Annotated in this window: 813 protein-coding genes, 21 tRNA genes, 3 rRNA genes, 1 other RNA gene, 2 pseudogenes and 5 riboswitches (1 of these 845 running past the window's edge); of the genes and pseudogenes, 525 read left to right on the top strand and 315 right to left on the bottom strand. The window is 39.9% G+C overall.

Annotated elements, in window-relative coordinates:
- Positions 1–52: 52 nt before the first annotated feature.
- The 4 genes from HWV01_RS19795 to HWV01_RS19780 form a co-directional block, all read right to left on the bottom strand.
- Positions 53–904: a thymidylate synthase gene (locus HWV01_RS19795; RefSeq protein ID WP_211673150.1), complete on the bottom strand. Its 852-nt coding sequence runs from the start codon at positions 902–904 to the stop codon at positions 53–55.
- A 165-nt stretch (positions 905–1069) separates the two neighbouring features.
- Positions 1070–2809 carry a GNAT family N-acyltransferase gene (locus tag HWV01_RS19790; RefSeq protein WP_211673149.1) on the bottom strand — a complete coding sequence of 580 codons (1740 nt, stop codon included), beginning with the start codon at positions 2807–2809 and terminating at the stop codon, positions 1070–1072.
- Between the two features lie 66 nt (positions 2810–2875).
- On the bottom strand, positions 2876–3712 hold the full coding sequence (locus tag HWV01_RS19785) for an alpha/beta fold hydrolase (protein WP_211673148.1): 837 nt from the start codon (positions 3710–3712) through the stop codon (positions 2876–2878).
- Entirely contained in the window at positions 3678–4703 is a 1026-nt protein-coding gene (locus tag HWV01_RS19780) for a M14 family zinc carboxypeptidase (protein ID WP_211673147.1), read from the bottom strand. Before HWV01_RS19780 ends, HWV01_RS19785 begins: the two co-directional genes overlap by 35 nt.
- Before the next feature lie 159 nt (positions 4704–4862).
- Here HWV01_RS19780 and nhaA point away from each other — a divergent pair, with 159 nt between their 5' ends.
- On the top strand, positions 4863–6080 hold the full coding sequence (gene nhaA, locus HWV01_RS19775; RefSeq protein ID WP_211673146.1) for a Na+/H+ antiporter NhaA: 1218 nt from the start codon (positions 4863–4865) through the stop codon (positions 6078–6080).
- Positions 6081–6168: 88 nt separating this feature from the next.
- Here nhaA and rpsT read toward each other — a convergent pair whose 3' ends face one another.
- Positions 6169–6429, bottom strand: coding sequence for a 30S ribosomal protein S20 (gene rpsT, locus HWV01_RS19770; protein WP_019442312.1), 261 nt, complete (start codon positions 6427–6429; stop codon positions 6169–6171).
- A gap of 200 nt (positions 6430–6629) precedes the next feature.
- Here rpsT and murJ point away from each other — a divergent pair, with 200 nt between their 5' ends.
- The 23 genes from murJ to HWV01_RS19655 all read left to right on the top strand — a co-directional run bounded on the left by murJ (position 6630) and on the right by HWV01_RS19655 (position 27046).
- Positions 6630–8189 (top strand): murein biosynthesis integral membrane protein MurJ, encoded by a 1560-nt coding sequence (gene murJ, locus HWV01_RS19765; RefSeq protein WP_211673145.1) that lies wholly within the window; start codon positions 6630–6632, stop codon positions 8187–8189.
- Between the two features lie 73 nt (positions 8190–8262).
- Positions 8263–9195, top strand: coding sequence for a bifunctional riboflavin kinase/FAD synthetase (gene ribF / locus HWV01_RS19760; RefSeq protein ID WP_211673144.1), 933 nt, complete (start codon positions 8263–8265; stop codon positions 9193–9195).
- Between the two features lie 34 nt (positions 9196–9229).
- On the top strand, positions 9230–12049 hold the full coding sequence (ileS, locus tag HWV01_RS19755) for an isoleucine--tRNA ligase (protein WP_211673143.1): 2820 nt from the start codon (positions 9230–9232) through the stop codon (positions 12047–12049).
- A gap of 311 nt (positions 12050–12360) precedes the next feature.
- Entirely contained in the window at positions 12361–12873 is a 513-nt protein-coding gene (gene lspA, locus HWV01_RS19750; RefSeq protein ID WP_211673142.1) for a signal peptidase II, read from the top strand.
- The gene (gene fkpB, locus HWV01_RS19745; RefSeq protein ID WP_211673141.1) at positions 12863–13309 is read left to right on the top strand and encodes an FKBP-type peptidyl-prolyl cis-trans isomerase; all 447 of its coding nucleotides are present in this window, start codon (positions 12863–12865) and stop codon (positions 13307–13309) included. Before lspA ends, fkpB begins: the two co-directional genes overlap by 11 nt.
- 12 nt (positions 13310–13321) lie before the next feature.
- Positions 13322–14266, top strand: a complete 945-nt coding sequence (gene ispH / locus HWV01_RS19740; protein WP_211675922.1) for a 4-hydroxy-3-methylbut-2-enyl diphosphate reductase — start codon at positions 13322–13324, stop codon at positions 14264–14266.
- A gap of 250 nt (positions 14267–14516) precedes the next feature.
- Positions 14517–14963, top strand: a complete 447-nt coding sequence (locus tag HWV01_RS19735) for a prepilin-type N-terminal cleavage/methylation domain-containing protein (protein WP_211673140.1) — start codon at positions 14517–14519, stop codon at positions 14961–14963.
- Positions 14960–15940: a PilW family protein gene (locus HWV01_RS19730; protein ID WP_211673139.1), complete on the top strand. Its 981-nt coding sequence runs from the start codon at positions 14960–14962 to the stop codon at positions 15938–15940. The genes HWV01_RS19735 and HWV01_RS19730 overlap by 4 nt, the downstream gene beginning before the upstream one ends.
- A complete protein-coding gene (locus tag HWV01_RS19725; RefSeq protein WP_211673138.1) occupies positions 15937–16371 on the top strand; it encodes a hypothetical protein in 435 nt (144 codons plus the stop codon). Before HWV01_RS19730 ends, HWV01_RS19725 begins: the two co-directional genes overlap by 4 nt.
- 9 nt (positions 16372–16380) lie before the next feature.
- Entirely contained in the window at positions 16381–20298 is a 3918-nt protein-coding gene (locus HWV01_RS19720; protein ID WP_211673137.1) for a pilus assembly protein, read from the top strand.
- Positions 20298–20726, top strand: a complete 429-nt coding sequence (locus HWV01_RS19715; protein ID WP_211673136.1) for a type IV pilin protein — start codon at positions 20298–20300, stop codon at positions 20724–20726. The genes HWV01_RS19720 and HWV01_RS19715 overlap by 1 nt, the downstream gene beginning before the upstream one ends.
- 115 nt (positions 20727–20841) lie before the next feature.
- Positions 20842–21180 carry a nitrogen regulatory protein P-II gene (gene glnB, locus HWV01_RS19710; protein ID WP_006033375.1) on the top strand — a complete coding sequence of 113 codons (339 nt, stop codon included), beginning with the start codon at positions 20842–20844 and terminating at the stop codon, positions 21178–21180.
- A 261-nt stretch (positions 21181–21441) separates the two neighbouring features.
- Positions 21442–24063 (top strand): alanine--tRNA ligase, encoded by a 2622-nt coding sequence (gene alaS / locus HWV01_RS19705; RefSeq protein WP_211673135.1) that lies wholly within the window; start codon positions 21442–21444, stop codon positions 24061–24063.
- 135 nt (positions 24064–24198) lie between these two features.
- On the top strand, positions 24199–25422 hold the full coding sequence (locus HWV01_RS19700; RefSeq protein WP_211673134.1) for an aspartate kinase: 1224 nt from the start codon (positions 24199–24201) through the stop codon (positions 25420–25422).
- 120 nt (positions 25423–25542) lie between these two features.
- Positions 25543–25734 carry a carbon storage regulator CsrA gene (gene csrA, locus HWV01_RS19695; RefSeq protein WP_006033372.1) on the top strand — a complete coding sequence of 64 codons (192 nt, stop codon included), beginning with the start codon at positions 25543–25545 and terminating at the stop codon, positions 25732–25734.
- Between the two features lie 202 nt (positions 25735–25936).
- A tRNA-Ser gene (locus tag HWV01_RS19690) sits at positions 25937–26028 on the top strand.
- 85 nt (positions 26029–26113) lie between these two features.
- Positions 26114–26190 (top strand) — tRNA-Arg (locus HWV01_RS19685).
- An 89-nt stretch (positions 26191–26279) separates the two neighbouring features.
- Positions 26280–26356, top strand: a tRNA-Arg gene (locus HWV01_RS19680).
- A 42-nt stretch (positions 26357–26398) separates the two neighbouring features.
- Positions 26399–26475 (top strand) — tRNA-Arg (locus HWV01_RS19675).
- Positions 26476–26544: 69 nt separating this feature from the next.
- Positions 26545–26621, top strand: a tRNA-Arg gene (locus HWV01_RS19670).
- A gap of 80 nt (positions 26622–26701) precedes the next feature.
- Positions 26702–26778: transfer RNA gene (locus tag HWV01_RS19665), tRNA-Arg, on the top strand.
- A gap of 24 nt (positions 26779–26802) precedes the next feature.
- Positions 26803–26879: transfer RNA gene (locus HWV01_RS19660), tRNA-Arg, on the top strand.
- A 75-nt stretch (positions 26880–26954) separates the two neighbouring features.
- A tRNA-Ser gene (locus tag HWV01_RS19655) sits at positions 26955–27046 on the top strand.
- A 228-nt stretch (positions 27047–27274) separates the two neighbouring features.
- Here HWV01_RS19655 and HWV01_RS19650 read toward each other — a convergent pair.
- The gene (locus HWV01_RS19650; RefSeq protein WP_211673133.1) at positions 27275–27442 is read right to left on the bottom strand and encodes a hypothetical protein; all 168 of its coding nucleotides are present in this window, start codon (positions 27440–27442) and stop codon (positions 27275–27277) included.
- A gap of 240 nt (positions 27443–27682) precedes the next feature.
- Between HWV01_RS19650 and HWV01_RS19645 the strand changes: the two genes are divergently transcribed.
- From HWV01_RS19645 to HWV01_RS19625, 5 genes are all read left to right on the top strand, one after another.
- A complete protein-coding gene (locus HWV01_RS19645; RefSeq protein ID WP_211673132.1) occupies positions 27683–28099 on the top strand; it encodes a YqaA family protein in 417 nt (138 codons plus the stop codon).
- Positions 28100–28142: 43 nt separating this feature from the next.
- Positions 28143–31019 (top strand): pitrilysin family protein, encoded by a 2877-nt coding sequence (locus HWV01_RS19640; protein WP_211673131.1) that lies wholly within the window; start codon positions 28143–28145, stop codon positions 31017–31019.
- An 87-nt stretch (positions 31020–31106) separates the two neighbouring features.
- Positions 31107–32699 (top strand): glutamate--cysteine ligase, encoded by a 1593-nt coding sequence (gshA, locus tag HWV01_RS19635; protein WP_211673130.1) that lies wholly within the window; start codon positions 31107–31109, stop codon positions 32697–32699.
- 325 nt (positions 32700–33024) lie between these two features.
- Entirely contained in the window at positions 33025–33753 is a 729-nt protein-coding gene (locus HWV01_RS19630) for an SDR family NAD(P)-dependent oxidoreductase (RefSeq protein ID WP_211673129.1), read from the top strand.
- Complete coding sequence (locus tag HWV01_RS19625) at positions 33753–34616, top strand: amidohydrolase (protein ID WP_211673128.1); 864 nt, start codon at positions 33753–33755, stop codon at positions 34614–34616. Before HWV01_RS19630 ends, HWV01_RS19625 begins: the two co-directional genes overlap by 1 nt.
- A gap of 39 nt (positions 34617–34655) precedes the next feature.
- Here the strand turns inward: HWV01_RS19625 and HWV01_RS19620 are convergent, their stop codons facing one another.
- From HWV01_RS19620 to HWV01_RS19610, 3 genes are all read right to left on the bottom strand, one after another.
- Entirely contained in the window at positions 34656–35831 is a 1176-nt protein-coding gene (locus HWV01_RS19620; RefSeq protein WP_211673127.1) for a mandelate racemase/muconate lactonizing enzyme family protein, read from the bottom strand.
- Positions 35832–35866: 35 nt separating this feature from the next.
- Positions 35867–36634, bottom strand: coding sequence for a class II aldolase/adducin family protein (locus tag HWV01_RS19615; RefSeq protein WP_211673126.1), 768 nt, complete (start codon positions 36632–36634; stop codon positions 35867–35869).
- A gap of 68 nt (positions 36635–36702) precedes the next feature.
- Positions 36703–36915: a hypothetical protein gene (locus HWV01_RS19610; protein WP_211673125.1), complete on the bottom strand. Its 213-nt coding sequence runs from the start codon at positions 36913–36915 to the stop codon at positions 36703–36705.
- Between the two features lie 87 nt (positions 36916–37002).
- Between HWV01_RS19610 and HWV01_RS19605 the strand changes: the two genes are divergently transcribed.
- The gene (locus HWV01_RS19605) at positions 37003–37647 is read left to right on the top strand and encodes a LysE family translocator (RefSeq protein WP_211673124.1); all 645 of its coding nucleotides are present in this window, start codon (positions 37003–37005) and stop codon (positions 37645–37647) included.
- A gap of 150 nt (positions 37648–37797) precedes the next feature.
- Entirely contained in the window at positions 37798–38397 is a 600-nt protein-coding gene (locus tag HWV01_RS19600) for a DUF4136 domain-containing protein (RefSeq protein WP_211673123.1), read from the top strand.
- Positions 38398–38464: 67 nt separating this feature from the next.
- Here the strand turns inward: HWV01_RS19600 and purD are convergent, their stop codons facing one another.
- The 3 genes from purD to plsY all read right to left on the bottom strand — a co-directional run bounded on the left by purD (position 38465) and on the right by plsY (position 42420).
- A complete protein-coding gene (gene purD, locus HWV01_RS19595; protein WP_211673122.1) occupies positions 38465–39754 on the bottom strand; it encodes a phosphoribosylamine--glycine ligase in 1290 nt (429 codons plus the stop codon).
- A gap of 150 nt (positions 39755–39904) precedes the next feature.
- Positions 39905–41497, bottom strand: coding sequence for a bifunctional phosphoribosylaminoimidazolecarboxamide formyltransferase/IMP cyclohydrolase (gene purH / locus HWV01_RS19590; protein ID WP_211673121.1), 1593 nt, complete (start codon positions 41495–41497; stop codon positions 39905–39907).
- A 323-nt stretch (positions 41498–41820) separates the two neighbouring features.
- Positions 41821–42420: a glycerol-3-phosphate 1-O-acyltransferase PlsY gene (gene plsY, locus HWV01_RS19585; protein ID WP_211673120.1), complete on the bottom strand. Its 600-nt coding sequence runs from the start codon at positions 42418–42420 to the stop codon at positions 41821–41823.
- A 190-nt stretch (positions 42421–42610) separates the two neighbouring features.
- Here plsY and folB point away from each other — a divergent pair, with 190 nt between their 5' ends.
- The 3 genes from folB (at position 42611) to HWV01_RS19570 (ending at position 44435) form a co-directional block, all read left to right on the top strand.
- On the top strand, positions 42611–42979 hold the full coding sequence (folB, locus tag HWV01_RS19580) for a dihydroneopterin aldolase (protein ID WP_211673119.1): 369 nt from the start codon (positions 42611–42613) through the stop codon (positions 42977–42979).
- Positions 42979–43485 carry a 2-amino-4-hydroxy-6-hydroxymethyldihydropteridine diphosphokinase gene (folK, locus tag HWV01_RS19575; RefSeq protein ID WP_211673118.1) on the top strand — a complete coding sequence of 169 codons (507 nt, stop codon included), beginning with the start codon at positions 42979–42981 and terminating at the stop codon, positions 43483–43485. Before folB ends, folK begins: the two co-directional genes overlap by 1 nt.
- Before the next feature lie 95 nt (positions 43486–43580).
- Entirely contained in the window at positions 43581–44435 is an 855-nt protein-coding gene (locus HWV01_RS19570) for an undecaprenyl-diphosphate phosphatase (RefSeq protein ID WP_211673117.1), read from the top strand.
- Between the two features lie 122 nt (positions 44436–44557).
- Here the strand turns inward: HWV01_RS19570 and HWV01_RS19565 are convergent, their stop codons facing one another.
- Entirely contained in the window at positions 44558–45727 is a 1170-nt protein-coding gene (locus tag HWV01_RS19565) for a multifunctional CCA addition/repair protein (RefSeq protein ID WP_211673116.1), read from the bottom strand.
- A 258-nt stretch (positions 45728–45985) separates the two neighbouring features.
- Here HWV01_RS19565 and HWV01_RS19560 point away from each other — a divergent pair, with 258 nt between their 5' ends.
- Complete coding sequence (locus HWV01_RS19560; RefSeq protein ID WP_211673115.1) at positions 45986–47641, top strand: ExeA family protein; 1656 nt, start codon at positions 45986–45988, stop codon at positions 47639–47641.
- The gene (locus HWV01_RS19555; RefSeq protein WP_211673114.1) at positions 47638–48333 is read left to right on the top strand and encodes a general secretion pathway protein GspB; all 696 of its coding nucleotides are present in this window, start codon (positions 47638–47640) and stop codon (positions 48331–48333) included. Before HWV01_RS19560 ends, HWV01_RS19555 begins: the two co-directional genes overlap by 4 nt.
- Before the next feature lie 61 nt (positions 48334–48394).
- Here HWV01_RS19555 and HWV01_RS19550 read toward each other — a convergent pair whose 3' ends face one another.
- Positions 48395–49423 carry a nitronate monooxygenase family protein gene (locus HWV01_RS19550; protein WP_211673113.1) on the bottom strand — a complete coding sequence of 343 codons (1029 nt, stop codon included), beginning with the start codon at positions 49421–49423 and terminating at the stop codon, positions 48395–48397.
- 2032 nt (positions 49424–51455) lie between these two features.
- Positions 51456–52721, bottom strand: coding sequence for an ATP-dependent RNA helicase SrmB (srmB, locus tag HWV01_RS19545; protein ID WP_211673112.1), 1266 nt, complete (start codon positions 52719–52721; stop codon positions 51456–51458).
- 321 nt (positions 52722–53042) lie between these two features.
- On the opposite strand from srmB, the gene HWV01_RS19540 reads away from it, so the two are divergent.
- On the top strand, positions 53043–54014 hold the full coding sequence (locus HWV01_RS19540) for an inverse autotransporter beta domain-containing protein (RefSeq protein ID WP_211673111.1): 972 nt from the start codon (positions 53043–53045) through the stop codon (positions 54012–54014).
- Positions 54015–54101: 87 nt separating this feature from the next.
- Here HWV01_RS19540 and HWV01_RS19535 read toward each other — a convergent pair whose 3' ends face one another.
- Both HWV01_RS19535 and HWV01_RS19530 read right to left on the bottom strand, forming a co-directional pair.
- Entirely contained in the window at positions 54102–54713 is a 612-nt protein-coding gene (locus HWV01_RS19535; RefSeq protein ID WP_211673110.1) for a LysE family translocator, read from the bottom strand.
- A gap of 2 nt (positions 54714–54715) precedes the next feature.
- Positions 54716–55486 carry a class I SAM-dependent methyltransferase gene (locus HWV01_RS19530; RefSeq protein ID WP_211673109.1) on the bottom strand — a complete coding sequence of 257 codons (771 nt, stop codon included), beginning with the start codon at positions 55484–55486 and terminating at the stop codon, positions 54716–54718.
- Positions 55487–55731: 245 nt separating this feature from the next.
- Here HWV01_RS19530 and HWV01_RS19525 point away from each other — a divergent pair, with 245 nt between their 5' ends.
- The 5 genes from HWV01_RS19525 to HWV01_RS19505 all read left to right on the top strand — a co-directional run bounded on the left by HWV01_RS19525 (position 55732) and on the right by HWV01_RS19505 (position 60775).
- Positions 55732–56592, top strand: a complete 861-nt coding sequence (locus tag HWV01_RS19525; RefSeq protein WP_211673108.1) for an AraC family transcriptional regulator — start codon at positions 55732–55734, stop codon at positions 56590–56592.
- A gap of 168 nt (positions 56593–56760) precedes the next feature.
- Positions 56761–57504: a tRNA1(Val) (adenine(37)-N6)-methyltransferase gene (locus HWV01_RS19520; protein WP_211673107.1), complete on the top strand. Its 744-nt coding sequence runs from the start codon at positions 56761–56763 to the stop codon at positions 57502–57504.
- A 212-nt stretch (positions 57505–57716) separates the two neighbouring features.
- Positions 57717–59042, top strand: a complete 1326-nt coding sequence (brnQ, locus tag HWV01_RS19515) for a branched-chain amino acid transport system II carrier protein (RefSeq protein ID WP_211673106.1) — start codon at positions 57717–57719, stop codon at positions 59040–59042.
- Between the two features lie 121 nt (positions 59043–59163).
- Positions 59164–59346, top strand: a complete 183-nt coding sequence (locus tag HWV01_RS19510; RefSeq protein ID WP_211673105.1) for a DUF2065 family protein — start codon at positions 59164–59166, stop codon at positions 59344–59346.
- A gap of 130 nt (positions 59347–59476) precedes the next feature.
- On the top strand, positions 59477–60775 hold the full coding sequence (locus tag HWV01_RS19505) for an adenylosuccinate synthase (RefSeq protein ID WP_211673104.1): 1299 nt from the start codon (positions 59477–59479) through the stop codon (positions 60773–60775).
- Positions 60776–60984: 209 nt separating this feature from the next.
- Here the strand turns inward: HWV01_RS19505 and ispB are convergent, their stop codons facing one another.
- A complete protein-coding gene (ispB, locus tag HWV01_RS19500) occupies positions 60985–61956 on the bottom strand; it encodes an octaprenyl diphosphate synthase (protein ID WP_211673103.1) in 972 nt (323 codons plus the stop codon).
- A 319-nt stretch (positions 61957–62275) separates the two neighbouring features.
- Here ispB and rplU point away from each other — a divergent pair, with 319 nt between their 5' ends.
- The 7 genes from rplU to HWV01_RS19465 all read left to right on the top strand — a co-directional run bounded on the left by rplU (position 62276) and on the right by HWV01_RS19465 (position 69852).
- The gene (gene rplU, locus HWV01_RS19495) at positions 62276–62584 is read left to right on the top strand and encodes a 50S ribosomal protein L21 (RefSeq protein WP_006034531.1); all 309 of its coding nucleotides are present in this window, start codon (positions 62276–62278) and stop codon (positions 62582–62584) included.
- A 16-nt stretch (positions 62585–62600) separates the two neighbouring features.
- Positions 62601–62858, top strand: a complete 258-nt coding sequence (rpmA, locus tag HWV01_RS19490) for a 50S ribosomal protein L27 (RefSeq protein ID WP_019441736.1) — start codon at positions 62601–62603, stop codon at positions 62856–62858.
- Positions 62859–63142: 284 nt separating this feature from the next.
- Positions 63143–64324: an Obg family GTPase CgtA gene (gene cgtA / locus HWV01_RS19485; protein WP_211673102.1), complete on the top strand. Its 1182-nt coding sequence runs from the start codon at positions 63143–63145 to the stop codon at positions 64322–64324.
- Positions 64325–64728: 404 nt separating this feature from the next.
- A complete protein-coding gene (locus HWV01_RS19480) occupies positions 64729–66078 on the top strand; it encodes an NCS2 family permease (RefSeq protein ID WP_211673101.1) in 1350 nt (449 codons plus the stop codon).
- Between the two features lie 200 nt (positions 66079–66278).
- Entirely contained in the window at positions 66279–66626 is a 348-nt protein-coding gene (locus HWV01_RS19475) for a helix-turn-helix transcriptional regulator (RefSeq protein WP_211673100.1), read from the top strand.
- A gap of 48 nt (positions 66627–66674) precedes the next feature.
- Positions 66675–67301: an HD domain-containing protein gene (locus tag HWV01_RS19470; protein WP_211673099.1), complete on the top strand. Its 627-nt coding sequence runs from the start codon at positions 66675–66677 to the stop codon at positions 67299–67301.
- Between the two features lie 208 nt (positions 67302–67509).
- Complete coding sequence (locus HWV01_RS19465; RefSeq protein WP_211673098.1) at positions 67510–69852, top strand: zinc/cadmium/mercury/lead-transporting ATPase; 2343 nt, start codon at positions 67510–67512, stop codon at positions 69850–69852.
- Positions 69853–69931: 79 nt separating this feature from the next.
- On the opposite strand, the gene HWV01_RS19460 is transcribed toward HWV01_RS19465, so the two are convergent.
- The gene (locus HWV01_RS19460) at positions 69932–70807 is read right to left on the bottom strand and encodes a GGDEF domain-containing protein (RefSeq protein ID WP_211673097.1); all 876 of its coding nucleotides are present in this window, start codon (positions 70805–70807) and stop codon (positions 69932–69934) included.
- Positions 70808–71032: 225 nt separating this feature from the next.
- Between HWV01_RS19460 and HWV01_RS19455 the strand changes: the two genes are divergently transcribed.
- Positions 71033–72997: a monovalent cation:proton antiporter family protein gene (locus HWV01_RS19455; protein WP_211673096.1), complete on the top strand. Its 1965-nt coding sequence runs from the start codon at positions 71033–71035 to the stop codon at positions 72995–72997.
- A gap of 1 nt (position 72998) precedes the next feature.
- On the opposite strand, the gene HWV01_RS19450 is transcribed toward HWV01_RS19455, so the two are convergent.
- Positions 72999–74126 (bottom strand): patatin-like phospholipase family protein, encoded by a 1128-nt coding sequence (locus tag HWV01_RS19450; protein ID WP_211673095.1) that lies wholly within the window; start codon positions 74124–74126, stop codon positions 72999–73001.
- Between the two features lie 205 nt (positions 74127–74331).
- Positions 74332–76053: a proline--tRNA ligase gene (locus tag HWV01_RS19445; protein ID WP_211673094.1), complete on the bottom strand. Its 1722-nt coding sequence runs from the start codon at positions 76051–76053 to the stop codon at positions 74332–74334.
- 173 nt (positions 76054–76226) lie between these two features.
- Between HWV01_RS19445 and HWV01_RS19440 the strand changes: the two genes are divergently transcribed.
- Complete coding sequence (locus tag HWV01_RS19440) at positions 76227–76841, top strand: hypothetical protein (protein ID WP_211673093.1); 615 nt, start codon at positions 76227–76229, stop codon at positions 76839–76841.
- A 37-nt stretch (positions 76842–76878) separates the two neighbouring features.
- On the opposite strand, the gene HWV01_RS19435 is transcribed toward HWV01_RS19440, so the two are convergent.
- Genes HWV01_RS19435 through rcsF form a run of 3 tightly spaced genes read right to left on the bottom strand, consistent with a single transcriptional unit; the run spans position 76879 to position 78672 of the window.
- Positions 76879–77517, bottom strand: coding sequence for a DapH/DapD/GlmU-related protein (locus tag HWV01_RS19435; RefSeq protein ID WP_211673092.1), 639 nt, complete (start codon positions 77515–77517; stop codon positions 76879–76881).
- Positions 77510–78283, bottom strand: a complete 774-nt coding sequence (gene tsaA, locus HWV01_RS19430; RefSeq protein ID WP_211673091.1) for a tRNA (N6-threonylcarbamoyladenosine(37)-N6)-methyltransferase TrmO — start codon at positions 78281–78283, stop codon at positions 77510–77512. The genes HWV01_RS19435 and tsaA overlap by 8 nt, the downstream gene beginning before the upstream one ends.
- 2 nt (positions 78284–78285) lie before the next feature.
- Positions 78286–78672 carry an Rcs stress response system protein RcsF gene (gene rcsF, locus HWV01_RS19425; protein ID WP_211673090.1) on the bottom strand — a complete coding sequence of 129 codons (387 nt, stop codon included), beginning with the start codon at positions 78670–78672 and terminating at the stop codon, positions 78286–78288.
- Positions 78673–78879: 207 nt separating this feature from the next.
- Here rcsF and HWV01_RS19420 point away from each other — a divergent pair, with 207 nt between their 5' ends.
- Complete coding sequence (locus tag HWV01_RS19420; protein ID WP_211673089.1) at positions 78880–79683, top strand: transporter substrate-binding domain-containing protein; 804 nt, start codon at positions 78880–78882, stop codon at positions 79681–79683.
- 67 nt (positions 79684–79750) lie between these two features.
- Here the strand turns inward: HWV01_RS19420 and HWV01_RS19415 are convergent, their stop codons facing one another.
- Positions 79751–80212 carry a hypothetical protein gene (locus HWV01_RS19415; protein WP_211673088.1) on the bottom strand — a complete coding sequence of 154 codons (462 nt, stop codon included), beginning with the start codon at positions 80210–80212 and terminating at the stop codon, positions 79751–79753.
- Positions 80213–80425: 213 nt separating this feature from the next.
- On the opposite strand from HWV01_RS19415, the gene HWV01_RS19410 reads away from it, so the two are divergent.
- Complete coding sequence (locus HWV01_RS19410) at positions 80426–80776, top strand: RidA family protein (protein ID WP_211673087.1); 351 nt, start codon at positions 80426–80428, stop codon at positions 80774–80776.
- 261 nt (positions 80777–81037) lie between these two features.
- Here HWV01_RS19410 and HWV01_RS19405 read toward each other — a convergent pair whose 3' ends face one another.
- A complete protein-coding gene (locus tag HWV01_RS19405) occupies positions 81038–81466 on the bottom strand; it encodes a lipopolysaccharide assembly protein LapB (RefSeq protein ID WP_211673086.1) in 429 nt (142 codons plus the stop codon).
- A 159-nt stretch (positions 81467–81625) separates the two neighbouring features.
- Between HWV01_RS19405 and HWV01_RS19400 the strand changes: the two genes are divergently transcribed.
- From HWV01_RS19400 to HWV01_RS19385, 4 genes are all read left to right on the top strand, one after another.
- Positions 81626–83020 (top strand): PhoH family protein, encoded by a 1395-nt coding sequence (locus HWV01_RS19400; protein WP_211673085.1) that lies wholly within the window; start codon positions 81626–81628, stop codon positions 83018–83020.
- Positions 83021–83297: 277 nt separating this feature from the next.
- A complete protein-coding gene (locus HWV01_RS19395; RefSeq protein WP_211673084.1) occupies positions 83298–83681 on the top strand; it encodes a type II secretion system protein in 384 nt (127 codons plus the stop codon).
- A 41-nt stretch (positions 83682–83722) separates the two neighbouring features.
- Complete coding sequence (locus HWV01_RS19390) at positions 83723–83983, top strand: hypothetical protein (protein WP_211673083.1); 261 nt, start codon at positions 83723–83725, stop codon at positions 83981–83983.
- 505 nt (positions 83984–84488) lie between these two features.
- A complete protein-coding gene (locus HWV01_RS19385; RefSeq protein ID WP_211673082.1) occupies positions 84489–84926 on the top strand; it encodes an Rrf2 family transcriptional regulator in 438 nt (145 codons plus the stop codon).
- A 186-nt stretch (positions 84927–85112) separates the two neighbouring features.
- Here HWV01_RS19385 and HWV01_RS19380 read toward each other — a convergent pair whose 3' ends face one another.
- Positions 85113–87383 (bottom strand): nitric-oxide reductase large subunit, encoded by a 2271-nt coding sequence (locus HWV01_RS19380; protein ID WP_211673081.1) that lies wholly within the window; start codon positions 87381–87383, stop codon positions 85113–85115.
- Positions 87384–87789: 406 nt separating this feature from the next.
- Positions 87790–88578: a ferredoxin--NADP reductase gene (locus HWV01_RS19375; protein ID WP_211673080.1), complete on the bottom strand. Its 789-nt coding sequence runs from the start codon at positions 88576–88578 to the stop codon at positions 87790–87792.
- 344 nt (positions 88579–88922) lie between these two features.
- Between HWV01_RS19375 and HWV01_RS19370 the strand changes: the two genes are divergently transcribed.
- The 11 genes from HWV01_RS19370 to HWV01_RS19320 all read left to right on the top strand — a co-directional run bounded on the left by HWV01_RS19370 (position 88923) and on the right by HWV01_RS19320 (position 97987).
- A complete protein-coding gene (locus HWV01_RS19370) occupies positions 88923–89627 on the top strand; it encodes a PepSY-associated TM helix domain-containing protein (protein WP_249185385.1) in 705 nt (234 codons plus the stop codon).
- Positions 89628–89637: 10 nt separating this feature from the next.
- Positions 89638–90171, top strand: a complete 534-nt coding sequence (locus HWV01_RS19365; protein WP_211673079.1) for a DUF2271 domain-containing protein — start codon at positions 89638–89640, stop codon at positions 90169–90171.
- Between the two features lie 18 nt (positions 90172–90189).
- Positions 90190–91026 carry a DUF4198 domain-containing protein gene (locus HWV01_RS19360; protein WP_211673078.1) on the top strand — a complete coding sequence of 279 codons (837 nt, stop codon included), beginning with the start codon at positions 90190–90192 and terminating at the stop codon, positions 91024–91026.
- Between the two features lie 174 nt (positions 91027–91200).
- Complete coding sequence (locus HWV01_RS19355) at positions 91201–91530, top strand: hypothetical protein (protein WP_211673077.1); 330 nt, start codon at positions 91201–91203, stop codon at positions 91528–91530.
- Entirely contained in the window at positions 91527–92138 is a 612-nt protein-coding gene (locus tag HWV01_RS19350; protein WP_211673076.1) for a DUF6162 family protein, read from the top strand. Before HWV01_RS19355 ends, HWV01_RS19350 begins: the two co-directional genes overlap by 4 nt.
- 31 nt (positions 92139–92169) lie before the next feature.
- On the top strand, positions 92170–93180 hold the full coding sequence (locus HWV01_RS19345) for a metal ABC transporter solute-binding protein, Zn/Mn family (protein WP_249185384.1): 1011 nt from the start codon (positions 92170–92172) through the stop codon (positions 93178–93180).
- Between the two features lie 2 nt (positions 93181–93182).
- Entirely contained in the window at positions 93183–93935 is a 753-nt protein-coding gene (locus HWV01_RS19340) for a metal ABC transporter ATP-binding protein (RefSeq protein ID WP_211673075.1), read from the top strand.
- On the top strand, positions 93935–94810 hold the full coding sequence (locus HWV01_RS19335; protein WP_067048585.1) for a metal ABC transporter permease: 876 nt from the start codon (positions 93935–93937) through the stop codon (positions 94808–94810). The genes HWV01_RS19340 and HWV01_RS19335 overlap by 1 nt, the downstream gene beginning before the upstream one ends.
- A 6-nt stretch (positions 94811–94816) precedes the next feature.
- Positions 94817–95701 carry a metal ABC transporter solute-binding protein, Zn/Mn family gene (locus HWV01_RS19330; protein ID WP_211673074.1) on the top strand — a complete coding sequence of 295 codons (885 nt, stop codon included), beginning with the start codon at positions 94817–94819 and terminating at the stop codon, positions 95699–95701.
- Positions 95702–96121: 420 nt separating this feature from the next.
- The gene (locus tag HWV01_RS19325; protein WP_211673073.1) at positions 96122–97549 is read left to right on the top strand and encodes an alpha/beta fold hydrolase; all 1428 of its coding nucleotides are present in this window, start codon (positions 96122–96124) and stop codon (positions 97547–97549) included.
- 174 nt (positions 97550–97723) lie between these two features.
- Entirely contained in the window at positions 97724–97987 is a 264-nt protein-coding gene (locus tag HWV01_RS19320; RefSeq protein WP_211673072.1) for a YihD family protein, read from the top strand.
- Between the two features lie 4 nt (positions 97988–97991).
- Here HWV01_RS19320 and thiQ read toward each other — a convergent pair whose 3' ends face one another.
- The 3 genes from thiQ to thiB are packed head-to-tail and all read right to left on the bottom strand — an operon-like array spanning position 97992 to position 101408.
- Positions 97992–98762: a thiamine ABC transporter ATP-binding protein gene (gene thiQ, locus HWV01_RS19315; RefSeq protein WP_249185383.1), complete on the bottom strand. Its 771-nt coding sequence runs from the start codon at positions 98760–98762 to the stop codon at positions 97992–97994.
- Positions 98755–100359: a thiamine/thiamine pyrophosphate ABC transporter permease gene (thiP, locus tag HWV01_RS19310; RefSeq protein ID WP_211673071.1), complete on the bottom strand. Its 1605-nt coding sequence runs from the start codon at positions 100357–100359 to the stop codon at positions 98755–98757. Before thiP ends, thiQ begins: the two co-directional genes overlap by 8 nt.
- 35 nt (positions 100360–100394) lie before the next feature.
- Positions 100395–101408: a thiamine ABC transporter substrate binding subunit gene (gene thiB, locus HWV01_RS19305; RefSeq protein ID WP_211673070.1), complete on the bottom strand. Its 1014-nt coding sequence runs from the start codon at positions 101406–101408 to the stop codon at positions 100395–100397.
- 38 nt (positions 101409–101446) lie between these two features.
- Positions 101447–101561, bottom strand: a riboswitch (TPP riboswitch).
- Positions 101562–102124: 563 nt separating this feature from the next.
- On the opposite strand from thiB, the gene HWV01_RS19300 reads away from it, so the two are divergent.
- Positions 102125–102415: a PilZ domain-containing protein gene (locus HWV01_RS19300; RefSeq protein ID WP_211673069.1), complete on the top strand. Its 291-nt coding sequence runs from the start codon at positions 102125–102127 to the stop codon at positions 102413–102415.
- A gap of 188 nt (positions 102416–102603) precedes the next feature.
- Here HWV01_RS19300 and leuB read toward each other — a convergent pair whose 3' ends face one another.
- Both leuB and leuA read right to left on the bottom strand, forming a co-directional pair.
- Complete coding sequence (gene leuB, locus HWV01_RS19295) at positions 102604–103701, bottom strand: 3-isopropylmalate dehydrogenase (RefSeq protein ID WP_211673068.1); 1098 nt, start codon at positions 103699–103701, stop codon at positions 102604–102606.
- A 15-nt stretch (positions 103702–103716) separates the two neighbouring features.
- Positions 103717–105288, bottom strand: a complete 1572-nt coding sequence (gene leuA / locus HWV01_RS19290) for a 2-isopropylmalate synthase (RefSeq protein ID WP_211673067.1) — start codon at positions 105286–105288, stop codon at positions 103717–103719.
- Positions 105289–105532: 244 nt separating this feature from the next.
- Between leuA and HWV01_RS19285 the strand changes: the two genes are divergently transcribed.
- The 5 genes from HWV01_RS19285 (at position 105533) to ilvN (ending at position 112131) form a co-directional block, all read left to right on the top strand.
- On the top strand, positions 105533–105682 hold the full coding sequence (locus HWV01_RS19285; RefSeq protein ID WP_067048546.1) for a 2-isopropylmalate synthase: 150 nt from the start codon (positions 105533–105535) through the stop codon (positions 105680–105682).
- Positions 105683–105883: 201 nt separating this feature from the next.
- Positions 105884–107692, top strand: a complete 1809-nt coding sequence (locus tag HWV01_RS19280; protein WP_211673066.1) for a long-chain fatty acid--CoA ligase — start codon at positions 105884–105886, stop codon at positions 107690–107692.
- Positions 107693–107911: 219 nt separating this feature from the next.
- Positions 107912–109543 (top strand): bifunctional diguanylate cyclase/phosphodiesterase, encoded by a 1632-nt coding sequence (locus tag HWV01_RS19275; RefSeq protein ID WP_211673065.1) that lies wholly within the window; start codon positions 107912–107914, stop codon positions 109541–109543.
- A 369-nt stretch (positions 109544–109912) separates the two neighbouring features.
- Positions 109913–111640 (top strand): acetolactate synthase 3 large subunit, encoded by a 1728-nt coding sequence (locus tag HWV01_RS19270; RefSeq protein WP_211673064.1) that lies wholly within the window; start codon positions 109913–109915, stop codon positions 111638–111640.
- Complete coding sequence (ilvN, locus tag HWV01_RS19265) at positions 111637–112131, top strand: acetolactate synthase small subunit (protein WP_045109012.1); 495 nt, start codon at positions 111637–111639, stop codon at positions 112129–112131. The genes HWV01_RS19270 and ilvN overlap by 4 nt, the downstream gene beginning before the upstream one ends.
- Before the next feature lie 83 nt (positions 112132–112214).
- Here ilvN and HWV01_RS19260 read toward each other — a convergent pair whose 3' ends face one another.
- Positions 112215–112565 carry a DUF3802 family protein gene (locus HWV01_RS19260; protein WP_045109013.1) on the bottom strand — a complete coding sequence of 117 codons (351 nt, stop codon included), beginning with the start codon at positions 112563–112565 and terminating at the stop codon, positions 112215–112217.
- A 269-nt stretch (positions 112566–112834) separates the two neighbouring features.
- A complete protein-coding gene (locus HWV01_RS19255) occupies positions 112835–113608 on the bottom strand; it encodes an enoyl-CoA hydratase (protein ID WP_211673063.1) in 774 nt (257 codons plus the stop codon).
- Between the two features lie 243 nt (positions 113609–113851).
- On the opposite strand from HWV01_RS19255, the gene HWV01_RS19250 reads away from it, so the two are divergent.
- From HWV01_RS19250 to HWV01_RS19240, 3 genes are read left to right on the top strand one after another with little or no spacing between them, the layout of a single operon-like run.
- On the top strand, positions 113852–115648 hold the full coding sequence (locus HWV01_RS19250; protein WP_211673062.1) for an assimilatory sulfite reductase (NADPH) flavoprotein subunit: 1797 nt from the start codon (positions 113852–113854) through the stop codon (positions 115646–115648).
- Positions 115648–117336 carry an assimilatory sulfite reductase (NADPH) hemoprotein subunit gene (gene cysI, locus HWV01_RS19245; protein ID WP_211673061.1) on the top strand — a complete coding sequence of 563 codons (1689 nt, stop codon included), beginning with the start codon at positions 115648–115650 and terminating at the stop codon, positions 117334–117336. The genes HWV01_RS19250 and cysI overlap by 1 nt, the downstream gene beginning before the upstream one ends.
- Positions 117329–118090 carry a phosphoadenylyl-sulfate reductase gene (locus HWV01_RS19240; protein ID WP_211673060.1) on the top strand — a complete coding sequence of 254 codons (762 nt, stop codon included), beginning with the start codon at positions 117329–117331 and terminating at the stop codon, positions 118088–118090. Before cysI ends, HWV01_RS19240 begins: the two co-directional genes overlap by 8 nt.
- A gap of 60 nt (positions 118091–118150) precedes the next feature.
- Here the strand turns inward: HWV01_RS19240 and HWV01_RS19235 are convergent, their stop codons facing one another.
- From HWV01_RS19235 to HWV01_RS19225, 3 genes are all read right to left on the bottom strand, one after another.
- Positions 118151–118555, bottom strand: a complete 405-nt coding sequence (locus HWV01_RS19235; protein ID WP_249185382.1) for a hypothetical protein — start codon at positions 118553–118555, stop codon at positions 118151–118153.
- Positions 118556–118668: 113 nt separating this feature from the next.
- Positions 118669–119109 carry a phosphoadenosine phosphosulfate reductase gene (locus HWV01_RS19230; protein WP_211673059.1) on the bottom strand — a complete coding sequence of 147 codons (441 nt, stop codon included), beginning with the start codon at positions 119107–119109 and terminating at the stop codon, positions 118669–118671.
- 150 nt (positions 119110–119259) lie between these two features.
- Positions 119260–120717 (bottom strand): aminoacyl-histidine dipeptidase, encoded by a 1458-nt coding sequence (locus HWV01_RS19225; RefSeq protein WP_211673058.1) that lies wholly within the window; start codon positions 120715–120717, stop codon positions 119260–119262.
- A 325-nt stretch (positions 120718–121042) separates the two neighbouring features.
- On the opposite strand from HWV01_RS19225, the gene gpt reads away from it, so the two are divergent.
- The 5 genes from gpt (at position 121043) to HWV01_RS19200 (ending at position 125529) form a co-directional block, all read left to right on the top strand.
- A complete protein-coding gene (gene gpt, locus HWV01_RS19220) occupies positions 121043–121504 on the top strand; it encodes a xanthine phosphoribosyltransferase (RefSeq protein WP_211673057.1) in 462 nt (153 codons plus the stop codon).
- 226 nt (positions 121505–121730) lie between these two features.
- Entirely contained in the window at positions 121731–122141 is a 411-nt protein-coding gene (crl, locus tag HWV01_RS19215; RefSeq protein ID WP_211673056.1) for a sigma factor-binding protein Crl, read from the top strand.
- A 186-nt stretch (positions 122142–122327) separates the two neighbouring features.
- Positions 122328–123431 (top strand): glutamate 5-kinase, encoded by a 1104-nt coding sequence (gene proB / locus HWV01_RS19210; RefSeq protein WP_211673055.1) that lies wholly within the window; start codon positions 122328–122330, stop codon positions 123429–123431.
- A 10-nt stretch (positions 123432–123441) separates the two neighbouring features.
- Entirely contained in the window at positions 123442–124698 is a 1257-nt protein-coding gene (locus HWV01_RS19205) for a glutamate-5-semialdehyde dehydrogenase (protein ID WP_211673054.1), read from the top strand.
- Between the two features lie 96 nt (positions 124699–124794).
- The gene (locus tag HWV01_RS19200) at positions 124795–125529 is read left to right on the top strand and encodes a hypothetical protein (protein WP_211673053.1); all 735 of its coding nucleotides are present in this window, start codon (positions 124795–124797) and stop codon (positions 125527–125529) included.
- A 125-nt stretch (positions 125530–125654) separates the two neighbouring features.
- Here the strand turns inward: HWV01_RS19200 and lipA are convergent, their stop codons facing one another.
- The 14 genes from lipA to leuS all read right to left on the bottom strand — a co-directional run bounded on the left by lipA (position 125655) and on the right by leuS (position 139896).
- The gene (gene lipA / locus HWV01_RS19195) at positions 125655–126620 is read right to left on the bottom strand and encodes a lipoyl synthase (protein WP_211673052.1); all 966 of its coding nucleotides are present in this window, start codon (positions 126618–126620) and stop codon (positions 125655–125657) included.
- Positions 126613–127269 (bottom strand): lipoyl(octanoyl) transferase LipB, encoded by a 657-nt coding sequence (gene lipB / locus HWV01_RS19190; RefSeq protein WP_211673051.1) that lies wholly within the window; start codon positions 127267–127269, stop codon positions 126613–126615. Before lipB ends, lipA begins: the two co-directional genes overlap by 8 nt.
- A gap of 83 nt (positions 127270–127352) precedes the next feature.
- The gene (gene ybeD, locus HWV01_RS19185; protein ID WP_045109025.1) at positions 127353–127622 is read right to left on the bottom strand and encodes a DUF493 family protein YbeD; all 270 of its coding nucleotides are present in this window, start codon (positions 127620–127622) and stop codon (positions 127353–127355) included.
- Between the two features lie 93 nt (positions 127623–127715).
- Complete coding sequence (locus HWV01_RS19180; protein WP_211673050.1) at positions 127716–128882, bottom strand: D-alanyl-D-alanine carboxypeptidase family protein; 1167 nt, start codon at positions 128880–128882, stop codon at positions 127716–127718.
- 143 nt (positions 128883–129025) lie between these two features.
- On the bottom strand, positions 129026–129817 hold the full coding sequence (locus tag HWV01_RS19175; RefSeq protein WP_211673049.1) for a septal ring lytic transglycosylase RlpA family protein: 792 nt from the start codon (positions 129815–129817) through the stop codon (positions 129026–129028).
- Entirely contained in the window at positions 129807–130802 is a 996-nt protein-coding gene (gene mltB, locus HWV01_RS19170; protein WP_211673048.1) for a lytic murein transglycosylase B, read from the bottom strand. The genes HWV01_RS19175 and mltB overlap by 11 nt, the downstream gene beginning before the upstream one ends.
- Before the next feature lie 9 nt (positions 130803–130811).
- Positions 130812–131912, bottom strand: a complete 1101-nt coding sequence (gene rodA / locus HWV01_RS19165) for a rod shape-determining protein RodA (protein ID WP_211673047.1) — start codon at positions 131910–131912, stop codon at positions 130812–130814.
- Positions 131912–133768, bottom strand: coding sequence for a penicillin-binding protein 2 (mrdA, locus tag HWV01_RS19160; RefSeq protein WP_211673046.1), 1857 nt, complete (start codon positions 133766–133768; stop codon positions 131912–131914). The genes rodA and mrdA overlap by 1 nt, the downstream gene beginning before the upstream one ends.
- A gap of 5 nt (positions 133769–133773) precedes the next feature.
- Entirely contained in the window at positions 133774–134244 is a 471-nt protein-coding gene (gene rlmH, locus HWV01_RS19155; RefSeq protein WP_045109030.1) for a 23S rRNA (pseudouridine(1915)-N(3))-methyltransferase RlmH, read from the bottom strand.
- A 4-nt stretch (positions 134245–134248) separates the two neighbouring features.
- Entirely contained in the window at positions 134249–134578 is a 330-nt protein-coding gene (gene rsfS, locus HWV01_RS19150; RefSeq protein WP_211673045.1) for a ribosome silencing factor, read from the bottom strand.
- 101 nt (positions 134579–134679) lie between these two features.
- Positions 134680–135330: a nicotinate-nucleotide adenylyltransferase gene (gene nadD, locus HWV01_RS19145; protein ID WP_211673044.1), complete on the bottom strand. Its 651-nt coding sequence runs from the start codon at positions 135328–135330 to the stop codon at positions 134680–134682.
- Positions 135331–135362: 32 nt separating this feature from the next.
- Positions 135363–136400, bottom strand: a complete 1038-nt coding sequence (holA, locus tag HWV01_RS19140) for a DNA polymerase III subunit delta (protein WP_211673043.1) — start codon at positions 136398–136400, stop codon at positions 135363–135365.
- A complete protein-coding gene (gene lptE / locus HWV01_RS19135) occupies positions 136400–137110 on the bottom strand; it encodes an LPS assembly lipoprotein LptE (RefSeq protein WP_211673042.1) in 711 nt (236 codons plus the stop codon). Before lptE ends, holA begins: the two co-directional genes overlap by 1 nt.
- Before the next feature lie 194 nt (positions 137111–137304).
- Positions 137305–139896, bottom strand: coding sequence for a leucine--tRNA ligase (gene leuS, locus HWV01_RS19130; RefSeq protein ID WP_211673041.1), 2592 nt, complete (start codon positions 139894–139896; stop codon positions 137305–137307).
- Positions 139897–140227: 331 nt separating this feature from the next.
- On the opposite strand from leuS, the gene HWV01_RS19125 reads away from it, so the two are divergent.
- Entirely contained in the window at positions 140228–140734 is a 507-nt protein-coding gene (locus HWV01_RS19125) for a hypothetical protein (RefSeq protein ID WP_228140341.1), read from the top strand.
- Between the two features lie 109 nt (positions 140735–140843).
- Here the strand turns inward: HWV01_RS19125 and HWV01_RS19120 are convergent, their stop codons facing one another.
- A complete protein-coding gene (locus HWV01_RS19120; protein ID WP_211673040.1) occupies positions 140844–141077 on the bottom strand; it encodes a thymidylate kinase in 234 nt (77 codons plus the stop codon).
- 275 nt (positions 141078–141352) lie between these two features.
- Here HWV01_RS19120 and HWV01_RS19115 point away from each other — a divergent pair, with 275 nt between their 5' ends.
- Entirely contained in the window at positions 141353–142582 is a 1230-nt protein-coding gene (locus tag HWV01_RS19115) for a DNA ligase (RefSeq protein WP_211673039.1), read from the top strand.
- 173 nt (positions 142583–142755) lie between these two features.
- On the top strand, positions 142756–144210 hold the full coding sequence (gene thiI / locus HWV01_RS19110) for a tRNA uracil 4-sulfurtransferase ThiI (protein ID WP_211673038.1): 1455 nt from the start codon (positions 142756–142758) through the stop codon (positions 144208–144210).
- A 117-nt stretch (positions 144211–144327) separates the two neighbouring features.
- On the opposite strand, the gene HWV01_RS19105 is transcribed toward thiI, so the two are convergent.
- Together HWV01_RS19105 and HWV01_RS19100 are read right to left on the bottom strand one after the other, a co-directional pair.
- Entirely contained in the window at positions 144328–145227 is a 900-nt protein-coding gene (locus tag HWV01_RS19105; RefSeq protein ID WP_211673037.1) for a ketopantoate reductase family protein, read from the bottom strand.
- Positions 145220–145567 carry a VanZ family protein gene (locus HWV01_RS19100; RefSeq protein ID WP_211673036.1) on the bottom strand — a complete coding sequence of 116 codons (348 nt, stop codon included), beginning with the start codon at positions 145565–145567 and terminating at the stop codon, positions 145220–145222. Before HWV01_RS19100 ends, HWV01_RS19105 begins: the two co-directional genes overlap by 8 nt.
- Before the next feature lie 149 nt (positions 145568–145716).
- On the opposite strand from HWV01_RS19100, the gene HWV01_RS19095 reads away from it, so the two are divergent.
- Entirely contained in the window at positions 145717–146199 is a 483-nt protein-coding gene (locus HWV01_RS19095) for a YajQ family cyclic di-GMP-binding protein (RefSeq protein WP_045109042.1), read from the top strand.
- A 108-nt stretch (positions 146200–146307) separates the two neighbouring features.
- Here HWV01_RS19095 and HWV01_RS19090 read toward each other — a convergent pair whose 3' ends face one another.
- Positions 146308–147696 carry an MFS transporter gene (locus HWV01_RS19090; RefSeq protein ID WP_249185381.1) on the bottom strand — a complete coding sequence of 463 codons (1389 nt, stop codon included), beginning with the start codon at positions 147694–147696 and terminating at the stop codon, positions 146308–146310.
- Between the two features lie 121 nt (positions 147697–147817).
- Positions 147818–148159: a hypothetical protein gene (locus tag HWV01_RS19085; RefSeq protein WP_211673035.1), complete on the bottom strand. Its 342-nt coding sequence runs from the start codon at positions 148157–148159 to the stop codon at positions 147818–147820.
- A gap of 279 nt (positions 148160–148438) precedes the next feature.
- Here HWV01_RS19085 and HWV01_RS19080 point away from each other — a divergent pair, with 279 nt between their 5' ends.
- Positions 148439–149017: a peptidylprolyl isomerase gene (locus HWV01_RS19080; RefSeq protein WP_370629415.1), complete on the top strand. Its 579-nt coding sequence runs from the start codon at positions 148439–148441 to the stop codon at positions 149015–149017.
- A gap of 134 nt (positions 149018–149151) precedes the next feature.
- Here HWV01_RS19080 and HWV01_RS19075 read toward each other — a convergent pair whose 3' ends face one another.
- Positions 149152–149712 (bottom strand): YajG family lipoprotein, encoded by a 561-nt coding sequence (locus tag HWV01_RS19075; protein WP_211673034.1) that lies wholly within the window; start codon positions 149710–149712, stop codon positions 149152–149154.
- 1 nt (position 149713) lies between these two features.
- Positions 149714–150841: a methyltransferase gene (locus tag HWV01_RS19070; RefSeq protein WP_211673033.1), complete on the bottom strand. Its 1128-nt coding sequence runs from the start codon at positions 150839–150841 to the stop codon at positions 149714–149716.
- Positions 150842–150915: 74 nt separating this feature from the next.
- On the opposite strand from HWV01_RS19070, the gene HWV01_RS19065 reads away from it, so the two are divergent.
- The 17 genes from HWV01_RS19065 to cysQ all read left to right on the top strand — a co-directional run bounded on the left by HWV01_RS19065 (position 150916) and on the right by cysQ (position 168254).
- Positions 150916–151227, top strand: coding sequence for a BolA family transcriptional regulator (locus tag HWV01_RS19065; RefSeq protein ID WP_211673032.1), 312 nt, complete (start codon positions 150916–150918; stop codon positions 151225–151227).
- 414 nt (positions 151228–151641) lie between these two features.
- Positions 151642–152982, top strand: coding sequence for a Na(+)-translocating NADH-quinone reductase subunit A (locus HWV01_RS19060; RefSeq protein WP_211673031.1), 1341 nt, complete (start codon positions 151642–151644; stop codon positions 152980–152982).
- 2 nt (positions 152983–152984) lie between these two features.
- A complete protein-coding gene (locus HWV01_RS19055; RefSeq protein WP_211673030.1) occupies positions 152985–154193 on the top strand; it encodes an NADH:ubiquinone reductase (Na(+)-transporting) subunit B in 1209 nt (402 codons plus the stop codon).
- Entirely contained in the window at positions 154186–154959 is a 774-nt protein-coding gene (locus tag HWV01_RS19050; RefSeq protein WP_211673029.1) for a Na(+)-translocating NADH-quinone reductase subunit C, read from the top strand. The genes HWV01_RS19055 and HWV01_RS19050 overlap by 8 nt, the downstream gene beginning before the upstream one ends.
- Positions 154952–155581 carry an NADH:ubiquinone reductase (Na(+)-transporting) subunit D gene (locus HWV01_RS19045; RefSeq protein WP_211673028.1) on the top strand — a complete coding sequence of 210 codons (630 nt, stop codon included), beginning with the start codon at positions 154952–154954 and terminating at the stop codon, positions 155579–155581. Before HWV01_RS19050 ends, HWV01_RS19045 begins: the two co-directional genes overlap by 8 nt.
- 3 nt (positions 155582–155584) lie before the next feature.
- Positions 155585–156193: an NADH:ubiquinone reductase (Na(+)-transporting) subunit E gene (gene nqrE, locus HWV01_RS19040; RefSeq protein ID WP_045109053.1), complete on the top strand. Its 609-nt coding sequence runs from the start codon at positions 155585–155587 to the stop codon at positions 156191–156193.
- 48 nt (positions 156194–156241) lie between these two features.
- Positions 156242–157462 (top strand): NADH:ubiquinone reductase (Na(+)-transporting) subunit F, encoded by a 1221-nt coding sequence (nqrF, locus tag HWV01_RS19035; RefSeq protein WP_211673027.1) that lies wholly within the window; start codon positions 156242–156244, stop codon positions 157460–157462.
- A 45-nt stretch (positions 157463–157507) separates the two neighbouring features.
- Entirely contained in the window at positions 157508–158497 is a 990-nt protein-coding gene (locus tag HWV01_RS19030; protein WP_249185380.1) for an FAD:protein FMN transferase, read from the top strand.
- A gap of 8 nt (positions 158498–158505) precedes the next feature.
- Positions 158506–158730, top strand: a complete 225-nt coding sequence (nqrM, locus tag HWV01_RS19025) for a (Na+)-NQR maturation NqrM (RefSeq protein ID WP_211673026.1) — start codon at positions 158506–158508, stop codon at positions 158728–158730.
- A gap of 342 nt (positions 158731–159072) precedes the next feature.
- A complete protein-coding gene (ompW, locus tag HWV01_RS19020; protein ID WP_211673025.1) occupies positions 159073–159720 on the top strand; it encodes an outer membrane protein OmpW in 648 nt (215 codons plus the stop codon).
- 432 nt (positions 159721–160152) lie between these two features.
- Positions 160153–161253 (top strand): hypothetical protein, encoded by a 1101-nt coding sequence (locus HWV01_RS19015; protein WP_211673024.1) that lies wholly within the window; start codon positions 160153–160155, stop codon positions 161251–161253.
- A 206-nt stretch (positions 161254–161459) separates the two neighbouring features.
- The gene (gene dinB / locus HWV01_RS19010; protein ID WP_211673023.1) at positions 161460–162512 is read left to right on the top strand and encodes a DNA polymerase IV; all 1053 of its coding nucleotides are present in this window, start codon (positions 161460–161462) and stop codon (positions 162510–162512) included.
- Between the two features lie 175 nt (positions 162513–162687).
- Positions 162688–163596, top strand: a complete 909-nt coding sequence (cysD, locus tag HWV01_RS19005; RefSeq protein ID WP_211673022.1) for a sulfate adenylyltransferase subunit CysD — start codon at positions 162688–162690, stop codon at positions 163594–163596.
- A 15-nt stretch (positions 163597–163611) separates the two neighbouring features.
- Positions 163612–165033, top strand: coding sequence for a sulfate adenylyltransferase subunit CysN (gene cysN / locus HWV01_RS19000; protein WP_211673021.1), 1422 nt, complete (start codon positions 163612–163614; stop codon positions 165031–165033).
- 9 nt (positions 165034–165042) lie between these two features.
- A complete protein-coding gene (locus HWV01_RS18995) occupies positions 165043–166773 on the top strand; it encodes an SLC13 family permease (RefSeq protein ID WP_211673020.1) in 1731 nt (576 codons plus the stop codon).
- Between the two features lie 7 nt (positions 166774–166780).
- Positions 166781–167416, top strand: coding sequence for an adenylyl-sulfate kinase (gene cysC / locus HWV01_RS18990; protein ID WP_211673019.1), 636 nt, complete (start codon positions 166781–166783; stop codon positions 167414–167416).
- Positions 167417–167477: 61 nt separating this feature from the next.
- Positions 167478–168254, top strand: a complete 777-nt coding sequence (gene cysQ / locus HWV01_RS18985) for a 3'(2'),5'-bisphosphate nucleotidase CysQ (RefSeq protein WP_211673018.1) — start codon at positions 167478–167480, stop codon at positions 168252–168254.
- Between the two features lie 6 nt (positions 168255–168260).
- Here cysQ and HWV01_RS18980 read toward each other — a convergent pair whose 3' ends face one another.
- The 6 genes from HWV01_RS18980 to metN all read right to left on the bottom strand — a co-directional run bounded on the left by HWV01_RS18980 (position 168261) and on the right by metN (position 173650).
- The gene (locus tag HWV01_RS18980; protein ID WP_211673017.1) at positions 168261–169082 is read right to left on the bottom strand and encodes a TIGR03899 family protein; all 822 of its coding nucleotides are present in this window, start codon (positions 169080–169082) and stop codon (positions 168261–168263) included.
- 226 nt (positions 169083–169308) lie between these two features.
- On the bottom strand, positions 169309–169857 hold the full coding sequence (locus tag HWV01_RS18975; RefSeq protein ID WP_211673016.1) for a YtfJ family protein: 549 nt from the start codon (positions 169855–169857) through the stop codon (positions 169309–169311).
- A 137-nt stretch (positions 169858–169994) separates the two neighbouring features.
- Entirely contained in the window at positions 169995–170900 is a 906-nt protein-coding gene (locus HWV01_RS18970) for a hypothetical protein (RefSeq protein WP_249185379.1), read from the bottom strand.
- A 231-nt stretch (positions 170901–171131) separates the two neighbouring features.
- A complete protein-coding gene (gene metQ, locus HWV01_RS18965) occupies positions 171132–171938 on the bottom strand; it encodes a methionine ABC transporter substrate-binding lipoprotein MetQ (RefSeq protein ID WP_211673014.1) in 807 nt (268 codons plus the stop codon).
- A gap of 31 nt (positions 171939–171969) precedes the next feature.
- Positions 171970–172626: a methionine ABC transporter permease gene (locus HWV01_RS18960; protein WP_211673013.1), complete on the bottom strand. Its 657-nt coding sequence runs from the start codon at positions 172624–172626 to the stop codon at positions 171970–171972.
- Positions 172616–173650, bottom strand: coding sequence for a methionine ABC transporter ATP-binding protein MetN (gene metN / locus HWV01_RS18955; protein ID WP_211673012.1), 1035 nt, complete (start codon positions 173648–173650; stop codon positions 172616–172618). Before metN ends, HWV01_RS18960 begins: the two co-directional genes overlap by 11 nt.
- Positions 173651–173919: 269 nt before the next feature.
- On the opposite strand from metN, the gene gmhB reads away from it, so the two are divergent.
- The 17 genes from gmhB to fhuF all read left to right on the top strand — a co-directional run bounded on the left by gmhB (position 173920) and on the right by fhuF (position 208893).
- Positions 173920–174474 carry a D-glycero-beta-D-manno-heptose 1,7-bisphosphate 7-phosphatase gene (gmhB, locus tag HWV01_RS18950; protein WP_211673011.1) on the top strand — a complete coding sequence of 185 codons (555 nt, stop codon included), beginning with the start codon at positions 173920–173922 and terminating at the stop codon, positions 174472–174474.
- A 311-nt stretch (positions 174475–174785) separates the two neighbouring features.
- Positions 174786–176330: ribosomal RNA gene (locus tag HWV01_RS18945) — 16S ribosomal RNA — on the top strand.
- A gap of 119 nt (positions 176331–176449) precedes the next feature.
- Positions 176450–176525: transfer RNA gene (locus tag HWV01_RS18940), tRNA-Glu, on the top strand.
- Between the two features lie 220 nt (positions 176526–176745).
- Positions 176746–179639, top strand: a 23S ribosomal RNA gene (locus tag HWV01_RS18935).
- Between the two features lie 136 nt (positions 179640–179775).
- Positions 179776–179891: ribosomal RNA gene (rrf, locus tag HWV01_RS18930) — 5S ribosomal RNA — on the top strand.
- Together the 16S, 23S and 5S rRNA genes with 2 tRNA genes alongside form the textbook arrangement of a ribosomal RNA operon.
- A gap of 60 nt (positions 179892–179951) precedes the next feature.
- Positions 179952–180028, top strand: a tRNA-Asp gene (locus HWV01_RS18925).
- Positions 180029–181715: 1687 nt separating this feature from the next.
- Positions 181716–182495: an ABC transporter ATP-binding protein gene (locus HWV01_RS18920; RefSeq protein WP_211673010.1), complete on the top strand. Its 780-nt coding sequence runs from the start codon at positions 181716–181718 to the stop codon at positions 182493–182495.
- Entirely contained in the window at positions 182495–183370 is an 876-nt protein-coding gene (locus tag HWV01_RS18915) for an ABC transporter substrate-binding protein (protein ID WP_211673009.1), read from the top strand. Before HWV01_RS18920 ends, HWV01_RS18915 begins: the two co-directional genes overlap by 1 nt.
- A 1-nt stretch (position 183371) precedes the next feature.
- Positions 183372–185348 carry a Fe(3+)-hydroxamate ABC transporter permease FhuB gene (fhuB, locus tag HWV01_RS18910; protein ID WP_211673008.1) on the top strand — a complete coding sequence of 659 codons (1977 nt, stop codon included), beginning with the start codon at positions 183372–183374 and terminating at the stop codon, positions 185346–185348.
- Positions 185349–185433: 85 nt separating this feature from the next.
- Positions 185434–187089 carry a multidrug ABC transporter permease/ATP-binding protein gene (locus tag HWV01_RS18905; protein WP_211673007.1) on the top strand — a complete coding sequence of 552 codons (1656 nt, stop codon included), beginning with the start codon at positions 185434–185436 and terminating at the stop codon, positions 187087–187089.
- A 29-nt stretch (positions 187090–187118) separates the two neighbouring features.
- Complete coding sequence (locus HWV01_RS18900) at positions 187119–187322, top strand: MbtH family NRPS accessory protein (RefSeq protein WP_211673006.1); 204 nt, start codon at positions 187119–187121, stop codon at positions 187320–187322.
- Positions 187323–187355: 33 nt separating this feature from the next.
- Positions 187356–198134 (top strand): non-ribosomal peptide synthetase, encoded by a 10779-nt coding sequence (locus tag HWV01_RS18895; RefSeq protein ID WP_211673005.1) that lies wholly within the window; start codon positions 187356–187358, stop codon positions 198132–198134.
- Positions 198131–203500: a non-ribosomal peptide synthetase gene (locus HWV01_RS18890; RefSeq protein WP_211673004.1), complete on the top strand. Its 5370-nt coding sequence runs from the start codon at positions 198131–198133 to the stop codon at positions 203498–203500. Before HWV01_RS18895 ends, HWV01_RS18890 begins: the two co-directional genes overlap by 4 nt.
- Before the next feature lie 87 nt (positions 203501–203587).
- Positions 203588–205855 carry a TonB-dependent siderophore receptor gene (locus HWV01_RS18885; RefSeq protein WP_211673003.1) on the top strand — a complete coding sequence of 756 codons (2268 nt, stop codon included), beginning with the start codon at positions 203588–203590 and terminating at the stop codon, positions 205853–205855.
- Complete coding sequence (locus HWV01_RS18880; RefSeq protein WP_211673002.1) at positions 205845–206828, top strand: GNAT family N-acetyltransferase; 984 nt, start codon at positions 205845–205847, stop codon at positions 206826–206828. Before HWV01_RS18885 ends, HWV01_RS18880 begins: the two co-directional genes overlap by 11 nt.
- A 41-nt stretch (positions 206829–206869) precedes the next feature.
- Complete coding sequence (locus HWV01_RS18875; protein WP_211673001.1) at positions 206870–208165, top strand: lysine N(6)-hydroxylase/L-ornithine N(5)-oxygenase family protein; 1296 nt, start codon at positions 206870–206872, stop codon at positions 208163–208165.
- A 152-nt stretch (positions 208166–208317) separates the two neighbouring features.
- The gene (gene fhuF, locus HWV01_RS18870; protein ID WP_211673000.1) at positions 208318–208893 is read left to right on the top strand and encodes a siderophore-iron reductase FhuF; all 576 of its coding nucleotides are present in this window, start codon (positions 208318–208320) and stop codon (positions 208891–208893) included.
- Between the two features lie 43 nt (positions 208894–208936).
- Here the strand turns inward: fhuF and HWV01_RS18865 are convergent, their stop codons facing one another.
- Complete coding sequence (locus HWV01_RS18865; RefSeq protein ID WP_211672999.1) at positions 208937–210370, bottom strand: FAD-dependent oxidoreductase; 1434 nt, start codon at positions 210368–210370, stop codon at positions 208937–208939.
- A gap of 129 nt (positions 210371–210499) precedes the next feature.
- Positions 210500–211129 (bottom strand): LysE family translocator, encoded by a 630-nt coding sequence (locus HWV01_RS18860; RefSeq protein WP_211672998.1) that lies wholly within the window; start codon positions 211127–211129, stop codon positions 210500–210502.
- A 223-nt stretch (positions 211130–211352) separates the two neighbouring features.
- On the opposite strand from HWV01_RS18860, the gene HWV01_RS18855 reads away from it, so the two are divergent.
- Complete coding sequence (locus tag HWV01_RS18855) at positions 211353–212543, top strand: hypothetical protein (protein ID WP_211672997.1); 1191 nt, start codon at positions 211353–211355, stop codon at positions 212541–212543.
- 94 nt (positions 212544–212637) lie between these two features.
- Here HWV01_RS18855 and HWV01_RS18850 read toward each other — a convergent pair whose 3' ends face one another.
- The 6 genes from HWV01_RS18850 to HWV01_RS18825 form a co-directional block, all read right to left on the bottom strand.
- Positions 212638–214023: a sodium-dependent transporter gene (locus HWV01_RS18850; protein ID WP_211672996.1), complete on the bottom strand. Its 1386-nt coding sequence runs from the start codon at positions 214021–214023 to the stop codon at positions 212638–212640.
- A 369-nt stretch (positions 214024–214392) separates the two neighbouring features.
- Positions 214393–214875 (bottom strand): SRPBCC family protein, encoded by a 483-nt coding sequence (locus tag HWV01_RS18845; protein WP_211672995.1) that lies wholly within the window; start codon positions 214873–214875, stop codon positions 214393–214395.
- Between the two features lie 239 nt (positions 214876–215114).
- Positions 215115–215549, bottom strand: coding sequence for an Rrf2 family transcriptional regulator (locus tag HWV01_RS18840; RefSeq protein ID WP_249185378.1), 435 nt, complete (start codon positions 215547–215549; stop codon positions 215115–215117).
- Between the two features lie 58 nt (positions 215550–215607).
- Positions 215608–216108: a hypothetical protein gene (locus HWV01_RS18835; RefSeq protein WP_211672993.1), complete on the bottom strand. Its 501-nt coding sequence runs from the start codon at positions 216106–216108 to the stop codon at positions 215608–215610.
- 163 nt (positions 216109–216271) lie between these two features.
- Positions 216272–217771, bottom strand: coding sequence for an FMN-binding glutamate synthase family protein (locus tag HWV01_RS18830; RefSeq protein ID WP_211672992.1), 1500 nt, complete (start codon positions 217769–217771; stop codon positions 216272–216274).
- An 89-nt stretch (positions 217772–217860) separates the two neighbouring features.
- Entirely contained in the window at positions 217861–218394 is a 534-nt protein-coding gene (locus HWV01_RS18825; protein ID WP_211672991.1) for an NUDIX hydrolase, read from the bottom strand.
- Between the two features lie 411 nt (positions 218395–218805).
- Between HWV01_RS18825 and HWV01_RS18820 the strand changes: the two genes are divergently transcribed.
- The 4 genes from HWV01_RS18820 (at position 218806) to HWV01_RS18805 (ending at position 221920) form a co-directional block, all read left to right on the top strand.
- Positions 218806–219069 carry a Trp family transcriptional regulator gene (locus HWV01_RS18820; RefSeq protein WP_211672990.1) on the top strand — a complete coding sequence of 88 codons (264 nt, stop codon included), beginning with the start codon at positions 218806–218808 and terminating at the stop codon, positions 219067–219069.
- A 4-nt stretch (positions 219070–219073) separates the two neighbouring features.
- A complete protein-coding gene (locus tag HWV01_RS18815) occupies positions 219074–220315 on the top strand; it encodes an aromatic amino acid transport family protein (protein ID WP_211672989.1) in 1242 nt (413 codons plus the stop codon).
- A gap of 247 nt (positions 220316–220562) precedes the next feature.
- Positions 220563–221456, top strand: a complete 894-nt coding sequence (locus HWV01_RS18810; RefSeq protein ID WP_211672988.1) for an endonuclease/exonuclease/phosphatase family protein — start codon at positions 220563–220565, stop codon at positions 221454–221456.
- Between the two features lie 23 nt (positions 221457–221479).
- Positions 221480–221920, top strand: coding sequence for a thioesterase family protein (locus tag HWV01_RS18805; RefSeq protein ID WP_211672987.1), 441 nt, complete (start codon positions 221480–221482; stop codon positions 221918–221920).
- A gap of 53 nt (positions 221921–221973) precedes the next feature.
- Here the strand turns inward: HWV01_RS18805 and HWV01_RS18800 are convergent, their stop codons facing one another.
- The gene (locus HWV01_RS18800; protein ID WP_249185377.1) at positions 221974–222417 is read right to left on the bottom strand and encodes a DUF3010 family protein; all 444 of its coding nucleotides are present in this window, start codon (positions 222415–222417) and stop codon (positions 221974–221976) included.
- A gap of 135 nt (positions 222418–222552) precedes the next feature.
- On the opposite strand from HWV01_RS18800, the gene HWV01_RS18795 reads away from it, so the two are divergent.
- Both HWV01_RS18795 and HWV01_RS18790 read left to right on the top strand, forming a co-directional pair.
- Positions 222553–223218, top strand: a complete 666-nt coding sequence (locus HWV01_RS18795) for an alpha/beta hydrolase (RefSeq protein WP_211672985.1) — start codon at positions 222553–222555, stop codon at positions 223216–223218.
- A 159-nt stretch (positions 223219–223377) separates the two neighbouring features.
- Complete coding sequence (locus tag HWV01_RS18790) at positions 223378–223830, top strand: phasin family protein (RefSeq protein ID WP_211672984.1); 453 nt, start codon at positions 223378–223380, stop codon at positions 223828–223830.
- A gap of 60 nt (positions 223831–223890) precedes the next feature.
- Here HWV01_RS18790 and HWV01_RS18785 read toward each other — a convergent pair whose 3' ends face one another.
- Entirely contained in the window at positions 223891–224634 is a 744-nt protein-coding gene (locus tag HWV01_RS18785) for a methylenetetrahydrofolate reductase (protein ID WP_211672983.1), read from the bottom strand.
- Between the two features lie 113 nt (positions 224635–224747).
- Entirely contained in the window at positions 224748–225599 is an 852-nt protein-coding gene (gene nfo / locus HWV01_RS18780; protein WP_211672982.1) for a deoxyribonuclease IV, read from the bottom strand.
- A gap of 121 nt (positions 225600–225720) precedes the next feature.
- Between nfo and ung the strand changes: the two genes are divergently transcribed.
- Positions 225721–226401, top strand: coding sequence for a uracil-DNA glycosylase (gene ung, locus HWV01_RS18775; RefSeq protein ID WP_211672981.1), 681 nt, complete (start codon positions 225721–225723; stop codon positions 226399–226401).
- Positions 226402–226489: 88 nt separating this feature from the next.
- Positions 226490–227071: a hemerythrin domain-containing protein gene (locus tag HWV01_RS18770; protein ID WP_211672980.1), complete on the top strand. Its 582-nt coding sequence runs from the start codon at positions 226490–226492 to the stop codon at positions 227069–227071.
- A 70-nt stretch (positions 227072–227141) separates the two neighbouring features.
- On the opposite strand, the gene HWV01_RS18765 is transcribed toward HWV01_RS18770, so the two are convergent.
- Entirely contained in the window at positions 227142–228011 is an 870-nt protein-coding gene (locus HWV01_RS18765) for a LysR family transcriptional regulator (RefSeq protein WP_211672979.1), read from the bottom strand.
- A 204-nt stretch (positions 228012–228215) separates the two neighbouring features.
- Between HWV01_RS18765 and HWV01_RS18760 the strand changes: the two genes are divergently transcribed.
- A complete protein-coding gene (locus HWV01_RS18760; RefSeq protein WP_211672978.1) occupies positions 228216–228638 on the top strand; it encodes a rhodanese-like domain-containing protein in 423 nt (140 codons plus the stop codon).
- A 54-nt stretch (positions 228639–228692) separates the two neighbouring features.
- Here HWV01_RS18760 and HWV01_RS18755 read toward each other — a convergent pair whose 3' ends face one another.
- Positions 228693–228860, bottom strand: a complete 168-nt coding sequence (locus tag HWV01_RS18755; RefSeq protein ID WP_211672977.1) for a DUF3545 family protein — start codon at positions 228858–228860, stop codon at positions 228693–228695.
- 320 nt (positions 228861–229180) lie between these two features.
- Here HWV01_RS18755 and HWV01_RS18750 point away from each other — a divergent pair, with 320 nt between their 5' ends.
- On the top strand, positions 229181–230596 hold the full coding sequence (locus HWV01_RS18750; protein ID WP_211672976.1) for a sodium:alanine symporter family protein: 1416 nt from the start codon (positions 229181–229183) through the stop codon (positions 230594–230596).
- A 198-nt stretch (positions 230597–230794) separates the two neighbouring features.
- Complete coding sequence (locus HWV01_RS18745; RefSeq protein WP_211672975.1) at positions 230795–231346, top strand: chalcone isomerase family protein; 552 nt, start codon at positions 230795–230797, stop codon at positions 231344–231346.
- Positions 231347–231484: 138 nt separating this feature from the next.
- Here HWV01_RS18745 and HWV01_RS18740 read toward each other — a convergent pair whose 3' ends face one another.
- Entirely contained in the window at positions 231485–233095 is a 1611-nt protein-coding gene (locus HWV01_RS18740) for a LysM peptidoglycan-binding domain-containing protein (protein ID WP_211672974.1), read from the bottom strand.
- 104 nt (positions 233096–233199) lie between these two features.
- On the bottom strand, positions 233200–233976 hold the full coding sequence (gloB, locus tag HWV01_RS18735) for a hydroxyacylglutathione hydrolase (RefSeq protein ID WP_211672973.1): 777 nt from the start codon (positions 233974–233976) through the stop codon (positions 233200–233202).
- Between the two features lie 65 nt (positions 233977–234041).
- Here gloB and HWV01_RS18730 point away from each other — a divergent pair, with 65 nt between their 5' ends.
- The 13 genes from HWV01_RS18730 to HWV01_RS18670 all read left to right on the top strand — a co-directional run bounded on the left by HWV01_RS18730 (position 234042) and on the right by HWV01_RS18670 (position 247674).
- On the top strand, positions 234042–234791 hold the full coding sequence (locus HWV01_RS18730) for a class I SAM-dependent methyltransferase (RefSeq protein WP_249185376.1): 750 nt from the start codon (positions 234042–234044) through the stop codon (positions 234789–234791).
- A gap of 89 nt (positions 234792–234880) precedes the next feature.
- Positions 234881–235621, top strand: a complete 741-nt coding sequence (dnaQ, locus tag HWV01_RS18725; RefSeq protein ID WP_211672972.1) for a DNA polymerase III subunit epsilon — start codon at positions 234881–234883, stop codon at positions 235619–235621.
- Between the two features lie 12 nt (positions 235622–235633).
- The gene (locus HWV01_RS18720) at positions 235634–236971 is read left to right on the top strand and encodes a TIGR03503 family protein (RefSeq protein ID WP_211672971.1); all 1338 of its coding nucleotides are present in this window, start codon (positions 235634–235636) and stop codon (positions 236969–236971) included.
- A gap of 228 nt (positions 236972–237199) precedes the next feature.
- Positions 237200–237625, top strand: a complete 426-nt coding sequence (gene ndk, locus HWV01_RS18715; protein WP_211672970.1) for a nucleoside-diphosphate kinase — start codon at positions 237200–237202, stop codon at positions 237623–237625.
- A 368-nt stretch (positions 237626–237993) separates the two neighbouring features.
- A complete protein-coding gene (locus HWV01_RS18710; protein WP_211672969.1) occupies positions 237994–239109 on the top strand; it encodes a bifunctional tRNA (adenosine(37)-C2)-methyltransferase TrmG/ribosomal RNA large subunit methyltransferase RlmN in 1116 nt (371 codons plus the stop codon).
- A 25-nt stretch (positions 239110–239134) separates the two neighbouring features.
- The gene (gene pilW / locus HWV01_RS18705; RefSeq protein ID WP_211672968.1) at positions 239135–239905 is read left to right on the top strand and encodes a type IV pilus biogenesis/stability protein PilW; all 771 of its coding nucleotides are present in this window, start codon (positions 239135–239137) and stop codon (positions 239903–239905) included.
- Positions 239895–240821: a RodZ domain-containing protein gene (locus tag HWV01_RS18700; RefSeq protein WP_211672967.1), complete on the top strand. Its 927-nt coding sequence runs from the start codon at positions 239895–239897 to the stop codon at positions 240819–240821. Before pilW ends, HWV01_RS18700 begins: the two co-directional genes overlap by 11 nt.
- A gap of 16 nt (positions 240822–240837) precedes the next feature.
- Complete coding sequence (gene ispG / locus HWV01_RS18695) at positions 240838–241956, top strand: flavodoxin-dependent (E)-4-hydroxy-3-methylbut-2-enyl-diphosphate synthase (RefSeq protein WP_211672966.1); 1119 nt, start codon at positions 240838–240840, stop codon at positions 241954–241956.
- Positions 241957–242078: 122 nt separating this feature from the next.
- Positions 242079–243359, top strand: a complete 1281-nt coding sequence (gene hisS / locus HWV01_RS18690; protein ID WP_211672965.1) for a histidine--tRNA ligase — start codon at positions 242079–242081, stop codon at positions 243357–243359.
- Positions 243360–243399: 40 nt separating this feature from the next.
- The gene (locus HWV01_RS18685; protein WP_211672964.1) at positions 243400–244071 is read left to right on the top strand and encodes a tetratricopeptide repeat protein; all 672 of its coding nucleotides are present in this window, start codon (positions 243400–243402) and stop codon (positions 244069–244071) included.
- The gene (bamB, locus tag HWV01_RS18680) at positions 244061–245251 is read left to right on the top strand and encodes an outer membrane protein assembly factor BamB (protein WP_211672963.1); all 1191 of its coding nucleotides are present in this window, start codon (positions 244061–244063) and stop codon (positions 245249–245251) included. Before HWV01_RS18685 ends, bamB begins: the two co-directional genes overlap by 11 nt.
- Before the next feature lie 111 nt (positions 245252–245362).
- A complete protein-coding gene (gene der / locus HWV01_RS18675; protein ID WP_211672962.1) occupies positions 245363–246835 on the top strand; it encodes a ribosome biogenesis GTPase Der in 1473 nt (490 codons plus the stop codon).
- Between the two features lie 254 nt (positions 246836–247089).
- The gene (locus HWV01_RS18670) at positions 247090–247674 is read left to right on the top strand and encodes a flavodoxin family protein (protein ID WP_211672961.1); all 585 of its coding nucleotides are present in this window, start codon (positions 247090–247092) and stop codon (positions 247672–247674) included.
- Between the two features lie 35 nt (positions 247675–247709).
- On the opposite strand, the gene HWV01_RS18665 is transcribed toward HWV01_RS18670, so the two are convergent.
- Entirely contained in the window at positions 247710–248171 is a 462-nt protein-coding gene (locus HWV01_RS18665; protein ID WP_211672960.1) for a GAF domain-containing protein, read from the bottom strand.
- 295 nt (positions 248172–248466) lie between these two features.
- Between HWV01_RS18665 and HWV01_RS18660 the strand changes: the two genes are divergently transcribed.
- Complete coding sequence (locus tag HWV01_RS18660) at positions 248467–248928, top strand: tRNA-uridine aminocarboxypropyltransferase (RefSeq protein WP_211672959.1); 462 nt, start codon at positions 248467–248469, stop codon at positions 248926–248928.
- Here HWV01_RS18660 and HWV01_RS18655 read toward each other — a convergent pair.
- Complete coding sequence (locus HWV01_RS18655; RefSeq protein ID WP_211672958.1) at positions 248909–249967, bottom strand: AraC family transcriptional regulator; 1059 nt, start codon at positions 249965–249967, stop codon at positions 248909–248911. The genes HWV01_RS18660 and HWV01_RS18655 overlap by 20 nt on opposite strands.
- A gap of 164 nt (positions 249968–250131) precedes the next feature.
- On the opposite strand from HWV01_RS18655, the gene HWV01_RS18650 reads away from it, so the two are divergent.
- The 3 genes from HWV01_RS18650 to HWV01_RS18640 all read left to right on the top strand — a co-directional run bounded on the left by HWV01_RS18650 (position 250132) and on the right by HWV01_RS18640 (position 253068).
- Complete coding sequence (locus tag HWV01_RS18650; RefSeq protein ID WP_211672957.1) at positions 250132–252174, top strand: FAD-dependent oxidoreductase; 2043 nt, start codon at positions 250132–250134, stop codon at positions 252172–252174.
- Positions 252175–252353: 179 nt separating this feature from the next.
- Positions 252354–252710 carry a hypothetical protein gene (locus tag HWV01_RS18645; RefSeq protein ID WP_244536255.1) on the top strand — a complete coding sequence of 119 codons (357 nt, stop codon included), beginning with the start codon at positions 252354–252356 and terminating at the stop codon, positions 252708–252710.
- Between the two features lie 91 nt (positions 252711–252801).
- Positions 252802–253068, top strand: a complete 267-nt coding sequence (locus HWV01_RS18640; RefSeq protein ID WP_369814937.1) for a DUF5062 family protein — start codon at positions 252802–252804, stop codon at positions 253066–253068.
- A gap of 58 nt (positions 253069–253126) precedes the next feature.
- Here the strand turns inward: HWV01_RS18640 and HWV01_RS18635 are convergent, their stop codons facing one another.
- From HWV01_RS18635 to HWV01_RS18615, 5 genes are all read right to left on the bottom strand, one after another.
- Positions 253127–253963, bottom strand: coding sequence for a patatin family protein (locus tag HWV01_RS18635; protein WP_211672956.1), 837 nt, complete (start codon positions 253961–253963; stop codon positions 253127–253129).
- Between the two features lie 244 nt (positions 253964–254207).
- The gene (locus HWV01_RS18630) at positions 254208–255212 is read right to left on the bottom strand and encodes an alpha/beta fold hydrolase (RefSeq protein WP_211672955.1); all 1005 of its coding nucleotides are present in this window, start codon (positions 255210–255212) and stop codon (positions 254208–254210) included.
- 357 nt (positions 255213–255569) lie between these two features.
- Positions 255570–256373 carry an inositol-1-monophosphatase gene (gene suhB, locus HWV01_RS18625; protein ID WP_211672954.1) on the bottom strand — a complete coding sequence of 268 codons (804 nt, stop codon included), beginning with the start codon at positions 256371–256373 and terminating at the stop codon, positions 255570–255572.
- Between the two features lie 144 nt (positions 256374–256517).
- A complete protein-coding gene (locus tag HWV01_RS18620) occupies positions 256518–257489 on the bottom strand; it encodes a lipase secretion chaperone (RefSeq protein ID WP_211672953.1) in 972 nt (323 codons plus the stop codon).
- Position 257490: 1 nt separating this feature from the next.
- On the bottom strand, positions 257491–258450 hold the full coding sequence (locus HWV01_RS18615; RefSeq protein WP_211672952.1) for a triacylglycerol lipase: 960 nt from the start codon (positions 258448–258450) through the stop codon (positions 257491–257493).
- A gap of 295 nt (positions 258451–258745) precedes the next feature.
- Here HWV01_RS18615 and trmJ point away from each other — a divergent pair, with 295 nt between their 5' ends.
- The 12 genes from trmJ (at position 258746) to pepB (ending at position 268944) form a co-directional block, all read left to right on the top strand.
- The gene (gene trmJ, locus HWV01_RS18610) at positions 258746–259462 is read left to right on the top strand and encodes a tRNA (cytosine(32)/uridine(32)-2'-O)-methyltransferase TrmJ (RefSeq protein WP_045109122.1); all 717 of its coding nucleotides are present in this window, start codon (positions 258746–258748) and stop codon (positions 259460–259462) included.
- A 113-nt stretch (positions 259463–259575) separates the two neighbouring features.
- Positions 259576–260049: an Rrf2 family transcriptional regulator gene (locus HWV01_RS18605; protein WP_211672951.1), complete on the top strand. Its 474-nt coding sequence runs from the start codon at positions 259576–259578 to the stop codon at positions 260047–260049.
- An 87-nt stretch (positions 260050–260136) separates the two neighbouring features.
- Positions 260137–261351, top strand: coding sequence for an IscS subfamily cysteine desulfurase (locus HWV01_RS18600; RefSeq protein WP_211672950.1), 1215 nt, complete (start codon positions 260137–260139; stop codon positions 261349–261351).
- Positions 261352–261403: 52 nt separating this feature from the next.
- The gene (gene iscU / locus HWV01_RS18595) at positions 261404–261787 is read left to right on the top strand and encodes a Fe-S cluster assembly scaffold IscU (protein ID WP_211672949.1); all 384 of its coding nucleotides are present in this window, start codon (positions 261404–261406) and stop codon (positions 261785–261787) included.
- A 9-nt stretch (positions 261788–261796) separates the two neighbouring features.
- A complete protein-coding gene (iscA, locus tag HWV01_RS18590) occupies positions 261797–262120 on the top strand; it encodes an iron-sulfur cluster assembly protein IscA (protein ID WP_067049751.1) in 324 nt (107 codons plus the stop codon).
- A 69-nt stretch (positions 262121–262189) separates the two neighbouring features.
- Positions 262190–262708, top strand: coding sequence for a co-chaperone HscB (gene hscB / locus HWV01_RS18585; protein ID WP_211672948.1), 519 nt, complete (start codon positions 262190–262192; stop codon positions 262706–262708).
- 30 nt (positions 262709–262738) lie between these two features.
- Positions 262739–264598: a Fe-S protein assembly chaperone HscA gene (hscA, locus tag HWV01_RS18580; RefSeq protein WP_211672947.1), complete on the top strand. Its 1860-nt coding sequence runs from the start codon at positions 262739–262741 to the stop codon at positions 264596–264598.
- Between the two features lie 3 nt (positions 264599–264601).
- Positions 264602–264940, top strand: coding sequence for an ISC system 2Fe-2S type ferredoxin (gene fdx / locus HWV01_RS18575; RefSeq protein ID WP_211672946.1), 339 nt, complete (start codon positions 264602–264604; stop codon positions 264938–264940).
- Between the two features lie 113 nt (positions 264941–265053).
- Positions 265054–265251, top strand: a complete 198-nt coding sequence (gene iscX, locus HWV01_RS18570; protein ID WP_006031189.1) for a Fe-S cluster assembly protein IscX — start codon at positions 265054–265056, stop codon at positions 265249–265251.
- Positions 265252–265476: 225 nt separating this feature from the next.
- Positions 265477–266178 (top strand): PEP-CTERM sorting domain-containing protein, encoded by a 702-nt coding sequence (locus HWV01_RS18565; RefSeq protein ID WP_211672945.1) that lies wholly within the window; start codon positions 265477–265479, stop codon positions 266176–266178.
- A 487-nt stretch (positions 266179–266665) separates the two neighbouring features.
- Entirely contained in the window at positions 266666–267376 is a 711-nt protein-coding gene (locus HWV01_RS18560; protein ID WP_211672944.1) for a PEP-CTERM sorting domain-containing protein, read from the top strand.
- 269 nt (positions 267377–267645) lie between these two features.
- The gene (pepB, locus tag HWV01_RS18555; RefSeq protein WP_211672943.1) at positions 267646–268944 is read left to right on the top strand and encodes an aminopeptidase PepB; all 1299 of its coding nucleotides are present in this window, start codon (positions 267646–267648) and stop codon (positions 268942–268944) included.
- Between the two features lie 125 nt (positions 268945–269069).
- Here pepB and fadE read toward each other — a convergent pair whose 3' ends face one another.
- On the bottom strand, positions 269070–271586 hold the full coding sequence (gene fadE / locus HWV01_RS18550; protein WP_211672942.1) for an acyl-CoA dehydrogenase FadE: 2517 nt from the start codon (positions 271584–271586) through the stop codon (positions 269070–269072).
- A 436-nt stretch (positions 271587–272022) separates the two neighbouring features.
- Between fadE and lpcA the strand changes: the two genes are divergently transcribed.
- The gene (gene lpcA, locus HWV01_RS18545; protein ID WP_211672941.1) at positions 272023–272613 is read left to right on the top strand and encodes a D-sedoheptulose 7-phosphate isomerase; all 591 of its coding nucleotides are present in this window, start codon (positions 272023–272025) and stop codon (positions 272611–272613) included.
- Positions 272614–272689: 76 nt separating this feature from the next.
- Positions 272690–273466, top strand: a complete 777-nt coding sequence (locus HWV01_RS18540; protein ID WP_211672940.1) for a class II glutamine amidotransferase — start codon at positions 272690–272692, stop codon at positions 273464–273466.
- 99 nt (positions 273467–273565) lie between these two features.
- On the opposite strand, the gene purN is transcribed toward HWV01_RS18540, so the two are convergent.
- A complete protein-coding gene (gene purN, locus HWV01_RS18535) occupies positions 273566–274213 on the bottom strand; it encodes a phosphoribosylglycinamide formyltransferase (protein WP_211672939.1) in 648 nt (215 codons plus the stop codon).
- Complete coding sequence (gene purM, locus HWV01_RS18530; protein WP_045109138.1) at positions 274213–275253, bottom strand: phosphoribosylformylglycinamidine cyclo-ligase; 1041 nt, start codon at positions 275251–275253, stop codon at positions 274213–274215. The genes purN and purM overlap by 1 nt, the downstream gene beginning before the upstream one ends.
- Positions 275254–275475: 222 nt before the next feature.
- Between purM and upp the strand changes: the two genes are divergently transcribed.
- Complete coding sequence (gene upp, locus HWV01_RS18525; RefSeq protein WP_211672938.1) at positions 275476–276102, top strand: uracil phosphoribosyltransferase; 627 nt, start codon at positions 275476–275478, stop codon at positions 276100–276102.
- 80 nt (positions 276103–276182) lie between these two features.
- On the opposite strand, the gene HWV01_RS18520 is transcribed toward upp, so the two are convergent.
- On the bottom strand, positions 276183–276299 hold the full coding sequence (locus HWV01_RS18520) for a uracil phosphoribosyltransferase (protein WP_211672937.1): 117 nt from the start codon (positions 276297–276299) through the stop codon (positions 276183–276185).
- 206 nt (positions 276300–276505) lie between these two features.
- Here HWV01_RS18520 and HWV01_RS18515 point away from each other — a divergent pair, with 206 nt between their 5' ends.
- Together HWV01_RS18515 and hda are read left to right on the top strand one after the other, a co-directional pair.
- Positions 276506–277552 (top strand): DUF2066 domain-containing protein, encoded by a 1047-nt coding sequence (locus HWV01_RS18515; RefSeq protein ID WP_211672936.1) that lies wholly within the window; start codon positions 276506–276508, stop codon positions 277550–277552.
- A 97-nt stretch (positions 277553–277649) separates the two neighbouring features.
- On the top strand, positions 277650–278363 hold the full coding sequence (gene hda / locus HWV01_RS18510; RefSeq protein ID WP_211672935.1) for a DnaA inactivator Hda: 714 nt from the start codon (positions 277650–277652) through the stop codon (positions 278361–278363).
- Between the two features lie 116 nt (positions 278364–278479).
- Here hda and HWV01_RS18505 read toward each other — a convergent pair whose 3' ends face one another.
- The 3 genes from HWV01_RS18505 to HWV01_RS18495 form a co-directional block, all read right to left on the bottom strand.
- Complete coding sequence (locus HWV01_RS18505) at positions 278480–279055, bottom strand: DUF2069 domain-containing protein (RefSeq protein WP_211672934.1); 576 nt, start codon at positions 279053–279055, stop codon at positions 278480–278482.
- Positions 279056–279068: 13 nt separating this feature from the next.
- Positions 279069–279419 (bottom strand): arsenate reductase (glutaredoxin), encoded by a 351-nt coding sequence (gene arsC / locus HWV01_RS18500; RefSeq protein ID WP_211672933.1) that lies wholly within the window; start codon positions 279417–279419, stop codon positions 279069–279071.
- Between the two features lie 80 nt (positions 279420–279499).
- Positions 279500–280957: a M48 family metalloprotease gene (locus HWV01_RS18495; protein WP_211672932.1), complete on the bottom strand. Its 1458-nt coding sequence runs from the start codon at positions 280955–280957 to the stop codon at positions 279500–279502.
- A 235-nt stretch (positions 280958–281192) separates the two neighbouring features.
- Here HWV01_RS18495 and HWV01_RS18490 point away from each other — a divergent pair, with 235 nt between their 5' ends.
- Positions 281193–281912, top strand: a complete 720-nt coding sequence (locus HWV01_RS18490) for a YebC/PmpR family DNA-binding transcriptional regulator (protein ID WP_211672931.1) — start codon at positions 281193–281195, stop codon at positions 281910–281912.
- Between the two features lie 154 nt (positions 281913–282066).
- Here the strand turns inward: HWV01_RS18490 and HWV01_RS18485 are convergent, their stop codons facing one another.
- The gene (locus HWV01_RS18485) at positions 282067–282636 is read right to left on the bottom strand and encodes an alkylphosphonate utilization protein (protein ID WP_211672930.1); all 570 of its coding nucleotides are present in this window, start codon (positions 282634–282636) and stop codon (positions 282067–282069) included.
- 194 nt (positions 282637–282830) lie between these two features.
- Here HWV01_RS18485 and HWV01_RS18480 point away from each other — a divergent pair, with 194 nt between their 5' ends.
- The 3 genes from HWV01_RS18480 to HWV01_RS18470 all read left to right on the top strand — a co-directional run bounded on the left by HWV01_RS18480 (position 282831) and on the right by HWV01_RS18470 (position 288897).
- Positions 282831–283952 (top strand): enoyl-CoA hydratase/isomerase family protein, encoded by a 1122-nt coding sequence (locus HWV01_RS18480; RefSeq protein ID WP_211672929.1) that lies wholly within the window; start codon positions 282831–282833, stop codon positions 283950–283952.
- A gap of 535 nt (positions 283953–284487) precedes the next feature.
- Positions 284488–285792 carry an OmpP1/FadL family transporter gene (locus tag HWV01_RS18475; RefSeq protein ID WP_211672928.1) on the top strand — a complete coding sequence of 435 codons (1305 nt, stop codon included), beginning with the start codon at positions 284488–284490 and terminating at the stop codon, positions 285790–285792.
- Between the two features lie 9 nt (positions 285793–285801).
- The gene (locus HWV01_RS18470) at positions 285802–288897 is read left to right on the top strand and encodes an Ig-like domain-containing protein (protein WP_211672927.1); all 3096 of its coding nucleotides are present in this window, start codon (positions 285802–285804) and stop codon (positions 288895–288897) included.
- Between the two features lie 106 nt (positions 288898–289003).
- On the opposite strand, the gene HWV01_RS18465 is transcribed toward HWV01_RS18470, so the two are convergent.
- A complete protein-coding gene (locus tag HWV01_RS18465) occupies positions 289004–289918 on the bottom strand; it encodes a helix-turn-helix transcriptional regulator (protein WP_211672926.1) in 915 nt (304 codons plus the stop codon).
- The gene (locus HWV01_RS18460) at positions 289915–290793 is read right to left on the bottom strand and encodes a formate dehydrogenase accessory sulfurtransferase FdhD (RefSeq protein ID WP_211672925.1); all 879 of its coding nucleotides are present in this window, start codon (positions 290791–290793) and stop codon (positions 289915–289917) included. The genes HWV01_RS18465 and HWV01_RS18460 overlap by 4 nt, the downstream gene beginning before the upstream one ends.
- A 203-nt stretch (positions 290794–290996) precedes the next feature.
- Here HWV01_RS18460 and HWV01_RS18455 point away from each other — a divergent pair, with 203 nt between their 5' ends.
- From HWV01_RS18455 to HWV01_RS18420, 8 genes are all read left to right on the top strand, one after another.
- Positions 290997–291479, top strand: coding sequence for a DUF3305 domain-containing protein (locus tag HWV01_RS18455; protein WP_211672924.1), 483 nt, complete (start codon positions 290997–290999; stop codon positions 291477–291479).
- Complete coding sequence (locus HWV01_RS18450; protein WP_211672923.1) at positions 291469–292155, top strand: DUF3306 domain-containing protein; 687 nt, start codon at positions 291469–291471, stop codon at positions 292153–292155. Before HWV01_RS18455 ends, HWV01_RS18450 begins: the two co-directional genes overlap by 11 nt.
- Before the next feature lie 273 nt (positions 292156–292428).
- Positions 292429–294138, top strand: a complete 1710-nt coding sequence (locus HWV01_RS18445) for a 4Fe-4S dicluster domain-containing protein (RefSeq protein ID WP_211672922.1) — start codon at positions 292429–292431, stop codon at positions 294136–294138.
- A 24-nt stretch (positions 294139–294162) separates the two neighbouring features.
- Positions 294163–294762, top strand: coding sequence for a molecular chaperone (locus HWV01_RS18440; protein ID WP_249185375.1), 600 nt, complete (start codon positions 294163–294165; stop codon positions 294760–294762).
- Between the two features lie 22 nt (positions 294763–294784).
- Positions 294785–294988, top strand: a complete 204-nt coding sequence (locus HWV01_RS18435; RefSeq protein WP_211672921.1) for a formate dehydrogenase subunit or accessory protein — start codon at positions 294785–294787, stop codon at positions 294986–294988.
- Positions 294989–295000: 12 nt separating this feature from the next.
- Entirely contained in the window at positions 295001–297856 is a 2856-nt protein-coding gene (locus HWV01_RS18430) for a formate dehydrogenase subunit alpha (RefSeq protein ID WP_211672920.1), read from the top strand.
- Between the two features lie 12 nt (positions 297857–297868).
- Positions 297869–298486, top strand: coding sequence for a formate dehydrogenase FDH3 subunit beta (fdh3B, locus tag HWV01_RS18425; RefSeq protein ID WP_211672919.1), 618 nt, complete (start codon positions 297869–297871; stop codon positions 298484–298486).
- Between the two features lie 172 nt (positions 298487–298658).
- Positions 298659–299711 (top strand): formate dehydrogenase subunit gamma, encoded by a 1053-nt coding sequence (locus HWV01_RS18420; protein WP_211672918.1) that lies wholly within the window; start codon positions 298659–298661, stop codon positions 299709–299711.
- A 124-nt stretch (positions 299712–299835) separates the two neighbouring features.
- Here HWV01_RS18420 and HWV01_RS18415 read toward each other — a convergent pair whose 3' ends face one another.
- From HWV01_RS18415 to HWV01_RS18395, 5 genes are read right to left on the bottom strand one after another with little or no spacing between them, the layout of a single operon-like run.
- A complete protein-coding gene (locus tag HWV01_RS18415) occupies positions 299836–301644 on the bottom strand; it encodes a bifunctional molybdopterin-guanine dinucleotide biosynthesis adaptor protein MobB/molybdopterin molybdotransferase MoeA (protein WP_211672917.1) in 1809 nt (602 codons plus the stop codon).
- 10 nt (positions 301645–301654) lie between these two features.
- Positions 301655–302242 (bottom strand): molybdenum cofactor guanylyltransferase MobA, encoded by a 588-nt coding sequence (gene mobA, locus HWV01_RS18410; RefSeq protein WP_211672916.1) that lies wholly within the window; start codon positions 302240–302242, stop codon positions 301655–301657.
- Complete coding sequence (locus HWV01_RS18405) at positions 302175–302933, bottom strand: ATP-binding cassette domain-containing protein (RefSeq protein ID WP_211672915.1); 759 nt, start codon at positions 302931–302933, stop codon at positions 302175–302177. The genes mobA and HWV01_RS18405 overlap by 68 nt, the downstream gene beginning before the upstream one ends.
- A 15-nt stretch (positions 302934–302948) precedes the next feature.
- The gene (locus tag HWV01_RS18400) at positions 302949–303650 is read right to left on the bottom strand and encodes an ABC transporter permease (protein ID WP_211672914.1); all 702 of its coding nucleotides are present in this window, start codon (positions 303648–303650) and stop codon (positions 302949–302951) included.
- A 27-nt stretch (positions 303651–303677) separates the two neighbouring features.
- Positions 303678–304502: a substrate-binding domain-containing protein gene (locus HWV01_RS18395; protein WP_211672913.1), complete on the bottom strand. Its 825-nt coding sequence runs from the start codon at positions 304500–304502 to the stop codon at positions 303678–303680.
- A 258-nt stretch (positions 304503–304760) separates the two neighbouring features.
- Between HWV01_RS18395 and HWV01_RS18390 the strand changes: the two genes are divergently transcribed.
- The 5 genes from HWV01_RS18390 (at position 304761) to HWV01_RS18370 (ending at position 311318) form a co-directional block, all read left to right on the top strand.
- Entirely contained in the window at positions 304761–306227 is a 1467-nt protein-coding gene (locus HWV01_RS18390) for a sigma-54 dependent transcriptional regulator (RefSeq protein WP_211672912.1), read from the top strand.
- Positions 306224–308269, top strand: a complete 2046-nt coding sequence (locus HWV01_RS18385) for a HAMP domain-containing sensor histidine kinase (protein ID WP_211672911.1) — start codon at positions 306224–306226, stop codon at positions 308267–308269. The genes HWV01_RS18390 and HWV01_RS18385 overlap by 4 nt, the downstream gene beginning before the upstream one ends.
- 151 nt (positions 308270–308420) lie before the next feature.
- Complete coding sequence (locus HWV01_RS18380; protein WP_211672910.1) at positions 308421–310451, top strand: PhoX family phosphatase; 2031 nt, start codon at positions 308421–308423, stop codon at positions 310449–310451.
- Positions 310452–310595: 144 nt separating this feature from the next.
- On the top strand, positions 310596–310937 hold the full coding sequence (locus tag HWV01_RS18375; protein WP_211672909.1) for a Fis family transcriptional regulator: 342 nt from the start codon (positions 310596–310598) through the stop codon (positions 310935–310937).
- Between the two features lie 129 nt (positions 310938–311066).
- Positions 311067–311318 carry a Rho-binding antiterminator gene (locus tag HWV01_RS18370; RefSeq protein WP_067046502.1) on the top strand — a complete coding sequence of 84 codons (252 nt, stop codon included), beginning with the start codon at positions 311067–311069 and terminating at the stop codon, positions 311316–311318.
- Between the two features lie 58 nt (positions 311319–311376).
- Here the strand turns inward: HWV01_RS18370 and HWV01_RS18365 are convergent, their stop codons facing one another.
- Positions 311377–313359, bottom strand: coding sequence for a methyl-accepting chemotaxis protein (locus HWV01_RS18365; protein WP_211672908.1), 1983 nt, complete (start codon positions 313357–313359; stop codon positions 311377–311379).
- Between the two features lie 148 nt (positions 313360–313507).
- Positions 313508–314761: an exodeoxyribonuclease VII large subunit gene (gene xseA / locus HWV01_RS18360; protein ID WP_249185561.1), complete on the bottom strand. Its 1254-nt coding sequence runs from the start codon at positions 314759–314761 to the stop codon at positions 313508–313510.
- 285 nt (positions 314762–315046) lie between these two features.
- On the opposite strand from xseA, the gene guaB reads away from it, so the two are divergent.
- Both guaB and guaA read left to right on the top strand, forming a co-directional pair.
- Positions 315047–316510 carry an IMP dehydrogenase gene (gene guaB, locus HWV01_RS18355; RefSeq protein WP_045109172.1) on the top strand — a complete coding sequence of 488 codons (1464 nt, stop codon included), beginning with the start codon at positions 315047–315049 and terminating at the stop codon, positions 316508–316510.
- Between the two features lie 108 nt (positions 316511–316618).
- On the top strand, positions 316619–318199 hold the full coding sequence (gene guaA / locus HWV01_RS18350) for a glutamine-hydrolyzing GMP synthase (RefSeq protein ID WP_075470984.1): 1581 nt from the start codon (positions 316619–316621) through the stop codon (positions 318197–318199).
- A 360-nt stretch (positions 318200–318559) separates the two neighbouring features.
- On the opposite strand, the gene HWV01_RS18345 is transcribed toward guaA, so the two are convergent.
- Positions 318560–319315, bottom strand: coding sequence for a hypothetical protein (locus tag HWV01_RS18345; RefSeq protein WP_211672907.1), 756 nt, complete (start codon positions 319313–319315; stop codon positions 318560–318562).
- Between the two features lie 321 nt (positions 319316–319636).
- Between HWV01_RS18345 and tssJ the strand changes: the two genes are divergently transcribed.
- The 10 genes from tssJ (at position 319637) to ribA (ending at position 329645) form a co-directional block, all read left to right on the top strand.
- Positions 319637–319927 (top strand): type VI secretion system lipoprotein TssJ, encoded by a 291-nt coding sequence (gene tssJ / locus HWV01_RS18340; protein ID WP_211672906.1) that lies wholly within the window; start codon positions 319637–319639, stop codon positions 319925–319927.
- Positions 319928–320103: 176 nt separating this feature from the next.
- A complete protein-coding gene (gene queA, locus HWV01_RS18335; RefSeq protein ID WP_211672905.1) occupies positions 320104–321153 on the top strand; it encodes a tRNA preQ1(34) S-adenosylmethionine ribosyltransferase-isomerase QueA in 1050 nt (349 codons plus the stop codon).
- A gap of 132 nt (positions 321154–321285) precedes the next feature.
- The gene (gene tgt, locus HWV01_RS18330; protein WP_211672904.1) at positions 321286–322425 is read left to right on the top strand and encodes a tRNA guanosine(34) transglycosylase Tgt; all 1140 of its coding nucleotides are present in this window, start codon (positions 321286–321288) and stop codon (positions 322423–322425) included.
- A gap of 119 nt (positions 322426–322544) precedes the next feature.
- A complete protein-coding gene (yajC, locus tag HWV01_RS18325) occupies positions 322545–322883 on the top strand; it encodes a preprotein translocase subunit YajC (protein ID WP_067046480.1) in 339 nt (112 codons plus the stop codon).
- A gap of 29 nt (positions 322884–322912) precedes the next feature.
- Entirely contained in the window at positions 322913–324757 is a 1845-nt protein-coding gene (secD, locus tag HWV01_RS18320; protein ID WP_211672903.1) for a protein translocase subunit SecD, read from the top strand.
- A gap of 11 nt (positions 324758–324768) precedes the next feature.
- A complete protein-coding gene (gene secF / locus HWV01_RS18315) occupies positions 324769–325713 on the top strand; it encodes a protein translocase subunit SecF (protein ID WP_211672902.1) in 945 nt (314 codons plus the stop codon).
- A gap of 157 nt (positions 325714–325870) precedes the next feature.
- Positions 325871–326239 carry a rhodanese-like domain-containing protein gene (locus tag HWV01_RS18310; protein WP_211672901.1) on the top strand — a complete coding sequence of 123 codons (369 nt, stop codon included), beginning with the start codon at positions 325871–325873 and terminating at the stop codon, positions 326237–326239.
- Between the two features lie 354 nt (positions 326240–326593).
- Positions 326594–327568, top strand: a complete 975-nt coding sequence (locus tag HWV01_RS18305) for a DMT family transporter (RefSeq protein WP_211672900.1) — start codon at positions 326594–326596, stop codon at positions 327566–327568.
- Positions 327555–328295, top strand: a complete 741-nt coding sequence (locus HWV01_RS18300; protein ID WP_249185374.1) for a cytochrome b/b6 domain-containing protein — start codon at positions 327555–327557, stop codon at positions 328293–328295. Before HWV01_RS18305 ends, HWV01_RS18300 begins: the two co-directional genes overlap by 14 nt.
- A 297-nt stretch (positions 328296–328592) precedes the next feature.
- Complete coding sequence (ribA, locus tag HWV01_RS18295) at positions 328593–329645, top strand: GTP cyclohydrolase II (protein ID WP_211672899.1); 1053 nt, start codon at positions 328593–328595, stop codon at positions 329643–329645.
- 86 nt (positions 329646–329731) lie between these two features.
- Here ribA and HWV01_RS18290 read toward each other — a convergent pair whose 3' ends face one another.
- Complete coding sequence (locus HWV01_RS18290; RefSeq protein WP_211672898.1) at positions 329732–330487, bottom strand: transporter substrate-binding domain-containing protein; 756 nt, start codon at positions 330485–330487, stop codon at positions 329732–329734.
- Between the two features lie 80 nt (positions 330488–330567).
- On the opposite strand from HWV01_RS18290, the gene HWV01_RS18285 reads away from it, so the two are divergent.
- Positions 330568–332874 carry a response regulator gene (locus HWV01_RS18285; RefSeq protein ID WP_211672897.1) on the top strand — a complete coding sequence of 769 codons (2307 nt, stop codon included), beginning with the start codon at positions 330568–330570 and terminating at the stop codon, positions 332872–332874.
- 86 nt (positions 332875–332960) lie between these two features.
- Here HWV01_RS18285 and HWV01_RS18280 read toward each other — a convergent pair whose 3' ends face one another.
- Positions 332961–333422 (bottom strand): cytochrome c, encoded by a 462-nt coding sequence (locus HWV01_RS18280; RefSeq protein ID WP_211672896.1) that lies wholly within the window; start codon positions 333420–333422, stop codon positions 332961–332963.
- A 174-nt stretch (positions 333423–333596) separates the two neighbouring features.
- Between HWV01_RS18280 and HWV01_RS18275 the strand changes: the two genes are divergently transcribed.
- From HWV01_RS18275 to dnaJ, 3 genes are all read left to right on the top strand, one after another.
- A complete protein-coding gene (locus HWV01_RS18275) occupies positions 333597–334529 on the top strand; it encodes an ABC transporter substrate-binding protein (protein WP_211672895.1) in 933 nt (310 codons plus the stop codon).
- A gap of 283 nt (positions 334530–334812) precedes the next feature.
- Positions 334813–336741, top strand: coding sequence for a molecular chaperone DnaK (gene dnaK, locus HWV01_RS18270; protein WP_211672894.1), 1929 nt, complete (start codon positions 334813–334815; stop codon positions 336739–336741).
- A gap of 95 nt (positions 336742–336836) precedes the next feature.
- Complete coding sequence (dnaJ, locus tag HWV01_RS18265) at positions 336837–337964, top strand: molecular chaperone DnaJ (RefSeq protein WP_211672893.1); 1128 nt, start codon at positions 336837–336839, stop codon at positions 337962–337964.
- Between the two features lie 90 nt (positions 337965–338054).
- On the opposite strand, the gene HWV01_RS18260 is transcribed toward dnaJ, so the two are convergent.
- A complete protein-coding gene (locus tag HWV01_RS18260; protein WP_211672892.1) occupies positions 338055–338777 on the bottom strand; it encodes a lipoate--protein ligase in 723 nt (240 codons plus the stop codon).
- A gap of 276 nt (positions 338778–339053) precedes the next feature.
- Between HWV01_RS18260 and HWV01_RS18255 the strand changes: the two genes are divergently transcribed.
- The 5 genes from HWV01_RS18255 (at position 339054) to carB (ending at position 346721) form a co-directional block, all read left to right on the top strand.
- On the top strand, positions 339054–339986 hold the full coding sequence (locus HWV01_RS18255) for an ROK family protein (RefSeq protein ID WP_211672891.1): 933 nt from the start codon (positions 339054–339056) through the stop codon (positions 339984–339986).
- A gap of 145 nt (positions 339987–340131) precedes the next feature.
- Positions 340132–340749: an FKBP-type peptidyl-prolyl cis-trans isomerase gene (locus HWV01_RS18250; protein WP_211672890.1), complete on the top strand. Its 618-nt coding sequence runs from the start codon at positions 340132–340134 to the stop codon at positions 340747–340749.
- Positions 340750–341327: 578 nt separating this feature from the next.
- Positions 341328–342146, top strand: coding sequence for a 4-hydroxy-tetrahydrodipicolinate reductase (gene dapB / locus HWV01_RS18245; protein ID WP_211672889.1), 819 nt, complete (start codon positions 341328–341330; stop codon positions 342144–342146).
- Between the two features lie 171 nt (positions 342147–342317).
- Positions 342318–343475, top strand: coding sequence for a glutamine-hydrolyzing carbamoyl-phosphate synthase small subunit (gene carA / locus HWV01_RS18240; RefSeq protein WP_211672888.1), 1158 nt, complete (start codon positions 342318–342320; stop codon positions 343473–343475).
- Between the two features lie 27 nt (positions 343476–343502).
- Positions 343503–346721 (top strand): carbamoyl-phosphate synthase large subunit, encoded by a 3219-nt coding sequence (carB, locus tag HWV01_RS18235; RefSeq protein WP_211672887.1) that lies wholly within the window; start codon positions 343503–343505, stop codon positions 346719–346721.
- Between the two features lie 112 nt (positions 346722–346833).
- Here the strand turns inward: carB and HWV01_RS18230 are convergent, their stop codons facing one another.
- A complete protein-coding gene (locus HWV01_RS18230) occupies positions 346834–347055 on the bottom strand; it encodes a hypothetical protein (protein ID WP_211672886.1) in 222 nt (73 codons plus the stop codon).
- Between the two features lie 225 nt (positions 347056–347280).
- Between HWV01_RS18230 and HWV01_RS18225 the strand changes: the two genes are divergently transcribed.
- From HWV01_RS18225 to tadA, 13 genes are all read left to right on the top strand, one after another.
- Positions 347281–347808 carry a prepilin-type N-terminal cleavage/methylation domain-containing protein gene (locus tag HWV01_RS18225; RefSeq protein ID WP_211672885.1) on the top strand — a complete coding sequence of 176 codons (528 nt, stop codon included), beginning with the start codon at positions 347281–347283 and terminating at the stop codon, positions 347806–347808.
- Positions 347795–348412 carry a prepilin-type N-terminal cleavage/methylation domain-containing protein gene (locus HWV01_RS18220; protein ID WP_249185373.1) on the top strand — a complete coding sequence of 206 codons (618 nt, stop codon included), beginning with the start codon at positions 347795–347797 and terminating at the stop codon, positions 348410–348412. The genes HWV01_RS18225 and HWV01_RS18220 overlap by 14 nt, the downstream gene beginning before the upstream one ends.
- On the top strand, positions 348412–348879 hold the full coding sequence (locus HWV01_RS18215; protein ID WP_249185372.1) for a hypothetical protein: 468 nt from the start codon (positions 348412–348414) through the stop codon (positions 348877–348879). Before HWV01_RS18220 ends, HWV01_RS18215 begins: the two co-directional genes overlap by 1 nt.
- Positions 348880–349317 carry a hypothetical protein gene (locus HWV01_RS18210; RefSeq protein WP_211672884.1) on the top strand — a complete coding sequence of 146 codons (438 nt, stop codon included), beginning with the start codon at positions 348880–348882 and terminating at the stop codon, positions 349315–349317.
- Between the two features lie 154 nt (positions 349318–349471).
- On the top strand, positions 349472–350686 hold the full coding sequence (sstT, locus tag HWV01_RS18205) for a serine/threonine transporter SstT (protein WP_211672883.1): 1215 nt from the start codon (positions 349472–349474) through the stop codon (positions 350684–350686).
- A 233-nt stretch (positions 350687–350919) separates the two neighbouring features.
- Positions 350920–351930: a low-specificity L-threonine aldolase gene (gene ltaE, locus HWV01_RS18200; RefSeq protein WP_211672882.1), complete on the top strand. Its 1011-nt coding sequence runs from the start codon at positions 350920–350922 to the stop codon at positions 351928–351930.
- Positions 351931–352035: 105 nt separating this feature from the next.
- Entirely contained in the window at positions 352036–352491 is a 456-nt protein-coding gene (yciA, locus tag HWV01_RS18195; protein WP_211672881.1) for an acyl-CoA thioester hydrolase YciA, read from the top strand.
- A gap of 462 nt (positions 352492–352953) precedes the next feature.
- Entirely contained in the window at positions 352954–353808 is an 855-nt protein-coding gene (locus HWV01_RS18190) for an RNA polymerase sigma factor RpoD/SigA (RefSeq protein WP_067046371.1), read from the top strand.
- Between the two features lie 188 nt (positions 353809–353996).
- Positions 353997–355685: an NAD-dependent malic enzyme gene (locus HWV01_RS18185; protein ID WP_211672880.1), complete on the top strand. Its 1689-nt coding sequence runs from the start codon at positions 353997–353999 to the stop codon at positions 355683–355685.
- A 241-nt stretch (positions 355686–355926) separates the two neighbouring features.
- Complete coding sequence (locus HWV01_RS18180; protein ID WP_211672879.1) at positions 355927–357117, top strand: glycine C-acetyltransferase; 1191 nt, start codon at positions 355927–355929, stop codon at positions 357115–357117.
- An 18-nt stretch (positions 357118–357135) separates the two neighbouring features.
- Complete coding sequence (gene tdh / locus HWV01_RS18175) at positions 357136–358161, top strand: L-threonine 3-dehydrogenase (protein WP_211672878.1); 1026 nt, start codon at positions 357136–357138, stop codon at positions 358159–358161.
- A 175-nt stretch (positions 358162–358336) separates the two neighbouring features.
- A complete protein-coding gene (locus HWV01_RS18170) occupies positions 358337–358639 on the top strand; it encodes a hypothetical protein (protein ID WP_211672877.1) in 303 nt (100 codons plus the stop codon).
- A 119-nt stretch (positions 358640–358758) separates the two neighbouring features.
- Positions 358759–359319, top strand: coding sequence for a tRNA adenosine(34) deaminase TadA (tadA, locus tag HWV01_RS18165; RefSeq protein ID WP_211672876.1), 561 nt, complete (start codon positions 358759–358761; stop codon positions 359317–359319).
- A gap of 14 nt (positions 359320–359333) precedes the next feature.
- Here tadA and HWV01_RS18160 read toward each other — a convergent pair whose 3' ends face one another.
- Positions 359334–359471 carry a hypothetical protein gene (locus HWV01_RS18160; RefSeq protein WP_211672875.1) on the bottom strand — a complete coding sequence of 46 codons (138 nt, stop codon included), beginning with the start codon at positions 359469–359471 and terminating at the stop codon, positions 359334–359336.
- Positions 359472–359608: 137 nt separating this feature from the next.
- Positions 359609–361108 (bottom strand): membrane-bound lytic murein transglycosylase MltF, encoded by a 1500-nt coding sequence (gene mltF / locus HWV01_RS18155; protein WP_249185371.1) that lies wholly within the window; start codon positions 361106–361108, stop codon positions 359609–359611.
- Between the two features lie 255 nt (positions 361109–361363).
- Here mltF and purL point away from each other — a divergent pair, with 255 nt between their 5' ends.
- The gene (purL, locus tag HWV01_RS18150; protein ID WP_211672874.1) at positions 361364–365257 is read left to right on the top strand and encodes a phosphoribosylformylglycinamidine synthase; all 3894 of its coding nucleotides are present in this window, start codon (positions 361364–361366) and stop codon (positions 365255–365257) included.
- 207 nt (positions 365258–365464) lie between these two features.
- Positions 365465–366352 carry a chemotaxis protein gene (locus HWV01_RS18145; RefSeq protein ID WP_211672873.1) on the top strand — a complete coding sequence of 296 codons (888 nt, stop codon included), beginning with the start codon at positions 365465–365467 and terminating at the stop codon, positions 366350–366352.
- Positions 366353–366441: 89 nt separating this feature from the next.
- On the opposite strand, the gene arcA is transcribed toward HWV01_RS18145, so the two are convergent.
- Positions 366442–367158: a two-component system response regulator ArcA gene (gene arcA / locus HWV01_RS18140; protein ID WP_211672872.1), complete on the bottom strand. Its 717-nt coding sequence runs from the start codon at positions 367156–367158 to the stop codon at positions 366442–366444.
- Between the two features lie 838 nt (positions 367159–367996).
- Here arcA and HWV01_RS18135 point away from each other — a divergent pair.
- The gene (locus HWV01_RS18135) at positions 367997–368476 is read left to right on the top strand and encodes a putative 4-hydroxy-4-methyl-2-oxoglutarate aldolase (protein ID WP_211672871.1); all 480 of its coding nucleotides are present in this window, start codon (positions 367997–367999) and stop codon (positions 368474–368476) included.
- A gap of 77 nt (positions 368477–368553) precedes the next feature.
- Here the strand turns inward: HWV01_RS18135 and aceK are convergent, their stop codons facing one another.
- A complete protein-coding gene (gene aceK / locus HWV01_RS18130) occupies positions 368554–370278 on the bottom strand; it encodes a bifunctional isocitrate dehydrogenase kinase/phosphatase (RefSeq protein WP_211672870.1) in 1725 nt (574 codons plus the stop codon).
- Between the two features lie 330 nt (positions 370279–370608).
- Between aceK and thrA the strand changes: the two genes are divergently transcribed.
- From thrA to HWV01_RS18060, 14 genes are all read left to right on the top strand, one after another.
- Positions 370609–373068, top strand: a complete 2460-nt coding sequence (gene thrA / locus HWV01_RS18125) for a bifunctional aspartate kinase/homoserine dehydrogenase I (protein WP_211672869.1) — start codon at positions 370609–370611, stop codon at positions 373066–373068.
- Between the two features lie 2 nt (positions 373069–373070).
- Positions 373071–374027, top strand: coding sequence for a homoserine kinase (thrB, locus tag HWV01_RS18120; protein WP_211672868.1), 957 nt, complete (start codon positions 373071–373073; stop codon positions 374025–374027).
- 141 nt (positions 374028–374168) lie between these two features.
- A complete protein-coding gene (thrC, locus tag HWV01_RS18115; protein ID WP_211672867.1) occupies positions 374169–375458 on the top strand; it encodes a threonine synthase in 1290 nt (429 codons plus the stop codon).
- A 211-nt stretch (positions 375459–375669) separates the two neighbouring features.
- Positions 375670–376386 (top strand): siderophore ferric iron reductase, encoded by a 717-nt coding sequence (locus HWV01_RS18110; RefSeq protein ID WP_211672866.1) that lies wholly within the window; start codon positions 375670–375672, stop codon positions 376384–376386.
- Between the two features lie 218 nt (positions 376387–376604).
- On the top strand, positions 376605–377372 hold the full coding sequence (locus HWV01_RS18105; protein ID WP_211672865.1) for an ABC transporter ATP-binding protein: 768 nt from the start codon (positions 376605–376607) through the stop codon (positions 377370–377372).
- 65 nt (positions 377373–377437) lie between these two features.
- Positions 377438–378328: an ABC transporter substrate-binding protein gene (locus HWV01_RS18100; RefSeq protein ID WP_211672864.1), complete on the top strand. Its 891-nt coding sequence runs from the start codon at positions 377438–377440 to the stop codon at positions 378326–378328.
- 3 nt (positions 378329–378331) lie between these two features.
- Positions 378332–380344, top strand: a complete 2013-nt coding sequence (gene fhuB, locus HWV01_RS18095) for a Fe(3+)-hydroxamate ABC transporter permease FhuB (protein ID WP_211672863.1) — start codon at positions 378332–378334, stop codon at positions 380342–380344.
- Positions 380345–380515: 171 nt separating this feature from the next.
- Positions 380516–382687: a TonB-dependent receptor gene (locus HWV01_RS18090; protein WP_211672862.1), complete on the top strand. Its 2172-nt coding sequence runs from the start codon at positions 380516–380518 to the stop codon at positions 382685–382687.
- A gap of 368 nt (positions 382688–383055) precedes the next feature.
- Positions 383056–383922: an acyl-CoA thioesterase II gene (gene tesB / locus HWV01_RS18085; RefSeq protein WP_211672861.1), complete on the top strand. Its 867-nt coding sequence runs from the start codon at positions 383056–383058 to the stop codon at positions 383920–383922.
- Between the two features lie 180 nt (positions 383923–384102).
- Complete coding sequence (gene epd / locus HWV01_RS18080; protein ID WP_211672860.1) at positions 384103–385131, top strand: erythrose-4-phosphate dehydrogenase; 1029 nt, start codon at positions 384103–384105, stop codon at positions 385129–385131.
- A gap of 33 nt (positions 385132–385164) precedes the next feature.
- Entirely contained in the window at positions 385165–386331 is a 1167-nt protein-coding gene (locus tag HWV01_RS18075) for a phosphoglycerate kinase (RefSeq protein WP_211672859.1), read from the top strand.
- Positions 386332–386470: 139 nt separating this feature from the next.
- Complete coding sequence (gene fbaA, locus HWV01_RS18070; protein ID WP_211672858.1) at positions 386471–387547, top strand: class II fructose-bisphosphate aldolase; 1077 nt, start codon at positions 386471–386473, stop codon at positions 387545–387547.
- Between the two features lie 147 nt (positions 387548–387694).
- Positions 387695–388813 (top strand): cytochrome-c peroxidase, encoded by a 1119-nt coding sequence (locus HWV01_RS18065; protein WP_211672857.1) that lies wholly within the window; start codon positions 387695–387697, stop codon positions 388811–388813.
- Positions 388814–388897: 84 nt separating this feature from the next.
- Entirely contained in the window at positions 388898–389404 is a 507-nt protein-coding gene (locus tag HWV01_RS18060; RefSeq protein WP_249185370.1) for a hypothetical protein, read from the top strand.
- Positions 389405–389446: 42 nt separating this feature from the next.
- Here HWV01_RS18060 and HWV01_RS18055 read toward each other — a convergent pair whose 3' ends face one another.
- Positions 389447–390574, bottom strand: a complete 1128-nt coding sequence (locus HWV01_RS18055) for an alkene reductase (RefSeq protein ID WP_211672856.1) — start codon at positions 390572–390574, stop codon at positions 389447–389449.
- 89 nt (positions 390575–390663) lie between these two features.
- On the opposite strand from HWV01_RS18055, the gene HWV01_RS18050 reads away from it, so the two are divergent.
- Positions 390664–391560 carry a LysR family transcriptional regulator gene (locus HWV01_RS18050; protein ID WP_211672855.1) on the top strand — a complete coding sequence of 299 codons (897 nt, stop codon included), beginning with the start codon at positions 390664–390666 and terminating at the stop codon, positions 391558–391560.
- 108 nt (positions 391561–391668) lie between these two features.
- On the opposite strand, the gene serA is transcribed toward HWV01_RS18050, so the two are convergent.
- The 6 genes from serA to HWV01_RS18020 all read right to left on the bottom strand — a co-directional run bounded on the left by serA (position 391669) and on the right by HWV01_RS18020 (position 396431).
- Positions 391669–392898, bottom strand: a complete 1230-nt coding sequence (gene serA / locus HWV01_RS18045; RefSeq protein WP_211672854.1) for a phosphoglycerate dehydrogenase — start codon at positions 392896–392898, stop codon at positions 391669–391671.
- Positions 392899–393198: 300 nt separating this feature from the next.
- A complete protein-coding gene (gene rpiA / locus HWV01_RS18040; RefSeq protein WP_211672853.1) occupies positions 393199–393855 on the bottom strand; it encodes a ribose-5-phosphate isomerase RpiA in 657 nt (218 codons plus the stop codon).
- Between the two features lie 99 nt (positions 393856–393954).
- Positions 393955–394572, bottom strand: coding sequence for a 5-formyltetrahydrofolate cyclo-ligase (locus tag HWV01_RS18035; protein ID WP_211672852.1), 618 nt, complete (start codon positions 394570–394572; stop codon positions 393955–393957).
- Between the two features lie 69 nt (positions 394573–394641).
- A non-coding RNA gene (gene ssrS / locus HWV01_RS18030) (6S RNA) lies at positions 394642–394826 on the bottom strand.
- A 4-nt stretch (positions 394827–394830) separates the two neighbouring features.
- The gene (gene zapA / locus HWV01_RS18025; protein WP_211672851.1) at positions 394831–395163 is read right to left on the bottom strand and encodes a cell division protein ZapA; all 333 of its coding nucleotides are present in this window, start codon (positions 395161–395163) and stop codon (positions 394831–394833) included.
- Positions 395164–395498: 335 nt separating this feature from the next.
- Positions 395499–396431, bottom strand: coding sequence for a DMT family transporter (locus tag HWV01_RS18020; RefSeq protein WP_211672850.1), 933 nt, complete (start codon positions 396429–396431; stop codon positions 395499–395501).
- Between the two features lie 167 nt (positions 396432–396598).
- Between HWV01_RS18020 and HWV01_RS18015 the strand changes: the two genes are divergently transcribed.
- The 14 genes from HWV01_RS18015 to HWV01_RS17950 all read left to right on the top strand — a co-directional run bounded on the left by HWV01_RS18015 (position 396599) and on the right by HWV01_RS17950 (position 413443).
- Complete coding sequence (locus tag HWV01_RS18015) at positions 396599–397501, top strand: LysR family transcriptional regulator (RefSeq protein WP_211672849.1); 903 nt, start codon at positions 396599–396601, stop codon at positions 397499–397501.
- Between the two features lie 144 nt (positions 397502–397645).
- Positions 397646–398212, top strand: a complete 567-nt coding sequence (locus tag HWV01_RS18010; RefSeq protein ID WP_211672848.1) for a UPF0149 family protein — start codon at positions 397646–397648, stop codon at positions 398210–398212.
- A gap of 163 nt (positions 398213–398375) precedes the next feature.
- The gene (locus tag HWV01_RS18005; RefSeq protein WP_211672847.1) at positions 398376–399143 is read left to right on the top strand and encodes a tetratricopeptide repeat protein; all 768 of its coding nucleotides are present in this window, start codon (positions 398376–398378) and stop codon (positions 399141–399143) included.
- A 108-nt stretch (positions 399144–399251) separates the two neighbouring features.
- On the top strand, positions 399252–400457 hold the full coding sequence (gene ubiH / locus HWV01_RS18000) for a 2-octaprenyl-6-methoxyphenyl hydroxylase (RefSeq protein WP_211672846.1): 1206 nt from the start codon (positions 399252–399254) through the stop codon (positions 400455–400457).
- Positions 400458–400479: 22 nt separating this feature from the next.
- Positions 400480–401697, top strand: coding sequence for an FAD-dependent 2-octaprenylphenol hydroxylase (locus HWV01_RS17995; protein WP_211672845.1), 1218 nt, complete (start codon positions 400480–400482; stop codon positions 401695–401697).
- Between the two features lie 451 nt (positions 401698–402148).
- Positions 402149–403243 carry a glycine cleavage system aminomethyltransferase GcvT gene (gcvT, locus tag HWV01_RS17990; RefSeq protein ID WP_211672844.1) on the top strand — a complete coding sequence of 365 codons (1095 nt, stop codon included), beginning with the start codon at positions 402149–402151 and terminating at the stop codon, positions 403241–403243.
- Between the two features lie 167 nt (positions 403244–403410).
- Positions 403411–403797, top strand: coding sequence for a glycine cleavage system protein GcvH (gene gcvH / locus HWV01_RS17985; RefSeq protein WP_211672843.1), 387 nt, complete (start codon positions 403411–403413; stop codon positions 403795–403797).
- Positions 403798–403939: 142 nt separating this feature from the next.
- Positions 403940–406846, top strand: coding sequence for an aminomethyl-transferring glycine dehydrogenase (gcvP, locus tag HWV01_RS17980; RefSeq protein WP_211672842.1), 2907 nt, complete (start codon positions 403940–403942; stop codon positions 406844–406846).
- Between the two features lie 360 nt (positions 406847–407206).
- Positions 407207–407497 carry a hypothetical protein gene (locus HWV01_RS17975; RefSeq protein ID WP_211672841.1) on the top strand — a complete coding sequence of 97 codons (291 nt, stop codon included), beginning with the start codon at positions 407207–407209 and terminating at the stop codon, positions 407495–407497.
- Positions 407498–408065: 568 nt separating this feature from the next.
- Entirely contained in the window at positions 408066–408728 is a 663-nt protein-coding gene (locus HWV01_RS17970; RefSeq protein ID WP_211672840.1) for a hypothetical protein, read from the top strand.
- A 770-nt stretch (positions 408729–409498) separates the two neighbouring features.
- Entirely contained in the window at positions 409499–410227 is a 729-nt protein-coding gene (locus HWV01_RS17965) for a hypothetical protein (protein WP_211672839.1), read from the top strand.
- Between the two features lie 182 nt (positions 410228–410409).
- Positions 410410–411300, top strand: coding sequence for a hypothetical protein (locus tag HWV01_RS17960; protein WP_211672838.1), 891 nt, complete (start codon positions 410410–410412; stop codon positions 411298–411300).
- Positions 411301–411875: 575 nt separating this feature from the next.
- Positions 411876–412610: a HipA family kinase gene (locus HWV01_RS17955; RefSeq protein ID WP_211672837.1), complete on the top strand. Its 735-nt coding sequence runs from the start codon at positions 411876–411878 to the stop codon at positions 412608–412610.
- Positions 412607–413443: a DUF3037 domain-containing protein gene (locus HWV01_RS17950; RefSeq protein WP_211672836.1), complete on the top strand. Its 837-nt coding sequence runs from the start codon at positions 412607–412609 to the stop codon at positions 413441–413443. The genes HWV01_RS17955 and HWV01_RS17950 overlap by 4 nt, the downstream gene beginning before the upstream one ends.
- 125 nt (positions 413444–413568) lie before the next feature.
- Here the strand turns inward: HWV01_RS17950 and HWV01_RS17945 are convergent, their stop codons facing one another.
- Complete coding sequence (locus tag HWV01_RS17945) at positions 413569–413706, bottom strand: tyrosine-type recombinase/integrase (RefSeq protein WP_211672835.1); 138 nt, start codon at positions 413704–413706, stop codon at positions 413569–413571.
- Positions 413707–413837: 131 nt separating this feature from the next.
- On the opposite strand from HWV01_RS17945, the gene HWV01_RS17940 reads away from it, so the two are divergent.
- The 5 genes from HWV01_RS17940 (at position 413838) to HWV01_RS17920 (ending at position 416836) form a co-directional block, all read left to right on the top strand.
- Complete coding sequence (locus HWV01_RS17940) at positions 413838–414851, top strand: DUF2235 domain-containing protein (RefSeq protein ID WP_211672834.1); 1014 nt, start codon at positions 413838–413840, stop codon at positions 414849–414851.
- Between the two features lie 285 nt (positions 414852–415136).
- The gene (locus HWV01_RS17935; RefSeq protein WP_211672833.1) at positions 415137–415532 is read left to right on the top strand and encodes a group I intron-associated PD-(D/E)XK endonuclease; all 396 of its coding nucleotides are present in this window, start codon (positions 415137–415139) and stop codon (positions 415530–415532) included.
- A gap of 142 nt (positions 415533–415674) precedes the next feature.
- Positions 415675–416166, top strand: coding sequence for a type VI secretion system amidase effector protein Tae4 (locus HWV01_RS17930; RefSeq protein WP_211672832.1), 492 nt, complete (start codon positions 415675–415677; stop codon positions 416164–416166).
- Positions 416148–416561, top strand: coding sequence for a T6SS amidase immunity protein Tai4 family protein (locus HWV01_RS17925; RefSeq protein WP_211672831.1), 414 nt, complete (start codon positions 416148–416150; stop codon positions 416559–416561). Before HWV01_RS17930 ends, HWV01_RS17925 begins: the two co-directional genes overlap by 19 nt.
- A 62-nt stretch (positions 416562–416623) precedes the next feature.
- On the top strand, positions 416624–416836 hold the full coding sequence (locus HWV01_RS17920; protein WP_211672830.1) for a hypothetical protein: 213 nt from the start codon (positions 416624–416626) through the stop codon (positions 416834–416836).
- Positions 416837–417148: 312 nt separating this feature from the next.
- On the opposite strand, the gene HWV01_RS17915 is transcribed toward HWV01_RS17920, so the two are convergent.
- Complete coding sequence (locus HWV01_RS17915; protein ID WP_211672829.1) at positions 417149–418414, bottom strand: diguanylate cyclase domain-containing protein; 1266 nt, start codon at positions 418412–418414, stop codon at positions 417149–417151.
- Positions 418415–418833: 419 nt separating this feature from the next.
- Between HWV01_RS17915 and HWV01_RS22535 the strand changes: the two genes are divergently transcribed.
- The 4 genes from HWV01_RS22535 (at position 418834) to HWV01_RS17895 (ending at position 421936) form a co-directional block, all read left to right on the top strand.
- Complete coding sequence (locus tag HWV01_RS22535) at positions 418834–418947, top strand: phospholipase effector Tle1 domain-containing protein (RefSeq protein WP_211675907.1); 114 nt, start codon at positions 418834–418836, stop codon at positions 418945–418947.
- A gap of 75 nt (positions 418948–419022) precedes the next feature.
- On the top strand, positions 419023–420174 hold the full coding sequence (locus HWV01_RS22530; protein WP_371816342.1) for a phosphatase PAP2 family protein: 1152 nt from the start codon (positions 419023–419025) through the stop codon (positions 420172–420174).
- A gap of 633 nt (positions 420175–420807) precedes the next feature.
- A complete protein-coding gene (locus tag HWV01_RS17900) occupies positions 420808–421494 on the top strand; it encodes a hypothetical protein (RefSeq protein ID WP_211672827.1) in 687 nt (228 codons plus the stop codon).
- A 67-nt stretch (positions 421495–421561) separates the two neighbouring features.
- Positions 421562–421936 (top strand): hypothetical protein, encoded by a 375-nt coding sequence (locus HWV01_RS17895; protein ID WP_211672826.1) that lies wholly within the window; start codon positions 421562–421564, stop codon positions 421934–421936.
- 163 nt (positions 421937–422099) lie between these two features.
- Here the strand turns inward: HWV01_RS17895 and cfa are convergent, their stop codons facing one another.
- Both cfa and HWV01_RS22430 read right to left on the bottom strand, forming a co-directional pair.
- Positions 422100–423248 carry a cyclopropane fatty acyl phospholipid synthase gene (gene cfa, locus HWV01_RS17890; RefSeq protein ID WP_211672825.1) on the bottom strand — a complete coding sequence of 383 codons (1149 nt, stop codon included), beginning with the start codon at positions 423246–423248 and terminating at the stop codon, positions 422100–422102.
- A 146-nt stretch (positions 423249–423394) separates the two neighbouring features.
- Positions 423395–423650, bottom strand: a pseudogene (locus tag HWV01_RS22430) (IS5/IS1182 family transposase); the annotation flags it as partial.
- A 449-nt stretch (positions 423651–424099) separates the two neighbouring features.
- Here HWV01_RS22430 and HWV01_RS17885 point away from each other — a divergent pair.
- Complete coding sequence (locus HWV01_RS17885; protein ID WP_211672824.1) at positions 424100–425551, top strand: hypothetical protein; 1452 nt, start codon at positions 424100–424102, stop codon at positions 425549–425551.
- Between the two features lie 502 nt (positions 425552–426053).
- Positions 426054–426680 (top strand): hypothetical protein, encoded by a 627-nt coding sequence (locus HWV01_RS17880; protein ID WP_211672823.1) that lies wholly within the window; start codon positions 426054–426056, stop codon positions 426678–426680.
- Positions 426681–426986: 306 nt separating this feature from the next.
- On the opposite strand, the gene HWV01_RS17875 is transcribed toward HWV01_RS17880, so the two are convergent.
- From HWV01_RS17875 to HWV01_RS17860, 4 genes are all read right to left on the bottom strand, one after another.
- The gene (locus HWV01_RS17875; RefSeq protein ID WP_211672822.1) at positions 426987–428705 is read right to left on the bottom strand and encodes a pyridoxal-dependent decarboxylase; all 1719 of its coding nucleotides are present in this window, start codon (positions 428703–428705) and stop codon (positions 426987–426989) included.
- A 38-nt stretch (positions 428706–428743) separates the two neighbouring features.
- Positions 428744–430654 (bottom strand): methyl-accepting chemotaxis protein, encoded by a 1911-nt coding sequence (locus HWV01_RS17870; RefSeq protein ID WP_211672821.1) that lies wholly within the window; start codon positions 430652–430654, stop codon positions 428744–428746.
- Between the two features lie 680 nt (positions 430655–431334).
- Entirely contained in the window at positions 431335–431730 is a 396-nt protein-coding gene (locus HWV01_RS17865) for a hypothetical protein (protein WP_211672820.1), read from the bottom strand.
- A 288-nt stretch (positions 431731–432018) separates the two neighbouring features.
- Positions 432019–432420, bottom strand: a complete 402-nt coding sequence (locus tag HWV01_RS17860) for a hypothetical protein (RefSeq protein WP_211672819.1) — start codon at positions 432418–432420, stop codon at positions 432019–432021.
- A gap of 297 nt (positions 432421–432717) precedes the next feature.
- Between HWV01_RS17860 and HWV01_RS17855 the strand changes: the two genes are divergently transcribed.
- Positions 432718–433035 carry a hypothetical protein gene (locus tag HWV01_RS17855; RefSeq protein ID WP_211672818.1) on the top strand — a complete coding sequence of 106 codons (318 nt, stop codon included), beginning with the start codon at positions 432718–432720 and terminating at the stop codon, positions 433033–433035.
- A 110-nt stretch (positions 433036–433145) separates the two neighbouring features.
- Here the strand turns inward: HWV01_RS17855 and HWV01_RS17850 are convergent, their stop codons facing one another.
- A complete protein-coding gene (locus HWV01_RS17850) occupies positions 433146–434312 on the bottom strand; it encodes a hypothetical protein (protein ID WP_211672817.1) in 1167 nt (388 codons plus the stop codon).
- Positions 434313–434877: 565 nt separating this feature from the next.
- Here HWV01_RS17850 and HWV01_RS17845 point away from each other — a divergent pair.
- Positions 434878–435438 (top strand): hypothetical protein, encoded by a 561-nt coding sequence (locus tag HWV01_RS17845; RefSeq protein WP_211672816.1) that lies wholly within the window; start codon positions 434878–434880, stop codon positions 435436–435438.
- A 395-nt stretch (positions 435439–435833) separates the two neighbouring features.
- On the opposite strand, the gene HWV01_RS17840 is transcribed toward HWV01_RS17845, so the two are convergent.
- The 3 genes from HWV01_RS17840 to HWV01_RS17830 form a co-directional block, all read right to left on the bottom strand.
- Entirely contained in the window at positions 435834–436229 is a 396-nt protein-coding gene (locus tag HWV01_RS17840; RefSeq protein WP_211672815.1) for a hypothetical protein, read from the bottom strand.
- A gap of 271 nt (positions 436230–436500) precedes the next feature.
- Positions 436501–436659 carry a DUF4223 family protein gene (locus HWV01_RS17835; RefSeq protein ID WP_211672814.1) on the bottom strand — a complete coding sequence of 53 codons (159 nt, stop codon included), beginning with the start codon at positions 436657–436659 and terminating at the stop codon, positions 436501–436503.
- A gap of 556 nt (positions 436660–437215) precedes the next feature.
- Positions 437216–437497, bottom strand: a complete 282-nt coding sequence (locus HWV01_RS17830; RefSeq protein ID WP_211672813.1) for a tRNA modification GTPase — start codon at positions 437495–437497, stop codon at positions 437216–437218.
- 399 nt (positions 437498–437896) lie between these two features.
- On the opposite strand from HWV01_RS17830, the gene HWV01_RS17825 reads away from it, so the two are divergent.
- Together HWV01_RS17825 and HWV01_RS17820 are read left to right on the top strand one after the other, a co-directional pair.
- Positions 437897–438649: an SDR family oxidoreductase gene (locus HWV01_RS17825; protein ID WP_211672812.1), complete on the top strand. Its 753-nt coding sequence runs from the start codon at positions 437897–437899 to the stop codon at positions 438647–438649.
- A gap of 463 nt (positions 438650–439112) precedes the next feature.
- Positions 439113–440045, top strand: a complete 933-nt coding sequence (locus HWV01_RS17820) for a GyrI-like domain-containing protein (protein WP_211672811.1) — start codon at positions 439113–439115, stop codon at positions 440043–440045.
- 308 nt (positions 440046–440353) lie between these two features.
- Here HWV01_RS17820 and HWV01_RS17815 read toward each other — a convergent pair.
- Positions 440354–440429: transfer RNA gene (locus HWV01_RS17815), tRNA-Gly, on the bottom strand.
- Between the two features lie 215 nt (positions 440430–440644).
- Between HWV01_RS17815 and HWV01_RS17810 the strand changes: the two genes are divergently transcribed.
- Positions 440645–441190 (top strand): GNAT family N-acetyltransferase, encoded by a 546-nt coding sequence (locus HWV01_RS17810; RefSeq protein WP_211672810.1) that lies wholly within the window; start codon positions 440645–440647, stop codon positions 441188–441190.
- A 105-nt stretch (positions 441191–441295) separates the two neighbouring features.
- Positions 441296–441784, top strand: coding sequence for a nuclear transport factor 2 family protein (locus HWV01_RS17805; RefSeq protein WP_211672809.1), 489 nt, complete (start codon positions 441296–441298; stop codon positions 441782–441784).
- 97 nt (positions 441785–441881) lie between these two features.
- Here the strand turns inward: HWV01_RS17805 and hflX are convergent, their stop codons facing one another.
- A complete protein-coding gene (gene hflX / locus HWV01_RS17800; protein WP_211672808.1) occupies positions 441882–443225 on the bottom strand; it encodes a GTPase HflX in 1344 nt (447 codons plus the stop codon).
- Between the two features lie 252 nt (positions 443226–443477).
- Here hflX and HWV01_RS17795 point away from each other — a divergent pair.
- The 4 genes from HWV01_RS17795 (at position 443478) to HWV01_RS17780 (ending at position 445799) form a co-directional block, all read left to right on the top strand.
- Positions 443478–443553, top strand: a tRNA-Gly gene (locus tag HWV01_RS17795).
- A 181-nt stretch (positions 443554–443734) separates the two neighbouring features.
- Positions 443735–443810, top strand: a tRNA-Gly gene (locus HWV01_RS17790).
- 226 nt (positions 443811–444036) lie between these two features.
- Entirely contained in the window at positions 444037–444654 is a 618-nt protein-coding gene (locus HWV01_RS17785; protein WP_211672807.1) for a MarC family protein, read from the top strand.
- A 365-nt stretch (positions 444655–445019) separates the two neighbouring features.
- Positions 445020–445799 (top strand): lipase family protein, encoded by a 780-nt coding sequence (locus HWV01_RS17780; RefSeq protein WP_211672806.1) that lies wholly within the window; start codon positions 445020–445022, stop codon positions 445797–445799.
- A 33-nt stretch (positions 445800–445832) separates the two neighbouring features.
- On the opposite strand, the gene HWV01_RS17775 is transcribed toward HWV01_RS17780, so the two are convergent.
- From HWV01_RS17775 to HWV01_RS22450, 3 genes are all read right to left on the bottom strand, one after another.
- Positions 445833–446426: a hypothetical protein gene (locus tag HWV01_RS17775; RefSeq protein WP_211672805.1), complete on the bottom strand. Its 594-nt coding sequence runs from the start codon at positions 446424–446426 to the stop codon at positions 445833–445835.
- Positions 446427–446502: 76 nt separating this feature from the next.
- A complete protein-coding gene (locus tag HWV01_RS17770; protein ID WP_211672804.1) occupies positions 446503–447135 on the bottom strand; it encodes a YceI family protein in 633 nt (210 codons plus the stop codon).
- Between the two features lie 120 nt (positions 447136–447255).
- Positions 447256–447690 (bottom strand): prepilin-type N-terminal cleavage/methylation domain-containing protein, encoded by a 435-nt coding sequence (locus tag HWV01_RS22450; RefSeq protein WP_211672803.1) that lies wholly within the window; start codon positions 447688–447690, stop codon positions 447256–447258.
- 992 nt (positions 447691–448682) lie between these two features.
- Between HWV01_RS22450 and HWV01_RS17760 the strand changes: the two genes are divergently transcribed.
- Complete coding sequence (locus HWV01_RS17760; RefSeq protein ID WP_211672802.1) at positions 448683–450419, top strand: EAL domain-containing protein; 1737 nt, start codon at positions 448683–448685, stop codon at positions 450417–450419.
- An 83-nt stretch (positions 450420–450502) separates the two neighbouring features.
- On the opposite strand, the gene HWV01_RS17755 is transcribed toward HWV01_RS17760, so the two are convergent.
- A complete protein-coding gene (locus HWV01_RS17755; RefSeq protein WP_211672801.1) occupies positions 450503–451066 on the bottom strand; it encodes a cysteine hydrolase family protein in 564 nt (187 codons plus the stop codon).
- A 69-nt stretch (positions 451067–451135) separates the two neighbouring features.
- On the opposite strand from HWV01_RS17755, the gene HWV01_RS17750 reads away from it, so the two are divergent.
- Positions 451136–452089, top strand: a complete 954-nt coding sequence (locus tag HWV01_RS17750) for a GlxA family transcriptional regulator (RefSeq protein ID WP_211672800.1) — start codon at positions 451136–451138, stop codon at positions 452087–452089.
- Positions 452090–452117: 28 nt separating this feature from the next.
- Here the strand turns inward: HWV01_RS17750 and HWV01_RS17745 are convergent, their stop codons facing one another.
- The 3 genes from HWV01_RS17745 to HWV01_RS17735 form a co-directional block, all read right to left on the bottom strand.
- On the bottom strand, positions 452118–452630 hold the full coding sequence (locus HWV01_RS17745; protein ID WP_211672799.1) for a hypothetical protein: 513 nt from the start codon (positions 452628–452630) through the stop codon (positions 452118–452120).
- Positions 452631–452755: 125 nt separating this feature from the next.
- The gene (locus HWV01_RS17740; protein WP_211672798.1) at positions 452756–453559 is read right to left on the bottom strand and encodes a hypothetical protein; all 804 of its coding nucleotides are present in this window, start codon (positions 453557–453559) and stop codon (positions 452756–452758) included.
- A gap of 144 nt (positions 453560–453703) precedes the next feature.
- The gene (locus HWV01_RS17735; RefSeq protein WP_211672797.1) at positions 453704–454843 is read right to left on the bottom strand and encodes an HBL/NHE enterotoxin family protein; all 1140 of its coding nucleotides are present in this window, start codon (positions 454841–454843) and stop codon (positions 453704–453706) included.
- 716 nt (positions 454844–455559) lie between these two features.
- Between HWV01_RS17735 and elbB the strand changes: the two genes are divergently transcribed.
- Positions 455560–456213: an isoprenoid biosynthesis glyoxalase ElbB gene (gene elbB, locus HWV01_RS17730; protein ID WP_211672796.1), complete on the top strand. Its 654-nt coding sequence runs from the start codon at positions 455560–455562 to the stop codon at positions 456211–456213.
- A 163-nt stretch (positions 456214–456376) separates the two neighbouring features.
- Here elbB and HWV01_RS17725 read toward each other — a convergent pair whose 3' ends face one another.
- From HWV01_RS17725 to HWV01_RS17705, 5 genes are all read right to left on the bottom strand, one after another.
- On the bottom strand, positions 456377–457117 hold the full coding sequence (locus HWV01_RS17725; RefSeq protein WP_211672795.1) for a YdiY family protein: 741 nt from the start codon (positions 457115–457117) through the stop codon (positions 456377–456379).
- Positions 457118–457223: 106 nt separating this feature from the next.
- Complete coding sequence (gene brnQ / locus HWV01_RS17720; protein WP_211672794.1) at positions 457224–458573, bottom strand: branched-chain amino acid transport system II carrier protein; 1350 nt, start codon at positions 458571–458573, stop codon at positions 457224–457226.
- A gap of 467 nt (positions 458574–459040) precedes the next feature.
- Complete coding sequence (locus HWV01_RS17715) at positions 459041–460252, bottom strand: DUF3103 family protein (RefSeq protein ID WP_211672793.1); 1212 nt, start codon at positions 460250–460252, stop codon at positions 459041–459043.
- Between the two features lie 304 nt (positions 460253–460556).
- Positions 460557–461426 (bottom strand): LysR family transcriptional regulator, encoded by an 870-nt coding sequence (locus HWV01_RS17710; RefSeq protein WP_211672792.1) that lies wholly within the window; start codon positions 461424–461426, stop codon positions 460557–460559.
- A 41-nt stretch (positions 461427–461467) separates the two neighbouring features.
- The gene (locus HWV01_RS17705; RefSeq protein ID WP_211672791.1) at positions 461468–462346 is read right to left on the bottom strand and encodes an MBL fold metallo-hydrolase; all 879 of its coding nucleotides are present in this window, start codon (positions 462344–462346) and stop codon (positions 461468–461470) included.
- 393 nt (positions 462347–462739) lie between these two features.
- Between HWV01_RS17705 and HWV01_RS17700 the strand changes: the two genes are divergently transcribed.
- A complete protein-coding gene (locus HWV01_RS17700) occupies positions 462740–463468 on the top strand; it encodes a hypothetical protein (protein ID WP_211672790.1) in 729 nt (242 codons plus the stop codon).
- Between the two features lie 138 nt (positions 463469–463606).
- Here the strand turns inward: HWV01_RS17700 and HWV01_RS17695 are convergent, their stop codons facing one another.
- The gene (locus HWV01_RS17695; RefSeq protein WP_211672789.1) at positions 463607–463912 is read right to left on the bottom strand and encodes a hypothetical protein; all 306 of its coding nucleotides are present in this window, start codon (positions 463910–463912) and stop codon (positions 463607–463609) included.
- 135 nt (positions 463913–464047) lie between these two features.
- Positions 464048–464557 (bottom strand): DUF2165 family protein, encoded by a 510-nt coding sequence (locus HWV01_RS17690; RefSeq protein ID WP_211672788.1) that lies wholly within the window; start codon positions 464555–464557, stop codon positions 464048–464050.
- Between the two features lie 379 nt (positions 464558–464936).
- Here HWV01_RS17690 and HWV01_RS17685 point away from each other — a divergent pair, with 379 nt between their 5' ends.
- Entirely contained in the window at positions 464937–466559 is a 1623-nt protein-coding gene (locus tag HWV01_RS17685; protein WP_211672787.1) for a methyl-accepting chemotaxis protein, read from the top strand.
- A 52-nt stretch (positions 466560–466611) separates the two neighbouring features.
- On the opposite strand, the gene HWV01_RS17680 is transcribed toward HWV01_RS17685, so the two are convergent.
- Entirely contained in the window at positions 466612–467436 is an 825-nt protein-coding gene (locus HWV01_RS17680; protein WP_211672786.1) for a helix-turn-helix domain-containing protein, read from the bottom strand.
- A gap of 84 nt (positions 467437–467520) precedes the next feature.
- On the opposite strand from HWV01_RS17680, the gene HWV01_RS17675 reads away from it, so the two are divergent.
- Together HWV01_RS17675 and HWV01_RS17670 are read left to right on the top strand one after the other, a co-directional pair.
- Positions 467521–468240 carry a glutamine amidotransferase gene (locus HWV01_RS17675; protein ID WP_211672785.1) on the top strand — a complete coding sequence of 240 codons (720 nt, stop codon included), beginning with the start codon at positions 467521–467523 and terminating at the stop codon, positions 468238–468240.
- Between the two features lie 588 nt (positions 468241–468828).
- On the top strand, positions 468829–469842 hold the full coding sequence (locus tag HWV01_RS17670; RefSeq protein ID WP_249185369.1) for an NYN domain-containing protein: 1014 nt from the start codon (positions 468829–468831) through the stop codon (positions 469840–469842).
- A 94-nt stretch (positions 469843–469936) separates the two neighbouring features.
- On the opposite strand, the gene HWV01_RS17665 is transcribed toward HWV01_RS17670, so the two are convergent.
- The gene (locus HWV01_RS17665) at positions 469937–470110 is read right to left on the bottom strand and encodes a hypothetical protein (RefSeq protein WP_211672784.1); all 174 of its coding nucleotides are present in this window, start codon (positions 470108–470110) and stop codon (positions 469937–469939) included.
- 507 nt (positions 470111–470617) lie between these two features.
- Between HWV01_RS17665 and HWV01_RS17660 the strand changes: the two genes are divergently transcribed.
- From HWV01_RS17660 to HWV01_RS17595, 14 genes are read left to right on the top strand one after another with little or no spacing between them, the layout of a single operon-like run.
- Positions 470618–470833: a Flp family type IVb pilin gene (locus HWV01_RS17660; RefSeq protein ID WP_211672783.1), complete on the top strand. Its 216-nt coding sequence runs from the start codon at positions 470618–470620 to the stop codon at positions 470831–470833.
- 3 nt (positions 470834–470836) lie between these two features.
- Positions 470837–471262: a prepilin peptidase gene (locus tag HWV01_RS17655; protein WP_211672782.1), complete on the top strand. Its 426-nt coding sequence runs from the start codon at positions 470837–470839 to the stop codon at positions 471260–471262.
- A 9-nt stretch (positions 471263–471271) separates the two neighbouring features.
- Entirely contained in the window at positions 471272–472075 is an 804-nt protein-coding gene (cpaB, locus tag HWV01_RS17650; RefSeq protein WP_211672781.1) for a Flp pilus assembly protein CpaB, read from the top strand.
- Positions 472075–473391 carry a type II and III secretion system protein family protein gene (locus tag HWV01_RS17645; RefSeq protein ID WP_211672780.1) on the top strand — a complete coding sequence of 439 codons (1317 nt, stop codon included), beginning with the start codon at positions 472075–472077 and terminating at the stop codon, positions 473389–473391. Before cpaB (HWV01_RS17650) ends, HWV01_RS17645 begins: the two co-directional genes overlap by 1 nt.
- Positions 473388–473915 (top strand): hypothetical protein, encoded by a 528-nt coding sequence (locus tag HWV01_RS17640; RefSeq protein ID WP_249185368.1) that lies wholly within the window; start codon positions 473388–473390, stop codon positions 473913–473915. The genes HWV01_RS17645 and HWV01_RS17640 overlap by 4 nt, the downstream gene beginning before the upstream one ends.
- Positions 473915–475150: a chromosome partitioning protein ParA gene (locus tag HWV01_RS17635; RefSeq protein WP_211672779.1), complete on the top strand. Its 1236-nt coding sequence runs from the start codon at positions 473915–473917 to the stop codon at positions 475148–475150. The genes HWV01_RS17640 and HWV01_RS17635 overlap by 1 nt, the downstream gene beginning before the upstream one ends.
- On the top strand, positions 475150–476445 hold the full coding sequence (locus HWV01_RS17630; RefSeq protein ID WP_211672778.1) for a CpaF family protein: 1296 nt from the start codon (positions 475150–475152) through the stop codon (positions 476443–476445). The genes HWV01_RS17635 and HWV01_RS17630 overlap by 1 nt, the downstream gene beginning before the upstream one ends.
- Positions 476442–477362: a type II secretion system F family protein gene (locus HWV01_RS17625; RefSeq protein WP_211672777.1), complete on the top strand. Its 921-nt coding sequence runs from the start codon at positions 476442–476444 to the stop codon at positions 477360–477362. Before HWV01_RS17630 ends, HWV01_RS17625 begins: the two co-directional genes overlap by 4 nt.
- The gene (locus HWV01_RS17620) at positions 477362–478243 is read left to right on the top strand and encodes a type II secretion system F family protein (protein ID WP_211672776.1); all 882 of its coding nucleotides are present in this window, start codon (positions 477362–477364) and stop codon (positions 478241–478243) included. The genes HWV01_RS17625 and HWV01_RS17620 overlap by 1 nt, the downstream gene beginning before the upstream one ends.
- Positions 478236–478943, top strand: coding sequence for a lipopolysaccharide assembly protein LapB (locus tag HWV01_RS17615; protein WP_211672775.1), 708 nt, complete (start codon positions 478236–478238; stop codon positions 478941–478943). Before HWV01_RS17620 ends, HWV01_RS17615 begins: the two co-directional genes overlap by 8 nt.
- A gap of 8 nt (positions 478944–478951) precedes the next feature.
- Complete coding sequence (locus HWV01_RS17610) at positions 478952–479443, top strand: TadE/TadG family type IV pilus assembly protein (protein WP_211672774.1); 492 nt, start codon at positions 478952–478954, stop codon at positions 479441–479443.
- A complete protein-coding gene (tadF, locus tag HWV01_RS17605; protein WP_211672773.1) occupies positions 479427–479963 on the top strand; it encodes a tight adherence pilus pseudopilin TadF in 537 nt (178 codons plus the stop codon). The genes HWV01_RS17610 and tadF (HWV01_RS17605) overlap by 17 nt, the downstream gene beginning before the upstream one ends.
- A gap of 2 nt (positions 479964–479965) precedes the next feature.
- Complete coding sequence (locus HWV01_RS17600; RefSeq protein ID WP_211672772.1) at positions 479966–481210, top strand: VWA domain-containing protein; 1245 nt, start codon at positions 479966–479968, stop codon at positions 481208–481210.
- A gap of 21 nt (positions 481211–481231) precedes the next feature.
- A complete protein-coding gene (locus HWV01_RS17595; protein ID WP_211672771.1) occupies positions 481232–481876 on the top strand; it encodes an OmpA family protein in 645 nt (214 codons plus the stop codon).
- Between the two features lie 81 nt (positions 481877–481957).
- Here the strand turns inward: HWV01_RS17595 and HWV01_RS17590 are convergent, their stop codons facing one another.
- Entirely contained in the window at positions 481958–482488 is a 531-nt protein-coding gene (locus tag HWV01_RS17590; protein WP_211672770.1) for a chorismate mutase, read from the bottom strand.
- Between the two features lie 476 nt (positions 482489–482964).
- Between HWV01_RS17590 and HWV01_RS17585 the strand changes: the two genes are divergently transcribed.
- Together HWV01_RS17585 and HWV01_RS17580 are read left to right on the top strand one after the other, a co-directional pair.
- The gene (locus tag HWV01_RS17585; RefSeq protein ID WP_211672769.1) at positions 482965–483672 is read left to right on the top strand and encodes a response regulator transcription factor; all 708 of its coding nucleotides are present in this window, start codon (positions 482965–482967) and stop codon (positions 483670–483672) included.
- The gene (locus HWV01_RS17580; protein ID WP_211672768.1) at positions 483669–484859 is read left to right on the top strand and encodes a sensor histidine kinase KdpD; all 1191 of its coding nucleotides are present in this window, start codon (positions 483669–483671) and stop codon (positions 484857–484859) included. Before HWV01_RS17585 ends, HWV01_RS17580 begins: the two co-directional genes overlap by 4 nt.
- Positions 484860–484944: 85 nt before the next feature.
- On the opposite strand, the gene HWV01_RS17575 is transcribed toward HWV01_RS17580, so the two are convergent.
- Entirely contained in the window at positions 484945–485559 is a 615-nt protein-coding gene (locus tag HWV01_RS17575) for a hypothetical protein (protein WP_249185367.1), read from the bottom strand.
- Positions 485560–485786: 227 nt separating this feature from the next.
- Between HWV01_RS17575 and HWV01_RS17570 the strand changes: the two genes are divergently transcribed.
- The 21 genes from HWV01_RS17570 (at position 485787) to HWV01_RS17470 (ending at position 507882) form a co-directional block, all read left to right on the top strand.
- On the top strand, positions 485787–486014 hold the full coding sequence (locus tag HWV01_RS17570) for a Flp family type IVb pilin (RefSeq protein WP_211672767.1): 228 nt from the start codon (positions 485787–485789) through the stop codon (positions 486012–486014).
- A 6-nt stretch (positions 486015–486020) separates the two neighbouring features.
- On the top strand, positions 486021–486446 hold the full coding sequence (locus HWV01_RS17565; RefSeq protein ID WP_249185366.1) for a prepilin peptidase: 426 nt from the start codon (positions 486021–486023) through the stop codon (positions 486444–486446).
- A gap of 9 nt (positions 486447–486455) precedes the next feature.
- Positions 486456–487274: a Flp pilus assembly protein CpaB gene (gene cpaB, locus HWV01_RS17560; RefSeq protein WP_211672765.1), complete on the top strand. Its 819-nt coding sequence runs from the start codon at positions 486456–486458 to the stop codon at positions 487272–487274.
- Entirely contained in the window at positions 487275–488621 is a 1347-nt protein-coding gene (locus tag HWV01_RS17555; protein WP_211672764.1) for a type II and III secretion system protein family protein, read from the top strand.
- Positions 488618–489145: a hypothetical protein gene (locus tag HWV01_RS17550; protein ID WP_211672763.1), complete on the top strand. Its 528-nt coding sequence runs from the start codon at positions 488618–488620 to the stop codon at positions 489143–489145. The genes HWV01_RS17555 and HWV01_RS17550 overlap by 4 nt, the downstream gene beginning before the upstream one ends.
- On the top strand, positions 489145–490380 hold the full coding sequence (locus HWV01_RS17545; RefSeq protein WP_211672762.1) for a chromosome partitioning protein ParA: 1236 nt from the start codon (positions 489145–489147) through the stop codon (positions 490378–490380). The genes HWV01_RS17550 and HWV01_RS17545 overlap by 1 nt, the downstream gene beginning before the upstream one ends.
- Positions 490380–491678 (top strand): CpaF family protein, encoded by a 1299-nt coding sequence (locus tag HWV01_RS17540; RefSeq protein ID WP_045109332.1) that lies wholly within the window; start codon positions 490380–490382, stop codon positions 491676–491678. The genes HWV01_RS17545 and HWV01_RS17540 overlap by 1 nt, the downstream gene beginning before the upstream one ends.
- On the top strand, positions 491675–492595 hold the full coding sequence (locus HWV01_RS17535) for a type II secretion system F family protein (protein ID WP_211672761.1): 921 nt from the start codon (positions 491675–491677) through the stop codon (positions 492593–492595). The genes HWV01_RS17540 and HWV01_RS17535 overlap by 4 nt, the downstream gene beginning before the upstream one ends.
- The gene (locus HWV01_RS17530; RefSeq protein ID WP_045109334.1) at positions 492595–493476 is read left to right on the top strand and encodes a type II secretion system F family protein; all 882 of its coding nucleotides are present in this window, start codon (positions 492595–492597) and stop codon (positions 493474–493476) included. The genes HWV01_RS17535 and HWV01_RS17530 overlap by 1 nt, the downstream gene beginning before the upstream one ends.
- Before the next feature lie 4 nt (positions 493477–493480).
- Positions 493481–494179 carry a lipopolysaccharide assembly protein LapB gene (locus HWV01_RS17525; protein ID WP_211672760.1) on the top strand — a complete coding sequence of 233 codons (699 nt, stop codon included), beginning with the start codon at positions 493481–493483 and terminating at the stop codon, positions 494177–494179.
- 9 nt (positions 494180–494188) lie between these two features.
- Positions 494189–494680 carry a TadE family protein gene (locus HWV01_RS17520; RefSeq protein ID WP_075471056.1) on the top strand — a complete coding sequence of 164 codons (492 nt, stop codon included), beginning with the start codon at positions 494189–494191 and terminating at the stop codon, positions 494678–494680.
- The gene (tadF, locus tag HWV01_RS17515) at positions 494655–495200 is read left to right on the top strand and encodes a tight adherence pilus pseudopilin TadF (RefSeq protein ID WP_249185365.1); all 546 of its coding nucleotides are present in this window, start codon (positions 494655–494657) and stop codon (positions 495198–495200) included. The genes HWV01_RS17520 and tadF (HWV01_RS17515) overlap by 26 nt, the downstream gene beginning before the upstream one ends.
- The gene (locus tag HWV01_RS17510) at positions 495200–496429 is read left to right on the top strand and encodes a TadE/TadG family type IV pilus assembly protein (protein WP_249185364.1); all 1230 of its coding nucleotides are present in this window, start codon (positions 495200–495202) and stop codon (positions 496427–496429) included. Before tadF (HWV01_RS17515) ends, HWV01_RS17510 begins: the two co-directional genes overlap by 1 nt.
- 20 nt (positions 496430–496449) lie before the next feature.
- Positions 496450–497094 carry an OmpA family protein gene (locus HWV01_RS17505; protein WP_211672759.1) on the top strand — a complete coding sequence of 215 codons (645 nt, stop codon included), beginning with the start codon at positions 496450–496452 and terminating at the stop codon, positions 497092–497094.
- Between the two features lie 177 nt (positions 497095–497271).
- A complete protein-coding gene (locus HWV01_RS17500; RefSeq protein WP_249185363.1) occupies positions 497272–499980 on the top strand; it encodes an EAL domain-containing protein in 2709 nt (902 codons plus the stop codon).
- Between the two features lie 28 nt (positions 499981–500008).
- Positions 500009–502018: an EAL domain-containing protein gene (locus tag HWV01_RS17495; RefSeq protein WP_249185362.1), complete on the top strand. Its 2010-nt coding sequence runs from the start codon at positions 500009–500011 to the stop codon at positions 502016–502018.
- A gap of 18 nt (positions 502019–502036) precedes the next feature.
- Positions 502037–503983, top strand: coding sequence for a GGDEF domain-containing protein (locus HWV01_RS17490; RefSeq protein WP_211672757.1), 1947 nt, complete (start codon positions 502037–502039; stop codon positions 503981–503983).
- 200 nt (positions 503984–504183) lie between these two features.
- The gene (locus HWV01_RS17485) at positions 504184–505779 is read left to right on the top strand and encodes an aryl-sulfate sulfotransferase (protein WP_211672756.1); all 1596 of its coding nucleotides are present in this window, start codon (positions 504184–504186) and stop codon (positions 505777–505779) included.
- A gap of 92 nt (positions 505780–505871) precedes the next feature.
- A complete protein-coding gene (locus HWV01_RS17480; protein ID WP_211672755.1) occupies positions 505872–506252 on the top strand; it encodes a response regulator transcription factor in 381 nt (126 codons plus the stop codon).
- A 101-nt stretch (positions 506253–506353) separates the two neighbouring features.
- Positions 506354–507283 (top strand): permease, encoded by a 930-nt coding sequence (locus tag HWV01_RS17475; protein ID WP_211672754.1) that lies wholly within the window; start codon positions 506354–506356, stop codon positions 507281–507283.
- A gap of 74 nt (positions 507284–507357) precedes the next feature.
- On the top strand, positions 507358–507882 hold the full coding sequence (locus HWV01_RS17470; protein WP_211672753.1) for a type II secretion system protein: 525 nt from the start codon (positions 507358–507360) through the stop codon (positions 507880–507882).
- A 111-nt stretch (positions 507883–507993) separates the two neighbouring features.
- Here the strand turns inward: HWV01_RS17470 and HWV01_RS17465 are convergent, their stop codons facing one another.
- Positions 507994–509217, bottom strand: a complete 1224-nt coding sequence (locus HWV01_RS17465) for a CynX/NimT family MFS transporter (RefSeq protein ID WP_211672752.1) — start codon at positions 509215–509217, stop codon at positions 507994–507996.
- Between the two features lie 192 nt (positions 509218–509409).
- On the opposite strand from HWV01_RS17465, the gene HWV01_RS17460 reads away from it, so the two are divergent.
- On the top strand, positions 509410–510096 hold the full coding sequence (locus HWV01_RS17460) for a helix-turn-helix domain-containing protein (RefSeq protein ID WP_211675901.1): 687 nt from the start codon (positions 509410–509412) through the stop codon (positions 510094–510096).
- A 110-nt stretch (positions 510097–510206) separates the two neighbouring features.
- Here HWV01_RS17460 and HWV01_RS17455 read toward each other — a convergent pair whose 3' ends face one another.
- Both HWV01_RS17455 and HWV01_RS17450 read right to left on the bottom strand, forming a co-directional pair.
- Positions 510207–510770 (bottom strand): YceI family protein, encoded by a 564-nt coding sequence (locus HWV01_RS17455; protein ID WP_211672751.1) that lies wholly within the window; start codon positions 510768–510770, stop codon positions 510207–510209.
- A gap of 287 nt (positions 510771–511057) precedes the next feature.
- A complete protein-coding gene (locus HWV01_RS17450; protein WP_249185361.1) occupies positions 511058–511576 on the bottom strand; it encodes a peptide-methionine (S)-S-oxide reductase in 519 nt (172 codons plus the stop codon).
- 238 nt (positions 511577–511814) lie between these two features.
- Here HWV01_RS17450 and HWV01_RS17445 point away from each other — a divergent pair, with 238 nt between their 5' ends.
- Positions 511815–512771, top strand: coding sequence for a LysR family transcriptional regulator (locus HWV01_RS17445; RefSeq protein WP_211672750.1), 957 nt, complete (start codon positions 511815–511817; stop codon positions 512769–512771).
- Between the two features lie 96 nt (positions 512772–512867).
- Complete coding sequence (locus HWV01_RS17440; RefSeq protein WP_211672749.1) at positions 512868–513476, top strand: LysE family translocator; 609 nt, start codon at positions 512868–512870, stop codon at positions 513474–513476.
- Between the two features lie 97 nt (positions 513477–513573).
- Here HWV01_RS17440 and HWV01_RS17435 read toward each other — a convergent pair whose 3' ends face one another.
- From HWV01_RS17435 to HWV01_RS17425, 3 genes are all read right to left on the bottom strand, one after another.
- A complete protein-coding gene (locus tag HWV01_RS17435) occupies positions 513574–514551 on the bottom strand; it encodes a zinc-dependent alcohol dehydrogenase family protein (protein ID WP_211672748.1) in 978 nt (325 codons plus the stop codon).
- A 237-nt stretch (positions 514552–514788) separates the two neighbouring features.
- Entirely contained in the window at positions 514789–515646 is an 858-nt protein-coding gene (gene bla / locus HWV01_RS17430; protein WP_371816367.1) for a class A beta-lactamase, read from the bottom strand.
- A gap of 188 nt (positions 515647–515834) precedes the next feature.
- On the bottom strand, positions 515835–517046 hold the full coding sequence (locus HWV01_RS17425) for an MFS transporter (RefSeq protein WP_211672746.1): 1212 nt from the start codon (positions 517044–517046) through the stop codon (positions 515835–515837).
- Positions 517047–517198: 152 nt separating this feature from the next.
- Between HWV01_RS17425 and HWV01_RS17420 the strand changes: the two genes are divergently transcribed.
- Genes HWV01_RS17420 through HWV01_RS17410 form a run of 3 tightly spaced genes read left to right on the top strand, consistent with a single transcriptional unit; the run spans position 517199 to position 518746 of the window.
- The gene (locus HWV01_RS17420; RefSeq protein WP_211672745.1) at positions 517199–518077 is read left to right on the top strand and encodes a LysR family transcriptional regulator; all 879 of its coding nucleotides are present in this window, start codon (positions 517199–517201) and stop codon (positions 518075–518077) included.
- Positions 518078–518119: 42 nt separating this feature from the next.
- Positions 518120–518206: a hypothetical protein gene (locus HWV01_RS22525; protein WP_371816366.1), complete on the top strand. Its 87-nt coding sequence runs from the start codon at positions 518120–518122 to the stop codon at positions 518204–518206.
- 18 nt (positions 518207–518224) lie between these two features.
- Positions 518225–518746: a GNAT family N-acetyltransferase gene (locus tag HWV01_RS17410; protein WP_211672744.1), complete on the top strand. Its 522-nt coding sequence runs from the start codon at positions 518225–518227 to the stop codon at positions 518744–518746.
- A 35-nt stretch (positions 518747–518781) separates the two neighbouring features.
- On the opposite strand, the gene HWV01_RS17405 is transcribed toward HWV01_RS17410, so the two are convergent.
- Complete coding sequence (locus HWV01_RS17405; protein WP_211672743.1) at positions 518782–519720, bottom strand: VirK/YbjX family protein; 939 nt, start codon at positions 519718–519720, stop codon at positions 518782–518784.
- Between the two features lie 369 nt (positions 519721–520089).
- On the opposite strand from HWV01_RS17405, the gene HWV01_RS17400 reads away from it, so the two are divergent.
- From HWV01_RS17400 to HWV01_RS17365, 8 genes are all read left to right on the top strand, one after another.
- Positions 520090–520509, top strand: a complete 420-nt coding sequence (locus HWV01_RS17400; RefSeq protein ID WP_211672742.1) for a PACE efflux transporter — start codon at positions 520090–520092, stop codon at positions 520507–520509.
- A 182-nt stretch (positions 520510–520691) separates the two neighbouring features.
- Positions 520692–521855, top strand: coding sequence for a cystathionine gamma-synthase (metB, locus tag HWV01_RS17395; RefSeq protein WP_211672741.1), 1164 nt, complete (start codon positions 520692–520694; stop codon positions 521853–521855).
- 104 nt (positions 521856–521959) lie between these two features.
- Positions 521960–522313 (top strand): N(4)-acetylcytidine aminohydrolase, encoded by a 354-nt coding sequence (gene yqfB / locus HWV01_RS17390; protein WP_211672740.1) that lies wholly within the window; start codon positions 521960–521962, stop codon positions 522311–522313.
- Positions 522314–522485: 172 nt separating this feature from the next.
- The gene (locus HWV01_RS17385; protein WP_211672739.1) at positions 522486–523175 is read left to right on the top strand and encodes a pseudouridine synthase; all 690 of its coding nucleotides are present in this window, start codon (positions 522486–522488) and stop codon (positions 523173–523175) included.
- Positions 523176–523396: 221 nt separating this feature from the next.
- Complete coding sequence (locus HWV01_RS17380) at positions 523397–525028, top strand: LytS/YhcK type 5TM receptor domain-containing protein (protein WP_371816365.1); 1632 nt, start codon at positions 523397–523399, stop codon at positions 525026–525028.
- A gap of 11 nt (positions 525029–525039) precedes the next feature.
- A complete protein-coding gene (locus HWV01_RS17375; protein WP_211672737.1) occupies positions 525040–525762 on the top strand; it encodes a LytTR family DNA-binding domain-containing protein in 723 nt (240 codons plus the stop codon).
- Positions 525763–525920: 158 nt separating this feature from the next.
- Positions 525921–527129, top strand: a complete 1209-nt coding sequence (locus HWV01_RS17370; protein ID WP_211672736.1) for an OFA family MFS transporter — start codon at positions 525921–525923, stop codon at positions 527127–527129.
- Positions 527130–527257: 128 nt separating this feature from the next.
- Positions 527258–528286 (top strand): ChaN family lipoprotein, encoded by a 1029-nt coding sequence (locus HWV01_RS17365; protein ID WP_211672735.1) that lies wholly within the window; start codon positions 527258–527260, stop codon positions 528284–528286.
- An 18-nt stretch (positions 528287–528304) separates the two neighbouring features.
- Here HWV01_RS17365 and HWV01_RS17360 read toward each other — a convergent pair whose 3' ends face one another.
- Positions 528305–529246, bottom strand: coding sequence for a hypothetical protein (locus tag HWV01_RS17360; protein WP_211672734.1), 942 nt, complete (start codon positions 529244–529246; stop codon positions 528305–528307).
- A 132-nt stretch (positions 529247–529378) separates the two neighbouring features.
- On the opposite strand from HWV01_RS17360, the gene HWV01_RS17355 reads away from it, so the two are divergent.
- Positions 529379–529843, top strand: a complete 465-nt coding sequence (locus tag HWV01_RS17355) for an Lrp/AsnC family transcriptional regulator (RefSeq protein ID WP_211672733.1) — start codon at positions 529379–529381, stop codon at positions 529841–529843.
- A 22-nt stretch (positions 529844–529865) separates the two neighbouring features.
- On the opposite strand, the gene HWV01_RS17350 is transcribed toward HWV01_RS17355, so the two are convergent.
- Positions 529866–530504, bottom strand: coding sequence for an alpha/beta family hydrolase (locus HWV01_RS17350; RefSeq protein ID WP_211672732.1), 639 nt, complete (start codon positions 530502–530504; stop codon positions 529866–529868).
- 94 nt (positions 530505–530598) lie between these two features.
- Here HWV01_RS17350 and HWV01_RS22520 point away from each other — a divergent pair, with 94 nt between their 5' ends.
- Together HWV01_RS22520 and HWV01_RS17340 are read left to right on the top strand one after the other, a co-directional pair.
- Positions 530599–530757: a DUF2237 family protein gene (locus HWV01_RS22520; RefSeq protein ID WP_371816364.1), complete on the top strand. Its 159-nt coding sequence runs from the start codon at positions 530599–530601 to the stop codon at positions 530755–530757.
- Positions 530758–530854: 97 nt separating this feature from the next.
- Entirely contained in the window at positions 530855–531172 is a 318-nt protein-coding gene (locus tag HWV01_RS17340) for a helix-turn-helix transcriptional regulator (protein WP_211672731.1), read from the top strand.
- A gap of 77 nt (positions 531173–531249) precedes the next feature.
- Here HWV01_RS17340 and HWV01_RS17335 read toward each other — a convergent pair whose 3' ends face one another.
- Both HWV01_RS17335 and HWV01_RS17330 read right to left on the bottom strand, forming a co-directional pair.
- Positions 531250–531768, bottom strand: a complete 519-nt coding sequence (locus HWV01_RS17335; RefSeq protein WP_211672730.1) for a cytochrome b — start codon at positions 531766–531768, stop codon at positions 531250–531252.
- Between the two features lie 134 nt (positions 531769–531902).
- Positions 531903–533327: a lytic polysaccharide monooxygenase gene (locus HWV01_RS17330; protein WP_211672729.1), complete on the bottom strand. Its 1425-nt coding sequence runs from the start codon at positions 533325–533327 to the stop codon at positions 531903–531905.
- A gap of 412 nt (positions 533328–533739) precedes the next feature.
- Between HWV01_RS17330 and HWV01_RS17325 the strand changes: the two genes are divergently transcribed.
- From HWV01_RS17325 to HWV01_RS17300, 6 genes and pseudogenes are all read left to right on the top strand, one after another.
- A complete protein-coding gene (locus HWV01_RS17325; RefSeq protein WP_249185360.1) occupies positions 533740–534621 on the top strand; it encodes a helix-turn-helix transcriptional regulator in 882 nt (293 codons plus the stop codon).
- A gap of 10 nt (positions 534622–534631) precedes the next feature.
- Positions 534632–535834: an EAL domain-containing protein gene (locus tag HWV01_RS17320; protein ID WP_211672727.1), complete on the top strand. Its 1203-nt coding sequence runs from the start codon at positions 534632–534634 to the stop codon at positions 535832–535834.
- Positions 535824–536117: a hypothetical protein gene (locus tag HWV01_RS17315; protein ID WP_211672726.1), complete on the top strand. Its 294-nt coding sequence runs from the start codon at positions 535824–535826 to the stop codon at positions 536115–536117. Before HWV01_RS17320 ends, HWV01_RS17315 begins: the two co-directional genes overlap by 11 nt.
- Positions 536107–538011: an ATP-binding protein gene (locus tag HWV01_RS17310; protein WP_211672725.1), complete on the top strand. Its 1905-nt coding sequence runs from the start codon at positions 536107–536109 to the stop codon at positions 538009–538011. The genes HWV01_RS17315 and HWV01_RS17310 overlap by 11 nt, the downstream gene beginning before the upstream one ends.
- Positions 538012–538116: 105 nt before the next feature.
- Positions 538117–538511: pseudogene (locus HWV01_RS17305) on the top strand (DUF3859 domain-containing protein).
- 44 nt (positions 538512–538555) lie between these two features.
- A complete protein-coding gene (locus tag HWV01_RS17300) occupies positions 538556–539191 on the top strand; it encodes a hypothetical protein (protein ID WP_211672724.1) in 636 nt (211 codons plus the stop codon).
- A 26-nt stretch (positions 539192–539217) separates the two neighbouring features.
- On the opposite strand, the gene HWV01_RS17295 is transcribed toward HWV01_RS17300, so the two are convergent.
- Positions 539218–539889 carry an ureidoglycolate lyase gene (locus tag HWV01_RS17295; protein ID WP_211672723.1) on the bottom strand — a complete coding sequence of 224 codons (672 nt, stop codon included), beginning with the start codon at positions 539887–539889 and terminating at the stop codon, positions 539218–539220.
- A gap of 191 nt (positions 539890–540080) precedes the next feature.
- Here HWV01_RS17295 and HWV01_RS17290 point away from each other — a divergent pair, with 191 nt between their 5' ends.
- The 5 genes from HWV01_RS17290 to HWV01_RS17270 all read left to right on the top strand — a co-directional run bounded on the left by HWV01_RS17290 (position 540081) and on the right by HWV01_RS17270 (position 547364).
- Positions 540081–541091, top strand: coding sequence for a putative 2-aminoethylphosphonate ABC transporter substrate-binding protein (locus HWV01_RS17290; protein ID WP_211672722.1), 1011 nt, complete (start codon positions 540081–540083; stop codon positions 541089–541091).
- Between the two features lie 113 nt (positions 541092–541204).
- On the top strand, positions 541205–542326 hold the full coding sequence (locus HWV01_RS17285) for a TauD/TfdA family dioxygenase (protein ID WP_211672721.1): 1122 nt from the start codon (positions 541205–541207) through the stop codon (positions 542324–542326).
- Entirely contained in the window at positions 542323–542865 is a 543-nt protein-coding gene (locus HWV01_RS17280) for an HD domain-containing protein (RefSeq protein WP_249185359.1), read from the top strand. The genes HWV01_RS17285 and HWV01_RS17280 overlap by 4 nt, the downstream gene beginning before the upstream one ends.
- Positions 542866–543141: 276 nt before the next feature.
- The gene (locus HWV01_RS17275) at positions 543142–544206 is read left to right on the top strand and encodes an efflux RND transporter periplasmic adaptor subunit (protein ID WP_211672720.1); all 1065 of its coding nucleotides are present in this window, start codon (positions 543142–543144) and stop codon (positions 544204–544206) included.
- Complete coding sequence (locus tag HWV01_RS17270) at positions 544206–547364, top strand: multidrug efflux RND transporter permease subunit (RefSeq protein WP_211672719.1); 3159 nt, start codon at positions 544206–544208, stop codon at positions 547362–547364. The genes HWV01_RS17275 and HWV01_RS17270 overlap by 1 nt, the downstream gene beginning before the upstream one ends.
- A gap of 81 nt (positions 547365–547445) precedes the next feature.
- Here HWV01_RS17270 and HWV01_RS17265 read toward each other — a convergent pair whose 3' ends face one another.
- Together HWV01_RS17265 and HWV01_RS17260 are read right to left on the bottom strand one after the other, a co-directional pair.
- Entirely contained in the window at positions 547446–548102 is a 657-nt protein-coding gene (locus HWV01_RS17265; protein ID WP_211672718.1) for a glutathione S-transferase, read from the bottom strand.
- A gap of 165 nt (positions 548103–548267) precedes the next feature.
- Positions 548268–548531, bottom strand: coding sequence for a YdcH family protein (locus HWV01_RS17260; RefSeq protein WP_211672717.1), 264 nt, complete (start codon positions 548529–548531; stop codon positions 548268–548270).
- Between the two features lie 345 nt (positions 548532–548876).
- Here HWV01_RS17260 and HWV01_RS17255 point away from each other — a divergent pair, with 345 nt between their 5' ends.
- Positions 548877–549995 (top strand): HD domain-containing phosphohydrolase, encoded by a 1119-nt coding sequence (locus HWV01_RS17255; protein ID WP_211672716.1) that lies wholly within the window; start codon positions 548877–548879, stop codon positions 549993–549995.
- On the opposite strand, the gene HWV01_RS17250 is transcribed toward HWV01_RS17255, so the two are convergent.
- On the bottom strand, positions 549964–550287 hold the full coding sequence (locus HWV01_RS17250) for a hypothetical protein (protein WP_211672715.1): 324 nt from the start codon (positions 550285–550287) through the stop codon (positions 549964–549966). The genes HWV01_RS17255 and HWV01_RS17250 overlap by 32 nt on opposite strands.
- Positions 550288–550575: 288 nt before the next feature.
- Here HWV01_RS17250 and HWV01_RS17245 point away from each other — a divergent pair, with 288 nt between their 5' ends.
- Positions 550576–551523 carry a YeiH family protein gene (locus HWV01_RS17245; protein ID WP_211672714.1) on the top strand — a complete coding sequence of 316 codons (948 nt, stop codon included), beginning with the start codon at positions 550576–550578 and terminating at the stop codon, positions 551521–551523.
- A 390-nt stretch (positions 551524–551913) separates the two neighbouring features.
- Complete coding sequence (locus tag HWV01_RS17240) at positions 551914–552687, top strand: ferredoxin--NADP reductase (protein ID WP_211672713.1); 774 nt, start codon at positions 551914–551916, stop codon at positions 552685–552687.
- Here HWV01_RS17240 and HWV01_RS17235 read toward each other — a convergent pair.
- Positions 552678–553706 carry a LysR substrate-binding domain-containing protein gene (locus tag HWV01_RS17235; RefSeq protein WP_211672712.1) on the bottom strand — a complete coding sequence of 343 codons (1029 nt, stop codon included), beginning with the start codon at positions 553704–553706 and terminating at the stop codon, positions 552678–552680. The two genes, HWV01_RS17240 and HWV01_RS17235, sit on opposite strands and share 10 nt — an antisense overlap.
- A gap of 86 nt (positions 553707–553792) precedes the next feature.
- On the opposite strand from HWV01_RS17235, the gene HWV01_RS17230 reads away from it, so the two are divergent.
- Positions 553793–555100, top strand: a complete 1308-nt coding sequence (locus HWV01_RS17230) for a D-amino acid dehydrogenase (RefSeq protein WP_305793988.1) — start codon at positions 553793–553795, stop codon at positions 555098–555100.
- Positions 555101–555102: 2 nt separating this feature from the next.
- Here HWV01_RS17230 and HWV01_RS17225 read toward each other — a convergent pair whose 3' ends face one another.
- The 5 genes from HWV01_RS17225 to HWV01_RS17205 all read right to left on the bottom strand — a co-directional run bounded on the left by HWV01_RS17225 (position 555103) and on the right by HWV01_RS17205 (position 559070).
- Positions 555103–556026 carry a patatin family protein gene (locus HWV01_RS17225; RefSeq protein WP_211672711.1) on the bottom strand — a complete coding sequence of 308 codons (924 nt, stop codon included), beginning with the start codon at positions 556024–556026 and terminating at the stop codon, positions 555103–555105.
- A gap of 321 nt (positions 556027–556347) precedes the next feature.
- The gene (locus tag HWV01_RS17220; RefSeq protein ID WP_211672710.1) at positions 556348–557202 is read right to left on the bottom strand and encodes an RNA polymerase sigma factor RpoD/SigA; all 855 of its coding nucleotides are present in this window, start codon (positions 557200–557202) and stop codon (positions 556348–556350) included.
- A 390-nt stretch (positions 557203–557592) separates the two neighbouring features.
- Positions 557593–557883, bottom strand: coding sequence for a YkgJ family cysteine cluster protein (locus tag HWV01_RS17215; RefSeq protein WP_211672709.1), 291 nt, complete (start codon positions 557881–557883; stop codon positions 557593–557595).
- 2 nt (positions 557884–557885) lie between these two features.
- Positions 557886–558554: a site-specific DNA-methyltransferase gene (locus HWV01_RS17210; RefSeq protein WP_211672708.1), complete on the bottom strand. Its 669-nt coding sequence runs from the start codon at positions 558552–558554 to the stop codon at positions 557886–557888.
- 198 nt (positions 558555–558752) lie between these two features.
- Positions 558753–559070, bottom strand: a complete 318-nt coding sequence (locus HWV01_RS17205; RefSeq protein WP_211672707.1) for a DUF6172 family protein — start codon at positions 559068–559070, stop codon at positions 558753–558755.
- A gap of 143 nt (positions 559071–559213) precedes the next feature.
- Here HWV01_RS17205 and HWV01_RS17200 point away from each other — a divergent pair, with 143 nt between their 5' ends.
- On the top strand, positions 559214–559663 hold the full coding sequence (locus tag HWV01_RS17200; protein WP_211672706.1) for a hypothetical protein: 450 nt from the start codon (positions 559214–559216) through the stop codon (positions 559661–559663).
- A gap of 66 nt (positions 559664–559729) precedes the next feature.
- Here the strand turns inward: HWV01_RS17200 and HWV01_RS17195 are convergent, their stop codons facing one another.
- The 6 genes from HWV01_RS17195 to HWV01_RS17170 all read right to left on the bottom strand — a co-directional run bounded on the left by HWV01_RS17195 (position 559730) and on the right by HWV01_RS17170 (position 564887).
- Positions 559730–560632, bottom strand: a complete 903-nt coding sequence (locus HWV01_RS17195) for a VacJ family lipoprotein (RefSeq protein ID WP_211672705.1) — start codon at positions 560630–560632, stop codon at positions 559730–559732.
- Positions 560622–561272: a phospholipid-binding protein MlaC gene (locus tag HWV01_RS17190; RefSeq protein ID WP_211672704.1), complete on the bottom strand. Its 651-nt coding sequence runs from the start codon at positions 561270–561272 to the stop codon at positions 560622–560624. The genes HWV01_RS17195 and HWV01_RS17190 overlap by 11 nt, the downstream gene beginning before the upstream one ends.
- A 53-nt stretch (positions 561273–561325) precedes the next feature.
- Complete coding sequence (gene mlaD / locus HWV01_RS17185) at positions 561326–561778, bottom strand: outer membrane lipid asymmetry maintenance protein MlaD (RefSeq protein WP_211672703.1); 453 nt, start codon at positions 561776–561778, stop codon at positions 561326–561328.
- A 34-nt stretch (positions 561779–561812) separates the two neighbouring features.
- Positions 561813–562556 (bottom strand): ABC transporter ATP-binding protein, encoded by a 744-nt coding sequence (locus HWV01_RS17180; RefSeq protein ID WP_211672702.1) that lies wholly within the window; start codon positions 562554–562556, stop codon positions 561813–561815.
- A gap of 7 nt (positions 562557–562563) precedes the next feature.
- Complete coding sequence (locus HWV01_RS17175; RefSeq protein WP_211672701.1) at positions 562564–563367, bottom strand: ABC transporter permease; 804 nt, start codon at positions 563365–563367, stop codon at positions 562564–562566.
- A 1352-nt stretch (positions 563368–564719) separates the two neighbouring features.
- A complete protein-coding gene (locus HWV01_RS17170) occupies positions 564720–564887 on the bottom strand; it encodes a hypothetical protein (RefSeq protein ID WP_211672700.1) in 168 nt (55 codons plus the stop codon).
- 479 nt (positions 564888–565366) lie between these two features.
- Between HWV01_RS17170 and yjjG the strand changes: the two genes are divergently transcribed.
- Both yjjG and HWV01_RS17160 read left to right on the top strand, forming a co-directional pair.
- A complete protein-coding gene (gene yjjG / locus HWV01_RS17165; RefSeq protein ID WP_211672699.1) occupies positions 565367–566044 on the top strand; it encodes a pyrimidine 5'-nucleotidase in 678 nt (225 codons plus the stop codon).
- A 114-nt stretch (positions 566045–566158) separates the two neighbouring features.
- Positions 566159–566764, top strand: coding sequence for a hypothetical protein (locus tag HWV01_RS17160; protein WP_211672698.1), 606 nt, complete (start codon positions 566159–566161; stop codon positions 566762–566764).
- Between the two features lie 63 nt (positions 566765–566827).
- On the opposite strand, the gene HWV01_RS17155 is transcribed toward HWV01_RS17160, so the two are convergent.
- Positions 566828–569560 carry an EAL domain-containing protein gene (locus HWV01_RS17155; RefSeq protein WP_211672697.1) on the bottom strand — a complete coding sequence of 911 codons (2733 nt, stop codon included), beginning with the start codon at positions 569558–569560 and terminating at the stop codon, positions 566828–566830.
- 425 nt (positions 569561–569985) lie between these two features.
- Between HWV01_RS17155 and HWV01_RS17150 the strand changes: the two genes are divergently transcribed.
- Both HWV01_RS17150 and HWV01_RS17145 read left to right on the top strand, forming a co-directional pair.
- Positions 569986–570543 (top strand): PepSY domain-containing protein, encoded by a 558-nt coding sequence (locus tag HWV01_RS17150; protein WP_211672696.1) that lies wholly within the window; start codon positions 569986–569988, stop codon positions 570541–570543.
- A 163-nt stretch (positions 570544–570706) separates the two neighbouring features.
- Entirely contained in the window at positions 570707–571246 is a 540-nt protein-coding gene (locus HWV01_RS17145) for a thioesterase family protein (RefSeq protein ID WP_211672695.1), read from the top strand.
- A 77-nt stretch (positions 571247–571323) separates the two neighbouring features.
- Here HWV01_RS17145 and HWV01_RS17140 read toward each other — a convergent pair whose 3' ends face one another.
- The 3 genes from HWV01_RS17140 to HWV01_RS17130 form a co-directional block, all read right to left on the bottom strand.
- Entirely contained in the window at positions 571324–573153 is a 1830-nt protein-coding gene (locus HWV01_RS17140) for a methyl-accepting chemotaxis protein (protein WP_211672694.1), read from the bottom strand.
- Positions 573154–573420: 267 nt separating this feature from the next.
- Positions 573421–574101 (bottom strand): hypothetical protein, encoded by a 681-nt coding sequence (locus HWV01_RS17135; protein WP_211672693.1) that lies wholly within the window; start codon positions 574099–574101, stop codon positions 573421–573423.
- Between the two features lie 232 nt (positions 574102–574333).
- Positions 574334–574675 (bottom strand): HopJ type III effector protein, encoded by a 342-nt coding sequence (locus tag HWV01_RS17130; protein ID WP_211672692.1) that lies wholly within the window; start codon positions 574673–574675, stop codon positions 574334–574336.
- 229 nt (positions 574676–574904) lie between these two features.
- On the opposite strand from HWV01_RS17130, the gene HWV01_RS17125 reads away from it, so the two are divergent.
- Positions 574905–575447: a hypothetical protein gene (locus HWV01_RS17125; protein WP_211672691.1), complete on the top strand. Its 543-nt coding sequence runs from the start codon at positions 574905–574907 to the stop codon at positions 575445–575447.
- Complete coding sequence (locus HWV01_RS17120) at positions 575435–576304, top strand: NRDE family protein (protein ID WP_211672690.1); 870 nt, start codon at positions 575435–575437, stop codon at positions 576302–576304. Before HWV01_RS17125 ends, HWV01_RS17120 begins: the two co-directional genes overlap by 13 nt.
- Positions 576305–576365: 61 nt before the next feature.
- Here HWV01_RS17120 and HWV01_RS17115 read toward each other — a convergent pair whose 3' ends face one another.
- From HWV01_RS17115 to HWV01_RS17095, 5 genes are read right to left on the bottom strand one after another with little or no spacing between them, the layout of a single operon-like run.
- Positions 576366–577523 (bottom strand): hypothetical protein, encoded by a 1158-nt coding sequence (locus HWV01_RS17115; RefSeq protein WP_211672689.1) that lies wholly within the window; start codon positions 577521–577523, stop codon positions 576366–576368.
- Positions 577523–578431, bottom strand: a complete 909-nt coding sequence (locus HWV01_RS17110; protein WP_211672688.1) for a cyanophycin synthetase — start codon at positions 578429–578431, stop codon at positions 577523–577525. The genes HWV01_RS17115 and HWV01_RS17110 overlap by 1 nt, the downstream gene beginning before the upstream one ends.
- On the bottom strand, positions 578391–579263 hold the full coding sequence (locus HWV01_RS17105; protein WP_211672687.1) for a hypothetical protein: 873 nt from the start codon (positions 579261–579263) through the stop codon (positions 578391–578393). Before HWV01_RS17105 ends, HWV01_RS17110 begins: the two co-directional genes overlap by 41 nt.
- Before the next feature lie 4 nt (positions 579264–579267).
- On the bottom strand, positions 579268–579771 hold the full coding sequence (locus tag HWV01_RS17100) for a hypothetical protein (protein WP_211672686.1): 504 nt from the start codon (positions 579769–579771) through the stop codon (positions 579268–579270).
- A gap of 51 nt (positions 579772–579822) precedes the next feature.
- Positions 579823–580266, bottom strand: coding sequence for a YHS domain-containing (seleno)protein (locus tag HWV01_RS17095; protein ID WP_211672685.1), 444 nt, complete (start codon positions 580264–580266; stop codon positions 579823–579825).
- Between the two features lie 190 nt (positions 580267–580456).
- Here HWV01_RS17095 and HWV01_RS17090 point away from each other — a divergent pair, with 190 nt between their 5' ends.
- Together HWV01_RS17090 and HWV01_RS17085 are read left to right on the top strand one after the other, a co-directional pair.
- A complete protein-coding gene (locus tag HWV01_RS17090) occupies positions 580457–580699 on the top strand; it encodes a hypothetical protein (protein WP_211672684.1) in 243 nt (80 codons plus the stop codon).
- Between the two features lie 17 nt (positions 580700–580716).
- Positions 580717–581376, top strand: coding sequence for a DUF2913 family protein (locus HWV01_RS17085; RefSeq protein ID WP_211672683.1), 660 nt, complete (start codon positions 580717–580719; stop codon positions 581374–581376).
- A 33-nt stretch (positions 581377–581409) separates the two neighbouring features.
- Here the strand turns inward: HWV01_RS17085 and HWV01_RS17080 are convergent, their stop codons facing one another.
- The 4 genes from HWV01_RS17080 to HWV01_RS17065 all read right to left on the bottom strand — a co-directional run bounded on the left by HWV01_RS17080 (position 581410) and on the right by HWV01_RS17065 (position 585161).
- The gene (locus HWV01_RS17080) at positions 581410–581895 is read right to left on the bottom strand and encodes an ATP synthase subunit I (protein WP_249185358.1); all 486 of its coding nucleotides are present in this window, start codon (positions 581893–581895) and stop codon (positions 581410–581412) included.
- Positions 581896–582130: 235 nt separating this feature from the next.
- A complete protein-coding gene (locus HWV01_RS17075) occupies positions 582131–582922 on the bottom strand; it encodes a hypothetical protein (protein ID WP_211672682.1) in 792 nt (263 codons plus the stop codon).
- Positions 582923–582996: 74 nt separating this feature from the next.
- Positions 582997–584175 carry a DUF5692 family protein gene (locus tag HWV01_RS17070; protein WP_249185357.1) on the bottom strand — a complete coding sequence of 393 codons (1179 nt, stop codon included), beginning with the start codon at positions 584173–584175 and terminating at the stop codon, positions 582997–582999.
- Between the two features lie 77 nt (positions 584176–584252).
- Positions 584253–585161, bottom strand: coding sequence for a hypothetical protein (locus HWV01_RS17065; RefSeq protein ID WP_211672681.1), 909 nt, complete (start codon positions 585159–585161; stop codon positions 584253–584255).
- A gap of 336 nt (positions 585162–585497) precedes the next feature.
- On the opposite strand from HWV01_RS17065, the gene HWV01_RS17060 reads away from it, so the two are divergent.
- On the top strand, positions 585498–586352 hold the full coding sequence (locus HWV01_RS17060; protein WP_211672680.1) for a crotonase/enoyl-CoA hydratase family protein: 855 nt from the start codon (positions 585498–585500) through the stop codon (positions 586350–586352).
- Positions 586353–586460: 108 nt separating this feature from the next.
- Here HWV01_RS17060 and HWV01_RS17055 read toward each other — a convergent pair whose 3' ends face one another.
- Together HWV01_RS17055 and HWV01_RS17050 are read right to left on the bottom strand one after the other, a co-directional pair.
- Entirely contained in the window at positions 586461–587003 is a 543-nt protein-coding gene (locus HWV01_RS17055) for a hypothetical protein (RefSeq protein WP_211672679.1), read from the bottom strand.
- 245 nt (positions 587004–587248) lie between these two features.
- Positions 587249–587336: transfer RNA gene (locus HWV01_RS17050), tRNA-Ser, on the bottom strand.
- 290 nt (positions 587337–587626) lie between these two features.
- Between HWV01_RS17050 and traF the strand changes: the two genes are divergently transcribed.
- The 5 genes from traF (at position 587627) to HWV01_RS17025 (ending at position 593868) form a co-directional block, all read left to right on the top strand.
- A complete protein-coding gene (gene traF / locus HWV01_RS17045; protein ID WP_211672678.1) occupies positions 587627–588790 on the top strand; it encodes a conjugal transfer protein TraF in 1164 nt (387 codons plus the stop codon).
- A 186-nt stretch (positions 588791–588976) separates the two neighbouring features.
- On the top strand, positions 588977–589798 hold the full coding sequence (locus HWV01_RS17040; RefSeq protein WP_211672677.1) for a crotonase/enoyl-CoA hydratase family protein: 822 nt from the start codon (positions 588977–588979) through the stop codon (positions 589796–589798).
- A gap of 17 nt (positions 589799–589815) precedes the next feature.
- Entirely contained in the window at positions 589816–592269 is a 2454-nt protein-coding gene (locus HWV01_RS17035; protein ID WP_211672676.1) for a bifunctional acetate--CoA ligase family protein/GNAT family N-acetyltransferase, read from the top strand.
- Positions 592262–593188 (top strand): LysR family transcriptional regulator, encoded by a 927-nt coding sequence (locus HWV01_RS17030; RefSeq protein ID WP_211672675.1) that lies wholly within the window; start codon positions 592262–592264, stop codon positions 593186–593188. Before HWV01_RS17035 ends, HWV01_RS17030 begins: the two co-directional genes overlap by 8 nt.
- 68 nt (positions 593189–593256) lie before the next feature.
- Complete coding sequence (locus HWV01_RS17025) at positions 593257–593868, top strand: LysE family translocator (protein ID WP_211672674.1); 612 nt, start codon at positions 593257–593259, stop codon at positions 593866–593868.
- A 73-nt stretch (positions 593869–593941) separates the two neighbouring features.
- Here HWV01_RS17025 and HWV01_RS17020 read toward each other — a convergent pair whose 3' ends face one another.
- Positions 593942–596740, bottom strand: a complete 2799-nt coding sequence (locus HWV01_RS17020; protein WP_249185356.1) for an insulinase family protein — start codon at positions 596738–596740, stop codon at positions 593942–593944.
- A 339-nt stretch (positions 596741–597079) separates the two neighbouring features.
- Here HWV01_RS17020 and sixA point away from each other — a divergent pair, with 339 nt between their 5' ends.
- Together sixA and HWV01_RS17010 are read left to right on the top strand one after the other, a co-directional pair.
- The gene (sixA, locus tag HWV01_RS17015) at positions 597080–597532 is read left to right on the top strand and encodes a phosphohistidine phosphatase SixA (protein ID WP_249185355.1); all 453 of its coding nucleotides are present in this window, start codon (positions 597080–597082) and stop codon (positions 597530–597532) included.
- 159 nt (positions 597533–597691) lie between these two features.
- Positions 597692–597889 carry a DUF1107 family protein gene (locus HWV01_RS17010; RefSeq protein WP_211672671.1) on the top strand — a complete coding sequence of 66 codons (198 nt, stop codon included), beginning with the start codon at positions 597692–597694 and terminating at the stop codon, positions 597887–597889.
- Between the two features lie 105 nt (positions 597890–597994).
- Here the strand turns inward: HWV01_RS17010 and HWV01_RS17005 are convergent, their stop codons facing one another.
- Both HWV01_RS17005 and smrB read right to left on the bottom strand, forming a co-directional pair.
- Entirely contained in the window at positions 597995–598261 is a 267-nt protein-coding gene (locus HWV01_RS17005) for a hypothetical protein (RefSeq protein WP_211672670.1), read from the bottom strand.
- Between the two features lie 7 nt (positions 598262–598268).
- Entirely contained in the window at positions 598269–598898 is a 630-nt protein-coding gene (gene smrB / locus HWV01_RS17000) for an endonuclease SmrB (RefSeq protein WP_211672669.1), read from the bottom strand.
- Positions 598899–598975: 77 nt separating this feature from the next.
- Here smrB and prmB point away from each other — a divergent pair, with 77 nt between their 5' ends.
- Together prmB and aroC are read left to right on the top strand one after the other, a co-directional pair.
- Positions 598976–599905, top strand: coding sequence for a 50S ribosomal protein L3 N(5)-glutamine methyltransferase (gene prmB, locus HWV01_RS16995; RefSeq protein ID WP_211672668.1), 930 nt, complete (start codon positions 598976–598978; stop codon positions 599903–599905).
- A 186-nt stretch (positions 599906–600091) separates the two neighbouring features.
- Entirely contained in the window at positions 600092–601180 is a 1089-nt protein-coding gene (gene aroC, locus HWV01_RS16990; protein ID WP_211672667.1) for a chorismate synthase, read from the top strand.
- Between the two features lie 140 nt (positions 601181–601320).
- On the opposite strand, the gene gcvA is transcribed toward aroC, so the two are convergent.
- The 4 genes from gcvA to HWV01_RS16970 all read right to left on the bottom strand — a co-directional run bounded on the left by gcvA (position 601321) and on the right by HWV01_RS16970 (position 606857).
- A complete protein-coding gene (gene gcvA, locus HWV01_RS16985; protein ID WP_211672666.1) occupies positions 601321–602202 on the bottom strand; it encodes a transcriptional regulator GcvA in 882 nt (293 codons plus the stop codon).
- A 251-nt stretch (positions 602203–602453) separates the two neighbouring features.
- Entirely contained in the window at positions 602454–603995 is a 1542-nt protein-coding gene (locus HWV01_RS16980; RefSeq protein WP_305793987.1) for a CoA-acylating methylmalonate-semialdehyde dehydrogenase, read from the bottom strand.
- 78 nt (positions 603996–604073) lie between these two features.
- Positions 604074–605237: an iron-containing alcohol dehydrogenase gene (locus HWV01_RS16975; protein WP_211672665.1), complete on the bottom strand. Its 1164-nt coding sequence runs from the start codon at positions 605235–605237 to the stop codon at positions 604074–604076.
- Positions 605238–605297: 60 nt separating this feature from the next.
- Complete coding sequence (locus tag HWV01_RS16970) at positions 605298–606857, bottom strand: BCCT family transporter (RefSeq protein WP_228140379.1); 1560 nt, start codon at positions 606855–606857, stop codon at positions 605298–605300.
- A gap of 480 nt (positions 606858–607337) precedes the next feature.
- Between HWV01_RS16970 and HWV01_RS16965 the strand changes: the two genes are divergently transcribed.
- A complete protein-coding gene (locus tag HWV01_RS16965) occupies positions 607338–609893 on the top strand; it encodes a CoA transferase (RefSeq protein WP_211672664.1) in 2556 nt (851 codons plus the stop codon).
- Between the two features lie 141 nt (positions 609894–610034).
- On the opposite strand, the gene HWV01_RS16960 is transcribed toward HWV01_RS16965, so the two are convergent.
- From HWV01_RS16960 to ebgR, 5 genes are all read right to left on the bottom strand, one after another.
- Positions 610035–611468: an amino acid permease gene (locus tag HWV01_RS16960; RefSeq protein ID WP_211672663.1), complete on the bottom strand. Its 1434-nt coding sequence runs from the start codon at positions 611466–611468 to the stop codon at positions 610035–610037.
- A gap of 211 nt (positions 611469–611679) precedes the next feature.
- Positions 611680–613110 carry an amino acid permease gene (locus HWV01_RS16955; protein WP_211672662.1) on the bottom strand — a complete coding sequence of 477 codons (1431 nt, stop codon included), beginning with the start codon at positions 613108–613110 and terminating at the stop codon, positions 611680–611682.
- Positions 613111–613272: 162 nt separating this feature from the next.
- Complete coding sequence (locus HWV01_RS16950; RefSeq protein ID WP_211672661.1) at positions 613273–613725, bottom strand: beta-galactosidase subunit beta; 453 nt, start codon at positions 613723–613725, stop codon at positions 613273–613275.
- Entirely contained in the window at positions 613725–616826 is a 3102-nt protein-coding gene (gene ebgA / locus HWV01_RS16945) for a beta-galactosidase subunit alpha (RefSeq protein ID WP_211672660.1), read from the bottom strand. Before ebgA ends, HWV01_RS16950 begins: the two co-directional genes overlap by 1 nt.
- A gap of 331 nt (positions 616827–617157) precedes the next feature.
- Entirely contained in the window at positions 617158–618153 is a 996-nt protein-coding gene (gene ebgR, locus HWV01_RS16940; protein WP_211672659.1) for a transcriptional regulator EbgR, read from the bottom strand.
- A 206-nt stretch (positions 618154–618359) separates the two neighbouring features.
- Between ebgR and galE the strand changes: the two genes are divergently transcribed.
- The 4 genes from galE to galM are packed head-to-tail and all read left to right on the top strand — an operon-like array spanning position 618360 to position 622730.
- On the top strand, positions 618360–619370 hold the full coding sequence (galE, locus tag HWV01_RS16935) for a UDP-glucose 4-epimerase GalE (RefSeq protein WP_211672658.1): 1011 nt from the start codon (positions 618360–618362) through the stop codon (positions 619368–619370).
- Positions 619371–619374: 4 nt separating this feature from the next.
- Positions 619375–620436 carry a UDP-glucose--hexose-1-phosphate uridylyltransferase gene (locus HWV01_RS16930; RefSeq protein ID WP_211672657.1) on the top strand — a complete coding sequence of 354 codons (1062 nt, stop codon included), beginning with the start codon at positions 619375–619377 and terminating at the stop codon, positions 620434–620436.
- A gap of 52 nt (positions 620437–620488) precedes the next feature.
- Complete coding sequence (galK, locus tag HWV01_RS16925; protein ID WP_211672656.1) at positions 620489–621649, top strand: galactokinase; 1161 nt, start codon at positions 620489–620491, stop codon at positions 621647–621649.
- Between the two features lie 16 nt (positions 621650–621665).
- The gene (gene galM / locus HWV01_RS16920) at positions 621666–622730 is read left to right on the top strand and encodes a galactose-1-epimerase (protein ID WP_249185354.1); all 1065 of its coding nucleotides are present in this window, start codon (positions 621666–621668) and stop codon (positions 622728–622730) included.
- Positions 622731–622891: 161 nt separating this feature from the next.
- On the opposite strand, the gene HWV01_RS16915 is transcribed toward galM, so the two are convergent.
- Both HWV01_RS16915 and HWV01_RS16910 read right to left on the bottom strand, forming a co-directional pair.
- Positions 622892–624232 carry an aromatic amino acid transport family protein gene (locus HWV01_RS16915; RefSeq protein WP_211672655.1) on the bottom strand — a complete coding sequence of 447 codons (1341 nt, stop codon included), beginning with the start codon at positions 624230–624232 and terminating at the stop codon, positions 622892–622894.
- 550 nt (positions 624233–624782) lie between these two features.
- Positions 624783–626072 carry a sphingomyelin phosphodiesterase gene (locus HWV01_RS16910; protein ID WP_211672654.1) on the bottom strand — a complete coding sequence of 430 codons (1290 nt, stop codon included), beginning with the start codon at positions 626070–626072 and terminating at the stop codon, positions 624783–624785.
- Positions 626073–626432: 360 nt separating this feature from the next.
- Between HWV01_RS16910 and HWV01_RS16905 the strand changes: the two genes are divergently transcribed.
- Together HWV01_RS16905 and HWV01_RS16900 are read left to right on the top strand one after the other, a co-directional pair.
- Positions 626433–627800 carry a sodium-dependent transporter gene (locus HWV01_RS16905; RefSeq protein ID WP_211672653.1) on the top strand — a complete coding sequence of 456 codons (1368 nt, stop codon included), beginning with the start codon at positions 626433–626435 and terminating at the stop codon, positions 627798–627800.
- Between the two features lie 235 nt (positions 627801–628035).
- Positions 628036–629037, top strand: coding sequence for a porin (locus HWV01_RS16900; protein ID WP_211672652.1), 1002 nt, complete (start codon positions 628036–628038; stop codon positions 629035–629037).
- A 13-nt stretch (positions 629038–629050) separates the two neighbouring features.
- Here HWV01_RS16900 and ybaK read toward each other — a convergent pair whose 3' ends face one another.
- The 9 genes from ybaK to HWV01_RS16855 all read right to left on the bottom strand — a co-directional run bounded on the left by ybaK (position 629051) and on the right by HWV01_RS16855 (position 638521).
- Positions 629051–629521, bottom strand: a complete 471-nt coding sequence (gene ybaK, locus HWV01_RS16895; RefSeq protein ID WP_211672651.1) for a Cys-tRNA(Pro) deacylase — start codon at positions 629519–629521, stop codon at positions 629051–629053.
- A 5-nt stretch (positions 629522–629526) separates the two neighbouring features.
- Complete coding sequence (locus HWV01_RS16890; RefSeq protein ID WP_211672650.1) at positions 629527–631380, bottom strand: monovalent cation:proton antiporter-2 (CPA2) family protein; 1854 nt, start codon at positions 631378–631380, stop codon at positions 629527–629529.
- A gap of 184 nt (positions 631381–631564) precedes the next feature.
- The gene (trpA, locus tag HWV01_RS16885) at positions 631565–632371 is read right to left on the bottom strand and encodes a tryptophan synthase subunit alpha (RefSeq protein WP_211672649.1); all 807 of its coding nucleotides are present in this window, start codon (positions 632369–632371) and stop codon (positions 631565–631567) included.
- Positions 632371–633561: a tryptophan synthase subunit beta gene (trpB, locus tag HWV01_RS16880; RefSeq protein ID WP_211672648.1), complete on the bottom strand. Its 1191-nt coding sequence runs from the start codon at positions 633559–633561 to the stop codon at positions 632371–632373. The genes trpA and trpB overlap by 1 nt, the downstream gene beginning before the upstream one ends.
- An 11-nt stretch (positions 633562–633572) precedes the next feature.
- Complete coding sequence (gene trpCF / locus HWV01_RS16875) at positions 633573–634961, bottom strand: bifunctional indole-3-glycerol-phosphate synthase TrpC/phosphoribosylanthranilate isomerase TrpF (protein WP_211672647.1); 1389 nt, start codon at positions 634959–634961, stop codon at positions 633573–633575.
- Between the two features lie 42 nt (positions 634962–635003).
- The gene (trpD, locus tag HWV01_RS16870) at positions 635004–636074 is read right to left on the bottom strand and encodes an anthranilate phosphoribosyltransferase (protein WP_249185353.1); all 1071 of its coding nucleotides are present in this window, start codon (positions 636072–636074) and stop codon (positions 635004–635006) included.
- Positions 636075–636098: 24 nt separating this feature from the next.
- On the bottom strand, positions 636099–636683 hold the full coding sequence (locus tag HWV01_RS16865; protein WP_211672646.1) for an aminodeoxychorismate/anthranilate synthase component II: 585 nt from the start codon (positions 636681–636683) through the stop codon (positions 636099–636101).
- A gap of 10 nt (positions 636684–636693) precedes the next feature.
- Positions 636694–638325, bottom strand: coding sequence for an anthranilate synthase component 1 (locus HWV01_RS16860; protein ID WP_211672645.1), 1632 nt, complete (start codon positions 638323–638325; stop codon positions 636694–636696).
- Positions 638264–638521 (bottom strand): hypothetical protein, encoded by a 258-nt coding sequence (locus tag HWV01_RS16855; RefSeq protein WP_211672644.1) that lies wholly within the window; start codon positions 638519–638521, stop codon positions 638264–638266. Before HWV01_RS16855 ends, HWV01_RS16860 begins: the two co-directional genes overlap by 62 nt.
- A gap of 150 nt (positions 638522–638671) precedes the next feature.
- Between HWV01_RS16855 and HWV01_RS16850 the strand changes: the two genes are divergently transcribed.
- The 7 genes from HWV01_RS16850 to HWV01_RS16820 all read left to right on the top strand — a co-directional run bounded on the left by HWV01_RS16850 (position 638672) and on the right by HWV01_RS16820 (position 645048).
- On the top strand, positions 638672–639544 hold the full coding sequence (locus HWV01_RS16850) for a PHP domain-containing protein (RefSeq protein ID WP_211672643.1): 873 nt from the start codon (positions 638672–638674) through the stop codon (positions 639542–639544).
- 64 nt (positions 639545–639608) lie between these two features.
- Positions 639609–640229: an L-threonylcarbamoyladenylate synthase gene (locus HWV01_RS16845; RefSeq protein ID WP_211672642.1), complete on the top strand. Its 621-nt coding sequence runs from the start codon at positions 639609–639611 to the stop codon at positions 640227–640229.
- Between the two features lie 3 nt (positions 640230–640232).
- Positions 640233–641018, top strand: coding sequence for a ScpA family protein (locus HWV01_RS16840; protein WP_211672641.1), 786 nt, complete (start codon positions 640233–640235; stop codon positions 641016–641018).
- Positions 641019–641033: 15 nt separating this feature from the next.
- The gene (gene scpB / locus HWV01_RS16835; RefSeq protein WP_370629410.1) at positions 641034–641600 is read left to right on the top strand and encodes an SMC-Scp complex subunit ScpB; all 567 of its coding nucleotides are present in this window, start codon (positions 641034–641036) and stop codon (positions 641598–641600) included.
- A 104-nt stretch (positions 641601–641704) separates the two neighbouring features.
- Complete coding sequence (gene rluB / locus HWV01_RS16830) at positions 641705–642712, top strand: 23S rRNA pseudouridine(2605) synthase RluB (RefSeq protein ID WP_211672640.1); 1008 nt, start codon at positions 641705–641707, stop codon at positions 642710–642712.
- Between the two features lie 216 nt (positions 642713–642928).
- The gene (locus HWV01_RS16825) at positions 642929–643477 is read left to right on the top strand and encodes a hypothetical protein (protein WP_211672639.1); all 549 of its coding nucleotides are present in this window, start codon (positions 642929–642931) and stop codon (positions 643475–643477) included.
- A 113-nt stretch (positions 643478–643590) separates the two neighbouring features.
- Entirely contained in the window at positions 643591–645048 is a 1458-nt protein-coding gene (locus HWV01_RS16820) for an aerolysin family beta-barrel pore-forming toxin (protein WP_211672638.1), read from the top strand.
- A 112-nt stretch (positions 645049–645160) separates the two neighbouring features.
- Here HWV01_RS16820 and HWV01_RS16815 read toward each other — a convergent pair whose 3' ends face one another.
- Positions 645161–646447, bottom strand: coding sequence for a mechanosensitive ion channel family protein (locus HWV01_RS16815; protein ID WP_211672637.1), 1287 nt, complete (start codon positions 646445–646447; stop codon positions 645161–645163).
- 222 nt (positions 646448–646669) lie between these two features.
- Here HWV01_RS16815 and nhaD point away from each other — a divergent pair, with 222 nt between their 5' ends.
- Positions 646670–648109 (top strand): sodium:proton antiporter NhaD, encoded by a 1440-nt coding sequence (gene nhaD / locus HWV01_RS16810; protein ID WP_211672636.1) that lies wholly within the window; start codon positions 646670–646672, stop codon positions 648107–648109.
- A gap of 83 nt (positions 648110–648192) precedes the next feature.
- Here nhaD and HWV01_RS16805 read toward each other — a convergent pair whose 3' ends face one another.
- Entirely contained in the window at positions 648193–650337 is a 2145-nt protein-coding gene (locus HWV01_RS16805; protein ID WP_211672635.1) for an MFS transporter, read from the bottom strand.
- A gap of 172 nt (positions 650338–650509) precedes the next feature.
- On the opposite strand from HWV01_RS16805, the gene HWV01_RS16800 reads away from it, so the two are divergent.
- Positions 650510–652942, top strand: coding sequence for a DNA polymerase II (locus HWV01_RS16800; RefSeq protein ID WP_211672634.1), 2433 nt, complete (start codon positions 650510–650512; stop codon positions 652940–652942).
- A gap of 125 nt (positions 652943–653067) precedes the next feature.
- Here HWV01_RS16800 and HWV01_RS16795 read toward each other — a convergent pair whose 3' ends face one another.
- On the bottom strand, positions 653068–653694 hold the full coding sequence (locus tag HWV01_RS16795) for an arylesterase (protein ID WP_211672633.1): 627 nt from the start codon (positions 653692–653694) through the stop codon (positions 653068–653070).
- Here HWV01_RS16795 and HWV01_RS16790 point away from each other — a divergent pair.
- Together HWV01_RS16790 and HWV01_RS16785 are read left to right on the top strand one after the other, a co-directional pair.
- Positions 653693–654436 carry an ABC transporter ATP-binding protein gene (locus HWV01_RS16790; protein WP_211672632.1) on the top strand — a complete coding sequence of 248 codons (744 nt, stop codon included), beginning with the start codon at positions 653693–653695 and terminating at the stop codon, positions 654434–654436. The genes HWV01_RS16795 and HWV01_RS16790 overlap by 2 nt on opposite strands.
- Positions 654433–656949 carry an ABC transporter permease gene (locus HWV01_RS16785; protein WP_211672631.1) on the top strand — a complete coding sequence of 839 codons (2517 nt, stop codon included), beginning with the start codon at positions 654433–654435 and terminating at the stop codon, positions 656947–656949. Before HWV01_RS16790 ends, HWV01_RS16785 begins: the two co-directional genes overlap by 4 nt.
- 67 nt (positions 656950–657016) lie before the next feature.
- Here HWV01_RS16785 and HWV01_RS16780 read toward each other — a convergent pair whose 3' ends face one another.
- The gene (locus HWV01_RS16780) at positions 657017–658222 is read right to left on the bottom strand and encodes an MFS transporter (protein ID WP_211672630.1); all 1206 of its coding nucleotides are present in this window, start codon (positions 658220–658222) and stop codon (positions 657017–657019) included.
- Between the two features lie 726 nt (positions 658223–658948).
- Between HWV01_RS16780 and HWV01_RS16775 the strand changes: the two genes are divergently transcribed.
- On the top strand, positions 658949–659347 hold the full coding sequence (locus tag HWV01_RS16775) for a hypothetical protein (RefSeq protein WP_211672629.1): 399 nt from the start codon (positions 658949–658951) through the stop codon (positions 659345–659347).
- A gap of 63 nt (positions 659348–659410) precedes the next feature.
- On the opposite strand, the gene ribB is transcribed toward HWV01_RS16775, so the two are convergent.
- From ribB to nagB, 5 genes are all read right to left on the bottom strand, one after another.
- A complete protein-coding gene (gene ribB / locus HWV01_RS16770; RefSeq protein ID WP_211672628.1) occupies positions 659411–660064 on the bottom strand; it encodes a 3,4-dihydroxy-2-butanone-4-phosphate synthase in 654 nt (217 codons plus the stop codon).
- Positions 660065–660172: 108 nt separating this feature from the next.
- Positions 660173–660418, bottom strand: a riboswitch (FMN riboswitch).
- Positions 660419–660524: 106 nt separating this feature from the next.
- Positions 660525–660866 (bottom strand): stress response translation initiation inhibitor YciH, encoded by a 342-nt coding sequence (yciH, locus tag HWV01_RS16765; RefSeq protein WP_249185352.1) that lies wholly within the window; start codon positions 660864–660866, stop codon positions 660525–660527.
- A gap of 187 nt (positions 660867–661053) precedes the next feature.
- Positions 661054–662280: an ROK family protein gene (locus tag HWV01_RS16760; protein ID WP_211672627.1), complete on the bottom strand. Its 1227-nt coding sequence runs from the start codon at positions 662278–662280 to the stop codon at positions 661054–661056.
- A gap of 2 nt (positions 662281–662282) precedes the next feature.
- Positions 662283–663419, bottom strand: a complete 1137-nt coding sequence (gene nagA, locus HWV01_RS16755; protein WP_211672626.1) for an N-acetylglucosamine-6-phosphate deacetylase — start codon at positions 663417–663419, stop codon at positions 662283–662285.
- Positions 663420–663423: 4 nt separating this feature from the next.
- Positions 663424–664233 carry a glucosamine-6-phosphate deaminase gene (gene nagB, locus HWV01_RS16750; protein ID WP_211672625.1) on the bottom strand — a complete coding sequence of 270 codons (810 nt, stop codon included), beginning with the start codon at positions 664231–664233 and terminating at the stop codon, positions 663424–663426.
- Positions 664234–664523: 290 nt separating this feature from the next.
- On the opposite strand from nagB, the gene nagE reads away from it, so the two are divergent.
- Positions 664524–665978, top strand: coding sequence for an N-acetylglucosamine-specific PTS transporter subunit IIBC (nagE, locus tag HWV01_RS16745; RefSeq protein WP_211672624.1), 1455 nt, complete (start codon positions 664524–664526; stop codon positions 665976–665978).
- Between the two features lie 356 nt (positions 665979–666334).
- Entirely contained in the window at positions 666335–667267 is a 933-nt protein-coding gene (locus HWV01_RS16740; RefSeq protein ID WP_211672623.1) for a VirK/YbjX family protein, read from the top strand.
- Between the two features lie 76 nt (positions 667268–667343).
- Here the strand turns inward: HWV01_RS16740 and HWV01_RS16735 are convergent, their stop codons facing one another.
- Positions 667344–669254, bottom strand: a complete 1911-nt coding sequence (locus tag HWV01_RS16735) for an ATP-dependent DNA helicase RecQ (protein ID WP_211672622.1) — start codon at positions 669252–669254, stop codon at positions 667344–667346.
- Between the two features lie 306 nt (positions 669255–669560).
- Here HWV01_RS16735 and aqpZ point away from each other — a divergent pair, with 306 nt between their 5' ends.
- On the top strand, positions 669561–670262 hold the full coding sequence (gene aqpZ / locus HWV01_RS16730) for an aquaporin Z (RefSeq protein ID WP_211672621.1): 702 nt from the start codon (positions 669561–669563) through the stop codon (positions 670260–670262).
- A 20-nt stretch (positions 670263–670282) separates the two neighbouring features.
- Here the strand turns inward: aqpZ and HWV01_RS16725 are convergent, their stop codons facing one another.
- Complete coding sequence (locus HWV01_RS16725) at positions 670283–671464, bottom strand: benzoate/H(+) symporter BenE family transporter (protein WP_211672620.1); 1182 nt, start codon at positions 671462–671464, stop codon at positions 670283–670285.
- Positions 671465–671596: 132 nt separating this feature from the next.
- Between HWV01_RS16725 and HWV01_RS16720 the strand changes: the two genes are divergently transcribed.
- The 4 genes from HWV01_RS16720 (at position 671597) to HWV01_RS16705 (ending at position 674097) form a co-directional block, all read left to right on the top strand.
- Entirely contained in the window at positions 671597–672202 is a 606-nt protein-coding gene (locus HWV01_RS16720; RefSeq protein WP_249185351.1) for a helix-turn-helix domain-containing protein, read from the top strand.
- A gap of 198 nt (positions 672203–672400) precedes the next feature.
- Entirely contained in the window at positions 672401–672940 is a 540-nt protein-coding gene (locus tag HWV01_RS16715) for a GNAT family N-acetyltransferase (protein WP_211672619.1), read from the top strand.
- Between the two features lie 65 nt (positions 672941–673005).
- Entirely contained in the window at positions 673006–673638 is a 633-nt protein-coding gene (gene catB / locus HWV01_RS16710) for a type B chloramphenicol O-acetyltransferase (RefSeq protein ID WP_211672618.1), read from the top strand.
- A 39-nt stretch (positions 673639–673677) separates the two neighbouring features.
- On the top strand, positions 673678–674097 hold the full coding sequence (locus tag HWV01_RS16705) for a GNAT family N-acetyltransferase (protein WP_211672617.1): 420 nt from the start codon (positions 673678–673680) through the stop codon (positions 674095–674097).
- 48 nt (positions 674098–674145) lie between these two features.
- On the opposite strand, the gene HWV01_RS16700 is transcribed toward HWV01_RS16705, so the two are convergent.
- The gene (locus tag HWV01_RS16700; protein WP_211672616.1) at positions 674146–676983 is read right to left on the bottom strand and encodes an FAD-binding and (Fe-S)-binding domain-containing protein; all 2838 of its coding nucleotides are present in this window, start codon (positions 676981–676983) and stop codon (positions 674146–674148) included.
- A 187-nt stretch (positions 676984–677170) separates the two neighbouring features.
- Here HWV01_RS16700 and HWV01_RS16695 point away from each other — a divergent pair, with 187 nt between their 5' ends.
- From HWV01_RS16695 to HWV01_RS16675, 5 genes are all read left to right on the top strand, one after another.
- Positions 677171–678076, top strand: a complete 906-nt coding sequence (locus tag HWV01_RS16695; RefSeq protein WP_211672615.1) for a LysR family transcriptional regulator — start codon at positions 677171–677173, stop codon at positions 678074–678076.
- 66 nt (positions 678077–678142) lie between these two features.
- Positions 678143–679072, top strand: coding sequence for an NAD(+) diphosphatase (gene nudC, locus HWV01_RS16690; RefSeq protein WP_211672614.1), 930 nt, complete (start codon positions 678143–678145; stop codon positions 679070–679072).
- A gap of 639 nt (positions 679073–679711) precedes the next feature.
- Entirely contained in the window at positions 679712–680683 is a 972-nt protein-coding gene (locus HWV01_RS16685; RefSeq protein WP_211672613.1) for a porin, read from the top strand.
- 200 nt (positions 680684–680883) lie between these two features.
- Positions 680884–681576: a hypothetical protein gene (locus HWV01_RS16680; protein WP_211672612.1), complete on the top strand. Its 693-nt coding sequence runs from the start codon at positions 680884–680886 to the stop codon at positions 681574–681576.
- 824 nt (positions 681577–682400) lie between these two features.
- Positions 682401–683408, top strand: a complete 1008-nt coding sequence (locus tag HWV01_RS16675) for a hypothetical protein (protein WP_211672611.1) — start codon at positions 682401–682403, stop codon at positions 683406–683408.
- 613 nt (positions 683409–684021) lie between these two features.
- Here the strand turns inward: HWV01_RS16675 and HWV01_RS16670 are convergent.
- Positions 684022–685614, bottom strand: coding sequence for an L-lactate permease (locus HWV01_RS16670; protein WP_211672610.1), 1593 nt, complete (start codon positions 685612–685614; stop codon positions 684022–684024).
- Positions 685615–686424: 810 nt separating this feature from the next.
- On the opposite strand from HWV01_RS16670, the gene HWV01_RS16665 reads away from it, so the two are divergent.
- The 4 genes from HWV01_RS16665 to HWV01_RS16650 all read left to right on the top strand — a co-directional run bounded on the left by HWV01_RS16665 (position 686425) and on the right by HWV01_RS16650 (position 690424).
- Entirely contained in the window at positions 686425–687177 is a 753-nt protein-coding gene (locus tag HWV01_RS16665; protein ID WP_256440735.1) for a (Fe-S)-binding protein, read from the top strand.
- A gap of 1 nt (position 687178) precedes the next feature.
- On the top strand, positions 687179–688645 hold the full coding sequence (locus HWV01_RS16660; protein ID WP_211672609.1) for a LutB/LldF family L-lactate oxidation iron-sulfur protein: 1467 nt from the start codon (positions 687179–687181) through the stop codon (positions 688643–688645).
- Between the two features lie 2 nt (positions 688646–688647).
- Positions 688648–689361 carry a lactate utilization protein C gene (locus HWV01_RS16655; RefSeq protein ID WP_211672608.1) on the top strand — a complete coding sequence of 238 codons (714 nt, stop codon included), beginning with the start codon at positions 688648–688650 and terminating at the stop codon, positions 689359–689361.
- Positions 689362–689521: 160 nt separating this feature from the next.
- Positions 689522–690424 carry a LysR family transcriptional regulator gene (locus HWV01_RS16650; RefSeq protein WP_211672607.1) on the top strand — a complete coding sequence of 301 codons (903 nt, stop codon included), beginning with the start codon at positions 689522–689524 and terminating at the stop codon, positions 690422–690424.
- 88 nt (positions 690425–690512) lie between these two features.
- On the opposite strand, the gene HWV01_RS16645 is transcribed toward HWV01_RS16650, so the two are convergent.
- On the bottom strand, positions 690513–691412 hold the full coding sequence (locus HWV01_RS16645; RefSeq protein WP_211672606.1) for a PEP-CTERM sorting domain-containing protein: 900 nt from the start codon (positions 691410–691412) through the stop codon (positions 690513–690515).
- Positions 691413–691909: 497 nt separating this feature from the next.
- Here HWV01_RS16645 and HWV01_RS16640 point away from each other — a divergent pair, with 497 nt between their 5' ends.
- Positions 691910–693493: an ABC-F family ATPase gene (locus HWV01_RS16640; RefSeq protein WP_075473616.1), complete on the top strand. Its 1584-nt coding sequence runs from the start codon at positions 691910–691912 to the stop codon at positions 693491–693493.
- A 117-nt stretch (positions 693494–693610) separates the two neighbouring features.
- Here the strand turns inward: HWV01_RS16640 and HWV01_RS16635 are convergent, their stop codons facing one another.
- The 5 genes from HWV01_RS16635 to HWV01_RS16615 all read right to left on the bottom strand — a co-directional run bounded on the left by HWV01_RS16635 (position 693611) and on the right by HWV01_RS16615 (position 702007).
- On the bottom strand, positions 693611–694807 hold the full coding sequence (locus HWV01_RS16635) for an MFS transporter (protein WP_211672605.1): 1197 nt from the start codon (positions 694805–694807) through the stop codon (positions 693611–693613).
- 102 nt (positions 694808–694909) lie between these two features.
- Complete coding sequence (locus tag HWV01_RS16630) at positions 694910–696094, bottom strand: MFS transporter (protein ID WP_211672604.1); 1185 nt, start codon at positions 696092–696094, stop codon at positions 694910–694912.
- Entirely contained in the window at positions 696060–698030 is a 1971-nt protein-coding gene (locus HWV01_RS16625) for an IucA/IucC family siderophore biosynthesis protein (protein WP_211672603.1), read from the bottom strand. The genes HWV01_RS16630 and HWV01_RS16625 overlap by 35 nt, the downstream gene beginning before the upstream one ends.
- A complete protein-coding gene (locus HWV01_RS16620) occupies positions 698027–699829 on the bottom strand; it encodes an IucA/IucC family siderophore biosynthesis protein (protein ID WP_211672602.1) in 1803 nt (600 codons plus the stop codon). Before HWV01_RS16620 ends, HWV01_RS16625 begins: the two co-directional genes overlap by 4 nt.
- A 45-nt stretch (positions 699830–699874) precedes the next feature.
- On the bottom strand, positions 699875–702007 hold the full coding sequence (locus tag HWV01_RS16615) for a TonB-dependent receptor (protein WP_211672601.1): 2133 nt from the start codon (positions 702005–702007) through the stop codon (positions 699875–699877).
- 472 nt (positions 702008–702479) lie between these two features.
- Here HWV01_RS16615 and HWV01_RS16610 point away from each other — a divergent pair, with 472 nt between their 5' ends.
- The 3 genes from HWV01_RS16610 to HWV01_RS16600 are packed head-to-tail and all read left to right on the top strand — an operon-like array spanning position 702480 to position 705402.
- Positions 702480–703580, top strand: a complete 1101-nt coding sequence (locus HWV01_RS16610) for an ABC transporter substrate-binding protein (protein ID WP_211672600.1) — start codon at positions 702480–702482, stop codon at positions 703578–703580.
- Positions 703577–704626, top strand: coding sequence for an iron ABC transporter permease (locus HWV01_RS16605; RefSeq protein WP_211672599.1), 1050 nt, complete (start codon positions 703577–703579; stop codon positions 704624–704626). Before HWV01_RS16610 ends, HWV01_RS16605 begins: the two co-directional genes overlap by 4 nt.
- A gap of 14 nt (positions 704627–704640) precedes the next feature.
- Positions 704641–705402: an ABC transporter ATP-binding protein gene (locus tag HWV01_RS16600; RefSeq protein WP_211672598.1), complete on the top strand. Its 762-nt coding sequence runs from the start codon at positions 704641–704643 to the stop codon at positions 705400–705402.
- Positions 705403–705628: 226 nt separating this feature from the next.
- Here HWV01_RS16600 and HWV01_RS16595 read toward each other — a convergent pair whose 3' ends face one another.
- Positions 705629–705931, bottom strand: a complete 303-nt coding sequence (locus HWV01_RS16595) for a DUF496 family protein (protein WP_211672597.1) — start codon at positions 705929–705931, stop codon at positions 705629–705631.
- A 651-nt stretch (positions 705932–706582) separates the two neighbouring features.
- Between HWV01_RS16595 and speA the strand changes: the two genes are divergently transcribed.
- From speA to HWV01_RS16535, 12 genes are all read left to right on the top strand, one after another.
- Complete coding sequence (gene speA / locus HWV01_RS16590; RefSeq protein ID WP_211672596.1) at positions 706583–708502, top strand: biosynthetic arginine decarboxylase; 1920 nt, start codon at positions 706583–706585, stop codon at positions 708500–708502.
- Between the two features lie 88 nt (positions 708503–708590).
- Complete coding sequence (gene speB / locus HWV01_RS16585) at positions 708591–709511, top strand: agmatinase (protein ID WP_211672595.1); 921 nt, start codon at positions 708591–708593, stop codon at positions 709509–709511.
- 16 nt (positions 709512–709527) lie between these two features.
- Positions 709528–711546 (top strand): GNAT family N-acetyltransferase, encoded by a 2019-nt coding sequence (locus HWV01_RS16580; protein WP_211672594.1) that lies wholly within the window; start codon positions 709528–709530, stop codon positions 711544–711546.
- Positions 711547–711656: 110 nt separating this feature from the next.
- Complete coding sequence (locus HWV01_RS16575) at positions 711657–712988, top strand: MATE family efflux transporter (RefSeq protein ID WP_211672593.1); 1332 nt, start codon at positions 711657–711659, stop codon at positions 712986–712988.
- 72 nt (positions 712989–713060) lie between these two features.
- On the top strand, positions 713061–713639 hold the full coding sequence (locus HWV01_RS16570) for a VOC family protein (protein WP_211672592.1): 579 nt from the start codon (positions 713061–713063) through the stop codon (positions 713637–713639).
- A 58-nt stretch (positions 713640–713697) separates the two neighbouring features.
- Positions 713698–715533: an ABC transporter ATP-binding protein gene (locus tag HWV01_RS16565; RefSeq protein ID WP_211672591.1), complete on the top strand. Its 1836-nt coding sequence runs from the start codon at positions 713698–713700 to the stop codon at positions 715531–715533.
- 19 nt (positions 715534–715552) lie between these two features.
- Positions 715553–715987, top strand: a complete 435-nt coding sequence (gene msrB / locus HWV01_RS16560) for a peptide-methionine (R)-S-oxide reductase MsrB (protein ID WP_249185350.1) — start codon at positions 715553–715555, stop codon at positions 715985–715987.
- Positions 715988–716126: 139 nt separating this feature from the next.
- Positions 716127–717671, top strand: a complete 1545-nt coding sequence (locus tag HWV01_RS16555; protein WP_211672590.1) for a YdiU family protein — start codon at positions 716127–716129, stop codon at positions 717669–717671.
- 59 nt (positions 717672–717730) lie between these two features.
- Complete coding sequence (locus HWV01_RS16550) at positions 717731–718015, top strand: hypothetical protein (protein ID WP_211675888.1); 285 nt, start codon at positions 717731–717733, stop codon at positions 718013–718015.
- A 479-nt stretch (positions 718016–718494) separates the two neighbouring features.
- Positions 718495–718620, bottom strand: a riboswitch (cobalamin riboswitch).
- 551 nt (positions 718621–719171) lie between these two features.
- Entirely contained in the window at positions 719172–719489 is a 318-nt protein-coding gene (locus HWV01_RS16545) for a 2Fe-2S iron-sulfur cluster-binding protein (protein WP_211672589.1), read from the top strand.
- Between the two features lie 13 nt (positions 719490–719502).
- Entirely contained in the window at positions 719503–720870 is a 1368-nt protein-coding gene (locus HWV01_RS16540) for an FAD/NAD(P)-binding oxidoreductase (RefSeq protein ID WP_249185349.1), read from the top strand.
- On the top strand, positions 720867–722120 hold the full coding sequence (locus HWV01_RS16535) for an FAD-binding oxidoreductase (RefSeq protein WP_211672587.1): 1254 nt from the start codon (positions 720867–720869) through the stop codon (positions 722118–722120). Before HWV01_RS16540 ends, HWV01_RS16535 begins: the two co-directional genes overlap by 4 nt.
- Before the next feature lie 161 nt (positions 722121–722281).
- On the opposite strand, the gene HWV01_RS16530 is transcribed toward HWV01_RS16535, so the two are convergent.
- From HWV01_RS16530 to HWV01_RS16520, 3 genes are all read right to left on the bottom strand, one after another.
- Positions 722282–722845, bottom strand: a complete 564-nt coding sequence (locus tag HWV01_RS16530) for a xanthine phosphoribosyltransferase (RefSeq protein WP_211672586.1) — start codon at positions 722843–722845, stop codon at positions 722282–722284.
- Between the two features lie 15 nt (positions 722846–722860).
- Entirely contained in the window at positions 722861–724186 is a 1326-nt protein-coding gene (locus HWV01_RS16525; RefSeq protein WP_211672585.1) for an NCS2 family permease, read from the bottom strand.
- A 90-nt stretch (positions 724187–724276) separates the two neighbouring features.
- A riboswitch (purine riboswitch) is annotated at positions 724277–724378 on the bottom strand.
- A gap of 347 nt (positions 724379–724725) precedes the next feature.
- A complete protein-coding gene (locus HWV01_RS16520; protein WP_045109495.1) occupies positions 724726–725076 on the bottom strand; it encodes a phasin family protein in 351 nt (116 codons plus the stop codon).
- 444 nt (positions 725077–725520) lie between these two features.
- Here HWV01_RS16520 and HWV01_RS16515 point away from each other — a divergent pair, with 444 nt between their 5' ends.
- The gene (locus HWV01_RS16515; protein ID WP_211672584.1) at positions 725521–725853 is read left to right on the top strand and encodes a hypothetical protein; all 333 of its coding nucleotides are present in this window, start codon (positions 725521–725523) and stop codon (positions 725851–725853) included.
- 107 nt (positions 725854–725960) lie between these two features.
- Here HWV01_RS16515 and HWV01_RS16510 read toward each other — a convergent pair whose 3' ends face one another.
- The 3 genes from HWV01_RS16510 to HWV01_RS16500 are packed head-to-tail and all read right to left on the bottom strand — an operon-like array spanning position 725961 to position 731060.
- Positions 725961–729062, bottom strand: a complete 3102-nt coding sequence (locus tag HWV01_RS16510; protein ID WP_211672583.1) for an efflux RND transporter permease subunit — start codon at positions 729060–729062, stop codon at positions 725961–725963.
- Positions 729059–730393, bottom strand: coding sequence for an efflux RND transporter periplasmic adaptor subunit (locus HWV01_RS16505; protein ID WP_211672582.1), 1335 nt, complete (start codon positions 730391–730393; stop codon positions 729059–729061). Before HWV01_RS16505 ends, HWV01_RS16510 begins: the two co-directional genes overlap by 4 nt.
- Positions 730380–731060 (bottom strand): TetR/AcrR family transcriptional regulator, encoded by a 681-nt coding sequence (locus tag HWV01_RS16500; RefSeq protein ID WP_211672581.1) that lies wholly within the window; start codon positions 731058–731060, stop codon positions 730380–730382. The genes HWV01_RS16505 and HWV01_RS16500 overlap by 14 nt, the downstream gene beginning before the upstream one ends.
- A 737-nt stretch (positions 731061–731797) precedes the next feature.
- Between HWV01_RS16500 and HWV01_RS16495 the strand changes: the two genes are divergently transcribed.
- Positions 731798–733216, top strand: coding sequence for a hypothetical protein (locus HWV01_RS16495; protein WP_211672580.1), 1419 nt, complete (start codon positions 731798–731800; stop codon positions 733214–733216).
- An 81-nt stretch (positions 733217–733297) separates the two neighbouring features.
- Here the strand turns inward: HWV01_RS16495 and HWV01_RS16490 are convergent, their stop codons facing one another.
- From HWV01_RS16490 to HWV01_RS16475, 4 genes are all read right to left on the bottom strand, one after another.
- Complete coding sequence (locus HWV01_RS16490; protein WP_211672579.1) at positions 733298–734662, bottom strand: TrkH family potassium uptake protein; 1365 nt, start codon at positions 734660–734662, stop codon at positions 733298–733300.
- A gap of 1 nt (position 734663) precedes the next feature.
- Positions 734664–735317 carry a TrkA family potassium uptake protein gene (locus HWV01_RS16485; RefSeq protein WP_211672578.1) on the bottom strand — a complete coding sequence of 218 codons (654 nt, stop codon included), beginning with the start codon at positions 735315–735317 and terminating at the stop codon, positions 734664–734666.
- A 100-nt stretch (positions 735318–735417) separates the two neighbouring features.
- Complete coding sequence (locus tag HWV01_RS16480) at positions 735418–736116, bottom strand: response regulator transcription factor (protein WP_211672577.1); 699 nt, start codon at positions 736114–736116, stop codon at positions 735418–735420.
- A complete protein-coding gene (locus tag HWV01_RS16475) occupies positions 736117–737145 on the bottom strand; it encodes an ATP-binding protein (RefSeq protein WP_211675887.1) in 1029 nt (342 codons plus the stop codon). It lies immediately after the preceding gene.
- 229 nt (positions 737146–737374) lie between these two features.
- On the opposite strand from HWV01_RS16475, the gene HWV01_RS16470 reads away from it, so the two are divergent.
- From HWV01_RS16470 to HWV01_RS16460, 3 genes are read left to right on the top strand one after another with little or no spacing between them, the layout of a single operon-like run.
- Entirely contained in the window at positions 737375–737923 is a 549-nt protein-coding gene (locus HWV01_RS16470) for a DUF2975 domain-containing protein (protein ID WP_211672576.1), read from the top strand.
- Between the two features lie 9 nt (positions 737924–737932).
- Positions 737933–738169, top strand: coding sequence for a helix-turn-helix transcriptional regulator (locus HWV01_RS16465; protein ID WP_211672575.1), 237 nt, complete (start codon positions 737933–737935; stop codon positions 738167–738169).
- A gap of 43 nt (positions 738170–738212) precedes the next feature.
- Complete coding sequence (locus HWV01_RS16460) at positions 738213–739073, top strand: hypothetical protein (protein ID WP_211672574.1); 861 nt, start codon at positions 738213–738215, stop codon at positions 739071–739073.
- A 68-nt stretch (positions 739074–739141) separates the two neighbouring features.
- Here the strand turns inward: HWV01_RS16460 and HWV01_RS16455 are convergent, their stop codons facing one another.
- Positions 739142–739729: a LysE family translocator gene (locus tag HWV01_RS16455; RefSeq protein ID WP_211672573.1), complete on the bottom strand. Its 588-nt coding sequence runs from the start codon at positions 739727–739729 to the stop codon at positions 739142–739144.
- A 109-nt stretch (positions 739730–739838) separates the two neighbouring features.
- On the opposite strand from HWV01_RS16455, the gene HWV01_RS16450 reads away from it, so the two are divergent.
- From HWV01_RS16450 to HWV01_RS16425, 6 genes are all read left to right on the top strand, one after another.
- Positions 739839–740282 carry an Lrp/AsnC family transcriptional regulator gene (locus HWV01_RS16450; RefSeq protein WP_211672572.1) on the top strand — a complete coding sequence of 148 codons (444 nt, stop codon included), beginning with the start codon at positions 739839–739841 and terminating at the stop codon, positions 740280–740282.
- A 622-nt stretch (positions 740283–740904) separates the two neighbouring features.
- The gene (locus tag HWV01_RS16445) at positions 740905–741834 is read left to right on the top strand and encodes a patatin family protein (protein ID WP_211672571.1); all 930 of its coding nucleotides are present in this window, start codon (positions 740905–740907) and stop codon (positions 741832–741834) included.
- A gap of 618 nt (positions 741835–742452) precedes the next feature.
- Positions 742453–744363: a methyl-accepting chemotaxis protein gene (locus HWV01_RS16440; RefSeq protein ID WP_211672570.1), complete on the top strand. Its 1911-nt coding sequence runs from the start codon at positions 742453–742455 to the stop codon at positions 744361–744363.
- Positions 744364–744601: 238 nt separating this feature from the next.
- Positions 744602–745102: a thiol peroxidase gene (gene tpx, locus HWV01_RS16435; RefSeq protein ID WP_249185555.1), complete on the top strand. Its 501-nt coding sequence runs from the start codon at positions 744602–744604 to the stop codon at positions 745100–745102.
- Between the two features lie 4 nt (positions 745103–745106).
- A complete protein-coding gene (locus tag HWV01_RS16430; protein ID WP_211672568.1) occupies positions 745107–745712 on the top strand; it encodes a peroxiredoxin in 606 nt (201 codons plus the stop codon).
- 413 nt (positions 745713–746125) lie between these two features.
- The gene (locus tag HWV01_RS16425; protein WP_211672567.1) at positions 746126–746575 is read left to right on the top strand and encodes a hypothetical protein; all 450 of its coding nucleotides are present in this window, start codon (positions 746126–746128) and stop codon (positions 746573–746575) included.
- Between the two features lie 30 nt (positions 746576–746605).
- Here HWV01_RS16425 and HWV01_RS16420 read toward each other — a convergent pair whose 3' ends face one another.
- Together HWV01_RS16420 and HWV01_RS16415 are read right to left on the bottom strand one after the other, a co-directional pair.
- A complete protein-coding gene (locus tag HWV01_RS16420; RefSeq protein ID WP_211672566.1) occupies positions 746606–748678 on the bottom strand; it encodes a methyl-accepting chemotaxis protein in 2073 nt (690 codons plus the stop codon).
- 410 nt (positions 748679–749088) lie between these two features.
- Complete coding sequence (locus tag HWV01_RS16415; RefSeq protein ID WP_211672565.1) at positions 749089–751884, bottom strand: pitrilysin family protein; 2796 nt, start codon at positions 751882–751884, stop codon at positions 749089–749091.
- 568 nt (positions 751885–752452) lie between these two features.
- On the opposite strand from HWV01_RS16415, the gene HWV01_RS16410 reads away from it, so the two are divergent.
- Positions 752453–753010, top strand: coding sequence for a hypothetical protein (locus HWV01_RS16410; protein WP_211672564.1), 558 nt, complete (start codon positions 752453–752455; stop codon positions 753008–753010).
- 232 nt (positions 753011–753242) lie between these two features.
- On the opposite strand, the gene HWV01_RS16405 is transcribed toward HWV01_RS16410, so the two are convergent.
- Positions 753243–754103: a delta-class carbonic anhydrase gene (locus tag HWV01_RS16405; protein ID WP_211672563.1), complete on the bottom strand. Its 861-nt coding sequence runs from the start codon at positions 754101–754103 to the stop codon at positions 753243–753245.
- Positions 754104–754472: 369 nt separating this feature from the next.
- Between HWV01_RS16405 and HWV01_RS16400 the strand changes: the two genes are divergently transcribed.
- Together HWV01_RS16400 and HWV01_RS16395 are read left to right on the top strand one after the other, a co-directional pair.
- Positions 754473–755123, top strand: coding sequence for a PEP-CTERM sorting domain-containing protein (locus tag HWV01_RS16400; RefSeq protein ID WP_211672562.1), 651 nt, complete (start codon positions 754473–754475; stop codon positions 755121–755123).
- A gap of 1166 nt (positions 755124–756289) precedes the next feature.
- Positions 756290–757786, top strand: a complete 1497-nt coding sequence (locus tag HWV01_RS16395; protein ID WP_211672561.1) for a hypothetical protein — start codon at positions 756290–756292, stop codon at positions 757784–757786.
- 522 nt (positions 757787–758308) lie between these two features.
- Here the strand turns inward: HWV01_RS16395 and HWV01_RS16390 are convergent.
- Positions 758309–759154: a hypothetical protein gene (locus HWV01_RS16390; protein WP_211672560.1), complete on the bottom strand. Its 846-nt coding sequence runs from the start codon at positions 759152–759154 to the stop codon at positions 758309–758311.
- A 109-nt stretch (positions 759155–759263) separates the two neighbouring features.
- Here HWV01_RS16390 and HWV01_RS16385 point away from each other — a divergent pair, with 109 nt between their 5' ends.
- From HWV01_RS16385 to HWV01_RS16375, 3 genes are all read left to right on the top strand, one after another.
- On the top strand, positions 759264–759404 hold the full coding sequence (locus HWV01_RS16385) for a hypothetical protein (protein ID WP_211672559.1): 141 nt from the start codon (positions 759264–759266) through the stop codon (positions 759402–759404).
- Positions 759405–759673: 269 nt separating this feature from the next.
- Positions 759674–760513 carry a hypothetical protein gene (locus HWV01_RS16380; RefSeq protein WP_211672558.1) on the top strand — a complete coding sequence of 280 codons (840 nt, stop codon included), beginning with the start codon at positions 759674–759676 and terminating at the stop codon, positions 760511–760513.
- Complete coding sequence (locus HWV01_RS16375; protein ID WP_211672557.1) at positions 760514–761971, top strand: hypothetical protein; 1458 nt, start codon at positions 760514–760516, stop codon at positions 761969–761971.
- A gap of 140 nt (positions 761972–762111) precedes the next feature.
- Here the strand turns inward: HWV01_RS16375 and HWV01_RS16370 are convergent, their stop codons facing one another.
- Together HWV01_RS16370 and HWV01_RS16365 are read right to left on the bottom strand one after the other, a co-directional pair.
- Positions 762112–763152, bottom strand: a complete 1041-nt coding sequence (locus tag HWV01_RS16370; RefSeq protein ID WP_211672556.1) for a GMP reductase — start codon at positions 763150–763152, stop codon at positions 762112–762114.
- 517 nt (positions 763153–763669) lie between these two features.
- Positions 763670–764674: an ornithine cyclodeaminase gene (locus tag HWV01_RS16365; RefSeq protein WP_211672555.1), complete on the bottom strand. Its 1005-nt coding sequence runs from the start codon at positions 764672–764674 to the stop codon at positions 763670–763672.
- Between the two features lie 255 nt (positions 764675–764929).
- On the opposite strand from HWV01_RS16365, the gene HWV01_RS16360 reads away from it, so the two are divergent.
- Positions 764930–765550 (top strand): TetR family transcriptional regulator C-terminal domain-containing protein, encoded by a 621-nt coding sequence (locus tag HWV01_RS16360; protein WP_211672554.1) that lies wholly within the window; start codon positions 764930–764932, stop codon positions 765548–765550.
- Positions 765551–765587: 37 nt separating this feature from the next.
- Here HWV01_RS16360 and HWV01_RS16355 read toward each other — a convergent pair whose 3' ends face one another.
- The 4 genes from HWV01_RS16355 to HWV01_RS16340 all read right to left on the bottom strand — a co-directional run bounded on the left by HWV01_RS16355 (position 765588) and on the right by HWV01_RS16340 (position 769400).
- Entirely contained in the window at positions 765588–766439 is an 852-nt protein-coding gene (locus tag HWV01_RS16355) for a dimethylarginine dimethylaminohydrolase family protein (protein ID WP_211672553.1), read from the bottom strand.
- A 58-nt stretch (positions 766440–766497) separates the two neighbouring features.
- Positions 766498–767442: a citrulline utilization hydrolase CtlX gene (ctlX, locus tag HWV01_RS16350; protein ID WP_211672552.1), complete on the bottom strand. Its 945-nt coding sequence runs from the start codon at positions 767440–767442 to the stop codon at positions 766498–766500.
- A gap of 395 nt (positions 767443–767837) precedes the next feature.
- A complete protein-coding gene (dapE, locus tag HWV01_RS16345; protein WP_211672551.1) occupies positions 767838–768974 on the bottom strand; it encodes a succinyl-diaminopimelate desuccinylase in 1137 nt (378 codons plus the stop codon).
- A 75-nt stretch (positions 768975–769049) separates the two neighbouring features.
- On the bottom strand, positions 769050–769400 hold the full coding sequence (locus HWV01_RS16340; protein ID WP_211672550.1) for an ArsC family reductase: 351 nt from the start codon (positions 769398–769400) through the stop codon (positions 769050–769052).
- Between the two features lie 296 nt (positions 769401–769696).
- Between HWV01_RS16340 and HWV01_RS16335 the strand changes: the two genes are divergently transcribed.
- The 5 genes from HWV01_RS16335 (at position 769697) to HWV01_RS16315 (ending at position 777117) form a co-directional block, all read left to right on the top strand.
- Entirely contained in the window at positions 769697–771046 is a 1350-nt protein-coding gene (locus HWV01_RS16335; protein WP_211672549.1) for a sigma-54 dependent transcriptional regulator, read from the top strand.
- Positions 771047–771448: 402 nt separating this feature from the next.
- The gene (locus tag HWV01_RS16330) at positions 771449–772471 is read left to right on the top strand and encodes a TAXI family TRAP transporter solute-binding subunit (protein WP_211672548.1); all 1023 of its coding nucleotides are present in this window, start codon (positions 771449–771451) and stop codon (positions 772469–772471) included.
- 64 nt (positions 772472–772535) lie between these two features.
- Entirely contained in the window at positions 772536–774668 is a 2133-nt protein-coding gene (locus HWV01_RS16325) for a TRAP transporter permease (protein ID WP_211672547.1), read from the top strand.
- Between the two features lie 22 nt (positions 774669–774690).
- Positions 774691–775968, top strand: a complete 1278-nt coding sequence (lhgO, locus tag HWV01_RS16320; protein ID WP_211672546.1) for an L-2-hydroxyglutarate oxidase — start codon at positions 774691–774693, stop codon at positions 775966–775968.
- A gap of 111 nt (positions 775969–776079) precedes the next feature.
- Positions 776080–777117 carry a phospholipase A gene (locus HWV01_RS16315; RefSeq protein ID WP_211672545.1) on the top strand — a complete coding sequence of 346 codons (1038 nt, stop codon included), beginning with the start codon at positions 776080–776082 and terminating at the stop codon, positions 777115–777117.
- Between the two features lie 35 nt (positions 777118–777152).
- Here the strand turns inward: HWV01_RS16315 and HWV01_RS16310 are convergent, their stop codons facing one another.
- On the bottom strand, positions 777153–779186 hold the full coding sequence (locus HWV01_RS16310) for an ATP-binding protein (RefSeq protein ID WP_211672544.1): 2034 nt from the start codon (positions 779184–779186) through the stop codon (positions 777153–777155).
- A gap of 224 nt (positions 779187–779410) precedes the next feature.
- On the opposite strand from HWV01_RS16310, the gene HWV01_RS16305 reads away from it, so the two are divergent.
- Positions 779411–780268 (top strand): TIGR01459 family HAD-type hydrolase, encoded by an 858-nt coding sequence (locus tag HWV01_RS16305; RefSeq protein WP_211675886.1) that lies wholly within the window; start codon positions 779411–779413, stop codon positions 780266–780268.
- Between the two features lie 73 nt (positions 780269–780341).
- Positions 780342–781580 carry a sodium/glutamate symporter gene (gene gltS / locus HWV01_RS16300; protein WP_211672543.1) on the top strand — a complete coding sequence of 413 codons (1239 nt, stop codon included), beginning with the start codon at positions 780342–780344 and terminating at the stop codon, positions 781578–781580.
- A 107-nt stretch (positions 781581–781687) separates the two neighbouring features.
- Here gltS and HWV01_RS16295 read toward each other — a convergent pair whose 3' ends face one another.
- From HWV01_RS16295 to HWV01_RS16280, 4 genes are all read right to left on the bottom strand, one after another.
- Positions 781688–782956 (bottom strand): hypothetical protein, encoded by a 1269-nt coding sequence (locus HWV01_RS16295; protein ID WP_211672542.1) that lies wholly within the window; start codon positions 782954–782956, stop codon positions 781688–781690.
- A gap of 397 nt (positions 782957–783353) precedes the next feature.
- A complete protein-coding gene (locus HWV01_RS16290) occupies positions 783354–785759 on the bottom strand; it encodes an EAL domain-containing protein (protein ID WP_249185347.1) in 2406 nt (801 codons plus the stop codon).
- A gap of 348 nt (positions 785760–786107) precedes the next feature.
- The gene (locus tag HWV01_RS16285; protein WP_211672540.1) at positions 786108–786524 is read right to left on the bottom strand and encodes a VOC family protein; all 417 of its coding nucleotides are present in this window, start codon (positions 786522–786524) and stop codon (positions 786108–786110) included.
- A 52-nt stretch (positions 786525–786576) separates the two neighbouring features.
- Complete coding sequence (locus tag HWV01_RS16280) at positions 786577–787194, bottom strand: NADPH-dependent FMN reductase (protein WP_211672539.1); 618 nt, start codon at positions 787192–787194, stop codon at positions 786577–786579.
- Between the two features lie 187 nt (positions 787195–787381).
- On the opposite strand from HWV01_RS16280, the gene HWV01_RS16275 reads away from it, so the two are divergent.
- Entirely contained in the window at positions 787382–788032 is a 651-nt protein-coding gene (locus tag HWV01_RS16275) for a metalloregulator ArsR/SmtB family transcription factor (protein ID WP_211672538.1), read from the top strand.
- A gap of 75 nt (positions 788033–788107) precedes the next feature.
- Here HWV01_RS16275 and rsuA read toward each other — a convergent pair whose 3' ends face one another.
- Both rsuA and HWV01_RS16265 read right to left on the bottom strand, forming a co-directional pair.
- On the bottom strand, positions 788108–788797 hold the full coding sequence (rsuA, locus tag HWV01_RS16270; RefSeq protein ID WP_211672537.1) for a 16S rRNA pseudouridine(516) synthase RsuA: 690 nt from the start codon (positions 788795–788797) through the stop codon (positions 788108–788110).
- A 127-nt stretch (positions 788798–788924) separates the two neighbouring features.
- On the bottom strand, positions 788925–789521 hold the full coding sequence (locus HWV01_RS16265) for an FMN-dependent NADH-azoreductase (RefSeq protein ID WP_211672536.1): 597 nt from the start codon (positions 789519–789521) through the stop codon (positions 788925–788927).
- 150 nt (positions 789522–789671) lie between these two features.
- On the opposite strand from HWV01_RS16265, the gene HWV01_RS16260 reads away from it, so the two are divergent.
- Positions 789672–790559 (top strand): LysR family transcriptional regulator, encoded by an 888-nt coding sequence (locus HWV01_RS16260; protein ID WP_211672535.1) that lies wholly within the window; start codon positions 789672–789674, stop codon positions 790557–790559.
- Position 790560: 1 nt separating this feature from the next.
- On the opposite strand, the gene lysE is transcribed toward HWV01_RS16260, so the two are convergent.
- Positions 790561–791172, bottom strand: a complete 612-nt coding sequence (lysE, locus tag HWV01_RS16255; protein WP_211672534.1) for an L-lysine exporter — start codon at positions 791170–791172, stop codon at positions 790561–790563.
- Positions 791173–791314: 142 nt separating this feature from the next.
- Here lysE and HWV01_RS16250 point away from each other — a divergent pair, with 142 nt between their 5' ends.
- The gene (locus HWV01_RS16250) at positions 791315–792199 is read left to right on the top strand and encodes a LysR family transcriptional regulator ArgP (RefSeq protein WP_211672533.1); all 885 of its coding nucleotides are present in this window, start codon (positions 791315–791317) and stop codon (positions 792197–792199) included.
- 47 nt (positions 792200–792246) lie between these two features.
- Here the strand turns inward: HWV01_RS16250 and HWV01_RS16245 are convergent, their stop codons facing one another.
- Complete coding sequence (locus HWV01_RS16245; RefSeq protein ID WP_211672532.1) at positions 792247–793698, bottom strand: dihydrolipoyl dehydrogenase; 1452 nt, start codon at positions 793696–793698, stop codon at positions 792247–792249.
- A gap of 511 nt (positions 793699–794209) precedes the next feature.
- Here HWV01_RS16245 and HWV01_RS16240 point away from each other — a divergent pair.
- Complete coding sequence (locus HWV01_RS16240) at positions 794210–796189, top strand: methyl-accepting chemotaxis protein (RefSeq protein ID WP_211672531.1); 1980 nt, start codon at positions 794210–794212, stop codon at positions 796187–796189.
- 19 nt (positions 796190–796208) lie between these two features.
- Positions 796209–796772 carry a hypothetical protein gene (locus HWV01_RS16235; RefSeq protein WP_211672530.1) on the top strand — a complete coding sequence of 188 codons (564 nt, stop codon included), beginning with the start codon at positions 796209–796211 and terminating at the stop codon, positions 796770–796772.
- A gap of 122 nt (positions 796773–796894) precedes the next feature.
- Here HWV01_RS16235 and HWV01_RS16230 read toward each other — a convergent pair whose 3' ends face one another.
- Positions 796895–797629, bottom strand: a complete 735-nt coding sequence (locus HWV01_RS16230) for a glutathione peroxidase (RefSeq protein ID WP_211672529.1) — start codon at positions 797627–797629, stop codon at positions 796895–796897.
- A gap of 448 nt (positions 797630–798077) precedes the next feature.
- Between HWV01_RS16230 and HWV01_RS16225 the strand changes: the two genes are divergently transcribed.
- Positions 798078–799175, top strand: coding sequence for a GGDEF domain-containing protein (locus HWV01_RS16225; RefSeq protein ID WP_249185346.1), 1098 nt, complete (start codon positions 798078–798080; stop codon positions 799173–799175).
- Between the two features lie 141 nt (positions 799176–799316).
- Here the strand turns inward: HWV01_RS16225 and crr are convergent, their stop codons facing one another.
- The 4 genes from crr to cysK all read right to left on the bottom strand — a co-directional run bounded on the left by crr (position 799317) and on the right by cysK (position 803296).
- On the bottom strand, positions 799317–799829 hold the full coding sequence (gene crr / locus HWV01_RS16220; protein ID WP_211672527.1) for a PTS glucose transporter subunit IIA: 513 nt from the start codon (positions 799827–799829) through the stop codon (positions 799317–799319).
- A gap of 120 nt (positions 799830–799949) precedes the next feature.
- Positions 799950–801677, bottom strand: a complete 1728-nt coding sequence (gene ptsI, locus HWV01_RS16215) for a phosphoenolpyruvate-protein phosphotransferase PtsI (protein ID WP_211672526.1) — start codon at positions 801675–801677, stop codon at positions 799950–799952.
- A 48-nt stretch (positions 801678–801725) separates the two neighbouring features.
- Complete coding sequence (locus HWV01_RS16210; RefSeq protein WP_211672525.1) at positions 801726–801983, bottom strand: HPr family phosphocarrier protein; 258 nt, start codon at positions 801981–801983, stop codon at positions 801726–801728.
- A gap of 344 nt (positions 801984–802327) precedes the next feature.
- Positions 802328–803296, bottom strand: a complete 969-nt coding sequence (gene cysK / locus HWV01_RS16205; RefSeq protein ID WP_211672524.1) for a cysteine synthase A — start codon at positions 803294–803296, stop codon at positions 802328–802330.
- A 478-nt stretch (positions 803297–803774) separates the two neighbouring features.
- Between cysK and HWV01_RS16200 the strand changes: the two genes are divergently transcribed.
- Positions 803775–804896, top strand: a complete 1122-nt coding sequence (locus tag HWV01_RS16200; RefSeq protein ID WP_211672523.1) for a beta-ketoacyl-ACP synthase III — start codon at positions 803775–803777, stop codon at positions 804894–804896.
- Positions 804897–805040: 144 nt separating this feature from the next.
- On the opposite strand, the gene cysZ is transcribed toward HWV01_RS16200, so the two are convergent.
- A complete protein-coding gene (cysZ, locus tag HWV01_RS16195) occupies positions 805041–805775 on the bottom strand; it encodes a sulfate transporter CysZ (RefSeq protein ID WP_211672522.1) in 735 nt (244 codons plus the stop codon).
- Between the two features lie 205 nt (positions 805776–805980).
- On the opposite strand from cysZ, the gene smc reads away from it, so the two are divergent.
- The 9 genes from smc to HWV01_RS16150 all read left to right on the top strand — a co-directional run bounded on the left by smc (position 805981) and on the right by HWV01_RS16150 (position 819732).
- Positions 805981–809463 carry a chromosome segregation protein SMC gene (gene smc / locus HWV01_RS16190; protein WP_211672521.1) on the top strand — a complete coding sequence of 1161 codons (3483 nt, stop codon included), beginning with the start codon at positions 805981–805983 and terminating at the stop codon, positions 809461–809463.
- 19 nt (positions 809464–809482) lie between these two features.
- Entirely contained in the window at positions 809483–810487 is a 1005-nt protein-coding gene (gene zipA, locus HWV01_RS16185; RefSeq protein ID WP_211672520.1) for a cell division protein ZipA, read from the top strand.
- A gap of 78 nt (positions 810488–810565) precedes the next feature.
- Entirely contained in the window at positions 810566–812593 is a 2028-nt protein-coding gene (gene ligA, locus HWV01_RS16180) for an NAD-dependent DNA ligase LigA (protein WP_211672519.1), read from the top strand.
- A gap of 137 nt (positions 812594–812730) precedes the next feature.
- Complete coding sequence (gene gltX / locus HWV01_RS16175; RefSeq protein WP_211672518.1) at positions 812731–814143, top strand: glutamate--tRNA ligase; 1413 nt, start codon at positions 812731–812733, stop codon at positions 814141–814143.
- Positions 814144–814259: 116 nt separating this feature from the next.
- A tRNA-Ala gene (locus tag HWV01_RS16170) sits at positions 814260–814335 on the top strand.
- A 217-nt stretch (positions 814336–814552) separates the two neighbouring features.
- Positions 814553–815593, top strand: coding sequence for an AI-2E family transporter (locus tag HWV01_RS16165; protein WP_211672517.1), 1041 nt, complete (start codon positions 814553–814555; stop codon positions 815591–815593).
- Between the two features lie 116 nt (positions 815594–815709).
- A complete protein-coding gene (locus HWV01_RS16160; protein WP_211672516.1) occupies positions 815710–816648 on the top strand; it encodes a class I SAM-dependent methyltransferase in 939 nt (312 codons plus the stop codon).
- A gap of 2175 nt (positions 816649–818823) precedes the next feature.
- Entirely contained in the window at positions 818824–819111 is a 288-nt protein-coding gene (locus HWV01_RS16155) for a hypothetical protein (protein WP_211672515.1), read from the top strand.
- A 438-nt stretch (positions 819112–819549) separates the two neighbouring features.
- Entirely contained in the window at positions 819550–819732 is a 183-nt protein-coding gene (locus HWV01_RS16150; RefSeq protein ID WP_211672514.1) for a hypothetical protein, read from the top strand.
- A 356-nt stretch (positions 819733–820088) separates the two neighbouring features.
- Here the strand turns inward: HWV01_RS16150 and HWV01_RS16145 are convergent, their stop codons facing one another.
- On the bottom strand, positions 820089–821057 hold the full coding sequence (locus HWV01_RS16145) for a tyrosine-type recombinase/integrase (RefSeq protein ID WP_211672513.1): 969 nt from the start codon (positions 821055–821057) through the stop codon (positions 820089–820091).
- 429 nt (positions 821058–821486) lie between these two features.
- On the opposite strand from HWV01_RS16145, the gene HWV01_RS16140 reads away from it, so the two are divergent.
- The 3 genes from HWV01_RS16140 to HWV01_RS16130 all read left to right on the top strand — a co-directional run bounded on the left by HWV01_RS16140 (position 821487) and on the right by HWV01_RS16130 (position 826992).
- Positions 821487–822887: a hypothetical protein gene (locus HWV01_RS16140; RefSeq protein WP_211672512.1), complete on the top strand. Its 1401-nt coding sequence runs from the start codon at positions 821487–821489 to the stop codon at positions 822885–822887.
- A 780-nt stretch (positions 822888–823667) separates the two neighbouring features.
- Positions 823668–823883 (top strand): DUF3892 domain-containing protein, encoded by a 216-nt coding sequence (locus HWV01_RS16135; protein ID WP_211672511.1) that lies wholly within the window; start codon positions 823668–823670, stop codon positions 823881–823883.
- Positions 823884–824418: 535 nt separating this feature from the next.
- On the top strand, positions 824419–826992 hold the full coding sequence (locus HWV01_RS16130) for an AAA family ATPase (protein ID WP_211672510.1): 2574 nt from the start codon (positions 824419–824421) through the stop codon (positions 826990–826992).
- A 131-nt stretch (positions 826993–827123) separates the two neighbouring features.
- On the opposite strand, the gene HWV01_RS16125 is transcribed toward HWV01_RS16130, so the two are convergent.
- Together HWV01_RS16125 and HWV01_RS16120 are read right to left on the bottom strand one after the other, a co-directional pair.
- Complete coding sequence (locus HWV01_RS16125; protein WP_211672509.1) at positions 827124–828368, bottom strand: small VCP/p97-interacting protein; 1245 nt, start codon at positions 828366–828368, stop codon at positions 827124–827126.
- Positions 828347–829048, bottom strand: a complete 702-nt coding sequence (locus tag HWV01_RS16120; protein WP_211672508.1) for a helix-turn-helix transcriptional regulator — start codon at positions 829046–829048, stop codon at positions 828347–828349. Before HWV01_RS16120 ends, HWV01_RS16125 begins: the two co-directional genes overlap by 22 nt.
- Before the next feature lie 116 nt (positions 829049–829164).
- Here HWV01_RS16120 and HWV01_RS16115 point away from each other — a divergent pair, with 116 nt between their 5' ends.
- The 7 genes from HWV01_RS16115 to HWV01_RS16085 all read left to right on the top strand — a co-directional run bounded on the left by HWV01_RS16115 (position 829165) and on the right by HWV01_RS16085 (position 833293).
- Positions 829165–829377, top strand: coding sequence for a hypothetical protein (locus tag HWV01_RS16115; protein ID WP_211672507.1), 213 nt, complete (start codon positions 829165–829167; stop codon positions 829375–829377).
- Positions 829378–829569: 192 nt separating this feature from the next.
- Positions 829570–830088, top strand: coding sequence for a phage regulatory CII family protein (locus tag HWV01_RS16110; protein WP_211672506.1), 519 nt, complete (start codon positions 829570–829572; stop codon positions 830086–830088).
- Positions 830089–830107: 19 nt separating this feature from the next.
- Positions 830108–830398: a hypothetical protein gene (locus HWV01_RS16105; RefSeq protein ID WP_211672505.1), complete on the top strand. Its 291-nt coding sequence runs from the start codon at positions 830108–830110 to the stop codon at positions 830396–830398.
- Complete coding sequence (locus tag HWV01_RS16100; RefSeq protein ID WP_211672504.1) at positions 830395–830784, top strand: hypothetical protein; 390 nt, start codon at positions 830395–830397, stop codon at positions 830782–830784. Before HWV01_RS16105 ends, HWV01_RS16100 begins: the two co-directional genes overlap by 4 nt.
- A complete protein-coding gene (locus HWV01_RS16095) occupies positions 830781–831008 on the top strand; it encodes a hypothetical protein (protein ID WP_211672503.1) in 228 nt (75 codons plus the stop codon). Before HWV01_RS16100 ends, HWV01_RS16095 begins: the two co-directional genes overlap by 4 nt.
- A gap of 182 nt (positions 831009–831190) precedes the next feature.
- Positions 831191–832987: a replication endonuclease gene (locus HWV01_RS16090; protein ID WP_211672502.1), complete on the top strand. Its 1797-nt coding sequence runs from the start codon at positions 831191–831193 to the stop codon at positions 832985–832987.
- 96 nt (positions 832988–833083) lie between these two features.
- Positions 833084–833293: a hypothetical protein gene (locus HWV01_RS16085; protein ID WP_211672501.1), complete on the top strand. Its 210-nt coding sequence runs from the start codon at positions 833084–833086 to the stop codon at positions 833291–833293.
- 120 nt (positions 833294–833413) lie between these two features.
- On the opposite strand, the gene HWV01_RS16080 is transcribed toward HWV01_RS16085, so the two are convergent.
- Positions 833414–833743, bottom strand: coding sequence for a hypothetical protein (locus tag HWV01_RS16080; RefSeq protein WP_211672500.1), 330 nt, complete (start codon positions 833741–833743; stop codon positions 833414–833416).
- A 243-nt stretch (positions 833744–833986) separates the two neighbouring features.
- Between HWV01_RS16080 and HWV01_RS16075 the strand changes: the two genes are divergently transcribed.
- The 3 genes from HWV01_RS16075 (at position 833987) to HWV01_RS16065 (ending at position 835141) form a co-directional block, all read left to right on the top strand.
- A complete protein-coding gene (locus HWV01_RS16075; protein ID WP_211672499.1) occupies positions 833987–834205 on the top strand; it encodes a hypothetical protein in 219 nt (72 codons plus the stop codon).
- Positions 834206–834382: 177 nt separating this feature from the next.
- Positions 834383–834613, top strand: coding sequence for a hypothetical protein (locus HWV01_RS16070; RefSeq protein WP_211672498.1), 231 nt, complete (start codon positions 834383–834385; stop codon positions 834611–834613).
- 9 nt (positions 834614–834622) lie between these two features.
- Positions 834623–835141, top strand: coding sequence for a hypothetical protein (locus HWV01_RS16065; RefSeq protein ID WP_211672497.1), 519 nt, complete (start codon positions 834623–834625; stop codon positions 835139–835141).
- A gap of 104 nt (positions 835142–835245) precedes the next feature.
- On the opposite strand, the gene HWV01_RS16060 is transcribed toward HWV01_RS16065, so the two are convergent.
- The gene (locus tag HWV01_RS16060) at positions 835246–835497 is read right to left on the bottom strand and encodes an ogr/Delta-like zinc finger family protein (RefSeq protein WP_211672496.1); all 252 of its coding nucleotides are present in this window, start codon (positions 835495–835497) and stop codon (positions 835246–835248) included.
- 666 nt (positions 835498–836163) lie between these two features.
- Here HWV01_RS16060 and HWV01_RS16055 point away from each other — a divergent pair.
- Together HWV01_RS16055 and HWV01_RS16050 are read left to right on the top strand one after the other, a co-directional pair.
- Positions 836164–836472: a hypothetical protein gene (locus HWV01_RS16055; RefSeq protein ID WP_211672495.1), complete on the top strand. Its 309-nt coding sequence runs from the start codon at positions 836164–836166 to the stop codon at positions 836470–836472.
- Positions 836473–836600: 128 nt separating this feature from the next.
- Positions 836601–837374, top strand: coding sequence for a hypothetical protein (locus tag HWV01_RS16050; protein ID WP_211672494.1), 774 nt, complete (start codon positions 836601–836603; stop codon positions 837372–837374).
- A 554-nt stretch (positions 837375–837928) separates the two neighbouring features.
- Here the strand turns inward: HWV01_RS16050 and HWV01_RS16045 are convergent.
- The 4 genes from HWV01_RS16045 to HWV01_RS16030 are packed head-to-tail and all read right to left on the bottom strand — an operon-like array spanning position 837929 to position 841543.
- A complete protein-coding gene (locus HWV01_RS16045) occupies positions 837929–838378 on the bottom strand; it encodes a hypothetical protein (RefSeq protein WP_211672493.1) in 450 nt (149 codons plus the stop codon).
- Entirely contained in the window at positions 838375–838698 is a 324-nt protein-coding gene (locus HWV01_RS16040; RefSeq protein ID WP_211672492.1) for a hypothetical protein, read from the bottom strand. The genes HWV01_RS16045 and HWV01_RS16040 overlap by 4 nt, the downstream gene beginning before the upstream one ends.
- Positions 838698–839738: a phage portal protein gene (locus HWV01_RS16035; protein WP_211672491.1), complete on the bottom strand. Its 1041-nt coding sequence runs from the start codon at positions 839736–839738 to the stop codon at positions 838698–838700. Before HWV01_RS16035 ends, HWV01_RS16040 begins: the two co-directional genes overlap by 1 nt.
- Positions 839738–841543, bottom strand: a complete 1806-nt coding sequence (locus HWV01_RS16030) for a terminase large subunit domain-containing protein (RefSeq protein WP_211672490.1) — start codon at positions 841541–841543, stop codon at positions 839738–839740. Before HWV01_RS16030 ends, HWV01_RS16035 begins: the two co-directional genes overlap by 1 nt.
- Before the next feature lie 190 nt (positions 841544–841733).
- On the opposite strand from HWV01_RS16030, the gene HWV01_RS16025 reads away from it, so the two are divergent.
- The 24 genes from HWV01_RS16025 (at position 841734) to HWV01_RS15915 (ending at position 859930) form a co-directional block, all read left to right on the top strand.
- On the top strand, positions 841734–842660 hold the full coding sequence (locus HWV01_RS16025) for a GPO family capsid scaffolding protein (protein WP_211672489.1): 927 nt from the start codon (positions 841734–841736) through the stop codon (positions 842658–842660).
- Between the two features lie 17 nt (positions 842661–842677).
- Positions 842678–843763, top strand: coding sequence for a phage major capsid protein, P2 family (locus HWV01_RS16020; protein ID WP_211672488.1), 1086 nt, complete (start codon positions 842678–842680; stop codon positions 843761–843763).
- Between the two features lie 79 nt (positions 843764–843842).
- Positions 843843–844595 (top strand): phage terminase small subunit, encoded by a 753-nt coding sequence (gpM, locus tag HWV01_RS16015; RefSeq protein ID WP_211672487.1) that lies wholly within the window; start codon positions 843843–843845, stop codon positions 844593–844595.
- 104 nt (positions 844596–844699) lie between these two features.
- The gene (locus HWV01_RS16010; RefSeq protein ID WP_211672486.1) at positions 844700–845164 is read left to right on the top strand and encodes a head completion/stabilization protein; all 465 of its coding nucleotides are present in this window, start codon (positions 844700–844702) and stop codon (positions 845162–845164) included.
- On the top strand, positions 845161–845676 hold the full coding sequence (locus HWV01_RS16005) for a phage tail protein (protein WP_211672485.1): 516 nt from the start codon (positions 845161–845163) through the stop codon (positions 845674–845676). Before HWV01_RS16010 ends, HWV01_RS16005 begins: the two co-directional genes overlap by 4 nt.
- On the top strand, positions 845673–846311 hold the full coding sequence (locus tag HWV01_RS16000; protein WP_211672484.1) for a phage virion morphogenesis protein: 639 nt from the start codon (positions 845673–845675) through the stop codon (positions 846309–846311). The genes HWV01_RS16005 and HWV01_RS16000 overlap by 4 nt, the downstream gene beginning before the upstream one ends.
- A complete protein-coding gene (locus HWV01_RS15995; RefSeq protein WP_211672483.1) occupies positions 846311–847426 on the top strand; it encodes a DUF2586 domain-containing protein in 1116 nt (371 codons plus the stop codon). Before HWV01_RS16000 ends, HWV01_RS15995 begins: the two co-directional genes overlap by 1 nt.
- Positions 847423–847878, top strand: coding sequence for a phage protein (locus HWV01_RS15990; RefSeq protein WP_211672482.1), 456 nt, complete (start codon positions 847423–847425; stop codon positions 847876–847878). The genes HWV01_RS15995 and HWV01_RS15990 overlap by 4 nt, the downstream gene beginning before the upstream one ends.
- Positions 847879–847887: 9 nt before the next feature.
- Positions 847888–848103 carry a TraR/DksA C4-type zinc finger protein gene (locus tag HWV01_RS15985; RefSeq protein WP_211672481.1) on the top strand — a complete coding sequence of 72 codons (216 nt, stop codon included), beginning with the start codon at positions 847888–847890 and terminating at the stop codon, positions 848101–848103.
- Entirely contained in the window at positions 848100–848522 is a 423-nt protein-coding gene (locus tag HWV01_RS15980) for a DUF5675 family protein (protein WP_211672480.1), read from the top strand. Before HWV01_RS15985 ends, HWV01_RS15980 begins: the two co-directional genes overlap by 4 nt.
- Positions 848523–848524: 2 nt before the next feature.
- Positions 848525–849043 (top strand): hypothetical protein, encoded by a 519-nt coding sequence (locus HWV01_RS15975; protein WP_211672479.1) that lies wholly within the window; start codon positions 848525–848527, stop codon positions 849041–849043.
- Positions 849044–849055: 12 nt separating this feature from the next.
- Positions 849056–849292, top strand: coding sequence for a hypothetical protein (locus HWV01_RS15970; protein ID WP_211672478.1), 237 nt, complete (start codon positions 849056–849058; stop codon positions 849290–849292).
- On the top strand, positions 849289–849552 hold the full coding sequence (locus HWV01_RS15965; protein WP_211672477.1) for a putative phage tail assembly chaperone: 264 nt from the start codon (positions 849289–849291) through the stop codon (positions 849550–849552). Before HWV01_RS15970 ends, HWV01_RS15965 begins: the two co-directional genes overlap by 4 nt.
- Before the next feature lie 50 nt (positions 849553–849602).
- Positions 849603–849740 carry a hypothetical protein gene (locus tag HWV01_RS22515; RefSeq protein ID WP_371816337.1) on the top strand — a complete coding sequence of 46 codons (138 nt, stop codon included), beginning with the start codon at positions 849603–849605 and terminating at the stop codon, positions 849738–849740.
- A gap of 7 nt (positions 849741–849747) precedes the next feature.
- On the top strand, positions 849748–852081 hold the full coding sequence (locus HWV01_RS15960) for a phage tail tape measure protein (RefSeq protein WP_249185345.1): 2334 nt from the start codon (positions 849748–849750) through the stop codon (positions 852079–852081).
- Positions 852081–852407 carry a DUF2590 family protein gene (locus tag HWV01_RS15955; protein WP_249185344.1) on the top strand — a complete coding sequence of 109 codons (327 nt, stop codon included), beginning with the start codon at positions 852081–852083 and terminating at the stop codon, positions 852405–852407. Before HWV01_RS15960 ends, HWV01_RS15955 begins: the two co-directional genes overlap by 1 nt.
- Entirely contained in the window at positions 852404–853588 is a 1185-nt protein-coding gene (locus HWV01_RS15950) for a baseplate J/gp47 family protein (RefSeq protein WP_211672475.1), read from the top strand. The genes HWV01_RS15955 and HWV01_RS15950 overlap by 4 nt, the downstream gene beginning before the upstream one ends.
- Complete coding sequence (locus HWV01_RS15945; RefSeq protein ID WP_211672474.1) at positions 853578–854156, top strand: phage tail protein; 579 nt, start codon at positions 853578–853580, stop codon at positions 854154–854156. Before HWV01_RS15950 ends, HWV01_RS15945 begins: the two co-directional genes overlap by 11 nt.
- A gap of 2 nt (positions 854157–854158) precedes the next feature.
- On the top strand, positions 854159–856240 hold the full coding sequence (locus HWV01_RS15940) for a phage tail protein (RefSeq protein ID WP_211672473.1): 2082 nt from the start codon (positions 854159–854161) through the stop codon (positions 856238–856240).
- Positions 856240–856656, top strand: a complete 417-nt coding sequence (locus HWV01_RS15935) for a hypothetical protein (protein ID WP_211672472.1) — start codon at positions 856240–856242, stop codon at positions 856654–856656. The genes HWV01_RS15940 and HWV01_RS15935 overlap by 1 nt, the downstream gene beginning before the upstream one ends.
- Positions 856653–857546: a hypothetical protein gene (locus HWV01_RS15930; RefSeq protein ID WP_211672471.1), complete on the top strand. Its 894-nt coding sequence runs from the start codon at positions 856653–856655 to the stop codon at positions 857544–857546. Before HWV01_RS15935 ends, HWV01_RS15930 begins: the two co-directional genes overlap by 4 nt.
- Complete coding sequence (locus HWV01_RS15925) at positions 857543–858097, top strand: hypothetical protein (protein WP_211672470.1); 555 nt, start codon at positions 857543–857545, stop codon at positions 858095–858097. The genes HWV01_RS15930 and HWV01_RS15925 overlap by 4 nt, the downstream gene beginning before the upstream one ends.
- Entirely contained in the window at positions 858094–859731 is a 1638-nt protein-coding gene (locus HWV01_RS15920) for a hypothetical protein (protein WP_211672469.1), read from the top strand. The genes HWV01_RS15925 and HWV01_RS15920 overlap by 4 nt, the downstream gene beginning before the upstream one ends.
- A 1-nt stretch (position 859732) precedes the next feature.
- Entirely contained in the window at positions 859733–859930 is a 198-nt protein-coding gene (locus HWV01_RS15915) for a hypothetical protein (protein WP_211672468.1), read from the top strand.
- Positions 859931–860351: 421 nt separating this feature from the next.
- Here HWV01_RS15915 and pta read toward each other — a convergent pair whose 3' ends face one another.
- Both pta and HWV01_RS15905 read right to left on the bottom strand, forming a co-directional pair.
- Positions 860352–862481 carry a phosphate acetyltransferase gene (gene pta / locus HWV01_RS15910; protein WP_211675884.1) on the bottom strand — a complete coding sequence of 710 codons (2130 nt, stop codon included), beginning with the start codon at positions 862479–862481 and terminating at the stop codon, positions 860352–860354.
- Positions 862482–862584: 103 nt separating this feature from the next.
- The gene (locus tag HWV01_RS15905) at positions 862585–863781 is read right to left on the bottom strand and encodes an acetate kinase (RefSeq protein WP_211672467.1); all 1197 of its coding nucleotides are present in this window, start codon (positions 863779–863781) and stop codon (positions 862585–862587) included.
- A gap of 410 nt (positions 863782–864191) precedes the next feature.
- Between HWV01_RS15905 and yfbV the strand changes: the two genes are divergently transcribed.
- Positions 864192–864629: a terminus macrodomain insulation protein YfbV gene (yfbV, locus tag HWV01_RS15900; RefSeq protein WP_211672466.1), complete on the top strand. Its 438-nt coding sequence runs from the start codon at positions 864192–864194 to the stop codon at positions 864627–864629.
- A gap of 96 nt (positions 864630–864725) precedes the next feature.
- Here the strand turns inward: yfbV and rlmA are convergent, their stop codons facing one another.
- The 4 genes from rlmA to focA form a co-directional block, all read right to left on the bottom strand.
- Positions 864726–865559, bottom strand: coding sequence for a 23S rRNA (guanine(745)-N(1))-methyltransferase (rlmA, locus tag HWV01_RS15895; protein ID WP_211672465.1), 834 nt, complete (start codon positions 865557–865559; stop codon positions 864726–864728).
- A gap of 102 nt (positions 865560–865661) precedes the next feature.
- A complete protein-coding gene (gene pflA / locus HWV01_RS15890; RefSeq protein ID WP_211672464.1) occupies positions 865662–866438 on the bottom strand; it encodes a pyruvate formate lyase 1-activating protein in 777 nt (258 codons plus the stop codon).
- Between the two features lie 127 nt (positions 866439–866565).
- Positions 866566–868845 carry a formate C-acetyltransferase gene (gene pflB / locus HWV01_RS15885; RefSeq protein ID WP_211672463.1) on the bottom strand — a complete coding sequence of 760 codons (2280 nt, stop codon included), beginning with the start codon at positions 868843–868845 and terminating at the stop codon, positions 866566–866568.
- A gap of 73 nt (positions 868846–868918) precedes the next feature.
- A complete protein-coding gene (focA, locus tag HWV01_RS15880) occupies positions 868919–869770 on the bottom strand; it encodes a formate transporter FocA (RefSeq protein WP_211672462.1) in 852 nt (283 codons plus the stop codon).
- Positions 869771–870260: 490 nt separating this feature from the next.
- Between focA and HWV01_RS15875 the strand changes: the two genes are divergently transcribed.
- From HWV01_RS15875 to HWV01_RS15860, 4 genes are all read left to right on the top strand, one after another.
- On the top strand, positions 870261–871031 hold the full coding sequence (locus HWV01_RS15875; RefSeq protein ID WP_211672461.1) for an ABC transporter ATP-binding protein: 771 nt from the start codon (positions 870261–870263) through the stop codon (positions 871029–871031).
- 121 nt (positions 871032–871152) lie between these two features.
- Positions 871153–871914: a transporter substrate-binding domain-containing protein gene (locus tag HWV01_RS15870; RefSeq protein WP_211672460.1), complete on the top strand. Its 762-nt coding sequence runs from the start codon at positions 871153–871155 to the stop codon at positions 871912–871914.
- A gap of 81 nt (positions 871915–871995) precedes the next feature.
- Positions 871996–872760 carry an ABC transporter permease gene (locus HWV01_RS15865; RefSeq protein WP_067048177.1) on the top strand — a complete coding sequence of 255 codons (765 nt, stop codon included), beginning with the start codon at positions 871996–871998 and terminating at the stop codon, positions 872758–872760.
- Position 872761: 1 nt separating this feature from the next.
- Positions 872762–873472 (top strand): ABC transporter permease, encoded by a 711-nt coding sequence (locus HWV01_RS15860; RefSeq protein WP_211672459.1) that lies wholly within the window; start codon positions 872762–872764, stop codon positions 873470–873472.
- 88 nt (positions 873473–873560) lie between these two features.
- On the opposite strand, the gene HWV01_RS15855 is transcribed toward HWV01_RS15860, so the two are convergent.
- The 4 genes from HWV01_RS15855 to HWV01_RS15840 all read right to left on the bottom strand — a co-directional run bounded on the left by HWV01_RS15855 (position 873561) and on the right by HWV01_RS15840 (position 877968).
- Positions 873561–875081, bottom strand: a complete 1521-nt coding sequence (locus HWV01_RS15855; protein ID WP_249185343.1) for a lytic transglycosylase F — start codon at positions 875079–875081, stop codon at positions 873561–873563.
- A 130-nt stretch (positions 875082–875211) separates the two neighbouring features.
- Positions 875212–876039, bottom strand: a complete 828-nt coding sequence (gene xthA / locus HWV01_RS15850) for an exodeoxyribonuclease III (RefSeq protein ID WP_211672458.1) — start codon at positions 876037–876039, stop codon at positions 875212–875214.
- 391 nt (positions 876040–876430) lie between these two features.
- Positions 876431–876676, bottom strand: a complete 246-nt coding sequence (locus tag HWV01_RS15845) for a hypothetical protein (protein ID WP_211672457.1) — start codon at positions 876674–876676, stop codon at positions 876431–876433.
- 575 nt (positions 876677–877251) lie between these two features.
- Positions 877252–877968, bottom strand: coding sequence for a sugar isomerase domain-containing protein (locus tag HWV01_RS15840; protein ID WP_211672456.1), 717 nt, complete (start codon positions 877966–877968; stop codon positions 877252–877254).
- 165 nt (positions 877969–878133) lie between these two features.
- Here HWV01_RS15840 and HWV01_RS15835 point away from each other — a divergent pair, with 165 nt between their 5' ends.
- A complete protein-coding gene (locus HWV01_RS15835; RefSeq protein WP_211672455.1) occupies positions 878134–878991 on the top strand; it encodes an AraC family transcriptional regulator in 858 nt (285 codons plus the stop codon).
- Positions 878992–879014: 23 nt separating this feature from the next.
- Here the strand turns inward: HWV01_RS15835 and HWV01_RS15830 are convergent, their stop codons facing one another.
- Both HWV01_RS15830 and HWV01_RS15825 read right to left on the bottom strand, forming a co-directional pair.
- Complete coding sequence (locus HWV01_RS15830) at positions 879015–880025, bottom strand: NAD(P)-dependent oxidoreductase (RefSeq protein ID WP_211672454.1); 1011 nt, start codon at positions 880023–880025, stop codon at positions 879015–879017.
- A gap of 176 nt (positions 880026–880201) precedes the next feature.
- A complete protein-coding gene (locus tag HWV01_RS15825; protein WP_211672453.1) occupies positions 880202–880573 on the bottom strand; it encodes a hypothetical protein in 372 nt (123 codons plus the stop codon).
- A gap of 339 nt (positions 880574–880912) precedes the next feature.
- Here HWV01_RS15825 and HWV01_RS15820 point away from each other — a divergent pair, with 339 nt between their 5' ends.
- Both HWV01_RS15820 and HWV01_RS15815 read left to right on the top strand, forming a co-directional pair.
- Positions 880913–882115, top strand: a complete 1203-nt coding sequence (locus HWV01_RS15820; protein ID WP_211672452.1) for an EAL and HDOD domain-containing protein — start codon at positions 880913–880915, stop codon at positions 882113–882115.
- Positions 882116–882744: 629 nt separating this feature from the next.
- Positions 882745–884340 carry an ABC transporter ATP-binding protein gene (locus HWV01_RS15815; protein ID WP_211672451.1) on the top strand — a complete coding sequence of 532 codons (1596 nt, stop codon included), beginning with the start codon at positions 882745–882747 and terminating at the stop codon, positions 884338–884340.
- Between the two features lie 133 nt (positions 884341–884473).
- On the opposite strand, the gene HWV01_RS15810 is transcribed toward HWV01_RS15815, so the two are convergent.
- Positions 884474–885649: an MFS transporter gene (locus tag HWV01_RS15810; RefSeq protein WP_211672450.1), complete on the bottom strand. Its 1176-nt coding sequence runs from the start codon at positions 885647–885649 to the stop codon at positions 884474–884476.
- A 332-nt stretch (positions 885650–885981) separates the two neighbouring features.
- On the bottom strand, positions 885982–887160 hold the full coding sequence (locus HWV01_RS15805) for a multidrug effflux MFS transporter (protein ID WP_211672449.1): 1179 nt from the start codon (positions 887158–887160) through the stop codon (positions 885982–885984).
- A gap of 173 nt (positions 887161–887333) precedes the next feature.
- Here HWV01_RS15805 and HWV01_RS15800 point away from each other — a divergent pair, with 173 nt between their 5' ends.
- Complete coding sequence (locus HWV01_RS15800) at positions 887334–888116, top strand: helix-turn-helix domain-containing protein (protein ID WP_211672448.1); 783 nt, start codon at positions 887334–887336, stop codon at positions 888114–888116.
- 78 nt (positions 888117–888194) lie between these two features.
- Positions 888195–889232 (top strand): helix-turn-helix domain-containing protein, encoded by a 1038-nt coding sequence (locus HWV01_RS15795; RefSeq protein WP_211672447.1) that lies wholly within the window; start codon positions 888195–888197, stop codon positions 889230–889232.
- An 81-nt stretch (positions 889233–889313) separates the two neighbouring features.
- Here the strand turns inward: HWV01_RS15795 and HWV01_RS15790 are convergent, their stop codons facing one another.
- The gene (locus HWV01_RS15790) at positions 889314–890333 is read right to left on the bottom strand and encodes a prolyl oligopeptidase family serine peptidase (protein WP_211672446.1); all 1020 of its coding nucleotides are present in this window, start codon (positions 890331–890333) and stop codon (positions 889314–889316) included.
- 164 nt (positions 890334–890497) lie between these two features.
- Between HWV01_RS15790 and HWV01_RS15785 the strand changes: the two genes are divergently transcribed.
- Positions 890498–890917, top strand: a complete 420-nt coding sequence (locus HWV01_RS15785; protein WP_211672445.1) for a hypothetical protein — start codon at positions 890498–890500, stop codon at positions 890915–890917.
- A gap of 89 nt (positions 890918–891006) precedes the next feature.
- Here the strand turns inward: HWV01_RS15785 and HWV01_RS15780 are convergent, their stop codons facing one another.
- Together HWV01_RS15780 and HWV01_RS15775 are read right to left on the bottom strand one after the other, a co-directional pair.
- Positions 891007–892248 carry an SGNH/GDSL hydrolase family protein gene (locus tag HWV01_RS15780; protein WP_211672444.1) on the bottom strand — a complete coding sequence of 414 codons (1242 nt, stop codon included), beginning with the start codon at positions 892246–892248 and terminating at the stop codon, positions 891007–891009.
- 480 nt (positions 892249–892728) lie between these two features.
- Positions 892729–893637, bottom strand: a complete 909-nt coding sequence (locus HWV01_RS15775; RefSeq protein WP_211672443.1) for a LysR family transcriptional regulator — start codon at positions 893635–893637, stop codon at positions 892729–892731.
- Positions 893638–893732: 95 nt separating this feature from the next.
- Between HWV01_RS15775 and HWV01_RS15770 the strand changes: the two genes are divergently transcribed.
- From HWV01_RS15770 to HWV01_RS15755, 4 genes are all read left to right on the top strand, one after another.
- Positions 893733–894191, top strand: a complete 459-nt coding sequence (locus tag HWV01_RS15770) for a DMT family transporter (protein WP_211672442.1) — start codon at positions 893733–893735, stop codon at positions 894189–894191.
- Between the two features lies 1 nt (position 894192).
- Entirely contained in the window at positions 894193–894636 is a 444-nt protein-coding gene (locus tag HWV01_RS15765; RefSeq protein WP_211672441.1) for a DMT family transporter, read from the top strand.
- 156 nt (positions 894637–894792) lie between these two features.
- A complete protein-coding gene (locus HWV01_RS22420; RefSeq protein ID WP_249185342.1) occupies positions 894793–895179 on the top strand; it encodes a helix-turn-helix domain-containing protein in 387 nt (128 codons plus the stop codon).
- A 52-nt stretch (positions 895180–895231) separates the two neighbouring features.
- Entirely contained in the window at positions 895232–895741 is a 510-nt protein-coding gene (locus tag HWV01_RS15755; protein WP_211672440.1) for an RNA-guided endonuclease TnpB family protein, read from the top strand.
- Positions 895742–895820: 79 nt separating this feature from the next.
- On the opposite strand, the gene HWV01_RS15750 is transcribed toward HWV01_RS15755, so the two are convergent.
- The 7 genes from HWV01_RS15750 to HWV01_RS15720 form a co-directional block, all read right to left on the bottom strand.
- Positions 895821–897473, bottom strand: coding sequence for a response regulator (locus HWV01_RS15750; protein ID WP_211672439.1), 1653 nt, complete (start codon positions 897471–897473; stop codon positions 895821–895823).
- Positions 897474–897771: 298 nt separating this feature from the next.
- Positions 897772–897856 (bottom strand) — tRNA-Tyr (locus HWV01_RS15745).
- 99 nt (positions 897857–897955) lie between these two features.
- A tRNA-Tyr gene (locus HWV01_RS15740) sits at positions 897956–898040 on the bottom strand.
- Between the two features lie 148 nt (positions 898041–898188).
- A tRNA-Tyr gene (locus HWV01_RS15735) sits at positions 898189–898273 on the bottom strand.
- 148 nt (positions 898274–898421) lie between these two features.
- A tRNA-Tyr gene (locus HWV01_RS15730) sits at positions 898422–898506 on the bottom strand.
- Between the two features lie 136 nt (positions 898507–898642).
- A tRNA-Tyr gene (locus tag HWV01_RS15725) sits at positions 898643–898727 on the bottom strand.
- Between the two features lie 102 nt (positions 898728–898829).
- Positions 898830–898914 (bottom strand) — tRNA-Tyr (locus tag HWV01_RS15720).
- A 159-nt stretch (positions 898915–899073) separates the two neighbouring features.
- On the opposite strand from HWV01_RS15720, the gene HWV01_RS15715 reads away from it, so the two are divergent.
- The 8 genes from HWV01_RS15715 to guaD all read left to right on the top strand — a co-directional run bounded on the left by HWV01_RS15715 (position 899074) and on the right by guaD (position 909003).
- A complete protein-coding gene (locus HWV01_RS15715) occupies positions 899074–899604 on the top strand; it encodes a VC2046/SO_2500 family protein (protein ID WP_371816363.1) in 531 nt (176 codons plus the stop codon).
- Positions 899605–899740: 136 nt separating this feature from the next.
- A riboswitch (Fluoride riboswitch) is annotated at positions 899741–899807 on the top strand.
- A 129-nt stretch (positions 899808–899936) separates the two neighbouring features.
- Positions 899937–900629, top strand: a complete 693-nt coding sequence (locus tag HWV01_RS15710; RefSeq protein ID WP_211672438.1) for an iron-sulfur cluster assembly scaffold protein — start codon at positions 899937–899939, stop codon at positions 900627–900629.
- Positions 900630–900644: 15 nt separating this feature from the next.
- Entirely contained in the window at positions 900645–901634 is a 990-nt protein-coding gene (locus tag HWV01_RS15705; RefSeq protein WP_211672437.1) for a GGGtGRT protein, read from the top strand.
- Positions 901635–901833: 199 nt separating this feature from the next.
- Complete coding sequence (locus HWV01_RS15700; RefSeq protein WP_211672436.1) at positions 901834–902559, top strand: GntR family transcriptional regulator; 726 nt, start codon at positions 901834–901836, stop codon at positions 902557–902559.
- Between the two features lie 301 nt (positions 902560–902860).
- Entirely contained in the window at positions 902861–904306 is a 1446-nt protein-coding gene (gene xdhA, locus HWV01_RS15695) for a xanthine dehydrogenase small subunit (protein WP_249185341.1), read from the top strand.
- Positions 904299–906713 carry a xanthine dehydrogenase molybdopterin binding subunit gene (gene xdhB / locus HWV01_RS15690; RefSeq protein WP_211672435.1) on the top strand — a complete coding sequence of 805 codons (2415 nt, stop codon included), beginning with the start codon at positions 904299–904301 and terminating at the stop codon, positions 906711–906713. Before xdhA ends, xdhB begins: the two co-directional genes overlap by 8 nt.
- 58 nt (positions 906714–906771) lie before the next feature.
- A complete protein-coding gene (gene xdhC, locus HWV01_RS15685; protein WP_211672434.1) occupies positions 906772–907608 on the top strand; it encodes a xanthine dehydrogenase accessory protein XdhC in 837 nt (278 codons plus the stop codon).
- A gap of 87 nt (positions 907609–907695) precedes the next feature.
- Positions 907696–909003 (top strand): guanine deaminase, encoded by a 1308-nt coding sequence (guaD, locus tag HWV01_RS15680; RefSeq protein WP_211672433.1) that lies wholly within the window; start codon positions 907696–907698, stop codon positions 909001–909003.
- Positions 909004–909078: 75 nt separating this feature from the next.
- Here the strand turns inward: guaD and HWV01_RS15675 are convergent, their stop codons facing one another.
- The gene (locus HWV01_RS15675; protein WP_211672432.1) at positions 909079–910242 is read right to left on the bottom strand and encodes a glycosyltransferase; all 1164 of its coding nucleotides are present in this window, start codon (positions 910240–910242) and stop codon (positions 909079–909081) included.
- 210 nt (positions 910243–910452) lie between these two features.
- On the opposite strand from HWV01_RS15675, the gene HWV01_RS15670 reads away from it, so the two are divergent.
- On the top strand, positions 910453–911385 hold the full coding sequence (locus tag HWV01_RS15670; RefSeq protein ID WP_211672431.1) for a glycosyltransferase family A protein: 933 nt from the start codon (positions 910453–910455) through the stop codon (positions 911383–911385).
- 2 nt (positions 911386–911387) lie between these two features.
- Here HWV01_RS15670 and HWV01_RS15665 read toward each other — a convergent pair whose 3' ends face one another.
- Together HWV01_RS15665 and HWV01_RS15660 are read right to left on the bottom strand one after the other, a co-directional pair.
- Entirely contained in the window at positions 911388–912023 is a 636-nt protein-coding gene (locus tag HWV01_RS15665) for a TetR/AcrR family transcriptional regulator (protein WP_211672430.1), read from the bottom strand.
- 370 nt (positions 912024–912393) lie between these two features.
- Positions 912394–913296, bottom strand: coding sequence for a LysR substrate-binding domain-containing protein (locus HWV01_RS15660; protein ID WP_211672429.1), 903 nt, complete (start codon positions 913294–913296; stop codon positions 912394–912396).
- Positions 913297–913393: 97 nt separating this feature from the next.
- On the opposite strand from HWV01_RS15660, the gene HWV01_RS15655 reads away from it, so the two are divergent.
- Entirely contained in the window at positions 913394–914389 is a 996-nt protein-coding gene (locus tag HWV01_RS15655) for a TDT family transporter (RefSeq protein WP_211672428.1), read from the top strand.
- Positions 914390–914478: 89 nt separating this feature from the next.
- Positions 914479–915657, top strand: coding sequence for an HD-GYP domain-containing protein (locus HWV01_RS15650; RefSeq protein ID WP_211672427.1), 1179 nt, complete (start codon positions 914479–914481; stop codon positions 915655–915657).
- 47 nt (positions 915658–915704) lie between these two features.
- On the opposite strand, the gene HWV01_RS15645 is transcribed toward HWV01_RS15650, so the two are convergent.
- The 6 genes from HWV01_RS15645 to puuE all read right to left on the bottom strand — a co-directional run bounded on the left by HWV01_RS15645 (position 915705) and on the right by puuE (position 920611).
- Entirely contained in the window at positions 915705–916277 is a 573-nt protein-coding gene (locus HWV01_RS15645) for an undecaprenyl-diphosphatase (RefSeq protein ID WP_211672426.1), read from the bottom strand.
- A 142-nt stretch (positions 916278–916419) separates the two neighbouring features.
- Positions 916420–917571: a urate hydroxylase PuuD gene (locus HWV01_RS15640; RefSeq protein ID WP_211672425.1), complete on the bottom strand. Its 1152-nt coding sequence runs from the start codon at positions 917569–917571 to the stop codon at positions 916420–916422.
- A gap of 15 nt (positions 917572–917586) precedes the next feature.
- On the bottom strand, positions 917587–918123 hold the full coding sequence (locus HWV01_RS15635) for an ureidoglycolate lyase (RefSeq protein WP_211672424.1): 537 nt from the start codon (positions 918121–918123) through the stop codon (positions 917587–917589).
- Between the two features lie 34 nt (positions 918124–918157).
- Positions 918158–919153, bottom strand: a complete 996-nt coding sequence (alc, locus tag HWV01_RS15630) for an allantoicase (protein WP_211672423.1) — start codon at positions 919151–919153, stop codon at positions 918158–918160.
- Between the two features lie 14 nt (positions 919154–919167).
- Positions 919168–919695, bottom strand: coding sequence for a 2-oxo-4-hydroxy-4-carboxy-5-ureidoimidazoline decarboxylase (uraD, locus tag HWV01_RS15625; protein WP_211672422.1), 528 nt, complete (start codon positions 919693–919695; stop codon positions 919168–919170).
- Between the two features lies 1 nt (position 919696).
- Positions 919697–920611 (bottom strand): allantoinase PuuE, encoded by a 915-nt coding sequence (gene puuE, locus HWV01_RS15620; protein WP_211675880.1) that lies wholly within the window; start codon positions 920609–920611, stop codon positions 919697–919699.
- A 388-nt stretch (positions 920612–920999) separates the two neighbouring features.
- Between puuE and uraH the strand changes: the two genes are divergently transcribed.
- Both uraH and HWV01_RS15610 read left to right on the top strand, forming a co-directional pair.
- Complete coding sequence (uraH, locus tag HWV01_RS15615; RefSeq protein WP_211672421.1) at positions 921000–921353, top strand: hydroxyisourate hydrolase; 354 nt, start codon at positions 921000–921002, stop codon at positions 921351–921353.
- A gap of 72 nt (positions 921354–921425) precedes the next feature.
- Positions 921426–922746: the 5' portion of an NCS2 family permease gene (locus HWV01_RS15610; protein WP_211675879.1), read on the top strand. It continues 44 nt past the right edge of the window; 1321 of the gene's 1365 nt are visible here — the first part of the coding sequence; its start codon is at positions 921426–921428; the stop codon falls past the right edge of the window.

The raw sequence follows: 922746 nt of genomic DNA, 5'->3' as shown, positions 1-922746 counted from the left end.
AAGTCATATACCATTTTGGTATATGACTATTTCTAACTATTGTCGATGATTGCTACACTGAAAATGGATATTTGATCACATCGTGATGCTGATAATCAGTCACCTCGAAATCGTCCAATGTCACCCATGTTTCTAGATCTTCTAGGGTCTTAATTTTTGGATTTATGTGTAATTTTGGTAGTGGTAACGGCTCGCGTTTTAATTGTACGTCACGCATTAATTCAAGCTGATCTTCATAAATATGGGCGTTGACGATCTTGTGGTACGCTTGACCGGCTTTATGACCAGTGATTTGCGCTACCAACGCTAGCAATACATGTACTTGCACCATGTTGAAGTTTAGGCCTAGGGGCACGTCACACGAACGTTGGGTGCTGTTTAGATATAACGTATCACCGAGCAGTGAGAAATGGTGGCTGTACATGCAAGGACGTAAACAACCCAGTTCAAATGCACCTGGATTAAAGAAGGTTAAAATCTCGCCGCGGTTATCAATGCCGTTTGATAGGTCATCGATGATTTGGCGTAGTAAGTCGACTGTACCGCCTTGTGGTTTTACCCAGTTACGTGCACACGCACCGTACACATAGCCCATGTCGTCTTCACCTTTACGGTGTGGGCTTGCCAACCAAACTGGATTTTCATTGGCATTGGCATCCCAGGTTTTGGTACCTAATGCACGAAAGTCTGCGGCATTATCATAACCACGGATGTAACCAATTATCTCGGCAATGGCTGATTTCCAAAAGCTTTTTCGCGTGGTGACTAATGGAAATACATTGTTTGCTACGTCATAAGTGAGATCAGCATTGATCACGGTTAAACAGCGTTTTCCGGTACGTTCATTTTCAACCCAAACACCGTTTTCCACTATTCTCGTACATAAATCAAGATACTGTTTCATCGACTACTGCCCTATTCTTATTGTTGTACATTAATTATTGTGCATTAATTTGCGTGGGCAGGATCTTTACATAGATTAGCAGGGGTTACAAATCGGATTTACCAAAGACAAGCAATTATCGCTGACTTAATATCAGCGATAATGGGATGTTGTAGATAAGAACTATTAGCGGTGTTCGAGTTGCAGCGCTTGTGCATTAAAACGTTTTTTGTTTTTATCAGTGAATTGAGCGAGGTCTAATACGATCAAACCATCAATACAATGATTAAAACTGGGGTCAATATTGAAATCAAAAATCTGCACACCACCAGGTTTACACAATTTGATATATTGCTTAAAGAGTGTCGGTACACTAAACCCCATGTGGTTGAGCTGGGCCTTTAGGATGGCCATACCTTCTTCGGCATCGACATCAGCAAATAAATCCGTTAAACGTGTATTTGCCTCTTCCGACAATCGGAATGGCATAGTGGCACTCGCGACATTGGTATTGTTGCCGTAGAAATGTTGATAATAATAGACCAGAAGTTCTTTCGCTGGTTGTGAGTAACTGTTACTGATACTCACAGTACCAAACAAGTAGCGACAACCACTGTGTTGAATGATGTATTCCATGATCCCTTGCCATAGGTATTCAAGGCTGCGGGTTCCCCAGTATTTGGGTTGAATAAAGCTACGGCCCAGCTCAATTCCGGTTGCCAAATAAGGTGTCATTGCTGCATGGTAATCAAATAACGTGGCACTATAGAGTTGCTGTTTTACGTTGATGCTCTCAATCTTATTCGTTTCTAATAAGCGATAGGCGCCGATTAACTCCAGCTTCTTATCATCCCACAATAGAATGTGGACATAAGAATTATCGTAGATATCTACATCACGACGCTCGCCTGTGCCTTCACCCACTAATCGAAATGACTCTTCTCTTAATCTGCCGATTTCGCGCATTATGGTGGAGTTTGCTTGATGGCGGTAGCAGTAGATTTGCTTCCCATCACGGCTTTCGCTGATCTTCTGGCAGGCGTGTATTTCACTGCGTAATAATGCTTTATTTTCTGGGTGAGCAATGGCTGACTGCGTATTGAAAATCGATGGTTTGTCTTTGGTTAAGCGGTATAAATGTTTACGAAACAATGCTGTTTTAGTATTGATGGGCAAATCTAGCGACTGGTAAGTTTGATAATTAATCTGCTCGCCAATACGGATTGAGACGCAGTTGTGAGCGTGTTTAAACATTTCACGGATCAACCACAAGGTCGAAATAGGTTTTGATAATATGGACAAGCTATAAAAAAACAATGAATTTTTAGCATTGATATAAATGGGGATTATAGGGGCTTGGACGCTGCTCGCAATACGCAAAAAACCATTACGCCATTTACCGTCTTTTACACCCTGTGGGCTAATACGTGAGACTTCGCCAGCCGGAAACATAATAATCACACCTTCATCCTTGAGATGCGTTTTTATTGCTTGTAAACGGTCGCTAGCGGTCCCCCCATTCATGTTATCTACCGGTAATAAATAATCTTTTACTGGCTTGATGATCATAAGCATGTCATTGGCCACGACCTTGACGTCTGGACGGACTTTACTGACCATTTTAAGCAGTGCCATACCATCGAGAGTGCCGATCGGATGGTTGGCGATGATCACTGCTTTACCTGTTGCAGGAATACGTTCTATTTCGTTAGGGCGAACTGAGTAACTAAAGCTGAAGTGCTCAAATACTTGTTCGATAAACTCGATACCTGTGAGGTGTGCATAGGTCTCACCAAATTGGCGTAATTCACGTTCATGAAAGAGTAGTCTAAGTGTTGCCAGCATAGGTTTGGCAATGAGACGGGTACTTTTTTTATGAAAAAAGTCCGGATAACGTTGGTTTATTTCCGCTTCTATGTTGAGCATAATCTTCATCCTTTAGATTATTGTTTGTTGTTATCATAGAAGCTTGCTGTGACATTTTTAGTGGTTTTATATGGCAGTTGAGTGACTGCTCAGAACTGGATGTGTGATCCAGCGCGATATTTTATCGCAGATCCACTTACTGTCATCTAAAGGTAAGTCGTGACCTGCTGTGGGGTGATAGTAGATTGGACAGTGCCATTGTGCGGCGATAGCACTACTACAACGAACATCAACTAATTGATCATGTTGACTCGCGAGTAATAAAATATTTTCAATGGGTGCCAGCGGAGGGGGGCTAAAACGGCTTGCAGCATACAGCTGGCGCAAGGCGTTTTGACGGCTGACGGGTTGCAGCTCTGCATAACGACTCCAACGTTGAGACAATGCGTGATTATTATGTTGGGTATGACTAGTCATATTTAAAATAAGTTGTTCTTGCTGTAAAGGTGTACTGGATAATATGCGGATAAGGGTGGTGAGTTTGCTAAATTTTAAACGCTGATAAATAGGACTGAATTGTTTAAAACTGGTATTAATAAAAACCATATGTTCAATTTCGTTAGGAAATCGCTTCGCCCATTCCGTGCAGATCATACCGCCCATAGAAATACCTAATAACCGGATAGGGTAGGATACATCAGGATTTTTCTGCCTAAATTGTTGTCTAAGTTGCAGGGTGATGTCGGAGATGGAGGCGGGAGTTACCCGCTGCCATTCAGTGCCTGTACCTGGAATGTCACAACATAACACCTGACTGTTAAGCTGCTGCGCTAATTTGATGGGGAAGTCTTCCCAGTGTTGCTGCTGTCGACATAGGCCTCGTACTAATAGCCAAGTTAGTGCGCTGCTATGTTGTCTTGATGACGTCCTATTCTGTATACCAGAGTGATGTTGCGTCGGCATGGCTACGTTCCTTGTTTAGTTGCGGTAACCAATGTGCATAAGACCCAGTTACTTTGATCAAAAATTCCATTAGGACATGATGCTGTCGTAATACGCGTTTAATTCGGTGAGGCTGGATCGGATGGAAAATACCACTGGATTTGAACACTTGAAGTGGGTTCTTTTTGATCCAGGTCCAGGAGCCCATTTCTAACGTTAGTGGAAGAAAAATGGTATTGAGTTCCAGTGATTGGTCATATAGATAATCCCATAAATCACCATGTGTCATATAGTTACGAGCTTGTGGTTCGAATATGTAGTCTTGGTGTGGATAGGTTTCAATAAGCATTTTACGCAGCTTAAATATTTCAGCGAGATGAGGAATAGGTTGTTTTGATTTAGCATAAGGAAACCAAATCTGATTATCAAAACCAAAACCAGAATGACAATCTAGCGCAATACTAAAAGGGGCTGTTAATAATTGTTGGCGAATATGTTCTACCAATACCCGGGATTCAGGTTGCATTGCCTTGCCTTTTTTACCACGATACCAAGGCAGTATATTACTAATGCGCTGCCCTCCAACGAGCCAAGGTACATTGCCAACAGCATCTACCGGTGCATTACGCATTAAATCCACACCATTACCATTGGCGCGACTATTGTTTAGCATACCGATAGGGTTCATGAGTGGCAGGAATAGCAGTTTTACGTGACGGAGTTCTTGATGCAGTGATTGATCCCATTTTAATCGCCTAATGAGGCTCTCAAACAACGCTAAGATAACTTGCGTGCCAATACGCTCTACACCATGGATTCCACCAATAAAGGCGATGACGGGTACATTGGGTTCTTCTGATCCCATACTGATTGAATACAAGGGGTAGCTGGACTTTTTATAAGACACATGCGCCAAAATTTGACTGTGTAAGTGTTTACCGCCTAATTCGATTAACTTCTCCAGTTGCATTAATTCGGGTAATAACTGCTGTTTTAGGGATTTTAAGGACATTAATAATTACCTAAATGAGTTAAATATAAAGATTAATGTCTACCAATATAGCGAAATTAACAAATTTAAAGGTTAAATCTTTGTGAATTTTCTATACTTGATCTATGTGGTTGATTATTCATTGAATACAAATCCCTGATAATAAGCAAGGAGGCTCATTTGTATAAATCCTTAACGCAATTTCTTCGTACTGAATCCTCAGGCGGTGTATTACTTATCATTGCGGCTATATTGGCGATGCTTGTTGCTAATTCCGCCTTTTCCGATTTGTATCTGGAGTTTTTACATACCGAGATCCAAGTTCGCGTCGCCGATATTGATATCAATAAATCATTCAGTCATTGGATCAACGATGGCCTTATGGCGGTATTCTTTTTACTTATTGGTTTAGAAGTAAAGCAAGAGCTTGTTGAAGGTGCGCTAGCGAGTCGTAAAAAATCTCTTTTTCCCATTATCGCTGCGGCAGGCGGTATGCTAGCGCCTGCATTAGTCTATTTAAGTTTTAATGCCGCGAATCCAGACGCAATCAAGGGCTGGGCAATCCCTGCCGCCACCGATATCGCCTTTGCATTAGGGGTTTTGTCGTTATTGGGTGAACGCGTTCCTGTTAATTTGAAAATTTTCTTATTGGCGCTGGCTATCATGGATGATCTCGGTGTGATCATTATTATTGCCTTGTTTTATACCGTGGATATGTCGGTATTATCACTGAGTTTAGCGTGCGCGTGTATTAGCATATTGTGGCTAATGCACCGTTACAGCATCATGAGTTTAACGCCTTACCTTATTGTTGGCGCGTTATTGTGGGTGGCAGTACTTAAATCAGGCGTACATGCAACTTTGGCTGGCGTGGTGATCGGTTTTGCTATTCCGATGTATCGTAAAGATGATAAAAATGATGTTGAAAACCCACACTCTCCAGCGAAAACGTTGGCACGCTGGCTACACCCTTGGACGAAGTATTATATTTTACCCTTGTTTGCATTTGCGAATGCGGGGGTGCCGTTAACTAATATTCAGTTTAGTGACATGACCTCTGCACTGCCAATAGGCGTTGCATTAGGGCTACTGATTGGCAAACCTCTGGGGATCTTCAGTATTAGTTGGTTAGCGGTGAAGCTAAAAATTGCGACATTACCCGAGGGGATTAATTTTAAACAAATTTTTGCGGTGTCAGTGTTGTGTGGAATTGGCTTTACGATGTCGATGTTTATTACATCATTAGCATTTATGGATCCGGTGATGGCGGATCTGGCGCGTTTGGGGATATTAATAGGCTCTACATTGGCTGCGGTACTGGGTTATTATTTACTTGTCTGTGCGACAACAACAAAAGATAAGGTGGAAGTTGAGAGAGAATTAGTGGATAAAGGTTGAATTAAGTTGAAATAGTACTGAAATCATATTTTTTAGATATAAAAAAACCAGCCGAAGCTGGTTTTTCATTATCGTATTAAAGCAATAATTAAAGTGCTTTGATCTTAGCAGAAAGGCGGCTCTTAATACGAGCAGCTTTGTTTGCGTGGATCAGGCCTTTACAAGCCATACGATCAAGAATCGGTTGTGCAGCAACAAATGCAGCAGTCGCTTCTTCTTTATTACCAGCAGCGATAGCTACGATAATTTTCTTAGTTAGTGTACGCATCATTGAACGACGTGAAGTGTTGTGCTTACGGCGTTTTTCAGATTGGATTGCGCGTTTTTTAGCAGACTTGATATTAGCCAAGGTCCTACTCCTAAATGTCTAAAGACGTTAATTTTATAAAGGCGAGGAATATGCCTTGCCTAACGAAATTTGTCAATATTTTTTGTGTAAATAACAGGCAAAATATTGGCAACTAACTGCAATGACAGTTAAGATGTGGGACATATTTTAGCAGCAAATGCGCCCCACGAACAGGGTTTGATTGACATAAAAGGTATTTCTTGAGTAATAAATTAATAAAATCTGGCCTTATCGTCAGTTCAATGACCATGATCTCGCGTATTTTAGGTTTAGTCCGAGATGTTATTGTTGCAAATCTAATGGGCGCGGGTGCGGCAGCGGATGTTTTCTTCTTTGCCAATAAAATTCCTAATTTTTTACGTCGACTCTTCGCTGAAGGTGCATTTGCACAGGCTTTTGTACCTGTTCTTACTGAATATCAACAAACTGGTGATAAACAAAAAGTACGACAATTGATCGCTTCAGTATCCGGCACCTTAGGGGTATTAGTGACCATTGTTACCTTGTTTGGGGTAATCGGTTCGCCATTAATCACGATTCTCTTTGGTGCGGGTTGGTTTGTGGATTGGCTCAACGATGGACCTGATGCACACAAGTTTGAACTTGCTTCATTTATGCTAAAAATAACTTTCCCTTATTTGTGGTTTATTACTTTTACCGCATTATCTGGTGCAATTTTGAACACCTTGGGTAAGTTTGCTGTTGCGGCCTTCACGCCTGTGTTTTTAAATATTGCGATTATTGGCGCTGCATTGTTCATTGCACCAACTTTAGAACAGCCTGAAATTGGCCTCGCTATCGGGGTTTTTATCGGCGGTGCAATTCAGTTCTTATTTCAAATTCCGTTTTTAGCAAAACAGAATATGTTGGTGAAACCACGTTGGGGTTGGCGAGATCCTGGTGTGACAAAAATTAGAAAACTAATGATACCGGCAATGTTTGGTGTATCAGTGAGCCAGATTAACCTATTGTTTGATACGTTTATTGCCAGCTTCTTAATGACAGGGTCAATTAGTTGGTTGTATTACTCAGACCGTTTATTAGAATTTCCACTTGGTTTGTTCGGTATTGCGATCGCGACCGTTATTTTACCAGCCCTTTCTCGAACTCATTCTGCTCGCTCTGATAACCAATTTAAACTAACTATGGATTGGGGGGTAAGAGTTGTTCTATTACTGGGAACACCGGCGATGATGGGCATGATAGTGCTTGCCAGCCCAATGCTTAAAGTATTGTTTATGCGTGGTGAATTTGGCGCTGATGACGTCTCTATGGCTTCAATGAGTTTGATGGCTTATGGTTCTGGTTTACTTAGCTTTATGCTAATTAAGGTATTGGCACCAGGTTATTATGCGCGTCAAGATACCCGTACGCCAGTTAAGTTTGGCATCATCGCCATGATCAGTAATATGGGCTTTAACATCATTTTAGCGATTCCATTTGGTTATGTTGGTTTAGCGCTGGCTACAGCGGGGTCTGCGACATTGAATGCAGGCTTGCTCTATTGGGGATTGCATAAGGAAGGTGTGTACAAGATTAATAGGGATACCGGTATTGTCGTGGTGAAGTTGTTTGTCTCTGCAGGTTTGATGGCAGGTTTAGTACAATACGCTAAACCAGATATGTCGCAATGGTACGAGTGGGGTTTATTAGACAGCAGTTTATGTTTGTTAGGCTTACTTGGATTAGCTGTAATAAGCTATTTTATGGCTTTATTGGTGTTTGGTTTACGCCTGCGACATTTTAAAATTACCGACTGAGTACAAATTGTTGCTGACCCTGTGCGTTGACTAAGTTATAATTTATCGTTTTAGTGGAATAGTTGGCAAAGACATGGAGCTGATTCGAGGCATTCACAATTTGAAGCCACACCATCAAGGGTGTGTTTTAACTATCGGTAACTTTGATGGCGTTCATCTTGGGCACCAATCGGTATTACGACAGTTAATCGAAAAAGCGAACCAATTGAATTTGCCTGCGACGGTAATGACATTTGAGCCGCAGCCACTAGAGATGATCATTGGCGACAAAGCACCTGCGCGATTAACACGGTTACGTGATAAATATGTAGCGTTAAAAGAGCAAAATATTGATCAACTTTTATGTGTTAATTTTAATAGAAAATTTGCAGCACTATCAGCGGATGAATTTATTACCCAGTTATTGGTGAATAAATTAGGCGTTAAATATTTAGTTGTTGGTGATGATTTCCGCTTTGGCCATAAGCGCACGGGCGACTTTGCTATGTTGCAAGCTGCTGGCGCCAAGTATGGCTTTGATGTGGTTAGCATGGATACCTTTAGCGTTGCTCAAGCACGCGTTAGTAGTACCATGATCCGCGACGCGTTAGCACAAGATAAACTTGATTTAGCCGCCGAACTATTGGGTCGACCATTCAGTATTTTTGGTAAAGTATCTCACGGTGCTAAATTAGGGCGAACTATCGGTTTTCCAACCGCTAATATACCGCTTAAACGCTGCGTAGACCCAATCAATGGCGTGTATGTAGTTGAAGTGTTAGGTATCAGTGATGATGCGATACAGGGCGTTGCAAACATTGGCAAACGTCCTACAGTTGGTGGCGTGTGCTCTCAACTGGAAGTGAATTTATTTAATTTTGATGGTGACCTTTACGGCAAACAGCTAGAGGTTGTCCTAAAGAAAAAATTACGCGGCGAACAGAAATTTGCATCTTTTGATGTACTTCGTCAGCAAATAGAACGAGATGTCATTGCAGCCAAAACCTTTTTTGGCCTGTCAGTTTAATTTTTATGAATACCAATAACGGAAATTAGGATACATGAGCGAATATAAAAAAACGCTGAACCTGCCAAAAACGGGCTTTGCGATGCGCGCTAACTTAGCGAACCGCGAACCAAACATGTTGAAGCAGTGGACTACTGATGATTTATACGGAAAAATCCGTGCCGCTAAGAAAGGTAAAAAAACCTTTATTCTGCACGATGGTCCTCCTTATGCGAATGGTAACATTCACATTGGTCACTCAGTTAATAAGATCCTGAAAGACGTTATTATTAAAGCGAAAGGCTTGTCTGGCTTTGACGCACCTTACATTCCAGGTTGGGATTGTCACGGTCTACCTATCGAATTAATGGTAGAAAAAAAAGTGGGCAAACCAGGCCGTAAAGTAACAGCTGCACAATTCCGTGAAGAATGTCGTAAATATGCGACAAAACAAGTTAACGGTCAACGTGAAGACTTTATCCGTCTTGGCGTACTAGGCGATTGGCAGAATCCATACCTAACAATGGATTTCAGCACTGAAGCAAACATTATCCGTGCTTTAGGTAAAATTGTTGAAAACGGTCACTTACAAAAAGGTTCTAAACCTGTTCACTGGTGTACAGATTGTGGTTCTGCACTTGCTGAAGCTGAAGTTGAATACGAAGATAAGAAATCACCTGCTATCTACGTGCGTTTTACGGCACAAGATCAAGCTGCTGTTAAAGCTGTATTTGGTAGTGATGTTGAAGGTTTGGTGTCAACGGTTATCTGGACGACAACACCTTGGACATTACCTGCTAACCGCGCGGTTGCATTAGCTGAGCGCGTTGAATATTCGCTAGTTAACATGGTAACTGAATCTGGTTCACAGCAACTAATTTTAGCAACAGACTTAGTTGAATCTTGCATGGCTGCATTTGCACCTGAAAGCTTCACTACGTTAGGTACTTGTACTGGTGCTGCACTAGAGAATTTACGCTTTAACCACCCGTTTTATGATTTCGACGTACCAGCAATTTTAGCTGATCACGTAACGACTGAAGCGGGTACGGGCGTTGTTCATACTGCACCGGGTCACGGTCAAGAAGATTACGTGGCTGGCCTACGTTATAACCTAGAGATTGCAAACCCTGTTGGTAACAACGGTGTTTACCTTGAAGATACACCTTTATTTGCTGGTCAACACGTATTTAAAGCAAACGATAGTGTTCTTGAAGTGCTAACTGAAAAAGGTGCGTTACTAAATCACCAAGTACTAAAACACAGCTATCCACATTGCTGGCGCCACAAAACGCCAATCATTTTCCGTGCTACACCACAATGGTTTATCAGCATGGAACAAAATGGTCTGCGTAATGCGGCAATGAAAGAAATTAAAGATGTGCAGTGGGTTCCTTCTTGGGGTCAAGAGCGTATCGAAAGCATGGTAACGAACCGTCCAGACTGGTGTATATCTCGTCAGCGTACGTGGGGTGTGCCAATTTCTTTGTTCGTTCATAACGAAACACAAGAACCGCACCCGCGTTCTGCTGAACTAATGCAAGATATTGCTAACTTAGTTGAACAGAAAGGCATTCAAGCGTGGTGGGATCTTGATTCTGCAGACCTACTAGGTGATGACGCTGTAAACTACACGAAAGCACCTGATACATTAGACGTATGGTTCGATTCGGGTTCAACACACTTCTCAGTTGTTGATGCACGTAAAGAATACGACGGCGCAGATATCGATCTTTACCTTGAAGGTTCTGATCAGCACCGTGGTTGGTTCCAATCATCATTGATGATCTCAACAGCTATTCACGGTAAAGCACCTTATAAAGACGTATTAACACACGGTTTCGTGGTTGATGCGAAAGGCCGTAAGATGTCTAAATCTATCGGTAACGTAATGGCGCCACAAGACGTAATGAACCGTCTTGGTGGTGATATTCTACGCTGGTGGGTTGCAAGTACCGATTACACAGGTGAAATGACGGTATCTGATGAGATCTTAGATCGCAGTGCTGACGCTTACCGTCGTATCCGTAATACTGCACGTTTCTTATTGTCTAACTTAGAAGGTTTCAACCCAGAAACTGATATTGTAGCGACAGAAGATATGGTTGCATTGGATCGTTGGGCAGTGGGTCGTGCACACGCACTACAAACTGAAATCCTAGCCGATTATGAAAACTACCAAATGCAGAATGTAACGCAAAAACTAATGACATTCTGTTCAATTGAAATGGGTAGCTTCTACTTAGATATCATCAAAGATCGTCAGTACACTGCAAAGTCAGACGGAATTGCACGTCGTAGCTGTCAAACTGCGATGTTCCATATCTTAGAAGCGATGGTTCGTTGGACTGCGCCTATCTTAAGCTTTACAGCGTTTGAGATCTGGAATGCAATGCCTGGTGAACGTGCTGAGTATGTATTCACTGAAGAGTGGTACACAGGTCTAACACCACTTGCTGATGATGCTGAGCTAAACAACGCTTACTGGAGTAAGCTACAAGCTGTTCGTAGTGAAGTAAACAAAACTGTTGAACTAGCACGTAACAATGCGGTTGTTGGTGGTTCTTTACAAGCTGACGTTACTTTATATGCGAATGCTGAACTTGCAGCTGACCTTGACAAATTAGGTAACGAATTACGTTTCTTACTATTAACGTCAAACACGACAGTCGTTGCGGTAACAGAAGCGCCTACAGGCGTTGAAGCAAGCGCTATTGACGGTTTATGGATTAGCGTTGCTAAGAGTGACGCAGAGAAGTGTGAGCGTTGCTGGCACCATAACGAAACAGTAGGTCAGTCAGAAACGCATCCTACTATTTGTGCGCGTTGTGAAGATAATATCGATGGTGAAGGCGAGAAACGTCAATTTGCTTAATTGCTAGTGTGTTCATCACACCGAGCAAGTAAAGAAGGGTAATAACCATTAAGCTGTTATTATCGTTCACATAGAATGCCTACTGTGTACTGGTTAGTTTAATCAGTATAAACACAGTAGGCATTTTTTTATGGATAAATGCTTAACCCGTGTCATGAAAATGATATGATTGTAAATAATCTATTCCAATATGCTGGATTGATACCAATAACAATGCACTGTTTATACCCAAGCGATTGATATAGCATCTTGAAGTAACTTGGGTATATTTTATATTTATCGTCATCACGTTGACGTATCAGAGGATAATCATGACCGTAGGCACAACAAAGAGAACAGGATTAATTTGGCTGTGGTTAGCCGTTGTCGTATTTTTTATTGATTTGGGTACCAAGACTTTTGTGGTGAGCCATTTTCAATTAGGTGAATCGGTAAATGTGTTACCTGTGTTTAATTTTACCTATGCACGTAACTATGGTGCGGCATTTAGTATGTTTGCAGATGCAGGCGGTTGGCAGCGTTGGTTCTTTGGCGTAATAGCGGTATCGGTTTCTGGTCTGTTGATTTATTGGTTAAAGAAACAACCAGCTCAGCAGTATTGGAGCAATATTGCTTACGCACTTATTTTAGGTGGTGCGTTAGGTAATTTATATGATCGTATTATTCATGGTTATGTAATTGATTTTTTACATGTGTATTGGGATACAAGCCATTTCCCTATTTTCAATTTAGCAGATACTTGGATCTGTATTGGTGCCGCGATGTTAATCTTGGAAGCCATTATGGAAAGTAAAAATGACAAGGACTCATCAAATGACAGTTAACGTAGCAACAATTGGTAATGATAGCCAAGTACTAATGCATTTTACTATTACCTTAGCAGATGGCTCTGTTGCTGATAGTACTGAACTACAAGGTAAGCCAGCCAAATTAGTAATTGGTGATGGTAGCTTAACGCCTAATTTTGAACGCTGTTTATTAGGTTTAACTGTTGGTGATAAAAACAAGTTTGAACTGCAACCAGAAGATGCATTCGGACAACCGAATCCAGATAATATTTATTATTTAGACCGTGCTAAGTTTACTGAAGTGAAAGCGGAAGTTGGCTTAATCGTCGGTTTTACTCAGCCAGACGGTGCTGAATTACCGGGCATGATTCGAGAAGTGATTGGTGACTCGGTAACTGTCGATTTTAATCATCCGTTAGCTGGACAAGTTGTAACGTTTGAAGTTGAAATTTTAGAAATTAATGCAGAATAAATAAGGTTTATGATGGAAATTTTACTCGCTAATCCTCGTGGCTTCTGTGCCGGTGTTGACCGTGCTATTAGCATTGTTGAACGTGCGCTTGAGCTGTTTGAAACCCCTGTTTATGTACGTCACGAAGTTGTGCATAATCGCTATGTGGTGGATGGCTTAAAAGAGAACGGTGCTATTTTTGTCGAAGAGCTTGATGAAGTGCCAGACGGTCGTGTGGTTATTTTTAGTGCGCATGGCGTATCTAAAGCGGTACAAGCTGAAGCTAAACGTCGTGACCTAAAAGTATTTGATGCAACTTGTCCGCTAGTGACAAAAGTACATATGGAAGTGACTCGTGCCAGTCGCCGTGGTATTGAATGTGTATTGATTGGTCATAAGGGTCACCCTGAAGTCGAAGGTACCATGGGTCAGTATGACAATGCTGATGGTGGTATGTATCTGGTTGAATCGATTGCGGATGTTGCCGTTTTAGACGTTAAAGATGTGACAAACCTAACTTACAGCTCACAGACCACGTTATCGGTAGATGATTGCTCAGCTATTATTGACGCACTGCGTGAACGTTTCCCAGAAATTAGGGGGCCACGTAAAGATGATATTTGTTACGCAACACAGAATCGTCAGGATGCGGTATCTAAACTAGCAGGTATGGTTGATATTATGTTTGTGGTTGGTTCTAGAAATTCATCAAACTCGAACCGTCTACGTGAAAAGTCTGAAAACCTTGGTGTCCCGTCTTACCTTATTGATAATGCAGGTGATATTGACCCTGTATTATTGGAAGGTAAAGCTAAGATTGGTGTTACAGCAGGCGCATCTGCACCTAAAGTGTTGATCGATCAGGTTGTTGAAAAACTCCAAGAATACGGAGGTAAACTGGTGACTGAAGTCGAAGGGCGCCCAGAAAATACGATATTTGAAGTGCCAGCCGAATTACGTATTAAGCAAGTAAATTAACTCGTACTATTGATAGGCTCGTTTAGTCATCGACTCGACGAGCTTTATCCACTAATACACTCTTTTTAACTAATCTCTAATATCTCGCCTCTATACCCTATAATTTTATTTGAATACCTACTTGGTTTGCTACCGCATTGAATCATCGATTTAATTAATGTTGAGTCTCACAGAATAAAATGCGCTGCGTTTACATAAAGTAAACATATGTGTAACATAATGGTGTATAAATTATTTAAGTGAGTTAGTTATGCAATCTAGAAAGGAATCTGGATTCAGTCTCATTGAAGTGATGATCACATCATTCATCCTTGCCGTTGGCCTATTGGGCATAGTGGCATTGCAAGGGATTGCGAAGAAATCATTAGCAGATACAGACAAGCAAATTGAAGCTTCATATCTTGCGCGTACGGCGTTGCAAGAATTGCGGACGAATACCGCTTGGATTAAGCCTTCCTCAAGTTCATCTGATACCCAAGACGTCATACTCACTAGAATTCTTACCAATGTGGCAAGCTCTGCTAAGCGTAGCAATATGAATTTATGCCGTAATGTCACCGATACTTACACTGTCCGTATTGCTGTGAGCTGGCAAGTTCAAGGGGCAGACGCTGCTAAGCAAAGTAAAAATTGTGGAAAACGAGTGACTAATCGTCGACAAGTAATGCTAGCTAGCTTCATCAAGGGGGCTATATGAGAGCGAAGCAAGCGGGCTTTAATTTAGTTGAACTGATGATTGCGCTGGTTATTGGTTTAGTGCTTATGGTGTCTATCACAACGATGTTTGTGGATACCAAAGTCTCGGCTAATCGATCTTCAACCGTTTCCAATTTACAGCAACAGGCACAATTGGCCTTGCAAGTATTAGTGGAAGACGTACGAGCTATCGGTAGTTTTGCGGAGTTTTCTGGCGGTGGACTTGCTGATATCCAAGTGCCTAAGAATATTGCCGCTGGTGATTGTCGTGTGGTGCCAGTCGGTGGTCCCGCGGCTGATGATAATTTACATTTTCCAGATAAAGCCAATTGGATCGTGAGGACGCCGATTGATGGAGTCATTAATGTTACTGTCGCTAATTGTTTTGAGAATGAAAACGATGAGAATGATGATGGTTATGCTCTTGCAGAAAACAGTGACGTATTGTCGATAGCACGTATTCGGGGAGTGATTTCCCCTAATCCTCAAACTAATCGTTATTATGTTGCGATTTCACCTATGCAAGCGCAGTTATTTACAGGTACAGCCCCTAGTATAGCTAACGCCGAAATATATCCTTACTTACATCACACCTATTTTATCCAAGCGCATGATACAAATAGCCCCCGATTAAGCCGTTTTAGTCTTATTAACGGTGTATTTATTAATGATTTGGTTGTTAGCAATATAGAACAAATCCGGATTGATTTTGGTGTCGACACTAACGGTGATGGCCGACCTGAAAGTTACCTTGCAAGCAGTAATATTACCGACTTGATGTGGCGTACTAATCAGCTTATATCTGCGCGTATTTATGTATTAGCACGTGCTAAGAATAGAGATTTAACATTAAACAATGATGCCACGTTTAACGACAGGTTTAGTCCGTTTAATCCGCCTGATGATGATAATTATCGTCGTTTTTTATTATCAACAACGGTCGTGATAAAAAATAACATGATGGCGGTGACACAATGAAAAACCAGCGAGGCGTTACCTTATTTATTGTGATTATTATATTGGTTGTCATTACTTCATTGGCTGCTGCCGTGATAACCCAAACGCGGTTAGGACAAAATGCGATTGGCTTAACGCAAGAAAAGTTAGCTAATGAGCAAGCGCTATTAGGCAGCTTTAGTGAAGTGATGAGTAACCCTAATTTAATTAACGATATTATGGAGTGGGGGGAGGGAGCTAGTTCCGCTTTAAGTACGAGCGGTACTTCGCATGTGACTCTAGAGCAGCGCGGAGAAGGTCATTGTAAGCGAAGTGTAACCGCTTCGAGTGTCCATTTAATTAACTGTCGATTTGTGAAAATGGATTTTACACAAGACGATGGCCCGCGAGTTAAAGGTCTGGCAATGACCGCTGGCGTAGAACAGCCATTTTTGGCAGTGAAAAATCAATAGGGATAGACAATGAAAAGGATTTTCAAACCAATCAGCATTATTCTAGCTGGGTTGATGGCATTACATGCGGGGGCAGATGAAGGTGAAATTTATTCCGTTAGCTTAAATGGTAAGCCGCAAGTACTGATTATTTTAGATACCTCTGCTCATATGCGTGAAAAGGCGGATTATCCTTACCCTGAATACTATGATCCGCATATTGCATACCCACCGACACCTGACACAAATGTTGAAGATATCATTTACCGTTGGCTCTACGGTGGTGAGCAATTTTATTATAACAATAGTGTTAACGCTAAGGCGCTCAATCACACAGAGCTACGTGGTATAGCAGAAAAAGCGGTTGATACTTATTCGGGGGGCGCAGCTCTTACAAGTGATGAACAAGTTAAATATGACGAGTTTGTTACGTCGATTCCGACTCGAGGCAGTAGTAATAAGCTCGACTTCTCTAAAATGAATTGCTATTCAGCTGTCGCGGACTTTCAAGGTGATCTTGGTGCTTATCAAGACTATGTTGCTCAGTGGTTACCTGGCCCTTTAAAGTTTGGAGATGGCGTTGTAGGGATCCCGTATGAGTGGCGTACAATTGGCAGTAAAATCAGTATCGGGCGTAAATTTGTTGATTGTGACCAAGATATAGCTACGGGTGAAAACCGAAACCCCGGTTACGAACACAGTGGGGTGATTAAGGCTGAAGAAGTCAACGAAGATGGAGAATCAGATGATGGTTCAGCTGATGGGTATGTTGAAAATCCGAAGCGAAAAGGTTTTCCATCGAACGGTCCTGAATATTATTGGAATATCTACGAAGATACGGCTCAAGGACGATTTAATGGAGATAGTAATAATAAAGCATATTTGTATTCGGATAACTTAGTTAAATGGGCTGCGTTAAAACCGACTAGTGGTGCAACGATTCAATTATCAAATTTGCAGATAGCGAAAAAAGTGGTTCTAGACTTGATGTTGGATACAACAGAAATTAATACAGGATTAGAAATTTTTAATCCGAATAACTCTATCACTAAACTCGATATTCTAAGTAATAATGGTGGTCGAATTATTTCGAAGGTTAGCTCTTATGATCCTGATGATTACGATGCTGCGACTAATGGCTATGCAAATAAAAAAAGTCTGCTAAAAAGCCAGATACAAGATATTTTCACTACGAGTATGTCCAAGTCAGCCTTATGCGAAAGTTTGTACGAAGGATATCGATATCTATATGGTCAAGGTGTTTGGTATGGGGATGATGTTTTAATTGGAGAAAAACCAAAACGCGACCAAAGTGCAGAAGCTAGCGGTACTTACATTAGTCCTATGGATTGGGTAAATAGTTGTCAAACCGAAGCCTATATCATTATGGTTACAACAGGTCATCACGATGTATCTTCTAGACTTACTGATATTGTTAAGTGTGGTGGTATCTTTGGTGGGCGAATTCGAATTGATGCGTATGATCACGATAGTAAAGCAAATGAGTTGATTGAACAATTACCCGGAATGACAGCTCAGGACATTGCAGATAAAGCTGTACAAGTTAATGATGCAGATACGACCTGTGATAAAAACCTACTCCCTGTACTATCAGGTTGGTTAGCAAATAATGATATGAACCCTACTACTAAGGATATAAAGGAGCGAATTGTTACTTATACTGTCGGTATTGGAGAACTGGATGATAAACGTCGTAATTTGTTAGAGAAAACGGCTAAATACGGTGATGGTGAATTTTATAACGCGCTTGATGCTAATGAATTACGTCAGAAGTTAGATATGGTGTTTGCTGATATTATAACTAGACAGCACGGTGTTACAGCAGCCGTTGGTACTTCTATCAATAGTAGTAATTCAACTAAGAGTCATGAATTTGTTTATTACCCTATGTTTAAACCGAGTCAAACTAGTCGTTGGCGAGGTAACTTACGTAAATTTAAAGTGACTGATGATGGTACCTTGAGTGCATGGATGCAATCCGCAAGCGATGCTACATCTATTTATTCAAGTATATCGCCAGCCTTAGCTGATGGTGACTCTAGTTTCTTTAATGATAGTTTATACTCAGCTTGGAGCTCAACGAAAGGTCTCAATGATGTCGATAAAGGTGGTGTTGTGGAAGCATTTAGCACCCTTGAATCAACGGATGCACGTAATATTTATATTACTAATGCTGATAATAGTGGGTTATTAACCCTGAATAAAGATAATTTAAAAACTGCTCTATCTGTTGAAGGTGATGCGAATTTAGCGAGTGCGCTAGGTGTATCAGAAGCGACTTTAGATACTGCAATTAGTTGGTTACAAGGTAAAAATGAAGCGGGTGAATATCGTGATGATATCTTTGGCGATCCCATGCATGCAGAACCATTAATTGTTGAATATCCAGATTCTGTTGGTACCGAAGGTTCTGATGGTAAAACTGTATTATCTAAACCACGGATATTTATTGGTACTAATGCCGGATTCTTCCATGCATTTAAAGATAACGGACGTAGTGTTGAAGAAGAGTGGGCATTTATACCGAAAGAAAATCTTGCTATGGCGCTTATGCTAAACCTGCAAATCACAAGAGCTGAAAATCGAATTTATGGAATTGATGGTACAGCTGTTGATGCTCATTATTATGAAAATCCAGACAATCTTAAGCATATAATTACCTTTGGCTTACGACGAGGTGGCGAAAAATATTTCTCTTTGAATGTTAATCTTGATAGCAGCAAAGTAAATACTACCATCCCAGAATTAAATTGGGTGATGGAAAATGCCCCTGCACCAATAGTAAAAACGTATCCAGAATTGGCTCAAACTTGGTCGACTCCTATTGTGAGTAAAATTCTTAGAGAGGACCCGGATCAAAATGATAGACCTGTATTAATTTTTGGTGGTGGCTATGATACTAACAAAGATACTTGCGGTTCAAATCTTAGCAGTTCAGGTATTAGTAATATTTGTACTGATACAACAGGTCGAGCTGTGTATATAGTCGATGCAATTAGCGGTGTTGTCGTTGAGTCGTTTGAAGGATTTAGCGATAGTATTGCCAGTCGGTTAGCTGTAATTGATAGCGATGGCGATAGCTATGCTGACCGAATTTATGCGCCTGACACTGCGGGTAATATTTATCGTATTGATATGACGAAAGCCTTCGATACAGAGGAAAATAAATTTACCAAGGGTACAAATACCTTGATTAAATTGGCGAGTCTTGGTGGCTCGGGGGATAGTGATCTCCGCTTTTTCAGCGCGCCATCAATTGTAAGAGCAAGGGATATAAATGGTAACTCTTATGATGGTTTATTGTTAGGTAGTGGGGATATTACCAGCCCGAATTCTAATATTACCGTGGATAATTATTTCTTTAATATTAAAGATAAAGATATATACCCTACAGTATGGGGTGAAGGGCTTGGTAAAAAGCCTGAACCTACAGTGATACAACGCGATAATTTATCTTTGATTAGTAATAACAACGTCTCTGGTAATGAAACTGTCACGGATGTCGAGAAAGACACTGTATTATCAGGTTGGCGTTATAAATTAAATGAGGCGGCCGAAAAATCCCTTGGTGCTGCTGTTGTTATTAATGGTGTTGTACATTTTAATACTTATACTCCTTTTGCCAGTGACTATGTTATAGAAAATGGACAGTGTGTTGCGAACCTATCGGGTTATAGCCATTATTATCAACTCAACTTGAATGTTGGTACAAAAAAATATTATCGGAAATTACAGAATGTAATTGCTAAAGATCTTGCGGTTCATGCTGCGTCGAATAATGGTGCATCTGTATTGCGTTTACTCGGTGCGGGGAAAGGGGACAGTAAAATGGACGATGGTGTTGCCGTTAATAAAGGAACTATTGATACGGAAGTATCGTTAGTACCGCATTCTACCTACCGTTACTTCAATGAGGCGGTGCAATAATGACAAATAAACAAACGGGTTTTACCCTAGTTGAATTGATGATTGTCATCGCTATTATCGGCATTTTAGCGGGAATTGGTTATCCTTCTTACAGTGCTTATATTATGAATAACAATCGTAATGATGCAAAAACGGCATTGTATAAAGCGCAGTTATTACAAGAGCAGTTCTATTTAGATAATAGACAGTATGCAACCTCATTAACCACAGGTGTGGCGAATACATTATCTGGCTGGGATGATGACAGTGACTATTACACCTTTGCACTTAGTGCTAGCAGTACTGTAAATAACTATACGATAATTGCGACTGTCGAAGCAGGCAGTACGCAGGCTAATGATACAAATTGTGCCTCTTTTACCATTGATAATCTTGGTTCAACTATGTCGATGAATAGTGAAAATGAAGCAACAACAGATTGTTGGTGACTTTCTATAAAAAAGAAATTTAGCGATTTCATCGATTTAATTACTCGTCTGATTGGCAATTTGAATTTGCTTCGGTATGCTAATAGTTATATTTAGGGGCTAACAGGGACTAAACATGAAAAAAATTGAAGCGATTATTAAACCGTTTAAACTTGATGATGTACGTGAAGCGCTTGCAGAAATTGGCATTACAGGTATGACTGTATCTGAAGTGAAAGGTTTTGGCCGTCAAAAAGGTCATACCGAGCTTTATCGTGGTGCTGAATACATGGTTGATTTTCTACCTAAAGTAAAACTCGATCTTATTGTGCAAGACGATGACGTTGATGCATGCATCGACTCTATCGTTGAAACTGCGCATACAGGTAAAATCGGTGACGGTAAGATCTTCGTTACCGCTGTAGAACGCGTGATCCGTATTCGTACCGGTGAAGAAAACGAAGAAGCAATTTGATAAATATCAGTGAGATGAGTTACTGATAGTCGAATGGTTTTATAAAAACACCGAGCATTTATGTTCGGTGTTTTTTTTTAGCCTGTAAATCTAATCTAAATCTAAGCTGATTCGGTCGATTGACAAACACAAAATCACGACTCAAGGGCGTCTCTGAGTTAGCATTTTGACGCGGTTTGGGTATAATCACTTCATTAACAGATCCGTTTATATTATTAAATCTAAACAATCGCTCATAATTAAAGCACCCAGGACGATTCCATGACAATGTCTACAGCTGAGATCCGCAACGCGTTTCTTGATTATTTTGCCAGTAAAGGGCACAACAAAGGTACAAGTAGCTCACTTGTACCTGCTAATGATCCAACTTTGTTATTTACAAATGCGGGCATGAACCAATTTAAAGACGTATTCCTAGGTGCAGAACAACGTTCATATACACGTGCCACAACGTCTCAACGCTGTGTACGTGCTGGTGGTAAACACAACGATTTAGATAACGTAGGTTATACTGCGCGTCATCATACATTCTTTGAAATGCTAGGTAATTTCAGCTTTGGTGATTACTTCAAAGAAGATGCGATCTTATTTGCATGGGAATTCTTAACCGTTGTTTTGAAACTACCAAAAGAAAAACTGTTGGTTACCGTTTATGAAAGTGATGATGAAGCATTTTCATTCTGGGCGAACAAAATAGGCGTGCCTGAAGATAAAATCATTCGTATCGGTGACAAATCACCAGAGAAGAAATTTGAATCAGATAATTTTTGGTCGATGGGTGACACGGGTCCATGTGGTCCATGCTCTGAAATCTTCTACGACCACGGCGAAGATATTTGGGGTGGCGTACCGGGCTCAGCAGAGGAAGACGGTGACCGTTTCATTGAGATCTGGAACTTAGTATTCATGCAGTTTAACCGTCAAGCTGACGGTACAATGGAAGAACTACCAAAGCCATCTGTTGATACGGGTATGGGTCTTGAGCGTATTTCTGCAATTATGCAAAATGTACACTCAAACTACGAAATCGATATCTTCCAAACTCTAATCAAGCATGTTGCAGAGCTTATCGGTACAACTGATTTAGAAAACAAATCATTACGCGTAATTGCCGATCACATTCGTGCATGTAGCTTCCTGATCTCTGATGGCGTTATGCCATCAAATGAAGGTCGTGGTTATGTACTACGTCGTATCATTCGTCGTGCAGTACGTCACGGTAATAAGCTTGGCGCGAAAGGTCCATTCTTCAACAAACTTGTTGCGAAAATGGTCGAACTCATGGGTGACATTTCTGACGATCTAGTAAAACAACAAGCAATTGTTGAAAAAATCTTACTTATCGAAGAAGAGCAGTTTGGTAAAACACTTGAACGTGGTCTGAACATTTTAGACAATGAATTGTCACAATTAGACGGTAAAGTTGTTCCAGGTGATGTGGTATTCAAACTCTACGATACCTATGGCTTCCCATCTGATTTAACGGCTGATATTGCACGTGAACGCGATCTAACGATTGACGAAGACGGCTTTAAAGCTGCAATGGAAGAGCAACGTAATCGCGCACGTCAAGGTTCTAACTTTGGCACTGATTACAACGATATGCTAAAAATTGATGCTAAAACTGAATTCTTGGGTTACCAAACGCTGACATCTGATGCACAAATTGTTGCATTAATTAAAGATAACGCTGAAGTTGAACTGTTAAATGACGGTCAAGAAGGTGCAATTGTTTTAAACAAAACACCATTCTACGCAGAAGCGGGTGGCCAATCTGGTGACCAAGGTGTGATCAAAATTGGTGATGCTGTATTTACGGTAACAGATACCAAGAAAGCGGGTAATGCAACGGTTCACTTCGGTACAGTTTCGGGTGTTATCGAAGTAAATACCCAAGTTATCGCCGATGTTGATGTTAGTCGTCGTAAAGCGATTGGCCTTAATCACTCTGTGACTCACTTGGCACACGCAGCATTGCGTAAAGTTGTAGGTGAAAATGTACAGCAGAAAGGTTCATTAGTATTACCTGAACGTTTACGTTTCGATTTTTCACACTTTGAAGGTGTAACAGCAGCACAACTGCTTGAAGTTGAACGTCTGGTTAACGCACAAATTCGTGCTAACCACGAAGTTGTAACAGAAGTAATGGACATTGATGCCGCGCGTGAAGCGGGTGCAATGGCATTATTCGGTGAGAAGTATGACGATGAAGTGCGCGTAGTGCGCATGGGTGACTTCTCAATTGAACTGTGTGGTGGTACGCATGTTAAACGTACCGGTGATATTGGTTTCTTCAAGATCTTATCTGAGAGCGGTATCGCTGCAGGTGTTCGCCGTGTCGAGGCAGTAACGGGTGATTCTGCATTAGCATATGTTCACGATCTTGTTGCCAAAATGCAAGAAACTGCAGGTTTAGTGAAAGCTGACCAAAATACAGTTGTGGCAAAAGTGAGTCAAGTACTCGACCGTAATCGTAGCCTAGAAAAAGAAGTTGAGAAATTAAACGTACAAGTAGCAAGTGCTGCGAATGCTAACTTGATCGATCAGGTACAAGTTATAAACGGTGTTAAAGTACTTGTTGCTAATCTAAAAGGTGCTGATCCTAAGTCGCTACGTAGCTCGATGGATGAACTGAAGAACAAACTGCAAAGCGGTATTATTGTTCTTGGTATTCCTGGCGAAGGTAAAGTTAACCTGATCACTGGTGTAACTAAAGATCTCATCGGTAAAGTGAAAGCGGGTGAGCTAGTAAGCTATCTCGCAGTTCAAGTTGGCGGTAAAGGCGGCGGTCGTCCAGACATGGCGCAAGCGGGTGGTTCAAACCCTGAAGCGCTAGCTGCAGCGCTTGAATCAGTGACTCCTTGGTTAACTGAAAAATTATAAGTTAGTATTATTAGTTAACAACACATCGTTGTTAATTAAGTTTAAATAAACAGTGTAATAACAACGAGTAGGCAATCCTGCTCGTTGTTTTGAACACAGGCGGTGATAAATTAAAGGCTATTAAAGGAAGTTGTTGTGGCGTTGTATGTACAAAAATATGGGGGTACTTCAGTTGGTTCAATTGAGCGAATTGAAGCTGTTGCCCAGCGAGTGAAAAAATCTCGTGAACAGGGAAATCAAATAGTTGTGGTCGTGTCGGCTATGTCTGGTGAAACTAACCGTTTACTGGGCATGGCGAAAGCGCTCGATGAGAACGCCGACCGCAGAGAAATGGATGTATTAGTTTCAACTGGTGAACAGGTTACGATTGCATTGTTAACTATCGCGCTGCATAAAGCTGGTGTCGATGCGATATCAATGACGGGTGATCAGGTTCAAATGAAAACCGATAACAGCCATGGTAAGGCTCGCATCAGAACTGTTGAAACAGACAACTTACAACGTCATCTAGATGAAGGTAAAGTGGTCGTAGTTGCAGGTTTCCAAGGTCGTGATGAAGATAATAATATCACGACGTTAGGGCGCGGTGGCTCGGACACAACCGCAGTTGCAATTGCAGCTGTACTGAAAGCTGATGAATGTCAGATTTATACTGACGTTAATGGCGTCTATACCACCGACCCTCGGGTTGAACCGCGCGCACGGAAATTAGATTGCATCACTTTCGAAGAGATGCTTGAAATGGCGAGCCTAGGTGCCAAAGTATTACAAATTCGCTCGGTCGAATTTGCAGGGAAATACAATGTACCTTTACGTGTTCTATCTTCATTTGAAGAAGGTGAAGGGACATTGATTACTTACGAGGACGTAAAAAAAATGGAATCAGCAATCATATCTGGCATTGCGTTTAACCGCGATGAAGCAAGTTTAACAATATCAGGTATTCCTGATGAACCTTTAGTCGCAGCCAATATCCTAACGCCAATTGGTGATGCCGGTATTGATGTTGACGTTATCGTCCAAAATGCACATGGTGAAGATGGTCTTGTTGATTTTACCTTTACTGTTCATCGTGACGATTACCAAGCCGCGAGAGCTCTCTTGGAAAAGACTTGCGAAGAATTATCTGGAAAAGATGTGCAAGGTAACGATCGTATTGCTAAAATTTCAATAGTAGGTGTCGGTATGTGGAATCATCCAGGTGTCGCTAAAACAATGTTTGAAGTTTTAGGCAGTGAAGGAATCAACATGCAGTTGATTTCAACCTCTGAAATTAAGATTTCAGTGATCGTTGACGAAAAGTATTTAGAACTCGGTGTACGTGCGTTGCACGCTGCATTCAACTTAGATGTTGCTTGAACTGAGTGAATTAACAGCAAATTAAGTCTTATTTATTCTTTTCTTGTTTTACATTGAAGCTTTTAATAGAATAATAAGCGGCTTAACAAAAATATAATGAATTAGTTGAGGAATAAATTAATGCTAATATTGACGCGCCGTGTTGGCGAAACACTTATGATTGGTGATGAAGTTACAGTTACTGTTCTAGGTGTTAAAGGTAATCAAGTTCGTATCGGTGTTAATGCGCCTAAAGAAGTATCTGTTCACCGTGAAGAGATCTACATGCGAATTCAAGCAGAAAAAGGCGAAAGCCCTGAAGGCAACTTCTAAATTAGAATAATAAAATTATTACAGATTGGGTTTAGCGATAGCTAAGCCCTTTTTTTTATCTGTTTTTTGACTATTTTGGGACTTTCCTCCTATTTATGCTGCAATAGTAGTTTTGTTGTTTGAAACTTAAACAGTTACTTGAGAGTAGTTAATTAACATTTGACTTATTTTCCAGTATCCGTATTATGAGCGCCAACAACACGGAGAGGTGGCCGAGTGGCCGAAGGCGCTCCCCTGCTAAGGGAGTATGGGCTTTAAATCCCATCGAGGGTTCGAATCCCTCCCTCTCCGCCATTGTTGTCCTACTCCTATTACATTTTTGAAAATGTGTTATAGTGTTTCGGTCAACTTTTTGGTCGTTGTAAGAAATAATTGTTATGCGGATGTAGCTCAGCTGGATAGAGTACCTGGCTACGAACCAGGCGGTCGGAGGTTCGAATCCTCCCATCCGCACCATTGTTTCGATTAGAATTAATTCTAAGTAATTAGTAGAAGTTGAAAACACTTAATCTAGTTATGAAAATTATACGTTAGACCAAATATGTGCGGATGTAGCTCAGCTGGATAGAGTACCTGGCTACGAACCAGGCGGTCGGAGGTTCGAATCCTCCCATCCGCACCATTGGTTTTAACTCAAGAATAGATACAACAGAATAAATTATGTGCGGATGTAGCTCAGCTGGATAGAGTACCTGGCTACGAACCAGGCGGTCGGAGGTTCGAATCCTCCCATCCGCACCATTTATTCAAATCAACTAGAGATTTCAAACTAGACGTTGTAGAACGTAAACCTAACAGAACAAAATATGTGCGGATGTAGCTCAGCTGGATAGAGTACCTGGCTACGAACCAGGCGGTCGGAGGTTCGAATCCTCCCATCCGCACCATTTGTTCAAACCACAATTTGATTTTTATGGTTTAATTCGTTAAACGGTAAAATAAAACAAGTTCTTAAAATAGAATATGTGCGGATGTAGCTCAGCTGGATAGAGTACCTGGCTACGAACCAGGCGGTCGGAGGTTCGAATCCTCCCATCCGCACCATCTATTTTAAATATAATTTTTTGTGCGGATGTAGCTCAGCTGGATAGAGTACCTGGCTACGAACCAGGCGGTCGGAGGTTCGAATCCTCCCATCCGCACCATTTATTATATTATTATGATTTTTCCGATGTAAGTCTTTACATTGTCGATGTTTTTCATAATAATAGGGTTTGTGTGGAGAGGTGGCCGAGTGGCCGAAGGCGCTCCCCTGCTAAGGGAGTATGGGCTTTAAATCCCATCGAGGGTTCGAATCCCTCCCTCTCCGCCATTAAATAAAGAAACCGCTTAATTGCGGTTTTTTTATGCCTAAAATTTACCTCTCCAACTATCTGCTGATTATGGGCGTTCCGCTATATTGTTATTTTTGGTTATCATTACAGAATCGGGTGGTGGTTTAGCTAGGTTTTATCTTGGTTGCATATGTGGCTAGGGCTTTCTCGTTAGATAATAAAGTAAGACGGATTGGCCTATATAAGATGCAATTCTCGTCTGGTGCTCAGCGAGTAAGGTATATCATCAAACTAAGAAATGCGATGATGCCCGTTGTGCCGCCAATAATATAGATAAAACCTTTCTTACCTTGTTGTATACTCCAGTTATTATATTGCAAGAATCCAAACCACAAGATACTGAGTACTAAAGGTAATAGAAAAAATTTAAACATAAACTCCCCAATGTAGCGATTTATCACTGTTTATTGAATTATATAGTGGCTAAACTGTCCTACCACTTTTAATTATGCACGTAATATTTATAGAACAGTTAAATATTACCAGTCTGTGTATCCATAAGTGCGTTAAGCATAACATTAATTATACGTCTAACTTCAATATTATAGTGTGACTTAATTCTCTTAGTGGTAATACTGTGGCTAACTGTGGGTAGATGAAATTTAGAGGGTTAGATGGGTCTTTGGTTATTGTTTTTTAGTAGTTTTACGTCTGCGACCATTTTACCTGGTAGTTCAGAAATACTGTTAACCGCGATGCTTGTTGAAGGTTCGTGGTCGCATTGGCAGCTTTTTATTATGGCGACCAGTGGCAATGTATTAGGCTCTATTCTTACCTTTTACATGGGGTATTTTATTTATGCGAAAAAGCCGATTGATTTTTCAGAAAATAAGCACTACCGCCGTGTACACAGGGTGATCCAACGATGGGGTTGGAGTAGCTTGCTATTTAGTTGGTTACCTGTTTTCGGTGATGTTTTTTGTTTATTAGCAGGTTGGTTACGTTTAAATCCTGTACTTTCTTTTATCGCTATTATGCTAGGTAAGTCAATTCGCTATGCAGTTATTATCTGGTTTATGAGTTTCTATTAGCTAATTATTTTATATTCAATTTAAAATTAACGAGGAATTTTTGATGCGTTTGAATTCTTTTTATGGTGCTGTGGTGCTGAGTTCTTCAATGTTGTTACTTAGTGGGTGCTCATTATTTGATAAAGACAGTGATATCGCAGCATTGCCGAGTGGAATGACATTAGTGGATCAGCAAGAAAAAGTGCCAGGCAGCTTGCTAATACCCTATGAAAAGTACCAGTTAAGTAATGGCCTTACCGTTATCTTACACGAAGACGATTCTGACCCGCTAACGTATATTGATATGACTTACCATGTTGGTTCTGCACGTGAAGAGCTCGGTAAATCGGGTTTTGCGCATTTTTTCGAGCATATGATGTTCCAAGGCAGTAAAAATGTGGGTGATCAGCAGCATTTCAAAATTGTTAATGAAGCTGGCGGTTCGATGAACGGCAGTACCAATCAAGATAGAACGAATTATTACCAAACCGTACCTGCGAATCAATTAGAAAAAATACTGTGGTTAGAAGCCGATCGTATGGGTTTTTTATTAGATGCGGTTGATCAACGTAAATTTGAGATCCAACGTGCTACGGTTAAAAACGAGCGTTCACAACGCGTTGATAATCGCCCTTACGGTTTACTTGGTGAACGTGTAGGTGAAGCTTTATATCCACGGGATCATCCTTATGCTTGGCAGCCAATTGGTTATGTTGAAGATTTAGATCGTGTTGATGTGAATGATTTAAAACAATTTTTCTTACGTTGGTATGGGCCGAACAATGCAACACTGACGATTGCGGGTAAATTTGATAAAGCGGAGACCTTAGCGTGGGTAAATCAGTATTTTTCGACAATTCCGGAAGGTCCTGAAGTAAAAGATATGCAACCTGTGCCTGTGAGTATTGATAACGATCGTTATATTACCTTAGAAGATAACGTGCCACAGCCGATGTTGTATATCAGTTATCCAACGGTATATATGGGACATAAAGATGAAGCCCCGCTCGATCTGTTTGCTTATGCTTTAGGCGGTGGGAAAAACTCACTTTTGTATAAGAATTTGGTGGAAACTGGCTATGCAACCAATGTAGCTGCTTATCATAGTTGTAGCGAACTAAGTTGTACTTTTGATATCTATACGCAACCGAACCCAGCTAAAGGAATGGAGCTGGCCCCGTTATTGGCGAAGATTAATGCGTCGATGAAAGAGTTAGCAGATAAAGGTATCGCACCTTCTGAAGTAACTAGATTACGCTCGATCATTGAAAGCTCCACGATATTTGGTATGCAAAGTGTTGCAGGAAAAGCAAAAGAGCTTGCGTTAGGTGAAACCTTGATGAATGATCCTAATTACTTAACGAAGGGGTTATCCGTTTTTAATACGATCACTGCAGAAGAAGGGATTGTTGGTTATAAAAAATACCTCGAAAATAAACCCAAAGTGATCATGAGTGTTGTGCCTAAAGGTAAGTTGGAATATGTTGCCCATGCTTCGACGTTTACACCTGCACCACGTGATATTGGTAAGCAAAATGCGCCGCTAGCTCAAACATTAGCAGTCAGAACGACGAAAGATACTTTTGATCGTTCAGTTATGCCAAAAGCGGGCGATAATCCACAGCAAACATTACCGACATTATGGCGTCAATCACTCGCGAATGACATTCAAGTGCTTGGTACGGTATACGATGAAACCCCTACCGTGAGTATACAGATTAATGTAAAAGGTGGGCGACGTGTTGAAAGTGCTGATAAACAAGGGATTGCAAAATTAACGGCCGCTATGATGAATCAATCTACAACGCTGCATTCATCGGCAGAACTCAACGATCAATTACAATCACTCGGCAGTAGCATTAATTTCTCTGCGGGCCTTTATGGTACGAGCATAAGTGTTAACAGTTTATCGAAAAATTTACCTGCAACATTAGCAATATTAGAAGAAAAACTGTTTAAACCGGGTTTTGTAGATGCCGATTTCACGCGTATTAAAGCGCAGTCAAGGCAAGCGTCATTACAAAATCAGCAAAGAGTTGGTTGGTTAGGGCAATTAGCTACACAACGTATTTTGTATGGTGAGGACCGTGTTACTGGCAACCCATCATCTGGTACATTGAAAAATCAAGCTGCATTAACGCGTGATGATGTATTGGCTTACTATCAGCTATATTATAACTTAGCAGAAGCTAAAATCGTGGTGGTTGGTGATGTTAGTGAAGCCGCTGTTACGACGTCGTTAGATTTTTTACAGGAAGGCGCTCATTTACCCGCAGTAACTTACCCGCTTCTAGCAAAAGCACCGTTATGGCAACCGAACACACTTTATATCGTTGATAAGCCAGGGGCGGTACAATCTGTAATTAAAGTAATATCACCCGCGGTAGCGTATGATGTGACAGGTGATTTTTTTAAAGCGAACTTAATGAACTTTAATTTAGGTGGTAACTTTAATAGCCGCTTGAACCAGAACCTACGTGAAGATAAAGGGTATACTTACGGTGCGATGACTGGATTTTATGCTGATCGCGAATATGGTTTTTTCTCTTCATCTGCGGATGTTCGTGCAGAAGTAACTGGCGATGCAATCAAAGAAACGCTAAAAGAATTAAAAGCTTATACAGATGGTGGCATCACTGATTCCGAACTGGCTTATATGAAAAGTGCGATTTCACAGCAAGAAGCCTTGTCTTATGAAACGCCAGCTCAGAAGTCTAATTTCTTAATGCAGTTATTATTATTGGATTTATCACCTGATTTTGTAGAGCAGCAAGCCAAGATCATTCAAGCGATGAATAAGTCTGAAATTCAGGCATTAGCAAAGACTTACTTATCGAGCGATAAATTTTCTGTTATTGTGGTCGGTGATCGTCAGTTGATTGAAAAACAGGTTCAAGACTTTGGTTTAGATATTCAAGTTTTTGATCTGTTAGATAAATAATAGACTTGAAATTAACCTTAAAGATTGCTCCATTGATTGTGCAATTTTTAAGGTGATACTTTTATATAGTTCATTGGTGGATTTAATTTGAACGTTACATTTAAATCTCTGATCTCAAAATTATCAGAGCCAAGCAATATACAGTCGCTAAACGGCATCACCCGCGGCATTGAACGAGAGTGTTTACGCGTAAATGAAGCAGGTGGTTTATCACAGAACAGCCATCCTGCAGCGTTTGGCTCAGCATTAAGTCATCAGCACATTACCACAGACTATTCTGAAAGCTTATTGGAATTTATTACGCCTGTCAGCGATAGTGCCGACAAGGCGCAACAGCAATTGAGTGATATCCATCGCAATGTAGTTAAAAACCTTGATGGGGAATTGTTTTGGCCTTCAAGTATGCCATGCCAGGTTTGTGATGCTGAAAGTATTCCATTAGCTAAATATGGTACATCGAATACAGGTAAAATGAAGCACACTTACCGTATCGGTTTAAAGCACCGTTATGGCAGTAGCATGCAAATTATTTCAGGTCTGCATTATAATGTGTCATTACCGATTACGCTTTGGCAAACGCTTTATGATCTAAAGGGTGAAACTGGCGAATTCCAAGATTTTATTTCTGATAGCTATATGGGACTTATCCGTAATTTTTACCGTCATGGTTGGTTAGTGCCTTATCTATTTGGTGCTTCTCCTGCGTTAAACCGTTCATTCTTACCGACGGAGAAACAAACACCGTTCTCAACATTGGGTGAAGACACATTATATATGCCATATGCGACATCGTTACGCATGAGTGATCTGGGTTATACCAATAATGCCCAAGATGATTTGGTTATTTGCCATAACACGTTAGAAAATTATACCGATAGTTTGAAGAAAGCGATTAAAACAAAAGCCCCTGAATTTGCAAATATCGGTATTAAGGTTGATGGTGAGTATCGCCAGCTTAATGATAATGTTTTGCAGATCGAAAATGAACTGTACGCGCCGATTCGACCTAAACGTGTGGCTAAGTCAAATGAAAAACCGTCGGAAGCATTATCTGCTCGTGGTATTGAGTACATAGAGATCCGTTCTTTGGATGTGAATCCATTTGTTGCTACCGGTATTACTACTGCGCAGATGTCTGTGTTAGACAGTTTATTAGTTTGGATGGCACTGCAGCCTTCAGCTCCGATGACAGCCGACGAAATGGCTATCTGTCGTGATAACAGCACGAAAGTAGTAATGGAAGGACGTAAACCTGGCTTAACATTACAATTCGATGGGAAGGAACAAGTACTTGCTGATGTTGCCACTCATATTCTTACTGAAGTACAATTGGTCGCTGGGCTATTAGATGGCGCACAACTCGCTACGGAGACTGCCGCGAGTAATTTTTCGCAAGCGGTCGCTGAACAGCAGGCATTGATTAATCGTCCTGAATCATTACTGTCTGGGCAAGTGCTTACGGCAATGAAGAAACAAGGTCTAGAGCATAATGATTTTATTTTAAACTTAGCTAAAAAGTATAAAGCAGAGTTATTAGCGACAGATTATGCGTATTGGGATGATACTTATTTCAAGAAAATGCAGCAGCAGTCAGTTGTGCAACAACAGAAAATCGAAGCGGAAGATACGCTTGATTTTGATGCGTTCTTAAGTGAATACTTTGGAACAACTAAAAAATAGATAAAAAAAAGAGCCTATAATTAGGCTCTAAAAAATGAAAAAACAACTCTTGCAATGAATCAGACTACGGAATTGAGTTATGGTTCATAAATAATTGTAATAGTTGGAAAATAAAAAAAAAGGAGCCTTAATAAGGCTCCCAAAAAAATGAAAAAACAACTCTTGCACTTAATCTGACTACAGCATCAAGCAATGGTTCATAAAATTATTATTTGTTTTTATAATAGTATATTTGATTTAAGAATTTGATATACCCCATCATCATTAACATTAATATGTCCATAAGATCAGATTTCTCATATATCAAATTATAAAAGGAAAAATAATGAAGAAAGTCGCAATTGTGACGGGTGGTAGTAAAGGCATTGGCTTAGCTATTATTAAGAAATTTACAGACGAATCCTATCGCGTATATAACCTAGATATAGAAGCGGGTTCTGTCGGTGAATTTATTGCTTGTGACATTAGCAATTCAGAGCAAGTTAATGCCGCAATGTCTGCAATTATAAAAAAAGAACAGCATATTGATACATTAATTTGTAATGCGGGTATCCACCTAAATTCAAATATCGAAAACACATCAGAACAGGATTTCGATCGCCTTTTTGCAATTAATGTAAAAGGCGCTTATTTTGCGATTCAAGCTGTTTTACCTGTAATGAAGTCCCGTAAACAGGGCTCTATTGTTTTAATCGCATCGGATCAATCAGTCGTCGCACACCATAATTCATTTGCTTATAATTTAAGTAAACATGCGCTCGCCTCAATAGCAAAAACGACCGCTTTAGATTATGCCGGATATAATATCCGAGCAAATGCAGTTTGCCCAGGAACCATTGAAACACCACTATACCATACCGCTATCGATAATTATTGCGCTCGTACTGGTGCAAATAAAGACAATATCCATAAAGAAGAATCTGCACTACAACCATTAGGTCGAATTGGGCAACCAGAAGAAGTCGCCGAATTAACGTATTTCATAGCAAGTGACAAGGCCAGCTTTATTACAGGGAGTTTGCAAATGATTGATGGCGGCTATACAGCGAAGTGATGGATAATATTATTGATCCTCATATTCATTTATTTGATAGAAATAAAGGCAGTTATGCTTGGTTAAAACCAGAGAACCCTCCCTATTGGTCAGATAAAGAAATTATCAATAACGACTTTTTTGAAAATGATCTGATATTGAAGTCTCCTTTAACACTCAGTGGTTTTGTTCATATTGAAGCTGGATTTGACAATGACTCTCCTTGGCGGGAGATTGAATGGCTTGAAAGCACTGTTTCATGCCCCTTTAAAAGTGTAGCTTGTATCAACTTGATGCTTGATCCAGAAGACTTCATTGATCATATAAAAAGACTTAAGAAATTTTCTTCTGTCATTGGAGTCCGTCATATTCTAGATGAACAAGCCCATCGATTACTGACATCACATGTCGCTCAAATGAACTTAGTCTATCTTGCAACAACTGGATTACATTTTGAAGCCCAATTATCAGGGAGCGATACAAAGGGCATAAACGCATTAGTCAATGTAGCAAGACAAAATTTAGGGCTTACATTTATCATCAGCCATGCGGCTTTTGCACCTTTAGACTCTACCCATCAAACATTACAATGCTGGAAGAATGGTATGGTATCACTCGCCGCTTTTCCGAATATCGTTGTAAAAGCTTCGGGCTGGGAAATGACTCGACGAGATTATATAAATACAAATTCGATTGATACTGTAATTACAGAACTACTTTCTTTATTTGGAGAAGATCGTATTATGTTAGCGAGTAATTTTCCACTAGCCCTATTTACAACCAGTTATCAAGAACTTTGGGCTTACTATAAAGCGCTAGACCTACCACTACCTTTATTAGAAAAACTGTGTCATACCAATGCCAAGAGAATTTATCAGTTTTAAATGATAATCGATTCTAGAATCGATTATCATTTTCTGTATTTATTTAATCTCAATGCGAGGTGATCGCATAACAAGATCATCATTAAGTTCAATTCCTATACCTGGTGCTTCAGATACTTTAAATACACCATTTTCAGGTTGAGGATCCTGAATGCACAGCTCTCGATTCCATTTCTTTATCGCATAGGTATGATGTTCATGAATAAGGAAATTGGGGATCGCAGTTTCAAGGTGTAAGGATGCAGCAGTTGCCACAGGTCCACCACATACGTGGGCTTGAATACGAACATCAAAGATGTCTGCATAATCACACACTTTTTTCGTTTCGGTAAAACCACCGCATAAGCCAATATCGGGTTGAAGTACATCAATACTTTGGTCTTCTAAATATGGACGAACACCCCAACGATTATATAACCGCTCTCCACCCGCAATAGGCACTGCAACTTTATCCGCCACTTTAGCATGCAAAGAGTGGTTCAAATAATTAACAGGCTCTTCGTAATACATACAACCGAATTCTTCTGCAATTTTTCCTAGCTGAATCGCTGTAGTTGCTCCAGGTAAACTATGGCACTCAAAAATAATATCAACTTCGTCGCCTACTGCATCGCGAATTGCTTGCATGCGACTACGGTATAGTTTCATTTCTGCTTTTGAAATAATTTTAGTGCGTTCGTAATAAGTATTCCCATCTTTATCATACATAATAGGGTCAACCTTCACGGCATCATAACCTTGCGCTACCGCTTTTAATGCCGCTTCAGCATATTCTTCTGGGTGAGATAAAGCTTTGAATTCATCATCCCAATCAAATTGTAACTGAGATGCATAAGTACGTAGTTCATCATTCACTTTACCACCTAAAAGTTGGTAAACTGGAAGATTCAGTGCTTTCCCTTTAATATCCCATAATGCGGTATCAATAGCACTCATCGCTGCATAAACGATAGGTCCTCCACCTAATCCCCAAAAACTCTCTCGTAACATACGAGACCAAAGTTTTTCTGTTTGAAAAGGGTCATGTCCAATTAGGAATGCTTCTGCCATTTCTTTAATCATATTAGCCGCAGCACTATGACCCAAATCATACGCCAAGCCTGCTTCACCGACACCACTTATTCCTTCATCTGTATGAATACGAACAAATATCGGATTCCATCCAGCACGGTCTGGGCAGTGAATATCAAATACTTCAATCCACGTAACTTTCATCTAACTCTCCCTATTATATTTTTATTACGACTATATTATTCCATAAAACTAGGATCTAATTTATAAGCCTTACGTAACATAGCAGGCCATGCAAGCTGCCCACCTGTTGAACCCGTATGAACAATGTTAGCTTGCTTATAAATATTATCTAAAATTGGCTGTGGTACTGGAGTAATATCCTGTCCAGCTGATTGGATCATTATTTGTATTTCACAAGCACGCTGTAAATCATACATACGCATAAACGCATCACCAATAGTGGGCCCTAATGTTAAACCACCATGATTAACTAATAACATATAATTAGTATGGCCGAGATCATCCTGCAAACGCTGTTTCTCAGAACTATCCACAGCAAGCCCTTCATAAGCATGATAAGAAAGTGATGATAATGAAAACATAGAATATTGGCTATAAGGTAACAAGCCTTGTTTTTGTGTTGCGACTGCTATCATTTCTGCTGTATGCAAATGTATAACGCAATGTGCATCTTCACGAACCTCATGAATAGCACTGTGAATCGTAAAACCAGCAGGATTAATACTAAAAGGACTATCATCGATAATATTTCCAGCGAGATCGACTTTAACCAGATTAGATGCGGTCACTTCATCGAACGCAAGACCAAAAGCATTAATCAAATAATGTCGCGTTCCTGGGATACGGGCTGATAAATGCGTATAAATTAAATCATCCCAGTTAAAATGCGAAACCAACCGATAGCAAGCAGCCAGATCGATTCTAAGCTGCCATTCTTTGTCGCTGACCCTCTTTTTAAGATCTGGCTTAGGTAAACTAAACATACTTTAATCCTTTTTAAGTTTTTAGCTTCTTATCCTTTATATCACGCCTAAGTGACTTTGTTACAATCCTATTTTACGCGAACCACTAAAATCGGATAAGTAGCCAATGTGACATTTCTATCGATGAGAGCACATGACATTTTAAACTTGCCTAACATGATCGTAAGCGTATGGGCAACCACACCACTATCTAATATCTGATTGAATATAATTACGGGTTTCAATGGTGCTATCTGGGTACTTTTTAGAAGAACCTGTACCGTCATAAATACGTTCGTCATTGATTTTTACTTTTTTGATGAAAAATAGATTAAAATATTGCTAGTTGTATTACAATCTGGTTTTTTATTTTGTAACGCGACCCTCTAATGATTGATTTCTCTATTCTGCCCCTGTATTTAACTGCTGTTGTGGCGTTATTATTGATCCCTGGACCTAGCATGTTATTAATTGCCAGTTCAAGCTTAAACTATGGCCGAAAGGTGGGCTTTTTTACCACATTAGGTATTACAACATCAGGTATTGCTTTCACGTTGTTAGCGGCAATGGGCGTATCTGTGATGATAGCGATGAGTCCAATGGCACTTAAGGCACTACATTTATTGGGCGGGTTATACCTACTTAAAATGGGGTGGGGTTGTTTACGTACCAGCTCTGTTGTCGCGCCTGAAATAGATCAAACCAATAAAATGGCTCGTTCATTGTATCGTAAAGCGGTATTTACTAATTTATTAAATCCAAAAGCATTATTGTTCTTCGTGATGTTTTTACCACAGTTCGTGTCACCAAATATTGAAGCTTCATCTGGGGAACAAATGCTGGTGTTAGGCTTACTGCTTAATGCATTAGGTTTATTGTTTAACTTATTACTTGTGGTCACTGTCGGTACATTAGGTAAATCGCTATTAACGAACGAACGTTTCCATATCTACCAACATAAGATCATGGGGGCGGTATTTGTATTACTTGGTGTATGGCTATTAGTTTCGAAAGTACCTGCTGCAGTCGTCTAGTTGTGTATAAATTATAGTGACTTCAGGCTGAACATTAATCATTTTTTATTATCTTTACCTCGTATTAGTGCTAATTTAAATGGCAGGACTGATGATAACTTTCAAAAAGGTTATCCCGCATTATGAAGTATGTTGGGTATAGGAGATGTTATGAAAGCACGACAGTTGGTTAATAAAAAAGGTTATTTGGTTGCGTTGCTTAGCTTGGTTTTGGCCGCATGCTCCACCGTTAAAGTGAGTACAGATTACGATCAAAGTGCTGATTTTACCACGTTGAAAGGGTTTAATTGGTTACCTGAATCGGCAAAAGTTGAAAAGGAAAATGCTTATCTTAATAATCGAATCATGGATGTTCGTATCACCAAAGCGATTGACAAGCAGCTTGTTGCACAAGGTTTTTCATTTTCGACAGCTCCAGATTTTTATGTGAATTACAGTATTACCTCGGAAAAGAAAACCAATATTCGTACTTATGATAATTATTCCGGATATGGTCCAAGTTGGGGCTGGGGCGTTGGTTATGGGCACCGTGGTATGTCCCTCAGTGCTCATACAGAAACACGAGTTGATGAATATCAGCAAGGTAGCCTTGTTGTCGATGTGATTGACCCAACAAGCTTAGAGCTAATTTGGCGAGGTATAGGGAGTAAACGTCTACCTGAATCGACAGATGCGGCTGAAATGGATAAATTAGTTGCAGATGTGGTGAAAAGTATCTTAGGTAAATTTCCACCTAAAGCGTCAAAATAGCTATATTACAAGCAAAAAATGAGCAACCAGTGGCTGCTCATCTTTATAACATCAAAATAGTGTCTGACTATTTTTGGTTTTCACGCGCTATAGCACGGTAACCAATATCGGTACGGTAGAAAGCACCTTCCCAATTGATTTGTGCCGCTAGCTTATACGCATTTTCTTGTGCTTCTGTTACTGTATTACCCAGCGCAGTTGCACAAAGAACACGACCACCGTTAGTCACAATGTTGTCACCTTGCAATGCTGTACCTGCATGGAACACTTTGCTTTCAGTTGAGTCCGCTTTAGGTAGGCCCGTAATGATCTCGCCTTTTGCGTAATCAGCAGGGTAACCGCCAGCCGCGATCACCACACCAACCGCAGCACGTTCGTCATAATCCGCAGTCACTGTGTCTAGTTTACCTGCAACAGCAGCAAGACAAAGTTCAACAAGATCTGATTTTAAACGCATCATGATAGGCTGTGTTTCTGGATCACCAAAACGACAGTTATATTCTAATACTTTTGCTGTGCCATCCGGTGCAACCATCAGACCAGCATATAGGAAACCAGTGTAGGTATTCCCTTCTGCTTTCATGCCATCAACCGTCGGGCGGATCACTTCATTCATCGCGAAGTCATGAACCGCTTGTGTTACTACTGGGGCTGGGGAGTAAGCGCCCATACCACCTGTGTTTGGACCTTTATCACCATTGTCACGTGCTTTGTGATCTTGGCTTGTTGCTAGCGCCAGAATATTTTCGCCATCAACCATCACGATGAAACTTGCTTCTTCACCCACTAAGAATTCTTCGATAACTACGCGTGCACCAGCATCGCCAAACTTGTTACCTTCAAGCATGTCATCAATTGCAGCAAATGCTTGCGCTTCAGTCTCAGCGATAATTACGCCTTTACCTGCAGCTAGGCCGTCAGCTTTAATAACAATTGGGCAGCCCATTTCGCTTATATACGCCTTTGCTGGTGCGATTTCAGTGAAGTTTTGGTATGCAGCTGTTGGAATATTATGACGTGCAAAGAAGTCTTTTGAGAATGCTTTAGAGCCTTCTAATTGTGCAGCACCTTGTGTTGGACCAAAGATAGCCAAACCTTCTGCTTGGAACGCATCAACAACACCAAGTACCAATGGTACTTCTGGGCCAACAATCGTTAGTTCAATTTTATTTTCTTGTGCGAATGCAACCAATGCTGGAATATCTTCCACTTGGATAGGTACATTCTTACATTTGTTTTCTAGCGAAGAACCAATATTACCAGGTGCGATAAATACAGTTTCAACATTTTTAGACTGAGCCGCTTTCCAACCTAGGGCGTGTTCACGACCACCGCCACCAATAATTAATACGTTCATAATGATGTTATTCCTTTTACTTTATGCGCTAATCTTGGGGGTACTCTGCGATACTTAGCAAGATTTATAATTGAATGAGAGCAGTACAGTCAGAGTTGTGTGTGTCACTACTCTGACTGTATTTTTAACTAATGTGCTTTTCCTACAGGCTTAGTGACGGAAGTGACGCATACCTGTGAAGATCATTGTCATACCGTGTTCGTTAGCCGCATCGATAATCTCATTATCGCGGATTGAACCACCTGGTTGGATTACACATGTAATACCCGCAGCCGCTGCAGCATCAATGCCGTCACGGAATGGGAAGAATGCATCCGATGCCATTACTGAACCTTCAACCACAAGACCTTCGTCAGCGGCTTTAATACCAGCAACTTTAGCACTGTAAACGCGGCTCATTTGACCTGCGCCAACACCAACCGTTACGCCATCTTTTGCGTAAACAATTGCGTTTGATTTAACAAACTTAGCTACTTTCCAGCAGAATAGTAGGTCAGTCAGTTCTTGTTCTGTTGGTTGACGTTCAGATACAACCGTTAAGTCGTCTAGGCTAACCATGCCACGGTCGCGATCTTGTACTAAGATACCGCCGTTAACACGTTTAATATCGAACTCACCGTTTTTAGCTGTCCATTCACCACATTCAAGTAAGCGAACATTTTTCTTGCTCGCAACAATTGTGCTTGCTTCAGCACTGACTGATGGAGCAATGATTACTTCCGTAAATTGACGGTCAACGATTGCTTGTGCAGTTACTGCGTCAAGTTCACGGTTGAAAGCAATGATGCCACCGAATGCTGATGTCGGATCTGTTTTAAATGCACTGTCGTAAGCACTTAAGATATCGTCACCAATAGCAACACCACATGGGTTTGCGTGTTTTACAATCACACATGCTGGTGCATCGAATTCTTTCACACATTCGAGTGCTGCGTCAGTATCTGCGATGTTGTTATAAGATAATGCTTTACCTTGTAGCTGTGTTGCTGTTGCAACAGATGCTTCAGTGGTATTTTTTTCAACATAGAATGCGGCGTCTTGGTGGCTGTTTTCACCGTAACGCATATCTTGTTTTTTGATGAACTGGCTGTTGAATGTGCGTGGGAATTTAGATTCTTCATCACCTTCCGTGTTGTCGCCATAACTCGGAACCATAGTACCGAAGTAGTTTGCGATCATGCCATCATAAGCAGCAGTGTGCTCAAATGCTGCAATAGCAAGGTCGAAACGGGTTTTATGAGTCAGTGAGGTATTGTTTGCAGACATTTCACTTAATACACGGTCATAATCGCTAGCGTTAACGACAATGGTCACGTCTTTGTGGTTTTTAGCTGCAGAGCGAACCATTGTTGGACCACCGATGTCGATATTCTCAACGGCGTCAGCTAGGCTGCAATTTGGATTGGCAACAGTGTTGGCAAATGGGTAAAGGTTAACAACTACAATATCAATCGGGTTGATACCATGCTCTGACATTACTTCAACATCAATATCACGACGGCCAAGAATACCACCATGTACTTTAGGATGCAGCGTTTTAACACGACCATCCATCATTTCTGGATGACCTGTATAGTCAGAAACTTCTATTACTGGGATGTCATTTTCAGCTAATAATTTAGCTGTCCCGCCAGTAGATAATAATTCGACGCCTTGTTCTACTAGGCCGCGAGAAAATTCTACAATACCAGTTTTATCAGACACACTGATAAGTGCACGGCGAATAGGTCGAGCGTTGTCCATTTTACGATTACCTCAAAGTACATTTTTATAGAAGGATGTTTTCGGAAAAGGTCGCTTGGCCTTTTACGGAAACATCCTGCACTATGTTCCTTTTATATCGACTAACTTTACGAAGCAATTTGCTTGTTAAAGAGCTTTAGATATATAACGTACCGCAGATGGGGGGCATTCTAACTGAAAATTAATTAATTGTGTCGATTTTTTTAATAAAAAATTCACGAACAGCATTTTTATGCTTTTAATTTAACGACGTAAGTATAATCGAGGTATATTAACGAATTATATACCTGTCTAAGACGCTGGTTGTTGTATTGCATTGTAATTTAACGCTTTTTCTTTTTGTGCCAGATCTTATCTTCTTTGCCTTGCAGCAGACGCATAATATTGTCGTAATGACGCCAAATAATAAGGCAAGATAACATGGCAACGGGTAGGGTATATTGAGCTTTAAAAATAAGAGTGTAAATTGGCGCAAAGAGAGCAGTAAAAATAGCAGCCATTGATGAATAGCCAGTAACGGCCAAGGATAACCCCCAGCTCAATACAATTGAGGCGCCTAAATCAAGACCTATGGTCAGTAGCGCTCCAAATGCAGTCGCAACCCCTTTACCGCCTTGAAATTGAAAGAAAATGGGGTAAATATGACCTAGGCAAGCTGCGATTGCGATGAGTCCGAGAGAAAATGGCGTGAGGTTTAAATACCAAGCCACCCAGACCGGTAGTGCGCCTTTTAACATATCAAAAAAGAGTACTAAGCCTGCGGCGAATTTGTTTCCAGTACGTAATACATTGGTTGCCCCCGGGTTTAGTGAACCGTATTTTCGTGGATCAGGTAAGCGAAACAGCTGGCAAATCAGGATTGCTGAAGAAATAGAACCTAGCAGATAGGCGAAAATGATAAAGATTAAGCTCAATAGGGTCATTACTGATTAATTCTTCTCTAGGTTTGCTGTATTATTGCATTATTATATCCATTAATAAATTACGTGCCGTAATAAGGCTGACATTTACGTAGTTTATCTTAGATATAAATCAAAAATTGAGAAACCTATCATACGCGTTTTTTATTCGCGAGGGTATCCGACCTCTATCAAGTTTACTACGGACGAGCTCATGGACATTGTATTTATTGAAAAATTGGAAGTTTTTACCACGATCGGTGTATATGATTGGGAAAAGAAGATCATTCAACGGTTAGTATTTGATTTGAAAATGGCACATGATAATCGCCCTTCAGCACTGACTGATGATATTACCAAAGCATTGGATTATTCAGCAGTATCTAAGTTAGTGACTGACTTTGCACAAAACAATATTTTTGAGTTGGTTGAAACAATGGCTGAGCAAGTTGCTGAACTATTAATGACAACATTTGGTATACCTTGGATTAGCCTCAAACTGAGTAAACCTGGTGCTGTCGCAAATGCGGCAACGGTTGGTGTATATATTGAACGTGGCCAGCGCAATGGAACGCTAGCGTAATGGCTTTAGTGTATATCGGCATCGGCAGTAACATTGATAAAGAATATCATGTCGCGAATGCGCTGCGTGATCTTGATAACATGTTTGATGGCTGTCGTATTTCACCGATTTTCGAAAGTGCGGCTGTCAATTGCACGGGTGATAACTATTACAATTTAGTGGTGGAATTTATCACATCGTTATCGCTTAGCGAATTAATGCAGTGTTTAAAAGATCTTGAAATCACACATGGACGTAAAGCGACTGATCGTCGTTATGCACCCCGAACCTTAGATTTGGATTTATTGTTATTCGACAATATCATCCAGTCTGAAAAGCCTATTTTACCTCGCGCTGAAATTCTTTATCATGCTTTTGTATTATGGCCACTTGCTGAACTAGCACCGGATTTATGTCATCCGGTGTCTGGTATTTCAATGGCTGAGTTATGGCGTGACTTTGACAAATCAACACAGGTACTCATGCTCGCTAAGTGGCAATGGCCGAAAATAGCTGAGCTGGCTTAGACATTATAATGAGCAAGGTTATGCGAATAATTTATAGTATTAACCTGTATCTTTAAACCGATTTATTTTTAACTATTACAATAAAGGAAATATGAATGAGTACTTTGGAAGTGATCGTTCTGGCATTGATTCAGGGACTCACTGAATTTTTACCTGTATCAAGCTCTGCTCACCTTATCTTACCGTCACAATTACTTGGATGGGAGGATCAAGGTCTTGCTTTTGATGTTGCTGTACATATAGGTACATTATTAGCGGTACTTATTTATTTCCGCGAGGAAGTCGGCACTATGGCTGTGGCTTGGGTGCGTTCTCTGTTTAAACATGAACACACGAAAGACAGTCAGCTAGCATGGTGCATACTATTAGCAACCATTCCGGCTGCGTTAGTCGGCTTCTTTGGCAAAGATTTAATTGAATTATATTTGCGTAGTACCACGGTGATCGCCACTACTACGATTATCTTTGGCTTGTTGTTATGGTGGGCTGATGCTAATGCCACGCAAATAAAAGATGAGTATAAAACTGGTTGGAAAGGGGCATTAATCATTGGTTTTGCACAAATGTTGGCGTTAGTTCCGGGTACTTCTCGCTCGGGAGTGACGATTACTGCGGGTTTAATGTTAGGGCTTAGCCGTAGTGCCGCAGCACGCTTCTCATTCTTAATGTCGATCCCGATTATTGCAATGGCAGGTGGTTATTTAACACTGAAATTAGTACTGAATGGTGATGTCGTTGAAACCCTGCAAGCGGGTGAAATCATTACGACAGTACGCGCTGTTGATTGGTTTGCTATGGGCTTAGGCGTTGTTATTTCTTTCTTTAGTGCTGTAGCCTGTATCCATGTATTTTTGAAAGTACTAGAAAAATTAGGCATGTTCCCGTTTGTTATCTACCGTCTACTTTTAGGCGCCGGTCTGTTTTATTTAATCTATACTCAAGGGCTTTAACTTCCTCGATTAGCATTAGTACTAAAGACTAAAGACTAAAGACTAAAGATAGAAAAGGCTGTTACCAGTGAGGTAGCAGCCTTTTTTGATTTTGCATGTTAATCATCATTTATGACAATTATTTATTGAGATCGTAATGTGGCTAATGCTGCAATACGTTGTGTTGTTAATTGCTGTTTGATTTCCGCACCACGGAACCCTGCAGCAATGATCGGTTGTACTGCAATATCACAAGCCGTATTAAGCATTTGTGTCAGGTATTGAGTCGGTTGATATTTATCGGGTAATTTACAGACTTTGCTGCTTGAACAGGCTAACAATATTTGCTGAAAACGTTCAGGTTTACGCCATGCATCGGTATTATCGAAAAGGCTAATAATATCAGTAGGCTCTAAGGTTAGAGCGCTGTGAATGTTTTCTTGTTGTGCGCTAACCAGCAACGCTAAATCTCGGTGTTCGTTAGGCACTTTACAGCGTTTGGCCAGAGCTTTAATACTGACTTGAGAATTATCAAGTTTCTGCATCAATGCTGCAAAGCGAATGGCTAAATCAGCCGAAAGTAATGCCGTTTGCTGCAGCTGAATTAAGGCTTGCTGGCCGGCAGTGTTATTGTCATTGTCATCTTCGCTATTTATATTTAGCGTTCGCTCAAAGAGGGCATCGAGTTCGGGTAAAATAACTGCTAATGCGCCAATCTCATTTAACACGTGGAAAAAAATTTCTGGATTCGCTGCTGATAATGTCTTTTCAACTTCTTGCCATACACGCTCGGGGGTTAATTCAGCAAGATCACCTGCCTGTGTCATGCCCTGCATTAACGCCAGCGTTTCATTAGCGATAGTAAAGCCAAGGTGGTGAAAACGTGCGGCAAAACGCGCCACGCGTAGGACGCGTAATGGATCTTCACTGAAGTTCTCTGAGATATGACGCAGTATGCGATTATCTAAATCTGCTCTAGCATTGAGTGGGTCGATAATTTGGCCATTAATGTCTTCAACCATAGCATTAATGGTCAGGTCTCGGCGCACAAGATCTTGCTCAAGCGTCACATCGGGTGCTGCATAGCAGGTAAAACCTGTATAACCAGAACCACTTTTTCGTTCGGTTCGTGCCAGTGCATATTCTTGCTTACTGCTCGGGTGTAGGAATACAGGGAAATCTTTACCGACTTGCTGATAGCCTTGTTCTAGCATTTCTGCGGGTGTAGCACCAACAACAACAAAATCTTTATCTTTTACCGGTAGAGATAATAATTTGTCCCGAACGGCTCCGCCGACTAAATATATTTGCACTAAACAACCCCTGTTACTTTACTTTAATGATAGCTTTAAGATAATTACATAGTATTTATTAATTATACCTTAACTACTTAGAAACTCGATCTTTGCTGTTGATTATGGCAGTTTACTTGCTGTCATTAAGTTTGAATTGGTGGATAATGAGCACCTAGCGACTTATTCATGAATAAAGTTGTATTTTTGTTGCCTATTTTTGACATTTTGTTGTCTAGCTATTAACGTGAAGCATCAACCATAGGATGATAATCATAGATGTATACTGAGTTTTTTCATTTAAAAGAAATGCCTTTCTCTATTGCTCCCGATCCTCGTTTCTTTTTTATGAGCGATAGGCATAAAGAGGCACTGACACACCTGACTTATGGATTACAAGGTGCGGGTGGTTTTGTCATGTTAACCGGTGAAGTGGGAACCGGTAAAACCACTGTTTCACGTGCATTAGCTGAGGGCTTAACGAATGACACGATCCTGGGTTATATTCATAATCCTGCAATAAGTGAGCTGGAGTTACTCGCGACGCTCTGTGATCAATTCAAGCTCGACTATAATAGTAATGGGCTGAGTTTAAAAGTACTCTTTGATTTATTACATCATTATCTACTCAGTAATTGTCAGCAACATAAATCCTGCGTGGTTATGATTGATGAAGCGCAATTATTATCCACGAAAGCACTGGAACAACTACGTTTGTTAACCAACCTCGATGTTGACCATAAAAAGCTATTACACATAGTGTTAATTGGCCAACCTGAGTTACAGCAAAAACTAAAACAGCCTGAATTACGCCAACTCGCGCAACGTATTACCGCTCGTTATCATTTATTACCTTTAACAGAATCTGAATTAGCCAGTTATGTGGCGTATCGTTTAAGTATCGCATCCGGTAATCCAGGCTTATTTAACACCAAAGTATTAAAGCGTATTTACCAACATACTGCAGGTATCCCGCGTTTAGTTAATTTGGTGTGTGATAAAGCCTTGTATTATGCGTTTAAAGAAAATGCCAATAAAATTACCCCACAACATGTGCAAGAAGCCGTTAATGCGGTCGTTGTTACTGGGACAAGCAAATCCAAGTCCAGTAAAGTAGGCTTATTTGCGGGTGCGCTATCCATGGTATTAATAGGTTTTGGTTTGGCAGGTTTTCAGCTGGGGTTATTTGATCGGCTAATAGATAAAGCGCCAACGACACAAGTAGTGGTAGTCAATGACACGCCAGACAAGATCGAGGTAAATAAACTTGTCATAGATGAAGTACCCCCTGTTATGAATGAGGTCATATCTGATAAGGCGTTATTAGCGAATATTAATTCTGCGCGACAAAGCAGTGCAGCTACTCAGTTTTTATATAAAGAGTGGGGCTATGATATTGCATTGAATGATGCGACTTGTCGTAATGCGCAATATGCGAAATTACGCTGTCTGCAGCGACAGGGTAATTATGCACAATTAGTACAATATAACTTACCCGCTGTCGTCCGCTTGCTGGATAACCTCGGTGAAGATTATTACGCAACCTTGTTGAGTATTACGTCATCAGGTGTGGAGTTACAATTAAACAACAGCCATTTATTGGTGAGTCAAGCTTGGTTTGAAAAATATTGGAGTGGTGATTTTACATTATTCTGGACTGCACCAAGTCGTTTTAAAAATAGCTTAAAACAAAATGATAAAGGTACATTAATACGCTGGTTAGATCGGAACGTGAGTGCAGCGCTTGGTGAAAATGCTTTATCTGGTACGAGGTTTGATGCGATATTAATGAAAAAGGTGATACGTTTTCAACAACAGGCGGGTTTAACCGCTGATGGTATTGTTGGCCCTCAGACTATGATGACAGTTGTCCATTATGCTGACAGCACTGTGCCTAAATTGAATGTGGCAACACATATTCCGGAGAAAAAATGAGCCTTGCAGTTGGTAAAATCCTAAGTCTATGCAGTATCTGTGCAAGCTTAGCGGTGAGTGTATTATGGAGTCCCGCCTTGTTTGCAAACGACAATGATCGTCATAATATAAATGTAACAAGGCCTGTTTTAACGGGCGTTGAACAAACCGATCCGCTGACTATTTTAAAGTTACCAGATATTGAGTTTGAACACCCGTTATCTGTGGTTAATATTCCGGTAACGCCTCCTGTATCACCTTCATATTCATCAGAGCAGCTACCTGCTGTGATTGTACCTAGTCGCAAGCCTGCGGTGAAAGAGGCTCAAGCTTCTGAGTTATTAACGATGAATGATGAATTAGCTAATGAGCAGGTGTCAGCCGAACTACTTGCTAAATTTAATCGGGCGTTAACGGCGACAAGTGATACTGATAGCATACCTGCTAAAGTTATAGCAGAAAGTTACAATGCTGTCCCTATTAAGGACTTACCCGCACACTTACGTGCGCAAATCCCTGATATTAGTTATAGTTCGCATGTGTATTCGTCGAAACCACAAAATCGTAGTGTGCGTCTTAATAACCGAGACTTACGTGAAGGAAGTTGGTTAAGTGATGATGTTGAGGTTTTAGAGATATTACAAAATGAAGTGATTATGCGCGTCGGTGCGCAGAGCTTTAGTCTCCAAGCGTTATCTGATTGGTCTGCATAATTTCATTGTGCGATAGTCTAAATGAGCAAGGAAGTAGTTAACTACATCTTTGCTCATCATCTTACTGTTTCGCTAATTTATTAATCACATTATCTGCTTCTGTCATAATACGCTCTACGATAATAGCTACACTTGGTACATCATTAATCAATCCTTGCGATTGACCAATAAATTGCACACCAGTAGTTAAATCACCATTAATGGTAGCGGCTTCTAGTTTTTCAGTTGCAGCACCGAAATATGACAATTGCTTAATTTTATCGAATTGCACAAAGACGCCAGCGACTAATTTCCAAAACGGTAAATCGACCATTTTAGCGGCCTTTACCGATTTAAATAAGGCTAGGGCAAAATTCATTGGCTTTTTGGTTGCTTTAATAGAAGCTGGCGTTTTTAAAACGCGGGCATAGAGACCATCAAAGTTTTTCGAATAGATAGTATCGTTCTCAGATTTGCTAGTAATGATTTGTTTAACGTTATTATGTAAAGCACTTTCTTGGCTAGTGGCAAAACGGGAGCCCATTGCAACCCCTTCAGCACCAAGTGAAAGAGCGGCAATTAAACCTCGGCCATCAGCAAAACCGCCCGTCGCGATAACGGGAATATCTACGGCGCTGGCAATCGCGGGTACCAATACTAGTGAGGTGACATCGCCACCGTGTGCGGCAGCTTCATGACCTGTTACCATCAAGGCATCAGCACCAATCGATTGTGCAGACTTCGCATGTTTCTCATTAACGACCGTGGCAATGACTTTACCACCATAAGCATGGACCTGTTCGACGATCCAATCACCTTTACCAAGTGAGAAGTTAATCACGGGTACTTGTTCTTCAATACCTATTTTGGCATTTTCTTTCGCCCCTGGCATAAGTAAGGTAGCGCCAATACCGAATGGTTTGTCAGTAAGCTCACGGATCTTTTTGATTGCTGCGCGGGTTTCTTCTTGGCTCAATGGTCCTGTTGCTAAAATACCTAAACCTCCAGCATTGGAAACGGCCGCAACAAGTTCTGGTTTTGATATCCAACTCATACCAGGTAAGACGATAGGATGCTCAATCCCTAATAATTCTGTAATCCGTGTTTTCATCACTTTATCCCAAAGATGCAAAAAGGTTGGAAAATAAACTAGCATAAATGCACTAATACATACAGATGTTAATGGTATGTATGTTTTTAACAAAATTATTTATTGATAAATTTTAACTATTACAACTTTAGTTTGGGTATATTCTGTGTATTTTATATTCACAATATTATCTGCTGGATAGATAGGTCCCCATGTGTAAGACATCGACCATGTGGATGTCGGGATATAGTCGTTACGTCACTGCGTTTATCTCAGTGTTAGACCTAGTCTTACACTCGTAAAAACCACTAATGGCTATAAATATCAACCACTTGTTGGTTATTGTGTTTTATTGATTGTAAATTTATGTAATTTAATTGAATTTGCGCGCTTGTTGCTCAGGGTTAATGACGTATATTTATAAGCACAAGGACGGAGCAGGAACATCTTCAGGAAGAAGACCAAAGGATTAAGTTGCAGGACGCGACACAAGGACAGCTTCAGGAAGAAGACCAAAAGGATTAAGTTGCAGGATGCGACACAAGGACAGCTTCAGGAAGAAGACCAAAAGGATTAAGTTGCAGGATGCGACACAAGGACAGCTTCAGGAAGAAGACCAAAAGGATTAAGTTGCAGGACGCGACACAAGGACAGCTTCAGGAAGAAGATCAAAAGGATTAAGTTGCAGGACGCGACACAAGGACAGCTTCAGGAAGAAGACCAAAGGATTAAGTTGCAGGACGCGACACAGAAATAAATCAGGATCGATTTATTGTGCTAGGAAGGCAAAAGGACACTCCGACGGATTGGGAAGTGGAAATTTAATGGAATGAATAGAGTCAGGATTTAGCAGGGGTGCTACACGTTTCATGGATTGAAAATATAGACTTTAGGGCGGCACAGTGTGCCGCCTTTTCTATATCTGGAGTTTAATATAAGCAGCGCTATATAACTTTCCACCAACTAATTTTTCTGACATAACCCATCTCACCTCAACCATCTATATAACCTTACTTCTTACCTTTAGGTCTACTTATAGATGTATATGGTATGTTTGTTTTAACAGCATTATTTATCGCTATATTTTAAGTTTTACAACTTTAGTTTGGGTATGTTCTGTTTATTCTAAATAAACAACATTATATACTGAGTTGGCAGGCTTCAATGTGTAAGATATCGACTATTTGTGGTGAGGGATATAACCGTTACATCACTGTGTTTATCTCGATGTTAGACCTAGTCTTATACTCGTGCTTCACGGTTATACTTATTTTTATCAATGACTTATATTTTTACTTGTGTGTGATCTTGTAAAATATTGTAATTTAATTGAATTTACGTGCTTCTGGCGAAACGGTAATGGCGTATATTTATAAGCACAAGGACGGAGCGGGAACATCTTCAGGAAGAAGACCAAAGGATTAAGTTGCAGGACGCGACACAAGGACAGCTTCAGGAAGAAGACCAAAGGATTAAGTTGCAGGATGCGACACAAAGGACAGCTTCAGGAAGAAGACCAAAGGATTAAGTTGCAGGATGCGACACAAGGACAGCTTCAGGAAGAAGACCAAAGGATTAAGTTGCAGGACGCGACACAAGGACAGCTTCAGGAAGAAGACCAAAGGATTAAGTTGCAGGACGCGACACAAAGGACAGCTTCAGGAAGAAGACCAAAGGATTAAGTTGCAGGACGCGACACAAGGACAGCTTCAGGAAGAAGACCAAAGGATTAAGTTGCAGGATGCGACACAGAAATAAATCAGGATCGATTTATTGTGCTAGGAAGGCAAAAGGACACTCCGACGGATTGGGAAGTGGAAATTTAATGGAATGAATAGAGTCAGGACTTAGCAGGGTAGCTACAAGTTTCATGGATTGAAAGTATAGACTTAGGGCGGCACTGTGTGCTGCCTTTTCTATATCTGGGATTTAATAAATACACAATTCAACGCTTTTCTATTATCCATAGCTAATATTTATATACAAAAAAGGCGCTAAATAAATTTAACGCCTTTTTTAATCAAGCTAATTTAAGCTATCGTCTGTTTAGCGATTACTTGCTTTTAGACTTATTTTTCTTGGTGCGTTTTTTAGCTTTAAGTTTCGCTTTCGCTGATACTTTATTTTTACCAGTCGCCGCTACTTTCGCTTTTTTCTTGGTTTTCGACATTGCAATTTTATTGTTTGGTTTCAAACCTTGAATTACACGACGCTTAATCGTTTCTTCAGTATAACGTTCAATTTTACCAAAGATACGTAGATCATGCGCTTCAACTAACGAAATTGCTGTGCCTTTCTTACCCGCACGTGCTGTACGGCCAATACGGTGAACATAAACTTCAGCACTACGTGGTAAATCAAAGTTAAATACATGGCTTACATCTTGAACATCAATACCGCGAGCGGCGACGTCAGTAGCAATCAGTACTTTTACTTTATCGTTTTTAAATTGGTTTAATGAACGAGTACGTTTCGCTTGATCCATTTCACCACGTAAATAAGCACACGGGATACCTTGAGACTGTAAATAGCTTACTAATTCAGCCAAACGTTCACGAGTTTTTACAAATACGATAGAACGAGTTGTGCTTTCGTCGCGTAACCAATGCACTAACAAGGCTTGCTTGTGTGCATGATTATCAACGTGATGCATTAGTTGGTGAATTTTTGCTTTTTCTTTACGTGAAGGATTAGCTGTAAATTCAGCTGGCTCTTTCAATAGTTCTTCAGCAAAACGCTCAATACCACGACCTTCTAGGGTCGCAGAAAATAGCATTGTTTGTTGACGACGAGTCATTTCATCAGTGATTTTTTTCACGTCATCATAAAAACCCATATCTAACATACGGTCTGCTTCATCTAGAATCAGTACTTCAACGGCTGCGCATTCAAATGCATCGCGACGGATATATTCTAATAAACGACCCGGTGTAGCGATGACAATATCAAGACTATTTTTTAATACTTCAGCGTGTAGCGCATAATCAACACCACCCGTTACCATCGATACTTTATGGTCAGTATAGGCAGCTAGCATTTTAGCTTGTTGGAATACTTGACTCGCGAGTTCTCGCGTTGGTGTCAAGATAAGTACTCGCCCAGGGCCTAATTCGCGACGTGGAAAGTCAAGAAGATGCTGAACAGCTGGTAATAAAAATGCCAGCGTTTTACCTGTACCTGTCGGTGCAGATGCAAGGATATCTCTACCTTCCATGGCAGTTGGCAATACTTGCTGTTGAATCAATGTTGGTCTAACAAGATTATTATCAGTAAGTGCTGCAATTAATTCAGGGTCTAGATCGAGACTTTCGAAGTCCATAAAACTACCGTATACAAGAGGTTAAAAAGGAAGATGAAGTTATCATTTGCTGTATTTAAACAAAGACACGTCAAATTTTTGATCGTTAATCAGACATTATGGCAGATTAGCGCCCTAGAGGGTATTAGTTTTCTACTCAAGTGACGAAATAATCGCGATTATAGTACTTATTTTTTGTTGGTATTATTGGCGCGATAGAATCGTTAATGGGGATATTTAAATACCCGATTGGTAATTATAGAGATTGATTATATTCATTAGCTTGGAGGCTATAATTTTGTTATCTTAGCTTCGTTGTTTTATTATTAAGGTACGTTTTCGATGAGCTCACATGGTCTACTTCCAACGCTATTATTGTATTCTACTACGCTGCTATTATCCCTGTCTCCTTCTATTCATGCCGCTGAAGATAAGTACTACTCTGAAAATGAAGGTGAAGGTAAGGTTTCAAATAAAGGTTATTGGGGTAAGAATCGTGGTCACGTAGGCGGTGAAGAGCAACGTAAACCATCACCTATAGTAGAAGAGCCTGAAGAACCAGAATTTACACCATTTGAATTTCCTGTACCACTTTATTCGAATCTTAGTTTTGGCATAACGTTACACAGTAATTATGATGATTACGAGAGGCACGGAACTTCCTTAGCGAGTAACCCTGGGATTGATTACGTAGTTGACGATATCTTTGCTGATGATCTTGTCTGGCAAGCGAATATAGATTACAAAAATGAAGATGTATTAGTCTCTAATGGTATTGGTATTTTACCTGAAGATAGCCTTATTGGTGTGGGTGTTAATGCTTTCTGGGATGTCGAGTTGAGCTCCGGTAACCACCGTTTATCGGTTGGTACTAAATACGATGACCCAAATTATATTTTTAATTTGTCATCGAATATTTATTTTCCCTTGTCTGGTAAAGGTCATAAAGATGACCTAGTTAACAGTGTGGATATTCGTGCCGAGGGCGCAATAACGACAACCGTAAAATTCCATAGTTCTTTTGAGTATTTCTTCGGTGATGATATTCAAATGAATGATGATTACGACCCTACTGACAATAGCCATAAATTAACAGTGGGTCTGGATTACACGCCAATCTCATTATTACAATTGGGGGCTGAAGCAACCAAAGTGAAAGAGCATGATGTTGGTTATGGTGTGTATCTTTACTTCAACTATGATCCATGGCGCCCATTTAGTGAACAGTTAGAGCTTATTTCTGATAATGATTTTTCTATGCATCAAATGATCCCATTCTCGCGTTCTAAAGTGCTTCCGCGTACTGCAAACTAGACTGATATATGCTCTGGGCCTAATGGTTTTTATAGTATTAAGCCTAGGAGCATAACTTCAGTTAATTTTTAAATTCAGTAATAGCAATTAGTATGTGGTTGTTAAAGCTGAGTATAGAATGAATGTAGCTATAGAAATAAAAAAGATTCCAGTAGCAAGCTCTAACTTATCAATGTGATTGTTTAGTACTTTCGCCGATAAGTTACCTAACTTAGCATAGAGTAAGTGGACCAGAAATGTGCAGCAAAGTAATATTGCTGTTAAGTAAAAACTCTGCGATACAGTATTGTCAGAAACGTTGATAAAAGTTGGCATTAATGATGTAAAAAATATAATCGTTTTAGGATTAAAAACAGATATTATTACACCAGAACAAACACCAAAATTGTTAACTTCATTTTCTTCTAATTTTGCCGTTTTAAAGTTTAAGATACACACTATGCCCAAGTAGAAGATATACATGCCTCCGATAGACTGTATTGCATGAAAGACGGTTGTGGAGCTCAGCATAATGATTGATAGACCATATATGGAAAGTAAGGCAACTGCGGCTAAGCCTATAATGATACCAACCATTAGGGGTAACGTTTTTTTTAACCCTGATTTTATGGACATGTTGATAACCGCTAGTGTACCAGGCCCCGGAGTGCCCGCAGCTAAAATACATGTCATCACGTAAGTCATATTATCAATACCCATAATTAATAATCCTTCTGTGCAATTAGCAACGTCATAGGCCAATTGAGGTAAAATAATTCCCCTCGCTGACTAATTCCTAGTATATCTTCTGCTACGGCGAGTGTGTCCGAATGTGCATATTCAGGTTTTAATGAAAGTAATGTACCTAGAAAAACGCCTATATCCTCCTTGCTATTAAATTCCCATTTGAGTTCAATATCTATCAACTCCATGAATTTCCAACCGGTATTTTTACATAAACTTTGAGCGTAATCGCGGCTTAAAAAGCTAACCTCATGACCCGTTGTACAAGCATGGGCTATATATGAATCAAAGAATTTAGCTACTGAATTATGTGTGAATATGTCTAAAATACAGCACTTAGCCCCGGGGACTGCTGAACGTGCTAATTCACGTAGTACTTTTTCTTTATTTTTGACATGATGAAAAGCGCCTCTGCTCCATACTTGATCAATTTTATCGTTTTGGGGTACAACAAAATTTTCAGCTGTTTCGCAATAAAATTCAATATTATTAAAGTGCGGGTTATTTATGAGTGGTAGCATTTGTTCCAGTGAAGGGTCGACTACGATTAGTTTTCCATTCGAACCAATTTCTTTTGAAATTACAGTACTAAAAAAACCACTTCCTGCACCAAGTTCAACAATCGTTGTATTGGCCTTCGGAGCTAAATAGTGATGCATAATCAATAGGTCTTCATTCCAAACATTTGGAAAACTACTAATCGCATCTTTGTATGACTTTGAACGTGATGTATTGAATTCTACTTCCATTTTTAATCTCTTATTACGGTTTATTTAAAATGGGTACTATGCCAATGATGATTTAATACTTATAGGATGATATTTACATCTCTCTTGATGTTAATGGCATTAATATATTATCCATCCGTATCGGTTATTTATTTTTTTCATTTAAAACAATGATATATGTTGTTAGGTTTTCGTTTTGTAGTAGTATGAAATTGACATCGTTAATGATTAAGTATGTTACTTAGGTGGATAGGGATATCTAGACAATGAAGAATGATACTGTAGGTTCAGAGTTTTCTCTTTTAGACTGCTTTGGTGGTATTGAATATGTAAAAGCAAGTTTTAAGGACCAGCACTTTTCAAAACATGTCCACGAAGGATATGCAATTGGTGTGATTGAACGTGGAGCACAACGATTTATAACTCGTGGAACGAAGCACATTTCTGGTGAAGGTAGCCTTGTGATCGTTAATCCTGATACAGCCCATACAGGGGAGCCTGCAAGTGAGGATGGGTGGAGCTATCGAGCCTTCTACCCTACACCTGAAATGTTTAATAGTGTTCTGTCCGATTTTCCCAATTTAGGTCATTGCGCCCCATACTTTAACAACCCTGTTATTTATGATAATAGCTTGATTGAGCATTTGCGGATGATTTTTGATTACGCAGATAATCACTATCCAAAACTACTGTTAGAAACACTGATATTTGCATTTTTTACAAAATTATTGATTAAAAGTAGTAAACGAAATATAAGCTTAGATGAAAGGGCTGCGAGTGATAAAATTTACATGGCTCGAGAGTATTTAGATGAGTATTTTGACCGTAACATTAGTCTAGATGACTTAGCTACTATTGGTAATACTAATAAATATACTTTAATTCGGCAGTTTAAGGAGCGATGGGGGATGGCACCGCATCAATACCAAGTTCAACTAAGAATACATCGAGCAAAGAGTTTGTTACGCACGGGAATTAAACCCGTTGATGTCGCTGCTGTATGCGGGTTTTATGATCAAAGCCACTTTTCATCACATTTCAAGAAGGCGTTAGGTACAACACCTAAATCTTACCGGAATTTCATGTACAAAAGGCAGTCTGTCTTAGCGTCTTTTGATAGGGGATAGATTTAGTTCAATGATGTCCATTTAGTGAACAGTTAGAGCTTATTTCTGATAATGATTTTTCTATGATCAAATGATCCCATTATCGCGTTCTAAAGTGCTTCCGCGTACTGCAAACTAGTGTAGAGTACCGTCATCGTAATAACGCGCAGATAAAAGTGTGGGTATACAGTGACAAATAAAAATGATGGTTTTAGTTTTAAACAGTTTCATGTTTCACACGCTGATTGTGCGATGAAAGTAGGAACTGACGGTATTTTACTTGGCGGCTGGGCGGATGTGACAACAACGCCCGAAGCACCGCTAACAGTACTGGATATTGGTACTGGTTCAGGCCTTATTAGTCTTATGTTAGCGCAACGCTGTCAAGGTGAGCTACAAGCAACCGCGATTGATATTGACGAATTGGCGTGCCAACAAGCAAAAAAAAATATTGATAACTCACCATGGGCATCTTCAATCGTAGTTAAACATGCTGCTTTGCAATCATTCACCCCGGCATGTAAAGATAAAGATACTAAGTTTGACCTTATCGTTTCTAACCCACCTTATTTTATTCATGGCCAAAGTTTTACCGATGATGCCCGCAAAATTGCAAGGCATACGGGAAGCTTAACGCATCAGGAACTCGTGGATTGTGCGCTGGAATTATTATCACCAAATGGACGTATAGCACTTGTGTTACCTTATGATGCTGGTTGTGATCTTGTTAATTACTGCCAACAATTAGGTAATTTACAAATGACGTGTCTGAACATAAAAACAACGCATACAAAGGCTTACAAACGTATGTTGATGAGTATTTCTCGAGGTCATAATCAATTGCAAAACCAGTCTCTTACTGTCCATCACCCAGATGGCAGTTACTCTCATGATTACCAGACCATCACTAAAGACTTTTATCTAAAAATGTAATTTCATTATAGTGCTGGCAGATTTGCTCTTGCACTTAATTACCAGATTGTTAGTATCGGTAATTAATGGGTGAGTGGCTGATATAAAATTCTTTACAAGAACATAATTATAATACTTTGTGCTACACCGGCTGGGGAGTATTTCTCCATGCTTACTTCACGGAAGAAGTTGATAAATGAAAACACAACAACATCTAAGCAGAGAGTATACTAATGACTACTAAGTTAAAAACAACTGATGTTTTAGCCATCGGTTTTATGACGTTCGCCTTCTTTTTAGGCGCGGGCAATATCATCTTTCCACCTTTAGCAGGTAATCTTGCTGGGCAATCATTTATGCCTGCAATGTTTGGTTTCCTTGTTACTGCTGTCGGTTTGCCCCTGATTACAATCATCGCAGTTGCAAAAGCAGGCGGTGGTTTAATTACTATGACACGCTTTTTACCGGCAATGGTCGGCACCGCGATTGCCGTGGCTATTTATGTCATTATCGGTCCAGCCTTTGCAGCACCAAGAACAAGCTTAGTTGCTTATGAAATGGGGATTAAACCTTTTCTAGGTGATGCCGCTAACGACACTACATTGGCTTTGTACTCTGTTATCTTCTTCATTATCACAGCCTGTTTCGCTTTAGGGCAAGGTAAAATGATTGATAACATCGGTAAGATCTTAACTCCGGCATTAATTATATTATTAACGGTATTAGCGATTGCGGTCTTTATCATGCCACAAGGTGATATTGGCGCGGCACGTGAAGCGTATGTTGATAGCCCTTTTACCAAAGGTTTCCTTGAAGGTTATAACACCATGGATACCTTTGCGTCATTAATGTTTGGTATGTTGATTATTAACGTACTTAAAAGTAAAGGTGTAACAGATAAAGCGGGTCAATTTAAATATTTAGTCATGGCGGGTTCTATCGCAGCAGCGGGTCTTGCATTTGTTTATATTTCATTATTCTACTTAGGTGCAACGAGCCAATCTCTTATTGCCGCTGGTGCTGATGTAAATGGTGCGATGATCTTAGCTACTTATGTACAAGCCTTATTCGGTATGCCTGGTCAGTACATCTTAGCGGCGGTTGTAACATTAGCATGTTTAACGACAGCAGTAGGCTTAGCAAGTGCGGTAGCAGAATTTTTCCATGAGTTAAAGCCACAATGGTCATACAAAATGCTCGTTATTATTAATTGCATCGCGTGTGCGATTGTAGCGAATGTTGGTTTATCACAACTCATTAGTATCTCGGTACCGGTATTGTTTGCGGTATACCCACTTGCGATTGCGATTGTTGCACTAATCTTATTGCAAGAACGTTTCCCTAATCCACAGTTTGCATTCCGTTTCGTTATGGTAGTTGCATTCATGTTTGGTATATTAGACGGCATGAAAGTAGCGGGTATTGCAATGAGTGGCTTTGAATTTTTACCATTGTTTGATCAAGGTTTAGCTTGGGCATTACCCACTGTACTTGCAATTATAATATCGATTGTTGCAATGCGTCCGCAAACGAATGTGAGTGTTGCTACAGCAAAATAGTCGGTCATATGCTCTAAATTAGAGTTGATTGTACTCATTTGAAATCCGTTCCTTCGTGAACGGATTTTTTATGTGATTTTTGTGTGACTAACGCTTTATAGCACTATAATGAGGTGGTTTGATGGGTAATGAACTGTGGCTAGCGTTGGCGATTGTATTGATTATCGAAGGTACTATGCCGATGCTAATGCCTAAAAAATGGCAGCAAATGCTTACCCTTATTACGCAGCTGCCCGCTGATAAAATACGCAAATATGCAGGTTGCCTGGTCGTAACCGGTATCGTATTATTGATTACGTTGTAATATAATTGTGCAACAGAACAACAAGTAAACTTATATTTTCTGGTTTTAATGAGATAGAAATCAAATTTTTTAAACATTTTGATTTAAATTTTGCTAGAATCCTCTTTTAACCAACAACCGCGACGGTATCATGGGAAAGAATGTAGTTATTCTCGGCACTCAATGGGGTGACGAAGGTAAAGGTAAAGTAGTTGATCTACTAACTGACAGAGCTAAATATGTTGTGCGCTACCAAGGTGGTCACAATGCTGGTCACACTCTAGTAATCAATGGTGAAAAAACAGTTCTTCACTTAATTCCATCTGGTATTTTACGTTCAAACGTTAAATGTATCATTGGTAACGGTGTAGTATTAGCACCTGATGCATTAATGACTGAAGTTAAAATGCTTGAAGATCGAGGCATCCCAGCTCGTGAGCGTATGCTTATCAGCGAAGCGTGTCCATTAATTCTGCCATATCATGTATCACTAGATGCTGCCCGTGAAAAAGCACTTGGCAAAAAAGCAATTGGTACAACTGGTCGTGGTATCGGTCCAGCTTACGAAGATAAAGTAGCTCGTCGTGGTTTACGTGTTGGCGATCTATTCAACATGGAACTGTTTGCTGTTAAATTGAAAGAAGTAATGGAATACCATAACTTCCAACTACAGCATTACTATAACGAACCTGAAGTAAGCTACGAAGATGTACTAGCACAGATGCACGAAGTTGCACCTATTCTACTAGACATGATCGTAGACGTAACTTCACTTCTTGATGATGCACGTCGCCGCGGTGATGACATCATGTTTGAAGGTGCTCAAGGTACGTTACTAGATATCGACCACGGTACTTACCCGTATGTAACATCATCAAACACAACTGCAGGTGGCGTAGCTACTGGTAGTGGTTTTGGTCCATGTCACATCGATTACGTTCTTGGTATAACTAAAGCTTACACTACGCGTGTTGGCTCTGGTCCATTCCCAACTGAACTTGATGATGAAATTGGTCATCACCTAGGTACTAAAGGCCATGAATTTGGTGCAACTACTGGACGTGAACGTCGTTGTGGTTGGTTTGACGCAGTTGCAATAAAACGTGCAATTCAGTTAAACAGCATCACAGGTTTCTGCCTAACTAAACTGGATGTATTAGACGGTTTAGAAACATTGAAAATCTGTACTGGTTACATGCAGCAAGACGGTTCAATCCTTGATGTGCCACCAATGGCTGCTGACGGTTATGAACTTGTTAAACCTGTATACGAAGAAATGCCAGGCTGGAGTGACGTAACATACGGCGCTACTTCGCTAGAGCAACTTCCAGAAGCTGCAATCGCTTACATCAAGCGTATTGAAGAAATTACGGGCGTGCCAATTCATATCGTATCAACTGGCCCAGATCGTAACGAAACAATGGTATTAGTTAACCCATACGACGTATAAGTCTGCCTGGTTAAACTGATAAATAAAAGGTCGCGTATGCGGCCTTTTTTGTATCTACAATTTATAAAAGCTACGTACCCTATAATCTTAGTTACCGTTTGTGGCCTAATGATTTACGGTAAGGCTGTAGTTTCAGGTACAAAAAAGCCGTTTGATTCTTCGCGATATCGAAGAATCAAACGGCTTTTTATTCACTAATCGGTTACTGCTTAATTACTGCGGTTTGCTGCAATGTAAGCTAGTGAGATCAGCGCTTGCTTGTATTCTGACTCAGGTAGTACTGCAATTGCTTGAACAGCTAAATCAGCTTCTTGCTGGGCTCTATCAAAGCAATAAGTAAGTGAGCCAGTACGGTCAAGTATCGCCAGAATGGCATCAAGATTATCCATGCCATTCATCTTCTCGATAGCTTCGCGTACCATTAATGCTTCTTGTTCGGTACCGTTCGCCATCGCATGAATTAATGGCAGTGTTGGTTTACCCTCTGCAAGGTCATCTCCAACGTTTTTACCCATCTCTTGAGCATCAGCTGTGTAGTCCATCACATCATCAATCAACTGGAATGCTGCACCTAAATGCACACCATAATCAATCATCGCTTGTTCGATGTGTGCCGGTTGCTCAGAGATAACCGCTGCAAGTTGCGTAGCGGCTTCAAATAGTTTGGCTGTTTTGTAGTAGATGACATCCATATAACGTTTTTCGTCAGTGTCTGCATCATTACAATTCATTAACTGTAATACTTCACCCTCAGCAATTACATTGGTTGCATCAGACAAAATATCGATAATTTTACTGTTATTGAGTTTTGCCATCATTTGAAAAGAGCGTGAGTATAAGAAGTCACCTACTAGCACGCTTGCCGCATTGCCAAATGCAGCATTTGCCGTTTCACGACCACGGCGCATATCTGACTCATCAACCACATCATCATGCAACAAGGTTGAAGTATGAATAAACTCGATGATAGCGGCTACATCAATATGTTGTTGCCCCTGGTAACCCAGCGCGCGTGCACTTAACGTTGCTATTAGTGGACGAATGCGTTTACCGCCACCATTTACAATGTAATAACCCACTTGATTTACGAGGGCAACATCCGATTGCAGTCGATCTAAAATGAGTTCATTGACAGCGTCCATATCTTGTTTTGATAACGCTTGAATGGCTTTAATATCCATGAGTATAAGTTCCGTGCTACTTTTTATAGTTATATGACGATTTGAAAAGCTATTGATAGCTATATAGATAACTAGTTCTATCTTGATTGTAGGCTACAAGCTGAAATGCCCGTCAAATTTATGTCGTAATTGTACACTAAATTGGAATTGCCGAAAGGATTAAGCAGCAGCGATTTACAACTTTACTGCTTATTTATATTTATTTTAAAAATCAGCTTGCCTAACCGGGGAGTTTTGAGTAGAATTCGCGCCATTGTTATAAATTATTATGACGTGTCGCTACCTAAGGTACGCTGGACACGAATCGGAGTCAGAAAACATGTATGCTGTTTTCCTAAGCGGTGGCAAACAACACCGCGTTGCTGAAGGTCAAACTCTTCGTCTAGAACTTCTAGACGTTGAAGCTGGTTCAAGCATCGAATTTAACGAAGTATTAATGGTAGCTAACGGCGAGAATATCGAAGTTGGCGCACCTTACCTTGAAGGTAAGAAAATCACTGCTGAAGTGGTATCTCATGGTCGTGCGGACAAGGTTAAAATCCTTAAGTTCCGTCGTCGTAAGCACTCTCGTAAACAGATGGGTCACCGTCAATGGTTTACAGAAGTTAAGATTACTAAAATCGCTTAATTAGGAGTACTAAAAGATGGCACATAAGAAAGCTGGTGGTAGTACCAACAACGGTCGTGATTCAGAAAGCAAACGTTTAGGCGTAAAACGCTTTGGTGGCGAATCAGTTCTTGCGGGTAACATTCTAGTTCGTCAACGTGGTACTAAATTCCACGCTGGTACAAACGTAGGCTGTGGTCGTGACCACACTCTATTCGCTAAAGCTAGCGGTAAAGTGCAGTTCGAAGTTAAAGGACCACAAAACCGTAAGTTCATTAGCATTGTAGCTGAATAATTTCAGTACAAACTAAGAATTTTTAAACCCCGCCTATATGGCGGGGTTTTTTTATTGCTAAAATAAATATTAGTAATAAAAATAGTAGTCATTGATCGAGATTATTTATCATACTTGCTGGTTAAGCTTGTCGAGTTATAATTCTCCATTGATAAAGTTGATAGCTGCACGGATTAATTTATTGATTCAACTATTTTACGGATGAAGTGATCTTACTGGTTAAGAGATCGATTACTTAATCCGTGCAACTAACTGCATTCCTAATTTGTAGGAGCGATAGCGAAATGAAATTTGTAGATGAAACCCGAATCAAAGTTGAAGCCGGTGATGGCGGTAGTGGTTGTGTAAGCTTCCGCCGTGAAAAATATGTTGCTCGTGGTGGCCCTGATGGTGGTGACGGCGGCGATGGCGGTCATGTATATATGATTGCAGATGAAAACTTAAATACGCTAGTCGATTTTCGTTTTGTCCGCTTCCATAAAGCGGAACGTGGTGAGAATGGTCGTCCTAAAGATCAAACGGGTGCTCGTGGTGAAGATATCACTTTACGTGTTCCTGTTGGTACGCGTGTAGCAGATGATGATACTGGTGAAGTTATTGCCGATCTTGTTATGCACGGTCAACGTAAAATGGTTGCTAAAGCTGGTTTCCACGGTTTAGGTAACACTCGTTTTAAAAGCAGTGTAAACCGTGCACCTCGTCAAAAGACACTAGGTACACCAGGTGAAGTGCGTAACTTACGTTTAGAACTAATGTTACTTGCTGACGTCGGTTTATTAGGTTTACCAAATGCTGGTAAGTCTACTTTCATTCGTGCGATTTCTGCTGCGAAACCAAAAGTTGCAAACTACCCGTTTACAACATTAGTGCCTAACCTAGGTGTAGTAAGTGCAAGCCCAGAGCGTAGCTTCGTGGTTGCCGATATCCCAGGTCTTATTGAAGGTGCTTCTGATGGTGCTGGTCTAGGTATCCGTTTCTTACGTCACTTAGAACGTTGTCGTTTAATGGTTCACATTGTTGACCTATTACCTGAGAACATGAGTGATCCAGCTGAAAACGCAAAAGTTATTGTTAGCGAACTGGAAAAATACAGTGCCAAGCTAGCAGCTAAAACATGTTGGTTAGTATTTAACAAAACCGATCTTGTATTAGATGAAGAAGCTGAAGAAACAATTAAAGCGGTAGTGGCTGCGATTAATTGGGAAGGCGAAGTTCATACTATGTCTGCTTCAAGTGGTGTTGGTACCAAAGACCTTGTTCGCGCTATGATGGAACAGATTGAGTCTATGCCTCGTCCTAAGATCGAAATGCCGGTTGAAGATGATGGCGATGTTGGCTTCTTATGGGATGAATACCATAAAGACCAAATTGCTAATCACGCCGTTATTGAAGATTGCGATGATGATGACGATTGGGATGATTGGGACGAAGAAGATGACGGTCACGTTATCTATGCTCGTGACTAAGCCTAATTAAACATTACGTTTATATTAAAATACCAGCCATGTGCTGGTATTTTTTTATCTAAAATTATACTTTTAGGCGTTTGGTCCATAATTTGCACTGAAATCATGGTTTTACATAATAAACGTATGCTTTAATGACAAAAAACTTTCAATTCAACTCAAATTAGCAGATAATCCCGCCCGTTCACAAAGTGAATATAGCAGGTAATAATTACCTATATTTTAAATCCGGTTATTTAATAATTGTCAGCTTAGAACTTTCCACTTTTCCGCTAAGCGATAGCCATTTATTAAATATCCAGTCACCTTAGTTTGTATCTATCAGTTGCATTAAAGAGCAATAAGTACAGACAGCCACTGTCATACAGTGAGTAAGGTGAACGAAACAAAAAGTGAGTACCTTAATGAATACCGCAAGTCAGTCTACCTCTGCTTCAACGAACACTTCTACTTTTGCAACTTTGATGGAAAAGTTGTTTAAGTTAAAAGCACATAATACGACAATTAAAACAGAAGTAATGGCAGGTTTAACTACTTTTGTCACCATGGCTTATATTCTATTTGTTAACCCTGATATTATGTCGATTGCGGGCATGGATTACCAAGCGGTATTCGTTGCAACAGCACTTAGTGCAGCAATTGGCTGTATCTTCATGGGTCTTTATGCGAACTGGCCTGTTGGTCTAGCGCCAGGTATGGGGCTTAATGCCTTTTTTACCTTCGCTGTTGTAAAGGGAATGGAATATACTTGGGAAGTAGCATTAGGTGCTGTATTTATTTCAAGCATCGTATTTGTCATCATGAGTGTAACGAAACTACGCGGTTGGATTATCGATAGTATTCCAAGCAGTTTACGCTACGCAATGACAGCGGGTGTTGGTCTGTTCTTAGGTATTATTGGTTTAAAAGCAGCTGGCATCATCACTGCAAGCCCTGCAACGTTAGTGACACTGGGTAACTTTCATGATCCTAAAGTTATCTTAGGCTCACTCAGCTTTTTAATTATCGCTATCTTAGCAACACGTAAAGTATTCGGTGCGGTATTAATCGGTATTGTTATTACGACGGCAATCAGTGTGGTAATGGGTTTAGTCAGCCTACCAGATCAAGTCGTATCACTACCAACTGGCTTATCTAAAACATTCATGAAAATGGACGTAATGGGTGCGTTAGACGTATCTATGGTCAGTATCATCCTCGCATTCTTATTTGTAAACATGTTTGACACGGCTGGTACCATGATTGGTGTCGCTGAAAAATCAGACATGTATAACAAAGATGGCAAAATTGAAAACCTCAATAAAGCATTAACTGCAGACAGTGTTGCAAGTGTTGCGGGTGCGATAATTGGTTGTCCGCCGGTAACAACTTACATTGAAAGTAATGCGGGTATTGCTGAAGGTGGTCGTACAGGCTTAACGGCAGTTGTTGTTGGTCTACTATTCTTAGCGGCAATGTTTTTTGCACCAATAGCTCAGGTTGTACCAAGTTTCGCAACGGCTGGCGCGTTAATCTATGTTGCTTTCTTAATGGTTGGTAGCCTACATAAAGTGAACTGGGGTGAGTTCACAGACTACGTTCCTGCTGCAATCACCGCTATTATGATGCCACTAACGTATTCAATCGCTGATGGTATCATCTTAGGCTTCTTATCATTCACTATCATTAAGCATTGCACAGGTCGTTCTGCTGATGTGTCTTTAGGTATGAATGTATTAGCTGTTGTATTCATCGCGAAATTAGCATTTATCTAATGCGTTAGACTGCCAATCATTGACGGTGCCTGTGTTACCGCTAATGTGATCGCAGCTAATAGATAAATAAGTGCCAGCTGAGTATGCGCTATTCGTGTATATTAGGCTGGCATTTTTGATCTTCAAACCCTGTAGGTGTTGCCCCTATGACCTTAAGTGTTACACTTTCCTTTCATTCCATTTTATCTTAGCGGGGCAGAATGCCAAAATTAGAATCTCAATGTTGCCCAGAACCACAATGTAGTGCTGAATTACCTGCATTAGATGATCAGCATATTGCTTCTCTCGCGCATCTCTTTCATTTGTTAGGTGATGAAGGCCGTATTCGCTTAGTACTTGCCTGTATGGCTGGACCTGTTCCTGTTTCTGAGTTATCAGCAGTTACTGGGATGTCACAATCACTGACCAGCCACCATTTACGTCATTTACGTGAAGCGCGTATTTTACGCTCTGAACGTCAAGGTAAACAAATCCTTTATCGATTGGATGATCACCATATTCGTCATGTGGTACATGATCTGGCTTGCCACGTGACTGAGCATGCATAATTTTTATTCGAAATCCTAGCTTAAAGGTTTTATTTTAAAGAGAGTGCCATGCGAAACCTATTTATCGAATTTTTAACCCAACTTGGTTGTGCCGATCGCGCGCATGACATCGACCATATTGAGCGTGTTGTTGCAACCGCTAGACAGCTAGGTGCGTGTGAAGGGGCTGAATTGGCTATTTTAGAGCCCGCCGCTTGGTTGCATGATTGTGTATCGGTTGCGAAAGATCATCCACAACGCAAGCAAGCCTCTTTATTAGCAGCAGATCGTGCCGTGGCATTCTTACAAGAGATAAATTACCCTCAGCAATATCACCAAGCTATTCATCATGCCATCGTCGCACATAGCTTTAGCGCGAATATTACGCCGGAAACTTTAGAGGCGAAAATATTACAAGATGCTGATCGTATGGATGCACTTGGTGCCATTGGTATTGCCCGCTGTATTTTAGTCGGTGGTAAGCTTAATCGTCAGCTCTATAGCAGCATTGATCCACTCTGTGTTGATCGTGAGCCAAATGACGATGTGTACACGCTCGATCACTTCTTTACTAAGTTGCTGATGTTGGGCGAGAGTATGAATACACAGGCTGCAAAGGCGGAAGCAGAGCGACGCAGCGTGTATATGCGTGATTTCTTAGCGCAGTTACAGTCTGAACTACTGACGCACGAGTAGAGAGTTAAAACTTAAATATAGCGCTTAAGAACATGACTGCTAACTCATTTTTCGTGAACAATAACGAATGAGTTAGCTTTTTTTTGTAAATACACTTGAATGAAATTTAATATGAATATATATTTATATGTAAGTTAACTGGCTTGAACGCTTTAACTGTTATTTATATTACTAACTTTGATTCAATTCTATTTACGAGGATAAACGCATGTCATGTAAAGGCAATACTGCAACAGCAGTCGCATCAAAATCAAATCCAGGATGTTGTGGTAGTGATCACAGCAAAACACACGTACACGAACATCAACATACAGATGAGCATAATGTAACATCTGCAAGTAGCGATTCTTGCTGTGTACCCGCAGAATCAAACGAGATTATTGCTGACGACGAGGAACCCGAGTCCAGTAGCTTAACTGCCCGTTTATCTTGGTTAGTCACTGGCATGGATTGCCCAAGTTGTGCCCGTAAAGTAGAAAAAGTCGTTCAAGCATTACCACAAGTAAAGCAATGCCGTGTTGCATTCGCCACCGAAAAACTACTTGTTGATATCGAAAAAAACACCAATAGCAATACTGTTGATAACATAAAAGAAGACGTTATTAATGCTGTTGTGAAGGCTGGCTTTAAGTTACAAGAAGCAGGTAAAAAAGCGAAAAATGTAGAAGAAGATAACTCGCTATCACAAAACATCCGTGAACATTGGCATGCGATTACGTTAGTCAGTGCCATCGTTATTGCCGCAATCCTAACGCAATTTAACAGTGATGCAAGTCAGTGGATTTTTACCTTCGCCAGTGTATTTGGTGTGATTCCAGTTATTAATCGTTCGATTAAATTAGCACGCTCTGGAACCCCGTTCGCAATCGAAACCCTCATGTCTGTCGCGACAGTCGGTGCCCTTATTTTAGGGGAAACTGCGGAATCAGCGATGGTATTAGTGCTGTTTATGATCGGTGAAAAACTGGAATCGTTTGCCGCAGGTAAAGCACGTAAAGGCGTTAAATCATTAATGTCATTAGTGCCCGAAGAAGCAACGAAAATCGTGGGTGATCAACGGGTATTAGTCGCTGCCAGTGATTTACAACCGGGAGATGTAATTGAAATTAAACCGGGTGATCGCCTACCGGCTGATGGTGCGTTACTTGCCTCTGGTATTAGTTTTGACGAAAGTGCATTAACTGGTGAGTCAGTACCTGTTGAACATCAGACCGACGATATTGTGATGGCGGGGAGCTTAGCGGTTAACCGTGTTGCGCAATTACGTGTTGTGTCAGAATCAGGTAATAATGCGATTGACCGTATTCTACACCTGATTGAAGAGGCGGAAGAAAACAAAGCACCAATTGAACGTTTCCTTGATAGATTCAGTCGTTGGTACACACCTGCAATGATGTTATTAGCATTAGTTGTTGTGATTGTGCCACCATTATTGTTTGACGGCGATTGGACTGAGTGGGTATATAAAGGGTTAACATTGTTACTGATTGCTTGTCCTTGTGCTTTAGTTATATCTACACCTGCAGCAGTGACATCTGCATTATCTGCAGCCAGTAAACGTGGCGTATTAGTGAAAGGTGGTGCAGCGCTAGAGCAGATTGGCCGTATCCAACAAATTGCCTTTGATAAAACCGGTACATTAACGCAAGGTGTACCCGAAGTTACCAGCATAGTTAGCTTTATTGATGATGAAAATAAGGTATTACAGCTTGCTGCGAGTATTGAACAAACCTCAAATCATCCATTAGCAAAAGCGATATTAACGCATGCGAAACTAAAATCAGTCGCTTTGTTAGCGGTTAGTAATGACCAGACATTAGCGGGCTTGGGTGTGCAAGGTGAAGTACAACTGGGTGAGTCTGTACAGTTAATTAAGTTATTAGCCCCACATCACATGACCGTACACCTAGCGCAACTTCCTGAGGTTAGCAGTGCTATTGTAAACCTCGAAAATGGCGGAAATACTACAGTTGTAGTGCTGCAAAATGAGGTAGTCATCGGTTTAGTTGCATTGGCAGATAGTATTCGTGACGATGCACGTGAAGCGGTAGAAAAATTGCAAAAGCTCGGTATTAATACCGTGATGTTAACGGGAGATAACCGCCGTACAGCGAAAGTAATCGCCGATTCGCTAAGCATGGAATATCGTGCAGAGCTATTACCAGAAGATAAATCACGTATTGTTGGTGAACTTAACCAAGGTAAAGATACTGCAATGGTGGGAGATGGTATTAACGATGCGCCTGCAATGAAGCGTGCAAAACTTGGTATTGCGATGGGTGGTGGTACAGATGTAGCGTTAGAAGCGGCAGACGTAGCATTAATGCATAACCGATTAGTTGAATTGCCACACATGGTTGAGCTTGGTCAGGAAACATTGGCTAATATTAAACAAAATATTACCTTGGCGGTTGGGCTTAAAGCTGTGTTTTTGGTGACGACATTACTTGGATTCACAGGACTGTGGGTTGCTATTCTAGCGGATTCAGGGGCCACTGCACTTGTTACAGCTAATGCATTAAGACTATTACGATTTAATGGTAATAAATAATACGTTTTAACGGTAAAAATAAATAGTACATTTTGTTCTATACTTAAAAAAGCTCATCAAACCTAGTTTGGTGAGCTTTTTATTTGATGTTTAATTTACTGTAATACAGGTCTTCATCGGCTATTTTAAATAAACTCTCGATCGTTTCACCTGTTCGCCACGTTGCCGAACCAATTGCAGAGGTGATCTGAAATTCGCTCAGTAGTGAGTCATTCTTAATTTCAGCGTCAATACGCTCTACGACTAAGCGAGTTGATTTTTCTGATGCTGGCTGCAAGATTATTGCAAATTCATCGCCACCTAATCGGAATGCGACATCACTATTACGGATACTACGCTGCAATACGCGTGCATAATGTTTCAAAATACGATCACCAAATTGGTGGCCATAAGTATCATTGATACGCTTGAAATCATCTAAGTCAGTAATCAATAACGCCATGTTGGATTTATGACGCTGGCATTGGCTATAAGAACGTTGAATGTTTTCATCAAAACTCGCGCGATTATCTAAACCGGTTAAATGATCTTTCATGATCCTAATTTGCATTTCTTGTAGCATTAAGGCGTGCATGAGATTAGTGACCAACAGTTGATGTAATTCTTTTAATACGCTGAGCTCATTAATTTGTAATGGTTTGACTGAGCTATATACCAACGAACCCAAATCTTTACCTTGTGCCGTCAAATGATAGTGTTGTTGAAAAACGGCGTTGCAGTCAGTCTTTAATTGGATATTGTTGGCTGCCTCAGTAAAGCTTAAACCGGTAAAGCGGACATGCTGTGCCGCTATTGCGGCAAAATTATATAGCAAAGAATTGACGTCTAGGCTAGTTTGTAATTTTTTTAACGTGGCAATGGTTTGCGCCAAGCTTAACTTTTGTTGTCGCTTTGGCGTAGTAAGTCCATAATTAGTATGCATTTTGGGGGCGTTTATGATGCTTAAATTATCCATTTTAACCTCAGTCAAAAAAATCACTAGTCTAGTGTGATGTTAAATTATGCATATTGTGTACCATATTTTAAAAATTCAGGGTTAATTAATGCGGATCTTTGTTATTGATCCTTTGGTCAACTTGTTAAATCGGGAGCTAGTACATATTCTTTAGTGGCATTGTTTTTTATTATCTTAGTCACGCTATTGATGGCGTTCATGTAACTGATTAAGGAGGAAAATGATTTGTTTATTGATATCATTCAATTACTTTCTCTTGCGGTTGCACTCGTGGCGTTATTCCAACGTATTCACTTACCGCCTATTCTCGCATACCTTGCTACAGGTATGATTGCTGGGCCTTATGGCTTTCAATTAATTGTTGAACAAGCTGATATTGAACTGTTTGCTGAATTGGGCGTTGTTTTCCTCATGTTCTCATTAGGTTTAGAGTTCTCACTGCCGCGTTTATTATCGATGCGACATTTAGTTGTGGGGCTTGGTGGTGGGCAAGTGCTGAGTGTTGGCGTGCTATTTATGCTGCTCGGGTTGTTTGTTTCACTCTATTGGGCGCAAGCATTTGTCGTTGCATCTGCGATGTTAATGTCATCAACTGCTATTGTGATCAAGCAGTTAGCTGAATCGAAATTACTGAATAGTCGCTTATCTAAGCTCTCTATCAGTGTGCTGTTATTTCAAGATATCGCGGTGGTGCCTTTCCTTATTATGATCCCTTTATTGGCGCAGCAAAGTGGCGATGTCATGCTGATTGCCGAGCAAATGGGTTGGGCAATGGTCAAAGGTCTATTCGCGGTATTTTTGATCTTATCTGTGGGACGCTGGATATTACCAACCTTGTTTAAAGAGATAGCTTTAATTCGTTCTGATGAACTTTTTGTCATGTCGACATTATTAGTAGCCTTAATCGCAGGGCTTATGACCCATTGGTTAGGTTTATCTATGGCATTGGGCGCTTTTTTAGCTGGTATGATGTTAGGTGAGGGGCCTTATCGCCATCAACTCGAAGCTGATATACGTCCATTTCGTGATGTATTAATGGGACTCTTCTTTATCACCATCGGTATGCTGCTTAATTTACCGAGCTTAATCGAGGATTGGCCTCGTTTAATTATCGTGCTTGTGGTGATGATGTTAAGTAAGATTATCCTGGTGTTTATACTTGCTAAATGGCTAGGGGAAAGTAGCAGTAATGCGCTCAGTACAGGCTTAGTATTAGCGCAAATGGGGGAGTTTGGTTTTGTTCTATTGGCGTTAGCAGGAAAATTGGCATTATTACCTTTACCGTTAATTTCGACCCTTGTTGGTGTTGGGGTTATCAGTATGGCGATAACACCTTGGCTCATTGATTGCCATCAGGGAATCGTGCGGCGGTTATTATTTCAGTCTAAACCTAAACGTAAAAGTGGGCTATCACCACCACTTCCTGGGCAATACAGTGATCATGTGATCGTTTGTGGTTATGGCCGCAGCGGGCAAACTATCGCGCGTTTTTTAAAAATTGAAGGTATCCCTTATACTGTTATCGATCGTGATCCTGTTCGTGTACAAGAAGCCTTAAATGGTGGTGAAAAAATTGAATTTGGTGATGCCAGTCGCCGTGAAATTCAAATGATGTTAGGTGCAGAGAAAGCTAAGTCGATTATTATCACATTCAACGATACCGAGAAAGCCATTGAGTTGTTAAAGGTAGTTAAACCATTAACTGATGCGAAGGTATTAGTACGTACCACTGATGACTCCAATATACAGATGTTACATAACTCGGGGGCGACTGATGTGGTGCCTGAGTCCTTAGAAGGGAGTTTAATGATGGTCTCGCATGTATTGGCTATTTCTGGTGTACCAATTAAACGTATTTTGAAACGCTTACAGCATGAACGAAAGGGGCATTATAACCATTTACACGGTTTTTATTTTGGTGGTGAAAGCAATGTGTCTTTTGAAGAAAGTGAAGCGTTAGAGCGGTTACACGCGATCCGGCTTGAGTTTGGTGCTTACGCGATTGGTAAAACAGTCGCAGAAGTGAAATTAAAAGAAGTCAGTTACCGTGCAGTGCGCCGACAAGGAATTGAGTTGACTCAAGTTCATCAAGACTTTATTTTTGAAGTGGGTGATGTGGTACTGGTTTGTGGGCCTTCTCGTTATGTAAAGCGGGCGGAACATTGTTTGTTAGGTGGTTGGGCTGGCTAGATTATATATTTAAAAAAGCCCTTAATTCCTGTTCTTGTTTTAATACATCTTGATAGCCTAAGCGCATTAATTCACGCGTATAGTTTTGTTCAAATATCAGATAAGACGTAATTGAAGAATGGCTGTGTTCATTTACCCCTATGGTGCGTAATAGCATTCGGATGGTGATGGGTAATTCGTAAAAGTATTCATCGGCAATGGCATTAATATCATGTTCATTGGCTAAGTGGAATAAGCCAATCTGTTTTATATTTAACGTTGATAGTTGTGATTCTGGAGTTAATGTTAGGGTGTCATTAATACGTTTTAACCGTTCAATGTCAGAGTTTAAGGTATCGGTAAAAACGGTATCGAGTAGATGCCCTGCGATATCGGCACCTGATGGAGTCTGGCGTAATTCTCCAGGTTTAAGCTTTTGTGGTGGTTGTTCTGCACCGATCACCAGTAACTTCTCTGCGCCAAGGTGGATGGCGGGGCTCAATGGTGATAGCTGATGTACGGAACCATCACCATAAAAATCATGGCCTATTTGGGTACAAGGGAAGACCAAAGGGATAGCGGAAGACGCTAATAAATGGTGGGCGTGTAACTGTGTTCGTAACCCACTGCGACGGGCGCGTTGCCATTCTTGTAATTGCTGATTACCTTGAAAAAAGCTGATGGAATCACCGTTGCTATAATCAGATGCGGTGATCGAAATCGCATCTAGGTGTTTGCGTTGAATGTTAATGTCGATACGGCGCATATCCAAATAACGATCCAGCAGTTTACGCAAGGGTTTGTTGTTAAACAGGGATACCGGTTGTCGCACCACGTGTGGCGACTGGAATCGTGATAAAAAGGTAAGTAACAAGTGCCGTGATATTTCGTTAAAACTGCATTGAAATACTTGGTTGGCGTGGAAGTTATTCCAGATGTATTCGAGCTTTTTAACCCCCAAGCGAAAGCAACTGGCGTAGCAAGCTATCGCACAACTGTTGATGGCCCCTGCTGATGTACCAGTGATTACTTTAAAAGGTGTACCGTGATTACGGGGATAAAACTCCGCAATGGCTTTTAGCGCACCGACTTGATACGCGGCCCTTGCGCCACCTCCTGTCAATAATAGTCCTTGTTTAGTCCCTGCCATAACAAGCCAAATCCATAGATAAAATTCTGTTTAATCAAAGAAGAAATATCCTCTATTAATTATTGTTAAAGACTCACTGCTTCGCCAAATTAATACTGTTGGATAGGGGGATTTCTAGATGTTCGCGCTTTCAGACACGAAAAAGCCAAGCAGATGCTTGGCTTTGATTGTTCACTTAACCGAAGTTAGTTAATTGCGTATTTGTTTATGCTAGTAGGCTTTTAACGTGCGCTACGATGTCAGTAACAGCGATTTCAGTCTTATCACCTGTTGAACGTAGTTTGTGGTCAACTAGACCATTCTTCAGGCTACGATCGCCGATGATGATGTTGTGTGGGATCCCGATAAGTTCAGAATCCGCGAACATAACACCTGGACGCTCTTTACGATCATCAAATAGCACTTCGATACCAGCGGCTTGAAGCTCAGCGTAGATTTTCTCTGCTGCTTCTTTCACGTCTGCTGATTTGTGCATGTTCATTGGGATGATAGATACTTTGTATGGTGCGATTGACTCGTTCCAGATAATACCGTTTTCATCGTGGTTCTGTTCGATTGCTGAAGCAACAATACGAGAAACACCAACACCATAACAACCCATTGTCATCGTTTGCTGCTTACCTTGCATATTCAGTACGCCAGCACCCATAGATTCAGCGTATTGAGTACCAAGTTGGAAGATATGACCTACTTCGATACCACGTTTAATTGACAGTGTACCTTTACCACATGGGCTCGCTTCACCTTCAACCACGTTACGTATATCTGCAACTGTGTATTCTGCAATATCACGGTCCCAGTTAGCGCCAGTGATGTGCTGACCATTAACGTTAGCACCACAAACAAAGTCTGCTAGGTGTGCAGCTGAACGATCAACAACAACAGGACAGTTCAGACCTTTAGGACCGATAGAACCTGCATCGCAGTTTGCTGCTGCTTGGATTTGAGCTTCGTTAGCAAATGTTAACGGGGACGCAACGCCAGCAATTTTTTCTGCTTTCACTTCGTTTAGTTCATGGTCGCCACGTAGAACAAGTGCGATAACGCCTTGTGCTGCGCCTTCTTCTGCTTCAGCAGCAACAAGCAGTGTTTTTACTGTTTGTGTTGCGTCAACGCTTAAGAATTTACAAACGTCTTCGATGCTGTGTGCATCTGGTGTATCAACAACGGTTAATTCTTGCGTTGCTGCAGGACGTTCGCCAGCAGGTGCTAGTGCTTCTGCTTTTTCGATGTTTGCTGCGTAATCGCTGCCGTCAGAGAATACGATATCGTCTTCGCCGCTTTCTGCAAGTACGTGGAATTCGTGAGATACAGCACCACCAATTGAACCTGTATCAGCAAGTACAGGACGGTACTCTAGGCCAATACGTTCGAAGATATTGCAATATGCTTGATGCATTTTGTTGTACGTATCGTTTAGACATTCATCTGATAAATGGAAAGAATATGCATCTTTCATCAGGAATTCACGCGAGCGCATCACACCGAAACGAGGACGAACTTCATCACGGAATTTAGTTTGGATTTGGTAAAGCGTCAACGGCAGTTGTTTGTAGCTGTTGATTTCTTTACGCGCGATGTCAGTGATCACTTCTTCGTGCGTTGGACCTAAAACAAAAGGACGGTTGTGGCGATCGTTAATGCGTAACAATTCAGGACCAAACTTATCGATACGGCCTGTTTCTTGCCATAAATCTGCTGGTTGAACCATTGGCATTAGAGTTTCAACAGCACCTGCTTTGTCCATCTCTTCACGTACGATGTTTTCTACTTTGCGTAAAACTCGTAAGCCTGTCGGTAACCAAGTGTATAGACCTGATGCAAGACGACGAACCATACCTGCACGAAGCATTAGCTGGTGACTAATTACTTCTGCGTCATTTGGAGTTTCTTTCAAAGTTGAAAGCAAGTAATTGCTGCTGCGCATAACGTTCCTTTATTTACTAATAAAATCGATATAAGAGAGCGATTTTAACAGGGCGACGCCTGAGTAAACAGTAAAAGTTCGTGATTAGTTTTATTTATTTTTGACTGGTGTCCTTTTATTCGTTTCTCGTAGGCCATATACTGGCTGCCAAAATTGGATTTATGCTACTTAAAATGAAAAAAACACTGAGATTAGCTGCACTTATAATAGTCAGCAGCGTATTGTTTGGTTGCTCGTCACAACCTCGTAATCCGGAAAATATTTGCGATATCTTTATTGAAAAATACGATTGGTATAAAGCGGCCATCGACAGTAAAGAAAAATGGGGCGTGCCTGTGCATGTGCCAATGGCTATGATGTATCAAGAAAGCTCATTTAAGCATAATGCCCAGCCGCCAATGCAGTATTGGTGGATTATTCCGACAGGACGCGCGAGTTCTGCCTATGGTTATGCCCAAGCAAAAACGATGACCTGGGGTGATTACGTTAAGGAAACAGGAAATAGCTGGTCAAGCCGTTCTGATTTTCATGACGCCATGGATTTTATGGGGTGGTTTATTAATAAATCTCAAAAAATCAATGGGGTATCTAAATGGGATGCCGAGAAGCAATACTTGAATTACCACGAAGGTTGGGGCGGTTATAAGCGTAAAACCTATAACCAAAAACCGTGGTTGAAGAAAGTGGCGAAGAAAGTAAACCAGCGTTCGTTGAAATATGCGGGTCAGTATCGCACCTGTAAAGAAGATTTAGATTCGAACTGGTTATGGCGTCTGTTCTTCTTATAAGCCTGTTGAAATTAACAATATAGGAAAATTCAGACCGTCACGCGGTCTGAATTTGTTTTAGCAGACTGTCTTTTTTATCCCGTCTGTCGCCAATTTGACGCGCGGGATTTCCAGCCATTATTGCCCATTGTGGTACATCCTTCGTTACCACACTTTGCATCCCAATCACTGCATTATCCGCAATCGTCACGCCATCGACAATTCCTACGTTAGCCCCAATCCAAACGTCTTTACCTATAATCACGCCTTGGGAGGTTGAGGCTTGCTGCCAAATAACTTGGTCAGGATGCATACCGTGATTAGAGGCATAGATACGGCAGTTATTGGCAATGCGGGTATCATCACCAATGATAATGCCATTTTTCCCCCCGTCTAATGAGCAGCTGTGATTGATCGCAACATTATTCCCCAGTGTCATTGGCCCGTGAATAAAACTCGCAGCAGCGAAGAAACAGTTATCGCCCATGGTGATCTTACGGCCGGGTTCTGCAAACATATGACAATCGGGGGCAATAAAGCAATTGTCACCAAATTCCACGGTTTCGACCGACATGACATAAGTTTGTAGGTCGGCTTGCCACGTTTTCGCCCAGCTTAATGCTTTGGGTTTTAGTTTGTAATATAAACCCGGCATCCACGCTAAGCGACGCTTGTGCTGAGCAATATAATCAATCATTTGTACTTTCCGGCTCAGTTTCTTTTGTAGGTGTAGTGACTGTCGCAAGCGTTGTTATTGTGTCAGTTTTAATTACCGAAAATACAGTCGTGATATTATCTTCTACTGTCCAGCGTACATTAAAGTCATACAACTTTACTCCGTATTCTTGGCGTGTTGTCTTATTCTTTTTATAAGCTGGACGCGGATCTTGAGCTAATACCTGTGCGATAAAGGTCTGTAATTCGGGATGCTTTTTTCTCTGTGCTGCAATTTGATTCAAGGCTTCGTCTGTAAACGTGACAGGCATATCTGCAATGGGGGCGTCAGTTGCGTAACCCGCTTGAGCATCAGGTAAACTGTCAGCATAAGGCACATAAGGTTTGATGTCTAAAATCGGCGTACCATCGACCAAGTCAATGCCTGATAAATTCAAAATGCACTGATTATTTTTAATTGTAATACTATCAAGTTTCGCTACCGACAGGCCTAACGGGTTAGGGCGAAATGTTGAACGGGTGGCAAAAACACCCAAGCGTTCATTACCGCCTAAACGGGGTGGACGTACTGTCGGACTCCAGCCTTTACCCATGGTTTCATGGAAAGCAAATATCAGCCATACATGACTAAACTGCTCAAGCCCACGTAAGGCATCTGCTTCATCAAATGGTGGGCTTAAAATGAGCTGTGCTTTAGCCGCGGAAACCAAACCTGGTTGACGCGGCACGGCAAATTTTTCTTTATATGGGGTATGGATAATCCCAACGGTTTCGAGTTCTAGTTTCATTATCAACTGTCGTCATTACTGCGGTTTAAAGGACTTACATTGATAGCATCGCCATAGCACACATAACTGCTAAGGCAGGCTTTAGATGCGGGAGGGGCGATACATGAACGAATAATAATACCATTAGCATTAAGCGCAGCAGCTTTACGTTTGGCGGCAATTTTAGCTTGCTGCTCTTCTGCTGGAGGAAGGTTCGTGGCGGTTTGGCAACTTTCGCCTTCCACTAAACCCAGTTGTTCAACCTGATAATTTTGTAGTGCGCCAGCAGTGTAATATTCGACACCTGAAATAGAGAAGTATTCGGTGAAGTTATCTTTATCTAAATTTGTTTGTAACGGATACTTACTACAGCCGCTCAGTAGTACTGTGAGTAATATTAAATATTTCATGGCATTTTAATCGAGTGATATTTGGGTTTAATTATAATTCTATCACTGGCTTAAAGACATTTATTTTTAGGGTGTTTACGCATGTTATCTAATTTATCGCAATTAAAATGAGCGATGAACGTGAATAATTGTGGTTATTTACTAGATAGCTAGACGATTATAGTCTTAACTTATATTGGATAAACGCCATATGAGGTAAGCAAGACGATGACAAAAACGAGCTGTATTATCGCTGTATTATGTTCACTAAGTTTAGCCAGTATTAGCCTTTATGCCCATGCGGGTATTGATAAAATACGTCTTACTGCAGAGGAACGTACCTATCTCTCTGCTCGCGCGCCGATAAAGTTGTGTATCGATCCTAACTGGATGCCTTACGAAGCATGGGACCCTAAACTGGGTTACATTGGTATTGCTGCTGATTATATAGCTGTGTTCTCGGCGATGTTAGATGTCGAATTTCAAGTTCGAGAAACAGAGACCTGGCAACAAAGTTTAGACGTTACTCGTAGTGGGGGGTGTGATGTATTGTCTTTTCTCAATCAGACACCGAGACGATCACAATGGCTGATCTTTACTGCACCTTATGTTGAAGCGGTTGCAGCATTAGCGACTAAAAAAAATGTGCATGGTATCCGCAACTTAAAATCATTACGCGGTAAAACAGTGGCCGTGGTAGAAGGTTATGTGTATGAAGAATACCTACGTAACAACTACCCTCGAGTGATTGTTAGTCGTGTAGATAGCACTGATGAAGCACTGAGAAGAACGGCTAGTGGTGAGATAGTTGCCACGATAGAATCACTTTTTGTGTTGCGTTACAAAATTGCCAAACTTGGGCTTAAAAATTTAACCGTATCAGGTCGAACAAAATACGTGAACCGTTATCGCTTCGGAGTGCGTAAAGACCAAGCCATGTTACGTAAAATATTAGATAAGGCGATCATGCAAATTGAGCCAAAAGTCGAAAATAAAATTTTACGTAAATGGAGTTTGGCCATTAAGCAATAAACAAACCTGATCAAGTCGTTACACTACCGCCATTTGATCAGGTCGACTTATATCTCGGCGTTGGTTTTTATTTTTGTTCTTTGGTAAACCAGAACGAATCCATTCGAGAAATGAATTTTTTGTTAGTTTTATCCTTGGCTAATAAACCTGCCCATAGTTGCTGTAGTTCATCATTATAAGTACCAATTGAATGCCCACCATAAAGATTTTCGAACGCTACTGTTAAGGGTCTTATACCCTTAGGATCATCCTTGTCATTAAGGCCTTCAAAGCAGAATAAATTATTATTATTTTCATAGTCATCCACATTTTCAGTACCCATCGTATTATATTGTACTGAAAATACCTTACTGTCTGTACTACTGATTGTCGATGGCGTTATTTTCATAAAAATGAAGGTCTGGTTGTTACCCATCGGAGCCTTCCATTCCCCAATCAAATCATCACAGGTAAACGCTGTGGCAGCGATAGCATTCGGTACTAAGGCTGACACTAAAATAGTGGCACAAATTCGTTTTGTTATGTTCAATTTCCATTATCCTTAATAGTGTTTATTCACGATCGCATGTTAAAATGTAGCTGATTAGATGTCAATAATGTTGTTTTTAGGCAGGTTGTTACAGAGATTTAACTAAGTACCATCTATACACATGAAATGTATTTAGGTGGAAAAATTTACTATACAAGTTAAAATGTAGCCATTAGTCCGACCTTGGACATATTTGATTGAGAGATAGGTAGCATGATAGAGAGAATAGAAACAAAGCAAAGAATGAGCCGTATTGTAAAGCACAACGGTACTATCTACTTATGTGGCCAAGTATGCGCAGATGCAACGTATGGAATCAAAGAGCAAACTGAAACCATGTTAGCAAAAGTAACGGATTTATTAGCCCAAGCGGGCAGCGATAAAGAACACATGCTATCAGCAACGATTTATATCAAAGAGATGACAGACTTTGCTGAAATGAATGCAGTTTGGGATGCATGGGTACCAGCGGGTCATGCGCCTGCACGAGCATGTGTACAAGCAAGTATGGCGCGTGAGGCATTATTAGTTGAAATTTCAGTGGTGGCAGCTGAGATCGTATAAGCGATAATGCGGTGTGTAATAGAGCAGGGATGTATTGATTGCCATCAGTATTAACTGCTTTTTTATTTATTATATTTAACGAACCCTACCTTTATCGCTGTTATTCACGTAATTTTATCCTCTAACTTAAGCGTAAGAATAGCGACTCCTGCGTTATTAGGCTTAACGTTTATTTTAGATTAGGTACTTGTTTGTTCGATGTTTTGGTCAGAATAATAACCACCCACTATAATAGTAAAAGAGGGTGGTAGAATTATTGTTTTATTGAGCTTTAGCAAAGGCTAAATATTTTGGATCATCATCACCAAAGATTTCTTCACCTTCAGCTTCAAATGCTTTTTCTAGTTGCTCTTTCGCTGGCCCCATGTTGCCAAGTTCAAAGTGTGCTTGACCTAAACGTAGGTGTAAATAAGGATTTACCGCACCTTCAGGGCATAACATAGCAAAACCAGTTGCTTCTTCTAATGATGGCCAATCGCCTAACATGAAGTGTGCATCACCTAGTGCTGTTAGGATCCATGTTGATACATTCCAGTGGATCTTAGGTTCAGGAACAAGATCATAGGCTTGCATAAAGGTATCGATCGCAGTTTTGTATTCTTCAGCTTCGAGCTGCTCTTCACCTTTTTCACAAATGATTTCGATTTTTTTAAATAGCTTAGGGTCAAGTGCTGTCTTGGTTGCTGTCATCTTATTTCCGTAATAAAAGCCTGATAGGGTCATCAGAGGTATGTATTTTGTAAGTATATCGTATTGCAGCACAGATATTGTAAAAAAATGGCTAAAAATGAAATCAACAAGGTCGACGGCTAAGCGCTAAGGGTTAGTCGAACTAAAAGAGGTGTTTTTATGGAAAGTACCAATAACAAAATTTTCATTCTCGATACCAACGTGTTGTTACATGCACCTTTATCTATCTTCACCTTTCAAGAGCACGATGTCATGATCCCCATGACTGTTTTAGAAGAGCTCGATAATATTAAGGATAGAAAAAGGGATGTCAGTCGGGATGCACGCGTCGCCATTCGTGCATTGGAGGATATTTTTTCAAATGCTACCCCTGAAGAAATCAGTCAAGGTGTGCCATTGCAAAAAATAGAAAGTAAAAATAAATTGGGCAAGATCTCTATTTTTGCTGATCATAGCGTGATGAAGCAAGATGTTTTCTTTACTGAAAATGAACCCGATAATCGCATTATCAATGCCGCGTTGTTCCTGCAAAACCAATCTGATCGCGAAATTGTGCTGGTCACCAAAGACATTAATATGCGCTTGAAAGCGAAGGGCGCAGGGCTTAATCGGGTAGAGGATTACCGTTCCGATCAATTGATTGAGGACATTAAATTTTTAGCGACCGGCTTTCATAAATTCGCTGGCGATTTTTGGCAAGAGATAAACGAATGCCACAGTGAAAGCATGAAAAGTGAAACTATGGGCTCAAAGACCATTCATACTGTCGAAACAGAATTGCTTAAAGATACTTTTATTAACCAATACCTGATTGATGAAACGGATCACTTTGCCGCTCGTGTTGTCGGAAAGGACAGGGGAGAAATTAGTTTTGTTGATTTAGGCCGAGAACGTCTGATGTCAAAAAAAGCTTGGGGTATACATCCTAAGAATATTTACCAAGGTATGGCGCTGGAAGCTTTACTTAATCCGCATATTGATTTGGTCATTCTGACCGGACCCGCTGGGAGTGGTAAGACTATTTTGGCGATGGCGGCTGCGTTAGAGCAAGTCGTTGAGCGAAAAATGTATGATAAGGTGATTGTTACACGTAACACGCCAGAAATTGCGGAAAGCATCGGTTTTTTACCTGGCACGGAAGAAGAAAAAATGTTGCCTTGGTTGGCCGCGATCACGGATACCTTAGAAGTTTTGCATAAGCACGATGAATGTAAAGATGGCTCAGTTGAGTACATTAAACAGAAAGCGAACTTACAGTTCAAGTCGGTAAACTTTATGCGTGGTCGTTCGATTCAAAATGCGTTTGTATTATTAGATGAGTGTCAAAACCTCACTGCAGCGCAGCTTAAGACGATTATTACGCGTTGTGGCGAGGGCACTAAAATTGTGTGTTCGGGTAACTTATCACAAATTGATAGTAGTTACTTAACAGCTGTAACCTCGGGTCTTACTTATATAGTGGAACGCTTTAAAGATTTTGACGGCAGTGCCAATGTGTTCTTAAAAGGAGTGCAACGTAGTCGTTTAGCCTCTTTTGCTGAGCATAATATGTAATAATTAATAATTATATTTTCATGATACCGATAACGGGCTTTTAAGCCCGTTTTTTGTGATTTTTTTAAATTTTAGAATGCAAAATAAAAATTGTAGCACTACAGTTACTATGTATGAAACCAGTTATATATCAATGGTTATGCTTTGTTGTTTTGTCGTTGAACTCTTAGTTGTTGGCGTAATGTTTACCTTAATATCGTAATTGGCAGTGAGCTTTTGCTGTCTATATTTATCAGCAAAAATAATAGTGGATTCATGATCATGGATGGTCTAAAAAATGAAAAAACAAGCTGGAGTTACGTTAGTTGAATTAAGTGCTGTTGTGGTAATATCAGGCATATTAGGTGCGATGGCTGTACCTAGATTTATTGATCTTGCCGATGCCGCACTAGATGTCAGTGTGATTAATATTGCCCGTAGTATTGAAAGTGCAAATACGTTTAATTACGCTGCCAAAATGATCTCTAAATCGGGAGTATCGACGGAAGAGGCCGTGCACATTGATAATTGTGATGATGCTGGAAGTCTACTCAGTGGTTCATCATTACCTTTAGGTTACACTGTTACGCCAATGAGCATCGCTGAGAGTACCACTGCGACTTGCATCTTAACCCATACGGATTCTGCTAAAAGTACGACTTTTATTATGCAAGGATACTAAGTATGAACCGGAAATTTTTTATATAGGATCAGGAGCACACTATGCGTTTAAAATATGGTTTATTCACCTTGTTAGTATTAAGTATTACAGCCTGTAGTAATTCTGACTCAGAGTCGCCGCTTATCGGCGGCGATCGTGACGAATATGGTTGCTTGCCTTCCGCGGGTTATATGTGGTGTGAACGAACTCAACGCTGTGAGCGTTCGTGGGAGCTTGCTGATGCAGCAGGCATTCCTCATACCGAAACTGAAGTTATGGCCTATTGTAATATGAGTAATGCTGATGTAATTACTCATGAATAAGACCTAAAGGTGCATTTGACATGTATCTTTAGGTGGTGTAAATTAATATTTACTTTATCTGATTGTTTTCAGATGATTTTTATAAAATAAAGTCATAGCAATTAATTGGTGAATATTATGGTTAAACAGCACTCTAAGCAATCTTATCAACTGCTTAAAAATATAAGTAATTTAGTACTTTTTTTTACACTCACAGGTGTCGTTATATCCATACTAATTTCATATCCTTACTCTGAATATTTTCAACTATCAATACAAATAGCCTCACATATTCTAACTATAGTTTTAGCCGCCATATTCAAAATCGCTTGTATTTTAAGAATGATAGCACTTCAAGGTATTAATAAATTTGAATGTATATCATGATGTAGTAGCTGAGAATTAAGAGCCTGATGTATGTATAAATAGAGTGGAAAGCTAGACTGGAATAGAGTAATGAGTACTTGCATATATTAAAATATACAAATAAAATATATTTTATAGTACGTCTATTTAGAATTAAAATATGCAGTTAAACAGATACACTGATTATGGACTAAGGCTTTTAACTTACTTGGCGGTATTGCCTGACGGTCAGAAAGTGAGTATTGATGAGATAAGTAAAATATATGATTTATCAAGGAATCATATTAATAAAATTGTGCACCAATTAGGTAAAGAAGGAATCATAGAAACTAAGCGTGGTAAAGGTGGTGGTTTTTATTTATCTCGTACTCCAGAATCATTAAATCTTGCAGACATTGTAATATTACTTGAATCATCAATGGAGATTATTAATTGTACTTCACCTAGCTGCCGGATTTCTCCAGTTTGTAATCTAAATTCAATCTTATCTGAAGCAACTACAGCATTTATTGATAGCTTAAAGCAGTATACCTTAGCTGACCTTATTAAAGACAATAGACAACAATTAATCCAAGTACTAGAAATTGGATCATTCTAATTTAACTTGGTTATTATCGATATTATTTATTAAAGCATACGTAAAATTAAAAAAATATCTGATTACCACTCACTTTACTCATTTTAGAAAATATGAGTGCATTGGTAGTAATCAGATTGGTTTATAACTTACTCATTTTTAATAACAGGTATTTAGCTTATTCTTTTAGTCTAAATGCCAATTTAGTTAAGAAACGACAGATGGAGCGCGTTTAGTACTATTTTTTATTTCCCCTATTATTAATCGAGCAAAGAACGCAGCTAAGAACAGCCCTCCCATACCGAATAAAATATCACCGGGTACACGTAACCAAACAAACATTTCCACTAATTCACTATGAATTATTTCTGAGGATCTTGCATACCAATAACTATGCTCTACAGAAGCAATAAATTGTATTATGCCAACAGGGAGCAGGGACATGAATACCATGCCTGCCAAACCTATATTTAAAGACCAGAAACACCACTTAAGTAATTTATCATCCCATACTGAGAATTGACTTGTCACACCACGTAAGCAAGTTAACATTAAACCAATGCCTAGCATTCCATATACACCCATGAATGCTGCATGAGCATGAGTTGCTGTTGTATTTAAACCTTGAATATAATAAAGCGCTATCGGTGGATTGATAAGAAAACCAAGTACGCCAGCGCCAACCAAATTCCAAAATGCTGTTGCAACAAAGAACATAAATGCCCACTTATAACGAACCATCCAGCTTGTCGCTTTACGCATTCTATAAGTTTCAATAGCCTCAAAACCAATTAACGCGAGTGGTACAACCTCTAGTGCTGAAAACATTGCGCCCCATGCAACAACAGATGTTGGGGTACCTGTGAAATACACGTGGTGAAGCGTTCCAAGTATACCACCAGTGAGGAATACAACGGTAGCAAACAACACTGCACTATTAGCTGATTGAGCTCGAATAAGTCCTAAACGTACAAACACTAATGCAATTACTGATGTTGCAAATGTTTCGAAGAATCCCTCAACCCATAAATGAACTACCCACCAACGCCAGTATTCAGCAATCGCTAAATTAGTATGTTTACCTTGTAAGAATCCAACACCGTAAAATAATCCAATCGCTATACAGGATGCATAGAGAACCCAAATAACAGATTTCATTTCACTCTCTTTGGTGAGGGCTGGCTTAATTGCAGCCGTCACCAATGTTAGCCAAATTAATAAACCTGAAAACAGTAAGATTTGCCAGATACGACCAAGATCTATATATTCTTGTCCTTGGTGTCCTACCCAGTAACTTAAGTCAAGATCAAAGTATTGTTGAATCGCAAACCATTCTCCAGCCATAGAGCCAAGAACAACAATAACTAAAGCTACCCAGAGTATATTCACGCCTAGTTTTTGATATTTAGGTTCATGCCCAGATAAAGCTGGCGCAATATATAGTCCAGTACCTAACCAAGCCGTAGCAATCCAAAATACTGCAAGCTGAGTATGCCACGTACGAGTTAGTGAATATGGTAAAATCTCCGCTAGTGGGTAACCATAAAAAGTCTGACCTTCAACTGCATAATGCGCAGTAATACCACCTAATAAAATCTGTAGGAGAAATAACCCGACAGCGGTTGCAAAATACTTGATTAAAGCTTTTTGCGAAGGTGTCGCTTTAACATCAAATAAGGGATCTTTAGTGGATACATTTGGCAGTGGATGCTCTTTAAGACTTGCATGATACCAAGCAAGTGCACCTACTGCAGCAATGAGCAGAACCATACTTAATATTGACCAAAAAATATTATCTGAGGTCGGAGTATTACCAATCACTGGGTCGTGTGGCCAGTTATTCGTATAGGTATAATTCTCACCCGGGCGTTCCGTCACTGCCGCCCATGCACCCCAGAAGAAGAATGCAGATAATTTTCGACGATGTTCAGCTGATGAAATTGTATTTTCTTTCATCGCGTAATCTTCACGAATCGGCTGAAAATCTGGATTATCACCAAATAAATTTGAATAGTAATTCTGCAGCGTACTAATTACTTCAGCACGACGTGTTGAGATTACTAATATATTGTTATTAGCATCAAAGCGATTAGATCGCATATCCTCACGTAGAAGAATTTCTAATGTAGCTTGTTGATAACTAGCTAACTGTTCAAATTGAACGGAGAATTGTTCTATTGCTGCTTTATCAAGCCAAAGTGTTGATTCTCGATGAAGCCAATCTGCAGTCCAGTCTGGCGCAACGTATGAACCATGACCCCAAATAGAGCCTAATTGATGTCCACCCATAGAACGCCAAACAAGTTGACCATTCTGGATGTCTTCTTTGGTAAAGATCACCTCACCTGTTGACGTTACAACTTTTTCGGGGATTGGTGGGGCTTCACGATAAATCTCACTTCCTAAGCTCAAAAGTATACTGAATGATGTTATACATACAATAATAAGAGCAATTAGGGAGAATTTTTGTTTAGTCATTTTAACTCCTCAATAATTAATTAACAATCCTATTAATCAATTTCCATGCCAAAGTGTAACCTGTTGTTTAAACTGGGTTTGCTTGTTGTGGGTGTCAAATTGACAGTTAGTAGAACTGTCAATTTGACAGTGACATTGTCTTTATGACAAAGGTTTAGTGTTGAACCTTTTTATTGCAGAGAGAGAAGGGAGGTTACCTATATGATTGTTTAGAGGGGGTTTGATTTAACAGCATTTTATCCTTTTGAGGAGGATAAAATGCACTGGAATTGTGTAGCAAAGTAGCTAGGCTTAGCTTCTGGTTATGATGTCAATGCTACCACCGAACCTAAGCCTATATGATAAACGTTGAGGTATCGGTGTTATTTAAATACTGACTGTCATCTTTGATTCTAGCTACTATAAATTAACCTACTTTCCAGTAATTTTCTGAACTGAATTGTCCTGATTTAGCTTGTAGATGTTTACTAAACCCTAATGATCTTAGCGTATCACTCGTGTCTTTAACCATTTGAGGATTACCACACATATACAAGAAACTTGATTTTTGACATAGCAATACTTTACATTCTCTCTCGAGTTCTCCCGTTCTAAGTAGTTCCGGAATTCTTCCTGATAGATTTCTGGGTGTCTGTTCTCTAGAAATAATTCGCACATATTTTAGTTTTCCTTGATATTTTGATTCAAGCTGCTTTATCTTATTTTTATACGCGAGCTCTGATTTTTTTCTCACCGCATGAACCAAAATTATATTGTTAAAACGCTTATTTTTATTTTCATTTTCGTCTTCGAGCATTGAAATAAAAGGGCCAATTGCAGTACCTGTCGATAAAAGCCATAGATCTTTGGAGTTAGTTGGAACCGCATCAAGGGTCATGAAGCCAGTACCTTCTGTACCAACGTATATATAATCATTAACGTTCAACTGATGGATTAGAGGAGAAAGATTACCCTTAGGGTCAGTAATAATTAGAAACTCCAGTTCACCTGTCTTTTTATGGTTTTCTGGACTATTTACTATAGAATATGCTCTTCTATGGAATTCTTTGTTTTTATCGTAAAGAGCTAGTTTGGTAAATTGTCCTGAGATATAAGGGATACTTCCAGATCGAATTCGAATTGTAAATAATGATTCAGTCCAATCTATACGACTAACAACTTTGCCTAAATTGAAGTTTATATTTTTCCATTGCATGATTATTTATATCCTCTTCGTTTCTATTTCTATTATTTTTCTATCTTAGTAGCATTATTCGAGCCAATATTATTTACTTTAAAAACAACTGTTTAAATTGTTAATGGTAGCGTTCATGTCATTATGACAATTATTTATATTGTCATAATGATAATCATTGTCATTATGACAGCCGATTTGATAACGGTCTGAGTGCATATCTAGAGGGGTAAAGGGGCCTAATGATGACGCTTACAGTATTGGCATGAATTAACGTAAATAATGTAAATTCAATGCCAATGAAAACAATTATCAATTACATTGCTTGTACTTAAGTCCCATAATCAAGCAGTGTTATTACGATCATGTCTTCTCTCAGTCAACCTCTCACCCAGACACCTGCAAGATCGAAAAAAAAAGCGGCTAATTCAAAGAACAAAACATTCCTAAAAAACAAACAAGTGCAATTATGGGCACGTCGCTTACATATTTATATTTCGATGGCGCTACTCTTGGTCGTATTATTTTTTTCGGTTACGGGTATTACCTTAAACCGCCCAAGTTTGTTCGTGAGCAGCCAGCCTGATATCCAAGAGACTATCCTTAGCCTTCCGCAGGGTTTATTTAGCGATGCCAATGGCGGCGTTGCTGTCGATAAAGCCGGCATTGTTAATTACCTTACCGAACACGCTAAGCTTTCTGGTCAACCTTCTGCATTAGATGTATTTACCGAAGTTGAAGACGGTGAATTAATTGAAGGTGAAATCGCGATGGACTACAAAGGTCCGGGTTATAACGTCGCAGTATTCATTGACATGACCAGTGCTGAAGCTGTTATTGAAAAGACCCATTACGGTGTTATTGCAGTATTAAATGACTTACATAAAGGCCGAAATAGTGGCGACGTATGGAAGCTGTTTATCGATATTGTCGCATTACTTATGGTGTTCTTTGTATTAACTGGTGTGTGTTTATTAGTGCCGAAAAAGAAAACCTTCGCAACCTCATTGAAATGGACCTTGTTTGGTTCCCTCGTTACCTTGGCTATTTTTGTGGTGGCCGTTCCTTAAAGGATCTTGTATGACTTTGTTATTTAAGCGTCTTAGTCAGTGCGTTGCACTATTAAGTTGTCTGTTATTACCGGCTTATTTTGCCTCGGCCGCGCCAATTCCGGCCACTGCCACACTCGATGTTGAATTTAGTCTGCCTAAGATTGATACCACTATGTATGCCCGCCCTTATGTGGCGATATGGATCGAAAACTCAAAGCGTAAATCAGTGCGTACTGTTGAGCTATGGGTGGGTAAAGATGAATGGTTAAAAGATTTACGCAGCTGGTGGCGAAAAGTCGGACGTTATGATCGTGCTTTAGTTGACGGCGTAACATCAGCAACACGTCCTGCTGGTGATTATCGTTTCACTTGGGATGGCTTAGATAGTGATGGTAACCGCGTTGAAGCGGGCAATTATACATTTTATGTTGAAGTGGTGCGTGAACACGGTGGTCGTAATTATATCCGCCAAAAAATGACTTTAGATGACAAACCGTTTAGTCACACTATTGATCCGACAGAAGAAACCGGTGATATCCGTATCAACTACCTAATTAAATAATAGAGCGAGTAAAGATTAATGACTAGAGTAAAAAAATTGAAAGCGTTAGGTCTAGCCTGTGCGGTTATTGCGGGACTAGCGGCAACAACAACGGCAAACGCACATCCACGTTGGCTATTACCATCACACTTCACTGTATCGAAAGAAGGTGGCGATTGGTTAACATTTGATGTAACGGCATCACACGGTACTTTTGTATTTGATAAACCTGCGGGCAGTGAATTTGCACAAGTGACCATGCCTGACGGTCGTAAAGAGCGCCCTAACTTTGTGATCCGCGGTAAACGACGTTCTATCTTTGACTTCTACTTTGAAGAAGAAGGTACGCACAAGGTAGCGATTAACAATGTACCGTCTTACTACACCTATTATAAAGTCGGCCGTCGCGATACTGTTAAATATGCTAAAGCAAATAAAGCAGAGCGCGCGAATATAATCCCTGAAAAAGCACGCGATGTAAGTACACAATTAAGTTATACCCGCGCAGAAAGCTATGTAACGGTTGGAATGCCAACAGAAAAGGCATTAGAAATCGAAGGTAAATACCTAGAAATGCGTCCACTGACTCATCCATCAGACATTGTTGAAGGTGAAGAAGTAAGCTTCCAATTCTTCTTTAACGGTGAACCTCAAGCCGGTGTTGTTGCTGATATTACCCGTGAAGGTACGTTATACCGTAACCACCAAGAGCAAATTAATGTGGTGAGTGACAAGGACGGTAACGTTAAATTCACGCCAAATGTTGCGGGTCGTTATCTGATGAAAGCCAACTACAAAGGTGAATTGAAAAATGATCCGATGGCGGATAAAGCTAGTGTGAACGTGCATTTCACCTTTGAAGCACTATTACAGTAGTTTTTAACGACGACTAAGTCAGTCCTGTGTGGTTCTGAATTATTTATATTATGGCCTGTAATTAGACGCAATCTGATTACAGGCTTTTACTTACTTACTTATTTATCGATTAGCTATTACTTAATTAATTATTAGTTATTTATTCATAGTCCATAGTTAATTGTTGAGGTCTTCATGACAAAAATGCCAATCAAATCGGCGCTATTAGCGCTTTCATTGATGACGGGTTTATTTTCTGGGACGGCAAGTGCCCATTTTCCACTAATGATCTGCTGGTTCGAGTCTGACAAAGTGGCTTGTGAAGCGGGTTACAGTGATGCCAGTACTGCGATTGATTACGCTGTAAATATGTATGACTACGATGACAACCTGATTGCTAAAGCCGTGACTGACAAGCGTTCAATTGTAGAATTTAATAAACCGGATACTGACTTCTACTTAGTATTCGATGCGGGCCATGAAAACCCAGTTGAAGTCGATGTTGTTGAGATAAGCGAAAAATGATCAGTCAATCAGTCCATGCCGATGACGGTGGTCGTGAAGGTAAGTGGGTGGCGTTATTAATCATTTTAATCTTAGCGATAGCGGCATTACTTTTACCTTACCACCAAACTGCGTCGAGCCAGAGAGTACTTGCGAGCCATCAGATCTCGATTAAAGATTTACCGTCTGTTGAATTGGCTATGATCGCGGAACTGCGCTTAGCGCACGAAGAGATCCGCAATATTCATCAAGACAGTCTTGAGCTAGAAAGTGTCGAATTTGAAGGTGTCGATATTTGGCCTGATATGGCTGAACTAAAAGAGCTATGGTTAGCGCCATTTATTATTGATAAAAGCTGGGAACGTAAAGGTAAGCATGACTGGCGTAAAGTAGCGCCAGCTTTATATCAAGGCATTCCTGCGCTGACAACGGGCAGTGTTGCGGTGTTATTAAATAGCCAAGATACACGACCAGAAGTGTGGCTAGCATTAGATATACCAACTCCTGCACCGATGACAGAAAACGCGCTTAATACAGAAGATCTTATTAATGCAGGTTGGAAACAAGTGGTGTTTGCTGATGATAACGATTCAGACAATACAGAGCATACGGATAAAGACCGCCACTAAGGCGTGACGTGTGTCGACAATGAGAATAGCCATGATGAAAAAAAGCATAATGAAAAATAGCATCAATACAAGCCTAAAAAGTCTAATCGCAGCCGTCGCTACTACAGCGGTATTGCTCGTGAGCGGAGCATTACAAGCCGCTGATAAATTAACAATCGGTATTACCTTACAGCCTTATTACAGCTATGTGAAAGCAGTTGTTGGTGATAAAGCGGACGTATTACCTTTGGTTGATGAAGGGTTTAATCCCCATAATTACCAACCACAGCCGAATGATTTACGTCGTCTTAAACAGATGGATGTGATCGTGGTGAATGGTATTGGTCATGATGACTTTGCCTTAAAAGTCATTAAAGCCGCAAACCGTGATGATCTGATTGTGATTGAAGCCAATAAAGACGTGCCGTTATTACCTGCTATTGGTCAATCTGTCGGTGACGGTGCGGTAAATCCACATACATTTGTTGGTTTATCAACGACGATCCAGAAGGTTTACACCATAGCAACAGAGCTGTCTAAGATCGATCCTGATAACGCACGTACTTACCGTAAAAATGCGCGTAAATACGCAACCGAATTCCGCAAAATGAAACGTCAAGCTATGCTCACGCTGGGTGACTTAGATACATCCGGTATGCTGGTGGCGACTACGCACAATGCTTATGGTTATATTCTGCAAGAATTCGGTGTTGACGTAGCGGCGGTGATAGAACCTGCACACGGTGTTGAGCCGAGTGCGAGTCAGTTGCAAGAAACGATCGAAAAGATCCGCGCGTCGAAGATCGATGTGCTGTTCTACGAATTAAATATGCCAAGCCGCTATGTGGAAACGATTGAGGCGGCCACTGGTGTGCAACTTTACCGTTTCTCACACATGACACATGGTGCGTATGAAGAGAGCAAAGTGGCTGTTGAAATGAAAAGTAACTTAGATACCTTAGTTGAAGCTATGAAGTTTGCAGCAAAGCACTCACTTGCTGATACAGCTGTAATCGCTCCTTCAACAACTCATGCCTCTATCAACAAGCAGCAAGGAAGTTAATTGTGGGACCTGCAATTCGTTTACAAAATGTCGGTTTGAAATACGGTGATAATGTCATTTTAGAAGACATTTCACATTATTTAGAAGCGGGTCAATGCCATGTGATCATGGGGCCAAATGGTGGTGGTAAAACATCATTATTACGCTCTATTTTAGGGTTAACCCCTTTCACTGGGAATATTGATATTCAGTGGCCTGAGCATAAAGGCAATATTGGTTATGTGCCGCAAAAGGCTACGTTTGAGTCTAGTTTACCCTTTACGGTGATGGATTTTATTTTGTTAAATCAAAGTCGTAATCCACTGTTTTGGCGTAAGCGTAAAAAAGATCAAGATGATGCACTGGCACAACTCGATCGTGTGGGTATGGCTAACCGTACCGACCGTCGTATGGGACAGTTATCGGGTGGAGAACAGCAGCGTGTGCTATTTGCGCAGTCACTATTAGATAACCCTGATCTACTGGTACTTGATGAACCAACAACGGGGATGGATGAACAAGGCGTACGTTACCTTGAGTCATTAATTCATGAATTAGTTCGTGAAAATAAAACTATCTTAGCAGTACATCATGATGTCAGTGCTGTGCGCCGTTTAGATGGTCAAGTGCATGTGGTTAATCGTCATTTAGTTGATTCTGGCCCCGTGTCTGATGTGTTACGAGCAGATAAAATTGAACGATTATTCAATCATTACACTGGTGGTAATGTGACTGATAGTCGTTCAGTAATAGACCGCGCTCAAGGAGTTAAATAATGGATACGATCCGTCATTGGGCCCAACTGGGTGTGGATGCTGGTTGGTTGAGTGAGAGCTTCTCTTATTCGTTTATGGTGAATGCGGTGGTTGCCGCGTTATTACTGGGGCCACTACTAGGTGGTTTAGGTACGTTAGTGATCGCCAAACGCTTAGCTTTCTTTTCAGAAGCGGTTGGTCATGCAGCGTTAACAGGTATTGCCTTAGGCGTATTATTAGGTGAGCCCGCTGAGAATCCGATCATCGGCTTATTTAGTTTTTGTATGATCTTCGCCTTGCTACTGCACTTTGTGCGTAACCGTACTAATGTACCATACGATACCTTGGTTGGGGTGTTTCTGGCATTTGCATTAGCAGTTGGTGCAGCATTACTGATGTATGTGGCACGTAAGATTAATATCCATATGTTAGAGAATGTGTTGTTTGGTTCGGTCTTAACGATCACAGATTATGATTTGCTTATCTTAGCGGTGACCTGCGGTGTTATTTTATTGGTATTGATACCGACCTTTAATCGTATTTTATTAACCTGTATCAGCCCTGATATTGCTAAAGTACGTGGTTATGCGACTAATTTTTACGACTATTTATTTGTTATGATGATCACGCTCGTTACGATTGCTTCGGTAAAAATTGTCGGTGCGGTATTAGTGGGGGCACTGCTATTAATCCCAGGTGCAACAGCACGGTTATTAACGAAAAACATGGGTAGCTTTGTGCTTATGTCTGCATTGCTAGCGACGATCAGCTGCCTGCTAGGCACGATCTTACCAATGGAATTAAAACTACCCATTCCTTCTGGCGCGGCGATCATTATTGTATCGACGAGCTTCTTCTTAACTGCCACTTGTTACCGCATTGTTCGTAAGGGATAACCGATTATGACTTCTTCATTATTCACCATCAGTGCGGCTGTGCTACTGCTCACTTCAACGCTTAGTTTTAGCCAAAAGGTGAGTGCCGCAGATATTCTGACCGCGACACCTGTGACTTATATGCTCGCAACAGAGCTAACTAAAGGCACGGCTATTACCACACAATATTTACCACCAAAACGTTATGGTATATCGCGTTTACCTAACTGGTTTAGTTCGAAAGGTGCGACGTTAACAGAGAAAGCAGCCATTGATGCACAAGTGAGTATCACCCTTGGTGCTGTATGGCCGCAAGATCCATTATTCGTACACGCACGTAAAGGCAACATTCGTATGATTGAAGTGGATGCATCACAAGCTATTTCCCCTCGTGCGCAAGGTGTTGCGGCGCTGCGTTTAGAAGACGGTAGTATTTCGCCTTATACTTGGCTTAACCCGACTAATTTAACCCGTATGACGGCGATTGTGAGTCAAGATCTACAACAAGTATGGCCACAGCAAGCTGCGACGATTGCGAGTAACCAGCAAGCCTTGATGATGTCGGTGCGTCACTTAATTAACCAGCAGCAGACCATGTTATTAGACAATGAGATTGATTCTGTTGTGTTGCTGTCGAGTGAGTTAGAAGACTTTGCGTCGGGCAATCAATTGTTTGTAGTTGAACGTTTAACCAAACCAGAATTGGAATGGTCAGCAGCAGATAAGCAGCAGCTTGTTAAGCTATTAACTGAGGATGATAGCTTATGGGTTCTGACCTCGAAAAGAGCTAGCAAGCAGTTAAAAACCTTAGTGCCTAATCCGGCTCGTATCTTAACGATTGACAGTATCGATCGTTGGGGCCGTGGCATTAACGCTGATAAGCCATTACAACGCTGGCAGCTAACACTTTAACTTGATTTTAGGTTGATACTTACAGGCTACAAAATAAAACATCCTGTGTAATTTAGGTTATATAGGATGTAAGCCTGTTTAGTTATAATTTTACATTTCTAGCTTAAACTTACACTTCGAGCATCTCCCTTACACTTAATATTTATATAATAAACAATTATCTAGTAGTTTTTTATAGGGTTTTTAGAGTTAAAGTTATAGGACTTATAACTTTAACTCTAAAATTTCTCCGACATCGAAAATAAACTTCTTTCTAAGGCGTAATCAGAATACCTTCGTGTGTAGTTGATCCTGTCTTTATATAATAAATCATTTAACTACCCCTTAAGTAGCGTTAAGTTTGTTTACATTACTATTTCTTTTAAAGTGTTATAAATGACGCGTTCCACTTGGCATGTCATTACAAAATAAGGAAATAAAATGAACAAGGTAAAGTTTATCCTCTCTCAACTTTTACTGGGGCTTGCTTTCTCCCCACAAGTATTTGCATCTTCAGATTATTCACCAATTAGTGAGGAAGTTGAATGTCCGGAAGGTTCGTCATTAAATACGCAGTGCTACTATTTGACTGTTCCTAAGGATTACAGTTTAACCAACAATAATCCTGAAGATACTGTGAATCTATTTTACACAGTAACACCAGCTAAAAATGAAGCTGAACGCATCGGGTCTTTAATATTTAATTTTGGTGGTCCGGGTGTACCGGGTTCGTTAGAAGCAATGGAGATGGTAAACGACCTTGCGCGTTGGAACCAAGCATACCCGAAAGTTGGGTATAATAAAGTGAATGAATACTTTGATGTTGTAGGCTTTGATCCTCGTGGTACAGGTGGTAGTACATTTGCTGAAGAGATCGCTGACTGTGCATTATCAAGCGAGGGATGTGATAAAACATTTCAATCTATTGCCCCTTATATGGGGACAAATACCACAGCAAAAGATCTTGAGTCCCTTCGTATTGCATTGGATGAAGATAAAATTAGCTACATTGGTTACTCATATGGAACTCGCTTAGGCGCGGTTTATGCGGATATGTACCCTGAACATGTTCGATCTTTCGTTTTAGATTCAGCAATGAATCCTGCATTAACTAACGTAAATGAGCTTTATTATTCAAGTTTAGCAAGCTTTGATAAGGCTTTACGTATCCGACTAGATCGCGAGAATCGTGATGTATCTGGCGATATGAGAGAGCTTGATTGGATGATGTCTAGATTTGAACATAAAGATTTTTTCAGTACTGCTGATGGTGCAGTCCTTGAAAAAAAACATTTTATCACCTTGCTTGATGCTGCTCGTTCGGTAGATGTTGATAAAAAGTGGGCGCTTGTTAAAAAACCATTATTTCAGCTTTTAGATAATGATAAGGGTGCTGAATTTTGGAATGTTATCGATGAGCTACAGAAAAAAGCAAAAACCGAACAAGAAGAGTGGAAGTTTCAATACGATGCGGTTCATCGTGCAGTCGTATGTACAGATGAGCACATAAAAAAAGAACGTTCAGAAAATAAATTTATAAATAAGTCAGCTGTTTTTGGGCAAACTGTTTATCAAAATAATGCGAGCCTTTGTCAAGGTTGGTCAGCAAAAACGGATCCAATTCTAAAAATAGAAGAAACAGGGACGAAGCTGATGCCAAACAGTGTAATGATTGTGGCCGCAAAAAATGATCCTGTCACTCCTTATAAATGGAGTAAAAAGATGTACAACTCATTTGAGCAATCAGCTGAACTATTAACTATCAATAAAAAAATAGAGAATTGTTTAGTATTCTCGTTCAACCTTAATCCGGAAGCTGATAAAAAAGTGATTCACTTTTTATTAGATTCTGTCGCAATGAAGCAATAAAAATACATTATTTTTTAAGTGCTGTTATTAACCCCTGAAGCTAGCCTCTTGAATATATTGTAGAATTCAAGAGGCTGACCTGTATCTATTTGTTAGCGATAATTTGCAATTAATTTATCTTAACTTACACCTTATAGTAAGTATAATAACCTTTATTTATGTAAGGATAATAAAATGAAATATCACCGCTTAAATGAAATTATTGAATTATTACAGCCTGAATGGCAGAAAACACCAGATGTAAACCTACTGCAATTGCTATCGACCCTGGCTGAAGAGATGAAATTTGAAGGGAAATTAGCTGAGTTGAGTGATGATGCGCTTATCTATCACTTAAAAATGCGCAACAGCGAGAAGAATGAAATGATCCCTGGTTTAGCCAAAGATCATGAAGATGATTTTAAAGCAGCATTACTTAAAGCCCGCGGTTTTTTGTAGGCTATTACTTATTCAGCGTCCCCAAATAACGTTTCAACATTTCTGGCGCATCTTGATCGGCTAAGATAGCCGCAGGTGCATGCAGGGCTACCTGCCCATTTACTACAAAAACAATATTGTCGGCTATCTGTAGGGCATCATCTGGGTTGTGGGTGACCATTAAAACGGTAATGCCATGTTCTTTATTCAGCTTGGTAATCAAGCGTAACATTTCTTGACGTAATGCAGGGTCGAGCGCGCTAAAAGGCTCATCTAACAGTAATAACGGCTGTTTGCGGGCAAGACAGCGGGCAATACCAACACGTTGACGTTGACCACCACTTAAATCTGCAGGTAGGCGATCAAGTAACTCTGTTATTTCCACTTGCTGTGCCGCGGTTGAAAGCGCGGTTTGTTGCGCGGTATTTAACTTCATGCTTGGTGCTAAACCAATGGCAATATTTTGTTTAACGGTTAAATGGTTAAACAAATTATGCTCTTGAAATAACGTGGTTATCGGTCGCTGGGCAGGTGCTTTTGTTAATATCGAGTTTTGTTGAAAACGGATATCTCCAGACAAAGGCTGATTAAAACCGGCAATAAGGTTTAGCAGAGTCGATTTACCTGAACCACTTGCGCCGAGTATCGCTAAGGTTTCGCCTCGATTAACCGTTAAATCAAAGTGCATCGGCATTTGTTCATAAGCAAAGGTAATATTGTTTACTTGCAATAAAACATTATCGACCTGTAATAATACATTTGTATTAGCGTTACTTAGGTGAGTGGTCTTAGGCATTTTTGCCTCCAATAATACGTTCGAACAGATAGAAAATAACACCGCAAAGGGTTAATAAGAAAATAGCAGTAACAGCGGCTGCATCGAGTTGGTAGCTGCCTAACTGACGATAGAGCATCAAAGGCAAGGTTTGCATATCTTGACTACCAAATAATGCAATCACACTTAAATCACCCAGTGACAATACACACGCCAGTCCTAATCCCATCGCGATCGGTTTACGTAATAATGGCCATTCGATAATACGTAAACGTTGCAGGCGTGATAAGCCTAAGCTAACCGCCAGTTTGTCATATGCAGCAAAGCTATCTTGGATAGGTTGGTTCAATACACGGAGTAAGTAAGGTAGTGACATCAGCGCATTGACGAGGATCACCAACCAAGCGGCAATGCTAAATACATCGACATAGGGGCGTAATAATAAGAACAAGCCCGTACCGAGTACTAGAGCGGGTACTACTAAAATAATCGCACCAATATTTTCGATGCCATACGCGAATGCCATTAGCTTAAAGCGCACTTTTAATATGCGCGTCGAGAATAAAATCGAGCAGGCAAGTAACAAACTTAATAAGCCCGAGCTCAGGGCTATTTGTAGTGAGATACCTGTGGCTTGCCACAACATAGGGTCGCTAAGAACGGTGAGAGTGCCGCTGTTGATACCACTGCTAAAAATAGCCAACATTGGGGGGGCTAACAGACAGCTGGCTAAGATAAAGCTTATCGCATCACAGACTTTACTGCTTAGCGTGTGGCAATCGGGGCGACGAAAATAATTTCCTGATGGCGCAGACATAGGTTGTGACTTTAAAAATACCGCGCTAAAGACCATTAACGCCACGGTGATCGCGACTTGAATGAGCGCCAAGGCTACAGCTTGCTCGATATCAAACTCAAATTTTAACGCTTGGTAGATAGCCACTTCTAAAGTGGCATAGTCAGGACCACCACCGAGTGACATCACAATCGCGAAACTCGTAAAGCACAGCATGAAAATAAGACTGATTAACGAGGGTAATTGTTGTTTTATCTTTGGCCATTCTAAGGTGATAAAGATATGCCGAGATTGTAAATTGAGTTGACTGGCTAAACGCCAAGATTCACTGGGGATCGAGTCTAATGTTTGTAGTAAAATACGCGTGGCTAACGGTACATTAAAAAATAAATGAGCAAGAAGAATACCGATTAAGCCATAAATATAATGGCCTGTTTCTATGTTAAAAAGCCCGAGTAGTTGATTAACCCAACCGCTTTTACCGTGCACAGCAATAATGCCAAAAATGGCAATGATAATAGGCAGTACCAGTGATAAGTTAAACAGTTTGATAATCATCTGTTTACCTGCGAACTCTCGACGTGAGAACGCGCGTGCTAACGGGATTGCCAAACCAATACTCAAGCAGGTTGATAAGGCGGCTTGGTATAAACTAAAGCTAATAACATGCTGGGTATACGAGTCTGTAAGGACGCTGCGAAAGTCTAATTCCGCTTGTGAAAAATTAAGTAGGGCAGTAAAGCTACCACCCACCAGAAGTAAAATGATGCTGATGGCGAGCACTGCGCTACACCACCAGTATTTATGCGAATTCGTGATCATAGTTTTTGATTAATTGTTTACTAATTATGGACTAATTATTGCGTAACAGCATTACGCCATTCCTTCACCCAAGATTTACGGGATTGAGCTACTTCTTCTGGTGTGAACTCTAAGGTTTTTGCTGGCGTAATTAATTGGTCGAACTCACTTGGTAGTGCCGCCGCTTGTTTCGCTGGTAGCATCCAGTTACCTGTTGCAATCACATCTTGGAACGCTGGAGTGAGTACAAATGCCATGAATTTATCGGCTAACTCAGGATTCGGGGCATCTTTTAGACGGGCAACCACTTCAGTCTGTTGATAATGACCTTCACTGAATTCAGCGGCTTTATATTTGAATTCTTTCTCTGCAACCATGTGGTATGCCGGTGACGTTGTATAGCTTAATACCATGTCTGCTTCGCCTTTTAAGAACATGCCGTAAGCTTGGCTCCAGCCTTTCGTAATTGTTACCGTTTTAGCAGCTAGTTGTTGCCATGCTTGTGGTGCTTTATCACCATAAACAGCTTTTACCCATAACATAAAGCCAAGACCTGGTGTGCTGGTACGTGGATCTTGATAGATAATGCTCAGATCTTTACGTTTCACTAATTCAGCTAAACTCGCTGGTGGGTTGGTCAGTTTCTCACTGTCGTAGATAAATGCAAAGTGACCATAGTCGAATGGAATAAAGTACTTATTCGTCCATTCGTTTGGCAGTGATAATGTGCTGGTATCTTGTTGATGTGGTGCAAGCAGTTTGGTTTTTTCTGCTTCAGCCATCAGGTTGTTGTCTAAGCCTAATAATACATCTGCTTTGGTGTATTTACCTTCCAGTTTAACACGATTAAGAATGCTAACACCGTCTTCTAATGCGACTAAGTTCAGTTCGCAATTACATTCCGCTTCAAATGCGGATTTTACTTTTGGACCTGGGCCCCAATCGGATGCAAATGAATCGTAGGTATAAACATTTAATACTGGCTTTTCAGCTGCGTGAGCTATTTGTAATGATAGCGAAGGTAATAGCAGGGCTGTGCAAAGTGCTAGTTTTTTGATCGTGTGCTTCACGTGTTCTCCTAGAATGTGAAGCATAGAACTTATGACTCAATTGGTCGAATCTCATTCCTATGCCAGCATTATCTGGTTCAAGTTAATACGGGTGTTATCTCAGCCACAATGACTTTTTCAATGAAAAGTCTGGTAGCACCCCGATGAGTGAACGCACATTGTATTTTTATTTAGGTTAAAGAGCCAGAGACAATAATTATATTGGCTTATATTTTATCATCTTTGACGAAAAACACTGTCCTTTAGGGCGGTGATGTAAATCATTATTGCGTATAAATACAGATTCTACCCAAATACTTGAACAACACCCTTATACCGATCAATGAACCTGATAATTTAACTGATTTTAAATCCGCATTGGTTCGTCTTATACGCAGTCGTTCTAAACATTGGGAAGTCATGCCAGAATTTGTGGTCGCTCACTTCTTTGAGTGCGTATGAGGTTCTTGGGTGTAGGTGATAAGCCGTATGTATTTACTAATATGAAAAAGGAAATTGGCTTGCAGCAGATCATCGACTTTATTGTCGATAAAGGCATGTTGGACTGCTAGCTGACTTTTATAATCAAATAGTTACTTTGATCGCATTATTGTTGTTATATAACGCCGAGTTAATAAATGATGACTATACTGAAAACAAGACAAAAAAATTCATAGTTTTGGATTATTTATAACTTGAGAACATTTATAAACTATAGCAATAAGAGGGATATTGATGTGCTAAAAGCTAACTTGGAACGACGTAGTTATCACCGGATGCTAATCGACTCACCGGTTCAGGTAACGGATAAAGAAAAGAATGTTACCGCTATCTGTCGTGATTTAAGCGCCAGTGGAATGTCGTTAGATGTACCTGAAAGCTATTTTTCATTAAATGATAGCGTCAGTATTTTTCTACCGACTGGCGATTCACGTGTTCCGCCTCTACAGGCTGAAGCGAAGGTAACACGGGTTGATAGTGACGGAGATGTTTATCAAATAGGTGTTGAATTTACCAGTTTGACTTAGTCATCTTTATTTATATTTGAGTTATAAATAAAGCCAGATAACATGATAATCCAATAAAAAGGCCGATGGTGACTATCACTATCGGCCTTGTTCGTTATAACCATTTACCTTATAAAAAAAGTATAATGTTTATGACTAATTTGAGCTACTATATTAAATATTAAATATTAAATATTAAATATTAAATATTAAGCACTAACTTTAGCGGCAATTAAGTCACCCATTTGTGCCGTGTTCTGTACTGGTTTAGTATTCGCATCACTGTGCAGATCGCCTGTCGCATAACCTTCTTCTAATACAAATGAAACCGCTTGCTCGATAGCTTGTGCTGCTTCTTCTTGTTTTAGTGAGTAACGTAACATCATTGCTGCAGATAAGATTTGTGCGATTGGATTCGCAATCCCTTTACCTGCGATATCGGGTGCAGAACCGCCTGCTGGCTCATACAGACCAAAGTCAGAATCGTTCATACTTGCTGACGGTAACATGCCCATAGACCCTGTGATCATTGCACATTCGTCCGAGATGATATCACCGAATAAGTTGCCACAAAGCAGTACATCAAATTGCGATGGATCTTTGATCAACTGCATCGCTGCGTTATCGACATAGATATGCTCTAGTTCGACTTCTGGGTAATCTTGTGCAACTTCAAGTACCACTTTACGCCACAGAACAGATGTTGCTAATACGTTGGCTTTATCTACAGAGGTTACTTTATTGCCACGTAATTTAGCGGCTTCAAATGCGATACGAGCAATACGTTCAACTTCCGCACGGCTATATAACATAGTATCAAAACCAGTTTCATCGGCGCCTTCGCCTTTGTTACCTTTTGGTAGACCAAAGTAGATGCCGCCAGTTAATTCACGTACTACAACTACGTCAAAACCATTATTTGAAATATCTGCGCGTAGCGGCGAGAATTTTTCTAGACCTGCATAAATTTTTGCTGGGCGTAGATTACAAAATAGTTTGAAGTGACCACGTAATGGTAATAGTGCACCACGTTCTGGTTGCTCTTGTGGTGGTAATCCTTCCCATTTTGGACCACCGACAGAGCCGAATAAGATAGCATCTGAATTTTCACACGCTGTGAGTGTGCTTGCTGGTAATGGGGTGCCGTGGTTATCGATAGCAATCCCACCAACGTCATTAAAATCATACGTTAGTTCTAAATTAAACTTACTTTGCACAGCAGCAAGTACTTTAATTGCTTCCTCCATTACTTCTGGACCGATACCGTCACCTGGTAATACAGCAATATTGTGTTTTGTTACAGTCATCCTTAGCCGCCTTCTCTATATTATTGATTTTGTTTTTTTTAGTTTCTGTTGTTCTACCGCGTTTGAGCGATGGATATTATTCATTACGTGGATATAAGCCAGTGCCGAAGATTCAATGATATCTGTGGCTAAACCGATGCCGTGGAATTTACGGCCTTCATAGGTTGCTACAATATCGACTTGACCCAGTGCATCTTTACCTTCACCCTTTGCGGTAATGTGGTAATCGGCGATATCGATATCGAAACCTGAAATACGGCTTAAACATTTATAAACTGCGTCAACCGGACCATTACCAATCGCAGCTTCAGTATTTGTACAAGACTTATCCGTTGTTTCTTGTTGTGAGATCAAGCTAATCGTAGCGGTTGCTTTCACACCAGAACCGGACTGAACACTAAGATAATCTAATTTAAAGTGTTCTTCATCTTCGTGCAAATTATTAAAGAAGATTAACGCTTCAAGATCATAATCGAATACTTGGCCTTTTTTATCTGCCAGTTGCAAAAAGCTTTCGTACAGTTCATCAAGATTATAATCATTGTCGGTATAGCCAAGCTCTGCCATACGATGTTTGATCACATGACGACCTGAACGAGAGGTTAGGTTCAACTTGTTTTGCGTTAGACCAATGCTTTCTGGGGTAATAATCTCATAGGTATTTTTTGCTTTTAACACGCCATCTTGGTGAATACCTGATGAGTGAGAAAATGCATTGGCACCAACAATTGCTTTATTAGCCTGTACTGGCATGTTGCAGAGTTGACTGACTAATTGGCTGGTACGGTAAATTTCTTGCGGGTTAATATTGGTGGTCTTACCTAATAAATCTCGGCGTGTTTGCAAGATCATTGCAATTTCTTCTAATGAACAGTTACCTGCTCGTTCACCAATACCATTGACCGTGCACTCGATTTGACGTGCGCCTTGTTCAACCGCTGCAATTGAGTTCGCTACAGAGAGACCCAAATCATCGTGACAATGTACCGAGATCACAGCTTGATCAATATTCGGGACTCGATTGAATAAATTAGTTATGATGCCGCCGAATTGCGATGGCACAGTATAACCAACAGTATCGGGGATATTAATCGTCGTTGCACCAGCTTTAATCGCTTCTTCAACCATTCGACATAGGTTATCGATAGGGGTTCGGCCTGCATCTTCGCAAGAAAACTCTACGTCATCGGTGTAGCGACGCGCATGTTTAATGGCGTGGCGACCCATTTCTAGCACATCATCAAAACTACGTTTTAGTTTGCTTTTTACATGAATATCAGATGTTGAAATGAAGGTATGAATACGAAAGTCTTTCGCAACAGAAAGCGCTTGGCCAGCAGCATCAATGTCTTTTTCTAATGCACGAGAGAGGGCACAAACACGGCTGTTTTTAATATTACGTGCGATCGTCTGCACGGACTCAAAATCACCAGGTGATGAAATTGGAAAACCAACTTCCATTACATCAACACCTAAACGTTCAAGTGCAAAGGCTATTTGTAATTTTTCTTTTACGGTTAAGCTCGCTGATAATGCTTGCTCTCCATCCCTTAAGGTCGTATCAAAAATAATAACCTGGTTTGACATTATGAATCCTTCAATTGCCGTTATATAAAAGAGTATTTCTGCGCCGCGTATTATTAGGTTGCGATAAATAGCCATCTATATATAAATTAATTTTATGTCTTAATCTTTACAGGCTTGGCCGTTTTTTGTCAATTAATTTATATACAGGCTGGCCTCTGAGGCTTCACCTTTATGAAGTAGGAATATTAGACCTTTTCTTGATCTATGCCACACTTAAAATAGGTTTTTGATCATGAGGTGGGATATGTTATTTAAAAATGAACAAGGTGAGATGGTTGAGCTTGCAGATGACCTAACACTAAAAGAGTTAACGGATATGGGGATCGATATTTCCTTAGTGGAAAGAGCGAGTGACGAACCATTAGATAGCTGGTCACATCTAGCGAGTCATTAGGTATATTTATGGCAGAAAATGTTATAAATTTCGGCGATATGAGCCGATTTTAATTAAAATGACGCTATTGTTGGATTTTTTAGTGCTAAATAGGATATAAAATATTCATTTATTTTACAAATGACATTTTACAAGCTACCCTCTCGGGCTTACAACTGTAAGCCGAGTTCGTTTGCGCCCGAATTAACATGAGAAATAGACATGAGTCAGCATTTCGTAAATCAGATCCTTGCAAGGATTGAGAAGTATCAAGATAAAACTGCCCTGAAAAGTAAAACTAAAACAGGCTGGGATCGCATTAGCTGGAAGCAGATGGGCGAGCGTATTGAAGGACTTGCAAATAACTTGCTTAACCGTGGACTTAAAGTTCAGGATAACGTTGGTATTTGGTCAAATAATTTACCTGAATGGACAATTGCAGATCTAGCTTTACAACAGTGTCGCGCTGTTTCTGTACCACTTTATCCAAGTAGTACGTCATCACAAGCAGAATACATTATTAATGACGCTAAGATGACTTGTATGTTTATTGGCGATAAGGCCGAGTTAAAGCTTGCGCTACCATTACTGGATAAGTGTGAATCTCTGCAGTCGCTTATTGTTTTTTCTTCAACTGTCACTTTACCCGATGATCCCCGCGTGGTTGCCTATGCCGACATGCTGGCGTTCACCCCTGGTAGTTCATCATCCATAGCATTAGATCATCGTATTGAGAATGCAAAAAACGATGATCTTGTTACGTTAATTTATACATCAGGTACCACTGGTGAGCCGAAAGGTGTGATGCTTGATTATGCCAACATTCAAGCTGCGTTGGCAGTTAATGAGCCGGAAACACGTTTAGAAGAAGATGATATTTCATTGGCATTCTTACCGTTAAGTCATGTGTTTGAACGTATTTGGACGTTTAACGCATTATTCTGGGGAGCTGAAAATACGTATCTTAAAGATCCAGCTAGAATCCAAAAAGGCTTAACGGATACCCAGCCTACAGTGATGTGTGCGGTACCTCGTTTGTATGAAAAAATTCATACTACGATGATGAATAAAGTTGAAAATGCCCCCGCTGCACGTAAAAAATTATTTCATTGGGCTGTGGTTATTGGTAAGAAGCGCTTTGCAGCACAACAAGCGGGTACGTTTGTATCACCGTTATTGAAATTACAGCATGCAATTGCCGATAAATTAGTATTCACTAAATTACGCGCAGTATTTGGTGGTAAGGTACGTTTCTTCCCTTGTTCAGGGGCAAAACTTGATGATGAAGTTAATTTATTCTTCCAAGCAATCGGTATTCATCTTAAATACGGTTATGGAATGACAGAAACGGTTGCTACAGTGAGCTGTTATTCCAAAGACTTTAAATTAGGCTCTATCGGGTCGATTTTACCAGGCATTGAAGTGAAATTGGGTCATGAAAATGAAATTTTGATAAAAAGTCCGACGGTAATGCGCGGTTACTTTAATAAACCAGAAGAAACAGCAAAAACATTTGATGGCGAATGGTTAAAAACAGGTGATGCAGGCGCTATTGATGAAAATGGCTACTTATATATTACAGACCGTTTGAAAGACTTAATGAAAACTGAATGCGGTAAATATATCGCCCCTCAGTTAATTGAAGGTACGTTAGGTCGTGACCGGTTCATTGAGCAAGTGGCCGTATTTGCTGATGCAAGAAAATATGCATCTGCGTTGATTGTACCTGCCCAAGAAGCGATTGAAGAGCACGCTAAAACGCTTAATTTGAAATATGAATCCTATGTTGAATTACTCAAGCATACCAAGATTGTCGAGTTACTTGATGAACGTGTTAAAGAGATGCAGAAAGAGCTGGCTAAGTTTGAGCAAGTGAAGAAATTTAAGTTGATGGCGTCACCTTTTACTAATGAAAAGGGGGAGCTAACACCAACACTTAAATTAAAACGTAAAGTTATTCAGGAGCGTTATAGTAGTTTGATTGAAAGTATGTATAGCACTGTTAAAAAAGGAAAAAATGTAAAGCCTTAAGTGTTTACATTTCTCATGCTAAATCCCGTTGTACATTTTTAGTTGCTCACAACGGGAGTACTATTTTGGCTCACATTTATTACTGAGTAATATTTATTGCTCTAACTCTTTCGACTATTTCTTGCTAAGCCTCGTCAATTATTCACGCCATTGCTATTTATCTAGACTAATATTAACTCAATATGGGTAAGCAGATTGGTAACAATGGATAGTGCTAATATGAACAGGCTTAATACCAGAAATTCTTCGCACCAATGGCGTAAAGTATTATTCATCGTAATTGTATTCGGTGGTTTACTTACGCTGTTTTCTTGTCTCTATATTTTAACGTTTTCCAGTGATACAGCCTGGTTTTTTTTATTAGAACTGTACCATGTGACTATGCGTATTCCGAGTTCACTTATTATTATCGCGTTTGTCAGTGTTATTAGTGTGGTGTGTGTCTATAAGCGGACTTTGCGGAAAGTAAATTTGGAATTACACAACCTACAAGGGCAACTTGTAGAGCTGGACCTATCGGTTTATTTAGATAGCGGAACTGGGTTAGCGAATCGATTTAAATTTTTAGAAAGACTCGATGCCAGTATGGCTAAAGGAAAAGGTAAGATTGCATTATGTATTCTGGATTTAGATGATCTTAAAAATATCAATGATACATTAGGCCATAAAGTGGGCGATCAAGTTATCGCAATCATAGCGCAACGTATTAAATTATCGTTAGATAACACACCACAACCTACTTTGTATAAGACCAATATTTTTCGTATTGGTGGCGATGAGTTTGCTATTCTCATCATGGGTATTTCAGAAGCCAATGATATCGCGCCTATCCTGAACAAATTGCTGAAAAATATTCGCCGAAAAATTGAATTGTCTGGTGAGAGTATCTCTATCGGTGTCAGTATTGGTGTCAGCATCAGTCCTGAACATGGTACTTGTAGCGATTCGTTATTGAAAAAAGCGGATATGGCAATGTATAAAGTAAAGGAGTCAGGAAAGCATGGTGTGGCCTTTTTCAAACCGGAATACATGCGAGAATTAGAGTATCGAGTAAACCTAGAACAAGAGCTTAATAAGGCCATTAGTAAAGGGGAGTTTGAAATTTATTATCAACCCGTTATTGATATTGCCACAGAAAAGGAACTGGGATTTGAAGCGTTAATTCGTTGGAATCATCCGGTTCGAGGCCTGGTACCACCCGATGACTTTATTCCTGTTGCAGAGCAAACCGGTCTTATTGTGCCTATGGGACAGTGGATTATTAAGCAGGTTTGTGGTGATTTATCGTTATTGCAGGTCAATAATCCGGATTACTTTATTGCCATTAATATTGCGCCGCAGCAGTTGGCTGACCGTGCTTTTGTACATAATGTTAGAAGTATTTTGGCTTGTTACTCATTATTACCGAGTCAGATCCATTTTGAGATAACTGAAACAACATTAATGAATGCGGATAGTGATAATTTACGTGTATTACGTGAATTAAATAATTTAGGTATTAAATTATGGATTGATGATTTTGGTACCGGTTATTCTTCATTTAGCTATCTACACAAATTCCAATTTCATGGTATTAAGCTCGATCGTAGTTTCATCGAAGGCGTCGTTGATTCTGAGCGTAGTCAGAATATCGTCAAAGGTATTTGTGCTATGGGTGACGCTTTAAAACTAGAATTACTCGGTGAAGGCATTGAACAACCCGAGCAAGCTGAATTTTTGTTAAAACAAGGTTGCTCGAAGGTACAGGGATATTGGTACGCAAAACCGATGTCATTATCAACATTAAATATGTGGTTGGCGAACCGAAATGAAAATACGGCCATTGAAATGATTGAGCAACCATCGGCATAACTAAATACCTTTCATTGTTTAGTTATTTTTTGAGTGGGTTGTTTTTACATTGAGCGATGCTATTACATGGTTAATATCTTTATTTTTATATTTTATTATTTAAAATCAGTCGCTTGATGGGTTAATATTCTTTATACCCCCCTTGTTTAAGACCGAAATATATCGTTATTAGAGATGATAATGAATTTTTTTGATATTTAATTTCTCATATCACTTTTAAAGATGATTTTATTTTGTTAATTTCAATAAATAAACCAATAAAAATAAAGTTAAATCTAATTCAATGGGAAGTTTAAACTTGTAACTAACTTGTTACAGTGTGGACGATTGTCAAACTAGAATTAGGATATGGGCCGGGAGGGCCTGCTTATGGAAATGTTGTCTGGTGCCGAAATGGTAATCCGCTCACTGGAAGATGAGGGTATTGAGCATATCTTCGGTTATCCTGGTGGCTCTGTTCTTGATATTTATGATGCGTTATTCGAATCAAGTCAAATTGAACATTTTTTAGTGCGTCATGAGCAAGCTGCAGTACATGCTGCAGATGGTTATGCACGTTCAACAGGGAAAGTTGGTACCGTCCTTGTTACATCTGGACCAGGTGCAACAAACTGTATTACAGGTATTGCAACAGCATATATGGATTCGATTCCTCTTGTTGTTTTATCAGGTCAGGTTCCTACGTCAATGATTGGTAACGATGCATTTCAGGAAACAGACATGATGGGCGTATCTCGTCCTGTCGTAAAACACAGTTTTTTATGTAAAACCGCAGCTGATATTCCTGATGCAATCAAAAAAGCATATTATATCGCATCAACAGGTCGTCCTGGACCTGTGGTGATTGATTTACCAAAAGATACACAAAACCCGTTATTGAAATTTCCGTACAAATACCCTGATAGCGTCTCTATGCGTTCATATAATCCGGTTAAATTGGGTCATAAAGGACAAATACGTAAAGCGGTTAAAGCAATTGCCACCGCGAAAAAACCAGTGTTGTATGTTGGTGGTGGTGCGGTGATTGCCAACGCTGAAGCGCAAGTACTTAAATTTGCTGAACAGCTAAACCTGCCAGTAACGAACACTTTGATGGGGCTGGGTATATTCCCAGGTACACACCCTCAGAATATCGGTATGTTAGGTATGCATGGTACGTTTGAAGCAAATAAAACGATGCATAACTCAGACCTTATTATTTGTTTAGGTGCACGTTTTGATGATCGTGTGACGAATGCAATTGATAAATTTTGTCCAGAAGCAAAAATTATTCATGTAGATATCGATCCAACGTCAATTTCGAAAACAGTCCAAGCTGATATTCCAATTGTTGGCTCTATCGAAGTGGTTGTTGAGCAGATGTTAGACATTATTGATGAACTGCAGGTCACTGCTAATGAGGAAGAACGTGGTTCGTGGTGGAAAACAATTGATGGTTGGCGTACTAAGCAATGCCTAAGTTATGAGACTGGCACATCAATTAAGCCACAAGCCGCAATTCAAGCTTTATATAAACATACCGATGGTAAAGCTATTATTGCGTCGGATGTTGGACAACATCAGATGTTTGGTGCTTTGTACTATCCGTACGATAAACCGCGTCAATGGATCAACTCCGGCGGCTTAGGCACGATGGGCTTTGGTTTCCCTGCCGCTATGGGTGCTAAAATCGCACACCCTGAAAAAGTAGTATGTTGTATTTCTGGCGATGGTTCTATCCAAATGAACATTCAAGAGCTATCAACGTGCCTACAGTATGGTATTGCGGTGAAGATTATTACCCTGAATAACGGTGCGCTAGGCATGGTGAAACAGTGGCAAAAAATGTTCTATGATGGCCGTCATTCTCATTCTTATATGGAGTCTATGCCTGATTTTGTTAAATTAGCAGAAGCTTATCATCACGTTGGTATTCAGGTGAGTAAACCTGAAGATCTTGATAAAGCGTTTGCTGAGTGCTTCTCGGAAGAAAATAAAAATCGTGTTGTATTTATGGATATTATTATTGATCCAGAAGAACATGTATATCCGATGCAAATTAAATATGGCGCAATGGACGATATGTATTTAAGTAAGACGGAGAAAACCACATCATGAGACGTATAATTTCAATATTAACAGAAAATGAGTCGGGTGCTTTGTCACGTATCGTTGGTTTGTTCTCACAACGTGGTTATAACATTGAATCTTTGACTGTATCAACGACGGATGATGAAACATTATCACGTTTGACGTTGGTTACTAATGGTGACCGTGCTGTGATAGAACAAATCATGAAGCAATTAAATAAGCTGATTGATGTCTTAAAAGTAAGTGATCTTACTGAAGGTGCGCATATTGAGCGTGAGCTATTACTTATTAAAGTAAAAGCGGCGGGTTTTGTACGTGCAGAAGTGAAGCGCACATCAGACATTTTCCGTGGTCAAATTGTTGATATCACAGATTCTTTATACACGGTGCAACTGGCGGGTGACAGTGACAAGCTTGATGCTTTCATCGAAACATTAGCATCGCATACTGAGATTGTTGAAGTGGTTCGAAGTGGTGTTTGTGGTATCGCACGTGGCGAACGCTGTTTAAAGGCATAATATAGCGTTATCATAACTATAAAAGCCAGCGCATATAATATGAGCTGGCTTTTTATTAAGCTTAATTTACTACGTTAGGACACTTATACTAATTTAGATATTTCACTATCAAATAGATTCTTCATTAAACCTACAAACTCTTCGATAAATGCCATTTGTTCATTACTTGGCGGTACATCCCAAGCACTTGATAATACTTCTTCTAAATCACCGACAATTGCGTCTATTTCACGGATAATCACAAAGCGGTGCTTTTCAGTAAGCTGCTGATGTTGATTACAAACAGTCATAGTATTACTGGCGATATGTTCAGAAAAAATATCCCCAATGGTATCTGTTGTTGAAGCGTTCTGTTGGCTATGGTTTTCAAAAATAGCTAAATTGTCAGCTAAGAAATGGATAAGCTGAATATAACCATCACTGTTTGTTATCATAATTATTTACCGCGTAAAATATAAGAATGACATGTTATTACACCGTATATATACCGCTAAAAGCGGGGGTATAATTAACAACTCAAGATAGGTTGTTAATATTCATTGGAATATAAACATGTATAAGGCTTAATTATGCGCTGACCACCTCGCGAGGTAAAGTAGAACAGAAAACAAAGCGTAATTTTCTGTTCTATTTTTGGCCTTGTTCATAACGGTATTTGTTGGTGATTAAGCTTGTATCTATAAATGGGTGTAAAGTTTTGAGGTTAATTGAATCGTGAGAAATTCGGTTTACGTTTTTGCATAAATGCGCTCACCGCTTCTTTTGATTCTTCGCTTTCAAGCGCTGTAGAGAAATGCGCTAACTCAATATGGATCACTTTTTCTATCTGGTTAATTAACTCAGCTTTCATTAATTTTTTGGTGTTACGTAATGAAGCTGGCGCTTTAGCTGCGAGCTTTAAGGCGCTTTTTTCGGCCATAGAAAATAATTCATCCGCAGGTAATACTTTATTGGCAAGACCAATTTCTAATGCTGTTTGTGCATCAAATTTGTCGGCAAGCAACATCATTTCAGATGCTCGCTGATGACCCGCAATTCGGGGTAATATCAGACTTGCGGCATATTCAGGCACTGCTGCAAGATCTGTAAATGGTAAGCGAAGTACCGTATTATCGGCAAGATAAACCAGATCACAGTGCATTAACGTTGTTGTACCAATACCAACAGCAGGGCCAGCCGCTGCTGCAATCACTGGTTTGGAAAAGTGTAATAAGGCGAGCATGTATTGCACTAATGGTTGGTCTTTAGAAAACCCCATGCCGTTCATGAAGTCGGCCATATCATTACCCGCACAGAAACAACTTTCAGAGCCTCTAAGAATCACTACACGCACTGCTGGGTTGGTATCAGCCTGGTTAAAAGCCTCGGTTAGCTCAGTATAAAATGCACTATTAAATGCATTGAGCTTATCTAATCTATTAAGGGTTAAGGTTAATACACCTTGTTCATTTAACTGTGTTAGTAAATAAGTTGCCATTTTATCATCCTGATAATGGTGGTTATAAACGACTATTTTGCCACGTAAGCCAGTTTAATTGAACTGGTAATGTTAATTGTAAGTGAGGGTTGTGTTAATTATTGTCGTGGTTTATTTGTTGCGTATACACAAACAAAGCATTTTCCATATAACTAAATGGAATAAAAAATCATTATTTATTCTTTGTGGTTATCCTTAACAGTCGTTAACCTTTAACTAATTCAGCACAGTGGAAGCCGTAATATGCTATTAAAGGAACTATCATCATCGACGAGTCCATTGAGTGAATTGCAGTTATCGCAATTGCAATTAGCACTTAATGATTTGTCACCGACGCAAACCGCGTGGGTCAGTGGGTATTTGGCAGGGATAAGTCAAGCATCTGGAGGTCAAGTACAGGCGCCCGGAGCGGTATCTCAACCTGCTCAACGTGTGACTATTTTATTTGGTTCACAAACCGGTAATGCCAAAGGTGTAGCGGAAGAACTTTATGAACAAGCACAAGCACAAGGTATTACAGCCCGACTTGTGAATATGGCGGATTATAAAGCCAAAGAATTGAAAACAGAATCGCACTTACTGATTGTTGCAAGTACCAATGGTGAAGGCGAAGCACCCGATGATGCAGTTACCTTTAATGAGTTCTTAGCGTCTAAGAAAGCGCCTAAAGTACCTGAACTTAAATACAGTGTCTGTGCATTAGGCGATTCAAGTTATGAATTTTACTGCCAAACTGGATTAGAGTTTGATGAACGCTTAGCTGCCCTTGGCGCTAAGGCTGTCGTCGCTCGTGCAGACTGCGATGTTGATTATGATGATGCAGTTTCAACATGGAGCGAATTGGCGCTTACTGCTGTTAAAGCAACGCTAAAAGAAGCGGTTACAGCGACGGCTCCTGTTGCAGCTCCAGCGACGAATCATGTCGCGAATACCTATTCTAAAAAGAAGCCATTTAAAACCGAATTATTAGTGAATCAAAAAATTACGGGTCGTTTTTCTGGTAAAGATATTCGTCACGTTGAAATTGCATTAGATGATTCTGGCATTAATTACCAAGCGGGTGATGCATTAGGGATCTGGTTTAAGAATGATCCCATCCTGGTTGACGCTATTCTAGACCAATTGGAATTAGATGGTACACAAACTGTTACAGTGGCGAATGAAACAGAAAGTTTACGTGATGCACTGATTCATCGTTTCGAATTAACCCAGAGTTATCCAAGTTTCATTCAGGCTTATGCTGAAATATCGGGTTCGAAAAAATTAGTTAAATTACTCGATGATAAAACAGCATTACGTCACTATTGTTATGGTCGTCAAATCTTAGATGTGATTGATGAAAAGAAAGCAAACTTAACAGCAGAGCAACTCATTAGTGGCTTACGCAAGTTAACCCCACGTCTTTATTCAATTGCTTCAAGTCCTAATGAAGCGGAAGGCGAAGTACATTTAACCGTTGCTGTGGTTGATTATCAGCAAAGTGGTGAACAACGCATTGGTGGTGCTTCTGGTTTCCTTCAGCGTCTTGAAGAAGGTGCGGAGGTTGCAGTCTTTGTTGAACACAATGATAACTTCCGTTTACCAAGTAATGATGACACTCCTGTGATCATGATTGGTCCTGGTACGGGGATTGCGCCATTTCGTGCTTTTGTACAAGAACGTGACGTACGTGAAGCTGCAGGAAATAACTGGTTATTCTTTGGTAACCAACATTTTACTGATGACTTCCTGTATCAAACTGAATGGCAGGGCTACTTGAAATCGGGTCTATTGACTAAGATGGATGTGGCGTTCTCACGTGACCAAGCTGAGAAAATTTATGTGCAAGACCGTTTACGTGAAAATGCCGCAGAGTTGTATGCTTGGTTAGAACAAGGCGCACATATTTATGTTTGTGGTGATGGCGATAGAATGGCGAAAGATGTGAATGAAGCATTGATCGAGATTGTCGCAGAACAAGGTAAATTAGCGCGTAGTGAAGCAGAAGAGTATGTCGCTGAACTACGTCGAAATAAACGTTATCAGAGGGATGTTTACTGATGAGCGACAAGAAATTAGCGGTTAATGAACGCATTAAAACAGAAAGTAATTTTTTACGCGGTACCATTGCTGAAGGCTTAGCGGATCAAATCACTGGCGGACTGTCTGATGATGATATGCAATTAACGAAATTCCACGGTTTTTATCAGCAAGATGACCGTGATATTCGTGCCGAGCGTCAGAAACAAAAGTTAGAACCTCGTCATAGCTTTATGTTACGAGCGCGTGTACCTGGTGGTATTTGCAGCCCTGAGCAATGGCTAGAGATAGATCGTATTGCTAGTGACTTAACTATCTATGGCAGTATCCGTTTAACGACCCGTCAAACGTTTCAGTACCATGGTATTTTAAAGCCGCAAGTGAAGCCATTGATCCAAGCATTAGGCTCGGTGAACTTGGATTCGATTGCTGCCTGTGGTGACGTGAACCGTAATGTAATGTGCACGCCGAATCCAGTAGAGTCAGCATTACACCAAGAAGCTTATGCATGGGCAATTCGTTTAAGTGATGACTTATTACCAAACACCAATGCGTATGCAGAACTCTGGTTAGACGGTGAAAAAGTGCATAGTAATGAAGCTGAGCCTATGTATGGACCCACTTACTTACCGCGTAAATTTAAGATTGCAGTTGCTATCCCGCCACATAATGACGTAGATATTCACGCTAATGATTTAAATTTTGTTGCGGTTGGTGATAACGGTAAGCTAGCTGGTTTCAATGTATTAGTTGGTGGCGGTATGGGGACAACGCATGGTGACGTGAATACTTTCCCGCGTTTAGCCGATGATTTTGGTTTTGTAAAACCTGAAGATGCAGTTGAAATCGCGAAAGCGGTATTAACAGTACAACGTGATTGGGGTTGCCGTACTGATCGTAAACGTGCTCGTTTGAAATATACACTTGAAGATAACGGTGTGGATAAATTCCGCGCAGAAGTTGAATTACGCTCAGGTATTAAGTTTGAAGCACCAAAAGCAATTGAATTTACCACCCGTGGCGATCGCTTTGGTTGGATCAAAGGCGTTGATAATAAATGGCATTTAACCCTATTTATTGAAAATGGGCGTATTGTTGATACCGAAACACATCCGATTAAAACTGGGTTGGTTGAAATTGCTAAGATCCACCAAGGTGATTTTAGAATGACAGCCAACCAAAACTTAATCATTGCCGGTGTCGCAGAGCAAGATAAAGAACAAATCGAACGTCTCGCACGTTTATATGGTCTGTATTCTGACGAATTAAGTCAGCAACGCTTGAACTCAATGGCGTGTGTTGCACTGCCGACGTGTGCGTTAGCGATGGCTGAAGCAGAGCGTTATTTGCCATCATTGGTGACTAAAGTTGAGGGGTTGCTAACAAAACACGGTATTCCTGACGAGCACTTTGTGATGCGTATGACGGGTTGTCCCAATGGTTGTGGTCGTCCATTTTTAGCGGAAGTTGGCTTTGTTGGTAAAGGTCCAGGTAAATACAATATGTATTTGGGCGCGAAGAATAACGGCATGCGTTTAAACAAGATGTATCGTGAGAATATTGGTGAAACTGAGATCTTAACGATTCTTGATGAATTAATTGCTGAATGGGCAACCAATGCATTACCAGACGAACGTTTCGGTGATTTCGTGGTACGTCGTGAAGTGATTAAACCTGTAATTATAGCGTCGAGAGATTTCCATGGCTAGATTGAACCTAGATGAATTATTAACGTTAGATAAGGCGAGCCAGAAAGCAGCTTTAGCTGTGGTTAATGCTCAGCTAGAGGAGATGAGCGCAGAACAACGTGTCGACTGGGCTGTTACTGAGTTGGGTGACAAATTAGTATTATCATCGAGCTTTGGCATTCAAGCAGCCGTATGTTTACATTTATTAACACAGTTTAAGTCTGATATTCCGGTTATTTTAACCGATACAGGGTATTTATTTCCTGAAACCTATCAGTTTATTGATGAGTTAACTCAACAGTTAAGCCTTAATTTACAAATATACACTGCGCCACAATCAGCTGCTTGGCAGGAGTCGCGTTATGGTAAGTTATGGGAACAGGGTGTTGAAGGGATCACGCAATATAATGTGCTTAATAAAGTAGAACCAATGAAGCGCGCACTTAAGGAGTTGGGCGCGCAAGTGTGGTTTTCTGGATTACGCCGTAGTCAGTCATCAAGTCGTGAAGCATTACCGGTATTGTCTATTCAAAATGGTTGTTTTAAATTTTTGCCTATTATTGATTGGAGCAATAAAGAAATTCATTATTATCTGAAAAATAACGGGTTGAATTATCATCCGTTGTGGGAACAGAATTATGTCTCGGTCGGTGATGTGCATACGTCACAACCGCTGAAACCAGGGATGACGGAAGAAGAAACACGCTTCTTTGGTTTGAAGCGTGAGTGTGGTCTACATGAAGAAAATGATGAAGTGGGTGGTAGCGGAATTTAAGTTCAAGCTGCCACTGATATCGCTTGGTTGTTAATAAGGCTTAGTTCTGATTCGTTAGAGCTAAGCTTTTTGCCATTCAGGCGTTGCGTTATCAACCGGCGCTGCTTCTGGTGTTGATTGTGTCTCTTTTTCTTCATCTTCTTCTGATTCGGACTTTTTGGATTCATTTAATTCTTTTTGCAACTCTTCTATTTTTTGCTTGGTTTTATCCCAGCCTGACTCTGCACCTTGTTTTAAGGATTCGAACCACTCATCGCTGTTATCCGTACTATCCTCTAATAGCTCTCCAGTTTTACTTTTCGCAGCTTCCATTGCTTTATTGGTTGCTTCTCTGGTTTTATCCCATGCTTCTCCCATGGCTTCTTTAGAGGCATCCCATGCGTCACTTGCACTATTTGCTTGAACTGCGAATGTCGAAAAGCAACTTGCTAGGCTGATTATTAAAATGGGTATTTTTTTCATCATCACTCGCTTATTCTTTCAATAGGATCTATTACATAACTAAATTGTAGCAAATATTGCCTATCTGCGTCATCCCTCAATCGGTATACATGCACTAACGGTGATATGAGTATCAATTACTTATGAAGTAATTGGGCTATTGTATCAATTTTGTATTTCGCAATGACGACTAACATCATTGTAATGAAAGCGAGTAGTGTACCGCATATTCCTGCAACTTTACCTTGTAGCCAGGTCAGCATGCCGATAGCGATAATAAATAGAAACAGTGCAATGCTTGCAGAGGTGGTGCCGATAGCACGAACTTGACTAATTTGTTCCAATACAGGAGCTGAAAAGGCAGTAATTGTCGCGACTTCAATACTTAAACGCACGTCGATATACAATGCGACAACAAATAACAAGGAGGTCAGGGTAAACATAAGTAGTGTGATGGTACTATAGGTGCTTTTTCGGTGGCTACGTACGATCTGCGCGGCGATGGATAAAGAAAAACCTGCCATTAAGCCACTGATAAAAGAAACTTGATTGGTCTGCAGTTCGAGGATCTCATTCATAGGCGTACACCATTAATGGACTTTGTAAGAAGATGATATTGACATTATATTAGTATGTTAGCTACAAAAAAGCCAAGTGCGAGACTTGGCTTTGTGATAACGGTAGGAAGACTCAAAGTAAGTGAGTCAATCGATATAGCGTGTTTTAGCTTACTTAGCTGGGATCGCTTTTAAGATCGCAAGTAAGTATTTCCAGAACATGCCTACTGTTTTGATGTTCACTTTCTCATCTGGAGAATGTGGGAAACAGATCGTTGGGCCAAATGACGCCATGTCCATGGTTGGGTATGAAGTCTTGAATAAACCGCATTCTAGACCTGCATGGATAACCATGATTTTTGGTACAGAACCAAACTCTTTTTCATATACGTCACGCATGATCTGCATCACTGGTGAACTGGTATCAGGTTTCCAACCTGGGTAAGCACCGTCAAATTTCACGTTGGCACCCGCAAGTTCAAATACCGATGCGATCATTTCTTGTGCATCAAGACGGCAAGAGTCAGCTAAAGAACGGATCAAGCATTGAATATGTACTGTTTTACCGCGTGATTGAATTACACCAAGGTTAGATGATGTTTCAACTACCCCTTCAATCTCATCACTCATGCGCATTACACCATTAAATACACCGTTAAGTGCAGTAATAAGGCGAGTTTGGCAATCTTGAGTCATCACTGTTGGTTCATTTGGAACTGGGAACAGTGAGATTGAGAAATCAGGTTCTGTCGCTATAAGCTCTTTTTTAACTGTTTTAGCAAAGAATTCTAAACACGCTTTAAACTCTTCTCGTTGTGCTGGTGCAACAGTAATAACTGCAAAAGCTTCACGTGGGATTGCGTTACGTAGTGAACCGCCGTTAATCTCAACAAGGCGAACACCCATATCGCGACCAGCTTCTTTTAAAAGACGAGCTAATAATTTGTTGGCGTTACCGCGACCGAGGTGAATATCAACACCTGAGTGACCACCTCTTAGGCCAGAAATAGATACTTCAAATGTTTGGTGATCCGTCGGAGTGTCTTCACGTTCGATAGGGAAAGACACTGTTGTATCGATACCGCCAGCACAACCCATGTAAACTTCGCCTTCGTCTTCTGAATCTGTGTTTAGTAGGATCTCACCTTCTAACCAGCCTGCTTCAAGACCAAATGCACCAGTCATGCCAGCCTCTTCGTCGATCGTTACGAGAACTTCAAGAGGACCATGTTCAATATCGTCTGAAAAGATAACCGCAAGACTTGCTGCTAGACCAATACCATTATCAGCGCCTAATGTTGTACCACGGGCTGTCACCCATTCGCCGTCAACATAAGCGTCGATAGGGTCAGTAACAAAGTTATGCTTAGAGTCAGAATTTTTTTGTGGGACCATGTCCATGTGCGCTTGTAATACGACGCCTTTACGGTCTTCCATACCTGCGGTAGCCGCTTTACGCAAAATAAGGTTGCCAACGCTATCTTCTTTACACTCAATACTATGATCTTTCGCTAATTGTTGGATCCACGCCGATACTTTTTCTTCATGCTTTGAAGGACGCGGGTTTGCACACATTTGCTCAAAAATATTCCAGACAATTTGCGGTTCTAAATTACTTAAATTTGCCACTTGGGTAGCTCCTTAATTGGAATTAATCATTATATTTAGCGTGACACAAAGGATGTTCCAGTTTATTGAGATAGTAAAGAGGAATATGCCAAATAGACTGTGTTAATCTGTGGTTCTGCGATGCGGTAAACAAGTTGTCGTTTTATCATGCTCAATAAGGGGTGATTAGCAGCTAGTAACTTGTCCCACGGGTCAAGTACTGGTATCTTTACGGGTTGAAAATTGAGTGTACAAATCAGGTTTTTTTTGTACATAAACCCTTCGTTGATGATTTTATATAGCTACACGTTAGTTCGTTCGCTAAGTGTATATAGAGGTTGGTTAAATGAGTGATAAATTTATAGTATCTTGGGATGATTTACAGCGTGATACGCGTAAACTTGCTCGTAAGCTGCTTCCTGCAACACAGTGGAAAGGTATTATTGCGGTTAGCCGTGGTGGTTTAGTGCCTTCAGCTATTCTTGCGCGTGAATTAGACTTACGTCATGTTGATACTGTATGTATCTCAAGTTATGACCACGATCATCAGCGTGATATGACGGTATTAAAATCTGCACCTGGTGACGGTGAAGGTTTTATCATCATTGATGATTTAGTTGATAGTGGTGAAACAGCGAAAACAATTCGTAAAATGTACCCTAAAGCTAAATTCGTGACTGTTTATGCGAAGCCACTTGGCGAGCATTTAGTGGATGACTTTGTTACTGCTATTAGCCAAGATACTTGGATTGAGTTACCTTGGGATATGGCGATTGAATTTGTAGAACCAATCTGCAAACAAGGTTAATTAAACTACCTAGGATATACGTCAGTCTGTATTCTTGTTATTAAACAGCGTTGTGAATATCAACGCTGCCATTTCTCGATATTATATTCTTTAAAATAGCTTTATTTTAGATTTATAATTTGACCGCTATTGATTGTTAGCTATGCTTAACAGTTCTTCCTGACATTTAGAGATACTCCTTTATCACTCTTAATTTATCACGAAAAACAAATAAGAGATAATCATTATGCCAATACTGAATGACCCCGATCTGATCTATTTCCGTAAACGTATTCGTATTTTAAATGCACTTGGTCCTTATTTAAGAGAACATAACTGCCAGCCCACCTCTTTTTATTTTGATTGTTTTAGCATTTGCATTGATGCTGAGATTGAGCCTGAATGTCGTGAGTTTTATGGATGGTGGCTAGAGATGGAGTTAGTTAGTGATACGTTTGAATATCATTATCAATTTGGTATTTATAACAAACTGGGTGAGTGGGTTGCAGCGCCGATACCTGACCCTTATCAGCATGACGTTACTCAGTCGCTAAATCAATTCTATGAAAAATTATCTGTTTGTTTAACCGATCAATTAACGTTGAACCTAAAACCCTCGTTAATTTTGGCTAAGACTCTTATTTTATCAGCGGCCTAACGGGTTGTTTAGGTCTTTATTGTTGCTAATAGCATTTGATCCTTCTGCTTGATAATAAATGCCACGTAGGATCTGATAAAAGTACAGTATTTCGCTGTACTTTCCCCGCCTATACAGCTTTCCCTATTGTATAAATTCAGTTCTCAGGTCAAAATACTTGTTAAGTTAGTAACGAGAATGAGTTAAATGGCTAAGAAAACCATAGTGGTGAAATTAGGAACCAGTGTATTAACCAGTGGCACGGCGAAAATAGATCGTGCACACATGGTTGAATTGGTTCGTCAATGTGCGCAATTGTACAAACAAGGGCATGATATTATTGTTGTAACGTCAGGAGCAATTGCTGCCGGACGTGAACACTTAGGTGCTCCTGAATTGCCCCCCACCATGGCAAATAAGCAGATGTTGGCCGCTGTTGGTCAAAGTCAGCTTATTTTTATTTGGCAAAGCCTGTTTAATATCTACGGTTTAAATGTCGGCCAGATGCTGTTAACACGTGCAGACCTGGATGATCGTGAACGATTTTTAAATGCGCGCGATACCATGCGAGCATTGTTAGATAATCGAATTGTGCCGATTATTAATGAAAATGATGCGGTCGCTATAGCTGAAATTAAAGTGGGTGATAATGACAATTTATCGGCACTTGCGGCTATTTTAGCGAATGCGGATACGCTAATGCTGTTAACTGATCAAGAAGGCTTGTTTACAGCTGATCCTCGCAACAACCCCGATGCTAAGCTGATTGAAGTTGTTGATGTTATCGACGATGAATTACGTCAGTTAGCAGGAGGTACTGTCGGCGGTTTAGGCACTGGTGGTATGGCCACTAAGTTGCAAGCGGCTGAAATTGCTTGCCGATCAGGTATTGATGTTGTTATTGCAGCAGGTGTTGCTGAAGATGTTGTGCTACGCGTTGCTGAAGGCAAACGAGTAGGCACTTTATTTCCTTCGCATACAAGCCCATTAGAAAGTCGCAAGCAATGGATTCTTGCCGGTCCTCCTCCATCGGGAGTCATTATTATTGATGACGGTGCGGTAAATGCGGTGACACAAAAAGGCAGTAGCTTATTACCGAAAGGTATTTCCGAAATATCAGCAACATTTAAACGTGGCGATGTTGTTCAGCTGCAAACATTACAAGGAAAATTACTTGGTCGTGGGATCTGTCGCTATACCAGCGATGAGTTAACCGCGATTGCGGGTTGTCATTCGTGTGATATCGAAAGTAAGTTAGGTTACGGTTACGGTGCTGTTGCCATACATCGCGATGATTTAGTTTTATTTTAAGGAAGATACAGTGTTACAAGAATTAGGTAAGAAAGCCAAACTTGCGAGTTATGAATTAGCAACGTTAACTACGGCACAAAAAAATAACGCATTAGAATGTATCGCGTGTGAATTAGAAAATAATCAAGCTGAGATTTTAATTGCTAATAGTAAAGATATTGATGCTGCTAAGCAAAATGACATAACCGATGCGTTACTTGATCGTCTATTATTAACAGAAGCAAGACTTGCAGCAATCATTGCTGACGTACGTGGTGTGATTGCCTTACCTGATCCCGTTGGCGCTGAGTCTGAAGGAAAGGTGCTCGAAAACGGTCTACGTTTATCAAAACGCCGCATACCATTAGGTGTGATGGGTGTTATTTATGAAGCGCGCCCGAATGTGACGATTGATATTGCGGCGCTAAGCTTGAAAACAGGTAATGCTGCGATCTTACGTGGTGGTAAAGAAACCGTTCATTCTAATTTGATTTTAGTGAATGTGATCCAAAAAGCGTTAGAAAAAGCACAATTACCAAAAGATTCAATTCAAGTGATTGCTGATCCGAATCGTGATTTGGTGACTGCTTTATTGAAAATGGATAAATATGTCGACATGATCATCCCACGTGGAGGACCAGGTTTACACCGTTTATGCCAAGAGCAAAGTACGATCCCTGTTATCACGGGTGGCATGGGTATTTGTCATGCATTTGTTGATGCGTCAGCAAATGTTGAAGATGCGCTTGCGATCATTGAAAATGCCAAGGTACAACGTCCTTCTGCTTGTAATGCATTAGATACGGTATTAGTGCATAAAGGCATTGCTGGCAGCTTCTTACCATTATTAGCTGAACGTTTAGAACACAATGCAGTGGAATTACGTGCAGAGCCAAAAGCACATATTGCATTATCAAACGTTAATGCAAAAAACGTGCATGTAGCGACAGCAGATTGTTTTGACCAAGAATGGCTAGCGCTTATTTTGGGCGTAAAAGTTGTTGATGACGTTGAAGAAGCGATTGTACATATCCGTGAGCATTCGACAGAGCATTCTGACGCGATCTTAACAGATAACTTAACCAATGCTACTCGCTTCTTAAATGCCGTCAATTCTGCTGCCGTTTACGTTAATGCAAGTACGCGATTTACTGATGGTAGCCAGTTTGGTTTAGGTGCCGAAGTTGCTGTGTCAACACAAAAGTTACATGCTCGTGGGCCTATGGGATTAGAAGAACTAACAACGTACAAATGGATTGCGATTGGTGATGGTTTAATTCGTCCATAAGCATTTCAGTATTTTGTTGTTTTGATTAAGTGCTAAGGCAGTCCGTTATATGTGACTGCCTTTTTTATTTATGAGTGATGAAATATGGAGGAGCTTATGGCTCAACAAGCGGTAGATAAAGCGGCTTCACGGTTGAATATATCAGCGGTCTTAGCTGCAGCTTTGATTGCCGCGAGCTTAAGTTATTTTTCATATGCGGTACTGAACTTTACCAACGAGCTGACAGAAGTACGTAAGGCTATACCTAATATATTGCAGGAGATTGATGATATTTCTGTGCAAATTCCGGCGATAGTGGCACAAGTTGAATTGATCAATGAGCAAAGCATTCCGAATATATTAACTGAAGTTGCTGCTGTACGTGACAGTGTACCAGCTATTTTAACGGAGGTAGAATCTGTCCGCGTGAGTATTCCTCCAATGTTGCAAGAGCTTGAAGCGATACGTTTAGCGGTACCACCAATTCTTGCTGAAGTGGCTGCAGTGCGGGCTGAATTACCCGCGGTATTACAGCAAGTTAATGCGATAGATAAACGGATCCCATCCATTTTGAGGGGAGTCGATGAGGTAAACAAACGAGTGGATGATATTAACCAATTAGTCCCGCCGATTTTAACGCAAGTTGAAAAAGTGCGTGTGGATATACCACCAACGCTAACACGTGTTGAAGCCTTGGTTGCAGCCAGTGATAAAATTGGTGAGAATGCGTCGAAAGGTGCGACAAAAGGAGCCATTAAAGGTCTTTTAGAAATGCCGGTTGATGCGACGAAACGGTTACTTACAGCACCTGGTTCTTATTTTGAGACCGATGAAAAAAAGCCTGCTAAATAGTGTTCAGATAGCTGGATAGTTAAATTGTGACGTGATGCTTAATGACTTGCTATGGATAGGGCTAAATCAAAACTAACAGTGAAAATATATTATCGTGTTAGCTTTGATAAAGCAGAGCTTAAGAGTTAAGTAACCTCTTTGCCTTGTGCTTGTAAGTCTGCATGGTATGAAGAACGTACAAATGGGCCACAAGCCGCATGCTCAAAGCCAACTTCTTTTGCGAGTACACCAAGTGCATCAAAGTCGTCGGGATGAACGTAACGTTTCACTGGTAAGTGATGACGACTTGGTTGTAAGTATTGACCTAATGTCAGCATAGTTACACCGTGCTGCGCAAGATCTTTAATTACTTCTGCAATTTCTTCGTTAGTTTCACCTAAGCCCATCATTAGGCCTGACTTAGTTGGAACGTTCGGGTGCATTTCTTTAAAGCGTTTTAGTAAACGTAAAGACCATTGGTAATCAGAACCTGGGCGCGCCATTTTGTAATGCTGTGGTGCTGTTTCTAAGTTGTGATTGAATACGTCTGGTGGTGTGTCTTTAAAGATTTCTAATGCTTTATCCATACGACCTTTGAAATCAGGTACCAAAATTTCAATTTTGATTTCAGGATTTAGTAGGCGAATTTCACGGATACAATCGGCAAAATGTTGTGCGCCACCGTCACGTAAGTCATCACGGTCTACAGAAGTAATAACAACGTATTTTAGCTTCATCTTTGCAATTGTTTGTGCAAGCTTTAGTGGTTCTTCAGCGACAAGTGGCAATGGTTTACCATGTGCAACATCACAGAATGGGCAACGGCGTGTACAGATTGCGCCCATGATCATAAAGGTCGCAGTACCGTGGTTAAAGCACTCTGAAAGGTTTGGGCAAGATGCCTCTTCACAAACGGAATGCAGGTTGTTTTCACGCATCACATCTTTAATTTCTTGGATACGAGCAGAGCTTTTCGGTAGACGGATCTTCATCCACGATGGCTTACGCAGGATCTCGTCATTCTCAGTAGCAATAATTTTTACTGGAATTTTAGCCATTTTATCTGCGTCGCGAAGTTTAACGCCTGGCTCTAATCGAACGGTTTTACTCATGCTCTGTTAATCCATCTTTGAAAGTTAATTGGGTGTATTCTAGCAGGGAACATAGGTGTCCGACTAGCTTAGGTTGTATTTCACCTAGACTGGTAGCACCGCCAAGATCACTTGTTTGGGTCATTTCCATACCCGCATAACCACATGGGTTAATACGCAGAAAAGGGGATAAGTCCATGTTTACATTAAGTGCTAATCCATGGAATGAACGGCCTTTTCTGATCCTTAAACCTAATGAAGCAACTTTTTTATCAGCCACATAAACACCGGGGGCATCTGCGCGTGGGTAGGCTTCAATACCTGTTTCAGCCAGTGTGGCAACAATACCATTTTCAATATGGCTGACAAGATCTCGAACGCCAAGTTTACGACGTTTAATATCGAGTAAGAAGTATACCACTTGTTGACCTGGGCCGTGATAAGTAACTTGGCCGCCACGATCGGCTTGGACGACAGGAATGTCGCCAGTAGCGAGTATATGCTCTGCTTTACCTGCTTGACCTTGTGTAAACACTGGGTCGTGCTCAACAAACCAAAGTTCATCTTCTGTGTTGTCGTCTCTGTTATCAGTAAACGACTTCATCGCGTCAAATACCGTCGTGTAAGATTGGCGATTAAGTTGACGAATTATAATGCTGTGTTCTGACAAAATATGCTCTTCTATATGATTAACACCAACGAAAAAAATCTAATTAGCAATACTAATTAGATTTTTGATATGGATATTATTTATTATAAAACGCGGATCACACCAGGGATCGCACCGAAAGCCACGTATAAGCCTTCTATTTGATCTTTGTCTTGGACTTTAACTTTGATGGTTACAGAGTTGTAAGTGCCTTTGCTGCTCTTTTTAGAGCTAGGAGTATAGTTACCCGGAACATGTTTTTGTGCTACAGCAACAATGCTATCTTCGAGTTTAGGATCCGTAGTACCGATAACTTTAAAGTTAAGTTGACAAGGAAAATCAAGCAGTTCGTCGAATTTAGTATTTAAAGACATTAGTTTTTCTCGTACCTTAGAAATAATGGCAAAGGAGGCTGTTGCCTCCTTTGTATTCGTCATTATAATCGGGTAACGGTGTCAGGGAAAGGATTAACCAAACCAACCGGCAAATAATAATTTGAAATAATCAATTAATCGGCTAAACCAGCTGCCTAATTCTACGTCTTCCAGTGCAATTAAATCGGCTTGTGCAATCTCTTCATCGTTCAGATTATAAAATACTTTACCAACGACATCGCCTTTAGCGATAGGCGCACTTAGTTCTTTTTGGATTTCAAAAGCAGCCGTTAGATTTTTTGCTTGGCCGCGGGGTACCGTCAGTGTTAATTTGTTTGCTAGACCCAGTTCAACTTGTTCTTGCTCGCCCATCCACACACGTTCTGACACTATGCTACTGTTCGCTTCATGTAGTGTCACTGTTTCATAGAAACGGAAACCAAAGTTAAGTAATTTTTTACTTTCCGCTTTACGTGCATCACCACTTTTAGTTCCCAGCACGACTGCAACTAGACGCATGTTGTCTTTGGTCGCTGAAGAAACTAAGTTAAAACCTGCTCCTGAGGTGTGACCGGTTTTAATGCCGTCAACGTTCATGCTTTTATCCCACAACAGACCATTGCGGTTATATTGGGTAATGCCGTTATAGGTAAATTTCTTTTGTGAGTAAATACGATATTCTTCAGGAACATCACGGATAAGTGCTTGTCCTAATGTCGCCATATCACGCGCTGTTGTATATTGTTCTTTGCTATCTAGACCGTGGCTATTAGCAAAGTGCGTTGCATCCATCCCCAGTTGTTTGCTCCACGAGTTCATCAACTGAGCAAACGCGCTTTCTGTACCGGCGATATGCTCTGCCATTGCCACACAAGCATCATTACCTGATTGTACGATAATACCTTGGTTTAATTTTTTGACCGTGACGGTTTTGCCTACTTCGACAAACATTTTTGATGAGTCAGGGAAGTTTTTCGCCCATGCATTTTTACTGATGGTAACTTCATCATCTAGATTGATGTTACCTGCTTTTATTTCTTGGCCAATAACGTAACTGGTCATCATTTTAGTTAAGCTGGCAGGTTTTAGTGAATCATCTGCATTTTGTTCTGCGATCACTTTGCCGGAATCAAAATCAACTAATATGAATGCTTTGGCTGCTATTTCGGGTGTATCTGGGATAACACTCGGTGCTGCACTTAATGAAAAACTTGCTATTGCTAAGCTCGTTAAGATAAGTTTTTTTAATTGATTGGCCACGTTTCACTTCACTATAATTAAAGTTAGATTTAAGTTATGAATAACTTAGTTAAATAGTCTCGATAGTTGTCACCACATCAAGACTATTTGATAATGGGGCTAGTCTATCAAACTCGCTGAATTTATGTCTTATTATTTAAAGTTTATTTATTAGATATTGTTTTACTGGAAAGTTCCTTCAATACATAAGCATTTTTATAATTTTTTTGAACTTGAGTTAAGAGTACTTGTGCTTTACCACTATCCGTTATTGGTCCAAGCTGCACTCTGTGGTACTTACCACTAATAACTAAGCGGTTTGCTGTGTTGTATTTCCCTGCTAAACCATCAGCAATTTTTTGCGCTTTAGCTTCATTACTTGACGCTAACACTTGGATGAACCATTGTGGCTTCGGCGTAAATAAAGTGCTGTTATCGGCAGTTGGAATAATTAATTCAACGCGTACATTAGCAGTACCAGATTGCAACATATCGAGTTTATAAGCCGCCGCATAGGACAGATCAATGATACGCTCTGGATGAAATGGTCCTCGATCATTAACGCGGACAATTACGGTTTTATCATTACCGAGGTTTGTTACTTTAACAAAACTCGGTAGGGGTAAATTTTTGTGCGCCGCAGACATTGAGAACATGTCATAGATTTCACCGTTTGAGGTTTTGTGGCCATGAAATTTATTGCCATACCAAGACGCTTTACCTTCTTGGGTTAGGGTTTTTATATCTCGCCATACTTCATAATCAACACCACGCACTTGATAGTCGCGATTCGCATATCGACTGTAAGTTTGGGGCGTTGGTACTGCGTCGGCTATATCCTCAAGTTGGGGGATGTTCTCTGGTGCGTGATCATCACTGTACTGATAACGAGAAGAAGAACATGCGGCCAAAAGGCCGCAGATACAAAGTAGGGTTAAACGTTGTTTATTGCGCATGTTTAGCTTGTTTAATCTTTTCACTTAATTGGAATACAGCCATTGCGTACAAAGGACTATGGTTATAACGTGTAATAGTGTAGAAGTTATCAAGGTAAACCCAATATTCATCACTATCAAGCTGTTGAAGCTTGAGTAATTTCGCAGGGTTTGAGTCTTCAATTGCTATTGCAGGTACACGTTCATCAGACTCTTTCAGCACAACACCAGCGGCTTTTAAGTCTGCCCATGTATGCTTTATTTTCAATGATTTGCTCAGTAATTCTGCTACTTTTTCACTGTCAGCTTTAACTGGATAAGCGACTGGTTCATCGGTTTTCCAATTGTGCTTGCTAAAATAATTAGCGATACTGCCGATTGCATCAATAGGATCATTGATCATATCTACTTTACCGTCACCAGAAAAATCAACGCCATAATGGCTATAGCTTGACGAGATAAACTGACCTAAGCCCATTGCGCCCGCATATGAGCCTTGTGTTTCTGTTAGGTTCCAACCTTGTTGTTCGCTTAATTTAATGTATTGCGCGAACTCTTGACGGAAAAATTTGCCACGTGATGGGTAGTTAAAGCCAAGAGTATAGAGTGAATCTAATACCGAGATATTCCCCTTGTATTTACCATAGAAGGTTTCAACGCCCATAATAGCGACGATAACTTGTGCGGGGACGCCATATTCAGCTTCAGCTTTAGCAAAGGTCTTTTCGTATTGTTTCCAGTACTCAACACCTTTGTTAATACGGCTTTCTGTGATAAAGATTGGTGCGTATTTATACCAAGGCTTTTTTTCCCAGGGTGTCTGGATCTTGGTTAATACGTTTTCATCGAACTTTGCTTGCCCTATTGCATTAGTAAGCACTTTTTCTGATATATCATATTGAGTACTTAACTCTTCAACCCAAGTCTTGTGTTCACTGCTTAACTCAGCACTATTAACTTGAAACGCTGCTAAACCTAGCAGAAATAATACTTTTTTACTTAGCATTTGGATTCCTCAACTTAAGCGACGGTGTGTTCTTACAGACATTAGAATGCCAAAACCTGCCATCAATGTCACCATCGAAGTGCCGCCATAGCTAATTAAAGGTAGTGGTACGCCTACTACGGGTAATAATCCGCTGACCATACCGATGTTTACGAACAAATAAATGAAAAATGTCATGGTAATACTACCAGCTATAAGACGTTCAAATACGCGTTGTCCCTGCATCGCAATCACTAACCCGCGGCAGATCACAAATAAATAAAGTGACAGTAGTAAGATCACACCAAATAAACCGAATTCTTCACTAAATACCGCAAAAATAAAATCGGTGTGGCGCTCTGGTAAAAAATCTAGCTGTGACTGGGTGCCCGATAACCAGCCTTTCCCCCAAAAACCACCTGAACCAATAGCAATTTTAGATTGAATAATATGATAACCAGAACCCAATGGATCGGTTTCTGGATTGAGGAAGGTTAATACTCGCTGTTTTTGATAAGGACGCATTAAGAAGAACCACAGAATAGGCGCAAAGCCTGAAACCAGTCCAAAAGCAATCATCACTAATCGCCATGACATACCCGCTAAGAAAATAACGAATATACCTGAAATCGCGACCAGTAACGAGGTACCAAGATCGGGCTGTTTTGCGATTAATAATGTTGGTATTAAGACCATAATTAACGCCGTTATTACGGTTCTAAAACTGGGTGGTATTGGTTGGTTACTCATGTAACGAGCAACGGCTAATGGCATCACTACTTTCATTATTTCAGACGGCTGGAACTTGGTAAAGCCAAGGTCAATCCAGCGCTGAGCCCCTTTGCCCACATGGCCAAATAGTAATACCGCGATTAATAAAATGGTGCCAATGAGAAAGATGGGAAATGCCCAGCGCCGATAAGTTGAAGGTGGTATTTGTGCTAGGGCAAGCATTACCCCTAACGCAAGAAACATGCGAATTACTTGTCTTTTCATCAGCGCGATGTCCGCGCCACCTGCGCTATAAAGTACGACAAGGCTAACCCCCATCAGGCTTAACAGGCCAAATAATAAGGGGAAATCGATATGTAATTTATACCAAACACTTTGATTATGACGACGATCTGGCATTAATTTTCCTTTTTATTTTTAAAGTAGACATCAAATAAACGACGTGCTGATGGGGCCGCTTGTGAGCTACCACCACCGGCATTTTCTAGAATGATAGTCGCTGAAATCTCTGGTTCTTCAAACGGTGCATAAGCCACAAACATGGCATTATCACGTAATCGTTCGCGGATCTTACTGGCATCGTATTTTTCTTCACCGAGCTGGTATAGCTGTGCAGTACCCGATTTACCAGCGGCGGTGTAGGTTGTGTTAGCAAACGCACGGTGTGCAGTACCTTTTCTGGTTACAACACCGCGCATACCGTCTTTGGCTACTTGCCAGTTCTCGGGGTCTTTGAGTTTCAGGGGTGGTAATTCAACGACAGGTTCAAATTGATCACCATTGATATATTTTATATTCCGAACAAGCTGTGGGACAGGGCGTAGGCCTCGGCTTGCAACAATACCTGTCGCTTTCGCAAGTTGGATTGGTGTAGCAGACCAGTAACCTTGACCAATACCGACGGAAATTGTGTCACCTTGATACCAAGGTTGATTGTAACGTGCGCGTTTCCATTCTCGTGAAGGTAAGATAGCATTGGTTTCTTCTTTAACATCAATACCGGAATATTGACCAAAGCCAAACTCGGTCATAAAATTATTAATTTTATCAATGCCGACGTTATAAGCGAGATTATAAAAGAAGGTATCTGACGATCGTGCGATGGCTGTGTAAACATTAATCTTACCACGACCCCAACGATTCCAGTCTCGGAAGCGCCGTTTAGTATTTGGGATTTGGAACCAACCAGGATCATTGATAAGGGTATTTGCTGTGATCGCACCGTCTTCTAAGGCCAAGATAGCTAACTGTGGTTTTACTGTTGATGCGGGCGGATAGCGCCCTTGTGTTACCCGGTTGATCAAGGGGTGATCTTTTGACTGTAATAGGCGATTATAATCTTTACTGCTAATACCGTGTACAAATAAGTTAGGATCATAACTCGGGCTAGAGACCATTGCTAATACTTCACCTGTTTTGGGTGCGAGTAAAATTATCGCACCACGGCGACCGGCTAATTCCTTTTGTGCTTTGAGCTGTAAGCGTATATCTATATTCAGGTATAAATCGTTTCCTGGTACAGGATGTGTAATTTTGAGTGTGCGGATAATCTTGCCGCGATTATTGACTTCAACTTCTTTAAAGCCTGGTTTACCGTGTAATGTTTTTTCGTAATAACGTTCGATACCTTGCTTACCGATATCATGGGTTGCCGCGTAGGTCGCACGTAGGTCACTTTTCTCTAATCGGTTAAGGTCATTGTTGTTAATACGAGCGACATAACCGAGCGCATGCGTGAGAGCGTCACCAAATGGATAATAACGTTTTAATCGTGCATTGACGGAAATTCCGGGATATTTGTGCTGCTGAACTGAAAATAGGGCAACTTGAGATTCGGATAAATTGGTTAATATTGAGACCTGCTTAAAGCGACGTTGGCGTTTTAATCGAGTATGAAAATCATCAATGTTATCTTCAGTTAGGCTCAATAAGCTTGTTAACTTGACGATTGTGGCGTCAATATCGGTAATTTTTTCCGGTACTATATCTAAGCTGAAAATGGGTTTATTTTCCGCTAAAAGTATACCATTGCGATCATAGATAAGCCCACGATTGGGTGCGATAGGCACTAACTTGACCCGGTTTTCGTTAGAACGGGTTTTGTAAGCTTGATATGAATCGACTTGTAAGTAATAAAGGTTACTTAATAACAAACCAAGCACGCAGAGAACAAAAATAAATGAGACCATGGTGCGACGGCTAAATAATGCTGTTTCCGCAGAATGGTCTCGTAAGGTTATACGCTTCCTTGCCACCAATATTACTCTCTATGATAAGGATGGTTTGTTGTAACACTCCAAGCGCGATATAACGCTTCGGCTACCACTACACGTACCATCGGATGTGGTAAGGTTAGCGGTGACAACGACCAGCGTTGTTCTGATGCCGCGATGCATTCTGGTGCAAGTCCTTCTGGGCCGCCAATTAATAGGCTAACGTCACGACCGTCATGCTTCCACTTATCTAGTTCAACGGCTAGTTGTTCTGTAGTCCAAGGTTTGCCGGTAACTTCCAGAGTCACGATACGATTACCTTTCGGGATCGCTTGCATCGTTTTTACACCTTCGAGTTCTAAGATCCGTTTGATGTCAGCGTTTTTGCCACGCTTACCCGCATTGATCTCAAGTAATTCAAAAGGCATATCTTTAGGGAAGCGACGTGCATATTCTTTATACCCGGTTTCTACCCATGCTGGCATCTTAGTGCCAACTGCAACTAGCTGAATTTTCATTTGACTATGCCCCTACAGACTGCCAAAGTTGTTCTAGTTGGTAAAGATCACGTGTTTGTTGTTGCATGATGTGGACTACTACGTCACCCATATCAACTAAAACCCATTCACTATCTTCTGTACCTTCAATACCCATAACGAATACTTCGTTACGTTTAGCTTCAAGGTAAAGGTGATTAGAAATCGACTTAACGTGAGTTTTTGATGTGCCAGTACATACGATCATTAAATCTGTCACTGGTGATTTACCTTTAACATCAACCACTTGGATGTCTCGGGCTTTCATGTCTTCAATTTTGTCTAGTACAAATGCTTGCAGTTCAGAAGTTTGCAAGGGTCCTCCAGAGGAACTTTATCGAGTTAACCGCGAATTATAACAGTGAATAATACCTAAATATATACCTAGCTTGTTTATGAGCCAGTATCTCTTGTCGTTTATTTATACAAGTTATTTTTATATATATAAGACAGCACATTATCAGGCAGTAGATATTGGGGGCTTTGCTGGTGTTTAACCAACTGACGGATCCGTGTCGCCGATATTTCTAATTGCGTGCTTGGCCAGAGTAAAATACGGCCCTGTTTTTGCTGCTTTAGGACTTCGACATCCGTTGTTTTCACTTGTTCAAATAATCTTTGTACTTCTGGCGCTAATTGTAATGCGTAGTTAGGACGATAACTGACGACTAGATGACAATAATCGAGCAATTCTTGCCAACGATACCAGGTATGTAAACTATTAAGTGAATCAAGACCAATTAAAAAGCACACGGGTGTTGTTGGATTTTCAGCTGCGAGCTCGATTAACGTATCAATGGTATAAGAAGGCGTTGTACGATTTAACTCGCGCGTATCAATGCTTAACTCTTCACAGTCTTCTACCGCTAATGTCGCCATCGCTAGTCGGTGGTCTGCACTGGACCCTGGCGTAGCACGGTGTGGTGGGATATGATTTGGCATTAATCTGACTTCAGCTAAATTAAGTTGCTGTAATAAGTCTAAGCAAGGACGAAGATGACCATAATGGATCGGATCAAATGTACCGCCTAAAATACCGATGGCGCGAGTAGGTGTAAAGTCAGTCATAAACAGCCGTTAGTTATTAATAAAGACACAAATCATTTAATTTCGGAATGATTAAAATTGGGTAACAAGGTTGAGTCGGCAAAGCTAATACTCAACATCTGTAAAGATAGCCAAGGATCAACGCTGGTACTTGTTTTTATCGCACTATCAACACTTGAACAGAGTACTAACATTTGCTCTATTTTACTTAATGATAAGCGGCTTAAGCAGGCATTTATAATCTGCTGTCGGCCAGCCCATAAGCGCTGTTTTTTCATTTCGTCAATCACAGACAAGCCTTGCTGCTGCATCAAACTGTAATGATAAAGTTGATTTATTTCTTTGTTTAGCGCCCAGTTAATGACAATCGGGTCGACACCTTCTGCTTGTAATTGCTGGAGGATCCGCTGACCACGATTTACTTTACCGGCAAGCAGGGCGTCAACAAGCTGGAAACTACTAAAGTGTGAATGCTGGGTAATTGACTGCTGCAATTGTGCCAAGCTCAATGTTTGACCTGGATAGAGCAGGGATAACTTATCAATTTCTTGTTTTGCTGCGAGTAAGTTACCTTCAAAGCTACGACACAGAAGGGTGATTACATCCGCTGGTGCTTCTAAGTTTGCACGTTTAAGACGGTAGCGCATCCAGTTGGCAAAAAAACGACCTTCGGGATGGCCAACAGGAATGTAGAGTGCATTTTTAAAGTACTGCGTAAACCATTTCGCACTTTGCTGTGCTTTGGTGAGGTAGGGACCACTGAGAATTAAAATAAGATCGGGGTTTAGCTGCTTAAACAAATCATTAAGCTGGCTAATGTCTTCTTTCGTGGGGCGTTTGTCAAAGATGAGCTCGACAGTTTGACGACTAGAGAACAGCGACATCGATTGGCAAGTATTAAAAGCCGCAGGCCAATCCATTGTCGGTTCAGCATGAAACTTATGGTGTTCATCAAAGCCTACTTTTTTAGCGGCGGCTTTAATCTGCTCAATCGCTTCCATTTTTAATAATGGTTCTTCACCGAATATTAAATAACAGGGTTTGAGTTCAGTTTTTAGGTACTGATCGAGTTGTTCTGGATAGACGCGCATTAGTTAGCTTCAAGCTCTGTATTTAATTCTGTATTTAGTTCTACTTCACTTAGCTCGGTTTCATCATCGTTATCACCAATGCTTTGTGGTTTGATTATCACTTGACTTAAGGTTCGAACAACTTGTTTTGCTGCTGCTTCACGCATTTCCCGCTGTAATAGTTCTGATTCACGTGAGCTCGCGAGTGCTTTTTGTGAATTATTTAACAGATCGCGTTGTAGGGCGACAGTAAAGAATTGTGGTTCTTGATTCGGTAAACGTACTTCCATCTCGAGTACATAGCTCAATTCATATTCAGATGCGCTTGCATCTGAATAGAGCGAAACAGTACGTGAAGCTGTGCTCTCGGACATAATTCTTAGTATGGGTGTCTGTGAATTTAACAGTGCAGGATCCATTGCTGTCGTTTTAGTTTTAGTTGAATCTTCATCCGTTATATCAGAAAAATTATCGCTTTCTGTTGTTAGACTCTTATTGCTCGTTGTTGATGCTACAGTCGGAACAACAAGGTTAATTTGATTGTAGCGTAACTCTTGTTTGATGAGGCGTGTTAAATCGGAATACTTACTCGATACTAACATTAAATTACGTAATTCATTTGGAATGCCACTGCCATTTTTTAAATGAAAGCCACAGCCGCCAAGAATAGCAGTAAAGAGGAAGATGCAAATTAGTCGAATAAAACCTGGTTTCAGTGCCGATGCGATCATAATGCCTACAAAATATATAAGTGAATTGTAGGTAATTTTACACGTAATCTAAAAACAAAAAAGCCCTAGACTCTACTATAAAAATAAAAGCAGAATGCAGGGCCTATTTTTTGTGTCTAAGTTGTCTATTAATCGAGTAAATACAGCGTTAATTAATCAGCTATTAATGCTGTAGAACGTGACAATAAATAATCTTAGTTAGCAACGATGTTGAGTAGTTTACCTGGTACGAAAATCACTTTACGTACTGTTTTACCATCGGTAAATTTAGTCACGTTTTCGTCAGCGTTCGCAAGCGCTTCAACAGTTTCACGCGTGGCGTCTGCAGGTACTGTTAATTTAGCACGCAGTTTACCGTTCACTTGAACAATGATTAGTTTTTCAGACTCAACCATTGCCACTTTATCCGCTAGAGGCCATAGTGCTTCGTCGATATTACCTTCTTGACCTAATTTGCCCCACAGCTCAAAACAGATATGCGGAGTGATTGGTGCAAGTAGACGAACAACTGCAACTAATGCTTCTTGAAGTAGTGCGCGATCTTGCTCTGCTTCTTGAGGTGCTTTAGTTAGCTTGTTCATTAGTTCCATCACAGATGCGATTGCTGTGTTGAACGTCTGACGACGATCGATATCATCAGATACTTTCGCAATTGTTTTATGGACTTCACGACGCAGTTCTTTTTGCTTGCTGTTAAGTGCAGCAACATCAAGAGCGGCAACTTCACCTTTGCTGATGTGGTTATAAGCAAGTGTCCAGACACGACGTAGGAAACGGTGTGCGCCTTCAACTGCTGAGTCTTGCCATTCTAGTGTTTGGTCTGCAGGAGCTGCAAACATCATGAATAGGCGTACTGTATCAGCACCAAAACGCTCGATCATTGTTTGTGGGTCAATACCATTGTTTTTAGACTTTGACATTTTTGTCATGCCAGTATAAACAAGTTCATTGCCTTCATTGTCGATGTATTTAGTTGGTTGACCTTTTTCGTCACGCTCAACTGTTACATCTAATGGAGAAACCCAAACACGGCCGCCGCTTGCGTTGGTGTAGTAGTATGCATCTGCAAGTACCATACCTTGACAAAGTAGACGTTTGAACGGTTCGTTGCTATCAACCATTTGCTCATCACGTAACAGTTTGTGGAAGAAACGGGCATATAATAAATGCATACATGCGTGTTCAATACCACCAACATACTGATCCACTGGTAACCAGTGATTTGCATCGTCACGGTTTAGCATTTCAGTTTCTGATGTTGCGCTGCAGTAACGTGCGTAGTACCAAGATGATTCCATGAAGGTATCAAATGTGTCTGTTTCACGTAGTGCCGGTTGACCGTTGTATGTTGTTTTAGCCCACTCTTTGTCTGCTTTAATTGGACTTTGAATTCCGTCCATTTGTACATCTTCAGGTAGGATCACTGGTAGTTGGTCTGCAGGTGTTGGAACCACAGTACCATCTTCAAGTGTTAACATTGGGATTGGCGCGCCCCAATAACGTTGACGAGAAACACCCCAATCGCGTAGACGGAAGTTAACTTTCTTGGTGCCTTGGCCGTTTTCTTCTAATTTAGCCGCAATTGCATCTACTGCTTCACCGAATTCTAAACCGTCGAATTCACCTGAATTAAACAGTACACCTTTTTCAGTGAACGCTACTTCTGATACGTCTAGTTCGCTACCGTCTGCTGGTTTTATTACAGGTACGATATCGATGCTGTATTTAGTTGCGAATTCATAGTCACGTTGATCGTGAGCTGGAACTGCCATTACTGCGCCTGTGCCGTAACCCATCAACACGAAGTTTGCTACGTATACAGGTACTTTACGACCATTTAATGGATGAATAGCATATAGACCTGTCGGCATGCCTTTCTTTTCCATTTTTTCTAGATCAGCTTCAGCCACTTTCATGTTTTTACATTCAAGGTTGAATGCTGCTAATTCTGGATTGTTTTGTGCAGCTTGTTCAGCCAGTGGGTGACCTGCTGCGATACCTACATACGTAACACCCATAACTGTGTCTGGACGTGTTGTGTATACAGATAACTTGCTTAGTTCGTCACTTTGACCTTCAACTGCGAAGTCTAGTTCGATACCTTCACTGCGACCGATCCAGTTACGTTGCATTGTTTTAACTTGCTCTGGCCAGCCGTCAAGATCATCAATTGACGTAAGTAGTTCGTCTGCGTACTCAGTAATTTTAATGAACCACTGTGGAATTTCTTTTTGTTCTACAGGGGTATCACAACGCCAGCAACAACCGTCATTTACTTGTTCATTAGCCAGTACAGTTTCATCGTTCGGGCACCAGTTAACTGATGACGTCTTCTTATAAACTAAACCTTTGTTGAAAAGTTTAGTGAAGAACTCTTGTTCCCAACGGTAGTATTCAGGTGTACATGTTGCGATTTCACGCTTCCAGTCATAACCAAAGCCTAGAGACGTTAGCTGACCTTTCATGTAATCAATGTTTTCATACGTCCAAGGCGCTGGTGCCGTGTTGTTTTTGATTGCAGCATTTTCAGCAGGCAGACCAAATGCATCCCAACCGATAGGTTGTAATACGTTTTTTCCTTGCATACGTTGGAAGCGTGCTATCACGTCACCAATTGTGTAGTTACGTACGTGGCCCATGTGCAGTCGACCACTTGGGTATGGGAACATAGACAAGCAGTAGAATTTCTCTTTAGTTTCGTCGTTTTGTACTTCGAATGTTTTATTTTCTTGCCAGTGTTTTTGAACCTGAGGTTCGATACTGCTTGGAGTATATTGTTCTTGCATGGGTAATATCCAGTCTGTTCTTGGTAGGATTTATAAACAAAATTTTGCCATAGAATACCTTAGCAGACTAAGGGCAACAAGTTTCATTTGCAGATTGCGATAAGTTTTACATACTGATAATGCTTATTGAAGACTTTTACAAGGTAACTATGTGATGCAGTCCGCTTGTTGGGTGCGCATTTTGGCATATACTTAAGTTATAGCAGTAACTATATCCCTTCTTCTAAGGGACCCGTTATTGCTGATAATAAATAATTTTTACTGATGAATATAGATGACGTTTTATTAATAAATGCAGGTTGACTGTTATTACATTAATTCGGAGGTTTATATGGCTAAGCTCAATACTCAGTATCAAAATTCAGTGCGCCACTTATCTGTACATCCTCTGGGCTTTAAAGGGAGGAAACTGTTTATGGGTAATGATTTTACGCAACGATTTGTACTTAAAGCAGAAGCTTATTTAGGTGCTGCGGGTGATTTAACCAAAAAAGAACTAACAGAAGCGTCTGCTTATATTCGCCATGATATTGGTGAATTTAATAAAGATTATCAGACGAGTGTTAGCAGTTTTAAGTTGTCAGCTTGGTATCAAGCATGGGATAAAATTACGTGGGGGGCATTGGCAGCGATTACGGATAAAACACAGGTCGAATGGACTGAGGTCGGAGATGATTTACAACACCAAGGTCGTTATAGAACCGGTGACGAAGTTGGCTTTGGTTTACTCACGTGTGTGCGCTGTGGTTATCAAAAAGAATTATTTCATCCTGCCATTGTACTTTCTTGTGCTGGCTGTGATGGTGACGAGTTTATGCGTGAAAGCTTTGATCCATAATGTATATAAATATATAAATATATAAATATGTGAATAATGATATGCACCTAATGGTCAGTTCGATGATGCACTGACCATTTTTTTGCTTAGAATTAAACAGAGAGGATAGTTAAAATGGTTCATCTATTCTCACAGACGGAAACCCGACTTGCTGCGCTGTTGCTGTCGCGATATCTAAATTTCGATAACACTTTTCATGGCCGCTAAAATCGGTTAAAGGAATAATATCTCCATTTTGAGATTTAAATTCTACAATCCACCCGTTTGCTACCAAAGACGGTTCGACGATAGCCTCAACTAATTCATGTCTGTGATACATGCTTTTGATATCGGAAAGCTGCATGGTAATACCTCTCGTGGCGGAACAATCGGATTATAGATTTAGTGTAGTTGATGGTCAAACAACTTCAAGAAATTCGACTTTAAAAAATGATGGTACAGTTTGAATGGGTGGTTAGAATGCGTATTAGTTGAATTGTAAACTTGTGATCTAGAACTATTAATTGTATCGATGAATTACGGTCTTTCGATGCTTCTACTCATACGGAGCAAATTAATTCGTTAACTTCCATTCTGTTTATCATACTGAGTTATACCATATTATTGTTTGGAAATCGGATGTTTACTCGAACGTCGTCATTACTCATTTCGTTATTCGTATCAAGCTATCAGCAGTTGTTCGCCGCTGATGTCATTCCTGATCTTGAAATTGAGTTGCCCATAGAGGATGCAGAGGCGTATTCTCGTTGCCCAAGTGTGCTTAATCAACATCGCATTAGCTATTTAGAAACACAGATTATTAAACACCGCCAGATTTATTACGCTGGCCAAGAACCATTACTGCATGATGGAGAGTTTGATTTATTAGTTGATGAGTTAGCGCTCCTATCTCACTGCCTATCACCTGTATTAGGCAAGGTAGGTACAAATGACAATAAACAGAAGTATTTAGAGTATCAGCACCGACAAAAAATGCTGAGCTTAAATTCGGTACGTGATCGAGCCTTGATGGACGCGTTTTATCAAAGTCACCAAGATAAGCTGTTACTCATTCAACCGAAAATTGATGGTATGGCTGTTGAGTTAGTTTATGAAAAAGGCATCTTAGTTGCTGCATCGAGCAGAGGGGATGGTAGACAAGGTAAAGACTTGCTGGCGCTGATGTTACGCAGTGATGCCGTTGATAGTATTATTGCATATCCGCATACACTGGTTATTCATGGCGAATTATATATTAGTCAACAAGATTGGCAGGAACGACGTAAGTATGTCTCCTCTCGGCACATGACCGCGGGTATTGCCAGTCAATTATCACCCACACAAGTAGATGTTATGAGTTTGCGCTTTATACCTTGGCGTTGGATTGATTCACCTTATAACGATGAATTTATGGGGTTAGCGAAGCTGGCTATGCTTGGATTTACTGATATGTCGAAGATGAGCCATGTCATTGATAGTCCTCAAGACATCGATTATTGGCTTGCGCATTACCAAAGCATGGAAACGTTATTACTTGATGGTGTAGTCATTAAATTAGCTGAGAATGCTCTGCAACGTGAATATGGTCAAACCCAGCATGCTCCGCGTTGGGCGCTTGCATTAAAATTTAGTGGGCCGAAAGGATTAAGTCATGTTATTGATATAACTTATCAAATGGGTAAAAGTGGTCGTGTTACGCCTATTGTACATTTACAACCTCTGGCATTATCAGGTCGACAGATAACCAAGGTTTCTGGGCGTTCACGACCTTGGTTACAGAAAGCCAAAATTGAAGTTGGTAGCCAAGTGGAAATTGAATTAGTGGGTAATGCAACACCGCAATTAACAAGGCTCGTGAGCAGTCGCTAGCATCTTGCATATTTAGGCAGTTTGAGTATACTGCTGCCCAGTAACTGCAACGGGCTCACTTTAAGGTGGGCCCGTTTTTATTTTGATTGAAATGATCGAATATATCAGCGAAACACCCGGCTCGATGAAATGCTGGGCCACCTGTTTGTTTGAACTATGATGTAGGCAAAACCATGAAATTTATTGTAAAAATATTTCCAGAAGTAATGATGAAAAGTAAATCAGTACGCAAGCGTTTTAGTAAAATGCTGCAATCGAGTTTACGTAATATTCTACGCCGTGAAGATGAACATGCACGCGTGATCCTTGAATGGGATAAAATTGTTGTCCGCACTACAGATGACAGTGAAAAAAACCGCGATTTTTATCGTGAAGTATTAAGAAATACCCCAGGGATAGCCCATTCACTTGAAGTTCAAGAGTCAACCTTCACCGATCTTGATGATATTTTCCAGCAAGCATTACCCGTTTATAAAGACATTCTAGTTGGAAAAACGTTTTGTGTACGTGCTAAACGTAACGGTAAGCATGACTTTACGTCGATTGACTTAGAACGTTATGTTGGTGGTGGCTTAAACCAGCACACTGAAGCAACTCGTGTACAATTAAGAAAGCCACAAGAAACGATTAAAATTGAAGTTGAAAATGATAAATTATACTTGGTTACTGCTCGCCATGAAGGCTTAGGTGGTTTCCCTATGGCAGGACAAGAAGATGTGCTGTCATTAATGTCAGGTGGTTTTGACTCTGCTGTATCAAGTTACTTAACGATTAAACGTGGTAGCCGAACGCATTTCTGTTTCTTCAACTTAGGCGGTGATGCACATGAGATTGGTGTGAAACAAATTTCATACTTCTTGTGGAACAAATACAGTTCATCACACAAAGTTAAATTTGTTAGCGTACCGTTCGATCCCGTTGTTGCTGAGATATTAGAAAAAGTAGATAACTCACAAATGGGTGTGGTACTTAAGCGTATGATGATGCGTGCAGCGTCTAAAATTGCTGAGCGTTTAGGCATTGAAGCTTTGGTTACCGGTGAAGCAGTTGGCCAAGTATCAAGCCAAACTATTCGTAACTTATCGTTAATCGATTCAGTAACGGATACATTGATCTTACGTCCGTTAATTGTTGCTGATAAGCAAGATATTATTGATACTGCTCGTCATATTGGTACTGCTGAATTTTCTGAAACAATTCCTGAATACTGTGGTGTTATCTCGAATAAACCAACAGTAAAAGCAGTGAAAGAGAAGATTGAAGCTGAAGAAGCTAAATTTGACATGAGCTTGATTGACCAAGTTGTTATGGATGCAAACGTGATGGATATCCGTCAAATTGCAGAAGAAGCACAAGAGCAAGTTAGTGATGTTGAAGCTGTATCTGAAATTGCATCAAACGAAGTGATCTTAGATATTCGTAGTATTGATGAAGTGGAAGATTCACCACTTGAAGTTGACGGTTTAGCTATTGAGCATATGCCGTTCTTCAAATTAGGTAACCAGTTTGGCGAATTAGATCAAGATAAGACTTACTTACTGTACTGTGATCGTGGTGTGATGAGTAAACTACAAGCGTTATACCTGATTGAAAAAGGTTATTCGAACGTAAAAGTTTACCGTCCTTAACTTTTACTCGTCTTAATAATTACGCTCTTAAGGTTGTGTCCTTATTAAGCTAATGAATAAAAGCCAGCAATCAGTTGCTGGCTTTTTTGATCCTGATGTGACGTTTGAATTATGTAACTAAGCTAGTTCAGTTTCGTGCAGCTTGATTTGATCATATAAGGCTTTATTCGCTGGAGCTTCGATACTGTAGGCATTCGCTACTTTTAAAACATACCCGGTAATGTAATCAATTTCGGATTGACGGTTAAAGTGATGATCTTGATGCATCGAAGAAAAGTTTTCCGTCGTGCGTTCAATGACATTATCGACTTGTGCTTGTAGCTCTGCATAAGACCAAGGTAATCGGGCTTTTTCACACACGAGTGCTAATTCTTGCACCACCTTTACTACATGTGGATATAACGCTGGGCTTGCCAATTTACCATTTTTGCATTGATGGATGGCTGTTAATGGGTTTATCGCACAGTTAATCACTAACTTAAGCCATAATTTCTCACGTATATCTTCGCACCATGTTAATTCTTCTAGTGCAAATAATTGGCTGGCAATATCTTTATAGCGCTTGGCTTGATTATTAAATGCGCCTAACCAAGTGACACCTGCACCTGTATGGCGAATATGATCATCTGACAGTTTCAATACTCCGTTGGAGGTTGTGCCAACCATTATTGCGTTTCGAGGAAATAGCTTTTCGGCTTGTTCTGCCGTGCCCATGCCATTATGTAATAGTACGATACAGCAATGCTTATCTATCTGTGATTGAAGCAAAGTTAATGCTGGAAGCACATGTTGGGCTTTTAGTGTAACCAGTAAAAAGTCACATTTAGGTGTGAGGCTAGGTTGTGCCATTACGGTGTTACTCGAATGTTCGCCATTTAAATCTTCAACGTTAAATGTGCGGATATGAGCCTCACTCTCGGGACGTAATATAAATGCGGCGTGTTGGCCTGATTTTAATAATTTTTCTGCAAAGAAATGCCCGATAGCACCCGCACCGAGAATGTTCCAATTAGCCATGTATTTTTGCTCGTAATGGTTGAATGATTAAGTAACCGGTGATACCGATTAAATCGGCGACGATATCCCAAGGACTTGTTGTGCGGCCGGGTATCATACCTTGAATAAACTCAATGAAAATACCGAACCCAAGTAATACCATAAACAAGGTTATCGTTCTATCTGGGAAACTATAATCAAAAAGTAATGCTAATGTCGCAAAGGCAACTAAATGATTTAATTTGTCGTAACCTAATTGTGTTATATCAGTTGAAGGTTTGCCAAAAGCAAGTAGACAGATTATGAATATAACAATAACCAATAGTAAGCGAAACCAGAGTTTATATTTCTCTAATGACATACTTATCTCAATAAAAAAGGGCATAATAGCAATTATAGTCAGTTAATCGTTACTTAATGCAAGCTAGTGACTTACTTCTGTAGTTAATGGTTGAATTACAACTATCATCTATTAGATAATCACATCATTATAAATGATAGGATATAAAGATGCCTCAATTTGATATTATTTCTGAAGTTGACATGGTTGAAGTTAAAAACGCAACTGACAATGCAAACCGTGAATTAAGCACACGCTTTGATTTTCGTGGTGTTGACGCAAGCTTTGAGCTGATTAAAGAAAAAGTAAAAATGCGCACAGATGAAGATATGCAACTTCGTCAAATGGCTGATATTTTACGTGGTGCTTTAGTGAAGCGTAACATAGATAGCTCTGCGATGAGCGTAGGTAAAACTGAATTTTCGGGTAAAACCTGCAGTGCAGACGTTGAGTTTTTACAAGGCGTTGAAGGCGCAGTAGCTAAAAAAGTTGTTAAATCAATTAAAGACAGCAAGCTTAAAGTACAAGTCTCTATTCAAGGCGATAAAGTACGTGTTGTAGGTAAAAAGCGTGATGATTTACAAGCTGTTATGCAGCATGTGAAAACAGCTGAACTAGGTCAGCCGTTCCAGTTTGATAACTTCCGTGACTAATATGGCATGACTTGTATGAGTATTTACTTGCTCTAAGTCGTCTCATATAAATACATGTCATATAAGATGTTAGCCCAGTCTATTTATATACACTGGGCTTTTTTGTGCCTAAGATTCAATCCATTTAAAGCGTTTTGTCATTTGCATGTAAACTAATACTACAATAAAGACCACTGGAATAATCCCTAACACTGCGGTACCGATGAAGAAGGCTGAATAATCCCACGCATCGACCACAACCCCAGAGAATCCTGCAATAAATTTAGGCAGTAATACCATGATTGACGAGAACAGCGCATATTGAGTGGCGGTAAATTGGGTATTTGTTAAGCGTGATAAAAATACCACAAAGGCGCAAGTGGCAATACCCGCACTGAGGTTGTCTGCACTGATCACTAAGGTTAATAACAACAGGGCTGGGTCTTGTGTTTGCAACCAGGTCTCAGGCAGTATTAACGCAAGCATTGTCATTAATTGTGACATCGCCATGCTACCAGCCATCCAATGAAATAACAGATTAGTCAACGCAGCAAGTACACCACCTAATAATAAAGTAGAAAGTAAGCCTAAGCCATTGACCAACAACCCACCAACTCCGGCACCAACCAGTGTCATTATCACCCCAAAGACTTTTGCGACTGTGGCTACTTCAGCCTTCGAATAACCCATATCAACATAAAATGGGTTCGCCATGATCCCCATAACAATGTCACTAATACGATAGGTGATGACAATGCCCAGTAATAGTAAGCAGGTTTTACCGTATCGCTGAAATAGGTCGGTAAGGGGCTTTACTATTCCAGTAATAAGAAAGTCGCGAATATTATGTACATGATGTATTTTATGTTTGGCGATTGGTTCTTTAGAAAATAAGGTCGCAAAAACACCAAACAACATAAATAGAGCCATACAAGCATAAGCGAACTGCCAAGCAGCAGCGTTATAGACAGCGCTATTATCATAGAATGCAGCAATGGCTAATGAACCCGCACCTGCAATAATCATAGCAATACGATAGCCTGTCATGTAAGTGGCAGCCATGGCACCTTGTAAACGAGTTTCTGCACTCTCAATTCGAAAGGCATCGACAACAATATCTTGGGTTGCTGAAAAGAGTGCTAAACCAAGTGAAGCGATAATGAATAAGATCACGCTTTGTTGGGGATCTTGAGTCGCCATGATCATCAGCATTACAATGATCATTATTTGCGTGAAAAATAGCCAACTTCGACGTCGGCCCAATTTATTATGCAGCCAAGGCAGCTGGATCTGATCAATCAAAGGTGACCAAGCCCATTTAAAGCCATAGGTAAGTGCTATCCAGCTAAAGAAACCAATACTGGCACGATCTACTCCGGCTTCACGTAGCCAAAATGATAATGTAGAAAAGACCAAAAGAATGGGTAATCCAGAGGAAAAACCAAATAATCCCATAAACAGTACACGGGGATTAAGGTAAATCGATAAGTTTTGAAGAGTAGTCGGCAATGTCAGCATCCATCTAACGTAAGTGTTTGCTGATACTACCGTATTTTTATGAATTTAATAAGCCCGACAACAGACTGGGCTTGGTTTAATTTAATTTAATCGATTATGTTTTATAATTGTGATGGCGAAATTAGTCCAAATATTCCGTGATAGGTCTAATACCAATACAGTTGTATGGTTTAACCCCCTGACCCTGTAGAAATAAAGCACCTGTATGTAATTGCTGGCGCAATATTTTGTTGGAAAAAATCTGTTGGCTTGACCAGCTTTTTAGCTCAAATAACAGGAACCAAAAAACCTGTTCTTTGCAGCTACTTGTCGACTCGTCATAAATATCCAAATCATCCCATTCTCGTAATGTTTCCCAGAGAAAATGGTTTAATTGCGCATAACTAAGTTTTTTCATTAGAAAAAAATCGAGATAGTTAGCTAAAACGTCAGATTTATCGTCAATGAACTTTTTCGCTTCCATGCAAATCTCCTCATTTGTTAGTATCTCATTTTAATCCTAGACGAAAATGTTTGGCTGTCATTAATTAGCGTATTCTTAATGCTGATTTATGAGTAAAGTGTGAAACATCTCAAAAGATTAATTTTTTTAAGTGTTGCACTTAAAAAATAAAAAAAATTTATATTCATGTAATGAGCGTGATCGTCAATGACTAAGATGTTGAAAGACCCTTTATAGATCAAACATCTGCTATAGTAGCGAAGCATACGCTTATTTTTATAACTGAATGGAACCTATATCATGCGAATAAATCACTTTTTTGCAAAATTACTCTTAATTTTGTGTTCAACATTTATGTTTAATACCGCGATCGCGGCAGAAACTAAAGCTTTAATCAAAACTAACCTTGGCGATATTACGATTGAGCTATATCCAGCGCAAGCCCCCGTGTCTGTGGCTAACTTTATCAGTTATGTTAAAAGTGATTTTTATAGCGGCATTATTTTTCACCGCGTGATCCCAGGATTTATGGCGCAAACTGGTGGTTTTAATGAAAATCTTGAAAAGCAGGTAACAAAAAAACCAGTTGTTAATGAAGCGAATAATGGCTTGAGTAATGAGCGTGGCACACTGTCACTGGCGCGAACCAATAACCCCAACTCAGCTACATCGCAGTTTTTCATTAATCTAAAAGACAATAATTTCTTAGATCGCTCGGGTTCAAGTCCGTCGCAAGCGGGTTATGCTGTATTTGGCCGAGTGACAAAAGGGATGGATGTTGTTGATCAGATGGCAAAACAACCAACAGGTAAAAAGAAGTATTACAGTGATGTACCATTAACTAACATTGTGATTGAAAGCATCACTATGCTGAAATAGTCGAGTTTAACGATTATTTCTAATCGGTTACAGTAAGAAAAATAAAGCCTCGCTCGATACTTGTGATAAGTCATCGAGCGAGGCTTTTGCAATTGTATGCTCACTATAATTAGCGAGTTAAATAATTATTACAATTAACGTGTTAGATAATCATTGATTTGTTGATCATTAAATACATCGTTCAATATCGACGATAATTGCTGAGAAAACTTTGTTTCTAAGTCACTCATTGATGGGCTAAATGCGCCTGTTAAGGTTGATGCACTGCGAAATTGCTTCGTCAGTGTTTGACCTTTATTATCAATTGATACGATCAGCATTAGCGTTGATTCAGCTTGATGCTCAAAACTATCTTGCTGAACATCAATTCTTGCCGTTTGCAGTTCAAGATTAATCGCGATATCTGCTTGTGGTGAGAACACTAAGCCTTGTTGCTCCCATCCCTGTTGTAGTTTCGCCGTTGTAAGGTTAACCAGTGAACTTTGGTTATTAAGCAACTGTGCTGGTTCTCCGACTTTATGGATCGCAATTAAGTAATTCGCATCACGGATGTCTTTACTTGTTATCGAAACCTGAGTACCTGCATATTGCGTTGCTAATGGCGCTGGCTCAGCCGTAATATTAACTTGCTGAGGGGGACTCGCACAGGCGGTTAGTAGTAATAGACTGATATTTAACAGCAGTTTTTTTAGCATATTATTTTTGTGCCTTAATAATAACGAACTTGGCATTTGATGCGACAACTTCATGATTGTCGAATAGGCGGTCAAGTTTGATATGGTAATCAAGATGACGATTACCAACAATATAAAGTGCGCCACCCCAAGCTAATGCGCGGTGAGCATCTTTGAACATTTGCCATGCAATATGATCGGTAATGGCTTTTTCTTGGTGAAATGGAGGGTTACATAACACCAAATCTACACTGTGTGGTTCGTAATCGTAAAGGCAGTTATTCACCAAAAACTCAATGTCCGGTTCGTGATTGGCGATATTAGCCGCGGCATTTTCTTTCGCTGATGCAATTGCCATGAATGACTCATCGACAAAAGTGATTTTAGCTTGTGGGTTTAAGCGTGCGGCAGTAATACCGATAATACCGTTACCACAGCCAAGATCGATAATATGCTGGTATTCACCTTTTGGTAAATGCTGCATGAAGAAGTTGCCGCCAATATCTAAATTGTTACGTGAAAATACATTGGCATGATTAGATAAAGAGATATTTGTTTTCGCTACATCCCAAGCTACTGGCGCTGGGATCTCTAATGCTTTCGTTTCTGTGATAGTCGAGAAGATCAAACGTGATTTTTTCTTCGCTAATGATGTTTTAGTTTCGCCGAGGTACTTTTCAAATAACGCTAAGGTAGAATTATGAATATCTTTCGCTTTTGCACCCGCAATGATCTTTGTGTTAGGAGTAACAACATGGCTAAGCATTGCCAGTTGATGTTCTAATAAAGATAATGTACGTGGGATCTTAATTAATACTAAATCAATATTTTTCGGTAACGCCGCAAGACAGTCTTGGACTTTTACTTGTTCTGTGCTTAACTCATTTTCATCTAGATTTTGCGCGATTGCCGCATGGCTGATCCACGAATCACTTACTGTCGTTACATTGTGTTGATTATACGCACAGGTTAATGCACCAAAACTATCATTGAAGATAAGTATTGAAGATTGTTCAGCAAGCGTTAAATCTGCAACAGTATTAAGAATATACTCATCAGCAGAGTCCCAAGCTTGCAGTTGCTCAACGCTACGTTTAGGGTAGCGGTACAAAGATAATTCGATACTTTCAAGAGATAGTTCAGTGTTCATAATATGATCCAGTTAAGGTTGATCGTGCATTTTACACTGTTATTTTACTAAATATATAAAGAAGAGGTTTTTAAATGTCATTAGGTAACGATATTAAACAGCAGTTATTGGCGAACTTTGATATTCAGCATTTAGAGGTGGTTTGTGATAGTCATAAACACAATGTGCCACCGGGCACTGAAATCCATTTTTCGGTGGTGGTCGTTGCGACGGAATTTGAAGGGAAAATGTTGATTGCACGTCATCGGATGGTTAACAGTGCGTTGGTTGCTCAATTTGAAGCGGGGATTCACGCATTATCAATTCATGCCTATACCCCTGAACAATGGGCTAAAAAAAATGATCAAGATCAAAAAATGCCCGAGTCTCCAGACTGTTTAGGCTAATTATCCGTAAATTTAAATAAATGATTAATTATATGTTACATACTGTGAGTCCATGTTAATTCTCGAAGCTGTTTTTTCAATTAATCGATCTATCATTAAATATGATTAAAATGAGCTTAATAAAATATTTTTTTTTACTTTATTAAGTGGTTTATGTATTTTTATATGGTTTAAGCTTTTGTTTTTAATCTTTTATTTATGGTTTAGTTACGCTTTAATAAGTTTGCTTTATAAGTACTCGTTACATGATGAAGTGCGAGCAATCATATTAAATTAGTGCTAGAATAAGCCAAAATTTTTTGTTAACTAAGACGTACCGCCTTGTGAGTACCTACTTGTGGGTTGTTTTAGGCGTGCCGTTTTTTGTTGATAAAAGTGTTCTTTATCTTCCTAAAAAAAGTAGTGCATGTGAGTATGATTACGATAAAAAAAGGACTGGATCTACCTATCGCAGGTAAACCTGAGCAAGTGATTCATGATGGCCCTGCCATCAAACGAGTTGCTGTTCTAGGTGAAGAGTATATTGGAATGCGCCCAACAATGAGTATTAAAGTTGGTGATCGTGTTAAGAAAGGTCAGGTTCTTTTTGAAGACAAAAAGACACCGGGCGTAAAATATACAGCCTTCGCTGCAGGAACAATTGCTGAAGTTAACCGTGGCGCTAAGCGGGTCTTACAATCGGTAGTGATTGACGTTGACGGTAACGAGAGTGAGAAATTCGCTCAGTTCAAATCAGCTGAAATTGCTAATCTTGACCGCGATGTAGTGGTTAACAATCTTGTAGACTCAGGCTTATGGACTGCATTACGCACTCGTCCATTTAGCCGTGTTCCTGCAATTGATAGTAATGCATCAGCAATTTTCGTTACAGCTATGGATACTAACCCATTAGCTGCAGATGCTGCATTAATTATCAATCAAAACAGCGATGCATTTGTTGATGGTTTAAATGTTATTTCACTTTTAACAAGCGGTAAAGTTTACGTTTGTAAAGCGGAAGGTACATTACCTAAATCAACAGCATCAAATGTTGAAGAGCAAGCATTTGCTGGCCCTCATCCTGCTGGTCTTGCTGGTACACATATCCACTTATTAGAATCAGCTGGTACGAACCGTACTGTTTGGTCTATTGGCTATCAGGATGTTATCGCTTTTGGTAAGTTATTCACTACTGGTGAACTACATACTGACCGTGTTATTTCACTCGCAGGCCCTGCTGTGAAAAATCCACGTTTAATTAGCACTCGTCTAGGCGCATCAATTACAGAATTAACTGCAAGTGAACTTAATGCTGGTGAAAATCGCATTATTTCAGGTTCTGTATTATCTGGTGTTAAGTCTGAAGGTGTACATGCTTATCTTGGCCGTTACCACAGCCAAATCAGTGTACTAGCTGAAGGCCGTGAGAAAGAGTTTATCGGGTACATGAAACCTGGTAGCGACAAATTCTCTGTCGCTAACGTATTTACTTCTGCATTCAACCGCGCACGTCAATTCAACTTTACTACAACCACTGGTGGTAGTGATCGTGCAATGATGCCTATTGGTAACTATGAGCGCGTTATGCCATTAGATATCTTACCAACTATGTTACTGCGTTCATTAGTAACGGGTGATACAGATGAAGCGGTTACGTTAGGTTGTCTTGAATTAGACGAAGAAGATTTAGCGTTATGTACTTTCTCTTGCCCTGGTAAGTACGACTTTGGTCCAATTCTACGTGATTGTCTAACGACAATTGAGAAGGAAGGTTAAGCATGGGTCTTAAGAATTATATCGAAGGGATTGAACATCACTTCGAACCAGGTGGTAAACACGAGAAGTGGTTTGCCCTGTATGAAGCAATTGCAACAGGCCTATTTACACCTGGCTTTGTGACAAAAGGTAAAACACACGTACGTGATAACATCGATTTAAAACGTATCATGATTATGGTGTGGATGTGTACTTTCCCAATGATTTTCTGGGGTATGTACAACATTGGTGCTCAAGCAAATACGGCTATCGCAACAGGTGCTGGTATTGCATTTGACGATTGGCATGTTGCGCTACTGAGTGCGCTTGGCGTTACTATGGGTGAGGGTGCTGGCATCTTTGCAAACATGGTGTACGGTGCAGTTTATTTCCTCCCTATTTACGCGACAGTGTTTATAGTGGGCGGTTTCTGGGAAGTTTTATTTGCAGCAGTGCGTAAGCATGAAGTAAATGAAGGTTTCTTCGTAACATCTATCCTATTTGCACTTATCCTGCCTGCTAATATTCCATTATGGCAAGCGGCTATCGGTATTACTTTCGGTGTTGTCATCGCGAAAGAAGTATTCGGTGGTACAGGTAAGAACTTCTTAAACCCTGCATTAGCAGGTCGTGCGTTCTTATTCTTCGCATACCCATCTGACATTTCAGGTGATGCTGTTTGGACTGCTGTTGATGGTTTCTCTGGTGCTACAGCGCTAAGCTCTGCAGCTGCTGGCGGTCTTGAAGGTTTAACAAGTTCACTGACTTGGGCGGATGCATTCATTGGTAACATGCAAGGTTCTACGGGTGAAGTATCTACATTACTAATCCTATTAGGCGGCGGTGTTTTATTGTTTGCTCGTATCGCATCGTGGAGAATTGTTGCTGGTGTAATGGTTGGTATGGTAGCGACAAGCTTACTATTCAACATGATTGGTTCTGACACTAATCCTATGTTCGAAGTACCATTCTACTGGCATTTAGTACTGGGTGGTTTCGCATTCGGTATGATGTTCATGGCGACTGATCCTGTATCTGCATCATTTACTGATAACGGTAAATGGGCTTACGGTATCCTTATCGGTCTAATGGTTGTACTGATTCGTGTAGTTAACCCTGCATTCCCAGAGGGTATGATGCTAGCAATCTTATTTGCTAACTTATTCGCACCTCTATTTGATCACTTTGTTGTTCAAGCTAACATTAAACGGAGACTTGCACGCAATGGCTAGTAAAGAAACTCCAATGAAAACTATCACAATCGTTGCGGCGCTGTGTTTAGTATGTTCAATCATCGTATCTGGTGCAGCTGTAGGCTTACGTGATGCTCAAAATGCTAACAAAGCATTAGACAAGCAAACTAACCTACTTTCTGTTGCTGGAAAGTTAAAAGCAAATGCGAATGTTGGCGAAATTTACGCTGAATTTGTTGAAGCTAAATTTGTTGATTTAAGTACGGGTGAGTATGTTGAAGAAAATGCAGCGACATTTGATCAACTTAAAAACGTAAAAGACCTAGCGAAAAGTACTGACCTAAAAGGTAAAGATGTTGCTGGTATCAAACGACGTTCAAATGTTGCTGATGTTTATCTTGTAAAAGATGCGCAAGGTAACGTTGAATCTTACGTTCTGCCTGTATACGGTCGTGGTCTATGGTCAACTATGTATGCATTCGTTGCAATCGACAAAGATGGCAAAACAGTGAAACGCATTCAGTACTATGACCAAGGTGAAACTCCGGGTCTAGGTGGTGAAGTGTTAAACCCACTGTGGACAGCTAAATGGGAAGGCAAACAACTATTCAATGCGAATGGTGATGTTGCAATCCGTGTCGTGAAAGGTGGCGGTCAAGATAAGACTCCTTCAGGTATTGATGGTCTATCTGGCGCGACGCTAACTAGCCAAGGTGTTGAAAATACATTCCAGTTCTGGATTGGTGAAAACGGTTTTGGTCCTTTCTTGAAGAAATTGCAAAACGGAGGCTTAAACAATGGCTAAGTCTGACTTAAGAGAAGTAGTTACTTCCCCTATTGTTACTAACAACCCAATTGCATTACAAATCCTAGGTGTTTGTTCTGCTCTGGCTGTAACAACTAAGATGGAAACAGCGTTTGTAATGACAATCGCGGTAATGTTAGTAACAGCCTTTTCAAGTTTCTTTATCTCATTAGTACGTAACGTTATTCCTAATAGTGTTCGTATTATTGCGCAAATGGCAATCATTGCATCATTGGTAATCGTTGTTGACCAAACGCTTAAAGCGGTAGCATTCCAGTTATCAAAAGAGCTTTCTGTATTCGTTGGTCTTATCATTACAAACTGTATCGTAATGGGTCGTGCTGAAGCATACGCAATGAAGAGCAAGCCAATTCCAAGTTTCTTAGATGGTATCGGTAACGGTTTAGGTTACGGTGCTATCTTACTTGCTGTTGCGACAGTACGTGAAATCTTTGGTTCTGGTACTTGGTTTGGTATTGAAATCTTACCACTAATCCAAAACGGTGGTTGGTACCAATCAAATGGCCTATTACTACTTCCGCCAAGTGCATTCTTCATCATTGGTTTATTGATTTGGGGTCTACGTACGTGGAAACCAGAGCAAGTTGAGCCAAAGGGGTAAACAATGGAACATTATATTAGTTTATTCGTTCGTGCTATTTTCATTGAAAACTTAGCATTATCATTCTTCTTAGGCATGTGTACATTCCTTGCGGTATCTAAGAAAGTGACAACAGCGATCGGTCTTGGTGTAGCTGTAACAGCTGTACTTACCATTTCAATCCCTGTTAACCAAGTTATCTATAGCGGCGTACTTGCACCAGGTGCTCTTGCATGGGCTGGTTTCCCTGAAGCTGATTTAAGCTTCTTGGGTTTCATCACGTTCATTGGTGTAATTGCTGCACTAGTACAAATCTTAGAGATGGTGTTAGACAAGTTCTTACCAGCTCTATATAACGCACTGGGTATTTTCCTACCGTTGATCACAGTAAACTGTGCAATTTTCGGTGGTGTATCTTTCATGGTACAACGTGACTACAACTTCACTGAATCAGTAGTATATGGTTTTGGTAGTGGTCTAGGTTGGATGTTAGCTATCGTTGCGATGGCCGGTATTCGTGAGAAAATGAAATATTCAGATGTGCCAGATGGACTACGTGGTTTAGGGATTACCTTTATTACAGCAGGTCTTATGGCGCTAGGTTTCATGTCATTTTCTGGTATTCAGTTATAACAAACAGCTGGCTTCGGTCAGCATGTTTCAAGAGCAAAGGATAAGTCGATGGAAATCATTCTCGGCGTAGTCATGTTCACGATTATCGTTTTAGCACTAGTAACAGTTATTCTGTTTGCTAAGTCTAAATTGGTAAGTGAAGGTGATATTACAATTAGTATTAACGGTGACGCTGAAAAATCAGTGGTAGCTGGAGCGGGTGGTAAATTACTCGGAGCACTTGCAGGTAGTGGTATTTTTGTATCATCAGCTTGTGGTGGCGGTGGTACATGTGGCCAATGTCGTGTGACAATTAAATCAGGTGGAGGTGACATTCTTCCAACTGAACTTGATCACATATCTAAAGGTGAAGCACGTGCAGGCGAGCGTTTAGCATGTCAAGTTAGCGTAAAAGTTGACATGGACATCGAGCTACCTGAAGAAATCTTTGGTGTTAAAAAATGGGAATGTGAAGTTATCTCTAACGATAACAAAGCAACGTTCATTAAAGAGCTTAAAATGGCTATTCCAAACGGTGAAGCGGTTCCTTTCCGCGCCGGTGGTTATATCCAAATTGAAGCGCCTGCTCACCATGTTAAATATTCAGATTATGATATTCCTGAAGAGTATCGTGGTGACTGGAAACACTTTGGTTTCTTTGATATTGAATCTAAAGTTGATGAAGAGACAATTCGTGCTTACTCTATGGCTAACGCGCCAGAAGAAGCAGGTATTATTATGCTTAACGTGCGTATTGCTACGCCTCCGCCGCGTAATCTTTCTTTACCAGCGGGTAAGATGTCTTCGTACATCTTTAGCTTAAAAGCTGGCGATAAAGTAACTATCTCAGGTCCATTTGGTGAGTTCTTCGCAAAAGAAACTGACAATGAAATGGTATTTGTTGGTGGTGGTGCTGGTATGGCGCCTATGCGTTCACACATCTTCGATCAACTTAACCGTCTGAATACAGACCGTAAAGTTTCATTCTGGTATGGTGCTCGTTCTAAGCGTGAAATGTTCTATGTAGAAGATTTCGATATGCTTGCTAAAGAAAACGAAAACTTTGAATGGCATGTTGCATTAAGTGATCCACAACCAGAAGATAACTGGGAAGGTTACACTGGCTTCATCCATAACGTGATCCTTGAGAATTACCTTGCGAATCACGAAGCGCCAGAAGATTGTGAGTACTACATGTGTGGTCCACCAATGATGAATGCTGCTGTTATCGGTATGCTAAAAGATCTTGGTGTTGAAGATGAAAACATCTTACTCGATGACTTTGGTTAATAGTTTTTGATTCAATTCAAATCGATGTATCGATGGCTAGCTCTGATGGGGCTAGCCATTTTCATTCTTGGTTGTAGTGAGCAAAAAAGTACAGAAGAAGTGCTTTTCTCTGGTCCTACTATGGGTACAACTTATCACATGAAAGTAGTGGGTTTCCCACTGTCTGAACAAGATAAGAAAAATATCCAAGTCGAGATTGATAAACGTTTAGAATTAGTTAACGATCAGATGTCGACTTATCGCCCTAATTCAGAGTTATCGCGCTTTAATCAAAGCGTTGCAGTTACTGGTTTTGAAGTATCACGTGATACAGCAAAAGTAGTGCTAGAAGCTCTTCGTTTAAATAAATTGACGAATGGTGCATTAGATGTAACCGTTGGTCCTTTGGTTAATCTGTGGGGATTTGGCCCAGATAATAAACCGGAACAAATACCGTCACAGCAACAGTTAGATATTGTTAAGCAACGTATTGGTATTCAGCATTTAGCTGCGACAGAAACAACTTTAAGTAAAGATATTGACGGTTTATACGTTGATTTGTCTTCAATTGCTAAAGGTTATGGCGTCGATGTTATTGCTGAATATTTTACTTCATTAGGGATTGAAAACTACCTAGTCGAAGTGGGCGGTGAACTGCGTATTAATGGTGTGAATGCACGCGGTATTGATTGGCAAGTTGCGGTTGAGAAACCGACAGGTGCTGGTCAAAGTGTGCAAGAAGTAATTGCTGTTGGTAACAATGCAATTGCTACATCAGGTGATTACCGTAATTATTACGAGCTTAATGGTGAGCGTTTTGCGCATACAATTGATCCAATAAGCGGTAAACCGATTAAACATAAGCTGGTTTCTGTGACTGTTATCCATACTTCATCAATGACAGCTGATGCACTTGCAACTGCACTAATGGTGATGGGTGAGAAAGACGGTCTTGAGTTTGCCAAACAGCAAGGTTTAGCTGTATTGATGATCTCAAAGTCAGATTCAGGTTATAATGAAGTGTATACCAAACAGTTCGAACCTTATTTAAAGTAGAGGCTAATATGGCTTATTTTGCTGCGACATTTGTTATGTTTGCGTTAGTTATTGCCGGTATGTCGATTGGTTATATCGTGCAAAAGAAATCAATCACAGGTAGCTGTGGCGGTATTAGTAACTTAGGCATGGAAAAGGCGTGTGATTGCCCAGATCCTTGTGATAAGCGTAAAGCTAAAATGGCAAAAGAAGAAGCTAAACAAAAGATGTTAAACGAGAATCGTATCATCTAGTTTATGCCAAGCACCTAGCTATAAAGTGCAATACGTACTTTATAGCTTTTTCTTCTAATTATTTCATTCAAATCTCTAAACCATCGATATTACTTTCTTGTTAATACCTTCCTTGTTAATACCTTCCTAAAGACGCTGATTATCTAATTCAATATTATTTACACATTCCGGTACTCATTAATGGGTATTAACCTTGTGGTTGATATGGATCAAATATGTATTTTTTTTAATGTGGCAAAGTATACCTAAGTTAAGGTTTTGTTACTAAATGATGCAAAAGAACATCAAGTGTAATGAAACTGTATTTGAAATGAAAAACATACCCGAATTGATGGAGCCTACATGAACAAGAAAATATTATCAGGATTAATTACCGCATCTCTATTATCAGCAACGCTTGCAGCCCCAGCTTTTGCTCATCAGCAAGGGGATATTATTGTTCGTGCGGGCGCCATCGTTGTAGCACCAAATGAGTCAAGTGATGATGTACTTGGTTTAGGTGAATTTAAAGTGAGTGATAATACTCAGCTAGGACTTAACTTCACTTATATGGCAACAGATAATATTGGTATTGAACTGGTTGCAGCTAGCCCGTTCACCCATGAGGTTGCATTAGAGGGAGTCGGTGTTATTGCTGAAGTTAAACAATTACCACCAACGCTACTGGGACAGTATTACTTTGGTGATGCGAGCTCTAAGTTCCGCCCTTATATTGGTGCCGGTATTAATTTTACGGTGTTCTTTGATACTGAGTTTAACGACACGGGGACTGGTGCTGGTCTATCTGATTTGGATCTAAGTAATTCGGTTGGCTTAGCCGCACAAGCTGGTATTGATTATAAAATTAATGATAAGTGGTTAGTAAATGCCTCAGTCATGTATGCGGATATTAATACGGATGTAACCTTCAAAGCGGGTGGTGTTGATAAAAAAATCAAAACAGACATCGATCCATTGGTATACATGGTTAGCGTAGGTTATGTATTTTAATTAGCTTTACAGCTTTAATTCTCTAGATATAACAAGGTGCATCAGCATCTTGTTTTGTTTGTGGCTCAATATAATGTCCTATCGTTACACCTTCCTTGTTCAATTATTTCCTCCTGTCTTAATCCGTTTTTATACAGTTCTGTTTTTGATTATGCATGTTTCGGCTGTGTCATTTAAGCCGTAGATTACAATCCCTTACACAGCAGCCGTAATAGACAACGTATGCTATTAGTACTCTTATCGCTAAATTTGCTACCTCGGGCTATGCGATTACTGGCGTTTTCGGTGATGGATGAGATGTAAAATTAATACGGCAGACGATTTTCTGTTTGATTAAGACAAATAATAAAAGCAATTTCGAGTGTGAAACGTCAATAAATTCCGAGAAGATATTTAGGCTTTCATTAATTCGACATATTAGAGAATAAAGTTATGCTTGGTAGAAAAAATGCAAGAAATAGAAATGCAGTACTGGCAAATGCAGGGATTGCGAGCGTCGGAGCCACTGCGACAAGCGCTACGAGTAATGCTGCAGCATTAAGTGCTAATCAGAATCCACCTCCGAGCACAAAGGCTCAAAAGGCTTTAGATCGTGTAAAGTCATTAGGGCCCTTAGCTATCGACCGGCGTGGTGATATAGCTGGTTGGATAGGGGATTCAGCAGATGGTTTTAATGATCTTGCTAAACATATTCGGGATGGAGAGAGTGCGTATACAGGTGGAGGAGCTTTGGAAGCTTCAGCTTCTACTATTTTAGGCCCGCTAATGTTAGTTCATGACACTCTTACTAATATTTATGAATGGAAAACAAACTTCAGAAATGGCACACAACTTACAGCTAACCCACGACTTTCTCCGGCTGATGCAATTTTATATTCGAATACTAAGACTACCGCATATTTTAAGAAGCGGATGGTGAAGAAAATATGCGGTGATTCGGTTTCGTTTAGTGGTGGTATGCTTAGTGCTGTTACTCATGTGAATGTGCTAGGTGCAACTCGTCATGGACGTTCTGATGCTAAGACTATCGCACATCTTGTGAGACTTAATAAATTACTTAGTCAGTATAAAGGTAAAGGCCAACATTTGAGTGAAGTATGTGATCTTTGCAAGGTCATTATTGATGCTAAAAAACTTAAACTCGAATCGCAGTCGGCCGCGCTGGTAGCTGATCTTATCCCTGGTAGTGTCGCAGGAGGTGCCACTGCCGCAGTTAGTTTTATACATGGGCAGACAATGGCTAGTCGATTATCAAAAATGGCTTTTGATATTGAAGAGACGGCTCAAAAATTACATCATCGCGCGTTTTATGAAATGAACGCTAGTTCATCGAAAGTATATGAGCCTGAGACTCCAGCTCTGGATATGGTACGTGAGTTATTTTCCCAAGTTGGAAGAATAGAAAAGGAAAGAGTATTAATTAACTTCTCTGGTCACAAGTTAAAACTGGGCGGAGAGCATCGTCGAGCGGATAAGTTGATGCGTGAACCAGGTGGCTGGCTGACAATTGTAGATAAATTAAATTTGATTTAACTTTATAAAAAACCTTAATTTGTACATGGATGTGCAAATTAAGGATAATATCAACTATAAAGTATCAGCTCAATATATACCCTAATTCACTTCAATTTATTATTTAATTATTTGTTCTCTGCATTAATTTTATTTATAATTAACTGGTCTTTTATACAGTCCTTATTTGTGCTGTGCTACTTAGTTGGTTATGACTCGTTAAGCTTATGAGAAAAATAATTCATATCGATATGGACGCGTATTTCGCCAATGTAGAAATACGTGATAATCCAGCTTACAAAGATATTCCTATTGCGATTGGTGGCATGAGTGATCGTCGTGGCGTGATAGCAACATGCAACTATATTGCGCGCCAATATGGGGTGCGCTCTGCCATGTCCTCTTATAAAGCAATGCAGCTCTGCCCTGATCTAACATTAGTACCGTCACGTATGCAGGTATATAAAGAAGTCTCAGCCCAGCTCCATGAAATATTTTCTCGCTATACCGATCTGATAGAACCGCTATCATTAGATGAAGCTTATTTAGATGTCACGGATTGTGAATTATTTTCTGGTAGTGCCACGTTAATTGCCGAAGATATTCGTAAAAGCATTGAGTCAGAGTTAGCACTTACTGCGTCTGCAGGTGTTGCACCTGTTAAGTTTTTGGCTAAAGTAGCATCCGATATTAACAAGCCTAATGGTCTCTTTGTTATTACGCCTTCACAAGTAAAATCCTTTGTCGCAGATTTACCACTGAATAAGATCCCTGGTGTGGGAAAGGTCACTTGGCAAAAGCTTAATCGTGTTGGTTTATATACTTGCGCTGATGTGCTTAAATTCCCACCCGAAGACATAATTGAGAGTTTTGGAAAGCTAGGCCATAGTTTATTGGAACGCTGTCAGGGCATTGATAATCGGCCTGTTTGTAATGAACGTCATCGTAAGTCGGTGGGGGTTGAGATTACTCTACCTGAAGATATTGTCACGCTAGAACAGTGCATGGTGTTATTTCCTCAGCTATATCAAACCTTGTTGCAGCGCCTAGAAAAAGCCTCTCCTGAAATGCGGATCACTAAGCAAGGCGTTAAGCTTAAGTTTAATGATTTTACGCTAACCAGTACAGAGCAAAGTATTACCAACCTCGATGAGTATCTCTTTACTGATTTGTTTGCCCAAGCATTAACAAAGCAAGAACAGCGTGGAATTCGTTTAATTGGTTTATATGTCGGCCTTGCCGGCGACAACGACAGTGAACAATATAACCTACTGTTTTAGCTGTGCTTTCACTTCATGTAATAATTTTATTTATCTTTCTATAATTTATCTGTCACCTTTCTATATTCCTAAAAGTTATTAAAAATCAGTTTATGTTCTTTGGCGGTTATAAGTAAAAGGGCTATATTGATCCAAACGATATGAAATTATCCAATTTGGTCTGATGGAGTAGAAGATGAATCAACAGAGGTTGACCCACCTTAAACAGCTGGAAGCTGAAAGTATCCACATAATCAGGGAAGTTGCGGCAGAGTTTGATAATCCGGTAATGATGTATTCAATCGGTAAAGACTCGTCTGTGATGCTACACCTAGCTCGTAAGGCTTTTTACCCAGGTAAAATCCCATTTCCATTATTGCATGTTGATACTAACTGGAAGTTTCGCGAAATGATTGAGTTTCGTGACAAGACGGTTGCGAAATACGGTTTTGATCTGTTAGTACACAAAAATCCTGAAGGGATTGCAATGGGCTGTAGTCCCTTTGATCACGGCAGCTCAAAGCACACCGATATAATGAAAACCCAAGGTCTTAAACAGGCGCTGGACAAATACGGTTTTGATGCGGCATTTGGCGGCGCACGACGTGATGAAGAAAAATCACGTGCTAAAGAACGTGTTTATTCATTCCGTGATAAGAACCATCGTTGGGACCCGAAAAACCAACGCCCGGAATTGTGGCGCACTTACAACGGTCAGGTAAACAAAGGTGAAAGCATTCGTGTTTTCCCATTATCGAACTGGACCGAACTGGATATTTGGCAATATATCTACCAAGAACAAATTGAAATTGTACCACTTTATCTTGCTGCAAAACGTCCTGTTGTTGAACGTGATGGTGCGTTGATCATGGTTGATGATGATCGTATGAAGTTACGAGAAGGTGAGCAGATCGAAGAAAAAATGGTTCGTTTTAGAACTCTTGGTTGTTACCCATTAACAGGTGCTGTGGAATCTGAAGCATTAACATTGCCTGAAATTATTGAAGAAATGTTACTGGCGACAAGCAGTGAACGACAAGGACGTATGATTGACCATGATTCTTCAGCTTCAATGGAGCAGAAGAAACGTCAAGGTTATTTCTAGGTAGGAGCAGGGTAGATGAACACTCAAATAGCAAATGAATTAGCACAAACAGACATTGAAACCTACTTACATCAACAGCAGCATAAAAGCCTATTGCGTTTTTTAACCTGTGGTAGCGTTGATGATGGTAAAAGTAGCCTTATTGGTCGCTTATTGCATGACTCACATCAGATCTATGAAGATCAACTTGCTGCATTGCATGTTGATAGCCAAAAGTCAGGTACAACAGGTGAAGCGGTTGATTTAGCATTATTAGTTGATGGACTTGCTGCTGAGCGTGAGCAGGGAATTACGATTGATGTGGCATACCGCTATTTCTCTACATCAACACGCAAATTTATTATTGCTGATACACCGGGACATGAAGAATATACCCGTAATATGGCTACAGGTGCTTCAACGTGTGATCTTGCGGTTATCTTAATCGATGCACGTAAAGGAGTATTAACGCAAACTAAACGTCATTCGTATATTGCGTCATTACTGGGTATTAAACATTTTGTTGTGGCTGTAAATAAAATGGATCTCGTTGATTTCTCTGAACAGCGTTTTGAAGAAATTAAAGAAGAATACTTAGGTTTTACCGAAAAGCTTAATGACATTACCATTGAATTCACGCCATTATCAGCATTACTCGGTGATAACGTTGTAGAGCGATCGACGCAAACACCTTGGTTTAAAGGTCGTACATTATTGGAGTGTTTAGAGGCTGTTGATACATCCGATGAGGCTCTTGATAAACCATTCCGTTTACCTGTGCAATATGTGAATCGTCCTAATCTCGATTTCCGCGGTTTCGCTGGTACTATCGCTGCAGGTCAAATTAGTGTCGGTGATGAAGTGGTTGCGTTGCCATCAGGTAAATCAAGTACGGTTAAGTCGATCGTTACTTTTGATGGTGAGCTAGCCTCTGCGCATCAAGATCAAGCGATTACATTAACGCTTACTGACGAAATCGATGTGAGTCGTGGTGATATTCTTGTTGCTGTTACTGACCAACCTAAATTATCAGATTCGTTATTGGCAAATATTGTGTGGATGTCAGACCAAGAATTACAAATCGGTCGTCAATATGATATTAAACTGGCAAGTAAAAAAACTACTGGTCAGTTCAATTTGATCCGTAATAAGGTTGATGTGAATAGCATGGTAGAATCTGCGGCGAGCACATTAGCACTGAATGAAATCGGTTTATGTGAATTAACGTTGACGGAATCGGTACCGGCCGATAATTATAAAGATGTAGCCGATACTGGCAGCTTTATTGTTATTGACCGTTTGACTAATGTGACTGTTGGTGCCGGTATGATTGAGCAAGTACTTGATGTGGCAGTGAGTACTAACTCCGATGAGTTTAGTGACTTTGAAGTTGAGTTGAATGCATTAGTGCGTAAGCACTTCCCGAAATGGCAAGCTATCGATATTAGCAAGCTGTAGGATGTTGTTATGAATGTGATACAGGGAAGCATTTTAGTCTCACTAGTGATCTTTATTGGTTTACTTATCTCAGGTAAGTTTCGACCATCGAGTTTATTTGGTGGGATGGTTATTTTAGCTTACTTGTCTGGCTTTATTGAAATGCCACAAGTCATGGCTGGATTTACCAATCCTTCTCTTATCACATTAATTTTATTATTGCTTATTTCGATTACGATTGAAAAAACGCGTCTAATTAGCTGGATAGGACGGCAGTTATCCACGGGCCGTTTTACGGTTGTGGTGGCTAAACTCGGTATTTCTACCGCTTTACTCTCTTCTTTTACCAATAATACCGCTGTTGTTGCGTCGTTAATTGGTGCAGTGAAGCGTAACAATACCCATGCACCCACGAAATTACTTATTCCACTTTCCTATGCTGCGATCTTTGGTGGCACACTGACGCTAATTGGTACATCGACAAATCTGATTGTGAATAGTTTTGTGGTTGATGCAGGGCTTCCCTCATTGGGTTTTTTTGAATTTTCGATTATCGGTTTAGCTGGTTTTGCTGCAGGCATGGTCGTATTAATTACCATGAGTCATCGGTTACCCGACCATACCCAAGATGAGAGTGAAGAGTTAGTTTATTTTTTAGAAGCACGTGTAAAACCTAATTCAAATCTGGTTGGAAAAACCATTGCTGAAAACAATCTACGTGCGCTAAAACAGTTATACCTTGCCGAAATACAACGAAATGGCGACGTGATTTGTCCCGTCTGCCCAGACGAAGTATTACAAGCGAATGATCAACTTCTGTTTTGTGGTGACGTTGATTCTGTCGGAGTACTGCAAGATATTAAAGGGCTGAAGTTATTTGGTCAAGGTGAACTGAATGGTCAACATCTTGTTGAAGTGATCGTCAGTCATTCTTCAAAATTAAATGGCTTAACCTTAAAAGAAAGTAAATTCAGAGAACATTTTGATTCTGTGGTAGTAGCTATTCGCCGTGGGCATAGTCCTTTACGCGGAGGCTTAGGTAATGTGCGTTTACGTGCTGGCGATACCTTATTATTAGCACCGGGAGCCGAGTTTAAAAACAGTAAAGATTTGAGTCGTGATTTTGTCGTTGTCAGTGGTTTAGATGCTGCCACACGTTTAAGTGATAAACGTAGTATTGGCGTATTAGCTGGATTTGTTGTCACGATTGCTTTAGCACTAACGGGCACATTACCGTTATTAAAAGGTTTAGTTATATTCGTATTACTGCTTTGCATGAGTGGTACTTTATCCTTACAAGAGATCCGTAGACGTTTGCCCCTTGATCTTTGGATTGTCGTAGGTAGTGCATTAGCGCTATCGAACATGCTACAAACCAGTGGTGTTTCAGACTTATTAGCGGGATCTTTAATACAGGCTTTTAATGGCTGGGGGGTATTGGCTGCGTTTATTGCTACTTATTTTGCAACATTATTATTAAGTGAATTAATCACCAATAATGCCGCTGCTGCATTGGCATTCCCAATTGCATTTAGCTTGGCACAAAGTTATGGGGTGAGTGAATTACCTTTCATCATGGCGGTTATCTTTGGTGCTAGTGCCAGCTTTATTTCGCCTTACGGTTATCAAACCAATCTAATGGTTTATAGTGCAGGAAATTATGCGCTATCTGACTACCTTAAACTCGGTGTTCCGACATCGATTGCTTATTCCTCTATGGTATTAGTAATGATTCCATATGTATTCCCATTTTATTTGTGAGCATGTAATGACAAGAATTATTAATGAAAGTAATGCTGATACAGCAGCGACTGAAAACATCGTGTGGCATAAACATACTGTAGATAAAGCAGCAAGAGCAGCGAATAAACAACAGCAACCCTGTGTATTGTGGTTTACGGGCTTAAGTGGCTCTGGCAAGTCGACTGTGGCGGGCGCATTAGAGAATGAATTACATAAAGCGGGTTATCATACGTACTTGTTAGACGGCGATAATGTGCGTTTTGGTTTATGTGGCGATCTGGGGTTTAGCGATGATGACCGTAAAGAAAATATTCGCAGAGTGGGAGAAGTGGCGAAGTTAATGGTTGATGCAGGTGTTATTGTATTAACTGCCTTTATTTCCCCACACCGTCAAGAGCGTGATTTAGTTCGTTCATTATTGGGTGACAGTGAGTTTATCGAAATACATGTCGATGCGGACCTTACGGTTTGTGAGCAGCGTGATCCGAAGGGACTTTATAAAAAAGCGCGGGCAGGTGAGATCAAGAATTTTACCGGTATTGATTCTGTTTATGAAGCACCAAGTAAACCAGAACTGTACTTAGATAATGGGAATAATCCAGTATCAACCTCAGTTCAACAGATAGTGACTTATCTTTCACAGCAAGGTCATATTAAGTAATTTTTTATAAGTAATAGTTTATAAAAAAATCGTTTGTCAGTAAGGGAGTCGTAGCGAATAAATGGATAGTTCAATAGAGAGTTCAATCGATCATTTAGTCAGTCAGGTTAATGATATTGCTGTTGCAGCGGGACAAGAGATATTAACGATTTATCAGCGCGATTTTAAGGTTGATACCAAAGATGATAACTCACCAGTGACAGAAGCCGATATTGCAGCGAATGACATTATTGTTGCTAGCTTACTCACTATCACACCTGATATCCCAATTTTGTCGGAAGAGGGTGCAAATATCCCTTGGGATGAGCGAAAGCAATGGCAAACATTTTGGCTTGTTGATCCGCTCGATGGCACTAAAGAGTTTATTAAACGTAATGGTGAGTTTACCGTTAATATCGCCTTGATCCACAATCAGCAACCTATATTAGGTGTTGTCTATGCACCTGTATTAGATAAGCTCTATTATACGAATACTGACGGCGCTTTTTTATTACATGGTGGCGAAACCGTTAAGTTAGCTGCATTACCAGTTCCTAATAATGAAACTGTTAAAGTGGTCGGTTCCCGTTCTCATGCAAGTCCTGAAATTGCATTGTATTTAGCACGTTATAAAGAAACAGATATTATACCGGTTGGTAGTTCATTGAAGTTTTGTTTGATTGCTGAAGGGAGTGCGCATTGTTATCCACGATTAGGCCCCACTTGTTGGTGGGATACTGGTGCTGGACATGCTGTTGCTTGTGCGGCTGGTGCAAAAGTAGTACAACTTGATGGTTCGCCTTTATTGTATAACCACCAGGAATCAGTATTAAACCCGTTTTTTGTTGTCGCTAAATAGCCTTGTTTAAAAATAAAATGCGTTATGTAAATGATTGGTTAGCTCAGAAAAATATTCATGGTTATTCTCATGAGGGATGAGTTTAGCCAGCTCATCACCAATATGAGTAAAGCGATAATACTTTACTCTTGATGAACTGCTTTTTACTTTTACCGTTAATTTTTCTTCCCCGTAGCTTATCGGTAAGTCTTTATCTCGTGGGAGATTGACCATTTCTAATTCATTGTTATGAATTAATCCCAATTCAGATAAGGTTAAAAAGCTGCTGTAAGGTAGTTTGTGTCGACCTAAGTTAATCGATTTAAATTGCGGCTTATTAAATAATAAGAAACTTTTGTTATTATTTTGGCAGTTAAGAATAATTTTACGGTTAGTGTCATAACCCACTTGAGAACTTAAGTTACAGGCAGACTGAAACATTTGAGCTTCACGTTGGGTCATTTGATTGAGTGTACGTAGTGACTTTACTGAGAAACTGCCGGAATGGCTTAATTCTAACGCAAAAATTTTACCCCATAATGTTTGCATATGAGGCCCTGAAATATCTTTTGCCATTGACATAAAAGCACTGAGCCAGTCTGGGTCAATAACTTCGCTGGTGACATCGTCACAAAAATTATTGGCGCGAACAACAATGCTTTCTAAATTTTGTTGTTGTTTTATTTTTTCTTGATTAAGACGTTGGATTGCTCTGTGTTCAAATGTGGTGTGCTTGTTTACTGTTAACATACCGTCAATGCCTCTATCTTTAGAGACTTTTCTTAATTGTTGAATACTGTTTAAAATATTCGATTCAACTTTATTTATACTGGTATCATTTCCAGACATAGCAAAACCTAGCCGTGTATTCAGATTAAGGGTTATAAGCTTTTATTTATACCTGATATAGGCCTGAATGTATTGTTTTGATATGTAAAATTGCTGGCTAGCGAGGATATTTTTATACTAGTTTATATTTTAAAGTCACTTGGACGAGTACGGTAATAAAAAGTCTACTTCTACTCGTCCTTCGTATGGTATATCTAAAATTTTGAAGGCTATTTAGATACTAATATTATATATAGGCGTTGATAAGACCAATCACAGTATCGATCTCTGTTGGATTCATCTCACCGTCTTTGACATATAAAATCTTGCCTGCTTGATCTAATAAAATGATCGCAGAACTTTTTTCAGTTAGACCCCACTTATTACGAATATCACCGTCTTCATCAAGAACAAAGATTGCATCGGGAAATTCTTCTTTGTTTGATCTCAATTGGCTCGCTACAATCGCGCCAGTACCCCAAATCGCTTCGTCTAAATTCACTAGCGTAGCAGTATTGTATTTCTCGAATGGGAAATCAGATTTTTTCAATGCATCAATCATTGGCTCATTCAAGTCCTTAGCTGATGTGCGTCCTGCAATATGCTGAATTAAAATAACCTTATTATGTAACTCGGCAGTAGACCACTGGCGATATTCGAATTCACCTTCGACTAGAGCTACATAACCTTTATCTTTGATTGTAACTTGGGGAACATTTTCTCCCAACGTGAGGTTATGGCTTAAAGCGACAAAAGAGGCGAGTGATAGCGTAATAGCCGTCAGTATTTTTTTCATTATTTTTATCCTTTTAAATATGAAATTAATGTGAACGTTTAAGCCGATAGTCTATTAACCAGCCATATCGAGTTATATTATTTTCATATGTTATTCTATTTTCAAAGATTTTTGATTACTAAAGTATAAATTTGTGGTCAATATAATGATTCACTAATCAATTCTGTGTCAGACGATAATATTTTATCTAATTTTACTTTTGACCCTAATATGACAGTATATTGATTTTGATTAATTATGATTTGTTGGCCTTTTACGCCGCTTTTACTATCAATGGTTAGCCATACGGGTGACACACTACCAATACTGTCTGATGGATAAAGCATGAAAAGTTCATATTCAGGTGCGAGTTGACTAATCAGTGCCGCTAATAATAGGGCTTTTTCATCACTGTCTGCTTCATTGCTTTTTAAGACACTAATTGGAGAGAAGAAACTATTCTTATGCTCTTCTCTGTCTGGGATAGCATAAACCCAATACTGTGCATTTTTGACCGCTGAGTCAACTGACTGCTGGTTGGCGAGTTGTGTCGCAATATCTTTTAGGTATGCCCTATACTCATAAAACAGTTGAGAGTAATTCGGTCTAACGCAAGGTAAATCTTCATCATCTGGATGCACGCAAGGGGTTATTTTTAAGTGATAAAAGGCATCGTTTTGATATTGATTGTAGGCCTGCCAAAATAATTGTGAGGCATTACTTTCGTCTTTATTGGTAAATGCGTATTGTATGTCTTTTATTTTTTTTTGATCATCTGGCGTGTAAAAATTAATACGGTCGATAGCAAATTCTAGTCTTGGCGTTAAGTAGGTATGAATAGCTTTGATTGGATAACTCAATGAAAAGGACAATTTATAACTGTCTAATAATGATGTCTCAACAATATCGGTATCAAAAAATGATTTTATCTTTAAGCTCTTTCCTTTGCTATCAGTCCACTGCCAATTAATCGAAAATGAATTTATTTCATTGTTCGGTAAGTTGATTAGGGGAGAAGAGGAAAGGTTGTTGCGTTCATCTGTATCACCAGAGATAGAGGCCATTACCGGTACAGAAAGGAAAATTATTATGCTTGTGGTTATAGAGGGCCACAGAGATGCGTTGTTCAATAAAGGGTTGGGCATTTAATGAATCTCTGATGATGAGCTATTCACTAAGCTTGGTAGAAAATGTGATTGATATCAAAAATAATACAGAATAAATTTTGTTACCAACCACACCTTATTATAACTATTTAGACCTGTTATCGCACAGGTCGTTTGCGTAGCCGCTAATTACCAGCCTTTTACGATTGAATTGTTAAATAGTTTTTTAGCTTCGTCATACACTTCTTGAGTTTGGAACGCCGCGATGAATTGTTTTACTTTCTCTGAATCTTTATTGTCGTTACGAGCAACAATTAAATTTACGTATGGAGATTCTTTATTTTCAACGAAGATGCCATCTTTAGTTGGCGATAAACCAATCTTAGTTGCAAATGTGGTGTTGATAACCGCTATTGTTACGTCTTGTAAGTTACGCGCTAATAGCGCAGCCTCTAATTTTATAATCTCAACACCAAATGGATTCGCAGTAATGTCTAATTCTGTAGCTTTAATACCCGCGCCAGCTTTAAGTGCGATGATACCTTGTTGCTCAAGTAATAATAATGAGCGGCCTAGGTTAGTTGGATCATTTGGTACTGCAATTTTATTACCTTCTTTAAGCTCGTCAACACGCTTGATTGATGCTGAGTATGCCGCAATTGGATAAACAAATGTGTTTGCTACTGCTGTAATATCGTAACCACGTTGTTCGATTTGTGCATCTAGATAAGGTTTATGTTGGAAAGCATTTACATCAATACTGCCTTCTTCAAGTGCTCTGTTTGGTGTTACATAATCCGTAAACGTGACTATTTCAATGTCTAGATCGTATTTCTCTTTAGCAATTTTTTTTGCAATCTCAATGACTTCTGCTTCAGGGCCAGCCATTGCGCCCACTTTTAATACTGTTGAGTCTTTGTCGCCACTACATGCACTTAATAACACACTTGATGCAATTGCTGTTACTGATACTAATTTCTTTAGTGAAAATTCCATGATTAATATTTCCTTGAGTTGTTAAAGTTTATTATCTGTGGTCGACTTTACTTATTAAGCGTTCACCGACTGATTGAATAATTTGTACGATGATCACCAGTAAGATTACTGTAATTAGAATAATAGTAGGGTTAAAGCCAATGTAGCCATGCTGAATACCAACATCGCCTAGGCCGCCGCCGCCGACAGTACCCGCCATTGCTGAGTAGTTTACAAGTGTTACTAACGTGATTGTGATGCTATTAATAATTCCTGGCATTGCTTCTGGGATTAACACTTTCATTATAATCTGTAGTGGTGTCGCGCCCATTGTTTGCGCTGCTTCGACTAGCCCTGCTGGCACATCTAATAATGCACCTTCAATTAATCGAGCAATAAAAGGGATTGAAGCAACTGTTAGTGGAACGATCATTGCGCCAGTGCCGATTGATGATCCGACAATTAGACGTGTAAACGGAATGATTGCAACAAGTAAAATAATGAAAGGTACTGAACGACCTACATTTACAATCACACTTAATACATTATTTAATTTTTTGTTTTCTAAAATACCGTTGGTTTTTGTTACATGCAATAGGATCCCTGTTGGCATTCCCAATAAACATGCAATTGCAGCGGCAATACCGACCATCACGAGTGTTTCAATCGTTGCGGTAAAAAGTAAATTAATCATTTGCTCAGTCGACATAACCGATAACCTCTACATTAACTGCGTGTTGTTGGAAAAATGCTTTGGCTGCAAGAGTGTTTTCTTTATTACCAATAAGCTCGGCAAGCATATAACCGAACTTGATGCCGCCAGCAAATTCAATATCGGCACTTAAAATGTTCACATCAACATTTAATGTACGACTTACTTCTGAAATAACAGCTGAGTCAACACTGTTACCAGTGAACCCAAGACGTACTAATGGCGTTGAGTTTTCTTTTCTATTTAACGATAATCGTTGTTTATACTCATCAGGAATTTCTAGGTTTATCGTTGCTTCAATAAATATTTGTGCTAATTCTGTTTCTGGATTAGCAAAGAACTTCGCTACCGTATTTTGTTCAATCAATTCGCCTTTATCAATGATCGCAACTTTATGGCAGATATTTTTAACGACTTCCATTTCGTGCGTGATAAGTAGAATCGTCAGGCCTAGTCGTGCATTAATATTTTTTAATAGAGCTAAAATTGATTTTGTTGTACTCGGGTCAAGTGCTGATGTTGCTTCATCGCACAGCAGTACTTTAGGTTCTGAAGCTAATGCTCGCGCAATCGCCACACGCTGTTTTTGACCGCCACTTAATTCCGAAGGGTAAGCTTTATGTTTTGTTGATAAGCCAACTAACTCAAGCAGTGGTGTAATTTTGTTATTGATCTCGGCTTTATCAATACCTGCTAATTCCAGCGGTAATGCTACATTATCAAATACAGTTCGAGACGATAATAAATTGAAATGTTGAAATATCATGCCGATTTGGCGTCGTGCAGTACATAGTTCTGCTTTATTTAGTTGAGTTAGTTCAACGCCATCAAGCTGAATTGATCCCGATGTTGGAGTTTCAAGTAAGTTTACACAACGAATAAGGGTACTTTTACCCGCACCTGATGAACCTATAACACCGAATATCTCACCTTTTTCGACGTTTAGGTTAACGTCTCTCAAGGCATAAACAGGTTTGTCTGTAGTTTCAAATATTTTATTTATATTTGTTAATTTAATCATTTCAACGCCTAAAACGAAAAGTAAAAATTGATATATAAGATTAGATATTAATTCTTCATTTATGAGTAACAACTGGATACATATGCTAGTTATTTAGTTGCTCAAAGTCAATGGCCTTTTTTACATCTAGATGGCTAAACTGTGTTTTATTTCTATTGAGGTAGTTTTAATCGCTTAGGTTTCCATTTACATGTAAAGGTATGGATTGCGTAATTTTTATGACGTGAAATAATGTGCAATTAGAATGATTGATAATAAAGGTAATAATAGTGGCAACTGCAGCTGTATTCTTAGACCGTGATGGTGTGATTAATAAAGATAAAGGTTATGTTTCACAAATTGATGATTTTGAATTCATTGATGGCAGTATTGAAGCAATGCAACTATTGAAGGCGCATGGTTATCTATTAGTTGTAATAACAAATCAGTCTGGTATCGCACGAGGTTATTATACTGAAGATGAATTTATGACGCTCACGGAATGGATGGATTGGTCACTTGCCGATCGGGGTGTCGATCTTGATGGTATTTATTATTGTCCTCATCATCCCGAAAAAGGTATTGGTGATTATAAGCAAGATTGTTTATGCCGTAAGCCAAATACAGGTATGTTAGATAGCGCAGGTAAAGAGCTAGATATTGATTTTGCTAACTCGTATTTAGTGGGTGATAAACTATCTGATATTCAGGCTGGTCAAAAATCACAGCTCAAAGCCAATTATTTGGTGTCGACGGGTAAAGAGCTATGTGAAAAAGGTGCAGAAGCAGCGGATGCTGTGTTTACAGACCTATTATCTGCGGCTAAATCGATAGTTAACGACTAAATTGACACTTATTGGTTGTTATTTGAGCAGTTTCGTTTTTTTTAAGAAAAAGCCTTGCCTATAAAGCGTAGTTCTCTATAATCCACCCCACTGACACGGCAGCAGCCGCTAAGTATGCTCTTTAACAATTTATTCAAGCAATCTGTGTGAGCACTTGCAGAGATATAATGACCAAAAATTATATCAATGTAATTGTGAACATTAAATTAAATCGAAAGATTTGGTTTTATAAACAACAAACTTCGGTTTGTTGTTGAAGTACAGAATTCATTGAGCCGACTTAATCGCTTAGGCGATTAGTCAAAAACTTTTAATTGAAGAGTTTGATCATGGCTCAGATTGAACGCTGGCGGTAGGCTTAACACATGCAAGTCGAGCGGAAACGAAGAATAGCTTGCTATTCTGGCGTCGAGCGGCGGACGGGTGAGTAATGCTTGGGAATCTGCCTAGTCGAGGGGGACAACAGTTGGAAACGACTGCTAATACCGCATACGACCTACGGGTGAAAGGGGGCCTCTTCTTGAAAGCTCTCGCGACTAGATGAGCCCAAGTGGGATTAGCTTGTTGGTGAGGTAAGAGCTCACCAAGGCGACGATCCCTAGCTGGTCTGAGAGGATGATCAGCCACACTGGAACTGAGACACGGTCCAGACTCCTACGGGAGGCAGCAGTGGGGAATATTGCACAATGGGGGAAACCCTGATGCAGCCATACCGCGTGTATGAAGAAGGCCTTAGGGTTGTAAAGTACTTTCAGCGAGGAGGAAAGGTAGTAGATTAATACTCTGCTACTGTGACGTTACTCGCAGAAGAAGCACCGGCTAACTCCGTGCCAGCAGCCGCGGTAATACGGAGGGTGCAAGCGTTAATCGGAATTACTGGGCGTAAAGCGCATGCAGGCGGTTTGTTAAGCGAGATGTGAAAGCCCCGGGCTCAACCTGGGAACTGCATTTCGAACTGGCAAACTAGAGTTCTTGAGAGGGTGGTAGAATTTCAGGTGTAGCGGTGAAATGCGTAGAGATCTGAAGGAATACCAGTGGCGAAGGCGGCCACCTGGCAAGTAACTGACGCTCAGATGCGAAAGCGTGGGTAGCAAACGGGATTAGATACCCCGGTAGTCCACGCCGTAAACGATGTCTACTCGGAGTTTGGTTCCTTGAGAACTGGGCTCTTAAGCTAACGCATTAAGTAGACCGCCTGGGGAGTACGGCCGCAAGGTTAAAACTCAAATGAATTGACGGGGGCCCGCACAAGCGGTGGAGCATGTGGTTTAATTCGATGCAACGCGAAGAACCTTACCTACTCTTGACATCCATAGAACTTTTCAGAGATGAATTGGTGCCTTCGGGAACTATGAGACAGGTGCTGCATGGCTGTCGTCAGCTCGTGTTGTGAAATGTTGGGTTAAGTCCCGCAACGAGCGCAACCCTTATCCTTATTTGCCAGCACGTAATGGTGGGAACTCTAAGGAGACTGCCGGTGATAAACCGGAGGAAGGTGGGGACGACGTCAAGTCATCATGGCCCTTACGAGTAGGGCTACACACGTGCTACAATGGCGCATACAAAGGGCTGCAAACCAGCAATGGTAAGCGAATCCCATAAAGTGCGTCGTAGTCCGGATTGGGGTCTGCAACTCGACCCCATGAAGTCGGAATCGCTAGTAATCGTGAATCAGAATGTCACGGTGAATACGTTCCCGGGCCTTGTACACACCGCCCGTCACACCATGGGAGTGGGCTGCACCAGAAGTCATTAGCTTAACCTTCGGGAGGGCGATGACCACGGTGTGGTTCATGACTGGGGTGAAGTCGTAACAAGGTAGCCCTAGGGGAACCTGGGGCTGGATCACCTCCTTACGTAAAGTTGTTAGTTTTTGTAAGTGCCCACACAAATTGCTTGAATAGAAACGTTAAAGACAGTCTTATGAAAATAAGACAACGTTTGGGATGAAATCCAAACGTAGAAAGTAAATAGTGTCCCGTTCGTCTAGAGGCCTAGGACACCGCCCTTTCACGGCGGTAACACGAGTTCAAATCTCGTACGGGATACCACTTTTCTTTCTGATTAAAAATCAAAGCTAAGCAGTTAATGCTTATCTTTGCTTTTTAGCAAATTGCTCTTTAAAAATTTGGAAAGCTGAATAAATAAAGAAGTTCTTAAAACACGTTATTACTTCGGTAATAACAATATAGTGTTCTTGAGTATTCTTGAGGCGAAAAAAACTAGATAATACCTAGTTATTTCAATTGTACGGTCGACTTTAGATTGTATGGTTAAGTGACTAAGCGTATACGGTGGATGCCTAGGCAGTCAGAGGCGATGAAGGACGTGTTAATCTGCGTTAAGCTGTGGGGAGTTGATAAAAAGCGTTAATCCACAGATTTCCGAATGGGGGAACCCACTCTACTTTGTAGAGTATCGTAACGTGAATACATAGCGTTACGAAGCGAACCGGGAGAACTGAAACATCTAAGTACCCCGAGGAAAAGAAATCAATAGAGATACCCTTAGTAGCGGCGAGCGAACGGGGTCTAGCCCTTAAGCAGTTTGGAAGTTAGTGGAAGATTCTGGAAAGTTTCACGATACAGGGTGATAGTCCCGTACATGAAAACGACCTTACTGTGAAATCGAGTAGGACGGCACACGTGATATGCTGTTTGAATATGGGAGGACCATCTTCCAAGGCTAAATACTACTGACTGACCGATAGTGAACCAGTACCGTGAGGGAAAGGCGAAAAGAACCCCTGTGAGGGGAGTGAAATAGAACCTGAAACCGTATACGTACAAGCAGTGGGAGCAGACTTGTTCTGTGACTGCGTACCTTTTGTATAATGGGTCAACGACTTAATTTCAGTAGCAAGGTTAAGCGAATAGCGGAGCCGTAGGGAAACCGAGTGTTAACTGCGCGAATAGTTGCTGGGATTAGACCCGAAACCCGGTGATCTAGCCATGGGCAGGTTGAAGGTTGAGTAACATCAACTGGAGGACCGAACCGACTAATGTTGAAAAATTAGCGGATGACTTGTGGCTGGGGGTGAAAGGCCAATCAAACCGGGAGATAGCTGGTTCTCCTCGAAAGCTATTTAGGTAGCGCCTCGCGTCTAACTATTGGGGGTAGAGCACTGTTAAGGCTAGGGGGTCATCCCGACTTACCAACCCTTTGCAAACTCCGAATACCAATAAGTTCAATCGCGGGAGACACACGGCGGGTGCTAACGTCCGTCGTGGAAAGGGAAACAACCCAGACCGTCAGCTAAGGTCCCAAAGTGTATGTTAAGTGGGAAACGATGTGGAAAGGCTCAGACAGCCAGGAAGTTGGCTTAGAAGCAGCCATCTTTTAAAGAAAGCGTAATAGCTCACTGGTCGAGTCGGTCTGCGCGGAAGATTTAACGGGGCTAAACATACCACCGAAGCTACGGATGCAAAGACTTGTTCTTTGCATGGTAGAGGAGCGTTCTGTAAGCCGTCGAAGGTGAGTTGAGAAGCTTGCTGGAGGTATCAGAAGTGCGAATGTTGACATGAGTAACGATAATGGGGGTGAAAAACCTCCACGCCGAAAGACCAAGGGTTCCTGTCCAACGTTAATCGGGGCAGGGTGAGTCGACCCCTAAGGCGAGGCCGAAAGGCGTAGTCGATGGGAAACAGGTTAATATTCCTGTACTCACTTATATTGCGATGGGGTGACGGAGAAGGTTAGGCTAGCATGGCGATGGTTGTCCATGTTTAAGGTTGTAGGCTGTATGCTTAGGTAAATCCGGGCGTACATTAAGGCTGAGAACTGATGACGAGTCTCTACGGAGATGAAGTAGTTGATACCCGGCTTCCAGGAAAAACCTCTAAGCTTCAGATATAAGAGAATCGTACCCCAAACCGACACAGGTGGTTAGGTAGAGAATACTAAGGCGCTTGAGAGAACTCGGGTGAAGGAACTAGGCAAAATGGTACCGTAACTTCGGGAGAAGGTACGCCAATGATGGTGAAGGACTTGCTCCGTAAGCTATTGTTGGTCGCAGAGAAATGGTGGCTGCAACTGTTTATTAAAAACACAGCACTGTGCAAAATCGAAAGATGACGTATACGGTGTGACGCCTGCCCGGTGCCGGAAGGTTAATTGATTGGGTTAGACTTAGGTCGAAGCTCATGATCGAAGCCCCGGTAAACGGCGGCCGTAACTATAACGGTCCTAAGGTAGCGAAATTCCTTGTCGGGTAAGTTCCGACCTGCACGAATGGCGTAATGATGGCCACGCTGTCTCCACCCGAGACTCAGTGAAATTGAAATCGCTGTTAAGATGCAGTGTACCCGCGGCTAGACGGAAAGACCCCGTGAACCTTTACTATAGCTTGGCACTGAACATTGAACCTACATGTGTAGGATAGGTGGGAGACGTTGAAGCATTGTCGCTAGATGATGTGGAGTCAACCTTGAAATACCACCCTTGTACGTTTGATGTTCTAACGTAGGCCCCTTATCGGGGTTGCGGACAGTGTCTGGTGGGTAGTTTGACTGGGGCGGTCTCCTCCCAAAGAGTAACGGAGGAGCACGAAGGTTGGCTAAACATGGTTGGACATCATGTGGTTAGTGCAAAGGCATAAGCCAGCTTAACTGCGAGACAGACACGTCGAGCAGGTACGAAAGTAGGTCTTAGTGATCCGGTGGTTCTGAATGGAAGGGCCATCGCTCAACGGATAAAAGGTACTCCGGGGATAACAGGCTGATACCGCCCAAGAGTTCATATCGACGGCGGTGTTTGGCACCTCGATGTCGGCTCATCACATCCTGGGGCTGAAGTTGGTCCCAAGGGTATGGCTGTTCGCCATTTAAAGTGGTACGCGAGCTGGGTTTAGAACGTCGTGAGACAGTTCGGTCCCTATCTGCCGTGGGCGTTTGAGAATTGAGAGGAGCTGCTCCTAGTACGAGAGGACCGGAGTGGACGAACCACTGGTGTTCGGGTTGTTATGCCAATAGCATTGCCCGGTAGCTAAGTTCGGAACTGATAACCGCTGAAAGCATCTAAGCGGGAAGCAGGCCTCGAGATGAGTTCTCACTGGAGCTTTAAGCTCCCTGAAGGGCCGTTGGAGACTACAACGTTGATAGGCAAGGTGTGTAAGTGCTGTGAGGCATTGAGCTAACTTGTACTAATTACCCGTGAGGCTTAACCATACAAATTAAAGTATGATTAATTGAAATACGACTTAAGAATAGACAGAACACTTTATGTTTTAAAGACTTCTTTATTTATAGCTTTTCAGATTTAAAATGAAACGTAAGTTTCTATATAGAAAGCAAACCAAATTTGCTTGGTGACCATAGTGTTGCGGTACCACCTGATCCCATTCCGAACTCAGTAGTGAAACGTAATAACGCCGATGGTAGTGTGGGGCTTCCCCATGTGAGAGTAGGGCATCGCCAAGCGCCAAACAACGTCGAGAGACTATAAATTAAGACTGATGGAAACATTAGCACAGATTGTGCGGAGTGGTAGTTCAGTTGGTTAGAATACCGGCCTGTCACGCCGGGGGTCGCGGGTTCGAGTCCCGTCCACTCCGCCAACAAACAACGAAAGCCTGAATCGAAAGATTCAGGCTTTTTTTGTGCCTGAAATTCAGGATACAAAAATACAGATTGTTCGGAGCGGTCGTTCGTATGAGTCGTATTCAGTTGGTTAGACTCTTTATAAAAACATAAGAGGCCTGTCACGCCGGGGATCGCGGGTTGTGGTTTGTAGAAAGCCGTCCGCTTTCTCTTTGTCAACAAACAACGAAAGCCTGAATCGAAAACTTTTTGTTAGAAATCGAGGCTTTTTTTGTGCCTGAAATTCAGGATACAAAAATACAGATTGTTCGGAGCGGTCGTTCGTATGAGTCGTATTCAGTTGGTTAGACTCTTTATAAAAACATAAGCGGCCTGTCACGCCGGGGAACGCGGGTTGTGGTTTGTAGAAAGCCGTCCGCTTTCTCTTTGTCAACAAACAACGAAAGCCTGAATAGAAAACTTTTTGTTAGAAATCGAGGCTTTTTTTGTGCCTGAAATTCAGGATACAAAAATACAGATTGTTCGGAGCGGTCGTTCGTATGAGTCGTATTCAGTTGGTTAGACTCTTTATAAAAACATAAGCGGCCTGTCACGCCGGGGAACGCGGGTTGTGGTTTGTAGAAAGCCGTCCGCTTTCTCTTTGTCAACAAACAACGAAAGCCTGAATAGAAAACTTTTTGTTAGAAATCGAGGCTTTTTTTGTGCCTGAAATTCAGGATACAAAAATACAGATTGTTCGGAGCGGTCGTTCGTATGAGTCGTATTCAGTTGGTTAGACTCTTTATAAAAACATAAGCGGCCTGTCACGCTGTCGAAGGCTTCGCGGGTTGTGTTTGTAGAAAACCGTCCGCTTTCTCTTTGCCAACAACAACGAAAGCCTGAATCGAAAACCTTTTGTTAGAAATAGAGGCTTTTTTTGTGCCTGAAATTCAGGATACAAAAATACAGATTGTTCGGAGCGGTCGTTCGTATGAGTCGTATTCAGTTGGTTAGACTCTTTATAAAAACATAAGCGGCCTGTCACGCTGTCGAAGGCTTCTCGGGTTGTGTTTTTAGAAAACCGTCCGCTTTCTCTTTGCCAACAACAACGAAAGCCTGAATCGAAAACTTTTTGTTAGAAATAGAGGCTTTTTTTGTGCCTGAAATTCAGTGATAAGTATCGAGCAGATTGTGCGGAGCGCTCGTTCGTATGAGTCGTATTCAGTTGATTAGACTATTTATTAAAATATAAGTGGCGAATCATGCCGGGGCACGTGTTGTGGTTTATAAAAAGATAAGCACCTATAATTTACTGATGATAAATATTTTTATAATATATTGAAAATACATAAACAGCTTTTAACAAACGATAGTGCCTAAATATAGTGTTTATATGGTTAATAACACTTTTATGTAACTATTTTTTATGAATCCTTACTTTTCATTAACTAGTTCAATTACTCTAATTTTCGTATCTAATATTATATTTAACATTATTAAAATAACAATAATGCCTCTTTTTTTAGATGAAAATATTAATTTTAGTTTGTGTTTGTTTCCCGTTATAAATAAGAGGCTTAAACTTCTGATAAATAAATAACTATATAAGACTGATATATAGGTTTATTTTACTAGAGCCAATCGAATTGACAATCATTCTCATTTAGATTATTGTTTTTCCCCTCTATATACCTTATTAATCTATTGTTACAGGAAGTGACTTTTATGCTTAAAGCACAACGATTGAGTTTTAACATTAGTGAACGCAATCTTTTATCCGATTTAACAATGGAGTTCGAACAAGGTAAAGTTTATGCCTTGGTTGGGCATAATGGATCTGGAAAATCAACGTTACTTAAACTTCTCGCAAACCAACAAAGCGCAACAGATGGTCTCGTTACATTAGATCAAAAACCATTAGTGAAGTGGTCTAACAAAGAGTTAGCTCGTCAAATTGCTTATTTACCACAACACCTCCCTGCTACCGATACACTTAGTGGTCACGATCTTGTTAGTTTTGGTCGTTACCCTTGGCATGGTTTATTAGGCCGTTTATCAGATACAGATAAAGATTGCATTGAGAACGCAATGGAGCTGACAGATACGCTGATCTATCGAGATCGCTTGGTCGATACGTTATCTGGTGGTGAGCGTCAACGCGTTTGGCTTGCTATGTTATTGGCTCAAAAAACCCGTTACCTTTTACTGGATGAACCTTTATCGGCACTCGATATCGCACATCAAATCGAAGTTTTGACCTTAATTCGTAAACTGAGCCAAGAGTTGAATCTAGGTGTCATTATTGTTCTACATGATATCAATATGGCTGCTCGTTTCTGTGATCATATTATTGCATTGCATTCAGGGAAGCTGCTTAAACATGGCTCCGTTGATGAGTTATTAGAAGCTGAAACATTAGAGCAAATCTATGGCATTCCAATGGCTGTTATGCAGCATTCAGTCGGTTATCCAGTTGCAATGCCTTGCGCTAAGGTTTGTAATTAATGAAATCAATTTTTTTAATGTTAGCGTTAGTTACTAGCTTTACTTGTTATGCAGCTGAAGAGTCTCGAAGCCTAAAAGTTGTTGCTATTGATTGGACTCACGTCGAAACCTTACTTGCTTTAGGTGTCATTCCTTTAGGCATTGCTCAGAAACAAGATTATAACGCTTGGGTTAAAGAACCTAAAATACCAAATGGTGTATTAGATCTAGGGTTACGCACCCAGCCTAATTTAGAACTACTCGCAGAATTAGCTCCAACTCAAATATTAATTTCGCCAATGTTCAGCGTATTGACCCCGCAATTACAAAAAATCACAAAAGTGACTGAAATTGGTTTATACAAAAAGGGTAATGTGAATTGGCAGGCAATGGAGAGTATGACTAGAGAGCTTGCGATGAATATTGGTGTTGAAAAAGAGGCTGAACATTTTATTCTTCAAAAGCGTAATGAGATATTAGCATTAAAGCAGCAAGTTCCGAGTGATTTACCCCCTGTACTGATGGTGCAATTTATGGATGCGAATCACTTACGTGTATTTGGTGATAATAGTTTATATAAAACAGCGGTAAATGAATTAGGGATTGAGAGTGCTTGGCAAGGAACAACTAATCAATGGGGTTTTTCTTTGGTTGGCATTAATGAACTTGTAGGTATGGACGCTCAAATTGTTGTTATTGAACCTCTTCCAATTGGCACTGAGTCTGCGCTTGAGCATAATGAGTTGTGGCAATTTATGAGTAAAGAATCAAACTATCCCGTGTTAAGAATGCCTGCCGTATGGAGTTTTGGTGCATTATCATCGGCTACGCGTTTTGCGGACTTATTTGTGCGTGCACTGTCTTCTCATTTAGTTGCTAAAAATAGTGGAGAGTAAGATGACTGTAACGCCTATTAGATTAACAACTAGCTTACTCTGTTTTGTTATATTCCTATCTGCTTGGCAGTTAATGAATATTGGCCCTTGGCGTGAGAGCATTGAAAGCCTGTGGTACTTCAATCCTAACTCTGTGCAAAGTGTGCTGCTGCATTTTAGTTGGTGGCCACGTCTTGTTACGACATTATTAGCAGGTGCAGGTTTAGCCGTTGCTGGTGTTCTCATGCAGCAGGTTTTACGCAATCCTTTAGCTTCTCCTGCAACATTAGGAGTAGCAAGTGGTGCTAATTTAGCTTTATTACTCGCAACATTATTTGCTCCTCAATTATTATTGTGGTCACCGTCCGCTGTTGCTACGTTGGGCGGACTATTTACTATGCTTGTGGTATTTTCGCTGGCTTGGCGTAGGGCATTATCGCCATCAATAGTTATCGTTTCTGGTTTAGTGGTAAATCTATATTGTGGCTCTTTCGCTACAGTATTGTTACTAATGAATCAAGAAGAGCTTAAAGGTTTGATGATCTGGGGGGCTGGTTCACTTGTTCAAAGTAGTTGGGATGATGCGATTTTTTTAGCACCCCGATTACTCGTGGCCACTATTATTGCATTTTGTTTTGTGCGACCTCTCAGTTTACTTGAGCTATCAGATGAAAGTGCACGTAGTTTAGGTATGTCATTAGCTAGAGTAAGGATCATCACTTTAACGATAGCCGTTTTATTAACTGCTTGGGTAGTGAGTACAGTTGGTGTTATTGGTTTTATTGGCCTTGCGGCTCCTGCATTTGTTCGTTTGTTAGGAGTAAGAAGCTTTGCTCATCGTATTCTATTGTCTGCAATACTTGGGGCATTATTATTAAGCGCCACGGATCTGCTATTGCAACAATTACCTGGGATCCTGCCAATGCTTATCCCAACGGGGGCCGCAACAGCTATCTTAGGCGCTCCCTTATTATTATGGCTTTTACCTCGATTACAATTTAAATCTCAATCTCAAACACAAAGGTTATTATCAAGAAGTGGTACCTGCGTAAGTTATTTGTCAGCGAAACATATGTTGGGATTACTTTTCCTGTCATTTGTTTTGTTGTTTGTTTTTAGTTTATTTGGACAACAAATTGATGGCTGGACTTGGTTGACTGGTGTGCATAATTGGGACTTATTAGAGTGGCGAATACCAAGACTGGTTGGTGCGGCTACCGGCGGGCTCATGCTTGCAGTAGCTGGGACAATTATTCAGCGTTTAAGTGGTAATCCAATGGCAAGCCCCGAAATTATGGGGGTCAGTTCTGGTGCTGCACTCGGCCTTATTATTGCCATTTTTTCTGGATTTGGCGCAACTAAACTAGGGCTTTATTTCGGTGGTCTCGTCGGTGCGATGTTGACCTTAGGATTGCTAATTTTACTTAACCGACGCAGTGGATTTCAGCCAGAACGTTTATTACTCACAGGCGTGGCGATAACAGCATTAATGGATGGCGTTCAAAGTTTTATTTTGGCTGGGGGTGACCCTCGCAGTTATCAGGTACTTGCTTGGCTATCTGGGTCCACATATTACGTAGATGCGGATTCGTTAGTCATGATTGTTGTTTTTGCTGTCGTACTTACTATAACTGCGTTGAGTTGTAGTCGATGGCTCGATGTTTTACCGCTTGGTACTGAGCAATCAGCAGCTTTAGGTATCAATGTTAATCGTGCTCGACTGATATTATTAACACTGGTAGCAGTGCTGACAGTGATTGCCACCTTGGTTGTTGGCCCATTAAGTTTTGTCGGTTTAATGGCACCACATATTGCACGTTTGTTTGGTTTTAACAATGCCCGCTCGCATATTCTGAGTGCTGGTATGTTTGGTATGATCTTAATGTTGTTAGCGGATTGGCTTGGGCGTCAATTACTCTATCCACAAGAGATACCAGCAGGTCTGATGGCTTCTATCATAGGCGGTTTATACCTTATGTGGGGACTGCGACGTTTATAAAAGCGTGCATTTAGTACTTTAATTATGCTTCACCTTGAATAGAAATAAAGGTGATTATCATTTAGTTTAATGGCAAGGATGTTTTATGAAATTACTCATGATGCTGGGGGCAAAACAAGGTTCGGTATTGTCTGCGGTAATGCTGTTGAGTTTATGTAGTGCAGGACTTAGCGTCGGTGTGATTGTGTTTATTCAACATCACTTGTTAAACCCTGACGGTGAGTTGGTAACGCTACTTGTGCAATTCGGTATGTTACTAATTTGTTTATTACTGATTTCAACGGCCGCACAAGTATCATTGCATATTTTAGGGCATCGTTTTGTCTATAAAAAACGTTATGAATTGGTTCAGCAATTATTAAATACTGATATTGAACAACTAGAAAAAATTGGTGGTTCATCCATTTTAGCGTCTTTAAATACGGATATTCGAAATATTACGATCGCATTCGTACACTTGCCAGAGTTAGTTTATGGTGCTGTGCTTGCTATCTTTGCGATGATTTATTTAGGATTTCTTTCGACATCATTATTCTTGGTTAGTTTAGCTATGTTATCCATGACTGCGCTGATTGGTTATTGGTTGGTGTATAAGATCAGTCATTATGTACAGCAAGTTCGTGAGTATGATGATGAATTATTTGCGGATTACCAAGCCATGATTGATGGTCGAAAAGAGCTAGCGCTTAACCCGAAGCGTGCACAGCGTTTCTTTCATGAAGAGTTTGATGTGCACGCTAAGGCTTACTGCGAGCAAGTCACGAAAGCCGATATACATAATGGCTTCGCGGGCAATCTTGCTAATACCGTGATACTTGCATTGATCGGTTTAAATTATTATCTCGCCGTTGGTTTGAACTGGGCAAGCTTAGAAGTTGCTTCAACCTTTGCATTAGTTATCTTGTTCATGCGCTCGCCTTTAATGTCTGCTGTAGCCGCTTTACCTGCATTGATCGCGGCAAATGTATCGATGAACAAATTAACTAGATTAGCGCTTAATACTGACAATCTCGCCACTGAATCACGTAATACCTATAGTGGTTTTAAACAGCTTCAATTTATGGGCGTTGAATATACTTACCAATCGGAGACGGATGAGTCTGCTTTTTCTGTAGGGCCATTAAATCTCACGATTGAACAAGGACAACTGATATTTATTATTGGTGGTAATGGTAGCGGTAAATCTACATTTGCACGTCTACTTACAGGATTATATAGGCCGCAGAAAGGTGAGGTGATTATTGATGGTCAGCCTGTCAGCATTGCGTCCTGGCATGAATATAGAACATTATTTTCAGCGGTCTTTACTGACTTTCATCTCTTCCATCAATTGCTTGATGCGGAAGGAAATAACGTTGAACCCCAGCGAGTTGAATATTGGATGAATATGTTGGAAATGCAACATAAAGTCAGTTATGAGGACGGCAAACTTAGTGATGTTCGTTACTCTCAGGGGCAACGAAAACGCTTGGCTTTATTGATGGCTGTACTTGAGCAACGAGATTGTTTATTGCTCGATGAATGGGCTGCGGATCAAGACCCTCGTTTTAGACATTTTTTCTATCAAACTATCTTACCGTTATTAAAACAGCGAGGTAAGACAATTATTGCAATTACACATGATGATCGTTATTTCAATATTGCAGACCGAGTTATCAAAATGGATAACGGTCAATTAATTGAAATAGATGATCGAGAGTTGGATCAAGCTCAGCAGATTGTTGAGCAAGTCATTAGTTAGATCTCTATCGGGATAAATAAGGGAATCGTATGAGTATAGATCATCAGGACACTGTTTTTTTTGTTGTTAAAAATACGCAGGAACAATACAGCATTTGGCCTAACTACCGTGATATACCCGAAGGATGGGAAGAGATGGGTGTACAAGGTAATAAAGAAACTTGTCTCGCGCATATTAATAAAGAGTGGACAGATTTACGTCCGAAAGACTTACGCGATGCGTTAGCAGAATAATTATAGAATTAATTGTTAGATCAGGGACAGATTATGTCAATAGTAGATTGTGTAAATAGTAATGAACCATCAGATTGGACTGGACTTTCCTTTTCACAGCAACGGTTATGGTTATTTCAACAGTTAAATCCACAGAGTAAAGCGTATAACCTCGGCGGTTTATTATGGATTGATGGTGAGTTAGATGTAATCAAACTTGAATCTACTATTGAAACGGTCCGGCAGCAGCAAGAGATATTACGAGCTCAGTTTACTGAAGTAGATGGTATTCCTTGCCAGCGCTCAGTACCTTACATCTATCAAAAATTAGCTTTTATTAATTTAGAACATCATTCAGAAGCGGTGTCGGAAGCTCAATGTCTTGCCCGTAAATTATGGCTTGAACGCTTTGATTTAGAGTCTGGACCTTTGATTCGATGCTGTTTATATAAAGTGGCCGAGAACAAACATGCTTTGCTTATATCTGGGCATCATATTTTAGTTGATGCTTGGTCATTACAATTAGTAATCAAGCAGATTATCTCGGGTCTCTCTGATAAGCAGCTTAAAGTAAGAAAAAGTCAGAATTATTTCAGCTATGCTCAGGAGCAACGAGATTGGTTAGTAAGTTCTGATGCTCAAAGTGAATTAGCTGATCTTCATAAAAGTGTGAACTATGATTCTGCACGTTTAACACTGCCACGTTTGAATGAGCTACAGCAAGATACATATACTGCGTCACATTATTGCCCTGAGTTTTCTTATGAGCTTAATGACGCTGTTTCTTGCAAAGCGAAACAGCTAGGTTGTAGCAAGTTTACGTTACTACTAGCTGGGTTACAGCTAACAATGAATACTTGGAGCGGTGAGGGGAGTCCGACTCTTTGTGTCCCTAATTTCAATCGAAACTCAGCTAATAGACGTTCGTTAGGGTTCTATGTCAACAATATGGCATTAAATACGGCTTTCTCTCCGTTGATGACGACGGAAGAATGGATTGATTCATGTAAGAACAATTTAGATAAAGCTCAAAAATACCAGCATTTACCACTTGAACTTCTTGATAATAATGAGGATCAAGTTAATGCTCAGGTTGCTTTTAATTTCCGTAGTCATGGCGATGGGTTAACGCAAACATCGGATGAATTACTTATTCGCTTCGAAGAGTTTGAAGTCAGTGAAACGCCATTTGAAATCGTATTAGATGTGATATCTTCTGAGCAATTAAGTTGTCGTTTTGTCTACGCCACAGAATTATATTCAGCAAATGTCATGAAACAATTCTCTCATCACTATTTTAAAATGATTGACTTACTCTGCCTGCCTGAAACCATCACACTTGCTGAAATTGAATTATTTGATGATGAGGAACGAGACACCTTAAATAGTTTTGCAACTCAGCCTCACTATTGGGAATATCAACCATTACCTTCGCTTATTCAAAAGCAAGCTGAATTACGACCGAATGCAATCGCACTCGTGCATGGCGATGAACGTTTAAGTTATCAAGCATTGGAGCATCAAGCGAACCAACTTAGCCATTATTTGATTGAGCAAGGTGTTAGCGCTGACATGCCTGTCGGTGTCGCGTTTGAGCGTGGTAATACGATGTTAGTTGCTATGCTTGCTGTTCTTAAGGCTGGCGGCGCATTTTTGCCTTTGGATCCTGCTTATCCGAATGAGCGTTTAAGTTTTATGCTTGAAGATAGCGGTGTTGATTTATTGCTTACTGATTCAACATTATCAGCGCAAGTCCCTTGTCCTAATAGCATTAAATCTGTTTATCTCGATCAACAAATGATGGGTAGTTATTCGACTGATGTCCCCGATGTCGAATACCATCAGCAGCAATTAGCCTATCTTATTTACACCTCTGGCTCGACGGGCAAGCCTAAGGGCGTTGCGTTAACACATGCAGGATTAAGCATGCATGTTCAAACCATTGGTGAACGCTATGGCATGACACCTGATGATGTTGAGCTACACTTTGCCTCAATAAGTTTTGATGGTGCAGTAGAGCGTTGGGCTGTGCCATTGGCATTTGGTTCTCGTTTAGTGATTCGTGATCAGGCGTTATGGAGTGCAGAAAAAACCTGCGATGTACTTGTACAAGAAGGGGTAACCATTGCGTGTTTCCCGCCAAGTTATGTGGGCCCGTTATTAGATTGGATCAGCTACAGTAAGCCGAATTTAAAAGTACGCTCTTGGACATTAGGTGGTGAAGCGTTTACGCGTGAAACTTACGACCGGTTACAGCAGGTATTGAAACCACAACGCATTATTAATGGTTATGGCCCAACGGAGACCGTGGTTACTCCAATGATATGGGAGGCATATGCAGAGACTGAATTAAGTAGTGCATATGCGCCGATTGGTACTGCGGTGGGAGAACGACGCTTATACATTTTAGATCCTCAACTCAATCGAGTCCCGCTTGGGATGTCGGGCGAACTGTATATTGGTGCCGAAGTGGGATTAGCACGAGGTTATCATGGTCGTGCTGATCTGACTGCGGAGCGATTTTTACCTGATCCTTATGGTGCTGCGGGAGAGCGTATGTACCGAACGGGTGATTTAGTGCGTTGGCGTGACGACGGCGTTATGGAATATTTAGGCCGCATAGACCAGCAGATCAAAATACGTGGTTTCAGGGTCGAATTAGGTGAAATAGAATCAAAACTGCAGTTGCTGAGTGGCGCAGAGCATTGCGCTGTTGTCGCTCATGAGGCACCGGGCGGTAAACGTTTGGTTGGTTATTTACAGCAAACAGACAAAGCGCAAATAACCGAATTCAATGAGGATGTATTATTACAACGCCTTGCCGTTGAACTACCTGATTATATGGTACCAGCGACATTGGTGGTATTAATTAAATTACCCTTAACACCCGCGGGTAAAGTCGACAGACAGAATTTATTAGCACCCAATTGGAATGAATTAGACGATGCTTCATACATAGCGCCAGAAGGTGAAACAGAAGCGTTACTGAGTCAGTTATGGAAAACCTTGTTAGGTGTTGAATTAGTCGGGCGTGAGAGTAACTTCTTTGCATTAGGTGGTGATTCAATTTTAGCATTGCAGCTTGTCAGTCATGTACGTCAAGCCGGGTTATTATTAACGCCAAAAGACATTTTTGATAAACCAATACTTACTGATATGGCTTGCTGCATTTTAGTGTCAAATGACATACCCGCAGACCAATCAGAATTACAAGGTAGTGCTAAAGTTAATGCGGTTCAGCAACGTTTTCTTACTCACTATGGTTCAGTCAATTGTAATCAATATTTACATTTTGAATTGAACGAACAGTTAGTCCCGTCATTGTTAAAGAAAGCCGTTTACGCTTTAATTCAACATCATGATTCTTTACGTTTATGCTTTAAACAGACTGAAGATGGTTGGGATTGCGATCACCTGAGTATTGACCAAGCTTCATTCGTGTTTCAAGAACGTCAATTAGATAATAATATTGGGGAATATGTTAATGATTTACAGGAGGCTTTAAATATTGAAAAAGGCCGCTTATTAGGCGCGCTTTATTTAGCTGATGATGTTAACCCTCAATTTATACTCACAATCCACCATTTGGCTGTCGATGCTTATTCTTGGCGGGTGCTATTAGAAGATCTAATGCATGCTTATCAGCAGTTAGCCCTTAAAGATAATATTCAATTAGTGAACAAAACCCACAGTTTGAATGATTGGGCTTCTGCGCTTTCAAATCGCTCAGTTTCCGCTAAAGCACTTAGCTATTGGCAAGCTCAAGATAACATTGAATCGTTATTTGAGTTAGGTGATGATTCGGGCATTTCGACATCGCAATGGACAGTTGAAAATAAAACTTTAGCGCATTGGACTCTACAGGCGAAAACGTATGCAAGGCTCAATCTAGAAGAATTACTCTTGTTGATTATGGTTGAAAGTTTATTTGCCTTTACCGAGCGTGACCTAGTGCGATTACATCGTGAAAGTCATGGCCGGTTTGGGGACGAATATGGTTTAGATTTAAGTCGCAGTGTTGGTTGGTTTACGTCTCTCTATCCACAAGTGTTTAAGGGGCATATCGATTTTGAAACTCGCTTAAAACAAACTAAAGAACAATTACGAAAAGTTGAACTCGGTGGATTAGATTATAGTGCGTCAATACAGCAAGGTTTAATGACGAGTCGTGATTCGATTGATGTGTTGTTTAACTTTTTAGGTAAGGTCAGTAGTCATGAACATGATGCGCTGAAACTTAAAGAATCAGGGTTGTGGCGAGCGATAGACTGCCAAGCCGATGCTGCAATCGTATTGAATGCGCAACTTACTCATAACGGTTTAGCGTTGAACTTTGAGTTTGACAATACAGCCTTTACTACTGACCAGCGTAATGACTTTATCGCGTTATTCCAGCAACAATGCGTCATTGTGGTCTCTCATTTTGATGCGAATAAACCATTATTGACACCATCAGATGTTGCATTAAGTGGACTGGACCAAGCTAGCCTTGATTTGATTAGCGACATACCTGAGGATATTTGGCCTCTTTCGAGCTTACAGCAAGGGCTATTATTTCATGGCGAATTAGCGACAGGCAATAGTTCATATATAAATCAACTTGCTTTGCCAATGCATGCACTCGAACCGAGCAAGCTAATGGATGCTTGGGCATTGTTAATGCAGCGACATCCAATTCTAAGAGCCAGTGTTTTAAATAATAAAGGCACAGATTTTATGGCTATTTGGCCTTTACGTGATCTGCCTTTTGTGGAAGTTGACCTGCGTTTTGAGGTGGATATTACAACGAGTATTAAACAGCTTCGCGAGCGTCTAATTACGCAAGGTTTTGAATTAAATCAGGGGCCACTATGGCGGATTGATTTATTACGTATTGCTGAACATGATTATATTTGCATCCTGACTTTACATCACGTGTTGATGGATGGTTGGAGTACAGGAATATTATTCAGTGAGTTATTAGGCCTATATGCAGGTGATAACTTCTCTCGATCTGCTGACTCTTTTGACCAATATCTAATGTGGTTAAATCAGAGTGATACTGATGCTGCAAGTACCTTCTGGCAGCAGTACTTATCTGATATTGAATCACCAACTCAATTGACGGTTAGTTATGGTGACTCTGATTATTCTAAAGAGACTGCGGAGGACGGGTTCCAGCGTTATAATTTAGATTTTACAGCATTACAAACATCCTTGTTTGAATCTCAATTAAAGTCACAAGGACTTACTCTAAATACCTTGATGCAAGGTGCTTGGGCGTTGACTCTCGGTATCCTAAGCCGTCAAAATAATCCTGTATTTGGTAATACGGTATCAGGTCGACCGACCGAGTTACTGGGTAGTGATGCTATGGTTGGTTTGTTCATCAATACGTTACCGATGACTGTCGCTATTGAGCCAAATGCTCTGGTGCTAGATTGGTTACATAAATTACAACGTGAAGGTGGAGCACAACGAGAATTTAGCTATTCATCACTGGCGCAGATCCAGCAGGATAGTGGTTGGGCTGGAGAGTCCTTATTTGATACGTTAGTGGTATTTGAAAATTACCCACTGGATGAAGCGTTATTTAAACAAAATAAATCAGGCTTGCAATTAGGTGAGCCTGACAGTTATGAATTTACACATTATCCGCTCACGTTAGCTATTTTACCTGGGGAATGTTTACGGATCGTATTTGCTTATGATCAAACTAAATTTAGTGCAAGTCAGATTGAGAATATTGCTGAGTTAATGGCGTTACATCTAAATGACTTAGTGAGCAATCCGCAACAAATGCTCGCATCACTGACTTCTGTATCAGAGTCGACGTTAGTGCAACTAAACCGGTTTTTAACTCAGCCGCATAGTTGGAATTATGAAGCGTTGCCTTTATTGATTCAGAAACAAGCACAATTGAGACCTGATGCGATAGCGTTAGTTCATGGTAATGAGCGGTTAAGTTATCGCATGCTTGAAGTGCAAGCTAACCAACTTAGCCATTACTTAATTGGGAAAGGTGTTGGTGCCGATGTTCCTGTCGGTGTTGCTTTTGAACGCGGTAATTGCATGTTAGTGGCGATGCTTGCCGTGCTTAAATCTGGCGGGGCATTTTTACCATTAGATCCATCTTATCCTAGCGAACGATTAAATTACATGCTGGCAGACAGCGGCGTTAAGTTATTACTTACCCATTCGTTATTAGCTGAGATAATCGTTGGTCCTAAAGGGATAAAACACGTTTATCTTGATCAGCAATTAATGACTGACTATCCGACTGATGCGCCGAGTGTGGATTATCACCCTCAACAATTAGCTTACCTTATTTATACTTCTGGCTCTACAGGCCGGCCCAAAGGTGTTGCCTTAACACAGGCTGGTTTAAGTATGCACGTGCAAACTATCGGTGAGCGTTATGGTATGACACCAGATGATGTTGAACTTCATTTTGCATCGATTAGTTTTGATGGCGCGGTCGAGCGTTGGGCTGTGCCGCTGGCATTTGGTTCTCGTCTTGTTATCCGAGACCAAGCATTATGGAGTGCGGAGAAAACGTGTCAGGTGCTCGAGCAAGAAGGCGTGACAATCGCTTGTTTCCCCCCGAGTTATGTCGGACCACTACTTGATTGGGTTGCTTATAATAAACCGGCGTTAACGGTTCGCTCATGGACCCTCGGAGGCGAAGCGTTTACCCGTGAAACCTATGAACGTTTACAACAGGTATTACATCCTCAACGTGTTATTAATGGCTATGGCCCAACCGAAACCGTTGTGACCCCTATGATATGGGAAGCTTATGCGGAAACAGAATTGAAGAGTGCCTATGCACCAATTGGTACCGCAGTTGGTGAACGTAGACTCTATATCTTAAATAACGAGCTTAATCGTCTACCTGTAGGTGTCCCTGGTGAGTTATATATCGGCGCTGAAGTTGGCTTAGCCCGTGGTTATCATGGCCGTGCAGATTTAACTGCTGAACGATTTTTGCCTGATCCTTACGGTATCGCTGGTGAGCGTATGTACCGGACGGGTGATTTAGTGCGTTGGCGTGGTGATGGCGTCATGGAATATTTAGGGCGTGTTGATCAGCAGATTAAGATCCGTGGATTCAGAATTGAATTGGGTGAAATAGAATCAAAATTACAGCAACTAAGTCGTGTTGAGCACTGTGCTGTCGTTGCGCATGATGCGCCAGGTGGAAAACGTTTGGTGGGTTATTTACAACAGTCAGAGGGATCATTAGGAAGCCTTGATGAAGCCATGCTATTACGTAGTCTCGCTGAAGTGCTTCCTGACTACATGGTTCCAGCCAAGATTGTTGTATTGAATAAGCTGCCGTTGACACCGGCTGGAAAGATCGACCGACAAAACTTATTCGCGCCGAATTGGACGCAACTTAATGATACAGAATTCAAAGCGCCTGAAGGGGACGTTGAAGAATTATTGAGTCAAGTATGGCAGCGCTTATTAGGTGTTGAGCGTGTCGGGCGTGACAGCAATTTCTTTGCATTGGGTGGACATTCATTATTGGCTATGCGTTTGGTTGGTGAATTAGATCAGAAATATCAGTTAGCGTTGCCATTACAAGCCATTTTTGATTCGCCAGTGCTGGCTGATATGGCGTTTAAGTGTGTAGTTAAACATTCAAGTAAAGACATGATTGTTGCAGTGGACAGAGAGCAATCTATTCTCGCCAGTGCAGCACAGCGAAGACTTTGGTTTATGCATCAGCTTGAACCGACTAGTGCTGCTTTCCATATGCCACTAGCACTTGAATTCAAAGGTGAGCTAAATATTCCATTGTTGCAACAAGCATTAAATCGTTTGTTGATGCGCCATGAGGTTTTACGCACTCACTTTATTCACGAACAAGGTGAGGTATTACAAAGCATAAACCCTCATGCTGAGCTTGTCCTGACATTAGGGGATATGGATAGGGCACAAGCAACTGTTAATTTTGCTGAATTGTTAGCGCTACCGTTTGATCTTGAAAGTGATTTATTAGTAAGGGCTAAACTGGTGCGCTTAGCTGAAAATCACTATCAATTTTTATTAGTGCAGCATCATATAATCTCTGATGGCATCAGCACCCAGTTATTATTGAATGAACTGAGTGACGATTATGCGTTAATGCTTGATTCAGAAAAATCTGTACTGGAAGCATCTGCTTTACAATATGCTGATTTCTCACATTGGCAAAAGGATTGGCTGTTAAGCGAGAAAGTGGAGTCACAGTTAACTTGGTGGAAAGAGGCGCTTGTTGCTGATATTGAGCCTCTCAATTTATATCCAGAGTCGCATTCAAGCGAACTATATTCTCAAGGTGAACGCTATCATTTTGAATTAAGTAGTCACCAGGTGAATGCAATACAGTCATTAGCGTCTGAACAGAATACGACAACGTTTAATGTGTTACTAACTCTCTGGCAACTGTTATTACATAAATATACCCAGCAGGATGAAATTCGCATTGGTGTGCCTGTTTCTGGGCGTTCTCAGAATCAAACACAGGCCATGCAAGGTTGTTTCATTAACAGCATTGTTATTCCAGCACGTTTTTCTGATGAACTATCGTTTTCGACTTTGCTTGAACAGGTGAGTACGTTTTCATCTGGAGCATTACAAAATCAGGACTTACCGTTCGAAATGCTTGTTGCTGAGATAGGACCGAAAGGTAATTTACAGCAACATCCTTTGTATCAGAGTTCATTTAATTTACAGCGTATTGATAAATCATTTTTACAAAATTGGACTGGTTTAGACGTGACCACATTTGACCCTGGTGCGGGTGGCGCACAATTGGATTTAAGCATGGATATGCAACAATTCGATGACGGCTCATGGGCTGGATTTTTCAATTACGCCGTTGATCTGTTTAGTGCCAATTATATAGCGCGTTTACATGGTCACTGGCAGCATTTACTCGTTCAAGTAACAGCAACGCCAAGTATTGCGGTTTCACAATTAACGCTGATAACAGAGAGTGAGCAAGTCGCTATATCTCAAATGAATACGACGCAATATGACTGGGGCGGTTTTAAACCTTTAGCCGTCACCATTCATGAACAAGCGCTGCTCACGCCTGATGCGATTGCTGTCTCTATGGGAGAACAGCAAATTAGTTATGCACAATTCGAACAACGCGTTAATCAATTAGCGCATTACCTACAGGCTAAGAGGGTAGGGCCTGAAGTTCGTGTCGCTATCGGTTTACCTCGTTCTGTTAATTTAGTTATTGGTATTCATGCTATTACACGTGCTGGTGGCGCTTATGTACCGTTAGACCCGAGTTATCCAAGTGAACGATTAAGTTATATTTTACAGTCTGCGGATGTAGGTTTATTACTTACTGATGTTGAGACGCAGGGGCTTTGGTCCGAGCAAGATACGTTAGAGGTGATCACCCTCGATAATCTGGATTTGGCTGCATACGCTAAGCAACCGCCTTCTGTTGCATGGCATCCTGACCAAGCTTTGTATGTGATTTATACCTCGGGATCCACTGGATTACCGAAAGGGGTGGTGAATACTCAGGGCGCATTGCAGAACCGATTAAACTGGAAGCAGCAATATTACGCTTTGCAGGCTAGTGACTGTGTATTACAGAAAACCCCATTTAGTTTTGATGTTTCTGTATGGGAGTTTTTCTGGCCATTAATGTTCGGAGCTCGTTTAGCTATTGCACCACCTGATGCACATAGAACACCTTGGCAGTTACAAGAAACTATGGTGAACGAAGGTGTGACAACCGTTCACTTTGTACCGTCGATGTTACAGGCGTTTATCCATGATGCTGCACTCTCTGAATGTCGTCAATTACGTCAAATTATTTGTAGTGGTGAGGCATTACCAGTTGGTTTATCTAGTACAGTTTTAACCCAAGCGCCGCACATAGCATTACATAACTTATATGGCCCGACGGAAGCGGCCATAGATGTGAGTTATTGGCAGTGCCAGATTGATTCGGAGCAACGAGTACCGATTGGTTTCGCTATTGCCAATACAGAATTACATGTTCTCGATGAAAGGCTTTACCCTGTACCTATCAGCGTGCCAGGAGAGCTTTATCTTGCAGGTCATGGGTTGGCGCGTGAATACATGAATCGTGCTGATTTGACCGCAGATCGCTTCGTTCCTAATCCCTTTGGACAAGCAGGATCTCGTATGTATCGTACTGGTGATCAGGTCGTAAGACGTGCTGATGGTGCTTTAGAGTATCTAGGCCGTTTAGATCATCAGGTTAAAATTCGAGGGTTACGCATTGAGTTAGAAGAAATTGAAAGCCTGTTAGTCAAAAATTCAATTATTTCAGATGCTGCAGTGGTGGTTCATAACGCGCCAGCAGGTGATCAATTAATTGCTTATTTGGTTTGTGCACAACTGGATAATTCAGTTGAGCTGTCAGTTAAAAAGTATCTTGCCGAACATTTGCCTGATTATATGGTACCAAGCTTATTTATTGGTATTGAGCACATGCCTCTGTCCCCTAATGGTAAGAGAGACCGTAAAGCATTACCTACGCCTGTATTACAAAATAAAGGTTATCACGCGCCTGAAACAGAGCTGGAAATATGGTTAGCAGCGAGCTGGTCTCGCTTACTTGAATTAGAAACCGTCAGTCTAGATGATAATTTCTTTGTGCTTGGCGGGCATTCTTTGTTAGCAACTCGTGTTATTGCTGCGGCGAGAGAAGAACTTAGTATAGAAATTAATTTACGTGATTTTTTCAATGCATCTGACCTACGAGCACTGGCTGAGTTGCTCGAACCTGAATTTGTTCTCAATCACCAACAAGAACATTTAGAACTTGATGAAATGGCGATGTTATTAGATGAGTTGGAGGCACTATGAGTATGAATAAGATTGATAAACACGCACTGGCTCGACGTTTTATCGAATTAGGTGCACCGGAACAAGAGAAATTTTTATCCTTGTTGCAGGCAAAGGGGTTTAGTTTTGAACGTCTACCTATCGTGCCAGTGAAAGAGTGTGAGTTATCTCCTTTGGCCCCAGCACAATTACGCTTATGGCATATTTATCAGATTGACCCAGACAATAGCGCTTACCATATGGTTGGTGATTTTGAAATTAATGGCGCGTTAGATCATGGATTATTTGAATCGGCATTACAGCAAGTATTGGCGCGACATCAGATATTACGCAGCTATTTTGTCAGTAAAGATGACGTAACATGGTTAAAGTTAGACACTGCTCCAATCGTGCCTTTAGAAGTACAGGATTGGCGACTTAAATCTGAGGCTGATCTTTATTCTTTCTGTGATAAACATGCACAGAAACGTTTTAACTTGAGTTATGAATTACCGTTGAGAGTCGCTTTAATACAAGTTGGGCAGCAGACGTGGCATTTACAATTAGTTATGCACCATATTGTTTCTGACGGTTGGTCGATTGATATTTTTGTTCGAGACCTTGTGCAAGCATATCGGGGCGTCCCGTTAACAGTGCTAAATATTCAATATACTGATTTTTCGGTTTGGCAGACGGCAATGCTACGCGCCGGAAAGGCACAGCAACAGTTGAACTATTGGAAAGCAAAGTTAGGTCCAGTGCAACCTGAATTACTGATTGCGCATGATACATCCGCAAAGATCCATCAGTTGCGACTTGCTGGTCATTGCCAATATTCATTATCTACGAATCGAACGGCTAAGATCTCAGCGTTAGCGCTAAAACAAAGGATCACACCATCGAGTTTGTTGCTTGCTGTTTGGCAGTTAACACTTGCAGCCTACAGTGGTCGTAATGATATTTCGGTCGGTATTCCAATGGCGAACCGGGATCGAGCTGAAGTTGCTGACATTATTGGTTTTTTTGTTAATACCATGGTTATTCATAATCAAATTTGGCCATCTAGCCAAGCTATCGATTGTTTGAAACTAACACATGAAGCTGTATTAGAAGCACAAGAACATCAGCTTTTACCTTTTGATCAATTAGTGGATGGTCTTGGTATATCACGTAATGTAGGTGAAACACCGCTATTTCAGGTGCTATTTAATCATCAACAGACGTCTGATGCATCGATTGAATTGGTCTCTGGGGTTAATATTAAAAGCTGTGATCAGAAAGGCCGCCACGCCTTGTTTGATTTGGCCTTAGATATCAGAGAACCAACCCAAGCGCCTTGGGAAGTCATTTTAACGTATGCTAAAGACCGATTTAAGGTAAGCACTGCGGAACAATTATTGAGTGGTTTTATTAAGTTTTTAGATGAAATTGTTGCACAGCCTACAATACCAGTAGGGCAACTTAGTTTAGTCAATCAGCAAGCCATGGATCTGCTGAATGATTTCTCGACGCAGGCTCACACTTGGGAGTATCAGCCATTACCTTCGCTTATTCAAAAGCAAGCTGAATTACGACCGAATGCAATCGCACTCGTGCATGGCGATGAACGTTTAAGTTATCAAGCATTGGAGCATCAAGCGAACCAACTTAGCCATTATTTGATTGAGCAAGGTGTTAGCGCTGACATGCCTGTCGGTGTCGCGTTTGAGCGTGGTAATACGATGTTAGTTGCTATGCTTGCTGTTCTTAAGGCTGGCGGCGCATTTTTGCCTTTGGATCCTGCTTATCCGAATGAGCGTTTAAGTTTTATGCTTGAAGATAGCGGTGTTGATTTATTGCTTACTGATTCAACATTATCAGCGCAAGTCCCTTGTCCTAATAGCATTAAATCTGTTTATCTCGATCAACAAATGATGGGTAGTTATTCGACTGATGTCCCCGATGTCGAATACCATCAGCAGCAATTAGCCTATCTTATTTACACCTCTGGCTCGACGGGCAAGCCTAAGGGCGTTGCGTTAACACATGCAGGATTAAGCATGCATGTTCAAACCATTGGTGAACGCTATGGCATGACACCTGATGATGTTGAGCTACACTTTGCCTCAATAAGTTTTGATGGTGCAGTAGAGCGTTGGGCTGTGCCATTGGCATTTGGTTCTCGTTTAGTGATTCGTGATCAGGCGTTATGGAGTGCAGAAAAAACCTGCGATGTACTTGTACAAGAAGGGGTAACCATTGCGTGTTTCCCGCCAAGTTATGTGGGCCCGTTATTAGATTGGATCAGCTACAGTAAGCCGAATTTAAAAGTACGCTCTTGGACATTAGGTGGTGAAGCGTTTACGCGTGAAACTTACGACCGGTTACAGCAGGTATTGAAACCACAACGCATTATTAATGGTTATGGCCCAACGGAGACCGTGGTTACTCCAATGATATGGGAGGCATATGCAGAGACTGAATTAAGTAGTGCATATGCGCCGATTGGTACTGCGGTGGGAGAACGACGCTTATACATTTTAGATCCTCAACTCAATCGAGTCCCGCTTGGGATGTCGGGCGAACTGTATATTGGTGCCGAAGTGGGATTAGCACGAGGTTATCATGGTCGTGCTGATCTGACTGCGGAGCGATTTTTACCTGATCCTTATGGTGCTGCGGGAGAGCGTATGTACCGAACGGGTGATTTAGTGCGTTGGCGTGACGACGGCGTTATGGAATATTTAGGCCGCATAGACCAGCAGATCAAAATACGTGGTTTCAGGGTCGAATTAGGTGAAATCGAATCAAAACTGCAGTTGCTGAGTGGCGCAGAGCATTGCGCTGTTGTCGCTCATGAGGCTCCGGGCGGTAAACGTTTGGTTGGTTATTTACAGCAAACAGACAAAGCGCAAATAACCGAATTCAATGAGGATGTATTATTACAACGCCTTGCCGCTGACTTGCCTGATTATATGGTACCAGCGACATTGATGGTATTAGCTAAATTACCCTTAACACCCGCGGGTAAAATCGACAGACAGAATTTATTAGCACCCAATTGGAATGAATTAGACGATGCTTCATACATAGCGCCAGAAGGTGACACAGAAGCGTTACTGAGTCAGTTATGGAAAACCTTGTTAGGTGTTGAATTAGTCGGGCGTGAGAGTAACTTCTTTGCATTAGGTGGAGATTCAATTTTAGCATTGCAGCTTGTCAGTCATGTCCGTCAAGCCGGGTTATTATTAACGCCAAAAGATATTTTCGAACAGCCAGTTCTTAAACAGCTTGCAGCTTTGTTGCAAGAAATCACCGAACAGAAGGCACAGTTATTACCGACGTCTGAATTTGCATTAATGCCAATTCAACAACATTTTTTCTCACAACAACCAGCAGAACCGTCTCACTGGAACCAGCATGTTTGTGTTGAGTTAAAGCAAAGTATGAATGTTGATGCGTTAGCTAAATCATTACATTCTATTGTTGCCCATCATCCCGCACTTCGTCTTAAATTTAGTCATGGAAATAAAGGGTGGGTACAGCAATATACTGATGTTATTTCATCCGATTTATTATGGAACTGTAAGATCGATGATGATGCTGAATTTTCTGTATTAGCATTAGAACTACAGCAAAGTTTGAACATTTATAAAGGTGATTTGTTACGTGCTGCGCTAATAAAGCAGCCACAAAAAGCGGACCGACTATTACTCGTTATTCATCACCTTGCTATAGATGGTTTTTCATGGCGAATATTGTTTGATGATTTATGGTCGGCTTATCAACAGTTCAGTACGATGCAAGAAATACAATTGCCTGCTGTGTCAGCAAATTATAATCAAGTCATTGAGCAACTGAATATTTGGACTCGAACCTTAGATATGCAACAGCAGCGTGAATATTGGTTTGCACAAGGGTCATCTTCATCTTTACCTCTTCCTATTTATAAGAATAGACGAACGGAAAGTGTCAAATTAGGTATTGAAGATACACAAATATTATTGCGTAAAACCGTCGGTCAATTAAATGTGCCAACGCCAAACCTATTAATTACCAGCTTAGTGCAAACGTTAGCATCGGTGGATAAACCAGATCTACATTTATATTTGGAAGGGCATGGGCGAGAAGAAAGCGTATTTGGTGCGCTTGATTTAAGCCGAACAATAGGTTGGATGACGAGTCTTTATCCGATTAAATTAAGTTGGTCTGCATATGCTGAGACTTGTCTAGAGTCGATAACTCAGCGCTTGAATGAGGCTCAGCAAGATGGCGGTATTGGCTACGGTGCCGTGATGTCTTATGAATCTTCAAAGATCTCGGTTAATGCGGATATCACATTTAATTATTTAGGTCAGTATGTCGATAATGGTTTTTCACATTGGTGTAAACCGATTGTTGCTGGTGGCCCTCCACAATCTGATTTAAACCCAATGCTTACCCCGTTAGTTATTAATGCACAAATTACGGAAGGGCAATTAAGCTTAGATTGGGAATATGCACATACACACCATACTGAAAATGAAGTGACCCAGTGGGCGAATGATTTTGTCGTTAATTTACAAAAATGGCTAGGCCGTATCGGTAACAATACTGAGATCAAGGCAGATCTACGCCTATTAGAACCACTCAATCAACCTTGTGGTACTGAACCTGCTATTTTTTGTATTCATCCCGTTACGGGAAGAACGACAGGGTATCAATTGTTAGCTGAAAGATTAGCAGGTAAGCGCCATCTAATTGGTATCCAGTCACGGAGTTTTATTGATGATGGTTGGTTTGATGCATCTTTATCGGCGATGGCCGAGAGCTATTATCAAACGATTAAGTCGGTACAAAATGAAGGTCCTTATTATTTACTTGGTTGGTCTTTAGGCGGCGCGCTGTGCTTGGAAGTTGCAGCTAAGTTAGAAGCGAATAAACAGGACGTTGCTTTTATTGGATTACTTGATTGTTATGTACCTGGATTTGAGGTTGCTGACGATCAATGGGACTCACCTAAAGCGCAACAAAAACTGATGGAACATTTAAGTTTATTACTCTCCCCATTAAGCCAGTATCAGTCTCAGCAATGTCTTAAATTATTAAATGAAAGTAGTCCTGAACAGTGGCCTTCCCAGTTTGATATGTGGTTATCGACAATGCCTGTTTCTCGCCATATGGCAGAAAATGCACGGCAAGTCTTGTTTAGTTGGGCTATTGAGCAGCACATGAGAGCAATCTGTGCTGGCTATCAACTTGCTAGCGTGGATAGAAAAGTTGAAAGTTGGTGGGCTGCTAATCCTGAGGGGAGAGCTCAGCAGTTAAGCTCGGGACTAGAAAGTATTAACTCGCTAGAGTCTAAAAAAATTGTAAATAGCGATCATTTAGGCATTGTTCGAAATGAAGGCGTTATATCAGATTTAGCTGTTCGTTTATTGAATCAGTAAACGGCGGTCATTTTAAAAGGTTAAATCCAACCTTTAAGGGAATTGATAATCATTATCAATATTATAATCATATGTATTGGAGTATTTATGTTGTTTAAAAACCAGCGGATGGACGCATTTGTTAGCCAGAAATTTGTTAAAAAATCTTTGGCAACAGCTGTAATAATGGGATTGATGGTAAATTCTGTATCAGCAAATACGAATGAAAATTCGGAAGAAGAAATTGTTGTTACTGCAGAATTTAGTAATCCAATTGGCCCCGATTTTGGTTATGTTGGTGAAAATAGCATGACAGCAACCAAAACGGATATGCCGATAAGCAAAACGCCAAGAGCAGTATCTGTTGTGACAAGAGAGCAGATGGATGATCGAGCGTCTGTGAGTGTGGCTGATGCTTTGCAATACACCCCGAGTATTCAGGCCAATTTTTATGGTGAAGATAACAAGCAAGATTGGTTTGTTATTCGTGGTTTTAATCAGGCTAATGATGGTTTGTATCAAGACGGAACGAGAGTCGATTCGTCAGGCTTTTATAGTTATCAAGTCGACCCGTTTGGTTTAGAACGTGTTGAGATATTACGTGGTCCAGCATCGGTATTGTACGGACAAAATCCCCCAGGCGGTGTGATTAATGTGATCAGTAAACGACCTCAACATGGTGGTAATTTTGGTTTCGTATCGGTGGATTATGGCACCAATGATCGTCAGCAATTAAGCCTAGATCTTGGCAGTGATATCACTGATGACATCGCTTGGCGTTTAGTTGCTTTAGGTCGTAAAAATGGCACTGATGTTGACAATGTTGAAGCTGAACGTATCTATCTTGCCCCATCAGTGAGTGTCAACTTTAATGACAATACTAACCTAACGGTACTTGCGAGTTATCAGAAAGACGACTCAGACCCTTATTTACAGTTTTTACCGATGGAAGGGTCATTAACTGAAAATGAGAATGGCTTCATTGGTGATGATGTTGCTATTGGTAACCCTGGTTATGAAAAATTTAAGCGTACTCAAGCTGCATTAGGTTATGAATTTAGCCATAAGTTTAATGAGTCAGTTCAGTTTGCTCAATCTGTGCGTTATAGCCAATTAGATATTGATTTAAAGCAGATGTATGCTCTTGCTTATGCTCAAGACGCTCGTCTGGAAGCAACAAGAACCAATATCTTACGAGGTTTATCAAGTGAAGAGGGTAAATCGAAAAGTTTTTCTGCGGATAACCGATTAATTTATAAGTTTAATACGGGTAAATTAGATCACACATTGTTATCTGGTATTGATTATCGCTGGCTTGATATAAAAGGGCAAAGCTTTGGTGGTAGCGTTCTCGTCGCTGACGGAAATACGCCGATTAAAGTTCCAACCCCATATCCAGGTATATATCTTGACACTTATAATCCACTATTCAATCCGTACAACCCGAGTTATACAGACAATGTTACTTTATTAAATGGGACCACTTTCCAACCTGTAACAGATGCAGACCGTGAAACGACAACAAGTGAAAAGCATCAACTGGGAGGCTATTTACAAGAGCATATGTTGATTAATGATAGAGTTGCTATCACGTTAGGTGTCCGTTTTGATGATACAAAATCTACCTTTGAAAATAAATCAACCAGTGCAAAGCAAGTAGTTAGTAACCAAGAGTGGACCAAAAGTGCAGGGGTGGCTTATATCTTTGAGAATGGATTAACGCCATATGCTAATTATGCCGAACACTTCCAACCGGTTCTTAAATTGGACAAAAACGGAAATTCAGCTCTACCAGAGAGCGGAGAACAATTTGAAATTGGTCTGAAATATTTACCACAATCTTTCGATGGTTCATTTAATGCGGCGTTGTTCCAAATCAACAAAGAGAATATGGCGACCTCGGATGCTGCTGGTAATTTGCTTCAAATTGGTGAAGTCGAAAATAAAGGTATTGAGTTAGAAGCCGTTGCTAATGTGACTTCGGGGCTAAGTTTAGTTGCTAATGCAACTTTCATGGACTCAGAAATTGTTAAAGATAATGATGCCTCTAAGGTGGGTAACCGTCCGATGCAGGTCGCGAATACACTTGCATCAGCTTGGGCTAACTATCGTTTCTTTGGTAACAGCCTAGAAGGTTTAGCGATTGGTGTTGGTGGCCGTTATGTTGGCGAAACTTATGCTGACGATACTGAAACAACAAAGGTAGCTGATTTTACGTTAATGGATGCAACTGTGAGTTACACCATTAACAATATGAAAATCCAAATTGCAGCTAAAAATCTTATGGATAAAGAGTATGTGTCAACTTGTGGTTATGGTAATTGTTTCTATGGTAATGGCCGAAATGTGATTGCGAGCCTTAGCTATGCTTGGTAATTCTACCATCGAGTACCCGCAGCCTTCTGGGCTGCGGGTGACGCTTGCTACACATAATCACTGGCAAGTTTACCAACAAGACCACGTTATATTTAGCGGCATTCTTATATCGCCGACTAAGTTTCAACTAAATAGAGAACATTTACAGGGGGCGTTATTGCTGCCTGTGTGTCATGCGATATTCAGTACTATCTCTACGCTTGAATGTATCAGTTTAGAGGCCGGAAATCCTTTGGTTAATACTGATTATATGCAAAGAACGTCGGATGGGGAATATTTGTTATTTAAGTCGATGTTATGGCAGTTAGGTGAGTTGTGGTTAGCACAGCCAGAATCTAAGCCATTTCCACATATGCAAGTTCTTGATAGTGCTGGTTATCACCCATTGCGAGCGCACCCACTGACTGGCGACCTATATCACCGATATATTCCAGAGTTAAAGTCGTGGATAAAGCTGCGAACACTTGATATTGACAGAGATTTAGCGCTTTTTAACCGCTGGCAAAATGATGAGCGTGTTGCGGCTTTCTGGGAACAAAAAGGAACATTAGATGAACACCGGGATTATTTGCAAACACAGTTAAACGATCCTAAAAATCAAATAATCATCGCTTCTTTTGACGACCAACCATTTGCTTATTTTGAAGTGTATTGGAGCAAAGAAGATCGGATCGCGCCTTATTATGCCGCCGGTGATTATGATCGTGGTATTCACATGCTTGTTGGAGAGGATAAACATCGAGGTCCGCATAAAGTATCAGCTTGGTTAAGCTCGTTGTGCCATTACATTTATTTATCTGATCCTCGTACATTGAGAATCGTCAGTGAGCCGAGAGCTGATAATGAAAAAATGATTAACTATTTACAACAGCAGCATTTCTCTAAGCAAAAAGAATTTTCATTTTCGCATAAACGAGCGGCGTTGATGCTGCAGTTTAGAGACAGTTTTTTTACTCAGTTTAAATATACATAAAAGTAAATGGGTAGTACTGCATCAAAGGAGTTAGGTAAGGTATGTTAGATAAAGCAACACTATATGATGTAATTGGCATCGGTTTTGGCCCCGCTAATTTAGCTGTGGCAATCGCAATGCAAGAGTCATCGGTGAATGAACAAAGCATGAGCTACTGTTTTCTAGAAAAGAAACCAGCATTTGAATGGCATGGCGGCATGTTGCTAGATGGCACAAGAATGCAGATATCTTTTTTGAAAGATTTAGTTACACAGCGTAATCCGTCAAGCAATTATACTTTTGTGAATTATTTACATCATCATAATCGATTAAATTCATTTATTAATCTCAGTTCGTTCTCACCTAGCAGAATAGAATTTAATGACTATTTATCTTGGGCGGCGAGTCATTTTTCAGAGCATGTAGATTATGGTGCTAATGTTGTTTCTGTTGAGCCAGTTGAAGTTGAAGGTGAAGTTAATATTGTTAAAGTAGTCTCGCTAAATGCGCAAGGCACTGAAGATATTCGTTATACCCGAAACCTCATTGTAGGGGTTGGGGGCGCACCTAAATTACCAGATCAATTTTTAGATCACCGTAGTGATAAAGTTATCCATTCTTCAGGGTATAAAATCTGGCGGAAGACGTTTAAAACCGAAAATAATAAGCCTAAAGTTGCTATTGTTGGCGCAGGGCAAAGTGCCGCAGAAATTTTTGTTGAATTATGTAACGACTATCCTGATGGTGAAATTAATCTGGTTAATAGAGGACGGGCGATTTATCCCGCAGATGATAGTCCATTTGTAAATGAGATATTTAATCCTGAGTTTACAGATGAAATTTATTCGTATGCACCTGAGGAACGTAATTCAGTGATCCAAAGGTACAGTGGTACTAATTATTCGGTTGTCGATAAACCAGAAATTGAAGCGATTTATGAGCGATTATACTTACAAGAAGTAACAGGTAAAGGTGTACATAAATATTTACCTTTACATGAGATATCTGAAGTCGCAATAGCTAAAAACCATGTCGCAATGAGGCTTCGTAATACCTCTACACAAGCTAAAGTTTGGCATGATTATGATGCTATTGTACTTGCTACAGGTTACCATTATAACAGTTTTAATACATTGCTTGATGAGTTAAAACCGTGGATGCATATGGATAATGTTGAACGTTGTTACCGCCTTCCTCTAAAAGATGGGTGTAACGTAAATGTATTTTTACAAGGTTGCTGTGAATCGACGCATGGCTTAAGTGATACCTTATTATCGATATTAGCGGTCAGGTCCCAAGAAATTGTGAATTGTTTAGTGGAACGGATCTCCGAATCTAAAAGCAATGTTTGTGTTTAGATTCGGGTGATATTTTGAGTCTTCCTATATTAGCTCCCCTTTTTCAGGGGGAGTTTAAGCAATACGCGAATATATTTCGTTTTCCGGCGGGTAATAATACCTCATTGCCAGCCTCGGTTTTATTAGACCCTAATTTTGTTAAGGAGCAATTGGTGCTATTTAGACCTGATTGTGACGAGACCTTAGATGCAGAGGTTCTATCCGAATGGAGTAAATATTATTTTATTCGTATCTTAGCACCTGTTATCGTTGCTAATGTGCTACTAGGACATGCGTTACCTGTGCGTTTATCTGAGCTTGAATTAATTTTTGGCAACGATGGGACTGTCCATGGTTTTGTGGTTGAAGAACAAGGGACTACTATTACAACGACTGATGTGAGCCGTTATGATAGTTTAGTCGAATATAACTTAAAACCACTGATCGAGTCATGGGCATTACATTTCTCAGTACCGATTAAGATTCTATGGGTCAATGCTGCCAGATATATCAATTGGATTAATGTTCAACTCGAACTGGCTGGGATGGATGGTGAGATATGTAAAACAGTAAATCAATTATTAGAACATCGATATATAAATGACAAGATAAATCCGATGTTTGGATGTTATCGGTTAAAGCGAATAGCGGGTAAGTCTGTAAAAATAAGGCGTAATTGCTGTTTGCGTTATCGATTACCGACGACAGAGCTTTGTGATGACTGTCCAAGATTACTTGAACCCAAATAATATATTGAAGTAATCGACAGCCATCCTTGGCTGCTAATCATGATTAGATCTTAGCAAGTGATGTTGGGTAATTTCTATCGTGAGCAATCTCGCAAGCGAGTCTATTGATATCACTTTCAGATAAAGCCGTAAAACTTGCATTAACATTACGGCACTCTGTTAATTGCTCATGTGAGTAATCAAATAGTTTATGTATAATTTGATCGGCGACTGTGAGTGCTGACGATGCTTTAACTATTTCGGCTCTAGCATATTGCAGCCCTTCAAACGAGACGTCATAAGCGCGTAGAGATACATCATTACCTGGTATTTGTTGCGCACCAAATAATGGCCTTCCTGCGGTTATTGCGTTGTTAAAGCTAGGGATAAAATGACTGATATGGTGAATCGCTTTTTGCGTTCGGCTATCCGACTCTTCTTTATCCCAACCTTGGACGAGCTTGTTGATGAAGCTTTTATCTAGTTTAGGTTGGGCACTGTCATCGGTACTTTTAGCTAAGCCATTTTTAAATAATGTGATTTCCTCAGTCATTCCGTGTAATTGGAAATAGCCATCAGGGTAAGGTGTTAATTGCGCCATACCTTCAGGTGTCCCTCGTTCGCCGTGAAAGACAACTTCTGGCCAACGTTCACTTTGTTCCCAATGCGTAATGTAGGCAGCCTTAAATTCAACCATTCGTTCTTTTGGTGTATCTGCCATGTCATCAATAACACCAGTTCTATAACCACAAGCATTAATTAAATAATCAACTTCGGTTGTTGTCTGTTTATCGTTTTCAGCATGTGTGATTAACCAGGTGTTATCCGCAGTGTAAGCAACGTTTATCACTTTATTGTTAACCAGTAAGTTGCAAGACCTTGAGGCATTCAAACTAAGCTCTGTACTTGCTGCGATACGGAATAAACTTAAACCGTACTCTTGAACCATCAATAATGGAAATTTAATTGAATCGAGATCAAGTGTTTTGGCAAGCGGGATCATCCAGTCGGAGAATTGCGCTATCTCAGACGCTTGTGATTCTTTTTTCAATCGTTCGAGATCATGACGGGTAAACATTTGGTAATAATCGTCGGGTTCACCGAGTACTTTATTACTTTCATCGGCTTGAACTAACGCTTTGTAACGTTGAGTTAACAATTCAAGTCGTGGTAATAATGTTTCTATGTTACTCGCATCGCGCTGAGGGATTGCAATTACGGTTGGACGCTTATTGATGCAATGCGGGTAGATCTTCATTGTCGCGATTGACTGTTCTAATAACGTAAGGCATTGCTCGTCGGAAATGTCTGGGTAAAGGTTGCCGCCAGCATGTAAATGACATACCGGTGGGCCATTGACTAAGCTAACACCTTCTTCAAATAAGGTCACATTTATGTCTAACCCAGCTAAACGCAGTGCGATAGTACTACCAGCGATACCACCGCCGATAACCGCAATGCGTTTTGATTTTAAAGTAGACGGTACGTTATTGATCATTTTCTTCGCAACGTATAAATAATTAGATGACTTATTATGCCAATTATTTATACTTGAATGAAACTTATTTTTAGTTAAAGTGTATTTATACTGCTAAATAGCGCTGAGCCTTTCGTATTCGCATGAACTTTATCCCGTTGCTAACCAGATCCCGACAAAGACCATCAGTGAGCCTGCGATTTTATTGAGTAAGCGGACATTATTACTTTTCTGTAAAAAGAGACGCAATGTTTGTCCACCGCTCGCATACATTAATAAACAGCTAAATTCAGTAATCAGAATAATAGCAACGAGTACGGATAGCTGTGGCGTTAATGCTTGGGTAGGGTTAATAAAAGGCGGTAATAGCGAGATCATAAATACCCAACCTTTTGGGTTCGCGATCGCAGTCACAAAGCCTTGGCTGGCTAATTGAATTGGCTTCACTGTGCTTTCAGGCCCTAGGCTATCAGAAATAGCGAGTTTACCCTTTGATCGCCACATTTGAATACCAAGGTAAATAAGGTAGCTACCACCGAGGTATTTAAGAGCTGAAAATGCGCTAGGGTATTTCAGCATAATCGTTGCTACACCAATAACAGCCAGAATAGCAACCAAGCCTACGCCCAATAACTCTCCCCACATCATGTGCAGACTGCGCTTTACGCCAATCGTCATGCCTAATGTCATCGATAATGTCATACACATACCGGGTGTAATAGAAACGAAGAAAAATGTAGGGATAAAAAGTGCTAAAAGCTGTAAATCGATGGCGGACATTATATAAACTTAGTTAATTAGATGAAGCTGAGTAATATATCATTCAAGAAGTTTTCTGTATTCTATTGTTGAATGAATATAAATTAGCCGTTTTTAACTTTGTGAACTTGATCAAGCCATTCATTTTAAATTTAGCCAAGTATAGGTTTAAAAATTAATCCTTAAGCCTATACTTATCAATCACAGCAATTGTATTTAGAATTTAGACTGGAATGACGCTTTAATGATAAAATTTATTACCTCTCCACAAGACATGCGATTATCTGATGTTGAAACTGCACAGTATGATCAAATCGTAGATTATGTTACTGAAATAAGCTTGAATTTAATGGCTGTTAAAGTGACGAACCGACCTGAAGATTTTCTTGGCTGGTGTAATGAATTATACAATTACGCGCGTTACGGTATTAATATGGAATTGCTTGATGCAAAACATGAAAAACCGTTACAAAAATTATTGCAGTTATTAGAAAAGTCGATCACTTGCCGTCAGGTTAAAACGTCACGTATAACACCTTGGCCTTTCCTAAAAAACTTTATGCTTGATCAAGCTGATCGCCAAGCATTAGATGAACGTCTTCGCTTATTAAACTATATCAGCTCATTACGTATAAGTACGTTAGCGGATATGTCAGATCTTGAACGCCTCGCATTTGCAGGTAAACACTTATCTGCGCACGTACCTACAAAATTTGATTTTGATGTTGAACTATTTGGTAGTACGCGTGGTTCAAAAGGCTTCCACGAGTTATTGCAACATACCCCATCTCTTCTTGATGACGCTTTAGCTGCGATCCCGTTAGAAGGCGAAGTGAGCGAAGCTGATTATAAAGAGTTTGTAAAACGTTATACAGCGGCTTTTGCTACCTTAGATAAAGGCAAAGCAGGTTTGTTTGTTGCGACTCGTTTATTGGCGATGCGCCGACCTGATGTATTCCTGGTATTAACAGCATCAAAAGTGGATGCACTTTGCCAAGGTTTTGGTCTCGTTAAACTAAACGCAACAGACTTTACACGTTACTGGGTGGATATTATTGAAGCGATTCATCGTCAACCTTGGTTTAAATCGGCACAGCCAGAAGATGCAACCGAGCTTGAGCTATGGAATAACCGTGTCGTGTTATTTGATCTGTTCTTTTTTGTGGATAAAGATTTCGCTGCTAAATCAAATTATTTAAAATTGAAGAATAAGCCTGCTGTTGTTCGCAGCGCAACGGGTGGTCGCACTCGTACTGCGGGTGTTGTACGTCAAAAGCGTACTAAGGAAAGTGCCACAGAAGCGGTAGATCGTTTACTTGCAGATCCTGAGTTACCTGCTTATTTGCAAAGTAAACGAGACTCTATGATTATTGAAGTTGAAAAAGGTAAAAGTGCAACAGAAGTAATGCAGTTAATTAGAGCAATCTTTGGCTAGCGCTTAGTGGACCTTTAGTCATTAAGGGTCAACTACAGAAATAAAAAAGGCTTCAATAATTGAAGCCTTTTTAGTATTTACTATTTATTATTTATCAAAGGCTAATTAGGCCTACAGCTTGCAAGAATACGATTGCAATTGCTACTGGTGACAAATAACGTAGACAGAACATAACCAATTTATAAGCCACTTCAGATAAACCAAACTCTTCACGAGTGACTTTCTCATTTACAACCCAACCGACTAATACCGCAGTGAATAGACCGGCAAGTGGTAGCATGATGTTTGCTGTTAGTTTATCTAAAGCATCAAAGAAGTTCAGACCCATAACAACATCTTGAGCCCAAGGTGCACCACTGAGTGAGAATACTGTTAGTAGTGATAGCCCCCAAATAGTACAGCCCGCTGCGATTGTTGCTTTAGTACGGCTTAAGCCAAGGCGTTCGTTCAAGTAGGCTACTGGTGATTCAAGAAGTGCGATCACGGATGTGAATGCAGCAAATGTCACCATGATGAAGAATAGCGTACCAAACAAACTACCTAATGGCATTTGACCAAACGCGATAGGTAATGACACGAATAGTAGACCAGGACCCGCAGAAGGCTCCATACCATTAGCAAACACGATAGGGAAGATAGCCATACCTGCGATAAGCGCAACCGCTGTATCCATGATCGCGATCCAGATAGATGTTTTCGCGATTGACGTACCTTCAGGCATATATGTACCGTAAATCATCATGATGCCTGATGATAAACTTAGGGTGAAAAATGCGTGCCCTAGCGCTGTTAATACACCATCAATAGATAATTTTGAGAAATCTGGCGAAAACATGAATTGTGCTGCTTCACCAAAGTTACCTGTTGCAGCGGCGTAAACCATGATAATCATCAATAAGACAAGCAATGATGGCATTAGGTAAGTCACGGCTTTCTCGAGACCGGCATTAACACCACGAATTAATACTAACATTGCTGCGACAATTGTAATTGAAGACCATAAGATCAGTTGTGTTGTATCCGTAATTAAACCGGTGAATAGTGCCCCAATTTCATCTTTATGAGAAATTTCAGAACCAGCGGTTGCAAGGAAGTCGCCACTAATACCAAAGAAGATATAAGCAGCTGCCCAACCTGCAATAACGATATAGAAACTTAAAATTAATGAACCTGCAATAACACCTGATGCACCTAGTAGAGACCAAATGCTTGAGCCGCCAGACTCTTTTGCAATCGTAGCTGAAGCATTAGCTGGTGATGTACGAGAGCGTTTACCAATCATAACTTCTGCCATCATGACAGGAATACCGATTAGTAGAATACAAAATAGGTAGACAAGAACGAATGCACCACCACCATTTTCGCCCATGATGTAGGGGAACTTCCAAAGGTTACCTAAACCTACAGCCGCGCCTGCTGCTGCAAGTACGTATTTAAATTCGCTAGACCAGCGATTGTCAATTGTTGTGCTTGTTGTCATTTTCCCATCCTGGGTTATGTATATAGTTATGTACATACTAATAACATATTAAAAACACCGAGATAAGGACTTTAATTAGATGATAACTCTAAAATGGCTGTTATTTATTTAGCTAACGCTTGGTTATTGGTGTTTTAAGGTTTAAAGATTCATGTATCTCTTTAATGTTGGTGTTAAATGCTTATATTTTAAGTGTGTGCTGTATATTACGTTTTTTTACTGCATTTGAGTTAATGAACTGTTGATTGTTTGTTTTTTATTCTAAAGCAAGTGGGGCATAATCTAGAGGGGAGGGAACGCAATGAACCTGAATTGGCGTCCCAGTTCAGGTTCATTGTGATTTTTTAACTTATTATATCGAGGAGCGACTTAAGCTGTCGCAGCTACCTTCGATAATGTTTTAGCTAAATTTTTGATATAAGTATTTGTTAATGTTTCAAATTCAACTTTAACAACTGGTTTTAAACCGATACCAGCCAGACTTGGTAATGGAATTGTAATTACGGCATCTGTTAATAAGTTAATATCACAACCAGTACTAGTCTCAGTTATGATCCATTTACCAGATACTTTTGCACTATTCTTAGCTGTGTCACGAGGTTCCCAAACAATAGATTTACTCGCTGCATCACAGGTATATTCGCATGCATAAATTGTTTGAAGTTGAATCGGCCCTAGACCAATTTTTTTCATTTCCCAACGGTAAGTATTTGCAGCTTCTTCGATCAAATGCTCTAGATCTGGAAAATGGCTAGTTGAAGCCGGAACGTCAGCTAAAAGTTTATAAACGGTATCTATATCTGCAGGTACTGTAAATTTTTTATTTAGTTGAATTTTTACGTCGAAAGCCATTTCAAGTGTTCCTTTATTTAATATTAGTGTTAAATATTCTAGGCTTAACGCGCTAGATGTATAATTTCTGTCGCTTACATTGCAACAGATGAATATTGTTGTCAAGAATGAACTATCAATTTTGGGGTATGTGTTATGGCTGTTTTTACCTTCAAATATCGTTAGCTAAATGTGCCTATATATCCCTCTGTCGGGTAGATTGTAAGTTACACAAGATTATTACAGCGGTGTAACAACTATCATGCTTGTTTTGTATAAGATAGCGATTCGAACTGAAATGTATCATTGAGTAAATCAGTCAGATAATATTGATCTAATGTTTGCAGGAAGGCATCAATACCAGTTTCTAGTACTTTTTTTAATTGATAAATTGGCACAATGTCACTATCACTTGCGTTAGCATCTATGCCTTTCAAATTATTTTCGAGTGCTCTGACGAGCTGACCAATATTAATTTCTGATGCGGGTTTTGCTAACCATATACCGCCATTTTTACCTCTCGATGATTCTATATAGTCGAGAGCTGACAGATGTGCTATGACTTTAGCAATATGGTTTCGTGATGCGTCATACACATTAGCTACTTCCGCAGAGCTTGAGCGTTGCCCTTTTGGAAGGGTGGATAAATACATGAGTGTGCGTATGCCAAAATCTGTATAAGTCGTTATCTTCACTTTAGTCACCATTGCAAATGTTATCGTAAGTTAATTATGCGCAAACTACTCTAGAAATTTATACCAACTCTTTCTCTGCCTTTATCATTATGACGTCTTTACCATGTTCTTGAAGGAAACGCTTAAACCCTTCGAGCAACTCTCTTGGATGACTAAACTGGCAGTAAGTGACTGGATAATCTTGATCTAACTCTTTTAAAAGTGGGCTTTTGATTGGGGCTCCTCGCCAGACTGCAAAAAAGACGGGCTTAGGATGGATGGAGCTTAAATTATAAGAAAGTTCATAAGCATCACTATCATTAGATGATGTGTGGATATAAAGCAACGCATCAACAACCGATAATAAACGTAACCGGTAATGACGATAATTAGCTGGTGTGAAAATGATCCCTGTTTGTCGCTGAAAAGCTTGCTGGTAATCACCTTGTTCTGCATCTAGATTGAAAGGAAGGAATTCAAGACCGTCGATGTTATGTTGTAAGAAGGTAATAACATTATCTAAAATCTTCAAGTGGTCTTTATGAATATCCCCCACATCTTGTTTGACTAATAGTTTCATTTTTATTCCCTTTCCTGACGATCGTTAAAATCGGTTGTTAGGAATACTGTTATACGCGGAACTATTAGAAATATTAATCAAGAGCTTGAGATATTTTGGCCTAGATTCTAGATTAGTGAAAAAGCATTGAAAACTAAAACCTAGGCTCATGTATTCGACTCGTTTATTCAATAGGGTAGAGTTTGTCAAGTGCGATAGATAACCCATTTTCAGTGACAATACGCACATGATCTCGACGTAATTTCCTTGGCTCATTAACACCGCATGAATGGGCAATTAGACCAATACCGTAATGAATGTATTTGTTATAGTTTGCAACCCGCTGTGCTTTATCTTGAACGTCTAATCCTTCTTGCAGTTTTGGGTTGTGAGTAGTGATACCCGTTGGGCAAGTATTCTTATTACATTGCAATGCTTGAATGCAACCTAGCGCGAACATGTTTCCACGTGCGGATACAATAAAATCGGCGCCGACGGCTAATGCCCAAGCGACTTTTGATGGGGTAATGAGCTTTCCTGATGCGATGACTTTAATTTTCCCTTGTAAATTGTACTTTTCCAACATATTAACAAGTAAAGGTAAGCTCTCTTTTAGAGGCAGACCCACATAATCCATTAATGGTTGTGGTGCAGCCCCTGTACCCCCATCTGCACTGTCTAACGTCATAAAATCGGGTGCTGATTCGGGACCGCGTTTTATTATTTCTGTTAATATATCCGCTATCCATTGAGTATGACCCAATACAAATTTAAATCCGACAGGTTTACCTGTTACTCGACGGATACGGGCGACCATATCAAGTATATCACCAACATTTTTTATTTCTGGATGAGCATTTGGACTGATGGAGTCTTCACCGACGGGAATACCTCGGATTTTGGCTATTTCTGCTGTGACCTTTTTACCGGGTAATATGCCTCCCTTACCTGGTTTAGCCCCTTGGCTTAGTTTTATTTCAAACATTTTAACTTGTTCTATTTCGGCAATTGATTTCAGTTTTTCATCACTTAAATGACCATGTTCATCTCGCACGCCATATTTTGCTGTGCCAATTTGATAAACGAGATCGGCACCGCCGGCAAGATGATGAAGTGATAGGCCGCCTTCCCCCGTATTTAACCAGCAACCCGCTTCTTTTGCACCATAAGACAATGCTAATACAGCAGGTTTTGAAATAGCGCCATAACTCATGGCTGAAATATTAAAGACAGAATTTGTTACGTACGGATGTGGGCAATCGGGACCCAAGGTAATAGTTTGGGGAGCGATCGCATCTTCGGTTAAGGTTGGAAAGGCACAATTCATGAACATGATGGTACCGACTTGATCTAGGTTACGTGTTGAGCCAAATGCGAGGGTGCGGTCAACGTTTTTTGCCGCGCGGTAAACCCAAGATCGTTCAGCTCGGTTGAAAGGCATTTCTTCACGATCTTGTGCAAAGAAATATTGGCGGAAGAACTCCCCTTGTTTTTCAAATAGGTATCTAAATCGTCCGATGACAGGGTAGTTATGGCGAATAGCCTGTTTGGTTTGTCTTTTATCTACTATATACATGTAGATAACACTAATTATTCCTCCGAAGAGGAGTAAAATGAATAGCCCAGTCATAATATCGAGGCCGTACAGTAGCATATCAATTTGTGATTTAAATTCCGGTTGCATAGGTGATACCTTTATTGAACTCTATCCTTAGGTTAAGAATACAATAAAGGGGACTGTACAACCAATAAAACAATAAAATAATCAAAAAATCAACGATTTACAACGATATCCTTGGCTATTTTTTGTAGTAGGTAGGTCTCTCGCTCAATTGACAGGCCAGCTCTAGGGTGACTCGCTATAACGTCAAGGTTATGCGCAATCGCGTCGTGGATATTGATCCATAGTGCGCTAACGCCATTTTTGATTTCATTTTCTTCTAAGCGTGGCGTGCCTAATTCTTTATTGGCATTACAAGTAAAACAATAGGATAGCATTTGGATACTATCAAAGCCGTCTTTATACCAAGGGCGAAGTTCTTCGTAACTACCGTAAGGTACAACGTTATGAATATTTTCAGCTCCTGTTTCTTCTTGAACTTCTCGAATTAAACCGGTAATGATGTCTTCATCGTCATGCAATCCGCCACCCGGTAAACTGTAATCATGGTAGCGCGCAGTGAAGATCAGTAAGATCTCTTCACCTTGAGTAATAATGCCACGCGTTGCGACCCGTTGGTCAGTATTTTTAGGCGTGGTTACATCTGGATGGATAGTAGAACGAAGGACGGGCATCTGGTTGATCATTATAAATGGCTCTTATGATTGTTTAACTTGTAGCTAAGATAGGTTTATGTCTACTGTTCTTAGCTGTATCACTGTAATGCGTTTTTCGAATTTTTATGCCATTGCGTAATGCTGTATGTCATCACGTATCGGAACTCGAATTAGCCATATAGTAGCATATTCGTAAAGAAGACTCTGCAAAGGGTTTACTTGTTTCTGTCTCTCGATGAATTAGCCAATGGTGATACGAAGTCAAACTGAGACCGTTTTGCTCTATTTTATGTTTAGCTAAAAAAGATGAAATAATCAGAATTTTAATTTCTTGTATTGATAACGAAATTATTCATGTGCCTAGCGTAATTAAACTTGATAGTCTAGAGTGTAATGCTGTACTATTACGTCATTACAATTCAGGTGCGATGATTTTATAGTATGATCAATGAATTACTTTTAGATATATCAAATAAGGGCGATATTTCACTCGTCTTGCCATTGTTGTTTTCACCGGAAGAATTAAATGCTGTCAATGCCCGTGCTTTAGTTTATAAAGAACTTTTGCTAGGCGAGCGGTCACAGCGCGAAATAGCGAAAATACACAATATTAGTATTGCCACTATTACTCGAGGTTCAAATAATTTGAAATCAATGAGTAATATTGAAAAAGAATTATTACAAACATTATTAATTAGGAAGTAGGTATATGTCTGAAGTAATGACCGTCAGTCAAGACGAAAAACCATCCTCGCTGGGTGGCGTATTCATCATTACGGGTACCAGTATTGGTGCCGGTATGTTTTCACTACCCGTATTAACATCAAGTATGTGGTTTGGCTGGGCTGTATTATTTTTGTGTGTATCTTGGTACTGCATGTATAGTTCAGCACTTTACTTACTTGAAGCGAACCAAAAATTTAAACATGGTGTTAATTTTGATTCAATGACAAAGGCTTTGTTACCGACATCATTACGTATATTGAATGGTTTGTCAGTGATGTTTGTGAGTTATATCTTAGTATATGCCTATATCTCGGGTGGTGGCTCGATGTTGGGGCACAGCTTACAATCGGGTTTAGGTATTGAACTTGATCAATCTGTCGCTAGTTTTGCTTTTGCTGTCCTACTTGGGTTGATTGTGAGCTTTAGTACCAAAGCAGTTGATCGTTTTACTTCTGCAATGTTAGGTGGGATGGTGATCACTTTTAGTATCGCTATTTTCAGCTTGCTTAGTGGTGCAAACTTTTCTTTATTACAGCCACTTGCCGAGATGACAGAACGCTTACCTTATAGTTGGGCTGCAATACCGTCATTAATGGTGTGTTTTGGTTTTCATTCTAATATTCCAAGCTTGGTTAAATATTATAAAAAAGACAGCGCGAAAGTTGTTAACTCTATCCGTTACGGAAGTTTGTTAGCTCTGACGATATATCTAATCTGGTTACTTGCGAGTTTCACTGTGATTGGTCGCGATGGCTTTGCTGCTGTTATTGCTGAAGGTGGCAATATGGGTGCACTCGTTTCTGCGTTAGAGTCTAAGGGATCGGGTGTTACGTTAGCAATTACGTTACAGTTATTTGCCAATTTTGCTGTAGCAACATCATTTTTGGGCGTGGCATTAGGTTTATTTGATTTTCTTACTGATTTATTGAAACTCGATGATACCTTGTCTGGTCGTAGTAAAACGGCTTTAGTCACATTTGTACCACCAATGATAGGCGGTGTGCTATTTCCAAATGGTTTTATTTACGCTATTGGTTATGCGGGTTTCGCTGCGGCTATATTTGCTTTGTTTACACCTGTTGCTCTTGCGTTTCAGGCGCGTAAGCATTTACCAACCACTGATTTTTTGGTTACTGGTGGTTATACACGTATGGTTGTGGTGATGATATTTGCCGTTTGCGTGGTTATCTTCCAAGTCTTGTCGATGATGGGGATGCTAGCGTAAGTACGTTAATTGATAGTATGACCGCCGTTAGTGAGTAGATTACTAACGGTGAGTTAGCTGATCATAAGTGAATTAAAATGTGATTAGGTTTAAGTTTTTGAAATTAATCTCTATTTGTATTATTTAGTGCTTTGTTTTGGCGCTTTTTTGCGATATAGCACTATTTTGAAACAATAATGATATTAGTTTTGAATTAATTCTATTTTATTAAGTATAATAAGATATATTTTGATTATGTGATATAAACATGAATTATACTTTTCCTCGCACGGCCATTATTTTTACTTTTGTCTTCTCTTTATCGGGCTGTTTTGATATTGCTGACACGCCAAAATTAAACTCTTCATGGGAAGCAACTGGCTCAACATCAATTAAGAGCGAGCAATTCGGTTTCGTTAATGACTCTACAAGCACATGTCCTACCTTTTTAACGAATAGCAACTCCGATATTGAGCAGGCTTCATTACCTACTGAATTTAGTATTGTTGATTGGAATATTTATAAACAACAGGGTGATAACTGGCGTTCAGAGCTAACAAGCTTAATTGAAAAAAATGATTTGATCGTTTTACAAGAAGCTAAATTAAGTTTTTTATTGCATCAATTAATGCAGCAATATGGGTTAAGTTGGACACAAGTTGAAGCTTTTAGTATTTATAAGCAGTCGATGGGTGTATTAACGGCAAGTAAAATCGAGCCGATATCAGTGTGTAAACAAACATTAGCCGAACCTTTGATTCGCTTTCCTAAATCGTCACTGATTAGCTATTATTCTTGGGCGGGCAGTGATGAACCTTTGCTTGTTGCGAATATGCATATGATCAACTTTACATTGGGTGTTGATGAATTTAATCAGCAACTAGAAAGCGTGATTTCTGTTATTCGTCAGCATCAGGGGCCTGTGATCATGGCTGGGGATTTCAATACTTGGACGAACAAGCGTTTGAGTAGGTTACTTGAGGTGACGGCAAGTGTTGAGTTACAGCAATTGGTTTATAAAAATGATGTGCGTGAAACTGTATTTGGTCATTCTCTCGATGATATTTATTTTAGAGGGTTACAACAATTGAGTGCCTCATCTTATGAAACAACAGCCTCCGATCATAATCCGATTGTTGCGCGTTTTGGTCCTTTGTTTTAGTTATGATTAATGGAATGAATTTTATGGATAAATTTAAACAGCAGTATCCCATTATTGTCGATGACATTGTACGCTGGGGTGACATGGACGCCTTTGGGCACGTTAATAACACCGTGTATTTCCGTTATTTTGAACAAGCGCGGATTGGTTATTTTGATCAAATTAAGGCAATGGAATACATGCAGGTGCATGGTATCGGTCCAATTTTAGCCGCGACGAACTGTCGTTTTAAAGCACCACTAAAATCCCCTGATACTATTCAAATTGGCGCTACAGTTTCAGAATTTGCTGAACATAAACTTATCATGAAGTATGCGGTGTGGAGTAATACGTTACAACGTGTTGTTGCAGAAGGCGAAGGGGTAATTGTTTTTGTGGATTATCGTGAGCATAAGAAAATGCCCGTACCTGCAGATATCGTAGATAAAATAAAACAGTTACAACCAGCATTATTTACGGTATAGCGATGGCGGGATAAAGCAGGCTAGGTTAACTTAGCCTGCGAATAATCTTATACTTAAAGCGCGCTATTTGCCGCTTGTTCGTTTAAGAATAGGCAACCAAGTGTGAATGCATTCTGTTGGAATTTTTTCAGGCCTGTTTCAGCGAATTCTACAAAGATCGGGTGATCTTGTAGTAGTTGCTTGTAGTACGTTTGTGAAATCATGCTCACTTCTACGCTATTTACAAGTTGGATCGCTGCTTCTGCTTTAAAGCTTGTAGAACTACCACTAAATTTACCTTTAGTAAGACGTTCTTTGATCACCACGTGTTCAATTTTATAATCTTGCATTAGTTGGGCAAATTCTTTATGAAACTGACGCATTTGATACGCTTCAGTTGAACTTGCTAAGGTAATTTTTCTTTTACGGCATTCAATAAGTTCAAACATTCCATCTTTTAAAGAAAGGAAACATAGATTTACTTCATTGCCTGCTAGTTCAACACTACAAATTTTCATTAAATAACTCACCATAAATAAAGATAACTTCGCTATTATAACCACTTTATTGTCAGTTAACATGGTTATCGTTGTTTCGTTGTGAATTTATACGATGACCTATCCCCTAAAAACAATTAATTGTAAGGAAACATAATGACATATTTACCTTGTGTTGAAATTGAACCTAATCTATCGGCAAATGCGAGTGTTATTTGGTTACATGGACTTGGCGCTAACGGTCATGATTTTGCTCCAGTAGTCCCTATGATCGCATTACCCGTTGAACATCAAGTGCGCTATGTTTTTCCGCACGCACCAGACATTAAGGTAACCATTAATAATGGTTACAAAATGCCGGCATGGTATGACATCTTAGAAATGACACTTGAGCGGAAAATTGATATGTCAGGTCTCATGATAAGTGTGGAACAAGTACAGCATTTGATCCAACGAGAGATTGACCGAGGTATTGATAGCGCGCGTATTATTGTTGCTGGTTTTTCCCAAGGTGGTGCAGTAGCATATCAAAGTGCTCTCACATTTCCGCAGCCATTGGCTGGATTAATGGTGATGTCGAGTTACTTTGCAACGTATAAAACGATTGAGGTACACAAGAATAACCTTACATTACCGATTCATGTTTATCATGGTAGTGCTGATCCTGTTGTTGCTGAGTCTCTGGGATTAGACGCCGTAAAGTATTTAGAAGCCTTAGGTTATGAGCCTCGATATAGCCGCTACCCTGCAGAGCATACTGTTACACCACAACAAATAAATGACATATCACAACATATAACTCAGTTTTTATCGATAAATTAGGAGGTTACCTCGTATTAAACCGGGGTTTAATGCAATGAGTTTCAATCGATAATCGTCTTTTATTTTGTAATTAAGATCACAAGGATCTAAGTTGTGCTCTCATTTATGACGATTACACCTATGCTTAATAGTTCCTAGTATCAATAGTAAGATTTAACAATGCGCCAGAATAAAAACGGTACTGTAAATAATGATGTTGTTAACAATAATGTATTGATTGATAACTTTGTGGCTAATAATGACATCAATAATCCAGATATTGAATCTCAAAAAGAGATTGATCGTGATGCTGTTAAAATTACGCTAGCGACAAAAATGAATTTTGCTCGACAGATTTGGTTAGCTGGGTTAGGGGCATACAGTAATAGCATTGATGGGCTCAATATAGCGGGTGAAAAATCTTCAATGTTTTTTGAAGAGCTACTACGCCAGGGTGAGAAGGTTGATAACGCATTTAAGTTACATTCCACAGCGGAGCATATTTCGCTACATGGCTTAGAAAAGCTAATCCAACGGACTTATGCAAAATTAACCGGTATTGAAAGTGATAAAATTAACCAATTAAACGATAAGTTGGATGCGTTACTGGCAGAACTCACAGATAAAAAGTAAACCACTTCGCTTTTGTTGTAAGTGGTTTATGTATGCGTTTACTGCTAAACGGTAATATCGTTAATCTTCGGCGAGTAGGTTGCCAAGGTATTCGCTGGCATTTGCTCTGATCGGCATAAAATAGACATTATCATTTTTGGCTTGCACCTTTTTGATCATTGCTCGGCCAAAGTTAATATTCCATTCTTTCGTTGCTTCGAAGTCGCTTGGAAAGACCACGTCATTTTTGTTTTCCCAGTAGGACTTACTTGTTTCGCTGTGAATTGGACTCATCCCCCAAAAAACTTCCGTACCCTGTAGCATATCCATGTATACATCGAGAAATTTCAAATCAAAAAATGGTTGCGTGAAGAAACCGTCAACACCAGCATCAATTTTATCGTGGATATAATCGAGTTCTTTACGCATACTGGTTCGATATTGATCGATTGCAGCGTACACTTTCATATATGGCAGTTCTTTTTTGATAATACGAATGAGTTCACATGATGTATTACGATAGGTACGATGTGAAATATCCTGTGGTGGATCACCTTCGACGACAAGTACAGAATTGATCTTACTATGACGGAAAAAATCGGTTAATGGGAAGCCACTTCTCAAATCAAAATCGATAGCACGAAGGTGAGGGATCACTTCATCAAACTTATCTTGTAGATGATCGCAGGCATCCCAGCTACGAACATCAAAGCGAAGTAAGTCTGGAATATTTAGCGTATTTATCTGGCTAAATTGGCTTACTTCTTCGACTTCAGCGTTTAAAGTTTCCCATGTACGGGGTACAAGCTCTATTGAGTATTTCAAATTACATCCCTATGTGTTATCAACAGTCCTCGTTGATAATCCTTTTAATACCTAAACTCGATTTCGCGTGCTTAGGTTTTTACAATCCTTGATATAATTTGTATTACTATACCTTATTTATTTGCGGCTAACTGCTGTAACCAAGCAATTTCATTAGCCCAAATAGTATCATCTATTGTTTCCAATACCATAGGTATACCATTAAAGCGTGCATCCTGCATGATAAATTTAAAAGCATCTTCGCCAATAAAACCTTGGCCTAAGCTGTGATGGCGATCAACTTTCGTGCCTAGCGCTACTTTGCTGTCATTAATGTGCATACCGGCGAGGTATTCAAAGCCGACAATATTTGAAAAATCGTTAAAGGTTTTTTCACAAGCGTCAAAGGTACGCAAGTCATATCCCGCGACAAAGGTGTGGCAGGTATCAATGCAAACACCCACACGACTCTTATCTTCAACTTGTTCGATTATCTCGGCAAGGTGCTCAAAACGATAACCTAAGTTTGTTCCTTGGCCTGCGGTATTTTCAATGACCGCTTTGACAGACGTTGATTTTTCAAGGGCGAGATTAATTGATTCTGCCACGCGTTTTAAACTTTCCGATTCCGATATTTTTTTCAAGTGACTACCAGGATGAAAGTTAAGTAAAGTTAAACCTAGCTGTTCGCAACGGTGCATTTCATCATAAAAGGCATTACGCGATTTTTCTAATGCCTCAGCTTCTGGGTGGCCAAGGTTAATCAAGTAAGAATCGTGAGGTAAAATTTGTGCCGAGGTAAAATTGTATCGTTTGCAATTGGCTTTAAATTTACGAATATCATCAGGACTCAGTGCTTTTGCATCCCAACGACGTTGATTCTTGGTAAATAGAGCAAATGCAGTTGCACCTAAATCGTGGGCATTTTTAGGTGCATTCCACACACCGCCAGCTGCAGATACATGTGCACCAATAAATTTAGTCATTTTTTGCTCCATTATTTTCGGGATTCATCGTTTTTAATCAATTTAATGACAAAACAGTTTTAATGAAGGCTTTTTACGATAAAATTAGGTTTTTGGCAATGCTAATTTTTGGGATCTATTAATGAAAACTTGGTCAGAATTTTTGTTGCACGAACAGCAGCAAGCATATTATTTAGAGTTACAAAATTTTATCTCGACTGAAAGAGCTGCAGGGAAAACCATCTATCCTAAAGAAGCCGATGTATTTCAAGCTTTTTCATTAACCCCTTTAAGTGATGTAAAAGTGGTTATATTGGGGCAAGACCCTTACCACGGTCCTGAACAAGCACATGGATTATGTTTTTCGGTATTACCAGGTATTAAGATCCCGCCTTCACTACGTAATATGTATAAAGAACTGACAACTGATATCGACGGTTTTGCAACGCCTGATCATGGTTACCTCGTTGAGTGGGCACAACAAGGTATTTTAATGTTAAATACAGTGCTAACCGTTGAGCAAGCGAAAGCACATTCACATGCCAAATCAGGTTGGGAGACGTTTACTGATCATGTGGTTGAATTGTTAAACCAGCAAGACGAAGAGATCATTTTTGTACTATGGGGCAATCATGCTAAGAAGAAAGGTCGTCATATTGATCGCAGCCGACACCATGTTTTAGAAGGTGTACATCCATCGCCACTGTCTGCAAGTCGTGGTTTCTTTGGCTGTCAGCACTTCTCTTCTATCAATGCTCGTTTACAGTCGCGCCATCAACAATCGATCAATTGGCAAGTCAGTGACATTGATAGCTTAGTATAACTAAATGGTTAAACAGTGAACCCGATCAAAGAAACTAATACTATATGGGTATATTGTGAGGGGAGGTAATTTTCATATTGGAGTTTGTATGTTATCTCTCATTATTAAAGATCATAAACAAGTAGAGCTGTTGTTAAATGTATTAACTGAGCAGTTAGCAGAACTCGAGTCTGAACAGCAAAGTGTTAATTTTACGCTGATGGATGATATCGTTAACTATTTACGTAATTATATTGAGCTATACCATCACCCAAAAGAAGATCTTATTTATTCGTATTATCTTGAGCATTATGTTGAAGATGCAGCTATGCCGAATCGATTAGCGAGTGAACATCAAAGCTTAAACTTTCTTAGTCGTGAATTATCAAACTCATTAAATATGATCCAGCTTGATTCTGTAATGCCGTTTGACGAACTTGCGGTCCAGTTAAAAGAGTTTGTGAATAAGCAGCGTACGCATATTCAATATGAAACGAATGTAGTGATGCCACTCATGGCTGAAAAATTTACCCCCGACGATTGGTGCCATATTGAACATTTGTGGAAAAATGGTTGTTTACAGGAAGTGCAAGCTATGACGGAGGTTAATGACACGTTTAACCTATTAAAATTGCAGATCGCTCAGGCTGGGTTTACTTGCGAAGCTGAAGAAGATCTTTGCTTGGTGTAAATATTGACTCTGTAATAAATGCAGGCTAGTAAGTCAAACTGTGGCTATTTATTAATTTGAATGGCCATTTTTATAGTTCCAAGTTCCACAGGATCCTAACTTCTTGCATTAATGCACTTATGACTGGCTCACGAGCTCTATTTTTAGCAACAACAAAATAGAGTGTCGTTGGAAAGTCTAATACAGATATTATTCGAACGTGTTTGTTTTTTTCTGCTATCAGAGCTTCTTCTATTTCTAGAAAACTTAGTCCTAGACCACTCTTTACTAGTTCTAATCGAGAGGTTTCATCACTCGTTTTTATAGTAGATAGGATATTATTTCCAAGTTTATTTTTTAGAAAATCATCAAAAGGACAATAGTCTCCCATCATTATCCATTGGTGAATACGAAGGTCCGCTTGAGTCATTATTTTACTACAATCAAACGAAAGTGGTGCGATTGTAGTTATCTTTTTCTTCATAACTGCTACGCCGATAAAGTCATCGGGAATAGCACCAAAAATATAACCACCATCTAAACGATGCTCTCTAATATCATTAATCGTTATGCCGGTTGATTGCTGATGAATATCCAAGCTGATACCTGGGCAGTTTTCTTGTAGGTTTTTTACTAATTCAGAAAGTCTCATTTGCTTGGCTGTTAAGTTAATACCTAAGTGAAATGTCCCAATTATCTCATGTTGATTATTAGCAGCTAAATTCACTAAGTCTAAAGCGCAATCTAGTGTTAGATATGCTTTTTTTAATAATAATTGACCTTTGTCTGTTAAAGACATGCCTTTATTAGAGCGAATAAATAAAGGGGTGGCTAGTTCTTCCTCAAGCGATTTAATGTGAGCACTTATAGCTGGTGGTGTCGTATATAGACGCTTTGCTGCTTGAGTCAAATTGCCTATTTCAGCTACCGCGACAAAAGAGCGTAAATGATAAAATTCCAAGGTCAATTCCCTTTAATAAGTCCAACAAGGTTTAGCGAGTATAAAGTAGATTTTATATTCGCTAAATTATTTCACAATTCATTTTTGTTGAACGCAGACTTCAGTAATCATGAATTTTAGATTTTATTAAATCGCGATAAATTAGATCTATTGAAGGCTAGCGTTCGATGCAGTCTAGAATCATTAATTATATAAGGAGCACTTATGCCTAGCAATACAAATACATTTTCTTATCAAGCCGAGCAATCTCAAAAAACGCATGATTTTTTTGCGACCAAACTTGCTTGCGAAACTGATTGTTCAGATGTTTACGCGGACATTAAAGCTGATAATAAAAACTATATATTATTAGATGTACGTTCTACAGAAGCATTTAATAAAAGCCATGTAATAACCGCAGAAAGCATGCCTCACAGCGACATAAATGATGAGTCATTCGCAAAGTACGATGAAGATACCTTATTTGTAGTCTATTGTTGGGGGCCTGGTTGTAATGGCGCATCTAGAGCGGCTTTAAAAATTTCAGCTTTAGGGTTTGTAGTAAAAGAAATGATTGGTGGTATTCATTATTGGGAAGATTTTGAACGATACCCTGTTAATCGTCGATTGACCGAGGTTCAGAGGTAATATTTAATAATGTAGGGGGCCAGATTAAAAACCGCATTAAATGCGGTTTTTTATTTAAGCGATAAGATCAGAGTAATAACTTAAAGGATCGTTATAACCATCCATTTCCTTTTCTAAACTTAGCTTATCTTTTATCGCTTCAATCTCACGCCATTTCCGTTTTGAAGACGATTTTTTTTCTTTTTTTGTATTTTCTATCGACACTTGATTTATTCCTTCCATGGGATCACCTTTGTAATGATAGTTACCCTTTCTCTATAACATTTTTTTCATGCCCTTAGTCATATTTCACTCCGCATTTGAGTGCCAGATCACGTTAAAAGGCCTAAAATGAAAAAGGTATTAAATAGTTTATGTAAAAAATGATATGAATATTTTACATATATGTATCTAGTTAGGGCTGTAATTGCGGCTTCGGTAATTTTAACACCTGTTTATTAACAATTTACTGGTTTTTTATGTTATATTCCGCGCCACGTTTAGTTGGTGGTGTTACGTTTACTGCTATCTATGGACTTTAATAATATTGTGGAAAAGAAAATATGACGGAAGTTATCGACTTTATCAATGGGCTGCTGTGGGGCTCTGTACTGATTTATTTACTTATCGGTACGGGTCTGTATTTTACCTTTAAATTAGGTTTTATTCAGTTCCGCCATTTTACTCACATGTTCTCTGTTCTTGCTGGTAGCCGTAAAAGCAGCTCTGAAGGTGTATCATCATTTCAAGCGCTATGTACAAGTCTAGCTGCACGTGTTGGTACTGGTAACCTTGCTGGTGTTGCTGTAGCAATTACTGCGGGTGGTCCTGGTGCGGTATTCTGGATGTGGTTAATTGCTGTTATTGGTATGGCGACTAGTTTTGCTGAGAGTGCATTAGCGCAATTATTTAAAACCAAAGATGCTGACGGCAACTTCCGTGGTGGTCCCGCTTACTACATGGAAAAAGGTCTAGGCCGTCGTTGGATGGGCGTTGTATTCTCTGTCTGCCTAATCGTTGCATTTGGTTTGGTATTTAACGCTGTTCAGTCTGATGCGATTGCTAATTCAATGCACAATGCATTTGGTTTTGATAAAACTATCGTTGGTATCGTATTAGTTGTATTTACAAGCGTTATCATTTTTGGTGGTCTACGTATGATCGGCGCATTTGCTGAAATCGTAGTGCCATTCATGGCGCTGGCTTATATTCTGATTGCGTTTGTTGTTGTTGCAATGAACATTTCAGAAATACCTGCTATTTTCGAACTTATCATTAAATCTGCATTCGGCTTAGAAGAAGCTGCTGGTGGCGCATTAGGTGTTGCTATGATGCAAGGTATCAAACGTGGTTTATTCTCGAATGAAGCGGGTATGGGTAGTGCGCCGAATGCGGCTGCAAGTGCGGCACCATTCCCTAATCACCCTGCATCACAAGGTTATGTTCAGATGCTAGGTGTGTTCATTGATACTATCGTTATCTGTACTGCGACTGCATCTATCATTCTACTCTCAGATCTTGGTGATACATCGGGTATTGGTGGTATCGAATTAACTCAGCATGCATTGTCATCTCATGTAGGCGGTTGGGGTAGTACCTTTGTTGCTATTGCTATTTTATTCTTTGCATTTACGTCAATTGTTGCGAACTATTCATACGCAGAAACAAGTATCTTATTTTTGAACCGAGATTCAAAAGTAATGGTATGGATCTTCCGTGCTGCTGTTTTAGGTATGGTTATGTTTGGTGCCGTTGCTAAATCAACTCTGATTTGGAACATGGCTGATGCATCAATGGGCTTGATGGCGCTCGTCAATATTATCGCCATCTTAATGTTGTCTAAGTATGTCATCATCGTTGCGAAAGATTACAACAAACAACTCGCTGAAGGTAAGACGCCTACATTTGATAGTGCTGAATACCCTGAAATTGATAAAAAGATTAACAGTGAAATTTGGAATTCTAAATTTAAAAAGTAGCATTGTAGTTACTTTACATTAGCATTGTAAAATTAGAAAAAGCCACTCATTACAGCAATGAGTGGCTTTTTTAATAGGTATTAATTGAGTCGTAATAAAATCGTATCAAATTGACGTAATCAAAGTGATTAGAGTTTTAGCTCTACCCTCTTTATGGTTAAATTAGAGTTTTAATACTGACCCACATAGGATTAAGTCATGAATAAATTAGCAACTCTAGCGTCTGCAATGCTATTAAGTTTCTCTGTAAATGCTGCACAGGAAGTGTCAGGTGTTTCAGTTCCAGATAATGTATCTCTTGAAGGCGCATCACTTAATTATCAAGGTGCGGGGGTTCGTAGTAAATTCTTTATTGATCTGTACGTTGGTTCGCTATTTACACAAAAAGTGAATAAAGATGTAGTAAAAAGCCAAGATGTAAGTGCAATTCGTCTGAATATTATTTCTGGGTTGATTACGTCAGAGAAAATGGTATCGGCGATTAATGACGGTTTTGATGGTGCAACTGCAGGTAATACAGCGCCAATTTCAGCTGAAATTGCAGAGTTCATTGGTGTATTTAGCGAAGAGATTGCTAAAGGTGATCAATTTACTTTAGTGAGTTCGCCAGGCAAAGGCTTAGTAACGTATAAAAATAATGAAAAGTTATCGACGATTAATAACGACGTTTTTCGTCAAGCTGTGTTGTCTATCTGGTTAGGTGATAAACCTGCTGATGATGATCTGAAAGACGATATGCTTGGTTTATAATTCATGTTTTAACAAGTGTTTAAACATGCAAATTAAGCGTAATAAAAATGGCTTACGGTTAAGAGTTAAATCTTAGCGTAAGCCATTTTTTATGCGTGTATTCTTTTTAAGTTATACATAGCGTAAGGAGCTGTTTCACTAGGTATTTACTTTTGTTACATCAATATAAAGGCGCAATGCTTGCCCTGGTTGGATATACTTCTGATTAGCCAGTCCATTCCACCTTACAAGGTCTTTAACTCTGACATTAAACTTATTGGCAATACGTGCAAGCGAATCGCCTGGACGGACTTTATAGGTGATATTACGCATAACACCTTTGCCATTAGTGCTCCCTTGTTTTTTACCTTGCCAAACCACGAGCTTTTGATTGACCTTCAGTGTATCTCTAGGCGCGATATTATTCCATTTGGCCAAACTTTTGTAGTTAACTTTATAGGCCCGTGAAATATCCCATAAGTTATCACCTGATTGTACTTTATGTACAACTTTAAAACGGCCTGCTGGTTTTTCTTGGCGGCGCGTGATACGTGATGATTCGCTAAATTTATAATAATCGAGTTCTTTCGCGGCCATTGGGATAAGTAACGCTTGTCCGATCTTGATTGTACTGCTGTCTAGATTATTAACCGAGGCAATGATCTTGCTTGAGGTATTATAGTTTTGTGCAACCTCGCTTAGGCTATCGCCTGGCTTCACTTTATAGCGAACCCAGTTTAGACGACCTTTTGCGTCAGTTCTTGCTAATGCAGTTTTAAATTTTTCTACATTATCATTCGGAATTAATAACGTATGTGGTCCATTTGGTGCCGTTGCCCATTGGTTGAAACCTGGATTAAGACGTTGTAACTGAGTGACTTCCATGCCCGCTAAGTCAGCAGCAAGTGCTAAATCGATTTGACTGTCAACGTCAACTTGCTGAATTGCAGGCTCATTATCGATCACTGGCAGCGTGACATGGTATTTTTCTGGGTTTTGTAAAATATCAGCAAGTGCTAATAATTTAGGGACGTATGCCTCTGTTTCTTTTGGCAGAGACAGGGACCAGAAATCAGTCGGTAGACCGGCTTTTTGGTTACGCTTAATAGAACGTCCAACACGACCTTCACCGGAATTGTAAGAGGCTAGGGCAGCCAACCAGTCACCTTTAAATCGGCGGTTTAGGTATTCCATATAGGTTAATGCGGCGCTGGTTGATGCCAGTACATCACGACGGCCATCGTACCACCAGTTTTGTTCGAGGCCGAAACGTTTCGCTGTACCTGGAACGAATTGCCACATACCCGATGCACTGCCGTGTGAGTAGGCAAAGGGGTCAAATGCACTTTCAACGACAGGTAATAGCGCTAGTTCTAGCGGTAAGTTACGACGCTCGAGTTCTTCAACAATAAGATATAGAAACGGTTCTGCACGCTGTGATACTGTTTTTAAGTGCTGTGGATGCTTCAAGTACCAATTACGGTGCTTTGCAATACGCGCATTATCGGGAATCGGAATGCTCATTTGCTCAGAAATACGCACCCAAACATTATCAATTGGCTTGACAGTAACGTCTTCGGCAATAATAAGTTTCGCAATTTTTTCTTCTTCTGCTGCAATACTATCTAAACCGCTCTCTTTATTACTGGCTTCTTGAGATTGGGCAACGACAGGCGTTATAGTTGTTTGCTCATCGTTACTACGATCTTCAGGCATCATTTGACACCCGGTCAGTAATATCAATACCGGAATGGATAATTTAAATTTCATATTCGTCTTATATTCGTCTTATATTAGTGAACAACCCGATATGCTAATCGCCAAGGGAAAACAAAGCAAGTGTATCATTTGGTGTATGTGTGCTTATTTTCTGGTTAAAAATGATCTTTCCACGCTCTTAATGCAGCGAATACAGCTTGCTCGCTGGTGAGTATATCAAGCAGTTTATGTTCCATCGCCATACTCACTGTTGCTTCGTTGGTGCGTAAGAAAACATTTATCTGCTTTTCACTTTTAAGGCTGTTGGGTACGGTTGGTAGTCCTTGCTGACGTAATTTTGCCGTATATTCGATGTGTTTTTTTAGTGCGAGATTTTGTGGTTCAACGGCATAGCAAAACATTAAATTAGCTTGGGTATATTCGTGTGCAGGGTATATATGAATGTTTTCATCTAATGCTTTAATACGTTGTAGTGATGAAAACAATTCTGTCGCGCTACCATCAAGAAGTCGACCGCAACCACCCGAGAATAGGGTATCTCCAGAAAATAACATGGCTTGGTTATAATAAACGACGTGTTCGCGTTTGTGTCCTGGTGTCGCCATAACGGTTAAAGCTAAACTATTATCTAATAAGCTTAACTGGCTATTTTCGGTGACTAAGGTGACCGGAGCCTCTACATCGATAGCAATAGATGAATAGATATTAATGGGTTGGGTTGATGCGGCCAGAATATCACTAATACCATCAATATGATCATAATGGTGATGAGTAATTAAAATGGCATCGAGAATTAAGTTCTGTTGATGGATAACCTGTAATACCGCTTCGGCTTGGCCTGGATCGACGATACAACAGTGATTATTTTCAGTATTTTTAATTAACCAAACATAATTGTCGTTAAATGTTGGTATAGAAATGACTTCAAGCATTGCATCGTTCTCTTTATAGGATTATCTTTAATTATATATAAAACAAAATTTTAGCGGATATTGCCGTGTTAATAAAACCTGCACATCATAAGCATGAGATAGCAATACCCCATTATTGGAACGATCTTCCAATGGGAGGGTGGCTTGCGAGTCAAATTCAGGCTCGGCTTGATGTTTGGTGCCCGAAAATATTTGGTTATCATTTACTAAAATTAGGTTCGTTAAGTGGTGAGCTTAATTGTTTTGGTAGCAGTATACAACACCAGGTAACGGCGACGTCAGAGCAAGGTGTGGGCGGGGTATTCATTGATCCTGCACATTTACCCTTTCAAGAAAATTGTATTGATGCTTGTATTTTAACCCAATCATTGGATTTCTCTGCCGATCCGCATCAAGTATTACGGGAGGTTGAGCGAGTCTTAACGGGTGATGGCTACCTGATCTTAAGTGGTTATAATCCGCTATCATTATGTGGTCTAGTTAAACTACTTGGCGTGAAGCGTAACCACCCTCCTTGGTCGGGCCGAATGTTTACCCCTGCACGTATTAAAGATTGGCTTGAATTACTCGGTTTTGAAATTATTCAAGATGAACGCTTTGGCTTTACGTCTTTTTTAGGTAAAAAACCATTAACCTGGTGGTCAGAGAGTATTGGTCAAATGCATTTCCCTTCATTCTTGTCGGTTTACTTTATTGTCGCGCGTAAACGTCGAACGCCGATATCTCCCGTTAAAAATTGGTGGCAAATGAGTCGAACTAATCGTCGTTTTATGCCGACAGGGGCGACACAAAAATTACCACATAAACTCTCTTAACCTTTCTTGACGATTTTACGACTGTATCAGGTGAATCGAACGCTAATTCATATTAGAATAGCGACAGTTTAATTTAGGTGGTGAGATTTATGTCGTTGGACAATGCAGAGTTAATACAGGGCGCAGGTCGCGTTATTGTTTTTGATACCGAAACAACCGGTATGAATACTGGCGCGGGTGGTGTACACATTGGTCACCGCGTGATTGAAATTGGTTGTATTGAGTTGTTCAATCGTCGTCCAACGGGGCGTACTTATCATGTTTATATCAAGCCTGACCGTTTGGTTGATCCTGAGGCGATCGCGGTACACGGCATTACCGATGAATTCTTACAAGACAAGCCCGCTTTTTCTACCATCGCAGACGAATTTATTGCCTTTATTGATGGAGCAGAACTGGTCGCTCACAACGCGTCGTTTGATATCAACTTTCTGGACCATGAATTTAGATTACTAAATAAAGGTCTACCTGAAACTAAAGAAATTTGTAAGATTACCGATACATTAGCTATAGCTAAGAAACTTTTTCCGGGTAAACGAAACAACTTAGATGTGTTGTGTACCCGTTATGGTATTGATAACTCGCACCGTACCCTGCATGGGGCATTACTGGACGCGGAGATTTTGGCAGAAGTCTATCTGTTTATGACAGGTGGCCAAACTAAGTTGAACTTATCGCAAGACGGTGCTAATTCACAAGGTGGGAATGGTATTCGTCGACTTGCTGCAACCCGAACGTTATTGAAAGTGGTGCAAGCAACAGATGATGAATTGAAAGCGCATGATGAACGACTTGGCATCGTTGGTGATGCATTGTGGCAAGTACACTAGGTAAGGACAAAAATGCGTAATATTTGGTTGTTATTGGCATTTATTGGTGCTGTTAGCATCAGTACTTTTACTTCAGCTAAAAGTGTTTATCAAACTAATGTTTATCAGACAAGTGATATCGCGTTATTGGATAACCGCTTTCGTGTTGATTATGGTATTAAGAAAATAACGTTTATTATTGCGCGTGAACGTTTTTCTAAAGCGGTTATTTTGGTTCGTCCCGACGGTAGTAAGGTTTATATTTGGGATAAGTCTGATCGTGTTCATTGGATTGAAGGTAAAGAACATGACATTATAACCATTGAAAATCCAATGCCGGGGCCTTGGCAAGCACTCGGTAAGATCCAAGGTGATAACCGTATTCAATTATTGTCAGATGTACAACTGCAAGTTACTCGTTTACCTATTCAGCTTTATAGTGGAGAACGTTTAAAAGTGAGTGGTGAACTACACCACTTGAAAAAGCGCCTTAATGCAACGTATTTACGTGATACTGAACTGATTATGACTGCCTATGGTTATAATCGAGCAGAAGACGAAAACTTTAATTTTACCTCTCAAGAACTGGCCAAGTTTAATGATAAAGGGGTGTTTTACGATGAAGTGCCTGAAGATGGTATTTTTACTACTTTTTTACAACTTGATTTAGCCACCGGTAAGTATAAGTTTGAAGTTGCGGTAAAAAATAATGCTTTTACCCGTAGTTTTAATCAAGATGTGGTTATTTTCCCTCGGCCAATAAAAACCCAAATGCTGCCTTTGCTCGTCGATAATGATCCACAATTAAAACTTACCTTTGATGTTGAAGAGTTACAGCCCGAAAGTATTGTGATAAAAGGCAGTTTAGCATCGGTTAATGGTGGGCCTCGTGACTCTTTTATTATTTATGGCGAAGCCAATATGAGTGAGCAGCTTTATACGTTTGAACGACCGACTCATATCGGTGGTTATAATATTGAATTGGTTTTGTTTGCAACAACGAAAGCGGGGCGAGAAATTACTATCAATATGCCATCGGAAGCATTTGTTATCCCTAAACCTATCATTATTGATAGTGCGTTAATTCCGATAGCAACAGCATCTCAGGCTAATGCTACCGATGAGATTGCTGATGGTTTAGAAGCATCAGAAAATGAATGGAATTTATTATTGTGGGTGGTAGGTAGTTTGCTAACCTTACTCATTTTAGCTGTCGCGATATTGTTTTGCATTAAATTTTGGCAAAAACGTAAATTTGAAAAGGTGATATCTAATAAAATGGATGCAGATATCAACACACCAGAACCGCTAAGTACAAATGATGGGACGAATATGATGACTGATTTGGACCTCAATTCACTCGATAAATAGTTTGATATGTAATCAATTAGATGATGTATCAGATTTACGGAAGATAAGGTTCGCATAACGCAGTATTTCATTGTTCTTTCGCGATTAACACTTGTTTAAAAATTGTAATGCAATTAAAGTCAATGTTAATAAGGTAGCCTTTATTTTGAAAGGTTATCTTATCCATGAACTGTTCAACTTAGATAGTCAAACTAAGATAGTAAACTTCTCAAATTAAGGTTAAAAATTATGGCAATTCAACGCACTTTTTCTATTGTTAAGCCTGATGCAGTAAGAAAAAATTTAATTGGTGCTATTTACTCTCGTATTGAAGCTTGTGGTTTAAGCGTTGTTGCGGCAAAAATGCTTCACCTTACCCGTGAGCAAGCGGAAGGTTTTTATGCAGAGCACAAAGGCAAAGTATTCTTCGAACCTTTAATGGACTTTATGACGTCTGGTCCTATCATGGTTCAAGTATTAGAAGGTGAAAGTGCGATCACTTTCTACCGTGAATTAATGGGTACTACGAACCCGGAAAATGCAGCTGCGGGCACGTTACGTTGTGACTATGCTGAGAGCATGCGTTTTAATGCGGTACATGGTTCAGATAGTGAAGAATCAGCTGCACGTGAAATTGCCTACTTCTTTACTGAAAATGAAGTATGTCCACGCTAATTAATTAGTGTCACGGGCTGTAAAGTCGTTGCGTAGTGATGCGTGATTAATTTGCTGCCCGGTTTTATGATTTCATCCACCTATTACAACCTCCTTTCATATTATATTATTTCCTTTTTATCGCGGATATTCAGTCTTAATTATTGTTATCTCAGCTTAATATTGGTTATTGAAAAGAACGACTAATAAATTATTTTGTTTAATTCGGCTAATGCGCTAGCGTCTAGGCGTTAAACTTTGTACAATCCCGCGCCCTGAAACCTCAATTTTAGCATCGTCTTTTTTATCCAACAATTCTTAAAATATTGTTTAAAATTGAGTCTTAAATTGTTTCAAACCGAATAAAATAAATGACAGAGGCTCACTTCATGAGTAATAAAAAAATTAATCTATTAGACTTAGATCGCAAAGCGATGCGCCAATATTTTGCTGACATTGGCGAAAAACCATTCCGTGCCGATCAAGTAATGAAATGGATCTATCATGAAGGCTGTGATGACATTAATGAAATGACCAACTTGAATAAAAAGTTACGTGAAAAATTATTACGTGAAACTGTTATTGAAGCGCCTGAAATTAGCCAAGAACAACGTAGTGCTGACGGTACAATTAAATGGGCATTAAAAGTTGATGGTCAAGAATATGAAACGGTTTATATTCCTGATGGCGATCGTGCAACACTTTGTGTATCGTCACAAGTTGGTTGCGCACTAGAATGTACATTCTGCTCGACGGCACAACAAGGCTTTAACCGTAACCTGCGAGTATCAGAAATCATTGGTCAAGTATGGCGTGCAACACAAGTTATCGGCTTTAATAACAAGAAACGTGCAATCACCAATGTCGTAATGATGGGGATGGGTGAACCATTGCTTAACATGACAAACTTGGTACCCGCATTAAACTTGATGCTAGACGATTACGGTTTTGGTTTATCAAAACGTCGTGTAACCGTATCTACGTCTGGAGTTGTACCTGCTTTAGATAAATTAGCAGATTCAATTGATGTTGCATTAGCTATTTCATTACATGCGCCAAATGATGTATTACGTGACGAGATTGTCCCTATTAATAAAAAGTACAATATTGAAACGTTACTAGCATCCGTTAAAAACTATATTGGCAAATCAAATGCCAATCGTAAAAAAGTAACGATTGAGTATGTATTACTTGATCACGTGAATGATTCAACAGATCAAGCTCATGAATTAGCGCACTTATTAAAAGATACGCCGTGTAAAATTAACTTGATCCCATTTAATCCGTTCCCAGGCAGTGACTATGGTAAACCAAGTAATAGCCGTATCGATCGTTTTAATAAAGTGCTGATGGAATACGAAAATACAGTAACAATTCGTAAAACCCGCGGTGACGATATTGATGCTGCTTGTGGACAATTGGCTGGTGATGTAATCGACAGAACGAAAAGAACATTAAAAAAACGGATGCAAGGTGACTCGATTTCAGTCAAGATGAGTGACTGATACTTTTGACTAGATGGATTTAGGCATGAAACGTTTCGTTGTAGTAGGATTGATGATAGTCGCACTGGCTGGATGTAGCACACAAAGTTACATTGAAACCAGTGCCGGTTTGAGTGATAATTCGGTTGATAAGACTGCAGCGGCCCGAAGCCGTCTAGCCTTAGCCTTAAAGTATATTGAAATTGAAAACTATCAACAGGCGAAAATTAATCTTGATAAAGCCGTTAATTATGAATCAGACAATGCGGATATTTATTTAGCTTATGCGTATTACTATCAGAAGGTAAAAGAGCATAAACAAGCCGAAGAAGCCTATTTATATGCCATCAACCTTGCACCAGACAATGGTAATATTCATAATAATTTTGGTGTTTTCCTATGTGGAATCGCGCGTTTTGATGAAGCAGAGAGCGAATTTTTAACCGCAATCTCGTCTCCTCATTATAATAAAGTTGCGAATAGTTATGAAAATGCGGGGCGATGTGCACTTGAAAATGGCGATAAACCGCAGGCATTAACCTACTTACAATCATCACTTGCACATGCACCGCAAAATTTAGAGGTACGGTTATCAGTTACTGAATTACACTATATGCTGGCTAGTTATGCGGTGGCCAAGCAAGAATTAACAAAATATGAGTCAGTAACGAAGGTAACCGCACGCAGTCTTTGGTTGGGTTTTAATATTGCAGAAAAACAGAATGATTTGGCTGCAGCTGAAGTATACAGTCGCCAATTATTAGCCCAATTTCCGTTAGCGACACAAACACAAAAATATATTACAAATGACTATTGATTTAGAAGCCTCAAAAAATGCAGATGTATCTGCTGAATTGCAAGATAATATCGACGTGATAACTGCTGGTCAGATATTACGAGATGCGCGTATTACATTAGGTGTTAGCGTGCAGCAAGTTAGTGATAATATTAACTTAAAATTATCTGTTATTAATAGCATTGAAAAAAATGCTATTAATAAAGATATTTCACAAACTTTTATACGTGGCTATATTCGTTGTTACGCCCGCTATTTAAATATTCCCGAAGATGATGTGCTTCGCGCTTATGATTGCCATAATGCAAAATGTGAACAACAAGCCGAGCTACAAAGCTTCTCTCGCCGAACGAAACTCGAAGCATCTGATAACCGCCTAATGCTCGTCAGTTACGGCATCATTGGTTTTATGCTTGTTATATTCTTAATTTGGGGATTAGGCAGTGATAAGGCTGATATAGTGGTATCTGATCCTGTAGAAATACAAGCCTTCGAATTAGTTGAATCACCTGAAGTCGTTGGTGCTGTAACCGTTATTGAGGACGAAGCGCCTTCACTTGTTGCACCTGCACAAGACGTGACTGAGCCAACTGTCGATTTGGTCGAAAAAGTAGCACTAGCTGTTGTCGCTGAGCAACCAGCTGCGACTACATCATCTATCACCAATATTCTTGATAATAAAGTGATTGCACCTCAGCCGTTACTTCTTACGTTTGTGGGTGATTGCTGGGTTCAAATTAAAGACAGTAACGGCAAAACGCTTTCGACAGGTGTGAGAAAAGCCGGTCAGACAATCCAATTACAAGGTTTAGCACCATTATCAATTAAACTAGGCGCACCAGAGCAAGTAACAATGAGTTATGCTGGTGAGCTAGTTGATTTATCAACCTTTAGACAAGGTCGACTTGCTAAATTTAAATTACCTTTTGAAGCTTAATTAACGAGTTATAAATATGCATCAGGAAAGTCCAATTATTCGCCGCCAATCGAAACAGATCATGGTTGGTAAAGTACCTGTTGGTGGCAATGCACCGATTGCAGTACAGTCAATGACAAATACCTTGACGACGGATGTGGCTGCAACCGTTGCTCAGATTAAAGCATTAGAAGCCGTTGGTGCTGATATTGTACGTGTTTCCGTGCCAACAATGGATGCGGCAGAAGCATTTAAACTGATTAAGCAGCAAGTAGACGTGCCGCTGGTTGCGGATATTCACTTTGATTACCGTATCGCCCTTAAAGTGGCAGAGTACGGCGTTGATTGCTTGCGTATTAACCCCGGTAATATCGGTAACGAAAGTCGTATCCGTTCTGTGGTTGATTGTGCCAAAGATATGAATATTCCAATTCGTATTGGTGTTAACGGTGGCTCATTAGAACGTGAAATTCAAGAGAAATACGGCGAACCAACACCAGCCGCATTAGTTGAATCGGCAATGCGCCACGTTGATATTCTACAGCGTTTGAACTTCGATCAATTTAAAGTCAGCGTTAAAGCATCGGATGTATTTCTGGCGGTCGAATCTTACCGTCAGTTAGCGAAATTGATCGAACAACCTCTGCATTTAGGTATTACTGAAGCGGGTGGTTTCAGAAGTGGTGCGGTTAAATCATCGGTTGGTCTTGGTATGTTACTGGCTGAGGGTATCGGTGATACGTTACGTATTTCCTTAGCGGCCGATCCAGTTGAAGAAATTCGCGTTGGCTTTGATATTCTAAAATCATTACGTATCCGTAGCCGTGGTATTAATTTTATTGCTTGTCCTACTTGTTCACGTCAAGAGTTTGATGTGATCAGTACCGTGAATGCATTAGAAGAGCGTTTAGAAGACATTATTATCCCAATGGACGTGTCTATCATCGGTTGTGTGGTCAATGGACCTGGCGAAGCGGAAGCTGTACAAATTGGTGTGACGGGCGGCAGTAATAAGAGCGGTTACTATCTTGATGGCAAACGTCAGAAAGAACGTTTTGATAATAACGACATGATTGATCAGTTAGAGGCTAAAATTCGAGCAAAAGCCGCGATGATGGACCCTGAAAATATCATCGTAACTGACGCTAAAGCGTAATTTTACCGTAAAGGTGTTGAAATGAGGATAAATATCCGACTAACACCTTTGAATATTTTACCTCGACGTAGAAACTCCTTATAATCTGGGGTTATATGTCTTTTTAATTTTCGAGAGTGACCGTGGCTAAACCTATCCAAGCAATTCGTGGCATGAATGATTGCTTACCAGAACAAACGCCGGTATGGCAAAAAGTAGAATCAGTATTACGTGATACTGTTGCAGCCTATGGCTACTCTGAAATTCGTATGCCAATCGTTGAATCTACGAATTTATTCAAGCGTGCGATCGGCGAAGTAACAGACGTTGTTGAAAAAGAAATGTACACGTTTGATGACCGTAACGGTGACAGCCTAACACTACGCCCTGAAGGCACAGCGTCAACAGTGCGTGCTGGTATTCAAAATGGTTTGTTGTATAACCAAGAGCGTCGTATGTGGTACATAGGTCCTATGTTCCGTCACGAGCGTCCTCAAAAAGGTCGTTACCGTCAATTCCACCAATTCGGTGTTGAAATTTTTGGTCTTAAAGGTGCGGATACTGATGCAGAAGTTATTTTATTAACGGCGCGTCTGTGGAAACTACTTGGTATTGAGCAACATGTGACATTACAGCTGAACTCGCTGGGTTCGTCTGAAGAACGTAGTGCACATAAAGACGCATTAATTAGCTTCTTAGAAGGTTTTAAAGACCAGCTTGATGAAGAAAGCCAACGTCGTATGTATACTAACCCATTACGAGTACTAGACAGCAAAAATCAAAATGTTCAAGCACTGCTTACAGATGCACCAAGTCTAGCTGATTACTACGGCGAAGAAACTAAAGCGCATTTCGATGGTCTATGTAAGATGTTAGATAGCGCAGGCGTTAACTATCAAGTTAATGACCGTTTGGTTCGTGGCCTTGATTATTATAACTACACTGTATTTGAGTGGGTAACAGAAAGCTTAGGCGCTCAAGGTACAGTTTGTGGTGGTGGTCGTTATGATGGCTTAGTTGAGCAATTGGGTGGCAAAGCAACGCCAGCAGTTGGTTTTGCACTGGGTATCGAACGTTTAGTATTATTATTAGAAACCTTAGAGTTAACAGCTGATATCGCAGGCGCCGTTGATGTTTATATTGCGGCATTAGGCGAAGGCGCTGATATCCATGGTATGTTATTAGCAGAACAGTTACGTGACCAAATGCCGAATGTGAAATGTATGATGCATAACGGCGGCGGTAACTTTAAGAAACAACTTAAACGAGCTGATCAAAATGGCGCTAAAGTAGCACTTATTCTGGGTGGCGACGAAATCGAAAATAAACAAGTAACAGTGAAAGATCTGACTGGTAAAACAGAGCAGAAAACTATCGCAGTCACTGAATTAGTAAACCAATTAACAACGCTACTAAACAAGTAATCAATACTGTTTAGTTGTGTTTTAAAATTAAGGGTGAGACGTGGAAGGTTACGCTACTGAAGAACAACAAGTTGAAGCGCTGAAATCATGGTGGAAATCTCATGGTAATGCGGTTATTTTTGGGACTGTACTTGGCCTAGCTGGCTTAGTTGGTTTTCGTTATTACAACGATAGCCAGTTAACAGCACAAGAAGAACTCTCGGCTGCTTATGATACTGTTGTGACTGAATTATCTGAAAATGGACTTGCAGCAAAGGCGACAACTCAGACGTTTATTGATGCGAACAGCGGTAATGCTTACGCAACATTAACAGCATTACAACTTGCCGCTGAAGCAGTGAAAAAACAAGATTTTACGGAAGCTGAAAAGCAACTTAGCTGGGTAGCGACAAACAGCAATCAAGCAAGTATCTTACCGATTGCTAATATTCGTCTAGCACGAGTTCAAGCGCAGCTACAAAACTTTGATGTTGCACTGGCGACATTGGATAAAGTGACACTTGATACATTTGCGAGTAAGAAAGCAGAAGTAAAAGGTGATATCTATGTACAGCAAGGCGATTTAGACGCGGCTCGTAGTGCTTATAAAGCAGCATTAGCGGGTGTCGGTGCGAATACTCAGTTGTTACAATTAAAACTTGATGACCTTGCTATTACAGACGTTGCAGATGATCTTGATGCTGCTATCGCAGGAGAGCTGAATGACCAATAAGCTGAGAACACTTACAACAGCTGCGGTTCTTTCGGTTTTTTTACAAGGTTGTTCTTTATTTAGTGATGATGAGGAAGTGTATTCACCACTGCCTGTCATTCAAGCTGAATTTACGCCTGAAATTGAATGGCGCAAGAGCATTGGCTCGGGTGTTGGTGAGTATTACTCTCAGACGCGAACCTTACTTGTAAATGGTCAGCTTTTTGCCGCAAGTCGTGACGGTTTAGTGAAAGCGTTGGACCCGATTTCAGGTGATGAAATTTGGACTCAAGACTTATCTGAACAAGCGGTATTTAACCGTTTTGATGACAGTGATAATGCGTTACTGTCGGGTGGTATAGCTGCTGGCTATGGCATGGTATTTGTTGGTAGTGAAAATGCAGTATTATTTGCGTTAAACGACAAAACCGGTGAAGTGATCTGGCAAGTTGAAACCGATGGTGAAGTGATCGCGAGTCCTGTGGTTGATGAAGGCCTTGTTATTATCCAAACGGGCAGTGGTAGCTTGGTTGGTTTTGACGTTCAGACGGGTGAACAACGCTGGATCCAAAGCTCAGAATTACCTGCTTTGACTTTACGTGGTAATAATTCGCCAATCACCACTAATGGAGCAGCGATTTATGGTCGCAGTGATGGTAAACTAGCAGCAGTATTCCTTGCTAATGGTCGATTGATCTGGGAAGTGAATGTTGCCAAGCCAAAAGGCGCGAATGACATTGACCGTCTCGTTGATGTAAATGGCCAAGCGGTAGCGCGTGGTACTGATGTTTATACATCTGCTTTTAATGGCGAGTTAATGGCCATTGAATTGCGTTCTGGTAAGGTGCTTTGGAAACGTGCTTACGCGTCGGTAAAAGATCTTGCTGTGGCGGGCTTCGAGCTGTTTTTAACTGATACGGAAGGTCGTATTCATGCAATTGACCGTCGTAATGGCCTTACTTTATGGTCACAGAATCGCTTAGCACTACGCGGTGTAACTGCGCCAGTTGTCTCGGGTAACAATATTGTTGTCGGTGATAAAGAAGGCTATTTGCACTGGTTAGATCGTAAAACCGGTAAGTTGGTTGCACAACAATTAATTGATAGTGATGGACTATTTTCTAAAGCATTGAACTCAGAAAAATACCTCTATGTTCAAAGCCGCAGTGGTAAATTGGTTGCTGTAAAGAAACCAATTTAAATCCCTAGATAGAATACCATCAAAATAATTTATTGCGCCGAGAGGCGCATTTTGTCCTTTTAAATAAGTGACTTTCATTTTACTAGAGCCGTATTGAGGCTGAGGTTATATATGACCCCTGTAATTGCATTGGTTGGACGCCCTAATGTTGGTAAATCAACATTGTTCAACCGCTTAACTCGTACCCGGGACGCACTTGTTGCCGATTTCCCAGGGTTAACTCGTGACCGTAAATATGGACAAGCTAACTTAGCTGGTCGTGAGTTCATTGTAGTTGATACCGGCGGTATTAATGGCGATGAAGAAGGGATTGATGCAAAAATGGCTGATCAGTCGCTACTGGCGATTGAAGAAGCTGATGCCGTATTATTTTTAGTAGATGCACGTGCAGGCTTAACGGTTTCTGACCAAGCAATTGCTGAACATTTACGTAAACAAGAGAAAAAAGTATTTCTTGTTGCCAACAAAGTAGATGGCCTCGATGGCGATGTTGCTGTTGCTGAATTCTATGCGCTTGCACTTGGTGATATTTACCAAATTGCTGCATCGCAAGGTCGTGGTACTAATATCCTTATTGAAGAAGCATTAGCACATGTTGAAGTTGCTGACCTTGAAGATGAGGAAGAATTCTCTGACGCAGACCCTTTTGTAAATGGTGAGTTATTACCAGAAGAAGAGGAAGGTGAGGAACGCGACGAAGATTATGCGAGTTTACCGATTAAATTAGCGATGATTGGTTGTCCTAACGTTGGTAAATCAACGTTAGTTAACCGTATCTTAGGTGAAGAGCGCGTTGTTGTTTATGATATGCCGGGTACTACTCGTGACAGTATTTACATACCGATGGAGCGTGATGGTCGTAACTACATGCTTATCGATACAGCAGGTGTACGTCGTCGTAAAAATATCAATGAAGCGGTTGAGAAGTTCTCGATTGTTAAAGCATTACAAGCAATTGATGATGCGAATGTTGTATTAATGGTATTTGATGCACGCGTTGGTGTAACAGCGCAAGATTTAACCTTGTTAGGCTTTGCAATTAACTCTGGTCGCTCAATTGTGATTGCAGTTAATAAGTGGGATGGTTTAGATACTGACGTGAAAGATCGTATTAAATCTGAACTGGATCGTCGTTTAGGCTTTATTGACTTTGCACGTATTCACTTTATCTCTGCATTACACGGTACGGGTGTTGGTCACTTATTTGAATCGATTACAGAAGCATTCGACTCATCAACTAAGCGTGTATCAACGTCTATGTTAACGCGTATTATACGTATGGCTGTGGATGATCATCAGCCACCAATGCATGCTGGTCGTCGTGTTAAGCTACGTTATGCGCACGCGGGTGGCTATAATCCACCATTGATTGTTGTGCATGGTAATCAAGTAACAAAATTAGCGAATTCATATCGCCGTTATTTGATCAACTACTTCCGTCGTTCATTAAAAATCATGGGTACACCGATTAAGGTTGAATTCCGTGACAGTGACAATCCGTTTGCAGATAAGAAAAATAGCTTATCATTATCGCAACAGAAAAAACGTCGCCGTATGATGTCGCACTATAAGAGTAAAAAATAATAGTGTAGGTTGTTATTGATAGAAAGGTCTGTTTTTACAGGCCTTTTTTTATGCTTAAAAATCAGTGACAGGAATATTTAAATCATATTTGCGGTGTTTAACTGTATACCTTAGCGCAAAGCCTGATACTATTTGTGATTAACTTAATACCTGTATTTAAGCTGCAGATATTCAGTGCCGCACTACACTATTAGTAGTGCTAGATGTAAATAGGGATATAGGTTAATGAATATGGATAGCGTGAGAGGTTTTGTTTGACCATAGTTGCAGTCGTGTATTTTTCGGCGTCAGGTTCAACTCAGGCCCTGGCTCGAGAAGTTATCTCAGGTATTAACACCGTTGAAGATGTTAAAGTCATTGAATGCCAGATACAAGCTTGGGACATGTTCGAAGGCCGTTTTGATAATGATGAATTGATGTGCCTGCTTGATAATGCCGATGCCATTATATTTGGATCGCCAACTTATATGGGCGGTGTTGCAGGTCAGTTTAAAGCATTTTCAGATGCGACAAGTGAACGTTGGGATAGCCAACAATGGCGTAATAAATTTGCTGGTGGTTTTACCGTTGGTAGTTGCCTTAACGGTGATCAGGCAAACACGGTTCAGTATATGGCGACATTAGCCAGTCAGCATGGCATGTTATGGATTGGACTCGATATTGCGGGCGGTTATAATAGTGTGGGGCTAAATCGTCTCGGATGTCAGGTCGGTGTTGTAGGGCATAATCCTGAAGGGGAAGTACACCGCAGTGATCTGGATACCGCCAAATACTTAGGGCGTCGTATAGCGATCATCACAAAGACCTGTGCTTATGAATTACAGGCCTTATCGTTATAATTATTTATTAATATCGGCGGTGAATAATCGTCGTTTTAGGCTGTTAAACGCTTAACGAGTTGGTTAACAAGTAGTTCTGCCCCCATTAAGTCGTCATTATCAAAACGACCAATGCTTGGACTGTCTATATCCAGCACACCGATCAATTTATCGTTAACAACAATCGGCACCACGATCTCTGAGTTACTTGCTGCATCACAGGCTATATGACCTGGGAAGTCATGCACATCCGTTACTAATTGTGTCTGTAATGTACTTGCAGCTGTACCGCAAACACCTCGACCAACCGGAATACGAATACAAGCAGGTAGACCTTGGAAAGGACCTAATACTAACTCGTCATTTTCGTAAAGATAAAAACCCGCCCAATTAATATCTTCCAGCTCCATGAATAATAAAGCACTTAGATTAGCTAAGTTGGCAATTAAGTTTGTTTCTTCAGCCATTAAAGCGTCAGCTTGTTGGGCTAGACGCTGATAAAGTTGGATCTTAGACATGTATTCCCTTAATGAATAGATAAAATGCAAAGCACACCTTATTGATAATAATGTGTATCTTAGCTGATGATTATATTGTCATAAAGATCATATTGGATTTAGTGGATTCGTTAGGGCTAAAAAAGAGTGATAAGATATAGCGTAATTTACTGATAATGTGTTTACTAAATGCGAACATAGTAGATCCTCGTCATATTTACAGCTTAGTTGATACCCACTGTAGAGTATAATGATAGCGGTTACTTTACCTCTTATTTAGTATTTATTCTGTTTCATCGATTGAAGTTATAAATTCATGCATATATACCTTGTTACCCACGAGAGAGAGTTCTCGCGCCGCAGTAATACCGGCAAATTAGTTCAACAGTTTCTCCCCGATGAAACAAGTGTTGTGCCTTGGCGTCGTAAAGAACCCGATAGTAAATTGTTAACCGCGATCAAGTCCGGTCGGGTGGCAATACTTGCGCCAGATGCAGAACACAAGCATGACATACATGATTTTGATGGCCTTGTGTTGCTGGATAGTACATGGCAAGAAGCGCGTAAGATGTATCGTCAAAGTGAGTATTTACAAGACTTACCTAAGATCACCTTGAATGCGAAGCAAGCGTCAGAATTCATTTTACGAGCCAATCAACTCGAAGGTGGACTCAGTACCGTTGAGTGTGTGATCGAGTTATTACGTCTGCAACAACGGAATACCGAAGCCGATCAGCTAGTATTAGAGTTTAAGGCATTTATTCGCGCTTGCTTATAAACGCTTGTCGGTAATTTTTTGGTGTACTCTCTGTCCAGCGTCGAAAGGCTTTATAAAATGCAGCAGGTGTGGCAAAGCCCAGTAAATACGATATTTCACTGAAGGTAAGCTGGGTATCACGGACATAACTCAATGCCAGACCTTTTCTTGTTTTATCCATGATACCTTGATAGTTAGTATTTTCTTTGTATAAGCGGCGTCTTAATGTCCAGGCTGATGTCCCCAGCAGTGCCGCTACTTGATTGATATCGGGCATGTTACCCACCAGATTATGACTGACTTTTTCGATAACCTTCGTTTGCCAATCCTGATTTTGTTGCAGCTGTTGTAGTTCATTTTGGCATAAATGCTGGGCTTGCAGATAACTACTCATACAGGCATCGGGTAATGGCGTTTTGATATGCTGACTATTCAATACTAAGCCATTGAATGTGGAGTCAAAAATAACTGGGCATTGAAAAAATGCGTGATAGCGTTCGCTGTTCTTTGGTTCTGGGTATTCAATATGCACCGCTTTGATAATATTAACAGGCTGGTTTAAGTGCATGGTACGAGAAGTTAGTAAGGTGAACCAGCTTGCCAAAACAGAATCCACCACAAAATAATTATAGGGGTTATACGGGGCAATCGAATAAAAGGTGAGTGTCGGCTCTGGTGTTGTGATAAACGTTGAATGACCCCGTACATTTTGACTTAACAAACTTTCATATTGGGCGAGTACTTGTGCCATGGTACTAATATTAATGGCAGACATACAGGCAAATCCCAGCATACCATAATGTTGAAAGCAGACATTTTCTCCCATCAGTAAACCCAGGTCTTCGCGCCCAGTTTGTTGCATTAACTCAAAACCTATGCGCATATATTTTGGAATAGATAAGCGGCCATGATGTGCACTGAGCTGCGCGATAGAGACATTGTATTTGGCTAAAATAGGATTGATATCGCAACTGAGCTTATTACTGGTTAGACTCATTTGCTGCAAAAAGTTAACCGAAATATCCCCTAAGCTTACTTTTGAATTTATTGTTTCCGTCATTGAATCCATATCCGTAATCACACATGCTAGTCAAAATTAACCTTTGCTAACTAAAGATAACTAATTGTATATCATGAGCATTGTATCCGTCGTGCTTTAACGCTACTTTTAATAAAATAAAAAAATAAACTCTGAACCAAATAGCCAAAGCAATGGGGTGAACCATGTCAGCACAAAATAATTATCCAAATTTATTAACACCACTCGACCTGGGTTTTACCCAATTGAAAAACCGCGTATTAATGGGGTCCATGCATACAGGACTTGAAGAAGTCAGCAATGGTTTTACACGTATGGCGACTTATTTTGCCGAACGTGCAGCGGGTGGTGTAGGCTTGATTGTGACTGGCGGTATTGGACCTAATCCTGAAGGAGCCGTGTTTCAAGGCGGCTCTAAAATGGATACCGTTGAAGAAGCTGAAGCGCATAAAGAAGTAACCGCAGCGGTGCATGAAGCGGGTGGTAAAATTTGTATGCAGATTTTGCATGCTGGTCGTTATGCGTATAGCAAGCAACCTGTCGCGCCATCAGCAATCCAAGCCCCAATTAACCCTGCGCGTCCACGTGCGCTAACAACGGAAGAAGTATATCAACAGGTTGCTGCATTTGTTAATTGCGCCGGACTTGCGCAATCTGCGAATTATGATGGTGTTGAGATCATGGGGTCGGAAGGTTATTTGATTAACCAGTTTATTGTTGAACACACCAATCAACGTGACGATGAATGGGGTGGCAGTTTCGAAAACCGTATTCGTTTCCCCGTTGAAATTGTAAGACAAGTACGCGAAAAGGTCGGTACTGATTTTATTATTATTTATCGTTTGTCTATGTTGGATCTGATTGAAAAAGGCAGTTCTTGGCAAGAAGTAGTGGCGCTGGCAAAAGCCATTGAGAAAGCGGGGGCGACGATCATTAATACCGGTATTGGCTGGCATGAAGCTCGTGTACCAACGATCGTTACTAAAGTACCAAGAGCTGCATTTACAAAAGTGACCGCAAAATTAAAAGGGGAAGTATCAATCCCTTTGATTACAACAAACCGCATTAACACCCCCGAAATCGCAGAGTCAGTGCTTGAGCAAGGTCATGCAGACATGGTGTCGATGGCGCGCCCATTCTTAGCCGATCCTGAGTTTTTGAATAAAGCTGCGGCAGGTAAGAGTGATGAGATCAATACTTGTATTGGCTGTAATCAAGCATGCCTAGATCATACCTTTAGTATGAAATTAACCTCTTGTTTGGTTAACCCACGGGCTTGTCGCGAAACGGAATTAAATTATGTGAAATCACCGGTGAGCAAGCGAATTGCAGTGGTCGGTGCTGGTCCTGCTGGGTTAGCGTTTGCAACTGTAGCAGCTCAACGTGGGCACAAGGTCACTATTTTTGATGATAAGTCTGAATTGGGTGGGCAGTTTAATGTTGCCAAACAAGTACCTGGTAAAGAAGAGTTTTATGAGACATTACGTTACTTCACAACGATGACGACGAAGCTTGGCGTAGACATAATGTTGAATAAGCGTGTTTCTGCAGATGAGCTTATCGCTAACGGTTTTGATGATGTTGTATTAGCGACAGGTATTGCGCCACGTACACCGGCTATTGAGGGGATTGGCCATATTAAAGTATTGTCTTATCTTGATGTGTTACGAGATAAAAAGTCGGTAGGGAGTAAGGTTGCCATTATTGGCGCTGGTGGTATTGGTTTTGATGTCGCGGAATACCTTGCCCATGATCACCAATCAACAGCGCCAACAGCCAGTCAGGATATTGAAACCTTTATGCGTGAATGGGGCGTTGATTTAACGATGCAAAATCGCGGTGGTTTAATGGCTGCTGAAAAACCAGCTGCGGCACGTGAAATTTATTTATTACAACGCAAAGCCAGCAAGGTTGGTGCTGGGTTAGGTAAGACCTCTGGTTGGGTTCATAGAGCTGGCCTCGCGAGTAAGAAGGTGGTCATGATGAACAGTGTTGAGTATGTTAAAGTTGATGACCAAGGTTTGCATATTCAGGTTGCTGGTGAACCTCTGATATTGAATGTTGATAATATTATTGTATGTGCAGGGCAAGACCCATTACGAGAGCTACAAGCGCAGTTAGTAGCCGCTAAGCAGCAAGTTCACTTGATTGGTGGCGCTGATGTGGCTGCTGAGTTAGATGCTAAGCGTGCGATAAAGCAAGGTTCTGAGTTAGCTGCAACAATTTAAAGTGAATAAATAAGGTTTATATTTATACAAAATTCAGCGGCTCCTATCCGTTGAGTTTTTATTTTTGCAGGATAAAATGGCTGTTATATATGATAAATGATAAAAAATAGAATGAATTAACCAAATATGAGTGCCATAGTTAAAATTTGTTCTACTCTTTGAAATGGAATTTAACTTTTATGATGAGTGTAACAATGCCTAAAAAACTCTGTTATTTATTAGAACTGCCAGATTCTAAGGTGACATTCAGTGTCTTACTCATGGCCGATAACGTTTGCTTGTCTGTTGCAGGTATTGATGAGTGTTATGCCATTGAGCGCCTCATGATAGTTGAAAATCCGAGTGCGCAATTACAAGGTTATTATATTTGTGATTATGCAACACCCGTCTGGTCCCTCGAAGATCTATCATTGCAGGATATCGGTTTGCTTTCTGCTAACTTTGGTTTGTTAATTGAACATGAATATAATGATATTTACGCGATGGAAGCACATCACGTCATTGATTCTGAAAAATATCAGTCAATTAAAACCTGATTTATAATTGAAATTTCACATTTATTTGTTCTTAATCGTGCTATAACAGAGTGTACTCAGCGAGATTAGCTGTCTGTGATGTGAAGAGGGAATGATGGCAAAACTGAAAAATGAAAAGAAATTATTTAAAGCTGCGATCGCATTAGGTACTCAGTATCTACAGCAACGCGGTAGTACATTTACAACGACAGATCCAGAAGACGTTAAAGCGCAATATATCTATAAAGCCTTAGTGTTTGATAAACTGATGCAGCCTCTGGCTAAAGATCAAGAAACCACTCTCAATATTAAACATAAATTAGCCATTTGGATATCTCGAAAATTACCGGCTGACCACCCTTTACTTACCAGCGAATAATTAGGTGATGTTGGGCTGAATACGCTATATAACGTGTTCAGCCCACTTTTATTGGTGCTTAATGACGTTGTAAGAATAACGTCGCGGCTTTAATACCTGCACTATAATCGCCTTCGAGTGTATTAACCTGACGTGTTAACGTGGGGGTTTGCAGTTCTTCATCAGGCGCTATTTCGATAATATTAATCCCTGCTGGTGGATTGCGCATAAATTCACAAGTACTGTTGTATTCCTTGCTGTAATTACCAAGTAATTTGGTGAGTATTGTATCGTGCCTAACCCAGAACGTAAGTAGGCGTTCTAAAACGGATAGTTTTTCTACCCAACGTCGGGTTCTGGTTCTGATCACAATAATATTATTGGCACCTAAGTCGACCGCCTTCTTTACTGGTATAGGATCTACTAAGCCACCATCAATGTGGATGTCATCCCCAAGTTTTACTCCGGGACGAAAAACGATAGGTAGCGCGCATGACGCGATGATTTGTTGGAACCATTGACTGGGTTCAGCTATTTGATAACTTGCTTTACCTTTTGATCTATCACAACTGGTGATGACAAATGGACGTGAGTTTAATCGACGTTTCGCTTTGTTTAGGTCTATTGGATCATGCAATGCTAATAAATCATGTAATTCTCTAAGCTCCATGGCATTTCCGCCTTTTAAAAAGCGAGTCCAATTGACAAACGTCGTTGATTTAGCCAGATGATTAATGAGTCTAACTGAATATTTTTTTTGTCCAGCAATATACGCTGAGAGATTCAGCGTCCCTGCTGAACTACCAATAAACAGATCAAAGGGGTCATAACCTTGTTCTAAAAAGGTATCTAACACTCCTGCGGTAAATACGCTACGCATACCTCCACCTTCTACAACAAGTGCTGTTTTTATCATAGCAACCTCGATATATTGCGCTTGCTTTAACAAGCCTAGAGTAAATACCAATATTTGGTAGTACTGTGTTATTTGATCAATATTTGTATCGTTGATAAGTATTGAGCAGTACTGTGACAGCTAAATTAAGCAGGGATGATGATACGGTGACAAAAACTAGAATAGCGGGACTAATAATGAGGAGCAGCGTGGTTAATAACCCATGAAAAAAGCGTTAATAACCACGTATTATTGAATAATCGAATTATTTTGAATTAATGAAAGCTAATGCATCATTGAGCGTTTGTTGTGGGATTTCTTCCATCGGTACATGACCTGCGTTTGGATAAGTAATTAAACTGGACCCCGGTATGTTTTGCAACCATTGCTCGCTGAGTTTTTGTGGCACCCAAATGTCCTTGTTTCCCCACATTAATAAAGTCGGAGCAGTGATGGTTGCGAAGTCTAATGGCGCTTTTTGGCTATTTTTTTCATCTAACATCGCAATCGTATTGGCATAAGCCTGTTTTGCTCCTGGACGCAAAGAGAGATGAATATAACGATCCATATTTTCTTTGGTGATTAGATCTTGATCACCGTATACGTCCTTAACTCCCATTGCGATAATGAAAGGAGGAAATATATTGGCTACCAGTGTATTGATACCGGGCATACTGGCAAAGCTTAAAATAAACGGCAGGTCTTGTGGTGCGCCTGCAGGATCAATGAGAATAAGTTTTTTGATTTTATCAGGGTAGTTCGCTGCATAATGAGCTGAAACATAACCGCCGAGAGAATTGCCTACCAGAATAAAGTCATCGAGTTTCAATTGGGTAATAAATTGCTCAAAAGATGAGTGTAATAGCGCTTCAGAGAAGTCATCGGGATTTTCTGGACCACCAGTTAAACCAAAGCCAGGCATATCAAGGCTGATGATCCGGTACCTATCTGTTAAGCCTTTATTCCATTCCTTCCAAGTATGTAGTGATGATAAAATACCGTGTATTAATACAATTGGCTGACCATTAGGATTGCCTTCGTCACGGTAATGGATGCGCATTCCATTTACATCCATCCATTGTGACTGTTCGTTGGCGTACAAGGTATTGAGATCTTCTATCTGCATTTCGCCAACCCCCCAAACGCTACTCACACTTGGGCTCGCGGCGACAGCCTGCTGCATACTGGAACAGCCTGTTAAGCTAAGGCTTGCAGTAACGGTTAAGGCCACTGCTAGCGGTAATATATTAGGTCGTTTAAATTTTATCATCACTATTCATCCTTGAAATTCAGGTTTCTTGTGCAAAAAAATGAACAAAGCGATTAATCATAAACGAGTTTATTTTAAACTAATGCCTAATTTGATGACTGAATATAATTATGTGACGCTTGATCACTAAATAGCGGGTTCTTAATCACAGTGCTGTCAAATCATCGCGTTAGCCATATTTGTACATCGAGTTCATTAACCTACCTTTGTAGGCGGTTATTTTAAGGTTAGTAAGGGTTTTCATTAAAATAAAACATAAAAAAGGCCCCGTACTTGTAACAAGTACGGGGCCTTTTTTTACTTAATTTTCTACTCAATAATGTAGCGCGTTAACACTACTATTTAGTTGAAATTAAGTTATTTAGCTAGAGATTCAGTCAGGTTAGGACGGATCTTAGCAAGCATATCTTTAAGTACACGTGGTGATGCAGCAACTGAGTTACCTGATTTGAAGAAATCATGGCCGCCAGCGAAATCAGTTACGATTGCGCCTGATTCAGTAGCAATTAAGTTACCTGCTGCAGTTTCCCAAGGCTTTTGACCCATGCTCCATAAACCGTCGATACGACCAGCTGCTAGGTAAGCAAGGTTAAGTGCTGGGCAACCAGCTGCACGGATATCAGAACATTCAGAGAATAATGCACCAAAGATGTTTAGGTAAGTTTCTTGCTGGTGCTTCATGTTGTGCGGGAAGCTAGTAGCAAGAACAGTGCCTGATAAATCTTTAGCAGAGCCAGCACGTAAACGGTAACCGTTTAATTGTGCGCCTTTACCACGACAAGCTGAGAAGATTTCATCACCGATAGCATCAAAGATAACAGCAACTTCAGCTTTACCTTTAACGTGTAAAGCGATAGATACAGCGAAATGTGGAATGCCTTTAACAAAGTTAGTCGTACCGTTTAGTGGGTCAATGATCCACTGGTAGTCTGTATCTGTACCAGTTGTAGCACCGCTTTCTTTTGCGATGATAGTATGCTCTGGGTAGGCTTTTTTAATTGTAGCGATAATAGCTGCTTCAGCTTCTTTGTCTACGTTAGTCACAAAATCATTTGTGCCTTTTTGCTCTACTTTAGTCTTGCTTGGATCACCATAAGCTTTTACGATTATACTGCCTGCGTCACGCGCAGCACGGATCGCGATTGTTAGCATCGGATGCATACTATTACCACCAAATTTTTGAAAGAACGGGAATTAGGGCGCGGATTATACCCAACTTTGTTAAAATGTTCAAAAGTTATTTCGTCTTATTTTATTAATGCCACTTTACTCGATTTTAGTAATCGAGTAGTGACAATAAATACATTATAGATCATCTATGTATTCAAGGGACTTAATCCGCTTTTGTTCTGATAGATCAAAAAGTGAGTCTCTTAGATCGCTAATGTGAGTGTCTTTATTTAGATTATTAGTATCGCTTAGGATATCTCTTCGCTGGGCTAAATAGGCATTTATTTTGTTATCCAGTTCAGCTTCCTGATGTTCAAGCTCTGTCATTCTTACCGCAACTTCAGCCCCTTCCAATGCTTCATAAGCAAGGTATCGCTGTTGTTCATCGTCATAGTTTGCTATTTGATTTAGTTCAGATGTCACGAGATCATCTTGATAAACTCGGCTAATTTCTTCTGGGAAGTTGGACAACTCTTCTTTAAGCAGGTGACGATAGTCTTCTTGAGATACCGCAATAGATTTTAAATAGAGTTTTTTGATGGTGACTTGCCGATGTAAATTCTCGTTATTAAAAAGTAACTTTTGCTCTGCTGTGCTAAATAGGGCTAATTGTTTATCCCGTAATTCACTATCAAGACGTTCTAAGTCATCAATATTTGGGTCTTGGTTTACATCTATCGAAAGTAAAGATTGTTTATATAACAGAAAACGTTCGAATAAATCATAATCCGCTGTGCTATATCGCTCTGGATTATTTGTGATGAATCTTTTGATGTTCGCTTTTAATTGTTCAATATCCATTTTTGTTTCATCAAAACCAGACAGAAAATAGTCAAACATATCTCGTAATGATGTTTGGTCAATTTCTGTGTCTTGTTGAGATAACGCTTGAGTCGGTGAACTATCGACGCGGACGGCTAATGGCATCGTGTTTTTATGTTTGATTACTACTTCTGTGGTCTTATTATTTTTTACTATTACTGCTGAATGAGTGGCTAACTTAATAGCCTTTACAGTCTGTTTATTTATTGGTTTATCATTCGATGTTAGATAGGCGACACTAGCAGCCGCTGCGATAACTGTGATTACTAGTGTCGCCTTTTTCATTCTATAAACCTTGTAGTTTTAAGCGGTTTGCATGTTGACGGTACAGACTTGGAACAGAGAGGAGTAATGCTGTATGGCCAAGCACCTGATTAATCTCATCAACATGGTTCATTCTATAAGTACCAATCACTTTACCTAAGTGAGTGCTACAAACGCCGACCATGCCATCATTGTCTTCACCACCCAACCATGACGAACCAAAAGCGAGTAAACTTACAGCCTTTAGCGGTACGTCAATTAGCGTATCTTTAGGACTTGTTACTAATCTGTCTCCACTCCAAGAATAATAGTACACTTTGTGCTGTACATTATTCACTGTACTTATCACTACGGGGTCACCTTGACCACATGCTGTGGTTGGCACACCTGCTGGGTATTTTTTATTAAACGCAAGGGATTGATGCGTCGTTAATGCTTTTAAAGCGCCTACTGGGTCAACTGGAAGTGTTGAACCGTTTGATAAGAATTGCGCTATTTTTGATATGTAGCCGATAATAGTTGCACCAGCAGTATTAATCAAAGTGCCATCAGGCGCTACTGTATAGAATAAATCAGCGACTTTGGAACCCTTGTTAACACCACCAATACTTGTAACTGAAGCCACGAGTTCTGGTGCTACTGACGCAACATAGCGAGACGTTGGACCGCCATGGCTGTGTCCGATAAGATTCACTTTCCTCGCCCCACTCTTAGCTAAAAATGCTTTGACTTGTTTTAAAAGCTGCTCGCCTCTAATTTCGGTTGTATTGGTTGAAGATATTTGTGCGGTAAAAACTGTGGCACCATCTTGTCTTAGCTTTTGCGCTATTTTGTAGAAATAGTCATAACCTTTAATGTCATCAAACCCTAAAAAACCATGTACGAGTACAATTGGATATTTGGTTTCTGTATAATTTGTAGCATTTGCATAATTGAGAAATGTTGTCGATAACATTATTGCGATCATCATTAATCGTTTCATTTTCCATCCTTTGGTTAACTTTAGTTGTATGAAATCGTTGGTGTTTATTATTATGGGACGGGTTGTCATATTCAATAATGGTTATGTAAAAAAGAGATGTAAGTCAAAGTAAAAGTAAAAATAGATGAAAATAAGCATAATAGGTATTGATATTGAAACAAGATATACCTTGTTTACTGTGATAGAATCCGCGACCAGTAAATTAACAACTCCAATAATAGTCTAACCATTGTTTTAAACTCGTCGTTTAAATGGCCTTTTTTCTATTATGCATCTTTTTAGGTATTCATTAATTATGTTAGCAAACGTAAAAGTTGTATTAGTCGGTACATCTCATCCTGGTAATATTGGTTCAGCTGCTCGTGCAATGAAAACAATGGGCTTCACGCAATTGGTATTAGTTGCACCTTTATGTGAGATTGATGAGAAATCAGTAGCATTAGCTGCAGGTGCCGCAGATGTATTAGAAAATGCAATCATCGTCGATACCTTAGAAGAAGCAGTAACAGACTGTGGTCTTGTCATCGGTACAAGTGCGCGTTCACGTACGTTGCAATGGCCAATGCTTGATTCGCGTGAAGCGGGCTTAAAGCTAATTGAAGAAGTACCTAATTACCCTGTTGCATTAGTGTTTGGTCGTGAGCGTATTGGCTTGACCAATGATGAGCTACAAAAATGTACTTATCATGTATGTGTTTCTGCAAACCCTGAATACAGCTCATTAAATTTAGCCATGGCAGTACAGATTTTAACGTACGAAACACGTATGGCATATCTTGCTACCAACACCTATCCAGAACAAGATAACCCGTATCCAAAGCAAGCTGAACTGGAAATGTTCCACACTCACCTTGAAGAAACATTGTGGGATACAGGTTTTATTAATAAAGCCCACCCAGGGATCGTGATGAATCGTTTACGTCGATTGTTTACACGTGCTCGCCCTGAAGCGGTTGAGTTAAATATTTTACGTGGTGCATTAGTGTCTATTCAGCGTAACTTGAAAAAATAGTTGACTTTACAACCCATCCCTAAAGTAATACTTGACTAAATTAGTCAGGTATATACTTGACCATTTAGGTCGGGTATGTAACCATAGCCCTAAATAACAGTTTAGAGGTTGCTATGCGATTGACATCGAAGGGACGTTACGCAGTTACAGCTATGATTGATCTTGCATTGCACGCAGAACTTAAGCCTGTACCACTGGCTGAAATATCCGAACGACAAAGTATTTCATTGTCGTATTTGGAACAGTTGTTTTCTCGACTACGTCGAAAGAAGCTGGTAGCAAGTGCGAGAGGACCAGGTGGCGGCTATAAGTTAGGCATGTTACCTGGGCTTATTTCTGTTGGCATGATCATTGACGCAGTTGATGAAAATGTAAAAGCAACTAAGTGTGATTCAGCTGGTGGTTGTAATGATGGGAAACGCTGTTTAACGCATTCACTTTGGGATGATTTAAGTGAACGGATTAGTGATTTTCTTGATAACATATCGCTTGCTGATTTGATGGTAAATAATGAGATAAAACAGATCGTTCACGATCAAGATAATGACCGTCAAAAATTAAACAAGATTGATATAAATATCATTTGATAATGATTGAAAAACATAATCAAAATTATAATTATAAGATATGAACACAGTTAGTTGTCTAACTGTGTTGTATGGAGCAATGACTAAATGAAAAAACCTATTTATTTGGATTATTCTGCCACTACGCCTGTAGATCCACGTGTAGCAGAAAAAATGATGCAATGCTTAACTATGGACGGCATTTTTGGTAACCCTGCGTCTCGTTCACACCGTTTCGGCTGGCAAGCTGAAGAAGCAGTAGACATTGCTCGTAATCAAATTGCAGATTTAGTAAATGCAGACCCACGAGAAGTTGTAATTACTTCGGGCGCAACTGAATCAAACAATCTTGCGATTAAAGGTGCAGCGCATTTTTATAACAAGAAAGGCAAGCATATCATCACAAGTAAAATTGAGCACAAAGCTGTGCTGGATACTTGTCGCCAGCTTGAGCGTGAAGGATACGAAGTAACTTATTTAGACCCAACACCTGAAGGTCTAATTACAGTTGAAATCCTTGAAGCTGCAATCCGTGAAGATACAATCATTGTTAGTATCATGCACGTGAATAACGAAATCGGTGCGATTAATGATATTGCTGCATTGGGTGAACTTTGTCGTTCTAAGAAAGTCTTATTCCATGTAGATGCTGCGCAAAGTGCGGGCAAATTACCAATCGATTTCTCTGAACTAAAAGTAGATATGTTATCGGTATCGGCACATAAAATTTATGGTCCTAAAGGTATTGGTGCATTATACGTTCAACGTAAACCTCGTATCCGCCTAGAAGCACAAATGCACGGTGGCGGCCATGAACGTGGTATGCGTAGTGGTACATTACCAACTCACCAAATCGTGGGTATGGGTGAAGCTTTCCGCATTGCTAAAGAAGAAATGCAAAAAGATAATGACCATGCTGAAGCATTACGTAAACGTTTCTGGGCTGGTATTGCAGGTATCGAAGAAGTATATCTAAATGGTCATGCTGAACAACGTATCGTAAGTAACTTGAACGTAAGCTTCAACTTTGTTGAAGGTGAGTCATTGATGATGGCACTGAAAGATCTTGCGGTTTCTTCAGGCTCTGCTTGTACATCTGCAAGTTTAGAACCGTCTTATGTACTACGTGCATTAGGTCTAAACGATGAAATGGCACACAGCTCAATTCGTTTCTCATTCGGCCGTTTTACGACTGAAGAAGAAGTGGATTATGCAACCAGCATCATTGAAGAAAATATCAGTAAACTACGTGAAATGTCACCTCTATGGGAGATGTTTAAAGATGGTATCGATTTAAGTACTATTGAGTGGGATCACCACTAATCGTTTACCCTTGTTTCACGAAGATTTATATTTAGTTTGAAGGAGTTATATCATGGCTTATAGCGAAAAAGTAATCGATCATTATGAAAATCCACGTAACGTAGGTTCATTTGATAAAAATGATCCATCTATCGCAACTGGTATGGTAGGCGCACCGGCGTGTGGCGACGTAATGAAGTTACAACTTAAAATTAATGATGACGGCATTATCGAAGATGCTAAATTCAAAACTTATGGTTGTGGTTCAGCGATCGCATCAAGCTCACTTGTTACCGAATGGGTAAAAGGCAAGAGTATTGAACAAGCGGGCGAAATCACCAATATGACTATTGCTGAAGAGCTAGAATTACCACCAGTGAAAATTCACTGCTCAATTCTTGCTGAAGATGCAATTAAAGCTGCAATTGATGATTACAAAAAGAAAAAAGTGTCTTAGGAGCTAAATATGGCAGTTACCTTATCAGACTCTGCAGCAGCGCGTGTTGCTAGCTACCTTGATAAACGTGGTAAAGGTGCCGGTTTACGCCTAGGTGTGAAAACATCTGGTTGCTCTGGCCTGGCTTATGTTCTTGAGTTTGTTGACGCTATTGACGAGAACGACGAAGTTTTTGTTGAAAAAGGCGTTACCGTTATCGTGGATAAAAAAAGCCTCGTTTATCTTGACGGGATCGAGTTAGATTTCGTTAAAGAAGGCCTTAATGAAGGGTTTGAATTTAACAATCCCAACCTGAAAGGCGAATGCGGTTGCGGTGAAAGCTTCAACGTATAATATTGATAAACCCAAATAACCTCGTTGTTTGGGTTTTGTTTATTTAATCTATTCAGTAAAGGTCGTCAGATGAACCATTTTGAGCTATTTGGTTTACCCGTTAATTTTGAACTAGATAATGCCAGTTTAGCAATAACATATCGAGAATTACAACGCACACTACATCCGGATAATTTTGCCAATAACAGTGAGCGCGAGCGTTTATTAGCGGTGCAAAAATCATCACAAGTTAATGATGCTTATTCAATTCTTAAGTCGCCAATTCAACGTGCTGAATATATCCTTGCCGTTTGTCATGAAGATATCCGTGGTGAACAACAAACATTGCAAGACCCAATGTTTCTTATGCAGCAGATGGAACAACACGAGCGTCTTGAAGAAATTCCGCATTCAGCTGATCCTGAGCAAGAAATTGCAGACTTTGATGATGAATTAACATTATCGATTAAAGCGTACCTGCAAGAATTTAATAAATTAATCAGCGCTGAGCATTATAACGACGCGGCAAATGTAGTGCGTAAATTAAAGTTTGTCTGCAAACTGCAAACACAATTAAGTACACTTGAAGATAGTTTACTTGATTATTAATCAAATAATTTAAATTTAAGAACCTAAAACATGGCATTACTTCAAATTGCTGAACCGGGACAAACGGCAGCACCTCATGAGCATAAACTTGCTGTTGGTATCGATCTAGGTACAACGAATTCATTAGTGGCAAGCGTCCGTAGTGGCAGTGCTGAAACGTTAGTTGATAAGACTGGTCGAGATATTTTACCGTCAGTGGTTCATTATACTACAGATTCAGTTGTGGTTGGTGACGACGCAGCACAACAAGCGATAACCGATCCAGAAAATACCATTTCTTCGGTAAAGCGTTTGATGGGCAAAGCATTCACTGATATTAATACTACGCGTATTCCTAATGTACTTGTTGAGTCGGCATCGGGCCAACCGTTAATTAAGACGGTGGCTGGTGAACTTAATCCAGTACAAGTATCTGCAGAAATTCTAAAAGCATTAGCAGCACGTGCAACTGAGACACTTGCAGGTGAACTTAATGGTGTAGTTATCACGGTACCCGCCTATTTTGATGATGCACAACGTCAAGGCACGAAAGACGCTGCAAATATTGCAGGGTTAAATGTTTTACGATTATTAAATGAACCAACGGCTGCCGCGATCGCGTATGGTTTAGATGCTGGCCAAGAAGGTATTATTGCGGTTTATGATCTGGGTGGCGGTACGTTTGATATATCTATTTTACGCTTAAATAAAGGCGTATTCGAAGTGCTTGCAACAGGCGGTGATTCTGCACTGGGTGGTGATGATTTCGATCATTTAGTTGCGGACTGGATCAGTGCTGAAGCTGGACTTGTGAGTGAGCAGTCGTTAGCGATGCAACGCCTACTACTAACGGAAGCCAAACATGCGAAACAAGCACTAACAGATAACGATAGTGTTGAGATTAACATTGCATTAGAAGCGGTTAGTTGGCAGGGCATATTAAGCCGATCAACATTTGAAGATCTTATTCAGCCATTGGTCAAACGTACTTTATTAGCATGTCGTCGTTCGTTAAAAGACGCTGATATCAGTAAAGACGATGTACTTGAAGTCGTTATGGTCGGCGGTTCCACACGTGTACCATTAGTACGTGAAAAAGTAGGTGAGTTCTTTGCACAAGAGCCACTGACAAGTATCAATCCAGATAAGGTTGTTGCAATTGGTGCTGCGATTCAGGCCGATGTATTAGTTGGTAACAAACCTGATTCAGACCTGTTATTACTAGACGTAACACCATTGTCACTGGGTCTTGAAACTATGGGGAACCTAGTTGAAAAAGTGATACCACGTAATACCACTATTCCAGTCGCACGCGCTCAAGAGTTTACCACGTTTAAAGATGGTCAAACTGCAATGACAATCCACGTGTTGCAAGGCGAGCGTGAATTGGTTGATGATTGCCGTTCATTAGCGCGTTTCTCGTTAACAGGTATTCCACCAATGGCGGCGGGTGCTGCGCATATTCGCGTTACCTTCCAAGTTGATGCGGATGGGTTGTTAAGTGTATCCGCGATGGAAAAATCATCGGGTGTATCTGCTTCTATCCAAGTTAAACCGTCGTATGGATTAAGTGATAATGAAGTGGCTAACATGCTTAAAGATTCAATGACATATGCGAAAGAAGATGTAACTGCGCGCATGCTAGCTGAACAGCAGCTAGAAGCGGATCGTGTAATGGAAAGCCTGATCGTTGCCTTACAACAAGACGGTAAAGCCTTGTTGTCAGATGTAGAGCAAACAGCCATTGAAAACGCGATCCAAGTACTTTATAAGATCCGTCAAGGTAGCGACAGAGATGCGATTGAAAAAGAAATTGAAACAGTCGATAAATTAACACAAGATTTTGCTGCTCGTCGTATGGATGCATCAATCCGTAAAGCGTTGCAGGGTCAGTCGGTAGATAAGGTCTAAGAAATGCCAAAAGTTATATTTTTACCCCATGAAGAGTTATGCCCGGAAGGTCTATCTGTAGACGTTGAGAAAGGTGAAACGATCCTTGATGTTGCTCTTCGCAATAGAATCATCATTGAACATGCTTGTGAGAAATCATGTGCCTGTACGACTTGTCATGTGATTGTACGTGAAGGCTTTGATTCATTAAAAGAAAGTGATGAACTTGAAGATGACATGTTAGATAAAGCATGGGGTTTAGAACCAGACTCTCGCTTAGGTTGCCAAGCGATCGTAGAAGATGAAGATTTGGTTGTAGAGATCCCTAAATACACGATCAACATGGTATCTGAAAGCCATTAATTGATTGTGCAGCTAAGGCGTCTTTACCCTACACATAAATAGCGTAAGCAAACTAAACTGAAAGTAACAGTGCAGCCTATTTGTTGCTGCACATATCTTTTAGGGAGGTTTTTATGGCATTAGCGTGGTCGGATAGTACAGAGATTGCCATTACATTAGCTGAAAATTATCCAGAGCAAGATCCACAGCAAGTCCGGTTTACAGACTTGCGTCGGATGATATTAGGGTTGGACGATTTTACCGATGATCCTAATCATTGTGGTGAAAGAGTACTTGAAGCCGTGATGCTTGCTTGGATTGATGAATATTAACAATTTAATTGTTAATAGGTAATCGTTAATACAGAATAAGCCCATAATTAGTATATGCTGATTATGGGCTTTTTTTTAATTTTGAAGCGTTGATTTTTTTTACACATTGTTATATTTCAACTGCCCGTCAAGTTTAGTGCATTGTATTTAAATGCTTTTTTTTATGGCACGGTAAATGCTTATATAGAATATGCACAGATGGCATAACTTAATAGGAATTGAAATATGAAATTGATACCTAAATTAATTTTAACCTCCAGCCTAATTTTATCGGCTAACCAAGTAAGTGCGACTACAATTTCTGCAACCTTAAACTCTTGGGAAAATGGTTGGACTGAGGGGGTTCTATATACTGCTCCAAGTAGTTATGGATACTCATCGGCAGGATTATTTAATTTCACCAATAATACGACACAGTCAGACTTTTTAGCTTTTTGTCTTGAGGTCCATGAGCCAATTGATATCGGTGATACAGCAGACTTTACTATTTACGCTGCCACAGACCCAGAACCTTTTGGAACAGGAGCTGAAGTGGCTGAATACATAGGTCGCCTCTATACAAACAAATATGCCAGTGTTTCTGATGCAAGCACAGCAGCAGCCTTCCAGATTGCACTTTGGGAAATAGTGCATGAAGACTACAATACATATGGCTTCGACTTACACACTGGTGACTTTCAGTTGGTACAAGCATTCCCTGGCGGTGCAAATATTGCAGCAGGCTATCTTAACTCCTTAGATTCGTGGACAAATAACGTTGTTGTTGATGTCTATCGTAACGCTGGAATCCAAGATCTATTACAAGTATATCCAGAGCCGCCCCCTATTCCTGTAAATGAACCAGCCAGTTTATCGTTATTTGGATTTGGATTATTAGGGTTAGCATCAATGCTTCGACGCAAAATCACTTATAAATCTAATGATTAACCTCAGATTGGTTTAGCCATCGCCATTAACCTATTTTCTGAATTGATTATGTTAAGCGATGGTTTTTTTAGTTTTAAGGAAATAAGCAATTAAGCCACCAACGGATCTTTCAGGTAGAGAACCGATCGTTTCCAGCGCTGTTACAGCTAGCCCCATAACTGCCATCTACAATCTTTATTCTTTCAAACTAGCTCCTCTATGTGTGGAACTACTCCCATACCAAGCTCGTTTTCATCTAAGTCAACTAATGTCAGAACAGTAGATCCTTCGCCGCATGAGATGGAACGCGTTCATATTAATAGCGAATTTATGCAAGTCAAAAACAAGGATAAGTATTAAAAAAATTTATTTTAAAGTGTTGATTTTTTTTACACCTATCATGTTTAAACTACCTCTTTACATTTAACGTGTTGTATTTAAGTTGTTTTTTTTATGGCACGACAAATGCTTTAGAGAGTATGTATTTATATATAATAGGAATTGAAATATGAAATTGATACATAAATTAATTTTAACCTTCAGCCTAATTTTATCGGCTAACCAAGTAAGTGCGACTACAATTTCTGCAACCTTAAACTCTTGGGAAAATGGTTGGAGTGAGGGGGTTCTATATTCTCTTAGTGGTGTTGGGGGAGGTGGGGGGTTCTCATCTGCAGGGTTGTTTAACTTCACGAATAATACGACAGGAACTGATTTTTTAGCTTTTTGTATTGAGTTGAATGAGCCAATTAGTTTTGGTGATACGGCTGATTACACTCTCCACCCAGCCACGGACCCCGAACCTTTTGGAACAGGGCCAGCAGTGGCTGAATATATAGGCCGCCTCTATACAAACCAATATGCCGGTATTTCAGATGCAACCACTGCTGCAGCCTTCCAGATTGCACTTTGGGAAATTGTGCATGAAGACTACAATACAAATGGTTTTGATCTAGGTGCTGGTGACTTTATTTTATATCAAATATTCGATACGGGTGTAGACCTTGCGGCAGATTATCTTAACTCTATAGATTCGTGGACAAATGACGTTATTGTTGAGGTCTACCATAACGATGGAGCGCAAGATTTATTACAAGTATATCCAGAACCACCCCCTATTAATGTGAGTGAACCCGCTAGTTTAACGCTATTTGGATTTGGATTATTAGGGTTAACATTAATGCTTAGACGTAAAACTACTTATAAATCTAATGATTAATCTCTTATTTATGTTAAGCGATAGCTTTTTTAGTTTAAGGAAATAAGCAATTAAGCCACCAACGGATCTTTCAGGTAGAGAATCGATCGTTTCCAGCGCTGTTACAGCTAGCCCCATAACTGCCACCTACAATCTTTATTCTTTTAAACTAGCTCCTCTAATGGGCGGAATAATAAAACGATTTACAAATATTTATGATACATAACCAAACAAACCATAAAAGTATTGTTATAGTAATCGTATTATCGTGTCTATATTAAGGATATTTAATGAAGGATTTCATGAGCGTTGAGCTAACGCTTGCTCCCGCGGAAAATTTTTGGGGTAATAATGCATTAGTGAGCTTCGATGCTGGTGTCGCCTCTATTCACCTCGGTGATAATAGTGCCGATTACCCATTACAAGTACAACGTGCGGCACGTAAACTATCTAATCAAGGGATAGGTAAAGTGACCTTAAAGGGTGAATTATGGGATACTGAATTACGTATTGCATTTGATCAAGGTTATTACACAGCAAAAGAAAATCAGCAAGCTTGTTTTGGTTTAGAGCAAGCGAGCAGTATTGAAAAGAAAGATTTCATTGCATTTCAACAAGCCAGTCATTGGGTGCGTAAAACCATTAATACCGATGCAGAAGAAATGTATCCGATTAAGTTAGCCCAAAGTGCTGCAGACTTATTATTACAATTGGCACCTGAATCGATTACGTACAAGATTATTGCGGGTGAAGAATTATTAACACACGGTTTTACAGGGATTCATACTGTGGGTCGTGGCAGCCAACATCCACCTGCAATGCTGCAATTGGATTTCAATCCAACGGGTAACGCTGATGCGCCTGTGGCGACAGCATTAGTGGGTAAGGGCATTACCTTTGACTCTGGCGGTTACAGTATCAAACCATCAGAACCGATGGCGGCCATGAAGAGTGATATGGGCGGCGCGGCGACATTGACTGGTGCGTTAGCATTAGCAATCAACCAAGGCTTAAATCAACGCGTGCAGTTATTCCTATGCTGTGCAGAAAACATGATCAGCAGCAATGCATTTAAGCTTGGCGATATTATAAAATACAAAAATGATATCACTGTTGAAGTGCTTAATACCGATGCCGAAGGCCGCTTAGTGCTAGCTGACGGTTTACTTGCAGCAGAAGAAAACTCGCCACAACGTTTGATTGACGCTGCAACATTGACTGGTGCAGCTAAGATGGCACTTGGTCGTGATTATAATGCGGTATTTGGCTTTGATCAGGCTTTTGTTAATTCGTTGTTGGCGAATGCGAAAGCTGAAAATGAGTTTGCTTGGCAACTACCGCTAGAAAAGTGGCATCAACAACAATTACCGTCAAGCTTTGCCGATATGGCTAATATCCATGCTGGTGAAGGACGCGCTGGGGCATCTACCGCTGCTGCATTCTTATCGCGTTTTGTGCGTGAAGATGGACAAGGTTGGTTACATTTAGATTTAGCGGGTTCGTATCAAAAAGCGGCCAATGATTTATGGGCAACAGGTGGGAAAGGCCATGGTATTCGTACTTTGGCTAAAACGCTATTAGACGCTTAGGCAATACAGGTTAGGTAATAGATCACTACAGTAATTTGTGGTGAATAAAAAATCCCACTGTCATCAATGATCACAGTGGGATTTTTGTTGATAACGATGAATTGTTACCGGCTATGAAATAAAGACTAAGCTATAGCTTCCGTTTTTACTTTTTTATTTTTCGTTGGTTTCGCTGTGCCATTTGCACGTGCACGCCAGTCACCATTTAGTTGGTTAACTAACGATTTATCTGCTGCAAGTACTTCAGGGTCAAAGTCATCAACGTTAATTGTACGTAAACGACCAACTTCAGCTTCTTTCAGTAGTTCCGCTTCATCTGCTGTTATTTGCTTGTTAGCCAGTGCTTCGTCAGCAAATTTGTCTAGATAGATAAATGGTAGTTTAACGCCATTCTCTTTACAAACACGGATGAAGATAGGCTCAGCAACGATTATGTCTCTCAAGGCTTTCTCTTGTAGACCCACAGGGTTACCTTCTTCTTCAGTAAGGTACATGTCTATCGCTAGACGGCTACGCGCTTCAGAAGGAACTTGTAGTAAACCTGCAACAATATGGTCTAACGTGTCAGTAGGGCGTGATAGACGCGTACCTGCTGGTAATACCATTGCACGAAGTGCGATACCTACAACACGAACAGGGAAATTACGTAATAATTCATCAATTGCTTGTTCAGCTTTAAATAATGAATCTTGTAGTGCCCAATGAACGAATGGTAAATCATCTTTTTGACGACCTTCATCTTCAAAACGTTTTAGCGTTGCAGATGATAAGTACAGTTGACTTAATATATCCCCAAGACGTGCTGATACTCGTTCTTTACGTTTAAGCTCACCACCGAGTACACCCATCGCTACATCAGATAGAAAGGCTAAGTTGGCACTTAAACGGTTCATCTGTTGGTAGTATTGTGCAGTTTCATCTTTAAATGGAGCTGCAGAACCTTTACCGTTAGTAATGCCCATTACAAATGAACGGAAGAAGTTAGACATTGCAAAGCCGATATGACCGAATAACGCGGCATCAAAGTCTTGTAGACCTTTCTTATGATCTTCAAGTGCTGCAGCATTCAGTTCTGGTAATACGAACGGATGGCAACGGATTGCACCTTGACCATAAATGATCAGGTTACGTGTTAAAATGTTTGCACCTTCAACCGTAATTGCAACTGGTGCCGCTTGGTAACCACGACCTGCCAAGTTGTTTGGACCAAGACAGATACCTTTACCACCAGAGATGTCCATTGCATCGATTGCACATTTCTGAGCACGGTCTGTTAAATGCATTTTAATAATCGCAGTAATTACAGATGGTTTCTCACCTAAATCAATTGCACTTGTTGTTAGTGTTGATGCTGCGCCCATAAGGTAAGCATTACCACCAATTCGTGCTAGTGGCTCTTCGATACCTTCCATTTTACCTATCGCAACTTTAAATTGACGACGGATAGCAGTGTAAGAACCCATGCCTAATGCTGCTAGCTTAACTGCACCAGCAGAACAAGAAGGAAGGGTAATACCACGACCAACAGACAGACATTCAACCAGCATACGCCAGCCTTGACCAGCCATTTCCGGACCACCAATAATGTAATCTAATGGTACGAATACTTCGTTACCTTTAGTTGGACCATTTTGGAATGGTAAGTTAAGTGGGAAATGACGACGACCAGTTTCAACACCTGGGATATCCGTAGGGATAAGCGCACAAGTAATACCGATATCTTCTTTATCACCAAGTAGACCATCTGGGTCGCGTAATTTAATCGCAAGACCAAGTACAGTCGCTACAGGTGCAAGCGTAATATAACGTTTGTTCCAAGTCAGTTTCATACCGAGAACTTCTTTACCCTCGAATTCGCCTTTACATACGATACCGAAATCAGGGATAGCGCCTGCATCAGAACCGGCTTCAGGGCTTGTTAGTGCGAAACATGGAATTTCATCACCAGAGGCAAGACGAGGAAGGTAGTAATCTTGTTGCGCTTTAGTACCATAGTGCTGTAATAATTCACCAGGCCCTAATGAGTTAGGTACGCCAACTGTACTCGCCATTACTGCGCTTGAGCCAGTTAATTTTTGTAGTACCATTGATTGTGCTAATGCAGAGAATTCTAGACCACCGTATTTTTTCTTGATGATCATGGCGAAGAAACCTTTAGTCTTAAGGAATTCCCATAATTCTGGAGGTAAGTCTGCACGATTATGCGTGATATCAAACTCATCAGCCATGCGACATGCTTCTTCAACGGGACCGTCAAGGAAAGCTCGCTCTTCAGCTGTTAACGCTGGCGCTGGCACATTGTGCAGTTTTTCCCAATTTGGTTTACCGCTGAATAGGTCTGCATCCCACCAAGTTGTACCGGCTTCTAATGCTTCAGTCTCTGTTTGAGACATTTCAGGCATAATTTTACGGAAGCCTTTTAAAATAGGCGCTGTTAAATAGCCTTGACGAATACTGGTGATATTTAATGGTATCGCAATTACAGCTGTTATTATCCAAATAGCGAATGGAACATCACCGAAATATGAAACGGCTGCAAGTGCAACAAAAAACGCACCGGTAAAAGCAGTTAATGATGCTCTTTGGTAAGATAATGTACCAAATATCGCCACTAAGGCTAATAGTGAAATTGTGGTTGCCATGATTTTCTCCTTTCATTAAGCAACTAAATAGCAAAGTCAGAGGTCAGACCAGAACGCTGGTTTGAGTATTAGTTCTAGTTGATAACTATTAAATTAGCAAGTTTTTTACATGTATTTTACATACTATTTATAGAACCTGCCGCTAAACGCTTGTTTTTAACCAATTGGGTTTACAAGTGTTCACTGATAATAGCGTTATTGAATTGATAATTTAATTGCCTATTTGCTTTTATTTTAGGTCAATACGGTCAATAAACAATACCTTTTAATACTCATTATTGGGTATTAAGTGGATGTTAACTAAGCACTTTATCATGTGGTTAACTTATTTTGGGTTATGCTTAACCTTTTATTTATGTGGGTGATACAGGTACATTATTTTGTGAAACAATAGTACTATTATACAAATATATTTTAAGCATAGAGGCGATAATAAATGACAAGTTATCAAGGCTTAATTCAGCAAGAATTAGTCGAAGCAGCACAAGTTTTAAATGATTTTTTAGCTGACCCCAAAAATGGTGAAAATATCGAAGCCGCAGCGGCCTTATTAGCAGATTCATTTAAAGCCGGAGGTAAAGTATTATCTTGTGGTAATGGTGGTTCACATTGTGATGCGATGCATTTTGCTGAAGAATTATCGGGGCGTTATCGTGAAAATCGTCCAGCAATGCCGGGAATTGCAATCTCTGATGTGAGTCATATGTCTTGTGTGAGTAATGATTTTGGTTATGAGTATGTATTTTCACGTTATGTTGAAGGTATTGGTCAAAAAGGTGATGTACTATTAGGATTAAGCACCAGCGGCAATTCTCAAAATGTACTAAATGCATTTGCAGCGGCAAAAGCCAAAGGTATGAAGACCATTGCGTTAACAGGTAAAGATGGCGGTAAAATGGCTGGTATTGCTGATATCGAAATTAGAGTACCGCATTTTGGTTATGCTGACCGTATCCAAGAGATCCACATTAAAGTGATCCACTTGTTAATTCAGTTAGTCGAAAAAATGATGGGTTATGCAGATTAAGCTATAGTCTTTCTTTAAATTAATTTAACCCTATGTGGTTAATGTCAGTAAGCCATAAAAGTGAAGTTATCGGTATATGTGTGAATTATTAGGTATGAGCGCAAATGTGCCTACCGACATTTGTTTTAGTTTTTCTGGGCTGATGCAGCGTGGTGGTAAGACTGGACCACATTCTGATGGTTGGGGGATTACTTTTTATGAAGGCAAGGGTTGCCGTACTTTTCGTGACCCGAAACCAAGTTGCGAGTCAAAAGTCGCACAATTAGTCAAAGATTACCCGATTAAAAGCCAAGCGGTTATTTCGCATATTCGTCAAGCTAATCGTGGTGGTGTGGCATTAGAAAATACCCATCCTTTTACCCGTGAATTTTGGGGTAAAAACTGGACGTATGCACATAATGGCCAGCTCACTGATTATCAAGGTTTAGCGACTGGGTTTTATACACCAATTGGTGAGACTGATAGTGAACTTGCGTTCTGTTGGATTTTACAAGAAGTAAGTAAACAGTTTCCTATTAAGCCTAATGATATGAAACCCGTGTTTCGTTTTATTGCGAGCTTATGTGATCAGTTAAGAGCATTGGGTGTATTTAATCTGTTACTAACCGATGGCGATTTCGTATTTGCCTACTGTACTAATAACTTACATCATATTATTCGCGAAGCGCCGTTTGGTCATGCGCAGTTAATTGATGAAAACATTGAAATTAACTTTGCGAATGAAACCTCAGATTCTGATGTTGTCGCGATTATAGCGACGCAACCGCTGACGGATAATGAAGTTTGGCACAAAATGCAGCCGGGGGAGTATTGTGTATTCTGTCGTGGCCATATCATGCTGACTAATTTTTAGCGTATTCATTTCATTCATATGTCATGGAAGTCCCATAAAAAAAGCCTTTATGCAGTAATGCGATAAAGGCTTTTTATTATCTAGGATTAATGAATTAACTTAGTCAGCAGCGTAGCCGCTTTGTGCTAATTCTTTACCATCAAGTACGGCTTTATCGTCGATCATTGCTAAACGTTCAGCGCAGAACCACTGTATAACCATAGGGTAAATCATATGTTCTTGAGTATGTACTCGTGAGCTTAAATCATCTACGCTATCGTCAGCAAATACAGGTACTTTTGCTTGCAAGATAACGGGACCTGAGTCTAATTCTGGCGTTACAAAGTGCACTGAAGCACCGTGTTCTTCATCGCCATTATCAATTGCACGTTGATGTGTATCTAAACCAGGATATTTAGGCAGTAGAGATGGATGTATATTAAGCATCTTGCCAGCATAATGCTGTACAAAGTTATCACTCAGAATTCGCATATAGCCTGCTAACACAATCAGATCTGGTTGATATTGATCTATTTGTGTCATGAGTTCGGCATCAAATGCAGTGCGGTCAGAAAAATCACCTTGAGCCAGTGATATCGCGTCCACACCAGCAAGTTGTGCTCGTTCTAAGCCATAAGCAGTACTTTTGTTACTAAAAACAGCGGTTACTTTACCGTTAATAGAACCTTGTTCGCACTGATCTAGAATGGTTTGTAAATTACTTCCATTACCAGAAACTAATACTACGATAGATGCTTGTTTAGACATTATTTTATCTCTACTTGTTCTTCATTTTCTGCAGCGTCTGCAATTTCACCGATTAGCCACGCATTTTCGCCGTGTTCAGTGAAAATTTCCAGTGCTTTTTCAACTTGTGCTTCTGGTAGCGCAATAACCATACCAACACCACAGTTAAACGTACGGTACATTTCTGTACGTTCAACGTTACCTTTTTCTTGTAACCAGTTGAAAATTTCAGGCCACTGCCAGCTATTCTCATCGATGATGGCTTTTGTTAATGCTGGTAGTACACGTGGGATATTTTCCCAGAAACCACCACCAGTGATGTGTGATAAAGCATGAACTTCACATTCTTTCAACACAGCTAGCACAGACTTAACATAGATGTTAGTTGGTGTTAGAAGCGTATCACCTAGCGTTGAATCACCAAATGCTTGACTTGGATCTTCTTTTGAAACTTCAAGGATCTTACGAACTAAAGAATAGCCGTTTGAGTGAGGGCCACTCGATCCTAAAGCGATAAGTTTATCACCCGCAGCAACTTTAGTACCGTCGATGATATTTTCTTTGTCAACAATACCGACACAGAAGCCAGCAATGTCAAAATCTTTACCGTCGTACATACCCGGCATTTCAGCTGTTTCACCACCGGTCAACGCACAACCTGATAGTAGACAACCTTCACCAATACCGGTAACAACTGCTGTAGCTACATCTACATCTAGTTTACCTGTTGCGTAGTAATCTAAGAAGAATAGTGGCTCAGCACCTTGTACAATAAGGTCATTCACACACATAGCAACTAGATCGATACCAACAGTATCATATTTAGCTAAATCGATAGCGAGGCGTAGTTTCGTTCCTACACCGTCTGTTCCTGCGACCAACACTGGTTCTTTATAACCAGTAGGCAATTGGCAAAGTGCGCCGAAGCCACCTAGACCACCCATAACTTCAGGTCGTTTAGTCTTTTTTGCTACACCTTTAATGCGTTCTACTAATGCATTACCTGCGTCTATATCAACGCCTGCATCTTTATAACTTAGAGAAGTATTTTGGTTGCTCACTGGATCCCTCACAAACTAATCGTATCAATTGGATTAAAAAATCGCCGCCATGTTAACAACTTTAATCACAGAATAGAAACAAAATTATGCCTTGTTCGACCTTCAAATTGATTTTATTCTTAACTCTGGATTTTCCTTGGAATAAGCTATCATTATAGTGCCATTATTGGTAATATTGCGTCTTTTTGTATTGTACTTACTTTGATTTTATTAGGAGATTCCATGAAAGTTGTTGAGGTTAAGCACCCGCTAGTACGTCATAAGTTGGGTTTAATGCGTGCGGCTGATATTAGCACCAAACGTTTTCGTGAACTAGCGACAGAAGTGGGTAGCTTACTGACTTATGAAGCAACGGCTGATTTAGAGTTAGAACAGAAGACCATTGAAGGTTGGAATGGCGATGTTACTGTTGATCAAATCAAAGGGAAAAAGGTAACTGTAGTGCCAGTATTACGTGCTGGTCTAGGTATGATGGATGGCGTACTTGAGCATATGCCTAGTGCACGTGTGAGCGTTGTAGGTATTTACCGTGATGAAGAAACATTAGAAGCAGTACCTTACTTCGAAAAAATAGTACATAGTATTGATGAACGTTTAGCGATTGTTGTTGACCCTATGCTAGCAACAGGTGGTTCTATGATCGCCACTTTAGATTTGTTAAAAGCAAAAGGTTGTAAGCGTATTAAAGTACTTATCCTTGTTGCTGCACCTGAAGGTCTAAAGGCGCTAGAAGAAGCGCACCCAGACATCGAGCTTTACACTGCGTCTGTAGATGAGCGTTTAGACGAAAAAGGTTACATCGTTCCTGGTCTTGGTGACGCAGGCGATAAGATTTTTGGTACTAAATAAGACCAATGATAAGCCGCTTAATTATATTGTTTAATTGAGCTATACAGACATTCGCGAATTATGTTGATGTCTGTATCTTTCTACTCAACTTGAGTTCCCACTAAATATCCGCCCCAGATAAATAATATATTCAATAGATATATTTTTTCAATATCGATATCAAAATATCGGTCACTTTCAGTTTCTTTACCATCCATACAACTAATTCCTTCATTTTAAAGACAACGCCTTGATACTTTAGTATGGTCAATGTTTCTCTATAAGACTAATTAGCCCGAAGCCATGGAATATGTTTGGACATAGTGGCTGGTTTGGTTATTATTTGAGGTAAATTAATAGCGTTGGCTATGGTATTATTCAAATAATCAATTTGAGTCATCACGTTACTCTTAAAAAGGATCGTATGAAGCGTTTATTTCCTGTTTTATTATCATTGTTATCTCTTTTACCTTTGACTGCGCATGCGGTTGAGGTGGAGCATCTTTATTCGGCATCTGTTATGGCTGTGAATGATCAATCTAACCGTACGTTACAAAAAGTTGCTTTTTCAGAAGTATTGGTCAAGGTTTCTGGTAATGCGGCAATTGCGACTAATCCTGTGATCAAAAAAGCATTAATCAATGCGCGTGAATATTTAGTGAAACAAGCTGAAGAGCGTGTTGATGGCGAGCGTTATTTACAAGCAAGCTTTAATGAGCAAAAAATAAACCGCCTATTACGCAGTAGTGAATTTGGTGTATGGAGTCAGAATCGCCCTCAGCAAGTAATATGGCTAGTGGTTGATGAAGACTTTAGTCGCAGCGTAAAAGGTGAAAGTGACAGTGATTATGCTGACTTTATTAATGCGATTAAAGCACAAGCAAATAAACGAGCGATCCCGGTATTATTTCCTGTCATGGATCTTGATGATCAACTGCAAGTAAGCAGTAGTGATTTATGGGGACAGTTTACAGATCCGGTTGAACTCGCTTCTGCACGTTATGGTGCTGACAATTACATAATTGCGAAGATTATTAAGCAAGATGATGATTACCAACTAAATTGGAGTATGTATGGTCGTAACAATAGTAACCAACCGTATGAGATTTGGCTAAATGGACAAGGTCAAGGTGAGCTTGCTGCCATCGGTACAAAACTAACTGATAGTCTTGCTGATCATCTAGGTGAACGTTATAGCGTGAAAGCATCGGGCAAAGATGAAGTGGTGTTCTTAAATGTAGGTGCTGTTACTGACATTACTGATTATGCTAAATTGATTACAATGTTTTCTGAATTATCCGCCGTTGCACAAGTTGATCTTGGTACCGTAACAGGATCGAATGTGCAATTAAAATTAGTATTATTGGGTACGCAGCAAGATCTATTGACCGAATTATCGTTAGATCAACGGATCCAAAGTACTGAAAATGCCTTTGGTGACATGAATTTTCAATGGAATGTGATAAATTAAGCAAATTTACATCGTGTTTTTTTACTAGTCGTTTTCTATCGGGCATTGAGGTGCTACAATGGCCTCACTAATCTTATGATTGTATGAAAGGGTGATATTGAACACTCCAGCACAACTTTCTTTATCTGTACAATTACCCGATGGTGAAACTTTCGCGAGTTTTTACCCCGGTGCTAATGTCCAACTACTGACAGCATTAAAAAATGCTGCTGTCGGCGACGGTGATCCATTTCTTTATTTATTTGGTAGCCGAAGTTCCGGTACCTCTCATTTACTTCACGCAACCTGTACCGAGTGTACGGACGCTGATCGTTCTGCCGCTTATTTACCGATGGCAATGTCTGCCATGATGTCACCATCCGTATTAGATGGTATGGAACATCTTGATATTGTTTGTATCGATAATATTGAATTGATCGCAGGTAACCGTGAATGGGAAGTCGCATTATTCAATTTTTATAATCGTTGGCGTGATAGTCATGATCAAGATAATCCAGGTTCACTCATTGTCACTGGTAATAGCGCGGCAAGGCATTTAGGTATTCAATTACCGGATCTGCTTTCTCGACTAGACTGGGGCGTTAGCTACCAACTGCAGTTATTGGATGATGACGGTAAGCTCGCTGCGTTACAGCTACGTGCTGAATTTAGAGGACTGAAGCTACCGGTGGATGTTGGCCGTTTCTTATTAAATCGTTCATCTCGAGATATGGAAACCCTTATTTCGATATTAGATCGATTAGATAATGCGTCAATTAGTGCCCAACGTCGTTTAACCATCCCTTTTGTGAAAGAAACCCTCTCTTTATAATTAACAAAGCCAAAACTACTTACAAAATATTGAAAAGTAAAAAGTAAAAAGGAAATAGGTTCGATGACACTATTTCCTTTTTTGTTATTTAAGTGAGACTGTTAGCTTACACAAAGTTAATCTTTGTTTTTCGCTTTGTATGCTTCTTCTCGTTCTTTTTCTTCAGCCATCACTACTTTTAGCTTATCAAGACCTAGGCCTAACTCTTTGCCCTGCATACGGGCATAAATACCGTTACCAAATAACATGCAGTTGGCTAAGGCAAACTCCAGGATCGCAAGATAACGCTCATCTGGATCGGTATACATGATGGTTAATGAATGCATGTAATAGATCATGACAACAAAGTTACTCCAAGCTGCCGTGTAAGGCTTTCCTTTGATCAACCCGTAGAAGGGGAATAATAATGGCAAGATCCAAATAAAGGCTTTGGCTAATGGATTTGACTCGTGTGATGCTTGGCGCTCTAGCCATTTCTGTTTTTCAGCTTCAACTTGCGGTAATAATTCTGGATTAACTTCTGCCATTGCTGTTAATTCAGCTAATGCTTGTGATTGGGTATGGTCTTGTAGTTTTTCTGGCGTTAGCCATAACTGCCATACGAACATGAGTATGATCAGGCCAAAGAAGCCAAAAAGTCCCAGAAACCGGTACTGAGTAATACGCTTTTGTATTTCTTGTGTTGTTTGCATTATTTGCTCGTAGTTAGAGAATGGCTAAAACATTTTCAGGTGGACGGCCAATCGTAGCTTTGCCGTTTGCTAGTACAATTGGCCGTTCGATTAATTTCGGTGTTGCGATCATTGCGGCAATGAGTTCGTCATTAGACAAGCTTTCATCATCTAAACCAAGTGCTTTATATTCAGCTTCTTTAATACGCATTAATTGACGAGGCGTTAATGCGAGTAAGGTTAATATTTTTTGCAGCTGTGCTGCTGATGGTGGCGTTTCGAGGTATTTTACGATGCTTGGCGTGACACCTTGTTCTTCTAATAAAGCAAGAGTTTGGCGGCTTTTAGAGCAACGCGGATTATGATAAATAGTGACAATAGTCATGCTTGGCCTATTCCTTAAACAAGTCTTAAAAAAATGGGGATCCTTAAAGTCCCCATTTTGCCTTGTTTCCTGTCCCTTGGCTAGTTTTGCAATGCCTGCATTTCTTGCTTTTCTAACTCAATTTTTTCCATATGCGCATCAATTCGAGCAATATCTGCTGAGCTTGTTGCAAGTGTTCGCGCTGATTGCAGTTCATTAAGGGCTTTTGGATAGTTAGCTTTAAGTTGCGCCAGATTTGCACGTTGGACATACATCTTTATCTTATCATCCGTTTGTCGAAGTAAATCAATATAAATGCTTAAGGCAATCATATCTGTTTCATTATCACGTAAGTAATTTCGAATGAGCTTTTTAGCTTCGCCATACTGTTTATCTTGTTGCAAGGCTACGGTTAAATTGATGGTGGTAACCGGGTTATTACGATATCTGTTATTGGCTTTTTTTAATCTCACAATAGCTTCGGCATTATGTTTTAAGGCTAAATCAATATCGGTAAGAGTATCGAGGTAAAACAGGTTGTTTGGCTGCGTTTTAGCTAATTCGACAACGATTTTTTTGGCTTCTACATTTTTATCTAATTGTAGTAACGCCAATGCTTGACCATAGAGTGCCGCATCTTTTAGCTTGAAACTTTTAGTTTTAAGTTGATGTTGAAAAAATTGCAGTGCTTCTTTTGGTTTTAAGGTGCCATAGCGGACCTGAATACGGGCTTTGGCTAATTGATAGTCGAGACTTGGTGGATAATAACGATTTGGATATAGTGCTGCTCTATCACGTGCTTCGGCAATTCGGGTGGTTGGTAATGGGTGAGTGATCAGCATTTGTGGTGGTTTTGAGCTAAAACGGTATTGCGCAGATAATTTACCGAAGAAAGTCGACATTGCTGCAGGATCATAACCAGCATTCGCCAGTACTTGAATACCAATACGATCGGCTTCAAATTCATTGGCGCGGGTATAGTTAATGGTAGACTGAACATTAATAGCTACAGTGGTTTGTAACATCGCAATACCTGCAACCGGATTCGCAATACCCAATAATACTGCGCCAACTAACCCCGCAACAGTCAGTTGGCTATTACCTGCTTGCGCCTCTAAACTACGCGCAAGGTGGCGCTGAGTGATATGCGAGATCTCATGGGCGATGACGGATGCAAATTCTGATTCACTTTCGGCGTATAAAAATAAGCCTGTGTGCACTTTTACATAGCCACCAAGAAATGCCGCCGCATTAATTTCATCATCTTTAATGAGGAAAAAATTAAATGGAAAACGAACGGAATCGGTTTGGTTAATGAGTTTTGCGCCCAGTTCGGCAATGTATTCTTGTAAAACAGGGTCGCTAACCATAGGGAAAGAACCACGTGCTATTTTAATGAAGGCTGCGCCATACTGACGTTCTTGCTCGATCGATAAGGCCGTCACACCGGCTGTGCCAATTTCGGGCAGTTTGTTAGTTGCTTGTACTGTGCTTACTAGACCCAACGTACCGACAAATAATGCTGTACTGGTCAAGCGTAATATTTTTTTTAGATACAAATGGGTGACCTATGCGGTAATAACTAAGTAAATTTAGTTAACATAGTAGAGCATAATATTAACCGATAACAGTGACAAATTGTTAGACGACCTATATTCGTTATAGTTCCGTGGGATGTTTAGCCAATTTTTGTTGATGGAAGATAAGATATTTACGCTTTTGTGGAAAAAATGGTGTTAATCCTGCTAAAATCGGTAAGTATTTATTTCAAATTTAAAATGAGAGTGAATTAAGATGGGCAGAGCGTTCCAAAACCGTAAATTATCGATGGCTAAAACAGCTGGCATGAAAACTAAGATCTACTCTAAATATGGTAAAGAGATCTATGTATCTGCAAAAACTGGTGGTGGCGACCCTGATAGCAACTTAAGTCTTCGCCGCATCATTGAAAAAGCGAAAAAAGATCAAGTTCCAACTCACGTAATCGAACGTGCTATTGAAAAAGCATCTGGCGCTGGCGGCGAAGATTATGAGCGCGCAAGTTATGAAGGTTTTGGACCGGGTAACTGCATGGTTATTGTTGAGTGTCTAACTGACAACGGTAAGCGTACTTTCACTGAAGTTCGTCAAGCATTCGTTAAGAATGGTGCGAAATTAGGTGCGCAAGGTTCTGTATCACACATGTTTGATCATCAAGCTGTATTTGAATTCAAATTTGATGACGAAGATGCGGTATTAGAAACATTAATGGAAGCGGAAGTAGATGTAGCTGATGTTGAGAACGAAGACGGTACGATCACTGTTTATGTTCCACACACTGAATTCTACAAAACGAAAGTAGCATTATCAGAAGCGTTTTCTGGTATTGAATTTGATGCAGAAGACATTACATTCTTACCACAAGTTGAAATTGAAGTGACGGGTGATGACGTTGAAATGTTTGAACGTTTCCTTGCTGCCTTAAACGACAGTGATGATGTACAAGATGTATATCACAATGCGATCATTGACTAATTATTAATATAGTTAATGAAATGCGGTTTTTTATACACATATAAACGCCGCATATAAAAAAGGCCGGTTACCGCTTCTTTATTAGAATGGGTAATCGGCCTTTTTTGATCTGGTTAACTGTCAACGTATTCTAAGACGAGACAAATTAAGCAAATTACATTTTTTTACAGTATGCAGAAATGATCACCATTGCAGTACCGTTAGCACGGCCTTGAATGTGTAATGGATTATCTGTTAAACCAATATTACGCACAGCTGTACCACGTTTGATCACTAAGCTTGAGCCTTTAACAGGCAAATCTTTGATGATGTTTACGTTGTCGCCAGCTTTTAAAATAGTACCGTTTACGTCACGCGCTGGTGAGTCTGTCATTGCCGCAATTAACACGCCTTTTTCAGCCCATGCTTTTACGTCTTCTTCTAGGTACATCATATCAAGTAGGTCACGTGACCAGTCTGCATCTAGGCGGTTTAACATGCGGTATGCAAGTACTTGTACTGCTGGTACTTGGCTCCACATACTGTCGTTTAGGCAACGCCAGTGATTTTCATCAAGAGTATCTGAGTTGTTGATTTGCTCAAGGCAAGTACCACAAAGCATTACTGCACAGTCAGAGCTTTTTTCTGGTGATTCAGGTAGCTCATAAGCGGATAGGTTAGATTCTGATGTGCACATTTCACATTTAGAACCACTGCGTTGTAATAGCGTTGTTTCGATAGTCATTGAATTAATCCTCTAAATTTTGTAGGGCTATTATGCCACAGCGGAAGTATTTTGGGTATCTCACAATAGGTTCAATCTGATGTTATCGGTTAACTTGGTCAATGTGTTTGGTTAAATTCACAATCAACACCTTGGCGAGTTGAATTAATCGACTTAATCTGGCTACACTGGTTTTTTATCAAGTCGGAGTTCACATGGAAGCAAGCGTATTATTTGATGAGTTAGCGACGAGTGATGGTCATATTATCGGTGTTATTACCCTAAATAAAGCACGTCAATTACATGCCCTGAGTGCTGATATGTTTCCATTATTACGTCTACAGTTACTTGCTTGGCAAAGTGATAATCGGGTTGTCAGTGTATTACTTACCAGTACTGGCGAGAAAGCATTTTGCGCAGGTGGAGATGTTAAATCATTACAACAAGCGTTAGTTGTAACAGAAGGCCATGAGGCTAAGCAGCAGGTTGTTAGTGGCTATTTTACTGCCGAGTATCAAGTCGATTATTTATTGCATAACTTTGGTAAGCCGCTGATTGTTTGGGGTGATGGCATAATTATGGGCGGTGGATTAGGACTGTTTATGGGGGCTAGTCACCGTGTGGTTACTGAGACTGCACGTATTGCCATGCCGGAGATTACTATCGGTTTATTCCCAGATGTTGGCGCGACTTGGTTCTTAAATCGTTTACCACACCCAGGTGTCGGACTATTTTTAGGGTTAACAGGAGCCAGTATTAATGCCAAAGATGCGCAATATCTAGGGTTAAGCGAGTATTTAATTCCTGCAATAAAATACGCGGATGTGATGAATGCATTAACCAGGCTTGATTGGCAAACTGATACTGCCTTACATAACCAACAAGTTGATCAGCTATTAGCTCAACAGTATGCGGATACTAATTTCATCAATGGTAATTTAATTAATCATCAAGCTTTGTTTACTCAGTTGAGTGTTTATACAGAACTCACTGACGTGATGGCATGTATTCAAGCGCACGAAAGTTGTGATCCGTGGTTACAAACCAGCGTTAAAAAATTGCTATTAGGCAGCCCAATATCAGCGCATATCTTGTACCGGCAGGTAAACCAATATACTGAGCTATCGTTAGCGGCATGTTTTCAGCTGGAATTAGACTTAGCCATGAATGTCTGTCTAAATGCTGATCTTGTTGAAGGTGTAAGGGCTTTGTTAGTTGATAAAGACAACAAGCCTAATTGGTTATTTAAACAGATTGAAGATGTACCTGTTGATTTTGTTGATGCTTTATTTGTATCTCCTTGGCGCGGTTTATATCATCCCTTAAGTAAGCTGTAATTTGTATTTTAATTCTTTAATTATGGCTCTATGCGTCTTTACGTGGCGCTAACTGTCCCACAAATTAATGCAAGACTACCAGTTTAGTCGCTAATTCAGTTCAATATTCCACTTCTCGCTCGTCGATATCACTAGCATGGCTAGATTCGACGGAGCAAAACCTATTGTTCCACACTTAACCAATAGATACGCAAGACATTTGTTTAATAAAAACGTGTTGTTATTAAAATTAATGAAAAGGGTTAAATTTACGTAAATTTTACCCATAAAGTGACCTTGATACTTTTTAAGGTCACTGGAATAAGATCCAAATTTAAAAATTTGAAAAGTTAAAAAGTTAAATTTGTTTTTTTTTAATTTAATAGTAACCTAATCAACTTACTCATTAGGTGGTACCTCTTTGTGGGTTGGTGGAAACTATTGAAAATATAAAATCCAAATTGGAGATTGAATAAAGATAGTTTAAAGGGTTATACCGAAATTAATTTCTTAATTGTCTAAATATATTTAATTTTGCTAGACGGAGTTAGCAGTAATGACTAAAAAAACATTTTTTAATAATATTTCTTTTCTTTCAGTTCCAGTTATATTAGCTCTTAGTTCGGGAGGCGTTCAGGCTAGCTTAGGTAACTTAGGCTCGACATTTGGCTTAACGCCCGTAGATATAGCTTCGACACAATCCTTCTCTTTATTTAACTCACAGTCATCAGCCGCATATTACAACCCCGCAGCACTATCTGCTACAGATCAAGGTGAACTGTATCTGGGTTATTTATCAGCAACTCCGAGCGTAACTGCAGGCGATCAAAAATTTGATGACGTAACACAACCGATACTCGTGGGGATGAATGTTAATGTAACCAACCTTTTTAATTTTTCTTACCCCATTTATTTTGGTTTGATTGCTGGTATCGAAAATACCGGGTCAGAAATGATGGCGTTTAGTTCGGCAACATCAGAGACCGGTCAGTTGCTTAATTATGGTGAGAAGCCATTATTTTTAGCTGCATCGGGTTCTATTCAAATAATTCCAGGTTTAACCATTGGTGGGGGGGCTCAAGTATCATTACATGCAGATGCAGCCATGAGTTTGGAAAGTGAGTTAGACGGTACTTCGCCTGCTAATGAAAATGTTGCAGTATCAGCAAAGCCTGTGATGACTCCTGTTGGTGGGGTAATGCTAGATTTCGGTCGTATGGCCTGTGGTAGTGATAAAAGTTGTGCTGGTAACGGAATCACACTCGCAGCTGCTTACCGAGGTGAAAGCTATGGCCAGACAAATATTAAAGCACTAGCAACTATCACGCAAACTGTGTCCGAGTTACCAATTAACTTACTTACGTATGATGCATACCAGCCAGATACTATTTCTGCAGGTATACGTGTTAAAGCGGGAATGGTAAGTGTAGTACTCAGTGGTGAGCAACAAAAATGGTCAAGTTTGAATGACTTGATGTTAGGCGATGCAGTGAAAGACCAGGCGAGTGTTGGTTTTAAAAATATCAATATTCCACGCGCAGGTATCGAACTGAACTTTAACGATACATTTAAATTAATGGCGGGTGCAAGCTATGAAAAATCGCCATTAGATGCAGATAAATCAACGTTAGATGTTAATTATTTAAGCGCCGATAAAAAAGTGTTTGGTGCTGGTTTTTCTTATTTTCATAAAGGTACAGGTTTAACGGCTTACCCTTGGCAGATTGACCTTGCATATCAGTACCAAAAACTCAAACGTACCGATCATATAATTAAGCATCAAGACCGCGAAAATGATAAACCGGTTAAATTGGACGGCTCAGTGTCAACAATTGCACTTTCATTTTCGACTAAATTTTAAGGGGGCACTATGAAAAAAATAAACGCTTGTTTCAATTATTTTTTTAAATTCGCTCTTCTTGTTTTTTATTTCGTACTTTCAGGTTGTAGTGATGGTAATGATTTAGTTTTAACACCTAGTGCATTAGCTGAACGTCGTGCGAACAGTCTGTTTAATGCTCATGAGTTTTACTCATACCCATCTAACGGTCAGAGAGATGTCGCGGTTAATACCTCTGTACTATTATCCTTTTCGCATCCGTTAGATAGTCTTTCGGTACAAAATTTTAGCTTGATAGACAGTGACGGAAATGTGATTGAAGTGACATCGGTCGAAGTGACTGAGAGTAGTTTTGCAACAGATCCTGACAATCCAAAAGCGAATGGTTTGGCATTAAAACCAAAACGCGCGCTTAAAGCGGGTGAGCAGTATACCGTTACTTATAAAATAGGATTGATTAATGAAGCAGAGGGTAATCAAAAATTAACCGTAGAAAGAACGATGCAAAACCCGCTGATATTCACAACTCGCCTAGCAAAAAACGCCGCTGAGTTTGCATTGGATACTAACGGGTTTTATCCCACGAATGACTTACCGTTTACGACGTTCACGTCATTACGTCTACGCATGACCAACGAAATTGATGTCAAAACCTTGGTATTAGGTGAGACATTTAAATTTCAAAAAATAGGTACGACAGAGCAAATCGAAGGTGATTTGATTGCCAAAGGTCGTTATCTAACATTTGATCCCGAAATCGATCTGGATGTTGGTGCTACCTATCAACTTATCGTCAGTAACGGCGTTAAGGACAGCCTAGGTAATAGTTTTGTAGGCCTAGAAAAAAATTTTACGGTATTAGATCCAGGTAAACGCTCATTTAAAACAATGAATGTTACCCTAAATACGAATGAGCAAGCTTCTCCTTATTCTGGAGAACTCACCAATGGGGTAACGATTCAATCAATACTGATTGGTAATAATGATACAACTTATATTAATTCTGACTTGGTGACTGAATTCGCGAGCTTGCTTAATTTTGGTCGTTCAACACCCCTTGTTATCCGCAAAGGTTCTATTTTAAATAGTTCGAATCTGAGCGTTAAAGTAGGGGGGGAATTTTCAGCAGGTTACGATACCGGCAATATTCGCATGACTACTATTTCTGATGCGACGGGTTATTTAATTAATAATACCAGTTCAGATCATAAATACGCACCAAAGCAATTACACCTGTTTATGGATGTCGCAATGACTGCTGATGGCTATACTGAAAACGGTAAGATAAATGGTAGAGCGAATGGTGGTTTCAGCCAGAATATTATGCATCTTGAATTTATAGGGACGGTTAGAACTGAAGGGCCAAGGATGATCATTGATGCTATCAGTGAAATTGACTTGAAAATTTTAGGTGTTGATGATGCACATGCGCAACTATCATTTCATATGGAGTCATATACTAAAGCAGAAGCAGAAGCACTACCACTTACTGCCGACAGTCTCTTACCTGTATTCCATTCTGCTTACCCTAACTGGAACACTGCGCACTTTAGCTTAGGTGACAATATAATCATTACCTATAACAAACCGCTAGATGTCGCATCATTACAGAATCTTATTCTTAAAGATGAAAATGGTATGGCTGTGGAAACATATATTTCGCAGGACGGTGCTTCCATTATTATTGCCCCTATAGATAATTTAATCTCATCAACGGCTTATACAGTCTCTGGTGAAATTAAAGATCTTGCGGGTAATAGTACCCATGTAATGCAAAGTTTTACGACTCCAAATAAAGAGCAAGGTACTGTGTTTGAAGAGCATGGTAGTCCTGTAGCTCCTCGCTATACTGCCCCTACCGTTGAAGGTATGGTGCCGGGCTATTCTTGCGCCTTTGAAGATACTGACTTAGGGCTGGATATTGCGGGTCGTTGTGCTGGTGGTCTAAAGGTGGAGGTAGAGGATAAATCTGGTAAAAAGAGAGGACCTGACCAAAAGCTAAATATATTTAGTTTACAAGAGGACCGCGATATTTTTGTCGTGTTCAGTCAGCAGATGGATAAAGCCAGTATACGTTTAGGTGAAACGTGTGATACGGGGTCGTTCCGTGTCGAAATTGTTGAACCTAACGGTTCAGGTAACTGTATCGGAACGGTTCCTGGTGTGCTCAATTATGAGAATAAAATCTTAACCTTTTCTCCTGATGATAACTGGCAAGATCAAGGTTTAAACGTATATCGTTATTCTTTAATTTCTGCGGAAGGTGAAACTAAAGGTGGCGTTGATTGCTCTACAGGTGAGGTACTATGTAGCGCACAAGGTTACCCTTTACAAACAACCTTGCTTAAGTCTGATAGTCATGAGAGCCGTGGTGGCCCTGATATGTTGGTGCCATTTCGTGCAGCACCCGCTGACAACTTAGTGTTTAATCCATTGATGATGCCAACAACCGATACCAACCGTGATTATCGTTGGGACCCTGTGAAAGAAGAGGTGCAGAATGGTAATTTTGCCCTGTTATCTATATTAGAAGCAAAGGACCTTTTGAAGCGAGGTGTGGTTGGTTGTGAGTTAGATAAAATATGTAGTGACGATTATGCTAAAACGTATATGAGTGGTTTTATGCCGACGGAAGTCGGGGAGTATGATGCTGAAAATAACCGCATACCGGTTAAGGTCCATAGTGCGCAACTGATATCTTCAAGCGTAGACGTTACGGTAGAAACTGATATTTTTTCTATGGTGATGACTGTTCCAACCGGAACAATGATTATGCGCACTAAGTACCCAGTGATAAATGGTAAAACAGAAGTGCCCACGGGCTATATTATTTGGAATGAAGAAGAGAACAGGCTTAATTTTAAAATTGATTTAGATATATATATGGATAATCCATTCATGAAGATAACTTTTGGTACTCATAATCTTCATAGTTATCCTGTTACTCTTAATTTACAAGGGCCTCTGACATTTTTAGAGGATGGTCGTATGAATATTGAATTAAAGAACTTAAATCAAATTGAGCTCGATGTTGAAATGTATATATTGGGGAATATAGGCAAAATGAAACTCGCTATTGAACCTGGCCGTATGGTGTTACAGCAGGTTTCACTACCAATGAAATAACGCTTAGCTATGTTCATGGCTCCACCTAAACTGTTACGGGACTATAGGTGGAGCTTTGATAGTTGAGGTTGTGATATTTAGGTCTACTTTGTATTTAAATTTAAGGCTAATTGGCACTCCAGACTTGTTGACCTGTACGACTAAAGTTATAACCACCGAGTTGATCTCCTTTAGCTTGGATTTTCATATCAGATAGCGACTGTAGCAATTGTTGCTGCAAGGTGCGGAAATAGATATTTTTTGGGATCACGAGTTCAAAAGCTTCGGTACTCAGCGGAATAAACCCTAAACCAAATTCGCCTGCAGTGCTTTGACTCGCGCAGCCCACATCCGCTTCTCCACGGGCAATGCAAGACGCTAGCTCTCGTTCACTGTGACAAGTTTCCGCTGCGGTAAGCATATCGACAGTGTAAGCATGATTATGCAACCATTCACCTAAGGCGCGCATACTACCAGCTCCTTCTTGACGTAGTGCCCAGCGCCAGCGTGAAGTCAGTAATTCTTGTAAGTTTAAAGAGCGTGAGTTTACTAAATCGGCTAATTCTTTATTAACCACTAAGCCTTGTTGACGCTCGAAGGCGTGGATCAGTACCCAGTTTTTATGCCCTGGATATTGCTGTAATAATGCTGGATGACGCAAGCTTGCTTCTTCTGCATGTCCCCAGTGTATCGCACAAATATCCACATGGCCTTTACTGAGCATGGCTAAACCTTGGCGAGTGCCTGTTGAGGTATAACCAACCAGTGCGGTACTGCCAAGCTTTTGTGCCATCTTCCCCACGACCAGTTGCAAGAGTGGATCATCAGAACCTGCGATGAGTAAGCGGTCATTTAGTACGCCGTTATGACAAGACTCCAGTAGCCATTTATCCAACATTGCTTTGGGAAATAACCATTTACCCGTTACTTTCGTTGCAGGCAAATGGCCATCGTTAGCCAGTGTGTAGACCTTTTTTTCATTCAGGTCTAAATACTCAGCGACTTGCTTTACATTCATAAAAGCAGGGAAGTGTTCGCTCATGCACTCTTACCGATTAGTGTTGATGATTGTTCTTGTGCAAGCGCTTCTGCGTCAGGGCCTTTGACATCTAAAATTAGGTTTGCCATACCGTTATATACTTGAAAACGATTACCTTTGGCGCGAGCAACCATGGTAATACCCAGTTTTTTTGCTAAGTCGTAACCCATTTGTGTAGCACCGGATCGAGATAATAATACCGGGATCCCCATTTGCGCTACTTTAATCACCATCTCAGACGTGAGGCGGCCTGTAGTATAAAAGATCTTATCTTCACCTGTTTGACCTTTTAACCACATCTCCCCAGCCAAGGTATCAACTGCATTGTGACGGCCTACATCTTCGACAAACGATAAAATAGTGGTGTCTTTACACACTGCACAGCCATGCACTGCACCGGCCGCTTTATAAGTTGCGTTGTGGTGAGTTAATGCTTCTAACAAACCATAGAGTTTTGATTGACGTAATCTAGGTTGTGGAAGTGTGATACCTTCTAGTTTTTTCATTACATTGCCAAACATGGTGCCTTGACCACAGCCTGAAGTAACGGTTTTTTTCGATAACTGATCTTCTAAACCATCAGTATTTTCACGGGTGATCACGGCTGCAGAATTTGTATCCCAATCAATAATTACTGATTCAATCGCGGCAATGTCTTCAATGAAACCTTGGTTTTTTAAATATCCAAGCACGAGGTCGGCAGGGCGGGCTCCGAGCGTCATCACTGTTACGATTTCTACCCAGTTTAAGTAAATCGTTAACGGATGTTCACACGCGATCTCTTTAGTCATGGTATCGCCATATTCATCCATGATGTCGACGGTCATAGTGTGCTCAACTGAAGAGTTGGTTTTAATTATTTTTGGTAATTGCGGCATCGAAAGTCCTGCTGGTTTATATATCTATCAAGAGGTAAGCAAAGTTCATTCCAACTTATCCCCTGCATCTTGAAGTAACTTGGGTATCACCATTTTATTTGTCACTTATCTTGAACTTGGTCTAAATTTTGCTGAGTAGGGTGCGTTATATAAGAAATTATAAAAATACTAAATAATTATAAAAATAGAATAAAGGAGCATGTGTGCAACAAATTGATGAACATAAGCGCTTAGAAAAAGACGAATCAAGTTGGCCAATCAGGTTTCGTCTTTGCTCTGAAGAAAAGCAAATTGGACGCTGGACGACGCTGTCTTGGTCTATTGATAATGTCGAATTATATGATCACAACCACACGCAAGACGATGCCAGCACTGGCACCTGTTATGAGCGTGTATTAACGTTATACCGCGATGAACGAACTGATTATCGTTTTAACCTCAGTTCACAAGACCCGCATTTGTTTATTGTTTGTGAAGAAAATAATGAGCAGCTATCGCCGTTACTTATCACTGTTGCGCAAAGTGTCGCAAGCAGTTACATGGATGGCGACTACCAAGTGTTACATATTCAAATGCCCTTACCAGTTCAGGCTTGGATGGAAGCATTCATTGGGCGTCATGGCGAACTGATTGAATTTAAAAAGAAACGTTATAAAGATAAAAAAGGACGTTCAAGTGGCAACTAACTTTTTTCAACGTTGGTCTAGCCGCTCTCTGACGGCTAAAGACAAAGCTTCAACAACGTTATCGGAAACGAATGAAGCGGTTGAAGAATTAACTGAATCTAAGCAATTTCTTGAGCCAGTTTATGATGCTAACGCAGAAATTAATCAAGCCGTTACGCTAGATAAAGTGACGAATGACGTTGTCGATGATGCGGTAGATAAGCAGAGCGATATTGCAGACAAGAGCAGTGATGACGTATTAACAATTGCAGATGTAGATAGTGTGACATTTGACAGCGGCGTCGTTTCATTTATAAAGCAGGGGGTTGATAAATCAGTAAAAAAAGCGGCGCTCGCTAAATTATTTCATTCAGATGAATTCAACTATATCAGTGATATGGACGATCATACTGAAGACTTTTCTAATATCCCTAAACTCGACGATAGTATCGCAAAGCAGTTACGTGGTTGGGTTAAGACAGTATTAGAAGAACCTGAGCAAGAAACGGAGTTGATGTCGGAAACGGATCGAGTACAGGAAGAAGATCGAGTAGAAGACGCCAGTATTGAACGAACAGAAGAAGCAGAAATGTCAGCTGTTGAAGATGAAACAGTTGAACCCGTCACGGAAGATTTCAAATTATCGCAAGGCTGCGATGAGCCACATCACAAAATTATTCAGCAAGGTGAGACATAAAGGGACTAATAACCCTTATTTTAATCGGGACAATTTGATACAGGCGTGATCATTTGTAGCGACAAAATGTCTCAGTTGGAAGTGCATCAACTGTCTTTATCTGACTTTAGTTCTTTATAGGTCATTTTTTTCCGTTAAAAGTTGGTTCGGTTATTGCTCTATTAGCTACAGCATAAAGTACGGTAAAAACCGTACGGCAGAAAGAGCTTCGGGCACTAAACTCGTAGTTTAATCGGCACCAATTTTTGCGGTGACGAGTATACAGGAATAGCAATGTTAAAAAGTATTCTAGAAACATTTACAGATAGCAATGGTCAAGCACGCTTAAGTGCAATCGCTGGTACGGTTGAATTATCGAATTTGATCCCGCCAACGGTCTCTTACGAGAGCCGAGGGAATCTATTGATCATTGGTCCGCACGATACTATTACTGCGCTGGCCCCGCAATTTTCAACACTTAATTCAGTGACACTCCTTGCGACTTCGCAGGCAGCTGAAAACACTGCGAAAACAAGTAATGACATTAAGGTATTTTTTAGTAATGACGTGACAATAAAGGGTTACTTAGGCGCGTTCGAAGTGAATTGCCGCGTAGCTGGTACGTTACTTGATACCTATATCAATCTAGCGGAAGTAACTATCGGTGGTGATAGCTTTGATTTAGTGGTTGATATGAGTGCCGAGAGCATTATCAACACCGAGATCCCTGCACCTGGTTATTACCCTGTCGGCAGTGGTAAAGCGGCGATTGCAGATGTGATTGAAACCTTACCTGACATGCTTGGTACGTTTGATAAGCCTAAGTATTTCCGTCTAAATAATGACATTTGTGCACATTCATCCCGTGGTGTGAGCGGCTGTACACGTTGTGTTGATGCGTGTCCTGCAGGTGCGTTATCAAGTAATGGCCATGCGATCGAGATTAATCCGTTCTTATGTCAGGGGGTTGGTACTTGTGCAACGGCTTGTCCGACAGAAGCGATCACGTATGCATTACCAGATCCAGAGAAAACCCAGAACTTCATTTATCGTTTGTTAAACAGTTATCAAATGGCGGGAGGTGTAAAGCCGACGATCTTATTCTTTGGTAACCGTGATGAAGAAAACGTTGCAGCGCAATTACCGTCATTACCATCGAATGTGATCCCGATTGCACTGGAAGAGTTAGCAACTGTGGGTGTAGATACATGGTTTAGCGCGCTGATTTATGGTGCGCATCAAGTACTGTTAGCAACGAATATTGCTTACATGCCAGCGACAATTGATCGCGTTTTAAAAGATGAGTTAGCCATTGCGAATAACTTCTTAACTGAACTTGGTTTTGAAGCAGATCGCATTTGCTTGTTTGAACTTAGCTCCGCGGCTGAATTTGTGGCGTTCCCTGCATCTTTGTTGCCTGTGGTAGATAACAAGATCGCAGTGATGGATAGCGGTGTATTAGCCGAGCAATTATCAGGGACTAAGCGTGACAAATTGTTTAGTGCATTAGATAGATTACATGCGCAAAGCACAGTTAGACCAACATTGTCTAGCGTACCTGAAAATGCACCTTACGGTAGTGTTGAATGTAAAACAGATGATTGCACGCTATGTATGGGGTGTGTGGCTGTATGCCCAACCCGTGCATTACATGCTGTTGGCGGACGCCCCGGTTTGCAGTTCAAAGAGCAAGATTGCGTGCAATGTGGCTTATGTGAAAAAGCTTGCCCAGAGCAAGTGATTAGTCTTAAACCGGGTGTTAACTGGGATGCTGAAAGCCGCCAAAACACCGTGATGATCCATGAAGAAGAGCCTGCTTGCTGTTTAAGTTGCGGTAAAGCATTTGCGCCAGCATCGATGATTCAAATGCTGACCGAGAAATTACAAGGTCATTCACAATTTCAGGGTGATGCTATTCGCCGTTTATCTATGTGTGAAGACTGTCGTGTACGCGATATTTTTTCTGACATGGCTGATGATCCAACAAGTCAGTTGCGAGTGTAAAACGAAATGATGGAAACACAAAACATGTCACAGCCAGTTGCTGAAGAAACAAGATTACGTATCGATATCTATAGTTTACTTGCTCATCTATTACGTAAGGCACCGGATGCTGACGTCATTGATTGGTTAGCGAATTTAGATGTGGATGCACCGAACGAACTCATTCAAACCACGGGAATGTCGGCAGCTTGGCCGTTATTAAAACTCGCGTCACAAAAGACCTTATTAACCGCGGTTGAAGATGAATACCAAGATTTGTTTATTGGTATTGGCCACGGTGAGATCGTGCCGTTTGGTTCTTGGTTCCTCACCGGTTCATTAATGGAAATGCCATTAGCGCATTTACGCCATGATTTGAAAAAGCTGGGTTTTCAACGCGATGAAGACGTGAAAGAACCGGAAGATCATATTGCTGCATTGCTCGAAGTCATGACGATGTTAGTCGCAGAAAGTAATCAAAAAGTACAAGCTGAATTTTTTAATCGCCATATAGATACCTGGTTTGAGCGTTTTTGCCAAGATTTAAAGGTGGCGAAAAACGCGGTGTTTTATAGCGCCGTCGCCGAGCTAGCTTTGCAATTTTTAAGTATTGAAAAAATACGTTTTATCGACGTAAAAAAATAATAACGATAGAGGATCAAACTGGATGAGTAAACAAAATAAGCCGGATGAAAACCGCCGCCAATTGTTAAGAAATATTGGTTTAGGTGTCGCTGCAGGTACGATTGCAACAGGTGTATCAACCTCTGTTAATGCATCTGTCGACACGCGAGAACAGAAAGATAAGCAAGGAAATACAAAGGGTTACCATGAAACCAAACACATTCGTGATTACTACGATTCTCTATAAGCGGAGCTCTAAATGAAATTAACTAAACGTTCCGATACGGTCAACAAGGACGAAAAACAACTGGGTATTTCGCGCCGTTCGTTTATGCGTAACTCTTCAATTGCTGCCGCAGGTGGTGCCGTCGGTGTTGGCATGTTCGCACCGGGCATGATGAAAAAAGCCGAAGCGAAATCTGTCGATCCAGAATCACCCGTTGAAATTAAACGTACGATTTGTTCTCACTGCTCTGTGGGCTGCGGTATTTATGCCGAAGTACAAGAAGGTGTATGGACTGGTCAAGAACCCGCATTTGATCATCCGTTTAATGCGGGTGGTCACTGTGCAAAAGGTGCTGCACTACGTGAACACGGTCATGGTGCGAAACGTCTTAAATATCCAATGAAACTGGTTAACGGTAAATGGATAAAAATGAGTTGGGAAACAGCTCTTGAAGAAGTCAGTCAGCAAGTACTTAAGATCCGTGAAGAATCCGGTCCTGATTCTGTTTACTGGTTAGGCTCTGCAAAGCATAACAATGAACAAGCGTATTTGTTCCGTAAAATGGTATCGATGTGGGGCACCAATAATGTCGATCACCAAGCTCGTATCTGTCACTCGACAACAGTAGCGGGTGTAGCAAATACTTGGGGTTATGGCGCGATGACTAACTCGCTAAATGACATGCATAATTGTAAATCAATTTTGTTTATCGGCTCAAACCCTGCTGAAGCGCATCCAGTCGCGATGCAGCATATCCTTATCGCCAAAGAAAAGAACAACTGTAAGATTGTTGTTGCAGATCCACGTCGTACCCGTACTGCTGCAAAAGCAGATCACTATGTGTCTTTACGTCCGGGTTCTGACGTTGCTTTCGTTTGGGGCGTGTTATATCACGTGTTCAAAAATGGTTGGGAAGATAAAGAATTCATTCACCAACGTGTTTACGGCATGGACGATGTACGTGCAGAAGTTGCAAAATGGACACCTGCTGAAGTAGAGCGTGTTTCTGGTGTATCAGAAGCGGATGTTTATGAAACGGCGAAACTGCTTTCTGAACACCGTCCTGGTTGTGTTGTTTGGTGCATGGGGGGGACGCAGCATACAACGGGTAACAATAATACGCGTGCATATTGCATCCTTGAACTTGCGCTTGGCAACATGGGTAAACCAGGCGGTGGTGCTAATATTTTCCGTGGTCACGATAACGTACAGGGTGCGACTGACTTTGGTGTATTAGCAGATAACTTACCAGGTTACTACGGTCTTTCTGAAGGTGCTTGGAAGCATTGGGCTGGCGTATGGGATGTTGATTATGAGTGGCTAAAAGGCCGCTTTGATCAAAATGCTTACCGTGGTAAAAAACCAATGAACCATGCCGGTATTCCGGTATCACGTTGGATTGATGGTGTATTAGAAAATAAAGACAATATCGAGCAAAACGATAATATTCGTGCCATGTTCTATTGGGGTCACGCGGTTAACTCACAAACCCGTGGACCAGAAATGCGCACAGCGATGGGCAAACTGGACATGATGGTTATTGTTGACCCGTATCCAGGTGTTGCAGCTGTAATGAACGGCCGTACTGACAATGTTTATTTGCTACCAGCGACGACGCAATTCGAAACAACGGGTTCTGTTACTGCAACAAACCGTTCAATTCAGTGGCGTGATCAGGTAATTGAACCACTATTCGAATCAAAACCTGATCATGAGATCATGTATTTGCTAATGAAAAAATTAGGTCTAGCGGATCAATTATTCAAAAATATTGAAGTGAAGAACAACCAACCTGTTATCGAAGATATTACTCGTGAATACAATAAAGGTATGTGGACGATTGGCTACACAGGCCAAAGTCCTGAACGTCTAAAAGATCATCAGAAAAACTGGCATACGTTCCACAAAACGACTCTCGAAGCTGAAGGTGGTGCTGCTCATGGTGAGACTTATGGTCTACCTTGGCCATGCTGGGGCACGCCAGAGATGAAACACCCAGGTACCCATATTCTTTATGATACATCGAAACCTGTTGCGCTCGGTGGTGGTAACTTCCGTGCACGTTTTGGTGTTGAACGTAATGGCGAAAGCTTATTAGCAGTCGACAGTTATTCAAAAGATTGTGAGCTAGAAAGTGGTTTCCCTGAGTTCAGTGACAAACTGCTTAAGCAACTTGGCTGGTGGGACGAACTGACGGCTGACGAGAAAGTGAAAGCAGCAGGTAAAAACTGGAAAACTGACGTATCAGGTGGTATTCAACGTGTGGCAATTAAACACGGTTGTATCCCTTACGGTAACGCGAAAGCCCGTGCAGTGGTATGGACCTTCCCAGATGCAGTACCGCTTCATCGTGAACCGCTATACACACCGCGTCGTGATCTTGTGACTGATTACCCAACGTGGAATGACAGTGAAGCGATGTTCCGTCTACCAACATTATACAAATCAATCCAAGATAAAGATGTATCAGGTGAATACCCGATTGTACTTACTTCTGGCCGTTTGGTTGAGTATGAAGGCGGTGGTGATGAAACCCGATCAAATCCATGGTTAGCAGAATTACAACAAGAAATGTTTGTTGAAGTTAATCCAAAAGATGCTAACGATTTAGGTTTCAGAGATGGCGAAATGGTGTGGGTCGAAGGTGCTGAAAAAGGCCGTATTCACGTTAAAGCAATGGTTACACGTCGTGTTAAACCAGGTCTTGCCTTTATTCCGTTCCACTTTGGTGGCTATTTCCAAGGTGAAGATTTACGTGGCAATTACCCTGAAGGTTCAACCCCATATGTATCGGGCGAATCTGCAAACATTGCGACAACCTATGGTTATGACCCTGTGACACAAATGCAGGAAACGAAAGTAACCCTCTGTAAAATTACGAAAGCGTAAGGAGTCATTCCGATGGCGAGTATGAAATTTCTGTGTGATTCTAAACGTTGTATTGAATGCAATGGTTGTGTCACCGCATGTAAGAATGAAAATGATGATGCATTACAATGGGGTATTCAACGCCGCCGTGTTGTTACTTTAAATGACGGTGAACCGGGTGAAAGCTCAATCTCTGTTGCTTGTATGCATTGTTCTGATGCACCGTGTATGGCCGTTTGTCCTGCGGATTGTTTTGAACGTACTGAAGACGGTATTGTGCGACACGACAAAGACCTGTGTATCGGTTGTGGTTATTGTTTATTTGCTTGCCCATTTGGCGCACCGCAATTTCCGAAACAAGATGCCTTTGCTGAACGTGGCAAAATGGACAAATGTACCTTCTGTGCTGGTGGACCGGGTGTAGAACCTGGTTCTGAAGAAGAGAAGAAAAAGTACGGTTCGAACCGTATTGCAGAAGGTAAATTACCTATGTGTGCATCGCTTTGCTCGACTAAAGCCTTGCTTGCTGGTGATGCGGCGAAGATCTCTGATATTTACAGTGAACGTGTTGTTGCACGTGGCGCTAAAAATGCGGGTTGGGCAAGTACTGTCGACCTTGCTTATGATGCGAGTAAACCGCAAGAAAGCTAATTCTGGCAGGCTGGTTAATGTAAATTAGCCAGCTGTCAGGACTTGGTTACGAACCTACAATGATTATTTTTAATATAAATATAGGTTAGCTGTAATATAAACATAGACTGTTTGTTTAGTGATAATCAGGCGTCTATTTAGCGCTGTGGTTTAAACACAGTGAGGAGATTTAATGACTAAGCGAATTCAACATTGGTTCACTTTGTTAGTGAGTGTATTAATGCTGAGCTTTACCTTGTCGGCATTTGCTAGTGAAACCGCGGATAACAATACAACCAGTGAACGCTTAGGTGAGTCAGCGGTGGAAGGTGAGCTTACCGGTTTTGCTGGCGCTGATTATTGGCGTGCAGTACGAGATGGGCAAGAGGGTTACACTACATCAAAATCAGCAGAGCACGGTATCTTAATTAGTTCATCTGGACAGGCGTGGTCGATTCTTAAAGAAAAGTGGATATCACCATTAGGTGCATTGGCGATATTGGGTTGTATTGGGTTAGTGATATTAGCTTATTTTACCATAGGTCCATTAAGATTAAGTAAGCAGCGAACGGGGCGTAAAATTAAGCGTTGGAGTCTCATAGATCGTACATTGCATTGGAGTATGGCATTTACCTTCTTAAGTCTTGCGTTGACGGGGTTAACACTGGTATATGGTAAACATTTGATTAAGCCTATTATCCCTCGTGATATTTGGGCTATGATCATTTATGGCGCGAAACAGTACCATAACTATGTTAGTCCATTATTTGCGGTTTTACTGTTCACGGTCATGATCAAATGGTGGCGTAAGAGCTTATTTACCAAAGTGGATATTAATTGGTTTAAGAAAATGGGCGGCATGGCTGGCAAACATAAAGGGTCGCATCCATCAGCTGATTTTTCTAACGGTGGTGAAAAAGCGCTGTTTTGGTTACTGATATTTTGTGGTGTATTTATTGTTTTTAGTGGCTTTATTCTCGACTTTCCGATCTTCGGACAAACTCGTCTTGATATGAAGTTATCTAACTTAGTTCATGTATTAGCATCACTGATGCTTATTTGTGGTTTTGTATTTCACATTTATGTCGGTCTAGTGGGTATTGAAGCGTCACTAGAAGGTATGGTGACGGGTGAAGTTGATGAAACATGGGCAAAAGAGCACCATGATATTTGGTATGAAAAAGTAAAAGACTTACCAGAGAATCAACCAAAAAGTGAATTATCATCAAAGTCAGATGATAAGTAATAAAAAGTAAGAGTGATCGTAAAATAAGAGTAGACGTGATGGGGGAATAGTGGCGTGATGTGAGCACGCCACTATTTTTTAATCCTATCTCGTTGCTAAAATAGGATTAAATGAGTTACGAGTACTAAACGCGACCTTGTAATGGGATCACGCGAACCGAATCACCAATTTCTGCATTCGCCTGTTCAGGTAATATTTCAACTAAACAATTAGCTTCACTCATCGATCGCAAGATACCTGAGCCTTGTTGTCCGGTACTTTTCACGGTTAAACGACCATTAGCATCAAAATCAAAAATACCTCGGGTATACTCAGTACGATTAGGACGAGACCGGAAACGTTCTGTAGCAACTGCATTGAATATTTGTGGCTGCCAATTTTCCATACCCTGTAGTTTACGGATAGCAGGTTCAACAAATTGTAAGAAGACCACCATCACTGCAACTGGATTACCCGGTAAGCCAAAAAACGGCGTGTCGTTAATTTGGCCAAATGCTAAGGGTCTACCTGGGCGCATATTGATACGCCAGAAGTTAATTTGTCCTAGCTTATCTAATACGGTTTTGATGTAATCGGCATCGCCAACAGATACGCCACCTGAGGACAAGATCAAGTCCGCTTGCTTGCTGCCTTGCTGTAAGGTAGCTTCTAATGCAGCTTCGCTGTCTTCAATAATGCCCAAGTCAATCACTTCACAGCCTGCTTGGCTTAACATCGCGTGCAAAGTGTAGCGATTGGAATCGTAAATACAGTTATTTTTTTGTGTCTCACCAGGATGCTGTACTTCATCACCCGTTGAGAAGATGGCTACACGTACAGGTTTTTTAACTGTCACTTGGTTAATGCCGAGTGAGGCTATCATCCCTAACTCTGGCGCGCTGATCTTGCTACCTGCGGCTACGGCTGTTTGGCCTAATGCTAAATCTTCGCCTGCTTGACGTACATTCTGACCAGTGTTAATTGCAGCCATACTCAGATCAAAGCGCACCGTGTTGTCGATTTGCTCAGCTTGTTCGCGCATGACGACTGTATCGGCACACTCAGGAACCGCAGCACCTGTCATGATCCGTACTGCTTGGCCTTTTTCAAGTGGCAAGTCGTAACTGTGTCCTGCCATTACGTGGTCGACAACGTTATAGCATTCACATTTTAAATCATCACCGCGGACTGCATAACCATCCATAGCAGAATTAGTGTGTTGGGGTACATTCACTGGTGAAAGTACGTCATGTGCGACAATTTGACCCAAAGCTGCTTTTAAATCAACAGTCTGTGATTGCTCAAGTGGTACAATATGACTAAGAATACGCTCACGACCTTCTGCGACAGACAGCATACCTTGTGGTGTTAGGTCGCCACACTGTAATCCCTGAGGTTGTTCAGGCTTTACAGCACCCACTTCGCCTTGAATAAAGCTGAGCACAAACTCGGTTATCTGCTCAAGATCGTTAATATTGAGCTTAGGTAATGGTGTCTTTTCTGCTAAAGGTGCTGGCGCAGATACATTAGCTGCGATTGCAATAATGTTATTGTCCGTTGGATGTAACCAAGGTTTACCGACTTCAGTGCGGTGTAATTCAATTTTAGGAAAATTCAGTTGTTTAAAACCTTCCACCAAAATTAGGTCAAGCTGAGTTTGATCTAACTGTGCGATCAAGTGCGGTAGCGTCGCTTCTTCATCCGGCGTTTCAGTCACTAATGCACGGCGACAACGGGATGAAATCAGCATCTGGTTAGCACCCGCTTTACGCAGGCGGTAGCTGTCTTTGCCTGGTTGGTCGATATCAAAATCATGATGCGCATGCTTAATCACGGCAACACGAATACCACGCGCAACTAACTTAGGCAGTATTGCCTCGAGCAGTGTTGTTTTGCCTGTACCGCTGAATGCAGCAAAGCCGAGTAAAGGGAGTGACGCGTAGATTTTATTCATAGATGTTGACTCATTCTGTTTGTCCAAACTGATGTAATTCTGCTGGAGTATTTAAGTTTATAAAAGCGTTGGGTTGATCACTAAAGTCGACCGTGAGCATGTTACATTGACGGTATAATAGAATGATCTTGCGGTCACCGTTCGCTAAAAAGGCTTCTAGTTTCGGCAAAATGCGACGGTGTAATAGCGTCACGACTGGCTGAATATGCTCACCATCATGGGCGACCACAATATCAGTGTTGGTTTCACAGGCTGCAGCCATACGGGCGACTAAATCGCTTGGTAGCTGTGGGCAATCACAGGGGACAAAACCAATCCATTCTGCATCGTTTAAATGTAAAATAGCAGCATGCATACCACCTAAAGGGCCCGGATAACCTTGTAGCTGATCGCCAAATACAGAGCCATACTGGCTATAAACGTCTTGATTTCGATTTGCGTTAATGGCGATCTTGCTGGTTTGTGGCGAAAGTGTATCGATGACATGCTCGATCATGGCTTTATCGGCTAATTTAACTAAACCTTTGTCATTACCGCCCATACGGCTGGCCTGTCCGCCCGCTAAAATTACCCAACTTGTTTGTTCCGCCGAAGGCATAAGTATCCTTATCTTTTTTGATGAGCTGTAGATCAGCTCGTTCGATTAGTTTGCTATTGCTAATGCACCATTGACGGCGACAAAGTGCGGTAAGTGCATTTTGCTGGTGGCTGGTGATCACTAAGGTTGAACCGCGCTCGAGTAAATCTTTGGCTAGCATCACCTGGCGCTCAATGGATTCTGTATCCATGCTGGCACTTGATTCATCCATTAATAACACGCTAGGTTTGAGCACCCAAGCTCTTGCCATTGCTACACGTTGGCGTTCGCCACCCGATAACACCGAAATATGTTCATTAGCTAAAGTCTCTAACCCTATCATACGTAGCGCTGTTATCGCTTCACTTCGTTGTTCTTGGCGGCCTTTTCGGGTAAATTTTAATCCATAGCAAACGTTATCAAGTACGCTACCGTCAAACATGTAGGGTGTTTGGTGCATATAAATAACACCATTTTTGGCGTTACTTTTAAATAAACGGCGAAACCAAGTATTGCACTGTAAGTTTACTTTACCCGTGGTAGGGTTTTGTAAACCAGATAATACTTTTAATAACGTTGTCTTACCGACGCCATTAGCACCAGTGAGATAAATGGCTTCTTGCGGACCGAACTTAAGATGAGGAATGTGAAATAGCAGACGATCTTTAAATCGAATCGAGATATCTTCTGCTTGAATAGTAATTTGCGACACGATCGATTCCTTAGTCTAATTGGTGCGCAAGTGGGCTTTACCACGAGCGAAGGATAATAAGAAATTAAGTCCTAGCGCAAGGATCAATAAAACCATACCTAGGGCAACACCTTGTGCAAACGCGCCTTTCGAGCTTTCTAATGCGATTGCCGTGGGAATATTTCGCGTTGAATTTAAAATATTACCGCCAACCATCATAGAGCAACCAACTTCAGTAATAATACGACTAAATGCAGCGATAATGGCGGCAAGGAGTGGGAAACGACATTCCCACATCAAACTTAATAATGCGCGGGGTAGACTTGCACCTAAGGTTAATGCTGTTTCCCAAGCACGGCGATCGCTGTTTTGAAACGCGGCATGCATCATGGATACTAAAATCGGAAAACAAACCATCATTTGTCCCAAGATCATCGCCTTTTGGGTAAATAGCATTTGCCAATTACCGAGCGGACCTGCACGAGATAGCATCATGTAAAGTAATAAGCCAATCACTACCGTAGGGATGGATTGACAGGTATTGAATAATGATAGCAATAGCCAACGCCCTGGGAACTTCCCGTAGGCGAGAGCAAATGCGATCAACAATGCTGGTATTAATACCAACGCAATCGCCAGTAAAGACACTGAAAATGACACACCGACAATTCCCCACAGTGCCATATTGCCGCTGAAGAGAAGTTGTACAGCTTGTTGGGTGGTTTGCCAAATATCCATTAAGTCTCTAGGTTTCTAATACGGTTATTAAGACTTGGCATTCGCAACAAATAATTGCTCGCCGCTACGTTTATAACTGTTGATCATGGCTTGTGCTTTTGGATTGACTAACCAATCACTGAATATCTTTGCGCCTCGGTAATTGATATTTGGATAGCGGCTCGGATTTACTAAAATCACTTGGTAAGGATTAAATAAACGCTTATCACCTTGTACAAGAATCTTAAGGTCTAGTTTATTTTGGTAAGCTAACCAAGTACCACGGTCTGTTAATGTGTATGCTTGCAGTTCCGATGCCATGTTCAGCGTCGGTCCCATCCCTTGGCCTACTGCTTTATAGCCTCCAAAGTTTGGTTCCATTTTTGTTTGTGCCCACAGCCCAAGTTCTTTCTTGTTGGTGCCTGAATCATCACCTCGAGAAATGAAAGTTGCGTTGTAAGATGCGATACCAGCTAATGCTTTCACTACATCTTTGCCGGCATTGATTTTTGCTGGGTCAGCTTTTGGGCCAACAAGTACAAAATCGTTATACATAAGTTTACGTGGTAGTACACCGTAACCGGCATCGACAAATTTCGCTTCAGATTTTGCTGCGTGCGTCATGACCAAATCAACATCGCCATTTTGACCCATGCGCAGTGATTTACCCGTACCAGCTGCAAGTACGTCAACCGTATAACCAGTGTCTTTTTTGAATTCAGGTAACAAAAAATCAAGCAGTCCAGAATGATAAGTACTGGTAGTGGTGGCCAAGCGGATCTTCATATCGTCAGCGGCATTGACACCCGCAGCTGTTACAAGTGCGAATAAGGCAAGCGATGTTTGGATAAATTTCATCGGTTTTACAGTCATTAGGTCTTCCTGACGTTAAAGTTATTTATATAAGTTAGTTGAAAACTCACAGTATTTCTCGTTATATAGCAAATTAGATGCCAAATTAAAAATAAACCAGATAAAACACTGTGAATGCAGGTAAATTGTTGATTTAAAAGGGTGGGTGATGTTTGAATTAGATTTGGCGTAAATAAAGGCTTGAAACAGCTTTGACTTTGTTAGTCGATATGAGACAAAATGTCGCAACTTAAAAAATTACGGTAGTTATTTATATTTATGTCTGAATTTACTTCTTCTCCCTCTTGGGCAGCGGTCTCTGTACTTGTTGTTGATGATGAACCGGGTATGCGCGCGGTCTTAAAGAAAGCGTTAAGCAAAAAATTTGCCCAAGTTGATACTGCTGGTAGCATCGAAGAAGCTGAAGAACTCCGTAAGCGCTGCCATTTCGATTTACTTATTGTTGATATTAATTTACCTGGGCGCTCTGGTATTGAGTGGCACGAAGCATTTGATCCACAAACGCGTCGTAGTGATGTGATCTTTATGACTGGCTATGCCGATTTAGATACTGCGATTAAAGCGTTACGGGCAGGTGCTTCAGACTTTATCTTAAAACCGTTCAACCTCGAACAAATGATGCAATCGGTAAGTCGCTGTATCGAACGTCGTTTAATAGAACGTCAGAACTTTGCGCTGCAACGTGATATAGAACGTACATTTCCTATCGATATTATCGGTGATGCGACTAAAACCTTATCAATGAAAAAGCTGATAACCCAGATTGCCCCATCTATGGCGGCTGTATTAATTGAAGGTGAATCGGGTACCGGTAAAGAATTAGTGGCGCGGGCTTTACATCAACTTAGTTTACGTAATGGTCCTTTTGTACCATTAAACTGTGGTTCGATTGCACCGGACCTATTAGAAAGCGAATTGTTTGGTCATATTCAAGGTGCGTTTACGGGCGCTAAAAAAAGCCGAGAAGGGCTATTTCGCGTTGCCAACGGTGGTACCTTATTCCTCGATGAGATTGGTGAAATGCCACTTGCCATGCAATCGTCGTTATTACGGGTATTAGAGCAAAAAGCGATTAGACCTGTTGGTGGTGAGCGTGAAATTCCCATTGATGTGCGTATTGTCGCGGCAACCAATCGTAATTTAAAAGTGGAAGTCGAAGCGGGGCGTTTTCGTCAGGACCTGTATTACCGTCTAAATGTATTAACGGTGGACTTACCACCCCTGCGTGATCGTGTTGAAGATATTCCTGCATTAGCACACCATTTTACACTAAAATTATCTAATGATTTAGGCATGAAGAGTGTCAGTTGGACACATGAAGATATACTTGCGATGCAAGCATATGATTGGCCAGGTAATATTCGTGAATTACGGAATATGATGGAACGTTGTATTTTGCTCGGTAAGCCGCCTGCGGAATATTGGCGAGAGCTGCAAGGTGATGCTACTCGGCTGCCAAGAGCGGCTATTACGCCATTTGACCAGATTCGTATGGATGAAGCAAATCTAGAGAGTCCTTGTCGTTGCTCGTCTGAGGCCATCGGTGATGAAGAGCAATATTGTTATCCAACGACATGGACATTAAAAGAAGTAGAAAAAGCACATATCATGCAGGTAGTTGACTCTCACGAAGGGAATAAGTCAGCGGCTGCACGTAAGCTTGGTGTGGCACGTAAAACGCTAGAGCGTAAATATAAAGAATGGATTGATGAAGCCGCCTTATGAAAATGAAACAATTTATACTGTTATGGATTAAGCGTTTTAGAACCATGGTTCGTTATCGTTTGCTCGTGCTTACATCGATGCCGATAGTGATCACGCTGTTTGCTTTATTTGCACTGACTATGTACTGGACAGTGACGTATACATGGCAAAACGCATTAATGAACGTGAAATCGGATCTGGCGGTTGCGCATAACAGTATAGAGTTATTGCAAAAAGAACAACGGATGAACTTGACGTCACTGTCTTCATCTTATGATTTCCAACATTTATTGCGCACAAATGAAAGCAAGTTACCAGAATGGGTTAAACGGCAAGCTGAAAATTACGCATTAGATTTTGTGGTATTACATCCTGCGTCAGCATTAGACTTGTTCCCGTTGGTGAATCAACAGTTATTACTTACCGGCAAAGCACAAACGTTTTTTCAAGTACTTAATCATGATGAATTGTTTGCATTAAATAGTACGTTGCCAGTGTCAGCTCAGATCCCGTTATTACGAGAACATAAATTGGAGTATCGAGGGCTTATTAGCCGTAATTTGATCCCGATTTTTAATCGTGATAATCAACTCGAGTGGATTATTGATGGTGGCATATTACTGAATAATAGCACCCAACTTGTTGACCGTATTCGAGACCTTGTTTACAGCGATGGGACATTACCGCTAGATAGCATAGGGACGGTGACACTCTTTATGGATGATATCCGGGTAAGCACTAATGTTCCGCTTAATAGTGATCAGCTTAATGGTCGTGCAATTGGCACCCGCGTATCTCTAGAAGTGAAACAGCAGGTACTTATTGCTGGAGATAACTGGGTTGGTCGGGCATTCGTTTACGATGATTGGTACATCTCCGCTTATGAACCGTTACGAGACTATAATGGTCATGTGATCGGTATGCTCTACACCGGTTATTTAGAGTGGCCATTATTGGAAACGTTTCTAACCAATATTGCTGAATTTAGCGTGGGTATTATTGCGCTATTGTTGCTTTCTGGTGGCTTGGTATATCGTGGCGCACGGGACTTATTCAGGCCGATTGAAAAAATCCATAATGTGGTGAGAGTGGTACCGTTAGGGCTAAATCGTCGTATTGGTGATCTGGGGTTATGTAAGGATCATGAATTAGCGATTTTTGGTCAGCAATTTGATTCCATGTTAGATCAATTGCAACAGCGTAATGATTTAATTAAACGCGCTTCGCTGGAGCTTGAGGATAAGGTCCATAGCCGAACGCAGAGCTTACATGATAAAACTCAAGAGTTAGAGCAATACATTAAGCTACTAAATCAAACGCGCAGTAAGTTGGTGATGAGTGAAAAACTGGCAGCCCTTGGTGAGTTAACCGCAGGGATTGCCCACGAAATTAATAACCCTACTGCTGTGATTCTCGGCAATGTGGAACTGTTGCAACTCGAGCTCGGAGAAGACAGTCAACGAGTCACAGAAGAGCTTGAGGCGATACATGAGCAGATTGATCGTATCCGGAACATAACCCGGAGCTTATTGCAGTATAGCCGTCAAGGTGGGGTGCAAGATGAGATCACTTGGCAGCACTTAAATTTGATTGTAAAAGAGAGTTTAACTTTGGTTGGTTCTGGCACTAAATCTGCCGATGTTCAGATTGAATCGCAACTTGATGCTAAATGTTGTGTGGAAGTGAACCGTCATCAACTTTTACAAGTATTAGTTAACCTGCAAATGAATGGTGTACATGCCATGGGTGATAAAGGGTTGTTAAAGATTACAACTGAGGACTGGCATGATGATAACGGTAATATTATTGGTGCAGCGGTACATATTAGTGATCATGGGTGTGGTATCAGTGAAGACAATTTAGCGCGTATTTTTGACCCGTTTTTTACTACACGTCGTAGTGGTACAGGGTTAGGGTTATCTGTGAGTCAAAGTATTATTAGCGAAGTTGGCGGCAAGATCACGGTAAAATCTGATCTTGGCATCGGATCGACATTCTCTATTTATTTACACGAAAAAGCTGTCATACATAATGATTTATTACTGCCTGTTGAGGTGTATTAGCACGGTGAGTTTATCTGTAAGTGAAGAAAAATATAATTATTTGAGTTGTTTAACATCTTTGATTATAAAAACTGTCATATTCCTGAAATATAAAATACATAATTGCTTGTTAGTTTATATCGGTCTTAAATAATGATTGAGTAAATAAAGCATGAGCAAAGATACATTTGACCCGACTAAATATAATAATAGTAATAATGAACCATTTGCAGCGGTAATGGAGAGAGAATTATCTCGCCGCAGTATATTAAGAGCAGGCGTGGGGATGGCTGCTGTTGGTATGTTAAGTGGTATTGGTTTAACAGGTTGTTCAAATACTGGGAATGATAAAAATCTGACGGCTACACCAAAAGTAGAATTAGGGTTTGACTCTATTTCGGGGGCTAAGCTAGACGCTGTTGTTGTGCCTAAAGGTTACAGTGCACAAGTACTTGCACCTTGGGGCACGCCGCTTAATGACTTTGCTCAAGAGTGGCAAGCAGATGGTTCAAATACCGCGTTAGATCAAGCTAATTCACTGGGTATGCACCACGACGGTATGCATTACTTTCCACTAAATGGCAGCTCTACTGATGGTTTATTATGTATTAATCACGAGTATATAGATCAAAAGGCATTACACCCTGCTGGACCGACTAAAGATGCGAATAGCTTACGTACAATTCTCGACGAAGTACGTAAAGAAATTAATGCTCATGGTGTCACCGTTGTACGTATTAAGCAAACGAATGGTATTTGGGATGTAGTTAAAAATGATAGCCATAATCGTCGCTTTACTGGTGCTACTATTATGGATATTAGCGGCCCTGTTGCTGATAAGGAATTACTCGTAACGGCTTTCGCTACAGATGGCGATAAAGTACGTGGTACGCTTAATAACTGTGGTAATGGTTATACGCCATGGGGTACCTACCTGACTTGTGAAGAAAACTGGCCGGGTTACTTTGTTAATACTGGCACGCAAACACCTGATCAGAAGCGCATCGGCATTGATGATAAGAATACCCGTTATGGTTGGGATGATTTAGCGGGTAATGTTGATGAAGTTGCTGATGAATTTAGCCGTTTTGATATTACGATTAAAGGTACGAGTGCGACTGATGACTACCGTAATGAAGCTAATGGTTATGGTTATATTGTTGAAATCGACCCTTATGATAATCAATCGAATGCGATTAAACGTACTGCATTAGGGCGTTTCCGCCATGAAGATTGTGTTTATGGAAAAGTGACAGCAGGTAAACCGATAGTATTTTATTCTGGCCATGATTCTCGTTTTGAATATATTTATAAATTCGTTTCTGATGCTTTATGGGATCCTGCTGACGCCAGTCGCACTGACCGTTTAGCGGTGGGTGATAAGTATATGGATCAAGGTACTTTATATGTCGCACGTTTTGACGATAATGGGGTTGGTGTATGGTTACCTCTAACCATGGCTGCGGTTACGAAAGACAAAGGTGTGTTAGCTGATCACTTCGCTAATCTTGCTGATATTATTTTAAATACAGCTGGGGCTGCGGATCTTGTTGGTGCGACGCCAATGGATCGTCCTGAGTGGGCGGCCGTTGATCCTGTTAATGGTGCGGTATACATGACCTTGACCAATAATACCAAACGTACAGATACAACTAATCCTGCTAACCCAAGATTAAATAATAGCACTGGGCATATTATTCGTTGGCAAGAAGGCGATAATGCTGAGCAATTTAGCTGGGATATCTTTGTATTTGGTGCGGCAGAAGATGCAGCACCAGAAGTTAATATCTCTGGATTAGACGAGCTAAATCAGTTTGCAAGTCCAGATGGTCTTGCATTTGATTCACGCGGTATCATGTGGATCCAGACGGATAATGGCGCGCCGGAACTAACTGAGTACACAAATGATCAAATGTTAGCTGTCGTACCAAGTCAGCTAACCACTGATACTGACGAATTAGAGACAATTAACAGCGAGAATCAAGCCGCACTAAAACGTTTCTTTGTTGGTCCTAATGGTGCTGAAGTTACAGGCTTAGCTTTTAGTCCTGCTCAAACTGACCTGTTTTTGAATATTCAGCACCCTAAAAATTGGCCGTACAGTAACGATGCATCGATGGAAACACCAAGTAACAAAACGGTTCGACCACGTGCCGCAACGGTTATTATTCGTAAACACGACGGTGGTGAGGTTGGTGTTTAGTTAACTCCGATGAATTTTTAGCGATTAATGGCTAATTTCACCTTGTTAAATATTGCCAGCCTTCGGGTTGGCTTTATTGTTTATAGGATATTATTTACGGTAGGATAGCGCTATAAATACTCAGAAGATAACAGCTGGCAGAACATGACTAAAACTGAAAAGAAGATTGATAATACTTTATGCAAAGTGCTTACTTGTGTTTGTGAAGATGCAAAAGACGAAATTCAGGGGTTTCAATGGTTAACACACACCGTTAATTATTCGAATTTTCCTGCATCTTTAAAAATAATCTGTGTGTTTGATAGCAATGCTGATATTGCTCAATTGACGGCATCGCAGCAAGATCAGCGCTTACATGGTTTATTGACTCAAGCACTTAATGCAGTTGATGTGAGACTCAAAAATATCAACAAGCAAGTGAAGTTTGATAGTGAAGAAAATTGTACTCGTGACAATGCGGGTAATTGGGCGAAGCGCTTAGGTTAATGTCCTCTCATTTGATGACAAGGTGCATTCATACGTTAGCGTTAGTTTGTAAAGAGCTAAAATTAGTATATGTTTAACTACTATGATAAAAGTTAGCTCTTGTTTCGGTGTAACGTGGAGATATAAACTATGATGAAATGCGATCAGTATGACTATATTGAAATAGTGTGCATGCACAAATACCCGGTTAAGTTAACGCTTAAATCGGGTGCTGAAATATACGGTATTGGGCTCGATACGCAACGTAATGAAAATCGAGATGAGTGTATTAAGATGACGGTTGATGATGTTATTCGTTTGATTGTACTCGATACGATCTTAACGCTCGATGTGACAGTCGATAACCCTCATTTTCAGAGTGTGACTTTTGATTATGATTAAAGATAAAAAGCCTTGTCTGCAATAAACAAACAAGGCTGATATTCAGTGAGTGCTGTCGTTATAAATTAAATTTACCAACCACCTCTTTTAATTCAGTATTCATGGTACCGAGTTCTTGAGTTGTCGCTGTCGTATGTTCTGCATTATTTGATAGTTCGTGCACGATAAGTTGTATTTCACTCATATTTCGCGTTACTTCAGTACTTACCGTACTTTGTTCTTCTGCCGCAGACGCTATTTGAATGGTGAGCTCACTAATGGTTGAAATAGCCACTTCCATACTATCTAAATCTTGATTTACTTCTTGGGTATCCGTTGCAGTGGTAATACAGCGCTCTTTGGTTTTATCCATCGCATTGACTACCGCATTTACCCCAGAATTAAGCTTCGTTAACATGGCATTAATTTCTGATGTGCTGTTTTGTGTGCGTGCTGCTAATGCTCTGACTTCATCGGCTACCACGGCAAAACCACGGCCTTGCTCACCCGCTCGGGCTGCTTCAATTGCCGCATTAAGTGCAAGTAAGTTAGTTTGTTCTGCAATGTCGCCAATCACGGTGAGTACAGCACTAATTTGTTGAGTATGCTGTGCCATGCTTTCGATATTGACCACGGTATCTTCAACATCATCCAGTAAGGTTTGTACGTTACTTGATGCGCGAATAACCGTTATTTTTGATTGTGATACTGCATCGTGCATTTGCTGGGTGGCTGCTGCTGCGTCTGCTGCATTGGTCGCTACAATCGTCGCGGTGGTACTCATCTCCTCCATCGCTGTCACTGCTTGCTCTGTTTCTTTTGCGTGACTAATGACGATGTTATTGGTGATTTGAGTTTGTTCTTCAACTTGCGCCAATGATCCCGATATTTTGACTGAAGAATCATTAACAGATAGCATTAACGTGTGTAAGTAATCAATAAAGTTATTTACTGAATTACCAATATCACCGACTTCATCATTTTCTTTGATTTGCACACGTGTTGTTAGATCTGCATTACCTTGTGAAAGTAGGTCAATGCTTTCACGTAATACAATCAAGCGCTGTGACAGGCGTTTAAAGGTAATATAACAAAAACAAATGATAGCCAGCATTAGCGGCAATTGGATTGCCGCAATAATCGATAAAATAACCGATTCATTTTCATGTAAAGATGCTACTGGCACTGCTAACGCAATTGACCATGGTGTGCCTTCTAATGGTTCAAAATACAGCGCGTACTCTTCGCCATTCTCTGCGTCATAACTAATATATTGTTTGTTATTTTGATTGTTTAAGTTGCCATTTACGGCATTAATAAATGCAGAGCGTGATGCCAGAGATGAGGTGGTTTTTAATAATAAATCTCCCGAGGTTGCTGCTGTATTATTCAGGATCTTACCATCTTGTTCGACAACCAGAATGTAGCCACCGAACTCTTGCTCTAAGTTTTTAGCAAGTTGATTAAAGAAACCGAGTGTTACGTCAATTGTTGCCGCACCATACAGACGACCGTCTTTATAGATACCCATACTACAGTTGGTACGTGCTTCGGTACTTGCCGAATCTTTATATGCAGGTGCCCAAGCACAGGTGCCTCTTGGGGCATTTTGTCCGGCTCTGTGCCAAGACTGTTCAAAATAATTTGGCGCCGCAGCGGTATTCCAGTAATCATTGCTGATCAATTGGTTGTTACTATCACGATGTACAAAAGAACTGAATTTACGCGTGCCTTCTTGGCGCTGATCAGGTAATGGCCAAATACCACCACCAAATACGTTACTATCACCATATTGATCGACTAATGCTGGCAGTAATTTATCAATTTGTTCACTCGATAACTCTGGGACAACTTGCGTGATATTTTTTTGTTGAGCTTCTACTTTATTGAGTTTACTAAATACATTTTCAGATACTGTTTGTAATGACTTATGAATGATGTCTTCTGAAGATTCAAGTAGCTGTGGTGAGACGAAGGTTTTAATGCCGATCGTTGTTAATACCATGATTGCGAACATAAACGCAATGAAGTAGGAAGAGTAAATATTTTTAATAGAATTCATGATTTAGCTGCCTTGTGATGTCCATAAATTAAAGCTATTTAGGCTATCGGCCGAGTAGCTGATATCACAAGGTCTTTTATTGATTATTTTTATTAAACTAAAATTTATTTGTGACTAGGTGTCATTTAAATCAGTTGTTTATCTAAAGTTAATCGATGGTTGAACGTATTTCGCCATCGGTAAAACGGGTGACTAGCTTGTCGCCAGATTTTAGTTTGGCCACAGAGGTGATCACTTGGTGTTTGTCATTCTGCGTAATTGAATAACCACGGGTTAGTGTGGCTAATGGGCTAACAGTCTGGAGTTGTTGTACAAGGTTTTGTAAGTGGTTTTGTTCTTGTTGTAAACGGCGTTGCATTGCACTGTGTAAGCGAGTTTGTAAATTAGCTTGCTGTTGCTGCATCGCGGTTAATTTATGCACTGGAGAATGAGACTGTAAACGACCCGTTAGTTGGGTTAAATGTAAATTTTGCTTACCAATATGGCGATTAACTGCTTGGTTTAAACGTAGACTAAGTTCATCGAGTTTTTGACTTTGCTGCTGTAATTTACGCTGTGGGTGTTGGTTCATCAACGCTTGTTGTAAGTAACGCTGTTGATGTTGCTTTTTTGCTAACTGTGTTTGTATGGCTTTGTTTAAACGTCGGCTCAGGTTGCTCACTTGATGCTGGAGGTGCGCTTGATCCTGGCTCACAAGTTCGGCTGCGGCAGAAGGGGTTGGTGCGCGCATATCGGCAACGAAATCGGCGATAGTGACGTCGATCTCGTGGCCAACGGCGCTGATAATGGGTAATTGACTGTTAAAAATAGCTTGGGCAACAGAGGCTTCATTGAAGCACCATAAGTCTTCTAATGAACCGCCACCGCGGCCGACAATCAACAAATCAACTTCATTACGCTGATTGGCAATATTAATAGCATTAACAATCGCGGGTGCTGCTTGTGCGCCTTGCACTAGCGTTGGGTAAATAATTACCGGTAAGTTAGGACTACGACGTTCAAGTACGGTCAGAATATCATGTACCGCAGCACCGGTTGCCGAAGTAACAATGCCAATGCGTTTGGCATGTAGGGGCAGGGCTTTTTTATGTGCTTGGGCAAAATAACCTTGTGCATCTAACGATGCTTTTAACTGCTCATATTGCTGTTGTAATAAACCGTCGCCGGCCGGGCTTAATGATTCAATCACTAATTGATATTCACCCCGCGGCTCGTACATGGTGACGCGTACTTTGGCTAATACTTGCTGGCCGTTGGCTGGACGGAATGTTACTCGGCGGTTGTTGCCTTTGAACATTGCACAGCGAACTTGTGAGCGGCTATCTTTAAGCGATAAGTACCAATGTCCAGATGCCGGTGCGACAAAGTTGGAGATTTCGCCAGTTAACCACAGTGTCCCCATCTCTGATTCAAGCAATTGCCTAACGCTGGCATTTAAGTGAGTCACTGTATAAATATTGGTATTGTTCAAAATAAGGCTCTCTAAGCGTTAAGCAGTTAAAATTAGGTGTAATTACGTCGGTATATTGTAGCAGATTTGCTTTTTAATGGGGATTAAGATCAATGATAACTAAAAAAAGTTGAAATATAGTTTGCTTTTACCCACAAGCATCCATATACTTCGTCCGCAATATTTATACCAATTATGTCGTCCATTTTATACCTTTAACAAGGTGAGATATTGCCCATGCTAAGAATTGCCAAAGAAGCCCTTACCTTTGATGACGTACTACTTGTACCTGCTCATTCAACTGTTTTACCGAACGATGCTGACCTAAAAACTCAACTAACAAAAAACATCCAACTAAATATCCCTATGCTTGCTGCTGCGATGGACACAGTAACTGAAGGTCGTTTAGCGATCGCGTTAGCTGAAGAAGGTGGTATTGGTTTCGTTCACAAAAACATGTCTATTGAACGTCAAGCAGCTGAAGTACGTTTAGTGAAGAAATATGTAAGTGGTATTGTTGCTGAGCCCGTTACTGTAAAACCTGACATGACAATTGCTGATGTAGCTGAACTAGCTAAGCAATACGGTTTTGCTGGCTTTCCTGTAGTAACCGAAGCCAATGACCTAGTGGGTATCATTACTGGTCGTGATGTACGTTTTGTTGATGATTTAACTACCCTAGTTGAATCAGTTATGACACCGAAAGATCGTTTAGTGACTGTTGGAAAGAAAGCTTCTCGTGAAGAAGTGCTTGGCCTAATGCACAAACACCGTATTGAAAAAGTACTTGCAGTAAATACAGACTTCAAACTAACGGGTATGATCACGGTTAAAGATTTTAAACAAGCAGAGAAAAAACCAAATGCATGTAAAGACGAATTAGGTCGTTTACGTGTAGGTGCTGCTGTTGGTGCTGGTGGTTCTACTGCAGAACGTATCGACGCATTAGTAGAAGCCGGTGTTGATGTATTATTAATTGATTCATCTCACGGTCATTCTCAAGGTGTTTTAAACCGTATTAAAGAAACACGCGCTGCATACCCTGATTTAGAAATCATCGGTGGTAACGTTGCAACTGGCGCTGGTGCACTAGCATTAGTTGACGCTGGCGTTAGCTGTGTGAAAGTCGGCATCGGCCCTGGTTCAATCTGTACAACCCGTATCGTTACTGGTGTAGGTGTGCCACAAATTACCGCAATCAATGATGCTGTAACTGCATTAGAAGGTACTGGTATTCCAGTTATCGCTGATGGTGGTATCCGTTTCTCTGGTGATATCGCGAAAGCACTTGCTGCTGGTGCATCATGTGTGATGGTTGGTTCTATGTTCGCTGGTACTGAAGAAGCACCTGGTGAAGTTGAACTTTACCAAGGTCGTGCATACAAATCTTACCGTGGTATGGGTTCATTAGGCGCTATGTCTAAGGGTTCATCTGACCGTTACTTCCAATCAGAAAACGCTGCTGACAAATTAGTACCAGAAGGTATTGAAGGCCGTGTTCCTTATAAAGGCAAATTGAAAGAAATCATCCATCAACAAATGGGCGGTATCCGTTCTTCAATGGGTCTAACTGGTTGTGCAACGATTCATGACATGAACACGAAAGCTGAATTTGTTCGTATCACTGGTTCTGGTATCACAGAAAGCCATGTTCACGATGTGATTATGACTAAAGAAGCGCCAAACTACCGTTCAAACTAAGCTTAGCTGAACGCATAGTTAGAAACTGATAATGTAAGGGGAGACAAGTGTCTCCTCTTACTATTATTACAAATACTACTACTAAATATATTTACAGGAATATCTTTAATGACCACAAATATTCATGAGCAAAAAATCCTAATTCTGGACTTTGGTTCTCAATATACGCAGTTAATCGCTCGTCGTATCCGTGAAATCGGTGTTTACTGTGAATTATGGACATGGGATGTAGATGAAGCGGCAATCCGTGAATTCAATCCAAACGGTATTATCCTTGCTGGTGGCCCAGAAAGCGTAACAGAAGCGGGTTCACCTCGTGCACCTGAATATGTATTCAACGCAGGCGTACCTGTACTGGGTATCTGTTACGGTATGCAAACAATGTCTGAGCAACTTGGTGGCAAAGTCATTAAAGGTACTGGCGAAGGCGAATTTGGTTATGCACAAATCGAGATGCAATCTCCTTCTGCGCTGTTCAAGTCTATCGAAGATGCAGTATCTGATTCTGGTAAAGCACTATTAGACGTATGGATGAGCCACGGTGATAAAGTTTCTGCTATTCCAGAAGGCTTTGTAACAGTTGCTAACACAGCGACTTGTCAGTTTGCTGCGATGGCAAACGAAGAAAAACGTTTTTACGGTGTTCAATTTCACCCAGAAGTAACACATACTCGTCAAGGTGAGCGTATGCTTGCTCACTTTGCAAAAGACATCTGTGGCTGTGACGGACTTTGGACTTCAACTTCAATTATCGATGATGCAATTGCTCGTATGAAAGCGCAAATCGGTGATGATGAAGTTATTCTAGGTCTATCTGGTGGTGTTGATTCATCTGTTGTTGCTATGTTATTACAACGCGCAATTGGCGATAAGCTGACTTGTGTATTCGTTGATAACGGTTTACTTCGTTTAAACGAAGGTCAGCAAGTAATGGATATGTTTGGTGATCGTTTCGGTCTAAATATTGTTCATGTTAAAGCTGAAGATCGTTTCCTTGAGCAAATGGCTGGCGAAAATGATCCTGAAACTAAACGTAAAATTATCGGCCGTGTATTTGTTGAAATCTTTGATGAAGAATCGAAGAAATTAAGCAATGCTAAATGGTTAGCACAAGGTACTATCTACCCTGACGTTATCGAATCAGCTGCGACTAAAAATGGTAAAGCACACGTGATTAAATCACACCATAACGTAGGTGGTTTACCTGACGATATGGCAATGGGTCTTGTTGAACCATTACGTGAATTATTTAAAGATGAAGTACGTAAGATTGGTCTTGAATTAGGTCTACCATACGACATGCTTTACCGTCACCCATTCCCTGGACCTGGTCTAGGTGTACGTGTTCTTGGTGAAGTGAAGAAAGAATATTGCGACCTATTACGTCGTGCTGACGCTATCTTCATTGAAGAGTTACACAAAGCAGAACTTTACCATAAAGTAAGCCAAGCGTTTGTTGTATTCTTACCAGTACGCTCAGTTGGTGTAATGGGCGATTGCCGTAAATACGATTGGGTTGTATCACTACGTTGTGTTGAAACAATCGACTTTATGACTGCGCGTTGGTCACATCTTCCGTATGATTTAATCGGTCATGTTTCAAACCGTATTATCAATGAAATTGATGGTATTTCTCGTGTGGTTTACGATGTATCTGGTAAGCCACCTGCAACAATTGAGTGGGAATAATCCTCACTTATTAAGCAGTAAATACTGATATCAATATGAAAAGCAGCTCTTGAGCTGCTTTTTTTTGCCTGCAGTTTTATATTTTCAAGTATTTTGTTATAAAAGAGTTAGGTATGGATACCTGCTTATGCCTATTATGAATAGTTAAATTTACAGAGTATTAGTTGCCGCCGTAGGTGGCCTATGTTCGCCCATGCATGATGATGGGTGAAGATGTATTTTGTGCTGTGTGAGCGATAAAAAGCAGGCAATGTATAATGGATTAAAAAGAAAATCCTATCAATTAATTATAGTGTCTGCTATTTTTCTCCGATGATTAAGTTGTCGTGCCGAAGGTTCCTTGCCAAAAAAACGACACTTTCATATCCTTGAACTACAGGCCACGTATGTATTATGCTCAAGCTGGTTTAGAACTACTTTCCCAGTTGTTAAATTCACAGGTAAAAATTTAAACTTATCGTCGTCAGAAGTTGGTTTAGGGTTGAGGAAACGACCCGAAACAATATAATCATCTTTCGAATTATGGAAATGTTTTTGCATCCAAGAATAATTAGTTAGTGGCCCATACTCTCCAAAGAGAGATAAACGATCAGGCTCTGCATTATCTTCGCCGAATGGAATTAACTCATAATAATTAGCAACATGCATGCTTTTTGAATCGCAGAACTCAAAATGATTTTCTGGTGGTATTTTGCTCTCGTAGAATATAGTCCAAGCCGCTAGTGCCATTGCATTTACACCAAAAGTTTTAACGGTATGTTGATTCGGGTTATATGCATCTGAGACTTTAACGACAATGTTTCCGGTTGGTTTATCTATAAAAGTGATAGTACCGCTTTCGTTAATTTCAACGACATGATCTTCGTTATATAATATCTCGTAATGATAGTGACCGCTGCCGCCACCGCCACTTGGTATAAGTGTAAATTTTGCACCACGGAAAGCATTTTTTGGGAATCTGTTGGAACCAGTTTTCTGGCTCACATCAAACTCTGTCCCGCCAGACATAACAGTGTTAACTTCAATGTCTGTTTCAAGAGTCTCTGTATTATTATTGTCATCATTACATGCAATTAAAAATATAGTAATGAAAATAGAAAGGAATAAGTTAGTCATAAATAAATCCAGAAAAGTATTATGTATACTCTCAATACTAGATCAGCTCATAGCTAAATGGCATATCTTCGCGTCAAAAGGCGCGTAAGAACGTGATGATATACACTACCCGGATGGCTCGTTGAGCATAACGCACTGTGGTAAGGCATTACCTTATCAAGACTTCGATAATCTGCGGCAGGTGAATCAGGGGGGCGGTTGTTGATAACAAACGATGGTGTGCATTGCTATCTTTTGCTAAACGAAATCAGGAAGATACCTGTTTATGCCTATTGTGAATAGTTAAATTTACAGAATGTTAGTTGCCACCGCAGGTGGCCTATGTTGACAGCTTTTCTTTGTGAACAATTTGAACGTGTAAAACTATTTATTATTTCAGTTGTTCTGTTATTCATTACTGCCTGTTCAAATACTTATGTCCGGTTGAATTTAGCTGCTTCGGCAGATCTTAATAGTAATAAGTATAATGAACCCTTACCTGTGATGATACGGGTTTATCAAGTATCGGCGGTCAATGCTTTTAGAAACGTTAGCTTTGATCAGTTATGGCAAGCAGATGAATTGATACTCGGTACGGGCCTTGTTGACAAACAAGCGGGTAGGGGATGGTAAGTTGTAATCCGCTTTTTATTGATAACTATATAGCTGATAACAGTCGCTCGTATCTAGGGCTGAGGTTATTTAAACCATCATAATTAGAACAAATCTCTTCTTCTCTTGATATTCTTCCTGTTGATAACTAGACTAGCGGACTATTTCAATTGTAAGTTCGATTTTAAGGTACCTTCATGCAGGTTTCAGATTTTAATTTTAGTCTTCCTGACGAGTTAATTGCCCGTTATCCGAAAGCGGATCGCCGTTCAAGCCGTCTACTCCAACTAAATGGTAATAGTGGCGAGCTGGCTGATAAGCAGTTTGCTGACATTCTCGATTTAGTTGAAGCTGGCGATCTGATGGTATTTAATAATACGCGTGTTATTCCTGCGCGTATGTACGGTCAAAAAGCTTCAGGTGGTAAAATTGAAGTGCTTGTTGAACGCGTTATTAGTGACAGCTCTGTACTTGCGCATGTGCGTTCTTCTAAGTCACCTAAAGTAGGTGCTCAACTCATCTTAGAAGGCTCTGTGAATGCCGAGATGGTTGCGCGCCACGATGCGTTATTTGAACTTAAATTTTTAGATGAACGTCATGTATTAGAAATATTGGAAGACATTGGTCATATGCCATTGCCGCCTTATATCGATCGTCCTGACGAAGATTCAGATAAAGAACGCTATCAAACGGTCTATAATGAAAAACCGGGTGCTGTTGCGGCGCCAACAGCGGGCTTACACTTTGATGAACCATTGTTAGCAGAACTTGCTAAGAAAGGTGTAAACACGGCGTTTGTGACGCTGCACGTTGGCGCGGGTACTTTCCAGCCAGTACGTGTGGATAATATCTTAGATCATCATATGCACTCTGAGTATGCCGAAGTTTCTGAAGACGTTGTCGCTAAAATTGCAGAAACAAAAGCGAACGGCGGTCGTGTGATAGCTGTGGGTACAACGTCAGTGCGTTCTTTAGAAAGTGCAGCGCAAGCAACAATGGCAAAAGGCTTACCGCTAGCGCCATTCTTTGATGACACTGAAATCTTTATTTACCCTGGTTACGAGTTCCAACTTGTTGATGCTATGGTCACTAATTTCCACTTACCTGAATCAACGTTGATTATGTTGTTATCTGCATTTGCTGGTTATGACCATGTGATGGCCGCTTATCAACATGCTATTGCTGAAAAATACCGTTTCTTCAGTTATGGCGACGCCATGTTTGTCACTAAACAAACGGCAAAATAAATTCAATTAGCCGTGAGTTGATGTGTATCTATTCACGGCTAGTTTGTTAACGATAAACAATTGCTATTGAAGTACGTTGTTTGAATTTTTGAGAGAAGTAATGTCAGACTGTTTCTCTGACTTGAGGTTTATATGAAGTTAAAGTACGAATTAGATAAAACAACTGGTAACGCACGTCGTGGACGCTTAATCTTTGAACGTGGTGTTGTTGAAACTCCTGCATTCATGCCAGTAGGTACTTACGGTACGGTTAAAGGTATGACACCAGAAGAAGTTGACGCAACCGGCGCTGATATTCTTTTAGGTAATACCTTCCACCTGTGGTTACGTCCTGGTCAGGAAGTAATGAAGCAACACGGTGGTTTACATAACTTTATGAACTGGCAGGGTCCTATCCTGACGGATTCAGGCGGTTTCCAAGTATTCAGCCTAGGTAAAATGCGTAAAATCACAGAAGCGGGTGTGCATTTCCGTCATCCAGTAAACGGCAGTAAGATCTTTTTAGATCCAGAAACTTCAATGGAAATCCAAGATGACTTGGGTTCTGACGTGGTCATGATTTTTGATGAATGTACGCCATATCCAGCGACAGAATCTGAAGCTGAAAAATCAATGCGTATGTCGTTACGCTGGGCACAACGCTCACGTGATCATTTTGATAAATTAGAAAACAAAAATAACTTGTTTGGTATTATTCAAGGTGGTGTTTACGAGCACTTACGTGATATTTCAGTAAAAGGCTTATTAGACATTGGTTTTGACGGTTATGCCGTTGGCGGCCTAGCTGTTGGTGAGCCAAAAGAAGATATGCACCGTATTCTGGAGCACACTTGCCCACAAATCCCAGAAGATAAGCCACGCTACCTAATGGGCGTTGGTAAACCTGAAGATTTGATTGAAGGTGTTCGTCGCGGTGTGGATATGTTTGACTGTGTAATGCCAACACGTAATGCACGTAATGGTCACTTGTTCACAAGTGAAGGTGTAATCAAGATCCGTAATGCCAAGCATAAAACAGATACCAGTACACTTGATCCTGAATGTGATTGCTACACATGTAAGAATTACTCGCGTTCATACCTGAACCATTTAGACAAATGTAACGAAATTTTAGGTGCGCGTTTAAATACAATGCATAACTTGCGTTACTACCAAAACCTGATGCAAGGTATCCGTGACGCGATTGATTCTGATACGTTTGAAGCGTTTGTTACAGACTTCTATACTAAACAAGGCCGTGAAGTGCCACCTTTAGCGAAGTCTGACGCTTAATTATTAAGCAAACACTAATCTGATTGTCGATCAAAGTTTGGTAAACCTTTCTCATTAGTAGTAATGTAATGTGATTGGTTTATCATATCTATGTCTAATATTTATAAAGGAAAATAAAAATGAGTCTTTTCATTGCAAATGCAGTTGCTGCTGAAGGTGTTTCTGCTCCAGCTGGTGGTGGTTACGAAATGTTGATCATGTTAGGTATTTTCGGTGTGATCTTTTACTTCATGATCTACCGCCCACAAGCGAAACGTCAAAAAGAGCAGAAGAACCTAATGTCATCGTTGTCAAAAGGTGAAGAAGTACTTACTGTTGGTGGCATCGTAGGTAAGATCACAAAAATTTCTGATGGTAATGATTATGTTGTGATCAGTATTGCTGAAGCAACTAACGTTACTATTAAGCGTGATTACATTGCCGCTGTATTACCAAAAGGCAGCATGAAGTCGCTTTAATCTTTTCCGTATCCCAGTAAGGTAATATTGTGTTAAACAAATATCCTCTGTGGAAGTATCTAATGGTGATCGCTACGATCGCCATTTGTTTACTCTATGCCACACCGAATCTATACGGGGAAGACCCCGCTGTTCAAGTCTCTGCTGCACGTGGTGCTGTTATTGAAGTATCAACACTAGATAAAGTTAAAGCAGAACTCGATAAACAAGAAATCAGTTATAAAAGTGTTTCATTAGAAAAAAACCAAGTGTTAATTCGTTTAAATGACAGCGAACAACAACTCCTTGCTAGTGAAATCTTAAAAGAACAACTTGGTCAGACATTTATTGTTGCTTTAAACCTTGCACCTGCTACGCCTGAATGGTTACAAGCCGTTGGTGCTGGACCACTAAAACTGGGTCTGGACTTACGTGGTGGTGTTCACTTCTTACTCGAAGTTGATATGCAAGAAGCGTTAGTGAAAGCACAAGATCAAATGTTGCAAGATTTCCGTACCGATTTACGTGAAGAAAAACTGCGTTATACTGCAATACGTAAAAACAGTAACGGTGTTACAGCACGTTTTCGTGATCTTGAAACACGCGATAAAGCAGAAAAATTCCTTAAGTCTAAATATGCAGACCTACTGTTAAGTGACAGTGAAAATAATGGTCAATTTAGTCTAACGGCAAAAATGTCAGAAGCTAAACTTGCCGAAATCAAAGAATATGCCCTTCAACAAAACATCACTATTATCCGTAACCGTGTAAACCAATTAGGTGTTGCTGAACCGCTTGTACAGCGTCAAGGTGCAGACCGCATTGTAGTTGAATTACCGGGTGTTCAGGATACTGCTGGTGCGAAAGAGATTTTAGGCGCAACGGCAACGTTAGAATTCCGTTTAGTTGATAATAAAGCAGACCCTTACAGCAGCCGAGTACCTGCTGGTAGCCAAAAATACACCACGCGTGAAGGCCGTCCAGTTGTGCTGAAGAAACAAGTTATCTTAACTGGTAACCACATCACAGGTGCAACATCGAGCTTAGATGAGTTTAGTCGTTCGCAGGTTAATATCGATCTTGATTCGCAAGGTGGCAGTAAAATGTCTCGTGCGACGAAGAAAGCAATCGGTACATCAATGGCAACTGTATTCATTGAATACAAACCAACGGGTGAGAAAACTGCTGATGGCAAATCGAAACTGAAAAAAATTGAAGAAGTCATTAACGTGGCGACAATTCAAGCACAGTTAGGCCGTAGCTTCCGTATTACAGGTTTAGACAGTGCAAGCGAAGCTAAAAATCTGGCGTTATTATTACGTGCAGGTGCGTTAGTTGCGCCAGTTCAAATAGTTGAAGAACGTACCATCGGTCCTAGCTTAGGTAAGCAAAATATTGAAAACGGCTTAGCTGCGATGATTTATGGCATGATTGCAATTGTTATCTTCATGGCTATCTACTACCGTAAATTTGGTATTGTTGCCAATGTCGCATTATCTGCAAACATCATCATGATCATTGGTATTATGTCGATGATTCCTGGCGCGACAATGACGCTACCAGGTATTGCCGGTATCGTATTAACAATCGGTATGGCGGTTGATGCGAACGTACTGGTATTTGAACGTATTCGTGAAGAGCTGAAAGAAGGCAGAAGCATTCAGCAAGCAATTCATAGTGGTTATGATAATGCGTTATCAACCATTGCCGATGCCAACATTACCACGCTATTAACGGCGATCATTTTGTTTGCGGTTGGTACTGGTGCAATTAAAGGTTTCGCTATTACGTTAGCAATTGGTATTGCTGCTTCTATGTTTACTTCCATCATTGGTACACGTGCGATCGTGAATTTCCTTTGGGGTAATAAAAAAATCGATAAACTTTCAATCTAAGGGGATTAATTATGTTTGAAATTATTAAAACAGAACGCACGATCCACTTTATGAAGATGGCGAAGCCCGCGTTTATTTTATCAGCGCTGTTAGTTATTTTATCGATATCTTCTATTGCGATTAAAGGCATTAATTGGGGTCTTGATTTCACTGGTGGTACGGTGATTGAAGTAGGTTATGATAAACCTGCTGATCTTGAGATTATCCGTCCGCTGTTATCTGCAGAAGGATTTGATGATGCGGTGATCCAACATTTCGGCTCTAGTCGTGATGTCCTGATCCGTATTGCTCCACGTGAAGATTTGGATAATAAGCATCTTGGTAGTCAAATTATCACTGCGTTACAGGGCTATGATAAGAGCGTAGAAATGCGTCGTATCGAGTTTGTTGGTCCAAACGTTGGTGATGAATTAGCAGAGCAAGGTGGTCTAGCGCTGCTTGCTGCGTTAATTTGTATCTTGCTTTATGTTGGTGTACGTTTTGAATGGCGTTTAGCATCGGGTGCTGTATTGGCCCTTGCGCATGACGTTATTATCACGTTAGGTATCTTCTCGGTATTACAGATTGAATTTGATTTAACTATTTTAGCGGCGCTATTGACCGTTATTGGTTATTCACTGAATGATACTATCGTGGTATTTGACCGTATCCGTGAAAACTTCCGCCGTATGCGTACTGATGATTCTGTGGAAATCATGGACGTATCATTAACGCAGACATTGTCACGTACGTTAATCACGTCAGGTACAACATTAATGGTATTAGTATCATTATTCCTGAAAGGTGGCGCACTGATCCACGGTTTTGCACTTGCATTGCTGATTGGTATCGTGGTTGGTACATATTCTTCGATTTACGTAGCAAGTGCATTAGCACTACGCTTAGGCGTAAGCCGCGAAACGATGTTACCACCAGTGGTAGAAAAAGAAGGTGCAGACCAAGACCCAATGATGTAAGCCTTAGGGAAACCTAACTAACGTATTGGTCTTCGGACTGTCATAAAACCCGCCTCGTGCGGGTTTTTGTTTTTTATGTTTTAGTTATTGAATTATAGAATACAAAATGAAATAGTAGTTTAGTAAAAACTTGGTATTTAACTGAAAGGATAACAACATGGCTCATAGTCAACGATTTTTAGATTTATGTAATGAAGCACGTAAAGTAGTCAAAGAATGTAGCTGTGATGACGTGAAGGAGTGGCAAGACGAAGGTAAGCAATTTGTACTGGTTGATGTGCGCGAAGAAAGCGAATGGGCTGCAAGTCGTATTAGCGGCGCTGAATACATGGGGCGTGGCATCATCGAGCGTGATTTAGAAGCTAAATACCCAGCACTTGATACCTGTATCGTACTGTACTGCGGTGGCGGTTATCGTTCTGCATTATCAGCTGAGTTCATCCAACGCATGGGTTATACAGACGTAATCTCAATGGATGGCGGCATCCGTGAGTGGAAAATGAAGAGTTACCCTATTAGTAATTAGTAATTAGTAACTAATCAGTCATTAATATTGACTTGTTACGGTAAGTTACTCTAGCGATATACACTGCAAGTCAGTCATTATCCGTAGCGAAATATTATATTATATTGAATATAGAGGCCTGATTATTCTTATCTTGCTTACGTTATCTATTGTTGGTTAACTGGTTATTCAATTTTAAACGTGGCGAGAGGGTTATATGACAATTTATTCTAATCATCACTATGCGGCACGTTTATGGCTGCTCTGGAAATCAGAGTAGCAGCTAACTAATTTTTGGCGAGGCTACGGAATATGTAGCCTGCTATCTGTTTTACTCTACTTATTCCTAGCCTTCATTTTTTTCTTGGAGGGGTCATGGAACAGACTACTATCAGCAGTAATACCACCACCAGTACTACCAGTACAAAGCAACGTAATACTCGTTCAGCTTTACGTCATAAGCTATCAGCACATAAAATGGGTTTATTGTGCGCATTTCTTGCTACCTGTTTGTTTTCGACCAAAGGCATTTTCATTAAACTCGCTTATCAATATGGGGTTGATAGCATTACGTTAATGACGTACCGAATGCTATTGTCGCTGCCTTTTTATATCGCCGTATTTGTGTGGATGTTAAGGAAGACGCCTGCGTTATCATTACCGATAAAAGCACAGTTTATGCCAGTGATGGGTATTGGTCTTTTGGGTTATTACTTGTCGAGTTATTTTGATCTTCAAGGGCTTCACTATATTAGCTCACAGCTAGAGCGATTAGTGTTATTTACCTATCCTACGGTCGTCGTTATCCTCAGCTGGTTGGTGTTGGGTAATCGGATTAACCGACAAGTAATAGGTGCGCTTATCTTGGCCTATGCGGGGGTTTTTGTACTGTTTTATCATGACTTGGGTAAGCAGGGTGAGGGAGTGATAGTGGGTTCGTTATTGGTGTTAACAGCATGCTTTACGTTTGCTTGTTATTTGCTACTGAGTAAAACCAAAATTCAGCAATTAGGCAGTTTAGTCTTTACGTGTATCGCTATGTTTGGCGCCAGTTTTATGATATTTGTTCATTTTTCGGTTGCGCATGATATTAAAGATCTTAGTATCCCTATGCCGGTATTTTGGATCTCACTGTGGTTAGCGATTGGCTGTACTGTGATCCCTTCGTTTTTGATGAGTGAGGGCATTGCGAGAGTTGGGCCAGAGCAAGCATCGATTGTTGGTGGCAGTGGCCCCGTGCTAACGGCATTAATGGCGGTGTTTTTGTTAGGGGAAAACTTCACTATTTACCATTTTCTAGGTATGTTAATGGTAATTGTTGCTATTGTCTGGTTAAGTGTTAGAAAATAGCCTCTATCTCAATGTTAGTTGGGTATTTACGTCGTCGTTATCTGCAGAGGGTTGTATGGTTAAGGTTAAAGTTTGGGACGGATTTATTCGTGGCTATCACTGGTTACAAGTGAGTTTGCTATTTGCATTGTGGTACTGTGCTGATAATGGCGAAATGGAATGGCACTTTTTGTTTGGTTATGCACTACTGGGGCTTTGGATAACGCGTTTTATTTGGGGTTTTATTGGAAGTGATACTGCCAAGTTTAGTTACTTTATAAAAAGTCCAAAAGCGTTAATCGATTACCTTAGTGATAAAAATAAGTTTGATCGAGTCAAATTTGGTCATAATCCTGCTGGCGCATGTATGGTTATATTGTTTTTAGGCTTAATAATAATCCAGCTATTTACTGGACTTAGTGCCAGCGATGATATTTTGTCAGAAGGCCCATTATCGCAATATTTTACAGCGGATACTGTTAGCTTTATGACATGGCTACACAGCGTGAATTTTGATGTATTACTTTGGGCAATAGGCTTACATGTCGTTGCTATCGTCGCTTATAAACTCAAAAAACAGGCATTAGTGAAAGCGATGATAACAGGCGTTGCAGAGTATAAATTAGTGAGTTCGATTGCCCAGCCAAAAATGATGAGTGGTTTATTGGCTTGGGTTATCTACGCATGTATTGCTGGTGTCATTTGGTGGCAATGGGGACATGAAAATTTAGGTTACTTACTTTATTGATTGAAAGAAAAGACGGTTAAAGACGTTAATGTGGGTCGTTATATTTGCTAATAAATATAGCAATATTTCAAAAGTAAATCATAACGTGTACTCTTGTAGGCGTTAAGGTTAAACCTTTGATTTTAACGCCTTAATTTTTAAGGGGATAGCAGTGTTATCCCCTATCTTCTATGAGTATTCCTCTTTATTCCTTATATACATATTTTATGTCTATCATTTGCGTATTTTCACATTTCTTCATCCATTTTTGTGGTATGTTCATGTTAAATCAGCTTTATTTTCATGGAATAGAAATAAATGATAGATGAAATACAATTTTACGAACCGAATGATGATTTTGGTTTTTTGTCAAATTTTGCGTTAGCCACTATCAAGGTTGATGGGGTTAAATGGCCGAGTAGCGAACATTATTATCAAGCGCAAAAATTCAATGATCTTCAATTACAAGATTTAATTCGTCAAGCACCGACACCTGATGACGCTTTTAGCTTAAGCCGAGAGTATGCGCAATTTGTGAAATCAGATTGGATGGAAGTACGTGACAGTGTCATGCGTGATGTCGTGGTGAAAAAATTTCGTCAGAATCCATTTTATGCCTATCAACTTGTGGCAACGGGTGAGCAAGTATTAACAGAGCATTCGCATAAAGATACTTATTGGGGTGACGGTGGAGATGGTAGCGGACGCAATGAACTTGGTCGAATATTAATGGATGTACGCTGTGATTTAGCTCAGCAAGCACCTTATAATTTGATCACTTATGTTGATAGTGCAAAGTTACCGACTAAATTCGGTACATTTCAAATGAATGGCTTTATTGAAAACGCGACAGGTAAAGAGCACTTAGCTTTAGTTTATGGTGAGCTTGATCCAAGTGAGCCTGTATTAATTCGTTTACATTCGGAATGTTTGACTGGTGATGCCTTATTCAGTGCGCGTTGTGATTGTGGCTTTCAGTTAGCAAAAGCCATGCAAAATATTGTTGCTAAAGGGAGTGGTGTGATCTTGTATTTACGCCAAGAGGGGCGCGGCATCGGTTTGTTAAATAAAATTAGAGCTTACCATCTACAAGATGATGGCGCGGATACAGTTGAAGCAAATGAACGTCTAGGGTTTGCGGCTGATATGCGAGATTATACTTTTTGCCAAGGAATGTTAGGTCACTTGAATATAAATGCAGTTAATTTAATGACCAATAATCCACGTAAGGTAAATGCGTTAATGAAAGCGGGTATCAATATTGCGGAACGCGTGCCGTTACAAGAAGGTCATAATCCACATAATGCAGGTTACCTTAAAACTAAATCTGAGAAGCTAGGGCACATGTTTGAATCTAGTTTTATTGACTAAATTTGATGCACCTGAATAGACTTCCAAGGACGTAACACTATTACACCGATAATTAAGCTTAACGACTTGTTATCGGTGTAATAGTGTTAGATATAGCGATGAATAATTTCTGTTAGTGAACCTGAATCAGACATGTTGGATAATTTCTGGTTAATAAATTTTTGAATGTCTTTATCCATCTTTGGATCGAGCGCCAAGTAAATCGGGTAGCTTGGAATTAATGCTGAAAAGTCTTGTAACTTATATTGTTTTAGATCTCTAGACTGTATTTTTAAGTTGTATTTAATTCGGGAGGTCATTTCAACAAAGGCAGAGTCTTGTGGCATTTTGTCTAAAATACGAAAGGCTGCAGCATAATCTTTCACTCTTAGCTCTTTAATTTCGCCACTGTCAATTAAAGGTTGTAAGTTTGGATAATCAAAACCATAGAGTAATACAAGAATTTTTTTGTTTATGTCTTTTAGATCACGGTAAATAAAGTCAGATTTAGCGCTGGTTAATATACTATGACTAACAGTGTAAATTGGTATATCGGATAAATTTGCTGCTTGTACGCCGCCCCAACCTGGACTGCCAAAAGTTACCCAGTTTTTCTCTCTCCCAGCTTCCAATTCTGAAATCATACGGTTGAATGGATAGGTATGGTAACGAACAGTGTAATTATCCATAAATATACAAGATATGATGTCTGAAACTATGCCCGAATGCTTTTCACTATCCGTTGTTATTTGAAAAGGCATTGCTTGTTTGTCAATGACATAATAATTGATAGATTCTGCATTAGCTGTAAAGCTAGTAATGCAAAGCTGTAGAGTTAACATTATTGAAATAAACAGTTTCATTTTTACTTCCTTATAGTAGTAATTCCATAGTAATGTCTATTATTAGATTAGTCGATTAGTAATTAGGTGTGAGCTTAGGGATGAAGAAAGCGAAGTTGCAGAATAAAAAAGTAGGTATAGCGAGGCAATTGCTTGTATCCATAATACTTATTAGTTCTTTTTTTACATTACTGATTACAGGTCTGAATCTCTATCTTGATTATAAAGAAGATATATCAGGTATAGAAACTCAGCTTTATCAAATCAAGCAAAGCAATTTGTCCAGCTTAACAGCTAGTTTATGGGTTGAAGACCGTGACCAATTAACGCTGCTGGCAGAAGGGATAATGAAACTGCCTAGCGTTCATTACCTCGAAATTAAAGATGATAGCGGTACAATCCTTAAACTAGGAAAACCATCATCGGAATATCAATATCAAGTGTCTTGGCCAATGCAGCAAGATTTTGGCAGTAAGACGTTTAATCTTGCCACACTTAAGATTCAGGCCGATCTCTATCCTATCTATAAGGGATTATGGGATAAGTTTATTTTCTTGTTATTGTCTCAGGCGGTAAAAATCTTCATTGTGGCATTATTTATTCTTTTTGTTGTGTATAAAATAGTGGTAAGACCGTTAACTGAAATATCGGACGCCGTGAGTAAGTTTGATAATGATAAGCTACCACAATCACTTGAATTAATGCCTCGTCCATTTGATGATGAGATCACTAGTTTAATGGTAAGTTATAATGCTTCCATTATACGCATTCGTCATAACTATCGTGAACTAGAAGTTGCTAAGCTTCAAGCTGAAGATGCTAATTTAAAGAAAAGTGAATTTTTAGCAAATATGAGCCATGAGATCCGTACACCAATGAACGGTGTGATTGGTACGGCATCCTTATTACAAGACATGCCAATGGATAGTGAACAGAAAGAGTTTGTTGATATGCTTTACTCTTCTTCGATTACGCTACTGGATTTAATTAACGATATTCTTGATTTCTCTAAAATTGAATCAGGGCAACTTGTGCTGGCAACAAACCCGCTGAATTTATTTGAATTATGTAAAGAAATTGAAGCTAATTTTTCAATTATAGCTGGACAGAAGCAAATTGCTTTAGTGTGTCATATTGATGAACAAGTACCAGATATGGTACTCGGTGATATCACGCAATTACGCCAAGTATTAAATAACCTTTTATCTAATGCGATCAAATTTACCTCTGAAGGCTACGTGCATCTTAATATCAAGCTAATGCTACGTGAAAATAATAGTGCAGGGGTCATGTTCCAAATTATTGATACTGGTATCGGTATTGCCGCTGAAAACCAACAAAAAATATTTGATAAATTTCAACAAGCTGATGGCAGCACAACACGTAATTATGGTGGTACGGGATTAGGTTTAGCGATCTGCCGTAGTATTGTCCAATTAATGGACAGTGACATTATAGTTTACAGTAAGCCGGGTAAAGGTAGTCGATTTGAATTTACCGCTGAATTTGAATGTATTGATGAGCTTTTACACGGGAAGGATATAGAACAAAGCCTTGCTGGACTGTCAATATTACTTGTCGATGACAGTATGCTAAATATGCGTATTACCTCTGCGCAATTGAAAAGTTTTGGCGCGACATCTGTATCTTGCGATGACCCGTGTTTAACCAAACAAATTGTGCTTGATGCCTTAGATAAAGGGAAGCCATTTGATTTGGTTATTATTGATAAAATCATGCCCAATTTGGATGGTTTTACGGTGGCAAAACAATTACAAGATGAATTTGCTGAACTCACACCTCGCTTAATGATGATGTCTGCAGATGCGCAAATCGGTGATGATGTATTAGCCAAAAAACTTGGTATAAAAGCTTTTTTAAGTCGTCCTTATAAAGCTGATACATTAAAAAATGTGGTCCTTAAAACTATGCTTAATGAGGAGGCAGAACAAGCCGAAAAGGTTGTAGATCAAACGGCCGCCAGCGATGTAATGAAAGTGCTCTTGGTTGAAGATACATTTATCAACCAGAAAGTGACTCAGATGATGTTACAAAAGCTCGGTATTGAGGTAACGATTGCCGATAACGGCCAAATTGCGGTAGATTTATGTAAAGAGCAAACATTCAATTTAATATTGATGGATTGCCAGATGCCAGTGCTTGATGGTTTTGAAGCAACAAAGATTATTCGAGAAAGTGAACCTGTTGGTCTGCATATTCCGATCGTGGCATTAACTGCTAATGTATTACAAACAGAAAAAGATAAATGTTTTATCGCTGGGATGGATGATTTCATGGCGAAACCAGTGAGTAAACAAGTATTAACGTTAATGTTACAAAAACATTTGTCGCCTTGGTTAGCGAATGCACCGCAGAGACAAACTAGCACCATCATAGATAGCGTGTAATCATTAATTTTTGGTGTGAATTAATGCGCTAAAACAAAGAAAGGCGAACAAATACATTTGTTCGCCTTTCTTTATTATATTCGTTATTACTTAAGTTTATAATCGCTATGACAAGACTTACAGTTTTTCGCTGTTTGACCAAATGCTTTTTTGATTTGACCTCGATTACCTTCTTTTGCAACTGTCGCTAAGTATAGTGCATCTTTATTAAACTGGCTAAATTTAGCGGCAAAGCCATCGGCATCTGTCCAGATTGCAGCTTTCGCTTTAGTGTCACCAGTTTGGCTATCGCTTGCACTAAAACCGTGCTGAGCCATCGGAATCAGTTGTGCTAACTGTTCAGAACGAAGCTGGAATGTTTCATCATTCCATTCCTTCTTCCCTTTAACCATATCAGCCATGTCAGAAAAGTTAATTGCGATCATGGTTAATGCGGATTGACGATATTTAATATCTGTTTCAGGTTTATCAAACGTTGCCGCTTGTGCCGTCGTGAACATCATTAGCGATGTAAGTCCGGCTAACTTTAGTGTTTTGCTCCAGAACATATTGCTTCCTTATTTATATTGTTAAGATCATTGCTCAATAATCTATTATTATGTACTTGATGGTAACTCATTTTTAGGCATGGGAAAATGTGATGCATTACATTATTTATTAAAAGATTGTGTGTTAAATTAACTACCTTACCTCGACAGTATTAAATAGCTAAGGAAAGCATAATGCGAGAAGGTCATATCATGGAACGATCACACCGATCACACCTATCACACCAGCATATTGGCATACCATCAGTCGTATTTTTAATGCTTTTACTTTCTTTACTCTCCCTTGAAAGCCAAGCTAGTCAGCTTCGAGTCAGACTCTCGGCTTTAGATTCTGGCATGGTGGTCGAACACGTTCAATCAGGGTTACAATCGGAGTTAACTCGACAAGGTTATGTCGTGGGTACGAACCTGACGTGGATGGATGAAAGTCAGGCGCAGCTATCAGATGTTAATATGACTATTTCGATGTCACAGCACACACCTTTTATTACCTTGGTTAGCCAGCAAGGTGTATCGACCGATATTTATCTTGATAAGAGTAGTATGGATGAGAATCATCATCACAATGAATTAATAGAGCATTATGATGTTAACTTTATTAAAAAATTATTGCCTGGTATTAATATCTTAGGCGTCATTATTGATAATAACTCGACTGATTCCTTTAACGTGGCTCAACTTTTAGCGCAGCAAAAACAAAATGGTGTACAGGTTATTTATTATTATATTGATGGTAGTGCTGAACTTAGATCTTCAGCTCGAGTACTCGCACCACAAGTCGATGCGATATATTTGCCCTATCACATTACTGATATGCCTGACCTAAACTACGTTGTAACAGTTGCAGAACGGAATAGCGTTGCATTGATAGGTGAGGACCATAGTAGTATCAATAAAGGTATTTTTGCTGTCTATAACATCGATTATGTGCAAATAGGCAAGGATACCGCTGATTTATTAGTTCGCTTAGCTGAAGGTAAGAAAGACTTACACACCGATAATTATCTTGTTCAACCCGTACTTTCCATTAATTTGGATGCTGCTGCCAGAATGGGTATTGAGTTATCTGGTGAAGTCATTGATAAAGCTAAGTATATTATCGAATGATTAAGGTGTTGATTGACTTAAATAGCGGTGTTATTAACTTTTTTAAACTATATTTAGGTCTATTTTTGTAATTATATTCAATTTTTTTTTAATTAATTCACGTTTCTGCTTGAAGCCTCTTATTTTGTCCCCATATTTATTTTCAATCGCAGAGATAACCTTGCAAGACGCGGGTTATCAGTGATGGAAAAAGTATTTTAATAGACTTGAAATAGCTTTTAACTGTCACCATCTATTCTGTATCAAATTTGTAAATGAAAGTATTTATTGGAGAATTACGATTATGGGTAAAATCATTGGTATCGATTTAGGTACAACTAACTCTTGTGTATCAATCTTAGATGGCGACACTGCTCGCGTAATCGAGAATGCTGAAGGTGATCGTACTACTCCGTCAATCATCGCTTATAGTGCAGATGGTGAAACTTTAGTTGGTCAGCCTGCAAAACGCCAAGCTGTAACGAACCCTGAAAACACGTTGTTTGCAATCAAACGTATGATCGGCCGTCGTTTTGAAGATGAAGAGATTCAACGTGATATCAAAATCATGCCTTTCAAAATTGTTAAAGCTGATAATGGTGATGCATGGGTTGAAGCTAAAGGCGAAAAGATGGCTCCGCCACAAATTTCTGCTGAAGTTTTGAAAAAAATGAAGAAAACTGCTGAAGACTACTTAGGCGAAGCAGTAACAGAAGCAGTAATCACTGTACCTGCATACTTTAACGATTCACAACGTCAAGCAACGAAAGATGCTGGTCGTATTGCTGGTCTTGATGTTAAACGTATCATCAACGAACCAACTGCTGCTGCATTCGCATATGGCGTAAACACAGCTAAAGGCGACAGCGTTGTTGCTGTATACGACCTTGGTGGTGGTACATTCGATATCTCTATCATCGAAATCGATGAGCTAGATGGCGAAAAAACATTTGAAGTATTAGCGACTAACGGTGATACGCACTTAGGTGGTGAAGATTTCGATACACGCCTAATCAACTACCTAGTAGCTGAATTCAAAAAAGAACAAAACTTTGACCTAACAAACGATCCGCTAGCAATGCAACGCCTAAAAGAAGCTGCAGAAAAAGCGAAAATCGAACTGTCTTCAGCACAACAAACTGATGTGAACCTACCTTACATCACTGCTGATGCGTCAGGTCCTAAGCACCTTAACATCAAAGTTACTCGTTCTAAATTAGAGTCACTAGTAGAAGATCTAGTTAAAGCTACAATGGAACCACTACGTATTGCATTACAAGATGCAGACCTAGCTGTTGGCGACATTAACGACATCATCCTAGTTGGTGGTCAAACTCGTATGCCTATGGTACAAGCGGCTGTTACTGAATTCTTCGGTAAAGAAGCGCGTAAAGACGTTAACCCTGATGAAGCAGTTGCAATGGGCGCGGCGATTCAAGGTGCAGTACTTTCTGGCGACAAAACAGACGTACTTCTTCTAGATGTTACACCTCTATCTCTGGGTATTGAGACTATGGGTGGTGTTATGACTAAGCTTATCGAGAAAAACACAACTATCCCGACTAAAGCGTCACAAACATTCTCAACAGCTGAAGATAACCAAGCTGCTGTAACAGTTCACGCAATCCAAGGTGAGCGTAAACGTGCTGCAGACAACAACTCACTAGGTCAATTCAACCTAGAAGGTATCCGTCCTGCACAACGTGGTATTCCACAAATTGAAGTTACTTTCGATATTGATGCTGATGGTATTTTACACGTATCTGCAACTGATAAAGATACGGGTAAAGAACAAAAAATCACAATTCAAGCGTCTTCAGGTCTTTCTGATGAAGAAGTAGAAGCAATGGTACGTGATGCTGAAGCAAATTCTGCTGAAGATGCTAAATTCGAAGAGCTAGTACAAGCACGTAACCAAGCTGATGCAATGGTTCACGGTACGCGTAAGCAAATCGAAGAAGCTGGTGAAGCACTACCTGCTGATGAAAAAGAAAAAATTGAAGCAGCTATTGTTGAGTTAGAAACCGCAATTAAAGGCGACGACAAAGAAGCGATTGAAGCGAAAACTCAAACGTTAATGGAAGCGGCTCAAAAATTGATGGAAATTGCTCAACAGCAAGCTCAAGCACAACAAGCTGGCGCTGAAGCTGGTGCAGAACAACCACAAGAGAAAGATGTTGCTGGTGATGTTGTTGATGCTGAGTTCGAAGAAGTGAAAAACGACAAAAAATAATAACGCCTAAGTTATTAGTTTTTAAATAGCAAAGGCGTTGGTGCTTCACCAACGCCTTTCGTGTATCTAAATTATTCCAATTTAAGCTGATTATTATGTCAAAACGCGATTATTACGAAGTGCTAGGCGTATCACGCGACGCTAGCGAAAAAGATGTTAAAAAGGCCTATAAACGCCTTGCAATGAAATTTCACCCTGATAGAACGAAGGGTGATAAAGCGATGGAAGAGCAATTCAAAGAAGTTAAAGAAGCTTATGAAGTGCTAAATGATGCACAGAAAAAAGCGGCTTATGACCAATATGGACATGCAGGTGTAAATCAACAAGGCGGACACGGTGGTCAAGGTGACTTCGGTGATATCTTTGGCGATGTATTTGGTGACATCTTTGGCGGTGGCGGTGGCCGAGGTCGTCAACAGCGAGCTGCACGTGGTAGTGATCTGCGTTATAACATGGAACTGACGCTTGAAGAAGCGGTTCGTGGCGTAAGCAAAACGATTCGTATCCCAAGCCAATGTCACTGTGAAGTATGTAATGGTTCTGGTGCTAAGTCAGGCAGTAAAGCAACAACTTGTAGTACTTGTCATGGCCAAGGCCAAGTTCAAATGCGTCAAGGTTTCTTTGCGGTAAACCAAGCATGCCCAACCTGTCATGGTAAAGGTAAAATCATTAAAGATCCTTGCCGTAAATGTCATGGTGAAGGCCGTTACGAACGTAGCAAAGATTTAAAAGTAACAATCCCAGCGGGTGTTGATACTGGCGATCGTATTCGTTTAACTGGCGAAGGTGAAGCGGGCGATATGGGTGCCCCATCTGGTGATCTGTATGTGCAAGTTAGTGTGCGTCAACACGCGATCTTTGAGCGTGACGGCAGCAACCTGTATTGTGAAGTGCCAATTAGCTTTACACATGCTGGTATCGGTGGCGAAATCGAAGTACCGACTTTAGATGGCCGCGTTAAATTAAAAGTACCTGCTGAAACGCAAACTGGTCGCATGTTCCGTTTACGTGGTAAAGGCGTGAAATCAGTACGTGGCGGTGCAACGGGTGACTTACTGTGCAAAGTAACACTTGAAACGCCTGTTAAGCTTAATGCTGAACAAAAAGACTTACTACAACAGTTTGAAGCATCATTAAATAATGCGTCAGCAAAGAAACATAAGCCTAAGTCAGAAGGTTTTTTTGACGGTGTTAAAAGCTTCTTTGATGATTTAACAAAATAATTAAACTCGATTAGAGCGTTTAGTTATTCTTAAGCCGCAATTATTATTGCGGCTTTATTTTATCCTCTATTATTATTTTCTACTCACGACTCAATCGCTATCTACCGAATAAGTATTGCGTAAAAATGCTTGAGTTAGCTGTTGATATATCGAATCTATACTTGGGCGTTCTTGAATGTGTTCAAACAAACAGGTGTGCGCACTTGCCTTCACTAATGGTGTTTTACCTAGGATGCCATAACAAAGATTGACCGGTTTAATTAATTCATCTAGCTGCGCATCTATTAATATAAATGCTTGCGCCAGAACGATCTTACGGCCGCCTTTTTTTAATATTACACGTTGCGCAGTACCAACAATTTTTCGGCCATTAATATTTAAGTTGTAATCACCATCGCAATAAGAGAAGGGGGTTGCAGCCGCTCCACTTTCTAATCCATATTGAGAAAAAAAGTCATTTAGCACAGAACACAGGTTTTCATAAGCAGTAACCGTAGAATAAGGTGTTTTTTCTGGCCAAATATAGATGTGGGATAAGTTGATGATGCCGGGGGATTGAGGAACTGGTGCGCCTCCTGTTTGTCTCGATAATACCTGCCAATATTGTTCTGCGAGCGCCTGCTTTAGCGTACTCGATTCAGGCCATTTATTCCCAGCCGGTAATACCAGTGTTGGTGTCTTTGCTTGCCATAACATTAAACATTGCTCTAATTCATCCTGCTTTATTTGGGTTATTAACTGTGCTTCTTTAGCAAAAGCATTACCTATATTGATACTGTTAAAACGGATGAATTTATTTTTAGGCTGCGGCATTTTAAAGTCTATAGTTTGGGCTGTTACTGTTACTTTAAGCTTTATCTTCTGTAACTACAAACCCTTAAATTGGCGTAATATCGATTAACAGTCCTTGATTTCATTTTGTTATCCAGTGTTTCTGGTTACAGCAGATATAATAAATTGTTGATGTGTGATTGATTATATAGATATAACGCTGCCTATTCGTATGAAATTGATTACACTTTCATTATTAGTTGGGAAAAGACTATATCATCAATTATTTAGCTGTTATTTAACGGTTATGGGGGTTAAATGTATTACGGTTTTGACATTGGCGGTACCAAGATAGAATTTTCGGTATATAACACAGCACTTGAATGTGTTTTTAATGAGCGGATCCCCGCACCTACCGAAGATTATGAAGAATTACTCGATGCGCTCGATACTTTTATTTTTAAAGCAGACAAGAAGTTCGATTGCAAAGGACTCGTCGGGATTGGTTATCCTGGGGTAATGGATCCTGACACGAATACATTAATTTGCTCTAATTTACCTAGCTTACATGGGCAAGATTTGCAGTCTGATTTAAAGAAACGTATTAGTCGTGATGTAAAAGTGCAAAATGACGCTAATTGTTTCGCGTTATCGGAGTGTTATAAAGGAGCGGCTGAAGACGCAGAAATTGCCATTGCAGTGACTTTAGGTACTGGCTTAGGAGGTGCGATCTGCATTAATAAAACCATCTTGTCAGGACACAATTTTGGTGCTGGTGAATTTGGTCATATGGCGGTCCCGGGTACTATGTTGCAGCGTTATCCTGAACTACCTGTCACCCACTGTGGTTGTGGTGGTCATTCTTGTTTGGAAACATATTGTTCAGGCACTGGCCTTGCTGCGTTATACAAGCATTATAAAATCCATATTGACGGTTCATGTAATGAAGAGCAAGCCTTAAAGGGGCCCGATATTATTGCTGCTTACGAAGCTAATGAAATGGTTGCCGTTAAAACTGTGACTGTGTTTTTAGATATTTTAGCCGCAGCGCTCGGGAGTCTGATTATGGCCCTTGATCCTAATGTTGTGGTATTCGGTGGCGGTTTAGCCCGTTTTGAAGCTTTGTATTCTAAACTACCTGAAAAAATGGCAGCTTATGTATTTAGTAATATGAAGTTACCTGCATTAAAACAAGCTGAATTTGGTGGTGAAGGTGGCGTGCGTGGTGCGGCACTGTTGAACTATAAATAAGTCTTTTAGTGTTTATTAAATATCGAATATTGTTTAAGGAATAAAATTTTTATTTATTCCCTTGTTTTTAAAAAAATCGCCCATATCTAATTATTTAAGCAACACAGTCACTGTGTTTATCATTAAGAATTATGGAAGTTTAATTATGTCTGAATTTGCAACAAGTGAACAAAAAGGTAGTTACGGTATTGGTCTACAAATGGGTCAACAGCTTGCAGCTAACCCATTCGAAGGTCTAGATATTTCAGCTGTTCAAGCTGGTCTTGCTGATGCGTTCGCTGGCCTAGAAAGCAAAGTGAGCAATGAAGAGCTAAACGATGCTTTTAAACTTATCCATGAAAAATTAGAAGCTGAAAAAGCTGAAAAATCTAAAATTTTTGCTGCTGAAGGTGAAAAATTCTTATCTGAAAATTCAGAACGTGAAGAAGTAACTGTAACTGAATCTGGTCTACAGTACGAAGTTATCGCACGTGGTGACATCGAGCAAAAACCAACTGCAGAATCTACAGTACGTGTTCACTACCATGGCATGCTAACTGACGGTACTGTATTTGACAGCTCTGTTGAACGTGGTCAACCTGCAGAATTCCCAGTTGGCGGCGTTATCGCTGGTTGGACTGAAGCACTACAACTAATGAACGTTGGTGATAAATTCAAACTATCTATCCCACACAACCTTGCTTATGGCGAACAGGGCGCAGGCGCTGCAATCGGTCCATTCCAAGCACTAGTATTTGAAGTAGAACTATTAGACATCATCTAATCAGTCCTATTATAGACTAGCTAAACGCCTTGCTCATAGCGATATGAGTAAGGCGTTTTTTTATGTCTAAAATATGCTTTTAGTTCATTCGTTGGTGTTACATTTTCATGAACTCCGTTATTCACGTAGTCGTGAAACTCTAAATTGGCACTACCTATAAAGGGATAAATTTATGGGGCGGCTGATATAGTTGCTGCCGAGACATTATTATTTAGGTAAGATGATTTTTGATTTAGATCAATTAATGGGTAATGAGTAATGGCAACATATAACGATTTTAACTGGAAATATGCATTAGTATTTTTAATTGTATTTTTAACAATACCGACGATGCACCTATGGGTAGGCCTATTTGGTATCTTCGGTTGATTGCTAATATTCAGTATAATAAACCCGCATTCTAGCAGTTAGAATAGCGGGTTTTTTTATGCCTAAAATAGAAGATAGCAATCCCGTAAATAGCCGAATATTTATTTAATGTAATTGGTATAAGTTAGCATTGTTGATGTGTTTCTAGGAGTGCTATCATCAGAGTACTTTAACTATTTGATTAATGATAAACACAGGGAGAAGTCTAGATGGGACAAGCAGTAAGAATCGCGGTGATGGGTTGTAATGGCCGCATGGGCCGTACGATTTTAGAAGCCATTCAAGATAGTGATGGCACAGCCGTTGTTGGAGCAGCAATCGAACGTCCTGAGTGTAACTTCTTAGGCGCAGATGTTGGCGAGTTAGCGGGTCTAGGTTCACTGGGCGTTAAAGTCGTCAGCAGCCTTGCTGACGTGGCGAATGATTTTGATGTTATTGTCGACTTTACTGCGCCAGAAGCAACGTTGCAGCATCTTGAGTTTGCGGTTGCGAATAATAAAAAAATAGTGATTGGTACAACGGGTTTTAGTGACGAACAAAAACAACTGATTCATGATGCCGGTAATACGACAGGTGTGGTATTTGCGCCAAACATGAGTGTTGGTGTTAATGTAATGTTTAAACTGTTAGAAATGGCAGCCAAGGTCATGGGTGACTACACTGACATTGAGATCATTGAAGGTCATCACCGTTATAAAGTGGATGCACCGTCTGGTACTGCATTGGGCATGGGCGAAGTAATTGCTGATACATTAGGCCGTGATTTGAAAAAAGTAGCTGTGTATGGCCGCGAAGGTAATACCGGTGAGCGTGATCGCGAAACTATTGGCTTTTCTACTATTCGTGCGGGTGACTTAGTGGGTGAGCATACTGCTATGTTTGCTGATATCGGCGAGCGCATTGAAATTACACATAAAGCATCAAGCCGTATGACATTTGCAAAAGGTGCTATACGTGCATCAGTTTGGGTTTTTTCCCAAGATCAAGGTTTGTATACAATGCAAGATGTACTTGACCTTAAATCTTAAATTCAAAACCGTAAAATAAAATCGTTGCGTAATATTTATTTTTTCTGTATTATGCGCGGAATTTGCCAAAATTTAGTAATTCAGAGGTTGTTTTTTTAGTCTCGAATTACTATGCTGTGTGACAGCCTGGGGTAAATAGTTGATTTATTTTATTATTTTTCTATCTATTTTTTGGAGGTTGTCTTGAGTAATATCGCCTTGTTGGTGTTGGAAGACGGAACAGTTTTCCGTGGTGTGTCTATCGGTGCAGAAGGTCATTCGGTAGGTGAAGTGGTTTTTAATACTTCAATGACTGGTTATCAAGAAATATTAACCGATCCTTCCTATTCTCGCCAAATCGTTACTCTTACTTACCCACATATCGGAAACACCGGTACAAATGATGAAGATGCAGAGTCTTCAGATGTCCATGCTTGTGGACTAATCATTCGAGATCTTCCGTTAATCACTTCTAACTTCCGTAATCAACAATCACTCACTGACTATTTAAAAGAACGTAATGTTGTTGGTATCGCTGATATTGATACACGTAAACTTACACGTATTTTACGTGAAAAAGGTGCGCAAGCGGGTTGTATCATCGCAGGTGAAAACTTAGATGAAACACACGCATTGGAACTTGCTAAAGCTTTCCCTGGCTTAAAAGGCATGGATTTAGCGAAAGAAGTGACCGTTAAAGAATCATACGAATGGAACCAGGGTAGCTGGACATTAATGGGTGGTTTACCTGCTGATGCTACAGACTCTCGCTTCCACGTAGTTGCTTATGATTATGGTGTTAAGCGCAATATCTTACGTATGTTAGTTGATCGCGGCTGCCGTCTAACGGTTGTACCTGCACAAACGCCTGCGAAAGACGTACTCGCGTTAAATCCGGATGGTGTGTTCTTATCAAACGGCCCTGGTGATCCAGAACCGTGTGATTATGCAATCACAGCAATTAAAGAAATTTTGACTACAGATATTCCTGTATTTGGTATTTGTTTAGGCCACCAATTACTTGCATTAGCAAGTGGTGCTAAAACATTAAAAATGAAGTTCGGTCATCACGGTGCTAACCACCCTGTAAAAGACATGGAGCGTGACGTAGTAATGATTACGGCGCAAAATCATGGTTTCGCGGTAGATCAAACAACGTTACCTGAAAATCTAGTAATGACGCACAAGTCATTATTTGATGACTCTTTACAAGGTATTCATCGTACTGATAAAGCCGCATTTAGCTTCCAAGGTCACCCTGAAGCAAGTCCTGGTCCACACGATGCAGCTCCACTTTTCGATCACTTTATAGAGTTGATGGAAAAGAGTATGGAAAAAAGCAAAGCCTAAGCCTGATACCTAGTAGAGAATTGAACTATGCCAAAACGTAATGATATAAAAAGTATTCTAATCTTGGGCGCAGGTCCTATCGTAATCGGTCAAGCGTGTGAGTTTGACTATTCCGGTGCTCAAGCTTGTAAAGCGCTTCGTGAAGAAGGCTACCGAGTTATTCTAGTTAACTCAAATCCAGCTACAATTATGACTGACCCAGAAATGGCGGATGCGACTTACATCGAGCCGATCCATTGGGAAGTTGTACGTAACATCATCGAAAAAGAACGTCCAGATGCGGTATTACCGACTATGGGTGGTCAAACGGCATTAAACTGTGCGCTTGAATTAGAAAGCAACGGTGTTTTAGCTGAATTTGGTGTTGAACTAATCGGTGCAACAGCGGATGCAATCGATAAAGCGGAAGACCGTAGTCGTTTTGATAAAGCAATGAAAGCAATTGGTCTTGAAACCCCTCGTGCTGGTATTGCTCACACAATCGAAGAAGCAAAAGGTGTACTGGCTGAAGTTGGTTTCCCATGTATTATTCGTCCATCATTCACTATGGGTGGTACGGGTGGCGGTATCGCTTATAACATGGAAGAGTTCATCGACATTTGTACGTTAGGTCTAGACCTTTCTCCAACGACAGAATTACTGATCGATGAATCATTAATCGGTTGGAAAGAATACGAAACTGAAGTTGTACGTGATAAAAACGACAACTGCATCATCGTATGTACAATTGAAAACTTCGACCCAATGGGCATCCACACAGGTGACTCAATCACGGTTGCACCAGCACAAACATTAACGGATAAAGAATACCAAATCATGCGTAATGCATCGATGGCTGTTCTACGTGAAATTGGTGTTGAAACAGGTGGTTCAAACGTACAGTTTGGTATAAATCCTGAAGATGGCCGTATGGTTATCATCGAGATGAACCCACGTGTATCTCGTTCATCAGCACTTGCATCAAAAGCAACGGGTTTCCCAATTGCAAAAATTGCTGCAAAACTTGCTGTAGGTTATACGTTAGATGAATTATCAAATGACATTACTGGCGGCGCGACTCCTGCATCGTTCGAACCAACACTGGATTACGTTGTAACTAAGCTGCCACGCTTTAACTTCGAAAAATTTGCTGGTGCGAATGACCGTCTAACCACACAGATGAAATCTGTTGGCGAAGTAATGGCAATTGGCCGTAACTTCCAAGAATCACTGCAAAAAGCATTACGTGGTTTAGAAATCGGCAAGAACGGTTTTGACCCAGAAGTTAACCTAAACGATGAGTCTGCAGCAGCTAAAATTCGTCAGGAATTAACAGAAGCGGGCGCAGAGCGTATTTTCTATATTGCTGATGCATTCCGTAGCGGCATGTCCCGTGATGACATCTATGATATTACACGTGTTGACCATTGGTTCCTCGTGCAAATTGAAGATATCATTAACGCTGAAGCAAACGTGAGTAAAGTGGGTCTAGCTGGTTTTGACGAAGCGTACTTACGTCAACTTAAGCGTAAAGGTTTCTCTGATTTACGTCTGTCTAAACTTGCTGGTGTAAGTGAAAACGAAGTACGTAAATTACGTCACCGTTTAGAGATCTTACCGGTTTACAAACGTGTTGATACCTGTGCAGCTGAATTCTCAAGTGATACAGCTTACATGTACTCAACGTACGATGAAGAATGTGAAGCAAAGCCAACTGATAACGATAAAATCATGATCATTGGTGGCGGTCCTAACCGTATTGGTCAAGGTATCGAATTCGATTACTGTTGTGTACATGCAGCATTAGCAATGCGTGAAGATGGTTACGAAACTATCATGGTTAACTGTAACCCTGAAACTGTTTCAACGGATTACGACACATCAGATCGTCTATACTTCGAACCTATCACATTAGAAGATGTATTAGAAATCGTACGCGTTGAAAAGCCGAAAGGCGTGATCGTTCAGTACGGTGGTCAAACACCACTTAAACTAGCACGTGAATTAGAAGCGGCTGGCGTACCAATCATAGGTACATCACCGGATGCGATTGACCGTTCTGAAGATCGTGAACGCTTCCAACAAGCGGTTGACCGTCTAGGTTTATTACAGCCTGACAATGCGACGGTAACAACGACTGAACAAGCGGTTATTTCAGCTAAATCTATCGGTTATCCGTTAGTTGTACGTCCTTCATATGTACTTGGCGGCCGTGCAATGGAGATCGTATATGACGAAATCGATTTACGTCGTTACTTCAAAGAAGCGGTAAGTGTTTCTAACGAATCACCAGTATTACTAGACCGTTTCCTAGATAACGCAATCGAGCTTGACGTAGATGCAATCTGTGATGGTAAAGATGTTGTTATTGGCGGCATCATGGAGCACATTGAACAAGCAGGTGTTCACTCAGGTGACTCAGGTTGTTCATTACCTCCTTATTCATTGAGCCCTGAAATTCTTGATGTTATGCGTGGTCAAGTACGTGCATTAGCATTAGAGCTAGGCGTTATCGGTCTGATGAATACGCAGTTCGCTGTGAAAGATAATGAAGTTTATCTTATTGAAGTAAACCCACGTGCAGCACGTACTGTTCCTTTTGTTTCAAAAGCAACGGGTGTACAACTTGCGAAAGTTGCTGCTCGAGTAATGGCTGGCCAAACGTTAGTTGAACTTGGTTTCACTGAAGAAGTTATCCCACCATACTACTCTGTTAAAGAAGTAGTACTACCATTTGCTAAGTTCCCAGGTTCAGACCCGTTATTAGGTCCTGAAATGCGTTCTACTGGTGAAGTTATGGGTGTGGGTGATACATTCGCTGAAGCTTATGCTAAAGCACAGCTTGGTGCTTCTGCAGAAGTTGCTAAGACTGGTCGTGCGCTTATCTCTGTTCGTAACGGTGATAAAGCCCGCGCAGCTGACCTAGCTAAGCAATTAATTGCACTTGGTTTTGAAATCGATGCGACTCACGGTACTGCTGTTGCACTAGGTGAAGAAGGTATTAATCTTCGTCTCGTTAACAAGGTACACGAAGGTCGTCCTCATATTCTTGACCGTATCAAAAATGGCGAATACAGCTACATCATTAATACGACTGAAGGTCGTGTTGCGATTGAAGATTCTCGTCAACTACGTGCAGCGGCTTTACGTTATAAAGTTAACTACACAACAACAATGAATGCTGCATTTGCAACGTGCCAAGCGCACTCTGCGGATGACCGTGGTACAGTTCGCTCAGTACAAGAGCTACATAAACGTATCAAATAAGTAAGTATTTATAGTTAATAAAAAACCTCGCAACTTCAGTTATAACGAAGTGCGAGGTTTTTTTATGTCTGCAATTTTATATTCAAAAACAGCTAACGATTAATAACCGTTATTACAGTTCAAATTCCAACTCAATGAATGTGCAGCCCTTCGCACAACTTACCCCTGTTTTAGAGTCATCATTTTTGTTCTTTGGAGGTAACAACTTTAACGCTTGCTGACAAACTGGGCATAAAACAGTTTTTCCAAGACATACTTTTTTGATGGTATTACGCTGTTCATGGAACGATTTTGAACTGCTTTTGTTGATCGCTGAAAAATCTATTTTTAACATAATAACTCTTTAATTGTACGTGCTTTATATTTATTGTGACTGGTAGAATTACACCTGTTGTTTACTTGTTTATGGCTCTGAGTTTAATCAAAGCGAACAAGTAATCAGTGTGGGCATACTCAATAATTACTGAACATTTTACCTGTTTATTGGAAAAAAAGTATCAGTGATTGCATTTTATTATAAGGTTAGTGTCATCATACTATGAGGTAAATAAAGCTAACGATGACGAAACAATGTAAATGTAAGTTACAAGGACTAACCTTAATCGAGTTACTTGTAGCGCTGGCAATACTGATTATATTGATGGCGAGTAGTACGCCTTCATATCGTGCATTGGTGAATAAAAATAAAATATGTCACCTCACAAGACAATTAGTTGAAGCCTTAAATGTCACTCGACAATTATCAATAGTGCGGGAGTTACCACATTATTTTACCGTACAGGTAAACAACTCACTTATTACTGCCGTTGAACTATGCTGGGTCATCAGTCAATTAGAAAACTGTGATTGCTTTACATCGAGCGCGTTATGTCAGTCTAAATATGGCCAAGTTAGCGCCGTGAAAAGTGGTATTGAGATCGTAACTAATCGGCCTCATTTATCTTTTTCACCATTATTTGGTATGACTAATGGTGCCACCTATCAACTTTCACTAGGTCGTTTTTCTACTAAGATAATTGTGAGTACTCAGGGACGTATTCGAGTTTGCATGGTTCGTGGAGAGAGTGCTATTTATGCACCTTGTTAAATCATTATTACCTTACCGCGTTCATCACGCTGGATTTGTGCTAATCGAAACAATGATTTCGATTGTATTAGTCGGCGTTATCTCGATTGGATTTTATAGTTTATTCGCTACACATGAAGTGCAAAAGAATCGGGCTGAACAATATTATCTTGTGCAGCAGGACGCTAAAAATGTACTGCTTATTATGCAGCGAGAGCTAAACCGAGCGGGTTATAATCTCAGTAGTGAAACGGCGAACCCTTTTATTTACAGTAATGACCAAGTGTATAATTTGAACGCTAGAAAAGATTGCATTTTGTACCGCTATGATCGTAATGAAGATGGTGTTTTTAGTGGTGAAAACTTTGGGTTTAGGCTACACAATGGTGGGATACAGTTACGTAAAGGCAGTGAGGTTAGCTGTGAGGGTGGCTTAGGCTGGGAGATGATTTCTAACACTGCGAGTATCGATGTGACTTTATTGCAATTTACAATTGCTCAGCAATATAGGCTACCGCAAAGAGTGGAAAGCTATGTCACGATTGCGTTAAATATACGCCATCGTCATTTAGTGGATATTGAGCTTAATTTTTTTCGAAATAGCAGGGCGAGGGCTTTGCTATAGTGCGCGATAAACAATCTTCATGTTTCGCTGTCCATGGTTTCGCTTTACTATCGATGACGCTCATTATCGTCTTTATTATGATCAGTGGTAGTTTATCGTTTGCCCATCTTCAGCAACAGCGAATTCAACGGAACCAACTCCACCTTAATTATTTAAAAACGAGAATCACAGCAGTCAATAAGTTAGATTTATTTTATATCGTTCTCTACGAGTCTCCTGAATTACTTGCTTTGGTAGCCCCTTGTACTAACTTAGCATTAGAGAGTCGTCAGGCCGTTACACCTAATGACATGATGCGTGAATTTATGCTATCAGAGCGGTTTTATTTATGCGCTGAACAGGAAGGTATTTTCAATGTGTTACTCGAAATACCATTCAATAGTACTGAGCGGCTGATGGTGCAGCGCAAACTCATTACGACATCAACACCTTGGGTTTGGCTACCCAATTCTTTATTCGGATTTTAAATGCGGCTTAAACGATATTTGGCACAGCAAGGAGGAAGCTTACTTGAAGTGATGATTAGCTTATTTATTCTATCACTGCCTGTATTTGGCATGACTGCGCTAAAGTTAACTCAGGCCCAAATTATATTGAAGCAATCACAATATACAACTGCATGGGCATTAATGGAGTTCAAGTTGAATGAACTCCATTATTTAGCTGGTTCGATTGCTGAATTTAATACGTTGAGTTCTAATATCGGAGGTAATTTAGCTGCGGGGAACATTCACTATGACCAACATAAATTTAATTTAACGTGGCAAGTAAGCGTTATAACAACTAAAACTACATTAAGCCTACTGAAAGAGGTTGTCGTTAAAGTTAATTGGATTGATAAAGCGAATACGCCCTATACCATTAGTAGTATTACGATACTGAATCAAGGCCTGATAGTGAGATAAAATAAAGCAATACAAGTGTCGTGAACTATAATATACGTTAATCTCAATATTTATTGTCATTATGTGATGAATTACTAATGTTTTATATTATCTTTTTCATTTAATTTGATATTATCCTGCCTTTATTGGTGTTTATGGATATTTAGGACGTGATATGGGTAGTAAAGTAGCAGGGCTTTTTCAACTGAGTTTGGTTAAGCAGATCATAATTTGTATTATTGCGGGTATCGCGTTAGCGTATGCAGCCCCTGAGATTGCTATAGAAGCAAGTTTATTTGGCGGATTATTTGTTAGTGCGCTAAAAGCGATCGCACCTTTATTAGTATTTGTATTAGTTATCTCTGCGATAGCCAATCAAGAAGCGAATACCAATGCTAATATGCGCCCTGTTGTTATCTTGTATCTACTTGGCACCTTTGCTGCTGCGCTTGTCGCAGTTAGTTTAAGTTTCTTATTCCCTGTTCAGTTAGCCTTAATGACTGAAGGTGCAACGAATGCGGCACCAAGTAATATCACCGAAGTATTACGTAACCTGATTTATAAAGTGGTTGATAATCCAATTAATGCAATTGTTACCAGTAACTTTATTGGTGTATTAACTTGGGGTATTGGTTTTGGTGTTGCCTTGAAGCATGCATCATCGACGACCAAACAAGTGATCGGTGATATTGCAGGCGGTGTGTCGAAGATAGTGCATGTGGTGATCCGATTTGCACCGCTAGGTATTTTTGGTTTAGTGGCATCAACATTTGCGACCGTTGGTTTTTCTGCAATGGCAAGTTATACTCACTTGCTAGCGGTATTACTGGGTTCAATGGCTATTGTTGCATTAGTGATTAATCCGGCTATTTTATTTTTCATGTCACGTCAAAATCCGTACCCGCTTATTTTTCAGTGTTTACGTGAAAGTGGTATTACGGCGTTCTTCACGCGTTCATCTGCAGCCAATATTCCGGTAAATATGGAGTTGTGTAAAAAATTAAACTTACATAAAGATACTTACTCTGTTGCTATCCCGCTTGGTGCAACGATTAACATGGGCGGTGCAGCTATCACTATCACAGTACTGACTTTAGCGGCAGTTAATACCTTAGGTATTGCGGTTGATTTACCAACTGCCTTACTCTTAAGTATCATTGCGGCTATTTCTGCATGTGGCGCTTCTGGTGTTGCAGGTGGTTCATTATTGCTGATCCCATTAGCTTGTAGCTTATTTGGTATCGAGAACGATATTGCTATGCAAGTGGTTGCAACGGGCTTCATTATCGGTGTATTGCAAGACTCGGCAGAAACCGCGTTAAACAGCTCAACGGATGTGGTATTTACTGCTGCAGTAAGCCACGCTCATGCAAGAAAAACAGACGTATAAAATAGGTTACTAATCTGATTCATTTTGTGAGAACAGTATATCTATAATAAAGCAGCCAGTTAATGATAACTGGCTGCTTTTTTTTGATTAAATTTAACCTGACTCTCGTTATGCGGGTGTTATACTCATTTAAAATTCTAAGAACCGAAGTAGCAATAGATTAAAACATTAATCATCGGTTTAATGTGTAAATGTAGATTTTTGTATAGATATCGGCGAAAAGGAATAGACAAATGTTTGACTTTAGAAGTGATACAGTCACACAGCCTACGGCAGAAATGCGCAGAGCCATGGCTACCGCCGTTGTCGGTGATGATGTTTATGGTGATGATCCCACGGTAAATAAGCTTGAAGCAATGGCGGCAGATCGTTATGGATTTGATGCCGCGATTTTTTGTTCGTCAGGCACACAAGCTAACTTATTAGCTATTATGGCGCATTGCCAGCGTGGTGATGAATATATTTGTGGTCAAAATGCCCATAACTATCGTTGGGAAGGAGGCGGTGCTGCGGTATTAGGTAGTGTACAACCACAACCTATTGCCAACGAGGCCGATGGCACGATCAGTCTACAAGCGATCCGTGACAATATTAAACCAGATGATGATCACCATGCTAAAACCAAATTATTATCATTAGAAAATACGATTGGTGGTAAAGTTTTACCCCTTGAGTATTTAGCCCAAGCACAAGCGTTAGCATTTGATCATGGATTACGCATTCACCTTGATGGTGCGCGTGTTTTTAATGCCGCGGTTAAACTGAATGTCGATGCAAGTGAGATCACCCAATATTTTGATTCTGCATCTATCTGTTTATCGAAAGGACTTGCTGCACCGGTTGGGTCATTATTACTTGGTTCTGAATCATTAATTCGCAGTGCAAGACGCTGGCGGAAGATGTTGGGTGGCGGTATGCGTCAAGCGGGTATTCTTGCCGCTGCAGGTATTTTAGCTTTAGATGAGCAAATTGATAAGTTAGCGATTGATCATGAAAATACACAATATTTAGCGCAACAATTATTGACACTGCCTGAGTTTACTTTTGACTTAGACAGTGTGCAAACCAACATGATCTTTACTCAGTATTCCGGTAAAGATGGCAAAGCATTATCGGCATACTTACGCACTAAAGGCATCATTATTAGTGCGGGTTCAGTGATTCGTTTTGCTGTACACCAAGATATTACAGTCGACGCAATTGACTTATTAATTGCAGAAATCAAGCATTTTAATGCAATGTAAACCTAAGCCTTATTTCACGTAAATAAGGCAGATATATACCCAAGCATCTTGAAGTAGTTTGGGTATAACTATAATTATTATAATAAAGGTAATGTCGGAGTTATCATGTCAGATAAAACAACAGCAGTAGCAGAGAAGCAAAAATTGAAATTAGATAAATCGAGAATACCGACAGGTAGTTTGGTTTTACGTACTTTAGCAATGCCTGCTGATACCAATGCAAATGGTGATATTTTTGGTGGCTGGATCATGTCTCAAATGGATATTGCTGGCGGTATTTTAGCGAAAGAAATTGCACAGGGCAGGGTGGCCACTATTTCTGTCGATGGGATGACATTTCATCAACCGGTAGCGGTTGGTGATGTGGTTTGTTGTTATGGTACATGCTCTCGTATTGGTAATTCATCGATGACAATAAAGTTAGAAATTTGGGTTAAACCTGTGATTAATGCGCCGAAATTTAACTATCGTTATATTGTTACCGAAGCTACATTTACCTATGTCGCGATTGATGATAATGGTAAGTCTCGTCGTATCGAGCGTACTTGTGCTGTCGAATAATTGATATCAATAATTATACTTGATATATAAGCGGAATATTTTATTGATAAGTATTCTGCTACTTCCTACTTCCTACTTCCTACTTCTACTTCCTACATTAATGGCTAAATTAAATGAGTTAGACTCTGCGTGATATCGATGATTAATTCATCGAGTAAGCTAGCTACTAAACATTGAGTTTTCAGCATAAAAACAATTGAAGTAAACTTATTAACAATAGAGTCTGATAATTATTATCTGGTCTGACCTTGTTTGGTTTTATCATATTTTGTTACTATTCTAGGAATGTCACTGTTTTTTTTAATAATTGCCTTTCAAAAGTGGAATTCCAGACTAACCTTATTTCTACTGAATTATTTTGTAATAACAATTTGTTTCTAGTTAGTTCTATAGTTGTTGCTAGGTATGTTTAATTTGTAAGCGTGGTTTCATGTGGAGAGACTCGCTTAGGGAGATAGAAAAATGGAATTATCTAACGAGTCGAATGCACTAGACGTATACATGTATCAAGTAAACCGAAGCAGTAAATTATTAACTAAAGAAGAAGAATATGAAACGGCGGTTGCTTCTCATGAAGGTGATGTAAAAGCCAGACAACGTATGATCCAATCGAATTTACGCCTAGTGATTAATATCGCCAAACGTTACCAACATACTTCATTACCGTTAGTTGATATTATCCAAGAAGGGAATACGGGATTGATCCACGCGGTCGAAAAATTCGATGCAACTAAAGGTTTTCGTTTTTCCACTTATGCCGTTTGGTGGATCAAGAATAATATTGAACGCTTTATTATGAACCAGTCACGGACTATCCGTGTTCCAATTCATATTGGTAAAGTATATAAACGCATTTTAAAAACCGCACGTGAACAAGAATTAGACTTGCAATGTAACCATGATGTGATGGCATTGGCAGAAATACTGGAAATGCAACACACACAAGTTACTGAAGTGTTATCCTATTATTTCAATGAAGCAAGTTTAGATAAAACGATCGTCACTGATCGTGATTCAAGTACCGCTTTGGTTGATATGCTAGAAGATTATTCTATTTGCAAACCGAACGATGAACTCGAAGATGCTGATACTTTATGTTATTTGGATGAAGTGTTAGGCCATTTATCTGAACGAGATAGAAAAATCATTGAATTGAGATTCGGATTAGGTGAAGAAGATCCACTGACTCTACATGTTATCGGCGAACGTCTATCCATGTCGAGAGAACGAATTCGCCAAATTATTAATTTTAGCTTACAGAAAATTCAGCCTGAGTTACTGCAAAATACAGTACAAAAACAAGATTATCTTAATTAAATAATCACCTTGCTGCTCACTAATTTTCTGTGTATATAAAAAGGAATATATTTTCAGCTATTATCGTTATCTTTAGTTTTTTTCTTTAGATTATGATAGTTTAGCCGAGTATATTCCTTCGTCATTTTAGCCCGTCCAGTAGTTACGACAGGTAACATACTGCACTCTTTCATACATATGAGATATCAATGAGCACAACAAACCGTCCTCTGTATTTGCCCTACGCTGGCTCTACACTATTAGAAACACCTTTATTAAATAAAGGTAGTGGTTTTAGTGCAATTGAGCGCCTAAGTTTCAACCTTACGGGCTTAATTCCCCCGATGGTTGAGTCTATTCAAGAACAATCTGAACGTGCTTATAAGCAGTTTTCAGGTTTTGAGAGTGCGATGGATAAACACGTTTATTTACGTAATATCCAAGATACTAATGAAACATTATTTTACCGTTTAGTTGATAATCATCTGGAAGAGATGATGCCAATTATTTATACCCCAACCGTTGGTGCTGCGTGTCAACAGTTCTCAGATATTTACCGCCGTGCTCGTGGTTTATTTATCTCTTACCCTGAACGTGAAAACATCGATGATATTTTACATAATGTAAATAAGCAAAATGTAAAAGTGATCGTAGTAACGGATGGTGAGCGTATTCTTGGTTTAGGTGATCAAGGTATCGGTGGTATGGGTATTCCAATTGGTAAATTGTCACTTTATACCTCGTGTGGTGGTATTAGCCCGGCTAACTGCTTACCTATCGTGTTAGATGTGGGTACTAATAATGAAAATCGTTTACAAGATCCGATGTACATGGGTTGGCGTAAACCGCGTATCGACCAAGATAAGTATAATGAATTTTTAGATCTGTTCATTGATGCAGTAAAACGTCGTTGGCCAAATGTGTTATTGCAATTTGAAGACTTTGCACAACAAAATGCAATGCCATTATTAGAACGTTATAAAGATAAGATCTGTTGTTTCAACGATGATATTCAAGGTACTGCTGCCGTTACATTAGGTAGCCTAATGGCTGCTTGTCGTGCTGCGAAAACCAAACTAAGTGAACAAAAAGTTACCTTCTTAGGTGCGGGTTCTGCTGGTTGCGGTATTGCCGAACAAATCGTTGCCCAAATGAAGTCTGAAGGTCTCTCTGATGGTCAAGCGCGTGCACGTGTATTCATGGTTGACCGTTTTGGTGTACTCACAGACAAAATGCCAAATCTACTCGATTTCCAACAGAAACTTGTACAGCATCAAGGTTTACGTGACGAGTGGGAAATTGACAGTGATGTGATCTCATTACTCGACGTAATGACACATGCTAAACCATCTATTCTCATTGGTGTATCTGGGCAGCCGGGCCTGTTTACTGAGCAAGTTATTAAAACGATGGCTGCAAATACTGAGCGTCCGATTATATTCCCGTTAAGTAACCCGACATCACGAGTCGAAGCTACGCCACAAGATCTTATCCGCTGGACAGAAGGTCGTGCATTAGTTGCAACTGGTAGCCCGTTCCCACCAGTAAGTTATGGTGATGAATTGATCACTATTGCACAATGTAACAATAGCTACATTTTTCCAGGTATAGGTTTAGGTGTGCTGGCTGCAGAAGCGACGCGTGTAACAAATGCAATGTTAATGGCGGCAAGTCGTGCATTAGCGGATTGTTCACCGTTAGGTCGTAATGGTGAAGGTCCATTATTACCGCCACTAACGGACATTCATTCGGTAAGTAAAGAGATTGCTTTCTGGGTAGCTAAAACAGCACAACTGCAAGGTGTTGCTCTGCAGACTTCTGATGAAGCGATCCGTAACAAGATTGAAAAGAACTTCTGGTTACCAGAATATCGTGAATATAAGCGTGTTGCTAACTAGCTAATACCCCTAAATATGCAATGCATATAGGTATTCTATACTGATGTTAAAAAAAACCAGCTACTTTAGCTGGTTTTTTTTATCAAGTTTATTGGTTATATGTTGCAATAAGTCGTGCTGCGTAACAATTTTGCAAAAAATACTTGTGTATTTGCCATATACTTCTGGCTTGATCAGCTATGTTTAGTAGAATGCGTGGCGTTTCTCTATCAAATCGACATTAACCTTAGGAGTTGGCCAGATGACCACATCATTTTATTCGCAAATTCAATCTCAGCTAGAGCAAACTAAAGCTGATGGCCTTTATAAAAACGAGCGAGTGATTACTTCAGCCCAAAATGCCAACATTCAAGTGGCAGGTAATGAAGTTGTTAACTTCTGTGCGAATAACTATTTAGGTTTGGCTAACCATGCAGACTTAATTGCGGCTGCACAATCAGGTTTAGATAGCCACGGTTTTGGTATGGCATCAGTACGTTTTATCTGTGGTACACAAGACAAACATAAAGAATTAGAAAGCAAGATCAGTACTTTCCTTGGTATGGAAGATACTATCTTATATACGTCTTGCTTTGATGCAAACACGGGTTTATTCGAGACGTTATTAAGTGCAGAAGATGCCATTATCTCTGACGAACTAAACCACGCGTCAATCATTGATGGTGTACGTCTATGTAAAGCAAAACGCTTTCGTTACAAAAATAACAACATGGCATCACTAGAAGAGCAACTTATTGCTGCTGATGCTGCAGGTGTGCGTCACAAGCTGATCGCAACTGATGGTGTATTCTCAATGGATGGCGTGATCGCTAATCTACAAGGTGTTTGTGACCTTGCAGACAAGTACAACGCATTAGTAATGGTTGACGATTCACACGCTGTTGGTTTTGTTGGTGAAGGCGGTCGTGGTACTCCTGAACATTGTGGCGTAATGGATCGTGTTGACATCATCACGGGTACATTAGGCAAAGCATTAGGTGGCGCGTCAGGCGGCTACACATCAGCTAAAAAAGAAGTTGTTGACTGGTTACGTCAGCGTTCACGTCCATACTTATTCTCAAACTCGGTTGCTCCTGCGATTGTTGCTGCATCAATTCGTGTTATCGATATGATGGAAGAAGGTCATGATTTACGTGCAAAAGTTAAATCAAATGCAGAACATTTCCGCCGTGAAATGGGCGCAGCTGGATTTACACTTGCAGGTGCTGACCACGCAATTGTACCGGTAATGATTGGCGATGCTGCACTGGCTGCTGAAATGTCAGAGCGTTTATTAGCAGAAGGCATTTATGTAATTGGCTTCTCTTTCCCAGTGGTTCCACATGGTAAAGCACGTATCCGTACACAAATGTCAGCAGCGCACAGCATAGAACAAATTGATATTGCAATTGCCGAATTTACCCGTATTGGTAAAGATCTTGGCATCATCTAAATAAGTGGATTAAAGAAAATGAAAGCACTAGCAAAATTAAAACCTGAACAAGGTATTTGGATGACAGATGTGGAAAAGCCAACGCTTGGCCACAATGATTTGTTAATCAAGATCCGAAAAACCGCTATTTGTGGTACCGACATCCATATTTATAACTGGGATGAATGGTCACAAAAAACTATTCCAGTACCTATGGTTGTAGGTCACGAGTATGTAGGTGAAGTTGTTGGCATCGGCCAAGAAGTTCGTGGTTTCGCATTAGGTGATCGTGTTTCTGGTGAAGGTCACATTACGTGTGGACACTGCCGTAACTGTCGTGCAGGTCGCACACATTTATGCCGAAATACAACAGGTGTTGGTGTTAACCGTGAAGGCGCATTTGCTGAATATTTAGTCATTCCTGCATTTAACGCATTCAAACTACCAGATGATATTTCTGATGACATGGCTGCAATCTTTGACCCATTTGGTAACGCTGTACACACTGCCTTATCATTTGATGTGGTTGGTGAAGATGTATTAATTACTGGTGCTGGCCCAATTGGTATCATGGCTGCAGCAGTATGTAAGCACGTTGGTGCACGTAATGTTGTGATCACGGATGTGAATGAATTCCGTTTAGACCTCGCTCGTAAAATGGGTGTTACACGTGCGGTGAACGTAATAACAGAGTCACTTAAAGATGTGATGGATGAACTGAAAATGACAGAAGGCTTCGATGTTGGCCTTGAAATGTCAGGTGTGCCATCTGCATTTAGCGATATGCTAGACAAGATGAATCATGGCGGTAAAGTTGCTATGTTGGGGATTCCACCTAATGACATGAGCATCGAATGGGGCAATGTTATCTTTAAAGGTCTAGTCATTAAAGGTATTTATGGTCGTGAAATGTTTGAAACTTGGTACAAAATGGCTGCATTAATCCAGTCAGGTTTGGACCTAACGCCAATTATCACGCACAACTTCCCAATTGATCAATTCCAAGAAGGTTTTGATATTATGCGTTCTGGTATGTCAGGTAAAGTTATCCTAGACTGGGATTAAGCAGATGTCGTAATGACGTAATACTGTTGAAAGGGTAAGCCTGATTATCTCTGGCTTACCCTTTTTTATACGCTGTATTTTTATTTTATCTTATCTTTATACAAGTATTATAGTTATATCATGAAAGTGTTATAGTATAACAAGTTGTTTCTTTTATAGTGAATAGTAATTACAAATGACGATCCTTCCCTCTTCATTAGAGCCTTCTTTTTTCCAGTCCTATTGGCGCTACATCTTAGTGTACCTAATGGTCGCTGGTTCGTTTATTGCGTTTTGGTATTATGATTCATCGCCGTGGACCTCGGCAGAGTATTACTATATAGAGCAGTTTACGACATGTGTTTTCAGTGACCCATCAACTGAAATTGAAACCACATTTAAGGATGTCACTATTTATCATGCGAATAGTCTTTCGTTATTGATTAACACTGCCGATATGTCTATTAGTTATCATGACTCAGAGGTGGACTGTACATAAATTAGCATTTCAATCTTTATGCCATATGTATATTGTGACGAGTATTGGTAATATTATACGATTGATGGTGGCTTTTGTTATGGTATTATCTTTATAAATTACACGTATTGTAGATATTCATGACCGAAGACATCACTGAAAACAGTAGCCCTATAACCAATTTAGATATTAATTTAGCCCTTACTCCTGAGCAGGTTCAAGCTGATGAGCGCTGGATGCAACACGCTATTATGTTAGCAGGGAAGGCCGAAGCGATTGATGAAGTTCCCGTGGGAGCTGTCATTGTACTCGATGATAAAATCATCGGGGAAGGTTGGAATCAATCGATTCATTTACATGATGCGACGGCCCATGCCGAAATTATGGCATTACGTGAAGCGGGTAAAAAAATCGAGAACTACCGACTCATTGATGCCACCTTGTATGTAACGTTAGAACCATGCTCTATGTGTGCAGGTGCGATGGTACACAGTCGAGTGAAACGTTTGGTGTATGGTGCGGTAGATTTGAAAACGGGTGCGGCGGGGTCAGTATTTAATTTGGTCGATCATCCAAAATTGAATCATCAAATTGAAGTGCATTCAGGGGTTTTTGCTAGTGAAACCGGCGCATTATTGAGTCAATTTTTTAGACGTCGCCGGAAAGAAAAAAAAGCCCTGAAGCTTTTACAAAAAGGTTAACCTCGTACAGCGGGCTAGCCGTCAAAGTTGGCCGCTTCTTCATTTTGTAAAAAGAATGAACGCTGGCGGTTAAGTAGCGAACGGTTTGTTCTTGAACGTGATATTTGGCGTCTTGGTGTTTTAATTTTTAATCTTGCTCTGTTCTTCAGCATCTTGTTTTCCTTTGATTTCGCTGCCTAGTCCTAGGCGTTCTTTTGTCTTTATGTTCATTAACATACAGTAATATAAATAATATGCACATGAAACTTTTATGTCAGTTTTATGCGTATAGTGTGACAACAGATAGGTGTTATTCTATATCTGTTATCACCAGTGTTAGCTCTGTTTCTGTTGAAAGCTCAAAACCGACATCACGGGCGACTTGCTCGGTCATATTAATCTGTTCATCAAACCAACGTAAGCTATCGTAATATTTACGAATATTACTCACGTACTTGACGGCCTCATTACCTCGAGCATAGCCAAAACGTGTATATTTATACCATTTAGGTTGTTGTAATAGTGGGATGATCGCTTTGACTTCCGCCCAGCTGTTCTCATTTCCACCCAGTTTTTCAGTGATCTTTCTTGCATCAATTAGATGGCTATAACCTATATTATAGGCGGCTAATGCAAACCAGGGTTTTTCATGCTCAGAAATAGTATCGGGTAAACGCTTGATCAGTTTTGCTAAGTAGGCTGAACCACCTCGCACACTTTGTTCTGCATCAATACGTGAGGTTACACCAAATTCTCTCGCGGTTGGCCAAGTAAGCATCATCATGCCGCGTACACCCGTTGGTGAGCGTGCTTTTGGGTTCCAATGGGATTCTTGGTAGCTGACTGCTGCGAGTAAGCGCCAATCGAGCTCTCCAGCATATTGACGGAACAGTCCTTCGTATTTAGGTAATTGTGAATTAACGCGACGTAAAAAGGTACGCGTATCGACAAAATCAAAGGTATCAATATGACCAAAGTACTTCTCTTGTAGTTGCTCCATTGCGCCGCTGACTTGCTGCAAGGTGAAAAAGGCAAGTACGGCATTGGCTAAGCTGTCATCGTTATTTTTTTCCATCAACCAAACAACATCGAGATCGTCTTCTAGTACGAAGGCTTTATTCAGGTGTGGGTAATAGTACTGATGTTGAGATAAGGAGGTATCATCTGCAATCGCCAATTTGATAGTGCCTTCTTCTAAATTACTGAATAAGATATCTTCATCGGGGAAGGTTTTATAAGTCAGGTTTAGTTCGGGATAATCACGCTGTAGTTGCTGTACATATTCTTCATGGCTTGAACTTTTCACCACATAAATAGGATCGTTTATCTGTTGTAAGTTACGTGGTCTAAGACTGCCTTTACGATAGATGAGAAGTTGTTTTACTTGGTAGTAACTTGGTCCCATTCGATATTCTTCTAGGCGTTTTTCGGTACGTGTTAAACCACCCGCAGATAAAGCGATGGGTTTAACTTTCGTATTTTTACTTTCCAGCATACTTTTCACAGAATGGTGCGGATGAATCACTAATTTAACACCGAGATAATCACTAAATTGTTTCAATAACTCATATTCAAGACCTGCTGGTTTGTTACCTTCTAGGTAATAGTTGGCAGGACCATAAATGGTATTGATATGTAATTCTCCCGCATCTTGGATCTTTTCTAACTGAGTGCGCTCATCCTTTTCTTGAATGCAGCCGGAAACAACCAGGCTCAAAATAATGATTAAGCTGGGTTTTAAAAAGAGTTGTAAGCGAGTGAAAAATACCTGCAAGTAAGCACCTTTTTGTATGAAAATATAAATATACATGTTGGATCTATCTTTATAGCGTTTTCATTGCCATTACACAACCGTTAATCACAGTGAGCTGTATAAAAAAACAGTGTTAATATTTGTGCGTGAAATGATAATGTTATCAATACTGTTAACGATGTTATCGACTAAGGATTGAAAAAAAAGATTAGTAAATTAACTTGTTGCTCATGTAACGCTATCGTTATTGTCATAATTTGCATATAATACTCGGGATTTTTCCCCAGTAACCCTTTTAGTGAGAAAAAGTTAATGCATATAATGCGAGGAGCGCCAGCGCTTTCTGAGTTTCGTACTAGTAAACTAGTCGAACGATGTAATGATGTAGGATTATCGGATATAACAATTTACGCGGAGTACATCCATTTTGCCGATGTAACAGCCCCGCTCAGTGACAATGAACGGAGTGTCCTGGAAAAGTTGTTGACCTACGGGCCAAGAATTGCAGAGCACGCTCCCGAAGGAACTCTCCTTCTCGTCACTCCTCGTCCCGGCACTATCTCTCCTTGGTCTTCTAAATCTACCGACATCGCAATCAACTGCGGCCTTTCTAAAATAAAACGTCTTGAACGTGGCATCGCTTACTACATCTCTTCATCTACACCACTTACACCAACCCAACTACAAACTGCAGCAAGTCTTGTGCACGACCGTATGATGGAAGTTGTATTTGATTGTTTAGATGCAGCTGAACAATTATTTGTTCAGGCACAAGCGCGTCCGTTAAAGTCGGTTAATATCTTAGAGGGTGGCCGTGAGGCACTTGTTGATGCGAATGTTAAATTAGGTTTAGCACTGGCTGAAGATGAAATCGATTATTTGATTGCGAGCTTTACTCAATTAAAGCGTAATCCAAATGACATCGAATTAATGATGTTTGCTCAAGCAAACTCAGAGCATTGTCGTCATAAGATTTTTAATGCTGATTGGACTATTGATGGCCAAGAGCAAGAAAAATCATTATTCAAGATGATCAAGAACACCTTTGAACAAACAGGTGATCATGTTTTATCTGCATATAAAGATAATGCTTCTGTGATGGAAGGTTCAAAAGCTGGCCGTTTCTTCCCTGATCCACAAACTCACCAGTATGAATATCACCAAGAAGATATCCAAATTCTGATGAAAGTTGAAACGCACAATCACCCAACTGCAATTTCGCCTTGGCCTGGTGCCGCGACGGGTTCAGGTGGTGAAATTCGTGATGAAGGCGCAACGGGTCGTGGTTCGAAACCAAAAGCAGGTTTAGTTGGCTTTACGGTATCTAACTTACGTATTCCAGAATTTGAACAGCCATGGGAAACCGACTTTGGTAAGCCAGGTCGTATTGTTAGTGCATTAGACATTATGCTAGAAGGTCCTTTGGGTGGCGCAGCATTTAATAACGAATTTGGTCGTCCTAACCTATTAGGTTATTTCCGTACTTATGAAGCTGAAGTTAACAGCCATAATGGTGTGGAAGTACGTGGTTACCACAAGCCGATTATGCTGGCTGGTGGTTTGGGTAATATCCGTGACCAACACATTAAAAAAGGTGATATCCCAGTAGGCGCGAAACTTATCGCATTGGGTGGTCCTGCAATGAACATTGGTTTAGGTGGCAGTGCTGCTTCATCGATGGATTCAGGTCAATCACACGAAGATTTAGATTTTGCTTCTGTACAGCGTGAAAACCCAGAAATGGAACGTCGTTGTCAAGAAGTTATCGACCGCTGCTGGCAGCTTGGTGAAGACAATCCAATTGCCTTCATTCACGATGTGGGCGCGGGTGGTTTATCAAACGCATTTCCTGAACTTGTGCATGACGGTGGTCGTGGTGCTCAGTTTGAATTGCGTGATATCAACAATGATGAACCTGGCATGTCACCGCTTGAAATTTGGTGTAATGAATCTCAAGAACGCTACGTAATGGCTGTTGCACCTGAAAACCTAGCAACATTCGAAGCGATTTGTAAGCGTGAACGTGCGCCATTCTCAGTAGTTGGCGTAGCGACTGAAGAGTTGCATTTGTCTGTAACGGATTCGTTATTAGACGAACAGCCAATTGATATGCCAATGGAAGTATTATTAGGTAAAGCACCTAAGATGCACCGTGAAGCAACAACGCTAGTGACTGAAGGTGAAGCATTAGACTTTACTGGTGTCACAGTGAAAGATGCTGCTGAACGTTTATTACGTTTACCTGCGATTGCTGAAAAGACGTTCTTAATCACGATTGGTGACCGCTCGGTAACGGGTCTGGTTGCACGTGATCAAATGGTTGGTCCTTGGCAGGTTCCAGTTGCCGATTGTGCTGTAACCGCGGCAAGTTTTGATACTTACGCTGGTGAAGCAATGGCTATCGGTGAACGTACGCCACTCGCACTGTTAAACTTCCCTGCATCTAGCCGTATGGCGGTTGCCGAAGCATTAACAAATATCGCAGCAACAGAAATTGGTGATTTAACACGTATTAACCTTTCTGCTAACTGGATGTCTGCAGCAGGTCACCCTGGTGAAGATGCTGGTTTATATGCAGCGGTTAAAGCGGTAGGTGAAGAACTTTGTCCTGAATTGAACCTTACTATTCCAGTAGGTAAAGATTCAATGTCAATGAAGACGCGCTGGGAAGATAACGGTGAAAACAAAGAAGTTACATCACCATTATCACTGATTATTACTGCGTTCGGTCGTGTGACAGACGTACGTAAAACAGTAACACCACAGCTACGTACTGACAAAGGCGCAACTGACCTTATCCTTATCGACTTAGGTAATGGTAAGAACCGTCTCGGTGCTTCATCATTAGCGCAAGTATATAAGCAACTGGGTCAACAGACGCCAGATGTAGATAGCTCAGAGCAGCTGAAAGGCTTCTTCGATGCAATGCAAGTGTTAGTGAAAGAGCAATCATTACTGGCTTATCATGACCGCAGTGATGGTGGTTTATTCTCAACAGTAACAGAGATGGCATTTGCTGGTCACTGTGGTGTTGACGTTGAACTTGATATGCTAGGTACCGATGATCTTGCAGCTCTTTACTCAGAAGAGTTAGGCGCGGTTATCCAAGTGTCTTCTGCAATGAAAGAACAAGTACTCACAACATTAGCGGGCCACGGTCTAGCTGCATGTTGTCATGTGATTGGTTCTACAAATGAAGATGACATGATTCGCTTCACACGTAACGGTGAAAACGTATTAGCTGAAAGTCGTACCTACTACCGTGCGATGTGGGCTGAAACAACGCTTAAAATGCAAGCGCTGCGTGATAACCCTAGTTGTGCACAAGAAGAATTCGACCTTAAACTCGATGTGAAAGACCCTGGTCTAAACGTTAACTTAAGCTTTGATGTTAAAGACGATATTGCTGCACCTTACATTGCTACTGGTGTACAACCAAAAATGGCAATCCTTCGTGAGCAGGGTGTAAACTCGCAAACGGAAATGGCTGCTGCCTTTGATCGTGCTGGCTTCGCTGCTCAAGATATTCACATGAGTGATATTCTTGCCGGTCGCGTTAACCTAGAAGACTTCGCAGGCTTGGTTGCTTGTGGTGGTTTCTCTTACGGTGACGTTCTGGGTGCGGGTGAAGGTTGGGCTAAGTCAATCTTGTTTAACCCACAAGCACGTGATCAGTTTGCGGCTTTCTTCGAACGTGAAGACAGCTTCTCACTGGGTGTATGTAATGGTTGTCAGATGTTATCTAACTTGGGTGAACTTATCCCAGGTTCAGAATTATGGCCACGTTTCGTTACTAACCAATCAGAACGTTTTGAAGCACGTTTTAGCTTGGTTGAAGTACCGAAGAATCCGTCAATATTCTTAGGTGACATGGCTGGTTCAAGAATGCCTATCGCTGTATCTCACGGTGAAGGTCGTATTGAATTACGTGACGATGCGCATCTACAAGCACTACAAAACAGTGGCACAGTGGCACTTAACTTCGTTGATAACTACGGTCAACCAACGACGCAATACCCATCAAACCCAAATGGTTCGCCATTAGGTATTACTGGTTTAACAACGACTGATGGTCGTGTAACTATCATGATGCCACATCCGGAACGTGTATTCCGTACTGTGAGCAATTCATGGCATCCAGAAGAATGGGGTGAAGATAGCCCTTGGATGCGTATGTTCCGTAATGCGCGAGTGAACTTAGGTTAATCGTACTTAGATTAAGAGTACTTAGGTTAATTTTAAGTCACCTGTCACTCGGTTGATATGTAAATGAATGAAAGGTCGCAATTATTGCGGCCTTTTTTTTGCTTTCATTTTACTCGTGTTATATTGGTTACATAAAACAATGTAAATGCTTAATTATGCTATAGTCTTAAGCGTTTAGTGGATGTATTAATTAATATAGGAAGGGTAATGAGTCAGTCACAAGGTTTATTATTATTTAAGTTGAACCTCCAGCAAAAATTTGCAATCGGCACGTTGAAAGTGCAGGAAATTGTACCCTCCACACGTTTGTATTCTTTACCTGGTTCTCATCCTATGGTGATGGGCGCTGCGACACTGCGTGGTCGGACAATTCCTATTATTGATATGGCAGCGGCTGTGGGCTATCGCTCTGTCAGTAAAGAAGAATATGATTCATGCAATATTATTATCACGGATTGTAGCCGTCAGATCGTCGGCTTTTTGGTGCGTCATATTGATAAGATTATGGATTGTAATTGGAAAGATATTTCAGCGCCAGATTCATCACTTGGCTGTAATATATATACCACGGGGGTAATGCAGCTTGATGACCAATTAGTGCAACTCATGGATGTTGAACGCTTGTTAGCTGACATTTATCCTGATGACGATATTGAGTTGCCCCAGTTTACAGAACTTGAGCTTGAAGAGCTTCGTACCAAAGAAATTTTGGTGGTGGATGATTCAATGGTCGCACGTAATCAACTTGGTGGTGCGTTAGATGCCGCAGGTATTCATTATCAAGTGTCTAAAAATGGTCAAGATGCGTTAGCTGTGATGCAATCAGCAGTCGAAGCTGGTAACCCTATTGATGTGTTGGTTAGTGATATTGAAATGCCGGGATTAGATGGCTATGAAGTTGCGTTTGAAGTACGTAGTACGCCCAACGTGTCTGCGACTTATATTATTCTTCATACTTCGTTATCAAGTGCGATTAGCACTGAACGTGCGCAGCAAATTGGTGCAGATGAAGCGCTGACTAAATTTGATGCAAGCGAGCTCTTACAAGCGATTCTACGTGGAGTAAAAGGGCGAGATAAGATAGGTCAAATTTAACTCGCACGAATGCTAAGCACAAAAAAAGCGCTATTTAGCGCTTTTTTATTATTTATAGTACCTTCACGGTATCGCTAGCAATGTAATGCTTAGCTTAATTCACCACAAAAACGGTAACCTTCACCGTGGATTGTTGCGATAATTTCTGGTGTATCAGCAATACTTTCGAAATGCTTACGGATACGACGAATAGTTACATCAACAGTACGATCGTGTGGTTTTAGTTCACGGCCTGTCATCTTTTTCAATAACATTGCACGTGTTTGAATTTTACCTGGATTCTCTACAAAGTGTAGCATTGCACGGAATTCACTACGTGGTAGTTTGAATGAATCATCCAGTGGACTAATCAAAGAACGGCTGTTGATATTTAAACGCCAGCCATTAAATTCATATTCTTCTACGATCGCTTTTTCTTCGTCTGCTACTGGGGCTTTAGTAAAAGTACGGCCGAGTAGGTTACGTGCACGAATCGTTAATTCACGTGGATTGAATGGTTTAGTAATGTAGTCATCAGCACCAATTTCTAGGCCTAAAATCTTGTCAACTTCATTGTCGCGACCAGTTAAAAACATGAGAGCTAAATTATGTTTGTCACGTAGTTCACGTGCTAACAGTAAGCCATTTTTACCTGGAAGATTAATATCCATGATTACCAAGCTTATAGGGTTATTGGTAATGATCTCATACATTTCATCGCCGTTACTTGCTTCATGTACTGAATAGCCTTCAGCTTCGAAGATGCTTTTTAGGGTGTTACGTGTAACGAGTTCATCTTCTACGATAAGAATGTTTGGGGTTTGCATAAACGTACCTAGTTTCGCTTTGGATCAAATAGTGCCCAGATTATTGATATCAATTAATCGGGGAGTAAGAGTAATACATCCATGAAATATAAGACTATTTATCTAAAACAGCTGACTGTGGCAGGATATCTAGTTTTATGGCGTCCTTAACTATAGGATTATATGTTATTAACAGCAGTATAACAACCTAATGTAATTATGTTACGTAATAACTCAACGAGATTTGATATTTATCAAATAACCCCCATTGGTTATATTTTAGTTGAAATGAATGTTTTCCATATTTAAGTAAATAAAGAATAGTGATACAAGGATAAATTATATATGCATTTAAGTTATACAAATCAAATCGTTATAATTTTGTTCTATATGTTTAATATTGTTTAATGATTTAGTTACTCGGACTTGACTCAGCTCACATTGTTCGAATTAACCTGTGTACTTATAAGAATAAAGGTAAAAATTATTTTGATTAATATTTTTTGTTCGTTAATTTTAGTACTAAATAAACAGATCAGTTATGGTTTATCGCATTTCTATTTTATGTTGATGCGGTGTTTTAGTTTGAATTTATCTATATGTCAGTTGTTTAGATGAGTGACTTTGGTTTATTAAAGTGTTCTGTTATTGAACAGATTTTTTGTCAGTAAAATGTAATCAAATTACAAACTGGTAAGTTTTATCTATAATTAATGATTAATGTATTTACTTTGTTAATTAATTATAGATCGAAATAATTGATTTGCGCTAATGTGTTAGCAGTTGTAGTAAGTATCGTTTCACGTAACATAGTTACTGGAATATGAGATATATACAATAACGACTCTAAGGATGGACTATGTTAGACCTGTTACCTGATCTGTGTGATCAGCATTTTAATCAATTGTCTGTAATGGACCCTATTTTTCAAAGTTATGGTAAAGCGATTATTTTTAGTGGCCAAGCGGTAACGGTTAAATGTTTTGAAGATAACTCGCTTGTTAAAGAACTTGCTGGTACGCCAGGAGAAGGACGTATTTTAGTGGTTGATGGCGGAGGCTCAACACGACGTGCGTTACTCGGTGATATGATTGCCGAAAATGCAGTAAAAAATGGCTGGGCTGGTTTTGTTATTTATGGTGCCATTCGTGATGTTGCGACTATTAATACGCTTGAATTAGGGGTTAAAGCGATAACGGCTTGTCCTGTTAAAACAGAAAAACGTGGCTTAGGTGATGCGGGTATAGATTTGCATTTTGCTGGTGTGAGCATTGCCGAAGGTGATTATATCTATGCCGATTTAAATGGTGTAGTGGTGGCTAAAGAACCACTTCTTTAGGTGTCTGTATTCGCGGTGAAGATAGGGATGAGGTTAATCGATTATTAACCCCATCCCTTTTTATTTATCTACATTACTTATTCATCTCGGATAAAACGTCGTGCTCGGCGATAAGGGAATACATCGCTGTATTTACCGTGATTAATATCGTTTTGTAGTCCCTTCCAGTAGTCGGCGTCAAGCAGTTCAGAATGGTATTTTTTAAAGAGCTTGTTAATTTCTGGTCGAGATAATAAGAAGGTCTCAAACTCCTCAGGGAATACATCGTTGGAAGCGACGGCAAACCAAGGTTCAGCCAGCATAATGTCTTCTGGGTAGCGTGGTGGCGGAATGTAGCGGAAGTTAACTTCATGCATATATGAGATCTCATCATAATCGTAAAAGATCACACGATTGTGTCGGGTCACACCAAAATTTTTAAACAGCATATCACCGGGGAAAATATCTGCTGCCGCAAGTTGTTTGATTGCATTGCCGTATTCATCGATAGCATTATCAAGCTCTTCTTCATTTGCTTGTTCGAGATACATGTTGAGCGGGATCATCTTACGTTCAATATAAAGATGTTTGATCACCACTTTACTGTTGGTTAATTTTATAATTGAAGGGGCGACAGCTAACAATTCGTCGAGCAGTTCTTGACTGAAACGATCCTTGGGAAAAGCAAAATTCTTAAATTGTTGAGTATCTGCCATTCGACCAACACGATCATGGGATTTTACGATCTGATACTTTTCTTTTACGGTCGCGTGATCGATTTGTTTGGGTGGTGCAAACTCATCTTTAATGAGCTTAAATACCACATCATAAGAGGGTAGGGTGAATACGCTCATCACCATACCTTTAATACCAGGGGCAATAATGAACTTATCATCAGAGTTATCTAAGTGCTTTATATAGTGGCGGAATAGCTCTGTTTTTGCATGTTTTTGGCAACCAATGGCAGAGTAGATCTCAAAGTTCGTTTTATGCGGGATCATCGGTTTTAAAAATTGTACAATGGCGCCAGGTTCTGGTGCATAAACAAAGAAATAAGCACGGGCAAAGCCAAATAAAATACTAGTTTCTTCTTTTTCAAAAATGACTGTATCTAAATAAATCTCATTTTCTTCGTTATTTAAAATCGGAAATACCAACGGGTACATGTGTCCATCAGCAAAGATCTTACCCATAAGGTAAGCCCCTTTGTTGCGATAAAATACTTCGTTAAGCATGTGCACTTCGATGTGTTCAGCTTCGGTGAGTTGTTTTGGCGCATGTTGGTTAAGGTAATCCACGACATTAGCAAGGTCCCTGTCCAAGTTCTCCCATCGAGCCGTAAACGTATAACCACCAATGATCTTACGTAAGATCACCGAAAAGTTTCCGCCTCGGGTATAGCTGCGATAAAAATTATTCGGATACCCTGGATCTCTAACGCGATTAGCATTAGTAATAAATAGCTGTTCTTTATATATATTGGTATGTTTAAAGACACGGCGATAAACAGAGTTAAAGAAGCTTTCGGCAATTTCAAAATTTGGGTAATGCTGTAATAGCGCTTCGTACTCTCGCTTAATCCCTTGCAGGAATACTTTATTAGCTTCCGTTTCCGCCGCAAGATCTTGCATTTTCTGAGCTGTCTTACCGACGTGGTAATCATAAAGGCTAATACGTTTTTTCGCCGCAATTTGAACACCATGCCAATCCGCGTTTTCAAAACGTAATTTTGCACCACGCGTGACTTCTAAAAAGCGGCTATAAAAAGCATCAAACGATTCTAATAGCGACCCCGCTATTTGCGCTTCTAAAACTTTTTCCATACAACAAATCCTTGGACTTAAGATAAGCCTAAATATCGCAATCTTTTTACATTATTTCAACATGTTTAAATCCTTTTATCTATGTATAGTGAAACAACTAAATATATTTTAAACTTGATTTGGCTCTCATTTTTTGATATTGCTATAGGTATTGAAATTATTAACAGATTTATTAAATATTATTATGACTTATTGCTTAGCGTTCATTACCACCACGATTATTAACACTGTTATTACAACGGTGGGATGACACGTAGGGCTAAGACAGAAATGATAAAAGAGCCCGTTACCATTTGGAACGGGCTTTTTTGTATCTACAAGGAGCAAAGGATGCGAGTTTTAAAATTTGGTGGAACATCGTTGGCAAACGCTGAACGATTTGCCTGTGCAGCAGATATATCTGTGAGTAAGATTGAGCAATCACAGGTAGCATTGGTGTTGTCTGCACCAGCAAAAGTGACCAATAATTTGGTTGCCGCTGTGCAACAAACGGTTCGTGGCCTTGATGCTGAATCATCACTGGAAGAAATCGAAGGGATATTTAAGGCGCTCGTTGCAGGTCTAAAAATTCAATACCCTAATTTTAATGATGTGGTCGCATTAACGCAGGTAACAACATCATTAGCGACATTAAGAGAATACTTATATGGCGTAAAGCTGTTATCGCAGTGCCCGGAAAATATTGAAGCAAAGATTTTATGTACCGGTGAAAAGCTGAGTATTGTTTGTATGGAGCAACTGTTATTGGCGCGTGGCTTTAAAGTTGAAGTGATTGTTCCGCAAGACAAGCTAGTAGGAAAGGGCAGTGTACTAGAAGCTACTGTGGATATTGACGCTTCTCGTGCTCGTTTTGAACAAGACCCAATTAAGACTGACCATATCTATTTAATGCCTGGCTTCACTGCGGGTGATGAACAGGGTAATACAGTTGTACTTGGCCGTAATGGTTCTGATTATTCTGCAGCGGTATTAGCGGCGTGTCTATATGCTGACTGCTGTGAAATATGGACTGACGTAGACGGTGTTTACGCTTGTGACCCACGCTTAGTAAAAGATGCCAAATTACTTAAAACATTAAGCTACCCAGAAGCAATGGAATTGTCTTATTTTGGCGCGAAAGTATTGCATCCAAAAACGATTGCACCGATTGCTCAGCACCACATTCCTTGTTTGATTAAGAATACTAAAAATCCAGAAGGTGAAGGCACTCTAATCGGCGGGTTAATGTCAAAAACCCAAGCCGAAGTTAAATCATTATCAGAGCTTAGTGGCATGACCATGATTAACGTATCCGGTCCGGGTATGAAAGGTATGGTTGGCATGGCGGGTCGTATTTTTGAAACAGTATCACGCGCTGGTGTATCTATTGCCCTTATCACGCAATCATCATCAGAATACAGCGTTAGCTTCTGTATCCACAGTTATGATGCAGGTAAAGCTAAACAGGCACTGAATAACGAATTTACGTTAGAGATCAGTAATCAGTTACTCGAACCTATCGAAATGCGTGATGGTTTAGCTATTGTATCGCTGGTTGGTGATGGCATGCGTAAAGCCAACGGTATTGCTGCGCGTTTCTTTATGGCATTAGCACAAGCATCAGTGAACCTTGTTGCTATTGCGCAAGGTTCATCAGAACGTTCTATTTCTGCGGTTATTGATGAAAGCAAAGCCAATGAAGCGATTAAAGCATCACACAATATTTTCTTTGGTAAACAACAATACATCGACCTGTTCTTATTAGGGTGCGGTGGTGTGGGCGCGGCATTAGTCGAACAAATCAAACGTCAAAAAGAATTTTTAGCAGAACGTCATATTGAGATCCGTGTCTGCGGTATCGCTAACAGTCGCCAAATGTTACTTGACTCAGAAGGGTTATCATTAACACATTGGGCTGATGATCTTGCTGCCAGTGATTCTGAATTCTCACTAGCAGCACTGGAAGATTTGGTCAAAAATAGCCACATTATTAACCCAGTGATTGTTGATTGTACCAGTAATGATAATCTTGCCAGTCAATATGTTGATTTCTTGGGGAGTGGTTTCCACGTTGTTGCGGCGAACAAAAAAGCCAATACCATGAGCATGGATTATTACCACGAACTGCGTTTAACGGCATTAAAAACCCGCCGTCGTTTCTTATACGATACTAACGTAGGTGCAGGTCTACCTGTGATTGAAAATCTGCAGAATTTATTGAGCGCGGGTGATGAACTGGTACGCTTCAACGGTATTTTGTCAGGTTCTATGTCATACATCTTTGGTAAATTAGATGAAGGCATGAGTTTCTCGCAAGCAACGGCACAAGCACGTGACAATGGCTTTACAGAACCCGATCCACGTGAAGATTTAAGTGGCATGGATATCGCACGTAAATTATTGATTATTGCACGTGAAGCTGGCATGGATTTAACTTTAGACCAAGTTGAAGTTGAAGAAGCAATCCCTGCTGATTTTGATGCAACGGGCACTAATGAAGAATTTATGGCGAACTTACCAAAAGCAGATGCGTACTTTGCTGATTTGCAAGCAACGGCTGCTGAAGAGGGTAACGTTTTACGTTATATCGGTCAGATCGAAGACGGTAAATGTAAAGTATCGATTGCGGCAGTACCAGAATCAGATCCGTTGAATAAAGTAAAAGATGGTGAGAATGCATTGGCATTTTATAGCCGCTATTATCAGCCAATCCCGATGGTATTACGTGGTTATGGTGCAGGTTCAGAAGTGACTGCAGCGGGCGTATTTGCGGATGTATTACGTACTCTTAATTGGAAGCAGGAGGTTTAAGGATGAGTCTTGTTGCATATGCACCGGCATCTATCGGTAACGTTAACGTTGGTTTTGATGTTCTAGGTGCTGCATTAGCACCTATTGATGGCACCTTGGTTGGCGATCGTGTTTATATCGCCGCAACGGATGGTGAGTTTACATTAGCGTCTAGTGGTCGCTTTGCCCATAAACTGCCAGATGATTTCCGTGAAAATATTGTTTATGACTGCTATTTAGGTTACGGCAAAGCGTTAGAGAAACGTGGTTTAAAAATCAAATCTCTGGTCATGGAATTAGAAAAAAACCTACCGATTGGTAGTGGTTTGGGTTCAAGTGCTGCATCGATTGTGGCGGGCTTAGAAGCGTTAAATGCATTTCATGACAATGAACTTAATGACAACGAAATGGTGTTGTTAATGGGTGAATTAGAAGGCCAGATTAGTGGCAGTGTGCATTATGATAATGTGGCACCGTGTGCGTTAGGCGGTTTGCAATTAATGCTCGAAGCAAACGGCGTTATTAGTCAGTCAGTGCCTTGTTTCGATGAATGGTATTGGGTTGTTGCTTATCCGGGTATCAGCATCTCGACGGCTGCTGCGCGTGAAATCTTACCAACTGAATACAGCCGTGCCGATTGTTTAGCTTATGGCCGTAATTTGGCTGGGTTCATCCACGCTTGTTATAGCAAACAACAAGATCTTGCAGCGGCCATGCTAAAAGATGTGATTGCAGAACCGTACCGTGCTCAGCTTATTCCAAAGTTTGATGAAGTACGTGACTATGCAAAAGAGCTAGGTGCATTGGCAACCGGTATTTCAGGCTCTGGCCCGACGGTATTTAACGTGATGACTGACTTAGCACAAGCTGAAAAGTTAAAAGCTTGGTTAGACGCTAATTTTATCCAAAACGGTGATGGCTTCAGCCATATCTGCAAGCTGGATAAACAGGGCGCACGTATCGTCGCTACAGAATTGTAATAAACAGCTGTAATTATAGAAATAGAAAAATACTGCGTGGTGATTGTTAAACCCTAGTCTCTAGGGTTATATGCGCTTATTATGTTAAGGTCATAGTTATCACGCAGGTTGCACAAATAATGTTTTAGGGAATGAACAACAATGAAATTATACAGCATTAAAGATCACGCAGAGACAGTTAGCTTTGCACAAGCAGTAAAACAAGGCATGGGTAAAAACCAAGGTTTGTTCTTTCCGAGCGAAATTAATCCGATAGACGATATTGATGCTTTACTAGAGATGAACCTAGTCGACCGTAGTCGCGTTATTTTACAATCACTGATCGGTGATGAATTTAGCGAACAAGAATTACATGACATAGTTGCAAGTGCGTTTAACTTCCCTGCGCCAGTAACGAAAGTGAACGACAAGATCAGTGCATTAGAATTATTCCACGGTCCAACATTGGCGTTTAAAGACTTCGGTGGTCGTTTCATGGCACAGTGCCTGTCACGCTTAAGTGCTAATAAAGGGTCGACTGGTGAAAAGATCACTATTTTAACCGCTACATCAGGCGATACGGGTGCTGCTGTAGCACATGCCTTCTATGGTATGGATAATATCGAAGTCGTGGTGATGTATCCAAAAGGTAAGATTAGCTTCTTGCAAGAACAGATGTTCTGCACGCTCGGTGGTAATATCCGCACTATCGCGATTGATGGTGACTTTGATGCCTGTCAGGCATTAATGAAGCGCTCATTTGATGATGCAGATCTGCGTCAGGCAATTGGTCTTAACTCGGCTAACTCAATCAATATTAGTCGTCTAATGGCACAAATCTGTTATTACTTCGAAGCATTCGCACAATTGCCAAAAGCACAGCGCGCACAAACAGTAGTATCAGTGCCAAGTGGTAACTTTGGTAACCTGACTGCAGGTCTATTAGCAAAAACATTAGGCTTACCAGTTAAACGCTTTATTGCCGCGACGAATATCAATGATACTGTGCCGCGTTATTTAGAAAGCGGTGAGTGGGATCCAAAAGCAACGCAAGCAACCTTGTCCAATGCGATGGACGTAAGCGTACCAAGTAACTGGCCGCGTATCGAAGAACTGGCACGTGTTAAAGGGTGGGACTTGTCTGAACTCGCATCTGATTTCTTATCTGATGAAGATACTAAGCAAGCTGTTGTCGCGTTAGATGAACAAGGTTACCTATGTGAACCGCATGGTGCGATTGCCTATGACCGCTTAAGTGCAAAATTGGGCGAAGATGAATTCGGTTTATTCCTATGTACTGCGCACCCTGCGAAGTTCAAAGAATCAGTTGAAGAGATTCTAGGTCGTGATATTGGCTTGCCGCAAGAACTTGCTGATTGTGCCGATAAGCCAAATTTATCTGTTGATATGGCAGATGACTTTGAGGCATTACGTACATTTTTAATGGCGTAGTCTAGCGCCAAAGCGATTAATTATTCACATTTTATTATTAAGGTCTTAATCGGTATTTCTGGTTAAGACCTTTTTTTTAAATTGAAAATAGCTATAAGGCTTATAATACAGGCCCAAAAACCATGTGTAATTGATAATCATTTGCATTGTGGTGTTCAAGTGGTTATTCTAGTTTTTATTTACAGCTAATTGATATTGTGTATTAATTCTTATGCAAAATAGTGAATATTTTGAAGAACTCTTTCAGTCATCTAAGCAAGTGACACCTTACCTATCTGGGCAATTAGCAGCAGATAACGGAGAAGGTATCCACATTTCACGTCAGAACAGTGACGTTATCCAACAGCTTTATTGGCAATTGTCCGAATCCTCAAAAGAAGCCGGAAGCGCTTATTGGTTAACGCGAACCTGGGATCTTCTCTGCTGGCAACCCATCTATATTGCTTTTATTTCTGTTTATAAATTAAAAGCGATTCCTGATATTAAAAATGTGAGTCAAACTATTCAATCGGGGTTTATTTCTGGATTTACGTTTCATACATCAGATCTTATTTTTGGCTCGAACGAAGAGCTGATCTCATCGATTGGATTGCAATTAAGCGCACTATTTGAGTCATATCGTGAAGAGGTATCCCAATGGACTCGTATTCGCCCCGGATTCACCAAACACTTAATTGCCGATGGTTTACTCAATTGCATTATAAAACTGCAAGCACAGGCCCCTGCATTATCTAATGCGTATTTTCTGACGCAAGCTAAATTGTGGTTAGCGGCTTTTGAACTGCCAGATAAGCATTTATCCGGTTTGCAAGTTGACCTTACTACCAATAAGCTAAAATTGATCCGTACCAGCTGCTGCTTAGTTTATAAATGTGAAGGTCGCAATCTATGTGAAGATTGCCCGCGTCACCCCAGTAATAAGCGTTAATTTACGCATTCTTTAGCTCCTAGTATTTTCTTGGAGATTGGCATAAATGTAATCGCTATAATGCTACTCGACAATACAAATACAAATATAAATAGGGGCTAGTCTGAAAGAGTTGGTGTACCCTACTAATTATCAATGGTAATGAAAACAATTATCATTACTGGATATGTATGTTAGAGTTCAGTTAATTACTTATTAATAAATAGTTTACTTCATTTATGTATCAACTTATCGATGCGTCGTTTGAAATTGGCGGGAAACCGATCCTGCATTCAACGAACTTGGTCTTTACTAAAGGTAAAGTCACGACCTTACTTGGTCATAACGGCTGTGGTAAATCGACGCTCATTAAATTACTCAGTCGTCAGAATTCCCCAACTCAAGGCCGTGTACTGTTTGATGATCAAGCCGTTCATCATTTGTCTCATCAAGACTTTGCGCTTAATGTTGCTTATTTGCCGCAACACCCACCAATCACGGATGGCGTTACTGTTCGAGAATTAGTGTGCTTTGGTCGATATCCGTGGAAAGGGGCATTTGGCAGATATAGCAAACAAGATCACCAGCTGGTGGATGATGCGATAGAGAAAGTAGGGCTAAGTACGTTTAGCGATCGCTTTGTTGCGACTTTGTCTGGTGGCGAACGTCAAAGAGCATGGGTGGCGATGTTATTGGCTCAACAAAGTCAGTGTATCTTGCTCGATGAGCCTACGTCTGCTCTGGATGTTGCACACCAATATGAATTATTAGCCCTGATCCGAAATTTGAATGAAACCTTAGGATTAACCGTCATTATGGTGCTTCATGACATTAATATGGCGGCAAAATTTAGCGACCAGCTTATTGCTTTACATTCAGGAAAAGTGATTGCACAAGGTACGCCTAGTGAGTTAATGACTCCTGCGATATTACAAAAAATATATGGTATGGAATTGGCTTTGTTTGCGCATCCGCAAACGGGTCAGCAGATAAGTTATATTCCTTAATCTCATGTCTTTAACCCTCATGCTTTATAGAGCATAAACATGGACGAACAGCTAGGAACACTCCCTTGAATAAAATTATTGGTTTCATTATTACCTTATGTATTTTTTCGGTTCAGGCTGTAGAAATTAAACATGAACTTGGTATTACTCACCTTGAACAAACGCCAAAAAAAGTAGTGGCGTTAGATTGGGCGCTTGCCGAAACGGTATTAAGCCTCGGTGTTATGCCACTGGGCGTCGCGGATGTTAAAGGCTACCAAACTTGGGTGACGGAGCCTAAGCTCAATGATTCAGTGATTGATGTGGGCTCACGAAGAGAGCCTAACTTAGAGTTACTGACAGAATTACAACCTGATGTGATACTGATTAGTCAGCACATGGTTGCAGTCTATAAACAACTCAGTGAGATAGCCCCGACCTTAGTGTATAGCGTCTACAACAATGACAAAACACCGCTTATTTCAGCAACGCAGATCACGACACAACTCGGTCTATTACTGGATAAAGAAAAACAAGCCAAACAAGTCATTACACAAACACAGCAACGATTACAGGCGAATGGCGATAAAATTAGGCGTATGCAAGCTAACAATAATCCGTTGATGTTTATCCGGTTTATTAATGACAAAACGGTTCGGATTCACGGTGCAGGCTCCTTAGCGCAGGCAACTATTGAAGACATGGGACTCGTTAACGCTTGGCATGAACAAAGCAATTTGTGGGGATTTACTACTGCAGGCATCGAAAAACTAGCAGAGCACCAGCAAGCAAACGTGTTGATTTTTGGGCCATTAAAAGTGGCAGAAAGAAAGCAGTTAACTCAATCTGCATTATGGCAAGCGATGGCATTTACCCGCATAGATTCAGTATTTGAGCTTCCTGCTATTTGGACGTTTGGTGGACTTGTTTCTGCGCAACGATTTAGCGACCATATTACTCAGCAACTGATTAAGTAATCGATGAATACATTTCCTCTATTTAGCACTTCAAAATTTAATGCCTCAAAACAGCAAGGCATGTGGTGGCGTTTTTTTCTTTGCTCACTCATTGCTGCGATATTGCTGAGTTTACTGCAGTGGACCGCGCCTTATTCACAAGGGTTGAGTTTATTGTGGCAAACGGTGTTTCATTATGACGCGAGCAATTATCAGCATCTTATTACCCACCTTACTTATCTACCCCGTTTAGCGATAGCGATATTATGCGGTTTTGCATTAGCGGTCGCAGGCTGTGTGATGCAGTTTGTACTACGTAATCCAATCGCCTCACCGACGACCCTAGGTGTTGCTGCTGGTGCCGAATTAGGGTTAGTGCTAGGCATCTTATTTTTGCCCGTTAATAGTAGCATTAATGGTTTTATTCCCGCTTTCTTAGGTGGGGGGCTAGCAACATTATTGGTCTTTATATTATCGGCCAAGCGTGGGTTTTCTCCTGTGCATATGGTTTTGGCTGGTATGGTGATCAGTTTATTTTTTGGTTCACTCAATACCATGTTATTGCTATTGAATGAACAAAAATTAGCAAGTGTATTTGTGTGGGGGGCGGGGACATTAAACCAAAATGATTGGTCGAGTGTTATGACGGTATTACAGCTTATTACGCTACCTATTATTGCTCTATTGTTACTTTCAAGGCCCTTGTCAGTATTACAATTAGGAGACACGGTTGCCTCTTCTATTGGCATTAACATTAAGCAAATTAAAGTAATTTCATTGACGTTAGCGATATTTATTACTGCGGCAGTGGTCAGTGAAGTGGGTTTAATTGGCTTTATTGGCATTGTCGCCCCGGCCGTTGCACGACTGTGCGGGGCGAGAAAACTCACCGCTCAGATCCTTGTTAGCGGTGTGACTGGCAGTTTGATGTTGTTACTGGCAGACCTGATTGTACAGCCATTCTCGGGTGCTGGAGGGGCGTTACTGCCGACCGGAGCAATGACGGCATTATTGGGCGCGCCCTTTTTGCTTTGGTTATTAAATCGAAAGTTATTGCAATCGGATCTTAAGTCGAGGGACACGAGTCCAATGACATATCAGCACAGGAATATTCAAAAGGTATTATTTCCGCTTGGTATCCTCGTGATTGTCTGCTTTATGGTGGCTTTAGTTGTCGGCAAAAACCAAACGGGCTGGATAATGTCATTTAACACTTCAGTCATGGAACTTCGATTGCCAAGAGTACTTGTTTCTCTTTTCGCGGGTATTGGTTTGGCTATTGCGGGAACAGTCATTCAACGGGTCTCGACGAATCCAATGGCAAGTCCTGAAATATTAGGGATTAGCTCTGGTGCGGCGTTAGCGTTAGTGCTTGGCGCACTGTTTGGTGTGACGGTTGAACGGTATGAGCAAATGTTACTTGGCACCTTCGGGGCGTTTACTGTCACTGGGGTTATTTGGTTGATGGGGCGAAAACATAATTTTGCGCCAGCGCAAATGTTATTAACGGGGATCGCGCTGAGCGCAGGACTCGATGCTTTCTTACGCATTGCAATGTCATCAGGGCAAGATAACGTGACAGCATTGTTAACTTGGCTTTCAGGCTCGACGTATTTGGTCAGCATGAGTGATGTGTATCTATTAGGTGCGGGTGTGACCTTGCTTTCCGGCATTGCTTTTTTAAATCATCGGCGCTTAGATCTGGTTGGTCTTGGGGAAATAACCGCGACCAGTATTGGATTGGATTGCCGCAAAGTGCGTTTGTTCTTATTGCTTCTGGTGGCCGCGTTGACAACCTTGTGCACCATTATTATCGGGCCTTTGAGTTTTATTGGCTTGTTAGCACCACACATGGCGCGATCGCTTCATCAGTATCGGGCATCTCATCAATTGTTAACGGCCAGTCTATTGGGCGGCTGCTTGATGCTCCTCGCTGATTGGGTCGGACGAATCTTCTGGTTCCCGTGGCAATTCCCGGCAGGATTATTGGCTTCGTTGATTGGTGGTGCGTACTTTTTGTATCTGATGAGGAAGTAGTGATTGGTTGGATTTCGGAGTCTTAAGTCGGCGAATTAGTCGCAGCGAAATGAATTTTTAAGTAGTAAATATTAAGTAATAAATCGTTATTTAATATCAAGGTATGAATACGAATCATTTGTCTTAGTTTTCGTTATTCGGTTAAGTGTAAACATAAAAAAGAGAACATAAATGAAAGTTAAAAAAGGGAATTATCCACTAACATTAGTTGCTGCCGCCGTCGCCTCTGCGATCTCGTTTGTATCGGTCACTGCCCAAGCTGAAGGGATCACACCAGAGGAAGAAACCACTGTAGTGGTCGCGAGTCGAACAGAAAAAGCGATAAGTGAAATTCCAGGCACGGTTTGGTTTGTTGATTCAGAACAAATTGAGCAAGAATATCGAGGTGGTAAAACGCTGGGTGAAATCTTGGCTGCAACGGTCCCATCTTTGGATGTGAGTAGTGGTGGAAGAACTAACTATGGGCAAAATTTACGTGGTCGGGCCATGCTCGTGATGATTGATGGTGTGTCATTACAATCTTCACGCCCTATTAGCCGTCAGCTAGACGCGATAGACCCGTTTAATATTGAACGAATAGAGGTACTTTCTGGTTCTACTTCGATTTATGGTGCTGGCGCAACCGGTGGTGTAATTAATATTATTACCAAGAAATCTGAAGGGGGAGCGCTTCAATTTGAAAGCTACGTGAGTAGTTCATCAGGATTTAATAAGGGTGATGATCTCGATTATAAAGTGGCGCAATCTGTTTCTGGTGGTAATGATACGGTATCTGCTCGTGTTGCGGCTGTTTATACAGAAACACAAGGGTTTTATGGCTCGGACGGTAAGATGATTACCCCCGATATTTCACAGGGGTCATTGCAATATAATAAAACAATCGACTTGCAGACAACGGTAAATGTAGCGGTATCTGATTCGAAAAACCTAAAATTATTAGCGCAATATTATGATAGTCAGCAAGATTCGCCATACGGTTTGTATATTGCTGGGCGTGATTTTGTTGATGTTAGAAAAGGATTCGAATCAGACCGCCAGCACGGTACAGAGCGTATCATGTTAAGTTCGGCATACAGTGATTCTGAATTTTTTGGTCATCAACTTATGGTGGAAGGGTCTTACCGTAAAGAAGATCAAACGTATACGCCGTATTACCAAGGTGCATCACAGCAAACAACAGATGTATTCTCGTTAAAAACAGCGTTGGCCAAGTCTTTCGGCAAGGTGGATTTAGTTTACGGTGTAGACGCTTATTTAGATCAATTTGATAGTAATCAAGCGTTATTCGATCCAAAGGTTGCGAATGCTTCTGGTAATTTAATTAATGAAACCTATGCTGAAATAGGCCGTTATCCTGGGGTTACAGTCGGCTCTACCGCTGCTTTCATTCAGGCAAATGTCAATATTACCGATGATTGGTCAATTGAAGGTGGTTATCGTTATCAATATATGCGCAATAAAATCGATGATTTTGTTGATTACAAGATTCAAAAGAAAATTGCGCAAGGAAAGGGGTCATCAGCAGATGCGGTTCCTGGTGGGAAGACAAATTATTCAATCGGGTTATTTAATTTAGGATCTGTTTACAAATTAACATCAGACTCACAAATATGGGTTAACTTCTCTCAAGGTTTTGATCTTGCGGACCCTGCAAAATATTATGGTAAAGGTAGCTATAGTGCCGCAGATGCGAATGGCCACTATGGACTTAAAAACAGTATTAATGTTGCAAACTCTAAAATGTCAGGCATTAAAACCAATAGTTATGAACTTGGCTATAGAATACAAAAAGACGCATTAAGCTTCCAAACCGCTGCTTATTTATCGCAATCGAATAAGTCAGTTGAATACAATAAAAAGACGTTGTTAATTGACAGTGTGAGCGATAAAAAACGAGTCTATGGTGCAGAGGCGTTAGTTTCTTATTGGGTTATGGATAATATACAAGTGGGTGCATCTGGTCACTATGTGGTTTCAGAAGTTAAGTCTGCTGAAAAGTGGGATGACTTTAGCGCTGGGCAGGCAAGTACGTCAAAAGCCAGTTCATGGATTGGCTGGTATGATTCAGCACTTTCGTTAAAAGTCCAAAGCCAAACTATGTTTGACTATAAAGATGCGGAAGAAAAAGAGTTAGTTGGTTATACCGTGCTTGATTTGGTCGGTCGTTATGAATTGCCTGTCGGTAGCCTTGGCTTTGGCATCCAAAACTTGCTAAACAAAGATTATACAACGGCGTGGGGACAACGAGCACAGATATTATATGCTAAACACTATGATGCCGCAGCCTATGATTATAAAGGAAGAGGCCGTACTTATACGCTTAATTATCAGGTTAAATATTAATCTTTCACTTTTTTGAGTGGGGTTATGTAATAAGACACTTAATCGAGAATGACTTTGTGGCATTACGTGCATTTTTGATGGTGTAGTCTAATCTTAGATGACGCATTCTCACATTTGTGAACATACCTTGTTTGATGTCGCGTTAATGGCATCGGAACAAGGTATTTTTTTGTCCCGATTTTAGGGTTGAGTGAGGTATTAAGTTTAAGGTGTGAGGCCAGAGTGGTTAGGCTGAAGTTCTGATTTAATCACAAAGTATGTAGCCCTCGCCCTACAATAACTGTAATTAGCGCTTGAATATCTTAGATAACAGCGGTAGCTTTGCTCTTTTGTATTAAAATAATAATCTGAATTTTAAAAAGGTATTTATGGGTAAGGTATTAAAAGATCTGCTTGGACAGTTAACGTTAGAAACCATCGAGGAAGGGATTTACCGTGGTCAAAGCCAAGATTTAGGTTTTGGTGCAGTATTTGGTGGTCAGGTAATGGGACAAGCATTATCGGCAGCGAAAGAAACTGTACCTGCAGATCGTAAGGTGCATTCTTTCCATTCGTATTTTTTACGTGCAGGTAAAGTTACAAAACCGATTGTTTATGAAGTCGAGAATATTCGTGATGGTGGTTCAATTACCACGCGTCGAGTACGCGCAATTCAAAATGGGCACGCTATTTTTTATATGACGGCATCATTTCAGATTGAACTTGAAGGTTACGATCATCAAGATGAAATGCCGGATGTACCGCCCCCAGAAGAACTTGTTTCAGAGCAAGACCATATACTATCACTGCGTGATGAATTACCGGATGATATTTGTGCCAAATTTGTCTGTGAAAGACCGATAGAAATGCGCCCTGTGCATTATATTGACCCATTAAGCGAAGAAAAATCTGCACCACTGCGTTATGTTTGGTTTAAAGCCAATGGGCAAATGCCAGACGATGCGCGTATTCATAAATACCTGCTCGCTTATGCATCCGACTTTTGTTTATTACCGACGGCATTACAGCCACATGGTAAGGGTTTTATGAGTCCCAATATGCAAGTGGTGACCATAGATCATTCAATGTGGTTCCACCGTGATTTCCGCCTAGATGACTGGCTATTGTATGTAATAGATAGTTCAAGTGCGTCTGGTTCTCGCGGATTGGTTCGTGGGCGTTTCTTTACCCGAGATGGAAAAATGGTCGCAACCACAATGCAAGAAGGGTTAATTCGTAACCGAGAGATCGCTTAATTACGAAATAGTACAACATTTCGGATGAAAACGCCGAAATGTTGTTTTATTACGAAAATTTGTGGCCGGGATCATGCTTTCCTGAAATTTATAAACATTTCCTACCCCTGCATATTCGCTTCTGTCTCATTTTAATCTACAATGAAGATCGTTTTTTGTTACTAGGTATTCCCCCCTATTATGTCTGTTAGAGTTGCCATTAATGGTTATGGACGAATTGGACGTAGTGTTGTCCGAGCGTTGTATGAAAGTAACCGTCAGGACGAAATTAAGATCGTTGTGATTAACGAACTAGCGGCTCCTGAAGCGATAGTACATTTAACTCAATATGACTCAACGCATGGCCGTTTTCCATTCTCAGTACAACTGGGCGATAACCTATTACAAATTGAAAATGATTGCATTCATTTAGTGCGTCACCAAGAACTGGTTGACTTACCTTGGCAGGAACATGACATTGATATCGTACTTGATTGTACGGGTATATATGGCACTAAAGCGGATGCCGAAGCACATATTGCTGCGGGCGCTAAAAAAGTTATTTTTTCCCATCCTGCGAGTTCGGATGTTGATGCCACGGTTGTATTTGGCGTTAACCATGAACAGCTAACGGGTGATGAGACATTTATTTCTGGTGCGTCTTGTACCACCAACTGTATGGTGCCAGTGATCAATGCACTTGATAGTGCATTTGATATTAAATGCGGCACGATCACCACTATTCACTCAGCAATGAATGATCAACCTGTAATCGATTCTTATCATACGGATTTGCGCCGCACCCGTGCTGCAAGTCATTCTATTATTCCGGTTGATACAAAATTAGCAGCAGGGATTGAACGTATCTTACCTAAGTTCGCGAATAAATTTGAAGCTATTGCCGTTCGGGTTCCGACCTTAAACGTAACGGCAATGGACTTAAGTATTACAGTGAGCAAAGAAGTCACAATTGAAGATATTAACAATTGCTTACACGCTGCCGCAGAAACTGAACTAAAAGGGATCTTGGGTTATACCGAGGCTCCGCTGGTATCGATAGACTTTAACCATGACCCACGTTCTAGCATTATTGATGGCACCCAAACACGGGTCAGCGATGGACATTTGGTGAAATTATTAGCTTGGTGTGATAACGAATGGGGCTTTGCTAACCGTCTACTTGATACGACTCATTACATCGCTACGCTAGCGAAAAATAGATTGAAATAAATTTTATAAAATTGATAGCTTAAGGATTGAACGATGAATATTATTAAAATGACAGATCTTGATCTTGAAGGTCAACGTGTATTAATTCGTGCAGATTTAAACGTACCAGTTAAAAATGGCAAAGTAACATCTGACGCGCGTATCCGTGCATCACTACCAACAATCAAACTCGCACTAGCAGCTGGCGCAAAAGTGATGGTTACATCACACCTTGGTCGTCCAACGGAAGGTGAATTCTCTCAAGAGTTTTCATTAGAACCTGTTGTGAACTACCTTAAAGAAGCATTAGAAAATAACGTTGTACTAGCACGTGATTACCTAGACGGTTTAGAATTAAACGCAGGTGAATTAGTTGTACTAGAAAACGTTCGCTTTAACAAAGGCGAAAAGAAAAACGAAGACGCATTATCAAAAGCATACGCAAATCTATGTGACGTATTCGTCATGGACGCATTTGGTACAGCTCACCGTGCACAAGCATCAACACACGGTGTCGGTATGTTTGCACCAATCGCTTGTTCTGGTCCGCTACTTTCTGCAGAACTTGAAGCACTCGGTAAAGCAATGGACAAACCAGCACGTCCATTCCTCGCTATTGTTGGTGGTTCTAAAGTATCAACTAAATTAACGGTACTTGATTCATTATCAACAATTGCTGATCAGCTTGTTGTTGGTGGCGGTATTGCGAATACATTTATCGCAGCGCAAGGTCACAACGTAGGTAAATCACTGTGTGAACATGACCTAATTGATACAGCAAAAGCATTAATGGCGAAATGTGAGATCCCTGTAGCGACTGACGTATTAGTTGCTAGCGAGTTTTCTGAAACGGCTGAAGCAACATTGAAACCAGCATCAGAAGTCGGTGATGACGATATGATCTTCGATCTAGGACCTGATTCTGCAAATCAACTTGCTGAGATGATCAAATCGGCGAAAACAATTATCTGGAATGGCCCAGTTGGCGTATTTGAATTTGCTAACTTCGCTAAAGGTACTGAAATTATCGGTCGTGCGATTGCAGAAAGCAACGCATTCTCTATCGCTGGTGGCGGTGACACACTGGCAGCTATCGATCAATTTGGTCTAGCTGATGGTATCTCTTATATCTCTACTGGTGGCGGCGCGTTCCTTGAGTTTGTCGAAGGTAAAGTACTACCAGCAGTGGCTATGTTAGAAGAACGTGCGAAAAACGCGTAACTAGCTGTTAATTGCTAATAACGAATCGTTGTTTTGCTGCTACGGCTATTGCTATAGATTCACTGTAGTGGCAAAAGTATTTTAAAAATTTGTGCTGAATAATTCAGTACTTAAATATGTAAACAATAAGGCTAATATTATGTCTAAGATCTTTGATGTTGTAAAACCAGGTGTTGTAACAGGCGATGACGTGCAAAAAATCTTTGCAATTGCTAAAGAAAACAACTTCGCGCTACCTGCTGTAAACATGGTAAATACTGATTCAATCAACGGTACATTAGAAGCTGCTGCAAAATCTAAATCACCAGTGATCATCCAGTTCTCACACGGTGGCGCTGCATTCTTCGCAGGTAAAGGTATTGGTCTTGAAGGTCACGGCGCATCTATCATGGGCGCAATCGCCGGTGCTAAATACGTACACGTTATGGCTGAATCTTATGGTGTTCCAGTTATTATTCATACCGATCACGCAGCGAAAAAATTATTACCTTGGATCGACGGACTACTAGACGCGGGTGAAGAGTTCTTCGCACAAACTGGCAAGCCACTATTTAGCTCGCACATGCTAGATCTTTCTGAAGAATCACTAGAAGAAAACATCGCTACATGTGGTGAATACCTAGCACGTATGTCTAAAATGGACATGACTATCGAAATCGAACTAGGTTGTACTGGTGGTGAAGAAGATGGCGTAGATAACTCTGATATGGACGCTTCTGAGCTTTATACTTCACCTGAAGACGTTGCATACGCTTATGAAAAACTAACGGCAATCAGCCCTCGTTTCACTATTGCTGCATCTTTCGGTAACGTACACGGTGTATACAAGCCAGGTAACGTTGTACTTACGCCAACTATCCTACGTGATTCACAAGCATACTGTTCAGAGAAATTCGGCCTTCCAGCTAATTCTCTAAACTTCGTATTCCACGGTGGTTCTGGTTCAAGTGAATCTGAAATCCAAGAGTCAATCGGTTACGGTGTTATCAAAATGAACATCGATACTGATACACAGTGGGCAACTTGGGACGGTATCAAGAACTACTACGAAGGTAAAAAAGAATTCCTTCAAGGTCAAATTGGTAACCCAACTGGCGCAGATGCTCCAAACAAGAAACATTATGACCCACGTGTATGGTTACGCGCTGGTCAAGCAAGTTTAGTTGCTCGTCTAGAACAAGCACATAAAGATCTAAACAGCGTAGACGTACTATAATTATTCGTTAATATACGAATAATCTAGTCGGCTAAATAAAATGCCGCAGACTTTAGGTCTGCGGCATTTTTTTAATTATAGAAAGTTGATGCTAGAATGTTTTAAGTAAAATCAATAGATTAATATGACTGGTTAAAAGAAAACTAAATGTATATCTTCAAATCTAGATTATTGAGATGGTTAATTGTTTTTTGTGCTTTTAGCCTAGGCAGTGCCGTCGCAGAACCTCGCTCTAAAGTAGCGTTAGGACGTTACTTATTTAATGATGTCCGGTTATCTAAATTGGGCAATCGAAGTTGTGCACTCTGTCATTCTCCTTACCATGGTTGGAGCAATACTTTTAGTAAGACGCCTGATATTTATGGAAAGCTAGCGACATTAAACACGCCTTCTTTACTTAATGTTGCTGATTATTCTACTTATATGCAAGGCACTACTAAGCTAACCAGTTTAGTTGAAACGATTAAGCGTCCTTTGCTTTCTAAGCATCCAGAAGAAATGGGCATGGAGCCAGCGCTATTAATCACACGGTTAAAGTCAGCTTCTGACACATACTCGATATTATTTTTGGATGCTTTTGGCAGTACTGAAGTCACTCTTGATAAAGTGTTATTTGCTTTGGCTGAATATGTAAAAACGATCCGCTCTACAGACACTCCTTATCACCAATATCTTCAGACTGGTAACACCAAGTTATTAACGGTTGCACAGCAGAAAGGGTTAACACTTTTTAATAGCGAAAGGCTAAATTGTCGTGCTTGCCATGGCGGTCAGCTATTGAATAATAGGGCTGCTGTTAATCAGAGTCATTTTGCTAATACAGGGCTTTATGGTATCCAGTCTGGCGATAAATATTATTATCCTGCTGAAGCGCAAGGATTAGAAAATGAGACTGGCAGTCATCACGATAATGGTAAATTTAGAATACCATCACTGGTTAATGTAACAAAGACAGGCCCCTGGGGGCACGATGGCAGCTTTGCGACATTAACTGCAGTCATTGAGAGTTATGCGCGCGGTGGGCGATTGACTGTATCAGGGCCGAATAAAGGTGACGGGCGGAACAATGCACAAAAAGACCTTTTGATTAAAGGGTTTAGTTTAACCAACGCTGAAAAATCACAGCTATTGAGCTTTTTAGATGCTTTAACAGTACCCGCCCAAAATGGGTTAAGTGAACATGCATCACCGTTTTGCGCATTAGTGAAGTTAAAGGGTAGGGAAGATATAGCTAATTGCATACCGCCCTTTGTCTATAACGGTTAAGGTATTAAAAAGTACACACTCAACATCTATTGAGCAATGTAAAAACAATTAAACAATGTAAAAATTATTAAGGGTTATTAGATTATGAAATCAAATCACGTTGTATTGGCTTCTATTTTATTATTATTGAATGCGTCTGCTTTTGCCGCCACAGATAGTGATAGTCAAGAGTCTGTGAATAAACGCAGGAATGCTAACTTTAAGTTAGATTATACAAAGGCGTGTGGGCAAGAACTACAGCAAGCGTTGTTGTTACCTGCAACCAAAGAGCTAGCGGCGCAGCATGAAATCAATGTTAATATTGATAGCGGTCATAGATTCAAAATGAATGAGAATGGGGTTGGATATTTACAGCTAGCAATTACTGAATGGAATGAAAAACTGGTTTTATTTTATAGTGAAAATATGACGGTTGAAATAAAAGGTGCCGATATGACGGACTTGTATTTATCAAACCTAGCTTGTTCGGAACAAAAAAAGCAAATTAGTCATGTTAATACACACGAGTGGGGAAGCTATGTGATGGAACTGAATGCTGAACCAAATAGTTGGGTCGAGCTAACGATAGTGAAAGAAACGACTAAAGATTAATGAATAAAAAACCTGCTGATTTAGCAGGTTTTTTAGGTGTAATTAAGCTGAATATTCACTGTAATCCGCGTAACCCACTTCTGTCCCCCCGTACATAGTCGTCGGATCCACGTCATTGAATGTCCAATCATTCTTAATACGAGCAGGCAAATCTGGATTGGCAATAAATGGACGGCCAAAGCCAAAGATATCACCGTAACCAAGATTAAGAATATGCTTTGCTTTTTCTACCGAGTATTTACCCGCATACATGATAGTGCCTGAGAAGGTATCACGTACGTCTTTATAGAAAGCGTCAGGTAAATCAGGTGCATTATCCCAATCGGCTTCTGCTAATGACAGGTAACCAATACCGATATTTTCGATTGTTTTAACTGCTTCGATATAAGTCTCATGTGGATTATCTTCAACTAAACCCAGATAAACGCGTACATCGTCAGTGGTTGCAAACAGTGGTGCGAATCGAACACCGACATTTTCTTTCCCAACTTCATCGGCTACTGCCTGAGTGATTTCTTTTAAGAAGCGTAAACGGTTTTCTAAACTACCACCGTACTCATCAGACCGTTTATTACTGTGTTCAGAGATAAATTGATTGACTAAATAACCGTTAGCACAATGTAATTCAACACCATCAAAACCCGCTTTCATGGCATTATTTGCAGCTTGCGCATACAGGGTGACAAGTTCTTTTACTTCTGCGGTTGATAGCTCACGTGGCATACTTGGGTCTGCCAATGCACCTTCACCTGGCGCCGTCTCAATAAACACTTTCACGGTATCCGCTAGAATGGCTGATGGTGCGACGGGTGCTGTGCCACCAGGTTGTAAACTTGTATGTGAAACACGGCCGACGTGCCACAGCTGAGCAAAGATAATACCGCCTGCATCATGCACTGATTTAGTTACTTTTTTCCAACCTTCAACTTGTGCATCAGAGTAGATACCCGGTGTCCATGCGTAACCTTGACCACGAGGTTCAATCTGAGTGCCTTCGGTTACCATAAACCCTGCGGAAGCGCGCTGAGTGTAGTACTTAGCCATTAATTCATTCGGAATATTGTCCGGCTGTGTACTGCGCGAACGTGTTAATGGTGGCATTACAATACGGTTTTTTAAAACGTGTGAGCCTAATTTGGTCGGCGTGAATAATACGTTATTTTTCATCATGGTCTTTATCTCGTGAGTGGCTGATGAGTTGAACTATATCGCCGCTTAGGTACAATGAAAATCAAGTGAAGTGTGTATGAGAAACAAATATGGCTGATATCAGTAAGCTAGAAATAAAACAATTACGGGTGCTTGCTGCATTATTACAATTACATAGCTTAACGAAAGCTGCCGCTAAGCTCGGCATCACTCAGCAAGCGGTCAGTGAACAACTGAAAAAACTGCGGGATATATTCCAAGATCGACTCTTTATTCGTGGTAGTCATGGCGTAGTACCAACCCCAAAAGCGCAAGAGTTAGCACCCAAAATACAACAAATATTAATGGTCATTGGGGAGTTAACTGAATTAGCAGAGTTCGACCCACAACGATTAAATGGGGTATATAAAATCAGTGCCTCAGATTATGCAATGCGCGTTATTTTACCTTCTTTATTAGTGCAAATTAGACAGCATGCCCCGCATTTAAAAATAATTATTCGCCGCTTTGAATCGGATAATTTAACGCAGTTAATGGCCACCGGCGAGATTGATTTAGCGTTAACATTTCCAGCGTTTATTCCGATCACTTGTCCTTCGATGCTACTGTATGAAGAGCGTCATGTTTGTGTTGCCGCTAAGGCTGTGGCGAGTGAATATCAGGGACTGAGTTTAAAAGAGATTGCAGCAGCGCCACAATTGGTGATTTCACCTTCACGGGCAAGTCTAAAGGGATCAGCAGACGAATGGTTCGCGGCAAAGGGTTTTCAGCGTAATATTATTATGTCACTACCCAGTTTTTCGGCAGCCCCAGATTGTATTGAAGCGATGGGGGTGTTGGCATTTTTACCCTCGCGAATGTTACCCAATGATAAATTAGTTGAGGTTGCATTGCCCGAGCCATTACCCAGTTTCGAGGTGGTGGCTGCATGGCATCAACGTTCAAGCCAAACTCAGACTCATCAATGGATCACGGGCTTACTGGGTGAGCTATATTCACAAAAATAGCCACAAATATAGCCAAAAATATAACCCCAAAAAAAAGCCTGTCAGCGCAAACTGACAGGCTTTTTTAATCCCACCCCTTTTGCAAGGGGAAGGTTAAGCGGGGTCTATCTAGCGTAATAAACGCGAACGGATAGTACCGCTAATTGATTTAAGTTTTGTTAAACCACGTTCAGCATGTTCACTTTCAACATCAATAACCACATAACCAATATCGCCTGCAGTTTGTAGGTATTGACCAGAAATATTTACACCTTCTTCAGCAAACGCTTGGGTGATCTGGTTTAAGATACCCGGTTGGTTATGGTGAATGTGCATCAAACGGCTTGAACCACTATGTGTCGGCAATGATACTTCAGGGAAGTTAACAGCAGACAGTGTTGAACCATTATCCGAATATTTAGTCAGTTTACCAGCCACTTCATAACCGATATTTTCTTGTGCTTCCTGCGTACTACCACCTACGTGTGGTGTTAGGATCACATTATCAAATTCACGTAACGGTGAGATAAATTCATCGTTATTTGATGCTGGTTCGGTAGGGAATACATCGATCGCTGCGCCAGAAATTTTCTTGCTTGCTAATGCTGATGCAAGCGCATCAATATCAACCACAGTACCGCGTGAAGCATTAATGAAGATTGCACCATCTTTCATTTGTGCAAATTCAGCTTCGCCCATCATCAATTTCGTTTGTGGGGTTTCTGGTACGTGTAACGAGATAATGTCAGACGTCGCTAATAAGTCTTCCATGCTCATGATCTGTTCGGCATTACCCAGCGAAAGCTTGGTTTCTACGTCATAATACTTCACACGTAGGCCTAAGTTTTCGGCCAAAATACTTAATTGAATACCGATATGGCCATAACCAATAATACCCAATTGCTTGCCACGTGCTTCGTAAGAGCCCGATGCTGATTTCTGCCATTCGCCACGGTGTGCTTTGGCATTCTTCTCTGGGATACCGCGTAATAATAACAGGATCTCGCCAAGTACTAATTCTGCCACACTACGGGTGTTCGAGAATGGGGCGTTAAAAACAGGGATCGCCGCTTTTTGAGCCGCAGCAAGATCAACCTGATTTGTGCCAATACAAAAACAACCAATACCAACTAATTTTTCTGCAGCAGCAATGACGTTTTCATTTAAGTGTGTACGGGAGCGAATACCAACAAAATGGACATCTTTAATTTTTTCACACAGTTCTTCTTCACTTAATGCTGTCTTAATCGATTCGATATTCGTGTAACCAGCATTGGTGAACGTATCGACTGCACTTTGATGTAGTCCTTCAAGAAGCAATATCTTGATCTTATCTTTCTGAAGAGAGAGGTTGGTCATGTAAATTCCTTTATCACATATTTCGCAAATCGCACTAATTTTGTTTTGTAAATCGAACTAATTGTTAAAGTAACAGGTTTTATTTCATTAGTGAATGTTTGTGACGAAAATCAAAGAAAATAGTTAATTTATGATTTATGGCTGTTTGATTTGCTTAGGAAATTACTTTTTGGACTATGAAAATATTTATTTTTAAAATAAAGTTTAATATAACCAGTTGTTATACTTAATATAATTTGAGTTGCTGTGTGCAAGGGGTGGGATAAACTGGTGTTGCTCGATAACACCAGTTTCATATTATTATTTAGTTATTTTAACGCCATTTTGCGTACCAATTAGCACAACATCTGCGCCGCGAGCCGCGAATAGACCATTTGTTACTACGCCCACTAAACCATTGATCGCCAGCTCTAGTGCTTTTGGATCCGTGATCTGCATGTTATACACATCCAGAATAATATTGCCGTTATCAGTCACAACACCTTCACGGTAAACGGGATCACCGCCAAGTTTCACTAATTCACGTCCCACGTAAGAGCGTGCCATTGGGATAACTTCAACAGGGAGGGGGAAATCGCCGAGCACATCGACATTTTTGGTATCATCAATAATGCACACGAATTTTTTTGCTACTGCAGCCACGATCTTTTCACGTGTTAGCGCTGCGCCACCGCCTTTGATCATATTGTTGTTGCCATCAATTTCGTCGGCCCCATCAACATAGATATCAAGTAGCGCTACAGAGTTTAAATCTAATACTTCAATACCCAGTGCTTCTAAGCGCTTAGTTGATGCAATAGAGCTTGAAACTACGCCTTTAATGTCTTCGCGAATAGTACCTAGTGCATCAATAAAATGATTAACGGTTGAACCGGTACCTACACCAATGATGCTATCCTTTTCAACATATTCTAATGCTGCCCAGCCTGCTGCTTTCTTTAATTCATCTTGAGTCATGTTATATCCATTATTATTGAGTGGCTTGATACTGTGTTCGGCTTGTATTGCGGCTCTGATTATATACTTAAATTCCTCTAATATGCCAATGACGTATGGTTAAGAAAATGCCAATGTTCTTGATGGTGTAATGATTTCTTTAATTGGCATATCCCAAGGGGCGATAGGTAAGTTGTCGTGTTGTTGGCAATCGTGTGCTAAACCCAATACGTAGGGAGGTTGCTGGCCTTGACGTACAAACTGATGTTGGGAAAAAGTGCGATCGTAATAACCGCCGCCCATACCCAAACGGTTACCAGCTAGATCAAAAGCCACTAACGGACTGCACACCAGATCTAAATCGAGATAAGGGATCACTTGGCTAACATCCAGCTGGGGTTCGTGAATGCCGTATTTATTTTTGATTAATCGGGTATTAGCCGTTAGCCGAGTAAACAGTAATTGTTTGTGGCTAAATGGATGTAAAATCGGGATGTATACTTGTTTGCCTTGTTGCCAACACCAGTTAATCACGGCCTGGGTATCGAGTTCACCATCATTGTGTAAATAGATGGCAATATGCTGGGCGTGTTGAATATGTGGGTGCTGACGAAATTGGCTAAGTAGATCAATACCAGCTTGTTGCTGTTGCTGCGTTGAAAGCTGCTGACGGCGCCGGCGTATTTGTTGTCTTATTTCAGTTCGGGTAGTGGCAATCGGTGAGGTTAAATCAGACATAACAAGATTCCATACTGGTTAAAATCGGTAATGGATACTTTCGGTAATAGATTGCTGTTAACAGAAGAAGAGGGCCCCAGGGTGCGGCTACAAGGTTTAGTCCTGAACCAGAAGGTTCAGGTTGGCTATTCAAGCTGCTGCGTCAGGCTTCTCAGTACGAGCTGAGCTTGCACAATGGCAACAGGAATGAAAGCCTGTAAAGTGTGATTATCGGCTCAGGGACATAACCCGCATACCAATCACCCCAGGGTTATTTGGTTATACTGCAGATGGTGTTTCGTCAATTTTATTATTGACTTTATTATCAACTAAAGCGCGTTCAATGGTTTCTTGTAACAGTTGAATGCGATCATCTACGGTATTTGTATATTCTTTTGTTTTTTGACGTTCTTGGCGAAGTTCATGACAAAAATTTAATGCAGCCATTACAGCTAAATGCTCTAAATTTTTGATATTCGTCTTCGCTTGTATTTCATCTAACTTAGTATTCAGTATCGCCGCTGTTTTATGAAGTTCATCAACTTCTTCACTCGGACTACCGACTTTAAAGTGGCGACCCAATATTGAAATGTCAACCGCAATTGTGCTCATGGCAATACTCTAAGTTATCTGGCTACAAGGGCTATATCAAGCGCCTTGGCTGATACGTCTGAACTGACTATATCTCGCAATAGTAAGCATTGCAAGAGGTTATGGGATTGAAATTTTAAGTTCCGGATCGAGATTAATCAAGTTGCCCATAAATCCAACAGCTTAGTCTTAGTTTTATGTATTGGTTTGGATTAATCGCTATAAAATACGGGGATTTACAGGTCAAAAGTAGATAAAAAAATTAACTATTTTACTCTAATTTACGCGGTAATTTGACCGCTATCACAGCATTGTGTAGCGGTCGTAAATAACACCTAAGTATAGTACTCGATCTGTTACGCGCCAGTTGTATTTGTCGCTAAAATCGGTTTAGGCAATGGGGTGTTTAATTCTTGTTCAGCTTTTCCTTGCGCAGCTAAACGTTTATTTTTCGCTTCGACTTTTGCTAGCCACAATAAAGGCAGAATAATAAAGGCGGTACCAATCGCCATTCCGATATCTGGAATTTCATCGAACCAGATAAGACCCACGACCACGGCTCCGATTAAACCACTGTATTCGGCACTGGCAATTTTGCTGGCGTCACCAGAACGATAGGCCACCACACAAAATCCCGCATAGATAAGGATAAACGAGGTAGAACCTGCCGCTGTTAATAATGGGGCGAAATCCCACGGTTGGCCTTCCCATACTGCCAAGCCTAATGATGCAGGCATACCGACTAAATTGGTTAATAGTAGCGTTTGGAACACAGTTTGGTGTTTTGGTAATTTTCGGATCAATAAATTATTCGCAGCGAGGGTAAATGCCACCACGATTGCCGCTGTTGCAGCCCAATCAATTTCGGTTGGGCGGATCACAATTAATACCCCAATAAAGCCTAATATAGCCGCTGTAATAGAATGCATGGTCAGTTTTTCTTGAAACCATAACATCGCCATTGGCAACATGATGAGTGGCGCGGCATAAAAGATCGCATTTGCGGTGGCCAACGGCATGGCACTGATGGCATAAACCATGAATATTGCGCCAAGCAACCAAATATGACCACGTACCGCATGCCATTTTAGTCCATCAATCAAACTCTCTCTGCTGCTTTTTAAACAAAATGGGATAAGCAGCAGTACGGCTGTCAGTTGTCGGAAAAACACAAATTGATACACGGCTGTATCGTCCGATAATGTCTTAATTAAGGCATCAGAAAAAACGGCAACAATGTTACCAATAATGAGCAAGATCATTGCTAAACCGACAGACATTTTAGGCATGGTGAATTCCAACTATAAAAATATAAAATAATAAAAAGCTAAGTAGCAACATAAACAGCAAACAAGGCTGGTTAGTTGAAAGATAAAAATGTGATGTGGCTAGCATATTCCAAAAGCTGTGATGAAGTATAATGATAAATATATTTTTAGTATGAGCTGAGCTAATAATGAAACTTCCCCCGTTACGTGCGTTGCAATGTTTTGAAGCAGTTGCCCGTTTTAACAGTTTTTCCAAAGCGGCCGAACAACTTAATATTACTCAAAGTGCGGTCAGTCATCAGGTACGTCAGTTAGAAGAATATCTGGGGGAATCGATGTTTAATCGTAAAGGACGAACCTTGTCACTGACTGATATGGGCGAGCGCTATTACGAAGAAATTAGTCAATCATTAGCGAATATCTCTACTGCCAGTCAGCAGCTCCGAGAAGGTAAGTCGGGCAAGATCCGGTTAGCCTTATACAGCTCGCTAGCGGTAAAGTGGCTGATCCCACGGTTAGATAACTTACGCCAGCAATATCCCGAGATTGAACTGTCATTAAACATGGTGGCAGATGAACCTGATTGCAGCGATCAAGTGGCGGATTGTTTTATTACCGTGAACCCACCGAAGCGTAATTTTGTCAGTCAGTTTTTATATGCAGAGCGTTTATATCCGGTGTGCGGAAAAAAACTTTGGCAACAGATCCAAGATCAACCTTTACCTGATGCCTTGTGGCAACATCCCTTGTTGTCGGTGCAATCGGTATATCCCGATGATGAACTGGGTGAAGACTGGCAGCGTTGGTGTGAGTTAGGTGGTTTTACGCTGCCGGCAGAGGCGAAAATGAACTATTTTAGTCATATGTTAATGGCGGCTGAAGCGGCACGTTATGATCAAGGGATTACCTTGCTTAATCATTACTTAATGAATGATCAAGACCGGCAGCATAATCTTGTGCGGCTCCCCATGCACGAGATCTTAACCGGAGATAATTTCTATTTTGTGTATAAAAAATCGCGCGCCAAGCAAACTGATATTTTGAAACTAGGCCGCTGGCTCGAACTGCAATGCTATGATCAAGAACAGTAGAACGAAGCTAACGCAGTTGCAGCCGCTTAAAAGTGGTTAAGGACTGGGCAACGAGAGAGAGGCATTCGTTTGGCTATGGTCTTGATCTGGGTTAATATAGCCCTCATTATTCTAAATACATTAATCTATTGGTAAGGTCCTCGCATGGATAAAGTTAAACTTCCTCTTTTTGCTGACGTAAACGCGCAGCTACAACAAAGTGATTTATTAGTGAACCCTGCCGATGTGCACGGCGTGATCTGTGGTTTGTTATGTGGTGGTATCAAGCTAGACAACAAAGCCTGGTTAGCACCGTTTGATGAGTTAATTAACGAAGGCCTTGGTATCCCTGATTCAGTGGCGTCAGTATTAACTGAGGTTTATAAGGCTAGCGCAGCAGCATTAGAAGACATGACGTTAGGTTTTGAATTGTTGATCCCAGATATGGATCAACCATTAGAAACACGCATGGAAGCATTAGCCGAATGGCTGCAAGGTTTCCTTGGTGGTTTTGGCATGGTGCATTCAGCATCAACGAAAGCCAGCGATGAAGTGAAAGAATTGATTACTGACTTTGCGAGTATTGCGCAACTGGACGTAGATGGTGGAGATGATAGCAACGAAGCAGAAGAAGCATTTTACGAGATCGTAGAATACGTGCGTATGGGCGCAACTTATTGCTTTAACGAATTAAGTGATGGCGATACTAACGCAGCACCTGTGCTACATTAATATTGCTATACGTGAAAAGATAACGGTATGAATTATCCCGTTATCTGTTCAAAAGATGATTTATCGCAAGCGTATCTAAAAGGATACTTGTTATAACAAAGATTATGGCGAGGCTAGGTACTGTTTGTCGTTGTAGCTAGATAGATAGGACAAGGAATGTTTTATGTCTTTAATAAACAAATTAACAGCCAAGTTAGGCAGTAAGCCGAGTGCCGCTGTAACACCTATAGTGTTGCCTGAAGCAGCGTTTACTCGCGAACAGCATGTGCAACGTAATACCCAGTTCAGCCAAACTTACCATGCCTATACGGACCCACAACAAGCGTTTGAATTTTGTCGTGCACAAGCCGATGAAGGTGTGGTGACGGCCTTGTATTTATTAGCATTACAGTATGAGCAAGGTGATGGTCAGCAAACTTATTTGCGCCAAGCGATAAGCTGTTATCAACGTGCTGCCGATTGTCAGCACCCTGAGTCACTGTTTAATTTGGCATTGCTACAATTACAAGGGCAGCTGGGTAAGCCGAATGCTGTGCTGGCGTTCAGTTATTTTGAGCAAGCAGCAAAATTAGGCTTGGTACAGGCGCAGTATAATTTGGCCAGTATGCTGGATCAGGGCTCGGGTTGTTTTAAAGATCATATCGCTGCATTTGATTGGTACAACAAAGCAGCTGAACAAGGTTATACCCAAGCATGGCAGAACATTGCGGTCATGTATTATCGCGGAGAAGGTGTTGAACCCGATAAATTAAAGGCGTATGCGTGGACATTATTAGCGGCTAAAGCCGGTGTTGAAGAAGCGATCGCCGCAGAACCAGAGATGACACAAGCGTTAAACTCAACCGAAATACTGGTGGGTAAAGCGCTGTTTGATCACTTACAACAAGGCTTTTTAGCTTATTTACCAATCGAAACCAGATTCGAAGGATAGCTGCTAATGCTGTCATAAAGCGTTAAGTCTTATCATTCGAATTGTTTGTGCTGTTGGTTTTTGTATCGTGTCATCGTTTTTTAATTTCAATAACTTGTTAGGATCAAAATGTCAGTGGTTGAATATGATATTGCAATTGTTGGTGCCGGTATGGTCGGTGCGACACTTGCACACGCCGTAAGCCAAATAAAACGCGAAGATGGCCGTCAATTATCGATAGCCTTAATTGATGCTAATCCACCAACTACCAGTAATCATCCTGGTTTTGATGCGCGTGTGATTGCATTATCTTACGGTTCACAAAAGATCTTAACCCAATTCAATTTGTGGAATAAGATCGCACCGACCGCAACGGCCATTAAGCATATTCATGTGTCTGATCGTGGCCACTGGGGGATCACCCGTCTCGATCACAGTGAATACAATTTGCCTGCATTAGGGCAAGTGATCGAACTGCAAACCGCAGGGCATATATTCCAACAAGATCTTGCCGAGATTAAGAACATCAATTGGTACTGCCCCAATCAGTTAGTCAGCCTGGATCGTCAAGTGAGTTATACCGATCTTATTCTCGATGACGGCCAGAAAATACGCTGTAAACTATTGGTCGGTGCCGATGGTAACAATTCAATGGTACGCCAGTTAACCAATGTACCCATTGAAGTGACCGACTTTGAACAAACCGCGATCATTGCCAATGTGAGTTTGAGCCAACCCCATGAAGGTAAAGCTTTCGAGCGTTTTACTGACACGGGACCGTTGGCACTGCTACCGATGACAGAGCAACGCAGTTCGTTAGTCTGGTCAGTGCGCAGTGACGAAGTCGATACGATCATGTCCTTGAGTGATGATGCATTCTTATCTCGTTTACAGCAGCGTTTTGGCTATCGCTTAGGGAAGCTCACCAAAGTCGGCCAACGTTTTTCATACCCGTTGTTATTAACAGAAGCGCTAGAGCCAACCCAACATCGTAGTGTTGTGATTGGTAACGCTGCGCATGCATTACACCCCATTGCGGGTCAAGGTTATAACCTTGGACTACGTGATGTTGCAGTATTGCATCACCAAATTGAACAAGCATTTGCAAGCGACCAAGACATCGGTGCTCAAGCAGTGACGAAAGGTTACTGGCACAAGCGTCAAGGCGATCACCAAACCACTATTTGGATGACAACCTCATTAGCGACGCTCTTTGCTAACAATTATGCACCGCTGGTGGCAGGGCGTAATTTAGCGCTACATACCATGGGTTACAAACCTGAATATAAACGCGCATTAGCACGTCAAGCACTTGGCGCATTCAAGTTATTTTAAAAGATTCGGATTAGGAAGTTATATGCAATCTTATGATATTGCGGTTGTTGGCGGTGGCATGGTTGGTCTTGCTTTTGCTGCTGCATTGAAGGAAACCACGCTTAAGATCGTGGTTATCGAAGGTAATGAACTTAATCGAGAATTAGGTGAATCACCTGAATTACGCGTGAGTGCGCTAAGCCGCGCAAGCCAAAACATATTACAAAATTTAGATGCATGGGCGGGTATCGAAAGTCGCCGCCATCAAGCGTATAACGCCATGCAAGTTTGGGATCGTAACGGTTTTGGCCAGATCAACTTTGACGGCGATGCACTAATGACAGACACATTAGGTCATTTAGTTGAAAACAAAGTGATCCAATTAGCACTGCTAGAGCAAATTGAAAAAGCCAGCAACATTACCTTATTAACGGGTACTCGTATTCGTAAACTTAGTCGTGCTAACGATGCAGCTTGGTTAACCTTAGAAGATCAAGATCCTGTGTATGCGAAGCTGATTGTGGGTGCTGATGGCGCCAACTCATGGACGCGTGCACAAGTGAATATTCCGCTGACGACATGGGATTATAATCACCATGCCATTGTCGCTAATATTCGCACTGTTGAACCGCATCAATCCTGCGCCCGTCAGATCTTCAACCCAGAAGGGCCGTTAGCGTTTTTACCGTTATGGCAACCGGATCTGTGTTCGATCGTCTGGTCACTACCGCCAGAGCGTGCCACTGAATTGTTAGCAATGGACGAAACCGAATTCAACAAACAACTGACAGTGGCGTTTGATGGCCGTTTAGGGCTGTGCAAAGTTGAAGGTCAACGTCAGGCATTCCCACTTAAAATGCGTTATGCCCGTAGTTTTGCTGCCGAGCGAGTCGCATTAATTGGTGACGCTGCGCATACTATTCATCCATTAGCAGGGCAGGGTGTTAACCTTGGTTTGTTAGACGCGGCAAGTTTGGCGCAATGTGTATTAGAAAATCATCGCGCGAACAAAGATATTGGCACCCATGCCCATTTGCGTAAATTTGAACGCTGGCGTAAAGCCGAAGCGGCAGTGATGATCTCGAGCATGGAAGGGTTAAAGCGTTTGTTTAGTGGTGGTCATCCGGCGAAACGTATTTTCCGTGATATTGGTCTAACCTTATCCAATACATTACCTGGGCTAAAGCAAAGCTTCATTAAACGTGCCATGGGGTTAGATGGTGAGTTGCCTGAGCTGGCTAAATTAGAGCACAATAGCTAAGCCAATCACACATAATCGTTAAATAGTGCAATTAATCAACCTTGCACCATAATGTTAACGATGAGCATAACTAATGTAAACGTCCTGTTTGCATTAGTTATTATAATGCTAAAGCCGTTCCTACCCAAGATCTACACAGTTTAATCATTGTTAATATAGCTCGAAGTTAGTAAAACAAGCTGCTTTGATTGGTTTTTTTGTGATCTATGACGTCATTATTCCCCGCGAATAACTTTTTCCTCTATTAAAGTGTTAGCCTTATGCGCATTATCATTTGATTAACCATTAGATTTTCTATTCCTTAAATAATTTTAACGAATGCTTTCTAAGGGTATAATTGAATTATTATCATGTAATAGGTTTTACATGACGCTTTAATATAAAAGCAAGAAAGCAATTTTACTTGATCCCAAAGTCTTGATTAATAACTGTCAATTAAAGGAATTATAGAATGGCTCAACAAACAGTACTGTTCCCGAAGCACGTAGAAGCAGGGGCAAAAATGGTGGACTTTCATGGTTGGGATATGCCAATCAATTACGGTTCCCAGATTGCTGAACATAATGCTGTACGCGAAGATGCGGGTATGTTCGATGTGTCACACATGACCATCGTTGATATCAAAGGCGCTGACGCTAAGTCGTTCTTACGTTATTTACTTGCCAATGACGTGGCAAAATTAACTGTTTCTGGTAAAGCTCTATATACCGGAATGTTACAACAAGATGGTGGGGTTATTGATGACCTTATCGTTTACTTCTTCAATGATGAATACTACCGTTTAGTGGTGAATTCAGCGACTCGTGTTAAAGATTTAGCATGGATCAACAAACAAGCTGCAGAATTTTCTGTAGACGTTACTGAATTACCTGAACTGTCTATGATTGCAGTACAGGGCCCGAAAGCCAAAGAAAAAGCCGCTACTGTATTTACTGCTGAGCAAAACGCCGCAGTGGAAGGCATGAAGCCATTCTTTGGTGTACAAGCGGGTAGTTTGTTTATTGCTACAACGGGTTATACCGGTGAAGCAGGTTATGAGATTGTCGTACCACAAGATGAAGCTTGCGATTTATGGCAGAAACTTGTGGACGCAGGGGTTCAACCAGCAGGTCTAGGCGCACGTGACACACTACGTCTAGAAGCAGGCATGAACCTTTATGGTTTAGATATGGATGAAACTGTATCGCCGCTAGCCGCTAACATGGGCTGGACGATTGCTTGGGAACCACAAGAACGTGACTTTATCGGTCGCGCAGCGCTAACTGCTCAAAAAGCAGAAGGCACTGACAAACTTGTTGGTTTAGTACTTGAAGCGAAAGGTGTATTACGTACTGGTCAAAAAGTCGTATTCACTAACGCAGCAGGCGAAGCATGTGAAGGCGTTATCACCAGTGGTAGCTTCTCACCAACACTTGGTTTTAGTATTGCATTTGCACGTGTTCCAGCATCAATCGGTGAAACGGCTGAAGTTGAAATGCGTAAAAAACTTATTACTGTTGCAGTAACTAAACCAGCGTTTGTTCGTAATGGTAAAAAACTAGTTTAGTGCTACGTTTGATTTAACTGAAAATTGTATGACGTCAGCTGAGTTGCAGATTTTTATTTCGAAAGAATAGTAATAATTCTGCTTATAAATAATCGCAATTCAGTGTCTACAGCGTTACCAAATAAAAACATAATCATTTAAGTAAAAGACAAAAGGAAGTTTCAACAATGAGTAATATCCCAGCTGAATTAAAATTTGCACCTTCACACGAATGGGTTCGTAACGAAGGTGACGGTACTTATACTGTCGGTATTTCTGACCATGCTCAAGGCCTTCTAGGTGACATGGTATTCATTGATTTACCCGATGTTGGCGACGACGTTGAAGCTGGCGAAGATTGCGCAGTAGGCGAGTCTGTTAAAGCCGCATCAGATATCTACGCACCAATCAGTGGTGAAATTGTAGCAATCAATGAAGAATTAGAAGATTCTCCAGAGTTAGTAAACTCAGATGCATTCGGCGAAGGCTGGTTGTTCCGAGTTAAAGCTTCTGACGAAAGCGAACTCGCCGCGCTGTTAGACGCTGACGGTTATGCTGAGTCAATCGAAGACTAATTTGTTGTTGAAACCCTGAGCTTGCCTCGGGGTTTTTTTTAGTGTTAAAACGCTAATTGCTATTTTTTAAAGTATTAGTTTAAGTTTGTTAAACACTAATTTAATTTTGTTATTTGTTAAAAGTATAAATACAGGGAATTGCATGAAAACCCATACCCCACTTGCCCAGTTAGAGCAGATTGATAATTTCGCCCGTCGCCACATCGGTCCTTGCGAAACAGAAACTAAAGAAATGCTAGCGAAAGTTGGCGCAGACTCTTTAGAAGACCTTATTCAACAAACAGTACCAAGCTCGATCTTATTGGCAGAAGACATTGTTGCTGGCCATCAGTTATCTGAAGTTGCAGCACTGCAAGAATTAAAAGCCATCGCAGCCAAAAACACAGTCAATAAAAGCTACATTGGTATGGGCTATTACGGTACGAATGTGCCGAATGTTATCCTACGTAACGTATTCGAAAATCCAGGCTGGTACACGGCATACACGCCTTACCAACCAGAGATTGCACAAGGTCGTTTAGAAGCACTTCTTAACTTCCAAACCATGACTTGTGACCTAACAGGCATGGATTTAGCAAGCGCATCTTTACTTGACGAAGCAACAGCAGCCGCTGAAGCAATGGCAATGTGTAAGCGTGTTTCTAAAAACAAAAAATGTGATAACTTCTTTATCGCCGACAGCGTACACCCACAAGTAGCTGACGTGATGATCGAACGTGCAGAGCACTTCGGTTTCACTGTCATTCAAGGCCCTGCAGAAACAGCGCCTGAGCATGACTTGTTTGGTGCGGTACTACAGTACCCAGGTACAGACGGTGATGTAACAGACATCAGCGATATTATTGCGGCTATCCAAGCTAAAAAAGGTGTTGTTGCAGTGGGTTCTGATCTACTTGCTCTTACACGCATTAAGTCACCTGCAGAGCTAGGTGCTGACATGGCGTTTGGTAGTTCACAACGCTTTGGTGTACCAATGGGTTATGGCGGTCCACACGCTGCATTCTTCGCAAGCTGTGACAAACATAAGCGTTCTATGCCGGGTCGTATCATTGGTGTTTCTAAAGACACTCATGGTAAACCTGCACTGCGTATGGCAATGCAAACGCGCGAGCAACACATCCGCCGCGAAAAAGCTAACTCAAACATTTGTACTGCACAGGTATTACTAGCGAACATGGCTGGTTTCTACGCAACGTATCACGGTCCAGAAGGCCTTAAAGATATTGCTAAGCGTGTACACCGTTTCACTGATTTATTAGCCGCTGGTCTTGTTAAAGGCGGTTTAAGCCTGACTAACAATACCTGGTTCGATACAATCACAGTACAGTTAGACAACGATCAGTTAGATAACAAAGAGAAAGTGGTTACTCGTGCATTAGCAGCGGGCATTAACTTCCGTCTTGACGCTGAACATGAAGTTGGTATCAGCTTAGATGAAACAATCACGCAAGCAGACCTAGCGACATTATTCGACGTACTATTGGGCGATGACCATGGTATCTCGGTTGATGCGCTAGAAGCTGAACTAGCAGCAACTGGTAGCACGTCTATCCCAGCTGAACTTGAGCGTGAATCAGCATTCCTAACACACCCAGTATTTAATACGCACCATTCTGAAACAGAAATGCTGCGTTATATTAAATCTCTGGAAAATAAAGATTTAGCCCTTAACCATTCAATGATTTCATTAGGTTCTTGTACCATGAAACTGAATGCGGTTGCCGAAATGATCCCAGTAACATGGCCTGAATTTAGCAACATGCACCCGTTCTGCCCAGCAGATCAAGCGGTTGGTTATAAAGTGATGATTGACCTGTTAGAAGACTGGTTAGTTAGCATCACAGGTTACGATTCAATTTGTATGCAGCCTAACTCGGGTGCTCAAGGTGAATACGCAGGTCTATTAGCGATTCACAAATACCATGAGTCACGTGGCGAATCACATCGTAACATCTGTCTGATCCCTAGCTCTGCGCACGGTACTAACCCTGCATCAGCGCAAATGGCGGGTCTGAAAGTCGTCGTTACTAAGTGTGATGTAAACGGTAACGTTGACGTTGCTGACTTACGTGAAAAAGCGGAAGAGCTAAAAGACAATCTTTCTTGCATCATGATCACGTACCCATCGACACACGGTGTATACGAAGAAACGATTAAAGAAATCTGTGGCATCATTCATGACAACGGCGGCCAAGTTTATATGGACGGCGCGAACATGAACGCACAGGTTGCATTAACATCACCGGGCTCTATGGGTTCTGATGTTTCTCACCTTAACTTACACAAAACATTCGCTATTCCACACGGTGGCGGTGGTCCAGGTATGGGTCCTATCGGCGTTAAAGCGCACTTGGCACCTTTTGTTGCTGGTCACGCGGTTGCTGACACAGGTAAAGAAAGCCGTAACAACGGTGCGGTATCTGCTGCACAGTTCGGTAGCGCAAGTATCTTGCCGATTACGTGGATGTACATCAACATGCTAGGTACAGCAGGTCTGAAACGTTCTACACAGACAGCTATTTTAAACGCTAACTATCTGGCTCAAAACTTAGACCCACTGTTCCCAGTACTTTATAAAGGCCGTAATGATCGCGTAGCGCACGAGTGCATCGTTGATTTACGCCCACTTAAAGAAACAACGGGTATTACCGAGTCTGATGTTGCTAAACGTTTAATGGATTATGGTTTCCACTCGCCAACAATGAGCTTCCCAGTTGCGGGTACGCTAATGATTGAGCCGACTGAATCAGAATCTAAAGCTGAACTAGATCGCTTCATCGAAGCAATGACCAGCATCCGTGCCGAGATTGCAAAAGTTGAATCGGGTGAGTGGACTGCAGAACAAAGCCCACTCCATAACGCACCACACACACTAGCCGATATTGTTGACGCTAACTGGGAGCGTGCTTATGACCGTGAAACTGCGGTTTACCCTGCATCTTACGTGAAGAAAGACAAGTTCTGGCCTACAGTAAACCGCATCGATGATGTGTATGGCGACCGTAACTTATTCTGCTCATGCCCACCCGTTGAATCGTATAACGATTAATTTTGGTTAATTTAGCGTGTTAAAACGTTAAAGACATGAAGTGATAAGAGCGAATCCTGCGAAAGTAGGGCTCGCTTTTTTATTGGATGATGAAAGAGCATTAGGGGCGGGGGGAGTTGAAGCCCAAAACACCACTGGATGTAATTACAGTGGTAAATTTTTGTAATCGGTAGCCCTATCCATATGTATCCAGTACGACCCATCCTATGCCGCCAAAGTGCCGCCGTTAAATATTTACTAGAGGGGATTGATTTGGAAATCGAAAGTCATGTTTTTGAAATGTTAACTTTAAGTTGCTCTTGTAATTTATTCAATTAATCCCAAGGTATATATTAATCATACTACTAAAGAGGTGTTAAGATGATTGAATCTATTATCAGAGCTATCAATAATAATGAAGAGATTTCATTTGTTTATAGTGGCTTACCAAGAGTTGCTCAGCCTTGTGCGGTGGGTATATCAAGAGCAGGTAATGAAATACTAAGGTGTTTCCAGACGGAAGGTGGTCATATAACACCTGGTCACGAATGGGACTTATGTACTGTAGCAAAAATATCGAATTTAGAACTTACAGGAAAGCAATTCCAAGTAATCCCTCACGGTTATAAACAAGGTGACAGAGGTATGCGCAGGATTTACGCCCAGCTTTAACATTGTAGTGGTACAGTGAATTTGGCCTCCTCGTTGGAGGCTTTTTATTCTGAGAGAAATTCAGCTATATGCGGTCTATTGAATGTAATGACTCTAATGCGCAGCTAAGACCGCTCCCGATTAAAAAGTCATGTTATGCAGGCGTTACTTGATATAATAGATGTTTCAGGCTTACTTTTAGTTGAAACATTGATTCCCCAATTTAGTGCAAAATCATCCCTCCATTTTTAGCCTGTTATAGTTTAATTAACATGTATAAATAAGCGATTTAATGAGGATCTTAAGTGAGTATGCTTTTGGTTCTGCGTGTTACATACAATATGTTAAATAGGGTCTGAATTGATGAAATTTAGTTAGTGGGATTATCTTACTGTATGTTGAATCTATATAGGGTTAAGTAGTTCGCTAGATTGACCTCGCGAACTACTTACTTATTTAGATTTCACATAACATGCGTTATACGCAGTTGTGTAAGTTCAAATTTTCACCGTGTGATTATATCTTTAGGTTGTAAATGTGACTGGATCATATATGATAGATTTATATTCATTTATGATTGGGGTTTGATTTGATTTCTGTAGATATTAAAGAGTCAACGTTTAAGCGTTTAGAGGGATTTGCCATTGGATTTGATACTCCAGATACTGCAATTAATCGCTTGCTAGATCAAGTTGAGAATAAGGCAAATAAGAAACCAGTGTTGAAGTTCTTCCCAAATGATGAGGAGTATTTTTTAAAATTATTAGTGCAAGACAAGAGTGCTGAGGTTGTTCTTTATCATTCAAATGGGAGAAGGAAAATAATTCAATGGAATGCAAAAAAAATTACTGATAAATCTAACCTTAGAGGTAATTTATGGTCAGGGTTTCTAAGGGGATGGGAGGGTAAGGGAATTGTTTCTGCTGAGTTTTCTATTTACCCAAAGGTAAGCGATGATTATAAAGTGATTGATAGTCAAAGGGATAGTTATCTAGTAGATAAGCTGAGTTTAACTTTTAGGGAAGCTAGGAGATTAGAAGGTTTTTATGAAATGGTTAGGTATGTTGATAGCACAACAGGTTGTTCAGAAAGGTATTCAATAAAATTTTATGATGGTTACGATTTGGAGATTTCGAGGGAAATCGAAGGATTGGATAGCAATAGTGAAATTTGGATACCTATTCTTGAACCTGGTTATCATAATCTCGATTGCCTCGACGAGGTGTGCCATAAAACGGTGGTTATAAATTGATCCATTTACCATCTTCTTTTGTCGAAAATGGCTTGGTATATTGATCCACCATCTTGTTAGAACTAGTGGTGAAATCGTCCCTGAACGCCCTATTGAACATAAAGACTCTAATGCGCAGAGCCAAAAATACACCCGATTAAAATGTCCTATTAAAGCCTTATTTCTTACAGTTTAATCCTTTAAATTCCTTATATACCACCAAGATGATTTTGCACTATCTTGGTGAATCTATGATTCAGAGTACATCTAATACGAACGTCTATTTTCTATAATATGTTTAATAGAGGTGTTATATCATATTTGGAAATGGGGGAGCTGAAGCCCTATTTTACGCAGTCACTCTGCCGTCGTTTTCCATTAATGGTCAAGTGATAAATTATTAAGGATGTATTAATAAGTTATTACTTTAGTAATACTTGGGCGTTGTATCATAGTTAACTAAGGTAAATTAGAATTTATATTGTTGTTGACTAAAAAAGTAATATTATCAGTCCAGTACGGGGTCTGTTAATGATTAACAGGACTTAAAAAATAAATTACAGGAATGCACATTTTCTCAAAGTAGGTTTTAATGTCAGATTGGCGTTTTATCTATTTTTCACCTGATTAGTCACTATTGACTAGGGTGAACAGATTTGGGGAGTTGAGCTGTCCTACTTTATAAATGTCAGGCATCAAAAGGAATCTGAGAATTGAGTGATAACAAATCAATTGAAGTAGCATCGAACACCGTTCGGAGAATGTGGGAAAAGCACGGAATCAAAGAACCAATGAGGTTTCTCGGTTTCTGCTTAAGTATGTTGCCAATACCTGTAATTCAACAAGCAGGGTTAGCATTAGATCGTCATCTAGGAGATAAAGCTTTTGAGGCTCAGTTGGAAGAGCTCTGGTCAGCAATTTCAACGGCTAATGACCTCGTTAGTAAAGTATCTACACTCGAAGAAGCAATACAAGAGATTGCTAAAACTATTGAAGCGTCCCCAACTCTTGAAGCCAAAACTAGCGAATTTATTGCTTCACTTGGTAGTAACCAAAAAGAGTTCTCTGTATTAACCGAAAATCAAAGTTATCAAGAATTACGCAGTAGCATAGTACATGCTGACATCTCTAATTTTGTAGCAATAGGTGGAAGTACTAATGTAATCCAAAATTCAACGGTTAACTCTGAAAGAACACATTTGCATGCAACTGACAATAGTAAAAACTTTGTAGATGGAACTACCTTTCAAGGTTCGGGTGGGGCGGTATCGATGCGAAAAATAACTACTCAGGGACAAATATCTGTGCAAGGAAGTGGCATTGGTTTTGGTGGTGAGGGTGGTATTGGCTTTGGTGGTGGAAGCTCTATCAGCTTTGGCGGTAACTCTAATGAAGTTTCGGGTAATTGCCCAAGTTGTAATGAACTACTCCGAATGGATAAGCGAGAGTTGCATAAATATATACATGTTCAATGTCATAAGTGTAAATCAACTTTTCCATTTAAATTACCAAATGCCTAACAAAGCAAATCACCGGACACATTGCGGCTGTGTTTGCGGCGTTAACGTGTCGCCAATCTACCGCCATATATTTTCTTTTTATGGCGGATAATTACCTGATTCATTAACCTTTTCCCCATTCTGGTAAAGGGGCGCGCAACCCCGAAATAAATTATTATATTTGAATAAGAGGAGATTTAAGTTTGAGTAATGAGAAGATACTTTGGGTTATTTTAATTTGGTTGGTTATTTTTGGTGTTACTGATAATGGGTTAGTTACAAACGTATGTATTTTATTAGTTATGTTGGCTTTTTTTATTTGGAAAAGTGTTAATAGAAAGCGATACGAAAAAGGATGCGATGCAGAAAAGTTAAAGCGTATTGAGAAAATAATGAAAGAGCCTAAAGGCATTGAGAGTAGTGGTTATGAAGAGAGAGTTCGTCGTAATTTACTGTTTATTTCATGCCTAGCACTAACTTTTACAACTTTTGATATTCAGATTAATCCAGAATCAAGATTTTTTGGTGGGCTGCAATTTATAAATCTAACGTCTGAGGTTGTATACAGCATACTGTTAGTTATTGTCTTATATGAGTTTTTAAATTACGCCTTTAATGTGAAAATTCAATTTTTACATTGGAGAGTTCGTCTTACTGGAATATCTCATGATGAGGTCAGAGGTAATGAAGGTGGGATGTTTGGGAGTGATGAAGCTCTATATGATCATTCTGGGAAAGATGAAAATTCTAACCTTTATCTTTGGATGTTTGAAACTAAAAAGAGAAGAGATTCTATTATAAATAATATTGAATCTACATCCGAGGCTCTTAAAAAACACATTGATCTATCTGGCGATAATGCAAATCTAAATGCTTTAACTCAAGCTATCAATACGTATGAGAAGAGTGTTACTGATTTCAGTAATCATCTACATCATATAAGAATCGACGCTTCAATTTTACGTTTTGATCAATGGTTCAAATTATTAATTGTTAGCCAGAATTTACGATGGTTGTTCTTCGACCTAATTGTTCCTTTTGCATTAAGCGCTTATGCTATATGGTCGTTAATTGAAATTGTTTCATTTACTTAGGGATTTCTAGACCCCGAAATGCACTTGTCGATAGGCAATTGGGTAGCAGATTAATAGCGATATGCCCGACATTAATACAAAGTAACCCATGCAACGCCAAAGAATAGCAAACATCTGGTCTGTGGTTAGGTGTACGCCCCGTTTAAAAGTGTCTCTTAGGTGTAGCCGCTGTAGTTAACGCGATTAAAATCAGATTGGGCATGATGACGTCTAGCAATAGGTAGGTTCCATTTGTTGTGGGGTATGCGGTAAGACTAGCAAGAAAATTAGTTTAGGCATCAAGGCTGATTACTTTGATATTAAGTTGTGAGTTAGTTTACTGCTATTAGTATTAAAGCGTGATTTTCATCTGTTCGGCTGTTAAATCTCGATTAAAATATCATGCGTGTTCACCAAGAAAATTGTCGATTTGTACATTTTTAAATATCCTCTCTGTAAGAGAAATAGTTATGTTTATTCTTTATGCTGATAATTCATTTCTATATATTAACTATTATATACCTTTTATTTTAATGTGTTAGAATTTGAGTTCTCTGAATTCGATCTGTTTTTTGTTTTTGTATTAGAGGTTTTAGTTGCCAGATATTCTTGAATTAGACGTAGAGGAATTGGTTCGAAGATCAACGCAAGGTGCTACAAGCCCTTGGATTAGTCGCTTGTCGGATGATAATACTTACTACATTAAAGGTGTCCAAGCTCTCCATAAAGGGCTGATCATTGAGTATCTTTGTGCTCAATTAGGGCGTTCGCTGGGTATACCGATTCCAAGCACAACTATTGCTTATCTCGATATGAATTTACTCCGTTATAATTCAGAAGCGAAGAAAGATTTTGGTGAGGAAAGCTGTTATGTTTTTGCCTCTCAAGAAGTTAAGAGCCTAACTGAGCTTAAGGTTATTGATTTAGAGTCTATGAATCCACAGGTTGCTAAATTATTATTCTTTTTTGATTATTTAATCCAAAATGAAGATCGTATGCTTACTGAAAATGGAGGTAATCCGAATTTATTTATTAACCCAATAAATTCTGATATGACAGTATTTGATCATAATTTAGCGTTCGATGTAAATTATGATTTTGAAAATAATAAGAATTTTCATGCATGTCGAGAATTTTGGTATGAGGCTCAGTTAGAACTCAATTTTAAACATGAGATGTTAGAGCAATTGCCGATTGCTATAGCTGAACTTGCTGAGTATGCTAAAGGTATACCACAAGAGTGGTTAGATAGTTGCGATGGACTATTAAACGAAATTTTTACTAAGCTTAATTTATATAAAACAGCACTTTTCTGGGAGGCATTACAATGAGTATGAGTTGTTTATACGCAATAGTCAGGTTTGCCCCTTATGCAGAAACAAGTGAGTTTGCTAATGTAGGCATTGTGCTTTGCGTTCCACAAACGGGTTTTATTGGTTTTAAATTAGCTCCTCCAAGATTTAAAAGAGTAAGTCAATTTTTTGATGATCTAGATAATAAACTTTTTAGTGCCACAAGAAATAATATAGAAAAAGAACTCTGTCGATTACAAGAATATGCTCATAAAGTAAGTGAACGACAGTTAGCTGATGTTTTTATTGAACTTATCAGAGAGCGAGAAAGTATTATTCGCTTTGGAGAAGTTCGCAGCGCTTTGCTTAAAGGTGATCCCCAGGAATTTATTGAAAAACTCTATAAGCAATTTATTGGAAGAGATTTTCTGACTAAAGAATATCGAGAAAATGTAATGGTTAAAGATATTCGGAATAGCTTGAGGCAAAAAGGTGTTCCAAAGTTTAAAGAAGATAAAATAGCCAATGAGTTGTTTGAGGCTACTTTCCCTTTAGTTAATAGAGATAATTCACCTAAAATTATTAAACCTTTGGCATTCCAACAATCAACGACAACAAAGATCATTGAGCATGGTGAGCTTTGGCACTGGAAAGTAAAAAGATTAATTAAGACTGGTAGTTTAGATGAAAAAAATGTTTTATTACCTTTTGAAGAACCTAAGTGTGGAACTGAAAAACTGAAAAGGGCTTACCAAGAAGTTGTAACTGGCTTTAAAGAATTAAATGTTCAAGTTTGTGATTTTAAAGATAAAAATGAATTAATGAAATTCGCGACTCGTGATCTTAGTCCTGATAAGTTTAAACTAATCTAGAATACTTTTAACTGTTAAATATCTCCCATTTTGAATTGGGAGGTATTATTTTCATAGATATCGTAATTCTTAATCTAGTTGTATCATTGTATTTCTTTTAACGGATTCAACCTAACTGCATCCTCTCAATACTCTGGTGTAAAATATGAATATTTCATCGCATCAACAATTGATGCGTGTCCAAGTATTCGCTGCAGCACCAGAATATTCCCGCCATTAATCATAAAGTGATTCGCAAACGTGTGCCTTAACACATGGCTCATTTGCCCTTTGGGTAATTTAAATCCTGCTCGTTCCAACAGTGTGAATAATATTGCGCTTCTTTAGAAATATAATTCCATCGCAAACAAATAAACTCCTAACGATAAGTCGCCGTTATCACATAGGAGGAAGCATGAGTAAAAACATTATTCTTTGTCTAGATGGTACATGGAGCAAACCAGATGAGGATCCGCATGCAGAAAACGAAGAAACTAATGTTCGGAATTTGTGGGAGATCTTAGATAAAACCCAACCAAAGCGGCAAGTGGTGTATTACGACGAAGGCGTCGGTTCGGACTGGTACAATAGTCTCATTGGTGGGATATCAGGGTGGGGGCTGGCTAAAAACATAAGAGAAGCCTATTTCGAATTATGTAAACATTATGAGCATGGCGATAAAATCTTTATTTTCGGCTTTAGCCGAGGCGCATATACCGCCCGTTCACTCGCTGGTATGATCTACAGTTGTGGACTGTTAAATAAAGACCGGCTTACTGAGACGGCGATTGAACATGCTTTCGATGTTTATAAGCATGCAGATAACCACGAAAAAAACAGTTTTAAACAAAATAATATCATGTGTCAGATCGAAGTGATTGGCGTATGGGACACTGTCGGTTCGCTTGGTATCCCTATCGGGTTCTTAAAAGCAATCACTCATCAATATCTCCAATTTCATGATACAACACTTAACAAAGATGCTTTGCATGCATACCATGCCGTATCAATCGATGAGCAGAGAGAAACGTTTAAGCCTACCTTATGGGCAACGCGTGCTGGTGCTGACAATCAAGTTATAGAGCAGGTTTGGTTTTCGGGCGTTCATGCTGATGTCGGCGGGGGATACAAAGAAAGGCACCATTCTAATGTCGCATTTAATTGGATGATAGCCAAAATAAAACACAAAGTAGAATTAGATTCTCGTCATTACCCTTACCCTGAAGATGTATCGAAAAAAATACATGATTCATACAAATTTTACTACGGAGGAAAGGAGCCAAGGGTTGCATCGGTAACCGATATAAATACCCCAAGTGTCCATGTCTCTGTACTCCAAAAATTAAAGCTCATTGTTGACTACATACCACTCGCGTTAGTTGATCTTAACAGTAGGGGCGGACTTGAGCCTTATAAAGTCGTGAAGTAAAGCTAGCGGTATCAAATATCAGGTAAATGCCTTACATTAACTTTGCCTACAGTAATAATTCCTGCTAGATTTAACTTAATCTTTATCACAGGCTTAAAGTCTGATAATAGAATTAATGCATGATAATACCTTAAGTGAGATTGCAGGGCTGGCAGCCTTTTCTATTAGATACAAACCACACGGTTGTATGGTGATATTAAATTGTGGGTTATTCCATACGGATACCCGGCTCGCACACAGAGGTCCCTACCGTAGTGCGGCATCAATTTTATATTGGATACAATTATGCCTGTAAAAAACGCACTTCGTACTACTCCTGCACTTCAACATTACAAACAAGTTTCGTTTGAGACACTTGCCGCCAGTTGGTTTACTTTCGATGGCTGGGAAGTCTCTGCTCCTATCATTGACCATGATATGAAAACCGACCTACTGGTAAGTGATGGTAATAACTTTTACCGGATCCAAATCAAAACAATCGAGTCCCATGATGAATCCCATGTTGTGGAAAATAAATGGGGTGATGCCAAAATTGATTATGTTATTTATTTCTCTAGGGAAGATAATTGGGGTTATATCTTAAAGCCCTTCAAGCAGAGAACTAAACGACTTAACTCCGCTGGTAGCATTCGCTTTCATCAGCATCATAAGCCTTTTATCAAAGCTTTTAATAAGATTTAGATGTTTGTATTGTAGTGGTGTTAATTATGCAACATCACCACATTAATAATTAGATATAAAACCATACTTTTTTGATTCATATGCATTTCACATACACGCTAAAATCACCTTATTATTAAACTTTATTATAAGGGAAAATATTGTGATAACACGACCGAGTCTATTACGTACACAGCTGGCTTTTAGAGACGTCTATGATGATGTTGGTAAAACCGTATCTGGTGTTGGTGATAAAATTGGCGGTAAAGTCGATTACAACATCAATACCCTAACAGCAGAGCAGGGACGTTTTGAAAATGCTTGTGCTATACGTATGAGTTATGTATTGAACAAAGTTGGTGTGAAAATTCCGTTCATGAAAGGGAAAACTGTTTCAGGTGGTAAAGGAAATTGGTATCTCTATAAAGTAAAAGATCTAATTAAATTTTTGTTTGATACTTTTGGTGAACCAGATATTGTAATTAACCACCCAGCGGCTTCAAAATTTTCGGAACATAAAGGAATACTTGTTGTGGAGGTGAGTGAATGGGTAGATGCTTCTGGGCATGCAACTATTTGGAGTGGACTACAGTGCACTGATCATTGCTACTTTCCTCAATCAAATAAGGGATATTTATGGACGTTAAAAGATTAATCATAACCATGTTAGCCTGTATTTTAAGTGTTACTAGTTATGCTCATGAGTTAGATAAAGCGACTGAAAAACAGCTGTTTAACAATTATGCCTTGGCAATGTGTTTAGCAACTGAATACAAAGATTCTGATATTCATGATGACGCCATTAAAGCCCTTAATGGTTATCGAGAGTTTGGCAATATGACATTGGAAGCTTATGCTGCGCTTAATGATACATATAAAACGTGGGAAACTAGACCATATACCGCCAAATCAGGCTCAACATTGGAATTAGCTCGTTGTATCGATTTTCAAAACTCAAAGGATGTTGCTGCCATATTCGATATGAACAATCCTTGTAAAGATCCAACTACGTGGGATAGCGCAGATAAATTTAGCGTTAGGTGCCAATAGCGGCTGGATTGGCTGTTTCATAAAAGAGACAGGTATAGCATACGAGCGAGGGCGATAGCATAATGACTTTTGAATTAATAAAAGATAAGTTCTTATTGATCATCGCAGGGCTTGGATTTGCAGCATTTGCATTTATTGGATCTCCTTTGATAACAGAATATATCGATGTTTATTTTATCGTTATCATTGTTGTTATGTTCTGTGTTGACAGGTTAGAAATCAGAAAATTAAAAGCTGAAATAAAACAACTTAAAAGTAAGTCTTCGGCGAAGTAAGTTTCATAATGACGACAGTTCGTAATAGGGGTAAAACTTGGTCGAGCGTAATTAAAGCATATCTGTAGTGTTAATCGCACTGCCGTTTTTAATTGAAGATTATGATTTTATACTGTGTTATTTGTATATTTCTCAGAGCTAGTTAAAATACACAGCGATAGAGCAATAGAGAAAGTCGTACATTACAGGTTAATCTGCTCAGATGAAGTCATCGATGCAGTACGCCACCTGATATTGTTAATAGATAGATGACCTAACAAGGCAAAGCAATCTGACCAATCACTGTGATATTCCTAGACTTTACTGAAATACCTAATTTATATTGTAATGCTTGTGTACCCATCTATCTCTACCTAATTTTTTTGCTTCATAAAGTGCGTTATCTGCGACCTTAATTATATCTTTAATAGTCGCACCATCAAATTTAGTAATGAGTGTAGAGCCCATGCTGCAAGTTATTTTTATATCGTTATGCTGTGGGATATTAATATCTTTGACGCACTTAAGTACGCGTTTAGCTATCACATCTAATTCTAGCATTGAGGTATTGGTTAAAATTATGGCGAATTCCTCTCCACCAATACGCGCATGGAAGTCGTCATCTTTACGTAATGCAGAGGAAACCGCATTGACCACTGCAATTAAACATTCATCTCCGACATCGTGACCATATTTGTCATTTATTTTTTTAAAGTAATCAAGATCATAAATAATGACTGAGAATGGAGTTTGTTGGTGAATTATTTTATCGCAAAATTCAACATACGAACGATGATTGGCAATGAGTGTAAGTGAGTCAGTATGTGCAATTTCATTTAATACAGTGGTTCTTTCTTTTACTTTATGCTCTAGTTCTTGAGACAAGCTCAGCGCTCTTTTAAGCGTTATAAATATACATGACAAACTAATTATTGAGAAAGAAATAAATATCACATAAGAGTATCTCATTGTTCCAGATAGATCTTTTTCATCAAGATTTAAGGGGATGGCAATATCAATTGCACCACGTACATCGCCTACTCGCCAATCTTTTTTAGGACTATCAGGATGATTATTATGGCAGGTTACACAACTTTTCGTCATAAAAATCGCTTCAGCGTAGCGTGATACTTGTATTCCATTAAGCTCTTCGATTCGTTCAAATGTTGGGGATGATGTAGTTAATTTTGAAAGAGCATCATGTTGAAAACTGTCTTGTGGTCCACCTATATTCTCTCTATTTTTAAACGGATATTGACTGTAGGTGTGCAACATAAATCCTGCTGAGGAACGAGTAACAGCTTCACCTAATTCAATAGCAAATGTAGTAGGGTTGGGAAGTGACAGTGGTTTCCCATGATATAAAGCTTCGACAGTAATATCTGGATGCAAATCTAGTGGTGTTGTATGAGCACTATATGAAATTCTAGCTTGGTTGATTGTAGTAGCTAACACTTCAGCAGTGCGGCTTGCTAATGTTGTGGCTACAGAGTGTTGGAAATTTTGGAGCATAAAAAACGAAATTAAAGAAAGTAACATAAAGATAAAACTGAAAACCGCGGCAGTTTTAATTTGAGTTGTTTTAATTTTATTAATCATAGGTTTCAGTGTTACTTTGTCGAAAATTGAATTTTATTATGGAATCTATCTTCTAGGTTTAAATATCCGTATGAAGGTACCATATAAGTTATGATTTAAACTAATGGTTTATTGGTATTTACTTCGAAGTAAAACCCTGATTGGTTGAAGCTATCTCCTATGTTAGGAGATTCTGGAAATGTGAACAGGTGGTTTACCTATTTACTTCATTTGGGGCGGCTGGCATCTGTTTAGGAAAACTTTTCATTCAGAGCATAAATTATTAAAACACCCCCCTTTATCTTTAGCCATGTTCTGTATCTTAATACTCCCGCCATTAATCATAAAGTGACTCGCAAACAAATAAACTCCTAACGATAAATAGCCGTTCATCACATAGGAGGAAGCATGAGTAAAAACATGATGAGCATGGCGATAAAATCTTTAGCCGAGGCGCATATACCGCCCGTTCACTCGCTGGTATGATCTACTGTTGTGGACTGTTAAATAAAGACCTTAATGGTTATCGAGAGTTTGGCAACATACATAAATGAGCTCTTAAGTTCTTATATGAGTATTCTTTTGGTTACGCGCAGTTTTCTTGATTATTCAACACTTTAATTCAAGGTATGTTACAGTTCTCAGTTAAATTACCTAAATGTTATCAGTGTGATATGTTACTAAATACCAAGTTTATACAAATTGTCCGCGATGAATCTTTATCTGTATATAAGGAGGCTATAAAGGATCGATCAATATATTTACTGATATTAGTTATGGTGCTATCAATATCAATATTTACTTTTTATCATGATTATACTAATCAATTACGTTTTTTTTCTTACTTTCATGCACTGGGATTTATCATACCAATTTCAACTTTACTCTATGTGATTTTTTACTATTTTAAGCGACTAATCAATAGAGAGCCCGACCCCATTAAGTGCTTTAATAACCCATTAGCACTAGTCTATGCGTCTAGAGCTAAATTGCTCTCATCTTTCTTACTCCTTACAGCAATTAGTCTATTTATGTCATGCTTTTCGACGATGAAAAACATGATACCTATCGTCAATATGTTTAAGTATGACGTGCTATTTCAAGAGCTAGATAGATGGTTTTTTTTAGGACACGACCCTGCTTTACTTATTCATAGATTAATCGAAAGTCCTTACGGGATTTTTATTATGAATCTCTGTTACAACCTTTGGTTTTTCATTATGTGGACAGTGGTGTGCTATTTTTTACTCGCATCTAACTCTGTAGTTAGAACCCGTTTTCTTATTAGTACGATACTGTGTTGGTCAATCATCGGTATCGTAATCGCCATGTTATTATCGTCTGCTGGACCTGCATTTGTCCCACGATTAAATCCTGAAAATCATGCCTATGACTTACTAATACAAACATTAGAAAACAAGCATAACTGGCTAATAGAACAAGGATGGCCTGGATTATCTAGTCTTTCTATGCAAAATAATTTATGGGATGCGTATGCAAATAATAAAGACATGTTAGGTAGTGGTATCTCAGCGATGCCAAGTATGCATGTTTCTGTTGCCGTTCTTATGGCTCTGGCAATCTCTAGTGTGAATCAAAAACTGGGATATGCACTGTGGGTATTTGCTTTTATTATTTTTATCGGATCTTTTGCCCTCGGATGGCATTATTTTGTAGATGGTATTGTCAGTGCTTTACTGACTCTATGTATCTGGCGTATATCCTCTTATGTCGGTGAAACCGATAGGCAGGTTATCTCTACAACTCGAATTTCTGAATAAATAAGCCACAACTGTAGTGGATTAGCGAAATTGGCCTCCTAATTAGGAGGCTTTTTAAGTCCCCGTTAGAAATGTCATGTTGCTCATTTAATTTCGATATTTACCATGAGACTTTTAATACTTATTTCCCTTGCTATAAAATTAAACGATAATAAAATCAGTTCTATACCTGTCCTGTTATACCTATGTTATACCTATGTTATGAGTCACTTGGTACGGAAACTATGAGCACTCCGATAATTATAATTACTATATTCTGTTGCCTGGCTGTATACGCGGGGATTTTCATCACTTACCATGTAGTTAAGTCTGATTTTTTGATAAGAAACAGAAGGTTATTTTAATAAGTGTGGCATGGTTGTTACCAATTATTGGCGCTGGTTTAATTTTTAGTTTATTAGCTGAAGATAAGCCGATTAAGAAAAGATCTAGTTTTCATTTATTAGATTATATTTTTTTAACTGCAGTTCTTACGCAGAACTCTAATAGTTTTGATAGTGGTTCTCCTGCGAACTATGATCAAAGCAGTAGTTGCGATTCAGACATATAGTAAGTCAATTTAAGCGGGACCTGAACCTCAGCTCTTTCTTTGTGGCCAAATTAATTGCGTTATTACAAAAGGCTTAAAGACTTATGTTTAAAAAGTTATATTTGTTATGCTTTGTTTTCTCTATTCAATACGGTCAAGCGGCAAGTTCCACCTATATAGACTTCTATGTTAGCAATGACATCCCTAAGAATCTTGTCGAATCAAAAATAACCAACTCAATTGCAGACTCAAACTTAGTGCTAAGTAACTCGTCTCTCCCATTAACTCGAAAGCAGGGCCATATTTATTTTTCTTCATCGTTGGCTGATGTGAATTATGATCGACTTGATTTAGTTATGATTCAATTGATGATTGAGGATTACAATCTGTACAAAAAACTAATTGATGGTAGTAGATTGTCAGTGTTATTAATGAAATCACCGACCTCAACAAAGAGTCTTTGCGGATCGACTGTATCTATTTCTTTTCCAAATATTGCGATTATTGATCTGAATTGTGACTCTCTAACTTTAGAACATGAACTAGGCCATTTATACGGTGCTCAGCATGAAACCGTATACGAAGAAGATTTAATTCCCTATGCCTATGCTGCTGTATGCGGAAGATATATAACGATCATGTCTTCTGTGACATCGTCGGTGAAAAATAAACAAATTATAAAAGCATATTCATTCCCTGAATTAAAGGTGTATGGCGATCAGTGTGGTAGTCATAGCACAAACAATAGAAAGGTTATGTTGGATAATATTGAAAAATTTCAATTCTATTAAAGTTTTGGAACCCCTTAATAAATGCCATAATATAGTTTATGAATAAATTAACATAGTAAGCTAGGCAATGAACGATACACACTTTTTAAACGTAGATCTGGATGTCGAATCAAAGCAGGATATTACCCCGATAGTCGAGTTTTGGGGGGATGAAATATCAGTGTTTCGACTTGAAGAAGTCGACGGTACTTGGTTCGGAGCCTTCGAAACGCTAGAGAGTGCTGAAGATGACATCATTGAAAAATACCATCAGCTAATAACAGGTTTACCATCTGATCTAAGGACCATTTGGGACTCTGCCATAAAACGTGTCTTTGATTTTGGCTATGATGGTGGTTCAACACCAAGGGCCTTTCAGTCCACGTTGAGTCAAGATTCGGTTTCAAAACTCGCTGACGTTGGTGGGCGAATTACAGTGACTATCTACGCGCCAGAGGAATAGTCGGGCGCAAACCATGCTATCTGGAAATTAAAATCCAGATGCAAGTAAACTAGTTTCTGCTACTTTTCTTGGACCGCTCTTTGCTATAGTCCATGAATATTCGATATGCTTTTAACAAAACTGACTGCACCTTGAACCTAAGTTGCAGACTTCATTAATATAATTATGATGCTCGACGTGTTAATGGAATTTCAGTGCCCAATTTTGTCAACATGATTTGCCATACATTGAGATCTCGACAACGGAATGCACCAGCACAACTTAGAAGGTAATATTTCCACATTAGATAAAATTTTTCACTGTAATTACTTGCAATATTTGTCCAATTTTTTTCAAAGTTTTCGTACCAAGCCATTAATGTTTTATCATAATCTGGACCAATATTATGCACACACTCAATGTTTAATTTGTTCTCGATAGCGCCTGATATTTGAGTCATCGAAGGAATAACGCCATTAGGGAAAATATATTTTTGGATCCAAGGATCACTTTCATTAATTGTTCTCGAAACTGAACCACCTATAGTATGGCAAAGGAAAATGGCATCATCTTTCATAAACCTTTTTGCACATTCAAAATATTCATAGTAATTTTTAGGTCCAACGTGCTCTAACATCCCAATAGATACTACACGGTCATAGGTTTCAGTGGGTTGGTAATCACGATAGTCTTGTAAAACAAAAGTAACATCTAGCCCTTCAGCATTAACTCTATCTTGACCTAATTTTTTTTGTTCTTTAGATAAGGTTAAACCATCACAAATAACACCGTAGTGTTCAGCTGCATATATCATAAAACTGCCCCAACCACAGCCGATATCGAGTATTCGCATACCTTTTTTTAGGTCTAGTTTACGACATACCAAGTCTAATTTAGCTTCTTGAGCCTCGTCGATATTACTTGAATCCTCCCAATAGGCACAAGTGTAAGTCATTCTTTTATCTAACATATTCTCAAATAGATCATTACCTGTATCATAATGAGATGAGACATCTTTTTTTGAACGTTCAATTGTTTGAGGATTAAAAAACTTACGTAATTTATTTTTACCTACTTCAACTCCAATACGAAGCTTTAATAAGCCATCTAGTTTTGACTCTATATCCGTACGTAAAATTTTACTAATTAACTCTGATATATCATCACATTTCCATTTCCCGTCCATGTAACCTTCACCAAAAGCGATAGAACCTTCAGTTAGTATATTAGTATAAAGCTCTTCATCATGAACTTGGATATCCCATGGACGATTACCATCGATCTGAATATCAGCTTTTAATAAAATTGATTGGAATAAATCTTTATTAGACATAAAAACTCTCTTGAATTGAATAAGAAATTAAATCGATATAATTTAAGACTCTAAAAAAGGGGGGAGCGATATTAATCGTCCAGCCTAAGCGTATAAATTATATTAATTCGGGGACCTTTCCAGTTAGGAGCTGTTGAACTTTAAAAATGTATTTTACTTGTATTACCGCCACGGCGTAATCCGATACCTTGATTATATTTAGATGCCGCGCCAGCATTGTGCTGATGAGCTTTGATATAGCTCCCATCAATGAACTACCACTCACAATCGCTGTTTTTAGAAAGTGTTCTAAATCATCGTAACAGAATGCCTTCCAATGTTTGACGATGTTCAGGTTTGTCATAGACACGCTCTTCAAGCAATATAGATTTTAAGTTTCGACCAGTGTTCATCCGTGAGCATTAATTAGGGCATAGTTAAACTTAATGACAGACCGAGAAAGAAACTTGATTACAAAACCCCTGCTCAATTAATGGCTGAGCATATAGTAGCGATAACTGTTTAGCGGTAATGTACTTCGAAGTTGAATCTGCCGATTTAAACGTGACCTGGACTTTCGAGATGGGTTTCACTCCTGTTTCGAATGAAGGTAATGTACGCTTGTTATTAGTCGTTATCAACTAACTTGTTGTTTTTTTACATTCTGAGTATTTTGTGAGCTCACGAGAGCATAATTTGACATGATAATATTGTTGAAGTCCCGGCTGATATGTCGGGATGAAGCGCTATTTTATGATGGATAATCACTTCTTGATTTTCTTCGCCAACTTTTTGATATGGGCTGGTAATGGTAATGACAATCATTATCATTTGTGTATAATCGGCGCTCCATGTTTTATAAGACGATAATAATGAAAAAATACACAGTATTAGTTTTATTCCTTGCTTTGGTTGGTTGTGACGGAAGTGATACATCAAATAATAGTGCTTACACGGCAGGAGTGACTGGCGAGTCGGCAGTGCCTGATAAGGTGAAAGTACCTGACGGGGTGACGGTGCCTGATAAGGTGGAAGTACCTGACACGTCAGTTATTAAGCTAACAACCGACCCAGTATTTCAAGTGAAGAAGGGCACTCGGTTTGTAACCGATCAACTTACGTTTAATTTTGTTAAAACCATTAATGCAGAAATTAAAGTTTATGATAAAGATCATGCGATGATTTTTGAGAAGGTTGTATCTTCTGCTGCATCTGAAATTACTGTTAATGTGGGCTCTGGGTACAATAATACAAGCCTTAAATATGGTAAATATTTTTATGAGATAAGTACTTCTTTACCTGATGGATCAGAAGAGAAAGTATTTAAGGGATCATTTGATAAAATTATTCGTCCTATAGCCACATTTACAAATAAGATTTCAGATATTAGTATTTTTGGCGATACGCTCTATGTAGCTACAGGCGATATGATGAAGGACGTAGAAGTTCGTTCCGTTAATATTAAATCGGATGACGTAACGCTACTGAATATATCTGGGAAGGATTTACCTAAACCTATTTATGATATGGCTAGAGTTGGTAATAAACTATATATGGGTGGTCGGAAGGATCAATATATGGGAGGGAAGCTACTTGTTGAGTATGACTTGGATAGCAACATCGTATCCGATCTAGACAGTCAATTATCATGTAAAACAAAGAATGATGATGAGTGTTCTGCTGTATTCAGTTTAACTTCTATGTTAGATAAGCTTTATATAGGGACTAGTGATGGATTATTTTCTCATAAAGATGACTTATTTTCTAAAATCACAGAGCATGGTCTAGATGAGTTTACAGACTTTAAATCTTTATTTGTTGATAGCCAGGATCGTATATGGGCGGGTTCTATGATAAAGGGTGGTATTTCTTATTATGCAAAAGGTTCTTGGACACCAATGACAGAGGTTAACTCCCAAATGCCTGCTGGCGGGATACTTGCTTTTTCTGAAGATAATAATAGAAATATTTACATGGCTAATAATATTAATGGATTAATAAAATATAATTCTGAATCTAATAACTTGAAGCAGTTTACACCTCATAATTCAGGGATTATAGATCATAATTTAGTATCTGTTGCATATACTGACGGGATTATTGTTGGCTCACATGATTATGGTATTGCTAAATCTGAAGATGGCTCCGATTGGAAAGTAACTGATAGTAGCAATTCTTTGATGGCTCCAATCAAAACTGATGCTTGTCAATGGAACCCCGATTCAGTCGCTTGTAAAAAGGTGTTGGTCGTTGAACGTATTGTTGAAAATAAAGATGGCCGAATTTTTGCCGCTATTGGTAAAGGTATTTACGAATTATATTAATTAATCAGAGGATTCAATTTAACTGCATCTTATAAATATTCTGGTGCAAGATGTGAGTATTTCATCAACATCAATAATTGATGCATGACGCACTATTCGCAGTAGCACCAGAATATTCCCACCATTTACCATAAAATAATTCGAAATCGAGTGCCGTAAAACATGACTCATTTTTCTTTCGATAACTGCAATTGTTTCCAAGCAATTAGGGAGTAAGAGCTATCGTTAGCCTATCTTAACGCTGCCACTCTGCGGGCGTTTTTAATCAGACGCCTTTTCTTGACCAAATATAAACGACGATAAACCGTATTTCATCGACTAAATATCAGGTGCAGTACACCGAGGATAGCTGGTTGCTTACTTTAAAAACCACTAATTTACAATGGTTTACGATGCTTTGCAGTGCTAGGCTTGTCACTGGTTCTGTCTTCAACTAGTATGCTTTACAGGTAAGACCAGTGGTATTCGGCTGGTCTTTTTTGTAAAGATGAAAGGTTCGTTGGTGGGTATGATATCAATATATGAAACGGGTAAAATGCGGGTCGAAATTGGTAATGAGGAAGTAGTAAAAACTTTTAAAATTAGACCAAGTTACAAAAAACGTTATAGTCGCGAAAAATTCGCGCTGCTCAGATTAAAAGGTCTATCTGGATTTCCTGAAATAATTAAATATAAAGACGATGATACCACTCTAACAATGACACGTTTGCTTGGTGAAAATAAGGAACAACTTTCTGATGAAGCACTGCAACATTTGTGCTTACTGGTTGATAGAATGTTATGTGCAGGTGTAGCTCGTCACTCTCTACCAGAGCGCGATTTACTTATTAAAGATGATAAGGTTTCTATCGTTGATTTTGAACGCGTGACACTTCGTGGTTCGACTTGGTCACCAATATGGTTTTTTTCTAAAAAAGTAACGCGCTTCCATCTACTTCGGCTAATTTCGCGACATAACCCAGCGCTATTATCTGAAGAAGAGAAAAATAAGTTGGCCTATTTTTCAAGCGTACGTGAAAAGTTACAAGTTCTAAAAAGACTTCGTACAAAAGGACGTAAAGTTTGGCGTCCAAAAACAAAGCCTGGTGAGTATACGAACAAATTTGAAAGTACAAAGGCGAAAAAATAACTTATCAGTGCGCGTTATTGTGTTTAATATCAACGGTGTAGGCGCTATTAAACATAAGGGTGATTTTGTACTATCTTGGTCTAGGTCCCAGTTAGAGTTTGCAGTATAACTCATTAAAGACAATAGACGTAAGTGACTGACTGTTATGTATGGGTCACTAACTCCCCGGTACGGTTGCTGTCAATATATAACCTTGAACTTACATTACTTATAAATAATGTAAGTTCATCACGACATTAATATTCAAATCAAATTTTTAGTTTTAATATTTGTCGTGTCTTTAATTTTGCCAAGTTTATTTAACCACTAACAGCCGCTTACGCGACGGACATTAGCGATGAATGTATCGATCTGCTCACGACCAGCAGCTGGATTCATGAATACCGCTTTCTCTCCCGGAATATAAGAATATTTACTGTGCTTGTTATAGGCAGAACGGGAAATGAATTCAACCCAGTTAGTATACAAACCAACCTTACCACATTGATTAAATACCTCACGATGCCACTGGCTATTTCGACGTAAACGTTCGGCATAGTCAGGGTTGGTCATGCACTGTTGCTCTATTTTAAATTCGGCATCCACATCAGTAACCCATTCTAGGTTATATAATCTGAATCCGACACTTGGCCCCTGATTTTCTGGGGCTATCAAGCGCACGCAGCCTAATTTTAATAATTCATGACGGAAGTAGTTGGCGTTCTGTAAACAGTGCGCCAGAACTATTTGGTAACCCTCTAAGCCCATATACTTCAGTGCAGAATAGGCACCAAACATACCTGCAGCACCACGTGAGCATTCAATTGTCGACTGAAGGTGAGTTTGCCCTTGCAGGTCATGTTCAAAATAAGAGAAATTTTCAGGATCATTCTCTAACGCTTTCATATCGTCTTTATTTTTGATCATAATCAGACTGGAAGTGTAAGGAACGTAACCCCATTTTTGAAAATCAACGGTAAAGGAATCTGCGTATTTTAGTTCCTTCACGCGTTGCATCGTGCGCTCAATGCCAGTGAGTGTGGCCTGATTAATCTCAAGTGGATTGCTGGCAAAGTCATAGCTATTAAAAAAGATCATTGACCAACCTACCGCAGCATCAACATGAATGTGCGGTCTAACGCTTAATTCATACTCTTCACATAAGCGATTACGAAGGTCATGCACTGGTTTTACTTGATCCACTGCAAAAGTATCTGTGGTACCCATTGTTAACATAATAGTAGGAACTCGGCAGTTAACTGCAAAGCAGGCGCGAAGTTGACTTTCCATATCGTCTAAATCAATATTATGGCTTTCTGTTACCTTGATACGGATTGTTTTTTTGCGAATATCCACACCAAGCAGAGACAGGCTTGTCATATTAGAATAATGGCCACCCTGAGAATTTAAGATACGGTAATCCTCAATCATGCCCATACCTGTGAACTTCGCATTCGGCAGTGATTTACGCAAACCTAGCAAGTAACCGTATAAATTACAGAATGTACCGCCCTGAGTGAATAGGCCTGTAGCTTGAGGTACATCATAATCCACCAGGCTGGCAATTTGGCGAACCACATTTTTTTCCAGCTGGTCAGCCATCCCTGAATATTCGCTGTAAACGAGGTTTGGATTGGCTAACGTCCCCATCATGGAGCCATAGATGGCCGGATCACAAGGCATAGTGACTACGTTTTCTACCGATGATGGGTTTTCCCAGTTTTTAGAGAGTGCCGCTGCAAATGCTAGTATATCGTCACACTGTCCAGTTGGTTTTGTACGACCAGATGGTATTGTTGAATTTTCAAGTAATGTTTGCTGTAGTTCAGGCCCGTTTGGATAGGCTGTTAAACGCTGATCTGGTGTTAATTCTAGAGATCGAAATTGAGTCATTGCCTTAAATCCTGGCTCTGCAAAAACAGGCCAGCGTGCTGGATCTCGGGAAAAATAATCGGCAAATACTTCCTGATAAAATTGCTGGAAGCGGGGCGAAACTTGATTTACTGAGTCTTCATTTAGCAAATTTAAACATGTTTTTCTCATCATAAATCCTTTACAAAGCAAGTTGCTTTTTTATACTTAATTTACTGTAATTTGAACTGGCTAACCAGCTGGAGTAACGTCTGGTTAGATTGAGCAAGGGACTCCGTTGCTTCCAAATTATTATGACCGCTTTGCACCAGTTCGTTGACAATTTCCCGAATCACCAGCATGTTACGGTTAACCTCTTCTGCAACAGAACTTTGCTCTTCCGCTGCGGTTGCAATTTGGGAACCGAGATCGTCGATCTGAATTACTGAAGCACTCATGCTGTCTAAACTACCAGAAACTTCTGCCGTTGTTTCTGCCGTTGTTTGACAGCTCGCTTTGGTTGTTTCCATTGCTTCAACGACTGTTGTGGTGCCGCTTAATAATTTTGTCAGCATGTCGTTAATTTCAGCGGTACTTTCTTGTGTTCTGGCTGCAAGCGCTCTGACTTCATCAGCAACTACGGAAAATCCACGCCCTTGCTCTCCGGCACGGGCTGCTTCAATCGCAGCATTTAAAGCAAGCAGGTTGGTTTGATCTGCAATCCCACCAATGACGGATAGTACAGAGCCTATTTGATGTGCGTTGTCGTTGGTTAACTGAATACGCTGCGCCATTTCATCAACGTCATCGACCAGTGAGGCCACACTGTTCACTGCATTGTTTACCACAATTTGAGAACGGGTGGCTTCTTGTTTGGTTGATTCGGCAATTTCAGCTGATTGCTGAATACTTTCTGCCACTGAGTTCGCTGTAGCACTCATCTCATGGATAGCTGTCACAATCTGTTCTGTTTCGCTTGAATGTGATAATAAAACTGTCTCATTTTGCTGCGCTGAAGCACCTAACTGTTCTACATTGCTAGAAATATCACTTGTTGAATTTACAACTTGCAGCATCATGTCTTGCAGATTACTAACAAAATCATTGAAACCTTGACCAATATCAGCCAAGTCGTCCTGGCCTTTGATTTCTAATCGACGTGTAAGATCGCCAGTGCCACTAGCCAAATCAAGTACGGCTATTTTTAGAGCTAAGACAGGCTCATAGATACGTTTTACAATTATTATAATTGCAAAAATACTTAATATAATGAGTGCTATACCCATGCTAATTGATTCTGTTATTACGCTATTAATCGTTGTCATAACAGTTGCTTTGTTGATAAAGACCATCAGGGTCCAATGCACCTCATCGGTTAAGTTAATACGTTTAAAATAACCGTCAAAATCAGTGTTTAAATAGAAAAAGCTGATCACGCCCTGGTTTTTCGCGTTGAATGCTGTTTCTAGTGGGGCAAATACAGGATGAATTTGTGAAGGGGTTTTACCTAAATCACTTGGATCATCACTGGCTATAAACCTATTGTGATTGTCTGCCAGTGTCGCAGCACCACCTGCGAAGCGGATTGTCTGTACTTGGGTAATCGCTTCATCTAATTGTAAATCACCGAGTAAAACACCAGTGAATATACCGTTGTCATAAACAGGACTTGCTATACTGATGACTTGTTTTTTAGTGATGGAATCAATGTAAATATCGGATAGAGAGGTTTTACCCTTACTTTTGGCTAGTTTATACCAGTCACGTTGTTTGAAGGTATCCGAAACGGGTAAAACACCGTTATCTCCACCTTTAGTCACAAACGTCGTGCCATTCTCATAGGCAACCGCAATATTTGAAATGCCACTGGATTCGGCGATAACGCGTACTAAGCTTAAATTTTGTTCGGTAGTTAATTGTTGAGAAAAATGCGGGGCACTGTTATTTATTACGGCAATCCTAGAGGTTATCCAGGTTTCTATCAGAGAGGCGCTTTGTTCTACTTTATTTGTTGTGGTGTTAGTTAAGTTTTCGACCATATCCTTTTTTAAGGTGTTAATGTTAAGCATGCCCAGAGTGACCATAGAAATGGTCACTAATATAGCAACACTAATATTAATTCTCGCTTTAAAACCTAAATGCATCAAATTATCCCCATGTTTACATTCGTTTACCATGTTTGACATAGCGCATAGGCAGTAAATTGTACTTTACTTGTTGGTTTGTATCTATATACAAAGTGGTGCGTCGTGCTTCAAGTCATTGTTTTGGTTGGCAGATTGTGGTGTAAGTCGGACTCTATGTCACATCGTGGGGCTAGGTTGTGTATATTAATGGATGTTCAGGTAGGCGTGTTTATGGTTCATTAAATTTAGCCTCCAAATTGGAGACTTTTTTGAATTTTGAGATAAAATCGTCTCTGAGCGGGCTATTAAATATAAAAGTGATAATGCGTATAACTATGATCGGGTTTGATTATGGCTCGTGATATTTCACATAGTGAACCATAACAGGACTGTATACCAATAAACGATGCCAGCGCTAGCAATTAGAATTAGCGAGCTTAGTTGGCGTAACCAAATTCTCATAAGACCTCCATGCCTATTTCAAGTGTTTGATATACTTAATCATAGTACAAACTAAATGTATTAATTTAATTTATACATCTACAGCGTTATGGGGCCGACTAAGGGGATGGTGCAATAAGGTTAGACCGTTCGCTACGAGCTTGGAATAATGTGTGGTGGGTTTAGTGTAGTGGTTCATTAAATTTAGCCTCCAATCAGGAGGCTCATTTCAATTAACAACGACAGTAATAATATTATTATGCTTCAGCAGTTACTTTAGCTTTAGTCACTTTTTTTGGTGCCGTGTTTAGTTCGTTAATCAGCACTGTCAGTTGATCAATTTTACTTTCTAATTCACTTAATTTTGAATCTTGAGCACCCGTAAAACGGCTAGTGATACTTTGTAATTTAGTTTCAACTGGCTCTGAGGTGGTTTTTTTAGTAAATATTGCAGACGTTTGTTCTTTCAGCTTCGACTCAACTGGCGCTCCGCGTTCAACAAGAGATTCAAAAATTTGCGTTGCTTTATCTGATGATTTTGATGCTTCATCAAGGATAGTGCCATAAACACCAAAACCAGCAGTGATCGACGTTTTTGCAGTGTCTTTTGCGATAGTTAAGATAGTTTTTGCTTGGTCAAGTAAGTTACTCATGATAATCACTCCTGGTTAAATAATATAGATTAAGGTTTGTTCCAACAGAGTTAATCATATTGTTTTTATTTAGAAATATAATTCCATCGCAAACAAATAAACGCCTAATGATAACGGGGATTGGATTCGCGGCGCGGCGCTTATGTTCGTCGTTTCTTCTTTGATAGTTGGCTACACAGATATTATTTTCACCGGTCTCAGTAATTTAATCACCAAGGTGATTCCCAAGATCAAAAAAGCCTCCAATTAGGAGGCTCATTTCAATTAACCACGACAGTTAACGTATTATTATGCTTCAGCTTCAGCAGTTACTTTAGCTTTAGTCACTTTTTTTGGTGCGGTGTTTAGTTCGCTAATAATCACAGTCAGTTGGTCAATTTTGCTTTCCAATTCACTTAGTGTTGAACCTTGAACACCCGTAAAACGGCTAGTGATACTTTGCACTTTAGATTCAACAGATCCTAACGTGATTTTTTTAGAAAAAATTGCAGACGTTTGCTCTTTTAGCTTCGGCTCAACTTGCGCGCCGCGCTCAACAAGAGATTCAAAAAGTTGTGTTGCTTTATCTGACGATTTTGATGCTTGATCAAGGATAGTGCCGTAAACACCAAAACCAGCAGTGACAGATTTTTTTGCTGTATCTTTTGCGACAGTGTAGATAGTTTGTGCTTGGTTAAGTAAGTTACTCATGATTATCACTCCTGGTTAAATAATATAGATTAAGGTTTGTTTCAACGAAGTTAATCATATTGTTTTTATTTAGAAATATAATTCCATAGCAAATAAAAATTCCTATCAAAGAATCCTAACGGTTTAATGGGTCCTCAAATATCAGGTTTCGAATACAGCGATCCTGCTAAGAACTTATATTTGAAATGTGGTTTCAAAGTCATTGGTGAAATGTCTGTGATTTTTATATCAAGGACTTGAAATTTAAAGTGTTAATCCGCATATTTTATTTGAACCGTAATATATAAGGAACGTAAAATGGCTTCATATCGGTTAACGTTTACATATAAAAAGATAGAATATAATGAGCCTTTGGATAAGGTTAAGCTCGCTCAAATAGGCTGTGACTCAGATAAGGAATTAGATGTTGATTCTAAGAGAACTATCGCTGATATTTACAATAAAATTATACTTCCAATGATTGGTAACCCTATCGGTGGCATTAATATCACTCGTTATCAGAGTGAGAAACTAGAATCATTTGGTTTTGAAGGAAATATACTATTATTTACGCATGACATTCGCGATGAGGCGAAACTGATTAATCCCATATTAAATAGTGCTGGTGAAGTATAAGTATACGCTAGTGAGTTAAACCTAAATGCTCTGGTGCAAAATGTGAATACTTTATCGTATCTACAATTGATACATGACCCAGTATTCACTGTAGCACCAGAATACGTAGATTAAGTACTTGGTGTTACACGTCGTGTTATACCATATGCATTTCCTCTTAAGTCCACCCTAAGATTAGCTGAACGTCGTATAACTTGAACCTTGGTTTTTCCTTCTGAATCCATTTTTTCTGTGAACTCTCGGCTGCCATCTTCACGCCAAGTCTCTTTTACTACAGCACCAATAAAGGTATAGAAGGTATTTAGCTGATCAATATTTTCAATGATGTACCAGTTTCCGCAGGTAACTGCTGCAAGAGGGAAAGATGGTTCAGCAACTGGTTGAGTGAACAAACACTCCTCTCCAATTACATTTCGTTCGTTAGCGATCATATGATCCATATAATTAACCTGTGCACCATGACGAATGGGAAGGTAATCATTAAAAAAATGATCACGTGGCATTTTCGTTCTAGAGACTCCTTTCCTCTTTATAGCGCTTGTATATTTTTTATATCCCTCTGGATCATTGTCTGAAAATACTTTTAATCGTGTAGCGCTTGGATATTTTTTATATCCCTCTGGATCATTGTCTGAAGATACTTTTATTCGTGGTATATCAAGGCTAAGAATCTTATTATTTATCGCTTGTATAATCTTCTTTTCTTCTGATAAGCAATGAATACTACGGTCTCCTTGCAATACTGTCCGAGGGCGACCGCCGCAGTGTGTGAGCATATCATGAATATCGTAATCACCAGTAAAGGCAATGCTCTTACCATTGCGGAACAGTTTTTTCTTTAGATCATCAGGATCTAAATTGTTGAGATCAATAGAGGCGACCTTATACAGTACGGGTTTTTTTTTCGCAAGCTGAGCTGCTCGTTCTGCACCAGTTAAAGAGGTAAAAATACCTGTTATACCATCAGTGTCATCCCACCGCGCTGCATACCCTAACAAATTAGCATTTTTTAGTTTTTTTATTAGAGCTTCTCGTACGGCAGCTTTACCACTACCTTTATAAGCTTCTGCATTTGAAATCGCCCCTTCTTTAATTGTTTTTGCAAGGATATCATGTCCCTTCATCGGCGCTCCTTCACCAATGCATTTTATAGAATGCTCTCCTGTCTCACGGAATGTGACAGTAAAACGGCATTTCTCTGATGCTGCTGTAATTGGGGCGTAATGATCGGGGTGAATATAAGTTTCGGTCACATCAGCGTAGCTAGCTTTTTTCATTTGAACTTACCTTAAAATATTATTACAAAGTAGATAACCGCAATTCGGGTTAATAAATGGAGCTAAAAGCTAGATCTGTCGCTTAAAAACGAACAATAACAAGGAGCTAGCGTTGAACAAATTAGTTGATCTATTTTGTGATGTCGATAATTTTTTTGTAAGCATTTATCAGGTGAGAAACTAGAATCGTTTGGTTTTTAAGGATATATACTTTTATTTACGCATGAATTTTGCGATGAAGTATATGCTAGTGAATTCAATTTATTCTCCGTTCCTCATTAATTCTCTATTACTTTTTGGTTATTTGTGCACTGGGTCATAGTTCGCAAAGGGATATTGCTATTTCTCTTGTAGAGGACTAAAAAACCAATATTATCAATTCGATATGGAGTCTTGTGATTAATTAACAGGATTTTAAACATAAATAACAGGACTGCACACTTTTTCAGAATTAGCTTTAATGTCAGATTGGTATCTTGTATTTAGTTAGTTGCTATTGACTAGGGTGAACAGGTTTGGGGAGTCGGGATGTCCTGTTATACAAAGTGAGGCACAAGGAAGAGTGATGAAAGCTGCGGATATATCCGAATCATATGTTAAGGCATTTTGTTCCGAAATCAGCGGAACGCAACCAATTTTAGTACCTTGTAAACCTCAATATCAAGAGCGTGAAAATGAGTGCTTTCAATTAGTCCAAGATAAAATTGATGAATTTGGTGGAACATTGGTTACCGGCTGGGTTATTTGGGAGAAAGTTGGTGTATTTATAGAGGCTGAGTTTCATGCGATTTGGTTGGATCCTGATGGTAAATACATTGATCTTAATGCCCGTGATATGTTTTCAAACCTGAAGGAAATACTGTTTATTCCCGATAACGAAACTAAGTACGAGAATAGACAAATTAACAATATCCGTAAGCCTCTTATAGATGACCCAATGGTTAAGAAGTTTTTACATCTGAATACGAAACGTTTCGAATTTATGAATCGAGGGGAGCGTGCTTACCAACATGGTGAAATTGAACTATCGACACGGGAAAAGAAAGAATATAGTAAATTAATTAAAGAACTTATAAAGCTGCAACAAAAAATAGACAATAAGTATGAGGCCGCTGTTGCCCAATAAAATATTAAAGTTTTATTAAATGTGTGACTTTCTCTGAATCGATTTTAATGTCGGTGGTATCTTATCTTACTTATTTTATTTTTCATCTCATGGAGTTATTGTGATCATTCGATCTTACGCAAAATTTTCAAAGCAGAATTCATTTCTACATAAATTGCATATCATATCGTTATTAATCATTACCTTATTTTCGGTCTATGAAGTATTAGAATTAGCTCACATAATTTTTTCTTTAGGATTTATTTTTATTATACCTTCGTTAGTACTCTTATCTAAATCATCAACATATAAGAGAAAGTATTTAAATTAAAACTTTCGGTTGTGGTTAATATTGAGATCAAAAAAGCCTCCAATCAGGAGGCTCATTTCAATTAACCACGACAGTTAAAGTATCATTATGCTTCAGCAGTTGCTGGTGCTTTAATTACTTTTACAGGTGTCGTTTTTAGCTCGCTAACCAGCGTAGTAAGTTGGTCAATTTTGACTTCTACTTCACTCAATTTTGAACCTTGAACACCAGTCAAACGGCTAGTAATACTTTGCGCTTTAGATTCAACAGATCCTAACGTGATTTTTTTAGCAAAGATTGCAGACGTTTGCTCTTTTAGTTTAGGCTCTACTTGTGCACCGCGTTCAACAAGAGATTCAAAAAGTTGCGTTGCTTTATCTGATGATTTTGATGCTTGATCAAGGATAGTGCCATAAACACCAAAACCAGCAGTGACAGATGTTTTTGCAGTGTCTTTTGCGACAGTGTAGATAGTTTTTGCTTGGTTAAGTAAGTTACTCATGATTATCACTCCTGGTTAAATAATTTCGATTAAGGTTTGTTCCAACGAAGTTAATCATATTGTTTTTATTTAGAAATATAATTCCATAGCAAATAAATAAATAAATAAATAAATAAATAAACTCATCATGACATTATATCTTAATAGGGATATTGGATGGCCGTTAGCGAGTTGCTAAGAATAATGACTGGTGGGAGTTAGTTCGCTCGGATTCACATAGCGAACTAACATATTACATAATATACGTTATGATTTTATAGTCTCAACAGTATTAAGATTCACAAGCGCCAATCATTGTCGGGATAGAAAGTGCTGGAACAAGAAGGTAATCAGCTGAACAATCTTTTTCTTTGTTATAGGTAGTACCAGTACAACCAGAAAGAGCCATGAAAGTAAGGGCGATGCCAGCTAGTTTTAAAACATTTTTCATAATAAATCCTTTTTATATAATAAAAGTAAAACTCAGCACAAATATACCTTAATAGTTAGTAAACTAAAAGTGAACCAAAAGTTAATTAAAGGTAGTCGCGAGGTAAATAAAAGGTAAGTAGCTGTCAGTGTTTTAATGTTGGTAGTTTAACTGACTTGAAATGATGTTTTTGGGGACGTTAGTTCACTAGTACTCACGTAGCGATCCGAACTATATACCAAGTGCTGCGTTTCGGTTTTATATTTGTGGTACGCATAACGGTGAAGTCACTGATAAATAAGTGATACAGTGTTATTTGTTTATTTTTTAGTTCTGTCACACTTTTTCAGAAAATAGTACTTTTTCCTTGCTATTAAATTAAACGTCAATGAAATCAGGCGTGTACCTGTCATTGCGAATGATTGACTAGGGTGAGCAGGTTTGGGTGATTGAGTTGTTATGAAAGCGCTTGGGATAATTATTGGTGGGAATTAGTTCGCTATATTTTATGTAGCGAACCATAATCTTGATCTTACACAGCATAATTCTTTCACTTTCTATGTAAGAGGTTGATTTGTTATTTTATTACGCCCGCGATTTTAGTTTGATCAACACCAACTATGCGGTTTAGTACACCAAGGAATGATGAGGTATCTGAAACTGTTGACTTGATTGTCACGATTTCAGCATTTTCTGGCGCTAATTCCATTGCTCGTTCTTGGGTGTCACCACCAGGGAACTGCATAAATAATACATTTACATTCTCTGCATGGGCATCAAACGTTTCGTCAGTTTGACGAATACCAGAACAACCAGACAAACTGATAACAAGAAAAGACAGTACTAATAAATTTTTCATTTTAAACTCCTTAATAATATATAGGATTATTATAGATTTTTTTAAAAGTCCTATTCAATGTTTAAAATGTAAGTGTTTGTCGTAGCTGAACTAATACAAATCTTTACATAAATATATTTATTTATCCTTATAATCGAGGTCATATCATTTCGATTTAGGGATACCACGTATTATTGTTATTAACCTTAATGTGATCTAGCTGGACTTGAAGTCCAATAAGCTACTAATTCTATCTATTTAACGCCGTGATTCTGCCAGAATTTTTAATCAGAAACGATGATTCCATACAGTATTATTTGTTTATTTCACTGCTTATGACTGTCCCTCTATTATTTTTTGACTATGTGGGCTTACACATATAGAGTTAAACATATCTAAAGTAGTAGGTTGGGGGGGGTTATGAACGCTCAAAAAGTGGTGATAATTACAGGTGCTGGACGAGGAATCGGAGCTGCGACAGCGGAACTTTTTGCGAGTAAAGGTTATGCGGTATGTATCAACTATAAGTCTAATTCAGAATCTGCCAACCAATTAGCGGAAGCGATAATCGCGGATGGTGGGAAATGTATGACTGTTCAAGCCGATGTTTCTTCTGAGAAGGATGTGGTACGAATGTTTTCGACTGTGGACAAAGCGTTCGGTTCGGTATCAATATTAGTGAACAATGCAGGTATTTTGAAAAAGCAGTCACGCTTAGAGGATATGAGTGCCGATAGAATCAATTCAATACTCGTAAATAATGTCACCAGCTATTTTTTATGCTGCAGGGAAGCTGTAAAGCGCATGTCTACTCGTCATGGTGGCTTAGGTGGGGTAATTGTTAATGTATCTTCTGGAGCATCACGCTCTGGTTCTCCAAATGAATATATTGACTATGCCGCGTCAAAAGGAGCGATAGATACCTTAACTAAAGGTCTATCGTTAGAAGTTGCAGCTGAAGGCATTCGGGTTAATTGTGTACGTCCAGGGCTAATTCACACGGATATGCATGCAGACGGTGGGGAGCCAGAACGAATCGAAAGGTTAAAGAATATTATTCCACTGAAAAGAGGTGGTAAACCTGAAGAAGTTGCTGAAGCCATCTACTGGTTAGCTTCAGATAAATCGTCATTTTCGACGGGAAACTATTTAGATCTAGCTGGTGGTCTGTAATGCAGTGCGTTGGTTTAATATCAAATATTGCAACCTCTTTAAACAAATCAGTAGAGGTTTTTAAACTTTAAACTCGATTAGGTTTTGTTGTAGCTGTACAGTCAATTAGACCTCTTCAACGGAGGTTTTTTTGATCTAGGGTTAAAATTGTCGACGTGCTTAGAGCAGTAATGGCTCGCTAGATTTCTCGTAGCGAACCATTACTTGATACTGATCTTACATTACGACGGTTACGTGAGATCATCGTTGATTTTCACCTCAACACCCGTCCAGTGACAGTTATTTTTGGTGAGAATTCAACTTAACCTTCACTATAGAAGAATGTGTTCTGTTTATTTCCAGCTTCCTCTGTAAATACAGCTATACCTGAATCGACTGTCAGACATTTGAAAGTATACGTGTAGTTTACTAAGAGGCTTCCATGATCATTTTTAATCTGATCTACAATCAGAACTAGGTAATTATGAATAAAGTATACAAAGCTCGTATTGATAAAGTAATTAAGTATATTGAAGCGCATTTGTCTAAGAAAATCTCACTTGCCGAAGTGGCTGAAATAAGTCATTTTTCGGTATTCCACTTTCATCGTATTTTTACTGGTGTTGTAGGTGAAACCGTTAATGATTACATCGCTAGGCGCAGGTTAGAGAAAGCTGCCAATTTGTTGATCTTTAAAACAGAGTTATCCATTACTCAAATTGCTTTAGATAGCGGTTTTTCGTCGAGCGCCAATTTTTCAAAAGCCGTGAGGCTTCATTTTGGTTTCAGTCCGTCAGAAATTAGAAATCCAGACAAAGTCAAAGATAGCAAGATTGGAAAAATATCTAGCAAGTATGGAAAAGATTTTAATCCCTCAGATTTGTATCCTAATCGCATCACAAATGAAGTGATGAATAATACTAATTTAAAGGGAATAAATATGAAAATTGAAGTAAGAGAACTTGAGCGCCAGCGTGTATGTACATTAGCCTCTGAAGGAGGGTATGAATCTGAAGCAATATATACAGCATGGGATAAACTGATTGATTGGGCGGTAGGTAACGGTATTAAACCAGAAGATCAAAAACGATTTGCCTTTGCTTTTAATAATCCAACGGTGACACCTATAGATAAATGTCGTTATGTTTCGTCTATCGTCATTGGTGATGATATTCAGGTTAACTCACCATTTATCCTATCTGAAATACCAAAGGGTAAGTATGCTGTACTCTATTATAAAGGGCATCCAGAAGAGACAATTAAGGCTATATTGAGTATCTATTCTGATTGGCTGCCTGATAGTGGGTTTGAACCAGATGAGTTCCCGATGCTTGAACGTTATTTGAATGACGCAAGAGTTGATGGTTATCTTGAAATGGAAATTCACGTTAAACTGAAAGATTTATCTAATGTGTAACAGCGTTAAACACTAAGTGATAAGAGCGAGTTCTGCGAAAGCGGGACTCGAAGTCGAATAAGCTACTTACTCTACCTATCTAACGACATAGTAATTGAGCTTCTATAGCCACGAAATTAATACTTATGTTTATACTACTTCTTTTGGATTATACTTCGACATTGATTCAACATACTACAAAATCTATTGAAAGCAAGAGGTTGTCGAGTTACGGAGGCGTCTTTGAAATACAGGTTTGAAGGGGTGTTGATTACTGATGAGTATTTTTTAGATACAAAAAAAGCCACTCTATGAGTAGCTTTAATGTTTGGAGCAGGCAGCCTGGATTCGAACCGAGCGTCTTTAACTGGGTAAGCTAACGTATTGCCATTATACGATGCCCGCATCAGAGTTGATAATATGGCATCTATACATTTATGTAAAGTAATATATCGAAATGCTTCTACCTGTACGTTAATTGTTCTTTGTGTTCTTTGTTTTCTTTGTTTTCTGTGTTGATAGCGTTGTTCCGCTTTAGCACTAGGATAGTTCCTATGGCAGAGCATGATCCATTCATAATGCAGGGTTTTCTGCGCCTCTGATGGCAATAAGGTGAGAGTATGAGAATAGTAGAAGCAAAAGTATCAGATTTAGCGCGTTTCTTTAATTATTTGGGAGACCAATTAACCGAAAATGGTGCTGAAGGTGAAGCTCTATTTCAGCCGATATCAAGAACTCAAAATAATGTATCAAAGCAAACGCGTGAAAAATTTGAAAATGGTTTTGATGCAGATCTAGGATCGCCTAACTGGAGGAAGCTCTGGTTAGCTAAAGATTCCTCTGGGCATATTTGTGGCCATATAGATCTACGGCATCATAGCGAAGAGTATTGTTTTCATCGAGTATTACTGGGTATGGGTGTGAGCAGAAAATGCCGTAAACAAGGTGTCGGTGAAAAAATGATGGAAAAAGTAGTCGGTTTTTGTTGTGAAAATCGTAGTATTGATTGGCTTGATCTTAATGTACTCTCGGTAAATATGCCTGCTAAAAGTCTCTATTTAAAGTGTGCTTTTAAAGTTATTGGTGAAATATCTGACTATTATCGAATCGAAGGTGAATCGGTGTCAGAAATAACGATGACAAAGTGTGTCAAAGCTTACGTATAAAAAATTACCTTATTTGGCGCAAAAACTGAATCTCTTGGCGTTATCCCAAAAGCACAGTGACAGCTTAACTTATATATTGAGTAGACATTTTAAAGAGGAATAAGCATGAACAAATTCTTAAAGAAAAAACTACTCGCTGTGTCATTACTTAGCTTTAGCACTTTTAGCCAGGCTGCACCAATAGAGGTAACGTTTAGTGATTTAAGTCATCCACAAGCTAACCAATTTTTAGAGCAAACTTTTGATAACTTTTTAAATAACCCGAGTAAGTTAGATGAGACTCTTTCTGATGATTTTGTGCAAGTATTTGGCACCGGAGCAAATGGGAGAGCTGATTTTTTAGCGCACGCAAAAGTGCTATCTGAATCTATATCAGGCGCAAAAATACATTTTGAGGACGTAAATGTTGATAGTAGTGGTGTTATCTCAGAAACCCATACAATTACATTAACAAAAAAAGGAGGAGGAGACGCAGAATTAAGATTTTTGGCCTTCTACTATTTTAAAGATGGAAAGTTAGCGAAGGTTGATGAGTTGTATACTCTTGTTAAAGGCAGTAGTGAAGATCGTGACTTAGGGTCTAGAATTAAATAGCGAAAAGATTTGTCACCTAGATAGGGGGGCTCGGATACCCGGCTCGGACATAGAGGTCCGAACCGGAGTGCGACATTAATTTATTTTTAACAGCTTATTAAAAAGTAGTGAGTTGCAGCATTTTATGTAATCGCTCTAGGGCAACCGGGCTTGCTTTTAATGTGATACGAATACCTTTTTCATGGTATTCCTCTTCTAGAACCTGCATTTTACTGTGAATTTCACCCATCACACCACTGGCTGTGTAGGGAATATCAAAGCAAGCTGGACACATTTTCTTTTCTAATAAGTTTTGAATTTCCTGATGTACGAACGCGACATCACCTTTGTCATGTGCACTGATTTGTAGCGCATCTGGATAGCGCTCCAGTAGGTCTAATTGCTGTTCTTCGCTTAAGCAATCTACCTTATTGAGTAATAATACTTTGTTACTCAAATCGATATTTAATTGCCCTAATACATGATCAACAATGGCTAATTGCGAAATGAAATTTTCGTCTGATGCATCAACCACGTAAAGCAATAAGTCTGCATTTTTTGCTTCTTCTAAAGTTGAATGAAATGATGCCACTAAATCATGGGGCAGCTTCTGGATAAAACCAACGGTGTCGGAGATTAAAATACGCGGTTGTGTCGGCGGCTGTAGTGTACGTATCGTGGTATCTAAAGTAGCAAACAGTTTATCTTCAACTAATACTTCAGAGCCTGTTAGAGCACGCATTAAAGATGATTTACCGGCATTGGTATAACCCACTAACGCCACGGTTAACTGCTCGATACGACCACTGCTTCGACCTTGCATCTCGCGTTGTACCTTGGTCAGTTCGCGTCGTAGCTCGGCTATTTTAGTGCGAACACGGCGACGATTAATCTCAAACACAGTTTCACTGATTGAACGGCCTTTTTGGCGTTCGCGATCGCCACTGCTTTCATCACGTAATCGCGGTGTTAAGTAATTAAGTCGCGCGATCTCTACTTGCAGCTTCGCAGTACGAGTACGTGCGTGTTTACTAAAAATTTCGATAATAACGCGGGTACGATCGTAAACTTCTACGCCGAGTGCCGCTTTAACATTACTTAATTGATTCGGGCTTAGTTCGCAATCGAATACCACAATGTTGGCTTGGCATTTAACATCTGTTGTTGCTAATAATTGGCTTAACTCGTCTTGGTCTAATTCAATCTGCACTTCATCTTCATAAAATGTGCTTTCACCTGTTAACGAGGCTAATTCTTCTAGTTTACCTGAGCCTAATACTGACAGTTGTTTGGTCGATTTTTGTCGTTGCGTTTTAGTCCCAACCACAGAAAAGCCGAGAGTATGAACTAAACGGCTTAATTCAGATAATGATTCGTCCACGTCCTGTTGCGTAGTACAAGGCGTGCGAATAGAAATTAGTAAGGCGCGGGTAACAGATTGTTCTGTTGTTGTGATCGACATGTCGGTGCTCGTAGCTCATTGCTTAAAGTAATATGAGGTGCATCCTACGCATTTCGAATTTCTATTGCTAGCGGTGTGAACGTGAAAGCGAAAAATAATAAAAGCGAGGCAGCACTGAATAACGTGATAGCGCGTATGAAATAGTCATATTAATGTACTGTTCTCTGTCCACAATACGACAACTGCCACTGACATACGCTTACATTCATTTTGTTTGCATTACGATAAAACTGAAGTAGTATCTCAACCCATGCGGACATCGTATAATGGTAATACGTCAGCTTTCCAAGTTGAAGACGCCGGGTTCGAATCCTAGCTGACCGCTCCAAACATTAAAGCTACTTATTGAGAGGCTTTTTTTGTATGGCATGAGATCACCGCTTTAAAGTTAACTTGAGTAAACTTATTCTCTCTCTCGTTTTTGATTCTTTATCGCAAAATATCACTGACATACACTGACATTTCTTCTGTTTTCATTACGATAAAACTGAAGTAATATCTCAATCTATGCGGACATCGTATAATGGTAATACGTCAGCTTTCCAAGTTGAAGACGCCGGGTTCGAATCCTAGCTGACCGCTCCAAACATTAAGGCTACTCATTGAGTGGCTTTTTTTGTATGGCATGGCATCACCGCTTTAAAGTCAACTTGAGTAAACTCACTCTATCTCTCTCGCTTTCTATTCGTCATCGCAATACCCGCATAGTCCCTTACTGTTAACAACTGTATATTTCAAAACTTAGTGGTCTGCTTCTGGTATAGTTGCATTAGCACGATTAAGTCGTTTGTTTATTAAGGAATAAAATAAGATGAGCCCATTGTTTGAACATGCGTTGACCGTTTTCATGGCCTTTTTTGCCATTATGAATCCGATTGCTAACACGACCGTTTTTGCTGGATTAACAGGAACGATGGGGAAGTCGAAGCAACTTAAAGTCGCGATTAAATCCCTTACTATCACCTTTGTTATTATTGTTTTATTTTCAATTTTAGGTAAATCAATATTCCATTTATTTGGGATAACGCTACCAGCGTTACGTATAACCGGCGGCATTTTGGTATTCCTCGTCGGTTATCATATGCTGCAGGGCAAGAGTTCGAAGTTACATACAGCAGAAGAATGTAATGATTCAGATGTGGCGGTATCACCGCTAGCTGTCCCACTGCTTGCTGGACCAGGCACGATAGCAACTGCAATGAACTATTCATCAGCAGGTGGATGGGGTGAAATTATTATTACAATATCGGCGTTTGCTGTTTTATGTCTTATCACCTTTGTTTGTTTTATTTTTTCGTCAAAGATCATATCGGCAATCGGTGAGAGTGGGCTTAGTATTGTTACCCGCCTTATGGGATTGATTTTGGCTGTTATTGGTGTGGAAATGCTGATTGGCGGCATAAAGGCGGTGATTAGTACGATTGGTTAATACGACTATCACCACTGTTGCTTGATGAATACCTGCGACGTTAGAGCTGGTCGTATAATATGTATCTGTAGGGGTCGCTAATGCATTGGTTGAAATTAATTCATACCGATTAGTACTAGTTATTGACAGAGATAGATCGAAATTGAATGAGTTTTATCTTATTTTGAGTGTTATTAATTGAGTTAAGATCTTATTTGGGTATTTTTACGTTGATAGATCTTTTAAACTCGTTTAACGAAGTTGTTCTACTTCTGTCTTCAATCATAAGAGATGATTTTATACCGTGTTATTTATAAGTTGAATCACAGTTTTCCAGCTGAATGCGGCGTTGGTATGAGCCCATAATATAGAGTAAGGATAATAAAATGGACCTACCAAAAGGTTTTGATTTAGACTTGGCTTTAGAGTTGGCCTGCTTGAGTAATGATGCATATAGCCAATATGATGCCTACAAAGAAAAAAAGGTATGGGCTGGACCTGAAGGGTATAAACTAGAGATCACATTTCAAGCGATGTATGAGAGTCAGCATGTCCCATTAGGGTTCGTCGTTTCTAAGGGGGACAACATTTATGTTAGTTGGCGTGGAACGAGTTCAGTTGAAGAGTGGGTAGAAGACGTTAAGTTTGAGCAAATAAGATGCTCTTACCTTCCTGGACATATCGACGTTGAGTTAGGTTTTTATCAGTTATACGCGACAGGTCAGTCAGGTTCTTCACCTCAAAATATTGTTTTGAATTTCCTTAAAGAGAAGCAGATAAAAGGCACACTATACATAACTGGTCATAGCTTGGGATCCGCACTTTCCGTTTTGAATACGCTCGATATTGCAAAGAATACAAACCTGAGTAATCTAGCCCTCTATACATTTGCTGGACCTCGTGTTGGTTCTCCTGAGTTTACTTCAATTTATAATAGTGCAATTTCTGATTCATGGAGAGTTGTCAATTTAAATGATGAAGTGCCAAATCTACCTTTAAAGGACTCTTTAGGAAACGATTATAGACACGTGAATAAGGAGTTTGATATCACATTTGGCGGAGAATGTCCTTGGGAATGGGGAGATAACCACTCATTGACTAATTATATCAATCAACTGCATAAATTAAAAAAACACATAATGATAAAATCTGCCATTCTTACTTGAATGACAGGATAGAGCTTAATGCCTATCATTTGGCTATATGGCGATAAAATTAATCAGACTAAGAGAGGTAATAGCAACACCTGCTGATACCCTTTGTGCACGTGTCAGATCTGGCCGACTGATGGCATAACGCTGATCTACAATTGAGTGTTGTAAGCTCGCTATATCAAATATTCCTGATACACAAGATTGAAAGTTTAACTTTCCGCTTGATACCATCTTGGGTAAGTCGTTATAGCTGATATGGTTTGTGATATTGTTAACCTTGTAAACCATGGCTTCATCAATTGATAATAAAGGGGAAACATAGCCTGTTTTAGTACTATCACTGCCAGATCTCATGATAGGCATGACTAAATATTTTCCACCTATGATGGAATTGTTTACTCCCATATTAAAGCGTAAGAACTCTTTTTTATTCGCTGGAATAGTCGCTGCTTTATGCGCTAATTTGTATTGAGGAATAGTGATAAATTCATCGAATGGTACTCTAGCAATACCATCAACATTAAATTTATTGAGAAAGACACTTTCTTCTTCACAGTAGGTGATACCTTTAGATTGGTATAACACGTTTCCTTTACCACACTGTTTATTTAAATCATTCGGTTCGGTTTTTATCACCACTATAAGACTTCCTATCTATAAAATTGATCATCTTGATCATCTTGATTATCTCTTATTTTAAATAAATATCACGAGATTATTTTCGAAAGGAACTGTTTTTAATCGCTTCGATCTCAATGGTTATTGATACTTTATCGCCATTAGTGGGTACAGCGATAATGCCAAAGTCTTTTCTACTAAGCTGTGTCGTCGCTGAAAATCCAGCCTTAAATCCAGCTGACTGAGATTCTCCCGTTTTGTTTAGAGTCGCATCTAAAACTAGGCTTTTGGTTACACCCATCAGAGTTAAGTTTCCTGTGATAATCAATTTACCATCGCCATTATTTTCGATTTTTGTGCTTCGAAAACTGGCTGTGGGTAACTTTCCGTTCTTGAAGAACACTGCCAGCGTATTGCTACCCCACTTTTCGTGCCCGGCTATGTCAAGACTGGTGATGTCTATAGTGGCCTCGACACTTGAGTTTTCCAGGTTTTCTGTGTCGAGCTCTATTTGGCCTTCAAATTTCTTAAAAAAACCAATAGAACGTGAATAGTCTTGATGGTCAATTTGAAACATTAACATGTTATGAGGATCTGATTTAGTATCGAATTCAAAGCTATCAACAGCATACACGTATGTACTGATGAGTAGTAGGGCGCAACCAAATGCGAAAAGGTAAAAGAAAGAGACAAGTGCGAATAGGTAAGCGAAAGGATGAGATTTTTTCATCGTGATTGTTCCTTATGTTGATTTATTATATTGGTATACAGATTAGAGGCCCGGTGATATCAGACCTCACTGTTTAAATTGCAGATGTATTAACACTATCCAACAGCTTCATGATTGTGCTTAGCAACCTGTTCTATCTATTATTATTGCTGGCTTAGAACCTGAATGAGCGGCATTGTAATCAACCACGCATTTTGACACGACTCCACTTACCATGGGTGTACCATCTCGGACAAACTGACCATCAACAGCAAATTTAAAGCCTGTAATATCAATAAGTTGTTCTATGGATTCATCTGTAGGGTAGCCATTTAACATTGCAATTTCGTTGCCTTCAACTTCAATGGATTCGTTTTCACCTAGTCCCTGTACTTTTTGTTTCAAACGCGCCATTAGTGCAGCACTTGAGATAGTCGCTCTCACTGTCTCAAACACTGCTTCGTCAGCCTCGTTTCTTAAATCGATAAATTTAGGTACAGCTGTCGCTGAGAGTATGCCGAGTATTATTATTACAATGATTAGTTCTATTAAGGTAAAGCCGCTCTGAGATTTCATAAATTATTTATTCCTGATTATTTTAAGTTGTTTTAATAAGGCTAAAAGCCAATTTTTTATATATGTAAATGAATTATCAGCTTTTATTAGGTTGATAATTCTGGATTACACTATCAGGACGTTCGTTAACTTGAAGTTAAATAAGCGATAAAAAAATAAAACATAGGATTATTCAATTTATAATAAAATTAGTACTACTTAAGGGGGCGGTACTGAGGCTGTTTATGGATTAATTAAATATAAGTAAAGGTTATTCCATTCAAAGTTAAGTAAGCTAAAATAGTTAGAATTGAATGTTTTTTAGAACCCCCAGTTCTGAAATTAACAACCTAAGTCATAGGTAACCATTATTAATAGTATGCCTAGTATTATAATAAGGATTACTAGCTCAATGATTATATAACCACGCAGACGTTTCATTTATTACTCCTAATTACTACATTTGATTGTACTAAGGACCCGTTTGCATCGATGTAAATTAATACCTCGCCTCAACGAGGAAATAAGATTAATTACACTATCAGGACATTCGTAAATCTGAAGTCAAATAAGCGATTAGCTCTTTAATTTAAGGTTTATCCAATTTATTGTTGTGATTTTATATCTGTCGTTGGGTTTAATATGAGGCTTTATGCTGTTCAATGCCGCTAGTACTGGATATTTTATTTTATTTGTATTGTTACAGGGGATTTTGAAAAATTTTTAGATGAGGTGATAGGTCATCACATGATTTCAACTACTTGCGGGTACCTCCTTGTGGGTGTCGCGTGGTGCGTATATGAATAAGTTGATGGATAAATGCATAAATTAATGGATAAATGAATAAATTAAGAGATATGAAATATATAAAGGTTACTCTGTTACAGTCGAGCAAGGTAACGAAATTAGAACCGAGCGTACTACGTAAATAATTAAGAAGAATATATTATGAATTGATACCTAATTGAAGGACTTGGTTTTAATTAGTAAAGTAGTGTTAAGAAGGAAAGTACATGAAGTTTAATCTAGATCCTACGCAGTGTAATAATGGCTTTATGGATGTAAGAGAAGGTGAGTTAATATTACTTTTAGATGGGGAAGTGAAATCAAAGATAAGAATTAATGAAGTTGAATTTATAATAATAAAAATAATAAGTGAACATGGAAGTAAATCAAACCCTATATCTGCAAGGGAAATAGAATCAAGGTTATTTGAGCTCATTCCTAAAAGATTGACAGTAAACATGCTAAAGAATGCAATCGCATCCATTAGAAGAAAAACGAGAGAATTACTGAGTATCACTTTCAATAATAGTGATGAATTCCACTTTATTGTTAATGTAAATCGGGTTGGCTACTATGTCGGGTTAAGTACCCATAGTGCATCATCTGAAGTAAATAATTTGAATTCTACCATTAATAATACCTTATCTCGTTTTCAAGTTTTAAAATTAATGTTGAGTTATAGATCTCAAATAATGAGTATGAAAATCACATTATATACTTTAGCTGGGATAACGTTAGTTGGACTAATCTACCTTCTGCAGATCACTCATTTTATTACTCTTCACGAAAAAGTGGACCTTAAGTATGATGCGATTCTTCTTGAAATAGCGAACGAATATAACCTAGGGTATAGAGGAAAAGAGCTCCTACCAACGGTTAATGATACATTTGAAAGTGGCGCAATTCTTGTTATTAAAAATGATGATGAACAATGTATTATTGAGAAAAATAAAATTGTGTACTTCGGCCCTAACAACATAATTTATTCTGACTGGATGACAGATAGAGAACTGTATTTTTACAGGGAGGTTGTTAGTGGTGCGGTAAGAGTTATTGGGCGTACAAAGAAAAAGAAGATAACAGCCAAATACGACAATTACATCGTTTATCCGTTACTTAGTGGTGTTACTTATAGTGATAATTTTGGTAATTACTTGGGGAAAATAGGTAATGGAACATTTATCTATAAGTGGCAGGGTGATGACAGTGAAATATCATTCTATGGAAAATATATAGTCGCACAAGTTGTATTTTTTGTAATTTTTCTGATTGCTGTTTTTGAGAGAACAATCATTATAGCCCTTTTAAATTACATATTTAGACTCTCTCACTTTTCTATTCTTTTGACCCCAGTTGTAAATACAAAGACTGGAATAATTAATTACTGGGAAATGCTTACTCGGTTTAAGGGCGTTGGTACATTAAGCGTAATTAATAGTCTGAAAAAAAACGGTATTCTTGGTTTACATACAATTTTGGTGTTAAAGAGTATAGAGCAGATAACACCTGGAAATGGTAGATTTGGTGTTAATATTTGCCCTTCTTTATTGAGAGGAAGGGTATTTATCAAAATTATTAAGGCTATAAAGCGTTGTGATAAAGACGTAGTCATAGTTGAAATAACCGAGTGTTCTGAATTTTATTATAGCTCCGAGATGTTAAAAAATATAAGTAAGATTAGAAGTTTAGGGGTTCATGTGATACTTGATAATTTTGGTTCTGGGAATAATAATATCGACTTACTGGAGAAAATATCCCCTGATGCGATAAAAATAAACAAACTTTTTGTCAACGATTTGGAAAGTGATTTAAAGCAACAAAAGTTCGTTAAAGATATTTTATCACTAATGGAAGGTCGGACTCAGTTTGTCGTATTTGGAGGTGTTGAAAGGGAGTCCCAAAGCCAAGTTCTGAAAGGTTTAGGTGCATACTATCAACAAGGGGATTTTTTGAATAGACCTTGATGTAATCGATATTGCCTTTCACGCGTAATTACGAGTGAAGGGCAATATTATGCGTGACGACTCGAGTATTTTCCTCGATAGATTTAACTAACTAAGTCGAGTAATTGAGTTGTACTGTCCACGTTACAGTAACCAAAATTCAATGCCGCCATAAATGCACTATGAACATGGATTGCAGGGACTGTGACACCATTAAATTCAAGATCCAGCGTTGCACAAGCATCATGAGCGACATGACATTCATATCCAAGGTCAACAGCTGCACGGGTCACAGCATCGATACACATATGACTCATTGCACCCACAATAATCAGCTTCTCAACGTTAAGTTCTTTCAAGATATTATTTAATTCAGTGTCACGAAAACTGTTTATTTGATGCTTCAAAATTACGGATTCCCCTTCTATTGGCGCGACACTCGTATGAATTTTTGCACCTTCAGATTCTGGTAGAAAAAAGGGTGCATCATTTGAAGGGAATTCATGACGGACATGAATGACAGGCAAGCTTTGTTTACGGAATGCAGCTAATAACGTCGCGGCATTAGATGCTGCAGTTTCAGTACCAGATAGTGCCCATTTAGCATCTGCATATGTTGAGTAATAGTCATTTTGAAAATCAATTAATAATAATGCTGTGTTAGACATAATAAGCTCTCTTGTGTTGTTTCGACGTTTTGTTAAGGCTATTATGCAAAATATAAATCAACGACACCTATGGCGTTATTGCCACAAAGTAGGGCAAAAGTGACAAGTAGTATCCGTATTGTAATTATCGACTACCCTAATGCATTGCAGAGTGCCGTTCATGGCCTTAAAGAACTATTTTTAATCGCGAATAAAATAATCATAGATAGTCAGTTTGATATGCAATTTACTGTGAGTGTTGTTCAGTCTGATAGCGAGTTAGGTCGTGATCGTCAAAGTGATATTGTGATCCTTCCTCCGAATTTGGATGGTCATTATTACCGTGCACCTAAACCAGAAGTATTGCAATTTCTGCATGATGCCCACAATAAGGGGGCTATATTATGCAGTGCTTGTGCTGGGGCATTTATACTGGCCAAAACGGGATTGCTAGATAACAGACCTGCGACGACGCACTGGCAGTTAGCCGAAGAGTTTAATTTTCTGTACCCTAAAATATCTCTTAACGTCGAGAGCTTGCTTATTAATGATGGAGACATAATCACGGCGGGCGGTCTTATGTCATGGATTGATTTAGGATTAGAGATAGTTGCACAATTTACTCGGCCACACATTATGCGAACACTTGGAAAATATCTTATTGTAGATACAGGGAAGAGAGAACAGCGTTATTATGGTAGTTTTACGCCAAAATTTAATCATGGAAATCAACGGATTCTACAAGTACAACACTATATTCAAGCAAACTATAATCAATCATTAAATATTTCTTTGTTAGCGGGTTTAGCCTGTATGACTGAGCGAACATTTCTACGCCAATTTACTAATGCTACAAGCTTAAAGCCTATTAAATATATTCAAAAAGTGAGAGTCCAAAAAGCATGTGATCTACTAGAGTCTACAACTCAAAGCTTTGAGCAGATTGCTCTGAATATAGGATACGATGATGTAAATAGTTTCCGTAAAGTGTTTATGACCATTATTGGGTTAAGTCCGTCGGCATTTAAAGCGAGATTTGTTTGAACCTATTCTGTGGGTAAACGAATAAAGATCAGCGACGACTTTGTTGATGCGTATAGCATGTTGGGCGAAATATGATATATAGAGAGATGGTGTAAGAGAGTCCTAGTGTCATTAGGGTCCCTAACTGTAATGTAAGGAAAAGCCATGACATAGGAGCATTCAGAGATAAGATAATGTAGACAAAATAGGTCGCGATCAATATATTTATTGCAGCGTAGATTTTGATATGTTTTTTTGTCCAAGATGAATTCGAAATCAACATACCTGCACTGACACAAGCTGTTAGCATCTCGTTAGTGAAGCCTTGTTCAACTTGATAGACTAGCACTAAGGCACTAGAGAGAAACAAGAATAAGATATGGTGTATGTAGATAAGCAGATTACGCCGTAGGATCTTAAAGTCCATAAGCATGAAAATATTGCTTGATAATATCAGTCCATAGAGCACTTCGATGCTAGGTATTATCTGACTGATAATCAGAGCGAACGCTATCCAGAAATGAAGGACCAATGAAATAAATCGAACTCGTTTTAATGTCATAACCATCCGATGTATTAATGGTCGTTTGATTTCGCATTAGCTTAGCATGGTGTGAGCCAATATTATCCCAGTGATCCTTATATGTTTCTTATATATTTCTTATGAATTTATTAATTGTGTATATCTCAAGATGCATCAACACCGAGTGTCTGTACTTCTGTAATTGCGGCTTTTATCTTGAGTTCAATAATCAGAAAAATGTTACTTTCATCTAAATCAGATTCAATGATTAGAATATCACTGCTTAGAAAGTCAACGGCATTTTTTACCCCTGATATTTTTTCCATTACTCCTCGGAAGTCTGTGCCCAGTAATTGACTGGCTGATTGCATTGTTTTTAGTGCGCGAATTTGATTGTTCAATGCATTGATTTGGCTTTCGTAATCGTTAACATCAGATTTCCATTTTAAATATAATCCGAGTGCAGTTGCTAAACCGATTAGACCAAAAGGACCTAAAGCGAGAAGATAATAATACTTCTTCTTTGTGGCCTCTTCTTTATCTTTAGCATAGTCTCGTTGTCCCTGTAATTTAAACATCTGTGTTGTTAAGTCAGACTCGATGGTTGCTAGTCGATTAAAATAGCTAAGTATTTGCAATGACGCTGTTTGTATTTGGTTAGTCGTTTCGTTTACGTCGGACTGTAATGTTATCGTTTCGTGTTTAACATTCTCTATTGCAGCCTGTATGCTTGGTAACGATTGATTGTTCGCAAGCATGGCATCTATTTCATTTAGCTCGGGAACGGACTTTTTGACAAAGCTAATAATGGTATGTTGTGTGGTTTGAACTGTCGATAGTATCGATGAAATAAGGGTTATTGATTCTGCCTGTATTTTCTGGGCCGCGGATGGCAAGCCAGAAAGGTGTGAGATCTGTTTTTCAGTAGCCTGCAAGTTTGTTACTGCTTGTGATAAATAACCATTCATTTGTGAACCTCCTGTGTTTTATGGTCACCACAAAACACGTGATCGATAGGAATTTGAATTATTTTATGAAGTATGGGGGAATGTACTTTTATTATTCGGATGAAGTTAGCATGCACCTACACTTGTAGGAACATGCTAAATTATTTATGCCGCGAGCGCTTCTGCAGCCTCAACGATTGCTTCACCTACTGTTTGCCCTGGTTTGGCTAGGATAATGGTTACGCCAGCCATCTGTCCTTTTATGGTATCAATATCCTTAAGCACTATTTGTATTATGCCGTTAGTTGCGGTCAACATCATTTCGCGCACGATACCAGTACTTATGATCCCTAATTGTAAATCACTAATCATACTGCCTAGATCACTCGCTAGGGATTCCCAAGCATTTTTCATTTGAGTTGCGGCAGTAACCGCATTGTTAACTTGGTTTACTAGGCTTTGATAACTACTACTAATTCCCGAGGCTAATTTAACCTCTGCTTCAAGCATTGATTCTTCTCTTAATAATCGGGATTTTTCATCATTCAGGTTTTTCAATGTGATAGCAGCAGCTACCTCGCCACCTATACCTCCTGCTACGATACCGATACCACCTACCACTAGCGGAGTGGTGGTTCCTGCCGTAACAAAGTCAGCAACACCGCCAACGACGATCATAAAAACACCGCCAGCAATAGTAAGACCACTCACGGCGATACCTGCAATTGCGCCATCTATTTTTCCTTGGATATTATCCAATTGTTTTTGATCTGACGCTAAGACACCATTATCTCCGTTAACAGCGGTATTAAGATTACCGACTGTTTTTGAAAAAGATTGGGAATCATGACTCAGATCCTTGGTTAATCCTTCCAGTGATGTTTTCACCCCATTTGCATCTTTCTGGTATTCTGCCGCTTTCACTTTGAGTACCGTGAGGAGCTCTACCCATTGCTCTTCTGTTGACCCTTCAGGCAATATTGTTGGAACTGCATTGTGTAGCGTGTAGTAATTATCAATATTGGCTATGTTCTTAATAATATTTGGTTGTATATTGTTTAAATAATTGGCTGCGTGGCCTTGGGCTGTTGCCAGTCCATCATTAATTTGTTTTTCGTAGAGCGCTAAATGTTGATTACCTGAAAAATCGACGCTTGGTTGTTCGTTAACGCTATTTGCATAGGTTTGGATGATGAGGGACTGGGCTGATTGCCCTTTGTTCGCTTTGTCTATATGACTTGCTGCGACACTTGGATTGCTTTTTTCGACACTTGGATTGCTTGTTACGACATTGAGATTAGACATATCAAATTCCTCTAGTAGCCTCGTATAGTGAATGGCTAGAGTTTCCTGAGGCCATTGGAAACTTAACCGTTGATTATCGTTGTGCGATATAAAAACTCTATTTTTCGTGGTGTTAATAACACTACACCCACTAACTATTTGAATGATATATTTATTTTAAATTTACATTAAAATTGGTTTATTAAACTGGATTACGCCGAGTTCCAAGTATTTGTGATCACTTATTCTCGTACTTGGTGGCGTATAACTCCTCCAACCTCTTGGTTGATATCATTAATTTTACGGTGCAAGCTAAAAATAGTTTACCCAGAAATTGGGGCGAGTAGATATTTGGTTATCAGATGAAATATTTGATAAATAGAGAATGTTCGGTCTGGCAGGTAAATCCTTATAATAAAAAAGTCCTGCAATGAATGCAGGACTTTATTATTCACGACGAGAATTAGAAATTTAATATTGTGTCTAATAATTTTAAGAGTTCATTAATTAATTCAAGCATGCTTTTTCCGTTTAAGGCATTACGGCTTATGAGCGGGGATTCTAGCATGTGTCGTTATTTTGCCGCCATTTTTAATTAATTTGGGTTAGGGTGCACGGTTCGTTAAGATAAATGGCTATTTTTCTTGTAGTTAATTTAAAAACTAATAGTATCAATGAGGTATGGTTTATCTGTCGTGAAGGTAGCCCCCTTTTTTTAAATACATAGGAAGTAAATAATGACTAAATTAGCAGTGATTTTATCTGGCTCTGGTGTTTATGATGGCTCAGAAATAAATGAAGCCGTTTTAACTTTATTATCTATTGAAGAGTCTGGCTCTACTTACGAGTGCTTTGCACCAGATATGGAACAAATGCATGTCGTTAATCACTTAACTGGCGAAGTGATGGTTAATGAAAGTCGTAATGTATTAGTTGAGTCGGCAAGAATTACAAGGGGTGATGTAAAACCTATTACAGAATTAAATGCGATTGATTTTGACGGATTAATCGTTGTAGGTGGTTTTGGTGCAGCTAAAAATTTAAGTGATTTTGCAATTAAAGGCGCAGAATTTTCAGCAATTAATGAGTTCATTAAAGTTGCCACTGATTTTAAAAACGCACAAAAAGTTGTTGGCTATATGTGTATAGCGCCAATGCTACTGACTGCAGTATATGATGATATTACCCTAACGATAGGTAATGATGCTGATACCGCAAAAACACTTGAAGGGCTTGGCGCTAAACACGAAGTGAAAGATGTGACCAGTGTTTCTATTGATATTGAGAATCGAGTTGTAACAACGCCAGCTTATATGCTTGCGAATAGTCTTTTAGAAGCAAGAGTAGGGATTAAAAATCTAGTTGATTCTGTTGTGTCGTTAAGTCAGTAATTAAAGTTTCCATTGTGTGATATAGATGGAAATAATTAACGCCGTAATCCTAAACTACGGCGTTAATCTATACCACTACACAATATTCAGTAATAGGGTATCGTTCCCACTCTCATCGTATGTAACCTTTGTTTGCAATATTGAACTTGAACCCCTTAAGAGGTTAGAAAGCATATAGCAGAGTCATATTCGTTTCAGTATCTGTGTTTTCTTTATCGTCGAGAGGGGAATCGTTATAACGTACAGTAACGGCAAATTTCATTGCTAATGCGCCAATAATATTTGCTGTTATTGATGTTTCAGAGCGCCCTTCGAAGTCTTCGCCATGCTCGACAACAAACATCTGCTTAAACTTAGAGCTTTTAGATATCTTAGTTTCAAAGTTTATTACTCCATGCGCAATCCAGCTGTCTTCAGTATCATAGCCGGCTTCAGCCGCACTCTCACTGTCTAAACGTTTATATTTATAACCAGGACCGACTTCAATATTAAGCTGAGTCTTGCCATTATCAATAAACCTATGGCCGTAACCGGAAGAAGCTGTTGAGGTAGAGCTAAAACCGGTGAAGGGGTCGATTTCATGGTTTGCGGTCACAAATATATAGCTTAAATTGGATAATTTATAGTTGCCCTGGATCCGGCCAAAATAACGTTTTCCTGTGACTTCACCTGTATCCTCTTTGTATAAAGCTTCAATTAAATACTGATTTTCCCAGTTATCGAGTTCGTGCTTCATATCTAAACGGCCTTTTATTGAGGTCGTTTCTGTATTACCTGTGGTTAACGTCGCTCCTAGCTCTGCATCTCCACCAAAGGCCTTGTTTTCCCCGACGAGACCTGTATTGGCTTGAGCTGAAAAAGGTGCCGCCATTAAAATAGCAGATGCTATCAAAATCTTTTTCATTGTAGTTCTACTCCGAAAGGTAAAATCCCTTAAACCTTAGTTTGGTAAATTTTTAATTATTTGTATTTAATTATTTGTATTTAATTATTTGTTTTTAATTTTGTTATCAGCGCTCATAATCGGTGAGATTAGATGGTGAATTTAGACGATAATCAACACAACCAAATATCTTCTCTGCAGTGGATGTACGGCCAATGATCACGGTAGTAATTAGTATTAATACCGATGGTAACAACCAACTTGCATGGGCATTATAAAGCGGCAGATAATGAACAAATAATGCATTAAATTCGAGAGGCATTTTACCCAAAATATTGACCGCATCTAGGATACCAAACAGGGTTGCAGTGATTAACATACCGCTGTGGGTAAGGCGTGATACTGTGAATATCGACGCAGTAAAAGAGGCTAATGTTAGCGCGATAGCAATCGGACATAATACTAAAATAGCAGGTAGACTAACTTTTAGGATTTCGTCTAGACCAAAGTTTGCAATAACACCAGTAAGCACGACAATGATTGCTGCTGTGAAACCAAAATGGGCTTTAAAGGTATCTTGGTAATATTCAGCACAGGCATTGGTTAAGCCTACCGTCGTTGTTAAACAGGCCATGATAATAATTGCGGCAAGTAAGTACTGACCATATTGACCAAATGCCTCTGCAACATAGCGCGTTAGAATAACGCTACCATTCATGCCGTGTTCTGCAATCGTGGCTGATGTTGCCCCAACATAGCCCATCACGATATAACAAGCACTCATTAAAACAGCATATATACCTGCAATCTTAATTGAGCTAGATGCAATACCTTGTTGGCTAGTGATCCCTTTTGCTTTGATTGCCTGGATTATAACCCAACCAAAACCCACTGCAGCAATTGCATCCATAGTCATATAGCCTTGAATTAGACCGCTAGTGACAGCGCTATGTTGATAATCGCCATACGGGGCAGTAGGCAGACCTAAAGGATGAATAAATGCGCTGAAACCTAATCCACACAGAAGTAAGATTAAGGCTGGTGTTATTATTTTTCCGATATAGGTAACAATATTGCCTGGCTTGAAGGCAAGTAATAAGGTAATAGCAGAAAAAATGATAGAAAATAGGAGAAGATGGTCGCTTTCTAAGAATGGTTTTATGCCCATTTCATAGGCAACTGTGACCGCTCTTGGCATGCCAAAAGCTGGGCCAATTGCGGTGAATAGTAAAACCCAAAATGTTGCCCCTAACCAGTTAGGTAGCGCTTTGGTTAGGTTACGAATATTGCCAATACGCCCTAAAACAATGATAGTAAATGTGGGTAACCCAACGGCCGTGAGTAAAAATCCCCCCATTGCAGAAGATAATGATGTGCCAGCATTAAGTCCCATCGCTGGTGGAAAGATCAAGTTACCAGCACCGAGAAAGAGTGCGAAGGTCATAAGACCGATGACGAAAATGTCTTGAGTTTTCAAACGTTATACCTGCAAAGTTTTGACGTTATAGATAACCATCGGCAGTGTTTGCACAATGAGCTATACATCTATGATTGAGATTGGTTCCGCAGATTTGCTGAAAAGAAGATATGTAATTTGATCGTATCCCCCGTCAGCTAGGCTGACGGAAGTTTACCCGCCAGCCTAGTAAATAATCACTAGGATAATAGCGGTAATAATTCGTTTTAGTTGTTTTGTAGCCATAGTCGACGAGTCGACCCAGTCATGTGTTACTTGGGTCGATGCTAAGTTTTTTTTAATTGTATGTTCAAACAAGGCTGAGTACATAACTTAACAACTTCTAATATGCGATCGAATTAATGTAATAACATATACAGAAAACGTAGAGTTGTATATAAGCTTTCATTATATTTTTGTCAAACGCCGTAATCCAAAAGACGACGGCGTTAATTTATACGATTACACAATATTCAGTAATAGGTCATTTACCTTGGATCAATAACCAGAGGTATAAATGTCGCCCTTGCATTACCACCTGCCGCATAGTGATCTGTGTATGTTTTACCTTCTTCTAAGGTATAGTACGCATCCACAAAATCATCGTCATTAGTAAACCAAGCATCAGGTAACGCTTTGATGATTCCGTTAGTAATCGTGGCTATAATAGCAAAGCCTTGTACTTCAGGATCTGGGATCGATTTTAAAATTGTCTCGGCAGCAGATACAAGCAGTGTAGCAATCTCTTTGTAATTAGTACCATCATCATGCTCCATCAATATAATATCAGCTGCAGCCCAACGATAGCGCTCCCAATGAATGACGACCTGATTTGGGTAGTATTCTTTCTCAGCATAATCAAGATAAGGCATTTCAATGATATCAAGCACTGGCTCATCGCGGGTAGGGTTAACGCCATTCACTATCGCGTATACCTCAGCTGCACCTGATATCCAAGGTTCCTGATCGTCCTGTAAGCTTATCTGCTTAATTAAGGTCGTCGATATCGGTTTATCCCCAGATTTAGAAACGCTTCGCTGAGGATCGGCAGACTTGAGCTGTTTTTTTGAATTTGTGTTTTGAGCTAAGATCTCGCGCATTACCGCTAGCCCTTCACGTGTCGTTTGTTGTTTATCTAATTCAACCACGAAAACTGGTCTGTCTGGCAGCTGATACACATCTAGCAGCTGAATATCACCATTTACATCATAGGCTTCAATATTAGCCCAGTCTTTATCATTCCCTTCTGGCTCGAAGGCAAATAATGGTGATACGCCTTGCTGCCAGTCGCTCAGCATACTTGCATCTGCGAGACGAAATTGAACCAAGTTAGGATTATCACTGCCCTTAAAAGCAGATTTATTCAGTGCTTTACTCGATAAACCTTTTGCGGAACGAATTGCTTGCTCACTTTTATGTAATGCCTGAGTTGCAACCCCACTAGATTGCAATACTTGATCCGCATTAACAGTTAAATTATATCGATTGATGTCAGATTGTAGAGTCGGCAAGACTTGAGTGTATTGTCGGCTCAGCTCCAATGCTATTTCACGTTTAGCACTCGTAACACTGATACCGTAGTCTGGTCGCTTCTGAACTATTTGTTTTGTATCGTCAAGTTTCGCTGCAGAAGCAAAGGAGGAATTAATTAAAGTTAAAGGCGCTACTACGATCAGCATCGCTAAAGTCATTTTTTTCATATAATGTCCTTATTAATTGTTACTCATTTAAACTACTTTTGAGTTCATCGCGAATCGTATTGATAACTATTATCACTGTCAAAGGCTTTGTTTCAACTTTGTTGATCTAGATTGTTTTTTCTGTATTTTTGGATTTCTAGTGTTATGAAGATCACTATTCACTTATGGATATAAAAGTACTTTTTTGAGGGATTCTTCCCTGCATTTGTCAATGTTGGCTATGTGTCTGCCTATGATACAGCTTTAATAATGCTGACGGCTACAGTCGCATTTGGTAGTGTGAACCTTGCTTTCAACGGGTGCGTTAGTTGCGGTTAGGGCATAGCAAGCGATTTATTAGCGCCATAAAATCGGGCTGCTGCAAACGATTAGAGGCGAACGTTATCCCTACTTGACGTTCTATTTTTTCTACCCCTGTTATGTTTGAAATGGGGATCGCTGTGTAATTTTCATGTTCAAGCTGCTCGGTCGTTAGTGGGGCGAGCAAAAGTCCTATTTGTTGCTCTACCAATGCTAGCGCCCATTCTTCGGTATCAACCGATGCCACACGTTCTATTTGCAGTTCACGCATATAATCCATCAATAGACACATATTGTTACACTGTCTACGTTCAATCATAGCGACACCGTGCAGCTGCTCTAATGTGACATGTGTTTTAAAACCTAGCGCATGATTGTTAGGAATAATTAAGTAGTACTGATCTTGCCACAAGGGGTGGAATGCCGTTAAACTTTTTTTGCTGTCGCAGTTTAAATAATCGTTTGGGTAATCACTGCCTAAATAAATATCTGCGGTACTATCGCTAGTTAAATGCAACAACCATTGGGGACAATGCTGTTGCAGCTGAGACATGAGCCGTTTTAAATAGACTAAACTTATGTCTGCTTGCACTGCAACTGTGACGGTTTGCCGTGATTGCTGAGGGTTAAAATAATCGAACATTGATCCTGCTTGATTTAACAAGGCTTTACTATGTTGATAAAACTGTTGTCCGGCAGAAGTCGGAGTCACCCCCTTTTTATGACGAGTCAACAGGACTGTATCAAACTCGGACTCCAGTTTATTAATGGCTATCGTGATTGAAGGCTGAGCAACAAAGCATTGTTTTGATGCCCCGGTGATGCTACCAGCGTCGACAGCTGCAACAAAATATTTCAACGATTTTAAATCCACCGAGTACCTCTTTTTATGGCGTGTGAATCTAATTTAAAAGATCACATTAAAAATTTAGGATAGCGCGGCAACGTTGCAGCGACTATTTCATCATGAGCTGGAACAATAACTAACTTTTTATTTTGTATGGTCAATTGATGCAATTTTTCAACCATATTATCGGATTGCTGTTGATCGTAATTGAGATCCACTAACCATTTCACTAATCCGCTGCGGCCTACATTATTGTTCACGCCTTTAATTGACCATGTGCTATCGCCAATAAACAGATATTCGTTATTAACCAGTACACCTATCTGACCATGGGTGTGACCAGACAGGTCGAGCAAGATGACAGAACCATCATCAAAAATATCTAAACTAGCTGAAAAACCTAATACATTTTTCTTATTTAATGAGATGAAATTCCAGTTTATCGCGGGATCATCAAATTGGCTTTGAATAAAGGCTGGTGGTGCATGTTTTTTTGCGGTTTCAAGTCCATTTTTCTGCACCCATACTGGTGTATTAAAAGTGATAAAATCTTCAATGCCAGATACATGATCCCAATGTAAATGGGTAGGTATGATGGCTTTTAATCGTTTGAAGTCATAGTCTTGATTTTGTAGCTGGTCTATCACTGGCACAGCCTTAGTGTAAGCAAATAACTGCCGGTCAAACCAGCTCATGGCCGTCACTTGATTATCTACGTCTCTACCAAGGCCGGTATCAATTAATAAATCTCCTTGTTCATGTTGAATGAGTACTGCATTGTGCTCGAGCTGACGTTTTTTAAACCAGTCCCCACCCGATACAATAAGACCTTCAGAACTGCTCGCAGATTGCCCTGTATTGATGACCGAGAAATTTACCTTAGTCGCCGCGTTTAAGCTGAAAGTAAACACACTTGCCATAATGACAATAACAGCTATATTTTTCATTATTATTACTCCTCAGAAAGATGGAGTTATAATATGCAGCATCAATATATATGTAAAATATACTATATTTATGATAATGACATATTTTTGTTATAGATAGAGTATTATGAGATACCTCATCAAGTTGCAGGTGTTTTTAATCGTCTGTTTATCGTGCTCGGGATTAGACTCGAGGAGCTGAGTAAGTTATACCCAATCGCTTGTTCATTCCCTGTTAACGGCTTAGGGTTTGAATTCATTCTGTTTACCATTTACACCTTATTGTGTTCTCGCTCAGATTAGTTATATCACCTGTTACGTTGTTTTTTAATGTTACATTTCAGTGTTAACGACTTTATTGCGAAATAAATATGGTGTTCTATACTTTTTGTCTATGTTGTTCTGGTTTTTTTTATGATTAATGAACTAGGTGGAAAAATGAAAAGATTAACAAGTATTTTATTGGTTGCTTTTGTGGTCTTGGGGCTTTCGGCGTGCGGTGGTAGTTCTAGCGGCGAAGTCACAGCTACTCAGGTAAAAAGTGGTATTTATTCTGGTTCTTGGACGGCTAGTGATGGTTCGAGCGGTGTTCTTGCTGCCCAGGTGTCAGGCAATAAATTGTACGCCGTGTCTAATGATTTGAAATATTTGCAATTGGAACTTTCGTTGAATGGTATCGTGGTTACGACAAAAGGCAGATTCTATTCTGATAGCGGCTCAGCGACTGTGGATGGCGCTATTACAGGTAGTGGTACCTTAAAGGGGGATACCGTTACCATGACTCTGACGCTCTTTGATGGACAAGAAAGTCAAGTGGTGCTTACGCGTTCGGATATTTCTGATGATGCGTCTAGTTTTGATATTATGCAGGGTGACTATAAATCGTTAGACCAAATTGTTGATATTAACTTAAGTGCTGTTGGTGCGGTGTCTGGTAGCGATACAGACGGTTGTAAATACAGCGGCGATATTAGCATTATTGATGCAAAAATCAATGTGTATGCACTAACGCTGACAATTGCTGATTGTCCGGCTATCGCTGGAGTTTATACCGGCTTTATAAGCCGCTATAAAAAGGATGGCAGTATCATCAGTGGGATTTTCGGTAACGAATCAGCTTTGGCAGGGATTATCTTGAAATAAATAAGGTTTTTTAAAAATTAGTCGCGCTCAGGTGGTGCGACTTTTTATACTTGCGTTTCACCAATGGATTGACCTCTTTAGCTCCTCGCTAGCTCTTCGCTAAGATTGTGAACAACAAAGCTTAATGAGGACGTTGAGTTATACTAACTCAGGCCCTAAACGTAGACGCGCTTCGTAGTCGTCGTAATAATCGTTCTCTGCTAATAAAACAGTTAACCTGTCTAAAGTGAAATCCTGATTGTTTATGCCATTTTCTAAACGTTGTAAGCAATGACCAATGGCAGTTTGCTCGTCTTGCTCTAAATATTCACGGCAAAAATACAGTGGCGGTAGGCCATAAGCAAATGAGGTTAATTGGGCAATGTGCATCGCATCGAGTTGCTGCGTTAATTGTGCGAGTGAAATATTAGCAGTTGATTGATTTTCTTGACAGGTATTAGACATTGAAAGCGCTCGTATAAGAAAGACCTAAACAGTCTACAGTAAATCTATTTATTACTGTAGCGTATCTGTCGGTTTAGTCTGTTCGTGGCCTTTTCTGCATAAATTCATTGGGTAATATTCGCTATACCGCTTACCCTAAGCACATTCTTTTTCTTCTGGTGTTGGAATTAACACATAAATCATCGAGACAAGGATAAATGTTGCAAAAGTATACGCTTTTATTTGACCATTCCATTGATTTGCCCACATCGAAAACCATTCACCACCGTTAACTGCAAAGCCGAGGTACCAGAGTGCAGTCGCGACTGTGCCGCCGAATAAGAAGAAAATTTGCCCCTGCGAAAAGCCTGCTTTATTGATATTTTTAGCCATTACGATGCCACCGATTAAACCAAAGGTACCGGCCAATAACTCAGCAATAATAATAACGACATAGCTGATGAGGTGAAAGGTTGGATTAGTCACAGTGCGATATTCAATGGCATTGGCGTCAAACATCGAATTTATCGTCAAAGCATGCTGTACAAATTGATAGTTAGCATTGAAATTAAGTATATTAGCGATACCGACAAGTAGGCATAAAAGACTAATAGACATACTAAGAACTACTTTAGACATTCGGTGAATGAGGGCAAAATTCATCATGGTATTAAACTCCTATCGGCCGTGGTGGTGAAATGAATTTATATTTCATACTATGCTTAATCGGTATTCTAACGATAATAATTAGTAAAATAGCCCTATTCACCAAGCTAGATTAACTATTTTAGTTATAGCTGTTTTAAGGTGCATTTAGCGTGAAAGGTTGTTTTTATTGTGTTTTTAGCTTGCGGGTATAACGAATGAGACCTCAATCTTAATATTACTGACACAATACTTAATAGTGGTTAGTTTAACGCGTCGAAAATTGATCTAAGTTCGAAATTTTAACCTGTTATGTGGTTTAATTAGGACACATCGTAAAGTTTTATTAATTTAGCCGATAAGCATTATGTCCTCCCATTTGTTGATAGAAGTACGTACTATGAATCTGAAGAAACAATCTTATTTACTTGCTGGTATCATACTGTTAGCACTGGTCGCCATTACTGTAGTGGGGCTTTGGACGTTAAAAGCATCAAGCTCGGCAGATAATAAATCCCGTGTGACTGAAATATTTCAAACAACGTATAATTTCATTAACGATATGGAAAAAATGGTCGCGAGTGGCGAAATAGAAGAAGCCCAAGCCAAACAGATCGCGATTCAGGTACTGAGAAATAATATTTATAAAGACAATGAATACGTGTACGTCGCAGATGAAAACCTTATTTTCTTGGCTGCGCCACTTGACCCACAATTGCATGGCACTAGCTTTCATGATTTTAAAGACAGTAAGGGTCAGAGTGTCGGTCAGATATTAATAAATTCGGTGAATCGTCAAACGTCTAAAATAGCGGAATATACTTGGACGCAGCGATTGGCTGATGGTTCGATTGAGGAAAAAAATTCAATCGCGAAAAAAACAGTACGCTGGGGTTGGGTTGTTGGTACCGGTATTGGCGAAAATGAAGTGAATGCACGTTTTTGGTCTAGTGCTAAATGGCAGTTCACTTTATGCTTTATTGTTGCGAGTTTTATTTTAGCGCTGTTAATTATGGCGATAAAACGCATGATAGCGATCATAGGTGGTGAGCCTCAGGATGTGCTGTTTGCGATCCAGTCGGTTGCGGATGGTAAAATTACCACATCATTTAACGACTATGTACCAAAAGACAGCATTTACGGTGCGGTGCAAACCATGAGTATGTCACTGGGCGAACTGGTTCAACACCTGAGTAAAGCACTGAACGCGTTAAGTACAGAACTAGACGGTGTTGATTCTCGCTCTAAGTTGATTAGCCAATTGACGGACACGCAGCAGCAGTCTACTGCGATGATTGCGACAGCTATGACAGAAATGGCGTCGTCAGCCAATGGTGTTGCAGATTCTGCACAAGCAACGGCGCAGAATACCCTCGACGCTGATAAACAAAGTGTCGATACGCATAACTTAATTAATAGCACAGTAAATAATATCCAAGGGCTTGCAGAGCAGCTTAATACAGCCAGTTCTGCGGTGTCGGCATTAGATGATGATGTACATAACATCACTAAAATCTTAGATGTGATAGGTGATATTGCCGGACAAACTAATTTACTTGCGCTAAATGCTGCAATTGAAGCTGCGCGTGCGGGTGAACAAGGCCGTGGCTTTGCAGTGGTTGCCGATGAAGTGAGAAACCTAGCTGGGCGAACACAAGACTGCACTAAACAAATTCAACAAATGGTGACGAACCTGCAAACAGGTTCTCGTAATGCAATTTCAACCATGGATATTTGTGCTGAAACCAGCGCTAGCACAGTGACGGAGTCACAGCATGCATCCGAGGCCTTGGCTAAAATTGTGACAGCGCTAGAAATCATTTCATCAATGAGCCATGAAATCGCGACCGCAGCAGCAGAGCAAAGAGTGGTGGGCGAAGATATTGCGATGCAGGTGAATATGATTGAAGAAAGTAGCTGTAAACTATCAAGTACTGTTTCTAGTGGTGAGCAAAGCGCGGAAACATTAGTGAAACTAACGGATGATTTAGCCAGTTGGTTGAATAAATTCCAAGTGAGATAACAGTTTGTTAAAGTAGATTGGGGCGTGATCTTACAGTTACTGGTAGTGCTGTTTATAACGCCTCATAAATTCGATGATCCCTTAAGCGAAACTGCTGTGGTGTTAGGCTAAAGCGTTCTTTAAATGCTTTTATATAAGAGGAGTCATTGTGATAGCCCACCTGATGCGCCACGTTTTGTATTGAAAGTCCTGACTCTAGCAAAGGCAGTGAGTGTATTAGGCGTAAATGTTGTCGCCACAAAGCAAAGGAGGTATTGAACTCTTTAGCAAATATGCGAGAAAGCGTTCGTTCAGATGCCCCAACTATCTCCCCCCATTTTGACAATGTTAAATCGAGATCTGGTTTTTCAGTCAGCTGCTCAAAGATCATCTTTATTCTTCGGTCTTTTGGAATTAATAATTTAAATTTGAAAGACTCACTCGTATGGATTTGGTCATACAATACCTCAATTAAACGTAACGTTTTGCCATGTGATGTCACTATCTCTGCTTGGCATTGCTGTTTAATCATTAATATCAATTCTTTGAGAAAAGGAGTCATTGAAACCTGCTTAAGTCGCTGCTCATTATTTATATCATGACATCGCCCATATTGGGGATTGATATACAGACCAATAAACGTGGTATTGGTTATGGCAATTGATTCATGGCAGACACCTGCTGGAATAAAGATCGCAGTGGTATGGGGTACAAGGAACTGATATTCATCCGCTTCCGTTTGTATTAGCCCTTGGATTGGGAATATCAGCTGATGCCAGGTGTGATGATGTAGCTTGTCTACAAAGCCCTTATGCATTTCGATTGTTTTGACCAGCGCGAGGGCATGCTGATTTTGCTCTATTAATGTGTTCGCAGATAGTGCTTGGCGGATTGGCATGGTTATGTGTCTCAATGGCCTTATTCAGTCATCATGGGGTGAGTGTAACATAAAGCCAATAGCCTGAATCATTATAGAGGAAATATGAGAATTCATTTTATTGAGCATGAGTCTTACGAAGGGCCGGGGTATTTCACTGAGTGGGCACATCTAAATAACTATCAAGTTAGCTTCACTCGCGTTTACTTAAATGAAGCATTAGTTTATGAAGATGAAGCATTTGATCTTCTTGTTATATTGGGCGGGCCGCAGAACCCACGCACCCGCAAAGAGGAGTGTCCGCACTTTGATAGCCTTGGCGAGCAAGCATTCATTAAACAGGCAATCGCGAATAACAAAGCCGTTATTGGAGTTTGTTTGGGGGCGCAGTTAATTGGTGAAGCTTTAGGTGCTGCGTACCAAACAAGCCCTGAGCAAGAGATTGGTTACTTTCCTATTGAGATGACAGAGCATGGGCACATCGATTCAAAATTAGCAGAGTTTGATTTAGCTGAGGTTGTGGGTCATTGGCATAATGATATGCCGGGATTGACAAGTGACAGTGTGGTATTGGCGGTAAGTAAAGGATGTCCACGACAAATCGTGCGATATTCAAGGTTAGTCTATGGTTTTCAGTGTCACCTTGAGTTTATAAGTGAGCAGTTGCCTCCTTTGATTGAACATGATCAGTTAGCATTTAATACTGACTCAAGAGGTAAGTATATTCAAGATCCGAGTTCGATCCTTAAACATTCGACAGCACGCATGAATCAATTATTGGGTGGTTTTTTGGATGAATTAGTGCAGGCTTATCGTGATGGTTGATTGCCAGGATAGGTAGTGTGCTAAGTAGATATTTAGCCGTTCTACCGTACTTCAGCCACCTTTTTCACTTGAAGCTACAATGCGATCGTGTTTTTATCATTATATTGATTTAAATCAACTTCCTGGTACCTACAAAGGGGTGGCTTGCTTGTGTTGACTAAAAAAAACACATAGAATCAGCGTGATCATAAGGTTGTTCAACAATTATAAGGGTTTAACAAAAATAAATAGTAAAAATACAAGCTATTCTAAAAATAGATTTAAATATTAGATTGGTTTTTATCTTACTTTTTCATTTAATTTGTTGTGGTTGATTATGATGAGCCGGTCGAATCTCCCTATTGTATAGACCCTTAGATAATTAGGAATCCCTTAAATAGGTATCTTCAGACTGTTAAGATCATCATTTAGTAAAACGACTCTTACACCATAGAAGAATAACCCCAAATTATTAGCACATAGTTTGCTGATCTCATTATGAATAAAATTTATAAGTCTTACTTTAATCGGGATAAATAGCGGTGATCTTTATGTTAAATTTCAACTCACTATATCCTATAAATTCAGGGGTAACTGTCAAGGAAATTTATGATCAAGAAGAACTATAATATTGCTGTGTATGTTGATATGGAAAATATGGCATCAGTTGATTTTGTTCTAGAAAATGTCATGAGTTCATTACTGACTGTTGAAGATGAATATAACTGCATTGCTGTTATTAAATCGGCATATGGGGATCAAGAGGGTGCAAACAAAAGACTAAAAAAACAACTTGTTGAACATAATTTCAATATTGTGGATATACAGAATACTAATGTCGTAAATAGCCGAGCTGAGCTTCTTCTAAGCCTAGATTCTTTTGAAACTTTATATCTTGATAACCCTAAAATTGACCGATATTGTTTTATGACAAGTTACTCTAATTTTACGGCCATTGCCGATAAATTAAGGAAATTTGGCCGTGAAGCCTGGTTAGTTTGTAAAAGTTCAGATAGAGAACAAGCAATTTTAGGAAAATCGTTTGATAATTTGTTATTTGTTGAAGATTTTTCGTATGAAAAGGAAGCTGAGTTATTCATAGAGCCTGTAAAGGATATGAATTATAGAGAATTATCATTTTATGACTATGCTGTAAATAATATGAATTACAGTGGACCACCGTCTCATTGCTCTCTTGCCAATCACGGAATAAAAAAAATTAATTACATAGCTAAACCGTACCAAGTCAGGGCTTCAAGTGAAAGAATTAAGCGTAAACTAGACCAGTATTTAGTTGAGTGTCAACAGATTAAAGATTTGGAAAGTGATCGGTTTTATCTTAGTTATCAGTACTCTAGCTTGTTTTATAATGAAGTGAAGGTAAGGTTAATCCCTTCTGAATATGAATTGTTAGACATCTTGTCTGATGCGATGCAGCCTATTTTAGTTTCTTCGTTATTCGAAAAAATTCATGGTTTTAGCTATTATGAAGAAGATCGTTCAATATACATGCGTATATCGTCGTTGAGAAAGAAGCTCGCCGTACAATTACCTGGTATTGAACTCATAAAAAATCGTCGTTCGAAAGGCTTCTTTCTTTCTCAATCATTGATAAAGCTATGAAAATATTATCCTTTAGTTAAAGATTAAAAACGTTATGCGAACTTTACAAAAACCAATTGGTAAGAAAATTAAAATTCGATTGTAGATTATCAATTCATTTAGCCTCCTCTGCGGAGGCTTTTATCAGAGTTAGAGCCGTAAATAATGTTTGTTTATCCAAGCCGACTTTATTGGCGGACTGAATTGCTTTGCCTATGATAATTTCTTCGCGCGTAATATCTTCTATGGGTTTGTTATTATTTACCTTGTATAAGGCTACATCTTCCATATAGCTTAAACGCTGATTAAGGGGTTCCTCTATTTCCTTCCTATTTATACGGTAATCTCTCACGTACTTTTAGTGCACAGCTTAACCCTAAACATTTTACTGTTCTTATCGCTCTGGAATCGACTTATACGAACGTAAATTTACGTTTTATTTACTCAGCTTAAATAACGCTGTGTAGGAGTATTGTCAATTTTTTGTATAGGCCGCAGACGTTTGGTTAGCTAGAATCACACTTTTTTGGTGTTTATATCATCACCACCCACCTCAAGTGTAAATTGCTGGTATTATATGTAAGTCTTTGTAAAGTAGCGTAAATACCTCAAGTGTAAGTAAGTTTAAGCTAGTGTAAGTTAGCTTAAGTTCCCTTAGTGTCTATTTTATCTGCTGCTTGGTTAAATACATGAACTTAATTCATCATCTTGGTTAACCTCGATGGTGAATTATTTGTTATAGACGAGATGAATTTAGCATCTCGATCTCAACTTTATTCATGGAAGGTAAAGAAAAATGATCACTAAATTATATGTAAAATCAGCTGTAGCATTTAACGAGTTTAAAAACGATCAACGCGGTGTGACCGCAATCGAATACGCAATTATTGGTGTGGCTATTTCAACTATCGTATTAGCTGTATTTAATACGAGTTTAAATGCGGCATTAACGGATGCAATGGCGTCAATTGCAGAAAATATCTCCTCAGCTAAAACTGTTACAACAGGCTAATTGATGGGATCTAATTTGTGGCTGTTGATAGCCACATTTTCCATTTTTATCTGTCTTTCCGATTTTAAACGGCGGCAGATAACGAATCTTCATTGTATGTGCATATTTGTATTGTGCTTTCTTATTTTCATTCAGCATTACGATCATCTTAATATCATTAATTCAACATTGGTTTTAATCATCGGGTTTACGCTCAACCGGTTCAACATGATTGGAGGGGGAGATGTCAAATTATTGTTTGCTTTCTCTATTGCAATTGCACCGAATTATTTACTGTTAACCGTGATGGTCATTCTCTTTATTGGTGGTTTACAAGCCGTAATACTGTTTCTTTTGTCGTGGTACAGAAAAGAAGCTTACACACGCGGAGTACCTTATGGTTTCGCTATTTGTGTCGGTGCTCTACTGGGTATTGCAGCATCAATCTAGGAACTTTCTGTGAAGTCTAAAATTATTTTAAGTCTTGCAATTGGCCTTATTATCATGGGCTTGTATGGTATTGCTGGCTCCTTAAGCAATGCCGAAAACAAGGCTGCGGTTACTCGAGAACAAGTAGAACAGGCCGACAAGATCAAGAGCTGGTGGTTAAAAAAAGACGTAGATCGCGGTGACACAGTCACGCGTAGTGACCTTGAAATTAGATACTTATCTGAATCAGAAGCGAATCAGAATGGGATTGATGCCGAAATGACAATCAATTTCTCATCGGGGGGGGTTTATGGTCAGAAATACCCGAAGCGTACCTTGTTATTCTCTGACATGATCGTTTTACCACAAGACCCGCGTTATATCGAACTCGTACTAGCCCCAGATAGGGTGCCTTATTTCTTGAGTGTACCAGTAGGAGCAATCGTTGGTGGCGCCATGAATAATGGCATGCATGTGGATATTGTCGCGCTAACATTACCGCAGTCCCGTATGGAAGGTAGCACAGGCGTAAAATCGGCGCGAAGGTTTGGGGTTAATCCGGTGCTTTTAAACATTAAAGTCCTTAATGTTATAGAGCAAGTGACTGTCGAGAAAGGCAGGATTGATACAGTGCCAAGCAGTGTTGACATTGTATTGGAATTAACCAGAAAACAAGTCGCTAAGTTAACGGTTGCGAAGCGAATCTCTGAAATAGAAGTGCACAAATCAGTTGGCGATTATACCGCAGGTGATTTAAAAGCGGATGCGGGTGATGTATTAGCAGACTTCAAATCCATTACAGAGATGCGGGCGGACCGTGTGGTGGTTAAATAATGAAAAATATAAAATTAAATATACAGGCGTTATTAAGCCTATTCATCACATTGTGTTTATTCCTTTTTTCTCATTGTGCTTATGCGGCGAAATGGATTTATCTTGATAATGGTGATGCACATACAGTCACCACGCAGAGTGAAATTGGCACCCTATTCATTAGTGATCCCAATGTGGCGGATTACCAAGTCATCGACAAGCACAAAGTCATCATTTATGCCAAACAACGTAGTCAAACACACCTCATCATTTTTGATGAAGATGGCGAAACCATCGCTAACTACAAAGTCGTGGTTGAGCGTAACCTTGCCAGTGTTAGAAACCAAATACGTCATTTATTCCCTACGCAAGAGGTGACATTAACGAATGTGGGCAACAGGGTATTGGTCAGAGGCGTTGTATCATCTCAGGGGGTTTTAGATAAGCTGTTGAATATTATATCAAAATCAATCAATGGAAATGATGGTGAAAACATGTCAGTGAATGATACAAACCAGAATATCTACCCAGGTCTAGTGAATGAACTTGAATTAGCAATAACCAAACAAGTAAATGTCAAATTATCGATAGCGGAAGTTTCACATTCTTTTCTTGAAGATATCGGCATCGAGTATGGATCCATTTTAAATGGAACTGGACAATTTATGAAAAACCTGACGAGTGGTGCTTCTTCAGATCTTCTTTCTTGGATCTCGGCGACGGGAAATGATTCATTGGGGCAAATCTTGGCCGAGCCTAATTTGTCGGTGATCTCGGGTGAGTCGGCAGAATTTCTGGTCGGGGGGGAATTGCCGATGATGTACACGGTAGATGGGAGTACGAATATATCATACAAAGAATATGGCATTAAACTTACAGTCTCTGCCAAGGTATTACAAGACAGTAAAATCAGGCTTTCTTTGGCACCTGAAGTCAGTAATTTAGATACCCAGTATGCAGACAGTACGTATAATTTGCCGGCACTTAAAACCCGTAGAGCAAGCACGACGGTTGAGTTAGGCGATGGCCAGAGTTTCCTATTAGGTGGTTTACTCAGCAGTGAAGATAAAGAAGTATTAAAAAAAGTCCCTTTGATTGCTGAAATTCCACTTTTGGGTGCGCTATTTAGAAAGACAGAGACAAAGCGGAATAAAACGGAGCTTATTATTATAGCGACCGTAAACCTTGTCAAACCGATTAGCGCAGATCAAATTCAACTCCCTAGTATGCAGAGAACAACAACCCTAAGGCGTTTTTTTGCGGTTGAACAGGCGTTTTCTGCAAAGAGTGTTAAATGGACGGCCACCTTGCTATCAGATGGAGGGTTTAAGCTGTGAAACATATCAATGCATTGATTATAACCAGTATATTGTTTTTAACCGCTTGCGCTGATCGTGCTGATGTCAATCATGGTATTAGCCTTGATGTCGTCCCCACACATTATGCATTGTCTTTTAACTTGCATAAAAGCAAAAGAATAGAGGTTAAAAATAGACTTGATACTTTTCTAATAGATCAAAAAGAAAACATGTTATTTGGGCAGGTGGAAATGTACGTGGCGAATAATACCGCGTACAAGTTTGCTCAAAAAGTGAGTGTTCAATTGCATCAACAAGGTATTGATGCCGCAATGATCCACATTACGCGTGTTAAGGAACCGCTTCAGCAGCGTTTTGATTATGTGATCCGGGTAACTCGACATCAAGTGACTGTGCCACTTTGTCGGCCTGCTCAATCGGGTGATTTTTTTACGCAGGATGCAGGTTGTTATGTAGATGGACTTCGTTGGAAGTCAATGGCCCGTCCTGAAACGGTATTGGATCACTCAAACATGGATATTCGTCCATCAAAGGCTTTGTAATGCTTGATATTGTAGAACGGCTTAAATCAAAAAATGCTGAAGTAGTAAAACGTGAGGACATCTTTTCAGCCGTGTTATTTAACCAAACATCTGAATGTAGAGTGTTAATAGAAGAAGCCTTTCGTTTTGAGGGGTTCTCGACACCAGCGAGTCTTGAGAATATCGATGAAAATATCCGTCGCTACGTCAGAGACTCGTCAATCGAAGTTGTGCTTGTTGAGCTTAATCGAAGCCAGAATGTAGCGCTGGATATGGAAAGAATCGCGTCTCTGCTACCAAATCATGCTTCAGTTATTGTGATTGGCAGTGAAGACGCGATATCGACAATTCGAAATTTAAAGGCGATGGGGTTTTATTATCTATTTTGGCCGATCACGAAAGTTGAACTCGTCGATTTTGTCAAGCATGTTTATGAAAATCGAAAAAAACAAGCTGGACTTGGAAAGAATCGGATCGCTAAAAAAGTCGCATTTTGGGGCTCTAAAGGTGGTTTAGGGACAACGCTGTTAACGAGTGAAGTCGGGCTTATGTTAAGTAGTGTAGAGAAAAGTTCGTGTGTGATCGTCGACCACAACTTTACGGGGGGCGAGCTCGATGTTTTTTTGGGGATCCCTGACTTTGAAAAACGGACTGTGCAGAAAGGTAGCATGGGCACAGATATGGATTTCACTTATGCCATGAGCATGACCAAGAAAGTGACCGATATGTTGTCGGTTCTATCCATCGAATCTTCTGAACTCAATAAGCGCGAATTAAAAGAATATATTCGTGTTTTTGTAACCGAATTGGCGAAACAGAACAACTTTGTCTTAGAAGATCTATCGCGCTCTGGTAACACCAAAAGCGATCTACTTTACGTCTCTCTGCAGTGTGATATTTTCGTGCTTATTATTGATCCAACCGTGTCTAGTGTCAGAGAAGCGGGCCGTGTTATGTCGGTACTGAATGAGATAGGCGCTCCGCTGCGGTGTATTTTGGTGATGAACCATACGCGGCCTGAAACGTCAGCCAGTATTACACGATCTGAAATCGAGAATTTTTTAGGCGAAAAGATTGATGTGGTCTGCGCGTTTGATAAAAATGCGTGTAAAGACATCATAGAAGGTAAGCACCTTTATCAACTCAATACGGCATTATCGAGAGATCTGCATAAATTGACTGGGTTGATCCTTGGTCAGCAGTTCATACCCTATAAAGGCTTTTCAATTAAGCGCTTACTTAAGGGCATCATATAATGGAAATGTCTGTTTATGCGAATTTGAGGCGGCAAATTTTCGATGCGCTTGACGCGGAGGCTGTCAATACTCTGACCAAAGAACAGTTATCTAAACAGCTGGCGGATGCCATTGATTTACTGGCAGAGCGTTATGAATTTCCCCTTACAACAGTGGTAAGAGCTGAATTCACCGAAAATTTAATCGATGAAATTCACGGTTTAGGGCCTCTGCAATCACTCATGGACGACGATAGCATCAGTGACATTATGATTAATGGGGCCAGCCATGTATTTATCGAGCGTAATGGACTGGTCGAACGTTCGGCTGCATCCTTTATAGACGAGGAACAATTGATCCAAATCGCCAAGCGTATTGCTAACCGAGTGGGCAGGCGTGTTGATGAGTCACAGCCAACGTGTGACGCGCGTTTAGCCGATGGCAGTCGTGTGAATATTGTTATTCCCCCTGTGGCGATTGATGGCACATCCATATCGATACGTAAATTTAAAAAAAGTAATATTGGCTTAGAAAAGCTTGCCGAATTTGGTGCTATGTCACCAGAGATGGCGCAGTTATTGATGATCGCGGCTCACTGTCGTTTGAATATTTTGATTTCTGGCGGGACAGGCTCAGGTAAAACCACCATGTTGAACGCGCTTTCTCAGTTTATTTCTGAAAATGAGCGGATCGTGACTATTGAAGATGCCGCCGAACTTAAGCTTCAGCAGCCGCATGTTGTACGACTTGAAACGAGAACCGCTGGTATCGAGGGTAATGGAGCTATCTCACAGCGCGATCTAGTGATTAATTCACTGCGTATGAGACCCGATCGGATCATTGTTGGTGAGTGTCGAGGTGCTGAAGCGTTTGAAATGTTGCAAGCAATGAACACGGGGCATGATGGCTCTATGTCAACTCTGCATGCGAATACGCCAAGAGATGCGCTTGCGCGTGTTGAAGCCATGGTTATGATGGCGACCAATAACTTACCCCTTGAAGCGATCAGACGAACCATTGTCAGTGCCGTCGATTTGGTTATTCAAATCAGTCGTTTGCATGATGGCAGTCGAAAAGTCATGAGTATTACGGAAGTCGTTGGTTTAGAAGGCCGCAACGTTGTACTTGAGGAGATATTTCGTTTTCAACCTCAAGCGTCTCATAATCCGAGCGGAAAGATCAACGGAAACTTTATTACGGCAGGCTTGATGCAACGATCTGTATTGATGGAAAAGGCACGTTTTTTTGGTTTGGAAGACAAATTATCAGCCGCATTCCGGATAGAAAAACCAGAATTTAGGAGAGAACCTGCATGATCGCAAGTTTATGTCTTTTTTTGGGAGGCGGTTTAATCCTATTCGCATTGAAACCGATTCGCAGAAAGAAAAACAACTACTTAGAGAGTTTTAATCGTTCAGTGCTGGTGAGGTCGATGGACGAAAATCAACAAGCGTTGAATTTTAATTCGCTGACCGCGCTGACTTGGAATCAAAAATTAATCAGGATATGGATCAACCTACACAGGTATCTTGGGCAAGGGGCGAACGTTAAACTTGCTCTCTTTATGAGCTGCATTATGGTGTTATCACACATGGTGAATATTACATTTTTTCGGACGTATTGGTTTTTTGTGTCTCCACCCATATTTATTTTTTCTGCTGTATTAGGCTATTTGTGGCTTGCAAATAGGGCTAAGAATAACTTTGAGTCTGCGTTTCCCGATGCGCTTAATATGCTTGCCAGTGCCGTCAGTGCAGGGGAAAGTATTATGTACGCGATTATATTTGTTGGCCAGTCGCTCGATAATGATGTCGGGCGAGAGTTTAAATTGATGGGCGAGCGGCTTCAGCTGGGTGAAACGCCCGATAAAGTATTTCAAAAATCCTGTATGCGTTATCCATATCCAACGTTCCTATTTTTTGTTATTACATTACGCGCAAATATGCAGCGGGGTGGTCAGCTTAAAGAGATTATAAGTCGACTTAATCGTTTGATCTTTGATTCGAATGCAATGGAAAAAAAGAAATATGCTATGACATCGGAGGCTAGAGCATCCGCTAAAATCGTGGGTTCAATTCCATTTATATTCTTGTTTATACTGCAATATTTAAGCCCTGAAAACTTTGAGTTTGTGATGTTTAATGATGCCGGTAAACCGATTCTTTATTATGTATTGTTAAGCGAGTTTATCGGTATGAGCATTATTTGGTCATTAATGAAAGGAGTGAAGTAATGCTCAATAGCCAAAATGAGTTGTTCTTATTATTGCTGTGTATTGCGAGTGCTGCAGGCTTACTTATTTTTAATGTGGTGGTGTTATGGAAGCGCAGGGTTAACCTGTCGAAGCTTGCCATGTCGAAGTTAAATAAAGTGGATTTTAGTTCTATCGTTAAGGCTGAGATTCAGATTGAAAAAGCGTTAAATTTTGGTAAAAAAAAGACGGGTAATACATTTGAGGCTGCTGGTTTTTATCATTTCGTGTGGGCTGATCATTATCTTAAGATCAAGTATACCTCGCTGATTATTGGTTTGTGCGTGTATTACTTTTTATTACCGAGCGAGTCGATAGAGGTAAGCCAGCATTTGGTATTCATTGCTATATGGGTACTAATATGTGTCGTCATTCCTGATTTATATCTGGATGCACGCACGAAACAGCTCCGCAATAACGTCGCCAATAAATTACCCTATTTATTGGATCTCATGGCTGTTTGCGTACAAACCGGTATGACGATTGAGTCCGCTATGAATTATTTATCTAAAGAGATGGCGGCATTTGATCGTGACATTGGTCATTTCTTAAATAAAACAAATGAACGAGCGAACATTGTCGGGATGGACAAAGCATTGGATGAGCTGCATGAGTTAGTGCCCAGTAATGAAATGCGCAGCTTTGTTGTCACGCTTAAACAGAGTCTTAGATATGGTACATCGATTTACAGTATTTTAACGACGCTGGCGAAAGATATACGTGAACTGCAAATGTTAGGAATAGAAGAGAAAATAGGTAAGTTGGCGGCAAAAATGTCAATCCCATTGATTCTATTTATCATGATCCCGATTGTTATTTTAATCGCGGCCCCCGGTATTATGAGGCTAATGCAAAATGTATAAATATCCACTTCTTATATTGGTATTGCTTGTGTCGGGTTGTGCTGCCAATAGCAATCATTCGATTTCAAATTCACTCGACTTTTATGAACAAACTCAAAACAATGACAAAATGATAGTGCTATATAAGGCCGCGCTAAAGACGAAAGAAAACGACACCACGAGAATCAAGTTAGCAAATGCTTACTTATCGGTTGATGATTATGAATCAAGCTTGTTTACACTCGCGCCTTTGTTGCAAAAAAGCGATGTGGCGATTGATATATTAGAGATAAAGGCGAAAGCATTATATAAAAGTGAAGACTTTGATAATGCACTGCTCACCTGCGAAGAAATAATATCGAAAAATGCAGTAAACCCAGAAGTTGAAAATTTAATGGGGCTTATTTATGCAGAAATGCATCAATATGAACAATCGCGGATCTATTTTAATCGTGCAAGAGTACATTTTCATGACGATATCATTATTCAAAATAACTTAGCCGTTTTAGATTTACTTGAGGGAAATCCACAGGCTTCTATCACGCGTCTCATGCCCCTTTATAGTAAGGACCAAAGTGATATTAAAATAAGAACTAACTTGCTTATTTCTTTTTCTAGGATGGATGATATGAAGACGGTTAGAAGTATGTTAACTGCCAGTTATTCACCGCGTGAAATCGATGAGATTATCACCGCACTAGCTGAACTGAAACCGATATAGTGGGTGTTATGTATAAAAGTTCAAGGCCGCAGCGTGGTGTTGCGAGCATAGAGTTTGCGCTTGGGTTGTTTCCATTTTGGCTATTGGTTTGTGTTTGGGTTGAAATGAGTTACGTGTCTTATATTGCGGGATTAACCGATTTGGCATTGGCTGAATCTGCACGTGCGGTAAAGAAAGAGAACGTTAGGTACGTCGATGCGTTTAAGAAAAATATAAAAAGTAACAGTACATTATGGTCGAAATTTCTAGATATAAATAACTTTAAAATGTCTGTTCATTACCTTGCGGATATTCAGGCACTGATGAATGTCACGTCTGTTTGTCAGCCAGATGAGAGTGAATTTAAAGAATGTGGCACGGCCTATAATAGTGCCATTGCAATATACAGAGTTGAATATAAGTATAAGCCGATTTTTAACTATTTTTTTAGTGATGATCAAGTATTAGTGCGAGAATTAATCGCGATACAGGAAAATGAACGAAGTGAATTTCAAGTATAAACAAAAGGGTAATTTCACCGTCGAATTTGCAATTATTGGTGTTGTTTTTTCGCTGCTTATTGTTTTTAGTGCAGATGTGATTATGAAGTTATCACTGAAAGGAAAACTTGATCGATTAAGTTATTCTGTGGTGAACATGCTTAAAGAGCGTACTCAATTTAACAGTGAAAATTTTGCAGTGACAGAGGACGAAGCGTCGGCATTAAATAAAATTGCGCAACAAAGTATGCATAGAACGTCGGCTAATTTTGATGGTCAGCGATGGGGCATGTCCATAGAAGCGTTGCAATTTGATAGGAATGATAACTCTAGCGTACTTTCATTTTCAGAAGGTGAGCAAGGTGTTAATAATAGGGTGCCAATACAGGATCTCGGGGATTTGGTCGTGATCACCAGTTGGGGGCGCAGAGCAACCATATATCGCGTTACCCTGATTTATAAAACCGAAAACTGGTTTGGTTCGTTAATTGGCAAAGAGTTTAATACCGTATCATCTAGCTCTGTAATGATAGGAAGATAACCATGAAATCAGGTAAACGTCAACAAGGGCATGCCGCACTGCTATTTACCATCATAGTCCCAGCGCTGTTTGGACTTTTTATATTGGCGACAGATGGTGTACGGGCGTTACAGAATAAAGCGAGATTAGGGGATGCCGCCGAAATGGCTATCCTAACAATAGCCGCGGCAAATGTGGATAATATCGATTCTTATCGTCCTGTCGCTGGCGCTGAGGTTATGGAAGGCAGTGGTTCAGAAGTAAATCGAAATCTCGTGAACAATATTATTTCAAATTATTTTGATCACCAGCAGTTGACAGTAGAAGATGCGCTTAAAATTCGTAAATTAACATGTGAGGAAATACCTGAATGCCGAGAAGAGTTGCAACATGGCGGTCATCATTTCTATGAGTACCGTGTTGAGGCTAAAGTGCAGAGTAAAACTTGGTTTTCGGGGAATAGTTCGAGTGTTGGCTTTGGTGATTCAGTGACAGTCGGGCATGGCGCGAAAGCGAGAAAGTCTATAAATAGAGCCCTTGATGTGGTGTTTGTGGCAGATTTTTCAGGATCAATGAATGATTATTGGAAAGGCGGTAAAAGTAAGATTGAGGCGCTTAAAAGTGTTGTCGGGCGATTTGTAACGGAAATAGAAAAATTTGAAAAGATGACTGGAGAGTATAATACAGTCGGTATTGTTCCGTATCATATTGCGACTGCTGATGGGCCGGAAAAACTAGTTATCAATTTTACGAATAATGCGGATGCTACGATAAGTCAGATTTGGCAGAAAGGCTATGTTTGGAGACCCAGAAAAGCAGATGATCCTCTTTGTTATGACATTCCATTAACGCATCATTACGAGAGTCTAATTAAGACATTCAATACATTCGAGCCTGGTTATGGGACATCTTCTTGGGAAGGGATTATTCGTGGTGCTCAGATATTAAAGAAAGGGAATAATGCAAGACGACTACTCATTGTGCTTTCAGACGGACTAGATGGTCGGAAAGATATCCATAAGAGCTTAAATGATAAGGGATATTGCCAAATAATTAAAAAAGGGCTTTCTGAAGGTCAAAATGAGAAAGGTGAAAACTATTCGGCTAAGCTGGCTGTGATTGGGTATGGATATGATAATAAAGTGGAAGATAACAAAGGCTTATTAAGGTGTGTTGGTGCTGATAATGTTTATGAAGCCGAAGATGAAAAAGAAATATTAGATAAGGTCTTAATGTTAATGTCGGAAGAAGTTGGGCATTTGAAGTAAAAATAAAATGAATGGGGATATATGAAATCTAAAATAGTGTTGTCGTTGTTAATATTATCCGCTTCAACAAGTGCCTATGCAAAGGCATTAAAACAAAGCGAATTTGTTGCTTACTGTTCCCATGAACAGCTAGAGTATCAATTAGATGTAAATATTGGCGAGGTAAGAAGTGTCTATGAAAAACAAGGTCAAATGATGTTAGTCACAGCCAACAGTGAGACGGACTATGTGCTGAAATTAATGAAAGATGATTTTCGTGATTCGGGCTTAAAAGAAGAGTGTGCTGAATATCTGTATAAAAACAGTAGCCTTAATATCAACGATGGTAGTGGTGTAATTTTTGCTCGAATTAACTTTTCTTTTGATGATGATAAGCTAACTGGTGAAAGTCGGCATATTGTACAGGAACTGGCTCGGAGTCTGAAAGACTCAAATAGCCATTTACAATTGACCGGTCATACCGATTCTGTCGGGAGGGAACATTATAATTACGAGCTCGGTATAAAGCGTTCTGAAAGTGTGAAGAGGTACTTGATAGATAATAATGTTAATCCTCAGGGGATTGGCTTAGATTCAAAAGGCGAAAGGAAGCCCGAGTTTAGCAATGATACTCCAGAAGGGCGAGAGAGAAACAGACGCGTAGATATTGAATTAATAGAGTTCTAATTGCGGTAAAAGAAATTAAGAACTCGACCAAATTACCGCTGTTCTGATAATCAGGGCACTAAGTAGTGCCCTGATTATGATTTACTTAAGTCGTATTTGTGATAAAGCCTTAAATAGCGCTTGTTTGTCTGCATCAGTCAAATAACGAGAATCTAGCGTGACTTTAAATGTATCCCAGTCTTGTGCTGTAAACTTACCACCTTCATTTAAATATAAAGCCAGTTTTGTATTGATTTCTTTCCCCAGTTTGATCAGTGCTGGTCTAATGACTGTTTTTAGATCTCTAGGTGTGTTGCTGGTGGTTTGACTTAATAAATCAGCGCGGTATCTATATTGAATGGCTTTTGCCGCCGAGATTTGAGTTTGGAAAAAACCAACCACACTTTGTTTATCTAAGCCTACTTTTTCTGCTGATTTACTCGCTTTATCGATGACCACTTTCTCGCGTTCAATGTCTTCAATAGGTTTATTGTTATTTGCTTTATATAAGGCAACATCTTCCATGTAGCTCAATCGTTGATTTAGGGTTGAGAAGAGTTCTGTTGATGTTGGTGTTGCGAATGCGCTGAATGAAAGTAGCGTGACCGCTATTAGTGTAAATCCTTTTAGCATTTAAGCCTCTTAATTGATTGATATTATGGGTATTCTAAGTCTGATTAAAATAAATGCAAGCTTATGTTTGTTTTGCAGGGATGGCAATTCAATCTGTATATCTAGCCGGGAGAATCATAATATTTTATTTTTAACGGTATATGCGATTGTCGCAGCTCTTTAATTAAGCTCTCTTCTTGTTATATTTATGCTTATATTAATGTAATGTGAATACTTCCTCTATGGTCTACTTAAATTGTGGTATTAATTGTTTTATAATTACACTGTTATCATTATGTGCTTATTAAATATCATATAAATGCAATTTAAACATTGCGTTGTTTGCTTTATTAGAGAGATAATCTGAAGAAGGTTAATTGTTGATTTAATGTCGTTTAATTGATTCTACATAGATTATGTTTATTTCATTTTAACCACTTGAGTTATGGCTATAAAGGTTCTGCCATTTTCGCTGAATCAAAGAATATAGGTATTATATGCTAGACATTGTAATCATTGAGGATGATCTTCAGTTACGAGAAATGTTGTGTTATTTTCTTTCTGAAATAGAAGGTTATGATATCGACTGCCTTGATACTGGTGATGGTGCTGTAGAATTCATAATTGAAAAAAAACCCAAACTTGTACTCCTAGATATACAGCTTCCACATACTTCAGGATTAAGCGTACTCAAAGCGTTAAAAGATCTGAAATTTGAAGCGCCAATAGTAATGATGACCGCCAACGATACAGAGTTAACAGAGACAAACTCTCTACTTTTAGGGGCAAATGATTACGTCACTAAGCCGATCAGAACGAAAGTGTTAAGTGAAAGAATTAAGCGTCAACTAGACCTATACTTGGTTGAAAAGCAAGTTGACGAACAACAAGAAGAAAATTTAAGCCGTGATCAGTTTTATCTAAGTGCCCAGCATTCGAGTGTGTTTTACAATCAAATTCAGATTAAACTCATTCCCTCGGAATATGAATTATTAGAAATATTGTCAGATGCGGAACAGCCTATATCTGTCGCTGTATTATTCGAAAAAATTCATGGTTTTAGTTATCACGAAGAAGACCGTTCTATATATATGCGTATCTCTTCGTTGAGAAAGAAATTTGCTATACAACTACCGGGTATTGAGTTGATAAAAAATCGACGTTCAAAAGGTTTCTTTCTTTCTTACCCTATGATAAAACGATGAAAACATTCATTACCCAAGTCTTTACCTCCGTGATATTGGGCTATATTGTCAGTTCAATTATTTCTGATATTTTCATAAACCCTCAAAAGGAAGCGCTTGAAGACCAGCTAAACCTTAATCGTGTCGAAATGGTGATAGAGGGTTTGGAAAACCATGACAACCATACTCATACCGATGCGGCTGTCTGGCAGTTTCAATGTAATATAAACTCTAATTACGCTACAGATTTACCTCTGGACAACTTGCATTCGATTACAAGCAGTCATGATGATGTTAAGTTTATTCGAGCGACGTTTGATAGTGAAGCCTACGCGAATGCGCCAGTGGTAAAGGAACTAAAAACCATTGAATTAATAGATGATGCGATTCAAATTTTATGCACCTTGATGATTTTGTTGATATCGCTTCGAGCGTGGAGTAATGGGATCATGTCTCTTCACTTCTTATCCGAGAGCTATTCTGAGGGGAAGTTTAAGACCCGAGTGGAAGCAACTGGGCCTGAGTCGATTCGGAGTTTGATACGAAATCAACACAAGATGGCGAGTGCGATTGATGAACTGATTATTAAACAAAAAATGCTTTATGCAACACTGCCACACGATATAAGAACCCCCTTAGCCGCTATTCAGCTAACCAGCGATATACTGGTGTCGAATAAAGGTAACAATGAATTTCTTTTAGAGCGTTTGGGTACGCAAGTCTGTAGCTTAAATACGCTGTGTGAAAGCAGTCTCCACCTTTTTAAACTGTTGAATAAAGAAGTGGTGTTGTGCCAAGAAGAAATCAATTTGGTTGATGTTTTGGAATCAACAATTTCAACGCTGGGAGGACATAAAAACTTCGAGTTAGTTAACTGTTCTAAAACAATCCAAAGTGATGCCAAGCTGCTTAAAATTCTATTTTTAAATATCTTATCTAATGCCGAACGTTATGCAAATGAAACGATTCTAATTTCACTTACATCCTATCCTAACGTGGATGTTGTGAAAATTAAGGACGATGGTAAGGGCTTTACAGAAAAAACAATATCAGCCGTTAATAACGGGGATATTGCTAATATTTTAAGTAAAGATGGATTTGGCATTGGCTTGGTTTTAATATTTGAATTAACGAAGCTGTTGAACGGGAAGGTTTTTCTTCACAATAATAGCAGTGGTGGACAGGTTACACTGGTAATGAACCACTAAACGGTTACCTCTCTGAATAATATACCCCCCTTTTTTTGTTATAAATTAGGGGGGAGATATCTTCGCGTAATACTCTATTTTTAACTCATGAATGCTTCAAATCGGTAAGATATTTAATTGTTTCTGATAGCTCAGCAATAGACTTATGTGGGCGCATATTGACTTGGTATGTACCATTTACAATGATGCTTGGAATTTGCATGATTGTGGCTTGTGCAGTCAATTTTTCTGAACGAGCAAGCTGTGTATTAACTTGCGCTTGCTGTTCTTCTGTTAGTTGACTGATAGGGTTAAGTTGGTAACGAGTAAACAGGTTCGCTACCGAGCTACCTTTAATTGGTGCTGATGCTTGAACAATTAAAAAGAGTTCGCGGATAAAATTCTCTGGAAGATTTTTATCTTGAACTGTCGCAGAGTAATACAGTGTTGCTGCGGATCGTGTTACATCATCAAATACGACATGTGTTTTATATATATGCTGCTGGCTCTGCTTACTGATATTAGGCAGCATCATACTTAGCTTCCAACAAGGTCGACAAGTTAAAGAAAAAAACTTTTCAACGCCAAGGCTTTCTTCATAGAAATCATTTTTGATTTTATCGTAATGCTTACCTTCAATCGCTTCTGCATAAGCAATCGTATTCTGAGACAGTAGTAATGCGATGAACATTGATTTTAGTATTAAATAAACCCGTTTCATTATTTCTCCTAGCGTTGTTAATCGTGGATACCTTCTAAAGTGTAAGTAACCGGTAACTGCCAGTCTTTAAGGGAGTGTAAGCTGCGTTGCTTGTTAACAGTTTAAACTCCCTTGGTTTTCCTTAGTGTGTATTTTTTTCGTTATTTGATTAAATAGAATGAACTTAATCGAAGAGATCAATTTTAGATTCTCTGTATCAATTTCATTCACTATTAAGGCCGAAAATCATGATCACTAAATTATATGTAAAATCAGCTATTGCACTTCACGAGTTCAAAAAAGATCAACGTGGTGTTACCGCTATCGAATACGCAATTATTGGTGTAGCAATCTCATCTATCGTATTAGCTGTTTTCAATGGCAGCTTGCGTGCAGCATTAACTGAAGCTATGAGTACTATTTCTAGCAACATATCTACTGCGGCTAATGGTCCAACTCCTACTCCAAGTAATTAAGAGTTAATGGATTTTTACTTGTGGCTATTTTTAGCCACATTATCTGTTCTTATCTGTATTTCAGATTTTAAAAGCAGGTACATATCTAATTTTAATTGCGTGTGCATATTTGTCTTGTGCTTGCTGATTTTTATTAATAATTACGACTATTTGAACATCATTAATTCAAGTCTGGTTTTAATCTGTGGGTTCATGCTCAATCGATTCAATATGATGGGTGGTGGAGATGCAAAACTATTGTTTGCTTTCTCAATTGCAATTTCCCCAAGTTATTTACTCTTGACCATTATGGTCATTGTTTTTATTGGTGGTTTACAAGCTGCAATACTCATTCTTTTTTCTTGGTACAAGAGAGAACCTTATACGCGCGGTGTACCTTATGGTTTCGCTATTTGTGTAGGAGCTTTATTTGGTATCGCTGCATCAATTTAGGAACGCTGTGTGAAGTCTAAACTCATTTTAAGCCTTGCTATCGGGTTAATTATCATCGGTTTATATGGTATTGCTGGTAGCTTAAGTCGTCCGGAAACCAATATTCCCGTTATCGAAGCATTAGTCCAAGACACAGATGTCGAAAAGCTAAAGACCTGGTGGTTAAAAAACGATGTTGAGCGTGGTGACATTGTAAAGCGTAGTGATTTTGAAATTCGGTATTTACCCGAAGCCGAAGCGAATAAAAATGGGGTTGATACCGAGATGAGTATCAATTTCTCGTCTGGTGCTGTTTATAGCCAGAAGCTCAGTAAAAGCACCTTGTTATTTCCTGACATGCTGGTATCTCCACAAGACCAAGGATACATCGAGCTAGTGTTAGCTCCAGACCGTGTCCCTTATGTGTTACGTGTACCGGCCGAAGCTGTTGTTGGCGGTGTCATTCGTCATGGCATGTATGTGGATTTGGTAGCGCTAACATTACCGCGGTCACGTATGAGCATCGAATTCGGCGCTGCTGCAGCAAAGACGGCAAGAATGATCGGTGTTAATCCGGTGCTTTTAAACATCAAAATTCTTAAAGTTGTAGAGCAAGTGCTTCCCGAAAACAGCGAGTTAGAAGATGTACCTGCCAATGTTGACATCATATTAGAATTGACAAGAAAGCAAGTTGCTAAGGTAACCGTTGCGAAGCGAATTGCTGAAATAGAGGTACATAAATCAATCGGGGATTATACCGCCGGTGATCTAAAGGCGGATGCTGGTGATGTATTACCAGATTTCAAATCCGTTACTGAGATGCGTGCTAATCATGTGGTAATAAAATAAATGAAAAATATAAAATTAAATATGCAGCTTCTATTTAGAATATTGACCGCATTATGCTTATTCACACTGCCTAACCTTGCTCATGCGGAAAAATGGATTTATATCGATAATGGTGATGCGCATACAGTAACAACCAAGCGTGAAATTGGCACTATATTTGTTAGCGATCCAAGTGTGGCCGATTACCAAGTTATCGATAAGAACAAAGCCATTATTTATGCCAAAAAACGTAGTCAAACACATCTTGTTATTTTTGACGAAGATGGAGAAATAATACTTAATTACAAAATAGTGGTTGCCCGTAATCTTGCCAGTATCAGAAACAAAATTCGTAAATTATTTCCTACGCAAAAGGTGACACTGACGAATGTGGATACACAGGTGTTGGTGCGAGGCATTGTATCTTCTCAGGACGTGTCAGATAAGATTCTGAACCTTGTATCAAAGTCAATAAATGCGTCTAGTAATAGTAGTAGTAGATATTTTCCGCTATTCGGTAGAAATAATAAAATAAAGAAAAAAACGTACCCAGGTCTATTGAATGAACTTGAGTTGGCGGTAACCAAACAAGTAAATGTTAAGTTATCGATTGCAGAAGTTTCACATACTTTCCTTGAACATATCGGTGTCGAATATGGCTCAATATTAAATGCAAATTTCACGGCTGGCGAATTTGTTAAAAACTTAACCACAGGGGCTAGTAAGGATATTGTTTCTTGGCTTTCTGCGACTGGAAATGACTCGGTGGGACAAATATTAGCTGAGCCTAATTTGTCTGTGATTTCTGGTGAGTCTGCAGAGTTTCTGGTCGGTGGTGAGCTACCTGTGATTTTCCATGAAGATGGTGGAACGAGAGTCACATATAAAGAATATGGCATCAAACTCACTGTATCTGCTGAAGTACTGCAAGACAGTAAAATCAGACTATCTCTTGAGCCTGAAGTTAGTAATTTAGATACTCAGTTTGCTGATAATACATATGATTTACCTGCACTTAAAACACGTAAAGCAAGCACTACTGTTGAATTAGGCGATGGCCAGAGCTTTTTACTTGGTGGACTGATGAGCACTGAAGATAAAGAAGTATTAAAAAAAGTACCTTTGCTTGCAGAGATCCCGATATTAGGTGCGCTATTTAGGAAGACGGAGACAGAGCGTAATAAAACGGAACTCGTTATTGTTGCGACTGTTAATCTTGTTAAGCCTATCAGCGCAGAGCAAATTCAACTTCCGACGATGCGTAGAACTACAACCCTAAGCCGTTTCTTTGCTGTGGAACAGGAATTTTCGGTTGAGAGTGCTAAATGGACTAAAGAGTTGTTGTCAAACGGAGGGTTTAAACTATGAAATACATTAAGATATTGATTGTTAGTAGTATTTTGTTTTTGACAGCTTGCGCTGACCGCGCGGATGTTACGAGTGGTATTGGCGTAGATATCACACCAATACATTATTCATTGTCGCTAAACGTGAACAAAAGTAAAAGTCTAGATGCAAAAAAGAGACTTGATTCGTTCCTTGTCGAGCAAAAAGATAACATCTTGTTTGGTCATATAGAAATGTATGTCAGTAATAATACGGCGTACAAATTTGCTAAAAAAGTTGAATCTAAATTGCATGCACAAGGTATAGAGGCCTCTATGATAAGCATTGCCCGTGTTAAGCAGCCTATCAAGCAGCGTTTTGATTATGTTATTAGGGTAACGCGACATCAAGTGACAGTACCCATTTGTCGTCCTGTTCAATTAGGTGATTTTAATCATAATCAGTTAGGTTGTACGATCGATTCTATGCGTTGGCAGTTAATGAGTAATCCCGAAAATATGTTGAATCAATTTGAAATGGATACTCGTCCATCAAAGGCTTTGTAATGCTTGATATTGTAGATCTACTCAAATCAAAAAATGATGAAAAGGTAAAACATGAAGATACTTTTTCGGCGGTTTTATTTAACCAAACGGTAGAGTGTAAAGAGTTAGTAGAAGAAGCCTTTCGTTTTGAAGGTATTACTACGCCAGCGAGTATCGAGAATACCGATGAAAATATTCGTCGCCATGTCAGAGAATCCTCTATAGAAGTGGTGCTGGTTGATCTTAACCGAAGTCAAAATGTCACTAAAGATATGGAAAGGATCTCACACCTACTACCCAATCATGCCTCTGTTATTGTAATTGGTAGTGAGGATGCGATATCGACAATCCGAAATCTAAAGCAGATGGGGTTTTATTATTTATTTTGGCCAATTACGAAAGTTGAGCTTGTCGACTTTGTAAAACATGTTTATGAAAATCGTAAAAAACAAGCTGGGCTTGGCAAGAATAGAATCGCTAAAAAAGTGGCAGTTTGGGGCTCTAAAGGTGGTTTAGGGACGACCTTGTTAACCAGTGAAATTGGTTTAATCCTAAGTGACTTAAAAAATAGTTCATGCGTGATCGTCGACCATAATTTTTCTGGTGGTGATATTGATATATTTTTAGGTATTCCTGACTTTGAAAAAAGAATGGTTCAGAAAGGGGGGATGACGGCTGGAATGGACTTTAGTTATGCAACAAGCATGACGAGAAAAGTTAACGATATGCTGTCGGTATTATCTATTGAATCCGCCGAGCTGAATGAACTTGAGTTGAAAGAATATATTCGTATCTTTGCAACCGAATTAGCAAAACAGAACAACTTTATTCTAGAAGATCTTTCACGTTCAGTTAATAGTAAAAAGGATCTGCTTTATGTATCTCAGGAATGTGACATCTTTGTTTTAGTTATTGAACCAAGCGTGGCGAGTGTTAGAGAGGCCTGCCGTCTTATTTCTGAATTAGACAGAATTGGTTCGCCACTGCGGTGTATTTTAGTGATGAATTACACCCGACCTGAAATGTCAGCCAGTATCAGCAGAGCGGAGGTCGAGAAGTGTTTAGGCCAAAAAATTGATATTGTATGTGGTTTTGATAAAAGTGCAGCGAAGGACATTATTGAAGGTAAGCATATTTATCAACTCAACAGCGCCTTGTCTAGTAATATCCATAAATTAACTGGATTGATCCTTGGTCAAGAGAGTCGTGTCACTAAACCCTTTTCAATTAAGCAGTTATTTAAGGGGCGAACGTAATGGAAATGTCTGTTTATGCCCGTTTGAGGTTACAAATTTTCGATGCGCTTGAAGTTGAAGCGGTTAATAGCCTTACTAAAGAGCAACTAGCAAAGCAGTTGTCGGGTGCTATTGATTTACTGGCTGATCGACAAGGATTAGCAATAACTGTATTGATTCGAGCTGAATTTGTTAAAAATTTAATCGATGAGATTCATGGCTTAGGCCCTTTGCAATCTCTGATGGATGACGAGAGTATCAGTGACATTATGATCAATGGTGCGAACCAGGTTTATATTGAACGTAATGGCTTAGTTGAGCGTTCTGCAGCGTCATTTATTGACGAGGCACAGTTACTTCAAATCGCAAAACGTATTGCCAGCAGGGTGGGAAGACGTGTTGATGAATCACAGCCAACTTGCGATGCGCGTTTAGCTGATGGCAGCCGTGTGAATATTGTTATTCCCCCTGTCGCGATTGATGGTACATCTATATCAATTCGTAAATTTAAAAAAAGCAGTATTGGTTTAGAAAAACTAGCCGAATTTGGTGCCATGTCACCAGAAATGGCGCAATTACTGATGATCGCGGCACACTGTCGTTTGAATATTCTGATTTCAGGTGGTACGGGCTCGGGTAAAACAACCATGCTGAATGCACTTTCTCAGTTTATTTCTGAAAATGAACGAATAGTGACAATTGAAGATGCAGCCGAGCTTAAGCTTCAGCAACCTCATGTTGTAAGACTTGAAACAAGAACCGCTGGTATTGAAGGCAATGGTGCGATTACACAGCGTGACCTCGTGATTAACTCACTGCGTATGAGGCCTGACCGGATCATTGTCGGCGAATGTCGTGGTAGCGAAGCGTTTGAAATGCTGCAAGCGATGAATACGGGACATGACGGCTCAATGTCGACACTACACGCGAATACGCCAAGAGACGCACTTGCACGTGTAGAAGCCATGGTTATGATGGCGACCAATAATTTACCACTTGAAGCAATTAGAAGAACGATTGTGAGCGCTGTTGATTTGGTTATTCAAATTAGCCGTTTGCATGACGGTAGCCGAAAAGTAATGAGTATTACCGAAGTTGTCGGTTTAGAAGGCAGTAATGTGGTGCTTGAAGAGATATTTCGTTTCCAACCTCAAGCTTCGCAGGGGCTGGGCGGAAAGGTGAGTGGTAATTTCATTACTGCTGGTTTGATGCAGCGATCTGTGTTGATGGAAAAGGCGCGATTTTTTGGTCTAGAGGATAAATTATCAGCTGCATTTAGAGTCGGAGACCCCGTATTTAGAGCAGGAGAAACGGCATGATAGCCAGTTTATGTCTTTGTTTAGGTGGTATTTTAGTGCTAGTAGCATTGAAACCTAATCAGAAAAATAAACAAAAATACCTAGCGCATATAAATCGTTCTGTGCTGGTTAGCTCTATGGACGAAAATCAACAAGCATTAAATTTTAGCTCCCTGACAGCACTGGATTGGAAACAAAAGACAGTAAGGCTCGTGAATAACCTAAAGCGTTATCTTGGACAAGCTGCACCTCTAAAAGCAGCTTTGTTTATGATTATTATTATCGCTTTATCACTGTTTGTGAACAAAGGTTTTTTCCGAGTGCACTGGTTATTTGTTTCTGTACCTATGTTAATAGTCTCTGTTGTTGTTGGTTATTCATGGCTTGCAAATCGGGCTAAGAAAAACTTTGAGGCTTCTTTTCCCGATGCGCTCAATATGCTAGCAAGTGCTGTGAGTGCTGGTGAAAGTATTATGCACGCGATTATTTTTGTTGGCCAATCGCTAGACAATGATGTCGGTCGAGAGTTTAAATTGATGGGGGAGCGACTCCAGCTGGGTGAAACACCTGATAAGGTTTTCCAAAAGTCTTGTGTGCGCTATCCATATCCAACTTTCCAGTTTTTTGTCATTACATTGCGTGCAAATATGCAGCGTGGTGGTCAACTTAAAGAGATTATAACACGACTTAATCGTTTGATTTTTGATTCGAACGCGATAGAAAAAAAGAAATATGCAATGACATCGGAGGCGAGGGCTTCCGCTAAAATTGTCGGCGCTATTCCATTCATATTCCTGTTTATCTTGCAATATTTAAGCCCTGAAAACTTTGAGTTTGTGATGTTTAGTGACTCAGGTAAACCAATTCTTTATTACGTATTGGTGAGCGAACTTATCGGTATGTCCATCATTTGGTCATTAATGAAAGGGGTGAAGTAATGCTTAGTAGCCAAAATGAGTTGTTCTTATTACTGATATTAATCACGTCTGGCGCGGGCTTACTTGGTTTTTATACGTTTGTTTTGTGGAAGCGTAGGAGCAAGCTGTCGAAGCTTAACTTTGCTAAATCAGGTGAAGGGGACGTACCCTATATTAAAAAGGCCGAAGTTCAGATTCAGAAAGCACTTAATGATCGTAAAAAAACCACTAAAAATGCATTTGAGGCTGCAGGTTTTTATCATATTTCTTGGGCTGAGCATTATCTTAAGATCAAGTATGCTTTGCTTGTTATTGGTTTATGCGGGTATTACTTCTTATCATTAAACCAGTCGATAGAGATGACTCAACATGTGCTATTTATTGCTGTATGGGTGCTGATATGTGTGGTTATTCCCGATATATACATTGATTATCGAACGAAACAACTACGTAATAAAATTGCAAACAAGTTACCTTACTTATTAGACCTCATGGCTGTTTGTATACAAACAGGTATGACTATTGAGTCTTCGATGCGCTATTTATCTAAGGAGATGGCTTCATTTGACAGAGATATAAGCTATTTCCTTGATAAAACAAATGATCGTTCAAAGATTGTAAGTTTAGAAAAAGCATTAGATGAGCTGTATGAGTTAGTACCAAGCAATGAAATGCGCAGCTTTGTCGTCACCCTTAAACAGAGCCTTAGATATGGTACGTCTATATACAGTATTTTAACGACGCTGGCGAAAGACATACGTGAACTGCAAATGTTAGGTATGGAAGAGAAGATTGGTAAGTTGGCTGCAAAAATGTCAATCCCATTGATTTTATTTATTATGGTTCCGATTGTTATCTTAATCGCGGCCCCTGGTATTATGAGGTTAACGCAAAGTGTATAGATATTTGACTTTTATATTGATACTGCTCGTTTCAGGTTGTGCCGCTAATAACAATGATTCGATCTCCAATTCACTCGATTTTTATGAACAAACTCAAAATAATCACAAAATGATTGAGCTATATAAGGCCGAGCTAAAAGCGAAAGAGAATTACATGGTCAGAACTAAGTTGGCGAATGCTTACTTGTCGATTGATGACTATGAATCAAGCTTGTTTACGTTAGCGCCTTTATTGAAACAAGGTGAAGTCTCTATCGATATATTAGAGATAAAGGCAAAAGCATTATATAAAAGTGAAAATTTTGATAATGCATTACGTACATGTGAAGAAATAATAGAGAAAGTCGACGTAAACCCTGAAATTGAAAACTTAATGGGGCTGATTTATGCCGAGAATAATAATTATGAACAAGCAAGAAATTATTTTAATCGTGCGAGAGCACATTTTCATGACGATATTATTATTCAAAACAACTTAGCTGTTTTAGATTTACTTGAAGGAAATCCACAGGCTTCAATCACACGTTTAATGCCACTTTATACTAAAGATCCAAGTGATATTAAAATAAAGGCTAACTTGATTATTGCTTTCTCTCAAATTAATGATGTGAATGCTGTTAGAAGTATTTTAACTTCAAGTTATTCGCAAGATGAAATAGACGACATCGTCACCGCATTAATCGAACTGAAACCCCTATCGTGAGACCTCTATATGAATAAAGCATTAAGGACCCAGAATGGCGTAGCGACCATAGAGTTTGCTCTCGGGCTATTTCCATTTTGGTTATTAGTTTGTGTTTGGGTTGAAATGAGCTACGTGTCTTATATATCTGGATTAACCGACTTAGCATTGGCTGAATCTTCTCGGTCGGTGAAGAAAGATGAAGATAGCTATATGAATCAGTTTCGGCAAAGTATAAAAAGCAATAACACCCTCTGGTCGCAATTTCTAGACACGAGTAAGTTTAAAGTGTCTGTTCACTATATTGCTAGTTTGAAAGATCTTAAGAATATCAAGTCGGTTTGCGAACCAGGTGAAGATGAATTTAAAGAATGTGGTATCGAGGTGAATAGTGCCATTGCAATATACCGAGTCGAATATAACTATAACCCGATGTTTAACTATTTTTTAAGTGATGATCAACTCTTAGTTCGAGAATCAATTGTGATACAGGAATATGAGCGCGATGAATTTAAATTATAAACAAAAAGGTAATTTCACCGTTGAATTTGCAATTGTTGGTGTCGCTTTTTCCTTCCTTATTATATTTAGTGCTGATGTGATTGTTAAATTATCGCTGAAGGGAAAGCTTGATCGATTAAGTTATTCTGTCGCCAACATTCTTAAAGAGCGTACCCAGTTCTACAACGACAGTTACACACTATCAGAGGCTGAAACCAGTACTCTAAATACGATTGCAAAGCAAAGTATGCGCAGAACCTCACAGAATTTTGATGGCAAGCGATGGGGTATGCATATAGAAGCGTTGCAATTTAACAGTAGGGACGAGTCGGTTGTTGTTTCATTTCCTGAAGGAACTCAACCAATTACGCCGAGTATCGGCATGGATTCTCTGAGAAACTTGGCTGTGATGACGAGTTGGGGACGCAGAGCGAGCATATACCGGGTTACCATGGTTTACAGAACTGAAAACTGGTTTGGGGCGTTGATAGGTGAAGAGTTTAATACCGTATCATCTAGCGCAATAATGATAGGCCGATAATGATGAAAGCATATTATAAGCGCCAACAAGGGCATGCAGCATTACTGTTTGTAATGATAGTTCCTGTTTTGTTTGGTATTTTTGCTCTGGCGACTGACGGGGTGCGTGCTTTACAGAGCAAAGCAAGGTTAGGGGATGCCGCGGAAGTTGCTATTTTAACAATTGCAGCCAAAAATGCTGATAACACTGATGTAGATTTTGATGGTGCTGGTTCAAAAGTAAATAGGGATATCGCTACTCGTGTTATTTCAAACTATTTTTATAATCAGGATACGATATTACCCCAAGACCTAAAAATTAGTAAATTAGCATGTCATGATATACCCGAATGTCTTGCAGGATTAGAAAGAGGGGAGAACCGTTTTAACGAGTACAGTATCGAAGCTAAAACGAAACTCAATACATGGTTTCCTGGTAATGAATCTATTGTCGGCTTTGGTGATACGTTTACAGTTGGGCATGCAGCAAAAGCGCGAAAGTATGTGAATAAAACCGTTGATGTGGTGTTCGTTGCCGATTTTTCAGGTTCAATGGGCGGGGAGTGGAAAGGTAATAATGGCATAAAAAAGGTTGATGCGCTTAAAAACGCCATGAAAAATATTGTAGAGGAAGTAGAAAAGTTTGATGAGATTACTGACGGAAATAATAAAGTTGGTATTGTGCCATTTAATTTTTTCACTGCGGACTGTTATGGAAATAAATTCGAAAATTATACTCAAAATGCATATCAGACCATAAATCAGATTTGGCAGCCAGGTACTTATCAAGGTCAAGGTCATCCGTATTTTTATGATATTCCCTTAACCAACGATTACAAAAATTTTATTACTCGGTTTAATCAGTTCAGAGCAACTGGTGGCACTTCATCTTATGAAGGCATAATTCGTGGTGCTCAGATGTTAAACAACGAGGGTAAAAATGCAAGACGGTTGCTCATTGTGCTTTCAGATGGGGAAGATAGTTATGGTTATCCGTCTATTCGGCATAAGGCATTAAATGATCTCAATTACTGTCAAATAATCAAGAAGGGGCTTTCAGAAGGAAAAAACGAGAAGGGTGAAAATTTCTCGGCTAAGTTGGCCGTTATTGGTTTTGGTTATGATCTAGAAAAAAATGTAGAGCTAGCGAGGTGTGTTGGCGTTGATAATGTTTATAAAGCCGAAAATGAACAAGACATATTAGATAGGATCCTAGAGCTAATATCTGAAGAAATCGGTCATCTAAAGTAACTGTGAATGAATGGGAATATATGAAATCTAAAATAGTGTTGTCGTTATTAATATTATCAGCTTGTACAAGTGCCTATGCAAAGGCAATGAAACAAAACGAATTTATCTCTTACTGCTCTAGTGAGCAGCTAGAATATCAACTAGGTGTTCACATGGGCGAGGTAAATACGGTCCACGAAAAGCAAGGTCAAACGATGTTAGTTAAGGCTAGCAGCGAGACTGACTATGTGTTGAAACGCATGAAAGAGAGCTTCCGTGATTCGGGCTTAAAAGAAGAGTGCGCTGAATATTTATATAGAAATAGTGGTCTTAATTTTACTGAGGGTAGTGGCGATATTTTTGCTCGAGTTAACTTTTCTTTTGATGAAGACAAGTTAACAGGCGAAAGTCGACACATTTTAAATGAGTTAGCGAGTAGCCTGAAAGACTCAAATACTGGTTTACAATTGACTGGTCATACCGACTCTATCGGTAGGGACATCTATAACTATGAACTCGGTATAAAGCGTTCTGAAAGCGTGAAGACATACCTGATCGAAAATAGTGTTAATTCTCAGGGGATATTGCTAGATTCAAAAGGTGAAAAAAAGCCTGAATTTAACAATGATACTTCAGAGGGGCGTGAAAAAAATAGGCGCGTAGATATTGAGTTAACAGAACTCTAACTGCGGTTAATAAGAGTTGTGCTTGTATTGACGCAACTCAGTTTTATCTCTATTGACACTTCATAGGCTTGAGTTTACTTACATTAGCTTAAGTTTACTTAAAGTTTGAACGGGTTAATCTCGATATACTTATAAACTTGGTCTAGTAAGTTAAGAGTAATGGAGAGTGAAACCCTTATGATGATGTCGATTTCTTTTATATTCAAGCTACATTACTTTTGCCCACTATTCTTTCTTATCTTTATAACCCCCTCTTATGCTACTTGTAGCACCAACCATGCTGTAACAGATATGTCTTCTTATCAGTATGAAACAATTAAAATTGGTATTGTTAGCGATAGTCTATACGCAAGAAAAATGGCGAATGGTGACTTTGCATATGAAATTATTGAAAAGCCACTCAAAAATTGTTTAGGTGTTAAGACTCTTATTATTAAACAGCCTCTGGTTGAATTAATTGAATTAGCGAAGAGTGGGAAAGTTGATTTAATTTTTGACCTTGCTAAGACTAAAGATCGAATTAAATATCTAGACTATTCAATAAAGATAAGTGGTGAGATCCCTTATATCGTGAGCAGTAATCCGTTAATAAATAACCTAGAATCGGGTCTATCAATAGCGACACTTAAGGGTTCTGCTTTGGTTGAGCTTACTGAGCGATTTTTAGAATCTATTGGATTTAACAATAATATAAAATTAGTAGAATCTGTTTCGGATTTAAACAAAGAGCCATTATTTGTTTCTGGTAGCTCCTATATTACAAATTACCACGGTTTTAAAATGCCGATATCAGAAATGAAAGGCAGTCATGTTGCCGTGATTAAAAGTAAAAGCAAAATATTATTACCGATAATAAATGACATCATTGAAAACATAGATAAAACTCAATTGGAGAAAGAAATTACCGACTTTAATCATCAGTATCTACCATTGTCGAATAAAACATTACAGAATGGTAACGATATTAATGTATTAATGGATTTTCACTTATTTCCTTTTTATGCGGATAAATATAACAACCTGTTGATATTCAACAAGTATAAAAATCTTGCCTATGAGATTTATGGCATTAATCTTGTTGATCAAGATTGTCATGATGATAGCTGCTTTAAATTATATAGCGATGACGTAACTATGGCTATATATGACAAAGAAAAAATGGACGGTAATCTACCTACTAAAAGTTTAGGTTTGGTTCGGATTGTACTGTTCAAAAACACTGACATTAATGATGTAAAACGAATTGGTATAATGAAAGAGATGCCAATGGACCTACGTTCTCCGGAAAGAAAATATATAGAGTTTTTACATCAAGAAGAAATGGTCGAATACTTTATGCAAGGTGATATTGATGCATTTATTTCGACAAGTTTAGATGGAAAGCTATTATTGGCAGAAAATCCAAGCTTAAATTTCACTGAAGAAAAGCTGAGTTTGAAGTCAGTTGTCTTTTTGGTTCCTGAAAATCATCCTGAAAGTAACGCTTTATTGTCAATCCTCAATTCATTGATAGATATATCCAATACCACTGGATATGTTGCGATAAATCAACATTCTAGAAACCTTATTTTACAATCTGTTATAGATGGTAAAAAGGAACTGAGATTAAGAGATTTTTACTCTTATATGGTGTTATCGATACTATTTTTTATTTATATTTACTTTTGTTATAAAAAAGTAACGGTTGATCCGTTAACAAAATTATTAAATTCGAGCTTGATGAAAAAATATCATCGAAATAAAAAATATAAAAACATCATTTACATCAACATATCAAATTTAGAGAATATAAAAAAATCTGATGGCGTCGAAAATGCGAATAACATTATTAGAGTTTTTTCATATATGCTAAAAGATAGTTTTCCATCGAAAGCAAAGATATTTAGGCTCTATGGTGATCACTTTGTTATTTTTTCAAACTTCGGTTGCATAAAAAAAATAGAAGGCAAGTTGATACAGCTAAAGCAACGTTCAGACGAAAAAAGAGTCGTATTTAATTGTGGTGTGAAAAATAGGTCTAGTGATCTTAAATTAGACCTGATAGCAAGTACTGAAGCTATGTATGCTAACTCTCTTAATGATGGCGCTTTATTTTATTCTTACGAAAATTCAAAAGAAGTACAAGATTACATCAATAAAAATGTAATTAAAGAGGTTATTACTCAAGCGTTAAAATACAAAAGCTTTAGTGTTAACTTTCAGCCTAAATTCGATTTGAAATTAGGTGTTATATACGGTGCTGAAGCCCTCGCTCGCCTCTACGTAAATGGACAGCATTACTCTCCCGCGGTATTTATAAATTATTTAGAAAAATGCGGAAGAGTACCAGAATTAGATTTTGTAATATTAGAAAAAACGATAGATTTCATTAAGATAAACAATATGTTTGATGTTGTTTTTTCGGTTAATGTGAGTTCTGAAAGTATAGCTTGTGAAACGTTTAAGAAAAAAGTCAGAGCGATATTGACTGAAAATGACATGATCAAGAATTTGGAGCTAGAAATTATTGAGTCAATAGCATCAGAGCATAAAAATGCGGTTATTAGTTTTATTACAGAAATAAGAAATGATTTTGGTGTAAAAATTTCATTAGATGATTTCACTACCGGTAACTCATCGATGATACTGCTCAGTGAGTTCAGGTTTGACTGTATTAAATTAGATAGAAGCTTGTTCAATGCAATGCACAATAATAATAAATTTAAGGGTTCGGTTAAAAAATTAATTAAAGAAATAAGAAATTTTAGTGATGATATTGTGTTTGAAGGGATAGAGAATGAGGAGGATGAGTCGCTTGTTATTGAACTTGGCGTTAATAAAGTGCAAGGCTGGAAGTATTCAAAACCTATCTCGCCTGATAAATTTATCAGCCTGATAAAAAATTAAATTGATGCGTGTATTGTTGAATAATAAAATGATGAAATTGTTAGACTGTTTATCAGATAATCTTTATTTACGTGGTCTTTGTAATACCTTTATTATGCTGTTACCAATTCCAGTTATTTCAGCGTTATGTGACGCTTTGTCATCTTTTTTTTGGGGGGGGGGATTTCATCGATTAAGCTTGTTTATGGGACTTGTTTCCGAAAGTACACGCTCGTTATATCCAATATTGCTATTGACTTATTTTTCTTTATTTCTTTCTAAAAAAGAAGGTGTATCGCGAGTTTTGGTTATCACTTCATCTTTAGTGATCGTTTTAATTATATCTAATACGTGTAAAGTTATTGACAGCACTGCGTTGCTTAATATAAAAATCCCGTTTTTTATGGCCGTATTAATTCCAATATTAGTATCTAAATTTATCTTTTATATTCAGAGCAAAAAATGGTTTATGCGCTCTGAACTGCCCTCTGTGATAGATCAGTCGATAAACCTTGTCGGCATCACTTTATTAGTGATTGTCATCATAGGGCTTCCTGCATTCTACTTGTCTTGTTTCGTGATGATTGAAACAGAGAATTGGTTTATCCATTATGATATTAACCCTTTATTTAATGCGCTTATATTAGAAACAAGTCGGAATCTGCTTTGGTTCATCGGCATGAATGGCCATGCTGTACTTTCTGGTTCTTCTGCTGGTCTTGATTGCAGCCATTCGGTAGCGATTACTGACATTCAATGCCATTCTGAGCATATTATGAATAGCCTTTTTTTGACCGCTTATGCGTCGATAGGTGGTGCTGGGAATTCGTTAAGTTTGGTTATCTGTATGTTATTAACAAAAAATCAAGGCTATCGTCGACTTGGTGCTGTGTCATTAATATTTAGTTTTTTTAATATTAATGAATTAGTGATATATGGCTTGCCTGTCATGTTTAACCCAATTTTAATCATTCCCTTTATTATGGTTCCAATATTATCTCTGTCTCTTGCCTATTTAGTGACGACACTAGGTTTAGTCGCTCCTGTTACTATTCCAATTAGTTGGATGACACCGACATTATACAGTGGCTATTTATCTACAGATGGAGATATGAACTCAGTCGTATTACAAGCGGTCATTGTCATTCTCGGTATCAGTATTTACTACCCATTTTTTCGTCGGATGGATGGTATCAAAATGGCAAATGCTGTGTATTCCAAGTCTATTTCGGATAACTATTTTAATTATGACAAATTGGACGAAAGTAAATCGATAGGTGGCATGTTACCAGCAATGAATCAGAATATTCTCGCTCAGAATCGTATTAATAAACTGCAAAAGAGTGGGGACTTTGTATTATTTTATCAGCCTCAATATGATGTGGTTACTAAAAATATGGTATCTATCGAGGCATTGATTCGACATAGAGATCGTCAGGGTAAAATAACACCACCAATATTTATAGATGATTTTAATAAAGTGGGATTGGCTTCAGTACTCGACTTTTGGGTATTGCATCGGGCATTGACTGAAACTGCGACGATCATTAAGGAATTTGGCATTACAGTCTCAATTAATGTATCACCAGTGACATTTATTCGAAAAGATTTTTTTTATGCTGTAAAAGAAGAAATTGAAAACGTGGAAGTCCCTTTTTCTAGTATCATTTTAGAAATAACCGAAGATGTATTGATTAAAGATGAGTGTAATACAGCTAAAAAAATTAAAAAATTTAGAGCGTTGGGGGTTAAAATTGCTTTAGACGATTTTGGTTCTGGTTATTCATCATTAGGTTATTTGTCTAAATACAAATTTGATATCGTTAAGATTGACCGCACGTTAACAATGAATACTTATAATAAAATAGGGGCGGAACTGTTCTTGTTAACATGCCAGATTGTAAGAACGCTAGGCGCCAAAATAGTTGTCGAAGGTGTTGAAAAACAATGTGAAGTTGAATTGATGAAAAAAGAGAAAATTAGTACTGCACAAGGATTCTTTTTTTCGAGACCAAAGCCAATAGAAAAGATAGATTTTACTGAAAATGTGCAGTTATAAATTTAATTTGGATATATTATGAAGAATTTACTTTTTGTATTTTTAACTTTATTAATAGAGATTAATTGTGCTTATGCAAAAAGAGAAACCTATGATGTGGGTATTGTTAAACGAGACAAAATTAGTGAGTTTGTTTTCCAAAAAATATCAGATGAATTATTAATTGATTTTGATTTTCATTATTATGAAAGCTACGATAATATATTGTATTTGTTGAATACAGAGTATTTGGATTTTACTGCTGATATTACATATACATCTGAAAGATCGTCTTTTCTGGATTTTACAGCCCCTGTGCATACCGATTTATCGTACATATTCACAAAAAATAAATTTAATAAATCAACTGTTAATAAATTTTTAACACCCAGTGGGTCAACATATCATGATTTTCTAAAATTACAGTTTTATAACAAGTCTTTTGCTACTTATCATAATATTGATTCTGCATTTGATTACCTTCAGCATGACGATGTAGACGCCGTTATTGGCAATTCAGGGATGCTTGAGGTTGCACTTAAAAAAGGTTTTAAAGCAGAGAGAATATCAAGTATTTTTGATATTACTCCCGTCTCGATTGCGACTAAACATGGAAAAAATACCGCTCTACTTGATGAGATTAACCGTCTGCTCAGTGAAAATAAGCTACAGCATCAGGTCGCGAATATTATTAATAAAAATGAGTACAATGTTAGACTAAAGTCGCTACGACAAAAGGTCACGAGTAGTAGTGTGGATACCAATCATGTCATTCAATTTAAAGTTGAAGATTTAGAAGAAGATGGAAGTGCACCAATCAATGGGTTGAGTCTTTCTCTTGTTAGGAGAGTTTGTTTTATACTCGGGTTTAAGTGCCAATTAGTGAATGGCGTTGATGAGCCCTGGGCAGATATTTATAACGACTTAGATAAAAAATCAATTGATATGTTAGGGGCGATGGCTATTACTGATTCTCGTAAAGAAAAATTCTATTTTAGTGAACCCTATTACAAACCTCATTTACTATTGATCAGTCGTGCTGGTTACAAAATAAATCAATATCATCAACTATCTGAATTAGTTGGTGAGCGGATAGGCGTTGTAGAGGCTGATTATTTCGACGATGTTATTACACTGCGATTACCTAAAAAACCTTTATCTAGATTTTCAAGCCAAGATCAGATGGTTGAAGCTTTACTTAATGGAGATGTAGATTACATCCCAATAGGTGAAGGTAATTTCAATAAATTAATGACAACTGAGCGTAGAATTCTACCTGTATCTCAGGCTAAATCTATATCTACCGAAATCTACACGGGTGTATCTATGGCCTTTCAACGTACAGCGCAGGGGAAAGATTACGCGATGCTGTTTTCTGAAGCGCTTCCTCTCGTGAATGTGAAGCACATCGTCAACTTTCATGGGCTGCAACCTGATTGGAAGTCTGCTTTGTTAGCTGAGAAAAAATACATACGATTGACTCAATTATCTTTTGCTTGCGTTGTTATACTCTTACTTTTATTTACTTATTATCTATATATTCAAGCGACTACAGATTCATTGTCTAAACTAGGCAACCGACGAGCACTGACTCGTAGATTCAAATCTGGGGTTAAAAGTGAGTGTGTTTTTGTCTATATGGATATTAATAATTTCAAAAGTATTAACGATAAGTATGGTCATCATGTAGGGGACTTGGTGCTTGTCGCACTTGCTCAGCATATTCAATGTTATTGGTCAGGAAAAGCATATCGTATTGGCGGGGACGAGTTTGTACTTACCCTTAATAAAATAGTACCTGAAGTTTCAGACTCATTTACGCGTTTACAGCGATTCAGTTTCAGTATTAAAGATACGGGAGAAAAGCTTGATATCTCTGTATCCGCTGGTATCTCATTGAGGCGTGAGAGAACGATATCATTGCAGGCGTTATTACGCGATATAGATCATAAAATGTATAATAATAAAACATCAAAGCAGAATTAGTCAGTTCTTGTTATCTATTTAAATTTAAATTAATTATTTAACGTCGGTAGTTCGTATATATTGATTAATGTGCTCCTAATAAATAAATAATAAAGATATAATAAAACCACATATAAATTTCTGTTTTTATAAGTATATAATATATGCGTGCATTAATAATTATGCATGAATATAATTATAACTATAGGTGTTTATTTAAAATGGAAGCAAATAATAACTTACGTAAATTTCTCGTAACTTCAATCTCTCTTGCAATCGGTGCATTAAGCGCTAATTCTTACGCAAATTCGAACAGCTTTACAATTGTTGAAAATGATAATAATGATTCTGCATTTATTTCGTCAGTAGATATAAGTGGTAATGGATTAGATGATATTATTGATAAGATAAATAAAGTCGAATTTGAGATCACGCCGAAAGTAAATGCAATAAGTAGTGCAGTTAAGGCCTCGTACGATATAACGTCATTAACGATAGATAACGGTGTTTTAAGTCTACCTATTTTTGCTTTATACGAAAATTATAGCAATCAAGTGGACATAACTATTCATTATGATGATGCCGGTGTACTAAAATCAGTACCTAAATCAATCAGTATATCAACGCCAAGATTTATAGCTCCGAATGACACTACAACGACTGTTGATGATTTTAATTCAACCTTTGAAAGTATTCGTGTGACACAAAAAGCTGACTCTAATACGACTTATGCAGATGATTATTTTTACCTAAAATCTTTAAGTTCGCCAGTTATCATGGATCTGGATGGTGAAGTAAGGTGGATGCTTGATTATTCAGATTTAAGTAACAAAAATAATGCAACTGCAAGTACCTTTACTAAAGGAAAAATATTGCTGGGTGATGGGGTTGATGTTGAAAACCGTGGTTATTACAGTTGTGAAAGTGGAAAGCAATGTAATAATCTTCAGATTATTCAACTAGATGGAACTAGAATCGAAGATAAGCTAACGCTTCCGGGCTACTCTGATTTGGTTTTTCACCATAATATCAATGCAGGTAAAACGGACAGCTATCTTGTTGAACTTCATGGTATAAAAGACACTAGCCTTGGGCAAGAGAAAGGTACTTTACTTGCTGATGTTAAAGATGATGCGACAGTTTTAAAATCTTGGAATATGCGCGATATTATTAAAGCGCATATTGAAAAAGAGGGAGGAAATGATACCGGATTCTTTGCAAATACTGACTGGTCACATATGAATTCAGCTATATATAGCGCTGCTGATGACTCTGTTATTGTCTCACTTCGAAATAGCTTTGTGATGAAGTTTGATTATCAAACGGGTGATATCATTTGGGTATTAGGCGACACAACTCGAACTTGGGCAAATAGCCAGTATAAATTGGATAGCTACAATTTAACTTCTAAAAATGGTGAGTATCCAATCGGACAGCATAGTTTGTCACTTGATTCAAATGGTGATCTTTTACTTTTTAATAACTCTAGAAATCCTGATACAAGAGCGGCAGTACATGGTACTAGCCTAGTACAGACATACAGTCTCGCTAAAGAAGATATGATGGAAACCGAGGTTATATCGAGCTACGACGATAATATTTATTCAGGCATTTGCTCTAGCGTTATACAGTCTGGTACTAATTATGTAATTAATTATGCAACGGCAACAAGTAACACTGAGAATATTATTCAAGTTATCAATAATACTGGGACTAAATTATTTGAAGCTAAGATCGATAATAATAATAGTTATTTTAACTGGTGTGGACATGCGTGGAACCTAGAGCCTATCAAAATGAATAATATAGAATATTAATCTTCAGTTATAAATATTTTTAATATAAACGGTCTTGATTTAGGCCGTTTTTTAATTCGTTATTTATACATAATAAAAGAAATCGGAAGTATATGTTAGACATTGTGATCGTAGATGATGACCCGCAGTTTCGAGAAATGTTGTATTATTTTCTTTCTGAAATAGAAGGTTATAATATCGATTTTTTTGATACTGGTGATGGTGCTGTGGAGTTTATTATTGAAGCTCAGCCTAAACTTACTCTTTTAGGTATACAGCTTCCACATACTTCAGGCTTAAGTATACTTAAAACTTTAAAAGAGCAGTTTTTTGATGGCCCAATCATCATGGTGACTGCCTACGATACTGAGTTAGCTGAAATAAACTCACTTGCTTTAGGGGCTGATGATTACATTACTAAACCGGTTCGCATTAATGTTTTAAGCGAAAGAATAAAGCGCCAACTAAGACTGTATCATTTAGCATTAGGTTGATGCTCACACATCTTATACTTCCATGTTTATAGAAATATCCTTGACATAATTTATTTTCAAGTCTGTATTTCTACTATTCCAGAAATATAGAGATTTGAGTTATGTTTAACATTACACAAGAAATGGTGATGGATACCTTAGGAATGTTTGGTTTCTTAGCCGCAGAGTTAACGGTACTTTTTTTACTTATTAGTTATGCAGTGGGTGTATTGCAAGAATATATTCCGCCAGCCAAGATCCAAAGTATCTTGAGTGGTAAGCACGGCAAGGGCTATATCCTTGCTGGTTTGTTGGGGGCGATCACGCCGTTCTGCTCATGCTCAACAATTCCTTTTTTGAAAGGTTTGTTACGTGCTAAAGCTGGGTTCGGTACTATGATGGTGTTCTTGTTTGCCAGTCCGCTATTAAACCCCATTATTATCGGCCTGTTTGCTGCCACTTTTGGTATTAAAGTTACAGTTTTTTACTTTGCCATCGCAATGGGGGTATCCGTTATTGCGGGTTATACCTTGGAAAAACTCGGTTTTGAAAAATATGTCAAACCACAAGCGTATATTGAACCTGCACTTGTAGGAAAGTCGCAAGGGTGTGCATCTACCTGTGGCGGAAAACAAGCACCGATAAGCAAGTGGAAGAAAATTTGGCTAACTACATGGACTGACTTTAAGAAGGTATTACCTTATTTAATCGGTGGCATCGCACTGGGTTCAATAATTTATGGTTTTATGCCGACAGAATTTGTGGCGAGTATTGCTAGTGAAGATAATCCATTTGCAATTCCTGTTGCAGCCGTCATTGGTATTCCACTGTATATTCGTGCGGAAGCTGTAATTCCATTAAGTGCAGCGTTAGCAGCAAAAGGCATGAGTCTAGGTGCGGTAATGGCGTTAATTATTGGTAGTGCTGGCGCGAGTTTAACGGAAGTTATTTTACTTAAATCTATCTTTAAAAACCAGATGATCGCCGCATTCTTATTCGTGATTTTAGGGATGGCAGTAGGAGCTGGCTTCCTTTACCAATTCATTTTTTAACCTGTATTTTAATAAAGTGGGCGGCACTAGTTATGTTATAGTACCAACCGTTTAAAATTTAGCAGGGACAAAAAATGGATTTTATTCATTCACAAAGAAATAGCGGTTTTACACTCATAGAATTAGTTATTACTATTATTGTTCTTGGCGTACTTGCAGCCGCTGCGATCCCTCGTTTTATTGATTTACGTGGTGATGCGAAAAAAGCAGCGGTTGAAAGCTTTTACGGTAGCCTTCAGGAAACAGTAAAGCTACTGCATATGAAAGCGCAAATTAAAGATATATTGGGTGATAATGAAACAATCAAAACTGAGTATGGTAATTATCAGTTTTATCGTGGATACCCGGAAACGAAAAGTGAAGCCACAACGCCAAACCTCTACTTTATTGAAACCTTTCTTGCGTTAGGAACTCCTGACCACGTAACTAAAAATAATACGACAAGAACAGCGACTTATGCTGACGTTAGCGTATATGAAGACAATGGTCATTCGCGTATCGGTTATGGCACGGGTAATTTAATGAATGATCGTTGTTATGCAGAGTACCGTCATACCAGTTCAATTCAAGAATTTACCGTTACAACGAGTGGCTGCTAATTTTCAGAACTAACAACTTGTTATGAATTGATGCAGCAATCGGTATGGTCAACGAGCACACCACCGACTGCTTCAGGCATCACGAAGTTAAAGCATTAACCAAGGTTAGCATCAGCCAGATGTGATCGCTTGAGTGATGATCTTGGGTTTACCTGCTTGTGTAGCCAAGCCTGTCCATATAATACTCATGCTCGCTGTGATAATTAATGGTATATCCCAGCTTCCAGTCATTTCATGCAGTGAACCAAAAATTATTGGGCTAGTTGCTGCAAATAGGTAACCTATACACTGCGCCATCCCCGACAATGCAGCGGCTTGATGCGCATCATGGGTCCGTAGACCTACAAATGATAAACCGAGAATAAAACCACCCCCACAGCTAAAACCAAACATCATCACCCAGATAATAGCGTATTGGGGCATCATGAGTAATCCAACAATACCAATGAATGCGAGAATCGTCATTGTTAAGCTAAGTGAACGTTTATCTTTTAGTTTTGCCATTAATGGGATCAGCACGATAGCGGGTACTGCGGTTGCGAGTTGCAGGATACCGTGGATATAACCCGCCTGATGTTCAGAGTATCCATTATCAATCAATATACTGGGTAGCCAGGCGATAAAGGCATACATAATAAATGAGTTCAAAGCCAAGAACCCTGAAACTTGCCACGCTTCCGCAGAGCGCCACAGGTAGCTATGACTGTCAATTTCGGGTGTATCAAGGGTTGGTCTAGTGTGGCTGCTCATTTGTGGTAACCAAATCAACATGCTTACCAGCGGAAGTATAACTGTACCAGCTAATGCGAATGCCCAACTTGGGATGACGGTAATATTAAGCGTATCAGCCAGATGAAGCATCGGGATTGTTGTACTAGAACTGATACTTGCGCCAACGCCCATCACCAATACGTAAATAGCGGTTAATGTGGGTACTTTATTGGGAAAGTCGCGTTTTAACAGGCTAGGTAAGAGTACATTACCTATCGCAATGCCGATACCGATGACACAAGTTCCTAAGTACAGGGTGAGCGTTGAGCCTGCAGAGCGAATGATAATACCGCTGGTGATGGCGAGTAGTGCTAGCATTAATGATGGTTCGAGTCCTATCTTGCGTGCTAACCCCGATGATATCGGTGAAAAAATAGCAAAGGCGAGCAATGGTAATGTGGTTAGCATACCAGCCTGTGTTGCGGATAAAGCAAGATCGTTAGAGATGAACTCTAAAATTGGTCCAATGCCGGTTATTGGGCCTCGGAGGTTACTGGAAATCAGTAAAATACCGATAATAACCAGTACGGGATGAACAATATTACGTGTATTCTTATGTGACATATTTCTGTCCTCTTGAAGCTATGCCACTATATTATCTCTATTCAATCATGCTGAATTTGTGTACATTGACATTTTATTGCTAAATTCGGACAGTATATGGCATTACCTAATATCGCTTTAGATTTTGATTCAGACAGATACGTAGAAAGTGTCAATGCATTACGTACTTCAAGTTTTGAACGTGGTCAGGAAATGCCAGTTCATCAACACGTGAAGTGTCAGTTAGTGATGCCGTTGACAGGCTTTGTCCGTTGCTCAATTGCGGACGCTATATGGATGGTTCCTGCAAATTGCGCTGTATGGATCCCAAGCCAAGTGCTACACAGTAATCATATCTCGTTAAGTTCAGATGTTTGTATGTTATTTGTTGATCCTGATATTCCCGGCATACCCGATAAAAGTTGCACACTATCGATCTCCCCGTTACTACGCGAACTTATTATTAGCTTGGCAAGTAAGAATCAAGACTATGCATCTGATGACGCGACCGTGAGACTCTCGCAAGTATTGATTGATGAGCTGATCCGTATGCCGAAAGAGCACTTTGATTTTCCTATCCCAGCAGAAACGAGACTTAATAAGATTGCTCATTTGTTATTGGCTAATCCCGCGGATCGTAAAACAGTTGGGGAGTGGGCGTCGTTATTTGCAATGAGTGAAAGAACATTTTCTCGATTGGTGAAGAAAGAGGTCGGCATGACGTTTGGGCGTTGGCGTGGGCAACTTCATCTGGTCATGGCATTGCAAAAACTATCCTCAAATGAATCGGTACAGCGGGTATCAGAAGATTTAGGCTATGAGTCGGTCAGTGCCTTTATTACCTTTTTTAAGAAGACGTTAGGCAGACCACCGAAGCAATATATGAGACAGTCAGTTTAAATATGAAGGACTGGAAGGGGGTAAACGATTATCGTAGTCACTGTTTAGATTTAATGATTAAGGCTTATTTCAACAAGCCTCAATCTGGTTCAAGAGTTTGTTATTAATAATTATTTTTTAAATACCAGATTAATATTTAATGGAATAATATCTGAAAGGGCAAGACCACCGACCGTAGCTGAAAGCTTGGTTAAGTTTTCTGTTGGGATACTAAAATCACTGGCTCTCACTATAACGGGCGCGTACGAACTGACAGTGATGGCATTCTTGGTTTTAGTAATGATAACAGGAAAGTTAAATGTCTTTGTCTTACCGTAGAAAGAAACAGCGGCAGGTACAATCGCTTTTCCGATATCTTGCTTAAAAGTGGCTAATTCAAATTGTCCGTTAATCGCAATGGTTGGATTTATTGCAGAGTTAAAGAATAGTGAATTAAGGCGATCATTACGGATTGAAACACCAGTATCTACATTTACTACTGGCACTTTAACTTCAAATTTACCGCGTTCATCCAAGCTGCCTGTTAGTCCACTGATGGTTGCTGGTTCAACCACAAATTGTTTTTTAATCGTGGCAAAACTTACCGATGATAAGTCACTCACTACATTAAATGTGTCTGCGGCAAATGACTGAAATGAAAGCAATATGAAGGTGAATAATATTTTAATTTTCATGTTTATGTTCCTTAATTAACATTATTAAAACCCTGAGTGTACAATGAAAGGTATAGTAAAGTCGTCGACCATTAAATAATAGGTAGCTTGGTCTCTATCGTTGGCGGTATTTTAGGCATTTCATCCACGACCAAAACTGGAACAATATTTATTAGCTTCGACTTTTCGATATTAGTATATCCTTAACGTCTTACCATAACATCAGTCGATATTTTTGAGTAATATCACATGGTTATCTTTATATTGTGAACACTGTCAATTATATTCATGAAAGCAATATGGTTTTATTATGCTCTTATTGGTAATTTGTCTTTGTTCATTAAATGGGCATGGCTATCGAACAATCTTTTTAATTTTGGGGTTATGATGTTTTTGCAATATGGCCGTTTTGGATCGCTGTAGTAATAGTTTTGAATGGATTCGTCAGACAGTTTGAATTGGTTAAATCTATAAGCGCGAGTGATTAATGGCGTGTCAAATTCATCTTGGAGTAATGCGAGGTTGTGTTTTATTTCGGTCATTTGGTAGGGTTCCATTGCATATACAGCACTCCGGTATTTAGCTCGCATCGAATGGATTTTGGTACTGCTGTGAGTATGTAAGTGAATGGCAATTATATTTTTTAAGCTGATGACTTCGGGCATATAAGTAACAATAATCCCTTCTGAAAACCAGTCGTGTTCACCAACGGAAGACAGCCAACCTTGTTCTACTTTTGTCACTCCGTGCAAAGATAAAAAGATAGCCTCTGTACACCAATAACATGTGCCACTGAGACCGATTGTTTTAATTGTATTATCCATCATCCTTCCTTGTTTAATCTTGTCTATATAACAAACCCTGTGGTTAATTGAATGCGAAACAAGGTTTAAACCCATTTAATTATGGACCATAAAAATGTGACGGAATGAGGTTTTACTCAATTAGTTTTTATAAATCTGATTGCTCTGTCTCGAAATGGAGTAACATGAAACTGATCTCTGGATTTGAGGACGTTGTCTGAAAAATAAAATCTACGTTATGATGGTTAGTTGATGATCTTATATGGCGAGTGCTCTTTTGAATAACTACAAATTATTACCGGCGTTAATTGCGATATTACAAACGCGTAACCTGACCGAATCTGCACGACAGCTCAATGTCACTCAATCGGCAATGAGCAAAACCTTAATGCAAATTCGCGCGGCGTTTCATGACAAGATCGTGATCAGAGAGGGCAATCAGTTTGTATTGACGCGTAAGGGCGAAGCGTTAAAAGCGCAATTACCCGTATTGATGCAGACGTTAGATAATTTGTATTTACCGAGTGAGGTGGATCCAAGCCGATGCCAACGTAAATTTACCTTAGCTTCGAGTGATTATGTTGCGCAAGCGATCTTACCGTCAATATGTTGTGAGCTTGCTGTCAATGCCGCTAGTGCTAGTGTTGAATATCAATTGTGGCATAAAGATAAGTTAACCGAGTTGGCTGACATGGCGTTGGATCTAGTTAGCACGATTACGGATTTTGTACCTGATAACTTACATGGAAAAAGTATTGGTGAAGATCAGCTGGTGGTTGTATGTCGCCGTCAGCACCCTTTGTGTTTGAGTGATGAGTTATCGGTGACTGAGTATATCAATGCGAAGCATGTACTGATCAGTGGTGGTGGCGATAAAGACAGCCCCGTTGATTTAGCCTTGTCGGCATTGGGTGAGCAGCGTCAGGTTTTTGCATCAGTACCCTTCTTTCAATCGGCGATTGAGCTGTTATTAAAAACTGATACCTTATTGACGACGCCACTACACATTGCGGCTGATTTTGCACAAACATACGATCTTCGGGTCATGCGACTGCCTATTACGCTTAAACCGCAGCAATATTACTTGTTATGGCATGCGAAACACCATCAAGATCCTGAGCATACTTGGTTCAGAGAATTATGTTTTCCTTTCTTAAACAAGCATCTTGAGCGTACCAAAATCATAGGTATGAAATTACTTCATGCTAATAAGTCGTAAATACAATTTTAACTCATGCTTTGGCTGTATTAATATGAGGGTAGATAAGGGCAATTGATTAACCTTATATAACAATATAATAAACGAGGAGTTGGAATGGAATTAACTGCGTGGATGTCTTTAGCGCTGATCTGCGTGATGGGGGCGATGACGCCGGGTCCGAGTCTGGCGGTGGTGTTAAAGCATACTATCTCGGGTGGTCGTGTTAATGGTGTTGCAGCCAGTATTGCTCATGGTGTTGGTGTTGGTGTGTATGCCGCGTTAACAGTGGTCGGTTTGGCTATTGTGATCCAACAAACACCGTGGTTATTTAATGTGATCAAGTATGCGGGCGTTGCCATGCTACTGCGCTTGGCTTACAAAGCGTTAACCTCAAAACCGGCATTGGATGATGTGGATCAGCAAGAGGAAGCGGTGACCTTAAAAGAGAGTATTGTACAAGGCTTTATGATCGCGTTTCTTAATCCTAAATTAGCGATTTTCTTTTTGGCCTTGTTCGGTCAATTTGTCGAAGCGGATGCGGGTTGGTTACAAAACCTGATCATGGTGGGTACGGTATTTAGTATTGATACCTTGTGGTATTGCATCATTGCGATTGTATTATCGCAATCATCATTACTCGCTAAATTAAAAAATAATGTGCACAAGATTGATAAGGTCACTGGTGTGGTCTTACTGGCTGTCGCAGCTAGAGTCGCAATCTAGGCTTTATATAGAAACAAAAAGCACCACAATTTTTCCTGTCGATAACAGTCGTTGTGGTGCTTTGAGGTATTTTAGGGTATTAAAACCGTCTGTATAATTACGCTGTTAAGGTTACTTTACCAACCGCTTTTCCTGATCCTAAGTGATCGTGTGCTTGTGCAACTTCCCAAATTGAATAGTCGCTTTTATCAATAATTGGCGTGATTTTACCTGCATCGACCAGTGCTGCAATTTCAGTTAAAATACGACCGTGTGACTCATGGTTAATGCCGTGACATAATGGAATTAGCATTAATACACTGTGGAATGACAAGCTTTTGAGTGCCACTTGTAGCACGTTTTCAATCGGTAAAATGGTTGCTACGTGCCCATTATATTTAGCTGCTTCAAATGATTTTTGGATGTTTTCGCCAGCAACAGTATCAAAGATTTTATCAAAACCAGTGCCGCCAGTGTGCGCTTGTACATAGTCAGCCACTGTTTCTGTCGTGAAATCAACTAAGTTATCTGCTCCCACTGTTTTTGCGAGTTCAGCGTTTGCAGGTGAGTGAGTCGATGTAACTGTTGCGCCAAGTACTTTTGCAAGTTGTACTGCGATGTGACCTACGCCACCTGTTGCCCCATGAATAAGAACGTTATCGCCAGCTTGTACATTCATTTTGTTTACTAACGCTTCGTATGAAGTGATAGCAACCAGTGGTAATGCTGCTGCTTGTTTCATCGTCAATGTTTTAGGTTTTTTCGCCATTAAACGCGCATCAACTAACATGAATTCTGCGAGTGCACCGTCAACACCATTAATGCCGCCAGCCATACCGTAAACTTCGTCACCTATGTTGAAGTCTGATACGTCTTCACTGACTTCAATAACGATACCGGCAACATCACCGTGTAGTACTTCTGGTAAGTTTGCAGACCAAGGCAGTTCAATTGAGCGTAACATAGTATCAAGGGGGTTTACGCTTGTTGCTTTTACTTCAACAACCATGTGGCCTGATTTTAATGTTGGTTTTGCTTTTTCTACTAATTGAAAAACGTCGCTTGAACCGATTTCTTTGATGATCATTGCTTTCATGGTTTGTGCCTCATTCGTTAAGATGGGGCTATTCTATGTTTTGTTTAACGGGCCAACAATAACCCTTTAAGCAAACTACTTTTGCTTTTTAAACAAAAGCAAAGAAATAGTTACTCGCGCTTAACAAGAGTCAAGTTCGTTACTTGTTGCGATATAAATCACTATAATTAAAGTAATTAAAACCTCATCCGTGAGGTATTTCACTTATATTTACAAATAACGAATTCGATTATTTGTTTAGTTCAGATAATTGGCAAAGATACTTTCGCCTATTTCAGCAATTGCTTTATTAAGTTGACTGATTGATTTTCCTGTTTGACCCAGATAGATAGTTATGATTAGTGGTTGGCGTTTACTTGACCAAATTGCCGCTGTAATGCCTCTTGAGCCATGATTACCGTCGTATCCAGACCTATCGGCAATAGACCATTGCGTTGGTAAGACTGCCCGTAGAAGTGAATCCGATACTTTATTATTCATCATCCATTGTTTTAATTTTTGTGTTGATTGTGTCGAGAGTGCACCGTGGTAGAGTAGTGCTGAAAGCGTGCTAGCCATAGCATTTGGGGTTGTTGTATCACGAATCTCATTAATATCTACGTTATTAAGAAAAGGTTCGATACGATCTAATCGGGTCGTTTGGTCGTTAAGCCCGCGTATGAATGATGTTAGCGCTTGAGGGCCTCCAATATGACTTAGGATTATGTTTGCGGCGGTATTATCACTGGTTAACATAGTTGCTGCGCAGATCTCGTCCAATGTCATGGTTTTACCGACCATCGTTTTGGTGATAGGCGCATAAGATAAAATATCAGATTGCTTGATAGTGACAGGAGTATTGATATTTATTTTTCCATTATCTGCGTCATTGAGTAATTTGGCACAAGCTAATGTTTTGAATGTACTCATTAACGGAAAACGTTTGTTACCATTGTAATGCCATTGCTGGCCTGTTTTGAGGTCGAGTACAGAAATACCAATACCTGAGCTATTTTTTGCATTTCCGATCAATTGCTGTTCCACTTTTTTTATAGTAGATAGTGATACGGTAATAGGGTTATCTGACGTGATTAAGGTTGCTGAAATTGCAGGTATTGAGGTAAACAGTATACTGATGAAGATAACACTATTTAAAAATGTACTAAAAATATGTCGAGAGTTCAAACTAATATCCTCTAATTTATGAATGTATAACGATATTATAAAGTATAAAAGTGGCAATGATGTGCCAAATTATGTCAGATTGTGTCAATTTTATGATTGATGTACGGTGTTGAATCACATTACACGGTTAGAGTCGTTTTATTAAAATTGAGTGAACGGCGATGCACGAATTTAAGTGCAAAGACTAAGCTCACCATCATGGTATAAATAATACTTGTCGCAGCAAGCACCGGCCACCATCCTCCGATTTGCCAACAGTAAATAAGAATAAAGCCACCAATACTACCGCCTGAATAGTACATGACAAGGTATAGCGCGGTTGCGGTTGATTTACCTTGTGTCGCACTGCGGCCAATATGGCTGTAAGCGAGAGCATGAATAAAGAATGCGCCAGCGCTTAATACTAATAAACCGATAATGATTGTCAGCATCGTTTGCTGCGATAGGATGATGAGCCCGACTAGGCTAATGCCGATCCCGAGTAATAGCCCGCTGAATAGACTATGTGCGTGCATCCAGCGTCCACTTAATCTTGCTGATAATGTGCCGCTGAGGTAACACAAGAACATCATTGATAATAAGCTGGCAGGTAAAGATATGGGCGTGGCAGATAACTTGAATCCCATCACTGAAAAAATATTAATGAATACCGAAAAGTTGAGCCCTCCAATCAACATTGCAAAAATCAGATTCGGGTTTTTAACATGCCTGATGATTTGTACTGCATGATGCAGTAACCTACCTTGTCGGCCGATAAAGTGGCGTTGTTTTAATATCAGCGGAAATATAATGAGCAGTGCTATACCACTGAGTATCGACATCACAAGCATCGTCCACTGTATACCAATTGCATCGGTCATGACGCCGCCATATATGCGGCCAATAATACCACCTAACGTATTGGCACTGATGTAACCGCCAATTGCGATCAACATTGCTGGTGGCTCAAATTCTTCAGCCATATATGCCACTGCCACGGCAATAAATCCTGCCAGTGCAATGCCAAGCAATGCACGCAGTAATATTAATGTGTGTAGATCTGCGCTAATAAACATTAAAAAGTTAATACAGGGGATCAGTATTAAACTGCAACGCATAATCGGTCTGCGGCCAATTATTTCAGATAAGATTGCCCAAGGCAGTAAGGATAAAGCGATCGCTAAGGTGGTGCTAGAGAATAACCAGTTAACTTGTAATTCAGTGGCGTTAAACTTGACCATAAAATACGGCAGTAGCGGCTGAAAATAATATAAATTGCAAAACACCAGAAATGAGCCTAGTCCGAGCCCTAAGGTTACTTTTTTATAATCTTGAGAATGCAGTGCAATCATTCATCCGTCCTGCTGATAACGAAGGTAAATAGTTAAGGGAGTAGCATGATCTGCTTTATTCGGGTCATGCGGTACTAACAATGCTTATAGACTAGCGATCTAATGCTAATATGAAAAATATATAAATATCATGAAAGGTATCTATTTTAGTTATGCTTAATTCTAAAATACTGCATTATTTTGCCACGATTGTTGCACAGGGCAGTTATACCAAGGCGGCCGGACACTTGGGCATTGCTCAATCTGCGCTGAGTATTGCGATGCGTAAATTTGAAGATCAAATAGGTATGCCATTATTGATCCGCAGTAGTAAAGGCGTGGTAGTGACCAAAGAAGGGGAAGTTCTGCTTGCACACAGCAAGGGTATTCTTGCTCGTATTACTGATGCTGAAACCGCGTTACATGATCTACGGGGTTTAGATCAAGGGGAGGTTAACATTGGTATTCCGGGGATGATGGGCTCGTATTTCTTTCCCGAGATCTTAATGGCATTTAAGTTTAAATATCCTAATTTAAACTTGAGTATTGTCGAAGCTGGTACGCAAACGATTAAAGAAAAATTACTTTCTGGTGAATTGGACCTAGGGGTTATTGTCGATGATCATGTGCCTGATAGCTTGCAAATTCAGCGTTTAATTCGTCCACAAATGGTGGCTGCGGTCGGTAAGGATCATGCCCTGGCAAATGCCAAATCAGTGACCTATGCAGACTTTTTTACCCATGAGTTAGTGATGTTTAAGGCGGGCTATTTTCATCGCGAAGTGATTGATGGCCTGTGTAAAGAAAATAATATGACTGCGAACTATTCTTTTGAAACAAACCTGATCACCATGATCCTTAATATCGTTAAAAATGAATTTGCCATTACTGCATTATTGGAGTTAGTTACAGATCAAGAAGCAGACGTTAAAGGCATACCGTTTGATCCGCCTATTTATTTGGATCTGGCACTTGCGTGGCGTAAAGATGGGTATTTGTCTTTGGCTAATAGACGCTTTGTTGAATTTACCCTTGCGCAGGTGAGTGAATAGAAAATCTTTAATAGCCCATTTTTATATGCAGGTCTATTTACCGTGTTATTAAGTTTAAAGATAAAGAATACGTTAGCTGTGGTTTTTATAGGTATGTGTGCTTTCATGATACTTAGATTTACGCTATAAAGTAGTAAAGGGAGAAATATGCAGATCACGACTCAACGTTTAAGTATGTGTCAAATAACGGAACAAGATTGGCCGTTATTTTTACGTTTACATACAGAATCGCGTGTGATTGAAAAATGTTTTGATCAACCAAGTGACGATGATATTCGCGTTAAGTTTGAATCGCGTTTACCTCGATGGTCTGTCACTTCTGGTGCTTGGTTATGTTTGGTGATCACCGATGTTGAAACCAATACGGCAGTTGGTATCACGGGTTTTGATTATGATGGCCGATCTGCAGAAGTCGGTTATCTGTTATTACCGGAATACTTTGGTCTGGGTTATGCCACTGAGTCATTACTGGGCGTTATAGCTTGGGCAATGCGAGTGCACCTTATCTCAGTCTTTCAAGGCATCGTGACTGAAGGTAATGTTGCTTCAGAAAAGGTGTTGGCGAAGTGTGGTTTTAAGCTTAATGAAGTGATACCACAAGCATATAGCATAGGTGGTGTTTTATATGCAGATCGGATTTATAAACTAAATACAAGTTCACAAGCTTAATGTTGTGAACTTGTATCTAGCTGTTGAGTATGTTTTTAGCTAGTTTGCTCGTTTTTTATTATTGGATTCACCAGCCAAGGCGCTAAATTTGTCGCCATGGTAATTTCAGAGTCATCTAACCATTGGTATCGTTTAGTGTACATTTTACGTTTGGTTTTTTTCAATGTCAGTGGGTCTTTTCGTGGCGTAGACACAGACAAACCAAAAAAGTATGGGTCTATTTTTGTTGCTTCAAATTCGTCCCACAAGCCATCATAATCAAAGGTTATTACTTTTCTTTTCGAGATAATATAATTCAGTGCTTGATAGACATGACCTTTATTAGAAATAGCTTTGACTTCACTAATACCTAAAATACGTGCCAACATTAATGCCATTTCAACTAATAATGATTTGGTGCGTAATCCGTGTAATGATTTAGTTAGTTCTTTAATTAGCGCATGACGGTTTTCTATTTCCTCACTAGCACCTTGCAATGCCCCAATGTGCATTGTTTTAGTATGGGTACCGGAAATGTTACATGTTAAAGTATAAATATTTTGATATTTTTCGTTAACCAAACGAATACCAAGGCCACCTTCACGGCTAGACCCTTGATATAACATAACGTAATATTTCTGTCCGCTTAAACTTTCAAAATCTAAGATGCTAATACCTTTACTTGAAACCACAGTACTCGCGTGTGTGCCAAAAGTATCATCAATAAACATATAATGTTCGGTTAAATATTTAATTCGTTCTGTACTTGACCAGTTAGCGCATATGTAGGGCTTTAGCGGCTTTTCCATGATTCTAGGGTTGTTTTTAAATACTGCTTTTAAATTATCTCGGGAAAAAAGATCTGCCATCGCATTGACTGATTTACCATTTTTTAACGCCCAAAAAGAGAACCTGACTTTTTTTTGTATTTTTTTAATCCCTTTTGCATTCGGGTAAATCTGATCGGCTAATTCAAAGATGTTAATTGTAGACATCGATTTTTTATTCCTAGTAGGGCTGTTATTTATATTTTAAAGTGAGGTTTATTACATTGTTCAATATTTATATCTTACGATATTAACACCTAATATGTCGAATTCATATGGAATCTAGCGCTACATTGATTTCATTTAACCTTCCCGTTATCCAGAGTTATTATACTAAAAGTAGTATTTTTAACTAAGTGTAATTTTGTCTATTTTTGTAAATTTGAGGTCGCCGGCGCTTAATGTATCCGAAAAACAGATGGAAACTAACTTTTAGTTATGTTTTTTCGCTATAGAATAGCCGCCACAATAAATATTTATAAAAGTATGGTTACGACAATGGGTGTGACATACAGATGATGATGTGGAGAGCAAAAGATGAGAACAAGATTAGACCGTATTAGACATGCGATTTTATTTGAGATAATTGGCCTAGTTGTGATTATGGGTATATTAAGTCAACTAGGTTTTGATCTTGGTCATGTCGGTGCTATGGGCGTATTATTCTCGGTTGTGGCGACGGGCTGGAACTATGTATACAACATTGGTTTTGATAAATACATGTTGAAAAAAATGGGTTCAGTAACGAAAACAACCCTGATCCGTATTGTACATAGCATAGGTTTTGAAGGCGGTTTACTGTTTTTAACTATCCCGTTTATGGCGTGGTTTTTTGACTTAAGCTTATGGGATGCGTTTGTGCTTGATATCGGCATGGTTGTTTTCTATTTGTTTTACGCTTATGGCTATAACTTAGCGTACGATAAGCTATTTCCTGTGCGGACTACCGCGGGATAATGGAACTAAAGTACATTTTAAATCTGACTAGAATGATGTTTATTTCACTTATGTTAAAAACATCTTGACCAAAATATGTAGAACGCTTAGTGTTGTGGCTGTCTGGAAGTCCAGCTGTTCGGCCGTCCATGGTGATTGTTGAATATAATTATGACCATGGTTGTCGAATATGAGGGAAAAGTATGTCAAATGCCAAGATAAAAAATATCAATACAGCGGCAGTGAGAGCTGGAATAAATACAGATGAGCATCATGGTGCTGTCGTTGCTCCCATCCATTTATCAAGTACTTATTCATTAAAAGGTTTTAATGATAAACGTTCGTTTGACTACTCTCGTACGGGAAATCCAACCAGAGCAACGTTCGCACAAGCAGTTGCTGATTTGGAGCAAGGTAGCGTAGGCATTGTTACCAGCACCGGTATGTCAGCAGTGCACCTTCTATGTCAATTGTTGTCGACTGATGACTTAGTGGTTATTCCTCATGATTGTTATGGCGGTAGTTTCCGTTTATTTACCCATTTAGCTAAACGTGGTCAATTTAAATTAATTGTTGTTGATCAAAATGATCAAGTCGCACTGGACAAAGCGTTAGTTGAAAAACCTAAATTAGTGCTACTGGAAAGCCCAAGCAATCCATTGCTACGCTTAGTCGATATTGAGAGTGTTACTAAAGCGTGTCACGAGGTTGGTGCCTTGGTTGCGGTTGATAACACTTTCCTTTCTCCAGCGTTACAACAACCGTTAGGGCTCGGTGCTGATATTGTTTTTCACTCTACGACTAAATACATTAATGGCCACAGTGATGTGGTTGGTGGTGTTTTAGTGACTAAAGAACAAGCCCTTGGTGAAGAGCTAGCTTGGTGGGCAAACTGTATTGGTATTACAGGTAGCGCTTTTGATAGCTTTTTAGCGTTACGAGGCCTAAAAACGTTACCTATTCGGATGAAACAACACCAAGAAAATGCTTTGCAAGTGGCGAGTTTTTTAAAATCTCATCATGCTATTGATACCGTGTATTTCCCTGGTTTTGAAGATCATCCTGGCCATGAAATCGCTAAAAAGCAGCAGGCGGGTTTTGGCGCGATGCTCAGTTTTAATGTTAAAGGTGGCGAAGCGGCAGTGAAATTATTTGCTAATCTAGAGTTGTTTACGTTAGCGCAGTCATTAGGTGGCGTAGAAAGTCTTATTTCTCACCCTGCAACTATGACTCATGCTGGCATGGAAGAAAGCGCTCGTCTTGTTGCTGGTATTACAAATTCACTAGTAAGAATTTCTGTTGGTATTGAAGATATAGATGATATTTTAGCTGACTTAGCAAATGGTTTAGCTAAGAGTCAACAATAGTAGATAGTAATAGGGTGATAACAATCACCCTATTTTATTGTGGGTCGTGCTGGATAGAAAATAGGATATAATGCTTACCTCTTATCTTTATAATAGAAATCCGCATGGCACAACCAACCACTATGACCTTCTTTGAACGCTTTGAAACCGACATTCTTAGCGGTAAAAAAACCATTACCATTCGTGATGCATCTGAAAATAACTATGTCCCGGGTTCGACTGTGACTGTTTCTACGTTAGAAGGTGGACGTGAATTTTGCCAACTATTTATTATCTCTGTAGAGCCTATTTTATTTACCGCGTTATCTGATTTTCATGCCGAGCAAGAAAACATGACATTAGCCGTGCTGAAAGCTGTGATCCAAGATATTTATCCGGGCATTGAACAGTTATATGTGGTGTCTTATAAGCTTGTAACAAAGTCCGCTTTCGATGCAGACGCGGTGCCGATGACGTAAGTACACCCCATTGGTTTTTTACTTGATATGCCCACATATTAAATTCCTTTTAATGATGAGCTTTTACACTAATCTGTTGGTTTTATCTTATCTATTGATACTTAAAATCGTGTTGATTATTACTGCTGAACAAGGATAATAGCGCTCTTTATCTGATATAGAATTTAGTTTAATGCGCCTTGATAAATTTGTTTGTAAAAGTACTGAGTTAAGCCGAACCGAAGCAACTGCGATGATAATTGCTGGTTGTGTCGCGGTTAATAACGCAGTCGTTTGTGATGTGACAACTCAGGTGCATGAAAACAATCATATTAGTTTAAATGGTAAGGTGCTGATAGCAAGAGCGTCCCGTTATATCCTCATGCACAAACCAGCTGATACCATTTGCTCTAATATCGATGAAGCTTACCCGTCATTATTTAATTATATCAATGTCGCTAATGCATCCGAATTACATGTAGCAGGGCGCTTAGATGCCGATACGACGGGGCTAGTATTGGTCACTGATGATGGGCGTTGGTCATTTAATATCATTACCCCAACCAAGCATTGTCAAAAGGTCTATCGTGTTGGCTTATCTCGACCTATTAGCGATGATGTTGCGGTTAAATTTGCTTATGGTGTGCAATTACAAGGTGAGCAGCAATTAACACGTCCGGCTATTTTAGAGGTTGTATCACCGAAAGAAGTATTATTGACAATTACCGAAGGTAAATTTCATCAAGTGAAGCGCATGTTTGCAGCTGTAGGGAATCGGGTGGTGAGCTTACACCGCGAAAAAATTGGTGCGATACAGTTGGATGTAGAAGTTGGGCTGTGGCGTTATTTAACCGATGATGAAGTGAATTCATTTACCTGTTGATCTCCTAACATCTAGATAAATAAGCCTAAAGCGTTGCAGCTGGGACGATGACGAACGCCATTTTAGTTATGCCATTGATCACTCTGAATATGATTTAGAGCATTATGTTTCAAATCAAACAATCAATAGAGTAAAATTGATATGATTGGTACAATTAAAGCGTAAATATCTTTTATGCGATGGTATTAAGGCTTTTCTCTGTGTACACCGAACAATTTATGATGTTGCTGGCGGTATTTGAGCGCGCAGCACTGATGCTCATGGCATTATTTTTTTTAACACGCACCAATTTATTCCAACATATTGTTATCAAAACCCGACGACACCCCGTTGAAACAGCCCTCATCTCGATACTTTTCATTCTATTTGCTGTCTTTAGTAACTACACGGGTGTTAATGTTGAAGGGTCTCTCATCAATGTACGCATTATTGCCGTCTTATCTGGTGGGATCATTTTTGGTCCTTGGGTGGCTATTCCAGCGGGCATTATTTCAGGTTTACACCGCTATATTATCGACATGGACGGACCAACATCATTAGCTTGTTTAATTTCCAGTACGATTGCGGGATTATTAGCAACTTGGATCCATTTTCGATGCCACAAAAAATCTTACGCAAAATGGGGCATTATTGTCGGTATGCTCTGCGAAACTTTAACCATGATTTTAATTGTGACCCTATCTGAAGATAAGGAACTCGCGTACACGATTGTTGAACACATTAGCGTGCCGATGATCGGTGGTGCTGTATGTATTGGGCTTATTATCAAATTGGTTCAAGATTTAGATGACGAAAAAGATTTAATCGCCGCTAAACAAGCAAAACTTGCCCTCGATATCGCCAATAAAACATTACCTTACTTTCGCAATAATCACCGCGACTCATTGATCAAAGTATGCAGTATTATTCGTAAAGAAACGAATGCAGACGCCGTCGCCATTACCGATGTAAAAGACGTATTGGCTTATGTTGGTGTTGGTCAAAAAAACTACTTGGATACTTACCACAAGATCAGTGAAATGACCCAGCAGGCGGTTAATACGGGCGAACAAATAATTAGTAATAATCTTAATGTACACGGCTTTCATTCGCTGTTAATTATTCCATTGTGGGAAAGCGGCGTAGTTAGCGGTACGTTTAAAATATTCTATCGCCAACCACACCGTATTCGACCGTCATTACGTGAAATGACCATCGGCTTATCGCAATTGATCTCCACTCAAATGGAAGTTTCACGTCTTGAGCAGTTGAAAACCATGACGAGTAAAGCAGAGCTTTCTGCATTACAAAGTAAAATTAACCCACACTTTTTGTTCAATACTTTGAATGCTATTTCCACGCTAGTACGTATTAATCCCGATAAAGCCCGTCAATTGATAGCCAATTTAGCCGATTTTCTACGTTATAACCTAGAACGTAATAATGACTTGATCGATATCCAAGAAGAATTACAACAAGTAAGGGATTATGTCGCTATTGAGCAAGCTCGATTTGGTGACAAGCTCGAAGTTATATTTGATGTTGATGATGTGCACCCAACTATTCCTTGTTTATTGATTCAACCCTTGGTAGAGAATGCAATTCAGCATGGTATTCAACCTTCTTGCCAGCCCGGTAAAGTCAATATTTCGGTAAAGCGCGATGCGCAGCGCTTCAAAATCACGATTCAAAATACTGGGATGGGAATTAGCCAGCACGTCATTGATAAGCTCTATAACGGCACGATGGAAAGCCATCATATTGGTTTAATGAATGTGCATCAGCGGATCTTATTATTATATGGTGAAGGTTTGTATATTAAACGTCTTGAGCAAGGTACTGAAATCGTATTTTACGTCAACGAATTGAAATAAAAGGTAACTGCATGTTGAAAGCCCTGATCGTCGAAGATGAATATTTAGCAAGGGAAGAGCTGACGTATTTAATTGAACGCTATAGTAATATCGAGATTCTTGCTACCTTTGATGATGGTTTAGAAGCCTTTAAGTATCTGCAAACTCATAAGGTCGATATCGCTTTTTTAGACATTAATGTACCGTCAATTGATGGTATGTTACTCGCACGTAATATCCATCAATTTTCTGAAAAACCGCACATTGTGTTTACCACCGCTTATAAAGAATTTGCAGTGGATGCATTTGAACTAGAGGCCTTTGATTACTTATTAAAACCACTTAATGAAAAGCGTATTATTGGGCTATTAGCCAAGCTAGAAGCAAGTCACCAATGCCAAGCCATCCAGCCTGAAGAAGTCAGAGCTAAAACCATTAATTTGATTAAGGATAACCGTATTTTCGTTACCGCCATCGATGATATTTATTATGCGGTGGCTAATGAGAAGGTGACTAATGTGTTTACTAAAGAGAATGCTTTTATTGTCCCTTTTACCATGAGTGAATTAATCAATCGCTTACCTGAACAGCGTTTTTTTCGCAGTCATCGTTCTTACTGTGTAAACATAGATAAAATTCAGGAGATCATCCCTTGGCTGAATTGTACCTATCAACTCAAAGTACGTGACATCGGCAGTGAAATACCTGTCAGTCGCAGCAATATAAAAGCATTTCGTGAATTAATGAAATTGTAATTCATACCGTTATATTGCACTTCATACCGTACTTATTGCATCTCATTTTTTATTGTTTTCCGCCTATTGTTATCTCCTGCGGACCCCGTATTTTAGTGGCTTAACAAGGTGATCAATACCGTCACCTTCATGCTTTTCAATTCGTTGGAGATTTACCTATGACGACTAAAATATCAAACCGAGATCGACTATTTACGTTGCTTGGCACTATCATCACCCAATTTGCGTTAGGGTCGGTGTATACGTGGAGTTTATTTAATTCACAATTGGCAGACAAGTTATCTGTGCCGGTTAGCCGTGTGGCTTTTTCTTTTGGTATTTTAAGTTTATCGTTAGCCATTGCATCATCATTGTCTGGAAAGCTGCAAGAACGTTTCGGTGTGCGTAAAGTAACTATTTGCGCTGGCTTATTACTGGGTGCGAGCTTATCGCTAACCGCCTATGCTTCGAACCTGATCTTACTGTATGTATTCGCGGGTTTGTTAGTGGGCTTTGCCGATGGTACAGGTTATCTGATGACTCTATCTAATTGCGTGAAACTCTTTCCCGAACGTAAAGGTTTGGTCTCTGCGTGTGCCATTGGTGCATACGGTTTAGGCAGTCTTGGTTTTAAATATATTAATATGTATTTCTTAACCAATAGTGGATTAGAAAGTACTTTTAATACTTGGGGGTTAATTGCCATGGTCATGGTTATTGTTGGTGGCCTAATGATGAAAGACGCACCCAAGCAAGAACCACAAATGGCAGCTGCAACGCCTGTTCGTGATTACACCCTCGGAGAGGCTGTGAAAAGCTCACAGTTTTGGATGCTGGCATTGGTGTTTTTAACAGTTTGCATGAGCGGTTTGTATGTTATTGGTGTCGCTAAAGATATCGGCGAGAGTTATGAGCATTTACCTATGGCGGTTGCTGCAAGTTCGGTTGCGATTATTGCCATTGCTAATCTAAGTGGTCGTTTAGTACTAGGGGTGCTTTCAGATAGTGTTAGTCGTATTAAAGTGATCGCAATTGCATTGTTTATCTGCTTAGCTGGCGTATCTGCATTACTTTTTGCTGAGCAAAGTATGTTCAGCTTCTACTTTGCCTTGGTATGTATCGCTTTTAGTTTTGGTGGCACGATCACCGTGTTCCCATCATTGATCAGTGATTTCTTCGGCTTAAACAATCTGACAAAAAACTATGGCTTAATTTACCTTGGTTTTGGTATTGGCAGTATTATTGGTTCTATCGTCGCATCAGTGTTCGGTGGATTCGCGGCAACCTTCTATCTTATGTTAGGGCTATTAGTCATCTCGCTTATAATTACGCTCACGATCAAGTTGCCGGGGTCACAGCCAACCAGTCCTCTTGGTTCTCCAGCCTAGCCAGATAAGGTTTAGTACGTCGCGAGCGCTGCATGAACGTTGACTATTTAAAGAGCGATATAATACGCGGTTTGTTATTGCAAATGAGATGTATTACTATTGGTTGGTCGTTATTATTAGGGTGTTATATGTTTACTTTTCCTCTGTTATGTTCTCCATCAGCACGTGTATTAAAAAATTATCAACGTAGTTTCATGAGCGTAGTGCTTACTTCAGCACTTGTAGGTTGTGCGACTTCCCCATCCTTAAAAGAGGCTGATCAAACTATTTCTTCATCGGAAGTGACTACTTACTTTGAATATAACTTACAGTCTCCCTCTGGTCAGGATATTAACTTAAAACGCTTTGTTGCTGATATCCAAGATGCTGATGTTGTGCTGGTGGGTGAATGGCATACTCATACTGGTATTCATCGTTTTCAAACTGAATTATTACAAAGCATGATTGCGGATAATGATAATGTAACGCTGTCGATGGAGCAATTTACCCGTGATAAACAAGCGATTGTTAATGCTTATTTAGCGGGTGAAATAGGGGAGGGAACGTTAATAAAACAGGGTGATGCATGGCCAAATTATACCAGTGATTATCGTCCGTTAGTGGAGTTAGCCAAAGCCAATAAAATTGATATTATCGCGGCAAATGCACCTAAAAATATCATTCGTTGTATCGCCAAAGAAGGCATCAGCTATGTTGATAAGTTACCAGTGGATGAACGTACTTGGTTAGCCGCGAATATTAATATCCAAGACTCGCCGTACAAAACCCATTTTATGGCGTCGATGCATCATGGTGATGAAAGCCAAAATGAGAACAAGTTTGCTTCACAAGTGACTTGGGATGAAACCATGGCGGAGAGTATTGTTCACTATTTAGCGCGTAATCCGAATAAACAAGTGATGCACATCGCGGGGAAATTCCATACCGAAAATGGTCTGGGAACGGCTGCGAGTATTCTTGCGCGTGCACCTGAATTAAAAGTGGTAATTGTCACCCCGGTTGATGTAAATGCTGAGAACACCCCTACAGAACAAGCGACAAGTGATTATCGCCTGCAGGTTATTGCGCCACCCAAACAATTCGTGAAAGAAGCGAACATGATGGCGTCATTCAAAGGCTTATCTAAGCGTAATAATAAGTTAACGTGTATTGAATAAATGCGTTTAAAAGTATTTTTAACTGGTTTTAGTGATCGAGTAGGAAGGTGACTCCTGCTTGATACAGCGTGCTAAAATAGCGATAACAATAAAACCAAATACTAATCGTCCCCATAAAATAGACATTACATCTGCACCTAGTAGTAAGATCAAGAGCGTATCTTCAATTATACTGTGCGTTAAGCCTAAAAAGCAGACGGCGAGAAAAATATCACGTTTACTTATTTTTCCTGTACGCGCTTCATCAATTAATAACCCCGCACCAAAGCTTAATCCAAGCACTAAGCCAATCACACAGACATTGGTTGTTTCTTTACCTATGGTTAATGCTTTTAAAAATGGTGACAGCAGCGTTTGTATGAGTTTTTCGATCCCACACCATTTTAATAAGCGCAGTAAAATTATCAGTGCTGCAATGATGAAGAAGATAGAGGCAAGCATGGTTAATTGGGCTATCGCCCAATCCGGTATACTTGAAGATGCAGGGGTGGGTTGCCAAACGATGACAGCTGGTTGTTGCTGCCAATCCCCGAACTGATAAATTTGATTCGCGATCATACCAAGTATAAATCCACCACCTATACGTAACGGCAGGGTGATACGCCAAGACACACCTGATAACTTAGCAACAGCACCTTCGACGGGCAATGCGTGTGCGAGTAACATCATGATGCCAAGGACTGAGACCTGGGCGACGCTCAACGAACTATCACCCGCTAACTCAAAGAATACTGCCATGCCGGTATAGATATTGGTGAGCATTGCGGTCGCCCATACCAGCCCCATTTCGTCTGGCAAGCCTACTAGGTTCATGAAAGGAGATAAGAATGCTGCCAGCCATTGTGTGCCGCCAACAAGATCGAATCCTTTGACGATAATAAGCGCAGGAACCATGACTTTGAGCAGTGTTAGATACACACGCCAGACATCGAGTAATAATGATTTTAAGATTGTGAACATGTGATGGCCTCCATGGCTGTGAAATAAATAGCTGTTTGATGTCACTTATTATATTCAAGTGGATAGAAATAGTTTCAACGTTAACGTACAAATGTTTGTATAAATTTCTTATTTAACTTGGTTTGGTTAATTATGTTTCTCGATCGGCTTGATAAAGCGATATTACATCAGCTACAGCAAGATGCTTCGGTGAGTAATTTGCAGTTAGCATCACTCGTGGGTCTTTCTCCACCCGCTTGTTTTAAACGTGTGAAAAAATTAAAAAACGAAGGTGTTATTGCCAGTCAAGTAGTACTGCTTGACCAAGATAAGCTGGGTGCGTGTTTGCATATGATTGTAAATGTGGAGATGGAGCGAGATAGATTAGACTTGAATGATGGCTTTATTAAACATATCCGCACCGCTCCTGAAGTCAGAGAGTGTTATCAAGTCACTGGCGAAATTGATTTTGTGTTATTGGTGACGGTTGAAAATATGCAGCAGTATGACGACTTCTGCCGACGTTACTTATACAGCGAGCCGAATATGAAAAACTTTAAAACGCAGATATCGATGAACCGCCTCAAATACGATACCCGCGCCGTCATTCCTGATTAGCAGATTTAAGCGATTAAGATACCTATGCTAATACTTGTTTAATAAACATTGCCATATTATCTATGGTCTTTTGCAGGTGGGCTTGATGAGTAAAACCACTTTTAACTCTTGGTTTTAAATCATGATCGCCGTCTTCTAGCCATAACCATTCGATGTTATCTGGTAGGCCATAACTCGCTACTTCTTCTTTTGTGCCTAACTTGTCTCGCTCACCCTGAGCAATAAAAACCGCTTGTTTAATAAGTGGGAAATGTTCGGTACGTAGTGATTCTGGTTTATTCGCTGGATGGAAAGGAAAACCTAAACAGGCGATGCCTTTTACTTTTGAATTTACGGTCAACGCATCTGTCGTCGGATCGGATGCCACTAAACTTGCCATGCGTCCACCCATCGATTTACCCCCAATAACCATAGGTTGGTCAATGCTGGTAATAAGCTGTTGGTACTGGGCGATTAATTTAGGTGCACGTTCTGGTGGTCGGCGAGTACCGTTATCAACGCGTTGTTGCATATAAGGAAAGTTGAAACGAGCAACACGAATACCGTGTAAGGCTAATCCTTTGGCGATTGCTTCCATAAAGTCAGCTGTAGCAGGCGCGCCAGCACCGTGAGCGAATACAAATAGTGGGCCATCAACAGGGCCGTTATAAATGAGTTCCATGATCTTCCTATGCCGTGAGTAGTATCTATGCGCGTTAACGCATTAAAAGACCATTATACGGTATGCATTGAAGCCTCGGCCAAATTTTTAGAATATTCTCGTTAAAGGCAATGATTTATCAACCCCTGTACCTGACTCAGACTTTAAAGGCTTACGGGCGGGTGATCGTTGGTGTTTGTGTGCGGCACGTTGGTTACAGGCGTTAGAAGATAATATGGCGTTACTTAAACCCTATGCAATGGATTTGAGTTAGTGTATTAATTCGGCCCTTTGTTGGTCTAGCTTGGCAACCCCCATATGTTTCTGCTAATATCGAAATATATGTTGTTAGGGGTTAGGCGGAGATAAAAATGGATATTGATATTATTGCGAAAGCACTGAAAGAACTTGGGCATCCAACACGATTAAGTATTTTTAAAAGCGTTATCCGTGCGGGTTATCAGGGGATCGCCGTTGGGGGGTTACAAACGCAACTATCAATTCCAGGATCGACATTATCACATCACATCTCTAGTTTAGCGTCAGCTGGGTTACTCTCACAGCGTCGTGAAGGACGAATCTTGTACTGCGTGGCTGAATATGAAAAATTACAATCTGTGATTGGTTTTTTACAAGATGAGTGCTGTATTGATGAAGTGAAGAACAATGCTGCAGAATCTGAACAGTAATTATTTATCATTGATATTCGTTCCGTAACTTAATATGAATACGGAACGCTATCTCGCGTAGAACCTACCTCTATGACTTAAATCATTCTTTTTAAAATACGCCTGCCCATCATTTCATGCTTTATTAACGCGGCTAAGTGACACACGACTAATACCGCTAATAATCGGCAGGTGTACAAATGCATCGTTTCAAAAAAATGAATACTGCTTTGCTGTTGCAGTAGCTGCGGGATGGTAAATAATTGAAACACAGTCACATCATGATCCATCATCAATACACCACTTACTAGAACCAATGAAACCAGTACATACAGTAAGGTATGTCCGACGTGGGCGAGTTTGACTTCTAATGTCGACATCGCGGGGTGTGCTTGGGGCGTACCCTGTTTTATTCGGTGGTAAATACGCCAGCAGAATAGTGGAATAAATACCGTTGTTATCGACACGTTGAAAATTAAAATTTGGGATTTAATATGTGTTTCTAGCTCGAAAAAGGCGATATATAACCCCGATATACTTGCCCATAAGATAACGAGAGCTGAAATCCAATGAAGATATTTCGCGGTTATATCAAATTTCTGGGTGAGTTTACTCATCTGCTTTCCTTCTTTTGACACGAAAAAAAACAGCGCAAATATGATTTACGCTGTTTTTCAAGTTATCCTTTTTTGAAAGGATAATGTGTTAACGACTTGTGTATGAGGGCTTATTCACAAGGGTTAACCTGGTGCTATGCACACGGCCCGACTAATACCCAGCCTGAATACTGTGCATCTGGTGCTTTGCCGATATCTGTCCAACGTTCTGCACGGTAAACATGACCTTGGTAAGAGACTTCGTTACCTGGTTTGTATTGCTTGCTGATATCAATTGCTTGAATATCTTGGCAGTCGCCAGGGATGTCAGCATCAAGGAGTTTGAAGCTATTTGACACTTGTAGCGATAGATTGCTGTTATCGTTTGAGTTGGCTATTGAAACCAGTTTAAACGTGCCTGCAGTTGCATTCTTGAGTGATATTGTAAAGTGCTCAACAGTGTCATTAACATTCTTAGATTTTGATGCGATGGCTTTGTTATTTGCATCAAAGATAGTATTGGTGACATTTAAGTTACCGACAGCTTCAATGCTAAACGTGACATCAACAGTATTGTTGTCAATTATATATTCATCTTCTAGACCTAAAACGGTGATGCTGTCATCAACAGGTACGTCACCTTTAATAATATCAACTTCAACAGAGCTAAGGTTAGAGCCCGCTTTTAAGTAGATAGGGTTATTACCGTAAATAGGGGTAAATATATCGTTGTCACTTTTCGCACCCGCTTGCGCATCGGTTTGATTAGCATTAATTGCAGTGGCCAGGTTGTAAGACCACGTATTTTTTTTACCATTGGCAGTGGAGTTAATTTCAATGATGGTTTGAGTGGTGAATGAGCCTACCGATGAATCAAAGAAGCGGGCTTTTACTTTATCACCTACGGCTAAGTCTTCTTGTGGTGCAATTGTGGTGCTTTGCTCCCAAGCATCGGGTGGTGGTGGTGGGGTTACACCGTCTTCAAATTCCACATCGATAACGTTATAGAACGCATTCGCGGTATCGTCGATCGTCCAGACGGAAAGGATCACCTGATAGCCACTACGTTCTGGTACGTTACAGCTGTGTGCCTTGCCTAAATTTTTCAGTGGTTGTTGACCATCCATATCAATCACACAGAAAGGATTGGCTAAGTCAAAAGATGCGCGGGTTAGTGGTGCGTTTTGGTCCCAATCAGGTTTGGTGATGTAATAAACATAATTGGTGGTTTTATGATTAGCTGTGCTAAACCAGCGGAAGTCATTTAAGCCCGCTTGGATCTTAGTTTTATACCATTTATTTGATGATTGCAGATCAAGTACATCAAATGACCCGCCTTTTTGTGCTGATGCTATCTTACCGTCTACAGGACCTTTAGTTGGAAAGCCTTTTGGCGCTTCTAAGCTTTGTCTATCGTATGAAGCATTTACACAATCATTTTTAGCTCCATTGTCTGCATGACATAAATTAACGCGAGAAGGAAATGCACCTGCTACATACCCGTGTGCAATAGCGAATGTTGGTGCTAAAGCTGCGGATACTGCTAAGGCACTGAGTGACGTTAATATTATTCTTCTCATATGAGACTCCATGTTCATCAATTAAAAATGCGCAGGTATAGAGCATATGTGATGCCCGATTGTTGCGTGGTGTAGCATAACGAGCAGTTATATCTACCACCAGAGTAATATTTTATACATATGTATAAACATATGCCTAGTTGAGGTGTCAATATTTATGCATGCTACGCATGTAGGCATTTATTAAAATAAAATTAAAATTATTACTGTGGAATTAGTGCATACATGAGCATATATTTATAAATCTATTGTTTGGTGGCATTTTTATTTTTAACTTGGTGACGTTGAATAATGAAAGTAATTAGGTTTGTTATAACGGCATTCGATATAATTGGAAGTGAAGATGGTGTATAAAATATACTCTTATCAAAAAGCTGTAATAATGAGGGTATTCTCAAGTTTTTTAAGGAAAGTGCGCACAGAACATGACCTTTCCCAAGAGGGCTTACGTGCTTTATTAAATGAGAGAAGCCATTCCTTTGATAGCTTAGATACGATCTCAATCAGTCGTTGGGAACGTGGTATCAACACACCTTCTTTAACGAAACAGTCAGAAATAGCAGAGATATTTGATGATGATCTGTTTAATATCTACAGTTCAAATGCAGATTTTGTAGAAGAATGTTCATCTTTTATTCAACTTTCGTCTTGCGTCAAGAATGATAAAGTTACTCACCCTTATTATAAGAATGAGCAATACTATACTCAATCAATGCTACCTGAGCATGCTGATTTTGAGTCGATGTTAGAGCTTTGTTTGGTGTATGAGGGTAATCCCCGCTTATTTCCAACACGTCAAAACATTACGACTACAGAGTCGCTAAAACCACTCATTTTAGTATCTGCTTTTTGTAGTTTGAATCAATTAGTTGGACATTGCTTATTTTGCAAGGTAACCACGAAAGCATTATTTGAATTTATGAATAGCAGCATAGATATTCTGGAATTACTGAATATTGCGAAACAAGACCGGGCGAATGTATTAGTCGTACTCTCTTCTTTTGGTGTATCCCCACAAATTGATAATCATATGATGTCTGTCTACCTTAATCAGCTAGCGACAGATAAAGCGATTGAATATTTAAGTTTTAGTACTTGTGATAGTAAATTGAAACAAAAATTGATGCAGATGAAAATCCCCATGTTTAAAGTCAAACCAATTGAATACCAATCTAAAATCATTCAGAATTATTCGTTTATTATGAGTCGTTCTGAAGTCATGGCAAACCGAAATATGCTGATGCTTTCAGTTATACCAACACGAAAAATACAACCTACGAATGTCGGTATATAGCGGAGTAATTATGAATATTTTGATTGTCGATGACCAAAAATTTATCCGAGAAGCGATTAAAGCCGATCTTGTTGAGACTAGCGTCGAGCATGATCTTCAGATGTTTGAAGCTGAAGATGCAAATCAAGGTATTGAAACCATTGTTGCTACAGAAGGCAATATTGATTTACTGATCTTGGATTTAAAAATGGATAACAGCGATGGAATGGAAGTAATTAACTTCTTATCTGTACACGCATGTTATTCCGATATACCACTTGCAGTAATTAGTTCTTCGGATCAACGGACTCTTGAGTTAGTGAGTAGTATTGTGAGTAGTTTAAAATTGAACTTAATTGGCGTTTTTAAAAAACCGATTAACGTGGGTTTTATTTTAGCAGAAACGACACGCTTACAAAATTTGTATGGCAATGAAATAGACGTAAACGAATCCGTAAATACATCTGATTATGATATAAATAAACTACTTGAAGATGAACAAGTATTACTTTGTTTTCAACCCCAAATCAATATGAAAAGTAAACGTATCATAGGCTTTGAAGTGTTAGCTAGAATGCACGACGAAAATGGTTACATTTATCCAGATACGTTTTTACCCTTGATTGATAAGGCTGGGCTTAATGTCGAATTTTCGAAGATGATTATCGCCAAAGCATTCAAATTTTGGGAGAATGAAACGGGCGTTACTAACTATAGGTTATCGATTAATGTTACTGCTGAAGATTTGATTTGTGATAGCTTGATTGATTACATCATTAGTTATAAGAAAGCTCACACCCACATTAACTTAATATTAGAGCTTACCGAGTCACAGAAAGTGATTAATCAAGCCTGCGCATTAAATTCGATCGCGCGACTGATTATTAATGACATCGGTATTTCACTGGATGATTTTGGTAAGAGTTATTCGACCTATGAACGTTTAGATACTATTCCTTTTAATGAAATTAAAATTGATCGCTCTTTTGTGTGTGATATTGATACAAACAAACAGCATCTCCTTATTGTTGAGTCCACGATCGTCTTAGCTAAAAAAATGTCTGTGAGTGTTGTTGCTGAAGGTATTGAGACTGAAAGTGTACTTAATATTTTAGATGAGCTTGGTTGCGATATTGGACAAGGATATTTATATAGTCCGCCAATTGAAGGCCGCTATTTAAAAGCTTGGGTTAATCGTTACGTGCATAAGGATACTGCTATTAATGAACATTGATATTAGTGACAGTCTACGTCACTTTTTTTGGGGGTATAGTGAAGCAAGACGCTTGCCTTTATACCGAGCATTGGTCGAAGAGTTGGTTAATATTCACCAGCAAACGACCTTAGTTGACAATGATGATAAGCTTAATGCACTAAAGCATCAGCTTAAGGGAATATGCCGCTATCTATCTCTTGCTCTTGATGAACAGATAAATATGATGACTACTCTTGGGCAGTTACATTGTCTTGCTGACAACATTCACGGGCAAGTTACAGCGATTGAAGATGAATTATAAATTTAATATTTATATTTATATTTGTGTTTGTGTTTTATTTACTACGGTACTTGTGACTTCATTTGTCAGTTATAGTTTAGATGAATCTAAACATAACCATGATAAAAAAGTAGCAACGCTGATGGCATTTAGTCAAGAAAAGCATTTACAACATAAACTTATTATTAATGCGATTAAATCTTTTTTTAAATCATCTGTAAGGGTAAAAAAAAACGAGTTTTCTATTTTTACCCGAGAATTGTTGGGCACAAGAGAAGCGCTGATTTTTACCTTAACACCTGAGATGACACTAGGTTATATTTCGGATGAAAAATTTGCACCTCAATTGGAAAAATTAAAAACCATTTTAGATGAACATGGCAAGCTTAGAGGGACACTTGATAACTATGAGTTGATCGGTGTGAATATTAATGATCCTCATATGCCGTATTTATTTTATGCTACACCAATAAAGCGTCTGTTATTTAACATCAATAAATTGAACGATGCTTGTTTGCAATATTCTTCATCACAAGGATATGTTAAAAATCAAAGCTGTATGATGCAATCAACAAGTATGATATCTGGATTGTTTAGTCATAATACCAAACTGAAAATTAGTCTCCCAAAGTATGACTTTTATTATACGCTAAGTATCGGAACGAGGGCGTCATCGCCAATGATCATTGAGTTTGTTTGCGTAATATTATCCTTGATATTTATCTGTTCGCTTATTTTTGTGTTGTTGTATTTTAAATTAGAGAATAAGCGTTTATTTAAACGTATTACGAGAGAAAATAAACTAAATGTCGCGATGGTATCAAGTATTAATCATGAAATTCGAACGCCGATTAATGCGTTATTAGGTTATAGCCAGATGCTAAGGGATATGCCTCAAATCAGTGATGAACATAGTGTACTTATTGATAAGATGCAGTGGTCGGCTAATTTACTGTATTCAGTAGCAGAAAGCACCTTGAATTACAGCAAGTCAACTGCAGGGGCTCTGGTATTAAACAACGCTCCGGTCAATACCTTGCAATGCATAGGTAACATCCAAGATTATTATAACAAGTTGAGCATTCCTGCCGGTAAAACATTAGATTTTCATATCAGTGAGAAGTTACCAATGGTAATCAGTGTTGATAGTTCTAAACTATTTCAAGTTATCACCAATATGATTAATAACGCATTGAAATACAGTACGGGTAAGGCTGTACGCTGTCATATTGATGTTTGTCAACGTACAGGGTTTAACGAGGAGTCAATAATTAGAGGTCATTATGTACGTATTTTGATCCAAGACTCTGGGCTTGGCATGTCAACATTAACCAAAGAATTACTTATTAATCCTTTCACTGTAGATACTGAGTCGAAACTAAAACATGTCTCGAGTATTGGGTTAGGACTTTATACCTGTAACCAATTATTAGCTCAGGTTGGTGGCAAGTTAAGGCTGCACAGTGTTAAAAATGAAGGTACTAAAATCATGCTGCATTTTCCATGTCAGTTTGATTCATCAAGATTATCGCTGCGATTGAATCCGATACATTACCGTGATGTGCGTATTTTAATTATCGACGATAACCGCTTTAATCTGGAAGTATGTAATGCGATGCTGGCAGAAAAACAGTTTAATACTGTTTGCGCGAATAACTCTGAAATGGCGTTAACCCAATTTGTGAATGCAGAACCCGATGTTGTGATTGTTGATTATCAGTTAGATGAGATGAATGGCTTGGAATTGATTGCCAAAATGAAATGTATTCAAGTGAATGCGCAAACCCAATATTTTATCTTATCGGCTAATGATAAAAATGAGATAGTCGATAGTGAATTTCACTCCGATATTTATTTTATGCAAAAGCCGTTTAATACTGCGATATTTTTAAGTTGCTTGGGAAGAGATAATTAATTAGCTTTTGTGGGGTGGTGTTTTACATCTTTCCACAAGCGCTAGTCATCGGTATTATACGGTGTTATTGAACGCATTAATTTCTGATTATCCCTAGGTGAAGCAATGGCTAAATACAAACCCGTCACTAAAATGCAAACATATGGCATTCATTCTCAATGGCAGAGCAAATCAAAAGACTTACCGAGTATTCAGCAGTTCACTACAAATATTCCTGCCGAAATTGATATGAGTTTGGCTTTATCGTGAATATTAAAAAAGCCCGTGGTGCCAAGATCCGTTTTTGTATTGCTCACCCTGGTATTTTAGATGCTGAAGGCAATGTGCGTATGCCATTTACTGGGGAAGTTCATGTGACGAATAACGATTGGCAATTTTATTTAGGTGATACTGTGTGGCAGCCGATTGCTGATAAATGTGGTGACTGGCGGATGACGATTGAACTCGATAATAAAATTTTAGCCGATAAAACTTTTAATATATCGCTGGAACACTGTTAAAATTCAACCTTCATTATTATGTATAACCAACAAAGGCAGTAACTGTGGACGTTTTTATTTCCAAAAAAATTGATGACTCAGCGTTAAGATCTCATCCGTGGACGAATATGGTATCGGATGAGTCGAGTGTTTACATGGACTTTAAACGACAGCCTAAGTTGATCCGTAGTGCATTAGAAGATCTGCTGCCATTTAATACATGGGACTTTGTTGAACAGTTTTATAGCTTAATTGAGTGGGTAAATGGTTCAAGTTCGCTATTGGAAAGTAACGATTGTGTGTTTAATGCGGTAGAAGATAACCGGGACCCACAATATTCATATGCGAAAAAATGCAGCGCTCGGTTAATGATTTTGTTTCGAGATATTCCCGAAAACTGTCAGGAAAAAAGCATTAATTGGTTAATGAATAATATTCAATCAATGGCATCGTCGATGAAACCGAGCTTCAACACTGGCGCGATTGGTTTATCGCAATCACCAACATGTTATTTAGCACTCGGTGATAAACCAGATAGTGGTGGCATGGGTCATCAAGTGACGCTAAACTTTTTTGCTTACGGAAATAATGAACAGGATTGTTATGAGAGCATGAAAGACGTACTAAAGATTGCCCAACATGCTCTACTACGTGTGAATATGCGTATTAAAAACGGTGAAGTGGATGCGCTTTACCGTTAAATATTACGCTTAAAAGTTACGGCGTATTATGTTGGCAGCTGAGTTAAGTCAACACGTAATAAGCAGTTAAACTCCTTGCCAAAATCAACCGATACACGGGCGTGTACAGCGCCTTGTTTATCGGCAAATTCTTGTTCTCCTTCAATGGCAAATACGCCTTCATGCCAAATATCGGCATGTATATAGGCGCCGCGTTCACCACTGAAATAAAAACACACAAAATCTTGTGGTTTCACGTCATCGCCAGGCAGTGCTAGTGGCACTAAGAATGGCTGGTTAGATTTAGGATAAAACATCTGACCACCATCGGGATGATAGTTGGCGTGCCATAAGATCAGCTGGCTTGGTTTGTCATTATGCGTATCTACAGCTATTTCTGGGCGTTGGTTATAACCGATAATATAATGGCCATCGACGGCTTTATTACGACCAAATAAGTAATCACCTTTCCAGGTACTAATAAAGGTCCCTTCAGTCACCCCACCTTCATCACCTGTATCTTCATCGACTTTTCGCCAACCTTGGGCTGGCCAGCGCGTGATCTCGATGTCAAAAGACTCAGGGTTGTCGACAAAAAAACCATAACCTTTTAGGCTTTCTGCAGTGGCTTCAATAATAGGAATATCCAATAAAGTCAGATCTGACGCGATATCAGGGTTGAGATAATTTGGAACGGTGTTTGAAACAGTCGATGTCATGTTAGTGCTCTATTTTAGTTGAATACACCATTAAACTAGCATCTGATTATTTAGTTTTAATGACAAAATTTCATATTATCGAAATAATAACGGCATAAAACTGTCACATACCCAGTCTAGAATATGCGTCATAAATACTTATCTATTGTCTAGAAAGTTATCAATTAATTTATCAATAAAGGATGTTATTGATGCACATTTTTAAACAGTCAATACTCACTGCCGCCATCATTTTAGGTGCTTCTTCTCCAGCGTTTGCGAAAGAGGAACTGACCGTTTATACCTCTTTTGAAACGGACCTTTTAGCCTTATTCAAAAATACTTTTGAAGAGGCTCATCCCGATATCGATATTAAATGGGTACGAGATTCAACGGGGGTGATGACGGCGAAATTATTAGCCGAAGGTCAAAATGCGAAAGCGGATGTCGTGTGGGGACTGGCGGGTTCATCATTAGCATTACTTAAAGATAACGGGATTGTTAAACCTTATACCCCAGCTAATCTTGATGGTTTAAAAACGAGCATGGTTGACCCAGAAGAAAACAAAGCCTGGTTTGGTAATGACGCCTTCTTTAATACTGTTTGCTTTAATACCATTGTTGCTAAGCAACTTGGTTTACCAAAACCGAAAACCTGGGAAGACTTATTAGATCCTGTCTACAAAGGTCACATCGTGATGCCTAATCCAGGTTCATCGGGTACCGGTTATACCCAAGTAATAGCCTGGTTACAAGGGATGGGCGAGCAACAGGGTTGGCAGTATATGGAGCAGTTGGATAAAAATATTGCGCATTATACCCATTCGGGTTCTAAACCTTGTGTTCAGTCGGCAATGGGGGAAACTGTGATCGGTATATCTGCGGCGATTCGAGGTTCGAAGTTGAAATCTCAAGGCGCACCGATTGACTTAATTTTACCTAAGGGCATAGGCTGGGATACGGAGTCTGTTGGCCTAGTAAATGCTAATTCTGACGCGGCTAAGAAGCTGGTGGATTGGTCGTTATCACTGGATGCTAACAAAATGTACAACACGATTTATCCTGTAGTTGGTCATAAAGACGTGAATGGCGCTGTTGCAAACTATCCAAACGTAGAGGATGCAATCGTCGATATGGACTTTGGTAAAATGGCTAATGATCGTAGCGCGGTACTCACTAAGTGGTCTGATAAATTTAATAATAAATCAGAATCGAAAGGCTAATTTAACGCTATTTTTTATAGTTTCAATTCAACTCACTATTTTAGTTAAATCGGTGCAGTAAGAGATTATGATGATCTTATTGCATTGATATTTTTTGATAACAGGACTTGTCTATGTTTACACAACGCGCTTCTCACCTTATTTATAATAATCAGCCTTTTCATTATTTTTGGTTAAAAGATAATTGTCGTTGCAACGACTGTTTACATTCGTCTGGGCAACGCTTGCAAGAAATCCTTGATTTAGATTTAGCGATAAAACCCGAAGTGGTTACTATTGAAAATGATAATTTAGTGATCACTTGGCAAGATGGACATTGCAGTCATTACAGTCAAGACTTCTTAGACAGTATGCAGAGTTGTGAGAACAAGGGGGTTGACGTCGATCATCGGGTATTGTGGGATGGGCAGTTAGCCGCATCAGACATCACCTTTAGCTATCCAGACGTACTGAGTCGTAATACGATTAAACGTGACTGGTTACGTGCTGTTGATCAATTTGGCTTGGCATTTTTACAAGATGTCCCAAATACCGATAAACAGCTATTTGAGGTCGTAAAGCAGTTTGGCTTTGTGCGAGACACCAATTACGGCAGCCATTTCGAAGTTATCTCTGAAGAAAATCCGGTTAATTTAGCCTATACCCCAAAACCATTAAGCCTGCATACCGACAATGCTTATCGCCATCCAGTACCGACATTACAGTTATTACATTGCTTAGTGAGTGCTGAACAGGGCGGAATAACCGCGTTAACGGATGGCTTTTATGCGGCGCAATTATTACAGCAACGTTATCCACAGCAGTATGAGTTATTAACCTCGACGCCAGTGACTTATCGCTTTAAGAATGATGAGACGCATCTTGAACATACCGGTTATATTATTGAGTTAAACAATAGTGGTCAACTCGAGCGTATCCGTTTAAATAACCGCTCCATCCAAGCGATCAAATTACCGTTTGCTGAGATGGCTGCATTTTATGAAGCATATCAAAACTTCAGCCGGATCTTACACAGTGAAGAGTGTAAGTTCTCGTGTACTCTACAACCGGGCGAACTGATGATCTTTAATAATGAGCGTATTTTACATGGCCGAGAAGTAGCGGCCGAAGGGGCGCGTCATCTACAAGGCTGTTACGCCGACATTGATTCTTTAAAAAGTACCTTAGCGGTACTTGAGACTAAGTTAGAGACGACGTTAGAAATTAAATTAGAGTCTAACGTGGAGATTAAATGATGGATATTATTGCGTTTATTAAACAGCAGTTCGAAGAAAATGGTCACGTTGCTTATGGTGAGCATATTTCCATGGGTGAGCATATGCTGCAGTCAGCCTACTACGCCGAGCAAAAAAATAGTAGCGATGCGATCATTACGGCGGCGTTATTACATGATTTCGGTCATTTGATTTTAGAACTACCAGAAGATATTACCGAAAACGGTATTGATGGTTATCACGAAGATGTTGGGGCTAAATTCTTAGCGCCGTATTTTCCGAAAAAAATTATTGATGGTATTGCACTACATGTGCAAGCAAAGCGTTATATGTGCGCTGTAAAACCCAAATATCATGGTCAATTGAGCCAAGCATCGCAAGATACACTTGCCGTACAAGGCGGTCCTATGAATCTTAAAGAGATTGCTGACTTCGAACAAGAGCCATTTTATAAAGATGCATTACAAGTACGTTTATTTGATGACCTTGGTAAACATATTGAATTAGAACATCCTGATTTAACGCATTACTTACGTATTGCCGCGCAGTTTGTCGTGTAAATAATAAGTAAAGCCTTCGTTTTTTTATAAGATGATTTTAAAAATTCGAGGGTTTTGTATCTATGCTAGTGGCTTCTACGTGTCACATTATTTCTATAGCATAGGTAATGATATTTAGGCTAATGAATAAACTGACAAAATTTACACTCGCTGACCTCAATCTCCTCATTTTCTCCATATTCTCCTGCCTATTTTACGGTATTATACGATATCAAAATTTTAGACGCGCTATTCATGGATGAAAGCTGCCACGCTCATTTTTATAGAAGAGATATAATGTATAAACGTACTTCCCTTACGATAATTAGCGCTCTTATTTTTAGCTTCGCTAGCTATACGGCTCCCGTTCATGCCAAAGGTGGCAATGCTGGAAAAGGTGCTGAACGTGTGGTTTCTGTATATACGGATACCGTGCAATATCATGAAGTTTCACAATCAATTTCATTGATTGGTAAATTACAGTCAGATCAATTTGTTAGTGTGGCACCTGAAGTGGCAGGTAAAGTCGACAGTATTAAGATTCGAGCCAATCAAACGGTGGAAGTCGGGCAGCTGTTAGTGCAACTCGATGACAGTAAAGCACAAGCTGCATTGATGGAGGCAAACGCTTATTTTACTGATGAAAAACGTAAGCTAAATGAATATTCAACACTGGTAAAAAGTAACGCTATCACGCAAACCGAAGTGTATGCACAAACGGCATTAGTGGCTATTGCAAAGGCGCGTTTAGCGGCAGCACAAGCGAATGTGGATGATCATTATTTAACAGCACCTTTCGCTGGTACGGTTGGTTTGTTAGATTTTAGCCGAGGAAAAATGGTGTCGGTTGGCACCGAACTATTAACATTGGATGACTTATCGACGATGCAACTGGATCTTGCAGTGCCTGAGCGTTATTTATCGCAATTATCAACAGGCATGGTCGTTACCGCAACAAGTCGGGCATGGTCTGGCAGCAGCTTTAAAGGTGAAGTGGTTGCTATCGATTCACGGATTAACGCTGAAACATTAAATCTGCGCGTTCGGGTAAATTTTGAGAATAAAGATAATCGTCTTAAACCGGGCATGATGATGTCATCAAGTGTGGTTTTCCCCGCAATTAATGAACCAATTATTCCAGTACAAGCGTTGGAGTATTCGGGTACTAAACGCTTTGTGTATGTGGTTGGTGAAGATGCACGAGTGACGCGTACCCAAGTATCGTTAGGTGCACGTATTGTTGATCAAGTACTGATTGAAAGTGGTTTAGAAATTGGTGATCGTATCGTTGTTCAAGGCTTAGTTAATATGCGCAATGGGCTGAAAGTTAATGATTTGACTGGCCAACAGGAGACTAACTAATGTGGTTGTCTGATACGTCAGTTAAACGACCGGTCGTCGCTATTGTATTAAGCTTATTGCTTTGTGTTTTTGGTGCTGTGTCGTTTAGTAAACTTGCGGTACGTGAAATGCCGGATGTTGAAAGCCCTGTTGTGAGCGTAATGACGCGTTATGAAGGTGCTGCTGCATCCATTATGGAAAGCCAGGTCACGTCTGTCATTGAAGATCAAATTACCGGCATTAGTGGTATAGATGAAGTAAGGTCAGTAACCCGTAATGGTATGTCGCGTATTACTGTTACCTTTGATTTGGGTTGGAACTTAACAGAAGGCGTCAGTGATATTCGTGATGCGGTTGCGAAAGCGCAGCGCAGCCTGCCTAATGAAGCGGATGACCCCATCGTATCGAAAGATAATGGCAATGGTGAACCCTCAGTTTATATCAATTTAAACTCAACGGAAATGGATAGAACTCAGCTGACTGATTACGCTCAGCGGGTATTAGAAGATCGTTTTAGCTTGATTTCTGGTGTGAGTTCGGTCGGTTTATCGGGTGGGTTATATCAGGTTATGTACGTTAAGCTGTTCCCTGATTTAATGGCTGGCCGAGCAGTAACAACCAATGATATCGTCACTGCATTGAAAACTGAAAATGTCGAAAATCCAGGTGGTGAAGTACGTAATGATACCACGGTAATGTCAGTGCGTACGGCGCGATTATATGCGAAACCACAAGACTTTGAGTACCTTGTAGTACGTACTGCAAGTGACGGTTCACCTGTTTATTTACGCGATGTGGCACAAGTCTATGTCGGGGCCCAGAATGAAAGCTCGTCATTTAAAAGCAATGGTATCGTTAATCTTAGTTTAGGCATTGTCGCGCAATCGGATGCGAACCCACTCGATGTTGCGAAAGCAGTGCATGCGGAAGTTGATAAGATGCAAAGCTTCTTACCGAAAGGCATGAGCTTAGCGGTTGATTACGATTCAACGGTGTTTATTGACCAATCTATTTCGGAAGTGTACAGCACGCTATTCATCACGGGTGGTTTAGTTGTACTCGTCTTATACATCTTTATTGGTCAGGCGCGCGCTACCTTGATCCCCGCGGTTACCGTACCAGTATCGTTAATATCGTCATTTATTGCTGCTTATTATTTTGGTTTTTCGATTAACTTAATTACCTTAATGGCACTTATTCTATCGATTGGTCTAGTTGTGGATGATGCTATTGTCGTGATCGAGAATATTTTCCATCACATTGAGCAAGGTGAGAAGCCACTGCTCGCTGCTTATAAAGGTACGCGAGAAGTTGGTTTTGCGGTAGTCGCTACGACAATGGTATTGGTGATGGTGTTCCTGCCTATCTCTTTTATGGATGGTATGGTGGGCCTGTTATTTACTGAATTTTCGGTATTGTTAGCAATGTCAGTGATTTTCTCTTCATTGATTGCACTGACACTAACGCCGGTACTTGCCAGCAAAATGTTAAAAACAGAACAAAAAACTAGCCGCTTTAGTTTATGGATGGAAGGATTATTCGAACGGTTAGAAAACGGTTATCGCGGTATTGTTGTTAAGGCTATTAAATATCGTTTGGCAGCGCCTGTGGTTATTATCGCTTGTGTTGCTGGCAGCTTTTTCTTGATGAAGCAAGTACCGTCACAGCTATCACCGCAAGAAGATCGCGGTGTATTATTTGCGTTTGTCAAAGGTGCGGAAGGTACGAGCTTTAACCGTATGACTGAAAACATGGATATTGTTGAAGCGCGCTTATTACCTTTAGTGGGGCAAGGTGTTATCAAATCCTTTAGCACGGAGGCGCCTGCATTTGGTGGCCGTGCCGGGGATCAAACCGGTTTTGTGATCATTATTCTTGAAGATTGGGCTGATCGTAGTGTCAGTGCTGGTGAAGCATTAGGCATGGTGGCAAAAGCGTTAAAAGATATTCCCGATGTGATGGTTCGTCCAATAATGCCTGGTTTCCGTGGCGGTTCGAGTGACCCAGTGCAATACGTACTCGGTGGTTCTGATTATTCGGAATTAGAAAAGTGGGCGGAATTACTAAAACAAAAAGCCGAGGATGCAGGTGTATTGGTTGGTGGAGACCTAGATTATTCTGAAAAAACCCCTGAGCTGGTGGTGAGTATTGATAAAGAGCGGGCTGGAGAACTTGGTATCAGCGTTGATGAAGTATCAACAACGTTAGAAATAATGCTTGGTGGTCGTAGTCAAACCAGTTATATCGAACGTGGTGAAGAGTATGATGTTTACCTGCGTGGTGATGAAAACAGCTTTAACAACGTCAACGATCTAAGCCAAATTTATATTCGTAGTGCCAATGGTGATCTGATTACGCTGGATACCATTACTACAATCGAAGAAGTGGCTTCAGCAAGTCGTTTATCACATAGCAATAAACAAAAATCTATTACCTTAAGCGGCAGTTTGGGTGACGGCTATACCTTAGGTGAAGTATTGGATTTCTTGGATGCACAAGCGATAGAATCATTACCGAGTGATATCTCCATTGCTTATTCTGGTGAATCAAAAGACTTTAAAGAAAACCAAAGTAGTATCTTAATTGTATTTGGTTTAGCTCTGCTGGTTGCTTATTTAGTATTAGCGGCGCAGTTTGAAAGCTTTATTAATCCGATGGTGGTGATGTTCACCGTGCCGATGGGGGTACTGGGTGGTTTCTTAGGCCTGTATTTCATGGGCGTTGGCCTGAATATTTACAGTCAGATTGGTATGATCATGTTAATTGGTATGGTGACGAAGAACGGTATCCTAATCGTTGAATTTGCCAACCAGCTACGTGACCGCGGCGTCGCTCTAGAGCAAGCCATTGTTGATGCGTCTGCACGTCGTTTACGTCCAATTCTAATGACGGCATTCACAACGTTAGCAGGCTCAATCCCATTAATATTATCCAGCGGGGCGGGTGCAGAAAGTCGTGTTGCTGTAGGTACTGTCGTGTTCTTTGGGATGGCGTTTGCGACCTTAGTAACCTTATTGGTTATTCCGGCAATGTATCGCTTGATTTCGGGAACAACGCATTCTCCGGGTCATGTTGAAGCTATGTTAGAGGCGGAATTAGCTGAGCAATCAGAAAAATTACGATCAGAACAATCAGCTAGACAAGTAAAAGGTGTGCATGTAGTGAAAGATGTTGCTTAACTATTCGTTGTAGATCTAATTGACGTTAATACTGACGATAAGGGCAAGCATAATCGATATTATGTTTGCCCTTTTTTGTGTTTAGTCGGCATGACCAAATAAAAATTCTTCTTTGTTTTCCAACCATTGTGGGTATTTTGCCATTGCTTTGGCAAATCGTTGATCTTGTAAATGTTGATTAAGCCAATTACGTAAATGTGGCAAGGGCGCTTGCAGATACCACTGGCGATCTACACGAGCAAATTGGCGGATCAGTGGTAAAATAGCGTAATCAGCTAAACTGACTTTCTCGCTCATTAAATAATGATGCTGACTGAGGCGTAATTCGAGCATAGTTACATAGTCAGCACATTGGTTTCGTAATTCAGCTTCATTATCTTCATGATAACGTACTGCATATTTGTATTTACTTAAGGCTGAAGTAAATACAGTATCGTGAATGTCAATTAGCGCTAACATTGCTGGATAAGCTTCTGGATCTTCACTGTGTAGTAAGTTCAATGGATCACTTTGATGTAGTGCCCAAATCATGATATCTAAACTTTCGTCAATTACACTACCGTCATCGAGTACTAATACCGGTACTGTTGCTTTAGGTGAAACCGCTAACATTTCTGTGGGTTTATTTTTCATGACCACGGCGCGTAACATGACAGGCTGCTGGGCGAGTAATAAGCCCAGTCGTGCGCGCATCGCATAAGGACAGTTTTGTAGTGAGTATAAAATTGGCAGTGACATTGACATTCCCTTCGTTCTCGTCACCGTATATTGATATCTAATGACGAAATTATTATTAGAAATCGATAGTAACGTATTCTCGATGGATGTCTAAATATACAGTATCACTTTAACTCAGTTAATTTTTAGCAATAAAAAAGCGAACCCTTAGATCCGCTTCGTCGTTTAAGATGCTGATAGCACTTCGTCATGATGCTGTTTTAATTGCTGATACAACACATCTTTTAACTTGGCTCGTCGTAATTTTAACTGTGTCATATGTCCATCATCAGTGGGGCTGCCATCCATTTCCAACTGGCGAATATCATAATCTAATAGGTGGTATTGCTTTGATTTCTCTCTGAATGTTTCATTTTTATAATTCAAATAAACGATATCTTGTTTTAATTCTGGAAAGTCAAAGATAAGTGCATGATTCTCATTTAGCATAAGGTTTCCTCAAGAATAAAAATAAACGACTTTCATAACTATAGCATTACTATGTACTGTAAACATCGACCTAATCACGTTTTTATAATTTACTAAGCATGTCAGTTTGACTTGATTTTGTAATTTTGAACAAATCTTATTTTTGCTGCTTAGCAGAGGCTTTTGATGATATTAGTTTGATCTTATCGACAAAAAGGTATGAATTGATGATGATATTTTTATAATTCTGTATAATTAATTTAAATCGCCTGATTATTGCTGCTTTGTTGGTGGAAAATATCCTTTTCGATTGGCTTTTTATGTTCGACGTTATGCCCCCTTTAATACTCCTGATAGGCTTGAGACATGCTTAATTATAGTAAAATAAATCAGATGTTTAACCAAGAAGAAGAGACTACGATTCATCTTGAGATGCTTTACAATATCGCGATTAATAATTATCAGGGACTATCTCGATTCTCAATTATTTTGATTAAAGACAATCAAGCCTCCAATTATTTTGTCCGTGATAGACTTGTAGCCGATTGTAATGGTGAAATTTTTACTCAAAAAGTAAATAAAGGGACCAGTCTTCCCAAAATGATAAAGTTAAATTCAGAACGTGTAGTGAACGATCTATCCAGTCTAAAATTAAATGCAAGAACCCTTTATTTATTAGAAAATGGTCATCGTAGTAGTTTTTCTTATCCCTTGGTGTTCAAGGGGCGTCCGATTGCTATTGTATTTTTTAATGCCTCAGAGCTTAATTTCTTTGCAGAAAATTCAGTACAGCAAGACATGTTATTTTTATCGATGCTCATTCGTTCTATCATGGTACGTCAATTTGAGAAAAAACAATTTATTAGTATTTCACTCGCGATCGCATTAGATATGGGTCATGCCAAAGATCCTGAAACAAAAGGGCACCTACATAGGATGGAGCGTTATAGCTCAAAACTTGCTTCTCTCTTAAGTAAAGAAAAAGGTATTTCCCATGAGTTTATTCGTTGTATCGAATCGTATGCGGCTTTTCATGATATAGGTAAATATAAGATCCCAGATGAGATTTTATTTAGTAGTACGATCTTTACCCCAGAAGAACGTAAAATTATGAATCAGCATTGTAGGCATGGGGTTGATATTATTAATGGTGTGCTTGGGTATTTTCCTGAGAATCTACGGCATGTTGAAGAATATCGTTTTTTAAAAAATATTATTCTTCACCATCATGAACATTTTAATGGTAATGGTTATCCGATGGGATTAAAAGGGGATGCTATTCCGTTAGAAGCTCGGATAGTAATGGTCGCAGATGTGTTTGATGCGTTATTAAGTAAACGTTTATATAAACAGGCTTGGAACATTGATGATGTTGTTACCTATATGAAAGATAACTCAGGTATTATGTTTGACCCTGATTGCATCAATTCTTTAATCTCTAATCTACCTGAATTTATTGAAATTTATGAAGCTTATGCTGATTAAATTGAGGGCTAATATCTGCTATTGCAGGCCCTTGTAAACTATTCTGGTAGCCATCGTTCGTTAAATGTAATGGAAAGTGTAATTCTTGTTGGTTATGCCTCGCTATAATAGAAATTGAATCCGCTTGTAGTAGTGCTTTCAGCATTTCAGGTGGAATTTCTGCAAGTATTAAGTCATGAATATCATAATGTGTTTTACTCATACCGAATTCTTCTTGTAACGCATTCAGTTCAATTTCGGTTAAAACTTGATTGTCGGTATTTAATTTTGATTCATCAATTGGTTTTTTCATCGCATAACCTCGTAAGAAATAATCACTGTTACGGGACTAACGCAGTCATGATCGTCGTTTAACTAGACTACATTTAGTGTAATGTACGATAGCTCTATAGTAAGTCAGTCATTATTGTTAAAAGTTCGGTATTTTTTAATATTTAAACTTAAGTTGTGAACAAGCTAATTGTGATTTTGTTTATTTGCTAAATGTTCAATTTTTATGAACGATAGGTTAATTTCATTCTAATGTTTTTAACTTATAGAGCAGGTTATACTATTGGCTCTTAGAAAGAGAGAGTCCAACATGTTCAAATTCGTTACCAATTCGTCATTTAAAAAAACAGACCTATTGTTTATCACTATCGGTTTATTGTGTCTAACACCGCTTATATCATCACCCGTGGCTTTAATATTGGGTTTTATGCTGGCCACGTTAGGTCTTGTTCCTCAAGGTATCAATTTAAGTGTCATCACTAAAAAAACACTGGCTTATTCTATTGTCGGTTTAGGTTTCGGTATTAACTTAGAAGACGCGATAATTGCGACGAAAGATGGGATTGGCATTATCGTTACGTCTATCTTCTTTACCTTAATATTAGGTTGGTTTTTAACTAAAGCGCTTAAAATTGAAAAAAAAACCGGTTATTTAATTTCTGCGGGTACAGCAATCTGTGGGGGGAGCGCGATTGCTGCTGTGGCGCCAGCCATTAATGCTAAAAATGATCAGACCTCGCTGGCATTAGCGACAGTATTTATTCTTAACTCTGTGGCATTATTCTTATTTCCTGTTATTGGTCATCTACTGGACATGAGTCAGCATGCATTTGGGGTATGGAGTGCGATTGCTATTCACGATACGTCATCTGTTGTCGGTGCAGCTTCAGCTTATGGTGATGAAGCATTATTAACGGCTACCACATTAAAATTGGCCCGCGCTTTATGGATCGTACCTGTGGCGTTTATTAGTGCCTTATTATTTAAAGGTGACAGTAAAAAATTAACAATTCCGTTTTTCATCTTATTCTATTGTTTTGCTATTTTTATTGCGTACGTATTGCCGGACTATCAGGTGTTTTATCAAGGTATTTTCAGTGTTTCTAAACACGTATTAGTCATGTGTTTGTTCTTGATAGGTGCGGGTATCACGGTACAAAAAATAAGAGATGCAGGTGTAAAACCATTATTGTTAGGTGTGTTACTGTGGATTGCTATTAGTGTCAGTTCACTGGTTTATATTTTGTTTTTTATGTAGTCGTATTCTTATAGATAGATAAAGCGTTTAAAAGAGAGGTTCTATCACCTCTCTTTTTTTATGTGCTTGCTTTTTTTTCTGCTTTTTTCCTTAATAGATAGGTTATCAATAATGAAAATGCGGTGAGATCTAATGCTGATGATATTAATCCACTAGTGAAGACGGACAATAGTATAGATAAACATACCAGTAGTATTATGAGTTTGTTGATAAGCATATTGGTTCCTTGCGATTACTTGTATTTGTATTATTGAAGTAATAAGAGCAAAATGGGAAATACCGTAAATTTATAACTAATAACCAATAACAATTCTTCGTGTATTCAACACGTTGTTTTCATGCTTCTTGCACTATTCTTATTATGCTCAATTTACATTTGTGAGGTCGGTAATGAAGGAAATACCACATGGTCTAATTAAGGGTGAGGTTACTGGGCGTATTAATTGGACTGATAGCGAATTCAGTTTACAGGTCACCGCCGAAATATCTCGTTATACCGCAGGTCAATTTACTAAATTAGCACTGTTCGATGAGGCTGGAGAATGGACTCGTCGGGCTTATTCATTTGTTAATTCACCTAATCAGGAGAAGGGTCAACAGGTGATGGAATTTTTGATTATCACTGTGCCTGATGGCCAACTATCGCCACGCTTAGATAAATTACAGGTAGGCGATGAAGTATATGTAGGGAAAAGTCCTGCCGGCTTTATGACGTTGGATGAGATCCCGCGTTATACAAAAGATCTATGGTTGTTGTCTACAGGTACTGCGATTGGCCCCTTCCTATCATTACTTGATGAAATGGATACTCAGCAGCGTTTTGATAATGTGGTATTGGTGCATGCAGTGAGAACGTCTGGCGAGTTAGTTTATCAGGATAAAATCCAGCAACTTGAAGCGCGATATCAGGGGAAGTTTCATTATGTACCTGTGGTGTCTCGAGAAAATAGGGAAGAAACATTACGCGGTCGGATCCCTGCGTTACTAGAGGCTGGCGAATTGGAAAAAGTAGCGGGTGTACCATTGACACAGGAACGTAGTTTTTTCTATTTATGTGGTAATCCGAGTATGGTTAAGGACACGAGTGAGGTGTTAAAGCAGCTCGACTATCAAAAACACTCACGTCGCAGTTCAGGGCACTTTAGTTCAGAGAACTATTGGTAGTTACTTGTTTGCCCTTTTTTCGTATCTTGTAAAGTGGCTTGTTGCTTTAGCCAGATTTTAAAACATTCAATCGCGGGCGAGTAATGATGTTGGATCAAGTAATATCCAGCTTGTGCATCGATAGGACTGAAGGGCGAGGCTAAACCTACTTTGGCTAGACCCGTTGTAGATAAATCACTATCAAGTAGTGCACAGCGGGCTAATGCAACACCTAATCCTGCGGCCGCGGCTGCAATTGCCATATCCGTACGATTAAAATAATGCCCATGCTTACTGAGCACATTCTTTCCTGTGTTTGCTTGTTTTGTTTTTGGCGTTTCGAGACACATTTGCTGTAACCAAAATTGCCATTCAGCATTTTTATCGGCATGCTGCCAAGGCATTGCATCATGTAAGAGCGTAATCATTTTCCAGAAATTACAGCTACCACTATTGTTAATTTGGTTATTATTATTCGTCATATCCCAGTCAAACTTTGCCATATATTGCGGGCTCATTACAGGCAATAACTGCTCTGCCAATAACAATTCAGCGTTAATCTTTTTATCACTCGATTGATAGGGGCTTTGGCCATAATCGATTGCCAGATCAAAATTAGTATCGGTATGATCCACTAGTGCTCCTTCGGCAAAGGTATGGATCTTAATATCTGGGTATTGTTGATAGAAATCTTGTAAGCGGGGGACTAACCATTTATATGCAAAAGAGGGGGTGAGTTTAAGATGCACCTCACCTGCATGGCGATTAATTTGTTGTAACTGGCTAATGACATCGCCAATATCCGTTAAGCTTTGTTCGACGACTTGATGTAATTGATATCCCGTTGAAGTTAAACGAATACCACGAGAATGGCGTTCAAATAGGGTCAATTTAAGGTTTTGTTCCAACTGTTTTATTTGCTGGCTAATGGCACCAGTCGTTATATGGAGTTTTTCAGCGGCTTGAGTAAAACTATTGCAACTGGCCGTCGCCGTAAATGTCGCTAAACCGGATAATAGATTATCGTTAATTTTTATCATCAATGGCTCCAATCTCGATTTTGCGTTTAGTTTATCTAAAGGCTGATGTTAATACTTATGGATTGTTAAGTAAATGTAACCTCCTTATGCTAGCTGTATTATTTATTGGTAATGGTCGGTATAAAATGAAAGTGATGGTATTAGGTTGTGGGGTTATTGGATTAACGTCGGCATGGTATCTGGCACAAGCTGGGCATGAGGTGACAGTCATTGATCGTCAGGCAAGGGGGGCTGAGGAAACAAGTTTTGCCAATGCAGGGCAGATTTCTTACGGTTACTCTTCGCCTTGGGCTGCACCTGGCATTCCGGTGAAAGCCATCAAATGGTTGGCGCAAAAACATGCTCCATTAAAAATAAAACCAGGACTATCACCTGATTTATATTTATGGGCAGCAAAAATGTTAGCTAACTGTAATCAACAGAGCTATGAAATAAATAAAGCGCGGATGCTACGGATTGCTAATTACAGTCGGGACTGTTTGATTGAGTTACGTCAGCAGCAAGATATTCACTATGAAGGTCGGCAAAAGGGTACCCTGCAGGTATTTCGCGATGAATCCCAGCTATCAGGGATCGCGAAAGACATTAAAATATTGACGGATAGCGGGACTTCATATGAAGCGTTAGATGTTGCGGGCTGTATTGCGGTCGAACCTGGGTTAGCGGGCGTTAAAGATAAAATTGTGGGGGGATTACGTTTACCCGATGATGAAACTGGTGATTGTTATCAGTTCTGTCAGCAGCTTACGGCATTAGCACAAGCGGCGGGTGTTAAATTTAAATTTGGGGTAACCGTCAATAAGCTCAATCAAAATGACGGCAAAATCAGCTCGGTGGATACCAGTGTCGGGGAATTAACAGCGGATGCCTATGTCGTCGCGATGGGCAGTTATTCATCTGCATTATTATCATCAACGCTGTCACCTTTCGGGTTAGCCCTGCCTATTTATCCGGTAAAAGGCTATTCGTTGACTGTGCCTGTTGTTGATAGTGCGCAAGCACCAGTATCAACCGTCATGGATGAAACCTATAAAGTAGCGATGACGCGCTTTGATCAACGTATTCGAGTTGCTGGGACGGCAGAGTTAGCCGGTTATAATTTAGATTTAACGGCTTCTCGTAAAGAGACCATCGCGATGGTTATCAAGGATTTATTTCCCAATGCTGGCGACATGAGCAAAGCTGAGTTCTGGACAGGATTGCGACCAATGACACCTGATGGCACACCTATTATTGGCAAAACGCCTGTGGCTAATCTATTCACTAATTGTGGCCATGGTACATTGGGTTGGACCATGGCATGTGGCTCGGCTCGTTATCTTGCTGATGTAGTCAGTGGGGTCACGCCAGATATCGATAGCCGTGATTTGGATGTTTACCGTTATAGTCATTAATGCTACCTAAACAAGGTGACATGATGACTTGCTAAAAATTGAGAACCCATTTCATAACCCATTTGATAATCGGCTGCTAATGCTTCATCACTGCTCCCTAAAATTCGACTTTCTAAAGCTTCGGGTGGGGCAATTTCGATGATTTTGGCATCTTCTGGTGGACTATGTATAAAGTCGATTGCTTCACTGTATGAATTCTCATGGCCGGTAATAATATCCAGTACTTTCGGACAGCGTTGTGAACTGCATACCCATGATTTAAGCTTATGAGCCCAAGGTGAGCGCGTATTATGGTGTGCGGGTACGGTGCGGATCACTATGATTTTTTTAGCGCCGCGATGATACGCTTCTTGGATTGGAATTGGCAGTGATACACCCCCATCGACGTAATGTTCATCGCCAATTGCGACGCCTTTTTTATATAAATAAGGTAATGCACTCGATGCTTTTAACGTGGTAAGCCAATTGTCAGCGGTGGGCTCAAAAAAAGTAGGGCTGAATCCACTGATGTTGGTTGCAGAAAAGAGCAGTTGACGGTTTTTTAGTTGTGCTTGTGCGCAATCCATATTGAGTTGGTGATCCGCATCATTAACCTTGTCAAAATACCAATCTAGGTTAACCGTATTACGTCCCATCAGCGTTCGTTTCATATTAAAGAATTCAGGATGCTTGGATAGTTGCATGATTGATCGTTTAGCATGCCCAGATTGTCTGGTCATGTAGCTTGATAAATTTTGAGCGCCAGCAGAAGTACCAATTAATAATGCGAACGGATTAAAATCTTGCGCTAACCAGCTGTCTAATACTCCGGCTGTGAAAATACCGCGTTGACCACCACCTTCAACTACCAGTGCCGCGTCTTTAATCGGTACGCTAGCGTTGCAACTGGCAATATTAATTAAGGTATTTTGGGTTATGCAGTTCATATTCAAGTCCTAAAGAAAGTAAGAGCTAAATTTAACGCATGTATTAAGGTTTATAAAATCGATTGAATTGTACATATTGATAGGAGTTGGTTATCAATGGGTTTTTATGAATTTATCATTTTTGTATTTTAAACATTGTCTGTACATCGAATGCGGGGAATACTGTTCACCGTTTATGATTATCCGAATGGTGATACGGGTGATGATTACACCCATAAAGTGTTATTATAATAACCATAACCACTTTGTTATGAGCAAAAAAACAGCCCTAGCTAGGGCTGTTTTTACATATAGTCTTTTGATTATATTATATATTGTTGGCTAGTTTAGGTAATCTTGCTGGTCTACGCTGTTTACTAACAACTCAGGTTTGATTTTTTGTAAACTCGCCGTAATAATTTGGCGTACACGTTCTCGAGACATAAATAAGCGCTCACCAATGGCGTGTAGTGTTTGTGGCTCTTCTCTACCTAGACCAAATCTTAGTTCGATGATCTCTCTATCACGGTCACATAAATGGCTTAATACTTCAATTAAGTAACTAGAGGTATCGGTATTTTCTACCTCATCATTGGGTTTACAAATAGAGCTGTCTTCAATCAGGTCAACGAGCGCAGTGCTTGAGTCATTTTGGGTTTCAATGGTCCTATCTAAGCTTGCTTCTGTAAAATAATAAGCGAGAACACCAACAACGTCTTCAAACTCGATTTCGAGATTTACTGCAATTTTTCGTAGATCCTGATTACATTTCAGATCAAGTGATTCTTCACGAGCATTTTTTAAAATACGTTTGTAAGATTTACCTATATGGATAGGCACGCGGATGGTACGTGATTGATTCATGATGAAACGTTCAATGTTGTTCTTGATCCACCATACTGCATAAGTTGAAAAGCGAAATCCTTTTGTTGCATCAAACTTTTCGACGGCGTGGATTAATCCGGTATTACCTTCTTGAATGATGTCAACAAGTGACAATGACGTATGCTGATAACGTTTTGCAATATTGATTACTAATCGCAAATTAGATTGGATCATACGTTGACGTGCTTTTTTATCTCCTTCATGGACGGAAATAGCGGTATCGTATTCTTCTTCCTTGGTAAGTAAAGTGCTGTTTTTATTTACTTGTTGCATGTAAAGATCTAATGCGTTTGATTCGTTAAATAATTCCATTTTTTAACCCTCAACGTATTTTATTAGCGATACTCACTCATCCCTGTAAAAAATACGTAACTCTATGACAGATGAAGAAATTCATTTCGTGACAGACTGTCTAATTATAATCTGCCAAATTGGAAAATATAGATAGTGATATGAATAAAAAAAGGGTCATATTGTGGATAGGTTAAAAGAACGGAACAAATAGGAGTGATGTCTGACCAGTTTTTTAGTAATTACTATCTATAATTAAGTATTTGAAATTAAATAAATTATTATATGGTCATCTGACTAATTAACATCCCTATTTACGCTGGTTGTACACTCAGGGGGCGAGGAAGGAACCCTAATCAATCTAAGCTCCGAGATTAAGATTGAATAGGCTAGTATTTGAAAAAGTGCAACTTACATATGTGCTTTACGTTCTTCTTCGCATTCATACGAAGCCATTTCGAATATACGACATACCCAAGGTCTGTTTTCATAGATACTACACATCAAGGTGTCTCTATCGAGTGCAGCACACCAGCCATCATGGCTTTGCGTCATTACTTCACTTCCCCATTCATCTGTTGAAATGTAGCGTTTTGGCACACCAGTATCGGTTAAAATCATGACTTCTAAGCGACAACAGCAGGCTTCACAGTTAGAGCAAGTTATTTCGGTCGCTGGGAGGTTTGTTACTTCAATCGTCATTATTATGCCTTTTCTACCGGTTTAATACGGTTGTTAACAAACTCATGGGCTGAGGTTGCAATATCTGCACCTTCAGATCGTCGACCTAGGTTGGCGGCTGCAATCAAGGTCGCGCCTGAACCGAAGAAGGGATCAATAACCAGGTCGTCAACGCTTGAACTTTGGGTAATGAGTTTTTCAATTAATGGCACAGGTTTTTCGGTTGGATAGCCACGCCAAACCCGTTTTTCTTGCAACACATCAGGCATACCTAAATCATGTAATTTACGTTTGCCTTTTTCGAAAAACAAAATGAATTCATAACGTGCACGATAATGGTAACCCATGCCAATTGCGCATTTGTCCCAGACAATTGGTTTCCAAAACTTAAACCCGAAATCTTCAGCGATTGGTTTAATCACAAACATTGTTTCTTGATCGCAGAATAAATAAAAGTGACTGTTATTTTTTAGTACTCTATATATTTGTTCAACTAACGCAGGAAAATCACTGTTTGGAAAAATATCAAACCATTGGTTACTCGAGCCAGCGCTGTTTTTTAAACGCGTCGTGGTACCAATCTTTCGGTGTTTTTCTAAGGACTCATAAGGAGGATCTGTGATGACTAAATCAATACTTTCACTAGGAAGCGTTTTTAACCAGTCTACGGCATCAAGTTTATGTAGCTTCATTTATGTTATTTCAATCTTTTCGCAGTTATCTGCATGGCTTAGGGCGGCTATGTTATCAGGTAACGGCTGTAAACAGTAGTATTGCGTGTGTTATATCGAATGGACATTTAAAGAGGGAGGGGTTAATCGAAAGGCATACCCCCAAGTAGCATGACACGTATTTTGGGGATATGAATTCGGGCTATAGTGCCCTAGGTATTATTCTTCGCCGTAATCTAAATCTTCGTCTTCTTCACTGATCACGCGAATGCCATCTTTTACCAAAACTTCGACATAGAAAGATGCATCTTTGCTTAGGTCACCGCTATCAATTGATTTATTGATTTCAGACAGGTGAATAACCTGCGCTTCTTGTTCTGTTACACCATACTTACAATCAAAGTCCCAATAATCTACACCTTTAGGTAGAACTTTATTACGTTCTCTTTTAATGTATTTTCTGATTTCGCTTTTGATAGATTCAACTTGGCGAGCTGGAACAATTTTTGGGTGGTTTAATACAAACGTTTTTTTCATCTTTACCCTTTAAGGAATTACGGAATATTTCATAACATAGGTTAATTATATCAGGGAAAGGAATAAATGTGGCAAACAGTACACTTTGTCTGCACTTTTAATCGGGTTAAGTTTTCTTGTGACGAATAATCGTGGAGTTGATTATGAAGTATGGTTTCTTAATTATCTTATTTCTCCTTACTTTTTCTGTTCAGGCAAGTTATTGCAGTGGCCGGAATTGGCGGGATGCTTATCAATTTTATACACATAATATCGATCTACTGAACTACCATATTGATCGCTATAATATATTGTTGGACAAACAATATTCGGTTAATGAAGACGATGAAAAATATACTTATTTGATTGTCAAACTATCGGTAGAAGAATTAGATAAACTTAGTATCGATGTCGAAATTTTAGAGACTAAATTTAATAAGGTAAAGAACCTGTGGCAACTGATCAGTGAGCACTGCTTGCATGATGATGAGCTGGATTATAATAATATGGCGATTAAAAATGCACGAGGCGCAGATATTGGGCGACAAGAAGTGAATGATCTATTAGCTCGAATTAAATTTTTAAGACAGCGGTTTCGTTTATCAGATCAATGAATGTTAAAGTAATGTTACTGAACATGAAACGAGGTCTATGACCTCGTTTCATGTATTTGTAAGAGACTATTTTTCAGCGACTTTGTCTGCGCGATATTCGAGGTAAAACTCCTTCATCCGTTCGTAAGGGTCAATGTAAGCTTGTTTAAAGGCTTCATAATCTCCAAGACTAAAGTATGTTGCATTTACTTTCTCTACACCTTGAACAGCAAATGATAGCTTGTCAGGTTGTAAATAGGTGAGTGGACTAAGGAAGTAATCCGCACCACCGCCAATGGTGTCTCTTAGGGTTGAGGGGCCAAATATTGGCCACACAATATAGGGACCATTACCTATGCCATATTTGCCTAACGTTAATCCCATATCTTGATTATTTGGTTGCCAATCTAAGTAATCCGCAGCTGGGTCCATTACCCCTAACAGGCCAATTGTCGAGTTAACAACGAAACGTCCTAGCTCAGTACCTGAGGATTTAATATCACCTTGGAATAGACTGCTAGTAAATCTGATCGGCATAGTTATGTTGTGAAAAAAGTTGGCAACGCCTACACGAAAAAACTGAGGCGTGATGGCTTTGTAACCTAATGCCGTCGGACGCATTACCCAAAAATAAAGCTTATCATTAACATAGAACATCGTCTTGTTAAAGTAGTAGAAGGGATCTGAAACCTTATTGCTGTCATCTATCTCAGCGGGACTATCATCATTAAATGGGTCATCATCAAATGGGTCATCATCCTCTTCTGTAAATGGATCATCACCATCATTTTCTTCTGTAAATAGTCCATCATCTTCAATATAATCAGGTGTTGAACTTACGACAGTCGGGATAGATTGACTTTGTGGTAATTCGGAGTGAACTTCAGCGCTTTCTTTATTATTGCTTTTAGTTGTTGTACAACCGCTCATCACTAAGATGAGCAGTAATAACGGCACTGTAAAGAAACTGGAAAACTTATTATTCTGCATTACTTTCCGTATGAGCTAGGTTTTTTTCATTAAGTAATGTGAGTAATTCATCGGGTGTCTTTTTCAGTAATAATGCTGAATACTCCTTACGAAATGAATTAACTAAACTTCTGCCTTCCACTTTAATATCATAGATACGCCATTCATGATTTTTAAAGCGTAGTGAATAATCGATAGCTGTTTTGCTATTAATTAAGCTGTTTACGCGAGCGCGTTGCATATTACGGATCGGTTTCATTGCAGATGAATCTGTGAGTGAAACTGTAAACTTACTGTCATTGTTTAGTCTGTCTAAGTATAAGTTACCAAGATGGATAGTAAAGGCGTCAGTAAACTGTTCTTGCTGGCTTTCTGTAAAACGACGATCGCTGTAATCACCAAGAGGGCGAGTCGAATCAGCTGCAAATTTCCCTAACGTCAACTCCGAGATTAATGTAAAGTCAAAATAAGTGGTCAAAACTGGCCATAATTTTTTACGTTTGACTTCAGTTGTGAGACTTGGATCATTAATAATCGTTAAGGATTTTTGCATTGCTCCATCGATTAATGCGGTTGCTTGGCTGATATTTGCAACGTGTGCGCGCACTGTACTTGTAAATAGTAGCAATGTTGAAATAGATAAAACGATTATTCTTTTCATGTGATTTCTCATAATGAAGTTGTTTGACATACTGTTACTCATCTTTGATATAATTATTTACTGTCGCCACTAAATATGTATTTACTAATAAGGTCTTCAATATCAAGCGCAGATTCTGTTTCTTCAATGCTATCACCTTCTTCTAGCAGTTCATCACTACCACCCGGGGTAAGGGATAAGTATCTGTCACCGAGTAATCCAGCTGTTTTTACCGATGCCATGACATCGACCGAGAGATTTATGCGCTTTTCAATCTTTAGTTTTACACGTGCTATTTTGATATTTGGTAGCAATATAATATCTTCAACTTGACCGATTTTCACGCCTGCCATTTCGATATTAGCACCACCTTTCAGGCCAGTCGCAGAATTAAAGTCTGCATACACACTATAGTAGTTATCACCTAACAGCTCCATTTTTCCGAGTTTAATAGTCAGGTAGCCGACGCAAAGTATACCTATCAGTACAAATATACCAACAGAGGTTTCGATGGATGATTTTTTCATAACAGTTCCAATTAAATAGGTTGATCGATCTGAGTCATGATGACTCGTGGCCATGGACAAATTCTGAAATAACAGGGCTTTCATCATGGTTTAGTTGTTCAGGAGTACCTTGAAAAATAATGTCACCTTCATTAAGCACTGCAATGCGTTGAGAAATCGTAAATATCTCAGGAATTTCATGGCTTACAATGATTCCGGTAAATCCGAGCTTACGTTGATAGTCTGCAATCATTTTATGTACTGCTTTTTTACGTATTGGATCTAACCCTGTAGTTGGTTCATCAAATAAGATAATTTCAGGTTCTGTGACGAGTGCGCGCGCTAGAGCGACTCTTTTTCGCATACCACCAGATAGTTGCCCTGGGTATTGTTGTTCTGTACCTAAGATATCTAGCTGTGTCATACGTTTTTCAACACGCTGTTGTATTTCTATTTTATTTAATTTACTTGCTTCTCGTAAGGGTAGAGCAATATTGTCATATACCGTCATTGAGTCAAATAGCGCAGAATCTTGAAACATGTAACTGAATTTTTTCTTTAAGTTACGTTGTTCTGTTTTTTCATGTTCGGATAAACTCTTACCATTGAATAGTATTGAGCCAGAGTCAGGAGTCAATAAGCCGATAATATGTTTGAGTAAAACACTTTTCCCTTCACCACTTTTACCTATGATCGTCGTTATCTCGCCTTTAAAAACACTGAGGTTGATATTATTTAATACTTGAGTGCCATCAAATGCTTTACTTACATTACAAAATTGAATAAGTGGAATATTCATAGTTTTCCTATAATAAGACAGACGTTAAAATATAATCAATAACAAGCACGAGAATACTTGCTTGTACAACTGCTGTTGTTGTTGAAAATCCAACGCCTTTTGCGCCAAAGTTATTACGGCGAGTGTGGGTGTAATAACCGTGATAGCAGCATACCGTTATTACAGTAATAGAGAAAAATAATGATTTAATAAAACCTTCAATAACATCAGCCATGAGAACGCTGTTTTCTACACGATAGAAGTAAATCGCAGGATTAATACCTAATAATTGAGATCCTGTAAGGTAGCCACCAAAAATGCCCACGGTATCGAAAATAGCGGTTAATAATGGAAAACTAATGAGTGCGGCAATGATGCGTGGACTAACTAGAAATCGAATTGGGTCAATGGTCATCGTTTTAAGCGCATCGATTTGTTCTGAAATTCGCATAATGCCAATTTCTGCAGTCATTGCTGAGCCTGCACGGCCGATAATCATTATTGCGGTCAACACGGGACCTAATTCACGAATAAGGGTAAGTGCGACAGCAGAACCTAATAAACCAGTCGAGCCAAATTGAGATAGGGTGTAATAGCCTTGTAACCCGAGCACCATACCGGTAAACAGACCAGTTACACAAATAACAACAATTGACTTTGCTCCAATAAAATAGAGTTGTTCAAGCACTCTTCGCCATTGCCAAGGACGAGAAAACATATGTGTTATCCCATGCAATAGAAATAGTGCTGCTTTACCAAAGCGTTGGAGTAAAGTCATGACTGCACGACCAAGTTGGGCTAATGGGCTAGTCAAAAAGATAGCTCGAGACATGCATACTCCTTAAGATATTTAGAGCCTGTTTGACGTTTATATTAATGATTGTCATCAAATCAGGGAATTTAAAATAGTATCAAATGTTTAATCTGTCAAAAATGAACTGAAAAAGCGATCTAATTATTATTAACATGGGCACTAATTCAGATTTTATATTTTATATAATTTATTTTAGTTAATTTCATCGCAAATACATGACGGTGTACTATATTTGTAATTAGGTCGACTGGATATTTTATTCCTACTACCTTTGCAGTATGTGAATAAGTGCCAGTAAATAACGTGCATGGCAGATACGTGTAATTAAGATGAGTAACGTACGTGACAGGTACGACTTAGTAAAGAACGTAAGAGTAAGCAAGTGTAAGTAAATGTAGGTAAGTGTAAGTGTAAGTGTAAGTAAAGGCAAGTGTAAATGAAGACGAACAACGTATGTGCAAGGTACGTGTAAATAAAGATTAATAACGTATGTGAGAGGTACGTAAAGTAAGTGAAAATGAATAACGTATGTGAAAGGTACGTGTAAGTGAGGACGAATAACGTATGTGAAAGGTACGTGTAAGTGAAAGAAAGTGTAAATGAAGACGAATAACGTATGTGAAAGGTACGTGTAAGTGAAAGAAAGTGTAAATGAAGACGAATAACGTATGTGAAAGGTACGTGTAAGTGAAAGAAAGTGTAAATGAAGACGAATAACGTATGTGAAAGGTACGTGTAAGTGAAAGAAAGTGTAAATGAAGACGAATAACGTATGTGAAAGGTACGTGTAAGTGAAAGAAAGTGTAAATGAAGACGAATAACGTATGTGAAAGGTACGTGTAAGTGAAAGAAAGTGTAAATGAAGACGAATAACGTATGTGACAGGTACGAGTAAGTGAAAGAAAGTGTAAATGAAGACGAATAACGTATGTGACAGGTACGAGTAAGTGAAAGAAAGTGTAAATGAAGACGAATAACGTATGTGACAGGTACGTGTAAGTGAAAGAAAGTGTAAGGAAGTCTGTAAGTGAAGAAAGCAAGTAAATGTAAGAAGAAAAGTATTGCGAAGATAGAAGTAAGTATTTCAGTCGACCTTCTTTTCCAATATATGTAAGTCAGGCTAACAACCTGACTTTTTTTTGTCTAAAATTCATCCCCCATTGTCCCCAGCTAAATGATAATACCAATCAATGGTATAGATAGGCCTGTCATACATGTAGGTGTTATAACGTGATGATAGATTTTTCTTTGGTAGTTAGAGTATGGGCTGTTTAGAATCTATGAAGTGTATATAAAGGGAGTAGCGAAGGGGTTAACATCCCGATATTAAGTATATCGGGAATTAAAGTTGATAATGTCAGTTGATGTAATTAAACGTTTACTAGCATATCAATAAAGTTACGGCGTTCTGTTACTGTTGCAAGTTGAGCTGTTTTCTCACCTTGTGAATCAGTAAATGCTACTCGGTTTTTGTGAACTGAAATCGAGTGTACCGGTTGTTTAATTTGGATCTGTGTACCATTAAAAATAATAGTCATAATAAAACTCACTATATAAGGCGTAGCTTAAAGCTATCGCATAATTTGTAATAAGCTTCATTACCGTATAACGATAATATTCTGAAATCTAACTATTTTTATTATTTATAAATAGTTGATTTAGTAAGAAGTGTTTACAGCACGCAACATTTGCTGTATTTCGTCGTTCAATAATTTAGCTTTGTATGTTGGATTTTTTAATCTGGCTTACGGAGATTTTCTAGGTAAGGCTTAATCGTTGATTTTTATTTCGAGGATTGTTATTAAATAAATCTGAGCTGATAGTAACAGCGGATTTTATTAGTAGCAAGTTTATTTTTGTTTATTGTTACTTCTTTTTATTTATTGTGTAGGTAAATCACACTTTAAGCTATCATACTCCTCATACTGATTAAGATAACATGATGTTTTACTGATTGTTTATTTTTTAATCCACCTATGTAATTTATTGTAACGGTTAGCCGTTGGAGAAAAATATCATGAAGTACCAATGGATCTTGTTTGATGCCGATGAAACCTTATTCCATTTTGATGCATTTAAAGGGTTGCAACTGATGTTTTCTCGTTTTGGTATTGATTTTAGTCGTGATGATTTTAGTCAGTATCAGACAGTTAATTTACCTTTGTGGGTTGATTACCAAGATGGTCGAATCACGGCAACACAATTGCAAAATAAACGCTTTCAATTATGGGCGGATAAACTGGAGGTGACAACCCAAACTTTAAACAGTGCATTTATGACTGCAATGGCTGACATATGCAGTTTACTACCCGGTGCTCAAGCGCTTATTTCGGCATTAACTGGGAAAGTAAATATGGGTATTATTACTAATGGCTTTACAGAACTACAGCATGTGCGTTTAGAAAAAACCGGTTTAAAAGATGTATTCGCACCACTTATCATCTCTGAGCAAGTGGGTATCGCTAAACCCGATATCGGTATATTTGAATATGCGTTAAGCCACATGGGTGACATACAGCGTGAGCAAGTGTTGATGGTTGGTGATAATCCGCATTCTGACATTTTAGGTGGGATGAATGCAGGTTTTGATACTTGTTGGCTTAATCGTGAGAATGCGGTATTACCGGACGGTATCAAGCCTAGTTATCAAGTGACGTCATTAATACAGTTGCAATCATTGTTATTAGCCGCTTAATTCGATTGTAGGCACCAAATGTTTATATTTTACGGAATGTTGCCGATATGCTTTTAATCATCAATTTAAAATTTACTATTTAAAGCTTAATTTATTTATAAGGAAAGAAAATACATGTTTAAAGTTTCAACGCTTGCAAGCATACCGTTACTTATTGTTGCGCCAACACTGATGGCAGAACCTTTTGACCATAATAATGCGCAGCTAAGTTATCGATCTGGGCATTGGGCTGTAAATGTTGAACGTGCTATTACAGAACGCTTTTATATGGCAGGTTTTTATCATCACACAGATGATATTGCACTAAATCCAGGTGAAAAAGCCAAAGCGAAAATACTTGGTGCAGGTTTAATGACATCAACAAATGTCGGCCATATGACAGAATTTTATGCTGGTGCGAATTTAATCCAAAGTTCAATAAGGGTATGGAAAAATGACACTCAGTCGCAAGATTCAAATTTTTACCCTAGTGTTATTGCGGGTGTAAAACTTTCTTCTAGCCCTAAATTTGAAGCTGACTTTAATGTTAATCGCGCGTTCAATGGTAGAGACGTGACATATGGTTATCTTGATTCTACGTCTTACACCCTAGGTGCTAAGTACTTTATCGATCAATCAATGGCGTTAGGTTTATCTTATGTGTGGACTCAAGATAAACCTAACGGTAAAGCAATCAATCGGGATAATATTGGTGCGTCGTTTAGCTTATATTTTGAATAATACCAATGAGAGTAATAACGGAAAATTGAGCATTATGATGCGTTAATTGCCACAATTGAGTCGCTATTGTTGATTTAAGCAAAGCATATTATCAATAGGTTGTGGCTTTCCAATACCGTAGCCTTGTGCGAAATCGATACCAATAGCTTCAATTTTTTGTTTTATAGCATCGTTTTCGACAAACTCCGCGACAGTTTTTAACTTCATTAAATGTCCTATTTCATTAATCGATTTTACCATTGCAGCATCTATTGGATTGGTTAAAATATCTTTAATAAAGATACCATCAATCTTTAATGTGTTAACTGGTAGGTTTTTTAGATAAGCAAACGAAGATAAACCACTACCAAAATCATCCAGTGCGAATTGGCAGCCAAACTCACTTAAGGTATTGATGAATACTGTCGCGTTGGTAAGGTTACTAATTGCGGCTGTTTCGGTAATTTCAAACATGAACTGTTGAGGCGTCAAACCTGCTTGGGTTATACTCCACATAATATGCTGCAATAAGTCATCATCACCGAGTGAAGTGCCTGATAAATTAATGCTAATATGGTCAAAAATATCCAATTGTTGGCTATGTTCTCGCATCCAATCTAATGTGTGATCAAACACCCAACGATCAATTGGTTGCGATAAGTTATAGCGCTCTGCGATAGGTAAAAATATGCCAGGCGCAATGATCTTACCGTCTTTAGCTTGCATACGTAGTAGCACTTCAAAAACATGTTTATGTTCAGGATCGGATAATGCAACGATAGGCTGAGCGTAGAGTTCAAATCGGTCTTCATTAAGCGCTTCTTTTATCTCGTTTACCCAGCGGAACTCACCGTCACGAGTAGTAAGTAATTCATCATTATGGTGATAAGTATGTACCCGGTTTCGTCCTAAATCTTTAGCGGCGTAACAGGCTAAATCTGCATGAATAAGTACTTCGCTCGTGTTACCTGAGTTACGGCTTATTTCTGCAACACCGATACTGACACCGATACTAAAACAACTTTTTTTCCATATGAATTGGAATCTTTTAACTTTTTCTAAGATTTCATTTGCGGCGGAAACCGCTTCAGTAAGTTGGCAGTTACGCATTAATATGGCAAATTCGTCGCCGCCTAGTCGGGCTAATATATCGTTTGGTTTTAAGTTGTCGTCGATTAATCCTGCTACTTGGCGTAATAACTCGTCACCAGCAGCATGGCCACACGTATCATTAATTATTTTAAACTGGTCTAAGTCTAAAAAGAATAATACGTGGGTAAGTTGACTGCCTTGTGCGCTGCAAACTGCATCGGTTAATTGATGTTCGAATTCATAACGGTTAATTAATCCTGTTAGCATATCGTGTTTTGCTTGATAGGCTATTTGCTTAGCAATGATCCTAGACTCGGTAATATCTACTTGAATACCAATAAAATGGGTTATTTCGTCGTTAGCATTAGTCATTGGAATTATGGTGACTTTAGCCCAGTATAATTCACCATTTTTACGCTGATTGTGAACTTCCTCAGACCATTCATTACCACTTGAAATACGGTTCCAGAGCGCCTTGTAAGTTGCATTGGTGGTTTCTATAGAACGGAAGAAATTAGCTTTCTCACCGACCGACTCTTTGGATGAATAGCCTGTGATTTGTGTAAATCGAGGGTTGACGTATTCAATAATCCCGTTGGTATTAGTGATCAGGATACCGTCTAAACTGCACTCAACGACTCGTGATAATTTTTGTAAATTAGACGTGTTTTGTTGCTGTAAGGTGATATCTTCGCAAACCCCTACGCCACCATCGATCTTACCAGTACTTGAATACAACGGGACTAAGTCGACTTCTAAGTAAGACTTTTTACGGTGTGATATTGAAATATATTCGCCTTCGAAAGTACTTATTTGTCCTTTCAATGAGGATTTTATTGCTATGGAAAGAGGGGCGTTTTGGAGCTTTTTCAACATGTTGAAGCCAATCAAGCCATCTTTATTTGCCCCGATAATATCTTCAAAATGCCGATTGGTTTTTAATAAGATTCCTTGTTTATTGTAATGAAAAATACCTACTGGAGAATGCTCAAAAATGGAGTTTAACTTTGCTTCACTTTGTACTAATTCAGCCGTTCTTTGCGCGATCTTATAGCGTAATTTTTTTACTTGTTGGCGATAGCTAACGGTCTGTATAAAAAATAGAGAAAGTACAGAAAAAAGAAAAAGAGCAGAGATTAGCATTATCTTATTAAACTGTTGATTTAGTTGAAAAGAAATAGTATCGATAGTGATGTCAGCCGCTGCAACATAAACACTCCCGTCTGTGGTGTAAAGGGGAATAAAAATACTACGAAATTTACCCCATTTATCTTGGTATTCAATTATGTGGGGTTTTTGTTCGGCAAAAACATGATAGAGCTGGGCGTCCGCATCATTGTAAGCGGTTAAGAATTCGATATCATTGCTATCAAAACCATCGTCATCAATATTCGTGGTGCTTGCTGAAGTAAATAGGATCTGATTATCGCGCAGGATAAGCGTATATAAGTTGGATATATTTATATTTTTAGCGTAATTGGATAAGACAGTTCTGTTTATGCTATTTAGTTGCGTTGAATTTTTATCATAGACCATTTTTTTTTGATGAAAATTGGCTGGCAATAATGAGGAGATCGTTAGGGCTGCCGTTTTTAATTTTAAATCAAGGGCTGTGTAAATGTGATTTTTTTCTCGGAGGTAGCTATAAGATGCCAAGCTAATAATAGATAAAATATAGAGTGTAATCGAAACATAAATCCGTTTATTTAATTCAAAATGCTGCATTTTTAGTGGACTATTATGGTTGACGACTTTTAAATATGCCTGTTTTGAATATTGATTGCAACACGTTGACTGATTTATTATACCTCTTAGGGTATAACTTTAAATACGAGTACTTAGGTATAGCTATTGGTATGGGGAGTGTACAATTAATCCTGTGCAGGTTTATATTTATCATTGACTTAGTGACTTAATGAAGATCAAGGGCTTTATATAAATCAATAGTTTATTGACATACTGCATTAACCTCACCCACCCAGATTAAAGTGCCGCAACAATCCATTTGGTTGGTATTATCCTCTGTATGTTCGACTTTCATGCAAACATTAAAGTGTCAGAAGTAAACATTGAAAATGATAATACTTATCATTACAATTCCTTTTTTTGCAGCGCGAATAAAGCTAGCTCAATTCTGAGGGGAAATTTACGTGAAAAATATTAACTGGAAACGTCTTAACCGAAACACACATTATTGGGGGTCGATAATAATTGCGATTCCAGTGTTAATTATTATAATTAGCGGTATCTTGCTACTCATCCGATCTGAATTTTCTTGGATACAACCTACAACGATGAAGGGAATTGGCACAGAGCCTAAGCTCTCTTTTGAACAAATATTTGATATTGCATCCCAGGTACCAAACTCAGACATACACACCTGGAAAGATATAAGTAAATTGGATGTCAAACCATCTAAAGGTATCGTTAAAGTAAGAGCTAAAAATAATATCGAAATTCAAATCGATAATACCAGCGGCCAAATTTTACAGGTCGCTTATCGCCGTGTTGGAATTATCCAAGAATTACATGAAGGATCATTTTTTAATAAGCATATGCCATTATGGGTGTTTTTACCTGCAGCCTTTATTTTATTCATATTATGGGTAACAGGTATGTATATGTTCTTATCACCTTACATTTTGAAACGAAAAAATAATAAGAAAAAAATAGTTTTAGAAAGTAATAATACCTTACCAACAAACTAAGATAAGAACCAAATCTCACCGCTGTATACCGACCGCGATGCAGACTAAAATATACTTAGTATATAAGTTTTAACGTTAATGTGCTTTTTTTGTTTCATTTCCTTTACATTCTGTAGACTTAGGTAAGAATGTTACTTCTATTTCTTTTAGTCATGGGAGTAACATGAATTTATTTTTTAGAATGTTGATTATTATTTTTCGTGCCCGCAAGCTGGATGCGGTGGCGCTTGTGAATAAACGCAATGACGGCTTTCGGGTGTGGTTACATGATCTCGGCTGGCGCGACCATTTACCTAATTACCGTGTATTTAGTTTTATGGAATTAGGTCGTTTTGGTATCTGGCACTCTTCTCGACTCGCGTTATCTGGGCGTTATGGCTTACGCATGATTGCAGCACAAGATTTTATTTATCTAAAACCAATTCGTCCGTTTCAAGCGTTTACTATGACGACTGAAATTTTAAGTTGTGATGAAAAATATTTCTATTATCAGCATCAGTTCTTTTGTAACGACAAGCTCGTGGGTATTGGTTTAATCAAAGAAGTTGCATTGAAATCAGGAAAACCTGTTACACCACAATCATTGTTAATGGCTGATGCAGAACTTAACGGTTCGGTTATCAAGAATGTGGGAAATACAGAATTACACCCTATTGTCGAAAGTTGGCTGACGATGCAGCAAGCCATAAAAGAAAACAGCTAGATAACGACGTCATACTTTGCGGGCAAAAAAAGACCGAAGCGATGACTTCGGTCTTTGTATACCTGGATACTTCTTAATTACACCGTATACAGGGCAATGGATTGATCTAATGTTTTAGCCTGATTAGCGATGTCACTGGCTGCTTGTGCATTTTCATGGGCGATATGGGAATTTTGACTGGTAATATCTCGTATTGACGTTACGTTACGGCCAATTTCATCGGATACGACCGTCTGTTGCTCAACGGCGGTGGCAATCTGAGTGCTGGTATCCATGATGAGTTGCATATCAGACATTATTTGGCCAATCTTCGACTCTGCACTGTCAGCTTGTTCGACGCTTAATTCACCTTGTTCGTGGCAGCGGCTAATATGTACAACTACCTGACCCGTTTGCTCTTGTAACGTGGCAATAATGCTGGTGATCTCTTCTGTAGATTGACGTGTTCGAAGGGCTAGTGAGCGAACTTCATCTGCCACAACCGCAAAACCACGGCCTTGGTCGCCTGCTCTTGCCGCTTCAATTGCTGCATTTAGAGCAAGTAGATTAGTTTGTTCTGCAATTGAGCGGATCACATCAAGCACTGAGCCAATATTGTCGGACAGTGTTGATAAATTTGCGACTTCATTACTGGTTTTAGATAAGTCATCAGATAAAACACGTATACGATTCTTTGTTGCACTCACTTCTGATAAACCTTCTTGAGCGCCATTGTAACTGTTATCAGCATTGCTGGCGGCACTCTCTGTATTACCTGCTATTTCTTTGATTGTCGAACTCATCTCGGTGATTGCGGTTGCGACTGCATCGGTCTCGGCTTGTTGGCGGCTAATTGCTGTATCAGAATCCACACTACGGCCCTGTAACTGACTTGATGCCGAGCCTAGTTCATGTACAGCTTCTTTTACGTTGCTAACGAGTTCACGGAGATTGGTTAATAAGTAATTAAAATTACTTGCCATATGTGACAATTCATCATTGCCTTGTTCATCTGCAACTGCTGTTAAGTCATGACTTTTCGCTATCGTGGCCATCAAACTACTTAAGCTTTGTATGCGGCGTTGGATAGAGTTACTAATTAACCAAGACAGTGTAATGAGCGCTATTATCACGGCTAATACTGCCACAAGAATGATCGTTATAGTTTGTTGCTGTTGCTTGGCTATCTCGTCATTTAATTGTTGGCTGACATCTTTAAAAGTGCGTTCAACTTGATGCGAATACCCTCGCATTTCGCCGCGTAATCCAACTTCGGGTGTATCACCTATCGTTTTGTATTGCTCTATGATTTTAGCCATCGTTGCGCGAAAATCGGTATAGCTGCTACCAAAATCAAGAGCAAGCTGTTGATCATAAAGTGTAAACTTAGCTTGATATTCTAGGTAATATTCATGATTTCCGAGTAATGCGAACATTTTTGCTGTTTGTGCAAGATCGGTCGTAATGAGAAGATTACGGTTATATCGATCTGCTGTTTGCAGTAAACGTTTATAGCTATTATTGAGGCGCTTTAGTAATCCTTGCTCAGGGGTAAGGCCAAGGGCTTGGTAATTATTGACCAGTGCAATCATACTGAGATTATAATCTTGCATTGATGCAGGTAAGGTTGCAACACTTGGCACTATAATATTAAGTGATGTAAGCTCTTTTTCTAGTTCGCTTAATTTCGTTTGAAATAATGCGTAGTTAGCTTTAAATTTGTCGAGATATTTGGTGTCTCGTCGCAGTAAAAAATCTTTTTCATTGCGGCGTAAATTTAATAGCGTGACTTCGAGTTGTTTTACATCGGTTGCGGCATTGTTAATATTCGTAACTTGTTTATTGGCAACCCAAGACATTCCAAGTACCAATAAGAGTGCACTTACCGAAATACCAGTAAGACCTAATAATTTATCTCTGATTTTCATCTTCTACGACATCCTAGCTGATTAACATTACCGATTTTACGGATTACTCTAAGTTTCGGCTTGATGTGTAATAACTTTAAGGATAAATGGGGGTAAACAATACTATTTTCATTCTGTTGACATAAACATTTTTAAAATTAGTTTGTTATACATAAATCAATTTTAATTAATTTATGTATCTTCATATTGTCTGTTATTTTTAAGTTGACGGCGTATTCCTTTCGAGTGTTACTTATAGGTATTAATTTGGAGACTAAATGCAAAGTATTAATCTTCTGTATTAAACTCCAGTTCGAATAAACACGTTTCTAAGCCTGCTGGTAAATTCAATAAAAGTCGATCGGTATTAAGTTCAAACTCTATGTCGCTAAACTGTATTGCATCTAAAATACTAAGCTGCTCGGAAAATAGCAGTAACCCTGTGCTAACAAGAATAGCGTAATAGCATTGTTGTGACGCCGAGTCTTCTGTTTCCATTATGGTTTTAAATGTTTCTAAAAAAAGTATCAATATTTGTTCTTGTGTTTGATTACGATAAGACTCTTCAAGTTGAATTAATTGAGAGTAGGTGAGTGTAAACTGATGATTAAAGTTACGCATATTAATGCACACGCTATCTTCTTTCTTATTATCATTGAAATTCACGAATCGGGCTAAATTATCGCTTTTTATATCAATAAGAAAGCTCACATTAATATCGTTATACATTGATTTTTTGATCGCCTCAACACTAATACCTTCTTCGTGTAGCGCGCTAATATGATAGTTTAATATCGCTTTTATTAGTTCATCTTTACTTATACCTGCATGCAGCATTTGCTGATAAGTATCAGTAAGGTGGATACCTGCAATATCAGAAGATTGATTTTGATAAGCTGTGCTGCTGATAAAAGATGCGATCACTTGATTTGAAAATTCAAAGTCAAAGCCATTTAAATGAATATACATATCAACTCCTTATTAGCATTCGCTAAATCGGGGAGGAACAACGCAGTTGCTATAAGTATAACGGATTATATTTGCTTAGTAAGGCAGATTAAGCATTGTCATTATTTTAAGGTAAGTATAGTAAATCGCGGGAAATGGCGAGGAGGAATAGCTGTTTTTTTAGATAAATATAAAGAGTTGGGCAGAGAAAGTAAAAATTTTTCTGCCTCAACATAGCGTTAATAAGTTAACGTTATTTTAATTTTAGTGGCAGTGCTTCAAATTGAATGCCTGACCAGCCTGTGCGCATGAAATAACGAATGTTGGCATGATCATCACCCTCTGGATTATTTAATACGTCATCACGGTAATAAGTACCGAAACATTCTAGCATTTGTTGTTTAGTGAATTTGTTTAAACGACCTAATGCGAATAATTTACATGAACCTATATTTTCAGTGGCGTCGTTTTCTAGGTAGCCATTGTAAAATTTAGTGGGAGTGAAATCATAGCTTGCATCAATAACAGCGATGACATCGTCGAACTGAATAGTAGTTGGCTGTGCCGCTAGTTTATTTAAAAAGTCATTTAACATGGAGTGTCCCATTAATTTAAAGTATTTGCTATCTTTGCCTAATTTATCATAAATGTTAGTTAAATGAGTGAAAATTTACCAATTAGTTTCAATGTTCACCTGTTTGTTCAATAAATCTGGGATGATATGGTACGCTTTTTCACTCAAATTGTGATTTTTTCGTGATAAGTTAAACCTAGTATTTGATGTATGCTTTACTTAGAAATAAGTGGTAATAAAAGGAATGATTATGGTCATAGATCCTGTAAAGCAATTTAGAACTGTGATTAAAGGAAACATAGAAGGTGTCGAACAAGGGGTTGCTTTACTAACCTCTATGACAAATGAGCAATATTGCATGCGCGCTAAGCCTTATGTTAATAGTTGTATTGGTGAACATTTACGTCATGTATTAGACCTTTATTATGCGTTAAAAGAACACGTTGAGATTATTGATTATGATGTTCGTCGTCGTGGCGAATTAGTGGAATCTTGTCGTGTGACGGGGTTATTTGAATTACAGCAAATTAAGACGTGGCTACTCTCATTGCAGCCAAGCATGATGAATAATAAAATGATTATGTCGACAGAAATTTCTGTGGTTGATACGTTAGTTGCACAAGTCGAGACATCATTAATTCGTGAACTGATATTTGTGAGTTCGCATGCTGTTCACCATTACGCATTAATGGATATATCGGCTAAATTGTGTGATTTTGATACACCTGATAATATGGGGCTAGCACCTGCGACGCTCACGGCATTAAGGAATGATTCATCATGTGTACAGTAAGCTGGTTGTTGGCAAATGATGGCTATCAAGTTTTTTTTAACCGAGATGAACAAAAAGGTCGGGCATTAGCCTATTTCCCCAAATATTTTAATGAACGAGGGGTTAAATATTTAATGCCAGTGGATCCGGTCGGCGGCGGTACTTGGATTGCAATTAACCAAGCAGGCTTATCAATATGTTTACTTAATTATTACCAAAAAAACACCCGCAGGAAAGATTTGATTAGTCGTGGTTTATTAGTTAAATCATTAGTCAGTAATACATCCTTACCCAAGATCCGTTCCGCATTAAGTCAGTTACCCTTACAGCGGTATGCTGCCTTTACGTTACTTGTGTTTCCGAGTCATCTTACAGCGCAAACCGGCGATGTTTACGCAGTACGTTGGGATGGTCATACGTTAACAACGGTTACTGCGGTATCGCCAATGATATCGTCATCAGTTGCATTGGCTGAAGTGACGAATTATCGCGAAGATCATCACAATTCTATTTTATTGCAGCATCAGGTCTTATTTTCAGGTGATGGTTGTAATGATGAGCTGGAAATTAAAAACACGCCTGATTTGTTAGAAACAGATTGTGTAGAAGAGAATATTATTGAGTTGACGAACCTGCGCCGTATCGAAGATAAAAACAGCTTAGCGCTGACTCGATTTCATGCCAGTCATGAACCCACACCGTCTTATTTATCTGTCTGTATGCACCGCGATGATGCCCACACTGTTAGTTTTACCCACCTTATCGCCACGCGTAAGCAACTTAAAATGAACTACGTATGTGGCTGTCCGTGCTCATCTAAGCAACATCAGTCTTATGCTTTGTATCCACAGCGAGAAGCTTACGTCGACGTTGTTTAATATCGTAAGTCGGTAGTACGCCGTAAACCGCTTAGGGTAATATGGCTGTATTACTGATAGGCTAACGACTTTGCTGATAGAGCATATAAATAGCAATTAATGGTAATACTCCCCAGTAGACGTGGTTAAGGTTAACGGTAGTTACGTTAGACATAACAGTTAACCCTGTAAAAAAGATCACAATGCCAAGCTGAGAATAGAGGCTCTTGTTAACTAAATACTGGTAATTAGCTTGTTGTTTCGCCTTATCATAAAAACGTTTATTGAAATATAAACGAAACAATGCGGTAGCAAATGCCACACTGAGTAAGCCTAACCCAATTGTAAAACCGCTCCAATCAGGAGAGAGCCAACCGCGGATTAACCAACCACAAAGATAAAGTAATGTCGCGGCTTGATATAGTCGGTATTGGGGCTGCTTGTCGATGGTATTTTTGATGAAGTAAAAGATTAATCCCAAGGCTAAAGACAGTGCAATGACAGTTAAACTAAATTGACTGGTATCACTGTTGGTTAAATGATAAATACTCAGCACCCATAAATAGCTTTCGAGATACAAAAAAGGCCCATCAACAAGAAACACGATTTTATCACGGGTACTAATCACTGATTTAGCCTGAATATGATCACTACGCTCGTAAACAAATGTCTGTGTTGCGAGTGAGTTTATAGTCATGATACAGAAACCGAGCGCTGCCATTATGCTTAACGACAATATAACCCAAGGTTGTGTTTGCATAAAATAGCCGCCAAACAAGATCCCGAGTTTTAAACTGAATCCTAATATTAGCTGTAAATTACCAAACAGTCGTCCGGTATTACTACTATTACTACCACCACCACTGATGCTATTAAAAAGGATTCGTTGTAACATCCAATAGCTGCAATTAAATAAGCCGTTGAGTAAGCCAAGTATGATTAAGTTAATGTTTGCTATATGAAAGAGTGCGACATAAATAAGTCCGACTTCTAAGGCGAACGATAAGATGATTAATGTGCGCCAGTAACCTCGGATGAATAATTGATGCCAGCCACATAATGCCATCACGAACCCCGCGCCAGTCCAAGCTATAAATTCAGTGAGTAGTGCGAGTTCTTGATATTGCTGCCAAATAAGAATAGGAAGGTAGAAGGGCAGTAATCCGATCACAAAACTGTGAGTGGCTGAAAATAAAGTAAAGTAGCTGGCAGGTGCCAGCGTCGATATTGAGCGAGACATTAGAATATGTCTGCTTGTTGATTTTTTACTATCGTAATTAAACCAAGATGCTCAGAAAGGTCGTCAGCTTGGCCATAACGTGGATAGTTATGCATGTTCAGATAAGGACGCGAATTTACTTCGAGGAAGATCAGTTTTTGATTGCGGGCATCATGTTCAATACCTTGCTCCATGATCACATCAATACCAAGAATTTCAGCGTCAAACAGATCTAATACTTTGGCAAATAATTCATTATTGTATGCAGGGATAAGATCGCGCGGTATGGTTTCCACAACACCACCGGGTGCTAATGAAATACGATAAAATAAATCAATTTGTTGATCAGTATCTGGAATCGACGATAAGGTCAAACCTTGTTTCGCCAGATAATGGATGGTTTGTTGACCCAGTGAAATAGGGTTGTTACACGGATATAACCCCATTTTTTCACGTACATTATTTTCTGTATGAATCAAGGTACTAATTGTGCTTACACCGTCTCCTTTTACAAATGCAGGGTAGCGTTGTAAAACAGAAATAACACCGGATTTAGTCATCACTACGCGATAGTTTTTACCTTGTAAATATTGTTCAACGACCGTTGTTGGCCACCATAATTTAGCAAAAAAGATAGCGCGCCACAGCTCTTTATAATTACGGATCGGAAAATGGCTACCACGAGAGAAACCACTTACGTTTGGTTTGATGACTAATGGAAAACCATGTTCTTTGGCAAATTTAACCGCAGTGAAGGGATTGAAAAAGATCGCGCCTTTAGCGTGAGGAATATTACCTTTAGCAAATTTATCACGAGCTTGCTTCTTGGAGCGACAACCGCGGCGAACTTCAAGGCTGTTATAATTACTACAACCGCCCATGAACTTGCTACTGATCCACTTGTAGATTACTTGTTTTATTAGTTTCATCTTGATTCAAAATCCTTGTATTACGACCCCGTTTAGCGGCGATCAATTTATTAAAAAAGATACCTTGTGTTACTTTTTTGCCGTTTAACTGTTGCGCTAATTGAGCAAGAGAATACGTGGTGTTATACAGTAACTGGTATTTCTGTAAGCGGGTCAAATTGTGACTTAATAAACTTAATGGCATAGGAACATAGAGATTTACTTCGACTAATTTAAACTGTCGCTGCAGAAGGGTATTTAATGAATCCGCTTTTAAGCTATATCGTGCAATCGTAAAGTCACCCATCCTATTTAACTCTTTCCACAAGGCCTGTTGCTCTGTGACTGTGAGCTGGTCTGTAATATCCTGATATTGGGTCTCGGTATTATAAATACCATTAACGGGGAACTTGTCAGTGCTGCTGTTAATGACTTGAGTTATCGACATTACCGAAAATTGACCGGTCTTTTGAGGGTCTTTAACAACAAACACTTCAAATTCGATATTGCCTGTTGCTGCTTCTTGAATTAAATAATTCTGAACCTGATAACCAGGGCTTTCTCGTAATGCTTTAAGCTCTGCATAATTACGGATACAGCTGACGCCCGTTGAATTTTGTCCCCATTCTGGTTTTGCGAATACGGGATAGCGCGTCGGGAGTAAATCACTTCTATCAATATACTGATTTAAACGCCATTCCTCAGGGGTGATAGCATCTAAATCTTGCTTTGAAAATATTTTCTTTTGATTATTGAAATATCGCGCATTAAGCTGAAAGTAACGCCATGGAATAGTCAAAAAGCGAAAGCAAAATGCGAGATAATGTAATATTAATAAGCCGCGTATAATCATATGATTACTCTGCTTTGATTAGTTTTAAGTTAATAGCGCATAATACTAAGCCTAAAATTAAGATTGATACGGCAGCCATAAATAATGAGCCGCCATCGCTTTTGCCTTCATGTAATACTTCGACACCTAGTGGGGTAAACAAGTGAAAGAATACCGCTCCAGCCATAATCCCCGAAGATGCTAAACCACCCAATACGTGTATTTTTGCACGTAAACGCATGCTATTTTGACCTGATATTTTATCTTTAATCAACAAAACCAAAGGACTTAGCAAAAGTAGACTTGTGGCTAATTCTGCACTACCAACGACAATTGCACCGTATTGCGCAAAAAAAGTACCTAAATCGACAGATAAGGTTGCAGCCATCCATGAACCGATCGTAGAGAAAATATGCTCTGTATCTGGATGACCAGAGAATTTGTACGGGATGGAAGTCAGAAATATTTTAGCGATCCAAAAAACGATAGCCCAGCTTGCAATAGTGTAAATGCGTTTTTTTGTTAGCATATTAACAATCCTTTTAATTATGTTTAATACTGTCACTCAATTTATGATTATTTAGTTCAATACGTGAGGCCAGTTTTGGTCCGCTTTTACAATAAAGTTTAGTTTGTCTTTTAACCATTGTTGCCTGATATCTGCGTTGTAGTTTAAGTAAAGCTTACCGTTTACAATCGTCCATTGTGTTGGATCTGAAGAGGCTGTGTCATTTTTCGCGACTGCATAGGCACAATAACCGCCATATTGTGGCGCGTATTTTTCTGGTTCTTGTTTGAATAACGCGAGGTGTTGGCTATTACTAAAATACCAATCTTCCCCTTTATATTCGTAAGTGAATTTTTTTAAGCCTTTAACTGCTTTTGATTGGGTGAAATAAGCAACAGTGTCGTAGCCACTTACTGCTTTACTACTAAAATAACCCGTATAGATAGGCGCTTTAGCAAAACTGTTAAACGAGAATATTAGGCTGCTGATAACTAACAATTTAATTATATATCTCATGTCTATTTATCCTACTGCATTAAGTTGATCTAGTCAGGTATCTACTAGGTGTTGTATATACTATAGCGGTAATTAGATTTATAATTATCACGAAGTTATCACAATTTAATAGCAAAACAGCACATTGTGATATTGTAGCTCTGTTAGCATCCACTCTTTATTGTTTATAGTTTTTACCAAAGGTAATTTTATGGATTTTTATACGTTGGCCTTAGGTCTATTTATGCTGTGTCATGGTAGTTATATTTTATTCACGCGCGCTAAAGCAAAACATCAAAAAGCACGTTTAGACTTTATGACCAAAGCATTAGGTCGACCATTTGGTTTTACCATTTATTCGATTATTTATGTCATCTTACCTATTGGTTTTGGTGCATATATCGCGTACGCAGGTTTCAATAATGTGTCCTTGAGCACAATCTTTACTGGTTAATGGCCTGAGGAATACACATGTCTGTACAAGAAAAATCATATAACGTTAATATGTTGAAGCTTGTTAGAGAGGGTCTAACGGCACTTTCTGATGCGCAAGCACAAAAACGTAGCTTACAAAATCCAGTATCAGAGACTCACTTTCTCGGTAATTGGATTATTAGTGCGTTAAAAGAAAAACGTTTTGATATTATCCTAGCGGGTGATTTAAATATTTGGTTGCAAGAAAGCCGTACATTAGGGCCTAAAGCTAATTTTAAGCAGCGTTTTGAAAAAATAGAGCGAGTGTATAAACAGATTTGCGAACTGGAATATAAGAATTTAACGCAGTTTATTTTAGAAGATATTTTGACTGAGTTAGATAATGAAGGCTGGTTGATTGAAACTGAAAGCAATGTGACGGATAAGTTTAAATTAAGCTCAAGCGGTGAAAATTCACTGGTTATTTGTGCTGAAGTTTATGATCGTGCTTTCTCTGATACCGATGGTGTATTAGAAAGCCCGCTTTCGGTCTTTATTCGACATGGTGATCAAGCATTTATTGATAAAATGTTTTCACACGGCTATTTGGTGTTTGGTTCAACGAACCGTTCGATTGTTAAACGCCATAACCGTTATATTCTCCGTCCGTTTAATCACGCTAAAAAGTTAGCTATTTTACCGACACTAGCAGACTAAATTAGCATGATATGCAGGGATGATCTTGATTGATTATCCCTGTGTTGTACGTGCTGTTAGTATCTTATTCATGTCCGTATTTTCGCTATTTATACTTTCAGCATCTTCTGGTGTAGTAACCGTTTTAGCAAATTGTTCAGGCAGAGGTTTCAACAAACTAAATATTTGCGAAAACATGACAATCACAAACGTAATAAATAGATTGAAATGTTGAATACCGGGTAACGGTAATATCACGCTAAATAAAATGAAAATGAGTGCGAATTTACAAGCATGACCGAGGATCATAAAGGTATTGGCACGCATTATATTGGCTGAGCCAGTATACAAAAATGACAACCGGGTAAAAATATATTGTGGCAGCAAGAAGATCATCCCACCTAACGCTGCGGAACGTGTCGACTTGTGATCGGTACCAAGATAAGTCGCTGAAACAATAAATAATACGAGCAACAACTGACCTAAAATGAGTTTTAGTGCGTAACCTCTGATGGCTAATTCATATGCATTATGTGGCATTTACAGCTTACCCTCCCTATTAGATGAATTACACATAACCGCTATTTTACCGTTTTCTAGCGAATTATGCATGAAAATCTTTAGTTTTGAAGTGTAAATATTCTTAAATATACGAGTAACATTTTATCCAACCTCTACTCTTATTATAAAATAAAGAGCATGCATTTAATGAAAAACAAAATGTACTCGTTGTTATGGTGCATAACTGAATTAGAAATTACTATTTTAAAATAAATTAAAATGCGTAGTTATAGCCAACCGCAAAACTATCATCACTTGAATCGCTGTCATCTCCGCGATAAATAAGGGTTACATTTTGGCGATCCGTAAGCTGGTAACCAAGGGTGAGGTCATATTTAGCATTAGCCATTTGTAAGCCGCCATCTGCGATATTATCAGACCAAGATTTACCTTGAATATCCGTGGTATAAGAGTAGCTACCAAGTGCCCACAGTTGGTCGGTGATCGCGTAACGCGCATACACCATACCAGTGATTACCGCTGAGGCAATATCAATACCGTCACTTGACATTGAGTTGTCCATCGGGAAGTGTTCACTGTTGTTTTCTACAAGTACACCGCCGACATACACGATAGGCCAAATGTAGAAACTGTCACCCACAGGAATTGTCATGTTTGGTCCTGTTTGTACAACCGTCATATTGCCAAAGAACGGGTGTTCTGCATTTACCGCATCAATTGACCAACCTAAACCATTTTCGGTGTTAATTGTGCCCCAACGCAGGCGATAAGAGCGGGCACTTACTTCGTCATGTGTTAGTGGATTAACTGCGTCAGCGTCTTCGTTAAGCATATTTTTAGCTTCAAAAATCACTCCTGTTTTTTGTGTATCTGTGCTTGATAGCATCAGCATGCCTTTAAAGTCTAATCCCGCTGTACCGTAAGAGAGACCCAGCGTGGTATATACATCGGTTGGATCTGACATGTCGAGTTCGGCACTTGTTTCGGCTGCTATTGCTGGAGACATAAAGGTTAGTACTGCAAGTGTCATGATCGTTTTTTTCATAATTGACTCCGTTCTAGATGAAATATTTATATGATTGAAAGCTATATTTTCTCTATATCGTTAATGGCATGAGATCATGCAGTAACTTTTGTGAGCTGACGTTGTTGCCATTTTTTACTGAAAAATAAGTAAGCATAAATACTATTGATAATGAAACTGGCGGCACCTGCGGCAAGCATTAACTCGTCATTACGTGGCATGACAACAACATTACTTTCAAACATGGCGGGGTTGCTGAAGTAATACATAAATGAACCCGCTAAGGTAAATGCACGGGCTTGTAACCAAGTGCCTTTTTTAATGAATAATGCGGGAATGGTTGCCGATATGAGTACCATCAATTGGGCTGTCGCTGAGCCTGGGAAATTTAAGTAAACAAAAACAATATTCCATACATCATAAGCAATGATCCAGAAGATAGTCATCGCTGGCCAAACCATGTCTTTCTCTTTGCTCTTGTCTGCCTGAATACTTAGCCAACCGGTTAAGGTGATAATTGATAAGATACCGCCAATGGCATTCAGCACATTTGCCGTATTACCCATACTGAAGTCTTGCATGACTGCTTCGGAGATATTAATGGCGAGGAATGCGGCGGCACCAAATTTAGCCCATTTCATGTTACCTATTTTGGTAAAACGGATCAGGGTGAATAATGCAGCTGCACCGACTACCGAATAAAGTTTTACCCATTTAAACCAGTAAGTAACATCATAGCTAGACCACAGAGGGATAAGTACAACAGGTAAAATAAAGAACAGTAAGTAGTTACTCCAAGCTACGCGGCGACATATTTCGTTCAGTAGCATTAGGCCAAGTAATACTAAGAGTACGTGCCCATAAGCCCGATATTGATACCACTTATGAATGGTAAATGAATCATTATCGAGGCTAAAGCTAATGCGATCATCAGCGAAGAATGTGAGCGTTGCCCCGTCAAAATCTTTAATTTTAGAGTTTGCATCGCTGTTAATGATGATGCGGTTATCTTGTTGGTGCCAAGTTTGCGGCTCGCTGTGGTTAAATCCCCCTGATTGTTTGATTACTTGTACCTGGTTATTATCTGAAAATTCTAAGCGGTAAAGCATACTACCTTCACCTGGTTTGCCATCACGTGTACCTTGCCAAATGGTATTGTTAATCTCGGGTACATAGGCCATATCATTGCTGGCTGCGTTTACACCACTCACACAGACCAGCAGTAGCAATGCCAACATGGCCATAAAGATAGCGTTAATTCTGTTTGTCATCATCGTGCTCTCTATCATTTAGATTCAGGGACTGCGTCCATCCCATGGACGCGATTTGTTGAGTATTCACATTGATATAATCAAACCCTTATTCGTTTTCCTCTTATTGTAGGATCCAACTCCGTCCCCGCGTATTCACTCAGTAATGGTTGGTTTTTACCACAAGGTGGCTCACCGGTTGGGTTGTTACGTTTTTTATTGAAGTACCAAATGGCAAATGGAACGTGTAGTGCAAGGTTGATTGCACCCCAGAACCAGAGCACTTGCTCACTGGCCCAGCTTGAAGAATCCATCACCGGAGTGAAAATGTCGGCGTTTGCACGTACCAGGATATGGAACGCTAGCGTATATACACGTGCTGTCATGTATAGCTCTGGACGACCTTTGATGAGCGGGTAGAGCTCTGCTGCCATTAATATACAGAATGAACTCGCGAAGAACCCTGGGTTTTCGCCAAACACGAATGCTAGATTCCAAGTTGTATAAAGGAAGTTCCAGGCGGCGGTCGAATAGAACAATAAATCATTGGGTTTATCACGACCGATCACCCAATACATACGCTGACCGTTTTTGTAGCGTGGGAATGGAATGGTGATACACAAGATCAGACCGCAGATAGCGTTAAAATAATTGGCCGTTGCGAAGTCTTTCACAGTAGCCTCTGCGATGTTAAGGAAGAGTACCGCATAGAGCACTTTTAATACCCAGTCGCCACGGAAGAATGATAAGAACTTATTTGGATTATCATGATATAACCACGCGATACGGGCACCACCGACCACAATTGCGGTTGGAATCAGCACACTGACAGTTTTAGCCCAGCGGAACCAACCATCTAAGTTTTCAGCCCACAAGGGCGCGGTTAATAATGAGAGTAACCAAAATGCAGCGGTCAGTTTTGGGGTCCGGCGCATGCCTTCTACCATTAACAGTAGGAATAATATGTAACCACCCATGGATACAATATATTGCCAAGCAGGAATATTCATACTACCTCCAATCAGTTTATAACTTATTAACCAAGGCGTAGAGCAATGGCTCTAACTTGGTTTTATTATAATTATATAGAGGTGCTTATTAAGCGATCTTGATCACGGCTTATGATTAAGGTAACCCTAAGTGGGTACTCATTGAGTGCTCTGTGGTTCACATCTGATTTATGCTTTTTTTTTGCGATATGGCGCTGTTTTTCTCTTTCTATTTAGGTAAGTTATTGATGTATTTACGGAGTGTGAGATACAGATAATAATATGTAATGTAAAGATAATGCTGACCGCTGTTCATTTTGCTAGCATAAAGTAATCATTATCAAGGAACTGATGAAAATGGACATAGAATCGAGTTACAACACTTTTACGTTAACAGTCGAGAATAGCGTTGCGCATTTACAATTTAGTCGACCTGATAAATTGAATTCAATGAATTTGGATTTTTGGCGTGAATTCCCTGCGGCTATCGCGGGGCTTTCGATGACAGATGATTTACGTGTATTGGTGATTTCGGCGCAAGGCCCACATTTTTGTGCCGGTATGGATTTAGACGTATTCCAAAGCCCTGATAATTTCCCTATGGGTAAAGAGAAAGCTAGAGTCAGTGAAGCGATGCGTCGTTTTATCATGCAATTGCAGCAAGTCTTTACTGATCTTGAACAGTTACGCGTACCCGTATTAACAGCAATTCAAGGTGGTTGTATTGGTGGTGCGTTAGATCTGATCGCAGCATCAGATATGCGTTATTGCACGCAAGATGCGTTCTTCACGATTAAAGAAGTGGAGTTAGGCATTACCGCTGATCTGGGTACATTACAGCGTTTACCGAGTATATTACCGCAAGGTATCGTGCGTGAACTCGCGTACACAGGCCGTAATTTTAGTGCCGCAGAAGCGGATAAATTTGGTTTGGTTAATCAAGTGTTCGAAACACAAGAGGCTATGTTGGATGGGGTGTTACAGATCGCCAGTCAAATTGCAGCACATTCACCACTGGCTGTGACAGGCAGTAAAGAGATGCTTAATTACAGCCGCGATCACGGTGTTGACGATAGCTTGAAATACATGGCAACTTGGCAAGCTGGTATGTTGTGTTTAGAAGAAACCATGACGATCTTACAGGCTAAAAAACAGCGTAAAGCACCAGAATTAAAACCATTACGTAAAGTGACTGGGTTGTTTGATAGTTAAGGGGCAGAGACGCCATAAGAATTTAATCGGTAGTATTTAAAAAGCCTCAAAAACGACAATCCATAGGTGATGGGTCTAGAGGCTATGTTGTAGTGGTCTGCTTATTCTTTAATGCTCGATGGTTGGAATTATCGCTGTATTTTGCGCTAATGAAAACTCAATCAGTTCCAGCATCTGGTCCTGGATCATCGGCAGACTTCTTGCTTCTACGGCTGCCGCTAAAGGTTCGTTAAGCGCAGTGCTATAACTACGATAGCCTTTTCGAATAGGGATCGACATCGACATTGGAATGCCTTGGGCAACACCACCACCAATTAACTCGATTGCTTGTGCTGTAATTAACACGGTTTTAGGATCGTGAATCGGTTGGAAAATAATACCATTCTCATCTGAACGAACCATTATCCCTGATAGATCTGGTCTCCAAGTCTCATCTAATTGTGGCATGAAACGCCATGCACAATGCCAGTCTTGGCATACTGAAGGTCTTTTGGTGTAGATCTTACAGCCACCTTTTTCCATCAAGTTTGAACAGACTTGATCGGCAGGTTTTTTAAAATGTTCATCATCAATCTGAAGGACAACGCAGCAGGCTGTACACTCTCCACATTCTCGACCAGAAACTAAATGTGACTCGTTATTTTTACTCAATTCTTCCACCTGCATACGACAATTTAAAAATGATTGATATTTCTAGCAGCTCTTATAACTTAACATTCACTGTATTACTACTGTTCTTTGTTGTGTATAGCCCATCAGTCGCTAACCTATTGAAATAGGATAGCCTAATATTGAACAGGGGCAGAATAGGACTGTAAAAGTTTATTGCCTACTGAATTTTAGATACAAAAAAAGATGCGCTAAGCATCTTAATATAAATCTTTTAACAAAGAGAATGGCGGTGACGGAGAGATTCGAACTCTCGAAAGGTTGCCCTTTACACGCTTTCCAGGCGTGCTCCTTCAGCCACTCGGACACGTCACCTAATCAGATTGTTATATGGTATATAACGAAGCGTACTTTAGGGAATCTGCCCGTAAAGGTCAATGAAAAATTCTTATTAGAGGTTTGATTGCTGCATTACTGAGCATCAGTATTCATAATTACGTATTGTGAGCACGATCAAAAAATAATCTATAAGTCGTGTATTTCTCCATTTTTTCGTGCGACTACACGAAATTAACTAAAGTTGTTAGTAGGAATGACGATATAAACCTTATAATTTTGGTGATGGAACATATCGCTATTTAAATATCATAAGGATTCATGGTCTGATGAAGATTCAATTCTCGAAATCATTGCTGTTGCCTTTTACGCTTGGCATTGCTGCCACAAGTTGTCAGTTATCTGCTACGGAGTTTGATGCTCGCTCATACGCAATGGGCGGCGTTGGTGTTACTACGGCGGATTACGTTACTGCGTCGTTTCACAATCCTGCAATGGCAGCTAAACATGATGTGCGTGATGACTTTGGTTTGTTAGCACCTGTGATTGGCCTTCAAGTCGATGATCCAGATGATTTATATCATGATGCTTCAAATATTTATGATGTTGTTTCTAAGGCTAACCTCCCTGGTGATGCCGCAGCAGTTGATGCTGCGTTAGCTACAATTGCGGGAGATAAAGCCTATGCTGAAGCTGGCTTTGGTTTAGTTGCGTCTGTGCCGACACGTTATTACTCCACCAATGTGTTTCTTAAAGGCTATGCCGATTCTTTCATTTTCTCTGATGTAATCGCGGATGATGTTAACAATGGTGTCATCGACTCTAAAATGAGTGTGTATGCGATCTCTGTGGTTGAATTTGGTATGACCTTTGCGCGTAAATTCGATACGCGTTATGGCGGCATGCATATCGGCATATCACCTAAATACAATATTATTTCGACTTATAACTACTCACAAACAATTAATACATTTGATCCAGACAAATACAAAGATGGTGCAACCAGTGATAAGAAAGGCTTCAACCTAGATTTAGGGATGGAAGTTGGTTTGCAGCATGGACTAAGCGTGGGTGCAGCGGTTAAAAACTTAATCCCACAAAAGATCGATTTAAAACCGATGAATGATTCAAGTGCTAGCTATAATTTAAATCCAATTGTCACCACAGGGTTAAGTTGGAGTCGTGACTATCTAACGCTAGCCGTTGATGTTGACGTTAATGCCAAGAAGCGTTATGAAAATATAAACAGCCTATCGGGTGTTCAAGATGATTTTGATGATACCCAAATGCTGAGAATTGGTGGTGAAATTGGCCTACAGTCAGCAATGCAACTGCGTGCTGGTTATGTAAAAGATTTGCAAGGCAATAAAGAACAAGTATTTACTGCAGGTATCGGTTTATCTCCCTTTAATGTTTTCCATCTTGATGTTGGTGCCAGTTATGGTGGTTCAAATAAATTTGGCTTAGTCGCACAAACTATGGTGTGGTTTTAAGAAACCAGTTTAAGTAAAGTTGGTAATACCCTCTATATTTGAATCTAAGTATTGTATTTCAAGGTCATGTGGGTATTTACTCTAAGCATGTAAAAGCTTGAGGTATGTCATAAACTAAAGTGACTCTTTACTCTACTATCTTGTGATACGATTTATTATTGAATCTAATACAAGGAGAGTTAGAGGATGCCAAATAATCAAGCGGGCATACAAGCCCCACGCGTAACTGTGGATATTAACGATGATGTCGCTATTGTTACGCTAAATCGAGGCCGAAAGTACAATGCATTAGACATGGATATGTTTTATGCATTAGATAACACAGCAACAGAACTTGCTAATAATAAAGCCATCCGAGCAGTCATTGTACGTGGTGATGGTAAGGTGTTCTGTGCTGGTCTTGATGTCAAAAGTATTATCAAAAACCCCCTCAATCCCGGCAAACTATTAAAACGTGAAGAAGGCGAACTTGCTAATCTGGCGCAAAAGGTCGGTTATCTTTGGCGTCAAATACCTGTTCCTGTCATTGCTGTCACCCATGGTGTGTGCTTTGGTGGTGGACTGCAAATTGCGTTAGGGGCTGATTTCCGTTATAGCACCGCCGATTGTGAATTTTCTGTGATGGAAATTAAATGGGGACTCATTCCTGATATGAGCGGCATGGTCACCATGCGTGAGCTCACCCGTATTGATATAGCCAAAGAGCTTACGATGACAGGGCGTAAGTTTAGCGGTATCGAAGCGGAGAAATATGGTTTGGTGACGCATGTCTGTGATGATCCAATGGCGGCGGCGATGACCTTTGTTGATAGCCTTAAAACGCGCTCTCCAGATGCGATTGTGGCGGCGAAATCATTACTTAATGATTCATGGGCGGCATCAGAACAAGCGGTATTAGTATTGGAAACTCAAACTCAAAGAAAAGTCATGGGAAAGTGGAATCAAATTATTGCAGTGACTCGTAATTTTATCAAAAAATCATTACCCTATAGAAAACGTAGTATTTAACAGGCGGTCTCATAACTATGTCCCAATTGAATATCAAAGCATTATTAGAACCTTCATCTATTGCCGTTATTGGCGCTAAAAATAGCCCCGAAAGTATTGGTTATTGGGTCGTTAAAAATTTAATTGCCAGCCAGTATGATGGTCCAATTATGCCGGTATCATTAAAATCGAATAATGTGTGTGGGATTTTAGCGTATGAGAAACCAAATGAGCTCCCCATAGCTCCTGATCTTGGTGCGATTTGTACCCCAATTCGTTTTGTTGCTAAGATCGTTAAAGAGCTCGGTGAAGTCGGCTGTAAAGCGGTCATCTTATTTAGTGATGAGCCTTATGAAGGCAATGCCGATATTTGGGAAAAAATTGGCTTAATCGCGGCAAAATACAATATTCGCGTATTAGGCCCAAGTAGTTTAGGGGTATTAAATCCGCGTCTTAAATTAAATGTCAGCTTGGCTCACGTCGCACCGCCTGCGGGTGATGTAGCGGTTATTTCACAATCCGCGGCGTTTGCTACATCTATGATCGACTGGGCTGAAACGCGTGGCGTAGGCTTCTCTTGTTTCATTTCGATTGGCACCCGTATTGATGTTAATTTTGCCGATTTAATCGATTATCTAAGCCGCGACCGTTTTACTAAATCAATTGCTTTGTATGTCGATAATATTATTGATACACGCCGTTTTATGTCGGCAGCGAGAGCCGCGGCATTTAAAAAACCAATTGTGGTGGTACGTTCAAGTTCAAATGTGAGCGGACCAACGGCGTTATTACAAGACCGACGCAATAAAATATCTTATAACACCGCTTATACAGCCGCATTCCAACGCTCGGGTATGTTACGGGTTAATGATACCTTTGAACTTCTGTCGGCAATCAAAACTATTGCGACGATCAAGCGCTCTGTGCGTGGCGATAAAATGTTGATCATCTCGAATGGTGGTTCTCCGGCGTATATGGCAACTGATGTACTGATTAAATCTGGTTGTAAGCTGGCTGAATTAAGTTATGAAACCGAGCTGAAATTATTAAAAGCATTACCGGGTAAAATTACCAGCATGAATCCTATTAATATACTCGGTGGCGTTGACGCAGAGGCGTACAGTAAAGTGATCGATATTGTATTAGAAGATGCACAGTACGATGCTTTATTGATTATTCATGCGCCACAGGTGACGGAAGTCTGCCATGTTACCGCCGAAAAATTGATACCACAACTGGTTAAAAATAACAAAAAAGGCCCGATTATATTTACTTCATGGATGGGGGAAACCAGTGGTCGCATTGCCCGCCAGACCTTGATTAAAGCCGGTATTCCGTCGTACGGTACACCAGAAGTGGCTGTGAATGCCTTCAATTATATTGTTAAATTTAGACGTCACCAAAAGCAGCTAATCCAAACCCCTGAAACATTAGCTGATTTGAATCCAGGTTTGATTACTGATGCTAAGATGATGATCGACAAAGCCATGCGTAAAGGTGTGAAGGAGGTCAACGAAAAAGGTATCACCTTGTTACTCGCCGCATACGGGATTATGTCGGATACGACGCTAACTAAAGATGAAGTGAATAAATTCCGTATTGAAGTTGTCGACGATGCGGCCTTTGGTCCGATTATTTGCTTAGGTGAAGCAGGTGGTGACTGGGACATAGATCAAGATGCTGGCGTTGCATTACCGCCATTGAATATGGCGTTATCTCGCTACCTTGTGGTGGGTTCTATCAAGCAGGGAATTATTCGTGAGCGTAGTTTATCTGTGCGTTTAAACATGGAAGGCTTGTGTGAAATATTAACCCGTATTTCACAGATGATCATTGATTTCCCGATGATCAAATCTATTTCGATAGATCCATTAGAATTGGGGCGCAGTGGTTATAACATCAAAATGGACAAGGTTAATATTGGTTTACGTGGTCGACGTTCACTGCAAAAGTTAGCGATTTTACCGTACCCGAAAGAGCTGGAAAGTATCTACACCATGAAAAATGGTAAAGCGGTGTTATTAAGACCGATCCGTCACGAAGATGAGCCACAACATCAGGCATTTGATTCATCGTTAACCGCAGATGATCGTTACCTACGTTATTTTGGCGCACGTTCTAAATTCAGTCATTTTGAAATGGCGATGTTAACGCAAATTGATTATGAACGTGAAATGGTATTTATTGCCAGTGCGAAGAACCCGATGGGGCAGCCTGAAACCTTAGGGGTTGTACACGCTATTTTTGATTGGGATAATGGGGAAGCTGAATTTGCCATTTCGGTACGCTCAGATTTGAAAGGGCAGGGCTTAGGTAAAGCTCTTATGCTGAAAATTATTGCGTTTTGTCGCCAATTAGGTTTGAAAAATATGGTTGGTTTCACCATGCCAACCAATTCGGGCATGATTAAATTAGCGAAATATTGTGGCTTTAAGGTGACAATGGATTATCGTGAAGGCAACGCAGATTTAAAATTAAAACTAAATGATTAATTTACAACGTATCAACCTAAATTTATTAGTCAGCTTGCAGTATTTGTTACAAGAACAGCAAGTCACTGCTGCTGCACAGCGTCAATACATTACACAATCGGCAATGAGTAAAAACCTGGCGAAATTACGTGAAATATTTGCCGATCCGTTATTAATAAAACTGGATAATAAAAGTCAGTTAACCGAAAAAGCCAAACAATTAAAACCAGTACTGGCACAGATCTTAAATAATATTGATGGCTTGTTAGTAGCCGGAGGGTTTGAACCGCTACAATCTCAGCGTGAGTTTACCATCGCGTCAACCGATTACGTGACCGATTATATTCTACCTGCCGCCCTTGCACATTTATATCAACAGGCTCCGAACATTAAACTTAACCTCACCTATTGGGATAAGTTTACGTTAGCGGCGATGGAGCGTGGCGAGATTGATTTAGGGGCAACAATTATTAGACCCGAGCATAAACATCTCTCCTATTTACCGTTAGAAAAAGATAATTACGTGTGTATTATGCGGCAAGGACATCCATTAGAAAATGAAGTGTTAACATTAGTGAATTATACCCAATATCCACATGGCATTATTACCTCGGGCTCAGACAAAGCGGGTGATATTGATGTCGCCTTATCTGCTCAAGGACTGTTTAGAGACGTGGCATTGCGTATTCCTTCTTACTCTTCGGCTTTTAGTATTATCGCTAAAACTGACCACTTATTGACCATACCTAACTCTATTGCAGATAAATTAATCATTGGTGAGCAATTTACGCGAAAAGAATTACCGATCAAATTACCTATTTTACAGGCTGCAATTATATGGCATCCCCGTTTTGACCATGATTTGGCACATAAGTGGCTGCGTGATGAACTACATGCGCAATTAAGCTGCAACATTCCTAGTGGGACTGCAGTCGAGTAGAAGAAGTCATTATATTCATTTCGATTAACGTTCTATGATTACCCTAACGCAATGGAGTGGTAATCATTATGTACGAAATTATAGTGTCTTTATTAGTAGTTAATTTTTTTGGCATGCTCAGCCCAGGCCCTGACATGATGTTAGTGCTAAAATACGGTAGCCTAAACGCTAAACGTGCCGCGTGGTATTGTGTTGGTGGTATTATTTCTGGTTTAGCCGTACACATGATGTTAGGTTTGTTTGGTATTTCATTACTGATTTCGAGTCACCCAATGCTGTTCAATGTTGTGCGTTGGTTAGGTGCTGCTTATCTTATTTATATCGGTATTAAATCACTGCGTGCAGGTAAAAGTGACATTGAAGTGGATGCCGGTACATTGAACTATCGTCCAACGAAAGCGTATTTAGACGGTTTATTGTGTAATTTATTAAATCCGAAGATCTTGATGTTCATGGTGGCGGCATTCAGTCAGGTTATTGCACCTGAAACACCAACATCAGACAAGTTATTAATTAGCTTATCTATATTTTTAGAAACGGCAGTACTGTGGTCGTGTTTCATCATATTGCTGAACCGTGGCACACTTAAACAAATGCTCAATCGTTATCAAGATAAGATCAATAAAGCCACAGGTGGCCTTTTGATTACCTTGGGTGGTTTCATTGGTTTAAGCAGCTAACAAAAATTGCTTTAAAAAAAGGCGCTGTGGGTTAATAACCGACAGCGCCTTTTTGCATTAATGGCTATATAAGTTAGAGTTCAAACACATTACTTTGTTGCTGGAAGGCTTCTACATCTGCAATATAGGTACCTTCAAGCTTTTCTACATGATCTTCTTCGTATTCATCGTCATGTTTATTTACTTGGCTGATCGTAGACATGATCAAGCGGTCAGAGGTGCGAGATTTTAATTCCACCATAAAGCGAATAAGGTCGATGCGTTCTATTTTTTCTAATTCTTCTGCGATCCTCTCGGATTTATTAAAGGTTTTATCTTTAATACCAATGGCGTGCCACAGACGTTTACTTTTGCTGTTTATGTTGGCATCTGGTTCATGTAATTTAGAGATCAAGCCTTGTTTACTTGATTGCCATTGCTGTTCGGTAAACGAGATCATCCCGAACGGGAAGAAATCAATAAAGTCATTGATTGCATCCAACAGTTTCACTGGTTGAGTATGTGGTGACTGTACATAGAACATCAAACCCGCATGACGATTAAGCGGGATATTACCCGTACCTACGACATAACCCAATTGTTGCTGGGTGCGTAACTCATAGAAGAATTTAGACGACATCACATGATTAGCCAAACTGTAATAAGCGAGCTCTTTTGGTGATATCTCTGATGCTTGGTAATAAACAATCAGCGCGGCATCATTATGTTCAGTAGCAACTTCATGCACCAACGAACCTGTATCGCGAATGTCCACTAATTTACGTATTGTCTCTTTACCGGGAGAGCTAAATGGATGCAATTTATCTTTCACATACTGGCTTATTTCTAGCGCTTGAGATTGATGCCAGTCACCGTGTATGAATACTTCAACACTGATGTTTTGATATACTTTTTCCAAGTACTCAGGTAATTGCTCCTGCTTAATACTCACTAACGCTTTCGCTAAGCGCTCGCTTGAGGGATTATTTGGTTGTAGCACCGAAGTGAGCGTTGAAAATAAGCGATTGATTGGTTTTGCTTGTTTCTGATTTTCCCACGAGATAAGCAGCTGATTACGAATACTCGAGAAGGTTTCACTATCAATCATTTGTAAGTGACGATGACCGATGATCAGTTTTAATAATTCGAACTGTTTCTGGGCAAACCCGGTAATGTGTAAGGTAAAGCCGCCTTGGTGCGCATAAATGTGGTAATTAATGCCTGCAATCTCGGCTTGATAAGTCAGGCTGTTTAATTGCTCCATCAAGAGTTCAACCGCTAATCGGGTCATCGCAATATTATGGGTATTGGCAATGGCATATTCACTGTCTATTGAAATGAAGATATTACCCTTAGGTAAATGGAACTCATGTTCTTGCATAAACCAAGTTTTAAAACCTTCACTCTGATCAATTAGCCTTGGTTGCTCAGTTAGGTTGGCTTCATCAAGCGGAAGGGCTTCTAAAGACGAACTCATGAAGCGGTTTTTTATCGGCAGTGCCAGGCTTTCATCAATCTCTACATTCGCCCAGCGTTGTTGCTGGTAAGGTGTAAAGTCATCGACACGATAAGGGGTGTCATACCAAGCGGCTGTTTTATTGGTGTCCAAGTTTGGTGCCGATACCATTAACCGCATATTCGTAGCATTAAATTGCTGTAAAAAGAAACGACAAGCCTCTATATCAAAGCCCGTCATCATGTAATCACCATAAATGACATGTTCAGGTGGATAAATATGTAAGTTTTGCGATAGGTGAGAGACATTTTTTATTGCCGGTATTTTTTCTTGGTAGCGAAATGCTTGCTCTAAGAAATTTTTCTTTTCGTCATAACGCCACGCCTGTAAACCTTGTTCTGCGATCAGTTTGATATATTGTAAACAGAATTCGACAATCTCGGTAATATGCTTAAAGCCATCGCTCGTTAAGCCCATAATGACATTGTAATCTTTAAAGTTAGCACCACTTTGACCACTACCTGCGGATAATGCGGTTACCCAACCTTTGCGTTTTAACAACGACAGTAAACTTCCTTCCGTTTCATCACCAAGTAACTGACTAATGTGACTCAATGGTTTGATTTGGTAGTAGGGCACAATATCACCGAGCGGAAAGCAGATGTATAATTTTTTGTGGCCACTGATCGATTCAACCCAAATAGCTTGTTGTAATTGCGCGTCGGTATATAAAGGGGTCGCTAAAGGGACCGCGTTTATGCCTCGGTTAGGGATAGCTGAGAACATCTCGTTAAGCATGTGTTCTTGTTTATCGAGTGAAAGTTCGGATTGGATAACTAACTTCATTAAAGAGGCGCAGTAATGTTGTTCGTAAAATCGCAGCAGTTCTTCACGCAGGGTGTAGGTTTCTGTGTCTGCGAGCGTAGAGAGATTACCCACCGAAAATTTGCTAAATGGATGGGTTGGATTGACAGTTTCTTTATGAACTTGATAAAAACGGCGAACATCATCTTTTAGTTTTAGCTTAAATTCTGAATCAACAGCATGGCGTTCTCGGTCTAACAAGTCGGAATTGAAGCTGGGGGCGATAAAAAATTGAGCGAAACGATCCAACGCATTATGGAAATAGCTGTTGTTAATATCAAAGTAATAGTTGGTGTATTCGGTGCCTGTCCACGCGTTGTTGCTGCCACCATGCATGGAAATAAATGATTGGTACTCACCGGGGTTGGGATATTTATCGGTACCGAGAAAAAGCATGTGTTCGAGTAAATGCGCAAGTCCTTCATGTTGCTGGGGATCATCAAAGTGACCCACAGCGACAGACATTGAGGCGGCGGATTTTTTACATTGATCATCTTGGATCAATAATACCGCTAAACCATTTGGGAGCGTGATGTGGCGATATTGTTTGGAATCATTAGGGCTAGTAATCAAGGCGAGTGCTCCATGTAATGGCTGCATAGAAAATAAATTAGATCGGCTTCAAAGAATCGCGAATCTAAAATGCAGTAATGAATACTGGGGTATAACCTTATTAGCAATATAAAATCGTGCGATGACGATACTATTTGCTAATAATATATAAGTCAGTATGGCGCTAAAATAGCGGTAAGTAATTATTTTTTGAAAAGAATTTCAAAAAATATAAGCTAAACGTGGTTTTTAATATTTTTGTCATAAAGGCGCGTTATCATGCAATCGTTTTTTGGTGCTGTGTTAATATCTATAAAACTTCAATAGATAATGTAGCGTGGTGGTATGAAGATTTATATTATGCGACACGGTCAAGCAGGCTTATATGCAAACAGCGATGCGGAACGTGAGTTAACGGGTACAGGACGACAGCAGTCTGTTGATATGGCCAGTTGGTTAAGTGCGATTGAACCAACTTTAGATTGTGTATTACACAGCCCTTATGTTCGAGCTGCACAAACTTGGCAAGTTATCGGGAACTTATTTACCGTAAACAGTGTCGAAGTCTGTGAAGATATAACCCCATACGGGGATGCAGAATATATTGCTGATTATGTTCGTGCACTGGTTGAGCAATATAATTACCAAACAATCTTACTAGTTTCGCATTTACCTGTAGTGAGCTATCTCACTTCAGTATTGACAACCGGTAAGCAGATGCCAGCCTTCGCAACATCTGCGATTGCTTGCTTAGAATTAGATGAAAATAGTTGTAATTTGAAGTGGTTAGAAACACCCGCGAGTATAAAGTAACACACTAGTTGTTAATGAAGTTTATAATTAGTGCTTACACTTTATACAAGGGTCAATGCAATGTTAAATATCTTTGCATTACCCTATTGTTAGTATATTATGCCGCCATCTGTTTAAGTACTTGGATGGTACTTATATAAGCGTATAAAGGAGTGCTAAATGCGTAGTTTTAAACAGTTTAACTCATTGCGTATCGCAAGATATGTAAAGAGTTTTTTTCATGGAACCCTCTATGTCACAGGTTTGGGATTGTTAGAGTTCCAGCAAGGTTTGTTAATCATGCCGAGCAATGCAGCGAATAATGTTAAAATGCGTATATCGGAAGTAAATCGTGAAATTAAAGGATTTGCAGTTTAGCAAAGCGCGCTTGAAAGGTTAGTGTTATACACTAACCTTTTTTTGTGCCTGTCTTTTGGTTCAGTTGGATAGCGAGTTTTGGTCTTACCGATAAAGCATTTGATGTTAGGCGATAAACATCGACACATTAAAGCCTACTGTAATAGCTAAGCCAATCAGCATAATAATGATGACATTGTAACGCTTTAGAAAACTAAGCCTTGGGTGCTTTACGTTAAATGTTGCAGCTTTGTCAGCCTTTACCCTTATCTCTTCTGCTTTTATTGCGTGTAATCTATTCTCTTCTATCATTGCTTCTTCAAGCTGCGCCAAACGCTCGTTATTTTCTTTTTCTAGCTCTGCAAACCAGAGATCTTGTTTATCGACCACCATTAACTCATTACCTTAAAAAGTCTTCTTTATTAGTCAACTCAACGAGAATTGATATCGCAGCACTGCCACCCCAAGTTTTGGTTGCTTGGTGAAATGCTTCAATATCAGGATGCTGGGCTAACCACATTGGCAATTGACGCTTAAGAATATTTTTTCCATGACCGTGCATAACATTACAACAGCGGATATGCTGTTTACGGCACTCTGCGATTAATGCAGATATTTCTACCTTGGCGATTTCTTGGGTTAAACCATGCAAGTCCAAAAGCAATTCGGGTTCGTAATCACCACGACGTAATTTCTTCAGCTCATAGGGTGAAACGCCATCACGTATATAACGGGTAGGACCTTCGTCAGCAATGTGGGGCTCAAATTGATCGGAGAAAAAATGTTCACGTTGCGCTGATTCTTGTCGGATTGAATCATTTGCTTGTGTTTTCGGTTTATTAGCCCTGATTTTTGTTTTGCGTATGGTATCCTGTGCCAAAGGTTTTATACCTTTCATACTATCAGAAAAAAGAGCGTGTTCATCTGGTTTCAGCGCGGCTTGCGATACTTTCACTTGCGCAGCTTGTGCCTGTTCTTTTGCTACATCTATTTGCAGCAACATCTTTTTTTTCATTTGTTTATTAAACATAATGTTAGTTACCCAAATTCAACTGCTAAGCTCAGTTGATTAAACATTTTGTTACTTTACCAAAATTGGAGTCAATTGTGGACAGGATTTTTATTGACGAAGCAGTCAAAGAGTTAACGACAATACAAGATATCATCCGTTGGGCGGTTAGCCGTTTTAACGATGCGGGTATTTTTTATGGTCACGGTACTGATAACGCGTGGGATGAAGCTGTACAGTTAATCTTACCGACACTACATTTACCATTAGATATTGACCCTCAAATTCGTCATGCGAAACTGCTTACTTCTGAACGCCAAAAATTGGTTGAGCTGATCGTTCGTCGTGTAAACGAGCGTATCCCTGCAGCATATTTGACTAACAAAGCATGGTTTGCTGGTTTAGAGTTCTTCGTTGATGAACGTGTTTTAGTGCCACGCTCACCGTTTGCAGAACTGATCATGAATGGCTTCCAACCTTGGTTAACACACGAACCTATGCGTATCCTTGATATGTGTACGGGCAGTGGTTGTATTGCGATTGCACTGTCTCATGCATTCCCAGATTCAGACATTGATGCAGTTGATATCGAACACGGTGCGATTGAAGTTGCCGAAATCAATATTCAAGATCACGGTGTTGAAAATCAAGTAACACCAATTCAATCTGATTTGTTCTCGAACTTAACTGGGTTACGTTACGACATGATCGTATCGAATCCTCCTTATGTTGATCAAGAAGACATTGATAACTTACCAGACGAGTTCAAACACGAACCTGAAATCGGTCTACAGTCTGGTTTTGATGGACTAGAGCTAACGCTTAAAATGCTAGCACAAGCACCTGACATGCTAAACGACGGCGGTTTACTGTTTGTTGAGATTGGCAATAGCATGGTTCACATGCAAGAGAAATTCCCAGAAGTACCATTTACCTGGTTAGAAATGCAAAATGGCGGTCACGGTATCTTCGTGATCAGCAAAGAGCAGATCTTAGATTCTATGGCAGAGTTCGCTCCGTTTAAATAGTCGCCCCGTTTAAATAATGCGGTAACGAACTATTATTGGGTCTTTAACCCATGATAAACCTGTGATCATCTTATGATGGTTACAGGTTTTTTTTTATTCCTTTTTTAGCTATTTTCTATTGTCGCTAAGCCGCGGGTCTTGTATTCTCAAAGGTATTAGTCGGCATTATATAAAGGAAACGCTGTTATGGCAGGGAATAGTATTGGGCAATTATTTAAGATCTCCACATTCGGAGAAAGCCATGGTCCAGCACTTGGGTGCATCATTGACGGCTGCCCTCCAGGACTTGAAATATCACTCGAAGATCTGCAGTTTGATCTCGACCGTCGTAAGCCTGGCACATCTCGCTATACCACTCAACGACGTGAAGCTGACGAAGTTCAGATCCTTTCTGGTATTTTTGAAGGTAAAACTACAGGTTGCTCAATTGGCCTGATGATCAAAAATACCGATCAACGTTCACAAGATTATTCAAATATTAAAGATACCTTCCGTCCAGGTCACGCTGATTATACTTATCATCAGAAATTTGGTCATCGCGATTACCGTGGTGGTGGTCGTTCATCGGCGCGTGAAACTGCAATGCGTGTAGCAGCGGGAGCAATTGCGAAGAAATATTTGAAAGAGCAACACGGTATTGTGATTCGTGGTTATTTATCACAACTGGGCCCAATCAAAGCAGAAGCACTGCAATGGGATCAAGTTGAACAAAACCCATTCTTCTTTCCTGATCCAAGCAAATTAGAAGCGCTTGATGAATACATGCGTGGATTGAAAAAATCAGGTAACTCAGTGGGCGCTAAAGTAACAGTGGTTGCTGAGGGTGTTCCTGTTGGTTTAGGTGAGCCGGTATTCGATCGTTTAGATGCTGAAATAGCTCATTCATTAATGAGTATTAATGCCGTGAAAGGTGTTGAGATTGGTGATGGTTTTGGCGTTGTAGAACAGCTTGGTAGTGAGCACCGCGATGAAATGACACCAGAAGATGGTTTCCTTTCTAATCATGCTGGTGGCGTACTGGGTGGCATTTCAAGTGGGCAAGACATCATTGCGCATATTGCAATGAAGCCAACATCAAGTATTACTATTCCAGGTAAATCAATTGATAAGTTTGGTAACGCAATTGAAGTGGTTACCAAAGGTCGTCACGATCCATGCGTCGGTATTCGCGCAGTGCCAATTGCTGAAGCACAACTTGCTATCACGCTAATGGATCACTTGCTAAGACACCGTGCGCAGAATCTAGATGTAGTAACAGACACACCAAATATGTAGTTTTTGGTTGGCTAGCTTAGTTTTACAGAGGCTAGTAATGGCGAGACAGTGAATTGACTATCTATTGGTAATGATATAAAAAATACCCATCAGCTTAGGTTGATGGGTATTTTTACATTTAATAGGCAACATAATAATGGTCAATAAATTTCACTTAGAATCCATTGTCTAAACGTTTCAATTTTTTTATTATCAATTTGACTTGTTGGTGTTTTTAAATAAAAACCTTCGGTGGTTGGTATTGTTTGCGAAAATGGAGCTATCAACTCACCTTTGAGTATTGATTTTTTAACCAAAGAGCTACGTCCTAGCGCAATACCGTGTCCATGTTTAGCCATTTCAAATGCGGATACTAATGTATCAAATGTCATTCCTTTATCAGTATTAATATCATGAAATCCAGTTGCGTTAAGCCAATGTCCCCAGCCTTCTTCATAACCAATCACGTGCAATAAAGCATACTCATTAAGTTCACTCGGGCATTTAGGGGTTGGCATACAACTTAATAATGTGGGGCTACATACAGGTATTAATTCATCCCAAGTCAGTCTGTCGGAGCGAAAACCGTCCCAATTACCATGACCATATCCTACATTAACATCTGAATTTTTATCCAGGTCATCGGCCCAAATATTACTCGTAAAACGAATCAAAATGTCAGGGTGTTGCTCGTAAAAGGAGGCCATTCTAGGCGCTAACCATTGGCAAAAAAATACGAGGTTAGAGCACACTGTAATTTTTATTTTTTTGCTATCACCAAAAATCTCATTGGTTGTGGCTGCAAGTTTATTAATGGCTTCGCTAACGGGTGGTAAGTATGATTGTCCAGAATCAGTCAATGTTAAACCACGTGGTAAACGGGTAAATAGAGGCATACCTAAATTAGCTTCTAAACATTTTATTTGAGTACTAATTGCCGCTTGGGTCAAATTCAGTTCATTTGCCGCTTGGGTAAAATTCAAATGGCGAGCTGATGCTTCAAAGGAACGCAACCAGTTTAAAGGGGGGAGATTTTTTTTCATTTTAGAACCATGTATGAGACACATTGTCGTGAATGTTATCATGCTAAAATTAACTTTTATTAGACTTAGATCTAAGATAAAAAACTTATATTAAGAGCATGCTTATACTTAATTAAATTCGGAGTAAAAATAAAAAGTTATATATGTTAATGGGTTAAGATATATCTTTATTGTTCAAATAAGTTGTCTGTAGCGCTAAACTTTTTTGCGGCTACAGACAAAAATAAATACACTCTAGCTTATTATTTTCTTTATTTTAATGTAGGCATTGCAAATTCAACATTTTCACGCAGACTTGCAGAGGGCCAGCGTTGGGTAATTGTTTTACGTTTTGTATAAAAACGAACGCCATCTGGACCATAGGCATGTAAATCGCCAAACAATGAACGTTTCCAACCACCAAAGCTGTGATATGCAACAGGCACTGGTAACGGTACGTTTATACCGACCATTCCAACTTGAATATGATCAGAGAAGTAACGTGCAGCTTCGCCATCACGCGTGAAGATACAGGTACCATTACCATATTCATGTGCATCGATTAACGCCATTGCTTCTTGCATTGTATTAACACGAATAACTTGTAGTACAGGGCCAAATATCTCGTCTCTGTAGCTCAACATATCTGTTGTTACGTTATCAATTAATGTACCGCCAACATAAAAGCCGTCTTCATATCCAACCACTTCAGGATTACGACCATCAACAACAATCGTGGCGCCATCTTTTTCTGCACTATCAATATACGCATTTACTTTTTCTTGATGTGCTTTTGTAATAACAGGACCAAAATCATTTTTTGGATTGCTATATGGACCTACCTTTAAGTCTTGCATTGCAATCGTCATTTTTTCAACCAACAAGTCACCAGCTGTGTCGCCCACAGCAACAGCAACAGATAATGCCATACAGCGTTCGCCAGATGAACCAAATGCAGCGCCAACAAGCTGATTTACAGCGTTGTCCATGTCAGCATCTGGCATAATGATGGCGTGGTTTTTAGCACCACCAAGTGCTTGACAACGTTTACCATTAGCAGCTGCTGTAGAATAAATATATTCCGCAATCGGTGTTGAGCCTACAAAGCTAACGGCTTGAACACGCTTATCTGTTAATAGTGTATTAACCGCGGTTTTATCACCATTAATGACGTTAAGTACGCCTTTTGGTAAACCCGCGTCTTGTAGTAACTGAGCAATGAATAGTGTTGCGCTCGGGTCGCGTTCAGATGGCTTAAGAATGAATGTGTTACCACACACGATCGCCATTGGAAACATCCAGCAAGGTACCATCACAGGAAAGTTAAATGGTGTAATACCCGTTACCACACCAAGTGGTTGAAATTCGCTCCAGGAATCGATACTTGGTCCTACATTTTTACTAAATTCACCTTTTAGTAGTTCTGGCGCACCACATGCGTATTCCACATTCTCAATACCACGTTGTAATTCACCCATCGCATCATGAGAGATCTTACCGTGTTCTTGGCCGATAAGTTCGCAGATTTTTTCTGCATTCTGTTCCAATAATTCTTTAAATTTAAACATAACACGAGCACGCTTAATAGGTGCCGTATTACGCCATGCAGGGAATGCCGCTTGAGCACTTGTAATCGCAGCTTCAACAGTTGCAACACTGGCAAGATCAATATTCTTTTCTGACTTACCTGTCGATGGGTTGAAGATAGGCTGACTACGTTCACCATCAATAATCATTTCACCGTCAATCAGCTGACCAATAGTTGTTAATTCTGTGATTGTCGCTTGAGATTTATCCATTACTACTTCACTCATGAGAGATCTTCCCTTTTGATAAGCGAATATTCGCTATATTTAAATTAATATAAAATGCTACATGTAAAAGTTGGGTAGTTAATCAACCCAAATCTCTTTATATATCGCAATCATTTCGTCAATGCTTGGAACCCGAGGATTGTTATTTGGTGAGCCTGACGCTAATGCTTGTTTTGCCATTGTAGGCAGTAAATCAAAGTACTTAGCGCCCTCAATACCAAACTCAGCTGGTGTTGGTACGTTAAGCTCAACATTTAGAGCCTTAAGTTCTACAATCAACTTGCCATTGGCTACATCAGTTGAATCACTTTCATTTGCAATCCCGATGGCTTTAGCGCAATCAGCATAACGTTCAGGTGCTGCTGGAATAGAAAAAGCAGTAACTGCCGGTAATAACATCGCGTTGGATAAACCGTGCGGCACATGAAATGCGGCACCAATGGGTCGACTCATGCCATGTACAAGTGCAACTGAAGCGTTTGAAAATGCCATACCTGCAAGTGTAGAGCCTAACATAATGTTTTCACGTGCCGTTTTATCATTACCGTCATGATATGTTTTACGTAAATTTGGCGCGATGAGCTTCATCGCTGAGATAGCTTGTGAGTCACTAAACGTATTCGATTTTCTACTTACATAAGCTTCGATCGCATGCGTTAATGCGTCAATGCCGGTATCCGCGGTAATTCGGGCTGGTAATGAGAGGGTTAACTCAAAATCAACCAATGCTGCAACAGGCATGAAACCAACGCCTGCGCATAACATTTTTTCATCATTCTTTTCATCGGTTATAATCGTGAAACATGTACATTCAGTACCAGTGCCAGCGGTCGTTGGAATTGCAATTAGGGGTAATCCTTGCTCGCTAACAACCCTCGGTACTTTATAATCACGCATTTCACCACCAAATTGTGACAAAACAGAGATTGCTTTCGCGCTATCAATCGGACTGCCACCACCCAGTGCGATTAAGCAATCAAAATCACCACTTTTAGCTTTATTGATACCATTTTGAATCGAAGCGACAGTCGGTTCTGGGACTGTATCATCAAAGATTTCAGCGGCTAAATTTGATAATGCTAATGCATTTTGGATTTGAGCTGCATAACCTAATTTGACCATCATTTTATCTGTAATTATCAAGGGTTTCGATACGCCCAAGTTATTTAAAACGTTCACTATATCTTTACTTGCACCAGCGCCAATTTGCATTATGCGTGGTAATATTACTTGTGATGACATGACTATCTTCCTATTTATAATATAGAGGGGAACCAATAACCCCTCGCTATTTGATTGTTATTACTTTAGCTCGGCAAGTGTTGCTGATTCAGTTGGATAATCCTCATGTAATGCACGGATTAAGCCTATAACAGAAAGTATAATAACGAACGAAAATGGTAGTGCGGCCAATACTGATGCGGTTTGCAATGTCTTTAAGCCTCCAGCAAGTAGCAGCACTGCTGCAGATGCGCCTATCGCACAGCCCCAGAAAATGCGGTATCTTGGTAATGGATTTTTTTCACCCATGCACACCAGTGAACAAATAACTAATGTCGCAGAGTCTGCTGAAGTGACAAAATAGGTCACAAGCATGACGACACAAATGACAGCCATTAAGATGGTAATTATTGAGCCTGCATCCATGGCTTCAATTGTTTTAAACAAGGCCATCGTCATGTCAGTGTTTACCGCATCGATAATGCCAGCACCTGCTTGTTCTAAATAAAATGCAGTAGAGCCAAATGTGGTGATCCAGAACGCGCCCATTATTGTTGGTGCAACTAAAACTCCCGCCACAAACTCCCTAATCGTACGTCCTTTTGAGATACGAGCGATAAATACACCAACAAATGGTGCCCAAGATAACCACCAACCCCAATAGAAAATTGTCCAATCACCTTGCCAAGAGTCATCTGGATTAGTGTTAACCCAAAAACCAAGTCCGACAACATTTGTTAAATAATCACCAAAATTAAGTACAAATTCACTTAAAATATAAACCGTCGGTCCGAGTATCAAAAATAATACCAGGATGACAATCGTCAGCTTCATGTTGATGGTACTAATGACTTTAATACCTTTATCAACACCGAGTAATACCGAGCCGATAGCGACTACTGACACAATGGCGATAATGATGATTTGATTGACTGTCGATACTTCAAAACCAAGTAAATAGCTCATACCCGCATTTATTTGTTGAGCGCCAAGGCCAAGCGATGTTGCAATACCAAATACAGTGCCAAACACGGCTAGATAATCTGCTGTGTGGCCTATTGGGCCATAAATTTTTTCACCAAATATCGGATACAATGCTGAACGTATCGTCAGTGGTAGTCCTTTATTATACGAAAAATAAGATAAGGCTAAGCCAATAAGAGCGAATATAGCCCAGCCATGTAATCCCCAATGGAAAATCGTCACTCGCATCGCAACTTGTTTTGCACCTTCAGGGTCTATCGCGGCACTGACAAAGGGGTTTGATTGGTAGTGATATATAGGTTCTGCGATACTCCAGAATAGAATACCAATGGCGATACCAGCACTGAATAGCATCGAAAACCAAGCGAAATCACTGTATTCAGGTCTATCAGTCTCTTTGCCTAAGCGTACTTTACCAAAGCGACTGAAAATCAACCAGATTGAGATAAATAAAAATATGCTCATTAAACCAATGTAATACCAGCTTAAATTATCTGTAATAAATTGTTTTGAATTGTTATAAATGGTATTGGCAAAATCTCCACCAACAATTGTAAAAATAATAAAAAATAAAATTAATAGCCCTGATCCAATCATCATGACTGGATTTGAACCTTTAAAAAATCCTTCCTTCGCGATCATATTTTGATGACTCACAAACAGCTCCTTAGATTATGTATCAATATTATTACCTACCAACAATGTCATATATCACCGTATTGTATTTCGGCTTTTAATACGTAATTTACAACAATGAAACCCCTGTCATAAATGTTAATAAAGTGATGCTGAAACTTAATTGCAGGTCATAAATTCAGTGTTTGCATTGTTAAGCAGTTACCTGTGATTGAAAAGTAATTTAAATCACCTCTATGGCCATAGTTTTTTTATAGTTATAAAACAGACACTTAATGATACCTCGTAGGTGGTACTTTATTGTTTTAAGAAAAATGTCAAAGATTTACAAGTAAGAATATGAGACTTGTCACTTTATTTTTAGCCATAAAAAAAAACACATCTAAGGTTAAATTTTTGTTGCTGGTCTGATTTTTATTTTGCTAATAGTATCCGTTTGAAAGAACACGATATTAATAATTTACATCATAAAATCGAAATTCATATAATTGGAATCTAATCATGACAACTCAAATTCAATTACCACTTAAAGGTATTTCTATTATCGATTTTGGTCAGCAAATAGCTGGCCCCGGTGCAGCAATGATTCTTGCCGACTTAGGCGCAACTGTTATTCACATTGACCCACCGACAGGTCCACTTTGGGACCACCCTGCTAACGCCATATTGAACCGTAATAAGAGTTGTCTTCGTTTAGACTTGAAAGATCCAACTCAACGTAAAGAAGCACTGGCTCTAATCGCCAAAGCAGATGTTGTACTCGAAAGCTTTCGTCCAGGTGTAATGAAGAAGTTAGGAATTGATTTTGAAATTCTACGTCAGGAAAACCCTGCGTTGGTTACATTATCGATACCTGGATTTGCAAGTAATGATGAACTGCGTCGTGGTTGGAAAGCAACGGAAGCAATCGTTTCAGCTGCATCCGGTGCGTTTAGTGATATGGGGTATAACCGAGTCTTGATGGGTTTAAATCCAAGTTTTTCTCCATTGCCATTAGGTTCTTCATACGCAACCGTACTTGCCGCAAGCGCTGTTATTTTGGCGCTTTATGCCAGAGAAAAAAGCGGCCGAGGAGATCATATAGAGGTGCCAATTGTTGCAGCGCTAATGGAAGGCTTATCATATAATTCTTATGTTGTTGAAAATTTACCAAATCGTTATAAAACAATGCGTGATCATGAAATTGAATATCGTCAAGCAAACAATATCGAAATGGATTTAAGTTACGAGGACCTTCAAGAGTACTTAGACCCATTTTACCGTACATATTTATGTGCAGATGGCCGCATGTTTTATTGCGTTTGCCCATCACATCGAAATCATGCAAAACGTGCATTAAAGGCATTAGGCATTTATGAAGAACTTATTAGTGATGGTTTACCTGAAGTTGAAAATCTACATTTACCAACAAATGAATGGGATGGAGAAACATCAATCGGTGTTTATCCACTCCCTAAAAAATGGGCCGATATTATATCAACAAAAATGAAAGTGGCATTCCTTACAAAGACATCCGAAGAATGGGGGGGGATTTTTGGTGAAGGAAAGATTCCAGGTGCACCACATCGTACCACGCAAGAATGGGTAAACAGTGAACATTGTGAAAAATCAGGTCTTATTGTTAAAGTTGAAGACTCACAGTATGGTTTAATGAAACAGCCAGGCCCAATTGCATGGTTAGAAGAATGTGCAACAGATATGGTCACACCGACAGCACGTATGAATGTGACCGTTGCACGTGCTTTAGGTTTATTATCAGTCAACGAAGCTGCGCGTAACTTACCCGAAGCTTCAACAATTGTTAGTCATAAAGGTTGGTTAGACGGTATTAAAATCCTTGATTTAACAAACGTTATTGCAGGACCACATGCTGCGGCATTACTCACACGTTTTGGCGCAGAAGTAACAAAAATTGATACTGTCTCTCCTATGTATGACCCACTGATCGGTACGTTTTTTACTTTCCTAACTAATATGGGTAAAAAGAGCGCGTTAATAGATATAATGTCAAATAAAGGTCGTGAAGTATTCAATCGTTTAGTACAAGAAAGTGATATTGTTTTAATTAATGCGCCAAGCAGACAAATGGTACATTTAGGCCTAGATTCAGAAAGCCTATTAGCTATTAACCCAAAAATATTGTTCTGCCGTTTAGATTGTTTAGGTGGTCCATTGGAAGGCCCTAAAACAAACTATATTGGTTACGATGATATTATCCAAGCTAACAGTGGCATCATGAGCAGATTTGGTGGAATAGCAACGCCAGAAGAACATGCTCATCTGGGTACTCTCGATGTTAATTGTGGTTTCGCTGGCGGTTTAGCGATGGCAACATCGTTATTCCATTTACAACGTACTGGTGAAGTAAGCCGTGCAAGAACATCGCTTTCAGCTGTAACAAATTTAGCGCAACTCCCATTTGCTTTTGATTATGAAGGCCGAGCACCATTTAATGAACCGTCTGGTCGTGATGCACTTGGGAATAATGCTTTGTCACACTTCTATAAGACCCTAGACGGTTGGATTTTCATTGACTCTAACATGCAAGAGCAAGATAAATTAGCCACTATCTCAGGTTTAGAAAAACTGACTGATGCTCAAGATAAAAAAGTATTTTTAACAAGCATTTTGGTAACCAAAAAATCTCAAACATGGATCGATGCGCTACACCAGATTGATATTGCAGCCGTCATCCCCCGTAACATTGAAGATTTACGTAAACAATACAGTCGTGAAATTAATGGGACAGCAGGGATAGACAGGGGAAGCTATGCTTTTTCTATCTATCCAAATCACCCTAGTGGCCACAAATTAACACAAGTTGATCATTATGCTATTCGACCAGTAGAAGCATTTATTAAATCTGTTACTCCAACTGAGAGGTTTGGTCATTCTACACAAGAGGTTTTAGCTGGCGTTGGTTATGATAAAGCTGAGATTGCAGCTATGATCGAAGAAGAAATTGCAGGTTTGGGTTGGGGTAAAGAGTTTTTACCAAGTGATGGACTCACTGCAACTGAAAAGGTAGAAATTAGCGAAGCGTTACAGCCAGCTTAATTTATTACTAATTACCTATCATTAATTATATTAATGATAGGTAATGATGACAAAGTAAGAAATTGGAGTCTTTGTGTCAGATAGAAAAAGGCACTGATAATCTCAGTGCCTTCATAAGCTTATTCTAGAAGTAGTCTAGGTTTATTTTGTCGCTGAAGCTAATGTTTGCTTCGCTGTCGTTTCACCTTGTGCTTGCTTCTTTTCAAAGCGAGAGATCCACCACCATGCAAGTGCAGAGAATACCATCGTCATGAATACGTTGATGAAGAATGCATTCACTAAATCAACACCTGTTGGGAATGCTGATGCTGTCATACTTACCACAAAGATAGCGATAAGAATTGAAACAATAGTCATACCCACTTTACGAGAACCCATGCGAAAATCACGTGGCGTGTCGTCGTATTTAAGACGGAAGATGAAGTAAGCAACCATAATAAAGATTGGCGGTAACATCGCGGTACCAGCAGTTAAGTTAATCGCTGTGCTCATCATCTCTTGTACCGATTCAGAACCGAAGCCGTTAACCACTAACATGATTACCACGAATGCGAACTGCCACCAAGCGGCACGTACTGGTACACCGTGCTCGTTAAGTTCAGTTGTTTTCTCGCCGTATACGCCTTTTGGAATTTCAGAAAAGTGAATTTTAACTGGTGCAGCTGTCCACATCATCATCGAGCCAAACATCGCAATGAACAGAATGATACCAACCAAGCGACCCACTACGTTTTCATTAATATTGAAGTATTGCGCCATACCGGTAAAGATTTCAACCATACCGCCAGCATAAGTCAGTGACTCACGTGGAACGAATACGTTTACTAATAGAGAGCCAATCGCATACATAGCACCGATAAGGATACCTGCTGAGATGATCACGCGGATAAACGTTTTCTGACCGCCTTTCACATCTTTCAAGTATGCAGCCGCTGTTTCAGCACCACCTGCAGCTTGGAAGATCCAGCACATAATACCAATCGTTGCCCAGTTGATCGTCGGCGTCATTGCTTCCATCGTAATTGGTTGAGCCGGAACATGGTCACTACCGAGTGCCATTACCGCACCAACAACATAGATACCAAACAGCGCGAATACACCGTAAGCCACAAGTTCAGAAATTCTACCTAACCAAGATGCACCCTTTGTCGAAATGTGCGTTGCCGCAGCAAACAAAACAATCGAGATAATAGAAGTGACCACTGGAGAGAAATTGTACTCATATCCAAGCATTGCATAAGACGCATAAGCAATTACGTTTGGTAGTAGTGATACAAACCAAAATAGGTTAACAAACCAATACAGGAACGAACCAAGGTAGGCATTCTTTGTGCCTAGTGGTTTTTTCAACCAGTCATACATGCCTGATTCTGAATCTTTATTGGCAGATACAAATTCAGAAATAATAAACACGAATGGGATAAAGTAAACCAAGGTAGCCAGTAAAAATATAGGCGCTGAACTTAAGCCTAATTCGATATTATTATTAACAATGTTGCGGACATTAAATACCGCCGCGAGAGTCATAGATAGCAAAGCGAACTTTCCTATCGTGCCACGTACAGATTGAGACATAATTAACGTATCCTATATTAATTAAATTATTAAGTGATCTTTAGTAAATATCCAATTATTAGCTTTACTAAAAATTACTGTGGTTAAGTCATTAAACAGAAAATAAGCAACAGACCAAATGAGTATAATAGAACATGTCGCTGTGCTTACTTATCTGTGTTTAACAAAGGAAGCACCGATGTCACTGGTGCTTCATAATGTAATTCAACGCCTATAATTGAACTGCCGGTTTTGCTTCTTCAGCAAGTTCTTCGTGTGTCAGTGATTGTTCATACTTGTTGTATTTCCACCACGCGTAGCCAAGGAAAATAACAATCCCGCCAACGTTGTAGAAAATAATAGTCATGATGTCTGCGCCAGTTGGGAAGGTTGAAGCAAAGAACCCAACAGTAAAGATAGCGATAAGTACAGACACAATAGCGATACCGGTAAAGCGAGAACCCATGCGGAAGTCACGCTCGAGGTGATCTAATTTTAAGCGTAGGTTGAGGTAAGCAATCATGATGAACAGAGGTGGTAGCATAGACGCTGCCGCTGTCATGTTGATGATAGTGCTCATTAAGTCTTGCACCGTGTCAGACGCCAATGTTGGGATAAACATCAGTGGGATAACAATTAAGAATTGAATCCATGCTGCGCGTACCGGTACACCTTGTTTGTTGAGTGCCACCGTCTTTTCACCAAAAATACCTTTTGGAATTTCAGAGAAGAAGATTTTCACTGGTGTTGCCGTCCACATTAATAATGAACCCAACATGGCAGTAAACGAGATGATACCAACAAAACGGTTCATCATTATTTCTGGTAAACCGAAGTGTCTTGCAAGGCCTTCAAATACTTGCACAGAGCCGCCGGTAAATTTCAATGCTTCACGTGTCACAAAGACGTTCGCTAAGATAGAACCCACAGAGTAAAGTGCACCAATAAAGATACCTGCAAGGATGATGACTTTAACGAATGACTTGTGGCCGCCTTTAATATCATTCACATAAACAGCAACAGATTCTGCGCCACCTGCAGCCATAAAAATCCAGGTGATCACACCGAGGAATGCCCAGTTAAACGATGGTGTCATCGCTTCAATTGAAATTGGGTCCGCAGGTACAATACCGCCCATTAAAGCGCCAGCTGACAGGATGATGTAAGACAGTGTGAGTAACAGCATTAGTGACGATGTAACGGTCGTAATTGGACCCAGTAATTTGGCTCCGTTATTTGATACGTGTGTTGCAACCGCGAAAAGTAAGGTACTTAAAACCGCCGTTGTCATTGGGGTGAATATATACTCAAACCCTAAGAAGGCATACGACGCGTAAGCAATTATTCTTGGTAACAGTGACGTGAAAAAGAAGAGGTTAACGAACCAATAAGTATAAGCTGAGATGAACGCCCAGCGACCACCTAGCGAACTTTTTACCCAAGAGTAAACACCCGCTTCAGAATTTTTGTTGAGTGACACAAATTCAGCCACAATTAAGCAGAACGGGATAAAATAAAAGATGGTTGCGAGAAAGAACATAGGGGCAGACGATAAGCCGATTTCAATATTATTATTAATAATATTATTGAAGCTAAAAACCGCTGCAAAGGTCATGGACAGTAGGGCAAATTTGCCTATCGTGCCTCGTCTAGATGTTGACATAAGGTACTCCGATGTATCGTGTTTCAAATGTAGGTAAGGAGGGATTTGGACGGTTAAGTTCCAATCCCTCTCTCATTTTTAGTTCTGGATACGTGCCCAGACTTTATTATTAAGCTATCTATTTGGTTACTGATGTAACTATTTATTCAACTACTTATTTAATTATTTATTCAAAAAGTAGCCGTCTTCGATTGTGACTTTCAGTACCACTTTTCGCACCGTATTATCACCGTGGAATCGGTACGCTTTTGAGTTATCAAATACAGCGACTTGGCCTTCACAAAGTTGCTTTATTTCACCGTGACCTGTCAGGTATTCACGGTCAGTTTCATCGGAGTAAGCTTGCACTAACTCAAGATCAGACTTGTCTGCTATTTCTACCGTTTCATGGCCTGCTAAGTAATAATGCACATCAAAGTAACGACGATTGCCTTCAAAGGTTTCAGTATTACGTGCGATGCCATCTTCAATCATGTACACCAACGAATCGCCGATAGAGTACATCACGCCATCTCTTAGATTGCCGATGTTCTCAATTGCTTCAATGCAGCGATGCCATTTACGGCCATCGCGATATACCACTTTGAATTGGTCTAAATTATCTAAAATGATCATTACTTATCTCCGCCAATAAGAGTGTGTGCTTGAACCGCGTCGTCCGTCGTTGTGAACGTATGATTTGCGAGTGCGCTTGACTTGCAACCACCCTGGTGAAAAGGGACTAGCGTTAATGCGTAGTTAAACTTATCCATGTACACACGGTATGAATCTAATACTTCCGAACCCCAAGAGTTTGACCCTAAGCCCATCAATTTGTGGTCAAGGTTCACGGTAATGTAACCGCTCTTCTCAAGTTCAATCGTGTGTTGTGCTTCATGGATGTTTTGGTTGGTGTAGAACCAAGCACTGAAGTTAATTTCTTGCTCTGGTTTCACAAACAAGCCAGTACCTTGGCGGTTTGCTAATGATGCCCAGCGCACATGTTGGCGGTTGCCGTTGTTTTGTGGAAACGGGTAGTTCTCAAACATATCTGCAACTGTCGTTTTGTACACATCAATCATGTTAGCTTGTTGGCTGTCTTGGTAGTTTTCTTCAGGACCGCGACCGTAGTATTGCACTTGGTCGAAGTCATTATTGATGCCTAAATCTAAGCCAAGTACTGGGATAACATGTGGGTATTTACCGTAGCGTTCGCCAGCAAGTTGAATGTTGACTTGGCCTTCTTTATTCACTTCGTACACGTAAGTACAACGCATACCAAAATCAAATACCGGTGGTGCAATAATGCTGGTCACGGTGAAGATCGCTTTACCGTCTATTTCTTCAAGCGCAATTGAACGGAAGTGCTCTTGCATTATGTGCAAGTGAGCAGGTTCCCACAAACCATCGTGTTCTTGCTTGTGGTTATCAACCATAGGTTTGAAGAAGTTCAGTTTTGGTGAACTGGCAATCAGCTCTTCGCCGTTAACCAACCATGATGTTAATTTACCGTTCACTTTCGAGAAGTTAAGTGCAAAGTTTAGCCCTTTTACAACATAGTCTAAGCGAGATTCAACAATGTCTAAGGCAATCGCGTTGCTGTTAGCAAATACTGGTAGTTGCTGGGTACTTTCTTTTAGTTGTACTTGATAAACTGCGATGTCGTGGTTTGCTTCGCTGTAACGGGTGCGAGAGTCTTTGCGTACGGTGAAGTTAATGAATACTTCACGACCATCTAACTCTGGCAGGGTAATTTCAATATCACGGCTGCTATTTTCTGCTAGTTCGATTACTTTAAATGTAGTGCTTTGTAGTGTTTCACCTTCGGCGCGTATTTCAGCGGTAATGGTGTAATCATCAAGGTTTGAGAACCACAGCTTGTTATCTACAGTGAAAATACCGTTTCTCGCATCTTTCGCGCGGATCTTCACAGGTGCAATGACTTGCTTGTATTCTTTTAACCCCGGACCCGGTGTTTGATCTGAATAAACCAAACCATCCATACAGAAGTTATAGTTATTTGGGTAATCACCGTAATCGCCACCGTATTTCAAAAATTCAGTGCCGTTTTCATCTTTAGCAAGAATTCCGTGGTCACACCATTCCCAAACAAAATGACCTTGAATAGAGTCATGCTTGTAGAACACGTTTTGGTATTCCGTCAATCCGCCTGGACCATTACCCATAGCATGCGCATATTCACAAATGATGCGTGGTTTGTTATGTGGGTGTTCACCAAAGGCATTCATTAATTGCGCGCGAGAGTACATGGTACTGATAATATCAACGACTTCAGCGTCACGGTCTTCTTCATAATGTATGAGACGCGTATCATCAATTGCTTTTGCAGCGGCATACATAGCTTTGATGTTACAGCCATAACCAGATTCGTTACCCAGCGACCACATGATGATAGAAGCATGGTTTTTTTGAGCATGGATGTGGCGTTCGATACGTTCAACGAATACCAGTTCCCAAGCTGGATCATTAGTGATACGGCTCAAGTCATCCACGTTAGCAAAACCGTGGGTTTCCACATCGGTTTCGGCCATCACGAATAAACCATATAGATCACACAGTTCGTAAAAACGGGGATCATTTGGATAATGTGCGGTACGTACTGAGTTGATGTTGTGTTGCTTCATCAAGATGATGTCTTTCTCAACACGATCCATTCCGACAGCACGCCCTTTTAGGTGATCGTTATCGTGGCGGTTAACGCCGTGTAACATGACGTATTTGTTATTGATGTAGAACAAACCATCGTGCACTTTAATATCACGGAAACCAACACGCTGCGGGATGATCTCCAGTATCTCGCCTTGTTCGTCTCTTAGTGTCAGTACTAATTGATACAAGTGAGGATTTTCAGCAGTCCAGTGAATAGGGTTAACCAGATCAATGGTAACGTTTACATCTTGAGTCGAAGCAAAATTCAATGACTTGATATGACCTTCTGCCAGCGCTGTTGCACCATCAAATAAGGTATATTCGAGTGAATAATTAGCCACTGGATTCGGTGTTAAGTTTTCTAGCACCGCTTTACAAGACAGGGTCGCATTTTGGTAAGTATCATCAAAGTCTGTACAGACGGTAAGATCTTGCACGTGTACTTGTTCTTTACCCACTAAGTAAACATCACGGAAGATACCGCCTGTCCACCACATATCTTGATCTTCAATGTAAGTTGAATCAGCCCATTGCATTACACGCACGGCCAGTAAGTTTTCACCTTGTTGGGAAAATTCTGAGATATCAAATTCAGCCGTTAAGCGACTGCCTTTACTAAAACCAACATAGTGACCGTTAACGTAAACTTCAAAGTAAGTTTCAACGCCATCGAACTTGATGATGGTTTGCTTATTGCTCCATGTATCGCCCAACGTGAATGTACGTTGGTAAGCACCAGTTGGGTTATCACTTGGTACGAAAGGTACATCAATCGGGAATGGGAAACCTTCATCGGTATATTGAAGATCGCCATGGCCTTCCATTTGCCACATATTTGGAACGGTGATCTTGTCCCAGTTGATCATGTACTGAGAATAAAATTCGTCAGGTACAAGCAGCGGATTAGTGAAAAAGTTAAAGTTCCATTGGCCACTTAGAAGTTGATAGTGGCTGCTTAATTCACGTTGGAATGTTCTTGCTGTTTGTACTGAGTCGTATGAGAAAAAGTAAGCACGCGGTGCCATTCTATTTTCATTCAGGCGGAAGAAGTTTTCCCAATTGTTCACGTGTAGCCTCCAAGACGATAGCGATAGTTCTAAAAAATTTAGCAAATTGCTTCTGGTAAAGCATGTTAACTAAAGTTTTAGTAAAACAAAGCGGAAGGTTGTTTTACTTTTAACTGGATCACAGTAGATGCTAATTTTTGTGAGCTAGATAACGTTAACTCAAGGTTGTAATGTAACTAATTTGTATGCTGTAAAGTGAACTGGTAGAGGGAATGTTAAGAAGTCGCTTGAAAGGGGGGAAGAAAGAAGAGGGGGGATAGCAGCATAGCAATATGCTGCTTTGATTTTAGTTCATGCTATTTTATTTAACGTGATCAGACATATTTAAATGCTATTTCTTGGTGGTATCGCGTAAACGTAAGTTACTTGGAATATACGCATTAATCGGGATCACACGTTCATCTCGGCGGCGCTCAATCAATAAATTAACCCCTTGGCTCCCCATTAATTCTGAATGAATACGTACCGTTGATAACGATGGGAAAGTAAATTTAGCGGTCGGAATATCGTTAACACTGATCAAGGCTATGTCGTTAGGTATGGATAGACCTTGCTCATGAATAGCGCGTAATACACCGATGGCGATTGAATCTGACGCGATAAAAAAAGCATTCGGATAATCAGTTTCAAGCATCTTTTTCGCGAGTTTATAACCTGATGAACTTGAGAAGTCACCGCGGTATAAATCTGATTCCAATACGACGCCTTTTAGCTGACCATATTCGCTAAAGGCTTGTTCACGGATATCCGGTGTATCAATATCATCCTGACCACCGATAAAGCCAATTCGGCTATATCCTTGATTAATAAAGTGATTGATAACTTGCTTACTGATTCTAGCTAGGTCGATATCGACAGAGTCAAAGGCTTCTTCATGATCTGTGTAATCAATATAAACAATGTTTTTAGTGAGTTTTTTTATCGCCGTTAGTTGTTCTTTACTTTGACGACCAATTAATAAGATCCCGTCTACTTGCGAGTTCTTAATATTGAGGTTGCTCTCGTAACTGTTGGTCAGGGCAATATCAAACTTATCACATTGGGTTTCTATGCCGTGACGAATAGCTAGGTAATAAGGGTCATTTATTTCAGTATCTTGCTTGTAATTATACAGGGCAAGAAAGTGCAGATTCTCTTTTACTTTCGCAGGTAATGCGCTTGCTAGTTTTCGCGTTGTACTGGTTTTGTATTCCAGATTTTCTGCTATTTCAAAGATACGTCGTTTGGTTTCTTCTTTTACACTTAATGTCGGATCTTCATTTAATACACGAGATACCGTCGCTAATGAAACCTTAGCTTCGTTGGCTATTTCCTTTAATGTTGCCATTCATCCTCCAGCCCATTCATTATTGTTCTTTTATAGTGGGGTATTTTACGGAATAAATGAAATTTTTGATACCTAAATCTCATTTTTAGTAAAACTTTACTAATCGGCGGTTGTTTTTGTGGAAACGTTTACATTTGAGCGGTAGGGTACTCAAATATTTTAGAGAACCACTGACTTCGTGTCTTAAAATTGCGGGAGAATTAGTTGTGAAAGTATTGGTAACTGGTGGCATGGGTTATATTGGAAGCCATACATGTGTGCAGATGATTGAAGCAGGCATTGAGCCTATTATTATCGATAATTTAGATAACAGTAAATTGGCGGTACTCGATCGTATTGAAGCATTAACGCAGGTACGCCCTATTTTCTATCAAGGTGACGTGCGTGACGAAACCTTTCTGGACCAAATTTTCACTGAACATACGATCGCATCGGTTATTCACTTCGCAGGGTTAAAAGCGGTTGGCGAATCAGTGAAAAAACCATTGGAATACTACGATAACAATGTAAATGGTTCACTCGTGTTGGCACGATCAATGCGTAACGCCAATGTGAAAAGCATCGTATTTAGTTCTTCGGCGACCGTTTATGGTGATCCTGAGGTTGTACCAATTACCGAAGATTCCCCGACAGGTGCGACGACCAACCCTTATGGTCGCAGTAAATTTATGGTCGAGGAATGTTTTTCTGACCTTTTTGATGCTGAAAATGATTGGAGCATTACCTTACTGCGCTACTTCAACCCGGTTGGCGCTCATCCGTCTGGCACTATGGGTGAAGATCCGCAAGGGATCCCAAATAACTTAATGCCGTTTATTGCGCAGGTTGCAGTTGGTCGTCGAGAATCATTGTCAGTGTTCGGTGACGATTATTCAACACCGGATGGTACGGGGGTTCGAGATTATATCCACGTTATGGATTTAGCCGATGGTCATATTGCCGCATTAACCGCGGTAGGCCAAAAATCGGGATTACATATTTATAACCTCGGCACTGGTAAAGGTTCAAGTGTATTAGAAATGGTGAATGCGTTTGCACAGGTATCAGGCCAACCTATCCCTTACCAATTATGTCCACGCCGCGCTGGTGACATTGCAGAGTGCTGGGCCAATACAGTAAAAGCCGAACAAGATCTCGGTTGGAAAGCCACGCGCACTGTGATGGAAATGAGTGCTGATACATGGCGCTGGCAGTCAACGAATCAACAAGGATATTAATCTTATGTCTACACCTGAATTAAGCCAAGAGTTTAACCCTACTGATCATCCGCATCGTCGTTATAACCCATTAACGGGGCAGTGGATCTTAGTATCTCCACACCGAGCAAAGCGCCCGTGGGGTGGTCAAGATGAAGAACCTGATACAGCTGAGCTATCGACGTATGAAAAAACCTGTTTTTTATGCCCGACTAACAAGCGTATTTCCGGTGATGAAAATCCAAACTATGACGGCACATATGTGTTTAGTAATGATTTTGCCGCGCTCATGCCTGATTCACCTGAAGCGCCAAAATCAACTAACCCGTTGTTTAAGACCGAAGGTGTACGTGGGTTAAGCCGCGTTATCTGTTTTTCGCCGGATCACAGTAAAACATTACCAGAACTACCTGTTGAAAAAATCCGCGGTGTTATTGATACCTGGAATGAGCAAATTGAGGAATTAGGTAAAGATTATTTATGGGTGCAAGCATTCGAAAATAAAGGCGCTGCGATGGGCTGTTCGCAACCGCATCCGCATGGCCAAGTGTGGGCGAATAGCTTTTTACCTAATGAAATTGAGCGTAAAGAAAAACTGCTTAAAGAATACCAGCAAGAGCATGGCTCGAATTTATTGGTTGATTACGTTGAGTCGGAATTAAAAGACGGTGAACGTACTGTCGTTGAAACGGAACATTGGCTTGCTGTTGTACCATATTGGGCGGCGTGGCCGTTTGAAACCATGCTACTGCCAAAAATACACATTCGTCGTATGAGTGAATTAACGAGTGAGCTACGTGATGATTTGGCATTAGCGATTAAGAAACTCACTTGTCGTTATGACAATCTATTTAAATGTTCATTCCCTTATTCAATGGGTTGGCATTATGCTCCTTTCTTTGAGGAAGGGACGGATATTGAGCACTGGCAATTACATGCACTGTTCTATCCGCCATTACTGCGTTCTGCCTCGGTCCGTAAATTCATGGTGGGTTATGAAATGTTAGCTGAAAACCAGCGTGATTTAACGGCCGAGCAAGCCGCGCAAAAACTGCGTGATGTCAGCGACGTACACTATAAAGAATAAGTGTAAGAGCAAGATCAATAATTAGAATCCCTACAAAATGTGGAAGGTCCCCATGACAAATTTAATTCAAAACGTAACCGATGTATTCAACTCAGTATTTGACTACGCACCGACTCATATTGTGCAAGCGCCAGGTCGTGTGAACCTGATTGGTGAACATACCGATTATAACGATGGTTTTGTATTGCCTTGTGCAATCAACTATCAAACCGTGGTGGCAGCGGCTACACGTAATGACCATATTGTCCGTGTGATTGCAGTGGATTACGGTAATGAAACCGATGAGTTTGATATTACCCAAGCAATTACCTTTCAAGATAATAAAATGTGGGCTAATTATATTCGTGGTGTAGTTAAGTGTTTGCTTGAACGCGGTTTTGAATTTAAAGGGGCAGACATTACAGTGAGCGGTAATGTACCACAAGGCGCAGGGTTAAGTTCATCCGCTGCGCTTGAAGTAGTTATCGGTCAAACGTTTAAAGAAATATATCATTTGAATATCAGCCAAGCTGAAGTGGCGTTAAACGGTCAGCAAGCTGAGAATGAATTTGTGGGTTGTAACTGCGGCATCATGGATCAAATGGTGTCGGCAGAAGGTAATGAAAATCATGCAATGTTACTTGATTGTCGTAGTCTTGAAACTACAGCGGTATCAATGCCAGAAAACATGTCTGTAGTGATCATTAACTCGAATAAAAAGCGTGGGCTGGTGGATTCTGAATACAATACTCGCCGTGAACAGTGTGAAGAAGCGGCACGTATATTTGGGGTGAAAGCGTTACGTGATCTGTCTATCGAAATGTTTAATGCTAAAGTGCATGAACTTGATGCCATGGTGGCGAAACGCGCTCGCCACGTGATCACCGAAAATGATCGAACCGTTGAAGCGGCAAGTGTATTGGCTGCAGGTGATATTAAACGCATGGCAGAACTGATGGCTGAATCGCATGCATCAATGCGTGATGATTTTGAGATCACGGTAAAAGAAGTTGATACCTTAGTTAATATCGTGAAAGACGTTGTCGGTATTAATGGTGGTGTGCGTATGACGGGTGGCGGATTTGGCGGTTGTATTGTTGCCTTAGTGCCACCTGCATTACTTGATTCAGTGCGTAGTGCGGTTGAAGAGCTGTATGAGCCAGCGACTGGTTTGAAAGAATCTATCTATGTGTGCCAAGCAAAAAATGGTGCAGGCTTAGTAGCAACACTTTAGATCGTGATAATAGGGCATGATGATGAATGAGCAAACAAACTTGTTCGACAGCATGACTGCTGAGGAGGCTGTTGATGGCCGCCCAGCTCAGTTGTTCGAACTGAAAAATAATAACGGTATGGCTATCGTACTCATGGATATCGGTGCTGCATGGTTAAGCTGCAAAGTACCTGTAGATGGTGAATTGCGAGAAGTATTGCTTGGTCAAAGTAATATGTCAGACTTTCAATTACAGCAAAGTTATATGGGCGTGACCGTGGGGCGAGTGGCTAACCGTATCGCAAAAGGTCAGTTCTCTATTGCTGGGGTTGCGCATCAAGTCGATATTAATCAGGCAGGTAATACCTTGCATGGTGGCACTTCTGGATTTGATAAACGTCGTTGGGCAGTTGTTGGTAACAAAAACAGCGTCGAATTTGAATTAGTCTCTGCTGATGGTGATCAAGGTTTTCCAGGTGAATTAACGGTCAAAGTTAAATATCAACTTAACGATGATAATACCGTCGTGATCAGTTATCAGGGGAAAACGAACAAAGCGACCCCCATTAATCTGACCAACCACGCCTATTTTAATTTGCTGGGTACAGATAGTGGTCAATCAGCGTTAGGCCATAGTTTAGGTATTAATAGTGCTGCCTTTGTGCCAACGGATGCAGTCGGGCTCCCAACTGGTGAATGGCAAGATGTTGAAGGTAGTTACTTTGATTTCAATACCGCTAAAGTTGTCTCTCAACATTTCATGTTAGACGAACACCAACAAGCAGCAAAGGGTTATGACCATGCTTTTGTATTAGATGAAAGCTGTTTGCAAGGTGCGTTAGCGGCCTGTTTAACATCGCCAGATAACTTGGTTCATTTAAGCGTGTTTACCACTAAACCAGCCATGCAATTGTATACCGGAAATTGGTTAGCAGGTACGCCGGATCGGATGGGTGGCGAATACCAGGACCATGCTGGTATTGCACTAGAAACTCAGTTTGTACCTGATGCGGTAAATCATCCGCACTGGGACCATCCAAATGTTGTTCTTCAACCTGAAGAAACGTATCAACACCAGACGCGTTATCAGTTTACTGTATAAAGTGTTGTTCGCTAAGGTCTACATGTCATTTTTAGCGATAAGAATTAATAACTTTATAAAAAATTTAAGCACAAAAAAACCGGCGAGATGACTCGCCGGTTTCGTTTTTATTAACTTAAGTACTGTTAATTACAGTACTTTTCATTACAGTTAACAGCGGTTTAGAATGCGCCGTAGATAACTGAAGTGATAGCTAGTAGACCACAGATAGTAACAAAGATGTTTGCTGCTTTATTGCTAGCATATTTTTGCATCGCTGGAACTTTCTTGATTGCGTACATTGGCATTAGGAACAAGATAGCAGCAATCATTGGTGCGCCGATTGTTTCAATAAGGCCTAGTACACTTGGGTTGATAATCGCTACAGCCCATGTAGTAAGTACGATGAATACGATAGAGAATGTACCGATTTTTTTCTCTGATGCTTTCGGCATAACTTGTTTAACTAGACCGTTTAGACCTTCTTGAGCACCTAAGTAGTGACCGAAGTAGCTAGACGTAATCGCTGCGAATGCTACGAAAGGACCAAAGTATTGAATTAATACTGAGTCATGTACGTTTGCAAGGTAAGACAGGATTGAGATGTTTTGTGCCTTCGCTTCTGCTAGTTGCTCTGGTGATAGTGATAACACACAAGAGAATACGAATAGCATAACGAAACCAAGTAGCATTTGACCTGCACGTTTACAGATAAGGTCTGATTTTACTACTGCGTTGTCACCGTAAGTTTCACGTTGTGCTTTAGCAAACTGGCTGATTACTGGTGAATGGTTGAATGAGAACACAATCAGTGGAATCGATAACCAGATAACAGGTAAGAACGAAGATGCTTCAGGAACAACTGTTAACATCGTTGTGTTCCAGCTCGGGATTAAGAATAAAGATAAACCGAACAGGATAAATACTAATGGGTAAACTAATGCTGATGTCGCTTTAAGCATTAAGTCTTTACCGAATAGAATCAGTGCAGTCATTGCTAAAATTAGACCACCAGATAGTAACCAACGTGGAATACCGCTTACTTTATCCATAAGTTGAACACCAGCTTCGTTAAGCATCGGTGCACCATCAGCCGCTAGGCGTGGGATTTCAGTGAAGATATCAAGTTGGTGAACAATGAAACTTTCAAATGTATTTGTAATACCAACACCGTAGATTAATACGATAGGGTAGATAGCAAAGAAATAAGCAAACGTAATTAGTTTTGCTGCGCCTTTACCAAAATGTTCTTCAACAACATCTGTAATATCTGAATTTGGATTTTTTGATGATAGAACGAAGCGAGCAAGTGATCTATGCGCGAACCATGTCATTGGGCCTGCAATCAATGCTAGAAATACTAACGGCCAAAAACCACCTAAACCTGCTTTAATAGGTAAGAATAAAACACCAGCACCTACTGCTGTGCCGAATAAACTTAATACCCATTCTGTGTCTGCTTTGTTCCATTTAGCAGCATTCGTAGTGCCGTTCGTGATTGTTGTAGTGGCTTGTTCTGACATTTCTATTTCACCTGTAATATTGCGCTGTATCTTAATTGCTGCATAGGATAATGATCTGAATTTTATTTAAAGTGATGCAGATCGCTTTTTTGCCTCGAACCTAAAAAATAACCCGCATTTATCAAAATAATTTGATGTTTTACGTGTTTTTTATTAACCGTTACCGTATTTGTGTGTTTATTGAACTGTTTCTTGTATTTACTCTGTATTTTTTGATTTTTTAAACTTGATTCAGTTATTTGTGCTTTGGAAGTCGTAAATCGTGGTTTTATATTTGTTCATATAGTCATCAATAAATAACGCATATAGCTATAAATGGGTAGTTTATAGGTTTTTAACAATTCATTAGCAATTATTTTGTATGTGCAGATCACACTTATATTAAGGGGCTCAAATTTATTTTAGTGCTACTTTTGAGTGTTTCAGGTTAAAAACAATGAAACTGCCTAGTTTTGAATATCCATCTAGTAGTAATTGTGAGTTTTAAGCGGTTATCTCAGCATCTAAAGTGAATAGATGCTGAGATATTAATTAACAGTGTATTCTGCTGCTATTTCTCTGTTGGGTAGATAAAATACCCGCGAGCTGCGTAATGATCAGATAAGTCCCAAATCCCCCACAGTGATTCGGTTACTACGCGAGGCGCGAATATTTCTTGGCTTGCACTGATTGGCTGTAAATGGTCATTTCCTGTTAGTGTGTAATCAAGATATTCTAAATAAGGTTTTTCTGCCCAATAGTTAGTATTGGAATCAAAAGAGAGGTTGTGCCCTTTGTTGTCAGGTTCGGTGGCATTAAGAATATATTCCATTTGATCACGATCGCCGGGTAAGCCTATTTTGTTGACGTTGAAATCACCGGCTAAAATGACGGCTTCGTCAGCAGGGATATTTTGTGCTCGAATAAATGCTCCCATTTCTTCTAGCTGGGCTAAACGCGCAGATCGGTTGCTATCATCATCAGATGATTGGGTGTGAGTTGCAAACAGATGGTAAATGTGACCTTGCTTGTTAATGCGGGCATAAATAACACCACGGGTTGCGGCACACTGAATACCATTACAACTGGTATACTTTAGACTTTTCTCTTCTTCTACAGGCCAAGGCGTTAAAATACGCGTACCTGACAGCATGATTTTTCCTAATTTGAATATTTCGCTGCTGGTAAAACTATATTCTTTACTGAGCTGTTTAAGTAATTTTTTTGTTCTAATTGGATCAAAGACCTCTGTGAGTACCAAGGCATCATAACCGGACATAACTTCTGGCATTTCCGTTAGGCGTGTACCTACTTTTTTAGAACCGAATATTGTGGTAGCCCAAATGTTGTAGCTTAATAAGCTAAATTCATTACCTGGTCCAATAGTAGGTTTCTGATCATGCTGTTGTAATACGTAATTGATTTTGCCACCTTTATTTAGCTTTTCACTATTGAAGGCGATAGTATTTTTTCTGTTGGCAAGTTGGATCTCAAAACGCTGAATTGCGCTGTCCGTTTGTGGTTCGATAGTCAATTCATTACTGTCTAGACCAAAGGCAATCTCACCTCCAGTTACTTTTTGAGTTAAGCTAAAGCTGTAATTTGCGTTACTCAGTGAAATTGCAATATTATCTTCACTGCTTGTTCGGGTTATACCTGCTAGATCCACAGTGCTCAACGGCATCACTTCTGCTGTTAACAATTCGATATTATTACCTTCTTCAATATACGCATACAGGGTATGTGGCGTGCTATTGGTGAATTGAATAATAGTATGGCGTTCTGTGGGTACTTGGCTCATTGCCATTAAGGCTGGGGTGATCATGTATAGCCCAAGTAAGACTGCTATTTTCCTTAACATAAATATCCTTATTGTTTTTATATTGTATTAAATTAAATACTACCTAGGGGTGAGTATAAATGATTGTTGTACATATTAAGTACGCATAGTAAGCAATTTTGATGATGTTTTGATTAAAGTATTATTTTTTATATTTAAGCGGATTGGTAATAGCTGCCATTTCAGCGATGAATTAATACTGTTCGCGCAATTAAATGTGAATACTTTTGTAAATTGGGGGTTTTAGTTGCTTCTAATTGCTGTTTACCTGGGGTTTAACACTGTATTTCAACAATTTCTTGGTTTTTGATTCCTTTTGTTTTGTCGTTTTTAGGTGTAAATTCTACCTTGAATTTAATTTGGCAAACTTGGTACGGATAAATGGCTGTAATACAGAATAATGATGGTGCATCTCGAGGCCATTTTGGTTCTCGTTTTGGTTTTATAATGGCTGCGGCAGGTTCTGCTGTTGGCATTGGTAATATTTGGGGCTTCCCTACGCAAGCGGCCAGTAATGGCGGCGGTGCATTTTTAATGGTGTATCTGTTTCTGATCTTTGTACTTGGTTACCCTATGTTAGTTGCTGAGCTAATGGTGGGTCGTCACGGTCAAACTAATCCAGCAGATGCGATGGCTAAACTAGGCCGATCTTCAGCAACAAAAATGATTGGTCGTTTGATTGGTCTCGCGTCAATTATCTGTGCTGTTCTGATATTCAGCTTTTATGCCATACTTTCTGGCTGGTTCGTCAGTAACACTCTGGCACCGATTGCGGCTATGCTTGGTGCCGAGGAGACAAGCCGTTGGTTAATCGACTTCTCATTATCTCGTAATATCGTATTTACCTTAGTATTTACATTAATGTCTATTTATGTAATTCAAAAAGGCGTACAAGATGGTATTGAAAAATGGTCAAAGCGTTTAATGCCATTATTATTTGCTATCTTGATTGCGAGCGTGATTTATATCTTGCTCCAACCCGGTGCGAGTGAAGGTGTTGCGGCGTTATTTACAATTGACTTTGAAAAAGTAATGCACTCAGATGTACTCATTGGTGCGCTTGGTCAGACATTCTTCTCGTTATCTATTGGTACGGGGGTGATGATGATTTATGGCTCATACCTTAAACCAAAAGAGAACATCGGTAAGTTAGCGGTACAGGTAACCTTTATGGATACAGGCGTCGCCTTCTTAGCGGCGATGTTAATCCTGCCTGCAATGTATGTAGCTAAGCATAACGGTGTCATTATCTTTGATGCTGACGGAAACTTACTAAGTTCAGATACATTGGTATTTACAGTTCTTCCAGCATTGTTTGCGACGATGGGCGCGGCCGAGCATATTGTGGCTACCATCTTCTTTGCGTTGATGTCAGTAGCTGCATTAACATCGGCAATTTCGGTAGTCGAAGTGCCGACCAGCTATATCGTGGACAAAACAGCCCTGCCACGTAAGAAAGTAACCTGGATTGTTGGCGTCGGTCTGACAACACTAGCGATGGTTGTTGTGACTAATTTTGATTTGATGTTTGGCTTCATGATCACGCTATCAACCGAAATGATACAACCGCTTATATGTTTAGGTCTGGCTATCTTTACGGGTTGGGTATGGCATCGTAATAGCTTGTTGGCTGAAATTAAAGGTCAAGACGGCGCTGACGTAAATGGTATTTTCTGGAAGGTATGGCCATTGTATGTGAAGTTTGTTTGTCCTGTTTTAATTATGGTATTAATTAGTACATCGCTTTAATGAGACTCTGAGCCTCAATAGATAATAAGAAAAAGTCCCAGTAGCGCGATCTACTGGGACTTTTTCATTTATACGGTTAGTCGTTACTACTCATTCGCATGAATAATGAGACGAGGTTCACTTTTTGGCATAAAATTATCTGATTGAACATCAATTTTACAGTAAGGAACTAATATTTACTGAGTCGCCAGTTGTAAGGCTGATAAACACTTACTTTGATAGACATGGAAGAATCATGAAAAAGACATTATTAGTAACAGCAATACTAGCTAGCCTTGTTCCGACGGTACAAGCTTCTGTTAATGTATACAAAGATGATGCTCACCTGGTTGATTTGTATGGCCGTGCTTATGCTGCTTATCTTTACCAAGATGGTAAAGATAAAAAAAGTGATGGTCGCTCAGATAGCTATTTTCGTACTGGTTTTAAGGCCTCTTCAAATTTAACGGAGGATTTAAATGCGCTTGCGCATATTGAGATGCAATTTGAATCCAGAGATAACAGTGACGCTAATTCAACCTCTAAAACGCGTTTGATTTATGCAGGATTAAAAAATGATTGGGGGCAGCTGACCTTTGGCCGTAACTATGCCGCAGATGAAATTATTGCGGATTGGGCTGATGTCGGTACCACTAACTATTCTGGTAATCCCGCATTAGGTAATTTAGGTCGACAAACCAATATTTTAAAACTAGAAACCAAGGTGCTTGATGATGCCCTTAGCTTAGTTGCACATCTTCAACCGGAATCCAGTGTTGATGGTAGTAGTGGCAACAATAGTCAATCAAGTTATTCGATTGGTGGTGTTTATGCTTTCGACTTCGGTCTTGAGTTAGGGTCAATCTATACAGGTGTTATGACAAAAGATTATACTGCAGACCCAGATTATGATAGATCCACCTTTCTACTTGCAGCACGTTATAAGTACCAAGGGTTAACCGCCTCTATTGTTGGGGATAGTACCTCCGTTGATACACCAAATAACACATCTGCTAAGAATTCAGATGATTGGACTGCCTATGAGTTATCTCTCGCTTACACCTTGGATAAAATAACAGGCACCTTTACCTATAAACAACGTGATACGGATAATATAAGTAAAAATACCGTTGATGAAACAGCTTTTGGCCTTGCTTATAAGTTTAATCCCAACTTCCGAGTCGTTACTGAATATGCCATTTTAGGTGTTGATGGCGATGAAGATCAGCTGCACGTAGCTGCAAGGTATGACTTCTAGGGCTACCTATTCATTATTCACTACTAATAGCAGCAAACTCAGCATTGGTTAGCTGCTTTAGGTCTAACGGGCTTAGTTCGATTTCTAAGCCTCGACGACCTGCACTGACATAAATAGTCTCATGTGTTTGTGCTGAGCTATCAATGACAGTGAGTAAGCGTTTTTTTTGCCCCAAGGGACTAACCCCACCAAGTACGTAACCCGTCGAGCGCATTACATCATTCTTATCTGCCATTATCGCTTTTTTAGCTTTTGCCGCTTTAGCGATGGATTTTAAATTAAGCATTGCCGTTACTGGCACAACTGCAACGACGAGTTTCTTATCTCCGACATCCACCACCAGTGTTTTGAATATGCGTTCGGCGGCGACGGACATTTTCTCTGCGGCTTCTAAACCATAAGATTCTGCATTCGTATCGTGTTTATATTCATGGGTTTTATGAGCTACTTTTGCTTTTTTAGCTAATTTTACTGCTGGAGTCATACTGTTTATTCTTCCTTGTCTCGATTTTTCATTACGTCTGCTAAGCTGTCTTCCAGCTGTAAATACAGATCGCGGTAAGCGGTATTAAACTTGTCGTCTTCACTGTTATTCAACCAGGTTTGATACAAGGTTGCTTTACTTTGTTTTTCTATTTCTTTAAAGGTGATCTTCAGGTCTTTTGCTTGTTGTTCACTGAAACCTAGGTTAGTCAGCGCGTGTGATCCAAGTATCAAGGCTGAATGGTAGGTCTCACTGACCACATGATCTGCCCCTGCATGACGCAGGGAATAACCATGTCCACGGTCATAAGCACGCGCTAATATTTTGACTTGTGGATAATGTTGCTTGATGTAACGTACGAGATCAACAGCTCTGACTTTATCATCAATCGCGACGATGAATAAACTGGCGTTCGCGATGCCCGCTGTTTCTAGCAAACTGGGTTGGGTGGCGTCACCAAAATAACTTTTCATCTTAAATGATCGCACTCTTTGGATCATACTGACATCATGATCCAGTACCACTGTTTTAACTCCGTTAGCAACCAACAGGCGATTGACAATTTGGCCGAAACGGCCGATACCTGCCACGATCACATCACCTTGTTCATTGATATCATCGCTTGCTTGTTGATTGGTTTTATCAACGTAGCGGGGCTGGATCACGCGGTCATAAAAGATAAATAACGCGGGTGTTAAGAACATAGATAGGGCAACAGATAGCGATAAGGTCTGTGCTAGATCAATCGGTAGTACATGGTTGTTCACGGTAAAACCGATTAATACAAAGCCAAATTCACCCGCTTGCGCCAAGCTGAGGGCTAATAACCATCGGTCACTGCCTTTGATCTTAAAGACCAAAGTTAAGATAAATAGCACTAAACCTTTGACCAGCATTAACGCGAGTGTAATGGATAAAATGGTACTGGTTTCGTTAAATAAGATATTAAAATCAATACCAGCGCCCACGGTCATAAAAAATAACCCGAGCAACAGGCCTTTAAATGGTTCGATGGTGGCTTCTAACTGGTGTCTAAATTCACTGGTTGCTAATACTACACCGGCTAAGAATGCGCCCAGAGCTGGGGACAGACCCACTAAGTTCATGATGGCAGCAATACCAATGACCAGCATTAATGAGGTAGCGGTAAAGATCTCAGGTACTTTAGAACTTGCCACAAATTTAAATAATGGACGACTTAAGTAATGCCCTCCGATAACCACGCCTGTAATAGCTACTATGATCACGAGGGCATAATAAACGCCGGATATATCGGCGACTAAGGATAACTCTTCATGTTGTGCACTGGCTGCTTGTACGGCATTTTGTGCTTGTTCAACCAGTTCGGGAATGGCTAATAATGGGATTAGCGCCAGCATCGGGATCACGGCGATATCTTGAAACAGTAATACCGAGAATGCGGAGCGTGCCCCTTCAGTTTTGGTCAGGCCTTTTTCGTTAAAGGTTTGCAATACGATCGCGGTTGAAGATAGTGAGAATACTAAACCAATAGTGAGGGCAAGTCCCCAGTCTAAATTGAGCGCAAGGCAGATCCCCATTACTGCAGCCGTCGTTAAACCAACTTGTAAGCCACCTAAACCAATAAGGCGATGACGCATATCCCAGAGCATACGGGGTTCTAATTCTAGGCCAACCAAAAATAGCATCATGACTACACCAAACTCAGCGAAATGCTGAATAGTAGCTGCTTCATTGCCAACTAGCCCTGTCACTGGGCCTATCATAACCCCAGCAATTAAATATCCGAGTACCGAGCCCAGCCCAAGACGTTTGGCAATCGGTACGGCGATAACCGCAGCAAACAGGTAGATGAATGCTTGGATGAAATAACCTGTCATGGTGCTTCCTTGTTCCTTGGTAGGTAATGCGATGAGTGATCTGTAGTATTAAAAAAGCCCTTAGAGCCATTTTATATAACCATCGTATTGCGATAGCATAATAATAGGCATTAAGGGCTTAATTGGTAAAGTGTTATACCCAAGTATCTTGAAGTAGCTTGGGTATATATTTTTTTATATTCGATTATTTAATTGTTGCGGCTTTCATTGGCGTCACGAACTCAGCGAGTTCTTGCAGCATTTTCGTATTGTCATTAAGGTTTTTCTCAATGATATTTACAATCGCAGAACCTGAAATAGCACCCGCAGCACCCGCTGCAACAGCTTGTTTAACTTGTTCTGGTGATGAGATACCAAAACCGAGCAGGCAAGGTGCTGCATTAAACGATTTCAGTTTTGCTAATAATGGACCTACTGGCATTTCAGCTTTGGTTTCTGCCCCTGTGACACCTGCACGGCTAAGTAGGTAAGTATAACCAGAACCTTGCTTTGCCACTTGCTGTAGCGTTGCTTCATCGGCATTTGGCGGTGCGATGTAGATACTTTCGATACCGACTTTATCGCCTGCTTCTTTAAATTGTTGGCCGTATTGTACTGGCACGTCGGCAATCAATAATGAGTCAACGCCAGCAGCTGCAGCTTTAGCCATAAATTTATCGGTACCATTACCGTAAACAAGGTTGGCATACAATAATAAACCAATTGGCATTTGCGGATGTTTAGCACGTATTTCGGTGAGCATTTCAAAACAGATATCTGGGTTGATACCTGCGTTCAATGCACGAGAGGTGGCTTTTTGAATTGTCGGGCCATCAGCCACCGGATCTGAGAATGGAATACCCAGCTCTAATGCGTCAGCACCGGCTGCAATTAGTGTTTCTATAATCGCCATTGATTGTGCGCGGTTTGGATCGCCAATCGTTACAAATGGAACGAAAGCGCCTTCATTTTTTTCTGCGAGTGCTGCAAAAGCTTGTTGATAACGTCCCATTATAATGCTCCTTTACCTTCAAGAATATCAGCGACGGTAAAGATATCTTTATCACCACGACCTGATAAGTTAACCACTAAGATTTGTTCTTTATCCATATCCTGTTCCATCATCTTTAGTGCATACGCTAATGCGTGAGATGATTCTAGCGCAGGGATAATGCCTTCTTGCGATGATAATAACTGGAATGACGCTAATGCTTCTTCATCGGTTACTGAAGGATATTCAGCACGACCAGACGTATATAAATGTGCGTGTTGTGGACCCACTGATGGGAAATCTAAACCAGCAGATACTGAGTAAGACTCTTGGATCTGACCATAGTTATCTTGCATCAATAGTGAATGCATACCAAAGAAAATACCGTTGGTACCTTCGGTAATTGGTGCACCGTGTTCACCTGTAGCAATCCCTTTCCCTGCGGGTTCAACACCGTAAAGTTTGACACTTTCTTCTTCGATAAAATCATTGAACATACCAATCGCGTTAGAACCACCACCCACACAAGCAATCACAGCGTCGGGTAAGCGACCTTCTGCTTTTAAGATTTGTTGTTTGGCTTCTTCACCGATCATTTTTTGGAATTCACGCACAATCGTTGGGAATGGGTGAGGACCTGCTGCTGTACCTAGTAGGTAATGGGCATTTTCGTAGTTTGCAGACCAGTCGCGTAATGCTTCGTTACAGGCATCTTTTAATGTGCCTGCGCCAGAATCAACACCAATAACTTCTGCCCCCATTAACTTCATGCGGAATACGTTGGGCTTTTGGCGTTCCATGTCTTTCACACCCATATAGATGCGACATTTTAGACCCAGTAATGCACACGCTAGTGCGGATGCTGTACCGTGTTGACCCGCGCCCGTTTCAGCGATGATCTCGGTTTTACCCATGCGTTTCGCCAGCAGTGCTTGACCCAATACTTGGTTAGTTTTGTGCGCGCCACCGTGTAATAGATCTTCACGCTTTAGGTAGATTTTAGTTTTCGACCCTTTGGTAATGTTACGGCATAGTGTCAACGGCGTTGGACGGCCCGCGTATTCATTTAACAGTTGCTGAAACTCTGCTTCGAAGGCAGGATCATTTTGTGAATCGATAAATGCATCTTCTAATTCGTCTAATGCAGGTATTAAAATTTGCGATACGTATTGGCCGCCAAATTCGCCAAAAAAGGCATTAAGTTTTGCCATGATAACTTCCTTTAGTAATTTCTAAGCGCGTTAAATGCCGCGATAATTTTGTCTGTATCTTTAATACCGGGTGCTGATTCTAATCCTGAGTTTAGATCTAGCCCTAAACAACCGAGTTTTGCTGCGTCTTGCACGTTGCCAGGGGTTAACCCGCCTGCCAGCATGATTTGGCTGCAATCTTCAGATGTTAATAACGACCAATCAAATGGCTGTCCTGTGCCACCTGATTGTCCCGTTACCTTACTATCAACTAAATGACGATCAACCTTGGTCAGACTTAAATCGGGTGCCTGTTCGCTAACCCCGTGTGCTTTCCAAATCTGTATATCGTTATTGAGTAAGGTTTTTAATATTGCAATGTAGCTTGCATCTTCGCTACCGTGTAATTGTACAGCGGCCAAATCGAGATGATTAGCAAGCTGGGCAACGACGGTTACTTGTTCATTCACAAATACCCCCACGTAAGCCAGTGGTGCAGCGGCTATAACCGCTTGCGCTGTTGCTACGTTAACACAACGCGGCGATTTTGGCGCAAAGATAAGTCCGCCATAGATAGCCCCTTGTTCATGTACGACTTTTGCATCTTCTGGACGGGTAAGGCCACAAACTTTATTGTCACCTAAAATCAATCGACGGCAAGCTCGATCGACGTTGTCTTGCGACATTAATGAACTGCCGACGAGGAAGCCGTTCGCGTAGTTTGCTAAATCGCGTACTTGTTGGTTATTGTAGATGCCCGATTCTGAAATGATAATACGATCATTTGGGATCTTCGGAGCAATCTCTTTGGTACGGTTTAAGTCAATTGATAAGTCGCGTAGATCACGGTTATTAATACCGATCACTTTTGCATCTAGTGCTATCGCACGGACTAATTCTTCTTCATTACTGACTTCGGTAAGCACGCCCATGTTTAAGCTGTGGGCGACTTTAGCTAAGGCAATATATTCAGCGTCATCAAGTACCGATAACATTAACAGCGTTGCATCGGCTTGGTGTAAACGGGCTAAGTAAATCTGATATTCGTCAATGATAAAATCTTTACAGATCACCGGCTGAGTCACGACATTACGTACTTTAGTGATGTAGTCGAAGTTACCTTGGAAGTATTTCTCATCCGTTAATACTGAGACTGCAGACGCATAGTTTTTATAGGCACCAGCAATTAAATCTAAATCAAACTCAGGGCGAATTAGCCCTTTTGATGGTGATGCTTTTTTACATTCCAGAATAAACTTGGTTGGTTTACCTGATAACGCGGCATAAAAGTCACGATCTGTCGGTACTAAATCAGCAATAAAACTCGCTAATGGTTGGCTGGCTTTATGCGCTGCAACCCAAGCCACTTTATCGTCAACAATATTACCGAGAATGGTTTGCTGTAATTCTTGCGTTAACATTTATGCTTCCTTCCTTTCGTTAAACTAAGGGTAAGACCAAGACTAAACTTGTTGACTTTTTACTGCTAGTTGGTGGATCAAGGCTAATGCACGGCCATCATCAATTGCTGTCATTGCTAATTCAGTACCGTGTTTGAAGTCTTTGGCTATTTCAGCAACCACTAATAATGCCGATACGTTGATGGCCACTGCGGCTTTTTGTGCGTCAGTACCGTTACCTGATAGCAGGCGTTCGATAATGACTTTGTTTTCTGCTGCATCTCCACCGCGTAGTTCGGCTACGTCATAACGTTCAACACCAAAATCGGCAGGGGTTATTGTGAACTCGGTGATCATGCCATTATTTAACTCGGCAACTTTAGTTTCACCGTGTAGGGCGATTTCATCTAAACCACTGCCGTGAACGACTAACGCACGCTGAACACCTAGTTTATCCATGGTTTCGGCGATTGGGCGAATTAAACATTTATCATACACACCCATTAACTGTACTTGTGGGCGAGTTGGATTCAGCAGTGGGCCTAGCACATTAAAGATGGTGCGGGTTTTAAGAGCTTGGCGTACAGGCATCGCATGGCGAATACCAGCGTGGTATTGTGGTGCGAATAAAAAGCAAATACCCAATTCATCAAGGCAGGCTTTTGCTTGATCTGGGGTTTGGGTTAAATTAATACCAAACGCTTCCAATAAGTCTGACGAGCCCGATTTACTTGATACACTGCGGTTACCATGTTTAGTCATTTTTAACCCACAAGCAGCAGCGACAAACGCAGCGGTTGTTGAGATATTAATGGTATTCATGTTATCGCCACCGGTACCACAGCAATCGGCATGTAGGCCCTCTACAGCAGGAAAAGGTGTCGCTGCTGCGAGTAATGCTTGTGCTGCGCCCGCAATCTCATCTGGCTGTTCACCGCGTATTTTTAATGCAGTTAACACTGATGAAAGTACGATAGGGTCCATTTCACCTTGTACAACCGCCGTAAACACGGTTTCTGATTCTTCAAGAGTCAGTACTTGGTTTGCGTATAATTTGTCTAGAATCGCGGTGATTGTTGCTGGTGCCGTGTTTTCTGATACTATTTTTTCCGGTACGATGTTTGATTCTGCCATGACCTACTCCTTAGGGCTTGTGACCTATGCTGTTGCCCATGCTAGGGTGTTTTTTAACAGCTCGGCGCCTTCACTGGTTAATATTGATTCTGGGTGAAATTGAAAACCAATGACTTTATCTTCTGGTTGAATGATTGCCATTGGCATTCCGTTAAATTCTGCATTAACGGTTAAGCTGCTTGGTACTTCAGTTGCGACTAATGAATGATAGCGTGCAACAGGTAAGGGCTGACTCAAACCGGCAAACATTAACTGACCATCATGGTTAATCGATGAGGCTTTACCATGCATGATCTCTTCTGCACGGCCAACTACGCCACCATACTGTTGTACCAGTGCTTGGTGTCCTAAACAAATGCCAATCATTGGATATTGACCGCGACACAAGCGGATCAGTTCCAACAAACAACCGGCTTCTGATGGATTACCAGGACCCGGCGAAAGCACCACAACGGGGTTGTTTTCACATTGGTCTATTTGCTGTTTAATTGCTTCGGCACTAATACTGTTACGGTAAATTTTAACCTCATGCCCTAGGCTGCGGAATTGATCCACTAGGTTGTAAGTAAAAGAGTCAAAGTTGTCTAATAAAAATAAAGTATTGTTCATGTTGTCTCCGTTACTTAGCGTTGTTAGTTGTTGAGTTAGCTTCTGCCTTCATGATGGCTGCGAATGATGAACCTTGTGCGAGGGCTACGGCGTTTAATACTGCGGCTGCTTTACTGCGGGTTTCTTCGGCTTCGGCTTGTGGGTTTGAATCGTAAACCACCCCCGCACCAGCTTGTACATACGCAGTGCCATCTTTAACAAATGCAGAGCGAATAACAATACAGGTATCCATGGTGCCATCACCCGTAAGGTAACCAACTGCACCGCCATAACTACCACGGCGTTGCTGTTCTACTTGACGAACCAGTTCCGCGGCGCGGATCTTAGGTGCGCCAACTAACGTCCCCATGTTCATGCACGCTTGGTATGCATGTAGGGCATCAAGGTCATTGCGTAGTTTTCCTTTTACCCGCGACACTAAGTGCATTACGTAGCTATAACGATCTACGTTTAATAGGTTAGCCACATAACGTGTACCCGGCTGACTAATACGAGCCACGTCATTACGGGCTAAATCAACCAGCATGATGTGTTCGGCAGTTTCTTTCTTGTCTTGGCGTAACTCTAATTCGATACGGCCATCTAAGTCGGGGCAAATCGAGCCATCGGCACGGAAACCACGGCGGCGAGTACCTGCAATCGGATAAATTTCTACATCATTAGTTTGCGCATCATATTTCAATGCACTTTCTGGTGATGCACCAAATAACACAAAGTTAGAATCGTTTAGGTAAAACATGTACGGACTTGCGTTCGTTTGTTTTAGTTTGGCATAAGCGGCTAACGAATCTGGACAAGGTAAGCTAAAGCAACGTGACGGTACAACTTGGAAAATGTCACCTTTACGGATGTAGTCTTTTAAATCTTCAACTGTCGCGCAGAACTCACTGTCACTAATATCAACCTTGAGTGTTAGCGCTGCGGCTTTAGACTCTTGCGTAGCTGTTAATACCGTCGTGCACTCAGTTTGGATATGGGCTAATTTTTCTTCTGTTTCGTTAAGTGCAGTGGCAAAGTGCTCGCCACCAAATACACTACCGATTAATTTTGATTGTTGGGTTTGACGATCAATAACAATTAAGGTTTCGGCAATATAGAATACAAAATCAGGACAGATATTGGCGCCATCTGGCACTTTTGGTAATTCTTCAACACTGGCAATCATGTCATAGGCAAAACAACCACCGAGGAATAATGCCTCATGAAAAGGTGTTTCTGGAATGACACGGTTGATAATAGTGCGTAAAGCGTCGAATGGTGATGATGACTGTAAGCGGGAGTCTTCATCAAGGCTATCGTCAGTCGGGGCGAATATTAAAGCGAGTTTGTTATGACTCAAAGCGGTAATGGCATCGTTGCCAAGTTGAGCTTTAAACTCATCGGCTAAGAATGGCAGAAGGTTCTCGCCGTTCAACGTTAATGCGGTGAATTCAACCGTACGTCCAAAGCAGGCGATTTTAACGGCAGCATCGAGCAAAATTAAACTTTGCAGTGCGGTTTTTGTGACTATATCCGCTGATTCTAATAATAGGCTGTTACCGCTTGGGCGATACATGTGGCGATAGAAGGCAAGGGGATCGTCAATATGAGGGCAATCTTGCTGAATCGAATGTAATTTTCCTGGCGCTAATCGTTGCGTCATCGCACTTTCCTTGCTCTAGTTTGTCTAAATTTCCAATAAAAAAGCCCGCTTCAATGAAACGGGCTTTAATGTTTGTTATTTTTTGTAGATTTACATTTACTGCAGATATCACAAAATCACATGCCCGTTTAGAGAGGGATGTGCCACCACCAACTGATTGTTTGGTTTGTAATATTTTGCATTGCGTTTGAGCCATAAAGTTATCTAAGTAGGTTAAACTTAGGCGTTTAGGGCTATTATTGTCAATACATTTATTAATTTTTGTGTGAAATTGTTAAATAAAACTTATAATAGGGCCTTATTGTGCTTTTTTCTGAATTTTTATCGCTGGATACGCTTTATTTTTATGATATACGATTTACATTCTCATACGACAGCCTCTGACGGTTCTTTAAGTCCAGCTGAATTAGTCCAACGTGCGGTTCTACATCGCGTTGATGTGTTAGCGATTACCGATCACGATACTACGGCTGGCCTCCAAGAAGCCCATGATACGATTGCAGCCAATCAATTACCGCTTACTTTAGTTAATGGTGTTGAAGTTTCAACCAATTGGCAAAACCATGAAATTCATGTGGTTGGCTTAAATGTCGACCTCGAGAACCCTGTGTTGCAGGCATTCTTAGCAGAACAGCGTAATAAGCGTGAAGAGCGCGCGGTTGAAATGGGTAATCGTTTAGCCAAAGCGCGTATTCCAAATGCGTATGAAGGCGCGAAAGCACTTGCTGGCGATGCCAGTATTACTCGCAGTCACTTTGCTAAATATTTAGTTGAGCAAGGCGTTGAAAATACCTTTCAAAATGTATTTAAACGTTTCTTAGCTAAGGGAAAAACTGGCTATGTGCCACCCAACTGGGCAACAATTGAACAAACGATCGAAATAATTCATCAATCTGGTGGGCAAGCTGTACTGGCTCATCCGCTGCAGTATAAACTGTCAACTAAATGGTTTAAAAGATTATTAGCTGCCTTCGAAGAAGCGGGTGGTGATGCTTTAGAAGTGGGACAGCCACAACAAGGTATTACCGAACGTACTCAGTTAGCCAGTTATGGTCGTGATTATAATTTGTCTGGGTCTGTTGGTTCTGATTTTCATCGACCAAGCAGCTGGACTGAATTAGGTCGAAATTTATATATCCCTAAGGATTGTACCCCGGTGTGGTCGTCTTGGCCTGAAGGTGATGCGAAACTTGCCTCCACTGTGGAGCAAGGCGCTTAAGTTTACCAAGTGGTAATTAAGCGGTGTCAGCGATGGTCATTAAACAGTGAAGGAGTAATAATTTATGAGTCAATTTTTCTATGTGCACCCTGATAACCCGCAAGCGCGTTTAATCAGTCAGGCGGTTGCTATTTTACGCAATGGTGGTGTGATCATCTATCCAACAGATTCTGGCTATGCGCTAGGCTGTCATATTGGTGATAAAATGGCGTTAGAGCGTATTTGTAAGATCCGAAAGTTAGATAAAGAGCATAACTTTACCTTGTTGTGTCGTGATTTATCGGAATTATCACTGTACGCACGCGTTGATAATCAAGCTTATCGCGCGCTTAAAAATAATACCCCGGGTCCTTTTACGTTTATTTTTAAAGGAACCAAAGAGGTGCCGCGTCGTTTAGTGAATCCTAAGCGTAAAACAATCGGTATTCGTGTGCCAGACAACACAATTGCATTGGCATTATTAGATGCACTCGGTGAACCTATGATGTCGACGTCGTTAATCTTACCGGGTAACGAAGGTGCAGAATTTGATCCAGAAGCGATTCGAGACCAACTTGAAAACCAAGTGGAACTCATTATCAATGGTGGTTACTTAGGCGAGCAAGCGACAACGGTTATTGATTATTCGGAAGGTGATGCCGTTATTCTTCGTCAAGGTGCCGGTGATGCATCTTCTTTCGTGTAACCTGTGGTAGAGTCTAGCACTGCGATTGCCAAGGTTAATGGCGAGTTATTACGTAAAGTTCCCAAGGATTTGTTTATTCCGCCAGATGCGCTGAGTGTATTCTTAGACGCATTTGAAGGACCGTTAGATTTATTGTTGTATTTAATCAAAAAGCAAAAACTCGATATTTTGCAGCTGCCTATGCAAAAAATCACCGCGCAATACATGGAATACGTGGATCTGATGACTACGTTGAAAATTGAACTTGCCGGTGAGTATTTGGTCATGGCAGCTTTGTTGGCTGAAATTAAATCACGGTTATTGCTCCCTAAACTAGTGGCGGCAGAAGAAGAGTTGGACGATCCGCGTCTCGTGTTGATCCGACAGCTACAAGAATATGAAATCTTTAAGAACGCGGCAGAAAATCTAGATAAACACCCAAGGATCCAGCGCGATATTTTTGTTGCTAACGCCGAACTGCCAGAAAATATTACGACAACCCCGTTATTAGCTGAAGTATCTCTGCGCGACTTGGCGTATAATCTGCAAAAATTACTCAAGAAAGCAGAACACTTCGAGCATCATCAGATCCAACGTGAAGTATTAACCACGCGTGAAAAGATGACCCATATACTGGCATTACTGCAAGATGGTAAAGTGCGAACTTTCCATCAAGTACTCGATCTTAAAGAAGGTCGACGTGGTATTGTGGTGAGTTTTCTGGCGATCCTTGAGTTACTTAAAGAGTCTTTAATTAGCCTTATCCAGAATAATCCTTTGGGTGAGATATACTTAAGTTTAGCCGAATAAGTATGAGACCTGAGTGTGAATACAACACCTTATAAACAGATTATTGAAGCGGCTATTTTTGTTGCGAAGAAACCGTTATCATTAGCGGCTTTATGCCGTGATGTTCTTGCCGATGAAGGTTTAAGCCGTCAGCAAGTGACCGCCTACATTGCCGAGATAAGCGCCGATTATCATGATAAAGGTATCGAGCTGGTGGAAGTAGCCAGTGGTTATCGCTTTCAAGCGCGTTCACATTTAACGCCTTGGTTGCAGCGTATGTTGCAAGATAAGCCCGCTAAATATTCGCGCGCGACATTAGAAACATTAGCACTGATTGCTTATCGTCAACCCGTAAGTAGGGGGGATATTGAAGCAGTTCGTGGGGTTGCTGTGAGTAGCCAAACGATCCATACGCTTGAAGAGCGTGAATGGATTAAAGTGATTGGCCGCAAAGAAGTACCGGGTAGACCGGCTTTATATGCGACAACGACCCAATTTTTGGATTACTTTGCTATTAAAAGTATCCAAGAGTTACCCCCATTGGACGAAGCGTTATTGGCTAAATTAGCCGCCATGGACGAAGAAACATTGTTAGATATTTAACAGTATCAAATAAAAATAACTGTGTTGGGTATCTGAGGATATCTGGCACATACAAAATTTTTTAATTGCGAAATAAGATCGTAACTTAATATTTAGGAAAACTGATGAGTGAAAAGCTACAGAAAGTACTAGCACGTGCTGGTTTAGGTTCCCGTCGTGAGATGGAAGCTGTGATCGCAGAAGGCCGTGTCAGCGTTAATGGTGAAATTGTGACATTGGGTACCCGTGTTGAAGAAACGGACAAAGTTCGTTTGGATGGCAATCCGGTACACGTGATCACTGAAGAAGAAAACGTTTGTCGTATTCTTGCATACCATAAGCCTGAAGGTGAGTTATGTACACGTAAAGATCCAGAAGGTCGTAAGACAGTATTCGATCGTCTACCACCATTAAAAAGCGGCCGTTGGATCGCGATTGGTCGTCTAGATATCAATACATCTGGTCTATTATTATTTACGACAGATGGTGAGCTAGCAAACCGTCTAATGCACCCTAGTCACGAAGTAGAGCGTGAATACTCTTGTCGTATCTTTGGTGAAGTAACACCAAAAATCATTCAAAACCTGCGTATGGGTGTTGAATTGGAAGATGGCCCTGCCAAGTTCCAAAAGATTAAAGGTGTTGCAGAGGGGACTGGTGGTGAAGGTCTTAACCAATGGTACAACGTATTATTGAGTGAAGGTCGTAACCGTGAAGTACGTCGTTTATGGGAATCTCAAGGTATTCAGGTAAGTCGTCTTATCCGTATCCGTTATGGTTCATTAGTACTTGATCGTCGTTTACCACGTGGCGGTTGGTCTGAACTTGCACTAAACGAAATTAACTACTTACGCGTACTTGTGTCATTACCACCAGAAACGACTGCACGTAACTTAGATCGTAGAGAAACTCGTATTCGTCAAGGCCGTATCCGTCGTTCATTGAAAAATAATGACGCACGTCAAAAGCCGACTAAAAGCGGTCGATTGGGTAAAGAGATCGAAGAAACCAATGAACCTCGTGGTAAAGGTCGTACTAAGCCTACGGGTTCTGGTATACCAATCCACAAAGGTAAGAAAGGCCCTGCTAAACAGCAGCGAGGCCCTAAAGCGAAAAAACGTACTCGTATCTAATAAGACGTTTTTAATTGCAATGCGCTATTTATAACAAAATAGACGTGGCTGTATAACGCGTTATCCCTGCCTGCAATCGGCATTGGGTTAACGCGTTTTTTTATGTCTGCACCCTGTCATCTTACTGTCAAAAAACTGCAATACCCTAGTCATTAACAAGCGCTAATATCATCCTCTAAATTGATGTGAAATTATTATAATTGGAAGGATCCTAGAATGAAAAAAACGCTTGTATTAACGATGGCTATTTTACTTGGTGGTTGTGTTGCAACTGACACTGCTTCAACTACATCATCATCTCAAGTTGCCAATGTACAAACTGAACAATTCTTTGAAGTACACAAAGGTGGCCGCATTTACCTGTTTAGCGATTTCGACCTTTATCAAGATTTCATGCAATTAGGTCACACTGCTTACTTTAAAGCATTCATTGGCGAAGGCCCGCACGGTGAAACGCTTAAGTTTGGCTTAACTAGCGAGCAGAAAAAGAAACTTGAAGGCGTGAAGCATGTCGATTTATATCAAGGTAAGCGTGAAGTAACAGGTCCTTTCTATGGCGAAATGTTCATGGAAAACCGCTACTACGTATTTAGCTCGTGGGCAGACATGAAGTTAACGCGTGACTCTGGCGAAGCTGCATTACGTTTCAGTGATATTGGTGCTGGCCCTGACGGTAAAACAGTCATTTACGTACTTAATAGTAACAACAAAAAACAACGTCCAGATGCACTAATGGCTGAGTTCAAGAAAGCACATAACCTATAAATGACAATATCATATAAGCATTAATATGAATCAGTTGTCGAGAGCATTATAGGAACACTCATCTACTAGGAAGTATTGCTCGGCTAATATTGCTGACAAAAATGGAGTTTAAAATGAAATACAAAAACATGATTGCTCTAGCTGCAATAGTAAGTAGTGGGTCAGTTTCTGCTAATTCGTCAGACCCTATTTATCCGGATCAATTGAAATTATTTGATCTTGGGCCAGAGATATGTGGAGAAAGTTATCGTGCGGTGACTCGTGATGAAGCCTTGAGGATCAAGCCTGCTATTGTATCCAAGATGGGACATTGGCAAATATCTGGTCTCGCTAATAATTGGGTGATTATGGGAGCTGGATATTATGGTGAGATTAAGCAAGGCTCTGCTAATACTACATGGTGCTATCCTAAGGATGGTGTAGCTCCTATTCCGGTATTATCCACATTATCTATTCCCGCTGGTGATGAAGTGGAGATACAATGGCGATTCGTTAATGATGATTATAATTTTATTCAGCCTGTTAGCTACTTAGCTCATGACCTTGGTTATGCGTGGGTTGCTGGTAATGGTAGTGGTTATGTCGGTGAAGATATGGACGTTCACAGGGAAGGGGATAGTTGGCGTATTCAAGGTAATAATCAAGGTTCCTGTGGTGGCTACAGATGCGGTGAAAAGACATCCATCAAGGTCGATAATTTTGCTTATACGCTGGATGAGGCTGGTTTTTCTCACGGAGACGTTACAGAATCAGGTAAACAATTGATCAAAACAGTTACCGCTAATGCAGTAAACAATAGCGACGTACCTCAGCAAGTGATTGTGCAATTAAGCTATGATACTAGTAGTAGCTGGTCTAAAACTGATACCTATGGATTTAGTGAAAAGGTAGCCACCAAAAATACATTTAAGTGGCCCCTAGTGGGCGAGACGGATGTCTCTATTGAAATAGCCGCAAATCAGTCTTGGTCATCTCAAAACGGTGCCTCAGAGAGTCATCGTGTCTCGCTTGCAGCAAGGCCTGTGATACCAGCTAATTCAACAATGCCTGTTAGGATCGCTATCTATAAATCGAGTATTTCTTATCCCTATGAGTTTAAAGCCGATATAAGTTATGACCTGACCTTAAATGGTTTCTTACGTTGGGGAGGGAATGCTTGGCATACTCATCCTGAAGATCGTCCGACTATGGTTCATACTTTTACCATAGGGCGTTGGGCTGGAGAGTCCAATAGTATTAGCTACCAGTGGGATAAACGTTATATCCCGGGAGAAATACGCTGGTGGGATTGGTCTTGGACTATCAATGAATATGGCTTATCGGCTATGCAAAGAACGTTGGCGAGAGTTCTCAGACCTGTTCAATCTGCAGTCTCTGGTCATTTTTATGCGGAAAATCAATTCGCTGGCGATATCGAGATTGGTTACCCTAAAGTTAATCAACTTAACAGCTCTAGAGATGCAGACCATGGTGTAGCGCTTAAAGACATAAACTTCAATGCGGATGAAATGGAATTGCTCGGCTTTGAAAGTGTTGAACTAAGTATTACTCCGGTCGTGCAGTCGCCGTAAATCAGCTTATAAGGGCATAAATTAAAAATATATTCCCCCATTCTGCATAGTTTGGGGGAAACTAAATAATCGCTTTATATTAGTATTTGAACTGATCTAATCTAATCGTATTTTATAGCGGAGGGTTAGTGGTATTATTTTTAGGAGCAACCATTAGTGCCTGTATATCATTGCCACTGGGTTGCTGAAAAGCGTGTAGGCCAAATGCAGGTAATACCGAGAAGATATGATCAAAGATATCTGCTTGTATGTTTTCATAAAAAGCCCAACGTGTTTCATCGGTAAAAATATAGATCTCGATTGGCATGCCTTGTGTCGTTGGTGCTAATTGTCTTACCAATAATGTCATGTCTTTACGTACTTTCGGGTGCTGTTGTAAGTAAGCTAACAAGTATGCGCGGAATGTTCCTATATTGGTCAAACCACGGCCGTTCACCGCTTTCTCGTCTTCATTGAAGTCGAGATTAAAAGTATTGATATCAAAGCTTTTATCCGCAAGGTAGTTTTTTAATAAATGAATCTTGCTAAGACGTTGTAACTCATCTTTGGTTAAAAAATTGATGCTTTGAATATCAATAAAGAGACTACGCTTGATACGGCGGCCGCCTGATTCACTCATACCGCGCCAGTTTTTAAACGCGTCAGACACCAAAGCATAAGCTGGTAGCATGGTAATTGTTTTATCAAAGTTACGTACTTTAACTGTGGTTAACGATACTTCTTCAACCGTACCGTCTGCACCGTATTTATCCATTTGGATCCAATCGCCCTTAGTGACCATTTGGTTCGTGGCTAACTGAATACCGGCGACAAAACCTAAAATGGTATCTTTGAATATCAGCATGATGAAACCAGTCGCTACACCCAGGCCGCTTAAGAAATAAATTGGTGTTTGGTTGGATAAAATCGAGACAGTAATAATGGCTGTTATAAAAAATAAAAACAGTTTAATTAATTGAATAAAACTAGTGATGGGTAAGCGTTGTGTTGCTTTGTGCTCATCGGCTATCTGTGCAATAGCATTCAATACAGCATAAATCGCGCGTATAAATAAAATCACTAACAAAGCAGTAAGAAGGCGACCAAGAATATCGGAAACAAACGGAGACCATACAGAGAACAGAGGTAGTAGTAGCTCAATAACCAGTAGTGGCACTAATAATGCGAACTTCTCTAAGACACCATGTGCAACAAATTTATCATCCCAAGTCGCTTTGGATCGAGCTGATATGACCTTCATTGCTTTAATCACGACACGTTTCACTATTACATAAGATATCGCCGCTAGACTCAAACATAATACGAGTAGTATTAGGTTGTAAGTATTTGCCCCTGTGTTATTTAACGTGTCGCTCTCTGAGAGCCATTGTGAAATCATTAACCTTAGTTCTTTATCCAATGTCATTATCCTACTACGGTAATAAAACGGTATGATATTCATTATGCTTAATGATTAGCAATCATTATTATCAAATTCCTCTTCTATCCTGCATTTGTTCATTTGATGAAGAACATAAAAATCACAATTAGTTCGCTAAAAGTGATATTGCCAATAGCTAAAAACAGTTTTATAACATACATTACACAAGTTTTTATCATTTTGAGAGGGAAGGCACACAACATGGCAATGAAGCTTATTTTAATTATCTTGTTTGGATTAGCACCTGCAACGTTTGCGTTTGCATCAGGTGGCGGTGGAGACATTGTTGATCTTACTGCGTCCAGAATAGGCTATTTTGCTGTAATTATCTTTACCTGCGCATACTTGCTGGTAATGGCGGAAGAGCATTTACATTTACGAAAATCAAAACCTGTCTTGGTGGCTGCGGGTATTATTTGGGCTCTCATTGGTTGGCACTATGCTAGCTTAGGCATGTCAGATGTAGCTGAGGCTGCATTTAGGCATAATCTGTTAGAGTATGCTGAACTATTACTGTTCTTACTGGTAGCGATGACTTACATCAATGCGATGGAAGAGCGTCAGTTATTTGATGCACTGCGCAGTTGGATGTTAGGTAAAGGTCTCGATCTGAGGGGCTTATTTTGGTTAACGGGTATTCTCGCATTCTTTATTTCTCCGATTGCCGATAACTTAACCACAGCACTGCTTATGTGTGCGGTAGTAATGAAAGTTGCAGGGGAAGATAAGAAGTTTATTAACCTTGCTTGTATTAATATCGTTGTTGCCGCAAATGCGGGTGGTGCGTTCAGTCCATTTGGTGATATTACAACCCTAATGGTATGGCAAAAGGGTATGGTCGAATTTAATGAATTCGCTGCGTTATTCTTACCATCTGTGGTTAATTTCATCGTACCAGCTACGATCATGACGTTCTTTATTCCTAAAAATGCCAAGTTATCTGGTGTACAAGAAATCGTATATACCAAACGTGGTGCGAAGCGTATTGTCTTGTTATTCCTACTGACAGTTACATCAGCTGTTGCTGCACACAGCGTGTTACACATGCCACCAGTATTAGGCATGATGACTGGCCTGGGTTATCTGCAATTCTTTGGTTACTTCCTGCGTAAAACGCTGCCAATCTCGTTAGAGCGTAAACGTGCAAAAGCAGAACTTGCTAACGACGAAAAAGCCTTAGAACAGCTTGGTGGTGTGGTGCCATTTGATGTATTTAACAAAGTCGCGAAAGCGGAATGGGATACCTTGTTATTCTTCTACGGCGTGATCATGTGTGTAGGTGGTTTAGGATTTATGGGTTACCTCAGCCTGGCTTCTGGCATTATGTACGGCACGTGGGATACCACAGTTGCTAACGTGGCAGTCGGTATTTTGTCTGCGATTGTTGACAATATTCCGGTGATGTTTGCGGTACTAAGCATGGAACCAGATATGTCTTTGGGTCAATGGTTATTAGTGACCTTAACAGCGGGCGTGGGCGGTAGTTTACTGTCTATTGGTTCGGCTGCTGGTGTAGCGCTGATGGGTCAAGCACGTGGACTGTATACTTTTGCGGGTCACTTACGCTGGGCACCAGTCATTGCTCTGGGTTATATAGCTTCGATTCTTTGCCATTTATGGCTGAATGACGCGCTGTTTTAATTTATAAAAATTAAAGTTAGCACTAACCAAATACACTGTGTTTGGTTAGTGCTTTTCAATTCAGTTAATCTTTAATACAAGATTTAACTATTCTTATCAATCTCATCCGCTTGCGTTTGTACTGCATATTGTAATTGTTCTTCTAGCGCATCATGCTCGGGTTTATCTTTGATCGACACACTCAATTCACTGTCATCGAATACGTCAGAGCATTGTAAGATCTCGACCATATCAGAAGCGATATCAGGAACTGAATCAACCATAGTACTGGCGATATCAACGGCATATTCAGGGATGGTTTCTGCAATTTGAGTGACGTATTCATTGACCGCAGTTTCGATATTAGCTGTGGTATCACCCGGTGCAGCTTGCTCTGCTTCAATGAGGTTAGCGACGTACGCTTCGGCGACCACGTTCGATGATTCTGGTAGCGCTTCTGATACTGCTAAGGCTAACTCGGCAGACTGTTCAGGTGATACGTCTGTTAAACGGCTATACAACTCAGTTGCGGTCTGTTCAGACGCGGCAGCAGCACGATCGACAGGACGCATTTCATCTAACGAATTAGATAGACTGGTCATGTATTGATCTGTCATTTCTAACAGCTCTTCTTGGTGATCTTCAACCATATTTTCAGCCGCAACTTCCATTACATCAATACCGTTGTCTGGCATTGAGTTGGCGATGGCAACAATAATATTGGTAAATTGATCTGGACGTTCGGTGGTGATCCAGTCGACTAATTCTTCAGCTTGTTCTGGTGAGGCGTTAGTGAGTGCTTCTGCGATATGAAGACTCATCTCTGGTGCGGCTGCTGTGATGGCGCGATACAGACGGCTAATATCAATTTCGTCAATGGTACTTAGTGCTGCGGCTAAGTTCGAGGCATCATTTGGGTCGCGCATAGCTAAAGTTTTTGCCATGTTCACGGCGGCGGCTGGATTGTTAGCGGCTAAACTAATCGCCACTTCAACTTCTGACGTTGGTTCAAAAGAAGGTTGTGCATACTGGGTTCGTGGATCCAGTTCTGATGCCACACCTGAGGGGGTTTGCATGATGAAGTTTTCTTGTTCATCGCGTGGTAATGCGGTCTGATTGACCATATTACCAATGATCAAAGCCAGTAATGTCATGGCCGTCATGCTCGTAAATGAAAATAATGCAGCACTGCCAAACATGTTCATGGCGATCGACGCGAGATTGGGACCCAGAATACTACCCAGTGCGTAAATGAGTAGTAAGGATCCCATTGCTGCTAGGATTTGTTCTCTTAATACTTTATCGAAGGTTTCTGACATGCTCATTGGGTAGAGGCAAGCGGTTAGCCCCATCACGATCGCAATCGTTAACAAGGTGAGATTAAATTGTGATGAGCTAATCAGTTGCGGCACTAATAAAGACAATGCTGCAATGGTTAATACCATACCGATCATGGTTTTACGACGGTCAAAACGGTCGGATAAATAGGCGATCGGATATTGGAAAATGATGGCACCAAAGATAGATGCCCCCATGAATATGGATAAACTGAAACCTTGAATACCATGATCATTGGCAAAAATAGGCAGCATGTTGACTAAGCCGGCATAAAGAAAACCGCCATAAAAACAGCAGATAACACCGAGCGGTGACAGCTTCATAATGGTCATTAAGGACATGGACTGACTGTCTTCAATCTGCGGCCCTTGATGTTTACTTATCACCATGGGGGTTATAGAAAGACTAAATAGAATACCGGATATAACAAACAAGGTGACATCGCTAATCGGTGCCACGTTCAACAAAAATTGACCAGAGAACAGCGCAGACATGATCACCATCTGGTTAATCGATAATATTCGTCCACGGCTTTCTTCTGTAGCGCTATGGCTTAACCAGCTATCGAGTGTGGCATTGGCACAGGCCATACAAAATCCAGTGAGCATACGCATTGCGGCTAACATTAACGGCTCTGGATACAGGCCTGAAAGTAAGATTGCCACCGAGGTTAAGCTACCGCACATGGCAAATATACGAATGTGGCCAACCCGCTGTAATAGTGTTCGACTATAGAGTGCACCCAGTAAGAAGCCCACTGACAGCATAGATAAGATGATACCTATGTTATCGACGCTGATACCGTCATTTTGCATGCGTACAGGCAATAGAATATTACTTAAGCCATAGCCAAGCATGAGCAAAAAGCCACTGACAAGTAGCAATATGAAAGGTTTCAGGGTCGTGGTCACAAGCGTGTTCTCTTTTCTATTTAATCTAAAATTGTTAATTAGTAATTCCTATAAGCTTTATAACATATAACTAACAATTGATGGTATCCGATTACGTCTTTGCGTAAATATTTTCACACCTCTAAAAATGCTGTACACTTAACCAGTCTTAAACTACTTTTTCTGGTTAATTTTGTCTGCTACATATCTGGGTTTTTTATTATCGCGCCATAGCCGTGATCGTAATGGTAACAATGAATTAAGTTACTGGTTAGCATCTGAAATGGGTGCGGTTAAACTGATCCCGGCAACCCAGCCGCTGGTGATGTTCATTCCTCAAGATCAACTCACGACTGCATTGGCTTGTTTAAGTGAATTGAATCCACGTTTTACTTATAAAAATCTGAAAATGCGCAGTTTTGATTTAGAACTTATGAGTGCGTTTTATTTCCGGACTTCCCATGATTACCATCGCGCACAAGAGTTATTAAGACGTAAGCTGGTCACTGTATTAGAAGCCGATATTCGCCCGCCTGAGCGTTACTTAATGGAGCGTTTTATCAAAGGCGCAGTCGAGTTCATGGGCACGCCTGTACAACGCAAAGGTTATGTTGAATTTCAACAAGCGCAGCTTAAACCAGCGGAACTGCCAGATAACTTAGTCGATAAAATAAAACAGATCTCACTGGATATCGAATGTTCAGAACACGGAGAGCTTTACTCTATCGGTTTGTATTCCCTAAGCCCTGCGTATTGCCCAGACGGTCAGCCCTTTAAACGGGTATACATGATAGGTGAACAGCCTGAGCGCGATTTAGCACAAACTCCTGAAAGCGAGCCGTTAATCCATTGGGTTGCCGACGAGAAAAGTTTATTACTGGCGCTGCAAGCCTTTGTGATCAGTTACGATCCCGACATCTTTATTGGTTGGAACGTGATTAACTTTGATTTCCGTTTATTAGCCCAACGTGCCACATTCCATAATCTTAAATTAGCATTGGGTCGAGGTGGGCAAAACCTGCATTGGCGAGATGGCCGTACACCACAACAGCAAGGATTTTTAACCTTACATGGTCGGGTGGTGGTTGATGGTATTGATAGTCTAAAAACTGCAACCTATAGCTTCCCAAGTTTTAGTTTAGAAAACGTGGCACAAGAGATTCTCGGTGTTGGTAAAGATACTGATGATGTCGATAATCGCATGGAACAGATCAATCACGACTTTCATTTCAATAAGGTCAAATTAGCGAAATATAATCTGCAAGATTGCGTCTTAGTGTGGGATATTTTTGTTAAAACCCGTTTGTTAGATTTTTTATTACTACGCTCGCAGTTAACTGGTTTAGAGCTAGATCGTAACGGTGGTTCGGTACTGGCGTTTACCAATGTGTACCTGCCTAAGTTACATCGCGCGGGTTATATCGCGCCAAATCTGCGTGAGAGTGGGGTAATGGCAAGTCCTGGCGGTTATGTGATGGATTCATTTCCTGGCTTGTATGATCATGTCATCGTACTGGATTTTAAAAGTCTGTATCCGTCAATTATTCGCACCTTTAAAATTGATCCGGTAGGGTTGCTAGAAGGGGTTCAAAACCCAACTGAGGCGATTCCGGGTTTCCGTGGTGGTTTGTTTGATCGTGAAAAGCATTACCTTCCCGATATTATTACCGAACTGTGGTCGCAGCGTGATCAAGCCAAACTCGATAAAGATGCTGCCCGTTCACAGGCCATTAAAATCTTAATGAATTCGTTTTATGGGGTGTTAGGGTCGGGAGGTTGTCGTTTTTATGATACCCGTTTAGCCTCGTCGATCACCATGCGTGGGCAAGAAATCATGCAGACTACCGCAAAATGGATTGAAGAGCAGGGATATAAGGTGATTTACGGCGATACCGATTCCACCTTTGTATTACTCGATGCCGCCAAGTTTACCGAGGGTGATCGTAGTGAACAGGCCGATCGTATGGGCGCAGAGTTGACCGACTATATTAATCAGCAATGGCAGCGACACTTACGCGAAGATTACGATATTAACTGTTTCTTAGATATTGAATACGAAGTGCATTATCACAAGTTTTTAATGCCGACTATCCGTGGCTTGGATAAAGGCAGTAAAAAGCGCTATGCCGGATTAGTGAATACCAAAGACGGTGAAAAACTGATTTTTAAAGGGCTGGAAACCGTACGTACCGATTGGACTGATTTAGCCAAAATGTTCCAAATGGAGTTATATCATCGGGTATTTCATGGCTTAGCAGTCGAAGATTATGTGCTGGAAATTGTAGAAAGGACCTTAGCTGGTGAGTTTAACGATAAGTTGGTTTATCGTAAGCGTTTACGCCAAGAGTTGTCTGCTTATGTGAAGAACGTGCCGCCACATGTAAAAGCGGCGCGTGCTGCTGATGAGAAGAATCGTCAATTAGGGCAACCGTTACGTTATCAGCATAAAGCGTGGATCAGTTATGTGTTAACCCTGAGTGGCCCTGAAGCTGTCGAGCATCAACATTCGGTACTCGATTTTGAGCATTACATTGAAAAACAAATTAAACCCATTGCTGATGGTATCTTGCCTTTTATTGGCTTGAGTTTTGATTTGATAACCGATCAACAAATGGGATTATTTTAATCCTACCACAACTCCCCTGACAGTACTTTACCCGCATTTGTGAAACGTATCCTGACATATTAAGACAAACTAGTTTATCTTAATATGTCATAGATTTATGAACATGCATTATTCATTCATCAATATTAGTTATGCTCACTATAAATGACGGCTAATTGCTTTGACATAATATCGGCAATTTTAGCTTGTGCAGTGCGGTTAGGGTGAATACCGTCGTTCTGCATTAAGCTTGGGTCGATAGCGATCTGCTCCATGAAAAACGGTAACACGGTAATGTCTTTTTCACTGCCAACCTGCGTAAATACATCGGTAAACATTTTGCTGTAGCGTGGACCATAATTAGGTGGAATACGAATATTCATCACATACACAGGAATATTCTGCGCGTGTGCTAGCTCTATCATTTTAGTCAGATTTTTTTTGATTAACTTGGGTGGAAAACCACGTAAGCCGTCGTTACCACCGAGTTCGATGATCAGTGTATCAATTGATTGCTTGGCTAAAATACCCGGTAACCGAGACAGGCCGCCAGCGGTAGTCTCACCACTGATACTGGCATTGATAATATTATACGGGGCATTTTGCTTTACTAACTGTTGATTAAGCAGGGTTACCCAGCCTTCACTTTGTGTCATACCATAACTGGCACTAAGGCTATCACCCAATAATAAAATTTTATGGTTAGCTGTGGCATGTGCTGCAGGTAACAAGGTAACCATCAATAATAATACTTTAAAGGCATTTTTAAACATGAAGCTAAATTCCGACGTTATATTAAAAGTAAGTGCCTTAACTAAATCAGTTAAAACAGAGGCTAAAATCCTCGATATATTACATCCGATGGATTTAGCTGTGGTAGCAGGTGATTCATTAGCGATTGTTGGTGCGTCTGGCTCTGGTAAGTCTACCCTATTGTCTATTATAGCGGGACTCGATTTACCTTCGAGCGGTGAAGTTTTTCTTAAAAATCAGCCATTGCACCAATTCAATGAAGAAAAACGAAGTGCGGTTCGTGCGAAACATGTTGGTTTTATTTTTCAGCAGTTCTTACTTATAAATAGCTTAACAGCATTGGAAAATATCATGTTACCGGCTGAGTTAGCAGGTATGAATAATCCCGAACAATTAGCGCGAGAATTATTAGCCAAAGTTGATTTAACCGACAGAGCCGAACATTACCCGTCACAATTGTCGGGTGGTGAGCAGCAGCGAGTGGCGATTGCCCGTGCCTTTATTTCTAAACCCGACATTCTTTTTGCCGATGAACCTACAGGTAACTTAGACACAAAAACGGGATTACACATTGCTGAGTTGTTGTTTGAAATTAACAAGCAAGAGGGTACCACCTTAATATTAGTCACTCACGACCCTAAATTAGCCGCGCGTTGCCAGCGCCAAGTGATCATGGACAGTGGCCAGTTAATAGAAGCGAATGTTGAGTCTTTAGTTACAGAGCCTTTAGCGACAAAACAGCAGTTAAGTGAGTCGTTATGAGTTATTGGCGAAACCACTCCCTGCGTTTATTAAAACACGAATTAAAACGCGGTGAATTGACCATTATCTTATTGGCGATCGTATTAGCTGTGTCTGCGGTATTTGCTTTATCGGGTTTTTCTAGTCGTGTTAAACAAGCATTAACCGCCGAGAGTAGTACCTTTATTGCAGCGGATCGAGTATTGGATACCGGCAGTGTTATTGATCCTGCGGTATTAGCCAAAGCAACAAGTTTGGCGTTAATCCAAGCTCAACAGATACAAATGTCATCGATGGTATTCACTGATGATCAGATGGCGTTGGCGGCCTTATCGGCGGTATCGGATACCTATCCATTACGCGGTGAATTATTGGTAAGTCCGTCGTTAGATGCTTCACAAGCGGTTGCGGCCAATTCACCGAAATCCGGTGAAGCTTGGTTAGAAGCGAAAGGATTAAGACAGTTAGGCATTAAGCTTGGCGATAGCATTGAAGTCGGCGTCATGCGTTTTAAAGTCACAGGGGTGATCACGCAAATACCGGATGCGTCGTTTAGTGTGTTTAGTTCTGGTCCTGTGGTGTTTATTAATACTCAAGATGTACAGCGAACCGAACTTATTCAACCGGGTAGTCGACTAAGTTATAAATACCTGTTCGCAGGAGAAACCGACAATATCACCACATTTGAGCAATGGTTCAAACCACAGTTGACTGATAACCAGCGTTGGTATGATATCAAATCACAAAATTCACCTTTGGCGAGAGCGTTAACTAAAGCGGATAAATACTTGTCATTAGCCAGTATGCTGGGCATTGTTTTAGCCTCAGTTGCAGTTGCGGTCGCAAGCCGTCGTTATAGTCAGCGTCATCAATCTGTGGTGGCGGTGTTCAAAGCTATGGGGGCATCTAAGCGTTATGTGACTAAACTATATTGCCTGCATTGGTCGCTATTGAGTGTACTGAGTATCAGTTTAGGGCTAATTGTGGGCTATCTGATATTGAATATTGGTTTGTATGCCATGCGCGATTATCTTGATACCTCGAGCACAGGTAATATGGCATATCCCTTCTTAGTCGCGATTGTTACGGGCATTATTTGCGCTGTGGCTTTTGCGATCACACCATTAAGAGAGTTGGTAAACACTTCGCCTATGACCCTGTTACGCGGTCGTGATAGTAGCGATAAAAATAGTTTGTTGACGAGGTTAATGAGTCCGCTACCTGCGTTATTCGCTATTTTTACGCTGCTGTATTTGTTTAGCCAAGATGCAGTGCTAAGTGCAGCGTTATTAATTGGCGGTATGCTGGTCGCATTCGTACTGCTCGTTATTGGTCGTTTGTTTATGTCTGTGGGACGTTCTGCGGGCAGTAAGGCTGGAAAATCGTGGCATTTAGCGCTAGCCAATTTGAAACGTCGTGCTAATGAAAATGCGGTGCAATTGATTAGTTTTACCATCGCTATTCAACTGCTATTGGTTATTGTGGTCATGAAGAATGGCCTCATTGATGACTGGCAGAAGCAATTACCGGATAACAGTGCCAATCGATTTTTAGTCAATATTACGGCCAGCCAAGTCGAGCAAGTAGACAATTTTGTTGACGCGTTAGGCATTGAATCCAGCGGCCTATTTCCCGTTGTTCGTGGTCGATTAACCAAAATTAATGATGACCAAGTGACTAAACGTGTGAGTAAGGAAGAAACTAAGTCTGCTGATAATGGCCGCCGTGGTGTGGGTCGAGAGCTAAACCTGACTTGGCGTGATGTGATCCCTTATGAAAATAGTTTAATTGCTGGTAGCTGGTGGCAGCCAGAAGATACCCGCGCGTTAGTGTCTATCGAATCGACATTAGCAGATAAGTTAGATGTCGCTGTCGGGGATCACTTAACGTTCCAATTGGGCAGTGAAGAAGTACAAGTGATGGTTAGCAGTATTCGTAAAGTGAACTGGCAAACGCTGCAACCTAACTTTTACATGATCTTTAACCAGCATGTGCTATCTGATTTCCCTGCAACTTATATTTCATCGTTATATGTACCAGATGATGCAACTGATGCTTTGCAGGATTTCTTGAGCCAGTATCCGACCATTACCTTAATTGATGTGGACGCTATTATTACCCAGCTAAGAAGTGTGATAGGGCAGGTCTCCATTGCCATTGAGTTTATTTTGGTGCTGGTGGTATTGGCCGGCAGTCTAGTATTAGTGGCGCAGGTACAAGCGAGTATGGAAGAGCGTGAACGTGAACTTGCTATTTTACGTACCCTTGGTGCAAGTGGCCGCTTACTTCGTCATAGTGTGTTATTTGAATTTGTAGCCTTAGGCGCATTAGCTGGACTGATGGCGAGTATTGCCATGGAGCTGGGCGTGTATATTTTACAAAGTCGTATCTTCGAGATGCCTGGGACGTTCCATTTTCAGTATTGGTTGTTAGGGATCGGTGCAGGTGCGGGCTTTGTTGGTCTGATTGGTTTACTTAGTTGTTGGCGTTTATTAAATATGTCGAGTGTGACGCTAATTAGGCGGACCATGTGATTTGAACTTATTCAACTAACCGAGATGCTGTGCCATGACGTTCAACGTGGCACAGCTAAATGGTGGGTTACCTGGCTGTTTGTGCCTTAGTATTTACTTTCGTATTCGGACGCGAAAGTATCACGAGTGCTGGGATTGCTGCTAATGCAACGTATAGACCAACAAATACGAACCCTTCAGGAATTAATAGGCCAACGATGAGTGGTGTTGCGCCACCAAATAATGACAAGGCGATGTTATAGCCAAAACCGAGCGCAATAATATCCCTTTCTGACTCCTGCCATAATACGGCTGCTAGATTACCCAATAGAAATCCTGAGATAAGGGTAAATAGGATAATTGAAAGCGTCATATAAATAGCGTTACCACTCGATAGCATGAGGAATAGTGGGGTAGAAAATAAAATTAATGCGATGCTAGCTAAACGGAATGCCTGTGTAACAGAGCTATATTTATCTGTTAGCCAACCTGTTATTGCGAGTGTGAGTAATAACAGCAATGAATTAATTAGCGGTAAGTTAGCAATCGCTAATTCTTCACCAATCATTTTACTGGCAAAATTTTGAGTATAGAAAATTACCGCACCGATAATGGTCACCATAAAAATACGTAAGATGAGCGTTGAGCGTTGCATTGGTATAATGACTGTTTTAACCGCTAGTAATTCAGGCAGTGACAAGCGGAAATAAAGGCTCATTAAGGTGTTCAATACACCGACTAATAGCGGTAATCGCCAACCAAAGTCATTCATTTCTTCAACCGTTAGTATCTGATTTAAGGCGTAAACAACAACTAATGATATGACAACACCGACTAATGAACTGGCGACAATCAGGCTACTGGTTTTAGATTTGTCTACTTGGTCAGTGCCTTGATGTAAATAAGATATCAAGGTTGGGTATTCACCACCGAAGCTAAATGCTTGTACAATTTGCAGTAATAAAAAGGTGACAACGATATACTTTCCAAGTGCTTCAACCGGCATGAACGCCATACACAGTGTTGCAAGACCTATCATGAAGTTGGTTAATATTAATGCCGCGCGTACGCCGTGTTTTTTTGCATAATGACCAATAACAAGTCCACCGAGTGGTCGGACTAAAAAGCGTAATGCGAATATCCCCCACACCACGTATTCGGCGTGTTCAATACCTTGATGGGCAAATAACACTGAAATAAAGCCTGAAATTGAAGCGAATACCGCAATATCATAAAACTCTAAGGCATTACCGGTGACGGCGCCGATTTTTTGCTTCCATGTTAATCTGATCATTTTATTCCTTTAACATATTGATTACTATTAATAATTAAATGACCCTAATCGAACTTGCTTGATCGGGGAAATTGGTGATAAACCCGATACTGGCAGTCAGTGAGGCGCATGTTATTGAGAGATGACGTAGGTGTCCAGACATGGCTGCAAAATTTTGACATCGTTTTTCGTTATTTAAATGATGTATATCCAAGAACTCATCCTAAATCTAATCCTTTTGGAATAGATCATACCCACAATTTGGGTTAATAACACTAATAAATACTCAAAAAGTAATATATGCTTAGTGCTTAGTATCCTGAAGGTACACTTTGTAACATAGCTTGAATGCATTAGCGTATTTGTGTATACAATTATGGGTATGAAATACAGCTCTGTTAAACTAGCTAATTATTGGAATTATTTGCTTTGTTTTATGGATTTAACACCGCATCTCAATTTTAACTAGGAAAATAAAATTTATGGCTTTTTATTATTATGCAATATTCGCTGTTTTTATGATGCTCATGCCCTGCTTAATTTTTGTTAATGGTATTATTAATTACAACCGTAGTTCAAATAAAAGCGACTAATTCTAAGCGCGCCTTGTATGACCCATGAAGAATTATGTTATTGCTGTGCTCCTTATTAAACTATCTAAATTATTATCAATATAATTGGAGTTTATGTTTTAGATTGTTGTCATAAACCAATAGATACATATAGAAATTTAATAAGGAAGTCGTAATGAATAAAACGGTAATTAAATATGGCCTCATATTAGCTGCGCTGGTTAATATTGGTGGAGTACTGACGTTCTCGCAATTGTTTAGTAATACGGCCATTAATGATGCAGACCCTGTTGTGATGTCTAACTTTGGTTTAGTCATGATCATGGTATGGGGACTGGCATATTTTGCTGCCGCGATGACCAAGGGTAATATTCGTTTGTTAGTCTCAGTTTTTGCGATAGAAAAATTGGTATACGTGGGCGCATGGGTGTATTGGTTAAGCACGCATAATTTATTTAGCCTGTATGAAACAGACTTATTTGCCGGTATATTTTATACCATCTACGGCTTAAATGATTTGCTGTTTATGGTGTTCTTTATCAAGGTTGCTATGTATAAAGGCACTGATGTTTAACGATAAATGAGCGTGAATTGAAGCTAATAATCGTAATTACAGTGCCTTTTTTATTTAAAACGATTAACCGACTTGATCTAACTGTGCGTTACGATAAGTCACAATATCTTCAATCGTTAATACTGGTAAGTCGTGCTTTTCACCAAAAGTAATGATTTCTGGTAAACGTGCCATTGTACCGTCAGGATTGGTTACTTCACATAATACACCTGCAGGTTTTAGCCCCGCGAGTTTCATTAAATCAATGGTCCCTTCGGTATGGCCACGGCGTGTTAATACACCACCTGGTTGTGCGCGTAGCGGGTAAACATGACCTGGACGTGCCAAATCACTTGGCATTGCATCATCGGCAATCGCAGCTTTAATTGTGGTAACGCGATCAGCAGCCGATACGCCTGTTGTTACGCCAACGGCCGCTTCGATACTCACAGTAAACGCAGTACCGTACTGGCTTGAGTTGTTCTCAACCATAGGTGCAAGCTCTAAATGTTTAACACGCTCGTCAGGTAGACAAACACAAACAATACCACTGCCTTCTCGGATCAGTAATGCCATTTGTTCATTGGTAAGCGATTCAGCCGCATACACCATATCGCCTTCATTTTCGCGGTCTTCATCATCAACAACTAAAACCCCTTTGCCTAAACGTAATGCTGTTAGTGCAGTTTCAACACGCGTGATCGCGTTGCCAAAAGGGGAAAGTAAAGACTGATTCATGGTTTAAATCCTTAATATACAACTATATAAATATTGGGTTCCAGAATCAGGGCGTGCAGAATTAGAGGTGCGTGATTAATCATCTACCAAGGTAGATGTTAACGCATCTTACATTCTCTCTCATCCGGACTTAGCCATACATGATATGTATGTACATTACCGTCGGCTCTGGACTAGGCTATGGGGCATAGCGTTCACCAGATCTGCTGACCCTAAGTGACTTATGTTTATTAAATCAGAAGACTTTATAAACATAAGTCACTTAGGCGCTCGCGGGCTGAAATAGGTGACGAATAAATCGACCGCCTGATTATTACCGCCGGTGGGGAATTACACCCCGCCCTGAGAATTTAATCGATTAATGATCATGTGATCACCGTCGACAAGGTTATGTTGCCTTGATTTGAGATAAATAACAAGTGTTTAAAGTGATGGTTAGTTTAGCGCTTACGTGAGATGATTAGCCGCCTGCGAGTTTTACTGTGTAGCCTTTTTTCTCTAAAAATTCTTTTGCCATGTCACGCTGATCACCTTGGATTTCGATGATGAAATCTTTGACACTGCCACCAACACCGCTTTTCTTTTTCAACTCTTTCGCTAGCGCTTTTAATTCTTTTTCAGGTAATGCTATACCGCTAATCGTCGTCGCGCCTTTACCTTTACGGCCTTTGGTTTCGCGGCGAATACGTACAATGCCATCACCTTCAGGTGCCGTTTCAACGTGTTTTTCTTCTTTAATACGGCCGCTTTCGGTTGAGAAAACCATGCGGATATTGTCATCGAAATGCATATCAATACTCATTAACAGTCAATAAAAGGGATTATACCAATCCGAATAAATAGATTATTACTTATTTAACGCATTGGTATCATCAGCAATGCTGAGTAGGGGATTATAGCAAATAAAAGTAAAAATGATAACGCTAGAAATGAGCCCGCCCTAAACTGTATTGGTGAGTTTAAGGCGGATTATTTATTCTGAAATTATGCTAGCTATTATCATATTCATGAATGATATGATTGAGCAGGCTACCTTCCAATAGCGCTTTTCGGACTAACGCTACACCGGCCATAGAGGGTTCATTTTGAAACTGTGCTTCGTTAATCACTACGTTTGGTACAAAACTACCTAAAGCATGTTGTTGTACACTGTGTTCAATAATCGGGAAGATTAATTCTTTTGCTGCGACAATCTCGCCCTTGATTAACAATTTTTGTGGATTGAACAAGTTAACGATGATTGCGATTGCTTGACCGAGTAATTTACTCACGCGTTGTAATACTTGTACGGCTAATTCGTCACCGCTATTTGCGGCACTACAGATGCCTTCGATAGTTAAGCCTTCGATCGTGAGGCTGGTTTCGTGACCTTGATTAATTAACCCTGTTATCTGTTTAAGGATCGCTTCATTAGAGGCTATCGTTTCTAAACAACCATGGCTGCCACAATGACAAGGTAAACCGAGAGGATCAATGCGAATATGTCCTATTTCACCTACTTGATTATTGTGGTTGGTAAAGATTTTACCGTTATTAATGATACCTGAACCAACACCATCATGAACGGACAGTAACACACTGTCTTGGCAATCTTGCGCTGCACCAAAGTACAACTCAGCTAATGACAGTGATTGGGTGTGGTTGGCAATATACGTGGGAACACTAAACTTTTTGGTGAGTAGGCTTCCGAGTGGGATATCTTTTAGATTGTGTTTTGGTAGATACACAATGGTACCTGATTCACGGTCGATCAAACCGGGTGATGTCACTGCAATGGCGATCAAACGTTGTAAATCAGTATTGATATTAGCGTCGATGAAATCGGCAATCTGTGCTAATAAAAATGGGATCACATTGTTGTCTGGTGCAGTGTCTAAAGCAACACGGTAAGTCGTGAGCTTAGTCCCTGCAATATCATGCAATGCGATGGTTAAATTATTACGACCAAGTTTACCACTTACAAAGACAAATTTTTCTATCTCGCAGGTCAGTGATATCGCTGGTCGACCACCTGTCGAGGCTTGCTGTGCAATTTCTTTAATTAACCCTGCCGCCATTAATTGACGTGCCATCTTCGTAATACTTGCAGGCGCTAGCTCGCTTAGTTTTGCTAAAGCGACACGTGAGATTTGCTTTTGTTCATCGATAAGGCGATAAACAGAAGCGGTATTTACTTGTTTAATAAATTCAATATTGGCGACTGGGCTATGTTTCATAATTAGAAGCTTTTCACTTTTCCGTTTACAATCGTTTTGATAACGGTGAAGTCGGCATTGAAGGCTGTTAAATTCGCAACTTTGCCTTTTGCAATGCTACCAAGTTTATCTGCTACACCAATTGCTTTTGCTGGGTATAGGTTTGCCATACGTAGTGTTTCTGCCAGCGGTAAGCCAACATATTTCACTGTATTTTCAACTGCTTCGATCATCGTTAATGCTGAACCGCCTAGTGTACCATCGGCACCAACACATTTACCATCACGATAGAACACTTCTGTGCCAACAAAGTCAAAAGATTCGATGTTGGCCCCCGCTGGCGCGACGGCATCAGTCACTAAGACTAATTTTTCGCCCATTAACTTATGGCTCATGCGTACATTCGCGTAATCGACATGGTGGCCATCAACGATAATACCGGCGTAAACCTCTTTATGATCGTAAATTGCGCCAACAACACCTGGATCACGACCCGTAATTGAGCTCATGGCATTAAACAAATGCGTCGCAAAACGCGCACCAGCTTCAAAACCTTGCATGCATTCGGTGTACGTTGCGTTCGTGTGGCCAACTGATACTAATACGTCTGCTGCGGTTAACTGTGCAATGTGTGCCGCGTCAGTATTTTCTGGTGCTAAGGTTACTTTGCTGATTACTGCACTATTGGTACAGATATGGTCGATCATCGTTTGTTCACTGCGACGAATAAGATTAATACTGTGAATACCTTTCTTCGCTGTAGACAGGTAAGGACCTTCTAAATGCAAGCCGAGTGCTTGGTTGCTGTGTTTTTCTAAATACGCCGTCATCGTATCAATCGCAGACTTCATTTCTGTGTCGGTAGCCGTGATCAATGTTGGCAAGTAGCTAGTACAGCCAAAGCGCTCGTTGGTTTGTTGCATGATTTCAAGGGTGTTAATACTGATATCCGTATTAAACAATACACCACCGCAACCATTGAGTTGTAAATCAATAAAACCAGCAGTTAAGCTTGCACCGGCAAGGTCAATACGTTCGATATCTGCTGGGCAATCTGCGACAGCAACTAGGTCATGAATGTATTCACCATCGACAATTACACAGTGCTCAGTTAACACACTGTCGTTTGTGTAGATAGTACAATTAGTGAGTGCATACATGGGCTTACTCCGCAATAAAGCTTTGAATGTTTTCTGCTTCTAGCTCTTTAAAGTAGCGTACAGTTTTCACTTTTAATTCCATCGTTGCTGGTTCGTCACAAGCAATGATTGATTTAGGGTGTAACTGTAGCGCAGAGATTGTCCAAAGGTGGTTAACACTACCTTCGACAGCCGCTTCAAGTGCTTGGGCTTTATTATGACCAGTGATTAACACTAAGATTTCTTGTGAGTCTAATAGTGTGCCTACGCCAACGGTAAGCGCGAGTCTTGGCACTTGGCTAATATCGTTATCGAAGAAACGTGAATTAGCAATACGCGTGTCTTCTGTTAGTGTTTTGATGCGAGTGCGTGAAGCCAGTGATGAAGCTGGTTCGTTAAATGCGATGTGACCATCAACGCCAACGCCACCCATGAATAGGTTAATTTGACCGTAGCTCTTAATTTTGTCTTCATAACGCTGGCATTCAGCATCCAGATCGTCAGCATTACCATTCAGTAAGTTAACGTTTTTATCTTGAATGTTTACGTGATTGAAAAAGTTGCTGTACATGAATGTGCGGTAGCTTTCTGGGTGATCTTTATCTATACCTACATATTCATCCATGTTGAAAGTAACAACGTGTTCAAAGCTAACTTCACCAGTTTGGTGTAACTTGATTAGCTCTTTATAGGTTGTTAGAGGAGTTCCGCCAGTTGGTAGACCTAATACAAACGGCTTGTCTGCAGTTGGGTTGAATGCGTTAATCTTGTTAGCGATGTAAGCAGCGCTCCAGCGACCAACTTGAGCAGGGGTAAGTAAAGGAATTAATCTCATGCGTTACTCTCTATAATTTTTTAATGGTAATTGATACTTTTTTTAAATTGTAAATTAAGTTTTAGGATCCAGCCATCAAAACTTGTCTTTTTATGCTCAAATGGTTGAAATAGATCACACTGTAATGAATTAAAGGTGAATTACGTTTGTCATTCAATCGTTCTTACTTTACATTACGAAATAAGTTATGGCGTAAGTAAAAAGTCTGTTCTTTTAATGGAATTTGAACAGTTTCATAACAAGAACAAAACATTGATTTGGATTTAAACTTAAATAAGGATAATGGCTGTATGTTTAGCTATTTACAAAAAATCGGTCGAGCACTGATGGTTCCTGTAGCAGTGCTACCTGCTGCTGCTATATTAATGGGTATTGGTTATTGGATTGATCCAGTTGCTTGGGGTGGTGACAATATATTTGCTGCATTCTTTATCAAATCAGGCGGCGCTATTATTGATAATATGGCCCTTCTATTTGCTGTCGGTGTTGCTTACGGCATGTCAAAAGATAAAGACGGTTCAGCGGCACTTGCTGGACTTGTTGGCTTCTTAGTCGTAACCACATTGCTTTCACCGGCTGCAGTAGCTGCAATCCAAGGTGTGGATGTTGATCAGGTTTCCGCTGCATTTGCTAAAATTCAAAACCCGTTTATTGGTATTCTAGTGGGTGTTATTTCAGCTGAATTGTATAACCGTTTCAGTGAAGTTGAATTACCAAAAGCCCTCACGTTCTTCAGTGGTCGTCGTCTTGTTCCTATCGTAACATCTTTTGTTATGATGGGGGCTTCATTCGTGCTTATGTATGTATGGCCAATGATTTTTGATGGTTTAGTGGGTTTCGGTATTGGCATTAAAGATATGGGACCAGCGGGTGCGGGTCTTTATGGGTTCTTTAACCGTCTGCTTATTCCTGTTGGTCTTCACCATGCATTAAGCTCTGTATTCTGGTTTGACGTAGCAGGTATTAACGATATACCTAACTTTTTAGCAGGTTCTAAATCAATCGCAGAAGGCACGGCTGTACCGGGTGTGACAGGCATGTATCAAGCTGGTTTCTTCCCAATTATGATGTTCGGTCTATTAGGTGCGGCATTGGCTTTCATTCATACTGCTAAACCTGAAAATAAAGCAAGCGTTACCTCAATCATGATGGCTGCTGGCTTTGCGGCATTCTTCACGGGCGTTACAGAACCAATTGAATTTTCATTCATGTTTGTTGCCCCTGTACTATATGTAATACATGCACTGCTAACGGGTCTCTCGCTATTCATAGCTGCCTCGATGCATTGGATGGCCGGTTTTGGTTTCAGTGCGGGTCTGGTTGACTTAGTATTGTCTTCAGGTAATCCATTAGCAACACAATGGTATATGTTACTTGTTCAAGGTGCTGCATTCTTCGTAATCTACTACGTAACATTCCGTACTATCATTGTTAAGTTTGACCTTAAAACACCGGGTCGTGAAGACGCTGGTGACGAAGCGGCTGCTCCTGCTAAAGCGGGTAAAGCTTCACATGCTGACGTTGCAGGTAAAGTTTTAGAATTGGTAGGCGGCAAAGATAATCTTGTCCATATTGATAATTGTGCGACACGTTTACGTCTTGAAGTTAAAGACTCTAGCCTAGTCAATGATGCTGAACTTAAGCGCCATGTTCCGGGTGTAATCAAGCCAAGTAAAACAGCAGTACAGGTTGTGGTTGGCCCACAGGTTGAGTTTGTTGCGAACGAACTTAAAAAATTAGTGTAATTATTGTTTACGACTTGCTAGTTCGTTATTTTATTCATGAGTTACATACTATTGATTAACGAATTAGTAATTGTGCTTTAATTTAAGAATCAAGTTTAAAGAAAGTATGGCAGTAAATGTCATGCTTTTTTTTTGCCTCGATTATACTGTCCTATTTTCTGTTATTACGGTTCTTAACTGCACTCCAGATTTTCCTTATCTAACCCTTTATAAAAGCCATTTAGCCATTCTATATACTTATAATTGCATTATTGATAGAATTAAATATTAAATATTGCATGCTGATCACCTTTTTTGTCGTTAAATGCAACCAAAGTGTGACGTGTGTTAACTATTCATCAGCAGTAAGGTATAAAATGCGAACTAAAAATCTCATCGAATTAAGCGGTGTCGCTTTTTCTGACTCGGATAAAAATACGTTTAGACGTCGTAAGTTCCGCTGGTTTTATCGCTTGAAGTTTGTATTACAAGCACTTGCATATCGTTCTCATTTCCATAAACTACAAGCGGCAATCAAAGCACCTTACCTTGATTTATTATTAGAACAGCACCCTAAGTATTTACAAAAAATATTTCGTCCTTACGTCGATATCACGAATGGGACTGTTGAACGAATTAATCTGATTTGTGAGCACTATGATTTTATTACTGAACAGTTACCGGAAAAAACGGCTCTCACTATGTACAGTTCAGCGCAAGGGTTAGAAGTCACCCGATTTCTTGTTGGTGAGCAAGAGTATAGTGTTTCACTTGGCTATTGTGCAAAGAATCACAAAGAAGGTGATTTGGGTTTAAAGTTACTCGATGAGACTGGCAACGTTTTCTATGCGCTCACCTTCAGTGTGAGTGATAATATTGGTGAAGGTAGAACGATAATAGTGGGTGGCTTACAAGGCCCTAAGAGTTCGCCAGAAATAAATGAACGTATCAAATACTTTACTAAGCAGCATCACGGGCAAAGACCCAAGGACATGATGATTAAGATGCTTACCATCATTGCCAATGTTTGGGATGTAAAGCGTCTTTTACTAGTCAATAACAAAGCTCATATATACCAATGCAACCGATATAAAAAGAAAACCGTCACTTCTAATTATGATGCGCATTGGGAATCATTGGGTGCCGAAAAATATAATGAAAGCCTTTATGAATTAAGTCCTCTAGAAATACGCAAAAATCTAGAAGACATTAAACGTACTAAACGCGCGATGTACCGTAAACGATACGAATGGCTGGATGCATTAGCGGAAGAAATCGCACGTAAACTGGCACTGTCTAAGGTGACGTAGACGATAGAATCACTGAACTAAACATCTTCTAACTAAAATCGAGAGCATATTTGTTATGCTCTCGATTTTAGTTTTTTCAACTGTGCCTAATAAGATCTAATACCTGCTGATAAGGATAGGCTTGCAGCGCGGCAAAATTACTGATCTTCTTCGCTTTCATTTTCATAAATAACGGTGTACTTATACCGGATAAGAAACGCGTGATTAATACTGGCGTAGGTTGTTTGTCGCAAGCATTAATAAACGCTTGGCTTAGTTCGACAACGTGCTCTATCGATAGTGGGGGCATGCTGGGTGGTTGCGGCAATTGTGCAATACGTCCCTGACAGACAGAGCAAGTACCGCATTTTTCTGGCGCATTCTCATCACCAAAGTAGGTTGATAAACCTTTACTCAAGCATTGTGAACTCTGAATATATTGGCCTACCGCATGCACTCGTTTTATTTCACTTTGTTCTTTATGCGAAAATTGTTGATGCAGAGTTTCGGCTAATTGCTGACTATCAAAACGTGAATTCAATATCTGATATACATCAGTCATTAACTTGCTTTCAAGGACGATATTATTGCGTTCATGTAAAAATTCTAACGCGGTGATCACACGGCTCCGCTGTTCTTGATAACCTTCACTCATTCGTTCAAAGTTAACTGTTGCCCAAGTTCGTTTCGCTGGTGATGCGTTAAATATTTCTTCAATAAACACGCGTTTTTCATCAGTGAACTGGCTGAGTATTTGCGCCGGATCTTTCAAAAATTTAAAGCGGTACTCGGCAAAATACGAATACAGTGGCTTGATGATGCCTTGCATTTCTAAATACACCAGTAAGGTTTTTAATGGGGCTTGGCGCAAGTTACTGCTCATCGATAACCCGTATAAAGTATGTTCCCATTCAGTCCCGGCGGCTTGGATCTCGGCAAGTACCGTTTCAATGCCATTGAGCTCGGGAGTATCACCGTAAACAAAGTTTTCGAGAATACTTTGGTTATCTAGATTCGCCAATACTAAGCATTGTGAATCATTACCGTCACGACCCGCACGGCCAATCTCCTGACTGTAGTTTTCGATGGATTTAGGTAAATCAAAATGCACTACGTTACGGATGTTGCTTTTATCGATACCCATCCCGAAGGCGATGGTTGCAACAATACAGTCGATGCCATTACGCATGAAGTTTTGCTGTACTTCTTCGCGTATCTCGGTGGGCATGCCTGCGTGATAAGCCACGGCTTCAATACCTGTTTGTTGCAGGGCACTGGCTAGTTCTTCTGCGGTTTTTTGCAAGGTGACATAGACAATGGATGCTTGTCCGGCCTTTTTACCTAGCCAACGAGTTAGCGCATGTAGTTTTTTGTCTTGGGCAATAGGGTGCATTAATAAGCTAAGGTTAGCGCGATGAAAACCAGTTTGTATAATATCTTCTGGCTTGATATTAAACTTAGTTTCCATGTCTTTAATCACCGCAGGTGTCGCAGTTGCCGTTAATAATAAAGCTTGTTTAATGTTTAGCTCTTTTTGGTACTGCGGCAGTTTCAAGTAATCGGGGCGGAAGTTGTGTCCCCATTCTGAAATACAGTGGGCTTCATCGATCACCAATAATGAAATCGGTACTTGCTTGATGAATTTACGAAAGCGCTCATTCTTCAAGCGTTCAACCGAGATCATTAAGATCTTTACTTTGCCCTCACGAACTTTTGACATGGTATCTCTGACTTCATCGACTGACATGCTCGAATCAATTTTAGCCGCCGCGACGTTATGTTTCTTTAAAAACAATAGCTGATCTTGGATTAGGGCTAATAAAGGTGAAATGACCAAGGTTAAATGAGGTAAGTGTAAGGCTGATACCTGATAGCATAATGATTTACCTGAGCCAGTTGGAAAGATTGCTGCACTTGAATTGCCACTGACAATACTGTTAATGACAGCTTCTTGGCCTTCTCTAAATTGATCATAGCCAAAATAGTGTTGTAACGTCTGGTGCAGCATATCTGTCTCTCGTATTATGAAACCAAAGGGCGGTTGAGCAGGGGAGTATATAGTTTTTTATTGAAAAAGTGATCCTGTAGATGAGGATAAAACAGTGGCAATGCTATATTTTTAACAGTCAATCACGATATTACAGGGTGCATTATGAAGTATAACCAACAATTTGGTGCTAGTTTACTATCAATTTTTTCGTTATTTTCTGATGTGCGAGATTACGCGACATTTATTGGCAATTAACATGGGCGCAAAACTGGCATTTTAGACTATCCTCAATTAATGTTTTGACACTATTATATGGATTTAATCATGACGTTAACAAAAAAGCTGGCTGCTGAGTTTATTGGTACATTTTGGTTAGTTCTAGGCGGTTGTGGTAGTGCTGTGTTAGCCGCTGCATTTCCAGATGTCGGTATCGGATTATTAGGAGTGTCACTGGCATTTGGTTTGACCGTATTAACCATGGCGTTTGCGATTGGGCATATCTCGGGTTGTCATCTAAACCCTGCTGTTTCAATCGGGCTTTGGTCTGGCGGTCGTTTCTCTGCTGCAGAGCTTGGGCCTTATATTTTTGCGCAAGTATTAGGGGGTATTGCCGGAGCTGCAATCTTATATCTGATCGCAAGTGGTCAAGCAGGTTTTGATGCTTCTGCTGGTTTTGCATCAAACGGCTATGGTGAACATTCTCCAGGTGGTTATACGTTAGTCGCGGCATTAGTGACAGAAATCGTCATGACGTTTATGTTCTTAATCATCATCCTGGGGGCAACGGATAAACGTGCGCCACAAGGATTTGCACCGATTGCAATTGGTCTTAGTTTAACCTTGATCCACTTAATAACTATTCCTGTCACCAATACCTCGGTTAATCCTGCTCGTAGTACTGGTGTGGCTATTTTTCAAGGTGATTGGGCTGTGTCGCAGCTATGGTTATTTTGGGTCGCACCGATTGTTGGCGCTATCTTAGCGGGTATTGTGTATCGCTGGTTTGAAAGCGAAGATACAGCTTAGATATCTATTTGGTCTATGATCTATGCTTTAACGGGCACTGATGTTTTCGCTGTTACTCGCCTTGAAATCACGATGGTTATTAACCCCGCCGTAATGCCCCATAATGCCGAGCCAATATGCCACAAGGTAAAATCAGATGCGGTGACTAAAAAGGTCATTAGTGCTGCTTCTTTATAAGGCGATTCAATAAAAGCCTGTTGTAAGCTACTGCCAATCGTAGAGAAGAGGGCAATCCCGGCTAATGCATATATTAATGCTGACGGCATGGCTTGAAATAAGGTCATGAGGCTAAATGCACAAACTCCCATTAACAAATAGAACGCTCCCGCACTCACCGCAGCCCAATAACGTTTTTTAGGATCGTTGTCGACTTCTTCTGACATACAGATTGCCGCTGTGATCGCCGCTAAATTAATACCGAAGCCTCCAAATGGTGCAATAAGCATATTTGTCATGCCTGTTACCGTCATTAATTTAGATACCGGCGCGTGATAACCATGGGCTTTTAAAATAGCGATACCGGGCATGTTTTGAGTCGCCATCGTGACCAGAAATAAGGGTAAACCGATATTGATTAACGCGGCTAAACTCCATTCAGGTTCAATATAAATAAGTTGTCCGAAACTCCATTCTAAATCTGGTACGACAAAGAGTCCTTGTATCGACGCGGATGTCATCCCCACTATTAAAATCGCGAGCATGGCAAATCGCGGTATAAATGATTTACAGACTAAGTAGGTAATAAGCATCAGCCCGACAAGCAGTGGGGACTCGTTCATAACATTAAATACATCGATGCCAAACGACAGTAAGATCCCAGCCAGCATGGCACTGGCGATTTGTAAGGGCACGCGATTCATTAACTTCTCAAATAACCCGGATATACCTGACAGTGCGATTAAGCAGGCTGAGAAAATGAAGGCTGCGACAGCTTCGTTAATGCTAAAGCCTTGGGTACTGGTGATTAATAGTGCTGCACCGGGTGTCGACCATGCGATTAACAGAGGGGTGCGGTAATAGAGTGATAGGCCAATAGAGGAGAGCCCCATACCAAGCCCCAACGCAAAGACCCAACTTGATATCATTACCAAGTCTGCTCCTAGATTTGAAGCCGCTTGGTATATTAAAGCGATAGAGCTGGTAAAGCCGATTAAAGAAGCAATAAACCCCATGTTTATTCTATTTAAAATTGTGCTGGTCATTGTCACCGCTTCTCCAATTATCGATTTCGTGATAAAGTCTTTGTGCGTAATAACGCACGATACATCTCGATAAAGTAACACTGTATGTTATAACGCACAAGTTTCATTTTTATAAAAACTTTTACAACGAAAGTGATTACAAACAGAGTTATCACAAAGGACATTATTATCAATATTCATGCATCTTTAGGCTCGCGTCTTAAAACTGCGCGTAGTAAAAAAGGCTGGAGTTTAGACAAAACCAGTCAATACACTGGCGTATCAAAAGCCATGCTAGGCCAAATTGAGCGCGGTGAATCAAGCCCAACCGTGGTGCGATTATGGAATATTGCCAATGGTTTTGAGTTACCACTTTCTTACTTTTTGACTGATTTTGCACAAACACAGCCAGCCAATAAACCGATAAATAAATTGGACAATAGTGAGCAAGATATTCACATCGTGACACTATTTCCTTATGACGCACTGACTAAGATTGAAGTATTCCAGATCACGTTAGATCCACAGCGATCGCATATTTCGGCACCGCATAATACGGGTGTGGTCGAGCATATTATTGCCGTTGATGGGGCAATGGAATATTTTTTAACGCTGACTCCCGCTGGCATTGAACAGGAATGGCATATTTTGAAGCAAGGGGAGAGTGTTAAGTTTAATGCTGACCAGCAGCACGGTTACCGTAATATGACGGGAAAGCCTGTGACAATCCACAATATTATTAGTTATACCCAAGCCTAATTAAGCTGAGATGGCGCGAACCATAGCCGAGTGTCTGCCTTCGACATTTGCCTGCTATCTTGTCTAGAAAATATCTTCTTTTCTTCCGCCTAGATCAAGGCCGCTCTCTTTTTTATGCAATATTGTCGTATTTACCTTGTTTGAGGTATTAATAAATCCTAGTATGGGGATATATTAATTATTTAGGGCGAGAGAAAAATGTTCACATTAAATGTTGATCCAGACTTACAATTAGCGATTGTGCAGCCGTCATTCGCTCGTCGTTATTTAGATATTGTTACGGCGGAACGTGCGTATTTATCAAAATGGCTACCGTGGGCGACTAATGCTAATAATGAAGCCTTCTTTCTTGAGTTTGTCCGTAAATCCTTGCAAGGATATGCAGAAGGTAAGTCGATGAGTTGTGCGTTGGTTTATCAGCATACCGTGGTGGGTAGTATCAGTTTTAACCATATTGATCAAGATCTTAAAAAAGTTGTGGTTGGCTATTGGTTAAGTGAGAAATACCAAGGCATGGGCATAGTGACGAAAGCGGTGAGTTTTTTAATTGAATACGCATTCTCTGAGTTAAGCATGGACAAAGTCGAGATATGTGCCGCTGTCGACAATATCGCAAGTCGTCGGGTATGCGAACGTTTGAATATGGCGTTAGAAGGCATTATTAGTAACGCTGAAAACGTTAATGGCGAGATAGTCGATCATGCGATTTACGGTATTCACCGTACAGATCTACGTTAAAATCATCAGATTAATACATGATTAAAGACAGAGACAGAGACAAAGAGAAAGTAAAGGAACCTAGGTTGAACAATTATTTTGAAAGCCCGTTTGTGGGTAAATCGCTAAAAGAACAGGTGACAAACCCAAATATTATTGTTGGTGAACACAGTTATTATTCTGGCTATTATCATAATCATAGCTTTGATGATTGCGCGCGTTATTTATTACCTGATCGCACTGACGTTGATAAGCTAATTATCGGCAGTTACTGTTCTATTGGTTCGGGTGCAGTGTTTATGATGGCGGGTAATCAAGGCCATCGACATCAGTGGGTCAGCACTTTTCCGTTCTTCTATCAAGGTAATGAAAACTTTGCAGATGCAAAAGACGGCTTTCAACGTGCAGGTGATACTGTGATTGGTAATGACGTTTGGATTGGCACCGAAGCGATGATCATGAGTGGTGTTAGAGTGGGTGACGGTGCTATTATTGCCAGCCGCGCTGTGGTGACGAAGGACGTTAAACCTTATTCTATCGTCGGAGCAAACCCAGCTAAACACATTCGTTATCGTTTTACCGAGCAGCAAATTGCGATATTACTCGAGATCCAATGGTGGACGTGGACGGAAGAACTGCTGAAAGGTGCAATGCCGTTTATGTGTTCAGAAGATATCGACGGATTACACCGTTATTGGCAAAACCAAGTTCGTAGTTAGGGATACTTATTATATGGAGATAACGGAGATAACGGAGATATGGAAATAGCAGCTTACTCACCGCAATATTTACCGGCTTTACGTGCGCTTTATATGGCATCAAGGACATCTACTTTTACTTGGCTGGAATGCAGTGGCTATCAGTTAACGGACTTTGATACGGATACTACCGATGAAGCTATTTATTTAGCCGTTACTGGTGATAAGGTTCTGGGGTTTATTAGCGTTGATGAACCGGACAATTTCATCCATCACTTGTTTGTTGCCGATGATGCGCAGGGTATGGGCGTTGGTTCTAAATTACTCACTATGCTGACAGAGCTGAATGGTCGACCGCAGACGTTGAAATGCATGGTCAAGAATGAAAACGCCAAGCAGTTTTATCTTGCTAAAGGGTTTGTTGAGATAGGTAAGGGTACTGGGACTGTGGGAGATTATTTAGTGTTACGAAATAAATAAGCAGGCCATTGACCTGCTTATTCATTATTACTCGTTTAAAGCGAGCTTCTAACTAACACGTTTTTCACTTACTTTATCTACCAGATACAATATCGAGCGATATTCAATACCACTGTGCTCTGATAAACCAATCTCACAAGTACGGCTATTCGAATAACCTTCACTGCAATTACTCGGTACTTGACGTGCTAATGGTGACAAGGCCGATGCGTTAAGCTCTGGCGTAGTAAAGCCTTTATCACCAGCAAAACCACAACATTGAATATCTTCTGGAATAATCACTTGTTGTGCACAAGCACGACTGACTTTTTCCATTACACCCGCTAAACCTTGCTTACGTGAGGTACAGGTAATATGCAACATCACAGGCTCTGGTTGCGGGATAATATCAACATGCTGCATCACGAACTCAGCCACAAAGCGGAATGGTTCATAAATCGAGATGTCTTTGGTCATCAGCTCAATACTGGTACTCGCACACGGGCTAGTATCCATTAATATCGGTAATTTACCTTGCTCTGATGCTTCCCATAATGCGGCTTCTAACTGCGCTGATTTGCTCAAGGCAGTATCCACAAAACCTTTACTCTTATACGGCATACCACAGCATTTTTCTGATAACTTGCTTGGCATAACTACTTCGATACCAGCTTTTTGTAATACAGCTTGCGTCACTTCAGCAAGTGGGCGGTTATCCATGGCATTCTTCGCAGTGCCCATATTACGTGCTGCACAACTTGGGAAGTAGACGACTTTTTTATGCGCCAGACCATCACTTGCTAATAACTTCACTTTACCTGCTGCTTTCGGCATGCTCGGCGTCCATAATGGTACTGCGCCGCCACTGAGTTTACGGGTGGTTTTGGTCACAGTACGCATTGCCTTGGACCCTAAAACAGTATGAATACCGTTAGCCACACTAAGTCCAGCTTGTGTGGCAGTGGTTAACCCTGCAAAGTGATCGCTACTCCAACGCGCGATAACATTGGCGATTGGGGAGTGTTGTTGGCGTAACTTACGGATCAGGTCACCAGTATTAATATCCACAGGGCAGCGCTCTGCACATAAACCTGTTGCGGCGCAGGTATCAATACCTAAATATTTAAATGATTTCTCTAATTCGGCCAGACGTGATGGGTCGTCTTGGCTACGCTGTAAGCGGCTGATCTCACGGTATACGGTATTACGTTGTCGGGGCGTTAACGATAATTCTCGTGACGGGCAAACCGGTTCACAGAAACCACATTCAATACACTTATCAATAATATCATCTGCTGCTGGCATGATTTTTAAATCGGTGATGTGGCTATTTTTATTATCATTTAAGATCACGCCAGGGTTTAAAATCCCTGTTTTATCAAAGATGCGTTTGATCTCTTGCATCAAGGCATAACCTTCGCTGCCCCATTCAAGCTCGACATACGGAGCCATGTTACGGCCGGTACCATGTTCGGCTTTTAATGAACCTTGATATTCGACTGCGACTAACTGGGCCACATCGTCCATGAAACCACTGTAACGATTAATCTCTTTTTCTGTTTCGAATGCTTGGGTAAATACAAAGTGTAAATTACCTGCTAACGCATGACCAAAGATGATTGCTTCATCATAATGGTATTTTTTAAATAGGATCTCTAAGTCACGTACCGCTGCGGCCAATTGTTCAATAGGGAAGGCAACATCTTCGATGATTACGGTTGTACCCACTTCACGTACCGCGCCCACTGCGGGGAATAGCTCTTTACGGATTGCCCATAATTGATTATAGATCTTGGTATCGGTACTAAACTCAACCGCTTCAGTAGGATTGAATTGATTAATCAAAGTGCTGATTTCAGCGATTTGTTGATTTAACGATGTTTCGTTTTCAGCGTGGATTTCAACCAATAATGCTGCGGCTTCGGTATTATGTTCAGCGGCAAGTTGGGTAATAAAGTCTGGCATACCAGGTTTGTCTGCAACTGAATTTAAGGCGCGGTTATCCATTAACTCTACAGCTGCAATGCTGGTGTTAGCAAGTGCGCTTACGGCTAAACAGGTTTGTTCAATATCGGCAAACAAATACAGACCTGTGGCTTTAAAGCTATGATCGATTACCGTATTATAAGTAACGTCGGCAATGAAGCCTAATGTGCCTTCCGAGCCAATAAACAAATGCTGTAATATATCAATTGGATCGCTGTAATCGGTTAATGAGTTAAGGCTATAACCAGTGGTGTTTTTAAGGCGATATTTGTGGCTGATCTTGTCTGCCAATGCGGTATTGTCTTTACATGCTTGCGCTAGTTTAGTCAGATCATCAAGCATCTCGCTATGACTCATTTTAAACTGTGCAACACTGTAATTGTCTAAGGTATTCAGTACCGTACCGTCGGCTAGTACAACTGTCATACCGGCTAAGGTTTGGTAACTGTTTTGCGCAGTACCACAACACATACCTGATGAATTGTTTGCAGCAATACCACCAATTTTACAGGTGTTGATAGAGGCTGGATCTGGACCGATCTTACGTTGGTAAGGGGCTAAGATCTTATTCGCTTCGGCTCCGATAATGCCTGGTTGTAACCAGATCTGTTCGCCGTTGTTTAATACTTTATGTTCGCGCCAATCAGAGGTAAGCATGATCAGTACTGAATCTGACAAGGCTTGTCCTGATAAGCTAGTGCCTGCTGCGCGGAAGGTCACTGGGATCGCCATGTCATAGCAAGTCTTAATTACCAATACCACTTCGTCTAAATTAGCGAGTTGTAAGATCAATTTTGGGATTAAACGATAAAAACTGGCATCCGTACCGTAAGCTAGGGTGAGCGTCGGGTCGGTGATAATACGCTTTTCATCAATGGACTGGCGTAATTTGCTAATCAGTATGTGGTAAGGGTCAGACATTGCAGGCTCCTAATAACGCGGCTATGTTATTTTTATTTTATTGTTAATTTGCCACATTATGTTTGTTTAATTTTGTAATGATGCGGTTTAGACAAATCACTTATGTGATCTTAGATATAGTACCGAACTAACACTGTTTGATATACTAGCCCGATTACACATGACTGTTTCATAAAGTGGACCAATAATGCGAAGTACCGACGATTTTTTAATTTTTTATCACCTAATCGAACAAGGTTCTTTTAGTAAAGCGGCTGATATTGTTGGTTTAACTAAGTCTGTGGTGAGTAAACACATTACCCGTTTAGAAAAAGAAATGGGTGTGCAGCTGATCTTTCGTACCACGCGTAAATTAACGCTAACGGAAGCCGGTAAAGTATTTTTTGAACATGCCAGAACCATTTACCAATCGGTGCAAGGTGCGGTCGATGCGATGAATGGGTTAGGGGATAGCTTATCTGGTTCTATTCGGTTAACCGTACCTACAGTGTCTGGTGAAATTATTTTAGCCGAAGCAATTGCTGATTTTAGTGCAAGTTATCCCGATATTCATGTGCATATGGACTTAGATAATAGCTTTGTTGATTTAATTGATAATAACTTTGACTTGGCAATTCGTACTGGCGCATTACAAGATTCGAGCTACATTGCCCGCCGTCTAGTACAAGCACAATGGGTGATCTGCGCATCACCAGCCTATTTAGCTAAAAACGGCATACCGAAGCGCCCGCAAGATTTAGACAAGTATAATTGTTTAGCCTACAGCCATCAGGAAAGTGGCGCGAATGAGTGGTTGTTTAAAGGCCGTGAAGTAGACTACAGCGTGAAAATATCAGGTAACTTCAGTACCAATAACTCTGCCGCCTTACGCAAAGCCGCGTTATTCAATTTAGGCTTGATATACGTGCCTAAAGTGCTGGTGGCCGATGATTTACAAGCCGGAGCCTTGGTTGAAGTATTGCCAAAACAGGTGGCTAAGTCGTTAGGTATTTATGCCATTTACCCGTATACCAAACTTCAACCGTTAAAAGTGAAGCTATTTATTGAGCATATTTACCAGTTTTATCAACGCCAAGCAGATAACTTTAGTTAAGCGTTGACGAACGATCAACAGAATATATGCAAACAAAAAAATAAGAAAACAGCAAGGATGATAACGATGCTTAAATACAGTGAGATGTTACTTGATCGTGCATCTAATCAACGCAAAAGCCCCGAATGGCTAGCGATTCAAAAGAATAACAATAGCCGTTGGGTATTGACCCATTCTGATCAAAACTATTTTAAGCAAGCGGATAACGCGCCGTCATTTTTAATGCTTGAGGCTGTCCAGCACCTTGATTTAGAGGCAGCTGTGTTTTTAGGGGTTGATGAAAGTAATGATAATACACCTTATTTTGCGTTGGATTTAACCCATACTGATGACGCGTTATTCGCTCCTTTATTGGTAGAAGGTGAGTTTGGCGACTTGCGTAAAGTTGCGGTGATACTGGATAACCAATCGGCTTCATTATTGGCACTGGCGCGTGGTTTAGGTTTTTGGCATCGTTCGCATTGTTTTTGTGGGCGCTGTGGCAGTGCTAATAAATCGGTATCTGCAGGGCATGCACGATTATGTACCAATCCAGATTGTCAGCATCAAACATTTCCACGTACCGATCCTGCGGTGATCATGATTGTGCGAAAGCAGTTTCCTGATGGTATTGAACGTTGCCTGTTAGGTCGCCAAGTCGAATGGCCAGAAGGCGTTTACTCGACCTTGGCGGGTTTTGTTGATCCCGGTGAAACATTAGAAACTGCTGTTGCCAGAGAAGTACAAGAAGAGTCGGGTATTCGCGTTACCAATGTGCAGTACTTAGCCTCACAACCTTGGCCATTTCCATCATCTATTATGCTCGGTTTTATTGCTGACGCCAGCAGTGATGATATTCAGGTTGATAAGCATGAAATAGATGACGCCCGCTGGTTTTCCCGTACTGAATTACAATCTTTTGGTGATTGGGGCGATGATACTCCCGGTTTTAAAGTACCAAGAATTGATTCTATTTCGCGTTATTTAATTGATCACTGGGTTAGTTTAGGGGATTGATTTTTGTTGTTGTGGGTTAATAGCACATAGCCTATGCCGTCTATTCGTGTAATAAGCATTTGAACTGGTTAAAGAATGTAAAGAAACTTGTGGTAAAATATGACTTAAAGTCATAATTGAGACTGGCAAATTAAAAGAAGCACATTTATTAAACGTGCTAGCGGAATTTGTATCGCTCCAGCTGCGTACTAATTGTCGATGCTTCTATTGGTTTCATAGTCTTTACCGTAGAAGAAAATAATAAATCCTTTATGTAAAATCCCACTTATTTGCAGTAAGTGGGATTCTTACTCTCGCTAAAATAATGTATTTCCCTACACGATATAATGGCATTGCAACCATTGTTACTGATTTTATCAAAACGCTTTATTTTGATTTCACCCTCAATCAATTCTGTGTCGCCTAAGGTCGCCGCTTTTCTCTGAGTCATCCCAGATACTAGGGATGGACGATTATCTGGTATTTTTACGAGTTACGGAGCATTGGGTTAATCCATATACTATCGCAAGCAAGGCTAAATACGCGTGCTATAGCTGAGGGTATTAATGACGCTCATAGATAGCGACGGCGTAAACTTGCTTTTAATCAGCGATTTAAAAAAGTTATTTAACTATTGACTAAACAAAATTGGAATTGTTCATGACAAAAATAAATAAAGCATTATCTCTCACATTAGCAGCTATTGTATCTATGCCAACTCTTGCAGAGAGCGTAAATACCGACGATTTTTCTTTTGGAGGACGTGTTGAAGCTAGGGGCGTGCTTGCAGACAGCGATTTTTCAGATGCATCTCGTGTTCGTTTAAACGGTCAAGGTAAACATCAAATCAATGATGATGTAACGGCGGTTGGTAAATTTGAATTTGAATTAACACAAGATAACGATACCGCTGATACGACAAACCAAACTAAGACTCGTTATTTATACGTTGGTGCTGAAACAGCTTACGGTACAGTAACATACGGTACTCAAGATAATGCTGTTACCTATCTGACTAATTTCACTGATATGGCTGAATTCTTTAGTGGTTATACAAACGAGAACATTACAGCCAGTGGCGACAGAGCAGAAGATACTATTCTTTATAGCGTGACCAAAGGTGATTTTAAATTTAATGCATCAGCTAACCTCAAAGCTACGGAAAATGGCGGTGGTGTGATGGTTGCTTATCAATTACTTCCAAATATTGAAGTGAGTGCTGGTTATGCGGCCACAGAAGGTTTTGAGAAAAGTTCATCTAAGATAGTAGGTATTGATGAGACAGAATCATCAGATGTATACATGCTCGGTGCTCGCTATACTAAAGATGGATTTTTACTTGCTGGCTTAGTACAAGGTGGTAGCTATGGTGGTTCTGACTTCAATGCTGTTGATGCATATGCCGCTTATGCATTTGGTGAAAACAATGTGAATGTTTCATATAACTACTACAGTGTCGATGATACAAACGAGTTAGATATTAACTTCGTTGCATTTGAATATGCCCGCTATATTGGTGACGTAGCAGCATATGCGAGTTATAAAGTTGCACTAAATACGGATACTTCAGCTGGACATGGTAATAATAACAGTGCAGATGAATTTGTACTGGGTGCTCGTTACTCTTTTTAAGCATGTGATTAATCATTCGAATTAACAGCTTCTGTCGGTTTCTTAGTCTTTACCGGAGAAGAGAATAATAAATCCTTTATGTAAAATCCCGCTTATTTGCAGTAAGTGGGATTTTTTTGATCGTTTAATATCGGTATTACTGTAACATCCCTCCACAACCGAACCCTATAAAGCTGATATTTGGAAGTAGTACTCAAGATATGCTCGAGATTGAATATGCTATTGGTGAAATTAAAACGTCGATGTTTGTCGTAGAGGATTACGTTTTATCGCTTGTGACTAAGCAGTGGATAAAAGCGCGAGATCTTAATGTGGGTGACAACATAGCCGCCTGCGATGGAACTACTGCTGAGATCGTCCACATCAATAAAACCGAAAATTTACACTCTTGTCCCGATTTAAAAGTCATTCACAATCATAATTATTTTGTAACTAAAGGGGGCCTTTCTACGCATGAAAAAATCAGTGATAACGCCCCAATAGATCTACTTGAATCAATCCCGTATCAGTTGGCAAATAAACCGTCTAATTTTCCTGATGGTACACCAACGGGTGATCATGCTGGCCCTTGGGCTGCTGCTAGATATTTAAACTGCGATGCCAGTGAAGAAGTTATCGGCTGGGGTCGTGCAAGTGACCATATGTGTGCAGAAGATGCCGCGATAAGTGATTTGAGACATAAGCTGGAGGATGCTATCGGGTTACATCGAGGTAATGTCCAAATTTCACATGCCTATGTGAGAAAGTATACTCGCAAGGGTCGCTTCGTGAACAAAATGAGCCCTTGTACTCACTGCCGAGATAATTATGGCAGCTCGCTAAATGACCTCACCATGGGAACGAGCAATGTAGCTAAAGAAGGCCGAGGGTATTTGGCTCCTGTAGATAACTAAGGCTAATTTAAAATATTCACAGCTTAAGAGGTGGTCGAAATCGTTCGGCTATTTATCTTGAACTTAACTTATCTTAGTTGGCTTATTCTCGGATATCTGACTGTTTGCTTACAAAGCCTTACAGTAATTTCCCTCATACCTCTAGATAATAGCGCCATAAAGCAAATTTAAGCGTGTAATTAATTATTCACGTTAACAGCTTCTGTCGGTTTCTTAGTCTTTACCGGAGAAGAAAATAATAAATCCTTTATGTAAAATCCCGCTTATTTGCAGTAAGTGGGATTTTTTGATCGTTTAATATCGGTATTACTGTAATCCCCCCGCGAACCACTGGAAAAAATTCCGTATCAGTTGGCTAATAAATATTCCAGCCACCATAACAAGTTGATTGTTTAAATTTAATAGCAAATAACAGGCTTTAAAGGTTGTTTATAATTTATTTTCCGCTGGCTCACAACGTATTTATCAAGGGGGCACTGAGAAAGGCTCTGAGTTTTACTTCTATACGATTAATGCTGCACCTGCAAATAAAATACACTTTATGAGTGTTGCGGATATGGTGAAATATACATTAACTACGCCTTCGTCACGTTTAAGCAGTAGTATGAAATAGCCCCTAGTTAGACAATTAATTAGGGGCTTTTTTATTGGTTGGTGTTATAAAACGAACTCATTACCACTGCAGCATTGTGTGTTCGCTCTTTACAAAACCTTACAGTAATCCAGCTTGTTCTCCTAGATAATGAAGGAATAAAGAAATGCTGAATTTATTTTATTCTTCGCAATAATTTAAATAAAATCCATTATTAAATTGGAAACTAACCATGAAAAAAATAATGTTATTAATGCTAATAATGATATTAGGATTACAAGGTTGCAACAGTTCATCTGACGGTTCAGACAAGATAGTAAAAACAACGAATCCACCAGAGGTTCATTATATACAGCCAGGTGACGTTGCTGATTATATTGCAAAGTTTAAAGTGTACCTCTTAGGTCTTAAATTGGAGTTCGATGGCGGTGAATCAAAGATAAAGTATATTGAAGATAATAAAAGCACAGACAGTATAATATTGCTATATGATAAAGGTCTGGCTTATATGGGATATGATTTTGACAATAATAGACCATTACCTTCACTTACGTTACTGGAAGGTGATACGTCGGATTTAGCTAACTTTAACCCTACGCGTTCTTTAGTTGGCGTTAATATGACGTTGGTTGGAAACCCCGCCATTAGTACTTATAGTGGTCCGGTTCACGATAAATTAACTGGAAATATATATCCAGTTAATTTATACGTTAACGAATCATTAAGAACGGCAGGTAATAGCAAGCTAGTTATTAACGGAACCAAGGCGACACTATCGGGGACTTTAGGCACGTCTACGTATATTCAAATACAAGATATGATTAATACGACGAGTGTTGATACATTAATACTGAGTGATATTAGTGGTTCAATAAATGATGCTATTAATATGCACACTGGACGGTTAATTAGAAAGGCTGGGTTAACCACTTTAATTCCAAAAGATGGTAATGTAAATTCTGGTGGCGTTGATTTATTTGCCGCAGGTGTAGAACGTGTTTATCAAAACGGCGGTAAAGTTGGCGTACATTCTTGGTGCTGTACTGCCGATGGTAAAGACGCTGGTCAATTAAGTAAAGATGATAAAGCGCACGGTGCGCAGCTTACTTACTTTAGAGAAATGCTAGGTGCTAAGAAAGGCCCTGAGTTTTACTTTTTTACGATTAATGCTGCACCTGCAAATAAAATACACTTAATGAGTGTTGCAGAGATGGTTAAATATACATTAACTACGCCTTAGTCACGCTTAAGCAATAGAATGCAACCCTCACGAACAAAATCAGGTTACAAAGTATAACCTTATGATTCAACGTTTATTTTAGCGTAAATGTAACGTGCCCCCCATTTTCTATATGAACTGTGGTTATTCTGACCTATGTCAGAATAACCATTTTAGCTATTAACTGAAAAAGAAATAGGATTAGCACTGAGCAAGTCGTTAGCCTTAATGTTAAGTCCGAATACTTGCCTATCGCTGTGTCATATTTCCATTCCTGAATCGCTACTATCGTGTAGAAATGATATGTAATAAATAAGAGAGTGATAATTTGCGTCGCGATATGGCTAATTTCTAATATTGTATCGGTATTCATCGTGGAGCCTCAATAGTTTAGTTTTAACTAAACCTAGCTAACAATGTCGATTTTAATGGGATAGTACGCTTTCTTTGATAGAAATGTGACAGGATAGGTTCATGATTTTTTGAGATGTGAGCTTTGTGCTAGATACAATATCTCCTTAGGATGTTTGGTGGTAACTACATGTCTTGAACAAACAAAAAAACCAACAGCTTTCACTGTTGGTTTTTTTATTTAAACATTAATCACGCAGGGTTATTCCCCTGCATGTAACACTTATAAAAATGTGCTCATTACTGCTGCAATCAGTCCGTAGATTATCATTGGAATCACCGTACGTTTAATGATGTAACCTTCTTTGTTCGAAATACCTAAAATAGTCGATACTGCAATGATGTTGTTAATACAGACCATGTTACCCATAGCGCCACCAACAGATTGCAGTGCCAGTATAGTTGTTTCAGGTAAGCCAACTGTGGTTGCGATTGTTTGCTGAATACCACCAAATGTTAGATTAGATACTGTTGCTGAACCCGAGAAGAATGCACCCAGTGCGCCAAGGTAAGCAGAAGCAAACTGCCAGTTAGTGCCCATCAAATCAGAGAACGCCATACCAATGATTAGGATAGGAGAGCTCTCACCGCCAGCCATCATCAGTTTCACCATTATCAACGCACCAATCAAGGTAATGAATGGCATTTTGATACGGCTACCTGTTTCGCTAAATACTTGCTTAACCATGCTGCCTTTAAGCTTAAACAGTGGGATAGAAATCAATACCACTAATAAGAAAGGAATAAGTGCTGGCACATAAAGTGCTTTGTAAGCCCAAGCCACGTTAGTTCCTAAAATGTTACTTAGCTTGAAGATTAGTGCTTGGCTGATACTAAAGTCACCAAAGTTACCTAACGATACTGATAATGCTTCAGTTGCATCCGTCAGCATTGATTTAATACCAAGCTGCTTAATACGCGTCACAATTAAGATAATAATTAATAGCAGTGTTGGTGTCATGGCTTTGAATATCTCGCCACGGCTTACTGTCGCTAATGTTACCTTGTTGTCACTCTCATTCGCGGCTATTTTACCAAGCCCGATGTTTAACTTAGCTAAACCAACAGAGATAGTCAGACCAATTGCGCCACCCACTAATGCAGGGAATTCATAATTCCATTGTGCGAACAAGAAATACGGGATAGTACATGACAGGGTACTGAGTAGAATGAATACGTAGTTACGACGGATCTCAGTCCATGACATGACAAAGCGTAATGCCAATACCGGAATAACAAATGCCGCGAAGAAGTGGATCATTGCAGTTTGTTGACCGATCTCAAGTAATGCTGAATCACTTAAACCCAGGTTTGAAAAGCCAAACCAGGTCGGTGTGCCAACCGCCCCAAATGATACTGGTACCGAGTTCATTACTAGTGCTAGCATTGCTACTTGTAAGGGCGGAAACCCCAAACCAACTAAGATAGGCGCTGCAATGGCAGCTGGTGTACCAAAGCCTGATGCACCTTCAATCATAAAGGCAAACGCCCAACCAATAATCATTAACTGAGCAATTTTATTACGGCTAATGCCTTCTAACCAGCGACTGATCGTATTCTCAGCCCCCGATAGACACATCATGCGGTTCATCAAAATTGCCCCGGCAATAATTGATATTGGGGTTATGGCTGACAAGCTACCTGCGATTACATTTGCCCAGATTAATGTCAGGTCTGTTTGGAAATAAAAGATTTGCAGTGCTGCCACAAAGAACGCCGTTAACGGCAGTGCAATGTACGAGGGTACACCATTATTTTTGGTCATCATCCATATTAGGACTATAATTGGCATCATTGCCAAAATTAGGGATGTCATTGCTACCCACTCCATCTGTGCTCAGGCTATACGTCTATCTATCTATCTTACTTATTATGATAGTTATGCATGAGTCTATTTATTATATTATTTGAATGTATTGTTGATAAAGTACAAGTAAGTAAATGCCTGTGCTTTCCTAAATACCCGTATCGTGTGGGGAATGGATTGTAAGAGCTTAAGCTTCAAACTCCACCCCTCTTTTTAGGTATGTAATTAGGACTATGGGTAACAAATGTGATATAAATAACAGTGTGTAAAATAAAGTAAAGTATCAAGCGTCTTAAAATCAACGGCTTATGATTAATAGGCTGAGTCGCGATAAATGATTGTAGTGGTATTAGAAACAGTGATTGTCATAATTCACGGTAATAAAAAGGCATGTCACTATCGATAAAGTAACCGGTTTACGTGTTTCTTGTGATGTGATAATTTTTTATGATGAAAATTAACTACAAAAAGTAGGGTTTATAGCTTTGCTCCCATAGTTACGTTATTTTATTACACGTAAGAATCCTTATTGCCTCTCGCGTGGCAGTCCGTTGCTGCTGACTAATTACACTAAATTGAAAAATGGCTTATTACCGTTAATGTCGAACTTCATTGTTTCCATATATGATCTAATAATACCTATCATAATTCCTACATTAAAATATAACTTATTGTTTTAAATTAATTTATTTATTCTTGCAAAAAATTAAGATCACGCAAATACCGATATTAAGATATTTACTGGCATTAATCACGTTCGTTTTTTGCTGTGCTTGCTTATATCATGCTCCAAAAAATAAGCTCGGTGAGCAAGGTGAGATGATGAAAGTTAATTTTTTTGTAACCTGTCTATGTGATGTCGTTAAGTCAAACGTTGCTAAAAAAACAGTGCTATTACTGGAACAGTTAGGCTGCGAAGTATTGTTTCCTAAAGATCAAGGCTGCTGCGGTCAACCGTCATTAAATAGCGGGTATATCGAATCAAGCAAGCCAGCGATGAAATCATTAATTCGTGCCTTTGAAGGTAACGAGTATCCAATCGTAACACCTGCAGGTTCATGTGCGGCAGCGGTAAAGAAATACCCTGAGTATTTAGCGGATGAGCCTGAATGGGCGGCGCGTGCACAAGCTGTATCAGATCGTTTGTTCGAACTGACGCAGTTCATTGTGAATGAACTTAAAGTCGAAAATGTTGGCGCGAAACTACCTGGTCGTGGTGTTTATCATCCGTCTTGCAGTCTTATTCGTAAGTTAGGTGTGCGTGAGGAACCGCTTAAATTACTGGGTAATGTCGAAGGGCTAGAGCTTGTTGCTATTAAAAACCAAGAAACCTGTTGTGGTTTTGGCGGTACCTTCTCAATCAAAATGTCAGAGATTTCTGGTGAAATGGTGAAAGAGAAAGCGACAAACATAACTGCTGTAACACCTGATTATTTAATTGGTGCTGACGTCAGTTGCTTAATGAACATCGCCGGACGTTTATCGCGTGAAGGTAAAACAGTCAAAGTGCTACATATTGTTGATGTGCTAATGAGCAACATTGTTGATAGCCTTACCGTGGAGGTTAACTAACATGTCGATGAAAACCAGTGATGTGATCTTTAAACAGCGTATTAAAGAACAAATGCAAGATGGCTTTATGCGTAAATCGGTGGCTAATGCCCAAGAACGTATGTTTACCAATCGCCAATTAGCGGCAGACAAACTAGGTAACTGGGATGAGTGGCGCGAAAACGGCATGGCGATCCGTAATCATGTGTTAGACAACCTTGATTATTACTTACATCAGTTAAGTGAAAACGTACAGAAGATCGGTGGACACGTATTTTTTGCCGAAACAGCGCAAGAAGCTACAGACTACATTGAAAATATCATCAAAGAAAAAGACGCGAAGAAAGTTGTTAAATCTAAATCGATGGTGACAGAAGAGATTGGCTTGAACGAAGTCATTCAACGTAATAATTGTGAAGTGATTGAAACAGATTTAGGTGAATACATTTTACAAGTGGATGATTGCGATCCACCGTCACATATTGTTGTGCCTGCGTTACATAAAAACCGCGAACAGATCCGTGATGTATTCGAAGACAAGATTGGCTATAAAGGCAGTTCTGATCCTGAAGAAATGACACGTTTTGTACGTGAACATATCCGTCATGACTTTATCGAAGCCGATATCGGTATTACCGGTTGTAACTTTGCGGTTGCGGAATCGGGTTCAATCAGTTTAGTGACCAATGAAGGTAACGCACGATTAGCGACGTCATTACCAAAAACGCACATTGCGGTAATGGGCATGGAGCGTATTGTCCCGACATTTGAAGAACTCGATATTATGGTGAGCTTGTTATGTCGTAGTGCGGTTGGTCTGCCATTAACCGGTTATGTGACGGCGATTACTGGCCCAAGAGAATCGAATGATATGGATGGTGCTGAAGAGTTCCATTTAGTGATCTTAGATAATGGGCGTTCAGATATTTTAGCGTCAGAGTTTAAAGACATCTTACGTTGTATCCGTTGCGCAGCGTGTGTTAATACATGCCCTGCTTATCGTCATATTGGTGGTCAGTCTTACGGTTCTATCTATTCGGGTCCAATCGGTGCGGTACTATCACCATTACTGGGCGGCTATGAGGATTTCCAAGACTTACCGTATGCGTGTTCGTTATGCCAAGGTTGTAATGATGTGTGTCCGGTTAAGATCCCGTTGTCTGATTTAATCTTAAAACACCGTGAAAAAATGGTGATTAAGAAGATCACACCATTGGCAGAACGATTAACGGTATCTGCATTTAACTACCTGAACTCAAGTCCAAAGTTGTGGAATATGAGCATGAAGATTGGTGGCAAAGTTGCCCCTAAAGTGATCAAGGACGGTAAGTTACCGATTAATGTTGGCGCGATAGCTGACTGGACGGAAGCCCGTGATTTACCACAACCCGATGGTGAGTCATTCCGTAGCTGGTTTGCTAACCGTGATACCGCTGCTGTTACAGGTATAGTTAAAGCAAAAGTTAAAGCTAATAAGAGTGAGAAATAATCATGCAAGGTAAGATACATAACCGCGATACTTTTCTAGGCTCACTGGCTAAAAAACTGGGTCGTGAACTGAATACTCAAGGTGTAGAACGTCCACCATTACCACATCGTCCTCATCATGATGTGATGGCGGGTTTTAGCCAGCAACAACTTGCAGATGTATTTTTAGAATACACCAAGAACAACTTAGGTTCGTTAGGGGTGAGCTGTAACAAAGATGAATTACATGAAACGCTCACTAGCATCTGTACTGGTTTTAGTGCAGGTAAAATTGTGGTATCCGGTGATCGTCGCTTAAGCGAATTACAAGTGACGAATAATCTTAAGCTGCAATTTGATGATGTTTATACTTGGGATACAGACCAAGCGCATGACATTAATATCAAGCAAGCGGAGCAGGCGAAAGTGGGTATCGTATTCGCTGAACAGGCTTTGGCAGAGTCGGGAACTATGGTATTACACAGTGCTGCGTCCCATGGTCGTTCGGTTAGTTTGTTACCAGAAACATCGGTGTTTTTGATACCACAAAGCCAAATTGTGCCGCGTATAACGCAAGCAGCGAAACAGTTGCATGATAAAGCTCAAGCGGGTGAACGTTTACCGTCTTGTGTTAACTTTATCTCGGGCCCAAGTTCGACAGCCGATATTGAGTTGATTAAAGTTATTGGTGTGCATGGTCCTATTCATGCTGCGTATGTCGTGATTGCAGATATGTAGTCTAAGTGAAGCCAATGAGGTTGGGTCTATTCAACCTCGTTATATTTATCGACTATCGTTACATCTATTGAACCTCGTTACATTTATTGACTATCGTCTAATGCTACGATTTAAGTGTATAATTACAGGTTACCCCCCAAAAAAATTAGCTGAGAATGGCATGCCGCAAATTGATGATTTAGTGTTATTTACCCAAGTAATAGAACAAGGTTCGTTTAGCAAAGTTGCCGAAGTGAACAAGGTTACTAAGTCTGTGGTGAGTAAACGTATCAGTCGATTAGAGGAAGACCTTGGCGTACAGCTAATCTTCCGTACCACGCGTAAACTGACATTAACCGAAGCTGGCGAAATGTTATTTTACCGCGCTAAAGGTATAGCCCAAACCGCGAAGAATGCTTTTGATACCGTGACGAGTTATAGCGAAACCTTAGCGGGTCATATCAAAATGTCAGTGCCCACTATCTCGGGCGAATTATTATTAGCGAGAGCCGTGGCTGAATTTTGTGAAAAACATCCAGGACTCACGGTAGATATGTCGATGAACAATGACTTTGTCGATCTAGTCGCAGATGGCTATGATTTGGTGATCCGTACTGGCCATTTAGAAGACTCAAGCCTGATCGCGCGTCATATCTTTAATTCGCGTTGGATGATCTGTGCCAGCCCTGAATACTTAGCGCAACAAGGCGAGCCCCAGTTCCCCGAGCAGTTGGCACCATACAATTGCTTAGGCTATACTTGCCAAACTAGCGGTGCATTTAATTGGTTATTTACTCGTGATGACGCCACGTATAAAGTTAAAGTTTCGGGTAATTTTAGTTCTAACAATGCCGTTGCACTTAAGCAAGCGGCACTTGCAGGGAAGGGCTTGGCTTATCTACCAAAATGTTTGGTCTATAACGAACTTGATAGTGGCAAGTTGGTGGAAGTTTTGTCACAGCAAACAGCGAAGGTAATTGGTATTTATGCAGTGTATCCTTATACCCGTAAACCGGCGAAAAAAGTACAGCTGCTCATTGAGCATATTCGTACTTGTTATCTGGAAATGAAAGAAAACTTTTAAAGTGTTGGTATCGATCCATAATTCATCATGGCGATCTACATTATAGATCGATGACCTAATCAAAATGGAATAATAGCGTGTGTAATCGCTATACTAAATTTTCCATATTATTTTTTCTTTGTCTTCTTAGCATGCCCATACTTAAAATCCCCAATCCTAAGAATGCAACCGTTGTTGGTGCTGGTACATTGATGATTTCTTCTACTTTAATATCAACAAAAGCATTGGTAAATGAAGTCGCGGTTAGGCCACCTGCTCTAAGTTGATTTAAATCCCATGCTGCCCCACCAGTATCAAGTGCTAAATTAACGTAATCAGCGATTGAAGAACCATGACCAGTCGTTGCAGTTGCTCCAGTACAAGTAATAAATCCTCCACTACCATCCGCTTCATAGCCTAGGGTGCTAGTCATACCAAGTGCTGTGTTACCGTTGCCACATTCGAAATTGACATTAATAACAGCGTTAAGTAATGCAGCTGCGCTCGATAGACTCGTTGCTGCATTTGCTACACCGAATGACCCATCACTGTCTTCGTCGGTGACTAATATTATGTTCTTGACTGCACCGCCTGTGTACGTATAACTAGTGAGGGCATAGTCGATTGCTTGGAGACCATCTTCATGACCACCAGTGAGAACTAACCCGCCCGTTGCTGTATCGAATTGAGCAGCTGAGCCTAATTGACCCCCACCTACGGTATGTTGATGACCAGCTACAGCGTGACCTCCGCTACCCGATGCACCATAACCTGTTAAGCCATAGCTAGCGCTGAACGGATCACCAGCTGTAGCAGCGAGTAACGCTGCATCTAAACTTGTTATCATCGTTCCTAACCAGGCGTGCTCGCCACTCATTGAACCGGATTCATCTACAACAGCGACAACGTTAGTATTAATTGGTGTTGCCTTTACTGGTGCTATCATCACTGCCATTGTAGATAATACCATTGTTGATAATATGCTTTTAAATACTTTATTGTGTTTCATTACGCTTGTCCTTGATACCATTTTCATAAAGTTGAAAAGTGAATTGAAGACTACTAGTACTTAGCATTTAGGATCGAGCATACCCTATGCCACATTGATTTTTATCTTTTAAATCAGCTGGATAATTTTTAGCTATAAATCGTTTTTTAATATGTTGTAAAATTTTTCGACAGTCTTTTCGAGGGCTTAATGCTGTAGGTGGTATAGAGAAGATATCCAGAGTTAATATTTGCGCCTGATGTGTCTGCGGTGAGCCCGATGGCGCTTAAGCCTTGCATTTATTGGGTTGTTTATATTTATAAAATGGGTTGGGATTGTTTACGCACTAGCTCGGTTGCAGTCTAGTGAGTCAAATAAACCCTAAAGTAATATTTCCTCTTATTCATTTATGTTTACTAATCAGACTACGTGATTTACGTCACATTAGATGCTATACTCCGCCAACTTAAAATTCAGTAATTTATATTTAGTCCACTTTTTGGACAGGAGCGTTCCCTATCATTAGCACAGCAAATATTACAATGCAGTTCGGTGCCAAGCCACTTTTCGAAAATATCTCAGTTAAGTTCGGTGGCGGTAATCGTTACGGTTTAATCGGTGCTAACGGTTGTGGTAAATCAACATTCATGAAAATCCTAGGTGGCGATTTAGATCAAAGCTCTGGTAACGTGAAGCTTGATGAGAACGAACGTCTAGGTAAATTACGTCAGGATCAATTCGCATTCGAAAACAATACTGTACTTGATACAGTGATCATGGGCCACGCAGAAATGTGGGCTGTGAAAGAAGAGCGTGACGCAATTTATGCTAACCCTGACATGTCTGAAGCAGATGGTATGCGTGTTGGCGATCTAGAAAGTGAATTTGCAGAGATGGACGGCTACACAGCTGAATCTCGTGCGGGTGAACTACTAATCGGTGTTGGTATCCCAGTAGAACTACACTACGGCCTAATGAGCGAAGTTGCTCCGGGTTGGAAACTACGTGTACTACTAGCACAAGCACTATTTTCTGATCCAGATATCTTATTACTTGACGAACCAACGAATAACTTGGATATCGCAACGATTGACTGGTTAGAAGAAACACTAAACGCACGTCAAAGCACAATGGTAATCATCTCGCATGATCGTCATTTCTTAAACAGTGTTTGTACTCACATGGCTGACCTAGATTTTGGTGAACTACGCGTTTACCCAGGTAACTACGATGATTACATGTTTGCTGCTGCATTAGCACGTGAACAGCTATTAACAAGCAACTCTAAAAAAGAAGCGCAAATTACAGAACTTAAAGCATTCGTTGCTCGTTTCTCTGCAAACGCATCGAAAGCAAAACAAGCATCATCACGTGCTAAACGTCTTGATAAAATTGAACTTGATGAAGTTAAAGTGTCTAGCCGTCAAACGCCATTCATTCGTTTTGAGCAAGAAAAACAGCTTTACCGTAACGCATTAGAAATTCAAGGTCTAACAAAAGGCTTTGATGAAGGTCCATTATTCTCTAACTTTAAGAGCATGGTTGAAGTTGGCGAGCGTATCGCAATTATCGGTACCAATGGTGTTGGTAAAACGACATTAATGCGTATGTTAGCAGACGAACTGACTCCAGATGCGGGTGAGTACAAATGGTCTGAAAACGTAAACATCGCTTATTATGCACAGGATCACGAATCATACTTCGAAGAAGATCTAACGCTAATGGAGTGGATGAACCAGTGGAAAGAAAAAGGCGATGACGATCAAACTGTTCGTGGTTTCCTAGGCCGTCTACTATTCTCTAATGATGACATTAGTAAGAAAGTAAGCGTACTATCTGGTGGTGAAAAAGGCCGTATGCTTTACGGTAAATTAATGATGCAAAAACCGAACGTATTATTAATGGATGAACCAACTAACCACATGGACATGGAATCAATCGAAGCATTGAACATGTCTCTTGAGAAATATGAAGGTACATTACTGTTCATCTCTCATGACCGTGAGTTCGTATCTACAGTTGCGACACGTATCTGGGATATCACGCCAAACGGAATCGTTGATTTTGACGGTACTTACGAAGAATATATCGCAAGCAAATAATAAGCGTCAACCGAGCAATCGGTGCTTATTTTAAGTGAGTGAATTACTGATTAAAAATATAAAAGGCCATCACATTATGTGATGGCCTTTTTTGTACTTAACAACCAACCGCGGTCATTATACTGCGTTATTGCTCACGCTTGATTCTGATTTGTACGTCACTGGTATGAAGCGACTGAGTATCAAAGATAAACTGGCAATCGCCGCGCCTGCGTAAAATACTAACGAAGGATTGTATAACCAGATCATGCCGAAAATTACCGGAATAACGACTGCGGCAATATGATTAATCGAGAAACTCACGCCCATGCTTCCTGCAATGTCTTTCGGATCCGCGATCTTCTGGAAATAGGTCTTTAATGCAATAGCGACTGCAAAGAACAGGTGATCAATAATATACAGCACGGCGGCAAACTCTGCTGACTCTACCAAGGCGTAACCAATAAACACAAAGATAAGTCCGGTATATTCGAATGTTAATGCGCGACGCTCACCTACACGTCCAATCCATGCGCCGATTTTAGGCCCTAAATATAGATTAATAACATGGTTAAGCATGAATAGCGCGGTGATCTCTGGAACACCGTAACCGAATTTTTCAACCATTAAGAAACCAGCGAAGACGACAAATATTTGTCGGCGAGCACCCGCTAAAAACGTCAGTAAGTAATACAAACTGTAGCGCTTACGCAAGATGAGCTTTTTGTGTTGTACGTGGGAGTTTTGGATATTAGGTTTATGGGTTGCAAGCCAAGCTGTTATCACGAGCCCGAGCAGCCCACATGCCATGTATACGGTTACGTAGTCCGCATCAAACACGCTGAACGCCAGCCAAATACCTGCAAAGGTAAAGAGGGCTGCAAATGATTTCACTGCGAGTAGTCGACCCAATTGCGCAGGGGCTTCGGCTTTACTGAACCATTGTAGGCTTAATGACTGGTTGATGGTTTCGTAATAATGGAAACCCACAGACATAAGCACGGTTGTGGCATATAAGCCATAAACAGAGGGGAAAAAGCCTGTTATCGCCACGCCAATTGAGAGTAAAGATAAGGCAATAATGGCAAATATTTGTTCCTTTAGTATCAGTAATACAAATGCAGCCGTGAAAGCAAGTAACCCAGGGATCTCACGTATCGATTGTAAGGTGCCTATTTCGGCCCCTGTAAATGCGGCATTCTCGATAGCAAAGTTATTCAGTAATGCGTTCCATGCTGAAAAGGTCATCGACATGACAATACCGGCAAGGGCGAGAAAAACAAATGGGCTTTCTTTGGAGAATGAGCTAAAGAGTGATTTAGGTAATGGTTTCATGGCTATCGACTGCTAATTGGCTGAGAGGCAATTAGATTAGCATTGTTATTGTCAAAATAAAAAGACCATCATGTTGAAATTATGGTCTTTTTTAGTGTTATTTTAATTTTCCTTTTTATCTTTCTTTTTAGCGCATATGGCGATCAAAAGAATCATAATCATGTAAGTCACTGCAATCATTGAAAACCCTTGATTTATCGCTAAAAGACTTATACTAATCGCACCAACTCCAATACCTATTAATGCGCCAAGCTTGCTCGCACTGTGGCCCATACCGATACTTTTGCCAATGTCATTTGTCGTCACTAATTTTCGTAACTGCATAAATAACAACGGTAAAATAGCGGCAAGAAAAATACCCCATATAAAGCGTAATAAGCCTGCCAGTAGCAAGCTTTGTTCTACAAAACTAAAGGCAAATTGTGATAGACCTGCCATGGTACAGATTAAAAGCAGACTGTTTTTTATTTGTTGATTATTGGCTCGGTCAAAGTATCGTCCCCAATAAGGAGCAAAGAGTAAAATAGCGAAGCCGGTTAATCCGTATAGCATGCCGATTTGAAATGAACTTGCTTCTAATACGTCTTGCCCATAAATGGCAAAAAAGCTACTAGGCAAACGTTTAGCAAGTTGTGCCAATGCTAACAAACAGAGTAAAACGGGGAGACTAAAAAGAGGAGGTGAAATAACTCGCGCTGTAGACTTCCCCCTCGCTTTGTTAACTGGACCATTTTTATCTTCAGGTAATAACAAGGCTACGGCAAAAAATACCAGCAAGCAACTGACGGAGCCTAATGTAAACACGCTATTGAACCCCCTGTAATCGATTAGCATTCCGCCTAAAACGGGTCCTAATAGCGTACCGGCGGCAACAGATGATTGTAGTTTACCCAAGATCTGACCTTGTTCTTGTGTCTTACTGGTTCGTAAGGCATAGGCTTGCATTGCAGCAATCGACCCTGCGCAAACCCCTTGTACAAAGCGGATCAAACAAACCCATTCCACTTCTTTCACATAAAGTAATAAACATTGTGATAGAGCTAAAACAAATAGTGCTCTTAATATCATATATTTATGCCCTATACGATCACCTAATTTACCCCAGACAGGCGCGCTAAACATGGCTCCTAATAGAGGTAATATATAAATGAGGGCAGAAAATACTGATAAGCTGACACCTTGGCTCTGTTGAGATAAAATAAGTGGCCAAAAAGGGCCACTCATTTCCATCGAACCAATCGCGATTATTTGACTAAACCACAGTAAACGAATCACATTGGTTGGCATCTAGTACCGCCTCCTGACTTAAAGGATTCAACAATGCCTGATAGTTATATTCATTGTTATTGGCTAATCTCATTAAAGTGAAACGTTTCATTTGCCAAGGTTCATTTAATAACGCTTGATATTCTTGAGCCCACCATTGCGCTGGCGCATTATGTTTAGTGTGCTCGAAAATAGTAGCAATACGTTGATAAGCCATTTTCCAAGCCTGTGCTTCATCAATATAACCCCGCACGACCAAGTGGTTAATTAACTCTGAAAGATGACAAATAAATACCGCGTGTAATAGTTTATTTCTGACATCTTGCTTGTCATTACTGAGTACACTTTTATCTTGATGAAACTCAAGTTTTTCACCACTCGAGATAAATGTGTTTTGGTGTGCTCTAAAAGCCCCAAAATCTCTTAACAGTAATGATTGTGGTAGGCCATTATCATTAAAAATCATCATGGAATTTTGCTGATGAGCCTCTAGGCTAATGCCAAAGCGTAAATATACTTGTAGTACTGGCGTCAGCAACACATCAAGATAAGTTTCTAAAACGGACGCGATAGAAAGTTGATTGCTTTGGGCTATCTCTGCAAATAAAGAGTCCGAACTCGGGGTGTCAGCCATGAGCGTGGCAACAGGTACGGCAACCTCATTATCGATTAACTTTTCACGGGGGTTCTGACGAAATAGCACCGAAAAGTATTTGCCATATTTTTCTTCTCTGTATTTATCGCCAGCATAATGTAACCCTGGTGTTTCGCGCATAACACGTAATTTACAGCCAATCTCAGGGTACTTTTCAGCAATGGTCTCTAAAAATTGGCTCACTCTTGGTCCCATATGGCAAGAACGATTGGATAAAACGCGTTCCGCACTGGTTAGTCGCATTGCGATAGGCAGTTTTATATGTGGGTAAGATTCTGAGTTTTCAGGTACTAAGGTACGAAAAGACATCGTTGGACCACAGTTTATTTGTGGTCCTGAGTCGAGTAGTAATAAGTCCTGCTTCACAATTAAGTCTGCAAATACTTCGGGTAAAAAGCTATCGGCCTGGAATGGGTGTACGGGCACAGGAATATAATCATTCGCGTCGAAGCCCTGCGTTGTTAATGCTATTTTCCAGCGTTGTTGCCATTCTGGATATTGTTCGGCAAACCATTCTTGATACTGAGATTGTTGATAACCCTCGATGGAGAATAAACCGATTTTTACTGCAGCGAGACGTACTGCAACATTCGCTTGAAACTCGGGTGACATGGTTAATACTTGCTGTGCCGTTAGGTCTTGTTTACATTTTACACCGGGGTGGATCGGGTGACCGACTGTTCCCCATTGCTCAAGTAGCAAGCAGTTATTATTTTGTCCATTTAAGTTTTTAACCCAAGACCAGAAGCTCGCATACCCAGTCTGTATTCTTTGTTGTTCTATTTTTTGTCCCCACACGAGACGATAGCTTAAAAACAAAGCGTCGTTTAACATAGAATTCAGCAACTCATGTGCGAATCGCTGTACTTCTATTAAAGAGTAGTTTGTACAAACCTGTAATAGAGCCAATAGTTTAGTCGGTTCGTCCAAGACGTAAATAAGCTGATCATCTTCGTGTAAGGTTAATCCTGTAAAACCTTCCAGAAAGCCATAGCGCACCTGTTCAATGTTTTCTATTTTTAAGGTTAACGGAGTATTATTGATGCGTAAATAAGCATTGTTATCAGAAAATTGTAGGTTTTCTGGTGCATTAAAGATACCTTCTCGCAACATCGACTTACATAATGTGACTAAACAGCGTCGCTGTGCATTGGTAAATTGTGCGCGTATATCGACGACCGATAATTGCTTTTCTTGCAGCGTATCATCCTGCAGCTGTGAAAACCATAATTCACTAAGCTGCGCGGATTCTTGATTTATTTGCTGATAGGTATACGCTAGGCTTTGTTGATAGTGATTCATACTTTTTCCTTCACTTTAGTTGGGATAACACGAGGAAACCCTAAAGGATTGGGGAAATCAGTGTATTCAGCTTGTTTATCAGCGCGTTTTAAAAATCTTGTGATCAAGTTTGCTTTATTAGGGATCGCTTTTCCTGCTAATAATTCACCTAGCTTGTTAGCTGCAAATTCACTGTCGCTTTGAGCTAAATACTGTTGAATCGTTAAACGTACTTGATGCCAAAGTCGCGCCTCAAGTACCGACTCTCGTCTAGCGATGCAGAAAATCGCCTGCACAATATTGTTAATCAATAAGCAATAAGCGAGGCGATTCCAGCATTTCTCTTGATCGTATAACACACTACTACTTGCCTTTTCACTCATGCTTGAGAGCTGTTGGGCTTGCCACGTTTGCTTATTGAGCTTGGTGCCTTCTAAATCGCGGATCCAAACACCTGCCACTAAGTCCTGCTCTAGTTTGATTAAAATATTTTGTAGGTGCGGCTCAAACACTAACCCGTGTTCAAACAGGGCATCAAACATGCTTGGCAATAATGCATCAAGGTAACTTCTAAACCATAATAAACTGCTTTGTTCGTAGCTCATTTGATTGCGCTGTGAAAGATGCCAAATATGGGTTTTTACATTACTTTCCCCCGATACACCTTGGGTGAAGAGAGAGCCAGCTAATAAGATGTTTTGCTCTCGTAATTCAGTTGGATTTTCACGAAATAGAACCCCGAAACCTTCTTCTATTTGTACTTGTTTTTCTGCATCTAATTCATCAAAATCAAGAGTCAAACAACCAGGCTCATGCATGATTTTAAGACCTGGGTATTTTTTTTCTAATTGATTAAAGTTAGGTGTTAATAGTTCGGTTAACTTAACTGCGCTTTCAAGTTCGTAATAGGCATTTTTACGTACGCAATTTGTAATGCGGACATTGAGGGATCCTTTAATAAAAAAATCCAATTCTGGATTATATAAGGTACGTAGCGATGACGTTGCTGTTAGTTTTTTTCCGCGGACACCGAGATCAATTAATAAACCTTGTTCGATTAATTTTATAATTACATCCTGTTTTAGCAGGTATTTTGCCTGCCAAGGATGCACAGGTAATAATGCATAATCAGGCGGTAAACTATCATAGGTAGCTGAAAAATCACGTAATGTGTCATCACTCAAACCTGTGCCTAAACGTTTCACTTTGTCGCTCTTTGCCGCGAAATAATGTAACTGAAAACTAGCGCGTAATTCTGGGGAGTAATCTAGTATATCTTGCTGACTAAAACCTAGGCGTGATTTGGCCGCAGGGTGAGTGGCATGACCGAGTAATAATTTAGATTCTGATTCAAGATAGAGGTTTGTTGATTCTTTTGATCTTTTTCTATTTAATAATAAATAAGCTAATACTTGTTCACTATTATTCATTTGTGCTAATAACTCATCATTAGCATCGGTATTAAAACGACTCGCAAGATCGTTTAACAGTATAACTTGTAACTCATCCCAGTCTAATTCCTGTTGATCTTGGGTATTACTTTGAAATAAAAAATAAGATAAATAACGGTATTGGTAACTTTGTGATTTTTTATCAACCACACATATTAATTGTCCATCATGTAGATCGATGTTTAATAAAATCCCACCAGTTTCTTGTAAGCTTTGAAAAATACTGTCGGGTAAGTTAATGATATCTTCTGGGTAAGAAAGTGCGCCTTGTGGTCCAGCTACTTCACGGCAAAAACAATTTAAAAAACCACGTAGAGAATAGATTTTTGCAAGATTTTGGTGCAAGATTTGATCGTAACTTTGTATCATATTTGTTCCTTAATAAAAGTGGCTTACCAGCCACTTTTAATTGAATTACCAGTCAAGGCTGTAGGCAAGACCAAAGACACGTCCAATGCCTTTTGCATATTGTGCATCACGGTTTCTAAACTGTGATTCGGCAGTGTAATAATCTTGGTTAAATAAATTTGCCACAGAGAAAGTGACTTGACCTACTGGCATCTGATAACGGCTAACAAAATCAACAACGGTGAAAGATTCTACCTTGCCTTCGGCGTATTGACGTTTAACTTTATCGCTCGGGTCAACATCGGCTGCTGCATTGTTATCTGCAAATTTATCTCGATTTCCTGAATAAAGTACATCTAATTGGTTATGCCAATTTTCGCTCGTTTGATTTGATATAAATGCGGTGATTTTAGTGGGAGGAATACGTTCGCCAGTTAGGTAATCGTCATAATCCCCATTGTCTTTAGAGTCTGACTTTCCTTCTTGCCAGCTAAATGTACCGCCAGTGTTCCAGTCATTACTGATGTTGTAATTCAAGGCTAGCTCTACACCATAGATTTTTTCTGGTTCACGTTTAGGGCTGAAATTAGTATCGTTGGCATCACCTACAAAACGTAGGCCTAAATCAGAAGTGTTATAAAATACGGCAATATTCGCATCAATATTTTGCCATTGGCTTTTGCTACCAATTTCATAGTTTTTCACTCGTATTGGTTCAGGGTTTAGTAACGCGACGCTACCTGCACCACCATCACGTAAAATCCTGCCAACATCAGGTAAAGAGAAACCTTCTGAATAAGAAACGTAAACAGAGTGAGTATCGCTAATAAGATAGGTTAAGCCGGCATTATAAGTGGTTGCAGAATAGCTTAAATCACCACCAGTGACTGTATCGCCTTTATTTTTTCCAAAATTAACTTGGAAGGTATCAATATCTAAATCAAAAAGATCATAACGCGCGCCAAAACGTAAGATCCAACTGTCTGTTAGTTGTAAACGTACATTCGCAAAAGGGGAGATAGTTTGTTGTTCGAGATTAGGTGACCAAAGTCGGCCGTCTGTCATATATTGGCCTGCTTTTTCCTGTGCTAAATCAGTGCCCCAAAAAACAGAACCATTAACAAAGCTTTCAAATTCAGTATTTACAGTAAGGCGTAAGCCTAATTTGTCTGAATCTGTTACAGACTGCGCTTTGTTTTTAGTATTGTATTTATTTGTTGCCTTGCTGCCTTGCGCGTAGGCCTGTAAGGTTAACTGGCTGCCCATTAGATCATCGTGGTGATATTTACTGTTAACCGACCAACTTTCACTCTCTTGTCCGATCGCATTTTTCTCTGGCCCATCGCCCTGTGTCGCTTTGTCTTTACCGTACAGGCCATTAACCGTGTGATAATTATTTTCTTGTGTTAAGCGTGAGGTGATTACTGATAACTCTACACTTTGATTGTCATCTAAATAATGGACTACTTTCCCGTATAGGTCGTAGTCTTCAGAATCACTGACCCCACCTTGACCATGCGGACTGACTGGGATTGCATCACCTTCTGCATCATAAAATAATCCAGTGCTGGCATACTTTGCTGAAGCAATATAGCTGGTGTCTTCGCTCGCAGCACTAATCTGTTGGAAAATATCAGCGGATGCGCTTTTACTAAAGTCTTCACTTTGTGCATGTGTTGACACTTTAGTTGTGAAGGCAAGTGCTTCTGATGAGGCTCTACGAGTAATAATGTTGATAACACCACCTGCTGCACCTTGGCCGTAAATTCCTGTAGGCCCACGTAATATTTCCACTCGTTCTACCATATCAGGAGAAATATTGACTAAATCTCGTGATGAGCCTCTTAATGAACCTGATTGCGGTACGCCGTCAATTAACACTTGTATCTTACGACCACGAATCGTTTGGCTATAATTAGACATACTTTGTGAGCTAGTTGCCATACCGGGTACCGTTTTAGCTAAGATTTCTCCTAAGCTAGTGGCGTTGGATGACAGGCTTTCTATTTGTTCTCGGTCAACAATAGTGACTGAATTGGGCAGGGTCAAATTTTGTTCTGGATTGCGGGTGGCCGTAATTACCGTATATCCAAGATTATCTTCTTGTTGGGTAATCGACGTCTCTGCTAAAACTTGTTGACTCATTAACAAAGAAATTACAATGATGTTTAATTTAAAAGGGGTATTTGTTACTAACATTATGTCTCCATACATTTTGTTATACAAGTAGATAATCATTATCTATACACGTTATTACTGTCTTTATTCATCGGGATAATATAACTAAATCCGAGGTATTATAAATACATACAGCTCAAATGCAAATCATTATCATTACTATGTATTGCGTTGTCGAGATAAAATGGTTATATAAATAATTTAGAATTAGCGTTTTTTTATCAAGTATCTTTCTCGATCATATGTATATGTTTTAATTATCCAACAGTAGTAAATGAAAATTATTTCCATTTGCATTTACTACTTGGTGGTTATGTAGTAAATTTGCAACGTTTAATTTTACAGGCGCTAGGATAATGAATGTAAGATATGGGGATATGTCGAAGCTAAGTTATTAGCTTGACACTTTAGGTGCGCCATCCAACTTATTGCTTACTTATAGTAATTAATTTAAATAGTTATGCATTCAAATAAAGGGCGATAACGTTAATTAATGAGACGGCTTATTTTGCTGATTTTTTTAGTTTTACCTAATGTAGGTAAGGCTTTTGTGGTTTCAGACCTGAGCGGCAGACAGGTCATATTCGAGCAACTACCAAAGAATATTATTCTTTCTGAAGGGCGTATGATGTACTTGGTGATGGCGCTGCAGCCTCAGAATCCAGGACATAATATTCGCGCTATGGCTGATGATCTGGCTAAAGCCGATCGAGGCACTTGGCAAAAACTCACTGAGTTGTATCCATCATTCCTTAATAAGCCAACTGTGGGGAGACCTAACACTGGTCAATTTGACGTTGAGCAAGCCTTTAGCTTAAATGCAGACTTAGTCATATTTAGTCTTAATTATCGGGAAAGTTTACAGCAATCGGAAACATTAAACCGTCTTGATGCTTTGTCTATTCCCTATTTATTTATTGATTATCGCCATGATTTAAGTAGTAACCTTTTACCGAGTATGAACATTCTCGGGGAGGTTTTAGGGCGCCAAGCGCAGGCACAAAAGTTCTCTAGTTTTGTGCAAAAGCAATTGGATATTGTCGAACAAAGGTTAGCGGAAAATAAATATAAGCAACCCCTAGTATTACTTGAACGTGCAGCTGGAATTAATGGTCCGGCTTGTTGCCGCATTTTTGGTCAAGCCAATTTTGGTGCATTTGCCGAGATGGCTGGCGGAAAAAATTGGGGAAGTAGCAAAACCTCGGGGGTTTCCGTGGATTTAAACCCGGAAACCCTGCTGGTAGAAGATTTTGATATTATGATCGCCACAGCAGGTGACTGGTCCCATAAAAAACAGAGCATTTCTCCGCCACTGGGTTATTCGGCGCAGCAAACCCTAGTCGACTCAGGTATGCAAGCCTTAGTACAGCGAACTGGTTGGTCACAAATGCCAGTGGTAAAAAATAAACAGGTATATGTAATATGGCATCAATTTTATAACCACCCGGGTTATTTTGTCGCTATTCAGATGATGGCTAAGTGGATGCACCCGAGCTTGTTTAGCGATTTGAATCCACAGCAAGTTTGGCAAGAATATCATAAGCAGTTTATGCCATTTCAATCTTCAGGCATTTTTTGGAGTCAATTACCGTGAGCAGTTCTCAGCTTGTTATCACTCAGCAGCATTTTTTCTATCGTCGCCAGCGTTTAATTAAGTCATTCATTTTATTGGCATTAAGTGTTTTATTAGTATTTAGTTTTATTTGGGATTTAAGCTCAGGGCCAAGCAGTTATGGCTTGCTTGAGGTCGGTGCCTGTTTAGTGGACTGCCCAGATCCTAAATTAGATTTAATTCTGTGGCAAATACGCATGCCCATCGCCCTGATTGCTATGTTGGTGGGAGCTATGCTGGCTTGTGCTGGTGCGCAGATGCAAACTATTTTAAATAATCCGCTGGCTGATCCCTTTACCCTCGGGATCTCTGCTGCAGCCGCCTTTGGCGCTGCTTTAACTTTTGTTTTGGATTGGGCTGTGTTGCCTGTTGCTGGCATATACATCGTATCGGTTAATGCGTTTCTATTTGCCATGCTCAGTGCTCTGGTGTTGTTTGCCATCAGTAAGATGCGGGGCGTGGGTTATCAAACCTTGGTATTAGCCGGAATTGCCTTGATGTTTAGTTTTAATGCCTTGTTAGCTTTTTTACAATACATAGCCAGTGAAGATGCCTTACAACAATTGGTCTTTTGGACCTTAGGGTCTCTTGCGCGGGCCAGTTTTGAAAAAGTAATGATTTGTCTTGTGGTATTACTCAGTATGTTGACCTTTTTTTTCTGCTACCGAGACCAATTAACGGCGTTACGTTTTGGTGATGAACAAGCCAGAAGTATGGGGGTTAATGTAGATAGGTTACGTTTATTTTCCTTGTTGGCTTGTGCGTTATTAGCCTCGGTTGCCGTGGCATTTGTTGGCACCATAGGTTTTGTCGGTTTAGTGGCCCCTCATATAGCACGTTTATTACTCGGTGAAGACCAACGTTTTTTCTTACCTGGCAGTATTTTAGTTGGGGCGAGTCTATTATCGCTAGCTAGTGTCCTTAGTAAATTAGTAATTAGTGGTGCTTTGTTACCCATAGGTATCACCACATCCTTGATTGGTATTCCTTGTTTCTTCATTTTAATTTTTACAATAAGGCAGAAATAAAAATGGCTTTATCAATGTCAAATATCAACCTTAGTTACGGTAAAAAGAAGGTCTTAAATAACCTTAATATAGCAAGTGTTAACCGAGGCGTATTAACGGCATTAATTGGCGCGAATGGTACGGGGAAATCGAGCTTGTTTCGTTTGATTGCAGGTATTACCAAAAACCGTAGTGGAAAAATAATGCTAGAAGGTCAGGACCTCGATCGAATACCTAGCAAACAGCGTAGTTTAGCGGTTTGTTATGTGCCTCAGCTAACGGATTACCATATTCGCTTGACGGTTTTTGAAGGCTTAATGCTTGCCCTTAATCTAGCATCTGAATCAATAAATCAACAATCGAAAGAGAAAAAAGTCAGTGATATTATGCAGCTTCTTAATATCAGTGATTTAGCTAATCAATTTTTAGCGGATTTAAGTGGTGGTCAAAAACAACTTGTGGGCATTGGTCAGGGCTTGATCCGTAATCCCGATGTATTGCTTTTAGATGAACCTACCAGCGCCTTAGATTTATCGCGGCAGCTGCAGGTAATGATGTTATTAGCTGACTATATAAAACAGCATAATATGCTGTGTATTATAGCCATTCATGACTTAAATTTGGCTAGTCGCTTTTGTCCGCAAATGATAGCGTTGCACCAAGGGGCTTGTTTTGCTCAAGGGCCTACACCAACTACTTTAAATTCTCAGTTAGCTGAGAATATGTTTAATATTAGGTTAAACAAGGTTGCTTCGAACTCAGGCTACGATTTACTCGATGCGCAGTATATCGCTTAGTATTACTTTCATCCTAATTTTAGATCTTTAGTTATTCGTGTGCGTTATTGTGTGGGATGTATTGGCAAGGGTACTTACGGAGACGAATTAAGCTGTGCATTAAGATAAAACACCAGACCTCGCAAGTGTACTTGTGTATCTGGTGCTTATCTCAATATTGATATCCGCTTATTAGATTTATTTAGGGCGCGGATTATCGTGTAGGTGTATGGCGTTCGATTTCTTCTTATTTTTCGTGAACAGCTTTTGTTATTGCTTTAATCTTTTTGCTAATTTCACGGCGCTCTTTAGATAGTTCAGCACCGGTAATGATGTGGTCATCTACACGGTCTTCATAATCTGACTTCATGTTCGCAATGATTTCAACAATCTCTGCTTGAGTCATTTCTGGCGTAAGATAATCGAGTAGGTTATCAAGTAGGTCGACACGTTTTTGGTTATCACGGATCTTCTTTGCGTTATCGAGGATCTCACGTTTTAGCTTGTTTTTACGACGAGCACTTTTTACTACATCAAAAGCATTATTCATTTGTACACCCTATTTTTCATGAAAATTGATGAAAAGCTATTAAAATAAATCCTCTTTAATTTAACAGGATAATGTCCTAAAAGCTCTGTGTTTTTGACCTAATTAGAGTCAATTTTAAAATTTTTGCACTAAATCAAGAATGGTTATTTTATAAACCGCGCAGAAAAATGGCTAACAGCTCTCGATTCCTTCTGTTTCATCCCGTGATTGGGTTAGATAATGTATTTTCATTACATATCATAACAATGATAAACCTATTTTGTTCATATGTGCGCTGGCTAAGCACTTGATAATACTGTTGTATCCCTTTTCTACCTTATCTTATTGTGCCTTGTGAATAAAGTTTTGTGTCAACATACTGTTTAAGTATAAACTCTAACATTATTTTTATATTCTACCTTTTCTTTAATTATACCCGTGTTTAAACATTTACAATCAAGCTATCCCTTACCATATAATCGATTGATTTAAATTAACTTTTTACGATGTTAAATTTATTGTTGTTTTTTGTGAACGATTTTATTTTAAATATAATGACCATAACCCATTGATAATAAGGTTTACCGCTGTTTATAATTATCTTAATTATCAGGGCGAATTAAGTGGGTTGTAAACCGCTCTGCGGCAATGCCAGTCATTAAGGATGAATGAATGAAAGAATGGACAATTAATAACGCACGTGAATTGTATAATATTCCTTACTGGAGCAAGAACTATTTTGATATTGCCAAAGATGGTTCCATGATTGTTCGTCCAGATAGTAACAGCCCAAATAACATCATCGGATTGGAGTCACTTGCTGACGAACTTGTTGAGGCGGGAGCCTCGCTTCCCGTATTAGTACGTTTTCCTGAAATTATGCATCACCGCGTTGATACGCTTTGTCGCATTTTTAATCAGGCCATTGCGCAGTATGGCTATCAAGGTGATTACCTTGCTGTTTACCCGATTAAGGTTAACCAGCAGCGAGATGTCGTTGGCGAGATATTAAAAAGTAAACATGCTAAACAGTTACGTCAACTTGGTTTAGAGGCGGGCAGTAAACCGGAGTTAATGGCGGTTTTGGCTATGGCACAAGAAGCCAGTTCAGTGATTATTTGTAATGGCTACAAAGATCGAGAATATATTCGTCTCGCTTTAATTGGCGAAAAGCTCGGACATGAAGTTTATATTGTGCTTGAAAAATTATCCGAGTTGAAAATTATTCTTCAAGAATCAGCTGAGCTAGACGTGACACCTCGTCTTGGCTTGCGTGTCCGTCTTACATCCCAAGGTAAAGGGAAGTGGCAAGCAAGTGGTGGTGAAAAATCAAAGTTTGGTTTATCGGCATCACAGGTATTAGTCGTTATTAATACATTACGCGAACGAAATATGCTAGATAGTTTACAGCTAGTGCATTTCCATTTAGGTTCACAAATTACTAATATTCGTGATGTACGAAAGGGCGTAAGTGAAGCTGGACGTATTTACGCTGAACTTAAAAAACTCGGTGCTGGAATTACAACGGTAGATGTTGGCGGAGGACTTGCTGTTGATTATGAAGGAACTCGTTGTCAAAGCAGTTGCTCAATGAATTATAGCATCACTGAGTATGCGAATAATATTGTCTATACATTAAGAGATATTTGTTCGGAATATGGGATACCTATGCCACGTATTATCTCCGAGTCAGGTCGTAACTTAACCGCGCATCATGCCGTACTGATTACTGATATTACTGGCGTAGAAAGTTATAAGTCAGAAAGTATCTCAGCTCCTGCGGTCGATGCACCGCAAATATTACACCATATATGGACCTCTTGGAGAGCATTATCTGAACAACCTAATATGCGGTCATTGGTTGAAATTTATCACGATAACCAAAGCGATTTGGCTGAAGTTCATGCACTTTTTAATGTGGGTATGCTGAGTTTTATAGAACGTGCTTGGGCGGAACAAATTAGTTTGCGGTTATGCTATGAATTAGAGAAAAAATTATCCACGAATAACCGTGCTCACCGTCCTATATTAGATGAAGTACGTGAGCGGTTAGCCGATAAATTATTTGTTAATTTCTCTCTTTTTCAATCGCTACCAGACGCTTGGGGTATCGGTCAGATTTTTCCGGTACTCCCTTTAAGCCTGCTACACAAAGCCCCTGACCGACGTGCAATTATGTTAGATATAACGTGTGATTCAGATGGTGTGATCGATCAATATGTTGATAGTCAAGGCATCGAAAATAGTTTGTCTGTACCAGCTTGGACGCCCGAAAAACCGTATCGTATTGGTTTTTTTATGGTGGGTGCTTACCAAGAAATTTTAGGCAATATGCATAACTTATTTGGTAATACTGATACCGCGATAGTACGCAGTAAGCCAAATGGAGGTTATGAGATTGAAAAAATTGAGCGTGGTGACAGTGTCAGTGATGTTTTACGCTACGTCAATTTAGAGCCGAGTGCTTTCTTAGAACAATATAAAAAAATGACAAATGAAAAGCTAAACGATCACGAACGTGATGCGATCTTACGAGAATTAGCTTTTGGTCTTGAAGGATATACCTATCTTGAAAATGTCCATGGAATCTAGTTAATCAATCATCATAGCCTTATTACGCAGACTGCGAATGAGACCGCTAAAATGGGTTTAGACCCAATTTTTTATTAGGAAAACCCTCATGGCAACACTAAAAAACTATCCCGATTATTCACTCTATGCCAATGCATTTGGTTTTTTGCGTCAGACTCTTAATTTTTCACCAAGAGAGTCGGATGCTGATGTCGTTATTACAGGCGTTCCTTTCGATATCGCTACCACGGGTCGTCCAGGCAGTCGTATGGGACCAAATGCGATTCGTCAAGTATCGACAAACCTCGCTTGGGAGGGAAAACGTTGGCCATGGTCATTTAATTTATTCAAAACGATCAAGGTGGCAGATTGTGGTGATCTTGTGTTTGATTGTGGCGATGCGGCGCAGATGTGCGAAAGATTAGAAGCGCATGCTACTGGGTTGCTTGAACAAGGCAAAACCATGCTCACCTTTGGGGGGGATCACTTTGTGACACTTCCGCTGCTTCGAGCGCATGCGAAGCAGTTTGGAGAGTTAGCATTAATCCATTTTGATGCGCATACCGATACTTATGAACAAGGCAGTCAGTTCGATCATGGCACCATGTTCTATCACGCGCCAAAAGAAGGACTCATTGATCCTGCTCATTCAGTACAAATCGGTATTCGAACCGAGCATTGCAATACGCTTGGTTTCAATGTCATCGATGCAACAGCTGCAAACGATTGGTCTGTTGAGAGAATTGTTACGGCCATTAAAGAAAAAGTAGGAAATCGACCTGTTTATCTTACTTTTGATATTGATTGCCTTGATCCTGCTTTTGCCCCCGGTACCGGTACGCCAGTATGTGGTGGGATGACGTCTGATAAAGCCCTGCAGATAATACGAGCCTTGGTAGGGATTAACCTTGTCGGCATGGATGTCGTTGAAGTTGCACCAGCTTATGATCACGCGGACATTACCGCATTGGCCGCGGCGACAATTGCAACGGATATTCTGCACTTATGGGCACTGACACATAAAATATAAGGTGATGATTTAAAATATGAAAACTATAGAATTAGCGATAGATGAACTTGAAAATAGCCTTTATCAAGTTGAGTTCGAAAAAAGAATAAAAAGTCTTAAAATAGACTTTATGAATTTACAAAAATATATTCAGAAAAATAGAGAAGAGAGTAAAGAGAGAAAAAACCAATTTCATTCTCAGCTTGAAGGATTTAGAGCATGGGTCAGTAAACACAATGATAAACTCGATATTAATCAGTGTTCATCATTAATAGCGGTACCTTCTCAAGTTCTAGAGGAAAGCGAAAAACTCATTCATCGAATTTGGATGGGTGGTGGTTTACCGGAGACAACGAAAAAAGCAATGGTGCAATGGGATTTAGCTATTAGTGCCATTAATGATACAGCTTACAAGAGCATATTGTGGGTATGGGATGCAGAGCAGTTAAGTAACGATCCTCATTTCATCGCGACTGGTGGAGCCGGAGACCATACTCTGGGTAGTTATGTATTCGATGAACATGTTTCTCACGTTAATTCTTTATCCTCATTATTATCATTCAATGCAAAAGCATATGTGAGTGCGGTAAGTTTACTGCATGACAACTGCTATTACGCGACGTTGTCAGATTATTTTAGATTTCTTATTATGATTGAATTTGGCGGCATTTATATGGATAGCGATACCATTCCATACAAACCGGCAACCACTTTTTTAGCTAAGCCTGAAATGCCTAATTATTGTCATTATGTCCTAGATGATGCTGGTGAATGGGAAGTGCATCATCTAAATTGGATGAATTTGTTTCTTGATGAAACAGGGTTGATTGTAGCTAAAAAAAATAATCACTCATTACGCGATATTCTTAATAAATTGCATCAGCAATACATTTGCTTGCCAGAAGATATGCCTCATCGTAATAGGGCATTTGAACTTTCCGTTTTTGAACAACTCTATGATGAATGGAAGCAACACATAGGTTGTAGTTTTATCAGTCACGATGAACTCACACAAACTTACTCAGTATTATTTAACCATCAGACAGAACCTGTACTTTGTGGTATGCGTGGTATGCGTTTAACCCATGACATTATTACTGGCATTTATTTCCCTTTAGATAAGGATGAGGGGCAAAGCTATGATAGCTGTATTGCTAACTTGCAGAATGTAAATTGGACGCTGGATAATCCGCTTGAGCTTGCTAAAATGGGTGATGTATACGCCGTAGATGAAGTGCCGAGAATGGCTTACCCATTGCAACTTCGTTCTGATATTAAACATTACCATTACTACAATGTATTGAGTAATGATAATAATTTAGACCGTGTTAATGATGTATTCGGTGACTTTATGTTAGCGAATAATTATCAAGCCATTGAGCTGGGTAAATACTGGCATGAGGTAAATTCAGTATCAGCATTTAATGCACCTTCTTTAAGTCCTGCTAGCCGTTTGATGGCAAGACGTGCGGTTAAATTTTTGCCCGGTGAATTAACGAGTAATACTGATAGACACCAAATGGCTAAGTTGATATTTGAAACGAGTTATCTTGAATACTGTTCTGCTGGCAATACGCTTGGATTGAATCTAATTGAATTACAGAAAAAGCAAAATATTGAACCTTATTTATCTCTGCTACAGGGTATTTATGACTACCAGTCGGATAATGTTTTTTTAGGTTTCGTTATTGCGGGCACCAGTACTCAGTATGATGACATTGATAGCCAATATTATTATCGCGATGAAATGAAAGTCGTTGATAAAGCTTACGATGATTTTGTTATGAGCAACTTACAAGATAGTGACTATTTTATTAGTACTGTGGCGCTAACACATAATGCAAGAGGTAAAGGGATCTTCTCTCAGGTATTAAAGAAAATCAAAAATGAAGCGCTATCGCACGACTGTAAAAGGGTGGTACTGACTGTTTATGAGAGCAGCGATGCTCTGGCAATATATCAGAAAATTGGATTTGAGATAATTGATACTTTTGACTACGTAGAGAATATCTTCTTCGATAAAGTCTGCTTTTTGGTTTTATCATTGGATAATTAGAAAGCGAATTAATTCTACATTGCATAACTCATGCGAATACAGCTATAACACTTGCGTCGGTTAGCTTTTATAGCTGTATTTTTTCGAAATAATCAAGAACCTGAAATCCAATGAAAGATATATATAAAAAACTTCTTTATATAGCAGTACCCATCATGCTACAAGGGATGATCACTGCAACCGTAAACCTGGTTGATGTGTTTATGATCGGTCAAGTGAGTGAATCTGCTATTGCAGCGGTTAGCCTAGCGAATCAGGTTGTCATGTTGCTCATTATTTCTTTGTTTGGTATTAGCAGTGCCGGTGTTATTTTTATTTCCCAGTATCATGGAGTCGATGACTTTCCAAGTATACGTAAAGTGATAGCATTCTGTAGTGTACTGACTTTAGCTGTTAGCAGTATCTTCTTTTTAGCATCATTTTTCTTTCCCCAGACGTTAATACAATTATTCACATCAGAAACGGTTGTTGTACAGCTTGGTGGGGAATACCTTACCATCGTCGCGACTTCTTTCTTTTTTACTGCATTATCAATTTCGTTGGGGCAAATGCTCAGTGGTATGGGGCATGTTAAAGAAGCCATGTATGCGAGCGTATTAGCGCTATTTATTAATGTATTACTTAATTATGTTTTAATATTTGGTCATTTTGGTTTTCCACCGCTTGGTGTTATAGGGGCTGCTATTGCCACTACATGTGCTAAATTTTGTGAATGTTTATTGCTATTGTTTTTGGCATATCAGCGAAAATATCCTGTCTTTGTATCGTTCAATGATTTTAAAAGGATCGATAAAAGTTTCAGTTTAAATTATCTAAAAACGGCGTTACCAGTGATCGGTTCTTATACTTGTTGGGCGCTGGGTGCAACAACGCTAACAGCCATATATTCAAAAATGGGAACAGACGTCCTCGTTTCTATTAGTGTATTCAATAGCCTAGAAAAAATTGCTTCGACAGGTATTTTAGCGATGAGCTGTGCAACAGGGATCATTATTGGTCATGAGCTTGGCAGAAATAATGTGGATAAAGCTATTCTTATCGCTAGAAAGTTTAATGCTATAGGTGCTATTTTTGCGATTATCATGGCCGTTATTTTAGCCTCCTTTGCTGAGTCGCTTATTGGCTTATATGATCTGAGTCCTGACACTCAAGACACTGCTATAAAGATCACCAGATTGTTCTGTTTACTTTTGCCATTAATAACAGTTAATTCCATTAATATGATGGGGACGCTAAAATCTGGAGGGCAAACGCGCTATATCTTTATGGTCGATATTATTTGCATGTGGGGAACGACTATACCAATTGCACTAATCTGCATGCGTGCAAATTTACCTGTTATGTATGTTTATCTAATCGCAATAGGCGGTGGAGAGTTAGTTAAGTTAACGTTAAGTGGATTGCGTGTCCAGAGGTTAGAGTGGGCTAAAAGTTTGACCTGAACAGAATGATACCTGCGAGGAATCGGATTATCGTGTGGTATAATTACTTGATAACTTATTGAAGGAATTACCATGCAATATCAAGATCTAACTCAGCAGTGGCCTGCATTCTCTAAAGCGATTTTAGCATTCTCACATACACTTGGTTTACTTGAGCAATCAAATTTAAAAACTGATGCGTTATGGTGTGATCATGTCGCACTGCGGGTGAATGATATTGCAACCGCAGAGTCACTACTGGCTGAGTTTACACAACGTGGTCAGGTTATTTCTGACAGCATTATTAACGGTCGACCGATATATATAATAGTATTAGATGAGCCGTTAACGTTAGGTGATTGGCAGATTGATTGTGTCGAACTACCGTTTCCTGCCAAGCATTATCCCCAACAAGGTTGGGAACACATAGAGTTAGTGTTACCGGGTAATGCGACTAATATGGCAGAGTTAGAACTGGCATTACGTTTGATTAATCCAGATATTGATGCCTTATTAGCTAATGACGGCAGTATTAAAATTAAACGCTCAGCGCCACAAGTTGAAGGCGAAACATTAGCAAATCCTACGATTGCATTTAAACAAGGTGATATCTGCATCAAGGTACATAGCGAAGGCATTAAAGCTGTTGTTGCGAGTGAATCTACGGCATAATGCTGCAATTGATAATCATTCGCAACAGCGTTAAGGCAAGTGTGGTTTTATATAAATTATGATAGAAGAAAATACTCAATTTAAATCGCAATCTCAGCAACAAAACAAAGGTACACGGATTAGCTGGGGCTTGATCCGTCAACGTGTATTACGCCAAAAGAAACCATTAATTACTGCCCATATCATTGCCGTTTTTGCCACCTTAGTCAGTGTCCCTATTCCGCTGATGATGCCTTTACTCGTGGACGAAGTATTGTTAGAGAAGCCCGCTGCGGCGGTACAGGCAATGCAAAACATGTTCCCTGAATCGTGGTGGGGGCCGCAACTGTATATTCTGGCGATCCTTGGTTTTGTGGTGTTGTTACGCTTGTCTAGTTTAGTCTTGTCGGTATGGCAAGCGAGACAGTTTACGATCATTGGTAAGAATCTCAGTTTTTATATTCGTAATAAATTAATGCACCATTTACCGCTGGTATCCTTAACCGAATATGAAACGCAGGGATCGGGTGGAATCAGCTCTCGTTGTATCACAGATGTTGAAACTATCGATAAATTCTTAGCAGAGACCTTATCTAAGTTTCTAGTCAGTATGCTCACCATTATCGGTACGGCTGCGATCTTGTTATGGATTGATTGGCAGTTAGGTTTAATCATCTTATTGTTGAATCCGGCAGTTATCTATTTTTCTCGTTCGTTTGGTAAGCGGGTTAAAAATTTAAAAACACGTGAAAATGCCGCCTTTGAAGCATTTCAAGAAGCGCTAATTGATACCTTAGATGCAATCCAACAGTTACGTACAGCACAACGTGAGAAGCAATACTTCAGCCGTGTTATTGATGCGGCGAGTGAGTTACGCCATAGCGCGATCCAATCACAATGGAAAACAGATGCGGTTAACCGTTTAAGTTTCACTATCTTCTTAATTGGTTTTGAAGTGTTTCGTGCGATCGCTATGCTGATGGTCGTTTTTGCTGACCTGACTATCGGTCAGATCTTCGCGGTATTTGGTTACCTGTGGTTTATGATGGGACCAGTACAAGAATTATTAAGTATTCAATATACCTACTTTGCAGCTTCGGCGGCATTGAAACGATTAAATGGTGTGTTTGAGTTAACGCAAGAGCCACAACATTCGTGTGTGGTGGACCCGTTTGCGAGTCAAGATGGCGTTGCGGTAGAATTCAAAGACGTGTGTTTTGCTTACAATAGTGAAAACAAAGTGATCCGTAATGTAAACTTAGTGATCCCGAAAGGTAAAAAAGTCGCGATTGTTGCGGTGAGTGGCGGCGGTAAGTCAACACTGGTACAGCTGTTATTAGGTTTATATGAGAAGCAACAAGGCGAGATCTTAATTAACGATGTGCCGCTAAACCAGATTGGTTATGATAAAGTACGTGAGAATATTGCCACAGTATTACAGCAACCTATCTTGTTTAATACCTCGATACGTGAAAACTTATCTATGGGTAATAGTTTTACCGATGATGAATTATGGCAAGCGCTACAAGTTGCCGAAATGGCAGAAACAATTAAACAACTGGCTCATGGATTAGATACCTTAGTCGGACGTAATGGTGTGCGTCTTTCTGGTGGTCAACGCCAGCGTTTAGCAATTGCAAGAATGGTATTAAGTAAACCTCAAATGGTGGTCTTTGATGAAGCAACGTCTGCATTAGATACCGAAACCGAGAGTCGTTTACATCATAATCTTAGTGAATTTTTAGAGAATAGAACGACCTTAATTATTGCTCATAGACTCAGCGCAATTAAACAAGCTGACTTGATCTATGTGCTCGACGATGGCGAAATAAGCCAGTCAGGACAACATCATGAATTATTACAGGTTGAAGGGCTTTATCAAACATTGTACGGCCGCTTACAATCAACTCATTAACCGTGAGGGTAAAAAGAGTATGAATAAAGATATAAAGAATACCGACAAAAGTAGCATTACAATGACTAAAACTGATACCGAGTGGCAAGCTGAATTGACAGATGAAGAGTTTTACGTTTGCCGTAAAAAGGGCACTGAGCATCCTTATACAGGTACGCTACTAAACAATAGTGCAGTAGGCGTATACCATTGTAAATGTTGTGGTAGTGAATTATTTACCAGTGATAGCAAGTTTAATTCGGGTTGCGGTTGGCCAAGTTTTGATAAAGAGATCAAGTCGGGCGCGGTGGTGTATACCGAAGATAACAGTTTAGCCATGCAACGTATTGAAGTGACGTGTAGTCACTGTGATTCTCACTTAGGCCATGTATTCCCTGACGGGCCAACAGAGACGGGTCAACGTTTTTGTATTAACTCAATATCAATGGGTTTTAAAGCCGATAGCAAAGACTAGCTCGTTAAGCTAGATCGCGAAAGCAATCGTCACAAAATAGTCGATGAAGTATATACCCAAGTTGTTGTTAGGTGTTGAACATAATACCATGCAATAATTTGGGTATATTTATATAAAGCCTTAACCGCAGGGATAATCCGTGAGCATCGCTAATAAGCCAGTAGACAGCCATGAGCAAACCGATAGCCGTGATAAGCTGACAAGTATTGATTCACTGAACTGTGATAATCACTATGCGACGTTGCCTGCGCATTTTTATAACAAGCAAATGCCAGATGGGATCAGCGACCCGAAAATGGTCAGCCTAAACCCGCAAGTATTAGCCTTGTTAGATTTAGATAATGCTGTTGCTGATAGCGATGCATTACTGCAGCTATGCTCTGGTAATTATCTACCAAGCTGTTTCGACCCCCTGGCAATGAAGTATACCGGTCATCAATTTGGTCACTATAACCCTGATCTCGGTGACGGTCGTGGCTTGCTATTAGCGCAAGTTAAAGATAATGATGCTAGTGGTGATAGTAGCAATAACACGACCTGGGATCTGCATTTAAAAGGTGCAGGCCGAACGCCTTATAGCCGTCAAGGTGATGGTCGCGCTGTATTGCGTTCAAGTATTCGCGAGTATTTATGCAGTGCGGCAATGCAGGGGTTAGGTATTCCAACTACACAAGCATTAAGTGTGGTTGTTGGTAGTGATACTGTGATGCGCGAGCAAGTTGAACAAGCCGCCATGGTCGTGCGTGTTGCTGAATCGCATGTGCGTTTTGGTCACTTTGAACATTTTTATTATACCCAGCGTTTAGACGATTTGAAGCTGATGTTGGATTACACCCTAACCAAGCATTTCCCTGATGCCTTAAACGAAGAAGTACCTTACTTGGCGTTTTATAAGCAAGTGATGACCACTACCGCGGAGTTAATGGCACATTGGCAAGCGGTTGGTTTTGTTCATGGGGTGATGAATACCGATAACATGTCTATCTTAGGGCAAACCTTTGATTATGGCCCGTTTGCGTTTCAGGATAACTTCGATCCCGCTTATGTTTGTAATCACACCGATTATTCGGGTCGTTATGCCTTTAATCAGCAACCACAAGTGGGTTATTGGAATTTAATGGCGTTAGGTCGTGCCCTGACTCCGTTTGTTGATATCGATCCGTTAAATGCAGTGCTACAAACTTATGATGATATATTCTTAGCGAAATTGCGTGAGTTGATGCGTGGAAAACTCGGTTTACAACAAGTGCATGATACGGATGGTGAGTTGATTAAACACTTGTTGGAAATATTGGCCGGTAGCGCAGTGGACTATACCTATTTTTTCCGCCTATTAAGTGATTTTAATAGCGCTGAGGATACTGATAATAGCCTAATACGCGATCAGTTTATCGACCGAGAGGCATTTGATGCTTGGGCGGTGAAATATCAGCAGCGTTTAGTCTTAGAATCGAGCGTAGATGAGCTGCGTAAAGTGAGCATGAACCAAGTTAACCCTAAGTATATTTTACGTAATTACTTAGCGCAGCAAGCGATCACGCAAGCAACTGACTACGACTACAGCTTGGTGAATGAGTTACTTGAAGTATTAGCGAATCCGTTTGCCGAACACCCTGAGTTTGAAAAGCTCGCAGCATTACCTCCTGAGTGGGGACGAAAGATGGTACTGAGTTGCTCGTCATAGTTATCCCCTTATTGTTTACGTATTATATTTTCCGGTTTAGTTACCACAAGGATTCAATGATGAATTTAGATAAAGCAAAAAAACGTATTGAAAAGCTAGTTAAAAAAGGCTTTAAAGGTTATCCGTTAGTATCGCTAGCGTACTTTGGTGAAACGAAGGATACTGCAACCGAAGTTGTTGTGACGTTCACGTTAGAAGAGGGCGCGGAACCACAAGCACAAAAATTTGTGAGCAAAAGTGACGCACGAGAAGATGAAACGATTCAATCCGTGCTTGTTAAAACAATCGAACGAACCAATGCGAGTACTGTTGCGCAAGTCGACGGTGTTTCGATTATTAAATAATGTATTAAGATTATATTAGTAAAACATGAATGTAAAAATGAGGGCCGATCATCAAATTTTCGGCCCTCGGTATATATACTTATTGTAATACGAGTAATTAGTTAATTAGTTAACTAGTTAAGAAAATGGATCACATTAGGGTTTAGCATTGTTAACAATCGGCTGCCAACTCGTGTGTTATTCACGGTATCAATAATATCAACTCCTGGTGTAGCTGGGTTGATCATGCTTAGCCATAAAAAGCCTTTCTTATCTAACCCTAGATAATTGATATGTTCATTACCTGTGCAGAGGATAAATGTAGCAGTGATAGGCACGCCGCTAATACGGGTGTTGGTCGTCGAAATAACATGGGTTCCCCAATGATGTTGGGGATGGCAGAATACAAAAAAACCATGTATGTGTTTATTGCCAAAAAGCAAAACAGAATAGGATTTTTCTATTCCGCTATCGCCCTCCGCAATACGGTAATATTTCAATAGGCCGGTATCGGGCTCTCAACATTCGTTGATTACCGTTGCGGGGGCAGCGTTGGTTTCACACCAAACTTCCCGTTTAACTCAATCCTTAATTGCGGTAACACGCTGTTTAATATTGAGCACCTACTGTAAGTCGCGGCACTTTAATGATAAACAATAATAAAAGCAACGCTGTTAACAATATAGATATGCAGTTGCACAAATTTTGTACGACTCATCAAGCATTAAGGTATTTTGGTTCAAACAAGATACTCATTTTAATCTCCATACTACTAATTTGGCGTTATAACGTTTCTTATCTAAAAAAGCATTCGATTTGCATAACTATCTGTTTGCACTGGTTTACATAGCCCTGTATTTACATAAATTTACAGTGTTAAAGGCTATTCTTTTCCTTTTCTTGGGTTGTTGCTCTTGGTTTTCTCTATTTGGCGCTCTTTAATATCGTCCGAGTGAGATGTTCATCATGAAGTTAAACTAATAATGTGACTGATGTTAAAAATACACAGGTAACCCTTCGTCAGCGCTTTAACCTTGTTATTTTTATGGTTATTGTTTAATGACTTTACTTACTAGCCTTCCTGTCATTACTGCGTGTGTCATTGCATTGTTGGTGTCAGTTATAAGTGAATAATAAGTATTTGTCATAACTTCAAGTTCTACGGAGTAACAGAATAATGTCAGAAAAAAGAAATCAAGATATAACAGAAGCTATGGACAGGCTGTTTACTATTAATGTCGATGGAATACAAATGTTGGCAACTGAAGGAGAAAGTGTACTTAGTACATTACTGGCATCTAGCGTTCGCCAGTTGATGAAAAATGATTACGGTGTTAAATCTGGGGCTTATTGCGGTATGGGTGTATGCCATTGCTGCCATCTACATATTGATGGCAAGCATAAACAGCGAGCATGTCAGACTATTGTAAAACCAGATATGCAAATCGAAACTGGGCGCAATATGGTACAGGAACAGGGTGGCAAACATGGCTAAGAAGATTGTGATTGTGGGTGCTGGTCCGGCGGGGATGTCTGCTGCGACAGAGTTAGCTCGAAATGGTATTTATAGCACTGTTATTGATGAAGCGCCAAAAGCAGGGGGCGTAATCTATCGTGGGCCATGGCGTAAAACGCCAGATATGCCGCATCTAGATGAGAAGCTAAAAGCTTCGATGGATAAGCTTCAGCAGGAATATCAACGTTATTCATCTTTTATTAATCTTCAAACCCAAACTCGAGTCCTTGGGCCATTAGGAAATAACAACCTGCTAATTACACATGACCAGCAACTCACTAATATTGAATATGATCAACTAATTCTGGCAACAGGCTGTCAGGAGCGGAGTATACCTTTTAAGGGCTGGCAGCTTCCGGGTGTCATGTTACTCGGTGCGATACAATTACAGCTAAAAAGTGGCTTAGTCAGACCGGGAAACAAAGTTGTAATAGTGGGTAGTGGACCACTTTTAGTACTAGTCGCTTGTCAGTTGCATAAAGCTGGCTGCCAAGTTGAAGCTATATATGAAGCTACAAAATTCAGTGCTATTGCCAAAGAAACGCTAGCGATGCTTAACCGCCCGCAACAGGTGCTCGATGGCTTATCTATGATGTGGTATCTCAAGCAACAAAAGATTCCTCTCCACTATGGTTGGGGCGTGGTGAAAGCAGAGGGTGTTAATCAGTTAAATGAAGTCATGGTGGCACCTTATGATGAGTCGTGGTTACCGGATAAATCAAAAGCGGTGACTCACACTGTAGATACTCTTGGTGTAGGCTATGGTTTTGCTGCTCGTTCACAATTAGCACAACTTTTGGAACTTGATGTGGAATATGATCACATGAGTGGAACTATCCCAAAAGTTGATAAATGGCAGCGGAGTAGTATGAGTGGAGTTCTATGTGCGGGAGATAGCGTAAAGGTCGCTGGTGCTGATGCCGCTATAACCGAAGGAATGATTGCTGCGAAAGCTGTCGCTTGTGAGCTAGGAGAGGTAGATCATGCAACTGCGGAACAATGCATTATTGCTTTGCATCGCACTCTTTCTCGCTTGTACCGATTCCGAAAGGCTTTCGATAATACAAGTCATCGTCAATTGGGGTTAGTGTCATTGCCGGATGATGAAACGGTTATTTGCCGTTGTGAACAAGTGAAGAAAAAAACCATAGACGAAGCAATTTCACAGGGATGCCGGGATATTGTAACGTTAAAGATGCGCACACGCGTCACGATGGGAGACTGTCAGGGAAAAACCTGTGCTCATTATTGTTATGACCGAATGAAGAAAGAAGGTTTTAGTAAAGAGGTTGGTTTAATTCGCCCAAGATTTCCATTAGATCCAATTCCATTTTCAGCGCTTATGGAGAACGAAGCATGAATACATATGACGTAGTAATTTGTGGAGGAGGTGTTATTGGAGCTTCTGTTGCCTACTTCCTTAGCCGCCAACGCGATTTAAAAATCGCACTGGTTGATTATAAGTATCCGGGTAATGCATCTCGAGCTTCAGCTGGAGGCTTGTGGTCTATGGGCGAATCAACTGGACTGGGTTGCGGCGTTATTCTATTTAAAACACTTTCTAAGCAGATGGAGGAATCTGCAACAGGTAAAACTCCTGAAATGAAACCACACATCATGCCAGAGCCATTTTTTGATATGGCAATGATGTCTAACGCAATGTATCCGTCTCTCTATAAAGAATTACTTGAAAAACATAATGTGGATTTCAAATTGGAACGGACTGGTCTTAAATTTGTTATGTTTGATCAATATGATCGTTTGTATGCAGAGCAGATTGCAGCTGCAGTACCGAATCGACAGGAGCATGTTCGCTGGGTTACTCAGGAAGAGCTACGTGCCGAGGAACCTCAGATTTCACCTGAAGCCATTGGTGCAATGGAGTTTGATTGTGATCATCAGATTAATCCCTATCGTCTTAACGAGGCGTATTTAGAAGCTGCGCGGCAAAATGGTGTCGAGTTATATTTGAATACGAAGGTGACTGGCGTAGAGCGAACGGGAAACAAAGTGACGGCGGTGAAGACTGAACAGGGTCAATTAAACTGCAAATTAATGGTTAACGCAGCAGGTGCTTGGGCTGAAACCATCTGTAAATTGGCGACAGGGTATGCACTTCCAGTCTTTCCTGTAAAAGGGCAGGTGGTGATTACTGAGAAACTACCCAAGATGTTAAACGGTTGTCTAACTACGAGTGATTGTTATATTGCGCAAAAAGATAATGGCGAGATCTTAATAGGCTCGACAACAGAAGAGTGCGGTTTTGACACTAGTAATAATATTCAGTATATCAAAGAGTTATCTATGGGTGCTCTGAAGTCAATTCCAGCTCTAAAAGAGATGAATATTAAACGTTGCTGGTCTGGATTGCGTCCTGGGTCTCCTGATGAGTTACCAATTATTGGTCCGGTACCTGGTGTAAAAGGTTACCTTAATGCTTGTGGTCATTTTCGTACAGGTATGTTGACGTCTGCGATCACAGGGAAGATTTTGGATGAACTTGTTCGCGGTCAGCCAACCTGTGTAGATATCAAACCATTCTCATATGAACGGTTCCTGAATGATGAAGGTAAGATGATTGGCGCATACCATTTAGAAACGGCTCTATAAAATTGTTTATTCGGGGGTGTTGTTGACAATTAAAGATGGGAATTTGCTATATCCTAGTATTTTGTTTATGACTATCTCGTTAAGCATAAAAAACTAAAAGGGGATGAACATATGTAGTTTTTCCCCTTTCGGTTTATTTTGTTCTACTAACTGGTATTTTATTAAAAATGGATGCCATTTTCTAGCGAACTGATACGCGCCAATGACAAGGTATCAATACCTTTTTCTGCGAGCATTGCTGCGCCACTTTGGAACGATTTTTCGAATAAGATACCGACACCGACTAATGTAGCTGTGGTCTGCTCAAGAATCGCTAGTGTCCCTTCAACCGCATTACCGTGTGCCAATACATCATCAATAAATAATACGCGGTCATTGTTATTAATGTGTTCAACATTGCAGTTCAATTCGTATGAGGTATTTTTAGTAAAGCTGAATACGTTAGTCGTTAATACATTCTCTGGGTCTAACATGCTACGCTTTTTCTTCATGACCACTAATGGCACATTGAGTTTTAATGCCACCAATGTTGAGATCGCAATACCACCGCTCTCAATCGTTAAAATACGGTCGATATTAGCATTTTGAAAGTGGATAGCTAATTGTGATGCACACCAGTCTAAAATCTGAATATCGATTTGCTTTGTTAAAAAGCTACTAGCGTCTAGAGCTACGTTGTTAACTGATTTTCCGTGTTCTAAAATCGCTTTTTCTAATAAATTCATGTGTCAGTCCCTAAATTATGAAATTGCTAAATAAACAACAAATAGTAGTGCGAGTGAGTAAATAATCGGGTGAACTTTTTTGCCGTCACCTTGTACTAACATGACGAAACAATAACTGATGAAACCCATTGCCATGCCGTTTGCAGGCGAGAAGGTTAACAAACTAAATACCATAATAAAGAATACAGGAATTGCTGACTCTTTCTTATCCCAGTTAACGTTTGCCAAATTCTTAATCATATAAATACCGATAACAACCAGTGCTGGTGCCACAATCGCAGATGTAAAGATTGAGAATACAGGAAATAAGAACATAGATATTAAGAACATCACGGCCACCGTGATCGCACTGATACCTGTTTTAGCCCCCAATGATGACGCGACTGCAGATTCTGAATAAGCGGTAATTGACGTCGTTCCTAATATCGTACCAATGATCGTACCGCCTGAATCAGCCACTAATGCCGATTTTGCGTTTGGTACTTTACCGTCTTTACCGATAATACCTGCATCACGGCCGACACCCACAATCGTGCTTAAACCATCGAAAAAATCGACAATAAAGAAGATCACAACTAAGAAAATTAAATCAGTCAGTTTTGGCATTGTTAGTTGTGACAAATCAAAGATAGCACCGAATGTGGGCGCTAAACTTGGCGGCATAGAAAATACTTCAGTTGGTAAGGTAATTAAGTTACTACCTAGGAAGTGATCGCTTAATAAACTTAAAATAATAGATGAGATGAATGAAATAACAGTCGCGAGTTTCATATCACGGACTAAACAGCCAATCGCAATAAAGATGCTGAATAGGGCGATAAACACTTTGGGATCGCTAGGATCACCCATACTGACTAAGGTAAATGGGTTACTTACAATGATACCGGCGTTACGTAAACCAAGAAAAGAAACAAATAAGCCCAGACCAACTGCAATACCGAGTTTTAAATCTTCAGGAATCGCATCAATCATCACCTTACGAGCCGGTGTTAAGCTTAAAATTAAATAGAGACAACCAGAAAGGAAAATAGCAAAGAGTGCTTCATGCCAAAGTAACGAGATACCGCCACCGAGTAAGATAGCTTTAAAGAAGCCGTTCATCGACATACCCGGCGCTAACATAATTGGGTATTTAGAAAACGCACCCATAATAAATGTTGCGATAGCTGCAGACAGTGCTGTCGCAGTAAATATCGAGCCTTTGTCTATCCCTTCGATGCTTCCTAAGATTGCCGGATTCACTGCTAAGATATAACTCATCGCTAAAAAGGTAATTAAACCCGCGTAGATTTCATTTTTTACAGTTGCGCCACGCGCAGACAGGAGGAAGTACTTGTCCATTAAACACCCATTACTATTTAGTTGGTTGATTTAAAATGACAATATTCCGAAGTATAAACTTGGGTAGGGGAACTATACCAGAAAAAAGGTACAATTATCCTGCTTCATTGTAGGTCTGAAATTTACGGTTTCAGAGTAGAGACTTAAGGCCCATATTGCCAAAATTATACAACGTCACATTGCTTGCGGGGCATCATAAAGATGTTGACGCGGTTGTCAATTTTTTTGTGCTATACGCTGATTCAAAACAGGCCGGTATCTATGATATAAACAGCCGATATTGTTAGGGTAGACTACTACTTATAGGGCGTTGAAGGGATTTAGGTATATAGTGGGATAATATTAAATATTTTTAATTTAACTGACCTTTTGGTCAATATTTGAACAAGACGATAATATGCTTTATATGTTCATATTTGACTAAATATTGGTGAACTTGTTGTTAATTTGAACTTTATTATGTCCTAAAACGAAAAATGGTGAGCCTAGGCTCACCATATCTATCAACTTTAAAAGAACCACTTTAACTTTTAAAAGAATTACTTTTTAAGTTCAGCAATTGCTTTAGTTAATTCGTCAACTTTAGCATTTAGCGTGTCAACTTTAGTGCTATCAACACCAGAAATTTTAGTGAACACTTGGTTTACGCGAGTTTCTAAAACATCTGTAGAGATTTTTTTATCAGATAATTTTGCTTTTGCTGATTCTTCAATCTTAGCGCCTTTAGCAACAAGTTCTTCGAATAATGTTGAAGATTTGTCTGAAACTCTGTTCGCTTCATCAATGCTTTTACCGTATGCACCAAGACCTGCTAGCCAAATATTTTTAGCGATTTCGTCTTTGCTGCTCCAAAGTTTTTTAGCTGTATCAACTACGTTTAATTGTGTCATGGTACTTATCCTTTCTGGGTGCGTTTCGATTTGATGTGGCCAGAATATGGTTTTAAATTAGAAAATGCATACAAATTGTGGATTTACTTTTATAGAAAATAAAGATTAATTTAGAATGGTTTTTCAGTCTAATTATGATTCACTTATTTGGTCGTAACCTGATTTTGTATTCGTAATTCAAACATGTATTTGTGTGATTATATGTAGGATGAGTGAAAGGGTGATGGGAACGATTTTTTATTCATATAATACTTATCAAGGCTCATAATTTTTGTTTATACATATTGTTAGTTATTAATTGAACAGCTATCTTAATTATTAATGACCATATGTTGTTTTTATGACCAGTTGCATTGTTATAACGAAAATTTAATTATATTCAATTCTGCTTTTTGAGGATGGTGACTATAATTCGGCGACTTAAATTTAATTGAGAGGCTAACAGTGGAATTCCAACAATTAATAAAAGATGGTCTAGCGCTTGTGTCACGGGTAAGACAAGAGATTAGTTTTATCCGTGGATGTAATTATACGCAAGCAAGTTTAGACATCTTACACACCGCTTCTTATAATTTGGCTTCTGCTGAAGATTTACTGAATTATGCCGATGAACTTGCCTTAAAACAGAATGATGCCGCAGGCGAAAAAGTGTTGATTGCCAGTGATGCAATCAAAAACGTACAGTCAATGTTATCCCGTAAATTTGATGCAGAACTCGACTGCGAAAGCCAACCTTGGTTTGATGATGTAAGCCGCCATATTGGTATATGTGCTTAACGAAAGATTGTTATATTCAAGTTAAAGTACGCGATAACCGTATCGATAAAAGCCAGTTACATTTTGTTTCTGGCTTTTTTGTATGCGTCATTCTACGTTAGTGGGCGCTAGTCACTTAATTTGTGACGCTCGGTTAAACCAAAGTCATCTAAGATGCCATAAAAAGCTGGTAGAATTAAGATCACTAACATGGTGGATGCTAGCAAACCAAAAATCAACGCCACAACCAGTGGAATAATCACCTGAGCTTGGATACTTTGTTCAAGTAATATTGGCATTAAGCCCGCTGCCGTTGTCGCCGTGGTAATTAAGATCGCACGAATACGGTGAGTTGTTGCATGTATTGCTGCTTGCCTAATGTTATTACTCTTGACTAAATCTTCTTTGATAAACTGTACTAACAAGATGGAGTTATTTACTACGATCCCGGCCAGTGACGTAAAGCCCAGCATTGACGGCATAGTTAGATCATAATTCAGCATGTAATGACCCCAGAATACCCCAATGAGTGCCAGTGGGATCGCAAGCATAACAATGACAGGTTCAACATAACTGCGGAACTGGAAGCTTAAGATCGCAAAGACCACGAACAGACCGATTGAGAAACTTTTTACCATTGAAGTACCAGTTTCAGCGGTGGATTCAACTTCCCCGCCTAAACGTACTTCAATGCCTGGGTATTTCTGTGTCAGGCTAGGGACGAAATCTTTCTGCATTTGCGTCATCAGTTCTACGGTATTGGCTTTTTCTTTATCAATGTCACCTTTTAACGACATCGTCCGGATATTATTAATACGGTTTAACTGACTGACACCACGGCCCCATTCTACTTTCACAATACTGGCAAGGGGTATTTGGCTACCATCAGCAAGTGTAAAAGGGAAATCTTCATAGTAAGCCAGATCAGAGCGGTAACGCTCGGCCAGCCTTACGTCTAATTCGACATTTTCACTGCCGATTTGTAACTCATCGACGGTGATACCAAAAAATGCCGCGCGCAGTTGCATCGCAATATCCTGTCCTGTGACACCAAACGTTTCAGCGCTAGGCAGCAGTGACATTCTCAGCTCGGGTTTACCATCACGAAGATTGCTGATAATGTTACTCACACCATTAAATTGTGACAGGTATTGTGCCAATTCATTACCTGCATCTTTCAACGTTTGAATACTAGGATGGCTGAGTTCAATATCAATCGCACGCCCAGCTGGTCCGATTGTCGGCTCGCGGACAATCAGGTTTGTCACACCGGGAATCACACCAATCTGTTGTTGCAGTGCAGCTAAATAATCGGCCATACGTGTCGAGCGTTTTTCTGATGTTAGCAGGTCAACAAAGATCGTGGCGACATGTTCACCTGTTTCGCCTGCGTCTGGATTCGCGCCACTTTGTACCGTGATATATTTAAGCAACGATTCATTATCGGGTTGCTCCCCAAACTTGGCACTGGTGATCTTAATATTTTTACTGATACGGGCTACTACTTTATCCGTTTTATGAAGGGGGGTGCCGGGTGGCATTAATACGGTGATCTGTACCCAATCACCTTCCACTTCGGGAAAGGCTGAAAAGCGCAGCATGCCACTGGATGCCAGCGATATTGTGCCGATGAACAAAACTATGATGCCTGCTGTGACCATATAACGACGGTCGACAATGGCACCAATTACTTTAGGTAAAATTGTAAACTGGAAGTATTCGAATTTTCTATTAAAACGACCTTTAAAACTGTTTTCTGCTACCTTGTCATCGGTATCTTTAATAGATGCGTACAAGTGATGTGGTAAGATCAAAAATGCTTCAACCAAAGATACACTTAAGGTGATAACTAAAGTTATTGGGATAACTTTGAGTACTTCACCCATGTCACCTTTAAGAAACGCCAGCGAACCAAAGATCGCAACTGTGGTTAAGAACGATGAAAACACCCCATTTTTAACCCGGTTAACCCCTTTGACTATACCTGCAAGTTTGTCTTCGGTTTTACTGAGTTCATGAGCGATACTTTCGGATAATACAATGGCATCATCCATTAACAGGCCGATAGCCACTAGCAGCGCCACCATTGACATCAGGTTTAAACTAATGCCCACCAATGACAGTACATACATACTGGCAAGGAAGGAGACTGGTAAGCCCATTGCAACCCAAATGGCGTAACGCCAAGGGAAAAATAACCACATCACCAAGAATACTAAAATGAACCCCTGCCAACCGTTTGATAACAGAAGTTCCAGGCGGTCTTTCGCGATCGAGGCAATGTTTTTTGTGAGCGAAAATTCAATACTATCCGGTGTGTTCAGTTTTTCGCTTACAATAAATTGTTGCACTTCTTCAAGTACATCCAGGGAGTCATCGGCTTTCGATTTTTTGATATCGAGCATGGTACCTTCTTTACCATTGACCGATATTTTTGATTCGTCTAGTTCAAAGCGTCGGGTGATTGTGGCGATGTCTTTTAACTGAACTTTACTGCCATCTTCATTACTTAAAACAATGATCTCACCGAGTTCGCGTGGGGTATAACGCTGTGCATCGAAACGTAATAGGATCGTGCTGCTGAGGGTATTTAAGTTACCACTGGGCATTTTCACATTTTGTTTGGTGATCTGATTTGCCACGTCCTGTACTGATACATTGAGTTGACGTAGGGCGATTAAATCAAGTTCGACGCGCAGTTGTGGATCAGAGAAACCATTGATCTCAACTTGGGCAATACCTTTTAAGTGTTTTAGACGGCGCTTAACATCTTCTGCATACAGTTTGAGTGCTTGTTTATCCATGTCACTGTAAATAACCAAACTGACCACACTGTCATATGTCAGGAGTTCTTTTACAATGGTCGTTTCCACTTCATCAGGGAACTGGTCAATGGCATCGACTTCGGTTTTAATATCCGAAATAAAGGTTGTGCCATTACCGTCATGGGTCATTTCCGCAGTCGTTACCGCTAAACCTTCACTGGCACTACAGGTGAGTTTTTTGAGGTTGTTGATCCCATCAAGGGCATCTTCCATTGGCAAACAAATTGCCTGTTCTACATCTTCAGGGCTTGCGCCTGGGTAGGGTACAGTAATTTGCGCGATAGTTACTGAAAAGTCTGGAAAGGTTTCACGCTTCATATCTGAAATGGTGATAGCACCGAGCGCTAAAAACATCGCCATAATTAAGTTGGCAGCAGTTGGATGTCTGGTAAAGAACTGGATCATTCTTCTTTATCCTCTGTCCACACTGTCGGCGCGAGTTTTAAGCCATTGGCAACAGGGATAATGTCAGATAATACCACTTGTTGACCAGCTTTAAGGCCATCTGCTTTAATGGCGGCGACTTGATCGCGAATAAACAGCACATCAACAGTTAGTAATTGCAGTCTGCTATCTGAATCCATGAGGTATAAGCGATTATTATGCAAGGCAGCTAATGGTACGGTTAATTGTGGTTGTGCTTGGCCGTTTACGGTTACTTCGACAAACATACCTGAGATGATCGGACTGTCATTGGGGGCATTACGTTTAATGAATTCAAGAAAATCAAAGTCAGCTTCAACGACTAAGCCAGCAGTACCTAAGCGGGCATCTATTTCACCCAGAATCCGAGTTACCTTACCTTGCCAATGTGTCTCAGATGATGAATTACGTAACGTAATACGAGCGGTTAAATTAGCGATCGCGATATCTGGAACTGCGTTAAGATTATCTAATACATCTTGGTCTTGTTTTAAGCTGTGTATGAGGCGACTGAGTTGGCTGGCGGGCATTTTCGCTTCGACTTCTAATTTCGACACGTCATGGGCCAAGATTAGACTGGTGCCTGCAGACACAAATTGTCGCAGTTCGGCGCTAACATCAATAATACGACCGTTAAATGGCATGGTAATGATGGTATTGTCTAAATCCAGTCGTGCTTGTTCGATTTGGCTTTGCGCTTGAGCTACTTGTGCTTGTAGTGCTTTTTTACGGGTTGGAAGTTGACTTACTTGTGCTTTTAAATCATTTAATTGTAGTTGGGTATTGTATACGATACGTTCTTGCTGCTCTAAGCTTGACGCCGAGATAGTACCTTTTTTGTTTAGTTTGAGATTACGTTGGTATTCTTTTTTTTCCAGCGCAAGGGTTTTGCTTTCGACTTGGTATGAACGCGTTAAGCGCAGCTCTTCAATATCGAGATTTTCAACTTCAGCGTTAATACTGTCTAAGTTCGCCTGTGCAGTTGTTAGATTTAATTCATACGAAGTTGGGTCGATACGCAGTAGTTCTACACCTTCATTGATAAAGGTACCTCGTTGTAGCCGTTCGTTTTTGTAAATAACTTTACCACTGACTTCAGATATAGCTTGCCACTTGTTCTTCGCAACCACATGGCCATAGCCTTTTACTGCGGGTGCAATGTTTTGCTCTCGAATTTGGGTCACATAAACACTGTGTGCAGGTTCTATCGCTTCTAATGCAACGTCTTCTTTCATCATGAAATTATTAATGGCCATGATACCTAGCCCAGCAGCAATGCCGAGTGGTAGCCACAGTAGCTTATACTTCTGCATTGTATTGATCCGTTGTAATTGAATTGATTAACATATTATAGTTCTGTTGGGCGAGATTGTGATAAAACTGCATGTCTAAATCGGTGGGGGTTAATTGTTGTAATAAAGGTTTAAATGCACAAGGGAAGACACATAAACTTAGAATTTGAATCGTTAATAACTCCGGATCTAGTTCCGATTTTATATCACCTTTAGTTTGCAGTTTAGTGAGCATCGTTTTGATTAATTTGAAGGATTGCTGTGGCCCTTCTTGAATAATATGCGCTTTAAGCTGCGGGTTGTCGTTACTGATCATGTTACGTCTGATGATGTGGTGTAAGCTTTTATTTTCTTGAACCGTCGTATAATAAAGTATAAATATATCATGTAGATTATGTAATGTTGGTTTGGCGACATGCTGTTTGAAAATATCTAATATTGGCTGGCGATATTGCGACATAGCGGCATGAAACAACCCTTCCTTATTTTGGAAGTAATAGCGGATCATCGCTGGAGTCGTATTAGCTGTGATTGCAATTTTTCGGGTACTGACTTGGTTGTATTCATTATCGGCGAATAGCTCAAATGCCACCGTCATTAAATGCAGGCGGACATTGGTGTCGGAAGATTTTGTGGGTCTACCTATGTGACGAATCGGGGGCTTATTTTTGCTATCGTTATTATCCATTTCTACATCACCATTAATTAGTCAGATGGATAATTCTGAACTTTTTTGAATAAATTATCCAGATGATTAATTTCCCATTTTTACCGTTTTGGGTGAATTAGTTTGTTAGCAGGTGATTTTAAGTAAATGCCGAATACGTCGAGATACCAACTTTTCAATACCAGTGCTAATTAATTTTTTATCATCTTTGACGAAAAATACTGTCCTTTAGGGCGGTGATATAAGTCATCATTACGCAGCAATAAGCACCCTGTGTTGTGAGTAACATTGATATATTTTCATATCGAGCCTAGATTTATAATTTAGCCTCTGCCTATGTATGGATACCGTAATATAAGGAGCTGATAATTGAAACTTATTACGTATAAATACAGGTTTACCCAAACAATAAGCAGGTGAAAATATACGTACGTAATGTTCTATATTTCACGCTAGATTAATGTTAACTCTATTATTTTAAACGGTAATTTCTGTTTTTATAGTTGTGACTGTAAAGAAAGTTTAATTACAGTCAACTTCTGTAAAGTAAGGTAATTGTCATTTTACAAAGAGGATCTAGTGAGTTTTTTTTTATTTATTTTAATCTTTATTTATTATTAGTTTATCTTCCATCAATCCTAATTTTTGGATTATGAACTACCGAACCTAATATGAGTGCCTATTGATATGTTTTTTTTAAAGACTAAGCTGCGCAAGTGAAATAACAACTCAAACTCAAACATAAATTAGGAAAACTAATGAATATAAGTAAACATACTATAGTAGCTTCATTGCTATCTTCACTTCTTATGGGCTGTGGCGGAAGTGGCGGTGGCGGCGGAAGTAGCACTAAAGATTCTGATCGTGTCCTTCAGTATAACTTTGATAATATTGTTTCAGAATTTTTAGGCGCAGGTATAGATTATAAGTTGACAACGGGGCAAGTTAACTCGGCTTCGGATCAAGACACGGTGAAAGCGTATAACAAGCAAGGAGTTCAAGTTGAATCTTTTAGTATAACTCCAACCATGCTAGCGAGTAATACATGTGCTCAACAACCAGAACCGTTGAATCTAGAAAAAGGTAGTTCTCGCTTTAACATATCTCCTATTGGTAGTGATGGTTCTCGCCGTGTCGTTAACTTTAAGAACTTACCAAAAAAGTATCAACCTAATTTTACAGATAAATGTGAGTACCAAAATTATAGTCTTCATGGACGTTATATTATCGGAAGTTCAAACGAAAAATTAACTGATCTAGGTGAGAACGAAGAGGTAGTAAACCCTACTGATTTGGTGTCTTTAGCTGATATGAGCAGATTACTATCTCTCTCTATACCTAATTTGGAAAAACCACTTTCAAAGTACATGAGCAGAGAAGTAAATATGTCTGATCATGAATTTATTGTCAACAAGGATAGTGGTGCTGTAAGAGTATTCGATACTGATCTTAACCAATATGTTAATCTTGACGGTACAAAAAATATACAATGGCAATTTTATGGTGAAAACTATCTAATTTCATCATTCTTACGTACCAAGGTAGTTGTCTATGACATTGAAAATAGAAAGCTTATCGATGGTGCGTCCTTTAACGTTATCGCAAATTTTGGGGCTAAACTGGAAGATTTAGCGGACCAAGAGATTGTAACTAGTTATGGCATCTTTCCTGACAGCATTAATGTTAAAGGATTACCTTTTAAATTTGTCTACGATAAACCTGAAAATGAGAATAAAGTATATGTACTTAAGCAGGGTGTATGGGTAATAGCTACTGACGGAGAACCTGATCAACTTCCAGTACTAACTACTTTTTTTGACAATTTAAAAGGCAATGTATCACAATTTGATTATGATTTAACTAATGATAATTTTTATGCAACATATAAGCTGAGTGGTGGTGGATTTACAGTTAAGACTAGTACACTAGATAAGTTAATGAGTACACCTAATATAGATGATATAGATGATATAGATGACATCAAGATTATTACTGGTTTTCCTGATGAGAAAATCGGTATACAGAAGATCAACGGTAGTGTGGTCGTGAAATCACATAAACGCGACCAGAACAAAAGAACGGACACTTTTTACATGATTAAGGATAATGATAAATCTCCTCTTGGTGGTATTAGTACTGAGAATATGAAGAGTATTGAAGCTTCATCTCACAATTAAAGATGAAAAGCAAGTAACTGTGTTTCCTACGGTTTAGGAAACACAGTTACTCTTGAAAAGAATATTCCGTTGTTTAATCACCTAGCCAATCGCAAGTTTAGTTTCTGCGTAGCGCAGTTTTTTTGTTCTTGGACTCGCGAGAAAGTAAGCGAGCGTCAATGGACCCAAGCGTCCCATAAACATCATGAAAATGATAATGAGCTCACCTGATTCGGAAAGATTGCCTGTTAAACCTCGAGATAAGCCGACGGTACCCAAAGCGGAAACAGCTTCAAAAACAATATCAATCATGGGTGCATCCTCACTGAGTAACAATGCAAAAATGGCTAACCAAGTGACCCCCACCGATATCATCGTAAGCGCCAGTGCTTTACTCACAGTGTCTTTAGCTATTTCACGTTTAAATACATAGATCGATTCATCACGACGTAAATAACTATATGTCGCCATAATCAGTAACATAAAAGTGACTACTTTTATTCCGCTGGCAGTACTTGACGACCCCCCACCAATGAACATTAATACTAGCATTATGGCTGTGGTTGCATCCTCAAGCTGGTCAATCGCTAAGGTATTAAAACCTGCTGTACGAGGGCTGACAGCCTGAAACCAAGATGCTAACCACTTTCCCAGTTCGCTGAGTGGCGCTAAGGTATTTGGGTTATTGTATTCAATCAGATAGATGGTAATAACGGCGACCGCATTGATGAATATTGTACCTGTAATCATCATTCGGCTATAAACGGTCAAACGTGACCAGCGTCGGTTACGGCGTAGATCGGTCCAGACTGAAAATCCAAGACCGCCGATAATGAGTAGCCCTGTAATCGTCAGGTTAACAACAGGATCTGCGACATAAGGCATTAAACTATCTGCACTCAAGGCAAAACCAGCATTGTTAAATGCGCTGATAGTATAGAAAAATCCATGGAACAAACTGGTTGTCCAACCCAATTCGCCACTCCAGTATACCGAGAGAATCACCATACCAATGAGTTCTACGAATAATGAAAAGGCCAATACCGACTTGGCTGTGGATGCTAATGTTGAGGTGTCGGTTTGGTTAAAGGCTTCTCTTGCCACTGTGCATTGCAAAAAACCGATTTTTCCGCCCAGAGCAATCAGTGTGACAATCGCGAACGTCATTAATCCCAGACCACCACATTGGATCAATAACGCAATAATGGTTTGACCAAATGGCGTGAATGCCGTTCCCGTATCAACCACAACCAACCCTGTGACCGTCACCGCTGATGTTGCTGTAAAAAGACTTTGCAACCAAGAAATAGGTTCTAGTGTTGCCATCGGTAATTTCAGTAAACAGGTTCCAAGCAGAATTAAAAGTGCAAAACTGCCACTCAAGATGAGCGGTGGTGCGCCAAGTAACTTTTTACCCGCTTTGGGCTTACGCTCAACGGGTGACATTGAAGGATGCCATAACACCACGTTACACCAACCTTGGAGCTATGTTCTTTAGTTCTGTTCGTGTACCACACAACAATAGCGTGTCATTCACATGCAATACAAAATCATCATGAATGTGAGTGAAAACTTCCTGTTCTCGATTAACTAAAACCGCACGTACATTACTTCGAGTATTACCAAGCACTTGCGAGATCGGCTTATCATGCAGTGCGGATTTTATGTGAATTTCGACTACATAAAATCCATGGCCTATGGATAGATAATTATTCACCATAGGGTAATTAAGGGCTTGAGCGACACGAACCCCCATTTCTTCTTCTGGGTGAATTATCCGTGACACCCCGAGTTTTGACACTATCGTATGGTGGGCTTTCGTACTTGCTTTAACCCAGATGCCTTTTACGCCAAGATTCTTTAATGCGAGTGTGCAAAGCAGGCTGGACTGCATGTCTTTTCCTATTGCAACGAGCACGGCTTCACTGTTTGCAAGGTCTAATTCACTTAGCACACTTTCGTCGGTAGCATCACAGATTACTGCTTGAGTCAGTTCCTCTACGTACTTTTCAACAATTTTAGGATCTGTGTCGACCCCTGTTACTGTGTGGCCAAGATGAATTAATTCCAAGCTGGCAGAGATGCCAAACCGTCCCAAACCAATAACTGTAAAATGAGCCATAATGACTGCCTTTTCTATTTTCCAAAAGTGATAAAGAAGCACCCGGAGGCGCTGCTCGGTATCGTTATGTTAAGTAAATAAAATGAAATGTGTTCTAGGATCAATGACGTTCGGCATTATCTGAGATTAAGCGGTAGCCCAGTCCAGATTCTGTCTTTATGAGTTGTTGCAAATCGGCGCTGTCGCTCAGTTTTTTACGCAACTGACTCACTAATATGCGTAAATAATGCGTATCACTGCGATGCGTATGTCCCCAAATGTCCTCAAGTAATTCTGTTTGTTTCACTAGTTTTCCAGGCTGGTTCATTAGCTTTTCAACGAAAGCAAATTCCTTTTTGGTTAAGGCGACCTCTTTACTATCCAGCCATACTTGATTAGTACTTTTCTGTAATTGAAGTCGGTCACTGACGAGTATATCTGAGCAAGACGCTTCATCGACCAAATCACGAACAAGCACTTTAATGCGCACGATCAGTTCTTTAATGCCGAAAGGTTTGCTCAAGTAATCATTAGCTCCTGCTTCTAATAGGCGTACCTTTTCTGCTTCCTGATCTCTTGCTGTTAGGATAAGCACAGGTGTTTTAACGGTTTGACGAATAGACTGCAAAAATTGAGTACCATCCCCATCAGGTAGTCCTAGATCAAGCACAATTATATGCGGTTGCTCCCGATGGAAAATATCCAGCGCTGATTTAATCGATGTTGCACCAATATAGTCGAAACCTTCCGCTGCTAATGAGATACGAATAAAAGTATGAATTTGTGATTCATCATCGACCACCAATACTTTATAAGTCATTTATTGCTCCTCTTTAGTGATGGGTAAACGTATACGAATGAGACAGCCATGAGTCACGGGTATCGCTTCAACATTACCGTTATGAGCGGTCAGAATACCCTTAGCGACGGCTAACCCTAGTCCGGTGCCACTATCATTATTTTTGTGCGTATTCTCGCTATAAAACAAGTCAAAAATATGTGCAGCTTGATCAATCGTAATACCGTCGCCTTCATCTTGAATGTCTAAAATGACCTCATTACCTACTTGGTAGGCGTTGATATTGACCATGTTGTCTGAAGGGGTGTAACGGAGTGCATTATCTAATACATTAAAGATAGCCTGTTCAATCAAGGAACTACTTATCTGCAACGTGGATAATGGCGCTGCTGCGATGAGCTTGATACGTTGTCGTGATTCTGGAAAGCGATCGATAGTTTGGCTAACGACGTTTAAAATGGAATCGGCACTTTTATTGAATCTAAGTGCGCCGTGCTGCAATTTGGTTGCCTGCAGCAGATTTTCTATGTATTGATGCAGTCGATGGCTTTCTGCTGTTGCGCTGTCTAACAACTCTATTTTTTCGCTCTCACTGAGCTTTTCCATATACTCTTTTAAGGTCGTTAGTGTACCTATGATAGTCGCTAGCGGCGTGCGTAAATCATGTGAAACCGAGAGTAGGATGCTGTTTCTAAGCTGAGTTTGTTTTAACTCATTTTTTTGACGTTGATAATGCTCCGCCAATTGACTCGCTGTCAGTGCAACAATGACAAATACCAGAAGATTCACTATATCGTCCATATTAAACATCTGTAATGAATAACGCGGAGTCGTGAATAAGAGATTGAAACTCACGGCTTCGAAGATAGCAGCAAAATAAGCAAACTTCGCGTTACACCGTAAGGCTACAATCACCACGGCTAATTGCAAAATAAGTAATACTGCAATCGTTGCACCGAACAGCAGATCAATGATAACGCTACTTAATAGCGCGCTAATTAATATAACGAACGTGAAAAAGACGAGGTTAGAACGCCAATACTTGTACATCATACAAACAGGCCATAAAGAATGATTTGTAAATACTGTAGCAAATTAGTGCCAGTTGTTCGCGTAAAGAAAGCGTAAAATTAGTGATTCTTCATGATGTTAATCTGATAGTTAAACACGTGTAATCGTTGTTACTTAATAATTAATTATCGTTAATCGATAATTAGTTATTGAGATTCACTTGTTTTTTCCTTAGTATCCAGTTATCTACTTAACAGGATCACTCATTATGTCCAAGATTCAAAAGCAAAGCCGTCGTGCTCGTATATTTTTTCAAAGCCTTTTTGTGTTCACCCCAATAGCCGTATGTTATTACTGGCTAACGGTTGAAACATCATATGATTTTCTTACATCGTTAGGGGCCATTCAAATCACGCATAACATCGATAGTTACACACAATTACCGCTAACGTTAACAACGCGAATATTAGCCATGATCGCTAGCTTATTTTTATGCAGTATCATTATGTATGCGCTTAAGGTACTGATTAATTTATTTCGTAGCTACGAACGGAATGATATTTTCACACTCGATAATGTGATGAGCTATCAAAAACTAGGCTACAGCTTATTCTATTGGGTTGGTGCTTCTGTCGCTTACGGCACACTAATGTCGCTTATCTTGTCATTTAATAATCCCCCTGGTGAACGTATGGTTTCAGTTGGATTTTTAGGGGTGGATTTTTTAACATTAGTACTTGGCTTTATTATCTTGATTATTTCATGGGTGATGAAGGAAGGTTATATTCTTGCCGCTGAAAATAGCCATACAATTTAAGGAGCCGAGATGACTATTTGTATTAATTTAGATGTAATGATGGCTAAGCGAAAAATGCGCTTAAAAAGCTTGGCTGAAGCTGTTGGTATCACAGAGGCAAACTTGTCAATTTTAAAAAACGGTAAAGCGAAAGCGGTCCGGCTATCAACACTCGACAAGCTTTGTGAAGTACTAGAATGCCAGCCTGGCGACATTCTTGAGTTTGAAGTTAACAAAAGCGATAACGCCAGTTCAGAAACGGTTTAAACCGGAGCTATAGATGACAGTTTTAAAAATGAAGACTATAAAAATGAAAACTAAATTGTGGCTTGGGTTTTATCTATTTATCATAGGTATTCTCGCAGTCGGTATTCATATTCAAATGACTAAAGCTGGGGTGATTTACCCTAAATGGGAGCCGCCTGAGTGGGTACCACTGGCGTTGTTTGTATTACAAAATATTGGAATACTATGGTTGAGCAAACGAGTTAAAGAGTGGAGAGTATCGCCAAGTTTTATCAAACAGTGGTCTGTGGTTTTTATTATGATGGCGGCTTTGCAGGAATTGTTTATACGTTTACCACTAACAGCTGGTTATACAGTTGATCAGCAATATCTGTTTTTATGGGTTTATAGCTATTTACCTGAATTGTTAATTACGTTAATGATTACTGGGGTTATTGTTGCTATTAGTCGAGGGTCAGCACTAAACGGTAAGGTGATTAGTATTTTGTTAGTTATTATTTTTAGTGTACTGGCTTTTTACTTTGCTCTGCCGGTATTCAAAGAAATAACTCAGCCGCTACTTCAATATTTAGCAGAACCAGACCCCGCTGGTGTTTTAGTATCGCCATATCCGTGGCAGGTAGAGGTGATTGCCTCCGTTACTTTTATTGAACCTGTGATGGCATCATTCTTTATTTGTTATTTGATTTATTTGAACCGTTATTTAGGACTCAGTAAATTGATTTTACAGACTATTATCGCGTTAATGGTATTAACGCAGAGTGGTGCAAAATTTGTATTTTATCTGTATTACTCAAGTATTGAGTCTTATATTGAGCGTATTTTGAGTATGGGTCAGTTTACCTTGGAATGGGTATTTATCGGTGTAGCTGTGAGCTCAGCTATTGTGTATTTGACACGTAAACAACGCTTTGCCACTGTTTAAATGGATGATTTGTGGGTGTAACAACCCACAAATTAAGTGTTCATTATAGCCTTATCCCTTCAATAAATTTAAAGCATAGGAATAATGGAGGCGAGTAACAATCCGGCCATGCTGTAGTTGAAGAGCTTTATTCTGTTTGGTGCTTGTAGGCTGGTTTGTAGCTTTTTCCCTGCCGCCGTCCACAGACTAACAGAAGGTAGATTAACAAAAGCAAATATCAAAGATACGATCAAAATATCTTGCTGTGCATTTGATGAGGCATAAACGGTTATTGCGGTTAGGGCCATTGTCCATGCTTTTGGATTGACCCATTGAAAGCTAGCTGCTGACATAAAACTCATGGGTCTATAGCTAGACACTTCGCTGGTCATGTTTTTACTCTTGGCAATTTTCACGGCTAAATACACAAGATAAATCATACTGACTATACGTAAACCTTGCTGGACCACTGGATAGGCTGTAAATAACCCCATTAGGCCAAAACCAACCAAAAAAACCATCAGGCTAAAGCCAAAAGTAATACCCAGCATATGAGGGATAGTACGCATAAAGCCAACGTTCGCGCCAGAGGTCATTAGCATAATGTTGTTTGGTCCTGGTGATACGGTTGAAACAAGTGCGAAAGTGATTAGTGGTATAAGTTGTTGATATTCCATATTTATCCATATTGTTGTTTCGATTTGTAGTTGTATTTTAAGTAAATACGGGGTAAATTTTGTGCCTATATTTGCTCTCATTAAAGAAAGTTCACAAGGAATGGTCGCTATGGATAGGTTTGACGAAAGAATATTGCGTGAGCTTAAATTGAACGGTAGATTGTCGAATGTCGAGCTTGCAGAAAGGATCGGATTATCGGCTTCTGCGACATTACGCCGTGTGCAAGAACTAGAACGCAGTGACGTTATTCAAGGCTATCGTGCCGTGCTAAATTCAAAAAGATTGGGTATTGGCTTTATCGCTTATGTCACTATTGGGTTGTCGAGCCACAGTCAAAAATCTCAACGCGGTTTTGAAGAGCAGATCATGGATGTGGAGCAGGTGACTGAGTGCCACAATGTTACTGGTGCCAATGAGTATTTACTGCGAGTCGAGACTGCTGATCTGACCGCTTACAAACGTTTTCATTCTGATGTACTAGGCGAGATCCCACAGGTAAATTCAATTACTACGCTGGTGGTGATGGAAACAGCGAAGGACGCACGGACGTAGTGCTTGGCTTTGACTGCCGAAAAATTGATACTGTCTATTGCTAAGGTATTAAGGCGTAAATGATAAACTTAGTTAAACTGCGTCTTTACTTTAAAGTTAAACAAAGTGTATTATAGCGCTGCTTTATTATATGTTTCGTACAATTATACATTTCAAATCCAGGGTACAGAGATGACGCCGCCATAACCTTCAGACTACCTCCTCTATGCAATTTGTATGACTTTTTCTGTCTAACATCAGGTTCTTGCACATCGTAAGATTAGTATAAATTGAACTTTATCAGCACGAGCTAGTATATCTATCGAAGATAATACTGCTAATCGTTGATGCTCTCTATTTTCCTGAAATACTTTAGGCTGAACAATCAGCTCTCGCGTCTGCGTGACAAATAGCATTATTTAAAGCAGGAGTCCTTCAATCATGGCACCATTGCCATCGTTATTTATCGTTTAAAAGTACACTACATTGAGTGTGGATACCTTCGTGGATTTTTTCTTCTTGGAGGTCATTGACTGTGCCTGAAATAGCATAATCCCACGATGTAATGGCTTACCTAAACGAAATATCCGTGCATCATCACGTGTTTTTACGTGCCTTGATCAGGATTATGTTAGGAATTTTAATGTCAGGTAATCACCACTACTATTCAGCACTCCGTTCCCAAGAAAATCGAGATTACAGTGTTAATAAAGCTAATTCTATTGCGCTTGTTGTCGAGGGGGGTGGTCAAAAAGGTATTTTTACTGCGGGGGTGCTAGATGCTTTTCTTAAAGAAAAATTTAATCCGTTTTCATTATTAATTGGTACCTCGGCAGGCGCATTAAATCTTGCCTCCTATATTTGTGGGCAATATCGGCACGCCTATCGTGTAATTACAGAAGCCACAATGCATAAAAGCTTCTTTAACATGCGTTCTTTTTTATTCGAGAGTAAAGGTATGGATCTTGATTGGTTGATTGAACAAACAAAAACAAAGATACCACTTGATTGGAATCGTGGTTATGAAAATATGACAAACCGTGTAGTGTTAGTGACGGCTACTCAAGCTGATAATAACCAAGTGGACTATTTTGATTTATTTGGGGCCGGTTGGGAGCTGGCATTAAAAGCGAGTTGTTCTATTCCGGGTATTTATAATACGCCAGCTACACTCGATAAATATCATTGGTTAGATGGTGGAGTGCAGGCGCCAATACCGTTAGAAGAGGTGTATCGGCAAGGCTATAAACACATTGTCGTGATTAGAACTGCACCGCCAGAGGTCAAATATGAACATAAACTTTTAGCTAAATTAACACCGTATATTAAAAATTTAAAAGCCAAAGAAATAATGAATAACTTAATCGATCATGAAGAATCGTATCTCAAAGCTCAGATTTTTTTAGAAAGTCCACCTGAAGATGTTTCTATATACGAATTGCATCCAACTCGGTTATTAAAATCAAAATTGATTGGTAGCAAAAAGACATCGCTTGATTATGATTATCAACAAGGGTTTAATTGTGGTCGACAATTTTTAGAATCTTATCAAGGGATTGATATGTATCGATGATGTGTCTAAATCCACGATTCCCTGACTAGGCTAAACATGCCAAAGCGTTATAATATACTGAAAAATAAGTGTTAATCTTGATGTTTGTGTCTTTTAGGCCTAAGTTTTCAACATTTCCTTGCAATCTTTTATTTTCCCCTAGTGTTGCATGTGAACATTTCTATAAAAAGAAGGATAGGCGTAAGACGGCAACACGCTTAGCGTTAAAATATACGTATACATCAAAATGCAATACATTCCAGCGATAACACCGTTAGTCAGGTATAACATTGATTGCCGGCTTTTTTGCCGTGTATCTTCAGAATCACTTCTATAGGCGAGTTTTAGCCTCGCCTTCCACCCGGTATTACGCCTATTCACAGCATGTAATTCATTATTTATCGTTTTTTATTAATGTTTTATGGGAAATGGTCGATACGCTACATTGTGTCATTGATGGATTATTCAGAATATTCTCATTGTTAGGAAGTAATAAATAGAGAATAAAGGACGTAACTAAGAATGTGAGGTTAATTTAAAGCATATTCTAAGTTTGTTAGACACTACTGCGGTTAATTTTATGGATGTAAATTATCTCAGCAGTTAATCTCTGACCTATCTAATTGTGGAATAAAAACAATGATAAAAAATTTAGGGTTTAAAAAACTCATCATATTGTCGGTAGTTATTTTACTGACCGCTATTTTACTTGTTTCGAATATAATTTCTTATAATATAATTAAATCTAAAACCATTGAAGATGTGAACCTGCTGTCGAGTTCAATCGTAAGCTACGAAGCTAAAAAAATTGAAGATTGGTTTACAACAAAAACGGATGCGCTTAATGCTATTTCCCAAAAATATAAGTCAAATAGCCTTGGTGATGATTACGTCACAATTGCGCGACTTATAAAAGAAACCAGTGGTTTTGCTAGCGTCTTTTTCTCATTTGACGACGGTGTCACGTATTCTACAGCTCAAAATTCAGACTGGGTTAATGGCGTTGCGATTATAGAACGTTACGATGCGCGTAAACGCCCTTGGTATACCAAAGGTAAGAACACAGCAACACTAGACGTGACGGATGTTTATAATGCTAGGAGTACTGGTCTTCCGGTTATTTCAGTCGTACGTAATATCGGTAATGGTGTGCTGTTAGGTAATATTGGTTTAGAAATTCTTGAAAAAACCGTTAAAAATGTTAATTACCCTGGCTCTGTGACTGCAATTATGGATAGCGATGGTAAGGCATTAGCATCCAATTCACTTACATTGAAAACGGGTGTTAATTTTTCTGATATCGGTATGGGTAATGTTAAAACCGGTATGCTAAGTGAGAGTGCGCACACGACCGCTTATACTTTAGGTGGTGTCGATAAGTTAGCTTTTACTCAAGAAATTACACTAACGAATGGTAAGCGATGGTATTTATTTATTGGTGTTGATAAGTCTGTCGCTTATGCTGAAGTTGATGAGGCGTTAGAAAGTGCGATTGTGGTTTCTGCTATCATGCTTGCTGTAGGCTTATTCTTGACTATTACGATACTGAACATTGTCTACCGTCCGATTATATCACTGAAAGAAGTGGTCATGGATTTATCTAAAGGTAATGGTGATCTAACACGTCGCTTACCAGTTGAAAGTAACGATGACTTAGGTGATATTTCGGCAGGTATTAATGCTTTCATTACGAACCTGCAAACCTTGATGTTAGAGATAGATAACTCGTCACAACATATTTCTGAAAGTGTGGGGAAACTAGAGCTGCAAACGAGGAGCAATAATCAAGTGCTGGATGCTCACTCAATTGAAACAGACCAAATTGCAGCAGCAGTAGAAGAAATGAGCGCAACAGCAAATGATGTCGCCAGTAATGCTGAGGAAGCGTCACAATTTACAGATGCAATGAATAATCAGGTAAGTGCGTCGAAAGTGACGGTTACATCGACCACATCAACCGTTTCTAAGCTGGTTGACAATGTAGAAAGTTCATCAAAAAGTATCCAAGACATTGAGAAAGATACGCAAGCTATCACTAAAGTACTTAATGTGATTGGTGAGATTGCTGAACAAACAAATTTACTTGCGCTTAACGCGGCAATTGAAGCTGCGCGAGCGGGTGAACAAGGTCGTGGCTTTGCTGTTGTTGCTGATGAAGTTCGTGCGCTAGCGGCGAGAACGCAAGTGAGTACGGCTGAAATCAAAGAGACGCTGGATGCATTAACTATGGGGTCAAGTTCAGCTATTTCTGCTATGGATATGACACAAATAACCTGCCAGCAGGCCGCTGAAAGTACGTATGCAGTAGCTGAAGATTTAGATAATATTGCTAGTTCTGTCACTCAGATAAATGATTTAAATACGCAAATTGCAACCGCGGCTGAGGAACAGAGCAGTGTTTCGAGTGAGGTGACTCGTAACATGACTGCGATCCGTGAAATGGCGCAAGAGCTAGCCATAAACGGTCAATCTACCGCTCAAGAATCGGTAAATGTTGCCGTTGCCAATGAGCAATTGAAATCAATTGTGGCTCAATTTAAACTGAAGTAATCTCGTTTAGTCTGATTTTTTTGAATAAAAAGCCATTAAGTATTAATGCTTAATGGCTTTTTATTAACTTAGGTTTTTTTAACCAATTAGTACTAGCGCTTACATATCCTTACACTAGTTTACTTACGCTTAAGAATAACCTTATGGTAGATTGTCGATATATAAATCTTGATCTAGATCAATAAATATTTTTATGGCTCGTAATCTAACGTGCCAGCAAACCATAATTATGAGGTTAATAATGTCGATTACTTTCCAAGGAACACCTGTTTCAGTATCTGGTACTTTCCCACAAGTTGGCCAAGTTGCACCAAGCTTCACACTTTGTGCTGCAGACCTGAGCGAGCTAAGCCTTGATAGCCTGAAAGGACAGCAAGTTGTGTTGAACATTTTCCCAAGTATCGATACGCCTGTATGTGCGACTAGTGTGCGTGCTTTTAACGAAAAAGCAGCGAGTATCGACAACGTAACTGTGCTTTGTATTTCAGCTGACTTACCGTTCGCAACAAGCCGTTTTTGTGGTGCAGAAGGTATTGAAGGTGTTAAAACTGCTTCTTTCTTCCGTTCACCAACGTTCACAGAAGACTATGGTGTTAACTTAAATGAAGGCGCACTTGCTGGTCTTGCAACACGTGCTGTTATCGTTTTAAACGAAGAAGGCAAAGTTGTTCACAGTGAATTAGTATCTGAAATTACAGATGAAGTAAACTACGATGCAGCGATTTCTGTTTTAGGATAATACGATGAAAAAAATAGCTATATTATTATCTGCTTTACTTTCAACTAGTGCGTTTGCACAATTTGAAACGACAAAAGAAAGTGCGAGTTTTGGTACAGGTCAAATCGTAACACTTGAGCAAAGCAACAAGTTTGACTTGACTGGTAATGCACTAAAAGTGGGTGACTTTATGCCATCTGTTGTACTTATGACGTCTGGCTTAAAGTCTTACGACACTAGTGCTGAAAGCAAAGAAATCAAAATATACAGTGTTTTGACATCTGTTGACACGCCAGTATGTGTGCAGCAAGCAGTTGACCTATCAAGCTATGTTAACTCAAATGATAATTTGAAAGGCATTGAATTCTACGCACTTAGCGCAGATACACCTTTTGCTCAACAACGCTTTATCAAGGACCATAATCTTGATGGTGTGACTTACTTATCAGATTCTTTAGATCATAAATTTGGTCTAAAAACGGGTTCATTGATCAAACAACTTGGTTTGTTAGCACGTAGTATTATCGTAACAGATAAGAACAATCAGATTATTTATCTTCAGCGCGTACCTGAGCTGACGACAATTCCTGATTTAGAAGCAGCAGTTAAGATTGCGCAAAGCCGTCTATAAAATAAACCCTGTTTTATGTGATAGCGAATTTAATTTAGCCTCCTCATTGGAGGCTTTTTTGTATCTAAGGTTCTTGTTATAAAACAAATGTATTTGGAACAAAAGGCCTAAATGCGGTTGGTACGGTAAACCGATTATCAACTTTTTATGCAACCCAAATAACCAACGACACTTCCCATGAGCTGTAATATGCTAAGTGGCATAATTGACCTAAGCTTAGGTGTTGAGTAAGCTGGAATCCTTGCTTGGTGGTGTTGGTAGGATTAATATAGGACGGTTAGCTGTTACTTAATTAACCGCGAACAGAGCAGACTACGTTTATAGACATAGTAAAAGACAGTATAGAAAGATTATAATTGCGTGGTTACAACGACCTGTATCATGACAGCGTTGTACATAATTAGGAAATAGACATGTTTTTGCTAAATAACATACATAATAAAAATTACAAAAAATGCTATCCAACAGAATCAGATGTCATATTTGATATCTCGGAAAAGCAATTAGGAAATGTTAAAAATGCTGCTTGGAAAGAGCTTCGAGAAGGCAGTATCGTTTGTGTAGTGACAAGCACAAAAAAGGTGAGCACTTTTTGTAAAGTGACTGCGATTAAGGGCCTTGGAGACAATGATCCGGATTGTGGCGAAACATTTCTTTTATTTGGTGTCGTAATCGCAAAACTTATGCCTGAAAGTAATATGGGCTTACTGCTTAGTAAATTCAGTGTGAAGCATCAATATCTTACCAATAGTAAATTTAGCATTGGATCTAATGTGGTAGAATTGGGCACAGTGTTAGATACCTTAGAAGTAAAAACCAGACGCGGCATTAAAAGCATTAGTGAGCTTAAAGCGAGCGCATAACAAACGTACTCGCCTTAAATATGAACCGTATTAGCTTAATTTAAAACGCGCAACCAACGCTGCGAGCGTCTCGTTTTCGCCGGTAAGACTCTGCACACTTATCTTTGTTTCTTGACCGTTTTGACTTAACACTTGCACCATCTCTTGGATGGTATGCATATTACGTGTGATTTCTTCAGTCACAGAGCTCTGCTCTTCAGATGCGGTTGCAATTTGCGTACTTAAATCATTAATTTCAACGATAGATCCTGTCATACTATCTAGGCTCTTTGTTACTAATGATGTGTTTTCAGCTACTTTCTGACAGCTCCCCGTTGTATTATTCATTGCGGTGACGGCAGAGCTGGCTCGAACAGTCAGGCTTTGCAGCATATCATTAATTTTAGCGGTACTATCTTGGGTTAAGGCTGCTAAAGAACGCACTTCATCTGCCACAACGGCAAAACCACGACCTTGTTCACCTGCTCTTGCGGCTTCAATTGCGGCATTCAATGCTAACAAATTCGTTTGATCAGCAATGCCCCCAATGACCTCTAATACCGTTGTAATATTCTTCGTACTTTCATTCATCGCGTGGATACTTTTTGCCGTATCATCCATTTCAGTTACTAAAGACATGACACTATTTGATGCCTCGATTACCGTCACTTTCGATGCTTTCGCGTCATCATTTGCGACTTGTGTACTGGTTGCTGTTTGGAGTGCATTTTGTGCGACAATGTCTGCGGTTGTGCTCATCTCGGTAATAGCCGTTACTGCTAATTCCGTTTCTGCACTGTGATTATCCAGCGCTTGTGTATTACGCTCAGACTGTGAATGAATATCATGAATACCACGTGTAATATTTTTTGAAGCGCCGGAAATATCTAACATCATCGATTGTAAGTAACCAATAAAGTTATTTACAGAATGGCTAATATCGGCGACCTCATCATTCCCCTTAATGACTAATCTCGAAGTCAAATCTGCTTCACCAGTCGATAAATTATCAATACTTAATTTCAGCACAAGTAATTCACGAATAATTCGGTTGATAATCCAAAGTGAAAGCACAATAGCAAGAATGAAAAGTACAGTCGCGAATTTAAAATTATTTATTATTTCAGTATCGAAAATATCAGCTGTCGCGGTAGTCAAGCTATCTTCAATGGTTAAGATTTCACTCTCATAAGTACCCGTACCTAATGACCATCCCCAATCAGGGAAGATGTTGCGTACATACAGGATCTTATTTTCTACTTTATTCGTTTTTTCATTTTTAAATGTCGCAGACATAAAAATATCAGACTTATTTTGAAGGCTGTTTGCTGCATTACGGGTAAAGTCCGCTGTCGTACCGATTAACTTCGCGTCTGGATGCATAAGAATTTTACCGTTTGCATCTTGAATCCAAAAGTAGCCATCTTTACCATACTGAGTAAGACTGACCGCATTCAACGCCATATCAATTTTGCTTTGTTTTAATCGGCTCGTATATTCACCTGTCGCAATCACAAGGTTCAGTGGCTCAAAATAGAAAGAGGCCGACATTTTTTCTTCAACTTTATCCGATGCAGGGTTTAGAAAATAATATTGGCTATAACCAATGGTTGATTTTTTAGCACTATTGATAATATCTCGAGCGTAGAAATTGCCTTTTTTATCTTGCGAATTATAACTCGACGTACCAATAATGCGATGGTTTGCACCATTTGCCATGTATTCAGATGAATCCGCATCATAAGCAAAAATGTAACGTCCACCATTCCAACGATAGTTATCTATAAAGGCATAGATATTTTCTTTTGCATCGTCGTCCGACGGTGCGTCAGCATACATATCTGCAATTGTTTTTTTGAATGTTAATATCTCAGTTCGGAGTTCTTGCCTAATATTATTGGCAGAAGATGATTCATATAAATTGACTAAAGAGAGGCTAAGGTTGTCGGTTTGGCCTTGTAAGTTATTCTTTATTAAGCTTTCGACTTTCGTACGAATGTTAACTTTCTCTGCCTCTAGTACTGTCTTTTCAGTCATGAAAATACTGGTAATAAAGAATCCATTAACAAGTAATAGCATTACGCAAATTGTCAGTGTTAATTTAATTTTAATTGTTATTTTCATTAGACTCAATTTCGGAAAAGCGTGATTTAATATAAATCACTGAGATCACAGGAAAATAACATATAAACTACATTTTTCAACATCTTTGTTTAACTTTAAAGGGGTAGGTTGTAACAGCATGACTCACTGGTTTTTTCATTGACAACAATTAAATAACTAAATTAACTATATATATCAACACTAAAGAAGATGTTAAGGTTTCAAATGAGCATCTAAAATACGTAATCCACCTCTATTAAATCGATATTTAATATTGTGCTGAATATTTGTTCATTTATATTTATATCTTATTTTTCATTGAGTTTGTCGCTATTGGTCGCGGGAAACTGATGGGTAGTCAGTTCAAACAGAAATACACCACCAGTGGTAGATTTACCAAAGATGGTGTGCTGATTTATCAGAATCGATTGTTATTGTTGTTGCGGTCTGTTAGTCAGTCGAAGGGTTTTACTTGGGTCCAGATAGACGCGAATAAATTGGTTCATGTCTGCAACCGAAATACTGTTAAATATCGCAGGTGCATTTTCTGTTGAGCCTAATGCATAGTTAAACAAATGGTCACGGTGTAACAGCCATTGTTTACTTGGTGATTCAGTGAGTGAATAAGCCAGATCTTGCGCTATTATTTTCTTGTTTTCGTCCAGTTGTGCTTGTGTGATGCCGTTCGTCAGTAAATCATCAATGATGTCATCAACAACCTGTTGAGTTGTTTCGATATCTTTAACTTTAGTTATTAACTCAATTATCACTTCGGTAAACGCAAGGCCTGCAGCTTGGTCGCGAACGCTGACCGAAGGAGAGTAAGTTAACGATAATTGCTCTCTGACGATCTTAGTCAGCGTTTGGCTAATCATAGCCTGCATTAATTCGGCCTGATAAACCGCTTTAATACTTTGGTTTGGAGTATTGGTGACAGTATAAAACAGTACTTGGCCATTATTTTGCGGGTTCGTTGTTTCATCCAGATCAATTGGCTTGGCGATTAACGATTGAGTAGGGTGGTCAAAGGTATTGTTTTTACCCTTGGGCAGCGTTGCAACGTATTGCAGTATAAGCGGTTTTAACTCCGCAGTGTTAAAGTCACCAACGATAGTTAGCTTATAGTCATTGGCGTTATTAAACAGTGTTTGATAAAGGCCTTCAATATCAGTTAGTTGTACTGCGGCTAATTCCTGCACCGAAATTTGTTCCTGCTGAGAATTATGAGGGAATAGAATTTCACCTGCTTTTATCCATGTTTCGGTTTCAGGTAACGCGAGGCTATTTTGTTGGTCTTCAATGGTGTTTTTCTTTTCTAGGGAAAATTGATGATCATTTACTGTCGCGCTAGTCATGCTGCTGTATAGCATTGAGAACAACAGCTCCAAGCTCTCAGGCTCATTAATCGAGTACATGTTGAAACCATGACTATTAGCATCAATAATTGGCATAATGTTGATACGTTCTTGATTAAATTTTTGCTGTATTGTTTGCGCTGATAGTCCTTCTAGACCGCTATTTAAATAACTATTAACCAACAGATAACTCGCAGCGCGCTGTTGCTTGGTAAATGCATTGATACCGCCGGGGGCTGTGAATTTAATATGTATTGAGTTTTTAATACTGTGATCTGGTTGTAAAACAACACTCACACCATTGCTTAATTGCCACTGGGTTAGCTGTTGTTCAGCATCAAAACGTTCACTGCTAATCTTACTTGCTCCAATACTATTTTTAACGATTGGTAAGGTTAACGTCTCAATGTTAATGACAATATTGTCAATCGGTTGATTTATGGTATTGGCAAACATTTTATCTACCGCTAACAAATCAGGCTTGTCTACTTGATAAGGCGTCGCGAAGGTCATCTTACGTGGGCTGTTAATAAGCTCATTGGCGAGCTGATTAAGCTCTTCAAGGCTTACAGTGCTCAGTAATAACTGATAAGCCTGCTGCTCAATATCCAGTGTGAATTCAATATTTCCGGTTGACCAAGCAGCCATAGTCCCTTCAGCTAATTGCATCGCGTCTTGATTGATATAGCTATTGTTGAGCTGGGCTTGATCTGATTCTATCTGCGCTAGTTGTAGGTCAAATTCAGCTTGGCTAAAACCGTATTGCTGGATGCGTGCTAGCTCTTGGGCAATAAATTTAACAGCCTGTTGGCTTTCATTTTTTTGATGATTCACTGCGATGTTCTTAACCGCTTTATCACCTAATAATGAGCTATGGAAAATGCCTACATAACTAAAGGGTTCTTCACGTTGGTCGTTGGCTGCATTCAAACGGTAATTGAATAGCATGCTTAACATATCGAGCTTGAATGCTTGACTGAGATCTAGGCTGTTGGTAATTTCCAGTTCAGGGACTTCGAAGAACAGGTCTGTTTGTGAAAAATCAATCACTTTACTGCTATAAGCCTGAGTCTTGGTGTTTAATGCCGGGGGGGGGAAGATTAGCTGTTTCTGGTTGTTTTCTGATTTATCTATTGTGGCAAACAATTCTGTGATTAATTGAATCGTACTCTTACTATCCACATTACCCGTTATTAGCAATCTTGCATTATTCGGGCGATACCAATCTTTGTAAAAAGCGTTAACAGAGGCTACAGTACTGTTTTTAATGCTATCAATGGTGCCTATTGGTAAGCGATTTTCGTATTCACTGTCTTTGATATAGTCACTAAACAATGCATAACTATAAGATTGTTCTTGTTGTGTGCTTAGGTGATATTCGTTTTCTACGACGCCTTTTTCTTTGTCTAATTCGCTCTGTTCCAATTCTATATCGATTAAAATGTCTCGGAGATACAACAGGGTATCGGCGAGTAATTGAGGGTTAGATTTAGGGATAGACAGTGTGTAAACTGTTTCATTAAAAGAGGTATAGGCATTAATATCATGACCGAATGTTAATCCTGACTTTTCGAATAGCTCAATAATTTTCAGCTTTGGAAAGTTTTTGGTACCGTTAAAGGCCATGTGCTCAAGTAGATGCGCATAGCCTGATTGTGCATCTGTTTCACTTAACGACCCTGACTTTATCATTAAGCGTAACTCAATTTTATCTGAGCTTTCTTGCTTAGCATGAATGGCATAAAAGAAACCATTATCAAACGTATTACTGCTCACTGTCACAATGGCGTCAGTTTGGTGGGGGTTACTGGCACAGCTAGACAGTGCGAATATGGCAAAAGAAATCAGTAATAATTTTCTAAAAGACATCATGGTCAAAATAACTCGTCAATAATTTAGGGTTGCAGAGGTACACACAGCCTTGGGCTTGTTATGGACTTGGATCGTTGCCACTGTAAACTGCTAGATGAAAACCGTAGATGATAGAGTAGCTATGATATACAGTTGAATTATATTTATAGTCGCGAAGTTACTCTATAAGAACAGATAGTGAAGTAATATAAAATAGTGTATCTGCCTCCCAATAGCGTGATTTACATTTAATAATTACAATTGGTTACAAATAAATCTAACTTAAGAAGTATGTCTAATATTAAACGTCTTCTTAAGACCAAACATCCTGTATCTCAGGCCAACCCCAGACATTTATCGACATGTCTTTTCGTTCACCTTGAAAATACAGCGTCTGGCTGTGGTGAAGTATAGGTGTCTCCAGTGCTAATAATTACAAATCGGTAAGATAATTGGTTAATGGCTACTGTTGATTAATTAATAGTAGGCGGCGTGTTTAGTATGTACAATGCAGGCACTTTTTTACCCTACTAAAAGCCGCCATCTTCACTAGCACAGTGTTTTAGGTATTAGCTTTTAAAGGATGTTAATGCACAAATTTATAGTAATACTCATGTTGGCCTTGTCAGGTTGTGTTATGTCATCGGCGCCTGAAAATAATGTAGGTTTTTCTGATAAAACGAAAGTTGAAGGTTTTGTTGGTTGTTATGCTAACATCGGCGAAAGTGGCCCTGAAGAGCCTCAAAAATTACTTTCAAAGGCTATTTGGCCTAAAGCGATAATTGAACATAAGAAAATTAAATTTATTGATGTCAAACTTGCTTCTAAAGGAAGGGTTTTGGTTACAGCTAAATCAAAAGAAAATGAAGCTATTTTTGATTCTACATTTACTGAAGGCCAGGATTTTGAAATGAAAAATGGGCAGATAACTCTAAGTAGTGAGCTTACAGGCTCTTTCGCTGGTGAATCTGGTAATCCATTTATTGGCGTTGCTGGTGGTTCTGTTACGATTGGTCTCGATGAAAATGGTCATGGAAAAATGTCTGAATCTGCTACTTTTTTAGGAACAGCCTTTATTTTTATTCCATTGGCTGGTCATATCTCTTCGTCAATTCGTTTTAAGAAATTATCAAACAGGTGTGATTAAAGCTAACAAACCGTTACTAAATAAATTCAGTAACTACAATGTAGCATTCACTTTATAATTTCATTTCGGGTAGTAAAGGGATGTGTGTAAGCGTGTAGGATTTATTGTTGCTCAATCACCTGTAGGCTGTCTCAACACAATAATACCTTGATATTATTGTGTTGTTCCTAGGGCTAAACATGACTTATTCTGAAAGAATTGGTTAATGCAAATAGCTTAAACTGAATTGAGGTTAGTGATCTGACAACAGGTCAGGGTTATTCACTAGGTTTCTCACTCCATGTGCATAATGTTCGTCAAAAACATTGTTTTTTAGCCACGTACCTACGCTATTTATACTCACCTTCATTATTTGTGGACGAACGCTCCAGCTAACCTGAAAAGGAGAGCCTATTTCGTTATAACTCGGTCCAGTTGTTGAACCTGCATACTGTACTGGAGTACCTGTATTATTTGGAATATTGACTGCTTGATTAACACCATTGGTCATACCTAACTTAGTTAACTCAATAAAGTTGTTCGCTTCTGGATCGTTAACAAGTACGTAAACTTGAGTCTCAACTCTAAGTTGTGGGTTTTTATTTGTATCACTGAAACATGAGCCTAAAGTTGGACCAGGGCTCACTTGAGCAGTTGAATAGACATAGTGAGCTTCAATAGTATCGCCAGGGTATAAACTACCGTGCTTACTTGCACCGACTTCATATTTAAGTGGAGATAATTCTTGTTGGGTTAATATACCAGAGTATTTATAACCGCTGTGATAGCCTTGACCGTCTCCGTTACCTGCATACTGGGTAAACTCACCGCCTTTATGCTCTGCATTTTTATGAAAATGGATATTACAGAGGTTCATTTTTGTGTATTCAGGCGCTTGTGAAAATACTTGTTTGTTTCGGCCTTGTATTAGGTCAATATCACGTGGTGACTGAGGACCGAAGCCTTTACTCTGAGTATTGGTTGCTAAAGCTGATCTTTGTTCTTTTATTTGTTTATCTGAAACATGAGAAGTAACCTCTTGCTCAGAAGCTGCACTTGCAAAAAGTGGGGAAAATGCAGCTATGGTACATAATACTAATGTCTTGTTATCCATGTTTATCCTTTTACTAATCAAAAGTTAAAATATACAAAAATAGTTTTCTGTGTAACGAAGAGTATTAATATATCAAAGAGGTTTCAAGATATCGGACAAGCTTGAATACTCAGTTCTAAAACTATGTGTCAGCCCATTTACCTACCAACACACATAATGCATCAATTCTATCTCTATCTGCTCCCCACTTCTTGCATGTCAGTATTTTTTACACCTAATAAACCGATAACGATATACCGTTCTTTAAATTCACTAAAATAACATAAAAAACATCAGGTTGCTTGCATTGGAATGATACGTGCTTAAAGGTAGTTTAGTACTGATTTATATTTCACATAATTCTCAAGCAATATTTTAGGAGATCTGAATATGAAAATTAAAAAGATCGCGAGTTTCTTACGAAATTCTATTGTTGTAGTCAGTTTTTGCGGCATGGCAGCCACTGCTATGGCAACTATCATTGATTTCGAAGATGTTGCTGTTACTCATAATACACACTTAATTGTTAACAGTTTTGTAGCCAATGATTTCGTGCTTTCCAGAGATGGGAACGGCCATATTGATCTTGGGAATGATGAGGTGTTGTATACAAACAACGGCACACAGGTTGCTTTTGTGCATAATGGGTCTTTTACCATCAATGTGGATTCTATTTCCGGCGACACGTTTGAGATTTCCCAGTTTGACGGTGCGGAGTTTTGGAGAGACGGACAGGCAAATGCAAGCGCAATAACACTCGATGGTATTACTGACCTAGGGATTAATGTCTCAGAAAATTTTGTGTTGGACGGTATTTTTGATGGCCGTAACGGCGTTGATGACTTTGAACTATTTACAGTCTCTAATGCCTTTCAAAATTTAGTTCATGCTGAATTTTCTGGCGGTGGAGCAGCCTTCTCTATTGATAACATCATAGGTTATACCGCAAACGAAGTTCCTGAGCCATCTATCTTGTTTCTTTTAGGTATTGGCATCGTATTTTTTGCTGCAGGGCGTAGAAAAATACGCATAACGGATTAACTGATTTTTATGCATTTATTTCAGTGTCAGCGTAACGTGAACATCGACCTTCTTCATTAATGGCTCTTATTAACATATGGTATTTGCATATTTATAAGTTCATCACGGTTTACCAAAACAGCCTTTTTTTCCTTTGCTATAAATTAAAATAATAATAGAATCAGTTATATATTTTTCATTGTTAATTATTAACCGGACTTGAAAATAAATAACAGGAACGCACATTATCTTAGTGTCGATTTTAATATCCGATTGATGTGGGAATCGAGATGACCTGCTATACAAATGTTATATTCTAAAAGGGCTGTTCATGATAAACCTATTTAAAGTTACCTTGATCACAAATTTATTGGCTGCTTTAGCTGTATTCGTTCTCTTTAGGTATGTCGATGCTTTTGCTTCAACAAGTCTTATAGATTACCTGCATTTTTAGGTTCTATCTTGTTGCTGTTACCTTAGCGATATAACGATATTATTTAAAGTATTTATCACAATCATCTTGAGCTGGATCTTTTCGTCCACGGTAAGAATCAAGAACAGATCGTTCATGGTTAGAATCAAGAGCAGAAAATATGGAATTATTTCTGTTCTCAGATTCACACCAATATTTAGCATATTCATCAGGTTTCGATGGATCGTATTCATGGTAGGCGCATGATGCTAGCAAAGTCGTTAATAGAGATATAACTAGAAATTTTAGTATACTGCCCATTAAAGTCCAACCTAAATTAATTCATTGTGTTGCATCTAAGTTACAGTGGTGTTGCTGTTTGTAAAGAGTGCGTGTGTAAGTGTGTGTAAGATTTGTTGTTCAATCATTCATAAAACTGTCCTGACAGCTGGTCACGATTATTCACTAAGTTTCTCACTCCATGTGCATAGTGTTCGTCAAAACATTGTTTTCTGTGTGATGAGTAGTATTTATATATATCAAAGAGATTTCAAGATATATAACAAGCTTAACTAAGGTTTTGTGAGGTGTTGGTTGATGTTATTTTCAATTATCTCAATATCGTACAGTTGTTAAATGATAGTTTGTGATCCTTGTTGCACCATTATGATTTTTAATAGATTTTTAATAAATTTTAAGGGTGCTCTTGTGGTATTTGTTTTAATGTCTTTTTACAATGTATTTTTACTTAGTTAATTAGTCGTAGGCCTATCATATGAAAAAAATATCACTTCTTGCTACCACAGTATTATTAACAGCATGTGGAGGTGGAGATTCAGCTGACCCAACTCCAGCCCCTGCTCCAACTCCAACTCTAATAAGTGCGGTTACATATGATTTCAATAAACCGTTTAATACTGTATTCCCTACTGAGTTTAAAATAGCTAAGGATGCTGGTTATGACTACTTCATACAGCTTCCACTTACTAGCAACAAGAGTAAAGCTATAACTATCTTGGCAACAAATGAAAGTGATGAAGATCTTCGTTATGCTATAGGTATTCTTATTTCTTTCTTGACAGAAACTGGAGAGAATACTGAATTGACAAAGCAGGCTGTAGCAGAATCAATAGCTGATAGAGGCGCTGCTCTAAATCTTGCTGCAACGGAAGGAAAAGTAGGGGATTTAACTCAGAAAATTATTGATGAGTTAAAAGCAACTGGCGATCATAGACTATCGGGTATTGATGAAGATTCTTACATACCAATACTTGTAGGAAACTCGGATTTGTTACAAAAGTATGATTGGATTGTACGAGCCCAATCTCTTGGCTACGACGAAACTATTTATCCAGGTGAAGCCCCATTTTTTACTGGATATGGAAAAGGTCAGGTTAGAGATGCGTCAGTAGAAGAAATCCTACATTTTGTTCAAGCCCACGGCATTTCGCCTCTAACTTCTAATGGTAATTATGGTGGATTACAAAAACGCATAATTGATCATGCTTTGTCTATTTATAAGGATTGGAAATTTAATCCAATAACAGGGCTATATATTTATGATGATAAGGATGCTTCGAACGATTATATAAATAAAAGCTCCATTTGGAGTCCTGAGGGGAATGGAGCAACTAATGATCAAAAGCGTAAGGCTCAGTGGGATGATGACTGGGGTGGGGATGATATACCTAAAAATATACCTAGTGAGCATGTTATGGGGCAAACCTTTTCTCATGAATATTTTGCTGCTGTTGCAGATGCTTACTATGGTATGTATGAAGGCTTTAGAGATGAGTATGAAGGGATGGATAATTACCGATATATTACTCGTGAAACATTACCTTCAGATGCGAATGGTTTCGTTTTTGCAAATGAATTTTTGCCCAAGTTCCATGAATTTACAGTGCGTTTAGACAGTGTTGGCATTAATAAAAACCTCAGTACAAATGAGTTTAAACTTGTTCGTTCTGATGATGCGAATGAAAAGTACACATTTAAATCACAATATTTTAAGAATGTTAAAATCGTAGGCAATGAAGCATTGAATATTTTAGGTAATGCGCAAGACAATCAAATCGAAGGTAACAGTGCCGATAATGTAATCGACGGTGGTCAGGGTAATGATACGTATAAGGTTTCAGGGGTGTCAGGGAGTTACACGACCAATACATCAAGTTCTGGCCATACGACCATTTCAGGAAGTGATATTGGTAGTGATAAATTAATTAATATTGAAAATATTCTTTTTAGCGATAAAAATATAAAGATATAAAGATATAAAGATATAAGTTTAATATCAAGTAGTTCATCAATAATAGGTCTTGTGATTGGCCTATTGTTGGGACTGTGTATGATTCTAGTATTAATGTATTCTCCAGAGCAAGTATCGTGTACCTCATATTATTATCATCAATACTGGAGTATGAAAACCATCTGATTTTTCACTTTAGATAAAATCTATTCAAATTCCAAAAAACAAAAAGGCGAAAATGATAATGGACTATGCCCACATCAATACTCGCCTTTGTTAGCTTAAATACGCAGTTCTAGACCGTGTCAAAACAACCACACCTTGAAATATGGCCTCTATGTAGTCCAGTAACTTAAAAGAACAAAATCATACATTGAAATAGCAAAAAACAAGTACACGTTATTATTTTCGTGCATTTACAGTAACTACTATTTTTAAGCTGTAAGAAAGTTTCTTACAAAATGAAAATTAATTTGGCTTTATCGCTATCGTTTGGCTAAATCAAAGTTGTAGTTAGAGTCAGAAATATAAATGGTTAAATTTTTATGTGTAACCTGATTCTAACTTATAAAGGTCAGTAGCTAAATCTTTATGAATATATTCTTTAGACTTAACTTTCCACTCATTTGAGTTATCAATATTTTTGGATAAGATTACTTTGGCAAAAAGGGTTTGTCCAACCTGAAGGTCAAGTGAATCAAAGTCTTTGACCATAATAATAAGTTCACCTTCTTTCATACCAACAACGTGAGAGAATCTTGCACCACCGAAGTCAAGCTCACATTTTTTATCTGTAATGAAAAAACCACCAAATAGACGACGCTTTTCTTGGATTTCAATTATTCCAACACCACGGCAACCATTACCACCATTAAAGCCAAAATCACATTGATAAACGACAAGATAAAAAGGTCCATCGAATTCTAATATTGAGTCGTAAGTTACTAAGTCATTCTTTATTAAGGTGAAATCCCAACAAATCCCCATCATTTCTGCATACGAAATTGCCATGCTTAGAACGTCTCTTTCTTCTTCCTTTGGATTATTTGAAGGTGATTCATAAGGTGTTTCAGATATATTCATTAATGGATAACTGTGAGGCGTAGAAGAGTTATCTGATATTGTTCGTAATTTCTTATATTCATCTGTGGAAAATAAAAAAGAATGATATTTAACTAACAACTGTTTACTTGTTGAGTCACGTTCCATCTGTTTTCGGACGGTCTCATAGAACTGATTAATATCTTCTTCTCCAACATAATCATGGGTTTCAATCATGTACTTACCTACAAAATCTTTCAGGCTCCAGCCAAGTAAAGCAATCGTTTGTTTGATTGATTTTTGAAGCTCTTTAGTTCGCCTTTTATCTGCATCATCAAAATAACTCACAAATAATCCTTTTCAATGTGATTTTGTCCCTAGCTGTCCCGAGCACCTTTGTTAACTTATGCATGTCCCAAGCGGGGGATTAATTTAAAATATAATATAAGGAAATACCATGTCTAAAAATACTACGTCACAAACAACAGCAGCAAAGCCAACTTCACCAAAATCGTCAACACGTCCACCAAATGGACCAAGTACTACAGGGAACGTTTCTGGTAAAGGTCGTGGGAATAATCCACCTAAAGGTAAATAGTTTTTTAGTTGGTGTAATTTTATTGCACCAACTAATTTACACTATTTGGCGTACAAGATTATATGAATACTAATTAGAATAATAAATTATTTAGAGTGAAATCGCTACGTAGTCACATTTATTTATATCACTTTATGTATATATGTAAATATCAATGTCAAAGTGTATGAAATATCTATAATTCACTGTTATTTAAGCGTAATTAACTACTTTGTTTAACGTTAAGTGTTATTGTATGCGGTATTATTTAAATAATCAGTGAAATATTAATGTTAAAAAATGATTTGCGTAAATCAGCCTTAGCGAAACTGGAATCAGCAGAAAGAGCATATAAATCTCAAGCGAAATTAATCGAAAAAAACTCTATTAAACTTTTTGAAATTAGACAACAAAGCAGTGTCGACACACTTGTTGCAATCGAAAACTATATTAATACACTTGCAAACTCGCCAAAAGAATTTGATAAAGCATTTAATGTATTTAAGGCGGATATAAAAGAGTTCAATAACAAAATTAAAATTCTCAATGAAGAATATGAAAAATCAAACATAGGTAAAAGTGGAATTGGTGGGGCGATGGCTGGAGCTGGTGTAGCTATGTTTGCACCTACAGCTGCAATGGCTGTTGCGACTACATTTGGTGCAGCATCTACTGGTACTGCTATATCAGCTTTAGGTGGCGCAGCTGCAACAAATGCTGCGTTAGCATGGCTAGGCGGTGGTGCTCTTGCTGCTGGAGGTGGTGGTATGGCTGCTGGTAATACTCTTTTAGCATTAGCAGGTCCTATCGGTTGGGGAATCGGAGCTGTTAGCTTAGCTGGGGCAGGTTTATTTACCCGTAGTAAAAATCAAGACATTGCAGATAAAGCCGAAAAAGAAATTAAAAAAATCAGAATTGAAACATCTAAGTTAAAAACGATGAATATTAAAGTTTCGGCTTGTTCTAAATTAACAGAGAAACATTCGTTAGGGTGTTTAGAACTTTGTTGCTTATTGAGGGCTAATGCTCCTAGCGATTACTTGAAGTTTGATGCTGAGCAGAAAGGGAAACTCGGAGCTCTAATTAACCACATCAACGGATTGTCTTTAATGATCAAAGAACGTATTTAGATGTCAGTACTTAAAGATAAAGTTTCAGTTCAAGATCAGCTTTTAGCATCACTGTCCCATCAAATGGAAATCGCTCGTCAGCAAGCGATGAATATGGCTATAGATCAACAAGATAAAGCTCTTTTATTCGCGATTAAGCAAATTGATGAAGTTAAAGAACAGCTAAAAGATCCATCCAACTTTTTGGGGCGAATGGATACTAAGCATGGTGAAGTCGCTGAAAAAATCGAAGTTGCAATTAGAAATGCAAAGGAAGCACTTAATCAGCAGGTTACAGCTGCTACAGACTTTAGCGCTACCTTTGAAGGCGTTGGAAGAATCGCCCCAGAAGACTACATCATAGATGGGGTAGAAGTTCAGTCTAAGTTTATTAATGGTTTAAATAATAATCTAAAACATGTGATGGACCACATGGAAAAGTACGAGCAATTTGGTCGAGATGGCTCGTATTACCATATCCCCAAAGATACTCATCAACAGATACAGAAAATATTAGACGGTGAGTCAGTTGACGGCGTTAAGCTAACAACTATAAATGCCATTAAGGAAAAAGTTGGAGCGATTGAAGCTCTTTCTGGTAAATCATTTAATGAAGTTGTACAACCTGGGAACTCTACATATGACGAAGTGCAGTTATATAGAGCTGATGGAACTTTAGAACAGCATAATGCTGATTTAAAAGTTGAAAATGATGTAAAAATAGCTGATATAAAAGCTGATGATGCATACAAAGAAAGCCTAGGTGAAATGGGTAACGCTGCTTTAGGCGGTGCAGTGGTTGGTGCTGGGGTAAGTTTTGTTAGTAATGTTTATCAGAAGCATAAACAAGGTAGAAACTTATTCAAAGGGCAGTTCTCCAAATCCGATTGGAAAGAACTCGGTATTGATATGGGGAAAGCTTCGTTAATTGGTGGCTTCTCAGGTGCTGCTCTTTATGGTTTAACAAATTATGCAGCAATGTCGGCACCATTCGCTGGTGCCGTGGTTACAGCTTCCAAAGGGGTTGGCAGCTTATCAATGCAATATAAGAGTGGTGAGCTTGGACTTGATGAGTTTATTGATCTGAGTTTACTCGTATGTGGAGAGTCTGCTGCAGTCGGTTTAGCGTCAATGGTTGGGCAAACTTTAATACCAATACCTGTAGTGGGTGCTTTAGTTGGTTCCATGGCGGCTAAATTTTGCATTGATCTAATCAAACGTTCAGATGAAAAAATTATCAATGGATTTCAAAAGAGAGTCAGTGAATTCTCGAGTAGCTTAAACGCTAAAGAGCTAAAAGTATTTAAAAGCATTGAATCTAAATTTGAACATTTAACGAGTATCACTGACGCTGCATTTGATCTTGAAAACAATGCTAATTTGCTGGAACTTAGTGTTGATCTTGCTCGTGAACATCATGTACCTGAAGATAAAATAATTAAAAGTATTTCAGACTTAGATGATTTTATGTTGGGTTAAATAATTATTTTTAATGGTAATAAAAATAATGCTTCTCTCCATAACGCAAAAGGCGAGCATTATAATGGACATGCCCATATCAATGCTCGCCTTTGTTAGCTTAAATATGTAGTTCTAGACCTACATATTTAATAACTAATTTATTCTTTACCGAATACGTTATTTTCTTGCTCAAGTACGCGGACAAAGGTAGTTCGTTTGCTTAGCTCTTTTAATGATGCTGCGCCAACGTAAGTACAAGTCGAACGAACGCCACCTAGGATATCGAAAACAGTGTTTTCGATTGGACCACGGTAAGGTACTTCTACAGTTTTACCTTCTGAAGCACGGTATTTCGCAACACCACCTGCGTGTTTGTTCATCGCAGTGGTAGAGCTCATGCCATAGAATTTCTTCGTTTTCTTGCCATCAACTTCACACAGCTCGCCGCCACTTTCGTCGTGACCTGCTAACATGCCGCCAAGCATAACGAAGTCTGCGCCGCCGCCGAATGCTTTAGCAACATCACCAGCGCAAGAACAACCACCATCACCAACCACCATGCCACCAAGACCGTGTGCAGCATCTGCACATTCGATGATTGCAGACAGTTGTGGGTAACCAACACCTGTTTTAACACGTGTTGTACATACTGAACCTGGGCCGATACCAACTTTGATGATATCTGCGCCAGACAGGATAAGTTCTTCTGTGATTTCACCAGTAACTACGTTACCAGCCATAATCGTTTTAGAAGGGTACGCTGCACGTACTTTACGTACGAAATTAATAAAAAATTCTGAGTAACCATTAGCTACATCGATACAGATAAACTGTAAACGCTCATCTAATGCTAGAACTTGTTGAAGTTTTTCGAAATCTGAATCTGATGTACCAGTAGATACAAAGATATGGTCAAAGATTTCTGGGTTTGCTTCTAGGAACTCTTTCCATTGGGCAACAGTGTAATGCTTATGTACAGCTGTTAACATTTTGTGTGCAGCAAGTTCTTTTGCCGCTTCAAATGTACCTACAGTATCCATGTTTGCAGCAATAACTGGTACACCTGTCCAAGTGTACTTGCTGTTAGGGAAAGTGAATGTACGCTCTAAGCTTACTTGTGAACGACTCTTTAGAGTTGAACGTTTTGGGCGGAAAAGTACATCTTTAAAACCTAGCTTCAATTCTTGTTCTATACGCATGACATCTATCTTCTGTTTGTTTGCACAGGCTCTTATTCTTACGCTACGGTATATTGCAGGCGCAAGGAAAACCCTAATTCAATGGGTTCTGGATGGTACTGTGCAAAAAATTATAAGGATTTTAGTTTAAGCGGTACAAGCGAATCGTGTGTGCGGGTAAGCCGCGTTTATCCAACGCGCTTATACGGGTAGATACTAGTCCAAGGGTTGTTATCTTGTAAAGGCTTTATTTTGGGTTGAAAGTGCGGACACATTGTTTTCTTGACCTTGGAGTCAGCATTTACGCGGGTCTAGACGGTGTTTAATTTTTTTTAAAATAATGAAAATAATTTTTAAGCGAATTAGGACTATATTTTAAACAGGAGAATGTAATAGCTGGTTAAACAAAAAAGGCCAAAACCCCAACGGCATTACAGTGCTTACCGTGGGTGTTTTGGCCAAAGGCTTATCAACTATTAATAACGACCAACTAGCCGCGACAGACTAGGGAGCTATTTTTTAACAGGGTATATACCGTTTATAGTAACGAGAATAAGTTTTTCACATCATCCAGTTCAGGGATCAATTCCATTTCGCTGCCGATGTTATGCTGCTTAGCCAGCTTATAGATCAAACGTAGTACTGAGTAATCTTCCAATGCAAAACCTACTGAGTCATACAAGATAGTGCCGTCTGTAGCAACGTTCAGCGTTTTCTCGCCTTTCACAATTTCGTGTAGTTCAGTACAGGTAAAGTCAGGACCCAGTTGTTGGATCTCCCCTTCAATGCGTGATTGTGGTAGGTATTCAACAACAATTGTTGCACTTTCTACTAACTCTTTTTCAATTTCTGTTTTACCTGGGCAATCACCGCCAAGACCGTTAATGAATACGTCTTTGCTGATCATGTCTTTGGTTAATACCGTTTGGTATTTCTTGTCTGCTGTACACGTGGTAATTAAATCTGCACCTTGAACAGCTTCTCTTGCGTCTTTACATGGTGTTAGGCGAATGTCGAAACGGGCCATGTTTTGTTCAAATTTAAGCATTGCTGCAGGATCAGTATCAAAGTAACGTACTTCTTTTAAATCAAAGATGAACGAGTATGCTAAGAACTGGAATTCACTCTGTGCGCCAGTCCCGATTAACGCTAATACTTCTGAATCTTTTTTGGCTAGATGCTTCGCTGCCATTGCTGATGTTGCTGCCGTTCTGAACCCCGTAAGCAAGGTCATTTCAGAGAACATAAGTGGTTCGCCAGTCTCAGTTAACGATAGTTGACCTGTCGCCATTACTGTCATTTTGTTTTGTGCTGGGTTTTTTGGGTGGCCATTTACATATTTAAACGAGTACATTTCAGCATTAGAAATCGGCATTAATTCGATAACACCATCGTCAACATGGTTGGCAACACGTGGACATTTATCAAAGTCGTGCCAATTTTTATAATCTTCAGTCAATGTATCATTAAGCTGTGCAAAAAAGTCTTGGTAGCCAACTTTCGCAATTACCGCTTTAATATCTTTTATCTCTAAAACAATCATGGTGATCCTTGTTAAATTCCGTCTAAGGTAAAAGAGAAAAATCGAATTTTTCCATTACATTCATGATTACAACAATCAATGAGTGGTTTATCTAATACGTTTAATAATGAGATACACATCAGTTATGTGCATCGGGTTAAGTGCTATTTTTATTCGGTTTAGCTTAATAAATTGCCAGCATCACGCCCTAGGGGTATGATTAATTTTCGTCGAATAGACTCACCTTATACTTAAATACGGATTAAATACCTGCCTATGCCAGCGAAAGGAACGAAAGGTAAAAACCGTAAACAAGAGTTAATCAATGCCACACTTGATTGCATTGCTAACGAAGGTTTACAAAAAACCACTGTACGTAATGTGGCTGAATATGCGAACGTGACCAACGGTCTGATCCGTTTTTACTTTTCTGGTAAAGACGAACTGATCCGTGCGGCGTATTCGGCATTACTCGAGATTATGTACGTCAATGCTAGGTGCGAAATTAACGACCAAGACGTTTGCGCCAAAACTCGATTACAGCACTTTATTCAAGCGACTCTATCAGAGCCTATCGTGTCACCACGTACCGTATTGTTATGGGCCAACTTCTTGCCGATGACGTACATCGACCCTGAAATGGCAGCCATTCGTACTAATGAATATGCTAAAACAACCAAAATTTTAGAACCGTTAATTCGTGATGCATTAGCCACCGAAGACATTTCAGTTGATCACCATGAATGTGAAGTACTAGCCATAAAAATCAATGCATTAATTGATGGTTTATGGTTAGAAGGCAGCATGGCCTCGTACAAATTCAAAGATAATGAACTGGTCAATATCGGTATCGACAGTGCGTCTTCGATCTTGTCTATTTCGTTAGAAAAAGTTTAACGCAGATCTTATCGAATACACACTGCCGTCTTAATTGTTAGTGGCGTTCTAATGGGAACGTCATGCAGTGTGGACCACCGCCGGTTTTCAAAATCTCGGTAGAGTGCAGTTCAAATACAGTGAAACCACGTTCGCGTAATTGCGCGTTTACAGCTGTATTTGCACTTAACGAAATAATACGCTTGTTACCCAATGCTTGTAGATTACAGAAGTGCTTAAACACCCCTTCTTCTTCAATTTTAATCAGGTCATAGCCCGTTTCATCAAGGTAATTTTTGAATTCTTGTGGTAAACCGTCGTAATAAGTCACGGCAGTCTTTTCACCGACAATATTAAAGATCATGTCGAGATGTAGGTATTCTGGTTTCGAGTTAACCGAAATAATCGTATAACCTAATGGTTCAAGCTGTTCACGAATACTTTGGATGCCTTTTTCATCAGAACGCTGTAACGTACCAATGGCTAAGGTCTTTTCATCCAGCTGCCAGAAGTCACCGCCTTCTAATACACCCTCATGACAAGTGGCAATGATTGGTACACCAAGCTCGGCGAGTTTTTCTGCATACAGCAGGCTTTCTGCGTGGCGAATTTCTTCTTTAAAACGGCCTAGTACATAACCTTCTTTGATGTTGAAACCAAAGTCACGGGCAAATACTTGACTTGATAAATTTTCAGTCGGCGTAAGTACTTCGACATTAATGCCGTTTTGCTCGTAGATATCAATCAACTGTTGGTGTTCGCTTAAGCATTTTTGTTGATTAATCTTCTCGCCTTTTTCTAACCAATCTTCAGCAATTTTGTTGATTGGTGAAAGATTAAGGTAAGTAGGAGAACAAAGTAATACTTGCTTCAATTCACCTGTCGCTGATTTTACATAACTGGTTTCCATAACCTTTTCCTTTTCCATAAGCCATATCTTCTATATTTTGTTACTGCTAAATGTGTTTTTACGTTCGTGGGCTTAAGTGGATCCCTGCGATCATGCAGCGGATCGAACCACCTGCTAACTCAATAGTAGGCACGCTAAAACTTAGTATCTTTGAATGTTGTTCGATGCGTGAAATTTGCTCGGTTGTTAAAGCATCTCTCGCTCGTTGTGACATAACCAAGTGACTACTGCCATTGCCTGTGAGTTCGATAGCATTACCAGCAAAGTTATCAACTTGGTCAAAGCTCAGTTCAATTACTGCAATGCCTGATTCTTCTAAACGCTGTCTAACCGCTTCGCGACGTGCTTCATTTGGGATCATGTCCAAACAAATAAGGGCGTATTTAGAGCCAACACACATCATCACATTGGTATGATAAATCGCAGTGCCTGTAGCATCAGCCGTTTCAAACGCCATTGGCTCGTATTGGAACGTGGTACAGAAGCGTTCAAGGATCACTTCGTTAGAACGGTTTGATTTAGCTGTGTAGGCGATGCGATTAACGTTATCTAATACCATCGCGCCAGTGCCTTCAAGAAATAGGTTATCCCACTCTAAACCAGAGAAGTCGATAACATCTTGTACGCGATAATTGGCTTTTAACATTTCAATAATGTCACTACGACGTTCACGTCGGCGGTTTTGTGAAAACATTGGGTACAATGCAACATGACCACCACTGTGGGTCGAGAACCAGTTATTCGGGAATACTGAATCTGGGGTTTCTTTTTCCCCAAAGTCATCAAATACGTGGACGTTGATGCCATTTTCGTTTAATCCTGCTACGACGATATCAAATTCGTTTTTTGCTTGTAGTGATATGCCAGTGCGATCTAACTCAAGTGAGTCTTGCTCATCGAGTCCGGTTTTTTGAAATGCATTATCAACTGCGGTTTCTGGATTCGAGAAAAATTTCCACGGTCGAACCATTACAACTGAATTTGGCGCTTGGATTAAAGCCATACAACTTCCTTTTATTAAAACAATATCATTAACAAATTATTCATTCTGCAAAACTATGCAACTGCATAAACAATATGCCAGAGATTGATTAAAGTCAATTAACGGAGAGTATGAGAACACCATTTCACTGCACTGAAAAATGCCTCTATGAGTATATGAAATGTGTTAATGCATTGTAAATACTGAGTTTTACTGTTTGTTAATAAAATATAAAATTTGTTATGGAATGTGATGGGGTTATCGGTTTTTTATATGGTTACTAGCGGATGATATGAGGGTATTTAGGTGATAACTGGGTAGAATACAGGTTATTATTTCATAAAAAAATCATGTTGGCGGAATAAGTGATGGCTTATTAGGGTGATAGCAAGCCATCATTTTGCTAGCGTTAATTGTTACTGTGCGAGTAGCTTAACCAGCGTTTGCTCGTATATTTCCGCTAATTGCTCAATATCTGTAATCTTCACACATTCATTCACTTTGTGAATAGTCGCGTTTACAGGGCCTAATTCGACAACTTGTGCACCCGTTGGTGCGATGAAACGACCATCTGATGTACCACCTGATGTCGACAGCTCTGACGCATAACCACATACATCCTGGATTGAATCAGTAATAGCATTTAGCAAGTTTCCTGGTTCTGTTAAGAAGGGCTGGCCACTGTGGATCCAGCTGATCTCGTAATTTAAACCGTGTTTTTCGAAAATGCCTTCAATGCGGTATTTGATTAGATCCGCAGTCAGCTCGGTAGAATAACGCAGGTTAAACTGACAAGTTGCTTCACCTGGTACGATATTACTTGCACCTGCACCACTACGGATGTCGGTGATTTGTAAGGTTGTAGCAGGGAAGTAGTCATTACCTTGATCCCAAACCACTTGGCTTAGTTCAGATAATGCAGGCGCGAGTTTATGAATTGGATTTTCGGCAAGGTGTGGGTAAGCCACGTGACCTTGAATACCTTTCACGACGATGTCGCCGGTTAAAGAACCGCGACGACCATTTTTAACAATGTCACCGACTTTGTTGGTGCTTGATGGTTCACCCACAATACACCAGTCAATTTTTTCGTTACGCGCTTCTAAAGTATCAATCACACGCGTTGTGCCATTGATGAACGGGCCTTCTTCATCACTGGTGATCAATAATGCAATTGAACCTTGATGATCTGGGTGTTCGTTCACGAAGTTTTCGACAGCGACTAAGAATGATGCGATAGAACCTTTCATGTCTGCTGCGCCACGACCGTGTAAATAGCCATCAATAATAGTGGGTACGAACGGGTCGGTATCCCAATCTTCTATTTTACCTACTGGTACAACGTCGGTATGACCGGCGAAGCAAAATACCGGAGCTGTGGTACCGCGACGAGCCCAAAGGTTAGTCGTGTCTTCAAATACCATGGTTTCGATAGTGAATCCGAGGTTTTCAAGGCGTTCGATGATCATTTTCTGACAACCGGCATCTTCGGGTGTCACAGATTTACGACTAAGTAGATCTTTAGCAAGTTGTAATACTAAACTGTCTGACATGAGTAATTCCTTTTTACAGCATATTTTTAGCACTGGCTTACTTTAGCCGCCAGTGCTGCAAGTACTTTTTATATATTATTTAGCGAATAGTGCAGCGTAAGTATCGGCTTTAAAGCCTAAGGTCAGTTGGCCGTCTACTTCAAGAATTGGACGTTTGATCATCGCTGGCTGTTCAATTAACAATTCGATAGCAGTTGCTTCTGTTAGTCCTGCTTTTTGTTCATCGGTTAATTTGCGGTAAGTGGTGCCACGTTTATTCAGCACTTGTTCCCAACCCAGAGTCTCGCACCAGCTGATCAGTTGTGCTTTATCTAAACCGTTAACGCGGTGATCGTGAAATGTGAATTCCAGTTCGTTTGCTTCTAACCATTTTTTGGCTTTCTTAATGGTGTCGCAGTTTTTAATTCCGTACATCACAGTCGTCATTTCAATTCCTATTTTCGTGGTTTTTTCTTTAAAACGTTATGTCGCCCAGTATATACCTAAGTTACTTCAAGATGCTATTTCTGATCGCCTCCCATAGGGAAAATCGAATGAAGGTAGTCCCAAGCGAAATCAAATAATAAAACACGATTCGACTGAATGGCTGAATAAAGGTTAATTGACTGTTCTTGGACTTGTGGGGCCTTCAAGTCGTAATTTGCGAGCTAGCTCCTTTTCAATCGACACTGTTTTTCTTACCCTGTCTGCATTGTTTATTTATACAAGGACGTAGATTATTTATGTCACAACAATCAGTTATTCAAGTCGCTTTAATTGAAGATGATGAGATTGTTCGTTTGGCGATTAGTCAACGACTACAGCTAGCTGGCTATGATGTTATCGAATGTGCAGATGGCGAGTCGGCATTAAGCCTCATACCAACAACCTTTCCAGGTATCGTGATTTCTGATGTGCGTTTACCTGATATTTCTGGCTTAGCGCTGTTGCCGCAATTATTGGCGAACAATTCTGAAATGCCGATTATTCTGATGACGGGTCATGGCGATATAAATATGGCTGTGAATGCATTACGTGATGGTGCCTTTGATTTTTTGGAAAAGCCTTTCGATCCCGATAAATTAATTGAAACTGTTGGCTGTGCAATTGAAAAACGCCAGTTACAACTTGGTGCGAATAAGCGTGAGGAATACTTACAGCAGGCACAGGGTTTAGATCAGATCCTGATTGGATCTAGTCCGGGGATGGTTGAGTTACGCCAACAACTGGTTAAGATTGCCAAGATAGATACCAACGTCATTATCTATGGTGATACTGGTTGTGGTAAAGAGTTGGTTGCCGACTGTTTACATAAAGTGAGCACACGCTCGAATGGAGATTTTGTTGCTTTAAATTGTGCCGCTATTCCTGAAGCATTATTTGAAAGCGAGCTATTTGGTCATGAAGCTGGTGCCTTTACTGGCGCAATAAAAAAGCGAGTGGGTAAGCTAGAATATGCTGATAAAGGTACACTATTCTTAGATGAAGTAGAAAGTATGCCTATTAACATGCAGATCAAGATGCTACGTATTTTACAAGAACAGGTTATAGAGCGTGTCGGTGGGAATAAATCGATTGCGATTGATATACGTGTGATTGCCGCAGCCAAAGAAAGCTTGAAAGACAATCAAGCATTTCGCCAAGATCTTTTTTATCGTTTGAACGTTGCCCAGTTATATTTACCCCCATTGCGTGAACGTGGTGAGGATATTTTGTTGTTATTTGAGCACTACATTAATTTAGCCTGCATTAATGCAAAACCGTTATCTGGTATGGATGAAAAAACCTTATTGGCGTATGGGTGGCCTGGTAATGTGCGTGAGTTGATTAATGTAGCGACCCGTTTCGCGTTAGATGAGTCGTTAACCGTAGCTGATATTTTAGTGACTAAACCGCTTTCAGTTATTGATACTAGCGCTAGCGAGTTGTCACTCGCAATGCAAACTCAAAACTTTGAGAGGAAGGTCATTGCTGAAGCGTTGAGGTTACATAAAGGCAGTATCATCGAGGTAATGGATATACTTGATTTACCACGCCGTACTTTAAATCAGAAAATGCAAAAGTATGACCTGCATCGAGCGGACTATATTTAATCAAAGTGGCAATATCTTGCTTATTGCCACTTATTTATCCTACCTATCTCATTTCACATGATTCATTACGGCTTTTCCATTACCTCTTTAGTATGTGTTTGTTGCCTGCTTATATTATATTTTAAACTCGTATTATAAATGGAATATGTTTTTATATTGTTAATGTGATGTTTGTCTACTTACTGTGGCTATGCGCTGTTTCTTGCTTATCAAAAATCGCCATATAGGCATGATCTTGCTTATTTACCGTCTAATTTAATGTTTTAATTAGAGTTAACAAAGGCTTAACTTTATGGCACTGTTGTTGCTATATGTCATTCATAAAGGAAGTGATGACATTGCCTTGTGCTGACAAACGATATGCAATGCAATTTTGTAACAATAAAACAACAAGGAAAACCCATGTTTAAAGGAATGTTAAAAAAATCATTATTAGTAAGTAGTGTACTGCTTAGTTTGGCTACGACCTCTGCAATTGCAGAAGAGAAGCGCAGTTATATTTTAGCGACTGCATCGACGGGGGGCACTTATTATCCAGTGGGTGTCGCACTCGCGACGTTGAGCAAGATTAAACTTGAGCCTAAATATGGTTTTTCATTGGCGGCGATTAGTTCGGCTGGTTCGGGTGAAAATATCAAATTGCTGAGTGATGATGAAGCGCAATTTGCTATTCTACAAGGTTTGTATGGCGCATGGGCTTGGCAGGGGCAGGGACAATTCAAACAAACGGGGCCACAGAAAAATTTACGTTCAGTCAGTATGCTGTGGCAAAACGTGGAACATTTTGTCGTGCGCAGCTCGTTAGTTGAAACGGGAACAATGAGTGATTTGAATAATTTAAAAGGTAAAAAATTCTCAATCGGTAAGAAAAATTCGGGTACTGAGCACTCGGGCCGTCAGATCATTAGTGGTGTTAACGTCGATGTAAATAGTTTTAACCTTGCGTATTTAGGCTATAGCTCAAGTACCGATGCCATGCAAAATGGTGCGATTGATGGTATGAATATTCCAGCGGGTATGCCTGTGGGCGCGATTACGCGTGCATTTGCGGCGATGGGAGATGAAATCTCATTATTACAATTTACCGACGAACAAATTAAGCAAGCAAACAGCGAATATCCGTTGTGGACTAAATTTACGATCCCTGCAAATACCTACCCAAGTCAAAGCAAAGCCGTGACGACGATTGCTCAGCCTAACTTCTTAGCGGTACGTGATGATGTATCTGAAGAAGATGTGTATCTATTAACCAAAAATATCTATGAAAACCTACCTTTCTTAAACAGTATCCACAAAGCAACGAAAGCGATGACTGTCGAGAAAGCCATTAAAGGTTTACCAGTACCATTACATCCTGGAGCTGTGCGTTATTACCAAGAAATCGGCTTAACAATTCCTGCTGAATTGCTACCAACGGCGCTGTAACAAACAACATTAAATATTGATAAGGACTGTTGTCGTGATGGCAGCAGTCAACAAGGAATTTGTTATGGACAAGCAGGTCGAAGAAAAATTAGAACAATTTGAGTCAGTTACCCGCACTGATTTTCCCTGGGTAACCGCGTTTATATCAGGGTGTGGTGTCGTGTTGTCGATATTACACATCTGGTTTAATACGTTTGCCACGATCCCTGAATTATGGGCATCAGCGACTCACTTTGCTGGGTTTTCCGTTATTTGTGCACTTTGGTATCCAGCACATAAAAGTCTAAAAAGCAGTAAGTTGGCACTCGGTGTTGATATCATTATTGCGCTTGCGGCACTTGCTTGTTTAGCATACATCCCCTTTGCTGAGGATGCGTTGTATGCACGTGGAGTGCGTTTTGTTACCAGTGATTGGGTATTTTCAATCATGGCTATTATCATTGTATTGGAATTGATCCGCCGTACTATTGGTTGGTTTATTCCAATGCTTGTTATGATTTCATTGACCTATGTGGTGTGGTGGGGTCAGTTAGTACCAGGTATGTTTCATTTTCCTGGTTTAAGTGTCGAAACATTATTGTATCGTAGCTTTTATAGCTCAGAGGGTATGTTTGGAGCAATCTCGCGTATCAGCTGGAGCTTTGTATTCATGTTCATTTTGTTTGGTGCTTTTTTAGTACGTTCGGGCGTAGGTGATTATATTATTAACCTTTCTCGTGCGGCGGCAAACAAGGTGATTGGTGGACCTGGTTTTATTGCCGTATTGGCCTCTGGATTAATGGGATCTGTATCTGGATCAAGTGTGGCGAATACTGTCTCGACAGGTGTCATTACAATTCCACTTATGCGTAAAGCTGGTTTCCCTGCTCGATTTGCTGCCGGTGTTGAAGCCGCTGCATCAACAGGAGGGCAAATCATGCCGCCAGTGATGGGCGCGGGTGCGTTTATTATGGCCTCTTATACACAAGTACCTTATGTAAATATCATAGCGGTATCGGTTGTACCTGCGTTAATCTATTTTCTTTCTGTTGCATTTTTTGTTCGAATTGAAGCGAAGCGCAGTAACATCCAACAAGTCACCGCCTCTGACGATTCATTCTCAAAAGTGTTTTTAGCGGGTTGGTATAACTTAATTCCACTCGGTGTATTGGTTTTTTTATTAGTCTCTGGGTTTACGCCAACTTATTCTGCGGGTTTATCCATTATTTCAGTGGTTGTTGCATCTTGGTTTTCACCCAACAAAATGGGGGTTAAAGCGGTATTCGAAGCCTTAGAACAAGGAGCTCGTAATATGGCGACAACAGCGGTATTACTGGTTGGGATAGGCCTTGTTGTTAATGTCATTAGTACGACTGGCGTTGGAAATACTTTTTCGTTAATGATCAACGAATGGGCGGATGGCAGCTTGATGCTGATGCTAGCCTTGATCGCACTGGCGTCACTCATCCTCGGTATGGGTCTACCTGTGACAGCGGCTTATATTGTGTTAGGGACACTATCGGCACCAGCCCTCTATACTTTATTAGCAGAAAGCCAATTAATTCAAATGTTAATGGATGGGCAACTACCAGCACAAGCGCAAGGTATATTCATGCTAGCTGCACCTGAGCAAATGGGAGCATTAACGCAGCCAATGTCACAGGTTCAAGCCGAAACCTTATTAAGCTTAGTACCGGTTGATTTTATGGGGACTTTGTTAGAGCAAGGGTTAGGGCTAGAACAAGTAGCGTTAGCCTTGTTATCTGCTCACTTAATTATCTTCTGGTTATCGCAAGACAGTAACGTCACGCCGCCTGTTTGTTTAACTGCATTTGCAGCGGCGACAATTGCAGGTACACCGCCAATGCGTACAGGTTTAACAGCATGGAAGATCGCGAAGGGACTTTATCTAGTGCCGATTTTGATGGCTTATACCTCACTCGTGAGCTGGGATGTGATGACGGTTATCACAGTAGGTTTTTTTGCCATCATAGGTACTTATGCCTTTATAGCTGGTATCGAAGGTTATTTAGAAAGTGAACTGAATATTTTCTTACGTGGTTTGTCATTATTACTGGGCTTAGCAATGACATGGCCTGATTTATCGTTAGTCGTGAGAATTGTTGCAATGCTGACTTTTGTTGGTTTGTTTATTTACACTAATCGCCGTTATAAATCTGTGGTGACGACTTCTGCAGCCGTTGCTGTTGTTTATTAAGGTAAAGATAAGGACAATGAAAATGACTTTTACTACAGGGGGTTATGATAATAGCGTTTATGATTACATTATTATCGGTGGCGGCATTGTCGGCGTATCAACTGCGTGGCAATTACAACAGCGAGAACCTGACAAGCGGATATTATTAATCGAAAAGGAAGGCAAGTTATCACAACATCAAACGGGGCATAATAGCGGTGTGATCCATGCCGGGGTTTATTATGAACCGGGTAGTATGAAAGCTAATTTTTGTAAGGCGGGTGTAGCTGCGACTAAAGCGTTTTGTGATAAGCATGATATTCCGGTTAAAAACTGCGGAAAACTATTGGTTGCCACCAATGTATTAGAGTTACAACGCATGGAAGCGCTTTATAAACGCTGCCGTGATAATAGTATCGACGTTGAATTATTAGATGCAGCGGGACTCGCTGAAAAAGAGCCTAATATTACTGGATTAGGCGCTATCTTTGTCCCTTCAACCAGTATCGTTAATTACCGCTTAGTGACGGAGAAAATGGCGGAAGAGTTCTGTGTGCTCGGTGGTGACATAGTTATGGATACTGAGGTTACTCACTTAATCGAGACCAGTGATCACATTAACGTTCAGTGTCAAAATAAATCGCTATTGGGGCATTCATTCGAGAGACTTAATTATGTCGCCAAATTTTTAATTACCTGTTCTGGCTTAATGGCGGATAGGGTGACTAAGATGCTGAATATTGATACCGAATTTCAAATCATTCCATATCGGGGTGAATACTACCGTTTACAGTCTCAGCATAACAATATTGTGAATCATTTGATTTACCCCATTCCAGATCCTGAGTTGCCATTTTTGGGGGTACATTTGACTCGCATGATGGATGGTTCGGTGACGGTAGGTCCGAATGCGGTACAAGGATGGAAGCGAGAAGGTTATGGTAAAGTAAATATAGATTTACGTGATATTTGTGACATGATTACGTTCCCTGGATTTTGGCGAGTGAGTGCAAAAAATTTAAAAACAGGGTTAATTGAAACCAAAAATTCGTGGTGGAAGCCGGGTTACTTAAAACTCGTCAATAAGTACTGCCCGATATTGAAGGTGAAGGATTTGGAAGACTACCCTGCGGGTATTCGTGCACAAGCGGTATTGAAAGATGGCAGCCTGGTGCATGACTTCTTATTCGCAGAAAGTCCACGCAGTTTACACGTTTGTAATGCACCATCGCCTGCAGCAACGTCTGCGATCCCAATTGGTGATTATATTTGTAATAAAGTACGTGATAAGTCCCTAACGCTGGTATCAGATGCAAGCTAAACGAGGTAGATAAAATACCGTTACCTTTAAGTCGAGGTTTAATCGCTGCTTGAGTGATTCTAATAAGGGCGATATATTATATGTCTAACTGGATATTCTAACTCATCAAAAATGGAATCAATTTTGCAACAATTAAACTATAAAAACCTCTGTTTAATGTCTCTCATTCTTTCTTTTAGTTATCAAGCACAAGCTGCAACAGAAAGTGAGTGTATTGAAAAGCAAGTCGCTAATAGTGCTGCAGAAGTTACATTAGGAGAGATAAGGGCGATATGTAAAGCGCAACATAGCCTCGAAGAAGACGGTTCAGTCATTATCCGCGGTAAAAAAGTGAAAGCAGGGCTACTGACAAAGCGAATTATTGAAGAGCGTCAAAATGACACATCTGAATTTGTACTCACTCCACACAGAATGAACTATATTCTACCTGTTTATAGTACTAATCAAATGAACCCTGAAGCCTATCGTACTCTAAATTCCCTTGACGACGGCTATAAAAAAGTCGAATCTAAATTTCAATTAAGTCTGAAACTGCCGTTAAGCTATAGTTCATTATTCGTTGACGGTGATCGCATTTATGCTGCTTTTACCCTCGAGGCTTGGTGGCAAGTTTATGCGAAGGAAATTTCAAGTCCCTTTAGAGAAACGAATTATAGACCTGAAATATTTTATATCGCGCCATTAGATTGGCACCCTAATGATGCTAATACGGCAGTCTCGGTTGGGTTTGAGCATCAATCCAATGGCCGTGCTGGATCATGGTCTCGTTCATGGAATCGTGTTTATACCGAGTTTATTTATGAGCAGGGTAACTTAGTGTGGAGTGTTAGGCCTTGGTATCGTTTACCTGAAGATACCAAAACGGATCCGACTAGCCCTAATGGTGATGATAATCCGGATATTACAGACTATATGGGACATGTTGAGTACGGTATCGGTTATGCTTTTGGGAAATATGAATTGAGTGCAGAAATGCGCCAGAATTTTTCAACGAATAAAGGCTCTGTGAAGTTAAACTTAACAACGCCTTTATATGGCAAGCTGAAAGGCTATTTCACTATATTTAATGGGTATGGTGAAAGCTTGATTGATTATAATCACAGTCAAACTCGTTTCGGTATCGGGGTCGCGCTTAATAATATGTTTTAAGAGGACCCCCCCTTAACCCCAAAAGTTGTTACCTATTAATCGCTGCGACTGGCCTGAAGCGAGAGTGTAAAGGTCATCCCTGCTTGATACTGGTTGTTATGAGCCGTGATTTCACCTTGCATATCGCGCATGATATTGGCGGTTATCGCGAGGCCGAGCCCAAGCCCTTCGCCGATTTTTTTGCTGGTATAAAAAGGTTCGAATAAATGTGCTAATGCGTCATCATCCACGCCTGAGCCATTATCAGTGACCTTGATGTAAATAACGCCTTTAATCAAGCTTGCGTTAATGAATAATTGTGGCTGTGAAGTATGTTGCATCGCTGCGGCTGCATTACTGATTAAGTTTGCAAATACTTGATGTAATCGATGCGGCTCAGCTAAGACTTGTGGCAGTGAGTCAGGCACATCAACCTTAATATTAACATTGGTTAGCTTAGACTCTTGGAGCGTGAATACCTCTGTTAATATGTCGGTTATTGACGTTGCAATTAAGCGCTCAGGACGATTGAAAGCAAATACTTTAAGCTGTGCCGTCATCGATAACATACGTGTAACGAGCTTATCGATTAAAGCCATGTTGGAACGCAGTATCTTGGTATTCCCTTGCTCCAAAAATAACATATTACTTGATAGTAAGGTTCTGATGCCAGTGAGTGGTTGATTTAACTCGTGGTTGATTGCGCTGGACATACGACCGAGAGCGGCCATCTTACTGCTTAGTAATAATTCTTCTTGGGCAGTGTAAAGTTTTGCAGTGGTCTCTTGTATTCGCGTTTCCAGCTGTGCATTGGCTTGTGAAAGTGCGTGTTCTGCGCGTTTACGTTTGCTGATATCAACAAATGTCATTAGCGAACCACGCTGTTGTGACCAAGCTAGTGGGGTTATAGACAGTAACGCGGGAAAGCTCTGTCCCTGATGATTATGCGCGAAAACCTCAATACCGGTCAGGGTTGGGACTACGGATAAATTATTTAATTGCTCGATAATGTTCTTATTATCATGTTGTTGACTGAGTAGTTGGCTTGCATATAAGCGGTTGTCATCATCATTGTTTAACCCAAAATAATGCATTGCGGTTGGATTAATATAACTGATACTGCGATCGTCATTCAGTAAGACTAACCCGACATTCGTCCCTGTAATCATCTGTTTTAATGCGGCGTTCGAATAGAGTTTTTGTCTACGTTCATGACGGTATAGTAGAATTGACAGTAATAGTGACATTAAAATAGCGGTAATAAATCCGGCCATATCAACGGTTTTATATAGATTACTTAAGGGTGTTAGGTAATAAATATGCCACTTTAGATCGTCCAGTTGAACTTGCTGCACTTGATAATCGTTATTATTAATTTTCCAGTGAAAGATATTTGCGTCATTGCTGAGTTGGCGAGCTTTAATACCGTTCGTTCCTCGCTTATTCATTTCTGTCGCCGAAATTTGTGGATGACTAGACAAAAAGAACTGGTCTTTAGTATTACTTATGAGGATAAATTCATTGGCGGCAAGCCAAGGTTCACTTAATGCGGTTAAGTCGACTTTAATAACTGCAATTCCAATCAGTTTGCCGCTGTGGTTGATCGGTAAACTTAAATAATAATTAGCCGTGCCATTGGCAATATAGCTGGATGTTAATACGCCTTTGTCATTATCTAATTCACCGTTTTTATTACGTAGATTAGCGGTAATGTTTGCCGCTTTATGCGCATCCCAATTGGCATTATGGCGGCTCGATATTAATAGCGAACCATCCGGTTTAAGTAAATACCAGCCCTTGGTGTTGGCTGCTTTATCAAACTGCGTTAATGTGTGTTTCAGCTGTGTCATTGACGCTTGGGGGTTAGTAAGCACTGCTGTGACACTTTCTTGTTCTGTTATAAGGTAGGGAAGGTATTTGTAGCTAGCGAGTACTCGTCGAATATCCACTACGTAGGTGAGTAATTGGTTTTCCGCTTGTTCACGAGCGGAGTCTAAAAGCCAATCTCGACATATTTCACGTACAGTGAATGTTGTTACTATCACGCAGCCAAAAATGACACTGGCTATAATTTTAAACTTATTTGACACTCGATCTTCACCACAACAGAAAACACAGTTAAGTTAACAATTTATCGTCCATAAAACTGGACCTGTAATCACATTTAACCTTATTAACACGCTCCTTCCCCATATTAATATTCTTCAATTAAGTGGGGATTTGTAGGTTTAAGTATATAGTGGGGTTATCTTGTTCTAGCTATGACCCATTTTAGGCTAATAGCAGATGCTGTTGGAGTAACGATAAAGTGAAAATGATTTCCGGTCTTAAAGTCATTATTAACGAGTTTGATACTTTCATCTTGGATCAATGGGGCGTACTGCATAATGGCGGTGATGCGTTTCCAAACGCGATTGAGGCATTAGCATTTTTAAAACAGCATGGCAAAAAAGTCGTGATTTTATCGAACAGTGGTAATAGCCACCATTTCTCTTATCAGCGTTTAACCGATTCGGGTATCTGCCGCGATCTGTATATCGATGTACTGACATCCGGCGATCACATGCGTCACAATTTTAAGCAGGGTAAATTTGACCATCTCGGTAGTAAAGCGCTGACCTTTGCATTTGATGATAATACCAATGCAAATGTGCTAGAAGACTGTGACTTAACTAGCGTGGATATTGAAGACGCGACACTTATCATGTGTTACGGCGTTGGTCGAGGCAGTGTGGCGGAATACCAAGCTGACCTGGAAATAGCTTATGCGCGTGGACTAGAAATGGTAGTGAGTAATCCTGACCTCGTGGCGATGACCCCTGATGGTGAATTAAAATTATGCCCAGGCTCAATTGCTAATGCTTATGTAACAATGGGTGGAAAGGTACATTGGCACGGTAAACCACAAGCTGAAGTCTATGACATGTGCCATACCTTATTAGGCGGTTGGGATAACGCGATTGCGGTAGGCGACAGTTTAGATCATGACATCCGTGGGGCTAATACAGCAGGTATATCTAGTTTGTTTTTAACGACGGGTATTCATGCTGAAGATCTTACCGCAAAAATGGCGACCAAAGACGATGTGATTACAGCGTCTGTGGTTGCTGATTTAAGCCGTGAGTTTGATGTTATGCCAAGCCACTATATTGATTGGTTTCAAGTCAATTAATTGATGTTTATGGTTTGTGAATTCTCGTTTCGAAGGGTAATCTCTAGTTAATGTATCAATTAAGAGGTATCTGATGGAGATGGATGTTCGACAAACCGTTATTATGGCGATTTTGGTGTTGTTTTTAGGTAAATACCTGACACGAAAAGTCGCTTTTTTACAAGAATATAATATACCAGAGCCTGTTTCTGGCGGCTTAATTGCATCCATTCTATTTGCTATTCTCTATGTCGTATTTGATATCGAATTACAGTTTTCATTAGCGGTACGCGATAATTTACTTATTGTGTTTTTCACCATTATTGGCCTGTCATCTCGGATTACGACCTTGCTTAAAGGCGGAAAACCGTTAATCATCTTATTGGTTATCGCGGTGATTTATCTATTTTTACAAAATTTTACAGGTTTAACGGTGGCGCAGTTTACCCAGCAATTACCGGAAGTGGGGCTCATTGGCGGTTCGGTATCACTCAGCGGCGGGCACGGTACCGCAATTGCGTGGGCCCCTTTGTTTGTTGACAAATACAATATCAGTAATGCCATGGAAATAGGGATTGCTTGTGCGACATTTGGTTTAATTCTGGGTGGTGTGATTGGCGGTCCTATTGCCAAATACTTAATTAGCCATTATAAGCTTGAGCCAAGTAAAGAGCCTGAATTGACTATTGGTACGCTTCATCAAAGCAAGCTGCAACCTAAGACAAAACCGACATCGCCTAAATCCATTGTCGCGCCAATTGACTATCACCACATGCTTAATTCCATATTTATTATTAGTATAAGCATTGGCTTAGGACTGGGGCTTAATGTGATTATTTCCAACTTGGGTTTACATTTGCCTGAATTTGTCACCTGCTTATTTGCTGGCATAATTGTGATTAACCTTGGTCCCTTGATTATGCCTAATCTTACTTGGCCTGAGCGTAGCCGTTCATTAGCATTGATCTCCGATTTGAGTTTAGGGCTGTTCTTAGCAATGTCGTTAATGAGTTTACAGTTGTGGACCTTAGGTGGGTTAGGTGGGCCCATTTTAATCATGCTCGCAGCGCAAGTTGTGATCGTTACTGGCTTCGTTATATTTGTGGTATTTCCACTGATGGGTAAGGATTATGACGCGGCGGTAATGTCTGCAGGTTATGCGGGATTGGCGTTGGGGGCAACCCCGACCGCGATTGCTAATATGACGGCGGTAACCGAAACGTTTGGTGCGTCGGCAAAAGCCTTTGTCGTGGTGCCGCTGGTGGGCGCTTTCTTTATTGATATAGCTAACGCGCTTATTATTCAATTCTTGTTAGATGTTTTTACGTTGTAACGTCTGTTGTAAGTGGTTCTATCTATCCGAGAGTAGTTATAAAAAGGGCATTCCGTACTGGATATGCCCTTTCTTTTACCTTGGAAAGTATAACGTCCGAAATATGTTTAGTTCGTATGGTCCCAAATATTAACTGATTCTGTTAAGCCTGCGCCAACTGTGGCGTCAGGAGTGATATAAACATGACTGTCCTTGTTGGCTGCGGTTACTTGACCGTTTGCGAGTGGCATTAAGATGTCGTTAATAAATGGCGTTAAGTAATGGCTGTCGGCTGGGTTTGAACCTGCTGCTTTCGGGAAATAAATCATGTTTTCGTTATGACGGCCCGACATAGTCGCGACTGGATCTTTTTCTCGCACCATATTAATCACGTTGTTGTAACGCATTTTATTGGCAAACGCATGAATGTACTTTTCAATAATACGTGTTGCTGGTGATGAGAATACCCGTGTTAAAACGCCCGTTCTCACGCCTGTATCAATCGCGGTATATGCACCCAGTGAGTGACCAGTGAGTACCACGTTATAGGTCTTTGCTGCTGACGATGCTTTATAACCACGGGTTAACGAAGCTGTGTTAGCGGGGTATTGCGCTAGGATCTGTTGAGTAAACTGATATGCTTCAGCCTGCCAGTCTTCATCCGTTTCAGAGATGTTCGCAAGCATAAGTTCGACATCTTGCATCACATCACTGCCACTGCTAGTACCTTTAAAGGAAATAATGATCTCTTCTTCTAGGTTTTTACTTGGCACTGCAGGTACTTTAATCGCCACACCGTGAACACCGCTATCACCCGCATAAGTTGCAATAACATTCAGCTCGGCGCTATTGGCATCGACCATTAATTGTTTGAATGTTGCGTTGTCACTAAATGAGAAAGGATCTGCCCCTTGCTCTGTGCTGTAGACATAACTTGATGCAAACGCATAACGCAGCATGTTGTTATACGCGACGGGTAATTCGGTATTGTTGATTGCTAGCGCATCAGCTTCGGTTATGACTGGGTATTCAAAACCGTAAGAATTGTTTGAAGCAAAATAAGTGATATTGCTAATAAATTCGTCGGAATACTTATTGACTAGCGTATTGCTACACATGCTGGCTAATACACTGTGTACTTGCTCAGAAGTGACTGGTACTGAATCAATGGCTTTCACGATAAAGTAGTTTTCGGTATCGGCATTATAACTATTGTCTTTCCAATAACCGTCAAGTTTCAAGTATTGGTTGTTAGGGTTGACAGCCCATGATTTCTTAATTAAATCTGAGCGTGATGCGAAACTGTCTTTCACACCATAGCATTGTAAATAAGTGCTATCGAGGGCAAAACTGTTAAAACTAAGTGCAGATATTAGTAGTGTAAAAATAGTGCGCATTTGTAGCTCCAAGCATTATATATCGTAATCGAACAACTGTTATTGATGATTTTGAATGTTAATTAATTGTTATTGGATTTGAAGGCTATCGCATTTCTTGGGTATTTTTTTTGGTGCACGTCTCATTTTGGGTTGATATTAGGTGGTTTGGTGACACGTAGTCCTGTTTGTGGTTGTTTTGTGATCGCGGTGGGTGGTTGGGCTTACACGTGTGTGTAATATTGCAAGTTGGTGGGATATATGGATTTTATGTCATTACTGGTTAATTATTCTGATGCTGTATTCTTCACATCAAATCACATGTGAAGAATCATATGTGATTTGATGTGAGGTGAAGGTGTTTTGTTTTCTACGGCGTTGCTTTCTTTTTCTTGTTAATTAACGGTCGCGAGTCGGTTCAAATATTCTCAGTGTCCCATTCTGTTAATGGTTTAGGACGTGAATAATAAAAACCTTGTGCATAACGACAGCCCAGTTGCTTTAAATGTTGAGCTTGTTCGGCGGTTTCGACACCTTCGGCAACAATTTCAGCATTGAACTTACTGGTCATGGTGATAATAGCTGCAACGATAGCGGCATGGCTTTCACTGTCGAGCATCTGACTGACAAAGGATCTATCAATCTTTAATGCATCAAACTGTAATTGAGTGAGGTAGGCAAGGGAGGAGTAACCCGTACCAAAATCATCAATCGCAATCTGTATGCCTAAACTGCGTAATTGACCAAGCAGTTGATTGGTGAGTAATGGTTGGCTGACTAACCGTGATTCGGTGATTTCGAGTGTTAAATTGGCGGCGGGCAGTTGAGTGATCGCCAAGATCTTTTTTACTGTTGAGATATAATCAGGGTGCAGTAATTCACGTACAGACATATTCACGTGTAACGCAAAGTTTACTGGCCACTGACCACGCTCTATTTGTAATTTAGTATCTGAACATGCCTGTAATAAGATCTGTTTGCCTATGTCGACAATCATCCCCGTGTCTTCTGCTACAGGGATGAAATCTAGCGGTGATACGATGCCACGAATTGGGCTGTGCCATCGAACCAAGGCTTCTGCACCTGCAATTGTGTTGTTTGTTAGATCAATCACTGGCTGGTAGTACACGGCAAATTCATTGTTGGTGATCGCACGTTGTAAATCTGTGGTTAATCGGGTTTGCTCTTGCGAGGCTGTTATCATGTAATCTTGATAGTGACAACGCTGTATTTGTTCTTGTTTTACCGCGTAGGTTAATGCGAGACTTGAGTTACGTAGCCATTCATCCATGTCTATGTCGTGGAACTTACCACTCATTATGCCTGCGTTAGCGCCCACTAATACTTCTGTATCATTAATCGTGAAGGGGCGATTAAAGTCGGTTAATAGGTTTTCGGCAAACGCATGGCTGTGCTCTAGATCTTGGAAGTTCGGGGTGAATACGGCAAAAGTATCTTTATCAATACGGCTAATGGTTACGTTGTCTGCCACGGTTTTTTGTAAACGTGAGGCTATAGTAATAAGTAACAGATCACTCTTGTTTTGACCTAAGCTGTTATTGGTGTGACGAAATGAACGTAATCCTAGCAAGACAAGGATACCTTGTTGTTGCGAAATCGGATTATTCAACTTTTCAACAAAACCATCACGACTTAATAAGCCAGTAAGACTGTCAAACAGTAGTTGTTTACGTAATGTAGTAAATGAGCTTTCTAAACGGGATGACATCGATTTGAAGGCAGAAATAAGTTGGGTCGTCTCATGGAGTTTGATGTCTTCTCTAATCGTTACATCCCAGTTATTATGATCAAGTTGCTGTGATATTGCGGCAATATCCATAATGGGTTGGGTAATAATACGCAGTAAATATAAACCCATTAATAGGCCAAAAAAGGCCAGTGTCAGTGCGGCTACTAAACCTAAGCGTTGTTGATTCGGTAGCCCATCGAGTAATACATTTTCTGGTAAAGTAACGATAATAAACCATTGTAAATTATTGTTGCTGTAAGCGGTAATACGGCTAAAGTAACGAATACCATTTTGGTCAAATTCAAACGTCGCTGGCGCATGTTTATTCTGCAATTGTCTATTGGCAATATATAGACCATTAGCAGCAATAACTGTATTGTGACTTTCTTTTGCTTGGATGCGGTTATTATCATTATCTGTTAACGATGCTTTGAGTGAGCTAGCAATGAGTTTATTTTGATTATCAGTGATGTAAGTAATGCCTTTGAAATGGCGGTTTTCAGGTTCTATAAAATGAGACAAATGGCGAAGATTGATGTCAGTAGCAACGATACCAACTAATGTGTCGTCATTTATTACTGGTGAAATACTGGAAATGGTAAAGGTATTTTTTTCATCTACATTACTGTATATCTTCGCCCATCCTGCGGCTTTTTCTTTTGCGAAGGGGGCGTACCATGGTCGAGTTGTTGGGTCGTAATTACTGATACTATAATCGACAATATCATCACTGCTTTCCCCATGATAAAACTCTAGCTCATAGTTAGTACGCTTATCTTTTAAAATCAACGAAACATCTTGATCTTCGTTTTTACTAAATCCGACATAATCTTTATTTTCACTACCAAATGAGATGGTACTGATTTGTTTTTGTTGATAGTAGATATCGCTGATAGCAGAGTGTAGATAATCTTCTATTTTGGTTAGATCTGATGCTTGGTAGAGTTGATTACGTTGAATATTGTCTGCGATAGCGAGCGTTGTGTCGAAAGGCTGTTCTAAAAAATGATCGAGATTAGTTTTAATATTTTCTGAGTATGAATTTAGCAGTTTAGCGCTAATCTTTGACTGCATTCTTTCGTAACTGCTATTTTGAACAAGGGTTATGATGGAGACTGTAAGTAAAAGCAATAATGTGAACGGTAGCATGACCGCACTACGGAGAGTGTGAAGTTTTGGTTTCATCATGACTGTATTGTGAGATCATTATGCCGCTTAATATTAGGCTCATACTTACTTATTTTTTGATGTTATGCAAAGTTTCAGATTTATAGTTAGAAGCTCGTCACAAAAATTATGGTTAACATCACGAAACTGTAATGGGTTTAACTTACCGTTATTAAACCTATTTGATAATTATTTATGCTTTTGTTTTGACTTAAGTGCGCTTATTACGTGTTAAATGAGCGCACTTAGTAGAGGTTAATAGCGATTTCTTAAATTGGGTACATCAGTATTATATTGAACAAACTCTACTTCGTAACCATTGGGGTCGAGGAAGTAAATGTTTTGGCGGTATTCATCATCCATCCCATCTTTTGCAATGCTAAAACCGGCATCGGCTAGACGTTTTATAACGCCTGCAATATCGTCGGTAACATAGGCGAAATGAGCAAGACCTACTTGGTGTCCAGCTAAGTCTCGATTTTCACCGACACCGTTATCACCAAAAGCGAGATATTGGTAATCATCACCAAAATGGATCCAGTTTCTTGGTTTTCCTGACCATTCTCCTTTGTCACCCCCACGCACTGACCAATGCGGAAATGCGGCACGATAAAAAGTGAGTGTTTCTTCGATGTCGCGTACGATTAAATTCACATGCTCAAGATGTATCATAATAATATCCTTTTATTGTTGTTATAAATATTGTTGTTATAAATATTTGTGCTTACATTGCGTAACTGTATTTTTCTTGCTGGGAATAAGGTTGCTGTTGTTGTAACTGACGAACTTGTCCTAATGCATGGCCGTATTGATGTAATGTATGCAGGCTGTAACTAATACGATGTCTAATACTGTCGTCACGTTCGCTGATTGGCATATTATCCGTACCTGCATTTAATACATCGCCGACGTTACGAATGATTAAGTGATCTGGTATCGCCACTAACTTATTATTTTTACAGCCATTCATTCTTAATTCAGCGATGGGATTCGCACCATTAATGCCACTGACAACAGAAACAAGTAGTGCCGGTTTATGTGCTGTTTCTTTATGCTCACACATCAATAAAAAGTTCTTCAAAATGGGTGTTGCCATTCCATCCCACTCTGGAGTGATTAGTACCAATGCATCTGCTTGCATTATTGCTTCACTGATCAGTGGCCAATCACAGCCTGGCGCTGATTTACTTTCATTATCACCATCCCAAAAGGGCAGTTGGTATTTACACAGTTCGATATGTTGAACTGTTTTAAATTGGCTTGCTGCGCTGGCGATGTAAGTCGCTACTTTTGCACTTTCTGAACTGTGTCTTTGACTACCACTAATAATAACTAATTCCATGTTAAGTAACCCTTTTTATTCATCCATTGTTTAATAAAGTAAACTCTTTACTTAAGTTTGTAAAGGTCAAAGCTAAAATAAAGTAAATAAAAAAGTTTACTTAATATTTGTATCGGTAATAATACTCAGTATGAAAGCATCTGAAGGCACGTCGAATGTGCCTGTCGTCAGGTAACGCGGAGTCAAAATGAAAGAAAAAACCAGTGAGAAAATTCTTAGCCTGTTAAAAGTTGAGGGTGCGTTGACCGCTAAAGTACTTGCTAGTGAATTAGGTTTAACGACCATGGGAGTACGCCAACATTTGCAAGCGTTGGAAGATGACGGTGACATCAGCTTTGAAGATAAAAAGGCCGTGCGAGGTCGTCCAACCCGATATTGGTCACTAACAACGCAGAGTAATAGCCACTTTTCAGACCGTCACGAGGAACTCTCGGTACAGCTGATCGATTCAGTCAAAGTGATTTTTGGTGATGAAGGGCTTGAGCAACTTATCGCGCATCGAGAACAAATGTCATTGGCGCTTTATAGCGACAGGCTGGCGAGTAAACCTGATTTATTGGGTAAACTTGAAGCGTTAGCTGAGTTGCGCAGTGAAGAGGGCTACATGGCGACAGTGGTTGTTGATAGCGACATTGATGATAAAAATACTGTGTATTGGTTAATGGAAAACCATTGCCCCATTTGTGCAGCTGCATCGAGATGTCTTAATTTTTGTCGTTCAGAATTGAATTTATTTCAAACCTTGTTAGCCGGCATTGCGACAGTTGAGCGAGAAGAGCATATTGTCGAAGGAGCAAGGCGTTGTGCGTATAAAGTGACGGCACTAGAGACTGAATAGATAAGTGTTCACGTCAATAAAAAAGCCCACATTAAGATGATGAATGTGGGCTTTTTTCATTGTGTAACTAAACGATTAGATGCTTGCAGCTTCTTCGTCTGTTAAGAAACGCCATTCACCTAGCTCCAGTGCAGGGTCTAGTACAATCGCACCAATCTGTTCACGGTGTAAACCTACAACGCGATTACCTTGGCTAGCAAACATACGTTTAACTTGGTGGTATTTACCTTCTTGGATGGTAAGCAGTACTTCTTTTTCGCTTAAAATCTCTAATTTAGCAGGTAGGCAAGGTTTGTCTTCGCTACGCAACTGGATACCGGCTTCGAAATCAGCTACTGCTGTTGGTGCAATTGGATCGGCAAGTTGTACACGGTAGCGCTTGTTGCACTCACGCTTAGGTGATGTAACGCGATGTGACCATTGGCCATCATCGGTGATCAATACTAAACCAGTGGTATCAACATCAAGGCGACCAGCGATATGTAGTTCGTCACGTTTGTCTGCTTCGATTAGGCTGATCACTGATTGGTGTTCTTCATCTACTGTTGAGCAAATTACATCTAATGGTTTATGCATCATGATATAACGCGGTGGGCGTTGGCTTAATGATTTACCACCAAACCAAACATCCATGTCTGCTGTTACTTTATGGTCTGCTTTACGTACAACTTCGCCATCAATTTTTACGTTGCTGCGTGCAATCTCACGCTTGGCAAGGGTACGGGTCAGGTTAGTACTTTGGCAAATAAACTTATCTAAACGCATTTATGTTCAACTTTTGTCATGGTGTTATAGGAATATATCCAAACGAGTCGGTAACCCGTTTGGATAGGTGGGCTGATTATCTGCCTTTTTCGCTATAAGCGCAAAGTATAGTGAACAATTAATACCGTTAAGCACTCAGTAATTCGCTAATTCGTGCATCTGCGTTGCTTAATACATCATCTGCCGAGTTCATCGCTAGGCCTTCTGCAAAGATAAACTCGACTTCTGGTATACCGATAAACTTAAGTACTTGTTCTAACCAAGGCGCTTGAGTATCTGCTGGTGTGTTGGCATACATACCACCGCGGGTTGCGATCACATAGGTTTTTGGCATTTTCAGTAATGGTTTTGGGCCTTCAGCTGTGTAGGCAAATGTCTTACCTGCACGAGCGATGTGGTCAATCCAAGCTTTCAGGGTTGAGGGTACACCAAAGTTATACATAGGAACGGCGATAATTAAGATATCACTGTTATTTACTTCATCAATTAATTGGTCTGATATTGCAGCCGCTGCTTGTTGTTCTATTGTACGCTCTGCTTCGGGTGTGTGGAACGCACTAAAAATAGCGTCGGTTAAGTGTGGAACTTGCGATACATTGAGATCTCGATAGGTGATTTGTTGCTGTTGAGCATTTACATCTAATTTATCGATTAGTTTTTTTGCAATCTTTGATGATGTTGAATTGCTGCCTTGCAGGCTGCTGTCTATGTGTAATATTTTCATTTTTCGATTCCTCGTTTATGTTGTAGAGTAAGCTTACGGGAATTTAAAAATTAATTAACCAGGCAAATACAATCTATATCATCGAAATTTTAGATGAATTAAAACAGCTATTTTATATACGTGTTAAGGATCATGATGAAAGAGCCTACGGTGAGTTTAGAACAATGGTATATCTTTAAAGTCGTAGTCGAGCAGGGTAGTTTTCAGGGGGCAGCTGATTACTTAATTAAAAGCCAAAGTTCGATTAGCTATGCGATTCAGAAGCTGCAAGATAATCTGGGTGTGCGTTTGTTTGCACAACAAGGTCGCCGTGCGGTTGTCACCGAAATGGGTAAGAAGATGTTGGCTCAAGCGGATGAGTTATTAATGCAAGCGACAAGTATCGAGCAACTGGCTGAAGAATATAGCGCAGGTTGGGAGCCGTTGTTAAAAGTGATGACAACACAACTATTTCCGCCGCAATTGTTAACTGATACTTTATCCTTATTTTCTCAGCAATGCGTGGTGACCAGTATTGATTTTCAGCAAGGTACGTTATCAGGGGTGACGGACGCCGCAACTTATGGCACGGCAGACCTGATTATTACTAGTCAAATTCCCACCGGATTTACGGGAGAAAAATTGTGTCCAGCACAATTATCGCGTTTTGTTCATCACCAGCATCCGTTAGCCTTGTTAAATCGACCATTAACGCTTGCAGAATTAAAATCCCATGCCCAAATTGTGATGAGTGATTCGAGTACGTATCGTAGTGTTGATGCAGGGTGGCTAGGCTCGCAGCAGCGTTGGACTGTGAATAATTTTCATGAGTCGCTTAGCTTGGTTAAACAGGGGGTCGGGCATGCGACTTTACCCATTAGTCGCATCCAAAATGAATTAGCGGATGGTGAGCTGGTGGAACTCACGATTGAAGATCATGTGCGCCTTGATTTGTCGTTATACTTGGTATACGCAAATAAAAAAACCTTAGGCCCTGCTGGCTTGCTGTTTGCAAAACTATTAAAACAACAAGCCAAACAATACGTCATCGATGCTTAGATCATGCGAGGTTACGATACAGACTAATGGCGATTAACCACATAATACAGCCGACCGTGATGTCGATAACACGTTGTATTTTGGGTTGATTGAGCCAGTTCGAAAACTTAGCTGCGCTAAAGGCTAGGCCATAAAACCACAAGATTGAGGCTAAAATCGTACCCGCGGCAAAAGCTAATCGGTTATCGCCACTAAATTGATTACCGACACTCCCTAACACAACCACAGTATCTAAATACACATGCGGGTTAAGTAAGGTGACCGCTAGCGTTGCCATTACTACCATTTTACGGGATTTATGTTTGTTATCTAACTCAGTTTTCCCGTATTTATACTGCCATGCACTGCGAAATGACATTGCGCCATAAGTTGATAAAAATGCAATGCCGCCCCAAGTGATTATTTGTAGTAAGTCGGGATTTAATGCCAACAAACTACCCGCACCAAACACACCAGCACTGATTAGTAAGGCATCACAAATAATGCATATACTAGCGGTTAAAAAATGGTGGTTACGTTTGATCCCTTGATTTAAAATATACGCATTTTGTGCGCCGATAGGGATGATCATACTACCGCCAAGCAGTAGCCCTTGAATTGTTGCTGTTAGCATAATGAACCTCTAGAAAATAGGCTGTAGAGATTACAAAAAGTAAGGTGATAAGTATAATTAATAATTGTTATACTTGATAAGTATTACTTATGTTTGTGTTTGAATGATTAATATTGCAATTATAAAGCGGGAGAAATACGCAGTGGATTATAAATTATTACATGCTTTACAAGTGGTAATAGAGCAGCAAAGTTTTGAACGAGCGGCCAATGTTTTGTGTATTTCACAACCTGCAGTATCACAGCGTATCAAGTCGTTAGAAGAATATGTGGCACAGCCAGTGTTGATCCGTAGCCAACCGATTGTGGCGACCGATATTGGCCAGCGCTTATTAAAACATTATAAACAAGTGCAGCACCTAGAAGCTGAATTATTACCGAGTATCAGTGCGGCATCGACTGATAAGGCTGTGGTGATGGTCATTGCAGTGAATGCTGATAGTTTAGCTACCTGGTTTATTCCTGCATTGGCACCGTTGTTAAAGCAATATCCGATTGAACTGAATTTACATATCATGGATGAGGTTAGAACCCTCGACAAAGTGAAAGCGGGAGAGGCGTTTGGTGCGTTGAGTTTACAAAAGAAGCCATTGCCGGGTTGTGAATCAACGTTATTGGGTGAGCTGAACTATGCCTTAGTGGCAACGCCAGCGTTTGTACAACAGTATTTACCAGAAGGTATAACTCAGAAAGCCCTGCGTAAAGCCCCTGCGGTGTCATTTGATCATAAAGATGACATGCACATTAAGTTTATTCAACAACATTTTAGTTTGGCTGGTGGCAGTTACCCTTGTCATATTGTGCGCTCGTCAGAAGCTTTTGTCGCAATGGCTAATGCAGGTGTGGCATATTGTTTGATCCCAGAGTTACAAATCAAAGATGAACTCGCATCGGGTCAATTAGTTAAGTTGACCGATATACAACTCACCATTCCTTTGTATTGGCATCGTTGGATATTGTTAAAAGGTTTGTATAAGCAAGTATCAGAACAGATCATGATTGCAGGAAAGCGTGAAATACCCTGTTGATTGGCTATGTAGAAACATAGCCAATCAAATACTGTCGGCGTCTATAACTAGCAGCCTGGGCCACAGTCCATACAATGTTTAATCATATCTGGGCCTAAATGTAGTTTAGCATTGAGGTCTCGTAGTGCTGTTCTTACACCCTCTTCAATAACGGGGTGATAGAATGGCATGTCTAGCATTTCTGATACGGTCATCTTTTGTTGATGTGCCCACGCTAATAAATGCGCTAAATGTTCGGCGTCGGGGCCAATCATTTCAGCCCCTAAGAAAAGACCTGTGCCGTGTTCTGCATATACATGTAACAAACCTTTATTACGTAGCATTACACGTGATCGGCCTTGGTTTTCAAATGACACAGTCCCCGTTTCAAAACAACCACAGTTACCCAGTCGTTCGATGATTTGTTTATATGTTTCACCTACCATAGCAATCTGCGGATCTGTAAATACAGCTGATATAACGGATCGACGTAAGCCCGCTCTGATTTGTGGGAAACGTCCCGCGTTATCACCGGCAATACGTGCTTGGTCGGCTGCTTCGTGTAATAGTGGTATTTGGTTACTGGCATCACCCGAAATAAAGATACTTTCTACGGATGTTTGCATGGTGTAATAATCTGCCGTTGGTACACCGCGTTCATCCAGTTCAAGGGTGGTATTTTTTAGGCCTATTTTATCCACATTTGGACGACGTCCAGTGGCTGCTAGAACGTATTCAACATTAACCGTTTGTAGTGCTTGCTGATGATCTAAATACTTAATTTCAACATGGTCACCTTGACGTTTCATGCTTTCAACTTTGACATCGGCATCGAGGTAGAATTCCTCATTAAATGATTTATTCGCATATGCCATGACTGCTGGATCTGTTAATGGACCCACTTGGCCACCAAGACCAAACATGATTACTTCAACACCAAGGCGCTTTAACGACTGGCCTAGTTCCAGACCTATCACTCCTGGGCCAAACACCGCGATTGATTTTGGTAAATCATCCCATTCAAAGACATCATCGTTGATAACAAGGCGGTCGCCTAATTCGTTCCATATAGCTGGATAAGCAGGACGAGAACCCGTTGCAATCACAATACGTTTAGCGTTTATTTGCGTATGGTCATCAACAAGTAATGTAGTATTATTTAAGAATTTTGCATAACCAGACACTTTATCTTGAGCAGGGATTTCATCAACACCTTCGACGACAAAGCCAACAAAACGGTCTCGCTCACTTTTAACTCGCGCCATTACTTCGACACCGTTAATGACGGTTTCGCCTTGTGGGTGAATACCAAAGCCTGGTGCTTTTTGAATGTGGTGTACACTTTCGGCTGCAGCAATCAGTAGTTTTGATGGCATGCAGCCAACACGCGCACAAGTTGTTCCATAAGGGCCACCTTCGATAATCACGACACTATCTGAATGAGCCTTTGCTGCACGGTATGCGCCTAGTCCTGCTGTGCCACCGCCAATTACTGCTACATCTACATTTATCATATTCATAATTCAGCCTTAAAAAATGTTATGGCGAAAACGAAGTTTGTTTGTCGCACTTATTTTATATTCAAATTTGGGGGACGAAGTGTCTGCCTCGTCTTGATGTAGCTATTATGCAAAACTCCAATCAATAGTTCCAATAGATTGATTGTTTGGTTTTGATAGCCCTGGATTATCAATGTTGGTGTTGACACTGTATTTTTAATCCATAATGGGCGTTGTCTTTGCTGTGGTTAAGGTATGAAATAGAGCGCTATGGTAGGGATGTCGTAATGGTTTTTCTATTGATAAAACAGTTAGTTACTTTTATATATAAAACTTGTATTTAAATAGCGTATTATTCAATCGTTCGCCCAAATTTCATTGCGCCAGAACAAGTAAAGGTGATCTTTATCACTATGTTACGTAAACATTAATACAATATATGATATATGTGGGTATTATTTATTGGCATAGTTATAGTATTTACTCTACTTCTATATATTCTAGTACTTTATTTACGTATTCAGGGATGGTTATGAAATTTTCAGATGTATCGTTTAAGCATAAAATTCTTATGTTATTGGCTTTGCCTATGTTGGGTTTTTTATGGTTGAGTTTTTCTTCTATCTCCCAAAGCATTGAAACTCGTAAAGAGATGTCTACGTTAACAGAATTAACGCACCTATCTGTGCAGTACAGCGAATTAGTGCATGAATTACAAAAAGAACGGGGTATGACTGCAGGGTTTATTGGCTCTAACGGCAGAAAATTTAGCGCTAAATTACGTAAACAACGTGCAGATACGGACGCGAAGCAAGCTAAAATGACGCGTTTTTGGCAACAAAATGAATTTTCAGACAGTCATATACAGCAACTCTACGTAAGAATTAAACAAGACTTATCTATGCTTACTGGTATTCGTAACAAAGTGGATGCTCAAAATATTGAGTTAGCATCGGCGTTACGTTATTACACACAATTGAATGCCAAGTTGTTAAGTGTCTCTGATTTAATTGTAGATATCAGTAGCGATGCTAGTATCACCGCAGAAACAATTGCGTATTATAATTTTTTGCAAGGTAAAGAGCGTGCTGGAATAGAACGTGCGGTGCTAAGTAATGTGTTTTATAAAGATCATTTTTCGACAGATAATTTTGTTAAATTTATTTCATTAGTGGTTGAGCAAGAAACCTATTTTTCAAATTTTAAAACATTTTCAACAAGCAGTAATAACAATTTTTTTGCTCAGCAGTTAAATACCCCAGCAGTGAAAGAAGTCATGAAGCTAAGACATATCGCCCAGACTAAATCGACGGGGTTTAATGTTGATGCCGAATATTGGTTTAGCCAAGCCAGTGCGCGTATTGGTCAATTGAAACTGATCGAAGACGATCTTGAACGCTCGTTATTAACACTCGCTGATAATCATCGTAATAGTGCAGTTACAGTTTTAATGATGAACGTCGTGTTTAGTGTGCTGATTATAGTTATTGTTGTTGTGATTAGCTTTATTACTATTCGAGATTTAATGTCGAGAGTAAATGAGTTAATGGATGTGATGACCGAAGTACGTGACAATAATGATTTAACTGTTCAAACTAAACTAGCGGGTGAGAGTGAGTTAGGGCAAATAGCTTCAGCACTAAACCTCACGTTATCACAATTTTCTGGTGCGATGGATAACATATCAACATCAAGTATCACCCTTGCCTCAGCTGCAGAGGAAACCGCGCAAACTTGTGATTACAGCTCCAAATCGTTAACAGAACAGCTAGATGGGATTAGCTTGATAGCCACGGCGATTGAAGAATTGTCAGCAACGGTAAAAGAAGTGGCGCAAAATACTCAGCTGACAGCAGATTCTGCGAAAGAAGTGGATGTGCAAGCTGTAAGTGGTTTTGAGGTCGTACAACAATCATCACTGTCTATTGAAGGTTTAGCCTGTGAGATTGATAGTTTAGCGCAGCGTATTACGAATCTGCATACGAGCAGTAATAACATTACTAATATGGTCGATGTGATCAAGTCGGTTGCAGACCAAACTAACTTATTAGCGTTAAATGCGGCGATTGAAGCAGCGCGAGCAGGGGAACAAGGACGTGGTTTTGCTGTCGTAGCTGATGAAGTGAGAACATTAGCTAAGCGCACTCAAGAGTCAACAGCAGAGATAGAAAGCTTTATTAGTGCGCTACAAGCTGATGTAGATGCAGCGTTTAATGTGATAGAAGTTAGCCAGACAAAAGCATCTGAAGCAGTGAGTAATTCGCAAGCTGTAGCAATAACCTTGCAGGATATAACCGCTTCCATCAACAAAATATTCTCAATGACTGAACAAGTGGCAAGCGCGATCGAAGAGCAATCTGTAGTGACACAAGATGTTGCTCAGAATGTTGTAACGATAAAACAAAAATCGTTGGAGTCAGCAACGGGGGCCTCTCAAATAGCGATGACAGCAAAAGAGCAAGCTCAGTTAGCCACGTCATTACAAGATATTGCTAAAGTATTTAAAATCTAAAAATCTAAAAAGGTAAAACATGAAAGTAATAAACAAAGTAAAAGTAATTGGATTAGCATTAATAGCTTTAGTTATTAGTGGTTGTGCATCCGTACAATTGAGTTCTCAACAACAAGCCCTCATCGATGACAGTACAACACTTTATACGCAAGTGGGTATGTGGACAGAAAAAGGCAATGTGATCGCGACAAACTATAAACGTGGTGAGCATATTCCGGTTAACTCCCAAGTTGTTATTACGGATGTTAACGCATCGACAATTACGTTCAGCTATGCAGGGAGCTCGATTACACTAAAAAATATTGAGAAGTTTACTAAGGTCGATGTGGTTACATTGATGACTCGTACATTTAGTGCTGAACCAGTTAATTTAACGAAATTTAATGCATCCGAAAAAACGGCGATAGAGAAAGGGGATGTCGTTCTTGGTATGAGTAAAGATGCCGTTATCACCAGTCGCGGTTTCCCACCTGCGCATAAAACCGCAAGTCTAAAATTAGATAGCTGGAGATTTTGGCAAAATCGATTCGGCACAATTGTTTATAAATTTGAGCAAGGCAAAGTATCAAAAATAGTAGATTAGTTGACGGATATTTTGTTTAACAGAGCTTAAAACGAAAAAGGAAGCATCGCTGCTTCCTTTTTTATTGCCCACGAATAACGGCATGTGAGACACGCTATCCGATAATATAGTTGTAGCTGATATTAAGCGAAGTGTGCTTCTAACGCTTCACTTCCACCTATATGTTTACCACCAATATAGATTTGCGGCACTGTGCTGCGACCTGTTACTGCACGTAGGCTGACTGTTGTAGCATCTTTACCTAGCACGACTTCTTCGTAGTTTAGACCTTGGTCGATTAAGGTTTGTTTTGCTTTTGTACAGAACGGGCAACCCGGTTTAGTAAATACGGTGATTGATTCTTGTACTTTGTACTCAGGGGCCACATAACCTAGCATAGTATCTGCATCAGAAACCTTGAACGGGTCGCCTGGTTCGTCAGCTTCGATAAACATTTTTTCTACCACGCCATTTTTAACCAGCATGCTGTAACGCCATGAACGTTTGCCAAAACCGATGTCAGATTTGTCGACCAACATGCCCATACCAGCAGAGAATTCACCGTTACCATCTGGAATGAAGGTAATGTTTTCTGCTTCTTGGTCATCTTTCCATGCATTCATTACAAAGGTATCGTTAACTGATACACATAAAATGTCATCCACACCATGTGCTGAAAATACGTTAGCTAACTCGTTGTAACGTGGTAAATGGCTTGAAGAACACGTTGGTGTGAATGCGCCTGGCAGGCTGAATACAATCACAGTTTTGTTTGCAAATAGTTCTTCTGTTGTACGGTTAACCCATGCATCACCTTGACGGATTGGGAATGTAACTTGTGGAACCGCTTGGCCTTCTTTTGATACTAATGTCGTCATAATATATTCCTTAACGTCGCTATTAATTAAGCTAACTTATGTTTGTTATAAAGAGGTTTGATATAAAGTGTTTTCTATAAAAATAAATATGGTGAAGACGTTGTGTCTGTGTCGTCTTGATGTAGCTATTATGCAACAAATATGGGTGTAGGTATAATCGATTGAACTTTACACTTTGATAGGTTTTGATTATCGTAATTTCTAGTGTATGGATTTGGCGTATTTGATTTCCGTAGGCTATTGAGCTGTAGTAAAGATAATAGTTCGGGTAGTCGTTATTCAACTAATCTACTTGATTAACATGCGGTTGTACGGTAAATTCTCTGCGTTGAATCGTTAATGAAGTATCACTTTTTAGAGTTTAATTAATCCCATGCCCTTATCCACATTAGACCTATTTTCCATCGCAATATTCACCGCTTTTGGATTATTATTTCTGGCGATTATTATGGTGTGTATTTGGATTGGTAATCGACGTTATGAGGGCGTAAGTAATTGGCTCGTCGCGACCTCCATTATATTAGCTTTTGCGTTTATTATCGCTGAAGAACTTTGGTACTTGAAACTGGATGGTTATAGCAATAATGCATGGTTAAATATCATGTTCCCCAATATTCTATTGTGTTTTGGTGTATGTCAAATTAGTCATGGTTTCCATCGCTTTCTTCAGATAAAACAATCTTTATTTTGGCTCTATGCTTGCCAGCTCCTGATTATTGGTTCCTTGTATGCGTATGGATTATCAGTCGAAACACCGATTTTATTCAGCATTATAGTACTCACGTTATCAGTAACAATAAGCCTGTGTTTTAACTGTTATTATTTATCTAGCGATCAAGGTAAGCAGTATGGTCGCACACGGTATATTTGTATTCTGGCGTGCGTATTGGCAATGTCTCTAAACGTGACACGTATACTGCTGTTATATCGTGAGCCTGATTTAATGTGCACTATTGAATTCTCTACTGCGCTAGCTTGTATTAATCTATTAATGAGTCAGTGTTTTCTTACATTTTGTTATTTAATGTTCTGTACTCAGCGTAATGCATTTTCATTACAGCATATGTCTTTTATTGATCCGTTAGCGAATATTTATAATCGTCGTGGCTACCAGCATGCGATCGCAGCCTTGGCACCGCATAAAGAAGCAGCTGTTATGATCCTTGATATCGACCACTTTAAACGTGTGAATGATGAGTATGGTCATGCGACAGGCGATTTAGTCATTAAAGATATTGCGATGATTATTGCTAAAGAGTGTGATACTACCTGTATATATGCGCGTACAGGTGGCGAAGAGTTTAGTATCTATTCTCCATTAATTTCAGCCAAAGCAGCTGAAAGTATTGCTGAAACCGTCCGTCTTACAATCATGAAGCATGCTGTTAAAAAACAAAATTTATCCATTAATGTGACAATCAGCATTGGCATCAGTATTGGTAAAAGCGTTAATATATTTGCGTTGGAAGAAGAGGCTGATAAAGCGCTTTATCAGGCAAAAAGAGATGGTCGAAATTGCACTGTGATGCAATTGTTTGTTGCCTAAAAGCCTAAAGAGTAGGTATCAGTGTGATTTGTGAGTTCACGTTAGTCGTAATAAAATACGGGCGAAAAAAAAGAGCTATCAATAGCTCTTTTTTGAATACTTAATGCGCAGTTAAAAACGAGTCTTTAACTGCTTTAAGTACTAGTCCTTAATAACTTTAAGAACAATCGTTTCACCTAGTGCAACTGAACCAGAGAATTTCTCCATGCTCTTAATTTCATCCATATTTGAGATGATGCAAGGCGTGATTACTGATTTCGCTTTTTCAGTTAGTAGTGCTAGATCGAATTCAATGATAGTTTCACCAGCATTGATATGTTGACCTTCTTCAGCAATACGTGTGAAGCCTTCACCGCGTAATTCAACTGTATCTAAACCGAAGTGAACTAGCACTTCTAGGCCTTCGTCTGAGCGAATTGCGAATGCGTGGTTAGTTTCGTAAATTTTTACGATCTCACCTGTTACTGGAGCAACTAGTTTGTTACCTGTTGGGTTGATAGCGATACCGTCACCAACAATTTTTTCAGCAAAGATAACATCTGGCACATCTTCGATAGCAACGATTTCACCGGCAAGTGGAGAAACAATGTGTAACGTATTGCTGTCTTTACTGTCGTCTGAAACCAGTTTTTTTAATTTATCGAATAATCCCATTTTTAACTCCTAGAATTTGGTAGACATAGCCATTGGTCATGAACAAGTGTATAACCAATGACTTTACATTGTTATCATAACATTATCTTACAAGATTAGATGCTACGACAACTGAATTAATTAGCAAGCAGCGCGCTGTTTAGTGAACTGAGCCACTAACTCCGCTATTTCGCCAGCTGTTGCACAGCTTAATGCTTGGTCTGCTAACTGTTTAACGTCAGTGAAATTAGCATTACGAATCGTTTTCTTCACTTTAGGAATTGAGATTCCGCTCATAGAGAACTCATCTAAACCCATACCGAGTAGTAGCAGTGTTGCAGTTTCGTCACCCGCAAGTTCACCACACATGCCTGTCCACTTGCCTGCAGCATGTGAAGCATCGATAACTTGCTTAATCAGCGTTAGTACCGCTGGCGTCATTGGGTTATACAGATCTGAAATCATTTCGTTACCACGGTCTACCGCAAGTGTGTACTGCGTTAAATCGTTAGTACCAATACTAAAGAAGTCTACTTCTTTAATAAGGTGATGTGCAATTGCAGCAGCTGCTGGTGTTTCAACCATGACACCTGTTTCAATTGTTTTATCAAAAGCGTGACCTTCAGAGGTTAATTCGGCTTTCAGTGTCTCAAGAATGTCCTTAAGGCGACGTACTTCTTCTACAGAAATAATCATCGGGAACATAATGCGGACTTTACCAAATGCAGATGCACGTAAAATAGCGCGTAGCTGTGCGTTCATGATTTCTGGACGGTCGAAACAGATTCGGATCGCGCGCCAACCCAAGAATGGGTTCATTTCTTTTGGTAAGTTTAGGTATGGTAGGTCTTTGTCACCACCAATATCCATAGTACGAATAATCACACCTTGACCATTCATGCTTTCTGCAACCGCTTTGTATGCTTCGAACTGTTCATCTTCAGTTGGTAAGCTATCGCGATCCATAAATAGGAATTCGGTACGGTAAAGACCAACGCCTTCGCCGCCATTACGGATTACACCAGCACAATCTTTTACTGTACCAACATTACCACACACTTCTACGTGATGACCGTCAAGCGTGATTGCAGGTAAGTCTTTCATTTTAAGCAGCTCAGCTTTGTCAGCAAGATATTGTGCTTGAATTACTTTGTATTCTTTGATTACGTCTTCTGATGGATTAACAATAACGTTATTGTTAATGGCATCAAGAATAACGAAGTCACCTGATTTGATTATTTCAGTTACGTTGCCAGTACCAACAACCGCAGGTAGCTCTAATGAGCGCGCCATGATTGATGTATGTGCAGTTCGGCCACCTAAGTCAGTCACGAAACCTAAGATCTTATCTAGGTTAATCTGTGCTGTTTCTGACGGTGTTAAATCGCTTGCGATTAGAATCACTTGCTCTTTGATTGCGCTTAGTGACACGATTTCCATGCCTAGCGCATTTTTTACGATACGGTTACCGATATCACGGAAATCCGAAGCGCGTTCTCTTAAATAAGGGTCATCTAATGCAGCCATCATTTCAGCATTTTCTTCAATGATGCTGTGAATTGCAAAATCTGCCGATACTTTATTTTTTTTAATAAAGGTTACGATATCTTCTTCAAGCTCTTCGTCTTCAAGTAACATCATGTGTCCCTCGAAGATTTCAGCTTTCTCGTCGCCAAATGTTTGGCGTGCCATTTCCGTAATAGCTTCAAGCTGTATAGCAGACTTATCCCTAGCAGCTAAAAAGATAGCTATTTGTTCATCGATCTGTGCCGTTTCAATAGTTTGTTGGTTAAGAACAATTTCTTCGTTAATGAATAATTGTGCTTTACCAAAAGCAATACCTGGTGAGGCGAGAATGCCTGATATCATAACCTTTCCTTACTTCAATACAAAAAATACATTAATAACGGATGGGATTTATTCTAAAACATCCATAAGCGCTACTAGCCCTTCAACAGCGGCTTGCTCGTCAGTACCTTCAGCAGAAATAGTCATTGTTACACCTTTAGAAAGGCCTAACGTTTGTAGTTTAAATAAGCTTGTAGCACTTGCAGATTTACCGCCAGCTTCAACAGAAATTTTTGATTCGAATTCTTTTGCTTTTTTTACGAAAAGAGCAGCAGGACGAGTGTGAAGACCGTTTGGTGCGATAATTACAACTGATTTTTGATACATAACTTTTCCTTAAAATAACGATTCTAAAAGAGTGTTTAACTATAACCATGAGTGTAATTGTAATCTAATTTTACAGAGTAAAATAACTTTTTTTCATACAAAAAATGGGTATAGATCATGTTTTTGTAAGTTTTACGACAAAACAATGCGATGTCAGTATATTACCCCTAATTTAGCCCTGTGTTGTAGTTTAATTACAACAAAAGGGGCAAAGTGTGACCGCTATCAATAGGAATAAAAAAAGTGGCTTGTACAAAAAAAAGCCGCTAGTGCGGCTTTTGTTAATCTTGTTAGTTAGATGTAACTACAAGATTGCGATTGTAACTATAACAACACGGTTGTAACTATTGTTGGAGTTCTTGCTCAGTAAATACACCATCAAATAATGCAGTACTTAAATAACGTTCGCCCGACGATGGCAGGATGACGACAATGTTCTTATCTGCAAATTCAGGTAACGCAGCTAAACGGGCTGCAACAACAACAGCTGCACCTGAAGAAATACCAGCTAAGATACCTTCTTCTTTCATTAGGCGTTGTGCCATTTCGATAGAGTCTTCATTAGACACGAGTTCTACACGGTCGACCATTTCTAGATCAAGGTTACCTGGGATGAAACCTGCGCCAATACCTTGGATTTTATGTGGACCTGGCGTTAGAGCTTCACCGGCTTTCGCTTGACTGATAACAGGTGAATTAGTTGGTTCAACAGCAACAGATAAAAGTTCTTTACCTTTATTTAATTTAATATAGCGGCTTGTACCTGTAATCGTACCGCCCGTACCCACACCTGATACTAAAATATCGACTTTACCGTCGGTTGCCTCCCAGATTTCTGGGCCCGTTGTTTGTTCATGGATTGCTGGGTTAGCTGGATTTTCAAATTGTTGTAATAAAATCGTTGTTTCAGGATTTGCGTCACGGATTTCAGTCGCTTTATCAATCGCGCCTTTCATACCTTTAGCGCCATCCGTTAGAACGAGGTTTGCGCCCAATGCTTTAAGCAATTTACGACGTTCAAGACTCATTGTATTTGGCATTGTTAATGTGAGCTTATAACCACGAGCCGCAGCTACAAATGCTAATGCAATACCGGTATTACCACTTGTTGGTTCAACGATATCAATACCTTCTTTTAAGAGACCGTCTTTTTCTGCTTGCCAGATCATGTTAGCACCGATACGGCACTTAACACTTGCACTTGGGTTGCGGCTTTCTATTTTTGCAAAGACGTTACCTGTTGTTACACGGTTTAAACGAACTAAAGGTGTGTCACCGATAGACAGTGAATTGTCTTGTAAAATTTGGCTCATGAGATTTCCCTATATAAATGAATACTCGTAATTTACTAATTTACTAATTTATAGCTTAAGCATACTGATTAGTTTGAAAATTGAAAATGCTGTTTTGTTATATCGTTAGGTTCTAAAATGATAAGCATTTATAACTATTAGTTATGCGTTATGCTTAACAACATAGTGTCTAAATTTGGTTTAATCAACAAATTAATTCTATTTAATAATTTATTAATTTTATTTAATGATTTATTAATGTATCGCGTTGAGTCCACTCTATATATAGACCAAATACGATAGGTTAGTTCCTTGTTACTTATGTTATTTAGTGTTTGCTTCGCAATTTTAACCCATGTTGTTTGATAACAGGGTGTTATTTTTTCATTTTGTCGGATAGGTAACTAGATCTAGCTAACTGTTTGCTTTATTTTAGTGGTCACTGTATCCAACTTAGTTGATAGTGGCTAAAGCTAATTAGTCGATAAAGGACAATGTAATGAGTAATGTAGTAATTAGTGGTAGCGGTTTATTCACCCCTCCTGATGTAATTAGTAATGATGAATTAGTAACGAGCTTTAATTGCTACGTTGATAATTTTAATACAGATAATGCAGTTGCAATTGAAGCTGGCGAAATAACTGCGAAAGCGTATTCAAACAGTGAGTTTATTGAGAAAGCATCAGGTATTAAAAGTCGTTTTGTGATGAGCAAAGCGGGCATTTTAGATCCTGCGATCATGCGTCCGGTATTTCAACCGATTGCTGACGATGAACCTAGTATTACGGTACAAATGGCGTTAGTTGCCGCCAAACAAGCATTAGCTGCAGCCAATAAAGAAGCACAAGATATCGATTTAATTATTTTTGCAGCGTCTGGTTTCCAACGCGCGTATCCGGCAATGGCTGTTGAGTTGCAACACTTTCTTGGCGCTAACGGTTTTGCCTATGATATGAGTGTGGCGTGTTCATCGGCTACATTTGCTATTGCTAGTGCCATGGACGCGGTTAAGTCAGGACGTAGTAAAGCAGCGTTAGTGGTTAACCCTGAAATTTGTTCTGCGCATTTAAACTTTAAAGATCGTGACAGCCACTTCATTTTTGGTGACGTGTGTACAGCTGTCGTGATTGAAGATAAAGCCACAGCAACGAGTGAACATTGCTACGAGATCATTGATAGTAAGTTGTTTACCCAGTATTCAAATAATATCCGTAATAACCTCGGGTATTTAAGCCGCAGTGAAGGCGTTGATATCAATGCTGACTCAAGTTTCTTTATGCAAAATGGGCGCAAGGTATTCAAAGAAGTATTACCTACGGTTTATAACTTGATCATAGAACAGTTAAACGGCTTAAAGTTACAAACAGGTGACTTTAAACGTTTATGGTTACATCAAGCGAATATCAACATGAATAATTATTTAGCAAAGAAGCTATTGGGTCGTGATCCATCGGCTGCAGAAGCGCCTATTATTCTAGATGAGTATGCGAATACTGCATCGGCCGGCTCAATTATTGCCTTCCATTTACATCAAGACGGTGTGGAAAGTGGTGATCTCGCGTTAATCTGTTCGTTTGGCGCTGGTTACTCTGTGGGTTCTTTAGTACTAAAGCGCTGTTAATTCGTTAATTCGTTAATTCGTTACGAGTGATCGAGTAAACGATATCGTTGTCGCTATTAAAGAATATATGAAACAAAAAGACCCCGTTAATGAGTTAACGGGGTCTTTTATTTTAACGAACATCATCTCTATGCGTTGCAGTGTCTACTTATCGCCGTTATCAACCCACATTGCTGTTGCGCCACATACGGCAACAGGCATAACGATGAAATTAACTACGGGAATAGACTGACACAGTGCCACCATAGAGCCAAAACTTAACGACTGCATACGGTTTGATGATAGTTCGCTGCGCATCTCGTCAAAGCCAACTTTATTGTTATCAAAGGTATAATCGGCATATTGAATGGTCAACATCCACGCGGTAAAGATAAACCACAATACTGGCGCAACGGTCTGACCGACAACTGGAATGAAAAATAACAGCAGTAAACCAATGGCACGGGGAATGTAGTATTTTATCTTTTTAAGCTCGCGCGTCAGTACTCGGGGGATATCTAATATAATATCTTTAATGCTACTTTCTGGCATTGGCTTATTACTTAATAGCAGTTCGGTTTGTTCTGCTAATAGGCCATTAAACGGCGCGGCAATAATATTGGCAATAGCACCAAAAAAGAACCCGAACAATAGCAGTATAAGGATAAAGGCGAGGGGTTTGATGATATAAACTAACCAGCTTAACCAGTCTAGGCTTGCTTCTAATTGCAGTAGCCACACGTCAATTTGTTGAAATAAGAAATAGAAGCTAACCGAAAACAGCATGAGGTTAACTAATAGCGGGATCAATACAAAAGGTCTTAGCTTAGGTTGACGAATTAAGTCAAAACCTTGCAAGAAATATTGAAATCCCGATAACGATGGTTTTACTGAAAGCATATTCTATGGCGCCTTATGGGTGGTTTATGTAGCACAGCTTATCATGTGGTTACTGTGGTGCATCTATCATTGCACTAAAAGAGACCCCGATTGAGGTAAAAAGTGCAGTAAAAAGCAGCAGCTTTTCCATTCTGTTCAGACGAATCTTTAATATTACAGATACATCTGCTAAAGTTTTCTGGTTATTCTATATGCGTTGTTTGATATGTACCTTAAAAAGATCAAAATATCTGGCTTCAAGTCATTTGTTGATACTACAGAATTGATTTTTCCGCACGATATGACCGCTGTTGTCGGTCCTAATGGTTGTGGTAAATCAAATATTATTGATGCCGTACGCTGGGTGCTAGGCGAAAGCTCGGCCAAGCACTTGCGTGGTGATGCAATGTCTGACGTTATTTTTAACGGTTCAGTGGCGCGCTCTCCTGTCTCAAGAGCCAGTGTTGAACTGCTATTTGATAATGCTCAGCAACGTATTGATCATGCTTTATTACAATATAATGAAGTGTCTATTCGTCGTGAATTATACCGTGATGGTACCAATCAATATTACCTTAACGGTAAAAAATGTCGCCGTAAAGATGTGACTGAACTGTTTTTAGGCACAGGCTTAGGCCCACGCAGTTATGCGATTATCGAACAAGGCATGATCTCGCGTTTAATCGAGTCCAAACCCCATGAACTGCGCCACTTTATTGAAGAAGCCGCGGGCATTTCTAAATATAAAGAAAAACGTCGCGAAACTGAATTACGTATTAATCAAACTAAAGATAACCTAAATCGACTTGCTGACATTCGTATTGAATTGGGTGCGCAAATCGATAAGTTGAAGGTGCAGTCGGTTGTCGCGCAACAATTTAGATCGTTAAAGCAGCAGCAGCGAGAAGCGAAAAGCCGTCTTGGTTTAGTGCAGATATATGATGTAGAGCGTTCGATCAACCAGCTGACTCAGCAAAAATTAGTGTTAATGAGTGAGCAGGAAAAGTTTACAGCAACCGCCACTAAACTTCAGACTCAAATGACAGATTCTGATGTGCAGTTAAATGAATTAACGATACTTATTGAAAACCAGCAACAAGCGTTTTATTTACAAGGTACAGAGCTGACCAAGATAGAACAGAAAATACTGCATCATAAAGCGCGTAAGCAAGAGTCCGCCGGTAAACAACAAGAATATCTGCAGCAAAGTGAAAAGTTACAAATTTTACTGAAAGAAGAGCAAACCCAATTACAAGTGCATCAGCAGCAGGCGTCATTGACTGAGACTGACTATAATCGCATGACGGCCGAATTATTAGTGATTGAACAATCATTAGCATCTGCCACCATCAGTAGCGACCAAGCTATGGCACAGCATGCAGTCTACCTTGATAAGGTACAACGCTTTAGTAGTAAACTTGATGTATTGACCAATGCATTACAAAGTGCAGAATCAGTACTTAATAAAAGTAAGTTGCAACGCATTGATTTAAAAGAAGAACAGCAGCAGCTCGAGCTACGCAGCAAGCAAGTGCTTATCACGGATAAAACCACAGAGCAGCAGCAGTTACAGTCTCAAGAAACGCGCTTAGCCCATGAACTCGCTGGGTTGAATAATGGTTTTCAAGGGATTAACAAACAAGTTTCAGAACTTGAGGTTTATATTCAGAAAAACGTGACTGAACAAACTGAAATTAAAGCATCATTGAGTGTGATCACGGAGTTATTGCGTAAAGCGGAACATGCAGACCACGCGCATACTTGGTTAGAATGTAATTTCGAGTCAATACCGTTAAAATTATTACAACAGTTAGATGTAGAATCCGGTTGGGAAGCTGCAGTTGAGAAAGTGCTCGCAAATTGGCTTGATGCTTACTGCATTAGTGACGAGCAACTTGCACAATTTGATCTGGCTGAGTTACCTGCTTTACAATGGTTCAAACCGAGCCATTGTGTTGCACGCGCTGGTTCGTTAGCAAGTAAGGTTAAAAATAACCTATTTAATCGTCAGCTAAATCAAGTGACTTGTGTGGCAACAATTAATGATGCGCAAGCGGGTGCTGATAGCCATGGAGAGTACAGTTATATCACTGCCCACGGTGATTGGTTTACCGATGAAGGTGTATGGTTATCACAGCATGCGAAAGCTAATGTGTCTTCTGCGCAAGGCCGGATTGAAATGCAACTGCAAGCATCGCAGCAACAGGCGCGTTTACTTGTGATTGAAACAATGATTGCTACGCAGCATAATCAATTAACGGCGTTGTCGGTGACACAGGGTGATTACCAAGATCAGATAGATAAGGTTCAAGCTAATCTTACTTTAAAACAAAGTGAAGTATCACAATTAACGATAGAATTGGGCTTATTACTGCAACAGCAAGCACAATGGCAGCTTAATCACGACCAGTTAAATACACGTTTATCCACACTTGATAATTTATTGGCGATTGAAGCAGAAGAAGTACAGCGTTTTAATGAACAGATAATCTCGACTCAGGTGACGATTGAACAGCTTGCTAATGATGATGGTTTGATTCAAAAATCAGAAGCGGCAAAAGCAGATAAAGCGCGATTTTTACAAGAACAGAAGGTACTTGAAAAACAAGTACAGCAATTGCTTTTAGTTAAAACCAAGTTTACGGTCGAAATTGAGAAACAGCAGCAATTAATTGCTAAAACAGATTCTCAATATCAAACTATTTTACAAGATATTGCTGCATTAGGTGACAACTCATTATATGCTGAAAACTTGCAACAGTTAGAAACTGCGTGTGCGATTGCTGCAGAAAAACAAATTGCGATTGAAAATGATAATAGCCAAAAGAAAAAAACACGCGCTAAACTACTTAATGACAAGCGTGATGTTGAAGAAAAACGTGCTAGGATAATGGCAAGTGGCTTAAAAGTAAAAGATAAAGTACAGCAGCTTGATTTAAAACAAGCGAACAATAAAGCAAAAGAACAGCTATTATATCAACAGATTGCGGATGATAATGTGGATGTAGACACATTGAAACGTGAGTGTGTTAACATATTAACACTAAAAGAATATCAGCAGCAGCTAAAACAGTTTGAAGTACAGCTACAGAAGATTGGTGCTGTCAACCTTGCTGCTGTCGAAGAATATGAACAACAATCGCAGCGTAAGCAGTATTTAGACGAGCAAACCGATGACTTAGAAAAAGCCATTGCTACGTTAGAAGCCGCGATTGTTAAAATAGATAAGCAAACTCGGGCGCGTTTTGCGACTACGTTTGAAAAAATTAATGATGATTTTAAAATGTTATTTCCTAAAGTGTTTGGCGGTGGTGCGGCTTGGTTAGAGCTAACATCGAGCAACTTATTAGACACGGGAGTAACCATTATGGCGCGACCGCCAGGGAAAAAGAATGCACGAATTTCTTTACTTTCCGGTGGTGAAAAAGCATTAACGGCACTGTCGTTAGTCTTTGCTATATTTAGATTAAATCCAGCGCCATTTTGTATGCTAGATGAAGTTGATGCACCACTCGATGAATTAAATGTCGGGCGTTTTTGTAAACTGGTTCAGGAGATGTCAGAAACAGTACAATTTATTTATATTAGTCATAATAAGTTAGCCATGGAAATGGCTCAGCAATTAATAGGTGTGACCATGCATGAACCAGGGGTCTCTCGAATAGTCGCCGTCGATATTTCGGCAGCGGTTGAACTTACAGACAATTAACATTAAGAGATAGGCTGTTATGCAAGATTTGCGACTTGTTCTCATCATTCTAGGGTTTATTGCAATTGTTGCTTTAGTTACCCATGGCCTTTGGTCAAATAAAAAGAATCAAGTAAAACCATTAAAAGACAAACCATTAAGTAAAGTTGGCGCTAACGTTAAAGATAATCAAGGGTTTGACCTTGATGGTATTGGCGAAAAACGTGTTGTTACTCAGCCTGTTGAAGAGAACATCAGTGTGCCTAAAGCGCCAGTTGAACCAACGCCGATCACCGTTGAGAAAATTGAGCCTCAGTTTGGTGCATCGAAAGCAACGGAAGAGGCTACTGTGTTAACCGGATCGTTTACTGCCATGGATGTAGACACTCCTTCATCAAAGGGTGATACAGCGATGAATGATATCAGTTATGATGTTGTTGATACGCTAGAAACATCAGCGGCTGAAGTTAAATCAGAACCTGCGCTACAAGAGCAAGTGGTTGTTGAAAGTCAGACGCAAAACGAGCAGAACAATCTTGATAATAGCAGTGACGATAGCGCCGACAATACAAGTGCTAGCACTGCAACGGCACAAGAAAAACCAGTTGATGACACCGCTGATGAAGCGGTATTTGTGATTAATATTATGGCTCGTGAAGGCAAGCGTATTGCCGGTGCTGAATTGCTACAAGAATTATCAGCGCTTGGCTTTAAATTTGGCGCGATGAATATTTTTCACCGTCATGTTGATGCCGCCGGTAAAGGACCCGTTATCTTTAGTTTAGCTAACATGGTTAAACCGGGTGTTTTTGATATTGATGTAATGGAGCAATTTGAATCACCAGGTGTATCATTATTCATGATGTTCCCGTGTGCAGGTCAAGCATCTCACAATTACAACCTAATGCTAAATGCTGCAGAGCGTATTGCTGAAGGTGTTGATGGTTTATTAATGGATGGGTCACGTAACCCATTTACAGAAGAAGCCATTGAGCAAGAACAAGCGTTCATTCGCAAGTTAGAACATAAAGCATTAGCGAAATAAATAATGTTATCCAGATAAATGCCTCACTTCGGTGGGGCTTTTTTTGATCTTCGGAATTTTTTATCTTTGGAAGTAAAGATGACAGAACAAGTAAAACAAATTCAAACCTTAACACTGCAACTTGAAGAATATAATCACCAATATTACGTATTAGACAATCCCACCGTACCGGATGCGGAATATGACCGTTTATTACGTGAGCTAAAACAGCTCGAAATCGAGTTTCCTGAGCTTGCATTAGCCACATCACCAACCCAAAAAGTGGGTGGTGAAGCGCTTACTGGATTTAGCCAGATTCAGCATGAAATGCCAATGTTGTCATTGGATAATGTGTTTTCTGAAGAAGAGCTGTTAGCGTTCGAAAAGCGTTTACAAGATCGTTTATTAACGAAAACAGAGATCAAGTTTAGCTGTGAGCCAAAACTTGACGGCCTAGCGGTGAGCATTCTGTATGAAAATGGTAATTTTGTGCGTGCAGCCACCCGTGGTGATGGACAAATTGGTGAAGACATTTCTGAAAATGTAAAAACCATCAAATCAATCCCATTACGCTTACGTGGTGATGACTTTCCTGAACGTTTAGAAGTACGTGGCGAAGTCTTTATGCCAAAAGCAGGTTTTGAGCAATTGAATATCAATGCCAAAAAGAAAGGTGAAAAGACCTTTGTTAATCCACGTAATGCCGCTGCAGGTAGTTTACGTCAGCTTGACCCGAAAATTGCCGCAAGCCGTCCGTTAGCTTTTAATGCCTATTCATTAGGTGTCGTGGAAGGAGAGGTTGAAGGTAAAGGCTTATCAAATTCGCATGCCGAAAATTTACAAAAATTGAAGCAATGGGGTTTACCTGTTTGTGCAGATGTAACGGTTGCTATGGGTTATCAAGGCTGCTTAGACTTCTATGAACAGATTGGTAAGCGCCGTGATTCACTGTCGTATGACATTGATGGTGTCGTGTATAAAGTCGATGATTTAGCCCTACAGAAAACATTGGGTTTTGTTGCGCGAGCACCACGTTGGGCCACGTCACATAAGTTTCCTGCGCAAGAAGAGATAACGACATTATTGGATGTTGAATTCCAAGTTGGCCGTACTGGCGCAATCACACCGGTCGCACGTCTAGAACCTGTGTTTGTTGGTGGTGTGACAGTAAGTAATGCCACACTACATAACTCTGATGAAATTGCCCGTTTAGGTATTAAAATTAAAGATCAGGTGATCATTCGCCGTGCGGGTGATGTTATTCCGCAGGTTGCGCGTGTGATGCTAGAGCGCCGCCCTGATGATGCCCAAGATATCGTATTCCCGGCAACGTGCCCTGTGTGTGATTCAGAAGTAGAGCGTATCGAAGGTGAAGCAACAGTGCGTTGTACCGCTGGTCTGTATTGTGGTGCACAACGTAAAGAAGCGATTAAACATTTTGCATCGCGTAAAGCGCTAAACGTTGATGGTTTGGGTGACAAGCTTGTTGAGCAATTGGTTGATGCTGATTTAATTAAAACCCCTGCCGACCTATTTACCGTGACTTTTGGGAAGTTAACCCTGTTAGATCGCATGGGGCCAAAGAAAGCGACTAACTTATTAGAAGCATTAAAAGTAGCAAAACACACCACGTTAGCCAAGTTCTTATATTCACTGGGTATCCGTGAAGTAGGGGAAGCGACAGCGGCTAACTTAGCCAATGATTTGTTAACTTTAGACGCAATCAAAAAAGCCTCTGTAGAACGTTTAATTCTGATTTCGGATGTCGGTGATATTGTTGCTAAACACATTTACTACTTCTTCCGTGAAGCGCATAACCTTGAAGTGATTGACCAGCTAATTGAAGCGGGCATGAGCTGGGATGATGTTGCGGTTAAAGAAGAAAGTCAGCAACCCTTGTTAGGCACTATTTATGTGATCACCGGAACGTTAGTGAATATCTCTCGTGCCGAGGCTAAAACACGGTTACAAGATTTAGGCGCAAAAGTGGCTGGTAGTGTGTCGAAGAAAACGACGGCGTTAGTGGCAGGTCCTGCAGCAGGTTCTAAGCTCACTAAAGCGCAAGAGTTAGACATAGATATTCTGACTGAAGATGATTTACTGGCACTCTTAGCTACACATAGTTAATTAATAGTGGTACATCGTTCGTTAATGATAGTTCGCTGTTGTTAGTTTTATCTTTAGTGGTAAAATGCGCAGCATCATGTGCTTAACCTGCTAGTAGGTTAAGCGAATCAAATAATGTAAAAGGTATTGTGAGACTTATGACTGTTAAGACTCGTTTTGCACCTAGCCCAACTGGCTACTTGCACGTAGGCGGCGCACGTACAGCGCTTTATTCTTGGTTACATGCAAAAAGCCAAGGTGGTGAATTTGTATTACGTATCGAAGATACTGATATAGAGCGTTCTACTCAAGAAGCGGTTGACGCGATCTTAGAAGGCATGAAATGGGCTGGTCTGGATTGGGATGAAGGTCCTTATTTCCAAACGCAACGTTTCGATCGTTACAATGAGTTAGTTGATCAACTAGTTTCTGAAGACAAAGCATACAAATGTTATTGTTCACGTGAACGTCTTGATGAATTACGTGAAAAGCAAATGGCTGCCAAAGAAAACCCACGTTACGATGGTAAATGTAGCCATGGTGACATTGAAGACACCGGTGCTGATTACGTTGTACGTTTCCGCAATCCGAAAGAAGGTTCTGTTATCGTTGATGACAAGATCCGTGGCAAAGTTGAATTTGCTAACACTGAGCTAGATGATCTGATCATCCGCCGTACTGATGGTTCACCAACTTACAACTTCTGTGTTGTTGTTGATGACTGGGATATGGGCATTACTAATGTTGTTCGTGGTGAAGATCATCTAAACAATACGCCACGTCAAATTAACATCTTAAAAGCACTTGGCGCACCAGTACCTGAATACGCACACGTTGCAATGATTTTAGGTGATGACGGCGCTAAACTGTCTAAGCGTCATGGCGCTGTTGGCGTTATGCAATATCGTGATGATGGTTACCTGCCTGAAGCACTACTAAACTACTTAGTTCGTCTGGGCTGGTCACATGGCGATCAAGAAATCTTCAGTACTGAAGAAATGATCAAATTGTTTAGCCTAGATGCAGTAAACAAAGCGCCATCAGCGTTTAATACTGAGAAGCTACAATGGGTAAATCAGCATTACATTAAGACACTAGCACCTGAATATGTTGCAACTCACCTTGAGTGGCACATGGCAGATCAAGGCATTGATACAACCAATGGCCCTGAGCTAGCTGAGATTGTTAAAGTACTTGCTGAACGTGCTAAAACGTTAAAAGAACTTGCTGCATCTAGCCGTTATTTCTTTGAAGACTATGCTGAATTTGATGCAACTGCGGCGAAGAAACATTTACGCCCAGTAGCAAAAGAAGCATTAGTTAAAGTGCAAGAGAAGTTAGCTGCGATTACAGATTGGAGCGATGCTGAAGTTCTACACGCTGCTATTAACGAAACAGCGACTGAACTTGAAGTTGGCATGGGTAAAGTAGGTATGCCACTACGTGTTGCTATCACTGGTGCCGGTCAATCTCCGTCATTAGATGTAACGCTAAAGCTTATCGGTAAAGAACGCAGCCTTGCTGGCATCGACAAAGCGTTAGCATTTATTGCTGCACGTGAAAACGCCTAAGGGTGTGTAAATAATATACTTTCTGTCGTTTGATGTTGATTTTTAAATTATAGATATTGACAGTTAAACGGCAGATGCATATTATTCTCTGCAGTAGCGAACGCTGCTGTAGAAATGGGGCCATAGCTCAGTTGGGAGAGCGCGACACTGGCAGTGTCGAGGTCATCGGTTCGATCCCGTTTGGCTCCACCATTTCTGCTTCAAACATTATTTTCAAAATACCATCTTCAAAATACCTTATTTCAAATCATAGTTATATTCACTGCATTTAATTCCTTGTTTAGCATGCGATTGTAAATATTCACAATCTAATATTATTAGTGTTTTAACCTTGTTAAGGTTATATTCATCAATCACGTCGTAGAATACTGGCGACTATTAGCGCCCAGTAGCACCTTAATGAGTAACTATGAAACTAATTTTAAACGAAAATAGCCAGATGCGTAATGTGGGGATGATAGCCGCTGTGATCATTATTCTCGGTGGTATCAAAATAGCCACGCCGATTATCATTCCATTTTTGCTTGCTGTGTTTATTGCTATTATTTGTAATCCGTTGGTCAATGTGATCACTCGTTGCCGTATCCCTCGTGCAATAGCCATTTTTATGGTGTTGATTGTAGCTATCTTGATTGGTCTGACGATCACCAGTGTCATCGGTTCGAGTGTACAACAACTAACGAGTAATATTGGTGATTATCAAAGCCAAATTAGAGGACATTATGGCGAGCTAGTCATATTCTTAAATAAATACAATATTCAAATATCATCAGACACCTTATTGGAATACTTCAATCCAGGCACCGCTGTTACTATGGTTTCTAGCATGGTGAGTAGTTTGTCTGGGGTGATGGCCAATATCTTCCTGATCTTATTAACTGTAGTCTTTATGTTGTTTGAAGGTGATGTATTACCGAAGAAACTACATTTAATGTTTAAAGACCCTGACTTCAAATTAGCGCAGCTAGACAAGTTCTTAGATTCGGTGAACAAGTACGTAGCGATCAAAACGCTAGTTAGTATGGCGACGGGTATGTCTGTTGGTTTAATGTTGTTTATAATGGATGTGGATTTCTATCTTCTGTGGGGATTGATTGCATTCCTACTTAACTACGTACCTAATATCGGTTCTTTAATTGCCGCAGTACCGGCAGTGATTCTAACGACTTTACAGCTAGGTCTACCACAAGCTGGTGCAGTCGCTGCTGGCTATGTCACAATTAATTTGATCATGGGTAACGTTATAGAACCGCGTTTCATGGGAAAAGGACTGGGGTTATCAACCTTGATTGTTTTCTTATCATTAATCTTCTGGGGTTGGTTACTTGGCCTTGTTGGTATGCTACTCGCAGTACCGCTAACAATGATTGTTAAAATTGGCTTAGAAACCATTAATGATCAGAACTGGATGTCGATACTGATCAGTAGTGATGTTGATGTGAAAAAATAACCGATCCGCTTGATCGCATTTTAGTGCTAATCAAGTATAATGCGGTGAATTGAATAAAGGGATGTACAGTGTGCATCCCTTTTTATTTTGTAAAATTAATTAAGGTGAACAAGATTGTGACTGTTGCTATGTCTGAGGCTGATGTGAAATTGCCGCTTGAATTTATTGATTTTTCTGCTGCAGCAGAAGATGCTTGTCGCTTGTTCCATGGTCGTGGCCATACGTATGCTGGTTTTGAACACATGAACATCGATTGGTTACCACCAGTTGCACTTATCACGCTATACAAAGAAGAAGAAAACGATTACTTATTATTGTTAGCAGAATCGCTTCAAGCACAACTTGGTGAGCAATGTAAAACTGTACTCGTGCAATTCCGTTGTCGTGAACGTGCCCCAACAGCCTTGTTCCTTGGCGAAGAATGTCACCGTACCGAAATCACTGAAAATGGTATGACTTTCAATCTCGAATTTGGTCGTGCGCAAAACACGGGGTTATTTCTTGATATGGCGAATGGCCGTCAATGGGTGAAAGAACACGCAGAAAATGCCAATGTATTAAACTTGTTTTCATATACTTGTGCTTTCTCTGTTGCCGCTTTAGCGGGTGGCGCAGACAAGGTGATGAACGTTGATCTTAGCCGTACCTCATTAACCATGGGTCGTGATAATCACCGCAGTAATGGTCATGATCTTAAGCGGGTTAAATTTGAAGGCGTTGATATCTTTAAATCATATGGTCGCTTGCGTAAGCACGGTCCTTATGACCTGTTGATCTCGGATCCACCGTCATTCCAAAAAGGCAGTGTTGATATTAAACGTGACTACAGCAAGATCATTAAGCGTATCCCACAGTTGATGAAACCGGGTGGTAAAGTGATGTTATGTTTAAATGCTCCTGAGCTTGGTGAACAGTTCTTATTTGATAATGTAGCAGAGCATTGCCCTGATTGTGTGTTTCAAGAACAACTTGCGCCGCCAGCTGTATTTAAAGAAGCAGAAGTGGGTAAAGGTCTTAAAGTACTAATCTTTATTTACTCGCCTAAAGCAGAATAGTTGCAATGATGGAGTGATTGTTAAAGTCACTCCTATCACTGTATAAACAGAGTCTGTTAAGTTATTTCCTAGCCAACTCCTTTTCTTGTCAATTCATTGATGTGCTGATATTAGCGTCAAAATCCCTCTATATTACTTTTTGATATAACTTATATTAAGTTGTTCTATTTTGTTTATTTTTGTTCAGTTTTAGTCACCTCCTTGTATTTGAGGTAATGGTTCCTTTGTTATTTCGTTAGTTTACTTTCATATGAAGAGCTGATAATCAAAATGTTGATAAATAATTACAAAATAGATTTATTGACCATGATCAAACTTTTCATCCAGATCAAGAAATATTGCAGACTGAAAATGCTGTGTTACGATTAATACATGAGCTGAGCAAAGGGTTGTTCGGAGAAGTGTGATAAGCAGGTTATCGATTATCGACATATTTAACGATGTACTATTTGGTACAAGTAAGGTGGTTATGATGGACTATAATGAAAACGATTTATCGTATTATCAACTTCAAGACGAATTACAACAAGAATTAGAAGCGGAATTACGCAAACAACTTGAAGATGAGTCAGGCGTAAACTAATCAGCTCAGACTGAATAGTTAACGATATATACTGATGATAAAGAAGCCTCGTTTGAGGCTTTTTTTATGTCTGTTAAATACATCATGGCGTATTTAACAATATAAATTTTTAGTTATTTGTATTGAAAACATGACATCGACGGTTAACTTTTTTTCGACTCACACGTTATACACGAATATGTCCGTATTATGTATATATCCCCTTAGCATTACTCCTGTTGTGCATAACTTTAAGCATAAAAACGCGGTTGTGGACTAAATTAGGCATATGATTGGATTATCCTACCAATAATAGGTATTTTAATCAGGTTATCCACAGATTCTGTGGATAACCATGTGTGTTAACTGGGGTTTACATTTTAAGTGGTTGTATTTAAAGAGTTTTAGCTCTGATTTTTAATGTGTATTCAAAAATCAAGGAAAAATTAGAAATTAAATACAACTAAGGACTGGCTTTTTTAGTTGTTTTTGTTATATAAAATAACGTCCTCAGAAGCGCTGAGCACGTTATTTTTTATTTGAGACTAAGACGTTAATTCCTTAATTTTAATGGCTGTAATCGCGATTTTGTAGATATGTTGATACACAAGCTTAAAAGAGGATTTTGATGAACTAAAACCTCACTTTGTTTAACTATTATGTAGCTATTACGTAACTGTTATTTACAATAGTTGTGCGAAGTTTATTTGATTTCGTATGCGGTATTGATGTTGACCACTTAATGGCAAAAGCGTATCTGCAGGCGCTAGAGAGGCACTGAATTTACCGTCAGCGTTAATTAATCTAAGATAAGCGAATGTAGCGGGAGGGGATGTATAAATACCATTCTCAATATTAACCTTGCCAGTATAGGTTTGGGAAATTGACCAGTATGGATATACCAAACACCAGTAAAGTGTAAGTTATGAACCGAGCTTTAATTGCAAGGACTTGCTCGAGGGTGAGCGGTTTCCCTATTGTGATAGGGTGTTGCTGGTGTACACGATAAAATATACCGATATAGGTGACTAATAATAAGATTAAATGGGTAACAATGCTCACTGATGACATAGGCGTTTCTTTTACTGTTAAATACGTATTAAAAATAGCAATAAAGTGAATTTAGGCATTTTTCTTAGAGGATGGGGCTGGAAACTGTGAGCGAGCTTGTTGTTATGGAGATTAAGGCGTGATGTATATATCATTTCGTCGCTATTATTTGATAACGATAGCGACGTTTATTTTTCTATCAGCTTCTTGCCTATATTTTAGAGTCGGCTGCTGACTCAGATGGAGTACAGGTGCCACCTGGAGAGATATAACATGTTTTGGTTGTTGTCGTGCAACCTTGGAGTGCAATACTTACTAATATCGTTATGATCAGCTTCTTCATGTTTACCTCATCTCTATATGCTATTAATATATAACAAAAGTTAGGTTATCATGCTGCCATTTTTTTGTGTATGAAATTCAGTGTCATTACTTAATTAATCGTTTTAAACGTATTATCTACTTAAATATTGGTATATATTGCTATTTTTAATTGCATTCAGTCATTTAAATTTAGTTTACGGAATTCCGTAAATACACCGTTATAAGGAGTATTGCTTTAAATGGATTCACCAGAATTATCTATTCTATTATTAAACCTAATTATTATTTTAGTGGCGTACCTTTCTATCTATCCGAAGTTAGCTGGTGACAGCTTGAACAAAATTTCAGTTTATGACCTTTTTGTTTCAGCTTTTTCTTTGCTAGTCGTTGGCCTGCATTATTGGGGTAGTGGTCATGAATTCAATTTGTTCATTATGAATATTAATTGGGTTTGGTTTACGCTCATTACTTATGGCTTAATCGAAATACCTATTTTAATTTGGTACATTAAAAAGCAGAAAGTTTAAGCTAATAAACAGGGTTCGTAACGCTAGCGATCATCACAATCGGCTTTTCCTCCTATTAGTGACTTGCATCCCATATCTACAAAGTATTAGAGATAAGAATTTAAATTAGAATCGCGCGAAAGAGGGATGACTAAGACAGTGCAAGATTATCCATCTATAATTACTGAGTAAAATCGCTATAAAAGGCTAAAATGAGGTTTAGGGGGCATTTTGAGCTGAGTGGTATTGCACATTGTCACCTTTGTGTTCAATCGGTCGTATATGGACGATTTAGTCGATAGAGCAAAAAGCTCTTACTAAAAAAATTCTCAACCGATAGACGCCGAACAACTTATTAGATGTTTTTCAAAACTTTAAATAGGTGTATTGTTAACTGCCTACACGTTAAAAATAAATAATGTAACTGTATAAAACAAAACTGCCACTTAAGGATGCCTTATGAAAGTAATAGTAGAGTTTATAGTAACAGGTCAATATAAAGATAGAGTATGGGAACCTTCATTCCATGGAGAGAAAGGGAGTGTTCGCGCGCTATCACCGTCTTATGCTGCACGGTTAATAAATGAATCTAAAGCAAAACTTTATATCAACGAAGAAGGTAAACCTGAAGTCGAGCAATAATCTAGACAATAACTCTAATAAGGTTTTGTCCAAAAATAAGATAGAACAGACTAACTTAGGCAACCAAATTAGTCTGTTTCACATCTAGCTCAAATCCAAAAGTCACATCTTCTGCCCAGTCCAAACCACACGTCCAATAAGTGTAAGTTCTTCACCGTCCAATTGCGATTTAGTGATCTCCTTCTGCCAATAACCCAACGCCTGCTGATGCTGAAATTTCGTAGTAGGGGTGGGCGATCAAAAAAGGCTCCCGAGGGAGGCTTTTACACACCCGCTGTAATAGGCTTTCCCTGCTATTACAAGGCTTTAGGTTGGCAGTGTCGAGCAGTAAATAGCACCTAAACATACTAATTGGGTCATAATGTGGACACTGGATTAAATTCCATTGCTTCGTTTAGGTAGTCTGGTGCAAGGTGTGCGTAAGTCATGGTTTGCGTTATTGTTGAATGTCCCAGGATCTTCTGTAGCGTTAAAATATTGCCGCCATTCATCATAAAGTGGCTAGCAAAAGTATGCCGTAAAACATGCGCAGCCTGACCCTTTGGCAAGTCAAACTCTTGTTCCTTCAGTACACTGTAAAATTTAGCGTAAGATCCCTTGAATAACCGACTACTTTTCCCATGATGGATTTCACCCATTAACTTACTGGTAATTGGCACCGTTCTATTCCTACCATTTTTGGTATCACTAAACGTCACTCGACCATGCACAATATCACTGCCTCTTAGGTCTGCAGCTTCAGTCCAACGCGCACCAGTTGATAAACATAGTTTAGCAATATGTAACTCATCACCACTTAGGCTGTTTAGTAACTGCTTTATTTCCGGCTTACTCAAGAATCCCATTTCGGATACACGTTCTTTTAACTTGCTTAGCCCTTTAAGTGGGTGCTGATTATGAAATTCTTCAGCTTTGATCAATGCGGTAAACACACTGCTTAATCGCGTTTGGTTACGATTGATGGTTGTTGCCTTTTTACCTTCGGCCATTTTGAGTGCGCGATATTGCGTAAAACACTGTCGCGTTACTTGGTCTGCCCTTGGGTGGCCTAAGTCGGAATCGAGAGCTACTAGGTGCTTAAGCTCTTTTTTACCAGTCTTAAGCTGTTGGCCGTGGTAATGATACCAAAGATGTATCAGCTCGAGCAGGGGGCGCTTATCAGCTGTTTTCTCAACCCAGTTTTTCTGATTCTGAGTCGACAACAGCCAGCGTTCGTACTTCTGTGCTTCACCTTTGGTTGTAAACTTCTTTCTGTAGCGTTTACCGTTTCGCCCCTGTGGGCGGCAATCGACTTCATAACCGTTAGTGATTGGTTTAATGGACATTGAGTAACTCTTAATAAGACTGTTTTTTTATACAGGTAGTAATCGTATCATAGGATTTAAATCTGTTGGGTTCAATGTTTGTTCATCGTAAGTAAATACACGAATTAAAAAATGTATAAATCGAAGTTTGTGAAAAGGGATGTTAACGGTTATTTATACCTAACTGGAAATATTTATGTTTAATGGAAAAGTTGAAATGGAATATTTTTATAAAATGTGATTAATATTTTAGTAAAGTACTAAGAATGTTCCAAACAAACAGTTTATGTTGTCATGAAAAATTTAAATCAATATACTCATTCACATAGCTAGTATCTATATAACTGACAATATAACGCGTTCCCCCTTGAAGTAACTAATCAATCAACTTATAAAACAATCTGAATTTATAGTTGGTTAATATCACTATAAATTATTAAAAGGCACAAAATGAAAGATCGTTTAATCGTAGAACAACAAGAACAGCTACAACAAGAAAAGCTACAACAAGAAAAGCTACAACAAGAAAAGCTACAACAAGAAAAGCTACAACAAGAAAAGCTACAACAAGAAAAGCTACAACAAGAAAAGCTACAACAAGAAAAGCTACAACAAGAAAAGCTACAACAAGAAAAGCTACAACAAGAACAGCTACAACAAGAAAAGCTACAACAAGAACAGCTACAACAAGAAAAGCTACAACAAGAACAGGTACAACGACAGCAACGACATGAACAGCTACAAGAACAGCTACAACGACAACAACGACAAGAACAAGACCAAGAACAACGACAACGACAACTAAAACAAGAATATTACATTCAGATGAATGAAAGGCGTCAACGTAAACGAATCGTCATGATTGTTTTACCTTTGATTTTGGGTTTAGTCCTAATAAATATGAGTGATATATTTGAAGCATTTTCAAATATTAACAGTACCATATATAAAATTTTCGGGTTGGGCTTATCCTCTGTATCAGCTATTTCGATATTGATGACTTATCTACAAACGGGTTTTAAAAAACAAGATATTAGTACTGGGGGTTATAAAGAATATGAAAGTGAATTAGCTCGTCTGCGTGATAAAATTGAGCACCATTCATTTACTGTTGATCCTGATTTAGAAGTTGTCAAAAATGAAATTGTAGCCCTACGGGAAGAGCTTAATCAAAGTACTTCAAAAAATGATATTATGACTGTAGAGGAGCGAGACGAACTTGTTTCATTGTTAAGAGAAGAGATAGTTAAAAATTCAATAAGCAAGGCTTCAGCTGACGTTCTAAAACAACTGGAAGAAAAAGTTAAAAACACTGAGCATTTAAAAGAAGTTGAAAATGTTTTTAAAAACACACTTAAGCGTATCTACTCTGAAATCGATTCATTAAGTAGAAGAGGTAATTTAAATCTTAGCTTGGGTATAACGACCACAATTATTGGGTTAACGATACTTGGATATTTTGTTGTTGAAATTGATTCGATTCCTGAAGATAAACTCGCATTTATTGCTCACTTTATACCTCGTTTATCATTAGTTTTGTTAATTGAAATTTTTGCATATTTTTTTCTAAAATTATATAAATCTAGTTTGTCAGAAATTAAGTATTTCCAAAATGAAATGACTAATGTGGAAGCCAAGCTAGTCGCTATAAAGTGCTCAATAATTACGGAGGATACAAAATCTACATCAGCTGTAATATTGGAATTATCTAGAACTGAAAGAAATGCAGTACTAGAAAAGGGCCAGACTACAGCCGAAATAGAAAAATCAAAAATAGAGCAGCAGAATATAGCAACGATTACCAATAAAGTATCTAATCTACTTGGGTCAAATAACAAATCGGCCAAATAGATTTTACGTAAAATAATGGTTGGCTCTTACTTCGATATTATCGCTAACCATTATTTTTATTTTGGAGTTTAATTTGATTTTCAAGAAGACCCATTGATTTTATATTTCATTTAAAGCTATTACACATCTAGTGTTAAGTAGCAATGGCCGCCAATATTAGTCTTCGTTAACTGAATGTAGTTTAGAGCAAAAGATTAAGACGTTCCGATTAAAAAATAAGAACCGTTTCGGTGTTCTAAACCCCAAAATAAACTTCTCTCAACAAAATAGGCATAGTTACAAGATAAAATATGCCTATTATCATCGAAGTAGAAAAAGCCCAGCGCATATAAAACAGTTTCAATCTAGTCTTATCAATTTTCATACTCAGTTCTATTCGTTCAAAACCATAAGTAACAAAATAAATACCTACATGCGTAATGAATAATGTTGCCATAAGTCCGTTCAATATTAGTTCAGTCATACTTTTATTTTAGTCGTGGAGGATACTTTAAAGTTAGCCCCTGAATGATGCTTGGCAAAAATATTGAGTACTTTGGTTTTAAGTTGTGAGTCAGTTTACGGCCATTAATATTCGGGCGTGATGTTTGTCTTTATTCTGAATATAAGCACCTAAAATAGGTGTTCTAGATATATTACATATGAGTTCCATGTTTTTCAGTTTAACTAATATGCGAATAAATGAATATCATTGATATTACACTGTGTGCCCATACATAAATTAGGAGATCTAACTTTGTTTCTGAAAGTTCTTATAATTTTTTTATATGGGGTAAATGTATGGCTAAAGGTAAAAGTATTAATGGTAATTGCGATGGTAATGGCGGTGCTAATAGTTCATATACAGTCAAAGGGAGAGGGGTTGTTACACGTTCTAAATTAGTAAAAGAAGTAAAGCAAGGTAAACATCCTGATACCCACATCTACAAGCGAAATGGTGTTGAGTATGCGAGAAATAACCCAAATCATAACGTACCAGATAATATTGACGATTGATGTGTAAATCGTAGAGACAAAGGTGATTTGATCACAATAACATTACCACTGTGTTTGCTAGAAGCATGCGTATGTTAAATATTAACTCGTTTCAATGTTTGTTTGTCATTGTTCGATACACAGAGTAAGACAATGCAAGTAATTGAATTATATTGAAATAGGTTCCGTATGTGGAATTTATAGCCTATAAGTTGTTTGTTTTTCACTCCCGTCACAGTTTGTCATTAAATAGCCTTACTTTTCCTTGCTATAAAATTAAACCTCAATAAAATCAGTTGCATATTGGTCACCGTTAATAATTGGCAGGCCTTGGGAAATAAATAACTGGACTACATGCTCTCTCTGAATCTACTTAAATATCAGATTACTATTTATTTTATTTTCCATTTAATTGGTTGAACTGCCATTTACACTTACTAAATTTTAATATGCTTAAATTGAGCCTCCCATTCTGTATCACAAGGGTAAATCACCTTATTTATATAACCATTCTGGATAGGGTGTGGTTATGTTTACAAATACGCAGGAACATTGTATGTCTGAAACAAAAAATGAATATTTGAATTTCTTAGAATCAAGTCTAAGCAGCTTTTCTATAAAAGAAAAAGAAATTGCGAATCTAATATTTACCAATTTTGATGCTGTTTCAAGTAAGGGGGTAGCAGCTGGTTCCAGAGGGAAGTACGTATCAAGTTTGATATTAAATACGCCAATGAAGCCTTTTACATCACTCCGTAAAGAAGACTTAAAAAATAGGAAAAAAATTACTCGTCTTAAGAACCTTTCCATTAAAGGGTTTCGTGGTTTTACAGAGTGTAAAGACTTTGACTTAAGTAAGCAGTATAGTTTTATTTATGGACCGAATGGTACCGGTAAGTCTAGTATTTGTGAAGCGTTAGAATACAAGTTAACGGGTAAGATACACGAAGCAAAATCAAAGCGATTTAACGATAATGTATATACAAAAAATATAAAGGAACTTGATACAAACGTTAGTCTTGTAGTTGAATACTCAGATGGTTCTGTATCCGAATCAATAGCATCGCCAGAAAATGAATTCATGTTTATTGAAAGAAATAGAATTGAAGGTTTTGCTCGTGTATCTTCATATACAAATAGTGAAAAGCAGTCTCGACTATCTCTACTTTTTGGACTTGATGAATTTAACAAATTCTGTACAGGTTTTAGTGCATCGATTAAGAATTATTTAGTTATCGCTCCGGTAAAAAACCAAGAGCTCGTTATTGAAAGGAAAAAGATTGATTCCTCATTAGCAATAATAGATAACAGTAAAGCACAAATTAATGGCTTTAAATTTAGAAAAAACAAGCTAATGGCAAAGTATCCAGAACTGGATTTAGTCTCTGATGTAATTAAAAAACTGAAACCAGACTCGGCCTTTATGGAAAATCTAAATCACAAACTATCCAAATATAAAAAGGTAAAAATAAGAGAACTTAGCTCCCTAAGTGCGTTAATCGAGGATGGAAATCGACTTAGTATTAAGTATGGTGAATGTATATCATTGGAGAAAGAGCTTAGCCAATCTGTTAATGAAATAAACTTTCTTGATTTATATAAAGCGATATCGGCTTTGGAACAGGGAGCAACTTGCTGCCCCTCTTGTGATACTCCTTTAGATAAGGTAACGAAAAATCCATTCGATAAATCAAAGGCTAAACTTATAGAACTTGAAAACATAGCAAGGACACAAACTAGCTTTAAGAGGATGAAGTCGGCTATCGATAATGAGATATTCATATTTGTAAGCAGATTGCAGAAATACGAAATAGAAACTGATTTGGTGTACAGTAATCTCCCTACTGTAATTGGTCATATAAATATTAAGTTAAAAAATGTTTTATCTAAGTATAAAGAGGAGAATAAAGAAAACACTCCTTTAGTAAAGGAAATTGAAGAGCTTCATAATCAAATAAAAAATTACGGTTTTGATTATACAGAAGCAACAACTATAAATGAACTTTTCCAATTGTCCAATAGATCTATAAAACAAGAAAAGAGTAAAATAGATACTTTTGATGAGAAAAATAAAAAGTTAATATTAGAGGCTTCTGATGAGTCTAAAAGAATTGACTTGGTTGGACATTACGTCGTAGCTTATGAAAATCTTATTCGTGAGTTACGGACCTATTCAAGTAACTTACCGGGTATTATTGCTGGGGAGTTATCGAATACATCAATGGAGATATATAACAATATAAACAAACACCCTTATCCACATGAAACTTTGATTGACCTCCGGTTACCGAAAAACCCATCTGAAAATATAATGCTACAGTTTATAGATGGTCATAACGAAGACGCACTTAGAGTTTTGAGTGAAGGGCACTTAAGGTGTTTAGGCTTATCTATATTGTTGGCTAAATCGATAAAAGACAAACAGAATATATTTATTTTTGATGATGTAGTTAACGCTATTGATGACGAACATAGAACTGGGGTTATCAATGAGCTCTTCGAAACAACCAAATACAAAGAAAAACAAATAATCGTTACGACTCATGGTGAGGATTTTGTAAAGCGTTTAGAAAATCAACTTCCAAACAAACATTTATCCAAGGTACTCAAGCGTTATGATTTAGTGAGAAACAAGAATGGTAGAGATATTGTTATCTTAGAAGACCAAAACAGACAGTATTTGGAAAAAGCGAAGAATAGCTTAGATGCAAGTAAAACTAAAGATGGATTAATGGAATGTAGAAGAGCTCTCGAAGACCTCACTGACCGCCTGTGGCGTAAACTTAGTAGCGAAGGACTTAGTTCGTCAGTATCAGTTAAGTTATTTGCTCCAGGTCGAAGTCCGGATTTGTATTCATTAGTAGATGGTCTAATTGCATTGCTTAATGTCATAGAAAAAAAACCTGGAATTTTATCCTTTGTGCCTTCTAAGAATGCATTAGGAGCAATAAAAGACAAAAGTAAGAGGCATCAAGTTAATTGGACACTGCTGAATAAAGGCACTCATGAGGAAAATCGTGATGAGGAATTCGATGAAAATTTAGCGTACGAATTGCTGGCATTATTATTACAGCTTGATGAGTCAATTAAAAGTTATGTACGACCTAAGGATCTAAGTACGATTAGTTAACTATTACTTAGATTTTTGATAGCTAATAAGGATGTTACCCTATTAGCTATCTGCTCCAGCAACTATGGACACTAATCTAAGTGTATTTCACTATCTATTGGGATTTAAGTTTTTACTGGTGTGCATATAATTTAGTTTTTGCAATAAAGCTCAGTAATTTTATAGCGCTCTGCTAGTTGGAACAATTGAGGGTATTGAGAATAAATACCCTCAAATTGTTGCACGAGATCCTGAGGTAACTGCGCAAAAAAATCATTGTATTGATTAAATAGAGTGTTTACTAGTCTCGCTAATTGCTCTTCGTTTTTTATAAGATTTGCAATTTTTTTCCCATCACGCATAAATGAATGGATTAGACCTAATCCTGTACAGGAGTCTATATGTCTAATCGTTTCATTATTGAAAAACATATACAAATCGAATAGCGCAATTGCATATTTTTTATTATCCAAATTAACGTTATATTGCGTTCTTGTTTTTATGTGCTTGAATAAAACGCATTGCATTGCATCATAATAGTAAGGACCACTTAGGTTAGGGATTTTCGCAATATTTTGATAGCCAATAAATGCCATAATGCCTTTTAATACGTGATACAAAGTGTTTATTGACGTATCCAAGTTATATGCATTTAACACCATTTTTTTATTTACCAAAACATCCCCAAACTTATCTTTAGGTATAATCGTCAGGTTGAGTAGAGACAATAATTCTACTAAGGCAAGAAGATAAAGATGTGGTGCTTCTTTACGTTCTTTTTCATCCATATTACCAATGCTGAAGGCTGTTAACTGTTTAATTATTAAAAGATATGACTTATTTATATCTGCTAAATCACCAGGCATACTGCTATCAGTATTATCTATGTCTAATGAGACAGACTTAAAACTATTCATTGGATAAATACGACGATATAACTCCTCTCTATTATAAAATTCTATATCCATAGATGATGGGTTTTCAATATCATCTAAAACTCTAAAAAACTCTCTTTTATGCGCTTGGTACATCTCGAATTGAATTTTAACTTGTTGTGAATCCCAGATTTCCTTTTGTCTTAGTTCAAACTGTTCTTGGCGCTGATCTGCAGCCTCTTGGCGTTTTTCAGCAGCTTCTTGGCGGAGCTCTGCTTCTTCTTGTTTTCTATCTGCTAATTTTTGCTGTTCACGGATCTTGATATTTTGAATTATCAAAAAAACAAAAGTAACAGCTGTAGATATACTACCTATGAACACCGATAAATTAGCGAATTCACTTTTGCTTCTATCTAAACTAAAAAAATAAGCGCTAAAATATCCAGATTTAAAAGCCAAAAAAATAGCGAACAGAAAAAGGCAACAATTTAAAATCCGCATCACATCTTCTGCCCAGTCCAAACAACACGCCCTATAAGCGCTAGTTCTTCACCGTCCAATTGCGATTTAGTGATCTCCCAAGGGTCATACATGGAATTATCAGACTTAACGCGGATAATGCCGCCTGGTAACATCTGTAATCGTTTCACCAACAAGTTATTGTCATAACGCATGACATAAATCCCATCAGATAAGTTATCTATATTCTTATTAACCATGATCATCGAGCCGTTCTTTAATGTCGGTTGCATGCTATCGCCTTCAACTAACATCAAAAATACATTCGTCGGACACACACCAACTTCACTACGTAACCAGTTAGGCTCAAAGCTAATTGTTTTAGGCTGTTCTTCTACCTCTGCTAATAAACCAACGCCAGCAGATGCTGATATTTCGTAGAAAGGGAGTTCTATATGTATTTTTTCTTCATTTTTGAAAGTCGGCGCTGCATCAACTTGTTCTGTATCAAGAGGAGATACCTGATCTAACGATGGTGCCGTTTTGTCCCCAAATAGCCAGAGTGAATATTTGAAAAAGTCATTATGGTTAATTATTTTGCTTAATAGGGTAAGACTAGGTTGTTGAACTCCTGACTCTACCTTTTTAAGCGTGCTAATTGGTATCCCTGTTTCGTTGCAGAATTTTATCTGGCTCAGTCCTGTGCTTTTCCTTATGGATTTAACTTTTTCACTATACATCATTTGACATGGTTCCGATATGTACCCATAATAATCCGAGATGTCACCAAGAGTGTTTTAAGCGGTACTAAGTGGCATTTCAACGTGTTAACCCCAAATGATCCCATAAGGAACCAGATATGTCGATAACAATTGCATTTGATACACCCATTGTAAGTATCCCTAAGTTCGCAAAAATAACAGGTCAAACAGAGTGTGCAGTTGCTGCCCAAATGGATCGTGGTGCACTTCCATTCATTCAGCATCAACCTCGGGCAACTCGTTTTGTAAACATGCTAAAGCTGACGCAAATTTGCGAAGAGTCAAACGCCGATAAGCCTTGGCTTACTTAGGGGTCAACATGCTTAATAAAATCAAATTAAGCAGCAAAGGGAAATGCACAAGACGGTGTAGTCAGTGTGAAATCAAACACGAATTCATATGCCCAGTACTCATCGTATTTGAAGTGGTCTTAGTCGTGCTCATATTCACCTTTGCTGCTTCATCAGCATAGTTTAATCATCGCAAATAGGGAGATTTGTTCAATGTATAACATTAATAATTGTAAACAAACCGTAATTGACGCGGCCTGTATCCGTTTCGCAGACATCGAAAACGTAGAATCAATCGCAAGCGTATGTGGTATGCGCGGGCAGATACTTCGCAACAAACTAAACCCCAACCAACCACATCAGCTAACCGTTAACGAATTAATCAAGATCACCAAAGCAACCGACAATCACGACATCATCAACAGCGCGATTTTAGAGATCGGATTAACAGCTGTTCGCCTACCCAAACAAGGTGATTCAAAACCACTAACCGTAAGCGCAATGAGCGTAGCAATTCATACCGGTGATATTAGTCGCCACATCTTAGAAGCCGAATCAGACCGCCGCCTTACGCGGCATAAGAAAGACGCAATTGTTAGAAAGGCACAACAAGCTGTACGCGAATTGGTTTTTCTTATGTCAGACGTCGAAAACCGCTGCGGTGGTGCAGGGCCGTTCGTGTCCATGTGTGCAGATGCAGTGATAAATGGAATGCCAATACCAGGTATGTAACCTCAAAAGGATAAATAGTATGGAAACAGTTCAAAGCGTTATTAACGAAATCATGTTTATTGCCACATCAAGGCCAGGGGCGATTGATATTACGGTCGAATACAACGGTGTCTACGACTCACTGTCTGTAAAGGTAATGCCGCATGGTTTTGATTACGTCAAAGCAACCACCGCAAGTTATTGTGCCGCGATGCTTTACTGCACCGAAATCTGGCTAGGTGACTCAGGTCCAATGCAAGCCGCGCTTGATGCCAAACGCAATATATTGGAATTACTAGCAACAAACGAAAACATCGAGGTGGCAGCATGAAACGTATCTCTGTGCCAATTGATAGCATGATTCAGTCCCTTACTGACCTGAATGTAAGTACCGAACAAGCCAGTGACATTATTGCGCTATTCGAAGTTGTAGATGCTGGTGAACTCGATGTGCTGGTTATGCCTGTTTTGTCGTTTAATCACACTCGCCAACTGTCGCGCAAAGAAGTGTTAATCACGTTAGCTGCATTCTGGATAAGCGTTATTGGTAACACCGATTCTTATTCTGAATCCGAATTGCATGGATTAGGAGCGCTGCGTTCGCTGTACTTTGTTGCAACTAATCTGGGCTATCAAGACCTTGCTATTTGGATTGCAAAGTACTGGGAAGAAACATCCCCATTGCATGGTTCTGAATCATTGGAGCTATGGGCATGATGTATTTTGCAATAGCACTGTGCCCAAGTGGCGGCACCATTCGCGATAAACAAACCTACGAACCTCGCACAGTCGAAATCGGCGAATGCGAAACCAAACAAGATGCCATCGACAACGCTTGCCTGCAGTTAGATTGCAGCCAGCTTTTCCGTGGCGTAATCGGTCGGCCAAAAGGCAAGGGCGGTTATGTCGTATTAAATGCACAGGAGCATGCCGAAATATGAGCCAGTTAACCCTTGAACAAAGACGCCGTGGTTTGGCGCATATTCATCACTTGCGAGTAGAGCTGCAATCGATACTCGACAGTAAAAAAGTCGAACGAAGTGTGGGGAAGTGTGACTTGAACAGCCGTACTTCATTCCTTCAGCCGAAAGAAAAGCAATCCATTCAATGATGAGGTTCTATTTTGAAAATTCAACACGGTACTATATTTGCGCGTCATCACTTCCCACATTTACCTATGGTGGTAAAGATCGATGTAATAAAGAAAATACAGGCACGCCAAAAACGAGCTTTTTCATCACAGCGCAACATAGATTTATACGCTGATGAAGTGGTGAGTGAAGCACTGAAGGCTGCAACCTTTATCGAAAAAGAATTCCCCTTTGTTGATTCCAAAAAAGGCGTAGATAAAGAGCGCATACAGGGTATGGGCGAGCTCAATCATATTGTATTAATGCAAGACGAAGAATTAAAAAAGCTGTCTCAAAAGGTAGTTAATCACAACATCAAATTAATCGGTTCAATCAAATTCGATAATAATGCAGAAGATGAAGACGGTGATGATGGTTACGCCTATATCAACGCGCTTTTTGATGCATACAAATTAATGCGTACTAACGTTATTTATTATCACATCGTTGCACCACTTACTGGTCGTAAACGGTTATCGACAAACGATTTGGAAGTCGCGATAAAAAAAATGATTTGTGATGACTGGATTCTGAAACAGTTTTTATCTTTGCGCCGTTATTACATTGAATATGCGCAAGTTGCGCTTGGCCGTGTAGGGAACGGTAAGCATCAATCTAAAATGATCTCTGATATCTCTTACAAAAATTGGACTGAATCGCAGCGCAAGGCAATGGCTTTCGTCGAATCAATGTGTGTGGTGAATGAAGACACGGGTGAAGAGTACGATTTAAAAGAAGTGATCAAACGAACCACGGCGAACCCTAAGAATCGACATACCGAAATGATGGTCAAGAGCCGTGGGTTCCAAGAACTCGCGACAAGTAAAGGTTATACCGCGTTGTTTTTTACATGGACATTACCAAGTAAGTATCACCGTAACTCAGATAAATGGGATGGCTCTAGTATAAAAAAAGGAGCTAGAAGACTAATGAAATTGTGGCAACTTGTTCGTGCTTCACTGGCTAAAGTAAAGTTAGATTACTTTGGTTTCCGTGTATCAGAGCCACATAAAGACGGTTGTTGTCATGCGCATTACTTCTTGTTTTGCCATCCTGAAAACAAAGCATTGCTCATTGAAATTATGGAGTTTTATGCGGTTCAAGAAGACCGTGAAGAATTGGGTTGTGACATTACACCTCGATTCACAGTGACAGAAAGCGACCCCGAAAAGGGCGGTGCAACGGCTTATATTGCCAAATATATAGCTAAAAATATCACAGGTAAATTCCTGCCAGAAACAGATTCAGAGCTAAATGCCTTTAAAGCCCGCGCCTGGTCATCGACTCATAGAATAAAACAATTTCAATCATTCGGTAGTGTATCCGTTTCACTTTGGCGAACGGTTCGTCGTGCAAAGAGAAGTGATGTGGTATTCAATCCAGAATGCTTGGAAATGTTTGATCATGCAGATAAACACCGTTGGGCTAAATTTTGTGAAACATCGAAGAAAGCACTGTTGGTGATTGAAAAAAGTGTTAATCGTTACGGTGAAACCTTACGTAAAGTAGTTGGTTTTTCTTGGCTTTGTAAAACGATACTTACCACAGAAGGTAATTTTAAATTAGTGAAAAAGTCCGAACTCACGAATGCGGACGAGGCTTTAAAAAGTAGCGGAGCTACGTCTTGGAGCACTGAAAATAACTGTAACCAGAGCCAGCCGGACGCTGCAAAAAGCGAAAATGATAACCAAAGTTGTCGTTTTACCAAGCTGTTACGGCCTAACTTTTTATTGGGTGTTACTGACGCCGAATATGCGTGTGAATTATTTAATGATTTTGAGTGGATTTAAAGTGCTTTTGAGAAGGTGGGTATTCATTTAGATGATCACCTGGTCAATGTGATTCGGTGAACTGTAATTTTGATTAATTTAATTAAGGAGAACGTTATGAGTAATGTATTTTGTCAGTGTGATAAATGTGAAAGAGATATTTTGGTTGGTGAAACAATGGTTAGCCTGACTATGGCAAAGGATAAAATTATAGATGAATCCTGTATACAACCAGTGTTTGTGAATACCGTTGGTATGTGGTGCCAAGCTTGTGCAAGCCATGTTGTTGATAAGCAAGTGAAGCTACATAAAACAATGTTCGATTAATATTATGGGGGATAAGAAGATTCGTTAATATGGTGGTGTCTAAACCTTGTAAGCGCTGAGGCTCTCAAGGTTTTTTGATTCGTGAAAATTGTTAAGGTCCACTTTAGGAAAATGAATTACTTATAATTTTAATTCACCTAAATTAGAATCTATTATTTTTTCAGCCTCTTGAAGTCGACTTTCTGCATAAAAGTAATAGATTTCAAAGTCAGTCTCTTGGACTGAAGACTCCAAGTTTGAGATGAAATCTAAGCATTGCTCTAGAGCTCGTTTAACTACTTTATAGCTAAGAACATTATGTACAGCCTCGTCTCCATAGCTAGATTGAATAATATCTTTAACTTCTTCAAGTTGCTTCAGCGTTTTATTTACTGCAGCTATTGATTGGCCAGTTTCGTATCTTCCTTCTACAATTTTACTGAATAAGTGGTCAACAAATTTTGTTTTCATAAGTTATCTCCTTGATTAAAATATTATTTTATATTATTTACATTGGTTAGATGATGATAGGTATCTCAAAATGGATATTTCTGAGAGCTCGTATAGACGGTTTAGATAATCTAGATAGGGTAACATTGAAAGCGGCTGGAGCTAGTTTAACTGTACGCCCTCCAGACGCGACAGATTAAATACTGGAATTAAAGCACTTTGAAAAGGCGCGGTATTCATTTAGATGATCACCTGGTCAATGTTATGCAGCAAGGTGCCCAAATCAGAGTTGATAAAGACCACATCGTTAAATTGAGGCAGGGCTATTACGCCGAGAATCAATATCCCCCGCCAGAACTGGTCGATGTTAAGCTAGAAAAAACCAATATTTGGAGTGGTTGGAATAGTCCGGCCTCTGAAAGTAAAGATACATCTCATTACATGCCAAGTTGGGAAACTTGGGAGTCGTGGGATTGGGGTTAATTTAACATGTATACTTGTTTAAATTGAACTACCATTGAGTTGAGAACTCGGCTAAGTAACTATCGATTCTATGATCAATTTAATCATTTAATTATATGTTTATATTGACTTTATATTGCTAATACAACATTATTGTCGAAATAGTCAGTCTCATAATCATAAATATAGGTATTTCCAATGGCAGAAACAAAAAACCCCTCCATATCGTTTGAGTGGTTACCTAAGGCATTGGAACAACTGAATAACTTGCATGAAAAAGCACCTTTGGTTGTTAATTCATGCCTTTTGATGTTATGTGCAGCTCCATTGGTTGCAGCATTCTCTTTACCTTTATTTGCGACTCGAAAGCGTCAGGATAACAAAGTTACAACTGCGCTTAAAAGTGCCCTCACAAATACTAAAGATTGAGGTATTAAAATGGATAGTCAAATATTAGCACTGGTAATTGTTGTCGGTTTTTCATCTCTGTATCTTATGAATTGGAAAGCCTCATTGAAGAGAAGAAAGGTTTTAGAGTCGAAAGTAATCGAGATATTAGAAAGAAAAAAATATACAGATATTGAGAACACTTTGATTGCGGGGGTGTTTATCGTATCAGGAAAGCACTTTGCTGTTTCTTCATTTTTGATGTTTGAGTTTAATAAAATTATTAGACAGATATTCTTAAGTAAAAATACTGAAATTAGAAAATCAAAAAATAAAAATATCAAAGTTTTTAAAAATAAAAATTTTGCAAAAGATATTACTCCAATAGCTAAAGAAGCTATCACAATTAATTTTATGATGTCTCCTGTTCAATTTATTTTAGGGGCTCTGCTGTTACTTATTTTTTTATTGATTGGTAGCATATGTAAACCAATTGCGAAGTCTATGAGTCAAACTACCGCTGCAAATGCTTTTATGGAATATGCAGAAAATAAACAAGCAAAGACATAGCAATATTCGTTAAGAATTATAATAAATAAAAAAGCACCATGATTTTGGTGCTTTTTTATTGGAGCTATATACAGTTACATATAATAAAATACACATTCTATTATCTACAAAATAGCAAGTTGTAACTGCAATTCTTGCCGCTGCTCTCGCGGCAATGTCTTCACCAAGTCCATAGCCAATTGAGTTGCACTTTTCGCTGATGGGCTCAGCGTATGACTAAAACTCAAATTCATTACAAACGAATGACCACACTCCGCATTATTACAACTGCAATATAGATCTGTATAGCTATTCGAAATTCTATTGGTTTTCTGGATGCGGCTTTTATCACCGCACTCTGGGCAAAGTACTCGCATAAAACATCCACTTATTTCACATACTGACCTGTAAATTATACGACATAAAACTGTTGTTTTATACAGTTGTATGTGATTGTAGTTATAATACATTGCTATTTCTCGCGGGTGGGGAAACGTTTAATCATGCGGACGTACCCACGGTAAATTCACTCCTCTTCGCCTACCGCGTTTTCGCAATTTTTTCACGCTTTTGACACAACGATGGACACGTGGATATTGCCCAAGCCTTACCTAGAAAGGATCTCCACGATCATTTAAAGATCGCTAATGTCAAAGTTGTGACACCTTTTGACACGTAATGACAAACCATCTAGCGAAATGTTTAGTAGAAATTGATCTGGTTTATATATTGTAATAATAGGGTGACCCTTTTTACGAAATATAGGCCATTTATACTGCCAAAGAGTCTTAATCTGACGTGTATGAAGAATACAGTTGATTGAAATATAATTATTTATTCTCTTATCAATGTATTTATATAGGTCAATATAAATACAATTCTTGTTTTGCCTCATTTTCTTTGATTAAAAGTCGCGATTTACCACTACCTATTTGTAATTAATAGTATATTTGGTACTGTTTATGATAATGAAATTAAACTGGAATTCAGGTTATACGGAATTCCGTATAACAAACTGTTAGCACTACAAATTAAGGATAATTATGTCATCTATACATTTTGTTGAACGATTAGAGAATTTTCAATTAGTAGATGAAGAATCGAATGAATGGGAGAGTGGTTTTTGGATCATTACTCGAGATAATGCCCAAAAATTATTAGATGGTGATATCTACCTTCATAGCGGCCAAAATGAACCTTCTTTTTGTGGGGGAGTTATAACTGGTTTTAGAATTGTTCAGAGAAATGATAAAGAAAAAGTGGTATTTCGATTTATACGTAGCAATGAACATGAAGGGATTATAACTCCAAGGGAAGGTTGGGGTAATGAGCAAAAACGGATTTGGGCGTAAAGCAGTGCTAACAAGAAACTCAACCAGACGGCTAAAGCTGTCTCATTTTTCGCAAAAAACACGCAAAAAGTGAGCCAGCACGCCGCTGGTTAGCTGGACGTTATGTGCAATCACTAAATGGAAGTAATATGGACAATTTAATAGACTCTTTTCAGGCGTACAATACTGAAGTCCTGAAACCTTACTATGAACTTATATCCACTAAAGACCATATGGGAAATATATTTCCTCCTTACATCCCTCATATTGGCTCTGAATATGATAAGTACAAAATCATTATGTACGGTATGGCGCAGAACGTCTCTGAACCGTGGGACAGTTTATTGAATAAAACTAGACGGGAAAAGGTATGCCAGATGCTCGATGCTGGTGAGTATGAAAATATTTGGATAGCACCATATAAAGTAATGCTTGCGATAGCTGGTTTATATATTCATGCAAAATTCGGTGATAAATTGAGTAGTTTTACTGAGATTCATAATTCAATCTCAGTAACCAACTATTACAAATTTTCTATGAATGATGGGGCTGATATTAATCCTGATCACAAATTGAAAAATCATCAATGTCCAATACTTTACTGGAGCGAAAATGATAGGTTATCGAGTCAAGAATTAGATGCTTTAAGTCCTAATACAGTGATCTCTTTTAATGGTAGGCACAATAGGATTTTACGTCAGCGTGATTCTGAATTTATAAAAATCAATGATCCTTCATGGGTACTACAAGGTGGCGGAGGTCACTTAAAAGCATCTGGTAGCTGGTATCGTGAATGTGCCGATAATGAAGTCATTAGCTTAATTGATGGTTATTTGGATCAAATTGATGATAAGTACTCGTCAAAAATAGATGCTCTAAAGATCTATCTATTAAAATATTATTCCGACTGGAAATGCACATAACAAGAGCCTAAAGTCCGACAGCTAACACTGTCGCATTTTTCGCAAACAACAAAAACGCAAAAAACCTGCGCCAGCATTATCTGCGGCTTAGGGTGGCGTTACAGGAATCATATGAACCAGTGTTATAAATCCCGATTCCCGACCGGGCGGTATCTCGAAGGAGATGCTACCCGATTGATTATCAATAATCGGGAAATATATAATGAAAAATACTACACGTGCCCTAAGACGACACCATCAAAAACGTATTAAAAATAATCGTAAATACTATTGGGGTGGTAATGCAGCAACCTCAGATAAATCTCAAGGTAAATGCAGTCGAACACCTTGTCTTTGCTCATGTTGGATGTGTGGAAATCCAAGAAAGTATTTAGGTGCAAGATTTTCTGAAAGGCGTCAAAAAGCTGAGTAAAGTAAAAATAACAATAACTTAAAGATGGACGAAATAAATTTGGCTGTTTTGTTCACTCCGTTCATCTATTTTAGCCTAACTGTATTTTCCGGTTAGCTTAGCGTTAATCGTTAAATCATCTTTAGCATGTTTACTAAAGGGGCTAACCAGCCCCTTTAGTATTCTTACTCCCCCAGAACGCTCGAAACAATCGCATTAGCCCCAACGTTGAAACGGCAATCCCCACAATCACAAATTCAAAGTACCAGGGCGCACCTTGATAACCCATGGCTTGCCAACCATTTGCCATATACGGCTGCAGCTGTGGCACAAAGTGGGCAATGAACAACCCTAAAAATACCGTAATAATAATTTCATCCATTATCGATTCGCGCCGGTTCTTCAACACCTGCAGATCATAATCAGCATCGTTACCTTCCTGGTTAGCTAACCGTTTGGCTTCAGCGTCCAACTTAGCTAACTTTAACTTACCTTCTGCAGTCGCAATCGATGCCGCCATTTCTGCCGCAATACGTTTACGCTCGCGATAGCTACCAGACAAATCTGCAATCGGTGCCGAAATAAAACTAAACAACGAAGTAAGCCAACTCATGATTTATTCCTCATAATAATATCCAAAAAGTGCTTAGGGTCTTTTGATACCGCTTTCGCCAGGGCATTAACCCCCGTTAAAAAATGCGGTGCCACATAAGCCGAAATCCCAATAATCCCAGTCTTCAACCCTTCATCTAATCCAAGCCAACGACAAAAGCTGTCCGCAATGTACGCGGACAAAATCGCCATTAGCACCGACATGAAATAATGAAAAAAAGTAATCCGTGTACCAGACATATACATTTGTGTTGCGGCGGCCAGTAACGACAACAAACACAGCTGCCCCCATTGCCTTATAAAAACAATCAGTTCTTCCATCAGTCTTCACTCCTAGGGTTTAAGTCAGAATACGCTGGCTCTGCAAACTTGATATGCAGTGCAACAGGTAAATACTCGTTAATTTCCAGCATGTCCTGCTGCATCGGAACCACTTCATTGTTGTAATAAGCACGGGTGATTTTATCCAAGTCACCAAAGCCCGGACTTTCCCCCGACGTTTGACCGCTAAGGGCTTCCTGGGCACGGTGCATACTCAACATATCGTTTAGCGTCATCTTCTTAATGCGCTCAAATTCATCCTTGGTCGAAATATCACCCACCGGAATAATCTTGATTGCCTTCTCGGCATCAGCCTTACCACTGCGATTATTGATAAACAGGCTGCGGAAATTCCCCACACCGCGCGAATCTCTGATTGCAGCCTTCAAATCATTCTCATCATCGGTCGACAAGTTCGGGTCTGCCATCGAGAAGATAAACCCCATGTGTGCGCCGTTCTTGTAATACTTACGGCGGAATAGGGTGGCATCTTCGTTTAAAAGCGCAGACTGAATACCGCCATAATATTGGGGAATACCATAGATACCCTGGTTCGGGTCGTATTCTTTAAGGTGAATAACTTCCCCTTTTTTAAACCGCAGCACTTTGCCATTACTTAAGCGCTGGGCATAAACACCAGGTGTCGAGGTATAGCGCATCGATAACGCCGGTAAATGCCTTAGCTTAATCACATTGCCGAAGGTATTTTTAATAACCTGAAAATATGCATTCGCCGCCCAACAATAATCAAACGCAAACTTCTTAAACGTGCGCTGGCTTAATACCGTATTAGGCTTAAACCATTTCAAAATCATATTGCGTTTAAAATATAAAATAGGACCATGCTGCGCATTAACGCGCAGCAACTTAACCAGTCCAGACAAACTCACAGGCGGCGAATATAGCCCGTCCATATCAGCATAAAGGCCGATATATTCGGTCATGTGATTATCTAAACACGGCTCAGGGTCACCAAAGCTAAAGGTGTCGATAGATTTGTCTTTCACCGGTTCTGTTGTCGTACTCTTAGTTGAATTCATTATGCGGCATCTAATCCTATTGACGTTCTGGTGCTCGAGCTGTCACCAGATAATGGTTCGTAAATCATGGCGTGCATGATTGCCCAGGCAATATCTGCATGGCCTGTTGCTGCAGTACGGTTGGTTGCATAACTAATCTGGTCACCAACCACTTTTTTGCGAATATTAATAAAGCTGCTGGCAACCATCACCGAATTCTCATCGAACTCAAAACGCTTCTTACCAATGACATTAAGCGCTTTAATCACCATCTTGTTTTTGTTGTGCGGGTTGTAATGAATTGGCATTGCCAGCGGGAAGAATTTTTGTATTAACTCAAACACACCCAAGCCCATACCGGTGGTATCAACACCGATATGCACAACATGGTATTTAAGCGTGAGTTCTTTAATTTCACTGGCCATGGTTTCAAAATCGTTACCACTTAAATTAAGTGATTCCAATAATCGAAATTTATCATCAGGGCCAAGCGGTAAACTCAAGACCACGACCGATGCAATGTCTCGCGTTCGCGCAGGGTCAAAACCAATAACAACCGGCTTCATGGCATAAGGGCGTGGCCAACTTGGGTCAAAGTCAGTCCATTTTTTGCTGTTACCAACACAGGCCATTAGCTGTTTAAGGCTAAACGCACTGTGGGCATCATCAATAAACTTGCACATGAAGAGGTTGTTAAACTCTTCAGTGGAATACTCGTTCTCCAAAATACTGATATCAATGCGGTCAAAGCCTTGTTTCACCACATCGTAAACATTGAGCTTTTGACGCCAAATACCATCTTCACAAAGCAAGCCATCCTTTAACGTCTTATGGCTAACATCGATGGCAAACTCGGGATCATTACAGGCTTTAGTTTTTCGGTACCAGCGACCATTCCACAAATCATAAGCTTCATGGCTAGTCACCGACGGCGTACTAAAATAGGTAATACGAAAATCTTTATGAGTCGCCATTGCCTGGGCAAGACTGCGTAACTCTTTGAACTTCGGGATCCAAAACACTTCATCAATATACAAGTCGCCAGATGCCGATTGTGCAGTACGGGCATTGGTTGATTTGAAATACAGTGTTGTCGTCTTGCCCTTGTTACGCATAGTCAGTGGCGAGCCACTTAGCTCAATACCAAACTGTTCTCGACATAAGGCAATAATATTGGCTTTGAATATCTCTGCCTGGTCCCGTGATGCTGAAATGAAAATCTTATTACGGCCATTAACCACCGCATCATAAAACGCTTCAAACGCAAAATAGAAAGTCGCGCCAATCTGACGCGGCTTTAATATGAACCGGCTACGGTAATCTTGATGTTCAAACCAATGTAATTGGTGCGGGTAGAGCAGGTTGTCTTTGAGTGTATCCAGCATTTCCTTGGTGATACTAGACACATCATTCTTGATCTTCTTCTGACGTTTCTTACTTTTACTGCTTCGTTCACTGGTCTGTTCATGTTGGGGCGGAGCAGCTGCAGGCGCATTACCGTATTTCTTCGTTATACCGGCACTGGGCAAGCGAGACTGATTTAACGCACATTGCTGTTTGGTCAGAAAATCCAGTTCTTTATAGTCCGCGTCATCTTTATTGTCACGATCAGCCAATAACACAATGCGTCGTGCAATAGCCGTCTCGGCATTAAGTGACGGGCACAGTTCATTCCAGCTGCCATCATCTGCCCAACGTCGTAAAGAACGGGCACTTGGCATACCGTCAATTTCTGAAATCTCATCAAACGTCAGCCCACCAAAAACATAATGGTCACGCGCCGTTTTAATAATTTCGGGTGTATATCGGGGAGTTCTCGGTTTCATAACTGGCCTGTTAGTAAGAACAAGCGCCAAGTTTATAACCCTAAAACACGTAATTCTTTAAGAAGATTTCCGCGTTATTCCGGCATCGCCAAGATCGGAACTTAGCGGATTTAATGTGATGGATTAAGGCCTATTCTGAAGGCAAAATTGGTCTCACTTAGATTCACTTTGACATTAAACAGGAAACAACATGGCTCAGTTACGCACTATTCCACTTGCCATTGCCGCCATGGGGTTAACGGTAGATGGTCGCGAAATATCAGAAAAAGATATCGACGATATTGTTACCACTTACAACTATAAAAAGTACGGCGCTCGTATCAATTTAGACCACGAATTTAATTGGTCTGGTTGGGCGGCGAAGAACCTTAGCAACATCGATATTAAAGGTGGGATGTTAGGTGATGTGATCGGGTTAAGCACAGATAAAAATGAAGACGGTATTAAAGTCTTATACGCCGTGTTATCGCCGAACGCATCATTTGTGCAACTAAACCAAGCTGACCAAGCCGTCTATTTCAGTATCGAAATTGACCGAGACTTTATGAAGTCAGGGCAAACCTATTTAACGGGGCTTGCCGTGACGGATTATCCGGCCAGTACCTACACCGACCGCATTCACTTTGGTCAGCAAGACAAAGACAACACTAATAATACATCTTCAGATACTGACCTATTAAAGGTGTCATTAGGGTTAGAAGAAGCGGCCAAACCCACCAAGAGCCTGTTTAAACAACTCTTTAATTTTAAAAAGGACAATGACGATATGACCCGCGAAGAACTTGCAGCAGCAATGGCCGACGCGCTCGGTGAACCATTGCTTAAATTTAGCCAAGCGCTCGAAGCCAATACCCAAGCAACGCAAGACTTACTTGCTAAACAAGGTACTACCACAGCACTGATAGATGATGTGAATACGGGTATCGAAGCAGACACAAGTACAGGTGAACCAACGGCTGAATTCTCGGCTATTGATGGCAAGGTTAATGGTTTGGTTGAACAAATTGCAGCGCTGACTAAAACCGTGAACGATGCAATCAAAGACCCTGCATCAACAACCACTGATGGTGAAGAAGAACACCTTGGTGAAAATGCCAAATACCACAACCTTCTTTAGCAATAGGAACCAAATTAATGAAGCTTAAAACAACACAAGTTTTTGCCGCGGTTGTGTCTGCATTGGCTGTCAATTACGGGGTTGCCTCCGTATCTGAACAGTTCAGTGTCGAGCCGTCGATTGAGCAGACGCTATATGACCAGGTATATCAAAGTGCAGAATTCTTACAGCGTATTGATACGCAAATGGTCGATGATTTAGTTGGCAGTGCGATCACTGCAGGGATTAACGGCGGTGTGACTGGTCGTGCTGGCGTCGAAACAGATGAAAGTAAAAGTCGTAGCACCAAAGACCCGCTGGGTTTAACCGACCGTGAATACCGTTGTTATGCGGTTGAGTGCGATACCCACATTACGTGGCAGCGCATGGATATGTGGGCCAAGTTCCCAGACTTCCACAGTCGTTTTCGTGCCCACGTTCGTCAAGCTATAGCATTGGATATCATCAAAATTGGCTGGAACGGTACCAGTGCCGCCAAAGTAACTGATATCGCCACATTCCCAATGATGGAAGATGTGAATATCGGTTGGTTCCAGCTGGTTCGCCGTGACAATCCCGCCAATGTGTTTGCCGATGGTGAACAAAAAGACGGTGAAATTCGTATCGGTGCAGGCGGTGATTATGAAAACCTTGATCAAGGCGTACATGATTTACTGCAGGCCATTCCAGCCCATAAGCGCATTGGTTTAGTCGCCATTATTGGTGATGAGCTGTTATCCAAAGAAAAGAACAAGCTCTATGCCAAACAAGCACATACCCCAAGTGAAAAAGACAAGATCGAGTTAGAGCAGATCATTGAAACATTCGGTGGTTTGAAAGCGTATAAGGTGCCGTTCTTCCCAGAGCGCGGCATTTTAATCACCTCGTTCGATAACCTTTGTCATTACGTGCAATCAGGTTCAACGCGCACCTCGATTGAAAATAATGCCAAGAAGAAACGTGTCGAAGATTATCAATCACGTAACGATTGTTACTACATCAATGATTTGGAAAAGATTGCCTTCTTTGAAGCGAGCAGCATAAAGCTGGACAAGGTCAAAGACCCTGCAGTTGATGCTGCTGACTTTGATGCGGATAACCCCGCGCACTGGGTTTGGTCTTAACCGATTTGAACGAGTAGATGAATCAAGTACTGGCTTATCACGGTAAGCCAGTTATTTACCAAGCAGAGAGTTTTTTGAAATGAGCATAGTAAAACGTAATCAGCGTAAAACCCATGCATCTATTATCGGTGTTGACCTGGCAAGTGGTCCTGACCAATCTGTCACGGTGACTGCCAAGCAGGGCAAGATTGTCGAAGCCGAATCAAGCCGCGCCGAAGGCATCATGGACGAGTTTGATTTCTTCAAAGCAGCGATGGATTCCGACCTTGCTCAACTTAAAAAGTTTTCCCACATGGAAGACAAGCTTGAATACAAAGCCAAGGCCATTGAGAACCATCAATACCTAGATTACTTACGTCGCTATCAAACACAAGGCGCAGACCATCAAAATATGGTGCTGGCTTGGGTGGTAATTTGGCTTGTGGACCTTGGACACTGGAAAACAGCCTTTGAATTCTTGCCTTTGTTAGTGACGCAAAACCAACGTTTACCAGGGCGCTTTAGTACCCAAGATTGGCCGACCTTTTTAATCGACCAGCTTTATGACGAAGGGGCTAAGCACCTAAGCCAAGGCCGTGACGCAGTAGAGCGAAGCCACGTTATTCAGCTATTTACTCAGTTTATCCATTTGCTGAATACGCACCAATGGCGGTTAAGTGAATTAATTGGCGGCAAGCTATACGCCATGGCTGCAAAGCTAGAACAGAGCGTATTTAACCTGGGCAATGCCTATACCTACGGCACCAAAGCAACCGCGTTAAACGACAAAGCGGGCGTTAAAAAAATGGTCAGAGAAATAGCCAAGACCATTGGTAAAGACAGCGAATCGTAACAACTCTCGCGCCACCGGCTCGGCTGCGTTGGACTTATTCACAGTCGTGAAATGGGCTCCTTATCGCAGTGGCCAGAGCCGACCCATTGAAAGTGAGTAGCAATATGTTTAGTGGTAAGACGGATACACAACAGCAAGATACTGAGATTACAAATGATGGTTTTTGGCCGGACATTAACGCCGGTGATTTTGAGAAACGTCGAAGTGTACCGGTTGATATGGATAAAGATGCGATCGCAATGTCCGTTGTATCAGCCATTGCACAAATCAATATTGAGTTAGCCAGTGTTAAATCGGGTTATCAAGATAAGGGGATCACCCGCGCGTCGGATGTAGTTGGTAGCCCGAGTATTGCAGATAAGAACATGCTCGTTATCTTGTATGAAAAATCGGTATATGCCCGTGCTAAAGCTGAATTGTTACCTGAATTCGCCACAACACAAATGCGTGATGCCGGTGAGAACGTTGCTCAAACTGAATCGGAAACCAGAGACAGTTTATTTGCTGAAAGTTTACAGCACATTCGCACGATTAGAGGCAAACGCAGTACTGGAGTTGAATTGCTATGAGCGAAGAAAGCCAATATTCAGCAGGCTATTACCTGAAAGGTTTAACAAGCCGTGTTAATGGCGTTGTACCAAAGACACTGCATAAGCACTTTGATTCTTGGATGGAAGATGTAGAGCTGATTTTAGCGCCTAAAGACTATGGTACTGGCCGTGATATTGGTCATTTGTCTTACAAAGCAGTGTTGAGTTTTGAACGTTTTCCCTTTAAGAAGTGTGCACCTGAAATTGTGCTTGCTTCAGTGATGGCCTGGTTGATGGATTTTGATGAACACAGGGATCCATTCAAATTACCTGATCCCACTGCAGACATTGAACCGGAAAGTGAAGACTGCGTTGAAATGGTTATTGAAGTGGAATTTCGAGAACCGTTCATGGTGGTAGAAGATCCAAACGGGCCCATTGAGTGGGATGGTAAAAAGTGGAAAGTGGCCCCTTATGAAATATGGATTGCTGAACATGGCGATATTCTTTCAGGGGATAACCCGCCGTCACCTATTGGAAGCGATAAGTGATCCGGGTATCGATGTTAGAGCGCGAAATGTTAAGCGTTCAGCAGCAATTAAAACTAATGACGTTACACCCGAAAAAACGCACTCGAATACTGGGCAAGTTAAGCCGGCACTTAGCCAAACAAAATAAAAAGAACATTCGGGAAAACAAAGATCCCAATGGTCGCAGTTGGCAAGGCAGAGCGTCAGGCAGTAAAAAGATGATGCGCAAAATGAGTAAGCAATTAAAGACCAAAGCTAACTCAAAGGAAGCAACCTTATATTTCCCTGGTCTAGCGGGAACCATTGCCAGTAAGCATCAACATGGTGCAACTGAAAAGTGGAATGCAGCCAAAGCAAGAAAGGTATACGGCAAACCTAACTATGATGATAAGCCAACGCGATTGCAGGCTAAACGCCTAAGAGAGTTTGGTTATACCATCGCCGCAAAACGTAAAGGCAAACGTAAAAAGCCAAGTATTAAATGGATCCTTGAAAATTTAACGACAGGTCAAGCTGGACTAATTATCAGGGAACTTAAGAACAAAGACGCGCAATCGAGTTGGGAAGTTAAGTTACCAGAACGCCAGCTCTTAGGTGCAAAGTCAAAAGACATTACCAATTTCGTAGCAGCAGAACTAGAAAAGGAACAACGCTAATGTGGCCGACAGTTCAAGTAAATACACTTAACCAAATGCAGGGCCCAGTAACAGAAGTGGAACGCCATTTCTTGTTTATCGGTCTGGGCAGTACTAATACCGGCAAATTATTGTCAGTAAATACCGATACCGATTTTGACGAGCAGCTTGGCGCGGATGATTCTGCACTGAAACGTAATGTTAAAGCCGCAATGCTTAATGCTGGTCAGAATTGGAGTGCAGCCGTTTATGTCATGGCTGGCGGTGAGCAATGGGATGAAGCAGCACTAAAAGCCCAAGAAACCCAAAGCTTTGAAGCCGTGATCTTGTGTGACCCTACATCAGACCAAGCAACGGTGACGGAAGCGCAAGCGCTTTATCATACCTTGATTGCCAAGTATGGCCGCTGGCAGTTTATGGCGTTATGTACGCCTGAAATTGCAGTTGATACGCAGTCGTGGTCTGACTATGAAGCAGCAACCGTAGCTATCCAAGACACGATTGCCGCTGATGGTGTGATGCTTATCCCGCAAGTATTCCCTGATGCTTTGGGTAAATTAATGGGCCGTTTATGTAATCGCAGCGTGTCGATTGCAGACTCACCGTGCCGCGTTAAAACAGGTGCCTTAATTGGTGACGTGACACTGCCGGTTGATAAAGACGGGGTGATGCTTGGCACTGCAACATTGAAAACGCTAGAGCAGAACCGCTTCTCTGTGCCTTGTTGGTACCCTGATTATGAAGGTATCTACTGGGCTGATGGTCGCATGTTAGATGCTGAAGGTGGTGATTATCAGGTGGTTGAAAATCGCCGTGTCATCGACAAAGTTGCTCGCCGTGTACGTTTGTTATGCATTGCTGATTTGGGTGACCGTTCATTTAATAGCACGCCATTTAGCACTAAATCAGCGCAAAGTCGCTACGCTCGACCACTGCGTGAAATGTCAAAGAGCATCACCATTGGTAAACAAATGTTCCCTGGTGATATTCAACCACCATCAGCGGATGCCATCACAATCAATTGGGTTAATCGTAACAAGGTCGAAATTTACATTAAAGCCAAACCTTACGATTGCCCGAAAGAGATTGTTGCCAATCTGATGTTAGACCTTAGTAACCCAGGAGACGCAGCATGAGCAAACGTTTAAGTGGCATGAATTTCGATGTTGATATTTTCGGTACCGTTATTCATGTAGAAAAAGCCTCGGTATCAATCTCTGATGATTCCGCAGTATCAACAACCCGCGGTGTACCAGATGGCCATACCGACGGTGCAGTAAGTGCTGATGTTGAATATGAACTTGATACTAAAAATTTCAAGTTACTCGGTGAAGCAGCAAGAAGTGCAGGCAGTTGGCGTGGTATTGAACCACACGATTGCATGTTTTACGGCAATGCCGGTGGTGAAGAACTTACTATTGAAGTGTTTGGCGTAAAACTATTACTGGAAAGTATCTTAGATGTTGACCCGTCTTCATCAGATAAAACCAAGCACAAAGTTAAAGGGTTAGTGACTAGCCCTGATTTCATCCACATCGATGGTGTTCCTTACTTAAGTAAAGAAGATACCCGCGATTTAGTTGGGTAAGGGGTTGCGGTGGATGTATTAGATAGTGCCTGCGCACTTGAAGAAAAACAAACGGCAATGGCATTGAAGAACCACTTTGCAACACGGCCTAAACAGACTCAATTAAAGAGCGCTGAAGAATGTAATGAGTGTGGTGCTGATATTCCAAAAGCACGACAAGAAGCCGTTAAAGGCTGTCAATTTTGTACTGACTGCCAAGAATTAGCTGATAAAGGAAAATTATGAAACATTTTTCATTAAGACGTCGTTATTTTGAACATGGCACTTATTCAACATTGCATCGTGAAGACGGCAGTAAAATATGTTGTTTCGTTGAACGACCAATGTTGAATAACAAGCCGTCTGAATCTTGCATTGTTGAAGGTACTTACGTTGCCCTGCCACATCAATCACCGAAGTTTGGTGCTTGTTATGCACTTGAAGCGCCTGAACTGGGTGTTACACGCAGTGGCCCGAGCTTGCGTACTCATATTTTGATGCACAAAGCTAACTCACCACAAGATTTACAAGGTTGCTTGGCTCCTGGTGTAGATTTTGGTTTTGTTAATGGTGAGTGGGCAGTATTGAATTCAACGGCTGCGTTCTCAGTTCTGATGAATGAATTTGCCGGCGAAATTGTCAGCCTCTCAATAAGTAAGGATTAGCTATGTGGGACAAGGTTAAATCATTAATTGGCAGTGCTGCGCCATTGATAGGTACTTTAATTGCGGGGCCTGCGGGTGCCACTGTTGGTGGATTACTTGCCAATGCACTGGGTGTGGAAAATACACCGACTGCCATTGAGCAAGCCATTATACAAAACCCTGAAGCGTTAATTGCTATTCGCAAGTTAGAAAGTGAAGAGCGGGTATCACTGAAAAAATTAGCATTGCAAGCATCAGCTATTGCACTGGATGAACGCAAAGCTGAATTGGCGGACACACAGAACGCGCGTACACAGCATAAAGACCATTGGATGCCGAGTGCCATGACAATCATCCTTGCCGTTATGGTTTCCGGCATGTTTAGCGCCTTATTTGCCTTTGAACCACCGAAAGCTTATGACCAAGTGATCATCATGACTGCTGGTTCAGTATTAGGTGCGTTCGGTACTGCCGTCGCGTTTTGGCTCGGTAGCAGTCGCAGCAGTGCAGATAAATCCAAGCAGTTAGGGTTGAAGACATAAAGAGAGGTTTGAATGGCTAGTTGGGTAGCTGCGATTGCCGCAGTAATAATGCTCGTTGTGGTTGTTGGTGGCGCAGTTATCACTTGGCTATCAAAGGTTTCAGCTGATTTAGCAGAACATAAAACACACGTTGCAGAAACCTATGCAACAAAAGATGACGTAAAAGAACTAGGCGACCGAGTAGAACGCAATATGGATTCTGGGTTTGACCGAATTTATAACTTACTTAAAGGAAATAATGCAGCATGACAAAGAAAGCAATCGTAATAACAGCAGCAGGTAAAGAACTACGTTTTGAACCATCACTAGCAGCGTACAACAAATACATTAATGAAATGATGCCGCACGACAAAGTGGCACCAGCAACCAATTACCTTCGTCGTGTCGTTAACAAAGACGATAAAGCCGCGTTGGATGAAGTGTTGCAATTACCAGGTGCGGTGATGCGTTTACTGCACAAAGTGAATGAACATTTTGAAGACGGATTGGAAATTGAAGTAAAAAACTAATACGCCATGCCCAGGCTATCGAGCGTAATGAGTTAGAGCAGATATTTACCTTGAAGGCCTTTTATTTACCGCATGCGCCCGATAATACCGAAAGTTATGCCAGGGCGCTGTGGCTGGATAAATCCCAAACTGGAAAACACGCCATAGCCGTTGCCAATGGTATCGCAAAAGCATTTAACGGGGAGTAATGATTAGATGAGTTCTCATATGGATAGTTTAATGATGACGATTGGCTTGATTGATCAAGCCTCTGCACCATTACAAGGTATTCAGAGCTCCATTACTCAAACGGCAGATGCGGGGCGTATTGGTTGGGACAAAATGGCGGGTGGCACGGCGGGATTAGTCGCGGCTGGTTTTGCGGTGCAAAGTGCGTTAATGCCGGCGATTGAAATGGACCGTGTACTGGGTGAAGTTAAATCACTGGGCGTTGTTGATGCAGACTTGCAAAAGCTGCAGCAAACTGCGTTGAGCTTTTCAACGGAATACGGCAAGTCGGCCACTGAAGTGGTTGAAGCGGCTTATGATATCAAGTCAGCCTTTGGCAATATTAACGGTGATGAACTCGCTGATATTACCAAAAGTTCGGCGGTTCTCGCTGCTGCAACCAAAGCGGACACGGCCACTATCACGGATTATATGGGCACCATGTACGGTGTATTCAAAAATCAGGCCGATAATATGGGTACCGGCATTTGGTCTAAGCAAGTGGCAGGCATGACTGCCCAATCGGTGGAAATGTTTAAAACTACGGGTAAGGGCATGAGTGATGCGTTTACCAGAGTTGGCGCGAATGCAACGTCAGCAGGTATCAGCATGAATGAGCAGATGGCGATCCTCGGTACGTTGCAATCCACCATGTCGGGCAGTGAAGCCGGCACTAAATATAAATCATTCTTAGACGGTGTGGGCAAAGCGCAAGATAAGTTGAACATGAAGTTCACCGATAGCCAGGGCGCTATGTTGCCTATGCATCACATTTTAGGAAAACTGAAGAATGAGTTTGGCGATACCTTGGATGTGGCAGAAAGCGATGCATTAAAGAATGCGTTCGGCAGTGCTGAAGCCGTGAGTATGATTAAATTACTCATGGCTGATACCGATGGCCTTGCGAGCAGTATTGAAACCCTTGGTGATGTAAAAGGCATGGGTAAAGCTGAAAGCATGGCGGGTGCAATGACAGATCAATGGGAGCGATTAGACGCCAGTTGGTATGCCATTCGCGCTGGTGTATTTGGTTTAGTGCTACCGGCGATAAATGGTCTTGTTGGTGGCATGGCTGACGGCATCGGTTCAATACTGGAGTGGACACAATTATTCCCCAATATTACTGAATTTCTTGGCTATGCAGCATTAGCCATTATTGGTGGCGCCGGTGCCATATCAGCGTGGAACTTAATCGTCGGTTTATCAACATTGGTGACTGCAGGTTGGGGCTCTGCCGTTGTGATAATGAGTAGTGTCATGGCAGTAGCAAGCACGGCTTTAACGTGGATGAAAGGCGCATTTATAGGCTTAAACCTGATCATGGCAGCCAATCCTATTTTGTTGATTGTGGCTGGTATTGTTGCCCTTGGTATCGCTGTTATCGGCATCATTGTTTATTGGGATGAGTTAACCGCCGCATTAAACAAAATTTGGATATTTAACCAAATTGGTCAGATGTTCAAAGCCGTTGGCAGCAGTATTATGTCAGTGATTAATGATCTGGTATTAGCCTGGGACATGTTTACGTTAGCTTTGTTAAGCACGGAATTCATGCAAAGCATCATGTCTGGTTTTAATGCGCTATCTAATTTCTTTTCAGGCTTGTTCGATGGTTATGTGTCTATTGCATCCGGTGCATGGGCACTCATCGGGGCTGGTGTGGAAGCGTTGTTGCTCCCGTTTCAAGTGGTATTCACCAGTATCAAAGCATTTTTCAGCTTACTGATTGATGGGCCAGCTGCAGCGCTTAGCGTTTTGGGCACTATTCCTGCGTTATTTACAGGTATTGCTGATTCCGTAATGAGTGGCTGGCAGCTCATTGCCACCGGTGTGTCGACGGTAGTATCGCATTTATTCACCGCAATCCTATTTTTAGCACAGCCATTTATCCTCGTTGGCCAACAAGCCATGATGGTGTTTGGTTTGATGGGGCAAGGTTGGGCTGGCTTCACCAGTTTCCTCGGTGATTTATCCGTCTTTGAATTACTGGGTGAGGGCATTAATTGGTTGATAGAAAAAATCAATATGATCCCGGGCATTGAAATTGAGCCTTTAGTGAAAGAGCCATTAATGCCGGCTGCTGAGTCTTTGAGTCTGGCTAACCAAGCGGTGAGTTATGAAAAGATAAACCGACCGATTAGCAGCTATTTACAAGGTACTCAGACCGCGCAAGTACCAACCTATGGCTACATGCCTCAGATGGCAAAAGCGATGCAGGGCAATGGCGGTAAATCGACCCATACCGGTGATATTCACATTAAACAAGAACAACCATTTACCCGTGCGCAGTTGCACGAATGGAACGAGATGGATACACCCTAATGGAACAAAATTATATTGATTTACTCGTCAGTGATGGTGGTATTGATTTCGATGCTGGTCAGCAACCGCAATATACCAGTGACAGGAACAGCATTGCCCAAGACGTCAAGCACGCCATTTTAGAAAGTGGCCTAGTACGTAAACTGCAGGCTGAGCGCAGCCGACCATTAAGAGCGGATATTTTAACGCAAATTGAAATGCTGATTGAACAAGACAAACGTATAGAACCAGGAACAGCAACAACACAAGAGCGTAGTGCCGGTGAAATTTGGTTGTTCGCCGAAACCACAGAATATGGCGACGTTAATATGGGGATCTCAGTATGAGTAAAAGACCAGACATTGATTTTGAAGCGCTGATTGCTGCCGAAGGGATCCCAACAACTGAAGAAGCGTTAGCGATTGAACTGCAAAAAGAAGTGGAAGCTGCAGGTAGTAAAGTCAGTAATGATAGTCGCATGTCTCCATTTTGGCGATTAGTGCAGGCGGTCGTAATTAAGCCGGCAATGTGGATCATCAATAACCTGTTAGCTAATCATGTATTACCGAATGCATTTGCAGCGACGGCAACTGGTATTTATTTAGAGCTTAAAGCGTGGGATGTGGATTTAGAGCGAAAACAAGCAACACATACCCGTGGCCTTGTTGAGTTCTTCAAGGAAAAACCAGAAAACCCAGTTGTTGTTAATAAAGGCGCAATCATTGAAACCGACAGTATTGACGGTATTCGGTATCGCTTAGCAGTGGTTGATGATGTCGTGATAGCCCAGGGTAAAGAAAGTGGCTTAGTGCTGTGTGAAGCGTTTGGTTCGGGCGCCGCCTTTAATTTACCTGCGGGTTATTACTCAATTTTACCCGAAGGGGTGAGTGGTATAACGCATGCAAGTAACCCGATAGATTGGATTGTATCACCAGGCAGTAATACCGAAGGTGATGATGAATTAGCCTTGCGTATTCGTAACCAGTTTAGTGCTGCAGGTCGATACCATATTGATTCAATTTACCGCTCTATGATTGCCAGTGTTGCGAGTATACGCAGTGACTTAATTTACTTTGAGCATGAAGCGCCAAGAGGACCAGGCACGGCTAATGCGTATATTCTAATGGAAGTGGGTAGTACGCCCTCGCTGTTACTTGAACAATTAAATCATTATGTGATGGATGAAGGTAACCACGGGCACGGTGATAACGTGCTTTGTCTTGCGATGCCAGAAACACAGCATCAAGTGAGTGTTGTTATTTATCCTGTTGCCAATTTGAATGATGAACAGAAAAGCGCACTGAAAACAGAAGTTGAAAACCATATTAACGCAGCATTCAGAAACATTGGCGATTATGCCCATGTCACTCGCGTCGACCCTAAATCCACGTTCTCATTCAGTGTATTGACCAAAGAAATGCACATTAAATTAGCTGACTTAGCACGATTGAGTTTTGCTAACCAAGACATTACCAGTGCACTAGCTATTCCTCGTTTGAGCAGTGTCCAGGTGACTTATGGAGCATAAGCAGCAAGCACCGGCATTACCGGAAAAAACATTACCTTGGTGGATGGACGGCAAGAGCTTAGCTGCAAACTTAAAAGAACCTCACTTCCTGGCTAATGGTGTGATGAACTTCTGGCAGCGCATTCGAGGTTGGACTGTTTGGCCGTTAGAGCAATTAGACCCAATGACTTGTTCGGCGCGTTTATTAATAGTATTAGCCTGGGACAGAGACATCACGCAATTTGAGGGTGAACCGTCATCACTGTTTAGAAAACGGGTTAAGTTCGCCTTCATTAATGCCAAAGACTCCGGTGAAACCGCGGGCTTTATCCGTATTTTTCAGCGATTAGGGGTGGGCGTTGTTGAAATCGATGAACGTGTGCCAGCGCGTGATTGGGACATCATCACTATTCGATTAAGTGATTCGCAGTTATCAGAAAACCATGAACTGTTAGCTACATTAATACAACATTATGGCAGAACCTGCCGCCGTTATGAGTTTCAAGTTATTAACCCCGTTTATTTGCACATGACCGCAAGCCCTATTGATTGGGATCATCAGTGCCAAGTGGCAGTATTAGAGGAGTAACCATGTCACAAACCATTATTACATTAGCGTTTGAACAATATAAAGCACAACAAGAAGCGATTGCCGCGCCGGTTGAACTGGATGAATTTGTGTTAGCTAATGTACCAAACCAAGATGCATCCCTGCCTATTGACCGTAATGAGGGATTACCACCACAAGCGCAGATCGTACTTGTGGCTGATGTGAGTCAAGCCGGTTATGTTAATCCGAATGCGGTAGTGTACTCATTGCTTATGGATACGCGAATTGGTGACTTTGATTTTAACTGGATTGGTTTACGCAATAAAGTATCGGGTGTTATCGCCGCCATTAGTCATATACCAACAGTGCATAAATTGAAAACCGTGCTGGGTGTACAAAATGGTAATTCAGTAACGCGCTCTATCATGATGAGCTATAGCGATGCCAAAGGTTTAACTAACATCGATGTTGATGCGTCAACATGGCAGATTGATTTCACTGCACGTTTGTTTGGAATGGATGAAGCAGAGCGTTTAGCCAATATTGACCTTTATGGTCATGCAGCATTTTTGGCGAATGGTTACCAGGTGATCAAATCTGGCAGTAGTTATAAAACCAAACAAGGCACGGGTTATGTCGGTGGACTACGTTGTCATACATCAGCTGAAATAATTATCAGTGGCGTAGCCAATTCCATGGGTATTTATCTTGATGCTAGTTGGCAAGGTGGGTTAACCAGTCAGTGGCAAACGGTGGTCAGCATTAAAGCATCTACGCAAGCATTAATAGACTATGTGGATAGCACAGGGTTGCAGCACTACGTTACAAAATTGGCAGATATAAACAGCGCTGGCGATGTATTTGACTGCCGTTTTATCGGTGGCACACCTGCGTTAGAGCGTAAAGATAATGCTGCGACTAACAGTGATATTGATAACAACAGTTCTGCAGATAAACATGTAAATTTGCCGCAGTTCTGGCGCGGTATTAAAGCATTCTTTTCAAATAAATATGATGGTGATAGTGACACGCTCGTTGTAACGGAAAAAGCGCTTTCAACAGGGCTTGCAACTAAATTGAATAAGTCAGATGCATCAGCAGATACGAAACTGTTTGATGCGAAAAGTGCAACATGGTGGAAACGTGGCATTTTACCGTGTGCTAAGTCGTTTATGGTGCACGGGGATGCAGACAAGTATTACCCTGTGCTGATTGTAGCGGGTAGCAATTACCAGTGGGCAGATTTTCATATTAGTCGACTATATTCAGCTCAGGCACCTAACACTTGGTATAACTCTACTCACAAGGGCGGGTTAACATTTAACTGGCAAGCCACTGGTGATACAGGGTGGGGAGGAAATGATAAGCAGTTTCGAGTGATCGAATTTAGTGAAACTTATAGCGAAATGGTTGGTGGGATGGAGCTTTCCGCTAGCGGTATGGTTGTATGGTTACGAGGTGGTACTGCTGAATATTATTTTACGTCATCTTATGGTACATCAAGTAGTTTGATAGTGAACCTAACTGATTACAAATCAATAGATAATAAAATATATCCTGTATTAACGTATGCCGATGCAATAGTTAAATGTAATCAAACGATATACCCACGTTTTACAAATAGAGACAGTGGGCATCTTTATGACAACGGGCAACGCGTTTACTCACCAGAAAACAAACCAGGGAAAGAAGATGTTGATTTAGACCAAGTAAACAACTTCCCTGCAACAAGTGATGTCAATAATACAAGCCCTGAGTACTATGCGACTGCTGCAATGGCTAATGCGGCATTTAAGAAAGCACAGGAAGCAATGAACGAAAAACAAGTGCTGTTTTTCGATAGTTCTATTCAAGGTTCTACAGGGTATTATTCACAGACATTAGAGGTCACGCTTCCGGCGAACTTTACCGGACTCGTTAGAGTATACGGAACGTCGGCAGGTTATGTAGAGATTTACTTGGAGAATAAAGATTATTCCACCAACCATTTTGCTTATGACAATAATAATGATTTTGACAACCTCGCATATTTCAATCGAATCGGAACAAAACTTACTTTGCTTATAACAGCTTCAGCAGGGACTTTCTCTCAATCTTTGCGTATTTATAGGGTGGCAATTTGATGGAAAAGAAAGCATACATTGAAGATGGATATATTGTCGGTCTTGAAACCACTTGTAAAGCGGCAACAAGTTTAGAGGGTAAAAAGACAAATTATCATTTACCAGTTCCTAATCATCTAGTTTTAGAACGACTGTTACTGGTAAACGGCGAAGTTATTGAGGGGGACAATCCTCTCGTAGCGAAAGATAAAGCACAGTTTACAGAAATTAACTGGCGTGACAGTGAGCTCATTAAAGTCCTTAACCGTATCGACCAATACGAGAAAGACCAAAACTACCCTGCAGAGCTAAGAACTTCACCGTTTACGGCAGAGCAATACAACCAGTTGTTACAAGATAGAAAGCTACTCAGCGATTACCCAAGTGTGGAAATTTTCCCATTTGTTGAACGCCCAGTATTATCGGGGCTTATATGACTTGGCAACTAGCTTCACACCAATGGCCAGGCTCAGCACAGGCCATTCAAACCAGTAGTGAATCGGTATTAAATCAAGTTAATGGCGTAATGGATAGCGCCATTAATAACGTTAAGGCGATTGAAAATAAGGTGGCGTTCGCGCGTCACCCACTTAGTAATGATGCCGAATCACTATTAGCGAATCGGCTACAACTTGAAGCGCTATTAGTCCAGGGACAAATATTGTGTGTGCATCCATACCAGCATCAGGTCGGCAGCAAAAATGATAATGGTGATCACCTTTCCGCGCCGGTGGCTGTGCAGACGTTGGCGAATAAACTTATCGATGTTCAAGATGATTATTTACCTGCTGGTGACTTGTTTGTGCAAGGAATTATGATTGCTGAAAAGAATATGAATGACTTTGCGCTGCATTGCCAACAGCTCTGTAATGTATTGCCTATTCCCGAACTGGGCCTAGTTGCAAGACGCTGTAATCAAGCTCTAGGCCAAGCACAATCTAAATTAATTAAACCGTTACCTATTGTGCAACCGAGGTTTAAACCTCTGGCGCCGATAAATGTTGATCCTCTACGCCAAGTGTTGCAGTACCAGGGCGGGCAAGTTGCTCAACTAGAAAGCATTGCCGGCGATAAGCAAACACCGGTGCAAAAGCTGCAGGCGGTAGCGGGTAAACGTAATGCGCAATTAACTACCTGGCATGATGCCCTGAATCAATTAAAAAACAGCAATGTGTCGATTTATCAGTTTTCGGCTACAGGTAATGCCAGTGTGATAAGCACTCGCTTAGCGCAATCATCCATGCCTGGTCATGATCATACTTACACCTTTGCAGCCTTGTTTATTAGTACGTCGCCATTAACCTTTTTATTGGAGTTATTCGCATGACCCAAATTGCCTTAGATGCTGAAATCATCCCGCTAAAATCACCGCGTATTAACTTAAGCATGGAATTAAAAGAATCCGATATGAGTGGTCAAAGCGCGACAACGGATACTGCAGAGCAGGGTACAAAAGGCAAAGTGATGGCGGTCACTGGCTTAATAGCATTTAAAAGCGTAGCGGACTTAAACCGTTTAACTACGTTGGCACAACAGACCGAGGACGGTAAGCGTAAAATTTACCGTATTGGTAATGAGCTGGCCAAAGCAATGAAAATTCGTCAGGTACGCTTCACTGGTCGGGTGCAAGCGGACGAACAAGAAAACTTAATGGCTTGGAAAGTGAGTTTTACACTGCGAGAGTATTTATCGGTACCGGAAGTGAAAGCAGCGAGAGAGGCAGAGAAACAACCGCAAGGTGCAACGACTGCGACTGATAATACTAATGTAGTGACAGCAAAGCCGCACCCTGCAACGATTAACCAGCCTGCAGAGCAAGAGCCAGAACTAACAGGGTTTGCCCAGATATTAAGTCAAGTTGATGAGTGGTTAGCATGAAATTAGATAAACGCATATTGATTGATGGCATCGCATACCCATTGAGTTATGAACATATAATTTTTGAATTGTCTGCAGGTGGTCGAGCGACATTTATTGTTAAAGGTGAAGTGACCGCGAAACAATTGGTGCAATTTGATATTGGTTATCAAGGTGATATGAAGCATTACTTTGATGGTTTCATTACCAAAGCTCAGCCAGCAGAAAATGGCTATACCCGAATTATTGCCAGGGAACGCGCGGGTATATTGGCCGCGCGTTGGCCTGTTAGTATTCAGCATCCGACATTAAGTGAGATTGTTGAGCAATTGAGTTTTGATACCGGCTTACAATTCGTATTACCTAATGATGCTGATTACATCACTAAACGTATTGCTAATTTCACCTCGCAAGGCACCGGCTATCAGTTAATGAATAACCTAGGTCGTGCATTTTCAGTTGATGATTTTTGCTGGTACCAACAAACCGATGGCACCATCTTTATTGGCAGTTATGCTGATAGCCGTTGGTCAACTAAGCTGGTTACTATTCCCAATGAATTAAGCGAAGAGCAAAAGGGCGGTAACAGCATGACATTAGCGGTCATGCCATCGGTTCGCCCTGGTGTGATCATTAATGGTAAGCGCTTAAACCGTGTTGAATTTCAAGCAAACCAAATGACGCTGTACTGGCAAACCGGAGAAAAAGAACCCGCAGAAAAAAGAAAGCTGCAGTTTCTATTTCCTGAACTTGCTGCAGGTCACCACTTACCACGTTTTGCCCGGGTTATTAATGTAACGGATAAAGCACAAGCCGGTGATGAGCATAATCCGTTTAGACCACGCTTTGCTGTTGATATTCAGTTATTAGATGAAGATGGCCGCGATGATGTGAAAGTACCATTGTATAAAGCTGTATCACTGCCGGTGATGTTTGGCGGTAATGAGCAAGGTTTATTGGCGATGCCAACTGAAGGTACGCTTGTCGAAGTTGCTTTTGCTTATGGCCGTAGTGATAAACCGTTTATCCGCACTGTATTGGGTGATGCTTGGTCATTGCCAAATATAGAACCAGGCGAACAACTGCAGCAGCAACGTGATGAAGTATTTGATCGCATCGATGCCGCCGGCAATAAAACTGATGCCACAGACCAAAAGAAAGAGAGTCGCGCATTTGGAGAGCTGCAGCAAGCCGATCGTTATTTAGCACAGTTCGGTAGTCATGAAATAAATGTTGAGCAGCACAGTAAAGAGAATATCGCAGGTCAAAAACTCATTGAAACATTAGGCGGCTTTGAAGTGATGGCGGGTGATGATATTACCCTGGGCTCATTAGCCAATCTGCATTTGGTGAATAGTGGCGATCAGGTGCAAATCATCGGGCAGTTACGCGATATTGTGGTCGGCTTAAATGACCAGTTAACCGTATTAAAAGACCGTATTCATACAATCGAACAGAACGACACATTAACAATTAACGGCCAGCAAACTATCACGATAAAAAAAGACCAGGTAATTAAAGCAAAAAATATCACGCAAGATGCAGACACGATTAAATTAAATGGTGGTTCAGGCGTGATCACTTGCGCAAGTATTTGTCCATTCACTGGTAAACCACACGTTGATGGCTCCACTACCGTTTTTGCAGGGAAATAATATGGCATTAAGTAAATCAGCACTAAAAAGTAAGATTGAAGCGGAGATGGTTAAAGGAGGTATTGTTATCAGTGGTGAACATGCCCAAGCATCAGTATTAGCACAGGCCATTGCCAATGCGGTTGTTGATGAGGTCACTGCTAATGCATTGGTTGTGGTGCCGGGTGGTAGTTCGGCTGGGCAGTATAAAGTGGTGTAAATACGAAGGTTGTTTGATACTGCAGCGGGGGGAGGGGGGAGTTGAAACTCGATTTAATTCACTCATATCGGCATGTTTAAAATACAATATATACCTTTTTTATCCAAGTACTTGTTACTCGAACTTAAGTGTTGTCGCCATTATATAACAAGGGTAATTGATATGTATATTATTGTTAGATCTATCCATAATCATTTTGAAAGTGAACATCCCCTTTTAAATCAATTGAAATTACAATAAAATCAATTACATGATTTATTTTAAATAGGCTTGAAAATAAATCCTACGAAGTAGGTGATGATTAGTTGATGCGTGGTCAGTTTATGGACGTTAAATTGTTTAAGTTTTTGTTTTTCAGTTGCTTAAGGTAATAAAAAAGGCTCCCGAGGGAGCCTTAATACACGTTTATCAGGTTTTCAGACTAAGACGTTAATTGCTTAGATTGAATCGCTGTAAGTGCGATTGTGTAAACGATATCGTCTACTAATGCGCCACGTGATAAATCATTTACTGGTTTACGCATGCCTTGCAGCATTGGACCAATAGAGATTAGGTTTGCAGAACGCTGTACCGCTTTGTAAGTTGTGTTACCAGTATTAAGATCTGGGAATACAAATACAGTCGCTTTACCAGCAACAGGGCTGTTTGGCGCTTTGCTTTTCGCAACATTTTCCATGATAGCAGCATCGTACTGTAATGGACCGTCGATGATTAGATCAGGACGACGTTCTTGTGCGATTTTAGTTGCTTCACGTACTTTCTCTACATCACTACCTTGGCCAGATGAACCAGTTGAGTAAGAGATCATAGCAACGCGAGGATCAATACCGAATGCTTTAGCAGAATCAGCAGATTGAATCGCGATGTCAGCCAGTTGAGAAGCATTTGGATCTGGGTTAATTGCACAATCACCGTACACTAACACTTGATCAGGTAGCAACATGAAGAAGATCGAAGACACTAGGTTTGAACCCGGTGCAGTTTTGATCAACTGTAGTGCTGGACGGATTGTGTTTGCTGTCGTATGAACGGCACCAGATACAAGACCATCAACTTCGTTTTGTTCTAGCATCATAGTTGCTAGTACAACGTTGTCTTGTAACTGTTCACGTGCAACTACTTCTGTAAGGCCTTTCGCTTTACGTAGTTCAACCATAGGAGCAACAAATTTTTCAACACATGTTACTGGATCTACGATTTCAACGCCGTCAGAAAGTACGATACCTTGGCTTTCTGCAACACGTTTAATTTCAGCTGGGTTACCAACAAGTACTGGAATCGCGATACCGCGTTCAGCACAGATGTTAGCTGCTTCAATTGTACGTGGCTCTTCACCTTCAGGTAGTACAACACGTTTCTTCGCTTGACGCGCTAATTCAGTTAACTGGTAACGGAATGCAGGCGGTGATAAACGACGAGTACGTTTAGTACCAACTGTTAACGTTTCAATCCATTGCTTGTCGATGTGACTTGCGATGTATTCTTGAACTGCTTCGATGCGTTGTTTGTCATCTGCAGGGATATCAAGATTGAAGTTTTGAAGCGTTAATGCAGTCTGCCAAGTATTCGTTGTAGTCAACATGATCGGTAGACCAGTTGCCATCGCTTGTTGACAAAGTTTTAATACGCTTTCGTCTGGACGAGCATCACCAGTTAATAGTAATGCGCCAATTTTAACGCCGTTCATTGCAGCAAGACATGCAGCAACGATAACGTCTGCACGATCGCCAGAAGTAACTAATAAGCCACCTGGACGGAAGTGCTCAAGCATGTTTGGAATCGAACGTGCACAGAAAGTGATACCTAGTAGACGACGTTCTTCTAGTTCGCCTTCGTTTAAGATTTCAGCTTTTAAGTGGTTAGCAAGATCTTTTGCACGTGGTGCAATTAGCTCTGCGCTCCAAGGGATACAACCAAGGATTGGCATTGGGCTTTTGCCAAATACTTGTAGCACTTCTAGGTTATGGCTAGCATTACCTGAGTTTGCTTCAAACATTTCTGCAAGATCTGGACGGCTACGACCAGCTTCATCAAGTGGTGCGCCAACTTTGTTGATCACACAACCAATGATACGTTTGTTTTTGCTGCCACCGAAGTTCGAGCAAGCGATTTCTAAACGATCTTTAAGCTGTTCTGAAGAATCTGTGCCTGGGTTAGCCACAAATACCATTTCAGCATCAAGTGCTTTCGCGATGTTGTAGTTTACGCTGTTAGCAAATGGTTGTTTTGATGTTGGTACTAGACCTTCAACAACAACGATTTCAGCATCAACCATGTGTGATTCGAAACGCTCAACGATATCTTCAAGAAGTACGTCAGTTTTACCAGCACCGATTAATTTTTCAGCGTGTGATAAAGTGAACGGCGTTGCAGGTGATGCATTCGTTCCTTGACGGATAATTTCAGTTGATAACTCTGGACCTTTTTCGCCTTGGCGAGGTTGAGCTACAGGTTTGAAAAAGTTAACGTTTAGGCCGTTGCGTTCAAACGCACGAACCATACCTAGACTAACAGAAGTTACGCCTACGCCTACGCCAACTGGGATAAGCATTATAGTGCGAGCCACTAGCGTCCCCTTATATTGGGATTGAGAAGAAAGAAAGGTGCGGTTACACCTTCCTTATTTAAAAATGAAACTTATTTAGCGAACAGTCTTAGCTGATTAAGCTTACTGCATCTTGTGCAATAACAAGTTCTTCATTAGTCGAAATAACCATAGCTTTAATTTTACTATTTGCTGTAGTAATTGTACCTTCAGAACCAAAACGTGCTGCTGTATTCGCTGCATCGTCAACTTCGATACCGAAGATAGAAAGTTGGTTTAATACTAATGCACGGATAACGTCAGAGTTTTCACCGATACCACCAGTAAATACGATAGCGTCAATACGGCCTAAAGCAGCTGCGTATGAAGCGATGTATTTAGCTAGACGGTAGCAAGAAAGTTCCATTGCTCGAACTGCGCCAGCTTGTTTTTCTGCATAACCATCTTCGATAGCACGGCAATCGCTAGAAATTTCAGACACACCTAGTAAACCACTTTCGTTGTTTAGCATGCTGTTCACTTCTGCAAGTGTGTAGTTACACTGTGTAACAAGGTGGTTGATGATGCTTGGGTCAAGATCACCACTACGTGTACCCATTACTAGACCTTCAAGTGGAGTCATACCCATGCTTGTGTCTACTGATTTACCATCTTTAATTGCACAGATTGATGCGCCGTTACCTAGGTGACAGTTGATGATGTTAGTTTCTTCAACTTTTTGACCTAGAAGAGCAGCTGCTTCACGACCGATGAATAGGTGACTAGTACCGTGCATGCCGTAACGACGGATGCCATTTTCGCGGTATAGTTTGTACGGTAGTGCGTATAGGTATGCTTTTTCAGGCATAGTCTGGTGGAACGCAGTATCAAATACAGCAACTTGTGGAAGCGTTGGGAATGCAGCTTGTGCAGCACGGATACCGATTAGGTGAGCTGGGTTATGAAGCGGTGCTAATGTTGCACAGTCTTCGATACCTTGCATTACTGAATCATCAATGATTACTGATGAAGTGAATTTTTCGCCGCCGTGTACAACACGATGACCGATCGCAACGATTGCGTCGCTCATTTCTTTTTGGTCTTTAAGAATGTTATTTACGATGTATGCTACAGCTTCTTTATGTGAAGCGCCTGCGCCTAGATCGGCTGTGCCTTTATTGCCGTCAAGTTTCCACTTGATACGTGCGTTGTCTAAATTAAAGCATTCAGCAAGACCTGATAATTTTTCATCACCAGATACTGAATCAAGAACTGCAAATTTAAGAGAAGAGCTACCACAGTTTAGAACTAGAACGAGTTTATTCATGCGTAAAAACCTATTATGAAATAATCAATAAAATAACTGATAACAATCCTAGCGATATTGGCTTAGGTATCGTATCTTTATTAAAGCAGAGAAATATATCTGTGCTTACTAAATTGGCTGACACTGTCATTTTTACGTACGAAATCGTATTGGGTACGACTAATGTTCGTTACTAAGTATCCATCTTAAAGAAATGACGACTTTTTAAAACTGTGAGTCATGTCACTCACATTTTCCCTTAAAGTGTTAACTGCCTCATAGTTTACTTGCAATGAGACGATATCTCAAAGTATATTTATAATAATGTTGATCTAGAGCATTAGCTTAACATCTATATAGTATTTTACCTGCACTATGACATGGTGTATGGTTGGGGATATAGAAAATTTCAATCTATTAGGGGGATGCTGATGAGTGTGTTTACAGATACGCTTTATAAAGGTCAACATTATATGCAGCGCTGGCCGATGAAAAAAGAACTGGCCGCACTTTTTCCTGAGAATAGAGTTATTGCCGCCACGAAACTTGGCTTTAAGACTATGCCGCCATTAGCGATTTTAACTGTGATGATGCAGTATCTATATGGTGATATACAGCAGCTACCAGCGAGTATTGCGGTTGCATTATTACTTATTACGCTACCGATGCAAGGTGTGTTCTGGTTAGGTAAACGTTCGAGCGAGTTATTACCCGTGTCACTAGCAAATTGGTATCATGAACTTTATCAAGGGCTAGTAACGCAAGGTTGTGATCTTGAGCCCGCAGTGAAAAAGCCACATTACAGTGAATTGGCTGATATTTTAGAAAATGCATTTAAGCGAATGGATAAAGCGTTTATGGTTAAGTAATACACGATTACACTTTATTCCGATAATTCTTAATACCGATATTAAAGCTAATATCGGTATTTTTTTGTCTTTTAAACGGCGAGGGCGTTAGAAAAACTACGCAGTGCGTTTATAAAGCGTGATATTAAAGTCGAGCGTTAGGGTTAAATCTGCCGCATATATCTCTGCTTTTTGTTCGTCACTCATCTTCCACGCTAATGGTGTCATTTCTAATAAGTTCTTACTGTCTTTTGCTTGCGTCAGGGTGATCTGGTCGGTTAAACGTTGCTGTTCAATCAGTTCAAACCCGGCAATATCTTCAATCTTCATGTCGTGTTTTTCAGGGGTTTGGTAAATCTTTTGCTTTAGCTCAAATAAATGCTCGGCAGCTGGAGTCACTGTGAGTAAGTAACCCTCTGTTTTGATTATACGGGCCAGTTCAGCATCTTGTGATGGTGCATAAATACGCGTCACCAAGTCTTGGCTCGCATCCGCGAATGGAGTGTTGTAAGCACTTGCCACACAAAAACTGATCGTTTTATAACGTTTTGCTGCATAACGGATCGCTGATTTAGAAATATCGAGTCCTGCGATTTGTGGCGTTGTATTAGCATCATTATGAATCGCCATAGCCTGCGCTAAGCGGTGGGTGTAATACCCTTCGCCACAGCCTAAGTCGAGGATGTTTGGTGCGTTGACAGCCGTTAGCGCTTGCTGAGCAATGCTATTGACCTTGTCTGATAGTGATTGATAAAAGCCTTGGTCAAGAAACTCACGACGCGCTTGCATCATCTCTTTGTTGTCGCCAGGATTCTTTGATTTTTTGTTTTGCACAGGCAATAGGTTAACGTAGCCTTCTTTTGCTAGATCAAATTGATGGCGTTGATCGCAAGTGAGGCTTTTGTCTTGTGCGGATAAAGGGCGTGCGCAGATAGGGCAAAGGTAGTTCATGTGATCTCGTTATTCTTATATAAGGTTAGCAAAAGGCTAAAACAAAAAACCGATCATAGCATAGAGCTAGGATCGGTTTGCAATAGAATGCTGTTTGGGCGATTAATACATCACATTATCTTTGTATTCTAATAAGATATTTTTAATGCGGTCCATGGTGTCTTTACTTGGTGGGGCAACACCATCAAGAGGGTAATCAAAGCCCATTGTTTTCCATTTATGCAAGCCTAATTCGTGATAAGCCAGCAATTCTACTTTTTCAATATTATCCATATGTTGAATAAACTGACCAAGTTGATGCGCTGATGCATCATCATCGGTATAACCGGGTACCACAACATAACGTATCCATGTTTTTTGATTACGTTTTGCTAAATATTCGGCAAACTCGAGGGTACGTTTATTGCTAACACCAACTAATTTCTGATGGATTTTGTCGTTCATGTGCTTTAGATCTAGCATGACTAAATCAGATACATCGAGTACTTCATCAATGACATCTGTGTATTTACGAATATAGCCGTTGGTATCTAAGCAGGTATTAACGTCTTGGGCTTGGGCCGCAGCGAAAAAATCACGCACAAATTCAGGTTGTAGCATTGCTTCGCCACCGGATGCAGTGACACCACCCCCCGTTGCTTGCATAAAGGCCTTGTATGAAATCAGTTCACGAATTAATTCATCGACGGTGGTTTCTGTACCAGCATGTAGGTCCCATGAATCACGGTTATGGCAATATTGACAACGCATTAAACAGCCTTGCATGAAGACGATGAAACGGATGCCAGGGCCATCAACTGTGCCACAAGATTCGGTAGAATGAATGCGTCCTACTGTGCTACACAACTCGGTAGAATCAATAGGTTTAATAAGCGGCATAATATGTCCAAAAAGTAGGGCTATACGATCATTATAAATACAAAAGCCTTACAGGTGTAAGGCTTTTGTGTCTTTCTACTATAAAAACAAACAATTGTTATATTTTATAGTGTAATTCTCGTCAGTCTTAGAATGACTGTTGGAATGTACGTGTGATTACATCTTGCTGCTGTTCAGGTGTTAGCGAGTTGAAACGTACTGCGTAACCAGACACACGAATGGTCAGTTGTGGGTATTTTTCAGGGTGCTTAACAGCGTCTAACAACATTGAACGGTCCATCACATTTACGTTTAAGTGCTGACCACCTTCAATTACACTGCTGTGCTTGAAGTAACCATCCATTAAACCAGCGAGGTTAGTACGACGAGTATCGTCTGTTTTACCCAGTGCGTTTGGTACGATAGAGAAAGTATAAGAGATACCATCTTTTGCGTATTCAAACGGTAGTTTTGCAACTGAAGTTAGGGCTGCGATTGCGCCTTTCTCATCACGACCATGCATTGGGTTTGCACCTGGTGCGAATGGTGCGCCAGCAGGACGACCGTCTGGTGTAGTACCCGTTTTCTTACCGTATACAACGTTTGATGTAATGGTGAGTACTGACTGTGTTGGTTTCGCATCACGGTACATTTTGTGGCTAGATACTTTCTTCATGAAGGTTTCAACTAGGCTACAAGCGATATCATCAACACGTGAATCGTTGTTACCAAATTTAGGGTAATCACCTTCGATTTCAAAATCGATTGCAATACCATCTTCGTCACGAATTGGTTTCACTTTTGCAAATTTGATTGCAGAAAGTGAATCAGCAGTAACAGATAGACCCGCGATACCACATGCCATTGTACGTTCAACGTCGCGGTCATGCAGTGCCATTAGTGATGCTTCATACGAGTATTTGTCGTGTGAATAGTGAATTGAGTTAAGCGCAGTAACATAAGTTGTTGCTAACCAATCCATCATCTTATCTAAACGTGCTGCGATATCTTCGTAGTTAAGTACTTCATCAGTGATCTTGTCTGATTTAGGACCAACTTGGATTTTCAGTTTTTCATCTACGCCGCCATTGATTGTATATAACAATGCTTTAGCAAGGTTACTACGTGCGCCGAAGAACTGCATTTGTTTACCAACAATCATTGGTGATACACAACAAGCAATTGCATAGTCATCATTGTCGAAGTCGGTACGCATTAAATCATCATTTTCGTACTGGATTGATGAAGTATCAATTGATACTTTCGCACAGTAGCGTTTGAAGTTTAATGGTAGGTTTTCAGCCCACAATACAGTGATGTTTGGCTCTGGTGAAGGACCCATAGTGTATTGTGTATGTAGTACACGGAATGATGATTTAGTTACTAATGAACGACCATCTGTACCCATACCAGCGATTGTTTCTGTTGCCCAGATTGGGTCACCAGAGAATAATTCATCGTATTCAGGTGTACGTAGGAAACGCACCATACGTAGTTTCATTACTAGGTGATCAATCATTTCTTGAGCGTCAGTCTCAGTAATGAGACCTGCTTGTAAATCACGTTCAATGTAGATATCTAGGAACGTTGTTACACGACCAAAGCTCATTGCTGCGCCATTTTGTGATTTAACTGCAGCTAGGTAGCCGAAGTAAGTCCACTGGATCGCTTCTTTTGCGTTTGTTGCTGGGCCTGAAATATCGAAACCGTAAGTTGCTGCCATCGTTTTGATGTCGTTTAGTGCACGGTACTGCTCTGAAATTTCTTCACGTAAACGCATTGTTGCTTCTAGGTCTTCACCTGAGTAAAACTTCGCTTCTAATGATTTTTGTTGTGCAAATTTGTCTTTCATTAGGAAGTCGATGCCGTATACAGCAACACGACGGTAATCACCAATGATACGACCACGGCCATATGCATCTGGTAAACCTGTTAGGATACCTGACTTACGACATTTCATGATGTCACTTGTGTAAACGTCAAATACACCTTGGTTGTGTGTTTTACGGTATTCAGAGAAGATTTTGTTTGTTACTGGATCAAGCTCTTTACCATATGCTTTACAAGAACCTGCAACCATACGGATACCGCCATTAGCGATGATTGCACGTTTTAATGGTTTTTCAGTTTGTAGGCCAACAATTGTTTCCAAACCTTGGTCAATGTAACCAGCGGCATGTGATGTAATTGTTGATGGCAAAGATGTATCAAAATCAAGCGGCGCGTGCGTGCTGTTTTCGATTTTAATGCCTTCCATCACATTGTTCCAAAGCGTATCTGTCGCTTCAGTTGCATCGGCTAGGAAAGACTCATCGCCTGTAAATTCCGTGTAGTTCTTCTGGATAAAGTCACGTAGGTTAACGTCGTTAGTCCATTCGCCAGTTGTAAAACCTTGCCACGCTTGATCAAATATTGTTTGTTCAGTCATAAGTTCACCTAATCTATTAATATTCTAAAAATTAAATTTCAAAGTTTGTTATCTGCTGTGTTTACAACAGATATTAAGATTCTTTTTTGCAGTAAATAATCCAGTACGTCATACCAACCAGTAATCCGCCACCAATTATATTGCCGATGGTGACTGGGATAAGATTGTTAAATACAAAATTAGTTAACGTTAAATCGGTAAAGTCTGCAGGGTTCGCACCGGTTGCTAGCCAAAATTCAGGGCCTGAAAAGTTCGCAATAACATACCCGAGTGGGATCATAAACATGTTAGCGATACTGTGCTCGTAACCTGATGCGACAAACATACTCACAGGTAATGCCACGGCTACAAACTTATCGGTAATAGAGCGTGCGGCAAAACTCATCCAGACACCAAGACAAACAAGTAGGTTGGCCAGGATGCCAAGCGTGATCGCTTGAATAAAAGTATGATGCAGTTTGTGCTGGGCAATCTTCATGGCATTTAGACCCCAAGCGCCATCGGCGACGAGGTGCTGCTTAGCTAATATCATTAACGCCACAAAGAAGAGGCAGCCGATAAAGTTACCGACGTAGACCACTGCCCAGTTTTTGGCGAGTTGTGCGGTTGTTATCTTGTTATTCGCACGGGCAATAATGGTTAAGATTGAGCTAGTAAATAGCTCGCCGCCACAAACAACAACAAGTAGTAGGCCAAGACTAAACGCAAACCCCCCTATGAATTTTTTTAAACCGTAAGCAACATCCGTTGTTCCTGTTGTTACCGTGGTATAGAAGGCAAATGCAATGGAGATGAATACACCTGCAGTAATCGCAAGCATGAACGCTTGTTTAGGGGCCTTAGTTGCTTTTGCGACACCGATAGATTCTGCTTTTTTTAGCAGTTCTGGTGGTAGGATTGCATCAAATGGGTTTGTTGTTTTCATTACTTAGCCTCAATAAATAACTCATGCTTATTATTACCTAACTAGTGGTATTTGTAACGTGATCTAGATCAATTTCATGCTATTTTGTGTTTTTTTATTACGGAATTTGATTGTTTAAACTTGAACACCCCTAATTAGGTGTAACTAAATTACAGTAATCGCGTATTCACATGTACTTTATTTTAAATATAAAACAAAAGTTTAATTAACTGTTTAAAGTAACGTAAATAATCATAAATACCAATATAGCGGTAGTGTCCTATATTGTCTTTTGAGATTTATTTACGTTAAATTTCTTGTTGTTGGAGAATATAAAACTGCAACGTGACCACTTTGTGGTCTTTAAATCTAAACTATGGCGTTTTAATGTTATCTGAATGACTAATTTGGTATGTTTAATGTTGTATTTATGTTGCAATCTTTGGTGTTAATTTGAATTTAAATATTGCGCATTTCTTAATTGTTATAAATCGTATTTAGGATGAATAGAATGAGTAGCAGTCCCACATTAGACATCAAAAATTTGCATAAATCATTTGGTGACAATGAAGTCTTGAAAGGTATCGATCTGACTGCAAATAAAGGTGATGTAATCTCTATTATCGGTTCATCAGGCTCTGGTAAAAGTACCTTTTTACGTTGTATTAATTTATTGGAAATGCCTACTTCAGGTGACATATCCGTAAATGGCGAATTAATCGAAATGATTGATGGTCGCGACGGTAATAGACTAATCGCGAATAAAAAACAAGTTCAACGTATTCGTTCACGTCTCGCTATGGTGTTTCAAGGCTTTAATTTATGGTCGCATATGACGGTCATTGAAAATGTGATCGAAGCACCTATTCATGTTTTAGGACTCTCTCGTCGCGACGCGAGGGCGAGTGCAGAACAATATCTGAAAAAAGTTGGTTTATGGGAAAGAAAAGACTATTACCCAAGTCAGCTATCTGGTGGTCAAAAGCAGCGTGTGGCAATCGCCCGTGCATTAGCTGTAGAGCCGGAAGTATTGCTATTTGATGAACCAACCTCCGCATTGGACCCTGAATTGGTCGGTGAAGTTTTACGCGTAATGCAAAGCCTAGCGGAAGAAGGCCGAACCATGTTGGTGGTTACTCACGAAATGGCATTTGCACGCGATGTATCGACCAAAGTTATATTCTTACACCAAGGTCAAATCGAAGAGCAGGGCGATCCGAAAGAATTATTTGATAACCCGAAATCAGAGCGTGTGCAGCAGTTTTTAGCACCCAAATATTAGCGTCTAGTCGATTCATTCGCGTAATGATAAAACCAGAATTATATAAATATAACTATAAAAATAAAACGACTACAAACACAAGATCATTGATTGATCTCATTATAATAATAGGGAAATACTTATGAAAAAATTAGCCTGCGTAATTGCAACAAGCTTATTGCTTTCTTCAGCCGTAATAGCAAAAGAATGGACTGATGTTCGTTTAGGTGTTGATTCACCTTACAAACCATTTGAATATAAAACCCCTGATGGTGAGCTAACAGGTTTTGAAATCGATTTAGGTAACGAAGTTTGTAAACGCGCTAATTGGAATTGTACTTGGGTTGTACAATCTTGGGACGGTATTATTCCTGGTTTATTATCACGTAAATACGATGCTATTTTCTCTTCAATGTCGATCACTGACGCGCGTAAGAAGAAGGTTCTTTTCTCTGAACCTTACTACAATACACCAAGCGCTTGGTTTGCAGCGGCAGACTTTAAACTTGATGTGGCAGATAAAACCGCATTCAAAAAATTACGTATCGGTGTACAGCGCGGTACAGTTCAAGATACACACGTCACCGATAATTATGCTAGCAAGAATACAATTAAGCGCTATAACACCAGTGGTGACTTATTACTTGATCTTGAAGGCGGTCGTTTAGACATGGTATTACTGGATTTCCCTGTCGGTGATAGCACGTTACTTATCCCTGAGAAAAAAGGCGCTTATGCAGCTGTTGGCGATACATTCCAACTGGGTGAGGGCATGGGTGTTGCACTGCGTAAACGTGATAAATCACTTGCAGCAACGTTCAATAAAGTATTAGCAGAAATTAAAGCGGATGGTACTTACGAAATTATCCAAGCTAAATACTTCAGCTACAGTATTAAAATGTAGTCTCTTTATCTATGATAAAAATGGGCGCTTAGTTAAGGCTATTAGCTAGGACTAGGGGCTCACTGCTTTTCTGGGAATGTTATGTTAGATCTCCAAGGTTATGGGCCAGGTATATTTAATGGCGCTATATTGACCGTTAAACTCGCCATTTTTTCATTAATCATCGCAGTGCTACTCGGTCTGATTACCGCGGTTGCACGTTATTCCGGTGGTAAAGTTGCTTCTGTATTAGCTGTGTCGTATACCAGCTTAGTCCGTGGCGTGCCGGATTTGGTCTTAATGATGCTGATTTATTTTGGCTTACAAGTCGGACTCAATAATTTTTCGGAATGGTTGTACGAATTACATGAAACCTATGCCATCAATGAATTTTATATCGAACAAGGATGGTTAACATTATCTGCGTTTTATGAAGATGGTATGTATTTCAATATCGATGAATTCAGTGCTGGTGTGGTGACGATTGGTTTCATTTTTGGCGCTTATATGGGCGAGACGTTCCGTGGTGCGTTATTGTCTGTGGATAAAGGCCAATTGGAAGCTGCAACCGCTTATGGCATGTCAGATTGGCAAGTGTTCCGCCGTGTAATGTTTCCACAGATGATGCGTTTTGCACTACCGGGTATTGGTAACAACTGGTTAGTGCTGGTGAAAACAACCGCGCTCGTGTCGATTATCGGTTTATCAGATATGGTTAAATTAGCGAAAGAAGCGGCAATGACAACATATGAACCGTTTCTGTTTTTCATTCCTGTTGCGTTTGTGTATTTAGCGATTACAACCGTGAGTGAAATTGTACTGAAATATTTAGAACGTCATTTTAGCAAAGGTGTAGAAGGTCATTAATATGTTAGATCAACTGATTGCTTTGCTTGAGCAAAATGAAATGTTTACTCCGAGTACCTTAAATGAGTATTGGGATGGTGCGGTATTGACTGTACAGCTGACGTTCTTGTCTGTTGTCATCGGTTTCTTTTTGGCCGTGCCGTTGGCGATCATGCGTACGAGTCAGTATGTGTGGTTATCACGTGGTATTTGGGTATTTACTTATGTGTTTCGTGGTACACCGTTATTGATCCAGTTGTATCTGATTTATTATGGTGTGACCATGGTTGATGGTATTCAAGACAGTTCAATATGGTTTTTACTCGAAGATGCATTTTACCCTTGCTTGTTAGCGTTTGTATTAAATACGGCAGCATACAGCACCGAGATTATTCGTGGTTCATTGGTGACAACCGATAAAGGTGAAATTGAAGCGGCACAAGCATATGGCATGAGTTATTGGCAGGTTCTGCGTCGTATCATTTTACCGTCGGCGTTCCGTCGTGCGTTGCCAGCTTACAGTAATGAAGTTATTTTTATGCTGCATGCAACGTCAATCGCCAGTGTCGTGACCTTGGTTGATATCACGGGGGCTGGCTACAATGTGTATTCACGTTTCTATGCTCCCTTTGAAGCATTTATTTTTGCGGGTGCTATCTATCTGTGTTTATGCTTTACTATTTTCGCCGTATTCAAAAGGTTAGAAAAACGCGCGTTTAGGCATCTTGCTTAACGACTTACATCGTTACAGTTAATAAATTAAATAGGAGGTCGTTTTGTATCAACATAGCGGCCTTTGATTAATGACTGCTCCTCTTTGCTTACTGAGTATTGTTAGCAATTTTCTGTTGCGCTATCTGCGTATCGTTGATTGTATAACGTGAGGCCAGCAAATAAGTGATGTAAAACTTATAAATGTTGTTTACGTAATTCACCGTTTCTTTACCTATGGTCTCTGCGGCTATTTTCTCGACATGATTAAACCAAATGTTGGGGTTTAATCCTGCCTTTAAAGCCCGTTTCCTTAATTGTATTAACTTCGCTGGTCCAGCGTTATAGGCGGCAGAACTCAATAATAGCGAGTCTAACTTGGCAATGTTTTTATGGCTAAAGTAACGCTGTTTCATGAAGTGTAAGTACTTAACACCTGCATGGATATTACTGTCTATGTTGTTGATGTTTTTAATATTGACGTAAGGTTCATTCGCCGTCGATGGTAATATTTGCATCACGCCGACCGCACCTCTATGGCTAAGGGCCTTTTGATTAAGCCGAGACTCCTGATAGGCTTGCGCAAGAATAAACTGCCAATCGAATTCATACTGTTCGGCGTATTTTTTAATGATTGTTTCAGTCTCTAAATAGCGTTTTTCAAACTGCTGATGGATAACTTTATTCAGCCAACGATGGCTAACTAAATAGCGACGGTGCAGAATGTTGCCTATTTTAGTGCCTTTTTTATGCTTGTTAATAAACTGATTTAAACTGCGCGTTAATTGTGGCGTGTGATTACGTACCGCCCAGGTACTTGGGATATTATTACCGAAGACTAATCGTGGGTGTAGTTTTATATTTTTATATAATTTTTGCCATAATCGTAAACCATGGTTAGAGATCATCGTCATGAAAATTTGCTTGTTGTCGACCATATCTAATAGTTCGTAATCTTCGAGTTCATCAGCCACGATATTGATGTAAATAGGTTGTTTATTGAGTCGGAATAATTGCTGGTTGATGATGTCTAATTGCTGATGATAAATACTATTACGACGTATCCAAATTTCCTTGCCTGATAACTGATTTATATTCTTATACTCATCCATAGAGTCATGGCTGACGAGCAATAATTGATTGTTGGTGTATATGGGCTCTGTGTGGGTTACTTGGTTTTGTTGGCGTAAAGGCGTCATTAATGGGCCAATTGCAATATCACCATAACCTTGCGCGAGTAAGTTGATTATTTGGCTACTAGGCACCGGAATAAACAAGATATTGAGTTTCAACTTGGTGTTTTTGAAGTATTTACGGTTTAGCTGTTTTTCGTATTCACGCATCATGTCATAAGCAAAACCACGCGGACGACTTTGATAAATGAAATAATAAGCGGGGTGATTAACGACTAAGACTTTGATAGTACGTTTTTTTAATAGCAGGGGGAGGTCTTCAAAGCTGGGCTGGCTGTGAATATTCATTTGTTGTTGCGCGACAGAGTTTGAAAATGTTGAGCTTGCCAAATTAGAGTCAGTATTAGCGGAATATTGAGCATTACTGGGTGATATGTTTACGACGATACTGAGAAGTAAGCTATTTGTTGCTGTTACGCATATCTTAGTCCACTGCATAGCCATCATCGCTTTTGGTATGTGAATGTCGAGGTAACACTAAGATTAGACACATATTTCTAAAATGCGGTTTTGAGATTTTAAATAGCTTAGGGATATGCTCCTAAGCTATTGTTATCGAGTAACAATTTTATTCGGTAAATGTTGTCCAGATTGGCGCGTGGTCTGATGGCTTTTCAATGCCACGCAGTTCGTAATCTACATCACTCTCTACTACTTTTGCGTTCAATGTTGCCGTCGCTAAGATCACGTCAATACGCAGTCCACGGTTGTCTGGGAAACCTTTTGAGCGGTAATCAAACCAGCTATAACGATCTGTTACTTCCGGCTTAATGGTGCGGAATGTATCGTGTAATCCAAACCCTTGCAGTTTTGCTAACCATTCACGTTCTTCTGGTTGGAAGCTACATTTACCTGTTTTTAACCAACGTTTCGCATTTGGTTCACCGATGCCGATGTCTTTATCTGCTGGAGAAATGTTGATGTCGCCCATTACGATCACATCGTCTTCTGCCGTGTGGTTGTCGTTAAGGTATACGTTTAGGTCTTGATAGAATTTACGCTTGTTCGGGTATTTCGTCTCATGGCTAATGTTTTCGCCTTGTGGGAAGTAACCGTTTAACACTGTGATCGGTTTGCCTGATGTTTGGTCAAACGTCACCATGATCATACGTTTTTGCGCTTCTTCGTCATCGGTAGGGAAGCCATATTGCACTTTAATTGCTTCTACGTCTGCCACTGTGCTTTTCTTCACCATCATAGCAACACCGTAATGTGCTTTTTGACCGTGGAAAAATACGTGATAACCCATGTCTTCAACCGCTGCTACAGGGAACATTTCGTTGTGAACTTTAATTTCTTGTAGGCCAATTACGTCAGGCGAATGCTTGTCTATGATAGCTTGTAGCTGATGCAATCGAGCGCGAAGGCCGTTAATGTTAAATGAGATTATTTTCATTGGTTTTTTAACCCTTTGTTATTTGCAAACCTTTATATCTATAGCTTCTATTATTCACGCGCCAGTTGCGAGGCAAATTTTAATAATTTGTGTCACTTGTGCAGAAATGGGGCTGTTTTGAACGAATGTTAATAGTTCTGCTACTTGGTCATGGCTGTGGCATTGTGACAGAGTCAAATAGCGAGGTAGTGAGCTGGTATCACAAGGCCGCTGAGGGCACAAAATATTTGGTTTTATGTAGGATGAAGGACATGAGTTGCTCTGAGTAAGGGTGACGCATTGAATTGGTATCATGCCAGTACCAATATTGGACTCGATCAATCGTTAAAATACGTTTGTTTTTGACGTGAATGTAGATTCAGCATGTAAATCGAATGTTCTACATAGTCAGCTATAGTTTGTCATTTCTATGTCTAATATTTAGCGTACTTATAATGTGAGCCATTCGACGTTTATCTACATCATTTAATAATGAAAATTTTGTCATTATAGATTCGATATCTTCGTCTATGCTTTCATTCATATTCTGAATATCGTATTCGATTACTTCTAGTTCATGAGTCCGCTCATCGCACGCATCCCCATATGCTTCATGTAATGCAATCATCTCTTCATCATTTATTATATTTTGTATCATGAAATCACCTCATAAATGGATGGCCTGAGTTAATAATACACCTTTGATTTATTTAAGATATCTGACAAGATGGGTATTAAATAAATCCTTATTTCCTCGGCTAAAAAGCAGCTCTAATTGACATTAGATTATTTCATTCAGTCCTAAAGTTAAAAGAGCCTTATTGGAGGTTTTTGATGTGATTTAATGATTCACGTACCTAATTGATGCTGGTTGTGCAGCACTACGATTATAGTAAGCAAAGGAAAGGGCTTTGACTTTTTATATGCGTTAAATTAGCGATACGATTTAAAGTATTTATCACATTGACCTTGGGCTAGATTTTGTTGCTCATCAAAGTCAAACCTAAATAAATTCACAAATTACAGTGTTGCATTAATTTTACATCTTCATTTAAAATTGTAAATTAAATGTGTGTAAGTGTTTGTAAGTTATATAAATGTGCGTAAGGTTCATTGCTAATAATACACAAATCAAATAGGTATTTAATTCATATAGCGACGACCGTATTGTGTCATATGATGACAGATGGACGCCTGCTTGAAAGAGAGAACGTATTGCTCGTAAATGGCTAACTACATTGATTTTAATCTTGAGCCAAAATGTTTGTAGACATGATCATTGTTGAAACCGTCAACATTTTGACTAGAGAAGACCAAGGGTGTTACACCTTGCTTTATAGCTTCTTTTTGAGCCTCGACGGTAAGAATATTCATAATTAACATACCTGCAATGCTAGAAAATGCGCCAGTAATATTCCCGTTGATATTACACAGACCATCTCCTGTAGGTACACAATTATCAATAACAATATCAGCAATATCCATTAGCTTTAAACCAGAACTATGACGACTCTCGTATTTTGACGACTGCTCTACAGATGTTATTGCTATTACAGAATGGCCTTTGCTTTTAGCTATTTTAGCAAATTCAATAGGAAGTGCATTTCGACCTGAATTTGAAATAATCATAATAACGTCCCCCGACGATATATTTTGGTTATTCCACACTACTTCTGCCAACCCTGATAGCTTTTCCATTGCAGAGCCTCTTAAGGCACCATCATTGGTCAGTAATACTGAATCCAAAATAGCATTTATATTACCAAGCCCCCCGGCTCGAATAAATCCCTCTAGCCCAATCATATGAGAGTGCCCAGTTCCAAGAACTTGCACCATTTTGTCATCAACAATAGCTTTAGTGAAAAGCTCGGTCGCTTTAGATAAAGTATCTTTATTCGCTTCAACGAGTGAAGTAAGCCTTGGCTGTAAGTGGTTAAAATATTCAAACATATACAATCCTCTCTGTATGTTATAGATATAACTATCTTACAGTTCCACGATCCAAAATATAATACTATTCCATTAACAAGTAATACTTATCTTGATATATTGCTGTATGTAGTAGGCTGTTCCCAATTTTCATATTTCTAACCCAAAGGTTGTAGACGAGTAATCATGAAAACAACAATACAAAAAGTACCCCAAAGACAAGGCTGGTCTTGGCGTTACAAAATGTTGGAAGAAATTTACAAATCCGAAAATTGGCATGCTCACAAAGAATTTGAGCTTGTTTTACATAGACACTTTAAAGGAAAAGCAGTCATAGGTTCTTACGAAGGTCAGATAGAACACAATGACCTAATATTGATAGGACCAGACGTTGTCCATAGCTTTGAATCCATAGGTACAGATGAAAATAATCTTTGTGAGACCCATATTATATGGTTTAGTGAAGAGTGGATAGCCAAAGCAATGTACAGTTGTGTTGAGTTGAGGCAGTTAGCACCTTTACTTCAACGCGCAAATAAAGGGCTTAGTTTTTCACCTAAAACAGCAGAGATGGTTTATAAGCACCTAAACAACTTTGAAAGTCTTTCTTCCATAGGACAACTTGCTGTATTGATTCAAGTACTGGCTGAATTATATGCAGACCAATCAAGTTTAACCTTACTTTCACGTCCAACAGATGTAAAGAAAAACACAACACACCATAACAACAATAAAATTGACCGAGTTTGTCAGTACATTGATAACCATTTTGCATCGGATATAACATTAAAAAAGTTAGCAAATTATATGTATGTTAGTGAAAATACTATTCATCGTTGGTTTATACAGAATTTCAATGAAAGTTTTAGTCAGTACCTAAAGAAGCTTAGGCTGAATTATTCAGCTCAATTACTTACGACAACGAATATATCAATTAGCTTAATTGCAGAAAAAGCAGGCTATAGAAACCAAGCGAACTTTAATCGGTTGTTTAAAGAATATAAGCACCTAACCCCATCTAAATACAGATTAAAATTTAAGTAGCTGATAAGTTACGTAATCATTAACTAATCAGACTTCATAACGCTGAAGGTGCTTTCATTTGGTTTGCCATGGATGTCATCATCCAAAAACAAATCTCGTTGTAACGGTTTACCCGGATGGCAACTGTATGCATCGAAGTCTTTAACACCTTGTGCACGTAATACATCTTCATCAAGATAAAAGCCATTTTTATGGTCTGAAGGTAACTGGCTAATCAAAGCGAGACAGGCATCCGCCATGATGCTTGGTTTGCGGCAGCCCCCTTCAATTAATTTTCCCGCCATCATGTTTGCGACCGCGGATGTTGCGATCGCTGTTTTCGGCCACAAAGAACTCACGGCAATATCATCGGCTGCGAACTCTTCCGAAAATGACTGACTCAATAATGACATCGCATATTTTGATGTCGTGTATGCTCCGTATTGTTTAAACCATTTCGGGTCGAGATTGATCGGTGGAGACAAAGTCACTACGTGGGAATGTTGGCTACGGCGCAAGTGCGGTAAACAGGCCTGTGTCAGTAAAAATGTCCCTCTGACATTAATACAAAACATCAAATCAAACTTTTTCACGGGCGTATGTTCAATCTGATCCAGATGGATCGCACTGGCATTGTTGATTAAAATATCGATACTACCGAACTCAGCAACAGCTTCATCCACCGCGCGTTGCACCGCTATTTCATCACGTACATCAAGCTGAATAGCCATGGCTCGCCCAGCACAAGACTGATTAATCGCCTCCGCTGCGGTATAAATGGTGCCCGGTAATTTAGGGTGTGGGATCGTGGTTTTTGCAGCTATCACGACATTCGCGCCAGCCTTAGCACACGCGGTCGCAATGGCTAAACCAATTCCTCGCGACCCGCCGCTGATCAACACAGTTTTTCCAACAAGCGTATCTACATCCGACAAAGGTAACGGCGAGGGCGAATAACTCGCTTCCTCTCCGTGTACTTTACGTAGACTGAGGGTTTGACTCACAATTTCAAGTCGAGTGATCACTCGGCGAGCAACATCAAATAAAGAGGCCATTGTCTTCCTTATATCAGCATCTCACGGTTAAAAGAACTGTATTTAGTATAGGAAGAATAAAAGGCTTTGCGCTTAGATTCATGTTTTTCTCGACCAAGCAGCAGCTCCACGAGTCGTTTTCTTTCATCTCATCTAAATGTAGTGATACAGAAAATTTGTCTGCATGCTATATTCGATTATGATTGCGTATTAGCAAGCCAGTCCAATGCTAAACTACGGTCACTGAAGATTTTGATATTCCAGGGCATTGGCCTAGGAACGTCCACAAGACTTTCTGTACATTTTTTTGTGACAGAGCTATAAGCAACTACAGCCATTGAACCTATTTGAGCTAGTGTGGCTAAATGTTGTTGAGCTTCAAAGGTATAGGTGTATTGATGGACTTTATTGATCAACAGATTAAAAGGGTGTTCAAGTTTGGAGAGTAAAAATTCATGGTATTCTCCAACCATTTCTAAATCCATTTCGACATTATTGTCGACTATCACTTCAGCTAAATTTGGCTTCAGTATAATTATTTCACCAAACGATAATTTATATTTAGACATTGGGATCCATCCCTGTTAATTATTAACAAAAAAAACATACAATTGATTCTATTATCATTTTTGTTTACAGCAAGGAAAAGAAAGACTATTTTTTACAAATTGTGACTCAACTGATAAATAAAAATAATACAGTATAAAATAATCGTTTTTGATTAAAACTGCGGCAGATATAGTAGCGTTGAATTGCTAGGATAGGCCATATATTGACGGTTCCCCCAATATACGTATACTGAAAATAGGTATTTTTATAGTAATATCAAGTAAGATTTAGCTTGTTTTTGATAACAACCCTACAATATTCATCATATTCTAGGGTTTTGTATAAAAAGGTAATAACGCATGTATTCGTATGTAGCTAGACAACCGATCTTAGATACAGATAAAAATACAATTGGTTATGAATTGTTATTTCGGGATGGTCCAAAAAACTCGTTTCCCGATATAGATGCAGAGCAAGCAACCAGTCGCCTGCTATCAGATCAGTTCATGAATTCATGTTGGAATACGACAGGGAATAAACTTGCTTTTATCAATTTTCCATACAGTAGCTTAATTAGGTTAATACCGACCTTACTCCCCAAAGATAAACTAATTATTGAGATTCTGGAAGATTGCGAGCCGACAGATGAACTATTACAAGCGGTCGTTATTTTTTATAAAAAAGGCTACAAGATGGCCCTTGATGATTTTATCCCAGATGCTCGCTGGGACAGGTTCTTACCTTACATCGCCTTTATTAAGTTTGATATCCAACTTTACCCACTCTCTGAGGCAAAGTCTTTTATTCATAATAATCGCAATTATAAGATAAAATTCTTAGCGGAAAAAGTAGAAACCTACGAAGAATTTCAGCAAGCAAAAAAAATTGGATTTAATTACTTCCAAGGCTATTTCTTTAGTAAACCAGAAATGGTGCAGCAACGGACTATTGAACCATCAGAACTGGTCACATTACAATTGTGCACTGAAATTGCCACTCCAGAACTGGACTATGATGCGATAGGGAAATTGATAGCCAGCGATGTTACCCTATCTTATAAACTCCTGAAATATGTAAATGCATCGTCTGCTATTAGCAAAACCATAACTTCATTTAAGCATGCTCTGATTTATCTAGGGCAGGACAAGCTGCGCCGATTTATTTCTTTAATGACAGCCGCTCATGCCAATCAGCATAAACCTCAGTCTCTCTATGTTCTGTCTATCCAACGGGCGCGAATTTGTGAACAGCTAGTCACTAAAGGATCATTTAAAGCAGAGCCAAACCAAGCCTTTTTAATGGGGATGTTTTCTTTGCTGGATGCTTTATTGGATAAACCTCTGTCTCAGCTTTTAACTAATTTACCCCTCAGTGAGGAACTTAAATTGGCATTGAACGAAGGTAAAGGAGAGCTTGGGCACCTGCTTAATGCAGTAAAATCCTATGAGAACGCTGATTGGGAACAAGTCAATAATCATTGTCACGTACTTGGTATTTCGGAAGAACTTTTTGCCAGTCAGTATGCTGATTCGATCAAATGGGGCGATGACTTCACTATCTAAGTTTCACCATCTAAATCTAATAAATAACAGCTTGATGTAGGTTCCGCTTATTTTTGAACGGAACTAACTACCTAGTGCTGAGTAAGTCACCAAATGGTAGGTATCTAATTTGTATTAGTTTGTTTTAAAATTATTTATAAATCCACCCTATCTGCATGATAAGTATAGTTAAGTTTACATGCGTGTAGTGATTTTTGTATGTCTGAAAAATATAAATCATTGAATACACCAAACAACCTAAAACTACTTAAGTCAGTCATAAAAGCCATTGATTATTCTTAAATATCTCATTCAGATGGGGCGTTCACCATCATTCGATCGAAATTACATTTAAACATGCTATATCAACAGGTGATGCTCATCATATAGCAATAGCCTATATTTATGATAAGTGTGTAAAAAATAAGTTAATTATCAATGTTTTGGTGCTCATAGTGATGGCTACACCACTGGGGACTACCTTGCAGCTTCTCATGTCGCACAATTTACAAATCATTTAAAGCGGCGATTTCAAATGGACTAAAGTTAGAATGTGCCTGATTCATAAATATTAATGTTATCCATTTAGAACATTAAATGGCCTGTAAATGTGTGGCATATCTACTAATCCTGCAAGAGGAGATCGAAAAATGGAAAAGAGCATTTTTCAATTTATCTGGAAGTATTCAAAAAGAAATCAGCTGGCTCTAACAGCGACCACGCTCCTGACTTTTCCTATTTTGTACGCTTCACTGGAGTTACCTAAGCGCATTATTAACGATGCCATTGGTGGAACAGGGGAAGACGTTTTATTGCTGGGCATGAACCTAAGTCAGACCCAGTTTTTGATGCTTCTTTGTGTCGGTTTTCTATTATCTGTATTAGCCAACGGGTTATTGAAAATGCACTTAAACACCATGAAAGGTGTGTTGTCGGAACGTTTATTACGACGATTTCGCTTTAAACTTCTCACCCGGATGTTGAAGTTTCCTCGCTCATATTTTCGCACCACAAGTCAAGGTGAGTTGGTCTCTATGGTGACATCTGAAGCGGAACCCATGGGGTCATTTATGGGGAATATGCTATCGCAACCTGTCTTTCAGGCAGGGCAGATGCTGACCATTCTTGTGTTTCTATTTGCCCAGAGTTTCTGGTTTGGGGTCGCGTCCATAGCGCTTATTCCATTGCAAGCATGGATTATTCCTAAATTACAGCGCCAGATTAATGTGTTGAATAAAGAGAGGATAAAAGAGGTTAGAAAATTTGCTGCTGATATTGGTGAAACTGCTGCAGGTGTCAGTGATATTCGTATGAACGGCAGGGCACGTCATAGATTGTCATTGTTTTCTAATCGTTTGGGGAACTTGTTCAGTCTTCGTTTTAAGATTTATCAAAAGAAGTTCTTTATGAAGTTTTTGAATAACTTTATTAATCAATTGACCCCCTTCTTTTTCTATTCTGTTGGTGGTTATTTAGCGATTAAAGGCGACGTAACAGTCGGTGCCTTGATTGCTGCGCTCGCAGCTTACAAAGATCTGTCGTCGCCTTGGAAAGAGCTGCTAGCTTATTACAACCAGACCCAAGATATGGCACTGCGTTGGGAGCTCGTAATCGAACGTTTCGCCCCAAAAAACTTGGTGAAAGAGACTTTGTTTGATGGCGAATCTGCTATGTTGACTAGCCTTAGTAGAGACATCGATCTTGTGCCTGATAAAGATAGGCATTCGATACTGGAAGATATTAGCTTGACCATGCCAAAAGGTGCGTTTGCTGATGTATTAACGCGTGAGGTTACTCCACAGAAGGGAACCGTGAAGGTTGCTGGGCATGAGATTAATGATTTACATCAAACAGTTGTTTCTAATCGCATCGGCGATGCCAGTTACAAGCCTTATGCAGTCGGTGAAAACCGATTCATGCCATTTAATTATGAGCCAGCCTTTGGTGAGGATATATCGGTTGATGTGGCTGACTGGGTTACTCCCCAAATGGCGTGGGCTCAATCATGTGATGAGAGCCAAGACTGGTGGTTCTTGTTGGATAAAGCAACGGGTACCGACAATATGATGGTGCGTAGAGGACGACGAACACGTCTTGATCCTGATACTCAGAAAGTGAATAACTTCGTTCAGATGTTGCAGGGTGAAGCACTTTATCATCGGCTTAGAGTAATCGCGCCACTTCTGTATAATGTAGTGACGACTCAGGGGGGAGAACATCTTTTCGCTGTTTTCAGGGAACGCTGACGCCCGTACTTTGACTCGTGAATTAACTCGTAATTGATGACAGATACCACCCCATGTCCCCATTGAAAACCTTGCTAGGATAAGTACCCTAACAAGGTGTAATCTAAAGTGAACAGGGATTTTCGGTGTTGTGTTAAGAGCTTGACCCTTGACCAAGGTCAGTGCTTATTCCACTGCGTGTCAATTTTAGCCCTACAAGCATGCAGGCGACTAGCCCACATATAAGTAAAGTGATGGCGAGGCTACCAAAGTCACTGGCAGCATGTAAACCAAAGCCAATCATAAGGTAGTAGAATAGGCCAAGTAGCGCCCCTGCACTGCCCAAGTGATCATGGTAATTCGTTAATGCACCACTTAGTAGGTTGGGTATTGCTAGCCCAAAAGACAAATAAACCATTACCATTGGAATGAAAAACCATACTGAATCCTGCAGAAGGTACACACATATAGCACTGAGTAAAAGTAAGGCTGTCGCAAGACTAACTATACGATCATGGCTTAAGTGGTTGCGGATTAATTTCATGTTGATAATTGACCCTACAATGGAACCTGCAGCAAGTAACAAACCAGTATAACCAAAATACTCAACACTGACTCCAAGCTTTTCAAACATAAATGGCGCAATACTGTAATATGAAAACAATGCAATATTAAAAGCAGCGACCATAAGTGAGATATACCAAATATGGCCATCTTTTAACATTTTCAGAGCGACAGCTAATAAGCTATCGCGATGGTTGTTCGCTGGCTTAGTTTCAGGCAGTTGAATAAATGACCATATTAAGAGCGGTGCGACAAATACGACCATGGCAGCAAAAATCCAAGTATAACCACCATGTATTGTTAGCCAGCTGCCTGTTAACATGCCAATAACAGGGCTCAAACCAACTGAAGTCCCAACGATAGAGAAAACATGTGAAAGCTCCATACCTTGGTAGCCATCACGAATAATGGTTTGGATACAAATTGAACATACAGCTGCTCCAAAAGCGCAACAAGCAAACCCCAGTAGTAGCATATTGAAGCTTGGCGATATCAAGGTAAATACGGCCGATACAATGAATACAATTAAGCCTGCTAATGTTGAGGTACGCCGGCCAATAACATCACACATACGACCCCAAAAAATAACCCCAGCAGCAAAAGCAATAAAAAAAATCGATAATGCTTGTGCGGCTGCGGCAGCTGATACACCAAAATGATTTTTAATGGATGTCAGTGCAGGACTGTACATGGTTTCTATAATTTGCGGCAACATCAGTAATATAACTGCTAAAGGAATTGAAATCTTTTTTACGTTTGTATTCATTATTACTCCTACTTTTTGTTTACATAAAAAGCGTTTTTATGTGTCATAAAGCACATAGTTACGACAATGGAAGCATATAATATGTAGGCTACAGGTAATGTTAATATTGAGACAATAAACATCGATTTAAGGACAGGGTGAGAAAATGGCTTTTATTTTAAAGCCATACATTCTAGAAATACCATCGCTCAGAGTACAAACAATAGCTCTGAGAATAAGAATAAGAATAAGAATAAGAATAAGAATAAGGATGGATATACCTATTCAGTTGTTATGGTTAAGTTAAACGAAAAGTACCGTAATATTTGCGGCACTTTTCGTTTTATAGTGAGTTATAAATCGATATCCTTAAGGTCTATGTCAATGTTTATTAAATTGCGTGCTAATTTTAATCCAACAAGTATACAGGCGAGTAGCCCACATATAAGTAAAGTGATGGCGAGGCTGCCAAAGTCACTGGCGGCATGTAAACCAAAGCCAATCATAAGGTAGTAGAACAGGCCAAGTAATGCACCTGCGCTGCCTAAGTGATCACGGTAATCCGTTAATGCGCCACTTAGTAGGTTGGGTAACGCGAGTCCAAAAGACAAATAAACCAACATCATTGGGACAAAGAACCATACTGAGTCTTGTAGAAGATAGACACAGATACCACTGAGTAAAAGTAAGGCTGTCGCAAGACTAACGATACGATCATGGCTTAAGTGGCGGCGGATTAATCTCATGTTGATCATTGATCCCACAATAGAGCCTGCAGCAAGTAAAAAACCTGTATAACCAAAGTATTCAACACTGACACCAAGCTTTTCAAACATAAATGGCGCAATACTGTAGTATGAAAATAGCGAAATATTAAAAATCGCGACCATAAGCGAGATATACCAAATATGGCCATCTTTAAGCATTTTAAGACCAACAGCTAATAAGCTATCACGGTGGTTGTTCGCTGGTTTCGTTTCTGGCAGTTGAATAAACGACCATACTAAGAGCGCAGCGACAAATATTACCATAGCGGAAAAGACCCAAGTGTATCCACCGTGTGTGGTCAGCCAGCTACCTGTTAGCATACCTATTACAGGACTCAAGCCAATAGACGTTCCCACGATTGAGAAAACGTGTGAAAGTTCCATACCATGGTAGCCATCACGAATAATGGTTTGGATACAAATTGAACCTACCGCTGCCCCAAAAGCGCAACAAGCAAACCCTACAAGCAGCATGTTGAAACTTGGCGCCATTAACGTAAAAACGGCCGCTACAATAAAAACCATTAAGCCTGCTAATGTTGAGGTACGTCGACCAATGACATCACACATACGACCCCAAACAACAACCCCGACAGCAAAAGCAATAAAGAAAATAGATAGTGCTTGTGCGGCAGCTGCAGCCGAAACACCAAAATGATTTTTAATGGATGTCAGTGCTGGACTGTACATGGTTTCGATAATTTGCGGAAACATCAGTAATATGACCGCTAAAGGAATTGAAATCTTTTTTACTTCGGTATTCATTATTTTTCCTACTTTTTATTGCCTCTTTAGTGCTAGTGCAAACTAACGTTAGAGAATTTACTTTATGACTCAGAAATCACATTCGTTATGATAATGAGAATTATATAGTACGTAGAAGGGTATTAATGTTAACATTGGAACAATAAACATTGATTTAAGGACAAGGTGAGGAAATGGCTTTTATTTCGAAAACATCTGACTTCAATGTCGACGAACATTCAGGTTTAGTCGTTGGTGTTGCATCTATTTCGCGTGATCATGATTCGGGCCTACATACACATACAAAAGATCAATTAATGTTCTCTCAGCGTGGTTGTATAGTGATAACAATGGCTGGAATGAAGTGCGTTCTTCCCCCTATGCGTGCTGCTTGGATCCCTGCGGGTATTGAGCATAGTGCTCAAATGACGAACGTAAGCCATTATCGGTCACTGTTTTTTAATGAATCGTTACAACCTAAATTATCACGTGAAATGAGGATCTTGGATGTTAACCCGTTATTTTTAGCCTTGATTGAGAGAATGGCAATGTGGCCATTTGATAAACCAGAAGATGAAATGATTAATTCTGTGAATCTACTTATTGAAGAATTGAATGCCGCTAAAGATACACATTTGAATTTGCCCTTACCTCATGATTATCGATTAAAAGGTTGGCTACTTAAGATTAATAACGAAGACTTCCTCGCTCCTACATTGGCACAATTAAGTACAGAGGTGGGAGCCAGTACTAAGACGATCACGCGTATTTTTACCAAAGAGACTGGGATGCCCTATCAAAGTTGGCGTCAACAATGGCGGTTACTAGGGGCAATAGAATTATTATCAAAGCAGTTACGTGTTACTGATATTGCTTATCGTCTCGGTTTTTCGAGCGATAGTGCTTTTATTAGTTTTTTTCGTCAGAAAACAGGGTTTACGCCGCTTCATTTTATCGCGAAATCGACAAAAGATTAACGCTAGCATCAAACATCCCATTTTTACAATCGGTGACTTTGTTAACTTTCCTATCTTTAATATCTAAACGGAGTTTTAATGATTGCTATTCCACTGCCTTTTATCATGTCACTGTTGCTGGAGATCATTGCAATTACTTTATTTGCGAAGAAACCAGTTGAGGGAAAAAGGCCTTCTTTATTTATCACTTTATGTGCGATAAGTACGGCTGTAGTTGGGCTTCGCTGGACTTTTGACATCGCCATTTTCAGGTGCTTACAGCCTATTTTTGCATCGTTTTTACCTGTGATGGCTTGGTGTTGTTTTTCTAAAAAATACAATGCTGGACGCCTTTCATGGTTACATCTTTCTGGTCCCCTTGTGATTATTGTATGTTCGTGGTGGCCCGAATTATGGTTGAACGCGATAGATGTTATTTTGACTATGCTCTATCTTAGCTATGGCACTTTACTCATACGTTCATCATTCGTGATGCCGGAAGATGTTCGGCTTTCTCATGTTGAGCGGGTGCTCTTTGCGCAGCGTGTTGCAGGTATCACCTTACTTGTGTCTGCCTGCATTGATGGCGTACTGTCTTTTGATTTTATGGTGTATGGTGGAGAGCATGCGCTATATATTTTATCGCTCAGCTATCTAATCCTTATTCCGAGCGTCGTTGTTGCTGTGATTATTGTTGGCTTTAGTACATTAAGTACGGAGTCAGAGGTATTGTCAGATGTAGAGGAAAAGTCGTTGCTAGATGCTAGCATCGACCCCCCTTCGAAAAGTGTTCGATTATCTGAACAGGATGCTAAGGACATCGTGAGTAAAATTGATACCTTGATGAAGGATAAAGAAGCGTTCCGCGATATGAATTTAACCTTGGGTCGTTTGTCGCGAAAAGTCGGCATTCCTACGCGGCAAGTTTCTATGGCTGTAAATCAGATATGCGGAATGAATATTTCGAAAGTACTGAATGAATACCGAATTACTTATGCGAAAAAGCGGCTTGTAGACAGTGAAGATAGCATTACAGATATTTATCTTAGCGCTGGCTTTCAGACCAAGTCTAACTTTAACCGTGAGTTTACGCGCATAACAGGCCAAACACCCAGCACATATAGAAATGACGCTTAGTACTTTGCGAAAAATAACAGTATGAGGTCAATGCAGGGCACTATCCGGTGAAGAAAGAGCCCTGTATATTAGACTGCTTTACTATGCATGAGTGAGGAAGCTTAAAATATCCTTAAACATTTGCTGATGGAGCTTGAGTCGACTTGTACCAGAACCATCCTTACATACAATACCATCACCCGGCACATCTTCTTCTATAAGCGTTATCGCTCCTGGTTTGCACACCTGTAAGAAGCTGAAATGCATTGCTTGTTCATACACTTTATAATGACGATTAAATAATGGCAGATGTTCGGCCAGATAACCAGATTCCATTGCTTGAGGCAAGTCTCCAATATCGATCCCTGCGCCTAATATCAGCACGGGTGTCTCCACTTTTTCCATACTTTTTAAAGAGAAGCTACGTGCACCACCTAGATCTAAAATCACCGCTTTTTTGATTCGTGGATCATAGAAATCAAAGGATGTTGGTTCTCCCGGTTGGGATGATGAGAGTCCCAGTTCGTCTGCTAGGCCACAGGTTCTGGGATTTGGGTACAGCTGGCACTGCGTTTGAAATGCGTCGCGGTCAAGTTGTGCGCCGACTAATTGCATTACACTCCAGCCACCTAAAGAGTGACCGATAGCAGATATGTTTTCTGCATCAATCGAGGCGCGCCAAATCGTATCTTCGAGTAAGTAATCTAATACACGCACCAAATCGTGAGGTCGTTGCCACCACTGTGATGCCTGTAATCTAGAATGATTAAATGTAGTGGTTCCAGGATGGTTGAGAGCTGCGACCACATAACCTTTTAGTGCCAACGAATTTGCAAGCCAGCTTTGGTTTCTCCAGTTTCCGCGATATCCATGTGAGAGTAATACAAGAGGATGCTTTGTGGGTAAAAGCGAAGCATTTTTGACTACTTCTGTTCCAACAAAAGCTATATTTTCGGCAACTGATTCTGAGGGTGTATTTTGAGAGGTGGGATACCAGAGGCTGACTTTTAATGGGCGGCTCGTATCACTAGCTAACTGAAACTGTTGAAATCCAACAGACTCTGCGAAGGCTAGCTTACTAATACATAGAAATAAAACACTAAGGACGATAGGTAACTTCATTTAACGATTCCTGATTTAGGCTAAAAGTGACGCTAGTATGTCAATAAGCATGGTTGTAGACGCCCTAGAATATGATTTAGGACGACCTAAAACAGGTTTTAGTACCTATTTCCTTGCGTTTAATGTACAGAACCATAGAATCAGTCTGATATTTAGGTTCGTTGATGAATACAACAGACTTAAATCGTGTTTACTTTAATTTATGGTATATCAGAATGAAAAGTTTAGTTTTAGCAATTATGGTTTTATTGTCTTTCGGGAAGGTAAGTGCAAGCGAAGTTTCCGATGCTGCTGCATTTAAGGATCTAAAAAAAGAAGTGCGGATGCTTAGAAAAGACATTCGAAGATTAGAAACATTAATTATAAGGTTATCAGATAAAATTGATGACGATGAAGATGACACTATTCCTACTCCTACGAACAAAGATGTATGGGGATGCTATATCAAGGATATTACTGCAGGAGCAGTATATGGTACAGGGCGTACAGAAGCTGAAGCTAAAGGTAAGGCATTGGAGAAATGTGAGTTAAAAGGTGGAGCGTGTTGGGAGAGCAATTTAAAATGCTCTTCTGATAACTCGTAAAATTGAGACAAGCGCTATATAACTATTTTGGCGCTTGTCTAAATTTATTATTTTCAATAAGTGCTGACGATCATATTCACTGACGCCTATTAGAACTTAAATTGTTTCAGTTTAGAGCCTGATATTTGCTCGGCAATTACCTTATGAGTTTTTGTTGTCGGGTGAGTCACCCCCCAGAAAACATAATTATCAGAGCCATCCGAATCGCACTCACTTGTTAATGCATGACTTGTAAAATAATCGACAGTTGATGACCTGTTGATATTTAAGCAGGCATCTTTAGCATTGCTAAAGCCATATTTTTCAGGTGTATTAATTATGTTTTTAATTAATGTATTTGTATCAAATAGGACTATATTTACACCTTTATTTTGATATTTATTAATTAATTTTTTAATAAATAGGTTAAAACTTGTGATCTTTTGTTTTACTATTTTTGCATGTTCCTCAGTACTGTATTTAAATTGAGGAGATTTTGTCGCGTCAGGTAAGTTGAGAATAAGAATGTTCTGTGCACCATTATCCGTTAGTACCTTCAATGCGTAACTAAAGTCATTACTTACATCGATGACTGAACGGTCATAGTTTACAAAATCATTAAGCCCGAACTCGAGTGTAAATAGGCTATTTTCCGGCTGATAATTTTTTGCCATCGCTACATAGTTAAGATATGAGTCTATTTGGTCATGGATACCTGACAGTACTTTTTTTTGTGTATTTCCTGCAGCTCCACCAACAGCCCATGTGTATAGAGGTAGCGCCTTTTCTTTTGCTAGGTACTCTGTCCATACAAAACCGTTAGTGAAGTGACCTAAGAACCATGAATTTTGATTTGGAGCTTGCCATTGTGCGCCATTAAAGAAATTCCCTGTATCTGAGATACTATCGCCAAAGCTCACAATTTTATTGATCGCATCTGGTTGTGCATTGCTGTCATTTACCCAAATTGAGTGATTATAAGAGTACTTATTATCAGCAGCGAAATACGTAATATCTGCGGTGTCGTGAGTAACATCTAAAGTATCTGCGCATCTCTCCATAATTTGTTTTTGAGGTGATGTCGTATAGAACATATTCATAAATGAAGTTGACGAGTACCAGTAACCAGATATGGTGTAATAGCTGCCATTTTCATTTAATGCCCATTTCCAATCAGTTGCTGGATCGTCATGGTTATAATGAGGACGATACCAGCACCTCACATAGGTATAAGTCTCAGAGGATTGAACATATTTAATGTCTTCAGGGGTTATGCTTTTAATTAGTTCATCGTCAGATGCAAAAGCAGCAACGGGCAAAAGTAATAATGTGGCAAGTATTATTTTTTTCATATTGGTATTTCTCATATTATATTTGTGGTTAAGCATATACAGAAACCTAAAGATTTTTTGTAATGCTCAATTATTGGTAAATATGTTCGCTAAGAATAAAGCATCTTGTAAACATGCCTATGTTAATACAGTAATTAGCATGCCTATTAAAATTAATTAATAATTAAAAATCAAATAGTTAGGCGTTCTTAACAGAGTGGGGGGATGTTAGGTGATACGGGTCACGTAATGTAGTATTTATAATTGATTAAGGATGTAATTTAATTCTATATCGCTAGCTTAAAAGTTATACCTAGTGGTAACGCGTGGCCTTCTAATTAAATCTTAGATTATATTTCTTTCGCCTCAGTGCGGGAGTGGCTATGGCTATGGCAGGTGTTCCTGGCCTTATTACTTCTAGCGCCGCAAGCCAGAATGGTCCCCCCCGAACCACCGGGACAGTAATGCGTTGGTTTTTACTATCCTAGTTGCAACCCCTTTTTACTTATCCCAATAACCTGAACCTCCGCCTAATTTATTGTGCATGAACTCGATGAATACTCTTACTTTTTCAGGGAGGTGTTTTCTCTCGGGATAGACTGCATATATTGCATGTTTTGGGAGAGTATATTCGTCCATGATTGAAATAAGTCTGTTTGATTTCAAGTGCTCTGCGACGATAAAGGTTGGCATCTGACAAATACCGAGTCCATTCAGTAATGCCTCTAAAATCGCATCACTATTATTAACGATAAAGTTGCCTTTAGGTTCTATTTTTAGTTTTTTACTGTCTTTGTAAAAGGTCCATTCTGTTCCCGCCTGAAATAGACTGTAGTAGATGCAATTGTGGTTAGATAAGTCTTCAGGCTTTGATGGTATACCATGTTTCGAGATATATTGTGGTGAGGCGCAGAGTACGCTTTTACAATCAGCAAGCTTTTTAGCGATCAGCGAGGAATCTTCAAGTTCACCGATTCGAATCCCAACATCATAACCCCCTTCAACTATGTTTACGATTCGGTCATCCATACTCAGTATTACCTTCACATCAGGATAGGAATCTAAGAACTCTTTTATATAAGGAACGATATGTAAACGTGTAAACGTCATGGGGGCGTTTATTTTCAAAGTTCCTTTCGGTGTGTTTTGTAGATTATGTAGTGCTGCAAACCCTTCGTTTGCAATAACGACACTGTTCCTAGCATAATCTGAAAACCGTTCACCAGCTTCGGTTAGCGTTATGCTCCTTGTGGTTCGATTAAATAATCGAACTCCTAGGCTATCTTCTAAGACCGATATTCTCTTACTTACCCCTGACTTTGTCATGCCTAGTTTTTCTGCTGCGGACGAAAAACTCCCTTTTTCTACTACTGCTACAAATACTGGGATTGCGGAGAAGTTATCTTTCATATTGTCAACTTTTACTCACCAATGATTCAACCAGGTCGATATTATCATCCTTTTTATAATCAGTTAAAGTATTCTCAAACAAGAGAGAGGGTAATATGCAAAATATAAATAGATATTCAATACTGGCTATTATTGGGGGTGGTTTACTGGCTATGATGATCCATATCAATAGCCAACTTGCGCTAGAAACATCCGCAATAAACGCTTCATGGTTGGCGCATGGCTTAGGTGGTCTGCTGGCGCTGGGGCTTTACAATGTGGTAATTAAAGCTGTAAGTTTACCTACTCCAATTAAAAGTGATGTACCTAAGTTATTCTACTTAGGGGGATTACCCGGCGCATTTACCGTTATTCTTGCTTCGGTAACCGTGAATAGCGCTATTGGCTTATCAGGAACATTGGCTCTAGGATTAATCGGACAACTCATCTGTTCTATTTTCTGTGAAGCATTAGGATTATTTGGATTAAGAAAAAGGAAATTAACTCTTTTAGAATTACTTCCTATCTCATTGGTAGTTTTCGGTTCAATACTCATTATTTCTCAGAGGTATTAAAATGACTTTTTATATTTTTATCGCATTATTAAACGGATTTTGTATCGCGATAAGTCGTATATTGAACGGACAATTAGCCACCTACAGTGGAGCATTTAGGGCTTCATATATAAATCACCTAACAGGTTTTTTATTTCTTTCAATTGTAATGTTTGCATTGCGGGAGGCTCCCCAACTTTCAAGCGGTTCAAATATGGTCGTTTACTTTGGTGGATTTATTGGTGCTTTTTATGTGGTAATTAATAGCCTTGTCATGAGCCATCTAGGTTCTACTAGTACAATGATTTTAGTTATTGGTGGTCAAATGTGCTTTGGTTTATTTTTGGACTCATCGTCAAGCTCAACCAGTGAACTACTTATTAAAGTACTTGGTGTTATTTTTATTGTTATAGGGGTTTCTCTAAAGGAAGCAATAAAATACAAGCACACAAGTCTTGCGCCTTAGTCATAGCGCGCTCTATGTTAGGTAAAGTCTAAGTTGATAACAGACTTAGCAGTTAACCCTCGTCCGATCAGGGCGGGGATACAAGGCGAAAGTGCGTAGCACTTTGATCTTTGTTATTTTGTGGTGTTATACTGTACGAATATACAGAGGTTTATTATGTTAAGAGCAACAAAAGTACGTATTTACCCTACAGCCGACCAAGCAGAGTTTTTAAATGCTCAGTTTGGTGCTGTTCGGTTTGCGTATAATAAAGCTCTGCACATTAAGAAACATTTTTATAGTGTAAAAGGCATATCACTTGCAGTACAAAAAGACTTAAAACCGTTACTCCCTAAAGGCAAGAAGTCCCGTAAGTATAGTTGGTTAAAGCAATATGATTCTATTGCACTGCAGCAAGCAGTTATTAACCTAGATGGTGCTTACAAGAGGTTCTTTGATAAGAAACTTAAAGCAGGTTTTCCGACCTTTAAGCGTAAGCATGGTAAACAATCCCAGTTAAATCAAAGCACATTACAAGCGTGTCAGGTTATGACCTTGGATTGACAATTACTTAATTGACGATCGAGGTAATAAGACCGCTAACCCACGCTTTCTTGTGAATGCTTGTAGCAATTTAAGAAGAAAGCAAAAGGCATTAAGCAGAACTAAAAAAGGTTCTCGTAACCGCTCTAAAGCACGTTTAAAACTAGCGTCGGCACATGAACGTGTCAGCAATGCTAGAAATGACTTTCAGCATAAATTATCAAAACGAATTATTGACGATAACCAAGCGGTAATAGTTGAGACTCTGAAATCATCAAACATGCTAAAGAATAGAAAATTAAGCCGTCATATTTCGGATGCTTCATGGTCTGCCTTTGTTGATAAGGTATCTTATAAAGCTGAAGTGTACGGAGTCCACCTTGTTAAGTGTAATCAGTGGTTCGCAAGTTCTAAAACTTGCTCATGCTGTGGTGATAAGGTAAAAGATATGCCGTTGAATATTCGTCATTGGTCTTGTCCATCATGTAACACTCAACATGATCGCGACATTAACGCATCAAAGAATATTCGTCATTACGGCATAATTAAATTAAAAGCGGATGGATTGACCGTTTCTGCATAGTGAAGCTGTGTTAGACCTGTAATATTTACAGGCTGTAGCTAACGACCTATGAAGCATCGCCATTTATGGCGGTGAGCAATCACATTTTGTTTGCTCTTTTCTTCTCTTGCATACGCTGAATATTGAACTCTTTTCTCAATTCTGCTTTACGCTCTGCTTGTTGTTCAGATAGTGGGAAGTTTTCTAGCTCGGTAAAGGTATCGGCTATTTTCCTGGTTACTTCTGGCCATGGTCGCTCGACTTTGACGAGTAGCGCGATACACACTTGCACTTTATTCAGCGCTGCACCAGTATTGAGTGGCGCGATAGAAAGTGCGGTTTCAAAGTGTTGTAATGCGACGTCAAGTTTACCTTCAGTAAATGCTTCAATACCCAGTTTGTTGTGGTGCTGAAATTGAACCTCTTTACTGTCTTCTTCACCACTGATACTAGCAAGTAACTTTTCACTGTGTACGTTAGAGTGTTGAATATAAGGCTGCACTTTTTCAGCAAATTCAAATTCTTCTAACTCGACAAGTAGATTAACCAGTTGTGGCCCTAACCATTCTGGTGTGCCTTCGGGTTCGGTTAAATACGCTTCATTACTTTTTAGCAGGGTGTGTTTCGCTTTAACTTGGTTGCCTTTCACATTATGAATAGACGCTAAACTGTAACCTTCCAATGCCAATAACTCATCTTCCTCTACATAGGGGTGTTGTTGCGAAGAACGGTGAAACAAACCGCTAATCTCTTGTAACAAGCGGCCTTGCTTAAATTTGTCTTCTTCATTTTTCGCGACAAGAATAATAGCTTGAACATAATTAATCAGATGTTGGGGAGCTTGATGTATGGTGTTTTTGGTCTGCATTAAAATAGCGAAAAAGGCTTCTTTGGCTATCGCATTCATATTTGTATCAAGTGCCAATTCTGCGAGTAGTCCTTGACGCTCTAATGACAAGTGGGAATGTTTGATCGCACGTTGCACAATTTGCAGTGCTTTTTCACTGTCGCCACCATCCCTAAAGCAATGTGCTAACCAATCATAACCATCTAGCAGCATCGGATTATATTTAATGATGTCTGATAACAGTGGGATCGCTTGCTGGTAGTTCTTCTCTAGATAATATACCCGACCTAACAGCAATTGTGCTTGGGTATGCGGGTGGTCCTCTATAAACTCTTCTAAGATAGTACGCGCTTCAGCGTACTTTTCCTTTTCAATTAATAGCTCTGCTTTAAATAAACGACAGAAATTACGATAGCGTGCAGAGTAGATTATTGCGTTATCACATTCTTCCATTGCCTGAGCAAAATCGTCATCCTTAATTGCTTGGTAGATAGGCAGCAGAGCCTCTTTTTTATTGAATGCTTTTTGAATACGTAAATTAAGTTCGTTTTGTGAAAACGGCTTCATTAAATAATCATCGGGTGTCATTTGAATTGCGCTTAATACAATCGCTTTCGAATTATCGCCTGTGACTAAGAAAAATACGGTATGGATAGGTAATAAGTTATCCATTTTTAATGTTTCAAATAGCTGGCGGCCATTAAGGCCAGAGCCAAGATTGTAATCAACTAACAGTAAATCATAGGTATTGTGGCGGCATAATTTTAATGCGTCTTCGGCACTACCCACATGCGTGACATCTTTTGCCCCGAAGTTAAGCAACATGGTTTTGAGCATGATCTGAAAAGCACGTTGGTCATCAACAATGAGTACGCGTTTGTTTCGATAGTCAAAATTTTGATTCATGTTTATTTAAAACTCAAGGGTTATGGGTAAATTTAGACGTGAATGATTAGCATTCACCACAATAACAGGTATGCATAATACTGTCTTGAGAGGAGCGCTATTTTGTTAATTAGTACTGTTAACTGGGTGTTTTTTGTGCGACGGAATTATCACAAAACCATATAGTTAATTGTTTTATCAAGCAAACAGTATTGAGAAAAGTATTGTGTTATATAGTGGTTTTATTGATGTTTTAGAAGGTATATTACAAGGATAAGATGTGCTAATTAACATTGGTGGGAATAAATCGTATAGAGAGTGGTGGAGGGAGAAGGATTCGAACCTTCGAAGGCTGAGCCGTCAGATTTACAGTCTGATCCCTTTGGCCACTCGGGAACCCCTCCACATTGTTCTCTATTTTTGTCATCTATTGCTAGATGGATATTTTACGATGATGACTTCTTTTACATTGACCAGAATGTAAAATCATCAAAGTAGAATGATGGTGGAGGGAGAAGGATTCGAACCTTCGAAGGCTGAGCCGTCAGATTTACAGTCTGATCCCTTTGGCCACTCGGGAACCCCTCCACAAGTAATGCTTTTTTCATCTACTCGCATTGGTAGATGTTGTATTCACTTTGATGATTACTTTAAGACCTATTTTAAGGCATATTTAAGATAGAGTACATTGGCCACAACGTACTTCTTATTTCAAGTTATCAGCAAAGCTAAATGATGGTGGAGGGAGAAGGATTCGAACCTTCGAAGGCTGAGCCGTCAGATTTACAGTCTGATCCCTTTGGCCACTCGGGAACCCCTCCACAAGTAATGCTTTTTTCATCTACTCGCATTGGTAGATGTTGTATTCACTTTGATGATTACTTTAAGACCTATTTTAAGGCATATTTAAGATAGAGTACATTGGCCACAACGTACTTCTTATTTCAAGTTATCAGCAAAGCTAAATGATGGTGGAGGGAGAAGGATTCGAACCTTCGAAGGCTGAGCCGTCAGATTTACAGTCTGATCCCTTTGGCCACTCGGGAACCCCTCCACAAGTAATGCTTTTTCATCTACTCGCATTGGTAGATGTTGTATTCACTTTGACGATGACTTTAAGACCTATTTTAAGGCATAGTACATTGGCCACAACGTACTTCTTATTTCAAGTCATCAGCAAAGCTAAATGATGGTGGAGGGAGAAGGATTCGAACCTTCGAAGGCTGAGCCGTCAGATTTACAGTCTGATCCCTTTGGCCACTCGGGAACCCCTCCACGAGTAATTCTTTTTCATCTAAAGGATAGATGTTGTTATTATGTCGACTTTTATATCATTTTTAAAATGAGTTTTATGTAATCAGCATAACGTAAATATTGTGGTGGAGGGAGAAGGATTCGAACCTTCGAAGGCTGAGCCGTCAGATTTACAGTCTGATCCCTTTGGCCACTCGGGAACCCCTCCACAAGTACGAAACGGATAGTATCAGAAAATGTCTGTATGTGAATAAAAAAATCGAATAAACAGCTAAATATTTATAAAAACAGGTCGATAACTTACTAGTTGATTATTTCGTGGCAAAATTTGGTTGTTCTGCGCGCAATATTGTTCAAGAGGTAACTTATTTACGTTCAATCGATACGACAACATGCCTTAATTGATGAGCTGCAACTTGGCCAACAGTTAAACAAATGTACTTTAAATGGTGATAGAGCGAAGTTTTCTCTGTTATTAAGTATGTTGTCATCTGATATTACAGATCAGAAACAAATCGAAGTTAAGCATACTGCCGTTGATACGTCAGCGTATGATGCTGCGCGAATCGCAAGGTTAAATGAGTACGCTGCAAACAATAATATGGCCGCATTGCGTTTAGAGATCTGCTTTTCACCTGAAGTCGGTGCTGGGGTGGGTGATGCTAAATATGTTGCAGAGTCTGTACTACAAAACAGTTCTCACTTATTACAGCAAAAATTAGCGCACGGTTCGCTAATTAAACCAACGGCGAACGAGCGTGCTCAAGCTGCGCAATCTACCACTTCCACTCAAGATCTTGTATTACCACTGGCAAACCAATCGAGTATGGCAAGCTTGTTAGATGTATTAAATAGTTATGATGCTGATAAGCCGCTAAAAATAACAGCGTTTGGTTAGTCTTTTTCAACACCTTACTGAATTTGAGTTTATATCCAGATTGCGAATAAAATCACGATGCTTATATAAGAAAGATTTAATATAAAAAACGAGTCTAAAGCAAGACTTGCTTAACATTATGATTAAGATTTATTATGGTAACCAAGGTGATGGGGTGCCACCTACTTAACCGCCAATTGTTGGCTGATGACTCCTATTAAATTTGAAAACAAGTGAATCTGTAAAATAGCATTAACTGAATAGTGACTACATTTATTTGTACTATTATTTGTTGGTACTGTTATTTATGCCACGATGACACCTTGTTTTCCTAAATCTAATAGGAAAATTGTATGCACTACTCTTCTGAAATTCAATCAATGTGCCCGATTCAACGCGGCGATCTCCATGCATCTGCTCCCATCCCAATTGAAGGCCGAATGGTCAATCCTAAAGAAGTTATTGCGATTTCAGGCTTAAGTCACGGTGTCGGAACTTGTGCGCCTCAGCAAGGTGCTGCCAAACTCACTCTCAATGTTAAAGAAGGCATTATTGAAGAAGCCTTAATTGAAACAATTGGTTGTTCTGGCATGACTCAATCAGCTGCGATGGCTGCGGAAATCATAACTGGTAAGACGATTCTTGAAGCAATGAATACTGATTTGGTGTGCGATGCTATCAATGTTGCAATGCGTGAGATCTTCCTCCAGTTTGCTTATGGTCGTAGTCAATCCGCGTTTTCTGAAGGTGGACTAGAAATCGGTGCGGCTTTAGAGGATCTGGGCCAAACTCAACGCAGTCAAGTTGGTACTAGTTATGCGACAAGCGCAAAAGGCGTTCGTTACATGGAAATTGCAGAAGGTTATGTTACTAAGTTAGGGTTGGATGAAAATAATGAAGTGATTGGTTATGAATATGTAAACCTTGGGAAAATGATGAAATCCGTCAACAAAGGTGTCCAAGCAGATGATGCCATGAAATCTGCAGCAGGTACATATGGTCGTTTTGACGAAGCCGTTAAAACTATCAATCCACGTGAAGCTTAATCTAAGGATACTATTATGACTAATTGCACTATTACAAACCCAATTACAGCACGACTAAACGAAATGAACTTGTCTTCAATTGAAGATGCTTATCAGTATTGCCTCGCTAAAGGAATTGACTCTAAATTTTTAGTTATGGAAACGCAGCCTATCGCATTTGATAGTGCCGCTGATGCTTATACCGTTGGCACTGCATTGGCGTTATATCGTGAAGCAAGTTCAGCTGAAGAGGCTGCCAATATTATTGGTGAAGGACTGCAATCATTCACAAAAGAGGGGAGTGTTGCTCGACAACGTCAAGTCGGTATTGGGCATGGTGCACTTGCTGCTCGATTATTGAATGAAGAAAGTCAATGTTTTGCATTTCTTGCTGGTCATGAGTCTTTCGCTGCAGCAGAGGGGGCGATCAAAATTGCGCTGAATGTGAATAAATCTCGTCAATCACCCCTTAAAGTTATTTTAAATGGTTTGGGTAAAGATGCCGCATATCTGATCTCTCGTATCAATGGTTTTACGTATGTCAGAACTCAATTTGATTATCAAACGGGTGAGTTAAAAGAAGTTAGCCGTCGTTCATTTTCAACTGGTCCTCGCGGTGACATTCTTTGTTATGGCGCTGATGATGTGCGTGAAGGTGTTGCTATTATGCATGCTGCTGGCGTTGATGTGAGTATTACGGGTAACTCCACAAATCCCACACGATTCCAACATCCTGTCGCGGGTATTTACAAATCAGAGTGTATTCGAGCAGGTCATCCTTACTTCTCGGTCGCCTCGGGCGGTGGTACGGGTCGTACTTTACATCCTGATAATGTTGCTGCAGGCCCTGCGTCATATGGTATGACAGATACAATGGGACGTATGCATGCCGATGCACAATTTGCTGGTAGTTCGTCGGTGCCATCTCACGTTGCTATGATGGGGTTTATTGGTATGGGTAATAACCCAATGGTTGGTGCAACGGTAGCATTAGCCGTTGAGGTTGATCAGTTACTAAATCGATAAAATAAACGTTAATCTATCTCTCCTCAAACACGGAATGCCAGGTTAAATATTGTTTTCAATTTTTTTAAGATAGTATACAAAATAAGGCTAGATTGTTACACAGCGTTAACATATTATGACTTTATATCAATAAATGTCAGGTTATAGCGGTACTTAGTTGTATTGAGATAACCAAATTGGATTAACAATGGTGAAAATAATGTCTGAGCTAAGTGGTTCTGTAAAAACAGAAGGCAAGTCAGGCTCAATGGCTCAAGACGATATCGTCTATGCGCATATCTTTGATGCCATTCTTGAACGTCGTCTTCCGCCTGGAACAAAATTAAATGAAGAAGCATTGGGTGATATTTTTAGTGTAAGTCGCACTATTATACGTCGTGCATTATTACGCTTGTCACACGAACAAGTGGTGGTGATCCGTCCTAACCGCGGTGCTATTGTTGCATCGCCTTCTGTCGAAGAAGCAAAACAAGTCTTTATTGCTCGGCGTACACTCGAAGATGCTATTACTAAGCTTGCTGTTGAGAATGCATCAAATAAGCAGATTACGCATTTACGTCAATTGATAGTGGAAGAAAATGAAGCCACCAAACAAGGTGATTTAGGTAAAGCGATCCGTTTATCGGGTGAGTTTCATCTAAAGCTGGCTGAAATGTCTGGTAATGTGCCTTTATTTAATTTCCAGCGTAGCTTGGTATCGTTAAGCTCGTTGATTATTGCGCAATACGAAGTCGCGACGAGTACGCATTGTGTATTGGATGAGCACAGTGAGTTACTCGATGCGATTGAAGAAAAAGATGCTGAAAAAGCCTGCTTATTAATGCGTGAGCATTTAAAACATATCGAGTCTAAACTGAATTTAGATGGCGAGACCGTTTCCAGCGACCTGCATGTTGTTTTTTCTAATGTGCTAAATAAAAAATAAAATAACGCAAATTTTTATAATATTGTATACAAGCAATGCCAAGTTCAATGTAACTTGGCATTGCTATTTCTGCCTCCCACATCTATAGCCTTATCTAATCTTCACTATAATTGTATATATAATCCTCAAATTATTTTATTAAATTGTGTCTCAATTGTTATTTTTATGTAACAATAAGTTGACTTTAGAGTCAGGTTTCTAATCTAATAGGCTCGATTAGTCAGTCAAAACACAGCTAATAATAAAAATAATAGCGATTAATGTGAATGTCAATGTTACGGAATAACGCAGGAGGTACGACTTGATTAAGTTCCTACTTAACCAAAAAATGTGTCAGGTATCTGACCTTTCACCCAACACCACGGTACTCAATTTCTTACGTCAGGAAGAAGCGAAGAAAGGTACTAAAGAAGGTTGTGCATCAGGAGACTGCGGTGCATGTACCGTTGTACTTGGTGATGTTGTCGATGGGCGGATCCGCTATACATCAGTAAATGCGTGTATTACGTTTATATCCGCATTGCATGGTAAGCAACTGATCACGGTCGAAGATCTTAAATCAAAAGACGGAGCCTTACATCAGGTGCAACAAGCACTTGTTGATTTTAACGGTACCCAATGTGGTTATTGTACCCCTGGGTTTGTCATGTCGATGTTTGCATTAAGCAAAAATACACCGTCAGCCGACAAACATGCCATTTTTGAAGCATTAGCAGGTAACTTATGTCGTTGTACTGGCTATCGTTCAATTATTGATTCGGCAATAGCGTTAGCAGAACAAGACCATATTGTTGATGCGTTTGAATGCCTAGAAAGTGAAACTGTTGCGAAACTTAGTACCATTGAGCGCAGCGGGACACAAGAATTAACGGGTAACGGTCAATCATCTTACTCGCCTGATAATGTGGCTGAGTTGGCGGCGTTATTAGTGAAACACCCTGATGCTCGTATTGTTGCCGGTGGTACAGATTTAGCTTTGGAAGTAACCCAATTCCATCGTCCTATTAATACCTTGATTTCGGTTGGCAACGTGGCAGAGATGAAAGATATCAGAGTGACTGATACCCATATCGAAATTGGTGCTGCACGCAGCTTAACGGATAGTTACAGTACTTTGGCATTATACTTCCCAGATTTTGGTGAATTATTACATCGCTTTGCTTCGCTGCAAGTCCGTAACCAAGGAACGCTCGGTGGCAACATAGGTAACGCATCGCCAATTGGTGATACACCGCCAGCATTAATCGCGCTGAATGCACAAGTTGAATTACGTTGCGGTGATGATGTGCGCTTAATGGATTTAGAAGATTACTTCATTGGTTATAAGATAACAGCGCAAAAAGCCGCGGAATTTATTACCAAAATTGTCATTCCATTACCGACGTCAGAACAAGTATTTGGTATTTATAAGCTATCTAAACGTATTGATGATGACATTTCAGCTGTGTTAGCTGCATTTAATATAACCTTGAAAAATAATGTTATTACGGATGTGCGTTTAGCATTTGGGGGGATGGCTGCGACGCCGATGCGTGCGCAACATGCTGAGAAGGTATTACTGGGTGCAGCTTGGGAATACGGCAGTATTTATACGGCGATGCAAGCGTTAGATAAAGACTTTTCACCCTTATCCGATTTTCGTGCAAGTAAAGAATATCGTTCACTAGCAGCTAAGAATCTACTGAAGAAATTTTATTTAGAACAGCAAAATACAACAATTGAAACGCGGGTAACGTCTTATGTCTAATCACAATAAAGTGCAACTATCACAGCAGCAATTGTTAGCGCAAGCGAATCGTTCAATCAAGACTGGTGTGGGTAAAAATGTAAAACACGACAGTGCCGGTATTCAGGTGACGGGCGAAGCGGTTTACGTCGATGATCGTCTTGAATACCCTAATCAGTTACATGTGTATGTACGCATGAGTGATGTGGCACATGCCAATATTACGAAAATCGATTTAACACCGTGCTATGAATTTGATGGTGTGGAATTAGTAATTGAAGCTAAAGATGTTCCTGGCGAGTTAGATATTGGTGCTATTTTACCGGGCGATCCATTATTAGCTGACGGTAAAGTGGAGTATCTGGGTCAGGCTGTGATTGCTGTCGCGGCAAATTCGATGGAGATTGCACGTCAAGCTGCACAAGCGGCAATTATTGAATATGAAGAGCTACCAGCGATTTTAGATGTGGAAGAAGCATTAGCCAAAAAGAGCTTTGTGACTGAATCGCATCAACAGAAACGCGGTGATTCGGCTGCGGCATTGTCAGCAGCTAAGCATATTTTAGAAGGTAGTATTCATATTGGTGGCCAAGAGCATTTCTATTTAGAAACGCAAGCTGCGTCAGTCATGCCAACAGAGGATGGTGGTATGATTGTTTATGCGTCAACGCAAAACCCAACTGAAGTACAAAAATTGGTTGCCGAAGTAATTGGTGTACCTATGCATAAAGTCGTGATTGATATGCGCCGTATGGGCGGTGGTTTTGGTGGTAAAGAAACCCAAGCAGCAGGACCAGCGTGTTTATGTGCGGTGTTTGCTAAGTTAACGGGGCGGCCAACTAAGATCCGTTTACCGCGTGTTGAAGACATGATGATGACAGGTAAACGTCATCCTTTCTTTAATCAATACAAAGTTGGTTTTAATGATGATGGTCAAATAAATGGTATTGAAATCATCGTGGCGAGTAACTGTGGTTATTCACCGGATCTATCAAGTTCTATCACTGACCGTGCGATGTTCCACTCAGATAATGCCTACTATTTAGGTGACGCGACAATCACTGGTCACCGTTGCAAAACTAATACCGCATCAAATACTGCATTCCGTGGCTTTGGTGGCCCTCAAGGTATGATAACGATTGAACACATTATGGATGAAATTGCCGGTAAGTTAGGTAAAGATCCATTGGATGTACGTAAAGTGAATTTTTATGGTATCGAAGACCGTAATGTCACGCATTACTATCAAAAAGTAGAAGATAACTTTATTCATGAGCTGGTTGCCGATCTTGAAGCGACAAGTGAGTACGCACTGCGTCGTAAAGCGATTGACGAATATAATAAAAACAGCCCAATTTTGAAAAAAGGTATCTCGTTAACGCCTGTTAAATTTGGTATCTCGTTTACTGCTACCTTCTTGAACCAAGCGGGTGCATTACTGCACGTTTATACTGACGGCAGTATGCAGTTAAGCCACGGTGGGACCGAAATGGGTCAAGGGCTTAATACCAAAGTTGCGCAGATTGTTGCGCAAGAATTCCAAGTGGATATTGAGCACATTCAAATTACCTCGGCGAATACCAGCAAAGTACCTAATACTTCACCGACTGCTGCTTCATCAGGCACCGACTTAAATGGTAAAGCAGCACAAAATGCAGCACGCACTATTAAGCAACGTTTGATTGATTTTAGTGTGGCGCACTTTGGTGTGACAGAGGAAGAGGTTGTTTTTAGTAATAATACGGTGACGATCCGCGAACAAATTATGATGTTTGCTGACTTAATTCAACTCGCTTATTTTAACCAGATCTCACTCTCTAGCACCGGGTTCTATAAAACGCCTAAGATCTATTATGATCATGCGACGGCAAAAGGGCGCCCATTTTATTACTTCGCCTATGGTGCATCGTGTTCAGAAGTGCTGGTGGATACCTTAACGGGTGAATATAAAACGCTGCGAGTGGATATTTTGCATGATGTTGGCGCGTCACTGAATCCAGACATTGATATAGGCCAAATCGAAGGTGGCTTTATTCAAGGCATGGGTTGGTTAACCACCGAAGAGTTGGTATGGAATGACAAAGGTAAGTTAGCGACCAATGGCCCTATGGGTTATAAGATCCCTGCGATTGCAGATACGCCAATTGATTTTAGAACACACTTGGTTGAAAACCGCAGCAACCCAGAACAGACCGTTTACAACTCAAAAGCAGTGGGTGAGCCGCCGTTTATGCTAAGCATGTCAGTGTGGAGTGCATTGCGTGATGCGGTTGCGAGTGTGACTGACCATCAGTATGTACCGCACCTAGATACGCCAGCAACACCAGAGCGTGTGTTATGGGCAGTACAGGATGCAGAATGTTATAAGTTTGATGCCGCTAAACGTACTCAGGCTGTTGAGTCCGAAATAGTAAGTGTTATTGCGTAGCTTTTGATCGCGTAGCCTGTTAATCATGCAAGAGTACTGTTTAACAAGGAGATAGGTGATGTTTAAAGACAATTGGATTGACCCACTTGTAGAATTAAAGCAACGTGGTGAAGTGTGTATCATGATCACTGTACTTGAACATCACGGTTCAACCCCTCGTGATTCAGGTACGAAAATGCTGATCACGCAGGACCAACAATATGCCACTATTGGCGGTGGTCATTTAGAGCATCTCGCGACAAAAATGGCGCGTGAGATGCTAGCTGAAGGCAAAGATGCACTGGTCGTGGAGCGTTTTGATTTAGGCGCTCGTTTAGGGCAATGCTGTGGTGGTAGTGCGACCTTGATGTTTGAACCGATTGGGCAGTCACTGCATCATTTAGTGGTGTTTGGTGCAGGACATGTGGCAAAAGCCTTGTTGCATGTTGTTGCGCCGCTGCCATTTAGGGTCACTTGGATTGACCAACGCGAAGAACAGTTTCCCGCGCAGTTACCTGATAATGTCACCAAGTTAGTCAGTGATGATCCGGTGGGGGATGTGCTTGATATGCCGAAAGATAGCTACTATTTGGTTATGACGCATAATCATCAACTGGATTTTGATTTAGCTAGGGCAATTTTAAAACGCGGTGATGCTAAATATTTCGGAATGATAGGTTCGCAAACCAAGAAAAAGCGTTTTCAATATCGGCTACGGGCGCGCGATTTCACTGATACCCAGATTAATCAAATGATTTGTCCTATTGGGATTAGTGCGGTTGTAGGGAAACATCCCGCTGAGATTGCTATTTCGGTTGCCGGTGAATTAATTGCAACCTATCAAGGCTGTGCGTTAGAAAACAAACAAAAACCTAATCTAGTGCAAGTCAATAGCGAGATTGCCAAGTTAGCCTAAGTTTATACAGTGTATTATAGACACGCTATCATCAGAGTATTAGGATAGCGCGAGATACGATGCAGCAGCATAATGAAGGAAGTTTAAATGAGTACAATTCGAACCGCATACCGATCAGCAATATTACATAGCATTGGCGATCCCGATAAAATCGGTATGGAACATTCGTACGAATATTTTGCTGACGGTGCCATGATTATTGAAAATGGTATCGTACAAGCAATCGGTAACGCAGATGAAATTCTAGCGAATGAAAGCAATAATATCGATGTTAAAGTGTATGAAAATAAGATCATCACATCGGGCTTTATCGATACCCATGTGCATTATCCACAAACGGGCATGATCGCGTCGTATGGTGAACAATTACTGGATTGGTTAAATAACTATACTTTCCCTGCCGAGGGTAAGTTTGATGATCCTGAGCATGCGACTAAAGTTGCTGAGATCTTCTTACAAGAGTTAATGAGTAACGGTACCACGACCGCGTTAGTATTCGGTACTGTGCACAAACAATCGGTTGATAGTTTCTTCACCCAAGCAGAGTTGCGTAATCTACGTATCATCTGCGGTAAGGTAATGATGGATCGTAATGCGCCTGATTTCTTAACTGATACCCTTGAAAGTTGCTATGAAGACAGTAAAGAGCTCATCGAGCGATGGCATCAAAAAGGGCGTTTACACTATGCGGTTACGCCTAGGTTTGCACCGACAAGTACCCCTGAACAGCTTGATGTAGCGGCGCGTTTGTTAAGTGAATATCCAGATCTGTATATGCACACGCACTTATCAGAAAACTTAAAAGAGATTGAGTGGGTTAAAGAGTTATTCCCTGAACGTGCTAATTATTTAGACGTTTACGACCATCATGGCCTGCTAAGTGAACGTTCGGTATTTGCCCACAGTATTCATTTGTGTGACAGCGAATGTCAGCGTTTAGCTGATACAGGATCTGCGGTTGCATTCTGTCCAACGTCAAACTTATTTTTGGGTTCAGGTTTATTAGATTTACCACGTCTAGAAGCGTTTGGTATTAATGTGGGCGTGGGTACGGATGTAGGCGCGGGTACGTGTTTCTCATTATTATCAACAATGAACGAAGCGTATAAAGTATTACAGCTGCAGGGCAAGGCGTTAAGTCCGTTTAAATCATTATATCTAGCGACATTAGGCGGTGCGAAGGCATTACGCTTAGAAGATAAAATTGGTAACTTGGCAGTCGGTAAAGAAGCTGATTTTGTGGTATTAGACTTGGCGGCTACGCCGTTACTTAAGTTCCGCATGGAAAACTCGACTTCATTAGAAGAAACCTTGTTTGCATTAATGCTAATGGGTGATGATCGTGTTGTATGTGAAACTTATGTGTATGGTGAGAATCGTTATAGCAGTCTTTAGTCGCTAAGCGTTAATATTTAAAATGAAGGTACAAGCGTATACTGGAAGGTGTGCGCTTGTATCTTACTCTTCAGGTTATCTTGCACAGTTTTCAATCCAATGTGACAGGCTTTTTGCTTGATTCAATGCATCAAAATTATTTTCTATATTTAATCGTGCCAAGCGTCCCATATCTTGACGTTTTTCTGTTGGGTAGTTGATAAATTCGGTGATCGCTTGGCTCAGCGCTTGGGGATTTTTTTGTTTTACGATTATCCCTGTACCTGGTGCGACAATTTCTTTGCAGCCCATTAGGTCTGTTGTTATTACTGGAATCCCAACTGCCATCGCTTCTTTAAGTACGAGAGGTCCTGTATCGACACAGCCTGATCGTGAAATACAAAATGGCGCAACTAAACAATCAAACCTAGAGAGATTATGACTAACCCAGCGCGGTGATTTAGAACCAAGGAAATGTACAAATTTTGATAAACCTAAGTGTTCGACTTGCTGTTTTAAATTTGATAATTGATCCCCATCACCAATAATATCCAATGTGACTAAGTAATTATGATGTAATTCGTGCAGGCTTTGAATCAGGTAATTAATCCCTTTTTGCTCTACCAATCGGCCAAGAAAAACCAGTCGTAATGGTACTAGTTTATGCTGTTTTTCTGGGGTTAATAAGGACGGTTTAAATTCATTTATTTTTACGCCGCAGTGCAATAGCTTTATTTTATCGTGGTTGATTTTTTTTAGATCTTCTTCCATGTCTTTGCAAACAGCTACGACAAAGTTACTGTTATGTATTTTTAAATTTACATCATAAGGCGTTTCGTAAATATCGTGACCATGGGCAACAAAAGAGCAGGTGATATTCATCATTTTTGCTGCCACTATTGCGTGGGCGCAGGTGTGCTGAGCAAAATGAGCATGGGCATGACTGACCCCTTCTTTACGCATTTGAAGTGCGAGTTTTAAGCTGTATCGAAATAAGGACAATTTGGGCATCGAACGTTGTTTCGCAATAAAACGAAGGGCTCTTATTATACCGATTGGACTGAGCGTGGAGATTAATGAGAAATAAGCTTTTGCACCGATAACATGAATATCATATCCAAACTCGCCGCAGTCGTGGTATTTGGTAAATGTCATGACACAAACGTCATGACCATATGCACTTACCGAGTCAACTTCGGTACGAATAAATGTTTCTGTGAGCACTGGGTATGAAGGGGCTAAAAATGCCACTTTTTTCATTCTAATACCCCTACCTTTTGCATTTAAACGTCCTTACTTTTATTCCAATGAATGTAATACTGCTGTTTTGCATTCAAAAATAAATTTCTTAACTACTCTTAATTTGATCGTCAAAGTAAAGCCTATACCGAATGATAGTCTATATAAATGCGATTGTTTCTTTAGTGAACTGAAAATAAGGTGTTGGTAGATAGCATAAGGAGTGGTGTTATGATTTGTACAGTCTCTGTAATTATTCCTAGCTATAACTGTTTGGAATATTTGCCGAAAGCGATAAGTAGTATTTTTCAGCAAAATAGAACCGATATTGAAATTATCATTGTTAATGATAATAGTAGCGATGGTAGCGCAGAATATCTTGCCGCGTTAAGTCAGAAAGAGCCTTGCGTTAATGTGATTACAGCTCATGGTGTGGGTGCGGCTGGGGCGCGTAATCTTGCAATAGAAGCAGCGAGTGGTGAGTACATCGCTTTTTTAGATGCTGATGATTATTGGTACCCTAATAAGCTATTAGCCCAGCTGGCATTGCATGCGGAGAATCCGAACGTTGCGATGTCGTTTACTAACTATGATCATGTTAATGAGCAATATCAATATACTGTTGATTGTTTTGGTTATTGGAATCAATTTACTGACATTAGCACGCCGACTCATCATATCAATCAGCCGTTAGCGCAAGTATTGGGCCATAATGTCGTGGGTACATCGACTGTGATGGTAAAAGCCTCTGTATTTGAGACTGTTGGTTTGTTTGATTCCAGCATGAGTTATTGTGAAGATTGGCAATTGTGGCTAAAAATATGTGAGAACTTTGAAGTTGCAGTATTAACGAAAAGCTACACTGGTTATCTTGTGCGTAGAAACTCGATTACTCAGACAGATAGTAAACGTTTACAGCACCTTGAATGTATTGAGCATATTATTACAGGCTATAAGCAACGTGATGTCGGGTTAAGTCGGCATACATTTGCATTGGCCGATGCAAAATTAAAAGAAGGTTATGCCGACTATTATCGTACGAAAAAAAAATTCATTAATGCGCTGTGTTATGAGGGTTATGCTTTTTTGCTTAACCCTCAAATTAGACGCTTTAAAAATGGCTTGGGAGACATTAAAAAACTAATTCTGAGCCCAATTACTTAGTGTTACTCAGTCTGTGCCGTTATTTCGTCACAAGACTTCACATTGCAGCCTTTTAGGACAAGTTGACTAATCAGCTGTGCAGCGTCGTCATAGTCACTTGCTGCTAGTGATGTTTTTCCCATTACAGCATTGATCTGCCAACTAAAGTCAGCATAAGTTTGGGTCGAAGACCAGATCATGAATAACAGATGGTGCGGTGATACATTGTCCATTTGACCAGCTTCAATCCACTGCGTAAATTTATCAAGTAAAAACGTACTCTGATTCATTAAACGCTGTCTTATTTCAGGAGAAAGTAATGGCGAACCACGCATGATTTCATTCGCGAATACTTTGGAAGCATAAGGATAATCTCGAGAGATGATTAGCTTTGTTTTAATATATTCGGTTAATGCGACTGCGGGGTTATTGATGGTTTCGATAGGGTGGGTTGCACTGAGTAATGGTTCGATGATTGTTTCCAGTACTGCAGAGTATAAAGTCTCTTTATTACCAAAATAATAATAGACGTTGGCCTTAGGCACACCGGCAAGTTTCGCGATATCAATGGTTTTTGTTGCTGCATAACCTTCACTGGCAAACACTTGACTGGCAGCCTTTAAAATCTTTCCTTCGTTTTTCTTCCGTATGGTAGACATTCTTATATTCATCCCTTCACAGTTATCTTATAGAAAGTTATAAAAATTAACGTCACAAATAACTTGACCCTGGGGTCGGCTTTTTGTTTAATAGTCTTGGCACGAATACTCAAGCTTTGCACGGGCTTTGAGTATTATATTTACTTATTTGGCAACGGTATTTCATTCCTTTCTACCGATTGCCTAGCTATCGCTATTTGAATTTTTTATCAAAGAAGTAAGTATACTTTATCCTGTAATTTCCAGCTAGCTTGGATATATAGCGGGCGTAATAATTTGATTAAATATTACGACAGGAGTAGCAATTGCTACTCCTTTTTTTTGCCTAATATTAGAGGGGGAAAAGTATATCTATTGATTTTATCGCATTTTATTTACCGATTAATTGGCTACTATCCCACCGCTGGCTGAACTCGATAAACGCTGTAATTAATTCACTTTTGAATTTTTGTTTATGCATTATGATTTTGTATTGGCGCTCTAGTTTCGTATCGAGTGGTAATATTTGCACACGGTTGTTTGCTAAAGCGTGCGTCGCACTGAATTTAGATACGCAGGCAAGTCCGAGTCCTGCTGCGACAAAGTTGAGTTGTGCTTCGATTGAATTTAACTGGTACGCGAGTTGCCATTGTTGAACCGCTGGTGCAATATGATTATCAAAGAATGCGCGACTGCCTGAGCCTGATTCACGTAACACCCAAGCATTGTCGGTTAAGTCTGTTAACTGCAATGCTGTTTTTTCTTGTAGTGGGTGATTTGATGCTGCAATGATACACATTTCATCTGTTATCCAAGGCGTTTTTTCAATGTCATTGTGCTTAACATCACCTTCGATAAGGCCTATATCTAATTGATAACTTAATATCATTTTAGCAATGTTGGCGCTGTTACTGATATGTAACGTTTGCTGAGTGTGTTCTGTTTGTTGTCTAAATTGTGCGATCAACCAAGGACATATCTGGTTACCAATCGTCTCGCTTGCACCAATGGCGAGATCGCCAATTAGCTGTCCTGATTGCTGAAACAAGGTATCAATACTGGCCGCGCGGTGCAGTAACTCATCGGCGATAGGTAATAAACGTTGACCATATGGATTGAGGTGTAAGCGGTTATTAGTACGATCAAATAACTGTTGATCTAATTGATTTTCAAGCTCGCTTAATGCCATGCTTACGGCTGCTTTGGTTAAGAATAAGCTTTTTGCAGCGTGGGTGATACTTTGCTGCTGGCTGACAGCAACAAATACACGTAATTGTTTCAATGATAAATTCATGTACGTTCAACTTTTATTAACTATATGTTAAAAATATACAGGTTTAATTAACGCATGGCTATGTTTATAATGTCTGCATCAACTAGAGAGGTGCATTATGTTAAACCAAATTAGAATTAACTTTAAGTTATTACCAACCCCTGCAGCAGGTCTTGCCCTAGGAATATCATCATTGGGTGCACTGTGGGAGTCGGTTTATGATTTTAATGGTTATATTCAGACTGCTACGGCGGTGGTTGCAGCAGCGATCCTATTTTCCTTGTTATTGCGTTTTATTATCTACCCAAAAATGTTGTTGAATGATCTTTCTCATCATGTTGTAGGGAGTGTTGTTCCAACATTTGCAATGGCGACTATGGTGGTATCAAATTCATTAATTACCTCATCACCAGCGCTGTCTACAACTATATGGCTGGCTGCTATCGTGGCACATTTGGTCTTTTTAGTCGTGTTTCTTTATCATCGTGTTAAAGATATGCAATTACAACATATGGTTCCGAGTTGGTTTGTGCCACCAATTGGTTTGATTGTTGCTGTATTTACCTGTCCTCAACCAGAAAAATTTGAATCTCTTTGTTATGCAATTTTGGTTTTTGGTATAGTTAATTATGCACTGTTATTGCCAGTAATGCTTAATCGCCTTATTTTTGGTGAAAAAATTCAGGCTGGTGAAAAACCGTCAATTGCCATATTAGCGGCGCCAGCGAGTTTATGTCTAACTGGATATTTAGCCTTTATGTCTGAGCCATCACCAATTATTGTTGCTGTTTTATTAGGTATAGCAGTGTTGATGACGATGGTTATCTATATGGCGCTTCTACATTTATCTCGCTTAACTTTTCACCCTGGTTTTGCTGCCTTTACATTTCCGTTAGTGATTAGTGCTAAGGCTTTATATAGCATTGGTGATTGGCTTGAAAAAGTCGGTATTTCTGAGCATTACATCTCTCAGTTACATGTTGTTGCTTTATTTGAATTAGGGGGAGCAACCGTAGTTGTTGCTTGGGTTAGTGCATGCTACATAAAATGTTTAGTTGCTAAATTGCAAAGTATGTATATTGCGCATAAAACGCAGATAGCAGTAACGGTATAAAGTAAGTGGTTTGTTATTTGGTATATTTACACGTTATATGGTGATAGAGTTGCTTTTGCTAAAACGTTCCCTTTCTTGAGTTACATATTATGCTTATAGAGCAAGATATTACCTGTATCACTATTGGTGCTTATATCGAAAAAATAACCCTTCAAACAGGTAGTTTCAGGCTTACTCAACCTGAATGGGTGAAAAACGAGGTGGTGATTAATAAGCTTATTGAGCTGGGAATCAAACGCGTATTGGTTAATACTGACAAATTTGATGCGAAAATGGCAGCTACAGTTGTCTCTGCGGCTTCAATAGCGATGAAGCGAAAGCAAGCGTTTGATGTGAAAATGACGCAAGCTAAGGCGCTCATTTTAACGTCTAAAGATATACAGAGAAAGATATTTCAGCATATTGAAGAGGGGTCTCAAATTGACCTTTGCTCAGTAAAAAATATCACAACAGAATTAATCGATACCTTATTTACCAATTCTGATGCGCTAATGTGCGCGATAAATATTCGTAATAAAGATGAATATTTATTAGAGCACTCTTTTGCTGTTTCTATGTTAATGGCGCTATTTTCTCGTTATCTTGGTATCGAAAAAACAGTGATCAGAGAGTTGGCTATCGGTGCTTTCTTACATGATATTGGTAAGATTCGCACGCCTGATTATATTCTTAATAAACCGGGTAAATTGACACCCGATGAGTTTGGAATTATGAAATTACATGTAAATCATTCCATCGATATTATTAAATCAATTCCTGGTATTTCTAAAACCAGCTTAGATGTTGCGGCCATACACCATGAAAAATTAAATGGTGAAGGCTATCCATATGGTTTGATGGGACAACAAGTATCTCGATTTGGTCGTATGCTTTCTATCTGTGATATCTATGATGCACTAACTGCAAATCGCTGTTATAAAAAAGGTTTAACCCAGCTAAAATCATTCGGTATTCTGCGTAATCTAGCTCAAAATGGACAATTGGATTTGAACCTAGTCCACGCTTTTATTAAATGCATGGGAATCTATCCCGTTGGCTCACTGGTCAAGCTAAACTCTAATCGTTTAGCGATTGTCGAAGGTTATAACAAAGCAGATCCGATTAGACCTAAAGTGAATTCGTTTTATAGCTTAGATAAACGGGATTTTGAGCTAACGAATCAGATTGATTTGTCTATGGATGATGATGAAATTTCAGAGTCGGTGAGAGCGGATGATTTTGATTTAGATATGGAAGAGATCATGCGATTTTTAGTCAGCGAAGCGTAACAACCAGCAACCGCAACGTGCTGCTGGTTTCATTATTCGCTTTTTATTTATAGAATTCGCCCTGTTAAACGATCACTAATGGAAATAATAACGTTATAACAGGTGGCTAATTTATGTCGAATGGAATGTACCATCATTGCTGAGAGTGCTCCGATAATAGCTGCCCCGGCAATGTCGAAAGGGAAATGAACGCCAATATACACACGAGATAGCCCACCAACAACGGCCAGTGCTGTTAACCCGAATGCCAATTTTCTTGTTGCCCGATGAAACAATAAACTAAATGCAATGCAAAACATAAATGTGGTGTGATCTGAGGGAAACGACGAATTTGCAGCGTGTTCAACAAGTGTTGTACCCAAATTATTCATAAAAGGGCGAGGGTGGAAATAAACTTGAGCAATAAGTGTATTAATCGTGATACCAACAACAGAAGTCAGGGTCGCTCCAATAAGATAACGCTTCGATTGCTCTTTACTGCGAAACCATAAGATTACGACCAATACGATAAATGCATAAGGCATCGCTTCTGCGAAGAAAATGAAAAGGTAGTCAAAGAATTGGTTTTGGCCTGCAAATTGATTAATTGCGGAAAAGAGTAAATTGTTTAATTGTTGCATGAAATGGTCTTACCTAAATGAATATCAACGATAAGACCATTATTCTGAAGTAATGTTCATTCTAAACATAAATATCTATATGAAAGGGAGTACTCAGTTCATTCATCATCAACTGAGTACTCATCGTATTATTGGTTAGCGCTTATATTTTTGCGCCCTGGTTTATCCAGTTAATCACGACGGTACGTTCATCATCGGTCATTTTGGTGATATTACCTTGGGGCATAACGCGGTTACGCACTGCCGATAACACTCTATCTGAATTAAGTTTTATGTTTTCAGCTGTATCAAGGTGTACGCCAGCCATAGGTGCAACACCTGCGGTCGCATGACATACAGCGCAACGTTCTGCGACAATACTTTGCACCTCACTAAACGCGACTTGTGGTGCGCTGTTATCTACTGTAGGTTTAGTGACAAATGCTAACGTGATCATAGCAAAAGCGGCAAACGGTAATGTCCATGCGTATTTCTGATGCTGGTGACGCGTATTGAAATAATGACGCACTAACACACTGATAATTGACACTGCGGCTAATATTAACCAGTTGTACTCACTCCCATAGGTACTTGGGAAGTGATTACTGATCATGATAAATAACACAGGTAATGTCAGGTAGTTATTATGACGCGAGCGTAATAGTGCTTTTGCAGGATCTTTCGGATCGGGTTGTTCACCTTTCGATACTGCTGCTACCATTTTTCGTTGACCCGGCATAATCACAAAAAATACGTTGCCGACCATGATCGAGCCTATCATTGCGCCAACATGGATATAGGCTGCACGGCCTGTGAATACCAGTGATAGACCATATGCCACAGCAATGATCATTAACATCAGTATTCCGCCCATTAATGCGGGTTTCTGCGCTAATGGTGACTCACATAATAAATGATAAACAATCCAACCAACCACAATAGTCGCGATTCCAATCGCAATACCTTGCCATTCAGTTAAGCCTGATTCGGGTGAAATCAGCATCGATTGCGCATTAAAGTAATACACGACGGTTAACAGTGAGATACCGCTAAGGAAAGTTGTGTATGCTTCCCATTTAAACCAATGTAGTGTTTCAGGCATTTTTGCTGGCGCAAGTTTGTACTTTTCTAAGTGGTAAATACCACCGCCATGAATAGCCCAAAGGTCACCAGCTAAACCCGTTTTTGGGTTGATGCGATTAAGATGGTTTTCTAGCCATACAAAATAGAATGAGGCACCGATCCAAGCGATACCAAAAATCATATGCATCCATCGAATAGTAAGATTCAGCCATTCTGTAATATGCGGATCCATAAATACTCCCTGTTATTATAGTTGCGTACCGAGTACGTCTTTATTAAATATACGTGTTTCAGCATCGGTAAAATGTACTTCTTCGCAGTTATTACCCGGTCCAGCGCGATCAACGATCAAGAATTTATCTTGGTTTGTTAACGCGAGGATAGGGTGGTGCCAAACACCTTTGTGATAATTAACACCCTGTGATCCATCGCTGATAAAGCCACGAATGGTTTGGCTATCTAACCGTTCTTGCTTTAAATCACCCGTTGGCGCAGCGACTAAAATTAAATACGCATTGCCAAATAAAGGAATAAACGCCTGTGAACCTAACGGGTGGCGTTCCATCATGCTTACCGATAATGGATAAGTTAAAGGTGTTGCCTGAAAGATACTGATGATCGTACGGCCACCCTTCGTTTCGGTGTCGACATCGGCAAGCTGATGATAGCGACGAGTAGAACCATTGTTGATCATGAAATAATCACGATCCGTCGTTGCGATCACATCCCCGTAAGGCTTAAACGCTTCTGCGGTTAATGGTTCAAGTGTAATCATGTTAGTCATCAGCAAGTCCCTTATATTGACAATATAGTCGTGATTATTTAGATACAGTACCGAATAGTCGTACTCGGCTAATACCACCGTCCGGATAAATATTTACACGAATGTGAGTAATATCCCCAAGATCGTTAACTTGTTTTTCAAAGTTATGAATATTATCTGCAGATAGCTTTTGTGCTGGTAACAGTTCGCGCCAGAATAAGCTTTGTGCTTGGATTTGTTCTTCGGTACCGCCTGTCACACAAGCTGCTTGAATGTTTACTGAATCTGGAAAATTACCTTTAAAGTGCGCAGTATCGATTTCGATACGATTAATACTGCCTTTATTACCTAATGCGATAATTACCCAATCATTACCGGGTGTACGACGACGTGCAGTTTCCCAGCCGTCACCCATGTTTACACCACGACCTGGATTCAATAAATTACCCATCACACCAAAGTGTTCATCGTTACAAGCAATCGCACGACCGCCGTTTACGGTTGCGGCTAAATCAATTTCTTGATCGGCGCTGATACTATCCCAGTTAATACTTGGCTTTCCGTAAACACGTAAACGTGCAACACCACCGTCAGGATAAATGTTAAGACGTACGTGGGTATGAACAGCATCGCTTGTTAGGCTAAATAAATGCTCACTATCACCTTGTAATGATTCTGAACCGAGAATTTCTGTCCATACTGTTTCTGCTTGTGGATCTTGACCATCAGCGACAAAGCAGGCGTCAACAGAGGCTGAAGGTGCATAGTTACCAGTAAAGTTTGATGTATCAATGTTCAAACCTTCAATTGAACCGGGTAAACCCAAACGGACGATACAGTAATCATAACCTTCATGGCGCTTACGGCGAGACTCCCAACCGTCCATCCATTTACCATTTTCATCATATAGGTCGGGTATAAATACCGCGGCTTCTGTTTTTAGCATTCGTTGCTTATCAGCAAAAAAATCATCTGTCGCAAAAATAGCTTCCGCACCGAGCTTTTCATCAGCAAGGTTAATATGGCGGTCAAAGTTTAATTCAGTAGTCATTGTAGTCGTCCTTGTTATAAATCGTTTAAACGAAATGCGGCGATTTTGTTTATTTCTAATAATGCTTGTTTGAACTCGGTGTCGATATTATTTTGAATTCGACGTTTAAAGTCCGCTAAGATTAAAAAGCGGTTAGCACCGCGCACAGCTTTGATGAAAGGGAAGTTAAATTTCGCTTTATAGGCATCATTGAGTTGTGTGAAATGGGTAAACTCTTCGGCTGTACATTGATCTATTCCTGCACCAGCTTGCTCAGAGGTTGATGCGGAAGTAAGTTCCCCATTAACTGCTGCGCGGCCAGCTAAATCTGGGTGGGCATTGATTAATGCAAGTTGTTGATCAGGAGCCGCCGCAAGTAAAATGTCCGCCATGCATTGCTGTAATGTGGCAATGTTATTGATATCGCCATCGATACCTTGCTGTTGGTATTGTTGATAGGCTTCTTCAGCTACCCAAGGGCTGTGCTCATAGATATCAGCAAACACAGCCACAAAATCGGATTGCGATAGTTGACTTGGGATGCAGGTATTAAAACGTGTCATGTTACGCCTCCTTGTATGGGTGATGTTTGATCCAGTGATTTGCTATTTGCTCTCGTGTACATAGCCACACATCATCATGCTGCTTGACGTAATCTAAGAAGCGCTTTAGTGATGCTACACGTCCCGGACGGCCTATTAAGCGGCAATGTAGCCCGACAGACATCATTTTGGGCGATGCTATACCTTCAGCATAAAGGGTGTCGAAGCTGTCTTTTAAGTATTGAAAGAATTGCTCACCACTATTAAAACCTTGTGGTGTAGCAAAGCGCATGTCATTGACATCTAGGGTATAAGGGATCACTAGGTGCGGTTTATTGTTGGCTTTAACCCAATACGGTAGGTCGTCATCATAGGCGTCTGAGTCATACATAAAGCCGCCTTCTTCAGCGACCAAACGTCGGGTGTTAGGACCCAATCGGCCAGTATACCAACCCGTCGGACGTTTCCCTGTTAGCGTTTTGATAATGTCGATAGCTTTATGTAAGTGTTCACGCTCTTCGGCTTCATCGGTATATTGATAATCAAGCCAACGATAACCATGGCTGCAAATCTCGTGGTTTGCAGCAACAAATGCTTTGGCGACATCAGGGTGTCTTTCTAATGCCATTGCGACGGCAAATATAGTGAGCGGTATTTGATATTCTGCGAATAAGCTTAATAAGCGCCAAACCCCCGCACGGCTGCCATACTCATAGCAAGACTCCATACTGAGATTTCGAACACCTTGTAAGGGTACTGCGCCGGGCATTTCGGATAGAAAAGCTTCTGATTCACTATCGCCATGTAATACGCAACGCTCGCCACCCTCTTCATAGTTAAGAACAAATGAGATCGCTAAGCGTGCTTTGTTAGGCCAGTTGGCATTTGGCACATTTTGGCCATAACCAATAAGATCTCTCGGATAGGCAACAGTCATCATGACTCCTTATTAAGCGTATATTTCGCTAATCACTCTTTAAATTATAGATAAGTAATCACGTTGTTATACAATTATTACAATTATTGTATACAAAATCTATATAAATATGTAACAAGTTTGCAAAGGTTGGTTGTGTACCTAAAACGGGGCGGGTTGTTAGTATATTCTTGGTTTTTTCTATTTATTAGTGATTATTATGGGATTAATTAGGCATTTTTTTGTGTTTTTAAAACAAAAGTCAGATTAATAATTTAACTTTTGAGTGTTTTTCTGCAATCATGTGAAACATAAACTTAACATATTGTATTTATCTATGTATTGAATTTGTAGTTTAGACGATATTTAAGCTGTGATATTTAATGGCGACAGTAAGGTATTTTTGATTATGAGTGGACTCAGTACACATGTACTTGATACAGCCAATGGTGTTCCAGGTGCTGGTATCAGTATTAAATTATTTAAGGTAGAAGCAGATCAATTAGAGTTAGTCGCTTCAGCTGTTACTAACAGTGATGGGCGAACAGATTCTTTATTATTAACCAGTGATGAACTGCGTGTTGGTAAGTATCAGCTGCAATTTGATACGGCAGATTATTTCCGTGCACGTGGAACTATTGTGCCAGAAACTGCTTTTTTAGATGACATTGTTATCCGCTTTGGTATTAGCGATATACAAGCGCATTATCATGTACCGCTGTTGGTATCCCCGTTCAGTTATTCGACTTATCGAGGTAGTTAGTTGAAATAAATAATAAAATTAATATTATAAAAACGTAAAATCGGTAAACCCGAATACAAAAAGGGAACTATGATGGATAAAACACAACAAGGATCTGAGTTACAGGGATCATCTAAAGGTGGCTTATTAGAGCGGTTATTTAAACTCTCTGAGCATGGCACTACGGTGAAAACTGAGCTTATGGCAGGTTTAACAACCTTCGTTACTATGGCTTACATTATTTTTGTAAACCCTGACATTATGGCAAAGACTGGCATGGATAAGGATGCGTTGGTCGTTGCTACCTGTATTGGTGCTGCAATTGGCTGTATGTTGATGGGACTATACGCTAACTGGCCAGTGGGACTTGCGCCGGGTATGGGGCTTAATGCTTTCTTTACTTATACAGTCGTATTTGACATGGGTTACACATGGCAGGTCGCGATGGCGGCTGTGTTTGTCTCGGGTGTACTCTTTGCGTTAATGAGTTTTTATAAGATCCGAGAATGGATATTAGACAGTATTCCGCAGAGCTTACGCTATGCGATGACTGCTGGCGTGGGTCTGTTCTTAGGCATCATAGGTTTTAAAAGTGCGGGTATCGTCGTTGCTTCTCAACCGACCTTAGTGACCATGGGTAATTTTACAGAACCGAGTGTATTACTTGCCGCATTAACCTTCCTCATTATTGGCTCATTATTCCGTCGTAATCTATTTGGTGCGGTATTAATCGGTATGTTAGTGACAACGCTTGCTGGTATCCCACTGGGCCTGGTTTCTGCACCTGCGTCAATTATTTCTATGCCGCCAAGCATTGCGCCATTATTCATGGAAATGGATTTTAAACATCTGTTTTATAATGCAGAAGGGCTATTTAATGTCGGTATGATCAGTGTCATTATCTCGTTCTTATTTGTGAACATGTTTGATACGGCAGGCACATTAATGGGGGTTGCGGATAAAGCGAATCTGATTAATGAAAAAGGTGAAATTGAGAACTTGAAAAAATCACTGAAAGCGGACTCTGTATCAAGTGTATTGGGCGCATGTGTGGGTTGCCCACCTGTGACGTCTTATGTTGAAAGTGCGTCAGGTGTTGCTGCTGGTGGCCGAACGGGTTTAACAGCGGTGACGGTTGGTGCGTTATTCTTAGCGGCGACATTCTTCACGGATATTGCGTTAATTATTCCAAGTTATGCGACTGCAGGTGCACTTATCTTCGTTTCTTTCTTGATGATGAGTGGCCTGAGTAAAGTAAACTGGGATGAGTTTACCGATTATGTACCAGCCTGTATTACGGCAATCATGATGGCCTTCACGTTCTCTATCGCGAATGGTATTGCACTTGGTTTTATCGCTTATACTTTCTTAAAAGTAGGTTCAGGTAAAGCAAAAGAAGTATCAATTAGTATTT

Source organism: Moritella sp. 5 (assembly GCF_018219455.1).
Classification (GTDB): Bacteria; Pseudomonadota; Gammaproteobacteria; order Enterobacterales; family Moritellaceae; genus Moritella.
This window is presented reverse-complemented; position numbering and strand designations above follow the sequence as displayed.

Coding starts and splice junctions, on each gene's coding strand:
- HWV01_RS19795 (WP_211673150.1), bottom strand. CDS start 904: ATGAAACAGTATCTTGATTTATGTACGAGAATAGTGGAAAACGGTGTT.
- HWV01_RS19790 (WP_211673149.1), bottom strand. CDS start 2,809: ATGCTCAACATAGAAGCGGAAATAAACCAACGTTATCCGGACTTTTTT.
- HWV01_RS19785 (WP_211673148.1), bottom strand. CDS start 3,712: ATGCCGACGCAACATCACTCTGGTATACAGAATAGGACGTCATCAAGA.
- HWV01_RS19780 (WP_211673147.1), bottom strand. CDS start 4,703: ATGTCCTTAAAATCCCTAAAACAGCAGTTATTACCCGAATTAATGCAA.
- ribF (WP_211673144.1), top strand. CDS start 8,263: ATGGAGCTGATTCGAGGCATTCACAATTTGAAGCCACACCATCAAGGG.
- ileS (WP_211673143.1), top strand. CDS start 9,230: ATGAGCGAATATAAAAAAACGCTGAACCTGCCAAAAACGGGCTTTGCG.
- lspA (WP_211673142.1), top strand. CDS start 12,361: ATGACCGTAGGCACAACAAAGAGAACAGGATTAATTTGGCTGTGGTTA.
- fkpB (WP_211673141.1), top strand. CDS start 12,863: ATGACAGTTAACGTAGCAACAATTGGTAATGATAGCCAAGTACTAATG.
- ispH (WP_211675922.1), top strand. CDS start 13,322: ATGGAAATTTTACTCGCTAATCCTCGTGGCTTCTGTGCCGGTGTTGAC.
- HWV01_RS19735 (WP_211673140.1), top strand. CDS start 14,517: ATGCAATCTAGAAAGGAATCTGGATTCAGTCTCATTGAAGTGATGATC.
- HWV01_RS19730 (WP_211673139.1), top strand. CDS start 14,960: ATGAGAGCGAAGCAAGCGGGCTTTAATTTAGTTGAACTGATGATTGCG.
- HWV01_RS19725 (WP_211673138.1), top strand. CDS start 15,937: ATGAAAAACCAGCGAGGCGTTACCTTATTTATTGTGATTATTATATTG.
- HWV01_RS19720 (WP_211673137.1), top strand. CDS start 16,381: ATGAAAAGGATTTTCAAACCAATCAGCATTATTCTAGCTGGGTTGATG.
- HWV01_RS19715 (WP_211673136.1), top strand. CDS start 20,298: ATGACAAATAAACAAACGGGTTTTACCCTAGTTGAATTGATGATTGTC.
- glnB (WP_006033375.1), top strand. CDS start 20,842: ATGAAAAAAATTGAAGCGATTATTAAACCGTTTAAACTTGATGATGTA.
- alaS (WP_211673135.1), top strand. CDS start 21,442: ATGACAATGTCTACAGCTGAGATCCGCAACGCGTTTCTTGATTATTTT.
- csrA (WP_006033372.1), top strand. CDS start 25,543: ATGCTAATATTGACGCGCCGTGTTGGCGAAACACTTATGATTGGTGAT.
- HWV01_RS19650 (WP_211673133.1), bottom strand. CDS start 27,442: ATGTTTAAATTTTTTCTATTACCTTTAGTACTCAGTATCTTGTGGTTT.
- HWV01_RS19645 (WP_211673132.1), top strand. CDS start 27,683: ATGGGTCTTTGGTTATTGTTTTTTAGTAGTTTTACGTCTGCGACCATT.
- HWV01_RS19640 (WP_211673131.1), top strand. CDS start 28,143: ATGCGTTTGAATTCTTTTTATGGTGCTGTGGTGCTGAGTTCTTCAATG.
- HWV01_RS19630 (WP_211673129.1), top strand. CDS start 33,025: ATGAAGAAAGTCGCAATTGTGACGGGTGGTAGTAAAGGCATTGGCTTA.
- HWV01_RS19625 (WP_211673128.1), top strand. CDS start 33,753: ATGGATAATATTATTGATCCTCATATTCATTTATTTGATAGAAATAAA.
- HWV01_RS19620 (WP_211673127.1), bottom strand. CDS start 35,831: ATGAAAGTTACGTGGATTGAAGTATTTGATATTCACTGCCCAGACCGT.
- HWV01_RS19615 (WP_211673126.1), bottom strand. CDS start 36,634: ATGTTTAGTTTACCTAAGCCAGATCTTAAAAAGAGGGTCAGCGACAAA.
- HWV01_RS19610 (WP_211673125.1), bottom strand. CDS start 36,915: ATGACGAACGTATTTATGACGGTACAGGTTCTTCTAAAAAGTACCCAG.
- HWV01_RS19605 (WP_211673124.1), top strand. CDS start 37,003: ATGATTGATTTCTCTATTCTGCCCCTGTATTTAACTGCTGTTGTGGCG.
- HWV01_RS19600 (WP_211673123.1), top strand. CDS start 37,798: ATGAAAGCACGACAGTTGGTTAATAAAAAAGGTTATTTGGTTGCGTTG.
- purD (WP_211673122.1), bottom strand. CDS start 39,754: ATGAACGTATTAATTATTGGTGGCGGTGGTCGTGAACACGCCCTAGGT.
- purH (WP_211673121.1), bottom strand. CDS start 41,497: ATGGACAACGCTCGACCTATTCGCCGTGCACTTATCAGTGTGTCTGAT.
- plsY (WP_211673120.1), bottom strand. CDS start 42,420: ATGACCCTATTGAGCTTAATCTTTATCATTTTCGCCTATCTGCTAGGT.
- folB (WP_211673119.1), top strand. CDS start 42,611: ATGGACATTGTATTTATTGAAAAATTGGAAGTTTTTACCACGATCGGT.
- folK (WP_211673118.1), top strand. CDS start 42,979: ATGGCTTTAGTGTATATCGGCATCGGCAGTAACATTGATAAAGAATAT.
- HWV01_RS19570 (WP_211673117.1), top strand. CDS start 43,581: ATGAGTACTTTGGAAGTGATCGTTCTGGCATTGATTCAGGGACTCACT.
- HWV01_RS19560 (WP_211673115.1), top strand. CDS start 45,986: ATGTATACTGAGTTTTTTCATTTAAAAGAAATGCCTTTCTCTATTGCT.
- HWV01_RS19555 (WP_211673114.1), top strand. CDS start 47,638: ATGAGCCTTGCAGTTGGTAAAATCCTAAGTCTATGCAGTATCTGTGCA.
- HWV01_RS19550 (WP_211673113.1), bottom strand. CDS start 49,423: ATGAAAACACGGATTACAGAATTATTAGGGATTGAGCATCCTATCGTC.
- srmB (WP_211673112.1), bottom strand. CDS start 52,721: ATGGACTTCGAAAGTCTCGATCTAGACCCTGAATTAATTGCAGCACTT.
- HWV01_RS19540 (WP_211673111.1), top strand. CDS start 53,043: ATGAGCTCACATGGTCTACTTCCAACGCTATTATTGTATTCTACTACG.
- HWV01_RS19535 (WP_211673110.1), bottom strand. CDS start 54,713: ATGGGTATTGATAATATGACTTACGTGATGACATGTATTTTAGCTGCG.
- HWV01_RS19530 (WP_211673109.1), bottom strand. CDS start 55,486: ATGGAAGTAGAATTCAATACATCACGTTCAAAGTCATACAAAGATGCG.
- HWV01_RS19525 (WP_211673108.1), top strand. CDS start 55,732: ATGAAGAATGATACTGTAGGTTCAGAGTTTTCTCTTTTAGACTGCTTT.
- brnQ (WP_211673106.1), top strand. CDS start 57,717: ATGACTACTAAGTTAAAAACAACTGATGTTTTAGCCATCGGTTTTATG.
- HWV01_RS19510 (WP_211673105.1), top strand. CDS start 59,164: ATGGGTAATGAACTGTGGCTAGCGTTGGCGATTGTATTGATTATCGAA.
- HWV01_RS19505 (WP_211673104.1), top strand. CDS start 59,477: ATGGGAAAGAATGTAGTTATTCTCGGCACTCAATGGGGTGACGAAGGT.
- ispB (WP_211673103.1), bottom strand. CDS start 61,956: ATGGATATTAAAGCCATTCAAGCGTTATCAAAACAAGATATGGACGCT.
- rplU (WP_006034531.1), top strand. CDS start 62,276: ATGTATGCTGTTTTCCTAAGCGGTGGCAAACAACACCGCGTTGCTGAA.
- rpmA (WP_019441736.1), top strand. CDS start 62,601: ATGGCACATAAGAAAGCTGGTGGTAGTACCAACAACGGTCGTGATTCA.
- cgtA (WP_211673102.1), top strand. CDS start 63,143: ATGAAATTTGTAGATGAAACCCGAATCAAAGTTGAAGCCGGTGATGGC.
- HWV01_RS19480 (WP_211673101.1), top strand. CDS start 64,729: ATGAATACCGCAAGTCAGTCTACCTCTGCTTCAACGAACACTTCTACT.
- HWV01_RS19475 (WP_211673100.1), top strand. CDS start 66,279: ATGCCAAAATTAGAATCTCAATGTTGCCCAGAACCACAATGTAGTGCT.
- HWV01_RS19470 (WP_211673099.1), top strand. CDS start 66,675: ATGCGAAACCTATTTATCGAATTTTTAACCCAACTTGGTTGTGCCGAT.
- HWV01_RS19465 (WP_211673098.1), top strand. CDS start 67,510: ATGTCATGTAAAGGCAATACTGCAACAGCAGTCGCATCAAAATCAAAT.
- HWV01_RS19460 (WP_211673097.1), bottom strand. CDS start 70,807: ATGGATAATTTAAGCATCATAAACGCCCCCAAAATGCATACTAATTAT.
- HWV01_RS19450 (WP_211673095.1), bottom strand. CDS start 74,126: ATGGCAGGGACTAAACAAGGACTATTATTGACAGGAGGTGGCGCAAGG.
- HWV01_RS19445 (WP_211673094.1), bottom strand. CDS start 76,053: ATGCGCAGCAGCAATTACTTGCTTTCAACTTTGAAAGAAACTCCAAAT.
- HWV01_RS19440 (WP_211673093.1), top strand. CDS start 76,227: ATGAAAAAAACACTGAGATTAGCTGCACTTATAATAGTCAGCAGCGTA.
- HWV01_RS19435 (WP_211673092.1), bottom strand. CDS start 77,517: ATGATTGATTATATTGCTCAGCACAAGCGTCGCTTAGCGTGGATGCCG.
- tsaA (WP_211673091.1), bottom strand. CDS start 78,283: ATGAAACTAGAACTCGAAACCGTTGGGATTATCCATACCCCATATAAA.
- rcsF (WP_211673090.1), bottom strand. CDS start 78,672: ATGAAATATTTAATATTACTCACAGTACTACTGAGCGGCTGTAGTAAG.
- HWV01_RS19420 (WP_211673089.1), top strand. CDS start 78,880: ATGACAAAAACGAGCTGTATTATCGCTGTATTATGTTCACTAAGTTTA.
- HWV01_RS19410 (WP_211673087.1), top strand. CDS start 80,426: ATGATAGAGAGAATAGAAACAAAGCAAAGAATGAGCCGTATTGTAAAG.
- HWV01_RS19405 (WP_211673086.1), bottom strand. CDS start 81,466: ATGACAGCAACCAAGACAGCACTTGACCCTAAGCTATTTAAAAAAATC.
- HWV01_RS19400 (WP_211673085.1), top strand. CDS start 81,626: ATGGAAAGTACCAATAACAAAATTTTCATTCTCGATACCAACGTGTTG.
- HWV01_RS19395 (WP_211673084.1), top strand. CDS start 83,298: ATGAAAAAACAAGCTGGAGTTACGTTAGTTGAATTAAGTGCTGTTGTG.
- HWV01_RS19390 (WP_211673083.1), top strand. CDS start 83,723: ATGCGTTTAAAATATGGTTTATTCACCTTGTTAGTATTAAGTATTACA.
- HWV01_RS19385 (WP_211673082.1), top strand. CDS start 84,489: ATGCAGTTAAACAGATACACTGATTATGGACTAAGGCTTTTAACTTAC.
- HWV01_RS19380 (WP_211673081.1), bottom strand. CDS start 87,383: ATGACTAAACAAAAATTCTCCCTAATTGCTCTTATTATTGTATGTATA.
- HWV01_RS19375 (WP_211673080.1), bottom strand. CDS start 88,578: ATGCAATGGAAAAATATAAACTTCAATTTAGGCAAAGTTGTTAGTCGT.
- HWV01_RS19370 (WP_249185385.1), top strand. CDS start 88,923: ATGTCTTCTCTCAGTCAACCTCTCACCCAGACACCTGCAAGATCGAAA.
- HWV01_RS19365 (WP_211673079.1), top strand. CDS start 89,638: ATGACTTTGTTATTTAAGCGTCTTAGTCAGTGCGTTGCACTATTAAGT.
- HWV01_RS19360 (WP_211673078.1), top strand. CDS start 90,190: ATGACTAGAGTAAAAAAATTGAAAGCGTTAGGTCTAGCCTGTGCGGTT.
- HWV01_RS19355 (WP_211673077.1), top strand. CDS start 91,201: ATGACAAAAATGCCAATCAAATCGGCGCTATTAGCGCTTTCATTGATG.
- HWV01_RS19350 (WP_211673076.1), top strand. CDS start 91,527: ATGATCAGTCAATCAGTCCATGCCGATGACGGTGGTCGTGAAGGTAAG.
- HWV01_RS19345 (WP_249185384.1), top strand. CDS start 92,170: ATGATGAAAAAAAGCATAATGAAAAATAGCATCAATACAAGCCTAAAA.
- HWV01_RS19335 (WP_067048585.1), top strand. CDS start 93,935: ATGGATACGATCCGTCATTGGGCCCAACTGGGTGTGGATGCTGGTTGG.
- HWV01_RS19330 (WP_211673074.1), top strand. CDS start 94,817: ATGACTTCTTCATTATTCACCATCAGTGCGGCTGTGCTACTGCTCACT.
- HWV01_RS19325 (WP_211673073.1), top strand. CDS start 96,122: ATGAACAAGGTAAAGTTTATCCTCTCTCAACTTTTACTGGGGCTTGCT.
- HWV01_RS19320 (WP_211673072.1), top strand. CDS start 97,724: ATGAAATATCACCGCTTAAATGAAATTATTGAATTATTACAGCCTGAA.
- thiQ (WP_249185383.1), bottom strand. CDS start 98,762: ATGCCTAAGACCACTCACCTAAGTAACGCTAATACAAATGTATTATTA.
- thiP (WP_211673071.1), bottom strand. CDS start 100,359: ATGATCACGAATTCGCATAAATACTGGTGGTGTAGCGCAGTGCTCGCC.
- leuB (WP_211673068.1), bottom strand. CDS start 103,701: ATGACTGTAACAAAACACAATATTGCTGTATTACCAGGTGACGGTATC.
- leuA (WP_211673067.1), bottom strand. CDS start 105,288: ATGTCAAACCAGGTTATTATTTTTGATACGACCTTAAGGGATGGAGAG.
- HWV01_RS19285 (WP_067048546.1), top strand. CDS start 105,533: ATGTTATTTAAAAATGAACAAGGTGAGATGGTTGAGCTTGCAGATGAC.
- HWV01_RS19280 (WP_211673066.1), top strand. CDS start 105,884: ATGAGTCAGCATTTCGTAAATCAGATCCTTGCAAGGATTGAGAAGTAT.
- HWV01_RS19275 (WP_211673065.1), top strand. CDS start 107,912: ATGAACAGGCTTAATACCAGAAATTCTTCGCACCAATGGCGTAAAGTA.
- HWV01_RS19270 (WP_211673064.1), top strand. CDS start 109,913: ATGGAAATGTTGTCTGGTGCCGAAATGGTAATCCGCTCACTGGAAGAT.
- ilvN (WP_045109012.1), top strand. CDS start 111,637: ATGAGACGTATAATTTCAATATTAACAGAAAATGAGTCGGGTGCTTTG.
- HWV01_RS19260 (WP_045109013.1), bottom strand. CDS start 112,565: ATGATAACAAACAGTGATGGTTATATTCAGCTTATCCATTTCTTAGCT.
- HWV01_RS19255 (WP_211673063.1), bottom strand. CDS start 113,608: ATGGCAACTTATTTACTAACACAGTTAAATGAACAAGGTGTATTAACC.
- HWV01_RS19250 (WP_211673062.1), top strand. CDS start 113,852: ATGCTATTAAAGGAACTATCATCATCGACGAGTCCATTGAGTGAATTG.
- cysI (WP_211673061.1), top strand. CDS start 115,648: ATGAGCGACAAGAAATTAGCGGTTAATGAACGCATTAAAACAGAAAGT.
- HWV01_RS19240 (WP_211673060.1), top strand. CDS start 117,329: ATGGCTAGATTGAACCTAGATGAATTATTAACGTTAGATAAGGCGAGC.
- HWV01_RS19235 (WP_249185382.1), bottom strand. CDS start 118,555: ATGATGAAAAAAATACCCATTTTAATAATCAGCCTAGCAAGTTGCTTT.
- HWV01_RS19230 (WP_211673059.1), bottom strand. CDS start 119,109: ATGAATGAGATCCTCGAACTGCAGACCAATCAAGTTTCTTTTATCAGT.
- gpt (WP_211673057.1), top strand. CDS start 121,043: ATGAGTGATAAATTTATAGTATCTTGGGATGATTTACAGCGTGATACG.
- crl (WP_211673056.1), top strand. CDS start 121,731: ATGCCAATACTGAATGACCCCGATCTGATCTATTTCCGTAAACGTATT.
- proB (WP_211673055.1), top strand. CDS start 122,328: ATGGCTAAGAAAACCATAGTGGTGAAATTAGGAACCAGTGTATTAACC.
- HWV01_RS19200 (WP_211673053.1), top strand. CDS start 124,795: ATGGCTCAACAAGCGGTAGATAAAGCGGCTTCACGGTTGAATATATCA.
- lipA (WP_211673052.1), bottom strand. CDS start 126,620: ATGAGTAAAACCGTTCGATTAGAGCCAGGCGTTAAACTTCGCGACGCA.
- ybeD (WP_045109025.1), bottom strand. CDS start 127,622: ATGTCTTTAAATACTAAATTCGACGAACTGCTTGATTTTCCTTGTCAA.
- HWV01_RS19175 (WP_211673049.1), bottom strand. CDS start 129,817: ATGCGCAATAAACAACGTTTAACCCTACTTTGTATCTGCGGCCTTTTG.
- mltB (WP_211673048.1), bottom strand. CDS start 130,802: ATGCTAAGTAAAAAAGTATTATTTCTGCTAGGTTTAGCAGCGTTTCAA.
- rodA (WP_211673047.1), bottom strand. CDS start 131,912: ATGCCAGATCGTCGTCATAATCAAAGTGTTTGGTATAAATTACATATC.
- rlmH (WP_045109030.1), bottom strand. CDS start 134,244: ATGAAAATTCAGCTAGTTGCAGTTGGCACTAAGATGCCAGCATGGGTA.
- nadD (WP_211673044.1), bottom strand. CDS start 135,330: ATGACTGACTTTACACCTACTCGCGCCATCGGTATTTTAGGCGGTACA.
- holA (WP_211673043.1), bottom strand. CDS start 136,400: ATGCGCGTCTATCCAGAACAACTCGATCAGTACCTAAAAACTGAACTC.
- lptE (WP_211673042.1), bottom strand. CDS start 137,110: ATGATCGCATCGGCACTGAAACCAGGTTTTATTCGACTAATTTGCATC.
- leuS (WP_211673041.1), bottom strand. CDS start 139,896: ATGCAAGAACAATATACTCCAAGCAGTATCGAACCTCAGGTTCAAAAA.
- HWV01_RS19125 (WP_228140341.1), top strand. CDS start 140,228: ATGGCTAAGCTCAATACTCAGTATCAAAATTCAGTGCGCCACTTATCT.
- HWV01_RS19120 (WP_211673040.1), bottom strand. CDS start 141,077: ATGCAGCTTTCCGATATCAAAAGCATGTATCACAGACATGAATTAGTT.
- HWV01_RS19115 (WP_211673039.1), top strand. CDS start 141,353: ATGTTTACTCGAACGTCGTCATTACTCATTTCGTTATTCGTATCAAGC.
- thiI (WP_211673038.1), top strand. CDS start 142,756: ATGAAATTTATTGTAAAAATATTTCCAGAAGTAATGATGAAAAGTAAA.
- HWV01_RS19105 (WP_211673037.1), bottom strand. CDS start 145,227: ATGGCTAATTGGAACATTCTCGGTGCGGGTGCTATCGGGCATTTCTTT.
- HWV01_RS19100 (WP_211673036.1), bottom strand. CDS start 145,567: ATGTCATTAGAGAAATATAAACTCTGGTTTCGCTTACTATTGGTTATT.
- HWV01_RS19095 (WP_045109042.1), top strand. CDS start 145,717: ATGCCTCAATTTGATATTATTTCTGAAGTTGACATGGTTGAAGTTAAA.
- HWV01_RS19090 (WP_249185381.1), bottom strand. CDS start 147,696: ATGCTGACATTGCCGACTACTCTTCAAAACTTATCGATTTACCTTAAT.
- HWV01_RS19085 (WP_211673035.1), bottom strand. CDS start 148,159: ATGGAAGCGAAAAAGTTCATTGACGATAAATCTGACGTTTTAGCTAAC.
- HWV01_RS19080 (WP_370629415.1), top strand. CDS start 148,439: ATGCGAATAAATCACTTTTTTGCAAAATTACTCTTAATTTTGTGTTCA.
- HWV01_RS19075 (WP_211673034.1), bottom strand. CDS start 149,712: ATGCTAAAAAAACTGCTGTTAAATATCAGTCTATTACTACTAACCGCC.
- HWV01_RS19070 (WP_211673033.1), bottom strand. CDS start 150,841: ATGAACACTGAACTATCTCTTGAAAGTATCGAATTATCTTTGTACCGC.
- HWV01_RS19065 (WP_211673032.1), top strand. CDS start 150,916: ATGTCATTAGGTAACGATATTAAACAGCAGTTATTGGCGAACTTTGAT.
- HWV01_RS19060 (WP_211673031.1), top strand. CDS start 151,642: ATGATTACGATAAAAAAAGGACTGGATCTACCTATCGCAGGTAAACCT.
- HWV01_RS19055 (WP_211673030.1), top strand. CDS start 152,985: ATGGGTCTTAAGAATTATATCGAAGGGATTGAACATCACTTCGAACCA.
- HWV01_RS19050 (WP_211673029.1), top strand. CDS start 154,186: ATGGCTAGTAAAGAAACTCCAATGAAAACTATCACAATCGTTGCGGCG.
- HWV01_RS19045 (WP_211673028.1), top strand. CDS start 154,952: ATGGCTAAGTCTGACTTAAGAGAAGTAGTTACTTCCCCTATTGTTACT.
- nqrE (WP_045109053.1), top strand. CDS start 155,585: ATGGAACATTATATTAGTTTATTCGTTCGTGCTATTTTCATTGAAAAC.
- nqrF (WP_211673027.1), top strand. CDS start 156,242: ATGGAAATCATTCTCGGCGTAGTCATGTTCACGATTATCGTTTTAGCA.
- HWV01_RS19030 (WP_249185380.1), top strand. CDS start 157,508: ATGGGGCTAGCCATTTTCATTCTTGGTTGTAGTGAGCAAAAAAGTACA.
- nqrM (WP_211673026.1), top strand. CDS start 158,506: ATGGCTTATTTTGCTGCGACATTTGTTATGTTTGCGTTAGTTATTGCC.
- ompW (WP_211673025.1), top strand. CDS start 159,073: ATGAACAAGAAAATATTATCAGGATTAATTACCGCATCTCTATTATCA.
- HWV01_RS19015 (WP_211673024.1), top strand. CDS start 160,153: ATGCTTGGTAGAAAAAATGCAAGAAATAGAAATGCAGTACTGGCAAAT.
- dinB (WP_211673023.1), top strand. CDS start 161,460: ATGAGAAAAATAATTCATATCGATATGGACGCGTATTTCGCCAATGTA.
- cysD (WP_211673022.1), top strand. CDS start 162,688: ATGAATCAACAGAGGTTGACCCACCTTAAACAGCTGGAAGCTGAAAGT.
- cysN (WP_211673021.1), top strand. CDS start 163,612: ATGAACACTCAAATAGCAAATGAATTAGCACAAACAGACATTGAAACC.
- HWV01_RS18995 (WP_211673020.1), top strand. CDS start 165,043: ATGAATGTGATACAGGGAAGCATTTTAGTCTCACTAGTGATCTTTATT.
- cysC (WP_211673019.1), top strand. CDS start 166,781: ATGACAAGAATTATTAATGAAAGTAATGCTGATACAGCAGCGACTGAA.
- cysQ (WP_211673018.1), top strand. CDS start 167,478: ATGGATAGTTCAATAGAGAGTTCAATCGATCATTTAGTCAGTCAGGTT.
- HWV01_RS18980 (WP_211673017.1), bottom strand. CDS start 169,082: ATGTCTGGAAATGATACCAGTATAAATAAAGTTGAATCGAATATTTTA.
- HWV01_RS18975 (WP_211673016.1), bottom strand. CDS start 169,857: ATGAAAAAAATACTGACGGCTATTACGCTATCACTCGCCTCTTTTGTC.
- HWV01_RS18970 (WP_249185379.1), bottom strand. CDS start 170,900: ATGGCCTCTATCTCTGGTGATACAGATGAACGCAACAACCTTTCCTCT.
- metQ (WP_211673014.1), bottom strand. CDS start 171,938: ATGGAATTTTCACTAAAGAAATTAGTATCAGTAACAGCAATTGCATCA.
- HWV01_RS18960 (WP_211673013.1), bottom strand. CDS start 172,626: ATGTCGACTGAGCAAATGATTAATTTACTTTTTACCGCAACGATTGAA.
- metN (WP_211673012.1), bottom strand. CDS start 173,650: ATGATTAAATTAACAAATATAAATAAAATATTTGAAACTACAGACAAA.
- HWV01_RS18920 (WP_211673010.1), top strand. CDS start 181,716: ATGCTTAAAGCACAACGATTGAGTTTTAACATTAGTGAACGCAATCTT.
- HWV01_RS18915 (WP_211673009.1), top strand. CDS start 182,495: ATGAAATCAATTTTTTTAATGTTAGCGTTAGTTACTAGCTTTACTTGT.
- fhuB (WP_211673008.1), top strand. CDS start 183,372: ATGACTGTAACGCCTATTAGATTAACAACTAGCTTACTCTGTTTTGTT.
- HWV01_RS18905 (WP_211673007.1), top strand. CDS start 185,434: ATGAAATTACTCATGATGCTGGGGGCAAAACAAGGTTCGGTATTGTCT.
- HWV01_RS18900 (WP_211673006.1), top strand. CDS start 187,119: ATGAGTATAGATCATCAGGACACTGTTTTTTTTGTTGTTAAAAATACG.
- HWV01_RS18895 (WP_211673005.1), top strand. CDS start 187,356: ATGTCAATAGTAGATTGTGTAAATAGTAATGAACCATCAGATTGGACT.
- HWV01_RS18890 (WP_211673004.1), top strand. CDS start 198,131: ATGAGTATGAATAAGATTGATAAACACGCACTGGCTCGACGTTTTATC.
- HWV01_RS18885 (WP_211673003.1), top strand. CDS start 203,588: ATGTTGTTTAAAAACCAGCGGATGGACGCATTTGTTAGCCAGAAATTT.
- HWV01_RS18880 (WP_211673002.1), top strand. CDS start 205,845: ATGCTTGGTAATTCTACCATCGAGTACCCGCAGCCTTCTGGGCTGCGG.
- HWV01_RS18875 (WP_211673001.1), top strand. CDS start 206,870: ATGTTAGATAAAGCAACACTATATGATGTAATTGGCATCGGTTTTGGC.
- HWV01_RS18865 (WP_211672999.1), bottom strand. CDS start 210,370: ATGATCAATAACGTACCGTCTACTTTAAAATCAAAACGCATTGCGGTT.
- HWV01_RS18860 (WP_211672998.1), bottom strand. CDS start 211,129: ATGTCCGCCATCGATTTACAGCTTTTAGCACTTTTTATCCCTACATTT.
- HWV01_RS18855 (WP_211672997.1), top strand. CDS start 211,353: ATGATAAAATTTATTACCTCTCCACAAGACATGCGATTATCTGATGTT.
- HWV01_RS18850 (WP_211672996.1), bottom strand. CDS start 214,023: ATGACAACAAGCACAACAATTGACAATCGCTGGTCTAGCGAATTTAAA.
- HWV01_RS18845 (WP_211672995.1), bottom strand. CDS start 214,875: ATGGCTTTCGACGTAAAAATTCAACTAAATAAAAAATTTACAGTACCT.
- HWV01_RS18835 (WP_211672993.1), bottom strand. CDS start 216,108: ATGAAACTATTAGTCAAACAAGATGTGGGGGATATTCATAAAGACCAC.
- HWV01_RS18830 (WP_211672992.1), bottom strand. CDS start 217,771: ATGCAACCGGAATTTAAATCACAAATTGATATGCTACTGTACGGCCTC.
- HWV01_RS18825 (WP_211672991.1), bottom strand. CDS start 218,394: ATGATCAACCAGATGCCCGTCCTTCGTTCTACTATCCATCCAGATGTA.
- HWV01_RS18820 (WP_211672990.1), top strand. CDS start 218,806: ATGATCAATGAATTACTTTTAGATATATCAAATAAGGGCGATATTTCA.
- HWV01_RS18815 (WP_211672989.1), top strand. CDS start 219,074: ATGTCTGAAGTAATGACCGTCAGTCAAGACGAAAAACCATCCTCGCTG.
- HWV01_RS18810 (WP_211672988.1), top strand. CDS start 220,563: ATGAATTATACTTTTCCTCGCACGGCCATTATTTTTACTTTTGTCTTC.
- HWV01_RS18805 (WP_211672987.1), top strand. CDS start 221,480: ATGGATAAATTTAAACAGCAGTATCCCATTATTGTCGATGACATTGTA.
- HWV01_RS18800 (WP_249185377.1), bottom strand. CDS start 222,417: ATGAAAATTTGTAGTGTTGAACTAGCAGGCAATGAAGTAAATCTATGT.
- HWV01_RS18795 (WP_211672985.1), top strand. CDS start 222,553: ATGACATATTTACCTTGTGTTGAAATTGAACCTAATCTATCGGCAAAT.
- HWV01_RS18790 (WP_211672984.1), top strand. CDS start 223,378: ATGCGCCAGAATAAAAACGGTACTGTAAATAATGATGTTGTTAACAAT.
- nfo (WP_211672982.1), bottom strand. CDS start 225,599: ATGACTAAATTTATTGGTGCACATGTATCTGCAGCTGGCGGTGTGTGG.
- ung (WP_211672981.1), top strand. CDS start 225,721: ATGAAAACTTGGTCAGAATTTTTGTTGCACGAACAGCAGCAAGCATAT.
- HWV01_RS18770 (WP_211672980.1), top strand. CDS start 226,490: ATGTTATCTCTCATTATTAAAGATCATAAACAAGTAGAGCTGTTGTTA.
- HWV01_RS18760 (WP_211672978.1), top strand. CDS start 228,216: ATGCCTAGCAATACAAATACATTTTCTTATCAAGCCGAGCAATCTCAA.
- HWV01_RS18755 (WP_211672977.1), bottom strand. CDS start 228,860: ATGGAAGGAATAAATCAAGTGTCGATAGAAAATACAAAAAAAGAAAAA.
- HWV01_RS18750 (WP_211672976.1), top strand. CDS start 229,181: ATGACGGAAGTTATCGACTTTATCAATGGGCTGCTGTGGGGCTCTGTA.
- HWV01_RS18745 (WP_211672975.1), top strand. CDS start 230,795: ATGAATAAATTAGCAACTCTAGCGTCTGCAATGCTATTAAGTTTCTCT.
- HWV01_RS18740 (WP_211672974.1), bottom strand. CDS start 233,095: ATGAAATTTAAATTATCCATTCCGGTATTGATATTACTGACCGGGTGT.
- gloB (WP_211672973.1), bottom strand. CDS start 233,976: ATGCTTGAAGTCATTTCTATACCAACATTTAACGACAATTATGTTTGG.
- dnaQ (WP_211672972.1), top strand. CDS start 234,881: ATGTCGTTGGACAATGCAGAGTTAATACAGGGCGCAGGTCGCGTTATT.
- HWV01_RS18720 (WP_211672971.1), top strand. CDS start 235,634: ATGCGTAATATTTGGTTGTTATTGGCATTTATTGGTGCTGTTAGCATC.
- ndk (WP_211672970.1), top strand. CDS start 237,200: ATGGCAATTCAACGCACTTTTTCTATTGTTAAGCCTGATGCAGTAAGA.
- HWV01_RS18710 (WP_211672969.1), top strand. CDS start 237,994: ATGAGTAATAAAAAAATTAATCTATTAGACTTAGATCGCAAAGCGATG.
- pilW (WP_211672968.1), top strand. CDS start 239,135: ATGAAACGTTTCGTTGTAGTAGGATTGATGATAGTCGCACTGGCTGGA.
- HWV01_RS18700 (WP_211672967.1), top strand. CDS start 239,895: ATGACTATTGATTTAGAAGCCTCAAAAAATGCAGATGTATCTGCTGAA.
- ispG (WP_211672966.1), top strand. CDS start 240,838: ATGCATCAGGAAAGTCCAATTATTCGCCGCCAATCGAAACAGATCATG.
- bamB (WP_211672963.1), top strand. CDS start 244,061: ATGACCAATAAGCTGAGAACACTTACAACAGCTGCGGTTCTTTCGGTT.
- der (WP_211672962.1), top strand. CDS start 245,363: ATGACCCCTGTAATTGCATTGGTTGGACGCCCTAATGTTGGTAAATCA.
- HWV01_RS18665 (WP_211672960.1), bottom strand. CDS start 248,171: ATGTCTAAGATCCAACTTTATCAGCGTCTAGCCCAACAAGCTGACGCT.
- HWV01_RS18660 (WP_211672959.1), top strand. CDS start 248,467: ATGCATATATACCTTGTTACCCACGAGAGAGAGTTCTCGCGCCGCAGT.
- HWV01_RS18655 (WP_211672958.1), bottom strand. CDS start 249,967: ATGACGGAAACAATAAATTCAAAAGTAAGCTTAGGGGATATTTCGGTT.
- HWV01_RS18650 (WP_211672957.1), top strand. CDS start 250,132: ATGTCAGCACAAAATAATTATCCAAATTTATTAACACCACTCGACCTG.
- HWV01_RS18645 (WP_244536255.1), top strand. CDS start 252,354: ATGATGAGTGTAACAATGCCTAAAAAACTCTGTTATTTATTAGAACTG.
- HWV01_RS18640 (WP_369814937.1), top strand. CDS start 252,802: ATGATGGCAAAACTGAAAAATGAAAAGAAATTATTTAAAGCTGCGATC.
- HWV01_RS18635 (WP_211672956.1), bottom strand. CDS start 253,963: ATGATAAAAACAGCACTTGTTGTAGAAGGTGGAGGTATGCGTAGCGTA.
- HWV01_RS18630 (WP_211672955.1), bottom strand. CDS start 255,212: ATGATAAAATTTAAACGACCTAATATATTACCGCTAGCAGTGGCCTTA.
- suhB (WP_211672954.1), bottom strand. CDS start 256,373: ATGCATCCGATGCTAACAATCGCGATCCGTGCTGCGCGTGACGCAGGC.
- HWV01_RS18620 (WP_211672953.1), bottom strand. CDS start 257,489: ATGAAAAAGGCGACACTAGTAATCACAGTTATCGCAGCGGCTGCTAGT.
- HWV01_RS18615 (WP_211672952.1), bottom strand. CDS start 258,450: ATGAAACGATTAATGATGATCGCAATAATGTTATCGACAACATTTCTC.
- trmJ (WP_045109122.1), top strand. CDS start 258,746: ATGTTAGCAAACGTAAAAGTTGTATTAGTCGGTACATCTCATCCTGGT.
- HWV01_RS18605 (WP_211672951.1), top strand. CDS start 259,576: ATGCGATTGACATCGAAGGGACGTTACGCAGTTACAGCTATGATTGAT.
- HWV01_RS18600 (WP_211672950.1), top strand. CDS start 260,137: ATGAAAAAACCTATTTATTTGGATTATTCTGCCACTACGCCTGTAGAT.
- iscU (WP_211672949.1), top strand. CDS start 261,404: ATGGCTTATAGCGAAAAAGTAATCGATCATTATGAAAATCCACGTAAC.
- iscA (WP_067049751.1), top strand. CDS start 261,797: ATGGCAGTTACCTTATCAGACTCTGCAGCAGCGCGTGTTGCTAGCTAC.
- hscB (WP_211672948.1), top strand. CDS start 262,190: ATGAACCATTTTGAGCTATTTGGTTTACCCGTTAATTTTGAACTAGAT.
- hscA (WP_211672947.1), top strand. CDS start 262,739: ATGGCATTACTTCAAATTGCTGAACCGGGACAAACGGCAGCACCTCAT.
- fdx (WP_211672946.1), top strand. CDS start 264,602: ATGCCAAAAGTTATATTTTTACCCCATGAAGAGTTATGCCCGGAAGGT.
- iscX (WP_006031189.1), top strand. CDS start 265,054: ATGGCATTAGCGTGGTCGGATAGTACAGAGATTGCCATTACATTAGCT.
- HWV01_RS18565 (WP_211672945.1), top strand. CDS start 265,477: ATGAAATTGATACCTAAATTAATTTTAACCTCCAGCCTAATTTTATCG.
- HWV01_RS18560 (WP_211672944.1), top strand. CDS start 266,666: ATGAAATTGATACATAAATTAATTTTAACCTTCAGCCTAATTTTATCG.
- pepB (WP_211672943.1), top strand. CDS start 267,646: ATGAAGGATTTCATGAGCGTTGAGCTAACGCTTGCTCCCGCGGAAAAT.
- fadE (WP_211672942.1), bottom strand. CDS start 271,586: ATGGCAACCACAATTTCACTATTAGCCTTAGTGGCGATATTTGGTACA.
- lpcA (WP_211672941.1), top strand. CDS start 272,023: ATGACAAGTTATCAAGGCTTAATTCAGCAAGAATTAGTCGAAGCAGCA.
- HWV01_RS18540 (WP_211672940.1), top strand. CDS start 272,690: ATGTGTGAATTATTAGGTATGAGCGCAAATGTGCCTACCGACATTTGT.
- purN (WP_211672939.1), bottom strand. CDS start 274,213: ATGTCTAAACAAGCATCTATCGTAGTATTAGTTTCTGGTAATGGAAGT.
- upp (WP_211672938.1), top strand. CDS start 275,476: ATGAAAGTTGTTGAGGTTAAGCACCCGCTAGTACGTCATAAGTTGGGT.
- HWV01_RS18520 (WP_211672937.1), bottom strand. CDS start 276,299: ATGGATGGTAAAGAAACTGAAAGTGACCGATATTTTGATATCGATATT.
- HWV01_RS18515 (WP_211672936.1), top strand. CDS start 276,506: ATGAAGCGTTTATTTCCTGTTTTATTATCATTGTTATCTCTTTTACCT.
- HWV01_RS18505 (WP_211672934.1), bottom strand. CDS start 279,055: ATGCAAACAACACAAGAAATACAAAAGCGTATTACTCAGTACCGGTTT.
- arsC (WP_211672933.1), bottom strand. CDS start 279,419: ATGACTATTGTCACTATTTATCATAATCCGCGTTGCTCTAAAAGCCGC.
- HWV01_RS18490 (WP_211672931.1), top strand. CDS start 281,193: ATGGGCAGAGCGTTCCAAAACCGTAAATTATCGATGGCTAAAACAGCT.
- HWV01_RS18485 (WP_211672930.1), bottom strand. CDS start 282,636: ATGACTATCGAAACAACGCTATTACAACGCAGTGGTTCTAAATGTGAA.
- HWV01_RS18480 (WP_211672929.1), top strand. CDS start 282,831: ATGGAAGCAAGCGTATTATTTGATGAGTTAGCGACGAGTGATGGTCAT.
- HWV01_RS18475 (WP_211672928.1), top strand. CDS start 284,488: ATGACTAAAAAAACATTTTTTAATAATATTTCTTTTCTTTCAGTTCCA.
- HWV01_RS18470 (WP_211672927.1), top strand. CDS start 285,802: ATGAAAAAAATAAACGCTTGTTTCAATTATTTTTTTAAATTCGCTCTT.
- HWV01_RS18465 (WP_211672926.1), bottom strand. CDS start 289,918: ATGAGCGAACACTTCCCTGCTTTTATGAATGTAAAGCAAGTCGCTGAG.
- HWV01_RS18460 (WP_211672925.1), bottom strand. CDS start 290,793: ATGCCGCAATTACCAAAAATAATTAAAACCAACTCTTCAGTTGAGCAC.
- HWV01_RS18445 (WP_211672922.1), top strand. CDS start 292,429: ATGTTAAAAAGTATTCTAGAAACATTTACAGATAGCAATGGTCAAGCA.
- HWV01_RS18440 (WP_249185375.1), top strand. CDS start 294,163: ATGTCACAGCCAGTTGCTGAAGAAACAAGATTACGTATCGATATCTAT.
- HWV01_RS18435 (WP_211672921.1), top strand. CDS start 294,785: ATGAGTAAACAAAATAAGCCGGATGAAAACCGCCGCCAATTGTTAAGA.
- HWV01_RS18430 (WP_211672920.1), top strand. CDS start 295,001: ATGAAATTAACTAAACGTTCCGATACGGTCAACAAGGACGAAAAACAA.
- fdh3B (WP_211672919.1), top strand. CDS start 297,869: ATGGCGAGTATGAAATTTCTGTGTGATTCTAAACGTTGTATTGAATGC.
- HWV01_RS18420 (WP_211672918.1), top strand. CDS start 298,659: ATGACTAAGCGAATTCAACATTGGTTCACTTTGTTAGTGAGTGTATTA.
- HWV01_RS18415 (WP_211672917.1), bottom strand. CDS start 301,644: ATGAATAAAATCTACGCGTCACTCCCTTTACTCGGCTTTGCTGCATTC.
- mobA (WP_211672916.1), bottom strand. CDS start 302,242: ATGCCTTCGGCGGAACAAACAAGTTGGGTAATTTTAGCGGGCGGACAG.
- HWV01_RS18400 (WP_211672914.1), bottom strand. CDS start 303,650: ATGGATATTTGGCAAACCACCCAACAAGCTGTACAACTTCTCTTCAGC.
- HWV01_RS18395 (WP_211672913.1), bottom strand. CDS start 304,502: ATGACTGTAAAACCGATGAAATTTATCCAAACATCGCTTGCCTTATTC.
- HWV01_RS18390 (WP_211672912.1), top strand. CDS start 304,761: ATGTCTGAATTTACTTCTTCTCCCTCTTGGGCAGCGGTCTCTGTACTT.
- HWV01_RS18385 (WP_211672911.1), top strand. CDS start 306,224: ATGAAAATGAAACAATTTATACTGTTATGGATTAAGCGTTTTAGAACC.
- HWV01_RS18380 (WP_211672910.1), top strand. CDS start 308,421: ATGAGCAAAGATACATTTGACCCGACTAAATATAATAATAGTAATAAT.
- HWV01_RS18375 (WP_211672909.1), top strand. CDS start 310,596: ATGACTAAAACTGAAAAGAAGATTGATAATACTTTATGCAAAGTGCTT.
- HWV01_RS18370 (WP_067046502.1), top strand. CDS start 311,067: ATGATGAAATGCGATCAGTATGACTATATTGAAATAGTGTGCATGCAC.
- HWV01_RS18365 (WP_211672908.1), bottom strand. CDS start 313,359: ATGAATTCTATTAAAAATATTTACTCTTCCTACTTCATTGCGTTTATG.
- xseA (WP_249185561.1), bottom strand. CDS start 314,761: ATGGGGACACTGTGGTTAACTGGCGAAATCTCCAACTTTGTCGCACCG.
- guaB (WP_045109172.1), top strand. CDS start 315,047: ATGCTAAGAATTGCCAAAGAAGCCCTTACCTTTGATGACGTACTACTT.
- guaA (WP_075470984.1), top strand. CDS start 316,619: ATGACCACAAATATTCATGAGCAAAAAATCCTAATTCTGGACTTTGGT.
- HWV01_RS18345 (WP_211672907.1), bottom strand. CDS start 319,315: ATGACTAACTTATTCCTTTCTATTTTCATTACTATATTTTTAATTGCA.
- tssJ (WP_211672906.1), top strand. CDS start 319,637: ATGTTGACAGCTTTTCTTTGTGAACAATTTGAACGTGTAAAACTATTT.
- queA (WP_211672905.1), top strand. CDS start 320,104: ATGCAGGTTTCAGATTTTAATTTTAGTCTTCCTGACGAGTTAATTGCC.
- tgt (WP_211672904.1), top strand. CDS start 321,286: ATGAAGTTAAAGTACGAATTAGATAAAACAACTGGTAACGCACGTCGT.
- yajC (WP_067046480.1), top strand. CDS start 322,545: ATGAGTCTTTTCATTGCAAATGCAGTTGCTGCTGAAGGTGTTTCTGCT.
- secF (WP_211672902.1), top strand. CDS start 324,769: ATGTTTGAAATTATTAAAACAGAACGCACGATCCACTTTATGAAGATG.
- HWV01_RS18310 (WP_211672901.1), top strand. CDS start 325,871: ATGGCTCATAGTCAACGATTTTTAGATTTATGTAATGAAGCACGTAAA.
- HWV01_RS18305 (WP_211672900.1), top strand. CDS start 326,594: ATGGAACAGACTACTATCAGCAGTAATACCACCACCAGTACTACCAGT.
- ribA (WP_211672899.1), top strand. CDS start 328,593: ATGATAGATGAAATACAATTTTACGAACCGAATGATGATTTTGGTTTT.
- HWV01_RS18290 (WP_211672898.1), bottom strand. CDS start 330,487: ATGAAACTGTTTATTTCAATAATGTTAACTCTACAGCTTTGCATTACT.
- HWV01_RS18285 (WP_211672897.1), top strand. CDS start 330,568: ATGAAGAAAGCGAAGTTGCAGAATAAAAAAGTAGGTATAGCGAGGCAA.
- HWV01_RS18280 (WP_211672896.1), bottom strand. CDS start 333,422: ATGTTCTGGAGCAAAACACTAAAGTTAGCCGGACTTACATCGCTAATG.
- HWV01_RS18275 (WP_211672895.1), top strand. CDS start 333,597: ATGCGAGAAGGTCATATCATGGAACGATCACACCGATCACACCTATCA.
- dnaK (WP_211672894.1), top strand. CDS start 334,813: ATGGGTAAAATCATTGGTATCGATTTAGGTACAACTAACTCTTGTGTA.
- dnaJ (WP_211672893.1), top strand. CDS start 336,837: ATGTCAAAACGCGATTATTACGAAGTGCTAGGCGTATCACGCGACGCT.
- HWV01_RS18260 (WP_211672892.1), bottom strand. CDS start 338,777: ATGCCGCAGCCTAAAAATAAATTCATCCGTTTTAACAGTATCAATATA.
- HWV01_RS18255 (WP_211672891.1), top strand. CDS start 339,054: ATGTATTACGGTTTTGACATTGGCGGTACCAAGATAGAATTTTCGGTA.
- HWV01_RS18250 (WP_211672890.1), top strand. CDS start 340,132: ATGTCTGAATTTGCAACAAGTGAACAAAAAGGTAGTTACGGTATTGGT.
- dapB (WP_211672889.1), top strand. CDS start 341,328: ATGGGACAAGCAGTAAGAATCGCGGTGATGGGTTGTAATGGCCGCATG.
- carB (WP_211672887.1), top strand. CDS start 343,503: ATGCCAAAACGTAATGATATAAAAAGTATTCTAATCTTGGGCGCAGGT.
- HWV01_RS18230 (WP_211672886.1), bottom strand. CDS start 347,055: ATGTTAAAAATAGATTTTTCAGCGATCAACAAAAGCAGTTCAAAATCG.
- HWV01_RS18225 (WP_211672885.1), top strand. CDS start 347,281: ATGACGAAACAATGTAAATGTAAGTTACAAGGACTAACCTTAATCGAG.
- HWV01_RS18220 (WP_249185373.1), top strand. CDS start 347,795: ATGCACCTTGTTAAATCATTATTACCTTACCGCGTTCATCACGCTGGA.
- HWV01_RS18210 (WP_211672884.1), top strand. CDS start 348,880: ATGCGGCTTAAACGATATTTGGCACAGCAAGGAGGAAGCTTACTTGAA.
- sstT (WP_211672883.1), top strand. CDS start 349,472: ATGGGTAGTAAAGTAGCAGGGCTTTTTCAACTGAGTTTGGTTAAGCAG.
- ltaE (WP_211672882.1), top strand. CDS start 350,920: ATGTTTGACTTTAGAAGTGATACAGTCACACAGCCTACGGCAGAAATG.
- yciA (WP_211672881.1), top strand. CDS start 352,036: ATGTCAGATAAAACAACAGCAGTAGCAGAGAAGCAAAAATTGAAATTA.
- HWV01_RS18190 (WP_067046371.1), top strand. CDS start 352,954: ATGGAATTATCTAACGAGTCGAATGCACTAGACGTATACATGTATCAA.
- HWV01_RS18185 (WP_211672880.1), top strand. CDS start 353,997: ATGAGCACAACAAACCGTCCTCTGTATTTGCCCTACGCTGGCTCTACA.
- HWV01_RS18180 (WP_211672879.1), top strand. CDS start 355,927: ATGACCACATCATTTTATTCGCAAATTCAATCTCAGCTAGAGCAAACT.
- tdh (WP_211672878.1), top strand. CDS start 357,136: ATGAAAGCACTAGCAAAATTAAAACCTGAACAAGGTATTTGGATGACA.
- HWV01_RS18170 (WP_211672877.1), top strand. CDS start 358,337: ATGACGATCCTTCCCTCTTCATTAGAGCCTTCTTTTTTCCAGTCCTAT.
- tadA (WP_211672876.1), top strand. CDS start 358,759: ATGACCGAAGACATCACTGAAAACAGTAGCCCTATAACCAATTTAGAT.
- HWV01_RS18160 (WP_211672875.1), bottom strand. CDS start 359,471: ATGCTGAAGAACAGAGCAAGATTAAAAATTAAAACACCAAGACGCCAA.
- mltF (WP_249185371.1), bottom strand. CDS start 361,108: ATGTATATTTATATTTTCATACAAAAAGGTGCTTACTTGCAGGTATTT.
- purL (WP_211672874.1), top strand. CDS start 361,364: ATGCATATAATGCGAGGAGCGCCAGCGCTTTCTGAGTTTCGTACTAGT.
- HWV01_RS18145 (WP_211672873.1), top strand. CDS start 365,465: ATGAGTCAGTCACAAGGTTTATTATTATTTAAGTTGAACCTCCAGCAA.
- arcA (WP_211672872.1), bottom strand. CDS start 367,158: ATGCAAACCCCAAACATTCTTATCGTAGAAGATGAACTCGTTACACGT.
- HWV01_RS18135 (WP_211672871.1), top strand. CDS start 367,997: ATGTTAGACCTGTTACCTGATCTGTGTGATCAGCATTTTAATCAATTG.
- aceK (WP_211672870.1), bottom strand. CDS start 370,278: ATGGAAAAAGTTTTAGAAGCGCAAATAGCGGGGTCGCTATTAGAATCG.
- thrA (WP_211672869.1), top strand. CDS start 370,609: ATGCGAGTTTTAAAATTTGGTGGAACATCGTTGGCAAACGCTGAACGA.
- thrB (WP_211672868.1), top strand. CDS start 373,071: ATGAGTCTTGTTGCATATGCACCGGCATCTATCGGTAACGTTAACGTT.
- thrC (WP_211672867.1), top strand. CDS start 374,169: ATGAAATTATACAGCATTAAAGATCACGCAGAGACAGTTAGCTTTGCA.
- HWV01_RS18110 (WP_211672866.1), top strand. CDS start 375,670: ATGCAAAATAGTGAATATTTTGAAGAACTCTTTCAGTCATCTAAGCAA.
- HWV01_RS18105 (WP_211672865.1), top strand. CDS start 376,605: ATGTATCAACTTATCGATGCGTCGTTTGAAATTGGCGGGAAACCGATC.
- fhuB (WP_211672863.1), top strand. CDS start 378,332: ATGAATACATTTCCTCTATTTAGCACTTCAAAATTTAATGCCTCAAAA.
- HWV01_RS18090 (WP_211672862.1), top strand. CDS start 380,516: ATGAAAGTTAAAAAAGGGAATTATCCACTAACATTAGTTGCTGCCGCC.
- tesB (WP_211672861.1), top strand. CDS start 383,056: ATGGGTAAGGTATTAAAAGATCTGCTTGGACAGTTAACGTTAGAAACC.
- epd (WP_211672860.1), top strand. CDS start 384,103: ATGTCTGTTAGAGTTGCCATTAATGGTTATGGACGAATTGGACGTAGT.
- HWV01_RS18075 (WP_211672859.1), top strand. CDS start 385,165: ATGAATATTATTAAAATGACAGATCTTGATCTTGAAGGTCAACGTGTA.
- fbaA (WP_211672858.1), top strand. CDS start 386,471: ATGTCTAAGATCTTTGATGTTGTAAAACCAGGTGTTGTAACAGGCGAT.
- HWV01_RS18065 (WP_211672857.1), top strand. CDS start 387,695: ATGTATATCTTCAAATCTAGATTATTGAGATGGTTAATTGTTTTTTGT.
- HWV01_RS18060 (WP_249185370.1), top strand. CDS start 388,898: ATGAAATCAAATCACGTTGTATTGGCTTCTATTTTATTATTATTGAAT.
- HWV01_RS18055 (WP_211672856.1), bottom strand. CDS start 390,574: ATGATGAAAAATAACGTATTATTCACGCCGACCAAATTAGGCTCACAC.
- HWV01_RS18050 (WP_211672855.1), top strand. CDS start 390,664: ATGGCTGATATCAGTAAGCTAGAAATAAAACAATTACGGGTGCTTGCT.
- serA (WP_211672854.1), bottom strand. CDS start 392,898: ATGACCAACCTCTCTCTTCAGAAAGATAAGATCAAGATATTGCTTCTT.
- rpiA (WP_211672853.1), bottom strand. CDS start 393,855: ATGACTCAAGATGAATTAAAGAAAGCAGCAGGCTGGGCAGCATTAGAA.
- HWV01_RS18035 (WP_211672852.1), bottom strand. CDS start 394,572: ATGTCTGATTTAACCTCACCGATTGCCACTACCCGAACTGAAATAAGA.
- zapA (WP_211672851.1), bottom strand. CDS start 395,163: ATGAGCACAATTGCGGTTGACATTTCAATATTGGGTCGCCACTTTAAA.
- HWV01_RS18020 (WP_211672850.1), bottom strand. CDS start 396,431: ATGCCTAAAATGTCTGTCGGTTTAGCAATGATCTTGCTCATTATTGGT.
- HWV01_RS18015 (WP_211672849.1), top strand. CDS start 396,599: ATGAAACTTCCCCCGTTACGTGCGTTGCAATGTTTTGAAGCAGTTGCC.
- HWV01_RS18010 (WP_211672848.1), top strand. CDS start 397,646: ATGGATAAAGTTAAACTTCCTCTTTTTGCTGACGTAAACGCGCAGCTA.
- HWV01_RS18005 (WP_211672847.1), top strand. CDS start 398,376: ATGTCTTTAATAAACAAATTAACAGCCAAGTTAGGCAGTAAGCCGAGT.
- ubiH (WP_211672846.1), top strand. CDS start 399,252: ATGTCAGTGGTTGAATATGATATTGCAATTGTTGGTGCCGGTATGGTC.
- HWV01_RS17995 (WP_211672845.1), top strand. CDS start 400,480: ATGCAATCTTATGATATTGCGGTTGTTGGCGGTGGCATGGTTGGTCTT.
- gcvT (WP_211672844.1), top strand. CDS start 402,149: ATGGCTCAACAAACAGTACTGTTCCCGAAGCACGTAGAAGCAGGGGCA.
- gcvH (WP_211672843.1), top strand. CDS start 403,411: ATGAGTAATATCCCAGCTGAATTAAAATTTGCACCTTCACACGAATGG.
- gcvP (WP_211672842.1), top strand. CDS start 403,940: ATGAAAACCCATACCCCACTTGCCCAGTTAGAGCAGATTGATAATTTC.
- HWV01_RS17975 (WP_211672841.1), top strand. CDS start 407,207: ATGATTGAATCTATTATCAGAGCTATCAATAATAATGAAGAGATTTCA.
- HWV01_RS17965 (WP_211672839.1), top strand. CDS start 409,499: ATGAGGTTTCTCGGTTTCTGCTTAAGTATGTTGCCAATACCTGTAATT.
- HWV01_RS17950 (WP_211672836.1), top strand. CDS start 412,607: ATGAGTATGAGTTGTTTATACGCAATAGTCAGGTTTGCCCCTTATGCA.
- HWV01_RS17945 (WP_211672835.1), bottom strand. CDS start 413,706: ATGAGCCATGTGTTAAGGCACACGTTTGCGAATCACTTTATGATTAAT.
- HWV01_RS17940 (WP_211672834.1), top strand. CDS start 413,838: ATGAGTAAAAACATTATTCTTTGTCTAGATGGTACATGGAGCAAACCA.
- HWV01_RS17935 (WP_211672833.1), top strand. CDS start 415,137: ATGCCTGTAAAAAACGCACTTCGTACTACTCCTGCACTTCAACATTAC.
- HWV01_RS17925 (WP_211672831.1), top strand. CDS start 416,148: ATGGACGTTAAAAGATTAATCATAACCATGTTAGCCTGTATTTTAAGT.
- HWV01_RS17920 (WP_211672830.1), top strand. CDS start 416,624: ATGACTTTTGAATTAATAAAAGATAAGTTCTTATTGATCATCGCAGGG.
- HWV01_RS17915 (WP_211672829.1), bottom strand. CDS start 418,414: ATGATTAATAAAATTAAAACAACTCAAATTAAAACTGCCGCGGTTTTC.
- HWV01_RS22530 (WP_371816342.1), top strand. CDS start 419,023: ATGTTACAGTTCTCAGTTAAATTACCTAAATGTTATCAGTGTGATATG.
- HWV01_RS17900 (WP_211672827.1), top strand. CDS start 420,808: ATGTTTAAAAAGTTATATTTGTTATGCTTTGTTTTCTCTATTCAATAC.
- HWV01_RS17895 (WP_211672826.1), top strand. CDS start 421,562: ATGAACGATACACACTTTTTAAACGTAGATCTGGATGTCGAATCAAAG.
- cfa (WP_211672825.1), bottom strand. CDS start 423,248: ATGTCTAATAAAGATTTATTCCAATCAATTTTATTAAAAGCTGATATT.
- HWV01_RS17885 (WP_211672824.1), top strand. CDS start 424,100: ATGAAAAAATACACAGTATTAGTTTTATTCCTTGCTTTGGTTGGTTGT.
- HWV01_RS17875 (WP_211672822.1), bottom strand. CDS start 428,705: ATGATGAGAAAAACATGTTTAAATTTGCTAAATGAAGACTCAGTAAAT.
- HWV01_RS17870 (WP_211672821.1), bottom strand. CDS start 430,654: ATGCATTTAGGTTTTAAAGCGAGAATTAATATTAGTGTTGCTATATTA.
- HWV01_RS17865 (WP_211672820.1), bottom strand. CDS start 431,730: ATGAGTAACTTACTTGACCAAGCAAAAACTATCTTAACTATCGCAAAA.
- HWV01_RS17860 (WP_211672819.1), bottom strand. CDS start 432,420: ATGAGTAACTTACTTAACCAAGCACAAACTATCTACACTGTCGCAAAA.
- HWV01_RS17855 (WP_211672818.1), top strand. CDS start 432,718: ATGGCTTCATATCGGTTAACGTTTACATATAAAAAGATAGAATATAAT.
- HWV01_RS17850 (WP_211672817.1), bottom strand. CDS start 434,312: ATGAAAAAAGCTAGCTACGCTGATGTGACCGAAACTTATATTCACCCC.
- HWV01_RS17845 (WP_211672816.1), top strand. CDS start 434,878: ATGAAAGCTGCGGATATATCCGAATCATATGTTAAGGCATTTTGTTCC.
- HWV01_RS17840 (WP_211672815.1), bottom strand. CDS start 436,229: ATGAGTAACTTACTTAACCAAGCAAAAACTATCTACACTGTCGCAAAA.
- HWV01_RS17835 (WP_211672814.1), bottom strand. CDS start 436,659: ATGAAAAATGTTTTAAAACTAGCTGGCATCGCCCTTACTTTCATGGCT.
- HWV01_RS17830 (WP_211672813.1), bottom strand. CDS start 437,497: ATGAAAAATTTATTAGTACTGTCTTTTCTTGTTATCAGTTTGTCTGGT.
- HWV01_RS17825 (WP_211672812.1), top strand. CDS start 437,897: ATGAACGCTCAAAAAGTGGTGATAATTACAGGTGCTGGACGAGGAATC.
- HWV01_RS17820 (WP_211672811.1), top strand. CDS start 439,113: ATGAATAAAGTATACAAAGCTCGTATTGATAAAGTAATTAAGTATATT.
- HWV01_RS17810 (WP_211672810.1), top strand. CDS start 440,645: ATGAGAATAGTAGAAGCAAAAGTATCAGATTTAGCGCGTTTCTTTAAT.
- HWV01_RS17805 (WP_211672809.1), top strand. CDS start 441,296: ATGAACAAATTCTTAAAGAAAAAACTACTCGCTGTGTCATTACTTAGC.
- hflX (WP_211672808.1), bottom strand. CDS start 443,225: ATGTCGATCACAACAACAGAACAATCTGTTACCCGCGCCTTACTAATT.
- HWV01_RS17785 (WP_211672807.1), top strand. CDS start 444,037: ATGAGCCCATTGTTTGAACATGCGTTGACCGTTTTCATGGCCTTTTTT.
- HWV01_RS17780 (WP_211672806.1), top strand. CDS start 445,020: ATGGACCTACCAAAAGGTTTTGATTTAGACTTGGCTTTAGAGTTGGCC.
- HWV01_RS17770 (WP_211672804.1), bottom strand. CDS start 447,135: ATGAAAAAATCTCATCCTTTCGCTTACCTATTCGCACTTGTCTCTTTC.
- HWV01_RS22450 (WP_211672803.1), bottom strand. CDS start 447,690: ATGAAATCTCAGAGCGGCTTTACCTTAATAGAACTAATCATTGTAATA.
- HWV01_RS17760 (WP_211672802.1), top strand. CDS start 448,683: ATGAAGTTTAATCTAGATCCTACGCAGTGTAATAATGGCTTTATGGAT.
- HWV01_RS17755 (WP_211672801.1), bottom strand. CDS start 451,066: ATGTCTAACACAGCATTATTATTAATTGATTTTCAAAATGACTATTAC.
- HWV01_RS17750 (WP_211672800.1), top strand. CDS start 451,136: ATGGCGTTATTGCCACAAAGTAGGGCAAAAGTGACAAGTAGTATCCGT.
- HWV01_RS17745 (WP_211672799.1), bottom strand. CDS start 452,630: ATGACATTAAAACGAGTTCGATTTATTTCATTGGTCCTTCATTTCTGG.
- HWV01_RS17740 (WP_211672798.1), bottom strand. CDS start 453,559: ATGAATGGTTATTTATCACAAGCAGTAACAAACTTGCAGGCTACTGAA.
- HWV01_RS17735 (WP_211672797.1), bottom strand. CDS start 454,843: ATGTCTAATCTCAATGTCGTAACAAGCAATCCAAGTGTCGAAAAAAGC.
- elbB (WP_211672796.1), top strand. CDS start 455,560: ATGACTAAATTAGCAGTGATTTTATCTGGCTCTGGTGTTTATGATGGC.
- HWV01_RS17725 (WP_211672795.1), bottom strand. CDS start 457,117: ATGAAAAAGATTTTGATAGCATCTGCTATTTTAATGGCGGCACCTTTT.
- HWV01_RS17715 (WP_211672793.1), bottom strand. CDS start 460,252: ATGAAAAAAATGACTTTAGCGATGCTGATCGTAGTAGCGCCTTTAACT.
- HWV01_RS17705 (WP_211672791.1), bottom strand. CDS start 462,346: ATGAAAAATATAGCTGTTATTGTCATTATGGCAAGTGTGTTTACTTTC.
- HWV01_RS17700 (WP_211672790.1), top strand. CDS start 462,740: ATGATTAATGAACTAGGTGGAAAAATGAAAAGATTAACAAGTATTTTA.
- HWV01_RS17695 (WP_211672789.1), bottom strand. CDS start 463,912: ATGTCTAATACCTGTCAAGAAAATCAATCAACTGCTAATATTTCACTC.
- HWV01_RS17690 (WP_211672788.1), bottom strand. CDS start 464,557: ATGATGAATTTTGCCCTCATTCACCGAATGTCTAAAGTAGTTCTTAGT.
- HWV01_RS17685 (WP_211672787.1), top strand. CDS start 464,937: ATGAATCTGAAGAAACAATCTTATTTACTTGCTGGTATCATACTGTTA.
- HWV01_RS17680 (WP_211672786.1), bottom strand. CDS start 467,436: ATGCCAATCCGCCAAGCACTATCTGCGAACACATTAATAGAGCAAAAT.
- HWV01_RS17675 (WP_211672785.1), top strand. CDS start 467,521: ATGAGAATTCATTTTATTGAGCATGAGTCTTACGAAGGGCCGGGGTAT.
- HWV01_RS17670 (WP_249185369.1), top strand. CDS start 468,829: ATGATCAAGAAGAACTATAATATTGCTGTGTATGTTGATATGGAAAAT.
- HWV01_RS17665 (WP_211672784.1), bottom strand. CDS start 470,110: ATGGAAGATGTAGCCTTATACAAGGTAAATAATAACAAACCCATAGAA.
- HWV01_RS17660 (WP_211672783.1), top strand. CDS start 470,618: ATGATCACTAAATTATATGTAAAATCAGCTGTAGCATTTAACGAGTTT.
- HWV01_RS17655 (WP_211672782.1), top strand. CDS start 470,837: ATGGGATCTAATTTGTGGCTGTTGATAGCCACATTTTCCATTTTTATC.
- HWV01_RS17645 (WP_211672780.1), top strand. CDS start 472,075: ATGAAAAATATAAAATTAAATATACAGGCGTTATTAAGCCTATTCATC.
- HWV01_RS17635 (WP_211672779.1), top strand. CDS start 473,915: ATGCTTGATATTGTAGAACGGCTTAAATCAAAAAATGCTGAAGTAGTA.
- HWV01_RS17630 (WP_211672778.1), top strand. CDS start 475,150: ATGGAAATGTCTGTTTATGCGAATTTGAGGCGGCAAATTTTCGATGCG.
- HWV01_RS17625 (WP_211672777.1), top strand. CDS start 476,442: ATGATCGCAAGTTTATGTCTTTTTTTGGGAGGCGGTTTAATCCTATTC.
- HWV01_RS17620 (WP_211672776.1), top strand. CDS start 477,362: ATGCTCAATAGCCAAAATGAGTTGTTCTTATTATTGCTGTGTATTGCG.
- HWV01_RS17615 (WP_211672775.1), top strand. CDS start 478,236: ATGTATAAATATCCACTTCTTATATTGGTATTGCTTGTGTCGGGTTGT.
- HWV01_RS17610 (WP_211672774.1), top strand. CDS start 478,952: ATGTATAAAAGTTCAAGGCCGCAGCGTGGTGTTGCGAGCATAGAGTTT.
- HWV01_RS17600 (WP_211672772.1), top strand. CDS start 479,966: ATGAAATCAGGTAAACGTCAACAAGGGCATGCCGCACTGCTATTTACC.
- HWV01_RS17595 (WP_211672771.1), top strand. CDS start 481,232: ATGAAATCTAAAATAGTGTTGTCGTTGTTAATATTATCCGCTTCAACA.
- HWV01_RS17590 (WP_211672770.1), bottom strand. CDS start 482,488: ATGCTAAAAGGATTTACACTAATAGCGGTCACGCTACTTTCATTCAGC.
- HWV01_RS17585 (WP_211672769.1), top strand. CDS start 482,965: ATGCTAGACATTGTAATCATTGAGGATGATCTTCAGTTACGAGAAATG.
- HWV01_RS17580 (WP_211672768.1), top strand. CDS start 483,669: ATGAAAACATTCATTACCCAAGTCTTTACCTCCGTGATATTGGGCTAT.
- HWV01_RS17575 (WP_249185367.1), bottom strand. CDS start 485,559: ATGAAACGGGTTTATTTAATACTAAAATCAATGTTCATCGCATTACTA.
- HWV01_RS17570 (WP_211672767.1), top strand. CDS start 485,787: ATGATCACTAAATTATATGTAAAATCAGCTATTGCACTTCACGAGTTC.
- HWV01_RS17565 (WP_249185366.1), top strand. CDS start 486,021: ATGGATTTTTACTTGTGGCTATTTTTAGCCACATTATCTGTTCTTATC.
- HWV01_RS17555 (WP_211672764.1), top strand. CDS start 487,275: ATGAAAAATATAAAATTAAATATGCAGCTTCTATTTAGAATATTGACC.
- HWV01_RS17550 (WP_211672763.1), top strand. CDS start 488,618: ATGAAATACATTAAGATATTGATTGTTAGTAGTATTTTGTTTTTGACA.
- HWV01_RS17545 (WP_211672762.1), top strand. CDS start 489,145: ATGCTTGATATTGTAGATCTACTCAAATCAAAAAATGATGAAAAGGTA.
- HWV01_RS17540 (WP_045109332.1), top strand. CDS start 490,380: ATGGAAATGTCTGTTTATGCCCGTTTGAGGTTACAAATTTTCGATGCG.
- HWV01_RS17535 (WP_211672761.1), top strand. CDS start 491,675: ATGATAGCCAGTTTATGTCTTTGTTTAGGTGGTATTTTAGTGCTAGTA.
- HWV01_RS17530 (WP_045109334.1), top strand. CDS start 492,595: ATGCTTAGTAGCCAAAATGAGTTGTTCTTATTACTGATATTAATCACG.
- HWV01_RS17520 (WP_075471056.1), top strand. CDS start 494,189: ATGAATAAAGCATTAAGGACCCAGAATGGCGTAGCGACCATAGAGTTT.
- tadF (WP_249185365.1), top strand. CDS start 494,655: ATGAGCGCGATGAATTTAAATTATAAACAAAAAGGTAATTTCACCGTT.
- HWV01_RS17510 (WP_249185364.1), top strand. CDS start 495,200: ATGATGAAAGCATATTATAAGCGCCAACAAGGGCATGCAGCATTACTG.
- HWV01_RS17505 (WP_211672759.1), top strand. CDS start 496,450: ATGAAATCTAAAATAGTGTTGTCGTTATTAATATTATCAGCTTGTACA.
- HWV01_RS17500 (WP_249185363.1), top strand. CDS start 497,272: ATGATGATGTCGATTTCTTTTATATTCAAGCTACATTACTTTTGCCCA.
- HWV01_RS17495 (WP_249185362.1), top strand. CDS start 500,009: ATGATGAAATTGTTAGACTGTTTATCAGATAATCTTTATTTACGTGGT.
- HWV01_RS17490 (WP_211672757.1), top strand. CDS start 502,037: ATGAAGAATTTACTTTTTGTATTTTTAACTTTATTAATAGAGATTAAT.
- HWV01_RS17485 (WP_211672756.1), top strand. CDS start 504,184: ATGGAAGCAAATAATAACTTACGTAAATTTCTCGTAACTTCAATCTCT.
- HWV01_RS17480 (WP_211672755.1), top strand. CDS start 505,872: ATGTTAGACATTGTGATCGTAGATGATGACCCGCAGTTTCGAGAAATG.
- HWV01_RS17475 (WP_211672754.1), top strand. CDS start 506,354: ATGTTTAACATTACACAAGAAATGGTGATGGATACCTTAGGAATGTTT.
- HWV01_RS17470 (WP_211672753.1), top strand. CDS start 507,358: ATGGATTTTATTCATTCACAAAGAAATAGCGGTTTTACACTCATAGAA.
- HWV01_RS17465 (WP_211672752.1), bottom strand. CDS start 509,217: ATGTCACATAAGAATACACGTAATATTGTTCATCCCGTACTGGTTATT.
- HWV01_RS17460 (WP_211675901.1), top strand. CDS start 509,410: ATGCCAGTTCATCAACACGTGAAGTGTCAGTTAGTGATGCCGTTGACA.
- HWV01_RS17455 (WP_211672751.1), bottom strand. CDS start 510,770: ATGAAAATTAAAATATTATTCACCTTCATATTGCTTTCATTTCAGTCA.
- HWV01_RS17450 (WP_249185361.1), bottom strand. CDS start 511,576: ATGATGGATAATACAATTAAAACAATCGGTCTCAGTGGCACATGTTAT.
- HWV01_RS17445 (WP_211672750.1), top strand. CDS start 511,815: ATGGCGAGTGCTCTTTTGAATAACTACAAATTATTACCGGCGTTAATT.
- HWV01_RS17440 (WP_211672749.1), top strand. CDS start 512,868: ATGGAATTAACTGCGTGGATGTCTTTAGCGCTGATCTGCGTGATGGGG.
- HWV01_RS17435 (WP_211672748.1), bottom strand. CDS start 514,551: ATGAAAGCAATGATCATCAAAGAAATCGGTTCAAGCGACGTTTTTCAA.
- HWV01_RS17425 (WP_211672746.1), bottom strand. CDS start 517,046: ATGATTGCACTGCATTCTCAAGATTATAAAAAAGTAACCTTAGGGCTC.
- HWV01_RS17420 (WP_211672745.1), top strand. CDS start 517,199: ATGCTTAATTCTAAAATACTGCATTATTTTGCCACGATTGTTGCACAG.
- HWV01_RS17410 (WP_211672744.1), top strand. CDS start 518,225: ATGCAGATCACGACTCAACGTTTAAGTATGTGTCAAATAACGGAACAA.
- HWV01_RS17405 (WP_211672743.1), bottom strand. CDS start 519,720: ATGTCTACAATTAACATCTTTGAATTAGCCGATCAGATTTACCCGAAT.
- HWV01_RS17400 (WP_211672742.1), top strand. CDS start 520,090: ATGAGAACAAGATTAGACCGTATTAGACATGCGATTTTATTTGAGATA.
- metB (WP_211672741.1), top strand. CDS start 520,692: ATGTCAAATGCCAAGATAAAAAATATCAATACAGCGGCAGTGAGAGCT.
- yqfB (WP_211672740.1), top strand. CDS start 521,960: ATGGCACAACCAACCACTATGACCTTCTTTGAACGCTTTGAAACCGAC.
- HWV01_RS17385 (WP_211672739.1), top strand. CDS start 522,486: ATGCGCCTTGATAAATTTGTTTGTAAAAGTACTGAGTTAAGCCGAACC.
- HWV01_RS17380 (WP_371816365.1), top strand. CDS start 523,397: ATGTTGCTGGCGGTATTTGAGCGCGCAGCACTGATGCTCATGGCATTA.
- HWV01_RS17375 (WP_211672737.1), top strand. CDS start 525,040: ATGTTGAAAGCCCTGATCGTCGAAGATGAATATTTAGCAAGGGAAGAG.
- HWV01_RS17370 (WP_211672736.1), top strand. CDS start 525,921: ATGACGACTAAAATATCAAACCGAGATCGACTATTTACGTTGCTTGGC.
- HWV01_RS17365 (WP_211672735.1), top strand. CDS start 527,258: ATGTTTACTTTTCCTCTGTTATGTTCTCCATCAGCACGTGTATTAAAA.
- HWV01_RS17360 (WP_211672734.1), bottom strand. CDS start 529,246: ATGTTCACAATCTTAAAATCATTATTACTCGATGTCTGGCGTGTGTAT.
- HWV01_RS17355 (WP_211672733.1), top strand. CDS start 529,379: ATGTTTCTCGATCGGCTTGATAAAGCGATATTACATCAGCTACAGCAA.
- HWV01_RS17350 (WP_211672732.1), bottom strand. CDS start 530,504: ATGGAACTCATTTATAACGGCCCTGTTGATGGCCCACTATTTGTATTC.
- HWV01_RS17340 (WP_211672731.1), top strand. CDS start 530,855: ATGGATATTGATATTATTGCGAAAGCACTGAAAGAACTTGGGCATCCA.
- HWV01_RS17335 (WP_211672730.1), bottom strand. CDS start 531,768: ATGAGTAAACTCACCCAGAAATTTGATATAACCGCGAAATATCTTCAT.
- HWV01_RS17330 (WP_211672729.1), bottom strand. CDS start 533,327: ATGAGAAGAATAATATTAACGTCACTCAGTGCCTTAGCAGTATCCGCA.
- HWV01_RS17320 (WP_211672727.1), top strand. CDS start 534,632: ATGAATATTTTGATTGTCGATGACCAAAAATTTATCCGAGAAGCGATT.
- HWV01_RS17315 (WP_211672726.1), top strand. CDS start 535,824: ATGAACATTGATATTAGTGACAGTCTACGTCACTTTTTTTGGGGGTAT.
- HWV01_RS17310 (WP_211672725.1), top strand. CDS start 536,107: ATGAATTATAAATTTAATATTTATATTTATATTTGTGTTTGTGTTTTA.
- HWV01_RS17295 (WP_211672723.1), bottom strand. CDS start 539,889: ATGACATCGACTGTTTCAAACACCGTTCCAAATTATCTCAACCCTGAT.
- HWV01_RS17290 (WP_211672722.1), top strand. CDS start 540,081: ATGCACATTTTTAAACAGTCAATACTCACTGCCGCCATCATTTTAGGT.
- HWV01_RS17285 (WP_211672721.1), top strand. CDS start 541,205: ATGTTTACACAACGCGCTTCTCACCTTATTTATAATAATCAGCCTTTT.
- HWV01_RS17280 (WP_249185359.1), top strand. CDS start 542,323: ATGATGGATATTATTGCGTTTATTAAACAGCAGTTCGAAGAAAATGGT.
- HWV01_RS17275 (WP_211672720.1), top strand. CDS start 543,142: ATGTATAAACGTACTTCCCTTACGATAATTAGCGCTCTTATTTTTAGC.
- HWV01_RS17270 (WP_211672719.1), top strand. CDS start 544,206: ATGTGGTTGTCTGATACGTCAGTTAAACGACCGGTCGTCGCTATTGTA.
- HWV01_RS17265 (WP_211672718.1), bottom strand. CDS start 548,102: ATGTCACTGCCAATTTTATACTCACTACAAAACTGTCCTTATGCGATG.
- HWV01_RS17260 (WP_211672717.1), bottom strand. CDS start 548,531: ATGCTAAATGAGAATCATGCACTTATCTTTGACTTTCCAGAATTAAAA.
- HWV01_RS17255 (WP_211672716.1), top strand. CDS start 548,877: ATGCTTAATTATAGTAAAATAAATCAGATGTTTAACCAAGAAGAAGAG.
- HWV01_RS17250 (WP_211672715.1), bottom strand. CDS start 550,287: ATGAAAAAACCAATTGATGAATCAAAATTAAATACCGACAATCAAGTT.
- HWV01_RS17245 (WP_211672714.1), top strand. CDS start 550,576: ATGTTCAAATTCGTTACCAATTCGTCATTTAAAAAAACAGACCTATTG.
- HWV01_RS17240 (WP_211672713.1), top strand. CDS start 551,914: ATGAAGGAAATACCACATGGTCTAATTAAGGGTGAGGTTACTGGGCGT.
- HWV01_RS17235 (WP_211672712.1), bottom strand. CDS start 553,706: ATGATAAAAATTAACGATAATCTATTATCCGGTTTAGCGACATTTACG.
- HWV01_RS17230 (WP_305793988.1), top strand. CDS start 553,793: ATGCTAGCTGTATTATTTATTGGTAATGGTCGGTATAAAATGAAAGTG.
- HWV01_RS17225 (WP_211672711.1), bottom strand. CDS start 556,026: ATGAACTGCATAACCCAAAATACCTTAATTAATATTGCCAGTTGCAAC.
- HWV01_RS17220 (WP_211672710.1), bottom strand. CDS start 557,202: ATGGAATTATTTAACGAATCAAACGCATTAGATCTTTACATGCAACAA.
- HWV01_RS17215 (WP_211672709.1), bottom strand. CDS start 557,883: ATGACGATTGAAGTAACAAACCTCCCAGCGACCGAAATAACTTGCTCT.
- HWV01_RS17210 (WP_211672708.1), bottom strand. CDS start 558,554: ATGAAGCTACATAAACTTGATGCCGTAGACTGGTTAAAAACGCTTCCT.
- HWV01_RS17205 (WP_211672707.1), bottom strand. CDS start 559,070: ATGAAAAAAACGTTTGTATTAAACCACCCAAAAATTGTTCCAGCTCGC.
- HWV01_RS17200 (WP_211672706.1), top strand. CDS start 559,214: ATGAAGTATGGTTTCTTAATTATCTTATTTCTCCTTACTTTTTCTGTT.
- HWV01_RS17195 (WP_211672705.1), bottom strand. CDS start 560,632: ATGCAGAATAATAAGTTTTCCAGTTTCTTTACAGTGCCGTTATTACTG.
- HWV01_RS17190 (WP_211672704.1), bottom strand. CDS start 561,272: ATGAAAAGAATAATCGTTTTATCTATTTCAACATTGCTACTATTTACA.
- mlaD (WP_211672703.1), bottom strand. CDS start 561,778: ATGAAAAAATCATCCATCGAAACCTCTGTTGGTATATTTGTACTGATA.
- HWV01_RS17180 (WP_211672702.1), bottom strand. CDS start 562,556: ATGAATATTCCACTTATTCAATTTTGTAATGTAAGTAAAGCATTTGAT.
- HWV01_RS17175 (WP_211672701.1), bottom strand. CDS start 563,367: ATGTCTCGAGCTATCTTTTTGACTAGCCCATTAGCCCAACTTGGTCGT.
- HWV01_RS17170 (WP_211672700.1), bottom strand. CDS start 564,887: ATGACTATTATTTTTAATGGTACACAGATCCAAATTAAACAACCGGTA.
- yjjG (WP_211672699.1), top strand. CDS start 565,367: ATGAAGTACCAATGGATCTTGTTTGATGCCGATGAAACCTTATTCCAT.
- HWV01_RS17160 (WP_211672698.1), top strand. CDS start 566,159: ATGTTTAAAGTTTCAACGCTTGCAAGCATACCGTTACTTATTGTTGCG.
- HWV01_RS17155 (WP_211672697.1), bottom strand. CDS start 569,560: ATGCAGCATTTTGAATTAAATAAACGGATTTATGTTTCGATTACACTC.
- HWV01_RS17145 (WP_211672695.1), top strand. CDS start 570,707: ATGAATTTATTTTTTAGAATGTTGATTATTATTTTTCGTGCCCGCAAG.
- HWV01_RS17140 (WP_211672694.1), bottom strand. CDS start 573,153: ATGAAAATCAGAGATAAATTATTAGGTCTTACTGGTATTTCGGTAAGT.
- HWV01_RS17135 (WP_211672693.1), bottom strand. CDS start 574,101: ATGTATATTCATTTAAATGGCTTTGACTTTGAATTTTCAAATCAAGTG.
- HWV01_RS17130 (WP_211672692.1), bottom strand. CDS start 574,675: ATGTTAAATGACTTTTTAAATAAACTAGCGGCACAGCCAACTACTATT.
- HWV01_RS17125 (WP_211672691.1), top strand. CDS start 574,905: ATGGTCATAGATCCTGTAAAGCAATTTAGAACTGTGATTAAAGGAAAC.
- HWV01_RS17120 (WP_211672690.1), top strand. CDS start 575,435: ATGTGTACAGTAAGCTGGTTGTTGGCAAATGATGGCTATCAAGTTTTT.
- HWV01_RS17115 (WP_211672689.1), bottom strand. CDS start 577,523: ATGTCTCGCTCAATATCGACGCTGGCACCTGCCAGCTACTTTACTTTA.
- HWV01_RS17110 (WP_211672688.1), bottom strand. CDS start 578,431: ATGAAACTAATAAAACAAGTAATCTACAAGTGGATCAGTAGCAAGTTC.
- HWV01_RS17105 (WP_211672687.1), bottom strand. CDS start 579,263: ATGATTATACGCGGCTTATTAATATTACATTATCTCGCATTTTGCTTT.
- HWV01_RS17100 (WP_211672686.1), bottom strand. CDS start 579,771: ATGCTAACAAAAAAACGCATTTACACTATTGCAAGCTGGGCTATCGTT.
- HWV01_RS17095 (WP_211672685.1), bottom strand. CDS start 580,266: ATGAGATATATAATTAAATTGTTAGTTATCAGCAGCCTAATATTCTCG.
- HWV01_RS17090 (WP_211672684.1), top strand. CDS start 580,457: ATGGATTTTTATACGTTGGCCTTAGGTCTATTTATGCTGTGTCATGGT.
- HWV01_RS17085 (WP_211672683.1), top strand. CDS start 580,717: ATGTCTGTACAAGAAAAATCATATAACGTTAATATGTTGAAGCTTGTT.
- HWV01_RS17080 (WP_249185358.1), bottom strand. CDS start 581,895: ATGCCACATAATGCATATGAATTAGCCATCAGAGGTTACGCACTAAAA.
- HWV01_RS17075 (WP_211672682.1), bottom strand. CDS start 582,922: ATGAAAAAAACGATCATGACACTTGCAGTACTAACCTTTATGTCTCCA.
- HWV01_RS17070 (WP_249185357.1), bottom strand. CDS start 584,175: ATGATGACAAACAGAATTAACGCTATCTTTATGGCCATGTTGGCATTG.
- HWV01_RS17065 (WP_211672681.1), bottom strand. CDS start 585,161: ATGAATATTCCTGCTTGGCAATATATTGTATCCATGGGTGGTTACATA.
- HWV01_RS17060 (WP_211672680.1), top strand. CDS start 585,498: ATGGACATAGAATCGAGTTACAACACTTTTACGTTAACAGTCGAGAAT.
- traF (WP_211672678.1), top strand. CDS start 587,627: ATGAAGATTCAATTCTCGAAATCATTGCTGTTGCCTTTTACGCTTGGC.
- HWV01_RS17040 (WP_211672677.1), top strand. CDS start 588,977: ATGCCAAATAATCAAGCGGGCATACAAGCCCCACGCGTAACTGTGGAT.
- HWV01_RS17035 (WP_211672676.1), top strand. CDS start 589,816: ATGTCCCAATTGAATATCAAAGCATTATTAGAACCTTCATCTATTGCC.
- HWV01_RS17030 (WP_211672675.1), top strand. CDS start 592,262: ATGATTAATTTACAACGTATCAACCTAAATTTATTAGTCAGCTTGCAG.
- HWV01_RS17025 (WP_211672674.1), top strand. CDS start 593,257: ATGTACGAAATTATAGTGTCTTTATTAGTAGTTAATTTTTTTGGCATG.
- sixA (WP_249185355.1), top strand. CDS start 597,080: ATGCGACACGGTCAAGCAGGCTTATATGCAAACAGCGATGCGGAACGT.
- HWV01_RS17010 (WP_211672671.1), top strand. CDS start 597,692: ATGCGTAGTTTTAAACAGTTTAACTCATTGCGTATCGCAAGATATGTA.
- HWV01_RS17005 (WP_211672670.1), bottom strand. CDS start 598,261: ATGGTGGTCGATAAACAAGATCTCTGGTTTGCAGAGCTAGAAAAAGAA.
- smrB (WP_211672669.1), bottom strand. CDS start 598,898: ATGTTTAATAAACAAATGAAAAAAAAGATGTTGCTGCAAATAGATGTA.
- aroC (WP_211672667.1), top strand. CDS start 600,092: ATGGCAGGGAATAGTATTGGGCAATTATTTAAGATCTCCACATTCGGA.
- gcvA (WP_211672666.1), bottom strand. CDS start 602,202: ATGAAAAAAAATCTCCCCCCTTTAAACTGGTTGCGTTCCTTTGAAGCA.
- HWV01_RS16980 (WP_305793987.1), bottom strand. CDS start 603,995: ATGAGTGAAGTAGTAATGGATAAATCTCAAGCGACAATCACAGAATTA.
- HWV01_RS16975 (WP_211672665.1), bottom strand. CDS start 605,237: ATGTCATCACAAGTAATATTACCACGCATAATGCAAATTGGCGCTGGT.
- HWV01_RS16965 (WP_211672664.1), top strand. CDS start 607,338: ATGACAACTCAAATTCAATTACCACTTAAAGGTATTTCTATTATCGAT.
- HWV01_RS16960 (WP_211672663.1), bottom strand. CDS start 611,468: ATGTCTCAATCTGTACGTGGCACGATAGGAAAGTTCGCTTTGCTATCT.
- HWV01_RS16955 (WP_211672662.1), bottom strand. CDS start 613,110: ATGTCAACATCTAGACGAGGCACGATAGGCAAATTTGCCCTACTGTCC.
- HWV01_RS16950 (WP_211672661.1), bottom strand. CDS start 613,725: ATGATCATTTTAGATAATTTAGACCAATTCAAAGTGGTATATCGCGAT.
- ebgR (WP_211672659.1), bottom strand. CDS start 618,153: ATGGCAACATTAAAGGAAATAGCCAACGAAGCTAAGGTTTCATTAGCG.
- HWV01_RS16930 (WP_211672657.1), top strand. CDS start 619,375: ATGTCTACACCTGAATTAAGCCAAGAGTTTAACCCTACTGATCATCCG.
- galK (WP_211672656.1), top strand. CDS start 620,489: ATGACAAATTTAATTCAAAACGTAACCGATGTATTCAACTCAGTATTT.
- galM (WP_249185354.1), top strand. CDS start 621,666: ATGATGATGAATGAGCAAACAAACTTGTTCGACAGCATGACTGCTGAG.
- HWV01_RS16915 (WP_211672655.1), bottom strand. CDS start 624,232: ATGTCAGAACAAGCCACTACAACAATCACGAACGGCACTACGAATGCT.
- HWV01_RS16910 (WP_211672654.1), bottom strand. CDS start 626,072: ATGTTAAGGAAAATAGCAGTCTTACTTGGGCTATACATGATCACCCCA.
- HWV01_RS16905 (WP_211672653.1), top strand. CDS start 626,433: ATGGCTGTAATACAGAATAATGATGGTGCATCTCGAGGCCATTTTGGT.
- HWV01_RS16900 (WP_211672652.1), top strand. CDS start 628,036: ATGAAAAAGACATTATTAGTAACAGCAATACTAGCTAGCCTTGTTCCG.
- ybaK (WP_211672651.1), bottom strand. CDS start 629,521: ATGACTCCAGCAGTAAAATTAGCTAAAAAAGCAAAAGTAGCTCATAAA.
- HWV01_RS16890 (WP_211672650.1), bottom strand. CDS start 631,380: ATGACAGGTTATTTCATCCAAGCATTCATCTACCTGTTTGCTGCGGTT.
- trpA (WP_211672649.1), bottom strand. CDS start 632,371: ATGGGACGTTATCAACAAGCTTTTGCAGCACTCGCAGAAAAAAATGAA.
- trpB (WP_211672648.1), bottom strand. CDS start 633,561: ATGGCAAAACTTAATGCCTTTTTTGGCGAATTTGGCGGCCAATACGTA.
- trpCF (WP_211672647.1), bottom strand. CDS start 634,961: ATGTTAACGCAAGAATTACAGCAAACCATTCTCGGTAATATTGTTGAC.
- trpD (WP_249185353.1), bottom strand. CDS start 636,074: ATGGCAGAATCAAACATCGTACCGGAAAAAATAGTATCAGAAAACACG.
- HWV01_RS16865 (WP_211672646.1), bottom strand. CDS start 636,683: ATGAACAATACTTTATTTTTATTAGACAACTTTGACTCTTTTACTTAC.
- HWV01_RS16860 (WP_211672645.1), bottom strand. CDS start 638,325: ATGACGCAACGATTAGCGCCAGGAAAATTACATTCGATTCAGCAAGAT.
- HWV01_RS16855 (WP_211672644.1), bottom strand. CDS start 638,521: ATGGCTCAAACGCAATGCAAAATATTACAAACCAAACAATCAGTTGGT.
- HWV01_RS16850 (WP_211672643.1), top strand. CDS start 638,672: ATGATATACGATTTACATTCTCATACGACAGCCTCTGACGGTTCTTTA.
- HWV01_RS16845 (WP_211672642.1), top strand. CDS start 639,609: ATGAGTCAATTTTTCTATGTGCACCCTGATAACCCGCAAGCGCGTTTA.
- rluB (WP_211672640.1), top strand. CDS start 641,705: ATGAGTGAAAAGCTACAGAAAGTACTAGCACGTGCTGGTTTAGGTTCC.
- HWV01_RS16825 (WP_211672639.1), top strand. CDS start 642,929: ATGAAAAAAACGCTTGTATTAACGATGGCTATTTTACTTGGTGGTTGT.
- HWV01_RS16820 (WP_211672638.1), top strand. CDS start 643,591: ATGAAATACAAAAACATGATTGCTCTAGCTGCAATAGTAAGTAGTGGG.
- nhaD (WP_211672636.1), top strand. CDS start 646,670: ATGGCAATGAAGCTTATTTTAATTATCTTGTTTGGATTAGCACCTGCA.
- HWV01_RS16790 (WP_211672632.1), top strand. CDS start 653,693: ATGAAGCTAAATTCCGACGTTATATTAAAAGTAAGTGCCTTAACTAAA.
- HWV01_RS16795 (WP_211672633.1), bottom strand. CDS start 653,694: ATGTTTAAAAATGCCTTTAAAGTATTATTATTGATGGTTACCTTGTTA.
- HWV01_RS16785 (WP_211672631.1), top strand. CDS start 654,433: ATGAGTTATTGGCGAAACCACTCCCTGCGTTTATTAAAACACGAATTA.
- HWV01_RS16780 (WP_211672630.1), bottom strand. CDS start 658,222: ATGATCAGATTAACATGGAAGCAAAAAATCGGCGCCGTCACCGGTAAT.
- HWV01_RS16775 (WP_211672629.1), top strand. CDS start 658,949: ATGAATAAAACGGTAATTAAATATGGCCTCATATTAGCTGCGCTGGTT.
- ribB (WP_211672628.1), bottom strand. CDS start 660,064: ATGAATCAGTCTTTACTTTCCCCTTTTGGCAACGCGATCACGCGTGTT.
- yciH (WP_249185352.1), bottom strand. CDS start 660,866: ATGAGTATTGATATGCATTTCGATGACAATATCCGCATGGTTTTCTCA.
- HWV01_RS16760 (WP_211672627.1), bottom strand. CDS start 662,280: ATGAAACATAGCCCAGTCGCCAATATTGAATTTATTAAACAAGTAAAT.
- nagA (WP_211672626.1), bottom strand. CDS start 663,419: ATGTATGCACTCACTAATTGTACTATCTACACAAACGACAGTGTGTTA.
- nagB (WP_211672625.1), bottom strand. CDS start 664,233: ATGAGATTAATTCCTTTACTTACCCCTGCTCAAGTTGGTCGCTGGAGC.
- nagE (WP_211672624.1), top strand. CDS start 664,524: ATGTTTAGCTATTTACAAAAAATCGGTCGAGCACTGATGGTTCCTGTA.
- HWV01_RS16740 (WP_211672623.1), top strand. CDS start 666,335: ATGCGAACTAAAAATCTCATCGAATTAAGCGGTGTCGCTTTTTCTGAC.
- HWV01_RS16735 (WP_211672622.1), bottom strand. CDS start 669,254: ATGCTGCACCAGACGTTACAACACTATTTTGGCTATGATCAATTTAGA.
- aqpZ (WP_211672621.1), top strand. CDS start 669,561: ATGACGTTAACAAAAAAGCTGGCTGCTGAGTTTATTGGTACATTTTGG.
- HWV01_RS16725 (WP_211672620.1), bottom strand. CDS start 671,464: ATGACCAGCACAATTTTAAATAGAATAAACATGGGGTTTATTGCTTCT.
- HWV01_RS16715 (WP_211672619.1), top strand. CDS start 672,401: ATGTTCACATTAAATGTTGATCCAGACTTACAATTAGCGATTGTGCAG.
- HWV01_RS16705 (WP_211672617.1), top strand. CDS start 673,678: ATGGAAATAGCAGCTTACTCACCGCAATATTTACCGGCTTTACGTGCG.
- HWV01_RS16700 (WP_211672616.1), bottom strand. CDS start 676,983: ATGTCTGACCCTTACCACATACTGATTAGCAAATTACGCCAGTCCATT.
- HWV01_RS16695 (WP_211672615.1), top strand. CDS start 677,171: ATGCGAAGTACCGACGATTTTTTAATTTTTTATCACCTAATCGAACAA.
- nudC (WP_211672614.1), top strand. CDS start 678,143: ATGCTTAAATACAGTGAGATGTTACTTGATCGTGCATCTAATCAACGC.
- HWV01_RS16685 (WP_211672613.1), top strand. CDS start 679,712: ATGACAAAAATAAATAAAGCATTATCTCTCACATTAGCAGCTATTGTA.
- HWV01_RS16680 (WP_211672612.1), top strand. CDS start 680,884: ATGCTCGAGATTGAATATGCTATTGGTGAAATTAAAACGTCGATGTTT.
- HWV01_RS16675 (WP_211672611.1), top strand. CDS start 682,401: ATGAAAAAAATAATGTTATTAATGCTAATAATGATATTAGGATTACAA.
- HWV01_RS16670 (WP_211672610.1), bottom strand. CDS start 685,614: ATGACATCCCTAATTTTGGCAATGATGCCAATTATAGTCCTAATATGG.
- HWV01_RS16665 (WP_256440735.1), top strand. CDS start 686,425: ATGATGAAAGTTAATTTTTTTGTAACCTGTCTATGTGATGTCGTTAAG.
- HWV01_RS16660 (WP_211672609.1), top strand. CDS start 687,179: ATGTCGATGAAAACCAGTGATGTGATCTTTAAACAGCGTATTAAAGAA.
- HWV01_RS16655 (WP_211672608.1), top strand. CDS start 688,648: ATGCAAGGTAAGATACATAACCGCGATACTTTTCTAGGCTCACTGGCT.
- HWV01_RS16650 (WP_211672607.1), top strand. CDS start 689,522: ATGCCGCAAATTGATGATTTAGTGTTATTTACCCAAGTAATAGAACAA.
- HWV01_RS16645 (WP_211672606.1), bottom strand. CDS start 691,412: ATGAAACACAATAAAGTATTTAAAAGCATATTATCAACAATGGTATTA.
- HWV01_RS16635 (WP_211672605.1), bottom strand. CDS start 694,807: ATGAAACCATTACCTAAATCACTCTTTAGCTCATTCTCCAAAGAAAGC.
- HWV01_RS16630 (WP_211672604.1), bottom strand. CDS start 696,094: ATGCCAACCAATGTGATTCGTTTACTGTGGTTTAGTCAAATAATCGCG.
- HWV01_RS16625 (WP_211672603.1), bottom strand. CDS start 698,030: ATGAATCACTATCAACAAAGCCTAGCGTATACCTATCAGCAAATAAAT.
- HWV01_RS16620 (WP_211672602.1), bottom strand. CDS start 699,829: ATGATACAAAGTTACGATCAAATCTTGCACCAAAATCTTGCAAAAATC.
- HWV01_RS16615 (WP_211672601.1), bottom strand. CDS start 702,007: ATGTTAGTAACAAATACCCCTTTTAAATTAAACATCATTGTAATTTCT.
- HWV01_RS16610 (WP_211672600.1), top strand. CDS start 702,480: ATGAGACGGCTTATTTTGCTGATTTTTTTAGTTTTACCTAATGTAGGT.
- HWV01_RS16600 (WP_211672598.1), top strand. CDS start 704,641: ATGTCAAATATCAACCTTAGTTACGGTAAAAAGAAGGTCTTAAATAAC.
- HWV01_RS16595 (WP_211672597.1), bottom strand. CDS start 705,931: ATGAATAATGCTTTTGATGTAGTAAAAAGTGCTCGTCGTAAAAACAAG.
- speA (WP_211672596.1), top strand. CDS start 706,583: ATGAAAGAATGGACAATTAATAACGCACGTGAATTGTATAATATTCCT.
- speB (WP_211672595.1), top strand. CDS start 708,591: ATGGCAACACTAAAAAACTATCCCGATTATTCACTCTATGCCAATGCA.
- HWV01_RS16580 (WP_211672594.1), top strand. CDS start 709,528: ATGAAAACTATAGAATTAGCGATAGATGAACTTGAAAATAGCCTTTAT.
- HWV01_RS16575 (WP_211672593.1), top strand. CDS start 711,657: ATGAAAGATATATATAAAAAACTTCTTTATATAGCAGTACCCATCATG.
- HWV01_RS16570 (WP_211672592.1), top strand. CDS start 713,061: ATGCAATATCAAGATCTAACTCAGCAGTGGCCTGCATTCTCTAAAGCG.
- HWV01_RS16565 (WP_211672591.1), top strand. CDS start 713,698: ATGATAGAAGAAAATACTCAATTTAAATCGCAATCTCAGCAACAAAAC.
- msrB (WP_249185350.1), top strand. CDS start 715,553: ATGAATAAAGATATAAAGAATACCGACAAAAGTAGCATTACAATGACT.
- HWV01_RS16550 (WP_211675888.1), top strand. CDS start 717,731: ATGAATTTAGATAAAGCAAAAAAACGTATTGAAAAGCTAGTTAAAAAA.
- HWV01_RS16545 (WP_211672589.1), top strand. CDS start 719,172: ATGTCAGAAAAAAGAAATCAAGATATAACAGAAGCTATGGACAGGCTG.
- HWV01_RS16535 (WP_211672587.1), top strand. CDS start 720,867: ATGAATACATATGACGTAGTAATTTGTGGAGGAGGTGTTATTGGAGCT.
- HWV01_RS16530 (WP_211672586.1), bottom strand. CDS start 722,845: ATGAATTTATTAGAAAAAGCGATTTTAGAACACGGAAAATCAGTTAAC.
- HWV01_RS16525 (WP_211672585.1), bottom strand. CDS start 724,186: ATGGACAAGTACTTCCTCCTGTCTGCGCGTGGCGCAACTGTAAAAAAT.
- HWV01_RS16520 (WP_045109495.1), bottom strand. CDS start 725,076: ATGACACAATTAAACGTAGTTGATACAGCTAAAAAACTTTGGAGCAGC.
- HWV01_RS16510 (WP_211672583.1), bottom strand. CDS start 729,062: ATGATCCAGTTCTTTACCAGACATCCAACTGCTGCCAACTTAATTATG.
- HWV01_RS16505 (WP_211672582.1), bottom strand. CDS start 730,393: ATGCAGAAGTATAAGCTACTGTGGCTACCACTCGGCATTGCTGCTGGG.
- HWV01_RS16500 (WP_211672581.1), bottom strand. CDS start 731,060: ATGGATAATAACGATAGCAAAAATAAGCCCCCGATTCGTCACATAGGT.
- HWV01_RS16495 (WP_211672580.1), top strand. CDS start 731,798: ATGAATATAAGTAAACATACTATAGTAGCTTCATTGCTATCTTCACTT.
- HWV01_RS16485 (WP_211672578.1), bottom strand. CDS start 735,317: ATGGCTCATTTTACAGTTATTGGTTTGGGACGGTTTGGCATCTCTGCC.
- HWV01_RS16480 (WP_211672577.1), bottom strand. CDS start 736,116: ATGACTTATAAAGTATTGGTGGTCGATGATGAATCACAAATTCATACT.
- HWV01_RS16475 (WP_211675887.1), bottom strand. CDS start 737,145: ATGTACAAGTATTGGCGTTCTAACCTCGTCTTTTTCACGTTCGTTATA.
- HWV01_RS16470 (WP_211672576.1), top strand. CDS start 737,375: ATGTCCAAGATTCAAAAGCAAAGCCGTCGTGCTCGTATATTTTTTCAA.
- HWV01_RS16465 (WP_211672575.1), top strand. CDS start 737,933: ATGACTATTTGTATTAATTTAGATGTAATGATGGCTAAGCGAAAAATG.
- HWV01_RS16460 (WP_211672574.1), top strand. CDS start 738,213: ATGAAAACTAAATTGTGGCTTGGGTTTTATCTATTTATCATAGGTATT.
- HWV01_RS16455 (WP_211672573.1), bottom strand. CDS start 739,729: ATGGAATATCAACAACTTATACCACTAATCACTTTCGCACTTGTTTCA.
- HWV01_RS16450 (WP_211672572.1), top strand. CDS start 739,839: ATGGATAGGTTTGACGAAAGAATATTGCGTGAGCTTAAATTGAACGGT.
- HWV01_RS16445 (WP_211672571.1), top strand. CDS start 740,905: ATGTCAGGTAATCACCACTACTATTCAGCACTCCGTTCCCAAGAAAAT.
- HWV01_RS16440 (WP_211672570.1), top strand. CDS start 742,453: ATGATAAAAAATTTAGGGTTTAAAAAACTCATCATATTGTCGGTAGTT.
- HWV01_RS16430 (WP_211672568.1), top strand. CDS start 745,107: ATGAAAAAAATAGCTATATTATTATCTGCTTTACTTTCAACTAGTGCG.
- HWV01_RS16425 (WP_211672567.1), top strand. CDS start 746,126: ATGTTTTTGCTAAATAACATACATAATAAAAATTACAAAAAATGCTAT.
- HWV01_RS16420 (WP_211672566.1), bottom strand. CDS start 748,678: ATGAAAATAACAATTAAAATTAAATTAACACTGACAATTTGCGTAATG.
- HWV01_RS16415 (WP_211672565.1), bottom strand. CDS start 751,884: ATGATGTCTTTTAGAAAATTATTACTGATTTCTTTTGCCATATTCGCA.
- HWV01_RS16410 (WP_211672564.1), top strand. CDS start 752,453: ATGCACAAATTTATAGTAATACTCATGTTGGCCTTGTCAGGTTGTGTT.
- HWV01_RS16405 (WP_211672563.1), bottom strand. CDS start 754,103: ATGGATAACAAGACATTAGTATTATGTACCATAGCTGCATTTTCCCCA.
- HWV01_RS16400 (WP_211672562.1), top strand. CDS start 754,473: ATGAAAATTAAAAAGATCGCGAGTTTCTTACGAAATTCTATTGTTGTA.
- HWV01_RS16395 (WP_211672561.1), top strand. CDS start 756,290: ATGAAAAAAATATCACTTCTTGCTACCACAGTATTATTAACAGCATGT.
- HWV01_RS16385 (WP_211672559.1), top strand. CDS start 759,264: ATGTCTAAAAATACTACGTCACAAACAACAGCAGCAAAGCCAACTTCA.
- HWV01_RS16380 (WP_211672558.1), top strand. CDS start 759,674: ATGTTAAAAAATGATTTGCGTAAATCAGCCTTAGCGAAACTGGAATCA.
- HWV01_RS16375 (WP_211672557.1), top strand. CDS start 760,514: ATGTCAGTACTTAAAGATAAAGTTTCAGTTCAAGATCAGCTTTTAGCA.
- HWV01_RS16370 (WP_211672556.1), bottom strand. CDS start 763,152: ATGCGTATAGAACAAGAATTGAAGCTAGGTTTTAAAGATGTACTTTTC.
- HWV01_RS16365 (WP_211672555.1), bottom strand. CDS start 764,674: ATGATTGTTTTAGAGATAAAAGATATTAAAGCGGTAATTGCGAAAGTT.
- HWV01_RS16360 (WP_211672554.1), top strand. CDS start 764,930: ATGCCAGCGAAAGGAACGAAAGGTAAAAACCGTAAACAAGAGTTAATC.
- HWV01_RS16355 (WP_211672553.1), bottom strand. CDS start 766,439: ATGGAAACCAGTTATGTAAAATCAGCGACAGGTGAATTGAAGCAAGTA.
- ctlX (WP_211672552.1), bottom strand. CDS start 767,442: ATGGCTTTAATCCAAGCGCCAAATTCAGTTGTAATGGTTCGACCGTGG.
- dapE (WP_211672551.1), bottom strand. CDS start 768,974: ATGTCAGACAGTTTAGTATTACAACTTGCTAAAGATCTACTTAGTCGT.
- HWV01_RS16340 (WP_211672550.1), bottom strand. CDS start 769,400: ATGACGACTGTGATGTACGGAATTAAAAACTGCGACACCATTAAGAAA.
- HWV01_RS16335 (WP_211672549.1), top strand. CDS start 769,697: ATGTCACAACAATCAGTTATTCAAGTCGCTTTAATTGAAGATGATGAG.
- HWV01_RS16330 (WP_211672548.1), top strand. CDS start 771,449: ATGTTTAAAGGAATGTTAAAAAAATCATTATTAGTAAGTAGTGTACTG.
- HWV01_RS16325 (WP_211672547.1), top strand. CDS start 772,536: ATGGACAAGCAGGTCGAAGAAAAATTAGAACAATTTGAGTCAGTTACC.
- lhgO (WP_211672546.1), top strand. CDS start 774,691: ATGACTTTTACTACAGGGGGTTATGATAATAGCGTTTATGATTACATT.
- HWV01_RS16315 (WP_211672545.1), top strand. CDS start 776,080: ATGGAATCAATTTTGCAACAATTAAACTATAAAAACCTCTGTTTAATG.
- HWV01_RS16305 (WP_211675886.1), top strand. CDS start 779,411: ATGATTTCCGGTCTTAAAGTCATTATTAACGAGTTTGATACTTTCATC.
- gltS (WP_211672543.1), top strand. CDS start 780,342: ATGGAGATGGATGTTCGACAAACCGTTATTATGGCGATTTTGGTGTTG.
- HWV01_RS16295 (WP_211672542.1), bottom strand. CDS start 782,956: ATGCGCACTATTTTTACACTACTAATATCTGCACTTAGTTTTAACAGT.
- HWV01_RS16290 (WP_249185347.1), bottom strand. CDS start 785,759: ATGCAGTCAAAGATTAGCGCTAAACTGCTAAATTCATACTCAGAAAAT.
- HWV01_RS16285 (WP_211672540.1), bottom strand. CDS start 786,524: ATGATACATCTTGAGCATGTGAATTTAATCGTACGCGACATCGAAGAA.
- HWV01_RS16280 (WP_211672539.1), bottom strand. CDS start 787,194: ATGGAATTAGTTATTATTAGTGGTAGTCAAAGACACAGTTCAGAAAGT.
- HWV01_RS16275 (WP_211672538.1), top strand. CDS start 787,382: ATGAAAGAAAAAACCAGTGAGAAAATTCTTAGCCTGTTAAAAGTTGAG.
- rsuA (WP_211672537.1), bottom strand. CDS start 788,797: ATGCGTTTAGATAAGTTTATTTGCCAAAGTACTAACCTGACCCGTACC.
- HWV01_RS16265 (WP_211672536.1), bottom strand. CDS start 789,521: ATGAAAATATTACACATAGACAGCAGCCTGCAAGGCAGCAATTCAACA.
- lysE (WP_211672534.1), bottom strand. CDS start 791,172: ATGCTAACAGCAACAATTCAAGGGCTACTGCTTGGCGGTAGTATGATC.
- HWV01_RS16245 (WP_211672532.1), bottom strand. CDS start 793,698: ATGAATATGATAAATGTAGATGTAGCAGTAATTGGCGGTGGCACAGCA.
- HWV01_RS16240 (WP_211672531.1), top strand. CDS start 794,210: ATGAAATTTTCAGATGTATCGTTTAAGCATAAAATTCTTATGTTATTG.
- HWV01_RS16235 (WP_211672530.1), top strand. CDS start 796,209: ATGAAAGTAATAAACAAAGTAAAAGTAATTGGATTAGCATTAATAGCT.
- HWV01_RS16230 (WP_211672529.1), bottom strand. CDS start 797,629: ATGACGACATTAGTATCAAAAGAAGGCCAAGCGGTTCCACAAGTTACA.
- HWV01_RS16225 (WP_249185346.1), top strand. CDS start 798,078: ATGGTGTGTATTTGGATTGGTAATCGACGTTATGAGGGCGTAAGTAAT.
- crr (WP_211672527.1), bottom strand. CDS start 799,829: ATGGGATTATTCGATAAATTAAAAAAACTGGTTTCAGACGACAGTAAA.
- ptsI (WP_211672526.1), bottom strand. CDS start 801,677: ATGATATCAGGCATTCTCGCCTCACCAGGTATTGCTTTTGGTAAAGCA.
- HWV01_RS16210 (WP_211672525.1), bottom strand. CDS start 801,983: ATGTATCAAAAATCAGTTGTAATTATCGCACCAAACGGTCTTCACACT.
- cysK (WP_211672524.1), bottom strand. CDS start 803,296: ATGAGCCAAATTTTACAAGACAATTCACTGTCTATCGGTGACACACCT.
- HWV01_RS16200 (WP_211672523.1), top strand. CDS start 803,775: ATGAGTAATGTAGTAATTAGTGGTAGCGGTTTATTCACCCCTCCTGAT.
- cysZ (WP_211672522.1), bottom strand. CDS start 805,775: ATGCTTTCAGTAAAACCATCGTTATCGGGATTTCAATATTTCTTGCAA.
- smc (WP_211672521.1), top strand. CDS start 805,981: ATGTACCTTAAAAAGATCAAAATATCTGGCTTCAAGTCATTTGTTGAT.
- zipA (WP_211672520.1), top strand. CDS start 809,483: ATGCAAGATTTGCGACTTGTTCTCATCATTCTAGGGTTTATTGCAATT.
- ligA (WP_211672519.1), top strand. CDS start 810,566: ATGACAGAACAAGTAAAACAAATTCAAACCTTAACACTGCAACTTGAA.
- gltX (WP_211672518.1), top strand. CDS start 812,731: ATGACTGTTAAGACTCGTTTTGCACCTAGCCCAACTGGCTACTTGCAC.
- HWV01_RS16165 (WP_211672517.1), top strand. CDS start 814,553: ATGAAACTAATTTTAAACGAAAATAGCCAGATGCGTAATGTGGGGATG.
- HWV01_RS16155 (WP_211672515.1), top strand. CDS start 818,824: ATGGATTCACCAGAATTATCTATTCTATTATTAAACCTAATTATTATT.
- HWV01_RS16150 (WP_211672514.1), top strand. CDS start 819,550: ATGAAAGTAATAGTAGAGTTTATAGTAACAGGTCAATATAAAGATAGA.
- HWV01_RS16145 (WP_211672513.1), bottom strand. CDS start 821,057: ATGTCCATTAAACCAATCACTAACGGTTATGAAGTCGATTGCCGCCCA.
- HWV01_RS16140 (WP_211672512.1), top strand. CDS start 821,487: ATGAAAGATCGTTTAATCGTAGAACAACAAGAACAGCTACAACAAGAA.
- HWV01_RS16135 (WP_211672511.1), top strand. CDS start 823,668: ATGGCTAAAGGTAAAAGTATTAATGGTAATTGCGATGGTAATGGCGGT.
- HWV01_RS16130 (WP_211672510.1), top strand. CDS start 824,419: ATGTCTGAAACAAAAAATGAATATTTGAATTTCTTAGAATCAAGTCTA.
- HWV01_RS16120 (WP_211672508.1), bottom strand. CDS start 829,048: ATGATGTATAGTGAAAAAGTTAAATCCATAAGGAAAAGCACAGGACTG.
- HWV01_RS16115 (WP_211672507.1), top strand. CDS start 829,165: ATGTCGATAACAATTGCATTTGATACACCCATTGTAAGTATCCCTAAG.
- HWV01_RS16110 (WP_211672506.1), top strand. CDS start 829,570: ATGTATAACATTAATAATTGTAAACAAACCGTAATTGACGCGGCCTGT.
- HWV01_RS16105 (WP_211672505.1), top strand. CDS start 830,108: ATGGAAACAGTTCAAAGCGTTATTAACGAAATCATGTTTATTGCCACA.
- HWV01_RS16100 (WP_211672504.1), top strand. CDS start 830,395: ATGAAACGTATCTCTGTGCCAATTGATAGCATGATTCAGTCCCTTACT.
- HWV01_RS16095 (WP_211672503.1), top strand. CDS start 830,781: ATGATGTATTTTGCAATAGCACTGTGCCCAAGTGGCGGCACCATTCGC.
- HWV01_RS16085 (WP_211672501.1), top strand. CDS start 833,084: ATGAGTAATGTATTTTGTCAGTGTGATAAATGTGAAAGAGATATTTTG.
- HWV01_RS16080 (WP_211672500.1), bottom strand. CDS start 833,743: ATGAAAACAAAATTTGTTGACCACTTATTCAGTAAAATTGTAGAAGGA.
- HWV01_RS16075 (WP_211672499.1), top strand. CDS start 833,987: ATGCAGCAAGGTGCCCAAATCAGAGTTGATAAAGACCACATCGTTAAA.
- HWV01_RS16070 (WP_211672498.1), top strand. CDS start 834,383: ATGGCAGAAACAAAAAACCCCTCCATATCGTTTGAGTGGTTACCTAAG.
- HWV01_RS16065 (WP_211672497.1), top strand. CDS start 834,623: ATGGATAGTCAAATATTAGCACTGGTAATTGTTGTCGGTTTTTCATCT.
- HWV01_RS16060 (WP_211672496.1), bottom strand. CDS start 835,497: ATGCGAGTACTTTGCCCAGAGTGCGGTGATAAAAGCCGCATCCAGAAA.
- HWV01_RS16055 (WP_211672495.1), top strand. CDS start 836,164: ATGTCATCTATACATTTTGTTGAACGATTAGAGAATTTTCAATTAGTA.
- HWV01_RS16050 (WP_211672494.1), top strand. CDS start 836,601: ATGGACAATTTAATAGACTCTTTTCAGGCGTACAATACTGAAGTCCTG.
- HWV01_RS16045 (WP_211672493.1), bottom strand. CDS start 838,378: ATGAGTTGGCTTACTTCGTTGTTTAGTTTTATTTCGGCACCGATTGCA.
- HWV01_RS16040 (WP_211672492.1), bottom strand. CDS start 838,698: ATGGAAGAACTGATTGTTTTTATAAGGCAATGGGGGCAGCTGTGTTTG.
- HWV01_RS16035 (WP_211672491.1), bottom strand. CDS start 839,738: ATGAATTCAACTAAGAGTACGACAACAGAACCGGTGAAAGACAAATCT.
- HWV01_RS16030 (WP_211672490.1), bottom strand. CDS start 841,543: ATGAAACCGAGAACTCCCCGATATACACCCGAAATTATTAAAACGGCG.
- HWV01_RS16025 (WP_211672489.1), top strand. CDS start 841,734: ATGGCTCAGTTACGCACTATTCCACTTGCCATTGCCGCCATGGGGTTA.
- HWV01_RS16020 (WP_211672488.1), top strand. CDS start 842,678: ATGAAGCTTAAAACAACACAAGTTTTTGCCGCGGTTGTGTCTGCATTG.
- gpM (WP_211672487.1), top strand. CDS start 843,843: ATGAGCATAGTAAAACGTAATCAGCGTAAAACCCATGCATCTATTATC.
- HWV01_RS16010 (WP_211672486.1), top strand. CDS start 844,700: ATGTTTAGTGGTAAGACGGATACACAACAGCAAGATACTGAGATTACA.
- HWV01_RS16005 (WP_211672485.1), top strand. CDS start 845,161: ATGAGCGAAGAAAGCCAATATTCAGCAGGCTATTACCTGAAAGGTTTA.
- HWV01_RS15995 (WP_211672483.1), top strand. CDS start 846,311: ATGTGGCCGACAGTTCAAGTAAATACACTTAACCAAATGCAGGGCCCA.
- HWV01_RS15990 (WP_211672482.1), top strand. CDS start 847,423: ATGAGCAAACGTTTAAGTGGCATGAATTTCGATGTTGATATTTTCGGT.
- HWV01_RS15980 (WP_211672480.1), top strand. CDS start 848,100: ATGAAACATTTTTCATTAAGACGTCGTTATTTTGAACATGGCACTTAT.
- HWV01_RS15975 (WP_211672479.1), top strand. CDS start 848,525: ATGTGGGACAAGGTTAAATCATTAATTGGCAGTGCTGCGCCATTGATA.
- HWV01_RS15970 (WP_211672478.1), top strand. CDS start 849,056: ATGGCTAGTTGGGTAGCTGCGATTGCCGCAGTAATAATGCTCGTTGTG.
- HWV01_RS15965 (WP_211672477.1), top strand. CDS start 849,289: ATGACAAAGAAAGCAATCGTAATAACAGCAGCAGGTAAAGAACTACGT.
- HWV01_RS15960 (WP_249185345.1), top strand. CDS start 849,748: ATGAGTTCTCATATGGATAGTTTAATGATGACGATTGGCTTGATTGAT.
- HWV01_RS15955 (WP_249185344.1), top strand. CDS start 852,081: ATGGAACAAAATTATATTGATTTACTCGTCAGTGATGGTGGTATTGAT.
- HWV01_RS15950 (WP_211672475.1), top strand. CDS start 852,404: ATGAGTAAAAGACCAGACATTGATTTTGAAGCGCTGATTGCTGCCGAA.
- HWV01_RS15945 (WP_211672474.1), top strand. CDS start 853,578: ATGGAGCATAAGCAGCAAGCACCGGCATTACCGGAAAAAACATTACCT.
- HWV01_RS15940 (WP_211672473.1), top strand. CDS start 854,159: ATGTCACAAACCATTATTACATTAGCGTTTGAACAATATAAAGCACAA.
- HWV01_RS15935 (WP_211672472.1), top strand. CDS start 856,240: ATGGAAAAGAAAGCATACATTGAAGATGGATATATTGTCGGTCTTGAA.
- HWV01_RS15930 (WP_211672471.1), top strand. CDS start 856,653: ATGACTTGGCAACTAGCTTCACACCAATGGCCAGGCTCAGCACAGGCC.
- HWV01_RS15925 (WP_211672470.1), top strand. CDS start 857,543: ATGACCCAAATTGCCTTAGATGCTGAAATCATCCCGCTAAAATCACCG.
- HWV01_RS15920 (WP_211672469.1), top strand. CDS start 858,094: ATGAAATTAGATAAACGCATATTGATTGATGGCATCGCATACCCATTG.
- HWV01_RS15915 (WP_211672468.1), top strand. CDS start 859,733: ATGGCATTAAGTAAATCAGCACTAAAAAGTAAGATTGAAGCGGAGATG.
- pta (WP_211675884.1), bottom strand. CDS start 862,481: ATGCTTATCCCAGTTGGCGTAGGCGTAGGCGTAACTTCTGTTAGTCTA.
- HWV01_RS15905 (WP_211672467.1), bottom strand. CDS start 863,781: ATGAATAAACTCGTTCTAGTTCTAAACTGTGGTAGCTCTTCTCTTAAA.
- yfbV (WP_211672466.1), top strand. CDS start 864,192: ATGAGTGTGTTTACAGATACGCTTTATAAAGGTCAACATTATATGCAG.
- rlmA (WP_211672465.1), bottom strand. CDS start 865,559: ATGAACTACCTTTGCCCTATCTGCGCACGCCCTTTATCCGCACAAGAC.
- pflA (WP_211672464.1), bottom strand. CDS start 866,438: ATGCCGCTTATTAAACCTATTGATTCTACCGAGTTGTGTAGCACAGTA.
- pflB (WP_211672463.1), bottom strand. CDS start 868,845: ATGACTGAACAAACAATATTTGATCAAGCGTGGCAAGGTTTTACAACT.
- focA (WP_211672462.1), bottom strand. CDS start 869,770: ATGAAAACAACAAACCCATTTGATGCAATCCTACCACCAGAACTGCTA.
- HWV01_RS15875 (WP_211672461.1), top strand. CDS start 870,261: ATGAGTAGCAGTCCCACATTAGACATCAAAAATTTGCATAAATCATTT.
- HWV01_RS15870 (WP_211672460.1), top strand. CDS start 871,153: ATGAAAAAATTAGCCTGCGTAATTGCAACAAGCTTATTGCTTTCTTCA.
- HWV01_RS15865 (WP_067048177.1), top strand. CDS start 871,996: ATGTTAGATCTCCAAGGTTATGGGCCAGGTATATTTAATGGCGCTATA.
- HWV01_RS15860 (WP_211672459.1), top strand. CDS start 872,762: ATGTTAGATCAACTGATTGCTTTGCTTGAGCAAAATGAAATGTTTACT.
- HWV01_RS15855 (WP_249185343.1), bottom strand. CDS start 875,081: ATGCAGTGGACTAAGATATGCGTAACAGCAACAAATAGCTTACTTCTC.
- xthA (WP_211672458.1), bottom strand. CDS start 876,039: ATGAAAATAATCTCATTTAACATTAACGGCCTTCGCGCTCGATTGCAT.
- HWV01_RS15845 (WP_211672457.1), bottom strand. CDS start 876,676: ATGATACAAAATATAATAAATGATGAAGAGATGATTGCATTACATGAA.
- HWV01_RS15840 (WP_211672456.1), bottom strand. CDS start 877,968: ATGTTTGAATATTTTAACCACTTACAGCCAAGGCTTACTTCACTCGTT.
- HWV01_RS15835 (WP_211672455.1), top strand. CDS start 878,134: ATGAAAACAACAATACAAAAAGTACCCCAAAGACAAGGCTGGTCTTGG.
- HWV01_RS15830 (WP_211672454.1), bottom strand. CDS start 880,025: ATGGCCTCTTTATTTGATGTTGCTCGCCGAGTGATCACTCGACTTGAA.
- HWV01_RS15825 (WP_211672453.1), bottom strand. CDS start 880,573: ATGTCTAAATATAAATTATCGTTTGGTGAAATAATTATACTGAAGCCA.
- HWV01_RS15820 (WP_211672452.1), top strand. CDS start 880,913: ATGTATTCGTATGTAGCTAGACAACCGATCTTAGATACAGATAAAAAT.
- HWV01_RS15815 (WP_211672451.1), top strand. CDS start 882,745: ATGGAAAAGAGCATTTTTCAATTTATCTGGAAGTATTCAAAAAGAAAT.
- HWV01_RS15810 (WP_211672450.1), bottom strand. CDS start 885,649: ATGAATACAAACGTAAAAAAGATTTCAATTCCTTTAGCAGTTATATTA.
- HWV01_RS15805 (WP_211672449.1), bottom strand. CDS start 887,160: ATGAATACCGAAGTAAAAAAGATTTCAATTCCTTTAGCGGTCATATTA.
- HWV01_RS15800 (WP_211672448.1), top strand. CDS start 887,334: ATGGCTTTTATTTCGAAAACATCTGACTTCAATGTCGACGAACATTCA.
- HWV01_RS15795 (WP_211672447.1), top strand. CDS start 888,195: ATGATTGCTATTCCACTGCCTTTTATCATGTCACTGTTGCTGGAGATC.
- HWV01_RS15790 (WP_211672446.1), bottom strand. CDS start 890,333: ATGAAGTTACCTATCGTCCTTAGTGTTTTATTTCTATGTATTAGTAAG.
- HWV01_RS15785 (WP_211672445.1), top strand. CDS start 890,498: ATGAATACAACAGACTTAAATCGTGTTTACTTTAATTTATGGTATATC.
- HWV01_RS15780 (WP_211672444.1), bottom strand. CDS start 892,248: ATGAAAAAAATAATACTTGCCACATTATTACTTTTGCCCGTTGCTGCT.
- HWV01_RS15775 (WP_211672443.1), bottom strand. CDS start 893,637: ATGAAAGATAACTTCTCCGCAATCCCAGTATTTGTAGCAGTAGTAGAA.
- HWV01_RS15770 (WP_211672442.1), top strand. CDS start 893,733: ATGCAAAATATAAATAGATATTCAATACTGGCTATTATTGGGGGTGGT.
- HWV01_RS15765 (WP_211672441.1), top strand. CDS start 894,193: ATGACTTTTTATATTTTTATCGCATTATTAAACGGATTTTGTATCGCG.
- HWV01_RS22420 (WP_249185342.1), top strand. CDS start 894,793: ATGTTAAGAGCAACAAAAGTACGTATTTACCCTACAGCCGACCAAGCA.
- HWV01_RS15750 (WP_211672439.1), bottom strand. CDS start 897,473: ATGAATCAAAATTTTGACTATCGAAACAAACGCGTACTCATTGTTGAT.
- HWV01_RS15710 (WP_211672438.1), top strand. CDS start 899,937: ATGCACTACTCTTCTGAAATTCAATCAATGTGCCCGATTCAACGCGGC.
- HWV01_RS15705 (WP_211672437.1), top strand. CDS start 900,645: ATGACTAATTGCACTATTACAAACCCAATTACAGCACGACTAAACGAA.
- HWV01_RS15700 (WP_211672436.1), top strand. CDS start 901,834: ATGTCTGAGCTAAGTGGTTCTGTAAAAACAGAAGGCAAGTCAGGCTCA.
- xdhB (WP_211672435.1), top strand. CDS start 904,299: ATGTCTAATCACAATAAAGTGCAACTATCACAGCAGCAATTGTTAGCG.
- xdhC (WP_211672434.1), top strand. CDS start 906,772: ATGTTTAAAGACAATTGGATTGACCCACTTGTAGAATTAAAGCAACGT.
- guaD (WP_211672433.1), top strand. CDS start 907,696: ATGAGTACAATTCGAACCGCATACCGATCAGCAATATTACATAGCATT.
- HWV01_RS15675 (WP_211672432.1), bottom strand. CDS start 910,242: ATGAAAAAAGTGGCATTTTTAGCCCCTTCATACCCAGTGCTCACAGAA.
- HWV01_RS15670 (WP_211672431.1), top strand. CDS start 910,453: ATGATTTGTACAGTCTCTGTAATTATTCCTAGCTATAACTGTTTGGAA.
- HWV01_RS15665 (WP_211672430.1), bottom strand. CDS start 912,023: ATGTCTACCATACGGAAGAAAAACGAAGGAAAGATTTTAAAGGCTGCC.
- HWV01_RS15660 (WP_211672429.1), bottom strand. CDS start 913,296: ATGAATTTATCATTGAAACAATTACGTGTATTTGTTGCTGTCAGCCAG.
- HWV01_RS15655 (WP_211672428.1), top strand. CDS start 913,394: ATGTTAAACCAAATTAGAATTAACTTTAAGTTATTACCAACCCCTGCA.
- HWV01_RS15650 (WP_211672427.1), top strand. CDS start 914,479: ATGCTTATAGAGCAAGATATTACCTGTATCACTATTGGTGCTTATATC.
- HWV01_RS15645 (WP_211672426.1), bottom strand. CDS start 916,277: ATGCAACAATTAAACAATTTACTCTTTTCCGCAATTAATCAATTTGCA.
- HWV01_RS15640 (WP_211672425.1), bottom strand. CDS start 917,571: ATGGATCCGCATATTACAGAATGGCTGAATCTTACTATTCGATGGATG.
- HWV01_RS15635 (WP_211672424.1), bottom strand. CDS start 918,123: ATGACTAACATGATTACACTTGAACCATTAACCGCAGAAGCGTTTAAG.
- alc (WP_211672423.1), bottom strand. CDS start 919,153: ATGACTACTGAATTAAACTTTGACCGCCATATTAACCTTGCTGATGAA.
- uraD (WP_211672422.1), bottom strand. CDS start 919,695: ATGACACGTTTTAATACCTGCATCCCAAGTCAACTATCGCAATCCGAT.
- puuE (WP_211675880.1), bottom strand. CDS start 920,611: ATGACTGTTGCCTATCCGAGAGATCTTATTGGTTATGGCCAAAATGTG.
- uraH (WP_211672421.1), top strand. CDS start 921,000: ATGAGTGGACTCAGTACACATGTACTTGATACAGCCAATGGTGTTCCA.